The following is an 883366-nucleotide window of genomic DNA, read 5'->3' as shown; positions in this document are numbered from 1 at the left end:
TGATCGGTCAAACGACGCGCCCGAACTGGTTTTGCCATCCACCCAGACTGACGCCCCGACGATCACCCGCCACGAACGCCGACCGGCGTGTCGCCAACCCGGCCAACGTTCATGGACACAGCACTAGGCTCCCACCGATTTGCTGACGCGTCCGCAATGGCCACCTTCACCCGGCTCCGGGCGCTCGCTCTGGATCGCGCCGGTGCGCCTGTCGACCAGAACTGTCACGTCATCGCGACCAGGGTCCTCCGCTTGCCCGTGAACGGCTCGCGCCCGTGGGCCATCAGCATGTTGTTGATCACCATGATGTCGCCCGGCTGCCACGGGAACGCGTAGCTGACCTTGTCGTAGGTCGCCTTGATCGTGGCCAGGTCCGCCTGTGGGATCGGCGAGCCGTCGGCGAAGTACGCGTTGCGCGGCAGGTCCTCCTCGGGGTACAGCTCCAGCAGCGCCTCACTGACCTCCTCCCCCAGGCTCGAGACGTGGAACAGGTTGGCCTGGTTGAACCACACCATCGCGCCGGTGTGCGGTTCCGCGACAAACGACGGACGCAGGTGCCGCGTGCGCAGGCCGTCGTCGGTCCATTCGTAGGTCTGCCCGTTGCTGGTGCAGTAGTCCGCCACCACCTGGCGGTCGTCGGTCTGGAACGCCTCCTGCCAGGTCAGCCCGAGGCCTTCCCGGAACGCCCGTGTGTAGGTGACGCCGCCCGCGAACCGCTCACGCAGGTCCGCCGGCAGCAGGCGGTGCACCGCGCGGCTGTCGGCGATCGGCGTCGCGCCGCCGGTTTCGGCCGCCGTGTCGCACAGGAAGAACAGGCGGGCGGGCCAGTGCGCCGAGTACGAGTTCTCGTTGTGCATCGGGATCGACTCGGCAGGCGGGTACTCCGTCGAGGTGTAGATGTTGCCCGAGACCGCCGACCGCGGCGTCGACCGTTCCGTGTACGTCAGCAGCGAGCCGCCGATCTCCTCGGTGACCTGGTTGAACACCGCCAGGTCGGCCGGCATCCCGCGCAGCAGGATCGCGCCGTGCTCGCGTAGCCGGTCCTGCAGCGCTTCGCGGTGCGCGCGCACCCAGTCCAGGCCCGTGGCCGCGTACACGGTGAGCTTCGTGTGTTCGTTGCCCTCGACGAGGCCGAGGTTCGCCGCGAGTTCGGCGGTCATGACTCCTCCAGTTCGAATCGGATCAGCTTGGCGGCCTCGGCGTGCAGCGCGGCGAGGTCTTCGGTGTCGGCGAACCCCGCGGCGAGCACGTTCACCGCGTAGATCTCCTGGTCGTCGGTGAGCAGTTGGCCGGGACGCACGATCGTGACGACCTCCAGGACCTCGGGCAGATCGGCGACCTCGTCGACGCCGTCGACGCGGACCAGCCGCCCGGCGCCCTCGGCGTAGAAGATCAGGTAGCCCACCGGCACCGGCAGGCCCGCACCTCGCGCGGGCGGTGGCGTGCCCAGTGCCAGCGACACGGCCTCGGCGATGACATCGATGCCGGTCGCGAGCTTCAGCAACACCGGCTGGGCGCCGCCGGCCGGGCGGCCCGCGTTCACCTCGACGATCGTCGGCCCCAGCTCGGCGTCGTCGATCAGCTCCACGTGCGCGCAGGTGTTGTCCAGGCCCAGCGCGAGAGCGGCAGCCGTCGCCGCCGCGAACAGCCGCTCGGTGCCCTCTTCGGACAGTTCGAGCGGCGGGCAGACCATGCCCAGCTCGAACTTGCGCTCGTCGATCAGTGGCTTCTCCACCACTGCCACCGGCTCCGCGACGCCGTCGCGCACCAGGACGTCGACCGCGTACTCCGGCCCACGCAGCAGGCTTTCCACGAGGAACACCTTCACCGGGTCGATCGGCGACGGTCCGCCACCGACGAGCCGGTGGTACCGGGCGTCCTCCGACAGCGGCAACCGCTCGGCCAGCAGCCGGTACGCGGCCGCCAGTTCGTCCACAGTGGACACCGTACGCACGAGATTGCTCGCCGCGCCGTTCACCGGCTTGACGATCGCCGGGAGCCCGACCGCCGAAGCCACCGACGCCGCCTCGGCAGCCGACGGGATCAGCGCGCAGCGCGGCCCCGGCAACCCGGCCGCGGCCAGCACCTGCCGGACCGCGAACTTGTTGTGCGTCACGGTGAACACCGACGCCGGGCAGCGCGCCACGCCGAGCAGCTCGGCCGCACGGGCGACGCTCGCGATGATCCCCTCGGCGGCGGTCATCACCCCGGCCGGACGCGCGGTCCGCGCCCGGATCGCCTCGGCAACGGCTCCGGCGTCGCGGACGTCGTCGACGAAAACGAAGCCGTCCACCAGTTCCGTCAGCTGTGCCTGCTCGGCCGGTTCCAGGGGCTGGGTGACCAGCTCGGCCCCCAATCCGGTCGCACGCACGGCGGCCACGACGTCGGCGATCCACTGTCCTGCGGTCTCCCGGACCACGAACGCGGTGTTCACACTTCCTCCAGGTCCAGCCGGACGAGCTTGCTCGCCTCCGCGTGCAGGGCGGCGAGGTCGTCGTGATCGGCGAACCCGGCCACGACGAGGTTGACCGCGTAGGTCTCCTGTTCGTCGCTGAGCACCTGCCCCGGCGAGACGGTGGTGACGACGTCGATCACCTCGGGCAGCTCGGCGATCTCGTCGAGCCCGCCGATCTTCGTCAACCGGCCCGAACCGGCCGCGTAGAGGATCAGCATGCCCAGCGGGATCGGGAGTTTCGCGGGTTCCCGCACCGGCGGCGGGGCGCCCACCGCGAGTGCCGCCAGTTCGGCGAACACGTCGATGCCGGTGCGCAGCTTCGTCAGCAGCGGCATGATCGACCCGGCAGGCCTGCCCGCGTTGACCTCGACGATCGTCGGGCCGCGGTCGACGTCGTCGATCAGCTCGACGTGGGCGCAGGTGTTGTCGAGACCCAGCGCGCGGACGGCGGCGACCGCCGCCGCGGTGACCAGCTCGGCCCGGTCTGCGGTGAGCCCGGCGGGCGGGCACGACAGCGCCAGCTCGAACTTCCGCTCGTCGATCAGCGGCTTGTCGAGGATCTCGACCGGCTCGGCCACGCGATCGCGGACCAGCACGTCCACCGCGTACTCCGGGCCGCGCAGGAACCCTTCGACGAGGAACGTCGACGAAGGGTCCAGTGTCCCCAGTGGACGGTGGTAGCGTGGATCCGCGGACTCGGGCAGTCGCACGGCCAGCAGCTCGTACGCGGCCGCCAGTTCGTCCACGGTGGACACGGTGCGGACGAGGTTGCTGCCCGCCCCGTTGACCGGCTTGACGATCGCCGGGAGCCCGACCGCCGAAGCCACCGACGCCGCCTCGGCGGCCGACGAGATCAGGGCGTGAGCGGGCCCGGGCAGCCCGGCCGCGGCGAGCGCCTCCCGGACAGCGAACTTGTTCGCGCACAAGGCGAACACCGACGCCGGGCAGCGCGCCACCCCGAGCAGCTCCGCGGCGCGGGCGGTGCTCGCGATGGCGCCGTCCGAGCCGGTGAAGATGCCGGCCAACGCGCCGCCTGCGATCTCCCGGACCTTCGCCGAAACGGCTTCCGGGTCGTGGACGTCGTCGAGCGCGACGACGTCGTCCACCACGCCGGCCAGCGCGGCCCGCTCGGCCTCGTCCATCGGCGGGGCGAGCAGCACCACGCGGTGCCCGGCCGCCCGCATCGACGGCGCGACCTCGCCGACCCAGTGCCCGCGGGCCTCCCTGACCAGCACTGCCGTACTCATGCGGCCTCCTTCCCGGCGAGCTTGCGCTCCCGTTCCTGCGCCCCTACCAGGTCGTCGGGCAACGAATCGGGCACCTCGGTGTCGAACCGGCGCAGCAGCCGCAGCGAGAACCCGCCCACGTTGATCAGCAGCAGGATCAGCGCGAAGACGACATAGGCGAGCCCGATGCCCCGGGTCTCGCCGGTGCCGAGCACGGCCCCCGCCGACCCGGCCAGTGCCCCGCCCGGCGCCAGCAGCGGCGAGAACCAGCCGACGGCCAGCGGTGCCAGCACGGCGAACCCGATCGGCAGCGTCGACCATGTGATCGTCTGGTTGATCGCGAACACCCGGCCGTGGAACCGTTGCGGCACCTTGACCTGCACCAGCGTCGCGTAGATTCCCTGCGAAACGGACATCGCGGCGGCAAGGACGAACACCCCGGCCGCGACGACGACCAGCGACGGACGCAGGCCCATCACCAGGCTGCCGAGCGCGATCCCGATGTTGCCGACGAGCACGCCGACCATCCGCCGGTGCCGCGGGCCACCCCACAGCGCCATCCCGATCCCGCCGGCCACCGCGCCGACGGCCTCGGCCAGCGCCACCTGCGCGACGTCGGTGACCGAGCCGAACGACAGCACGAGCGGCGAGACCAGGAGCAGCGCGGGGGCGAGGAAGACGTTCGCCAGCGCGAAGTACAGCAGCATCGTGCGGAAGCCGCGGTGGTTCCACGAGTACCGCAGCCCGCCCGCGATCGCCGTCAGCAGCGGTTCGCGCGGGCGCCAGCCCAGCAGATCCGGGAACCGCACCAACAGCAGGCCCACGATCGCGAACGCGTAGCTCACCATGTCCAGGATCAGGATGCCGGACAGCTGGATCGTCGCCAGCAGCCCGGCCGCGAGCACCGGCATCAGCAGCTGGGCGAAACCGGTGGACAGCTGCGCGAGGCCCATCGCGTGACCGAGATACTGCTTCGGCACCAGCTGCGCCACCGACGACTGATAGGCGATGCGCTGGAATGACGCGGCCACCGATCCGAGCGGGATGAGCACGTAGAACAGCCACAGCTGGACGTGCCCGGTGATCAGCAGCAACGCCAGTACCAGCTGGATCCCGCCGGCGGTGCCGCTGGCCGCGATCATGATCCGCCGCCGGTCGCCGCGGTCGACCAGCGCGCCTGCCACCGGCAGGACGAGCACGCCGAACATCAGCGCTAGCGCCCACAGCAGGCCGAGGTCGGCGACCGAGCCCGTGCGGGTGTAGAGCCAGATCGGCACCGCGAACGACGTCAGCGCCGAACCGGTCGAGGACACCAGCTGCCCGACCGTGATCGTGACGAACCGGGCCATACTCGGCCGCACCGTGGATTTCTCGTCCACGTCCGCCCGATGGGTCTCGTGCACCGCCCAGGCCGCGTCGTCGCCGCGGGCCCGGACGTCGAGCTCGCCGGGATCGTCCAGTGCCGGGTGCACGCGCGTGACGATCTCCGCGAGTTCTTCGGCCCGGTAGCGCAGGAAGAAGTGCCCGGCCCGGTCGAGTACCACGAGCGCGGTGGTGTCGGTGAGGAACTCCCATTCCCGGTACCGCTCGGCGTAGTAGTCGGTGACCGGGTCCTCGGAGCCGACCACCGACACGATCGGCGCGCGCAGCTTGGCCACGCGGGCGTCGAGCAGGCCGCTGAAGTACTCCTCGGCGGCGCGGCTGTCGGCGCGCATGTTCGTGATGATCCGATCGGCCTGCGCCGGGTCGAGGTCGTCGGTGTCGACGCCCATGCCCTTGAGCCAGTTCGAGTAGTACCGGTTGCTGCGCAGCTTCTCCAGCCGGGTGCGCAGCGTGCCCACCGCGCCCTTCATGCGGGCGAACGGGAAGATCGCGCCGATGTAGACGACCTCCAGCTCGCGGCCGCGCTCTTCGAGCAGCCGGGCGACGCCGACGGCGAGTGCGTTGCCGACACCGCAGTGGCCGTAGATGGCCAGCGGGCCGTCGACGCGGTCGAGGATCTCGTCGGCCAGCCGCTCGACCAGGTCGTCGAAGGGCAGGGCCTCTTCGGACAGTCCGACGTCGTGGCCGGGGATGGCGACCGAGTAGAGCGAGTGGCCCTCCGGGAGCGCGTCGGCCAGCGGCTGGTAGACGATCGCGCTGCCACCGCCGTAGGGAAAGCAGACGTAGGTCAGCGTCCGCTGTGTCGTCGGCTTGGTCAGCTCGTACAGCAGGTGGCGCGGCCGGTCGGTGGTGTCACCGTCCATGAAGGACGCCAGCTCGCGGATCGTGCGGTGCTGGAACAGGTCCATGACGCCGACCTGGCCGGTGCCCGCCTTGGCGATCCGCGCCACCACCTGGGTGGCCAGCATCGAGTGGCCACCCAGGTCGAAGAAGTCGTCGTCGACGCCCAGTTCGTCCACTTTGAGCACGTCCCGCCAGATCCCGGCCAGCAGGATCTCGGCCGGGTTCGACGGCTCGACCAGCTCCTTGGTCGTGTCACGGGACGCGACCGGAGCGGGCAGCGCCTTGCGGTCGAGCTTGCCGTTCGGGGTGAGCGGCAGCTCGTCGAGCGGGACGAACGACGGTGGCACCATGTAGTCCGGGAGGCTCTGCTTAAGCACCGTCCGCAGCGCGCCGGGGTCGGCGTCGCCGACGACGTACCCGACCAGCCGCTTGTCCCCCGGCGTGTCCTCGCGGACGATCACGGCGGCGTCGCGCACCCCCGGCTGGGCGCGCAAGGTCGTCTCGATCTCCCCCAGCTCGATGCGCAGGCCGCGCAGCTTGACCTGGTCGTCGATCCGGCCGAGGAACGTGATCGTCCCGTCCGGGCGCCAGTGCGCGAGGTCGCCGGTGCGGTACATCCGGCCATCGCGGAACGGGTCGGGCACGAACCGCTCGGCCGTCAGCTCCGGGCGGTCGTGGTAGCCCATGGCGAGGCCGACGCCGGCGATGTGCAGTTCGCCGGGCACGCCGACCGGGCATGGCCGCCCGGCACGGTCGAGGACGTAGATCCGGATGTTCTGGATCGGCGCCCCGATCGGCACCGACGCGACCTCGGCGAGCGCGGCGGGCGTGCAGTGCCAGGCGGTGACGTCGATGGCGGCTTCGGTCGGGCCGTAGAGGTTGTGCAGCTCGCAGTGCGGCAGTCGCCGGGTGAACTCGCGGGCGGCGTCGAGCGGCAGCTCCTCACCGCTGCACACGACCCGCCGCAGCGCCGTGCAGGTCTCGACGCCTTGTTCGGCCAGGAACAGCGTGAGCATCGACGGCACGAAGTGCGCGGTGGTGATGCCTTCGGACGCGAGCAGCTCACGCAGATACGCGGCGTCCTTGTGGCCGCCGGGTTCGGCGAGCACGAGCCGCGCGCCGGTGCTCAGCGGCCAGAAGAACTCCCAGACCGACACGTCGAAACCGGCCGGGGTCTTCTGCAGCACCGAATCGGTGCCGTCGAGACGGTACGCGCGCTGCATCCAGTCGAGCCGGTTGACGATGCCGCGGTGACCGTTGGGCACGCCTTTCGGCCTGCCGGTCGAGCCCGAGGTGTAGATGACGTAAGCCGGGTCGTCCGGTCCGGCGAGCGGCTCGGGCGGGGTTCCCGGCTGCCCGGCCGTCTCGGCAGGGTCGTCCAGGACGACGACGGTCGCGTCACCCGGCGGCAGCGTTTCACGCGACGCCGCCTGCGTCACCACGACGGGCGCGGCCGCGTCCCGCAGCATGAACGCCAGCCGGTCGGCCGGGTACTCCGGGTCGAGCGGGACGTACGCGCCACCGGCTTTCAGCACGCCGAGGAGCGCGACGACCAGCTCGAACGACCGCTGCGCGAACACCCCGGTGAGCACGCCCGGCCCGACGCCGAGGCCACGCAGCCGGTGCGCGAGCCGGTTGGCCCGCTCATCCAGCTCGCGGTAGGTCAGCGAAGCGCCGCGGAAGGTCACCGCGGGCGCGTCCGGCGTCCGGGCGGCCTGCTCCGCGACGAGCGCGTGCAGCGTGGTCTGCGGGAACTCGGCCGTCGTGGCGTTCCAGCGCTCCAGGACGAGTTCGCGCTGCCCGGCGTCGAGGATGTCCAGTTCGGACAGCCGCCGGTCCGGGTCGGCGACGATCGAGCGCAGCAGCGTGACCAGCCGCCCGGCCATCCCGGCGACCGTGTCCGCGGTGAACAACGCGGTGTTGTGCACGAACTTGCCGATCAGCCCGCGTTCGACCTCGATCGCGTGGAACTCGAAGTCGAACCGGGTCGCGGGCAGATCCATCGGCAGCCAGCGGAAGTCCACATCGGACTCCCCGGCCGCGCCCATCCGGCCCATCTCGTAGTTCTGCAGCACGAACATGGCCTGGAACACCGGCGAGCGGCTGACGTCACGGGGCACGCCGAGCGCGTTCACCAGCCGCTCGAACGGAACGTCGGCGTGGTCGAACGCGTCCAGCACGTGCCGCCGGGTGCGTTCGAGCAGTTCGGCGAACGTCGGGTCGCCCGCCAGCTGGGCACGCAGGGGCAGCATGTTGATGAACATGCCTGCCACGCCTTCCAGCTCGGGCAGGCCGCGCCCGGCCGACGACGAGCCGATCGCGAAGTCCTCCTGGCCCGAGTACCGCGCCAGCAGCACCTGGTAGGCGGCCAGCAGGGTCATGAAAAGCGTGACGCCGTGCCCGCGGCTCAGCTCGCCGAGGGACCGGGTGAGGTCGCGCTCGACGAAGAATTCGTGGATCGCGCCGTCGAAGCTCTGTTTGGCGGGCCGGGGCCGGTCGGTGGGCAGTTCCAGTGGCTCGACCCCGGTGAGCTGCGCCCGCCAGTGCTCCAGCTGCCGGTCGAGTTCGCCACCGGTGAGTGTGCGGCGCTGCCAGTGCGCGAAGTCGCCGTACCCGATGCTCAGCGTGGGCAGCTCGGCCGTGCCGCCGGTGCTCAGGGCGTGGTACCGCGCGGCGAGGTCACGCAGCAGCAGGTCGACCGACCAGCCGTCGCCCACGATGTGGTGCGTGCACAGGACAAGCAGGTGCTCCTCGTCGGACACCCTGGCCAGGGTCGCCCGCAGCAGTGGGCCCGTGGCCAGGTCGAACGTCTCGGCCGCGGCGGCGTCGACGGCGACACGGGCAGCTTCCTCGCTTCCGGCCTCCACAATGGACAATCCGACCGTGACCGATGGTTCGATGTGGACGGTCGGCTGCCCGTCGTCCCCTGCCGGGAACCGCATCCGCAGCGCCTCGTGCCGCTCCGGCAAACTGTCCAAAGCGGACTGGAGCGCGGCGACGTCGAGCCTGCCGGTCAACCGGATCGGCACCGGGATGTGGTAGGACCCGGTGCCCGGCGCGAACTGCTCCATGAACCAGACGCGTTCCTGCTGGTAGGACAGCGGGACGAGGGCGTCGCCGGGGCGCGGCGTGATGGTCGCGGCCTGCTCCGTGCGCCGCCGCAGCCGCCGTTCGAGCAGGGCGCGGCGCGCGGCCGCTCCGCTGGTTTCGTCGATCGTGGTCACGAGTGCTCCCCTTCGGCCAGCTGGCGCTGGACCTCTTCGTCGCTGAGCTGGTCGAGGTCCTCGCCGAGCCGCCGCTCGATCTCGGCGGCGAGCCCGGCGACGGTGGTGAGAGAGAACAGCCCCCGCACCGGGATGTCGACTTCGACCTGCTTGCGGATCCGGGCCATCGCGCGGATCGCCAGCAGCGAGTTGCCGCCACGGGCGAAGAAGTCGTCGTGCGCGCCGAGGTCGCCGACGCCGAGCAGGTCGCCGAGCACCTCGGCGACGAGTTCTTCGGCCGCGGTCCGGGGTGCGACGTACGCCGGTGCCTCGCCGGGTTCGGGATCCGGCAGCGCGGCCCGGTCGAGCTTGCCGCTGGCCGCCATCGGCAGCGCGTCGAGCGTCACGAACCGGGTCGGCACCAGGTATTCCGGCAACGTCTTCCGCAGGGCCTCGGCCGCCCCCTCGGTGCTGCCGACGACATAGCCGACGAGCGTGTCGCCGCGCACCGCCACGGCCGCGTCCCGCACCTCCGGCAGCTCGCGCAGCGCCCCTTCGACCTCGCCGGGCTCGATGCGGTAGCCGCGCAGCTTCACCTGCTCGTCAGTGCGGCCGAGGTAGTCGAGCGTGCCGTCGCGGCGCCAGCGGGCGAGGTCGCCGGTCGCGTACATCCGGCCGGACGGACCCTCGGTGAATTTGCCGGCGGTCAGGTCCGGCAGCCCGAGATAGCCGCGGGCGAGCTGCGACCCGCCGACGTACAGCTCGCCCGGGACGCCCGGCGGCACCGGCCGCCGCCGCTCGTCGAGGACGTACACGCGGGTGCCGGGCACCGGACGGCCGATCGGGACGGGTCCGGACGGCAGCTCGTCCCCGGGTTCGATCCGGTGCACGACGCAGCCGACCGTGGCCTCGGTCGGGCCGTACTCGTTGACGACGAGCGTGCCGGGGTGCCGTTCCCGCCACGGCTGAACGGTCTCGGCGGTAAGGGCTTCGCCGCCGAGCACCAGCTCACCCGTCGGGAACAGCTCCTCGGCGAGGACGGCGAGGTGCGTCGGGGTCACCTTGACGAACGTCGGGTGGCCGCCGTCGACCACCGCGCCCCCGGCGGTGAGGCTGCCGAGCAGCGTCGTCACGGTGAGGTCGAACGACGGCGACGTGTGCAGCAACGCCCGTCCGGCCAGGCCGGGGTACGCCTCACGCGCCCAGGCCAGGTACGTGTCGACGGCCCGGTGCTCGACCTCGACACCTTTGGGCCTCCCGGTCGAGCCCGACGTGTAGATCACATAGGCGACGTCGCCCGGCCCTGCCGCCGGTTCGGGGTCTTCGGTGGCCGCGGCGGACCACTCGCCCGTGTCGTCAAGGGCCAGCGTCCTGGTGTCCAGTGTGGACTCCCCGGTGACCAGTACGAACGGGACACCCGCGTCCGCGAGGATCAGCGCTTGCCGCGGGGCCGGGTTGGCCGGGTCGAGCGGGACGTAGGCCGCGCCGCTCTTCAGCACCCCGAGCACGCCGGTCAGCAGGTCCGCCGAGTTCGGCACACACACGCCGACGACGGTGCCGGGACCGGCGCCCAGCTCGCGCAGCCGGTGTGCGACGCGGTTGGCTCGCGCGTTCAACTCCGCGTACGTCAGGCGAACCCCGCCGAAGTCGACGGCCGGCGCGTCCGGGGTCCGCCGCACCTGGGCCTCGAACCGGGCGGGCACGGTCATCGCGTCCGAACTGGACACTGTGGACACTGTGTTCCACCCGGTCAGGACCAGCTCTCGCTCGGCGTCCGACAGCAGCGGCAGGTCCGCGATCGACTGAGCCGGGTCGGCCAGCGCCGCGGCGAGCAGCCGCAGGTACCGCTCGGCCACGGCTTCGGCGGTCTCGCGGTCGAACAGGTCGGTGCGGTAGACGAGCCTGCCGTCCACGGCGGTCAGGTCGATCGCGATGTCGTCTTTCGCGGTGGCGGAGCGGATCGGTTCCAGCCCCGAGTCGGGCAGGAAGTTGAACCCGAGCTGATACAGCGTCTGCACGCCGGGGTCGCGCTCGGCCCCGGCCATCTCGGCGACCGCCTGGAACGGCACCTGGCTGTGGTCGATCGCCTCCAGCAGCGTGGTCCGGACCCGGCCGACCAGCTGGGTGAACGCGGGTGCGCCCGAACAGTCGACGCGCACGGCCGTCTGATTGACGAACATGCCGATCAGGTCGGCCAGCTCGGGCAGGTCGCGGCCGGCGACCGGGACGCCGACGACGATGTCGTCCACTCGGGACAGTCGCGACAGCAGTGCCGCGTAACCGGCCAGCAGCACCATGAACGGCGACGCCGACAGCTCCCGGCCCAACTCGCCGACCCGGTCGATCAGCCCGTCCGGGAGGGCGAAGTCCACCTGGTCACCGGCGAACGTCAGCTCCGTCGGCCGCGGCCGGTCAGTGGGCAGGCCGTGCACCGGCGGCAACCCGGCGAGCTGTGTCCGCCAGTAGTCCAGCTGTTCGCGCGACGTTTCGAGCTGCCCGCGCTGCCAGGCCGAGTAGTCCGGGTACTGGATGGCCAGCTCGGGCAGCTTCGGCTCGCGGCCCTCGAACACGGCGTCGCACGCTTCGCCCAGCTCGGCCCCCAGCACCAGCACCGAGCCGGCGTCGAACACGGTGTGGTGCACGACGAACGTGAGCACCCACTCGTCGTCGGCCATGCGGCACACCTGGGCCCGCCACGGCGGCGGCGAGTCGAGCGGGATGGCCTCGCGCGAAACAGCACCGACGAGTTCGGCGAGCCGGTCACCACGGGCGTCGGCGGGCAGGTCCCGCAGGTCGTGCACCTCGGGCTCGATCGGCACCTCGGCGTGCACCACTTGCACGAGCGCGCCGCCGTCCATGCGGAACGACGTGCGCAGCGCCTCGTGCCGCCCGACGATGACGCCGAGCGCGGTGCGCCACTGCGCCCCGGTCAGCGGGCGGTCCAGCCGGGCCTGGCAGTGCAGGTTGTACACCGGGGACGCCGGGTCGAGCTGGCCGGACAGCCAGATCCGCTCCTGCCCGAACGAGGCCGGGAACGTCCATTCCTTCGTGTCGCTCATGTTTCGTGTTCTCCGTGTCTGTTGGCGAATTCAAGACCCGACGGGGTCTCGGCTGCCGGCCTGGCTGGTGTGCGGAGTGGCAGATGGTGTCGTCGTGGCGGTTGGCGTGGGTGAGGGGTGGCCGCGAGTGGCGAGCATGTCGCGAAAGCCACTTTCGGGACGTCAGGTGTCGCGAAAGTGGCTTTCGCGACATGCCGAACCGGGTCTTGGCTCACCCGGCCCGAATCCGCCAACGGTCTCAGCGCTCGAGCTTCGGGATGGTGGTCCGGGCCGGTTCGGCGGGCGCCTCGGCCTTGCCGGCGCGCAGCTCCTCGATCCGCTCGACCAGAGTGGCCACTGTGGACGCTTCGAACAGCGTCTTCATCGCCAGCCGCGTGCCGGTGGCCTTGCGCACCTGTGCGATGAGCTGGATGGCGACCAGCGAGTTGCCGCCGAGTGCGAAGAAGTCGTCGTGCACGCCGATCCTCTCCACGCCGAGTAGCTCGGTCCACTGGCGGGCGATCTCGGCCTCCAGGTCGGTGCGCGGGGCGACGTAGTCGTCCTTCGACACCTTCACCTGCGCTTCGCCGGGTTCGTCCAGCTCCTCGGCGCTGACCCGGCGCTCGATCAGCTCCCGCACCGGGAGCGTGCTGATCACCACCTGCCCGCCGAGGCCGGGGGCCAGCGCTCGGACGAACGCCTCGGCCCCGTCCACCGGGCGGATCCCGGTCGACGTCTTCACGTTGTCCACTGTGGACATTGCGGACACTGTGGACGCCGGAGCCAGGCCGCCGCCGACGGCGTCCTGATCGACCTGGCGCAGCACGAAGTCCTCGATCGTGACGAACACGCGGCCGGTCTCGTCACACAACGAAAGGTCGGCCGCCACCACCTGGTCGCCGCCGGAGTCGCGGTAGCGCAGGTGGCTGCGGAAACTCGCCGGGAGCGCGTCGTGCACGACGACCCGGCCGTAGCTCATCGGCAGATAGGTGCCGCTCCCCCGGCCGCGGCCGAACGCGGTCGCGACGTCCAGCAGTGCCGGGTGCAGTCCCCAAGCGCCGGCGTCACCCGCCGCCGCCTCGGGAGCCATGATCGTGGCCAGCTCCTCCTGTGCGCCGATGCGGTGTTCGCGCAGCGCCGCCCAACGCGGGCCGAAGGTGACCATGCTGGTGCGGCCGGTGCCGAAGCCGTGCCCGTCGTCGATCGGCTCGGTCCGCCCGGTCACCGCCTCGATGTCCACAGTGGACGCCGACCCGGCCGCGACCCACCCGGCCGATCCGCGCACGTGGGTCCGGCTCGCGCCGGCGATATGGCTGGTCACGGTGAAGTCGTCGCCGTCGAACTCCACGCGGTACTCCGCGGTGGCGCCGTCCGGGACGCCGAACGGCTCCAGGAACGCGACGTCCCGCAGCTCGACGACGTGCCCGTCACCGGGCTTCGGCAGCGCCGCGGCCACCGCCGCGCGGACGGTCTCCAGGTGTCCCGTTCCCGGCACCACCGGCACCCCGGCGATCCGGTGCTCGTCGAGCAGCCAGTGGGTGGGCGCCGAGACGAGCCCGTGCGCGCCGTCCTCGGTACGCGTGGTGAGCACGGGGTGCTCGACCGGGCCGAGCGCCCGCGACCGGGCGGTACGGATCGTGGTCGGCGCGGCCACCTCCGCGGCCATGCCGACCTCGTCCCAGCCACCCCAGGCATGCGAGACCAGCCGCGCCCGCCAGCCGTGGCGGCCCCGCGCGTAGGCGTCGAGGAAGTTGTTGGCGGCGCAGTAGTCGACCTGCCCGATGCCGCCGATCACCGCGGTGATCGACGAGCACAGCGCGACGAAGTCCATCGGCAGGTCGGCGAACGCCTCGGCCAAAGCCAGCGTCCCGGCGATCTTCGGGGCCAGCACCGCTTCGGCCGCGGCCCGCTCCTTCACCTCGGCGACGCCGCCGCCGGGCATCCCGGCGGCGTGCACGATCCCGTCGAGGCCGCCGAACTCGCGCTCGGCCAGCTCACGGACCTCGCGCAGCCGTGCCGCGTCGGTGACGTCGGCGGCGACGACGTGCACCACCGCGCCCGCGGCCTCCATCCGCCGCACGGCGAGCATCGCGCGCCCGGCCCGGTCGGTGCCGCCGTGCGCGGCGAGGTGCGCGTCCCACTCCGCCCGCGGCGGCAAGCCGACGCGGGCGAGCAGCACGAGCTTCGCCCGCACCCGGCGGGCGAGGTCCTCGGCGAGCGTGATGCCGATGCCGCCGGTCCCGCCCGTGATCAGGTACCGGCCACCGGCCCGCAGCGCCGGCTCGGCGGCCGAGGGCAGTTCGATCTGGGTGTGGTCCAGCACCCAGCGACGGCCGGCGCGCAGCGCGACCTCGGCCGCCGCGTCAGCCGGGCGGAACAGCTCGGCGACGGCGTCCTCGAGGCGAGCCGCGTCAGCGTCGATAACGTCGATCCGGCGCACCACCGTGCCCGCGATCTCCAGCGGCACCACCCTGGCGATGCCGGAGATGGTCGCGTGCTCGGGGCGGGTCAGGTCGGTGCCGGTGACGTCGGCGGTGCCGGTGCTCACCACGTCGATCCGCACCGGCTCGCCCCAGGCCTGGACGAGGTTGAGCAGGCTGAAGAACCCGCGGTCCTGTGCGGCCATGCCGCGCTCGTCCCCGGCCAGCGTCCAGGCGTGCACGACCCGCTCGGGCCGGGCGGGCAGCGCGGCCACGAGCGCGTCGTAGTCCTCGCGCACCCCGGGCCGGACGGTGAATCCGGTCGCCGTCGCGGCGAACCCGTCGCCGGGACGCACCTCGGTGACCGCCACACCCGCGTCGCGCAGCAGGCCGGACAGGACGTCGTCGGCGGCGAAGACGAGCGCGTTCGCGATGGCTTCGCGTCTCAAGTCCGGTTCCGCCTGCCGCCACGCCGGGACCGCGAACCACTCGGACAGGGGCAGCGGACCGCTCGGCCGCGTGGGCCGGGCGGCCGTGACCGGGTCCGGATCGACCCAGTACCGCGTGCGCGCGTACGGATAGCCGGGCAGCGGGGCCCGGTGGCCGGGCGCGCCGAACGTCCGCGGCTCCAGCGAAACCCCGTTCGTCCACAAGAGACCGGCGGCGCCATACAGTGTTTCGACGTCGCCGATGCGCTCGGTACGGCCCGGCAGGCTCGGCTGCGGCGCGGGCATGCCCTTCGGGACCTGACCGCGGGCCAGCCCGGCCAGCTGATGACCCGGGCCGCATTCGACGAGCGCCCAGCGGCCGCCGCGGGCGAACAGATTTTTGACACAGTCACCGAACCGGACGGCCTGACGCAGGTGGGAGGCCCAGTAGGCGGGATCGGTGGCCTGGGCGTCGGCGATCCAATCGCCGGTGACGTTCGACAGGAACGGCAGCGCGGGCGCGGTGCGGACGACCGCGGTGACGGCCGCGGTGAACTCGGCGAGTACCGGGTCCATCATCGGCGAGTGGAACGCGTGCGAGGTCACCAGCTCGCGGCACTGCACGCCGCTGGCCTTGAGCGTCGCCGCGAAGTCCGCGACCGCGTCCGGCGGCCCGGCCACGACGCACGTGCCGGGTCCGTTGACTCCAGAGACCGCGAGAGTGCCCGGCAGCCGCGTGGTGACGCTCTCCTCGTCGAGCTGGACGGCGAGCATCGCCCCGGCGGGCATCGACTGCATCAGGCGGCCGCGCGTGGCGACCAGGTTCAGCGCGTCCGGCAGGGTGAAGACCCCGGCGACGGTGGCGGCGACGTACTCGCCGACCGAGTGGCCGATCATCGCCGCCGGCCGCACGCCCCAGCTCTGCCACAGCTTCGCCAGCGCGTACTCGACGACGAACAGCGCGGGCTGGGTCACGCGGGTTTCCCGCAGCGCCTGCTCGTCTCCGGGCCGGAAGATCAGGTCGCGCAACTCCGGCAGCTCGGGTTCGAGCAGCCGCAGGCACTCGTCGACGGCCGCGGCGAACACCGGCTCGGCCTCGTACAGCTCGGCGCCCATCCCGGCGTATTGCGAACCCTGGCCGGGGAAGAGGAACGCCACGTTCACCTCCCCGGCCTGCGCGGACACGAGGCGCCTGGAGTCCCGCAGCCCGTCGACAGCGTCCTCGGAGTCACGGGCGACGACGACCGCGCGGTGCGGGTACTCGGTGCGCCCGGCGGCCAGGGTGTGGGCGACGTCGGCGAGGTCGAGGTCGACGTCCCCGGCCAGCCGCTCGGCCAGCAGGTCGACCGTGGCCGAGAGCGCTGCCGCGGTGTTGGCCGACACCCGCAGCAGGTGCGCCGGGTGCGGCGCCCGGCACCGCTCGAGGACCGGCGCCTCCTCCAGCACGACGTGCGCGTTGGTGCCGCCGACGCCGAACGAACTGACGCCCGCCCGCCGCGGCACCGGGCCCGCCTCCCACTTCGTCACTCCGCGCGCCGGGTAGAACGGGCTCGCCGGGAAGTCGATACCCGGGTTGGGTTCGTGGTAGTTGATGGTCGGCGGGATCAGCCCGTGCTCCATGACGAGCACGGCCTTGATCAGCGAGACCACACCTGCCGCCTGCGACAGGTGGCCGATGTTGGACTTCACCGAGCCGATCGCGCACCAGCCGGTGTCCGCGACCCCGTTCCCGTACACAGTGGACAGTGCGGTGATCTCCATCGGGTCGCCCAGCGCGGTGCCGGTGCCGTGCGCCTCGACGTAGCCGATGGTGCGTGGGTCGACACCGGCCATGCCGACGGCCTGCGCGACAGCCTCCGTCTGCCCGGACACGCTGGGCGCGGAGAAGCCGACCTTGGTGGCGCCGTCGTTGTTGATCGCGTTGCCCAGCACGACGCCCCGGATGTGGTCGCCGTCCTCGATCGCCTGCGACAGCCGCTTCACCAGCACGACCCCGGCGCCGCTGCTCCAGACCGTGCCGTTGGCTCCGGCGTCGAACGCGCGCACGTGGCCGTCCGGCGAGGTGAAGCCGTCGACGCCCAGGTAACCGATGCCGTGCGGCATCTCCACATTGACCCCGCCGGCCAGCGCCATGTCGCACTCGCCGTTGCGCAGCGCCTCGCAGGCCAGGTGCACCGCGACCAGGGACGTCGAGCAGGCGGTGAACACCGCGAGGCTCGGGCCGCGCAGGTCGAGCTTGTACGACACCGAGGTCGTCAGGTAGCTCGGCTGGTTGCCGGTCGACATGCCGATGCCGCCGTGCTGCGAGGCGAGGATCCGCTCGTTGCGCAGCAGGTTCTCCGTCAGGTAGCCGGTGCCCCCGGACCCGCCGTAGACGCCGATCGCGCCGGTGAAGCGGGCCGGGTCGTAGCCGGCGTCGGTCAGCGCGGCATGGCACGACTGGAGGAACAGGCGATGTTGCGGGTCGGTGATTTCGGCCTCGCGGCTGGTCATGCCGAACAGCTCGGCGTCGAACTCGTCGAAGCCGTCGACCACGGTGGTGGCGTTCACCCAGCTCGGATCGTCCACAGTGGCCGGTTCGGCGCCGCGGGCGATCATCTCCTCGCGGGTGGCGGGCACGATCGACTCGACGCCGTCGACGAGGTTGCGCCAGAACTGCCGCGCGTCACGCGCGCCGGGCACGCGCACGTCCAGTCCGACGATCGCGATCGGTTCGGCTCCGGGATCGCCGGTGCCGGTTTCGGGGAGGTGGGTCAAGGTGGTGCTCCTATCCGAGGCCGGCCGGGCCGGCGGTACTACGGGGTCTTCTGGTCTGGGTGCGGCCGCGGCGGGCGGCGACGCGCTCGGCGGCGCGGGCCAGCTCCGGGCCGGCGGCGCCGCCGGAGTGCAAGTGCGCGGCGAGGGCGCGGACGGTGGGATGGCTGAGCAGGTCGACCATCGGGATCCGGCGGCCGAGCCGGGCGGTGACCTGGGCGTGCACCCGGGCCAGCGCGAGCGAATGCCCGCCGACGTCGAAGAAGTTGTCGGTGTGCCCGACTTCGGCGACGCCGAGGATGTCGCACCAGGCACGGGCGATCACGGCCTCGGTCGCGGCGAGCGCCACCGGGTCCGCGGCCGCCGACGGCGGCCGTGCCGGGGCGCGGTTCGTCGCGTCCGGCGCGGCGGTGCGGACACCCGCCCGCGGCAGCTGCGGCACGCTCGTCCCGACCGGCGCGTCCGGCGCCGCGGCCAGCGCGTCGAGCAGGGCGACGTAGTCCTCGGCGAGCCCTGCCATCCGGACGTGGTCGAACAGGTCCGGGTTGTACAGCAGTTCGACGCCGTCGTCGTGGACGTACACCGTGAGGTCGAACGGCGACCCAGGTTTGTCCACCGGCAGCCACGCCGACCGTATGCCGGGCAGGTCGAGCCGCGGCTCGGTGAAGTTCAGGACGTTGAACATCACCTGCACGAGCGGGGCATGCGCGGGATCACGGGGCACGCCGAGCGCCTCGACGAGCCGCTCGACCGGCGCGGCCGGGTGCGCGGTCGCGGCGAGGAGTTCCGCGCCGCCGTCGCGGACGTGCGTGGCGAAGTCCGCGGCGTCGTCGGCCCGCAGCCGCACCGGCACGATGTCCACGAAGAACCCCGCGACCTCCTGGAACTCGGCGAGCTGCCGGTCCGCCACGACCGTGGCGACCAGGTGGTCGGCCGCGCCGGTGAGCCGCCGCAGCAGCAGGCCGAACGCGGCGAGCAGCACCCCGGCGCGCGTCGTGCCGGTGCGGGCGGCCAGCGCCCGGACCGACTCGGCGACGCCGTCCGGAAAGGACTGACGCAGGCTCGCGCCCCGGTAGGTCTGCACGGCCGGGCGCGGCCGGTCCCGCGGAAGGTCCATTGTGGCCGGTGCACCGGCGAGATGTCCGGTCCACCAGGCGACGTCCACCGCCTCCCGGCGTTCGTCGCGTCCGGCCCGCCACACCGCGTAGTCCGCATAGGACGCCACCGGCGGCGGCAGCGGCTCACCCCGGTAGGCCGCCGACAGGTCGGCGCAGAGCAGGTCCTGCGACCAGCCGTCGAACACCGCGTGATGCAGCGTGAAGCCGAGCACGTGCTCCGTCTCGCCGAGCCGGTAGAGCCGCACGCGCCAGGGAGCATCGCGGTCGAGGTGCACCGGCGTCGCGGCGTCGGCGGCCAGCCGGGCCCGCAGGCCGTCCTCGGTCACCGGCGCCACCGGCAGCGGAACGTCCGCCGTCGGCAGGCGATCCGCCAGCGGCACGCCGTCGACGGCCCGGATCCGCCAGCGGAGCACGTCGTGCCGCTCGGCGACCGCGCGCAACGCGTGGCGCAGCGCGTCGACGTCCAGCGCGCCGGTCAGCCGGAACGCCATCGCGATGTTGTACGGCGCGGCGTCCGGGGCGAGCTGGTCGAGGAACCACAGCCGCCGCTGCGGCGGGGACAGCGCGGGCGCGTGCCCGGTGGTCAGCCCCGGTCCGGTCAGCGGCGACGCGTCAGCGACCCGCCGGGTGAGCCCGTCGAGAGTGCCGCCGGCGAAGACGTCCTCCGTGGCGACGTCCGCGGCCAGCTCCGCCCGCAGCGCCGCGACCAGGCGCATCGCGGCGATCGAGTTCCCGCCCGAGGCCAGGAAGTCCGTCCCCGCGCCGGCGCCGAGCACCCGCCGCCAGATGGCGGCGACCGCGCGTTCGGCCGGGGTGCCGAGCGGGCCGAGGTCCTCCCGTTGTCCCGCCAGCGCCGCTTCGGCCAGGTCGCGCAGCGCGGGCCGGTCGATCTTGCCGGTGACCGGGTTGACCGGCAGGCGGTCGAGCACCCGGACCGCGGCCGGGCGCATCGCCGCGGTGAGCCGGTCCCGGCCGAGTGCGTCCACATCGGACGGTGCGGACGCCGGTGCCAGAAAGGCCACCAGCCGGGTGCCGCCCGGCCCGGGGACGGCCGCCACGGCGGCGGCGTCGACGTCCGGGTGAGCCGTGAGCGCGGCCTCCACCTCGCCCAGCTCGATCCGCTGGCCGCGGACCTTCACCTGCCGGTCGGCGCGGCCGGCGAACTCGAGACGGCCGTCGGGCAGCTCGCGGGCCAGGTCGCCGGTGCGGTAGAGCCGTTCCCCCGGCGTGCTCGGGTCGTCGACGAACTTCGCGGCGGTCAGCTCCGGGCTGCCGAGGTAGCCAAGCGCGAGGCCCGGACCGCCGATGAGCAGCTCGCCGAGCTCGCCGGGCGCGACCGGCCGCAGCTCGGCGTCCACGACGTACGCCCGGTGGTTCGGCGTCGGGCGGCCGAGCGGGAGTGGGTCGGCAGGGATGCCGGTGACCTCGTCGGTGACGACCGCCACGGTGGTCTCGGTCGGGCCGTAGGCGTTGAAGAACCGACGGCCCGGCAGCCAGCGCGCGGCGAGATCCGCGGGCACCGGCTCGCCACCGCAGGCGATGACGCGCCAGCCGGGAACGGTCGCGGGGTCCATCATGGACAGCAGCGTCGGCGTGACGAAGCCCCACTCGACGTCGTGCTCGACGAGGAACCGCCGCAGCCGTTCGGGATCGGCCCGGTCGGCGGCACCGGCGAGCTGGACCGATCCGCCGTGCGCCAGCGTGACGAACACGTCCATGGTGAAGGCGTCGAAGGCGGGCGAGGAGATGCCGAGCGTCCGGGTGCCGGGCCGGATTCCGACGGCGGCGGCGAACCCGGTGACGAACGCGACCACGTTGCGGTGACTGGTCAGCACGCCCTTGGGGCGGCCGGTGGAGCCGGAGGTGTAGAGGAGGTGGACGAGGTCGTCCGGCCCGGCGGGGCACACGGCGGGCCCGTCCGCGGGCGGGGGCACGTCGAGGGCATCGATCCCTTCCGTGGCACCGAATTCGGCTCGCGCGCAGTCACCGACGACGAGGGAGATCCCGGCGTCCGCGGCGATTTCGGCCAGCCGCGCCTTCGGGCCGCCGGGTTCGAGCGGCACGTAGGCGGCCCCGGACAGCAGCACGCCCACGACGGTCGAGATCAGCTCCGGCCGCCGGTCGGCGCAGACGCCGACGCGGGCGCCGGGCCCGGCGCCCCGTGCCCGCAGCAGCCGGGCGACGCCGGTCGCCGACGCGACCAGTTCACGGTAGGTGAGCCGGGCGTCGCGCTGCCGGACGGCGACGGCGTCCGGGGTGCGCGCGGCCTGGGCGAGGATCAGCCCGGTGAGCGTGGTGTCCGGATAGGACAGTGGCTGGCCATGGCCGCCCGCGACGGGCAAGGTGTCGGTCACCGAGGGCTCCCCTGGTCGGATGTGTGGTGAGGCGGAGGGTCGATCCAGTGCCGCTCCCGCTGGAACGGATAACCCGGCAACGGGACGCGACCCGGTTCACCGCCCGCGAACCGCGCGGCCCACTCGACCTCGCCGCCCCCGGTCCAGTGGACAGCCAGGTCCCGCACCGCCCCGGCCGCGCCCTCGACGTCGGTTCCGTTAGCCAGCAGCGCATCGAGCGCAGCGACCGCCGACGCGACCGAGTCCGCCACTACGGCGGCCCGGCACGCGAACGCCCGCCGCACCGAAAGCGTGTACGCCACGTCCCCGAGGTCCGGCGCGTCCGTGGCGAGCCGCTCGCGCAGCCGGGACACCGCCTCGCGCAACGCCTTCGCGTCACGCGCGGACACCGGCAGCACGAACGGCCCGCTCGCCGTCCGCCGTGGTGGGACGGCCGGGGCCGCCGCCACGATCACGTGCACGTTCGTGCCGCCCATGCCGAACGAGCTGACCCCTGCCACCCGCCGCGCGCGGGCGGGCCAGTCGGCGGCCTTCGCGGGGACGTACCAGGGGCCGCCGGCCAGGTCGACCTCCGGGTGCGGGGCCGTGAAGTGCAGGCTCGGCGGGATGACGCCGTGGCGCACGGACAACACGGCCTTGATCAGCCCGGCGACGCCCGCCGCCGCGTCGAGGTGCCCGATGTTCGTCTTCACCGAGCCCAGCGCGCACGTTTCCGGCGGCGCGTCCCGGTAGACGCGGTTGAGCGCGGCCACCTCGATCGCGTCGCCGAGCGGGGTGCCGCTGCCGTGGGCTTCGAGCAGCGCGACCTCGTCCGGGGCGACCTCCGCGACGGCCAGTGCCTCGGCCACCGCGGCCGCCTGCCCGGCCGGTCCCGGCACGGCGTAGCCCGCGCGGTCCGGGCCGTCGTTCGTGATCGCCCAGCCGGGCAGCACGGCGTAGACGTGGTCGCGGTCGGCGAGTGCGTCCGCCAGCCGCCGCAGCACGACCACCCCGGCGCCCGAGCTGAACCCGGCGCCCGCCGCGGCGACGTCGAACGCGCGGCACCGGCCGTCCGGCGAGACGAGCCCGCCGCCGCGGTACCGCGGCCACGTCACGTTCGCCCCACCGGCCAGCGCGACGTCGCACCGGTAGTCCGCCAGGCTCTGCGCGGCCAGCGCCACCGCCGCGAGCGAGCTGGAGCACGCGCTCTGCACGGCCACCGCCGGCCCGGTCAGCCCGAGCCGGTAGGCGGCCTGGCCTGGCAGGTGGTCGGTGAGCTGGCGGCCGGTCAGCCGCCCCTCCCAGTCGTCCGGGTCGACGTCGCCGGTCACCGCCGGGTTGCCGAACAGGTGAAACAGGAAGTAGCGGTTCACCGAGGCGGCCGTGAACACCCCGACCGGCCCGGCCTCTTCGGCGGGATCGCGCCCCGCGTCCTCAAGGGCCTGCCACGCCGTTTCGAGGAACAGCCGGTGCTGTGGATCGGTCCGCGCGGCCTCGTCGGCGGTGAACCCGAAGAACCCGGCGTCGAACTCCTCGACACCCTCGATCCGGCCACCCGCCCGCACGTACGCCGGGTCGGCACGCAGGCCCGGCCCGACGCCCAGCGCCGCCAGCTCGTCTTCGGCGTAGTCGTGGATCGAGTCGACGCCCGCGCAGAGGTTCCACCAGAACGAGGCGGCGTCCGGCGCGCCAGGGTACCGGCAGGCCAGCCCGACGACGGCGATGAGATCCCCGGCCGGTTCCTCCGCGGTTGCCGTCGGCGGAGTGTCCGAAGTGGACTCCGTGAGCCAGGCTGCCTGCCCGGCGATCGTCGTGCGCTCGAACAGGGCGAGCAGCGGGACGTCCACCTCGAACTCGTCGGCCAGCCGTACCTGCACCTGGCCGAGCCGCAGCGAATCGCCGCCGGCGTCGAAGAACGCCTCGGTGCGCCCGACCAGGTCACGGCCCAGCACCGCGCACCAGATCCGGTGCACCCGTTCCTCGGCCGGGGTCAGCAGCTCCGCTGGGATGGTCGTGGCCGCCCGCGGGTCCGGCAGCGCCCGTTCGTCGAGTTTTCCGGTGACGGTCAGCGGAAAACCGTCCAGCACCGCGACGGCAACGGGTACCGAGTAGCCGGGCAGGACGTCCGCCAGCGCGGCCCGCAGCACCCGGCCGTCCGGACGCGGACCGGCCGCGGTCACGTAGGCGAGCAGGTCGCCGTCGCGCACGATCGCGCGGGCTTCGGCCACACCGGGCTGTTCGGCGAGCCGGGCCTCGATCTCGGTCAGCTCCACCCGGAAGCCGCGGACCTTGACCTGCCGGTCGAGCCTGCCGAGGCAGACGAGGTTCCCGTCCGGCAGCAGCCGGCCGAGGTCGCCGGTCCGGTAGCGACGGCCGCCGTCGGCTGTCACCCCGAACGCCGCGCTCGGCTGGTCGAGGTAGCCGTCGACGAGGTGCCGCCCGCGCACTTCGAGTTCGCCGCTGTCCAGCACGGTGAGGGTGAACCCGGGCAGCGCGCGCCCGATCGGCAGTGGCCCGTCGACGTGTGGGTCCAGCTCGGCGGCGGTCGTCCGGTACTGCGCGGCGAAAGTCACCTCGGTGGCGCCGTAGCCGTTGACGAACACGCACTCCGGCGCGAACCGGCCGCGGCGGACGTCGGCGTGGGTCGCCTGCTCACCGCCGAGCAGCACGGTCCGCACGAACGGGAGGCCGGTCTCGCCGAGGACGTCGAGCAGGTGCCGGTAGACCGTTGGCGTCGAGTGGTAGACGGTCACCTCGTGCCTGGCCAGCTCGCGCGCGGCGTGGGCGATGCCGTGCGCGCGCAGGTCGACCGGCACGAGCGCGGCGCCGCTGAGCAGGGCCGGGTAGAGGTCCGGGATCGCCGCGTCGAAGCCGAACGACGCGAGCAGGCTGAGCCGGTCGGCCGCGGTGATGCCGAGCGCGGCGATCTGGTTGTCGACGATGTGCAGGAGGTTGCGGTGGGTCTGCGCGACGGCCTTCGGCCGGCCGGTGGACCCGGAGGTGAACAGCACATACGCCGGGCTGTCCGGATCGGATTCGGGCACCGGGAGCGGCGCGGTCTCCGTGCCCGAGCGCACCAACCGCGCGGATCCGGTGCGACACAAGGACTCCGCCAGCTCGGTGTACTCCGGATCCGCGAGCACGGCGGTCACCCGCGCGGCCGCGAGCTGGTACTCGAGACGCTCCCGTGGGAAGGTCGGGTCCAGCGGGACGTAGGTGCAGCCCGCGGCGAGGGTGCCGAGGATCGCCGCGATCGCGGCGCTGCCGTGCCCGGTGACGAGCCCGACCCGCTCCCCCGGCCGGACCCCGGCGTCGCGCAACCGCAGCGCGTGGCCGCCCGCGAGCCCGGCCAGCAGCGCGTAGGTGAGCCCGGCGCCGTGCTCGAAGACCGCGATCCGGTCGGGCAATTGCCGGGCGTACACGTCGAATCGGCTGACACAGCCGGCTTGTGTCATCGGGCGTCGAGCAGTCGCTCCGAGGTTTTTCGGGCGCGCGACAACAACGGCGTGGACTTCATCTTGCTCCCCAGTGACCATTCAGGTGAAGAATTACGCAAGGTTAAGACCACCGGCCGCGCCGAGGAATACGAGTTCCGTCGATTTAGTCCGAATGGCCTACAATCTTGGACCACATGTTGCAGCTATCCACATCTTCCAGCCCAATCGGCGATCCGGACGGCATTTCGTGCCCGACTTTTCAACCACCATCGACACTCGTTTGACTACCTTTAGTGAGGCGTCGGATATTAACCGACACCCTGTCGCGGAATGCGTTTACAACAACCGGCAGGCGGAATTCGCCGCAATCGATTCAGAAATACGAGTCCCGATCGCGGCATCCGAAATACTTACGCCCGTCGTAAAGTTACGCTCGACCGAGACAGAAGGGTCACTTGACCGTCAACGCCGCGCCCGTGTCTCTGAACTTCGAAGCCGCGCCTCGGTGCCGCGCAGAAGTCGGGGTGGAATGCACGTGCGCCGAGCACCTCGCTCTGGCCGTACAGTGCGGCCGACATCCGCCACCCCGGCAGCAATGCCGCCAGGAGGGCGAAGTCGAGCAGGGCGCCGCCCACCACGAGCAACCCCGTCAGCACGCGACCTTCAGCCTGCAACACACTCACGACTGAAAGTATTCGTCCACGTCACCCTTCCGTGTCGGAACTTCACCCGGCGCGAGGCTTTCGACCCGAGCCGACCACCTGGATGGGGAAATTCGAGGCAGCCTGCGACGCCGGTCAAGCCCAGGTGATCACGGACCGCCCGTCTACCACAGAAACCAAGCAGGTGAGTGGCCGTGATCGATCATCGCGCGGGAGCCGGTTTCATCGGGTGACAGCACCTGCAGAAGCGCGGGTCCGGGGTTATGGTGATTTGATTGTCGGTTGAACCAACGAGCCGGCGTTTCCGCGCACGTCGAGACGCTGGGTGTTGCGAATGGACTACAAGCCTTGGGGCTCGGGCCTGCTGCCCGAGGACGTACAGGTGTCATGTTCGCCCGGAGATCCGACGATCATCGCGCTGGGCGGTGAATTGGACACACATACGGTGGTCGCCCTGGAGTGGGTCGTGACGGCGATACTCGCCCGCCACCCTCGACCGCGGGTGATCGTGATGGATCTGGACGAAGTCGGCTTCTTGAGCGTGGCCGGAGTGCGAGCGCTACACGCCGCTACCGATCGCGCCGCCGCTCACCTGGTCACTTTTCGCGTCGCCCTGGGACGGCGCGCCATTGTGCGGCGTGCGCTGGCCGTGACCGGCGCGGAGGCCCTCCTGGACATCTACCCCGACCGGTACGCCGCTCTGGACACCGGTCTGCGTCGCGTGTTCGACGACCTCGTCCGTGATCTGTAGCCGATCGCGGACGGCCTCCCCGAGTTCGGGTTTCGCACTCCAATCACCGGGTAGCCAGGCAGAGAGAATCAAAAGAACCGGAGGAGGTCATATGCACCGCGAAAACGATCTACTCTCGCCCCACGAGGACAAGGACACGACGGCCGGATTTCAAGACATGGTGAAAGCCGATGGCCCGACCCGTGCCAAGCAGGGACGGGGCCTGGAGGGGCCCGCCGACGACGGACCGGGTGCGTCACCCGTGGATGAGGAGTGATCATGACCGCAGGAACGGAAGACCTCGAGCGCGGTGCCACGGAACTCCCGGATGCGCCACACGATCGCATTATGCCCGCCAATGAGATACGACTGGCCGCGGAACGTGCGGGCAGGGAGTGGGAACAGCCGGAAACCGATTGAGACCCAGGTGGCTTCGACAACCGTCGCGATCAGCGGTTATCGGGCAGAGGGCGGGGTAATCGCCGAGTATGAGCGATCCCACCTCCCACGGTCTCCTCGCTACTCGCCTTGTCGAGGCCACTAAAGCCGGCGCGCACGAGTATGTCGCCGAAGTCCTGTCGAAGCTTGCCTCGTCGGTCTCGGTCGAACTTCCGGCGATGGTCGCACGGGAACTGATCGACTCATGCGCGAGCGTCATTTCACGCCACCGCGTGTGCACCGATGACAGAACTCTCCACAGCTTCATCGTGGAGAACGATTGTGCCGAGTCGGTAGACGTGGACACCTTGCCACCTGGACCGCGTGCCGCACTGCGCGCATTGGTCGCGACGCTCAACGGCGACGAAAGCGCACGTGATATCCAAGTGGGCTTTGCCACCCGCGGCACTCCGAAGGAGGTCGTCACCGTGCTCATCCACTGTCTCATATGGACATTGGAGCTGGAGGACTTCTCCCCGGCTCAGGCCCCGCAGTTGAGCTGCTACTCCGATGGGCTCCGAGACTAGAACAGCTCAGGGACGCCACACCTCGCGCCACGAAGTTTTTCGCTTCGGCGAATCTTGCCAACCGGGTTGCCAGTTCCCGGTCCCGCGCCACGATCTGCCGTCCTGGGCCGGCTCGCCGGGCACGACGGCCCGCGTCCGGGAAGGAGGCCTCGCGCAGAGCTACGTCGAACCCGGTCGCCTGCCACCCCCGAGCGGACCGTTCTTCCCACCATCTTCGACGCCGCCGCGCAACCGGCCGCCGCGGATTCCTGGTAATGGTCGGCGAAGCGCCCGCGCCCCCCTATCGGACATCGCGTCGTTGACTCGAAGGCCGTGTCCACATTGGATGGCCCGGCACTCGCACCGACTCCTGCTCGAGCCGTACGGGCGCCGGGCCCCGAAATCACCCGCCATCCGTCGAGCCGGTCGGCGCAGTCGCCGGCTTCTCCTCGGCAGCACCTTCGGGATTGGCCTCGCCGTCGAAGCGATTGCACAATTCATCGACCGAGTGGGCGATTTGGGCGAGTTCGGCCAGCACGGCCCGATGGACCGTTCGGATGGCGCCGGCTTCCTCTTCCGCGCGAGAGAGGATGAGCTGTGCTTCGCGACGCGCGGCGCGTTCAATCTCCTCGCGGGCACACTCCGCGGCGGCGGCCGTTTTCTGGGCGGTCGTCAGCAGGGTTTCGCTTTCCTTGCGGGCCTGTTCTTTGATTTCCACGGCCTCGGTTTTGGCGACCGCGAGAATCTTCTCGATCCGCTTCCCCAAGCCGCTGGCCTGGTCCGGTTCCGCGACTCGAGGCGCGGGAACCTGCGTTTTGGCGAGCCTGCGCTCTGCCATCCTCCGGGCCTTCTCCTGCCGTTCCACGCGCTTCTCTACCGTCCGCACGTATTCGTCGACCTGTCGGCGATCGTATCCACGCAGGACGAGCGGGAATCGGACGTCGGACTCCGTTGTTTCCTCGGCTTCGGACACCATGCTTTCCATGGACCCAGTGTCGGCTACGACAAGGAGACCGGCAAACCGAAACCAGATATCCGCGCCATCAAGAGCACCTTCGGGGAGTATTCCCAAGAGAGGAGAGGAACTGCGTCACGGCAAGCGTTGCTCGCACCGAGCGGCCGGGCCGGGGGCATACGCATTCACCCCGACGGCGGCGTTTGATCACCAGGTCGTTTCAAACGACTATTCCAGGTTGCTCCGCGAAAGCAGGATCGGGTTCATCAACAGAACACGAACAGGATGCCAGCGGCTTTCGCCTACTGGCATCCCTCTGCGCTCGAATTGCATCTTTTCAAGGCCCCACATCGGGTCCCTGGCCGTAGCGGGCCCCAGGGCGGTCCTCGCGCGACGACGGGCCCGTCAGGCATGCCAGGATCGCATTTCATCTTCGGTCAGGCGGCGTACGGTGGTGATCACACCGTTGTCGGCACTGACCGCCCATCGCCAGGACAAAGGGGTGACACGCACCGAAATCAGATGCTGTCGATTCTTGACCCACAGCCAGCCATGTTGACGTCGCGCCAGATAGAGCCGGGGTCGTGACTTCTGACCCGTTTCGATCAGAACACGCACTGAATCGGTCGGCTCGCAATCACCGGTGCACCACACCTCGGCAATGCGGTCACAAACACCACCGTTCGCCATACGGCATCCTTCCCTGCCAACTTGGATGAAGGGATGAGCGAGACACGGGAATGAACTTCTTCCACGTGGGTGCGGTCAAACCCGGTGGCCGGACACGGTCACCGGGTGCCGACGACTCGTGGCTGGTCGTGGGGCAGCTCGATATGTGCTTTCTGCCGATCAAGCTGTTCGGCGCCATTGGCCGCGTCGACACGTTCCGCGGCGGCGAAACTGTTTCCGTTCGCCACGACCGTGCCCGTCAAGTCGAGCAGCTGGCCGGGTTTGACATCCACGGGTGAAGCACCGGCGGGCAGCAGCTTCACCCACACCCGGTCGGTGGTGTTCTCGCCTGCCCAGAACCCTTCCGGACCCGGCACCGACTGGACCGGTACGGCGCTACCTGAAATGGGTTTACCGACGAACGAGGTGAGATCTCCTTGCGGGAGAGGGAATACGTCGCGACCGTCCACGGTGAGCTGACCGGCTTTTCCGGAAGCGGCGGTGGTGGATTCCGCCGGTGCGGACTGAGAACCGGCAGGGGGTACGGCACCGTTCGCGTTCTGGTCGTTGTTCGCCGTTTGGTTGCTCCTACATTGGGTCAGGCCCAGGATGAGAGCCGCGACGATGATCAGGGCCAGCAGCAGCAACCAGATCCAGCCGCGGCTTTTCCCTGATCGAGTGCCGGTCGCCTCGGTCGCGCCTCCGGTTCGGAGTTTCCCTGACCCCCGTGTCGCCCCAGGCCGTCCACGCGAACCGGCTTCGGATGCCGAGTGTTGTTCTCCTGGTCGTGTCACGAGAGCCTGCTTTCTTCGGAATCGAACGTAAACCGGTATACCCGGCGAGGTGTCGCGACCCCACGGATTCCTGTCCGTCGTACCCGAGAGAGCGAACGCGCCTTTGACGGAGCCCTGGAGACAGGCCCTGACGGCATCACGAACAGGTGAGAATGGCCGTCGAAGTGGTTCCTACCCCGGAGACGTCACGGCGCCCGCAGGCCCACCTCGACAGGGTAGGCATGCTCGGCGGGTGCGCGGGCGAGCGCGTTCTCGGGATCTCGCACCATGGCCAGGCAGCCTCGGTCGACGATCGAGCGCAACCCGAGGGCCGACGGTTACCGCGCCGGAGCGGTGCCCGTTCTCGGGCGGCAGATGACGATCGGGCGGCGAGACATGCCGAGGACCTGCTAGTGGAACTCGGGCAGGACGTGTTCCCGCCAGCCTCGAAAGAATCCCACATGGTCGGAACCGATCTGCTGGACGTAGATCTCATCCACTCCTGCGTCGACGAACTGGCGCACCCGCTCGGCGTGTGCCTTCGGATCGTCACCGCACACGATCGCCTCGCCCACGTCCTTCTTGGGCACGAAAGCCGTGGCCGCCTCGAAGTCCTCAGGCCGCGGCAGCATTTGAGCCAGCTGGCCGCGCAAGGCATCGTTGGCCCACAGGCGGTGCGCCCGGTCCAGCGCCACTTCGGGGTCGGCGTCCCAGCTGACCTTCATGCCGGCTTGTACCGGTTTGTCACCTCCGCCGGCTTGGCGGAAGACCCGGACAAGGTCGGCGTCAGGCTTGACCGTGCAGTATCCATCGCCGATCCGCCCGGCGAGTTCGGTGGCTTGCGGGCCGAACCCGGACACGTAGATCGGCACCGGTTCGGCCGGCATCGTGTAGATACGTGCGTCCTGCACTTGATAATGCTTCCCATGGTGGCTTGTCGATTCACCACGCGCCCCTGCCGCGTGCAGCTTGCGAATGACGTCGACCGCCTCTTCCAGCATTTCCAGCCGCTGACCGGCCGAGGGCCACGCGTCGCCGAGGATGTGTTCGTTCAGCGCCTCCCCCGATCCCACACCCAACACGAACCGGCCGTCCAGCTGGACCGCCGCGGTCGCCGCAGCCTGCGCGAGCACGGCTGGGTGAATCCGAACGGTCGGGCACGTCACCGCCGTCGTGACCGGTAGCGAGACGGCCTCCGACAGGGCACCGAGTACCGACCACACGAACGGGCTCTGGCCCTGAGCGTCGTTCCAAGGATGAAAGTGATCCGAGATCCACAGCCGCTCGAACCCCGCACGCTCGGCCGCACGGGCCTGGGCGACGAGCTCGTGGGGGCCATACTGCTCGCAGGAAAGAAAATAGCCAATGGACGTCATGGCCATCGGTTACCACCTCGACGTGGTCGAAACACCCGATCCCCCTATCGAAAGAATCCAGCCGACGTACCGCCTCCCCGTCAGCTCCTGGGAACTCAGGCCCGGTACGGCCCGTGGTCGCCGAGATCCGGGCTCACCTGGGGGTGCCGCCCCTCCTGGCCGGGGACCGGAGTGACGGTCGGCTCCCAGATCGCGCCGGACGGCACCGGCCTGGTCGGACCGTCCGATTCCACCCCGCCGGGAGGCACGGGCCGTTCGGTCTCGCGTTCGTGGAAGTGGGCTTCGACGACGTCGTCCTGCCGCTGGCGGGCGAGCACGGACAGGGTGAGCACGTGGGCCAACGCCATCAGCAGCAGGAAGACACCCAGCCTGCCCACCAGCGCGGCCGTCGAACCCGACCACTGCGGGCCGACGACCGAGAGTAAGGCCAGCACACCGATGGAGACCAGGTGAAAGACGGTCACCACCATCCACGCCGACGACCCGTTCCCCTCGCCTCCGCCTCGCCCCCGCAGGTAGCGACGGGCACCGCGATAGAGGATCTGTCCGTCCGCGACGACGAAGATCAGGCCGATGATCAAGAATCCTGGCAGCTCGTTGTCGGGCATCTTCTTCTCCTCCGTTTACCGCCGGATACCCACTGACAGCGATTTCCCGAGCCTCCGGACATTTTGTACCGGATCGAGTTACGGGACATCGACGTTCAGATCGCTCCGGAAAAACGATGGTCACACACCGGGCGGATGGCGCCGCGGCTCGGCAGGCGGGTACGTGTTGACCGGCGGGGCGTCGGAGCCCGCGCCCGGATACCCCGTCATCGCACCGGCTTTCGGGCCACGACGGGCCAACCCGGCAAGACCGAGCAACCCGACCAGGCCGAGCAGTCCCCAAAGGCCGTTGTTCCCATCGCCGTCCACCCGATCGTCGCGGGAACTCCCGTTCCCATCCCGGTCGTCATCGACCTGTTGCGAAATCGGCGTTACGGGCGATGGCGCGGCCACCGCCGATACCGTACCCCCTCCGCTCAGCAGGAGGGCCACTGACGCAGCGCACGCACAGGTCGATATCCGTAAACCCCGCTTCATTTCAAACCTTCTTTCACTTTCGGGTAGGCAGAAGATCGCTCGATTGGGGCATACCCGCGTCGAGAGAACTCACACCTGCCGTCACTGGAACGTGTCATCATCCCGCGTCATCGAGGGCGTAGAACGGAGGAGTCGCGTGGACTTCGGACAACGGACCCACTCACGTCGGCGTCGTCACCGTGCACCGCATCGACGACCACCGCATCCGAGTCACCGCGTAGAGGGACATCGATCCAGAAAGCTTGCGGACAAGCTCGGGTGGCCGGATCTCCGATCTATCAGTCGATGAGGTTACGGCGCAAGCCCTGAACGACCGCATGAGCGCGGTCATTGGCTGACAGTTTCCGGAACAACCGTTGAGCATGCGTTTTGATCGTATCCTCCGACAGATGCAGATCACCGCCGATCTCACCGTTCGTCTTTCCACTGCTCATCCCCCGCAGGACTTCCAGCTCACGCCCGGACAAGCTGATGTCCTGCCCCTCCGCGGCTCGCGGAACGGGCACCAGCAGAGAGTTCGATGAGCCGCCCAAGGCCAGACCACCCACGGAACCGGGTTCGCAGGACAAGAACCCCTGTGCTCCCTCTTGGATCGCATTCGCGGCGAGTTCCGCCGACTCCGGTGGCCCGAACACCAAGATTTCCGCGTCGGCTCGCGATGTCATCAGCGCTCTGACCGTCTCCAACAGCAAATCCGACTGAAGACGGGTGCTCAGAAAGACCACATTCGCCGGCGAGGCATGAAAATGAGCCAACAACTCCGCACTGCTCGCGGACGGACCGACGCACCGCACTCCGGGTGCGCCGGCAAGCAGGCGAGCCATACGCTGACGGGGCTCACGCCGGGTTTCCAGAATCAGGACATCCACCACCACGTCCTCCAAAGGATTGAAGAGATGGCTACCGGACATCCGGCACTTCGATTCGAGATCCGGTATTCGATCACAGGCTACACATCCATTGAACCATGGTACGACATCAATGTCTGTTGATCTTCGAATCGGATTCTTGGCTCGGCCGCGTTCTCTGCTGATCCTGTTGAGTGAAAGCGCTGCTGGTGGAAGAAAGACCGATGGCCTCGTTCGGCTGTTTGTCGACCAGCCGCCCCGCGGACGTCATAGCCGCGGCAGGTCGACTCGAGTGGCGTCGAGGGCGGAGAAAAGGTCTCCAAGGGTATCGACCCGGCCGAGGACGTCATCGGCGGTGAAGGTCAGTTGCGCCGGCCGGTGGCAGGCTCGAACTTCGTCCCAGGCGATCGGAGCGGAGACGGTGGGGTGTTCACGGCCACGCAGGGAGTACGGGGCGACCGTGGTCTTCGCGGGGTTGTTCTGCGACCAGTCGATGAACACCCGCCCGATTCGCTGGGCCTTGGCCATCGACGCGGTCACCTTGTCAGGGGTTTCCCCGGCCAGTCGCTGCGCGAGCTTCTTGGCGTAGGCGGAAGGCGCGGCGGAGTCTTCGGTGGTGATGCCACAGCAGAGCTGCATTCCCTTGGACCCGGAAGTCTTCGCCAACGGCTCCAGGCCGTCCCCGGTCAGGACGTCGTACAGGCGCTCGGCGATCCGGCAACAGTCCACGATCGACGTGCCGGGGCCGGGGTCGAGATCGAACACCAGCCTGTCCGGCGGGCGGCGAGCACCACCCCCGTCGACAGTCCATTGTGGAACATGGAGTTCCAATGCCGCCATGTTCGCCGCCCATACCAGGGCGCCGAGCTCGTCGAGCAGGGCATAGGTGATCGCTTCATCCGAACCACGCGAGCGGGACAGCCGCACCGTGGACAGCCAGGCCGGGGCGCCGCGGGGGACGTTCTTCTCGAAGAATTGCTCGCCGCCGACACCGTCGGGGAAGCGGATGAAGGTGACCGGTCGTGCGGCCAGATGGGGCAGGAGGAACGGGGCGACGCGAGAGTAGTAGTTGATGACCTCACCCTTGGTGAAGCCGTCCGGGTAGAGCGGCTTGTTCAAGTTGGACAAGGTGAGCTGACGTTTTCCCGCCTGTACGGTGACTTTCGTTCCCAGGGAAATCCTGGACGAAGGCGGATCCTCCGTTTTCGGCACGACACGACGTGGCCCCGGGACGAGCACGTCACTCGGTTTCTTGTCTTCCCGAAGTCCCCGCCAAGCGGTGTGGCGGAGACGACCGGCGCCGCGCGTGAACTGCCGGAACTCGACCTCACCCACCAGCTCCGGTTCCACCCAGCGCGCCCGTGCGGAGTCCTCTCGTGGCGGGGTGACGGCGAAGGGATGACCGCGTCGTGCCAAGGCGTCGAGACGCGTTCGCAGACGAGAGCGTTCCGCTTCGCTGAATCCCGTCCCGACATCACCGAGGTAAACGAGATCACCGGTGCCGGGGTCGTGCGCACCGAGCAGGAGACTGCCCATCCGGCCCGCGATCCGGCCCTGCCCCGGCCGGTAGCCGCACACGATGACCTCGGTGGTCTGGGTCAGCGGGTGCTTGAGCCAAGCGTCGCTGCGACGTCCGGGACTGTAGACCGAAGTACGGTGTTTGGCGACGAGGCCTTCGTGCCCGCTGGCGACAACGTGCTCAAGCAAGTGTTCCGGAGTACGGCGGTCCGCGTCGAGCTCGGTGAAGGTGAACCGGCGGACCACCGACAGGCGGTACGGATCGGGCATCGGCAGCTGCGTGAGCCGCTCCCGTCTCTCTTCGTACGGTTCGCGCGAGAGCTTCCTCGAACCCAGCTGCAACAGGTCGAAGGCGAGGAACCGTACTGGGACGTCCTCGAAAGGTTCACCAGGGCGGCTCACGTTGTGGGTCTGGTAGCGGCCACGGCGTTCCTGCAAGGCCCCGAAGTCGATCTGCCCGGCTTCGTTGTAGACGACGATCTCGCCGTCCAGTACCGCGGGCCGCCCGTCGAGAGTCTCGGCGAGCACACCGGCGAGTTCGACGAACTCGGCGGTGAAATCGATACCGTTGCGACTGGTCAAGACCCCAGTGCCGGCCGGTGCGATCCGCAGGCACGCCCGGTAGCCATCGAGCTTGTACTCGTAAGCCCATTCAGGGCCTTCACGCAGCCGGCCACCATCCGGCTTGGCCAGCATCGGCTCCACCCACGGCGGAACCCTCGACCGACCACTGTCGTCCGCTGTCCGCGCCATCACCAGCTCCCGTCGCCGAGCCGCGTCGAGCGGTCCGGCCGCCCGCGGAAACGGTAACCCGAACGGCCTAGTGGCGCCGGGTACGCGCAGGTCGTAGCCGGTCAATCACTCGTGAGAACCAAAACCGGGTGAGGACGGACTCAGGTGGCGAGCTGCTCACGCAGCTTCTGAAGGGTCCTCGCGAGAAGCGATCTGCGATCGCGTCGAGCCTTCGAGGAACCGCACCGTGACGATGGCTCTCTCGCGCTTTGGCAGATTCCGCAGAAAGAGGACCCCACCCCGAGGGCGGGGCGGCAAACGACGACACCTGGACGGGGTGGGCTAAAGCTTCGGCAGCTCCTGTTCCACGCCGATCAGCGCCTTGAAGGGGTCGCCGCGCTCGGTCAGGCGGGCCCGTACATCCCGGATCGTCCATCGGTCCGGCGCGAGTGTGGGGTCGTCCAACTCGTCCCAGTCGAGCGGTATCGACACCGGTGCGCCCACTCGCGGACGCACGCTGTACGGCGCCACGAGGGTCTTGTTGAGCGCGTTCTGAGTGAAGTCCAGCCGGGCGCGGCCTTCGCGTTCGTCCTTCGCCCACGCCCAGCTGACCAGGTCGGGCAAGACCCGCCCGATCGTCTTGGACACGGTCTCCGCCCATTCGCGTGTCTGCGCGAAAGTCAGGTGTGGTGCGATCGGCACCCAGATCTGGATCCCGCGCTGTCCGGTCACCTTGGGCCTGCCGGTGACGCCGAGATGGTCGAGCGCGGTGCGGTGCAGCCGAGCGAGCTCCAGCACTTCCTCGAAGGACGTCGCCGGACCCGGGTCGATGTCGAACAGGACCCACGTCGGGTGGTCGACGTCGGTGGCCCGCGAGGTCCAGGCATGGAGCTCAAGCGCGCCATAGTTCGCCAGCCAGGCGAGCGACGCGACGCTGTCGGCCAGAACGTAGCGCCGGGTCTCCCCTCGCTTGGCACGTTCATTACGCCAGGTGTGCAACCACTCGGGAGCGTGAGCGGGAACCACCTTCTGCCAGAAGCCAGGTTCCGTGACTCCTTGCGGGAAGCGGTGGGTGTTGAGCGGGCGGTCCGACAAATACGGCAGCATGACCGGGCCGACGGAAACGTAGTACCGGATCAGGTCACGCTTCGTGATCGGATTGGCGCCGTCAGCCGCGGGAAAGAGCGCTTTGTCGAGATTCGTCAGCTTGAGGTCCCGTCCCGCGACCGACCACCTGCCGCCGGCACCGAGATCGTCGAGAGCCGCCAGCTCGCCCGCCGTGGCCGCCGGGAAAGCCCCGCCGACCTGGCTGTCCGCCTCCGGGGCCTGCCGGTCTCCGTGCCACAGCGCCTCGGGTGCGGCGGCGACCTCGTCGTTGGTGCGGCCGCTCTTGACCGAACGCGGATGGTCTTCGGCGTTCCAGCCTGGGTGTGCATGATCGTCCTGCTTGTGGAGGAGGAACCACTGCTCCTTGTCACCGCCGCGACGGGATCGCACCAGGACGAACCGGCCGGCCAGCTTCTCGCCCTCGAGGTCGAAATGGAGGGTTCCGTCCTCGATCGCGGCCGCTGGATCGGCGTCGACGGGACACCAAACGCCCCGATCCCACACGATGACGTCTCCGCCGCCATACTCGCCGCGCGGGATCACGCCCTCGAAATCCGCGTACTCGACAGGGTGGTCTTCGACATGCACGGCCAGGCGTCGCGCTTTCGGGTCCAGTGTCGGCCCCCGCGGCACCGCCCAGCTCACCAGGACACCATCGAGTTCCAGCCGGAAGTCGTAGTGCAGCCGACGTGCCCGGTGCCGCTGGACCACGAACCGGCGGCCGCCACGCCCTTGTCCAGCACCACCCGCGGGTTCCGCGGTACGCGCGAAATCACGCATCTCCTGGTATCGCCGCAGCTTGCGGGCCGGAACCTCCGTCATGGCCAGGGGATACCCCATCCGGCACCCGAATTCACCAGCGACCGGGCTCGGGCCGAGCAGACTCGTCGGTGGCCGAACCACGGATCTCGTCCGACGAGGCGAGACGGGAGCCGTGCCCGTCGGCTGGGCTCCAAAGCCCGGTCACGGTCACCGCTGCGACGCCGGCGCCTCCGCGCCGTATGGAGAAGAGTGAATCGCCCGGCTTCGCTATTGACCGCGTCCGGTTTGGTTCTGGAGCTGGTCGATCAGCTCTGACGCTTCGGCTTTGCTCAGTGTGTCCGGGACCGTCGTACCCGCCTCCTGGGCGAGGGTGCTCAGATACGAACGCTGAGGCCCGGTCATCGGTTCGTCACCGGTCGCCCACTCCTCACGGGGCTTCTCCGGACTCGGTGTGTCACTCGGCTGCGCGCTGTCGCTCATCTGATGTCCTTCGGGTGAGAAGACAAGGTCGTGCGAGTACTACCCAGCCGAGCGGGAAAACACACCTGCGGGAATGTCAGGCGTCTTGCCGCTTCCGGAGCGGGAGTCCACCACCGGTTTGTGATCCTGGTGTCCAGGATCAGCACCGCACGGTACGGCGGCAATTCGTCGATGTCCGTCACCGCGATCCTTGTCTGGGCTTGCCCAGCTCGGGCGATACCGGGCCGACGGGCTACCGGGGGGCTGCGGTGACCGACGGCGACGACGCCAGAGGGACCAGCAGGCGCGCCGCTCCGGTGCCGTCGGCGGGCACGGACCAGATGTCGCTTTCCTTACTGTTCTCACGCGGCAGGCTGTAGGCGATCGTGTCCTTGTCGAGCCAGACCACCTGGTCGTCCACACTGCGCGTCTCCGCGAGCGGGATCTCCCGCATCGTGGCCAGCTCCAGCACGTGCTCCCGCCAGGGCCGGACGTCGCCGTCCGCCACGCGCTTCTTGAACGCGAGTTTCGTGCCGTCCGGCGACAGCGACGGGCATTCCGCGTTCTCCCGCAGTGTGCTCGCCTTCCATGCCTCGTTGTCACCCCGCACCAGAAACGTCCGCCCGCCGGTGGCGACCGTGGCGAAGAACGTCCGCTCGTCGGCGGCGAAGGTGACACCCCAGTAGTTGACGTCCTCGCCGCGGTGGGACGCGTCCCCGATCCGCAGCGGGATGCCCTCGATGTTGCTCGACAGCTCGTTCCGCTCGCGGTCCATGATGGCCGTCCGAGTCGAGAACGTGCCGGGCTTCGAGTAGGAGTCACCGGTGACGAAGGTGGTCCAGCTGCCCATCCGGCCACCGGGCGAGAGCTTGGCGCGGTTGGGGATTCCGGGGACGTCGACCCGCTTGACCTCGCCGAGCGCGGCGTCGACGAACCGGGCGACCGCGCCGGGCATCGGCGTGGGTTCCTTCGCCAGGCACAGCCCGCCGTCCACCGCGGTGTAGAACCGCTCACAACCGAGTGAACTGATTCGTCGCGGACCCCCTGGTTCGGAGACGGGGACCGAGGCGACGTTGCCGTATCCCGGCCCCGGCGCACCGTTGCGGAACAGCAGCCTCCCCGGCTCTCCCAGCGAGACGGGTCGCGAGGAATCCACCGCGACCGCCGCGTCGGCCGTCTGCCGCTCGGGGCTGTTCGCCTTGGCCTGCACCACGTACACCACCGAGGCGGCGGCCAGTGCGGCGACACCCGCCACCGCCACGACGAACTTCACCGGAAGCTTCACCCGTCTCCTTTCCCCGTCACCGGCAGCCGTACGGGCCTGCTTTGTCGAGCAACTCCCCGTTGGTGCCGATGATCTCCCAGGAATAGGTCTTCCCCTTGAGTACCAGCTTCAGCACCCCGTGCTTGCCCAAGATCTTCTCGACACCTTCACGGGACTTGTAATCGAGGTAAAGGCTGTCGCCGCCGATCCCGGCGATGACCGACCGCACGCCATTGGCCTCGTCGACATGCCCGTTGACGTCCAGCGGCTTCGTGCGCTCGTAATGATGATCGTGCCCGGCGAAGACGACGTCCGCCTTGGCTTTGGCCAGCTCGTTCCACAACGGCGCGATACTCTTCGCGTCTCCGGCATTCCCGGAATTGAACCGCGGATGGTGCCAATATCCGACGACACAGGACTTCTTGGTCTTCGCGAGGTCCTTGCGCAACCACGCCACCTGTTCGGCGCCGCCCCCGTTGTACACCGGGTCCGAATCGAGTGCGACGAAATGGAAGGCGCCGACGTCGAAGCTGTAGTACGGTTTTCCCTTGGGAGTCGCGATCTTCCCGAAGTACTGCCGGTATCCCGCCAGATCGTTGTTCCACTCGTGGTTGCCCGGCGTGGGCTTGGTGATCTTCTTGAACTTGCCCCAGCTCTTGTCGTAATAGGACCGGAACTCCTCGATGGTGCCGTCGACGTATTGATTGTCGCCGACCGTCAGCACGTACCGGGGTTTGATCCTGCTCACCAGCTCCGCCGTCCGCTGGTGCTCCGACGGCAGCTCCGCTTTCGCGATGTCACCGGCGAGGGCGATGACGATGCCATCGGACGCCGCCGGCCGGGTGGATGCCTTCACCGGCAAGGTCGCCCCGGACAGGTTCCCCGCCGCGTCCCGCGCCCGCACCGCGTACTGGAAGTCGAAGCCCGACGCCAGCGACGTGTCGGTGTAGGAGGTCGTCGCCGACCGGCCGATGACGTTGCCGTTGCGCAGCACCTCGTACTCGACGACCCCGACATTGTCGTTCGCCGGGTTCCAGCCGAGCGTGATGCTCTCGGTGGTGGACGACTTCTGCCGGAGCCCGGTGGGCATCGACGGCGGCTGGATGTCGCCATCGCCGGTCCGGACGCCGTAGACCTCCAGTTCCCACAGCGAGTACCCGTAAACGGTCGCCCGTACCGTGCCGAAGATCCGGACGTGTCGCGCGGAGGTGTTCAGGCCGGTGAACTCGTCGAGGCCGCCGTCGCTGCCCACGACGGTCTTGACCTCTCGCCAGTTCTGACCGTCGTCGGACGCCTGGACCTGGTAGTCCTTCGCGTGTGCCGATTCCCAGAAGACCTTGATCCGGCTGAGGTCCGCGGGACCCCCGAGGTCGATCGCGATCCACTGTGGATCGCCCTCCAGGCTCGCCCAGCGAGTCGTCGAATCACCGTCGACGGCGAGCGCACCGCCGAAACTCTCGTTCTCGACCGTGGAAGTGGTGGTGCGTTTGTTGACCGACAGCAGTGATTCCACCTGCCCGGTCGCGGCGCTGGAAGCGGTCACGGGCTGAGCGAGCAGGACGATCGCCGCGATCGCGGCGGTGCCCGGCTTCACCATTCGATTCACCTGTACTCCTGGATGGGCCTACGTGGTCGTGGACTACAGACCGGGTCCGGCGCCGCGTACGGCGCCGGACCACGGCCGTCAGCGGCAGGTGTACGGACCCGCCTTGTCGAGCACCTTCCCGGCGGTGTCGTAGATCTCCCAGGAGTACGACTTTCCGTTCAGCACCAGCTTCATCACGCCGTGCTTGGCGAGGATCTTCTCGACCCCTTCGCGCGCCTTGTAGTCGGTGTAGAGGTAGTCGCCGCCGATGCCGGCGATCACCGACCGAACGCCGTTGGCCTCGTCGACATGCCCGTTGATGTCCAGCGGTTTTGTCCGCTCGTAATGATGGTCGTGCCCGGTGAACACCACGTCCGCCTTCGCCCTGGCCAGCTCGTTCCACAGAGGCGCCATCTGCTTCTTGTCGCCGGAATTCCCCGAGTTGAAGCGCGGGTGGTGCCAGTACCCGATGACGCAGGACTTCATGTTCTTTGCCAAGTCGTCGCGCAGCCAGGCCACCTGTTCGGAACCACCGCCGGTGTAGATCGGATTCGAGTCCATCGCGACGAAGTGGAAGTCACCGATGTCGTAGCTGTAGTACGGCAAGCCCTGCGGGTACGCGATCGCGCCGAAGTACTCCTTGTACCCCCTGAGCTGGTCGTCCCACTCGTGGTTGCCCGCCGTGGGCTTGGTGGTGCTCTTGAACTTGCCCCACGTCTTGTCGTAGTGGGCGCGGTACTCGGAGATGGTGCCCTTGTGGTACTGGTTGTCGCCAACGGTCAGCACGTACCGCGGGTTGATCCTGGCGACCTGGTTCGCCGTCCCCTGGTGCGTAGAGAAGAGTTCGGGGTTGGCGATGTCACCCGCCAGTGCGATGGTGACGGGGCCGGTGCCGCCGGGTTTGGTCGCGGCCCTGATCACCGGACTCGCCGCGGAGACGTTGCCCGCCGCGTCCCGTGCTCGCACGGAGTAGCCGAACTCCGCTCCGGACGCCAGCCCGCTGTCGGCGTAAGTGGTCGTCCCCGTGGTTCCGACGACATTCCCGTCGCGGAGCACCTCGTACTCGGTGACCCTGACATTGTCGGTCGACGCGGTCCAGCCGAGGGTGACGCTGTCCGCGGTGGTGGCTGTCGCGGCGAGGCCCGTGGGCACCGTCGGTGCCTGCGTGTCGCCGCCGCCGACGCGGTCACCGTAGATTTCCAGCGCCCACAACGAGTAGCCGTAGGTCGTGCCGCGGGCCGTACCGTGCACGCGGAGGTGGCGCGCCGAAGTTTCGAGGCCCGAATGTTCGTCGACGGCGCCGTCACCACCGGTGACCGACTTGATGTCGGTCCAGGTCCTGCCGTCGGCCGAGCCCTGGATCTTGTAGGTCTTGGCGTAGGCGGCTTCCCAGGTCAGTTTGACCTTGGTGATGGTCGCGGCACCGCCGAGGTCCACGGCGATCCACTGCGGATCGACCCCCTCCTCGCTCGCCCACCTGGTCGTGGAGGCGCCGTCGACGGCCTTGCCGCCCTCGAAGCCGGGGCCCTCGACCGACGAGGTCGTGGTCGGTTTACCGGCGGACAGCAGGGATTCCGCCTGCGCGGCGGTACCCGAAGAGATCAGTGTCTGCCCCAGCAGCGCCAGGGTCGCCACCGCGACACCGGCCAGGGGTGTTCTCCGTTTCATGCGAACTCCTCGACGTTGCGGAGTCGGCGAGTACCGGCGGTGGCGGCGTCGGATCGGCCGGAGTCGCTTAGTTAAGTAAGTTTCCTAACGATAGGAGTGTAGAAGGTTGCCAAACTCCCAGTCAACGGGTGATCGCGCCGTGTCCGGCATCATTTGATGGCAGGATCGCCGCGGTCAAGAGTACGAGCGAGCCGTGGTGATGCTGGATCGGCGTTGTGCGACGTCGTCATGCACGACGCCGCGGAGCGTCACCGGCGGCCCCAGGGATCGCCGAACGTGCGGAGAGCGTTGGCGCCGCCGTCCCGCCGATGGCTCCGGACGTGTCCCGAGGTCGACTCGCCGGGCGCCCCACCGCGTCGGTACGGCGACGGTTGGTGCTCACGAAATCCCGAGCAATGCCGCGACAGCCTCGCGTGCCTGATGCGCCGGCGCCGGGTCGCCGGTGATGCCCGCCGTCACGATGGCTCCCTCGGCGAGCAGGTAGACCGGTTCGGTCGCCGCCCGCCCGGCGGCCCGCACCCAGGTCTCGATCTGGTCATGGAACGCCTGTTTGTGTGCTCGCACTTCGGCCAGTACCGCCTCGGACGAGGGGCCGAATTCACCATGGGCGTTGATCCAGGCGCAACCGCGGAAACCGGGTTCGGCGAACCATTCGGCAAGCCAGTCGAAGATCGAGAGCACCCGCTCACGGGGATCCACGACTTGTTCCACGTGTGCCGCCAGGCCGCCCCTCCAGCGCTGGTCACGACGTTTGAGCATCGCCACCACGAGGTCTTCCTTGGCTTCGAAGAACCGGTAGATCCGCTTCAGTGAGAGGCCGGACGTCGCGCGGACCTGGTCCATGCCGACTGCCTGAATGCCGTTCTCGTAGAAGAGATTCTCAGCGGCGTCGAGTAGGGCGTCGCGGTCCAAGCTGTTCTGCTCGTCGGTGACGGCGGCCGGCATCGAAACCTCCTTGACGTTGAGAACGATCGTTCCCTATCGTAGGCGCCAGACATGGAGAACGCACGTTCTCCACATGAGGAGGTCGACGATGTCCGAAGATCGCCCGCCCTACCCGCCGTTCACCCGCGAGACGGCGCTGCGGAAAGTCCAAGCGGCCGAGGATGCCTGGAACACCGGCGATCCCCGCCGAGTGGCGTCGGCGTACACGCCGGACTCGGTCTGGCGGAACCGGGACACGTTCGCCCAAGGGCGGGAGGAGATCGTCACGTTCCTGACCGGGAAGTGGGAGCGGGAACTCGATTACGCGCTGCGCAAGAACCTCTGGGCGTTCACCGAGAACCGGATCGCCGTCCGGTTCCAGTACGAATGGCGCGACCAGGACGGACAGTGGTGGCGCAGCTACGGCAACGAACTGTGGGAGTTCGACGAGCACGGTCTCATGAGCCGCCGTGAGGCGAGCATCAACGACGTCGCCATCCCCGAGACCGAGCGGCGCATCCACGGCCCGCGCCCGCGGGAGGAACACGGAACCGACTTCCCGCTCCGCTAGCTCAAGTCGGCTGAGTCGACGCGGATTCCTCGCTGAACACACCACGCGGGACGTTGTCACCGCCTAGGATCGACCGCGCGTAGTCCGGGGTCTCGATCTCCGGCGGAAACTGTGAAAGGGCAGGCATGTCACCCCTTGCGTTCACGACCATCGAGACCATCCCACGAGTGTTGTTGCTCGTGGTGGGCCTGCTTGGCCTGATCTTCTCGATCAAGGGACGCTCCAAGGGAGTCTCCGGCCTGATGGTGGGCGCTTTCGTGGTCATGATCGTCACGACGGCGGCAGGCATCGTCTGGCAGTTCGTGTTGTTGAACGTGCCGTCCTGGAGCACGTCCAACGACCTCTCCTTCGACGAGATCCGCTGGATCTTCATGGGAGTCGGCATCCCGCTCGACGCTGCCGCGGTGCTCTCCTGGCTCCTGGTCGCGATCGCGGTCGTCAAGGCCGGCCGTCCACCTCGGCGACCCGGCTTCGCGCCGCACCCTGGACCCGCCGACTATCCGACGGCCGCGCAGCCGGGTTTCCTGAGCCACCCACCGACTCAGCAACCACCGAGCTAACGCAGCGAAGTTCTCAGTGATCCGTCCGGTTGAGAACTCGCTGACGAGGTGCTCGGCGGCGAACACACCGCCCTCACTCCGCCGGTGGGCCGATCCGGGTAGCTGTCACGAACGGCGAAGGTCACTTCACCGACCAAGGCCCGAGCCGCACCTAGAGCACTGTGCAACGTGTCGATGTCACATTCCGTTCCGCGCTCCCGGAGCTCGATCAGGGAAACGGCACACGTGAGAGCGCTGTCCACCGCGGCCATGAGCGGATCACCGGGCACTCGCAGCACGCCACGGGCTCGTTCGACCGCGTCGACGGCTCGCCCTACCGCGGAACCGATCTCGACGAGCTTCTCCTGCCGCCACGCCGATCTGTCCGGTTGACTGTTCACCATCACACCCCCACCAATGCCATGACTCCGAGACCCAGCAAGATCACTCCCACCACCGAATCCAACGACCTTCTGACCCGCGGTCGATTCAGGATCGGATGGAGACTTCCGGCCGCGAACGCGAACCCGAACAACCACAGGGCGCTCACCGTGACGTAGATGGCGAAAAGCATCAATTCGTCACCCACACTCGACGTGGCCGAGGCCGGGAGGAACTGCGGAAGAATCGCCAGATAGAACAGACCGATCTTCGGGTTCAGGCAATTCACGAGCAGTCCGCGCAGGAAGAAACCCGTGCGCCCGCGATCGTCGTGCTTCGGTGCGGCAGACGCCGCAGATATCGCGGAACGCAACGCCATGATCCCGAGCCAGATCAGATACGCGGCGCCGACCACGGAAACGACCCGAAAGGCCACGCTGTCGTTGACCAACAGGGCCGACAGCCCCACCACCGACGCGATACCCCACAGTGCGATGCCGAGCACGACTCCACCGGCGGTGCGCACCGCCGCGGGGCGCCCGGAGGCGGCACTCGTCTGAAGCAGCAGTGCTTGGTCCGGCCCCGGTACGATGACGACGGCCGCGGCCGTGAATGAAAGCATAGTAAGTATAGTCAAACGAACTCCCCCACATTGTTCACCCGCGAACTGTCCGCAGGCCTGATTCTATGATTCGCGGTAAACCCACTCCAAGATGCCGACCGCGCTGCCGTATTTCATGCGCGCCTGTTCCCAGGCGATCGATCGGTCCCCGTCGAGCACCGACCCCTTGACCTCGTCACCGCGGTGCGCCGGCAAGTCGTGCATGAACACCGCCTTCGGCCGGCGGGACATGACTTCGTCGTCCACATAGAACGGACGAAAATCCTCCCGCCAGTCCGCGTTCGGTTTCGCCGTACCCGTGGTCTGCCAACGAGTCGTGTAGACCGACGTCTGGGCCTTGTTCTGCGCGATCGGCTCGTTGCGGGCGATGGGCGCGGACACCGGCCCGCATGCCGGTCCGGTGCTGCGCAGGCTGCGCGCGATGACCTGCCCCTCCGGTGGCTTCACCTATCGCGAACCCGACCGAGCCGGGGACGCGCTGAGCACCGCGGCCACCGCGTTGCTGTCGGCGGCCGACGACCCGCGGCAAGGCCAGTGGCGTACCTGGCTGCCAGGGTGCCGTCTGCCGAACGAGGGCGGAATCATGTACATGCCCGCCCGTGGCAGCGAAGTGCGGTGCACCCTGTGGGCTCTCGCCGCCGGCGCGGCGGACGTCGACCCCGCCGCGCCTCGCGAGATCGCGAACTGGCTGAAAGATCTGCAGAACCCGGGCGGCGGTTTCGGCTACTGGGAAGGCCGGGGATCGGATCTGGTCTCCACCGCGGCGGCGGTGGAGACCTTACGGCTGCTCGGGATTCCGGTCTCCGAAGTACTGGATCCCGCGCGGCTCGCGGAATTCGTACTGGGCTGCCGTGACGAGCAGAGCTATCGGCACGTGCCGGGGGCGCCTCCCACGCTCCGCGCCGGGCTGCAGCGTTACGGGTCCGGGAACAACTGGGCGAGCCCGTGCCCGGCGAACTCGCCTGCCTGCTCGAGCGGCACCGGGTGGCCAGTGGCGGATTCGCCAACGAGGGTTCGCGTATGCCGGATCTGCTCAGCACCTACGAAGCGGTGGTGACCGCTGACCGTCAGCGTATTCCGGTGGACTTCCCGCGGCTGACCGTCTTCCTCGACCGGATCGGCAGGCCGGAGGGCACCGCGTGGACACCGCTCACACCGACCGGCGGTGGGGTGCTGGCCGACTGTCTCGGTGTGGCACGACGAAGGGCATGCGGTACCCGGAACACGCCATGCACATGAACGGCCTTTGACGGGCTTGGGAACTCGGTCGCGGCGGCGGCGCAGAGCCGCGTGAGGCGGGTTTCGACCACACCGCCGACGCCCTCGGCTTCGGCGATGCCGGTTACCCCGCCCAGACGGGCGAGTCTTGAACCATCCCGGTCAAGCACCGCTTCCGGCGCGGGCGGTTCTGGCCGCTTCCCAACCCCGCCTGCGAGCGTCTTCGGCAGCGGCTGCCCTGGTCACGGGGCGACGATTTGGACAGTTCTAGGCCGAAGTCAGCTCCGCCGCCAGTGCCGCGTGGCGACGCACAGGCGACCAGAAGGGCAGGAACCACTGCCCTTGTGCCGGAACAACCGCCCACGCCCTCACCGGCGCGAAGTGCGACGCTCCACATACAGCGAAAACCGACGAACAACAAAGGAGTCGAGCAAACCATGCGCAAGCTATTGACAGCGATCGCCCTGCTCGCGGGCTGTCTTGCCGTCGGGACGACACCGGCCGACGCCGCCCAGACCCGCGCGACGGCACTGGCGGACTGCCACGTCGCGAACGTGCAGTTCACCTTCGACAACTGGGGCTCCACAGGGGGCTTCCATGCCTACTGCGGCCATAACCGGCACGTCTGGGCCGTCACCGCGTTCTACGACTCCGCCGGAGCACAGATCGCGGGCGGCAGCGGCTACAGCCTCGTCGCCGCCAACGGCCAGTGGCACTGGTTACACGCGAACACCAACTGGGGCGGCCTCTGGAAACCGGTGTACACCGGCTGCATCTGGATCACTCAGGACAACCCCTCCCCCGGTGGCACCTTTCTGTACAGCTACTGCAGAAACAAGTAGCTGACAACAACGTCCGGAGACAGGAAAGGAACGGTCATGCCATCATGACACGATCGGCGGTCGCCGCCGGTTTCGCGGCACTCTCGATACTCGGCATCTGGGCCACCGCCGGAGCGATGCCGAATCCGGCCGCGGCTACGAACACGCAGCCGGTATCGACCCCCGCAGTCGCGGACTGGACGTTCTACGACTACTACCCGAAAAAGGTACAGTGCGCCGACGCCGGGAAAACGGTAAAGCCATCGGCCTGTGGAACGAATACGAATGCCGGTTCATCCTGATCGGGTACGACTTGCACTACCGGTGACGCCGATTGTTGCTCACCGCGGAACTCGCTGCTCCGCGATGAGCCAGGTCAGAGCCGGCAGGACACGTGATCCGGGTCAGCCGGTGACCCGGGCCCGAGCATCGAAACCCGATCGATCCAAGGCGCGCCGGTAAGCGAATTCAGCTCAAGTCGTCCAGCCCGCGCTGCCACCGTTGCCGCCGCTCCGCGGAATCCTGGTCCCACCATGGAGTACCTCGCTCACCCAAGGCGACCTTGGCGGTGTGCACCCGCGCCCGGGCGTCTTGTTCCGCTTCGGAGTCCTGAGCACGGCGGGCCGCGCCAACGTCTCGCCGAGCCCGCATCAGCAGACTGCGCAACCGAGCCGCCGCTTCGTCCGGGATCTCCGGATCGGTGGCTCGCCAGCGCCGGCCGTCGATCACCACGAAGTGCCCGTCGGGCGTGCGATCCGGCTCAGCCATTCGCGTGCCCCGTCAGCCGGATCCTGATCGGCCCCTCCCACTCGCCATCCGGATCGAGCGACCGGCCACGCTGGGTCAGGCGCACATCACCGGCCCGCGCGAGTTCCCGTGCCAGTTCCCGAGCCCCCGGCAGCAGCGGGCGCCAGTCATCCGCCAGTGCCCTGGCCGCGTCGGAAGGACAGGTGCTGCTGCCTGTACCTCGACTGAAAGCCAAGGCGAGGATCGCGGCCCGCAGCCGTTCTCGAAGCGGCCCGGCACTCAACGCGGTCCGGGAATGCTCCGCGCCCGGTCCGGCACTCTCCCGGATCCGCTCCAGCTCTCGTCGTGGCCCTGGCCGATCGGTCATACCGCCAGGATCGCACCGATCCGACCACCTTGCCGCACGCGTGGCCACCTCCCGCCGTGACTGACCCGAGTATCGCGACTCCATCCGGGTGACGAGGCTTGTCGAGCGGCAACGACCTCGTCGGTGAGTGCGTGAATCCGATGGCGAGTTCGGATCGGCCGGACTCGCTACCGTGAGGGAGGACTTGATGAGGACCAGTCGACCAACAGGGCGCGCAGGAGCCGGGACAAGAGCAGCCGCGGCGGCGGTGATGACGATCGCCGCGGGGCTGCTGGTAACGACGGCACCAGCCGCATCCGCGTCGGCCCAGGCCATCCCACCTGACTGCAGGGTGTGGCGGAGTACGGGCTCCTGGGCGGTTTCGTCGAAGTGCACCCAACGCGCACACCGAGCCGCGGCGGAGTGCCGCACTTACACCCAACCCACCTACCGGTGGTATTTCGGTGCATGGGCCAACAAGAACGAGGAATCGAAGGTGAACTGCCCCCAGGACACCACGGGTCTGCGAGGGATGAGCGTGGACTACCCGGACTGATCACGAGCGCCGGGGACATGTAGACGCTCACCGTCGAGCCAGTGTCTTCCGGCACGGCCTGTCCCCTCGGCGTGTACACCGAGGGGACAGGCCGACTTCACTACCGTCCTACCGAACAAAGAACGGGCCGACAGGCACCTTCGGCTTGGCCTGAGCCGACTCAGGCTTAGGTGCAGGCTCGACTGCGGCACAGGTGGTGCCGTTCGGTGGCAGCTTCAGCGACACGAGGTACTGGTCGTTGATCGCGCGGGTGCACTCGCTGCGGTCGTAAACGCCGTGGCCCCAGCCTTCGTAGGTGACGAAGACGGTGGTGTCACGGGACTGCCGGTGCGCGTTGACCGCCCATTCGTACACCGTCGCCGGGTCGTGCTTGGCGTTGGTCAGCAGGATCTTCGGCGCGTTGCGGATGTTCAGTGGCCGCTGCGGGTTGGTGGCCTTCGGGAAGCCGATACACCCCATGACGGCGCTGTGGCCGATCGCCGAGCCGCGGGTGTTCGGCGCGATGCCGTTCTCCAGGTTCACCAGCGACTTGTACTCGCGATAGGAGCCGATCCGGAGGTTGTAGTCGTTGCAGAAGATGCCAGGGAACGGGTTGGGCACCGTCTCCCCCGCCGCGAACGCCGACGCCGGCACCGGTAGGCCGTCCACGATCTTCTTGATCTGCTCGGCGTACGACTGCCAGCCAGGCCCGTAGGCCATGCCGACCACCCCTTGTCCGAGGTCCTCCGGCGTCAACTTGACGTTCGGGTCCCACGGCGCGGGCACCTCACCTCGCTCCGCCTTCGCCAGCAGGTCCTTCCAGATCTTGCGGAAATCCTGGCCGTGGAACGGCGACGACGGGGTGCGGTCGTTCCACTTCATCCACTCCTGGAACGAGTCCTCCGCACCACGCGCTTCCGACGCGACGAACTGCTTCGTGCCAAGGCTGTGATCCATGTTGGAGTCGATGATCATGGCGCGGATGTTCTTACCGTACCGCTCCGCGTAGTGCTGACCCATGATCGTGCCGTACGAGATGCCGTAGTAGTTGATCTTCCTCTCGCCGAGGGCCCGGCGGATCGAGTCGATGTCGTGCGCCACGTCGGCGGTCGACGCGTGGTCGAAGATCGGACCGGACTGCTTGCGGCAGTCCTCACGCAACTCCTTGTTGAACGCGACCAGCTGGTCGTATTCGGCCACGTTCTTCGGGTAGCTCGACGGCTGCTCGCGGATCAGGTCGGCCGAACACTTGATCGGCCGGCTGCGCGCGACGCCACGCGGGTCGAAGCCCACGACGTCGAACTTCTCCGAAATCTCCTTGCTGAAGTAACGGTTGGCCGATACCGCGAAGTCGACGCCCGAACCGCCAGGGCCGCCAGGGTTGATCACCATCGCGCCGATCCGCTTCGATGGATCGGTGGCCTTACGACGAGCCACGGCCAGGCCGAACTTCTCCCCGTTCGGCTTGGTGTAGTCGATCGGCAGCGTGAGGGTGCCGCATTCGACGTCCGGCGCCTCCGCGCACGGCTTCCATTCGATCGGCGCGACCGCGTACTCCGGCTGCCCTTCCGGAGTCGCGGTCGCGACAGAACTCCCACTCAGTACCAACGCAGAACTCGCGAGCGCGGTCCCGAGGACACGCACCATCTGCTGCATGGATTTCCTCCCTAGGTCCCCATGGGTCAAAGGAGGAAACTTCCACGATCGAGTGACGGAGACAACCGTCTGAGGTAGCACACCGAATCAGACTGCGGTCGGACAACCACCATCGGTCAGTGTGATTGCCTACTCCGTTCGGAGGGCGGCGGGATGAGTGGTGGGACCGCGGGCAGGCGGCGGTTACGCGTGGCTGTCTGAACGCGGCGTTGGGGACATCAGCCCGCCGGAAATGAGGTGTGCTGCGGGATCTCGGCGGCGCACCTGGTCCGGTCGGTTATTCAGTGGCGTGGAGGCGGGTGTTCTGGCGTTGGGATTCGTGGAGTTGGTCTTCGAGGGAGATGATGCGGCAGGCGGCGTCGACGGCTGTGCCTTGGTCGACCAAATCCCGGACGCGCGCGGCGAGGCGCAGCTGGTGGCGGGAGTAGCGGCGGTGTCCGCCTGTCGAGCGCTGTGGCGCGATCAGTCCGGCTTCGTCGAGGCTGCGCAGGAAGTTCTGGGTAGCGCCCAGCATTTCCGCGGCCCGGCCCATCGTATAAGCGGGGTAATGGTCGTCATCGAACTTGTCGGCCCCGCCCGGATCAGGAGCGGGGGTCTCGCGTTGGTCAGGAATCATTCCACCTCCACATCACAAGGAACCCCGGATGCCAGATCGGCACCCGGGGTCCCAGGGTTCGGGTTTCACCATTGTCAACCGGCCGTGAGGCCGGGTTCCTGTATCCGCGGCGTCCGTCCGAGAGGCGGACGACGTGGAGATCGCTGAGTCGTAACCGAGAACCACCTTCCAATCCGATGGGACTGCGGTACCCGCGCGGCACTAACGCACAGCCGCGGCGGGCGATCCAATGATGTGCCCTTTCCCTTCTATCCTGTATTTCTTCTTGCCGTGTATCACTTGCTGTACAGCGACTACTGCCGGCGTCACCGGCTGGAACCCCTTCACTGATCGGTCCCAGCACGCGTCACACCGCTGATCACTGCCCGGGACCCTGTCCGAGATCGGCCCCGGCCACCTGACCGGTCCTGCACTGACCAACTAGCAACTACCTACTGCGTTACCGCAACTGCCTTGTTCGAACTGCACTTCCTTCGCCGGGATCGGCCTTGCCACTACGTCTTCACTTCTCGATCCCGGTACAGCACCGGCCACCAGTCGAAACCTGTTCACAGATCGGCTTCGTCCTGCCTGACCGTCTTGTCTCACCTCGCGGGCAGTTCGTCATCTCCCGCGCCTGCTTGACGTTGTCTTTCTCGGTATGAGCAGAACAATACACACACCTGCGGCTGAATGTCTACCCCAGTGATCATAGATTTGCTCCTGTCACGACATCGGGTAAGCCAGCCATCGGAGATCCGCAGGTCAACGCGGGGTGACCACGGTCAACGATCGCCCGAAAGAGCGAGCCGGGATGACCGACCCGACCGCGCGGCAGGACCCGTTCGGCCTGACCGGCGCACCCTCGCCGGACGCCGCTACAGCCGACTCGGCGCAGAGGAATCCGGACGTCTTTCCGTCCGGACCGGCTCGCCGCCCCGACACCAGTCACGTCCCCCGTCGGTGACCGGTTCTGACGGGTGATGGTGAAGGTGGTTGATCGCAGGCATGTCCGGGCAGGTGGCAACGGCGACTACGCCGCGGCGGGTCGAATCATGGTCGCTCACGAGCTGATCTCCGGACGTTCTTTCTCGCGAGACCGCCGATGATGAGCCGGTTTTCCGGCCCGTCTGGGCCGGGCAGATCGGGGTGCCAGCCGTTGACGGGGACGATGCCTGGCGCGATGAGGTCAAGCCCGGGGAGCCAGCCGGCGAGCACCGCATGATCGCGGGGCACGAGTGGGCTCGCACTCGTGGTGTAGGTGCCGACGCATTCGCGGATACGCTCGCGCAGGTCAGGGGTGGCGTGCTCTTCGGACAGGTGCGAAAGGCCGACGTAGCTGCCAGCGGAAAGCGCGTCGTGATAAGTGGCGACGAGTTCGGACGGCCGGTCCTGGTCGGTGACGAAGTGCCAGACGGCGATCATCAGAAGTCCGATCGGCTGATCGAAGTCGAGAAGGGCGCGGACATCCGAGTGGTCGAGAATCGCGGCCGGGTCACGGATGTCCGCGTTGATCACGGTCGTCTTGGGGTCATCGCCGATAAGCAGTCGGCTTTGAGCGACGGCAACGGGATCGTTGTCGACGTAGACGACTCGGACGTCGTCGGCGAGCGCGGCGGCGACTTCGTGAACGTTGCCGACAGTGGGAATGCCGGAACCGATGTCCATGAACTGACGGACACCGTGATCGATGAGATAAGTGACGACCCGGCGCAGGAAGTTCCGATTGTCCAGCGCCATGGTCTGGGCTGGGATGAGTTGAGCGGCGCGCTCGGCGAACGCGCGATCGACGGCCGTGTTGCAGGACCCTCCGAGGTACCAATCGTAGGCGCGGGCGACGCTGGGCTTCTCGATGTCGACGATGCGGATGTCGGGTCGGTCGGGGTTGCTTTCGGTTGGCGTGCCCACGGTGGATCCCCTTCGCGCCGGATACCCCCGGACGCTATCAACGGCAGGTTGCATCGTGCATCTGCCGCTTGGGCGGACTTGCACCCACGCAGGCGTACCCGCGAAATTCACCCGTAAGAGTCAGAAGGACCGGTCCGACCTCGACGTTTCGTGGTCATTTCGCGGCGTATTCGGGTGACCCGTTCTCTTTGGTGTGGCAGTTCACGGGGATATGGGCCACTCGGTCGAGATAGAGGTAGCCGCGACGCAACAGAGTCGCGGTCGTGTGACCGTGTTCGATGTCGATGGAGGGTTTTTCTCCTCATGTCCCCGAATGTTTCGTTGGTTCTCTTCGTGCTGGCCGCGGTGCCGTGGGTTCTGAGCGCGCACCACAGGCGTCTCATGCGTGCCGGGTCGGCCTTGGTGGGCGCGCTCCGCGGCTGGCTGATCCGCCGGTCCGCGGTGCCGGTCCTGCGCGAATGCGCGCCCCTGTTGTTGAGTGCACGGGCGGTGCGGCTGGAGATCACCGCGTCCGGAGCGCTGCTGGTGACCACGAGCGCCGTTGGTGAGGTCGGGACGGGCCGCCGAGGCCGTCGGGGACGGGCGTGAGCGAATCGCACCCGCATCCGCCGCCCTGGAGCGCGCAGGACCTCAATGAGCTCACCGAGATCATGACCGAGTACGAACCTCGGCTTTCAGCGTCGCTGCGTATCAAATTCCCGGGGATCGATCACGAAAACGTGGTCGGACAAGCACTTCAGGAACTGACCCAGCACTGGCACCACCTGAAGAAGAGCAGGCGTGCCTGGCTGACCGATGTGGCGAAGAAGCGGGCCATCGACGCCGTTCGCGCCGCGCGGCGTCAAGGCGGCAGCCTCGACGATCCTCGGCTCGCGACGTTGCGCCTGGCCTGGGCGGGCGACGACGAACACGCCGTCGTCCTGGTGTACCGGGCGATCGCCGCACTGCCCCAACACCTTCGTTATGTGTTGTCACTGCGGATGTTCGGCTACGAGATCGAAGAGATCGCCCGCCGGGTGAATCGCGCGCCCCGGACCGTCGAGGACTGGATCACTCGTGCTCGCCAGAAAGTCAGCGCCGACCTCGATACCGCTCGCCACGACCGCGAAGGGAACCTGTGATGACTGATCCCGCATCCGAAACCAGCCCGGCGTCAGCAGCCCCCGCTCACCGCGAAGGCTCCGGTGACGAACGCCTCGACCGCGTCCTCGGCCTCATCTCCGCCGCCGCCGCCAAGCCGGTGCACACCGAAGGGGACGAGGAGTGGCGCACCCTGACCGCCGCCGAGGTGACCGCGATCGACGATCCCGTCACACCCGGCCTGCGCCTGACCGCGGACGACGCGGTCGAATTCGGCCGCCGCTGGCGCCAGGCGATGGCCGACAAGGCGTTCTTGACGACGCACCCGCGGTTCGCCGATCAGAATTTCGGGCGCTGGACCGCCAGCTTGCTCCAGCATCTCGGCGCCAGGGTCGACCGGATCACCGAATTGATCAAACCGGAGCTTCCGATCCTGAGTCCGCACCAGGTGGGGCGCGCGCTGTCCTACACCCACAAACTCTCCGCCGACGCGCTCGGGACCTGCGTCAGTCTCCTGTCGGACTTGGCCACCGAGTTCACCCCGCACGCTCCTCGCCGGATCAAGGCCCAGGTCGTCGGCGAGTTCGCGGGAGGCTTCGCCACCGGCCTCCGCGACAGGGTCCGGGAAGACCAGACGCTGTTGAGCGTCAGCCTGGCCCGAGCTCACGCCGACTACCTCGAGGTCGCGGGCGCGCGGGAGTTCCACGTCCGAGTCACCGAAGCGGGCACCGCGGTGCTCACCCTCGACCCTCGCAGCCGGATCCTGGAGGCGAACACCGCGGCGCAGGCGTTGCTCGGCTGCACCGGGGCGCAACTGCGCGAACGACCGCTGGCCGACCTGGCCGACCGCGACGCGGACATCGCCGCCCTGCGGGGTGCCGTCGAACAGATGGCCACCGCGCCGCATTCGGCGGTGACCCGGACCGAGTTCCAGCTCGTCGGTGACCACTACGGGCCACCACGGTGGATCTCCGCGGTACTCGGGCACGCCGACGACGCCCAGCGCGGTCTCAGCGTCCTGCTCCACGACGTCACCCTCGTGCGGGCGCTACGACACAGTGACGACCTCGACCCCGCGACCGGGCTGCTGACCGCGCAGGCGTTCGCCGACCAGGCGGGCGAACTCCTTGACCGCCGGGAACGCGGCGGCACGGCCTTGCTCACCGTCCGGGTCGGTGCCTGGCGGGACCTGGACCACGTGCTCACCCAGGGCATGCGCGACCGGCTGCTCTCCCAGATCCACGCCCAGATCGTCGCCGTCGCCGACCCCGATCACCCTCAGCTCTTGGCCGGGCACAGCCACGGCGACGGAGACGTTCTCGTGCTGCTGTCCCGGCTCGGCGACTGGTCCCTGGTCACCCGGCTGGTCAAGCAACTCGCCGACTGGATGCGTGAGCCGGTGCGGGTCGGTGGGCACCGGCTGCACCTGCATCCGCGGATCGGTATCGCCGAAGTCCGCGAGGGCGACACCCTCGAATCCGCGCTGCGTCGAACCCGCCGCGCGCTACGGGATCCGGACCGCTCCGGTGAACCATGGATCCACGCGGAACCGGCGGACGACGCCGACCACCATCGAGCGCTCACCATGCTGGCGGAGCTGGATCACGCCATCGACCACACCAGCCTGGTCCTGCACTATCAGCCCGTCCGCGCCGCTGACGGCACTTTGGCCGCGATCCGGCCGGTGGCCTCGTGGACCAGTCCGACCGGCGAACGTCATCGACTCGCCGACGTGGAAGAACTCGCCGAGCGGACCGGCCTGCTGGCCGCCGCTCAGCCGCTGATGCTGGACTTGGTCTGCCGCGACATCTACACCTGGGCCGGGATCGGCAACCCCCCACAGGTGATGCTCGACCTCCCCGGAAGGCTCGTCCACGACGAAGCGCTGCTCGACGCGCTCACCGCGACGACGGCCACCGCCGGTTTGCTGCCAGGGCAGCTTCAGCTGGCCATTCCAGCGGCTTCACTCGTCGCGGCACCACCAGTGCTGGCCAGGCTCGCGGAACTTCCTCATCTCGGATGCTCCCTGGCACTCACCGGCGCCTACGGCGATGCCTTGCCCGCGGCCGCGATCACTCAACTTCCTTGGGACACCATCGGAATCGACTCGACCACCCTCGACCACTTCACCGGCTTCGCGTTACTCGACAGCGCGATCGCCGCCATCCACGCCCTCGGCGCCAGGGCCCTTGCCGAAGAACGACCGAATCCGGTGGCGGGATTCGACCTGTATCAACCCGCCCTCGCGCTCACCGCGGCTGAGATCCAGTCCGAACTCGGCGAACGATCATGACCGTGAAAGATGCGCCAGAAGAAAGACTCTCCGCGTGCTGAGGAAATTCCGGTGGACATGGGCGGCTGCCTCCGCCGACGGAAAACTTGAAAACCACACTGTCGGAAAGCCATCACCCCGGACAGGCCCAATGGCCACCATTTCGGAAAACGGTGCGTCACCTTCTTTCACTATTCCAGGGGGGTGTCCGCGTGCGACGGCCTCAATAACATGAAAGGTCGCCGACGTTCCCCAAGAGGTGGACCTCAACCGAGGGATGGTTATGACGACATCGGAACAGACCTGGCCCTCGACCGACTGCAACGGAATTATGCTCGCCGATCCCGTCGGTCTCACCTTGGCTGGAACAGTGGTGGTACTCGCCCGAAAAGCCGCCACCACGCTCGAAACGCTGTACTACAACGTGCGTATCTCCGGGGCGGATCCCGGCGTTCCGCAGGAATGGGCCGGCTGGAACGAACTGTGTCTCGCCGGTAATACCACCGTTTCGGCGGACGACCGCCCGTTGTTGCGGATCGCCGGTATGGACCTGATCACCGTCGACTCGGCCGCCGCCGCTCCGAAGCCCGCGGACGCGCCTTTTCGTGCCGTCACCGACGGCAGGTACATCTCGTGCTTCCGCCAGTCCACCACCGGCAGCCTCTACATGGATCGCTTCGCGCTGGTGCGGACTCCGCCGCGGCAATCCAGTGGCTCACGTGACGGTCAAAACCAAGGCGGCTGGCGGATGGAGCGGGTGTGGGAGGTGCGCTACCGGCGCAGTGAGCGACGCGACGCGCCCGCCGGCCCCGGTGACGAGCTCGGCTTCCGCAACATGATCGATGAGCCGTTCCAGGAACCCACCATCGAGCTGTCGGCGCTGTCCGGTATCACCGGCGGCCGGTTCGACGTCGTCCTCGCGCCCACGTCGGATGCCGATATCAGCCGCTGGCACATCGTGGCGGTCACCGGCGAAGTCCTCACCTTCGTCTCGTATCCGCAGGACAACACGGGTGGTGTGGAAGTCGATCCGGCGCTGTCACGCACCTTCACGATCACCCCCACGCTCTGGAACTCGGGAAAGAGCACCACGTTGACGCCGACCGCCGGCGTCGGCGCGAGTCTGTACGCCGAGCAGGAAAGGAGCGGCGCGGAGTCGAGCCTTCGCCGGGCGGTCCGGCTGGGCGTCACCGTCCCGGTCGCCAACGCCGGGGCCGGCCTGCCGGGAGCACTGGCCGTCTACGACTTCGGTGTGCTGCCGGACGGAACCATTCCGGGGTTCCCGGCGGGGATCGGTTGTGTGCTGATCGACGGGGCGCTGAACAGCGGCGGTTTCACCCCGGCCACCGGCGACCATCCCGTCCCCGCCAAGGCGGTGCGCTCGGCCGGTGCCGGCACGGTGAGCGCGGTTCTGCTGGGCACGCCGAGACCCGCCGCCGCGCCCGCCGTCCTCGACAGTGCCGATGGGCTCGTGCACTGCTACTTCCCCCAGCCCACCGCTTCGACCGGCGTCGAAGCCTTCGCGGTCGCCCAGTACGACCCCACGGTGACCAGGACCCAGGTCACGCTGCCCTGGGACGCCGACGACGACCAAGCCGGCACGTTCACGCTGATCGCCCGGCGCAGTGGCAGCACCTTCGACAATGTGGTGGCGACCGTCGCGCCCTGCGTCCGTGAAGGCGTCACCGCGGCGGATCTCTGCGACGTGACGATCGACTACGGCACCGCCGCCGGCCTGCCGCGCGAGAACTGGGGCGGGGTCCCGCGAGACGTACGGACCATGGTCACGATCCTCAACGGGGCGTTCTCCGACGACCCCGCGGACAAAGCGGTCCTGTCGGGAGCACGGCCGTTCTACGACTTCCTCGGCCATCAGCCGTCGGCACGGTTGCCCTTGGCCTCGGCGGGCAGGCTCGTGCTGGTCTCCCACCGCCCCGACATGCCGCTTTCCCGGGTCGAAGTCACCGCGGCGGGGAACGGGACCGTGGAGCTGACCGTGCGCTACGCCTCGGACGCCGGTGCCACCGCGGTGCAGACCTGGCGAGCGGTACCGGTCAACACCGCCAACGCGGCACCGGTTCTGGGTGGTGACGCGGACCCGGCGACCTACTCCTATCGACAAGACGCGGCAGACACCCCCGTCTACGCGTTGAGCACCAGCGGTGGCAGCATCCTGCTCTTCGGCAAGACGACCGAGAACCTGTCGCTGACGATCTCACCGGCGGACGGCGGTCCGGCACACTGCTCGGTCTCGCTGGCTGTCGGCGGTCACTCCGCCGTGAAACTCGAGAACGTTCCGCGTGACCAGGCGGGTTTCGTCGCTCGGTTACGTGCTTGGAGTGCGGCCGACGCGGTGTTCACCCACATCTCCGCGGACCCGAAACCCGGGCCGGTCGCCGACCAGACCTTCGTTACTGCGCTGAATCTGCGCGGCGGCTCGATGCTGTTCGATGTGCTCGAACCGGTCGATGTTGGCGATCTCGCCGCCGGGCAGGTCGACGCGGCAAGCTGGCAAAGACGTTCGCTGACCCCGACACCACCGGATGACACCGTCGGCCGGGCGATGATCGCCATGACCGCGCTCCCACCGAAAAGCCCGCTGTTCGGCCGGGCCCCGCGGGCGGTGGACGGCACGAGCACCCGGACGGTGACCGGCGACAACGGCAAGTGGCTGGCCGCACACCAGGCGAAGGCGCTCGCGCTGAACGGCCGTCAGGCGATGAGCGTCGCGCTCACCAGCACTCAGCTGTCGCCACGACCGGCCTGGACCGTGGAATCCTGGATCCGACCGGAGGGAAGCGACCCGGCGGTGGTGATCACCTACGACAACGGCCCGGCGAAGGGGCTGGGCGAACTCACGCCGTCCTACTATCTCGGCGTCGCCGGCCTGCCCACGCTTCGATTCGGTGCCTTCGAGCAGAAGAGCAACGCCAGAAGCTCCTGTCTCGCGGTGCCGTCGAACCCGGTTTTCACGCCAGGGCCCACCGGCTTCACCTGGGAGGCGTGGATCAAGCCGGACCAGAAGCCGTGCCCCAAGGCGAACCGGCTCGGCAGCATCCTGCAGGTCTGTGACGCGAAGAGCAAAACCAAGCCGCTGGTCAACCTCGGTCTCGACTTCGGGCGCCATCTGTCACTGGGCTACCGGCCGCAAAGCCACGAGCCGAAGTCGGAGTACCTCACGGCCGGGACTCCCCTCCCTTCCGATGTATGGACGCATGTCGCGGCGACGGGCTCCTGGCTCAACGGAACCTGGACGCTGACGATCTACGTCGACGCCGTGCCGGCCAACACCGTGCGTGACGTCAAGCTGCAGCCACCGTCGAAGTCGACCTCGCCGTCGCTGGCGATCGGCGCGTCGATCGGCCCGCACGTCAGCATGTTCGGCGCGCTGTCGGACGTGCGTCTCTGGTCTTTCGCCAGAACGGCCGCGGAACTGCGGTACACGTGCGACGCCGCGCTGACCGGAAATGAACCAGGGTTGGACGGCGCCTGGTCCTTGGCCGAGGGGCACACCACCGCCGAATCGGTTTTCGCCAACCACGCCACCGCGACCGGGGCCGCGCTCGACGCGCGACTGAAACTCACCAAATCCCAAGCGGTCGGCTCGAGCGATGACGACCCGTTCATCGGCATCGTCACGGGCGTCGGTGGTACGGCGCCTGTCCGTGCCCGCGCGCGCCTGCGCCCTGGCGAGTGGAATCACGTGGCCGTGAGCTATCAGGCGGCCGGTGCCCTGAAACTGAACCTCGCGGACGCCACCTCGGGTCCACCGGCTTACGGCGTCTGCCCCGAGCCCGGCGACCTCACGTTCGACGGCCAGTTCAGCATCGACTGCTGGGTGCAAGCGATCGACTCCACCGGTCTGCGGCAGACAATCCTTTCGCAGTGGGGAGATTCCGGAAAGGACCAGTCGTTCCGGCTCGCACTGGATTCCGACGACAATCCGTTCTGCACGGTCGGGCTCGTCGACCCGGCGAGTGGTGACCGGACCCGGCTGACCGTGCGGAGCGGCGCATCCGTCTCGAACGGCCCGGCCGTCCACGTCGCGGTGACGCTGACCTCGGCTCAGGTCAAGGCGGGCCTGCGGTGCACGCTCACGATCTACGTCGACGGCTTCGAGAACGGAAAGGCGCAGACGACACTGAGCGGTGCGAAAACAGTGACGTCCGTCGATTCCTCGGCTCCACTGACGCTCGGCATCGGCAATCCGCCGTCGAAGGACGGCCGGGTGGCCTTGGAAGCGCAAGCGCGCTTCACGGGTGCTTTGAGCGGGCTGCGATTCTGGTCGGCCGGCTTGTCGGCGGACCAGGTTCGGTCGGTGATGCGACGGAACCAAGCCGCCGACGCCGATCAGGGCGTGGTTTCGGCGTGGTGGTTCAGCGAAGGTTCCGGCAATGTCGCCGAGGATTCGGTGAACGACAACGACTTCCTGCTCACCGACACGGACCTGTGGGGCACGCTCCAGAACGTCGGCCGGTATCGGTGTTACCACGACGGTCAGCCGATCGGGTCGGTGATACCCGCGCCCGCCGACGAAGTCACCGGGTATCTCGGGTACGACCAGTGCACCATCGGTGCCTACGAACAGAATGGGGAAGAGTTCCAGGACCACCTCGACGGATCGCTGGCCGAGGTACGGATCTGGCGCTCCGCACGCACCCGATCCCAAATCACGTCGACCCTGTACCGAAAGCTGAAGGGCGATGAGGCGGACCTGGTCGCCTACTGGCCCCTGGACAAGACCAGCGCGGACCTCACCGGCCGGGGCGCGAACGGGCGTCCCGTCGGCTCACCCGGTTATGTCGCCTCCACCGCACCGGTCGCGAACGAAGGACCTCAGCTCACCAACGTCTACCAAGGCCCGCGGACCCGGTTCCAGCGTCCACTCTCGGGCCGAGCCGCCGTGGTCGAGTACCCAGAGCTGGAGACCCATGGGGACGGCACTCCCTACGCGGTGATGCGGCGTGCCTACTTCTTCGACGACACCGCCCTCACGTTGTCCACCGGCTACGGCATGGGCGAGACGGACCTGGTGTATCTGGGCCAGGTACAGACCCTGCCCACGCTGATCGGCTACATCGAGGGCGCGCCACCGGTGCCCAGCGAGAACCTGTCCCGCCCGCTCTACGACAGCCCGTTCGGCTACAACTCCTATCAGGACGCCTCCTCGGTCACCCTGCGGTCCGAGGAGAGCACGTCGATCAAGTTCACCTCGTCGGACTACAAGACCGCGCTGAAGATGGAAATCGACACGAAAGCCGGTGTCGCCGCGAAATGGGCGGACAGCGCGTCCGTACTGGCGTGGACACATCTGCTCACCGCCGGTACCGGGAAGATCGGCGCCCGGCACAAGTCGAACCTGGAAATCGCCCGCCAGCGGGACGAAACCTACCTTTCGGCGTGGACCCGCGTCACGACGGACACCTTGGGACTGAGGGGGATGTGGGAGCCGGCGCGGACCGATCGGTCGGACTACCTCAACCCGGTGGTCGGCCGTCGCTACCAGCCGTTGAACCTCGGATACGCGCTCGTTGAGTCGATGACGGCCGACCTGTACGCGATGCGGCTGCACTCCACCGGGGCGATGGTCGGCAAGGTGGTGCTACCCGACCTGGAGATCCCGCCGGACCGCAACATCCTCACCTTCCAGATCGACCCGCGTTACGTGAAGAACGGGACACTGGACGGGAAGGTCGGGCTGGTCAACGACCCCGACTTCCCGCGGGCCGACGTCGCCAGAGGCAGCTACTTCAAGCCGGACGAGGCCTACCGGCTGGCCGCGAAAACAGCGAAGTCCGACGCGGCCATGCGGAGCATGTTCATCCAGTTCGACGCGGCGAGCCTCGGCGAAAGAGGCAGCGCCGATCTGGACGAGATCAACGACAAGCAGTTCCATGACTTCGGCCGGGGCGTCCCGACGCGCGGAATCGCCAACCGGTACGTCTGGACGGCATCCGGCGGCCTGCACACCGAAACCGAGCAGTTCTCCGCTGTCCACGAACGGGTCTACACGGGATTCAGCGACTACACGCATCTGACCGGCCTCACCGGCGAGATCGCCTTCACCGCGCAGTACGGTCTGTACGGCGCTATCGACGCGTTGTTCGGTGGCCATGTCAAAGTTCAGGTCGGCAAGTCGGAGAACGAGTCGCGCGGGTTCTCACTGGCGGTGACCTGCCCTGGCGACCCGATGCTGCAGGGCTACCACGCGGACACCGGCTACACCCCGGAATACTGCCCCGGCAAAGTCGACGCCTACCGGTTCATGTCGATCTACCTGCCGCCTTCGGCGGACAACGGCGACACGTTCCACAACCAAGTGATCGACAAGGAATGGCTGACTTCCAGCAGCGACCCGGACGCGGTGGCGCTGCGCAACGTCCAGCTGACCGGGCAGGGCGCGTGGCGGCTGCTGCACCGGGTCACCTACGTCAGCCGGGTACCGCCGCTGTTCGACACCAATCCGGACCAGACCGTCGCTCACGAGCCCGCGCAAGTGATCGACCTGGCCGACAACCCGTTGCTGATCGAACTGGTCGAGGACGAAGTGACCGCCGACATTCCTTCCCCCGCCGACATCGGGAACGGGGTGGCGACCGTTCTGGCCCCACTGGACGGCCACACGGCGTCGAAGCTCGGGGATCTCGTGCCGTGGTGGGCGGCGTTCGTCGCCGCGACCCGGCAAGCCAAGGCGGATCCCGTGAAGGTGGCGCTGCTGAACCGGATCCTGACCGACGTCGTGGCGTACTTCCAGGCCGGATACGCCTCGGGCCTGCTGCCCCGGCGAGCGAGAGTCGGGAACACTCCGAGTAGTCATCGCGCCGAGCGCTGTGCCGCGAGTCCTCCGAATGGTAGTAGGAAAAGTACGTAGAGTGTTTTCGGCCCGGCGTAGCGAAAGCGCATTTCCACCTCGATCGAGTGAACTCCGCCTACCCGGCCGACCTGGGAAAACACGGCAAAACCGCTGGCAGATTCGATCTGATCACCAACCGTGCGCGTTGATTAACGCACTGCCTACCTGTTAGAGATGACCGTTCCTGATTCGTATCCCGTTGCGGATCACTCTGCGCAAGGACAGGCCCTGATGACCAAACTGCAGACCTCTTGCGGTGGCGCACGCCCACATCCGGTTCAGGCGCTTCTCGTACTGGTGCTGGCGATGCTTCCACTGTCCGGCTGCGGTACCACCGGGGGCGAGGGCGGCGGGGCCGCTGCCCCCGTGGCGCCGCCACCCTCGTCGCCCGAGATGCCGGCCGCACTACCCGAGGCGAACACTTTCGGCCGGCTGGACTCCGCGCCCGCAGACCCCTCCCCCACGCTCCCCGCCAACGGCGAAGTACTGCACCCGAAGGCGGACGCGGTGGTCTACCGCGCACCCGGCGCGGAGCCGATCGCCCGGCTGCCCGAGACCCAGATCGGCTCACCGACCTGGGTCCCGGTGATCGCCCGGCAGGGCGACTGGGCACAGGTGCTGCTACCGGCGCGACCCAACGGCGCGACCGGCTGGCTGCACGCCACCCCGGAAACCGCGGAATCGGCGCACAACGACTTCCAGGTCAACGTGGACCTCGCCGAATTCCGCCTGGAAATCCTCGAAGCCGGCAAGCCGACCGGTTCGTGGACCATCGGCATCGGCAAACCCGAGCACCCCACGCCCACCGGCCGCGCGTTCATCCTCGCCTCGATCAAGGAGAGCGTGAACACCTACAGCCCGATCGTGCTGCCGCTGAGCAGCCATTCCGATTCGCACGAGACCTTCGGCGGCGGGCCCGGCACGGTCGGCATGCACACCTGGCCGGACGACAGCTTCGTCGGCAAAGCCACCAGCGACGGCTGCATCCGAGTCACCCGCGAGGCATTGGACCGCCTCGTGGAACTGCCGCTCGGCACCGTCGTGCACATCACCTGAAATCCGATCATGGAGGTAATTTCCTTGTCCCCGCGTACACCGGGCGTGCTCGCCTGCACGGCCGCGGCCTGCCTGGCCGTCACCGCCACCCCCGCCGTGGCCACCCCGGCCGAGTCCGCCTACGCCATCGCCGCGTCCGGTCTGGTCACGATCCCCCGTACACCTTCGGTTTCCGGGGCGGGCAAGGAATCGCTCGCCTCGGTGGCGCTGCCGACATCCGGCCCGTCCCTGGTCAGCGCGAAGGCACTGAACGCCGATGTGAAACCGGGGTACGCCAAGTCCGGTGTCACCGGTCTCTCGCTGGATCTCGCCACCCTGCCCACCGCGGCCACACTGCCCGGGCTGAGCGCCGACGTGATCAAGTCCGAATGCCAAGACGGCAAGGGGTCGGTGTCGATCGCGAACCTGAAGGTCGGCGGCAAAGCGATCAAGCTCGACCAGGTCCCGCCCAACACCACCGTACCGCTGGCCCCGTTGCTCGAATTGGTGGTGAACAAGCAGACCAAGAACGCCGGCGGCACGCTCACCGTGACCGCGGTCTCCGCCAAGCTGCTCGGCCGGACGCAGACTCTGGACATCGCGTCGGCGACCTGCGCCAAATCCGCCGGCACCACTCCGGAACCGCCGACCAAACCCAGCGGTGACAAGCCGCAGCCCAGCGGCAAGGCCCCCAAGCCCACCCCGGTCCCCGCGCACCTGGACGTCACCGGCTGACCATCGCCCGCACAACACGAGTGTGGCTTCCGGGTCCCGCCCGGAAGCCACACTCGATGCGGGCGCGCCCTCAGATCGCTCCCGTCCGCACGGCGTATGCCACCACGTGCGACCGGTTCCGCAACCGCAACCGGCCGGTCATGCCGTAGATGGTGTTCTTGACCGTCCGTTCCGGACAAGAGAATTCGGCCGCGATCTGGTTCGTGAGGAACGCGCCGAACTCGACGATGAGTCCATCACTTGACGCGCCCTCGCGGCCGGTGAAGCGGAACGCGCTGTCACCGGCGATAGCTTGGACGGGTGGCGGGTCCGTCGCGACCCCGACGTCAGAGCGGCGAACAGGACCGAAACCTCAGCGGCGAGCCCACACCGGATCAACACCTCCACCTCTGCCGGTGACGTGACTGTCGGCTACTCCTGAACGCATGGCGCCCACCCGGCACGAACCGGTACTTCCCCGGCATCGCCTACGACCCGCCCTGCCTGTCCCGGTGACCACGCATGGCCACGCCGAAGAGACCGCTGGTGTGGCCGGTGAGGGTGGCGAGTTCGGTGGGGCGACGGGGATCGTTGACGTCCCACAGCCGTGCGGTGTTGTCGTTGCCCGCGGTGGCCAGGATGCGGCCGTCGGGGCTGAAATCCACGCCGTAGACCGCGCACGTCGGTGACAGCGCGACCGGTCACTCGTCCGCGACCTTCGCCACCGACGACGGCAGGCACGCGGCGCTAATGACCAACACCTTTGTACAGGCCGAAGGTACGACGACACGGGTCCAGGTAATCGACTCCGCGCTGTGTGGCACTCCGGTGGGCTGATCCGCCTGCACGGGCAGGATTCCGTCGCCGTTTCGTGATTCGGGTCCTGGGCTCGTCTTTACCTACCCGCTGATCGCGGCGGCACCCGGATGCGGGCAACGAAGGATTGGGGACGTTGAGTGGCCCAATCCTCCGCCGATCAAGATCCGACGCCGGAGCGCCCTCGTGACGAATGTGGCCGAGGCGCCGCACCAGCGACCCGCTGCTGCGGCGCCTCGGCGAGTGCGCCCGTTCGGTGTCCTGATCCTGGTCAGGGAGTGGGGGTCTGACCAGGGCGGAGGACATCCCCGCAGGACCGCAGATGCGCGACCGAGTTGGCCGCGACGACCTTCTGGGTCTCGGTGGTCACGTAGTTCTGCGCCTCGGCGAGCAGTGCGGGGTCGCGGACGAGATCCTTACGCACCCACACCCCGACGTCACCGAACGCGGCCGGATCACGGGGGCTGCGGTAGAGCACCTCGTACTCCTGCGCGAACCGTTCGTCCTGGGCGAAGCCGAGCGTGGTGTCCCACGAGCCGATGAGCGAGATCAGCTCCGGACGGACCTCGTCGAAGACGTACCGACGCTCACCCGCGAAATCCGCGGTGCTCAGGTAGTCGGCGATGACGCGGTCGGCGAGACCGGCGAGGTCGATCACCTGGAGCCTGCTGACCAGTGACATCCCGCCGAGGTCGATCACGCCGATCTTCGCGGAGTCGGGCAGCTTCAAGAGGTCCGCCACGCCGTTGGTGACCCTGGCGTCACGCTCGACGACACTGCAGAACGGCGTTTTCGGGGTGGCGCGGTACTTCTCGCCCTGAGTGTAGAAGCCGCTGACCGACGACACCGTCGCGATGACGAGCGTGACCACCAGCAGGACCCGGCCGCGGATCCGCGCCTCGCGCACGGTCTCGACGATCACGATCGTGCCGCCGAGCGTGCCGAGCGCCCAGATCGGGGTGGCGAACCGGAACTGCCCCATCCAGTCGGCCTGGAGGACGCAGAAGGCGACCACCGACAGGCCGAACGGGACCACGAGCGCGACCATGTCCGCGCGGAGCTTGGACGGCTTCTGCATCACCAGGGCGAGACAGACGATCGCGACCGCGACAAGCAGCCAGCCCGCGTACTGGAGGACCGTCCCGGCCTTGGCGATGTCGGTGATGTCCGGGAGCGGCTGAGCCTTGGCAATCGCGGTGTTGGGCAGCAGGCGCCCGTACTCGATCCAGCGGAACAGCAGATAACCACCGAAGGGGACGACGAACCCGGCGGCGGACAGCAGTACCGCCCGGACGGCGGGGGCAAGGCCGCCGCGGCGGGTGAACAGCGCGACCACGATCGGGAACGCGGCCGCGTAGATGACACCGTCGGGGCGGCTCAGCCCGGCGAGGGCGGCGAGCGCGCCGGTCGAAACAGCGACCTTCGCGGTCAGAAGCGTGCCGGAGTTCACACCGCACAGGGTGACCACGGCCACCGCGGTGGCCGTGAGGGCGTAGACCGAGTTCTCCAGACCGGAGAAGCACCAGATGACGAATGAGGAGTTGGCCGCGAGCGCCGCGCCGGCGATCACGGTGACCAGGGCGGGCCGCGATGTCACGCGCTTCGCGGCGACGTACACCAGCACCAGGATGGCCGCGCAGCACAGCAGCGCCAAACCCTTGGGGAACAGGATGTAGTCGGGGACGCCGAAGATCGTCCCGTTGTCGAACAGGCCGACCAGTTTCCCGAGCGCCAGCAGCACCATCCACACCGGGTTCGAGAAGCCCTCGACGGGCTCCACTCCAGGCTGCAGCACCGGTCCGAAACCATCGGCGAGGTTACGGGAATAGGCGAACGTGATGGCCGCGTCGTCGATCATCCAGTTGCCGTAGAAGCTCGCGTGGACGGCGATCAGCACCGTGCCGGCGAGGACCGAGGCGATGGCGCCGAGAAACGGCGGGAAACCCCGGCGTGAGGGGGCCATGCCGTCACCTGATGGTCTGGCCCCGCCGCGGTCCGGCTCCGCCACCGGCGGCGGGCCGGTCAGTTCCACACTGCTCACGTGGTGAATCTCCCATATTCCGAGTTCGAGAATCCGGCGACTGTGCGGCGCGGACCGAGCCCCGGTGCCACGGCCGCAGCGTCCTGCTCATCCACTACGCGGGTTGTTCGCGGAACCCCATGAGCCAGAAACACAGGTTGAGCTGATAGTCATCGCCCAGGCGGGTAATTTTACCGCACAACGCGGTACTCTCTCGACCAGGGCCGAAACCGGCGGAGTCGACGACACCCGCGTTGATCATTTTCGGTGAATATCGATATCGCGGCGCGAACTCACGCCGTCGACGCCGCGAGAAGGTTCACCGCCTCGACACCACGCGTCTTTCACAATTTCAGGTTCGGTAAGCCGCTGAGCCCGCTCGGTGAGCACCGGGACCTCGACGCCCTCGAACGAGTCACCGCGCCACAACGCCAGCGCCGCCCGCAGTGACCCGATCGCGCGCTGTGGATCCGGCTCCGCCGCCCCCGCCTCGACGAGGTCTCGACCGTTTCGCGTCGACCTCCTCCGCCCGCGCCCGGAGCCGGTAACCCGCCCCGAAAGAAAGCCTGTCCGGCTCTCCGAGCCCCGTACGCAACCGATGGATGTGCACATGCAGTTGCCGCGGCGCGCGAGTCCCGCCGTTCTCCCCGCAGCACGTCCGTCAGCACATCCACTGGCACGTCGCCCAGTATCCGATTTGGCCACAGCTCGACCCGCTCCTACCGGGCGACACCGAGGAAAGCGTCCAATTCGGCCCGGGTGGGTGCGGTGGCGGGTCCCCGCCTGGTGACGGCGATCGCCGCGGCGGCGTTCGCCCGGCGAGCGGCCTCGAGCAGATCCGTCCCGGCGAGCAGTTCGGCAGCGAGGACGCCGCAGTGCGCGTCCCCCGCGCCGTTGGTGTCCACGGCGGCCACCGCGAATCCAGGCACGGCCACGACACGCTCTCCGAAGAGCACCTGGCATCCGGCGGGACCATCCCGGACGACGAGCGTCTCCACTCGGCCGCTTGTCAAGTCGAGGGTTTCCGCCTCCGTGACGTTACAGCTGAGAATGTCCACATGCGACAGGACGGCCGCGAGCACCTGGTCGGGAACGTCACCGGCGAGTGGGCCCGGATCGAACAGGACGATCTCGTCGCCGGTCCGGGGCAACCAGTCCAAAAGGGCTTCCGCGTTCGATGCGTGCAGCAGGCTGTATCCGGTGAGGTAGACGACGTCCTGGCCGGTGAGGACGATGTCGTCGAGCAGGCCTCGCGGCAGGCGCCCTTCGGCACCGGCGCCGGTGATGAAGCTGCGTTCACCGTCGTTCTCCACGAGTGCGACGACGATCCCGGTGTCACCTTCGCCCATCGGTTCGTGCGCGAGGACGATACCCTCGGCGGCCATCGCCGACCGGGCGAGGTCGGCGAAGTTCGCAGTACCGTGCGTCCCGGCATAGAGCACAGGGGCGCCCGCTCTGGCGGCAGCGGCCATCACATTGAAGCCCCCACCCGGCACGAAGTCCACTGTGGACGCCATCACGTCCCCGCCCGGCACGGGCAGGCTCGGCACCCGCATCACGAGGTCCACCACGACCTGCCCGGTATGGATCAATCGTCCGCTCATCGCAGTGGACCTTTCTGTTCAGCGGCCGCGGCCGGCAGGTGGAGACGTCCATCGTGGACTTCGGCGATCTGGTCGGCGGCGGTGAGGTGGGTGCGGTCGTGGGTGACCAGGATGGTGGCGGTGGCCTGCTGATGGGTGAGCCGGGTGATGAGGTCCACGACCGCGGCACCGCGGTCGTGGTCGAGGGCGCTGGCGGGTTCGTCGATCAGGAGGATGGTGGGGCCGTTCATCAGGGCCCGCTCCTCCCCCGCGTCCGTACCTCCCATCAGGTCGCCGCTGGTGCTGGCCGCCGTGTGCGCGGTTTGGCTGGCTCTGGTGGTGCTGACCGCGGACGGGGTCTGGGTCGTCCCGCTGTACTTCCTCCAGCTCCATCTGCTCTCGCGCCGGAGGGGCGCGGCGGCGGTGATCGCCACCACGCTGACCGCGATCATCGCCTTCGCCGCGCACCAAGGTGTCTTCAACCCCGCCGCCGTGATCGGACCCGCGCTCGGTGCGGCCGTCGCCGTCGTGTGGGGATATCAGGCCCTCTACCAGGAGAGCCAGCAACGGAGACGGCTGATCGGGGAACTCACCGCCACCCGCGCCGACCTCGCCGAGGCCCAGCACACCGCTCCAGCATCCAGCTGTTTGTTGCGCGCCGCCGAACGCGCCCCCGGCACCGCGGACCGGTTATGTCACCCAAGCCCGCCAGGCCGCGGCGGACAACCTCGCCGAAGCCCGCCGTTTCGTCGCCGCCCTCACCCCTCCCGCCCTGGACGGCACCACCCTGGCCGGTGCGCTGGAACGCCTGTGCGCCACCACCAGCACCCGCCACCCGATCGCCTCGCGTTTCCACCTTTTCCGGCGATCCTGTGCCGCTGCCGACCGCTTATGAGGTCGCCTTGCTCCGCATCGCCCAGGCCGCCCTCGCGAACACCGTCCGCCACGCCGACGCCGCCACCGCCGAGATCACCCTGAGCTACCTCAGTGGCCGCATCGCACTCGACATCGTCGACGACGGCACGGGTTTCGACCTTGACCGGCTGCCGGTCGCGGATCCCGAGAAGGGCGGCTTCGGACTGGGCGCCATGCGCGGCCGTACCCAGGCTCTGGGCGGCACTTTCATCCTCGAGTCCACTCCTGCCCACGGCACCGCGCTGGCCGCCCGGTTGCCCCTGCCCGAGGCGAACCCGTGACCGAAGCAGCCATCCGCCTTCTCCTGGCGGACGACCATCCCCTGGTGCGAGCCGGACTTCGCGCCGTGCTGGAGACCGAACCCGGCCTCGTCGTGATCGCGGAGGCCGCGACCGCCGAAGACGCCGTGGTCCGTGCCGCCGAGGGCGACATCGACGTCGTGCTGATGGACCTGCGGTTCGGCCCCGGGATGACCGGCGCCGAAGCCACCGCCGCGATCACCGCCCGCCCCGGCGCCCCCCGCGTCCTGATCGTCACGACCTACGACACCCTCCCAGCCATCGAAGCGGGCGCCACCGGCTACCTCCTCGAAGACACCCTGCCGGAAGACCTGGCCGCCGCGGTGCGCGCCCGCCGCCGCCGGGCGCACGAGCTGGCCCCCACCGTCGCCGACCGGCTCATGAACCGGATGGGCGCCCCCGACACCGCCCCGACCCGGCGCGAGATCGAAGTCCTCGCGCTGGTCGCCGACGGCCTCTCCAACCGGGCCATCGCCGCCCGGCTCCACCTCACCGAAGGCACGGTAAATCCCACCTGGCCCGCGTCTACACCAAACTCGCCGTCGACTCACGCACCGCGGCCGTCGCCGCCGCGACCGACTTGGGCCTCATCCGCCGCTAACACGGTGGTCGAGCTGGCCGCCCTCTTCTCCGTCCTGCGTCACGCGGCCGGGCAGGAGCGGACGTGGATCCGCGCGCTACTCGGGCCGGAGGTCGAGACCGGCGTGGTCGGGTCGCGTACGCCCGGACAGAAGTCCGCCTTCTGCACGAAACCGCCTAACGGATCAGGCCCGCAGCGCTCAGATCGGTCCAGACCTGCGCGGGTACCTTGACGGCGAAGGACTCCACGTTGCGCCGCGCCTCCTCGGCTGAGCGCATCCCGACCGCGATCCCGGCGACAGCCGGGTGCCGCAGGGGGAAGGCCATGGCCACCTGAGGAAGCGTCACGCCGTGTGACTCGCATACGTCGGCGATCTTGGTGGCCCGCTCCAGAACTTCCGGTGTCGCGGCCTCATAATCGAAGTGCGCCCCCTCGCTCGGCCGTGGCACGGCGAGCAGCCCGGAGTTGAAGATCGACGCCGCGATCACCGAGACGCCGCGTTCCGCGCACGCGGGCAGGAACGTGTCGAGCGCGCTGTGATCGAGCAGCGTGTAGCGGCCGGACTGCATGACCACGTCGACATCCGCTTCCTGCACCAAAGTGGTCAGCATGGCCGTGTCGTACATGCCGGCACCGATCGCGCCGACGACGCCTTCCGACCGCAGCTCCGCCAGGGCGGGGTAGCCATCGCGCAACGCGTCGTCGAAGAACTCCTCGGCATCGTGCAGGTACAGCACGTCGATCCGGTCCAGGCCCAGTCGCTCCAGCGAATCCTCGACACTGCGCCGGATCCCGTCGCGAGTGAAGTCCCGGACCCGGTAATGCGTCGCGGGGACATGGAAACCGGCCGGATCCAGCTTCCCGTCCACGTCCTGCGGTACCAGCAGCCTGCCGACCTTCGTCGACAGGACGAACGACTCTCGCGGTTGCTGCCGCAGGAATTCACCGATCCGGCGCTCGGAATGCCCGATGCCGTAATGCGGAGACGTGTCGTAGTAACGGACGCCGCCGTCCCAGGCCGCGGCCAGCGCCCCCGCCGCGGTCTCGTCGTCCAGCGGCGCGAACAGCCCACCGAGCGGCCCGCCGCCGAACCCCAGCCGTGTGACCTCGACGGTGGTGCGCCCGAGTCGGTTCGTCTTCATCCCAGCTCCCCATGATCAGCTCGCCGACGACGGTGTCATACCCGCGGCCCACTGGTCGAGGAGATATTCAGCACCAGTCGGCGCAGGAGACGACCTCGAACCCCCGGCTGGGGAAGACGGCGTCGACGAAGAAGTCGTGGATCGCCTGATCACCGTCCGCGCAACCGTCGCGCAGCACGGTTACCTGGTAGCCGCGGTCCGCCGCGTCGTAGGACGTCGCGGCCACCATCGCACTGGTCGCGACTCCGGCGATCGCGACGGTTTCGACGCCCTGGGCACGGAGCACCAGGTCGAGATCCGTGCCGGCGAACGCGCTGGCACGGCGTTTCAGCACGACGACGTCCTCGGCGGTGACCGGCAGATCGATCTCGGTTCCGGCCGAACCCTCGTGGAAGGTGTCCCCGGCCTCGTGGAACGTCTTGAGCATCGCGTTTCCCGGCGGCAGGTCGGCCCCGTTACCCCGGAGCGCGAAGTGCACGAACACGACGAGCGCACCGGCGGCACGGGCACGCGGTAGCAGTTCCTTGAGCGGCGGCAGGACCTGCCTGGTGAACGGGTAGTCGCCCGTGATGCCTCGCTGGAGGTCACCGATGATCAGCGCGGTGGTCATGACGGGAAGCTAGCCAACCGGCCGCGCCGCTCAACACCCGCGGCCGCTACATCGTCGACCTCGTCAAGCGACGAAGACGCAGAACCGATGCCCCGCCGGATCCGCGTAGACGCGCAGCACCGGATCGCACCATGCGGTCCAGGTCGTCCCGCTCGAAGGCCTTCGGACGGCAGATTCAGAAGCGCGAGCGGTTTCGCCGCGGTGTCGTCCGTGAATTCCACCCTGAGGTCGGTCACAACAGTGGGCCGGAACTCGCTCATCCGGCAGGTCGGGACGCGGGGCTGCTACGGTTGACCCGTCGCGGTTCAGACACCAGCCGCCGGGTCCGTTCTACTTCGTGGTCCGGCATGCCCAAACAGGGCAGCAGCCGGTCCTCCCCGTACCGGCAAGGAGTCAAATTTGACCGACTATCGCGCCCCCGCCTCTGATCCGCCCCGTTCGGTCCGGAGATTCGTGTCTCCTCTCGACGTCTCGGTCACCGCGTCCGGCACCGACACGGTGGTCACCGTGTCCGGCGAGATCGATCTCGCCGTCTCCGACAGCCTGCGGCGGACACTGGAGGGAGAACTCCAGTTCATTCCCGCGGCGTTGATCGCGGACCTCTCCGCGGTCACCTTCTGTGACTCCACGGGCTTCACGGCACTCGTCCAGATCAGGGCGAAGGCCGAAGAGACGGCCGTACCGTTCATCCTGGTCACCCAGGAACGGGCCCTGTTGCGCCCGATGTCACTCCTCGGGCTCGACGCGGTGTTCAACGTGCACCCGACGGTCGACTCGGCACGGGACGCGCTCTGCCGCTGACCCGCCCGGCTGTCATGATGGGCGGTTGTGACGGGTGACGAGGATCGAGGGTTCCGCATCGGCGGCCGCCCGCTGGCGGAGCGGCTGACCGAAGTCCTGCCGTCGCTCGCGAAGGCGGTCCTCGCCGAGATCGTGTCCCGGATCCCCGAGTACGGCCACCTGCCCGCCGAAGAACTCAGTGGCGACATCACGCACGTGATCGAACAGAACCTGCGTTCGTTCATCGACACCCTGCGCACCGGAGCGACGCCGACGCAGGAGGAACTCGACTTCCTCCGCGAGTCCGCCGCCCGCCGTGCGGAAGAGGGCATCCCGATCGACATCGTGCTCACCGCGTATCACATCGGCATCCAGGTGGTCTGGGCGTCGCTGACGCCGGACGCGCGTCCGGAGGAGGTCGCGGACGTCCTGGCCGTCAACGCGCTTACCCTGCGTTACCTCGAAGTCGTCACCCCCGCCGTCGGCGCGGGGTACCTGGACGAGCGCCAGACGATGTTCGACGACGAGCGGTCGGCGCGGCACGCGGTGCTTTCCGCCCTGCTCGACGGCGAGCCCGCCGATGTGGCCGCGGGACAGGCGGGCCTGCGGTTGCCGCCGTGCTACATCGTCCTCGCGGCGACGGTCGGGGCGCATCCGGACGAGGAGGCCAGCGGCGTCGACCCGCTGGTCGCCGGACGCCGCAAACTCCGGCGGCTGCGGGTCGAACTGGAGCGCCAGATCCGCGGCACGGTCCTGACCTCGCTCACCCCCGAGGGCGGCGTGGCCTTGCTGCCGCACGAAACCCCGGCGGGCGAACTGTCCACACGCGATTGGGCACGGCTGGAGCGGGTCCTCGCCGACGTCGCCCGCACGGCGGGCGCGGAGGTCATCGCCGGGGTCGCGGCGGCCGGACCGGCAGGCGTTCCCGCCGCGGCGCAGCTGGCACAGGACGTGCTCGCGGTCGCCACCGGCTCCGGGCGGCCGCCCGGGCTGTACCGGCTCGACGACGTCTTGCTCGAATACCAGCTGTCTCGCCCCGGCCCGGCCCTCGACCGGCTGGCCTCCCGGCTGCAACCGTTGGACGGTAACGAAGAACTCCTCCAGACGCTGGAGACCTTCCTCCACCGTGGCGGGCGGCGGCAGACCGCCGCCGCCCTCCACGTCCACCCCAACACCGTCGACTACCGGCTGCGCCGGATCGCCGACCTCACCGGGCTGGACCCCACCCGGCTCGAACACATCGCCTTGCTGAGCGCGGCACTCGCGGCCCGGTCGGCGACCGGCCGGGGATGAGTGGGTCAGCGCGCCGCCTTCGCGATCGCGGCGCCGAACACCGCCATCCCCGACGCGTTCGGATGCAGCGGGGCCGCGGCGTGCGCGGGGATCAGGCCTTCGAGATAGCGATCACGCGGGGCGGCGCAGATGTCGTGCCCGACGGTGAGCGAGGCGAAGTCGACGAACGTCGCGCCGCGGGCCTCGGCCTGCTTCCGGGCGGTGGAGCCGATCAGGTTCATCACGCCCTGCAGGTAGTTCGCGTCCCGCGCCCAGACCGGCTGCACGGGATAGCAGCCGTTGTGCCGGATGTAGGTGCCGTATCCGGTCACGAGGATCTTCGCCCGCGGCGCCCTGGCTCGGATCTCGTCGAGCGCGGCGCCGAATTTCGGGGCCCACGCCTGGATCGAGTCGCCGAGGGGATCCTTGCCACCCGCGGTGAGCCGGTCCGCGCACGAGTGACCCGCCGGTTCCGGCAGCAGGTTGATGCAGCTGAGCGCCTGCTGGAACAGGCCGGAGTCGTTGGCGCCCATAGTGATCGACACCAACCCCGTCGACGGCTTGAGCGCGTCGAGTTGCGGCGCGAGGATGCCGAACCGCCGGTTCGTGAGATCGGCGGTCACCGCACCCGAACACGAAACGTCGGCGAGCTTCGCGCCGAGCGCCGCCGCGGCGAACGCCGGGTAGTCGCGATCCGAACGCAGGCACAGCAGGTTGGGATCCTGCTTCGGGATCAGCGGCCCCGCGGCGGCGGAATCGCCGAGCGCGACGTACTCCAGCTGCCCCGCCTGCGCCGGTGTCGGCGCCGACGTCACCGCCACTGCGGCGGCCAGCGCCACCAGCCCTGCCTTGACCCGCTTGCCCAGCGCCATCCCAGCCTCCAACGTCGTCGTTGTTACCGCCCGGTAATACGTCCTCACATCTTGCGGGCGAGGGCCGGACACGGGCGTGGGGAATTTCCCAGACTTACCCCAGGCGTCGTTGTGACACGTCACCAAGCAGACGCTTGAAAATCATGGGGAACGGGTACCACTCCCCTGTCGGAGGTGATGATCGATGTCCCCTGCACAGACTGGAACCGGTCCCGTGGTGACCGGATTCGACGGCTCCCCGGAGTCCGGCCGCGCCGTCCGCTGGGCGGCGGCCGAGGCGAAAACCCGAGGGCGAGGCCTGGTGCTCGCGTACTGCACGAGGGATCGCTTGCCACCGACGGGTTCCGACCCTGTCGCCGCGCCGCTCACCGAACTGGTTCCCGAGGCGACCGACGACGCGGAACCAGCACGGCGGCAACTCGAGTCCATGGCCGAAACGTTGCAGCGCACCGACCCGGATCTCGACGTCCGGACCGTCGTACAAGGCGGTACCCCGGACGAGGTCCTGACGTCGGTCGCCGACGGGACGGACGCGTCGATGATCGTACTGGGCGAATCCCACACCGGGGTGTTCACCCGCGCCGTGACCGGCTCGACCGAAGCGGAGGTCACCCAGCACGCCGGCCGCCCGGTGGTTGTCGTCCGCGGCGAAGAGCCTCCTCAGGACGGGCCGGTGATCTTCGGGACCGACTGCACGGACCAGAGCGCCCAGGCGGCCGGGTTCGCGTTCGATTTCGCGTCGAGGCATGGCCTGGCCGTGCACGCGGTCCATGCCGCACGGCTTTCCGCTTGGGGGCCGATGAGCGAGCCGCTGCTCGGCGGCCCGGTGCTGGATCCGGCACCGCCGCTCCCCCAGGAGGTCGTCGACGAACTCGTCGCCCGGCAACTGAAGCCATGGCGGGAGCGTTATCCCGACGTGCCCGTCGAGATCGTGCACGGCGTCGGGCCGACTTCTCAGGCGCTGACCGTGCAGTCCAGCGAAGCCGCATTGCTGGTGCTGGGCCGAAGTGACCATGGCAGCCTTCGCCGCCTGCTGCTGGGCTCGGTCAGTGACGACGCGCTCCACCACGCGCATTGCCCGGTCGCGGTGGTGCGGTCTTAGCGGATCCAGCTCAGCCGTCCAGCGGAGCGGTCATACCGTCGAACAGACGGTCCACGCCCGGTGATACCCGAAAACGGTTTCAGAAAACAGGTTTGCCGATACCGAACCGGGGTAACCCCTGTTCGTGAACGATGACGACCTCACTTTCGGCATCGAAGAAGAATTCTTCGTCGTAGACCCCGCAGGACATCTCTCCCAGAGCGGCAACATGGTCGTTGATTCCGCCGAAGAGGCTGAAGGCGAACTGCAACACGAACTGACCCGGTCACAGGTGGAATCCGCGACCGCGATCTGCCGTACCAGGGATGAAGCGTTGGGGCAGCTGAAAGCTCTCCGGGCCGAACTCACCGAAGCCGCGGCTCAGCGCGGCTGCCATCTGCTCCCCTGCGGGAGTCCGCTGCTGATCGAAACCGGCTTCCCGCACATCACCCCGAATCCTCGCTACGAGCGGATCGCCGAACACTTCGGTGCCACCGCGCGCACCACGATCACCTGCGGCTGCCACATCCACATCGCGATCCCGGACCGGGAAACGGGTGTCCGGCTGATCTCGCGAATCCGGCCGTGGCTGCCAGCCTTGCTGACGCTCACCGCGAACTCGGCGATCTCCGACGGCGTCGACACCGGTTACAGCAGCTGGCGATATCAACAGTGGACCAGGTGGCCGTCGGCAGGGCCGCCGCCCGAGTTCACGTCGCTGGACCACTACGAGAGCATCGTGGACGCCTGGCTGCGCGCGGGAGCGATCCTCGACCGTCAAATGGTTTATTGGGACGTAAGGCTTTCCGAGGGCCAGCCGACGGTCGAGTTCCGGTTTTCCGATGTGGCCGCGACGCCGGACGAGGCGGTGCTGCTCGGCATCCTGGTCCGGGGACTCGTCACCACGATCCTCGACGACGGGCCTGCCCCGTCTTTGTCCAACGAGGTACTGCGCGCCCATCTCTGGCGCGCCTCCCGGGAAGGACTTTCGGGCCGGTGCCCGCATCCGCGCACCGGCGATCTCATGCCCGCGCACGAGGTTGTCGGCGATGTCGTGGCCTTCGCCGCGGCCGCGCTGGAGACGACCGGCGATCTGGACTTCGTCCGCGACGGCTGCGCCCGGTTGTTCGAACACGGGAACGGGGCGGATCGGCAACGGGCCAAGTTCTCGGAGCGGAAGTCCCCGGAGGATGTCGTGGAGATGCTCATCCGCTGAGCCGCTTGGTTTCGGTGACCGACGTGCCGGCGTTCCTGCTCCGCCGAGGCTGTACGTCCGCCGGTCCACCTCGCGACCGGCGGACGTACAGCCTCGCTGGACCGATCGCCGCCTCCGGTTACCCGATCACCCGACGCCAAACCTGATCGCGGGGAGTCGTCCGATGCCAGTTGCGGGAAAAGACCCGTCGCTCGCCTTCGTAGCCATCGAACCGGGCGTCGATGACGAACTCCGTCGGTGTGCACGACACCCGGGTGCGGGTCTCACTCCTGGCTTCCCACTCGTCGCGGGCGAACGTCATCGACCACTCCGTTTCCGCCACCGGGGAACAGAAGTCGTCCGCCACCCACGAGTAGCGCTCGAACACGTCCCTGGTCACGTCGAGCGCGATGTCCTCGAACCGGACCTTGCCCGCGTTCTTCACGATCTCGAGCGCGGACCGGTACTCGATCAGGTCGCGGGACACCGTCCAGCGCACCTCGCCGGGTTCGACCTGGGTCAAGGCAATGGTTCCGTACCTTCGGGTTCGTCGAACGGCCGCGCCGACACCTCCTCGGCCTCGGCCGTCGGACGCACCGGCAGCGTGAGCGTGCTCCGACCGGTGTGGACGGTCACCATCGCCGGTTCCGGCGGTGGCCACGCCAGCGGCCAGTACGACGAGGAGATCGACAACCGGATCCGGTGCCCGGCGGGGAAGGCCTGCGCGACGGCGTTGAGTTCGACGCGCACCCGGTACGGCTTACCCGGTTCCAGCGGCTCCGGGTCGTCGTGCCCGTCCCGGTGGGTCAGGTTCAGCAGTCCGCAGGTCACTCGCGTTGCCCGGCCGTCCGGGGCGACATCGGACAGCCGGACGGCGACCTGCGCCACCGGCTTGTCCGCCGAAACCTCCAGATCCACCACCGGCGAACCGAGGATCTCGCACGGCTCGGTGAGTTCGTCGGTGTCGAAGACGAGTGACCCGCCGTCCTCCTCCCGCTGGTCGTAAGGCAGGTCGGGTGGAGCGCTGTACGAGGCCCACTTGCCCGCGAACTGGCCGACCGAGAGCGGCGACTCCACCGACAGCCGTTCTTCCCGGACCTCCTCGTCCGGCCGGGCGATCCGGTACCGCGCGAGCCGGTGCACCGAGGGGTGGGCGTGCGGCGACGGCCAGGACGGCTCGCCGACCAACCGGCCGGGCCGGTCCTCGTACGACGTCGACGGCGGCACACTGTCCTGCATCCACGTCCGCAGCATCGGCCCGTCCATGACGCCGTTCTCGGCGTCCTTCAACCAGTGTCAGGCTCGGCGGTTTGCGCGCGGCCACTTGCAGGGCGGCGAATCCGCCCCAGGAAATCCCCATCATCCCCGTGCGGCCGGTGCACCACGGCTGCCCCGCGATCCACTCGAGCACCTCTTCCGCGTCCTGCTGCTCTCGTTCCAGGCACGGAGTCCCGCACCGAGGTGAGGTCACGGTGCCGGTACGGGATGTACTCCAGGATCGCCGGGACCGGCTCGCCGTCCGAAGCGACCGGCCGCCAGATCCTGGCCGACAGCCGGATACCGTCGGAGACCGGGATCCAGACGTGGTCGGACTCCGTGATCTCGTACGGCAGCGAAGCCACCGTCCGCATAGGCTATTCCTCCTCGAAGTCGAACCGTAGCGCTTCGGTGCACTGGCGGTATTTGTGTTCCATCTCCCGCTGGGTCTGCGCGGCGACGAGGATGTGCGCGAGTTCGTAGCTGTAGCTGTCCTGCGCCGGCATGTCCGAGAGCCGCGTTCCCTTCGCCGGCACCACTTCGATCTTCACGCCGGGGATCTCCGCCTCCAGGTCCGCGATCTCACCCCTGGTGGGCACGCGGGTGACCAGGGCGTCACGGAACCGGCGGTGGTACCACTTGGCCGCGACCTGGTAGTCACCCCTGTTCCGCCGTCCGCCGGGATCCTCACCGAGTCCCAGCCGCACCATGATGTGATGGTTCGCCACCCCGTCGACGTACTCGAACAGCTCGGCGTGGGACTGCGAGTGCCGCGGACTGATCTCCAGCAGGCAGGCCTGACCGGATTCGGGATGGCAGAAGAACTCGATGCTGAAGGTGGCGTTGTCGAAACCGATCCCCTCCATCACCCGGACCGAGATCTCCTTCATCCGCTCGACCGCGTCGTCGGGCAGCTGCGACGGATACTGATGTCTCAGAAAGCAGGCGGAGTCGGGATAGTTGATCGAATCGAGAACGCCGTAAACCGTCACCTGTCCCTTGTGGACGTAACCCTCGGTCGCGGCCTGCACACCGGTGAGTTCGCCCTCCGCGAGGCACGCGGCTCCTCCGGTGTCGGCCACTTCGGCGGGAAGCGCGACCTTCCCGAGGACGTGATCCAAGGGCAGACCGACCCGCTCGACGCCGGCCCGGATCTCGGCGACGGCCTTCTCGAACTCACTCTCATCGGCGACGTGGAAGGCCAGTTCCGACGAAAACGACTTCACCGGCTTGAGCCACATGGGGTAATCGACGCCATCAGGTGGCCGAGGCTCGTCCTGCTCCAGATCGACGATGCCGAACGGCGGCAGCTCGTCGATCACCTTCGCCTGTTCGAGTCTGCTCCAGTATTTGTGCTCGCACTTCAGCACGGCCTCGAGCGAAACGCCGGGGAGACCGTACTTCTCACACAACATCGCCACCATCGCCGAAGAGGGGAAATCCCAATAGCTGACGATTGCGTCGATCGGCCCATCGAAAGCGTCCAAATGCGACTGCGCCTTTTCCATGAGCTCGACGATTTGGATCTCGCCCTGCTGGAGTTCTTCGGGCGACAGCAACGGATGGAAGCGATACCGGTCCGCGCCGGGGAGCCGCCTCATCACTTCTTCGTTGCTCTCGTCGAGCCCGATCACGAAGATGTTCTTTTCCTCTGGGGACCTGGAGGATGTGTTCATGAGCGAGACCTACCCGTTCGAGTGAAACAGAAAACTCGAACGACACTGGTTTGCCCACGTTGTCGTCCGGGAACCCGCAGTCATGACCGAGTTGCCCGGCATACGTTCCCTGTGGCTCGACACCGCCCCCGCTTCCGATCGCACCGGCACGCCGCTACCGCGGGAGACCGACGTCGCCGTCCTGGGCGGCGGGATCGCGGGACTCACCACGGCCTACCGGCTGGCGAAGGCGGGGCGATCGGTACTGGTCCTGGAAGCAGGCCGCCTGGCGGCAGGGGTGTCCGGGCACACCACGGCGAAGATCAGCACGCAGCACGGGGTCAAGTACGCCTCGCTCGCCAAGACCAAAGGCGTCGAAGCCGCCGCGATGTACGCCTACACCCAAGCCGCGGCCCTGGAATGGATCGCGACAACCGCCACTGAACTCGGCATCGAGTGCGGTTTCACCCGCGCCGACAGCTTCGTGTACACGACCAAGCCTGAAACGTTGGAAAGCCTTGAACGAGAAGCGGAAGCAGCCGCCGAAGCCGGTCTTCCCGCCTCCTTCGTCGCCGACGTCGATCTCGCCGTGGCGGCGGTCGGAGCGGTCAAATTCGCCGCGCAGGCCCATTTCCACCCCCGTCGGTGGCTTCTCGGCCTGGCCGACGAGATCGAACGCGCGGGCGGCACGATCATGGAGGGCGTCCGCGCGGAGGGCGTCGACGAACTCGGCGGCACCAAGGTGCGCACCAGTTCCGGCGACGTGCGGGCGGCCGAGGTGGTGGTGGCGACCCATTACCCGATGCTGGACCGCGGCCTGTTCTTCGCCCGGCTCGAGCCGGTGCGGGACCTCGTGGTCGCCGGTCCCGTCGAGGGCGGCCGGTCGCCGGACGGGATGTTCCTCGACGCCGACACGCACCATTCGGTCCGCGGCTACCTCAACGACGGCGTCCCGTACGCGGTCGCGGGTGGCGAGCACTACCGCGTCGGTGACTCGGTCGACGTCGAGAGCCGCTACGAACGGCTGGCCGGCTGGGCGAGTGCGCACGCCGGGATGCCAAGGGCGACCCACCGCTGGTCCGCCCACGACCTGTCCACTTTGGACTCGGTGCCGTACGTCGGGCGGTATCACCCGGCGAGCCGCCATCTCTGGGTCGCCACCGGCTTCGGGCAGTGGGGTATGACGGGCGGCACCGCGGCCGGGTTCCTGCTGGCGGATCTGCTGACCGGCCGGGACAACCCCGCGGCGAGCCTGTACGACCCGAACCGCTTCGACCTCGGTTCCGCGATCAGCACCGTCGAGAACAGCGCGACGGTCGCGAAGTTCTTGGTGGGTGACCATCTCAGCGCGTTGCGCAAGCCCGCGTCCTTGGCGGAACTCGCGCTCGACGAGGCCAAGGTGACCCGTGACGGCGGCGAACTCGTCGCCGCTTACCGCGATCCGGACGGCGAACTGCACGCCGTCGGCGCCCATTGCACCCACCTCGGCTGCCTGGTCGCGTTCAACAACGCGGAGAAGACCTGGGACTGCCCTTGCCACGGTTCCCGGTTCGGCGTGGACGGATCGGTGCTTCAAGGACCGGCCGTGCGCCCGCTGCCGAAGAAGCGGGAGCGGCGATGACCGGAATCGGCGTCGAAGAGGAATTCCTGCTGGTCGACCCGAGAACCGGGGTGAGCTGTCCGCGCGCCGAAGTGGTGCTCGCGCGGCACGGTGTCTGCTGTCCGCTGCCTGAAGGCGCCGCCGTGCGCCGCGAACCGCGGCCGACGCAGATCCTGGCCACCACCGGCGTCTGCGACACAGCGGATGAGCTGTACCGGCAGCTGATCGCCGGGCGGCGCACCCTCGCCGAGGCGGCGGCCGGGGAGGATTGTGCCATCATCGCCTCCGGCACTCCCTTGCTCGGCGAAACGGACGAGGACTGCGGATGTCAGGTGCACGTCGGTGTGCCCGATCGCGAGGTCGCGGTCGCCGTCGTGAACCACCTGGTGCCCTGGCTGCCCACGCTGCTGGCCCTGTCCGGCAACTCTCCGTTCCACCGCGGTCACGACACCGGCTACGACAGCTGGCGGACGATGGAGCGGAGCCGATTCCCCGGTTCGGACCTCCCGCCCTACTTCACCGACGCCGCCGACTACGACCGGCAGGTCGGTCGTCTCGTGGACTGCGGGGTACTCGCGGACGAAAACCGGACGTTCTGGTTCGCGCGTCCCTCCTCGCGCCGGACGGCGGTCGAGGTACGCGTGGCCGATACCGCGTCCACTGTGGACGAAGCGGTGCTACAGGCCCTGCTGACCCGCGCGCTGGTGCGTACCGCGCTCGACGATCTGGACCGCGGTGTTCCGGCCGAACCGCTGGATCCGCAGATCGCCGCCGCGGCGGTGTGGTCGGCCGCGCGGTACGGCCTGTCGGGCCCGGCCGTCGACCCGGTGGCCGGCAAGCAGGTCCCGGTCGCCGACAGGAACGCTTCCCTGCTCGCGCGCACCGCCCCGGCACTGGAGGACACCGGCGACCTCGCGTTGGTGCGTACCCTGCTCGGACGGCTCGAGAACGAGGGCACCGGGGCGGCACGACAGCGCCGGGCCGCCGTCGACGGCGATATCGCGGTCCTGCGGATGCTCACCGGAGAAACGGTTCCGGTCGCCTAGATCGGGTACTCAGTTCGCATGACGACGATCGACCGTACGGTGGCCGCCGCACTACCTCGGACCCGTGGCTCGCTCTCCGCCCCGCAATCGACGCCCTAACAGGCGAACGCCGCAACGGCTTCGACCTCGAAGCGGCGGCACGCGCGGACCCCTTCGGCGAAGATCTGCAGCTCGCGCTGCACGTCTATTCGGAGGTGGCCGGGCCGAGCAGGCGCATTCCCGGCTGTTCGCGGAGCTGTTGACCGCGGCGGGCCTGTCCGACGGCTACCGCGCCTGCCTCGATCATGTCCCGGCCCGCAAACTCGCGACGGTGAACATGATGTCGCTGTTCGCCCTGCACCGGAGCCCGCGCGGCGCGCTCGTCGGGCATTTCGCCGTCGCCGAGATCACCACCGTGCCCGCCGCCCGTCGCATGGGCCAAGCTTGGGAACGGCTCGGCGGAGCGGCGGCATGCCGGTACTTCTACACCGAGCACATCGAGGCCGACGCGGTGCACGAACAGGCGCTCCGGCACGACGTCGGCGGCGACCTGCTGGAGGACCGGCTGTCCGGACACCTCATGCGGTCCTGGACGGCCGGGGAGTCCCTCACTCATCCGGCCGCTGCCGTGAGCGGCTCGACCAGCCCTCTACCAGCATCGGACCGCGGGGTTCGGTCCGCACCCGTGTCCTCTTGCTGTTCGCGGTCATGGGGTCTCCGATTCACCGTTGATCCTTCCGGCTGCCCCGGCCTCGTGGTGCCGGACGTCCACAATGACCCGCGCGTCAGGGGTTACTTCGCCGGGGAACGGGTAGTCGACCGGCAAAGGAGGCATCGATGACGAACCACCATGACGACCCGAAGCACAACAGCGACCAACAGGACGAAGAGGACCGGCAGGAGACCCGAGGCGAGCAAGGTACCTCTTCCGGCGATCCCCACGACGACACCGACCCTCAGTCCGGCTGATCCCGGCCCTGGGCCGGGCGGGTGTTTCGTGGTGTCACGGGATATCCGCCCGGCTGGGGTAATGCCGGTGAACGAACGTGCGGCCGCGTCGTTCTTGCGGCGGCGTACTCCTCATCGCCTCGGTGCACTTGGCGAAGCGATGAGCGTGCGGGCGAAGCCTCACCGGACGGGACCGGCCTCGAACACCTTCACCATGTCCCGCATCAAGCCGTTGTCCGACGGCAGCGCGCGCAGCGCCGCGACCGCCCGCCCCTGCACCGAAGAGCACCAGCGCCACCAGGAATCGAGGTTCTCCCCTCGTCCAGCCTCTTCGGCGGGGACGAGTGCCGGCCAGCCGAGCGCGTCGGCCTGCGCCGTCAGGGTGCCGCCGCCGACGACGGGGTCCACCGCCAAAACGGGAACACCCGCCCGCAACCCCAGCACCAGGCCGTCCAGCCGGGTCGTGACCACCACGTCCAGATGCGACAGGATCGACGTGAACTGGTCGGGCGTCGCACAACGCGCCCAGTCCGAAGACGTCAGGCTCGGGTCGAGGGGCACCCGCCCGCAGTCGATTCCGGTGAGCCACCTCGTCACGCTGGACCGGACGGCGGTAGGTTCCGGCTCGAGGATCAGGCCCGCCACCAGCACCTCGTCCGTCTTGGCGTCGATCGAGAGGTCCGGGGTGGCGATCCCCTGGTGGTCGCGGGCCAGCACCTGATCGAACCCGGTGACCGCGTCATCATCGGGATCGGTCACCGATACCCCGACGGCGATCCGATGACAGTGCGCGAAGCGCCGGTGCACCTCGCGTACCTGCCTGCCCCGCGCGGCACCGGAGACGAACACGACATGGCTGTACCTCGCCGGATCCACCTCCTCGTAGTTCAGGCCCTGCTGCCGATGAGACGGCCCCCACGCCAGCTCATGCGGCACCTCCGCCAGTGACAGCGCGGCATCGACCCTTCGCATCCCGAGCACGTCCACCGGAGTCGCCTTACCGTGACGGAAACTCGCCCATCCGATTACCAAAGCTCGCATATCTCACGCGTACCCGGCTTCGCCCGATTCACACGGGTTTCCTCGAATTGCCGTCCGGGTAGACCGTCGGTATGAAGGCTCTCGCTCTCGTTTGCTCGCTCAAACCTTCGCCATCGGCATCGAGCAGTGCTCTGATCGCCCAACAGGTGCTCGACAAAATGACGGAACGCGGTGTCACCGGTGAATTGGTGCGGGTCGTCGACCACGACGTCAAACCCGGGGTCGAAGCCGATATGGGCGACGGCGACGCCTGGCCGGAGATCCGCCGAAAGATCGTGGCCGCGGACATCCTGCTGCTCTCGACCCCGACTTGGGTCGGTCACATGTCCAGCGTGGCGCAACGGGTGCTGGAACGACTCGACGCGGAATTGTCCGAAACGGATGACGAGGGCAGGCCCGGCATGTTCGGCAAGGTCGGGATCACCGCCGTGGTCGGCAACGAGGACGGTGCGCACAAGGTCACCGCGGACCTGTTCCAGGCGCTCAGCGACACCGGTTTCACCGTGCCCGCCCAGGGCGGGACCTATTGGAACGGTGAGGCGATGAAGGGCGGCGACTACAACGACCTCGACGAAACGCCGGAAGCGGTCGAATCGACCAACTCGACGGTCGCCCGCAATGCCGTCCACCTCGCGAAGCTGCTGAAAGAGAAGCAATATCCCGCGTCGTGATCGGACACGACGCGTAATTCGGCGGGTAGGCCACATTTACGAATCGGCATCCAGCCGCTGGACAAGACGGCGGGCGGGCAACGCCATCGCCCCGAGTCCGATCGACGTGGTGACCTCGTTGGTGGGGGTGACGAGCAGGTGATCGATCTCTTCGACGAGTTTGCGGCATTGATCGAGCTTGTCCGGGTCGCCCGAACGGACCGTCTCGGCGAGCGCTTCGAGCAGGTCGCCGACCACCCCGCGCGCGTACATGCCAGGATGCCGGAACGGCTGCCCGCTCTGGGCGGTTTCGCTGACCGCGTCGATCAGCTGGGCGAGCGGCGGCCACAGCGAAATGAGGTTCGCCAGCGGCTCTTCCCGTGTCTCACGCCGGCGGCGAAGATTCAGGTAGCGGCCCTCCCTCGTCCAGCCGATCGCCTCCTCCGCCTCCGCGACCAGACTGCGGACGTCGCGCAGTCGCTCGTGCAGGGAGTCCGGCGCTTCGGGTGGCTCGCCGCCGCGGACCAGAGTGGCGGTCTCTTTGAGGACGTCCTCGATCGCCGACACGAGCCGGGATGTCGCCGTCCCCAGTCGTTCTCCGTGCAGTGGCGGCAAGATGACCGCGTTCAGCACCACGCCGATCGCCGCGCCCAGCGCGGTCTCCAGCAACCGGTCGGCGAGCAGGACGGGTTCGGTCGCGTTGCCGTAGGAGATCAGCAGCATGCCGGTGATCCCGACCCAGACGCCCGAATCACCGAACCCTCGCCACGTGCCGATCAGCAACCCGGCGAAGACGACCAGGCCGAGAGCCACCGTCACGGACGGGATCACCTGGCCGGCGCCCGCCGCCAGCAGCACTCCCGCGGTGACCGCGCCGACCTGCTGTGCCCAGCCGCGCACGGACCGGTAAACGGTGGCCTGCACCAGGAACACGGCCGCGTACGGCGCCAGAAAAGGTTGCGGCAGCTCAAGGACCGAGGTCGCGACGATCCAGGCGATCACTGCCGCCGCCGCGGCCTTCGCGGTCTGGATGAGATTTCGCCGTTCCTCCCCGTGGACCCGGACCACCCTGCCGAGCCAGGCGAACGGCGAAACCCACCGGCTTCGCGTGTTCATCATTCCCCGGTCGACGTCCCGGACACGACCACTCATCCGGGTGTCGTCTCCCCGCCGAGCGCCGCGATGACCTCGCCGCTGTAGTACGAAGAGAGCCTGTTGGACGCCAGGAAGACGTACGAAGGCGCGAGGTCGTCGGGGTGGGCCGCCCGCTCGAACGGGACCTGAAGGCCGAACTTCTCGACCTTCTCTGGCGGGAACGTCGACGGGATCAACGGTGTCCACACGGGGCCCGGCGCGACACAGTTGATCCGGACGCCCCGATCGGCCAGCGACAGCGCCATGGCGTAGGTCCAGGCATGCACGGCGCCCTTGGTCGCGGAGTAGTCGATGAGGGATTTGTTGCCCCGCAAGCCGTTCACCGAGCCGGTGTTGATGATCGCCGCGCCCCTCCCCAGATGCGGCAACGCGGCGTTGGTCACCCGGAAGAAGCTGTGGATGTTCACGTCGAAGGTATGAGTCCACTGCTCGTCGGTGAGTTCTTCCGGCGAGTCGACCGGCCACTGCGTGGCGATGTTGTTGACTAGGATGTCGAGCCCGCCGAGCGCACTCACGGTCCGGTCCACGATCTCGCGGCACTGTGCCGGCTCGGCCAGGTCGCCGGGCAGGAGGAGGCACTCGCGCCCCTCCGCCCGGACGCGCCCCTCGGTGTACTTCGCGTCCTCGTGCTCGTTGAGGTAAGCGATCGCGACGTCGGCGCCTTCCTTCGCGAAGGCGATGGCGACCGCGCGGCCGATGCCGGAGTCACCGCCGGTGATCAAGGCGCGTTTACCGCCCAGCAGGTCACGGCCTTCGTAGTCCTCCATGGAGTCACGGGGAGGCGGGTCCATTTTCGACGTCACGCCCGGCGGGTCCTGCTGCTGCGGCGGCCTCAACCTGTCTGCCATCGGTACTCCTCGGATCGGGTGCTTTCCGCGCCATGGGTACCCGGGTGAACGCGCCTCTGAACATGGGTACCGAAAGACCCCTTCCGGTACCCATGTCCGGCGGTCCGCGGCCACCCTCCGGTACCGGATCGTCCGCAGCGTCCGCCGGATGCATACCGGCCGCACGCGCAGTTCGCCGTCGTCGACTCATTCGAGCCGCGCGGTCCATTGACCGGAAGGACCGCGCGGCTCGAACGATCACCCTTCGGACGAGCTACCCGGCAGGGTGCGCACGGCCTTGTGGCGCAGCGACTCGAAGGCGTGCTTCCGCGCCCGGCGCCCCGCTATCGGGACCGCGGCGGCGAACGGGTTCGGCTCCCGCTGCCGTTCGGCGGCGAACGCGCTGACCAAACGAGAGACCGCGTAGCGTCCGGCGACGTTGGCACGCTGAAGAAGCCCGGCGTCCACGACGGATTCGAGAAGCTCGTCGGCGGTCTCGATCATGATGCCCATCGCGGCGGCGACACCGATCGATGTCGTCCAGCCCGCCCCGCTCTGTCCGAAGTGGTGGATGACTTCACGCCCGGCAGGCGAAAGATGTTCGTACGCCGAGGTGAACCGATCCCGGACGTTGACGTCACCCACACAGAGGCTGTCCATGAACCGTTCGCGGTCGGCGAGCTGACCCGCCGTGTACGCGACCGTCCATTCCGGACGCGCGGCGATCTTGCGGCCGACGATGTTGATCGCCAGCGGAAGGTCACCGCACAGATCGGCGATCGTGTCGGTGGCGCTGTGTTCCGCACGGACCCGGCTCGGACCGGCGATCCGGCCGATCAACGTTAGCGATTCCTTGCGGGTGAACGTATCCAGCTCGACACGGTTCGTGTCCTCCAGTCCGAGCAGCCGGGCGCGGCTGGTCACCACGACCTGACTGTGCGGCGCCTGGCCGAGCAACGGCCGCACCTGCCCCTCGTCGCTGACCCCCGCGAGGAGCACGAACAACCGGCGTTCCGCCAGGAGGGATCGGTACAGGCCGATGCGCTGCATCGGGTCGTCGGGCACGAGATGCGCCGGCACGCCGAGTGCGCGCAGGAAGCCGCGCACGATCCCGTTGGCCGAGCGGCCACCGGTTCCGTTGTTGCTCAGGTCGGCGTGAAGCTGCCCGTCCGGGAAGTCGGCGGCGACCCTTTCGGCGAGCCGCAACGCGAAGGCGGTTTTACCTACCCCGATCGGACCACTGATGAGCAGCGGCACTTTGACCGGGCCGGTCGCCCCGATCATCTCGGCGGCGTCGGCGAGGTCCCGCTCCCTGCCGACGAAAGTCCTCGACCCCATGGGCAGCTGGGCCGGACGGGCGAGATGGACGACCCCGGATGCCAGCACGTGCGCGCCGTCCATCGGCATCTCGGCAGGCGGTGGTGCGGGAGCACGTTCCTCGCGCCCCTCGACGCCACCGCCCGTTTGCCCGGCGAGACTCCGCCAACGCCGTTCCCACGCCGCGCGGTCGCCGCCGCACGCGGCAACGAACGCCAGTGTCACGGCGAGAGTGGGCAGCCGGTGGCCGCTGGCCGCGCTGGACAGCACGGACGGCGCGAACAGCGCCGTCCTGGCGAGTTCCCGGTAGCTCCGGTTCCCCGCCCGGTTCCGTAATACCCGCAGATCATGAGCGAATGCGGCGATCGGACCAGCGGAGCCGTCCAACGGTCTCTCGGGTCTGCCCATGCCTTCTCCTCCCCTGGATGAGGCAACGCGATCGCGCTGCGTGACCGACATCCTTTGCGGCCTTCGTAGTCACAACACTAAAGGACCAATGAGGCTTGCAGCAGATACAAATAGGTGACTCAATGTGCAAAGTCCAATAGAAGGACGCGGAAATTAACCCCCTTGGCGGCACCGGATAGGGTTCTCACATGTCTGACCGCTCCCCCTCTCTCCGCTCTGCGACTGCCGCCGCCGAAGTGTTCAACGGCTTCACGAATGCCGACACGTCATGGCCTCGACTCAACAAAACTGCGTCCGATCAAAGAGGGCTCTCCGCGATCGACCTGTCACAGGCCGCACAATTCTTCTTCGCTGATTGAACTCCTGGGGATGCCGTATCCGGTACCCGCGGGAAGGCGAGCCCGCCCCCTCCGACGACGGGGTCCGGACCTGGCGGAAGACCTGGGGCACCAGCCTGCCGTCCGTCGACCTCGTCCACCTGACGGACGCGGGCATCGACACGGCCGTGAAGGCGCACGCGGACCTCTCGGGTGTCGTCGTCTCAGTCGGCGTACGCTCGGCTCGACCGCGGCTGCCAAGGCACTGTATCCATTGCGGCCCAACATGATCGTGCCGCAAGACTCGGTCACGCCCAGGCCGCGGCGGTGATCGCGGAGGCGGGGACGAGATCCCCACCCCCGTGGGCAGGCCCGTGTCACTGGCCAAGATTTTCGACGAATACTTTCACGTCGCCTTCACTATGGGGCGCCACGGGTGACCGGGGAACGAACAGTGGAGAGTAGTGGAAAAATGGTAACCGGGATGACGTCAGACGGATTGCTTCGGAGCTGCCCCGCGCCTACGAGGCGACGGTACGGGACCCGGCGAAGCTCCGCGTAGGGCGAATCGTGTTCCTTTCACTCTCGCTGACGAAACCGTACTGGGATTCAGCTATCCCATATAGGAGCGGGAAGCACTCGCGGGAGGCTAGCCGGATAAGTTCAGGGTGCCGATTTTCTCCGATATGCGCTATCAGCGGGTTCGCGTCCGACTGTCCGCGCTTGATTACGAAGAGTTACGAGAGCTGATCGCTTGGGCGGAATACCTCGAAAAGGACCCGAGCTGACCCACGCCTTTCGCAGTGAGCCGTTCAGCCCTTTCGACTACCCTTTTCGGTCGCGTGAATTCTCCTTCGGGCGATCGGAAAGGCAGTTTCTGGACAAATCCGCACTCCCCGGGTTGCCGTGCAGTGAAGCTTGGGTCGTGAAGGCCTCTTTCCCTACCTTGAGAGCAGGTAAGGAGGCCTTCACGGCATTCGGGACGGGTCGCGCCGGATGCGAAGGTCAAGCTTCCTCGACTGAGCCGAGGACACCCAGGGCGCGAGGCCGTGGCACACCGCTCCCTACGCCGGGCCAGCGACGCAGTAAAGGCAGCTGCGGTCACACTGAGGCGACCGCAAGTAGCCGACTACTTGCGGGGGCTGCGATCAGAGGGTGGCTTCGTAGGCGGTGGCGAGTCGCTCCAGCACACCGGACCCGTCCCGGTCCGGCGCCCGCTCGCCGAGATGGACGGCCCGCAGTTCGGTCATGAACTCCGCCCACAGTTCCGGCCCGCCCGCGGCCAGCAGTTCGGCCCGCACCTTCAGACGCTTCGTGGTCGGGCGGTGGGTCAAACCCCACGAACCGAGCTGGGCGAACACGGGCACCAGCTGGATCGACGCCTCGGTCAGGCTGTACGCGGCCCGCTTCCCGGGACCGACGTCCTCACGGGTCAGCAGACCGGCCTTGACCAGCCGTTTCAGCCGGTCGGCCAGGATGTTGGACGCGATCCCTTCTTCGGATCCGGCGAGCAGTTCGCGGAAATAGCGCCGGGTGCCGAACATGATGTCCCGCAGCACGAGCAGGCTCCAGCTGTCGCCGAATGCCTCGATCGCGGCGTTGATCGGGCAGCCCGAGCGAGCGGGTTCCGCCATGCGCCTCACCTCCGGAAGAAGTGGTTGCAAACTACCATCGCCCACTCTACGGTGAGCAAACCGATTGCACAACGCAAGCAGCAGGAGGCGGGATGCTCGAACCACAGACCGCGAACGGAAAGGTGCTCTGGCACTTCACGATGTCCCTGGACGGCTTCGTCGCGGGCCCAGGTCACAGCATGGACTGGATGGCGGGCACCACGTCCCGGCCGGGCCTGGTCACCGAGTACGCGACGACCACTGGCGCGATCCTCGGCGGCCGCGACGGTTGGGACGCCTACCCCGATCCCAACGGTATCTACGGCGGCGACTGGCAAGGGCCGCTCTTCGTCCTTACCAGCCATCCCGAAGACGCGACACCCACCGAGGGAGTCACCTTCCTGAACTGCGGCCCGGCCGAAGCGGTGCGGATCGCACTGGAGGCGGCAGGCGGGAAGAACCTCGAAGTGTTCTCGCCGAACATCGGCCGCCAGCTGCTCCAACTCGGGTTGATCGACGAGATCGACCTGCACATCGCACCGGTCCTGCTCGGTGACGGCATCCGGCTGTACGACAACCCGGGCGGCACGCCGATCCGCCTCCACGGACTCGGCAAAGTGGACCCGTTCGCCGAAGTCGACGTCCGCTTCAAGCCCATCTAGAGAGTTCTACGTCACGCAGAATATTTTCGACATTGTGCAGATTTTTCTCTGCACTGTGTCATAGTGACCTTGTGACAGCGAAGCGTCGTGACGCACCGAGCAAAGGCGACCAACGAGAACAGGCGATCCTGGACGCCGCCGAGACCTTGCTCGAACGGGAGCGCACCGAGCCGATGACCGTCGAGTCGATCGCCAAGGGCGCCGGACTCTCCCGCGGCTCGCTGTACTTCTACTTCGGATCGAAACAAGAGGTCCTCGCCGCACTGGTCGCACGCACCGTCGCCCGGTTGCACATGGACGACCGGTCCATCGACGTCGGCCCGCCCGCGCGCGACATCGTGCGAAGGGCCGTGGAGCTCACGGCCGACGCATGGCGTGAGCACGGAACCGTGATGCGAGCGGCGGTCGAGTTCAGCGCCGAAGTGCCCGAGATCGCCCGGCTGTGGCACGCCACCATCATCAACAACACCGAGGCCATGGCCCGCGTCCTCGTCGCGGCCGGCCTGTCCGATGAGGACGGTCCGGCCGGTGCGGCGTCGCTCGCCGGCGCGCTCTGCTGGATGACCGAACGCAACTTCTACCACGCGTCAACACAACCCGGCGGCCTGGCTCGGATGACCGAGACGATGGTCGAGATCTGGTGCCGCGTCCTACCTGGAGAGTGACCATGCTATTCCTGATCACCGGTGTCAGCGGCGGCCTCGGCCGGGCTTTCGCCCAAGGAGCCCTCGACGCCGGGCACACGGTCGTCGGCACGGTCCGCCGCGACGACGACCTCGCGGCGTTCGAAGCGCTCGCGCCGGGGCGCTCGCACGCGCGACGGCTGGATGTTACCGACGACGACGCGGTGTACTCCGTCGTGGAGGAGATCGAGACGCGGGTCGGACCGATCGACGTGCTCATCGCGAACGCCGGCTACGGGCACGAGGGCGTGTTCGAGGAGTCACCGCTTTCGGAGCTGCGAGCACAGTTCGCCGTCAACGTGTTCGGTGTGGCCGCCACTGTCCACGCGGTACTGCCGCACATGCGGAACCGCCGCGCCGGGCACGTGTTCGCGGTCAGCTCCATGGGCGGACTGATGACCGTGCCGGGGTTGGCCTACTACTGCGGCAGCAAGTACGCCGTGGAGGGCATTCTGGAGACCGTCGCCAAGGAAGTCGCGGACTTCGGCGTGCACGTGACGATCATCGAACCCGGGTCGTTCCGCACGGACTGGGCGGGCCGATCGATGGTCCGCACCGAACGGTCCATCCAGGACTACGACAAGCTGTTCGAGCCGATCCGTGCGGCGCGACAGGCGGCGAGTGGCAACCAGCTGGGCGATCCGGCCATGGCCGCCGAGGCCGTCTTGCGAGTCTTGGAGGCGAAGAATCCTCCTGTGCACCTGGTATTGGGCTCGGACGCGCTGCGACTGGTCGCGGCCGGCCGCTCGGCGGTCGAACAGGACCTGCGTGCGTGGGAAGAGCTGTCACGCTCCACCGACTTCCCGGACGGCCACCAGATCGCGTCGAACTGACGTCCGGTTCAGTTCCGGTTCCCGTAAGACTGCTCGCACGGGTACCCGTCGCGATCGGCGTCCCAGCTCAACGGGCGTCCCGCGGTCACCCAGGCGTTGAACGCGTAGGTGAACGAGTACCCCTCGGCGAACAGACGCTGACACGAAGTAGGACTCGGCGCCACGGGTGCCCGAGTGACGGTCACCGGCGGCTCCACCACGACCACCGAAGTGGGTGGTGGTGCGACGACCGCGGTGGTCGTCGACGGCGGCACGATCTCCCGCACCACGGTGACCGGTGTCCCGGCGGTCCGCGTCCCGCAACCACCCAGTGCCGCAACGGAAACGACGGCACCCGCCGAAACCAGCAGTGCCGTGATCATCCTGTTCATATCTTGGCCTTCCGGTGGAACCGCCGAATCCTCACCAGAGGAGATCGGCGATTTCACCGGCGGCGTCTCGGATTTCCCGCGATCGGAGCCGCAAGTCCCCGGAAGTCGGGAGCTTCGGCACGGATCACGCCGGGCCGGAAGACTCTAGGCCTGGACGACATTCACCATCCACGAGATACCGAACCTGTCGGTGCAGGCACCGAATTCGTCACCCCACATCTGCTTTTCGAAAGGAACCGAGACGGTGCCGCCGTCGGAGAGTTTCTCCCAGTATCCGCGCAATTCCTCACCGTCGTCACCGCTGAGACTGACCGACAGGTTGGTGCCGGGATCGTGTTCCATTCCCGGTGGCGTGTCCGACGCCATGATCGTGTAGCCACTCGGCGAATCGAGCTGGCTGTGCATGATCTGGTTTTCCACCGGCGAACCCGCCATACCGGACTCGCCGAACGTGTTCAGCGTCAGTTCTCCGCCGAACACCGACTTGTAGAATTCCATGGCTTGCCGGGCGTCGCCGGCGAAGCTGATGTAGGGATTGAGACGGGAAGCCACTGGACACTCCTTCGAGTCGAGTCACGAGCATCCTGGCAGACGCCGCCGAACGCGACAACGACCGGACTACGGCCGGGTGAATTCCTTCGCGCAACGAAAATTCGACCCCGTTCACCGAATGCGGTGAGCGATTTCCCGAACGCGCTCCGATAGCCGACGTGGCGGTGCCATGAATGCCGCTTCGATGTCGACACATGCCCGCGCTTCGAATCCGTTCCGCGACAGCCGACCGGTTCGGCGAAACCCGCGGACTTCTGCCGGTTGCCCGGCGGACCCAGCGCCGCCCCGGTCAGCTGGTGCGGGCCGGTGTCACGGGCGAACCTGTACCGCATGACGCACTCCCGCACGATGCCGCCCATCGACGACGTTCCGGCACGGACGGTGATCTGCTTGGTCGTCCGGTCCGGCATCACCGGAAGGGCGTCGCACGCGCTACTGGACGGCGCGATCTCCTACGCCCGCTCACATCGGGACCATGACGGCCAGCCCGGCACAAGGGTCTCGTGAGCGGCAAGTCGCGTTAGAGCGACTCTTAGTGACCTACCCACGCCTGACCAGCAAGGCCATCCCACCCCAGCCCAGCCGAGTGGGGAAGATTGGGGACGTTCAACGTCCCCAATCTTCCCCACTCGACTCTTTCCCACCTCACCATCCCGGTACGCCCCTTAACGCCCACGAGGCCTCGCCTCGTCGCAGACCTGACGGGGGAGCCGATTCGCCACCACCTCGCCACGCGTAGGGCGCCTTCCCCGTATGGCATGCGGGGAAGGCGCCCTACACCCCGCGCCCAGAACGACGAAACTCAACGAAAGGGTCAATACTCGATAGCTACCGATTGACTTTCGATAGATTGCACGCGAAACTCGATGCATGATCACAGCGCAACGGGCGGTCGCGCCCCTCAGAGTGTTCCTCGTGTTGCTGTTCGGGGTCCTGGTCCTCTTCCAGACCATGTCCCTGCCCGGCCAGTTCGCGCATATGGCGCGGCAGGACCCCGACATGGCTTATCTGCGCTGGCCCGCGACAGCAGTGTCGATCTTCTGGGTGCTCTGCGTGCAGGTCGTGGTCGTCGCCACCTGGCAACTGCTCACCCTGGTCAAGAAGGACCGGATCTTCACCGAGGCGTCCCTGAGGTGGGTGGACGCCATCGTGTGGGCGATCCTCTCCGGCTGGGTCGTGCTCGCGGGTGTGTTCCTCTACGTCGGCTTCAACGCCGACGACCCGGGGCTCCCGCTCCTGTTGTTCCTCGCGGTGATCGGCGTCGCCGTGCTGTGCCTTCTGATCATCGTGCTGCGCACGCTGCTGCGGCAGGCCACCATTCTGCGATCCGACCTGGAACAGGTGATCTGATGCCGATCGTCGTCCGCATCGACGTCGAACTGGCCAAGCGCAAGATGAGTGTCGGCGAGTTCGCGGAACTCGTCGGGCTCACCCCGGCGAACGTGGCGGTGCTGAAGAACGGCCGCGCCAAGGCCGTCCGGTTCAGCACCCTGGAAGCCATGTGCCGGGTACTCCGGTGCCAGCCCGGCGACCTGCTCGAATGGATCGACGAAGAGTCCCCCGTCGTGTCGTGAAAGAGTCGCCTCACGGCCGCGGTTCGGTCATGAGACGAGCCGGGATCGTCACGTGCCGCCCATGACCGCGCGCCGAACCGGCGTCGGTCCGTCCGGACCTGCTGCACCACCCGCGGCCGCGCGGAGCGGATCGCACGACGCCCGCTGACTCAAGCCACTTCGGAGCTGCGGCCACCCGTCGTGCAGGCCGAGCATGTCCAGCAGTGTCGCGTAGTCTCCGGCGCTCGTCGCCCGCGAAGCCACGACGAGGGCGGCCTTACGACGGATCGTTTCCTGCTCCGGCGAGTCCTGGCCACCTGGCGGCAGGTCGGGGACCGGGTGGAGCCCGAGTTCGTTCCTCATCAGTTCCCCTTTCGGGAAGGCCCTCTAGTACCCACGTTCGCCAGCTTGCACACAGGTGTCCCCGTCCGTGTGAATCAGCCGCGCAACGCCGGGAGCAGCGTCTCCTCCGCGAAACGGAGGAAGCCCTCTTGCTGGTCGCCGCCGATCTGGATCAGGGCGAGGTCGGTGAAACCGGCCGCCTCGAACTCGCCGGCCTGCTTCACGATCTGATCGACGTCCGGCCCGCAGGGGATGGCCGCCGCGACGTCCGCGGGTTTGACGAACTGGGTGGCCCCGGCGAACCCCGCGGGCCCCGGCAGTTCGGCGTTGACCTTCCAGCCACCGGCGAACCAGCGGAACTGCTCGTGCGCCCGCCGGATCGCGGCGTCACGGTCCTCGCCCCAGGACACCGGCAGCTGGGCGATCTTCCTGGACGGCGGGCCGGGTTTGGTGGCGTCCCACTCCCTGCCCAGCGACTCGTTCGGTTCCACGGCGATCATCGCGTCGGCGATCGGCGCGAACCGGGTCACCGACTGCGACCCGGACACCGCGACGGCGATCGGGACACGCCGCTCCGGCAGATCCCACAGCTTCGCCGAGTCCACCCGGAAATGGTCACCGGCGTAGTTGAAGTATCCGCCGTCGAACAACCCGCCGATGATCTGGACTGCCTCGGCGAGCATCTCGTGCCGCACGTTCGCCGGTGGCCAGCCCCGGCCGATGACGTGCTCGTTGAGGTTCTCCCCCGCCCCGAGCCCGAGGGTGAACCTGCCGTCCGACAGTGCCTGGATCGTCGCCGCCTTCTGCGCCACGACCGCCGGGTGATAGCGCATGGTGGGGCAGGTCACGAACGTCATCAGCTCGACCCGTTCGGTGCTCTGGGTGACCGCTCCCAGCACACTCCACGCGTACGGCGAATGGCCCTGCTCGTCCAGCCAAGGGGAGTAATGGTCGCTCATCACCTCGAAGTCGAATCCGGCCTTCTCCGCCCCCGCGGCGTGTCCGACCAGGTCCTTCGGTGCGGCTTGTTCGGTCATCAGCGTGTAGCCGATCCGCATCGGCGCCTCCTTACGTCTGACCTCCGGATACCCGTCCGTTTCGGGTGTCAACCAGAGGTTTATCCGGCGAAACGATCGGGGTACCTGAGCTGAGGAGAAGGGAGCAGCCATGCCGCAGCAGAGTTGGAGCGACAAACGCGAACGACAGTACAAGCACATCAAGAGTTCGGCGAAGGACCGCGGAGCGAGCACGGACCGGGCGGAGGAGATCGCGGCGCGCACGGTGAACAAGAACCGCGCGCAGTCCGGCGAGTCGCGCGAGGCGAGCAGGACCTCCACTCAGGACATGTCCCCGCAGCGGCGAGGCGGCAAACGGTCCGGCAACCGGCAGGGCCCGAACGGACCCACCAAGGACCAGCTCTACAACGATGCGAAGAAGCGCAACATCGAGGGCAGGTCGAAGATGTCCAAAAAGGAGCTTCAGCGCGCCCTTGGCCGTTGATCGAGTGTCCCGCGGAGGGTCCCCACCGCGGTTGCCCCACGGCCATGGACGGATAGGTCTCGCAATGGATTCACACGCACGGGGCAGCCTCACCCCCGAAACCCCCCATGAACAGGACGGGTTTCTCGATCGAGTCGAACTCCGCCTGCCCGCCGAGGCGGAGCAGATCCCCCTCGTCCGCACGCTCACCCACGGTGTGGTGGCACGTGCGGACTTCGGCTTGGACGCCATTTCAGACGCGAAGATGGCCGTCGACGAAGCCTGTTCCCAACTGGTCCAGCCCGCAGAACTGGGAGCCACTCTGTGTTGCGTCTTTCACGAGATCCCGGAAGGGATAGCCGTTTCGATCTCCACTCGGACGGCCGAACCCCATCTCCCGAGCGAAACGACGTTCGGATGGCACGTTCTGACGACCCTGACGCGGTCGGTGACGGCTCGCTGCGAGCCGATCTCCGGCGAAACGGGGAGCATGACGACGATCGAGCTCGTCCTGACCCCGGGAACGAGCGACGGGTGAACGCCGAGCGCAGGTCGACCACCCGCCAGGCGGACGACTACGCCCATTGCCAGCCCCTGTTCGACGAGATGTTCTCCCTGCCGGAAGACTCCTCTCGCCGGCGGGTCCTGCGCGCCCGGTTGGTCACCGAACTGCTGCCGCTCGCCGAGCACATCGCCACCCGGTTCTCCGGGCGTGGCGAACCTCGCGAGGATCTGGTGCAGGTGGCGCGAATCGGGCTGATCAACGCGGTCGACCGCTTCGATCCCGGTCGCGGCCACGACTTCCTCTCCTTCGCCGTACCCACGATCATGGGAGAGGTCCGGCGGCACTTCCGGGACACCGGCTGGTCGGTCCGGGTACCGAGGCGGCTCAAGGAACTCCACGTTTCCCTCAGCCAGGGCACGGCCGCGTTGTCCCAGCGCCTCGGCCGCGCGCCGACGCCGACCGAACTCGCCGAGTACCTCGAACTCGAGGTGAACGAGGTGCGCGAAGGGCTGCTCGCCGGTCAGGCGTACCAGACGTTGTCGGTCGACAAACCGGTCCACGATGATGCCACCGAGGCCCTGTCTCTCGCCGACACGATCGGCGAGGAGGACCACGAGATGGCCTTGGTCGAGACCCACGAGGCGCTGCAACCACTCCTGCGGGAACTCCCGAAGCGAGAGCGCGCGATCCTCGTGATGCGGTTTTTCGGGGGCTACACCCAGACGCAGATCGCGGAGCGGGTCGGCATCTCGCAGATGCACGTTTCGCGGCTTCTTTCGCAGACGCTGGAGCAGTTGCGAGGGAAGCTTTCGGAGTAGGCCGGTCGTGAGGTTGGGACCGACCCGCATTTGGCTCACCTACCCAAACCTGCACAAGGGTTGACGATGTGGGAATGGGGACGTTCACTGTCCCGATTCCCACATCGTCACCAGGCCGCGCCCCATGCCTGACCGACCTGTACCGCCGCTCGCCCGCCTGACACACGTGAAGACCCCCTTCTCTCAGCTGAGAGAAGGGGGTCTTCACGCGCAAAGGGTTAAGGCGTCGTGTACGGCGCCTGCTGCTCGATCGACGGGCTCGCGGTGGGGTATCGGCCTTGCTGACCGGGCACCGGAGTGACCGTGGTGCCTTGCTGTTCAGGCTCGACACGCTGCCTCGGGCGGTTGATCACCGCTTCGGCCTCCTGCTCGCCACGGATCCGCGAAAGCACGCCGAGCGTGACCGCGTGGGCGATGGCCAGCACCAGCAACAGAACGCCCAGCCTGCCCACCACACCCGGCAGGTCACTGCCGCCCATGTCGATGGTCGACAGCAGTGCCAGCACGCCCAGTGTCGCGAGGTGGAACAGCACCGTGACGAGCGACGTCATGGACGCGCCGGCGGCCGGATCGCCGTATGAACCTCGCAGGTAGCGCTTGCCGCTCTGGTAGATGATCAGGCCGTCGAGCATGACCAGCGCCACCCCGATGACGAGGAAGGCGACGTATGCGTTGGTAGTCATGCCTGGACGCTCCCTTCGTTGTGGACCTCGCCCGTGAAGCACCCGTGATCTTCCCCTGGAAAACAGCGTTTTCCAGGGGAAGATCACGGGTGCTTCAGCTGCCGGGGCGATCCACGTCACCGCGCCACGCGCCGGTCTCCTGACCGTGGCTCTCGATGTACTCCTTGAACCGCTTCATGTCGCCCTTGATCCGGCGGTCGAGGATGCCGAGTTTGTCGGCAACGTTCTCGACGAAGCCTTCCGGGTCGATCTCCATCTGCGCTGTGACACGGGTCTTGTTGTCGTCCAGGCGATGGAAGGTGATCACGCCGGCGTGGTCGGGACCGGAGTCCGAGGTCCACGCGAGGCGCTCGTCAGGATGCTGTTCGGTGATGGTCGCGTCGAATTCCTGGCTCACCCCACCGAACTTCGGGAAGGACTCGAACCGGGTCCACTGGTTGTACGCGGTCTTGACCGGTACGTCGACGTCGACCATCTCGGTGATCGTGCTCATGCATCCTCCTGCTTGTCGGGTGCTTTCGAGCCGTTGATTCCTCGGCTACCCGGCACCCGGCTGGCCGAACCCGCCGTGATTGACCGCCTGTACTCCCGGGTACCCGGCGGTCAGAACGCTCCGAGGAGGTGCCCATGATCGAAAAGACCGAAGACCGGTCGGTCGGCGAACTGGTCTCCGACCTGAGTGACGAGGTCAAACGTCTCGTGCGCGACGAAATGCGTCTCGCCGTCGTCGAACTGCAGGGCAAAGGCAAACGGATGGGGGTCGGTGTCGGGCTGTTCGGCGCGGCCGGCCTCTTCGCCTTGTTCGGCCTGGCGACCCTCATCGCCGCGGTGGTGCTGGCACTCGCACTGGTCATGCCCGCCTGGCTGGCCGCCGTGGTGACCGGTGCGGCCCTGCTGCTGATCGGCGGGCTTTCGGCCGTCGTCGGCAAGAAGGAGGTCGCGAGCGCGTCACCGCCGGTACCGGAAGAAGCCATTGAAGGTGTCCGTGAGGATGTCGACACCATCAAGCAGGGAGTGCGCTCATGACCGATTTTCCCAAGAACGCCGAAGAGGCCCGCGCCGATCGCGATGTGACGCGCGAGGAACTCACCGAGACCCTCGACGCGCTGGGCCAGAAACTCGACGTCAAGGCCCGAGTCAACGACAACCTCGACGCGAAGGTCGACCAGGCCAGTGCCAAGATCTCCGATAAGGTTTCGGAGCCAGCGGCGGCGAAGTTCCGTCAGGGCACCGAAATCGTCCGCGCCAATCCCCTGCCGATCTTCGCCGGTGTTCTCGCACTGCTGGTGATGATCCGGCTGATCATGCGAAAGAGGTCGTCGTAGTGAACAAGGTTCTTTACAAACCGCTGAACATGGTCGTGAGCGCCGCGGGTGGCGTGCTCGCCGGAATCGCGTTCAAGCAGGTCTGGAAGCGCGTGAGCGGGAACGAAGACACCCCGAACGCGACGGATCGGGACTTCACCTGGACTCAGGTGATCCTCGCCGCGGCCGCGCAGGGCGCGATCTTCGGCGCGGTGAAGGCGGCCACCGAACGGGCGGGCGCGGTCGGCTACCGCAAGGCGACCGGCGACTGGCCCACCGAGGACTGACGATGCGCGTAGTGCTCATCGGAGGTGGGTTCGCCGGCTACAACGCCGCCAAAACCCTGCGTAAATCGGTCGGCGACGACACGGAGATCGTCGTGCTGAACCCGACCGACTACTTCCTCTACCTTCCGTTGCTGCCCGAAGTCGCCGCCGGGATCCTCGAACCGAGGCGGATCTCGGTGTCCATCCCCGGCACCCTGCGCGGCGTGCGCCTGGTGCTCGGGACCGCGACTTCGGTCGACTTCGACGGCCGCAGGGTGAGCTACACCGACCCCGAAGACCACGAACACGAAATGAGCTACGACCGTCTCGTGCTCGCCGCGGGCAGCGTCAACAAGCTGCTGCCGATCCCCGGCGTGCCCGAGTACGCTCACGGCTTCCGCGGTCTGCCCGAGGCCCTCTACCTGCGGGACCACATCACCCGGCAGGTGGAACTGGCCGCCTCCGCGAAGAATCCGGCCGAACGCGACGCGCGCTGCACGTTCGTCGTGGTCGGCGCGGGCTACACCGGGACCGAGGTCGCCGCGCAGGGTCCGGCGTTCACCGAGACGCTCGCGGCCCGGCATCCCGAACTGGACGGCCAGAAGATCCGCTGGCTGCTGCTGGACGTGGCCGAGCGTGTCCTGCCGGAACTCGACCGGCGGCTCGGCACCACCGCGGACAAGGTGTTGCGGGCACGCGGCGTCGAGGTGCTGATGAAGACGTCCATCGACAACGCCGACGAAAAGGGCGTGACGCTGACCTCGGGCGAAGCCGTGCCGACCCACACCCTCGTCTGGTGCGTCGGGGTCCGGCCGGATCCGCTGATCGAGGACCTGGGGTTGAAGACGGCCAAGGGCAGGCTCGTCGTCACCACGCAGCTGAACGTCCCCGGACGGCGTGATGTCTACGCGTGCGGCGACGCGGCCGCCGTCCCGGATCTGACCAGGCCGGGTGAGTACACCCCGATGACCGCCCAGCACGCCGAACGGCAGGGCAGACTCGCCGGACGGAATGTGGCCGCGTCGCTCGGGCACGGATCGCACGGCACTTACCGGCATCATGATCTCGGCTTCGTCGTGGACCTCGGCGGCCGCCAGGCCGCGGCGAATCCCCTGCACATCCCTCTTTCCGGGCTCGCCGCCAAGGCGGTCACGCGGGGGTACCACCTGCTGGCGATGCCGGGGAACCGGCTGCGCACCGCCACCGACTGGGTGCTGGAGGCGATGACGAAGCGACAGACTGTCCAATTAGGACTGGTGCGGGCTGCCGCCGTCCCGCTGGACACCGATTCCCCGGAACTGCCGCGTACGAAGCGTTGAACTCAGGCGCTCACGCCGCCATCGAGGACGATGTCGTGCCCTACGACGTACGCGGACTCGTCGGAAGCCAGCCAGAGAACCGCGGCGGCGATCTCCTCGACCGTCCCGATCCGGCCGAGCGGGATGACCGCGCCGAGTCGTTCGGCGCGGTCGGCCTCGGTTTCGCCGGGCCGGAACGACATACCGGTATCGGTGGCGCCGGGGCTGACCGCGTTGATCCGGATACCCTCCGCGATGTGGTCGCGGGCGGCCGTCCGGGTCAGCACGTCCACCGCGGCCTTCGAAGCGGCGTAGGCGGCCATCCCCGGGAGCCGGGTGTGCGAACCGATGTTGGACGCCATGTTGACGATGACTCCCCCACCGCCCGCCCGCATCTGCGCGATCTCGTGCTTCATGGACAGCCAAGTGCCGGTGAGATTGGTCCGCACGACGGCGGTGAAACCGTCTTCGTCGAGGTCCGCGGTCGGCGCGGGGCTGCCGAGAACGCCCGCGTTGTTGAACGCGATGTCGAGTTTGCCGTGCCGTCGCACGGTCTCGGTGACGAGATGCTCGACTTCGACGCCGACACCCACGTCGGCGGTCACCGCGTCGGCCACGCCGCCCTCGGCCTCGATCTCCTTCACCGTCTGACGAAGTTTCTCGCCATCCCGGCCGGAAACGACAACCTGAGCGCCTTCGCGCGCGAAGGCCGCCGCCGTGGCGCGGCCGATACCGGAACCTCCCCCGGTGACCAGGACGACTTTGCCGCTGAATCGCTTCCCCACAGTACCCAACTTTCTGGTCCGCTCGTTCTAGTATCTAGTGCTGACGAAATCAGTGCGGACGGGCGGCATCGAGGACCGCCATGGCCTGCTTCGCCGTCGCCCTGGTCCGCGCCTCGAAATCCGGCCCCTTGCCCAGCACCCGCATCCCTTGCAGGACCGCGAGCAGGAAGGCGGCGAGTGTTTCCGGGTCGGTGGCGGCGTCGAGTTCGCCTTGCGCCTTCGCCCGGCTCAAAGCCATCCGCAAGGCTAGCTCCAGCGCGTCCCAGCTGCGCTCGACCACTCGTGCGACCTGGGGATCCCTCGGCATCATCTCCATGGCGGCGTTGACCACGAAACAGCCTTTACGCCCCGATTCGCCGAGTATTTCGGCGAGATAGCGCTCGATGAGCCGCCGCACCCCCGCGAGCGCGGGCCCCGGTCCGGCGAAGTCCTCGACGAACCGCTCGTTGCCCCGGGCGATGTAGTGGTTCAAGGCAGTCAGGTACAGCTCGTGCTTGGTGCCGAACGTCGCGTAGAGACTGGCCTTGCCGATGCCGAGTTCGACGACGAGGTCGTTGACCGACGTGGCCTCGTACCCTTGCCGCCAGAACAGTTCCAGCGCGGCACCACAGGCCGCGTCGACGTCGAATTCCTTCACCCGGGACACCTGAGTAGCGTAACCTTATCTGGAACGATCAGTCAAGAAATCGATTCGCGGCGTCCAGCGGTCCTGACCGTAGGCACGTGCAAGTAGCCGACTACTTGCGGGAGGGCCGAACGCTCACGAGCGGGATTCGGAGGCCGCCCGGACCTTCGGCGCGATCGTGCCGATCGGCCGCTCGAGTTCGGCGAACCGCTGCGTGCCGACTTCGATGAGGCGCCCACAGGGTCGACGTCGTCATGATCCGAACACCCCATCACCCCATCTCTGCGCGTAACGTTCTGTCATGGACTTGACCACCGAAAGGCTCGTCGTCCGTGACTGGTCCGAGGACGACGCCGAAGCCGCGCTGGCGATCTACGGCACCACAGACGTGACCCGCTGGCTCACCCCGGCGATGGACCGGGTGACCGACGCCGCGGCGATGCGTTCCGTTCTGCAGGCCTGGCAACAGGCTCAGCCCAACCTCGTGCCGCCGCGCGGAAGATGGGCGGTGCAGCGCAAGGAGGACGGCGCGGTCGTCGGCGGACTGGGCATCCATCTGCTGCCACCGTACGAAGAGGACCTGGAGATCAGCTGGCAGCTGCATCCGGACGCCTGGGGAGAGGGGTACGCCTCCGAGGCCGCCCGCGCGCTGCTCGGCTGGGCGTTCACCCAGGACACGGACGAACTCTTCGCCGTCGCGCGCCCGAACAACATGCGTGCCATCGCGACCGCGAAACGGCTCGGGATGGTCTGGGTCGGCGAAACCGAGAAGTACTACGGGCTTCGCCTTCAGGTGTACCGGATCCGGCACACGGACGTCGTCTAGCGTCGTTGGTCCACACGGGACACATCGCCGGTCACCGAGACGGCGTGTCCCGCGCCGCGCCCGTCCGCCGTGGCGACGATCCGCCCCCGCTCCACCCGGACCGCGGCCTCGGTCTCGTCACTGACCGCGAGTACCCCCGCGGCGGCCGTCAGCGTCCCGGTCACGTCGCACACCACACGCACGCCCGGCCAGGCCCGCTCCGGGAAGGCCTGCCGCAGACCGCCGCACACTTCCGCGACGATCAGCCGGGTCAGCGGGACCAGTTCGGCGGGCTCGCTGGTCACCACGACCACGGTGACCTCGCGGCCATCGGCCCGCACGGCCTCTTCGGCGGCGGCCAGCCGATGGGTGCCCAGGACGACGACCACGCCGTCGGCGGGCACGAACGGTTCGGCCCGCACGAGGTCGACGGCCTCGGGCGGTGACCACGGCCGGTCGGCGGGCCGCGCGGCGGGGGCGATCACCGGCGGCGCCCACCAGTCGTTGAGCGCCAGCCCCGCCAGTCGCTCGCAGGCGCTCACGACGTCGAAGGGTTCGACGAGTCCCGGCGCGGCGGCCGCCAGCTGGCCGGCGCCGTGCAGCGCGGTCAGCACCGTCTCCGCGAGCCGGACACGACGCGGAATCGGCGCTCCCGCCGGGCGTTCGGGCGGGTAGAGCCGCTCCAGCGCGAGCCCGAGCAGCAGCCCGTTGAGCTTCACCAGCTGGGCGAACGGACGCCGGATCCGCTCGTCCGCCAGCACTTCCGGCATCAGATCGCGCGAGAGGCCCGCCTGGTCGTCGTCCAAGGGAAGCGCCGCCACCCTCGCCCTGGCCAAGGCGCCCAACGCGTCCTGGAGCGTCTTGCCCGGCACGGCGTGCGGCGCTCCGGCCGACCGTTCCGCCAGTTCGGCCAGAACGGCGAAGTACAGCGCGCGCTTACCGGGGAAGTTCGAGTAGACCGCGCCGCGGGTCAGCTCCGCCCGCTCGGCGATGACGTCGATCTTGGCGTCCCGGAAGCCCCGTTCAGCGAACTCGTCACGCGCGGCGGCCAGCACCTTCGTGCGATTGCGCTCCTGCGTCTCCGCCCTGCTCAGCCGGACCATCGGCCTCCTGTCGACCCGCGCGATTGCCCTTGGACCCGGATCAAGATACCTTGACCATTCAGATGATGAGAACATCTGATTCGAACATCCGAACTGGGAGACCTGCCTTGTCCGAAGTTCCCGAGATCCCCCTGACCGACCCCGAGGTCCTGCGCGATCCGTTCACCGCTTACCGCCCAGTCCGTGAGCGCTCCCCGATCGCCAAGCTGGTCGCACCGGGTTTCGGCCCGATGTGGGCGATCCTGCGCCACGAAGAAGCGCGGAAGATGCTGAGTGACCCGCGTTTCGCCCTCAGCTCGGCCAGCTATCAGCGCATGGAAATCCCCGAGCACTGCCGCCCGTACATGCGGTCGATGCAGGAGCTCGAAGGCCCGGAACACCTCCGGCTCCGACGCCTCGTGTCCCCCGCGTTCACCCCGCGCAAGGCCGCCGCGCTCCGGCCGGGGATCGAGCGGCTCGTGGACGATCTCCTCGACGGCCTCGCCGGACAAGACCGGATCGATCTGGTCACCGCCTTCGCGCGTCCGCTACCGGTCGACGTGATCTGCGCCCTGGTCGGCATCCCCGAAGCCGACCGCCCGCGCTGGCGCGAGTACGGCACCCTGGTCGCGGCGGGCGACGGTCCAGGACTCGCGAAGGCGGTTCCAGGGATCGTCGAGGACTCTCTCGCCGCCATCGCGAACCGGAAGCTCGAGCCCGCCGAAGACGTCGTCTCGCAACTGCTCCAGATCCAGGCCGAAGACGGCGACAGGCTCAGCGAAACCGAACTGGTCGCCCTGGTCTGGCAACTGGTCCTTGGCGGCCAGGTGCCCGGCAACCTCATCGCCAACTCCGTCGAGATCCTGCTCTCCCACCCCGCCCAGCTGGCCGAACTCCGCGAAGACCCGGCCCTCATGCCCGGCGCGGTCGAGGAACTGATGCGCTGGTGCAGCCCGCAGCTGCTGACGATCCCCCGGCTCACCACGACGGACGTCCGGATCGGCGACGTCCTGATCCCCGAAGGAGAACCTGTTACTGTTGCGATCGCCGCGGTGAACCGGGACCCGAGGGCGTTCCCCGACCCGGACGTCTTCGACATCCGGCGCGCGGCGGGGCCCGCGTGGCATCTGGCGTTCGCCCACGGACCGCATTTCTGCCTCGGCGCCTCACTGGCCAGGGTGCAGACCGAAGTCGCACTCATCGCACTACTGCGCCGCTTCCCCGATCTGGCGCTCGCGGATGGACTGCTGCGGATCCCGGACCCGGGCACCTGGCGGCTGAACGCACTGCCGGTCAACCTGCACGCGACAGTTGTCAACTGAAACACGTTCTAATAGCGTGACCGGCTGTGAGACACGGGATAGTGCTGTTCACCAGTGACCGGGGCATCACACCGGCGGCCGCCGCACGGACGGCGGAAGCGGCGGGCTTCGACGCCTTCCACGTGCCCGAACACACGCACATCCCGGTCAAACGGGAGGCTCCGCATCCGCGCACCGGTGACTCGTCCCTGCCCGACGATCGCTACCTGCGCACGCTGGATCCGTGGGTCGCGCTGGCCACCGCGGCCTCGGTGACCACGCGGATCCGGCTCGCGACGGCGGTGGCCCTCCCGGCCGAGAGGTGATCGAGGCTGGCGAAGACGATCGCCAGCCTCGATCACCTCTCGGCCGGGCGGGTCACCCTCGGTGTCGGCTTCGGCTGGAACGTCGACGAACTGGCCGATCACGGCGTCCCGGGCGGCAAGCGACGGACGGTCCTGCGCGAGTACGTCGAAGCGATGCGCGCGCTCTGGACGGGACGACGAAGCCTCGTACGCCGGCGAGTTCGTCTCGTTCGGCGCGAGCTGGGCCTGGCCGAAACCGGTTCAGGCGCACATCCCGGTGATCGTCGGCGCGGGCGGGACGGAGAAGACGTTCCGCTGGATCGCGAAGTCCGCCGACGGCTGGCTCACCACCCCCGGCGACACGGACATCGAGGACAAGGCACGACGGCTAGGCGAGATCTGGCACGAAGCGGGCCGTTCCGGCGAGCCGGAGATCTCCGCGCTCGGTGTCCGTCCGGACCCGGAGAACCTGGCCAAGTTGGAAGCCGCCGGGGTCACCGAGACGATCTTCGGCCTCCCGGACCGCTCCCCCGACGAGGTCGAGGCCTGGCTTCGGCGCCTCGCCGGAAAACTCAGCCTGCCCGCTGGGAGTCGATGAGGTACCGGCCGTCCTGCTGGACCAGTTCGAAGGTCTCCCTCCCCGTCTTGGTCCCCCCTGACGCGGTGACGTAGGTGAGCGTCGCCGTCACCGTGTTCCCGGATTCGGACACGTTCGACACGGTCACCGAGCGGTAAGCCTTCCAGTAGCCCGAGTACCGCTCGAAGCTCTGGTCCCTGGTGCGCTTGAAGTTGTCGGACAACGTCGCGAACCCGGCCTGGAGATTCCCAGGAATGAGCGTGTAGTAGGCCGCGAGCGCCTGCCCTGGCGTCTGTGCCGGAGGCGGTGCGGACGACGACGGGGACGGCGGCGGTGACGACGACGGGGGCGCCGAAGAGGACGGCGGCGGTTCGGGAGAGGTCGGCGGCGGGGTGACGGCCTGCGACTGCGAGGCAGGCGGCGGTGCGGCGTCCGACGGCGTGTCCTCTCCACGCGTGATCATGACGACCACGGCCGCGGCGACCGCGGCGAGCACGAGGAATCCGGCGAGTACGCCGATCAGCATTCCCTTGCGTGCTTTCGGCGGCGGTTCCTCGGCTACGAGCGTGGTCGGCTCCCCCGCCGCCAGCGCCCGCAGTTCCCGTTCGATCTCGGTCATCGTCGGCCTGCTGTCCGGCCGGACGTCGAGCAGGCGGGTCAGCAGCGGCGTCAGGATGCCGGACTTCACCGGCGGAGTGATCTCCCCGCTGGACGCGCGGTACAGCAGCGCGATCGGGTTCTCCGCCGTGCCGTAGGGCGTGCCGCCTTCGAGCGCGGTGTACAGCGTCGCGCCGAGCGAGAACACGTCGGAAGCGGAAGTGGCGTCCTCACCGCGGGCGACCTCGGGCGCCAGGAACGCCGGCGTCCCGGAGATCTCGCCGGTCGCGGTGAGCTGGACGTCCCCCATCGCCCGCGAGATCCCGAAGTCGGTGATCTTGACGGTGTCGTCTTCGCCGAGCAGGACGTTGCCGGGTTTGATGTCGCGGTGGACGATGCCCGCCCGGTGCGCGGCCGCCAGCGCCGAGCACAGCTGGATGGCGAGACGGATGACGTCGTCGACCTCCATCGGCCCTTCGCGCAGTTTGTCCGCGAGGCTGATCGAGGGGAGGTACTCCATGATGATCCACGGGCGGTCCTGCTCGTCGATCACGCCGAAGACGGTGATGGCGTGCGGATGTACCAGCCGCGCGGCGATCCTGGCCTCACGCAGCGCCCGATTCTTGGCCTCGTCGGACTTCTGCTCCCCTTGCCCGTGCGGCAGAAGGAGTTCCTTGACCGCGACCGTGCGCTCCAGGTTGTCGTCGCGCGCCCGCCACACGGTGCCCATGGAGCCACCACCGACGGGCTCGATGAGATCGAACCGGTCGGCGAGGCGGCGGATCTCCTCCATTGTCGACGTCCCCCTGGGAGCTGTGGTGTTCGCGTGAACCTTGCCAGCATGCCAGGAACGCGCCGGGGCACCGGACCCGGCACGGTGGTTTCCGGCGCGGTGTCGGTCACTTCGCGGGCCGGGCCGTTCAGCGGAACCCCGCCCCTTCGGCTGCCCGAAAGTTCGTCTCCCGGACGGCCTGGTGCACATCCTACTTCTCCGGGTGTGGCCTGATCTCGAGAAAGGGCGGCGATGCGGGAAATCATCGGCGGCCGCGGCGTGCTTGAAGGCGCGCTCGCGTTGCTCGAAGCATTCAACGAGCACGGCGGGCAGGCAGACCTGACCCAGCTGGTGCGATCGACCGTCCACCGGCTAGATGAGCCGAAGGCGTCCTTCACCGCGTCGCACGCGGTGAAGGACGCCTTCGCCCCTACCAGGCCTTGCCGAACTTGATGCGGTACTCCGGATCTTCGGCGGGCTTGCCCGCCCCCTTGATCCTGGCCCTGGGCTTGCCCGCCTTCTTGCGTTTGGCGGCCAGCGTCTCCGGATCCCACGGGTTCTCCAGCAGGCTTTCGGCGTCCTCCTCCTTCGGCGGCTCGTCCGTCACTGCGCGGCCGCGGGTTCCTTCGGCACCGGCTTGACGGCCCAGAGGCCGGGGTTCCCTGCCGGTTCGGCCAATTTCATGACGTCGGCGAAGTCGTTCGCCTGCCGGGAGAGGAAGACACCCATCTGGCGCAGATCGCCCATCTTGCGGACCGAGGCCTCGATCAGATCGCTGACGGCCTGGACGAACCCGTTCAGGACGCGAATCATGTTCGCCGCCTCACCAGGAGGGTTGAACCAGTCCTCGATGAGGTTCGTCGCCGCATCGACGAGCTGGTTGGCACACTCGCTGATGAACCCGATCGCGTCGGCGTAGGTTTCGTAGACGATGTCGATGCAGCTTTCCATCGTGCCCGCGATCTCGTTGAAGACGCCTTCGTTACGCGAGATGCGCTTGGTCGCGTTGATCGCGTAGGTGTTGTACGAGTCGTAGCCGCCGCCCTGCCAATACGCGGCGAGGTTGTTGCGGGACTCGTCGATGGCGTTCTCGGAGTCGACCATGTACGGAGCCTTGCCCCACCACCCGGCCAGTTCCTCCATCCGGTCGGCGTTGCCGAAGAGGCCGTCCCGGATCATCGCCAGGGTGCTGAGCGCGCCCTTGTGCTTGTACTTCTCGGCCTTCTCCTGGACCTTGTTCGCGCTGTTCTCCGGCCATTCGGCCTTCTCGCGTGTCACCATGCTCTGTTCCTCAACTTTCGGAAGGCCTAGAAGCGCTTGTTCGCGTCGTCGTCGCCCATGTAGCCGAACTGCTCGTAGTACTCGGCGTCGCGGTCCTCGTAGTCCTTGGCGACCTTGTCCAGGTTGTCGCGGACCTCCTGGATCTGTTCGAAGCCGGTCCGAGCGGTCTTCAAGATGGTTTCGCGGGCGACGTTGTAGTCCCGCGGGAAACCGGTCTTCACACCGAGGAGCCCCATGTCGATGTTGGACATCGCCGCGTAGTCGCCGCCGAGCTTGAAAAACTCGTACCAGGCGTCGCCCGCGGTAACCCAGGCGTCGGTGTTCTTGCGGAGGGCGTCCGGTACGACGTAGTAGCCGGTACCTTCGATCTGAGCCAAAGTCGTTCTCCGTTCAGCGGGGGCGCGAGGCCGCGAGGGCCTGCTGCCTGAGTTCCTGCGCGTGCTCCTCGGCGGCGACGATCGCCTCCAGCAGGCTCGCGCTCAACGCGGTGGCCGTGGTGTAAGGCAGGTTTTCGAGGTCGATCTCGATCCGCTCCAGCCGTCCGGTGCCGGAGACCTCGATGACGCCGAGGTCGTCGGGGATGTCGACCTCGATGGTCTGCGCCCGGACGTCCGCTAGCGCCCGCGTCCGCGCCGCGTCCTGCTCTTCGATCTCGCTGACCAGGTTCTCCAGCCTTTGCCTGCGGCTCACGCGGACACCTCCGGCAGGATCCCCACGAACTTTTCCCGGCCGGCGGCACCGGCCGCCGCGCGCGCGGCGGCGATGGCCTCGATCGTGTCCGGGCCGATGTTCTGCGGGTAGGCCTGACGCAGCGCGTCCGCACTGACGTCGAGGTCGGTCAGCCGTCCGTTCCCATCCACCTCGGCCTCGACGAGCCCACTGTCCGAACGACCAGAGAAACGTTCTTCGGCCTGTTCGGCGGCAAGACGTTCGAATTCCGCGGCCGTCGCCTCCCAGGCTTCCATTTCCGCAGCCGTTGGCGGCTCCCAGTCGTATCCGTTCATGCGGTGCATGTAAACACCGTTGACTTTGCCGAGCGGGAGTTTCAGGACATCGCCGGAAACATTGTGGCCCAGATCACTCGGACGGTCACCTTCCGGCGGTACCGACCAGGAACGCGAGGCTGCGCTCGGCCTCCGCGACAGCGGAACCGCGCTCGACGTGGCCGTCGATCACGAGCGTGGCCAGCCCATGGAGCAGGCACCAGAGTGTGACGGCGAACCCGCCCGGATCGTTCCGCTCACCCACCCGATCGGCCAGCACCGCACAGGTCTCCCGATGCGCCTCGCCGAGTCCGGGATGCGCGGCGCGGTCACAGATCCCGGCGCCCGCCATCAGCCGGTACAACGCGGGATTCTCCAGCGCGAAACCGAGGTAGGAATGCCCGAGCGCGGTCACCGTACCGGCGCCGCAGCCCCGCAGGCAGTCCTGCAGTTCGGCGTGCCCCTCCAGCGCGACCGCCACCAGCAGCGCGTCCTTGTCGCGGAAATGCCGGTACGGCGCCGCGGTGGACGCGCCCACCTTCGCGACCGCGCCGCGCAGGCTCACCCCTTCCGGACCTCGCTCGACGAGGGCCTCCCGTGCGGCCAGGACGAGCGCCCGACGGAGGTCCCCGTGGTGATAGGAACGTTTGACGATCATGGCGGACCCCCCCAGCCCTTGATGCCACGCGAACGCCCCACCTTAGCCGAGGGCCGAAGGGCGCCATACCCGCGTCAGACGTGCCGAAGGGGCCCTTCACCGCATCTCATGAGGGGAAAGTCCCCTTCAGCTCACGGATGATCCGCGAGGTCCTTGGCCGCGACGTACCCGAAGGTCATCGCCGGGCCGATCGTCGACCCGGCACCCGCGTAACTGTTGCCCATCACCGCCGCGCTGGCGTTCCCGGCGGCATACAACCCGGAGATGACCGAGCCGTCCGCTCGCAGGACCCGCGCCCGCGCGTCGGTGCGCATGCCACCCTTGGTACCGAGGTCGCCCGGGACGATCTTGAACGCGTAGAACGGGGGTTCCCAGAGCGCGGCGAGGCACGAGTTCGGCAGGACGTACGGGTCGGTGTAGTAGTGGTCGTAGACACTGGCGCCCCGGCGGAAGTCACTGTCCACACCGGACAGTGACTGGCCGTTGAACCGGTTGACCGTGGCACGCAACGCCTGCGGCGGAACGCCGATCGCGGCGCCGAGCGCCTCCACGGTCCACGCCTTCTTGACCGCGCCCGCCGAGTACCACTCATCGGGAAGCGGCAGCAGCGGCGCGACGTCGCGGAAGAGATACCGGTTGCGGTAATGCTGATCGACGACCAGCCACGCCGGGATGGTGGGCGAACTCGGGTTCCGGTCGTACATCGTGTGCACGACGTCGCTGTACGGCACCGCTTCGTTGACGAACCGTTTGCCCGCCGCGTCCACCATCAGTCCGCCGGGAAGCGTCCGCTCGGCGAGGCAGAAGTAGGGCTCGCCGGGCAGCGGGATCGCCGGGCCCCACCAGGCGTCGTCCATCAGGTCCAACGCCGCTCCGGCCCGTTTTCCGGCGAGGATCCCGTCGCCCGTGTTCGACCGGGCGCCGACCGTCCACTGTGTACCGATCGGCTGGCGCTGGTATTTCGCCCGCATGGCGGCGTTGTGCTCGAACCCGCCGGAACCGACGATGACGCCGCGCCGCGCTTTCACCACACCTGCCGCGACGGTCACACCGGTGACCTTCCCGTTCTCGATGACGAGATCGGTCAGAGGCGTGTTCAGCCAGACCGGGACACCGGCGCGCCGCAACCCGGCCCGCAGGCCGGCGGCCAGCGATTGCCCCATGGTGAGCGGTTTCTGTCCGGCGAGCGCGGCGGCCGTGCCGCGGGCGAGGCAGGTGGCGGCCACCGCGGCGCCCTTCGGGTTGACCGCGGCCAGCGCGAGCCATTTGTAGTCCGCGCTGAAGACGGCCATCCCCGCGGGCGTGGCGAGATAGGGCGGGTTCAGGTTGGCCAGTTCAGCGCCGAGGACGTTCCCGTCGAGTTGATCGGGTTCGATCGAGCGCCCGCCCGGCTTCCCGCCCGGCAGTTCCGGGTAGTAGTCGCTGTAGCCCTCCATCCACCGGAACCGCAGCGGGCTGTTGGCCATCACGAATGAGAGCATCGCCGGGCCGTTGGCGAGGAACGCCTGCTGTCGTGAGGCGGGGATCGACGGGCCGACCACGGCGGCCAAGTACCGTGCGGCCTCTTCCGGGGTGTCGCGGACGCCGGCCGCGGCGAGCACCGAGTTGCCAGGAATCCAGATCCCCGCCCCCGACCGGGCGGCCGAACCGCCGAACTTCGCCGCTTTCTCCAGCACGACACAGCTGAGCCCGCGTTTGGCCGCCGTCAGCGCGGCGGTCATCCCGGCCGCTCCCGCGCCAACCACGACGACGTCGTACTCGCCGATCACCGCGGCGTCGGCCGAAGCCGTTCCGGCGAACGGTAGTCCCGAAGCGAGCGCGATCCCGGCACCGGCGGCGGTACCGCGCAGAACCTGGCGCCGGGACAAGCGGGGGTCGGGACCCATGAATCCTCCTCGCGTGGGGACCGAGCGAGGTCATGTTCTCCAGCCGGGCACAAAAGTGAAACAAGTTCTACCCGCTTGGAGCAGGCGGGAACGGCCGCGCTCGGCCGGTCACCTCAACCGGCGCGGGCATTCAGCCCAGCGCGCGGACCAGGTCCAGTGCGCGACCGAGGGTGGCGAGCCGGTCGGCGACCGTCTCCCCCGCCGGGTACAGCCGGACCGTGTCGACCCCGGCGTCACGCCAGACACTCAGCCGTCGCGCCACCATCGGTTCGGTGCCGATCAGCGTCGTGCCGAGCACCATTTCGTCGGTCACCAGCGCGGCGGCGCCTTCCCGGTCGCCCGCCTGCCAGCGCTCCCGCACCGCCGCGGCGGCCTCGGCCCAGCCTTGCCTGCTGTAGGCGTTGTTGTAGAAGTTCGTCTTCGCCGAACCCATCCCACCGAGACTGAACGCGAGTTCGGCCTTGCGGCCCGCGACCATGCCACGCAACTCGTCCTCGTCCCGGGCGAACGCGACCTCGGCGCCTTGGCAGACTTCGAGGTCCGCCCTCGACCGGCCAGCCTTCGCGAGGCCGGCGTCGAGATGCGAGAAGTAGGCCCGCGCCCCCTCCGGGACGAAACTGGTGCCCAGCCAGCCGTCCGCGACCTCGCCGGTCAGCTCCAGCAGCTTCGGTGAGAGCGTGGCCAGGTGGATCGGGATGTCCGGATTCGGCGTCGTCGACAGCCGCATCGGCTTGGCATCACCCGGCAGCGGGATCTCGAACTCCTTGCCGGTGAACGAGATCTTCTCCCCCGCGAACGCCTGGCGGATGATCGCGACCGTTTCGCGCATCCGCGACAACGGGCGGGCGAACGGAACGCCGTGCAGCCCCTCGATCACCTGCGGCCCCGAGGCCCCGAGCCCGAGGGCGAACCGGCCGCCGGAAAGCTCCGAGAGCGTCAGCGCGGCCTGCGCGATCGCGACCGGGCTCCGCGTGCCGAGCTGGATGATCCCCGAGCCGAGCCGGAGCCGCTCGGTCCGCGCGGCGAGATAGCCGAGCACGGACGGCGCGTCCGATCCCCACGCCTCGGCGACCCAGCAGTCGTCGAGGCCGAGTTTTTCCGCCTCCAGCACGAAATCCAGCGTGTCCCGCCAGCCACGCGAGGCCTCGACCGTGGTCGCCGTCCGCATCACGCGCCTGCCGCCTCTGCCCGCTGCTTGATCGCGGCGAGGGTCCCGGTCATCGCGTTCTCGAATTCACGCAGCCGGACGAAGACGATCTTCTCCTCCTTGTCCGGCATCTGCTCGATCGCCAGCGAAAGGCCCGACCGGCCCGGCCCCAGCCGCATCCACTGCCGGAGCTTCGTACCGCCGTTCTCGGGTTCCAGCGTGAACCGCCACAACGCGGTCGGCGTCTCGGGATCATGGACCGCCCAGGTGAAGGCGCGCGGCGCCTCGCATTCGACGACGTGCGACGTCGTCTCCCATTCGCCGAGCGCGTCGTGCTTGCTGCGGCCGACGAACCGCCTGCCGACCGCGGCGTCACCGGCCGCGCCGTCGCACCATTCGGCCGACTGGAGTTCCTGGCTCATCTCCGGCATCAGCCGCACGTCCGAGACGATCGACCAGACGCGCTCCGGAACGGCATCGACCCAGACCTGGACCTCGACCGTCGGTTCGTCGGCGTATTTGGCGCCGGTCCACTCCATCGCGGCCACCTCTCCATCCTCGTGACCTCGATAGTTGCGTAGATGGACTTACGTTGTCAAACCTTGCTGTGTGGCGAAGCGGCGCACTACATCGGGACGATTCGCCAGCTTCGGCGGGTAGCCCGGCCCGAGCCGCGCCCGGGTGTTCTCCGCGGTGAGCGACCCGGCGCAGTGCGCGCAGACGACCTCCGCGTGCGTGTCATGCCCGCAGGCGTCGTGGTGGAGGGTGATGGGCGGTCCGGCCTCGCCGGAGAGCCAACGGTCACCCCAGCGCGTCATCGCGGCGAGCACACCGTAGAAATCGGCGCCCTTCTCGGTCAGCACGTAGTCGTAACGGACCGGATCGGCCTGGTAGGCCCGCTTCTCCAGCAACCCCTCACCGACCAGGCGGCGCAGCCGGTCGGCGAGGGTGTTCCGCGCGATGCCGAGTTCCTGCTGAAACTCGTCGAACCGGCGGATCCCGTAGAACGCCTCCCGCAGGACCAGCGGCGTCCACCAGTCGCCGAGCAGGTCCATGGTGCGCGCGATCGAACACGGCCACTGCGCGAACGAAGTCCGTTTCATGCCCGCGAGCCTACGCCCAGTGCAATTGATCCGGTCATTCCTCCACCTATTCTCCGGCGCTCAGGCGCTGGCACGAAATGTCGCGATCCGGTCAAGGAGATCCCGCGCGTTAATGTCATCCACTCGCCTACGCACGCATTCCGACAGCGGCCGCAAACGATCCCGCGTACGCGCGGAACGGATTCCGTTTGCGATCTCCATCGCGGCGAGGCCGACCTCCGCCGCGCGGTCGAGGTCGCCTTCCAGGGCGTGGTCGACGGCGAGCCAGATCATCGTCAGCGACCGGCTGCGCACCATGTCCGGGCCGTAGCCGTCGATGGCCTCGGCGAGCGCGGGGATGGCCTCCCGGCTGTGGCTGACGTCGACGAGCCTGGCGAGTTCGGTGCGCACCATGCCGATCATCGCGGCCATGTCATTGGCCGTGAAGAAGGCGGACCACGACGGGGCGGCGTCGCCCGAGAAACTGGCGAAGTGCTCCGGGGCAAGGGAAAGCTCGTCGAGCGCCTGGCGGACATCACCAAGCAACGCGTAGGCCCAAGCCTCGTTCGCCGACAGGATCGCCTGCGACAGCGGCGTTCCCGCCCGGCGTGCCGCGAGCTGCCCCTGAGCGAACTGGGCGAGCGCCTCCGCCGGAGAGCGGTGATGCAGGTACATCCGGCCGAGCCGGTAGTGGATGTTGGCGGCCAGGTCGTCGTTGTCCGCCTCCGCCGCGAGTTCGAGCGCACGACGAAAGTGCCGCTCCGCCCGGACGGGGCGGCCCGAGTCGAATTCCGTCCAGCCCACCAGGTTGTGCAGATCCGCGACCACGCCGGCCAGCCTCCGCGCCAGTGCCTCGGACATCATCCCCCGCCGCAGTGCCACACCGTAGGGTTCCAGCACCCGCAGAAGTTCGCGGCACGCCCCGCCACCCTCCCGGTAGTCGCGCGCGCGGAGCGTGCCGATGACGCCTTCGAGCCGATCGATGTCGGCCTGTCCGACGCGCATCGGGAGCCGCTCAATCACCGCGGCGTCCTTGGACCTTCGGCACAGCCGGTTCGGTCCCGTTGCCTGCCCGAGGCGTGGGCAGCACGCAGCCCTGGAGCTCCCGCCGCCGCGACGACCCGTGAACGGCCTCACGCCTCCGGAGCTCTTCCTTCGGAATGGTGACGGTGATTCGCACACCCATTACTCGATCTCCTCCCCGATCCGCAACGACCAAGCTCGTCGAGGTCCAGAACGGGGCCACGTCGGACTCCCGAATTTAGCGAACGACGCAGTGCCGATGCTAACCTCGAAGAATACCGATTCCATCCGCCGAATGGTTGGCTATTTTCATTCACCGGAATATGCACGTGCGGAATCTCTTTCTTTTGCACGGATGATCGCTTATCCCGCTTGCTCACCGCACGTACACGGCTGGAACCGTCCGTGAGCACATGAGACACAGCTCTCAGCCGAACGTGTGAAAGTTGTCGACTCGGGTCACGAAAAGGCTTCACATTGCGTTATCCATAGCTGAAGATCAACAGCAACCGAACGTAAGGGGCTGAAGCGTTGGACAAGGAAACTGACCTCATCCGGGGGACGATCGTCTTCGGTCTGCGCACTTTCGGTGCGGACCCACTCCCCGTCCAGGCCGATCTCGAGTACGACCCGGAAGACCCCTACGCCGTTGTGGTGGCCTACCACTCGGGCGGCGGGACGGTCCGCTGGATGTTCGGCCGTGACCTGCTCGCGGACGGCCTCCTCACCCCATCAGGTGAGGGCGACGTGATCATCAGCCCGGCAGACGACGCCTCGATCGTGATTTTCGCGCTCAGCGCGCCCGACGGCAGCGCGGTGCTCGAAGCTCCGGCGCAGGAGCTGGCCGAGTTCCTCGACCTCACCTACGACGTGGTGCCCGCCGGTTCCGAGCCGGAATGGTTCGACTTCGAGCAGGAACTCGGCAAGCTCGTCACCGAGTCCTGAGCGACCTGGACGAACGCTTCGACGGCTTCCCGGTCGTCATCGGCCCGCCGGACGACACAGTTCGGCGGGTGGCAGACCCGCGACGCGGCGATGGACCCCGTCGTCGCGGTGGCGCGCGAGACCGCAACTAGAGGACTAATCGCGGCGGTAACGGGCGCCTGGGTGGTCGTCACGAAACCGCACCTGACCGGGTTCCTGGATGCTCTCCCGCAGGGTCTCGCCTTCCGGCACCACGAGGTCGATCACCGACGGGTTCGAGGATCTCGATCAGCGAATAGCCGGAAAGGTCGATTCCGGTCCACCCGCCGAACAAGGTGAACGCGGCTTCGTCGGTCTCGGCGACGATCGGGGTCACGAGCGCGAAGAACTCGACGCTCTCGGATCGCGGCCGAATTACGCCGCCTGACGGCGGACGTCGGTCGAATGCCCATGATGAACACAGCTCGGCGTGTTTGGCGGCGAAGGAACACCGGTGTCCGCTGTGGCGACGGTTCGGCGAGGAACTCCTCGCCGATCTCATACCGGTTGTCGTACGTGATCTGCTGATCGAGGCCGAGTTCATCGCCGCACTGTCCTCGTGACCGCGGCCATCGCCGAAACCCGCGTCGACCCCGAGGGCGCCGATGCGCCTGATTGTCGGGATGGCCATGCCGAAAGCGCGGGCACGGACGAAAGGAAACCCAGCGGCGACCGGAACGGTCGGCGAGGTCTCACCAGCCGGGTGGCGGCGCCGCGCGACCGGTGCCGCCACCCGTACCGGATCAGCCGAGTTCGCGGAGACCAGGGACGACCTGTTCGGAGAACGAGCGCAGGAAGCGCTCCTGGTCGTGGCCGGGGCCGTGGAAGACGAGGTGGTTGAAGCCCGCCTCGACGTACGGCTTGATCTGCTCGACGGCGTCGGCCGGGTCGGACGTGACGATCCAGCGTTTCGCGACCTGCTCGATCGGCAGCGCGTCCGCGGCCTTCTCCATCTCGGCCGGGTCCTCGATGCCCGCCTTCTGCTCCGGCGTCAGGGAGAGCGGTGCCCAGAACCGGGTGTTCTCCAGCGCCTGCGCCGGATCCGGGTCGTAGGACAGCTTGATCTCGATCATCTTGTCGATGTCGCCGGTGCTCCGGCCGACCTGCTCCGCGCCTTCCGCGACCGCGGGCAGCAGCTTCTCGGTGTAGAGGTCCATGCCCTTGCCGCTGGTGCAGATGAAGCCGTCACCCTGCTTGCCGACGTACTTCGCCATCACCGGACCGCCGGCCGCGATGTAGATCGGCACGCCGCCCTCGGGACGGTCGTACACGGTCGCGTCGGTGGTCTGGTAGTACTCGCCTTCGAACGTGACACGCTCTTCTGACCACAGTTTGCGCATCAGTTCGATCGCCTCGCGCAGGCGCGCGAACCGTTCCTTGAACGCGGGCCATTCGATGCGGGCGACCGCTACCTCGTTGAGCGCCTCACCGCTGCCGACACCGAGCAGCACCCTGCCGGGGTACAGGCTGCCGAGGGTGCCGAACGCCTGCGCTACCACGGCCGGGTTGTAGCGGAAGGTCGCCGTCAGCACACTGGTGCCGAGAACGACCCGCTCGGTGCGCTCGCCGACCGCCGCCATCCACGCGAACGAGAACGGCGCGTGCCCGCCCTGGTGCCGCCATGGCTGGAAATGGTCGCTGACCATCACGCTGTCCAGCCCGACCTGTTCGGCGAGCACGGAGTACTCGACGAGGTCGCGCGGGCCGAACTGTTCGGCCGACGCCTTGTAACCGATCTTCAGTGCCATCCGGGTCACCGCCTGGGCTCTTGGGGTTGTTCCGCTCTTCACCTTGGCACAGAGTCGATCAGGTCCGCCCATGCCTCGACGAGGCGGAGGGTGTCAGGAACACCACTCGGATGACGGGAATGCGACCGCAACCAGAGGACTACTTGCGGCTCGGCGGAGCGCGCAGCAATTAGAGGACTACTTGCGGAACGTGGAAAGGCCCCGTACCCACCCTCGCCTTCCGGGACCGGCACGTGGTGATGAGCTGTGCCGTTTGCGCCGTCACCTGTGCGTCGTGCTGGGCGGAGTTGTGATCGGGGAGTCGAACCCCACGCTGCCCGCCACGTGCCAGGAGGTGAGCCGGTGAACCGCCGGCTCTCGGCTTGTGCCCGCTTCCCGGAGGGCTACCTGCTTTCCACGTTCAGTCCAGGAGGTCGGTCTCCCAGTTGGTGCGCTGGATTTCGACGTCGACCACCCGGATCTCCCCCGCGACCCGATCCGCGCGGGACCGCAGTTCCGCGACCGGGAGCGCGGAGAGATACCGGAGTTCCGAACGGAGCTGACGTCCGTAGCCGCCTTGGTTGCGGCCCGCCGCGGCGTCGGCGGCCGCGGTGAGGACGCCGTGCCGGAGCCGGAGGACGTCGCGGCGCGCGATCGCGTCGGTGATCGTGCCTTCCCCGAGCGGGGTCGCGGCGTTGGTCCGGTTGATCCGCTGGATCAACGATTCCAGTTCGCCCAGCGCGGTTTCGGCGTCGACGAGCAGGGCGGCCGCGTTCTCCGCGGGCTCCTCGCCCTCTTGGTGCCGCGCGTTGTCGACGATCCGGGCGCGCAACGCCTCCACCTTCTTCGTCGCGTCGGCGCGCAAAGCGAGCGCTTCGGCCAGTTTGATCCGGGACATGCCGGGAAGTATCGCCGAGATCGGCGGCCGAAGCATCCGGTTTTTCAGCCTGCCAGGGAATGCTTCCGGTAGTCCGCACCGGGCTCCGTGTACTCGAGCCCGTTCTCGTCCATGGCGTTGAAGACGGTGAACCGGCCGCGCGGGAAGACGAAGCCGAGTGCGACCATGCTCCCGGCCACGCCCTTGTACGTGGATTCGAGCAGTTCGACGTCCTGGAGCACCTGACCTTCCAAAGCGGACAGTTCGGGGTAGATGTCCTGCCGCCACCGGAGCGGGCTCGGTTCCGCCGGGTCTCCCCAGTCCCATTCGGACCTGCCGTACGGGTCGATCGTGTTCCAGGTCAGGGAAAGCTCGTCGAACTTCCAGTGCGTGACCTCCAGCCGCTCGTCACCGAAGTCCACCACGACAGGCGCGTCCTGGAGCCACTCGCCGTATTCGACATACCAGGTCAGGTAAACGCACTGGAGCCGCTTGCCCACCAGTGCGCGCAACCGGTCCCCGTGTGCCCTCCGGATCGTCTTGAGCCCGAAGAGCCACACGGGTTCGTAACCCTCGATGTCGAAGAAAGCCATCAGGCGAGTATGCCGGTGATCAGCAGGAACTCGGCACCGGTTTCCCGGCGAGCCGGTCGTTGACGTAGGCCAGCGCGCCGGGTGCGCCCTGTACCGCCACGGTGACGTGTTCGCCGACGGGGATCCGGTCGTACTTGATCTTCACCCCGGCCGCGCAGTACTTCGCGACCAGCTTGTCGACCGGTGGGATCGGTGTCAGTTCGTCGAAGATCCCTTGGTAGAAGTACGTCGGCGAGCCCGGCTTGTGCCCGCCCATGACGTTCTCGGCGATCACCTGTTTCACCGCCGGGACGTCGAGCAGTTCCGGCACGGTCACGTAGTCGGCCATGCGACGGAACGCCTGCCCGACACTGAACCGGTCGATGCACTGCTTCCCGACCTCGACGAAAGCCGCCTTGCCGCGCGCGTTGAGCAGGGTCTCGAGGTCGATCTCCGGATACGCCCGGCTGAGTCCGACGGCCGCTCCGATGTAGACACCCGACAGCGGCCCGCCGTCGATCTGCCGCGCGATGTATCCCATGTCGGCCGGGACCCCGCCCGCCGCGACACCGGCGAACTTCAGTTCCGGCGCGTACGACGGCTGGATCTCGTTGGCCCACTGGCTCGCCAGCGCACCACCGGAGTAGCCCATCAACGCCGTCGGTGTGGCCGCGCCGTTCAGCCGCGCGGGCGCGAAGCGTTGTGCCGCACGGATTCCGTCGAGGACACCGTGCGCGGTGTTGAGCCCGGCCGTCCACTGTGAATCGGGGCCCTCGTAGTCCGCGGTGACGACGGTGTGCCCGGCGGCGAGCAGCGGCACCATCAGGGCGAGTTCCTCGGCGGGCAGGGCCAGCCCGGTCCGGAGCACGTACGAAGGCGCGCAATCGGTGGTGAGACCGTCCTGCGCGGTCTGGTACGAAACGAGCTTGCGCGGCCCCGGCGGTGGGACGAGCGGCTGCAGGACGGTCGCGACGTCGGCGATCGGCCTGCCCCGGGTGTCGGTGGACTTGTACTTGACCTGCCAGGCCCGGATCGGCAGCGGCAGGGCGAGCGCCCGGACGATGACCGGCCGGGAGTCGAGCACGGTGCCCGGTGCGACGTCAGGGAACGGCGACGGCTGGGCGTAGAAGGGATCGTTCCGGGGATTCGGTGGCAAATCGGCGGCACGGACGGGTGGTGCGGCGACCACCAGGGTGGCGAGGGCGACGAAGGCCGCGGCCAGGACGGCCATGGCGCGGCGCACATCGACGGTGACTGCGAACACGGGACCTCCAACTCAATACCGAGCGGTATCGAGTTGCCTGCCTACCATATGAGCCAGATCACAGTCAATGTCCGGAGTTCGAGTTCAGCGGGTTGTACCCTCCGGATTTATGGCCGCTTCCCGTCCTCCGCGCACCCGCCCGAGCCGGGCCGAAACCCGGCGGCGCGTGCTCGACGCGGCGACCGCCGTGTTCGCCCGCCAAGGCATCGCGGGGACTTCGCTCAACGACATCGCGGCCGAAGCCGGGCTCACCAAAGGCGCCGTGTACTCGAATTTCAGCGGCCGCGACGACCTGGTGCTGACGATCATGGAAGAGCACATCGTCGACCGGATGGGCACCGCCACCGCGGTCTTCGACGAGATCGCCGATCTGGAGGAGGCGACCGCCGAGGCGGGCGCGCGGTTGCTGAGCGGAATCGGCACCGACGCCACCTGGCACCGGCTGCTGCTGGAGTACTGGGGCCTGGCGATGCGGGATCCGGCGATCCACGCGGGTTTCGCGGAACGCCGGGCCCGGCTGCGGGAGGCCATCACCCGCGCGATCCGCAAGGCCGCCGGGGCGCACTCGGTGGAATTGCCGCTTCCGGCCGAACAACTCGCTGTGGTGATCCTCGCGCTGTCCAACGGCCTCGCCGTCGAGCGCGGGGTGGACGCCGACGCGGTCCCCGAAACGCTCTTCACCGACGTCCTGCGGCTCTTGATCACGCCGCGCCCCACCTGATCGGCGAACCTCGCCCTTCCGTGGCACCTTGAAGGGATGCGAACCCGGATGCTCGCCGTCGCCGTCGACTGCCGTGAAGCCGAAGCGCTGGCCGCGTTCTGGAAGGAAGCACTCGGCTTTCCCGAAACCGAGCGGTGGACGGACGGCCACGGAGTGACTTACGTCGAGCTGAAGAGCCCGGACGTCCCGAGTCTTCTCTTCCAGCCGGTGCCCGAGGAGAAGTCCGACAAGAACCGGCTGCACCTCGACATCGCTCCCGTCGAACTCGACCAGCGCGAAGAGGTCGCCCGGCTCGTGTCACTCGGCGCCAAGATCGTCGACGACCCCGAGGCGGACCCTTGGGTGGTCATGACCGATCCGGAAGGCAACGAGTTCTGCGTCCTCCCCCGGCGCTGAAGCGCCCGGTCCGGAGTGGACTCAGGCGGCCTTGTCGTCGGCTCGGGCCGCGGGCCGGGAGTGCAGCCCGAGCATCTCCAGCAGCATCCGGCAATCCGTCGCGTCGCGGGCGTTCGCGACCACCGCCTCGGTCGCCTTGCGCAGCACCACCGCGCGCACGGCCGTCGCCCCGCCTTCGACCAGTTCCCCTGCCGGGCGCAGTTCCTCGTACGGGTTCCCCATGACCCCACCTCCGTCTTCCCTGTCGTTGATACCCGATCCAGGCTGAGAAGACCCCCTGTCTTCGTGCGGTCCCGGTGGGTTTCTCCCTAGAATGGCGCCATTCGGACGAGCGGACGGAGCGGGGAACTGATCACCGAGTTACGCGGGGAGATCGTGATCCTGACCCCGGTCACCGAAGCCCACGTCCCGGAACTGCGCCGAATCCGCGGCACGGCCGAGGTCAGGGCGCGCTGGGGTTCGGTCGAAGACTCCCCCACCTGGCCGTTCGACGATCCCACGACGGCCCGCTTCACCGTCCTGGAGGAGGGTGTCGTCCGGGGTTTCGTCCAGTACGGCGAAGAGGACGATCCGATGTACCGGCACGCGTCGCTCGACCTCTTCCTCGACCCGGCGGCGCACGGCCGGGGGCTGGGCACGGACACCGTCCGCGCGATGGCCAGCCACCTGGTGCACGAACGCGGACATCACCGGCTGGTGATCGATCCCGCAGTGGACAACGACGCCGCGATCCGCTGCTACAAGTCCGTCGGCTTCCGGGAGGTCGGGGTGCTGCGCCGCTACGAACGCGACACCGAGGGCGACGGCTGGCACGACGGGCTGCTGATGGATTTGCTCGCCGAAGACCTCACGTAGCGCGTCAGGACGACTCCGATCAGCACCACCGCCATCCCGGCGAGCACCCGTGGGCCGAGTTCCTCGTCGAGCACGATCGCGCCCAGCGTGACCGAGACGACCGGCAGCAGGTAGCCGACGGTCGCCGCGGAGGTCGCGCCTTCGTCCTCGATGAGCCGGTAGTTGAGGTAGAAGGTAATGCCGGTGCCGAAGATCCCGAGAACGACGACGGCGACCAACGCGGTCACGTTCAGCGGCCCGGTCGGTGAGGCGTCGAACGGCAGCGCGAGCGCGCTCAGCACGGTGGCGGTCAGCAACTGCGCGGCGGAGAGCGCGATCGGGCCGCCCTGCCCGACGAGTTTCCGGCCCAGGTAAGCGAAAGCGATGGCGTAGCTGATGCCGGCACCGAGCAGGGCCAGCGTCCCCCAGCCGAGCAGGCCGCTCTTCTGCCAGGGCGCGAAGATCAGCAGGATGCCGGCGAAACCGAGGATCAGCCCGCCACCGCGGATCGCGGTGATCCGGCGTTCGCTGCCGATCCCGATGCCGATCAGCAACGACCACAACGGGGTCGTCGCGTTCATCACGCCGGCGATGCCGGAATCCACGGTCAGCTCACCGATGCCGAACAACGCGAACGGCAGGGCGTTGCAGAAGAAGGCGGCGACGAGGAGCCTGCCCCAGATCCGGCGCTCACGCGGAAGGCGTTGCCCGGCCCAGCGGCTCAGTACGAGAAGGACGGCCGCGCCGAGTGCGCAGCGGATGACGGTGACCTGGATGGGCGAGAGCCCGGCCAACGCGAGTTTGATCCAGAGGAACCCCGATCCCCACAACAGGGCGAGAACGCCCATCCGGACGAGGGTTCCTGGCGCGCCGATGCTCACTTCGTTCCTTTCGCCGGGCCGCTCGATACCTCTCCAAGCTGCCTCGGACGACTCATCAGGACAAGTGAAAAGATCTACACCGACGTTAAGCGGTCCTACATGTTCCGAAGGGTCACGGTCGTGGCCGCCGGGAAAAGACGACCACGACCGGCAAGCGAGGAGATCAATACTCGCCCGGTTGTTCGCAAGGCGGAACAGGGCCTGCTCACATTTCGCGGTCGCGCATGATCCACCTCCCTTTCGACTGGTGCGCCGGTGGGGAACGGGCGCGTTCTCGCACAGTTTGGGGGCTGTCTTCGCACCTCCGTATACCCGGTGGCCGTCTTGTGACCCATGTAATGGGAAGGTTGTCTCACGCGGAGCCGTTCCGCCCAGCGGCGGTTCGGCAGATGGCCCTGCCGGCCGTCGCGCCGTTGTGGCACGATCTGCCGCGGGCAGGGAGAAAGGTGCTTCTGGTGACCGAGAATTCCGGCTCGGCCAGATCCGGGGAGACCGGGAAAGCACGGGCGGAACCCAGGCCGGTTTCGACGGCCGCGTGGGCTTTCGGACGCGCGCTGCGCCAACGGCGGCAGGCCAAAGGACTGGCTTTGCGCGAGCTCCAGAAACTCGCCTATGTCGACAAGAGTCTCATCAGCCGGGCCGAACGCGGCCTGACCCCGCCGAGTGCTGAATTCGCCGAAGCCTGCGATCGCGCGCTGGAGGCGGGCGGGACGCTGATCGTGCTCGCCGAAGCCGCCCGCGCGGAACCGTACGTTCATCTTCCCCCGCCACCGAGTCATTTCGTCGGCCGCGAAGAGCACTTCGCCCTGCTCGACGAGAAAGCACTCGCCGGACCGGCCAAAGTGGTCTTCGTGGCCGGGCCGCCCGGAGTCGGCAAGACCGCGCTCGTGCTGAAATGGGCGAACCGGCGGCAGGAGGAGTTCGACGGCGTTCTCTGGTCGGATCTGCGTGGCTACGCGGCGGGCTCACCCGCGCAACCCGCGGACATCCTCGACGACCTCCTCCGCTGCGTCGGCGTCCGCCCCGACCGCATCCCCGCCGAGGACCACATGCGGCTCGCGCTCCTGCGCGGCCTGCTGCGCGGCCAGCGCACCCTCGTCGTGCTGGACAACGCCCTCGACTCGCACCAGGTGCGGCCGGTACTGCCCGGCACCCCCGACACCACCGTGCTGATCACCAGCAGGCGACGGCTTTCGGGACTGGTCGTCGGCAGCGGCGCGGTCCAGGTTTCCTTGGACCCGCTGGAAGAACTCGAAGCGACCCGGCTCATGGCAGACCTCATCGGCGACGAACGCGCGGCGAGCGACCCCGAAGGCGTCAACAGGCTCGTCCGGCTGTGCGCGGCACTACCGCTGGCGGTGAACATCGCCGCCGAACGGGTCGCCACGCATCCGCATCAGAGTGTCGGCGACCTCGCCCGCGAACTGGTCGCCGAGGGACGGCGGCTGGAACTGCTCGCGGTCGACGACGACGCCGTCGGGGTCCGGGCCACCTTCAGCTGGTCCTACCGCGCGCTCGAGGCCGACACCGCCCGCATGTTCCGGCTGCTCGGCCTCCACCCCGGCCCGCGGTTCACCGCGGACGCGGCGGCCGCGCTCGCCGGGCTGCCCGCACACGACGCGCGACGGCTCGTGGACAAACTCGTGCAGGCGCATCTCGTCCAGCAGGTCGGCGCTCAGTATTACCGGTTCCACGACCTGCTCCGCGTCTACGCCGCCGAAGAAGCCGCCTCCGAACAATGGCGGGAAGAGCGGCAGGCCGCGGTATCCCGGCTGACCCACTGGTACCTCTACGCGGCCAACGCGGCGAGCTGGACGCTGACGCCGGCCCGCGATCACCACATCGACCTCGGCCCCGCCCCCGAAGGTGTCGAGCCGATCCGGTTCGACACCTTCGACGAGGCCTACATCTGGTGCGCGTCGGAGATGCCGAGCATCACCGGCGTCGCGCGGCTGGCGCTGGACCACGGGCTGTACGAGATCGGCTGGCGGCTGCCGGTGGAGATGTTCGACTACCACCTGCTCGGCAGGCCGTGGCAGACGTGGATCTCCAGCCATGACGTCGCGATCGAGTCCGCGACGGCGGGCGGTGACCTCGGCGGGCTGGCGTGGTCGGCGATCAACCTCGCCGAGGCGCACCGGCGGCGCGGCGACCTCGACCGTGCGCACGAGCTGTACGGCCAGGCCGTCGACATCTCCGGCGAGATCGGCGAGAATCCGAGCCTTGGCTGGGCGCTGGTGGGGCTCGGCAATATCGCGCACGAACGGGAGGACTACGCCGAAGCCGTGCGGCTGATCGAACAGAGCGTGGCGGTGAACGCCCGGATCGGCTACCAGCTCGGTGAAGCGACCGCGCGGGTCCACCTCGGCCGCGCCTACCGCGACCTCGGTGAACGAGACCTCGCCCTCGACCACGGGCTTCGCGCCTTCGACGCGTATGCGAAGGACGCCGACCAGCACGGCATGGGCTTCGCGCTGGTGCCGCTCGCCAGGACCTGCCGCCGCTTCGGTGATCCGGAGCAGGCGCTCGGGTACTGCGAGCAGGCGCTCACCGCCTACCGGAACTGCGGCGACGTCTGGGGCCAGGCCGACGCGCTCGACGAACGCGGTTGCGCGCTGGCCGCGCAGGGGCGCACCGAAGAGGCCATGACGGTCTGGCGCGACGCGCTCCAGCTCGTCATGGACCTGGACGACCGAAAGGCGAGCGTGCTGCGCGGCCGCCTCGAAGGCGCCGCCTAGAGCGGGGAGCTGAAGGGGACTTTCCCCGCATGCGATGCGGTGAAAGCGCCCTTCACCGCATCGCATGCGGGCATGGTCCCCTTCAGCTCCCGCCGTCTAGAGCTTCACGGGCAGGTTGTGCAGGCCGCGGGTGATGGCGCTCGGCCACCACACGAGCCGGTCTTCGGGCACGGTCAGCGTCATCGACGGCGCGCGGGCGAACAGCGTCTCCAAAGCCGCGGACGCCTGCATCCGCGCGAGCGCGGCGCCGATGCAGATATGCGGGCCGAGCCCGAAGGCCACGTGCCGCACCGGCCGCTCGCCCGGGCGGAAGGCGAGCGGTTCGGGGTGGACCTCCGGGTCGCGATTGGCCGCCAGCAACGACAACAGGATCGGGTCGCCAGCCTCCATCCGCTGCCCGGCGAGTTCCATCGGCTCGGTGACGAAGCGCCAGCTGGTGTTCTGCAGCGGGGTGTCGCGGCGCAGGACCTCCTCGATGACGAGCGTCAGATGGGAGCCGTCGTCGCGGGCGCGGGCCGCCTCCTCGGGATGGGTGATGAGGGTCAGCGCGGTGGAGGCGATGAGACTGATCGTCGTCTCGTGCCCGGCGATCAGCGACAGGAACGCCGTCGCCGCGACCTCTTCTTCGGTGAGCTTGCCGTCGGCTTCCTGCGTGAGCAGGTCGCTGATCAGGTCCGCGCCGGGTTCGGCGCGTTTCCGGGCGACGACGTCGGCGAGCAGTTTGTCCAGGTCGTCGGTCGCCTTGAGCATCGACGGCATGTCGGTGACGTCGCCGGCGGCGACCACCAGCGCGGGCGGGCGGACCTCGTCCAGGAGGCTGTCCGGGATGCCGATCAGTTCGCAGATCGACCGGATTCCCAGCGGGTACGCGAAATCTTCGACGAGATCGCCCTCGCCGCGTTTCAGGATCGGGTCGAGCAGCTCGTTCGCGAGCTGATGTGTGCGGTCGCGCATGTGCTGCAATCGCCGCGGGCCGAACGCGCCGGCGCAGGCCTTGCGCAGCCGCGCGTGTTCGTCGCCCTCGACGTTGTTCATATGCCCGATGAGCGTCGGCCGGTGGTCGGCGGGCAACCCGAGATTGGCCTTGCGCCAGTGTTCCGCGGCCACGGACGGGCATTTGGACAGCCGGGGGTCGGCCATCGCGGAAACGACGTCCGCGTGCCGGGTCAGCAGCCAGGTCCAGGTGTCGCCGGGCAGCGGAAGCCGGAACGCCGGGGCGTTCACGCGCAACCATTCGTAGGCGGGCGACGGATCCCTGTCGAACTCCGGGCCGAACAGCACAGGGACCGCGGTGTCGTCGTATGCGGCATCGGACATACGAGCCACCCTGCCAGTTTGAGGCGGTTTCGCGTCCGGCGAACGCAGGTATTGGGCTGTCTCACGCGATCGTCAACGCGGTCCCCCTGTCACCCCCTTGTGGTGACCAGCAAGATCGAAGCGGGTGCGGTGCGTAACGGATGGAGGTGGCCCTCGTCAGCGAGTTGGGCAAGCAGGTCTCCGAGCGGCCCGGCGGTTCGCCACGGAGTTTCGCCGACACCGTCGGTCTCGCCGCCGCCCGCGTCTGGCGGCTTCGTGGCCGAGCCTCGAACACCCTGCGGCATCCGGCGGGGTGGGAACTGTGGCGCCTGCCGCCCGCGGCGGTCTTCTGGATGCTCGGCACCGAGATCGCGGTCGCGATCTGGGCCCTTTACAGCGCCTTCAAGGTCACTGTCACGACCACGGACCTCGTCCGCTTCGGCGTGATCGCGGGCTGTGCCGTCTGGTATCTCATCCAGACCCAGCATCCCGAGGAACAGCGGCGCGCCGACGACCGGCGCGGTGAGCACATCGACCAGACCGCCGTCTGGCTGGGCAGCGCGGCCGTCCTGCTGCCGCCGACGTTGTCGCTCGCGCTGCTGCTGATGGTGCGCGTGCAGCGGTACTCCATCGCGCACAAGGCGATGACGACGTTCCTCTTCACCACCGCCGCGCACGCCGCGTCCATGCTCGGCGTGCACACGATCACCGAACTGACGTCGCTGCACACCTGGCTCGCATCGGGCACGCTCCCCCAGCGAGCGGGCGACATCGTGTACGCCGCCGTCGCGCTGGTCGGCACCGCGCTCTGGTACTTCGGGTCGCAGACGCTTCTGATCAGCATCGCGCGCGGCCTGGCATGGGGCGGCTGGCGGCGGCAGAAGCTGGTCGGCAGCTGGGCGGACAACGCGGACTTCGTCTACGCGCTGCAACTCGCCGCGTGCACCACGATCCTCGGCGCGGTCAACATCGCGCTGGTGCCGCTGGTGATGATCGGCGTGGCGCTGCGCTCGACCCGGCTCTCGCAGGCGCTGGCGGACACGATCGCGCGCAGCCAGCGCGACCGGAAGACCGGGCTGCTGACCGAGGAGTCCTTCCACGCCCCGGCGGCGTTGCGGCTGCTGGAAGATCAGACCGACCGGCGGCCGACGGCGTTCCTGATGCTGGACCTCGACCACTTCAAGCAGTGGAACGACAAGTACGGGCATTCCGGCGGCGACATCGTGCTCGGCTGCGTCAGCGCGGTACTCCGGCAGAACACGCGCGCCTCCGACGTCGTCGGGCGCTGGGGCGGCGAGGAGTTCGCCGTACTGCTGCCGGACACCACGCGGGTGGAGGCCATGCGGATCGCCGAGCGGATCCGCGCGGCCGTCGCCGCCACCGCGATCACCGGCCTGACGGAACTCGCCAGCGGGCACGCCACCAACGAACCCCGTGCGGTGGGGCCGACCTACGGGTGCACCGTGTCGATCGGCGTCGGGCTCTCGCCGGAGAACTCCACGGACTACGGCGAGCTCTTCCGTGCGGCGGACTCGGCGATGTACGAGGCGAAGCGGGGTGGGCGGAACCGGGTCGTGCTGGCCCGTTCGGCTTTGGCGGTGAATCCTCCTTCACCGCGGGTTCCTGCGCCACCGTTGAGCCGGGCCGGGGACTCGCGGCGCGAGTGGTGAAGGACTGTCTTGAGTACGGGGCGATGGGGACTTTCGCCGCATGGCATGCGGGGAAAGCGTCCTTCACGCGGCGAGGTTGCGCTTCCCACGCCTTCACGCGCCGCCGTTGTGAGGTGACCGACTCGGTACCGGCGCCCCCAAACACCGATGTCACGTATGAGACGTAACCGTCCCATACGTGACATTCGGGGCACCTCGGACGACCCGCGTCAGCGGCGGGTCACGAGGCGAGTCTCGAGCAGGTCGTCGATCACCCTGGTCTCCACGACGGCCCGCCGCTCGAACGCGGAACCGCGCAGCGGCCACAGCGCGATCAGCACGACGCCCACCGCGGCCAGCGCGGCCAGCACCAGTGCGGCGACGAACTGGGCGGCGCCGTCGGTCGCCGTGCTCAGCACCGCGAACCCGATCAGCACGAGCGCCGTCGGCAGGACAGCGGCCATCGCCACGATCCAGGCGGGCGTGCGGCGCAGATCCCGGCGCAGGGTGGTCAGCCAGGCGGCGAGGAGGCAGGCGAACGACGCGCCCAGAAGGCAGGCGCCCGCGGTGTCGCTCAGCCGGTGCCAGCCCAGCGCGATGGTCGACGACGCGACCCAGGCGACGGCGACGCCGCCCATTCCGATGATCACCGGGCGGAACCGTTGGGGCAGAACGAAGGCGAGCGCCATCAGGATCGCCATGGCGGCGCTGACGTGTCCGCTCGGGAAGCTGTTGTGGGCCGGTCCGTAACCACCGTCGGGCAGCTCGGGGCGTTCGAGGACGTACAGCTTGAGCAGCTGCGCCGTGATGAGCGGGAGCACGAGGACGCTCAGCGCGGGGACGAGGAGGCCTGGTCTGCGGCGAAGCGACGCCAGGGCGACCAGGATGATCGCGGCGATGCCGAGCACGAGCACCATGTCCTGCTCCCGCAGCGGGCCCGCCCAGTCCATTGTGGACCACCGGCCGGACTGCGCGCTGCGGACGACGCCGTTCTCCGCGAGCTGCCCCGCCGACGTGTGCACGAAGAGCACGTACGTCACCACGAACGCGACGGCCAGTCCCAGTCCGGTGACGAGCTGGAACACGGCCCTGGACAGGGTGAGCCTGGTCTCGGCGTGCCGTCCCGGCTGCGGACGGTGGGTGTGGGCGGGCTTCGCTTCGTGGGTGAGTACGGCCATGCATCTCACTGTCCCCACGCCGTTTAGCGATGACGTCCGGACAATGTCATGGTTCTGCTACAAGATCGAGCCGAGTCGCACACGCGCGGAGATATCCGAATAATGACGACGTGGCAAGTGTCCTTTTGATCGAAGACGACGCGTCCGTCCGGGAGGGTCTGGAACTCGCGCTGCGCCGTCAGGCGCATACCGTCCACACCGCCGAAAGCGGTGAGCTCGGGCTGGAGAAGCTGCGGGTGTTCCAGCCCGACATCGTCGTGCTGGACCTCATGCTGCCCGGAATCGACGGCTTCGAGACCTGCCGCCGCATCCGCGCCGCCGGTGAGGTGCCGATCATCATGCTCACCGCCCGCAGCGACGATTTCGACATCGTGGCCGGGCTGGAGGCGGGCGCCGACGACTACGTGGCCAAGCCGATCGAGCCCCGCGTGCTCGACGCCCGCATCCGGGCGGTGCTGCGGCGCGCGGTGAGCGAGAAGCCCGCGAACGCCGACGACACCGCCGCCGAACGGCACGGCCGCCTGGTCATCGACCGGGCCGGGCTCGTGGTCACGAAGAACGGCGAGCCGGTCTCCCTCACTCCGACCGAGTTGAAACTGCTGCTGGAGCTGTCGCGCACGCCCGGACAGGTCTACAGCCGCCAGCAGATCCTTTCCGCCGTGTGGGATCACGACTACCTCGGCGACTCGCGGCTGGTCGACGCCTGTGTCCAGCGGTTGCGCGCGAAGATCGAAGACGTGCCCGCGAAACCCGACCACGTCCAGACCGTCCGCGGTTTCGGGTACCGGTTCGGCCGTTCATGAGGCTGCTCTCCGGGCTGCGGCCGCGACTCATCCTCGCCTTCGCGGCGATGACGATCATCGGGGCGGCGGCCGCGGCGGGGGCCAGCTACGTCTCGGCCCGCAACGCCATCCTCGAAGCGGTCCAGGACGCGGCGATGAACCAGCTCAAGGACCGGGTCGCCGCCTACGGCCGCCCGCTGTCCACGCCGCCGACCCAGGAGCAGCTCAACGACTTCGCCGGCAGCCTGCGGTTGAACGCCGTCGCGGTCTACCGGGACACGCGGTCGGTCACCGGACCCGATCTGACCACGTTCTCCCCCGAACTGAGGGAGACCGTCGCCAACGACGAGCGGATCCAGTTCCAGCGCCTTGACCGCGACGCCATCCCCGAGCTTCTGGTCGGTATGCCGGTGCTGGCACGGCAGCCGAACGGGTTGATGGGGCGCAGCGGGCTCCAGGTGTACTCGCTCACCTCCCTCGGCCAGCAGCAGCAAGCCATCGAAGAGCTCGCGAAGTACGCCTGGCAGATGGCCGCGCTGGCCCTTCCGCTCGCCGCCGCGCTCGCGTTGCTGGCCGCCAGGCAGGTCCTGCGGCCGGTACGGGCGCTCAACACCGCCGCGGCCCAGCTCGGCGAGGGCAGGCTCGACGTCCGGCTGCCCGCCAAAGGGTCCGACGAGCTGGCCGAACTGGTCACGACCTTCAACAACACGGCCGCCGAGCTGGAACGCACGGTCGGCGAGCTGCGGGCCATGGAGGCCGATGCCCGCCGGTTCGTGGCCGACGTCTCGCACGAACTCCGCACCCCGCTCGCGGCGATGAACGCGGTCACCGACGTCCTGGACGAGGACGCGGAGGCATTGCCGCCGGACACCGCGGTCGCCGCGCGGCTGGTCTCCGGCGAGACCCGCAGGCTGACCCGGCTCGTGCAGGACCTGGTCGAGATCTCCCGGTTCGACGCGGGCCGCGCCGAACTCGTACTCGACGAATGGGATCTCGCGACGGCGATCCGCGACAGCCTCGACGCCCGGGGCTGGCGGGACGGTGAAGACCTGGTGACCGACCTGCCCGAGGGCGTCACCGCGCGAGTCGACCGGCGACGGCTCGACCTGATCGTGGCCAACCTCGTCGGCAACGCTTTCAGGCACGGCGCAGCCCCGATCGAAGTCCACCTGCGCGCCGAAGACGACGGCGTCACCCTGCGGGTCGACGACCACGGTCCGGGGATCGACCCCGAGGTCCTGCCGCACGTGTTCGACCGGTTCACCAAGGCAGACAGCTCCCGCGCCCGGTCCGAAGGCAGCGGGCTGGGCCTGGCGGTCGCGTTGGAGAACGCCCGCCTGCACGGCGGTGACATCACGGCGGGCAACACCGGCCAGGGCGCCCGCTTCGTCCTGCGCCTGCCGCATCGGGCCGAAGGAGGGACGCGATGAGGAAAACCCTTCTGACCGCCCTCGCCTCGGCGATGCTGGTGGCGGGCTGCGGCGTCCAGCCCACCGGCGTCATCCCGGCGGGACCGGGACCGTCGTTGCGCGCCACCTCGGGGCCGACGGTCGTCGGCGGGTTGACCTTGTACTTCGTCTCCGAGGGCCGGGTCATCCCGGTGACCCGGCCCAGCGAAGGCTTCATTTCCCCCGAAGGCGCGATCACGTTGCTGATGAAGGGACCGACGGAGCGGGAAGCCGCACAGGGACTCACCACGTTCATCCCGCCCGAGATGGGACGGGTCGAGGTGTACTCGGGCGACCCGGCGTCGATGGTGCTGCCGTTCAGCATGCGAAAACTGTCCAACCAAGCCATCAACCAGCTGATCTGCACCACGCTCGCGGCTGCGACGGCGATTGGACGGGCTGCACGCTCCCAGGGAGTGAACGTGACCTCGCCGGACGGGCAGATGTACTTCCAATCCTGCAAAGCGGACTGAACTCGTCACTCACAGTGGTCATATTAAAGCGCTTCTTGTGTCTGTACGGCTGTGAGCCCTGTTTGGTTCACCGATCAAGGTAACTGTGGGCGAGCACACTCGTGCGTGACATTGCCGTGTCCTTTTCGTAATGTTGCCCGGAGCTCGCGGCCCCCGACGCGAGTTCCCGTCCCCGAATTGGTGAGTGATCAGAGAAATGGCCGGCAGACATCGCAAAACCCATGCCCCGAAGTGGAAGCTCCCCGCGGGTATCGCGGCGGCGGTCGCCACGGCGCTCCCGGCGTCGATGTGGCTGACCACCGTGGGTTCCCCCGACGTCGAAGCGGCCAGTGCCGCGCTCGCGCTGCAGGCTCCCCCGGTCTCCAGCGTGACTCCCCCGCCGTCGGCCAGCAGCACCCCGCCCTCCAGCACGACCACCCCGCCCCCCTCGACCACCGCGGCTCCCCCGAAGCCGACGACGTCGAGCAAGGCCCCCGCCCCGGTGAAGAAGACCGTGCCCGCGGCGACGGCGTCGTGTTCGACCAGCCTCGCCGGCACCAAGCCACACGTGGCCCAGGTCGGCAACCACGTCAAGGCGAAGTTCGGCGTCAAGGACGTCGGCGGCGTCGCCGGCCGCGCGAACGCCAGTGACCACCCCTCCGGCCTCGCGCTGGACTTCATGGTGGACACCGCCACCGGCAACGCCATCGCCGACTACCTCCTGGCGAACCAGAAAGACTTCGGCGTCGCCTACGTCATCTGGCGTCAGCGCTACAACGACGGCAGCGGCTGGGACACCATGGAGGATCGCGGCGGCGCGACCGCCAACCACATGGACCACGTCCACGTGTCGTTCTCCAAGAGCGCCAAGGTCAACGTCAGCTGTTAACGACGTCGAGCGGACCGCTCGCCGGGCTGGACCACAGGCCGTCCCATGACCTCTTCCACGCCTTTGACGGCGAGCCGGTCCGCTCGCTCGTTCTCCGGGTGCCCGGCGTGGCCCTTGACCCAATGCCATTCGACGTCGTGCCGTGAAGCGGCTTCGTCGAGACGGCGCCACAGATCGGCGTTCTTGACCGGCGTCTTGGCCGAGGTCATCCAGCCGTTGTTCTTCCAGTTCCGCACCCAGCTGGTGATGCCGTTCCGGACATACGTGCTGTCGGTGTAGAGGTTCACCGTGACCCGGCGTTTCAGGCTTTCCAGCGCTTCGATGGGCGCCGTCAGTTCCATGCGGTTGTTGGTGGTCGGCCCGGCGTCCCCGCCGTAGATCTCCTTCTCGACGTCGCCGTACCGCAGCACCGCTCCCCAGCCGCCGGGGCCGGGATTCCCGCTGCACGCGCCATCGGTGTAGATCTCGACTGCTGCTTCCGCCACCGGGACACCCTAGCGATTGGACGGGCTCAGTCCGGCAGCAGTGGCACCCACGGCTCCTCGGCCTGCCCGAGGTGGACCGCCCGCGTGATGGACTTCGCGCCGAAGCGGTCCCGGACGGTGTCGAGTGTCGAATCGAGCGCGTCCCTCGGCTTCGCCCCGAACGGCAAGGCCAGCTGAATCGCGTCGTCCTTCGTCAGGTTCGTCAGCGCGAGACCGATCAGCGTGAGCCCGCGTTCGTCGATCAGCGGCCGTGCCGCGGCGAGCAGGTCGCGCGCCGCCGCGACGATCGCGCCGGTCTGTTCGGTCGCCTCCAGCAGGGTGTGCGAGCGCGTGGCCTTGGTGAAGTCGGCGAACCGCATCCGCAGCACGACCGTCCGGCACACGCGATGCGCCGCGCGCAGCCGCCGGGCGAGGCGATCGGCCAGCGCCAGCAGCATCGCGTCGAGTTCGGCCGTCGTCCGCGGCCTGCTGCCGAGCGCGCGCTGCGCCCCGATCGACCGGCGACGACGACCGGTCTGCACCCGCCGAGGGTCATCGTTGTGGGACAAGGCATGCAGGTGGGCTCCGACGCCGCGGCCGAGCATCCGGACGAGTTCCTTCTCCCCGAACCCTTCCATCTGCCCGACCGTCGTCACGCCGCGCTCGCGCAGCTTCCGCGCGGTCACCTTGCCCACACCCCACAGCCGCTCGACCGGCAGCGGGTGCAGGAACTCCAGTTCCCCGTCGTGCGGCACGACGAGCAGCCCGTCGGGTTTGGCGACACCGCTGGCCACCTTGGCGAGGAACTTCGTCCTGGCGACGCCGACCGTGATCGGCAGGCCGACCTGCTCCAGGACGTCCTTCCGCAGTTTCGCGGCGATCTGACTCGGCGTGCCCGCGATCCTCAGCAGCCCGCCGACGTCGAGGAACGCCTCGTCGATCGAGATGCCCTCCACCAGCGGTGTCGTGTTGCCGAAGACCTCGAAGACCGCCTTGCTCGCCTCCGAATACGCGTGCATCCGCGGCGGGACCACGATCGCGTCCGGGCACAGCCGCCGCGCCTGGCCGCCGCCCATCGCCGTGCGGACGCCGAACGCCTTGGCCTCGTAACTGGCCGCCAGCACGACACCGCCGCCGACGATGACCGGCCGCCCGCGCAGGCTCGGGTCGTCACGCTGCTCGACCGACGCGTAGAACGAGTCCAGGTCGGCGTGCAGGATGGGGCCCTCGATCGTCATAGAACACATGTTCGCATTTGGCGGCCTACCAGCCAAGACCCCCCGCTTCAGTCGAACGGTGGACCAGGCTGGGACGCGGTCGTTTCACCCGACCGACGAACGCGCGCGGCGAGGACCGACACGCGTGCGGAGGAAATCCGTCACCGAGCGCCCGCCGGTGAGACACCAGATCGCGATGACCGGGTCGCAGATGGCGCAGCCGAACGAGGAATCGTCCAGGAACGGGATGATCGGGGCGCCCTTGAGGTGGTGCACGACGTCCCAGGCGGTGTGCAGCAGCCAGCCGATGCCGATGAACGTCCATGACTCGAGGCCGCGGTACGCCACGTAGGCCATCACCGCGGTGAAGACCGGTTCCCAGATGCCGAGCCCGCCACCGCTGGCGTAGGCCGCGCCGGCGCCCGCGATCATGATCGCGTTGAAGCGGCGGCGGCGCGGTTCGTGGATGAGCGACATCAGGACGACGTAGGTGAGGCCGACCAGGATCGGCGCGATGATCGTCATGCCTCGACGCTAGAACCGGACGGCGCCCGCCCCCAGTGGCGTGAACGCCGCCTTCCAACGGGATCTCGCCACGCGCGCGCTAGATTGCGGATATGCACACCGTCGCCGTGCTCGCGCTGGACCAGGTGATCCCGTTCGACCTGTCGACACCCATCGAGGTCTTCACCAGGACCCGGCTACCGGACGGGAGCGCCGGGTACCGGGTGCTCGTCTGCGCCGAACACCCGGACGTCGACGCCGTCCACTTCACCCTGCGCGCGCCGTGGGGCCTGGAGGCCCTGCGCGAGGCCGACACGATCATCGTCCCTGGCACCGCCGAACCGACGCTGCCGGTGCCGGAAGCCGTCCGCGACGCGCTCACGTCGGCCGCGGCGAAAGGCACCCGGATCGCTTCGATCTGTTCCGGCACCTTCATCCTCGCCGCCGCGGGACTGCTCGACGGCCTCCGCGCCACCACCCACTGGATCGCCGCGGACCTGCTCGCCGAGACCCACCCGGCGATCGACGTCGACCCGGACGTGCTCTACGTCGACAACGGGCAGATCCTGACGTCGGCGGGCGCCGCCGCGGGTCTTGACCTGTGCCTGCACCTGATCCGCCGCGACCACGGCTCCGCGATCGCGGCCGACGCCGCCCGCCTTTCGGTGATGGCACTGGAACGCGAGGGCGGTCAGGCGCAGTTCATCGCGCTGCGGCATCCACCGGCTCCCCGTGGCGCGGCGCTGGAACCCACTTTGCTTTGGATGCAGGAAAACCTCGCGCGCGACCTCAGCCTCGCCGACATCGCCGCACGCGCCGGCCTGAGCACCCGCACGCTGATCCGGCACTTCCGCGAACAGACCGGGACGACGCCTTTGCAGTGGCTGCACCGGACGCGGATCCGGCAGGCGCAGCATCTGCTGGAGACCACCCAGGACGCCGTCGAGCGGATCGGCGCCGAGGTCGGTTTCGGTTCGCCCACCTCGTTCCGTGACCGGTTCAAGCGCACGACCGGCGTCAGCCCGGTCACCTATCGACGCGCTTTCCGTTGAGCGGGAACGGTTCTTGCCGGTAGCCGGGCTTCACGGCGGCAGGCTCACGCTGTCCGGAATCTTGTCGTGGGACCAGTACGACACCGTGTACAGGGTCGAGACCGGCGGCGTGCTCCGGCTCTGGCGTATCCGATCCTGTGCGTGCTCTTGTCGGTACTGGGCAGAAGCTCGTACTACTCGGCACCGTTTCTGTTGCTGCCTGCGTTGGCTCGACCGGACTCGGCGACGGACACGGGCTGGTCTCGACGGTCGCCGAGGTTCGGTCACAGTTCCCGGGTTGGGGTGTTGCCGAAAAACGACAACGAGCCGACAGTGGCCGCAAGAGCCCTGACTGTCGACCATCGTCGCCAGTGAAGCCAAGTGACCATCGATACCGGGGAACCCGACCACATCCGACTCGTGCAGTCACCAAAGCACGCCCCTGAAGGCCATTGCCGAAAATCGGCAATGAGCCGTTTCGAGTAACGGTTCGCGACGCTGTGTGATCTTGGGGTCAGGCCGGGCAGCGTCCGCATGTGAGCGAGGGACCCCTGCTACGAAGTGGTCTTCTTACAGATCAACTTCACAGAGGTCCCGCGTCGATGAGTGTTACATACACGGCTGCCCTGGAGGTATCCGAGGACAGTGTTCTGTTCCTGTCCGGTTTGCCGCACGCAGAGCGTGTCCGGCGTGGTACCCGCGAGTAGTGCACCTACAAGCAGGCAGTGCTGGTGCTGCGCTGGTTTCTCGATGACACCCGAATGTCTGCTCTGGCAAGGGATAACGGCATCGCACTGTCGACCGCGTACGAGTACCGCGACGAGAGCGTCGAGGTACTCGCCGTGCGCCGACCGTCGCCGCGTGGGGCATTGCCGGCGGCCAAGGCAGCTGGTCACTCGCATATGCTCGTGGACGGCACGCTGATCTATACCGACCGGATCTCCACACCTGGCCCCACATCCGGGGTGGACTTGTGGTGGTCGGGCAAGCATCACCATCACGGTGGGAACATCCAGGTCGTCTCCGCTCCGGACGGGTGACCACTATGGACCTCGAACGTGCGGCCCGGTCGCGAGCACGACACCAGCGCCGCCCGCGCCGATCCCGACCTACCGGCCGGGATCACCGATTGGATCAGCGACGGCGCCCACGCACTGGCCGATCTAGGTTACGAAGGCGAACCCGAAACCTTCACGATTCCATTCAAGAAGCCAAAAAACGGGGAACTCACCGTCCACGAGCAGGCCTGCAACGCCCTCCGCGGCGCTCTGCGCTGTCTCGGCGAACGAGCTGACTCGCTACTCGAAACCACCTACAAAACCCTCCGCCGCTACCGCGGCCGCCCCAGGCGCCTCAGCGACATCGCCGCCGCCGCACTGATCCTGCTCCACCACGAACACGGCCACACCACATGACCACCACCATTGTCACGCAACGCAACACGACGCTGCGCGGAAGGCCTCAATGGCCGACAGCGCCGCAAAATCCAAAAGTGTCGGTGGTCGGTTGTACGGTTTTGTCCGTGGATACTCACAACGCCACTGTGGCGCTTCTCGAGGACCTAACCGATCCGAGTATTTTGGAGGATATCAACACTTCTGTTGGATCCCTGGATGACAGGGATTCCGTCGCTGTCGCGCAGGCCGCGTCCGAGGGCATCGCACGCCTGGAAGCGATCCGGTTCCGCGCCTTGGCCCAACTGAATCGCCACCGGGACGGAGCGAGAAGCGTGACACAGGAAATCGCCTTCGTCTGTCCTTTGTGGACAATAACGCCGCCGCGATGGTCGCCGCCGCCGACGCGTTGACCACCCGCCTGCCCCGCACCCTGGACCTCATGGACCAAGGAAAGGTAAGTGGCTTCGGGGCGATGAAGGTCGCCGCGGCCACGGCGTGGCTGTCCGACGAGAACGCTCTCGCCGCTGATGCTTTGCTGGAAAATCGCCTGCCGGGGAAAAACTCTGACCAGATCCGGAAGGCGGCGGGTCATGCGGCGACAACGGTCGACCGTGAGGGTGAGGACAAGCGGTGCGAGCACCACCGCGGAGGCCGCCGGCTCGCGGTGCGGCAGGGCGAGACAGGGGTGGCGTCGATCGAGATCGAAGACGGCCCCGTCGAGAAGGTCAATGCCGCTTACCGTCGGATCGACCGTCAAGCGCGGGCACTCAAGACTGGCGACGACACCCGCACCCTCGACCAATTGCGCGCCGACGTCGCCCTCGACCTCCTGCTCAGCGGTGACGGCGGGACGAGCGAACGCACGGAGGTGTTTCTCTACATGGACCTGTTCACCTACCTCGACCTCAACAACGACCCCGCGGAGATGGCCGGACAAGGCCACATCCCCGCCTCACTCGCCCGGCATATCGCGACCGGCCCGAACACCGTCCTGCGCCGCATCATCACCGACCCACTGTCGGGACAGGTCACCGACCTCGCCCGAACCCGATACCGGCCCACCGCGGGCCTCGACGAATACGTCCGAGTGCGTGACCGCGAATGCCGAAGAGCCGGCTGCCACCGCCCCGCCCAAGCTTGCGACCTCGACCATTCCGTGCCTTGGCACTTCGGCGGCAACACCGACGCCGCCGACCTCATCAGCTTCTGCCGCCGCGACCACCGACTCAAAGACGAACCAGGCTGGACCTACCATCTCGCGCCCGACGGCACCCTGACAATCATCACGCCGACCGGACAGACCTACGACAGCACGCCTCCACCACTCCACGAACCCCGCCCGAAAGCACTCCAGACCGAAAATCCGCCACCGTTCTGATGGCAGTACCGGGAAACGGCCACACCGTCGGCGGAGCGGACCTCGACAACGGACCTCAACGGCAACGGCCCATCACCAGAAACCGGCCACCTGGTGTCCGACCCGAACAGGTCGCACCACCGCTGAGGTAACGCCACCATTCCGAGCCACTACCGAGAAACGGCGCTATCACGCGAGCAAACCTCGGCGCAGGACCAACGATGGCGCTCCCGCCACCGCTGCGACCCGTTACCGGAAACGACCACCTGCCGCCCCTGTAAGTGGACTCCGAGGTCGACGCCCTCACATCGTCACGACCCAGCAGGCAAGCTGCCGCGACCGTTCTGAGCCATTCCCGAAAACGACCACGCTTTTATCGCGGGAGACAGACCTCGGCACGGACCGGCGACAGCGGCCGACATCGCCGTGCCCAGCGACGCTTGACATCTACCCGCACACCCCGCCGACAAGCCGCCACCGAACCGCTGTTGCCGAAAAACGACCACCTGCTGCCCCCGCCCGAGCGGGGTCTCAGGGGCGACGATCTCGCATCGTCAAGACCCTGCCGACAAGCTGCCGACACTCTGTCGAGCCGTCACCGAAAAACGGCCACAGCCCCAGACCCCGTCCGCCGACCCCGGTGAAACCGGCGTGAACACCTGGTGACACGTCGCGAACCCGGCTACCGAGCCCAGCCCTCGATTGTCCACTTCATCACGTCATTCGGGCCCCCGACTAGGTGTTCCAGGACACTTTTTGGCGGGTTCCTACAACACCCGGCCCTCGGCATGCGTCACCGACGACATTCTCGTACCGGCCGGTAAGAGGCAGGCTGTAAGGCAGGTACAGGAGACTGTCCCGCGCGTGATCCGCGGGCCGTCACCTGTTGTGCTGCGTACTTGGGAGGCTTAGTCGGTGTTCAGTCGTGTCGCCATCGTCAACCGCGGAGAAGCCGCGATGCGGCTCATCCATGCCGCCCGCGAGCTTTCGGCGGAGACCGGACAGCGGATCGAGACCGTCGCTCTCTACACGGATGCGGACCGGTCGGCGACGTTCGTGCGGGAAGCCGACATCAGCTACAACCTGGGGCCGGCGTCGGCGCGGCCGTACCTCGACTTCGCCGTGCTGGAGCGGGCGCTGACCGAGACCGGGGCCGACGCGGCCTGGGTCGGCTGGGGCTTCGTGGCCGAGGATCCGGCGTTCGCCGAGCTGTGTGAGCGGCTGGGCATCACCTTCATCGGCCCGAGCGCGGACGCGATGCGCAAGCTCGGTGACAAGATCGGCGCGAAGCTGATCGCCGAGGAGGTCGGCGTCCCGGTCGCGCCTTGGAGCCGCGGCGCCGTCGCGGATCTCGACGCCGCCATCAAGGCCGCCGAGGAGATCGGCTATCCGCTGATGCTCAAGGCGACCGCCGGCGGTGGCGGCCGCGGTATCCGGGTCATCACTTCCGCCGACGAACTCAAGGACGCCTACGAGCGCACCAGCCTGGAGGCCGAGCGCGCTTTCGGCAGCGGCGTCGTGTTCCTGGAGCGCCTGGTCACCGGCGCCCGGCACGTCGAGGTCCAGGTCATCGCCGACGGTCAGGGCACCGCGTGGGCGCTCGGCGTCCGCGACTGCTCCGTGCAGCGCCGCAACCAGAAGATCATCGAGGAGTCCGCCTCCCCGGTGCTGAGCCCCGAGCAGGCCGACGAGCTCAAGCGGTCCGCCGAGCGGCTCGCGCTCGCGGTCGACTACTGCGGTGCCGGAACGGTCGAGTTCCTCTATCACCCCGGCGACAAGCTGTTCGCTTTCCTCGAGGTCAACACCCGCCTGCAGGTCGAGCACCCGATCACCGAGTCGACCACCGGCATGGACCTGGTCAAGGCCCAGCTGCACGTCGCTTCCGGCGGCAAGCTCGAAGGCCCCCAGCCCGCCGAGTCGGGTCACGCCATCGAGGCGCGGCTCAACGCCGAGGATCCGGACCGCGACTTCGCGCCGTCGCCCGGCCGCATCGCGCGCCTGACCCTGCCGACCGGTCCCGGCATCCGCGTCGACACCGGGGTCAGCGAAGGCGACACGATCCCGGCCGACTTCGACTCGATGATCGCGAAGATCATCGCCTACGGCCGCGACCGCGACGAGGCGCTCGGCAGGCTGCGCCGCGCGATGGCGCAGACCACGGTCATCATCGAGGGCGGCGCGACCAACAAGAGCTTCGTCCTCGACCTGCTCGACCAGCCCGAGGTGATCGACGCCCATGCCGACACCGGCTGGATCGACCGAGTCCGCGGCGAAGGCAAGCTGGTCACCCACCGCCATTCGGCGATCGCGCTCGCGGCCGCCGCGATCGAGGCCTACGAGGATGAAGAAGCCGTTGAGCGCCAACGGCTTTTCTCCACCGCGCACGGCGGCCGCCCGCAGGTCCAGCACGAGAGCGGCCGTCCGCTCGACCTCAAGCTGCGTGGCGCCGCGTACCGCGTGAGCGTGGCCAGGATCGGCCACCGCCGGTTCCGCGTCGGCATCTGGGCGGGCGACGGCGACATCCACCCCGCCGACGTCGAGGTCGACCGCTTCGACGAGCACACCGGCCAGCTCACCGTCAACGGCACCCGTTTCCGCCTGGTCACCGGCACGCACGGGCCGATTCACCTGGTCGAGGTCGACGGCGTCACCCACCGCATCAGCCGCGACGAGGGCGGCGTCGTCCGCTCCCCCGCGCCCGCGCTCGTCGTCGCGACACCGCTCGAAGTCGGCGCGGAGGTCGAGGCAGGCGCTCCCATCCTGGTGCTGGAGAGCATGAAGATGGAGACGGTGCTTCGCGCGCCCTTCCGCGCGAAGCTGCGTGAGTGCGTCGTCTCGGTCGGTAGCCAGGTCGAGACCGGCGCCCCCATGCTGCGGCTCGAACCGCTGGCGGAGGAAGGCGACGAGGTCGCCGAGGACACCGGCAGCGTCGAGATCGAACTCCCCGTGGAGCCGGACGGCGCGTCGGCGCCGCAGCGGATCACGCGGGGACAGCAGGATCTGCGCAGCCTCCTGCTCGGCTTCGACGTCGACCCGCACGACGAGCGCCGCACGCTCAGCGCGTACCTGGCCGCCCGGGCCGAGGTGGAAGCCAACGGCGACCGCCCGCTGGAGGGCGAGGTCGACCTGCTGACCGTGTTCGCCGACCTGTCCGAGCTGATGCGCAACAAGCCGATGCGCGAGGACGCCAAGACGGACACCCGGGTGCACAGCGCCCGCGAGTTCTTCCACGCCTACCTGCAGAGTCTCGACGTCGAACGCGCCGGACTGTCGGAGTCGTTCCAGAACAAGCTCAAGAAGGTTCTGGCGCACTACGGCATCGATGACCTGGAGCGCACGCCGGAGCTGGAGGAGGCGGTGTTCCGCATCTTCCTCGCCCAGCAGCGGACCGCTTCCGACGTCGCGATCGTCACCGCGCTGCTACGGCGGTGGCTCACCGAACCGCAGCCGTTCGAAGCGATGCGCGAACCGGCAGGCAAGGCGCTGGAGCAGCTCATCGCCGCCACCCAGCTCCGCTTCCCGGTGGTCGGTGACCTCGCCCGCAGCGTGGTGTTCCGCTGGTTCGCCCAGCCGCTGCTCCGCCGCACCCGCGCCGAGGTCTACAGCGAGGTCCGCAAGCATCTGCGCCACCTCGACCGGCACCCGGACTCGCCGGACCGCGCCGACCGGATCGCGAGCATGCTGGCCAGCGCGCAACCGCTGGTCCGCCTGCTCGGGCAGCGGATCGGGCGCACCGGCACCGATCACACCCCGCTGCTCGAGGTGCTGAGCCGCCGCTACTACGGCAACCGCACGTTCACCGGCGTCCAGCAGGTCACGGTCGACGGCTGCACCTTCGTCACCGGTGACTACGCCGACGAGAACGAGCGGTTCCACATGGCCACCACCGCCGTCGACCGCGCCGGGCTGCCCGGCGCGATCAAGGCGGTCGCCGATCTCGCCGCCGAGCTGCCCGCCGACACCGACGTCGAGGCGGATCTCTATCTGACCTGGGACGACGAGTCCGCCGACGACGACACGATGGCGGCCGGGCTGCGCGAGGTCCTCATGTCCGCGTCGCTGCCGAGCCGGATCCGGCGCGTCACCACCACGGTCGCGGGGCACGGCGGAGCGGTGACGCACCACCACTTCACCTTCCGCCCGTCCTCGACCGGCTTCTCCGAAGAACGGCTGATCCGCGGCCTCCACCCGCTGATCGCCCAGCGAATGCAGTTGCAGCGGCTGGCGAACTTCGACCTCACCCGGCTCCCGTCCGGCGACGAGGACGTCTACCTGTTCAAGTGCGTCTCGCCGATGAACCCGTCCGACCAGCGGCTGGTCGCGCTCGCCCAGGTCCGTGACCTGACCCCGTTGCGGGACAACGACGGCAAGCTGCTGGCCCTGCCCGCGGTCGAAGGCACGCTGGCGGGCTGCCTCGACGCGATCCGTGAGGTGCAGGCGAAACTGCCGCCGAAGAAGCGCTTCGACACCAACCGGATCATGCTGTATGTGTGGCCGACCAGTGAGCTCACCGGCGAGGAGCTGAACACGGTCGCGCAGCGCGTGCAGCCGTCCACGGCAGGCGCGGGTCTCGAAGAGGTCCAGTTCCTCGGCAGGCAGCGCGACCGCAAGACCGGCGATGTCACCGAGGTCGCCGTGCGGATCGGTTACGACGTCAGTGGCGGTGTGCAGATGTCGCTGACCGAGCCGACGACCGAGCCGATCCTGCCGCTCGACGACTACCGCCAGAACGTCCTGCGGGCCCGGCGCCGCGACACGGTGTACCCGTACGAGCTGACCGAGATGCTCGGCTCGTTCACCGAGTACGACATGGACGACAGCAACACCCTCGTCCCGGTCGACCGGCCCAAGGGGCGCAACAAGGCGGCGATCGTCGCCGGTGTGGTCACCACGCGGACCGCGCGTTACCCGGAGGGCATCAAGCGTGTCGTTCTGCTCGGCGACCCGACGAAGGCACTCGGCGCGCTGTCGGAACCGGAGTGCTCGCGGGTGATCGCGGCGCTCGACCTCGCCGAGCGGCTGCGGGTCCCGCTGGAGTGGTACGCGCTCTCGGCAGGCGCCCGGATCTCGATGGAGTCCGGCACCGAGAACATGGACTGGGTCGCGGCCGCGCTCAAGCGGATCGTGCACTTCACCCAGGACGGCGGCGAGATCAACATCGTCGTGGCCGGGATCAACGTCGGCGCCCAGCCGTACTGGAACGCCGAAGCGACGATGCTCATGCACACCAAGGGAATCCTGGTGATGACACCGGATTCCGCGATGGTGCTGACCGGCAAGCAGTCGCTCGACTTCTCCGGTGGTGTCTCGGCCGAAGACAACTTCGGCATCGGTGGTTACGACCGTGTCATGGGCCCGAACGGCCAGGCGCAGTACTGGGCGCCGAACCTCGCCGCGGCGCGCGACGTGCTGATGTCGCACTACGACCACACCTATGTGGCGCCGGAGGAATCCGGGCCGCGCAAGGCGATCACCAACGACCCCGTCGACCGGGACGTGTCGCCGTTCCCGCACGCGGCCGTCGACAGTGACTTCACCACGGTCGGGCAGATCTTCTCGCGTGAGGCCAACCCCGACCGCAAGAAGCCGTTCGACATCCGCACCGTGATGCGCGCGCTCTCCGACCAGGATCACCCGGTGCTGGAGCGCTGGCCGGGCATGGCCGACGCGGAGACCGCGGCCGTGCAGGACGTGCACCTCGGCGGACGGCCGGTGTGCCTGCTGGGCATCGAGTCGCGTTCGGTGCCTCGCCGCGGCTTCCCGCCCACCGACGGCCCGGACACCTACACCGCGGGCACCTTGTTCCCGCGGTCGTCGAAGAAGGCGGCGCGGGCCATCAACGCGGCCAGCGGCAACCGGCCGCTGGTGGTGCTGGCGAACCTGTCCGGATTCGACGGTTCGCCGGAGTCGATGCGGAAACTGCAGCTGGAGTACGGCGCGGAGATCGGCCGGGCGATCGTCAACTTCGAAGGTCCGATCGTGTTCACCGTGATCTCGCGGTACCACGGCGGCGCGTTCGTGGTCTTCTCGAAGGCGCTGAACCCGAACATGACCGTACTGGCGCTGGAGGGCTCGTTCGCCTCCGTGCTCGGCGGCGCGCCCGCCGCGGCGGTCGTGTTCGCCGGTGAGGTCAACGCACGGACCGCGGCGGACCAGCGGGTGCGGACGCTGTCGGAGAAGCTCAGCGGGGCGACCGGCGCCGAACGTGCCGCGCTGGCCGCGGAACTGGCCGACGTCCGGGCGTCGGTGCGGGCCGAGAAACTGGGCGCGGTCGCGGCCGAGTTCGACGGCGTGCACAGCATCGAACGCGCGGTGAAGGTCGGTTCGGTGGACGCGATCATCAGCGCCGCCGAGATGCGGCCACGCATCATCGAAGCGATCGAGCGAGGCCTGGCGAAGAAGTAGTACTTAAGCGCTATGAACGGTCCGTTACTTGCAAAATTTGCAAGTAACGGACCGTTCATAGCATTCCTGGGTCAGGGCTTCGCATCGTCAGGAGGCGGCTCCCCGAAGTCCTCCGGAGCGATCTTGTCCAAAGCCGCCCGGAACTCCTCGACCTCGCGGTCCTGCTCGACCGGGTCCGACGGCACCGACGGCAGTTCCGCGTCGGGCCCGGAGCCCACGATCTCGACCCGCACCGAGGCGACCTCCAACACCGAGTCGGCCACCTCGATCACGACGCCGGCGCGCAACCCGATCGCGACCGCGTCGCTCGGCCGGGCCGAGACGCGGATGCCGGAATCGAGCACCAGGTCGGCGAAGAAGATGCCGTCCCGCAGCGCGGTGACCTCGACCCCGGTGACCCGGTGACCGAACGACTCGACCACCTTGCCGATCAGTTCGATCGTGCCGGGCCGGGGCAACCGGATCTTCTCCTGCGCGAGCGCCACGGCGCTCGCCTCGGGGCCGCCGATCGTGATCGCCAGCCAGCGGCGTTCGCCGTGGCGCTCCCGCAGCAACATCACCGGTGCCGATTCCGGAGCCAGGACTGCCATCCCCTCGACGTCCATCGGGATCATGCGCGGTACCTCATTCCCTCGGTCGGGCGGTGTCGTCGTCCGCCAGCGCCTTGTCCGCGGCCATTTCCGACAGGGCGGGCTGGTCGCGACGCTGGAACGGTGTCGAGTGCCCCTCGGCGCGCAGCCGGGAGACCATGTGGGGGTAGTGCAGTTCGAACGCGGGCCGTTCGGACCGGATCCTCGGCAGATCGAGGAAGTTGTGCCGGGGAGGCGGGCAGGACGTCGCCCACTCCAGGGAATTCCCGTGCCCCCACGGGTCGTCGACGTCGACGACCTCCCCGAACCGATAGCTGCGGACGACGTTCCAGAGGAACGGCAGCACCGACACGCCGAGCAGGAACGCGCCGATCGTGGAAATCGTGTTGAGCGTGGTGAATCCGTCCGAGGTGAGGTAGTCGGCGTAGCGGCGCGGCATGCCTTCGTTGCCGAGCCAGTGCTGGACGAGGAACGTCGTGTGGAAGCCGATGAACGTGGTCCAGAAATGCCATTTCGCGAGCCGCTCGTCAAGCATCCGGCCGGTCATCTTGGGGAACCAGAAGTAGATCCCGGCGAAGGTGGCGAACACGATGGTGCCGAACAGCACGTAGTGGAAGTGCGCGACCACGAAATAGCTGTCGTGCACGTGGAAGTCGATCGGCGGCGCGGCGAGGATGATCCCGGTCAGCCCGCCGAGCAGGAACGTCACCATGAACCCGACCGACCACAGCATCGGCGACTCGAAGGTCAGCTGTCCCTTCCACATCGTGCCGATCCAGTTGAAGAACTTGATCCCGGTCGGCACCGCGATGAGGAACGTCATGATCGAGAAGAACGGGAGCAGGACGGCGCCGGTGGCGAACATGTGGTGCGCCCACACCGCGATCGACAGCGCGGTGATCGCGATCGTCGCGAACACCATGGTCTTGTAGCCGAACAACGGTTTCCGGCTGAACACCGGGATGATCTCGGTCACGATGCCGAAATACGGCAACGCGACGATGTAGACCTCCGGATGGCCGAAGAACCAGAACAGGTGCTGCCACAGGATCACCCCGCCGTTGGCAGGGTCGAAGACGTGGGCGCCCAGCCGTCTGTCGGCTTCCAGCGCGAACAGCGCGGCGGTGAGGATCGGGAACGCGATCAGGATCAGGATCGTGGTGAAGAGGATGTTCCAGGTGAACAACGGCAGCCGCCACATGGTCATCCCGGGCGCGCGCAGGCAGAGGATCGTCGTGATCATGTTGACCGCGCCGAGAATCGTCCCCAGTCCGGACACGATCAGGCCCATGATCCACAGATCGGCACCGACCCCTGGTGCGTGCGCGGCGGCGGAGAGCGGGGTGTAGGCCGTCCAGCCGAAGTCGGGTGCTCCGCCCGGCGTGACGAACGACGTGAGCGTCATCGTGGCACCGAAGAGATACAGCCAGTAGGAAAACGCGTTCAGTCGCGGGAACGCGACGTCCGGTGACCCGATCTGCAGCGGCAGGATGTAGTTGGCGAAGGCGAACAGGTTCGGTGTCGCGTACAGCAACAGCATGATCGTGCCGTGCATGGTGAACAACTGGTTGTACTGCTCCTGCGAGAGGAACTGCAATCCCGGCCTGCCGAGTTCGCCGCGCATCAGCAGCGCCATGAACCCGCCGATGAGGAAGAACGCGAACGAGGTACCCAGATAGAGCAGGCCGATCGTCTTGTGATCGGTGGTGCGGACGACGTTGAGGAACACGCTGCCCTTGGGGGCGCGGCTCCTCCCGCCGAACCGGACGGCTTGCGGTTTGTGCGTTGTCCTCACCGCGGTCACGACGACTCCCAGCATGGCGGCACGCTCTCGGAAAGCTGATACCCCTCCAGGAGAGTCCCTACACGCGGCGTTTTCAAGAGGCTGAAGGGGACCATCCCCGCGTCTGATGAGGTGAAAACGCCCTTCACCGCGTGCGACACGGGCAAGGTCGCTTCAGCCGGCGAGTAGACGCTCCAGGTGGTCCGCCGCCGCGGCCCCACCCGCTTCCTGGAACGACGTAACCACCTTCTCGGCCGCCGACCGATACGCCGGATCGCGTGCCGGCAGGGCTATCTGACGCACCCGTGGCACCACAAGCACCGTGTCCCCCACTTGCCCCACGGCACAGTGCGGCGCGAAGTTCCGGGCGGCGTCGGGTGTTCGCGGTCCCGAGGGTGACGAACACCGTCGGCAGCGCGGGGTCGAGCCGGTCCCACGGGGAGTCGCTGGTGGGCGTGCGGCCGCCGATCGACGGTCCGACCAGCCGGATTGGCGATGATTCGCCCTCTCGTCGGTATCACGCGCGATTGACGAGCCGTTCACGGGGAAACGCGAAGGGACTCACCGGGATTTCGCATTCCGGACCGCCAGTGCCAGCAGCGCCGCGGCCGGACCGGCGAGCCGTCGCCCGGCAGGCCACACCGCGCGCAGTTCCCGGCCGAAGTCGACCCCCTCGACCGCCACCGGGACGAGCCTGCGGTCGGCGACGTCTCTGGCGACGTCGAGTTCGCTGATCACCGCCGGACCGGCGCCCGCGATCACCGCGTTGCGGACCGCGGAAGCGGACCCCAGTTCCAGCAACGGTTTCGCCGGACCGACGCCGGCCTTGCGCAAGGCCGTGTCGACGGTTTCCCTGGTCCCGGAACCCGGTTCGCGGACGACCAGCGGGGTGATCGCCAGTTCGGCCGCGGTCAGCGGGCGGCGCCTGCGTGCCCACGGATGGCTTCCGGCCACGACGAGGGCCAGGCGGTCGGTGGCGACCCGCTTCGACGAAAGGCCGGGCAGCGCGCCGGGAGACTCGACGAAGCCGAGGTCGACCTTGCCCTCCCTGGCCAGTTCGGCTGCCTGGTCGGAGTTCGTGACCTCCAACCCGAGGTACAGCCCCGGATTCTCCCGTTTGAGCTCGCCGATCCAGCCCGGCACCAGATGTTCGGCCAGCGTCATGCTCGCAGCGACGCGGAGTTGCGCCTCGTGCTGGGTGCGCAGCGCCTCCGCGCCGTCGAGGAGACCGTCCAATTCGGACAGCACGCGATGCGCCCAGCCCGCGATGACCCGGCCGTCGGGAGTGAGCGCCGACCCCCGCCGCGTCCGGTCGACCAGCACCAGTCCGAGCCGTCGCTCTACTGTGGACAGTCGTTTGCTCGCCGACGGTTGCGCGATCCCGAGCCTGGTGGCGGCCTGCCCGATACTGCCGAGTTCGTCCACGAGCACGAGCAGGCGCAGGGAGTCCAGATCGGGTGTGGTCATAGCCGAAGTCTATGACCTACCCCCCGCGTTCCCGGCTACCGAGGCCACCCCGTCCGGACGAAGCTCGAATCATGAGCACCACGCACGCGAGACCGACGAAGCCTTACTTGACCGCATTGGCCATCACCGGCGCCGGAGTCACCGTCGCCTACCTGGCAGGCACCGCGTTCCCCGTCGTCAGCGCGCTCACCTTCGCCGTCGTGCTCGGCATCCTCACCGGCTCGCTGCCCGCGCTGCCGGACGAGACCCGGAAAGCGGTCTCCGGCGTCACCAAGAAGCTGCTTCGCGCCGGTGTCGTGCTGCTGGGTCTGCAGCTCTCGCTCCCCTCGGTGCTGGCGCTCGGCCCCGGCACCTTGCTCGCCGTCGTGCTCACGGTGGGCATCACGTTCCTCGGCACGATCGGCCTCGGCAGGCTCCTCGGCGTACCGCGTGGCCTGGCGATGCTGGTCGCGACCGGGTTCTCGATCTGCGGCGCCTCGGCCATCGCCGCCATGGAAGGCGTCGTCAAACGGAAGGACTCGGACGTCGCGACCGCCGTCGCGCTGGTGACCCTCTACGGCGGGCTCGCCATCGCAACCATCCCGCTGTTCGGCGGCTGGCTGGGCCTGGACGCGGTCCGGATCGGTGAATGGGCCGGGCTCAGCGTGCACGAGGTCGCGCAGGTCGTCGCCGCGGCCACCCCCGCGGGCAGCGCCGCCGTCGCGGTCGCCATCGTGATCAAGCTCAGCCGCGTGGTCCTGCTGGCCCCGATGGTCGCGGCGGTCGGCGTGCGTGAACGCCACCGTCCCGCTGATGGGAAGCGGCCGCCGCTGGTCCCGCTCTTCGTCCTCGGCTTCCTCGCGATGGCCGCCGTGCGCAGCACCGGGATCGTGCCGGATTTCGCGCTCGACCTCGCCAAGATCGCCTGCACGCTGCTGCTGGCCGGGGCGCTGTTCGGGCTCGGCTGCGCGGTGCGGATCGGCACGCTGATCCGCACCGGCGGGCGAGCCCTGCTTCTCGGCCTGCTCTCCACGCTGCTGGTCGGGACCACCGCACTGGTCACGCTGGCCGTGCTCGGCTGAGGACAGCCGCCGCGAGCAGCGCGACCACCCCGCCGGCGACCATCACGGCCGGGACGGAGACCGAGTCGACGACGATCCCGCCGAGCAGCGCGCCCGCCGAAAGGGTCGCCTGGAACGACGAAGTGAACAGCACCGAAGCCGCTTCGGGCGCCTGTGGTGCCGCCTTCGCGAACCACGTCCCCGAACAGACCGGGACCGCTCCGTAGGCGAAACCCCAGATCACCAGCAGCGCGAGCGCGCCCGCTTTCGAACCACCAAGAAAGGGCAACGCCAGTGCCGCGACGCCGATCAAACCGGCGGCGGTGAGGAACGTCAGCCGGAGATCGCGGGCGATCGCCGCGCCGGCGACGAAATTGCCCGCGATCCCGGCGGTGCCGTAGACGAGCAGGAAGACGGTGACCAGCTCCGGGCTCACCCGCGTCACCTGGCGCAGGAGCGGCGTGATGTAGGTGTAGGTCCCGAAATGGGCGAGCACGACCAGCACCGTGACGAGCAGGCCGAGCCGGGTCGCCCGCCCGCGCGTCATCTCGCGCAGGACGTCGAGCCGGGTGGGGCCCGCCGACGGCAGCGGAGGCAGTGAGAAGGCCAGTGCGGCGAGGACGCCGATCGTGAAGACGGTCATCACGGCGAACGCCGCTCGCCAGCCGAACAGTTCGCCGACGAACGTCCCCGCCGGGACGCCCAGCACGGAGCCCAGCGGCACGGCCGAGAAGATCACCGCGGTCGCCGTGCCCGCCCGTTCGGGGCCGACCAGCCGCACGGCGAGCCCGGAGCCGATCGCCCAGAACGCGCCGATCACCAACCCGACCAGGACACGCGAGACCAGCACCGCCCAGAAGGCCGGTGCGGTCGCGGCGAGGACGTCGGCCAATGCCAGCACCACCATCAGGGCGCACAGCAGGCCCCGCCGGTCGAGCCGCCCGGCGGCGACGGTGACGGCCGGGGCGGCCAGCGCGGCGAGGAAACCGGGCAGGGTCATGGTCAGGCCCGCCGTCCCCGGCGTGATCCGGAAGTCCTCGCCGATCGGGGTCAGGAGGCCGATCGGCAGGATCTCCGTGGTGACGAGGGAGAAGATCCCCAGTGTCACCGCGAGGACGGCGAGCCATCCCTTCAGCGGGGTCCGGGCGGTGGTGTCGAGGGTCGGGGCGGTCATGTGCCCCAGCCCAGCACCGCGCGGACCCCGCGGTCTGGCGGAATCGCGACGTGGATGTGGAGCTGGGCGCGGGGCTGAAGGGGACTATCCCCGCATCAGATGAGACGAAAGCGTCCTTCACCGCGTCGCATGAGGCGAAGGGCCCCTTCAGCCCGCGCCGATGCGAGCCGAAGTGGGCTAAGTCCGGGACCGCTGGGTCACCACGATGCAGGCGACCACGATCAGCGCCGTCACCGGCGCGGCCGCCGGAAGGTGCTCACCGAGCAGCAGGACCGCCCAGATCAGTGTCAGCAACGGCTGGGCCAGCTGCAGCTGACTCGCCCGCACGACACCGATCTCGGCCATTCCGCGGTACCAGACGAAGAAACCGCCGAACTGCGAGATGAGCGCGACGTACAGCAGGCCGGTGATCGCCTCGCCGCCGAGGTGCAGTGGTTCGGTCGCCGCGCCGAACACGGTGAGCGCGGCGGTGACCGGCAGCGCGAGGACGAGCGCCCAGGCGATCACCTGCCAGCCTGGCATTTCCCTGGCCAGCCTGCCGCCTTCGGCGTACCCGAACGCGCACAGCACGAGCGCGGCGAACAGGAACAGGTCCGCTGTGGACAGTCCACCACCGCTCTGGCTCACGGTGAACACCACCACCGCGAGCGCGCCCACCGCGGCGGCGAGCCAGAACCGGCGGGAGGGCCGGTGCCCGGTGAGCTTCGACGAGACGACGGCGGTGGCCAGCGGCAGCATCCCGACCACCACCGCGGAATGCGCCGTCGACGAGGTCTGCAGGGCGAGTGTGGTCAGGGTGGGGAACCCGAGGACACAGCCGATCGCGACCACGGCCAGACCGCGCCACTGCGCACGCTTCGGCAACGGGACCCGGAACGCGCGGAGAATAGCGGCGGCGACCAGCGCGGCCAGCACGCAACGCGCGCCGGTGGCGGTCCACGGGCCGAAGCCCTTGAGCGTCCAGACGGTGGCGGGGAACGTGAACGAGAAAGCGAAGACACCCAGCGCCGCCAGCACCGTCCCAGAGTGGACCGCTACTGCCCGATCCGCGATAGCGCTATCATCCAGTCTCATGTCCGATGGTAGCAGCGTCGCCAACCTGGTAACACAGCTGCGTTCCGAGCTTGAGCGCTATCCAATCGAAGGAAAGCTCCCGTCCAGCCGCGAGCTTGTCCGGCAGCTGAAGGTGAGCCCTGTGACGGTGTCGCGCGCCATCGCCGCACTGGCCGCCGAAGGCCTGGTGATCACCCGTCCCGGCGCCGGCGTCTTCCGCGCCCCGCCGCCGCGCGAGGTGGCGGTGTCCGGTGACGTTTCTTGGCAGGAAGTGGCACTGAGTTCGCAGACCGGTATCCGCGCGATCGACGCGACCGGGGTGCTCGCCGCGCTGAGCGATCCGCCGTCGGGAGTCATCGACCTCAACGGTGGCTACACCCATCCCAGCCTGCAACCGGAACGCGAACTCGCGGCGGCGTCGGCCCGCGCGGGACGCCGACCCGGCGCGTGGACCAGGCCGCCGATCTGCGGCCTGCCCGAACTACGGGCCTGGTTCGCCCGCGATATCGGCAGCCCGGTGAACGTCGAGAACGTGCTGGTCACCGCAGGCGGTCAAAGCGCGCTGACCACGGCGTTGCGCGCGCTCGGCGCCCCTGGCGCGCCGGTGCTGGTGGAATCCCCGACGTACCCGGGAATGCTGGCCATCGCGAGGGCTTCGGGGCTGCGGCCGGTCCCGGTGCCGACCGACCGCGACGGCGTCCGGCCCGAACTGCTCGCGGACGCCTTCCGCGACACCGGCGCCCGGCTTTTCGTCTGTCAGCCAGCGTTCCAGAACCCGACCGGCGCGGTCCTGTGCGCCGAACGCCGGGCCGGGGTCCTGCGGATCGTCCGTGACGCGGGTGCTTTCGTCATCGAGGACGACTTCGCGCGGCTGATGGCGCACCCCGGAAGCCCCGCTCCCCCGCCGCCGCTGGTGGCCGACGATCCCGACGGTGTCGTGGTGCACATCCGGTCGCTCACGAAACCGGCGTCGCCGAGCCTGCGGATCAGCGCGCTGGCCGCCCGCGGCCCGGCGTTGGAGCGGCTGCGCGGCCTCCACGCCGTCGAGAGCTTCTTCGTCCCCCGGCCACTGCAGGAGACCGCGCTGGAGCTGGTGAGCTCTCCCGCCTGGGCCCGCCATCTGCGGACACTCGCCGCCGCCTTGCGGGAACGCCGCGACGTCGCCGTCTCCGCGCTGCGGGAATTCCTGCCGTCCTGGAGCACCGTCCCGGTCCCGACCGGTGGCTATCACCTGTGGCAACCGTTGCCGGGTTTCGCCGACGAAGTAACGCTGACCAGCGCTGCTTTCCGCGCCGGAGTAGCGGTCACTCCCGGCAGGCTCTACTTCGCGGCCGAGGCGCCGGGACCCTATCTGCGCCTGAGCTACGTCAGCGCCGCGACCGGCACGCAGGTGCGGGACGGCATCCGGCGTCTTTCCCAGGCATACCAAGAGATCTCGGGCTAGGCCGCCCGAGCGGCCCGTTATATGTGCTCGTACCATCGCGCACGGAGGCGAATAACAGGCATGACACAGCCGGCGGCGGTGCCGCACGAGTCACCCGGCAGGCTCTGGGAACTCCTCGACGACGGCCAGCGCAAGGCGCTGCGCGCCGAGGCCGAGCTGCGCCGGTACCCGGCCGGGACGGTGATCATCCGCGAGGGCGACCGGTCGGACTGGGTCCTGATCCTGATGACCGGGCGGGTCAAGATCACGTCCGTGTCCACCGGCGGTTACGACGCCGTTCTGGCCGTCCGCGACCCGGGCGACATCATCGGTGAGATGGCGTCGATGGACGGCAGCCTGCGCTCGGCAACGGCGGTCGCCGTCGAGCCGGTCACCGGGCTGTGGCTGTCCGCGCGAGCGTTCAACTCCGTGCTCCGCGACTACCCCGGCATCTCCGTGGTCCTGCTCCGGATCATCACCTCCCGGCTGCGCTACGCCAACTCGCGCCGCACCGAATTCGGCGACAGCACCGCCGCCGAACGCATCGCCGCGATCCTGGTCGATCTCGCCGAGCGGTACGGCGTCCCCGTCCCCGACGGGACCCTGATCGCGCTGCGGATCAGCCAGCGCGACCTGGCGGGACTCGCGTCCGCGTCACGGGAAGCCGTCGCGCGGACACTGCGGACCTTGCGTACCGACGGGTTGCTCAGCACTGGACGGCAACGGCTGGTCGTCCGGAGCCTGAAGGACCTCAGGCAGCTGGCACCCGACGACCACTGAGCCGCCACGGCAGACCGAAGTGCCGCTCCACGCGTGCCCGGGTGGCGGAGAACAGTGTCCGTACGCGCGGCTCGCTTTCCGGGCGGACCAGGCTGGTGAGCGCCCGCCGTCATGCGGCGATCCCGGCAGTCCGGCGGCGGAGCAGGGTGCGGTGCTTCTCCACCCGCACGCCGAAGCGGGTGAGCACGTCGTGCACGGCCGGATCGCCGGGATCGAACAGGACGCGGTCACGGGACAGCCTGCACAGTTCGGCGGCCAACGGGTCGGCGAGGTGACGGTGAACCTTGAGGATCGCCAGGGAGACAAGACCGGTCCGATCCTTGTTCCAGCCGACGACATCGACCCGCTCCGGTGCCCTCCGGATCCGTCGGACGGCCCATGCGACGGACCCCGCGATGCCCTGACACAGCATCTCCAGCAGCCGAACCGGCACCAGCACCAGCCCGAACAGCAGAGAGAACGGGAACTCGACGAGCGCCCGCAGGCCGACCACCTTGTTCACGGGTCCGTCCTCGGGCAAGTCCTTGAGATACAGCGTCCAGTCCGCGGTCATCTTGTAGTGCCGGTAGCCACCGGTGAGCATCGCGAACGGTTGAACCCACCGGTGCCACGGCGCGAAACGGTGAATGATCTCCCACTTACGCCCCTCGGGATCGATCACCTTCATTCGGCCCTCCCCTTCCCGATGTCGCGCCGTGGCCGGCTGTAGAGACTCTGACAGGGAACGGTCTCTCGTTCTGCGTCACCTGACACAGAACGCGAAACCGGGTTGTACGCGCCTTGTACGACCGGGAAGGACCCTGATGCCCCGTCATCCGGAATCGAATCCAGGACGGAGTACTCCCGTGAAGATCTCTCGCGTCGCACAGGGCCTGTTCGCGGCCCTCGTCGCCATCGCGGCGGTCGGCGCCTCCCCCGCCACCTCACTCGCCGCGCCCGCCGCTGTCGGAAACACGGTGGTGTACAAAGAGAAAACAGAAGGTTACGACTGCTTCAGAATCCCCGCCGTCGTCAAGGCGAACAACGGCGAACTGCTCGCGTTCGCCGAGGCCCGCAAGGGCGGCGCCACCTTTTGCAACGACAGCGGCGACATCGACCTCGTTGTGAAACGCTCGGCCGACAACGGGAAGAGCTGGAGCGCCTCGAAGGTCGTCATCGAAGGTTTCGGCGACACCAAAGGAAATCCGTCGCCGATCGTGATCCCGTCCACCGGCCGGATCGTGCTGCTGTCGGTGATGGAATGCGTCAAGAACCCCGACTGCAACCGGATTCCGCGCGTCTCGATCAGCGACGACCACGGCAAGACGTGGACCGCCCCCAAGGTGCTCACCACGCAGCTCGGCTTCAGCGCCGCGCCGGCCTGGCTCGCGACCGGCCCGTCACACGGCATCGTGCTGACCCGCGGCGCGCACGCCGGCCGGATCGTCGCCGGGATGAACTACAGCAACGGGGGCACGCACAGCGGCGCGCTGATCTACAGCGACGACCAGGGCGTCACCTGGAAGCGCGGCGCCACCGATACCCCGGCGACGTCGGCCGCGCTGATCCCACAGGAGATCAGCGTCACCGAACTGCTCGACGGCCGGGTTTACGCCGCGGCGCGCAACCAGGCTAACAACGGCAACAAGTGCCTCGCCGGTGGAGCGAAGAACCGCGCGTACGCCATCAGTTCCGACGGCGGCGCGAGCTTCTCGACGAAGTTCACCTTCGAGGAGGACTTGATCACCCCGGTCGTGCAGGCCTCGATTGTGAGGATGACCGCCACCGACAAGGCAGGCAAGTACAACCGGATCCTGTTCGCCGCTCCGTCGGTCTGCGACCGCCGCAAGGAACTCGTCGTGCGGTCGTCGTTCGACGAGGGTGCGAACTGGCAGGGCAACTCCGCCGGAACGCTGGTGTGGAGCGGCGACGCCGCGTACTCCGACATGGTCCAGCTGTCCTCGGGTTCGGTCGGCGTGCTGTACGAAGCGGGCCCGGCGGGGAACGCCAACGAGACCATCCGCTTCTCGACCGTCACCGAGACGACGCTCGGCGCCCCGGTGTGCGGCAGCGGATACGGCGTGATCGACTCGGCCCCGCTCGGGACGGCGGGCACGGTTTACCTGTCCTACAACGCTTCCAACGGACAGAACTGTGTCAGCACGATGAAGAGCGCGGCCGCGGGCACCGCGACGGCGACGTCGGCCTACCTCGAGGTCCAGGGATCGTCCCGGATCACCGACTCCGGGTCGTTCTCGTGGTTCGCCGGGCCGGTGCGGGCGGCCGCGGTGGACAAATGCGTGAAGTGGGGCGGTTCCGCGGGTGGGACGAAGTACGACAGCCCGTCGGAGCACTGCGGCTGAGCGTGGTCTCGTGAATGAAGCCCAGTGCGAAGTCCGTGAAGGACTCCTTGAGGGACCCAGAGTCCCTCAAGGAGTCCTTCACGGACCTACCACCCCCGACGAGGCGTCATTTCGGTGGTCGTAGCCGTGGAGACAGCTTCGTGAGCGCCAGCTTCTCCAGCTGCGCCGAAATCTCCGCGAGCCCGGCGTCGAATCGGACCAGGTCGACTCCACGCTCGGTCAGATCGTCGCGGACGTGCTTCTCGACCTTCGCCCAGTCGTTGCGGTACTGGGTGGCGAGTTCCTTCCACGGCACACCGGCCAGTTCTCCGGCGAGACCACGGTCGTAACCGAGCAGGCCGCGCTCCATCAGGTACGCGATCCCCGGATAGCCGAGGTATCCCTGCCAGTACGAGCCGTTGTCGTTGGCCGTGATCGAACCCGCGGCCGGATCGTGGCGCACGTCGTAGGTCTTGGCCTTGTCCGACGACGCGACGCGGGCCGTGTCACCGTCGATCTCGACCCGCCCGTCCGCCACCGCGCCGAGCGCCTCGTAGAACTTGATGACCGGCGACGGTTTCCATTCCGCGGCCACTCAGCCCTCCAGCCTTTCGAGCAGGACGACGTCCACCGTGTCGCCCTCCGCCTTGCCGATCGTCTTGCGCACTTCGGCCTTCACCGGCAGCTTGTGGGTGCCGTCACCCAGCGCCATGAACGAACTCCGGAACGGATGCCCGTCGATCGTCCCGCGTACCTTGACCAACCCCCTGGTCCCGAAGAACTCGGCGGACCCGGGCATGACCACGTACGTCCAGCCGCCCTTCTCCGGGCTCTTGAGCAGTGTCGCGGTGAACCGTTTGTCCATGGGGACACCCTATGACAGGGCACCGACGAAACCGGCGCGTCAGAGAGTGACGCGGATACGCACGCGGCGGCCGACGTCGCGTGCCCAAGCCCGGATCGACGGCCAATCGCGGAAGTCGCCCGCCCAGGGGCCCGCGGCCATGATCTTCCAGAACAGGCCGCTCGCGGTGGCCGGAGTGAGCCTGCCGCCGAAGGTGGCCGTGCGCTCGGCGTCGATCCGCGCGGCCAGCACGGCGACCCCCGCGGGCAGGCTGACGTGTTTGCCCGCGGCGAGCGGCCCGCAAGGCCCGCTGTGGAACAGCCAGACCGGACGACTCCGGAGCGCCTCCTCGTGCTCGGTGAGCAGGCGCACCGCCTCCGGACGCCATCGCCGATGGTGCAGCGCGCTCCCGACGATCACCGCGCCGTACGATTCGACGTCTTCGACCTCGGTGGCGTCCAGCAAATCGGCCGTCAGGCCGCTTTCCCGCAGTTCGGCGACAATCACCTCGGCGATCTCCCTTGTCCCGCCGGATTTCCCGGCGTGGGCGACGAGCACTGCGGTCATCTCCCCATTGTCCGCGCGGCCGCAACCCGTGCCGCCGCCCGGCTCGTCGACACGCCGCATTCGGCTCACCTCTTCACCCGTCGGGGGCGTTACCCAGGAGGCAGGAAGGCCGGTCTCGCGGCCGGATCGGGTTCGTCGTAGTAGCGGTGGAACACCGCCGTCTGCCCACCGGACAACGGTGGGACGATCCAGCTCCACTCCGCCTGGCAGCGGCGACCCGCGCGTTCTTCCTTGGCGATATGCGTGAGGAACCGCCACGATTCGGTGTGGTGGTCGGCGACGGTCACGCCCGCCGCGTCGAAGGAGTGCTGGACAGCCAGCGTCAGTTCGACGAGCGCGCGGTCACGCCACAGGGTGCGCTCCGACGCCGTCGACAGGCCCATCAGGTCCGCGATTACCGGAAGCAGGTCGTAGCGGTCGGTGTCGGCCAGGTTGCGCGCACCGACCTCGGTGGAGAGGTACCAGCCGTTGAACGGCGCCGCGGGGTAGGTGATCCCGCCGATCACCAGGCGCATGTTGCTGATCGCCGGTACCGCGTGCCAGCGCAGGCCGAGCCCGGCGAACCACCGGTGGTCGGGATGCGACAGCGGGACCTCCAGCACGGCGTCCGAAGGCAGCCGGAACAGGCGCCGCTCCCCCGGCTCGGACTCGATGAGCAGCGGCAGCACGTCGAAGGAACCCTTGCGCTCGGGCGGGCGCCAGCCGTGTTCCTTGACGATCTCGGTGAAGTCGGCATGGCGCGGATCGCCCAGCACCGAGCCGTCGCCGAGCCGATGACCGGCGTAGCGGATGAGCTGGTCGTTGTGGATCTTCGGGCCGGGCCCGGCCGGACCGTCCGGGGCGAAAACGGTGATGGTCGACCGGATCTGGCCGCTCCTGGTCGCCTCACGCAAGTGAGTGACGCACTCGTCGGCGATGGCGGCGGCGCCGATGACGTCACGGCGGTCCCGGACCTTCAGCCCCTGCCAGTACAGCCTGCCGATGCACCGCGCGGAGTTCCGCCAGGCCACCCTGGCGCCGAACTCGACCTCCGCCGTGGTGTGCCGGTACGTGCCGGTCTCGTGGATCTCGGCGCGGACCTGGTCGAGCCGCTCACTCAGCCGCGCCTCGCCGCCGCCCGTCTCGTCGTGGAAGAGCCGGAGGAAGTCCTCCGCCTCGGTCACGTCCACGCTCCGTTCCCGCGGCCTCGCTTCCGAAGGCAAGCCGGGGATATCCGTCACCCGCATGGAGGCGGTCGACACCTCGGCCTCCCACTCTCCGAATTCGACGCCGGGGCCGGCGGCGGGAACGATCACCATTCCTCCTGCACTTCGAAAATGCCCGGAGAGTCATGCCTGATCGGCGAGATGGCCGGGTCCGGACCAGACGGAAGACGATACCCCACAAAAACACCAACACTATCCACCGAACGACAGAAGCCTCGTCTAGACGACGTTTTCGCAGGTAGAATGCATAGTGGTGACAATATTTGGAATTAAGTCCGAGTTCGCAGAAGATTCACAGAATCACCCTCAGCGAAACGATCACGCTTAACCAAGATCCCTTTGTGATCGTTTTACATATCCACTTCATCACTCTTTCGAGTGCACTTCCCTACCTGCTCTTCTGCTCTTTCCCCGGACCGGTGTATTGGCCCGCTCCCGCCGTCGCTAGAGTGCTGGGAACTCCGGCGGAAAGGAAAAACGTGGTCGACAGGCGGATCCCGGTCATCCTGGTCGCCGGCTTCCTCGGTTCCGGGAAGACCACCCTGCTCAACCACCTGCTGGCCAATCGCCAAGGTGCGCGCATCGGTGTCATCGTCAACGACTTCGGGAGCATCGCGGTCGACGCGATGGCCGTTTCCGGGCAGGTCGACACGATGATGTCCTTCGGCAACGGCTGCCTGTGCTGCGCCGTCGACGCGAGCGGCCTCGACGCCATGCTCGCCAAACTGTCCGAGGCCGAGGCAGGCATCGACGTCATCGTGATCGAGGCCAGCGGGCTCGCCGAACCGCGTGACCTCATCCGCCTGATGATCGCCAGCGAGAACCCCGTCATCGCTTACGGCGGCCTGGTCGAACTCGTCGACGCGGCCGAGTTCGAGGCGGCCAGGCGACGCCACCCGGAACTGGACGAACACCTCGGGTTCGCCGACCTGGTCGTGCTCAACAAGACCGACCGGGCCGACGAGGACACCCTGGCCAAGCTGCGCGGCACGATCGACGAGATCGCGCCCGGCACGCCGGTGATCGCGACCTCCCACGGCCGGATCGACCCCACGCTGTTCTTCGACGCCCGGCCGCGTGACCGCGCCGGGCAACTGTCGTTCGACGACCTCCGCGAGGAGGAGCACGACCACGAGCACCATTTCCACACCGCGTACGACAGCGTCGCCTTCACCGCCGAGCGGCCGCTGGACCCGCGACGGCTGATGGACTTCCTCGAACAGCGTCCCGGCGGGCTCTACCGGATCAAGGGTTTCCTCGACTTCGGCCCGAACGGCCCGCGCTCCCGGTTCGGCCTGCATACGGTGGGCTCGTTCGTCCAGGTGGAACGGTCGGCGTGGCCGTCGGGCCTGCCGCGCCGGAGCGAACTGGTGCTGATCGGCTCGGGGATCGACACCGACGCCGTCACCGCGCGCCTCGAAGAGTGCGTCGCGGACGATCCCGAGGTCGTCGACGAGCGGGGCATGCTGCGGGTCCTGCGGTTCGTCCAGGACGACCGCGTTTAGTCCTCTAGTTGCGGTAGTTGCGCGCGCAACTACCGCAACTAGAGGACTAAACGCGGACTATCCGGCGCGCAAGCTCTTAGTCTTTCGACTCTTTTTGTTCCTTTTTGGCCCTGCTCGGCGCGACCCGGGGCGGCTCGTTCGGCATTTTCGGGTACACGGGCGGCCAAGGCGCGTCCATGAGCCCGTTCTCCATGTCCTTCTCCGACATTTCCAGCAGCGACTCGATCGACTGCGGTTTCGTTTCCGCCCAAGGGTCTCCGCGTTCGGCGAAGCGAGCGGGCACGGTGGACAGGGTGAGCTTGTCGGGCTCGACGGTCTCCAGTTCGTCCCAGCCGATCGGCGTCGACACCTGCCCGCCGACCCGCGGCCGCACGCACCACGCGCCGAACACCGTCTTGTGCGGTGCGTTCTGGTTGAAGTCGACGAACACCCGGGAGCCCCGCTCTTCCTTCCACCACTGCGCCGTCATCTCCTCCGGGTGGCGCCGCTCCAGTTCGCGGGCGAGCGCGACGGCGGCCGCGCGGACCTCGTAGCCGTCCCACTTCGGTTCCAGCGGCACGTAAAGATGCAAACCGCGCGAGCCCGACGTCTTCAGCTGCGCGGTGATGCCGAGTTCTGCGAGCAACGCCTTCGTCAGGACAGCGCCGTGCCGCAGCTCCGGGAAACCGATGCCGGGCGAAGGATCGAGGTCGACGCGCAACTGATCGCTGATGTCCGGCGCGTCGGCCCGGTTCGGCCAGACATGGAAACCGAGGCAGCCCTGGTTCACCGCCCAGATGACGTGCGCGAGGTCCTTCGCCACGAGCGCGTCCGAAGTGGTCCCGTTCGGGGTGGACACCACCGTCGTGGTCAGCCACTCGGGCGCGTTCTTCGGGACCCTCTTCTGGAACCATGACTTCCCGCCCGCACCGTCGGGATAGCGCTCCAGCAGCAAGGGCCGCCCGCCGAGCTGCGCCAGCAGCGGCACCGAAACCGCGCGGTAGTACTCGACGAGGTCCAATTTGGTCTCGCCGTTCTCCGGGAAGTAGACCTTGCCCGGACTGGACACCGTGAATTCGACACCGTCGAGGTCCAGCGTCACCGGTTCCGACTTCATGCTTCCCCCAGCTCGGTGAACAGCGTGGCCAGCTCGGCGGGCGGTACCTCGTCGAGCTGCGCGTAGGTGCAGGACGCCGGTTCGCGGTCGGGGCGGAAGCGCACGAGCCTGCCGCCATGGCGGAACCGCGTGCCCTCGACGTGTTCGTAGCGGACCTCGGCGACCCATTCGATGCGGACCGGCTCCCAGCTCAGGTCCTTCTGCGGCGCCCACCGGCTGCCCGCGCCGGGCATCCGGCCGCCCGCCTCCTCATGGGCCTCGACCCACTCCCGCCAGGGGTGCTTCTCCAGCGCGTTCTCCCGCAGCGGCGCGAGTTCGTCCACCAGCTCACGACGCCTCGCGGCGGTGAAGCTGCTGGCCACGCCCACGTGGTGCAGGACGCCCTCGTCGTTGTAGAGCCCCAGCAGCAGCGACCCGACGCCGACACCGTCCTTGTGCCACCGGAACCCGACGACGACGCAGTCCGCGGTGCGCTGGTGCTTGACCTTCCACATCACCCGCTTGTCCTGTTCGTACGGCGCGTCGGCTGGTTTGGCCATCACGCCGTCGAAACCCGCGCCTTCGAACCGGGTGAACCAGTCCTGGGCGACGTCGGGATCCTCGGACAACGGGGTGAGGTGCACCCGGGCGAACTTCGTGTCGACGACGCTTTCGAGCAGCTTCCGCCGCTCCTCGAACGGTTCCGGTGTCAGATCCCGGTCGTCGTGGGCGAGCAGGTCGAACACCACGAAACTCGTCGGCGTCTCCGCGGCCAGTTTGTTCACCCTGGACGCCGCCGGGTGCAGCCGCAGCTGGAGCTTCTCGAAGTCGAGACCGCCTTCGGTGACCAGCACGATCTCGCCGTCGACGACACAGCGCTCGGGCAGCGCCTCCTTGAGCAGATCGACCAGTTCGGGGAAATACCTCGTCAGTGGTCTGTCGTTGCGCGAGCCGAGGACCACCTCGTCACCGTCACGGAAGACCACGCAGCGGAAGCCGTCCCACTTCGGCTCGTACAGCAGCCCAGGCGTGCGCGGCAGTTCGTGCACGGCTTTGGCCAGCATCGGCTTCACGGGCGGCATCACGGGCAGTTCCACGAGATGATCCTAGGCCTGACCACCGACGAAAGCGCGACGTCAGAGCTCCGCCAGCAGGAGTCCGCTGCGTGGTTTCGGCGTGAAATAGGTGGCCTTCCTCGGCATCCGCAGTCCGGCCGCGTGCACGGCGAGCACCTCCGCGTACGGGACCGGGGCCAGCAGCAGGACGGCGTCCACGTCTTCGGGCACCGGGGTGCCCGGCAGCAGCGGCCGCACGTGCGCTCCTTCCGGATCGACACCGAGCGCCCCACGGAGCAGGTCCTGCTCGACGACGGCGTGGTCGAGTCCCGCCCTGCCGAGTGCCACCCGGAACGCCGATTCCCCCGCCAGCACGGTCACCTCCCCGGCTTCGGCCGGCGGCTCCGGCGGGCCGGGGAGGACGTCGAAGCCCGCCTCCGTCCACCGCCGGACCAGCGTGGCCGCGTCGAGCCCGGTGCCGGTGAGCACCCGGTGGATGGGTCCGATCCGCAGTCCCGGTCCCCCGGTGACCAGTGCCAGCAGCGCGCCGCGTCCCGACGCCGCGGCGGCCGCGACCCGGTGATTGCCGTCCGCGACCAGGAGATCCATCTCGTCCAAGGCGGCCAGCAGTGCGTACCGGCCATCGCCGGGACCGGCGAGCCACAGTTCGTGCTTGCGGCCCACGCCGTCCACTGTGGACAGGATGGGCACCTGCTCCCGGCAGAGCCGTTCGATCGACGCGGTCAGCTCACGGCCGCCGGTCGCGGGGACCAGCATGGCGGCGCTCGTGGCGACACCGAGCCCGGCGAGCATCACGGCCCGCTCCGCGACGACGTCCGGATAGACGTCCTCGGTGTGCCGGACCCGCGTCACCCCGCCCTCCCGCACCGCTGCCGGATCGACCAGGCACAGCACGCCGAGCGCGACGCCGTCCGGCCCGTCGATGCGATAAGGCGCGATGACGTCGGCGACCGGGCGATAGTGCCGTTCCCGGAGACGTTCGAAGGTGGCCCTGGCCTGTGGCAACGCCGCCTCGACCGAGAGGCCGCCCGCCAGTGCGGCCGGAGTCCTCGCCGGATGCTGGACCGCCAGCAGGCTGTCACCGCGCGCCCCGGCAAGCGCGGCGATCACCCGGTCCGGATCGGCGAACTCGTCGACGTCGGGGCCCGGGACGGCGTCGAGGACGACCCAGCCACGGTTGATCGGGCGGATCCAAGTGCTCATCCGACCCATTTTGCGTCAAACCTCACGGAAAAAATCAATCCCATGACCGGGAGTCTCCATGGAATGCTTACCCATGCGAAGCAGTTGACGCCCTTCATGAGCCCGAGGAGATCCCCGCAGATGACGACCCCGGCCCCGGTCACCGCCAAGGAAGGGGTCGGTTTCCGCTCCGAACGCGGCCCCGTCCTGATCGCCGTGATGCTGTGTTCCGGCCTGATCGCGCTCGACTCGACCATCATCGCGACGGCGGTGCCCTCGGTGGTCGCCGATCTGGGCGGCTTCTCCCAGTTCCCGTGGCTGTTCTCGATCTATCTGCTGACCCAGGCGGTCACCGTTCCGCTGTACGGCAAGTTCGCCGACGTGCTCGGCAGGCGGCCGGTGATGTTCTTCGGGATCGCGGCGTTCCTGCTGGGCTCGGTGCTCTGTGGCGCGGCGTGGAGCATGCCGGTGCTGATCGCCGCCCGCGCGGTGCAGGGCATCGGCGCGGGTGCCATCCAGCCGATCGCGCTGACCATGGTCGGCGACATGTACACGGTCGAGGAACGCGCCAGGGTGCAGGGCTATCTCGCCAGCGTGTGGGCCATCTCGTCGGTGGTCGGGCCGACGCTGGGCGGTGTGTTCGCCGAGTACCTCGACTGGCGCTGGATCTTCTTCATCAACTTGCCGCTCGGCGCGCTGGCCGCGTGGATGCTGTTCCGGAACTTCCGTGAGCGCGTCGAACGCCGCTCGCACCGCATCGACTACCTGGGCGCCACGCTGCTCACCCTCGGCTGCTCGCTGCTGATCCTGGGCTTGTTGGAGGGCGGTGTCGCCTGGGGCTGGGCGTCCGCGCCGAGCCTGGCGATCTTCATCGGCGCGGTGGTGCTGCTGGTGTCGTTCGTGTTCGTGGAACGCAAGGCCGAGGAGCCGGTGCTGCCACTGTGGATCTTCACCAAACGGACGCTGATCGGCGGAAACCTGGTCGCCGTCGTCGTCGGCATGCTGCTGATGGGCCTCACCTCGTACCTGCCGACCTTCTCGCAGGGTGTGCTCGGCACCGGCGCGCTCGTCGCCGGCTTCGCGCTGGCGGCGCTGACCGTCGGCTGGCCGATCTCGGCGTCGCTGGCGGGCCGGATCTACATGCGGATCGGATTCCGGGACACCGGGCTGATCGGCAGCGGGATCGTCATCGCGGGCGCGGCCCTTACGGTGTTCCTGGCCGCGGGGTCGTCGATCTGGCTGGCGGCCGCGGCGGCGTTCGTCCTTGGGATCGGGCTGGGCCTGGCGTCGAGCCCGACGCTGATCGCCGTGCAGTCCACCATCGGCTGGGAACGCCGCGGTGTCGTCACCGCGACCAACATGTTCAGCCGCTCGCTGGGCAGCGCGGTCGGCGTGGCGATGTTCGGCGCAATCGCGAACGCCACCCTGGCGAACCGCTTCGCGAACCCGCCCGACGGGGTCGTCGGCCTGCCGTCCGGCGTCGACGCGACCAGCGTCGTCCTGGAGGGCCACGGACCCGCCACGCCGACGACGACGTTCGTGCGTGACGCCCTCGCGGACGCCACGCACCACGTCTTCCTGGCGATGCTGGTGGTCGCCGTGCTCAGCGTCGGCGCCCTGCTGCTGATGCCGCGGCGGACCGAAGAGCTGAAGTTCGACTAGCGCGGGTCTCCCGGATCAGTGCCGGGACTCGCGCCGGCTCTGGGGCTGAAGGGGACTTTCGTCGCATGTCATGCGACGAAAGCGCCCTTCACCGCGTAAGACGCGGGGAAAGTCCCCTTCAGCATTAGTTCTGCAGCGGGACGGCGTACTCGACGAAGTTCTCGACGAACCGCTCGATCGGCTCCGGTCCGGCCGGGTAGAGCACGAACTTGCTCAGCCCGGCGTCGAGGTACTCGGCGACCAGGTCGCGGGCGGCAGACCAGCTGCCCGCGATCAGGCGTGACGGGTCGGCGTCGGACCGCGCGGCGACCGATGCCGCGAGCGCGTCCGGGATGCCGTCCTCGGCGACGATGAGGCTGATCCCGAAGTGGTCGGCCTCGACCTCCCGGTCCGCCTCGGCGGCGGCCTTCTGGATCGCCTCACGGCCGGCGCGGGCCTCCTCCGGCGTGAGGAAGCTGGCCAGCCAGCCGTCCGCGAGCCTGCCGATCCGCCGCAGCGCGCCCGGCGCCTTCCCGCCGAGCCAGAGGTCGAGCCGCTTGAGCGGGCGCATGCCCAGCCCGGCACCCTCGACGCGGAAGAACTCACCCTCGAAGGTCACCTCCTCCTGTTCCAGCAAGGCCTTGATCAGCCGTAAAGACTCGTCGAAGACAGCCGCGCGACGGCCCTGCGGCACCGGGAACAGCGGGAGTTCCGCGTCCCGCGCGGGCTTCAGGCCGAAGACCGGGAGGACTCGTTTCGGCGCGAGCGCGGCGAGTGAGGCGAGCTGTTTGGCGACCAGCACCGGATCACGGCCGGGCAGCACCATCACGCCGGTTCCGACCTTCAGTTCCGAGGTGCGGGCGAGCGCGTGGGTCAGTCCGACGACCGGGTCGATCCTGGGCGAGTACACCGCCTCGGGCAGCCAGAGCGAATCGACACCCGCCCGCTCCAGCAGGTCGACCGCGGCGCCGAACTCCTCGGGCGCCGTCCCGGTCCCCAGTCCCGCACCGAGCCTGATCTTCAGCTCCTCCGCCACACTCGCTCCCTTCCACCAGGCCCCGGATGTGGGCCGATGTCCAGTGTTCAACCCCGCACACCCATGGACTCTTCCCGCGAATCCCCCGTACATTCCAGTGTCGTGCGGGGGATTCCCGCGCGGATTGGGGGATTTTCGATGGCAGGGCAGGATCTCCGCGTCTGGACGCGATGCTTCTACCGGGCACCGGCTGCCGAGACGCGGCTCGTCGCCTTCCCGCATGCCGGTGGATCGGCGAGTGCGTACCGCCCGCTTTCGGGAGCGCTCTCCCCCACCGTCGAGGTGCACACCGTCCAGTACCCGGGACGGCAGGACCGCCTCGGCGAGCCGGTCATCGACGATCTGCACGTCCTTTCCGAGCGGCTGGTGGACATCGTCGCCGAGCTCCCGAAGCCGTTCGCCCTCTTCGGCCACAGCATGGGCGCCATCGTCGCGTTCGAGGTCGCCCGGCGGCTCGAGGCGCGTGGCCTCGTTCCGGCGGCGTTGTTCCTCTCGGCCCGCCGCGGCCCCGACATCCACAAGGAGCAGGCGCACCACCTCGCCGACGACGCCACGTTCCTCGCCGAGGTCAGCAGGCTCGGTGGCACGGACCCGACGATCTTCGACGACCCGGACATCCGCGCTCTCGCGTTGCCCTCGCTGCGCGGCGACTACAAGGCCGTCGAGACCTACCGCTACCGGCCGGGCCCCGACGTGACCTGCCCGATCGTGGCGCTCGCCGGGAACGCGGATCCGGTCCTGGACGTGCCCGACGTCGAAAACTGGGCCGAGCACACGACCGGTTCCTTCGAGAAGGAAATCTTCGAGGGCGGTCACTTCTTCCTCGACGACAATCGGGACGCTGTCGTCGCCCGCATCCTCGGCAAGCTGACCGTCAGTCCCTGAGACCTTCCCTGCCCGCCCACGGGACGACCGGACGTGGCTTCCACCGTGCGCTCGGAAAGCATCAGCTTCGCGGCCCGCGCGAGCGGTCCCGGTAGGAGCAGCCTCGCGCGCGATCCCTTGTGCCCGAACGAATCGCCACGGTCGACCAGGACTTCGGCGGCGAGGCTTCCCGCTTCGGCGAACCGGCCGGCGAGCGCGCGGGCGACCAGCCCGGCGGCACGCCGAGCTGGTCCACTTCGGACAGTCCCGCCTTCGCGCGGGCGTCCAGCGCGGTCGCGAGGACCCGAGCCGCTTCGTCGAAGTGCAGTGCCTGGTCCGCTTCGCCGTCTTGGCCGGCGCTGTCGCCGAACGCAGCCAATGACCGGCGACCGTCCCCGCCGACGCCGGATCGCGCCGGGTGCCCCAATTCCGACCTGCCCGCCGAACGCGCACGGAAATTGCTGCCAGATGAGGATCCCGCGCTGTTCACCGTCCGGAGCGGCGTCACCGCCATCGAACCGGATCGAAGGCAGCCTCGGAGTCGTGTCCCCGCACGCTGACCGCGCAGGGCCGGAAGACAACGGCGACGGCACCTGGCGGGTGCGTGCCAAGGGTGTCTTCGACCGGCGGTCGATCGGTCTCCGCACGCCGCGGTTCCTGATCGGCGGGGAGATCGACGCCGTCCACTCTCCGCTCTCCGCCGGAGTGAATCAGGCCCAGGCGGAGAGTTCCTTGGCCAGCGCGGACGGCCCGCCGGCGGTGCGCAGCGTCGGTGGGCCGGGCCAGCAGTCCTGGTGCTCACCGGTGCGCAGGGTCTCGGCGAACCGGGCCACCAGCCGCGGCGGCGACGCGACCGACCGTCCGCCGAGGTAGGCGACGACGACGTGGTGGTCGTCGCCCGACTGCGTCGCGACCGCGGCCGACCAGCCGTGCTCCTCGTGCCACAGCAGGTCGGCGTCTCGCTCGGGGAAGCCGGGAAAGCGCCAATTCAGCCTCAGGCCGGCGGTGACCGGGCCGGTGAGGTCGGCCGTGCACGAATCCATCCGTATCCCCAATGCCGAAGCCACGGCCTCCAGGTAGGCGTTCAGCCTGGTCAGGAGATCCAGACCTGCTTCCGTGGGGGCGGGGGTCGAGGTGGTCACGGTCCCTCAGCTTCCTGTCATCTCAAGGTGGCGTGACGGAAATTACCCAAGCGGGAGCGGCTACACACCCTAATTTCGTCACACCTCGGTCTCGGTTCGCTCAGGCGGTGGCTTCGATGACGCCAGTGAGGGCCTTGTGCAGCACCTCCAGCTCGGAGACCTCCATTCCGAGCTTCTCGACGACGCGATACGGGATCTTTTCCGCCTCCGCGCGCAACGCGCGACCCGATTCCGTCAGCTCGACCGTCAGCAGCCGCTCGTCCTCGGCACTGCGCCTGCGCGTGACGTAACCGATCGCCTCCAGCCGCTTGAGGAGCGGGGACAGCGTCGCGGGTTCGGCACGCAGAGCGGTGCTCAGGTCCTTCACCGCCTGTGGCCCCCGCTCCCACAGCGCCAGCATGACGAGGTACTGCGGATGGGTGAGCCCGTGCGGCTCCAGCAGCGGGCGGTAGATGGCGATGACGCTGCGCGACGCGATCGACAGCGCGAAACACACCTGACGCTCCAGCGCGAGCGGGTCCTCGCCCAGATCGATCGACTTCATCTCGGGCCCTTCCGAACTCATGTGCCGATCCTAGCCGTGTCCTCGGCAACACTAATAATTAGTGTACTAACCATTAGTGTACTGTGTCGAGTATCGAAGGAGAAGGAGTCGCCTGATGCCTCGCAAGCGCCCGGACGTGTTCCGCTGGCTGTGGTACTCACTCGGCGGCAGGCTGCCCGAGCGCTACCACGACTGGATCCTCCACGACGCGACCACCGGGACCTGGCGCTGGCGGCACGTCGCCCGCAGCACGGTGATGATCGGCCCGCTCTGCGCGGTGTGGCTGCTCCTGCCCGGCCCACTCGGCCTGCGGCTGGCGATCGTGCTGATGGCCGCGCTCGTGGCGTACTTCTACTCGATGGCCTACATGGAGGAGAGCATCGAGCACCGGCTCGCCAAGAACGGCTTCCCGCCGGGCATCGGGCGCCGGACCCGCGACGAGGCCGACGCGCTCGCGGAGGCCGACGCCACCGAGCGGTACCTCGCGCGATATCGCGATCTGCACTGATCGCTCTCGCCTCCGCCGCGCTCGAGTGTCGCGAGTCGGGTGTTGCGAGTCGGGTGTTGCGAGTCGGGTGCCGGGTGTCGGGTGCCGGGTGTCGCGAAAGCCACTTTCGGGACGTCTGATGTCGCGAAAGTGGCTTTCGCGGCACCTTTCGCGACACCTCGGGCAGGCATCGTTGGTCAGGCGGCCCGACGCAGACGGGCCTCAGCGGCACGATGCGCGGCCACGAGTTCGGCGATCACCCGCTTCGGTTCCGTCCGCAATCGGCTGGGCAAGGTCTGGAGGACCGCGATGCCGGCGGCCGCGCACCTGGCGTTTCTCGCCACTGTCGCCGCATACTGCTGCTTGCCGAAGTGAAAATCGTACGAATCGATCTCCCAGGCCAGCCTCACCGCCACGAAGTGGCCATCGGGAGTCGCGATGTACTCCCCGTTTTCGGCTCGCAGTTCATGATTCCATCCGGGTTCGGGCAATCCGCTCATTCGCCACACCCGCATCGCGTCGACTTCCGCGGCCGACCGGGCTCCATCGGCGATGCGATGCAGCGCATCGCGTGGGATCGCGGTGCCGCGGCTGCTTCCGGCATCGAGTTCTTCGAACAGCTCCGGAAGGCTTGCGCCCCGCTGGACCGCTTCGGAAAGCAGCGCCGAAACCGCCTGGCGTGAGCCGAGCCGACGGCACTCGTCGAGTACCGACCGAACCAAGGGTGCCAGCGGTACCCCATCGAGCACGACCGCCGTCGGCAGCCGGGTCGTGCGTTCGATGATCACGTGCCCGGAACTGATGACCTTGCGTTCGAGGGGAACGAGGAGATGGACGCGGAAGGGATGGTCCGGCAGCGCCCGTAACCCCTGTCGACGACACGCGGTCGCGCCGGTTACCACTGCGTCGGGGCCGGCGTACAACAGAGCGGCATCGACCAGCTGCCGACGCGTCGGTTCGCCGGAGTTCAACAGCAAGACTCCCGGCAGCAGCCGTCGCCACTGCCTTCCCGGACGGCACCGGCGATAGCAAGTCCTCGACGGAACGCCGAGTTCCGTCAACCGGGCGACGGTGATCACGCCGCCGCGACTGTACTGGTAGAGCTCCTCGGGATCACGAGCCCAATCTCCAGGTTTCACTCCATGATCTTCTGCTCCTCGAGTTCTCCCCGCCAGCACCTTCCGCCCGGCCTGTGGACAACTCGCCACATCAGCCCCACTGTGGACAACTCCCGCTGGTGTCGCGAAAGCCACTTTCGGGACGTCTAATGCCTCGAAAGTGGCTTTCGCGACACCGGGGCGCCCGCCCGCGACCAGGCCGGATGAGTCGTCGCGGCTAGAGTGCGCGGTGATGAGACGCAAGCTCCGCCCGCCGCTCCCGCCCCGCCACGGGCTCGACCCCGCGAGGCTCAAGATGCCCACCGAGGGACCGTGGACGACGTTGCGGGAGCACCTCGTCGAGCGGCTCCCCCGGGTCGCGCCCGAGCGGATCGAGGAGATGCTCCGCGAGGAGCGCATCGTAGGACTGGACGGACCACTGGGCGTCGACGCGCCGTTCGTGCCGGACTCGTTCATCTGGTTCCATCGCGATCTTCCCGACGAGGTCGCCGTTCCGTTCGAGATCTCCGTCGTGCACCGCGACGAGCATTTCCTGGTCGCCGACAAACCCCATTTCCTCGCGACGATCCCGCGCGGGCGGCACATTCTGCAGACCGCGCTGGTCCGCCTCCGCCGCGAACTCGACCTCCCGATGCTCAGCCCCGCACACCGGCTCGACCGGGTCACCGCGGGACTAATCCTGTTCGTGATCACCCCCGAAGTCCGCGGAAAGTACCAGACGATGTTTCGGGATCGCCTGGTACACAAGGAATACGAAGCGATCGCGCGCTACGATCCCGACGTCTCGATGCCGCGCGAGATCAGCAGCCGTATCGTCAAGGAACGCGGGGTCATCGCCGCCCAAGAGGTCGACGGGCCGCCCAACGCGGAAACCCGGATCGAACTCCTCGAACACCGCGACGGCCTCGGTCGCTACCGGCTGCTTCCCGCGACCGGCCGTACCCACCAGCTCAGGCTGCACATGAGCGGCCTCGGGTTGCCGATCCTCGGCGACGACTTCTACCCGGAACTGACCGAAACCCCACTCGACGACTTCACCGAACCCTTGCAGCTACTGGCGAAAGTCCTCGAATTCGCCGATCCGGTCACGCGCGAACGCCGCCGGTTCGAAAGCAGGCGGACCCTCGAGGCTTGGACGGACCTCGACGCGTGGCGGCGGGGTTCGTCGCCTTCCGCAGGTCCGTGAAGGACTCCTTGAGGGACCCAGAGTCCCTCAAAGTTCCCCTCACTCTCGTCATTTAGCCTCAGTAGCACCACCAGCCACGACGGCGGGCGCGCGAAGGGCCCTTCGCTCGGCTCAGCTGCAGAAACCCGACCTTCACACCTACCCCAAGTACATGAAAGCTCCTTCCTTGCGCCTAGTGTCGCGTGATTTTGCTTGCTTGACGTTTGGTTTCGTTCCTCGGACGGCGATCTCGCGTGATCAGACGGCAGTTACGCGTGATTGGACGGCGGTTACGCGTGATCAGACGGCGATCTCGCGTGATTGGACGGAGATCGCCGTCTGATCACGGGTAAGACCCGCAGGATCACGCGACACTAGCGCAAGGAAGGGGGCTTTCATGTACTCACCGAGTCGTCGACCCGGACTCACTTCCGCCAGAACTTGATCCCGCTCCAAGTCACCTTGACCGGACCGGCGCCACTGGCCGTCCGATAAGCGCCGAACTTGTCGTAGTAGCTGCCGCTTCCGCTGCTCACGGTCTGCTTCAGCGAACCGTTGATGTACACCTTGTGCGTGCTCCCGACCTGATGCACGGTGTTGACCCGCACCGACGTCCCGACCGTCGCACCGCTGCCAAGGGTCTCCCCGCCGTGGACCGCGTAGAGCCGCCCGCCGCGTTCGACCGCGAGCATGAAGTACGGTCCGGCGCTCGGCGCGTCGCGGAAGGTCTGCTTCAGGCTGATCCGGGTGCCCGCCATGCTGGTGATCCGGAACGAACCCTCGAACTGCCGGGTCCCGCCGGTGTAGGTCACGTAGCGCCGCTCCGCGCGCTGGTCCCCGCTCCCGGTGGAGCAGGTCAGTTCGAAGTTGAGTCCGTCGACGTTGCCGCACCCGCGTTCCTGGACGGTGAACGAGGGGTTCTCCGCCGTCCACGGCCCGGTTCCGACCTGGGCGTTCGCCGGCATCGCCGACGCCACCAGGCCGAGGGCGGCCGCCGCGACCACCCCGGCGGTCCGAAGTCGTCTCCGCATCCTGCCTCCTGCGCATTCAGGGCGGGTGGTCCAGACCAGGACCAGACTGCGACTGTACGAGCACGAACCGTCATCGGACAAGGTGTTGACGCTCCGGCGTCCCGCTGATTGGGTAACGACGGTGATCCTCTCCATGACGGTCCTCGAAGGACTGGCGGCCGGGACGATCGACCTGGCCTTCCGGCGCTGGGCGAAACCCAACGTCCGCCAGGGCGACACGATGCGTACCGGAGCCGGGGTGATCGAGGTCGGCTCGGTCGAGGTCGTCGACCCCGCCGCCATCACCGACGCCGACGCCCGCCGCTCTGGAGCGGCCTCGGCGCACGCGGTCCGCGGGATCCTGCGCGGCCCCGCGGACGCCCCGGTGTACCGCATCCGCCTGCGCTATCTCGGACCAGATCCCCGGCACGCGCTCAGCGCGGATGCCCAACTGTCCGAAAAGGACATCGGCGCCATCCGCGGACGGTTGTCCAAGATGGACAAACGATACTCGTGGACCCACGAGACCTTGCGGCTCATCGCCGAGCGCCCCGGCCGTCGCGCGCAGGAACTGGCCGACCTCCTCGGCCGCGAGAAAGAAACGTTGAAGGTCGACATCCGCAAACTCAAGGATCTCGGGTTGACGCTCAGCCTCGAAACCGGCTACCGGATCTCCCCGCGTGGCGCGGCTTACCTACGCCTCACCGAGGATCCCGGTAGAACGCGCTGAGTTCCGGAACGAGCCGCTCCGGCTGGACACTGTGGAACTCGCCGTCCAGTTCCACCTGCCTCGCCTCTGGGATCGTTTTCGTGGCGGCGAGAGCGGCGGCCTTCAGCCAGTCCGTACTGCCGTTGCTGTTCACCACGAGGACCGGTGCCGTGATCGAAGCCAGACCGTCCGGCACCTTCGAAGCACCCATCACCCTGGCGTCGTAGACCAGCGTTGGCGCGTACGACCGGAGTTCGGCCCACATCGGCGTCGCCTTGGCCTCGGCGACGGCCTCCGCCGGCGAGCCGACCGCCGCCATCATGAACAGTGCTACGGCGTCGTCCCAGCTACCTGCCGCGACCAGGTCGCGCATCTCGTCGGCATACCCCTCGGGGACTTCTTCCGCTTCGCCGCGATACGGCGGCTCGAAGACCGACAACCGCGCCATCGGCACTCCGGCAGCGGCGGCGAGGAGGGCCAGCGCACCACCGGAGGAGATGCCGTGCACGATCACCGGCTCACCGAGCGAGGCGACCACCGCGCCGAGGTCTTCGATCTCGCGCTCGACCGCGTACGGCCCGGTGTCCCCGCTGTCGCCCCGTCCCCGGCGGTCGTAGGTCACCACGGAGAACTCGGCTGTCAGCTCGGCCACCAGCGGTTCGTCGCCGCGCCGGTCGTTGGCCGCACCCGCCACGACGACGACTACCGGACCCGCTCCGCGCCGTTCGAGCACGATCGGCGTTCCGTCCGCGGACTTGACTGTGTCGATCATGTGGCCCATCGTGCCGGGCCGCGCCGGACGACGCAGGTCATTTGTTCCACTCGAACACGCGTTCGACAAACTGCCGGAGCCGGGGTAGGTTCGGTTGCCATGACCCCCGCGCTTCAAGCCTCGCTCTTCTACGAGTGCGCCGCCCTCGGGCTCGGCCCGCTCGGCCCGCTCCGGCGCACCGAGCTGACCCGGGGCGCCTGGATCGACGTACTCCCGGGCTGGCTCACCGGCGCGGGCGAACTGTTCACCCGCCTCGCCGAAAAAGTGCCGTGGCAGGCGGAACGGCGGCAGATGTACGACCGCGTCGTCGCCGTGCCCCGGTTGCTGAGCTACTACCGCGAGGGCATCCCACTCCCCCACCCGATCCTCACCGAAGCGCGGAAGACACTCACCGCGCACTACGCGGACGAACTCGGCGAGCCGTTCGTGACCTCCGGTCTGTGCTTCTACCGGGACGGGCGCGACAGCGTCGCCTGGCACGGCGACGACATCGGCCGCTCCCGCACCGAGGACACCATGGTCGCGATCGTCTCGGTCGGCGCCGCCCGGCAACTGGTGCTGCGCCCGCGTGGCGGAGGCGAGACGGTCCGGCACGCCCTCGGCCATGGCGACCTGATCGTCATGGGCGGCAGCTGCCAGCGAACCTGGGAACACGCCGTCCCCAAGACCGCCAAACCGGTCGGCCCCAGGATCAGCATCCAGTTCCGGCCGAGAGGAGTCGCCTAGGCCGTGTCCCCAAAAGTGGAGTCGGCAGGTTGGGCGAGGACACGCGCGTGCGTTTTTCTCGGCCGGGGGCCTCGGATTTGCGGAGGCGGGCCGCTGCTACGGCTGGGTGAGGGACCAGCTGATGTCGCGGCCCGGCTGCGGAAATCCGAAAGCACGCTCCGAGAGACACAGCCTGAAGCTCAGTCCAGCAACACGGGCAGCGCGTCGACGCCGTAAACGATCGAGACCTTCCGGAAATCCACCGCGTCCGGTTCGATCGCCAGCCGCATCTCCGGGAAGCGGCGCACCAGCGCGGGATACGCGGTGCGCAGTTCCATCCTGGCCAGTTCGGCACCGATGCACCGGTGGATGCCCCAGCCGAAGGCGAGGTGCGAGGTCGGCTCGCGGGTCGCGTCGAACTTCTCCATGTCGTCGCCGAGGACGCCGTCACGGTTCGCGACGCTGAGCGAGACCAGCACGATGTCGCCCTTCGCGATCTGGACGCCCGCGATCTCCATGTCCTCCTTGGCGAAGCGCGGGAAGGCCATCTGCACGACGGTCAGGTACCGCAGCAGTTCCTCGACGAATTTGTGGACGGCCTCGTCGTCACCACGCACGGTCTCGAACAGCGAACGGTCCTTCAGCAACACGAGCGCGCCGAGCGCGAGCATGCTCGCCGTGGTCTCCAGACCGCCGGTGAGCACACCGTCGGCGAGGCCCGCCAGTTCGCGGTCGTCGATCTCGTCGCCGTGCTCCTTGATGAGCATGCCGAGCAGGCCGTCGCCCGGGTTCTCGCGCTGCTTCTTGACGATGTCGTCCAGGTAGGACAGTGACTCGGTCATCGCACCGAGTGACGCGCCCGCGCCACCGAAGAGATCGAACCGCGCGGTGCTCAGCCGCTGGAAGTCGTCGCGGTCCTCGTACGGGACGCCGAGCAGCTCGCAGATCGTCAGCGACGGGATCGGCAGCGCGAAGGCCTCCCACAGGTCGACCGGACCGTCCGCCTTCTCCATCGCGTCGAGCTGGTCGGCCACGATCTCGTCGATCCGCGGTGTCAGCCGCGAAAGCCGCCGCATGGTGAACTCCGGCGTGAGCAGACGCCGCAACCTGGTGTGCACCGGCGGATCGGCGAACCCGAGCCCACCGGGGTTCTGGTCCTCGGTCACGCCCGCGCTCCCGACCAGGTTCGTGAAGTCGCTGCTGAACTCGCTCACCTTGCCGAGTACGGCCTTGGCCTCGTCGTAGCCGGTGACCAGCCAGCCGTTCATCCCGAACGGCAGGTCCAGCTTGCTGATCGGCTCCTCGGCGCGGACCCGGCCCAGCTCGGCGACCGGGTCGAGACCGTCGCGTTTGAGTGGTGTCAGGAGGTTGTCCGGGATGATGGACATCTTGGACAGGTCGAAACCGTTCTTCTGCTGCCGCGCCAAGTAGCGGCGGCCGATCCACGCCAGCACGCGCGAGCGAATGCTCCCCATGTCCTGCACCCTACTCCAGCCACGTAGCACCTGACCTGGCACAACAGGCCGCGTTCGCCCGGCGGAGCACGAATTTCGACGGCGGTTCACTCGCCGTCCCACTCGATTCGTCACGTCCAGGAGGTCGGATTCGGGTCGCGCGGGGTTCCCGGCGGCCGGGAGACGCCGGTCACCGTCGGTCACGACGAACCGGGGTAACGCCTGACATCCGGTGCGCGTCGTGAAATTGTCGGACCGTACTGGGAGGATTCGGACATGTCAGCCTCGCTCATCGGACGCGACCATCCCGCGGGTGTGCTTCGCGCGGAGATCGCCCGTGCCGCCGAAAGCCACGGCGGGCTGGTGCTGGTCACCGGCGAGGCCGGGATCGGCAAGACCACGCTCGTCACCGGCGCCGCCGACGAGGCGAAGCGCCTGGGCGCCCTGGTGCTCAACGGGTCCTGCTGGGATTCCGCCAGCGCGCCCGGCTACTGGCCGTGGACACAGGTGATCCGCGGGCTGCGGCGCACGGTCGAGCCGGGCCGGTGGGCCGCCATGGCGGACAGCGAACTGGACGTCCTGCTCGGCGAGGCGCGCGGCGACGGAGCCGCCGACGGGTTCCGCCTCTACGACGCGGTGACGAGCGCGCTCGTGGCCGCGTCCCAGGAACGGCCGGTCGTGGTGGTGCTCGACGACCTGCACTGGGCCGACGCCGCGTCACTGCGGCTGCTCGAGTTCGCCGCGCAGCACACCTGGTTCGAACGACTACTGCTGATCGGCACGTACCGGGACGTCGAGGTCGAGGCGGCGGGCCACCCGCTCCGCTCGCTGATGCTGCCGCTGCTCGCGAAGGCCACATCGGTCACACTCACCGGTCTCCAACCGGACGAGGTCGGCGCGCTCATGGCCAGGACGGCGGGCGCGGAACCGGGCGGCGCTCTGGTCATCGAAGTCCATCGCCGCACCGGCGGCAACCCGTTCTTCGTCGAGCAGACCGCGCGGCTGTGGCACAGCGGCGGATCCGCCGAGACGATCGCGCCCGGCGTCGCCGACGCCCTGCAGCGACGGCTTTCCCTGCTCCCCCAACCGGTTCTCGATCTTCTGACCACCGCGTCCGTACTCGGCAGGGAATTCCACCGCCGCCTGCTCGCCGGAGTGGTGGCGGCACCCGTGCCGCAAGTGGACAGACTGCTGGACCAGGCCGTCGCGGCGCGACTGGTCGTGGTGCACGGGCAGGGCCGGTTCGCGTTCGCCCACGACCTCGTCCGCGAGACGCTGTACGCGAGCCTGTCCGAAGCGGAGCGGCGGAAACTGCACGCCGCGGTCGTCGCGGCGGTCCGCGAGATGCCGAAGTCACCGGACCGGATCTTCCCCGCGGACCTGGCCCGGCACGCGCTGCTCGCCGGCCGGGAACTCGATCAGGATCAGGCCGTCGAACTGTTGCTGGCCGCGGCGATCGACGCCACCGGCCGGATGGCGGCCGAGGAGGCGGCCACGCACTACCGGCGGGCGATGGAGGTCGCCGAGGATCACCGCCGCCGTGCGGTCATCGCGCTCGAACTGGGCGCGCATCTGACCCGCCACTACGAAACCGACGAGGGAAGACAGGTCCTCGACGAGGTCTCCGCGCTCATCCACGAACTCGACGACGACGATCTCCTCGCCCGGCTGGCGCTGACCCTGATCCGCGCCGACCACAAGGGCCTGCGGGTCGACGAGACCGTCCTGGTGCTCACCGAAGCGCACAGACGGCTCTGTGGCCGAGAGCCCGGTCAGGACCTCACCGTCCAGGAGATGACGCAGGAACTGACCGCGCGCATCATGATGACCGCCCGCGACGATCAGGACGATTCCGCACTGCTGTTCGGTTTGTGGGCCCGGCACGACGCGATCTGGGGGCCGGGCAGCGCAGCCGAACGGGAACGGCTCACCGACGAACTGGTCGTGGTCGGCCGCCGGACGTCGAACCCGGAACTGGAGCACTACGCGGCGTCGTTCAAATGGGTCGCGCTGCTCGAACGTGGCGATCCCCGGTATCTCGAGCAGTACCAGGAGTTCGTCGCCTTGGCGAGCAGCGGCCGGGCACCGAGTTCACAGCTGGCCTCCCTGATCGACCAGAGCATCATCGCCACGCTCCAGGGCCGGTTCGCCGAAGCCGAGGCGTTCATCCAGCAGGTGCTCTCGAGACACGAGGGCGACGAGCACCCCCATTTCAGTGATCTGAACCAGCTACAGCGGTGGACCCGATGGTGTTTGGAAGGCCGGTTCGACGATCTCGCCGGATTGCACCGCGAGATCCACGGCGGCGGGTACGCCTACGGACGGATGTTGGAGGCGGTCACCGCCGCCCAGCGGGAGGACACCGCGGAGGCCGTGCGGCTCACCGATCTCGCCGCCGACGCGAAACCGTACCCCCGCGATCTGGAAGCGCTGTGGTTGCGCTGCCAAGCGCATACGGCGGCGCTCTCGCGCGACCCCGAACGGTGTGAAGCCGCCCGCGCGCTCCTCGCGCCCTACAGTGGGGAATGGCTGGTTTCCCTGTACGGCTGCGAGATCTCCGGCCCGGTCGTCCTCTGGCTCGGCAGACTCGATCTGGCGCAGGAACGCTGGAACGACGCGGTGGTCAGGCTGCGTGACGCCGTACTCTCGGCGGACCGGCTGAGGGCCACGGTCTGGGCGATCGAGGCCAAGTCCTGGCTGGCGATGGCCTTGCTCGGCCGCAATCTCGAAGGGGACGCGGCCACGGCGACCGCCTTGCTGTCCGAAGTGGACAGAGAGGCCACCACGATCGGCATGCCGCAGGTCGTGGCCAGGGTCGCCGAAATGCGGGATCGCACGCGGGCCCCGGTCGCTCCGGCCGCCGAGTTCCACCGCGACGAAGCCGTGTGGACACTGCGTTTCGGTGGCGTCACCACGCATCTCCCGGACTCGAAAGGCTTGCGGGATCTGCATTTCCTGCTCGGCAGGCCGGGTTCGGAGGTGACGGCCGTGCGGCTGCTCGACCCCGAAGGTGGTGAGGTGGTCGTCGCCGCCAAGAGCCTCGGCGGTGACGCCGTCCTTGACGACGAAGCGAAGGCCCGGTACCGCGCTCGGCTGGACGAACTCGACGACCTGATCGACACGGCGACCGAGCTGGCCCAGGACACCCGCGCCGCGACCTTGGACCGTGAGCGGGACGCGCTGCTGGCGGAACTGCGCTCCGCCGCCGGGCTCGGCGGCCGCACCCGGCGGCTCGGCGACGAGGCCGAACGCGCCCGCAAGACGGTGACCGCCCGGATCCGGGACACCCTCCGCAAACTCGACGAGCAGCACCCGGCGCTGGCCGCGCACCTGCGCGCTTCGGTCACCACCGGTTCTTCGTGCCGCTACGCCCCGGACGACAAGGTCCCCTGGCGGCTGTGAGCCGCCAGGGGAACCTTGTCACCCCCAGGTCACTTCCGGTTGTAGAGCCGCATGGTGAGCGTTCCGAACACCGCGAGGATGACCCCGCCGGCGATCAGCACCCAGGTGATCTCGCCGCCGTCCCAGTTGCCGTCCATCATCGAGCGGACCGCCGCGACCACGTGGGTCACCGGGTTGACGTTCACGAAGGCCTGCAGCCAGCCGGGCATCGTCTCCGGGTTGACGTAGATGTTGCTGAGGAAGGTCAGCGGGAACAGCACCATCATGCTGACCCCCATCACCGACTTCTCACTGCGCAGCAGCAGGCCGAACATCGTCCAGATCCACGAGAACGCGAACGAGAACGCCAGCAGCAGGAGGATCGCGGCGGCCACGCCGCCGAACCCGCCGCCGGGACGGAAGCCCATGATCAGTCCGACGCCGAGGATCACCAGCGACGCGATGAGGTAGCGCAGCATGTCGCCGAGCAGGTACCCGACCATCGCCGACGGCCGCCAGATCGGCAGCGTGCGGAACCGGTCGAACACCCCCTTCTCGATGTCGGTGTTCACCGAGACCCCGGTGTACATGGTGATCATCAGGATGCTGCTCGCCATGATGCCCGGCAGCACGAACTGCAGGTACTCCGTCGGCGAACCGGACAGCGCGCCGCCGAAGAGGTACGTGAACATCAGCGTCATCATGATCGGGAACGCCGTGACGTCGAACAGCTGCTCGGGCACGTGCTTGATCTTCAGCATCGCGCGCCACCCGAAGGTGATCGAAGCCGACAGCGCGCTGGGGCGCGGCGGGCGACTCTTCGCGATAAGGACGGCGGCGAGGTCCTCCGCCTTGGGTGCCGCGAGAGCGGGTTCGTTTTCTTTGACTGCCGTGGTGCTCAAGCTGCACTCTCCTCAGGCGTGGCGGTGCGGTCGGTAAGGGCAAGGAAGACCTCGTCGAGGCTCGGCTGGCCGAGGGAGAAGGTGTCGACGACGATGCCCTCGCGGGCGAGTTCGGTCAGTGCGCGCGCGGCGTGCTCGGCCGCGCTCTGCTCGGTGCTGTCACCCGAAAGCCGGGCGGTCAGGGCGAGCGGGTCCGCTTCGAGCTGCACCTGCGCCTGCAAGGTGCGGACGAGCAGTGCTTCCGCTTCGGGCCGCTGATCGGCCTCCCGCAGCCGGACGTGGACCGCACCCGCGCCGACCGACGCCTTCAGCTGCCCCTTGGTGCCTTCGGCGATGACCTTGCCGTGGTCGATGACCGCGATCCGGGACGCCAGCTGGTCGGCCTCGTCGAGGTACTGCGTGGTCAGCAGGACGGTGGTGCCGTGCTGCACGATCGCGCGCACGATGTCCCAGACCTGGTTGCGGCTGCGGGGGTCGAGCCCGGTCGTCGGCTCGTCGAGGAAGAGCACGTCCGGGGTGTTGAGGATGCTCGCGGCGATGTCGATCCGCCGCCGCATCCCGCCGGAGTAGTTCTTCACCTGCCGCCCCGCGGCCTCGGTCAGCCCGAACGCCGCCAGCAGTTCCGCCGCCCGCTCCCGCGCGGCCGGTTTGCGATGCCCGGTCAGCCTGCCGATCAGCACCAGGTTCTCGGTCCCGGTCAGGTCCTCGTCGACCGAGGCGTACTGCCCGGTCAGACTCACCAAGGACCGGACCGCGTCGGCCTCGCGGACGACGTCCTTGCCGAAGACGCGAGCCTCGCCGCCGTCGGGGCGGAGCAGGGTCGCGAGCATCTTCACCGCGGTGGTCTTGCCGGCGCCGTTCGGCCCGAGGACGCCGTACACGGTGCCAGCCGGAACCTTCAGGTCGATCCCGTCGACCGCCCGGTTCTCCCCGAACACCTTGACCAGCCCCGAGGCTTCGATGGCCAGTTCACTCATTTCCTTGTTCCTTTCAGAAACTTTCAGCAGACGTACGGGCGGGTGGAGCGCGCGTCGCGCAGGGCGAGGCCCCACCAGACGAGTTCGTCGAGCAAGGTGGTCACGGCCTGTCCTTGCCCGTCGGCGTCGAAGGGGGTGCCATCGCGGGCGAAGGTGCCGTCGAGAAGGTTGAAGGCGACGGTGTCCCGCATCGTCACGGTGTGCAGCTCGGTGAAGATCGAGCGAAGCTGCTCCACGGCATAGAGGCCTTGCGACCGGTAGCCGTAGGAAACGAAGCCGACCGGCTTCGCACGCCACTCGTCGTAGGCACAGTCGATCGCTTGCTTGAGCGACGCCGGGAAGCTGCGGTTGTACTCGGGGGTGACGACGACGAACGCCTCCGCGTCGTCGATCCGCGCGGCGAGCCGCTTCATGTCCGGGGTCGCCTGCTCCGGCAGCCCGGCGGGCAGGTCGAAGTCGATCAGGTCGAGGACGTCGAGAACGAGGTCGTCCCGGTGTTCCGCGCGGCCGGTGAACCACTTGGCGACGGCGTCCCCCACCCGCCCTTCCCGAGTGCTGCCGATGATCACCGCCACTCGCATCTTGTTCACGACCGACCTCCTCTCGCCTCACCCCCTAGGCGCGAGAAAGCCGCCGGGCTTTCGCTAGATCGGATCTAGCGAAAGCCCGGCGGCTTCGGTCGGTGATCTCGCTACGCGTCCAGCGCGATCGCGATCGCGCCCAGCAGGGACGCGTCCTGGTCGAACTTCGCCGAGACCAGTTCCGGCGGGAACGGCACGGCCTGCGCCAGCCGTTCACGCAGTGCGGGCAGCAGGACGTCGGCCGAGCGGACCAGCCCTCCGCCGACGGCGATGCGCTGTGGGTCGAGCGCGATGGCGAGGTTCGCGACGTGCATCGACAGTTCGTCGAGCGCCGCGCGGACCAGTTCCTTGGCCTGCGCGTTCTCCCTGGCGAGGCCGAACAGCTCGCCCGCCGTTACCGGGCGGCCGAGCGACTCACTCGCCCGGCCGCCCAGCCCACGCCCACCGACGACCTCTTCCAGCGGCGCCGCTCCGCTGGCGAACCCGTCGGTGTCCTGCGGCGAGCGGAGGTTGTACCCGATCTCGCCGGCAGCTCCGTTGGCGCCGGCCAGCAGCCGTCCGCCGACCAGGACCGCCGCGGCGATCCCGGTCCCCAGTGAAAGGAACACCGCCGGATCGGTGTCCGCCAGCGCTCCCCACCGCCATTCCGCGAGCGCCGCCGCCTTGGCGTCGGTGCCCACTTCGATTCCGACGCCGCCGAACTCGTCGGCGACGAGTTCGCGCAGCCGCAGTTCCTCCCAGCCCGGCACGTTGGGGGCCAGCAGGATGCGGTCCTCCAGCACGATGCCGGGGCTGACGACGCCGATCGCCACCAGGTCGTCCGCGGCGCCTTCGTCGGCCAGCAGTTTCCGCGCCGCGGCGAGCGCGCGGCTCACCACCTGCTCGGCACCCGCGTGCGCGTCGGTGTCGAGCCGCCGGGAGACCAGCAGGCTCCCGGTTCTGTCGGCCAGCCCGATCGCGACCTTCGTGCCACCGAAGTCGATCCCCAGGATCAGCTCTTCCCCCGTCACTTCCCGTTCCCCTCTGCCGCCCCCGCGAACGATTCCTGGATTCCCTTTGGCCCGAACGGCCACACGCGCTCCGCCTTCGCGTAGGTGAGGAACGCCGCCACCCCGAGCGCGATCCAACCCACCGAAAGCCCGATCGAGAGCCAAGTGGCCGAGAAGTAGATGTAGACCCAGCCGAGCAACGCGATGATCGTCGGGATCGGATAGAGCCATTGGCGGTACGGCCGGTCCAGTTCCGGACGCCGTCGCCGCAGCACCACGATCGCCGCGACCTGCGCGAGCGACTGAACGAGCACCAGCACCGTCACCGCCGCGTTGATCACCGCGGTCAGGGTGAACAGCGAGCCGATCGCGGCGATCACGATGAACACGGTGATGACCTTGGCCGCGCCCGTCCCCCATGCCTGTTCCAGCACGGTGGAGGCGACCGACGTGGCGCTCTTGAGCTCCTCCAGCGGGATCGAGCCGAGCACGCCGAGCTGCAGCAGGAAGTACAGGCTCGTGATGCCGAGGATCGAGAAGATGATCGACCGCGGCAGCGTCCGGCCAGGGTCACGCACCTCGCCGCCGAGGTAGGCGCTGGTGTTGTAGCCGAGGTAGTCGTAGATGGCGATGATCAGGCCGGCGCCGAGCCCGGCCCAGAACGCGCCACCGCCGAACGAGAACGCGCCGGGCGTGAAGGCGAACGCTTGCGCGCCGTCGAAACGCGTGAAGGGCGCGACGATCACCGAAAGCGCGGCGAACAGCATGATCGCGAACAGGACGGTGGTCAGCTTGCCGATCTCGCCGATCCGCCGGAACGCCGCCAGCACGACCAGCACGATGACGCCGAGCCCGATCACCTTGCCGAGACCGGTGGTGCCGCCCTCGTCCGCCACACCCGGGATCAGGTAGCCGAGGTATTGGACGAGCCCGATGATGCCGGTGGACATGATCAGCGGGATGAACAGCACCGCGCTCCAGGCGAACAGGAACGGCATGAGCCTGCCGGTACGGGAGCCGAACGCTTCGCGCAGGTAGACGTAGGTGCCGCCGGCGCCGGGGAGGGCGGCGCCGAGCTCGGCCCAGATCAGGCCATCGGCCAGCGCGATGATCGCGCCGATGAGCCAGCCGAACACGGCTTGCGGGCCGCCGAGGGTCGCCACCATCGCGGGGATGGTGACGAACGGGCCGATCCCGCACATCTGGGTCATGTTGATGGCGGTCGCCTGCAGCAACCCGATCTTCCGCTCGAGCCCCGGCTGCGGGGGTGAACTCAAAACGCGCCTCCCTGTTAGTTAGTAAAGTTTCTTAACATATTTTGCGGCGTGTCGGAAGTCCAGGCGGCGAAGTTGTCGCGCTTCGGTCCATCCCGAATTGCCCGAAAGGGCGGAATCAGCGAAATATTCCCGAACGGACCAAGCCGGGACGTATCAGGGAGCCGTCATTCCGCGTCCTTACCCCAAAGGACGTCTTCCAAGGACGGTGAGGTCCATGAAACGGCTGATCAGCGCGATGACGGCGATCGCCGCCCTCGGGTTCACGTCGGGCTGCGGCGGAGCGTCTCCTCCTCGCGACACCGCCCCGGCCGACCTGACGACGGGCAGCGGAGTGACGACGGAGATCGCCCCGACTGCGTCGGCGGGCTCGACGTCGTCCACGTCTTCCGGCGGGGGCGGCGGCCACACCGACGACCCGACGCCGGGAGTGCCCGGCAGCCCGATCATCTACGACCACACCCGCCTCGGTGCCGCGCCGGAGACCGCCAAGTCGGCTATCGAGGGCGACATCAGGAAGGTCTGCGGACCGAGGCTGTGCGGCGTAAGGGTCATCGTCGTCGGCGAGGGCGAATGCACCGCGAGCATCACCCGCTCTCCGGTCAAACCCGGCGGGACGGTGACGATCAAGGCCAAGGCGTGCGCGCCCGAGGTCACCGAGGAGACCACGACCCCGGAGAGTCCGGTGTCCTCCAGCGAACCGGCCACCGAGACCAAGTCGGGATGACCGCGCGGCGCGGCCTACGTCGGCCGGAGCCCAGGACGATCGAGCCGGACCCCGGTCCGCCGCAGGCGCTCAAGCTGGTCGGCGCGGTGCTGGCCAACACGACCCTGCTCACCGCGCTGCTGTACTTCTTCGGGCTCATCGAGACCCAGGTGCTCTTCGCGTACTTCCGCGTGCACTACACCCTTCTCGCCCAGACCCCGGACGAGATCTTCGCGCGCGGTGTCGACGGCCTGTACCTGCCGCTGGCGGGTGCCGCGGGGACTGTGCTCGGTTTCGTGATCGCCGTCCGGATCCTGCGGCTGCGCCTCACCGAGCACTCCTGGGCCCGGCTGCTTCGGATCTGCGCCCCGATCGCGGCCGGACTCGGTGCCCTGCTGATCGTCTCGACCGTGCTCGTCACGCTGGACCCGGAGCCGTTCCGCGACCGCCCCGGCCTGCCGGGACTCGGCTTCGCGCTCGGCGTGCTGATGCTGCTGTTCGCCTGGCGGCACTGGGCTTCGACGCTGCGAACCAGCCTGCTGGAGCTTGTCCTGGGTTACGCGTTGGTCAGCATCGGGCTGCTCTGGGCCGTCAGCGACTATTCGGCCGCCGTCGGCACACGACGCGGTTTCGAGGTCGCGGCGCAGCTTCCCGCGCGGCCCGCCGCGACGCTCTACAGCGCCGAAAGCCTCAACCTCACCGCCGGCGGTGTCCTTCAGGTGAAATGCGCGGCTCCCGACGCCGCCTACAAATACCGGTACACCGGACTGAAGCTGCTGCTCCAGTCCGGTGGCCAGTACGTGTTCCTACCGTCGAACTGGCGGGCGGGCGACGGTGTCGCGTTCGTGATCCCCAAGACCGACAAGCTCCGACTGGAATTCGGTCCCGCCCGGTCGGCGCCGCCAACCGGCTGTTAAGCCAGGTGGCGCACCAGCCACCCGGTGATCTCGTCGTCGACCACCTTCGCGATCGGCAGCTGCGGCGCTGGTTCGATGCCCGGGTCTTCGGCCAGCGGATGCGCGAGAGCGGGCACCCCGGTCAGGTCGACGTCGTCCGGCCGCTTGTACTGCCCACGCAGCGCGGCGACGAGGTCGTCGGCGTCGGTGCGGAAAACCGGGAAGTCGTCCTCGCCGCTGACGAGCAGCACGGGAACTTGTGTTTCCCGCGCCGATATTTCACCCGATCGTGCGACGAAGTCGAGCCGATCCGCTGCCTGGTTCGCCTCGTCGTTCCACGGATAAGGCCGCTCCAGCAGGCCTTCCACCACGCCGACCACCGAACGCGCCCGCACGGCGGGGTTGACCAGTGCCGCGGCGCGGACCGGGATCTCCCGCGTGGCCAGGATCTCCAGCGCCACGGCACCGCCGAGCGAACCGCCGACGACGGCCATCCGGGAAGTGTCGAAGCCGAGGCGTTCGCGCAGTCCGGCCAGTGCGGCGGGAAACTCCAGCGCCGCTTGCCTGACGAACGGGTCGACATAGGCGAGCATCGCGTCACGCATGGCCCGTTCGACGACGGCGTCCATGCCGCCGTCGATCATTCTCGCGCCGCACAAGGGCATTCCGAGGTACACCCGCCACGCAGGCGCCCCCGCCAGCGGCAACGCGGCCGCGAACGCCGCGTCGGAACGCGGCGCGTCGATCATGTGCCAGGCGACGACCACCGGCGCGGGGCCGCTGACCTCGGTCGATGGCGGCAAGGCGGTGAACGGCACTCCCGCCGCCGTGCCCGTGATCGGTTCTCCCACCGCTGTCCTTCCCGGTGCGCTGTCGATCTTCACGATATCCAGGACGCAGCGGAGGTGGACCTCGTTCCGCCACAGGAGAAACAGTATGACCGCGGGGTCACCCCGACGCGCCGCGGAGGTGGTTGCGGGTGTCCGGCGGCGGCCGAATAGTGTTGCGGCCCGGCCCTTTGGAGGTGGACCGCCCGTGCCCGATGTCGACTACTACGAAGTGCTCGGCGTGGGCAAGGCCGCCTCGGTCAACGAGATCAAGACCGCGTACCGGCGGCTCGCGAAGTCGCATCACCCGGACGCCGGGGGCTCCGCGCTCACGTTCCAGCTGGTCCGCGAGGCCTACGACACCCTCAGCGATCCGATGCTACGCGCGGGCTACGACGCCGGTGGCCGTTCCGTACGCGTGCCGATCCGGTCGCGGCCGAGACGTCGCTTCGGCGAAGAACCGGGCTATGAGCCCGAGCAGGTCGTGATCGATCCGGAAGACCTCGAATGGTGGGAATTCGCCGGGCAGGACGGGCGTGTGCGCCACGGACGGCGGCGCGGCCCCGGGCACACCCCGGTCGTGGCGGCGGTCGGCGGGATGGTGCTGGTCCTGCTGCCGGTGCTGACCGGCGTCGGATTCTCGGCCCCCACCCTGATCGTCTGGCTGATCCTGACCGCCGGAACCGCCCTGTTGGTGCAACGGCTCGCGCGCGGCTATCTCGCCGCTTCCCGCGCTGAGAGCCGGTTCGCCGCCGAATTCGGCGGGAAGCGTGTGTTCGGCACCCCCGGCACCGAAACCCACGAACTCGCCGAGCGGCTCACCGCCGACCTGCTCGAGCGCTACCTGACCCGGCTGCCCGGCGCCCGCATCTTCCATGGCCTCTCCTGGCCGGACTCGGTGTTCGCCGACGTCGACCACGCGGTGTTGTGCGGGAAGCGGCTCGTGCTCATCGAATCGAAGCTGTGGCTGCCCGGACACTACGAAACCGCGGACGACGACCGCCTCCTGCGCAACGGCCGCGCCTTCCGCGGCGGCGGGAGCAGACTGGCCGAAAGCCTCGCCGAGTACCGGCGGATCCTGCCGGGGGTCGCGTTGCGCGGGGCGATGATCGTGTACCCGAGCCGGACCGGTGAGATCACCACGGACCTCGAGGATCCCTCCCCCGCGCCGCCGATGACGCCGGAACAGTTCCTGCACGAGGTCGGCGGCTGGCTGGCGACAGAACCGTCCACTGTGGACTCGGCGACGATGCGGGTGGTGCGGGACCGGGTGGCCGGGACCGGCTGATCTCCGGGCCGCTCCAATGGCGATTCGGGCGTTGTTCCGTGAAGGCCTCCTTGAGGGACTCTGGGTCTCTCAAGGAGGCCTTCACGGACTTCAGCTACTGACCTGGCTACCGGCCCGAGCGCTCCTTCTTGGCGCGTGCGGAACGGGTGCAGACGTCACCGACGTCGACCGTCTGGCCGCGGTCGACGTAGACGTCCGCCAGCCCGACGAGCTTGCCCTTCGGCGACGTGCAGGTCAGCTGGTACGCCTCCTTGGGGCCGTAGGTCGGCGGGATCGGCGACTGGAACGACACGCCGCCGGTCCAATCGTCCACAGTGGACGGATTTGCCTGCGAGTAGTTGACCAGCACGGCCGTGTAGTCCCCGGCGGGCGGGTCGTACAGGATCGCGTGCTCTTCCGTGGTCGAACCGTTCGCCGACGACGAGACCATGTTGCCCGCCGCGTCGAAGACGTACAGGTCCCAGTCGGCGTCCTGGCTGGCCCACTTGATGTCGACGCTGAACTTCCCGTTGTCCACCTTGGGGAGCCCGTCGACGTGGAACTTGAAGCTCTCCGACGTCGGGTCGTTCGGGTAGTTCGTGTTGATCGCCGGGACCCCGGCCGGGTTGGCGACCTGGATCGACGGCTGCGCCGGGCCCTGCGGCTCGCGGCCGTAGCGGCCCGCGACGTAGGGCCGGGTAGACGGGTTGATCGACCAAGCGAACCGGCCGCCGGTCGAAGCCAGCGACGAGTTCAGGTTGTCGGTCACGTAGATCGGCGGCTTCGTCGAGCCGTCCGGCTGCACCACCGGTGATGTCGGCGTCTGGAAGGTCTTGTGCAGCTTCAGCTGGTAGCCCTTCGGCGCCGTACCGATCAGCGTCGAGTGGGCCGCCGGGTCGGCGGTGTTGGCCAGCATGTCGACGAACGCCGCGCGGTTGCCGCCCTTGCCCGCGCCCGCCGCGGGGGCGACGCCGGTGTATTCGGCGACGACACCGTCGGAGAACGGCGGGTGGAACTCGTTCGGGCCGACCTCGAAGGTGAAGCCCCAGCCACCGGTCGCCCAGTACGACCAGTCCTCGGTCGAACCGGTCGTGTCGTAGAGCGCCCACGACGGCTGGCTGGTGTATCCGTTGCGCGACGCCATCTTGTCGCCGAGAGCCTGGTACGCCGGCTCGTCGAGCGGCGGGCGGACGGCGGCGACACCCGGGACACGCAGCACCAGGTTCGAGAAGGTGTGCAGCGTGATCAGGTTGGTCACCTGGCGGTTGGACACGATCGAGCGGATGTTCTGCGTCTCGGGCTCGGAGAACGGGCCGGAGCCGCGGAACGTGTCGCTGCGCCACAGGGTCGACGCGCCGGCGCCGCCCCAGAAGCCCGCGTAGTTGCGGTTCGGGTCGGTGCCGCGTTCACGGCCGCCGGGGTTCGCCTTGCAGACGCCGGTCGCGAACTCCTTGGGCGAGTCGTTGACGTTGCAGTTCTTGCGCTTCATCTCGTAGTCGAAGCGCGAGAAGTCGCCCCTGGGCTCGGCCTCACGGGAGATTTCGAAGCCGTCGGGGTTGACGATCGGCACGACGATGTTACGCGTCCGGCCGACCAGGCCGCGGATTTCGGCGTTGTTGCCGGTGTAGCCCTTGACCAGCTCGATCGCCCACTCCATGGCGTGCTCGCCGGCAGGCCACTCCCGGGCGTGGTGCACGCCCATGGTGAAGTTGACCGGTTTGCCGTCCGCGATGTTCTTGACGTCGGACGCGATCTCGAGACCGACGACGTCACGGCCTTCCCAGGTCGGCTGCGGCAGCGTGAACGCCGTGACGAGCTTGGGGTTCTTGCGGGCCAGTTCCTTGACCTCGAACTGGTAGTCGTAGAGGTGCCGGTAGCTCGTGCGCCCGGACGGCAGGATGGACCCCGGCGTCTTCGCGGCGTACTCGCGGTCGGTCTTGGCGTTCTGGATCGACTTGGCCGAAAGGTCGGCGTCGATCACCTTGGACTTGAAGCCGTTGTCCGCCAGCGTCTTGCGGTCGGCGTCGTTGGCGACGACGACCTGGACACCGGTGGCGTCGGCCTTCTCGGTGACGTCGAGGCCGAGCCGGAGCAGCTTGTCCTTGTCCTGCTTGGCCGGGGTCTCGACTCGGACCAGTTCGGCGCGCTGCGGCGTGGGCGCGGCGCCGGTGGGCGTGCCCTGCGGCGTGAGCGCGAGGAAGTCGACTCCCAGTACCGCGTCGCGCGTCTGCCCGTCGTACCGGCAGGTCTGCACGACCAGTTTCTGGCCCTTCTTCACGAATCCTTCGGCGAGCTCGTGGCTGCGCAACGCGGCGGACGCGGCGACCACGGCGCCGGTGGCCTTGTCGAAGACCGCGAGGTCCCAGTCGCCCTCGTTGCCGCCGCGCGGCGCGAGGCGGGCCTGCAGCAGACCGTCCACTGTGGACGTGAACTCGCGGCGATCGGTGCCGGACATGCCCGGCTTCTGCAACGCGGCGAAACAGGAACGTGGCACGGCCTGATTGGCTCGCACCACGTTGTCCGCGGCCCCCGCCGTCGTGGCCGACGGAAGTGCCACGAAGGTGCCGACGAGCACCAGGGTCGCCGCCGTCCATCCCGCTCTTCGCCGGTTTGGTGAATACCCCACAGACTGACCTCCTTGGGCAGTCCGGTGACCGGGTGAGGTCACCGGTAGCGAGACCCTAGACCCGCGACCCCACCTGAGGGACCCGCCACAAGTCGTCTGCACCCCTTTCGGCCCAACGATCTCACCGACCGTGCCGGAACGATCACCACCACGTGCGCCGTAGAATGGGATTTTCCTGTCGTTTCCGACAGGAAAGCCTAAGAAAACCTTCAGGTTGGGTGGTTACCTTTCAACCATGACGACGCCTCAGGTCACCGCCAGGCCCCCGCTGGCCCTGCTGGCCGCCGTGGTCTCGGTCGCCGGCGGAGCGCTGCTGATCCTGCTGTTGCAGGTCCTCCCCGCCACCAGTGGCATCAGCCCGGTCCGCCGCACCATCAGCGAATACGCGCTGAGCGAGCACAAGTGGATCTTCGACGTAGCGGTCCTGCTGGTCGCGTTCGGCTCGGCGATCGGCTTCGGCGCGCTGGTCCGCCGCAAGCACCTTCCCGCCCTGTCCGCGGCCTCGGTCTTCTGCGCGTTCTGGACGTTGAGCCTGGTGGCGATCGTGGCGTTCCCCAAGAACAACTGGGCGATCGGGCCGAGCACCGGCGGGACGGTGCACCGAATCGCGAGCGTCGTGGCCTTCGTCTGCCTGCCGCTCGCCGTGTGGTTCGCCGCGAAGGCCGTCTTCCCCTCCTCCCCCGCGCGCCGCGCCGTGACCCGAATACTCGCGGCGGCGGCATTGGCGTGGTTCGGCGTGATCCTCGGGGCGATCGTGATCTCGATGAACGGCGGCAGGCCGTGGTGGCAGGCGATCCCGCTGGGGCTGGTCGAACGCGCGATGGCGCTGACCGGGCTGATCGCGCTGGCGTCGCTGCTGATCCCGGCCCGGGCGGTCACCACCGAGGCCCTGCAGGTCGCGTCCTGACCGCCGAGGACCTCGCTAGGGGATGAGACGAAGCGGCCGAGGGATACGAGGCCTGCTACGTCCCCCGGTTCGCGCCGGCCCTGGTCATACCGGCCCCTGCCGCCGGGTGGGTCACGCACGCCAGGACAGCTCGTGGCACGGCGGCGAACTGCGGCAGCTGATCACCGACGTCCTGGGCAGGCGCGCCGAACTCGCGTGCTTGACACCGCACTCGCGTGCTCAGACTCCGCACACCCGAGTTCGCTTTCCAAGCACGCGAGTTCGTCGATTGAGCACGCGAGTCACGCCCTCGTCCTGACGCGAGTCCGAACTCGCCGGGCTAGAGGATCTCGATGTACCCGTCGGTTCCGTTCACCCGGATCCGTTGCCCGTCCTGGATCGACTTCGTGGCGCGCTCGACCCCGACGACGGCGGGCAGGCCGTACTCGCGGGCGATCACCGCGCCATGGGTCATCAGGCCCCCGACCTCCGTCACCAGTCCCGTGATGGCGACGAACAGGGGCGACCAGCTGGGGTCCGTGTAGGCCGTGACCAGGATGTCGCCCGGTTCGAGGTCGGCGTCGGCCATGTCCAGGATGACCCGGGCCCGCCCCTCGACGGTCCCGGCGGAAACCGGCAGGCCGACCATCGCACCGGCGGGCAGGTCGTCGCGCCGGTACGTTCCGGCGACGGCCTCACCGTCCGAAGTGAACACCCGGGGCGGTGTGAGCGTTTCGTGGGACTTGCACGCTTCCTTGCGCCGTCGGATGAGCTCGTCGTCGACCTGTTTCGTGCGCACGACTTCCTGGAGTTCCTGGAACCTCAGGAAGAAGATGTCCTCCCGCTCCCCCAGCACGCCGTCCCGCACGAGGCGCTCGGCCTCCTCCAGCAAAGCCTGCTTGTACACGAAGTAGCGGCTGACCATGCCGTACTTCGGATACTCCCGGTACCCGCTGAACGTCCGGACACGCTCGATCATCCGCCGGGTTTCCTCGGCCTTCTCGTTCCCGTCCGGGAGAGCCCGCAAGCGTTCCAGCAGTTCCTGTTCCTTCGTCGACGCCTCCTGCCGCCCTTGCTCGAAGCGACGTTCACCGGCGCCCGGCTCGAAGTTCTTGACGTTGGCGAGAATCAGCGGCAGGAGCGTCGTGGGACGTTCGCTCCACCGCGGCCTCGTGATGTCGATTTCGCCGACGCAGCGCATGCCGTACTTAGCGAGATAGGCCTCGATGGCGTCTCGCGCTTCCGTCCCTCCCGCGATCCCGGCCAGCTCGTCGAGGAAGTCGTCGTTCTCGACGCCGTGCAGAAAGGCGACGACGTCGGGATGCGGGCGGATCGCGTCCGCGACGTCGAGGAGCGCCAGCCCCATCTCCGACGTGACGTTGTGCGGGACGGACTGGGTGAGCGTGTCGGCCGCGTTCTTCTCACCCAGCCATTCCCGCAGATGCTCGTTGAGCCACCACGTCGTCTGCATCCCCGCCGTGATCACCTGATGGCTTCGCGGCTCGAACAGGATCCGCTGTAGCTCCTGGATGTCCGCCAGGATGAAGTCGAGCAGGTCCGAGCCGGACCTCGTCCGGATGTCGCGTTTCACCGCGGCGAGGGAGTTCTCGCTGAGGCCGATCAGCTCGGTGACGACGGCCGGATCGGTCTCGATCGTGGCGGGCTCGACGCCGGAGATCCGCTGGCCAGGACCTTCGTCCGGAACCGACGGGAGGAAACCGTCGCGGTCCAGGACGGTCCGCAGCGCGTCACCCATCAGCGGATCGGACTTCCCGATGACGTCCAGGAAGCCGGCGCGGCTCGTCGGCGCGGCCAGGATCCCGGTGACGTCCACGAACAGGCGCCCGCCCGCCTCGGACATGGGCCGAGGGGTCGTCAGCTGCCAGAAGGAAAGCCCCAGCGGCTTCATGGCGTCGGTCATCATCTGCTGATGGCCGACGGAGATGTAGACGTGGTTTGACTCGTCGCCGACCTCCGGGACGGGGAACAGCGTGGTGATCGGACGGCTCTGGACGATCTGGAACTCGTCATCGGCGAAGCACCATTCGATGTCCTGAGGGCGGCCGAAATGCGCTTCGATCCGACGTCCGAGCCGCTCCAGCCGCACGACCTGCGCGTCCGTCAACGCCGGTTGCTCCTGCCGGTCAGGCTCGATCGGCTGTTCCCGTGTCCCGCCGCCGGGCGAGGCGTGGAGGGCACGCTGCTTCGTCGCGACCGTCTTGGCGACGACCTCACCGTCACGCACCTGGTAGCTGTCCGAGTTCACGAGACCGGAGACCAGGGCTTCACCGAGGCCATAACCCGCCTCCACGGTGGAGACCTTCCGGTTGGACGTGACCGGGTCGGCGGTGAAGAGGACACCCGCCGCCAGCGGGAAGACCATCCGCTGCACGACGACGGCCATGTCGACCTTCCGGTGACCGAAGTCGTTCCGCAGGCGGTAGGTCACGGCCCGCTCGGTGAACAGCGAGGCCCAGCACAGACTGACGTGCCGGAGGATCGCCGCCGCCCCCACGACGTTCAGGTACGTGTCCTGCTGGCCCGCGAAGGACGCCGTCGGCAGGTCTTCCGCCGTCGCGCTCGACCGGACGGCGTAGGCGGCTTGTTCGCCGAGCCCGGTGAGCGCGCCGGTGATCGCCGCCGCCAGATCGTCGGGGATGACGATTTCTTCGAAAGTCCGCCGGATCTCCGCACTGTGCGTGCGGATGGCCTCCCGGTCGTCCGGGCTCAGACACGACAGCCCATCCAGCTGATCGCCGATCGACGGCGCGTCCGCCAGGATCCGCCGGAAGGCGTCCGTCGTCACGCAAAAGCCGTCGGGCACCCGGACGCCTTCGATCCGCGAAAGCTCTCCCAGGTGCGCCCCCTTGCCGCCGACGACCGCGACCTGCGTCCGGTCGATCTCCTGGAACCCGAGTACGTAGCCGCCCATTCGTTCACCCTCCGTGTGTTCTGCGTCCGGCGGGCGATTCTGCGGCACCACCCGGGTCTTGCCGCAAGCCCCCCAGTGCGTTATACGTTGAAGGGGGCAGGGAGTGGGGGACGATGACCTCCCCGGGCCTCGCGGTCCGCGTCGAGGCCTTGGCCTCCGCTGGACCACACGTCGACCGTCGCCGATCACCGAGTGCGGGACGTATCCCCCGGTCTCCCCTGGAAAGCGACCGCTCAGTACGGCAGACTCGGCGGCACTTCAACTCGACGACGAGGAGTCACCCGTGACCGAACACCCCTCCCGCGTAGCGATCATCACCGGCGCAGGCCGCGGCATCGGCGCGGCCGTGGCCAAGCGGCTCGCTTCCGACGGGTTCGCCGTCGGCTTGCTGGACCTCGACGAGGCGGGCGTCGAGCAGGGAGCCGAAGCGATCGTCGCCGAGGGCGGCAAGGCCGTCGGCGTCGCGCTGGACGTCAACGACGCCGCGCAGGTCGAGGCCGCGGTGACGCGGGTGGCCGAGGAACTCGGCGCGCCGACCGTGCTGATCAACAACGCCGGCATCACCCGCGACAACCTGCTGTTCAAGATGACCGAACAGGATTGGGACTCGGTGCTGGGCGTGCACCTAAAGGGCTCGTTCCTGATGACCCGCGAGGTGCAGAAGTACCAGACGCAGGAGAAGTGGGGCCGCATCGTCAACCTGTCCAGCACCTCGGCGCTGGGCAACCGCGGGCAGGTCAACTATTCGGCGGCCAAGGCGGGCATGCAGGGCTTCACCAAGACCCTCGCGATCGAACTGGGCAAGTTCAACATCACCGCGAACGCCATCGCCCCCGGTTTCATCGCCACCGACATGACCGCGGCGACCGCCGAGCGGGTCGGCATGTCGTTCGAGGACTTCAAGGCGGCGGCCGCGTCGCAGATCCCGGTGCAGCGCGTCGGCACGCCCGACGACATCGCCAACCTCGCGTCGTTCCTGGTGAGCGACGGCGCCGGATTCATCTCCGGCCAGGTCATCTACGTCGCCGGCGGACCGAAGGACTGAGCCATGCGCGAATTCGCCTCCCTGCAGGAGTTCGAGAACGCCGTCGGCGAGCACTTCGGTTACAGCGAATGGCTGACGCTCACCCAGGACCGGGTGAACCTGTTCGCCGACGCCACCGACGACCACCAGTGGATCCACGTCGACGTGGAAAAAGCGGCCGAAGGCCCGTTCGGGGCGCCGATCGCCCACGGCTTCCTGACACTGTCGCTCATTTCGGGCTTCGTCGGGAAGCTCTACCGGGTCCACGGGCTCAGGATGGGGATCAACTACGGCCTCAACAAGGTCCGCTTCCCCCAGCCGGTCAAGGTGGGCGCGAACATCCGGGCGGGTGCCGAACTGGTCGAGGTCACCGACGTCACCGGCGGCAAGCAGGCCGTCGTCCGGTGGACGATCGAGATCGACGGCGAACCCAAACCGGCGTGCGTCGCGGAGATGGTCGTCCGGCTCATCGCCTGAGGAAGTGACCTCCGGCACCTCGCCGGATCACCACTGTTCACCATACCGACTGGTCGGTACTGTACTCGGAAAGCAAGCCGCTGGAGGCACGATGAACCAGTCCGACCTGCCGGGCCTCGACCTGGCCAAGCTCAGGGCCCACCTGGACGAGCACCGGCCAGGTCTCGTACAGGGCGACCTGAGCGGCCAGGTCGTGGAAGGGGGCCGATCCAACCTCACCTACGTCGTGGGCGACGGCCGGTCCCGCTGGGTGGTCCGCCGCCCGCCGCTGGGCCACGTCCTGCCGACGGCGCACGACATGGGCCGTGAGTTCCGGGTGATCTCCGGTCTGCACGGCACGGCCGTCCCGGTGCCGGAAACCGTGCTGCTGTGCGAGGACACCGACGTCATCGGCTCGCGGTTCTACGTGATGGAATTCGTGGAGGGCACCCCGTTCCGCTCGGACACCGAACTGGCCACGCTGGGCCCCGCCAGGACGAGGGCGATCGCGGACGAACTGGTCGACACCCTGGTCGAACTGCACGCCGTCGATCCGGAGTCGGTGGGGCTGGGCGATTTCGGCCGCCCGGAGGGCTTCCTCGAACGCCAGTTGCGGCGCTGGAAGAAGCAACTGGACGGCAACCGCAGCCGTGACCTGCCCGGCGCCGACGAACTGCACGACCGCCTGGCGGGTTCGGTGCCGGTTTCGGGCAGGCCGTCGATCGTCCACGGGGACTACCGGCTCGACAACGTGCTGGTGAACGCCGACGACCGGATCACCGCGGTGCTGGACTGGGAGATGTCCACCCTCGGCGACCCGCTGACCGACCTCGCGCTACTGGTGGCCTACGCCGAACGCGACAAGGTGTCGCTGCAGTTCGTGTCCAACGCCAGTTCCGCGCCGGGTTATCCGCGCAACGACGAGGTGATCGCGCGGTACGCCGAGCGTTCGGGCCGTGACGTTTCCCGGCTCAACTGGTACGTGGGTTTCGCCTTCTTCAAGCTCGCGGTGATCTTGGAGGGCATCCACCTCCGCTACAGCAAGGGGCAGACCGTCGGCAGCGGGTTCGACAACATCGGCTCCGGTGTCGTCCCCTTGATCGCGCACGGCAACGAGACTCTCAAGGAAGAGGGATAGCAAGATGGACTTCGCCTTCGACGCGAAAACCGAGGAACTACGGGGAAAGCTCCTCGAGTTCATGGATTCGCACATCTACCCGGCCGAGGCCGTCTTCGAACAGCAACTGGCCGAGCGCGACAGCGAATGGTCGCAGCCGCCGATCGTCGAAGAACTCAAAGCCGAGGCCCGCGAACGCGGACTGTGGAACTTCTTCCTCCCCGGTGACCACGGCGCCGGACTGACGAACCTGCAGTACGCGCCGCTGGCCGAGATCACCGGCCGCAGCCTCCGGCTCGCACCGACCGCGCTCAACTGCGCGGCACCGGACACCGGGAACATGGAAGTCCTCACCATGTTCGGCACCGAACAGCAGCGGAAACACTGGCTGCGGCCGTTGCTGGAGGGCGAGATCCGGTCCGCGTTCGCGATGACCGAGCCCGACGTCGCCTCCTCTGACGCCCGCAACATCGCCACGAGCATCCGGCGCGACGGCGACGAGTACGTCGTCAACGGCCGCAAGTGGTACATCTCCGGCGCGATGAACCCGAACTGCAAGATCTTCATCGTGATGGGCAAAACCGATCCGGACGCGCCCGCGCACAAGCAGCAGAGCATGATCCTGATCCCCCGCGACACTCCCGGTATGACCGTGAAACGCGGCATGCACGTGTTCGGCTACACCGACGGCGACCACGGCGGCCACGCCGAGGTGATCTTCGAGGACGTCCGTGTGCCGGCGGAGAACCTGATCGCGGGCGAGGGCGACGGGTTCGCCATCGCCCAGGCCCGCCTCGGCCCCGGCCGGATCCACCACTGCATGCGCGCCATCGGCATGGCCGAACGCGCACTGGAACTCATGTGCCGCCGGGCGCTGTCGCGCGAGACCTTCGGCAAGCCGATCGCCGAACAAGGCGTCGTGCAGGACTGGATCGCCGAGGCGCGGGTCAAGATCGAGCAGCAGCGGCTGCTGGTGCTCAAAACCGCGTGGCTCATGGACACCGTCGGCAACCAGGGCGCGCACACCGAAATCCAGTCGATCAAGATCTCGACGCCGATCACCGTCGAGTGGATCCTGGACAAGGCCGTCCAGGTCCACGGCGCGGGTGGCGTCAGCCAGGACTTCCCCGTCGCCGAGATGTGGGCGCAGGTGCGGACGCTGCGGCTGGCCGACGGCCCGGACGAGGTGCACAAGCGCTCGCTGGCGCACCGTGAACTGAAGAAGTACTGCACGGAGGCCAAGAAGTGACTCTCAAAGATGTGACGACACCACAGGATCTCAAGCAACGCGTGGCCGACCTGCTGGCCGCGCACCCACCGGAAAGCACGTCACGCCAAGACTTCCTCGACGCGCGCTTCGACGCCGGTCTGGCGTGGATCCACTTCCCCGAAGGCCTCGGCGGGATCGGCGCGCCGCGCTCGCTTCAGTCCGTTGTGGACAACGAGCTCGCGGCGGCGGGCGCACCGGACAACGACAAACGGCGGATCGGGATCGGCCTCGGCATGGCCGCGCCGACCATTCTCGCCTTCGGCACCCCGGAGCAGCACCGGCGCTTCCTTCGTCCACTGTGGACCGAACGGGAGGTGTGGTGCCAGCTGTTCAGCGAGCCCGGTGCCGGATCCGACCTCGCCGCGCTGGGCACCCGCGCGGTGCGCGACGGCGACGACTGGGTGGTCACCGGGCAGAAGGTGTGGACGTCGGGCGCGCACAAGTCGCAGTGGGCCATCCTGGTCACCCGCACCGATCCCGACGTGCCGAAACACCGCGGCATGACGTACTTCGTATGCGACATGACCGCGCCGGGTGTGGAGGTCCGGCCGCTGCGCCAGATCACCGGCGAGGCCGAGTTCAACGAGGTCTTCCTCAGCGAGGTCAGGATCCCCGACGCGCACCGCCTCGGCGCGGTCGGCGAGGGCTGGAAGGTCGCGCAGACCACACTGATGAACGAGCGCGTCGCCATCGGCGGGGCCGAATTCCCGCGTGACGGCGGCATGGTCGGCGCCGTCACGAACACCTGGCGCGAGCGCCCGGAGCTGCGGACCTCGGAACTGCACGACAGGCTGCTGAAACTGTGGGTGGAGGGGGAAAGCCTGCGCCTGGTGAGTTCGCGGCTGCGGCAGCAACTCGCCGCCGGAGCGCCCGGACCGGAGGGTTCGGCGATCAAGGTCGCGTTCTCCGAGCTGAACCAGGCCGCGTCCGGGCTGGAGATCGAACTGCTCGGCGAGGACGGCCTGCGCTACGACGACTGGACGATGCGGCGCCCCGACGGCGTGAACTTCCTCGGCCGCGAAGCCGGCTACCGCTACCTGCGCGCCAAGGGGAACTCGATCGAGGGCGGCACCTCGGAGGTCCTGCGCAACATCATCGCCGAGCGCGTGCTGGGACTGCCGTCCGAGCCGCGGATCGACAAGGACGTCGCCTGGAAGGACCTGCCCCGATGAGCGACCTGCTGTACTCCGAGGTCGAAGAGGACCTTCGCGCCAGCGTCCGCGACCTGCTCAAGGACCGCGCGGAACCGGCCGCGCTGATCGCCAGGACCGAGACGGCCGAACCGTACGACCTGAAGTTGTGGCGCACGCTCGCCGCCGACCTCGGCGCGGCGGGCCTCGCGGTACCGGAGGCGTTGGGCGGGCACGGCGCTTCGGCGCGTGAAGTCGCCGTCGTGATGGAGGAACTCGGGCGCAGTGTCGCCCCCGTCCCCTATCTCGGCAGCGCCGTCCTGGCGACGTCCGCTTTGCTGGCGACCGACACGTCGCAGGCGGAAGTGGCCGAACGGCTCGGGAAACTGGCCGTGGGCACGCTCATCGGCGCGCTGGCCGTCCCGCTGTCGACCGTTCCCGGCGCCGAGTTCCCCGCCACGGTCAGCGCGGCCGCGGACGGCACACTCACCGGCCAGGTCCGCAGCGTCGTCGACGCTTCGGTGGCGGAACTGCTCGTCGTACCGGCGGTGGGGCCCGACGGCCCCGGCCTCTACACCGTCGACACGGCTTCGCCGGGAGTGACGGTCACCGAGGTGATTTCGCTGGACCTGACCCGGCGCATCGCCGACGTCACTTTGAAGAACGTGGCCGCGAAGCGCGTCGCGGACTCCTCGGTGGCGGCCTCCGCACTGGACACGGCGATAGCGACCGCGGCGGGGCTGCTCGCTTCGGAACAACTCGGGATCGCCGAATGGGCGCTGACCGAAACGGTGCGCTATCTCAAGGAGCGCTACCAGTTCGGCCGTCAGGTCGGATCGTTCCAGTCGCTGAAGCACCGGCTGGCGAACCTGTACACGGATCTGGTCAACGCCAGGGCGACCGCGCGCTACGCCGCCCACTGCCTTGCTTCCGGTGACGACATCGCGATCGCCGTCGCGGTGGCACAGGCCCGCAACTCCCCCATCGCCGTCCACGCCGCCGAAGAGGCGATCCAGCTGCACGGCGGGATCGGCATGACCTGGGAGCACCCCGCGCACCTGTACCTGAAGCGTGCGAAGAGCGACGAGATCGCCTTTGGCACTCCTGGGCAGCATCGCGCGGCCCTCGCGCCACTGATCGACCTGCCCGCCTGATTCTTCCGGCGGGGTCCGCCCCGGAAAGTGTCGGACCCCGCCGGTAAAACCTGTTCGAACATCAGAGCGAACAGGGAGTCACCATGAAACTGCTCGTGGCCACCTCGAAGACCCAGGGTGCGCGGGAGAACGACTTCAACGACTGCGTCGAAGGCGAACTGATCTGGATCGCCCCGAGCTGCTCCGACGGCGAGGCGTCCCCCGATTCCGAATGCGGTTGCGGCCGGTCCTTCGGCGGGTTGAACTCGCACGGCGGGACGACGACGGCGCTCGTCGCGGATTTGCCCGGCTTCTCCTATTCCGACTACGCCGAAGCTTTGCGGTCGAGCCTGGCCGCCCAGGGCTGGCCTCCCGAAGGCGCCGACGAAGTGGCGACGGGCCTGCTCGCCTTCACCTCCGGATGGGAGGTGGGAGCGGTGCTCGAACGCCGCCGCAACTGGTTCGCCGAGCGTCTCGTGCCCGCGCCGCCAGGGTGAAGGCTATTCGGGTCGCAGCGCGGCCAGCAGGAGATCGGCGAAGTGGTCGCCGATCTGGCGAGCCGAGAGCGCGCCGCCACGCCGGTACCAGGAACCGAGGTGGTGCACCGAGCCGAAGAAGAAGTCGACGATCACGTCGGCCGGTTTGTCCGCGCGGAACTCGCCGGACTCCTGGCCTTCTTCGATCAGCGTGCGGAACCGCTCGTGGTACTTGCGGCGCTCCGCGCGGACGGCTTTCTGCTTCTCCACGCTGAGCTGGTGCATGGACTGCATGAAGATCGTGTTGTCGTCGAGGTTGTCGATCGTGCTGACGACGACGTCGGAGCCGGCGGAGCGCAGCCTCTCCCGGAGTGGCGCCTCGCTCGAGGCCACTTTTTCCAGTTGCTCGGTCTGCGCGCGCAACACCCGGGCGTAGATCTCGTAAAGGAGGTCGTCTTTGGAGCCGAAGTAGTGGTACATCGCGCCCTTGGTGACCCCGGCCGCCTCGACGATCTCCTGCACGGAGGTGCGATCGAACCCCTTCTTGGCGAAGAGCTTCGTGGCGTGCGACAGCAGACGGCGCGGCACGGCGGCCTGGTCGTCGCCGTTCGCCTCGGCCGTCCCCGCCTTGCGGGTGGTCGCTCGTGTCATGCCGGCTCCTTCTCGTGCGGACGCTCAGCATACCGGCCGGTTTGTCGACGCACTGGGAGCCGCCGGTATCGGAGCGAATCACCGGCCACTGGGCAGCCACGCTCGACGCGACACCGCGGCGCGAGTGACCGATGATCGCTACGCGAGGTCTCCGTCCTTCGATCGACCGAATCCCGATCCACCGACCAAGACAATCACTGTGGTTGGAGAAAAGGAGACAGGGCCGCCCCGGGCGTTTCGCACCCAGGGCGACCCCGCACAGGTCAGACGGTTTCGCGCGTGGTCACCGCGTCCTTCTCGGCGGCCAGCGCGGTGCAGGTGCGCACCCACAGCTCCCAACCGCGCAGCGCCTGGTTGCAGTTCCAGCCGGTCCAGCGCATCGCCTGCGCGCCCTCGTTGCCGGCGCGGTTACAAGCGGTCTTGCTGCTCCAGCCCTCGCTCTGCTTGCGATACGGCGTGCACGAAGCCGCCGCGACGTCACCTGACGCCCCGGCAGCACACGGTTCCGCGGTGCTCGCCATCGCCGATCCCGCGGTGAGTACCGAACCCGCGAGGGTCACGGCGAGAACGGCGCCACGAACCACGAAGCGTTTGCTCATTGAGTTTTCCTTACCGCGAGCAAGACCCCACACCTACAGTGGCCGATCCCCCGGCGAAGATCAACCACATTGCGTGGAGCGAGTCGCCTCGACCGAGCGGGGCCGGGGTTTCCTGCGGCGGAAACTCGTGCGTTGAAGCCGATCCCGGCTTTCATCGTGGTGCGAACACTCCAGAACACCAGAACCGCGAGTCTGAGGGCCCGCCGGGCCGCAGCATGGAAGATTCAAGACCTGACGTCAAACTCGGGACGCTAGGCGCCAGGATGGAGCCTTCCTCTACTGGGGAAGAAGTCTTCATACGCCGGTGGCCGAACCCATCACTCGCGCGCGCCCGTTCGAAACCCCGGGCCTACCGACTTGGCTCACCACCTGATCAGCCCATTCCGGCTCCCAGCTCCTGGGCACGGGTGGCTCCGAAAATCACTCGCCGACAACCTGCTCCACCTTGCGCTGCAGTTTGTTCATCCCGCCGAGCCAGCGGTCGGTCTGGGTGGCCCGCGCGGCGTAGTAGTCCGCGACCTCGGGGTGCGGCAGCACCAGGAAACGTTCGGCCGCGATGGCCTCGAACAGCGCGTCCGCGACCTGCTCCGGCTCGATCGCCGACGCGCCCATGAGCAGTTCGCCCGCGGGGCCGGTGTTCTCCAGCATCGCCGTCCGCACCCCTTGCGGGCAGATAGCCTGCACCGTGAGCCCGCGATGCCGGTAGGTCGCCGACAGCCATTCGGCGAACGCGAGCGCACCGTGTTTGGTCACCGAGTACGACGCCGAGCCGAGGGTGGTCAGCAATCCCGCCGCCGACACCGTCGAAATGAAGTGCCCGCGACCGCGGTCGAGCCACACCGGCAGCAACAGCCGCGCCGCCCGTACGTGCGCCATCACGTTGACGTCCCAGATCCGTGCCCAGTCCTCCTCGGGCGCGTCGACGCCGCCCATCGGCGCGATCCCGGCGTTGGCACAGAAAACGTCGACCTCACCGAGGGTTTCGCGAGCGGTCTCGATCAGCGACGCGACGCCCGCCTCACTGGCGGCGTCGCCGACGACGGCGGTTCCACCGATCTCCTTCGCGACCTCGGCGGCGGCGTCCCCGTTCAGGTCGCCGACGACGACCCTCGCCCCTTCGGTGGCGAACCGGCGGGCGAGGGCGGCACCGATGCCGCCGCCTCCGCCGGTGATGACGACGCCGGATCCGGTGAACGACACGGTCACAGCCCACCCGCCAGCGTCACGCCGCCGTCGAGGACGATCGTCTGCCCGGTGATCCAGCCCGCCTCTTCCGAGAGAAGGAACGACACGGCGCTCGCGATGTCGGCCGGCACTCCGAGGCGCTTCATCGGATAGGACGCCGAGACCTCTTCCTCGCGGCCTTCGTACAGCGCGGTCGCGAACTTGGTCTTGACCACGGCGGGCGCGACGGCGTTCACGCGGATCTTCGGGCCCAGCTCGAAGCCGAGTTCCTTGGTGAGCCGGATCAGCGCGGCCTTGCTGACCCCGTACATGCCGATCCCGGGTGACGCGCCGAGCCCGGCGACGGACGCGACGTTCACCACCGCGCCGCCGTGCTCCCCCATCCACGCGTCCCGCGCCCGGCGGGTCCACGAAAGCGGCGCGAGCACGTTGACGGCTAAGATCTTCGCCGCTGCTTCGGGCTCGATGTCCAGCGTCGGCCCGTACACCGGGTTGATACCGGTGTTGTTGACCAGCATGTCCAGCCGGCCGAAGGTCTCGATGGTCTTGGCGACGGCCTCGTCCTGGTGCGCGGCGTCGTCGGCCTTGCCGGGGACGGCGATCGCGACCGCCTCGCCACCCAGTTCGGCGACGGCCTCGGCCAGCGGCTCCGGCTTGCGCGCGGTGATGCACACCTTCGCGCCGCGCTCGACCAGGTCCTTGGCGATCCCGAAGCCGATACCCCGGCTCGCGCCGGTGACGATCGCGACGCGATCTTTCAACGAGTTCACTCTGTCGATCTCCTCTGTGTTCACTAAGCGACCAGTTCACTAAGCGAGCGCTCACTTACAATGGAAAGGTCCGGAGTCGGTGTCAAGCCCACCATCCGGTACGAGCGTCTGGGAGGATCTGCGGATGACCATGTCGCTGTCGGCCGAACTGTGGCCCGACGTCCAGCCGGAGACGGCGCGGCGGCTGATGCTGGCCGGGGTCGAATCCTTCGCGAGGCGCGGCTACCACGCGACCACCACCCGGGACATCGCCTCGGCGGCGGGGATGAGCCCCGCGGCGCTGTACGTGCACTTCCCGTCCAAGGCGGCGCTGCTTTTCGCGATCTCCAAGTACGGCCACGAGCAGACCCTCTCACTCGTCGAGAGCGTCGTCGCCCGTGAGACCGACCCGGTCGAGCGAATCCGGCTACTGGTCGAGGACTTCGTGGCCTGGCACGCCCGGCGGCACACCGTGGCACGCGTCGTGCAGTACGAACTGCACGCGCTCCCTGACGAAGAGTTCGAGATCGTCGCGAAGCTGCGCCGCCGCATCGAGCAGATCGTGCGCGAAGTCATCACCGAAGGCTCGGAGGCCGGGGTGTTCACCGTCGGCGACCCGCACACCGCCGCGCGCGCCGTGCTTTCGCTCGGCGTCGACGTCTCCCGCTGGTACAGCGACCGTGCCCGCCAGACGCCGAAGAAGCTGGGCCAGGAGTACAGCGAGCTGGTGCTCCGCATGCTCGGCACGAAACTCTCCTGACCGGTACTGAGTCGACCTCCGTCGGCGATATCGGCACCAGCGTGACATACCAACCGGTCGGTATCGAGAAATATCCGATGAGACGTTGACCACATACTAAGCGGTTGTTAACTTGCCCGGACTGCATCGCCGCAGCAGCGCCGAGCGAAGGGCACCCAGATGGCCGACAGTGCACCGAACGCCCCTGAAACCGCCGCGGAACCGACGATCACCGTGTCCCAGCGCAGGCGGGCCGCGAGCGCCGCGGCGCTCGAGTCCTCTGTCGAGTGGTACGACTATTTCGTCTTCGGAATCGCCGCCGCCCTGGTGTTCGGGAAGACCTTCTTCCCCACCACCAACGCGGCGGCCGGTGTCCTGGCCTCGTTCGCGACCTTCGCGGTCGGCTTCCTCGCCCGGCCGCTCGGCGGGATCATCGCGGGCAGCCTCGGCGACAAACGCGGCCGGAAACCCGTGCTGGTGCTGGCGATCGCGCTGATGGGTGCGGCGACGACGCTGATCGGCCTGCTCCCGACCTACGACACGATCGGCATCGCCGCGCCGATCCTCCTGGTGCTGCTGCGGCTCGTACAGGGTGTGGCGGTCGGCGCGCAGTGGGGTGGCGCGATGCTGCTCGCCACCGAATACGCGCCGCCCGGCAAACGCGGCCTCTACGGCAGCCTGGTCCAGCTGGGTGTCCCGATCGGCGTGGTGCTGGCGAACACGGTGTTCCTGATCGCCGCGCAGGTCGCCCCGCCGTCCGACTTCCTCACCTGGGCGTGGCGCATTCCGTTCCTCGTCGGCATTCTCGTGCTCGGACTGGCCTGGTACATGCACGTCAAGATCGACGAAACCCCGGAATACCGCCGCGCCGAAGCGAAACTCACCGCCGAGGAACGCGGCCGCGCCAAGTCGCCGCTGCGCGACGTCCTGCGCGACCACAAGGGCACCGTGCTGCTGGCGGGCGGTTCGTTCATGGTCAACACCGCCACCTTCTACATCCTGCTCAACGGCGTCCTCGACTACGCGACCCGTCATCTGGGGATGTCGCGCACCACCGTGCTCGTCGCCACCCTGCTGATCAGCACGGTGCAGCTGGCGATCATCCCGCTGTCGGCGAAACTGTCCGACCGCATCGGCAGGCTCAAGATCTACACCTTCGGCGCGGTGGGTGTCGCGCTCTGGGCGATCCCGATGTTCCTGCTGATCGACACGGCTTCGCTACCGCTGTTCGTGGTCGCCTCGTTCGTCGGATCGCTGTTCCTTGGCATCATGTACGGCCCGCAGGCGGCACTGTTCGCCGAACTGTTCACCGCCGAGATGCGCTACACCGGCGCCTCACTCGGTTACCAGATCAGCGCGGTCGTCGGCGGCGGGCTCGCGCCGTTCATCATGGTGCTGCTGCTGGAATCCACCGGGACCTCGATGTCGGTGTCGCTCTACATCATCGTGCTGGCACTGATCTCGCTCGGCTCGATCGGTCTGCTGGCCAAGCGAGCCGCGAAGTCCACTTCGGACTCAAACGACCGCGCGCGCGAAACGGTCGGCGACCAGCCGTAGCCGCTCCTTGACCTCGTCCGGTGCCTCCTCCACGACGAAGTCGACGTCCCAATGGGCGAGGTAGTAAGGCATCACGGACAGGTCGTTGGATCCGACCCTGACCCGGCAGGTGTGCTCGTCGATGGCCTCGATCGTCCCGGCGGTCGGTGACACGTATTCGGCGAGCGCGTCCGCCGAGGCGTTCACCCGCAGGACCATTTGGTACGGATACGCCGACGACGTGATCCCGCGGGAGACGTAGGCCGCGAGGTCCTCGGCCGGCGGTTTTCTCGGTGTGAAGCGGAAACTGGTGTCCGGGACGCCGTCGATGCGGTCGACGCGGAAGGTCCGCCAGTCGTCGCGGTCGAGGTCGAAAGCGATCAGGTACCACCGGCGCCCGGTGTGCACCATCCTCAGCGGCTCGATGTACCGCTCGGTGACGTCGCCCTTGTGACCGCAATAGCCGAACCGGAGCCGCTGATGGTCACGGCACGCGGACGCGATGACGGTCAGCGCGTCCGCGTCGACGACCGGGACGACGCCGCCGAGCGGGATCATCGCGGTGTTGAGCGCGGCCACCCGGTGCCGAAGCCGGGCGGGCAGCACCTGCTCCAGTTTCGCGAGGGCGCGCACCGAGGTCTCCTCGATCCCCGACACCGTCCCGTTCGCGGCCGTACGGAGCCCGACGGCGACCGCGACGGCCTCGTCGTCGTCCAGCAGCAGCGGCGGCAGCGCGGCCCCCGCGCCGAGCCGGTAGCCGCCCGCGACCCCCGGTGTGGCGTGCACCGGGTAACCCAGCTCCCGCAACCGCTCGACGTCGCGCCGGACCGTGCGGACGTCCACCCGCAGCCGGTCGGCCAGGTCGGCGCCCGGCCAGTCGCGCCGCGCCTGCAGCAGCGACAGCAGTCTCAGCAGCCGTGCCGACGTGCCCGTGGTCATCGGTTCGCTCGCTTCATGAGAAGGAGTGTTGCAGAAATCGAGGACAGTTCCGGTCCGCATCGGACTCGTGAGTGGCCAGGGCGGAGGGTGTCTCAGGTACCTCTGCGGTGCGCCGGTGGTGGTTTCGCGTGACTAGCGGGACGACACGCGTGTCCAGAGGGACGACTCGCCACGTAGCCCGGCCGCAAGCGTGTCGTCCATCCCGTCACGCGTGTCGTCCGTCTGGTCATACGTGCCGTCCAACCAGTCACGCGAAACGGCCAGCCCGCCATAAGGGCATCGTGAACCCGTAAGGTGGCCTGGGTGATCGATCCCGCGCAGCTGCTGTCCGTCGCCCGCGAAGAGGCCGAACTCGGCAAGGCCGAAGGCGGGGTTCCGATCGGCGCCGCGTTGTTCGACACCGCCGGTGCCCTGCTCGGCCGCGGGCACAACCGCCGGGTCCAGGACGGCGACCCGTCGATGCACGCCGAGACCTCCGCGTTCCGAGACGCGGGCAGGCGACCGCACTACCGGGACACGATCATGGTCACCACCCTCTCCCCCTGCTGGTATTGCAGCGGGCTGGTGCGCCAGTTCGGCATCGGCCGGGTGATCATCGGCGAGGCCGCCACGTTCGAGGGCGGGCACGGCTGGCTCGAGGAGAACGGCGTCGAGATCACCCTGCTCGACGACTCGGCGTGCACCGCGCTGATGACCGAGTTCATCCAGGACCATCCGGAACTGTGGTTCGAGGACATCGGCGTGCCCACCGGGAACTAGTCGAGCGATTCTTCGGTTTCGAAGACGACGGTCCGGTTGCGCCCGGCCCCCTTGGCCGCACGCAACGCCTGATCCGCCGCGCCGACGAGCCTGTCGAGCGTCTCGCCGCCGACGGGATGCGACGAGACCCCGATCGAAACGGTCGCCCCGGCGAACGTCCCACCCAGTGAGACGAACGTCGACGAGATCCGCAGCCGGATGCGTTCGGCGATCGCGTGCGCGTCGAACCGGCTCGTACCGGGCAGCAGGACAATGAACTCCTCGCCGCCGAACCGGCCGACCAGGTCCGCCGCGCGGACCTCCGCGCGCAAAGTGTCCGCGACCGCGCGAAGCACGTCGTCTCCGACCTGCCTGCCGTGCCGGTCGTTGAGCCTGGCGAAATGGTCGAGATCGAGCATCAGCAGCGAAAGATCGGCGCCACGGCCGCGAAGCAGGTCGAATTGGGTGCGGGCACCGTCCAACCAGGACGAAGCGGTCAGCAGTCCGGTGCCGGAGTCCGTACCCGCGTGGCCGCGCAGCGCGCGCATCGCCCCCGCCCGGTGCAGTACCACGAGCGCGCCGGCGAGTACCACGGTGACGAACGGCCAGTCCACCGCCGACCACGCGAGCAGCAGGCCGAAAGCGACCATCGCCGTGTCGAAGGCGAATCCCGACGGCTCCGCCCCGAATTCGGCCGCGGGGGCGGCCAAGGCGGCGTCGACGGACAGGAACACCAGACCGGTCGCGAAAACCAGGGCGAAACTTTCGAAATCCCTTGTCGCGTCGGCGAACGGCGGTGCGTGCAGCAGCAGTGGGACGAGCGAGGCACCGAGAGCCGCCAGCATGGTGGCGGAGGCCGCGAACACCTGGCGATGCGGGATCCCGCGCCGGATCCGGCACCAGCGGTATCCCGCCGACGCGACGACGAGCACGGCGGCCAGCGCGGGTGGCAGCAGCAGCGCGCCCGCGAAGATCCAGGCCGCGTCCAGGCCGGCGCCGAGCCGGGTGTCGGCGCGGGACCGCTCAACGGGCCGCGAAAGCTCCGAACTGAGGATCATTCCCGCCAGCAGCGCGGAAAACGGGAGCAGTGACGACGACGCGGGCGGCCGCAGCACGAAGAGGTAGGTGATGGCGGCCAAGGCGGCCGCGTCGACGAGGAGCAGGTACCCGATCAGGCCCCGCCTGGGTAGTTCCCACAGGCTCCAGGTCCCCAGAATCCGCCGCGGCGCGGCGAGCCGGTCGCTTCGGCCGCGGCTTCCGGTAGCCATCAGGGAGTCCCCCACCATTTCGGCAAACTAGCCGGTAATCGCGGAACTGTCGATCCGCTTTCCGGGTATCGCCCCCCTACTAAGGTCGGTCGTTCCGCCCGGTAAATCCGGTGAATTCTTGACAGTCCTCAATGGTCTAGTCCACTGTGAGTGAGCAAACAGTGACCTCCTGGTTGATACGCCGCGTCAAGACGGAGGTGCTCCACACCTGCGCGCCTCGATGCGCGCGTACCAGTTGGAGGACCTATGAAATCCTTGAGCCGCTGGGCGACACTGGCCACTGCCGTCGGTGCCGCTCTCGCCACGGCTGTCGGCGTCGCCCCCGTCGCCTCGGCGGCCCCGGACGCGGTACTCGCCTCGCCCTATCTGTACCAGTGGTCGGGACAGACGGACCCGATCGCCGCGATGAACGCCACCGGGGTCAAGGCCTTCACCCTCGCGTTCATCCTCTCCGACGGCGGTTGCAACCCGAAATGGGACGGCAGCCGTTCACTCACCGGTTCCGACGCCACGATGATCAACAACATCCGGGCCAAGGGCGGTGACGTCATCCCGTCGTTCGGCGGCTGGTCCGGCACGAAGCTCGGCCCGAAGTGTGGCACACCCGCGGCACTCGCCGGCGCGTACCAGAAGGTCATCGACGCCTACAAACTCAAGGCGATCGACCTCGACATCGAGAACACCGACGAATTCGAGAACTACACCGTCCAGGACCGGATCCTGAACGCCGTCAAACTCACGAAACAGAAGAACCCCGGCCTGCGCGTGGTCATCACCATCCCGACCGACGTCGGCGGCCCCAACTCGCACGGGAAGCGGCTGATCTCCCAGTCGAAGATCCTCGGCTCGGGGGTCGACGCGTGGTCGGTCATGCCGTTCAACTTCTCCAACGGCGGTGACATGGCGGGCAAGACCCGCAGTGCCGTGGAGGGGCTCAAGAACGTCGTGAAGTCCACCTTCGGCCTGAGCGACGACGCGGCCTACCGGCGCAGCGGGCTCTCTTCGATGAACGGGAAGACCGATGTGGCGGGCGAGACGGTCAGCGTCGCCGACTTCCGCGCGATCCGCGACTACGCGGCGAGCAAACATCTCGCCCGGTTGTCGTTCTGGGCGGTGAACCGCGATTGCAACAACTGCGCGGGAATCGCACAGGGCAAGTACGACTACACGAAGATCGTGGCGGGTTACACCGGCTGACCTCCGTTCCAGTCCGTGAAGGCCTCTTTCCCCGCTCGCAAAGTCAAGGTCTCGGCAAAGTCGCGGAGCTGCTGGTCAGCGCTGCTGGTGGCAGTACGGGCTTGACATTGTCAGTGCCTGCCAGGCCCGAGGTGGGCATGTCCCTGAACCTCTATGGCTCAAGCTCCGCAACCGGTGTGACCCCCGCGACGATGTGGGAATGGGGACACTCGACGCCCCCATTCCCACATCGTCAGCCTCACGCAGCGACGAATAGCCGCCTGACCTGCAAGACCCCGACTTTGCCGGGACCCTGACCCTCAAAGTAAGGAAGGGCCTTCACCACCACGCCGGAGAGGGTCGCGAGTGTCGACCGGGGTCTCGGCCTTCAGCGGCCGCAGTCCGGCGAGGTTGCAATCGATGCTGCGCAACACGTTCGCCACCGAAACCGGATCCCCTCGACACGTTCTGCGTCGCCGCCTCGACCGCCGCGGCGACGGCGTCGTGTTCGGTCGGAAAACGATGGATACCGGTGAATTCGGCGGCGATACCGCCGATCGCCCGAACGGCGCTATCCGCCCCAGTACGGCCGTCGGCCGCCGCCTTGATAACCGCCGTAGTAGCGGTCGTAAAACCAGTCGTTGTCGTGGTGACCGGCACGCGGATCCTGCCGTTCGGGCGTGGTGACCGGCGTCGGGGTGGGAGACGGCGTCTCCGAGCCGTTCATCGACGCGGTCAGTGGCGGCGGGGGCGCGACGCTGCCGCCCGGCGGGCCCGACGGGACGGGTGTAGGCACCGCGTCGTCCGGGACCTCGGCAGCCTGCGGCGCGATGGTCAGTGACGGCGGCGGGAGAGGCGTTCCCGGGCTTACATCGGCCGAGTCGGCCGGGGTGAGCAGCACGGCCAGCAGACCGCCGACGACGAGACCGCCCGCCGAAAGCACGGAAATCCGCCAGAGCTTCCCGTTGCCGGGAGCGGCGGTGCTCGGAGCCCGGTGCCTCGGCCCGCGCGGTCCCCGGCGGCGGGGTGCCGCGCCGGCCGCCCGCATCAGTTCGCTCAGGGCGTCCCCACCGCTGTGGCGGCGAGCCGTGCGTGCCATCGGCACCTCCCAACCCCGGTCCGTCGCGAAGCGCGACGGCCTCATCCCGGGGTGGATCCTAGGAACGCGGGAGCCGGTTGTAAACGGATCTCGTCCACACCGGACAGACGGTGCGGTGAAGGGTCAGGCAGCCGCGGTGACCGCGATCGCGGCCACGCCCGCTTCGGTCAGCTCGGCGGGAACGCGACCGGTGACGGCGGAGAGGCCGGTGGACTCGGCGGGGCGGATGTAACCACTGTGGGCGAGGGCGTGCGCGGTCATCTGGTCACAGCAGGCGAACCCGTCGATGAAGAGGTCCGGCTCGCAGCTGCACGACATCTGGGCGCGGCGGGCCGCGACCGCTCGCAGCATCGCCATGGCTCGATGGGACAACTCGACCTCTGAACCGGACACCGGACTAACCTCTCTCGATCAGCTACCTGAATCAGCAGCACTCACACCGTGTTATCGGTTGCTGCTCCATCAGTGTTAACAAGATCTCAGACGTTCCCGGGAATTTCTTCGTTCCGTTCGATCCACGTGTTCTTCGCCGATGCCAGGGTGGGCTCCAGGACCCTGGCCCACTGCGCGACGATCTGCTTGCGGCGCTTCGTGTCATCGGTCAGCAGATTCGCCAGCCCCAGGCCGCGGGCGAGATCGAGAGTGGCCTGGACCAGCTCACGAGCGCCCTGGTGGGACTCGTCGACGCCGAGAAGTTCGACGGTCACCCGGTGTGCTTCCCTGCCGACCCGTGCCTCCAGCGGCACCAGGGTCGCGCGCAGTCCGTCGTCGGTCGAAGCCGCGACCCACAGGTGGAGCGCGGCTCGGAACATCGGCCCGCTGTAGAGGTTCAGCACCATGTCGACGGCCCGCTCGATCCGCGACCGTCCCGACGGCAGTTCCGCCGCGCGGGAGCGTAGTTCCACGATCTGGATCGCACCGACGTGTTCGACCGCGGCCGCGACCAGGTCTTCCCTGGCCGGGAAGTGGTGCTGCGCGGCACCGCGCGAGACTCCGGCGCGTTCGGCGATGACGGCGACCGTGGTCCCGTTCCAGCCCAGCTCCCCGATCGTCTCGACGGCGGCCTCGACCAGCCGCCGCCGAGTCGTCCGGCTGCGCTCCTGCTGCGGTTCGCGGATCATCGTCGTTCGTCGACCCAGAAATCGAGCTGCAGGTCTTCCTCGCGCTCACCGATGCGGTATCTCGAGAAGTCGATGACGCCTTCGGCGGCCAGCGCCTCGTCGTCGAGGTAGAAATTCCTCGACGCCTCGCGGCTCGGTTTGGTGAGGATCGCGTGCGCGGCGTCGGCCATGATGTCCGGCGTCCGCGATTTCGCCGCCAGTTCCGCGCCGACGACGTTGCGGATCGCCGCGGTGCAGATTCCGCGGCTGCCGCCGGAGACGATGATCGTCTTGCCGTGGAGCGTGCTCATGGGGAGGCCTCTCAGTAGGACCTGGGAAGACCCAGGCTGTGCTGGCCGACGAAGTTGAGCACCATCTCGCGGCTCACCGGTGCGATGCGGCCCAGCCGGACGGCCGTGACCAGCGTGCCCAGCCCGTATTCGCTGGCGAGACCGTTGCCGCCGTGGGTCTGCACGGCCTGGTCGACCGCGCGGATGGCGACCTCGGCCGCGGCGTACTTCGCCATGTTCGCCGACTCGCCCGCGCCGAAGTCGTCACCGGAGTCGTAGAGCGAGGCTGCCTTCTGCGTCATCAGCTTGGCCAGTTCCAGCTCGATTTTGATCTCGGCCAGCGGATGCGCGAGCCCCTGGTGACCGCCGATCGGTACGCCGCCCCACACCTTGCGCTCGTTGGCGTAGGCGACGGCCCTGGACAGCGCGTACCGCGCGATGCCGAGCGAGAACGACGCGCCCATGATCCGTTCGGGGTTGAGCCCGGCGAACAGTTGCGCGATCGCCGCGTCCTCCTCGCCGACCAGCGCGTCGGCTGGCAGGTGGACGTCGTCGAGGAACAGGCCGAACTGCTTCTCCGGCGAGATCAGGTCCATCTCGATCTGCTTGTACTCGAAGCCGGGCGCGTCGGTCGGGACGATGAACAGCGCGGGCTTGAGCTTGCCGGTCTTCGAGTCCTCGGTGCGGCCCACGACCAGGACGGCGTCCGCCTCGTCGACACCGGAGATGTAGACCTTCCGTCCACTGAGGACCCAATCACCACTGTCGCGTTTGGCGGTGGTGGTGATCTTGTGCGAGTTCGACCCGGCGTCGGGCTCGGTGATCGCGAAGACCATCCGCCTGCTGCCGTCGGCGATGCCGGGCAGCCAGCGCTTCTTCTGCTCGTCGGTGCCGAAGCGTGAGATGACCGTGCCGCAGATCGCCGGCGAGACGACCATGAGCAGCAGCGGGCTTCCTGCGGCTGCGAGTTCTTCGAGCACCGCGGCGAGATCGGCGATGCCCGCTCCCCCGCCGCCGTACTCCTCGGGCAGGTTCACGCCGAGGTAGCCGAGCCGTCCTGCCTCGGCCCACAGTTCCTCGGTTTTGAACCCGGCGCGGGCCTGCTTGGCGTAGTACTCGTACCCGTACTTCTTGCCGAGTTCGGCGACCGCCGCCCGCAGCGCGACCCGCTCCTCGGGTTCGGTGAAGTTCATCGCGTTCATTCGTTCTCTCCTACCACCGCGAGGATCGTGCCCACCTCGACCTGTTGTCCGACGACCACCGGGAGTTCGGTCACGACGCCGTCGGCCGGCGCCGCGATCCGGTGTTCCATCTTCATCGCTTCCAGCCACAGCAACGGATCGCCGGTCTTGACGGTGTCACCGGCCTCGACCGCGAGCCGGACGACCGTGCCCGGCATCGGCGCCACGAGCGAACCGGCGGCGAGCGCCGCGTCCGGATCCGGGTACCTCGGCACCACGCTCAGTTCGACGGTGCCTTCGGGCGAATCGACGTACACCGCGGCGCCGTACCGGGCGACGGCGAACGTCCGTCGCACCCCGGCGACCTCGAGAACGACGTGATCGCCTGTGGCCGAAACCAGTTCCACACCGTCGAATCCGTCGGCGCGCAGGCCGTCACGGGTGAGTGTGTAGACGACCTCGATCTCGTCGTCTCCCTGAAGAAAGCGTTTGCGCTGCCCCTGGGAGTGGACGTTGCGCCACCCGCTCGGCAGCCGTCCCTGCACCTGAGCGCCCGCCCGGTTCCCGGCCGCGCCAGCCAAAGCCGCGGCGAGCGCGGAAATCCGTACGGTGTCCACAGTGGCCAGTGGACGTGCCAAGGTATCGAGTCCGTGCCGGTCGAAGAACGCCGTGTCGGTCTCTCCGGCGAGGAAGGCTTCGTGCCTGAGCACGTTCACGAGCAGGTCGCGGTTGGTCACCACGCCATGGATCTCCGCGCCCGCCAGCGCTCCGGCCAGCGCCCGTGCCGCGCTCCGGCGGTCCGGGGCGTAGGCGATCACCTTGGCGAGCATCGGGTCGTAGTGCACGCCGACGGTCTGGCCGCTGACGAAGCCGGAGTCGAGCCGGACGCCCGGGCCCACCTCGAACTCCCGCTGCGCGGCGGGAAGTTCGAAGCGGTGCAGGGTGCCGCTCTGCGGCTGCCAGCCCGTGGCCGGGTCCTCGGCGTAGAGCCGGACCTCGATCGCGTGACCCCGTGTCTCCGGCTCGTCGATCGGGAGGTGCTCGCCCTCCGCGATCCGCAGTTGCCAGGAAACCAGATCGAGTCCGGTCGTGGCCTCGGTGACCGGATGCTCGACCTGGAGCCGGGTGTTCATCTCCAGGAAGTAGAACCGCCCGTCCGGACCGGCGAGGAACTCGACCGTCCCGGCGCCGACGTAGTCGATCGCCTGCGCGGCCTTGCGCGCGGCGTCGAACAGCGCTTCCCGCATGGCGTCGTCGACGAGCGGCGACGGTGCCTCTTCGACGACCTTCTGGTGACGGCGCTGGATCGAGCATTCCCGCTCCCCCACCGCCCAGACGGTGCCGTGGGTGTCGGCGAGCACCTGGACCTCGATGTGGCGCCCGGTCTCCAGATACCGCTCGCAGAACACGGTCGCGTCACCGAAGGCCGAGGCGGCCTCTGCACTCGCCCCTTCGACGGCCTCGGCGAGTTCGCCGAGTGAACGCACCACGCGCATACCGCGCCCGCCGCCACCGGCGGATGCCTTGACCAGCAAGGGAAGTTCGTTGTCGGTGACCTCGGCCGGGTCCAGTTCGGATAGGATCGGGACACCGGCGTCGGCCATCATCCGCTTGGACTCGACCTTCGAGCCCATGCTCTCGATGGCCTCTGGCGGCGGGCCGACCCAGATGAGCCCGGCGTCGATCACCGCACGGGCGAACGCGGCGTTCTCGGAAAGGAAGCCGTAGCCGGGGTGGATCGCGTCGGCGCCGGTCTCGACGGCCGCCTTGATCAGCAGTTCGGCGCGCAGATAGGTGTCGGACGGCGCGTTGCCCGGCAGCCGGACGGCGACGTCCGCCTCGGCCGTGTGCGGCGCGTCGGCGTCCGCGTCGGAGAACACCGCGACCGTGCCGATCCCGGCGTCACGGCAGGTGCGGAACACGCGGCGGGCGATCTCCCCGCGGTTGGCGACCAGAAGCTTCTCGATCATGCCGCTCACATCCTGAAGACGCCGAAGCCTTCGGCGCCCTTCACTGGTCCATTGTGGATCACGGACAGGCTGAGCCCGAGCACCGTGCGGGTGTCGCGGGGATCGATGATCCCGTCGTCGTAGAGCATCCCGGAGAGGAACATCGGCATCGACTCCGCCTCGATCTGTCCCTCCACCATGGCGCGCATGGCGGCGTCGTGCTCCTCGTTGTAGTCCTGCCCCCGCGAGACCGCGGCGGCACGGGCCACGATGGACAGCACACCGGCCAGCTGCTGCGGCCCCATAACCGCGGATTTCGCGCTGGGCCAGGCGAAGAGGAACCGGGGATCGTACGCACGGCCGCACATACCGTAATGCCCGGCACCGTACGAGGCGCCCATGAGCACCGACAGATGCGGCACCTTCGAGTTCGACACGGCGTTGATCATCATCGCGCCGTGTTTGATGATGCCGCTCTGCTCGTACTCCTTGCCGACCATGTAACCGGTGGTGTTGTGCAGGAAGACCAGCGGCGTGTCGATCTGGTTGGCCAGCTGGATGAACTGCGCCGCCTTCTGCGATTCCTCGCCGAACAGCACGCCCTGCGCGTTGGCGAGGACACCGACCGGGTAGCCGTGGATATTCGCCCATCCGGTGGCGAGACTGCTGCCGTACAAGGGTTTGAACTCGTCGAAGTCCGAACCGTCGGCGACCCTGGCGATCACCTCGCGCGGGTCGAACGGCACCTTGAGATCGGCGGGCACGATGCCGAGCAGGTCTTCGGCCGAGTACAGCGGTTCGGCGTAGTCCGGTTTCGGCGTCGGGCCCTGTTTGGTCCAGTTGAGCCGTTTGACGATGCTGCGGCCGAGCCGGATCGCGTCCTCTTCGTCGGCCGCGAGGTAGTCGGCGAGACCCGACGTGCGGGCGTGCATCTCGGCGCCGCCGAGCGATTCGTCGTCGGACTCCTCACCGGTGGCCATCTTGACCAGCGGCGGCCCGCCGAGGAACACTTTCGCGCGTTCCTTGACCATCACGACGTAGTCCGACATGCCGGGCAGGTACGCGCCGCCCGCGGTGGAGTTGCCGAACACCAGCGCGATCGTCGGGATCTTCGCCGCCGAAGACCGCGTGATGTCGCGGAAGATCCGGCCGCCGGGGATGAAGATCTCCTTCTGCGTCGGCAGATCCGCGCCGCCGGACTCGACGAGGTTGATCACCGGCAGTCGGTTCTGCGCGGCGATGTCCGCGGCGCGGTAGCTCTTCTTGGCCGTCCACGGGTTGCTCGCCCCGCCTTTGACCGTGGGATCGCTCGCCGAAATCATGCACTCGACACCCTCGACCACGCCGATACCGGTGATCACGCTGGCGCCGACCTGGTAGTCCGAACCCCAGGCCGCGAGCGGCGACAGTTCCAGGAACGGCGAGTCCTCGTCGAGGAGGAGTTCTATCCGTTCGCGGGCGAGCAGCTTGCCGCGTTTGCGGTGCCGGGTGACGTACTTCTCGCCACCGCCCGCGATCGCCTTGGCGTGCTCGCCGTCGATCTCGGTGAGTTTGCCGAGCATGGACTCGCGGTTGGCGGCGAATTCCTCGCTCCGCGGGTCCACAGAGGACCTGATCGTGCTCATGCGGTGTATCCCAATCGCTTCGCGGCCAAGCCGGTGAGGATCTCGTTGGTACCGCCGCCGATACCGAGGATGCGGACGTCACGGTAGTGACGCTCCACTTCGGCCTCCCGCATGTAGCCGAGCCCGCCGTGCAGCTGGACAGCCTCGTTGACCACCCATTCGGCGGTCTCGACGGCGGTGTTTTTCGCGAAACAGGCCTCGGCGATGACCTCTTCGCCCGCGACGTGCCGCAGCGCGACCTGCCGGGTATAGGACCGCGCGACGTCGATCTTCCGGGCCATCTCGGTGAGCTTGTGCTGCACCAGCTGACGGGAGATCAGCGGACGGCCGAAGGTCTCGCGCAGGCGGCACCAGTCCAGCGTCAGGTCGAGTGCTCGCTGCGCGTGCGCGTAACCCTGCACCGCCAGCGAAACCCGCTCGGTGACGAACTGGGTGGCGACCTGCGCGAAACCGCTGTTCTCGGCGCCGATCAGGTTTTCCGCTGGCACCCGGACGTCCACATAGGACAGCTCGGCGGTGTCCGAGCAGAGCCAGCCCATCTTCTCCAGTTTGCGAGAGACGGTGAAGCCTGGTGTGCCGCGTTCGACCACGATGAGCGAGATGCCGTGGGCGCCGGATTCGCCGGTGCGGACCACGGTGGTCACGAAGTCGGCGCGGCAACCCGAGGTGATGAAGGTCTTGGCACCGTTGATGACGTACTCGTCGCCCTCGCGCGCCGCGGTGGTACGGATACCGGCGACATCGGAACCGCCGTCGGGTTCGGTGACCGCGAGCGAGCCGATCTTGGCCCCCTCCAGCGTCGGCCGGACCCAGCGTTCGATCTGCACCGGATCCCCGGCAGCCGCGATATGCGGGACGGCGATGCCACAGGTGAAAAGCGAGGCGAAGAGGCCGCCGGAACCGCCCGCGTAGTGCAGTTCCTCGGCGATGACCACGGCGTCGAGATAGTCGCCGCCACCACCGCCGACCTCCTCGGGGAAGCCGACGCCGAGCAGCCCGAGTTCCCCGGCCTTGCGATGCAGGTCGCGGGGCAGTTCGCCCTCGCGTTCCCAGTCGTCGAGATGCGGCAGGATCTCGGTTTCGGCGAACCGCCGGACGGTCTTGCGCAGCTCGACGCGTTCCGGCGTGGTGAAGAGGTCGGTCACAGGAGAGCCTCCGGGATGTCGATCTCGCGGGAGCGCAGCCATTCCCCGAGTGCCTTCGCCTGCGGATCGAACCGCGCCTGCGACGCGACGCCCTCGCCGAGGATGCCTTCGACGACGAAGTTGATCGCCCGCAAATTCGGCAGCAGATGACGCTGGACCTCCAGGTCGGCGGTCTCCGGAAGCAGCAGTTTGAACTCGGTGACGGTGAGCCGGTGCGCGAGCCAGCGCCACGCCTCGTCGGAGCGAGCCCAGACGCCGACGTTCGCGTTGCCGCCCTTGTCCCCGCTGCGGGCGCCGATCACCTTGCCGAGCGGTGCCCGGCGGACCTGTGCCTGCGTGTAGGGGGCGGGCAGACCGTATTCGTCCACATCGGACAGAGCCAAGGTGTCGTCGGCTTGCGCGATGTCGCGGCGCTCTCCGTCCGGCAGGACGGCGACGTGTGGAACCTCTTTCGCGTCAACGAAAGCGGCCCGGTAGACGCCGTACGGCGAGGCGGCCGCGGGAGGCGCGGTGACGTGGAAGCCGGGATAACTCGCCAGGGCGAGTTCGATCGCCGCACCGCTGAACGCGCGCCCGGCGACCTCCGGATCGGCGTCCTTCACCGCGACGTGCAGCAACGCACTCGCTTGCTGTTCGGTTTCGGCGTCGGCCTGATCGGTACGGGCCAGCGTCCAGCGGACCTCCGACGGCGGGCGGGCTTTGAGCGCGCCACCGAGTTGTTCCTTGACCAGCGCGGCTTTCGCTTCGATGTCGAGTCCGGTGAGGACGAACGTCGTCTCGTTGCGGAAGCCACCGAGCCCGTTCAGGCAGACTTTGAGCGTCGGGGGCGGCGGCTCCCCGGTGACACCGGTGATCCGGACGCGGTCCGGGCCGTCGTCGGTCAGGGTCAGCGTGTCGAACCGTGTCGTGACGTCCGGCCCGGCGTAACGGGCACCGGTGATCTCGTAAAGCAGTTGCGCGGTCACGGTTCCGGCGTTCACCACGCCGCCGGTGCCGGGATGTTTGGTGATCACGCTGGTGCCGTCGGCGGAGATCTCGGCGATCGGGAAGCCAGGGACGCCGATCTCCTGCTCGGTGAAGAACGCGTAGTTGCCGCCGGTGGCCTGCGTGCCGCATTCGATCACGTGCCCGGCCGCGACCGCGCCGGCGAGCGCGTCGTAGTCGTCGCGCGCCCAGCCGAAGTGCGCGGCGGCCGGACCGACGATCACCGAAGCATCGGTGACGCGTCCGGTCACCACGATGTCGGCACCCGCGTTCAGACATTCCGCGATCCCCCACGCGCCGAGATAGGCGTTGGCGGTCAACGTCTTGCCGAAACCGAGCTCTTCGGCGCGCTGGATCAGGTCGTCGCCTTCGACGTGCGCGATGGCGACGTCGACCCCGAGTTTCGAGGCCAGCTCACGGAGCGCGTCGGCGAGCCCGGCGGGGTTGAGCCCCCCGGCGTTCGCGACGATCTTGACGCCCTTCTCCTTGGCCAGCGCTAGGTTTTCCTCCATCTGCCGGAGGAACGTCTTGGCGTAGCCGCGGTTCGGGTCCTTCATCCGGTCGCGGCCGAGGATGAGCATGGTCAGCTCGGCCAGGTAGTCGCCGGTCAGCACGTCGAGCGGGCCATCGGTGAGCATCTCGCGGACAGCGGAGAACCGGTCGCCGTAGAACCCGGACGCGTTGCCGATCCTGATCGGGGCCGCGGTCATGTGAACTGCCCCGGCCGCCGTCCGGCACCGGGAGGCCCGGCGAAGGCCTGCGCGATCCCGAGCCATTCCACGACGTCGGCGCCGGTGGTGACGAGGTCGGTGTCGTCAGGATGACGGCGCTGGGTGATGACGAGGCAGAAGTCGACCGCGCTCCCGGTGAGCCGCTGCCCGGCGTCCTCGGGCCCGAACGCCCAGGTGGAGCCGTCCGGCGCGGTCAACTCGACCCGGAACTCTTCGGCCGGCGGGGCCAGCGAGTTGAGCTTGTAGGCGAAGTCGCGCGTGCGGGTGCCGAAGCGGGCGATGTGCCACAGCCTGCCGGTGTTCTCGCGCGCGACGCCGAACGTGTCGAAGATGTCCTGACCGTGCGCCCAGGTCTCCATGAGCCGCGCGGTCACCATGGACGCGGCGCTCATCGGCGGGCCGTACCAAGGGATCTTTTGTCCATCGGGCACCGCGGCAAGCGCTTCGGCCAGTTCCGCGCGGACGGCACGCCACCCGGCCAGCAACTCCCGGGGCGGTGTCTTCGCTCCCTCGGCCGCACCGTCGTCGACGTAGGTCTCCCCCGTCGCGAGCAGCCCTTCGATCTCCGTCTGCCACTCGGCCTCGGACCCACGCGCCGCGATCAGCGCCTTCTTGTCCGTCCAGGCCAGATGGGCGATCTGATGAGCGATCGTCCAGCCTTCGGCCGGGGTCTGCCGCGCCCAATCCGACGCGGGCAGCTTCGCCACCACGTCGTCGATGGCCTGCGATTCCGCCGCGAGATCCCCAAGGATCACGCCAAGGTCAGCCATGCCCGCCTCCTCGCGTCCTCCCCAGGCTCGCACCCCCCACCGGAAAAATCAAGCACGCCTGATTGTTTTGATGCGGGCTGAAGGGGCCCTTCACCGCATGCGACGCGGTGAAGGGCCCCTTACCTGCATGTCATGCGGGGAAAGTCCCCTTCAGCCCCCGTAGAGGGAGCCGACCGCGGAGTGGACCGAAGTCGAGTACACGGGGTCGTAGGTGTGACGCCCGGTCAGGACGTCACCGCCCTTGCGGCCGTAGGTCCAGCCACCGTCGGCCTCGAAGCCGGGGTTCGCGACGTGGCAGCCGGTCAGGCTGATGTCGTCCATCCGGGCCGTGACCGAATAGCTGGTGACGGCCTTCTTCTCGTACAGGCGCAGGGTGAGCGTCGCCGACCCGCCGCTCAGGCGAGGGGTGATGTCGATCGGCGAAGAGGTGTACCACTCGGTCCCCTCGCTGGCGACGTCTCGCTCCCACACCTGCGTCCCGCCGACGATCGCCTGCTTCGCGTGGTAGCCGAGCGGGCTCGTGGCGGGCCGGTCGTCGGTGTGCCACACGACCATCCGGCAGGACGTCGACCCCGCGTCGAGGCGAACGGTCGCGCTGGCGGCCGCGTAGTCCCCCGCCGTCGTGGCGTTGTCGGGATGCACCGTGAACACCAGCGCACTGTTCCCGGTGTGCGCGACGCGTTCGTCTCCCGACTGCGCCCGTCCCGGCGTCAAGGACAGCGCGTATTGGATGACCCCGGCGAGCTTCCCGGCCGCCGCGTACTCCAGGCCGACCGCGGTCACCGTTCGGACGTACTCGACGTCAGGGGTGATCGTGGTGCGTGACAGGGTGGAGGCGTACACCATCAGAATGGCCTTGCGGCTCTTGCTCGCGAGTCGCGCGACGACCTGGTCCAGCTGCGAGCGGAGGCTCCCGGTCCACAACGTGTTGCGGTACGGGTCGTCACGGAACGGCAGGATGAGACTGTCGATGCCCGCGGCGTAGGAATCCACAAAGGACTGGGTGACGGCGTTGGCGTACACCACCGGGTAGAAGTCGAGCGACGGCTGGATCGCCCTGGCGGCGTTGCGCATCTTGGCCGTGTAGGTCGTGTTGAACGTGCTCGTGTTGGCGTTGAAGTCGTCCATCGCCCAGGCCTTGAGCACCGGATACCGCACCGAGAGCCGGGCGATCGCCTGTCCCCACGCGACATAGTCCTTCTTGTAGGGCAGATACTCCGCGCAGCTCGTGCCGCCGGGACACTCTGTCGGTGGGACAAGGTAGACCCAGACCGCGAGGCCGCTCGCCTGGGCGGCGGGCAGGAACTCCTGCTCCAGATCGGCCCAATCGGTGGACTTGTTGACCAGGAACGCGTACGTGTCCGCGTTCATCGCACGGAGCCGGTCCACCGTCGCTTTGGCGTCGACGTGCCCGTCGGCCTTGCGAACCGGATTGGCGTAACTGGCGCGGATCCCCTGCGCGGGCACCGCCTCGGCGGGCAGCGCGAGCAGCGAACCCACGAACGCGAGCAGCAGCGCGACCACGGACCATCTCGCGGCCTGCCGTGAGGACAAGGATGTCGTCATGACCCCGGAGCCTGCCTGGATCGCGCATAAGTTCCGTACACGCCCGATCGCGGCGGTCCGAGTCGATGCCGGAGTTCGTGAGTGGCAGGCCGCGTTCACTGTGGATCCGTCCCGGCACGCATTTTTGCCTTCCTGGCCCGCCATTACCGCCCGCACGACTCTGCGTAGTTCATTCACCGTCTTTTGTTCCCCATCGAGTGAAATGGTCCGCTCGGGATCGCTACGCAAATCGTGCTAGCACAGGTGTTCGAACAGGGGTATTGTTGATTCTGTGGCCAGCGAAAACAGTCCTCAGACAGCGTGCACCGAGTGGTGGCGTGCTGATACTGCGGCGCTGCATGTCCGTAAGCAGGAGATCGAAGTCTTGAAGCGGCGATTGGACGCGGAGCAGTATGCGATTTTGGCGGAGTTGAATGCGCGTGGGGTTCGTGGATGCTATGGGCATTCGACGTTGGCGGGCCTGATTTTTCAGGACTTTCAGGTGTCGCAGAAGGAGGCCAGTGCCCGTGCCGATCGGGCGCTTGCCCTTCATCCCGGGGTGGTCGGCGGTGGGGATATGGCGCCGCCGTTGGCGCCGTTGACCGCTGAAGCTGCGGCGGAGGGCGCGATCGGGGGTGGTCAGATCGACGCGGTCATCGGCGCGCTGAGTCGTGTCCCCTCGTTGGTGCCCGCCGAGGACGTGCGGGCCGGGCCGAAGGAGATCGCCAAGGCCGGTCGTCGGATGCTGGACAGGATGGACCCCGACGGTAGATAACCCCGTAACGAAGACCCCCAGGACACCCGTCCGGAGTTGCGGTTCGTCAAACACCGTGATGGCACGCTCGGGTTCGCGGGAACCTTGAATCTGGAAACCTACGCCCGGTTGAAGTCCGACCTCGATCCGCTGGCCAAACCGCACAAGGGACAACCGCTGGACGTGGGACGCTCCAGCCGTTCCGTCACCACCCCGGCAGAAACACGCGCTGAAAATCCGGGACGGCGGCTGCGCGTGTCCAGGTTGCGCCATACCGGTCCAACGGTGCACGGCGCATCATCTGGTTTTCTGGCGGCACCGCGGCGAAACGAAAACCGACAACCTCGTGCTCCTCTGCACGAGACACCATCGGCTGATCCACAAAAGCGAATGGAAAGTCCAGATCACCCAAGACGGGCTACCGGAATTCATCGCACCCACCTACCTCGACCCAAGCGGGGAACCGAGACGCAACACCATGCACCTACGGACATAGACCGAAAGCCTTCCCGAACTGGGACTGCGCCTAGCGTCTCTCAAAGCGTGCTTTCAGATTTCCGAGGCCTCCGGCCGGAAAACGCACGCTCGTGTCCTCGCCCACCCTGCCAACCCCAGTTTGAGAGACACGCCCTTGCCACCTGCCTGCAACAACCAAGGCAGACGGCCACAAACCGAGCAAGCCGCCAAACGAGGTCGCCCAAGCGACTACGAGCCCAGCGTCAACGCACCCGGACGACCAGTTTCCCCACCGCTTCCCCGGCCTCCATCACCCGATGCGCCTCCGCGATCTCCTCGAACGCGTACACCTGATGGATCGTCAGCGGTAGCCGTCCGGCCTCGACCAAGTCGACATAGCGCTGAAGCGCCTCAGCGGGCAGGTCACTGCTCTCGCCGCCGTACGCGGTGAGCCGGACACCGTTCGGGATCACGGCCATCGGGTAGAAGTCCGGGATCGACCAGACGTCGCTGAGCATCCCGGTGAAGCACACGGTCCCGTGCACGGCCGTCGCGCGCAGCGTGTCCGGCAGGACGTTGGTGCCGACCAGTTCCAGTGCCGCGTTCACCCCGCCCGGCACGATTTCGCGCACCGCGCCGGTGATCGAACCGTCGTCCACCAGCGGGTGATCGACGCCGAATTTCCGCAAGACATTCAAACGAGCAGGGTTCCGCGTGGTCGACAGGACGGTCAGGCCCTGTTCCTTCGCCAGCACCGCAGCCGCGACGCCGATCGACGACGTCCCGCCGCGGATCAGGATCGTCTGCCCCGCGCGGATGTCGAGCCCGGCGTACAGCGAGCCGTGCGCGGTCTGCAGCATCTCCGGCAACGCCCCGAGCGTCGCCCAGTCCAGTTTCGTGCGCACAGGGATCACCGAGGAGGCGGGCACGGCGGTGTATTCCGCGTAGCCACCGTCGAAGGCGCGCCCCATCCCGCCCATCATGGCGACGACGGTCTGTCCCACCGGGAACTCCCCGCCCGGCGCCGCGTCGACGGTCCCGACGGCCTCGATCCCCGGCACGATCGGAAACTTCGCGTTCGTGGCGACACCGGTGCGCAGGTGGTACTCGGACCGGTTGAGCCCGAACGCCTCGACCTTGACCCGCACCCAGCCGTCGCCGACCTCGGGCACCGGGACGTCCTTGATCCGCAACGCCTCGGGCGGGCCGGGTCCGTCGAGCACGATCGCACGCGTGTCGGCGCCCAATCCGACCCGCCTGACCTTTATTCCCCCGCCCGCTCGAACTCCCGGATCAGCACGGGGTACTGCTCCCCGCCGTGCCCCGCCGCGATCGCGCGGTCGGCCATCGCCTTGATCAGCTTCGGCAGTTTGGCGTTCACGCCCAGCGCTTCGCTCTCCTCGACCATATGCGCCATCGCCCGCGCGTCGGTCTCCAAGGCGGACACCTCCGCCGGGAACGAGCCCTTGTCGACCTGCTCGGCGTAACCGGGCAGCCAGCCCGCCACGCCGACAGCGATCTGCTGCGCGAAGGGCGCGTACGTCGCGGCGTCGACACCGGCGGTCCGGAGCATCGCGGTGCCCTGCAGCCACGCGTTCAGGACGCTCCACATCATCGCCAGACCCGCGACGTCGTACAGCGAAGCCAGCCCGGGGTCGGCGCCGAGGTGACTGATCGTGCCGAGCGCGCCGAGGTCGAAGTCCGGCGCCGGGCCGCTGAGCAGGATCACCGCCTCAGCGGTCCCGATCGATGAGGGGATGGCCATGATCGCGCCGTCCAGATACCGGGCACCCCGTTTTTCGGCCCAGACGGCGGTTTCCCGCGCTTGGGCGGAGTCACCCGAGGTCAGGTTGACCAGGGTCGTGCCCTCCAGCCCGGCGTCGCCGAGCAGGTCACGCACGGCCGGGTAGTCGGTGAGGCACACGATCGTCACGCCGCCCGCCTCGAGCGCGTCGCCGATCGTGGGCGCGAGCCGCGCCCCTTCGGTCACCAGCGAACCGGCCTTGGCGGCCGTCCGGTTCCACACGGTCGTGGGATGCCCGGCTTTCAGGAACGCGCGGGCGAGCGCTTGGCCCATCAGTCCGAGGCCGAGAACCGTGATCGGGGTATTTTTGTTGTCAGGCATGGCACCATCGTCAACGTTGATACCGGTATGAAGGTCAAGTGGGGAAAGCGATGAAGATCGGGGAACTGAGTCATCGGACGGGCGTCAACGCCCATCAGTTGCGCTACTACGAGGCCCATGGCCTGCTGGAGGCGGACCGCGGCACGAACGGCTATCGCGAGTACGACGAGACGGCCTTGCTGCGGGTGAAGCAGATCCGGCATCTGCTCGCCGCCGGCCTGTCGTCCGAGGACATCGCGTATCTGCTGCCCTGCGCGGTCGGCGAGAAGCCCGAGCTGATCGGCTGCCCCGAGTTGCTGGCCGCGATGCGGGAGCGGCTGGGACGCCTGGACGAGCAGCTGGCCAAGCTCGCGCGTTCACGTGACGCGCTCGCCGACTACATCGTCGTGGCCGAGCGCGTCGGTGGCGAGACCTACCCGCCTTTCGACGGCGCCGCCGCATGAGCGAGACGCAGGAGGCGATCCGGCTCCGGGAAGAGGGTACCGACGACGCGCGACGGCAACTGGTCGCGTTGTCCGAACGGAACCCCCGCGACGCCGTGATCGCCTATCAGACAGCATGGGCACACGACTCCGCCGGGCTGGAGGCCGAAGCAGCCCCCTTCTACGAGCGGGCACTCAGCGGTGACGGTCTGTCCACTGAGGACAGGCACGGCGTGTTCGTCGGGCTCGGCAGCACGTATCGCGTCCTCGGCCGGTACGACGAATCGCTCAAGACCTTGCGCCGCGGCCTCGACGAGTTCCCGGAGGACGCGGCGCTGAAGACGTTCCTGGCGATGGCGCTCTACAACGTCGGCGAGGCGCGCGACGCGGCGGGAACGCTGCTGAAGGTGCTCGCGGCGACCAGCACCGACGCCGGGGTCCAGCGGTACCGGCGAGCGGTCGAGTACTACGCGGATCATCTGGACGACGTCGAGTAAGCCTTATTGACACCTTGTCAACATAGCCTTACTTTCACGTCATGAGCGCGTACGCCGAAATCACCTACGAGGTTTCCGACCGCATCGCGACGGTCACGCTCAACCGGCCCGAGGCCCGCAACGGCTACACCATCCGCATGGCCGACGAACTCGGCGACGCGATGGACCGGGCCGACCGCGACGAAGACGTCCGGGTGGTGATCCTGACCGGCAACGGCAAGGACTTCTCGGTGGGCGCCGACCTTTCGCAGGGCGGTTTCGACTTCGATCCGGAGTCCGGCCCGGACGCGGCATGGCAGGAGCCGGCGGGACGCTGCTCGAAGCGGATCTTCACGATGAACAAGCCGGTGATCGCGGCCCTGCGGGGCGCGGCCGTCGGCGGCGGCGTCACGATCACACTGTCGTGCGACTACCGGCTGGCGTCCACGGATTCGCGCTTCGGCTTCGTGTTCGTCCGCCGCGGGATCTACCCGGAAGGCGCGTCCGCGTGGTTCCTCCCCCGGCTGGTCGGGATGGGCACGGCACTCGACTGGATGATCAGCGGCCGGGTTTTCGGCGCCGAGGAAGCGAAAAGTGCCGGACTGGTCCACAGTGTTCACGAGCCCGGCGAAGTGCTCGCCAAAGCCCGCGAACTGGCTTTCGAAATCGCCATGACCACGGCTCCCGTCTCGGTCGCGGTGACCCGCCAGCTGCTGTACCGGATGGCGAGCGCCCCCTCACCGTTCCCCGTGCACGAACTGGACTCCCGGCTGATCGGCGGCCTGGGCACCAGTCCGGACGCGATCGAAGGAGTCATGTCCTTCCTGCAGAAACGACCACCGGAGTTCTCCATGCGCGTCGACACCGACCAGCCCGCCTACCTGCCGTGGCGGAACGCGTGACCGCCTATCCCCCGGAGCCGTGGAACCTGGCGGGCCAGGCGTACCTGTCCGTCTGGCGTGTCCAGGTGAGCGAACTGCCCGAGTTGCCCGACGGCGTCGAACCGGCCGTGGCGGGCGGCCGCGCGCAGGTGTTCGCCGCCTGGATCGACTACCAGGAGCCAGGGCAGCTCCGATATCACGAGCTGCTGGCGGCGGTCGCGGTCCGCGGCAGGCGTCTCTCCAGTTCGATCACCGACATCTGGGTCGACAGCGAGGTCTCGCTCGCCGGCGGGCGCGCGCTGTGGGGCATCCCGAAGGACCTCGCCGCGCTCGACTTCACCCACGGGCGGACCTTCACCGCCTCAGCGACCACCCAGGAGGACTGGATCGCGACGGCCGCCTTCACCGCTCGGCCGAGCCTCCCGGTGAGGATGCCCGCCGCCTTCGACGTCATCCAGATCCTGGACGGACGTCTCAAAAGGAGCCCCGTCCGGGCGAAGACACGCTCACACCCGGCGGCCGCGGACTGGCGGATCAACGAGGCCGGGCCACTCGGCTTCCTGGCCGGTCAACGGCCAGTTCTGAGCGCTCACCTGCGTGATTTCAAGATCGTTTTCGGCGGCTGAGCAGCCGCTGAGCGTGATCGCCTAACCCGCCAGGGTGAGACCACGACACGCCACCCATTGGGGCACGTGCAGCCTCCAACCCCTACATGTAGTCTCTGAGAACCGGCACCGCCCAGCGACGGGGAGACCGCTCGGGAGCGGTTGCCGGACAGATTCGTGAACCTGCAGCACACGGCCTTGCCAGGCCGCGTGCCGTTCCAACGCGCCCTCTTGGAGACACGCATGTCAGTGGAAACCGGCCAGCGGCCACCCTCGTCTTCGGACGCCACGCCCGCGACCGTGCGAGTCATCCGGCGGGACGGCAGCGTGTCCCCCTTCGACGCGAACAAGATCTCGGTCGCCGTGACCAAGGCCTTCCTCGCCGTCGAAGGAGGTGACGCGGCCGCCTCGTCGCGAATCCACCACCTGGTCAACGAATTGACCGAGCAGATCGAGGCCACCCTGCTCCGCCACGCCGGCCCTGAGACCGCCCTGCACATCGAGCAGATCCAGGACATCGTCGAGCTCGCGCTGATGCGCGGCGAGCACCACAAGGTCGCCCGCGCGTACGTCCTCTACCGCGACGAGCGCGCGAAGGCCCGCGAGTCCGAGAAGCCCGCGTCGTCCGACGTCGCCATCAGCGTCAAGGCCGCCGACGGCACCATCCGCCCGCTCGACTGGGCCCGCGTCTCGCACGTGGTCGGCGAGGCCGTCGCCGGACTCGACGACGTCTCCGCGGAGCCGGTGCTGGCCGAGGCCAAGCGCAACCTCTACGACGGCATCAGCGCCGACGAACTCGCCCTCGCCCAGATCATGGCCGCGCGCGTGCTCGTCGAGCAGGAGCCGAACTACTCCTATGTCAGCGCCCGGCTGCTCGCGGACAAACTCCGCGGCGAAGCGCTCACCTATCTCGCGGGCTCGCCGCAGCTGGCCAGCCAGGACGAGATGACCGCCCGGTACCCGCAGTACTTCCGCGACTACCTCAAGCGCGCCATCGAGCTGGAGCTGGTCAACCCCGAGCTGCAGACGTTCGATCTGGACAAGATCACCGCGGCCATCCACGCCGAGCGTGACCTCGACTTCGGCTTCCTCGGCCTGCAGACCCTGTACGACCGGTACTTCCAGCACCACGACGGCGTCCGTTTCGAGCTGCCGCAGGCGTTCTTCATGCGCGTCGCCATGGGTCTCGCGATCCGCGAGGACGACCGTGAAGCCCGCGCGATCGAGTTCTACGAGCTGCTCTCGTCGTTCCACTTCATGGCGTCCACCCCGACGCTGTTCAACTCGGGCACCACCCGCCCGCAGCTGTCGTCCTGCTTCCTGACCACGGTGGACGACGACCTGGACTCGATCTTCCAGGCGTACAAGAACAACGCGTTGCTGGCCAAGTACTCGGGCGGTCTCGGCAACGACTGGACCCCGGTCCGCGGCCTCGGCGCGCACATCAAGGGCACCAACGGCCAGTCGCAGGGTGTCGTGCCGTTCCTCAAGATCGCCAACGACACCGCGGTCGCGGTGAACCAGGGCGGCAAGCGCAAGGGCGCGGCCTGCGCGTACCTCGAGACCTGGCACGTCGACATCGAGGAATTCCTCGACCTGCGCAAGAACACCGGTGACGACCGTCGTCGTACGCACGACATGAACACCGCGAACTGGGTGCCGGACGAGTTCCTCCGCCGCGTCGAGGCCGACGCGCAGTGGACGCTGTTCTCGCCGAACGAGACCCCGGACCTGCACGACCTCTACGGCACCGCGTTCGCCGAGCGCTACCGAGAGTACGAGGCCGCCGCCGAACGCGGTGAGCTGAAGGTGTTCCGCAAGATCCGCGCGGTCGACCTGTGGCGCCGCATGCTGACCATGCTGTTCGAGACCGGCCACCCGTGGATCACCTTCAAGGACCCGTGCAACCTGCGTTCGCCGCAGCAGCACGTGGGTGTCGTGCACTCGTCCAACCTGTGCACCGAGATCACGCTGAACACCACCACCGACGAGGTCGCGGTCTGCAACCTCGGCTCGGTGAACCTGCTCAAGCACGTCACCCCCGAAGGCCTGGACACCCAGCGCCTCGAGAAGACCGTGCGCACCGCGGTCCGCATGCTCGACAACGTGATCGACATCAACTTCTACACGATCCCGGAGGCGCGCCGCTCCAACCTGCGCCACCGCCCGATCGGGCTTGGCCTGATGGGCTTCCAGGACGCGCTGTTCGAGATCGGCGTGCCGCTGTCCTCGGACGAGGCCGTCCAGTTCGCGGACACCAGCATGGAGCACATCAGCTACTACGCGATCTCGGCATCGACCGACCTCGCCGAGCAGCGCGGCCAGTACCAGACGTTCGAAGGTTCCTTGTGGAGCAAGGGAATCCTGCCGATCGACTCGCTGCAGCTGCTGATCGACGCACGACAGGGCGACGCGCTCGACGTCGACACCTCGTCCACTTTGGACTGGGCGCCGCTGCGTGAGCGGGTCAAGACCGTCGGCATGCGCAACTCCAACGTGATGGCGATCGCACCGACCGCGACGATCTCCAACATCTGCGGTGTCGGGCAGTCGATCGAGCCGCTGTTCCAGAACCTGTTCGTCAAGTCGAACATGTCCGGCGACTTCACCGTGGTGAACCCGCACCTGGTCCGCTCGCTCAAGGAGCGCGGGCTGTGGGACGAGGTCATGGTGTCGGACCTGAAGTACTTCGACGGCAGCCTCGGCCAGATCGACCGCGTGCCGGACGACCTGAAGGCGCTGTACGCCACCGCGTTCGAGATCGAGTCGAAGTGGCTGGTGGACGCCGGTTCGCGTCGTCAGAAGTGGATCGACCAGGCGCAGTCGCTGAACCTGTACATCGCGGCGCCCAGCGGCCGCAAGCTCGACGAGCTGTACCGCTACGCCTGGCACAAGGGCCTCAAGACCACGTACTACCTGCGAGCGCGGTCCGCGACGCACGTGGAGAAGAGCACCCTGCGCGGCACCGACGGCAAGCTGAACGCGGTCTCGGCCACCCCGGCCCCGGCCACACCCAAGCCTGCCGCCGCCGCTCCGGCTCCCGCCGCGGTCTCGCCGTCGCCTGCCGCCGCTGTTCCCACGGTGCCGGTGACCGCCCCTGCCGCCAAGCCGGAGCCGAAGGAGATTCCGCAGGTCTCCGACGTCGACTTCGTCGCCACCGACGGCGCCGCCTGCCGCATCGACGACCCCGACTGCGAAGCCTGCCAGTAGACGCCCTCGTGAGTGGTAAGGGCGGTTCTAACCGTCCTTACCACTCACGACCCCCTCGTGAAGTGAGCCTCTTTTATGACCACCTTTGACGCCTCCGCCGACGCCACCGGCCTCGGTGAGATCGAAGTCGGCGCCGCCCGGATCAACGTCGACGACAAGCGGATGATCAACGCCCGCGCCGACGTCAACCAGCTGCTGCCGATGAAGTACACCTGGGCCTGGGAGAAGTACCTCGCCGGCTGCAACAACCACTGGATGCCGACCGAGGTCGCCATGCAGGCCGACATCGCGCTGTGGAAGTCGGCCGACGGCCTCACCGAGGACGAGCGCACCATGCTCAAGCGCAACCTCGGCTTCTTCGCCACCGCGGAATCGCTGGTGGCCAACAACATCGTGCTCGCGGTGTACCGGCAGATCACCAACCCCGAATGCCGCCAGTACCTGCTGCGCCAGGCGTTCGAGGAGGCCGTGCACACGCACACCTTCCAGTACATCTGCGAGAGCCTCGGCCTGGTCGAGGGCGAGCTGTTCAACATGTACCGCGAGGTCCCGTCCATCTCCGAAAAGGACGCGTGGGCGCTGAAGTACACGCAGAACCTGGAGAACCCGGATTTCGAGACCGGGACCCCGGAAGCCGACCAGAACTTCCTGCGTGACCTCGTCGCGTTCTACGTGATCTTCGAGGGCATGTGGTTCTACACCGGCTTCGCGCAGATCCTCTCGCTCGGCCGCCGGAACAAGATGATCGGCATCGCCGAGCAGTACCAGTACATCCTGCGCGACGAGTCGATCCACCTGAACTTCGGCATCGACTGCATCAACCAGATCAAGATCGAGAACCCGCACCTGTGGACCGAAGCGTTCCAGGCCGAAATCCGCGGCATGCTGACCGAGGCCTGCCGGCTCGAGGTCGCCTACGCCCGCGACACCATGCCGCGCGGCATGCTCGGGCTCTCGGCCGAGCTGATCGAGCAGTACATGCACTTCATCACCGACCGGCGGGCGCAGCAGATCGGTCTCCAGCCGATCTTCGGCGAGACGGAGAACCCGTTTCCGTGGATGTCGGAGGCGATGGACCTCAAGAAGGAGAAGAACTTCTTCGAGACCCGCGTCATCGAGTACCAGTCCGGCGGGGCCCTCGACTGGGACTGATCACGTGAGTTGTCCGTCTGGTCACGCGAGTTCGCCATCTGGTCACGCGAGTTGTCCGTCTGGTCACGCGAGTTCGCCATCTGGTCACGCATGGCGTCCGGTTCATCACATGTCCAGCGGGCCAGTAGCGCGCCTGAGTACGTTTTAGGGTGCTACTGGTACTCGCCGCGGGTTCCCGACGTCGACGAGGTCAGCGGGCTGCTGCGGACCGCCGTGCCCGCCGGGTGGATCCGGGTCAACCCGGACTGCGGCCTGAAGACCCGCGGGTACGCCGAGGTCGAACCGGCTCTGCAGAACCTGGTCGCCGCCGCGAACACGCTCCGCTCCGAACTGGCCTGACCCGTCGGGAAAGGGTCTTTCAGGACGGAACACGTCCTGAAAGACCCTTTCCTGACACTCTGAGCAGATACACCCGCCGGAGTATTGTCAACCTGTCAACAAGGGTGCGAAGGTGGAGTGGTAGCCGATCTCACCGGGGAGATGGTCACCATGGGGAAAACCGTCGAAAAGGTCACCGGGGCGCTGCGTGAGCGGGTCCCGCCGCTCACCTCGATCCCGTTGCCGCGTTCGGTCGACCAGCGCTGGCTCGGCGCGACCTGGCCGGTCCGCGAACTCGCACCCGCCCCGCCGGGCCTCAAACCCGTCCTCGGCGACGAAGGCCCGCCGGTCATCGGACACGCGCTGGACTTCATGCGCTTCGGCATCGAGTTCGGCCTCAAACGCTACGAGACCTACGGCCCAGTGTCGTGGATGGGCGCGTTCGGCCGCCGCATCGTCGCCCTCTCCGGTCCCGAAGCCACCCAGATCGCGCTGGTGAACAAGGACAAGGCCTTCTCCCAGGAGGGCTGGAAGTTCTTCATCGAGCAGTTCTTCGACCGCGGCCTGATGCTGCTCGATTTCGGCGAGCACCACCTGCACCGCCGGATCATGCAGGCGGCGTTCACCCGGCAACGGCTCACCGGCTACGTCGACCGGATGGGACCGGCGCTGCGCGAAGGCGTCGCGGCATGGGCGGACAAGCCGAACCCGCGGGTCTACTGGTCCCTCAAGCAACTCACGCTCGACGTCGCGACGCGCGTGTTCATGGGCATGCGTTCCGGCGACGACTCGGCCTCGATCAACCGCGCGTTCGTGAATTCCGTGCGCGCGGGCACGGCCATCGTCCGGTTCCCCGTCCCCGGCGGCCGTTGGGCGGCTGGTTTGCACGGTCGCAAGGTCCTCGAACGCCACTTCGCGGCGAATCTGCCCGCGAAACGGCGAAGCGACGGCGACGACCTCTTCACCGCCTTGTGCCACGCCACCACCGAGGACGGCGACCGCTTCACCGACTCCGACGTCGTCAACCACATGATCTTCCTGATGATGGCCGCGCACGACACGTCGACCATCACCAGCGCCGCCGCCGTCTACCACCTCGCCAAGAACCCCGAGTGGCAGGAACGCGCGCGCCAGGAGTCCCTCGCGCTCGGCGACGACGTGCCGGACATCGAAGCGCTGGAGACCCTGACGACGCTGGATCTGGTGATCAAGGAATCCCTGCGGATGGTGGCCCCAGTGCCGTCGCTGGCCAGGAAAACCGTGAAGGACACCGAGGTTCTCGGGCATTTCATTCCTGAAGGGACACTGGTCGGGGTCTCCCCCACCGTCAACCATTTCGCGCCGGAGCACTGGACTGACCCGATGCGTTTTGACCCGGGCCGTTTCAGCGCGGAGCGCCGCGAAGACAAGTCGCACCGCTACGCGTGGATGCCCTTCGGCGGCGGCGCGCACAAGTGCGTCGGCCTGCATTTCGGGACGTTCGAAGTGAAGGCGCTGCTGCACGAGATGCTGCGCGCGTATCGATGGTCGGTCCCGGCGGACTACACCGCGCGTTGGGACTACGTCTCGCTGCCCGTCCCGGCGGACGGCCTGCCGATCCGGCTGACACCCTGTTGATTCAAGACCGGGCTGAATCCCGACCAAAGGGACAACCACGATCGAGTACTCTTGGTAACTTCCGGTCACCACTCGTGTAGTGGTGATCACCCTTTCAGCCGGTAGACACCCCGTATCGCGCATGATGCCGTGGCACTACTCCCGGTCGGCTCGTACCTAGTGTGGGCCTTTGAGCTCGGACACCCCGTCTGAGCTGGCCATCAACCGCGCATGAAGAGGTGAAGTGTGCCTGAGCCTGGTGCTGCACCAGGGTTGGTGGACGTCGCTCGAAGATGGGCCGCGACGCTCGCTGACACTAAAGGAGTATCGCTTCCCCAAGAGCAACTCGAACAGCTCCTGCTCGGCGTCGCCAAGGACGCCGTGCGGACCGAGCCCGACCACAAGCCCGCTCTGTTGCGCTTCTCCAAACTCTATTCCGCCTCTCCGGTCGGAATCGCGCTCGCTGATTCCGACGGCAGGATCGTCGAGGCGAACGCCGCGCTCGGCAAACTCCTCGGCTGCCGCCCCTCGACGCTGCGCGGGCGGACCATCCCCGAACTCGGCTCCACCGACCACGACGTCACCCGGCTGCGGAACGGGCTCTCCCAGCTCAGGCAACTCGACCGGCCGGCGCAGCAGGAACGCCTGCTGCTGGACCACAGCGAGGAAGGCGCGCTCTGGGTCGACGTGACCCTGACCGACCTTCCCGGTGACCGGCCCGACTCGACCTACCCCGTGCTGATGGTCGCCGACGCCAACGAGATCCATCTGCTGCAGGAGCGACTGCTGCACCAGAACGTGCACGACCCGCTGACCGGACTGCCGAACGCCACCGCGTTCGACAACGCCCTCGAAGCCGCGCTGGCCGGTTCGGGCAGTGAGCAGGTCGCTCTCGTCTACCTCGACGTCGACGGTTTCAAGGTGATCAACGACGGTCTCGGCGCCGGTGTCGGCGACCAGGTGCTGCGCGGGGTCGCCACCAAGCTCAAGTCCGTGTTCGCCGGCAGGCACAACGGTTCCGTCGCCAGGCTGTCCGGCGACGGGTTCGCCGTCCTGCTGCGCGGTGAATTCACGTCGCCGCAGGTGATCGCGCTGGTCGAGCAAGCGCTGGAAGAGCTGGTCGAGCCGATCTACCTCGGCGGGCACGGCATCGGGGTCAGCGCGAGCGCCGGCATCGTCGTCCGCCCGGTCACCGACGGCGGGCCGGAAGACCTTCTCCGGGCCGCGGAGATCGCCCTGCACCGCGCCAAGGAGGCAGGCAAGGCGCAGTGGATGCTGTTCGACCCGGAACTCGACGCGCGCGACCGCGGCCGTTACCAGCTCGGCGCGGTCATCGCGGGCGCGCTGGAGAACGGCGAGTTCTCGCTGATCTACCAGCCGACGGTCAAGCTCGCGAACCCGGATCAGCTGGCCGCGGTCAACGCCGGGCTGCGCTGGAACCACCCGGAGAGGGGCGAGCTGGACTCCGACGAGTTCTACCCGCTGGCGCAGACCACCGGGATGACCATCCCGCTCGGCCGGTGGCTGCTGGCGGAATCGCTCGCCGCCACCGCGCGCTGGCGGAACAGGTTCGGCGAGGCCGCCCCGGACGTCTGCGTGCGGCTGCCGAACCGGCTGGCCATCGACCCCGATCTGGTGCTGCTGATCAAAGAACAGCTCGACCGGCACGACCTTCCCGCACAGGCACTGCGGCTGTGCACCGACCGCGAGTCCGTCCTCAATCCGCGGGGCAGTGAGGTGCTGGACTCCTTCGCCGTGCTCGCCGATCTGGGCGCCCAGCTGGTACTGACCATCTCCGGCTCGGCCGATCTGGAGCTGATCCCCCAGCATCGGCTGCCGGTCCGCCACGTGATCCTCTCCGGTGCGGTAATCGACGCGCTGGCCGACGGTGAGGACGAGGCCGACGTCCGCCACCTGTGCCAGTTGGTCGCCAGGGCCAAGGAACTGAAGCTGCGCATCGGCGCGGAAGGCGTCCGAAGCCACGAACAGGCCGAGCGGCTGCGACGGCACGGTGTGCTCGCGGCGCGCGGCTCGTTCGTCGCCGATTCCGCGACCGGGGACGAGGTCGACGAGCTCATCGAACGGCACGCCCACTGACGTGACAGGATCCGTCCATGGACCAAGGTGACATCGCCCCGGACTTCACCCTGCCCGACGACAAGGGTGCGGAGCGCACGCTGTCGGACTTCCTCTCGTCCGGCCCGGTCGTGCTGTTCTTCTACCCCGCCGCGATGACCACTGGCTGCACGGCGGAGAGCTGCCACTTCCGCGATCTCGCCGCGGAATTCGCCGAAGTCGGCGCGCACCGCGTCGGAATCAGCCCGGACGCCGTCGCCAAGCAGCAGGAGTTCTCGGCCAAACACGGTTTCGACTACCCGCTGCTGTCCGATGTGGACGGTGTGGTGGCCAGGCAGTTCGGCGTATGGCGCAAATTCAGCCCACTGCACGCCAAACGGCACACGTTCGTCATCGACACCGACCGCAAGGTGCTCGAAGTGATCAAGAGTGAACTGAAGTTCACCGTGCACGCCGACAAGGCGCTGGCGTCCTTGCGCGAGCGCAAGACTAAGGACGCTTGAGCCGCCAGACCCGGTGGACGCCCGCGCAGGCGGGGGCGAACGGCGGTTCGGCGGCCTCTTCGCCGATCATCGTGAACCCCAGTCGCGCGGGCACGGCGCCGCTCGCGACGTTCTTCTCGTCGTGCCGGATCTCGACCTCCGGCGCGCCGAGACGGAAGGCCTCGGCAATCAGCAGCCGCGCCGCTCTGGTCACGAAACCACGCCCGGTGTGGTGGCGGCCGAGCCAGTAGCCGATCTCGATCCTGCCCGGACGCGTCATCATGCCGGTGCCGCCGACGACCTCACCTTCGGCGAAGATCGCGAAGTCGTAGGTCTTGCCTTCGGCCCAGTTGCGCGCCGCGCTCTCGAGGAACTCCTTGGCCTCGGGCTCGCCGTAGCCGCCGGTGGCCCAGATCATCCAGGCACCGAGGTGCGCGGCGGAGTCTCCCGCGACGGCCGCCAGGGTGTCGAGCTGTTCCGGCTTCCAGCGGCGCAGGACGATGACGTCGTCACTGAGGGTTTCCGCGGGGGCTTCCATCGGTCCATGGTGACTTACCGGCGCTGCGGGCGCCTCCCGTTTTCGCGCCGGTCTCGGACCATGAGAGACCGCTCCCCCAGACGATCAGGTCAGGATCGCGCTGTCCGGGATCTCCGTGTCGTTCTTCAACGCGTCGAACAGCAGCTTCGACTTCGTCTTGTCCCAGTTCTCCGCCGACCCGCTCGTCACCGGGACCGTCGTGGTGACGACGCCGCCCGACGAGATCCCGCGCATCGCCAGCGCCAGACCCACCAGGTTGTGCACGTGGTCGCCCGAATCCATGGTCAGCGCGTCGGGCGCGGTCGACAGCAGCGGGAACAGCGAGAACGGGTTCAGCAGCGTGCCGGGGCTGCCGATCTCGCTGACCAGCGCGCCGATGAACTTCCGCTGGTTGGCGACGCGGTCGAGGTCCGACCGCGGGGTGGCCGCGCTGTGCCGCATGCGGACGAATCCGAGCGCCTGCGGGCCCTGGAGGTCCTGGCATCCCGGCTCGATCTTGATCCCGGTGAGGGTGTCCTGCATCGGCTTCTCGACGCACATGTGGACGCCGCCGATCGCGTCGACGATCTTGGCGAATCCGCCGAAACCGATCTCGGCGTAGTGGTCGATCCGCAGGCCGGTGGCGCCTTCGACGGTCTGCGCGAGCAGCGCCGGGCCGCCGATCGAGAACGCGGCGTTGATCTTGTTCGTCCCGTGTCCGGGGATCTTCACCTGGGAGTCACGCGGCAGGCTCAGCAGGGTCGGCTTCGTGCTGTTGTCCGGGATGTGCGCGACCATGATGGTGTCGGTGCGCCTGCCACCGCCGGCGGCCTTGCTGTCGCCGGTGACCAGCTTCTCCTGCTCCTCGGGGGTCAACCCGTCCCGGCTGTCGGAGCCCACGATCAGCCAGTTGGTGCCCTCGGCCGCGGCGGGACGGCCGGAGTAGTCGGCCAGCGCGTCGACGCGGTTGATCGAGAACTCCAGGTACACCCATACGCCGGCGAGTAACACCACGAACACGGTCAGCAGCGTGAGCAGCACCTTGCCGAAGCCCAAGCGCTTACGTCGCCGCGGCGGGCGCGCACCGTCGGCGGGACGGCCGGGAGGGGGCTGCGGAGGGCCTGGACGGCGCGGAGGCGGGCTCGCGGGGCGCTGCTCGCCACGCGAACCCATCGGCCGCGTCCGCTCGTCGTACGGGCTGGTACCCCGGCCAGGCAGCGGCATCATCTGCGCCGGCTGGTGCTGTCTGGGGCGGCCGGACGGCGGCCGTTGTGGCGGCATCCGTCGCCCTCGGTCGTCGCCTCCATACGTCATGCCGAATCACCCGTCCCGATATCGCGTGTGGGCCCAGTCAACCGCAGACCCTAGGTGAAGGACGTACGGCACCCCGCATCGGTTGGGTGGCGTTCACCGTCCGTTTTCGGCGAATCCGAACTGGTGGACCTTGAGATATCCCGACCGGAACCCCGCCTCGGAGTAGGCCAGGTAGAACTCCCACATCCGCTTGAAGCCGTCGTCGAAGCCCAATTCGGTGATTTCGTCCCACCGCTGGGTGAACTTCTCCCGCCACAACCGCAACGTGTGGGCGTAGTCCTGGCCGAACTCGCGCACTCCTTGCAGTTTCAGCCGCGTGTGCTCCAGCATCCCTTGCTCGACCGAGGTGGTCGATGGGATGAGGCCGCCGGGGAAGACGTACTTGTGCACCCAGGTGTACGAACGGGCCGCGGCGAGCATGCGTTCGTGGTCCATGGTGATGGCCTGGAGCCCGAACCGGCCGCCCGGCTTCAGCCGCTTCCCGATGGTCTCGAAGAACGTCGGCCAGTACGACTCGCCGACGGCCTCGATCATCTCGACGCTCACCACGGCGTCGTACTCGCCGGTGGAGTCTCGGTAGTCGCACAGTTTCACGTCGACGCGGTCGGCGTAGCCCGCCGCCGCGACGCGCTCGGTCGCCAGCGCCGCCTGCTCCGCGGAAATGGTCAGTGACGTGACCTTCGCCCCACGCGCCGCCGCGCGGATCGAGAGTTCGCCCCAGCCCGTGCCGATCTCGAGCACCGTGCTGCCCTCGCGGACACCGGCGTAGTCGAGGACGCTGTCGATCTTGCGGTGCTGGGCGGTGGTGAGGTCGTCGTCCGGGCCGAACAACGCCGACGAATACATCATCGACGGGTCGAGGAACGCGCCGAACAGGTCGTTGGACAGGTCGTAGTGGCGGTGGATGTTCGCCCGCGACCCCTCGATGGTGTTCTCCTCGTCCGCCGGGTGACCGCGGTCGACGAACCGGCGGAATCGTTGCAGCAGCGGCGGAATGAGCGTCGCCATCCGCTCCGCGAACGGGGTCAGCACCTCGGCGAGCGCGTCACTGGTCCAGTCGCCGACCATGTAGGCCTCGCCGAAGCCGATCTTCGCGTCCACGCCGAGGCGGTGGAAGAAGGCCGCGGGACGGTTGACGCGCATCTCGGGCGCGTCCGGGCCGCCGGAGCCGAGCCAGGAACCGTCGGGCATCCGCACGCGGACGTTCAGCGGGCGCACGGCTTGCCGGAACAGCTGCTCGGCGATCCGCGCGCGAAAAGGCGAATGCGGCGGGGTGGCCAGGCCCGGCCACCGCGATTCGTCGGGTGTGGGCAGGCGGGACGTGCCCGTCGTCCGGTCGATACTCGATGTGGACATAAAGGTGCTTCCTCCAGCCCGGTCTAGACCGGGATCCGCAGCCGCTCGGAACTCGGCCGACCCCAGGCCGCGCTCAGCGTTTCGTCGCTTCCGCCGGCTTCGACCAGCTCAAGGGTGAAAGCCCGCACGAGACGGTTCCAGACGCGGGACCTCCGTAGCATCGCGTGCCCTTCGCCATCGATTTCGAATCGCGCGGACCGCGATGTCACCTTCGCGGCGCGTTCCGCGAAAGCGTGTGAGGCCACCGGATCGGTCATCCGGTCCTTGGTCCCGTGCGCGATGAGCACGGCACGGCCTTCGACGGCGCCGACGGGTTCACCCGGTGGTGTCCACGGCGCCAGCCCGCACACCCCGATGACGGCGGGGTCGTCCGCGACGCGCAGCGCGACCCGCCCCCCCATCGAATGGCCGACGAGGATCACCGGCACGCCGGGGTGATCCACCTGGATTCGTTTCAAGGCCCAGCGCGCGTCGGCGATCGCGTCGGTACCGTGGTCGTTCCAGCCGTAGATCCGGTTGCGCAGGAGCCGCACCTCGACCCCGTGCTCCCGGCCCGCCCGGTGGATTTCCTTCGCCAGCGGAACCATCCGCTGATATGCCAGCCGCCACGGCGCCACACCGGCATGACTGTGCTCCGCACCGCCGTGCAGCACCACCACCACGGCTTTCACCTGGCCGCGTGCTCGCCAAGTCCGCACCGCGGGATCAGCCTCGCTCACCCTGGACCCTCCAGTCTCCGAAACCCGGCCGTAGCGAACGGGTCAACCTCGATCATGACCCGATGCATTCCACTTCTGCCATTGGTCCACGCGATACATTCGTCGCTGATCTCCAGACGGAAGGGCGGATGTGGTGAGCACCACCGAACGTTGTGCAGACGTCGCCGAGCGGCTCGCGAAGGCCGAACGGGGCAACGCGGAGCAGATCCGGAAGTCGGCCGAGCTGATACTGGGGGTCATCCGGGCCGACGCCCTGGTGTTCACCGCCGGGGCCGGGCATTCGCTGGCCGCGGTCGCCGAGACCTTCTACCGCGCGGGCGGGCTCGCCTGCGTGTACCCGGTGTACCACCCCGAACTGCTGCCGCTGCACGGCGCGCAGCACAGCACCAAGACCGAGCGCCGCTCCGGACTGGCCGAAGAGGTGCTGGCCGAACGCGCGCCGGGACCGGACGACCTGCTGGTGGTGTTCTCGACCTCGGGTGTCAATCCGTACCCGGTCGAACTGGCCGCCGGGGCGCGGGCACGCGGGGCGTCGGTCATCGCGGTGAGCTCGGCGGCGTCCGTGGCCGCGGCGCCGAAGCGCGCGGCGACGACGTTGATCGAAGAGGCCGGCATCGTACTGGACTCCCACGTCCGTCCCGGCGACTCGAGCTACCCGCCGGACGCGCCGCGGACCGCCCCACTGTCCACAGTGATCAACGCGTTCCTGTGGAACCTCGTTCTCGCCGAGGTCGTGGACCTCGGTGCGGCGCAGGGTGTCGACATCCCGCTGTGGCGCAGTTCCAACGTGGACGGTGGCGACGAGGCCAACGCCGCGCTGCTGGCCAAGTACAGCGCGCGGGTCCCCGCTCTCCGGTAGTCGCGACCCTTCCACGGTTGGATACCGACTGTTCGGTTTCCAGGAAGGTCGCGCTCATGGGACTTCCGAGATTCAGGGTGGCGGGACGATCCGCGGAAGATGACGCTGGTGAACGCGACCGCGTGCGGGCTGAAGGGGACTTTCCCCGCATGGCATGCGGGGAAAGCGTCCTTCACGTGGCAAGGCCCCCTTCCTTGCGTCTAGCGCATGGAAGGGGGCCTTCATGTACTTGGGGAGATGAAGGGGGTCACACCGCCGCAGGCTCCTCCGAGAACTGCGTCAGGTACAGAGTCGCGTAGCGCCCACCCCGACCGAGAAGCTCTTCGTGCGTCCCTCGCTCGACGATCTCCCCGTGTTCGACGACCAGGATCTGGTCCGCCGCCCGCACCGTCGACAGCCGGTGCGCGATGACCAGCGCGGTCCGCCCCTCGAGCGCGTCGGTCAGCGCCTCGCCGACGGCCGCTTCCGACTGCGAGTCCAGATGCGCCGTCGCCTCGTCGAGGACGACGACCCTCGGCTGCGCCAGCAGGAGCCGGGCGATGGTCAGCCGCTGCCGTTCGCCGCCGGAGAGCCGGTAGCCCCGCTCCCCCACCACGGTCTCCAGCCCGTCCGGCAGCTCCCGGATCAGCTCGGCGAGCCGGGCGCGGTCCAGCGCCGACCAGATCTCGGCGTCGGTGATACCGGGCCGCGAGTATTCGAGGTTCGCCCGGATCGTCTCGTGGAAGAGGTGCCCGTCCTGCGTCACCACACCGACGGTTTCCCGCAGTGAAGCGAAACTCAGCTCACGAACGTCCACATCGGACAGCCGGACGGAGCCGGCGTCGACGTCGTAGAGGCGCGGCAGCAGTGAGGCGATCGTCGACTTGCCCGCACCGGAAGAACCTACCAGCGCCACCATCTGCCCCGGTTCGGCACGAAAGCTGATGCCGTGCAGCACCTCCTCACCGCCCCGGTGGTCCAAAGTGGACACGTCCTCCAGTGACGCCAGCGAGTACCGGTCCGCCGCGGGGTAGCCGAACCGGACGTCGGAGAACTCCACCGCGACCGGGCCTTCCGGTAGTTCGCGCGGGGACGGTTTCTCTTCGATCATCGGCTTGAGATCGAGCACTTCGAAGACCCGCTCGAACGACACCAGGGCGGTCATCACGTCCACCCGGACGTTCGCCAGCGCGGTCAGCGGCGAGTACAGCCTGGTCAGCAGCAACGCCAGCGCCACGACGGTGCCCGGCGCGAGCGCCCCGGTCATGGCGAGGTATCCGCCCAATCCGTAGACCAGGGCCTGCGCCAGCGCGGAGACCGTGGTCAGACTGGTCAGGAACCAGCGCGTCAGCATCGCCGTCCGCACCCCGATGTCACGCACTCGCCCGGCCCGCGCGCCGAAGTCGCCCACTTCCCGCGCCGGGTCGCCGAAGAGCTTCACCAGCGTCGCGCCGGGCGCCGAGAACCGTTCGGTCATCTGCGTGGTCATCGACGCGTTGAGCTGCCCGGCCTCCCGCTGCAGCCCGGCCATCTTCCGGCCGAGCCGCCGCGTCGGCAGGATGAACACCGGCAGCAACACCAGCGCCAGGAGGGTGACCTGCCAGGACAGCGTCATCATGACCACCAGCGACAGCACCAGCTGGATCACGTTGGTGACCAAACCGGACAGTGTCGCGGTGAACGTCCGCTGCGCGCCGATGACGTCGTTGTTGAGCCTGCTCACCAGCGCGCCGGTGCGGGTGCGCGTGAAGAACGCGACCGGCATCCGCTGGACGTGCCGGTACACCGCGACCCGCAGGTCGAGGATGATCCCCTCACCGATCCTCGACGACTGCGCCCGTTCCGCCAGCCCGAGTCCGGCGTCGATCAGCGCCAGCGCGGCGATCACCACGGCCAGCCACACCACCAGCGAGACGTCGTGGCCGCCGACGATCGTGTCGACCACCTTCCCGGCCAGCACCGGCGTACTCACCGCCAGCACCGCCGAGACGACGGTGAGCGCCAGGAATATCAGCAGCCTTCGCCAGTGCGGCCTGGCGAACCTCGCGACGCGGCGGAGCGTCCCCTTGTGCAGCCCTTTCGGAACGTCGGCCGACTTCATCGCCGAGTTCATCAGCGTCCAGGTGTTGTCCATGGAATCCCTCTCCTCGCCCCCAGCAAACCTCGACATTGGTCGAGATTTTTCCCGGATACAACCAGCACCAACACCGAAGGACACCGGATTCTTCCCGATTCCCGCGTCCTCTTTCCGGTGGAAATCGCCGCGTCGGTAACCTGAGCCGGTGACCAAGGACTCGCGACAGCTGACCATCGACCTGGTCTTCTACGCCGGCTGCCTGCTCTTCGCGGGAATCAACACAGCCGTCGCGGAGTTCTACGGATACCGCGTGTGGGCCAATTTCGCTGTCGCAGGTTACGGCCTCGCCGTGGTCCACACCAGCTGGCTGATGATCGCCGCCCGGCGCGGCAAGCCCCTCTCCGGCGCGCTCGGCTCGCGGTGGATCGGTATCGGCGTCATCGGCTTGTTCGCCATGATCCTTCCGTTGGGAATGCTCGTCATTCGCCGTCTGACCGGAGTGGACTGGCTCATCACCCCGAACTCGTGGGCCGCTCAGCCCGAGGTCTGGGTGATCGAACGGTCGGCGAAACTCCTCCTGGAAAACGGAACCCCGTACGTCGACGTCACCGCGCTCGGACGCGCGGTGGAAGTAAACGATTACACACCATACGGTCCGGTAATGACCGTCTTCGGCCTGCCGCGAGCCTTGTTCGGCGGCGGACCGGTCGCCGACGCCCTCACCGACGCACGTTGGATGTTCGCACTGGCGGCCGTCGCGTGTGTCCTGCTGACACTGCGGCTGCTGAAGTGGCCGAAAATCCCGGTGAGCGCGGCACAACTCGCGCTCGCGTGCCCGTTGACCGCGCTGACCTGGGCCGTCGCCGGCCCGGATCTGGCCATCGTCGGCCTGCTGGTGCTTTCCGTCGCACTGGCCACGACCGGCCGCACGGTCTTGTCGGGTCTCGTGCTGGCACTGGTGATCAGCGCGAAACTCATCGTCGCGCCCGCGGCGGTGGTGCTGGGTGTCCTCCTGCTCACGCGGCGTGGCCCTCGCGCACTGGGCGGATATTCCGTGGCACTCGTGGTGACGACCGCCGTCCTGCACGTACCGGTGTATCTCGTGGACCCGAAAGCGTTCATCGAGCACGTCTTTCGGTTCCCGCTGGGAATGGGCGTGATCGAGTCACCGGCGGCGAGCCCGTTGCCGGGGCATCTCATCGCCTCGTTCGGCCCTGTCGGCACGGCGGTTTCCTTCGCCCTGCTGGGGCTCGCGGCGGTCGCGATCCTGGTCTGGCTGGTGCGCCGTCCCCCCGCGACCGGTTCGGACGCACTCTTGCGTATCGCCGTCGGGCTCGGCGCGCTGATCCTGCTCACTCCCGCGACCAGGTACGGCTACCTGGTGTATCCGCTGGTCCTGCTTGGCGCCAGGCTGATCTTCGCCTCCAGCGAATCCCGCGAAACAGCGGTCCCCGGAAAGGGAACTGCGCCCCCCGCGCAGCAGTCCGCTACTTCTTCGTAGCTACTTCTTCTTGACCCTGGTGGCACCGCCACGGCCACGCAGCTGGACACCGGACTCCGAGAGGACCCGGTGCACGAACCCGTACGAGCGACCCGTGGACTCCGCGAGGGCGCGGATGCTCGAGCCCTTCTCGTATTTCTTCTTCAGGTCAGCGGCCAGCTTGTCACGCGTGTTGCCGGTGATCCGCGCGCCTTTCTTGAGATCAGCCACGTCGATCGCCTTCCCGCCGAGAGTGTTCTGGGCCACATTGCGGCCCCTGTCGCCGCAATGATCGAACACTGAGCGCCGGAATGCCAGACGACGAGCGCAAAACTGCTGAAACCGCGATCACATTGGGCCATTTCAGTGGCCGGATGGCATCGATCAAGCACCCGAACGGACGCAGAGCTCACGCAAGCTGGACAAGTTCCAGATAATCGGCGGACCAATGGTCCTCGGTTCCATCCGGCAGCAGGATCACGCGTTCCGGCTCCAGCGCCTCGACCGCGCCAGGGTCGTGCGTCACCAGGACGACGGCTCCGGCGAAGCTGCGTAAAGCGTCCAGGACCTGGGCACGGCTGGCCGGGTCCAGGTTGTTCGTCGGCTCGTCGAGCAGCAAAACGTTGGCAGCGCTGGACACCAGACCGGCCAGGGCGAGCCTGGTCTTCTCGCCGCCGGAAAGCGTGCCTGCGGTCTGATCGAGCTGCTCGCCGGTGAAGAGGAACGACCCGAGAAGGTTCCGCAACTCCTGCGCGCCCGTGTCCGGCGCGAGGTGCCGGATATTTTCCCACACGGAAGCATCGTGGTCGAGCGTTTCATGTTCCTGTGCGTAATAGCCCAAACGCAATCCGTGACCCGGAATGGTCTCGCCGGTATCCGGAGTTTCCATTCCGCCGAGTAGCCGGAGCAAAGTCGTCTTTCCGGCACCGTTCAATCCGAGTACGACGACCTTCGAACCGCGATCGATCGCGAGATCGACCCCGGTGAAGATCTCGAGCGAACCGTAGGACTTCGAGAGCCCCTCCGCGGTGAGCGGGGTCCGGCCGCACGGGGCGGGCTCGGGGAACTTGATCCTGGCGACCTTGTCGGCCTGACGGGTGTCGTCGAGCGCGGAGAGCATCTGCTCGGCGCGGCGGGCCATGTTCTTGGCGGCCACCGCTTTCGTCGCCTTCGCACCGAGTTTCGCGGCCTGCTGCTGCAGCGTGGCCGCCTTCTTCTCGGCGTTCGCACGCTCGCGGCGGCGGCGCTTCTCGTCGGTGGCCCGCGCGTCGAGGTAGCGCTGCCAGCCCATGTTGTACAGGTCCAGCTCGCTGCGGGTCGCGTCGAGGAACCACACCTTGTTGACCACGTCGCCGAGCAGTTCGACGTCGTGGCTGATCACCACGAGACCACCGTCGTGCTGCTTCAGGAAGCCGCGCAGCCAGTTGATGGAGTCGGCGTCGAGGTGGTTGGTGGGCTCGTCGAGCAGGAGGATCGTCTCGGATTTGCCGCCGGCGCCCGCCTCGGCCGCGGCGAACAGGATCCTGGCCAGCTCCACGCGGCGGCGCTGTCCACCCGAGAGGGTCTGCAGCGTCTGCGTGAGCACGCGGTCGGCGAGGCCGAGGTTGGAGCAGATCCGCGCGGCCTCGCTTTCGGCGGCGTAGCCACCGAGTGAGGCGAACCGCTCTTCGAGGCGGCTGTAGCGGTTGATCGCCTTGTCGCGCTCCTTGTCGTCCGCCAGCTCCGACATCGCGGTCTGCGCCTTTTCCATGTTGCGCATCAACGAGTCGAGGCCGCGGGCGGAGAGCACCCGGTCTTTCGCGGTGACGGACAGGTCGCCCTCACGTGGATCCTGCGGCAGGTAGCCGAGCGCGCTGCTGCGGCGGACCTCGCCGGCGTGCGGCTCACCCTCCCCCGCCAGCACCTTGAGCGAGGTGGTCTTGCCGGCGCCGTTACGGCCGACCAGGCCGATGCGGTCGCCCTGCTGGATGCGGACGTTGGTTTCGTCGAGCAGAATGCGCGAGCCCGCGCGCAGCTGCAGGCCAGAGGCCGTGATCACGGGAACTCCCGGTGAAAGGGGTGGATGAGTGGACAGCTTCGACTCGCCTGCCGACGGCAGGCGAGGAGCTCACTCCAAGAGGATGTCCACGCGATCAGTGTACGGGCCGCTGTCGAGCGATTTTATCCGACCGTGCCCGACGTCACGGCCCGGAGAGGGTGATTTCGACCGCGACCGCGCGTTCGGCGGCGTCGTCGAGCACCGTGCGGCGTGGTTCGGCGATGTCGAGGACGCGGAGTTCCGCACGAGCGAACAACGGCGCCAGCCGTCGGTCCTCGCGCAGTGTTTCCAGTGCCCGGCGGTCACCTCCGAGCACGACAGCGTCCACTTCGGACAGTTGCGGGACGAGTACTTCGAACGCGTCCTCGGCGGCGGAACGAAGTGCGACACGCGCCTGCCCCTCCCGGCGCCGCGCGAACCGCTGCTGCGACCAGCCGCCCGCCGCGGACCGGCCCTGCACGAGATGCCGGTCCGTTCTGGACTGGACGATCACTCCCCCGCGCGCGATCCCGACGCTGTGCCCGCCGCGGCGCACCAGCAGGAGCGCGATCCTCCGCGACATCAGCGCGTGCTCGACGAGCGGGGTGATGGCCAGCCCGTCCACGGTTCCTTCCGCGTCCAGCGGTCCGAAAGGGACGGTCGCGACGGCGGCGACTCCGTTGTCCGCGGTGACCGTGACGGTGTCGGGGCTCAGTTCGGTCTCGCGGACGCCTTCGTTGCGGACGGCGAAGCGGGCGTACCAGCCTTCGAGGCGGTCCGGGGCGACTTCGACCGCCCTGCCGCCGCCGGCTACCTGCCGCTCCTTCGCCATGTGCTCAATTTACGTGAAGGACCCTGTCCTGTACCTAGGCGCAAGCAAGGGAGCCTTCAAGTACTTGCCGAGCAGGTGGCAAGTCCGTGAGGGCCTCCTTGAGGGACTCTGGGTCCCTTAAGGAGGCCTTCACGGACTTCAGGATGGGCGCTGGTGTCACAGGCGCATTAGGGTGACGCCCCACAAGCGCGTGTAAGGGCTAGACCGGCTTCACCGGACCACGCCCGACCGACTTCCCGACGTTCGCGGGCCGCTCAGCCACCCCGGGCTGCACGAAACCGTTGACGTGCAAGGAAATCGAGCGGATCGAGCCGGTGTCGCCACCGGCGACGTCCACCGCGGTGAACTTCCAGACCCCGTCGGCCGCCGTACCGGTGGTCAGGCCGCCGAGCGGCTGTACCGGCTTGTAGGTACCGGTGAACGGAGCGCTCGCCGCGGGCGCCGAGCTGAACAGAGCGGCCGCGGTGTCGGCGAAGACGACCTGGCACAGGTTGTTACCCGAGCCGCCGCCGCGCTGGAACACGGTCACCTTGGCGCCCGAAGGCGAGGTCAGCGTGCCGACCAGGTCACCGGCGTACGAGTGGTTGATGCCCACCGTCGTCGACGTCTGGTCGGTGTCGCACGTGGCCCCGTCCACCGAGAACGTCAGCTTCGACGCGCGCCCGACACCGCTGACCGTGATCGGCACGGTCACGCCGGTCGGGTCGCTGTCCGGGATGGCAACGGCGTCACCGGCGTAGGCGAAGTTCCGCGTCACCGGCGACGGGGTGCCGACCGGCAGCGAGAACGTCGACGTGGTCGGCGAGAACGAACCGGCGAACGTCACCCTGGCGTTCAGCACCACCGGAACACCCAGTTCCTGCGTGGCGGGAACGGTGATGGTGAAGTCGTTCACGCCGGTCTGGCCGGGGCTGATCGTGCCGTACGACTTCGCCCGCGGTGCCACCGTGACACCGGGGGTCGGGCTGGTGAGCACGACGCTGGTCGAGTTCGCGGTGCCGTCGCCGCGGTTGGTCACCGGCAGGGTCACCTTGGCGGTGTCACCCGGGTCGAGTGCGGAACCCCCGTCGGCAGGGGTGACCGTCGGCCGGCCCGCGGTCGCGAGCGGCTGCGGGCTGGCACCGGTGTAGGCTAGCACCTTGTCGGCGAGGATGACCCCGGCGCCGCTGGAGTTGTCGCGGCCGGGGGTCAGGATGTCGACGGCGGTGTTGATCAGCGCCTCGCGCACGTCGGCCGGGGGCAGCCCCGGGTTACCCGAGAGCACCAGGCCCGCGATCGCGGCGGCGTGCGGCGCGGCGGCCGACGTGCCGTAGAACGTGGTGAAGCCGGTGACACTGGTGGAGACACCGTCGGCCGCGGTGATATCCGGCTTGGCGCGGACCTCACCTCCGGTCCCGGACACGTTGCCCGGGGTGATCGGGGTGCCGTCGGCCTGGTAGAACATCCGCCGCGGACCGTCCGATGTGAACCGTTCGACCTTCGTGGTGGCGCCGAAAGCGCCGGGGAACGGGCCCGTCGGGTTGGCCGGGTCTCCCGGTTCGAGTGCACGCGGGAACGCCTTGGCCGCCGGGGCCGCCGCGACGCTGAACGCGTCCCGAGCGGCCGAGTGGCCCACGGTCACGCCGGGGCTGGTGTAGGCCTTCAGGCCGTCGGCCGAATCGGTGAACCGGCCGCGCAGCGCGGACAGCGACAGGTAGCGGCCCTCACCGGAGAACTTGACGATGGCCAGCCGGAGCCCGGCCGCACCGGTGGTGTCCACCCGCTCGTAGGCGTCCTGGGTCCCGGTCTGGTTGTCCTGGCTGAAGTCCACGACGTTGCCGGCCGCGTTCAGCAGGTACAGGTCGTAGTCGTTGTTCGAACGGCCCAGCGGGTCCGACCAGAACAGCGTGACCGGCACGGCGCCGGACGCGTTCGAGATCGGCTCGAAGATCTGGTTGCCCGCGGCGCCGGCGAAGTTGTGCGCGGTGCCGGCGAACTTGCCGACGCCCTTGCCGGAGTCGACGAAGTCGCCTTCCCAGTGGCCCGAGGTGCCGTCGGCGACGTTGCCCTCGTTACCGGCCGAGGAGAAGTACAGCGCGCCGTTGGCGGTCACGTCGTTCACGGCCTGGGCGATGATCCAGTCCTGGAACGGCGATTCCTTGAAGTACAGGACGTCGTCGACGATGACGTCGCAGTGCGCGTCGAAGCGCAGCTTGCGGATGTTGTCGGCGAAACTGGCGTCGGAGTTGAACGCGCTGGCGAAACCGAGCGACGCGTTCGGCGCGAGATCGTGGATGATCTCGAGCATCGCGGTGCCTTCGTCGCCGTCACCCTCCTGTCCGGGGATCACGTCGACGCCCGCCGGGAGTTCGCCGCGCGCCTGCGAGGTCGCGAGCGAGTCGATACCGTCGGACAGCGCGCAGATCTTGGTGCCCACCCCGGTGACGCCGAACTGCTGGCGCGCGGTGTCGACGTTGTGCGCGCGGTCCCCTTCACTGTTGATCGGCCCGGCGGCGGTGCCGACCTGCCCCTTGGCCTCGACGGCCTTCTTCAGCTCTGCCGCGATCCGGTCGGCCTTCTCCTGTTTGCTCTCCCGCCTGCCCGCGACGGCGGGTTCGGCGAGCTGGCGGGCGGTGAACGCCTCGTTGGCGGTTTCGACCTTCTTGACGTCGGCGCGGCCCGCGATCGCCGGAACCGCGTTCAGCGGCACCTCGGCGCGGACACTTCCGTAACGTTCGGAGACCGCGCGAATCCCCGCACCGGATTCACGGAGGCCCTTCAGGAGTCCTTCCGAGACCTGGCCCCGGATGTCCACGAGTACGGTGCCGGCCGCGGAGACCTTCGCCCCAGACCCCAGTGCGGGAACCGCGGAGGCCGACATACGCTGAGCGCGGAGTTTCTGTTCGACGAGCAATCGGCTGTCCACTTTGGACTCACCGGTGCTCTGACTCTTTTTGATCGACTGCAGGGCCTCGATCTGCCGGACGGTGTTCTCCGAGAACGCGTCCGGGGACTGGCCGGTTTCCGCCGCCGCGACGGGCGGGCCGACCAGGCCGAGCGCGGTGACGAGCACCGCGCTGCCCGCGGTCAGGATCGTTCTTCTTCTTCTACTAGAACGGGTTGGACGCACGTGCGCCTCCGATTTCTGGGCGCGTGCCCCGACTCACGCTGACCAATACCGGCGATCACCGGCTGGATCAAGCTAAGTACCGCGCGTGCACCGTTGGCAGAGGCCGTTCGAGTGACGTCAGAATGGGATTTTCCGTTTTCGGCCGCAGAACGTAGGCCGAACAGCGTAATCGCATGGTCACGGTGTACTGGGGGACCGGCCTCAAAGGACGAAAGAGTCCGACCAAGGCTGCGAGGCACGGCCGGACAAGCCGTCCAAAAGGGTCACCGCCTGTTTGTCCGTCAGCGACGCCACGAAGTCGACCACCGCCCGCCCGCGCGCGAGCCCGCGCAGGGCGTCGGCACCGGTGACCGGCTCCCCGGTCGCTCCGACGAGCAGCTCCGGCGCCGTCCGCGCGAGGTCGTTGAATTCCGACCGCGCCAGCTCCACCAGATCGTGCAGCCGCCGCGGGAGCCGGTAGAACTCGTCACGGTCGAGCAGCCAAGCGTCGAGCGCGTCGACCAGCGTGGTCACCAGGCTCGCCTGTCCGCGCTGGTGCAGCGCCAGTTCCGGACGCAGCAGCACGAACCGGCGGTGCACGAATTTCAGCACCTGCACCTCGTGCCACTGCGCGGGCCGCAGCGTGAGATGGCCTGTCCTGGTCGAAGGTGACGGCACCACCTGTACGCCGTCGACGAGCCGCGCGGTCCACTTCGAGGAGAAGGCGGCGGTGGCCTGCTCGGCCTCGATGGAACCGTCGAACCCGGTGGCGAGCAGGCCGTCGACGAGTTCGGCGCGGACACGGGCGACGGCGCTGGTGAAGGCGTCGTCGTCGACGATCCAGCCGTCCTTGGCGTGCATCCGGCGGCGCAGCCGTTCCAGCGAACGCCCCGGGAGCCGCCGTTCGGCGGTCAGTGTCGTGTCGTCCAGCCCGGCCAGGTCCACCGCGTGGTCGACCCAGCCGCTGAACTCGGCCGCGACCGGCGCGTGCTGCAGGACGCCGATCCGGTGGAAGTCCTGGAGGTCGTGGATGGCGTACGCGATGTCGTCGGCAGTGTCCATCACGGACGCTTCGACGGTCTGCTGCCACGGCTCGATACGCCCCTCGAAGGGCACTCGCGCCTGAGTGAAGTCGTCGAGTTCGGTGCTGTAGGCGGAGAACTTGCTCGCGCCGGTGCCGGGGGCGTCGGCCGGTTCTGCCGCGCCACGCGGCTGGACGTCCATCGACGTCGGATGCGGATCGGGGACGTGCAGCCGCGCCCACGGGTACTTCAGCACCGCGGCACGTACCGCCGTGGTGAGGTCGAGCCCGGACGCGGACGGCCCGCGGACGTCGGTCGTCGTGATGATCCGGAACGACTGCGCGTTGCCTTCGAAGCCGTCGGCGAGGCCGAACCGGTGCCGGGCGATCCGATCGAGGGTCTGTTCCCCCAGGTGCCCGAACGGCGGATGCCCCAGATCGTGCGCGAGCGCGGCGGCCTCGGCGACGTCCGGGTCGCAGCCGCCCAGTTTCGCGGCGAGTTCGGCGGAATCGCTGCTCGCGTTGATCCGCTCGGCGATCGCGCGCGCGACCTGCGCGACCTTGAGGCTGTGCGTGAGCCGGTTGTGCAGCAGCCCGGCGCCCCCGGCGCTCACCACCTGGGTCACCCCGCCGAGCCGGGCGAAGAACGGCGACGCCGCGATCCGGTCCCGGTCGATCCGGAACGGGCTCGTGGCGAGATCGCTGAACCCGGCGCTCTCGCTCTCCGGGTCTCGACGCCACGTCCTCGGATCCGTCTGTTCCATGCGTCACACCGTATCCGTCGCGGTGCCGTGATGAGATGCCCAGGTGGCGGACGTGGTGATCGCGGGCGGCGGCCCGGCCGGGCGGGCCCTCGCGCGTGCCTGCGCGAGACGCGGACTGGCGACGACCCTGGTCGACCCGGCTCCGGGCAGGCGCTGGCCGGCGACCTACGGGCTGTGGGCCGACGAGCTGCCGGCGTTGCCCGCGAGCGCCGTCGCCTGCGCGCCTTCGACGACGCTCGCCTTCGGAACCGGACCGCATGTCCTCGATCGGCGGTACCTCGTGGTGGACAACGCCGGTCTGCGCGACTGGCTGACCGGCGGCTATGACGTCGCCGCCGGGACGGTGTCCGGAGTCGATCACGGCAAACACGGAACATCGGTGCGCCTCGAGGACGGGCGGGTCCTCGCGGCAGGTCTGTACTTCGACGCCACGGGTGCCCGGCCCCGGGGAAACCGGTACGAACAGACGGCGTTCGGCGCCGTCCTTCCCGCCGAGGACGCACTAAGACTGGTCGACAGCCCGGACACCGCCGTGTTCATGGACTGGCGCGGCAGCGAACAGGCCTTCCTGTACGTGCTGCCGCTCGGCGACGGCACCGTCCTGGTCGAGGAAACCTCGCTGGCCCGCAGGCCCGGCCTGCCGCTGGACGTACTGGCGGCGCGGCTGCGAGCCCGCCTGACGGACGCCGGGCTGACGTCGCGCGGGCGCGAAGAGCGCGTCCGGATCGTGCTCGATGTGCCGTCGCCCCGGCGCGGCCGGACGGTGCCGTTCGGGGCGGCCGCCGGGCTGGTGCATCCGGCGACCGGGTACAGCGTGGCGACGTCGGTGCGGCTCGCGGATCCGGTCGCCGACGCCGTAGCCCAGGCCTGGGAGCGAGGGCCCGCGGAAGCCGCGTCGGCCGCTCACCGCGCGCTGTGGCCGTCCTCGGCCCGCACCGTGCACGGGTTGCGGCGGCACGGACTGCGGGCGTTGTGCGGGATGCCGCCCGAACTGGTCCCGGCGTTCTTCGAGCTGTTCTTCACCCTGCCCACCGGACTCCAACGGGCTTTCACGTCCGGTAGCGAAGACGTTTCGGGTACCGCCGAAGCGATGTCGGCACTTTTCCGAATAGCGCCATGGCAAGTAAGAAAACACCTGATCGGGTGGCGTGCACTACGCCGTTCTAGGTAACCCTGGTGCCTGCACGATGAACATCAGTCGACACGTGTTTCGTTTCGTGACATCTCCAGCGAACATTCGCTTGTGACGTTGCAGATCGCGGTCCGCTTCGCTTACCAGCCGTTGTACAGCCTGCACACCGGTGGCGTCGTCGCGTTCGAAGCCCTGGCACGGCCGGGCCGCGGCACCGCCCACGAACTGCTCGCCGACGCCCGGCGCAGCGGCAGGCTGGCCGAGGTCGACATCGGCCTGGCCGCCGAAGCCGTCCGGCAGCAGAACGAGCCGCAGACCACACTCCCACTGCACCTGAACCTGTCCGCGCGGACGCTGGCCGCGCCGCCGTCGAGGTTCGAGCCGCTGACCGACGCGCTCGGGCTGTCCGGCCGCCGGACCAGGGACGTCGTGCTGGAGATCGGGCCGCCCTTCTCCCAGGTCCCCGCCGACCAGCTGCTCAGCGGAATGCGGCGGCTCACCGAACTCGGCTTCCGGCTCGCGCTCGACGGCCTCGGCCGTGGCGACCTCCCGCTCACGCTGCTCGCCTCCGCTCCGATCGACCTGGTGAAACTGGACCGCAGCGTGCTGCGCGGCCTGCCGCACGACCCGGCCGCCGTCGCGGTGGTCGAGTCGGTGCTGCATTTCGCGTCGCGCACCGACAACCGGCTGGTCGCCACCGGGCTCGAAACCACCGAGCAGCTGGAGTCCGCACGCAAACTCGGCGTGCGGATCGCGCAGGGCAACCTGCTCGCCCCGCCGGACGGCGACCACGCGCCGCTGCCCGCTCCGGACGCGCCAGGCCCGTTCATCCCCGGCACCGCCCGCGCGCGCCGAGTCGGCGACTTCCTCCGGCCCGCGACCACCCTGCCGGAGGACGCGACCTGCGACGACGTGCGCGAGGTGCTGGCCGCCTCCGACGGGCCGAGCGGCATCGTCGGCATCGACGACCGGCACCGTCCACAGTGGTCGATCGACCGGACGCGGTTCCTGGTCGCAGTGACCGGGTTGTACGGCCACGCCCTGCACGCCAAACGGCCCGCGTCACGGCTCGCCGACCAGCCGCACACGATCCACGCCGACGCGAGCGCGCTGGAGTTCCTCGAACTGGTCACCGACGCGGACTGGAGCCGGACCGGTGACGACGTCGTGGTGGTCGACGACCGCGGGCGCTGCCTCGGGGTGGTGCTGGTGAACGAGGTCGTCCGCGGGGTCGCGGAGGCGAAGGTCGAAGAGGCCGTCTCCCTCAGCCCGCTGACGCGGCTGCCCGGCAGCGACGCCGTCGCCAGGGACGTCGACCGCCGGATCAACGCGCGGGAACCGTTCGTCGCGGCCTGGCTGGACGTCGACTCGTTCAAGACGGTCAACGACACGGCGGGGTTCGCCGCGGGCGACGACCTGATCCGCACGCTCGGCCGGACGCTCACCGACCTGGAGTCCCGGCTGCGCCGGATGCGCGTCAGCCACGTCGGCGGGGACGACTTCCTGATCGCCTGCGACGTCGACGAGATCGGCACGGTCGCCGCCGCGCTGCTGGACACGCCGTGGTCGGCGGACGGGCTGCCGGTGACGGTGTCGCTCGCGACCCTGGTGTGCGGCAACGGCGCGATCCGGTCCTACAAGGACGCTTCTCGGCTCTTGGCGCCGTTGAAGAAGCGCGCCAAGGAGGTTCCCGGGTCGAGCTGGGTGCTCGGGCGGCCGGGCTCGGAGCGCGTCGAGGTGCTGCGCGGGATCACGACGCGAGGTCTCCCCGCCCAACGCGCCGCCGGCTTCTGACCCCCTCCGCGTTTCGTCCTCTAGTTGCGGTAGTTGGTAGCGCGAACTACCGCAACTAGAGGACGGAACGCGGGAGTGTCAGAGGGGATGTACGCGAAGGCGAGGGCGGGCGAGATCACCGGGGTGGACGCTCCCTACAAGCGTCCCGAGACCCCGGATCTGGTGCTGCGCCCGGAAAACGGGGATCCCGCCTCGATGGCCGCGCTGATCCTCGCCGCCCTCGACTGGCTGAAAGGCGCTTTCCCCGCATGCGATGCGGGGAAAGCGCCCTTCACCGCGTCCTATGCGGGGAAAGTCCCCTTCAGCCGCCGTTGGAGGTTCGGTACGGAGCGGTCGCGTAGGTGCGGGCCGTGGTGGCGGTCAGCTTCTCGACCGAACGGAACATCGCCTTGCCGAGCCTGGTCCGCGCCTTCACCGCCGGGTGCGTCGAGGCGTAGTCGTCCTTGTTGACCGCCGCGTCGCCCGAGAACGCGCCCGACGCGAACAGCGAGTAGGTGAGGATCGGCTTGCCGTCCGCGCTGAACATCACGCCCGCCTCGCTGCGGCCGTCGTTGAACCAGCCGGCCTTGGTGGCGACCCGCAGCCGCTCGGCCGAAGTCAGGTCGAGCCGCACGCCGTCGGTGAACGCGCTGAGCGAACGCAGGATGGTGAGCAGGTACTCGGTCGACTTCGCCGAAAGCAGCGTTCCGCCGACCAGTTTCCGCAGCAGCGTATGCGTCTCGGCCGGGGTGGTCCTGCCGAGGAAGAACCGGTTCGGGTTCGCGACGGGAACGACCTGCGTGTGCACGAAACCCTTGCCACGCAAGATCTCATTGACTTCGGCGGCGGGGCAGACCAGCCCGCACAAGCGGACGGCGGTGTTGTCGGACAGCGTCAGCAGCGCGGCCATCGCGTGCCCGAGGGTCACCGAACTGGGGTACGCGCCGTCGAGGCCGAAGATGCCGTCGGTGTCCTTGATGACGATGTCGGCCGTGACGTCGACGCGCTGGTCCAAAGTGAGCAGTCCGCGGTCGATCTTGTCGAGCACCGCGGCGGCGACAGCGATCTTGTTGACGCTGTAGGCCTCGACGACCTCGTCGGCCCGCTCGGCGACGGCGGGAACCAAGTCCCCGGCGGAGTCCGCGACGCTGACGTAGGACGACCAGGTTCCGCCCGCCTTCGCGGTTTCCCGCGCGTACACCTGGAAAATCCGGCGCGCGGCGGACGAGGCGTCTTTGGCCACTGTGTCTACTTCGGTGTCTACTTCGGCGTCTTCAGCGCCGGCGACCTGTGCCGTTCCGAGCACCGCACCCGCGGCCGCGACCGTGCCCAGACCCAATAAGCGACGGCGGTTCACGTTCGTTTCCACCTGGGAACCCTACCGCGCTCAGCCCGCCGGTGTGACGAATCCGGTGTCGTACGCCTTGATCACCGCTTGCGTCCGGTCTCTCGCGCCCAGTTTCGAGAGCACGTTCCCGACGTGCGTCTTCACCGTCTGCACACCGAGGTACAGCTCGCCCGCGATCTCCACATTGGACAGTCCACCCGCCATCAGCCGCAGCACCTCGCGTTCGCGTTCGGTGAGCCCGGCTCCGGCGAGACCGTCCTGCGGGCCCCGGTTCGCCTGCTGCGCGGCCAGCCGCCGGATCGCGGCCGGGAACAGCAGGGACTCTCCCGCCGCCACGGTCCGGATCGCCGCGACGATCTCCTCGGGCCGGGCCCGCTTCAGCAGGAAACCGCTCGCACCGGCGAGCAGGGCGTCGTAGACGTAGTCGTCGTTTTCGAAGGTGGTCACCACGATCACCTTCGGCGGGTTGGCAAGAGTGGACATCAGATGGGTGGTCGCCCGGATCCCGTCGATCGAGGGCATCCGGACGTCCATCAGCACGACGTCGGGCCGGAACCGCGAGACCATACCCGGCACCTCGGCACCGTCGGCCGCCTCACCGACGACCTCCAGATCGGGCTCGGAAGCGACGATCGCCCGCAGCCCGGCCCGGATCAGCTGTTCGTCGTCGACCAGCAGCACCTTCGTGCTCATCGCCGTTTCCCCCATGGCACCGCCACCTCGACCCTCCAGCATCCGTCCGCACGGCCCGCGGTGATCGTGCCGCCGAGCACGTCCACCCGTTCCGCCATTCCCCGCAGCCCCCGGCCGCCCCCGTCCCGTGACGGGGCCGCGGCACCGAGCGGGTTGGTCACCCGCAGCCGCAACAGCTCCGATCCGGCGTCGACGAGCACCGACACCGGCACCTTACCGGCGTGCCGCAGCGCGTTCGTCAGGCATTCCTGCAAGATCCGGTACGCCTCGCGCGAAACGACCGGCGGCACCGACGACGGTTCGCCCCGCACCTCCGCCGTCACCTCGGCGCCCGCCAGTCGCGTGGCCTCGATCAGCGCGGACAGCTCCGCCAGCCCCGACTGCGGCATCCGCGACGAGGCCTCCTCCCGCAGCAGGCCCAGCACGTGGTCGAGGTCGCCCAGCGCGGCGCGGGCGGAGTCCTCGATGGCGGTGAGCGCCTGCTCGGTGAAGTCCGGATCGGACCGGAGGGTCCGGCGCGCGGCCCCGGCCTGGATGGTCACGACGCTGAGCGCGTGCCCCACCGAGTCGTGCAGTTCCCGCGCCAGCCGGTTGCGTTCGGCGAGTTGTTCGGTGCGCTTCTCCAGCTGGGCGATCCGTTCGGCGGCCGAGACACCCAGCAGGCTCCGGGCGACGCGGGTCAGCACCGCACCCGCTCCCCACACCACATACGCCAGCGCGACGACGCCGAGCAGGAAGGCCAGCGGGATCCACGCGCTCGCCCAGCCATCCGGCACCACGATCGGGTCCTCTGTGGACAGTGCGATTTGGCCGGTGAACGGGGCCGCGATGGTGAAACCGAATCCGACCGGGACGAACAGGCTCGCCAGGCTGATGACGCAACCCGTGCCCACGTGCAGCAGGTACATCGCCGTCGACCGCAGCCGGACGGGCCAGCTTCCCGCGGGCCCGAACGTCACTCCCGGCACGGGATCGTCCAGCAGTTCCCGTACGGCCGCGCCCTCCAGCACCCGGACGGCGGGGATGAACGACGACGCGATGATCACCAGGACGAGGGTGATCATCGCGATGACGACCCCGCGCTCCACCGTCACGACGAGGGGCAGCAGCGACGGCACCACGATGGCGGCGAAGAGCACATACGGCACGCTCAGGGCGCCGCCGAGGATGAAATAGACCCACCTGCGGTAGGTCGCCCGGTCCACGAGCGGGCCGAAAAGTCGCATGCGCTCTTTCTAGCGTGTGAGGGATCCTCGCGGATCCCTCAGCAGTATCTCCGCGATCTCCCTCGCGAGCGTGACCCGATGCGCGTCGCCGTCGATGCCGGTGTGCGCGACGGCGCCCTCCAGCAGGAGGAAGAGCTGCTCCGCGAGCCGCTCCGGATCGGCGGCACCCGGAACGTCCTCGCGGAGGAGTTCGGTGAACTTCGCCCGTACCGCCGCCTTATGCCGCCGGATCACGTCGAGCCCGGGATGTCCCGCGGGCAGTTCGGCGGCCGCGTTGAGGAAGGCGCACCCCCGGTCGCTCCCGAGCTTCGGGTGCTCGACGTAGGCGTCGAAGACCGTCAAGGCCCGGGGCGCGTCGGCCTCCGCCAGCCGCTGTTCGAGATACGCCCACCAGACGTCATGACGGCTTCGCAGGTACGCGACCGTGAGGTCCGTCTTCGATCCGAAGCACGCGTACAGCGTCTTCTTCGTGACGCCCGCGGCTTCGGCGATGGCAGCGACGCCCACGGCGTTCAGACCGTCTCGATAGAACAACGTGCTCGCCGCGCTCAGGACGCGCTCGCCCGCCGGTGTCAGCATGCCTCGACTATACCGATCGGTTGACCTGGGCGCGAAATACGGGAACACTCCCCGCGTATACCGATCGGTATACCTCTGGAGGAGAGCTGATGGTTTCTTCGTACAAACACGAGCTGACGCTCACCGCAGCCGGGTTGTCGCTGATCGCGGTCTCCTACGGACTCGCGAGGTACGCGTACGGCCTGTTCGCGCCGACTCTCCGGGATGTTTTCAACCTTGACGGCGGCATGCTCGGCGCCATCGCCGCGGGCAGTTACGTCGCGTACTGCCTCGCCGTCATCGCCTCGACCGCCGTCACGAGCCGCTGGGGTGCGCGGACGGGCGCGCTCGCCGCCGGGGCGACCGCCACCGCGGGGACCTCGCTGATCGCGGCCGCGCCGAACGCCGCCGTCCTCGCCCTCGGCGTCGTCCTGGCCGGAGCCAGCACCGGGCTGGCCTCCCCGTCGCTCGCGGACGCGGTCTCCCGCGTCGTCCGCGTGACCCGCCGCGACCGAGCCCAGTCCGTCGTGAACGCCGGAACCGGGCTCGGCGTTCTGGTGTCCGGCCCGGTCTCCCTGCTCGCGATCGGCGACTGGCGGCTGGCCTGGTGGGCCTTCGCCGGGGCATCGGCGCTGGTGACACTGTGGATCTCCCGCGTCGTGCCGTCGGTCAAGGAAGGCCGGAAGATCGGTCTGCCGTCGCCGCTGTTCCCGCCAGCCACCGGTCGGCTGCTGCCTGCCGCCGCGGCACTCGGCCTGGCCAGCGCGGCGATCTGGACGTTCGGCCGGGACATCGCCGTGAGTGTCGGCGGTCTCAGTGAGACGGCCTCGACGGTGGTGTGGATCGTCCTCGGCGCCGTCGGCCTCGCCGGCGCGTTCACCGCCGAGCTGACCTCACGGGCAGGACTGCGCCGAGCCTGGTCGGCGGGGATGGTCCTGTTCGCCGTCGCCACCGCGCTCTTCGCTCTCGCCACCCGGTCGCTCCCGGCGCTCATCATCGCGGCGGCACTTTTCGGGGCCGTCTACATCGGACTGACCGGAGTGCTGATCCTCTGGGGCACCAGGGCCTATCCGACGGCACCAGCCTTCGGTGTCGGCGTGTCCTTTCTGATGCTGGCGCTCGGTCAGGCCATCGGAGCGCCGCTCATCGGCCTCCTCGGCGACCTCATCGACCTTCGCGCCGGGTTCCTCGCCGCCGCCGCGATCGCGGTCCTCGGTGTCCTGTTCGCGCCCCGAGAGGCGACCACGACCTACAACTTCGGGGTCCGTTCCCTCTCAGGGGTGAGTACCGTCCCGCCGGAGCAGGAATCCCGTGCGGACTGCGCGTGATGTACTCCTCGCATGAACCTGCTGCTCGGCCTGCTCACCCTACCCGTGTACGCGCTGATGCTGTGGCCGCTCGTCGTCGCCGCCCGCCGCGTGCTGGGAGTGCGGATCGGCGTGGTCCGCGCGTTCTGCGCCGCCGGTTTCGGCTGGCTCGTCGCGGGCGGCATCCTCAGCGCGTTCCCCACACCGATGTACGCGAGTGGCGGCGCCTTCGTCGGACTGATCATCCCGGTGGCGGGCGGTGCTTTCCTGGCGACGCTGATCTTCCTGTTCGTCGCGGAATTCGTCCTGCCGTCAGGCGCCGGACTCGGGCTGATCGGCCGGATCCGGTCCCTGCGCCGTCGCGTGGCCCGGACGCGGCGCTACTCGCAGATCACCCGGATCGCGATCAAGCACGGCCTCGGCCGCTACCTCACCGGCCGCCGCGAACCCGGCCTCGCCAAGGTCCGGCACGCCAAACTGGCGCGATCGCTGCGACGCGCGCTCGAAGAGGGCGGCGTGACGTTCGTGAAGCTCGGCCAACTGCTCTCGACGCGGTCCGACCTGCTCCCGCCGGTGTTCATCGAGGAGCTGAGCAAACTCCAGGACCAGGTCGCCTTCGCGGACGCCGACGAGATCGCCACCGTGCTCCGGGAGGAACTGGGCGGCGACCCGGACGAGATCTTCGCCGAGTTCGACCCGAAGCCGATCGCGGCCGCGTCGATCGCGCAGGTCTACCGGGCGAAGCTGCGTGACGGGCAGGACGTCGTCGTCAAGGCGCAGCGGCCCGGTGTGCAGGTACTGGTCGACCGTGACCTCGACATCGTCCGCCGGGTGGCGGCCGCGCTGGACCAGCGCGCGGACTGGGCACGTTCGCTCGGCGTCGTCGACCTCGCCGAAGGGTTCGCCGACGCGCTGGTCGAGGAGCTCGATTTTCGCACGGAGGCCAGGAACATCGAAGCGGTCGCCGCGGCCTACCCCGGCACCGAGGTCGCGCTGCCGACCGTCCACAAGGCACTGTCCACCGAACGTGTGCTGGTGATGCGGCATCTCGACGGCAAGCCGCTCGCCACCGCCCGGGAGCAGGTGCCGGTCGCGGAGCGGGCCAAGCTCGCGCGGTCGATGCTGCGATGCGTGCTCGGCCAGGTGATGGGCAGCGGCGTCTTCCACGCCGACCCGCATCCCGGCAACGTCCTGCTGCTCACCGACGGCAGGCTGGGCCTGCTCGACTTCGGCTCTGTGGGACGGCTGGACTCGGGACTGCGCGGCGGGCTGCAGAACCTGATCCTCGCCCTCGACCGCGGTGACCCGGCCGCGTTGCGCGACGGGCTGCTGGAGATCGTCGACCGGCCGGACGAGATCGAGGAGCAACGGCTGGATCGGGCGCTGGGCGCCTTGGTGGCCAAGCATTTCAACCACGGGCAGGCCCCGGATCTGGACATGTTCACCGACCTGTTCCGGGTGATCGCCGACTTCCGGCTCAGCGTGCCCCCGCCGATCGCCGCGGTGTTCCGCGCACTGGCCACTTTGGAGGGAACGCTGGCCGCGCTGGCGCCGGGATTCAACATCGTCGTCGAATCCCGCGCCTACGCCGCCGAGCAAGTAGGTGCCGGATTGCGGCCGGAGTCGCTGCGCGCCACCGCCACCAACGAACTGCTGGCGCTCCTGCCGGTGCTGCGCCGCCTGCCCCGCCGCGTCGACCGGATCGGCAACGCACTGGAGCAGGGCAGGCTTTCGATCAATGTCCGGCTGTTCTCCGACGAACGCGACCGCGACGTGATCACCGGCCTGGTGCACGAAATCCTGCTGGCGTTCGTCGGCGCGGCCACCGGACTGATGGCCGTGCTGTTGCTGGCAAGCGCGACCGGCCCGGAGATGCTGCCCGGCGTCACGCTGCACCAGATGTTCGGCTACAACCTGCTGGTGGTCAGTGCCCTGGTGGGATTGCGACTGCTTTTCGTCGTTTTCCGGCGGACCGGGCAACGCTCACGATCGCCCCGATGACCCCGGTCACTCAACCCCGGGGCGCGTACATGATGACCCCGACCCCCGCCAGGCAGATCAGCGCGCCGAGGACGTCGTAGCGATCCGGCCGGTAGCCGTCGGCGACCATGCCCCACGCCAGCGATCCCGCGACAAACACTCCCCCGTACGCGGCGAGGATACGGCCGAAGTTCGCGTCGGGTTGCAGTGTCGCGACGAAGCCGTAGAGGCCCAGCGCGACGACGCCCGCACCGATCCAAAGGTAACCGCGATGCTCCCGCACGCCTTGCCAGATCAGCCAGGCGCTCGCCGATCTCGAGGAGCGCGGCGAGCGCGAAGAGGGAGATGGAGCGAAAGACCATGCCGTTACCCAACCAGGCACGCGCGCCCTCGCCGCACCGTATAGGTCGTTATACAAATACGTGACTGTGTGGAAATAGAACCACTCAACATTCCTATTTCCCCACACCCCTTGGCAGCCAATCCGTGAAGGCCTCCTTAAGGGACTCTGGGTCCCTTAAGGAGGCCTTCACGGACTTGGGGCATTCCAGGCCTACCCAGGCTGGGAGTACATGAAGGAGGTCAGACGGTGAAGCCGAGCGCCCGCAACTGTTCGCGGCCGTCCTCGGTGATCTTCTCCGGGCCCCACGGCGGCATCCAGACCCAGTTGATCCGGAAGTCCTTGACCAGTCCGGTTCCTCCGCCGACGAGCGCGGCACCGGTCTGGTCTTCGATGACGTCGGTCAGCGGGCAGGCCGCGGACGTCAGGGTCATGTCGATGGTGGCGGTGTTGTCCGCCTCGACCCGGATGTCGTAGACCAGCCCGAGGTCGACGACGTTGATGCCCAGTTCGGGGTCGACGACGTCGCGCATCGCCTCTTCGAGGTCCTCGACCTTCGCCACGTCGGCGGTGTCCGGGGCGGCGGCGGTCTCGGCATCGAGGTCGGCTGCGGTGCGCCCCTCGCGGGTTTCGGTCTGCTGTTCGGTCATGCCGTCTCAACTCCGTTGGTCGTGCGGGCGACGGCGTCCTTGAACGCCATCCATCCGAGCAGGGCGCATTTCACGCGGGCCGGGTACTTGGCGACGCCGGCGAAGGCGATGCCGTCCTCCAGCACCTCCTCGTCCGGCTCGATCTGCCCCTTGCCCTGCATCAGCTCGACGAAGGCGTCCATGGTGGTGAACGCCTCCTCCACGGTGTGCCCGACGACGAGATCCGTCAAGACCGACGTGGACGCCTGGCTGATCGAGCAACCTTGTCCCTCGTAGGAGATGTCGGCGACCTTCCCGTCGTCGACCTTCACCCGCAGGGTCACCTCGTCGCCGCAGGTCGGGTTGACCTGGAACGACTCACCGTCGAACGGCTCGCGCAGACCGCGGCCGTGCGGGTTCTTGTAGTGGTCCAGGATGATCTCCTGGTACATGCTCTCCAGGTTCACTGTGCGGAACTCCCCTGGGCGACCCCGAAGAACTTCTGCGCCTCACGCACACCGTTCACCAGCGCGTCCACTTCGGTCAGCGTGTTGTAGACGTAGAACGACGCGCGCACGGTCGCCGGGACCGAGCAGGCCCGGTGCAGCGGCCACGCGCAGTGGTGCCCGACGCGGACGGCGATGCCGAGGCTGTCCAGCACCTGGCCCGAATCGTGCGGGTGGACGCCGTCGATGACGAACGAGACCAGTCCGCCGCGGTCGGCCATGTCGGTGGGGCCGATGATCCGCACGCCGGGGATCTCACCGAGCCCGGCCAGCGTCGCCTCGGTGAGGACGTGTTCGTGCGCGGCGACCCGGTCCATGCCGATCGACGACAGGTAGTCGGCGGCCGCGCCAAGACCGACGGCCTGCGACGTCATCGGGGTGCCCGCCTCGAACCGCTGCGGCGGCGCGGCGAACGTGGTCTGCTCCATGCGGACCATCTCGATCATCGAGCCACCGGTCAGGAACGGCGGCATCGCTTCGAGCAACTCGCGGCGGCCGTAGAGGACACCGATGCCGTACGGGCCGACCATCTTGTGTCCGGCGAAAACGGCGAAGTCGACGTCCAGGTCGTGGAGGTCCACGGGACCCTGCCCGTGAACACCGTGCGGCACCGACTGGCAAGCGTCCAGCACGACCAGCGCGCCGACCTTGCGGGCCTTCTCCACCAGGAACTTGACCGGGTTGATCGTGCCGAGCACGTTGGACTGGTGCGTGAACGCGAGCACCTTGGTCCGCTCGGTGATCAGCTCGTCCACATTGGACAGATCGAGACGGCCGTCGGCGGTGACGGAGAACCACTTCAGCGTCGCGCCGGTGCGCTGGCAGAGCTGCTGCCACGGCACCAGGTTCGCGTGGTGCTCCATCTCGGTGATGACGATCTCGTCGCCGGGACCGATCTTGAACCGCTCGGCACCGGGTCCGGCCGTGGCGGCGTTGCTCATCGCGTAGGCGACGAGGTTGATTCCCTCGGTGGCGTTCTTGGTGAACACCAGCTCGTGCGGGGAGGCGCCGACGAACTCCGCGATCCGCACCCGGGCGGACTCGTAGGCGTCGGTCGCCTCCTCGGCGAGCTGGTGCGCGCCGCGGTGCACCGCGGCGTTCGAGGTCTCGAGGAACCGACGCTCGGCTTCGAGCACCTGCGCCGGTTTCTGGGACGTCGCACCGGAATCCAGATACACCAAGGGTTTCCCGTCCCGCACGGTGCGGGTCAGGATGGGGAAGTCGGCCCTGATGGTCGCTACGTCCAGCGGTGCGGCCCGACCCGACGTACTTGTTCCAGCGGAGGGTCCATCAGGAGAGTTAGCCGTGGTGGTGGTCATCGGGCCAACTCCTCTCGGTGTAGTCGCGAAATTCCCAGGATCAGACAGCGGCGGTCTCGGCGGAGCCGGTGTACTTGACGTACCCGTTCTCCTCCAGCTCGTCCGCGAGTTCACGGCCGCCGGACTCGACGATCTTGCCGCCGGCGAAGACGTGCACGAAGTCGGGCGTGATGTGCCGCAGGATCCGCGTGTAGTGCGTGATCAGCATGACGCCGGCGTCGTTGCTCGCCTTGAACTCGTTGACGCCCTCGGACACGACGCGCAGCGCGTCGACGTCGAGGCCGGAGTCGGTCTCGTCGAGGATGGCGATCTTCGGCTTGAGCAGCGCAAGCTGCAGGATCTCGTGGCGCTTCTTCTCGCCGCCGGAGAAGCCCTCGTTCACCGAACGCTCGGCGAACTCGGACGAGATCTCCAGTTTGCCCATCTCCTCCTTGACCTCCTTGACCCAGTGGCGCAGCTTGGGGGCCTCGCCACGGACCGCGGTGGCCGCGGTGCGGAGGAAGTTGGACATGGACACGCCCGGTACCTCGACCGGGTACTGCATGGCGAGGAACAGGCCCGCGCGGGCGCGCTCGTCGACGCTCATCTCCAGCACGTCCTCACCGTCGAGCAGGACCTGCCCGGAGGTGACTTCGTACTTGGGGTGACCGGCGATGGCGTAGGACAGTGTGGACTTGCCCGAACCGTTGGGGCCCATGATCGCGTGGGTCTCGCCCGACTTGATGGTCAGGTTGACGCCCTTGAGGATCTCCTTGGGGCCCTCCTCGGTCGTGACCGAGGCGTGCAGATCCTTGATTTCCAGCGTAGGCATTTCTTTCCTAAAGTCTGATGTGGACGGACGAGGGCTTAGACGCCCACGGCTTCGAGCTCGGCTTCGATCGCGGCCTCGAGACGCTCGCGCACCTCGGGAACGCCGATCTTGACCAGGATCTCGTGGAAGAACCCGCGTACGACCAGGCGCCGCGCGGCGTCCTCGCCGATTCCACGCGACTGAAGGTAGAACAACTGCTCGTCGTCGAACCTTCCCGTCGCGCTCGCGTGCCCGGCGCCTTCGATCTCACCGGTCTCGATCTCCAGGTTCGGGATCGAGTCCGCCCGCGCGCCCGGCGTCAGCACCAGGTTGCGGTTGAGCTCGTAGGTGTCGGTGGCCTCGGCGGCCGCCCGGATCAGCACGTCGCCGACCCACACGGTGTGCGCGCCGTCACCCTGTAGTGCGCCCTTGTACATCACCCGCGACTTGCAGTTCGGCACGGCGTGGTCGACGAAGAGACGGTGCTCCTGGTGCTGTCCTTCGTCCGCGAAGTACAGGCCGAGCATCTCGACATCGCCGCCCTTGTCGGCGAAGGTCGCCGTCGGCGAGACGCGAACCAGGTCACCGCCAAGGGTGATGACGATGTGCTTGAGCGTGGCGTCGCGGCCGAGCTTCAGGTGCTGCTCGGACACGTGCACCGCGTCGTCGGCCCAGTCCTGGACGCTGACCACGGTCACGTTCGCCGAATCGCCGATGACGAACTCGACGTTGTCGGCGTAGGTGCCGGAGCCGACGTGGTCGAGGACGATGACGGCCTCGGAGAACTGCTCGGCGCGGACCTGCAGATGCCCGTAGGCGACCTCGCCCTCGCCGGGGCCGGTGATCTTCACCGTCGACGGCTTCGACGCCTTGGTCTCCTTGGGCACCGTGATGACGGTGGCCTCGGTGAACGCCGAGTACGCCTGCGCGGCGATCCGGTCGCTCGGGACACCCGCGACGCCGAGGCGCTCGTCGTCCCGGCCGACCTGTTCGATCTTCAGTTCGGGCGCGGCGTCGGACTCGACGGTGGCCGAACCCGAAGCGGTGGCGGACCCGTCGTGCAGACCGCGCAGCCGCTTCATCGGAGTGAAGCGCCAGTTCTCCTCACGACCGCCGGGGACCTCGAAGGCCTCGACGTCGTGGGAGGTGAAGCGCTCCGCGCGAGAGGTCGCCGGCACCACTGTGCCTCCAGAGCCGGCGGGCTCGCGAACCCCTTCGCGCATCGCTTCGGAAACGTTGTTCTCGGTAACCGACATGACTAGCCGACGGACCCTTCCATCTGAAGCTCGATCAGGCGGTTCAGCTCGAGCGCGTACTCCATCGGCAGCTCACGCGCGATGGGCTCGACGAACCCGCGCACGATCATCGCCATGGCCTCGGCCTCGTCGAGACCGCGCGACATGAGGTAGAACATCTGGTCTTCGCTGACCTTCGAGACGGTCGCCTCGTGGCCCATGGAGACCTCGTCGTTGCGGATGTCGACGTACGGGTACGTGTCCGACCGCGAGATCGTGTCGACCAGCAGCGCGTCACAGACCACGCTGGACCGCGAGTGGTGTGCCCGCTTCGCGATCTTGATCAGGCCGCGATAGGAGGTGCGGCCACCGCCGCGCGCCACCGACTTCGACACGATGGTCGAGGAGGTGTGCGGCGCCAGGTGCTCCATCTTCGCGCCGGCGTCCTGGTGCTGGCCCTCGCCCGCGAAGGCGACCGAGAGGACCTCGCCCTTGGCGTGCTCGCCCATCAGGAAGACGGACGGGTACTTCATCGTGACCTTGGAACCGATGTTGCCGTCGATCCACTCCATGGTCGCGCCCTCTTCGCACTTGGCGCGCTTGGTGACCAGGTTGTAGACGTTGTTCGACCAGTTCTGGATGGTCGTGTAACGGCAGCGGGCGCCCTTCTTCACGATGATCTCCACGACCGCCGAGTGCAGCGAGTCGGACTGGTAGATCGGCGCGGTGCAACCCTCGACGTAGTGCACGTAGGCGTCTTCGTCGACGATGATCAGGGTCCGCTCGAACTGGCCCATGTTCTCGGTGTTGATCCGGAAGTAGGCCTGCAGCGGGATGTCCACCTTGACGCCCTTGGGCACGTAGATGAACGAGCCGCCGGACCACACCGCGGTGTTCAGCGCGGAGAACTTGTTGTCCCCGGCCGGGATCACGGAGCCGAAGTACTCCTTGAAGATCTCCGGGTGCTCCTTGAGCGCGGTGTCGGTGTCCAGGAACAGGACGCCCTGCGCCTCCAGATCCTCACGGATCGAGTGGTAGACGACCTCGGACTCGTACTGCGCGGCGACACCGGCGACGAGGCGCTGCTTCTCCGCCTCGGGGATGCCGAGCCGGTCGTACGTGTTCTTGATGTCCTCGGGCAGGTCTTCCCAGGAGGTGGCCTGCTTCTCACTGGACCGCACGAAGTACTTGATGTTGTCGAAGTCGATCCCGGAGAGGTCCGCACCCCAGTTAGGCATCGGCTTCAAGTCGAAGAGCTTGAGCGCCTTCAGTCGTGCTTCGCGCATCCACTCCGGCTCGGACTTCTTCGAGGAGATGTCGGTGACGACGTCCTCGTTCAGTCCGCGACGGGCAGTAGAGCCCGCCTCGTCGGAGTCCGCCCAGCCGAACGCGTACTTGCCAAGGGACTCGATGGTCTCTTCCTGGCTCATGGGCGCGGTGGTGGGAGTGCGCTGCTCGGCAGCGGCAGTCATGCGGGTTTCCCTCCATTCGGGATCCGTGCTGTGCGCCCTGGAGAGGGCGCCGTGCTTCCCGGCGCGGGTGTGGCCGGGTGACCCGCCGAAGCGACGGGTACGTGTGTGGTGCACGCGTTGTCACCGCGTGCGATGGTCGCCAGTCGCTGCACGTGAGTACCCAGGAGTTCCGCGAAAGCCTCTGTCTCGGCTTCACACAACTGGGGGAACTCGGCGGCGACGTGGGCGACCGGGCAATGGTGCTGGCAGAGCTGTTCACCGACCCCGACCTGGCGGGTCGACGCAGCGTAACCCTCCCTGGTCAGCGCCGCAGCGAGGGCCTCGGCGCGAGCGGCGGGATCCGTGTGCTTGGCGATGGCCTCTTGATGCGGGCCGACCAGCGAAGCTACACGGGCCTCCGCGAAGGCCTTCACGGCGTCTTCGCCGGCGTGTTCGGAGAGGAACCGGATGGCCGAGGACGCGAGATCGTCGTAAGCGTGTCCGAACCGGGCGCGGCCCGCTTCGGTGAGCAGGAAGTTCTTGGCGGGACGGCCTCGTCCACGGGGGCCACGACGGGGCGCGTCGCGGGTCTCGGCCTCGCCGTCGGCCAGGAGCGCGTCCAGATGACGGCGGACGGCGGCGGCGCTGATCCCCAGCTGCTCGGCGACCACGATGGCGGTCATCGGACCCTGTTCCAGCAGCAAGCGGGCCACTTCGTGCCTGGTCCGGCCCTCGGGGCCGACCTGGACGGGGACAGGCTGGACGTCGGCGCGCGACATGTCGCCACCGGCCTCGTCCCGTGTCTCCGTCTTTTTCACAACACAAGTGTGACGTATTTCCGGGGAGACGGCAAAGAGGGGTGCCTCACGGAGTGGCGCGGGTCACTTCGCCCCTGCCGGAGCTGAAGGACGCTTTACCCGCATGCGATGAGACGAAAGCGTCCTTCACCGCGTCCTACGCGGGGATGGTCCCCTTCGGCCCCGGCGGTAACCACGTACCCGTTCAGTCTGTTCCCGCGATCGCTACCCTTCGTGCGTGGCAGTGGGCGAACACCCGGCACAGCGGGACACGGACGGGGCGGTACCGGAAGACCCGGCGCCGGGATCGGTGGCGACGCTGTCCCCGGCACGCCCGCACGAACCCGAACCGCTCGACGACAGGGAACTGCGCGGGCTGAACGTGGTCCGCCGGTTCGGCGCGGTCGGTTCCCTGTTCCTCGCCCTCGGCTCGCTCGGCGCGGGTGCCGCACCGGTGATCAACCCGGTGCAGAACATCCCGGTCCTGCGGCTGTTCACCCGTATCCCCACCGTCTCGCTCGCGATGGGCCTGGCCGGGATGGCGATCATCGTGCTGAGCTGGCTGCTGCTCGGCCGGTTCGCACAGCCCGCGCGCCGCCGCCTCGCCACCCAGGGCCAGCTCGCCCGCACGATCGCGCTCTGGTGCGCGCCGCTGCTGTTCATCCCGCCACTGTTCTCCCGCGACGTCTACAGCTATCTCGCGCAGAGCGAGATCGTGGCGCGCGGGATGGATCCGTACTCCCTCGGCCCCGCCGAAGCGCTCGGTGTCTCCGATCCGCTGACCTCGGGTGTCTCCAACATGTGGCGCGAGACCCCGGCTCCCTACGGGCCGCTGCTGCTGCGCCTCGGCGGCTGGCTCGCCCCGCTGAGCAACGGGAGCATCGTCACCGGGGTACTGCTGCAGCGCGGTCTCGCGCTGATCGGCGTCATCCTGATCATCTGGGCGCTGCCCCGGCTGGCCCGGCGCTTCGGCGTGCAACCCGCCACCGCGCTGTGGCTCGGCGCGGCGAACCCGCTGCTGATCTTCCACTTCGTCGCGGGCGCCCACAACGACGCGCTGGCGATCGGCCTCATGGTGGCCGGGCTGGAGGTCGGCCTCAGCCGGATGCCGGTGCGGTTCAAGGGCGACGCTCCCCCGCCACTGGCCAAGGGCGAACTGCTGTTCATCGGGCTCGGGGTGGCGATCATCACCCTCGGCGTCGCGGTGAAGCTGAACGCGATCCTGGCGTTGCCGTTCTTCACGGTGATGGTGGCGAGACGCTGGCACGGCAAGCTCAAGGACCTGCTCACCGCGGCGGCGCCGATGGCGCTGTTGTTCGGCGTCGTGCTGGTCGCGGTCTGTTACGGCACCGGCCTCGGCTTCGGCTGGGTCGGCGCGCTCGGGACCCCTGGACTGGTCCGCTCGTGGATCTCGCCGACGTCGGAACTCGCCGCTCTCGGCGGCGTCCTCGGCATCGCGCTCGGCCTCGGCAACCACACCAACGCGATGGTGCCGATCCTCGGCACCCTCGGCTACCTCGTCGCGGGCGCCGTGACACTCAAGTTCCTCTGGGACAGCTTCAACTGGCGCTACCGGCCGATCATCGGCCTCGGCGTCTCGCTGGGCGCGGTGATGGTGCTGCACGTGGCACTGCAGCCCTGGTACCTGCTGTGGGCGATCATCCCGCTCGCCGCGGCCGCGGGAACGTCGCGGTTCCGCATCGCCGCGACGATCGTCACCGCCGTCCTGCCGTTCCTGCTGCCCACGACGGGCAGCACCTTCGACGGCCGCGGTTACGTCCTGCCGTTCGCGTGGGCCGCCGCGGGGGCGGTCACACTTCTGGGGCTGTTCATCGTCCACCGCATCTCGCCGCTGCTGCTGTCCAGACCGTCCCCGGAGCATTCGGTCCCGGCGTGAGGCCGTATCGTGACCTGTCGTGAACACCCCCGCCGTCGAGATCACCGGGCTGGTGAAACGCTACGGATCCACCACCGCGGTCGATGGACTCGACCTGCGGATGGAACGTGGCACACTGCTCGCTCTGCTCGGCCCGAACGGGGCCGGCAAGACCACCACCGTCGAGATCTGCGAAGGCTTCCTGCGCGCTGACGACGGCGAAGTCCGCGTGCTGGGCATGGACCCGGCACGGGACGGGACGGCGCTGCGGCCGCGGATCGGCGTGATGCCCCAGGGCGGCGGCGCGTATCCCGGTGTCCGGGCCGACGAAATGCTCGGACTGGTCGCGGCGTGTGCCGCGAACCCGCTCGATCCGGCCTGGCTGCTGGACATCCTCGGACTTTCGGGCGCGCGGAAGACGCCGTTCAAACGGCTTTCCGGTGGGCAGCAGCAGCGGCTTTCCCTCGCCTGCGCGCTCGTCGGACGCCCGGAACTGCTCTTCCTCGACGAGCCGACGGCGGGCATGGACCCGCAGGCCCGCCGCCTGGTCTGGGAGCTGCTCGGAGCGTTGCGCGCCGACGGGGTCAGCGTGCTGCTCACCACGCACCTGATGGAAGAGGCCGAAACGCTGGCCGACACCGTCGTGATCGTGGACCACGGCAAGGTCGTCGTCGAAGGCTCCCCACAGTCGCTGACCGTCGACGCGGGCGAGGCCGCGCAGCTGCGTTTCAAGGCGAGGACGCGGCTCGACATCGGCCTGCTGACCGCGGCACTGCCCGAAGGTCACCTCGTCCACGAGTCCGCGCCGGGGACGTACCTCGTCGAGGGCCCGATCGACCCGCAGGTCGTGTCGACGGTGACGGCGTGGTGCGCGCAGCAGGGCGTCATGCCCGAGGAACTGCAGGTCGGCAGGCGCACGCTGGAAGAGGTCTTCCTGGAGCTGACCGGACGGGAATTGCGCGCATGATCACGACGCCCGCCCCGCGGTTCGCCGCGGGCACGTTCACCCCGGCCCCCGGTCGCGGTTCGCTCGGCAAGATGCTGCGCACGCACGCGAAGGTCGAGGTGAGTCTGACCCTGCGCCACGGCGAGCAGATCCTGCTGACCCTGCTCATCCCGCTCGCGCTGCTGATCGGCCTGTCGCTGCTGGACATCCTGCCGTCGGCACAGCTCGGTTCGGCGTCCAAAGTGGACTGGATCACGCCGAGGATCCTGGCGCTGGCGGTGATGTCGTCCGCGTTCACCGGACAGGCCATCGCACTCGGCTTCGACCGCCGATACGGTGTCCTCAAACGGCTTTCCGCCACCGCGCTGCCCCGCTGGCTGCTCGTCGCCGGCCGGGTGACCGCCGCGCTGGTCGTGGTCGCGCTGCAGGCCGTGATCCTCGGTGCCGTCGCCGCGCTGCTGGGCTGGTCGCCGTCGCTCGGCGGAATCCTCGGTGCGATCCCGTTCCTGATCGTCGGCACGTTCGCGTTCGGCGCGCTGGGGTTGCTGCTCGGCGGGGCGCTGCGCGCGGAAGCGGTGCTGGCGCTGGCGAACATCGTCTGGTTCGTGCTGCTGCTCGCCGGCGGCATCCTGCTGGCGCCGTCGACGATGCCGTCCGGCGTCGCGACGATCGTGGAATTGCTGCCCTCGGGCGCGCTCGCCGAAGGTCTGCGGTCGGTGCTGCTGAACGGCTCGTTCGGCTGGGGCCCGTTCGCGGTCCTCGTCGGCTGGGGTGTCGTCGCGGGCGCGCTGGCGAGCAAGACCACCCGCCTCACCTGAGGCGGCGGACACAGCGGGTGCGGCCGGTGGAACGCTCTCAGGAACGGCGTTCTAGCATCGAAGGCGTGCCGTTCCAGAGCCTTGTAGCGCGTCTGCCGTATCCCTCGTTCGCGGTTCAGCGAGCGGTCGCGATGGCGGCGGTGATCGCACAGGCCGGAATCGGCGTCACCGGCTCGGTCGTCCGCGTCACCGGCTCGGGCCTCGGCTGCCCGACCTGGCCGCAGTGCGTCGAAGGCAGCATCGTGCCCGTGGCACACCCGGAATTCGACGCGCTCACCCAGTGGATCGAATTCGGGAACCGGATGCTGACCGGCGTCGTCATCGCCGTCGCCGCGCTGTGCGTGATCACCGCCTGGCGTGTACAGATCGAGCACCCGAGCCGCCGTCGTCTGGTGAAACTGGCCTGGACGATGCCCGCGGGCGTGCTGCTGCAGGCCGTCGTCGGCGGGATCACCGTGCTCGCGAAGCTCGAATGGTGGACCGTCGCACTGCACTTCCTTGCCTCCACTCCCCTGGTCTGGCTCGCGGTCCTGCTGCTGCGCGCGTTCAAGGAGGGTGACGAGCCCGCCCGCTGGCTGATCCCGGACGCGGGCCGCAAGACGCTGGTCGTGCTCGCCGCCGTGATGTGGGCCGTCCTCATCGCCGGCACCACGGTCACCGGTGCGGGACCGCACGGCGGCGACCCCGGCACCCACCGGTTCCAGGCGCCGATCGAGACGCTCACGCAGATCCACGGCGGGCTGCTGGTGGCCTACCTGATCGTGCTGGCCGTGTTCGGGCTCCAGCTGATGCGTGGCAGCACGCCGAAGCAGCTGTGGAGGCGCTACAGCGTCGTGTGGGTCATCGCGCTCGCTCAGGGCGTCCTGGGCTCGGTGCAGTACGCGCTGGGTGTGCCGGAGGCGTTGGTCTCGTTCCACGTCCTCGGCTCCGCGGCGGTGATCATCGCGACGGCGGCGTTGTGGTGTGGCTCACGCGATCGCGGTCCCGCGCCGTTTGCCGAGGCCCCCGAGCGGGAACTAGCCACCTCGAACTGACCCCTCGGCAAACCGGACGTAACCCCCGGGCGGCGTGCGCGCCAGACGATGCCCTTACGCTGCGTTCGGTGCCCCACACGGGGGTCACCTCCGAGTCGAGTCACGAGGTGTCGCATGACCGCCAGCACGGAGCCGGACGCACCGGCCAGTCAGTCCAAACCCCTGATCTCCCACCGCAGAGGGGCTGGGGAGATGCTGATACTCAAGACTTTTCTGCTGGTCCCGTTCGTCGCCCTGCTCGCCGCCGTGCCGATCGTGTGGGGCTGGGGCATGACCTGGGTCGACCTCGCGCTGGCGGCCGTGTTCTACACGCTGGGAACGCTCGGGGTGACCGTCGGGTACCACCGCTACTTCACCCACGGCGCCTTCAAGGCCGGCCGCCCGTTGCGGATCGCGCTCGCCATCGCCGGCGGTTTCGCGGTGCAGGGGTCGGTCATCTTCTGGGTGGCCAGCCACCGACGTCACCACGCCTTCGCCGACCGCGAAGGCGACCCGCACTCCCCCTGGCTGTTCGGAACGTCGCCCACGGCGCTGCTGCGCGGGTTCTGGCACGCGCATATGGGCTGGATGTTCGGCCGCGAGGTGACCAACTACGAGCGCTTCGCGCCGGACCTGGTGGCCGACAAGGATCTTCGCGTCGTGAACCGCTACTTCTGGCTGTGGATCACGCTCAGTCTCGCGCTGCCCGCGGTGCTCGGCGGGCTGATCAGCTGGTCGTGGTGGGGTGCGGTGACCGGGTTCTTCTGGGCCGGGCTGGTCCGGATCGCATTCCTGCACCACGTCAGCTGGTCGGTGAACTCGATCTGTCACCTGATCGGCGAGCGCCCGTTCGCCAGCCGTGACAAGGCGGCCAACTTCTGGCCGCTGGCGATCCTTTCCATGGGCGAGTCGTGGCACAACTCCCACCACGCCGACCCGACCTGCGCGCGGCACGGCGTCCTGCGCGGACAGGTCGACGTTTCGGCGCGGGTGATCTGGCTGTTCGAGAAGTTCGGCTGGGCGCGGGACGTGCGGTGGCCGAAACCCGAACGTCTGGCCGCGAAACGCGTGAAACCCGCCTAAGGCCCCGCATTTCGTCCTCTAGTTGCGGTACTTGCACACGCATCTACCGCAACTAGAGGACGACTTGCGTCAGGAGAGTTGCTGCCGCACAGCCGAGGCGAAGCGCCAAGCGGCGTCGGCGTCGGTCTGCCGGAAGCCGAGCGACGGCTCTACGAGTTCCAGTTCCAGCAACAGCGGCCTGCCGTCCGGACCGGCGACGAGATCGACGCGGGCGTAGAGCAGTTCCGCGCGCAAGATGCCGAGCAGCGCCGCCGTCGCGTCCAAAACGTCTTCGGCCAAGGCCCGGAATTTCGCGGGCGGCTGCACGGGCGCGAGCTTTTCCGTGACGTACAAACCGGATTCGTCGAGTTCCCGGCCCAGCATCGCGGCCTTCGAGAACGCGTGCGAGTACACGCCGCCGAAGTACACCAGCGCGAGCTCGCCTTCACTGTCCACGCTGGGCTGATACGGCTGCATCACTGCGGTGTGGCCCTCGCCGTGAAGACTCTTCAGATGCGACGCGGCGTCTTCGGCGCGGGCCGGCGTGAACTTCCCGACGCCCCGGGAGCCGGCACCGATCGCGGGCTTCAGCACGAAATCGCTCTTGGGCCAGCGCGGTGTCTCGTCCCCCGGTGCGATCAAGGTCGTCGGCACGACCGAGACCCCGGCGTCGCCGAGTTCCGCCAGATAGGACTTGTCGGTGTTCCAGCGCGCGACTTCGGCCGAGTTGGACAGCACGGGCACGGTTTCGGCCCAGGACAGGAACTCGTCGCGACGCTCGGCGTAGTCCCAGGTGGCGCGCAGCACGACGATGTCCGCGGCGCCGAAGTCGACGGTCGTGTCGTCCCAGGCCGCCCAGCGGGTCTTGAAGCCGAGGTCGGCCATCGCCTCGGGAACGGCGTGTTCGTCACCGTCGCCTTCCGGCAGTGCGGAGCACGCGACGAAGATCGCGGAACCGCTCACTTCCCCGCCATCCGGCGGCGGTGCTCGGCACCGATCTTGGTGGCCTTCACGGTCTCGCTGTCCCACTCGGCGGGCTCGAGGTCTTCGACGGCCTCGACCAGCGCCTCGCCTGCCTCCATGGAGACGACGACGACGTCGCCGAGCGCGCCGTCGGCGCCCACGAGCACGACCCTGGCACCGATCCGCCCGATGTTCTCCACCACCGCGCGCGACGGTTTCCCGTGCCGCTTGACGAAGTCACGGGCGGCCGCGACCTGGCGCGACGTCGGGGCGGCGGTCTCGGTCTTCTCTTCGGTCTCAGCCACGGGCCGAGCTTAACCGCGAAAGGCCCGCGACGCGGAATAACCGTGGCGTCGGCCATAGTTGTCCCGGTCGGAACGACCTTGAACGAGGAGGATGTATGCCCACGGCAGTGCAGATCCGGCGAACCGGCGGTCCCGAAGTCCTTGAGCTGTCCGAAGTCGAGGTCGGCGAACCCGGTGCCGGGGAATTGCTGGTGGACATCGCTGCGGCGGGCGTCAACTACATCGACACCTATCACCGCGAGGGCATCTACCCCATCGACACGCCGTTCATCCTGGGCATGGAGGGCGCGGGCACGGTCGCCGCGATCGGCGACGGCGTGACCGGTTTCGCCGTCGGCGATCGGGTCGCCTGGCAGGGCTCGCTGGGCAGCTACGCCCAGCGCCGTCTGCTCCCCGCCTCGGTCGCGGTGAAGATCCCGGACGGCGTGACCGAGGAGACCGCCGCCGCGACGATGCTGCAGGGCGTCACCGCGCACGCGCTCATCGCCTCGACCTACGAGGTCAAGGCCGGTGACGACGTCCTCGTCCACGCCGCCGCGGGCGGGATGGGCCTGCTGCTGGTCCAGCTCGCCAAGGCCCGCGGCGCACGGGTGATCGGCACCGTCTCCACCGCCGAGAAGGCCGAACTCGCCACGGAGGCGGGTGCGGACGACGTCATCCGCTACGACCAGGTCGACTTCGCCGAGGCGGCCCGTGAACTCACCGGCGGCAAGGGCGTCGCGGTGGTCTACGACGGCGTCGGCAAGTCCACTGTGGACGGCAGCCTGGCGAGCCTGAGGATCCGCGGCCTGCTCGCCCTCTACGGCGCGGCCAGCGGCCCGGTGCCACCGATCGACCCGCAACTGCTCAACCGCAGCGGCTCGGTGTACCTCACCCGCCCGACCTCAGCGCACTACGTGCTCACCCGCGAGGAACTGGAGTGGCGGGTGAACGAACTGTTCGCCGCCGTGCGGGACGGCTCGCTGAACATCAGGATCGGCGGCCGCTATCCCCTGGCCGAAGCCAGCCAGGCGCACGAAGATCTGCAGGGGCGGCGCACCACCGGCAAGCTCCTGCTGATTCCGTGACCGTGATCTGGCCGGAGCAGGTCCGGCTCACCGGGGAAGGCCTCGTGCTGCGCGACTGGATCGAGGACGACGTCGCGTTCATGCCCGGCCTGTTCCACAACCCCGCCGTCGCGCGCTTCACGCCGTTGCCGTCTCCGTTCGACGAGGTGGCGGCGAAGGGGCACTACGAGAAGAGTCTCACCCGTCGCATGGACGGGACGGGGCGGCGGCTCGCCATCACGGTCGACGGCGGCGAGCCACTCGGCGAAGTGGTGCTGTTCCTACCGGAAGAAGGCCACGTCGAACTCGGCTACGCGGTCGGCCCGGCCCACCGCGGACAAGATCTCGCGGCACGGTCTCTCCGGGTGCTCACCGCCTACGCGCTGGAACACGGTCTCGGGCCGCTCCGGCTGAAGATCGACGCGCAGAACACGGCGAGCGTGGCCGTCGCACGCCGCGTCGGCTACGCCGTCACCGACAGGGAACCTGAGGTGAAGGTCGAGAAGGGCCTGGAGATCACCCTGCTCACCTGGGAGTACGCCGGGAGCTGAAGGGGACTTTCCCCGCATCGCATGCAGCGAAGGGGCCCTTCACCGCGTGAGATGCGGGGAAGGGCCCCTTCAGCTCCAGTGAGCTCAGCCCTTGTCGGTCGGGACACTCACGGCGTCAGTGACGAACACGAGCGTCTCGTTCGGCGCGATGCCGTTGCCGCCCTGACCGTAGCCGAGGTCCGGCGGGATGATCAGCAGCCGCCGCGCGCCCTGCTTGATCCCTTCCAGGCCCTGGTCCCAGCCCTTGATGACCATGCCGGCGCCGAGGTCGAGTTCGAACGGCTCGCCGCGGTCGAAGGAGCTGTCCAGCTTCTGCTTGTTGGACCAGGTGACCAGCGAGTAGTTCATCTTCAGCTTCGCGCCCGCCTTGGCGCCCTCGCCGGTGCCGGGCTCGAGGTCCTTGGTGATGAGCTTCTTCGGCGGGTCGCAGTCGTCCGGGATGGTGATGGTCGGCGCCTCCCCGAATTTCCCGGTGGTCTTGACGTCGTCCGCCGTGCACTCCTTGCCCTTCGAAGCGGCGCCTGCCTCGCTGGAGGACGACGGGGCGGGGGCGGGGCTGGAAGCCGAGCCTGCGGTGTTCTGCTTCTCGCCACAGGCCGCCAGGGCGAGGACGCCCGCGCCGATGACCACGATCTTGCCGAATGTGCGCATGCGGCCGACCTTAGCCAAGACCCTCCAGCGCCGGAACAAGGTCACCGGTCTGCACTACGCCCATCCGACGGGTCGCCCTGGTCAGGGCGACGTAGAGATCGTTGAGCCCGCGCGGGGACCCGGCGACGATCTCGTCAGGGGCGACCAGCACCACCGAGTCGAACTCCAGGCCCTTCGCCCGCTCCACCGCCATCACCGACACGCGGTCCCCTGTCTCGCCGAGCGCCTCCGACACCGTCTCGATCAGCGGGACCGGGCACAGCACGGCGACCGTCCCACCGTCCACGGCGGACAGTTCCGCCGCCACGAGACCGGGCAGCCCGGCGGCGAGTTCCGCCGGTTCCACGGAGCGCAGCCATGGCTCGAAACCCGTCTCCCGCACCGAAACCGGCGCTTCCAGCGCGGGATCGACGTCGGCGAGCACGCGGGACGCGACGGCCATGATCTCCGCCGGGGTCCGGTAGTTCACGGTCAGCTCTTCGAGCCGCCAACGATCGGCGACGTACGGCGACAGCACCTCGCCCCACGTCCGCGCTCCCCCTGCCGCCCCGGTTTGGGCGACGTCACCGACGAGCGTCATCGACCGGTTCGGCGACCGGCGCATCAGCAGCCGCCAGTCCATCGCGGTCAGTTCCTGCGCCTCGTCGACGATCACGTGCCCGAAGGTCCAGGTGCGGTCCTGGGCCGCCCGCTGCGCCGCGGTCATCTCGCTGCGGCGCTGCTGACGTTCGGCGAACAGTTCGGCGTCGAGGACGTCGCCCACCCGCAGCAGTTCCTCGTCGATGATCTCCTCGTCCTGTTCGAGGATGTCGAGCACGCCTTCCGCGTAGGCGCGGTCTTCCCGCTCCCGGCGGGCGCGCTCGACCCTCGCGTCGGTGTCGTCCTCGCCGAGCAGCTCGGCGAGTTCGTCGAGCAGCGGGACGTCGGCCGGGCTCCACTTGGCGTCCGTCGGGCTGTAGAGGTGCTCACGATCGGTGTCCGACAAGGCTTTCCCGGACGCGCTGCGCAACCGTTCGCGCTCGGCGAACAGCTCGTCGAGCACGATCTCGGGGGTGAGCGTGGGCCACAACCCGTTGATCGCGGCGGCCACCTTCTTGTCGGCGGAGACCTCGGCACGGATGTCCTGGACGTCCCGCGCGTCGAGCAGGTCCTCCCCCAGTCTGCGGGCGGCCTGGCGGGTCAGCGCGTCGAGGAGGTCGGAGACGAAGATCCGCCGGGCCAGGTTGTGCGGGCGGCGCGACCGGCGGGCCCGCGTCCTGGCCTCGGTGCAGGTCTTGCGGTCGAGCATGAGGATCTCGCGCTCGAACTCGATCTCCAGCACCGGTTCCGGCACGCGCTGCCGGTCGCGGACGGCGTTGGCGAGCACGTCGGCCATCACCGGACGGCCCTTGATCTCCGCGGCCTCGCGGGTGACCGGCCCGGTGGCGTCGAGGCCCGGGTACAGCTGCCCGATCGTGGCCAGCAGCACCCCGGTCTCGCCCAGCGACGGCAGGACCTGCCCGATGTAGCGGAGGAACGTGCTGTTCGGCCCGACCACCAGCACGCCGCGCGTGGTGAGCTGCTGCCGGTGCGTGTAGAGCAGGTACGCCGCGCGGTGCAGCGCGACCGCGGTCTTACCGGTACCCGGCCCGCCCTGTACCACCAGGACGCCGTTCGGCGACGCGCGGATGATGCGGTCCTGCTCGGCCTGGATGGTGGCGACGATGTCACTCATCTCACCGGTGCGGCGGCGTTCGAGCGCGGCCAACAGCGCCGCCTCGCCCGCGAGACCGAGGTCCTGCCCCTGGTCGGCGGCGGAGAGATCGAGGATCTCGTCGTCGACGCCGACGACCTTCCTGCTCAGCGACCGGATGTGGCGACGTCGGCGGACGCCTTCGGGCGAGGCGGCGGTGGCCAGGTAGAAGGGCCGCGCGACCGGCGCACGCCAGTCGACGAGCAGCGGGCGGTACTCGTCGTCCTCGTCGAACAGCCCGAGCCGCCCGACGTAGGTGGTCTCTTCGGCATGATCGGGCAGGAAGTCGAGACGGCCGAAGCACAGGCCCTGCTCGACGGAACTCAGCTGGGACAGCCTGTCGGTGTACAGCGTCGTGGCGACGTCACGTTCGGTGCGCGCCTGCGGGGTGCCGCCGGTCTGGCGCAGCGTCTGGTCGAGCCTGCGCTGCGCGTCGACGCGTTCGGCGTCGAGCTTGCGGTAAAGGGTGGTGACGTACTCCTGCTCGAGCGCGACGTCCTGCTCGAGCGCGTCGAGTTCCCGGTCCGGGGACACGGACAAAAGCAGCCTGCTTTCGAGAGGTGGGACAGGGGCCGAAAGGGTTACAACGGCGCCCGCCATCATCTCATTCCCTCCCGGTCACCCGGACCAGGAGGAAGGCCACCAGGTGGGGAGCGGCCGGAGGCCGTGAGTGACAAGGGCGGCTACCACTCGAGACCCTCATGGCGATCTGGCCGTTTCGCGTGATGGGTTGGACGGCACGCGTGACGGGGCGGACGACACGCGTGCGGCCGGGCTCAGCGGCGAACCGTCCCTCTGGACACGCGTGTCGTCCATCTGGTCACGCGAGTCGTCCCGCTGGTCACACGAACCCGCCGCCCTTGATCCTCAACGTCCTGCCACTCGCGCCCCCCCAACGATCACCGGCGCCCTGAACCACCTGAAGTACAGGAACCGTGCGAAGGCCGAGATTGCTCGGCTGAGCCGAGGGAACGGAGGGCCTGACACGCGGCGTCATCGTGGCTGTGGTGCTGCTGAGACCAGCGTGACATTCCGGCGTGGGGTGAGGGGAACTTTGAGGGACCCAGGGTCCCTCAAGGGGTCCTTCACGGACCGAGGCCTTCACGCGCTAAGAGGTCAGAAGGGCGGGCCGATGACCGGCAGGCCGATGGCCGAGTCCACGGCCAGCGCGACGAACACGATCATCAGGTACGTGTTCGAACGGTGGAACAGCGACATCGGCTTGGTCTCCTCACCACGCCGCACCGCCGCGTTCAGGCTGTGCGCGTAGAAGAGGAACCAGCCGCCCGCCAGGATCGCGAACGTCGTGTAGATCCAGCTCGTCACCGGGACCAGCAGCAACGTCCAGGCGACCATCACCCACGAGTAGATGACGATCTGCCGCGCCACGTACTGCGGGGTGGCGACCACCGGCAGCATCGGCACACCGGCGCGCTCGTAGTCGTCGCGGTACTTCATGCCCAGCGCCCAGGTGTGCGGTGGGGTCCAGAAGAAGATGACGCCGAACATCACGAACGCGGGCCACTCGACGGTGCCGGTGACGGCGGACCAGCCGATGATGACCGGCATGCAGCCCGCCGCGCCGCCCCAGACCACGTTCTGTGACGTGCGCCGCTTCAGCAGCAGCGTGTAGACGAAGATGTAGAACAAGATCGTCGCGATCGCGAGAATCGCCGAGAGCAGATTCACCGTGAAATAGAGCACGACGGCCGACAGGACACCGAGCGCGAGACCGAAGATCAGCGCACCACGACGAGGAACCGATTCCTTCACCAGCGGGCGGCGCTTCGTGCGGTTCATCACCTTGTCGATGTCCGCGTCGATGACGCAGTTCAAGGCGTTGGCGCTACCGGCGGCCATGGTCCCGCCCACGAGCGTCGCGAGCACCAGCCACGGCGACGGGATTTCCCTGCCTGCCAGGAACATCGCGGGAATCGTGGTGACGAGGAGTAGCTCGATCACCCTGGGCTTCGCGAGGGCGGCGTACGCGCCGACGACCTGGCGGATTGTTCGCCGGCCACCGTGCGGTCGTTCACCGGTCGGATGTACGGCGCTGGTGTTGTCACTGCGTCCGTGCGCAGCGTTCACCAACGACATTTCACTCCCTGCGTCAGTTTGCGGGCCGGGGTCCGTCAGGCTTCCGGGTGATGTGGCGGGCCCCGGATCCCTGCGTTTGAACCCTTCCTCGATGTTAGACGTGCTGTTTCCAGAGGGTGATCGCGGGTCCTCGACCGGCCGAACCATTAGGCTGGCCGCGGTAGGTCGCGGCGTACCTGAAGCGAACGGCCCGGAGCAGGAATATCGTCCTTTCCGGATCGATTGAGATTAGTAGCGGTACACGTGGGTTACCCATGAGGGAAGAGAAGCCACAACCTGATGACGGGGAGTTCGAGTTCAGTGTCCGAAACCGCCTCTACCAGCGAGAAGAACCCACTCCTCCGGCGTAACGTGCCCGCCGACTGGACCGACCTCGACACGCGGGCCGTCGACACCGTTCGGGTGCTCGCCGCGGACGCGGTCGAGAACTGCGGCAGCGGTCACCCCGGTACCGCGATGAGCCTGGCGCCGCTCGCCTACACGCTCTTCCAGCGGACGCTGCGTCATGACCCGGCGGACCCGGAGTGGCCCGCCCGTGACCGGTTCATCCTCTCCGCGGGTCACTCGAGCCTCACCCTCTACATCCAGCTGTACCTCGCCGGGTTCGGCCTGGAGCTGGAAGACCTGAAGCAGCTCCGCAAGTGGGACTCGAAGACCCCGGGTCACCCGGAGTACCGCCATACCAAGGGCGTCGAGACCACCACCGGCCCGCTCGGCCAGGGCCTGGCCAACGGCGTCGGTATGGCGATGGCCGCCCGCCGCGAGCGCGGCCTGCTGGACCCGGAGCCCGCCGTCGGCGAGAGCATCTTCGACCACTACGTCTACGTGATCGCCTCCGACGGTGACATCGAGGAGGGCGTCACCGCCGAAGCCTCGTCGATCGCCGGCCGCCAGGAGCTGGGCAACCTCATCGTTTTCTGGGACGACAACGAGATCTCGATCGAGGACGACACCAAGATCGCGCTGTCCGAGGACGTCGTGAAGCGCTACGAGGCCTACGGGTGGCACACCCAGGTGGTCGAGGGTGGCGAGGACGTCGTCGCGATCGAAGAGGCCATCAAGGCCGCGAAGGCGGAGACCGAGCGCCCGTCGTTCATCGCGCTGAAGACCGTCATCGGGTACCCGGCGCCGAAGAAGATGGGCACCGGCAAGGCCCACGGCGCCGCGCTCGGCGCCGAAGAGGTCGCCGCGGTCAAGGAGATCCTCGGCTTCGACCCCGAGCAGAACTTCCAGGTCGACGACGAGGTCATCGCGCACACCCGCCACGCCGTCGACCGCGGCAAGACCGCACGCGCCGCGTGGCAGGAGAAGTTCGAGGCGTGGGGCACCGCCAACCCGGAGCGCAAGAAGATCGCGGACCGGATGTCCACCCGCACGCTGCCCGAGGGCTTCGCGGACAACCTGCCGAAGTGGGAGCCGGACGCCAAGGGCATCGCGACCCGCAAGGCCTCCGGTGAGGTGCTCAACGCCCTCGCCGACCCGCTTCCCGAGCTGTGGGGTGGCTCCGCGGACCTCGCGGAGAGCAACAACACGACCATGAAGGGGGCCGACTCGTTCGGCCCGGAGAAGGCTTCCACCGACATGTGGAAGACCAGCCCGTACGGCCGGACGCTGCACTTCGGCATCCGCGAGCACGCGATGGGCTCGATCCTCAACGGCATCGCGCTGCATGGCGGCACCCGTCCCTACGGTGCGACGTTCCTGATCTTCTCCGACTACATGCGCCCGCCCGTGCGGCTGGCCGCGCTGATGAAGGCGCCGATCACCTACGTGTGGACGCACGACTCGATCGGCCTCGGCGAGGACGGACCGACCCACCAGCCGATCGAGCAGCTCTCCTCGCTGCGCGCGATCCCCGGCCTCAACGTCGTCCGCCCGGCGGACGCCAACGAGACCGCATACGCGTGGAAGGCCGTCCTGGAGGACGTCCACCACCCGTCGGGCCTCGCGCTGACCAGGCAGAACGTGCCGGTCCTGGAGGGCACCAGCGCCGAAGGCGTCAAGCGGGGCGGTTACGTCCTCGCCGAAGCGTCCGACGGTAAACCCCAGGTCGTGCTGATCGCGACCGGCTCCGAGGTCCAGCTGGCCGTCGAGGCCCGCAAGACCCTCGAGGCCGACGGCATCCCGGCGAGTGTCGTCTCGATGCCGTGTGTCGAGTGGTTCGACGCGCAGGACCAGTCCTACCAGGACTCCGTCCTTCCGCCGTCGGTCAAGGCACGCGTCTCCGTCGAAGCCGGTATCGCCCTTTCGTGGCACCGCTTCACCGGTGATGCCGGGGAGAACGTTTCGATCGAGCACTTCGGTGCGTCGGCCGACGCCGGCACGCTGTTCCGCGAGTTCGGTATCACCGCGGAGGCAGTCGTCGAGGCCGCCCGTCGCTCGATCTCCAACACCAAGAACTAAGGGGAAAGCATGAGCAACGACAAGCTCGCGCAGCTGTCCGAGGCCGGAGTTTCGATCTGGCTCGACGACCTGTCCCGTGAGCGCCTGAACACCGGCAACCTCGCCGGCCTGATCCGCGACAAGCACGTCGTGGGCGTGACGACCAACCCGACGATCTTCGCCAACGCGATGTCGAAGGGCGAGGCCTACGACGAGCAGACCAAGGAGCTCGCCGCCCGCGGCGCCGACGTCGAGGCCGCCATCCGCGAGCTGACCACCACCGACGTACGCAACGCCGCGGACCTGTTCCGCGACGTCTACACCGCCACGAACGGGGTCGACGGCCGGGTGTCCATCGAGGTGGACCCGCGGTTGGCCAAGGACTCCGACAAGACGCTGGCCGAGGCGCAGGACCTGTGGAAGACCGTGGACCGGCCGAATGTGCTGATCAAGATCCCGGCCACCGAAGAAGGTCTCCCGGCCATCACCAAGACCCTGGCCGAAGGCATCAGCGTCAACGTCACGCTGATCTTCTCGGTCGAGCGGTACCGGGCGGTCATCGAGGCCTACTTCGCCGGGCTCGAGCAGGCCAAGGCCAACGGCCACGACCTCAAGGGCATTCACTCGGTCGCGTCGTTCTTCGTGTCCCGTGTGGACACCGAGATCGACAAGCGACTCGAAGGCATCGGCACCGACGAGGCGAAGGCGCTGCGCGGTGAAGCCGCCCTCGCCAACGCGCGGCTCGCGTACGCGGCGTTCGAGGAGCTTTCCGCTTCGGACCGCTGGAAGGCGCTCGCCGAGGCGGGTGCGAACGCGCAGCGTCCGCTGTGGGCCTCCACCGGTGTGAAGGACCCGGAGTACTCCGACACCCGCTACGTGGACCAGCTGGTCGTCAAGGACACGGTCAACACGATGCCGGAGAAGACCCTCGACGCCGCGGCGGACCACGCCGACGTCACCGGCGACACGGTGACCGGCAAGGGCGCCGACGCGCAGGCCGTCTTCGACAAACTGAGCGCTGTCGGCATCGACATCACCGACGTGTTCCTCACCCTCGAGAACGAGGGTGTCGAGAAGTTCGAGAAGTCCTGGGTGGAGCTTCTCGAGACCGTCACCGGGCAGCTGGAAAAGGCAAAGGACTGATCACCGACCATGGCAGGGGAAACGACCGGCGTCGAAATTGTCGACGCCGCCCTGGCCGGCGAAGCCGCTCCGTTCGCGGAGCGGCTTGTCGCCGATCAGGTCGCATCGAAATTGGCGTCCCAGGACGCCACACTGTGGGGTCCCGAAGCCGAGTCCGAAGCGTCGATCCGTCTCTCGTGGACGACGCTGCACAAGTCCTCGCGGCCGTTGATCGGCGAGATCGAGGCGTTGCGGACCGACCTGCGTTCGGAGGGCGTCGACCGCGTCGTCCTCGCGGGCATGGGCGGTTCTTCGCTGGCCCCCGAGGTGATCACCGCTACGGACGGCGTCGCGCTGACCGTCCTCGACACCACCGATCCTGGACAAGTCGCCAACGCGCTCGCCGGTGACCTGGAGCGCACGGTCATCGTCGTGTCGTCGAAGTCCGGCGGCACCGTCGAGACCGACAGCCACCGGCGGATCTTCGCGAAGGCCTTCGCCGACGCGGGCATCGACGCGGCACGGCGGATCGTGGTCGTCACCGACCCGGGCTCGCCGTTCGCGGATCTGTCCGAAAAGGAGGGTTACCGCAAGGTCTTCCTCGCCGACCCGAACGTCGGCGGCCGCTACTCGGCGCTGACCGCGTTCGGGCTCGTCCCGTCCGGGCTCGCCGGCGCGGACATCGCCCGCCTGCTCGACCAAGCCGCTTCGGCCGCCGAGACCCTGGCCGCCGACTCGGCGGACAACCCCGCGATCAAGCTCGCGGCGGCGTGGGTCGCGGCGCACGAAAAGGGCGCCGAGAAGGTCGTCATCGCCGACACGGGATCTGGCATCAAGGGCTTCGCCGACTGGGCGGAGCAGCTGATCGCCGAGTCCACCGGCAAGCAGGGCACCGGCCTCCTCCCGGTCGCCGTCGAGGGCCCGGAGTCCCCCGGGTTCGCCGACGCCAAGGACGACGCCACTCCGGTGGCCGTCGGTCAGGCCGAAGGCACCGCGAAGATCTCGGTGACCGGCTCACTCGGCGCGCAGTTCCTGCTGTGGGAGTTCGCGACCGCGTTCGCCGGACGGCTGCTCGGGATCAACCCGTTCGACCAGCCCGACGTCGAGGCCGCCAAGAAGGCCGCGCGGGCGCTGCTCGACAACCCGGACGCGCTCAAGGGCGGCGAAGAGCCGTCCACTGTGGACGGCGCGGTCGAGGTGTTCGGCGCGGCAGGCGTGTCGACGGACGGGAAGCTCGCGGACATTCTGCGGGCTTTCTTCGACTCCGCCCCCCAAACTGGCTACATCGCGGTGCAGGCGTACCTCGACCGTCTCGACGACGCGTCGACGTCGCTCCTGCGCGGCGAGATCGCCAAGCGGACCGGCCGTCAGACCACCTTCGGGTGGGGGCCGCGGTTCCTGCACTCCACCGGGCAGTACCACAAGGGCGGGCACCAGAACGGTGTCTTCCTGCAGATCACCGGCGCGGTCGAGCAGGATCTCGACGTGCCGGACCGGCCTTACACGCTCGGCGTCCTGCAGCACGCGCAGGCGCTCGGTGACGGCCAGGTGCTCGCGGAGCACGGTCGTCCGGTGCTGCGCCTGCACCTCACCGACCGGGCAGCCGGCCTGGCCGAACTGGTCCGCGCGGTGCAGGAGGCAGGCGAGTGACCCGAGCCTGGAACAACCCGCTGCGCGACCCGCGCGACAAGCGGCTGCCGCGGATCGCCGGGCCGTCCAGCCTGGTGATCTTCGGCGTGACCGGCGACCTCGCCCGCAAGAAGCTGATGCCGGCGATCTACGACCTCGCCCACCGCGGGCTGCTGCCGGCCGGGTTCTCGCTGGTCGGCTTCGCCCGCCGGGACTGGGAGCACCAGGACTTCGGCGAGCTCGTGCACGACTCGGTCAAGGAGCACGCGCGGACGCCGTTCAAGGAGTCGGTGTGGAACCGGCTCGCCGAAGGCATCCGGTTCGTCCAGGGCACCTTCGACGACGATGACGCCTTCGACAGGCTCGCGCAGACGGTCAAGGACCTCGACGCCGAACGCGGCACCGGTGGCAACACCGCGTTCTACCTGTCGATCCCGCCGAGCGCGTTTCCGGTGGTGACCAAGCAGCTCGCCCGCTCCGGCCTCGCCGACGCGAGTGAGGAGACCTGGCGCCGCGTCGTCATCGAGAAGCCGTTCGGCCGCGATCTCAAGAGTGCCAAGGAACTCAACGAGATCGTGAACGACGTCTTCCCCGAGGAGTCGGTGTTCCGCATCGACCACTACCTCGGCAAGGAGACGGTGCAGAACCTGCTGGCGCTGCGATTCGCGAACCAGCTGTTCGAGCCGATCTGGAACGCCAACTACGTCGACCACGTGCAGATCACCATGGCCGAGGACATCGGTCTCGGCGGCCGCGCGGGATACTACGACGGCATCGGCGCCGCGCGCGACGTCATCCAGAACCACCTGCTGCAGCTCCTCGCGTTGACCGCGATGGAGGAGCCGGTCTCGTTCGCGCCGCGTGCGCTGCGCTCCGAGAAGGTCAAGGTGCTTTCGGCGACGAAGCCACTGGGCCCGCTCGACGAGACCACCGCGCGCGGGCAGTACGCGGGCGGCTGGCAGGGCGGCATGAAGGTGCCGGGCCTGCTGCAGGAAGACGGTTTCGCGAAGGACTCGACCACCGAGACCTACGCCGCGGTGACGCTGGAGGTGCAGAACCGCCGCTGGGCGGGCGTACCGTTCTACCTGCGCACCGGCAAGCGGCTGGGCCGCCGGGTCACCGAGATCGCCGTGGTGTTCAAGCGGGCGCCGCATCTGCCGTTCGACTCGACCTCGACCGAGGAACTGGGCCAGAACGCGCTGGTGATCCGGGTGCAGCCCGACGAGGGCATCACGCTGCGGTTCGGGTCGAAGGTGCCGGGGACCACGATGGAGGTCCGCGACGTCACCATGGACTTCGGCTACGGGCACGCGTTCACCGAGTCCTCGCCGGAGGCCTACGAGCGGCTCATCCTGGACGTGCTGCTCGGCGAACCGTCGCTGTTCCCGGTGAACGAAGAGGTCGAACTGTCCTGGGAGATCCTGGACCCGATCCTCGACCAATGGGCCAAGAAGGGCGCGCCCGAGGCGTACCCGCCCGGCTCGTGGGGACCGCCGTCCGCGGACGAAATGCTGGAGCGTACCGGCCGGAACTGGAGGCGTCCGTGATCATCGACCTGCCGTCGACCACGACGTCGCAGCTGAACAAGAAACTCGTCGAAATCCGCGAACAGGGCGGGCAGGTGGCACTCGGCCGGGTGCTGACGCTGGTCATCGTGGCCGACGACGACGACCGGCTCGAAGAGGCGATCGAAGCCGCCAACGAAGCCAGCCGGGAGCACCCCTCGCGGGTGATCGTGGTGGCCAAGGGCGCGCGGACCGCGGCACCGCGGATCGACGGCCAGATCCGGGTCGGCGGCGACGCCGGCGCGAGCGAGGTCATCGTCCTGCGGCTCTACGGTCCGCTGGCCTCGCAGGGGCAGAGCGCGGTCGTGCCGCTGCTGCTGCCGGACGCGCCGATCGTCACCTGGTGGCCGGGCACCGGTCCGAAGGCTCCGGCCAAGGACCCGCTCGGTGAGCTGGCCCAGCGCCGGATCACCGACTCCGCCGCGGAAAAGTCACCTATAAGAGCACTCACCACCCGGGCGAAGTCCTATGTGGAGGGTGACACCGATCTGGCATGGACCAGGCTGACCAGCTGGCGCGCCCAGCTGGTGTCCGCCTTGGACCTTCCGCCGCACGAGAAGGTCACCGGCGCGACCGTGACCGGTGAAACCGACTCGCCGTCGACCGAACTGCTCGCGGGCTGGCTGGCCGAGTACCTCAAGGTGCCGGTGAAGCGGGTCAAGAGCACCGGTGCCGCGGGCATCATCTCGGTGACGCTGGAGCGGCGTTCCGGCCCGGTGGAACTGCACCGGCCGGACGGGCGGGTCGGCACGCTGACCCAGCCGGGCCAGCCGACGCGGCGGATCGCCCTGCAGCGGCGGGACAACAAGGACTGCCTGATCGAGGAACTGCGGCGGCTCGACCCGGATGAGGTCTACGAGGCTTCGCTGAACGGGCTCGGCAAGATCTCGTCGGGCACCGCGGTCAAGGCCGCTCCGGCGAAGAAGGCAGCTCCGGCCGCCGCCAAGAAGAAGGCCGCTGTCACCGCTTCGAAGAAAAGCACCTCATGAGCAAGTCCGAGGTCGTCATCTACGAGAACCCGGACCTCCTGGCCGCCGCCGCGGCGGCCAGGCTGGTCACCCGGATTGTGGACGTCCAGGCCGCCAAGGGCTCCGCTTCGGTGGTGCTCACCGGTGGCGGGACCGGGATCGCGATCCTGAAGGAACTGCGCGACTCCAGTGCCCGCGACGCCATCGACTGGTCACGTCTCGACGTCTACTGGGGCGACGAGCGTTTCGTCCCGGCGGACTCCGACGAACGCAACGAGAAGCAGGCCCGCGAGGCCCTGCTCGACCACGTCCCGCTCGACCCGAAGCGGGTGCACGCCATGGCACCCTCCGACGGCGAGTTCGGCGATGACGTCGACGCCGCGGCCGCCGCGTATGCGGAGGTCTTGGCGGCCAACGACGCGGCTTTCGACATCATGCTGCTGGGCCTCGGCGGGGAGGGGCACACCGCCTCGATCTTCCCCGAGAGCCCGGCGGTGCACGAGAGGGAGCGTTCGGTCGTCGCGGTACGCGACTGCCCGAAGCCGCCACCGACCAGGATCTCGCTGACCCTGCCCGCGATCCGTCGCGCGCAGGACATCTGGCTGGTCACCGGCGGCGACGCCAAGGCGGACGCCGTCGCGCAGGCGCTGGCCGGTGCGGGCGAGGTCCAGATCCCGGTGGCGGGAGCACGCGGCAGCCGTCGCACGCTCTGGCTGCTGGACCGGGGCTCCGCCTCGAAGCTCACGAAGGTCTACCAAACGCCTGCGGGCTGACCTTCTATCGCACGTGAAGGCCCCCTTCTCTCGGCTGAGCTGAGGTAAGGGGGCCTTCACGCGTTTGAGGATGCCTAGGGGCACTGTGGCTGCTGTGCCTGTGGCTGGCGGGGCATGGCACGAGTGGGCTGAAGGGGCCCTTCACCGCATGTGACGCGGGCAAAGCGCCCTTCGCCGAGTAGGACCCGGGGAAAGTCCCCTTCAGCCGGGTTCATCGACGACACCCCCATGGCGGAAGTCCGTGAAGGTCTCTCTTCCCTACCCTGAAAGGAAGGGAAGGACGCACGAAAGGGTCACCGTGCGACCACGAAAAGTGACGAAGATCAAAAAAGGCATCACCGGCGTCACAACTCGCGCCGGTACCCGTCGAAGTGATCAACGGACCACCGAGCCCAGGTGGTCCGTTGTGGATCCGACCGACCGAACGTTCATGCACTTGTCCGCAGAACGGACAGTGACCGGACAGTCGCTAGCCCGACCGGGGGAAACTTACCGCCCTAATACATCCACCCGTTAGCATCCGCACATTTGTTCGTTCCTGCGCGTCCCGATCGGGCGAAGAACACGTCTCTTCATTCAAGTCCACAAGACGAGTGAGGTCGCCAGCGATGAGCACAGAGGGTCTCTCGATGCCAGGTATCTCGGTGGGTGGCTCCGGAGCGGACGCCGCCGACCGCATGCGCCGTGCCGCCGGGGTCATGTCGTTCGCCAAGATCAAGCGTCCGGCGCTGGTCGCGCTGGGAGTCGACACGCTCGCGATCTTCCTGGCCGCACTCGACGTCTGGCTGGTGATCCCCGAGAAGGCCCAGCCGTACTCCATCTACCTGTCCGGCGCCGCCTGCCTCGGCCTCGCCTTCCGCCGCAAGCTGCCGTTCCTCGCGGTGATCGTCACCGTCCCCGGCTTCCTGGCTGGCTGGTCTCAGCTGGCCGCGATGATCGCGCTCGGCTTCCTCGCCACCCGCAAGCAGATGCACTGGCAGACCTGGACCGGGTTCGCGCTCGTCTTCACCTGCCGGTTCGTCCAGTGGCCGCTGGCCGACTTCGTCGAACTCAGCTGGCGCGAACACGTCCTGGACGGCATCTACGGCGTCATCGTCGCCGGCATGCCGGTGGCCATCGGCCTGCTCATCGGGGCGAGGGCCGAGATCTCGCAGAAGCTCTCCGAACTCGCCGCCAGCCGCGACCGTGAACGCCGCTTCCACGCCGACGCCGTCCGAGCGGAGGAGCGCGCCCGGCTGGCTCGCGAGATGCACGACGTCGTCTCGCACCAGATCACGCTCATCGCGATGCAGGCCGGCGCGCTGCAGGCGCAGACCACCGACCCCCGCTCGCTCGAGACCGCGCTGGTCATCCGGAAACTGAGCACCAAGACGCTCGAAGAGCTGCGTTCACTCGTGAGCGTGCTGCGCTCGGGCTCCGAGGACGACGGACCGCGACCGGGGATCAACGAACTCGACCGGCTGATCCGAGGCTCGGACGTCCCGGTGCACCTCACCGTCGAGCGGATCCCCGACCTCCTGCCCAGCCAGGTTTCGGCGGCGGCCTACCGGACCGTGCAGGAATGCCTGACCAACGTGCACAAGCACGCACCGGGTGCCACCGCGACCATCCGGATCCAGGGCGAGCATGGTTCGCTCAAGGTCGAAATACGCAATGAGCGCGCCCGGACGTCCGGTGCGGCCCTGCCCTCGGGAGGGCATGGGCTGACCGGACTGGCCGAACGCGCTCGACTGCTGGGTGGGAGCTTCGAGACCGCCGACACCGAGGACGGCGGGTTCCGGGTGCGTGCCCGGTACCCGCTCGACCGGTGACCGGCCGGGCGGCGGAGCTGCGCTGAACCCGCCCGGCGCAGAGCACACCCCGCCAACCTGGTGTTGGCATGCCAAACGGGCGCACCCTGGCGACGGGATCGCGGACGCGGGCATCAGCCCTGGAATACCGGAGGCTAGATCTCCCGGCGCTGGCGCAACCGCTCCAGCGCCTCGGCGAGGATGGCCTCGCCGTCGGCGTCGGAACGCCGTTCCTTCACGTAGGCGAGATGGGTCTTGTAGGGCTCGGTCCGCGGCGCGGCAGGCGGGTTCTTCTCGTCCTGCCCGCCGGGGAGCCCGCAGCGTGGGCAGTCCCACTCTTCGGGAATCTCGGCGTCCATCGAGAACGACGGTTGCGCCTCGTGCCTGTTGGCACACCAGTAGGAAATACGGCGCCGCGGCGCCGACTCACCCCGTTCCGATTCGCCCGAAGGACCGGCACCCACGCGGGTGCCCCGAATCGCGTTACCGCCAACCATGAATCCTCACACCTATAGGGATCGGCGGCGCGCCCCCCATAGGCACGCCGAAACACCTGGATCGATCAGACCTTGAGCAGGAGCCCGAGGCCGATGATGCTGATCAGCCACACCGAACCCAGCAACACCGTGATCCGGTCGAGGTTCTTCTCCGCCACACTCGAGCCGGACAGGCTCGACTGCATACCGCCACCGAACAGCGACGACAGGCCGCCACCACGACCGCGGTGCAGCAACACGGCTACCACCAGGAAAAAGCTGGAGGCGATCAACAGGATTTGCAGGAACAGCTTCATGTCATCCTCTGCGCTCTTGGAGAATGCAGGAGTACGGTGCGCACCGGCAGTGCAGTGCTATCGGACACACTGTCTACCTGAACACACCGTACTCCTGGACTCGTCCACTGCTGTGTGACGGACCGAATACACAGGCTACCCCGTTTGTGCCCCGATCAGGGCAGGGGCCCGCCCGCGGCGAGCGCGCAGAGTTTGGTGAACTCGTCACCATCCAGGCTGGCACCACCAACGAGGGCACCATCGATGTTCTCGCAGGCGACGAGGTCACTGATGTTGTTGGCCTTCGCCGAGCCGCCGTAGAGCACCCGGACCGAGGACGCGACCTCGGCACCGAACTTCTCGGCGAGGGTGGCGCGGATGGCTCCGCACACCTCCTCGGCGTCCTGCGGGGTCGCGACCTTGCCGGTCCCGATGGCCCAGACCGGTTCGTAGGCGACGACAACGTCCTTGACCTGCTCGGCCTTGAGCCCCTTGAGGCCCTCGACCAGCTGGGTCGTGGTGTGGGCGATGTGCTCGCCCGCCTCGCGGACCTCGAGCTTCTCCCCCACGCACAGGATCGGTGTGATGCCGTGCTTGAGCGCGGCCTTGACCTTCTTGTTGACGAGTTCGTCGGACTCGGCGTGGTACTCGCGCCGCTCCGAGTGCCCGACGGTGACGAAGCTGCAGCCCAGCTTCTTCAGCATCACGCCCGACACGTCACCGGTGTAGGCACCGGAGTCGTGCGGCGACAGGTCTTGGGCGCCGTAGGTGAGCGACAGCTTGTCGCCGTCGGTCAGCGTCTGGACGCTGCGGATGTCGGTGAACGGCGGCAGGACCGCGACGTCGACCTTCGCGTAGTACTTCTCCGGCAGGGCGAAGGCGATCTTCTGAACCAGCGCGATGGCTTCGAGGTGGTTCTGGTTCATCTTCCAGTTGCCGGCGATGAGCGGTTTACGCGCCACTAGTCGTTCTCTCCCAGCACAGCGACTCCGGGCAGTTCCTTGCCCTCCAGGTACTCCAGCGACGCGCCGCCGCCGGTCGAGATATGCGAGAAGCCGTCCTCGGGGAGGCCGAGCTGTCGCACGGCCGCGGCGGAGTCGCCACCGCCGACCACGGTGAAGGCGTCGCTCTTGACGAGCGCCTCGGCCACGGCACGGGTGCCGCCGGCGAAGGACTCGAATTCGAAGACGCCCATCGGGCCGTTCCAGAACACGGTCGCCGCGTCGGCCAGCTTGCCCGCGAACAGCTCGCGGGACTTCGGGCCGATGTCGAGACCCATGCGGTCGGCCGGAATGGCCGTCGCGTCGACGACGTCGAACTCGGCGTCGGCGGCGAAGCCCGTCGCGGCGAGGACATCCACCGGCAGGATCAGCTCGACACCGCGCTTTTCCGCCTCGGCGAGGAAGCCGCGGACCTGCTCCAGCTGGTCTTCCTGCAGCAGCGAGTTGCCGACCTCGTGGCCCTGGGCCTTGAGGAAGGTGTACGCCATGCCGCCGCCGATGAGCAGCCTGTCGACCTTGGTCAGCAGGTTGGCGATCACGCCCAGCTTGTCCGACACCTTCGCGCCGCCGAGCACGACCACGTACGGCCGCGCGAGATCCTCGGTGAGCTTCTTGAGGACGTCGACCTCGGCCAGCACCAGACCGCCCGCATATGCCGGAAGCGCCCGCGCGATCTCGTAGACCGAGGCCTGCTTGCGGTGCACGACACCGAAACCGTCGGAGACGAACGCGCCGCCCGGGACGAGCGCGGCCAGCTCGGCGGCCAGTTCCTGGCGCTCCGCTTCGACTTTGCTGGTCTCGCGCGCGTCGAAGCGCACGTTCTCCAGCAGGGCCACCTGACCGTCGGTCAGGCCCGCGACGGTGGCCTTGGCGGATTCGCCGACCAAGTCACCCGCCAGCGGGACATCGACGCCGAGCAGCTCGGTGAGTTTCGCGGCGACGGGCGCGAGCGAGAACTTCGGGTCCGGCTCGCCCTTGGGGCGGCCGAGGTGCGCCGTGACGACCACCTTCGCGCCCGCCTCGGCGAGGCGCTTGAGGGTCGGCAGGGCCGCGCGGACGCGGCCGTCGTCGGTGATCTTCCCCCCGTCGAGCGGGACGTTCAGGTCGGACCGTACGAGTACGAACCGGCCTGAGACGTCCTCGCCCAGCAGGTCTTCGAGTTTCTTCAGCGCCATCGGTCAGGAAAGCCTGTTGCCGACGAGCTTGACGAGGTCGGCGAGGCGGTTGGAGTAGCCCCACTCGTTGTCGTACCAGCCGATGACCTTGACCTGGTTGCCGATGACCTTGGTCAGCGGCGCGTCGTAGATGCAGGACGCCGGGTCGGTGACGATGTCGGCCGAAACGATCGGGTCCTCGTTGTAGCGCAGGATGCCGGCCAGGGGGCCGTCGGCGGCGGCCTTGTACGCGGCGTTGATCTCCTCGAGGGTCGCGCTCTTGGTCAGCGTGACGGTGAGGTCGGTGGCCGAGCCTGTCGGGATCGGGACGCGCAGCGCGTAGCCGTCCAGCTTGCCCTGCAGCTCCGGCAGGACGAGGCCGATGGCCTTGGCCGCACCGGTCGAGGTCGGGACGATGTTCAGCGCGGCGGCGCGGGCGCGGCGCAGGTCCTTGTGCGGCGCGTCCTGCAGGTTCTGGTCCTGCGTGTACGCGTGGATGGTGGTCATCAGGCCCTGCTCGATGCCGAACGAGTCCTGCAGGACCTTGGCCAGCGGGCCGAGGCAGTTCGTGGTGCAGGAGGCGTTCGAGATGATGTTCTGCGAGCCGTCGTACTTGTCGTCGTTGACGCCCAGCACCACGGTCAGGTCCTCGCCCTTGGCGGGCGCGGAGATGATGACCTTCTTCGCGCCACCGGCGAGGTGCGCCTTGGCGGCGTCGGCGTTGGTGAAGAAGCCGGTCGACTCGACGACGACGTCCACGCCCAGATCGCCCCAGGGCAGGTTGGCCGGGTCGCGCTCGGCGAGGGCCTTGATCGTCTTGCCGTCGACGACGATGCCCTCGTCGCTGACGCTGACCTCACCCGGGAAACGGCCGAGGATGGAGTCGTACTTCAGCAGGTGGGCCATCGTGGCGACGTCGCCGAGGTCGTTGAACGCGACGACCTCGATGTCGTGACCGGCGGCCTGCACGGCCCGGAAGAAGTTGCGGCCGATGCGGCCGAAGCCGTTGACACCTACGCGAACCGTCACTGCTGCCACTCCCTAGAGACTCGTCCGGGATCGCCCCGGTAAGACGTCCTTTACTCGGGCGCAACCCTAGCGTGCGTGCTGGGGCGGCCCTCTTTGCCCTGACGAGACTTCCACCACTCGGTGGGTCGGGTCAAGAATCGATCAAGTGGTTCGTCACCAGGACGTCTTGGGGAAACTCTCAGCTTCGTTGTGCTAGCCGTCGCTCCAGCGGCGTGCGCATCCATGGCGTGACTCGCACCGCTCCGAACCACCCGGCCAGGTGGTTCGCCTCCGTATCGACGGCCGTTCGACGTCAGTGCCGACGTCCTCCAGGAAGTGGTGGACGCCGTCGCGGAACCACGACCTTCAGCGCGCGCTCGGTCGCGTCCTCGACCTCGGTCAGCCAGCGTTCCGGCTCCGGCTGAAGGGGACTTTCCCCGCATGCGATGCGGGGAAAGCGCCCTTCACCACGTGAGATGCGGGGAAAGTCCCCTTCAGCTCCTCCCTAGACCCGCTCCAGTTCGATCACCGGGATGACTGCCGGACCTGGTGCACATCCACGCGAACCACGACGGCGGCGGACTGGACGACACCGTCCGGCTGCTTTCGCGCGTCCGCAGCGCGACCGAGTTCGTCCTCAACCGGCTCGTCGACATCCTCCTGGTCAGTTGCTCCGCGTGTGGCGGACGGAGAAACCGGCCGAGACGCGGGGGACCTGGCTCGGCGTCTTCGGGGATCCGTTGATCAGCGTGGCCTTGGTCAAGATCCACGAGGATCCGTGGACCACCGACCCGCTCGCGGCGGAGTTGTCGACCTCGCGCAGCACGCTGACCCGCCGCTTCCGCGAAACCACCGGACGGACCCCGGGCGACTACCTCACCAGTGGCGGATGGGCCTGGCCGCGGTCCGGCTCCGCGACACGGTGGACACCATCGCCCGCTCGGTCGGCTACACGTCGGTCTACGCGTTCAGCCGGGCTTTCCGGCGCGCACGCCACCAGGCTCCTGGGCAGTTCCGCACTTCGGCTCGGTCACGGCCTATACCGGCGAAGTGACCGGGACGACGTCGAGAAGTTCTTTCAGGCCTTCGAAATCCTGAGGATTCGTGGTGTACAGCGGCATCTGGTGCGCGATGGCCACACTGGCGATCATCAGGTCGGCAATCCGCCGCCGGGGTGTCCTGCCCAGCGCGAGCACGGACGCCGACACCCGGCCGAAGATCCGCGCCGCTTCGGTGCCGAACGGCAGCGGGTCGAACTCGGACTCCACCCGTTGCAGCAGGTCCGTGCGCCGTGCCCGTTCGGCCGGGTCGGTGGCGTAATGCGGACCCGCCGAAAGCTCGGCGAGGGTGATCGTGCTGATCGACATCAGATCCGGCAGCTGGGCGTGATCGATCGCCCGCCGGAGGATGAGGATGTTCGTGTCGAGCAGGCCGTGGACCTCAGCGGCCATAGGGATCGTCAGCCTCCCCCGCGAATGCGTCGTCGAGGTCCGCGCGGAACCTGTCCGGGTCGATGAGCGGAGCGTTCGCCGAGACGGCGGCGAACTGGTCCCGGGACACGGCGTGCCTGCGACAAAGCGGAACCAACTGGGCGATGGGCGAGCCACTGCGGGTCACGGTGAAGGTTTCACCGTGCTCGACCGCGTCCATGATCTCGCCGGAGCGGTTCCGGAGATCACGCTGGGAAATCTCATGCTGAACGCTCATGGTCAGAGGATAGCACCAGGTGGCACCTGGTGGCACCGGATTGTCAAGCCGTCTCCTCCTCTTCCGGTTCCTCCGCCTGCCGCGTGAACAGTCGCGTCGCCGAGAGTCGCGCGACGCCGTCCGGGTCCCCGAGTTCGTCGGTCGCGTTCCGGATCATGGCGTCGACGGACAGGTACTTGCGACCCGCCCGCAGGTCCGCGTCGTTGCGCAGTCGCACGATCAGCGGGAACTCGCTCAGCGCGCCGGCGTCGAACAGGCCGGTGGTGTAGATCAGCTGGACACCCAGCGCCTCCGCGACCGCACGCTGCAGCTCCAGCAGGTAGCCCGCCGACGCTCGGCCGATCGGGTTGTCGAGGAACAGCACGCCGGAGTGCCGGCTGCGGGCCTTGCCACGGTTGTTGGCCCGCAGCGCGGCGAGCGTGCAGTACAGGATGATCGCCGCGGTCAGCTGCTGCCCGCCGGAGAACACGTCCCTGATCTCGGAGACGCGCTGCCGTTCGGTCCGCAGCACGGAGTCCGGCTTCAGCATGTCGACCCGGAAACCCTTGGGAGCGGCGGCCTGCACGCCGCGCAGCACGAGCGAAAGCCCGTCCCGCTTGACGTCCCGGCCGTCGGAGGTCTTCCCCACCGCGGCCTCGTCGACGACCTCGCCCAGTTTCTCGGCGAGCACGTTCTCCTCGAGTTCGGTGAAACGGATCCGCAGGAACTCCTGGCCCGACCAGTCGCCGAGACCGTCCGGCAGCCGCGAAACCCGTTGTGCCGCGCGAAGAGTGCGCAGAGCACCGTCGACCATGCCCTGCAACCGGGTGATGATGCCGCCGCGGTGCCGGTCGATCTGCGCGAGGTCGTCGGTGAGCGTGCGCAACCGCGGCCGTAACGCCTCGGCCCATTCCGCGGCGTGGGCGGGCAGCTGATCGCGGCGGACAGAAATCACCTGCTGCCGCACCGGCGTGCTGAGCTTCTCGAACCGTTTGTCCGTGGCGTACTGCGCCAGCTGGTCCGCCGCGGCCCGCACCCGGCGGTCGCCCACGTCGGCGGCGTCCTGCGCCTCGGTGAGCGCGGTGTTCAGCCGGGAGTGTTTGGTACGAGCGGATTCGACGTCACCATCGAACGCCGCCTCATCGTCCTCTTTGGACAAGAGGTGCGCCATCGATTCGGCCAGCACGCCGAAGCCGGACGCGGACGTCTTCGCGGACTCCAGCGTCGCTTCGGCAGCGGCGCGGCGCTCCTGCAGTTCTTCCCATTTCCGCGCGGCGGCGGACACTTCGAGGCTGGCGTCGTCGATGAGCGCCAGACCGTGCTCGATGTCCTTCGGCCGCGCGTCGGAAGAGATCGCGGCGAGCGCCGACGCCAGTTCCGGGAGCTGGCTCAGTTCCGCCTTGCGGGTCGCGACGAGTCCGACGATCTCGGTGCGCTCCTCCTCCAGTACCGCGACCGCCCGGTTCGCCCGCGCCTGCGCGGCCGCCCGCGCCGAAGCGTCGGAACCATCGGGTGTCTCCAGCAACGTCGAGGCCCGCTCGCGGACGGCGTCGTCCAGCGCCTCGACGGCCGCCCGCGCGGACGCCTCGACGTTTTCCGCCTGGTCGAGTTCGGCCCGCAGATCGCTGCCGACCTCGACCTTCGAGTACGCCTCGGACGCCGACGCGAACGTGCGCCGCAACGCGTCGACCGGCTCGGCCGGGACGGCGTCGTCCTCGGAGACGTCACTCGATCCCGGAACCTCGGCCAGTTCCGACTTCGCGGTCGTCGCCGTGCGCCGGTGCCCGTCGGCGGTGCGTTGTTCCTCACCGGCCTGTTCGCGCAGCCGGGAAGCCTTCACCGCGGCTTCGGACGCCGTCGACTCGGCCCGCTCGGCGGTCTCCGTCGCGCGTTCGACGTCGTCCGTCCACTCGGGAATCTTCGCGGCACGGGCGGCCAGCGCTTCGAGCCCACGGGCCCGCTCCCCCGCCTCGGCCGACGCGGTCCGCAGTTCGGGGACCCGCTCCCGCAGCCCGGTCGCCTTCTCCCCGAACCGCTGAGACTCCTTTTCCGCCCGCTCCAACGCGGTCCGCGCGGTCTCGTGCGCGGTGCGCGCGTTCTGCGACTGTTCGGCCAGCGTCGCGATGCTGCCGGGCGGGTAATCCTCGCGCCAGGTCTTGAGTTTCCACGACAGCGCGCTGTCGTCGGCCAGCGACGTCGCCAGCGCTTCCAGGCGGCGCTGCCGTTCCGCGTGCCGGAGGGCGATGGCCTCGCGCTCGGCGTCGGCCGCTTCCTCGTCGTACATCGCCGGGTTGGGCGGGACGAGGAATTCGATGCCCGCCTCACCCGGCAGGCGGTCGGCCGTGGTGGCCTCGGTCGTGGCGACCGGGATGATCGTGGTGGGCAGCAAACGCCGCTCCGCCAGCACCTTCTCGGCGAGCCGGACCTGCTCCGGCTCGTTGAGCAGAATCCCCGAGACCAGCTGCGGCGCGCGGGCCAGCACGGCCGCCCGCCGCTTCTTGTCCAAAGTAGACAGATAGCGCCAGCCGGACCACGCGTTCATCCCGGCGGCTTCCAGCGCGTCCAACGCGGCCTGGACCTCTTCGGTGGCGGGCAGGAGACCGCCGGAACCGAGCGCGGCCAGCGCGCGCTCGTCGACGGATTCCTCCATCCGCAACGCCGTCTGCTCCTTCTCGGCGGTCGAACCCGCCTCGCGCAGACGTTCCAGCAGTACCGGCAGATCCGTCTCCAGCGCGACGTCGTCCGCGCCGAGGAGTTCGACCAGCCGGGGTTCGACGGCGAGTGCGTCGGTGCGCCGGTTGGCCCGGTCGAGCTCGTCGGCCGCGCGTTCCAACCGGTCCTTTGTGGACCCCGCGAGCCGGTGGGCGTCGTTGACGGTCGCTTGCGCGGCCCGCAGATCCTCGGCGACCCGCTCCAGTTCCTGTTCGCGGCGGACGAGTTCGGCGGCGGTCGTCTCCGCCTCCGTCCTGGTCAAGCGTGCCGCTTCGGCGACGTCGGCCCCGGCCTTGAGCGCGCCGGACCTGACGGTTTCCGCGATCTCCTCACGGATTTCGGCGATCCGGGCGCTCAGCCCGCGGGCCTCGGCCCGGCGCGAGGCCGCGAGGTTCGCCGACTCGTCGCGTTCGGATTGGGCCTTCTCCGCTTCGGAACGCAAAGCGCCGACATGGGCCTCGGCCTTCGCGGCCTGATCGGTGGCGTTCTTCGCCAGCGCCAGCAGACCTCGCGCGAGGGCGGTCGCGGCGGTGTTGCGCGCCCGCAGCGCGGGTTTCGCCTTCTGCTCGCGATTGCCCACCAGTTCCCGGAGATCGCGGGCCTTGCGAGCGGCGTTGAGATGGTTGAGCACGGTGGCGCATTCACGCCAGGCCTCGGCGGCGGTCTTGGCCTCGGCCAGTTCGCCGTCGATCCGCTTCTTGCTCTCCTGCGCCTCGTCGAGCCGCAGTTTCCCGACCAGGCGCCGGAGTTCGGTCACCCCGGCGGTGAGACGGCGATGGTCGCCCTCGGCCAGCTTCTCCGCGGACTTCACCTCGTCGACGTGCTGGTCGAGCCCGCTCAGCCGTTCGTTCTCCAGCTTGTCGCGAGCGGCGACCTGAGCGGCCAGCGTCCGCATCTGGGCGCGGGCCGCGTCAGCGAGCTTCCGTGACGCCGCGGCGACGCCTTCCTCGTCCGCCAGCGGCGTGAGCAGATCGAGCGCCCCCGCGACGAAGTCCCGCTCGGACACCAGGTCCCCGCGCTGCGCGAGATTGTGCGCGTAGGTCGCGACGACCTCGGCGAGATCCTTGGGTTCCTCCTCCGAAAGCACCGCACGCAGCAGGAACTCGACGAACGCCTCGTCGGTGCTGAACGCGAACGCGTCCGCAGCCTCGCCTTCACCCGCGTTCATCGCGCGCTGGTACCGGAACAGTTCGGTGTCGAGGCCGAGGCCGTCCAGCCGGGACGTCCACTCGTGGTGACGCCGGGTCCAGAACAGCTCCAATTCCGGCTCGCCGCCGTGCACCTTGTCGAGCAGGTCGTGGAAGCCGGACATCGTCAGCAGCCTGCCGTCCGATGTCAGCGGCAGCGTGTCCAGATCGAGCGAAGGGGTGGGGCGGAAGCAATACCAGGAATCGACGAGGTTCTCCGAATCCGCCGACACCACGTGCCCACGCCATTCCGACACCTTGCCGGTGATCACCCGATGGCCGGTCTCGACCTGCAGCCACTCCAGCGCGACGTGCGAAACGTCCTTGGCGGCGACGAACTTCTCCAGCACCTTGGTGTTCGTCGTGCCGACGACCTGACGGCGGCCGGGCAGCATGACCGAGAAGATCAGCTTGATCAGGACGGACTTGCCGCCGCCGTTCTCCAGGAACAGCACGCTCGCCGGCGACGGGCGCCGCGGCGGCCCCTCCCCGGCAAGGTGGATCCCGGCGCTGAACAGCGCGTCCTGCTGGGGCGCGGTGATGGCCGCGCCGACACCGCTGAAGTCCAGCACGACGTCCTGGTACCGCGCACCGGCCGGGCCCACCGAGTGCAGGCGAACCCGCGAAAGCTCGTACATTCCTTCCGTCCCCTTCAGAGCGTGTCCGACGCGGCAGCGCGCAAGGTCCCGCCGCCGTTGGCGACCGACACCACGTTCAGCGCGAGCAGATCGTCGAAGGCCGCGTCGGCGGCGAGTTCGCGCACCTGCACCTGATAGCGCGGTGTGGTGCGGTAGGTCCCGCCCTGTTCTCCGCTGACCTGGACGAGAAAGCCCTGATCCGCGAGGAAGCGCAGCGCACGCGCGACCATGCCGCGGGTGGTGTCCGACGCCAGCCTGCCATCCTTGGTCGCCGCCGCCGCCGGACGACGGGCGTAGGCGCGCCAGGCCTGTTCGAGTTCGGGCGCGTCGGCCAGCGGATCGTTGTTCGCCTCGGCCTCCACCGCGCGCTCGTCGAGGATCCGGCAGGCCTCGCGCACCATCGCGTCCACCTGTTCGACGCTGACGCGGCCGATGTAGGTGTCGTTGGCGAGGTCGTCCGGGCGCGGGTAGCCGAGCGCGGCGGTGGCCAGGTGGATGAGCCCGTGCAGGACCTTCTCGGTCTCGCGGCGCTCGCGGATCTTGCTCTGCCGCGCGTAGCTGTCCATCTTGATCTCGAAGACGGACTCGTCGGTCGCCGCCAGCACGGCACCGGCCTGGAGATTGACCTCCAGCACCATCAGCCCGAGCCCGGCCGCGACGGCGTGCGTGAGCTGTTTGAACGCCCTGTCCTCACCGTAGCGCCGGACGAGGTCGCCGTAGACGACGTCCCGCGACGGCAACTGCTTCGGGCGCATGCCGAACGAGACGAGCCGGGCCGCGGATTCGACGTCCCCTGTAGAAATCCCCGTCGTCACGCGACCTCCTCGTCTTCTTCTTCGTCGTGGCGATCGACCCTCGCCGACGAGAGCAACAGGTCCGCTCCGCCGAACTCGGGGTCTTCGAGCAGCGTGCCGTCGTCGACGGCCAGCAGTACCTGGCGCTCCCCCAGCCGCAGCGCCGCGCCGACCCCGGGACTGTAGGCGTGCACCGCGCGCAACGCGACCAGGGCCGGCAGCCCGGGGTCGATCAGGCGGGCCTCTTCGAGCAGGCCGGACAGCCGCCGCGGCACCTCGGGCAGGTCGAGCAGGTCGTCGGCGAGGCGCCACTGCTCATCGCCGAACCTGTCGGTGACGTCGGCGGGCATCAGCTCGGGTTCGGGGATCTCGCCGACGAGCTGGTCGCGTTCCGGCGCCGGCCGCAGCAGCAGCGATACCAGCGAGGACAGTGACGGCACGGTCGGCGGGGAGATCCCGGCCCCGGCGTGGAAGAACGACTCGGCAGGCGCGACGGCGTCGGCGATCGGCAGGCCCAGCGTCGGCATCAGGAGCTGGCCGAACAGGTCGATCGTCGCGCGCTGTGGCGGCCCGGAAAACTGCTGGCGGTCCTGCTCGGCGCGGAACACCGCTCCGGCGTCGGCCAGCCGCGACTGCAGCCGGGTGTGGCGGCGGATGCAGTCGCCGACGATGTCGACGAGTTCGGCGGCGCGGCGTTTGCGATCGGGGTCCTCGGTCTCGTCGCGGGACGCGGTGATGTTCTTGAGGATCGCGTTCTCGGCGCGGAACCGGGACTCGATATGGGACAGCGCCTGGTCCAGCAGGTCCGGAACCTCGCGCTCCCAGTCGACCGCGCGGACGTCGCGCCGGGTGGCGTCAAGTTTAGCGCGCAGCGTCTCGCCGTACTGGACGGTGCGGTAGCGGGCCTGTTCGGCGGCGAGCTTCGCGTCGGCGAGACGGCCGCGGTTGATCAGGTTCTCGAGTTTGACCTCGGCCGCGATCTGGGCGGATTCGACATCGGTGTCCAGCGCGCCGACGAGCACGTTGATCGCCTCGTCGGTGGCGCGCAGGTACACCTCACCGTTGGGCGCGGCCAGCTCCACGAGCAGCTTGAAGTCGAACTGGCGTCGCTGGTAGCCGCCGCCAGGGCCGATGGAGCCGTAGACGCGGCGGAACCCGCGGTCGGTGGTGCCCACGTTGATCAGGTTGTCGAGGACCCAGCGAGCGACCTTGGCGTGCTCGTCCGGCGTCCGGCCGGGGGCCTGGAGCGCGACGAACGGCAGCAACCGCACGATCACCTGTTCGTGGTCGGCGCCGGTGTCGAAGTCCATCGACACGGTGACCTGGTCGATCGTGTGCAGCGCGATCTCGGCCATCTGGTAGATCGTGGCGTCCGCCCAGTCCAGCTTCGCCTTGCGCGCGTCGAGGTCGTGCAAGGGCGCGGTGCAGGCCAGCGCCTTGAGGCGGCGGGTCAGCCCCTCGTCGGCCAGCCCCATCCCGGTCAGCTCGTCGTCTCGCACAGCAGGCCAGGCTAGTCGCCGCCCCCGACACCCCGCACGGGTGACCGGGGTGCCAGGGGCTCCGGGCGGCGGTAGCGTCTCGTTCATGCGTGAGATGAGCCGGGACGAGTGGTGGCAGTTCGCGAGCGAGGGCACCCGCACGGGCATGCTCGGCCTGGTCCGCGCCAACGGGGCGCCCATCGTGACACCGGTGTGGTTCCTGCTGAACGAGGGCGCGGACGGCGACGAGCTGATCTTCACCACCGGCACGGACACGCTCAAGGGGAAGGCGATCCGCCGGGACGGGCGGCTCTCGCTTGCCGTCGACGACCAGAAGCCGCCGTACTCGTACGTGCAGTTCACCGCCGAAGCGGTGCTGCACAACGATTACGACGAGATGCTCGAATGGGCGACCAGGCTCGGTGGCCGGTACATGGGCGAAGGCCAGGCCGAGGCCTACGGCAAGCGCAACGCCGTACCCGAGGAGTCCTTGGTGCGGGCACGGATCACGAAGGTGATCGCACGCGCCGACGTCGCCGGCTGACGCTCTCTATCCTCTACGCGTTTAGTCCTCTGGTTGCGGTACTTGCACGTGCAAGGACCGCAACCAGAGGACTAAACGCGTTTTGGGGGTCGACTATTGACACGAAGCATCCGCTGGTGTGTGATCTGAGCCATAGATAGGAAAGTTTCCTAACTATAACTCCGCTCCCCCGCCGGGTCCCGCCCGGTCCGCCGTTGCACCTCCCTACCCCACTTCACGCATGGAGGCTCCAGTGGCACCCCGACCACCGTGGCGCGCGCTTCTCACGTGTGCCGCCGCGACTGCGATGACCTTCGCCGTCCTGCCGGCTCTGCCCGCCGGCGCGGCATCGACCGACCACGAATCCGAAGCCGCGACGATCTCCCAAGGCGCCGTCGAAAAGAACCACGCGGGCTACTCCGGCACCGGGTTCGTGAACTTCGACAACGTCGTCGGCAGTTACGTCGAATACACGGTGAACGCCGCACAGGCCGGAACTCAAACCCTGACTTTCCGCTACGCCAACGGAACCACGGTCGACAGGCCGGTCTCGCTGAGCATCAACGGCACCGCCGCCGGAACGCTGTCCTTTCCCGGGACCGGCGCGTGGACCACCTGGAAGACGGTTACCAAGGACATCACGCTGGCCGCCGGGGCCAACAAGATCCGCACCACCTCGACGACCGCGAACGGCGGACCCAACGCGGACAGGCTCACCGCGAGCGGAGTGCTCGACGCCGAAGCGCCGACCCCGCCGAAGAACCTGGCCGCCAAGGACGTCAAGGCCCGTTCGGCCACCTTCACCTGGGAAGCCGCGACCGACAATGTCGGCGTGGTCCGGTACGAGGTCATGCGCGGCGGCAACGTGCTGAAGACCGTCGGCGGGAACACGCTCACCGCGACCGTCGACAACCTGACGCCGAACACGGCCTACGACATCTCGGTCGGCGCCTTCGACGCGGCCGGAAACCCTTCGCAGCAAAGCAATGTCGTCCAGTTCACGACGCCGTCCAGCGGGGACACCACCCCGCCGACCGTGCCGGGGAACCCGCGCTCGACGTCGGTGACCGCGAACAGCGTCTCCCTGGCGTGGAACGCTTCCACCGATGACAGCGGCACCATCGCGGGTTACGACGTCCATCAAGGCACCGCGAAGGTCGCGACGACGCCTTCGCTCGAAGCCACGATCACCGGGCTGACAGCGAACACTTCGTACACCTTCACGGTCAAGGCGCGAGACCTCGACGGCAACGCCTCCGGTGCCAGCACCGCGGTGACCGCCAAGACGAGTGGAAACGCGGGCGGCGGCATTCCGGAGTACGACAAGGACGTCACCAAGGTCGACCTCGCCTGGTCGGTCGACTTCCTGCCGGACGGCACGGCGCTCGCGACCGAACGGGACCGGTTCGAGATCGTGCGGATCACGCCCTCCGGCCAGAAGACCATGGTGGGCAAGGTTCCCGGCGCTGTCGGCACCAACGGCGAGGGCGGCCTGCTCGGCATCGCGATCTCGCCGAACTACGCCACCGATCACGCGATCTACCTGTACCACACGGCATCCGGTGACAACCGGATCGTGAAGATGACCTACGACAACGGAACGCTGTCCTCGACATCGACGCCGGTACTCACCGGGATCGCGAAGAACCGTTATCACAACGGCGGAAGGCTCCGCTTCGGCCCGGACGGCAAGCTGTACGCCACCGCGGGCGACGGACAGAACAAGGAGACCGCGCAGAACAAGGGGTCGCTCAACGGGAAGATCCTGCGGGTCAACCCCGACGGTTCGGCGCCGAGCGACAACCCGTTCTTCTCCACCGGCGGCAACGCCCGGTACGTCTGGAGCTTCGGGCACCGCAACCCGCAGGGCCTGGCGTGGGATTCTCGCGGCCAGCTGTGGGCGTCGGAGTTCGGCGACGGCAAACTGGACGAACTCAACCTGATCCAGAAGGGCGGAAACTTCGGGTGGCCGCAGTGTGAAGGCACCGACGGCAGCTGCGGCGGCACGGTCGCGCCGAAGAAGACCTGGCCGACCAGTTCCGGTGGGCCCAGCGGGATCGAGATCGTCAACGACTGGATCTACGTCGCGGCCGTCACCAGCGAGCAGGTGTTCGCCACGCAGATCAACGCGGCGGGCAACGGCGTCGGTTCGGTGCAGTCGCTGTTCTCCGGCCGCTGGGGCAGGCTCCGCTCGGTCACCAAGACGCCGGACGGTGGCCTGTGGGTCACCTCGACCAACGCGGACAAGAACGGCGGCACGCCGAGCGGTATCGACAACGTGGTGGTGCGGTTGAAGTTCCCCGGTGCCTCGCAACCGGGAGCGTTCAAGCTGGCCAGTTCCGCGTTCGCCGACAACGCCTCGATCCCGGACAAGTACACCTGCGCCGGTGACGGCACCGCGGGCCAGGACACCTCCCCGCCGCTGGCGTGGGGTGCCGGGACCACGGGCGCCAAGGGGTACGCCGTCGTCTTCGCCGACGTGGCCGACAACGGCAACAAACTGCACTGGACGATCTGGGACATCCCGGCGTCCGCGCTGTCGCTGCCCGAGGGTCTGGGATCGGGCTACAACGTCCCGAACCAGAACGGCGCCAAGCAGAAGGCCATGGGAAGCGGGGCGAACGCGCAGAAGTACTTCGGCCCCTGCCCCGGCGGCTCCAGCCATCCCTACACGTTCACGCTGTACGCGCTGAGCACAGCGACGGTGCCAGGCCTGTCTTCGTCCTCGACGATGGCGCAGATCGAGACGGCGATCAAGAACGCTTCGACGGCCAACGTCAAACTGCGCGGCAAATCCAACGCCGCGTCCTAGTCACGGTTGGGGTGTCCGGAGCGGCGCCGGGCACCCCAGCCGTATCCAGTGTCACTGGAGGAACGCCACCTCGTCCGGAATTTTCGGCGAGGTGGCGTTTTCGTGGGATACAAACTTTGTTGACGCTGCCTCGGCCGAGGAGCAGGATCGGGTTCAGCAGGCTGTCCTGGTCGGGGGCCCAGTGGAGACACCTGCGTCGAACTGGGGAGAAAAATGCGTGATTTCAAGCGATTCTTCGTATCCGTGACCGTTCTCGCCGGATTCTCGGCCTTGTTCGGCGCGCCCGCCGCGCAGGCGGACGAGCGCGTCGACGTCGGCCGGCTGTCGCTGCGCCCGGTGAAGGTGCACGGCGCCGGTTTCAGCGCGCAGCAGCAGGCGTACCGGCTCGGTCCGGCCTCCGACGAGAGCCGCTGCCTGGACGCGGATCTGAGTACCATCAACGGAAACGGCACCAAGGTCCAGCTGTGGACCTGCCTCGCCAACCCGGACGAATCCATTCCTGCCAACCAGGCCTGGTACGTCACCCAGATCCCCGAAGGGCACTTCCGGTTCCAGAGCGTCCACAGCGGACGGTACCTGGACGCCGACCTCAACTCGATCAACCGCAACGGCACCAAGGTCCAGCTCTGGGACTTCATGCCGGGTGCGTCGAACCAGTGGTTCTCGGTCACCGAGAATCCCGAGGGCTACCTGCGCCTGAAGAACGTGCGAAGCGGGCGATACCTCGACGCCGACCTCAACACAGCGGGCCGCGACGGCGGCGTCGTGCGGCTGCGGGACTTCCTGGCGGGCGCCAAGAATCAATGGTGGTTCTGACGTCCGGTCCTTCATCGGCCGCTGGGCTTAGGCCGGTGGCCGCGGTGCCGAGGCTCACCAGCCGAACAGGTTCCGCATGATCCGCCCGCACCGCTCGGTCATCGCCGCGGCGTCCTGATCCGGTTGATCGATCCACCAGCTGATCAGCGAATCGACCACCCCGGTCCACACCTGGGCGATCGCCTCGATGTCGCGCTCGTCGTCCAGGCCGCGCGAGTGCATCAACTGGGCGGCGCCGATCAGCGCGAACCCGTCGAGCCGGTAGCGGTAGTCGACCGCGACGCCGGCGATCTCGCCGGTCGAAGGCACCGTCGGGTCGCGAAGCAGCTTCCACGCGTATCGGTCGTTGTCGAACGTCTCGAAAATGGCCGCGAGCACCGCCAGCGGCATCCGCTCCGGCGGCTCGCCGTCTTCGGCCATCGTTTCGGCGACGCCTTCGGTCAGCCTGTCCCCCGCCCGGTGCAGGCAGGCGAGGTAAAGCCCGTCCTTCGAGCCGAAGTACTGGTACAGCAAGGGTTTGGTGACACCGACCCGACGGGCGATCTCCACCATCGACGCCCCGGCGTACCCGTTCTTGCCGAATTCCTCCGTACCGGCGCGCACAATCTGGGTCTCCCGCTCTTCGCGGGGCATGCCCTTCGTGCCGACGGCCCTTGCTTCTGTCACGACGGCTACCTTACTCTCAGGTAAATGACCCTGAGGTAAGTTACCTTGAGGTCAGATCACGGAGGCGGAGACAGGAGCGGTGCGATGGCGGACTTCCTTGCCCATCTGAGTGACCCGGTGCTGATGGCGACACCGGTGTTCCTGCTGTTCGTCGCGATCGAGATCCTCGCGCTGCACGTGCTCGGCCACGACGACAACGTCATCGGCTACAGCGTCAAGGACACCCGGACCAGCATGTCCATGGGCGCGGTGGCGGTTGTGATCAACGGTGTCTTCCGCGTCGCCATGCTGTTCGTGTTCGCCGCGCTCCACGAACTGGCGCCGGTGAAGTTCAGCCCGCACGACTGGTGGACCTGGGTCCTGATGCTGCTGGGCCAGGAAATCGTGTTCTACGCTTACCACCGGGCGAGCCATCGCGTCCGGATCATGTGGGCGGGCCATCAGGTGCACCATTCGAGTGAACACTACAACTTCTCGACCGCGTTGCGTCAGAAGTGGACCCCGTACTTCCAGCTGCCGTTCTGGTCGATCCTGGCCTTCGCCGGTATCCCGCCGTGGATGATCCTCACCGGGCTGTCGATCGACCTCGTCTACCAGTTCTTCGTGCACACCGAGAAGATCCGGAAGCTGCCGCGCTGGTTCGAGTACGTCTTCAACACACCTTCACACCATCGTGTGCACCACGGCAGCGACAAGGAGTACCTGGACGCGAACTACGGCGGCATCCTGATCATCTGGGACAGGTTGTTCGGCAGCTTCGTGCCCGAGGGCAAGCGGCCGACCTACGGGCTGACCAAGAACATCGAGACCCACAACCTGCTCAAGGTCGGCTTCCACGAGTACGGCTCGATCCTGCGTGACGTCCGCGCGGCCGGGTCGTGGCGGGACAAACTCGGTTACGTGTTCGGCCCGCCGGGCTGGCAGCCCGCGAGTCACGCCTCCCATTACGCGACTTAGGCCACGGCCGCGGAAAGACCTTCCCCGGTCCGGTGCTTGGCCAGGTGGGACGCCGCCTCGTGCGGTTTGGCGCGTTGTCAACGGTGTAACCGACGCGGTCCTGCACGCGCTTCCGGATCGTCTCGTCGGTGGGATACAGCCCGACGTCGGCCACGAAGTTTCGGCGGCGTTGCTGGCTCCCGAGATCGGCGGCTGCGTCCCGGCGCTGGCCGATGGCCGCGGGCTGCTCGTCACCTGACGCTAATCGAACTCGACAACGCGCTGGTGGAGGCCTTCGAGCGAGCGTCGGAGGACGAGTCGAGTCTCTTCCTTTCGCTTGTCGGACACGGCGAGTACGCCGACGACGACTTCTACTTCCTCACCAAGGAAACCAGCCTGCCGGTGGACAACCGGAAATCTTTCCTGTTCGCGCAGCGGATCCTGACCAAGGCGAGCGCGGCGAGCGGTGGGCCGGACCGGGCGGTGCACGTCCGCGACGTCCTGGCCGGTCTCCGCACCGCGGTCCGCCGGTCAGCGGCCGGGCTGGCGACCGAAACCGTGCTCTGGACCGGCCCCATGCCGGAGGGGACACCTCATCTGCACGCCCGGCTGGCGGCGGCGACCTCGGAAATCGAGCCGGCGTCCGGCGATGACGAGCCGACACTCGAACAGGCCTACGCGGCCGCCAGCGAAGCCGAGTTCCTCTGGCTGACGGGTCCGCGTGAGGACGCGCTCGCTTCGGTGGAGCGGCGGGCGTCGGGAATCCCGGTGGAGAACCGGGAACAGTGGGCGATGTGGGCGAAGCGCGCGGCACGGGAACTCGGGGAGGATGACCGGATCACCTTGCGGTGCAAGGCCCGGCACGCCACCTGGGCCGGCAAGGCGGGCGACGCGGCCGGAGCGCTGGAGCGATTCGAAAGTTTGCTGCCGATCGCTGCGGCGGCGTTCGGGACGGGCGACGAAGACGTGCTCAGCATCCGGAACGACATCGGTCACCTGCTTGGCGAACTGAATCGCCCCGAACAATCCCGCGCCGCGTTCGAAGCCCTGGTCCGGGACGCGACGGGCGGGCTCGGGCCGAGCCATCGGGAAACCCTGCACGCACGGCATCTCCTCGCCGTGGCGACCGGCAAGACCGGCGACGGGGCGGGAGCCCTGCGGTTGAGCCGGGAACTGTTGCCACGGGCGAAGAACGCGTTGGGCGACGACGTGATCGTCAGGCACGTGCGGCACAACATCGCCTTCTGGAGCGCTCTGATCGAGGACGCGCCTCCAGCGGTGCGAGAGTACGGACAGCTGCTGGCCGAAGCAAGAAAACGGCTGGGCGGCCGGCATCCCGATGTCCTCGACCTCCGATTCGGCCAGGCGCTGGTTCGCGCCGAAGCCGGTCAGATCACCGAAGCGCTCTCGGAGTGGGCGTTGCTCCTGGACGATTCCGTCGCGGTCCGAGGTGAACGGCATCCGGAAACGGCGAAGATCCGGGAACAGCTCACGCACCGGCGACCCCACGAGCCCTGAGCCCCGCAATTAGTCCTCTAGTTGCGGTCCTTGCGCGCGCAAGGACCGCAACTAGAGGACTAATTGCGGGACCTTAGGCTTCGTCTTCTTCCAGCATGTCCGGGGTCACGGCGGATTCGGTGTCCGGGATGCCCTGTTCCTTCGCCTTCTTGTCGGCCATCGCCAGCAGGCGGCGGATCCGGCCGGCGACGGCGTCCTTGGTCATCTGCGGGTCGGAGAGCTGGCCCAGTTCTTCGAGCGACGCCTGCCGGTTCGACAGCCGCAGTTTGCCCGCGGCGAGCAGGTGGTCCGGGGCGGACTCGCCGAGGATGTCCAGCGCCCGCTCGACCCTGGCCGCCGCCGCGACGGCCGCGCGGGCCGAGCGCCGCAGATTGGCGTCGTCGAAGTTCGCGAGCCGGTTCGCGGTGGCGCGCACCTCGCGGCGCATCCGCCGCTCTTCCCAAGCGAGCACACTCGTGTGGGCGCCGAGGCGGGTCAGCAACGCACCGATGGCGTCGCCGTCACGCACCACGACCCGGTCCGCGCCGCGGACCTCGCGCGACTTCGCCTGGATGCCCATCCGACGGGCCGCGCCGACGAGCGCCAGCGCGGCTTCGGGCCCGGGGCAGGTGACTTCGAGCGACGACGAGCGGCCGGGTTCGGTGAGTGAACCGTGTGCCAGGAACGCGCCGCGCCAGGCGGCTTCCGCGTCGGCGACACCGCCGGACACGACGGCGGCGGGCAGCCCGCGCACCGGACGGCCACGCTGGTCGATCAGGCCAGTTTGCCGGGCAAGGCCCTCGCCGTCCTTGACCACCCGCACGACGTACCGCGTCCCCTTGCGCAGTCCGCTGGACGAGATGACGTGGACATCGGACTGGTGTCCGTACAGTTCGTGGATCTCTTTGCGCAGCCGTCTCGCCACCGAACCGGTGTCGAGTTCGGCCTCCACCACGACGCGGCCGGCCACGATGTGCAGCCCTCCCGCGAATCGCAGCATCGACGCGACCTCCGCGCGGCGCGGGCCGATCTTGGTGATCTCCAGCCGGCTCAGCTCGTCCTTCACGGCGGCGGTCATCGCCATCGCTGCCCCTCCATACCTTCAGCTCCTCCCCCGGTGAGACCGAGAGCGTCCCGCATACAGCTCGCGAGCGCATCAGGATCATGCCGCCCCGTCACGACCGGGTCAGCCACCGCCCCCAGCAACGCCTGCGCGCCGAGTCTCCCGGCCGCCTCCCGCAACCGGGCTGGTGAGGGCACCGAGTCACGGTCCGCGATGACCGCGTCCACCCGCAGTTCCGGGGCGTGTTCGAAGAGTACGTCCAAATGCTTCTCCGGAGAGAATCCCGCCGTCTCCCCCGGTTGGGGGATCAGATTGAGGATGACGACCTTTGTGGCGTCCGTCCGAAGCAGCGCGTCGTGCAGGTCCGGCACCAGCAGATGCGGCAGCACGCTGGTGAACCACGACCCCGGGCCGAGGAACACCACGTCCGCGCCGAGCACGGCTTCGATCGCCTCGGGGCACCCTTGCGGCGGCCGGTCGGCCTGTCCGGTCGGGTGCAGGCTGATCCGGTGCACCTGTCCTGGGGTCGTCGCCACCGCCACCTGACCGCGAATCCGCCGGAGCGCTTCGGGATTCTCGGCGTCCAGCCCCGAAACCTCACCTTGGATTTCCAGCGGTTCGGGTGACATCGGCAGGACCCGGCCGGAGATGCCCATGAGCCTGCTCGCCTCGTCGAGCGCGGCGACCGGATCGCCGAGCACCTCGAACAGCCCGGCCAGCAACAGGTTCCCGACCGCGTGCCCGGCGAGCGCGCCATCGCCGCCGAAGCGGTGCTGGAACACCTCCGCCCACAGGATTCCGCCGTCTTCGGCGGCGAACGCGGCGAACGCCTGCCGCAGGTCGCCCGGCGGCAGCAGCCCGAGTTCCCGGCGCAGCCTGCCGGACGAGCCCCCGTCGTCCGCGACGGTGACCACGGCGGTGACCTGCGAGGTCACCCGGCGCAACGCGGTGAGGGTGGCGTGCAGGCCGTGCCCGCCACCCAGTGCGACCGCGCGCAGCTCGCTACTCGCGGCCAAGGTCGCGGTGCACCACCTTCACGGCCATACCGTCCTCATTGGACAGCCGCTGGGCGAGCTCCTCGGAAATGGCGACACTGCGGTGCTTTCCGCCCGTGCAGCCGACGGCCAGCGTCAGGTACCGCTTGCCCTCGCGCTTGTAGCCCGCGCCGATCAGGCGCAGCAGCTGGTGGTAGCGGTCGAGGAACTCGTCCGCGCCTTCCTGGCTCAGCACGTAGTTGCGGACCTCGCCCTCGAGACCGGTGTGGTCGCGAAGTTCCGGGATCCAGAACGGGTTCGGCAGGAACCGGACGTCCATCACCAGGTCCGCGTCCATCGGCAGGCCGTACTTGTATCCGAACGAGAGCACGGTGACCCGGGTCTGCGTGCCGGCCTCGGAACCGAACGCGTCCTCGATCTTGGCACGCAGGTCGTGCACCGAAAGCGACGACGTGTCGAGCACGAGGTCCGCCTCCTCGCGCAGCGGCTCCAAAAGCGTGCGCTCGGCGGTGATGCCGTCGGCGAGCCTGCCGTCGCCCTGCATCGGGTGCCCGCGGCGGACGGCCTCGAACCGGCGCACCAGCACCGCGTCGGTGGCCTGCAGGAACAGGACGCGCGGCTTGTACCCGCGGGCGTCGAGGTCCTTGATGACCGACGCCAGGTCGTCGGTGAACGCGCGCGAGCGCACGTCCATCACGACCGCGACCTTGGTGATCGCGCCCCGCGCCTGCGCGCCGAGCTCGACCATGGTGGCGATCAGTTCGGGCGGCAGGTTGTCCACCACGAACCAGCCCAGGTCCTCCAGGCATTTCGCGGCGGTACTGCGGCCCGCCCCGGACAGCCCGGAGACGACCGCGACCTCCATTCCGGAACCGCGGCCTTCTTCTTGCGCACTCACGATGGTCCTTTCCCCGATCACGTACTGGACTCCCCCGCCGTCTGTGGCTGCTCCCCTGCGAGCGCCGCGACGACCGCCTCCGCGGTGCGCCTGCCGAAGCCGGGCACCGCCTCGATCTCCTCGATCCTTGCTTCGCGGAGTTTCCGCACCGAGCCGAAATGCTTGATCAGCGCGGTACGCCGAGCCTGCCCCAGTCCGGGCACACCGTCCAATGCGGACACCTGCATCCGCTTGGACCGCTTCTCCCGGTGGTACCGGATGGCGAAGCGGTGCGCCTCGTCGCGGAGCCGCTGCAGCAGATACAGCGCGTCGGAGGTGCGCGGCAGGATCACCGGATCGGGATCGCCCGGCAGCCACACCTCCTCCAGCCGCTTCGCCAGGCCGACCACGGCCAGATCGGTGATGCCGAGTTCCGAGAGCACGTCCGCGGCCGCGGTGGCCTGCGGGCCCGCGCCGTCGACGACGAGCAGGTTCGGCGCGTAGGCGAACTTGCGTGGCTTGCCGGTCTCCGGGTCGATGCCGGGACGGTCCGGGTCGACGGGCGCGTCTTCGGCCGTTTCCTTCAGATAGCGGGAAAAACGGCGGCGGACGACCTCGGCGATCGACGCGACGTCACCTTCCTCCGCGGCCTCGCGCAGCGCGAACCGCCGGTACTCGGACTTGCGCGGGATACCGTCCTCGAACACCACGAGCGACGCGACCACGTCGCTGCCCTGGATATGGCTGATGTCGACGCATTCGATGCGCAGCGGCGCGGTGTCCAGCGCCAGATAGTCCTGCAGTTCCGCGAGCGCGGCCGACCGCGCGGTGAGGTCACCGGCGCGGCGGAGTTTGTGCTGGGTGAACGCCTCGCCGGCGTTGCGTGTCACCGTCTCCGCGAGCGCGCGCTTGTCGCCGCGCTGCGGCACCCGCAGACTCACTCGCGAACCACGCAGCCCGGAAAGCCACTCACCCACCGCTTCGGCGTCGGCGGGCAGTTCCGGGACCAGAACCTCTCGCGGGACCGGTGAGCCGACGTCGGGGTCGTCCGCGCGTTCGGCCTCTTCGCCGTAGAACTGCGTGAGGAAGTGGTCGACCAGGTCCTTGACGTCCATCTCCTCGGCCTTGTCGATCACCCAGCCGCGCTGGCCGCGGACCCGGCCGCCGCGCACGTGGAAGACCTGGACCGCGGCTTCGAGTTCGTCGTGGGCGAAGGCGACGACGTCGGCGTCCGTGCCGTCGCCGAGCACCACGGCCTGCTTCTCCATCGCGCGGCGGAGCGCGCCGAGGTCGTCACGCAGGCGGGCAGCGCGCTCGAACTCCAGCTCTTCGGACGCGGCCGCCATTTCCTGTTCGAGGCGGCGGATCAGCGCGTCGGTGCGGCCGGCGAGGAAGTCACAGAAGTCCTCGACGATCGCGCGGTGCTCGTCGGCGGAGACCTTGCCGACGCACGGCGCGGAGCATTTGCCGATGTAGCCGAGCAGGCAGGGCCTGCCGATCTGGCCGTGCCGTTTGAAGACCCCGGTCGTGCAGGTGCGCGCGGGGAAGACCCGCAGCAGCAGATCGAGCGTCTCGCGGATGGCCCACGCGTGCGCGTACGGCCCGAAGTACCGCACGCCCTTCTTGCGCGCGCCACGGTAGACGTGCAGGCGCGGGAACTCGTCGTTCATCGTGACGGCGAGGACCGGGTAACTCTTGTCGTCGCGGTAACGGACGTTGAACCGCGGGTCGAACTCCTTGATCCAGTTGTACTCGAGCTGGAGCGCCTCGACCTCGGTGCCCACGACGGTCCACTCGACGCTCGCCGCCGTCGTCACCATCTGGCGGGTGCGCGGGTGCAAGCCCGTGATGTCGGCGAAGTACGAGTTCAGCCTGCTTCGGAGACTTTTCGCCTTGCCGACGTAAATGACCCTCTTCGCGGCGTCACGAAATTTGTACACGCCAGGGGCGTCCGGGATGCTCCCCGGCGAAGGACGGTAGGTGGTCGGGTCAGCCACGGTGTCAACCCTATGGGGCAGCACCGACAGTCTTACGAGCCCCCATGCTCTAACACTCGTCCGGGTGGCGACTACCACGATGCGGTCCGTATTTCACTACGCATACCGACCTAAGTCGGATATTCGGCCGGACCCGACGTTCGTTGGTTCCTAGCGAGTGAACCAGGTGATTACTTTCCGTCCCAGTTCCCTTTCACTCGGTTCTTCGTCCTCATGACGCTCGAAAGGACTCCTGCACCGTGAGCCGTCTTCGTACGCTGGGCGCCGCCACCCTCGCCGCCGCAGCCCTCACCATGACCGCTGGAGCGGTCGCCTCCGCGGGCACCCCCACCGGTGTCCAGCCGAACATCGTGGGCGGCGGCACCGCCCCCACCGTGAGCTGGGGTGCCCAGGTCTATGTCAACACCCCGGGTCGCCAGTGGGACGGCTTCAACTGCTCCGGCAGTGTCATCGCCCAGCGCTGGGTCCTGACCGCCAAGCACTGCCTCGACTCCGACGGCAGCGGCATGCGGGTCCGCGTCGGCAGCAACGCGCTGCAGGGCGGCCGCGTGATCGCCGTCGACCGCAAGGTGTCCTCGCCGAACGGCGCCGACGTCTCGCTGCTGCACCTGGCCTCCGACGCCGGTGTCACGCCGATCCGTCTGGCCAGCTCGAACCCGTCGGTCGGCTCGACCAACCAGCTCTACGGCTGGGGCCGTGAGACCCCGACCGGCCCGCCCGCCTCGGCGCTGAAGGTGGCCGACGTCCGCGTCACCGGTAGCTCGCGCGACGCCTACGGCGGCCCGGCCATCCAGAGCGTCGGCATCAACGGTTCGGCCTGGAAGGGCGATTCGGGCGGCCCCCAGGTCTCCAACGGCGTCCAGGTCGGCGTCGCTTCGACCGTGCAGAACCAGAGCGGCTCGAACACCCGCGGCACCAACAACTACGGCAGCGTCGCTTCGGCCCGCTCCTGGATCCGCACGACCACCGGGGTCTGACCTCACGCCCCGGTGGGGCCCCTCCGAGACGCGACCCGTCTCGGAGGGGCCCTTTCGCGTGATCGTGTCGGTGCGGTGTGGGACGCTCGCGGGCATGCGGATCGCGACCTGGAACGTGAACTCGATCGGGCCCCGGCTGCCGAGGGTGGTGGACTGGCTCGGTTCGGTGCAGCCGGACGTGCTGTGCCTGCAGGAACTCAAATGTGGCACGGACGCCTTCCCGTTCGACGCCGTGCGGGAGGCGGGCTACGAGACGGCCGCGTACGGCATCGGGCGCTGGAACGGCGTCGCCATCGTGTCGCGCGTCGGCTTGGAGGACGTGACGCGCGGGCTGACCGGCGAGCCCACCTTCGAGGACAAGACCGACGCGCGGGCCATCGGCGCCACCTGCGGCGGGGTGCGGCTGTGGTCGGTGTACGTGCCCAATGGACGGGAGCTGGAGAACCCGCACTACGGCTACAAGCTCGCTTGGCTCTCGGCATTGGAGGCGACGGTGCGCGAGGAGCAGGCGCGCGGATTACCGTTCGCGGTACTCGGCGACTTCAACATCGCGCCGACCGACGCGGACGTCTGGGACGTCGGCGTGTTCGCCGAATCGACGCACGTGACCGAGCCGGAGCGGAAGGCGCTCGCGGCGCTGCGCGACCTCGGGCTGTCCGACGTGTTCCCGCGCCCGCTGAAGTACGACCACCCGTTCACGTACTGGGACTACCGGGCCGGCAACTTCCCGAACAACAAGGGAATGCGGATCGACCTCGTGTACGCGGACGCGGCGGTGGCGGGCGGGGTGACGGATTCCTATGTGGACCGTGACGCGCGGAAGGGGAAGGGGCCCTCGGACCACGCGCCGATCGTGGTGGACTTCACGCTTTAGGTCGTGGGTCGTGCGCCAGGGCGTTCCAGGTCCGTGAAGGCCTCCTTGAGGGACCCTGGGTCCCTCAAGGAGGCCTTCACGGACTTCAGATCTGTTGGGACGCAATGAACGTCAGCCGTTCCAAGCCGCCTTGTGCAGCCGCCGCAGCGCCCGCACCGCGTTCACCGCCCGCTCCCGGTCCACCGCCTGCACGGCCATGACCGAGTAGTACTCGTTGTCCGGTAGTTCCAGCCGCGCCCACGAGGCACCGTCGGGGAAACTCACCGAAAGCACCTCGCTCCACGCGAACTTCTTGGTCATCAGCACGTTCCGGACCTCGATGCCGTCGGCGTCGGCCTTCACGCGCGCCGTCGCGAACAGCATCGTGCCCGCCGCGAGCAGGATCCCGATGCCGATCATCGCCGCCTGGTCGGACGGCTGGAAGATCACGCCGGTGTCCGAGCCTCGCAGCAGCACCGCGACGACCACGAAGGTCGCCAGCAGGAACACCGCCAGGACGGAGCACATCACCAGGGTGCGACGAGGCCGCACCACCATGACCTCGGACTCTGTCATCACATCCGCCTCGACGCTCACACGAAGCCCCGCTCGGTCCACGGCTGGCGCAGGTTCCGTAGCGCGTGCGCGGCGTCCAGTGCGGCGACGGTCGCTTCGTAGCCCTTGTCTTCGATGGAGCCCGGCAGGCCGGACCGGTCGAGGGCCTGCTGTTCGGTGTCGCAGGTGAGCACACCGTTGCCGACCGGGGTGCTCTCGTCGAGCGCCACCCTGGTCAGGCCCGCGGTGACCGCGTCACAGACGTACTCGAAGTGCGGAGTCCCGCCCCGGATGACCACGCCCAGTGCGACGACCGCGTCGTGCGTGCGGGCCAGCGCCTGCGCGGCGACGGGCAGTTCGACGGCGCCCGCGACACGCACGACCGTCGGCTCCTCCTCCAGGTCGGCCACCTTGGCCGCCTCGAGGGCACGGTCCAGCAGGGCGCTGGTGATCTTCGTGTGCCAGCGGGTGGCCACGATCCCGAGCCGGATGTTCTTACAGTCGGACAGGTCGAGTTCGACGTCCGGACGGCCCTCGCCACTCACCGCGTGCCACCTCCGTTGCCCTGGTCGACTTCGGCGCCGACCTGGTCGAAATGCTCCAGCTGGGACAGGTCGTGCCCCATCCGGTCCCGTTTGGTCTTGAGGTAGCGCAGGTTCTCCGGGTTCGGCGAGATCGGCAGCGACACCCGGCCGGTGACCCGCAGGCCGTAGCCCTCCAGCCCGACTCTCTTGGCCGGGTTGTTCGTCAGCAGCCGCATCGAGCGGATGCCCAGGTCGCACAGGATCTGCGCGCCGGTGCCGTAGTCGCGCGCGTCGGCGGGGACGCCGAGCTGCAGGTTCGCGTCGACGGTGTCCGCGCCGGCGTCCTGCAGCTGGTAGGCCTGCAGTTTGTGGAGCAGCCCGATGCCCCGGCCCTCGTGACCGCGGATGTAGAGCACGACACCGCGGCCTTCCTTGGCGACGGCTTCGAGCGCGGCCTCCAGCTGCGGGCCGCAGTCGCAGCGCAGCGAGCCGAAGACGTCGCCGGTGAGGCATTCCGAGTGCACGCGCACCAGGATGTCCTCGCCGTCGCCGATCTCGCCGTAGACGAACGCGATGTGCTCGATGCCGTCGAGCAGGCTGTCGTAGCCGACCGCGCGGAACGTGCCCGCCGAAAGCGGGATACGGGCCTCGGCGACCCGCTCGACCTGCTTCTCGATGCGACGCCGGTAAGCGATCAGGTCGGCGATGGTGATCATCTTGAGATCGTGGTCCGCGGCGAAGACCTCCAGTTCGTCGCGGCGGGCCATGTCGCCCTCGTCCTTCTGCGACACGATCTCGCAGAGCACGCCGGACGGCGAAAGCCCGGCCAGCCGGGCCAGGTCGACGGAGGCTTCGGTGTGCCCGGGACGCCGCAGGACGCCGCCCTCCTTGGCACGCAGCGGGACCACGTGGCCGGGACGCCGGAAGTCCGACGCCGTGGACGCCGGGTCCGCGAGCAGCCGGACGGTGTGCGACCGGTCCGCCGCGGAGATGCCGGTGCTGATGCCCCCGGCGGCGTCGACCGTGACGCTGTACGCGGTACCGCGCTGGTCCTGGTTCGTGTGATACATCGGCGGCAGATCTAGCCGGTCCGCCTCGGCCTCGGTCAGCGCCACGCAGACGTAACCCGAGGTGTAGCGCACCATGAAGGCCATCAGTTCGGGCGTGGCTTTCTCCGCCGCGAAGATCAGGTCGCCTTCGTTCTCACGGTCCTCGTCGTCGACCACGACGACCGGGCGGCCCGCCTTGATGTCGGCGATCGCCGCCTCGATGGCTTCGGCGTTCACGGCCACCCCGCCTCCAAAGGGGGTCAGATCCGCCGACCCCGGAATCGCACTCGTCCCACTCACGCCCGCTCCTCCGTACCGCCATTGTCCCCCTGCGTGCGCAGATGCGGCATGGTCAGCTTCTCGACATACTTGGCGACCACGTCGACCTCGAGATTCACCAGGTCGCCCGGTTGGTTCCGGCCGAGGGTGGTCAGTTCGAGAGTGGTCGGGATCAAGGCGACGGCGAACTCCTCGTCGGTCACCGAAGCGACCGTGAGGGAGATGCCGTCGACGGCGATCGACCCCTTCTCGACCACGTACCTGGCCAGTTTGCCCGGCAGGGCGAACGAGGTGAGGCCGTGGGAGTCCCGCTTGAGGAAGACGCCGGTGCCGTCCACGTGGCCCTGCATGATGTGCCCGCCGAGCCTGCCGCCCGCCGGCGTCGCGCGTTCGAGGTTGACGACGTCGCCGACGTTCACCTTCGCGAGGCTGGAGCGCTGCAGGGTTTCGTGCACGACATCGACGCTAAACTCACCGCCCGCCACCGCGACCACGGTGAGGCACACGCCACTCACCGCGATGGAGTCGCCGTGACCGGCGTCGCTGGTCACCAGCGGCCCCCGTACGGTCAGCCGCGCGGCGTTCGGGACCTGCTCGACCGCGGTGACCTCGCCGAGTTCCTCGACAATGCCGGTGAACACTCCTGCTGCCCTCCTCCTCCGGTAGCACCGTCGCTGGAAACGGTGCTTCCCCCATCCAACACCCATCGGGACCGATTCCTTCTCCTGACCCGATGGCGGCTCAAGAGCCGGGATCAGCCGCGGACGCGGGCCGCCTGCTCGCGCAGCGCCGCGACCGCCTTACCAGGGTCTTCGGCGCCGTAGACGGCGGAACCGGCGACGAAGCAGTCCACACCGGCCTCGGCGGCCCGCTCGATGGTGTCGGCGTTGATCCCGCCGTCGATCTCGACGACGAGCTTGAGGTGACCGGTGTCGACCAGGCGCCGCGCGGTGCGCACCTTGTCGAGGACACCCTCGATGAACGACTGGCCGCCGAAGCCGGGCTCGACCGACATCACCAGCAGCGTGTCGTAGTGCTTGAGGGTGTCGAGGTGGTCTTCGATCGGGGTGTTCGGCTTGATCGACAGACCAGCCTTCGCCCCGGCGGCACGGAGGTTCTTCGCCAGCGCGACAGGGTCGTGCGCCGCCTCGACGTGCACGGTGACGTTGTAGGCACCCGCCTCGGCATACCCGATGGCCCACTTGTCGGGGTTCTCGATCATCAGGTGGCAATCGATCGGGACGTCGGTGGCCTTGATCAGCGACTGCACGACGGGCAGGCCGAGGGTCAGGTTCGGGACGAAGTGCGCGTCCATGACGTCGACGTGGACCCAGTCCGCGCGAGTGTCCCCCTCCCCCGCGACGGCGCGGATCTCGTCGCCGAGCCGGGCGAAGTCCGCGGAGAGGATACTGGGTGCGATCAAAGGTCGGTGAGCCACGCGCCCGAGTGTAGGAGGACGGGGCTAACGCCCGCTAACCGGCTGTGACCGGCGCCGGTGCTCTTGAGGATGACGTGAAATGGCACCGCAGTGGGAGGTGCGCGCACGCGTGGCCGAATAGCGTTCCCGGCATGGTCAACCCCCTCAGAACTCTGGCGCGGATCGGCAGTTACCGCAGTGTGCCGTTCGGTCTCCTCGGCATGGCGATGACGGCGATCCCGTTCCCGATCGCGCTCATCCCCGCCGTCCTCATCCCGGGCGACGTGAAGGCGAAGATGGTCTACGGCATGCTCGCGATGGGCCTGCTGGTCGGGCTCGCCGGGCTGCCTGGGCCGATGCGGCGGGTCGGCGTCTGGTTCTCGAACCAGATGCTGGGCACCCGGATCGCCGCGCCTCCTGCCGGTACGAAGATCGCCTGGGCGGAACGCTGGCGCTCGGCGGGATGGCTGCTCGTGCACACCGGACTCGGCTGGGTGCTGTTCGGCCTCGGCTGCTTCTTGATGATCGGCTTCGTGTTCGCCGTGGTGTGGGCGGGAGGCGGCGGCAGTCCCATCGAGTTCTTCGGGGAACGGGTGACGATCGAAGCCGGCACCGCCGGGCTGTGGACGCTGCCGATCGCGCTGATCACCCTGGTCGTCATCGCGTACGTCTTCGCCGGTTTCACCAAGCTCTTCCAGTACAGCGCGGTCGCGCTGCTGGGGCCGTCCGCCGCCGAACGCGTCGCCGCGGCCGAGGTCCGGGCGAACCACTTCGAGCACCGCAACCGGCTGGCCCGCGAACTGCACGACTCCATCGGGCACACGCTGACGACGTCGACCATCCAGGCCGCCGCGGCCGCCGAACTGGTCGATTCCGAACCGCAACTGGTGCGCGAGGCACTGGGCACCATCGAGGAATCGTCCAGGGCGGCGCTCGAAGACCTCGACCACGTGCTGGGACTGCTCCGCGACGACCGGTCGTCCCGCGAGCCCGAACGACGGCTCATCGAGGCCGCGACGCTGGCCGAACGGGCGCGATCCGGTGGCGCGGTGATCGACTACGAGCTGACCGGCCCGGCCGCCGAACTGCCCGCGACCCTTTCGCGGGAGGCGTACCGGATCGTCCAAGAGGGACTGACGAACGCGTTGCGGCACGCGCATCCCGGGCCGGTGACCGTCCGGGTCGCGGTGCTGGCGGACGCGCTGCGGATCGAGATCGTGAACCCGCTCATGGAGATGGCCACCACGTCGGATCGGGGTGGCAACGGGCTGCCGGGGCTGACCGAACGCGTCGAGGCACTGCGTGGTGAGCTCATCGCGGGACCCGCCATCGACGGCGCACCGCTGTGGCGGCTGGTGACCACGATCCCGCTACGGTCGCGATCATGACACTGCGCGTCCTGATCGTCGACGACGAACCGTTGCTGCGCGCCGGATTACGCTCGCTGCTGGAAACCCAGCCCGATCTGTCCGTGGTCGGCGAGGCGGGCGACGGCGGGGAGGTGGTGGACCTGGTGCGGCGGACGAACCCCGCGGTGGTCCTGATGGACGTCCGGATGCCCGGTGTGGACGGGATCGAGGCGACCCGGCGGGTACTGGCCGAAATCGCCGACCCGCCCAAGGTCCTCGTGATCACGACGTTCGACAACGACGACTACGTCTACGACGCGCTTCTCGCCGGCGCGAGCGGGTTCCTGTTGAAGCGGGCGCGCAAGGAGGAGTTCGCGCACGCCATCCGGACCATCGCCGCCGGGGAGACGCTGCTCTTCCCCGACGCCATCCGGCGGCTGGTCACCGCGCGCCCGGCGGCGTCGGGCCTCGCGCCCCGGCCGTCCTCGCTGACGAAACGGGAGACCGAGGTGCTGCGGCTCATCGCCACCGGGATGTCCAATGTGGACATAGCGGCCGATCTGGTCATCAGTCTCGAAACCGTCAAAACCCATGTGGGCAACATCTTCGGGAAACTGGGCGCGACCAACCGCAGCCAGGCGGTGGTATTCGCTTATGAGAGCGGGATCGTCGCGCCGGGTCACAGCCTGCGCTAGCGGACGGCCGTTGTTCCGCTCGCGTTCCTCCGGAAATCCCCCGCCGAACACACGCGTGTTGGGGGGTGGGGCAGGCCCCCGTTGCGAGTGAGGGCCTGCCTCATGGTCGTGCGGTACCGGTTTCCCTAATGTGGGATCCATGCGGAAAACCCTGCCAGGTAAGAAGATCGTCGCCATCGGCTCACTGATCGCGCTGCTGGCCACCACCACCGCCGCACCGGCGCTCGCCGTGAGCAAACCGCACGACGAAGTCGACAAGGCGCTGAAAACGCTGGTGCGGGACGGTGTCCCCGGCGTGCAGGCGACGGTGACGACCGTGTCCGGGCGGACGTGGTCGGAACGCGAAGGGGTCGGGAACATCGAAACCCGGGCACCGTTCCCCCGCGGCGCGAAGTTCCGGGCGGCCAGTGTCACCAAAACGTTCGTCGCCGTTGTGGTGCTGCAACTGGTCGCCGAAGGAAAGGTCCGGCTGGACACGCCGATCGACCGGTACCTGCCCGGTCTCGTGCGCGGGAACGGCAACGACGGCACCAAGATCACCGTCCGGCAGTTGCTCCAGCACACCAGCGGGCTCTACAACTACGTCCGCGACCTCGACATCGACGAGTGGCGGCATCGCGGGGCCGAACCCGAAGAACTGGTGGCGATCGGGCTCGCGCATCCGCCGGAGTTCGAGCCGGGCGCGAAGTGGGCGTACTCCAACACGAACTACATCATCGCCGGGATGCTCATCGAGAAGCTCACCGGCCGTTCCGTCGCCACCGAGATCCAGTCCAGGATCGCGCGGCCGCTGGGCCTGCGCGACACCTATCTGCCGCCGCGGGGCGACGAAGGCCTGCCGTCACCGCACCCCCGGGGCTACGCGCCGGGACCGGTCGACTTCACCGAATTCGATCCGTCGGCGGCCGGGTCCTCCGGTGGACTGATTTCGACCGGCGAGGACCTGAACCGCTTCTACGGCGCCGCCACCGACGGACGCCTCCTGCCGCGTGCCCAGCAGGCGGAGTTGCAGCGGACCGTCCCCGCGGACCTCGGCGTTCCCGGCGCCGCCTACGGGCTCGGGATCGCGTCCGTCCCGTTGTCGTGTGGCGGCACCTTCTGGGGCCACGGCGGCAACATCGTCGGCTTCGCGAACCTTTCGGGAGCGGTCCCGCACGGGAGGCGGGTGAACGTCGTCGCCAACATGGACCCACTGCCGGACGGGGCGTCGGCGCATCTCGCGGCCGCGATCGACACCGGTTTCTGCGCCCGTTAAGGAAGCAGGTCCAAGACGGTCGTCCACGGCTCCGCCGGAGTGAGCCTCACAGTGGTGACACCCGCGGAGGCGAGCGTGTCGAGATGCCGCCGCCACGCCGGATGGTGCACCCGCGTGTCCTGGATCTGATAGCCGAGGACGATCGTGCTGCCCGGCGCGCCGAGGACGTCGCCGAGCAGGGTCAGCGCCTGGTTGTCGGCGATACCCAGCGCCAATTTCGCCACGGAGTTCGCGGACGCGGGCGCGAACAGAAACACCGTGGGATCCGGATGCGGCCGGGGTTCGCCCGGCAGCCGGGAGGTACTGCGGACCGGCAGCTCGGTGACCTTCTCCAGATCACCGATCCCGCCGGTCTTCTCCAGCCAGCGGGCCGCGGTCGGGGTCAGCGTGATCGCGAGCTCCCAGCCGCGGTCCGCGGCCGGTTGCGCGAGCTGCGTGGCGAACCGGGTGTCCAGTCCGCCGCACGAGCTCGCGACCAGGCCGAGGACCCTGTTCACCCGGCTGAGTCCGGCTTCCGCAGCACGGCGCAGAACATCGCGTCCGTGCCGTGGCGGTGCGGCCACAGCTGGACGTACGGGCCGTCGCCGAGCTGCGGGACGCCGGGGAAGAAGTCCCGTGCGTCGACGATCTCGGCGCCGGCGCGGCGCGCGGTCTCCCCCACGACGCCTTCGGTCTCGGCCAGGTGCGGCGAGCAGACTACGTAGGCGACGATGCCGCCGGGGCGCGCCAGGTCCAGCGCCGCGGTGATCAGCTGGCCCTGCAGTTTCGTCAGATCCGAGATGTCGCTGGGCTGACGGCGCCAGCGCGCCTCCGGGCGGCGCCGCAGCGAGCCGAGACCGCTGCACGGCGCGTCGACCAGGACGCGGTCGTAGCCCGGTTCGAGGTCGGTCTCGCGGCCGTCGGCGACGTGGATGGTCACCGGAAGCCCCTGGACGGCGTTCTCGATCAGTTTCGCGCGGTGCGGGGTCTTCTCGACGGCGTCGACGGTCGCGCCGCTGATCACCGCGAGTGCGCCCAGCAGTGCGGCCTTGCCACCAGGGCCGGCGCACAGGTCCAGCCAGCGCTCGTCGGAGCCGGTGAGCGGGACCTTGGTGACGGCGACGGCGCACAGCTGGCTGCCCTCGTCCTGCACCGCGGCCAGCTTTTCCCTGATCGGCTCGATGTCGCCGGGGTCACCGGAGCCCGCGGGCATCCGGACGCCGTAGGGCGAGTACGGGGCCTCGTCGCCGCCGGTGATGGCGGCCAGCTCGTCGGCGCTGATCTCGCCGGGGCGGGCGACCAGGTGCACGTCGGGGCGGTCGTCGTCGGCCTCGAGGGCCGCCTTCAGCTCGGCACCCTTGTCCCCCAGTGCTTCCGCGAACGACCGCGCGACCCAGCGGGGGTGCGCCGTCCGCAGGGCGTAGGCGCCGATCGGGTCGACAGCCTCGTCCGGGGCCAGTTCGTTCAGCCAGGTCTCTTCGTCCTTTTCGGACACCGAGCGCAGCACCGCGTTGACGAAACCCGCGATCCAGGAACCGACTTCGGCGCGGACGAGGTCCACAGTGGACCCGACGGCGGCGTGCTCGGGGATGCGGGTGCGCAGCAGCTGGTACGCGCCGAGGCGCAGGCCGTCCAGCACCACGGCGTCGACCTTGGCGAGCGAGCGGTCGACGAGGCAGGCCTCGATGACGGCGTCCAGCATGCCGACCGCGCGGCAGGTGCCGTAGGTCAGTTCGGTGGCCAGCGCCGCGTCACGGCCGGAGATCCGGCGGTTGCGCAGCAGTTGCGGCAGCACCAAGTTCGCGTAGGCGTCGTCTTCCCGGACGGCGCGCAGCACGTCGAAGGCGACCTGGCGGGCCGGATCGATCTGCGGCGGGCGGCTGGGCCCTTCCTTACGCGGGCCCGGACGGCCTCGTTCCGGCCTCGACGGCCGGCGTTCCCTACGCTCGTTCACTGCAGGCGCTCTCCTTGTTCGATCCTCGTACCGCGCGCCCAGTCGGTGGCCGCCATCCGCTTCTTCCCCTGCGCCTGCACTTCGCCCAGTCGCACCGGTTTCGACGCCGTGCCGACCAGGACCCGCTTGCGTTCCACGACCAGTTCGCCCGGCGGGGGCCCCGGCTCGTCGACGACCGTCACCGAGCCGAGCTTCAGCCGCTCGCCCCGGAACTCCGCCCAAGCGCCCGGTTCCGGGCTGACGGCGCGGATCTGCCGGTCGACCGCGGCGGCCGGGTCGGCGAACGACACGCGCGCGTCCTCGACGGTCACCTTGGGCGCGTAGCTCACGCCGTCGCTGGACTGCTCGACCGCGCGCAGCGTTCCGTCGGCGATTCCGTCCATCGTGGACACGAGCAGCTTCGCCCCGGACTCCGACAACCGGCCCAAGGTTTCACCCGCGGTGTCGGTGGCGGCGATCCGCTCGGTGATCACGCCGTAGACCGGGCCGGCGTCGAGTTCCTTGACGATGCGGAACGTCGAGGCGCCGGTGATCTCGTCCCCGGCGCGGAGCGCGGCCTGGACCGGCGCGGCGCCGCGCCACGCGGGCAGCAGCGAGAAGTGCAGGTTGACCCAGCCATGCTTCGGGATGTCCAGCGCGGCCTGGGGCAGGAGCGCCCCGTACGCGACGACAGGGCACACGTCGGGGGCGATCTCCGCGAGCCGGGCGAGGAAGGCGGGGTCACTCGCCTTGGGGGGAGTCAGCACCTCGATCCCGTGCTCGTCGGCGAGCGCGCCGATCGGGGACCGGACGACACGGCGGCCACGGCCCGCCTGCGCGTCCGGACGGGTCACGACGGCGACGACCTCGTGCCGCTCGGACGCGAGGAGCGCGCGCAGCGACGGGACGGCGGGTTCTGGGGTACCGGCGAAGACCAGGCGCATCAACGCACCTCCACCGGGGGGACGGGTACCTCTGACTGGGCGAACATCGCCGCTCAGTCTAGAAGGGCCCCGTTCACCCGGCGCGCTCGCTGTCCCTCTGCCCTCCGCCGCGGGTGACCGAGCGCGTCCAAGGCGGCGACCACCCGGTCCGTGAAGGCCTCCTTGAGGGACCCAGAGTCCCTTAAGGAGGCCTTCACGGACCGGATACCGCCGCGTGAGCTGAAGGGGACTTTCCCCCCGTCTCGAGCGGCGAAGGGCGCTTTCCCCGCATCGTATGCGGGGAAAGTCCCCTTCAGCCCTCGCCTTGGGAGCTACCGGTGCGGCCAGGGCAGCACGACGGCCGCCGAGCCGCCACCCCGACGGGTCGGTTCGGCGGCCGCGAGCCACCGCCCGTCCCGCAGCCGTTCGACGCCGGTCGCGGCGCCGATCTCCGCGGGCGCCGTCGAGAAGCCCTGCTGCTTGGCCTTCAGAATCCGAAGCACGTCGTCCTGGTCGAGGAACGACTGCTCGACCTGCGCGGCCGCCGAGTTCCGCTGCGAGGCACGCGGTTCGGCGATCGCGTCGACCAGTTTCAGGCCCCTGTCGATGCGGCCGGTGAGGATCTGCAGCACCGTCGTGATGATCGACGCGCCACCGGGCGAGCCGACCGCGAGCAGCGGCTTGCCGTGGTCGAGCACGATGGTCGGCGCCATCGACGAACGCGGCCGCTTGGCCGGGCCCGGCAGGTTCGGGTCGGGCACGCCCGGCGTCACCGGGGTGAAGGAGAAGTCGGTCAGTTCGTTGTTGAGCAGGAACCCGCGGCCCGGCACGACGATCCCGCTGCCGCCCTCCTGCTCGATGGTCAGCGTGTAGGCGACGACGTTGCCCCACCGGTCTGCGACCGTGAGATGCGTGGTGTTCTCGCCCTCGTACGGCGTCGGCGCGGAGTTCGTCCCCGCGGCGCACGGCACCGGCTTGCGCGGGTCGGCCGGCGCGACCGGGCTCACCCCGGCCCGCGCGGGGTTGATCAGGCACGCGCGACTGTCGGCGAACTTCTGGCTGATCAGTTCCTTCGCCGGGACGTCGACGAAGGCGGGGTCACCGATCCACCGGTTGCGGTCGGCGAAGGCGTACCGGGTCGACTCCAGGAAGTAGTGCAGGTAGTCGGCCTTCTCCAGCTTGCTCAGCTTCTTGTTCTCGAGGATGTTCAGCGCCTCGCCGACGGTCAGCCCACCGGACGACGGCGCGGGCATGCCGTAGACGTCGAGGCCGCGGTACTCCGTCTTGGTCGGGTTCCGCTCCACCACGCGGTATTTGGCGAGGTCGGCCGCGGTCATGTCACCGGGTCGCACGTTCAGCGTCGAGGCGGGGTCGACCGGCGGCTTCCGCACGGTGTTCACCACGTCCGCGCCGATCGGTCCCCGGTAGAGCGCGTCGGTGCCCTTCGCGGCGAGTTGAGCGTACGTGCCGGCGAGGTCCGGGTTCTTGAACGTCGTGCCGACCGCGGGCGGCGCCCCGCCTGGCAGGTACAGCGACCGCGTCGACGGGAACGCGGAGAAGCGGGCAGCGTTGTTGGCGATCTGGGTGTTGAAGGTCTGGTCGACGGTAAAGCCCCCGCGCGCGAGCTCTTCCGCGGGCCTGACCGCCTTCGCCAGCGACTTGGTCCCCCACTTGCGGAGCGCTTCCTGCCAGGTGGCGGGCGTGCCGGGGACACCGACGCTGAGCCCGCTGGTGACGGCTTCGGCGAACGGGATCGCCTTGCCGTTCTCGACGAGAAGGCTCTCGTTCGCGCTGGACGGCGCGGTCTCGCGGCCGTCGAGGGTGTGCACCTTGCCGGTGCGCGCGTCGTAGTAGACGAAGAAACCGCCACCGCCGACACCGGCGGAGAACGGGTCGGTGACACCCAGCGCGGCGGCCGTCGCGACGGCCGCGTCGACGGCGTTGCCGCCCTCGCGCAGGATCCTCGTGCCGATCGCGGTCGCGTCCACGTCGATGCTCGAGACGGCACCCAGGTAGCCGACGGCGACCGGGGATTTGCGTGTCGGTGGTGCCGCTGAGGCGGTACCCGGCGCGGCGGCGCCGACCAGAGCGGCGATCGCGGTGACTGCGGTGATGCGTCCCAGAGTGCTCCTGTGCGCGGCCATGGCGCGAGTCTGCCCCGCCTGTCCACCCCGGACAAGACCCGTCCAGACCTGCGAAGGTCGGTAGTGCGGCCCTGCCGGGATGAGCAGAATGCGGTCCATGAAGACTCCCGGCAGGCGATGGAGCGCGCTCCTCCCGCTGCTCATCGCTCTCCCCGTCCTCGTGGTCCCCGGCGTCGCGCAGGCCGAAACCGCACGTGGCTGCTTCGGCGACTCCGCGACGATCACCGTCGAGGAGCGGCGGCTCACCGCGACGCTGCCGTCGGGCGGTCCGGCGATCGGCCCGGAACTCGTCCGGCTGGCCGGGTTCGACAAGCTCGTCTCCGACTTCACGACGCGGCTCTGCGCGACGAAGACCGCTTTGCGCGCGGAGAAGCTCGCGGAGACCGCCGGTGACGGGCTCTGGCGGACCGCCGTCGACCGCGCGCAGGGCCGCCGTCCCGATCTCGGCAGCATCGACAAGGCCGACGACCGCCCGCTGTACTGGGCGCGCTTGCGGATGAGCAAGGCGCTGCGCCAGTGGACGCCGCGCTTCCCGCTGTCGGCCCCCGCCCGCGCCGGGCTGCTGAAGACGTTCGACGTCGGCGCCCGCGGTCTCGACGACTCTCGTTTCCCCGCCGGTCCGAAGCCGCGCCGGGTGCTGGTGAGCGGGTTCGACCCGTTCACGCTCAACGGTGCGGGCGTCCGCATCGCGAACCCGTCCGGCGCGGCCGCGCTGCACCTGGACGGCAAACTGATCCGGACGCCGACCGGTCCCGCGCTGGTGCAGGCCGTGTCGTTCCCGGTGGTGTGGAGCTACTTCGACACCGGCATCGTCGAGGCGGCCTACGGCCAGGCCCTGAAGGACCGTTCCCGGCGTCCGGAGCTGATCATGACGATCAGCCAGGGCCGCCCCGGCCGGTTCGACATCGAACGGTGGGCCGGTGCGTGGCGCGGTGGTTTCCCGGACAACCTCGACGAGTCCGTCACCGGCCAGGTCCCGCCCGCGCGGGGCTGGCCGCAGCCGGCCGTCCAGTTCATCGAAACCACGCTGCCGTACGAAAAGATGCTCGCCGCGCCCGCCGGGGCGTACCAGGTCCTGTACAACCAGGCGTTCTGCGTGTGGCCGGACAGCACGAAGCCGGGGACGGGGACGGCGGTGTGCCGGACGGACGCGCCGAAGCCCGGCGAAATCGCGGCTTCCGGTGGCGGCGGCAACTATCTCAGCAATGAATCGATGTACCGCGGCAACCGGTTGCGTACGGGACTCGGGCTGACCGGGATCGCGGGCGGGCACCTGCACACGCCTGTGCTCGGCACGCCGACCGACCCGGCGGCGCTGACCGACGCCGCTTTCGAGGCGCGGCGGGCGGCGATCTCGTCGCAGATCGTCAGCCTGCTCACGGCCGCCCTCGGTGGCACCGCGGCTCCGAGCGCTACGCCCGCTCCAGGCGCTACGCCCGCTCCGGGCACTTCGCCCGCTCCAGGCACTACGCCCGCTCCGGGCACTTCGCCACGCGCCGACGTCCTCGCCACCCTCGGCACGACCCTCTAACCGCCGCGTTTAGTCCTCTAGTTGCGGTAGTTCGGCGCCGAACTACCGCAACTAGAGGACTAATTGCGGCGTAGTGGGCGCGCTAGATGAGTTCCAGGGGGTCGAGCTGGATCCGGATGGGTTCGGTCGCCTTGCGCGCGTCCCGCTTGGCGGCGGCCTCGTGGACGGCGGCGGCGAGCGCCTTCCCGTCCGGACGGGCGACACGCACCAGGGCGCGCTCACGTTCGGCGTTGCCGTCCTCGTCGACCTCGCCGAGCGGCACCGGGCCCAGCACCTCGCCGCTCTCCGGCAGGGCGAGGTCGTCGAGCAGCCCGGCGACCGCGTCCGGGGTGCCTTCGACGCTCGCCATCCGCATCGCGGGCGGGAAGCCGAGTTCACGCCGCCCGGCCAGTTCCTGGCCCGCGTGCCAGCCCGGGTCCCACCGCACCAGCGCCTGCACGACCGAGAGACCCGCTTCCGCGCCGACGAACACGCGACCGCCTTCGGTACCCGGCCGCACCAGCGCCGCGGCCGCCATCCAGCGGCGCAGGGTCTCCTCCCCCGCGCGCAGGTCCTGCCGCCCCAGCAACGCCCAGCCGTCCAGCAGCAACGCCGCGCCGTAACCGCCTTCCGCGACCGGCTCGGCTCCCGGCGTGCACACCACCAGCGCCGGTTTTCCGGGCACTGAAGCCAAAACCTCCGACGCGCCCGAGGTCCGCACCGGGAATCCCGAGAACGCGCGGCCCAGTTCCTCCGCGGTTCGCTTTGAGCCGACGACGACCGCCCGCAGCCGCACGGAACCGCAAGCGGCGCAATGGAAGTTCGTCTCGGGGACACCGCACCACCGGCAGGCGGGCGGCCTCGGCGCGCCGTCGATCAGCCCACCCGGCAAGGAAAGCGGTCCCGCGCAGCGACGGCAGTGCGCGGACGTCCGGCAGTTGCCGCACGCGAGCCCTGGAACGTACCCGCGACGCGGAACCTGCACCAGCACGGGGAATCCGCCTGCCAGCGATTGCCGCGCCGCCTCGAAAGCGACCGACGGGAGCCGTGCCGCCTTCGCCGCTTCGTCCCGAGCGACGTCGAAGTCCTCGCCGACCGGCGTCACCCGGGGCGCGGCGGCCCGCAGTTCAGGGCGGGCCGCCACCAGCGGTTGCGCCCAGCCCGATTCGACCAGGAACTGCGCCTCGGCGGTACGCGCGAAACCGGCGACGAGCATGGACCCCTTCGCGGCGTGCGCGCGGTCCATCAGCACATCGCGGACGTGTGGGTAGGGCGCGTGCTGGTCGAGGTGGACGTCGTCGCCGTCGTCCCACACCACGAACAGGCCGGGGTCGGCGACCGGCGCGAACATCGCCGCGCGCGTGCCGACGACGACCCGCACCGCGCCCCGCAGTACCGCGAGCCAGCGGCGGTAGCGCTCGGCGGGGCCCAGCCCCGCGATCAGCGCGACCACGGCATCGGCCCCCATCAGCTGGGAACACGCGTCGTGCAGGCGGGTGAGGTCACGGTGGTCCGGCACGACCATCACGACGCCACGGTGGCTTGTGGAAGCCGCCACCGCCGCGGCTTCGGCGAGCCGGCGCGGCCAGTCCTCGCCCGGCAGGGCCTGCCAGACGGCGTTGGCGGGCCGCCGTTCCGCGACGGCCTCCAGGAACGCCGGTCCGCTCTGGTACTTCTCCCAGGCGGTGGTCTCGGGCGCCTCCGGTGTCGGCGCGGGCTCGGCGGGCGGCTCGCCCTCGACCTTCGCGTGCCGGGACGGGATGGCCAGCCGCAGGACGTCGCTGAGCGTGCCGCCGTACCGGTCCGCGACCGAGCGGCAGAGTGTGTGCAGCGCCGGGGGCAGCACCGGCTCGCTGGAGGTCACGCGGTCGATGTACGCGAGCTTCCCGGTGAAGTCCGTGGTGTCGGCGCGTTCGACGAGATACCCGTCTACGAGCTGGCCCGCGAACCGGACACGCACCCGGCAGCCGGGCACCGCGGCCTCGTGCAGCTTTTCCGGGATCTGGTAGTCGAAGGTCCGGTCGAGATGCGTGAGCGGGATGTCCACGACGATCCGCGCGACCGGGTTCTCGGGCGCGGGGTTCTGCGCGCCCCGACGGCTGGCGCTTTTCGCACGGGACGGTTTGGCCTTCCGCGCCGGTTCGGCTTTCGGAGGCTCCGGAAGGTCCCACAACGGGGCCGGTTCGGGACTGCTGCTCACCCGGTGATCTCTACCAGACTCTCCCGACACAGCCTGTCACCGCCGTGAGATGAACGGAGCTTTCCCTTGCAAATTTTGCAGAGAAAGTCCCGTTCATCTCATTGGCAGAGCGTCGAAAATCAGGCGCCGGCGGCCGACTTCAAGGCCGCCGCCCGCGCCGTGCTCTCCCAGGGGAGACCCAGCTCGGGGCGGCCGAAGTGGCCGTACGCGGCCGTCGGTGCGTAGATCGGGCGAAGCAGGTCGAGGTCGCGGATGATCGCGGCCGGACGCAGGTCGAAGACCTCTGTGATGGCGGCCTGGATCTTCGACGGGTCCACCGTTTCGGTGCCGAACGTCTCGACGAAGAGGCCCACCGGGGCCGCCTTGCCGATCGCGTACGCGACCTGGACCTCGGCGCGCGTGGCGAGCCCGGCGGCGATGACGTTCTTCGCCACCCAGCGCATCGCGTACGCGGCCGAACGGTCGACCTTGGAGGGATCCTTGCCGGAGAACGCGCCGCCACCGTGACGGGCCATGCCGCCGTAGGTGTCGACGATGATCTTGCGGCCGGTCAGGCCCGCGTCACCCATCGGGCCGCCGATGACGAAGCGGCCGGTCGGGTTGACCAGCAGCCGCACGTTGGAGGTGTCGAGACCGAGTTCGGCGAGCTCCGGGGCGACCACGTGCTCGCGGACGTCGACGCCGAGCATCTGCTCCAGGTCGATGCCGTCCGCGTGCTGGGTGGACACGACCACCGTGTCGAGCCGCACCGGCTGATCGCCGGCGTACTCGATGGTGACCTGCGTCTTGCCGTCCGGGCGCAGGTACGGCAGCACGCCGTCCTTGCGGACCCGGGTCAGCCGCTGCGAGAGCCGGTGCGCCAGCGCGATCGGCAGCGGCATCAACTCGGGGGTGTCCGAGCAGGCGTAGCCGAACATCAGGCCCTGGTCGCCGGCACCCTGACGGTTGATCTCGTCCTCGTCGGACTCGACGCGGGACTCGTACGCGGTGTCGACGCCCTGCGCGATGTCGGGTGACTGGGAGCCGATGGCGACGTTGACGCCACACGAGTTGCCGTCGAAACCCTTGGCCGAAGAGTCGTAGCCGATCTTCAGGATCACGTCGCGGACGATGGTCGGGATGTCCGCGTAGGCCTCGGTGGTCACCTCTCCGGCGACATGCACCTGCCCGGTGGTGATGAGGGTTTCTACCGCCACCCGGCTGCGCGGATCCTTGGCCAGCAGGCCGTCTAGGATCGAATCGCTGATGGCATCGCAAATCTTGTCGGGATGACCCTCAGTCACCGATTCAGATGTAAACAGTCTACTCGTGGACGCGGTCACGGTGGCCGTCACTTCCTCACCTAGACGTCTGATGCCCAGAAAGTTAGGCACCCCTCAGTTGCTATAAGCCTACTTACTATCGTTCGAAGGCCGGTCAACGCTTCATCAAGTTCACCACCGCGTCCCACAATGTGGACGCCAGTTCGGACTTGGCGCCCAGCGGGATCGGGATCTCGGTTCCGTCGGCCCCCAGCAGCCAACCCGAATTGTCCTCGGTCCCGAACGCTTTTCCCTCGCCGACGGCGTTCACCACCAGCAGGTCCGCACCCTTACGCTTCAATTTGACCCGCGCGTGGTCCAGAACGCCGCCCTTGTCGTCGCCGGTTTCCGCGGCGAACCCGACGACCAACTGGCCTTCTGTCCGGTTCCGCACCAGTTCGGCCAGGATGTCCGCGTTGCGCGCCAGCTCGACCACCGGATCCGGCGCGTCGTCGGACTTCTTGATCTTGTGGTCGGCCCGGTTCGACGGCCGGAAGTCGGCGACGGCGGCGGCCATCACCAGGATGTCCGCGGCGACGGCCTCGGCGTGCATCGCCTGGCGCATCTCCTCGGCTGTCGACACGTGGACGACCTTCGCGCCCGCCGGCTCCGGCAGCGCGACGGTGTGCGCGGTGACCAGAGTGACCTCGGCGCCGCGCTGGGCGGCGACGCGAGCCAGCGCGTAGCCCTGTTTGCCCGACGAGCGGTTGCCCAGGTAGCGGACCGGGTCCAGCGGCTCGCGGGTGCCGCCCGCCGAAATCGCCACCCGCACGCCTTCGAGGTCGCGCGGGAGGGCGTCCGGCACGGCGAGCAGGAGCCGGGCCAGGTCGACGATCTCGGCCGGGTCGGCGAGCCGCCCCTTGCCGGTGTCGGCGCCGGTGAGCCTGCCCGCGGCGGGTTCGGCGACGATCAGCCCGCGCGAACGCAGCAGCGCCACGTTGTCGCGGGTGGCCGGGTGCTCCCACATCTCGGTGTGCATCGCCGGGAAGAAGGCGATCGGGCACCGGGCGGTGAGCAGGGTGTTCGTCAGCAGGTCGTCCGCGATGCCGTGCGCGGCCTTGGCGAGCAGATTCGCCGTGGCGGGCACGACCACCACCAGATCGGCTTCCTTGCCGACGCGGACGTGCTGGACCTCGGGCACCTCGGTGAACACACCGGTGTGCACCGGGTGGCCGGAGAGTGCCTCGAAGGTGGCCGCGCCGACGAAGTTCAGCGCGGCTTCCGTGGGGACCACGCGGACGTCGTGACCGGATTCGGTCAGCCCGCGCAGAACCTCACAGGCCTTGTAGGCGGCGATCCCGCCGCCTACGCCCAGAACGATCTTGGGTTTACTCAACGGTGTTCTCGGCGGTTTTGCGCGGGATCACCTTGACAGCCGCCGTGGCCATTGAGTCCCTACTCACCCTCGGTGTGCTCGAGCAGGCCGCCATGGATCTCGCGCAGTGCGATGGACAGCGGCTTCTCGCGCGGGCCCGGCTCGACCAGCGGGCCGACGTACTCCAGCAGGCCCTCGCCCAGCTGGGCGTAGTAGTCGTTGATCTGACGAGCGCGCTTGGCCGCGTAGATCGCCAGCGCGTACTTCGAGCTGACCTTTTCGAGCAGGTCGTCGATCGGCGGGTTGGTGATGCCTTCGAGCTCTTCGTGAATACCGAGCGTGGACATGGTCGTCACTCGTGGTGCTCCGAATCTTCAAGTGTCAGGTCGCCGATCACCAAGTTTAGCAACTGCTCGGCGGCGTCTCGCACGTCGGCGTTGACGACTCGCTCGTCGAACTCCCCGGCGGCGGCGAGTTCGCGCTCCGCCTCGGCCAGCCTGGCCTTCACCGCGGCCTCGTTCTCGGTGCCGCGGCCGGTCAGCCTTCCGACCAGTTCGTCCCACGACGGCGGCATCAGCATCACCAGCCGCGCCTCCGGCATCGCCTTGCGGACCTGTCGCGCGCCCTGGAGTTCGATCTCCAGCACGGCGTTGCGGCCTGCCGCCAAAGCCCGTTCCACGGGCTCGCGCGGGGTGCCGTAGCAGTTGCCGGCGAACTCGGCGTGCTCCAGCAGTTCGCCCGCGGCGACCATGCGGTCGAACTCGGTGCGGTCGATGAAGTGGTAGTGCTCGCCGTCGACCTCACCCGGCCTCGGCTTCCTGGTGGTCACCGAGACGCTGAAATAGATTTCCGGATCCAGCTTGCGCAGCTCCCCCGCCACGCTCGACTTCCCGACCCCCGAAGGCCCTGATACGACCGTGAGCCGGTGCCGGGAGGAAACTCCCGCCACCGGCTCACCGCCGCGGTCAGCGCCCGGGGTCACCGGGTGGTCCTGACCGACGCCGCTCACTCGCCGCTGAATTCGGCCAGCAGCGCCTTGCGCTGCCGGTCGCCGAGGCCGCGAAGACGACGGCTGGGTGCGATCTCCAGTCGTTCCATGGTCTGCTGGGCACGGACCTTGCCGACACCCGGAAGAGCCTCGAGCAGAGCCGAGACCTTCATCTTGCCGAGGACTTCGTTCTCCTCGGCCTGCTTCAGCACCTCGACCAGAGTGGTACCGCCCCGCTTCAGCCGCTCCTTCAGCTCAGCACGGATGCGGCGGGCGGCGGCGGCCTTCTCCAGCGCCGCAGCGCGCTGTTCCTCTGTCAGCTGGGGAAGTGCCACGTTTTCCTCCGATAATTCTCAAATCTGGGTGGGTGTGGCGACGGTACCCACCCGTTACCTCGGCCCACAATGCGGGGGTGGCTGGTCATGACGGATTCCCGGGCCTGCTATTGGCCGTTTTCCAGGGAACCGAGGGAATCCCGTGTCCTCCGAACGGCCGCACGCAACGCTTCGGGGTCCGGCCCGTGCTTGAGCACATCACGCGAAGACGCCGGGAGCACACCCGGCAGCCGCGGCCCGAAAAGGGCCCGCAAATCGGCCGGAGTGGCCCCCTGCGCCCCGAAACCGGGTGCCAGCACGGGACCGTTCAGCTTGCTCAGATCGAGCTCTCCCGGCGTGACGGTGGCACCGACGACGACACCGACGTCACCCAGTGGCCCGACGCCCGCGTTATGCGCGCCCGCCGTGTCGACGATGTCCTGCGCGACGGTCTTTCCGTTGGGCAGCAAGGCGTTCTGCAGTCCCCGCGCCTCCGGGTTGGAGGTGCGCGCGAGGACGAACAGGCCCTTGCCTTGCTGCTGTGCAACCTCGACGGCGAAGTCCAGCGAGCCGAACCCGAGGTACGGCGACACGGTGATGGCGTCGGCCTCGAGTTCCGCCCCCGTGGGCAGGAACGCCGCCGTGTACGCCGCCATGGTCGAACCGATGTCGCCGCGCTTGACGTCCAGCAGGACGAGCGCGCCCGCTTCGCGGCACACCTTCATCGTCTTGGCCAGAACGGCGACCCCAGGAGGCCCGTAGGCCTCGAAAAAGGCCGATTGGGGCTTGATCACCGCGACCTCGGGCGCGATCGTCTCAGCGGTTGTGAGCGCGAACTTCTCCAAACCGCCCGCGTCCGCCGGAAGCCCCCACGCCTGGAGCAACCCGGGATGGGGGTCGATTCCGGCGCAGAGCGGCCCCTTCTCCGCGATCGCCCGCGCCAGCCTCGACCCGAACCGCCCGCTCACGCCTTGGCCTTCAGCGCCGCCTGGAGGCTCTGCAGCGACCGCACGCCGATGTCGCCCTTGATGACGGCCTCTATCCCGTGCACGGCCGCCGCGGCGCCCTGCACCGTGGTGATACAGGGAATGTCCCGCGACACCGCGGCGGTACGGATTTCGTAGCCGTCGATGCGGGGACCGCTGTTGCCGTAAGGGGTGTTGATCACCATCTGCACCTCACCGCTGAGGATGACGTCCACGACGTTCTGCTCCCCTTCGGCCGAACCTTCGTAGTGCTTGCGCACGACGGTGCAGGGAATCCCGTTGCGCCGCAACACTTCCGCCGTACCGGAGGTGGCGAGGATCTCGAAACCGAGGTCCGCCAGCCGCTTCACCGGGAACACCAGCGAGCGCTTGTCGCGGTTGGCGACGGAGACGAACACCTTGCCCGACGTCGGCAGCGAACCGTAGGCACCGGCCTGGGACTTGGCGAACGCCTTCCCGAAGGAGACGTCGACACCCATGACCTCGCCGGTGGACTTCATCTCCGGGCCGAGCAGCGAATCGACGCCGTGCCCCTCGGGGGTGCGGAAGCGGTGGAACGGCAGGACCGCCTCCTTGACCGCGACCGGCGAATCGGCGGGCATGTGGCCCCCGTCACCCTCGGCCGGGAGGACGCCGGACCCGCGCAGGTCCTTGATCGACGAGCCGGTCATGATCAGCGCCGCGGCCTTGGCCAGCGGCACCGCGGTCGCCTTCGACACGAACGGCACCGTCCGCGACGCGCGCGGGTTCGCCTCCAGGACGTACAGGACGTCGTCCTTGAGCGCGTACTGGACGTTCAGCAGCCCGCGGACGCCGACACCACGCGCGATGGCCTCGGTCGAGCGGCGCACCGTCTCGATGTCGGTCCGGCCCAGCGTGATCGGCGGGAGCGCGCAGGAGGAGTCGCCGGAGTGGATCCCGGCCTCCTCGATGTGCTCCATGACGCCGCCGAGGAAGAGGTCGTCACCGTCGAACAGCGCGTCGACGTCGATCTCGATGGCGTCGTCGAGGAACCGGTCCACCAGCACCGGGTGCTCGGGGGTGACCTCGGTGGCGCGGTGGATGTAGCCGGCGAGGGACTCCTCGTCGTACACGATCTCCATGCCGCGCCCGCCGAGTACGTAGGACGGCCGCACCAGGACCGGGTAGCCGATCTTGTCGGCGATCCGCTTCGCGCCCTCGAACGAGGTCGCCGTGCCGTACTTCGGCGCGGGCAGTCCGGCGTCGGTGAGGACCTCGCCGAACGCGCCGCGGTCCTCGGCGAGGTGGATCGCGTCCGGGGAGGTGCCGATCACCGGGACACCTGCGTCAGCGAGGCGCTTCGCGAGCGAGAGCGGTGTCTGGCCGCCCAGCTGCACGATGACCCCGGTGACGGTGCCCGACTCCTGCTCGGCGTGAACCACTTCCAGGACGTCTTCGAACGACAGCGGCTCGAAGTAGAGCCTGTCCGAGGTGTCGTAGTCGGTGGAGACGGTCTCGGGGTTGCAGTTGACCATGACCGCTTCGAAACCGGCCTCGCGCAACGCGATGGCGGCGTGCACGCACGAGTAGTCGAACTCGATGCCCTGCCCGATGCGGTTCGGCCCGGAGCCGAGGATCAGCACCTTCGGCTTCTCGGTCTGCGCGGTGATCTCCGACTGGGCCGCGGGGTCGGTCTCGTAGGCCGAGTAATGGTACGGCGTCTTGGCCGCGAACTCGGCCGCGCAGGTGTCGACGGTCTTGTACACCGGCCGCACGCCGAGACGGCGGCGCAGCGCGCGGACACCGTCCTCGCCCGCCAGCTCCGGCCGCAGCGCGGCGATCTGCTGGTCCGACAGGCCGGTGCGCTTCGCCCGCCGCAGCAGCGGCTCGTCGAGCACCAGCGCGTCACGGACCTCGGAGCCGACCTCACCGATGAGGGCGATCTGGTCGATGAACCACGGGTCGATGCCCGACGCTTCGTGGATCTGCTCGACGGTGCCGCCGAACCGCAGTGCCCGCTCGACCTCGTAGAGGCGCCCGTCGTGCGGCGTGCGCAGGGCGTCCAAAATGGACTCGAGCGTCGCGCCATCGGGGTCGGGCCGGGTCCAGAAGCCGGTGGCCTTGGTGTCGATGGAGCGCAGTGCCTTGCCGAGCGCTTCGGGGAAGCTGCGGCCGAACGACATCGCCTCGCCGACGCTCTTCATCGTCGTCGTCAGCGTGGGGTCGGCGCCAGGGAACTTCTCGAAGGCGAACCGCGGAACCTTCACCACGACGTAGTCCAGCGTCGGCTCGAAGGCCGCCGGGGTCTCGCCGGTGATGTCGTTGCGGATCTCGTCGAGGGTGTAGCCGATGGCGAGCTTCGCGGCGATCTTGGCGATCGGGAAGCCGGTCGCCTTCGACGCCAGCGCGCTCGACCGGGAGACGCGCGGGTTCATCTCGATGACGACCATGCGGCCGTCGGCCGGGTCGATCGCGAACTGGATGTTGCAGCCGCCGGTGTCGACGCCGACCTCGCGCAGCACCGCGATACCGACGTCGCGCATGTGCTGGTACTCGCGGTCGGTCAGCGTCATCGCGGGCGCGACGGTGACCGAGTCGCCGGTGTGCACGCCCATCGCGTCGATGTTCTCGATCGAGCAGACGACCACCACGTTGTCGTGCCGGTCGCGCATGAGCTCGAGTTCGAACTCCTTCCAGCCGAGGACGCTCTCCTCGATGAGCACCTCGGTGACCGGCGACTCGTCGAGCCCGGTGGAGGCGAGCCGCTCCAGTTCCGCGTCGGTGTGCGCCATGCCGGAGCCGAGCCCGCCCATGGTGAACGACGGCCGGATGACCACCGGGAGGCCGACCTCGGCGACGGTCGCGCGGACCTCGTCCATGTCGTGGCAGACCCGCGAACGCGGCACCTCGGCGCCGATCGTGCGGACGATGTCCTTGAACTTCTGCCGGTCCTCGCCGCGCTGGATGGCCTCGACGTCGGCGCCGATCAGCTCGACGCCGTACTTCTCCAGTACACCGCGCTCGTGCAGGGCGACAGCGCAGTTGAGCGCGGTCTGCCCGCCGAGGGTCGCGAGGATCGCGTCGGGGCGCTCCAGGGCGATGACCTTCTCGACGAATTCCGGGGTGACCGGCTCGATGTAGGTGGCGTCGGCGAACTCGGGGTCGGTCATGATGGTCGCCGGGTTCGAGTTCACCAGCGAGACGCGCAGTCCCTCTTCGCGGAGTACGCGGCAGGCCTGGGTGCCGGAGTAGTCGAACTCCGCCGCCTGGCCGATCACGATCGGCCCGGAGCCGATCACCAGCACGTGCTGGATGTCTGTCCTCTTCGGCATTAGTTTTCCTCACTCACCAGGCGCCGCAAACCGTCGCGGAAGACCTGAAAACTCTGGGAACGATTGTTCTCTACATCCATGTGTGGCGCGATATCACGGGCGGCGATCATCTTCGCCAGCCCCTTCTTGTGGTAGCCGTGCTGCTGGAACAAGTGCTCCAGCGCTTCCCACGCTCCACCAGGCACATCTTCCGGCTCTCGGAACTTGACCCGCTTCACCAGATCAAGGGAAACCCTGGGATAAGCCGCATGCACCGCCGAAACATCGCCGAGGAACCACGCTTCGAGTTCCTCGATCACGATCCGGAACAGAACAGCCTCGGCCGGAAGCCCGGCTTCCTTCGCCATCCGGGACAGCTGAGCCTTGAGCTCCAGGCAGTCATCGTCATCGCGGTCGACCAGCACCACGACTCGTGAGTTGACCGCCCTCCAGTAGTACGTGTACTCGCGAAACCGGTGCGGCAGCTTGCGGAGCAGGTCTTCCTTGCCGTCGAACGGGGCAATCCGAAAAGCCACGCCGGGCGTGATCTTCGGAAGCAAGGCACGCAAAGCCTCATCCGCCGAACGCTCTTCGACCAGCACCACGAGATTCACCGGACTGCCTGCGCTCACGCCTGCTCCGCGAGGGGGTCGCCGAACCGGAAGTAACCTTCGGTCCACAGATCACCGAGCGCACCACCGGATTCCACCATCCGAACCAACTGAGGCTGGACAGAAGCGTGCATCACCTCGGTGTTGCCGGCGACTCCTCGTGCGAACATCCAAACCTCGTTCGGCCGCGTCGCGTCGACGAAACGCGGTGAGTGCGTCGCGACGATCACCTGGCCGCTCTCCGACATCCTCGCTTCGTCAGCGAGTGGGTAGTGCAGCCTGGGGTGCACCTGGTTTTCCGGTTCTTCGAGCAACAAGACGGAAGCTGGATCGCGCATGGCGACCAGGTAGGCCAGCAGCGTGAGCGTCCCGTCCGAGATGTGGTCCGGCGAGATCAGTTCATCGGCGCCTCGCTCCTTCAACCGGACGATGAAACTGCCATCGCCCAGCTGCATCGACGAGAAATCCTCGAGCCTCGGAACATAGCGTCGTAGTGAACGGAGTATCCCGGCCCAGACCTCTGGGCGTCGTTCTTGGAGTTGCTCGACGACTATGGCGATGTTGTCGCCTGATGAGGAAAGCCGCGTAGCCTTCCCGCCCTTTTTGGCACCCTTGCGCATCTGTTCGACATCGATGTGCACCGAATGCCAGTCCAGCACGAGCTTCCGGAATTCGGCGACTCGGTTGTAGCGGTTGAGACGACCGAAGGTGTCCAAAGCCAGTGCCTCACCGTCGGCCAGATCCTCCCTGAGCCTCTGGTCACCGGACTCGGAGTACACGACGCCTTGCCCACCGTGGAACTCGAGCAGTGCCCGCCAGCCCGGCGCGCCAGCCGGCCGCCACCGCAGAATCTCCTCGGGGGCACCGGTTCCGTCGAAGGCCAGTCGATACTCGAACGCGCCTTCCTCGGTCTGATAGCCGACCTCGATCTCGACGCGCTCCGTGGAACCGATGGTCCTGATCTCCGGAAGGCCACCGCGACGGGCAAGCGCGAAACCCAGGCCGCGCTGTACAGCCTCGCTGACGAAGAGCAGCGCGTCCAGCAAGGTGGACTTGCCGCTGCCGTTCGGACCGAGAAGCGCCGTGATGGGCGTCAGGCCGTCCAGCTCGACGTCCCGAAGCACCCGGTAATTCCGGATCCGGATCCGCTCGATTCCGGTCGTGACCGTCATCGCCCGGCCTTCTTCTCCATCAAGCTCACGAACTCGTCGAACAGGGGGGCCGCGTCGTGCGGGCCGGCGGCGGCCTCGGGGTGGTACTGCACCGAGAACGCGGGGACGTCGAACACGCGGACACCTTCGACGGTGTCGTCGTTCGGGCAGTAGTGCGAGATCTGCGCGGCGCCGAACGGCGTCTCGAACCGCTGACCCGGCTCGCCTTCGAGAGCGAAACCGTGGTTCTGCGCGGTGATCGCGACCCGTTTGGTCGCCACGTCGATCACCGGGATGTTGATCCCACGGTGGCCGTAGCGCATCTTGTAGGTGCCCAGTCCCAGCGCGCGGCCGAGGATCTGGTTGCCGAAGCAGATGCCGAACAGCGGGATCTCCCGCTGCAGCACCGCTTTCGTCAGCTCCGTCGCGTGCGCGGTGGTCGCCGGGTCGCCGGGGCCGTTGGACAGGAACACACCGTCCGCCTCGACCGCGAGCAGTTCGTCCACAGTGGACGACGAGGGCAGGACGTGGACCTCGATGCCGCGCGCGGCCATCTGCCTCGGAGTGTTGGACTTGATGCCCAGGTCCAGCGCGGCGACGCGGAACTTCCGCTCCCCTTGCGCTTCGACGACGTACGACTGCTTGGTGCTGACCTCGCCGGCGAGATCGGCACCCTTCATCTGCGGACTGGCCTGCACCTGCGCGAGCATCTCTTCGTCACTGTCCAGCGCGTCACCGGAGAACACGCCGGACCGCATGGCGCCCCGTTCGCGCAGATGCCGGGTCAGCGTGCGGGTGTCCACTTCGGAGATCCCGACGACGCCCTGACGCTCCAGTTCCTCGTCCAGCGTGCGCTTCGAGCGCCAGTTGGACGGGGTGCGCGCCGGGTCGCGGACGACGTAGCCCGAGACCCAGATGCGCGAGGACTCGTCGTCCTCGTCGTTCCAGCCGGTGTTCCCGATCTGCGGCGCGGTCTGGACCACGATCTGCCGGTGGTAGGAGGGGTCGGTCAGCGTCTCCTGGTAGCCGGTCATGCCGGTGCAGAACACCGCCTCGCCCAGACTCCGCCCACGGGCGCCGTACGCGGAGCCGCGGAACACGCGGCCGTCTTCGAGGACCAGAGCAGCCGGTGCGCGGGTGCCGTTCGCGGTGCTCATCAGGCACCTCCCTTGATGTCGTTGCGAGTGTCTTGCAAAGCTTCGATCCATTGTGGATAGTCGTCTACGTCGTCGCCGCGGAATCCGGTGTCCAGCTCGACGTCGCCGGCCAGCCAGGTGATGACGAGCAGCGCGTCGATGCCCATCACCTTCCCGGCCATTCCCTTGTCCTTGCGGACGCCGGTGATGGAACCGCGTGGGATCCAGAAGTCCGGGGCACCGCCGCGTTCGATGGCGATGCCGTCGGCGTGCAGCCGCCAGACCGCGCCGGTGCGCAGGCCGGCGCCGCGGGTGACCACGCGCTCCTGCCAGTGCCCCGCCTTCGTCGTGCTGATGTAAACCCCGCTTGACTCCAGTTCGGCGAAACCGGGTTCGGCGGGGATCTCGGCGAACGGCGGTACCTGGACGCTCTGCACGCGGGACTTCCGCCGCCAGCCGCGCCACATCAGCAGCACGCACAGCAGGAAGAAGGCGAAGACCGCCAGGGTCAGCAGAATCCGGTCACTCATGGGGCGATCTTCCCCTCCCGCGTGGTGATCCGCCCGCGCAGCAACGTCGCCGTCACCACGCCGGGGAGCCGCATTCCTTCGTACGGGGTGTTCGCCGCGATGCTCGCGAACTCCACGCCGCGTACGGTCCATTCCGTGTCCGGGTCCACCAGCGTCAGGTTGGCCGGTTCGCCGACCTCGATCGGACGGCCGTGATCGGACAGGTTCCCGATCTCGGCGGGCCGCTCGCTCATCACCCGCGCCACGCCCCGCCAGTCGAGCAGGCCGGTGCGGACCATGGTCTCGACCACGATCGACAGCGCGGTCTGCAGGCCGAGCATGCCGGGCCGGGCCGAGTTCCACTCACAGTCCTTGTCCTGGACGGCGTGCGGCGCGTGGTCGGTGGCGACGCAGTCGATGACGCCCTCGGCCAGCGCGGCACGCAGCTTTTCGGCGTCGGACCCGGTGCGCAGCGGCGGGTTGACCTTGTTGACCGGGTCGTAGGTGGCGAGCCGCTCGTCGGTCAGCAGCAGATGGTGCGGGGTGACCTCGGCCGAGACCTTGGTGCCGCGCTCCTTGGCCCACTTCAGGATGTCGGCCGTGCCCGAGGTCGAAACGTGGCAGACGTGCAGCCGCGCGTTCGCGTGCTGCGCGAGCAGGCAGTCGCGGGCGACGATCGACTCCTCCGCCGAGGCGGGCCAGCCGGTGTAGCCCAGGCGCGCGGCCTGCTCACCTTCGTGCGCCTGTGCACCGGCGGTCAGCCGGGGCTCCTCGGCGTGCTGGGCGATGACCACACCGAGCGCCGTCGAGTACTCCAGCGCGCGGCGCATCAGCAGCGGGTCCGCGACGCAGAGGCCGTCGTCGGAGAAGACCTTCACCCGCGCTTCGGACTTCGCCATGGTGCCGATTTCGGCGAGCTTCTCGCCCTTGAGGCCCACGGTGACCGCGCCGACCGGATGCACGTCGACCAGGCCGGCCTCCTGCCCGCGGCGCCACACGTGGTCGACGATCACCGCGTTGTCGGCCACCGGGTCGGTGTTGGCCATCGCGAACACCGCGGTGTAGCCGCCGAGCGCGGCCGCGGCCGAACCGGTGGCGATGGTCTCGGTGTCCTCGCGGCCGGGTTCACGCAGGTGGGTGTGCAGGTCGACGAAGCCGGGGAGCAGCACTTGGCCGCCCGCCTCGATCACTTCGGCCTCGTCCGGGACGTCGATCGAACCGATGTCGGTGATCACGCCGTCCTCGACGAGTACGTCGACCGGGTCGCCCTCTCCGTAGGGTCGGGCGCCCTGGATCAGGACGGTGGTCATGCGTCGGCCCCTTCGCTGGCGAGCAGGTGATAAAGGACCGCCATGCGCACGTGGACGCCGTTGCGGACCTGTTCGGTGATGGCCGAGGCCGGGGAGTCGGCGACCGCCGAGGCGATCTCCATCCCGCGCAGCATCGGACCGGGGTGCAGGACGACGGCGTGCTCGGGCAGCAGCTTCATCCGGCGTTCGTTGAGGCCGTACGCGATCGAATACTCGCGCGCCGAGGGAAAAAAGCTCTGCCCTGGCCCCCCGGCTGTCATCCGCTCCGCCTGGACCCGCAGCATCATGACCGCGTCGACCGCGGGCAGTTCGGCGTCGAGTTCGTGCGACACCGTGACCGGGAGGCTTTTCACCCCGACCGGCAGCAGGGTCGGTGGCGCGACGAGCACCACTTCGACACCGAGCGAGGACAGCAGGTGGATGTTCGACCGCGCCACCCGGCTGTGCAAAACGTCGCCGACGATCGCGATGCGGCGACCTTCCAAGGAACCGAGCCGCTCCCGCAGGGTCGCCGCGTCGAGCAGCGCCTGCGTCGGATGCTCGTGGGTGCCGTCCCCCGCGTTGACGACCGCCGTCCCGGCCTCGGCGAGCCAGCCCGAAAGCCGCAGCGCCGCCCCGGAGGCGGGGTGCCGGATGATCACGCAGTCGGCGCCGGCCGCGGCCAGCGTCAGCGCGGTGTCCCGCAGCGATTCGCCCTTGTTGACCGAGGAACTGGACGCGGAGACGTTGATCACGTCGGCGCTCATCCACTTGCCCGCGATCTCGAACGAGACGCGGGTGCGGGTCGAGTTCTCGTAGAACAGGGTGATGACGGTGCGGCCGCGTAACGTCGGCAGTTTGCGGACCTCGCGGCCCAGCAAGGTGTGCTTGAGCTCTTCGGCGGTGTCCAGCACGGCTGTCGCGAGCGCCGGGTCGAGCCCGTCGGTGGCGAGCAGGTGCTTCACGATCGGTCTCCTTCTGATTGCGCCCGCAACAGAACGGTGTCCCGTCCGTCCACTTCGGACAGCAGGACCTCGATCCCCTCGGTACGCGAGGTGGGCACGTTCTTGCCCACGTAGTCGGCGCGGATCGGCAGTTCGCGGTGGCCGCGGTCGACCAGCACGGCCAGCTGGACCGCGCGGGGGCGGCCGTGGTCGCGCAGGGCGTCGAGGGCGGCGCGGATGGTGCGGCCGGAGAACAGCACGTCGTCGACCAGGATCACCACCGCGTCGTCGATGCCGGTCGGCGGCAGCTGCGAATGCTCGAGCGCGCGGGGCGGGCGGCGGCGGAGATCATCACGGTAGAGCGTGATGTCCAGCGCGCCGGTCGGCGGACGGATGCCGGAGAACTCGGCGATCTTGTCCGCGAGCCGCAGGGCGAGCGGGGTACCCCGGGTGGGGATGCCCAGCAACACGGGCGGAGCCGAGCCACCCGCACCGAGAGCGGTCTTCTCGATGACCTGGTGGGCCATTCGGGCGATCGTGCGCGCGACATCGCCGGACGAGAGGAGCTCACGCTCTCCCGCCGGTTCCGCCGCGCCACGTGGACGTGACGACAAGGCGGACCTCCTTCCCCGCCTCTCTGGACGGGTCCTTAAAGGACGTCGACTTCCTGCGTGGCGAGGAAATCGACTCGACACTAGCAGGATCGGGACCTCAGTCTTATGGGTGGCGCGCCCCAGGTGACGAACGCCTCTCGAAAGCAGCCGCTTGACCTGGTGACAACTATGCGTAACCATTACTCTGAGTATTCGACTCTAGAGTCCCCTGGACCGGTCACTTCGACCGGTTGGGGGTGAGGAAACGGAGAACCACCAGATGGGCGATTACGCCAAGGCGCTCGGGGCCAAGCTCCGCGGGATCCGCCAGCAGCAGGGCCTGTCCCTGCACGGGGTCGAGCAGAAGTCCGGAGGCCGCTGGAAGGCCGTCGTCGTCGGTTCGTACGAGCGCGGCGACCGCGCCGTCACCGTGCAGAAGCTCGCCGAGCTGGCCGATTTCTACGGCGTGCCGGTGGTCGAACTGCTGCCGGAGGGCCGGGTGCCGTCGGGTGCGGAGCCCGCCACGAAGATCGTCATAAACCTGGAGCGCCTACAGCAGCTCCCGGCGGAGAAGGTCGGACCGCTCGCCCGCTACGCGGCCACCATCCAGAGCCAGCGCGGCGACTACAACGGCAAGGTGCTCTCCATCCGCACCGAAGACCTGCGTTCGCTGGCGATCATCTACGACATGACCCCCGGTGAACTCACCGAGCAGCTGATCGACTGGGGTGTGCTGCCGCCCGAGGCTCGACCGTCCAAAGAGGACTAGAGGTGGCGACGTTTTCGGTCCGGGGGGACCGGAAACGCCACCGGCCCCGCCGAGCACGAAAACGGGCCGTGCCCTTGCGAAGAGGACACGGCCCGTTGTAGCACGTCTTCTAGAGGACCGCGCGAAGCCTGTCGGCGATCGTGCCGATCCGGCCGAGCACGCCGTTCACGAACCGCGGCGAGTCGTCGGTCGACAGCTCCTTCGCCAGTCCGACGGCCTCGTCGATGGCGACCGGGTCCGGCACGTCCTCGGCCCACAGCAGCTCGTAGACGCCGACCCGCAGCACCGCGAGATCGACCGGCGGCATCCGGTCCAGCGTCCAGCCCTGTGCGTGTTCCGAAAGCAGCTCGTCGATCTGGGTCTTGCGGGCGGTGACGCCCTCGACCAGCGAGATCGTGTAGTCCCCGATCGGGTCGACCTCGACCGAACCGACCCGGTCCGCCAGCAGCGTCACCGCGTCGGCACCGCGCTGGGCGGCCTCGTACATTATCTCGACAGCACGCTTACGGGCTTGCCGACGGCTGATCGGCCCGCCGCGGTTCGGCGACTTCTTGGATCGATCCGGCCCGGACTTGTCTGAGCCTGCCATCAGTTGGAGACGCGGCCCAGGTAGCGGCCGTCACGGGTGTCGACCTTGATCTTCTCGCCGGTGGTGAGGAACAGCGGCACCTGGATCTCGGCGCCGGTCTCCAACGTGGCCGGCTTGGTGCCGCCGGTGGACCGGTCGCCCTGCAGGCCAGGGTCGGTGTGCTGGACGATCAGCTCGACCGAGGTCGGCAGCTCGATGTACAGCGGGACGCCCTCGTGCACCGCGACCTGGACCTCGAAGTTCTCGAGCAGGTAGTTCGCGTTGTCGCCGACGGTCTCGGCCAGCACGGTGATCTGGTCGTAGGTCTCCGCGTCCATGAACACGAAGTCCGTGCCGTCCTTGTACAGGTACGTCATGTTGCGGCGGTCGACGGTGGCCGTATCGACCTTCGTGCCCGCGTTGAAGGTCTTGTCGACGACCTTGCCGGTCAGCACGTGCTTGAGCGTGGTGCGGACGAACGCACCACCCTTGCCCGGCTTGACGTGCTGGAACGCGGTGACGGTCCAGAGCTGGCCGTCGAGGTTGAGGACGAGCCCGTTCTTCAGGTCGTTGGTGGTGGCCACGAGTGTGCAGTCTCCTGTGTCGATCTTCCGGGCCGCCGTCAGACGACCACGAGTTCCTTGGTGCTCAGCGTGAGGAGTTCGGGCGTACCTTCCCGCACGACCAGCGTGTCCTCGATGCGCACGCCTCCGCGTCCGGGCAGATACACACCAGGCTCGACGGTGACGGCCATACCGGCGGTCAGTGTACCGACGCCGGTGGTGGCGAGACTGGGCGCCTCGTGCACCTGCAGTCCGACCCCGTGGCCGAGGCCGTGGCCGAAACTCTCGCCGCGCCCCGCGGCGGCGATCACGCCACGGGCCGCTTTGTCCACATCGGACACTTCCGCGCCGGGGAGGACGGCGTCGCAGCCCGCCTCCTGCGCCCGCTGGACCAGCTCGTAGACCTCTTCCTGCCACGCCGCCGGCTTGCCGAGGACGAACGTGCGGGTCATGTCGGAGTGGTAGCCGTCGACCGTGGCGCCGAAGTCGATCTTGACGAAGTCGCCGGTCGCCAGCACGGCCGAAGTCGGCCGGTGGTGCGGGATCGCGGAGTTGCCGCCCGCCGCGACGATCGTGTCGAACGACGGCCCGGTCGACCCGTGGCCGAGCATGCGATTCTCCAGGTCACGGGCGACGTCCAGCTCGGTGCGGCCCGGCCGCAGCCCACCGGCGGACACCAGGTCCTCCAGCGCCCTGTCCGCCGCCGCGCACGCCTGGCGCAGCGCCTCGATCTCCTGCTCGTCCTTGACCAGCCGCAGCCGCTCGACGAGACCGGGCGTCCGGACCAGCTGGACGCGGTCGAAGCGCACCTTGAGGTCCTCGTGCTGCTCGACATTGACGTGCTGGCTCTCGAACCCGGTCTTGCCGAATTCTTGTTCGGCCGCCAGCTCGGCGAGCTTGGCCGCGCTCGCGCGGTCCAGCACCCGTTCGAGGTCGGGTACCTCGGTCGCCGACTGGACCGTGTAGCGGCCGTCGGTGCAGAAGATCGTCTTGTCGTCGCCGCTCCCGTGGACGAGGAGAGCGGCGTTGGACCCGGTGAAGCCGGTCAGGTACCTGATGTTGAGCAGGTCCGTGACCAGCAGCGCGTCCACCCCGGAGTCGGTCAGCAGGGAACGCAGCGCCGCGCGGCGGCGAGAGAAGTATTCACGCACGGAATGGAGTTTAGGGGGTCGGCCGCCAACGCGAGGGCCGCTGCCGGACGACTCACGGCCCGCGTTTCGCCGAGGTGGTCCGTGAAGGCCCCCTTCACGTACTTAGGCGGCAAAGCCGAGATCTAACCGGCAGGCGGCTCTTCGTCGCCGCATGAGGCTGTTGATGAAGGAATGGGGACGTTGAGTATCCCCATTCCTTCATCGTCGCGGAGGCACACCGGTCGCGGAGCTTCATCAACAGAGGTTCGAGGCCATAACCCCAGGCACACACCCGAGCGGGGCACCAGCGATGCCAAGCTCGGACTACCACCAACAGCGCTGACCAGCAGCTCCGCGACTTTGCCGAGGCCCTGTACTGAGGCGCAAGGAAGGGGGCCTTCACGTACTTGCCGCCCGCGGCACCGAACGTGCGGGCGTGACGATCGCTACTCGCGAGTTAAACTCACCCCATGGCACCGTGGCTGACTCGTGGACTCGTGATGGCGCTGCTGCACGGCGTGGCCGTCACCGTGCTGGCCAAGTACGAGGTCTTCCACCCCACCGACAAGACCCTCGTCACCTCGCTCGCCCTCGCGGTCCTCGTCGGCGCGGCGGCGGGCTGGAGCGCCGTGGACGCCTGGCGGGGCAAACCCGAGCGTGGCCGGAACTGGTTCATCGCGGCGCTGCTCGCCGGCCCGGTCTCGGGCGTGCTGTACGTGATCGGCCGCGCGGTGTTCGTCGACCAGACCGGCGCCTCCGAACTCGGCGGCGCGCTCACCGGCGGCGCCGCGTTCTCGGCCCTGCTGGTGCTCATCCCGGCCGGGCTGGGCCTGTTCGCCGGCGGCCTGATCGGCAAGAAGGCGCCTGCCGAAGACGAAGAAGAAGCTCAGCCCGCGAGCGAGAAACCGGCAGGGAAGCCGTCCCAGGCCTGATCGCTGATCTCCTCGACGGCCGAGTCGTTCAGCGCCGCGGCCCCGGCGTCCGGCACGGCGAACAGCCTGCCGTCCAGCACCACGCCCATCCCGCGGCCGGGAGCGCGCACCATCCTCGCTCCGGCGCTCAACCGCGCGGCCTGCGGAAACCTGTCGACGACCTTGAGCCGCTGGTTCAGCACCTCACCGGCGAGCACCGCCGCCACCGAACGCCGGTCGACCCTGACCAGCTTTCCGTCGGCCACCAGATCGATCGTCCGCTGCGGCGACGGCATCGCGACGCCTTCGAACGCCGTCCGGACCCGGGCGTCGCCGTCGCAGGCCCGCGAGCCCCGGACGTCCAGGCCGAAATGCCTGAGGTCGGTCGGCGCCCCCGCGCCGCCGACGATCGTGGCGCGGACGACGTCGAACGGGACCCGGTCGCAGACGTCACCCGAAGAGAGCGGCGCGTGGCCGTCGGGCCGCCGGACCAGTCCGGGGCCCTCCTTCCAGGCGCCGGGGACGACCACCGGCCGGTACGGCTGCGCGGAGAAGTCCCTGGTCCAGAAGGTGAGCGTGGTGCCGGTGTCGGTCTCGTGCGCGATCACGAAAGCGTCGAGCGAGCCGACCCACATCAGGTCGGTGCTGAACCCGTCGACCAGTGAGCGGGTGCGGGGCGAGGTCGTCCCGGGCTTGGGCACGAAGCCCTGCTCTCCCAACGTCTCCACGCCCTTACTGAAGGCCGCGTTCTTGGCGCGCAGCAGGAACTGCCCGGCGCCGTTCCACCCGGCGGCCTTGGCCGTGGTGTCGGTGAAGAGCACGTAGAACCAGCCGTCGAGGTACACGGCCGAGGGCTGACCGGCGCCGTAGACGTTGGCGCGATGCACGTCGTGCGAGGGCTCGATGATCGGCTTTCCGCCCGCGGCGCGGGTCCAGGTGAGGCCGTCGGTGCTGGTGGCGAGGCCGATCGAGTTGCCGAGCGCGTGGTCGCCCGCCGCGCCGGTGTAGTACATGTAATAGGTCGAGCCGACCCTGATCACCGAGGGGTCGCAGGTGTGCATCCCGTCGAAACCGCCGGGCGCGCCGGAGAACACCGCCGCCGGGCCACCCCCGGACGGGCCGGTGAAGGGCCCGTCGAGCGAGGGCGACTGCGCGTAGAGGATGTCGTCACCGGGAGGCTGGGCGCTGCCGTACTGGCTGCACCACCACATCCGGAGCTTGCCGCCGTCCCACATCACGGTCGGGCCGTAGTTGTAGACCGCGTCCTGATCGCCGGCGCCGACCACGCCGACGCCGGCCCGGGGATCGCTCGTGGCGAGTTCGACGTCCGTCGGCCGGGGCTGCTCGCTGGGCGGCGTCAGCTGGGCTCCGCCGATCCCACCGCCCTTGCCGTCGGCCTGGGATTGGGCGAGGCCGTCACTGCACGCCGCGAGGACCACGCCGACCGCGAGGACGGCCACCACGACACGGGCGGGTCGCCGACCCCCACGAAAAAGGCGCATGATGGCCGAGTGTAGCGAGACTTAACCCAGCCGGGTGACGTCGCTCCCCGGTAGGGCTACCAACTCCACCTCGAACCCGTCGGTGTTTTCGAGGTAGGCGGCGTAGTGCTGATCACCGCCCGCATACGGATACTTGTCCGCGAACATCGCCGACCAGCCGTGTTCGAGAGCCTCCGAAGCCAAGTCTTTCACCCGATCGCGGGTATCGACGTGCAGGGCGAGATGGTTCAGGCCCGGCGCGGTGCGCTCGTGCTTTTCGCCGCTGAGCGCGGGAGAACGTTCGACGACGAGGTAGGTCGCGCCGTGCTTCCAGCTGACCCCGGCGGGCCAGCGCTGGAACTCCCGCCAGCCGAGTGCGCCGAGCAGCCAGCCCCAGCTCTCCTCGGCCCGCGCGAGATCCGGCACCCACAGTTCGATGTGGTGGGCCCGCCCGTGATCCGACGGCAACGCGACGAGCACGCGGTGCGGGCCGCTGCCGTAGTGGTCACCGCCGCCGACGTCCAGGAAACCTAACCGCCGCACCAAGTTCAGACTGGCCACATTGGACTCGCCGATCAGCGCCCACACCGACGACAGACCGAGTCCGACGAGTCCGTGGTCGAGCAGCGCGCTCGCGGCCTCGGTCGCCAGGCCCTGTCCGCCGTACGCACGCGCCAGGTAGTAGCCGATCTCCGGCACTTCGCCGGGCAACTCCGCCGACGGCCGCAGATGCGCGAGGCCGATCACCTCGCCGTCGCGTTCGATCGCCCAGTGCCCCATCCCGGCCGGGCCGTCGTACGCCAGCCGCCGTCCGACCATCTCGCGGACAAGGTCCGGTTCGGTGAGCGGAACCGCGAAATGCGCGCTCAACGCCGGGTCGGCGAAGAGTTCGACGATCGCCTCGGTGTCGGACCCGGCCAGCGGGCGCAGCCGCAGCCGCGCGGTCTCGAGCCCGGGCGGGTTGTTCATCCCGCGTTCGCGGCAATCCAACGCAGGGCCAGCGGGTAACCGTCGACCCCGAGCCCGGCGAGGACGGCGGTGGCGATATCCGAAAGCACGCTGTGGTGCCGGAACTGCTCGCGTTTGTGCACGTTGGAGATGTGCAGTTCGATCAGCGGCGCCTTGAGCTGGGCGGCGGCGTCGCGGACCGCGATCGAGTAGTGCGTCCACGCGGCCGCGTTGAGCACCACCGGCCAGCCGGCGTCGGCGGCTTCGTGCAGCCAGCCGACCATCTCGCCCTCGTGGTCGGTCTGGCGGACCTCGACGTCGATCCCGAGTTCCTTCCCGGTGCCGACACAGGTCGAGACCAGGTCCGCGTGCGTGGCCGAACCGTAGATCCCCGGTTCGCGCAGGCCGAGCCTGCCGAGGTTAGGGCCGTTGAGGACGAGCACCTTCACAGCAGCACGCTCCCGCCGGACTTGGGGGCCTCGCCCGCCACCACCGAGTACGCCGCCGCGAGCAGTGACGGGTCGGGGCCTTCCAGCCTGCCGGGCTTGGCGAGCCCGTCCAGGACGACGAAGCGCAGCACGCCCGACCGGGTCTTCTTGTCGCCCTTCATCGTCTCCAGCAGGTGCGGGAGCGCCTCCGGGTCGTAGGTGGTCGGCAGGCCCAGCAGCTTGAGCACGGCCGTGTGCCGCTCCGCGGTGGCGTCGTCGAGACGACCCGCCAGGCGCGCGAGCTCGGCGGCGAACACCAGCCCGACACTGACCGCGGCACCATGACGCCACCGGTACTTCTCGCGGCGTTCGATGGCGTGGGCGAGGGTGTGGCCGTAGTTGAGGATCTCGCGCAGGTTCGACTCGCGCAGGTCCGCGGCGACGACGTCGGCCTTGACCTGGATCGAGCGGCGGACCAGCTCGCCGATGATTTCACCGGTGGTGTCCAGCGCCGCGGCCGAGTTCTGCTCGACGAGCTCGAGGATGCGCGGGTCCGCGATGAACCCGGCCTTGACGACCTCGGCCATCCCGGCGACGAGTTCGTTGGGCGGCAACGTTTCCAGCGTCGCGAGGTCGACAAGGACCGCGCTCGGCTCGTGGAAGACGCCGACGAGGTTCTTGCCGGCCTCGGTGTTGATGCCGGTCTTTCCGCCGAGCGAGGCGTCGACCATGCCCAGCAGCGTGGTGGGGACGTTGACCAGCCGTACGCCGCGCATCCAGGTCGCGGCGACGAAGCCCGCCAGATCGGTCACGGCACCGCCGCCGAGCCCGACGACCACTCCTTGACGGTCCAGGCCCATGCGGCCGAGGACCTCCCAGCAGAAGCTGGCGACGGTGAGCGCCTTGCCGTCCTCGGCATCGGGGATCTCGACCCGGTGCGCGTCGATCCCGGCGGCGGCCAGTTCGTCGCGGATGGCCTCGGCGGTGGTCGTCAGCGTCGGCGGGTGGATCAGCGCGACCTTGGAGGCGTCGGCGAGCTGCTCGGCGAGCTCGCCGAGCAGGCCCCGGCCGATGACGACGTCGTACGGCTTGGCGGTGTTGACGGTGATGCGGACCGGTTCGGTCATCGTTTCCCTCACTTCGGCGGAAGCCGCTTGGCCCTGGCGACCTCGCAGGAGATCTTGCCCTTGACCGGGGTGTCGCCCGGGATCTCTTCGGTCACCTTCTCACCCGGCGTCATCCGGTCCTTCGCGAACAGCGCTTCACCGGAGGCCTTGCCCTCGGCGTCCTTGATCGCGATGGTGACGGCGTAACGCGCGTCCTCACCGGTGCTGTTCGTGACCTCGATGGTGACCTTCGGGGTGTAGCTGTTGCTGTCGCACTTCATGACCTGGACGTCGGCGGCGACATCGGTTTCGGGCGCGGCCGATGCGGTGGCCGAGCCGGTCGCCGCGGCGCCGGTCTGGATCACGTCCGCTCCGGCGGGCTGCTTCTCGTCGCCGCAAGCGGTCAGGGTCAGGGCCATGACGGCGAGAAAAACGCCGGTGATGGTGCGCTTCATGCTCGTTCCTTGCTGGCTTCGTTCAGCCCGGCGACGGCGGCTTCGACGACCTCGTCCGGGGTGCGGTGATCGGTCTCGATCTCGATCGTGGCCACCTCGCGGTACACCGGCAGCCGTGCGTCGAGGAGCGCCTTATAGGTGGCGCGGGGGTTCACCCCGGCCAGCAGCGGGCGCGCGGTCGACAGACCGGCGCGCTGAACGCCCGCGGCCATCCCGACGTTGAGGAAGACCACGGTGTGCCCGCCCAGCCGGGCCCTGGTGCCCGCGGTGATCGGCGCTCCCCCGCCCAGGGAGAGGACGCCGTCGTGCTCGGCCAGCGCCTTCGCGACCATCTCCTCCTCCAGCGCGCGGAAGGCGGGCTCGCCCTCGTCGGCGAAGATGTCGGTGATGGGCTTGCCCGCGCTCGCGACGATGTCGTCGTCGCTGTCACGGAAGGCGAGGCCGAGCCGGGCGGCGAGCGCCGGGCCGACCGTGCTCTTGCCCGAGCCCGGCGGCCCGATGATCACCGCGCGTGGGGTCACCAGCGCTCCTCGAGCGCCTTCAGGTACGCCTCGGCGTTGCGCTTGCCCTCGATCAGCGAGTCACCGCCGAACTTCTCCAGCGCGGCGTCCGCGAGGACCAGCGCGACCACCGACTCCAGCACGACCCCGGCACGGGGTACCGCGCAGACGTCGGAACGCTGGTGGATGGCCACCGCGGGTTCACCGGTCGTGACATCCACAGTGGACAATGCTTTGGGAACGGTCGAAATCGGCTTCATGGCGACGCGCACGCGCAGCGGTTCGCCGTTGGTGATGCCACCTTCGAGGCCGCCCGCCCGGTTGGACCGGCGGGTCACCCCGACCGGGCCGGTGCCGCGGTCGATCTCGTCGTGGGCCTGGCTGCCCCAGCGCTTGGCCGTGGTGAAGCCGTCGCCGACCTCAACGCCCTTCATCGCCTGCACGCCCATGAGCGCGCCGGCGAGCCGGGCGTCGAGCCTGCGGTCCCAGTGCACATGCGAGCCGAGGCCCGGCGGCAGCCCGTAGACGATCACCTCGATCACGCCGCCGACGGTGTCACCCGCCTTCCGCACGGCGTCGACCTCGGCGACCATCGCGTCGGTCCCCTCCTGACCGAACGCCCGGACCGGGCTCTCGTCGATGGCGGGCAGGTCCGCCGCCACGGGCAGCGGGCCCTCCGGCGCCGAGGCACCGCCGATGGACACGACGTGGCTGAGGATCTCGACCCCGAGCAGCTGCTTGAGGTACGCGCGGGCCACCGTGCCGAGCGCCGTACGGGACGCCGTCTCGCGGGCGCTCGCGCGCTCCAGCACCGGACGGGCCTCGGGGAAGCCGTACTTCTGCATGCCGGGCAGGTCCGCGTGGCCGGGCCGGGGACGGGTCAGCGGCTCGTTGCGCGCCAGGCCATCCAGCTCCTCGGCGGGCACGGGATCGGCCGACATGACCTTCTCCCACTTGGGCCACTCGGCGTTCTCGATCTGGACCGCGACGGGGCCACCCTGGGTGAGCCCGTGCCGGACACCTCCGGTGAACTCGATGTGGTCGGTCTCGAAGCCCATCCGGGGGCTGCGGCCGAAGCCGAGCCTCCGTCGCGCGAGCTGCTCGCCCACTTCGGCGGTGGTGACCTCGACCCCGGCAGGCATCCCTTCCAGGATGGCGGCGAGGGCGGGTCCGTGCGATTCCCCTGCGGTTATCCAGCGCAACACCTGACAGATCCTGTCACAGTCTCCCTCTCGTTCCTGGACAGGCCGGGCTATCCCGGACCAGGTCCGGCGAAGACGGCGAGTGCCCAGGCCGCGACCAGGAGGCCAGGCCCGTGCGGCACCGTGGGATGCCGGGGTCCGCCCACCGCGAGCGCCACGCTCAGCAGAGCCGCGGCGACGGCACCGAGCACGACCGACGGCCAGCCGGTCGCGGCGAGGACCGCGCCGAGGCTCCCGGCCAGCTTCACGTCACCGGCGCCGAGCGAGCGCGGCGACAGCACGTGGACGAGCGCGTGCGCGCCGCCGAAGACCAGCGCGCCGAGCACGGCCCGCCAGGCGATGTCCACCCCTCCCCCGGCCGCCGCGACCCCCAGCGCGACGGCCAGCGCCGGGTACGCGGGCAGGGTCAGGACGTCGGGCAGGCGGCGGTACTTGAGGTCGGCGAGCGCCAGCGGGACCGCGAAGACCGTCAGCACGGCCGGGACCGCGAGCCACCACGACGGCCAGGCTCCGCCTTGGTGACGGAGGCAGACCGCGAGGAGCAACGCGGCCGCGAGCGCCGCCGCCCAAGCCGTCACCGGCGCTCCCGCGCGGCGTAGGCAGGATCGGGTGGCGAGCGCCGATCCGGCGCCCGCCACCGCGAAGGCGATCGGCATGAACACAAGATCAAGAGTGCGCCCGTCGCGCTCGGTGTGGCAAGAATTTTCTTTTCGTGACAGGGACTTTCACGAACTTTCGCCTGGTCGGGCCTTCCGCAAGTAGTCGACTACTTGCGGAAGGGAGGCCGTTCGTGGCGGTGGGACGGATGCCCACGTCTCACGCGGCGAAGGGAGCTTTCGCCGCGTCCGATGCGGGGAAAGCTCCCTTCAGCCCGCAGCGGCCGGTTGCGGGTCGGATGTGACCAGTAGTGCTCATGCGACCGGCTGGGCGCTTTCCGAGTACGTGAAGGCCCCCTTCACGTACTTAGGCGCAGGGTCACGGCAAAGTCGCAGAGCCACTGGTCAGCGCTGCTGCTGGTAATCCGGACTCAGCATCGCTAGTGACCCCGCGACGATGTAGGAATGGGGACACTCAACGTCCCCATTCCTACATCGTCAGCCTCACACAGCGACGAACAACCGCCTGACCTGCAAGACCTCGACTTTGCCGGAACCTTGGCGCTAGACGCAAGGAAGGGGCCTTCATGAGCGCCGCGGCGTGCTCTTCGTGCAAAGCCCGCATCAGCCGGTCCTCCGCGAATTCCTTCACCGATCCGTGCCTTCGCGGGCGAAGAGCAGGGGGAGCGCGAAGACCACGCAAACCACTTCGGTGATCAAGCCCCAGAACTCGGCCTGGGTGGTGAAGCGCTCCGAGACGCCGAAGAACCCTGTGGTCAGCGAAAGCACGTACGCGCCCAGTGTGGCCAAGCCGAAGCCGATCGCCGCGAACACGGAAAGCCAGTGGTGCCAGACCAGGACGGCGACCGCGATGACCACGCCGGCCACCACGTTCACCAGAAAGAGTGGACCGACCACGTCCGTTTCGGCCGCCCAGTCCTGCCATACGACGTAATGCACCCACGCCGAGCCGAGCAGGCCCGCCGCCACCACCGCCCGCGACAACCACCGGATCATGTCCGCGTCTCTTTTCCCGTGTTCGGTTCCCCCATGCCTGTGAACACGGAAAAGAGGGGTGCTCGGTTCAATTCGGCACCCGATGGTCGGCGAAAGTGAACCGGATGGGTGCTCCGACCGTGTGTAGGGGCATGACTGCCGAACTCCACTCCCGCCGCACCGTCCTGACCACCGGGGCCGCCGTCGCCGGCGCGGCCGTCGGTGCCGTGGCCATCACGGCCTGCGGAAGCGACACCCCGTCGTCCGGCTCGGCCGCCGCGCCGCCCGCCGCGGCTCCGGGCGAGACCCTGACCGCGCTCTCCGACATCGAGGTCGGCCAGGCGAAGGCCGCGAAGACAGCGGATGGCAAGGACGTCATCGTGACCAGGACCGCCGAAGGCGCCGCGGCCGCGTTCAGCGCGATCTGCACGCACCAGGGCTGCGCGGTCGTCCCGGACGGCGCGGAGCTCAAGTGTCCATGCCACAACTCGATCTTCGACGCGGCGACCGGCGCGGTCAAAAAGGGGCCGGCGGACAAACCGCTGCCCTCGGTCGCGGTCAAGGTCACGAACGGTCAGGTCGTCACGGCCTGAGCACAGCGAAGGGTCCCTTTAGGACGGAGAACGTCCTAAAGGGACCCTTTCGCGTAAAGCGTTCAGCTGTCCCAGGTGAAGATCGGGTCGCCCGCCTCGACGTCGCCGTCGATGCGCAGTCCGGAAAGGACCTCGGCCTTCGCGTCCAGCGCCACCACCGGCACGATCGGCGAGTAGCCGGCGGCCACGACCGCTTCGGGGTCCCATTCGACGACCGGCTGCCCGGCACGGACGGTCTCACCCTTGACGACGTGGAGGGTGAACCCCTCGCCCTTCTGCTTGACCGTGTCGATCCCGAGGTGGACCAGCACGCCGCGGCCGTCCTCGGTGGCCACCACGAAGGCGTGCGGATGCAGGGTCACGACCGTCCCGTCGACCGGTGAGACCGCGTCCTGGCGCCCGCCCGAGGGCAGGACCGCGAGTCCGGGTCCGACCATCGCCTGCGCGAAGACCGGATCGGGTACTTCGGTCATAGCGGTCGTCTTACCGCTTACCGGGCTCAGAATTTCGAGGCTCACATCAGGTCCTCGATGTCACTGGCGATCGTGTCGGCCTCCGGCCCCACGATCACCTGGACACCGGCTCCCATGCGCACGACGCCCATCGCGCCGGCGGCCTTCAGCGCCGCCTCGTCGAGCAGGCTCATGTCTTCGAGTTCACAACGCAGCCGGGTGATGCACCCCTCGACCTCGATGACGTTCTCGGCACCGCCGAGGCCCGCGAGGATTTTTTCCGCCCTGTCATCCGCCATCGCGGTCTCCCTGTTCCCTGTCGGTTTCCCACATGCGAACCAGCTGTACTACGCCGTTCGCCGACTCGCACGTGATCCCTGGCCACGAACGCGTAACGGTGGTTGACACCCGCTCGTGCGACGGAGCATCCTGCCCCATCGGACCATTGGTCTAGACCGGAACGTACCAATCTTCCGGACCAGATGCGAGTACGGGTTACCCGAAGCGACCGCCCCGAAAGGACGGTGACCGTCATGAGCGCTTCGGCGCAGCAGCCGCCGTCCGACCGTGTGATCAACGGACCGACGCCCAAGCACGCCCAGCTGCGGGAGATTCTGCGCCGCACGGTGGAGCGCGAGCTACCCCCCGGCTCACCTATCCCCTCGGAACGTGACCTCGCCGAGACCTATCAGGTGTCGAGGCTCACCGTCCGGTCGGCGATCGGCAAGCTGGTCGAAGAAGGGCTCTTGTCGCGCGTGCGCGGCAAGGGGACGTTCACCGCCGCGAGGCGCATGGAACTGCAGCTCTACCTGATGTCCTTCACCGAGGACATGCGCCGTCGCGGGATGACCCCGACCACGGAGGTCGTCAAGACCGCCACCGAGGTCCCGCCCGCCCCCTCGGCGCACGCCCTCGGCCTGACCGCCGGGACCCCGGCACACCGGCTGGTACGGCTCCGCCGTGCCGACGGGGTGCCACTGGCTGTCGAGCGTGGCTGGTATCACGCGGGCCGGATGCCCGGTCTGCTCGATCTCGATCTCACTCGATCGTTGTACGTCCAACTCGCCCAGTCGTATGACCTCCGCCCGGATCACGCGTGGCAGACGGTCTGGGCCGAATCCGCGGACCGCGAAACGGCACGCCTGCTCGGCATGCGCGCCGGCAGTCCGCTCCTTGTCTTCCGCCGGGTCTCCAGCGTCAACGGGGAACCGATCGAAGACATGACTTCCTGGTACCGGGGCGATCACTACCAGGTCACTATGCAGCTGGACCGGAACACCCCGGATTCCGGTCACCATCCTCACTACGGAGGTACCCGATGAGCTCCACCACCGCCGAGGGGGCGAAGAGCAAGGGCAAGGGACTGGCCGGGCTTCAGCGCTTCGGCCGCAGCCTCATGCTCCCCATCGCCGCTCTGCCCGCCGCCGCGCTCCTCAACAGGTTCGGTCAACCTGACCTGCTCGGCGAGGAAGGACTCGGCTGGACCAAAGTGGCCGAGGTTCTCGGTGCGGCGGGCAACTCGCTGTTCAATTGGCTGCCGCTCCTGTTCGCGGTGGGTATCGCCGTCGGCTTCGCCCGGAAGAGCGACGGCGCGACCGCGCTGGCCGCCGTGGTCGGCTTCTTCGTGTTCACCAGCGTCCTCCAGGTCTTCGCGCCGTTCTCCGAGCTGCCGGGCTGGAACCCCGAGAAGCCCGCGGGCCTGATGCTCAACCCGATGAAGTGGCCCTACAGTGTGCTGGCCGGTGTGATCGTCGGTTTGGTCACCGCCCTGTTGTGGCAGAAGTTCTATCGCATCAAGTTGCCGCCCTACCTGGCCTTCTTCGGCGGCCGCCGCTTCGTGCCGATCGTCACCGCCCTGACGCTGATGCTCCTCGCCGTGCCCTTCGGCCTGGTCTTCCACTGGGTCAACGAAGGCATCCAGGCCGCGGGAGAGGCAGTCACCGGCGCACCGGTCGTCGGTGGCGGTATCTACGGTGTCCTGAACCGGTTGCTGATCCCGGTCGGTCTGCACCAGCTGCTGAACGTGCCGGTATGGTTCATCTTCGACGGTGGTGACCTCACCCAGTTCTTCGAGGGCGACCCCACCCGTGGCACCTTCATGACCGGCTTCTTCCCGATCTTCATGTTCGCCATCCCCGCCGCGGCACTGGCGATCTGGCAGAGCGCGAAGCCCAGCCAGAAGAAGATCGTCGGCGGTGTGATGATCGCCGGTGCGCTGACCTCGTTCCTGACCGGTATCACCGAGCCGATCGAATTCTCGTTCATGTTCGTCGCGTGGCCGCTGTACCTGATCCACGCGGTCCTGACCGGCACGTCGATGGCACTGGTGAACGCGCTCGACATCCACCTCGGCTTCGGCTTCTCCGCCGGGGCGATCGACTTCGCGCTTAACAGCGGTCTCCCGGCGGCGAGCAGCAACGTCTGGCTGCTCATCCCGATCGGTTTGGCCTATGGAGTCCTTTACTACGTGATCTTCCGCTTCGTGATCAAGAAGTGGAACCTGCGGACCCCTGGCCGCGAGGACGACGCGATCGAGGCCGATCTCGAAGCCACCGCGGCCAAACCCGTCAAGTAGTTTCAGCACAGCAGAACCGAAGGCACGAAGGGAAAGAACATGCCGGAGAAACGCGTCACCGTGGCCAGCAAGGTGGGCCTGCACGCCAGGCCCGCGGCGACGGTCGCCAAGGCGGCCGCGGCGCAGCCCGTCGCGGTGTCCATCGCCAAGGCGGGCGGCGACCCGGTCGCGGCCGGCAGCGTGCTGAACCTGATGACCCTCGCCGCCGGCTACGGCGACGAGGTCATCATCAGTGCCGAAGGTGAGGGCGCCGAGGCGGCCGTCGACGCCATCGCCGAGCTGGTGGCGACCGACCTCGACGCCTGATCCCCTCCCTGCGAAGCCCGGGCCGCCCCGACCGGCCCGGGCTTCGTAGGGTGTTGGGCATGGAGAGCGTGCGCGAGATCGAACAGTGGCCGTCTGCCAACGCCGCCACGGCCGTGGTGACCGTCGCCGGTGACGTGTTGGGTACGCACGGCGACACGACGAAGGTCTACAAGCTGGCGTCGGTGACGAAGCCGCTGACGGCCTACGCCGCGCTGATCGCCATCGAAGAGGGCGTCGTCGAACTCGACACCCCCGCCGGGCCGGAAGGCTCGACGATCCGGCACCTGCTCGCGCACACCTCCGGGCTCGCCTTCAACGAGCACAAGCCGATGGCCGCGCCCGGCAACCGGCGCCTGTACTCCAACGCCGGGTTCGAGCAGCTCGCCGACGCGCTCACCGAGCACTCCGGCATCCCCTTCGCCGACTATCAGGCGGAGGCGCTTTTCCAGCCGCTGGGCATGAAGGCGACCAAGCTGACCGGCTCCCCCGCTTCGGGCGCCGAGTCCACCGTGGACGACCTGGTCGCGTTCGCCGCCGAGCTGCAGGCCCCGAAGCTGATCGCCGCCGAGACGGTGCGCGAGGCGACTTCCGTGGTCTTCCCCGGCCTTTCCGGTGTCCTGCCCGGCTTCGGCCACCAGAAGCCGAACGACTGGGGCCTCGGTTTCGAGATCCGCGACCACAAGAGTCCACATTGGACCGGCTCGTCGAGCTCGCCGCGGACCTTCGGCCACTTCGGGCAGTCCGGCACGTTCCTCTGGGTCGACCCCGACGCCGGTGCCGCCTGTGTCGCGCTCACCGACCACGCTTTCGGCCCGTGGGCGGCCGAGGTGTGGCCGCCCTATACCGACGCCGTCCTCTCGGAACTGCGCGGCCTCACTCCATGACGCGGACCGGCGAACCCGCCTGGAAGGCCGCGATGTCCTCGACCGCGTCGCGATAGAAGATCTCGTAGGTCTCGCGGGTGACGTAGCCGATGTGCGGGGTGAGCACGACGTTGTCCAGTGTCCGCAGCGGATGCTCCGAGGGCAGCGGCTCGACGTCGTAGACATCGAGCGCGGCGACCGCGATCTCCTTGCGGCGCAAGGCGTCCACCAGGGCGGCCTCGTCCACGATCGGGCCGCGCGAGGTGTTGACGAGCATCGCCGTCGGCTTCATCGCGGCGAGTTCCGGTGCGCCGACCAGTCCGCGGCTGCGGTCGCTGAGCACCAGATGAACCGACAAAACGTCCGCGCGGGCGAACAATTCGTCCTTCGCCACCGCCGTCACGCCGTGGGGATCGGCCTTCTCCTGGGTCAGGTTCTGACTCCAGGCGATGGTCTCCATGCCGAACGCCTGGCCGATCTTGGCCGCGCCGGCACCGAGCCTGCCGAGCCCGAGCAGCCCGAGGGTCTTGCCTGCCAGGACCGTGCCGACCGTGGTCTGCCAGCCGCCCTCACGCATGTTCTCCGACTCCACCGGCACGTTCCGCGCGGCGGCGAGGATCAGCGCCCAGGTGTGCTCGGCCGCCGGGGCCGCGAGGTACCCGGTGGAGGAGACGACCACGCCGTTGCGCCGGGCGGCGGCCACGTCGATCGCGGCGTTGCGGTGGCCGGTGCTCACCAGCAGCTTGAGCGCGGGCAACCGGTCGAGGACTTCGGCGGGGAACCGGGTGCGCTCGCGCATCGCGACCACGACGTCGAACTCCCGCAGGCGGGCGACCACGTCGGCGGGGTCCGCGAACGGCTCGGTGAACACCTTGGTCTCGGCGCCGAGGGAGGCCCAGTCCCCGAAGCCGAGCGCCACTTCCTGGTAGTCGTCGAGAATCGCGATCTTCATACCGCCCAGGCTAGGGTCGTGCCCGGAACCGTGCCCGAGGAGGCCGCCCCCTTCCTGGAAACTGCGGGACCGCACGTCATCGATTACGGTCGTTCCTTGGTCGCCGAAGACGGTCGAGAAGAGGCCTGGTCGAAGGAGCCGCGCGAGGCGATGGAAGCACTCAGACGGGCTTGAGGAAGAGGACACCGGGTATGAATGTGGACGAGGGCAAGGTGCTGGCCTGGACCGAGGCCGAGCGGCTGAGCGTGGCGGATCTGCTCGAAGGACTCGACGAGAAGGACTGGTCCGCGCACACCCTGTGCCCGAAATGGACCGTCCACGAAATGGCCGCCCACCTGGCGCTCTCGCCCCGGACCGGGCTCAAGGACACCATCCTGGGCGCCATCAAGGCGAAAGGGAATTGGGACCGGATGACCGCCGACCAGGCCATCGGCCACGCCACCCGGTTCGAGCCGGCCGAACTCATCGCCCAGATCCGGGAGGACGCGGGGTCGGACCACCGCTCCCCCGGCGCCAAGCCGATCGACCCGCTCGCCGACGTCCTCATCCACGGCCAGGACATCGTCCGCCCGCTGGGCCGCGTCCGGCCCATGCCCGAGGAGCCGGCGATCGCGTCGCTGGAGCACATCCTCGCCAGCCCGTTCTGGGGCGCCCGGAAACGCTGCAAGGGCGTGAAGATGATCGCCACCGACGCCGACTGGACCGGTGGCGAGGGGCCCGACGAAGTACGGGGCCCGCTCGCCGACCTGCTCATGGCGACGACCGGCCGGGGCACCGGCCTCGCCGCGCTCACCGGCTCGGGCAAGGCTCAGCTCGGCGCCCACTGCGATCCGCCGGTCTCGGTCTGAGACCTACCAGCGCGGGACGAACACGTCGACCCGCACCAGATGGTGGTCCGAGGCGTCGTTGAGCCGCGCCAGCGGTGAATCGGGCAGCGGCCAGAAAACCTCGGCACGCCAGGGGAACAGGCCCCTCGACGGCAGGACGTAGTCGATCCGCAGGTTCCCCGGCGCGTTGTCGTTGAAGTCGCCGGTGTCGAAGAAGGGGTCGCCCTTCTGGCCGATGTTGGCACCTGCCTGGTCCTGGGCGGCGCGCACCGCGCCTTCGCTGCCCGGGCGCGTCTCGAGGACGCGAGGCGCGTTCAGCAGGCGGGAGATCGCGCCGGGGACGCTGTCGCCGTCGAGCGGGTCGGAGTTGTAGTCGCCGGCGATGACGAACTTCTCGTGCGCGCCCAGCCCGCCGCGACGGCCGCGGTCGTCGTAGATGTAGCGGCCCTTGCCCGGCGTCACGTAATCCGCCCAGAAGCGGATTTCGTCGTTGTTGCGGGTGCCGTTGCGGTCTTCGGGGCCGTCGAAGGTGGGCGGTGTCGGGTGCGCGGCCAGGAAGTGCACGGTGGACCGGCCGACGCGGACGGGGACGTCCCAGTGCGACTTCGACGACAGGCGCAGCACGTCGAGTGCCTGCGGCGAGTACCAGTCGCTCGGCGCCGGGGTGGCCGGGTCGTCCGGGAGCAGCGCCCCCGGCATGTCCTTCCACCGGAACTTCTGGAACGTCCGCACGCTCTTGGTGTCGATGGGGTACTTGGACAGCACGAGCATGCCGTACTGCCCCTCGAAGAGGCCGAAGCCGTGCGCGTCGTTGCCCCCGCCGACCTGGCCGTTGCGGTCGAGGTCGACTCCCGTCGCGACACCGGTGTTCGACGGCGCGGTGAAGGCGTACGGGTAGTCGATCGGCGCGGCGCCGTTCTGGCCGCGCTTCAGGTAGTTCTCGCGGAACAGGTTCGCGGCGCGGTTTTCCGGCACGTAGTCGAACTCGTTGATCAGCAGCACGTCCGGCCGGTTGCGCTGGATCACCTCGGCGACTTCGTTCGCCTGCGCGTTGCCCGGCTGCGACAGGTCGGTCACCAGCTGACCCGCGGCTCCGCGGTTGAGCGAAGCGTTGTACGTCGCGAAGCGGACGTTCTGTCCGACGGTGGCTTCCGCCGGAGTGGCGGCCAGCAGGGTCCCTGCCAGCAGAGCGCCCGATGTGAGCACGGCGGCGATGCGTTTCACGGTCTTACCTCCCGGAGTCGGTGCGACCTTACGCACCCCGGGCGGCCGGGTGGGTGAGCTTCAGATGAACAGCACCTCTTGAACGTGTTCAAAATCTGGGCTACGGTTCTTCTTGAACACGTTCAAAAGGAGGTCCCCATGCAACCCGTAGTCGTGGCCTACGCGCTCTACCTGGCCATCACCGTCCCGCTGACCGTGCTGGTCGCCCGCACGCTGAGCAGGCACGGCAAGACGTTCCTGGAGGACGTCTTCCAGGACAAGCAGGCACTGGCACATTCGGTCAACCAACTGCTCGTCGTCGGGTTCTACCTGGTCAGCCTGGGTTTCGTGGCCTTGTTCCTGACCAGCAACGACACCGTCCTCGACGCGCGCGACGTCTTCGAGATGCTGTCGGTCAAGGTCGGCACCGTCGCGCTCGTGCTCGGCGTGATGCACGTCGGGAACGTGCTGGTGTTCAACGGAATCCGCCGCAAGCACCTGAACCACGCCACCGCGTGGCCCGCGCCGACGCCGCCGCCCTACCCCGGCCACCCGGCGCCCGCTCCGCATCCCGCGCCCTGACCGGATAACGTGCAGTGGTGGCGAAGAGTGAGGAAACCAGGTCGCTGATCGTGGCGACCGCGTTGCGGCTGTTCGCCGAGAACGGCTACGACCGCACGACCATGCGGGCGATCGCGGGCGAAGCGGGTGTGTCGGTCGGGAACGCCTATTACTACTTCGCCTCGAAAGACCAGCTGATCCAGGGTTTCTACGACGAGATCGCCAAAGTGCACCTGACGACGGCACGCCAGTCGATCGAAGGTGAGCGGGACTTCAGCGCGCGGCTCAAGACCGTCCTGCTCACCTGGCTCGACGTCGCCGAGCCGTACCACCGCTTCGGCACCCAGTTCTTCGTCAACGCCGCCGACCCGGACTCGCCGCTGAGCCCGTTCAGCGAGGAGTCGACACCCGCGCGGGACGCCTCCATCGGCCTGATGCGCGACGTCATCGCCGACTCCGACGCCAAACTCGACCCGGACCTGCGCGACGACCTGCCCGACCTGCTGTGGCTGTACCAGATGGGCGTCGTGCTGTTCTGGGTCCACGACCGGTCGCGTGGGCAGAAGCGGAGCCGCGTGCTCGTGGAGCGGACGGTGCCACTGATCGCGCGGCTGGTGGGGCTGTCGCGGCTGCGGGTGCTGCGGCCGGTGAGCCGGGAGATCGTCTCGCTGATCCGGGACCTCTCGAAGCGGGACGACACCTGAGGCTCGCGCCGCAAGCACTCCGCGGGCCCCTCTGGTCACGACAAGTCCCGGGGCGGGTCCGGAAGTACAGGAACCGCGGCTTCGTCCGCAGGTTCGCGTACCACCGGGGGTCGGACTCGGCGATCGACTCTTCCGGCATCGGCTCCACCAGCCTGTCGACGGCGAACCCGGCGTCCCGCACGGCGCCGAACGTCCAGCTCAGCGGCCGCCGGTAGAACCGCACCTTCTGTCCCTGCGGGAATTCGTCTTCGAGCAGTTCGAGCTGGAAGTAGTTCTGCTTCTCGAACCAGCGCCAGTCCTCACCGGGATGGTGCACGGAGAACACCAGCAGCCCGCCCGGCTTCAGCACCCGCCGGAACTCCGCCAGCGCCGGAGCCCACTCCTTCAGGTAGTGCAGCACCAGCGACGCCGTGACGACGTCGATGGAGCCGTCCTCCAGGAACGTCAACGGCCGCGTGACATCGGCCGTCTCGAACTTCGCGACGTCGCCGAACTTCTCCCGCGCGATGGCGACCATGCCCTCGCTGGCGTCGACGCCGAGGACGTCCCCGCCCTTCGCGGCGAGCAACGCGCTGAGGTGCCCCGCCGCGCAGCCGACGTCCAGCACCCGCTTACCCGCCACGTCACCGGCCAGTTCGACGATGGCGGGGCGGTCGTAGTGGGCGTTGGTACTGCTGGTTTCGGCGTGCGCGGCGTAGAGCCGGGCGAAACCGTCGTATTGGGCGGCGCGGGCCCGTTCGATGATCTCGTCGATCACCTGGGTCTTGGCGTCGGCGTAGTGCTGGATGTACTTCCAGGTGCGCGCGGCCAGTTCGCGTTTCTTGGTCTCGTAGAGCTTCAGTTCGTCCTCGTGCGCGATCAACCTCTCCCGGAAGAGGCGGTAGCGCTCGGCCTGGCCGTTGTCCGGCGAGTAGACGTGCAGGTTGATGTCGGTGTCCGGGCCCTTGAAGCTGCGGTGCTTCTCCCAGTCCGGCTCACGGATGACGAGCTGGTAGCCCTCCGCCTCCAACTGCGGCAGGTAGGCGTCCTCGTCGTCCGAGTCCGGGACGATCAGCATGATGTCGATGATCGGTTTCGCGCAGAGCCCGGGCACCGACGTGGAGCCGACGTGCTCCAGCACCAGCGCACGCTCCCCCAGGATCCCCCTGATGCGCTTGGCTTCCCGTTCGAACAGTTCGGGCCACTCCGGGTCGTATTCGGCCAGGGTGACGGTGGAATTCAGTACCGGAGCCTGCTCGACCCACGCGTTGTTGATGTCGTCTTCGGTGTAGTCGTCTCGATCGGGTTTAGGCATCGACTCCTCGTTCCTCTCTCAAGGCAGTCGGCCAGATTATCGAACCCGAACGATCTTGTCAGCTGATTGGCAAGGAAAGGATCCCGCCGGTGGCCTCGCGCAGCGCGTTTCGCATCGCCGCCCGCGGCGCGGGCTGTCCGGTGAAGTACTCGGCCTGCCCGAAAGCCTGGTGCAGCAGCATGTCCAGCCCGGTCGCGAGCCTGCCGCCCCGGTCGGCGACGGCTTCGGCGAGCGCCGTCGGCCAGGGGTGATAGATGACGTCGAGGACGCAGCCGATGCCTGCCAGCTCGGCCAGATGGGGCCGGACGGCGTCCGGGGGCACGGTGTTGGCCAGCACCGCCGAGTCCGCCGCGAGCTTCCCGAAGTCGGCGTCGGCCCAGCGAAGGACCTCGACGTCCAAGCCCGCCCGCTTCGCCGCCTCGACCGTTTCCGTCGCCCGTGCGGGATCCCGCACGACGAGCCGCACCGTCCGCACGCCGAGTGAGGCCAGTCCGACGACGGCCGCCGCGGCCGTGCCGCCCGCGCCGAGGACGACGGCCGCGTCGTCCTCACCGGGCGAGTAGCCACCGGCGACCCGCAGGGCTTCGGTGACACCGTCGACGTCGGTGCAGTCGGCGAGCCAGCCGGTTTCCCGGCGCACCAGCGTGTTCGCCGCGCCGACCGCGGCCGCCCGCGGCGTGACCTCGTCGGCGTATTCCAGCGCGGCCCGTTTCCCTGGCATGGTCACCGACAGGCCGGTCCACTCCGGACCGAGACCGCGGACGAACCCTGGCAGCCCTGGACCGTCCATCTCGACCCGCTCGTAGGTCCAGCCGTCCAGGCCAAGCGCGCGGAAAGCGGCGCCGTGCAGTACGGGCGAGAGCGAGTGTTCGACCGGTTTCCCGAGGATCGCGGCCTTGCGGTCAGTAGACACCACGTTTTTGCGCGTCCAACCTGTTCTTGTTGTGCTCGTCGTTCGTCACCGCGAAGCAGGAGAGCCCGTTCTTCTCGCACTTGACGAAGAAGATCCATTCCCCGGCGGTCGGCTTCAGCGCGGCCTGGATCGCCTCCGCGCTCGGCACCGAGATCGGCGTCGGGGTCAGCCCGAGGGACTTGTAGGTGTTGTACGCCCCCGCTTTGTCCCGTTCCTCGGGTTTGGTGAGCAGGGTCGGCCGGTCGAGGATGTAGTTGACCGTCGAGTCCATCTCGAGCTTCATCTTCTCGTCGAGCCGGTTGTAGATGACCCGCGAGATCTTCCCGAAGTCGGCCTTCACCGCCTCACGTTCGATGATCGACGCGATGACGAGCGTCTCGTACGGCGTCCTGCCTTCGCCCTTCGACTGATCGCTCAACCCGGCGTCGAGGATGCGCTTCGCCGAGGTCTTCGCAACGTCGGTGAGCAGTTCTTCGGCCGTCCACCCGGGCTTGACGTTGAAGATGCCCGGGGCGATCAGGCCTTCGAGCCGCCGTTCCCTGCGCTCGGCCTTCGAGGCGGCTTCGACCGCCCACGACGGGATTCCCAGCTTCGCGAGGTCCGCCGTTTCGACCGTCTTGCGCAGTTCTTCGACCGGGACGCAGGTGCTCGTGCCGTTCAGGTCCGCACAGGAAGCCTTCGACAGCAGCGTGTAGATACCGGGCGTCACCTTGCCGTCGGGCTGGGTGATGTCGTCGAACTGGGTGTACGGCCGGATTTCGACCTGGCCGACCTTCGAAGCTGCCGCGGTCATCTTCTCGACCGCGCTGGCGCCGGACATCTTCGTCTTCATGACGTAGTAGCCCTGCTGCAACCGCGAGACGGCGGTGTTGTCCTCGCCCGCCTTCACGAACGCCTTGCCGCTGGCGACCACCCCGGCCGCTTGCAGCCGGTTGCCGATCGCCGACGTCGAGTCGCCCTTCTCCACCTGGACGAGGACGTCGCTTTCGCCGGTGCCTTCGAAGTCGTCGTAGCCGAAGATCTCGGTGAAACCGTAGTAAGCGCCACCGGCGAGCAGGACGAGCACGGCCAGCGCGGCCACCCAGCCCAGCGCGCGCTTCTTCTTGCGCTTCTTGGGCGGCGGTCCCTTGCGGTCCGGACGCTCGTCCTCGATACGTTCGGGCTCGGCGCGGTCTTCGTCCTCGAAGTCCTGTTCGTCTTCGTATTCGTCGTACTCGTCGTAGTCCTCGTACTCGTCGTACGCGTTTTCGCCGAAGATCTCGTCGTATTCCTCTTCGCTGCCCTGAGACGGCGGAGGAGCCGTGCCGGGGCGCCGGGCCAGTGGCGCCTCCTGGATCGCGGGGATGATGTCGGTCGGCCGCTCGTCCGGGAGCGGGCCGTCGTCCTCGCGGCGCCTGCGGCGGCCGGGACGCGGGGGCTCGTCCTGGGCGTAGACAGGCATGCCGGGACCACGGTCACCCGGCTGGGGGAACCGCCGTGGCGGTACGGGAGGAGAAGGCGGCGCGGTGGGAGGCAACGGTGCCACCGGTTCTGGAGCGCGCCTCGGCGCCGGACGCTGTACGCGGGGCGGCGGAGGCGGGGGCTCTTCAGGTGCGGCCCGGCGACGAGGCGGCGCCGGCGGGGGAACCTCATCGGGCTCCTGCCGGACGTGCCGCCGACGAGCGACGGGCTCCACCGGTGGTTGCGGCTCGGGACGGCGGCGAGGCGGAGCCGGTGGCGGGCTGGCCTCCTCAGGCTCTTCCCGCAACCTTCGTCTACCGCCCTGACGGCGCTCGGGCCGGCCGTGGGGCTCGGTCATGTATCGCCCTTCCGTGCGCGATGTGCCGCTACCGCGTCGATCCAGGCCTGCAGGATCTCGACCGCGGCCGCCTGATCGACGACGGCACGAAGCTTGCGTCCCTTCACCCCACGCTGCGACAGCATCCTGGATGCCGTCACCGTGGTCAACCGCTCGTCGGCCAGCCGCACCGGCACCGGAGCGATCCTGGTGGCGACCTTTTCGGCGTAGTCCAGCGCCGCTTCGGCCGCCGGGCCGTGACGGTCCTTGAGCGTCCTCGGCAAGCCGACGACGACTTCGACCACGTCGTGTTCCGTGACGAGTTCGACGAGCTGGTCGACGTCTTTGTCGCCTGCCGCGTCGCGAGTGAGGGTAACGAGCGGGCTGGCGAGGATGGGGTCGGGATCACTCAAGGCGATCCCGACCCGGACTGATCCGACATCCACGCCAAGCCGCCTGCCGCGCCCCGGATCGGTCTCCCCCGGCCGGTCCGGGCGCCGCCCGACGGCGTCGTCAGCCAACTTGGGCGACCGCCGCGCGCAGTGAGGCGATGGCCTCCTCGGCACCGGCCGGGTTGGTGCCACCGCCCTGGGCCATGTCCGGTTTGCCGCCACCACGGCCGCCGATCGCCTCGGCGAACGACGGGACGAGCTTGCCTGCCGCGATGCCCTTCTCCTGGGCCGCCTTGGTGGTCGCGACGATGAAGGCGACCTTCTCGCCCTGCGGCGCGAACAGCGCGACGATGCCGGGACGGGCGCCGAGCCTGCCGCGGATGTCCGAGGCGAGCGCGCGCAGACCGTTCGAGTCGACGCCCTCGCCGAGCTTCTCCGCGACGACCGCGATCCCGCCGATGTCCTCGGCTTTGTCCGCGAGCGAGCCCGCCGAGCCGAGCACCTGCCGGGTGCGCAGCTGCTCGATCTCCTTCTCGGCGTTCTTGAGCCGGGTGAGCACGTCGTCGATCCGCGACGGCAGCTGCTCCGACGGCACCTTGAAGGTGCTCGCGAGCTGCGAGACGAGCAGCTGCTCCTTGCGGACGTACTTGAGCGCGTCCGTGCCGACCAGCGCCTCGACGCGGTGCACGCCGGAACCGATGGACGAGTCGCCCACCAGCTTCACCAGGCCGAGCTGGCCGATGCGGTCGACGTGGGTACCGCCGCAGAGCTCGCGGGAGTACTCGCCCATGTCGACGACGCGGACGTCGTTGCCGTACTTCTCGCCGAACAGCGCGACCGCGCCGAGTTCGAGGGCCTTGTCCTTCGTGGTGACGAAGGTGTTCACCTCGACGTTGGTCTGGAGGTAGTCGTTGACCTCCTCCTCGACCTCGGTCAGCACGTCGGCCGAAACCCCGCCGGAAGTGGTGAAGTCGAACCGCATCCGGCCCGGCGAGTTGAGCGAACCGGCCTGCGCCGCGCGCTTGCCATACGCGCCGCGCACGGCCGCGTGGACCAGGTGTGTCGCGGAGTGGGACCGCTCGATCGACAGGCGGCGGTGCTGGTCGACCGAACCGGTCAGCGCGCTGCCGATGCCGACCTCGCCGTCGAGCACCTCGACGCGGTGCACGAACAGGCCAGGCACGATCTTCTGCACGTCGTGGACCTTGAGCTCGACGCCGTCGCCGAGCAGCACGCCGGTGTCGGCGACCTGGCCGCCGCTCTCGGCGTAGAACGGCGTGCGGTCCAGGACCAGCTCCGCCTTCTTGCCCGCGCCGACGCCGCGGACGGGAACGCCGTCTTCCAGCAGCGCGACGACCTTCGCGTCGGCCTGCAGGTCGCCGTAGCCGAGGAACTCGGTCTCGCCGTGCTGTTCGAGCACCTTGCGGTACTCGGACAGGTCGCCGTGGCCGGTCTTGCGCGACGCCGCGTCGGCCTTCGCCCGCTGCCGCTGCTCGTTCATGAGCGTGCGGAAGGCCTCTTCGTCGACGGTCAGGCCCTGCTCGGACGCCATCTCGAGGGTCAGGTCGATCGGGAAGCCGTAGGTGTCGTGCAGCTGGAACGCCTTGTCGCCGGCCAGCAGCGAGCCACCCTCGCGTTTGGTCTCCTCGGCTGCCATGTCGAAGATGCGCGAACCGCTGGTGAGCGTGGAGAGGAAGGCCTCCTCCTCGGCACGCACGACGTCCTCGATGCGGTCGAAACCGGAGAGCAGCTCGGGGTACGTCGGGCCCATGGTGTCGCGGACGACCGCGGCGAAGGCGGGCAGCACCGGCTCGTGCACGCCGAGCAGGCGCGCGGAGCGGATGATGCGGCGCAGCAGGCGGCGCAGCACGTAACCCCGGCCGTCGTTGCCGGGGGTGACGCCGTCGCCGATGAGCAGCACGCCGGTGCGGGCGTGGTCGGCGATGACGCGGAAGCGGACGTCGTCGGTGTGGTCGCCGCCGTAGCGGCGGCCGGAGAACTCCTCGGCGCGGCCGATCACCGGACGGACGAGGTCGGTCTCATAGACGTTCTCGACGCCCTGCAGGATCGTCGCGACGCGCTCGACGCCCATGCCGGTGTCGATGTTCTTCTTCGGCAGCTCGCCGATCGGCTTGTGGCCGTGCTTCGGGCTCTTCTCGCCCCGCACGTCCTGCATGAAGACGAGGTTCCAGATCTCGATGTAGCGGTCCTCGTCGGCGACCGGGCCGCCCTCACGGCCGTAGTCCGGGCCACGGTCGTAGTAGATCTCCGAGCACGGGCCGCCGGGGCCGGGCACGCCCATGTCCCAGTAGTTGTCCTTGCCGTCACGGGCCTGGATACGCTCGCCGGGCAGGCCGGTGAGCTTCTTCCACAGGCCCGCCGCCTCGGAGTCGTCCTCGTAGACGGTCGCCCAGACGCGCGCCGGGTCGAGGCCGTAACCGCCATCGCTGCGGGGCTTGGTGATCAGCTCCCACGCCGCCTCGATGGCGCCTTCCTTGAAGTAGTCGCCGAAGGAGAAGTTCCCGGCCATCTGGAAGAACGTGTTGTGCCGGGTGGTCTTGCCGACCTCGTCGATGTCCGGGGTGCGGACGCACTTCTGGACGCTGGTCGCGCGCGGGTACGGCGGCGGGACCTCGCCGAGGAAGTACGGCTTGAACTGGACCATTCCCGCGTTGACGAACAGCAGGTTCGGGTCGTCGAGGATCAGGGGCGCGCTCGGCACGCGCGTATGCCCCTTGTTTTCGAAATGGCTCAGAAAACGCTGGGTGATTTCGTGTGTTTCCACGGGTTCGTCCTTGTATACGGGCTCGCGCGAAAGCGCTGGGCTTTGCCGGCAAAGCGCCTGGGAGTGCGGACAGGCTGGAACGGCGGGGGGCTCTGGTCGCGGACGCGACCGAATCAGCCCTCCGCCCGGCGAGCTCGCCGGGCCGGGCGCCGCGGCTGTGCCGCGTGCCTGCCCGCAGGGCCTTCCAAGGCCGTGCTCAAGCCGGACCGCTCCGACACCATGTCGTGCAACTCCTGTTCCCGCTCGCTCATCCCGGCGCGGACCTCCGCGCCGAACGAACCGACGGCGCCCGCGAGTTCCCGCACGGCGTCGCCCAGGTTCGAGGCTAGCCCCGCGGGCGTGGCCTGGCGAGCGGTTTCGGTGGCCTTGCGTGACAGGGCGACGCCGGCGACCACGCCGACGCCGAGCCAGAACAGGCGCTTCACTTGCGGCCCCGCTTCTTCGCCGGGCGCGCGGCCTTCGCTTCCGCCTTCTTGCGGCGGGCCTTGATGGCCTTGCTCAGACCGTAGGACAGCGCGGCCGTCTTCACCAGCGGTCCACCGAGCGTGGCGGTGAACACCGACGACAGCGCGGACACGTTGCCGCTGACTGCCTGCGCGTTGGCGGTGATGCCGTCGACCCGCTCCAGCTGCGCGTTGACGTGCGTGATCGTCTCGTTCGCGCCGATCAGCAACGGGTCGGTGTTCTCATGCGCCTTGCGGATCGCGATCGTGGCCTCGTCCAGGGTCCGGCCGAGCTTGAACAGCACGATCGCCAGCAGCACGACGAGTACGACGAATGCTCCTGCGGCGATCAGCGCGGCGATCTGCCCTGCCGACACGGGCCCTCCTCAAGGGTCTGCGGTCTTGGTGCCCGTGAGGTTACCGTCCCGCCAGCCGTTCGGCGGTGTGACCCCGCCGGACGGTCACCCAGCGCAGTGAACCGGGACGGCGGGCGTGGCGAACGCTGTTCGCCTTGAGGACGACCTGTTCGGTTCTTGTGCCGTTCACCTCGCTCGGCAAAGGTCGCGCGCATGCCTGAACTGTCACGCCGCACACTGCTCGGCGCCACCGGCGCCGCGGCCGCCACCACCCTCCTGCCCCCGTCAGTGCACGCCGCGATGGCCGAACCCCTGCGGCGAGGCGGACTCGACGCCATCGAACACGTCATCGTGCTCATGCAGGAGAACCGGTCGTTCGACCACTACTACGGCAGCCTGCGCGGCGTCCGGGGCTTCTCCGACACCCATCCGCTGGAACTGCCGTCGGGGAAGTCGGTGTTCGAGCAGCCGAACCCGGCGGGCGGCACGGTGCTGCCGTTCTCGCTGCGCAAGGCGGCCGAACTCGCCGGCCGGAAAGCGGACGACATCCAGTACCTCGGCGACCTCGACCACAGCTGGAACGGCAGCGGCAAGGCGTGGGCGCGCGGCTGGAACAACGGCTGGATCGCGGCGAAGACCCCCGCCACGATGACGTACTACGAGCGCCGCGACATCGCGCTGCAGTACGAACTCGCGGACACCTTCACCATCTGCGACGCCTACCACTGCTCGATCTTCGGCTCGACCAACCCGAACCGGAACTTCCTCTGGACCGGGACCACGGGCTTCGAACCGGGCAGCACCACGAACCGCGCGGTCACGAACGCGGCGTACTCCTACGACCACAAGGGCTACGACTGGACGACCTACCCGGAGCGCCTCGAAGCCGCCGGGGTGCCGTGGCGGATCTACCAGGAGTGGGACAACTTCACCGACAACGCGGTCGAATACTTCGTGCCGTTCAAGAAGGTCGGCACGAAGATCCTGGCCTCGGTCGAGGAGAAGTTCCGCACCACCGAGGAGTTCTACTCCGCGCTGCTGGAGAAGACCCCCGAGGAGCGCAAGAAGCTGCAGGCACAGTTCGACGCCGGTGTCGCCACACTGACGCCCGCCGAAAGCAACCTGTTCAAGAAGGCGATGTACCGCAGCGAGCCGGAGACGCTGGTGACCCGGCTGAAGGCGGACATCCAGGCGCGACGGCTGCCCGCGGTGACCTGGCTGGTGCCGTCGGCGGTGGACTCGGAGCACCCCGGCGCGTCCACCCCGGTCGGCAGCGCGAACCTGATCTACCGCGTGCTCGACGCCATCGCGTCCGACCGCGAAACGTGGTCCAAGACGGTGCTGCTGATCAACTTCGACGAGAACGACGGCTATTTCGACCACGTCCCGCCGCCGATGCCGCCCGGGAACGCGGCGAACGACGCCGACCACTTCAACGGCCAGCCGCTCGGTTTCGGCCCGCGTGTGCCGATGACGGTCGTCTCGCCGTGGTCGATCGGCGGCAACGTCGACTCCACCGTGTACGACCACACCTCGGTGCTGCGGTTCCTCGAGCGCTGGACCGGGATCGCCGAGCCGAACATCAGCAAGTGGCGCCGGACCGTCGCGGGCGATCTCACCGGCGCCTTCGACTTCTCGCGCGCCGGACGCCAGCCGCGGGTGACGCGGCCGGGCCCGGTGCCCGCGCCGGTCAGCCGCTGGCGTCCGTCCGCGCCGACGGAGCAGGCCCTGCCGGTGGCCGAGCCCGGCAACCGGCCGTCGCGTCCGCTGCCGTACCAGGTCTCGGTGTCCGGCGTCGTGAAGTCCGGTTCCCTCGCACTTTCGCTGGCGAACAGCGGCTCGTCGTCGGCGCATTTCGCGCTGTACCCGTACAAGGGCGAATTCCCCGAACCCGCGCACCGCGATGTCCGCGGCGAGGCTTCGGAAAACGTGAAGCTGGGCGGTGACGAATACCGCGTCGTCGTCCAGGGACCGAACCGATCGTGGTGGGAACTGCGCGGAAACCGTTCCGGAGCCGCTGCGGGCGTCGACGTCCGGACTCGGTTCCTGACTTGGCGTTCGGGGGTCGAGTTCAAGCTCTCCAACTCGGGTTCTTCGGCGCTGACGCTGCGGCTGTCGTCGTCGCGGTTCACGCGGGTGGTGCGGGTCGGCGCCGGGCGTTCGGTCACTGTGGACTGGCCGGTTTCGAACGGCTGGTACGACGTGAAGGTGACCGCGGACGGGGATCCGTCGTTCCTGCGGACACTGACGGCGCGGGTGGAGAACGGGCGGACCGGCGTCTCCTGCTGACGTCCCCGGGAATGGTGCCTGACGCAAGTAGTCCTCTAGTGGCGGTAGTTGCGTGTGCAAGGACCGCAACTAGAGGACTACTTGCGGCCGGTGGGCGTGAACGCTAATCCGGTGCGCGCCGCGGATACGGTCGCCTTTCGGTGCACCCTGGCAAGATCGGCCCGCATACACGCATCGAGGGAAATGGCGTAATAGCACTGACGGGATGTGGCCGGGAGCATGGCCATCCCCGAACCTTGTTGAAAGCCTGACTTACGCGCCGCCTCTCGAACAGCCTTCGATCTTCGACGGAGACCAGACCTGACGACGCACAGGTCCGCCTCGCTCTACGGCACAGGATGGAAATTGGTCTACACCTATTGACGCGCGCCTGGTCAGCGGCCCAAGCTGCTGAGACCGAGGGCCATCTTCCACTGTCGGAGGTTCGGCGTGCCAAGGAGAACCAGGAAACTACTCCCCCTGCTGGCGTCGCTCATCGCGCTGGCCGGACTCATGATCGTCGTCGTCACCCCGTCCACGTCGAACGCGGCAGGCCATGAGGACTGCCGTCCCGACGGCCTCTACCGGACGACCGGCGTCGACACCCCCTACTGCACCGTCTATGACACGAACGGCCGGGAATCGCTGGGGGCGGAACATTCCCGTCGCGTGATCGGCTACTTCACCAGCTGGCGCACCGGTAAGAACGGTTCGCCCTCCTACCTGGTCAACAACATCCCGTGGTCGAAGGTGACCCACCTCAACTACGCGTTCGCCCACGTCGACGCGCAGAACAAGGTTTCGGTCGGCAACCCGGGCGCGAACAACGAGGCCATCGGCATGGAATGGCCGGGCATCCCCGGCGCCGAGATGGATCCTTCGTTGCCCTATAAGGGACATTTCAATCTGCTGACCAAGTACAAGAAGCAGAACCCGAACGTGAAGTCGCTGATCTCGATCGGCGGCTGGGCCGAGACCGGTGGCTTCCTCAACCCGGACGGCACACGCAACGCGTCGGGCGGGTTCTACAAGATGACGCAAAGCCAGGCGAGTATTGACGTCTTCGCGGATTCCGTCGTGAAGTTCTTGCGCGACTACGGATTCAACGGCGCCGACATCGACTACGAGTACGCGACGTCGGCCAGTTACGCAGGAAACCCGGACGACTACTGGATCGCGCAGTCCAACCGCGGCACCCTGTGGGCGGGTTACGAGAACCTGATGCGCACGCTGCGCGAGAAGATCGACCGGGCCGGTGCCGCCGACGGCAAGCACTACCTGCTGACCGCGGCCGTGCCCGCGTCCGGCTGGCTGCTGCGCGGCCAGGAGGTCTACGGCGTCACACGGTATCTCGACTACGCCAACATGATGAGCTACGACCTGCACGGCGCGTGGAACCAGTTCGTCGGGCCGAACGCGGCGCTCTACGACGCCGGGAACGACGCGGAACTCGCACACTGGCAGGTGTACACGACACCGCAGTACGACGGTCAGGGGTATCTCAACACCGACTGGGCCTATCACTACTTCCGAGGCGCGATGCAAGCCGGCCGGATCAACATCGGCGTCGGGTTCTACACCCGCGGCTGGCAAGGAGTGAGCGGCGGGACGAACGGACTGTGGGGTAAGGCTCCACTACCGGATCAGAAACAGTGTCCACCGGGCACCGGATCCCAGGTCGGTTCGACAGTGCCCTGTGGTAACGGCGCGATCGGCATCGACAACCTCTGGCACGACCTCGGCCTGGCCGGGGGCGAGGTACCCGCGGGCGCGAACCCCATGTGGCACGCCAAGAACCTCGAGAACGAGATCACCCCGGACTACCTGGAGGCGTACGGGCTCACTCCCAAGACCGACCCGACAGACCGGGTTTCGGGAGCCTACAACAGGTATTACGACAACACGATGGTGACGCCTTGGCTGTGGAACAACGACAAGAAGGTGTTCCTGTCCACTGAGGACGAAGCCTCGCTCGCCACGAAGGCCAAGTACGTGGCCGACAAGGGCATCGGCGGCATCATGATCTGGGAGCTGGCCGGCGACTACGCCTTCGACGAGGCCAAGGGCCAGTACTTCATGGGTGACACGCTGATCACGAAGATCAACGACAGCCTCCGCGGCGCCGCCCCGTACGGCAACACCAAGTCGTCGCGTCCCGCGCCGTCTTCGGTGCTCGACGTGAACGTCAACCTCACCGGGTTCGCGCTGGGCGACGCGAACTACCCGATCACCCCGCGGATGCGCGTCACCAACAATTCGACCACCACCATCCCCGGCGGTACGAAGATCGAGTTCGACTACGGCACGAGCGCTCCCGGCACTATGTCCGACCAATCCGGCTTCGGCCTGACGGTCACGAGCAAGGGCCATAGCGGGCCCAACGTCGGTGGTATGAAGGGAGACTTCCAGCACGTCGCGGTGACCGTGCCGACCTGGCAGACGATCGCGCCGGGCGCCACGATCGAAGTCCGGTTGAACTACTACATGCCGATCGCGTCCCCGTCGAACTTCACCTTCACCTTCGGCGGGACGACCTACGCGATCGCGTCGGACCACCCGCGTGGCGGCGGTGCTCCACCGACGACCACGACGACGCCCACCACCGGTACGACGACCACGACACCCACGACAACGACCAGTTCGACGACCACCACCCGACCGACCACCACCACGCCGACGACGACGACCACGGCGCCGTCCGACGCCTGGAAGCCGAACGTCGACTACGCGACGGGCACCAGGGTGACCCACAACGGCACGGCCTACGTGTGCCGCCAGGGCCACCGCTCCCTGCCCGGCTGGGAGCCGCCGAACGTGCCGGCCCTCTGGACCCGCGCCTGACAAACCCGGCAGCGCGGGCCGTTCCCTAGCGCAAGTAGTCCTCTAGTTGCGGTACATGCACACGCAAGGATCGCAACTAGAGGACTACTTGCGTCGGAGGTCAGCGACGCCCAACGCTCAGCGTGCGGTGTCGAGCAGGGGCAGCAGGCCGGATTCGCGCAGCAAGCCGATTTCGGCCACCGGGAGCCGTCCGGCGAGGTCCCGCTCGGCCGCGTCCGCCGCCAGGGCGCCCGCCAGCTCGAGCGCCGCTTCGCGCCACACTTCGGTCATTTCGCCCCTTCCAACTCGATCAGCGCGTCGAGCGCCGTGCGAGTCGCCCTCGCCACCCCGGCGGCCACGACGTCGCGGTGCGGGTCGTAGGCCGACGGGTCGGGATGCTCGGGCCCCGCGTCGCCGTCGATCACGAGCACACCACCGGCCCGCAGGCCACGCAATGCCGCGAACACCAGCAGCGCGGGAAGCTTCCTCTCACTGGCGATGACCCGCGCGGCCAGGTAATCGTCCATCGGGAGGGTGAGCACCAGCGGGCTGAACGCGGCCCGCGTCCACACCACGCCCCGGTGTGTCTCCGGGGGCGGCGAACGCCGGATACCGCGGCATCGGGGCGTCGTCGCCGGTGATCGTGAAGAACTAGAACACCCGCCGACCGACGTATAGGTCGTTATACGTCAGGCATGCCGGACGGTGCGAACCGGCGGAACCGGTTGCTCTACGCCGTCAGAAGCGACCCTGGGACTTGTCCGCGGCGGCGGCGGTGAAGATGTCCGTTTCCAGGAAGATCCGCCATTGGGCGGGCGATTCGCTCTGCAAGGCACGATAGGCGGCGGCCTGGACCTGGCTGCCTGCCCTCGCCCTGTTCCAGATCTCGCGGACCAAGGGACCTTCCTGGAGGTACCTGGCGTATCCGGCGTCGATACCGACGACGGCGGCGGCGCGCACCTTGATGGCGTCCACCTTGTCCTTGGCCGCGGCCTCGAAGATGCCGGTGTCGATGAAGGCTCGCCACTGCTCCGGCGTCCGGCTGCGGTACGCCCGGTTCCACACCTCGGAGTCCCGGGGCGCCAGGTCACGGGTCCAGATGTGCTCCACGAAGTACTCGTCCGTCAGCTGCGCGGCCAGTGCCGGGTCCATGCCCACCACGGTGGCGGCCTTCACCCGCACGTCGCGAAGCTTCTTTTCCGCGGCTTCTTTCTCGGCCGCTTCCTGCGCCGCGTCCAGGTCACGCTGGTGCTCGACGAAGATCGCGCGAACGATGAAGTCCTTCTGCTCCGCCGGTGTCCCGCCGAAAGCGGTACCCGCGGCGGACCTCACGAACGTTCCCCTTGCGGCCCGCTCCCACAACGCGAAGACGAAGTTCTTGTCATCCTGGGCCAGGAGGATCGAGGTCAGCTCGAAACCGAGCAGCGTGGCGGCGGGCTGCCGCTCCGCGCGCCGGGCCTGGTACACCGCTTCACGGTCCAGGTCCCGCTGATGCGCCTGATGGATGCCGGTGCCCAGGAACAACGAGGTCCACTCGCCGTTGTAGGCGTCGACCGCCGCGAACTGAACCTCCCGCGCGATCTCGCCTTGCAGCTTCGCGGCCTTGTAGATCTCGTAGACGAAGTCACGCTCACTGATCCGCAGCAGCTGCGGAGTGATCGTGAGCCCGACGACGGCGGCGGCGCTGGTGCGCACCTCGTCCGGCGTCTGCGCCACGGCGGCCGAGGCCCCGGCCGGAGCGGCGGTCGCCACCGCCGGGGCAAGCACCCCGGTCATCACGGTCACCGCGGCGAGGACGGCGACGGAGGAGGCCATCAAGCCGCGAATCTTGGAATCACCCATAGTCGTCATAAGTTGAGGCTGTCAGTTTCGTTCTGCTCGCCGACGTGGTCGAGCACGAGGGAACCCCACCCAGAGCGACAACCCGGCGATCCCCCAGCCACAGGGGATATATCCCCCTGATCGACGAACGTTACCGATCTGTTCGCCGTTCGCCACGAATGGTGCGCCGCAACTTCGGCACCCGCTCGTGCAAGGTCCGCTCCGCCCCGCGCTGGGTCGGTTCATAGTAGTCCCGGCCGACCAGTTCGTCCGGCGGATACTGTTGCGCCAGAACCCCTTCCGGCACTTTTTGTGGATGCCGGTACCCCTTCGCGTTCCCGAGTTTCTCGGCTCCCGCGTAGTGCCCGTCACGCAAATGCGGTGGCACGGTCCCGATCCGCCCGGACCGGACGTCGCTGAGGGCGGCGTCGATCGAGGTGACGATGGCGTTCGACTTCGGTGCGGTCGCCAGGTGCACGGTCGCCTGCGCCAGCGCGAGACGCCCTTCCGGCATGCCGATGAACTGCACCGCGTGCGCCGCCGCCACGGCCGACTGCAGCGCCGTCGGGTCGGCCATCCCGATGTCCTCGCTCGCGTGCACGACCAGCCGCCTGGCCAGGAACCGCGGATCCTCCCCCGCCTCGATCATCCGCGCCAGGTAGTGCAGCGCGGCGTCCACATCGGACCCTCGGATCGATTTGATGAACGCGCTGATCACGTCGTAGTGCTGGTCGCCATCGCGGTCGTAGCGCACCGCCGCCTTGTCCACTGTGGACTCGACGATGGCGAGGTCGACCGTCTTGTGCTCGGTCGCGCTCGCGGCGTCCGCGGCGGCTTCCAATGCGGTGAGCGCGCGCCGCGCGTCGCCGGTGGCCAGCCGCACCAGATGCGCCCGCGCCTCTTCGGTCAGTGTGAGTTCGCCGCCGAGACCGCGTTCGTCGGTCAGCGCGCGGTCGATCAACGCGACGATGTCGTCGTCGGTCAGCGGCCGCAGCTGCAGCACCAGCGACCGCGAGAGCAGCGGGGCGACGACGGAGAACGACGGGTTCTCCGTGGTGGCCGCCACCAGCAGCACCGTGCGATCCTCGACCGCGCCGAGCAAGGCGTCCTGCTGGGTCTTGGAGAACCGGTGGACCTCGTCGATGAACAGGACGGTGTTCTCGGCGTTGTAGTTGCGGCGGCGACGGGCCTCTTCGATGACCCCGCGCACTTCCTTGACCCCGGCCGACAACGCCGACATCGCCACGAACCGGCGCCCGGTCGCGGCCGAAACGAGGTTCGCGAGCGTGGTCTTGCCGGTTCCCGGCGGACCGTAGAGCAGCACGGACGCGGGAGCGGCACCCTCGACGAGCCGCCGCAGCGGCGCGCCCTCGCGCAGCAGGTGCTGCTGGCCGACGACCTCGCCGAGCGTCCGCGGCCGCATCCGCACGGCCAGCGGCGAGCCCGCAGGTACGGCGACCTCCCTCTGCTCGTCCGCCTCCGGAGGCGGCCCGAGATCGGGGTTCACGGTGAAGAGTTCGTCCTGTGCCACGGTGTCGACGGTAGCCGTTGCCACCGAAGTTCTCTGGCACAGGTCAGCGCAGCCGCTCCCGGAACGAGTGCCACATGATCACGGCCGCGTACGGCACGAACTCACGGCCCCGCCGCCACACCCACGGAAGTCCCTTCAGCACCAGCCAGCCGACGTGCCCGGCGGTGCTCGGCTCCACGCCTCCCGAGCAGGTCAGGCCGACCGGGCGCGGCACCGCGAACCCGGCCTCGGCGAGCCGTTCGGTGAAGCCGGACGCCAGCATCCGGTGCCCGAGTTCCGACGGGTGCAGCCGGTCGACACTCCACGCGGTGAGGTCGTAGGCGCCGGGCAGCAGTTCGAGGTCGAGACACGGCACGCCCTCGCGTTCGACGACGCCGTCGATGGCGGTGTTCAGTTCGGCCACCCGCTCGCTCAGCGCCCGCCGCAGCGACCGCGGGAGCCGGAACACCTTGCCGTGGTCGTGGTAGCGGACGGGTACCACGGTGGTGCCGACGGCGGCGAGCGAGCGGATCACTTCGGTCAGGTCAGCGGCGATCCGTTCGGCGCTGAAATCGGGACGCAGCGTGTCGTTCATCCCCGCCACCACCAGCGCGACGTCCGGCCGGTGCGCCACGGCCGCGGGAAGCTGCTTCGTCACCACGCACCCCATGCGCGCTCCGGCGAACGACGGGTTCAGGTAGCCGTCCGGCTCGACGCCCAGCGCCTCGGCGACGAGCGGGCCCAATCCGCGCCAGCCGCCTCGGTTCGGCAACGGGTCGCCCAGGCCCACGGCCGTCGAATCGCCGAGCACGACCAGTCTGCGGGCGGGGCGGGGCCCGGCAGGGGGCGGCGGAAGGAGAGGTTCGGGACTCGGAGTGACTTCGACACTGATCACGGTCACGGTAGACACCATCGGCCACGCAGACTCACCCGCGGTGATGCCTGGGTAACGCGACGAGGGCGGTCGAGCGAAAAGTCCGTGCGGCGGGGAGCTGAAGGGGACTTTCCCCGCATGACACAGGGGGAAAGCGCCCTTCACCGCGTCTTATGCGGGGATGGTCCCCTTCAGCTCAGCGGAACGCGGGGTAGAACGCCAGGTCCGCGTGCGGACCCAGCCGGGCGCCCAGCGCGGCGGCGACCCGGGTGGCGTGCTCGGAGATGTCCGTCAGGCGGGCACGCAGCGAGTGCTTGGCCAGCTCCCGCCACCAGGTCACCAGCGCGGCCTCCCGGCTGATCGGCGTGGCGTGCCGGTCCAGGTCCAGCTCCGGCAGGATCTCCCAGGTGATGATCCACAGCAGCAGCAACTGACCGTCCATCAGATGCTCGGCCAGCGCGTCCTCGTCCGCGAGCCCGGGCCAGACCGAGACGACCTCGGCCCGCCACGCCGCGATCATCGCCTCGCTCATTCCCGGCGGCAGCGCCAGCGCGTCCGCGGTCGACGCGAACGGCAGCCGCAGGTACGCCGCGTCCATCAGGGTGCTGCGCACCCGGCCGCGTTCGAAGTCGAGGAAACGCACTCCGTCGCTGGTCACAAGGTTGTTGTCCGGGCTGAGATCGGCCGGGCTGAACGCGCGGTAGGACGGGGAGCCCGCCCGCTCGGCGACCTCCATGACCCGTCGCTGCACCGGCTCCGGCGTCTCGACGTCGAGCAGTTCCTCCAGCAGCCCCGGCAGTTGGGCGCAGACCGCGGGCAGCGGCGCGTCCTCGTTCTTGACCGGGCCGCCGAGACGGCGCAGCAGGGCGTTGAAATCGGGCTCGCGGCTCGCGGTGCTCGCGTGCAGCCTGCCAAGCGACCTCGCCCAGGACAGCAGCGCGCGTTCGGCGCCGCGAGCATCACGGGCGTGGAGCTTGTCGTGCAGCGTCGGGACGCCGCCGAGGTCCTCGATCACCAGGACGCGATACCGGCCGTCGTGCGCCAGCAGTTCCGGGCACATCCGGTCCTCCGGCGCGAGCGCGGTGAACAGCTGATAGCTGACCGCCTCCTGCGCGAACGGGTCGGGCCGCCCCGGTTCGGGCGGATCGGGGTAATGCTTGATGACCAGAGTGCGTGGAAGCGCGAACGGCGACGACGCCACCCGCGCCCGCACGACCGTCGCCGGGCCACTGCCCGCGAGGTCTTCGGGTGCGACGAGGGTGATCGCGCTGCCGAATCGGCGTGAAAGGACCGACTCGCCGGCAGCCATTGCGGCTGCGACGGCCCGGGTTTCGACTCCGACTGTCGAATCATCGGCAGAGGAGGTATCGACTGTCATTGCCACCGACCCTACTCGTGACTGAGCGACCATGACCACTGAGATCCGGGCAATCGCGCGCACTGGCGCGATTGCGGTGTCATCCGCGTGAGAGCGGACGTTCCGTCACCCTCGATCGTTGCCCGCGACGGCGTAATGTCAGCACAATGGCCGCAGCTGCAACGATTCCGATGAGATTGACCAGCAGCTGACCGGCCGAATACAGGCACCGTTCCCACTGACCGGCAACCGCCGCGACCACCGCGTAACCCGCGGCGGGCACCGTGGTCACCGAGATGAAGACGCCCACCAGCGCGGCGGATTTGGCCGAAGTCATGGAAAGCATCCCCGCCGCGCCCGCCAGCAGCGCGACGATCAGCGACGCGATTCCCACCTGGTAAATGAAATCCGCTTCGTGGTTGTCCTCGAGCCTGCTCACCTCGAGCACGCCGGTGGCGTTGCCGACCAGGACGACACCGAGCGTGACCACCATGGCGATCGGAAATCCGCCGAACAGTGCCACACAACCCTGCTTCACCAGATCACTCCGGCGCAGCACCAGCCCCACCGCGATCGCCGCCAGCGGGCCGAACTCCGGCCCCACCACCATCGCGCCGACGATGGTGACCGACGAGTTCGTGATCACGCCGACCGCGGCCAGCAGGCAAGCGATGGTCAGAAACGCTTGAAATGTCCAGGTAAGCCGGGATTCCTCGCCGGTGCGGCCGACAAGTTCCTGCCACACCACCGCGTCCGCGCCCTCGCCCGGCGCGGCTTCCTCGGCCTTGTCGGCGGCGTCGGACACCGCGGTGTCCAGCGCTTCCAACGTGATGCCGCCGGTGTGGTCGAGGTCGAGACCGCACAGCGACTCGACGATCTCGTCGGTCGCCTCGCGGGCGACGTCAGCCTCGATCAGGTCACCCTCCGGAGCGATCGCCACCCCGTGATGCACGACGAGATGCGCGATCCCGGAGTGTGCCCGCAGGATCCGGATCGCTTCCGCGGTCCGGTCCGGCGGGCACACGGCTCTGAGATGGAGCATCAGTTCTTGGCGGGCGGTGCGGGCTTCGCGTCGATGCCCGCTTCCTTGCGCTGCTCCGGCGTGATCGGCGCCGGGGCGGCGGTCAGCGGGTCGAACCCACCGCCGGTCTTCGGGAACGCGATCACGTCACGCAGCGAATCGGCCTTGGCCAGCAGCATGACGATCCGGTCCCAGCCGAACGCGATGCCGCCGTGCGGCGGCGGACCGAAGGCGAAGGCGTCGAGCAGGAATCCGAACTTCTCCTGCGCCTCTTCCTCGCCGAGGCCCATCAGGTCGAACACCTGCTTCTGCAGTTCCTGCTGGTGGATACGGATCGACCCGCCGCCGATCTCGTTGCCGTTGCAGACGATGTCGTAGGCGTAGGCCAGTGCGCCGCCGGGGTCGTCGGCGAGCTTGCCGATCCACTCCGGGGTCGGCGAGGTGAAGGCGTGGTGCAGGGCCTTCCACTTGCCGCTGCCGACCGCGACGTCGTCGGACTCCTCGGCCGAGATGAACATCGGGAAGTCGACGACCCACACGAACGACCAGGCGTTCTCGTCGATCAGGCCGAGACGGCTGCCGATCTCCAGCCGGGTGGCGCCGAGCAGCGCACGCGCGTCGGCGGGTTTGCCGGCGGCGAAGAAGACGCAGTCGCCGGGCTTGGCGCCGACGGCCTCGGCGACGGTCTCGCGCTCCTTCTCCGAAAGGTTCTTCGCGACCGGCCCGCCGAGCGTGCCGTCCTCGTTCACCAGGATGTAGGCGAGTCCGCGGTGCCCGCGCTGCTTGGCGAAGTCCTGCCAGGCGTCGAGGGTGCGGCGCGGCTGGCCGGCCCCGCCCGCCATCACGACGGCGCCGACGTACGGCGCCTGGAACACGCGGAACGGGGTGTCGGCGAAGAACGCCGTCATGTCGGTGAGCTCGAGGTCGAAGCGCAGGTCCGGCTTGTCCGAACCGTACTTCTCCATCGCCTCGGCGTAGGTGATGCGCTGGAACGGCCGGGGGATCTCGGCGCCGATCAGCTTCCACAGCGCGGCGACGATGTCCTCGCCGAGCGCGATGACGTCGTCCTGCTCGACGAAACTCATCTCGATGTCGAGCTGGGTGAACTCCGGCTGCCGGTCGGCGCGGAAGTCCTCGTCCCGGTAGCAGCGCGCGATCTGGTAGTACCGCTCGAGCCCGCCGACCATGAGCAGCTGCTTGAACAGCTGCGGCGACTGCGGGAGCGCGTACCAGGAACCGGGCTTGAGACGGGCCGGGACCACGAAGTCGCGGGCGCCTTCGGGGGTGGAGCGGGTCATGGTCGGGGTCTCGACCTCGACGAACTCCTGCGCGTGCAGCACCTCGCGGGCCGCGCGGTTGACCTCACTGCGCAGGCGCATCGCGGCGGCGGGGCCGCTGCGGCGCAGGTCGAGGTAGCGGTGCTTGAGACGCACCTCTTCGCCGACGTCGACCCGGTCGTCGATCGGGAACGGCAGCACGGCGGCCTCGGACAGCACCTCGAGCTCGGTGGCCAGTACCTCGATCTCCCCAGTGGGGATCTCGGCGTTGGCGTTGCCCTCCGGGCGCTTCGAAACTTCGCCGACGATGCGGAGGCAGTACTCCGAGCGCAACTGGTGGGCGCGCTCGGCCATCTCGCCCTCGCGGAAGACGACCTGGCTCACGCCACTGGCGTCACGCAGATCGATGAAGATGACGCCGCCGTGATCGCGCCGCCGAGCCACCCATCCGGTGAGGGTGACCGTCTGACCGGCGTGCTCGGCACGCAAGGTGCCGGCTTTGTGGGTGCGAAGCACTGCGGGTGCTCTCCTTCGGCATCACGTTCTGCGATTCGACGGCTTTTCGCCGACGTCAAAGGCTAACGAATCGCCCCGGATGCCTCGCGACCAGGTGTTCTCAGATCGTCGGCCAGGCCTCGAGTGCCGCGACCATCCACCGGGTGTGCGCCAGGTAGTCGGGCACGGACAGGACGCGGGCGTCGATGTTCTCCAGCAACCAGCCCGCGGCCGCCTCCTTCGAGGCGAAGAACTGCGTGCAGACCAGCGCCTCGACGTAGTCCTGGCCGAGGGTGAGGTCGACGCCGGGCAGCCGCGACGCGGCGACGACGGCGTGCGGCGGGTCGACACTCAGCACGTGCGCACGGGTGAAGTGGACGCGGACACGCGCTCCGGTCGCCGGGCAGACCGAATCCGCGTGCACCGGTTCACCGGTGGCGACGGCCAGCAGGAACAGGTCCACCCGGAACAGGTCGGAGCCTGCCCGGTCGGCCGGGCCGGGCCGGGAGCCGCGGTCCATCACGACCAAGCCGTCGCGGATGACGAAACCCATCAGGTCCATCAGCCGGTGAGCCTCGGTGGGGTCCATGCCGACGGTGGCGGCGAGTCTGCCGATGGCGATGGGGTGTCTGCCCGCTCTGGTCAGCTTGGTCGCGGCCCAGGCGATGCGGACAGCGGCGGTGCGGTCGATCCGGGTGGTCAACAGGCACCTCCTCGCCTTCGTCCCTTCGAGATTAATCACGAAAGGAAGTTCCGCCAAGTGACTAAGCCGAACGGCCGAATCCGTTGTGACTCAGGAAGATTCACAGTGCGCACCGGACAGCGGGGAGAGATTTCCAGCGGCGGGCGGGTAGGCCTTGCGCACGTGACGTTCTTACGCGAAGTGTCTCGGCGTCGACCGCTTAGCGGCGGCGGATCAGCGCTGGCAGGGCACTGCGGGGCACATTGGTCGCACTGGCCGTTTCGCGTGATTGGTTGGACGGCACGGGTGACCAGCGGGACGACACGCGTGACGGAACGGACGACACACGCGCGCCCGGGCTCAGCGTCGAGTCGTCCCTCTGGACACGCGTGTCGTCCATCCCGTCACGCGAGTCGTCCCGCTGGTCACGCGAAACCGCCACCCGCGCACCGCAGTAGGTGCCTGAAACACCCTTGGCCCTAACCGTCCTTACCGCTCACAGCAGCTTGAGTTGTTCCGCCGTCTCCCCCGCGCGCTGCACGGGTATCGGCACCCGCATTCGGTCTCCGTCGTCCGTATGGGAACCGAAGCCGTGACGGCGCAACAGCGGACCGACGCGGGTTCCCAGCCGCTCCCGATAGGACTTCGGGAGATAGGCGCCGCGCGAGTACAGCTCGCGGTACTTCGGCACCAGTTCGGGATGTTCCCGGCCGAGCCAGCGCGCGAACCATTCCCGCGCGCCCGGCCGCAGGTGCAACGGGAGGACGGTGACCCGCGTGGCGCCCGCCTCGGCCAGCCGGGCGAACAAGGTGTCGAGCGCCTCCACCGAGTCGGTCAGATAGGGCAGCACCGGGGCGACCAGCACCGAGCACGGGAGCCCGGCGTCGCGCGCCTTGCGGATCAGTTCGAGCCTCGCCTTCGGGCTCGGCGTCCCCGGTTCGAGACGACGTTGCAGCCCCTCGTCCAACAGCGCTAACGAGATCGCCAGCCCGGCGGGCACGTCCTTCGACACCGACTCCAGCAACGGCAGATCTCTGGCCAGCACGGTGCCCTTCGTCAGGATGGACAGCGGCGTCCCCGAGTCCGCCAGCGCGGCGATGATGCGCGGCATCAGCTTGTACCGGCCTTCGGCGCGCTGATAGGGGTCGGTGTTCGTGCCCATCGCGACATGCTCGCGTGACCAGCTTGGCCGCCGTAGTTGCGCGGCCAGCACTTCGGGTGCGTTGACCTTGACGATCACCTGGGTGTCGAAATCGCGCCCGGAGTCGAGATCCAGGTACGTGTGGGTGTTCCGCGCGAAGCAGTTGTGCGTGACCATGCCGTCGGCGATGAAGTCACCGGTGCCGGTGGTGATGTCGAACAGGGGCAGCTCGATGCCGAGTGCCTCGATGGACGAGACCTTCCGCCGGGTCCGGCCGATGGCGAGGCCGTCGAGCGACCGTTTCCAGCCGACGGCGGGATCGGCGAGGTGGAAGAAACGCATCTCCTCCGACGGCCCGCCGAGCAGCTGAACCGTCCACAACGGACTGAACTTGACGTTTTCGGTCTTCACGTAACGGAAACCGAAGTTGTCGAGCGCGGCACAGAAGGTCGAGACGATGTCCTGCTCGTCGTGGGTGACGCGCAGCGCGCCGTGCCGGTAGCTGCCGGCGAGGTCGAACAGCCCGGCCAGGAATCCCCGCTGCCAATGGGAATCCGGTGACGGCGGCACCTGCACGAAGCCGACCGACGCGCCGAAGTCGGGCAGGTACCTGAGCGCGCGGTCCGCTGCGGCCTGTTCGGCCGAGAATCCGCCGGACCGCAGCATTCCGCAGAGGAACCCGGCGCGGTATCCGATGGTGTCGTCCTGGGTGCGGGTGAGCTTCCCGACCCCGACGAGTTCGGTTCCCCCGACCAGATGCGGTCGCTGCGCCGCGCCGAAGCGGGAGCCCGTGACGTGCTTCCACCCGCGGCCGGTGAGGAACCGGTGGTCGCCACTGGCCACGATGGACGTGCCGTCGTCGAGGGTCAGGCGGTACGCCGGTTTGAGCGTCGACCAGTGCGCGAGGACGGTCGTGGGCACCAGCCGACGCCCCGCGCCGCGCCCTCGCGTCCCGTAGATTTCGTCGCCGGGCGCCAGGTCCGCCAACGGTTTCGTCCGGCCATCGGCCGTCAGGACCGGTGTCCCGCCTTCGAGGCAGTACGTGCACGCGTGGGAGCAGCCACGATACGGATTCACCGTCCAGCCGAACGGGACCCCCGAGCCCTCGGGCACCTTGTTCAGCACGGATTTGGCGTGCACCTCGTGAAAGGTGACGCCGTCGAACTCGGGCGCGCGCACCGAACGCCGCAACCCGTCCAATCCGGGCAGGACCGGCTCGCCGCCGTCCGCCCGCTGTCGTTCCCATCGCACCCGGCCAGTCGAACACACGTTCTAGACCGGTGTCAAACAGGTGTTCGAACACGGGTGACCTTTGCCGCAAGTAGTCCTCTAGTTGCGGTAGTTGCGCGTGCAAGTACCGCAACTAGAGGACTACTTGCGGCAGGGTCAGAGCTTCGTGACTTCGTCGGTGACGTATCCGGCGGGCTGGATGAGACCAGAGCACCGGCTGTCCGCGCGCGGCGTCGCCGACCGGCGGCGCACCGTCACCGAGTAGAAGTCCTCACCACCGCGCACCGTGACCACCCGCGCGTCGGATTCGAGCAGCGGCTCCTCCTGGACGGCGAGCACGTCGTCCAGACCGGACAGGTTCAGCTGCCGTCGGATCGCGATCTCCGCGTACTGCGCCCACGCCGTCCGCGCGGACGTACGGCCGCGAAGCTGGTCCGGTTCGACCCGCCCGCGCAGGGCGGCCTTGGCGACCAGCGCGGCCTCCGCCGGGTTGAGCTGGCCGTGCAGGAAGCCATCGGGGACCACGAGGAGGTTGCCCGCCCAGCGGTCGCCGCCGACGTGGCTGACCTCCCAGGACCTGCCTGGGTGGTTGACGTTGAGCGCCGAAGCCAGCGGACGGCCGAGCACCGCGCAGCACATGTCCTTGGTGCCGTGCGTGCAGACCAGGAACAGCGGTCCGTCCTCGCGGGTGCCGAGTCCGCCGACGCCGTCCGCGACCGCCTCGAGGTCCAGCTCGGCCAATTCGCTCAGATCGCGGATCTCCAGGCGCTCCAGCCAGCGGTTACCCGGTTCGCCCCCGCCGACGTACACAGCGCGGGGGCGATCCGGGTCGCGCTGATGCTTGCCGGGACGGCGGATCAGCAGCGGGCGGAGCCCATGTGAACGTCGCAGGTTCTTGAGCAACTCACGGCGTTCGGCGGGGAAGGCCTCGTCGAGGACGTCTTCCAGCGCGTCCGCGGTCCAGGGGCCCGGCTGCTCGATGAGCAGCCAGCAGCGCATGTCGGCCGCGGTGCCGGCGGGGCTCGCGCCCAGCATGCGCGCGACGGTCGCGCAGCCCGGCAAAGCGGCGGGCGGCGCTGGGCTGGCCGGCACTGGGGTGTCCGAGAGCTGAACAGTCATCGGCCGCTCCCTCCGGACGTCACCTTAGGCATGCCTTAGCTTACCCCGTCCGGACTTCCTCCACACTCCTCGCCCCTTGTGACTTTCAGCCGATCGAGAGAAGCCCCTGTGTGGTGAGCTCGCCGAGGAAGGCCCGCACGGTCCCCTGATCGAGTTCGGACAGCTCGGCGAGTCGCTTGACCGCCTGGGGCGTGCCGTCGAGCAGTGCCTCCAGCACCGGGGCCGCGGCGGCCGCGAAGACGAACCGCTTACCCGCCGCGAACAGGGTCACCCGGCCGTCGCCTTCTTCGAGCACCGCTCTCGGGACGAGGAACCGGACCTCGGTCGCGTCGCCGTCCGGCAGCAGGCTGGCAGTCGCAGCCCAGGGCAGCCCGACCCGCGGATGCGCCGGGGCCGACGAGTCGCGCTCGGCGAGGAACCTGTCGACGACGTCGGTGGACAGCGTGGCTTCCAGTTCCGTGCGCAGGGCGGCGGCACGGTCCGCGCGTTCCTCCGCCGTGCCGAACCTCGGGAGGTCCTGACGGAACACGGTGCTCGCCCGCAGCTTGTCGGCGAGCCAGGACACCAGGTCGATCCCGGTGGCCGGGCTGAAACCGAACGTGAGGTGCAGCGACATCTCCCCCACCGCGGTGACGTCGTGCCAGTGCCCGCGCGGGACGTAGAGGACTTCACCGTCTTCGAGGACGAAGTCGTCGATCGGCTCACCGGGCCGCTCGGGCTGTTCGACGTCGCGGTGCAGCGGAGCGGGCCTGGTCGGGCCGTGCATCCGCCAGCGCTTGCGGCCGGCGACCTGGATGATGAACGCGTCGTGGTCGTCCCAGTGCACGTCGAAGCCGTGAGTCACGCCCCAGCCGGCATACAGGTTGACCTGGACGCTCTCGCGGAGGTCGTGTTCGAGACTCCTGGCGAGATCGCCGATCGGGTCGCTGAGTTCCTGGATGGCGTCGAGCACCATCGTCGCGCCGCCGCGGAGGTGCTCGGTGAACGGAGCGGCCTGCAGGCGGGGGACGGTGCCACTGCGGCGGGTGGGGACGAGATCGGTGTAGCTCTCCATCGGCACCGGGGTGCCATCGAGCGCCAGGCGCAGCCGCGGGAACTCCAGGCGGTGCTGCCGGAGGATCGCGTTCAGCGTCGGCCAGGGCAACAGGTCGGCGAACCGGCCCGCGCGGCCTTCGAACCGGCGATAGGTCTTGCCCTGGACGTCTTGGAAGAACTGGCTGACCCCGAGCGGAGCCACGAGGTCAGCCAGTGTCGGCGTTTCGGGCACTCAGCCGTCGTTGCCGTCGTTGTCGGCTGCCGCGCCGTTGGCCTTCCCACGATCGACCGCGGTCGGGATCTTCTCGACCTCCAGCAGCAAACCACTGTCGGGAGCCTGCGTACCTGACTGTTCCTGCGCCATCCTGCCACCTTTTTCTGGACGAACGGACGGACCGAAAATCGGCCTGGAGCGTCGCCAAGCCTACGACACGTTTCGAGAAAATTCACCGCCCAGCAGGGAGAAATGGCCTGGCGAGCGATCTTCGACACCACGGCGCGTGTTCACTCGGACAGCGGTTCTAAGCTGCCGTCCATGGCTGATCCGGCATCCGTCCCGCGTCCGCGATGGGACGTGCTCGCGGCCGTCGGCGCGGGTGGCGCGTTGGGCAGCCTCGCCCGCTACGGTCTGTCGGTCGCGCTCCCCCATTCGCGGGGCCAGTTCGTGCTTTCCACCTTCACCACCAACGTTTCCGGCTGCCTCCTGATCGGTGTCCTGATGGCACTGCTGACCGCGGCGGCCGACCCGCACCGGCTGCTGCGGCCCTTCCTCGGGGTCGGGATCCTGGGCGGTTACACCACGTTCTCGACCTACGCGACGGACTCACTCAGTCTTGTGACGACGGGGCACCCGTTCACCGGGTTGGCGTACGCGTTCGGCACGGTGGCCGCCGCCTTGGTAGCGGTCTGCACCGGATACGAAATCACCCGCGCGGTGAAGAAATGACCGTCCTTTTCATCGCGCTCGGTGGTGGCCTCGGCGCGATCCTGCGCTATCTGACCGACCTTCGGGTGCGGGCCTGGCGAGGTGCCGCCTTCCCTTGGGGCACGCTGGCGGTCAATGTCGTGGGCTCGGCGATCCTCGGCGTCCTCACCGGCTGGGCTCTGCACGGTGGCCAGCCGGACACGGTTCGCTCCCTGCTGGCCGTCGGCTTCTGCGGCGGGCTCACGACGTTCTCGACCTTCGGGTACGAAACGCTGCTCCTGTTCACCGGGCAGACGCGGCGCCGCGCCGCGCTGAACGTCGGCGTCACGATGGTCGCCGGGATCGGTGCCGCGGCGGCGGGGCTCCTGCTCGCCGCCGTCTGGCACTGACTTCAGTCTCCGGGCGCCATCCGCCACGCGGCCGCCGCGATCGCCTCGCGCTGTTCGACCGGAAGACCCACCGCCATCTCCTCCAGCTTCTCGACGACGCCTTCGTGAGCGGCGTTCGCGAGCCGGTGGCCCTCCTCGGTCAGGGTGATCTTCAGCGCCCGGCGATCGCAGGAATCCGCGACCCGCTCGACGAGCGCGCGCCGCTGCACCCGGTCCACCAGGCCGGTGACGCTGGACTTCTCCAGGTTCAGCAGCCGTCCGAGCTCGGTCATCCCGACACCCGTCTCCCCCTGCGCCAGCACGCAGAGCAGCTGCGCCTGCTGCGGAGTGAGGTCGTGGGAACGGCCGACGTCGATGAAAGCCCGCTGCACCAGATGTGAGAGCCGCACCAGCGCCGTCGCGAATCCGAGGTCTTCGGCCGTGGTCATGAACCCAGCTTACTTGACGATCGTTCGGAGTACGAACTACTGTAGTTCGCAGTACCAACATTCCGTATTATGAACTAAGGAGACCTCATGACCACGACCGTGGCCGTCATCGGCGGGGGATACGGCGGAACCACCGTCGCCAAGGCACTGGACTCGTTCACCGAGGTCGTCCTCGTCGAACCGCGCGAGGACTTCGTCCACCACGTCGCCGCGTTGCGCGGGCTCGTCGATCCCGAATGGACGGATCGGCTCTTCTACCCGTACGCCCGGCTTCTCGACCGGGGACGGGTAGTCCGCGACCGCGCCGCGAGCGTGGATCAGGGCGGTGTCACGCTCGCGGCGGGCGAACGGCTCACGCCGGACTACATCGTGCTGGCGACCGGTTCGGCGTACCCGTTCCCGGCGAAGATCGATTTCCAGGACAGCGCTTCGGCGAAGGCGAAGATCCGTGCGACGCGGGAGGAACTCGTCGGCGCGGAGAGGGTGCTGCTGCTCGGCGCGGGGCCGGTGGGACTCGAACTGGCGGGCGAGATCAAGGCGGTGTGGCCGGAAAAGGCCGTGACGATCGTCGACCCGGCGGAGGGGATCCTGCCCGGCTTCCCGGACGAGTTCCGCGCGGAGGTCCGCCGCCAGCTCGACGAACTGGGCGTCGAACTCCTGCTCGGCACTTCGCTGACCGAATCACCGGTCTCGGAACCGGGGCAGGCGAAGACGTTCACCGCCGCGCTGACCAGCGGCGGCGAGGTGACCGCCGACCTGTGGTTCCAGTGCTTCGGCGGCGCGCCGCACACGGCTTACCTCGACGGCGATCTCACCGCGGCACGGCAGGTGAACGGTCAGGTGGAGGTCACCGCCGACCTGCGGCTTCCGGGGCAGTCAAGGATTTTCGCGCTCGGTGACATCACCGCGCTGCCGGAGGCGAAACTGGCGAAGTCGGCCGGTGACCACGCGGAGGTCGTCGTGGCCAACATCCGGGCACTGGTCGAAGGCGGCGAGCTGCGGACCTACACGCCGGGCGGGCCGATGATTTCGCTGCCGCTCGGGCCCACCGGGGGCGCGACCTACGCGGAGGAGGTCGGCGTCCTGGACGCGGCGACGACGTCGGAGATCAAGGGGTCGCATATGATGACTTCGCGGTACGAGGAGATGTTCGGGACCGCGTGACGTGCCCCCGGGCGTGCCCGCTGGGCCGTGAAGGCCTCCATAACGGACCCAGGGTCCCTCAAAGTTCCCTTTCATCCGCCACGGACAGCACCTGTGGTCCCAGTAACCCCACCAGCCACGATGACGGCGTATGAAGGCCCCTTCCGGCGCTAGTGTCGCGTGAATCCTGCAGGTCTTACCCGTGATCAGACGGCGATCTCCGGAGATCGCCGTCCAATCACGCGAGATCGCCGTCCAATCACGCGAGATCGCCGTCCAATCACGCGAGATCGCCGTCCGAGGAACGAAACCCAACGTCAAGCAAGCAGGATCACGCGACACTAGGCGCAAGGAAGGGGGACTTCCTGTACGTCAGACGGACAAGGCATGGGGAGACTCGCCACGCGAAGGACGCTTCCCCGCATGCCATGCAGGGAAAGTCCCCTTCGGCCCCCACCCAGGATGTATCAGCTGTTTATGAACGGGACTTTCAGTGCAAAATTTCGCACTGAAAGTCCCGTTCATAAACATCGGCGGGCGTCAGCGCGGAGCGAGACCCCGCACGTGCGCGAACGGATCCTCACCCGTCGGCAGCAGCGCGATGATCGGCGTCGTCAGCCCGTTGTCCACATAGGACCGCACCTGCTCGCGACAGGAATCGAGGCTGCCGTGGACGATCAGGTCGTCGACGACCTCGTCCGGGATGACCTGGTTGGCCTTCTGCCGGTCGCCGGCCGCCCACGCCTCGTGCATCGGCGCCAAAGCTTCGCCGCGGCCGAGCCACTCGTGGAACGCCGCGTACACCGGCACGGTCAAATAGGACGAGATGAGCATCCGGCCGAGTCCACGCGCGGCGGCCTTGTCCTCGGTCGGGCAGACGAAGATCCGCGCGGCCAGCTCCGCGTCCGGCCCGATCTCCTTGCGCACCTTCGGCACATCGGAGGCGGCGAGCCAGTTGGTGATGGCGCCGTCGGCCTCCTTCGCGGCCAGCCGCAGCATGCCCGGCCGCAGCGCGGCGAGCATGATCGACGGCGGCGGGTCGGTGGGCCACTCCAGCCGGAACTTGCTGACGGAGAAGGTCTCGTAGTCCTCGGTGACCTTCTCCCCCGCCAGCGCCGACCGCAGGAACCGCAGCGTGTCACGGGAACGCGCGAACGGGGCCTCGAACTCGGCGGCGTTCCAGTTCTTCACGATCACCGGCGACGACGCCCCGATGCCGAGCACGAACCGGCCGGGCGCCAGTTCCGCGACGGTCGCCGCGCTCATCGCCAGCAGGCCGGGGCCACGGGTGTACACCGGCACGATCGCGGTGCCCAGCCGCAGCTGCGGCGCCCACTGCGAAGCCAGCACCAGCGGGGTGAAGGCGTCGTTGCCCGCCGTCTCGGCCGACCACGCGTCGGTGTAGCCGAGATCGGGCAGCTGTTCGACCATCTCCTGGTGCGCCGCGAGCGGCACCCCGGTCAGCGGAATGGTGATGCCCCACCGTTTCATGCGTTCTCCTCGCTCTTCGCCGCGCCACCGGACAGCTCGCGCACGATCCAGTCCACCTGCGTGCGCATCAGGTTCTCCGCGACCTCTTCGGCTTGCGGCGTCATATGCGTCGCGCCGGCCAGCGGCAGGAACACGTGGGCGCGTCCCTTGGCCAGCAGTGCCGACGACAGGCGCAACGAGTGGGCGACGAAAACGTTGTCGTCGGCGAGGCCGTGCACGATCAGCAGCGCCCGCGACAGGTCACCGGCGCCGGCGATCAGCGAGTTGTGCTCGTACGACGCCGTTTCCTCCTGCGGGAGCCCGAGGTAACGCTCGGTGTAGTGCGTGTCGTACAACGACCAGTCGGTCACGGGGGCGCCCGCGACACCGGCGTGGAAGACGTCGGGACGGCGCAACACGGCCAGCGCGGACAGGTAGCCGCCGTAGGACCAGCCTCGGATCGCGACCCGCTCGAGGTCCAGTTCCGGATGGAGCGCGGCCGCCGCGTGCAGGGCGTCGACCTGGTCGGCGAGGGTGACGTCGGCGAGCTTGCCCGCGATCTCCTTCTCCCAGGCGGGACCGCGGCCGGGTGTCCCGCGCCCGTCGGCGACCAGCACCGCGAAACCCTGGTCCGCCAGCCACTGCGGGGTCAGGAAGGCGTTGCGGGTCTGCAGGACACGTTGGGCGTGCGGGCCACCGTACGGGTCGAGCAGCACCGGGAGCTTGCCTTCGCTCGCGTCATACCCCGTCGGCAGCACCAGCGCGGCGCGCAGGCCGCGCTCCCCCAGCGTCAGCCAGGTCAGGTTCGGCACGACGTCCGGATCCACGGGGTAGGAACCGATACGCGCCACCGTCTTCTCGCCGTCGACGACGGTCACCACCGGGCCGCTGCGGTCCAGGCTCCACGAAGAGAGCACGGCCAGCGAAGCGTTCCCGGAGCCGACGTGCGCACCGTCCTCAGTGGACAGACGGCGGACCTCGCCGCCTTCGGTGCGGAAGACGTGGATCTGCGTCGGATCGGCTTCCGACGCGCTGAACAGCACCTCGGCGCCGACGTGCAGGATCGAGCGCACCTGCAGTCCCGGCGGGGTGACCGCGACCCCGTCGACGACCAGCCGGTGGTTGCCGTCGGCGGCGCTCTCGCGCACCAGACGGCCGTCGGTGGTCCACGCCGGGACGCCGGCGGCGATCTCGACCCAGTGCTCGTCGGTCTCGGTGTGCAGCACCTCGACCGAACCGTCCGCGGGGTCGACCGCCTGGATCTCCAGTTTCCGCTGGTCACGCGACTGCACGGACAGCAACGGCTTCCCCGCCGCCGACCAGTGCACCGCGGCCAGGTACTCCCAGCCGGCCTTCGCGACGTCGACGCGTGAGCCGTCGAGCCCGAGGAACGCCAGCGTCACGTCGGCGTTCGCCGTTCCCGCCGCCGGGTACGCGACGACGTTGGCGGGTGACTGCGGATTGGCCGGGTCGGCGATCGTCCAGCGTGGCACGCCCGCCCGGTCGGAGCGTTCGACCAGCAGGCTTTTCCCGTCCGGGGCCCACCAATAGCCCCTGGTACGGTCCATCTCCTCGGCCGCGATGAACTCCGCGAGCCCCCAGGCGATGTCTTCGCCGTCTTCCTCGACGAGCGCCCGGTCTTCACCGGTGGCGCGGTCGATCACCCGCAGGCGCCGGTCACGGACGTAGGCGACCCTGGTGCCGTCCGGGCTGGGCCGCGGGTCGACGACCGAGCGGTCGACCAGGACGGACACCGCTCCGGTGGTCAGGTCGAGCGTGTGGAGCTTGCCCGAGAGCGAGAACGCCGCGACGGTGAAGGCGTCGTCGACCGCGTAGCCGACCACACCCCCGCCGGTCTCCCGGCTGCGCTCGCGACGGGCCCGTTCCTCGGGCGGCAGGTCCTCTTCACCGGGCAGCAGCTCGGCCGCGTCGACCAGCTTCGTCTCCTCGCCCGACACGACGTCGAACGACCACAGGCTGTGCCGAGGGTCGGTGCCGGACTCGGACCGCAGGAACAGGATGCGGGAGCCGTCCGGGGCGACCTTGAACTCTTTCGGCGCGCCGAGGGTGAAGCGCTGGGTACGGGCCTGACGGCGGAGGAACGGGAGATCTTCGAGGCTGGTGTCGGTCACGTCCGCACTCTTTCAGAAAACACCGCCAGACGATCAGGGGGATACGCCAAGTACTTCCAGCTTCTTCAGTTCCGTCTCAGGGTCGAAGTCGGCCTGGGGGAACTTCGGGTCCATCTCCTCGATCGTCTCGATCAGGAGCCGCGCGACCAGCCAGTTGGGGTACCACTTGTGGTCGGCCGGGACGGCGTACCAAGGCGCTGTCGGCGTGGAGGTCTTGGCGAAGATGTCGGCATACGCCTTCTGGTAGTCGTTCCACTGTGCGCGGGCGTCGAGGTCGGCGGGGTTGTACTTCCACCACTTCGCCGGGGTCTCCAGCCTCGCCTTGAGCCGCCGCAGCTGTTCCTCCGGCGAGATGTCGAGGAACACCTTCACGACGGTGGTGCCGGCGTCGGCCAGTTCCTGTTCGAAAGCGTTGATCTCGGCGTAGCGCTCGCGCCATTCCGCGGCGGGCACCAGTTTCTGGACGCGTGGGACCAGGATGTCCTCGTAGTGGGAGCGGTCGAAGACCCCGACCTGCCCCGGCACGGGGAGCTGCTTGCGGATCCGCCACAGGTAGTGGTGGCGCCGCTCGGCCGCGGTCGGCTTCTTGAACCCCGAGTAGCGCACCCCCATCGGGTTGACCAGGCCGAGGACGTGCCCGACCGTGCCGCCCTTTCCGGAGGTGTCCATCCCCTGCAGGACGAGGAGGAGACTGCGGCCACCGCCGCCGACGCCTTCCGCATAGAGGGCTTCCTGCAGCTTCGCGAGCTTGTCGCCGGATGCGGTGAGGTCCCCAAGAGCCTTGGCCTTCTTGTGCGGTCCGACCGGGAACGATCCCGGATCGTGCCGCTCGGTTTTCTTGCCGATCCTCAGCGCGTCCCGGACGGAGACGTGGTCCTTTTTCGCCATCCGGCGACGATAACCGCGGTCCGCGTCACGCGCCTGCGGTGATCAAGTACGCCGATGCATGATTTCGCCGCCCGAAGGAGTTTATACGCAACGAACGACGGGTCAAAGCAACGTTTCCCGGATGAAGGCAGGCGGATAGGCGCCTAACCTGAACGCATGACGACCGCCGACTTCATCGCGCTCGACGAGCAGTGGAGCACGCACAACTACCACCCCCTGCCCGTCGTGATCGCCACCGCCGAGGGCGCTTCGGTCACCGACGTCGAGGGCAAGAGCTACCTCGACTTCCTTTCCGGCTATTCCGCGCTGAACTTCGGGCACCGCCACCCCGGGCTCATCGCCGCCGCGATCGAGCAGTTCGGCCGGGTCACGCTGACCTCGCGCGCCTTCCACCACGACCAGCTCGGACTGTTCTGCCGGGAACTCGCCGAGCTGACCGGTACCGAGATGACGTTGCCGATGAACTCCGGCGCGGAGGCCGTCGAGTCCGCGGTGAAGATCGCCAGGAAGTGGGCGTACCAGGTCAAGGGCGTCCCCGACGGGACCGCGGAGATCGTCGTCGCGGGCTCGAACTTCCACGGCCGCACGACGACCATCGTGTCCTTCTCCACCGACGAGACCGCACGCGCCGGCTTCGGCCCGTTCACGCCGGGCTTCGTCACCGTCAAGTACGGCGACGCCGAAGCACTGCGTGACGCCATCACCGAACGCACCGCCGCGATCCTGCTGGAGCCGGTCCAGGGTGAGGCGGGCGTGATCGTGCCGCCCGCCGGCTACTTCACCGAGGCACGGCGGCTGTGTGACGAGCACGACGTCCTGCTGATCGCCGACGAGATCCAGTCCGGCCTCGCCCGCACCGGCACCGTCCTCGCGCTCGACCACGAAGGCGTCCGCGCCGACCTCTACACGCTGGGCAAGGCGCTCGGCGGCGGGATCATGCCGGTCTCGGCGGTGGTCGGCGGCCAGGCCGTGCTCGGCGTGCTGCGGCCGGGCGAGCACGGGTCGACCTTCGGCGGGAACCCGGTCGCCTGCGCGATCGGACGGGCCGTGGTCGGGCTGCTGAAGACCGGCGAGTTCCAGGAGCGTTCGCGAGAACTGGGCGCCCACCTGCACGGCAGGCTCGGTGAACTGGTCGGGAACGGACTGGCCGAGGTCCGCGGCCGCGGGCTCTGGGCGGGCATCGACATCGCGCCCGGCGGGCCGACCGGCCGGGAGGCGTCCACCGCGCTGGCCGGACGCGGCGTCCTGTGCAAGGAGACGCACGACCACACGCTGCGGATCGCGCCGCCGCTGGTGATCACCCGCGAGGAACTCGACCGCGGTATCGACGCGATCACGGAGGTCGTCAAGATCCGGTGAACCTTTCGGGCGGCCGGTACGTTGGCTGTCCATGGGAGACGAGCGGGAGTGGGTGGAGCGGCCGCTGGTCGGCACCGAGACGGTGTCGCCGGAGGACTGGTTCGCGAGGGGTAAGGCGCTGCGGGACGAGGCGCCGACGGCCGCGCACGATCACGCGGCGGCGGGCGACGGCCGTCCCGGGGTGGCGGAATTCTTCGCGCGGACCAACGAAGGCCGCCTGCCGGACCTGGTGGGGCTGCGGCGCGAGCGCATGCTCGCGTCGCCGTTCACCTTCTACCGCGGCGCGGCCGGACTGATGGCCGCGGATCTGGCGGGTTCGCCGTCGTCCGGGCTGACAGCGCAGCTCTGCGGGGACGCGCACGCGGCGAACTTCGGGCTGTACGGCACACCCGAGGGCCAGATCGTGATGGACATCAACGACTTCGACGAGTCCGTGCCAGGGCCGTGGGAGTGGGACCTCAAGCGGCTCGCCGCGAGTCTCGTGCTCGCCGGGCGTGAGGGCGGCATCGGCGAATCAGGCTGCCGTGAGGCCGCCGAAGACGCGGTGAAATCCTACCGGCGCACCATCCGGGGGCTGGCGGGGCTGCCGTTCCTGCGATCGTGGAACGCGCTGCCGGACGCGTCGGTGCTGAGCGCGGTCAAGGCGCACGAGCTGATCGACGACTTCGAGGAAGCCGCCGAGAAGGCACGGAAGAACACCAGCGCCAAGGTCACCGCGAAGTGGACCCGGCGGATCGACGACCACGAGACCGGCCTCGAACGGCACCGGTTCGTCGAAGACCCGCCGGTGCTCACGCACGTCGACGACGCGACCGCGGAAGCCGTCGTCACCGGACTGGTGTCCTATGTGGACACCATCCGCGAATCGCGGCGGACGCTGATCTCGCGGTACCGGGTGTCCGATGTGGCCTTCCGGGTGGTCGGCACCGGCAGTGTCGGACTGCGCAGCTACGTCGCGCTGCTGCATGGAAACAGCGGCGAAGACCTTGTACTGCAAGTGAAGCAGGCCAATCCCTCGGCACTGGCGCAGTACCTCGGCCTGGCGGCGCCGGAGCACGAGGGCCGCCGGATCGTCGAGGGCGCGCGGCTCGTGCAGGCCGAGACGGACATCCTGCTCGGCTGGACGACCATCGACGGCTTGCCCTATATCGTGCGGCAGTTCCGGAACCTCAAGGGCGACATCGATCCCGCGGAGCTGAAGAAGGACCACCTCGACGACTACGGCAGACTCGCGGGCGCGTTGCTGGCTCGGGCGCACGCGAGGTCGCTGCATCCGCAGATGCTGGCGGGGTACTTCGAGGACGACGAAGACCTCGATGAGGCTATCGGGGCCTACGCGGTGCGGTACGCGGATCAGACCGAAGCGGACTTCGCCGCCTTCGAAGCTCTCTGACCCGCTTCGCCACCCGCTCACCAACACCGAACTCACGTGCCCGAATGGCGATCTCCCGTGATTAAACGGAGATCTCGCGTGATCAGATGGCGATCTCCCGTGGTTAGGCGGCGATCTCGCCTGATCACGGGTGTTCTCCGTCTGATCACGCGTGATCGCCGTCTGATCACGGGTGGGCGCCACCTACTTGCGGTGGGTCTTGCGTGATTCCCGCTACAGGCCGTTCTGGCGGGTGGTCACGTAATCTCGCCGGATGAGCGGAAGAGCGCCGTACGGGCTGGTAGCGACGACCTGCGCCGTGCTCATGGTCGTCCTCGGCCTGCTGGTCTCCGGCGAAGGCCTTTCCGGTCCCGACGCACTGGCCGACGAGTGGGTGCGGCGCAGCTTCGACACCGACCTTCTGCGACTCCTCGTGCTGCCGACCGAGGCCTACGTCCTGATCCCGGTCGCGGTCCTCGCCGCCGCACTCCGCCTGCTGGGACGGCGCAAACCCGAAGCGGCCTTGGCCATCGTCGGCCCGCTCATCGCCATCTTCGCCAACACCTGGGTGCTCAAACCCCTTTTCGGCCGCTGGAAGAACACGTGGCTCGCCTATCCCAGCGGGCACACCGTCGCGCTGGTCGCGGTGCTGACCGTGCTCGTCCTGCTCGCCAGGCCCGGCGTCGCGACGGCCGTCATCTCGCTCGTGGGCGCGGTGGTGCTCGGTGGTGTCACGATCGGCATGATCGGCCTCGGCTACCACTACCTGACCGACGTCGTGGGTGGCACGTTCTTCGCCGTCGCGGTCGTATGCGCGACGTGGATGCTGCTCAGCCGGGTTGCGCGGCGTCGCGCGCCAGTGCTGTCAGGCGGCTGACGGCACGCAGGTACTTCTTGCGGTAGCCGCCGTTCACCATCTCCTCGGTGAACAGCAGCGGCACCGGCTCGCCCGAGACCATCAGCGGGATCGCGCGGTCGTAGAGCCGGTCGGCGAAAGCGACCAGCCGCAGTCCGACGTTCTGGTCGGGCACCGGGTGGATGTCGCGCAGGTGCACGCGGCTCACGCCGTCGAGAAGCCTGCCGTAGCGCGAAGGGTGCAGCCCGCCGAGGTGGTCGCACAACGCGTCGAAGTCGTCCACAGTGGACTCGGGGTGCGCGGCGGCGGAGGCTTCCAGCTCCTCCGGGCTCGCGGGCGGCGGCGCGTCCGGCAGGCCTCGGTGACGGTAGTCCGGGCCGTCGACGCGGCAGACGCCGAACCGGGCGGACAGCGACTGGATCTCGCGCAGGAAGTCCGCGGCGGCGAACCGGCCCTCACCGAGTTTGTCCGGCAGCGTGTTGGAGGTCGCCGCCACGAACACCCCGGCCGAGATCAGCTCCCGCAGCAGCCGGGTGACGAGCATGGTGTCGCCGGGGTCGTCGAGTTCGAACTCGTCGATCGCCAGGAACCGGTGCTCGGAAAGGCGTCGCACCGCCTCGGCGAACCCGAGCGCGCCGACGAGGTGGGTCAGCTCCACGAACGTCCCGTACGCCTTGGGCGAAGGCGTCTCGTGCCACGTCGAGGCGAGCAGGTGGGTCTTGCCGACGCCGAAACCGCCGTCCAGGTAGAGCCCCCTCGGCCCGGTGGGCGCGTCGTCCCCGCCGCCGAACAGCGCGCGCAGCTTCGACTTCGGCTTCCGGTTCGCGGCTTCCGCGACGCGCTTCGCGAACGCGCCACAGTCGACGACGGCCTCGGCCTGGCTCGGCTCGTCCGGGTTGGGCACGTAAGTGGAGAACCGGACCGCGTCGAACCGGGGCGGCGGGACGAGCGCGGTGATCAGCTCGTCGGCGGACAGCTCCGGACGGCGATCGATCAGGCGGGCGGGCATTCGCCGAGAGTAACCGCACCGGCGGCGGCCGTTCACCCTCCCTGACCGGGCGTATCCCCCGCTCAGCGGTGCCGTCGGGCTCGTGCTGGGATGGAGGTGTGCAGCTTTTGTGGCCAACGACACCGGCGGATCCCGTCTCCGACGCCGACCTGGAGCGGCTCTACGGGTATCCCGAGAACCTGACCCGTCCCTGGGTCCAGGTCAACTTCGTCAGCTCCGCCGACGGCGCGGTCGCGGTCGACGAGCTGTCCGAGGGCCTTTCGCACCCCGCCGACAAGCGGATCTTCCTGCTGGGGCGGCTGCTTTCCGACGTGATCCTGGTCGGCGCGGGCACGGCTCGCGCCGAGGGTTACCGCGGCGCGCGGATCAACCCCGAACGCACCGCCCGCCGGGTCTCGCTCGGGTTGTCCGACGTCCCGCCGATCGCGGTGGTGACCCGTTCCGGTGAACTCGACCCCGCGGGCCCGCTGTTCGCCGACACCAAGGTCCCGCCGATCGTCATCACCACCGAGAAGGCACCGCGGGCCGCGCTGGAACGCGCGGGCGCCGACGTGCTCGTCGCCGGAACCGATGACGTCGACCTCCACGAGGCGCTGAAACTCCTGGCCGGGCGGGGGCTGTACCGCGTCGACTGCGAAGGCGGGCCGACGCTGTTCGGTGACCTGATCGCGGCCGACCTCGTCGACCAGCTGTGCCTGACCATCGCTCCGCTGCTGGCGGGTGCTGGCGAGCGCCGGATCGCCGACGGCCGGCCCGCCCCGGAACCGCGCCGGATGGACGTCGCGTCGATGCTGTTCGAGGACGGATTCACCATGCTGCGCTACCGCCGCCGGGAGGGCGGGTGAGCGAGCCCGCGCCGGTTTCGGACCAGGAACTGGTGACCAGAGCCGCCACCGGGGACCACGGTGCCTTCGACACCTTGGTGCGGCGCCACACGGCCCGGATGTACCGCGTGGCGCTGAGGATCACCGGCAGCGCGTCGGAGGCAGAGGACGTCGTCCAGGAGGCCTGGCTTTCCGCGTGGCGCGCGCTGCCAGGGTTCCGGCACGAGTCCGCGTTCTCCACGTGGCTCTATCGGGTGACGACGAACGGCGCGCTCGGTCAGGTCCGGCGCCGGAAACCGACCGTGCCGCTCGACGAGGGCGACGCCGGGATCGTGCCTGGCCCGGAGGGTCACGTGGTGAGCGCCGAGCAGGTCGGCACCGTGCTGCGCGCGATCGCCGAACTCGATGTCGGCCAGCGGATCCCGCTGATTCTGCGAGAATTCGAGGGGATGACCTACGAGGAGGTGGCCGAGGTTCTGGAAGTCAGTGTGCCCGCCTTGCGTGCCCGACTGCACCGCGCGAGGGTGGCGCTGCTGGCGAAGCTCGGCGAGACTTTCAGACCGGGGGAACGGTGAAGAGCGAGGATCCGCGCGACGACCCCCGGTGGGAGCAGGTGCGCGCCGCCGCGAGCCGCCCCGTGCCGACACCGCCAGGGCTCGTCGAACGTGTGCTTCGCTCGGTCGGCGGCGCCCGCGGCAGGCACACCACGGCACCGCTCGACCTGCCCTCGGCAGGGGGGAAGACCCAGGTGTCGGAACGGGCACTGGTCCTGATGACCAGGGGGCTCGCCGCCGAGATCGGCCGCGACCTCGGCGGGGTCCACGTCTCGGCCGTCGCGCTCGAAGACGACGTGCTCCAGGTGCTGGTGACGGTCCGGTTCGGCGTCGAAGCGGTCGCCGCGGAACTGTTGCGGCACCGCGTCACCGCGGCGCTGACCGGCCAGCTCGGCTCGGCCCCGCCCGCGATCAACGTCCACGTCGTCGACGTCCACCCGGACTGAACCCCGGAAGTGATTACCCCGTTCGGGGGACATCGCGGGACGGCTCGGCATGCGCGTGTGTCCTGGTCGGTGAGAGCGTTAGGAACGCCGCGCGCGCAGGTCGCGCGGCGCAAGTGCGAGAAGGAGCGAACTTCATGACGCAACCGAGCGCGAGTAAGCCCGACACCCTCGTGACGGGGTCGTCCCTCAACGAGGAAGGCGCCGCCGGCAAGACCACGATCTCGTCGGTGGTGGTGCAGAAGGTGGCCGGTCTCGCCACCCGTGAGGTGACCGGGATCCACGCGCTGGGCGGCGGGGTCTCGCGGGCCTTCGGCGCGATCCGCGAGCGGATCCCCGGTTCCGGCACGGTCACCACGTCCGGTGTCTCGGTCGAGGTCGGCGAGAAGCAGGCGGCGATCGACCTCGACGTGGTCGTCGAGTACGGCGCGCGCATCGTCGACGTCGCGCGGGCGGTGCGCCGCAACGTGATCGGCCAGGTCGAGCAGATCACCGGCCTCGAAGTGATCGAGGTCAACATCGCGGTCAACGACATCCACCTGCCCGACGAGAACGGCGGCGAGACCGAGACCTCGCGGGTCGCATGATGAACGGAACCCAGACCGGCCTGCTCGCCGGGCTCATCCTCGGCCTCGCCGCGACACAGGGTTTCACCGCGTTCCTGGTGACTCTGGCCGTCGGCGTCATCGGCCTCGTCCTCGGCCGCGTACTCGACGGCGAACTCGACCTCGGCGACCTGTTCGGCCGGGGCCGCGACAAATGACCGTCCCGCCCGACCCCGGCACCCCTGACGATCGCGGCTCCCTCACCATCGCGCCGTCCGTGGTCCGCAAGATCGCGCAGCACGCCGCGGACCAGGTCGACGGGACCATCCTCGCCGAGCGGCGGATCGCCGGACTCGGGCTGGGGACCCACGGCGCGAGCGCGAAGGTCGGCGGTGAGGGCAACGACGTCGACCTCGTGCTCGACGTTGCCTTGAAGTACCCGGCACCGGTGCGGCGGGTCGTCGGCGATCTGCGCGCCCGGGTCACCGAGGAGGTCGAACGGATCACCTCGTACCAGGTCCGCGACATCTCGGTGACGGTCTCCGCGCTCCTGCCCGACATCGCGCCCCGCGTCCGTTAAGGAGCATCCGCATGCGTTTGTTCGTCCGCCTGCTGTCCGCCCTGATCGGGCTGGCGCTGGCCGCCGCCGGGGTCCTGCTGGCCTTGGAGGTCGGCTGGGGCTGGTGGCGGCCGGGGCGGGGACCGCTGTTCGTGCCGTGGGACGACTGGCGCGACAGGCTCGCGGAACTGTCCTGGAGCGCTCCGGCTGTCCGGTACGTCGCGATCGGCGTCGCGATCGTGGGGCTGCTGCTGATCCTGGCGGCGGCCTCGGCCGGGCGGCGCGCCATCCGGCTGACCGATCCGGCGAACGAGGTCAGCGTGACCACGTCGCCGCGTTCGCTGGCCCGGCTGGTGGGGGTGACCGTGCGGGCGCAGGACAACGTCGCCGGCGCGAAGGTCACCGCCACCGCCAAGAAGGTCCGTGTCCGCGCGACGAGCAGGCTGGAAACCGAAGGGCAGCTGCGCCCGCGGCTGCTGGAGACGGTCTCCGGCCTGCTTGACGATGTCCCCCTGGTGCGACGGCCGAAGGTGTCCGTCGTCGTCGACTCCCCGAAGGACCGCCGATGACCCGTTCGGTCTCCGCCAAGGCGCTCGGCCGGTCCACCGGCACGGAACGCACCCTGACCGTCCTCATCGGACTCCTCGCGCTGCTCGGCGGGGCCGCCGTGCTCGTGGTCGGCGCGGGGTGGCTCGGCACGTACCGCGCCGGCCGCTCGCTCGTGGATCCGATCGCGCTCGACTGGCTCTCGCAGCACGCGCCCGCCGCCCGCGTCGGCGCGATCGTGCTCGGCGTCCTCCTGTTGTGGCTGGGACTGTGGTGGTTCTTCCGGTCGTCGCGTCCGGAAGGCCGTCCCGACCTCGAACTCGACGACGACCTCGTGGTGACCTCCTCGGCCATCTCCGAGGCCGTCCGCGCCGACGCCGAGACGATCGACGGTGTCGGACGCGCCAGGGTCCGCGCGGTCGGCGACAGCGAGAACCCGGCTCTGCGGATCACGCTCTGGCTGAGCGAGGGCACCGACCTGAAACGGGTTTGGGAGCAGCTCGACCTCACCGTGCTGGCCCGCGCGCGGGAATCACTCGGGGTCGACGTGCTGCCGACCGCCGTCCGGCTCGAACTCGACACGGGAGCACCGCAACGGGTGCGCTGAGCACGTCGCCTGCGCGAGAATGGCCGTCATGTCGCTTCCCTTGACACCGCCGGTCAAACCGATGCTCGCCAAACCGGCGAAGGCGATCCCCGATTCCGGCGGCCTGCTGTTCGAGCCGAAGTGGGACGGGTACCGCTGCCTGGTGTTCCGCGACGGCGACGAGCTGACCCTGCAGTCGCGGTCGGAGAAGCCGCTCAACCGGTACTTCCCCGAGGTCGTCGAGCGGCTGAAGGCGGCGCTGCCCGAACGGATCGTGCTCGACGGCGAACTGGTGGTCGGCCGGGACGGGAAACTGGACTTCGACGCGCTCACCGACCGGATCCATCCCGCCGAAAGCCGGATCAAGCTGCTGGCGGAGCAGACCCCGGCGGAGTTCGTCGCGTTCGACCTGCTGGCGCTCGGCGACGAGTCCTATCTGGACGAACCGACGTCGAAACGGCGGGAACTGCTGGAGAAGCTGGCCTCCGACGGCATCCACCTGACCCCGGCCACCTCGGATCCGGCGATCGCGCGGCACTGGTTCGAACTGTTCGAGGGCGCCGGTCTCGACGGCGTCATCGGCAAACCGCTCGACGAGCCGTACACCCCCGGCAAACGGGTGCTGCTGAAGTACAAGCACTCGCGCACCGCCGACTGTGTGCTCGCGGGACTGCGGTGGCACGTCGACGGCGAAGCGGGCGAGATGGTCGGCTCGTTCCTGCTCGGGCTCTACGACGAGGACGGCGTGCTGCACCACCCCGGTGTCGTCGGGTCGTTCCCGGTCACCCGGCGGCGTGAACTGGCCGAGGAACTGGCGCCGCTGATCACCGACGGGGCCGATCACCCGTGGCTGGGCGACAACGTGCGAGAGCACCAGCGGATCCCCGGCGGGGTCACCCGGTGGAAGTCCAAGGAAGCCCCGTGGGTGCCGCTGAAACTGGAAAAGGTGGTGGAGGTCGGCTACGAGCACACGGAAGGCGGTTACCCGTCGCGTTTCCGCCACACCGCGCAGTTCAAGCGCTGGCGTCCCGACCGCGAACCGGATTCCTGCACCTACGCCCAGCTCGACGAGGTCGCCCGGTACGACCTGGACGCGGTGTTCCGCGGCGAGGTCAAGCGCACCCGCTAACCGTGTCCTGACATCCGACCTGCGAAGCTCTCCTCAGAGCTTTGTCATGCCCGGAAAGTGAGGACCAGCCCGTGCGCCCCGCCAGCACCGTCCGCCGCAGGCCACGGCTGATCCTGATGACGGCCATGGTCGCGACCGTGCTCGCGGGCTGCACGGCCGGGCCGTCGGTCCGGCCCGCAGTGATCGACAACGACGGCAAACCCACTCCCGGCGGTTCGTCGTCGGCGCAGCCGGTGCCGCTGCCGCCACTCACCGAACCGCGGTCGCCGTCCATCAAATGGGAGGACTGCGACGAAGCGACCCGGCAGCGGCTGGGCCAGCCGCCCGTGCCGGACACGCTGAAGTTCTCCTGTGCCAGGGTGCCCACCACGCTCGACGCGCCGGACCTGCCCGGCCGCGGGCTTTCGCGGCTGTCGGTGGTCAGGACCGGGGGCGGGCCGATCCCGCTCGTCGTGGTCAACGACGTCGACGGTGAACCCGGGTCGCTTTACGCCGCCCGGCTGGCCGCGACGCTGCCGCCCGAGTACCTGCGGAAGTTCTCCCTGATCGGCGTGGACCGGCGCGGGACCGGGACTTCCGCGCCGGTGCAATGCATCCCCACGGAGATCCGCACCGACCTGCTCGGCGGCGATCCGGCAGCCGGCGACCTCGAAGCCGTGGTCGACGCGGCGCGCAGGGCGGGCCAGCAGTGCGCGATCGAGCTGGACGACTCGCAGGTCGCGATGGACAGCTGGCGGGCCGCGGGTGACCTCGACGAACTGCGGGAGCAACTGGGGCTGGACAAACTGCACGCGTTGGGACGCGGTGACGGATCGAAGGTCCTCGCCGAGTACGCCGTGCGGTTCCCCGCGCAGGTCGGCCGCGTCATGCTCGACGGGCTGCCCGACCCGGCCCCCGACGCGGCCGCCGTCCAGGAATCCGTCGCCGCGAGCGCGCAGGCCACCCTCGACGCGTTCGGCGCCGACTGCCTCGCCAAGGGCTGCCCGATCGGCGACGCCCGATCGGCCGTGACCGCCGTCGCGGACCGGCTCCGCGCCGCTCCCGCGACGACCTCCGACGGGGTGGAGATCACGCCGGGGATCGCGCTGTACGCCGTCCATTCCGGGCTCGCGCAGCGCTCGCGCTGGGTGGAGCTCGCCGAGGCGCTCAAGACCGCGCGGACCGGCGACGTCACGCCGCTGGCCGCGTTCGCCGAACCGGTGCTGAAGGACTCCCGGGCACGGCCGTCCCGCCTGGACGGCACGCTCGCGACCAAGTGCAACGACAGCGCGACGCGGCTCTCGGCCGAAGAACTCACGCGCGTGACCACGACCTTGCGCGACAAGTACCCGCAGTTCGGCGTCTTCGCCGCGCAGCAACTGGCGTGGTGCAGCCCGTGGCCCGTCCGCCGCGAACCACTTCCGCCAGCCGGCGCCCCGGGCGCCCCGCCGATCCTCGTCGCGGGCACCGCGACCGACCCGGTCACGCCGGAACAGGGCACCGGCCGGGCCGCCGACCAGATGCCGAGCGCGGTGACGATCACCTGGCAGGGCGCCGGGCACGGCGCGCTGAGCCTCTCCCCCTGCGTCACCGACGCGACGCGGGCTTTCCTGATCGACGGGAAGATCCCGGTCGACGGAACGCTTTGCCCGGTCTGAGGCACCCTCGCAAGCTGAAGGGGACTTTCCCCGCATGACATGGGGGCAAAGCGCCCTTCACCGCGTGAGACGCGGGGAAAGTCCCCTTCAGCCCCCGCCGGAAAGCGCTACTGCCGGTAGGACTCGACCTCGCTGACGGGCCGCGCCGAAGCCTGGTCCGGGTCCTCGTCGAACTCGACCCGCGCCCGCCGCTGCCGCAGCAGGTCCCAGCACTGGTCCAGCTGCTGCTCCACACCCGCGAGCCGGGCGCGGTCGTCCGAGCTCAGCCCGGACCCGATCGCCCGCGAGCGGAGTTCGTGCTCCACGCTGACCAGCTCGTCGATTCGGCTGAGGATGTCTCCGTCGGCCATGCGCACCTCCTTCTGAGTTGCTCCACCGGAGACGCTACGCGCTCTCGCGGGAATGTGCGTCCGGCCTGTTTCGTTACGCCGGTCATGAGCACAGTTGAGCTGACCGCCGCCAACTTCGATCAGGTCGTGTCCGAGAACGACTTCGTGATCATCGACTTCTGGGCCGGCTGGTGCATGCCGTGCCGCCAGTTCGCGCCGACCTACGAAAAGGTGTCGGGCAAGCACGACGACATCGTGTTCGCGAGCGTCGACACCGAGGCCGAGCAGCAGTTGGCCGCCGCCTTCGACGTGCGCTCGATCCCCACGCTCGCGGTGATCCGCGACAAGACGGTCATCTACGCGCAGCCAGGCGCGCTCCCGGAGAAGACCCTCGAGGACCTGATCCAGCAGGCGCGCGACATCGACATGGACAAGCTCAAGGAAGAGGGTCAGGAAGCCTGAGAAAACGTAAGAAGGGGCCCTTCCCGGCGGATTTCGCCGGGAAGGGCCCCTTTGTACTTCAGCGGAACCGTGCCACCAGGGACCGGGTCAGCCCCGGGTGGCGAGTCCGCGCAGGAAGAACGCCAGGTTCGCCGGGCGTTCCGCCAGCCTGCGCATGAAATAGCCGTACCATTCGTCGCCGTAGGGGACGTAGACGCGCATCGTCTTACCGTCACCCGCGATCCGGCGCTGCTCTTCGGGACGGATCCCGTACAGCATCTGGAATTCGTGGTCGTCCGCCTTGCGGCCGGTGTCCATCGCGAGCTTCTCTGCGATCGCGATCATCCGGGGGTCGTGTGAGGCGACCATCGGATAACCCTTACCCCGCATGAGGATCTTCAGGCAGCGCACGTAGGACTTGTCCACTTCGGACTTGTCCAGGAACGCGACCTCTTCGGGTTCGGCGTACGCACCCTTGCACAACCGGACGCGGGAGCCCTCCCCGGCGAGGTCGCGGCAGTCCTGTTCGGTACGCCGCAGATAAGCCTGCAGCACCGCGCCGACCCACGGGTACTCGGTGCGCAGTTCCCGCAGGATGCCCAGCGTCGAGTCGGTGGTGGTGTGGTCCTCCATGTCGAGGGTCACCGTGGCACCGACCGCTTCGGCCGCCGCACAGATCTTGCGGGCGTTCTCCAGCGCGACCTTCTCACCGTCGGCCGGCAGGAACTGGCCGACCGCGGACAGCTTCACCGAGACGTCCGCGCCGAACGCGAGGCCGTCGGCCGCCAGCGCGGACAGCAGTTCCTCGTAGGCACGGACGGTCGTCGTGGCCTGCTCGGCGTCGGTGGTGTCCTCGCCGAGGTGGTCGAGGGTGACCCGAAGACCGTCGTCGGCCAGTTCGCGGACCACCCTGGCGGCGTCGGGCGTCCCGGCGCCGGCGACGAACCGACCTACCACCGATCGGGTGGCGGGGACGACCTCGACCAGCTTGCGCATCCGCTGGGATCGAGCGGCGGCGAGCAGCGGGGCACGCAACATCACGGACTCCTGGAGAACTCAGCCCTGGTGGGGGTAACGGACGCTGGTCGGCGGAACGAAGGTCTCCTTGATCGAGCGCGGGCTCGTCCAGCGGAGGAGGTTGAACACCGAACCGGCCTTGTCGTTGGTGCCGGAAGCGCGGGCACCGCCGAAGGGCTGCTGGCCGACGACCGCGCCGGTCGGCTTGTCGTTGACGTAGAAGTTGCCGGCGGCGAAGCGAAGCGCCTCGGCCGCCTTCGCGACGGCCGTGCGGTCGTTGGCGATGACGGCACCGGTGAGCGCGTAGTCGGCGGTCTCGTCGACCAGCTTCAGCACGTTGTCGAAGTCCGCTTCGGTGTCGTCTTCGTAAACGTGGATCGAGAGGATCGGGCCGAAGTACTCGGTGCGGAAGATCTCGTGCTTCGGGTTGTCCGAAACGAGGATCGTCGGGCGCACGAAGTAGCCGACGCTGTCGTCCGCGGTGCCACCGGCGATGACCTCGACCTCGGCGTCCTCGGCGGCGCTCTTCAGCACGGCGGCGTGCTTGTCGAAGGCACGGCGGTCGATCACGGCGCCACCGAAGTTGCTCAGGTCGTTGACGTCGCCGTAGGTGATGGCCTCGGTCTCGGAGACCAAGTCGTCCTTCAGGCTCGCCCAGAGCGAACGCGGGACGTAGGCGCGGGACGCGGCCGAGCACTTCTGGCCCTGGTACTCGAACGCGCCGCGGATCAGCGCGGTGCGCAGGATGTCGACGTCGGCCGAGGCGTGCGCGAGCACGAAGTCCTTGCCGCCGGTCTCGCCGACCAGGCGCGGGTACGTGCGGTAGCCGCCGATGTTGGCGCCGACGGTGCCCCACAGGTGCTGGAACGTCGGGGTGGACCCGGTGAAGTGGATCCCGGCCAGGTCGCGGTGGGTCAGGGCGACCTCGGAGACGGCCTTGCCGTCACCCGGCAGCAGGTTGATCACGCCCGGCGGCATACCGGCCTCTTCGAGCAGACGCATCAGCATGTGCGCGGCGTAGCTCTGCGTCGGCGACGGCTTCCACAGCACGACGTTGCCCATCAGCGCGGGCGCGGTCGGCAGGTTGCCCGCGATCGCGGTGAAGTTGAACGGCGTGATGGCGTACACGAAGCCCTCGAGCGGGCGGTGCTCCATCCGGTTCCAGATTCCGGGCGAACTGACCGGCTGCTCGGCGAGGATCTGACGGCCGAAGGCGACGTTGAAACGCCAGAAGTCGATCAGCTCGCAGGCGGAGTCGATCTCGGCCTGGAGGGCGGTCTTCGACTGACCGAGCATGGTGGCGGCGTTCAGCCGGGCACGCCACGGGCCGGCCAGCAGGTCGGCGGCACGCAGGATGATCGCGGCGCGGTCGTCGTAGGACAGCGCGCGCCAGCCGGGAGCGGCGGCCTTCGCGGCGGCGATCGCGTCGTGGGTGTCCTGCGCGGTCGCGCTGTGGATGACGCCCAGCACCGCCTTGTGGTTGTGCGGCTGGACGACCTCGATCTTCTCGCCGCCGCCCTTGCGCTGCTCACCACCGATCGTCACGGTGAGGTCGATGGGGTCCGCGCCGCCCAGCGACTTGAGCGCGCCCTCGAGTTCAGCGCGCTCGGCGCTGCCCGGTGCGTAGTTCAGCACCGGCTCGTTCTTCGGGGCGGGGGTCTGGGTCACGGCGTCCACTGACTGCTCCTGACTTCACTTCGCCGGTTAGAGGTCTCACCCCGAACGCTAGACCGGACGCCTCCGCTACGGCTTGTTCAACTGGCTAGAATCAGGGCGACCATCTTGTCCGATCGGCTTAATTCGGTGATTACAGCGACTACGGATTTGACTACTGGCGCTTCCCTGCGGCATGTCCTCGCCACACTCGGGGAACCGCTGGTCAGAGTGCTCGCGGCCCCGGGCGGACTCGGGGATCAGGTGGAGGACGTCGTCATCCACGATCCGGAGGATCCGCCCGACGCCCATCCGGGTGATCTCGTCCTGGTGATCGGGGCTCGCGGCCGGGCCGCCGCGGGCGCGATCCGGGCGGCGGGGCGGTCCGGCGCGGCCGCCGTGGCGGTCAAGAACGGCTCGGCCGTCGTCAACGTCGCGAGCGACTCCGGGATCGCACTGATCGAGGTCGGCCACGAGGCACGCTGGGAACAGGTCGAGGCGCTGGCCAGGGGTGTCGTCGACGCGGCCCGCGCCGGTGGCGAAGCGGACAGCGGCGAGGTGCTGGGCGACCTGTTCTCGCTCGCGCAGACCATCGCGACGCTCACTGGCGGCCTGGTCAGCATCGAGGACACCTCGAGCCGCGTACTGGCCTATTCGCGGGCGGGCGACGAGGTGGACGAACTGCGCCGTCTCTCAATCCTCGGCCGCGAAGGCCCGGAACGGTACCTCGCGATGCTGCGCGAATGGGGTATCTACCAGCGGCTTCGCGCCGGGGAAGGCATCGTCCGCGTCGACGAGCGGCCCGATCTCGGCATCCGGCGCCGAATCGCGGCCGGGATCCACGCCGGGTCACAAGCGTTAGGCACGATCTGGGTGCAGGAGGGCACGCATCCGCTCACCGAAAGCGCGGAAGTCGCGTTGCTCGGGGCGAGCCGGGCGCTCGCGCCCCAGCTGATCCGGCACCGGACCCTGCCCAGCCCGGAACTCCGGCTGCGCGAGGACCTGCTGGCTGGGCTGCTCGACGGCCGTTTAGAGGTCGAATCCGTGGCCGACGACATCGGCGCGGATCCCGGGAAACCCGCCATGGTGCTGGGGTTCTCGCTCCCCCGCGACCGGGCGGCGACCGACCGGCAACTGCGGCGAGCCGAACTGGTGCACCTGATCACCGTGCACACCGCCGCGTACCGGCGGAGCGCGCTGGTGAGCGTGATCGGCGGCCGGGTCTACGCGCTCCTGCCGGATCTGCCCGAGCACGCCGAGACGCGGATCCTGGCGCTGGCCAAGGAAATCGTCGGCACCGCGCAACGACATCTCGACGTCCGGGTGCGCGCGGCGCTGGGCGGTGTCGTCCCCCGGCTCTCCGACGCGGCCGCCTCGCGTGGCGACGCGGACCGCGTGCTCGCGACGATGGCGCGCGGGCACGGCACCGCGGACGTCGCCTCACTGGCCGACGTCCGCGCCGAGGTCCTGCTGTCCGAGGTACTCGCTTTCCTCGGTGAGCAACCGAGAATCCGCGACCCTCGCTTGCTCGAACTGATCGCGCACGACGCGGAGCACGGCGGCATCCTGGTACCCGCGGTGCTCACGTACCTCGACGCGTTCGGAGATGTCCGGCGCGCCGCGCGGGAGCTGAACATCCACCCGAACACGGTGCGGTACCGGGTGCGGCGCGCCGCAGAGGTGTCCGGGATCGACCTGGACGACCCCGCGCAGCGCGTCCTCACCCAGCTTCTCTTGCGCCTCTAGCGTTTCGGACCATCGTGCCGGCGACGCGCACGATCATCGGCCACGTCACCGAAGGCTTCGGCAGGCAGCCGCGGGACGAGCACGATCTCCGCGGACGAGTACGACCGCCTCGGCCGCGCCGACACCGCGGACCGGCTGCGCGCCGAGGCCGCCGTGCTGGAACACGCCCTCGCCCAAGACCGCAAGTAGTCCTCTAGTTGCGGTTGTACGCGTCACGAACTACCGCAACCAGAGGACTAAACGCGCCGGACCCACTCGCGCAGACGTCCGTGAAGGCCTCCTTAAGGGACTCTGGGTCCCTTAAGGAGGCCTTCACGGACTTCACGCAGCGTCACCCGCAGCCCTGAGCGACTGGTTCATGAGTGGGGAGGATTGGGGACGCTGAACGTCTCCAATCCTCCCCAGCGCCACAGGCCAAGCCGCAAGTAGTCCTCTGGTTGCGATAGTTGCGCGTGCAAGGACCGCAACCAGAGGACTGAACGCGAGGGGTCGTCAAGCCAGGGTCAGGCTGAACCGCCGGTTCTGGACGTCCAGCTTGTCGAGCCGCACCGCGACGGCCGCACCCGCGGTGAGCGGACCGGCACCGCCGACGGTGGGCAAGAGACCTTCCATCCCTTGGGCCACTTCGACGAACGCGCCGAACGGCAGCACCCGCGTGACGACGCCGTCCAGCACACCGCCGTCGGCGTTGGCGACGACGAAATCACGCCAGTTCTCGTTGGGGGACATGCGATTCACCTCCTCTCCGCGCATCGTCCACTTCGCAGGGACACACGCGGAGGCGGGCTGCGGGCCCGCGCGGAGATCAAATGTCGGCCGGGGAACCCGTCCGCTCACGGCACGAGGCCGACCCGGCAGTCATGGCCGCGACACTAGCAAGGATCACGACGCCGCGGCGAGACTCCGCAGCCCCGCCACTTCGGCGAGGGCCCGATAGGAGTCCAGCCGGTCGGCTTGGTCGAAGGTGCTGGTGGTCACGAGGATCTCGTCGGCGCCGGTCTTGGCGACGAGGCCGGACAGCCGGTCGCCCACCTCGTCCGGAGTGCCGGCGAGCTGACCGTCGAGCGCCCGGTCCAGTCTCTCCTGGTCCCGTTCGGACAGTGGCCCCGCGAGGATCTCCTCCACCGGCGACAGCGGCGGGAAAACCCCGTGCGTGCGCGAGTAGACCGTCGACCACGCTTCGGGGATCAGCAGTCGTCGAGCGGCTTCGGCCGTCTCCGCGACCGCGATCGCCGTGGACACCACGACATACGGTCGCGAAGCCTGCGCGGACGGACGGAAGCCGGAGCGGTAGCCCTCGATGGCTTCGAGCAGCGGCCCTTCGCCCCGGACCGGCGCGATCACCAGCGGCAGCCCCAGTTCCGCGGCCAGCCGCGCCCCGGCACCGGTGGCCAGCAGGAACGCGGGTACGCGCAACCCTTCCGCCGGAATGGCGTGCACACCCGGATACGCCGTCTGGTCACCCGCCAGGAAGCCCAGCAGTTCCCGGACCTGGTCACCGAAGTCGTCGGCGTCGTCCTTCTCGTGCCCGAGCGCTTGGCGGACCCCGCCGGTGAACCCGACCGACCGGCCCAGCCCCATGTCGATCCGGCCGGGGAACAGCGATTCGAGGACGCCGAACTGTTCCGAGACCACCAGCGGCCGGTGGTTCGGCAACATCACGCCGCCGGTGCCGACCCGGATCCGCTCGGTCGCCGAAGCGACCGCGGCCGCCAGCACCGTCGGTGCCGAACCGGCCACGCCGGGCACACTGTGATGCTCGGAAACCCAGAACCGGTGATAGCCCAGCGCTTCGATGTCCCGTGCGAAGGCGACCGTGTCCCGCAACGCGCGGGGCGCGTCGCCACCGCGGCGGGTCGGGGACCGGTCCAGTACCGAAAGCGTGATCACCCCCGGATCAACGCGCCCGGCCCCGCCTGGCATTCCCCGCTCAGGGGCGCCAGCGTTCGCTGTAGTCCGGATGGTCGGCGTGGGGAAGGGCGAGCAGCCGCAGGGTCAGGCACCAGTTCGTCCCGGCCTCGTCGGCGGGCACGTTGCACGTCTCGCACCAGTACTCGTTGCCGTACAGGGGAAATCCCGGGACCTTCTCCGAAACCGTGGTGCGGTGCGCCTGCAGGAGCCGCCGGGTCGCCTCGATCTCGTTGATCATCTGATTGACCACGTCGAGTTCGATGTCGTGCAGCGACCGGATCTTCTTTTCGATGACGACCTTGGTCTCACCACGATTGAGGGATTCGCTGATCTCGGTTTTCTTGACCGCCTGCATGATCAACGCCTGGCGCTGTCCGACACGCGCGGCGAGAAAGGCGATCAAGTCGTCCACAGGCACTCCTTCGTCTCCCCCACCGTAAACGTTCGACGGGAATTGTCGCTGGCAGGAGCCCTGCCGTTACGACTGGGCCGCACGCGTCACACAGTCTCGTATCGGTTCGCCGTGGAGCGGTAACAGGTTTCTCGATCGACACGAAAGCGCAATCACTCTGCGAGCAAAGCGAAGAAGAGACGGATGACAAGTACGAATTCGTCACCGAAACCGCACGCACCGTCACGAAATAAGAAGCCGCTTGTGGCCGGGCTCACTGTGGCGCTCACCTTTGGGCGCGGGCATCGGCGTGGTGGCGGCCACATCTCCGAGAGCGCCCGCCTCGCCGATGGCCGCCGCGACGGTCACCGTCACGGCGGAGGCCGCGCCCGCGCCGACCGTGACTGTCTCGGCGCCCCCGGACCGGCGCCCGGCGGCAACGGGCTGTGTCGCAAAAGCCAGTTTCGGGACATCAGACGTCGCGAAAGTGGCTTTCGCGACACGCTCGGCCGCGCTCGACGCGTGGGTCACGGGTCCGTCGGGTGGGCCGTGAGTGAAAGGGTGCCTGGTGTCCTGACCGGCCTTCACAGCATCAGCACCCCAGGTGGCTTAGGTGTCGTCGCGCGCCTTGCTGGGCTGGACCCGCTTCGGCTCGCCCGGCATTTTCGGGTAGTCCGGCGGATAAGGCATCTCGCCGAGGCCGTGATCGCGCTCGTCCCGCGCGTACCACTCCAGCAGCGTCTCGATGCCGAACGCCTGCTCGTCCATCGGCACGTGGAGGTCGCCGCGCTCGGCGTAGAAGGCACCGGCGGTGAGGACGTCGAAGTCGTCCGGGTCGACCTCGGTCAGCAGGTCCCAGGTGAGCGGGGTCGACACGGTGGCACGCGGGGTGCCGCGGACCGACCACGCCGAGGCCACCGTGCGGTCGCGCGCGGCCTGGTTGTAGTCGATGAAGACCCGGCCGCCGCGTTCTTCCTTCCACCACGCGATGGTCGCCTTCTCGGGGATCCGGCGCTCGACCTCGCGGCCCAGCGCGATCACCGCGTGGCGGACGTCGATGAAGTCCCATTCGGGCCGGATGCGCACCAGGACGTGCACGCCGCGGCCGCCCGACGTCTTCGGGTAGCCGACGAGCCCGGCCGAGTCGAGCACCTCACGCACCACGCCGGCGACCTCGACAGCGTCGCTGAACCCGGCCTCGTCCGGCGGGTCGACGTCGATGCGGAGTTCGTCGGGGTGGTCGACGTCGGGACGCCGCACCGGCCACGGGTGGAAGTCGAACGTGCCCAGGTTCGCCGCCCAGGCGAACACGGCGGCCTCGGTCGGGCAGACCTCCTCGGCGGTCCGGCCCGACGGGAAGGTGATCTTCGCGGTCTCCACCCACTCCGGGGCGCCCTTCGGCACGCGCTTCGCGTAGAACCACTCGCCCTCGACGCCATCGACGTAACGCTTCAGCGTCGTGGGCCGCTCCCCGACCGCGCGCAGCAACGGCTCGCCGATCGCGACATAGTGCTCCACGACCTGGCGCTTCGTGATCCCGCGGGCCGGGAAGTACACCTTGTCCGGGCTGGACACCCTGACCTTGCGCTCGCCTACCTCGACTTCGATCGGCTCACCGTTCTTGGGCATGCGCCCACCGTAGCCAGTCCGGCGCGACTCAGGGCCGTGGATCGTTCTTCAGAAGTGCCATCGTGATGACGTCATGCCACTCGCCGTCCCACCACAGGGCTTCCCGCTGAAGCCCCTCGCGGACGAACCCGCACTTCTCGTAGACACGTTGGGCCCGCAGGTTGAACTCGAACACCTCCAGCGAGACGCGATGGACACCGACGATGTCGAACGCGAAGTCCAGGATCAGCTTCGTCGCCTCGGTGCCGTAGCCCTTGCCGAAGACGTCGGGCCCGGTCAGCGCGATCCGGAACGCGGCGGAGCGGTTGTCCTCGTCGAAGTCCGAAAGCACGACTTCGCCGAGGTAGACCCGATCCGCCTTGCGCAGGATCGCGTAGTCGGCCCGGTCGTCGAGGCCCGGCCGCGAGGCCAGCCACTCGCGGATCTGGTCCTCGGTGAAGACGGTGTGCGTGCCGGTCAGCCGGGTGGTCTCCGGCTCCCGCAGGGCCCGCCAGGCGGACTCGAAGTAGGACTCGTCGAGCTGCGCCAACACGACGTTCTCGCCGGTGAGTTCGGGCTGCGCTCGCAGCGCCTCGGTGTCGATCACAGCGAATACCGTACGGTTGACGCGGTGTCCGGCCGTACCAAATTGATTCTCGCGCTCACCGTGCTCGCCCTCTTCGTGACGGCCGCGGTGCTCCTGCCGATCCCGAGCCCGGCCGGGCTGCGGGCCTGGGCGGCCGGACTCGGCCCGGCCACACCGCTGGTGTTCTTCCTGATCTATTCGGTACTCACCGTGGCACCGATCCCGCGCACCGTGTTCAACCTGGCAGGCGGCCTTCTGCTCGGCGCCACGACGGGCATCGTCGTCGGCATCCTGGCGACCACGGTCGCCTCCGGCCTCTCGTTCACCCTTTCGCGGGCACTCGGCCGCGACCTCGTCACCCGGCACCTGCACCGGGCCAAGGTCCGCGCGGTCAACGACCGGCTTTCCGACGGCGGGGTACTGGCGATCACCTCCTTACGGCTGATCCCGATGGTGCCGTTCGCTCCGTTCAGTTACCTGTGCGGAGTGTCGTCGGTCCGTTTCGTTCCGTATCTGATCGGGACCGCGCTCGGCAGCCTGCCGGGGACGGTCGCGGTCGTCGTCCTCGGCGACGCGCTGACCGGGGAAACACCGCCCGCCCTCCTGGTCTGTTACGCCGTGTTCGCCGCCGCGGGGGCCATCGGGCTGGTGCAGGTCTTCCGGCGGAAGGCCGTTCCGGTGGCCGAACCGGTCGATGAGGAAGATGCGCCCGCATCCGCACCGGCGAGCTGACGGGGAACCGAAACCGTCGCCCGCTACACTCGATCGGGTGCGCGCGACCATCACGACCGCGTAACGCCACCGTCACCCCGGAATGTGCTAGTCAAAGAATGTGTCAGGAGCAGTCGCCATCGACACCGGTCAGCTGATCGCTGGGCACTATCGCCTGGTCGAGCAAATTGGTAGCGGTGCCATGGGGGTGGTCTGGCGTGCCATCGATGTCCGCCTCGAGCGCTCGGTGGCGGTCAAGCAGATCCTCCCGCAGCCAGGTGTCTCGGAGGCCGAGCGCGACAACATGCGCCAGCGCGCCATGCGCGAGGCGAAGAACGCGGCCCGTTTCCAGCATCCGAACGCGATCGTGGTGTTCGACATCGCCGAACACGGCGGCGACCCCTGCCTGGTGATGGAGTACCTGAACGGCCCGAGCCTCTCGGCGATCATCTCCGATGAGGGCACGCTGCCGCTGGGACGCGTCGCGAAGATCGGCGAGCAGGTCGCGTCGGCGCTGGTCGCCGCGCACCGCGCCGGGATCGTGCACCGCGACGTCAAACCAGGGAACATCCTGATCGACGAGTCCGGCACCGCGAAGATCACCGACTTCGGCATCTCGCGCGCGGCGGGCGACATGACGCTCACCCAGACCGGCCTGATCGGCGGCACCCCTGCCTACCTCGCGCCCGAACTGGCACGCGGCTCGGACCCGGTGCCCAGCTCCGACGTCTTCGCGCTCGGCGCGACGCTCTACCAGGCGATCGAGGGTCAGACGCCGTACGGGAACAGCTCCAACCAGCTCGCACTGCTGTACGCGGCCGCGAACGGGCAGATCAACCCGCCGCAGCAGGCGGGCGCCGCGACGGCGCTGCTGATGAGCCTTCTGCGCACCGAACCGACCGAACGCCCGACCATGGCCGAGGCCCGGGAGCGGCTCGCCGCGCTGGCGGCGAACGAGTCGGGCGCGGGCACGGCGGCCTCGCCGCGGCTCTTCGGATCGGGCGGCGGCGGCAGACAGCCCGCCGTGCCTGACACACCTGGGCACGGCATTCCCGGCGGGGACCGGCCGCCGTGGCAGCGGACCGAGAAACCGGCCCAGTCCGCCGCCACCCCTCCTCCGCCTCCTCCCGCCAAGCAGCACACGCCGACCGCCGCGTTCATGCCGATGCGCTCGCAGGCCGCCCCGCCGAACACCCCGCCGCGCCCGGTCGCCGCGATGAGCCAGCCGCCGTCCGCGGCCGCCCCGATGCGACCGTCGCCGGCGAAGCCCTCGGACGGCAAGCGCAAAGCCGTCCTGTTCGCGGGCGCCGGCGCCGCGGTCGTGGTGATCGCCGTGATCGTGTTCCTGGTGCTGAATTCCAGCAACGGCGGCGGCAACAACCAGGGCGGCAACAACGCCGGCGCCAACCCCCAGCCCGGCACCTCGACCTCCAAAACGACTCCCCCGTCGTCTTCGAAGGCGAGCCAAGCGGGGCTTGGCAAGACGGAGAGCGAGCGGGTCACCAACTACTCGAGCGTGGGCACCTTCGTCCTCGAATTCTTCGACACGGGCAAGATCGGGACGTCCGCGAGCTGGAAGAAGCTCACAGACGCCGCGAAGGGCGTCTACGGCTCGGAGCAGGCTTTCGCCGATTACTGGAGCACCCACAAGGTCACCGGTGCCGACACCGCTCGAGCGGACAAGGGCGGCGGCAACGCCGACGGCTCGATCGACATGAACATCACGCTCAACAAGGGAACGCGTCCCGCGCTGCGTGTCGTCCAGGTCGGCGGGGAGTACTTCATCGACGCCGACACACGAGTACTCGGTAACTGACGCAACGTGGCGGTGGTGAGACCCGCCTCGCCGGTGGTAGGCCAATCGCCGCTTTTGGCTTACTGTTGCTGGTATGGCCGATAGCGGACCTTTCGGACCTGGCCAGAATCCTCGGTTCGACGAGGACCTGGTAGGTCTCGACCCGTACGACCCCGAAGCTCGCGCCTTCGCCGAGCATCTGGACCGCATCGAGCGCTGCGGCCCCAACTTCACCGTGGAAGCCTGCCTCGACGGTGTCTCCGAATTCGCCGACTCCAGCAATCGCCTCGGCGGTCTGCGCTGGTGGATTTCGGCATTGGTGGTGATCCTCATCGTGCTCGGCGTGATGGTCACCGCATGGGACATCATCGGCCGGGCCATCGCGTGGCTCGCGGGGTAACGTGGAACCGGTGAAAGGCATGAAACCCGTTGTCGGAGCCACGCCACGCGTGGTCAAGTCCGAGCAGGAATGGCGGGAACAGCTCAGCCCCGACGAGTACGCCGTGCTCCGCCAGGCGGGTACCGAGCGCCCCTTCACCGGGGAGTACACCGATGCGAAGACCACCGGTGTCTACCAGTGCCGCGCCTGTGGCGCCGAGCTGTTCCGCAGCGACACGAAGTTCGAGAGCCACTGCGGCTGGCCATCGTTCTACGACCCGGCCGATACCGACGCCGTCCTCCTCCGCGAGGACACCGCCATGGGGATGCGCCGGATCGAGGTGCTGTGCAAATCGTGCCACAGCCACCTCGGGCACGTCTTCGAAGGCGAGGGATACGCCACGCCGACGGATCAGCGGTACTGCATCAACTCGATCTCGCTGACGCTCGTTCCCGAGTCGTAACCAACCGAAGCGAACCACCGCCCTCCTCGACGCGTTCTCGATGGACAAGACAGCGTCGGGGAGGGCTTTTGGGTAGGGGGCTTTGCTGTCGTATGAACGAACCCTGGGGTATCAGCGGACCGGGCTTCGCCTGGCTGTACGGCTGTCTGGTCGCCATCCCGTTCGCGCTCGCCGGGGTAGCGACCGGGTCGCCGACACCGCCGTCGCCTGCCTGCTCGAGCGGCAGGGTCTCCGGCTCGACGGCCCCGGAACCCTGTACCCGGTCAGGCCCGCTCCAGCCGATCCCTTCGAGCACGCGGTCATTTCGTTCGTACCCGGCAGCGGCATCGGTCTCCGCCATCTTCGGTCACGGATGGCACGGCACGCGGTCATCAAGGACCTTCGCGACGACTTGCAACGAAGGGGCCTGGAGGTCGCCGGGTGGGCTGGCAGTGCGCGTTGGTCGCTTACGTGGCCGTTCTCGTCGTGGGGACCGCGCGCCTGGCGAACGCCGTTCCGGCGAAGCGGCCCGCCGACATCCTCATCGTGCTGATCCTCGCCGTGCTCGCGGCCATCGGCCTCACCGGCTGGCTCCAGCGGCCGGACCGGGCCGGCCGCGCGACCACCGCCGGCGAGCTGGCTCCACTACGGCGACTGGGATCGTGACCTGGCCAGGTAACTCTTCGCGGTTTGAACGCCTTCCCCGACCCGATTCTCGCGGCCACGCTGGTCAGGACGGGCGACGTAGGGTCGACGGGCACGGCGAGTACGTGTGGCAAAGGCGCGTCCTTCGCCGTCGGTTCCTCGTGCGGCGGTGGCTCGTCGTGCGGAGGCGGAGGCTGAAGTGGTTGCGGCCGCTGACGGTCCAACTACCGTCGCGAAAGTCCACTCCGGCTGTTCGAATCACGGAACCATGACCGGACGGAAGAGCGTCCGACTACGGTAAGCGCATCTGCTCGTGAAAGGCCCGTGCGATGGAAGACACCTGGGGCATCCCCGGACCCACTTTCCTGGCGGTCTACGCCGCCCTGCTGGTGCTGCCGCTGGTCGTCGGTCTCTTGTGGACGATCACGGTCAAGCTGGGCCGCAAGGCACCACGTGCCACCGTGAGCGGACCGCTGCCGACGGTGTACGAACTCGCCTACCTCGCCGGCGGCCCGGACAGGGTGGTCGACACGGCCATCGCGGCGCTGGTCGACCGCGGGACGTTGCGGGTCAGCAGCTCGAAGCAGCTCCAGCTGACCGGTCCGGAGCCCGCCGACCGGATCGAGAGGGCCGTCGCCAAGGGCGCCAAACCGGGTTACAACGCCACGACTCGCGGCATGCGCGACCGGCTTCGGATGTCGGGGCCGATGCAGGCGCTCGGCCAGGGTCTGGAGGCGCGGGGACTCGTGGTCGTCAACCAGGCGCCGCGGATCCGCCGGGTCGTGTTCTTCCTGTATCTCGCGGTTCTGGTCCTCGGGGTGGTGCGCCTGTTCGCCGGGATCTCCGCCGACCACGCCGTCGGCTTCCTGATCCCGCTGCTGATCGCGGCCACGTTCGCGACGCTGGTCGCCAGGGCCGTCAAGAACAAGCGGACGGGCCCGCGCCCGACCAGCGAAGGCAACCGAATCCTCGGCAGCGCCAACCGTGCGCTGGCGCGGGAGCGCGGAATCCCCGACCAGCCTGCCGTGGGCGGCATGGCCGGTGGCGCTCTGCTGGGCGGCGCCGCGGCGGCGGTCGCGTTGGGCGGACTCGCCTTCTACCCGGACGAGGAGCTGAGCGCGGCGCTGATCCCGCCGCCCGTCTCGGGTGCCTTCGGTGGCGGCGGTTCGTCCGGCGGCAGCACCTGCGGCACCGGTGGATCCTCGTGCGGCGGCGGGAGTGGCGGTGGCAGCTCCTGCGGTGGCGGGGGCTGCGGTGGCTGACCGGCCAGGGCACCTCGGGATCGGCATCGGCTGGCGGCATGAGCTCGACCTGTCGATCGCGCGGCTGCCCGGCGTCGACTGGGTCGAGGTCGTCGCCGAGAACCTGCACGCCGGGCAGCTCCCCGAAACGCTGACCGCCTTGCGGGACAAGGGAATCCCGGTGCTGCCGCACGCGGTCTCGCTGTCGCTCGGCGGGGCCGAACCGCTGGACACCGCGCGCGTCGAGCATCTCGCGGAGATCTCCCGTGAACTCGGCGCGCCGCTGGCCAGCGACCACGTGTGCTTCGTGCGCGCGGGCGGCCTCGACTCGGGCCACCTGATGCCGCTCCCCCGCACCCGGGACGCGCTCGATGTCCTGGTGGACAACGTCAAGCTGACCCAGTCCATCGTGGACGCGCCGTTCGCGGTGGAGAACATCGCGGCGGTACTGGAATGGCCGGACGCGGAGTTCTCGGAGTCGGAATTCCTGCGGGAACTGACCGATCGGACCGGCTGTCTGCTGATCATCGACGTCGCCAACCTGTACGCCAACGCCCGCAACCTCGGCACCGATCCCGAACGGTTCCTCGACGAGATCCCGTGGGAACGGCTGGCGTACACCCATATGGCGGGCGGCGTCGAACGCGACGGCGTCTACCACGACACGCATGCCCATCCGATCGTCCCGGAAGTGCTGGACCTGCTGCGCGAACTGCGGCGGCGCACCGAGCCGCCCGGTGTACTGCTGGAACGCGACGACGACTACCCGCCCGACAGTGAACTGGCGGCCGAGCTGGCCGCGCTGCGGGAAGCGGTCTCGCCATGACTTCGCCCCGGGAGCGGCTCGCCGGGCAGCAAGCCGAGCTGCTCAAGGCGCTCCTCGCCGGAGGCGACGCCCCGGCGGGTTTCGAGGCGGACAGGCTCCGCATCGAGGCGAACGTGCTGCGGAACAAGCAGCGCAGGCTCGCCGCCTTCCTGCGGCCCGACCTCGCGGAAGCGCTCGGCGACCGGTTCGCCGCCCTGTTCCGCGAGTACTCGGCGAGCCACCCGAAGACCGACACGATCCGCGCGCGGGCCTACGCGGACGAGTTCGGCGCCTGGCTCGTCGAACGCGGCGCGATCCCGAAGCCACGGAGCCGGTTCACGAGGTGGGTGCGCAGGAGCTGAAGGGGACTTTCCCCGCATCTCACGCGGCGAAGGGCGCTTTCACCTCATGGCATGCGGGGAAAGTCCCCTTCAGCTACCACACCGGGCGGTCGCTCCCCGCCACATGCGTTCCTTCTGTCCACTGTGGATTCGCACCCGGCAGCACGCCCGCCATCTTGACCCGGGTCAGCCGCCCGAGCGGACTGTCGACGTCCTCCAGGAATTCGGTGGCGTCGAACTCGGTCGCGCCGGCTTCCTTGCGTCCCAAGGAATTCAGCCACTCCGCGGTTCCGGCCAGCGAGGTGCGGACGTGCCGGCTGCCGCCTTCGGTGGCCGCTCGGCGGACGGCGGTCATGATCGCCGCCGCGGTGAGCCAGCCGGTCGCGTGGTCGAGCGCCTGCACCGGCAGCGGTCCCGGGCCGTCGATCCCGGCGGTCCTGCCGCCTTCGTCGGCGATCCCCGACGCCATCTGCACCAGGCTGTCGAAGCCACGCCTGCGCGCCCACGGCCCTTCCCAGCCATAGGCGGACAGGTCCGCGACCACGATCCCCGGCCGGAGTTCGGCGATCGCCTCCGGCGAGAAACCCTTGGTCACCAGCGATCCCGGCCGGAAGCCCTGCAGGACGACATCGGCGCGGGCGATCAGCTTGCGCAGCCGCGAACGCCCGGCTTCGGTCTCCAGGTCGACGTACGCCGAGAGTTTGCCCATCCCGGTGTCCACGGCCAGTGGTGGCACGGTCGGCAGCCGATCCGACCCGATGTGCATGACGGTGGCACCGTGCGCGGCGAGCACCCGGCCCGCGACAGGCCCGGCGATGACGTGGGTCAGGTCCAGGATCCGCACCCCGCCCAGCGGCCGATCGGACTCGAACAGCCGCACCGGCTCCGACGGCCCGAGCGACCGGATCTCGGCGATGGGCTGTCCGCTGGCCACCTGTCCTTGCTTGTGCGCCAGCCACTCCTCGCGGGTGCGCAGCACGGCCGCGGCACCGCCGGCGCCGATCACCGCCGACTCGACCTCGAACTTCGACTTGGCCGCGACGACCTTCTCGAACGCCTCGCGGGTCGCCGGTACGCCGAGGCCCCAGCACACGGCGGAGACGTGCCGCGGATAGTTGCAGTGCAACCGCACCCAGCCGTCGTTCGCGCGGTAGTCGCCGGACAGCGGCGCGCTGAACGGCACCGGCTCCCCGTCGACGCGGATGTACTGCTCGCTGTGGAACGACGCGGCGGCGTGCCGGGTGTCGACCGAGACCCGGCCGGGCTCGATCCCCCGCAGCCGCAACAGTTCCCCTGCCGCCAGTGTCGCCGCGGCGATGCTGGTCGTCGCCGCCTCCTCGACCCGGAAAATGCCGGGCAGCACGGAATCGGGGCCGGTGACCTCGACGGCGTCTTCGGCGAGCGTGTCGCCGGTGAGCGTGGTCCAGACGCGGGAGTCCAGTGGTGCGTTCACTAGGGCAGCAGGGTGATCAGCTCGGCGGGTTCCACCTTGGTCCCGGTGTAGAACGGGATCTCCTCGCGCACGTGGAGGCGGGCCTCGGTGCCGCGCAGGTGACGCATCAGGTCGACGATGCGGTGCAGTTCGTCGGCCTCGAAGGCCAGGATCCACTCGTAGTCGCCCAGCGCGAACGACGCGACCGTGTTGGCGCGGACGTCCGGATAGTCGCGAGCCTCCTTGCCGTGATCGGCGAGCATCTTGCGGCGCTCGTCGTCCGGCAGCAGATACCACTCGTAGGAACGCACGAACGGATAGACGCAGATGAACTTGCGGGCCTCTTCACCGGCGAGGAACGCCGGGATGTGGCTCTTGTTGAACTCCGCCGGGCGGTGCAGCGCGACCTGGCTCCACACCGGCACCGAGGCGCGGCCGAGCGGCGTGTGCCGGAAACCGCTGTAGGCCGCCTGGACCTGCTCGATCTCCTCGGCGTGCCACCAGACCATGTAGTCGGCGTCGGCCCGCAGCCCTGAGAGGTCGTAGAGGCCGCGGACGATGACGCCCTTGCCCTCCAGCGCGTCGAGGTACTCGGTGGTCTCCGCGGTCGCTCGCGCGCGGTCGTCACCGAGCTTGCCCTGCTCGGCCCGGAAGACCGACCAGGCGGTGTAGCGGATGGTGTCATTGAGCTCGTTGTAGTTCAGCCGCGCCATACCGCCATCTTGGCACTGCCGGTGCTCAGGAGCCCTCGTGGGTCGGTGTGATCCCGGCGATGCGGCGGGCGGCCGCGTCGGCGGTGGCGATGCACGCCGGAAGCCCCACACCGTGCAGCGTCGCGCCTGCCACGGCGAGCCCCGGCACGTCCGCGACGGCGCGTTCGATCCGCTCGACGAGTTCGAGGTGGCCGGTGCCGTACTGCGGGAGCCCGCCGCCCCACCGGGTCACCCGGGTTTCGATCGGCGCGGCGGCGACCCCGGTCAGCCGGGCGAGGTCGTCGCGGACCACGCGCACGAGTTCGTCGTCGTCGGCGTGCAGGGCGCCCAGTTCGCCGAACCGGCCGACGGAGCCGCGCACCAGGACCGGGCCCTCGCCGTACTGCGCCCACTTGCGGGAGGAGAAGGTGAACGCCTTGGCGGCGAACGGTTTCCCGGCCGCGTCCCGCTCCCCCGCGCCGATCAGCACGCCGGACGACTCCGGCAGGTCGGTGCCCGGCGGAAACGCGAGCGCGATCACCGCCATCGACGCCAGTTCGACCTCGGCGAACGCCGACGACGCCACACCCGCGACGCCGTCGAGCAACCTCCGGGCCGAGGGCGCAGGGACGGCGAGAAGGACGAAGTCGGCTTCGAGACCGTCGACCATCCAGCCGGTCGCGGTGCGGTTCAGCGCCGTCACCGTGACCCCGGTCCGGATCTCGGCACGCGAAAGCTCCGCGAGCCGCTGGATCAAGGTGCCGAGCCCGCCAAGCAGGGTTCCGAAGACCGGCGCCGTACTCGGCGAGGCGGGCATGAGCGAGGCGGCGCCTTCGGTGAGCGAACGCGCGCCGCGATCGACCGCCGACGCGAGACCGGGCATCGTCGCGCGGAGGCCGAGGCCGTCCGCTCCCCCGGCGTAGACTCCGCCCAGCAGCGGGTCGACCAGCCGGTCGACCAGTTCGTCGCCGAACCGCTCGCGCAGCAGCGGGCCCAGCGGGGTGTCCCCGGCCGGAAGTTCCACCGGCTTCAGCGAAGACTCGGCCTCGACCATGGCGCGGCCCTTCTCCGACAGCACTCCGGAGACCGCGTCGGCCGAGGCGGGAACGCCCATGACCGTGCCAGGAGGCAGGCCGAGCACGGATCCACCGGCGTGGATCTTGGCACGGGCCTTGGTGGGGTGGACGAGGCTTTCGCCCAGCCCGACCTCGCGGACCAGGGCGAGCGCCTCAGGACGGCGGGCGAGGAAGGCCTCCGCGCCGACGTCGTAGCGCTCACCGGCGAGTTCGATCGTGCGGAGCTTCCCGCCGAGGGACTCCGTCGCCTCGAAGACGACGATCCGCGCGTCTTCGCCGAGCAGCGTCCGCAGGCGGTAGGCCGCGGTCAGTCCCGAGATACCGCCACCGACGACGGCGGCGATCTTCACGGCCGGAGCTCGTGCACCAGCCCGACCACGCGCGTCAAGACGTCCGGGTCGACGCCGGGCAGCACGCCGTGGCCGAGGTTGAAGATGTGGCCGTCGGCCGCGCGGCCTTCGGCGTGGATGCGCCGGACCTCCGCTTCGAGCACCGGCCAGGACGCGTGCAGCAGCGCGGGGTCGAGGTTGCCCTGGACGACACCGCCGCCGAGGCGCCGGACGGCCTCGTCGAGCGGGATACGCCAGTCGACGCCGACCACGTCGGCGCCCGCGTCACGCATGGCCACCAGCAGCTCGCCGGTGCCGACGCCGAAGTGGATACGCGGGACCCCATACCCGGCGACCGCGGACAGGACCTTCGCCGAATGCGGCAGGACGAACTCGCGGTAATCCCGCTCGGAGAGCGCGCCCGCCCATGAGTCGAACAGCTGGATCGCGTCGGCTCCGGCGTCGAGTTGCGCGGACAGGAACGTGATCGCCATATCCGCCAGGCGCCCCGCCAGCTCGTGCCACAGCTCCGGCTCGGAGTGCATGAGCGCCTTGGTGTGCTCGTGGTTGCGGCTCGGCCCGCCTTCGATGAGGTAGGAGGCCAAGGTGAACGGCGCGCCGGCGAAGCCGATCAGCGGCGTCTCGCCCAGCGACCCGACCAGCAGCCGGACACCGTCGGCGACCCGCTTTACCTGCTCCGGGGCCAGGACCGGCAGCGCGCGCACGCCCGCGGCGTCACGGATCGGCTCGGCGACGACCGGGCCGGTGCCCGCGACGATGTCGATGTCGAGGCCCGCCGCCTTGAGCGGGACGACGATGTCACTGAAGAGGATGGCCGCGTCGACGCCGTGACGGCGGATCGGCTGGAGCGTGATCTCGGCGAGCATCTCCGGGTCGAAACACGCGTCGAACATCGAGGTGCCTTCGCGCAGCGCCCGGTACTCGGGCAGCGACCGGCCGGCCTGGCGCATGAACCACACGGGAGTGCGGTCCGGGCGTTCGCCACGCGCGGCGGCCAAGAACGGCGAACCGGGCAGGGCGCGACGGGCCGACGAGACGGTCTGCGCGGAAGAAGCAGCTGAAGGAGACATCACGGTTCATGGTGCCATGGGCGCTCCGCGGCCTTACTCTCGGCGCGTCTGCGCCCCGAACCGGACACTCGCGTCTTACAGTCGGTTGGTGACCGCGATGACGTCAGTACCCGACCTCTTCCGTGAAGCCGTCGCGGCGTTGCAATCGGTCCGGCCCCGCCCCGAAGTGCAGCTGGAGACGATGCGCCCGCCGCAGCGACTGGCGCCATGGTCCTACGCGGTGAGTTGCGAGGTGGAAGGCCCGGCCGACGTGCTGGCGTCGGGGCGGCTCGTGCTGCTGCACGACCCGGACGGCCAGGAAGGCTGGGACGGGGTCCTGCGGCTGGTCATGTACGTCCGCGCGGAACTCGACCGGGAACTGGCGACCGATCCCTTCCTTCCCGCCGTCGGCTGGTCGTGGCTGACCGATGCGCTGGAAAGCTCCGGCGCGGAGTGGACGGCGCTGGGCGGCACGGTCACCGAGACGTCGTCGGCCCGCTTCGGCGACATCTCCGGCCCCGCGCGCACCGACGATCTGGAACTGCGGGCGTCCTGGACGCCGACCGACGCCGCGCTGCGGCCGCACGGGCAGGCCTTCTGCCAGGTCATGGCGAGTGTTGTCGGACTGCCGCCGGTCGGCGTGACCCTCTTCGAGCAGCGTCAGTCCTCCTGAAGCCCGTCGGCCTCCGAAACTCCAAGTCCGCGAAGGCCTCCTTCCTACCTTGAGGTCAGGTCCCGGCAAAGTCGAGGTCTTACAGGTCAGGCGGCTCTTCGCCGCTCCGGTAGTGGAGCTTGATCAACAAGGGTTCAGGAAGACATGCCCCCGGCACACGCCGAGTGGGGAGGATTTCGGACGTTCAACGTCCGAAATCCTCCCCACTCGGCCCCTGCAGGCACCAGCTATGCCAAGCCCGGATCACCACCAGCAGCCCTGCGACTTTGCCGGCCCCTGACGCTCAAGGCAGGGAAAGAGGCCTTCACTACGTCGCCGCCCGGCGTGGGGGAGAGCGCCACGACCTTGAACCGTGAAGGACGCCTTCCCCGCATGCCATGCGGGGAAAGTCCCCTTCACCCTCACTCGACGAAGGACCATGCCCTCCGGAGACCCGACACGCCGGAGTCCCAGTAATCGAGACATAGCATTTGGGTTATTCTGCGATTTGCGGCCATCTAGCGCCGCTAGGAAAGCTAGCGGCACTAAAGGTCCCTTGCTCCCCCGCCCGAAACGACGGCCCGAGTACGTGAAGGACCCCTTCACTGAGCCCAACGCAAGCAAGGGGCCCTTCACGTACTGTCGACAACCCGCGAGAACCCCGAAGCGCCTTCACGTACTCCGGACGCAAGCCCCCCAGAGCGACCGTAGGCCATCGAGACGACCGCCAGGGCCAGATGGGCTCCGACCAGCGACGAGCGGGCCGTCCGGAGGTCTGGACCACCCCGTTCGTGCTACGCACAGTGTCACCGTCAGCGACAGGATCAAGCCTGCCGGAACCGAGCGCCCGGACACCTCGAGACGCTTTCGGAGCGTTACCATCGCGGTCACCGAACGAAGCGATCATGACGCTCCGCGAAGTTGATCAGACCCCAAGCCGGAGGGGGTTTCCGACCTTCGAAGCGCTGGTCTCCCAGGGTCCCGGGCAGAGGCACCGGCAGCTGCACGGCCCATCTGCACAGTCGGTTGCACCCCGGTAACTGGAGTCCATCGTGTTCTTTGGGCGATGTGTTAGCCACCGGCTGTGTACTAGCCCGATCGTGTTACAACGAACTCCCTGAGTAACCACTGGTTTGAGATAGATACCCATTCGATCCCCCCGTGAAGGCCCCAGGGCGGCTACAGTGCCAACGACGACACCACTTTCGGTCTAAAGCTGGCGCGGCTAAACGGCCGAAAGTCCCGGTGCCGGTCGGGGGGCACGACCGACTCCAGGGAGGTAGTGACGTGGCTACCGTCGGCATTTCTCAGGCCGTCCGATCCACGCCAGCCGGTTCATTGCCGGCGAGCATGGTTCCGCATCCGCGGGAAGAGCTTTTTTCCGTGTTGGTGGTCGATGACCACCCGCTGTTGAGGGAGGCAATCTCAGCAAGACTCGCACAGATGGGTGCGGGCACCGTCCACGAGGCCGCCACGGTGGCCGAGGCGAGGGCGCGAGCACAGGCCACTGGGCCTTGTGACCTGGCGATCCTTGATCTCGGACTGCCGGATGGCAGCGGCATCGAGCTGGTTACGGAACTCCGTAGCCATGGCTGGCCTCGAGTAGTGGTGCTCGCTTCATCGGACGACCCGTACGCGGTCAGGTCGGCGTTCCAGGCCGGCGCCCAGGCATACCTGCTCAAGTCGGCATCGCCGGTCGTAGTGACCGACGGCGTCCGCAGGGTGCTCGAGGGCGGCGTCTACGCGGACCCGAGCGTCGCACCGGTCTTGGCCACCGGCACCCGAGTCGCCGGCACCGACAACACCCCACGCGAGCTTTCGGCGCGCGAGGTCGAGGTGCTGCAGCTCGTGGCCGACGGCCAGTCCAACAAGGAGATCGGCGAGGAACTCAGCCTCTCCGCTCTCACCGTGAAGTCTCACCTCTCCCGCATCGGGCGCAAGCTCGGCACGGGTGACCGGGCTCAGATGGTGGCGCTGGCCATGCGTGCCGGCGTGATCCGCTGACAAAGGCGAACTGCCCTGCGGGGCGGGCGGACCAGGCGCGGCCCGCTCGTCCCGTAGGGTCTTCACCTATGGAAGGCGACCGACCCGGAGAACCGCAGGCGGACTCTATGACCGGCACCGATGACACCAGTGCCGCCGTCTTGTTACGCGAGCCCGCCGAAGGCACTCCACCGGTGATCGCCGACGCGACGGCTCTCGCCGAAGCCTGCGCGAAGATCGCGGGCGGCAGCGGGGCCATCGCCGTGGACACCGAACGCGCGTCCGGCTACCGATACTGGCCGAAGGCCTACTTGGTACAGATTCGCCGTGAAGGTGCCGGTTCCTTCCTCATCGACCCCATTCCGCTCGAAGGGCAGCTCGAACCCCTCGCGGAAGTCCTCAACGACGCCGAATGGGTGTTGCACGCGGCCTCTCAGGACCTGCCGTGTCTCGCCGAACTCGACCTGCGCCCGAAGAGCCTGTTCGACACCGAACTCGCCGGACGGCTCGCGGGGTACGAACGGGTCGCCCTCGGCACCCTCGTCGAACTCCTCCTCGGCTACCAGCTGGAGAAGGGGCACAGCGCCGCCGACTGGTCGAAGCGCCCGCTTCCCGTCGACTGGCTGAACTACGCCGCCCTCGACGTCGAACTGCTCATCGAACTGCGCGAGAAGCTCGAAACCGACCTCGCGGCCCAGGGCAAACTCGAATGGGCCCAGCAGGAATTCGAAGCCGTCCGCAACGCGCCGCCACCCGCCCCTCGGGCCGAGCCGTGGCGTCGGACGTCCGGAGTGCACAAGATCCGCAGTGCGCGCGGGCTCGCCGCCGTGCGCGAACTGTGGCAGGCGCGGGACGAACTCGCCCGCAAACGCGACCGCGCGCCGAGCCGGATCCTGCCCGACAGCGCGATCATCAACGCCGTCACCGCGGACCCGAAGACCGTCGATCAGCTGCAGGCGCTGCCGGTGTTCAGCGGCCGGGTCCAGCGCAAGTACACCGCGAGCTGGCTGCGGCATCTGCAGGCCGCCCGCGCGCTCCCCGCCGACGAATTGCCCACCCCGGCACAACAGACCGACGGTCCGCCGCCGGTGAACCGGTGGTCGGACAAGGACCCCGACGCCGCCGCCCGGCTCTCGGCCGCCCGCGCGGCGCTCGCCGCGATCGCGGAAGATCGCAGGCTGCCGGTGGAGAATCTGCTGCTGCCGGAACTCGTGCGCCGCACCTGCTGGCGCCCGCCCGCGGACCTGAGCGAGGATTCGGTCGCCAAGGTCCTCGGTGACGGCGGCGCCCGGCCGTGGCAGATCGAGCTGACCGTGGCGGCGCTGAGCAAGGCGCTCCACGCCACCCCCGCCTGACCCGGTTTCAGTCCTCCAGCAACGTGCGCGCGGAAGCCCGCAGTTCGGCGTCCGGTTCCCCGAGGCCGGCGAGCCGCAAGACGCTGTCCGCACCTTCGACGGCGTGTGCCTCGACGTCCAGATCCGGGTGGTCCCGCCGGACGATCGCGATGCTCTCGATGAGTCCGAACACGAGGTCGGTCCGGATGCCGAGCAGGTCGTCGCGGACGCCGGACGCCGCGACGAGGGCGCCGTAGACGTTCTTGAGCTCCGTCCGTTCGGCTCGGAAGCGCCCCAGCCTCGGCGAGGAGATCTCCGGTAGCAGGTACAGGGCACCGAGGTTGTGGCGCGCGCTGCCGAGCAGGTGGATGTCCGCGTACGCCAGCGCCCACAGCCGCGCGCCGACGGGCGCCAGCTGCACTGACAGGCCGCCCGCGACGTCCAGTGACGGCCGGACGGTGTCCTCCAGCAGCGCCGCGAGAATGTCCTCTTTGGACGGAAAGTGGTAGTAGAGCGACGCCTGGCGCAGGCCGGCGCGTTCGGCGATGGCCCGTGTGGTCGTCGCCGCGTACCCGGCGCCGGTGAACAGCTCCCCCGCCGCGTCCAAAACCGCGAGCCGCGCTTCCCGCTTGCTCGCGGCGGCGCCGCTGGCTCTCGGCCTGCCCACCCCGGTCGTTTTAGTCATCTATCCGATCCTGCCATTTCTTCGCGGCGATCTTTGTTACGTCCGGCGGTCGGCTCAGGTTACCGAATCCGGTATCTGTTAACACCGCGCTTACCCGGCGGAGATCGGAAGGACCCCGCACGCGCTTAATTTCGGTCAGCCGATCGAAATTAGGCCCTTCAGACAGGAGCCCCCGTAATGCCGTCCGAAGACCTTTCCGCCTTCGGTTACCGTCAAGAACTACGCCGGACGCTGGGCGGTTTTTCCGCCTTCGCCGCCGGATTCTCCTTCGTTTCCATCCTGACCACGGTGTTTCAGCTGTTCGCGTTCGGCTATTCCTTCGGCGACACTCTGTTCTTCTGGACCTGGCCGCTGGTGATCATCGGCCAATTGCTCGTCGCGCTGAACTTCGCCGAACTCGCGGCCCGATTCCCGCTGGCCGGATCGGTTTACCAGTGGGCGAAACACCTCTCCCCCGGATTCGCGGGCTGGCTGGCGGGCTGGATGATGCTGGTGGGCTGCGTCGTCGCGCTCGCCGGTGCCGCCATCGCGTTGCAGGTCGTCCTCCCGTCGGTCTGGGGCGGCTTCCAGCTGGTCGGCGGGGACCCGGCGATCACGTCTCCGACCGGCGCCACCAACGCGGTACTGCTCGGTGCCCTGCTGGTCGTTTTCACCACCGCGATCAACGCGGGCGGCGTGCGGCTCATGGCGCGGATCAACGACGTCGGGGTCGCGGCCGAACTCGTCGGCGTCCTCATCCTGATCACCGGGCTCGCACTCTTCGCCGTCCGCGGACCGCAGGTCGTGCTCCAGCCGACGGGCGAAAGCCCGGGAGCCGGCGGGGTCCTCGCTTCGGCGCTGATGGCCGCGTACGTCCTGTACGGGTTCGACACCGCGGCTTCGGTCGCCGAAGAGACCAAGGACGCCCGCCGCACCGCGCCACGCGCCGTGCTCCGCGCGCTCCTGATCTCCGGCATCGGCGGCCTCGCCGTCGTCATCACCGCTCTGATGGCGGCGCCGAGCCTCACCGACGGTCAGCTCGCCGGGAAGGGCCTGCCGTATGTGATCACGGCCGTCTTCGGGGACACACTCGGCCGGATCTTCCTCGCCGACGTCGCGGTCGCGGTCGTCGTCTGCACCCTGACCATCCAGACCGGCACCGTCCGGCTGATCTACGCGATGGCCCGCGACGGCGCGCTTCCCGGCGCCAAACGGCTTTCCGCGGTCAACGCCCGCACCGGGACGCCGATCGCGCCAGCCGTCCTGTCCGGCGTACTCGCCATCGGGCTTCTGCTGCTGAATCTGGGGAATCCGACGATCTTCAGCACCATCACCGGCACCTCGGTGGTCGTGGTCTACCTCGCCTATCTCCTGGTGACCGGACCACTGCTGGTCCGGCGCCGCCAAGGCCGTTTCACCGCCGAACCCGGCCATTTCTCCCTGGGGCGATGGGCTATTCCGGTCAACGTCGCGGCAGTAGGGTACGGCGCGATGATGATCGTCAACATCGCTTGGCCACGAGCCGAGATCTACGACCTGGCGGGCACCGGCTCCGTCTGGGCCCTGTTGTTCCCGATCGAGTTCGTCGGCGCCGCGATCCTCACCGGCTATCTCTGCTGGCGCCGCCGCTCCGCGCTCACCACGGTTCCCGTCCCCGCGATCTGAAGGAAGGTCCCATGAGCACGACATCGACCACGTACGGCGCTCGCGACCACGCGCGCGCCCAAGCGGGCACGGTGACCGAAGCGATGCCCGCGATCCCGGCGTCCACCTGGCCGGATCCGCCGCCCGGGATCGACCCGGCGAAGCTGGTCTGGGCCGAGACCGTCGCCGGTGGCGGCTACACCCACAAGGTCCTCGCCCGCGGCACCGAACTGCGGCTGACCGACATCGAAGGCGACGCCTGCGCGCATCTGCTGCTGTTCAACGCCGACCAGCCGTGGGAGCGGCTGAACGTCGCGGACACCGTGAAGGTCCAGTGGAACGCCTACCTCGGCGAGGCGATCGCGCTGCTGTCGGATCAGGCACGGGTGCTCGCGACGGTCGTCACCGACGAGAGCGGCAAGCACGACGCGCTGTGCGGTACGTCCACTGTGGACGGTAACGCGGAACGCTACGGCGACGGCGGCCCGCAGGGTGGTTCGCCGTCCGGGAACGCGCTGTTCACGCTGGCCGCCGCGAAGCACGGCCTCACCCCGCGCGATCTGCCGCCGAGCCTGTCCTTCTTCCAGGGCATCCACGTGGAGACCGACGGCGGGCTGACGTTCACCGGTTCGGCCGGACCTGGTAAATCCGTGATCCTGCGGACCGAACTCCCGGTCGTCGTCCTGATCGCGAACGTGGCGCATCCGCTCGACCCGCGCCCGGACTACACGGTCACCCCGTTGCGCGTCCTCGCCCAGCACGGCGCTCCGTCCACTCCGGACAGTCCTGAATGGACGGCTTCGCCCGAGGGGCGGCGCGCCTTCGAGAACACCGCCGACTATCTCACCGCCAGGAGCTTGGCATGACCATCATTTCCGACAGCGAGGTCGCCGCGCGGGCCCCGTACTCCACCGTGCTCCGCAAAGGCGAGACGCTCGCGATCATCGATCTCGGCGGCAACCAGGCCGTCGACTTCCTCTGCTACGACGCCGCCGACACGGCGAAGCGGTACAGCGCGGCCGCCACGATCTCCGCGCAGGGCAACATCTTCCTCACCACCGGCAGTGTGCTGCGCACCGGTGAGGGCGCCCCGCTGCTCACCGTCGTCGAAGACACCTGCGGGCGGCACGACACGATCGGTGGCGCCTGCAGCAAGGAATCGAACAGCCTCCGCTACGGCCAGCACACGCGCTACCAGCACGCCTGCGTCGAGAACTTCCTGACCGAGGGCGCGAAATGGGGCCTGGGGAAACGGGACCTGGTCAGCAACGTCAACTGGTACATGAACGTGCCGGTCGAACAGGACGGTACGCTCGGCATCGTCGACGGTATTTCCGGGCCCGGCATGGAGGTCAAACTGCGCGCCGAGACCGACGTCCTGGTACTGGTCTCGAACTGCCCGCAGATCAACAACCCGTGCAACGGGTTCGACCCGACCCCGGTCAGAATGATCGTCACCGGCGGTGACGTGTGAAGCTGCTCGTCGCCAACCGGGGGGAAATAGCGGTCCGGATCATCCGGACCGCGAAGGAGATGGGCATCGCGACGGTGGCGGTCTACTCCGACGCGGACCGCACCGCCGCACACGTGAGGCTCGCCGACGAGGCCATCCGACTGGGCCCCGCGCCCGCCAGGGAGAGTTATCTCCTCGGCGACGCGATCATCGAAGCCGCACTGAAGACCGGGGCGGACACGATCCACCCCGGCTATGGGTTCCTTTCCGAGGACGCCGCTTTCGCCCGGACGGCGGAAGCGGCCGGGATCCGGTTCGCCGGTCCCACCGCGGACCAGCTCGAAGTCTTCGGCAGCAAGCACACCGCGCGGGCTAAGGCCGTCGACGCCGGTGTCCCGCTGCTGCCGGGCACCGGGTTGTTGGACACCCTCGCCGACGCCGAGGCCGCGGCCGCCGAGATCGGCTACCCGGTGATGCTCAAGGCCACCGGCGGTGGTGGCGGGATCGGCATGCGCGCCTGCGCTTCGGCCGAGGAGTTGCGGGAAGCCTGGGACGCGGTGCGGAGCATCGTGGCGAAGAGCTTCTCGACGTCGGGTGTGTTCCTGGAACGCCTGGTGACGCGAGCCCGGCATGTCGAGGTCCAGGTGTTCGGTGACGGCGCGGGTGAGGTGCTGGCGCTGGGCACCCGGGACTGCACGCTGCAGCGGCGCAATCAGAAGGTGCTCGAAGAATGCCCCGCCCCGGGGCTTTCCGAAGCGGTGCGCGAGAAACTGGTGTCCGCGGCCGTCGATCTCTGCGCGTCGGTGCGCTACCGGTCGGCGGGCACGGTCGAGTTCATCTACGACCCGGACCGTGAGGAGGCCGCGTTCCTCGAGGTGAACACGCGACTGCAGGTCGAGCATCCGGTCACCGAGGCGGTCTACGGAATCGACCTGGTCGCGTGGATGCTGCGCCTCGCCGACGGCGACACCGCGATGTTCGCCACGACCCCGGAGCCACATGGGCACGCCGTCGAAGCACGGGTCTACGCCGAGGACCCGGCCGCCGGGCACCGGCCGAGCGCGGGCCTGCTGACCCGTGCCGACTTCCCCGCCGAGGTCCGGGTGGATACCTGGGTCGAGGCGGGCACCAAGGTGACGACGCACTACGACCCGTTGCTCGCCAAGGTGATCACCGTCGGTTCGGATCGAGCCGAGGCGCTGGCCGCGCTGGGCGCCGCGCTCGGGGAAAGCCGGGTGGACGGCGTCCGCACGAACCTCGGCCAGCTGCGCGCGGTGACCGCCGATCAGCGGGTGCACGACGTCACGCACGACACCGCGACGCTCGACGCGATCACCGATCCCGAACCGCGGATCGAGGTCCTGCGGGGCGGGACGATGACCACCGTCCAGGAATGGCCGGGGCGGCTCGGGTTCTGGCACGTGGGCGTCCCGCCGAGCGGGCCGATGGACGATCTGTCGTCGCGGCTTGGCAACCGCGCGCTGGGCAATCCCGAAGGCACTCCCGGCCTCGAGTGCACCGTGGACGGTGTGTCACTGCGGTTCACCGACGACGCAATCGTTTGCGTCACGGGATCTCCGTCACCGGTGACCGTCGACGGGACGACCGTTCCGCAGTGGACACCGGTCGAGGTGCCCTCGGGTGGCGTGCTGGACGTCGGGACCGGCACGGCCGGGCTCCGCGCCTACGTCCTCGTTCGCGGCGGCTTCGACGTGCCGGAGTTCCTGGAAAGCGCGGCGACGTTCACGCTGGGCGGCTTCGGCGGGCACGGCGGACGCGCGCTGGCGGCCGGTGACGTCCTCTCCCCCGGCCCGCTCCCGGAGAACGACGTCCTCGGGCCGGTTCCCGAGTCCGAACGCCCGGTCTTCGGCACGCACTGGGGGATCGGCGCGTCCGAAGGGCCGCACGCCGCTCCGGAGTTCTTCACCCCGGACGACGTCGAGACGTTCTACGCCACCGACTGGGAGGTGCACTTCAACTCCGCGCGGACCGGCGTCCGGCTCGTCGGACCGCGGCCACGCTGGGCGCGGGAGGACGGCGGTGAGGCGGGATTGCACCCGTCGAACATCCACGACACGCCGTACGCGATCGGCGCCGTCGACTACACCGGCGATCTGCCGATCCTGCTGGGCCCGGACGGGCCGAGCCTCGGCGGCTTCGTCTGCCCGGCCACCGTGGTGACCGGGCAGCGCTGGAAACTCGGCCAGTTGCGTCCGGGTGACACCGTACGGTTCGTGCCGATCACCACCGAGCACGCGGTTTCACTGCGGGAGGCACCCGGCGAAGCGGTCACAGCGACCCGGAAACCGATCGACGACGGCGGCATTCTCGGCCGTCTGTCCACATCGGACGAGAACCCCGAGGTCACCTACCGGCGCAGCGGCGACGACAACCTGCTGATCGAGTACGGGCCGATGAAACTCGACCTGGCCCTGCGAATGCGGGTCCACGCCCTCGCGGACAGGCTGGCGGCGGAAGGCCTCGACGGCGTGGTCGACCTGACACCGGGCATCCGGTCGCTGCAGGTCCACGTCGAGCCGGACGCGCTGCCGGTCTCGAAACTGCTCGATCTCGTCCAGGAGATGGAGCACGATCTGCCGCGTACCGCGGATCTCGTGGTGCCGAGCCGGACCGTGCGGCTGCCGTTGTCGTGGGACGACCCGGCGACACGCGAGGCGATCGAGCGGTACATGGCTGGCGTGCGCGACGACGCGCCGTGGTGCCCGTGGAACATCGAGTTCATCCGGCGGGTCAACGGTCTGTCCAGTGTGGACGACGTCTACCGGACGGTGTTCGACGCGGAGTACCTGGTGCTGGGGCTCGGCGACGTCTATCTCGGCGCGCCGGTGGCCACTCCCCTCGATCCGCGGCATCGGCTGGTCACCACGAAGTACAACCCGGCGCGCACGTGGACCGCGGAGAACTCCGTCGGCATCGGCGGCTCGTACCTGTGCGTCTACGGGATGGAAGGCCCCGGCGGGTACCAGTTCGTCGGGCGGACCGTGCAGGTGTGGAGCGGCTGGCGGCAACGTGGCTCGTTCGAACCGGGTTCGCCGTGGCTGCTGCGGTTCTTCGACCGGATCTCGTGGTACCCCGTGTCCGCCGAGGAGTTGCTGGACCTGCGGGCGCGGAGTTCGGCGGGGGAACTGGAACTCGACATCACCGACGGCGAGTTCGCGCTGGCCGACCACGAGCGGTTCCTGGCCGACAACGCCGCCGACATCGCCGAGTTCCGGGCGAAGCAGAGCTCGGCGTTCGAGGCCGAGCGGCAGGCCTGGGCGGCGGCGGGTGAATTCGACCCTCGTCCCGAGCCCGTCGGGGCGAAGGTCCCGACCACGAGGGTCGAGGCCCCGCCCGGCGGTCACGTCGTCGAAGCACCGTTCGCCGCGACCGTGTGGCGGGTGGACGTCGAGGCGGGCAAGAAGGTCGGCACGGCGGAGACGCTGGTGATCCTCGAAGCGATGAAGACCGAGGCGCGGATCCCCGCGCCGTCCGCCGGGGAGGTCGTCGAAGTGCTCGTCTCCCCCGGCGACCAGGTCGCCCCCGGCACACCGCTGGTGGTTCTGGGAAGGAGTGCGGGATGAGCGTGCTGGAGCGGGTGCGCGCCGCGTACCACCGGATCGCGCGGGTCGACCGGCCCGAGATCTGGATCGACCTGCGTCCCGAGGACGAGGTGCTCGCCGACGCCGAGAACCTGGAAACCCGCCGCGCGGCGGGTGAAATCTTGCCGCTGTACGGGAAGCTCGCCGCGATCAAGGGCAACATCGACGTCGCCGGGCTGCCGACGACGGCGGCCTGTCCCGAGTACGGCTACCGGCCGGACGAGGACGCGCCGGTGGTGGCGCGACTGCGCGCGGCCGGTGCGCTGATCCTGGGCACGACCAACCTGGATCAGTTCGCGACCGGGCTGGTCGGCACCCGCAGTCCGCACGGCGCGGTGCGGAACGCGATCGACCCGGCGTACGTGTCGGGCGGGTCGAGTTCGGGTTCGGCGGTCGCGGTGGCGCTCGGGATCGTGGATCTCGCGCTGGGTACCGACACCGCCGGATCCGGCCGGGTTCCGGCGGCGTTCAACGGGATCGTCGGACTGAAACCGACACGGGGACTGCTGCCGACGACCGGTGTCGTGCCCGCGTGCGCGAGCATCGACTGCGTGACCGTGTTCGCGCGGACGGTCGACGAGGCTTCGACCGCGTTCGCGAGTCTCAGCGAGCCACGGGATCTTCCGGTGGTGCACCGTCCTTTCCGGATCGGTGTGCCTCAGGAGCTGGGCCCGTTGCAGGACGGCTGGGCCGAGGCGTTCTCCGTAGCGGCGGAGTCGTTCCGTGCGGCCGGGGCCGAGCTGGTTCCTGTCGACATATCGGCATTCCTGGCTGCGGCACGATTGCTGTACGAGGGCGCGTTCGTGGCCGAGCGGTATTCGGCGGTCGGCGAGTTCATCGACACGCGTCCGGACGTGGTCGATCCGGCCGTGCGGCGGATCATCGGTGCGGCCAAGGACATCCCGGCGCACCGGCTGTTCACCGATCTGGCGACACTCGACGGCTTGGAACGGGAAGCGTCGGCCGTTCTGTCCACTGTGGACTGTGTGCTGCTGCCGACGACGACCGAGCACCCGACGATCGCCGAGGTCGAGGCCGACCCGCTGGGGGTGAACGCCCGGCTGGGCAGGTTCACGAACTCGACGAACCTGCTGGGCCTGTCTTCGCTGGCCGTGCCCGCCGGAACCGTCGGCGGGCTACCGTTCGGGGTGATGCTGGTCGGGGCCGCGTACGCCGACCGGATCCTCGCCGACGTCGCCCGCCTGGTGCCGCGACGGACCCGGATCGCCGTCGTCGGCGCCCACCTGCGCGGGCAGCCGCTGAACCACGAACTGACCTCGCGCGGAGGCCGGTTCGTCTCGGCGGGGACGACGGCGGCCGAGTACCGGCTCTACGCGCTGGACACCGTGCCGCCCAAACCCGGCCTCGTCCGGGTCGCCTCGGGCGGCGAGCCGATCAAGGCGGAGGTCTGGGACCTGCCGTTCGCCGGCTTCGGCGAGTTCGTGGCGGGTGTCCCCGCGCCGCTGGCGATCGGGAAGGTGCGGCTGGCCGACGGAACCGAGGTGTCCGGGTTCGTCTGCGAGCCCATGGCGGTCGAAGGCGCCGAGGACATCACACGGTTCGGCGGCTGGCTCGGCCACCTGGGCCGATGATGGGCGTCTCGTGAGTGGTAAAGACGATTACCACTCACGGGACCTGACCCATGCGGTCCTGTCGCGCGGTTGCCCACCGAGTCTTCTTCGGCTGAGCCGCGTGAAAGGGTCCTTCACGCGGCAACTCAGTGACTGATGGGGCCACCGGGGCGACCGGCCGAGTGTCCCGAGTCCGTGAAGGACTCCTTGAGGGACCCAGAGTCCTTCAAGGAGTCCTTCACGGACGGACCGTGGACCTGACTCATCCACCGTAGGTCCCCCAATTACGGGACCAGCGCCTTTCCGGTTCGGTTGGCCTGATCCGGCATTCTGGGAAGAAGGTCACAAACCCTGGCGGCCCACCGGGCAGAAGGTAACTTCGGAGTGGTGCCCACCACATTCACCTCCAGCCGCAGGACCGCTATCAGCGTGTTCGCGGCGCTGGGGCTCGTCGGCATCGCGATGGTGGTGCTGGGAGCCACCGGCGTGGCCGTCAAACCGGTGTCCGGGCAGGCGCTCGCGGTCCTCGAAGAGGTCCCTGGCCCTGATACCGGCCCGACGTGCGCCGTCGACAAGCGCTATGTCGACGAGGAGACCACGGGCATGCGCCCGGACGTGGTCGACGCGTGGAAAGCCCTGCGCGCCAAGGCCAAGGCCCAGAACATCGAGCTGTGCGTGAACGACGGCAAGCGCAGCCGGAGCCAGCAGCAACGCGAGTTCGACAAGGCCGTCGAGCGGTTCGGCTCGGTCGAGCAGGCCAAGAAGTGGGCACTGCAGCCGGAGACGTCCATGCACGTCAAGGGAATCGCCGTCGATATCCAGCCGCTGAATTCGGCCGCGTGGGTCGACAAGAACGGCGGCGCGCTGGGCTGGTGCCGCCGCTACGACAACGAGAAGTGGCACTTCGAGTACGACCCGGCCTACGTCACCGGCGGCTGCCCCGCCCTGCTCCCCAGCGCCACCGGCAACTAGACGTGCTTGAAGACCGAACTCGTCCAAGCACGCGAGATCGCCGCGCGAAGCGCGACTAGGCGAGCGTTTCGGCTACGTACTTAGCCGCCTCCGCGAGCAGCGCCTGGTCGTACGGCGCGTCCTTGGCCGCCTTGCTGGACATGATCGCCATGACGATCGGCGCCTTGCCCGGTGGCCACACGACGGCGATGTCGTTCAGCGTGCCGTAGTCACCGGTCCCGGTCTTGTCGGCCACGGCCCAGCCCGGCGGCAGCCCCGCCCGGATCCGCTCGGCGCCGGTGGTGGTGCGCTGGAGCAGGTCGCGGAGGAAGTCGCGCTTGTCGTTCGGTAGCGCGTCACCCAGCACGATCTTCTGGTAGTCGGTGCCGAACGCCCGCGGTGTCGTGGTGTCGCGCGGATCGCCGGGGGTGGCCTCGGTGATCGCCGGTTCGAGCCGGTCCATCTGGGTGACGGTGTCGCCGAGGCCACGCGCGAAGGCCGTCAGCTCCTGGGGACCGCCGAGGTCCCGCAGCAGCAGGTTGCCCGCGGTGCCGTCGCTGAACCGGACGGCGGCGTCGCACAGCTGGCGGATCGTCATCCCGGTGGCCACGTGCTGCCCGGTGACCGGGGCGTGTTTCATCAGGTCGTCCCGTGAATACGTGACCCTGGTTTCCAGGTGCGACAACGGGTTGCGGTGCAGGACGGCGGCCGCCGCGACACCTTTGAACGTCGAACAGAACGCGAACCGCTCGTCCGCGCGGTGTTCGACCGTGCCGCCGCCTTCGGTGTCGAGCGCGTACACGCCGAGCCTCGCGTCGAACTTCTTCTCCAGCTCCATCAGCCGGTCGTGGAACTGCCGGGTGGTGGGAGGCGGGGGCGGCGGGGGAGCCGACGGCGTCGCGGGCGGGATTCCGCGGTGCACGCGGCCAGCGGCGCGAGGACCGCCATCCCCAGAAGCGCGCGACGGGTGACGGCCGGCCCCGGCGATGTCATCGTGATCCCCCCTTGATCACTTCGAACATAGCAACTTCCCCACCGTCCCCGGATCGGCCAAGCGGCGGAGGTAGACGACCCCACTGAACCCAGGAGTGTGCCTTCCCCCACTCGACCGGGCCACCATCCTGGTTACCGACGGGTAACCAGGGCTAGGGTGCGGTCAGGACTACCTCTACTTCAGGAGCATTCGTGGCCGCAGGAGCAACACCGCTCGCGCCGAACGCGCGGTCGGTACGCAATGTCGCCTTCGTCGAAGGGGTGCGAACGCCCTTCGGCAAGGCAGGCGAAAAAGGCATGTACGCCGGCACCCGTGCCGACGACCTCGTCGTCAACGCCATCCGTGAACTGCTGCGGCGGCATCCCGAGCTGCCGCCCGAGCGCGTCGACGAGGTGGCGATCGCCGCCACCACCCAGATCGGGGACCAGGGCCTGACCATCGGCCGCACCGCCGCGTTGCTGGCGGGCCTGCCGAAGTCCGTACCCGGTTTCGCGCTGGACCGCATGTGCGCGGGCGCGATGACCGCGGTCACCACCACCGCGAGCGGGATCGGCTTCGGCGCCTACGACATAGCCATCGCCGGCGGCGTCGAGCACATGGGCCGCCACCCGATGGGCGAGGGCGTCGACCCGAACCCGCGCATCATCGCCGACAAGCTCGTCGACCCGACGGCGCTCGTGATGGGCCAGACCGCGGAGAACCTGCACGACCGGTTCCCGGCGATCACCAAGCAGCGCACCGACGCCTTCGCCGCGCGCAGCCAGGAGAAGTACGCCGAGGCCGTGAAGACCGGCAAGATCGGGCCCGAGCTGGTCCCGGTCGCCACCCGCTCGAAGGAACTCGGGTGGGGCCTCGCGACCGAGGACGAGCCGCCGCGCCCGGGCACCACGCTCGAGACGCTCGCCGGGCTGAAGACGCCGTTCCGTCCGCACGGCCGGATCACCGCGGGCAACGCGGCCGGTCTCAACGACGGCGCCACCGCGGCATTGCTCGCCGACGAGGACACCGCCCGCGAACTCGGCCTGCCGATCGGCATGCGGCTCGTCGGCTACTCCTTCGCCGGCGTCGAGCCGGAGGTCATGGGCATCGGCCCGGTACCCGCCACCGAGAAGCTGTTCCAGCGCACCGGCCTGTCGATCGACGACATCGGCCTGTTCGAGATCAACGAGGCGTTCGCCGTCCAGGTGCTCGCGTTCCTCGACCACTTCGGCATCGCCGAAGACGACCCACGCGTCAACCAGTGGGGTGGCGCGATCGCCTGCGGTCACCCGCTCGCGTCGTCCGGCGTCCGGCTGATGACGCAGCTTTCGCGTCAGTTCGCCGAGCGCCCCGACGTGCGCTACGGCCTGACCACCATGTGCATCGGCATCGGCATGGGCGGCACCGTGCTTTGGGAGAACCCGGCATTCGAGGGGGCGAAGTAATGACTTTCACCGCTGAGCAGGCGAAAGCCGCCTTTCCCGACGAGGTCGTCACGAACGCGGTCACGCGTCTGGTCAAGGTGCCCGGGCTCGACAAGCCGGTCGCGCTGATCACCCTGGACAACGGCCACGACCACACCCGGCCCAGCACCTTCGGCCCGCAGGGCCTGGTGAGCCTCAACGCCGCGATCGACGCCGCCTTCGCGGCCGAGCCCGCCGCGATCGCGGTCACCGGCAAGCCGTTCATCTTCGCCGTCGGCGCCGACCTGTCCGGTGTCGAAGCGGTCGCGGATCCGGCACTGGCGCGGGAAATCGCGCAGACCGGGCACGACGTGTTCCGGCGCCTCACCGAAACCGAGATCCCGACCTTCGGGTTCATCAACGGCGCGGTGATGGGCGGCGGGCTCGAACTCGCGCTCTCCTGCCACTACCGCACGCTGTCGGAGAACACCGCAGCGATCGCGTTCCCCGAGGTCTTTCTCGGCCTGTTCCCTGGCTGGGGCGGCACGCAGCTGCTGCCGAACCTCATCGGGCCGGACGCCGCGGTCACCGTGATCATCGAGAACGCGCTGGCGCAGAACAAGATGCTGAAGGTCGCGCAGGCGGCGGAACTCGGCATCGTCGACGAGGTCTTCGGTTCGGCCGACTACCTCGAGCAGTCCCTGCTGTGGCTGGCGAAGGTCGTCAACGGCGCGATCACCCCCGTCCGCCGCGAGATCGACCGCGGTGCCGAGTGGGACGCCGCGATCGGCCGTGCCAAGGCCATTGTGGATGGTCGCACCAAGGGCGCCTCCCCCGGCGCGACCAAGGCCGTCGAGTTGCTGGAGCTGGCCCGCGAGAACGATCTGGACCGCGGCTACGCGGCCGAGACCGACGGCCTCGCCGAACTGCTCATGGACGACACGCTGCGTGCCGGGCTCTACTCGTTCAACCTGGTCAACAAGCGCGCGAAGCGACCGGCCGGTGCGCCGGACAAGTCGTTGGCCCGCAAGGTGAACAAGGTCGGCATCGTCGGCGCCGGCCTGATGGCCAGCCAAATGGCGCTGCTGTTCGTGCGCCGCCTCAAGGTACCGGTGGTCCTCACCGACGTCGACCAGGAACGGGTCGACAAGGGCGTGTCGTATGTGCACGATGAAATCGACAAACTACTGGCCAAGAAGCGGGTTTCGCCAGACGGCGCGAACCGGTTGAAAGCGCTTGTCACCGGCTCGCTCGACAAATCCGCCTTCGCTGACGCCGACTTCGTGATCGAAGCGGTGTTCGAGGAGCTTGGCGTCAAGCAGAAGGTCTTCACCGACCTGGAGCAGTACGTCTCCCCCGAGGCGGTCCTGGCGACGAACACCTCGTCGCTGTCGATCACCGCGATGGCGTCGCAGCTGAAGCATCCGGAGCGCGTGGTCGGGTTCCACTTCTTCAACCCGGTCGCGGTGATGCCGTTGCTGGAGATCGTCCGCGCGGAGAAGACCGACGACGTCGCCCTCGCCACCGCGTTCTCCCTTGGCAAGCAGCTCAAGAAGTCGAGCGTGCTGGTCAAGGACGCGTCCGCGTTCGTGGTCAACCGGCTGCTGTTGCGGTTCCTCGGCGAGGTGCTGGTGACTGTCGACGAGGGCACGCCGTTCGAGGTCGCCGACAAGGCGCTGGAACCGCTGGGCCTGCCGATGACGCCGCTGACGCTGATGCAGCTGGTCGGCCCGGCGATCGCCCTCCACGTCGGGGAAACCCTGCACGAGGCGTTCCCGGACCGGTTCACCGTCAGCGAGAACCTCGACCGCTTTGTCAAGGCGGGTAAGAGGGGCGTCTGGCAGTGGGATGACAAGGGCAACGCGACCGTCGACCCCGAGGTGGACGCGCTCTGGCAGCGCGGCGACTCGCCGTCGACCTCCGAGCAGGTGCGTGACCGCGCACTGGCCGCGATCGCCGAGGAGGTCCGGATCATGCTCGACGAGGGCGTGGTCGCCGAGGCCCACGACATCGACCTGTGCCTGATCCTCGGCGCGGGCTGGCCGTTCTGGCTGGGCGGCATCACGCCGTACCTGGACCGGGCCGGGGTGTCCGAGAAGGTCAACGGCAAGCCGTTCCTGGCACCGGGAGTGGCGAGCGTTCCGCTCTCCTGACGTCGAACACAAGGCCACCGTCGGCGATCTCCTGATCGCCGACGGTGGCCTTGTGCGTTTTTCGTGGATTTTGTGGCAAGTGGCCGCGTTTTCGTGAAACTCTGTGCTGGTGCGGGAAAGCTCGTCTCCCCGGCCATCCCCCCGGGGAGACGAGCTGTCACCGTTCGCCGGAAGGCGGGCAGGGCGGGGGCGTGACCTTCATCCGCGCGGCGATCGGCGCGGGATCGAGCACGTCGACCTTCGTCGCCTTGGGGAAGCGCTGCCGCAAATCCGCCGCCCACGCTTCGGGGTCGGTCCCGGTGACGGGTACGAGGTGCACGACCGCCGGGAGGGCGTCCTGGCTCGTCTGCTCCAGCAGATCCGGTCGGCTCGCGAACATCTCACGGAACCGCTCGTAGGCCTGTCGCTTGGTCTCGGTCAGCACGCGACGCGCTTTCGGGTCTTCCCGGAGCTTCTCCGCCGCGGCGGTCATGTCCTGGTCGGTCTCGACGTACATGACCAGCTGGATCCCGCAGAGTTCACGTTTGCCGAGCGCGGCGGGCGTGGTGTCCCGGGGTTGCGCCACGACGGACGTCGGCGTCGCACCGACCCCGCCGAGCACCACGACGGCCGTGGTCACGGCGGCCACGACGACGAGCAAGGCGACCGCACCGAGCACCCAGAGCGATCGGCGAGACGCTCTCGGTCTGCTTCTTTCGTCTTCCACAGGGACGATCATCACACGGCGCCGTTCGTTGGCCGCTCGGACACCGCCCGTTCAGCGAAGCTCTCTAGCGTGCCGCCGGTGAACAGCGAAAAACCTGGCGTGGACCGCCGCGGCTTCCTCAAACGCGCGGGCCTCGTGTCCGCGGTGGCCGCGGGCGCGCCGCTCACCGCCACCACCCCGGCGGAAGCCCTCGATCTGGACATCGCCCTCGACATCGATGTCAGACGGCTCTTCGGCCGGGACCACTACCGGTGGCTGGTGGGCGATCACCACATCCACACGCAGTACTCCTACGACGCGATGTACACGGTGGACGGAATCGCCGACGGCGCCCGCCGCCACGGCGCCGACTGGGCGGTGATCACCGATCACGGCCACGCCACGCACGAGAAGTCGTCGGTGGAGCGGACGAACGCCGCGATCCGGGCGGCACAGCGCGAGCACCGTGATCTCCTGCTGTGGCAGGGCATGGAGTGGAACGTGCCGGGCGCCGAGCACGCGACGCTGTTCTTCCAGGCGGGCGCGAACCAGGCCGCGAAGCTGCGTGAGTTCGAGCGTGCCTTCGACTGGCGGCTGACCGGGACCGAAGCGGGTACCCCGGACAACGAGGCCTTGGCGGTCAAGGCGATCCGCTGGCTCGCCGCCGAAGAACGCGCGCGGCGGATCCACGCGCCCGTGGTGGTGATCAACCACCCGCTGCGCAACGGCCGGATCGCCCCGCACGAGATCCGCGCGCTGCGCGACGCCTCACCAGGCATCGTCATCGGCATGGAGGGCGCGCCGGGAGCGCAGGCCGACGGCTTCCCCAAACCACTCGGAAGCGGCGGTGGCGCCCGCGGCGGGTACGGCAACTCGCCTGGTTCGAACTCGTGGCCGGGCTTCCCGGAGGCGGCTTACCGCACTCACGGCGGATTCGACTGGAGCACCGCGACCGTCGGCGGGCTCTGGGATTCCCTGCTGGCCGAAGGAAAGCCGTGGTGGATCACCAGCAACTCCGACTCGCACTACAACCGCGGCGACACCCTCGTCCGGCCGGGCGTCCCGGACGGCTACTACGACGAGCACGGCGGCTACCCGGACCCGATCGACACCGGCATCCCGCAGACTCTGCCCCCGTACGCGGACTTCGCCCCCGCTGAGTTCAGCCGCACAGTCGTCGGCGTGACCCGCCGGAGCCACGAAGGTGTGCTGGAAGGCCTGCGCGCGGGACGCGTCTGGGTGGTCCACGGCGGGCTCGCGCAGGAGCTGGAGTTCGGCGCGTACAGCGGCTGGACCTCGGCGACGATGGGCGGCAGGCTGCGGGTCCGGCGCGGGTCCGACGTCACGGTCGTCGTCTCGGCGAAACTGGCGGCCCGGCCCAACGGCGGCGGCGCGATCCCCCGGCTCGCACGGCTCGACCTCATCTCGGGACCGGTCACCGGCCCCGTCTCCGACCGCGACACCCAGTCGGCGCCGGGTACCCGCGTGGTGCGCTCCTTCGAACCGCGGTGGGCTCCGGGGCGGACGGTCGCCTTCCGGCACACCTTCCGCAACGTGCGCGAATCATTCTTCGTGCGCACGCGCGGCACGGACGGCAAAAAGCGCGTGCCCGGCGGGATCGAGCCGAGCGCGGACGTGATCGGGCAGTCGAACCCGTTCGAGGACCTCTGGCTCTACGGGAATCCAATTTTCGTGGACGTCCCTCAGGCGTAGCTCTCCCTGAGCAGGCGACTGCTCGTGCGTGCAGGAGAACTGGCAGGCGCGGGGATCGGCGAGGACATCCGCGTGCCGACCGCCTTTTCACCGGCCCCGCCGGGCCGGTGCGGAGGCGGATCTGGCGCCGGCGAACCGCAACTAGAGGACTACTTGCGGGCTCACGCGCCCAGCGTGTCCGGGTCCGGCCCCAGCCGCTTGCCCTGCTCCAGGGTTGCGATCGCGGCACCGTCGTGCGCGTCGAGCGCGAAGTCGAAGACGTCCATGTTCTCTTCGATCCGTTCGGGCGTGACGGACTTCGGGATCACCAGGTGGTTCATCTCGATGTGCCACCGCAGCACGATCTGAGCCGGCGTCTTGCCGTGTTTCCGCGCGATGGTGGTGATCTTCTCATCGGAGAGCAGGTCCCCGCCTCGCGCCAGCGGGCCCCAGGCCTCGGTGACGATCTCGTGCTTCTCGTGGAAGTTCCGGAGCAGCGGTTGCTGCAGCCACGGGTGGCACTCGATCTGGTTCACCGCCGGGACGGTCCCGGTCTCTTCGATCAGCCGTTCCAGGTGCGGGAGCTGGAAGTTCGAGACACCGATCGCCTTCGCCCGGCCGTCGGAGGCGATCTTTTCCAGCGCCCGCCACGTTTCCACGTACTTGTCCTGCGACGGCAGTGGCCAGTGGATCAGGTACAGGTCGACGTAGGAGAGGCCGAGTTCGCTCATGCTGGTGTCGAAGGCGCGCAACGCCGAGTCGTGACCGTGCTCGGTGTTCCACAGTTTCGTGGTGACGAACAGTTCCTCGCGCGGCAGCCCGCTGGTGCGGACGGCCTCGCCGACACCGCGTTCGTTGGCGTACAGGGTCGCCGTGTCGATGGCGCGGTAGCCCGCCTCGATGGCGGTGCGGACCACGCCGGTGACCTCGTCGTCGCCGATCTTGTACACCCCGAATCCGAGCTGGGGCAGGGACGTTCCGTTGTTCAGCCGAATACTGGGGACCATCCTCGAACCGTAACCCCGGCGGCGGGTCAGGGCAGCGCGGGCAGGTGGACGGTCACCGAAAGACCGCCGCCCACAACGGGTTCCGCGGAGACCAGGCCGCCGTGGGCCTGGACGGCGGCCCGCACGATGGAAAGTCCCAGCCCCGCCCCGGTGCGGGCGGTCCTGGCGACACCGGCGCGGCGGAACGGTTCGAACAGTCCGGGGACCGCGGCCGGGTCGAGCAGGCCGCCGGACGACCGCACCCGCAGCACCGACCACTGTGGACCGGCCTGGGTGACGACGTCCAGCCAGCCGCCCTCGACGTTGTGCCGCACGGCGTTCTCCAAGAGATTGCCCGCGATACGTTCCAGCAGTGCGGGATCGCCGAACGTCGGTGCGCCGGGGGTCGCGAATTCGGTGCGGATGCCACGTTTCTCGGCGTCGGCCCGCACCGCGCGCCACGCGCTCGCGACGATCGCCGCGAGGTCGACCGGTTCCCTCGCCACCAGCCCCGCGCCGTCCGTCCGCGCGAGCAGCAACAGCGAGCCGACCAGCCGCTCCGCCCGTTCGGTCGCGTCGCGGACCACGCCCGCCATTCGCCGCAGTTCGGCTTCGTCGGCTTCCTCGTCGGCCAAGGTGACGTCGAGTTCGGTGCGGATGACCGCGAGCGGCGTCCGCAGTTCGTGGCTGGCGTTCGCGACGAAATGCCGTTGCGCGTCGAACGCGGCCTGCAGCCTGTCGAGCATGTCGTCGAAGGTCTCGGCCAGTTCGGCGAGTTCGTCCTTGGTGCGGACCTCGCCGATCCGCTCCCCCATCGATTCGATCGACAGCCGCCGTGCCGTCCCGGTGATCTCGCGCAGCGGCCGCAGGACCCGCGCGGTGAACGTCCACGCGAGGATCCCCGCCGCCAGCACGACGAAACAGAACGCGACCGCGCCGAACAGCAGCACGCGGTTCCGGGCGTACACCCGCAGATGCTCGGTGACGGCCGACGCGTCGACGTCGACGCCGTCGACCCGCACCGTGGTGCCCGGCGGCAGTTGCGGGACGGCGGAAACGGCGTCGCCGACCAGATTCCAGGTCAGCCAAAGCAACAGGAGACTGACCAGCGCCACCAGCCCGGTCGCGAGCAGTGTGACCCGCCCACGCAGGCTGCGGGCACCGGACAGGTTCACCCGCGTGCGGTCCCCTGCTCCGGCACCCGGTAGCCGGAGCCGACGACGGTTTCGATGATCCCCGGTTCGCCGAGTTTCTTCCGCAGGGTCATCACGGTGACCCGGACGGTGGTGGTGAACGGGTCGGCGTTCTCGTCCCACACGCGTTCGAGCAGTTCCTCGCTGCTGACCACCGAACCCGCGGCCGACAGCAGCACCTCCAGCACGCCGAACTCCTTGCGGGTCAGCTCGACCGGACCGCTCGCGCGACGGACGGTCCGCCTCGCCGGGTCCAGTTCGACGTCGCCCGAAGTCAGCAGCGGCGGCGCGGCCGGGGTCGCGCGGCGGCCCAGGGCCCGCACCCGCGCGACGAGTTCGGGGAAGGCGAACGGCTTGGCGAGGTAGTCGTCGGCGCCGAGCGAAAGCCCGTCCACGCGGTCCGAAACGGAACCGCTCGCGGTGAGCATGAGCACGCGCGTCAACTCGCCGGACGCGACGATCTCGCGGCACAGGTCGTCACCGGACATGCCGGGCAGGTCACGGTCGAGCAGCACGACGTCGTACCGGGTGACAGTGGCCTTTTCGTGCCCGTCGTCACCGGTGAGCGCGATGTCCACCGCCATCCCCTCGCGCCGCAGGCCGCGTGCGATCGCGTCGGCGAGGGGTTCTTCGTCTTCGACTACCAGAATTCGCACGACCCTACGTTGCCACACATTCCTGAGAGTGACCTGATTGGACTCGTGGGCGGTAAGGGCGGTTCTGTCGCGCTTGTCTGTCCGCAGGAAGTACAGGAAGGTGTGAAGGTCGAGTTTCTTCGGCTGAGCCGCGTGAAGGGGGCCTTCACGCGCCATCGTCGTCACTGGTGGGGCCACTGAGGCGACCAACCGAGTGTTCCGAGTCCGTGAAGGACTCCTTGAGGGACTCTGGGTCCCTCAAGGAGTCCTTCACGGACCGCGATCCCGACCCCACCATAGGTACCTAGGACACGGTTGGCTTTAACACTCACGAGACCCAGCGCAGGGCGAACCACAGCCGCATCCGGATCTCCGGGTCCGCCAGGTCCACCTCCAGCGCCCGTTCGATCTGCCCGATCCGGTGCCGGACGCTGTTGCGGTGCACGCCGAGTTGAGCGGCCGTCCGGTCCCAGCCGCCGTGGTGCGCGAGCCAGGTTCGCAGCGTTTTGACCAGTTCGCGGTCGCCTTTCCGGTCGAGTTCGCGCAGCGGCGCCAACGCTTGGGCGGCGAACCCCGCCGCCGCGCCCGGGGTGATCAGCGCGTCCAACCCGAGCCCCGACGCTTCCGCGACCACCGGCCGTTCCAGCGCGGCGGCCCGCCCCAGCAGCGATTCGGCTTCGGTGACGGCCTCGGGAAGGCGATCGGGCGGGACGGGCGAACTCACCACGGCGAGCCAACCGTCGGCGCGGAGCCTGTCGAGGTCTCCGATCTCCGGCGCCTCGCCGACGATCGCGTCGAACCGCGGTCCCGGCAGCAGCCGCACGAGCGGGGTGTCGAGCCGGGCGCGCAGCCAGTCGTAGCGCGCGGCGGCCTCGGTGGGGCCGCGGCGGTAGGCGATCCCGGCGACCAGACGGCGCTCGTCCGCGCCTGCCACGTCGGTCTCCCCCAGCAGCAACGCGGTGGCGGTGGCGCCGAGCCCGGCCGCGTCCGAACCCGCGCGGCTCGCCAGTCCGAGCAGCGCCGCCCCGACCGACAGGATCGCGCGGTCCGCGCCGTCGAACCGCTCGACGCGGCCGACCACGACCAGATACGACGCCGTCGCCTGTGGGTACACCGGTTGCGCGACCACGTGCGTGCCGTCGGCCAGTTCCGTCGTCGCACTGCGGATCCCGCGGCCAGCCCGCAGCGTGGCGACCAGTTCCCGGACCTCGGCCGGCCACGGTGACGGCGTGCCGTGATCGGCGGCGAGGACGTCACCGACGCCGACCAGCGCCACCCATGCCCGCAACCGTGCGGCCAGCGCGCTCGTCAGCTCGCCGAGCCCGTCACCGGCCGCCCTGGTCAGCGCCTCGCGCGCGACCGCGATCCGCCGCTGTTCCCGCTGTCCCGCCTCGGCCAGCGCGACCGACACCGCCCGGCTGATCGCCAGGAACGGCGTACGCGGCTGGACGACCAGCAGGGGCAGGCCGTAACGGATGCAGGCCGCCCGCAGCGACGGCGGCAGCGTCTCGTAGGCGCCGGGGGTGAGCCCGAACCCCAGCGCGGAGATCCCGCTGCCGGCCAGCCGCCGGACGTAGCGGTCGATCTCCGGCGGCTCCACCGGCAGGTTCACCCCGGCGGTGAGCAGCAGTTCCGCACCGAGCAGGTACGGCGCGGGATCCCGCAGCTCGCTCACATGCGCCCAGCGCACCGGGGCGTCGAGCGCGCCAGGGCGCAGCGTCTCCACGACCGGGTCGAGTGCCAGTTCCGGGTTGCCGACCACGGCCCGTAACGGGACATTCACCTCTGAGTCGAGCGGATCGTGAGTTTGGGTCATTCCATCCTCATTCGCACATAACTTTGGATGGATCATCCCATGTCGTTCAAGGCGCTAACGAACCTACGGTGACCCGAACGAAGCGAACAGCCCCCAGGCAAGGAGGACACCGTGGCCGGTGACTACGCGGTGATCGCGCTCTACATAGCGGGCATGATCGGGGTCGGCTGGTTCGGTCTGCGGCTCGCCAAGACCAAGTCCGACTACCTGGTCGCCGGCCGTCGCCTCGGCTGGTTCATGTATTCGGGCACGATGTCCGCGGTCGTCCTCGGCGGCGCTTCGACGGTCGGCGGGGTGAAGCTCGGCTACACCTACGGCATCTCCGGCGCCTGGCTCGTGATCGCGATCGGCGTCGGCATCCTGGTCCTGCACACGCTGTTCGCGCGGCGGCTGGTGAAGCTGCGCGTCTACACCGTCGGCGAGATGCTCGACCTGCGTTACGGCGGCTCCACCAGCGCGTTCTCCGGCGTCGTCATGTGGGCGTACACGCTGATGCTGACCGTCACCTCGACGCTGGCGTTCGCCACCATCTTCAAGGTCCTGTTCGACGTGCCGAGCTGGGCAGGTATCGCCATCGGCGGTTCGATCGTGGTGCTCTACTCGGTACTCGGCGGCATGTGGTCGATCACGCTGACCGACATCGTCCAGTTCGTCATCAAGACCATCGGCATCCTGTTCGTCCTGCTGCCGGTCTCGATCGCCTCGGCAGGCGGCTTCGACGGGATGGCCGCGCGGCTGGACGAGAGCTACTTCGAACTCACCGCCATCGGCGGCGACACGATCTTCACCTACTTCCTCATCTACAGCTTCGGGCTGCTGATCGGGCAGGACATCTGGCAGCGCGTGTTCACCGCCCGCACCCCGGGCATCGCGACCGGCGGTGGCGTCATCTCCGGTGTCTACTGCCTGATCTACGGCCTCGCCGGCGCGCTGATCGGGACGGCGGCAAAAACCCTCTACCCGACGCTGGCCAGCGCGCAGGACGCGTTCGCCACCATCGTCGAGGAGCAACTGCCCGCCGGGATCCGCGGCCTGGTGCTCGCCGCAGCGCTGTCGGCGATGATGTCGACCGCGAGCGGCGCGCTCATCGCCTGCTCCACGGTGAGCACCTCGGACCTGCTTTCCAAGCTGGGCCTCAAGAAGGCCGTCAACGAGGTCACAAGGAACCGCGTCACCACCCTGGTCCTCGGCATCGCCGCGATCGGTATCGCCATGGTGGTGGACGACGTGGTCAACGCGCTGACCATCGCCTACGACATCCTCGTCGGCGGCCTGCTGGTCGCGATCATCGGCGGGCTGGCCTGGAAGCGCGGTACCCGCCAGGGCGCGCTCGCGTCGATGGTCGTCGGCACCGTCGTGGTCGTCACGTTCATGTTCGTCGACGGCGTCGAGGCCAACAGCCCGATCTACTGGGGACTCGGCTCCAGCCTGGCGGTGTACCTGCTGGTCAGCTTCCTCACCCCGCGGACGTCGGACGAAATCCTTACCGTCTGGACCCGCCGCCTGAACGGCAGCGCGGTCGCCGAAGAAGAAGAGGCGAAAGCGAAACTCGATGAGGCTAAGGCGACGAAGGTCCCTTGATCTTTTGAGGTCGCGCGTTTGGCCGACAGGCCCGCTATCGCGATGGCAGGGCGCCCTACCACCCAACCACCAGTTGACTGCGAAAGTCGCGTCCTGGCAGCGCGATAGCGGTCGCGCGATAAAAATCAAGGAGACACAGTGCCTGAGCAGAGCCCGATCGGCCCCGTCGACTCGTCCAAGGTGCCCCGGTTCGCCGGTTTCGCGACCTTCGCGAGGCTGCCGCGGATCGATCAGGTCGAGCACGCGGACGTCGCCGTCGTCGGGGTGCCGTTCGACGCCGGGGTGTCCTACCGCCCAGGCGCTCGGTTCGGCCCCGCCGCACTCCGTGAGGCCAGCAGGCTCCTTCGCCCGTACCACCCGGAACTCGACGTCTCCCCGTTCGCCGAAACGCAGGTGGTCGACGCCGGCGACATCGCGCTCAACCCGTTCAACATAGGCGAGGCGATCGAGACCCTGCAGGACGAGGCAGAGGCGCTGACCGCGGGCGGGACGCGGCTGGTGACCGTCGGCGGCGACCACACGATCGCACTGCCGCTGCTGCGGGCGGCGGCGAAAAGGCACGGACCGGTGGCGCTGCTGCACTTCGACGCGCACCTCGACACCTGGGACACCTACTTCGGCGAGCCGTACACCCACGGCACCCCGTTCCGGCGGGCGTCCGAGGAAGGCCTCCTCGACACCGAAGCGCTGTCCCACGTCGGCACGCGCGGCCCGCTGTACGGCAAGCGGGATCTGGAAGAGGACCGCCGCCTCGGATTCGGCATCGTCACCTCCGGCGACGTCATGCGCCGCGGGGTCGCCGAGACCGTCGACGCGCTGCGCCAGCGCATCGGCGGCCGCCCGCTCTACATCTCGGTCGACATCGACGTGCTCGACCCCGCGCACGCGCCGGGCACCGGCACCCCCGAAGCGGGCGGCATGACCAGCCGGGAACTGCTGGAAATCCTGCGCGGCCTGCGGGATTGCAACCTCATCGGAGCCGATGTGGTGGAACTGGCCCCGGCTTACGATCATGCCGAGATCACCGCCATCGCGGCCTCCCACGTCGCCTACGACCTGGTGAGCCTGCTCAGCTTGGGGAAGGGCGAATGACCAGCGCAGAACGGATAGGCGGCGACGTAGTCGTCGAAACCCTCCGCGCGCTCGGCGCCGACACCGTGTTCGGCCTGCCCGGCCAGCACGCGCTCGGCCTGTTCGAGGCGCTGCGGCGCGACTCCGGACTCCGCGTGATCGGTTCGCGGGTGGAGAACAACCTGGCGTTCGCGGCCGACGGGCACGCCCGCGCCCGGCTCGCGGCGGACCCCGACGGCCCGGTTCCGGTGACGCCGATGATCGTGTCGACCGGGCCCGGCGCGTTGCTGACCTTGGCTTCGCTGCAGGAGTCCCGGGCCGCGTCGGTGCCGGTGCTCGGCATCTCCAGCCAGATCCCGGTCGCCGGGCTCGGCGGCGGACGGCACGGTTACCTGCACGAACTGCCCGACCAGCGGGCCAGCTTCCGTGACGTGGTGAAGTCCGTGCACGTGGTGCGGACCGTCAGCCAAATCCCGACGGCGCTGCGCGAGGCCTGGGAATCCGCGTCGGCGGCGCCGTACGGCCCGGTGTGGGTCGAAATCCCGCAGGACGTCCTGCTGGCGCCGACGGATCTGCCGCGGATCACCTCGGCGACCGCTAATCCGGCATCCCTCGTACCGCTGCCGGAACTGCTCACCGAAGCAGCGAATCTCCTTGGTGCGGCGAAGAAGCCAGTGATCCTCGCCGGCGGCGGCGCACTGCGCTCGGGCGCGCAGGCGGAACTGAAGGCGCTCGCGGAGGCCTTGCGTGCCCCGGTGCTGTCGACGTTCGGCGGCAAGGGCGTCTTCGGCTGGGACCACGAACTTTCCGGGCAGTCCTGGCTCGAAGACTGGCACAGCACCGAATTCCTCTCGGACGCGGATGTGCTGCTGGTGCTGGGTTCCGGACTCGGCGAGCTGTCCAGCAACTACCGCGAGTTCGCTCCGCGCGGCCGGCTGATCCAGGTCGAGGCCGATCTCGGGAAGCTGGAGTCGAACTACCCGGCGCTGGGCATCCACGCCGACGTCCGGCTCGCCCTGCAAGGACTTCTGGAGCAGGTACCGTTCCGGCAGCCGGACGGCGTTGCCGAAGCGGCTGCCTCGGACCTGCTGGCCAAGGTGCGCGAACGGCTCGACGGCCAGCCACTCGATGCCGAGCGCAGGCTGATCGACGACATCCGCGCGGCGGTCCCCGAAGGCACGCAGACGTTCTGGGACATGACGATCGCGGCCTACTGGGCCTGGTCCGCGTGGAACCCCGAAGGCGCGCCGATCCACACCGCGCAGGGCGCGGGCGGGCTCGGCTACGGCCTGCCCGGCGCGCTCGGCGGCGCGGCCGCCACCGGCGGACCGGTGCTCGCGGTGTCCGGTGACGGCGGCGCGATGTACGGCATCGCGGAACTGGCCACCGCTGTCCAGCACGAACTGGACGTCACGTGGCTCGTGATCGATGACGGCGGCTACGGCATCCTGCGCGAATACCTGACCGGTGCCTTCGGGCAGTCCACCGCAACCGAACTCACGCGACCCGATTTCGCCGCGCTGGCACGCTCTTTCGGCGTCCCGGCCACCGTGTCCTCTTTGGACACCGTGGGGAAGGATCTCGCCGACGCGCTGGGCACGCCCGGCCCGTCGGTGGTCGTCGTCCCCGCGTGTCTGAAGATGTTCGAGCCGACCCACCTGGAGAAGAAATGACTCAGGTCTTCAATTTCGTCGACGGCGCCGAGGTATCGGCGGCGGGCTCGCGAACGCTCGACCTGGTGAACCCCGCCACCGGCGAGGTCTTCGGCACCAGTGTCCTGTCCGAGGAGTCCGAGGTGGACGCCGCACTGGCGGCCGCCGAACGGGCGTTCGAGGTGTGGCGCAAGAGCACGCCCGCCCAGCGTCAACTCGCACTGCTGAAGATCGCCGACGCCGTCGAGGCCCGTGCGGAGGAGTTCGCCGAGCTCGAAATCCGCGAGACCGGTAAGATCCGGTCCGTCGTGCTGGACGAGGAGATCCCGGAGTGCGTCAGCGCTCTGCGGTTCTTCGCGGGCGCGGCGCGGCAACTCGAAGGCACCGCGTCCGGGGAATACCTGCCGGGGCACACTTCCGCGATCCGCCGCGAGCCGGTCGGCGTCTGCGCGCAGATCGCGCCGTGGAACTACCCGCTGATGATGGGTGTCTGGAAGATCGCCCCGGCGCTGGCCGCCGGGAACACGATCGTGCTGAAGCCCGCGGAGACCACGCCGTCGACGGCCGTGCTGCTGGCGAAGGTCGCGGCGGAATTCCTGCCGCGGGGCGCCTTCAACGTGCTGTGCGGTGACCGCGACACCGGCCGCGCGCTGGTGAAGCACCCGATCACCGAGATGGTGTCGATCACCGGGTCGAGCCGCGCGGGCGTCGACGTCGCCACCGTCGCGGCGGCAGACCTCAAGCGCACGCACCTGGAACTCGGCGGGAACGCGCCGCTGCTGGTGTTCGGCGACGTGAACCTCCCCGAGGCGGCGGAAGGCATCGTCGGTGCGGCGTTCTACAACGCCGGGCAGGACTGCACCGCGGGCAGCCGGGTGCTGGTGGACGCGGCGATCCACGACGAGTTCGTCGCGGAGCTGACCAAGGCCGCCGCCACACAGGCGCCCGGCCGGGACTTCGGCCCGCTCAACAGCGAGGCGCAGTTCGGCCGGGTGCGCGGCCTCGTCGAACGGCTCCCCTCCCACGCCCGCGTGGAGACCGGCGGCACCCCCGCCGGTGACCGCGGGTTCTTCTTCTCCCCCACCGTGATCTCGGGCCTGAAGCAGGACGACGAGATCGTGCGGGAGGAGATCTTCGGCCCGGTCATCACCGTCCAGTCCTTTGTGGACGAGGACGAGGCGGTGCGACTGGCCAACGGCGTCCCCTACGGGCTGGCGTCGTCGATCTGGACCAACGACCTCGGACGCGCGACCCGTGTCTCGGGCGAACTCGACTTCGGCTGCGTCTGGGTCAACACCCACGGGCCGCTGGTCGCGGAAATGCCCCACGGCGGCTTCGGTCACTCCGGCCACGGGAAAGACCTCTCGTCCTACTCCTTCGCCGAGTACACCCGCGTCAAGCACGTCATGACCCGCTTCGCCTGACCGCGTTTAGTCCTCTAGTTGCGGTAGTTGGCGGCACGAACTACCGCAACTAGAGGACTACTTGCGTATTTGGAGGTCCCCATGGGTGAGAAGATCACCGAAGTCGAGCAGCACGGCATCGCGCCGATCCCGCCGGAGGAACAGACGTCGCGGCCCCGCGACCTGTTCCGGATGGCGTTCGGCGGCGCGAACACCTTCGCCACCATCATCCTCGGGACGCTCCCGATCGCCTTCGGCCTGAGCTTCTGGGCGGCGGTGGCGGCCACCGTCGCGGGTGTGGTCGTCGGCGCGCTGGTGCTCTCGCCGATGTCGTTGTTCGGCCCGCTCACCCGGACCAACAACGCCGTCTCCTCGGGCGCGCACTTCGGCGTCGTCGGCCGTTGTGTCGGCTCCTTCCTCTCCCTGCTGACGGCGATCACGTTCTTCGCGATCTCGGTCTGGGTGAGCGGCGACGCCGTCGCCGGTGCGGCACAACGGCTTTTCGGCTTCGACGGCGGCGAGGTGCTCCGCGGCGTCGCGTATGGCGTCATCGCGATCGCCACGCTGGTGGTGTGCATCTACGGCTACCGGTTCATGCTGCTGGTGAACCGCGTCGCCGTCACCCTGGGCACCGCGATCATGCTGCTCGGGGTAGTGGCCTACGGCGGCACGTTCGACCCCGGGTTCGACGGCACCGGTACCTACGCTCTCGGGGACTTCTGGCCGACCTGGATCCTGGCCGCGCTCACCACGATGGCGAACCCGATCTCGTTCGGCGCCTTCCTCGGCGACTGGACACGCTACATCCCCGCGCGCCACAGCCGCCGTTCCCTGCTGGCCGCGCCGTTCCTGGCGCAGGTGGCGACGCTGCTGCCGTTCGGGTTCGGCATCGCCACCGCGACGCTGGTCGCGGATCCGGCCGACTACATCACCGGCCTGACCGCGATCTCCCCGCTCTGGTACGCGATCCCGCTGATCGTGGTCGCACTGATCGGCGGGCTGTCCACCGGCACGACGTCGCTCTACGGGACCGGCCTGGACTTCAGTTCGATCTTCGTGAAGCTGAGCCGGGTCCAGGCGACGTTGCTGATCGGCTCGCTCAGCGTCGTGTTCATCTTCGTCGGCAACTTCGTGCTGGACATGGTTTCGAGCATCAACGCCTTCGCCACGCTGATCGTGCTGTGCACGTCGCCGTGGATGGTGATCATGATGATCGGGTTCGTGCTGCGGCGCGGATTCTACGACCCGGACGACCTCCAGGTCTTCAACCAGGGCCGCAAGGGCGGGCGCTACTGGTTCACCCGCGGCGTGAACTGGCGCGCGATGGCCGCGTGGATCCCGGCGACGACACTGGGCTTGCTGACCGCCAACACCCCGATGATCGCCGGGCCGTTCAAGGACATCGCGGGCGGCGTGGACATCAGCATGGTGATGACGCTGTGCACGGCGGCGATCGCGTATCCGGTGCTGGTGAAACTCTTTCCCGAGCCACGGGAGGTCTACGCGTACGCGGAGCCGGCTGTCGCGGTCTAGGCAAACCGGCCCAGCCGTCGAGCGGTTCGTAAATCTCGCCGATCGACGACGACGCCCGCGACCATCGACGCGTCGTCGGTGACGTCCGTCTTGAGGATCTTGATCCCGCGTTCGGCGAGGCACCGTCTGGCGTCCTGAGCGAGTGAGTGACCGGGCACCTGTGCTGACACCAGAGTAAGGGGGTGGGCATGACCGGGACTGTCTCACCGGACTGGGTGGATTTCGGGTCATCTAACGACCCGGAATCCACCCCAGTCACCGACCGCACTCGCGAGCACGACACCGTGGCCTGGTCGACTTGGCCGTCCGCCGCCGGCATCTGGCGGGCCTAGCGCGTGTGATGAACGGGACTTTCATTGCGAAATTTGCAATGAAAGTCCCGTTCATCACACCTCAGCGGTGCGTGTCCTCCGGTGACGGCGTCCGGCTGGCCAGGTTCGCGGACCACTCGGTGACCCGCCGCGCGACGTCCTGCGCGGTGAGCCCGATGCGGGCCAGCACCTCCTCGCGCGACCCGTGGTCGTGGAACACCTGCGGCACCGCCAGATCTCGCAGCGGCACGTCGCATTCGGCGTCGCGGAACAGCGCGGCCAGCGCGGACCCGAAACCACCGTGACGGCCACTGTCTTCGACGGACACGACGAGCTTGTGCTGTTCGGCCAGCGCCACCAGCTCGGCGGGCGCCGGGACGACCCAGCGCGGGTCCACCACGGTCACGCCGATGCCCTGGTCCGCCAACCGGTCCGCGGCGGCGAGCCCGAGCATCGCGAACGCGCCCACCGCGACGAGCAGCACGTCGGCGTCACTGGACGGTTTGCGCAGTACGTCCACCACACCGACGCGTTCGACGGCGGGGACGGAGTCGATCACGCCGCCCTTGGAGAACCGCAGCGCCGTCGGCCCGTCCTCGACCGCGACGGCCTCGCGCAGCTCTTCGCGCAGCGTGCCGGCGTCGCGCGGCGCGGCGACCCGCATACCCGGCACCATGCCCAGCAGCGAGAGGTCCCACATACCGTGGTGGCTCGGCCCGTCCGGTCCGGTGATGCCGGCGCGGTCCAGCACCAGCGTCACCGGCTGGCGGTGCAGCGCGACATCCATCAGGACCTGGTCGAACGCCCGGTTCAAGAAGGTCGAGTAGACGGCGACAACGGGATGCTTGCCGCCCATCGCGAGACCGGCGGCCGAAGTGACCGCGTGCTGCTCGGCGATCCCCACGTCGTACCAGCGGTCCGGGTACGCCTCGGCGAACTTGTGGAGGCCGGTCGAGCGCAGCATGGCCGCGGTGATCGCGACGACGTCCTCGCGGTCGGCGCCGATCTTGACCAGTTCGTCGGCGAAGACGCCGGTCCAGCTCGGGCCCTTGACCGGCGGCAGGCCGGTCTCCGGGTCGATCGGATCGGTCTGGTGCATCTGGTCGGCCTGGTTGGTCACCGCGGGCTCGTAGCCGTGGCCCTTCTCGGTGACCACGTGCACGATGACCGCACCGCCGAAGTCGCGGGCGTTCTGGAACGCCTTCTCCAGTGCCGCGAGGTCGTGCCCGTCGACCGGGCCGAGGTATTTGAGGCCGAGGTCGGAGAACATCATCTGCGGGCTCAGCGCGTCCTTGATCCCCGCCTTCGCCGCGTGCAGCGCCGCGTAGATCGGCTTGCCGACGAAGGGCGTGTGCCGCAGAAGTTCCTTGCCACGGTCCAGAACGCTCTCGTAGCCCGGCTTCAACCGCAGCGACGCCAAGTGGTCCGCCACGCCGCCGATGGTCGGCGAGTACGAGCGGCCGTTGTCGTTGATGACGATGACGACCGGACGGCGCGGGTTCGCGGCGATGTTGTTGAGCGCCTCCCAGCACATGCCGCCGGTCAGCGCCCCGTCACCGACCACGGCGATCGCGTGCCTGCCACCACCGCCGAGTTCGAACGCCTTCGCCAGACCGTCCACATAGGACAACGCCGTCGACGCGTGGCTGTTCTCGACGAGATCGTGCTCGCTCTCGGCGCGCGCCGGGTAGCCGGTGAGACCGCCGAGCTGGCGCAGCTTGCCGAAGCCGTCGTGGCGACCGGTGACGATCTTGTGCACGTAGGCCTGATGACCCACGTCCCACACGATGGCATCGCTCGGCGAGTCGAAGACCCGGTGCAGGGCCATCGTCAGCTCGACGACACCCAGGTTCGGGCCGAGGTGACCACCGGCGAGCCGCACCTTCTCGACCAGGAAGTCGCGGATCTCCGCGGCCAGCTCGCCGAGCTGCTCCTGGTCCAACCGCTTCAAGTCGGCCGGTCCGTGCACGGACTCGAGCAACGTCACTCTTCCACCTCGCCTGGTTCCTCTTCCGCCGTTCCGACCAGTCTACGGAGCGCGTCTGAGAGCCTTCCGTCCACCGCGTCACGGGTCACATGTCAGAAAATCACCATTCGTCACCCGACGGTGTGAACATGGTCTCTTTTGCCAAGTAGCGGTCACGTCGGGTGGCCGCGATAATCGCTGATCGACGGTTGAGCAGGAGCCGGTTTCGGAGGGGCTTGATGGCGGATTTCTTCATCGGTGGCGAATGGGTCGACGCGGTCGGCGGTGGTCGCCGGGAAATCCGCTGCCCCGCGGACGGGTCGCTGGTCGCGGAGGTCGCCGAAGGTACCCGGGAGGACACCGAAGCGGCCATCGCCGCCGCCCGGAAGGCCTTCGACACCGGGCCATGGCCGAACACGCCGGCCCCCGAACGCGGCGACCTGCTGCTCAAGGTCGCCGACCTGCTCGACCGCGACGCCGAGGCCTTCGCTCGCGCCGAGTCGCTCGACACCGGAAAACGCCTGGTCGAGAGCAAGTACGACATGGCCGACATCGCCGCGTGCCTGCGCTACTTCGGCAAGCTCGCCGCCAACGACGCCGGCCGCGTGGTCGACACCGGCGACCCGGACGCGTTCAGCCGGATCGTGCACGAGCCGGTCGGCGTCTGCGGGCTGATCACGCCGTGGAACTACCCGCTCCTGCAGACGATCTGGAAGGTCGCCCCCGCACTCGCGGCGGGCAACACGTTCGTCCTCAAGCCCAGCGAGCTGACGCCGCACACCTGCGTCATGCTGATGAAGCTGCTGACCGAGGCCGGGCTGCCCGGCGGCGTCGCGAACCTGGTACTCGGCGCGGGCGCGCAGGCCGGGGCACCGCTGTCCGAGCATCCCGACGTCGACCTCGTGTCGTTCACCGGTGGCCTCGCGACCGGGAAGATCATCGCCGCCTCCGCCGCCGCCACCGTCAAGAAGGTCGCGCTGGAGCTGGGGGGCAAGAACCCGAACGTCGTCTTCGCCGACTCGGACTTCGACACCGCCGTCGACTACGCGCTGACCGCGGTGTTCCTGCACTCCGGACAGGTCTGCTCGGCGGGCGCGCGGCTGATCGTCCAGGAGGAGTGGCATGACAGGTTCGTCGACGAACTCGTCCGCCGTGCCGAACTGATCCGACTGGGTGGACCTTTCGACCCGAAGGCTGAAACCGGCCCACTGATCTCGGCCGCCCATTTGGAAAAGATCGAACGCTACGTCGCCGCGGCTCTGGAAGAAGGCGCTGTCCTGCGCACCGGCGGCAAACGCCCCGACGATCGCGCGCTGGCGAAGGGGCACTACTACCTGCCGACCATCCTCGACAACGTGAGGCAGGGCAGCAGCGCCGTCGTCGACGAATCGTTCGGCCCGGTGCTCACCGTCGAGACCTTCACCGACGAGGACGACGCCGTCCGCATCGCCAACGACACGCACTACGGCCTCGCGGGCGCGGTATTCACCTCCGACGCGTCGCGCGCGCAGCGGGTCGCGAACCGGCTGCGGCACGGCACGATCTGGATCAACGACTTCCACCCGTACCTGCCGCAGGCGGAATGGGGCGGATACAAGCAATCCGGTTTCGGGCGCGAGCTGGGCCCGACGGGGCTGGCCGAGTACGTGGAGACGAAGCACATCTACCAGAACCTCCGGCCCGGACCACAGCGCTGGTTCTCAGGGGAGCCGGCGGCGTCCAACTAAAAAGGGGAAAGTGCCGATGAGTACTCCTTCCGACGACGGCCTCGCCGGTTTCGGCTACAAACAGGAACTCGAAAGAACGCTCGGCAACTTCCACACCTTCGCCGCCGGGATCAGCTACATCTCGATCCTGACCGGGACCTTCCAGCTGTTCTACTTCGGTTTCAGCTTCGGTGGGCCCGCCTATTGGTGGTCATGGCCGATGGTGTTCGTCGGACAGCTGATGGTCGCGTTGTCGTTCGCCGAACTGGCCGCGCACTACCCGGTGGCCGGATCGATCTACAACTGGTCGAAACGGCTCGGCAGCCCGCACGTGGCCTGGATGGCCGGGTGGATGATGCTGACCGCCTCGATCGTCAGCATCGCCGCTGTCGCGCTGGCGTATCAGATCACGCTCCCCCAGATCTCGTCGTTCTTCTCGTTCTCCGGCGACAGCGCGGTGAACGCGATCATCCTCGGCACCATCCTGATCCTGTTCACCACGCTGGTGAACGCGTGGGGCGTCAAGCTGATGGCGCGGATCAACAGCGCCGGGGTGTTCATCGAACTCATCGCCGCGGTCCTGCTGATCATCGCGCTCGCGGTGAACATCACCCGCGGCCCCGAGGTCGTCATGCAGACCAACAACACCGGCGCCGACCAGCCCTGGGGCTATTTCGGGGCCTTCCTGGTCGCTTCGCTCGCGTCGACGTATGTCATGTACGGCTTCGACACGGCCAGCTCACTCGGAGAGGAATCGCACGACCCACGCAAGAACGCGCCCAAGGCGATCCTGCGCGCGCTGATCGCGTCGTTCGTCATCGGCGGGCTGATCCTGATCCTGGCGCTGATGGCCGTCGGCGACATCAACGACCCCGAGATCGCGACGGGCGGGCTGCAGTTCATCGTGCTCGACGTCCTCGGCAGCACGATCGGCACGATCTTCCTGCTGGCGGTCGTCATCGCCATCACGGTGTGCAACCTGGCCGTGCAGTCGGCGTCGATCCGGATGATGTTCGCGATGGGCCGGGACAACAACCTGCCCGCCGGGAAGCATCTGGCGCGGGTGTCGCCGAAGACGAAGACGCCAGTGATCCCCGCGATCGTCTCCGGTGTCATCGCGGTGCTGATCCTGGTGGTCAACGTCGGCCAGCCGCAGATCTTCACGGTGATCACCAGCATCGGCATCATCATGATCTACCTGGCGTACCTGCTGGTGACCATCCCGATGCTGGTCAAGCGACTTCGTGGACAGTGGCCCCCGCCGAAAGGGGAAGGCACCAAGTACTTCTCCCTCGGCAAACTGGGTCTGCCGGTCAACATCCTCGGCGTGCTGTGGGGCGGCGCGATCGTGGTGAACCTGGCGTGGCCGCGGCGCGAGGTCTACAACGCGACCGAGCCCTACCACTGGTACCTCGAATGGGGGGCCGTGCTGTTCGTCGGCGCGGTGGCGGTCATCGGTTTCGCGTACTACTGGTTCGTCCTGCGGCACAAGAGCGGTGTTCTCGCCGATCACGCCGCGGAAGCACAGCCCGAGGAGGCAGCACAGTGACCGGAGAGTTCGACTACATCGTCGTCGGCGGCGGGACGGCGGGTTCGGTGGTCGCGGCGAGACTCTCGGAGGACCCGGACGTCACCGTGGCGCTCCTGGAAGCCGGACCGTCCGATGTGGACGACCAAGCGGTACTGGAACTGACGAAGTGGATGGCGCTGCTCGAATCCGGGTACGACTGGGACTACCTGGTCGAACCGCAGGAGTCCGGAAACTCCTTCCTGCGGCACGCCCGCGCGCGAGTGCTCGGCGGCTGCTCGTCGCACAACTCGTGCATCGCGTTCTGGGCACCGGCGGAAGACCTCGACGAATGGTCGTCACTCGGCCTGCCCGGCTGGTCGGCCAAGGACATCTTCCCGCTGTACAAGCGGCTTGAGACCAACGACGGCCCCGGTGACCACCACGGCCGCTCGGGCCCGGTGACCATCCGCTCGGTGCCGCCGAACGATCCGACCGGCGTCGCCCTGCTGCGAGCGTGTGAGCAGGCGGGCATCCCGCGGACGGAATTCAACTCGGGCAAGACCGTGACGCACGGAGCGAACTGGTTCCAGATCAACGCGCGCGAAGACGGCACGAGGTCGTCGGCGTCGGTGTCCTACCTGCACCCGATCATCGGCAAGCGGCCGAATCTGGAGATCATCACCGGCGCCCGCGTCCGGCGGCTGCTGTTCGACGGCAAACGCTGCACCGGCGCGGAATACCTGGCCGACGACCTGATCCACGGCGTTCCGTTGCGCGCGCGACGCGAAGTGATCCTGTCCTCTGGCGCGATCGACACCCCGAAACTCCTGATGCTGTCGGGAATCGGCCCGGCCGCGCATCTGCGCGAGGTCGGGGTGGACGTGCTCGTGGACTCCCCCGGCGTCGGCGAAAACCTGCAGGATCACCCGGAGGGCGTCATCCAATGGGACGCGCTGCAGCCGATGACCACCGAGTCCACGCAATGGTGGGAAATCGGCATCTTCACCAGCACGGAGGAAGGCCTCGACCGGCCGGACCTGATGTTCCACTACGGTTCCGTGCCGTTCGACATGAACACCCTCCGGCAGGGTTATCCCACCACGGAGAACGGCTTCTGCCTGACCCCGAACGTCACCCGGTCGCGTTCGACCGGGACCGTGCGGCTGCGCAGCCGTGACTACCGGGACAAGCCGAAGGTGGACCCGCGCTACTTCACCGACGAGCATGACATGCGCGTGATGACCTACGGCATCAAACTGGCCCGCAAGATCGCCGAACAACCCGCGCTGGACGAATGGGCGGGCACGGAACTCGCGCCCGGCAGGGACGTCAAGACCGACGACGAGATCGCGGACTACCTGCGCAAGACGCACAACACGGTCTATCACCCCGCGTGCACCGCGAAAATGGGCGGCGACGGGGACCCCTCTGCCGTACTGGACGCTCGGCTGCGGGTGCGCGGGGTCGAGGGCCTGCGGGTCGCCGACGGTTCGGCGATGCCGTTCCTGGTCGCGGTGAACCCGTGCATCACGACGATGGCGATCGGCGAGAAGTGCGCGGACCTGCTGAAGGAGGATGCGCGCACTTAAAGGTGCTTGAGAAGGCCCCCTGGCTTCGGCCAGGGGGCCTTCGCTTTGCCCGAAAACCAGTGGAGCGGCCCCGCCGGTGCCATTACCGTGCCGCTGAACCACGCCGCCGAGCCGAGGACCTGCCGTTGTACGCCCTGTGAGACCTCCCGAGAGCTGATTCGTTGCGCGCCGCGTCTCCGCGGTCGCGCTCCTTCTTGCTGCGGTTTTCTCACTGAAACGGGTGTATTCCTGTGCTCGAAAACTGGGTGGTCGTACCCACCTGCCTGCCACTCGTCCGCCGCCGTTGCCACGCGTGCGCGTCCGGCCGCTTCCGGGCGAGCGGCAAGTTCCGCGTCAACGCCAACCACAAGCTCATCGACGCCTGGCTCCTCGTGCTCTGCACCGCGTGCGGGGACACGGCGAAGCTCACGATCCTGGAACGAACGAAAGTGCGCTCCGTCCGGCCTGAGCTGCTGAACCGGCTGCACGACAACGATCTCGGCCTAGTCGCCGAACTGCTGCGGGATCCGGTCTTGCTACGCCGGAACCGCGTCGCCCTCGACTGGGACGGCGCTTGGCGCCTCGACACCGGTGGTTCGGTCCTCCTGGACACGCTCGACGTCTCGGTTCGCTTCGCGGCGCGGATCCCGGTCCGGCCCGTGCGGCTGATCGCCGAAGGGTGCGGCCTTACGCGGGCCGAGGTCGAGAGATTGATCGACGGGGGGAGGGTCTCTTCGGAAATTCAGTTGAACGGGAAAGTGTCGAGAGGTTTCAATTTCACGCTGAAACGCTGAGGCTGAGACCCGGGCGCCATCCTTGATGTCGCGAAAGCCACTTGCGCGACGTCTGATGTCCCGAAAGTGGCTTTCGCGACATCGGGCACTGGGCCCTGGGCCCTGGGCCCTGGGCACTGGGCACTGGGCACTGGGCACTGGGGTCGTTCGGGAAGACGGTGTTGTGAACGCCTCGTTCACAACACCTGCCCTGAGACCGACACCCGGGGCACGACACAGCTTGGGGTGCCGCAGTCGCCGCTCCCATGCCCGACCGTAAGCTTTGTGTCACCGCCGAGCTATTCGATTTCACCCTCTAGTGGTCAATGCGCAATGAGCGTTGTCGCTTAAAATTACGAACAATTGTTCGGGGATTTCGGTATCATGGAGGGGTGTCCGAGACCCTCATTCCCGAACTGCCGCAGGAGTTGTGGCGCGCCGGCAAGCTGGAGCTTGCCCACGGCGTGACGCATCTGCTGCAGGTGCTGCGGGTGGCGTCGGCCGGGCTGGGGAAATACCTGGCCGAGGTCGAAACGCGGGGCGCGGAAGACCTGTTCGGCTACGGGAGCGCGTCACGCTGGTTCGCTGACGTGGCCCGGATTTCCCACGGTGACGCGCAGGACGTGGTGAATCGGGCACTGGCGCTCAGCCCCGTCCCGGAGGCCGGTGGCACGGGAACGGTGTTCGCGCCCGCGACCGCCGCCGCGGCCGAGGACGGCGCGCTCGCCGAGCAGCACATCGACCTCATCCTCGACTTTCTCCGCAGGATCCCGTCCGACGTGCCCACGGACGAGCGCGACGGCGCGGAGAAGATCCTCGCCGACCTCGCCCGGAAAGCCGGGCCGAAAGAGATCACCGAAGCCGGCGCCGACCTGCTCGCCCATCTGGACGCGGACGGGAAGGAACCGAAGGATCCCGAACCCGACCCGCCGCGGCGTGAGGTGTTCGTCGAGCGCCGCAAAGACGGTTTCTGGAAGCTCTCCGGACTCCTCGACCCCGAGACCGGGGCCCGCACCGCGGCCGCGCTGGACGCCCACGCGGGACGACGCCCGGTCGACGAGTTCGGCCAGGCCGACCACCGGACCCTGCCCCAACGCCGCGGCGACGCCTTGGCTGACCTTCTCGACCTCGCCATCGCCTGCCCCGACCAGCCCGGCACCTCCGGCTACCGCACCCTCGTGCACGTCACCATCGGCCTCGATGAACTGAAGACCGGTATCGGGAACGCATGTTTGGACTTCGTCGGGCGGATCACCGCCCGCGAAGCCAGACTGGCCGCCTGCGACTGTCTCATGATCCCCGTGGTCCTCAGCGCCGCCGGTGAACCCCTCGACGTCGGGCGGATGAGACGATTCGTCACCCCCGGCCAACGCCGCGCCCTCAACATCCGTGACGGGGGCTGCGCGTTCCCCGCGTGTCATCGGGCGCCGAAGCACTGCCACGCCCATCACATTCAGCACTGGGCAGACGGCGGCCCCACTGACCTACGCAACCTCGTGCTGCTCTGCTCGTTCCACCATCGGCTCATCCACCACGACGACTGGCAAGTCCGAATGGCACCCGATGGCATTCCGGAATTCGTGCCACCCCGATATCTGGATCCGCTACGACAACCCCGGCGCAATATCCTGCACCGCGTTACCTGACAACAGAACCGAGGAGCCCGTCGGCCACACCGGCGACGGGCTTCTCGGCATGCCCGCGGTCCTCAGGGAATCGAATCCGAAATGACAGCCGGTGTACCGCGGTCCCCGGAGATCTGGTTCAGCACCCAGACCTGCCCGAACTCGGCCAGCGCGGGCCCCGACCAGTAGGCCCCTATGCTCACGCCCTTCCATAGCGGCATCTTCGGCCCGCTCAGAGTTCCGTGGCTAACCTGAACCTGGACGGCGCCCTCGACCCAGGTGAAGACGAAATGGGCGTACATGAACATCCACGCCTGCCTGCCCAGAAGATCCCGGGTGAGCACCGGCCCGTCCGACACGTAGGGCGCCGTGTAGATGACCTGTTTCCGGCCGCTCCGGTAGCTGACCTCCTGTGTGGTGATACCGGGCGGAAGCATCGAGGGGAGCACGGGTCAGCCTTTCCCGCCGCGATCACCGAATACCAGGGCAAGAGATCTCGTTTCCCGAAATTCGAACACGAAACTCAGGATGACGAGCACCCGGCACCCGGACAAGTCGAACGAGGCCGATCCATTCCGACGGTCTACGAATTCCCCGTTATTGCAACAACGCAACGCATTCGACATGGTGTGTCATCGGGAAGGCGTCGAAAGCGCGCAGGTCCACCAGCCGGTAGCCGTGCTCCGCGAACAGCGCGATGTCCCTGGCCAGCGCCGCCGGGTCGCACGCCACGTAGACGATCCGGTCCGGCGAGCCTTCGACGATCGACTCGACGACGGCCTTGCCCGCGCCCTTGCGCGGCGGGTCGAGGACGACGACGTCGACGGGTTTGGGGGCATCGTCCAGCAGGTGCTCGACGCGGCCGGAGCGCCAGCGGACCTGGGGGAGGTCGGCCAGGTTCTCCTCACCGTCGGACACGGCGCGGCGGCCGGATTCAATGGCCAGGACCCGCCCGCCCGGGCCGACCTGCGAAGCGAGCACGGAGGCGAAAAGGCCGACGCCGGCGTAGAGGTCCCAGGCCACGCCGTCGCGCGGGGCTTCGGCCCATTCGGCGACGACGGCGGCCAGGGTGTCCGCGGCGGCCGGGTGGACCTGCCAGAAGCCGTGGGCGTCCAGGCGCCAGTCGCGGCCCGCCGCGTGCTGGACGGCGAGCCCGCCCGCCAGCTGCCGGGACTTGGTCTTCCCGTGGACCGTCGACAGGTCACGAAGGTGCACGTGACCCCCGCCGTCCTTGGTGACCTCGATTTCGCTGCCGGGCCGCCAGTTCCGCGACACGACGTCGTCGAGCGCGCCGGGGACGGTGATCGGGCAGTCGTCGATCGGGATCACGCGGTGGCTGTGGTGCGCCCGGAAACCCGCGCGGCCGTCCTTGCCCGCGACGAGCCGGACGCGGCTGCGCCAGTCCAGCGGGCCGCCGTCGAACGCTTCGACGACGACCTCGCGCTCGATCCCGGCCATCCTCTTCAGCTGTTCCATGACCACGGCGGCCTTGAGTTCACGCTGGTGACCGGGCGTGGCGTGCTGCCAATCGCAGCCGCCGCACCCCCCTGGCGCCGCGAGCGGGCACGGCGGCTCCACTCGTTCCGGTGACGCCTCCAGGATCTCGATCGCGTCGGCGCGGCAGAACGAACCACCCTTGTCCTCGGTGACCGAGGCCAGTACCCGTTCGCCGGGCAGCGCGTGCCGCACGAACACGACCCGCCCCTCCGCCCGCGCGACGCAGTGCCCGCCGTGCGCCACCGCGCCGACCTCCAGCTCGATCGTCCGTCCGAGCCACGTACCGGTCGACGCGTCCACACTCATTCTGATTTTTCCTTGTCCTTCGTCTTTTCGGTCTGCTTGCCCACGGGGGAGAATCCACGCCGGACGTCACCGGCCGCGGGGCGCGCCTTCCGGTCGCGTTTGATCGCCTTTTCCGACGATTCGAGCTGCCACGGCACGCTGGTCACCATGACGCCGGGCTGGAACAGCAGGCGTCCCTTGAGCCGCAGCGCGCTCTGATTGTGCAGCACCTGCTCCCACCAGTGCCCGACGACATACTCCGGGATGAACACGGTGACCACGTTGCGCGGATTGTCACCGCGGACACGCTTCACATAGTCCAGCACGGGTTTCGTGATCTCGCGATACGGCGATTCGATCACTTTCAGCGGCACCTTGAAGTTGTGGTCGTCCCATTCCTGGACGAGTTTGCGCGTCTCCATGTCGTCGACGTTCACGGTGACGGCTTCGAGCACATCGGGGCGCACGGCCTTGGCATAGGAAAGCGCACGCAACGTCGGCAGGTGCAGTTTCGAAATCAACACGATCGCATGGTTACGCGAAGGCAATACGACCGGTTTCCGGTCCATTTCGCGCAATTCCTCGGCGACCCGGTCATAGTGCTTCCGGATCGCGGTCATCAGGATGTAGATCGCCACCATCGCCGCGATCGCGATCCAGGCGCCGAGCAGGAACTTCGTGATCAGCACGATGATCAGCACGGTGCCGGTCATCGTGAGGCCGACGGCGTTGACGGTCTGCGAACGCCGCATCCGCCGCCGCACCGCCGGGTCGGTTTCCCTGGCCAGCAGGCGATTCCAGTGCCGAATCATGCCAGCCTGGCTGATCGTGAACGAGACGAAAACCCCGACGATGTAGAGCTGGATGAGCTTCGTGACCTCGGCGTCGAACGCGATGATCAGCACCAGCGCGAACGCCGAGAGGAAAAGAATGCCGTTGGAGAACGCCAGCCTGTCGCCGCGAGTGTGCAGCTGGCGCGGCAGGTAACGGTCTTGGGCGAGGATCGAGCCGAGCACCGGGAAGCCGTTGAACGCGGTGTTCGCGGCCAGCAGCAGGATGATCCCGGTGACGAAGGAGATGTAGTAGAAGCCCGGCGTGAAGTCGGCGAACACCGCGTGCGCGATCTGCGCGACGATCGTCTTCTGCTCATAGCCCGCCGGGGTACCGGACAGCTGGGTCTCGGGATGCTCGGCGAACTTGACCTCGGTGATGATCGCCAGCGTGATGATGCCGACCAGCATCGTCACCGCCAGCACCCCCATCATCAGCAACGTGGTCGCCGCGTTCTTCGACTTCGGTTTCCGGAACGCCGGGACGCCGTTGCTGATGGCCTCGACCCCGGTCAGCGCCGCCGCGCCGGAGGAGAACGTCCGCAGCAGCAGGAAGAAGAACGCGAAACCGGTCAAAGAGGCTTCTTCGTGCAACCCGAAATCGGCGCTCTCGGCCCGCATGTCGGCGCCGGAGGCGGCCTCGATCAGGCCCCAGATCACCATGCCGATAATGCCGATGATGAAGCCGTACACCGGGATGGCGAAGGTTTTGCCCGATTCGCGCACTCCGCGCAGATTCAGCGCGGTCAGCACGACCACGATGACGACCGCGAAGATCACCTTGTGCTGCGCCACCCACGGAATGGCCGAACCGATGTTCGCCACGCCGGACGACGTCGAGACCGCCACGGTGAGCACGTAGTCGACCAGCAGCGCGCTGGCCACGGTGAGCCCGAATTTACCGCCGAGGTTGGTGTTGGCGACTTCGTAGTCACCGCCGCCGCTGGGGTAGGCGTGCACGTTCTGCCGGTAGGACGCGACCACGACCAGCATGACGAGCGCGACGGCGACCCCGATCCAGGGCGCGAACGCGTACGCGGACAGACCGGCGACACTGAGGGTCAGAAAGATTTCCTCAGGCGCGTAGGCGACGCTCGACAACGCGTCGGACGCGAAAATCGGCAGCGCGATGCGCTTCGGCAGGAGCGTATGCGAGAGGCGGTCACTCCGGAAAGGACGTCCGAGGACGAGCCGCTTCAATACGGTCGGGAACTTCGACACCAGGAAAGACTAGCCGCGGCGCGCAGCGTCTCCGTTGAGGGTGGCGGCGGGGAGGACGGTGGAGTAACGGGCGGCCCGCACGGTAGGTTCGGCGCTGGTGTGTCTGGGTACCGGCGGACGGGTGAAACGTCCGCGAACTAAGGAGGCAGGGCGTGCACGTGGTGATCATGGGATGCGGCCGGGTCGGCGCATCCCTGGCCGCGGCGCTGGAGCGGCTCGGGCACGAAGTCGCCGTCATCGACAAGAACCGGCAGGCGTTCCGGCGGCTCGGCAGTGACTTCCACGGTCAGCAGGTGGTCGGCGTCGGCTTCGACCGGCAGGTGCTGATCCAGGCCGGGATCGAACGCGCGGGGGCTTTCGCGGCGGTGTCCAGCGGTGACAACTCCAACATCATCTCGGCGCGGGTGGCCAGGGAGAACTTCGGCGTCGACAAGGTCGTCGCCAGGATCTACGACCACAAACGCGCGGCGGTCTACGAACGGCTCGGCATCCCGACCGTGGCGACCGTCCCGTGGACGACCGACCGGTTCCTGCGCACCCTGCTTCCCGACGGCGTCGCCTCGGAATGGCGCGATCCCTCCGGCAGCGTGGCGCTCCTGCAACTCCCGCTGCACGAGGGGTGGATCGGGCACAGCGTGCGCGACCTGCAGGACACCACCGGCGCGCGAGTCGCGTTCATCATGCGGTTCGGCACCGCGGTGCTGCCCGACACCAAGGCCGTGATCCAGGCCGACGACGTCGTCTACGTCGCCGCGAAATCGGGCACCGTCAGCGACGTGACCACCGTCGCCGCTCGCGAACCGGAAGAGGAGAACTGATGCGGGTCGCGATTGCCGGGGCCGGCGCGGTGGGCCGGTCGATCGCCGCGGAGCTGATCGACGGGCGCCACCAGGTGATGCTCATCGAGCGCGAGGCCGACCAGTTCGAGCCGCACACCGTCGAGCAGGCGGACTGGGTGCTGGGCGACGCTTGTGAGGTGTCGATCCTCGAGGAGTCCGGGATCGAGGAGTGCGACGTCGTGATCGCCGCGACCGGCGACGACAAGGCGAACCTGGTGGTGTCGTTGCTGGCGAAGACCGAGTTCGCGGTGCGCCGGGTGGTGGCGCGGGTGAACAACCCGGCCAACGAATGGCTGTTCAACGACGCCTGGGGCGTCGATGTCGCCGTGTCGACCCCGCGGATGCTCGCGGCGATGGTCGAAGAGGCGGTGAGCGTCGGCGATCTGGTGCGGCTGATGACGTTCCGGCAGAGTCAGGCGAACCTGGTCGAACTCACCCTCCCGGAGGAGACCCCGCTGGCGGGCAAAGCGGTCAGCGAGATCAACCTGCCGCGTGACGCGGCGCTGGTGACGATCCTGCGTGGGGACCGGGTGATCGTGCCGCAGCCGGAGGATCCACTGGAGCCGGGCGACGAGCTGCTGTTCGTGGCGACCTCGGACGTGGAACCGGAGATCCGGACCGCGCTGGGGTACTGAAAGGTCCTGTCACGCCTCCAGCCCGTGTTGTGAACGGGACTTTCCTTGCAAATTTCGCAAAGAAAGTCCCGTTCATACCATCCAGGGCTTGACGGAAGCGGCTAGTTCTCGACGGCGGGCGCCTGCGCGTATTTCTCGCGCAAGCGCGCTTCGGCCTCGGAGTCCGTCTCTTCGCGCGGTGCCTCTTCGGCCAGCGCCTTGAGGTGCTTCTCCGACCGCCGCACCGCCCAGACGACGGTGAGCAGGCCGAGCGCGTACAGCGGGTAGCCCATCGCGATCTTCGCGAAGGCCAGCCAGCCGGTGTAGTCCTCGTCGTAGAGCCAGCGCTGCACGACGAACCGGGCACCGAAGATCAGCGCCATCGCGCCGGTCGCGATCGAATAGGCGATCAGCGACTTCTTGTCTTTGCGCCAGGCGTGGCCGTTTCCGTTCAGCGCGTTCCACACCACGCCGGCGAGCGGCCAGCGCACGACGATGGAAAGCACGAAGACACCGAAGTAGACCAGGCTCGTCCAGATACCGAACAGGAAGAAGCCCTTGGCCGAACCGGTCCGGTAGGCGATGAACGCCGCGATCGCCACGCCGAAGAACCCGGAGATGGCGGGCTGCAGCGGCTCCTTGCGCACGACGCGCAGCACCGTGATGGCCACCGCGCTGCCGACGGCGGCCCAGATGCCCACCGTGAGACCGAAGATGGCGTTCGCGATCACGAACACGATGACCGGCAGCGAGGAGTAGAACAGCCCCGACAGCCCACCCATCTGTTCCAGGAGGGTGGGCTGAGGCTTCTTGTCGTCGTCCGGTTCCCCGGTCTTCTTCTGCTCGCCGCCGGCGGGTTCAGTCACGATACGGGATCAACTCACAGGGCTCTGAAGTTCGTAATAGGGGTTGTACAGCACCTTCTGACCATTACGTTCGGCCATCCGGCCGCGCACCTTGATGGTTCGCCCGGGTTCGATTCCGGGGATCCGGCGGCGTCCGAGCCAGATTAGCGTCACACCCTGTGTGCCGTCGAACAGCTCGGCCTGCAGTGTCGCCGCCTCGTTGGTCGGGCAGAGCTCCACGCTGCGGATCCTGCCGAGCACCGTCACCTCTTGACCCGACCGGCAGTCACACGCGCGCTGCGCACCGCCGGCCTCGGACTTTTCGGACAGGTCGTCGGCGTCGAGATCTTCGACGTCGCTGGTCAGCTTGCGAACCAACCGGCTGAAGTAGCCGCCGTCTTTGGCGGACATAACGGTGCTCCTGTGCTCCGGGGCCCCCGGCTCGAACGGCCCGTGCGTGAACCAGCGTAACTGTGTCCAAGCCAGGGAAACCGCTTTGGGAGAAGATCGCAACGTGACCTCCGCTATTCCGCCTACGACGGCAGTCGTACTCCCCGGCACCGGGTCCGACGAAGTGTTCGTGCGCAGCGTGTTCTCCGGCCCGCTGCGGGCGCTCGGCATCCGGTTGCTCGCCCCGCCGCCGCCTCCGGGAGACCGGCTCGTGAAGGGCTACCTGGACGAGCTGGACCGGCTGTCCGGCGAGCACGGTCCGCTGCTCGTCGGCGGCATCTCGTTCGGCGCGCACCTCTCCGCGGAGTGGGCAGCGCGTAGTCCGGGCCGCTGCACCGGCCTGCTGGCCGCGCTCCCGGCCTGGAACGGCCCTGCCGGGGACCGGACTCCCGCGTCACTTGCCGCACGGCTGTCAGCGGATCTGGTGGCCGAAAGCGGCGTCGACGGCGCGCTGGCGAAATCGTCCGACGACGTCCCGGAGTGGCTTTCGGCGGAGCTCGGCCGCGCGTGGCGACGGCACGGTGACGGACTGGCGGCGAGTCTGCGGACGGCGGCGTCCCATCCCGCGCCGGGACTCGAAGAGCTGAAGGGCCTCGAGGTGCCCGCGGGGATCGGCGCGTGCGTGGACGACCCGATCCATCCGGTGGAGGTCGCCCGGGCGTGGGCGGACGCCCTGCCACGCGCCGAGGTCGGCGAGTCGACGCTCACCGCCCTCGGCGCGGACCGGGAGTCACTGGGCCGGGCGACCGTGCTGGCCTGGCTCAAAGCCTCGCGGAACTAGCCCTGCTGTTCCGCGATGTGCTGCGCGACGGCGTCGGGCAGCGTGATGGTCAGCGGGGTGCGGACCGGCATCGGCGCGTCACCGCGGTCGACGATGGTGTGCCGCACGATCTCGCGCAGCACCGCGGGCGCCTGCGACGCTTCCGACTGCGGCCCGGCGATGACACCGCGGAGCATCCAGCGCGGGCCGTCGACCCCGACGAACCGCAGCGCGACGTCGCCGACGATCGCGGACAGCTCCAGCCCCCACTCCCCCATGCCGACCGAGACCTTGGCGCCGTCGGCCCGCAGCTGCTCGGTGAGCTCGGTGCTGACGTCCTTCCACAGGCCGCCGGACCGCGGCGCCGCGTAGCCGCTGACGGTGATCTGGCCCTGTTCGGTGACGACGTGCACCGCGCGGACGCCGCCGCTGTCCGGGTCCATCTCGACCTGGACCTGGGACCCGTCGGGCACCGGCACCTTCACCGAGCCGAGGTCGATCCTCGGGATGCCGTCCTCGGGCGCGTCTTCGACGTCGAAGGGGCCGTCGGAGGTTTCCGACAGCTGCGCCTCGAGCTCCTCGTCGTCGCCGACGCGGTCCTCGACCTCGGGCGCGGCGTGCCGTCCGCTGGGCTTGGCCTCGCGCTTGCGTCCGAAAATCCCCACTAGTTCTCCGTTCCTTCCCTGGCTCCGGCTCCCAGTGTGGCGTGTCCGCCCGTGGAGCCATACCCGCCCTCGCCGCGCTCGGACGACTCGAGTTCGGCGACCTCGACGAACTCGGCCTGTTCGACCCGTTGCACGACCAGCTGCGCGATCCGGTCGCCGCGGGTGAGCACGACCTTCTCGAAGAGATCATGGTTGATCAGGCAGACGCGGAGCTCACCGCGGTACCCGGAGTCGATCGTGCCGGGTGTGTTGACGACCGAGAGGCCGACACGGGCCGCGAGGCCCGAGCGAGGGTGGACGAAGCCCGCGTACCCGGGCGGAAGGGCGATCGCGACGCCCGTTCCGACCACGCCGCGTTCACCGGGCGCGAGTACGAGATCCGAGGTGGTGACGAGGTCGGCGCCGGCGTCGCCGGGGCGCGCGTAGGCGGGAAGAGGGACCGACGGATCGATCCGGGAAAGCAGTACCTGAACGGTGGACACGGGCGGCGAGACTACCCTGAACACGTGGGTGAGAGCGCGAACACCGCCGAAGGCGACGCCATCAAGCATTCAGAGCGGCTCTACGTCCCGTGGTGGGGCTGGCCGTTGCCGCTGCTGGGCGGCGGGCTGCTGGCGGCGGAGATCGACATGGGCTATCCCGGGCTCCGCGGCTGGCTGCCGTACGTGGTGCTGATCCCCGCGGTGATCGCGCTGATGATCTCCCTCGGCCGGTCCCGCGTCCGGGTGACCGGTGGCTCCGAGCCCGAACTGTGGCTCCGCGACGCGCATCTCCCGCTGAAGTTCGCGGGCGACGTCGAGGTCATCGGCAAGGAGGACAAGCGGAAGGCCCTCGGCCGTGACGCCGATCCGGCGGCCTTCGTGCTGCACCGGGGCTGGGTCGGCCCGGTCGTGCGGGTCTGGCTCACCGATCCCGAAGACCCGACGCCGTACTGGCTGTTCAGCACCCGGTACCCGGAAAAGGTGGCCGCGCTGCTCCGCCAGCCCGCCTCGAAGTCCTGAGCAAGTCCCAGGCAAAGGAAAGGGGGTCGGCCTCGTGGCCGACCCCCTTATTCCTGTTTTGAACCCCGAAACCCCTGTCGCGCCGTCCCCTGTGCCCGTAGGCTCAGGCGCAGTCGCGGCAGATGAGCCGTCCGCCACTCTCCTCCGCCAGCCTGCTGCGGTGATGCACCAGGAAGCAGACGGAGCAGGTGAACTCGTCAGCCTGCTTGGGCACGACCTTCACGGTCAGGTCCTCGCCGGAAAGTCCGGAGAGGTCCGCGCCCGGCAGTTCGAAGTTCTCGGCGGTCGCGTCTTCGTCGACGTCCACGACGCCGGACTGGTTTTCGTTGCGCCGTGCCTTGAGTTCTTCCAACGAGTCTTCGGCCAGCTCGTCGGCTTCGCTGCGGCGCGGAGCGTCGTAGTCGGTCGCCATGTGTCCCTCACCCCTGCGATGCTTCGATGTCAGATGGCCCGGACTCGCGAGCGCGCGGCTCGTGAGTCCTTCGTGCCGCTGGTTAACGTCCCAGCGCCCCTGTTTGTGCCCGACTGGGCAGTGAGCGAGGTCTCTCTTTTGCGCCTCTTACTGCCGCCTGAGCCCGCGAAGGGTAGCTCACGCCGATACCGGCTCTGCAACGAGTCAGACCTTGCTGCGATTACGTCACCCAACAGGGGGAACCTGGTTCCAAGACGCCTGTCGTCCGAATGGGTTGCCCCCACGTCGGGAACCTCACCCCATGGGCTCGGTCGCTTGCCCGGGGTGGCCGTCGCGTGGTGCTATCCGGAGGCCAGCACCGATCACCTCCGCCGTAACGCATAGGCTGATCGAACACGATGGTGGGATGAAACACCGTCCGGGGATCCGGGCTTTGGGGAAGGGACTGGCAGGTGGCGTCGGGGAACGGCATCGGGGACCGCGGGACGAGGACGTACCGCAAGCACAGGCCGCTGCCCGCGCTCATCGTGATCGGGGTGCTGGCGCTCGGCGCGGTGATCGTCTGGGTGAACATCGTGGCGAGCGGCTCGGACATCGACGCCAAGGTCCGCTGCGATCCGCCGCCCGTTCCGCAGCCGGGCATCACGTACACCCAGCTGGCGCACAACGGGCTGGACGACCGCGCGCCGGTCCCGCCGGACAAGGTCGCCTTGCAGGTGCTCAACGGCTCCAAGGTTCGCGGCCAGGGCGGCATCGCCACCAGCACGCTCAAGGAAATGGGCTTCTCCCAGGCGCTCGAGCCGGCCGCCGACCCGGCATACGAAAAGGTCGAAGCCAAGTGCCGCGGCCAGATCCGTTTCGGCGAGAACGGCGCGGCCGCGGCCCGCACGCTCAGCCTGGTCATCCCCTGCGCCGAACTGCTGCAGGACAACCGCAAGGACGCCTCGGTCACGCTCACCACCGGCACCCTGTTCGGCGAGATCCGCCCGAAGGCGGAGGCGCGCCGGGTCCTCGACCAGCTCACGCAGTGGTCGAAGGCACAGCAGGGCAGCGGCGGCGGTGAGCAGTCGGCCGGTGGCGGCGCCCCGGTGATCGACCAGGCGCTGCTGAAGGCCGCTCGCGAAACGCCCTGCTGAGTCTCCCTCGCGTGAGATGAACGGGACGGACCCACCTCAGATCGCGCCCGCGCCCGAATCGAGCAGTGCCTGACGCAACGGCGTCGCGATCGACGGCGCCACCGCGAACGTCGCGTCCGGTCCCAGCTCGGCGTCTTCGCCGGGGAGTGACACCAGGGCTCCAGCTTCGGCGGCGATGAGCGCCCCCGCGGCCCAATCCCATTGCCCGAGGCCGTGTTCGACGTAGGCGTCCAGCCAGCCCGCCGCGACCGCGCACAGGTCCAGCGAGGCGGCGCCGTTGCGCCGGACGTCACGTACCCGCGTCGCCAGCCCGGCGACGAAACGGGCCTGCTTGGTGCGGCGTTCCACCTTGTAGGCGAACCCGGTGCCGACGAGGGTCAGGTCGAGCCGGTCCGGGGTGTTGACCGAAAGCGGCCGCCCGTCGAGGAACGCGCCCTGCCCGCGCGCGGCGGTCCAGCGGCGGCCGCTGACCGGCTCGACGACGGCGCCGGCCACCGACACCCCGCCGACCCGCGCGGCCACCGACACGGCGAACCACGGCAAGCCGTAGAGGAAGTTCACCGTTCCGTCGATCGGGTCCACCACCCAGGTCACCCCGTCGCCGGCGACCCCACCGCCCTCCTCGCCGAGCACGGCGTCGTCCGGGCGCAGTTCGGCCAGCCGCGCGCGCACGAGCCGTTCCGACTCGTGGTCCACCGCGGTCACGACGTCGGTGTCGGCGGACTTGGTGTCCACCCGCACCTCGCGGCCCGCGTTCATCCCGGTCCAGGCCTCGTGGACCAGTTCGGCGGCCTCGCCCGCGACACGCTCGGCGACACTCTTCAGCAACGTCTCGTCAACTCCCACGTCCGCCATGTCACCACATCCGGTTAAAGTCTCCGAGGCAGGTTTCTGAATCGTGCGAGAAGGGACCACGTCCGTGGTGGAGGCGACCCGAGGTTTCGGTATCGACATCGGCGGCAGCGGGATCAAGGGCGCGCTGGTCGACTTGGCGGAGGGACGGCTGATCGGCGACCGGATCCGCATCGACACGCCGAAGCCGTCGACCCCCGAGGCGGTGGCGGACGTCGTCGCGGAGATCACCGGCCAGGCGGGCTGGGACGGGCCCGTCGGGGTCACCCTGCCCGCGGTGGTCAAGAAGGGCGTCGCGCGCACCGCGGCCAATATCGACCGCGAATGGATCGGCACCGACGCCGACGCGCTGTTCGCCAAGCGGCTCGGCCGCGGGGTGGACGACATCGCGATGCTCAACGACGCCGACGCCGCGGGTATGGCCGAGATCCGCTGGGGCGACCCCGTCGCGCGGCGCGGCGTGACCGCGCTGCTGACCTTCGGCACCGGCATCGGCAGCGCCGTCTTCCAGGACGGGAAACTCGTGCCCAACACGGAGTTCGGCCACATCGAGGTCGACGGCTTCGACGCGGAGAAGAAGGCCGCGGCGTCGGTGAAGGACAACGAGGAACTCTCCTATCCCGAATGGGCGGAACGGGTGAACAGGTATCTCTCCGTGCTCGAAAACCTGATCTGGCCGGACCTGTTCATCGTCGGCGGCGGGGTCAGCAAGAAGTCGCACAAATGGGTCCCGCTGCTGGACATCCGCACGCCGGTGGTCGTCGCGTCCTTGCAGAACAACGCGGGCATCGTCGGCGCGGCGGCCGCCGCCGCGGAGGGCATCGAGCACTGACGCGCCCGTGCTGACATCCGCGCCGCGGATGTCACTTCGGCGGGTCGTACGGCGTGTCGCGCCCGCCGGGTGGTGGTCCGCGCCGCGACGCTGTCACGTATCGTCGTTACAATGGAACACGGCCCACGGCGGCGGCACCCACGAGAACGAGGGAAACCGCAGGCCGAGGGATGTTCCCCGAAGTTTGAGGCAGCCGAGACCATCACGCCTCGGCTCGTCATGTTCGACCGCTGCGAAAGGGCGTAAGTGGCAGCCGCAAGAACCGCAACCCGAAGCGGGACGAAGACAGCGACCGCAGCCGGCGAGCCGGCCGACGAGGCAGCCACCGACGCGGCGAAGCCCGCGGCGCGCAAGACCGCCGCCAAGGCGGCCGGCGCGAAGAAGGCCCCGGCGAAGAAGGCTCCGGCCAAGAAACCCACCACCAAGGGTGCCAAGACCGAGGACGGCGAACCGGAAGACGGTCCGGTCGAGCTCGACGAAGCCGACCTCGAAACCCCGGATCTGTCCGACCTCGAAGAGGTCGAGGTGGACGTCGTCGACGCGACGGTCACCGAGGAGACGGAAGAGGACGCCGAGTCCGAGGAGGACGTCGAAGAGACACCCCCTCGCGCGCGCCGTACGGCGGCCGACAAGAACGCCGGAAAGACCTCCGACAACCCGGACTTCGTCTGGGACGAGGAGGAGTCCGAGGCGCTGCGCCAGGCCCGCAAGGACGCCGAGCTCACCGCTTCGGCCGACTCGGTCCGCGCGTACCTCAAGCAGATCGGCAAGGTCGCCCTGCTGAACGCCGAGGAGGAGGTGGAGCTCGCCAAGCGCATCGAGGCCGGGCTCTACGCCGCCGAACGCGTCCGCAACGCCGAGGAGGAGGGCGAGAAACTCGTCACCCAGATGCGGCGCGACCTCAAGTGGATCGTGCGTGACGGTGAGCGGGCGAAGAACCACCTCCTGGAGGCGAACCTCCGGCTCGTGGTCTCGCTGGCGAAGCGCTACACCGGCCGCGGCATGGCGTTCCTGGACCTGATCCAGGAGGGCAACCTCGGCCTGATCCGCGCCGTCGAGAAGTTCGACTACACCAAGGGCTACAAGTTCTCCACGTACGCCACCTGGTGGATCCGTCAGGCGATCACCCGCGCGATGGCCGACCAGGCCCGCACCATCCGTATCCCGGTGCACATGGTCGAGGTCATCAACAAGCTCGGCCGTATACAGCGTGAACTGTTGCAGGACCTCGGTCGTGAGCCCACTCCCGAAGAGCTCGCGAAGGAAATGGACATCTCCCCGGAGAAGGTCCTCGAGATCCAGCAGTACGCCCGCGAGCCGATCTCGCTCGACCAGACCATCGGCGACGAGGGCGACTCGCAGCTCGGTGACTTCATCGAGGACTCCGAGGCCGTCGTCGCGGTCGACGCGGTGTCGTTCACGCTGCTGCAGGACCAGCTCCAGTCGGTGCTGCAGACGCTGTCCGAACGTGAGGCGGGGGTGGTGCGGCTGCGGTTCGGCCTCACCGACGGTCAGCCGCGCACGCTCGACGAGATCGGCCAGGTGTACGGGGTGACCCGTGAGCGCATCCGGCAGATCGAGTCGAAGACGATGTCGAAGCTGCGTCACCCGTCGCGTTCGCAGGTGCTGCGCGACTACCTGGACTAGATCCCAGGCTCACGAAAGACCCCGCCACCCACGCTTCGGGTGCCGGGGTCTTTCGCGTTTCGTCCTCTAGTTGCGGTAGTGCGCGCTACCAACTACCGCAACTAGAGGACGAATGCGGCGGGGGTCAGGGGCGGCCGGTCAGGGTGGTCCAGGGGACGTGCACGGTCACGCGTTCCCGGAGTTGTTCGTTCATCAGCCAGAGCTCTCCTGTCGCCGGCCAGTACGACAGGTTCTGCGAGTTCACCGGCGCCCTGCCGCTCAGTCGCGACGTCGACGTGCCGCCGACCCCGCCGTGCAGGCACGACGGATGGTCGCCCGCCACCCCGGCGTATTCCGGGCAGGCCCCGGTGATCACGAAGTATCCGTTGCGCGCCACCGCTCCCTGCATGCCCCACACCGGCGACACGAACCCTTCCTTCGCGTGCACGGTCCCGTCGGCCGACAGCTTGGGCAGGCCGGTCGCGCGGTCGAACGGCCAGCGCAGCACCCTGCCACCGGACGCCTTGGGCACGTGTTCCGAGGTCACGATCGAACCGTCACTGTGGTCGAACGACATCGTCGCGAGACACGGGCGCAGCCCGGGAGCGCCGGTACAGGTTCCGCCGCCGGGGTACCAGAACGCGCCGATCTGCGGCATCGCGTAGTCGTAGAACGCCGCGTGGTACTTGCCGTCCGCGCCCTTCCCGACGACGCCGGAGCTGTCGTCGACCTTCCAGAAGTGCGTCGTGTCGAAGACCCGCACCACTCCCCCGGTCGTCGCGACGAACAGCCGGTTCCCGATCCACGTCATTCCGTGGCCATGTCCTTGCACGACGGCGAAGTTGTCGTTGGACGTCGGCTCGACGAGCAGCACGTGCCGGTAACCGAGGCCGGTCGCGTCCACAAAGGACAGCCGGACCATGGTGTCGCCGGGGGTGTGCCATGACGTCGCCACGACCCGCTTGCCGCCGACCTTCCCGGTCGCCGCGTCGGCGTCGCCGGAACCGGTCAGTCCTTGCGGGATCCAGTCGTTGGTCTTGTCGTCTCCCGCGTCTTCCCAGCAGAACCCCGCCGGTTTCAGTGCCGCCGCCAGATACGTGCCGTGGCACAGCGGACGGCCCTTGCGGTTGGCCGACGACAGGATCTCCGCCAGGCCGCGTGGCGGGAGCTTTTTCTCCAGCGCGGCGATCCGGGCGCCATAGGCGTCGAAGGTCGAACCCGGCGTCCAGCGGTAGCCGTCGACCGTGGCCGCGTCCATCCGTGGGAAGGCGGCCGCGGCGGAGGCGACCCCGGGGATGAGCGCGAACACCAGCAACAGTGAAGCGAAAAGTCCCAGCCTCTTCATACCCACGAGCCTCCCGGCCCCGCGCATACTTTCGATACAAACCGCGTCAGGACACGGAAAACCCGCGCTCGGCCAGGGATTTCTCGACACGCAGCCGTTCGACGCCGCGGTCGAAACCCTCCGGCAACTCGTCCAGCCGATGGTCGACCTCGACCTCCCGGCAGGCCTGGACGAGCAACGCGTCGTAGGCCTGCCGGGTGCCGTAACGGCGGACCGCCGAGGCGCCGTCCGGGAGTTCGGCGAGCAGCCGGCGCACCCGGCGGACATCGGCGGCGAGTCGCTCGACGGGCGGCCCGGCCGGGATCTCCGGCTCGCCACGCCGACGCCACCGGCGTACCAGTGCCGGCACCTTCAGCGCGCACCAGAAAAGAACCGACGGCGCCACGGCGACGACGGTGTACAGCACCACAGGCCCGGTGACCACGACTCAGGGTAATCCCGCGTGGAGCGCCGGAGAAACCGGCGAATCCGGCTATATTCGCGACTGTGCTGACCGAGAGCTACCGCTACCCGGACACCGGCGACCACGTCACCGGCATGTTCATCCGACGGCACGAGCCCTACGACGGCTACTGGACGGCCAGTGAGGACCGCGCGCTCGGGAAGGTCGCCGAACGGCTCACCGCCGTCCTCGGCCCGCGCGACAGGGTCAAGGCACTCGACGCCGGCTGTGGTGAAGGGCGCCTCCTCCCCTGGCTCGCCCGGTTCTCGGCCGACGTCACCGCCGCCGACCCCGACTCCGACAGGCTGGCCAAGGCACGCGAGACCGTCGTAAAGAACACCGAGTTCTCGTTCACCGTCTCGCCGATCACCGAACTCGACGGCGGCCCGTACGACCTCGTCCTGTGCAGTCACGTCGTCCAGCACGTGCCGACACCGGACGTCGCGCCGATCCTGCGGCGGCTGGCCGGGATCACCGCGCCCGGCGGCGCACTGGTGCTGGCCTACAGCCGGTCACCGATCGGGCAGGGCGCGTTCAGTCTCGACAGCGTCGAAGAGGGCACCGAGGTCCGCTCCCGGCGCATATCGCGCGAAGAATTCGACAAAGCGCTGCGTGACGGCGACGGCCCGGCGCTCCCGGTCCGCTACCTCGACCCGGCGGAGGTCGCCGCCGACGCCGTCGAAGCGGGCTGGCGCACCGAGTGGGAGTGGACCTACCACGTCCTCGACGATCTCGGCCCCGCCGACGAGCACATCGACCGCGACGAACTGGTCAACGCCTCCGGCCCGCTGCGCCGCCACCTCGGCCGGGATCTGGTCACCCTGCTGCGCCGCGCCCCCGCATGACCGCGGTGCTCCTCACCTTCGCCTGGGCGGTCCCCTTGACCGAGCGGGAGGCGGAGAAGGTGCTGGACGGCGGACGGGATCGCGGCCTGCTGACCCACCTCGACGGAAAACTCGGCGAGGAGTGGGCGGCGGCGGAGAACTTCCTCACCAGCTACACGACTCCCCCGCGACGCCGCGTGCTGCGCAAACGCACCGGTGGTTCCCGGCTGTCGATCCGCGCCGGCACGATCAGCCTGCCTTGCGAACTCATCGTCACCTGGCATCCGGCCTATCACGCGATGACGCTGGTCCTCGCCACCACGATCACCGGACCGGAGGCGGACCGGCCCGCGGCCGAGTTCGATCTCGCCATCGCCGTCCTGCAGAGCCTTCAGGGCCGTGAGACGGCGAACGGGGAGAACGGGCTGCACGGTGGCTACGGCGAGAAGTCCTTCCCCTCGCTCCTCAAGGCCGTCACCCACGTCTTCGAGGATCTGACCAAGGGCTGCGGGCTGTCCGAAGGGCTCAGCCGCAAGGGCTGGTGCGTCGAACTGCGGTCCCACGACGGGCATCCGCCCGCCCAGCGGGTCGCCGCCGATCCTCGCCCGTTCTACGGGATGGCGACCGGCGACGAGGGCTGGCGGTTCGTGCCCCGCGAGGTCGCCAGGGACGCGCTCGGCCCGTCTTGGGGCACGCGGTCCTTCGTCGCCGCCTACACGATGGCGGGCGGGATCGTGTGCCTCAACAGCAAGGATTCCGGCTACATCGAGCAGCAGGACGAGCTGATGCGCGGCCCGTTCGGCGCGGCCGAACCGTACTTCGGCATCGACAGCGACGTCGGCGGGCTCGACCACGGGATGTTCTTCATCCTCGAACGGGTCCTGATCCGGATGGCGCTGGCCGACCAGTGGCTGCGCAACGCCCAGCGGGAGACCCGGGCGCTGGCGGAGCGGAAGAAGTCGACGAGCCGCACGCGGCTGCTCCGGGGCTCGCTCGACGACCTCCTGGAAATGCTGCATTCGGTGCTCCCACCCGAAATCGATTCGCTGGAGCGCCGTCTGGTCACCAGCATGGGCGTGGAGCGGATCATCGCCCAGCTCGACCGGCAGGCCGAAGCGATGGACGAGGAGACCCGGTACTCCTACGAGAACACGGTGAGCGCGCGGGTCACGCGGCTCACCGTGGTGACCGTCGTGCTGACGGTCGTCACCATCGTCCTCGGGGTCCTGCAGGTGGTCGTGTCACTCTGACCGGCGGCGTTGCTTGCGGGCGCGTTCGGAGAACAGCACCGCCACGCCCGCGGCCACCATCAGCACGCTCGCCACGATGTGCGCCCCCGGCGGGAGCAGGTGGAGCTGGACGAACCAGCTCGGGTTGCTGCTCCCCAGCAGCCGGTTGATCAGCCCGCCCCCGCCCTGCACCAGCAACAGGATTCCCAGTAGTTCGATCATCGTCGGGCACTCTCCTTGATCCGGTCGTCCTTGGGGGACAGCTCCTGCCAGAGCGGTCCGGTGGCGAACCAGATGGCTGTCACGACCCCCAGCCGCGGCAACCAGCCCCACAACGGGTCGACCTGTTCGGTGTCACCGACCATGGCGATCAGCAGGAGCAGCACCCCCGCGGCGAGCCCACAGGCCAGCACGCACTTGAACCAGTCACGCCATTCGACACGCGCCTTCGCCCGGCCCGTCGGTTCGGGCTCCGGTGGCGGCCCGCCCGCGAACCGGTGGGCGAAGCGCACGTCGGCCCACTTGATCATCGAGTGCCCGAACACCACGCTGAAACCCAGGTACACCGCGGCGAGGCCGTGCACGAAGTTCGCCTTCGCGCCGTTTTGCAGGTCGACGACCGTCGCGGCCAGCACGACGAGGTCGATCACCGGGGTCAGGAGCAGGAGCACGGCGCTCGTCCGCTTCAGCTTGAACACATAGCGGGCCACCAGCCCGGCGACGATGGCGACCCAGAAGCCGATCTCCCCACCGGCGATCACGGCCGCCATGGGGTTTTCCACGATGAAGTCCAGGATCTTGTTCACGCTTCGACTTTCGCCCCTGCCGAAGGTCCACCGCATCGGCGAACGGCACGAGACCACCGTCATCAGTTCGTAGGACCCCGTCGCCTCCGCCGGTGTGCTGAGATGGAGGCGTGCCCACGTTGGTCCCGCGACTGAGTCACCTTCCGCTGTGGAAACAGGACCTCGTCATCGCGCTGGGCACCTGGGTCCTTGGCCTGCTGGTCTATCTGAGCGGGATGCAGGTGCTCCTGAACGGCCTGGACACGACGCCACTGTGGATCCGGCTGACCGAGCTGACCGTGCTCTGCTCGCTGGAGATGTTTCGCCGCGAGGTCCCGTGGGCGCTGCTCTGCGCGTTGGTCGTGGTCGGCGTGGACGTGGCGGTCAATCCCTCGCTGCCGATCCTCGTCGTCTTCACCGACTTCCTCTACGCGACGACGCTCTACGGTTCGCGTCGCACCAGCCGGGTGATGATCGGCGTCGCCGCGATCGGGACGCTCGCGGTGGTCTGCTTGGCGCTCGTCTTCTCCACGCAATGGCGGGCGGCGGTCCTGCTCGCGTTCGCGGTGCTGCCCTTCCTGGTCACGCCGGTGTGGTGGGCGGCCAACGTGCGCCAGCAGCGGGACATCGCCGACACCGAACGGGCGAACGCGGTCCAGCTGGCCAAGATCGGCGAGCTGGACCGGAAGGCCGCCGTGGCGGGGGAACGTTCGAAGATGGCGCGGGATCTGCACGACGTCATCGCCGGGCATCTGTCGGCGATCGCGATCCAGTCCGAGGCCGCGTTGACGATGTCCTCCGCCGACCCGAAACTGTCCAGGAAGGTCCTGGAATCGGTGCGGGAGAACAGTGTGAGCGCGCTGGAGGAGATGCGCGCGATGATCGGGCTGCTGCGCGCGGATCCCTCCACCGGGAACACCGAGATCGAGCCGACCGCGCCCGCCCGGCTCGCCGAACTGTCCAAACTGGTCGAATCGGCGCGGGCGAGCGGGCTGACGGTCGAGGTCGGGTCCACTGTGGACTCGTCGCGCCCCCTGCCCGCCGCGGTCGATCTGACCGCGTACCGGATCGCGCAGGAGGCGCTCACCAACGCGGTCAAACACGGCGCGGGAGGACGGGCTTCGCTCGACATCAACGCAGACGGGAGCATACTCACCGTCGAAGTACGCAATGATCTTCGACCGGGTCTCCCCGACGGTTCCGGGACCGGGCTCGGCCTGCTGAACATGCGGGAAAGGGCGTCCGCCGTGGGCGGCAAGCTCGCGGCGGGCCCGTCGGGCGCGGGCTGGCTGGTCCGCGCGGAACTGCCTCTGGAGGGGTTTTGACCGTCAAAGTGCTGGTCGCCGACGACCACGGCGCGATCCGTGCCGGGTTGATGATGATACTCGGCAACGCCGAGGGCATCGAGGTGGTCGGCGAAGCCGCCGACGGCGCGACAGCCGTCCGCCAGGCGAAGGCGCTGAAGCCGGACGTCGTGCTGATGGACGTCCGGATGCCCGGCGTCGACGGCATCGCGGCCACGCGGGAACTGACCGCGGAGGGGCTGTGCGAGGTCCTCGTGCTGACCACCTTCGATCTCGACGAGTACGTCCACGCCGCGTTGCGGGCGGGTGCGGCCGGGTTCCTGCTGAAGTCGGTGGAAGCGTCACGGCTGATCGAGGCGGTGAAACTGGTCGCGGCGGGCGAAGGGGTGCTCGCCCCGCAGGTCACGCGGAAGCTGATCGCCGCCTTCGCCGCGGGGACCCGCGAACCTTCCCTCGTCCCCGCCGGACTCGACGAGCTGACCGAACGCGAGCGCGAAGTGCTGGCGTGCCTCGGCGGCGGCCTGTCGAACGCGCAGATCGGCACGCGGCTGCACATCGGCGAGACCACGGTGAAGACGCACGTGTCACGGGTGCTGACGAAGCTGGCACTGCGGTCGCGGGTGCAGGCGGCGATCATCGCGCAGGAGAACGGCGTCGTCCTGGACGACTGACGTGACAGGAACCGATCTGCGAGGTGGACGGCGATCTTCTAGCGTGGCCCTCCATGCGGCGAATTCTGGACGTGGACGAGGTCCTGAAGCGACAGGACTCCGGTGAGCTGAAACGCCGCCTGCACGGGCGCGATCTGGTCGGCTTCGGGGTCGGCATCATCATCGGCACCGGGATCTTCACCCTCGCCGGCGTCGAGGCGAAATCCCACGCCGGTCCCTCGGTCACCCTCTCGTTCGTGCTCGGCGCCGTCGTGGCCGGGATGGCCGCCCTCTGCTACGCCGAACTCGCCTCCAGCGTGCCGACGGCCGGAAGCGCCTACACCTACGCCTTCGCCACCCTCGGCGAGACGTTCGCCTGGATCATCGGCTGGGACCTGTTGCTCGAGTTCGCCCTCGGCGCGGCCGTCGTGTCGCGCGGCTGGTCCGGCTACCTCGCGAATCTGATGGGGCTCTCCCCCGATTGGTTCGGCGAAGACGCGAAAGTGAACGTCGGCGCGGTCGCGATCATCGCCGTGCTGACCGTGATCGCCGTCATCGGCATCAAGGAGTCGGCGCGGGTGACGAATCTGCTCGTGCTGGTCAAGGTCGCGGTGTGCGTGCTGATCCTCGCGGTCGGCGTGTTCTACATCCGCGGCGAGAACCTCACTCCCTTCATCCCGCCGTCCCAGCCACCGACGGAGACGGCGGGGGCGCTGCACCAGCCGATCGTGCAAGCCGCGCTCGGGCTCGAACAGTCCGTCTACGGCATCGCCGGAATGGTGACGGCCGCCGCGGTCGTCTTCTTCGCCTACACCGGTTTCGAAGCACTCGCCAACCTCGGCGAAGAGACCTTGAACCCCAAACGCGATCTGCGGGTCGGCATCCTCGGCGCGCTCGGCGTCTGCGCCCTGCTCTACATCGGTGTCTCGCTGGTGCTGACCGGGATGGTGCCGTTCGCCGAGATCGACACGGGCGCCCCGCTCGCCGACGCCTTCGACCGGGTCGGGCAGCACTGGGTGGGCGCGCTGATCTCACTCGGCGCGGTCACCGGGCTGACGTCGGTGATGATGGTGGAACTGGTGACGATCGGCCGGATCGGGTTCGCGATGGGCCGCGACGGCCTGCTGCCGAAGAAGTTCGGCGCGGCGCATCCGCGCTGGGGCACCCCGCACCGGATGACCGTCGCCGGTGCCGTGCTGATCGCGGTGCTGGCCGCGTTCGTCCCGATCTCCGAACTCGCCGACATGGTCAGCATCGGCGCGCTGTCGGCGATGATCATCGTCGCGGTGGCCGTCCCGGTGCTGCGGAAACGCCGCCCGGACCTGGAACGCCCGTTCACCGTGCCGTTCTCGCCGTACCTGCCCATCGTGGCGGCCCTGGCGTGTTTCTACCTGATGCTCAACCTCGACGTGATGACCTGGCTGCGGTTCGCCGCGTGGCTGTCGCTTGGAATGCTGATCTACGTCTTCTACGGGCGTAAGCACTCCCGTTTCGCACAGAACGACCTCAACTGCTCCACAGACCGGCCGTCGTGATCGCGGCGACGGCGGCCTCGGCGTCGCCGTCGTCGACCACGACCACGACCAGCATCCGGTGCAGCGCCGCGACCACCCATTCCACCGGCTGGTCGTGCAACCCGTTGTCCCCCAAGGACGGGTAGCCGTCCATAATGGACACCAGGGTCCCTTCGGTGCCGATCCGCATCCCGGTCACCAGTACGGAATGCCCGGTCGCCGGACGCCGGCGGGACGACCACAGCGGCGGGACACCCGTGTCGAGGTAGTCGAGCAGCGCTCGTGCCGGGGTGTCGTGCGCGCCGAATTCGGCCGGGTCGACCTCCGCGATCAACGCCACCCGCGGCAGGTGCCACAACGCGGCCAAGAGCATGAACAACGACTGCGGCGCCCAGTTCCCGGTGGCGGGCACCGCGGCGAGCCGTCCGCCCGACAACGCCTCGATCGCCCGCGACAGACCCTCCGGCGTGGTACCCGCCGATGCCGCAGCCTCGTCCTGATCGGCGACGCCGAACCCCGCGGCGCGCAGGGCGGCCAGCGCCGTGAAAGACCCGGCGAGCCCGTCCTTCTGCGGGAGTTCGGCCCGCGCGACGGCGACGAGATGCTCGCCGCCGGGCAGCCAGCGGCGACCGGACAGGCCGGTCCGGTCGCCGTCGATTCCGGAGGACATCAGTCTTCGAAGACCCACGACTGCATGATGAAGGGCCCTTCGTTCGCCGCCCCTGCCGAAGCGTAGGTCGCCAGCGCGGCCTCGTTGTCCGTTTCGACTCCGACCCACATCCCGCGGCAGCCACGCTCACGCGCGATCCCGGCCAGTGCGTCGACCAGGTCCCGGCCGATCCCGCGCCGCTGATAGTCCGGGCTGACGTCGAGTTCGTTGAGGAACATCTCGGTGCCCTTGTCCGGATGCGTCACCTCGGTGCCGGTGATCATCCCCGCCGGGCGGCCGTCCTCGTAGGCGATCAGCAGGTGGTTCTCCTCCCCCGAGAGGAATTTTTCGGAGGCTTTCCGCTGTGCGGGGCCGTCGAACAGGTGCTCGGCGGCGACGACCTCCTCGACGGTGCTGGCCCGCCGGATGTCGGCCACGTGTCCTCCCGGTGCTGGTAGCGCCACAGGCTGGTCAGTATCCCGGTCAGAGGGGCGCCGAGCCATCGCGTTTCCCCGGTGAACGCAGCGCCACCCCGGCGACGACGGCCAGCGTGCCGAGCGCCTCGGGCGGGGCCGGGACCTGCTTGAGCCAGAGGAGCCCGATCACGCCCGCCGTGACCGGCAGCAACGCGAGCAGCAGGGCGAACCGCGCCTGCCCGGCCTTGCGGAGGACGACCTGGTCGAGCGCGTATGGCACGACGGTCGAGAGCACGGCCACCCCGATGCTCAGCAGCAGCAGCCGTGGTGAACCCCACACCGCGCCGGTGTCGAACGCCAGCGGCGACAACATCACGGTGCCGACGGCGAACCCGACGGCCAGCCCGTCGATCCCGTTCCCGCCGACCGCGACCCGCTTCCCGAGCAGGATGTACCCGGCCCAGGCGACCGCCGCCCCCAGCGCGAAGAGCACGCCGAGCAGGCTGCCTTCGAGGCGGACGTCCGCGATGGCCACGACGCCCGCCACCACCAGCAGCAACGCGAAGACGTCGCGGCGGGTGCGTGAACCGAACGCCGCGACCAGTACGGGCCCGGTGAACTCGAGAGCGACGGCCGTGCCCAGCGGCAGCCGCGCGATCGCCTCGTAGAAGAGCACGTTCATCCCGGCGGTGACGATCCCGAAGACCCCGGCGAGCAGGAACGTGCGCCCGGTCCACGCCGATCGAGGAGGCCTGCGCCACGCCAGGAGGACCACGGCGGCGCCGAGACAGCGGAGCCAGGCCACCCCCGCGGGTGAGGCGACCGAAAAGAGACCTACGGCCACAGCCGCACCGGCGTACATGGAAATTCCGCTGAGAACGAACAAGACCGGCGCCGGAACGTCGGAAAGGCGGTTCCGGACGACTGCGATACCCACCCTCGCATGGTGCCTGACGTGGGAAAAGGCGGGCCAGCGGGGAGTCGTCTCCTACGTTGCGTGATTACGCTACGGCATACGAGGTAATTACCAGTGACAAATGAGACACCCGCACGGGAACACTTGCGGGCCGCCAAACGTCTGGAAGAGTGGAAGCACGAACACGGCGGGGCCGGGAACGAACGTTGCCGGCATCAGTGCCGAAGTGGTCGTAGCTGGATCGATGGCACCGGGTCACCGGTGCCGGGACGGAGGGAGACTCCAATGACTTCACCGACGCTCACCCGCCCCGAACTGACCGCTGCCGACCGATGCGACCGGTGTGGTGCTGCAGCCCAGGTTCGAGCCATTCTCAGCACCGGTGGCGAGTTGCTCTTCTGTGGTCACCACGCCCGCGCACACGAAACGAAGCTCAAAGAACTGTCCGCGGACATTCAGCGGTAGCCACCAGTCCACGACCACCCGGCGGCCGGCTGCTCCCCATGGAGCACGCCGGTCGCCCTGTTTTTCGCCTGACACTTACATACAGACAGCATGTATGTTGTTGGTATGACAACCAGTGAACTCCTCGGCGAGGTGCACGAGGTGGACCTCGCCGGCGCCCGTATCCGCTACCGGGACCGCGGCGAAGGCCCTCCCGTGGTCTTCGTGCACGGGCTGCTGACCAACGGGCTGCTATGGCGCAAGGTGGTCCCTTCCGTCGCCGAAGCGGGCTTCCGCTGCCTGACCCCGGACTGGCCGCTGGGCTCGCACGAGATCCCGGTCCCCGGGGCCGACCTGAGCCCGCCCGGGGTCGCCGCGCTGATCGCGCGATTCCTCGACGAACTCGACCTGACCGACGTCACCGTGGTCGCGAACGACACCGGCGGCGCGCTGACCCAGCTGCTCATGACCACCTCCCCCGAGCGGGTCGGCCGGGTCGTGCTGACGCCGTCGGACTGCTTCGAGCGGTTCCTGCCGCCGATGTTCGCGGCGCTGAGCCCGCTGGCGCGGATCCCCGGCGGCACCTGGACGGCGATCCAGGCCCTGCGCTGGCGCTGGCCGCTGAAGGCGACGGACTTCCTCTGGCTGGCCAAACGTCCGGTGCCGGACCACATCCTGGACGCCTACCTGCTGCCCAGCAGGCGGAGCACGGAAATCCGCGACGACCTGCGCCGGTTCATGGCGGGGATCAGCAACCGGTACACGCTGACGGCGGCCGGGCGGCTGCCCGCGTTCGGGAAACCGGTGCTGCTGGTGTGGGCGCCCGAGGACCGGCATTTCCCGCTGTGGCTGGGCCGCAAGCTCGCCGGGATCCTGCCGAACGCCGAGCTGAAGACGATCGAGGACTCCTTCACCTTCGTGCCGGAGGACCAGCCGGAGCGGCTGAGCGGCCTGGTGGTGGAATTCCTGCGTGCCCACGCCACGACGTAGCCAGACCGAGCGATCGCGGTCGACGCGGACCGCCCTGATCACGGCGGCCCGGACACTGTTCGCCGACCAGGGTTACGCCGCCGTGCCCGCCGACGAGATCGTCCGGGCGGCAGGCGTCACCCGCGGCGCGCTGTATCACCACTTCGGGGACAAACAGGGATTGTTCCGCGCCGTGGTCGAGCAGATCGAAACGGAGATCACCGACGAGCTCAAGGCCGTCCTCCGGGCCGAGGAAGACCCCTGGACGGCCGCGTTCGCCGCGCTGGCCCGCTTCCTGGACGTCTGTGTGCGGCCCGAGGTGGTGCGGATCTCGTTCACCGACGCGGTCGGCGTCCTCGGCTGGCAGGAGTGGCGCGAACTCGAGTACCGCTACGGGCTCGGGATGATCACCGAGATCCTGGAGGCCACCGCCGCGGACGGGCGGCTGGTCGAGGCGCCGGTCCCGGAACTGGCGCAACTGGTGCTGAGCGCCTGCACCGAAGCCGCGCTGATGATCGCGCACGCGGAAGACCCCGAGGCGGCCAAGGCGAAGGCGATGCAGGCCCTGGCGGCGCTCCTGTCCGGTCTCGTTCGCGCTTAGGTACCTACGGGATCGCGGTCCGTGAAGGACTCCTTGAGGGACCCAGAGTCCCTCAAGGAGTCCTTCACGGACTCAGAACACTCGGCAGGTCGCCCCAGTGGCCCCACAGTCACCACGGGTGGGCCCGCCCCGGCGTACCTGAAGAACCGTCCCTGCCACTCACGAGTCCTAGACCGTATCCAAGATCATCTCGAACGCCGCTTCGGCCGCGCCCAGCAGCTTCACGTCGGCACCCAGCGCGGAGCTCACGATCTGCGTCCCGCCGACCGCCCGGCTCACCAGGCTCCGCCGCCGGACCTCGGCCGCCACCGACCGCACGACCGAATCGGGCAGCACGGTGAGCAGATCGCCCAGCACGACCAGCTGCGGGCCGAGCAGGTTGACCACGTTCACCAGGCCCAGCGTCAGCCATTCCGCGAACTCCGAGAGCCGTTCCTCGGCCGCGTGCGGATCGCGGCCCAGTTCGCGTAGTTCGAACAGGATCGCCCCACGCGGGGTGTCCTCGGGCAGGTCGAGCGCGCGGCACAGGGCCGCCTCGCCGACCTCGGTCTCCCAGCAGCCGCTGGACCCGCAGTAGCAGGGACGGCCGCCGGGCCGGATCGCCATGTGCCCGATCTCGCCGACGTAGCCGGCGCCGCCGCGCAGCGACGAGCCGTCCGCGATGATCCCTCCCCCGACACCGACGTCGGCGGAGACGTATACGGCGTCGGACGAGCCCCGCGCGGCGCCGCGCAGGTGTTCGGCGATGGCGCCGAGTTCGGCGTCGTTGCCGACGAGGATGGGGATGCGCAGCACACCGCCGAGCCGTTCCCCGAGCGCCACGTCGGTCCAGCGCAGGTTGGGCGCTTCGTGGACGTGCCCGTCCATCCGGCGGACGACGCCGGGCACGGACACCCCCGCGGCGATCGGCTGCACGCCGAGGTCGCCCGCCAGCATGGTGGTCGACTCGATCACGTGCGTGATCACCTCGTCGGCCTCCCGCGTCCGGCCGTGGAGGTTCCAGCTGTTGCGCCCGAGGATCTGGCCGCCGAACCCGACCAGCGCGATCGCGACGTGTTCGACCTGGAGGTCGACCGCGAGCACCACCGCCGCGTGCGGCTGCGGCAGGACCAGGAGCGAGGGGCGGCCCGCCCCTCGTCCCGGCCTGGGGACCCTCTCCTCGACGACGCCCGCTTCCGCGAGCCCGTCGACGAGGGTCTTGATGGTGCTGCGGTTGAGCCCCAGCTCGGTGGCCAAGGTCGCCCTGGTGCTCGGGCCGCTGACGTGCAGCAACCGGAGCAAGGTCGTGCGGTTGTGCCTGCGCACCTCGTCTGGTCGTGCAACGGGTGTGCTGGTCACGGGCTTCATCATTCCATGCGGACTCAGCGCGGCGACGCAGCCGCGCGGCGCCGGGACAGCGCGTCCACCGTCGCCGCGAGCAGCAGCACGAGACCGGTGACGATGTTGACCACCGCCGCCGACTGCTTGAGCAGGCCGAGCGCGTTTTCGACGACCGCGAGCACGAGACCACCGATGACCGCGTCGACGACCCGGCCCTTGCCGCCGAACAGCGACGTGCCACCGATGACCGCGGCACCGACCGCGAACAGCAGCGTGTTGAGGCCACCGGCCTGCGGGTCGACCGAACCGACTTTCGACGAGTAGACGATCGCGCCGATCGCCGCCACCGCCGAGCAGATGACGAACACCGACGCCCGGATCTTCTCGACGTTGATACCGGCACGGCGGGCCGCTTCACGGTTGCCGCCGACGGCGTAGATGTGGCGCCCGTACTGCGTGCGGTTGAGCACGTAGGTACCGAGCACCAGCAGCGCGAGCACGATCGGCACGACGTACGGGACACCGGAGATCACGATGTTCGGGTTGGGCGCGCGGTTGATCGTGAGCAGGTAGGTCGCGATGGCCGCGACGACCGCGATCGCGCCGACCTTGAACAGCACCATCGGCGTCGGCTGGGTGACCAGGCCCCGTTTGAGCCGGGAGAAGTGCTGTCCCAAGGACACCGCGGCGAACCCACCGGCGGCGACCACGAACAGGATCCAACTGCCCACTGTGGACAGATTGCCGTTGGCGACCTTGAACAGCACGTCCGAGGTGCTGATGCCGAGCGTGCCGCCTTCACCGATGAACTGGAGGATGACACCTTGCCAGGCAAGGAAAAGCGCCAGCGTCACGACGAACGAGGGCATCCCGATCTTCGAGACCAGGAACCCGGTGAGGACACCGATCGCGCCGCCGACACTGATCGCGAGCACGATCTCGATCCACGGGTTGGCGGCCGCTCCGGACAGCACCAGCGCGATGGCGAGCACGGCGAAACCGACACCGGCCCAGATCCGCAGAATCACCCCGAGCAGACCGGCGATCGCGAGCACGACGAGGAACGTGATGAACACGCCGTTCCCCATACCGCCCAACAGGTTTCCGTTACGCACGTAGTGCATCGCCAGCACGGCGGCGGTGACGCCGGACGCGGTACCCGCGGACAGGTCGATCTCGCCGAGCAGCAGCACGAACACGATGCCCATCGCGATGATCGCCTTGCCGGCGCCTTGGGCCATCAGGTTCGCGATGTTGTTCATCGTCAGGAAGGTGTCCGACAGCAAGGCGAACACGATCACCAGCACGAGCAGGCCGAGCAGCGCCGGGAGCGAACCCAGCTGCCCCGCCTTGAGCCGGGAGAAGTAGTCGCCGAGCGCCTCGCCCGTTGACATCGATGTCGTGTCGATGCCGAAGTCCGTGATGGCCGCCGACGGGTTGAGCGCGGCGGCCACCGGCTTGCCCCCCTCCGGCGAGGCGGGCTTTGCAGTCTCAGTCATTTCCGGTTCTTTCTCGCCATTGTGTCTTTGGAGGGCCCGCTATCGCTCGGCCGCTCAGAGGATGGCGGCTTCGGGGCGGGCAAGGCCGAGATCGCCGGAACGGCCGGCGGTGATCAGTTCCACGACCTGGCCGTGGGTCACGTCCTTGGTGTGCACCTCGGCGACGAGACGGCCAAGGTAGAGCACCGCGATGCGGTCGGCGACCTCGAAGACGTCGGCCATGTTGTGGCTGATCAGCACCACTCCGAGGCCCTGTTCCGCGAGGCGGCGGACGAGGTCGAGCACCTGGCGGGTCTGCGCGACACCGAGCGCGGCGGTCGGCTCGTCGAGCAGCACCACCTTCGAGTCCCACAGCACGGACTTGGCGATCGCGACGGTCTGCCGCTGCCCACCCGAGAGGGCCGAAACCGGCGTGCGGACGGACTTCACGGTGCGGACCGAGAGCGACGCGAGTGTCTCGCGGGCCGCCTTCTCCATGCTGGCCTCGTCGAGCAGCCATCTACTGCCGCGTTCCCGGCCGAGGAACATGTTCTGCACGATGTCGAGGTTCTCCGCCAGCGCGAGGTCCTGGTAGACGACCTCGATGCCCAGATCCGCGGCGTCGCGCGGGCCCTGGATGTGCACCGGCTCGCCCTGGAACTTCACCGTGCCCGAGTCGTAGCCGTGGATCCCGGCGATCGACTTGACCAGCGTGGACTTGCCGGCACCGTTGTCGCCGACCAGCGCGGTGACCTCACCGGCGCGCACGTTGAAGTCCACGTCGTGGAGGACGTGGACCGGTCCGAAGCTCTTGTTCAGCTGCTTCAGTTCGAGGATGGGTTCACTCATGGGGGTTCTCGAATTCTCCCGGCTGGGAACCGGGCCGGGGCGCTGTCTGGCGAGCACGCCCCGGCCCGGTCATCTGGATTAACGGGTCAGGAGATACCGAGCTGCGTACAGGCCGAGGCCAGGTCGCCGCCGCAGATCTCGGCCGCCTTGACGTAGCCCTGCGTCACGACCTCCTTGACACCGTCCTTGGTGGTCAGCTTCGGCTCGAGGAGCACGGACTTGACCTCGCGGTTGCCCTTCGGGTCCTTCGCCTTGCTGGTGGCCAGCGCGTCGGCGCCCGCCTTGTCGCCCTTGGCCAGCAGGACGGCGAGCTTCGCCGCGGCCTCGGCCTCTTCCTTGATCGGCTTGAAGACGGTCATGTACTGGTCGCCGCGCAGGATGGCCATGAGGCCGTCCGCGGTGGCGTCCTGGCCGGTGACCGGGACCTTGCCGTTGAGACCGTTCTTCTTCAGCACGGTGATGACCGCGCCCGCGAGACCGTCGTTCGCGGCGACGACGCCGTCGACCTTGCCCTTGTTGTCGGTCAGGATCTGCTCGAAGGTCTGGCCACCCTTCTGGTTGTCCCAGTTGTCGATGGCCTGTTCACGGACGAGCTTCAGCTCGTTGCTGGCGAATTTCGGCTGCAGCACGGACTTCTGCCCGTTGGCGAACAGCGTCGCGTTGTTGTCGGTCGGGGCGCCCTCGATCATGACGACCTCGGCGCCCTTCTTGTCCTTCAGCGCGTCGGCGAGGCCCTGGCCCTGCAGCTGGCCGACCTTCTCGTTGTCGAACGAGACGTAGTAATCGGAGCTGCCGCCGAGGTTCAGGCGGTCGTAGTCGATCGTCGGGATGCCCGCGGCCTGCGCCTTCTTGGCGACCGCCGAGCCGACCTCGCCGTTGATGGCGGCGATGATCAGGACCTTGACGTTCTGCGCGATCATGCCGTCGGCCAGCGTGGTGAACTTCTGGACGTCGCCCTGCGCGTTCTGGACGTCGGCGTCGAAGCCCGCGTCCTTGAGCGCCTTGGTCAGGAACGGCTTGTCGAAGGACTCCCAGCGCGCGGAGGTCGCGGTCTCCGGGAGGATGACGCCGACCTTGCCGCCGGCGGCGGCACCACCCGGGGCGGGGGCGGACTGCGAGGAGTTGCCGCTGCCCGAGTCGGCGGAGTTGGCGCCACAGGCGGAGAGCACCAGGCCGGCGCCCACCGTCGCGGCGAGGAGGGTAAGGGTTCTGCTGCGCATCCTCGAACCTTTCCGAATCTTGCTCGCGGGCGGCGATCCTGGCGGACCGGTCGCACCATCGCGCATATGTTGTGGCCGACAACATATGCCGCCGAACGGGTTCGCGGAAGACGGCTGGATCGATTAAGCCTCGTCGAATGGACACGGTTTGGCAACGTGCCCGTAGCAAGACGTACGCAGTCTAGGTCCGCTTACAGTGTGACCGCCACCACTTACACAGCGTGCTCTCCGCCGCTCCGCGCCTCCACTCCCGAACGCTATGAACGGTCCGTTCCTTGCAAATTTTGCAAGGAACGGACCGTTCATAGCGTTCGGTACGGGGCGCTACCAAGTGCGCAGGGTGACGATCCGCTCTTCGAGCTGTTCGACCGTCGCCATCGCGGTCGGCGGTCCGCCGCAGATCCGGCGGAGTTCGTTGTGGATCGCGCCGTGCGGCTTCCTCGTCCGGTGGTGGTGCACGCCGACCAGGGCGTTCAGCTCCTTGCGCAGGGCGCCGAGCCGCTCGCTGACCGACTGCGGCCGCGCTACCGGGGCCTGCTGCTCGGCCTTGGGCTTGCGCCGCTTCTCGTCCGAAAGCTGCTCTTCCTGCCGCTTCCGCAGCAGGGCGCGGACCTGGTCCGGTTCCAGCAAACCCGGCAGGCCGAGGTACTCCTGCTCCTCGTCGGAACCGGAGAACACCGCGGTGCCGAAGGAGTTGCCGTCGTAGATGACCTGGTCGAGCTCGGCGGAGGCGCCCAGCGAAGTGAACGCCTTCTCCTCTTCGCCCGGCTCGTCCTCGGTGCGGTTGGCCTGGGCGAGGAGTTCGTCCTCCCAGCCTTCCTTCTCGCGGTGCGGCTTGCCGAGGACGTGGTCGCGCTGGGCCTCCAGCTCACTGGCCAGTTCCAGCAGCACCGGCACGCTCGGCAGGAACACCGACGCCGTCTCACCGGGTTTGCGCGAACGCACATACCGGCCGATGGCCTGCGCGAAGAACAGCGGGGTCGACGCGCTCGTGGCGTAGACGCCGACCGCGAGACGCGGCACGTCGACGCCCTCGGACACCATCCGGACCGCGACCAGCCACCGGTCGGTCGAATCGGAGAACTCCTTGATCCGCCCGGACGCCTTGGGGTCGTCGGAAAGGACGACCGTCGGGGTCTGACCGGAGAGACGTGCCAGGATCTTTGCGTAGGCACGTGCGGAGTCCTGGTCGGTGGCGATCACCAGGCCGCCGGCGTCCGGGATGCCGTTGGCGCGCAGCTGCGCGAGACGCGTGTCCGCGGCCTGCAGTACCGCCGGGACCCACTCGCCCGCCGGGTCGAGCGCGGTGCGCCAGGCCCGTGCGTTCTGCTCGGCGGTCAGCGGCTCGCCTAGCCGCGCGGTGAACTCCTCCCCCGCGCTCGTGCGCCAGGAAGCCTCACCGGAGTAGGCGAGGAAGACGACAGGCCGGACGACGCCGTCGGCGAGCGCGTCGGCGTAGCCGTAGGAGTGATCGGATTTGCTGCGTTGGAAGCCCGAGCCGTCGGGCTCGTAGGTGACGAACGGGATCTGCGAGTCGTCACTGCGGAACGGGGTCCCGGTCAGCGCGAGACGGCGGACGGCGGGTGTGAACGCCTCACGGATCGCGTCGCCCCAGGACTTCGCGTCACCGCCGTGGTGGATCTCGTCGAGGATGACCAGCGTCTTGCGGTTCTCGGTGCGCACGCGGTGCAGCGTCGGATGCGCCGCGACCTGCGCGTAGGTCAGCGCGACACCTTGGTAGTCGCGCGACGTGGCACCGGCGCCGTTACGGAAGTTCGAGTCGATCGCGATCCCCGCCGCCGCCGCCGAGGCGGCCCACTGGTGCTTCAGGTGCTCGGTCGGCGCGACGATGGTGATCGCCTCGATGGTCCGGTCACTCAGCAGCTCGGCGGCGATCCGGAGACCGAACACCGTCTTCCCCGCGCCAGGCGTCGCGACCGCGAGGAAGTCCTTCGGCCCGGTCGTCAGGTACTTCGTCAGCGCGCGGCGCTGCCAGGCACGCAGCGGGCGGGCGGTGCTGTCCTTCGCCGCCGGAGGCGCGCCCAGCCCGCCCCGATTTCGCTCAACCGTTTCCGACATGCCGGTCACCTCCTCTTTACCGCTCACGTGACGAGCCACTCATCTGCAAAGCGCCTGTTCACCGCTGTCTGACAAGCGAAAACCCCCACTTTGGTATCCGGCCGCGACGCCGGCGCCTGAGGTGAGGGCACTCCAGTGAGCCTACCTGCCGGGCCCGTGGAACGCCGGAAGCGCCACCCCCGTTGTCGGGTTACTCACCCAGAAACCCAGGGGTGACGAGCCGAACGCCCGGACATGGACCATGCTGGACCCCGTCAAGGGCGCTCGGCGCTGGCGGAGGAGCTGCATGAGCGAGGAGAACGGCCGGAACGAGACGGCCGCCGAGGTCGCGAAGGTCCGTAGGGGCCCGTTGCGTCTGCTCAGCCGCACGCTCAACAAGGCGTGGGAAGGCAACATCTTCTCCGAGGCCGCCGAAGCCGCGTTCTGGCAGACGCTGTCGCTGCCGCCGCTCCTGCTCGGCCTCCTCGGTTGCCTCGGGTTCGTCGGGGACTGGTTCGGCCAGGAGGTCGTGACCGCGGTCCACGACCGGATCATCACCTTCAGCAAGACGATCTTCAGCGACAACGCCGTCCACGACATCATCGAACCGACGGTCAACAGCATCCTGTTCGTCGGCAAGGGTGAGATCGTCTCGATCGGCTTCCTGATCTCCCTGTGGGCGGGTTCGTCGGCGATGTCGTCGTTCGTCGACGCGATCACCGTGGCGCACGACCAGTACGGCGTCCGCAACGACGTCTGGCAGCGGATCTTCGCGCTGCTGCTCTACCTGGCGGGGCTGGTCATCCTGGTGGTCGGGCTGCCGCTGCTGGCGATCGGGCCGGACCTGCTCCCGCAGTTCTTCCCGAACGAGTGGCGCGACACGGTGTCGTACTGGGTCGGCACGCTGTACTACCCGGTGCTGGCCGTGATGATCGTGCTGGCGCTGACGACGCTGTATAAGCTGTCCCTGCCGCGCAGGCTGCCGTGGCACCGCGGGCTGCCGGGCGCGATGCTCGCCATGGTCTTCTTCCTGCTCTCCAGCATCGGCCTGCGGATCTACCTGAACTGGATCACCAAGACCGGCTACACCTACGGCGCGCTCGCCGCGCCGATCGCGTTCCTGCTGCTGATGTTCTTCATCGGGCTCGCGGTCGTCTTCGGCGCGTACTTCAACAGCGCGATCCAGGAACTGTGGCCCGCCAAGGCGACCAAACGCCAGCGCCGGAAATGGCGGCGGCTGGAGATGGAACGCGCCAGCGAACGGCTCCGCGCCGAGGAGGGCCGCAAACTGTGGGAACGGACGACCGTTCCGCTGCGGCGTCCCCGCCCGGACGGCGAGGAACCCGACAGTGAGCCCGAACACGATGCGGAACAACTAGTGAACGAAGAGTCGCCCAGCGAAGCCGATCAGGTGACAGAACGGCGAACTTGACGCCGGGTGGCGGATAACCTCCTCCCGAAGTCGTAGCCCAATTCCACCCGTGGTGTGAATCCACTCCACCCCCCGCCATGAAAAGCTCGCGGTAATCCACACGTTCTCGAGCACTACCTGGGGGATCCCGCCATGTCCACGCTGGCCAGACTGAGCCTGCGCAACCGAAGTCTCATCGGGCTGCTCGCCTTGGTGGTCGTCGGCTTCGGTGCCTTCGCACTGCCGCAGCTCAAGCAGCAGCTGTTCCCCTCACTGCAGTTCCCGCAGGCGCAGATCATCACGCCGTACACGGGCGCGTCGCCGGACGCGGTCGACCGCCAGGTCACCGAGCCACTCGAAGGTGGCTTGCAGGGCCTGAAAGGGCTCGAAGAACTGAACTCGACGTCGTCGGAGGGCTTGTCGCAGATCACCGCGCAGTTCGAATTCGGCACGGACATCGACGCCGCCGTCGGGCAGATCCAGCGCGTCATCGACGGGGTCAAGGCGCGACTGCCGCAGAACACCGAACCGACGGTGTCCGCGGGATCCACCGACGACCTCCCGGTCGTGCTGCTCGCCGCCGGGACCACCGGTGACCCACAGGCGCTCGCACCCGCGCTGACCGGGGAGGTCGCGCCGGAACTGCGCAAGATCGACGGTGTGCGCGAGGTCGAGGTGACCGGCGCGCGGCAGCCGCGGGTCACGATCGCGCTGGACTACGCGAAGCTGGCCGCGGCGGGCGTCGACCCGTCGTCGATCGCCACCACCCTGCAGACCGCCGGTGCCGCCGTCCCGGCCGGGACGCTGACCGAAGGCGACAAAACGCTCACCGTCCAGGTCGGCGGCGGACCGACCACAGTGGACACGATCAAGGACCTCTACCTGACACCGTCGGCCACGCCGTCGTCGCGTCCCGGTGCACAGGCGCCGAAGCCGGTACCGGTCAAACTCGGTGACGTCGCGGACGTCCAGGCCGGGTTCGCCCCGGCGACGTCGATCACGCGCACCAACGGCAAGCCGAGCCTCGGGCTCTCGGTCACCATGGTGGAGAACGGGAACGCGGTCGCGATCTCGGAATCGGTGCGGGCCAAGCTGCCCGGGCTGTCGAAGAAGATCGGCGCCGAGATGAGCGTCGTGTTCGACCAGGGCACCCCGGTCAAGGACGCGATCAGCGGCCTGACCACCGAGGGCCTGCTGGGACTGGCGTTCGCGGTCATCGTGATCCTGCTGTTTCTGATGTCACTGCGGTCCACGCTCGTGACGGCGGTGTCGATCCCGCTCTCGGTCGTCGTGGCGCTACTGGCGTTGTGGACCGGTGAGCTGTCGCTGAACCTGCTCACCCTCGGCGCGCTCACCATCGCGATCGGCCGGGTGGTCGACGACTCGATCGTGGTGCTGGAGAACATCAAACGACATCTGGCGTACGGCGAGGCGAAGGATCGCGCGGTCCTCGACGGCGTGCGCGAGGTGGCGGGTGCCGTGACCTCGTCCACCCTCACCACCGTCGCGGTGTTCCTGCCGATCGCCTTCGTCGGTGGGTTCGTCGGCGAGCTGTTCTCGCCGTTCGCGATCACGGTCACCGTGGCGCTGCTGGCTTCGCTGCTGGTGTCGCTGACGATCGTGCCGGTGCTCGCGTACTGGTTCCTCAAGCCGGCCGAGACTCCCGCGAACGAGCACGAGGCCGAGCTCACGCGGCAGGCCGCGGAAGACAAGGAACGCCGCGGGCTGCTGCAGCGCGGGTACGTGCCGGTGATCCGGTTCGCCACCCAGCGCCGCGTCATCGTTGTCCTGCTGGCGCTGATCATCTTCGGCGGCACGGTCGGGCTCGCGTCGCAGCTGAACACGAACTTCCTCGACCAGTCCGGCTCGACGACGCTGAGCCTTTCGCAGAAACTGCCGCCCGGCACCAGTCCCGAAGCCAAGGAGAAGGCCGCCGGCGCGGTGGAGCGGGCACTCGCCGCCGAACCGGCTGTCGAGACCTACCAGGTGAGCATCGGCGGAGGCGGTTTCTTCGGCGGTGGCGGGACGGCGACCAACATCCAGGTCACCGTCGCCAAGGACACCGACGTCAACGCGCTCTCGGATCGCTTGCGGGGCAAGCTGAGCGGGCCGGAACTCGGTGAGGTCAAGATCGGCGCCGAAGCCGGCGGCTTCAACTCCGATGAGGTCTCGATCACCGTCACCGCACCCGACGAAGCCTCGCTGAAGCCCGCCGCCGAGCAGGTCCGCCAGGCCCTGTCCGGAGTGCCGGAGCTGACCGAGGTGACCAGTGACCTCGCGCAGGGCTCGCCGCGCGTGCAGGTCGAGGTCGACGCCGCCAAGGCCGCCGCGAGCGGGCTTTCGGCGACGACGATCGGCCAGATCGCGAACCAGGCCATCGCCGGCCGCACGGTGACCCAGTTGCCGGTGGACGGGCAACGCACCGACATCGTGCTGCGCGCGGGCACGGCCCCGGTGTCGGTGGACGCGATCAAGGCGCTGCCGATCCCGGGCGCCACCGGCGTCGTCCGGCTGGACACCGTCGCGACGGTGTCCACTGTGGACGGACCGGCCGCGGTGCACCGCACCTCGGGTGAGCTGAGCACCACGGTCACCGCCAAGAACACCGGCGCGGACCTCGCCGCCACCACCAAGGCCATCCAGGCCAAACTGGACGGTCTGACGTTCGGCGGTGGCGCGGCGTACAAGCTCGGCGGGGTCAGCGAGGACCAGCAGGAGGCGTTCGGGAACCTGTTCCTCGCGCTGCTGGCCGCGATCGCGATCGTGTACCTGATCATGGTGGCGACGTTCCGCAGCCTGCTCCAGCCGCTGATCCTGCTGGTGTCGATCCCGTTCGCCGCGACCGGCGCGATCGGGCTGCTGCTGGCCACCGGGACCGCGCTGGGCCTGCCCGCGCTGATCGGCATGCTGATGCTCGTCGGCATCGTGGTGACCAACGCGATCGTGCTGATCGACCTGATCAACCAGTACCGGGCTTCGGGGATGAGCGTCGCCGAAGCGGTGGTCGAAGGCGGCAGGCGACGGCTGCGGCCGATTCTGATGACCGCGGCGGCGACCATCTTCGCGCTGGTCCCGATGGCGCTCGGCCTGACCGGCCAGGGCGGGTTCATCGGGCAGCCGCTGGCGATCGTGGTGATCGGCGGACTCGTCAGCTCGACGCTGCTGACGCTGATCCTGGTGCCGACGCTGTACACGATGGTCGAGACACGGAAAGAGAAGCGCCGCGCGAAGAAGGACACTCGACGGTCTTCGACGACTCCGGCCACCGAGACACTGACACCCGAGCCGACTTCGTAACGGCGAACTCGCGTGATTGAACGGCGATCTCGCGTGATCGGCGGGGCAACTCGTGTGTTGCCCGTCTAGTCACGCGAGTTCGCCGTCTGGTCACGCGAGTTCGCCGTCTGGTCAGGACTTTCGGAACCGCCAGGTCTTGCTGTCGAAGGCCACGCACCACGAAGGTGACAGCACGACGACCCGCAGGGTCCCATCGGCGGCGACGTCGATGCCTTCGGTTTCGAAATTCCCGCTACAGGTGCTCTTCAGCGGCAGCTGCCCCAGCGAAGTCACCCGGCCGGTGACGTCCGAACCGGAAAGCGCACCGGAGAGATCCACCTGCAGCAGCGGCTTCGTGGTCCCGAACAGTGAGCCTTCGGGGTCGTCGGAGGAGCACAGCAGCCGTGTCGCGGTGACGAAGTCGCAGCCCTGGATGTCCCGCACCGGCCGGTCGAGCCGGATCGCGGCCGAGTACGGCAGGTTCGCTGACGGGTTCGTATGCGCGACGCCGGGCATCGGGTGCACGAGCAGCCGGTCCATCGTGCCCCACTCGCCCGCCACCATCCAGCGCGCGTCGGGTGTCACGGCGGCGAACGAGTTGTTGTTCGCTTCCCAGGATTCCAGCGTGTGCGTGTAGTTCGCCCAGGTCCCGTCGGGCGACTCGACGCGGAAGAGCTTCGCGCCCCGGTCGTCGCGCTGGTACGGCTCGACGTACCAGCCTCGCGCCGAACCCGGGTCGCCGACGTGGTTCCAGCCCTGCGACGACAAGTTCACCGGAACGGTCGTGATCCCGGTGTAGCGGTAGACGGTCCCGGACGGCCGTTCGATGGTGGCCAGGCCCTGCCCCTCGTCGAGCGGGCGGGCGTTGTCCGAACCGACCGTGGTCCAGCCGGTCACGGCCTGGGCGGCGGCGGGTGAGAACACCGCGACCAACGCGGCGATGGCGAGCACGATCCCGGTTCTACGCATGAAGACTCCGTCCCGGTGGGGTTTCGCTGGCGGGTACTGATTACCAGCGATCACCGGGACGGACAGCCGCCATGTGAAGGATTTTCAGATCTTGTCCGGTTTCGGACACCGGACGGCCAGGTGTCAGTCGCCCGGCTTGAGACCGTCGTAGATCTTCTTGCAGTCCGGGCAAACCGGCGAACCGGGCTTCGCCGACTTCGTCACCGGGAAGACCTCGCCGCACAGCGCCACCACGTGCGTGCCCATGACCGCGCTTTCGGCGATCTTGTTCTTGCGCACGTAGTGGAACATCTTCGGCGCGTCGTCATCGGTGCCGTCGGTGCCCTCGGGGCGGGTATCCGGCTTCGGAAGGGTCTGTGTACTCACCCCTCCATAATGCCCCAAAACCTCCTGCGCACACCGGGGACCTGGCAGGATCTCGCCCATGTTCCAGAAGGTGCTCGCGACATTCGGTTCGGGCGGGGCGAAGATCGACGCCCGGCTGCTCGACCGTTCGGTCTCCCCCGGCCGCCCCCTGCGGGGCGAGGTCCTGCTGCTCGGCGGCGAAGTCGATCAAGAGATCAACGGTCTCTCGGTGAAGCTGCTCGCTCGTGTCCAGACCCCGGACGAGCAGAGCCCCAAGGTCGAGGACCTCGAATTCGGCACCCAGCAGCTGGCAGGCCGCGAGCGCGTCACGCCCGGCCAGCAGGTCCGGATCCCGTTCGAGGTCGCCCTGCCATGGGAGACGCCGATCTCCAGCGTCTTCGGCAAACCACTGCCCGGTATGGCCATCGGCCTGCAGACCAGCCTCGACATCGCGAACTCCGTCACCGACCCGGCCGACGTCGACGGCGTCGCGATCGAGCCGCTGCCCGCGCAGAAACGGATACTGGACGCCTTCAGCCGGATCGGCTTCGTCTTCCGCGAAGCCGTGCTGGAACGCGGCCGGGTCAACGGCGCGACCCAGCAGCTCCCGTTCTTTCAGGAGATCCGCTTCACCCCCTCGCCGCGGTTCGCGAACGTCTTCACCTCGGTGGCGGTGACGTTCCTGTCCTCGGCGGCGGAGACGCAGGTCGTGCTGGAGGTGACCAAGCGGGTCCGGGTGTCCAAGAGCGGCGGGTTCGGTGGTCGCGGGCAGGAGTTCCTCGGCTTGTTCAAGGTCGACCACGCCGCGCTGGAGCGGGTCAAGTGGGAGCCGCAGCTCGAGGGCTGGCTGCACGAAGTGGCCAAGTCACGCGGAATCTTCGACTGATGGACTGGCTGCCCGCGGTCACCCGGCTCGGCGGCGATCACCAGGTCGCCGCGGTCGCGTGGAACGACCTCGAGACCCGCTACGCCGAGCCTCACCGCCACTATCACGATCTCCGGCACGTCACCGCCGTCGCCCACGACAGCGGTGACCTGGCCGTCGCGTTCGGCCTGGGTGCCCGGCACCGGGCGATCGTCGCCGTGGCCGCCTGGACGCACGACGTCGTCTACGACGCCCGTCCCGGCGACGACGAACGGGCCAGCGCGGCCTGGACCCGCGACGAGCTCACCAACGCCGGGGTCCCCGCGGCCGACATCACCCGCGCGGAGGAACTGGTCCTCGCCACGATCGAGCACTCGGCGCCCCCGGAAGACCTCCTCGCCACGGCACTGCTCGATGCCGACCTCGCGATTCTCGGCGCCACGCCCGAGGTGTACGAGGGATACGCGAGCGGTGTCCGGGCCGAGTACTCGATCTACCCCGACGAAGACTGGCGGGCGGGACGCGCGGCCGTGCTGGAGAACCTGCTGGCCCGGCCGCGGCTGTACCGCAGCGAGATCGCGCGGGCACGCTGGGAGAGCAAGGCTCGGGAGAACCTCACGAACGAACTGACCCGATGGCGTGACGCGGACCCACATCACCGATGATGTTCGTTCGTGACTCCGCAACTGTCCCTTCACGAAGAGGTCGCCTCCGCCCTCGCCGCCGGTGATCCCGTCGTCGCACTGGAGAGCACCATCCTTTCCCACGGTCTCCCGCCCGGCCGCAACCTCGACGTCGCCCGGCGGCTGGAGAAGGTCGTCCGGGACGGCGGCGCCGTCCCCGCGACGATCGCCGTGCTCGACGGCGTCCCCCTGGTCGGGCTCACCGGCGAGCAACTGGAGCGCGTCTGCGCGCCCGGCGCGGACCTGGACAAACTCTCCCTGCGCGACCTCGGCCCGGCCGTCGGGCTCGGCCGCTCCGGGGCGACGACGGTCGCGAGCACCGCGGCACTCGCCGCCGCGGCCGGGATCGGCGTGTTCGCCACCGGCGGGCTCGGCGGAGTGCACCAGGGCTCGGCACAGAGCTGGGACGTCTCGGCGGATCTGGGCGTGCTCGCGAAGGTGCCGACCACGGTCGTCTGCTCCGGCGTGAAGTCGGTACTCGACATCGCGGCGACCCTCGAAGTGCTGGAGACCAATTCGGTGCCCGTGCTGGGTTACCGCACCAGCGAGTTCCCCGCTTTTTACCTCCGCTCGTCCGGTTTCGAGGTGCCGTGGCGGGTCGACGACGCCGCGCGGGCCGCCGCGGTCATCGCCGCGCATCGCGCGCACGCCGAATCCGGTGTGCTGCTGGCGAACCCGATTCCGGAATCGTCCGAAATGGACAAAGAGCTGCACGACCGCTTGCTCGCCGAGGGGCTGGAACTCCTGCGCTCGCGAGGAGTGCACGGCAAGGACGTGACGCCCGTGCTGCTGGAGCACTTCCACACCGCCAGCGGCGGCGTGAGCCTCGACGCGAACGAGGCACTGGTGCTGTCCAACGCGGAACTGGCCACCGAGGTCGCCGTCGAGCTCGCCGGGAACGCGGCATGAGCGGGATCGTGGTCGTCGGCGATGTCGGCCTCGACGTGGTCGCGCGGCACGAGGGCCCCATCCCGCACGGCGGTGACATCCGCGCGAAGGTCCACTTCACCAGTGGCGGCGCGGGCGCGAACACCGCGCTCTGGCTGCGCGCCGAGGACGCGGAGACCACGCTGATCGCGCGGATCGGCGACGATTCCGGCGGCCGCATGGTGAAGAGCGAACTGGAAGCGGCGGGCGTCCGCTGCGAGTTCGCGGTGGACCCCGAAGAGCCGACGTTCTGTGTAGTGGTGCTCGTCGACGGCACCGGTGAGCGGAGCATGCTCGCCGACCGCGGCGCGAACTCCCAGTTCAGTCCCGAGGACATCACCCAGGAGGCGCTGACCGGGGCGAGCCACCTGCACCTGTCGGGCTACGTCCTGTTGCAGCCGTCGTCACGGCCCGCGGCGCTCGCCTCGCTGGCGGCGGCGAAGAAGGCCGGGCTGACGACGTCGGTCGATCCGCAGGCGGCGACGCTGATCACCGATCCGGCGGCCTTCCTCGACGACGTGCGCGGCGTCGACCTGCTGATGCCGAATACGAGCGAACTGGTCGCGCTGACCGGGTCGAGCGACCCGGAGGCGGCGAAGGAACTGCTGGACTACGTGGGTGAGGTCGTGGTCACCGCCGGTCTCGACGGCGCCAGCTGGATCGACGCGGGCGGCACCATCACTTCGGTGCCCTCGCAGCCGGTCGACTGCATCGACTCCACCGGGGCCGGGGACGCCTTCGACGCCGGTGTGCTGGCGGCGTGGCTGCGCGGCGAGTCCACCGTTGAGGTCCTTCGCGCCGGTACGCGCCTTGGTGCTCGTGCGGTCGCGAAGGTCGGGCCGCAGCCCTAGCGTCACGTGATCAGACGGCGATTACACGTGATCAGACGGACAACACGCCGCGGGATCCGGCTACGGGTGTGTCGTCCGTCCAATCACGTGATTGCACGTAGGAGACGTGTCAGCCGCCGTCGATGACCTGGTGGCCGCCGCCCTCGATGCGGGTCGGTTCGGCCTGGAATCGGTTGACCGACTCGCTCTTGCGCGGCGGCCGGTCGTTGGCCACCAGGACGGCGATCCAGGGCAGCGGGATCGAGATCGCGATCAGCGCCAGCGCGAGCCACCAGGTCTCGTAGAAGATCCCGGCGAGGATGAGGCACGGGATGCGGAACGACATCATGATGATGTACTTCCGCTTCCGTTTGGCGAGTTGCTCTTCGTAGGACGGGGCGGCTTCGGTGATCAGCACCGGAGCGGGTTCCCTCGGTTCGGGACCGTGGGCAGGCGCGTTCACAGCACCACCTCCGGCTTCCATGCTCCCACTCGCCGGGCTCATCCGACACCCGGGTGGGTGAGCCGGTGCAAGGCCGCCACCGCGAGCGTCTCGACGCCGGTCGAAAGCGTGGGATGCGGGATCGGCGCGAAGAGCGGCGAATGGTTCGACGGGATGTCCTGTTCGAACCGGCCCGCGGTCATCGCGGAGATCACCTGGTCCGCGTCCAGCCCGCCGACCAGCCAGAACACCGACGGCACCCCGGCGGCGCGGCCGAACTCGCTGAAGTCCTCGCTGCCGGTGACCAGCGGCGCGGGCATGACGCGGCCCTCGCCGAAGTGGTCGAGGAAGGCGGCGGCGAGGCCTTCGGTGGCTTTCTCGTCGTTCTCGGTGACCGGGAAAGCACCGATGCGCTCGATTTCCGGTGGCTTCGGCGCGCCCGCGGTGGCCGCCTCGCCGTTGACGATCCGCTCGACCGCGGCGACGACCTTCTCCCGCACAGCCTGGTCGAACGAGCGGATGTCGACCTCGAGGACGGCGTGGTCGGCGATGATGTTGTGCGTGGTGCCGACGTGCAGCGACCCGACGGTCACCACGGCCGACTCGGTCGCCGGGATCTCCCGCGAAACGATGGTCTGCAGCTTGAGCACCACGGACGCGGCGAGCACCGCGGGATCCACCGTGGTCTCGGGGCGCGAGCCGTGCCCGCCCCGGCCGTGCAGCGTGACACGGAGCACGTCGGTGGCGGCCATGAGCACGCCGGGCCTGGTCAGCACCCAGCCCGCCGGACCGGGCACGACGTGCTGGCCGAGTACGACGTCGGGTTTGCCGGCGGGCTCGAAGACCCCGTCGCGGACCATGCCGACGGCGCCGTCCCCTGCCTCCTCCCCCGGCTGGAAGACGACCATCAGCGTGCCGGACCAGTGCTCGCGCCCGGACGCCAGCAGTGAGGCGGCGCCGGAGAGCCAGGTGGCGTGCATGTCGTGGCCGCAGGCGTGCATCACCGGCACGTCGCGGCCTTCGGCGTCCACGCCACGCGCGGTGCTCGCGTAAGGCAGGCCGGTCTTCTCCTCGACCGGCAGCGCGTCGATGTCGGCGCGCAGCATCACCTTCGGGCCGGGCCCGTTGCGCAAGACGCCGAGGACGCCGGTGCGGCCGATCCCGGTGTGCACCTCGTAGCCGTCGGCCTCCAGGCGCCTCGCCAGTTCGGCGGCGGTGCGGGTTTCGGCGAACGACAGCTCCGGATGACGGTGGAGGTCGATGTACAGGTCTTCCAATCCGGGCAACGCCGCCTGCAGCGGTGCCAGGACACTTTCAAGGCTCACGACCTCATCCTGGCAGTATTACCCACCGTGAGCAGAAGCCCCGACACACCTTTCCCATCGCAATTACCCACCGTGAGCAGAAGCCCCGACACACCTTTCCCATCGCAATCACCCACCGTGAGCAGAAACCCCGACACACGAGCGGCCCTCCCCGACCTGTCCGACGACGTCTGCGCGAGGCTGCGGGACGCCTTCCTCCGGACGGGGTACGACGCCGACGGCGTGGTCGACGTCCTCGGCTCCGCGCACGCCGCCCTCGGCCGCGGCGAACCCGAACTCGCCTATCGCGCGACCCGCGACTCCGGCGAACTCGGCACACTGATCCGGCTGTTCCTGCTGGGCTCGACCGAACCGGAGAAGGACGTCGAGGCCGCTTTCGCGCCGCTCCCCCTCGATGCCGCAATCGCCGCCACGCTGCTCGTACCCGCCGCTGACGGCTACCGAGCCGGTCTCGACGTCCGTCCGCACGGCGACGACGAAGGCTCGTGGTGGGTGGTCTCGGACCTCGACGCGGACATCCTCGGCGAGACCGTGCCCGAGGACCACGTCCTCGGCGTCGGGCAGGCGTCGCTCAGCCTGGTCCGCGCCACCGGCCGCCGCGAGGTCGGCAGCCTGCTCGACCTCGGCACCGGCAACGGCGTCCAGGCGCTGTACGCCACCCGCCACGCGAAGAAGGTCACCGCCACCGATCTCTCGGCCCGCGCGCTGGCGCTCGCCTCGGCCACCTTCCGGCTCAACGAACTGGACGTCGAACTCCTGCGGGGTGAGTGGTTCGCGCCGGTCGCGCGGCGCCGGTTCGACCAGATCGTCTGCAATCCGCCGTTCGTGGTCGGCCCGCCCCGGGTGGATTACACCTACCGCGACTCCGGCCTGGCCGGCGACGACGCCAGCGCGCTCGTGGTGCGGCAGCTGCCCGGGTTCCTCAACGACGGTGGCACCGGCCACCTCCTCGCGTCCTGGCTGCACGTCGAAGGCGAGGACTGGGGCGATCGGGTGACCCGCTGGCTGCCCGCCGAGACCGACGCGTGGTTCGTGCAGCGGGACATCGCGGATCCGGGCCTGTACGTCGGCACGTGGCTGCGCGACGCGGGTATCGACCCCCGCTCCCCCGAAGGACGGGCGAAATCCGGTGCCTGGCTCGATTGGTTCGCCGAGAACGACGTCCAGGGCATCGGTTTCGGCTTCGTCACCGTCCGGAGGACTTCCCACCAGACGCCGACGATCGTGTGCGAGGACCTGCGCCAGGCCTACGACGACCCGCTGGGCGCCGAGGCGGCCAACTGGCTGGACCGGGTGGAATGGCTGCGCGCCAACGGGGATTCGTTACCGGATGTCCGTTTCCGCGTCCCGGAGAGCGTCCTTCTGGAGAGCGTCGCCGAGCCGGGCGAGGAGGGCTGGGCCACGACCGTCCAGCGACTGCACCGCACCGACGGCCCGGGGTGGTCGCATGAGGTCGATGAACTGGCGACCCGGCTGCTCGCCGGCTGCCAGGGCGCTCTGCCGCTGGAAGACCTGATCGTGCTCCTGGCGGCCGCGCGGGGTCTCGAACCGGAGGAACTGGCCGCCGCCGCGCTGCCCGTCGTCCGCGAACTGGTCCGGCACGGCATGCTCCTCCCGGCCGACTGATGCGGGCGGTGGTGACGAGGGTCACGGAAGCGAGTGTGACCGTCGGCGACGAGGTGACGGGCGCCATCGACGAACCGGGTTTGCTGGTACTGCTGGGAATCCACGTCGACGATGAGGTGACGAAGGCGGCCACGATGGCACGCAAACTGCACGAAGCTCGCATACTTCGCGACGAGGAGTCGTGCGCCGGCACCGGCGCTCCCCTGCTTGTCGTAAGCCAGTTCACCCTTTACGGCGATACGCGCAAAGGCCGCCGTCCGTCGTGGACGGCGGCTGCCCGACCCGAAATCGCCGAACCGCTCGTGACGGCCGTCGTCGACGCCTTGCGCGAACGCGGCGCGCGGGTCGAAACCGGCCGGTTCGGGGCCATGATGGCGGTCCGGAGCGTGAACGACGGTCCCTTCACGCTCCTCGTAGAGGTCTAGACCACACCGTTTCTCCCCGGTACGGGCATTCTCAGGAAAAGTTCAGGGTTGGTCGAGCAACGCCCCAGGTCAGCCGCCCGTCTCCTCTGTAGCGGCCGGGAACGTTTTCAGACCTCCCGGCGTTGAGGAAAGTGTCCAGCCAAGCTGGGCCGACGAGGAGTAGCGGGTTTTCCACAGGGCTTGCTACGCCGAGGCGGATCCGGCGGACACATCGCAGCACGTTCAGCCCGTGACCGGGGAGGCAGAATGTCAGTCCAGACTCTCGAACGCGAAGCGCGCGGGATTCGCGAGCGCCGTATCCCGGCGCAATCCACCCAGGAGCCGTTCAGCGCGGGGGCGCTCACCGACGCCGATCTCGACGCCCAGAGCCCGGCCGCGGATCTCGTTCGCGTGTACCTCAACGGAATCGGCAAGACGGCGCTGCTGTCCGCCGCCGACGAGGTCGAGCTGGCGAAGCGTATCGAAGCCGGAGTGTTCGCCCAGCACATGCTGGACACGGCCGAGAGCATCACGCCGAAGCGGCGCTCCGAGATGTCCGCACTCGTGCGTGACGGCCACGTCGCGAAGAACCACCTGCTGGAGGCCAACCTCCGTCTCGTGGTCTCGCTCGCGAAGCGGTACACCGGCCGGGGGATGCCACTGCTCGATCTGATCCAGGAGGGGAACCTGGGCCTGATCCGCGCGGTGGAGAAGTTCGACTACTCCAAGGGGTTCAAGTTCTCGACGTACGCCACTTGGTGGATCCGCCAGGCCATCACCAGGGGGATGGCCGACCAGGGACGCACCATCCGGCTGCCGGTCCACCTGGTGGAACAGGTGAACAAGCTGGCCCGCATCAAACGCGACCTGCACCAGCAGCTCGGGCGCGACGCGACGCACGAGGAACTGGCCACGGAATCGGGCATTCCGGCGCACAAGATCTCCGACCTGCTCGACCACTCGCGTGACCCGGTGAGCCTCGACATGCCGGTCGGCACCGAGGAAGACGCCCCGCTCGGTGACTTCATCGAGGACTCCGAGGCGACCGACGCCGAGAGCGCCGTGATCTCCGGTCTGCTCCAGGACGACCTGCGCCGCGTGCTCGCGACGCTGGACGACCGGGAGTCCCAGGTGATCCGCTTGCGCTACGGCCTCGACGACGGTCAGCCGCGGACGCTCGACCAGATCGGCAAGTTCTTCGGGCTCTCCCGTGAGCGCGTTCGCCAGATCGAGCGAGAGGTCATGTCGAAGCTGCGTCAGGGTGAGCGGGCCGATCGCCTGCGCGCCTACGCTTCGTAGTCCTCATCGGGCCTTTCGGCGCGGAAAAATCAACACCCGTTCGGCAGCGTTGACTTATGACCTGCGTCACGAGACCGTCGAGCAGGTAATAAGTCTTCGCGGTCGGGTGTTCATGCCCGGATCGCTTTCCCCGGGAGGTCGGGTCCGTCGGGGTGGGCCCGGCCTCCCGAACTAATTTGTGGTGTTTGACCACAAATTGCGGCGTGCGAATTGCATTCCCGCTTCCGCACGCGGAGGTGGCGCGGGTCACCCCGGGTCGGCCTTGTACCGTGGACAGGTTCCCGATGCCGGCAAAGGAGCCCGCGCAGTGGCGCCCACCACGTTCCAGCACACTGAAGTCCTTCCGCTCGCCAAGGACACCCGCACCGAGTACCGGCTCATCGGCACCGAAGGTGTCGAGGTCGTCGAAGCCGCGGGCCGTAAGTTCCTGAAGGTCGAGCCCGAGGCACTGACCAAGCTCGCCAAGACCGCGATCACCGACATTCAGCACCTGTTGCGCTCGTCACACCTGGCACAGCTGCGCGCGATCGTCGACGATCCCGAGGCGAGCGGCAACGACCGGTTCGTCGCGATGGACCTGCTGCGCAACGCGGCGATCTCCGCCGGCGGCGTCCTCCCGATGTGCCAGGACACCGGCACCGCGATCGTGATCGGCAAACGCGGCGAAGGCGTGCTCACCGGCGCCGACGACGAACGCGCGTTGTCGCGGGGCATTTTCGACGCCTATCAGGAGTTGAATCTGCGCTATTCACAGATGGCGCCGGTGAATTTCTGGGATGAGCGCAATACGGGCACCAACTTGCCCGCGCAGATCGAGCTCTATCACAAAGACGGTCAAGGCGACCCGAGCTATGAATTCCTGTTCATGGCCAAAGGCGGCGGCAGTGCGAACAAGACGTTCCTCTATCAGGAGACCAAAGCGGTCCTGAACCCGAAGCGCCTCGCGAAGTTCCTCGACGAGAAACTCCGCAGCCTCGGCACCGCGGCCTGCCCGCCGTACCACCTCGCGATCGTCGTCGGCGGCACATCGGCGGAGTTCAACCTGAAGGTCGCGAAGCTGGCCTCCGCCCGCTACCTCGACGACCTCCCCACCGAGGGTTCCGAGCTGGGACACGGTTTCCGCGACGTCGACCTCGAGCAGCAGGTGCTGGAGATGACGCGTCAGTTCGGCATCGGCGCGCAGTTCGGCGGCAAGTACTTCTGCCACGACGTCCGCGTGATCCGGCTGCCGCGCCACGGCGCGTCCTGCCCGGTCGGTGTCGCCGTCTCGTGCTCCGCCGACCGTCAGGCCAAGGCGAAGATCACCGCGGACGGTGTCTTCCTGGAGCAGCTGGAGCGCGACCCGGCGCGGTTCCTGCCGGACGTCACCGAGGACGACCTGTCCGACGAGGTGGTGACCGTCGACCTGAATCGCCCGATGGCCGAGATCCGCGCCCAGCTCTCGCAGCTGCCGGTGAAGACACGCCTGTCGCTGACCGGTCCGCTCGTCGTCGCCCGCGACATCGCGCACGCGAAGATCGCTGAGCGGCTCGACGCGGGCGAAGAGATGCCTCAGTACCTTCGCGACCACCCCGTGTACTACGCGGGCCCCGCGAAGACGCCGGAGGGCTACGCGTCGGGCTCCTTCGGGCCGACCACGGCGGGCCGCATGGACTCCTACGTCGAGCAGTTCCAGGCCGCGGGCGGCTCGCTGGTGATGCTGGCGAAGGGCAACCGGTCCAAGAAGGTGACCGCGGCGTGCGCCGAGTACGGCGGGTTCTACCTCGGCTCGATCGGCGGCCCGGCCGCGCGGCTCGCGCAGGACTGCATCAAGAAGGTAGACGTCCTCGAGTACGCGGAGCTGGGGATGGAGGCGGTCTGGAAGATCGAGGTCGAGGACTTCCCCGCGTTCATCGTCATCGACGACAAGGGGAACGACTTCTTCGAGGCCACCTCGGAACCGGTGCTGCAGATCAGTTTCCGCTGACCACTGATGCTGTGATGGACGGGACTTTCATCGCAAAATTCGCGATGAAAGTCCCGTCCATCACACGCTCGCGCGTTACCGCATCTGCTTCAGCACGACGGTCCGCTCTCCCAGCGGCGCCGAAAGCGACACCGAGATCACCGGGTGCCGGATGTCCATCGTGCACATCTGGCCGGTCTGGCCCTTCAGTTCGGTCAGGTTGATGGTGACCCGGTTCCCGTCCTGCTGCGCGGCCTCCGCCGTCGCGTGCCCGCAGCCGCCTTCCTGGCCGCGGATGTTCAGGATCGTCCCGCCGTTGCTCGTGTACACCTCACGCGGGTAGTCCGCGGGGAGGGCCGCCGCGTCGAGCTGTTTGTCCGGCAGCTTGGTGCTGCCTTCCGGGACCTCCTGACGCGGCGCGCCAGGAATCCCCGGCTGGCTCCCCGGCGCAGGCGACGAGGAAGGCGGAGCGGTCGATGACGGCGGCACGGTACTCAGGGTGCCGCTCCCGGGTCCGGCCGCGGGTTCCGCCGCCTGGTTCTGCGCCCCGCAGGCGGATACCGCAACGACGATCAGGCCGAGGCCGATGACATTCGTTAAGTACCTCATGCGGCTAGGACGGAACGAGACCGCTGTGGGGTTGCACCTGGTCTCAACCCGCTTCCAGAACCACGGCGCGCGGCCCGATCGGCTCCGCGAGCTTCACCGGCAGGACGGCGTAGCGGATGACCTGCGGGCACATCCGCCCCGGCTCGCCGTGGTCGATCCTCACCTTGATCACGACCCGCTGGGGGTTTTGCTCGGCCAGGTTCGCCGTCGCCTCGGCACAGCCGCTCAGCTCGATGTGCACCTTCACGAGCGCGCCCTCTTCGGCGCTGACCTGCGCGGGCACCTTGGCGTCGAGCTGCGATGGCGGCAGCATCTTGTCCGAGGGCGGCGGGCCGACGGTCGGTCGCGACATCGGCGGTTTCGCGACCGGCGGGCTCGCCGGGAGCGAGGTGGGCAGATCCGACGGTGTGGTGACGACCGGAGAGGTGCTCGTGCTCGCCGAACCGCCCGCGCCACAGGCGGCCGTCGCGGCGAGCACGAGCCCCACGCCCAGCGTCTTCGCTGCGTTCTTCATGACGGCTGGACGGTACGGAGCAGACAACCGGTTGCATCACCGTTGCGCGGCGCGGCCGCGGGCGAATCCGAGGATCACCACCCCGGCGAGCGTGACGGCCAGCAGCAGCACGGTGCTCGCCGACGCCAGGAACACCTGTCCCCGGTCGGTGAGCGCGAAAATGCTCGCGGGCAGCGTGCGCCAGTCCGGCGGGTACAGCATCATCGTCGCGCCCAGTTCACCCATCGACATCGCCAGCGCGAGACTCGCCGACGCCGAGATCGACGGGAGCAGCACCGGCAGGCGCACCCGCAGCAGCACGCGGACCGGCCCCGCGCCGAGGCTCGCCGCCGCCTGCGCCAGCAACGGGTCCATCCGCGTGATCGCGGCGGAGACCGTGCTGTAGGAGAACGGCAGCAGGATCATCACGTGCCCCAGCAGCACGATCCAGCGCGTGCCGTTGAAGGCCAGCGGCGGACGGCTGAACGCGACCAGCAGCGCCAGCCCCAGCACCACCGACGGCACCGCGATCGGCAGGTGGAACAGGGTGTCGACGGCCTTCCGGACCTTCGACGGGGCGGATTGCGCCGCGAGCGCGGCCCATGTGCCCAGCAGTACCGAGGCCACCGAGGCGATGACGCCGGTCTGGACGCTCACCGAGAGACTCGAGAACGTCTCCCCGGACAACGCCTGCGCGAAATGCGAACCGGTGAGCGCGCCCGGCAGCACTCCGGTCCAGTTCCCGGCGACCGAGGCCAGCACGATCATCAGCAGCGGTGCCAGCACGATCGCGACGAACAGCACCGCGAACACCGCCCACAGCAGGATCCGGCTACGCCTTGTCCACAGCAGCACGACGGCCTCCCTTCGTCAGTCGCCGGTAGGTTCCGTACAGGGCAAGGGAGAACACGACGTTGACCACCGCGATGACACACGCCTGCGGGAAGTCGAAGGTGACGATCCCCTTGCCGTAGACCAGCATCGGCAGGGTCGTGACGTCCTTGGCACCGAGGAACAGCACGATGCCGAACTCGTTCATCGCCAGCAGCATGGTCAGGCACGCGCCGGAGGCCAGTGACGCCCACGCTTCCGGCAAGATGACCTGGCGCAGCACGCGTCCGGGTTTCGCGCCGAGGCTCGCCGCCACCTCCATCTGCGCCGACGACACCTGGCCGAACGCGGCGAGCGCGGGCCGCATCACGAACGGCGTGTAGAAGGTGATCTCCGCCAAGAGGATCCCGAACGGCGAGTACAGGAACCCGCCAACGCCGAGGATTCCGGCGCTGCCGTAGATGAAGGTGAACGCGAGCGCGATCAGGAACGACGGGAACGCGAGGACGGTGTCCACCAGCCGCGAGAGCGTCCGCGCGCCAGGGAACGGCACGAACGCGATCACCAGTGCGAGGAACGTCCCGAGCACGACGCAGCCCGCGGTCGCGCCCAGTGCGAGCGCGACCGTCTTCCAGGCGGCGTCCCGGAATTCCGCCGAACCCAGGACGTCCAGCCACACCGAAAGGCCGAACTCGCCGGTCTTCGATTCCAGGGACTGGAGGACGACCAGCACGAGCGGGTAGCCGAAGAAGCCGAGCAAGATGAGCACCGGCGGCAGCAGGAGCCAGCCGCGTCCCGGCCGCTTCTCCTGTCGCCGCGCCGGTGCCGCCGTAGCGGTCAGCGCGATGCCGGTCATCCGACGCCCACCAGCGGGCAACCGTCCGGAATGGACACTCCGACCTTCTCCCCCACGTTCGGCAGCCCTTCGACGTCCGGGACCTCGGCCCGGACTTCGCCGCCGTCGTGCGCGAGTTCGAGGTCGAGCCGGAAGCCCGTGCCACGCCACTGGACGCCGCGCAGGACCGCGGGCAGCGCGCCAGGGGCGTCCGCCGCCGTGATCCCGACCCGGTGGGGCCGGACACCGAGCGCGACGGGCTGCCCCGCCCGGAGCACGCCGGACGGGTCGGCGGTCAGTTCGCGACCGCCGAGCCGGACCCGGGTGCCGTCGGGCTGGATCAGTTCCACCGGGATGAGGTTGGACGCGCCGAGGAAACTCGCGGTGAACTCGGTCGACGGACGCTGGTAGAGCTCGCGGCTGGGGCCGAGTTCGACCAGCTTCGAGTCGCGCATGACGGCGATCCGGTCGGCCAGCGCCAGCGCCTCACCCTGGTCGTGGGTGACGTAGATCAGCGTGGTGTCGGGCAGTTCGGCGCGCAGCCGCAGCAGTTCCGCGACCATGTCCTCGCGCAGGGCGGCGTCCAAAGCGGACAGTGGCTCGTCCAGCAGCAGCACGCGGGGACGGATGGCCAAAGCCCTGGCGAGCGCGACCCGCTGCTGCTGCCCGCCCGAGAGCTCACGCGGGTAGCGGCGGGCGTACTTGCTCATGCCGACCAGTTCGAGCGCCTCGGTGACCCGGCTCGCCGTCTCGGCGCGAGGTGTTTTCCGTGCCCTGAGCCCGAAGGCGACGTTGGCCTCGACGCGCATGTGCGGGAACAGCGCGTAGCTCTGGACGACGACGCCGAGCCCACGCCGGTGCGGCGACAGGTCGGTGACGTCCTCGCCGTCGAGCAGGACCCGGCCGGTGCTCGGCACCACGAAACCCGCGAGTGCCTTCAAGGCCGTCGACTTGCCGGAGCCGGACGGCCCGAGCATCGCCAGGGTCTCCCCCCTCGCCACGGTGAGGTCCAGTGGCGAGAGGGCGGTCGTCTGTCCGAAGCGGACGGACACCCCGCGGAACTCGACCGCCGGGGTCATCGGCCCACGGCCTTCTTGTACGCGGCGAGGTCGGCGTCGAGCTTCGCGAGGACGGCGTTCCAGTCCGGCTGCCAGATGTCGACGCCGTCGAGCGCCGCCTTCACCTTGTCCGCTCGCGGCCCGACGGAGTGACGTCGGCCCGCGACGGTGCGCCGAAGGCGTCCACGGCCTTGCTCTGCACCTCGGGCGAGAGCAAGAAGTCCAGGAACTTCTTGGCGTTCTCCGCGTGCGGCGCGTTGTTCACGAGACCGGCGTAGTACGGGAGCGCGAACGTGGATCGCTTGCCGTGGGAGTCGGCGGGGAAGAAGATCTCGAAGCCGCCGCTCTCTTCGATCGAGGCGAGGTTCATCTGGACGTCGCCGTTGGCCACCAGGATCTCGGCCTTGGCCACCTTGGGCTGCAACTTGCCGGTGGAGGACGACGGGCCGATGTTGTTGGCTTCGAGCTTCGCGAGGTATTCGAGCGCGCCCTGTTCACCCAGGACGTGCTGGAGCTGCAGCAGGACCGCCGTGCCGTCGCCCGCCTCGCCGGGAGTCGAGTACTGGAGTTTGCCCTTGAGCGCGGGGGCGAGCAGGTCGTCCCAGGTCTTGGGTGAGGCCTGCGGGTTTCGGATGAAGCTAAGGTAGTTGTTCATGATGGCGAAGTAGCGGCCCTGGCCGTCCTTCTGCCCGGCGGGGACCTGGTCGAGCCCGGACGGCGCCGTGGCGACGAGCAGACCCTGCGACGCGGCCCGCTGGATGAACGGCGGGAGGGTGACCAGGATGTCGGCCTGGTTATTGGCCTTCTCCTTCTCCACCCGCGAGGCGACCTCGCCCGAGCCGGCGGTCACCGCCTGGACGGTGATGCCGGTCTTGGCCTTGAACTCCTCGACACGCTGGGCGTACCAGTCTTCGAGACCGTCCACCGTGTACATCGTGACGGTCTGGTCGCCGGACGCGCCGCCGGCGGTGCCACCACAGGCGGCCAAGGTGATCGTGAGCAGCCCGGCGAGGGCGGTGGCCGCGAGTTTCTTCATTTCGTCAAAGCTCCTTTTAGGACAGCAGGGCGGGGAGGTCGCGGACGGATTCGAGGACGTGGGTGGCACCGGCGGCTTCCAGTTCCGGCTTCTTCGCCGATCCGGTGAGCACACCGGCGACGAGTGAGGCGCCGGAGGAAAGGCCGGTCTGGACGTCCGACGGGGTGTCGCCCGCGACGGCGATCCGGCGGACGTCACTGATTTCGAGCCGCAGCGCGGCGGCGAGGACGAGGTCGGGGAACGGGCGGCCGCGGACGCCCACGCCCGGCGCCAGGACGGCGTCGGCGAGGCCGTGCCAGCCCAGCGCGTCCAGGATCGCGTTCTGGGTGGCGGAGGCGAACCCGGTGGTGAGGGCGACCTTGACGCCCTGAGCGCGCAGCTCCTGGATCGTTTCCTCGGCACCGGGGATCGGCTCGCAGTGGCCGTCGGTGACGAGTTTCCCGTAGGCCGCCTGGAATTCAGTGTTCGCGCGCTGGGCGAGGCCCTCGTTCCCGTCGAGCAGGGCGCGGAAGACGACGATCTTGGACTGGCCCATGGTCTCGACGACGTAGTCGAGCATGCCAGGATAGCGACTGTCCTCTTCGGACACCCCGGCGGCGGCGATCGCGGCGGTGAAGGCGCGGATCACCAAGCCGTCGTCGGCGACGGTGGTCCCGGCCATGTCCAGGACGACGAGTTCGGTGTTCACCACGACAGCTCCTCGGCGGTGTCTTCGGCGATGGCGGGCGAGCAGGTCATACCCCGGCCACCCGGTCCGGTGACGAGCCAGGCGTTGTCCGCGACGCGGGCGCGGTGGACGATCCGGGAGGTGTCGGTGGTCTGGGCGTAGACCCCGGCCCAGCGTCGGGCGATGCGCGGGAGCGGCCGTCCGAGCAGCGCTCCGGCGACCTCGGCCAAGTGGTCGTACGGGTCTTCGGTGGTGTCGAAGGAGAACGGCTCGTCGTACTCGTGGGTGTCACCGATGGTCAGCGAGCCGTCGAAACGCTGGACCATGAGCAACTGCATGGCGTTGGCCGCGGCGATCTCGCCCTGCGGCTGCCCGGCGTTGAGACCGTCGAGCGCTTCGCCGCGGTACGCCGGGTAGTAGCGGAAGCTGTCGGCGTCGGCGACGGTGGTGGTGAGGCTCTCACCCAACGGGTCGGTCTGGGCCATCTGCAACCGCACCCGGCGGACCGGGGTCTGCCTGGCGAGTTCTTTGACCAGGCCGCCGGTCCAGGCACCGGTGCAGAGCACGACGACGTCACCCTCGTGGGTTTCGCCGGTGTCGTCGACGACGCCACGGGTGGTCAGGTCGCGGATCTCGCGACCGGGCACCCAGGCGTAACGGCCGGACTTCGCCAATTCGGCCCGCAGGGCGGGCTGGGCGACGCGCGGTTCGACGGCGGCGTCGCGATCGCACCAGAGCGCGCCGAGGAAGTCGCCGCGCAGGGCCGGGTTCAGCTCGCGGGTCTCGGCGGGGTCGAGCAGCTTGAAGCCACGATCCTCCGTGCTGGTCGCGGCGGCTCGGGCGACGGCGAGTTCGGCCTCCGTGCGGACGACGGTGAGGGAACCGTTCGGCCGGAAGCCGATTCCGGGCACTCGTTCGCCGATGCGCTCCCACAGCACCCGCGCCCTGGCCGCCGTCTCCAGTTCGGGACCGGTGGCGCGGCCGCCGACCCAGACCAGCCCGAAGTTGCGCACGGAGGCGCCCCGGGCCTCGGGTTCGCGTTCGATCTGGACGACGTCGTGGCCGCGTTCGACGGCCTGCCAGGCGTGCTGAGTGCCGAGCACTCCGCCGCCGATGATGAGGATTCGCACACCGCAGACGCTCGCTGGCGTGCACCAACGCTCCGTGACGGCGGCCATAACCCCAGGTGAAGTACCGCCGAAGTTTGGACCAGACCTGTTATCTACGCGTTATGTTTCACCGCGAGTAGTCCTCTGCTTGCGGTCGTTGAAAGTGCAAGTACCGCAACTAGAGGACTAAACGCGTGGGCGGGCTACTCCACGCGGCCGAGCCTGGTCTCGAAGGAGAGCCTGTCACCCCGGAACAGTGACCGGACGCGTTCGAACGGGACGCCGTCGGTACCCCACGAGGTCCGGTGCATCAGCAGCATCGGCAGCGCCGGGTTCGTCCCGATCAGCAGAGCCTCCCGGGGCGTGGCGAGTACGGTCTCGACTCGCTCCTCGGCGCCGTCGAAGACCACGCCGAGCCTTTCCCGCAAACACGCGTAGAGCGACTGTGTGGGATCGAACACATCCATCAGCGTCGGGAATCGCTCGGCGGTGAGATAGGTCGATTCCAGCCCGACCCGCTCGTCGTCGGCGAGCAGCACCCGTTCGATGTGGATGACGTCGTCGTCGGGATCGATTTCCAGTTCCGAAGCCAGCGACGGACCTGCCTCCCGGCGTTCCAGCGAGATCAGATTCCGGCCAGGCCGAATGCCCTGCCTCCTGAGTCCTTCGGTGTAACTCACCAACGCGAGCGGCTGGACGAGCTTGGGGCCCGCGACGTACGTGCCGCTCCCCTGCCGCCTGCTGAGACGTCCTTCGAGCACGAGTTCACCGACGGCCTGGCGGACCGTCGCGCGAGAAACCTCGAATCTTTCGGAGAGTTCCCTTTCCGTGGGAAGTACCGATCCTTGCCCTAATTCGGAGATCACGTCGAGCAGATCGACTTTGACCGCGTAATAGCGTGGAATGCGGCCGTGTTCGGGAATTCCGTCCCGGACCGGGCCGTCGGCGGGTGGATGACGTCTGGGCGAACGCGTTTTCACAATCGGAGATCTTAGGCCGAATTCACCTGCCCTGTACTGACCCGAACGAAGTGTTCATGCCACGCTCACACTCGTGGACGAAACGGGCACACTCATTCGGCGCATCGGCACCCGCGACGCCGTCTTCATCGGACTCGGCTCGATGATCGGGGCGGGGGTCTTCGTCGCTTTCGCCCCGGCCGCACGCGCCGCCGGAGCGTGGCTCCCCGCCGGGCTCGCCATCGCCGCCGTGATCGCCTACTGCAACGCGACGTCGTCGGCCCGGCTGGCGGCGCTGTATCCGGCGTCCGGCGGAACCTACGTCTACGGACGCGAGCGGCTGGGCGAATTCTGGGGCTATCTGGCGGGCTGGGGCTTCGTGGTCGGCAAGACGGCCAGCTGCGCGGCGATGACGCTGACCGTCGTCACCTACGCCGCGCCGGGACTCGGGCAGCCGTGGCGGAGCCTGTTCGCGGTGGCCGTCGTGGCGGCGCTGACCGGGCTGAACTACCGCGGTGTCCAGCGCTCGGCGTTCGCGACCAGGCTGATCGTGGCCATCACGCTGACGATCCTGGCGCTGGCCGTCACGGCGATGATCTTCGGCGGCACCCTGCGCGCCGGCACCCCGGGGCCGGTGGTGACACCCGGTGTCGGAGGTGTTCTCGAAGCCGCCGGGCTGCTGTTCTTCGCGTTCGCCGGCTACGCGCGGATAGCGACGCTCGGCGAGGAGGTCCGCGATCCGGCGCGCACCATCCCGCGCGCGGTGCCGATCGCGCTCGGGCTGGCGCTAGTCGTCTACACCGTGCTCGCCTTCGTCCTGCTGTATCAGCTCGGGCCGGAGCTGCTGGGCCGGAGCGCGGACCCGATCGCGGAGGGTGTCGAGGTCTCGTCGTGGTCCTGGGTCACGCCTCTGGTGCGGGTGGGTGCCGTCCTCGCCGCGCTGGGTTCGCTGCTCGCGCTCGTCCTCGGTGTGTCGAGGACCACGCTGGCCATGGCGCGCGACGGCCACTTCCCCCGCTATCTGACCGCCGTCCACCCTCGCTTCGGAGTCCCGCACCGGGCCGAAGTGACCGTCGGTGTCGTCGTCGCCCTGCTCGCGAGCACCCTCGATCTCCGCGGCGCGATCGGTTTCTCGTCGTTCGCGGTGCTCGCCTACTACGCCGTGACGAACGCCGCCGCGCTGACCTTGCGGCCCGCGCCGCGCGTGGTCGCCGTTCTCGGACTGCTCGGTTGTGCCGTGCTCGCTGTCAGCCTTCCGGCGGTTTCGGTGCTCACCGGTTCCGGAGTACTGGCGTTAGGCGCTCTGGGCTACGCCATTCGTCGGCGGTTCGGCGCGAACGTCCGTTAATCACCGTCATCCGCCCAAAGATCCGAAGAAAGTCGGTTGTCCCGAAGTCCGTCCACCTGCTGTAGTCAGTTGGCCGCAGTCAGTCTCCCTGCCTCCACTGTGGACAGCCGGAAGGAATGAACCCTTGGACATCAAGCGTCGGTTCAGCCTGCTCAAAAAGACCCTGATCGCCGTCGCGGCGGCCGGAACCCTGGCGGGTCTCGCCACGGCTCCGCCTGCCGCGGCAGCTCAGCCGCCGTCCACCGATGTGGTCGGTGGAACCCGAGCCGCCCAGGGTGAATTCCCTTGGATGGTAAGGCTTTCGATGGGCTGCGGCGGTGCGCTTTACACCTCGCAGATCGTGCTGACCGCCGCGCACTGCGTGTCGCGGACCGGCGCCAACACGAGCATCACCGCCACCCTCGGTGTCGTGGACCTGCAGAGCGGCTCGGCCAAGAAGGTCAGGTCGACCTACGTGCACCGGTCGCCGACTTACCCCACCTCCACCGGTGGTGACTGGGCCCTGATCAAGCTCGCGAGCCCGGTCACCGGGATCCCGACGCTGCCGATCGCCACCACCACGGCCTACAACAGCGGCACGTTCACCGTCGCAGGCTGGGGTGCGGCGTCCGAAGGCGGGGCGCAGCAGCGTTACCTGCTCAAGGCCACCGTTCCGTTCGTCTCCGACGCGACCTGCAGGGCTCAGGGCGGCAGCTACGCCGGCCTGATCGCCAGCGCCGAGATCTGTGCGGGCAACATCAACTCCGGCGGCGTCGACACCTGCCAGGGTGACTCGGGCGGCCCGATGTTCCGTCGCGACAGCGCCGGCGCCTGGATCCAGGTCGGCATCGTCAGCTGGGGCGAAGGCTGCGCGCGGGCGCACGCTCCCGGCGTCTACGCCGAGGTGAGCACCTTCGCGACCGCGATCAAGAACGCGGCCGCCGGTCTCTAGTTTCATCGCACGGCACGGCATGCTATGAACGGTCCGTTACTTGCAAATTTTGCAAGTAACGGACCGTTCATAGCGTTCGGGGAACTTCAGCGGGTCTTGTCCAAACGCGACAGTGCTTCGCCGTAACCCGAGACCAGCTCCGCGATCACTTCCGCGACCGGGCGCACCCGGTCCATCCGCCCGACGATCTGCCCGACCGGCATCGAGACGACACTCGGATCCGACGCGTGGTGAATCCTGTCGTGCGCGTGGGAAACCAGCAGGTTCTGCAACGGCATCGGCAGCGGTTCGGGCGCGTCCGGCGAAGCCCACGCCTCGGTCCACCGCGTCTTGAGCAGCCGCGCCGGCTTCCCGGTGTAGATCCGCGTCCGGACGGTGTCGGACGAACCCGCCGCGACCAGCGCGCGTTGCATCGCCTCGGAATCCCCCATGGTCTGGAGGTATTCCTCGGTGGCGAGCCAGAAAGAGCCCATCCACACGCCGGAAGCGCCCAGTGCGAGCGCCGCCGCGACCTGCCGTCCCGAGCCGATCCCGCCCGCGGCGAGCACCGGAACGCGATCGCCGACGGCGTCGGCCACTTCGGGCAGCAGGACCATCGACGCGATCTCGCCGGTGTGCCCGCCCGCCTCGTAACCTTGCGCCACAACGATGTCGACGCCGTTGTCGACATGACGGACGGCGTGCTCGGCCTTACCCGCCAGCGCCGCGACCGGCACACCCTTCGCGTGACACTGTTCGATGACGTCCACCGGCGGTGATCCCAAGGCGTTGGCGATCAACCGGATGGGGTGTTTCAGCGCGACCTCGACATGCGCCCGGGCGACCGAATGCAGCCAGCCCAGCACCCCGGCGCGTTCGGCGGTGTCGTCCGGCAGGGGCGGCACCGCGAGGTCACGCAGCGTCCGCTCCACGAAGTCGCGATGCTCCCTCGGGATGAGTTTCGCGAGATCGACCGACGTCCCTTCGGCCGGGATCTTGGCAGGCATCACGATGTCCACGCCGTACGGTTTGCCATCGGTGTTCTCGTCCATCCAGGAGAGAACGGAGTCGAGTTCGGCGGTGTCGTTGAACCGTACGCAGCCCAGCACGCCCAGCCCGCCCGCCCGGCTGATCGCCGCGGCGACGTGTTCGGACGGGGTGAACCCGACGATCGGCAGGCCGATCCCGAGCCGGTCGCACAGTGGTGTCCAAATCCGCGACGTCCGCATGAAACTCCTTCACGCCGGTTGGATGATGGGCTCGTGTTCGGAGGCGTAGCGCTGCGCCCACGGGTAGTCCGGTTTCCCGCTGGGCGACCGACCGATCTCCTCGGCGAGCCAGAGGGTGCGTGGCACCTTGTACCCGGCGATCTCGGTCCGCACATGCGCTTCGAGCGCGGCGAAGTCCAGTTCCCTGCCCGTCCTCGGCTGGATCACCGCGGCCACCCGCTGGCCGAGCCGGTCGTCGGGGATGCCGATGACGAGCGCGTCGAAGACGTCCGGATGCGACTTCAGCGCACCCTCGACTTCTTCCGGGTAGACCTTCTCACCGCCGGTGTTCACGCACTGCGATCCCCGGCCGAGCAGGGTCACCGTGAGGTCTTCTTCGTAGCGCGCGTAATCACCCGGGACGACGTAGCGCGTGCCGTCGACCTCGACGAAAATCTTCTCCGTCTTCGCGGGATCCTTGTAGTACCCGAGAGGGACGTGCCCGCGTCGCGCGATCAGCCCGATCGCTCCCGGTTCCGGCTCGACGAGCGCGCCGTCGTCGTCCACCAGGATGGCGTCCTTGCCGAAGTTGACCCGCGGGCCGGCGGAATGGTCGCTGTCCTTGCTGACCATGCCGATGCCGGTGAACCCGCTTTCGGACGATCCGATCGCGTCGGTGATCACCACGTGCGGGGCCATCGCGACGAATTCCTGCTTCACCGACTGGGAGAACAGAGCCGCGTGGCTCGACACCGCGACGAGCGACGACGCGTCGTAGTCGCCCTCGCAGAAAGCGTCGATCAAAGGCCGCGCCATCGCGTCGCCGACAATCGTGAGCACCTGGACCTTGTTGTCCTGTACGGCTTTCCAGACCTCGTGTGGGTCGAACCGCGACACGAACACGACCGGGCTGCCGGTGAACAGCGCGCCGAACGCGGCCCACTGCGCGGCGCCGTGGATCAGCGGCGCGGCCGGGAGCCGGACCAGGCTGCCCGACTTGCCCTGTTCGGCGAGCGTCCATTCGTCCGGGACGTACTCCCCGGTGACGAAGTTGATGCCGCCACCGAGAGCGCGCCAGATGTCTTCGTGACGCCACAGGACGCCCTTGGGATACCCGGTGGTCCCGCCGGTGTAGAGGATGTAGAGGTCGTCGGCGCTGCGCTCGGCGAAGTCGCGCTCGGGTGAGCCTTCGGCGAGCGCGGCTTCATAGTCCACGCCGCCGTAGGACGAGTAGTCGACGTCGCTTCCGTCGTCGACAACGACAACGTGTTTCAGTTTCGGCGTCTCCGGCAGGACGGCGGTGACCTTGTCCGAGTAGCCGCGCTCGTGGACCAGCGCCACGAGGTCGGCGTTGTCGAACAGGTACCGCAGTTCGCCGTGGACGTAGCGGTAGTTGACGTTGACCGCGATCGCACGCAGCTTGTACGCGGCGATCATCGATTCCAGTGCCTCGATCGAGTTCCGGGAATAGACACCGATGTGGGATCCAGGTCCCACGCCGTGTGCCGCGAGGTGATGCGCCAGCCGGTTGGCGCGCTCTTCCAGTTCGGCGAAGGTGACCCGCCGATCGCCGCAGACGACCGCGATGCGCTCCGGCACGGCGTCGACGGCGTGCTCGAGTAGATCCGCGATGTTGAGTGCCACCAGCCCAAAGTAGAACATGTTATTGTTCCGGGCAATGGCCGCTATTTCGGTGGAGGATCGGTGAGCGAACCGCACGCGCTGGTGGAAAAGATCGAACACACCCTCGTGGTCACGATGAACCGGCCCGAGGCCCGCAACGCGCTCAGCGGCGAGATGCTCGGGATCATGGTCGAGGCGTGGAACCGGGTCGACGCGGACGACGACGTCCGGTGCTGCGTGCTCACCGGCGCGGGTGGCGCGTTCTGCGCGGGCGCGGATCTGAAGTCGCTGTCGAAGAACTCGCCGAGCGACTCGTTCGCGAAGGGCACGTTCGACCCCAGCCGCATCGAGGGCCTGCTCAAGGGGCGACGGCTGACGAAGCCGTTGATCGCGGCCGTCGAGGGCCCGGCGATCGCGGGCGGGACGGAGATCCTGCAGGGCACGGACCTCCGCGTCGCGGGCGAGAGCGCGAGATTCGGCGTATCCGAGGCACGGTGGAGCCTGTTCCCGATGGGCGGTTCGGCCGTGCGACTCCCCCGCCAGATCCCGTACACCGTCGCGGCCGACCTGCTGCTGACCGGACGGCATATCAAGGCGAGTGAGGCGCGAGAGATCGGCCTCGTCGGGCACGTCGTCCCGGACGGCAAGGCCCTGGACAAGGCGTTGGAACTCGCCGGCCTGATCGCCGCGAACGGGCCACTCGCGGTCCGCGCGATCCTCAAGACGATGCGCGACACCGAGGGCATGCACGAGGAGACGGCCTTCAAACTCGACGCCCGATACGGCATCGAGGTCTTCGCCAGCGAAGACGCGAAGGAAGGACCCCGCGCCTTCGCCGAGAAGCGCAAGCCCGTCTTCCGCGGCCACTGACGCAATTAGTCCTCTAGTTGCGGTAGTTCACCGGTGAACTACCGCAACTAGAGGACTAATTGCGGGGTGTCAGGGAGCGCGGTGGCCCTCCCAGTAGGGGTCGCGGAGCTTGCGCTTGTAGAGCTTTCCGTTGGGGTCGCGCGGGAGTTCGGGCAAGTAGTCGACTGAACGCGGGAGTTTGAACTTCGCCAGTCGGGCCGCGGCGTACTCGAGGATCTCCGTGGTGAGGTCTTCGGAGGGCTCCACGCCGTCGGCGGGCTGCACGACGGCCTTGATCGCCTCGCCCCAGTCCTCGTGCGGGACGCCGAAGACCGCGACGTCGGCGATCTTCGGGTGCATCACCAGTTCGCCCTCGATCTCCGCCGGGTAGATGTTGACCCCGCCCGAGATGATCAGATCAGCCTTGCGGTCGTGCAGGAAGAGATAGCCGTCCTCGTCGAGATGACCGACGTCGCCGAGGGTGAACAGGTCCCCGACCCGCGCTTCGTCCGTCTTGGCCCGGTCCTTGTGGTACTCGAACTTCGAGTCGCCCATCTTCATGTAGACCGTGCCGGTCTCGCCGGCGGGCAGTTCCGCGCCCTCGTCGTCGAGGATCTTGATCGTCGAACCCGGCCACGCCAGCCCCACCGAACCCGGCTTCTTCAACCACTCCGCCCCCGAGATCGCCGTCCCGCCGCCCTCGGTGGCCGCGTAGTACTCGGTGACGACCGGGCCCCACCAGTCGAGCATCCGCCGTTTGACTTCCAGGGGGCACGGCGCGGCGCCGTGGATCATCACCCGCAGGGAACTCAGGTCGTAAGCCGAGCGGACGTCGTCCGGCAGCCCGAGCAGGCGGCGGAACTGCGTCGGGACCATATGGCTGTGCGTGACGCGATGCCGGTCGATCAGCCGCAGCATGTCCTCGGCGTCCCACCGGTCCATCAGCACCGCGGTATGCCCCAGTTGCAGGGAAATCGCGACGAAGTTGAGCACCGCCGTGTGATAGAGCGGCGACCCGCACAGGTGTACGTGCTCGTCGTGTGGCGCCAGCCCGAAGATCCCGAAGAACCACGTCGAGGCGCCGGGGACGTCGTCGGGATCCGCGCCGCTCAGCGGTCGCCGGACGCCCTTGGGACGCCCAGTGGTCCCGGATGTGTAGAGCATCGGCGAGCCGGCCGTACGGCTCTCCGGGCGTCTGTCGCCCTCGCCCGAGCCGAGTTCCCCGATCCGGCGGAAGCCAGGGACGTCGCCGACGGCGAACCGCCCGCGTTCCGGGATTCCGGCCTCGTCGGCGGCGGCGATCGCGACGTCGGCGAACCGCTCGTGCGCGAGGAACGCCTTGGCGCCACTGTCGGCGAGGATGTAGGCGACCTCGGGGCCGACCAGGTGCCAGTTGACCACCACGATGTACAGACCGGACTGGATGGCGGCGAAGTAGGCCGCCACGAGTTCGTCCCCGTTGGGTTGCAGGACGACGACCACGTCCCCGGCCTCGAGCCCGAGGGCCTGCAAGCCCCGGGCGTACGCGTTCGCTTTCGCGGCCAGGTCGCCGTAGCCGATCGAACGGCCGTCCGGATCGACCAGTGCGATCCGCTCCGGCTGGCTGGCGGCGATGTTCCAGACCCCAAGGGTCCCCGTAGCAGTCGACATACGCGCAAATCTAGAACGCGTTTCACCCAAGGGCAACCGCCAGCAAGGCCGAGACGGCCAATCTTGCCGGAATTTCGAGAACGTGTTTCACTCAGGACGTGAGCGCATCCGAACTTCCGCTGTCGGCCCCGCTCGACGTGGGCTTCGACTACACCCGTTCGGTCGGCCCCGTGCTCGGCCGGTTCGTCAACGCCCTGCGCGAACGCCGCGTCGAAGGCGTCCGCGGCAGCGACGGCCGTGTCCACGTGCCGCCACTGGAATACGACCCCGTGACCGCCGAGGCGCTGTCCGAGTTCGTGCCGGTCGCCGCCGAGGGCGAGATCGTGTCCTGGTCCTGGATCGCCGAACCGCTCGACGGCCAGCCGCTGTCCCGGCCGTTCGCCTGGGCGCTGATCCGGCTCGACGGCGCCGACACCTCGCTCCTGCACGCCGTCGACGCGGGCACGCCGTCGAATGTCCACACCGGACAGCGCGTGCGGATCCGCTGGGCGGACGAGACGGTCGGCCACATCCGGGACATCGCCTACTTCGTCCCCGCCGACGGACCCGACACCGAACCCACCGAGGCACCTCCCCCGATCGCGAAACGCGAGGAAGGCTCGCCTGTCAGCGTGGTGATCACGCCGATCCACCTGCGCTACGAGCATTCCGCGTCACCGGAGGAGAGCCGGTACCTGCGCGGGCTCGCCGAGGGGAAGCTGATCGGCCAGCGCTGCCCGTCCTGCGACAAGGTCTACATCCCGCCGCGCGGCGCCTGCCCGACCGACGGCGTCCCGACCACCGACGAGGTCGAACTGCCCGACACCGGCATCGTCACCACGTTCTGCATCGTGAACGTGCCGTTCCTCGGGCAGAAGATCGAACCGCCTTATGTCGCGGCGTACATCCTGCTCGACAGCGCGGACATCGCGTTCCTGCACCTGGTGCTCGGCTGCGACGCCGCCGACGTCCGGATGGGCATGCGGGTGCGCGCCGCCTGGAAACCCCGGGAGGAATGGTGGACGTCACTGGAGAACATCGGCCATTTCGAACCGACCGGCGAGCCCGACGCGCCATACGAATCCTTCGCCCACCATCTGTGAGGACACCGTGCCAGATGTAGCAGTAGTGGGCTTCGCGCAGGCCCCCAACGTCCGCAGCACCACGGGTACCACCAATGGCGTGGAAATGCTGGTGCCGATCTTCTCCGAGGTCCTCGCGAAGACCGGTCTGTCCAAAAAGGACATCGAGTTCTGGTGCTCGGGCTCGTCGGACTACCTCGCCGGCCGCGCCTTCTCGTTCATCGCGGCCGTCGACGCCATCGGAGCGTTCCCGCCGATCCACGAGTCGCACGTCGAGATGGACGCCGCCTGGGCGTTGTACGAGGCGTGGCTCAAGATCCGGATGGGCGAGGCCGAAACGGCGCTCGTCTACGGCTTCGGCAAATCGTCGGCCGGGCAGTTGCGGCGTGTGCTGGCACTGCAGATGGACCCGTACGTCGTCGCGCCGCTGTGGCCGGACTCGGTGAGTGTCGCCGGGATCCAGGCGAGGCTGGGGCTCGAAGCGGGACTGTGGTCCGAGAAGGACCTGGCCGAAGTCGCCGCGCGCAGCCGCGCCGACGCCGCGTCGAATCCCGCCGCGCAGGTCTCCGGAACGGTCGAGGTCGCCGACCTCCTAAACGCCCCGTACTTCGCGGATCCCCTGCGGGCCCACGACATCGCCCCGATCACCGACGGCGCCGCCGTGCTGGTGCTCGCCTCCGCCGAGCGGGCGGCCGACCTCGTCGACAGCCCCGCGGTGATCTCCGGGATCCAGCACCGGGTCGACTCCCCCGCGCTCGGCGTGCGGGACCTCACCCGGTCACCGTCCACAATGGCCGCCGGGCGGGCACTCGACCTCGACGGCGTCGAACTCGCCGAACTGCACGCGCCGTTCACCCACCAGGAATTGATCCTGCGTGACGCACTGGGCCTCGGTGACCAAGTGCGGATCAACCCCTCGGGCGGCGTGCTGACCGGCAATCCGATGTTCTCCGCGGGACTGGCGCGGATCGGCGAGGCCGCGAACCGCGTCCTCGACGGCAGCGCGCGCAAGACCCTCGCCCACGCGACCAGCGGCCCCGTCCTGCAGCAGAACCTGGTCGCGACCTTGGAGGTCCTCTCGTGAAGCACCTCGCGGCCGTACTGGGAACCGGCCAGACCCACCACAAGGCCAAGCGCACCGACGTGTCCATGCCCGGATTGCTCCGCGAGGCCATCGACCGGGCGATGCTCGACGCTCAGACCGGCTGGGACGACGTCGACGCCGTCGTCCTCGGCAAGGCGCCGGACCTGTTCGAGGGCGTCATGATGCCCGAACTGTTCCTCGCCGACTCGCTCGGCGCGACCGGGAAACCCTTGCTGCGCGTGCACACCGCGGGTTCTGTCGGCGGGTCGACCGCGCTCGTGGCGGCGTCGCTGGTGCAGGCGGGCGTGCACAGACGAGTGCTCACCGTGGCTTTCGAGAAGCAGTCCGAGTCGAACGCGATGTGGGGCCTGTCGATCCTGCCGCCGTTCCAGATGCCGGTGGGCGCCGGCGCGGGCGGCTATTTCGCGCCACACGTGCGCTCGTACATCCGGCGGTCCGGCGCGCCCGACCACATCGGTGCGATCGTGGCGGCCAAGGACCGGCGCAACGGTGCCCTGAATCCCTTCGCGCACTTGCGACAGGCGGACATCACCGTGGAGTCGGTGCAGGCTTCGCAGATGCTGTGGGACCCGATCCGCTATGACGAGACCTGCCCCTCCTCGGACGGCGCGTGTGCGATGGTGATCGGTGACGAGGCCGCGGGCGACGCCGTTCCCGGTGGCGCGGCGTGGATCCACGCGACCGCGATGCGCACCGAACCGACGACGTTCGCCGGCCGCGACCAGGTCAACCCGCGGGCGGGCCGCGACGCCGCCGCCGCGTTGTGGCGGGACGCCGGCATCACCGACCCGCTGTCCGAAGTGGACGCCGCCGAGATCTACGTGCCGTTCTCATGGTTCGAGCCGATGTGGCTGGAGAACCTGGGGTTCACTGACGAAGGCCAGGGCTGGAAGCTCACCGAGGCGGGCGAGACCGCGCTCGGCGGGCGACTGCCGGTCAACCCGTCGGGCGGCGTGCTTTCGTCGAACCCGATCGGCGCTTCCGGGATGCTCCGGTTCTCCGAAGCGGCCAAGCAGGTGATGGGCCGGGCCGGGGACTACCAGGTCGACGGCGCGCGGGTCGCGCTCGGGCACGCGTACGGCGGCGGTTCGCAGTTCTTCTCGATGTGGGTGGTGGGCTCGGCCAAGCCGAGCTAAGAGCGGCGGCGCGGTGGAGCCCTTTCATTCTCGCTGAGGGCCGAAGGGGACTTTCCCCGCATGCGATGCGGGGAAAGCGTCCTTCAGGTGTGCTCCGCTCCCACGCCTGGTCGGCGACGTGTCAGGAGCGGCGGCGCGGCCGGAGACGTTGCGCGGCGAGGGTCGCGACCACTCCGGTCACCGCCCCCACCAGCATCGGTTTGAGACCGTGCCGATCGGGTTGCGCCACCACGGGCCGGACCACCACGGGAGGCGGCGGCCGGACCGGGTCCGGCGGCGCGTCCCGCGCGGTCGCCGTCCAGGCGGTGACGAACACCAGCATCCTGGCCACCAGTGAGATGAAGAAGATCAGGCCGATGATGGAGCCGAACGCGACGCCGGTCGGCGAGTCGCCGATCAACCGCAAATAGATCCCACCGGCCTGCTTCAGCAGTTCGAAGCCCAGTGCCAGCGCGACCGCGCCGCGCATCGCGCTGCGGACGCCGACCGGTTTCCGCGGCAGCCGGGTGAGCACCCAGAGGAACACGAGCCAGTTCGCCAGCAGTGCCAAGGGAATCGAGATCACCGACAGCACGTTGTGCCCCCCGGCGGTGTCGTCCACCCCGGCCAGTCCCAGCAGGTACCGGCCGAGCGCGGACCCGGAAATGGTGATGGCGAAGGAGACCAGCAGCGCGCTCGCGAGGCCGAGCAACGCCAGCAGGTCGGCGGCGATCGTGCGCAGCAGCGGGAGATCCGACCGGTTCTGGCCCCACAGCGCGGTGAGCGCGTCCCGGAGCGCATTCATCCAGTTCCAGCCGGAGTACAACCCGATCACCAGACCGATGAGCCCCACGCTGGTGCGCTGCGCCACGAACCCGGTGAGCAGGTCCCCCGCCTTGTCACCGAGACCGCCGGGCAGCGTGCCGGTGATCGCGTTCAGCATCGATTCGATCAACTGCGGTTGGCTCGCCAGCACGAAGCCCGCCACCGACACCGCGACCATGAGAATGGGCACCAGCGAAAACAGGCTGAAGTAGGTGATCGACGCGACGTAGTGGTAACCGCCGTCCTCGACATAGCGGTTCACCGCCCGCGCCAAATGGTCCAGCCAACGGTAGCGGGCACGCAGCCGCTTCCATTTCGTCGGTGCTTGTTTCTCCCTCACACGCCAATGTCTACACGGCTCGTGGGCAACACGCGATCAGGCGAGTGCGATCAGGTCCGAACCGTCGTCCTCCGGCAGCGACGGGCCCACGGTCGCCAGCACGGTGTTGCCGAGAAAGTCCAGCTCACAGCCGAGGGTGGAGAGGAAAGCGGTGTCGGTGGCGTCGCGTCCGGTCGCGATCCGGCTCAAGCTCTGCCTCGGCGCGAGGCCGGTGGCGTCGAACACGTACCAGCGGCCGTCGATCGCGGCCTCGAACACGGCGTGGAAGTCCATGGGGGACAGCCCTGGCGCGTAGACCGCGGCGAACCGGGCGGGGATGTCGATCACGCGGCACAGTGAGATGCAGACGTGCGCGTAGTCGCGGCACACGCCTTCCCCGGCGAGATAGGTGTCGACGGCGTCGTCGGTCGGCGAACCGGAACCGACCACATAGGACAGGTGTTCCCCCACGTGCCGGACGATCGCCTCGACCTGGGTCCGTGCGTCGGGCAGGTGGCCGAACCGGGACAGCGCGAGCCCGCCCATCCGGTCCGAGGGGCAGTACCGGCTCGGGCGGGTGTACCGGACGAGATCGTCCATGGTGACGGGCTCGGCCTCGGCCTCACCCAGGGCGCGCCCGGCCCGGTATCGCACGACGTGCTCGCCGCGCGGCAGGTCGAGGACCTGCGCCCGGGTCCCGTGTTCGAACGCGACCTGGCGCGGTGGCGCGGGGTAGGCGAACTCCTCCTGGCCCGCCCCGCCGGCGAGCGCGACCACGAACGCGGCGGGGCCGGGTTTCGTGACCCGGAAGGACATTTCGACGTCGACCTGCACGTGGGGACCCATGGCCTCATGGTGCCCTACGACGCTCGCGATGAATCAGCCGTAGCGCACCTGGTAGTGCTTGACGCCGTTGAGCCAGCTCGACCGCAAGCGGTCCGGCCCGGAGACCTCGCTGATGTCCGGCATGACGTCGGCGATGGCGTTGAAGATCAGGTCGATCTCCAGCCGCGCGAGGTTGGCGCCGATGCAGTAGTGCGAACCGGTGCCGCCGAAGCCGACGTGCGGGTTCTCCTCGCGGAGGATGTCGAACTTCTCCGGCTCGTCGAAGTGGTCCGGGTCGAAGTTCGCGGAGCTGTAGAACATCCCGACCCGGTCGCCCTTGCGGATCAGCTGCCCGCCGAGTTCGGTGTCACGGGTCGCGGTGCGCTGGAAGGCGACCACCGGGGTGGCCCAGCGGACGATCTCGTCCGGCGCGGTCTTCGGCCGTTCCCTCTTGTAGAGCTCCCACTGGTCCGGGTGGTCGAGGAACGCCTTCATACCGTGGGTGATCGCGTTGCGCGTCGTCTCGTTGCCCGCTACGGCGAGCAGGATGACGAAGAAACCGAATTCGTCCGAGGCCAGTGATTCGCCGTCGACGTCGGCCTGGACCAGCTTCGTGACGATGTCGTCCATCGGGCACTTACGCCGTTCTTCGGCCATGTTCCAGGCGTAGCCGACGATCTCCGCGGACGCGGCGAGCGGCTCGACCTCGTACTCGGGGTCGTCGTAGGAGACCATCTGGTTGGACCAGTCGAAGAGCTTCAGGCGGTCTTTCTGCGGGATGCCGATCAGTTCGGCGATGGCCTGCAACGGAAGTTCGCACGCGACGTCGACGACGAAGTCACCGGAGCCCTTTTTCTTGGCCTCGCTGACGATCTTCTCCGCCCGGTCGCGCAGGGTGTCTTCGAGTTTCGCGATCGACCTCGGTGTGAAGCCCTTCGACACGATCCGGCGCAGCTTGGTGTGCTGCGGGGCGTCCATGTTGAGCAGGACCAGGCGGTTGGCTTCGAGGCTGTCGTCGGTCATGTTCTCGTCGAAGCGGATGATCGCGGTCTTCTCCCGCGAGGAGAACAGCTCGCTGTCCCTCGACACCGCCTTGACGTCCTCGAGACGGCTGACGACCCAGTAGCCGTCATCGCGGAAGCCCGCGGTGTTGTGCGGCTGCGGGTTCCACCAGACCGGTGCCGTGCGGCGGAGTTCCGCGAACTCCGCCAGAGGCAGTCTGGTGGCGTACAGATCCGGATCGGTGAAATCGAAACCGGCGGGGATCAGCGGAGCGGCCACGGGCTACCTCCTACGCGGTTCGCTAATGAAACACGTTCTAGAGACGATTGAAGCATACGGCTTTTATCCAGTGAAGAGTTTTTAGTGAAACCCGTTAACTCAACCCGGAAGATCATGAGAGCCCGGCGAGGAGCGAGAGCGGCGACCCGTGATCAAAATCGAGTCGACCCTGGGGCGGCTTGCTCAAATCAAGAACGTGTTCTACTTTCCGGTAGTGAACAGTGTTTCCCCAGGAGGCGAACGTGGGTAGTCCGGTGATCGTCGAGGCGGTCCGCACCCCTGTCGGCAAGCGCAGAGGTCACCTGGCGGGGCTGCATGCCGCCGAGATCCTCGGCGCGGCGCAACGCGCCCTGCTCGAACGCTCGGGGCTGGATCCCGCACTGGTCGAGCAGGCGATCGGCGGCGCCGTGACCCAGGCGGGCGAGCAGGCGGGCAACGTCACGCGGACGGCGTGGCTGCACGCCGGACTCCCCGAGACCACCGGCGCGACCACCATCGACGCCCAATGCGGCTCGGCGCAGCAGGCGACCCACTTGATCGCCGGGCTCATCGCGGCCGGGGCGATCGACGCCGGCGTCTCGTGCGGCGTCGAGGCGATGAGCCGGGTACCGCTGGGCGCGAACCGCGGCGAAGGCATCGGCACACCGCGGCCGGAGTCCTGGTCGATCGACATGCCGAACCAGTACGGCGCGGCCGAGCGGATCGCGGAACGCCGCGGGATCACCCGCCAGGACGTCGACCGGTTCGGAACGGCCTCGCAGGCCAAGGCCGCCGCCGCGTGGGCGGCCGGGTACTTCGACCGTGAGACCGTCGCGGTGAAGGCACCCGTGCTCGGCGAGGACGGCACGCCGACCGGCGAGACGCGGCTGGTGACCCGCGACCAGGGCCTGCGCGAGACGACCGTCGATGGTCTCGCCAAGCTCAAGCCCGTTCTCGAAGGCGGCGTGCACACGGCAGGGACGTCGTCGCAGATCTCCGACGGTGCGGCCGCACTGCTCCTGATGGACTCGGACCGGGCCAAGGCACTGGGCCTCAAGCCGCGGGCACGGATCGTCTCGCAGGCACTGGTCGGCGCGGAGCCGTACTACCACCTCGACGGTCCCGTGCGGGCGACCGAACGGGTACTGGCCAAAGCGGGGATGACGATCGGCGACCTCGACCTCTTCGAGGTCAACGAGGCGTTCGCTTCGGTTGTGTTGTCGTGGCAACGGGTGCATCGGGCGGACGAGGACAAGGTCAACGTGAACGGTGGCGCGATCGCGCTCGGGCATCCCGTCGGCAGCACCGGCGCGCGGCTGCTGACCACGGCACTGCACGAACTGGAACGCCGCGACAGCGGTACCGCTCTCGTGACGATGTGCGCCGGCGGCGCGCTTTCCACCGGCACCATCATCGAACGAGTTTAACGCCGTGTTCTAGTCCAGCGCGACCTCGACCACCGGACCGTTGTCCGGCCTCGCGAGCCGTTTGCTCCCCTGGCCCTCCTTCCAGACCTCGACCATCAGGGAATTGCCTTCGACCCAGGTCAGCGCCACCTCGGACAGGTCGAGGCGGAACACATGGGCCGGTTCGTCGTCGCCCTGCAGGCGGGCGACCTCGGCCGGATCGGTGATCTCGACGGCCCTGCCCGCCACCTTCGCGTCCGCGCCCCCCTCGTCGATCGCCGAGGCGGCGTGGATCGCGAACCTGCCGTCACATCGCAGGTCTTTCGCCTTCACCGCGTTGATCAGCGATCCGATCAGCAGATCCTCTTCACGGAAATCGACCTCACTGCCACTGACCCTTGGCGAGCCGTCCCGCCGGAGCGTCGCCAGCACATGCGACTTCTTCGCGGTGAACCGCTCTTTGATCTTCTCCGCCAGCGCGGGTGCCTCTTCACTGAATTGCTGCCACGTCGCCATGAGGAACAGCCTCCCACCGGGGTACGACAGTTTCGAGCGGTCAGGGCCGCGGTGCCCCCATCGGGTTCGGCAGCGGGATCGCGCCGACGTCGAAGATCCGGCGGCTCAACGGGACGGCGATCCGCACGACCTCGGCGGCGCCGTCGGCACCGAGCGCTTCGAGAGGACCGGTGGCGAGGCGGTCCGTCTCGTCCTCGATCCGTTGGCGCAGAACGATTCCCGCTTCGGTGAGCTTCAGCTCGCCATCGAGGACGCCCCTTTCGGACAACCGCGCGACACTCTCCTCCCAGTCGTCATCGGACCAGCCTCGGTTGATCTGGATGACTTCACGATCGACCGCGCCGGTGCCGATGTGGGTCAGCGTGGTGTCGAGCCCGCGCAGCCCGGCGGCGACGGCGGAGAGCACGTGACCGTCCCCGCGATGCTCGCGCAACACCGTCGCCGCGAGCCAGACCCGGCCTGCCGCACTCGCGGGACGGGCGACCGAAGACCACGCGGCGGCGAGTGGCCTGGCCGCGAAATCGCAGCCGGTGACGGCTTGTTCGAGCAGACCGGCCAGCTCTTCGAACGGCGCGTCAGCGGGCAGGACCCGGCCCAGCGCCGCCTCGACGGCGTCCATCCGGCTCTGGAGCACGACCGCCGGTTCGGCGTATCTCCAGGCATCGGGCAGGGATCGCGCGACCATCCTCGGGGCGAACCCGAAGAGCATCGCGGTCACCGGCGGTTCCGTCACCGGCCCGAGCGGCGAGACCCGCCCGGCGAAATAGCCCATCCACCAGCCCGGCAAGCCCACCGCCTTGGCCGCGGCCGCCGTTTCCGGAGCGAAGTAGACGACGGCGTGCAGCGGCTCGACCGCTTCCCAGAGACAACGCTGAAGTGACGTCACACCCCCATCTTGGCCGCACCGAAAACCGGATGCGAACGTCTTCCGTGGTGGTGTGTGATCACGGGTATGGCGATCACCGTGGAGAAGCCGGAAATCGACGGGCTCGGCGAGGCCGTGGACGCGGTGCGGGAGTGGCAGCACGAGGGCTCGCCGTGGCAGCTGCATCCCGGTGACCTGGGCTGGTTCTGGCGGTTCGGTGCGGAAGCGACGGCCGCGGCGGTCCGGACCTGGCGCCGGGACGGCCGGATCCTCGCCGTCGGGCTGCTGGACGGCGCCGACCTGCTGCGCCTGACGACCGCTCCGGACTCGCGGCGGGACGAAGAGCTGGCGCGGCGGTTGGTCGAGGACGTCATCGAGCCGGAGCGCGGGGTACTGCCGCCGGGGAAGGTGTTCATCGAGGCACCGAAGGACGCGCTGATCCAAGACCTGCTGCCCGAACGAGGCTGGTGCACCGGCGAACCGTGGACACCGCTGCACCGCGACCTCACCGAACCGGTGAAGGCCCCGGACCCGCGGATCGAAGTGATCGGGCCGGAGCGGGCGCAGGTGTGGGCCGGCGTGACACGGGCGGCGTTCGACGGATCGAAGTTCTCGGAAGAGCGCTGGCAGGCGATGGCGTCGGGCGTGCCGTACGCCGACGCCCGATGTCTGGTCGCTTATGACGGCCATGGCAACGCCGTGGCGATGGTGACGGTGTGGTCGGCCGGTCCGGGGAAGCCCGGGGTACTCGAACCGATGGGCGTGCACCGGGACCATCGCGGACACGGCCACGGCCGGGCGATCACCGCCGCGGCGGCGGCCGCCCTCCAGGAGCTCGGCTCGTCGAGCGCGGCCGTGAGCACGCCGAGCTCCAACGTCGCCGCCGTCGCGACCTACGAATCGGGCGGGTTCCAGCGGCTTCCCGAGGTCCGTGACCTGACCCGGGACGCTTGAGCGGTGGGGGCTGAAGGGGACTTTCCCCGCGTCTCATGCGGTGAAGGACGCTTTCCCCCCATGGGATGCGGGGAAAGCGTCCTTCAGCCCCTCGGCCCAACGTTTAAGTGCCGTACACAGGTTCGGGAAGGGGAGCATCGGCCAGCAGCTCGGCCACGACAGGGCCGAGTTCGGCCGGTGCCCATCGGGAGCCCTTGTCCCGCACCGTGCCGTGCCGCCAGCCCTGCGCGATCGAGACGCGTCCGCCGTCGACCTCGAACACCCGCCCGGTCACCCCGGACGACTCCTCGCTGCCGAGCCACACCACCAGCGGTGACACGTTTTCCGGTGCCATGGCGTCGAAACCGCGCTCCGGCGCGGCCATGTCGGCGGCGAACGCCTCTACGGTCATCCGGGTGCGGGCGGCCGGGGCGATCGCGTTCACGGTGACGCCGTAGCGCGCGAACTCGGTGGCCGCGACCAGCGTGAGTCCCAGGATCCCGGACTTCGCGGCGGCGTAGTTCCCCTGTCCGACGCTGCCGAGCAAGCCGGCCCCGGAACTGGTGTTGATCACCCGCGCTGCCCGCGTCCGGCCGGCTTTCGCCTCCGTGCGCCAGTACCCGGCGGCCTGCCGCGCCGGCGCGAAATGCCCCTTGAGGTGGACCCGGATGACGGCGTCCCATTCGTCCTCGCCGAGGTTGACCAGCATCCGGTCGCGCAGGAACCCCGCGTTGTTGACCAGGACGTCCAGCCCGCCGAAGGTTTCGACGGCGGTCCGCACCAGTGCGGCGGCACCGTCCCAGGACGCGATGTCGTCGGTGTTCGCGACCGCCTCGCCACCGAGCGCCTCGATCTCGTCGACGACGTCCTGCGCGGGCCCGGCCGATCCGCCGCTGCCGTCGATCCCGGCGCCGAGGTCGTTCACCACCACCCGCGCGCCCTCGGCGGCGAACGCGAGCGCGTGCGCCCGTCCGATGCCACGACCGGCTCCGGTCACCACCACGATCCGGCCGTCGGCGATCCCGCTCACACCGGCTCCTCTCGTTCTTTTGCCACGGAATTGGCGGCGGCGAGGAAGGCGGGCACCTCTCCCCCGCCGTGCACGGTCAAGCAGGCTCCGCTGACATAGGAGGCCAGCGGAGAAGCCAGGAATACCGCGCAGGAACCGATTTCGTCGGGTTCGGCCAACCGTCCTAACGGGACTGTCGCGCCCACCGCGGCGATCCCGGCCTCGTCGCCGTAATGCAGATGCGTGTGCTCTGTCTTGACCATGCCGACGTCGAGCGCGTTGACCCGCACTTTCGGCGCCCACTCCACGGCCAGCGTCGCGGTCAGATTGTCCAAACCCGCTTTCGCCGCACCATAGGACGCCGTACCCGGCGATGGTCTCGTCGCGCTGACGCTGCTGATGTTCACGATGGCGCCACCGTGCGGCTGGCGCTGCATGATCCCGTTCGCCGCGCGGGCGACGGTCAGCGGCGCCAGCAGGTTCAGCCCGATCACCTTCTCGTGGAACCGCGGCGAACTGTTCGCCACCTCGGCGAACGGCGCGCCGCCCGCGTTGTTGACCACGACGTCGAGCCTGCCGTGCCGCCGGAGGATCTCCCCGAAGAGCGCGTCGACCTCTCCTGCGTCGCGGACGTCGCAGGAGGTGAACGTGGATGCCCTGTCTTCGACGTAGACCGGCCGCTCGGGTTCGGTGCGGGCACAGGTCACGACCTCGGCACCGGCACGCAGAAAAGTCCTGGTGACACCGGCGCCGACACCGCGTACCCCGCCGGTCACCAGCACCACGGCGCCGTCGAGCCGGAGTTCGAGTGCCATACCTGGCCTCCTTCAAGCTCGCTGTACCTGGACCGGACGCACTGCTAACGTACCAAGCAAGTGCTAGGTTTGGTAGCGAGAAGGGGGCACGATGAGCGTTTCCACCCACTCGCCGGAGCCGGGCATCGCCGTGGTCACGGTCGACGCGCCCCCGGTGAACGCGCTGAGCGTGAAGGGATGGTTCGTTCTCGCCTCCGCCGTCACCGACGCCGGGCGCGATCCCGCGACCCACGTCGTGGTGCTGCGCGCGGAGGGCCGCGGGTTCAACGCGGGTGTCGATATCAAGGAGATCCAGCGCGATCCGGGGTACGGGGCGCTGATCGGCGCGAACGAGGGCTGCGCGGCGGCGTTTTCCGCCGTGTACGACTGCGCGGTCCCGGTGATCACCGCGGTACAGGGTTTCTGTCTCGGCGGCGGGGTCGGCCTGGTCGGCAACGCGGACGTCGTGGTCGCCAGCGAGGACGCGACCTTCGGGCTCCCCGAGGTCGATCGCGGCGCGCTGGGCGCGGCGACCCATCTCGCCCGGCTGGTCCCCCAGCACCTGATGCGCGCGTTGTACTACACGGCTTCGACGATCACCGCTGACCAGTTGCACCACCACGGTTCGGTCTATGCCGTGGTCTCGCGGGAAGAACTCGACGAGACCGCCCTCGGCTTGGCTCGGCAGATCGCGGCGAAGGACACCCGCGTGATCCGCGCGGCGAAACAGGCCATCAACGGAATCGACGTCCAGCCCGTGCATCGCAGCTATCGCTTCGAGCAAGGATTCACCTTCGAACTCAACCTGGCGGGTGTCTCCGACGGCGCGCGCCAGGAGTTCTTGGAAGGTAAGGGGAAGTGATGGCCGACAAGCGGATGACGCCGGACGAGATCGTCGGCGAACTCGAGGACGGCATGACGATCGGGATCGGCGGCTGGGGGTCCCGGCGCAAGCCCATGGCGCTGGTGCGCGCGATCCTGCGGTCGCCGGTCAAAGACCTCACCGTGGTCTCCTACGGTGGCCCGGACGTCGGGCTGCTGGCCTCGGCGGGCAAGCTCGAGCACCTCGTCTTCGGCTTCGTCACGCTGGACACGGTCCCCTACGACCCGTGGTTCTCCCGTGCCAGGGAATCCGGGACGATCACCGTCACCGAGTACGACGAGGGCGTTTTCGGTACCGGTCTTTCCGCCGCGGCGCGACGACTTCCGTTCCTGCCGACGCGGGCGGGCCTCGGCTCGGGCGTCATGGACCTGAACCCGTCGTTGCGCACCGTCCGCTCCCCCTACGACGACGCCGAGGAACTGCTGGCCGTGCCCGCGCTCAAGCTCGACGTCGCCTTCGTCCACCTCAACCGCGCCGACGCCTGGGGAAACGCGCAGTACCTCGGACCGGATCCGTACTTCGACGAACTGTTCGCACTCGCCGCCGACAGGTGTTACGTGTCCACGGAAAGGATCGTGGAGACGGCCGAACTCACCGAAGCGGGACCGGTACAGAGCCTGCTGCTGAGCCGGATGCTCGTCACCGGGGTCGCCGAAACACCCAACGGCGCGCACTTCACCACCGCCGCCCCGGACTACGGACGCGACGAACGCTTTCAGCGCCACTACGCCGAGGCCGCCAAGGATCTCGACGCGTGGCCCGGGTTCGTGGACCGGTTCCTGTCCGGGGACGAAACGCGGTACCAGAAAGCCGTCGCCGAATTCGGGGAGTCCGCATGAGCGACGTAACGCGTGCCGAAATCGTCGTCGTGGCCTGCGCCGAACTGTTCCGCGGCGACGGGGAGATCGTGGTGAGCCCCATGGGTTTCATCCCGTCGCTGGGTGCCCGGCTCGCCAGGCTCACCTTCGAGCCGGACATCCTGCTGTCCGACGGCGAGGCGTACCTGATGACCCCCGAAGCCGTCGTCGAAGGCTGGCAACCGTTCCGCAAGGTCCTCGACACCGTGGTACCGCGCGGAAAGCGCCATGTCGTGATGGGCGCCAACCAGATCGACGGCGAGGGCAACCAGAACATCTCGGCGATCGGCGAGCATCCCCAGCCGAAGAAGCAACTCCTCGGGGTGCGCGGCGGCCCGGGCAACACGGCCAACCACCGAACGAGCTACTGGGTTCCGAGGCACAGCAAGCGGGTCTTCGTCGACCAGGTCGACGTCGTGTCCGGCGTCGGCTATGCCAGGGCACGCGAAGCCGGCTTGCGATACCACGATGTCCACCGCGTCGTCACGAATCTCGGCGTCCTCGATTTCGGCGGCGAGGACCACGCGCCGAGGCTGGTTTCGGTGCATCCGGGGGTTTCCGTGGCCGAGGTCGTCGAGGCGACATCGTTCCCGCTGATCACCGGCGACGTCGCGGAGTCCCGGCTGCCGACCGAGTCCGAACTGCTGCTGATCCGGACCAGTCTCGACCCGAAAGCCGAACGGGACAAGGAAGTCCCGTCGTGAAGACCGCGCTGACCGAACTGGCCGGGATCCGGCACCCGGTGGTGCAGACCGGCATGGGCTGGGTCGCCGGGCCGCGACTGGTGTCCGCGACGGCGGAAGCGGGCGGTCTCGGCATCCTCGCTTCCGCGACGATGAGCTACGACGAACTGGCGGCGGCGATCAAGGAGGTCAAGAGCCGCACGTCGCGGCCGTTCGGCGTCAACCTCCGCGCGGACGCCGAAGACGCCACGCGCCGGGTCGAGCTGCTCGTCGGCGAGGAGGTCAGGGTCGCTTCCTTCGCGCTCGCGCCGAAGAAGGACATGATCGCGCGACTGAAGGACAGCGGCGTCCTCGTCGTCCCGTCGGTCGGCGCCGCGAGGCACGCGGAGAAGGTCGCGAGCTGGGGCGCGGACGCCGTCATCGTGCAGGGCGGCGAGGGCGGCGGGCACACCGGTGGGGTCGCGACGACCTTGCTGCTGCCCTCGGTGCTGGACGCCGTCGACATCCCGGTGGTCGCGGCAGGCGGATTCTTCGACGGCCGAGGGCTGGCCGCGGCCCTCTCCTACGGTGCCGCCGGGGTCGCCATGGGCACCCGGTTCCTGCTCACGCGGGAGAGCACCGTCCCCGGCGAGATCAAGCAGGCGTACCTCGCCCGTGACCTCAACGGCACTGTCGTCACCCGCAAGGTGGACGGGATGCCGCACCGCGTCCTCCGGACGGAACTGGTCGACGCGCTCGAATCCGCCGGTCCGGTGAGCGGGTTCGCCCGGGCCGCCCGCAACGCCGCGAAGTTCCGGAAGCTGACCGGGTTGTCGTGGCGCTCGCTGGCCACCGAAGGACTGCGGATGAAACGCGGGGGTCACCGAACGTGGTCACAGGTCCTGATGGCCGCCAACACGCCGATGTTGCTGCGCGCCGGGCTGGTCGAGGGCGACCGGAGCGCCGGGGTGCTGGCGTCCGGGCAGGTCGTCGGCCTGCTGGACGACCTGCCGGGAGTCGGTGAGCTGATCGAGACGATCGTGGCCGACGCCACCGGCATTCTGCGGCGGCTGGCCTCCGGATGAGGAGGCGGACACGCTGTGCTTGACTTCGGCCATGATCTCGGAGAGTCGTTGTCCGGTCGAGGACGGTGAGCTGTACGTCCGCAGCACCGGCGAAGGGCCGCTTCTGCTCCTGATCGCCGGCGGGCTGGGTTCGGCCGACAGCTTCCGGACGATGACGAAGCTGCTCGCCGACGACCACACCGTCGTCACCTACGACCGGCGCGGCCACTTCCGCAGCACCGACACCAGCACCGGCCCGGTCAGCGTGCCGAAGCAGGCCGACGACGCCTACGCCGTCCTCCGACACGTCGACGGCGGGCCCGCGAGCGTGTTCGGAACCAGCGCGGGCGCGCTGATCGGCCTCGACCTCGTCGCCCGCTACCCGGACGCGGCGAACGTCCTGGTCGCCCACGAACCGCCCGCCGTCCAGCTGCTCCCGGACGCGCTCGGCTGGCTCGACGAGGCCAACGCACAGGTCCGGCTCGCGCAGGCGGGCGACCTCATGGGGGCGTTCAAACGGTTCACCGACGGGATCGCCGGTGCCGCGCTGCCCGAACTGCGCGCGATCCGGCTGCCGAACGAGGAGGACTGGAAGCGGCTGTTCGGCCGCGAGCTGGCCGAAATCCTCGACTACCTTCCCGATCTGCGGACGCTGCGGAAAGCGAGGACCGAGATCCTCCCGGTCGCGGGCGTCGGCAGCCGGGGGCACTACCACTACCAGCCCGCGAAGATCCTCGCGCTCGAACTGGGCCTGCCGTTCACCGAGATGCCCGGGGCACATCTGGCGCCGCAACGGAATCCGGCCCAGTTCACCGAAGCACTGCGGGACCTCCTCGAGCCGTGAGGACCGGTCCCGTGGGTCTCGTGAATTAGGGCCGAGGGTGTCTTAGGTACCTACTGCGATGCGCGGGTGGCGGTTTCGTGTTCTCTGCGGGACGACTCGCTGCGTAGCCTGTCGTCCATTCTGGCACGCGTGTCGTCCGAATCCCGGGTGTCGCGAAAGCCACTTTCGCGACGTCTGACGTCCCGAAAGTGGCTTTCGCGACACGGCACCCGGAACCCGGCAGGGTCTTAGGACACCCTTGGCCCTAACCGTCCTCACCGCTCACGACCACCGCCCCACTCAGGCCATCAGCGGAAGCTTCCCGACCAGCTTGTCGATCCGGTTCCGCGGCCCGACTATGCCGACGGCGCAGTAGTCCATCTCCTCGGTCGGGATCTCCTTCATCGTCGCGAGGAACTCGGCGTAGACCCGGATCTGCTGGGCGACCGCGGGCATGTCGGCGACGTGGCAGCCGGGTGAGGCCGCGGCCTTGGCGCGGATGGCCCGCAGCTTCTCGGGGTCGGCCGACAGGATCGAGCATCCGGTCCACGGCAGGCCCGTGTACCGCTCGCCGTCGGCGTCGAACGCTTTCTCGCCCAGGAGGCCGCGCACGCCGGTCGCGGTGGCCACAGCGGTGCAGACGGCCGCGTTGACCGCGCGCCCCGGCGGCAGCTCAGTGTTGACCACGATGACCCATTTCAACCTGGCCGATCGGGTGGACGCGGTGGGATCGATCTCCTCGGGGGTGAACCCGAAGGCCGTATCGTGCTCGCACATTCAGCTGGTCTCCTGCTCACATCAACGAATGAACAAGGCCAAGCTAGATCTGTATACGGGTACGGTCCACCAAGTTCGTACTTAATACGGCAGGAGACTCGACATGGCACGGCTGGACGAACTTGATCAGGCGATCCTGGCGCAATTGCAGTCGGACGCACGGAAGACCAACCGTGAAGTGGCCGCCGCGGTGGGCGTTTCGCCGACCACGGCACTCGACCGCACCCGCGGCCTGCGTGAGCGCGGCGTGATCCGCGGCGCGCTGCTGGACGTGGACCTGCCGTCGATCGGCCGCGGGGTACAGGCGCTCATCGCGATCCGGGTGCGCCCGCCGTCGCGGAGGAACATCGAGAACTTCCGGAACTTCGTCAACGCGCTGCCCGATATCGTCGGCCTCTACGTGACCACCGGGACCGAGGACTTCATCCTGCACGTGGCCGTCCCCGACAACGAGAGCCTCTACGCCTTCGTGATCGACAAGCTGACCGAACGGCCGGAAGTGGCCGACGTGCGGACCTCCATGGTCTTCGAGCACATCCGGCGCACGCGGATCACACCGGTGACCAGGTGAGTCTCAGAGCTCCCGGATGACGCGAGCCGGGTTACCCGCGGCGAACACCTTCGACGGCAGGTCCCGCGTGACGACACTGCCCGCGCCCACCACGACGTCGTCCCCGATGGTCACTCCGGCGCACACGATGACACCGCCACCGAACCAGACGTTGTTCCCGATGGTGATCGGCGCGGCCGATTCCCAGCGCTGCCGCCGCGACTCGTGGTCCTCCATCGGATGCAGGGCGGTGAGCAGCTGGCAACGCGGGCCGATCGAGCAGTCCGAGCCGATCTTGATCGGGGCGCAGTCGAGCAGGATGGCGTCGTAGTTGAGGAAGCTGTTGGCGCCGATCTCGATCAGATAGCCGTAGTCGCACTGGAACCGCGGCATGATCCAGGAACCTTCACCGAGTTTTCCCAGCAGTTCACGGAGAATCGTGTCCCGCTCACCGGTCTCCTCGGCGCCCGTGCCGTTGAACCGGTCGACGAGACCCTGTGCGCGTTCGCGGTCCGCGACCAGTTCGGGGTCGTTGTCCCGGTACAGCTCACCGCGCAGCATGCGGTCCTTCTGCTCACCCATGCCGCCAACCTACCGAAAAGAGCCTCGACGGCGAGCCTCCCTTCGGGGAAGCCGCCGTCAGGGCGGGGTAAACGCTTGCGGAGCGTTCTTCAGTTGTGTCGATCGCTTTTCCGAGTAGGGCCGGCCCGGCGGGTGGGTGAGGTGTAGGGGGGGGACCCGCCGGGCCGGAGTATTTCCTCCTGTTCGCCGGTTCTCGCTTCCGTTGAACCGCCTCGGCCATCGCAGTGGGCCGAGGACGACTAAGACCCTCAGCGTTTCATTCGCGACATTTACGTCCCTCATTGACGCAGTCGACGAGGCGATCCATGATCTGGTTCGACATCACGTTCGCGAAATCGTCGTGGTCGGAGAAGGGGTTGTGGTCCTCCTCGGGGAACGAGTCCACTTTGTACCGACCATTGGCCTGGACGTCCCGGGGGATCCGGTAGGTCAGCGAGATGGTGAGCTCGGGAACGGCCGTCAGCCCGTTGGCGCACTCGCCGTTCCCGTCGGGATATCTCATGTGGTCCCGATGATTCTCGCTGTCGATGTTGTTTCCGGCGAGGCAGCTCGGGAAGGTGTGCACCCGCTTGACGTCACTGCCCCCTGGGCAGATCGGGTACTGCTTGATCACCCGGTTTTCGAAGCCGGTGCAGGTCCAGCTTTCCCGCGCGTTGGCGGGCCCGTTCGCGGTGACCTTCGCGTCACCGTAAAGGATCCGGAGGAACTTCGGCATTTCCTTCACCTTCTCCTTGGCATTGCCCTTGAAGGTGATGTCGACGACCGCGGGCCGCTGGATCTCGCCGTCGTTGCCGGCGAGTTCGTTGTCCGCGTTCGGCTCGTCCAGCTGCGCCTGGTTCTGGTTGTTCCGACTACCCTGGTTCCGGCCCTGCTGGTCTTCACCCTCCTCCTCGGTGTCGATCCGCACCACCGGCCAGAAGTACGCCGACTCGTCCCCGTTCTCGCAGGTGGTCCCGGCACCCAACAGGCTGTCGTTGTTCGAATCCGCGTTCGTGGAAGAGTTTCCGACGTAGTCGTGCACATGCTGGGCGCCATTGCGGATACCCGGTTGCGCGATGAAGTTGTCGGGGTTGAAGTGCCCGTTCTCGTTCTTGCCGCAGTCGACGGTGAACGAGCCCGTGGACGCGTTCTCACCCGGCTCCGGTTTGTCGACGTTCGGCCGGACCTTGGCGATGTCCACGAACTGCGACTTGTCCGCCTCGTCCGCGGCGGCCTTGCCGGAGTCGCCGGTCGTGGTGGACACCACCAGTCCACCGACCGCGATCGACAGGCCCAGCAACGCGGTCGCGATCTTGGTCCTGCGGACGATACGATGGCGCCCTTGATTTCCTGCCATTGACTTGCTCACCTCATTCGTTTCCGGGCACCCGAAACAATCAGTCGCACCCAGGCATGAGCGACGCATTCGCCGAATTAGCGGCGAACCTTCCGTTCGCCCGCCGAGGGAGATCCGGCTAAGGAGAGATACGGTCCCGGCCGGAAGCCGGTTCAAAACGCGATCCCGTCGTTATCTTTCCGTTATCGAACTACCGGCGCACGATCGCCAGCACGGAACCGTCCTGGTTGTGGACCTCGAAACGTTCGATGTCGGCCTTCTGCAACGCCGTCGAACCGGTGATGACGAGGGGATCAGGAGATCCGGGGACGCCGTAACCCTTGGACGGCACGCTCCAGTTGTTGACGACGTAGACCTCTCCACTGTGGGAGTAGGCGAAAAGCTGGCAGGTCATCGGGCCGATGAGGCCGCGCAGTTCGAGTTCGACCGCGCTGCCCCACTCCTTCTCCTGGACCGTGACCTCGGCGGCGACCGCGTTGCCCGCCTCGGACCAGCCGAACGGGGCGGCGCCGCCGTCCGGGCCGGACTCCCTGGACGGCGACAACGGCACCACCGACGTGACGACGACGGGCGCGGCCTGCGTGATGACCGGTTCACGGTCGGTGATGGAGAGCACGGTGAGCGGCCCGCCGACGACGAGCACGAGCACGGCGGCGGCCGTCGCGAGCCGGATGACCTTGCGTCGGCGGCCTGCCTTGGCGGCGTCGGCGAGCAGCATCCGCAGCACCCGCGGCCCCGGCCCCTTCACGGGCGGGTCCGGCCAGCTCTTCTTGACCATGTCCAGGATGTCGGGCAAGTGGTACATCTCCACCAGTTCGACCTGGCACTCGGGGCACTCCAGCAGATGTGCCTCGAACCTGGCGTGATCCTCTTCGCCGAGGACGCCAAGCACGTAGGCGGCGATGTCCGTGTGCGGCGCTCCCGACACCTCGCTCACCCCCGCTCCTGCAGCGCCCTGCGCAGCGCGCGCACAGCGTGGTGGATCCGCGATTTCACCGTACCCGGCGGAACCCCGAGCGTCGCCGCGACCTCGTTCACGGTGCGGTCACGCAGGTAGGTCTGCTGGACGGCTTCACGTTGTTCCGGGGAAAGATTGCGCAGGGCCTCGTAGACGATCATGGCCGCGAGCGTCTTCTCCGATTCGTCCGGCACTCCGATCGAATCCGACTCGAGTTCCTCCACCTCTTGAGGGCGGGCGCTCCGGCTCCGCCAGCCGTCGATGACGATGCGCCTGGCCACGGTGAAGAGCCAGGCACGCAGCATTTCGGGCTGCCGGTCGAGTTTTCCGGCGTTGCGCCACGCCTTGATGAGCGTCTCCTGGACCACGTCCTCGGCCCACTGGCGATCGTGTCCGGTCAGCTTCAGCACGAACGCCATCAGGCTCGACCCGAACTCCTGGTACAACGCCCTGATGAGGTCGTCATGCCCGTTCGACGCGGGTTCATGATCGACTATTGGCTGCAGTATCCGAGAGTGGCGTCCCACGCGGCACATCTTTGTGCGATCAGGGGCGACAAGTCCAGTACCAAAACCGTTCTGCCCCGGTTCTGGCGCCCGTGAAAGTTTTTTGAACCGTTTCCGCTTCGCGACCGTATCCCCTACCGAAGACCCCCCGACCCGGCGCTGTCCCCCGCACCGCCGAATCCACTGTGGAACACGAGTGTCCATAGTGGACTTAGACCTGCCTGCGCACCGTCGCCCCGCGGCGATGGCGTTCTCCTCTGGCCCCCGACAGGAGGATTTCCGTGAACCCCGTGTCACGCTCGGTCATACCGCTGACCCTCAGCTTGGCCACGATCGCGTTGACCGCGGCCTGCACCACCGGTACCGCGGGACCGAACGGCTCTCCGGGCGCGGCCCCCGCCGCCGGCGCGGCGAAGATCCCCGGAATGCCCGATCCCGCCGCGGAAACGGCCCCCGGTGTCACGGCGGCGATTCTGTTCGACCTCGGACCGATCGTCACCGACACCAACGGATTCACGCTTTACCGCTACGACAAGGACACGGTCGACCCGCCGAAGTCGAATTGCGCTGAAACCTGCTCGCGGACCTGGATTCCCGCCAAGGCCGACGGTGACCTCGTGGTGACGGGGATCGACCGCGCCCTGGTCGGCACCGTGACCAGGGACGACGGTACGGACCAGGTCACGCTCGCGGGCCGGCCGCTCTACCGCAACGTGAAGGACGCGATGCCCGGCAACACCGACGGACAGGGCGTCGACGGCGCGTGGTTCCCGGTCAAGCCGGACGGCACGAAAGTGCTGCTCACCGCGGACACCTGGCAGGCCGATGACCTCGGCGTCTGACACCCCCGGAGTGTTCTCCCGTCTGCTGGTCCTGCTGGCGACGGCCGCGGTGACGCTGCTCGGCCCCGTCGGCGACGCGCACGCCCAAGAACTGTCCGCGGCGGACAGGAACCTGATCGTCAACGTCAAACTGGCCGGGTTGTGGGAAATGCCGGCCGGGATGTGGGCGCAGGAACGCGGAAAGAGCAAGCGGACCCGCGAAGTCGGCCGAACGCTGATGATCGACCACGGCAGGCTCGACACCGCGACGCACGCCATCGCCGACAGGTTCGGTATCGCACTCCCGGGCGAACCGTCGGACCAGCAGTCGGCGTGGCTCGGCGAGATGAAGGCCGCCCGCGACGACAGCGAGTTCGACCGGATCTTCGCCAACCGGCTCCGGTACGCGCACGGGGTGCTGTTCCCCGTCATCGCCCAGGTCAGGGCCGGTACCCGCAACGATGTCGTACGCGACTACGCCACCACGGCCAACCAGGCGGTGCTGCGGCATATGACCCTGCTGGAGAGCACCGGCGTCGTCGACCAGTCGCTGCTGCCGGAAGCGCCGGTGCCGCAGTCGAACTCGGCCAACGCCGCGATGGACGTCGGCTACGGCGACTTCGGCCTCGGCCTGCTGCTGGCGGTGGTGCTCGGCGGTGGGCTGTTCTTCGCCATCCGGACCCTGCGCGGCAAGAACATCCGGACCCGCGAACGCGCGGCCGCCGCCGAACCGGAACTGGTTCCCAGTGCACCGGGAGAGCTCAATGTATGACCAGTGGTCCGAGGTGGTGATCGTCCTGACCCAGAAGGCGGACACGGACCCCGGAATCAAAGGCATGGCGCAGACCTCCGCCCGGATCTCCTACGGCTTCATGTGCCTCACCCTGTGCTGGGGCGTGTTCACCGCGACCGGCTGGATCAAGTCGCTGACCGGGCGTAAGGCACTGCGCAACTCGCATATGGTGCTCGGCATCCTGACGCTGTCGTTCGGCGTCGTGCACGCGATGTCGTTCCTGTTCCTGCCCGACGGTTTCACCATGGCGCAGGTCACGATCCCGCTTTTGCCGGGCACGCTGGCGCGGCACGAACTGGGCGTCATCGGGCTCGAGGTCATGATCGCCGTCGCGCTGACCGGCGGCATCAGCCGGTTCAGCTCCTACCGGCGCTTCCTGTGGATCCACCGGCTCGCCTATCCGGCGGTCGCGATCACGGCGCTGCATTCGTTCTTCGGTGCCATGGCCAACGGGCACCTCGGCCTCCTGTGGTTCGGCGGGATCACCCTGCTGGTCCCCGTCGTGCTGCTGACCACCCTGCGGTTCATGCCGACCCGGTACCTGGAACGGCTCGGCCTGGTCGAGGAACTGGTCTGACGAGCGCGAAAAGACTTGGAGAGACGGAAAAATGATCTTCGGAAGCGTGCGGCGCGGCACCCGCGTCAGCGTCGACAACGAGCGGTGCGAGATCTTCGGCTTCTGCGAGATGGAGGCGCCCGCCACGTTCAAGATCGGGCCGGACGGCAAGCTCCGCATCCGCCGGATGGTCGACCGGGACGGCCTGGACCAGGCCATTTCCGCCGCCCGGCTCTGCCCGAAACAAGCCATCAGAGTCAGGGGAGAAGGAGCGTACGACGATGAGTGACGGGGACCGGATCGTCATCGTCGGGGCAGGCGTCGCCGGGCTCCGCTCCGCGGAACGCCTGCGGGAACTCGGTTTCGACGGCGAGATCGTGCTGGTCGGCGACGAGCCGCGGAAGCCGTATCACCGGCCGATGGTGTCGAAGGAACTCATCACCGGCGGGGTGAAACCGGTGGCGGCGAGCCTGGAGCCGTACCTCGACCTGGACGTCCACTGGCGGCTCGGCACGCGGGCGAGCCGGCTCGACAGCAAGGAACGCACGGTGCACCTGCCGGGCGGGGAATCCCTCTGGTACGACGGCCTGATCCTCGCGACCGGCGTCTACCCCCGGCACCTTCCCGGCTCGCCGCGCCACGACCCCCGGGTCCGGGTGCTGCGCACCGTGGAGGATTCCCTCGCCGTCCGGCGGGCGCTGGGGAACAGCAACAAGTCCGTCGTGGTGATCGGCAGTGGCCTGATCGGGAACGAGTTCGCCGCGTCGATGCGGTACATGGGCCGGGACGTCACGCTCATCGGCCACGCGAAGGCGCCATTGCACCGCTTCGGGGAGCGGATCGCGTCGGCGCTTACGAAGGAACACCAGCACCACCGCGCCAAGCTGGCGATGAACACCGAGGTGCGGAACTGGATCAGCACCAAGGAGACGGTCGGCCTGCACCTGACCAACAACCAGTTCCTGGTGGCCAGTTGCGTGGTGCTCGCGATCGGCAGCGTGCCCGCCGTGGACTGGCTCCGCGGCTCGGAACTGACCATCGACGACGGTGTCCTGTGCGAATCGACCCTGTTCGCCGTCGGGGCGGAGGACGTCGTGGTCGCCGGTGACGTCGCGAAGTGGCCGAACCTGCGGATCGACGAGACCCCGCGCCGGGTCGAGCATTGGATGAACGGCGTCGAATCCGGGCGGGCGGCGGCGGAAAGCCTGATGTTGGGCAAGGGCAACGCGCGGCCGTACACGCCGCTCCCCCGCGGCTGGTCGTCCCTGTACGACACGCGGCTGCAGACCGTCGGGATGCCGTCGCTTGGCAAGGACACGATCGAACTTTCCGACTGGGTCACCGGTTTCGTCCGCGACGGCAGGCTGATCGGCGCGGCGGGCTGGGACCGGCCGAAGGCGATGATCCACTGGACCGCCGAACTCGACCGGCGGCTGCCGGTGCCCGAGCCGGTGTTCCCCGCTCCCGCCGAGCCGTCGTTCGCGGCTTCCGTCGCGATCGGGGAGGACATCCTGGCCCCGTTCGAGCGGGACTTCCTGTCCGACACCCCGACGGCGGCCGTTCCGGCGCAGGAGGAGATGCCCTGGGCTCGCGTTCCCGCCGGGTGACCCGGGTGCGCGACGAGGACCGGGGCCGCGCGCGGCGGCCGCGGTCCCCTCAGGTGGCGGTGGGTTGCCGGGCCTCCGCACCCACCGCCACCCCTTGGGGACGCCGGGAGGATCCGGGACCGACGGTGATTCGGGCTCCGCCGGGTACCGCCCTCCGGGCTCCCCGCGTCCGGTCGGGGCCCTTCCGGGCATGACTCACCTGGAAGGGTCCCGACCTATGCAGGCGTAGGTGGCGTTTCGGGTCAGGGCAGAGCGGTATTTCCGAGACCGGCGCCGGGTCGTCGTCGGTGAAGGATTCGGGACACAGAGCGGACCGGTACTTGCCTACCTGCCGCCGACCTCCGCAAGGGCTGACGATGTAGGAATTGGGACGTTCAGTCAGCGTCCCGATTCCTACATCGTCACCAAGCCGTGCCTGACCCCGTCAAGCCAGCCGAGTGGGGAGGATTCGGGACCTTGGGTGTCCCAAATCCTCCCCACTCACCTCCACCGCGGTCTTCCTCCGCGAGTAGTCGACTACTTGCGGAGGTGCCGTCCCGTACTTCCCTCACTCACTTTCACCACCACGGTGTCGTCCGGACCGACGACGCGTCCATCCGCGGCATGGACCTCAAGCCCCCGCAACGGACGCTGATCGGCGCGGTCCACCAGCTCCGACCGCGGTTCGCCGGCGCCGAAGAAGTGCGTCTCTCCCCATTGCCGCAACGCGACGATCACCGGGAACAGGTCACGACCCTTCGCCGTCAGGACGTACTCGCTGTACGAGCTCCCGTCCGAGGCCGGGACGACGTCGAGCACCCCGTGCCCGACGAGCGCTCGCAGCCTGGCGGAGAGGATGTTCTTCGCGACGCCCAGGCTGCGTTGGAACTCACCGAAGCGGCGGACGCCGTCGAAGGCGTCGCGCACGATCAGGAGTGACCACCAGTCGCCGATCGTGTCGACCGAGCGCGCCACCGGGCAAGAAGCTTCGTCGAACGTGGTCCGCTTCACCATGGTTGCATCTTACAACCGCAGTGCTCTATCTTCCGAGTGGTAGCAAGTTGAAACCAATTGGAGGGTCTGTGCACCGCGGTGTCGTCCTGTTGTTCGCCGTGGCCGCCGGGACGTCCGTCGCCACGATCTACTTCGCCCAGCCCTTGCTCGTCACCATGGGCGCCGATCTCGGGATCGCCGCGTCGACCGTGGGCGCCATCGTCACGCTCACGCAGCTCGGCTACGGCCTCGGCCTGTTCCTCCTGGTGCCGCTCGGTGACCTGCTCGACCGACGGCGGCTCGTCGTCGGGCTGCTGACGCTGCTGGCGATCGCCGAACTGGTCGCCGCGACGGCCGCGAACGGTGTCGTGCTGCTCGCCGGGATGGCGGCGATCGGCGTTCTCGCGGTGGTCACGCAACTCCTCGTCGCGTCCGCGGCGTCGCTGGCCGCACCTGCCGAGCGTGGGCGCGTGGTCGGTCTCGTGACGACCGGCGTCGTCCTCGGCATCCTGCTCGCGCGCACGGTGTCGGGCACACTCGCCGACGTCGCCGGCTGGCGTGCGGTGTATGTCGTGTCCGCCGGTGTGACGGTGCTGATCGCGATCGTGCTGTACCGCGTGCTGCCCGGCCCGGTCCCCGCCGGAACGGGCCTGACCTATGGGCGGCTGCTGCGGTCGACGTGGTCCCTCTTCGTCGAGGAACGCGTTTTCCGGGTACGCGGAACGCTCGCGCTGCTGATCTTCGCCGCGTTCGGCACCCTCTGGAGTTCCGTCGCCTTACCGCTCAGCGAGGACGGCCTGTCGCATACGGTCATCGGCGCGTTCGGGCTGGCCGGGGCGGCGGGTGCGCTGGCGGCGGCACCCGCCGGTCGGCTCGCGGACCGCGGCCGGGCACAGTGGACGACCGGGATGGCGCTGGGCCTGCTCCTGCTGTCTTGGGTGCCGCTGGGTTTCACGCGTACGTCACTGTGGGCCCTGGCGGCGGGCGCCGTCCTGCTCGACCTCGCCGTCCAAGCCGTGCACGTCACGAGCCAGACGCTGATCTACCCGCTCCGGCCGGACGCCGGCAGCAGGCTGATCGGCGGCTACATGATCTTCTACTCGGTCGGCAGCGGCCTGGGGGCCATCGGCTCTACGGCCGTCTACGCCTTCGCGGGCTGGACCGGGGTTTGCCTGCTGGGCGCGGGATTCAGCGCGCTCGCGCTCGCCGTATGGAGTACGCGGAAGGTCAGAGTCGCTCGATGATCGTGACGTTCGCCGTTCCACCGCCTTCACACATCGTCTGCAGCCCGTAGCGGCCGCCTCGCCGTTCGAGTTCGTGCAGCAGGGTCGCGAACAGTTTCGTCCCGGTCGCCCCGATGGGATGACCGAGTGCGATACCGCCGCCGTTGACGTTGACGCGGTCCGGATCGGCGCCCGTCTCCTCGATCCACGCCAGTACGACACTCGCGAACGCCTCGTTGACCTCGAACAGGTCGATGTCTTCGATGCTCAGCCCGGTTTTCCGCAGCGCGTGCGCGGTCGCCGGGATCGGCCCGGTCAGCATCCACACCGGATCGGCCGCCCGCACCGAAAGATGATGGATCCTGGCACGCGGGGTGAGGCCGTGCTCTTCGACGAAACTTGCGGACGCGATGAGCGTCGCGCTGGCGCCGTCCGAGATCTGGCTGGCAACGGCCGCGGTGATACGTGAGCCCTCGCTCAGCGGCTTCAGACCGGCCATCCGCTCCAAACTGGTGTCACGCCTGGGCCCCTCGTCCAGGCCGACACCGGCGAACGGCGCGATCTCGGGCGCGAACCGGCCTTCGTCGATGGCCGCGATCGCGCGCTGATGGCTGCGGAAGGCGTACTCCTCCATCGCTTCGCGGGTCAGGTCCCAGTGCTCGGCGATCATGTCGGCACTGCGGAACTGCGAAACCTCGACGCTGCCGTAGCGCTCCTGCCAGCCCTTCGAGCCGGAGAACGGGTCGTCGAAGCCGTACTCCCGCCCGGCCAGCATCGCCGCGCTGATCGGGATCGCGCTCATGTTCTGCACGCCGCCGGCGAGCACGAGGTCCATCGTCCCGGCCAACACCGCCTGCGCGGCGAAGTGCACGGCCTGCTGGCTCGAACCGCACTGCCGGTCGATCGTCACGCCCGGCACGTGATGCCCGAATCCCGCCGCGAGCCACGCCGTCCGCGCGATGTTCCCGGACTGCGGGCCGAGCGTGTCGGTACAGCCGAGGATGACGTCGTCGACCAGGTCGGCGTCGACACCCGCTCGTTCGACGACGGCCTGGATGACGTGGGCACCGAGGTCGGCGGAATGAACGCCGCTGAGCGCTCCCCCGCGTTTCCCGACCGGGGTCCGCACCGCGTCCAGTACATAGGCTTCAGCCACGCCGCCTCCTCTTCGTCGCGATTCCGTCCAAAAGGATTCCGAGGTACTGCTGCGCGACGTCGTCCGCGCTCAGCGTGCCGTCGGGGTTGTACCAGCGCACCGCCACCCAGACGGTGTCGCGGATGAACCGGTAGGTGAGTTCGACGTCGAGGTCGGCACGGAAGACACCGGCCGCGATGCCGTCGGTGAGGATCGCGTTCCACAGTTTGCGGAATTCGGTGTTGCGGTCGGTGAGGTAGTCGAAGCGCGGCAGCTGCGTCAGGTGTTTCGCTTCGGACTGGTAGATCGCCACCTCGGCGGGCCGCCGGTGAATGGACTCGAACGACGCCACGACGACGGCTTCGAGGGTTTCCCGCGGGCCTTTGCCTTCCGCGACGATCTCGGCATAGGCGCCGAAGAGTTCGTCGAGGAATCCGGTGAGGATCTCGTCCGCCATCGACTCCTTCGAGTCGAAATGGTGGTAAAGGCTGCCGGAAAGGATCCCGGCCGCGTCCGCGATGTCCCGCACCGTGGTGGAGACGTAACCGCGCTCGGCGAACAGTTTCGCCGCCAGGGCGAGCAGTTCGGCGCGGCGGGAACCTGGACTGGACTTCATCGGTACCTCGTTGTCTTGTGGTGAACCCGCGATCGACGTCGGCAGGGCGCTGGTGTCGCGTGATCCTGCTTGCTTGACGTGTGGTTTCGTTCCTCGGACGGCGAACTCGCGTGATTGAGCGGCGAACTCGCGTGATTGGACGGCGAACTCCGGAGATCGCCGTCTGATCACGGGTGAGACCGCAGGATCACGCGACACTAGCTGGTAGGTCATATCACGTCCCGCGGACAAGGCGCCCTGCCACCGCGATCGCGAGGCCTTCGGCCGGGCGGGTTCACGCGTAAGGTCACCTTCCCGGCATTCATCGCAGCTCCGCCCGCAGGTCTCACGCATGCTGGGAACTCACGGACACGACCTCGCCGGTGAGGTACGACGAGTACTCACTGGCGAGGAACACCATCACATTCGCCACTTCCCAGGGTTCCGCCGCCCTCCCCGAGACCTCGCGCGAGGTGAGTTCTTTGAGCAGTTCCTCGCTGGTCACCTTGGCCAGGAACGGATGCATCGCCAGGCTCGGCGCGACGGCGTTGACGCGGATGCCGTGCTCGGCGACGTCGACGGCCGCGCAGCGGGTGAGCGCCATGACCCCCGCCTTCGCCGCCGCGTAGTGCGCCTGCCCGGCCTGCGCGCGCCAGCCGATCACCGACGCGTTGTTGACGATCACCCCGCCATCGCCCTGGGCGATGAACCGCTCGACCGCGGCCCTCGTCGCGCGAAAAGTGCCGTTGAGGGTGACGTCGATGACCCGCGACCACTCGTCGTCGGCCATGTCCACTATGGACTTGGTGCCGCCGAGACCGGCGTTGTTGACGAGCACGTCGATCCGGCCGTAACGCTCGGCGGCTCCGTCGATGAGCGCTTGGACCTGGTCTTCTCGTGTGACGTCGCAGGGGATCGCGTGGACGTCGCCGAGTTCGGCGGCCTTCTCGGCGAGGCGCCGTTCGTGCCAGTCGCTGATCACGACGCGGGCACCTTCCTCCTTGGCGCGTTTCGCCACCGCGGAGCCGATCCCGGTACCGGCCGCCGCCGTCACCACGACCACCTTGTCCCGCAGGAGGTTCGCGCCCTCGGGGTATTTCGGTACCGGAATCACGGTCGTACCTCCCGGGGAAGCCCGAGCACGCGCTCGGCGAGGACATTGCGCTGGATTTCGTTGGAGCCGCCGTAGATCGTGTCGGCGCGGGTGAAGAGGAAGAGCCGCTGCCAGGCGTCGAGGCCGTCTTCCGCGAGCATGCCCCGCGCGCCGCGGACGAGCATCGCCAGCTCTCCCAGGTCCCGATGCCAGTTCGCCCAGACCAGTTTGGACACTTCGGCCACGCCGGGTGACGAGTCGCCGAGGGTGCGGATCGCGTGCGCCCGCATGACCTCCAGCCCGACCCACGCGCGGTCGATCCGCTCGGCGATGACCGGGTCGCCCGGCGCGATCTTGGTGAGTTCTTCGAGTTCCCGGCGGAAACCGACCTGCTGACCGAGCGTCGCGACGCCGCGCTCGAACGCGAGCGTGCCCATGGCCACCCGCCAGCCGTCACCGGGTTCGCCGACGACCAGGTCCTTCGCCGTGCGGGCGCCGTCGAAGAAGACCTCGTTGAACTCCGAAGTCCCGGTGAGCTGCCGGATCGGGCGGACCTCGACCCCTGGCTGCCGCATCGGGACGAGCAAATAGGACAGTCCTTTGTGGCGCTTCGAGCCGGGCCCGGTCCGGGCGAGGACGAAACACCAGTCGGCCACGTGCGCGAGCGACGTCCACACTTTCTGTCCGCTGAGTACCCACTCGTCGCCGTCGAGGGTCGCGGTGGTCGACACCGCCGCGAGGTCGGAACCGGCACCGGGTTCGGAATAGCCCTGGCACCACAGTTCCTCGACGGCCACGATCGGTGGCAGGAACCGCTTCCGCTGCTCAGGCGTGCCGAACGCGATCAGGGTGGGCCCCAAGAGTTCCTGGGCCAGGTGGCTCACCCTCGCCGGCGCACCGGCCCGCGCGTACTCCTCGTGGAAGACGACCTGCTGTTCGAGCGTCGCGCCCTGCCCGCCGTGCTCGACCGGCCAGCCGACGCAGGTCCAGCCCGCCGTCGCGAGCCGCCGTTCCCACTCGACGCGCTCGTCGAACGCCTCGTGCTCCCGGCCGGGTCCGCCCAGACCGCGCAAGTCCGGCGGCAGGTGTTCCGCCAGCCAGGTGCGCACACGGTCGCGAAAGCCGTCCTCTGTCACGCACGCCTCCTCTAGCCAAACCAGAGCCCGCTGCGTAGGCTACCCTACCAAGCACTTGCTAGGGAGACTTCGATGACTGAAGGAACCATCCCGGCGGCGCTCGACCGGGCCGCGGAACACTTCGCCGGACGAGAAGCACTCGTCGACGGCGAAGTCCGGCTCAGCTATGCCGAACTGGCGCGGCGGGTGCGGCAGGCGGCTCGGTTCTTCGAGGGCCACGAACGGGTCGCGATCTGCTCCCCCAACACCTGGCACTGGGTCGTCGCCGGGCTCGGCGCGCTGTACGCCGGGGCGACGCTCGTCCCGGTCAACACTCGCTTCACCGCCCGCGAGACCATCGACATCCTTGAGCGCGCACGGGTTTCCGCGCTGGTGATCACCGGCACGTTCCTCGGCACGGACCGTCTGGCGGACCTCGGCTCCGCTCGCCCCGGCACCGTGTTGCGCATCCCCGTCGAAGGCGTCGAAGAACCGATCTCCGGTGTCACGGAATGGGACGCGCTCACCGGTCTCGACAGCGATTTCGTCAGTCCCGCGGAACCGGACGGCGTCAGCGACATCCTGTTCACCTCCGGGACCACCGGCCGCGGCAAGGGCGCGATGAGCAGCCATCGGCAGGCGCTGAGCGTCGCCGGGGCCTGGGCGGACTGCGGTGGCCTGACCGAGCAGGACCGCTACCTGGTGATCAACCCGTTCTTCCACAGCTTCGGCTACAAGGCGGGAATCGTCGCAGCCGTGCTGCGCGGGGCCACGATGCTGCCGCAGCGCACCTTCGACGTCCGGGAAACCCTGCGGCTCATCGAAACCGAGCACGTCACGGTGCTGCCCGGCGCGCCGACGATCCACCAGGTACTGCTCGACGCGCCCGAACGCGCGAACCACGATCTCTCCAGCCTGAGGCTCGCCGTCACCGGGGCCGCCACCGTGCCGGTCGCGCTCGTCGAGCGGATGCAGACCGAACTGAGCTTCGACACCGTACTCACCGCGTACGGACTCACCGAAGCCGTGGTCGCGACGATGTCCCGTCCCGGCGATGACGCGAAGCTGGTCGCGAACTACACCGGCCGCGCGACGGCGGGGTTCGAGGTGAAACTCGGTGAGCACGACGAAGTCCTGTTGCGCGGGCCCAACGTCATGCTCGGCTATCTCGACGATCCGGACGCCACCGCGAAGGCCGTCGACACGGACGGCTGGCTGCACACCGGCGATGTCGGCGTGCTGAACGAACGCGGATATCTGAAGATCGTCGACCGGATCAAGGACATGTACGTCTGCGGCGGGTTCAATGTGTACCCGGCCGAGATCGAACAGGTGCTCAGCAGGCTGGACGGCGTCGCGGAGTCCGCCGTCGTCGGCGTGCCGGATCAGCGGCTCGGCGAGGTCGGCAAGGTGTTCGTCATCCCGCGCACTGGAAGCGCACTGTCCACAGAGGACGTCATCGCGCACTGCGAGGGCGAATTGGCCAACTACAAGATTCCTCGATTCGTCGATTTCGTGGCGGAACTTCCACGCAATCTGTCGGGGAAGGTGCTCAAACGCGTGTTGCGGAAGGAGAACGGATGACCGTCGAGTACGAGCGACGCGGGCCGGTGGCCGTCGTCACGATGAACCGGCCGGAGTACCGGAACGCGCAGAACTCGGCGATGACCTACGCGCTCGATGCCGCGTTCACCCGCGCTGTCGACGAACCCGAGGTCAAGGTGATCGTGCTGGCCGGGGCGGGTAGGCACTTCTCCGCCGGGCACGACATCGGGACCCCGGAACGCGACGTGGACGTCTCCTTCGAGCGCAAGGCGGTCCTGTGGTGGGACCATGTCGGTGCCGAGGGCGGTGACCAGCGGTTCGCCCGCGAGTCGGAGGTCTACCTCGGCATGTGCCGTCGGTGGCGCGAAATCCCGAAGCCGACCATCGCGAGTGTGCAGGGCGCGTGCGTCGCGGGCGCGCTCATGCTGGCGTGGGTGTGCGACATGATTGTCGCCTCCGATGACGCGTTCTTCGCCGATCCCGTGGTGCGCATGGGGATTCCCGGCGTCGAGTATTTCGCGCATCCCTGGGTCCTCGGTCCGCGTGCGGCCAAGGAGGTGCTGTTCACCGGCGAACGGTTCACGGCAGAGCAGGCCAAGGAATGGGGCATGCTGAACCGGGTCGTTCCCCGCGCCGACCTCGAAACCGAGACGATGGCGCTGGCGGAGAAGATCGCGGTGATGCCGCGGCTGGGTCTCGCGCTCGCCAAGAAGGCCGTCAACCAGGCCGAGGATCTGATGGGCCTGCGGTCCGGAATAGACTCCGTGTTCGGCCTGCACCACTTCGCGCACGCGCACAACGCCGAGATGTCCGGCGGGGATTCCCTTGGCGGGCAGGACGCGCGCTCGATGCGGGACGCGAGTTCGTGATGAACCTCGACCTGGACCCGCAGATACTCGCTTTCCGTGACGAAGCACGCTCCTGGCTGAACACCAATGTTCCCGCCGAGCCGCTGAAGTCGTTCGACACCGCCGAGGGATTCGCGCAACACCGGGAATGGGAAGCGAGACTGGCCGACGCCCGGTGGTCGGTGGTCTCGTGGCCACGTGAGTACGGCGGGCGGGACGCGAGCCTCTTGGAGTGGGTGCTGTTCGAGGAGGAGTACTACGCGGCCGGCGCGCCGCCCCGGGTCAACCAGAACGGCGTCTTCATGCTCGCGCCCACACTGTTCTCCCATGGCACGGAAGAACAGCGGAGTCGAATCCTGCCGAAGATGGCACGCTCCGAGGAAGTCTGGGCGCAGGCGTGGTCGGAACCCGAGGCGGGCAGCGATATCGCCGCGCTCCGGAGCACCGCGACCCGCTGCGACGGCGGATGGCGGGTCAGCGGGCAGAAGACCTGGAGTTCACGGGCGACGTTCGCCGACCGGGCTTTCGGTCTCTTCCGCGGCGATCCGGATTCGATACGGCACAGGGGCCTCACCTATCTGATGGTGGATCTGCGGGCCGACGGGGTCACCGTCCGGCCGATCCCCCAACTGGACGGTGAACCGGGGTTCGCGGAGATCTTCTTCGACGACGTCTTCGTCCCCGACGAGGACGTGATCGGCACGCCGGGCGAGGGCTGGCGGGTCGCGATGACGACGGCGAACAACGAACGCGGGCTGTCCTTGCGCAGCCCCGGCCGGTTCCTCGCCGCGGCCGACAGGCTGGTCTCACTGTGGACCGGCGCCGGCCGTCCCGCCCACACGGCCGACAGGGTCGCCGACGCGTGGATCGGCGCGCGGGCCTACCAGCTGTACACCCTCGGCACGGTCACCCGTCTTGCGGAAGGCGCCGCGCTGGGGCCGGAATCAAGTGTCAACAAGCTGTTCTGGTCCCACCTCGACGTCGCCCTCCACGAAACCGCGCTCGACGTCCTCGGCCCGGACGCCGAACTGCGCGGCCCGTGGAGCGACGGCTGGCTGTTCTCCCTGGCGGGCCCGATCTACGGCGGGACCGACCAGATCCAGCGGTCCATCGTCGCCGAACGGCTACTCGGCCTGCCGAAGGGGGCCCGATGAGGTTCGCGCTGTCCGGTGAGCAGGAGCGATTCTCCCGCAGCCTGCACGATCTTCTGTGCGGTTTGGACACCGAATCGGCCAACCGGTCCTGGGCGACGGGCGATCCCGGCCCTGGCCTCAAGATCTGGCGACGGCTCGCGGAGCTCGGGGTGACCGCGCTGGCGGTCCCCGAAGGGTACGACGGGCTCGGCGCCACCCCGGTCGATCTGGCCGTCGGCTTCGAACGGCTGGGGTACCACTGCGTTCCCGGGCCGTGGACCGACACCGTGGCCGTGCTGCCGTCGTTGCTGGACGACGAACTGCTGACGTCGGTCGCGTCCGGGGAGACGCTGGCATCGGTGGCGTTCGCGCCGCATGTGCCGTACGCCTTGGATGCCGACGTCGCCGACGCGCGTCTCGCGGTCGAGAACGGCAGGCTGCGCGCGTTCACCCCCGGCCCTCTGTTGTCCTCTGTAGACAGTTCGCGGCGGCTGTTCCCGCCGGTGGCGGGCGACGACCTCGGCGCCGCGCTCGACGCGGACCGCGCGTTCGAACTGGGTTGCCTCGCCACGGCCGCGCACCTCCTCGGCGCGGGGCGGTGGCTGCTCGACACGTCCGTCGCGTACGCCGCGCAACGCAAGCAGTACGGGCGGGAGATCGGCGGGTATCAGGCGGTCAAACACCTGCTCGCCGACGTCGCGACCGGACTCGCGTTGGCCGAACCGCTGCTGTTCGGCGCGGCCGTCACCCTGGACCGGCGCGACATCTCCGCGGCCAAGGTGGCGTGCGGCGACGCCGCGCACCTCGCCGCCCGGACGGGGCTGCAGGTTCACGGCGCGATCGGCTACACCGCGGAACACGCGCTAGGCCTGCGGCTGACCAGGGTCCGCGCGCTCGTCGGCGCCTGGGGAACGCCGCGGTTTCACCGGGAGCGGGTGCTGTCATGACGTTCACCGCCGAGCTGGACGCGCTGCGGGACAGCGTCCGGAAACTGCTGGACCGGGAAGCGGATCCCTGGCCGGAACTGTGCGAGCAGATCGGCGTGGCGGCGTTGGCCGTTCCCGAACGGTTCGGCGGTCTCGGTGCCGGAATGGCGGAACTGCAGGTCGTCGCGGAGGAACTGGGGCGGGTCCTCGCCGACGTTCCGTTCCTCGGTTCGGCCGTGCTCGCCGTGCACGCGATTCTGGCCACCGGCAACGACGAGGCCTGCGAGCGTCTGCTCCCCCGGCTCGCCGAAGGTGCCGTCGGCGCGGTGGCCTGGGCCGATGCCGATGGCCGATGGGGCGCTCCTGCCTGCCGCGTCGTCGAGTCCGCCGTGGCGGGTGAGGCACACTATGTCCTCCACGGCGACGACGCCGAGATTCTGCTGGTGCTCGCCGGGGACTCGCTGTACGAGGTCGCGGGTGTTCTCGGGGTACGGACTCCGGCGATGGACGAGTCCCGGCGGCTGGCTCACGTCACGTTCGACGGTACGCCCGCCCGGCTGATCGGCCCGGTCGACCTCGGCGCGCTGCGGGACGTCGCGTGCGCAGTGCTCGCCGCCGAGCAGGCCGGGGCGGCGGCACGCGCGTTCGAGCTGACGGTGGAGTACAGCAAGCAGCGGCACCAGTTCGGCAGGCCGATCGGCGGGTTCCAGGCGGTGAAGCACCGGATGGCCGATCTCCACGTCCTGGTGGAGACCGCACGTTCGGCGGCCTACGCGGCGCCGGAGTCGAGCAGGCTGACCGCGGTGGCGAAGGTGTACTGCTCCGAGGCGCTGGCGACGGTGGCGGGTGAGATGATCCAGCTGCACGGCGGGATCGCGATCTCCTGGGAGCATCCGGCGCACCGCTACTTCAAGCGGGCGCACGGCGCGGCGCACCTTTTCGGCTCGCCCGGCGATCACCTGGGGCGGGTGCGCCCGCCGTTATCGTGATCCGGTGGACTGTGCGATCCGCGCCAAGCACCGCGGCGAAGACCCGCTGGTGGGCCGGTCGTCTGGGCGACGACCTGGTCGTCGCGCATTTCCATCAGCACGTGTTCGCGCGGCACCGGGGAACACCCGAGGAGATCGGGTGATGGACAGCCCGTGGTGGACATCGACGTGCTCTGCGACCGTTTGGCGAGCTACTTCCGAGCCAGGAACCGGGTGACGGCACGGATCCGATCGCCGTCGAGGGTGAGCACCATCAGCCCCGCCGACGCCTCGCCATGGCGGCAGTGGAGGGCAGGCTGGTTGTTGGCCCGGGTCGGCGTCATGGTGAAGCCCTGCGGGACCGGCACGGCCATGGTCACGCGGAGGAAACCGGCGATCGCTTCGAGGCCGTGGTACTCGTGTGGCGCCGGCGGCATGGCGAGCCACGCGTCGTCGGTGAGCAGGCGGAGGACGCCGTCGAGGTCGCCCGCGGTGAACGCGTCGGCGAACCGCCTGGTCAGCGCGCGCTCCTGCGGTGACGGACGGTGCGCGGCGCGGGCTCGGTGCTTGTCGAGCGACGCGCGGGCGCGTTGGAGCATGCCCTTGATCGCGGTCTCGGTGGTGCCGAGCATGCTCGCGACCTCATTGGCAGGGAAGCACAGGACGTCTCGCAGGACAAGGGTGGCGGCTTGCCTGGGCGGGAGGAGCTGGAGGCCGGTGATGAACGCGAGCTCGACTGCCTCTCGGGTGCTGTAGCGCGCTTCGGGGCCGGGTTTTCGGTCCTCGATGAGCTCGTCCGGATACGGCTGTAGCCAGGTCACCTCACCGCGACGGCTGGGTTCCGGCGGGTCGAACGGGGGCGCCGGCTCGGGTGGACGGCGGCGGCCCGCGTCGCGCAGGACGTTGAGGCAACGGTTGGTGGCGATGCGGTACAGCCAGGTACGTAGCGACGAGCGACCCTCGAAGGCGTCGAGGCCACGCCAGGCGGCGAGCAGGGTTTCCTGGACAGCGTCCTCGGCGTCGGTGAGGGAGCCGAGGATGCGGTAACAGTGCAGGTGCAACTCGTGACGGTAGGTGTCGGTGAGCTCGCGAAACCCTTGCTCGTCCGTTGTCCTCACGTGTGCGATCTTGTCACGACCTTTTTCGCGATGCACCGTTCCACTTCGGGCGGGGGCGGTGTCTGACGTGGTGACCGCTGAAGAAAGGAACCGTCATGACCAGCCCAGCTTTGGACGTCGCGCTCTCCTACCACCGGGCCTGGACCGGCAAGGACTTCCAGAAGGCGATGACCTACATCGCCGACGACATCGTGTGTCACGCGCCCGCCGGGCGGCTTTCGGGCGCGGAGGCGTTTCGCGGATTCATGGGTCCGTTCACCCGGATCCTGACCGGCTCGACGCTGCTTTCGGCGTTCGGGGACGAAACGACCGCGCTGCTGATGTACGACACCGCGACCCTGCCGGTAGCGAGCGCGCCCGGGGCCGAGTTGGTGACCGTGCGGGACGGGAAGATCGTGGAAGTGCGGATCGTATTCGATCGGGCTCCTTTCGACGCTGCTCGGGAGGCGGCGGTGAGGTCGTAGGGCATGGTGGGGTCGTAGGCATGGTGGGACGCCGCGAGGCGCGTTCTCGGCAGGCCGCGAGCAGGCGACGATGGGCGGCAGGTTGAAGCGCGACTTGTCACTCACGATGGTCTGGTGAGCGCGTTCCGCGCCATGCGTGCTCGGGGCGTGCTGGTGCCGTCACCGGACGGAGTCCTTCGTCCGGTGGCGCGAACCACCCACCCCAGCGAACTCGGCCAACGCACGCCCCTGACGCCCCTGCACCCGACGAAGCAACACCTCCTCATCGAACGCGGCATCAAGAAAGCGAGCAGCCCTCGGATTGAAAGCAAGAGTAGTGGTCATAACCATGATCATACTCGAACAGACGTTCGACCGCACGTAATCGAACTCGACCGGGCAGAAATATTCAAAAGTGCCCGCGAGCGGCGTACCTCTGGGCTATCCGCGACTTTCCGACGCCGCCTCGACCCCCATGGCCGCTCCGGTCAGCACCGGAGGTAGGGTCAGCCCCCGCACCGGCCCACCTGCTCACCGCATTCACCCCACGACGCTCCCGACTAGACTCACAACGGTGACCGCAAACCTCCGCACAGGCAGCGATTTCGCCCGCCTGTCCCGCCGCGTCAGCGAAGCGGGCCTCCTCGACCGCCGTCCCGGCTACTATGTCTTCCGCGTTGGCCTGGTCGCCACGCTCTTCGTCTCCGGCTGGATCGCCTTCTTCGCGATCGGGGATTCCTGGTGGCAGCTGGGGATAGCCGTCTTCCAGGCGGTGCTGTTCGGCCAGATCGCCCTGCTGTCGCACGATCTCGCGCACCGGCAGGTGTTCCGGACCCGGCGTCCGAGCGAGGTCGCCGGCCGCATCGCGGGGAACCTCGGCGTCGGCATGAGTTACGGCTGGTGGATGGACAAGCACACCCGCCACCACGCGAACCCGAATCACGAGGGTCTCGACCCCGACGTCGACCCGGACATCCTGGTGTGGTCGAAGGATCAGGCACGGGCGAGCAAAGGAATTCCGCGGTTCATCGGCCGCTACCAGGCGTTCCTGTTCTTCCCGCTGCTCACGCTCGAAGGCCTGAACCTGCACGTCTCCGGCATCCGCGCGGTCTCGAAGCCGGGCATCCGGCGGCGCGGACTCGAGGCGGCCTTGCTGCTCACCCATTTCGTACTCTACTTCAGCGCGCTGCTCGCCGTCCTCTCCCCCGGCAAGGCCCTCGTCTTCTTCGTCGTCCACAAAGCACTGTGGGGTGTCTACATGGGATCGATCTTCGCGCCCAACCACAAGGGGATGCCGATCCTGTCCGGGGACACCGAACTCGACTTCCTCCGCAAGCAGGTGCTCACGTCACGCAACGTCCGCGGCGGCAGGGTCGTCGACGTCGCGCTCGGCGGGCTCAACTACCAGATCGAGCACCATCTGTTCCCGAGTATGCCGTCGCCGCATCTTCGCCGCGCCCGGCCCATCGTCCAAGGATACTGCGCGGAAATCGGCGTCCCGTATCACGAGACGGGGCTCATGGAGTCGTACGCGCTCGCGTTGCGCAGCCTGCACGAAGCCGGTGAGCCGATCCGACTTTCGGAGGGTTCACCGGCTGAGACACCCGCGGCACGCCGTTGACACTCCAGACACGGCTTCTTACTTTCGGTGTATGACGCTGAGCCATGGGCAATCCGGCAGACGCGGACCGGAACGCCCGGAATTCCTCCGGGCGATCGCCGAACTCGGCCAACTGCTGTCCTTGCCTCCGTTGGCCTTGCGTTCCCCTGCTCGGTCCTCCTCGGCCACGCGGACGGAAAGCTCGGTCCCGGCGCAACGCCGGGACCGAGCCACCCCGGGGAAACCTGTCCGACGTAGAGCGTGCGGTTCGGGCTGCCGCCTCCGGGGTTGGTCGCCAGCCCCGGAGCCGAAGCGCTGATCAGCGCCTGGGCCGCGGTGGCCCCGATGTGCGACGACAGGTACAGCGCCGCGGCACCGGCCTCGTGGAGTTCCGCACCGCGGTGCCCAGCGCGGGCGACGCGCCACCACCGAGGCTCACGTTGGCCACGGGGGGCTTCTTGGCGTTCTGGGTGATCCAGTCGACGCCCGCGGTCGCGCCGCTGCCGTCGGAACCGAGGAACCGCACCGGGTACGGCGAAGCATTCCTGGCGACACCGTATTTCGTTCCGGCGATCGTGGCCGCGACATGCGTGCCGTGGCCGTAACCGTCGTCCGCGTTCATGTCATTGTCGACGACAATCGTATCCCTGCGTCGCCTCGGCGCGCAGCACCTTGTTCTGCTCCACGAAGGCGACGGCAGGATCGGCCGCGAGGCGCTTGGCCTGCCGCTCGCCCAGCGCCACCGAGAAACCGCTGATGCCCTGCGTAGACTGCCGTCCGATGGTCCCGCCGAACTTGCTCGCCAGCGAAGGCTTGTCGGCGGCGGAGCCGTCCTTGAGCACGACGATGTAGCTGTCCCCATCCCTTGGCGAGCTTCCACTGAAAACGCTAAGCGAAATTCACAAGAATGGACAGTTTTACATTCTTCGTCTTTACGGTTACAACCAATCGTCCGGACGTGGCCACGGCATGAGTGCCGCGAGTTCGCCCGGCACCGGTTCGGTCACCGTGTACCGCCCGCGGTGGAACAGCAGGGGCCGATCGTCGGACGGCTCGCCGAGCGCGGTGACCCTGCCGACGACGACGTAGTGGTCGCCCGCCTCGTGCACGGTTTCGAGCTCGCAGTCGATCCACGTCAAAGCCCCCGCCAGCAACGGGGAGCCGGACGGTGCGGGGGTCCATTCGACCGAAGCGAACTTGTCCACGCCGCGGGCGCCGAACACCGCGCTGACGTCCTGCTGGTGCCCGGCGAGCATGTTGACGGCGAACCGCCCGGATTCGGCGAGCACCGCCCACGTCCGTGAAGTCTTGGCCGGGCAGAACAACACCAGCGGCGGGTCAAGGGAAAGCGCCGCGAACGACTGGCACGCGAACCCCACCGGCGCCCGGCCGTCGTGGCCGGTCACCACCGCGACGCCGGTGCAGAAGTGCCCGAGCACCGACCGGAAGCGCGCCGAATCGATACTCGCCCCGACGTCCGCCACCCGGGTCACGACTGACCCGGCGGCCGGGCGCCGACGGAAAAGTCGTGTCCCCACAGGGAAACCGCCGTACTCTCTCGGGCGATCCAGCTCTCGTCGTCCACTTGCCTTCCCTCGCAGCCGTATTCGACGTCGAATCCGCCGGGGGTCTTCATGTAGAACGAGAGCATCAGATCGTTGACGTGCCGACCGAGGGTCGCCGACATCGGCACCTTCCGGCGGATGGCACGATCGAGGCAGAGGCCGACGTCGTCGGTGCTCTCCACTTCGACCATGAGGTGCACGATGCCGCTCGGGGTCGGCATCGGGAGGAACGCGAGACTGTGGTGACGCGGGTTGCACCCGAAGAACCTCAGCCACGCCGGGGCGCCGTCCGCGGGCCTGCCGACCATCTGTGGCGGCAGCTTCATCGAGTCCCGCAGCCGGAAGCCGAGGACGTCGCGATAAAACCGCAAAGAGGCTTCGTCGTCGTGTGTGGACAGTACGACGTGCCCAAGCCCTTGTTCGCCGGTCACGAACTTGTGACCGTACGGGCTCACCACGCGCCGGTGCCGCAGCGCGACACCGTGGAAGACTTCGAGTGTGTTGCCCGACGGGTCCTCGAAGGACACCAGGCCGTCGACCCGCCGATCAACCAGCTGGTCGGGCGTTCCTTCTTTGTACGGCACGGAATGCGCGTCGAGACTGGCCCGGATCTCGTCGAGTTCGCCGACGGTGGCGACCTCCCAGCCCGCCACCGCGAGCCTGTCGTGCTCTCCGGGGAAGATCACCAGCCGCGCCGGGAAGTCGTCCATCCGCAGGTAGAGCGCCTCCGGATTCGTGCCGGAGCCCTCCACCATGCCGAGGACCTTCAGCCCGTATTCGCGCCACGCGGCCATGTCGGTCGCTTCGATGCGGAGGTAGGCGAGCGAACGGATACCCATCAGGAGGCTCCCAGGAAGTCGAGTGCCAGCCGGTTGAACTCGTCGAACTTCTCCAGTTGCGCCCAGTGCCCGCAACCGCCGAACACGTGCAGCTGGGCACGCGGGATCAGCTTGAGCGCGAACAAGGCGCCGTCGAGCGGGTTGACCCGGTCTTCCCTGCCCCAGATGAGCAGCACCCGCTGACGCAGGCGATGCGCCTCGCGCCAGAGCATGCCCTCCTCGTAGGTGTCGGGCCGGGCGAACGACTTGCCCATCGCCTTCATCGCGGCGAGGGACTCCGGCGCGCTCGCGGCGGCGAACCGGTCGTCGATCAGTTCCTCGGTGATCAAGGACTGGTCGTGCACCATGATCCGCAGGAAGGCTTCGAGCTTCTCCCGGCTCGGCCCCGGCGGAGCGCTGAACCGGCCCAGGTTCTTGATGCCCTCGGTGGGATCGGGCGCGAACAGGTTCACACTCAGCCCACCAGGGCCCATCAGCACCAGACGACCCGCGCGCTTCGGGTGGTTCAACGCGAGCCGCACGGCCGTCCCGCCCCCGAGCGAGTTGCCGACGAAGTGGGCGCGCTCGATGCCGAGTTCGTCCATCAGCCCGGTGACGGCGTCCGCGCTGTGGCGGAAATACTGCGGATGCTCGGTCGGTTTGCCCGACCGGCCGAACCCCGGCTGGTCGATCGCCAGTGTGCGGTAGTTCTTGCCGAACACCGGCAGGTTGCGGCCGAAGTTGCGCCACGCCGACGCGCCGGGGCCACCGCCGTGCAGCAGGATGACCGTCTCCGGGTGTTCACCGCCCGTCTCGTGATAGTGCAGCTTGAGTCCACCTTGGACGGTGACGTATTTGCCTTCGGTCATCAGACCATCGCATTCTCGACGGGCAACCCGAAGGCACCGGTTCCGAACATGACGTAGGCGCGCTCGGCGTCGTTCGCCGCGTGCACGCGGCCGGCGTGGGCGTCGCGCCAGAACCGTTGAACGGGGGTGCCAGTTTTCAAGGCACGGCCGCCGGAGTTCTCGAAGAGCCTGTCGATCGCGAAGATCGCGCGTTCCGTGCCACGGACCTGGTCACGCCGGACCCGCAGCCGCGTGGGGAACGGGAGCTTCTCCCCCTTGCACGCCAACTGGTACAGCTCGTCGATGTTGTGCGTCAACTGCAGCCAGGCCGCGTCGATCTCACTCGCCGCCTCGGCGATGCGCACCTTGGCGAACGGGTCCTCTTTGGACTGTTCGCCCGCGTACGCCGCGCGTACCCGCTTGCCCTGATATTCGACGTGCGCGTCGTAGGCGCCTTGGGCCATCCCGATGATGGGTGCGGTGATCGTGCTCGGATGCACCGAACCGTAGGGGAGTTTGTACAGCGGTCCCGGGTTGATCTCCTGGCCCGGCGTCTTGCACTTCGAAGTCGCGATGAAGCTGAGCGCGCGGTGCTTCGGGACGAAGACGTCGTTCACGACGATGTCGTTGGACCCGGTGCCGCGCAGGCCCACGGTGTCCCAGACGTCTTCGATCGTGTAGTCGGAGATCGGCACCAGGTACGTGCAGAAGTCGACAGGTTTGCCGCCGGAGAACACCGGCCCGCCCAGCAGCACCCAGGTCGCGTGATCGCAGCCCGAGGAGAAGCTCCAGTGCCCGCTGAGCCGGTAACCGCCGTCGACGACGTCCGCCTTGCCCATCGGCGCGTACGACGAGGAGATCCGGGCGTCGGCGTCGTCACCCCAGACGTCTTGCTGCGCCTGGGCCTCGAACAGGCCGAGGTGCCACGGGTGGACGCCGAGGATGGAGGCGACCCAGCCCGTGGACCCGCACGCGCTCGCGACGAGTTTGACCGCGGTGTAGAAGCTCACCGGGTCGGCTTCGAGGCCACCGAACGTCTTCGGCTGCAGCAGCTTGAAGAACCCGGTCTCCTGCAGGGATTTGACGGACTCCTCGGGAACGCGCCGGGCGTCCTCCGCCTCCTGCGCCCGCTCCCGCAGGACCGGCAGCAGCTCCCGGATTCCCGCGATCACGTCCTGCGCGGCGTGCTCGCTCATATGCGTTCCCTCTCTCGCCGTACTCCGTGAACCGGATGCAAGACTAGAACACGTTCTCGTTTTTGTCGACCGATCCCCGATCGAGCGCACTGTGCGCTCCCGCACGCCGGCCGGAAAAGATGCAGTCAGCCAGCGACAGGCCGCTCACATAGGACCTAGAACAGATTCCCACCGCGGTCCGGCCCGCCGCGTACAGCCCGCGAATCGGGACACCGGTGGCGGACCGCACCGACCCGGTCTCCTCATCGACGACCAGGCCACCCAGCGTCAGCATCGGACACGGATAGCCGAGGTTGGGCCGGATCGAGACGTCGATCAGCGAGTACGGCGCCCGATCCAGCGGGCGCGTGAACTCCTCGGGTTTGCCCGTCGGGTCGGCGCCGGAGCGCGAGGCCGCGACACTGGCGATGAGCCCGTCAGGTTCCACACCGGCCTTGCGCGCGACGTCTTCGAGCGAACCGGCGACGACTCGTCGCCGCAGCAGGTAGCGCACCTGAAGTGCTTGGAACCACTGGCTTTGCTTACGCGCGTCACGCCGTACGTCCCGCACGATGGCGTCGTCGACCAGCAGCCAGCCGCGCCCTTCGTGCTCGGTGATCATGCGTTCGCCGACGGCCGCGCCGTACCGGGACTCGTCGATGATCCGCCCGCCCGCCTTGCCGACGAGCAGGCCGCCCAGGAACGCCGGCGGCGGGGTGATGAAGCGCCAGGCGGAGATCCGCCCCAGTTCCGCCGTGGCCCCGCCCGCCTCGGCCCCCATCCGGATCCCGGACCCGTCATCGGCCGAGGTCCCCAGCGCCAGGCCGCCGCGATACGCGGGCGCGTGCTCGCGCACCATCTCGCGGTTCGCGATGAACCCTCCCGCGGCGAGAACGACCCCGCGTGTGGCTGAAATTCGCAGCTCACGCCCGTAGCGGCGTTCGATCCGGTCCACCCGCCGATGCAGCGACTTCCGCAGTGACGGCACGTAGATCCCCGGCTTGGCGGCGTACGCGGCCAGCTTCCGATGCGCGGCCCGCACGCGGGCGGGAGCGTCCCGCAGGGTGGACACGGCGACACCCGTCACGGTGCCGTCGGCGGCCACGATCAGCTTCCGGGCGGCGGCCTGCGGCAATACCTGGACACCGCGGCTCCGGACGGCGTCGGCCAGGCGCTTCATCAGCAGTTTTCCCGAGGTTCCCGGACCTTTGACCCGGTGACCGCGCGGTGCCGGCTTGGCCGCGTCGCGGAAGCCGCCCGCCGCCTCGCTGCCCGAGTAGTACAGATAGTGCTTGTCGCTCGGATAGGACGTCTTGTACGGGCACAGGCTGCCTTCGAACGGGACCCCGTTGCCCTCGAGCCAGGAGACCATCTCCGTACTGCCCGCGCAGAACCGCCGCAGAGTCTCCTCGGAGACGACGTCGCCGACCTCGAGGCGCAGGTAGTCGTACATCGCGTCGACGCTGTCGTCGACGCCCGCGTCCCGCTGCTGCGGCGTCCCGCCACCGGCGTAGACGACACCTCCACTGACAGCGCTCGCGCCACCGCCGGAAAACCGGTCCAGGATCAGCACGCGGGCGCCCGCGTCGGCGGCTTCGATCGCCGCACAGGCGCCGGCCGCCCCGAAGCCCACGATCACCACATCCGCGACGAGGGAGTCCATGACACCCACCCTAGAACTAGAACACGTTCTCGTCTATGGTGACTGGAGCAGCACGGATGTTGCTACATGCTTCCTACAACGTGTTTCAGGTGAGGGGCGTATGGACTACGACGTGATCGTGGTCGGCAGTGGTGCCGCCGGGATGACCGCCGCGCTGTCCGCAGCCCACCGGGGACTCGAGGTCCTGGTCGTGGAGAAGGCCGCCCACTTCGGTGGCTCCACCGCGCGCTCCGGCGGCGGAGTCTGGATTCCCGGCAACCACGCCCTGCGCGCGGCCGGGATCGAAGAACCCCCGGAGAGGGCTCGCGAATACCTCCAGTCGATCGTCGGGGACGTCGTCCCGGCCGAACTCCGGTCGGCCTTCCTCGACCGCGGCCCGGAAGTCCTGTCGTTCGTCTGCGACAAGTCGCCGTTGCGCTTCCGATGGGTCCGCGGTTACTCGGACTACCACCCGGAGGCGCCCGGCGGACGGGCAGGCGGACGGTCGGTCGAACCGGTCGCCCTCGACGGCAACGTGCTCGGGCCGGAACTGGCGAATCTGGAGCCGCCCTACAGCCCTCCCCCGCTGGGCGCCCCGATCACCCAGGCGGACTACCGGTGGCTGAGCCTGCTCGCCCGGCATCCGCGCGGGATCCTCCGCGTCCTCGGACTCGGTGGGCGCTGGCTGGTCAGCCGGATTCGCCGTCAGCGGCTGCTTTCCATGGGGCAAGCGCTTGCGGCCGGGTTGCGTGCGGGGCTGCGGTGGGCGAATGTCCCCATCTGGCTGAACACGCCGCTTCTGGACCTCGAGGCCGAGGGCGATCGCGTGGTCGGCGTCGTGGTCCGTCATGAGGGTGAGGAGAAGCTGATCCGCGCGCGGCTCGGCGTCGTCCTCGGCGCGGGCGGGTTCGAACGCAACGAGGAGATGCGGGTCAAGTACCAGCGTGCGCCCATCGGCACCGAGTGGACCGTCGGCGCCGAAGCCAACACCGGTGACGCGATCGGCGCGGGGCTCAAACTCGGCGCGGCCACCGACCTGATGGACGACGCCTGGTGGGGCCCGTCGATCCCGCTGACCGGCGGCCCGTGGTTCGCGCTCGCCGAGCGGTCGCGGCCGGGTTGTGTGATGGTCAACGCCCGAGGCGAACGCTTCGTCAACGAATCGGCGCCCTATGTCGAGGCCGTGCACGCGATGTACGGCGACGGCGACGGGCCTGGCGAGAACTTCCCGACCTGGCTGGTGTTCGACCAGCGCAACCGCAACCGGTACATGTTCACCGGTCTCGGCCCGCGCCTGCCACTGCCCAGCCGCTGGTTCAAAGCGGGCATCGCGGTCAAAGCGAGCACGCTCGCGAAGCTCGCCGAGCGGATCGAGGTCCCGGCCGACGCGCTGGAGGCCACCGTGCGGCGGTTCAACGGCTTCGCGAAGAGCGGCGTGGACGAGGACTTCCACCGCGGGCGCAGCGCGTACGACCACTACTACGGCGATCCGCGGAACAAGCCCAATCCGAGCCTGGGCCCGCTGGACGTCGCGCCGTACTACGCGGTGAAGATCGTGCCCGGTGACCTGGGCACCAAGGGCGGTTTGAGGATCGACCCGCACGCGCGCGTCCTGCGCGAGGACGGGTCGGTGATCGACGGACTCTACGCGGCGGGCAACACGAGCGCGGCGGTGATGGGCCGCACCTACGCCGGCCCCGGCGCGACGATCGGCCCGGCGATGGTGTTCGGCTATCTTGCCGCCGAGCACCTCGCGCAGCAAGATCACGGTCAACCGGGAGGCAGCCGATGACGACGGAATCCGTACGGCAGATCGACGCGGGCGCACCCCCTTCGCGATTCGCGCGCGGCTGGCACTGTCTCGGCCTCGCCGAGCCGTTCCGGGACGGGAAACCGCACGCCATCACGGCGTTCGGGACGAAACTGGTGGTCTTCGCCAATTCGTCCGGCAAGCTGAACGTGCTCGACGGGTACTGCCGCCACATGGGCGGCGACCTCACCCAGGGCGAGGTCAAAGGCGACGAGATCGCCTGCCCGTTCCACGACTGGCGCTGGAACGGCAACGGCAAATGCGTCTCGATCCCCTACGCGAAAAGGGTTCCGCTGCGGGCACGGACGAAGACGTGGCAGGTGCTGGAGGAGAACAAGCAACTGTTCGTCTGGCACGACCCGGAGGGCAACCCGCCGCCCGAGGATGTCGTGATCCCGCGGATCGAGGGAGTGTTCAACGGCGAGTGGAGCAACTGGACGTGGGACTCGGTGCTGATCGAGGGCTCCAACTGCCGCGAGATCATCGACAACATGGTCGACATGGCACACTTCTTCTACATCCACTACGCCTTCCCGACCTACTTCAAGAACGTGTTCGAGGGACATGTCGCCACGCAGTACCTCAACACGAAAGGCCGCCCGGACAAGGGAATGGCGTCCAACTACGGCGGCGAGGAGAACCTGCTGCGGTCGGAGGCGTCCTACTTCGGGCCGTCCTACATGATCAACACGCTGCTCAACACGTACCAGGGTTTCGAGATCGAGAACGTGCTGATCAACTGCCACTACCCGGTCACCGAGAACTCGTTCGTGCTGCAGTGGGGCGTGAGCGTGAAGAAGTTCGAGGGCGTCTCGGACGAGCACGCGGACAAGATCGCCGGGAAGTTCGCCAAGGGTATCGGCGTCGGCTTCCTGCAGGACGTGGAGATCTGGCGCAACAAGACACGGATCGACAACCCGTTGCTGTGCGAGGAGGACGGGCCGGTCTACCAGCTGCGCCGCTGGTACGACCAGTTCTATGTGGACGCGGCCGACGTCACCGAGGACATGACGCGGCGCTTCGAGTTCGAAGTGGACACCAGCCGCGCCAACGAGGTCTGGGCGGCGGAGGTGGCCGAGAACCTGGCGCGGCAGCAGGCGGAAGAGGCCGGGGTGTGAAGCCCGAGACCGTCGAGTTCCTCACCGCCGGGCTCCAGCCGTTGAGCTGCCGCTCGTGCGGGACCTGTGTGCTGGTCAAGAAGAACAGCGTGCAGCACACCAGCGTCCAGTGGACGAGCGACGCGGCCCGGAGCTGTCCGGTGTTCGCGGAACAGAAGGCGTCCGGAGCGCGGACGGCGTTGCTCGACACCTGCGGCAACCTCAGCGACAGCATCGACGCCGCGGTGAAGGACGGCTCGCTGGAGGTGCCCGAATGAGTGGTCCCGTCACCGTGACCGTGGCCGAGGTGATCACCGAGACGGCCGACGCGTCGTCGATCGTCTTCGAGATCCCGGCCGAGCACGTCGCCGGTTTCGCTTACACCCCAGGACAGTTCCTCACCGTCCGCGTGCCGAGCGACCGGACCGGGTCGGTGGCCCGCTGCTATTCGCTCTCCAGCGCGCCGCACGAGAACCGGGTCCAGGTCACCGTCAAACGCACCGCGGACGGCTACGGGTCGAACTGGCTCTGCGACAAGCTCCAGGCAGGCCAGGAGGTCCAGGTCCTGCCGCCCGCCGGGGTGTTCAGCCCCGCGTCACTCGACGAGGACTTCCTGCTGCTCGCGGGCGGAAGCGGGATCACGCCGGTGATGTCGATCCTGAAGTCGGCCCTGGAACAGGGAAGCGGCAAGGTCGTGTTGCTCTACGCGAACCGTGACGAGCGATCGGTGATCTTCGCGCGGGAACTGGCGGGCCTCGCGGCTCGGCACGAAGACCGGATGATCGTCTTGCACTGGCTCGAAAGCCTGCAAGGACTGCCGACAGAGGCGCACCTTCGCGCCTTGGTCGCGCCGTACACCGCGCACGAGGCGTTCATCTGCGGTCCCGGGCCGTTCATGGACGCGGCGCGCTCGGCGCTCAAGGACCTCGGCCTGCCCCGCGAGCGGATCCACCTGGAACGGTTCCTTTCCCTCGGCGGGAATCCGTTCGAGGTGGCCGAGCCCGTCGTCGTCGAAGAGGCCGAGACCCCGGCGGGAGTCGAGGTCACCCTCGACGGCGAGACCAGGAGATTCGAGTGGCCGCGCCGGACGAAACTGCTGGACCTGTTACTGGAGAAGGGTTTTGACGCGCCGTTCTCCTGCCGTGCTGGCCAGTGCAGCGCCTGCGCTTGCCGGATCACCTCCGGTGAGGTGAAGATGCTGAACAACGAGGTCCTCGACGGCGACGACATCGCCGAAGGCATCGTGCTGGCGTGCCAGTCCCTGCCGCTGACCGACGAGGTCACCGTCACCTACGAATAGGAGTTCCCCGTGCCCATCGACCCCGCGGTCGCGATCGGCGCCGATCTCGGCGAGGTGAGTTTCGCCTGGACCGCCTCGGACGTGCAGCTCTACCACCTGGCGCTGGGCGCGGGCGCGGATCCGATGAGCCCCCGGGAGCTGCGCTACACCTATGAGGACGGCCTCCAGGTGCTGCCCACGTTCGCCACCGTGGCGGCGAACCTGCGGGTATTCGAGCCACCCGCGGTCTCGTTCCCCGGCGTCGAGGTCGACCTCGGGAAGGTGTTGCACGGCAAGCAGGAGGTGATCGCGCACCGGCCGATCCCGGCGGCGGGCAAGGCCGTGGCCAGGACGCGGATCGTCGACGTCTTCGACAAGGGCAAGGCGGCGGTGATCGTGAACGAGACGGTCGCCACCGACTCCGGCGGAACTCCACTGTGGACACTGCGGTCGAGCATCTTCGCCCGTGGCGAAGGAGGTTTCGGCGGCGAACGCGGACCGTCCGATCGCGTCGAACTCCCGTCGCGGGAACCGGACGTGGTCATCGACACACCGACGCTGCCACAGCAGGCGCTGCTCTACCGGCTCTGCGGCGACCGCAACCCCCTGCACGCCGATCCCGCGTTCGCCGCGGCGGCCGGGTTCGACAAGCCGATCCTGCACGGCCTGTGCACCTACGGCGTCGTCGCGAAGGCCGTCACCGACGAACTGCTGGAAGGGGACACCTCCCGCGTCGCGTCGTTTTCGGCGAAGTTCGCCGGCGTCGTCTTCCCCGGCGAACCGCTGCGGACCCGCGTCTGGCGCGAGCCCGCCGGGCTGCTGATCACGACCACGGCACCCGAACGGGACGACGCGCCTGTTCTTTCCGACACTTTATTGACCACGACAGACTGAATCCTCATACCCGCTGGTAAGGGCTCTGGTTAGACTCGGCGAGGTGCGCACCTTGATCAGCGACCCGTATGCCGAACTCGGCCGGGACTACGCGCGATCGAGACGTCCGGATCCCCGGATCGCGGCCGCCGTGACCGCCGCTCTCGCCGACGCGCGATCGGTGGTCAACGTCGGCGCCGGAGCCGGTTCCTACGAGCCGGAAGACCGTGGCGTGATCGCCGTCGAACCGTCGCGGCGGATGATCGGGCAGCGTCCGGCCACCGCCGCCCCCGCCGTCCAGGCGTGCGCGGAACGGCTGCCCTTCCCCGACGGAGCCTTCGACGCCGGGCTGGCGGTGCTCACCGTGCACCACTGGACGGACGTGACCACCGGACTGGCCGAGTTGCGGCGCGTGTCCCGTCGCCAGGTGATCGTGACCTGGGACCAGGCGGTGTTCGCGCGCTTTTGGCTGGTGCGGGACTACCTGCCGGAGATCGCCGAGCACGAGAGCAGGCTGGCCTGCCTCGACCGGGTCGTCGAGGAGTTGAGCGCGGCGGGCGAAACACCGTCGGTGGCTCCGCTGCCGGTGCCCTCGAACTGTGTCGACGGGTTCCTCGGCGCGTATTGGCGCAGGCCGGAGGCCTACCTGTCGGACCGCGTGCGCGCGGGGATGTCCGGTGTCGCGCTGCTGGACCAGAACGTCGTCGCGTCGGCGGTGGAGCGGCTGCGCGCAGACCTCGCCGACGGGCACTGGCACCGGCGTCACGTCGGCCTGCTGGGCCGGACCGAGCTGGACCTGGGATACCGGCTCGTCACGACGTGATTCAGCCGGGTGGCGGAGCTGAGATGTCCCCCTGGCAAGGACACCACGCATGAACCTCCCTCGGCCGAAGGCCCCGCTATCGCGGCGGCAGGGCGCCCTGGAGTACACAGTGGACTCCTAGGACGCCTCTCGCCGCGTGGACGGCGGTCGACCTGCCGGTCGGGGCGTGGTATTCATGGCTTTCGTGACGTCAGGGACGGGGAGCGGAATGACGGCGGAGTACTTCTTGGTCCGTGGCCAGGTGGAGAAGGGCGACCAGCGGGGGCGGGAACTGGGGTTCCCGACCGCCAACATCGCGTTGCGCGACCAGGACGGCCAGGTCGGCGACGGAGTGTGGGCTGGGTGGGTCGAACGCGCGGACGGTACCCGGATCGCGGCGGCGATCTCGGTCGGCAGGCGGCCGACGTACTACGGCGCGGACGGCTACCGGCTCGTCGAGGCACATCTGCTCGATTTCGGCGGGGACCTCTACGGCGAGGTGCTGACCGTGTGGCTGGGCCACCATCTGCGCGAGCAGCAGGCGTACCCGTCGTCGGAAGCACTGATCGTCGCGCTCGACAAGGACATCGCGGCCGCGGGCAAGTGGGCGGCGGACAACCCGGCCGAGGTCCTTCCCGCCGCTGAGGCGGCCGAAGACGGTGTGGTCCGGCGGATCGGCGTCTGACGGCTTGGGCAAGGACCCGCAGTACATGAAGGCTCCCTTCCTTGCGCCTAGCGCAAGGGCTCCGGCAGATTCGCGCAACTGCCGTTCGGTGTCGCGAAAGCCACTTTCGGGACCTCTGACGTCGCGAAAGTGGCTTTCGCGACACCGGGGGGCGGCCGCGCTCGACGACTGCGCCACCTTCGGTCGTGAGTGGCGATTCAGGTCAAGGCGGACCGGCAGTTGCTTACCCACGTGTGATCAGCCCGACGGCGCAAGGCCTCGGACCAGGATCAACGGAAGATCGGGGACACTCAAAGTCCCCGATCTTCCGTTCATCAAGGTCAACTCGGTCGAGCGGGAGGATGACGCCGCTTCAGCCAGTAGGCAAACACAGGTCGGGGAGAACCCCGCTCGCCACTCACCACCCGCTTGACCAGCTCCGCGACTTTGCCGGGACCCTGCGCCTAGGAAGGGGGGCCTTCATGTACTTCCGAGCGGCGTCCACACCGTCAAAGTGCGGCGCCCACCAGCATGTAGCCCATCCCCAGCCCCATGATCACCCGGCACACCCACCGCGACACCCGACCGGAGCCACCGGCGCCCCGCGCCGCCTGGACCCCGGCGCGGACCGCGTCCACCGCGAAATAGGCCGCCACGACACCGAAAACCAGCGACAACCACAGCGCTGAAGCGGCACCGGGGCCGGACATCACCAGCCACGGCCCGTGGGAGACCTCGCTGTGCGGCATGAACGTCACCATGAACAGCATCGCCGCGGCGGAGACGGCGTGGTGCCCGCACTCGGCGTGCCCGGACCGCCGCCCCTTCCACCACGAGACGGCGAACCAGCCCGCGGTCAGCGCCAGCACCGCCTGCCAGCCCGCCGCGGGGATGGGGCCGCCCACCGGTGACAGCATCGCGACCATGGCGACGACGAGCAGCAGTTCGGCCAGATCACCGTTGCGGACCGCCGCGCCCAGTCGTCCGTAGTCCAGCCGGACGAGTCTCAGCACGCAGGGCAGGACCAGCGCGGCGAACACCGCGGTCAGGGTCCACGCGACAACGCTTGGTCCAGACATGGCACCTCCCAGCCGGTATCCCTCTCACCGTGGCAGGTACCGCTCTAGTACACCATCGGGCAATGAGGTGATCTCAGCCCGCGGTCAGGACCAGTCCGCTCGTAGGTACGCCCGTACCGGCGGTCACCAGCACCCGTGAAGCCCCGTCGACCTGGTTGACGGCGTCGCCCCGCACCTGCCGGACCCCTTCGGCGATCCCGTTCATCCCGTGGATGTAGGCCTCCCCCAGCTGCCCGCCGTGCGGGTTGAGCGGCAGCTTCCCGTCGAGTTCCAGGGTGCCTCCGCTGATGAAGTCCTTGGCCTCCCCCTTGCCGCAGAAGCCCAGTTCTTCCAGCTGCATCAGGACATAAGGGGTGAAGTGGTCGTACAGTACGGCGAGATCCATGTCCCCGGGACCAAGGCCGGACTGCTCCCACAGCTGCCGCCCGACGACGCCCATCTCGGGCAGCGCCGGGAGGTCGTCACGGTAGTAGCTGGTCATCACGTACTGGTCCGGACCACTCCCCTGCGCGGCCGCCGCGATCACGGCGGGCCGGTGCGGCAGGTCACGAGCCCGCTCGGCGCTGGTCACCACCAGCGCGACACCGCCGTCGCTCTCCTGGCAGCAGTCGAGCAGGTGCAACGGTTCGGCGACCCAGCGGGAGGCCTGGTGGTCTTCGAGCGTGATCGGCTTGCCGTAGAACCACGCCTTCGGGTTCGTCGCCGCGCGAGCGCGGTCGATGACGGCGATCCTGCCGAAGTCCTCGCTGGTCGCGCCGTACTCGTGCAGGTAGCGCCGGGCGAGCATGGCGACGGTCGCGGCGGGCGTCGCGATCCCCATCGGGTAGTGGAACGCGTTGTCGACGCCGGAGGAGTTCACCTGCCCCGCTGCGGCCGACGAAACCTGACCGAACCGCATCCCCGACCGTTCGTTGAAGGCCCGGTACGCGACGACGACGTCCGCGACGCCGGTCGCGACGGCCATCGCGGCCTGCTGCACGGTCGCGGCCGCCGCCCCGCCGCCGTAGTGGATCCGGCTGAAGAACTTGAGTTCGGGGATGCCGAGTTCCCGCGCGACGGCGATCTCACTGTTGCCGTCCATGGTGAACGAGACCAGACCGTCCACATCGGACGGAGAGAGCCCGGCGTCCTTCAGCGCGTTCGAAGCCGCTTCGGCAGCCAATCGCAGTTCGCTGCGCCCGGAATCCTTGGAGAACTCCGTCGCGCCGATCCCGACGATCGCCGCCTTCCCGGACAGGGTCATCACTCGCCTCCCATGGTGACCGTCACGGTGCCCACCACATGTTCGCCGAGACTGTCCACACCGGACACGGAGATCACCACGTCGTCACCGTCGCGTTCCAGGACCCGCCCGGTGAAGGTCAGGGTGTCGTAGGCGTAACAGGGCACGCCGAGCCGGATCTTGATCGACCGCACGAACGCCTCCGGTCCCGCCCAGTCGGTCACGAACCGCTGCACCAGGCCGGTGTCGGTGAGGATGTTGAGGAAGATGTCCTTCGACCCGCGTCGGACAGCGGCGTCACGATCGTGGTGGACGTCCTGGAAGTCCCGGGTCGCGACGGCCGTGCTCACCACGAACGTCGGGGTGGCCTCGATGGTCAGCGGCGGCAACTCGGTGCCGGCCGAACAGTTCTTCATCGCGCGACCCGCCAAGCGGGCAACGTCAGTTCCTCGTCGATCTTCACGAACGCGACCTCCACCGGAAGTCCGATGTGGACGGTTTCGGGATCGGCGTCGAGCAGTTCGCCCGTCACCCGGACACCTTCCTCCAGTTCGACGAGCGCCACCACGACCGGCAGATCCTTGCCCGGAACCTTCGGATGGTGATGCACCACGTAGCTGTAGACCGTTCCGCGCCCGGACGCGACGATGTAATCCGGTTTCGCGTCGAGGTCGCCGTCGGGCGGCATCGGCCCTGGTGGATGCCGCAGGGTTTCGCCCCACCGCTGGATCCGCAGTTCGCCTTCGCGCAGCCCGGCCCAGAAGAACTCGGTGTCCTTGCTGATCACCGGCCGCAGCACCGGAGCGGTCGCTTTGGCGGGTCCGGCGCCCGGTGGGCGGAACTTCAGCACCCGGAACATCATGTCCGCGACAGCCTCGTCGCCGACGTACCAAGTGGTCTTCGTCGTCACGAACCAGCCTTCGCCGAGCGCGGTGCGTTTCGGCCCGACGACGCTCTCGAGTTTCGCGGTCGCCGAGACGTGTTCGCCGTGCCGCAGGTAGCGGTGGTAGTTCTGCTCGGAGTCGGTCGCGACGACCGAGGTGAACCCGGCCTCGTCGAGCACCTCCATCATCGCCCCGAGCGGGTCGTCCGACGCGCGGGTCCAACGCAACCCACCCATCGTCCACACCTGCGCCATCGCGGGCGGCGCGACGAGTCCCTTGTGGACACTCCTCGCGGCGAACTCTTCGTCGACATACACGGGATTGCGGTCACCGATGGCCTCGACCCAGTTGTTCACCATCGCCTGGTTGACCGCGTCGCGGGCCGCCCGCGGCGCGGATTGCCCCTGCGCGGCGATCCGTTCGGCCGCCTCCTGGATGCTCATCGCGGCACCCTCGGCAAGCCGAGACCCGCCGTGGCGATCAGTTCGCGCTGGATCTCGTTGACGCCGCCACCGAAGGTCAGCACCAGGTTGCGCTTGGCCACCACGTCCAGCCAGCGGGCCAGTTCCGCGGTTTCGGCGTCGGCCTGATCGCCGTGTCGTGCCACGATCTCCTCCAGTCTCCTGGCCAACCGCTGGATGCGTTCGGAACCGAAGATCTTGGTGGCGGAGGCGTCGGCCACCGCCACCGGTCCGGTCGCCGACGACGCCGCGACCTGCCAGTTCAGCAGTTCGTTGACACGGGCGGACGCGAACGCTTCGGCGAGTACGTTGCGCACGTCGGGCAAGTGAAGCAAGGGTGTTCCCTCGGGCGTCTTCCTGGACGCCGCCCAGTCGCGGACCCGGTCGTGGAGCCCGCCGATGCGCCCGGCCGGGCCGAGCATGACGCGCTCGTGGTTGAGCTGCGTGGTGATCAGCCGCCAGCCCTCGTTCTCCTTGCCCACCAGCATGTCCGCCGGAACCCGGACGTCCGAGTAGTAGGTGGCGTTCACATGGTGCGCGCCGTCGCAAGTGATGATCGGCGTCCAAGAATAGCCCGGATCGCGGGTGTCCATGATGAGGATCGAGATCCCCTTGTGCTTCGGCGCGTCCGGCGCGGTCCGCACGGCGAGCCAGAGGTAGTCGGCGTCGTGCCCGCCGGTGGTGAAGGTCTTCTGGCCGTTGACGACGTACTCCTCGCCCTCACGCACCGCCGTCGTCCGCAGCGACGCGAGGTCCGTGCCCGCGTCCGGTTCGGTGTACCCGATGGCGAAATGCACCTCCCCCGCGAGAATTTGGGGCAGGAAAAAGGTCTTCTGCGCCTCGGTGCCGAACGCCTGCAACGTCGGCCCGACGGTCTGCAGCGTCACCGACGGCAGCTGGACGTCGGCGCGGGCGGCCTCGTCGACGAAGATGTGCTGCTCGATCTCTCCGAAACCCCGGCCGCCGTACCGTTCCGGCCAACCGACGCCGAGCCAGCCGTCGCGGCCCATCCGCCGCACGATCTCGCGGTACACCGGGCCGTGCCGCTCACGCAGCATCGCGTGCCGTTCGCCGGCACTCACCAGTCCGGCGAAGTACTTTCGCAGTTCCGCACGCAGTTGTCGTTGTGCTGCGGTCAGTTCGATCAGCATCGTGTCACCCCACCGCCAGTTCGCCCAGTTCGGCCAGCCGATGCGAGGCGCCGCCGAGTGTCCGTCCGAGATCCTTGACCGCCGACGAGAACCGGTGCAGCGGATACGTTTCGTCCACGCCGACCCCGCCGTGCAGGTGGTGGCAGACGGCCAGCGCGTCGGGCGCCTCCTCCGCCAGCCAGTACGCCGCGATGTCGAGTTCCGCTTCGGCGTCGAGTCCCGCCGCGAGCCGCCAGACCGCCGACCGCGCGGCCAGCTGGACGGTTCTCGAGGCCACGTAGACGTCCGCGATCTGCTGCGCCACCGCCTGGAACGCCGCCAGCGGACGCCCGAACTGCTCGCGTTCGCCGACGTACGCGGTGGTCAGCGCGAGCGCGCCGGCGAGGAGCCCGTCGCCGAACGCCACCGCACCCGCGAGCGCGAACCGGTGGAGGGTGGCGATCGATTCGCCGGGGCCGTGTCCATTGAGGAGGTCGGCGTCGATGACGGTCACGGAATCCAGCGTCATCGTGTGGTCCGGCGTGCCGGAAGAGGTTCTCGTCGGCGTCAGCGTCACGCCGTCCGCCCGCGGGTCGACCAGGAAGACGCCGGTGCCGCCGGGCAGCGAGGCGGGTGTCAAGATCCGAGCCGACTCCGCCGCGAACGGCACGCCGACCTTGACCCCGCTCAGCCGCCAGCCCCCCGCCGACTCCGCCACGGTCGCGGGCCGGGTGGTGAACGGCGCGGAAGGTTCGTGCAGCGCGGCCGTGAGCACGGATTCGCCCGCGGCGACCGGCGGCAGCAGAGCGGCCCGCTGTTCCGGCCCGCCCAGCGCCCCGACGGGCAGGACGCCGAAGGCCAGCGTCGCCAGCGCGGGCACCGGAGAGGCGACGCGGCCGAGTTCGGTCAGGACCAAGGCGACTTCGGCAACGCCGAGGCCGTCACCGCCGAGTTCGGCGGGCAGCGCCAGCGCGAGCAGACCGGAATCGGCGAGCGCGCGCCACGTTCCGGCGGATTCACGCTCCTTGCCGAGCACGCGCGCGGTCAGCGCGGTGACCTCGGTCTGTGTCTCGTCGAACTGGAAGTCCACACTGGCTCCTCACCGGGCCGACCGGGCACAATACTGAAACCTGTTCTAGTCTTATCCGGAAGGCGGCCGGACGGCAACCCCCACGAGAAACGGCGGCGCTCGAAATCGTAGCCGCCGGGCATGGCCGAACCGCCCAGGGTGAGCAGCCCGCACACGTGCAGGATCTGGGCGGGTGTCTCCAAGTAGAGGAAAACTCGCGTCCAGACCACTCAATCTCCGCATAAAAGTCACCCTGGGCAACTCTGTAACCGGTTCTAGGCCGTTACCCGGCGGTAGGATCGGTGCCCATGCAGCCGAGTTTCGTCCTCCGCCAGGCACTCCAGCTCGCGCTCGCCGCGAACGCGCTCAAGCCGCCGCGTGGCGCCCGGACAGCGGTTCCGGCGTTCTTCGCGGGCTGGCTCACCGGGGAGCTCGCCCCGCATCTGCTCGCGCTCACCGCGGCCGACGTGGCGGCGCACGTCGCCCGGCACCGGGGCGGATCGAGCAAGGCCGGTCTCACCCTCGCGGCCGCGTCGGCGGCCGGGCTCGGCACGCTGATCGTCCAGTCCCAGCGAGCGCGCGACGAGATCGAAACCGCGCTCACCGAAGGCATCGGCAAGGCCTATACCGGGGAACTCGAGCACCCGCCGAGCCCGACCGACCTCGCGACACCGTGGGGTCAGCTGGCGATGCCGTTCCGCATGCGCGACCCCGAGGTCCGGCGGACGCGCGACATCGCCTACGCCCCCGGCGGGAAGCGGTTCCTGCTCGACGTCTACGCGCCACGCGAGAAGGTCACCGGCGCGCCGATCCTGCTGCAGGTGCACGGCGGCGCGTGGGTGATCGGCAACAAGGACCAGCAGGGCCTTCCGCTGATGCTGCACATGGCCAAACGCGGCTGGATCTGCGTCGCGATCAACTACCCGCTCTCCCCCGCCGCCCGGTGGCCCGCGCACATCATCGCGGCGAAACGCGCGCTGGCCTGGATCCGGGACAACGCCGAGTCCTACGGCGGCGACCCGTCGTTCGTGGCGGTGACCGGGGGTTCCGCGGGCGGGCATCTCGCGGCGCTGCTGGCACTGACCGCGAACGATCCGGCACTGCAGCCCGGCTTCACCGAGGCCGACACCAGCGTCCAGGCGTGCGCCCCGCACTACGGCGTGTACGACTTCGCCGCGACCAGCGGACGGCGTTCCAGCCAGACACGGCTGAAGACCCTGATCGCCCGGCACGTCTTCGAGGCGGACAAGGACCCGGTGAACTTCCTCGACGACTACGTCGCGGCGTCACCATTGGACCGGATCACCGAGGACGCGCCGCCGTTCTTCGTCATCCACGGCGTCCACGACTCACTGGTGCCGGTCGGTGAGGCCCGCGAATTCGTGCGGCGCCTGCGGGAGAAGTCCCAGCGTGAAGTCGCCTACGCGGAGATCTCCGGCGCGCAGCACGCCTTCGACGTCTTTCCGTCGATCCGCAGCGCACACGTGGTCCGCGGGGTGGAACGGTTCCTGGAATGGAGTCACCGCACCTGGCGGCGCCAGCCCGGCCCCTCGTGACTGGTAGGGACGGTTCGTCGTGCCGCGCCGGGTGAAGGGGACTTTCACCGCATCGCACGCGGTGAAGGCTCCCTTCGCGGCAATGCGTTGAACGTCCCTCCTCCACGCTCAACTCCTCACCGCTCACGAGGCTCGAGGTCAGGGTGGGTAGATCACGTCCGTCGGCCGCGTGGACGGCGGACCGTCGACCCGCCAGCCCTCACCGTCGCGCACGAAGCGGTACCAGCGTTCGTCACGGCCGTAGCGCAGTTGCAGGTCACCTTGGGTGATCCGGTTCCGCCAGGTCTTCGGCGCTCCCGGCAGCCCTGATTCGGCCAAGTCCGCCCTGGCCTGCGCGAGCGGCGCCTGCCCCGGCCGCCAGACCTCCCGGACCACCGCCATCCCGCCCAGGCCCGCCTCGCGCCAGGCCTGGGCCCAGACGGCGAGGTCCCGCACCGGCATCCCCGCGGCCTCGGCGAGTTCGGTGACCACGTCCGGATCGCCTGTCGCCGCCCGGCGGGCGAGGTCTTCCTCGAACGTCAGCTCCGGTTCGCGGCCGGGCCCCATGACCAGCAGTTCCCAGGCCCTCGCGGCGGCGTCGGCGGCGAGTTCCGCGAACGTGTCACTGCTCCAGCCCGTGCGGTGCGGCGGATCGAGGTCGAGGACCGCGGGCGGCCCGACCGTGCCCGGGACCGCCAGTCGCGGCGGCAACGCCGCGATCCGCCGGGTGTAGGCGCGTTTCGGGTCGACGCCGGGCGCGGCGGGGGCGCGCACCCGCTCGCCGGACTCGTTCGCGGGCGCCCGGCGGGACCGCAGTTCCGCGAGGACGGCCTCCCGCGGTCTGCCGCGCAGCAGGAACAGCACGAACGGATCGGCGTCGACCTCTTCCGCGACCAGGTAGTACACCGCGGCGACGTGCTTGCACGGGTCCGCGCTGTCGGGGCAGGAACACTTCGGACGCAGATCACCCGGGCCGGGGAGCAGGTCCGCGCCGGCGGCCCGCGCGTCCCCGGCCAGCTCGCCGGGCAATTCGCCGTCGAGGAGGGCGGCGACGTGCCCGAGCCGCGAGCCGACCATGCCGAGCAGGCTTTCCCACTGCTCCTCGGTGAACGCCCGCATGTGGATGGTCACCCGGTACGGCACGGCTCGGCTGCCCCACACCCGGGCCGTCACCTCGCCCGTGCCGACCGCAAGGTCGCTGACCGTGCCCTTGCGCGCGTACGTCCGCCCGCGCGGCAGCCGGTTCGGGTCGAGTTTGGCGCGGTCTTCCAAAGCCTCGACCCACGCCTTGCCCCACCACGTGTTGCCGAAGGTGCGCCGTTTCCGCCCGGTCACGCTGGGCATCAGGTGTCCCCGAGTCGGACGAGGTCGGCGAGTTCGTCGTCGGACAGCTCGGTGATCCAGTTCTCGCCGGCGCCGATGACCGCGTCGGCCAGGCCGCGTTTGGTCTCCAGGACGGTGGCGATGCGCTCCTCGAGCGTGCCTTCGGAGATCAGGCGGTGCACCTGGACCGGCCTGTCCTGCCCGATCCGGTACGCGCGGTCGGTGGCCTGGTCCTCGACCGCCGGGTTCCACCAGCGATCGTAGTGGATCACGTGGGTGGCCTTGGTCAGGTTGAGCCCGACCCCGCCCGCCTTGAGCGACAGCAGGAACACCGGCACCTCGCCCGCCTGGAACCGGGCGACCATGTCCTCGCGGACCTCGGGCGTACTCGACCCGGACAGCAGCATCGTCGGCAGTCCGCGTTCGGCCAGGCGTTTCTCCAGCAGGCGGCACAGCTGGACGTACTGGCTGAACACGAGCACGCTGTCGCCCTCGTCGAGGATGACGTCGAGCAGTTCCTCGAAAGCGGCGAGCTTGCCGGACCGGCCGTGCAGTACGCCGGGCTCTTTGAGGTACTGCGCCGGATGGTTGCAGATCTGCTTGAGTTCGGTGAGCAGTTTGAGCACCTGCCCGCGCCTCGCCACCCCGTTCAGCTCGCGGATCATCGCGAGGTTCTCCCGGACGACGGCCTCGTACAGCGTCGTCTGCTCGGCGGTGAGCGGGACGAACCGGTCGGTCTCGGTCTTGCGCGGGAGTTCGGGGGCGATGTCCGGGTCGGTCTTCTTACGGCGCAACAGGAACGGCCGCACGGTGGCGGCGAGCCGTTCGGTCGCGACGGTGTCGGAGTTCCGTTCGATCGGACGGGCGACCTTGCGGCGGAACCCGTCGAGCGAGCCGAGCAGACCTGGGGTCGTCCAGTCCACAATGGACCACAGTTCGGTGAGCCGGTTCTCCATCGGCGTCCCGGTCAGTGCGACCTTCGCCGCCGCCGGGATCTTCCGCAGTTCCTTGGCGGTGACCGAAAGCGGGTTCTTGACGTGCTGCGCCTCGTCGGCGGCGATCATCCCCCAGTCCACTTCGGACAGGGTCGCGCGATCCCGGCGGAGGACGCCGTACGTGGCGAGCACGACCTCGTCCGGCGCGACCTCGTCGAGGTGCCGGCCGCCGCCGTGGAACCGGCGCACCGGGACGTCCGGCGCGAACCGGGCGAATTCGCGTTCCCAGTTGCCAAGCAACGACGTCGGGCACAGGACGAGTGTGGGACCTTCCTTCAGCGGACGGCGGTGCAGATGCAGGGAGATGAGCTGGATCGTCTTGCCGAGCCCCATGTCGTCGGCCAGGCAGGCGCCGAGTCCGAGCCCGGTCATCGTCGCCAGCCACGCCAGGCCCGCCTTCTGATACGGCCGCAGGGTCGCCCGCAGTTCCGCGGGCTGCTCTATCGGTTCCGCGGCGCTGTCACGGATCCGCTGGAGCAGCCCCGTCAGCGCCGACGGGGCGGTGAACTCGACCTTCTCGCCGTCCAGTTCCAGTTCGCCGGTGAGCGCCGCGGCCAGCGCTTCGGCCCCGGACAGCTTCTTCGCGCGGTGAGCGCGCACCTTCGCGAGCAGGCGCGCGTCGACCTTGACCCATTTGCCGCGCAGCCTCACCAGCGGCCGTTTCGCCTCGGCGAGCGCGGTGACCTCGGCGTCGGTGAGTTCCTCGTCGCCGAGGCTCAGCCGCCAGCGGAACTGCAACAGGCTCTTGAGCGTGAACTCGGGCCCGGTGACACTGCCGGGGGTCTGCGTCGCGCTCGCCTTCGCCTTGAGTTCGCCCGCGAACAGATCCTTCGGCCACTGCACCTCGATACCGGCGCCGCCCAGCGCCACGTCCCCGTGGGTCAGCAGGTCGACGACCTCGTCGTACTCCAGCGCCAGCTCGGTCGGCGCGGCCGATCGCAGCATGCGGCCGAGCGGCGACCACGCCCTGGCACCTCGCCGCAGCCCGAGCAGCAACTGCGTCTCGACCTGCTCGCCCATCCGCTCCAATACCGCTTCGGGCGCGTCCCACAACGTCGCCGCCTCGACGATCAGGCTCGGATCTGCGGCGCTCCGCACGGCGAGGACGGCGGCGAAAGTGGGCTCTTCGTCGGGGTTCTCGGATTCGGACACCTCCATACGCAGGACGAGATGCGCGTCCTGCGCCTGCCGGGTGTTCAATTCCGCGAGCCACGCGGCGCCGTCCGGCCCGACCAGCGTCGACTCGGCCGAAGCGAACGCCGGACCGCCCGCCGCGACGCTCGCGGCCGGCGTGCGGACCAGTACGTCCGCCGTCGCGTCCCAGAGCGCGCGGATCAAAGACTCCGGTGAATGCAACCTGATCCGCTTCAGCCCGGACAACGGCAGCGCGTGCGCCTCGGGCGGCAGCGCGGCGGCGAGCCCGCGCAGCATCTCCTCGTCGGCGACGTCGAGCGGGCCGACCCGCCATGAATCCACCCCACCGGGTGAGGCCGCGGGCAGCAGCCTGCCGCGGGCGATGAGGTTCACCCCGGCCTCGACGGCGGCCGACCACGCGGCGACGGCCGGGCTCAAGTCGCCCTCCGCGACCAGCAACCGCGGAATCGCGCGTGACAACGGGACGAGCGCCGCGTCGACCTTCGTTCGCCGGAAGACCTTTCCCGCCGGCAGCACGAGTTCGATCGCGGTGTCACCCTCTACGCCTTCTCCCCAGAGCGCCAACACGCCGTCCCGCGGGGGATCCGAGGGGACGAAGGTGGCTTGGGTTTCTGTGCCGAACTCCACGCCCCGCACGCTAGAGCACGGGACCGACAGGCGGCGGGCGGGACGTGCTATGAACGGTCCGTTCCTCACAAATCCTGCTATGAACGGACCGTTCATAGCACGCCGCGGAGCCGTGACAGGGACTTTCAGGACCGCGGCAGCCCCAGCAACCGCTCCGCCGTCAGCGACAGCAGCACCTGCGTCGTGCCGCCCGCGATGCTGAGGCAGCGGGTCAGCAGGAACTCGTGCTGCGCGGGGTCACCGGCGACGAGGGCGTTCTCACCGAGTGCCTCCAGCGCGAACTCCGCCACCGCCTGCCGATGCCGGACGCCCAGCAGCTTGCGCACGCTCGACTCGGCGCCCGGGTCCTGGCCGTCGAGCCGCCGCAAGGTCGCCCGCAGGTCCAGGACCGAACACGCGCTGCCGTCGGCGATCAGCGCGCCCAGCTTCTCCAGGTCGGCGTCGTCGCCGAGAGTGGCGAGAACGTTCTCGACGCCTTCTCCCACCGCGGAGCCGCTGCCGAGCGCGACGCGTTCGTTGGCCAGCGTCGTCCGCGCGAGCCGCCAGCCGCCGTTCACCTCACCCACCACCATGTCGTCCGGCACGAAGACGTCGTCGAGGAAGACCTCGTTGAAGACGGCGTCACCGGTGATCTCGCGCAGCGGGCGCGTGCTGATCCCGCCGGTGGTCATGTCGACGAGGAAGTACGTGATGCCCTTGTGCTTGAGCGCGGCCGGATCGGTGCGCGCCAGGCAAATCGCCCAATCGGCTTCACGCGCGAGCGACGTCCACACCTTCTGGCCGTTGAGCAGCCAGCCGCCGTCGGCGCGCCGGGCCGTCGTGCGGAGCGACGCGAGGTCGGAGCCTGCTTCGGGCTCGCTGAACAGCTGGCACCAGGTGATCTCGCCGCGCAGAGTGGGCGCGGCGAAGCGGTCTCGCTGCTCCTGAGAACCGTGTTCGAGCAGCGTCGGGATCGCCCAGGAGCCGATGACCATGTCGGGACGGCGGATACCGGCATCGATGAGGGCGGCGTCGATCCGTAACTGTTCGGCGGCCGTGGCGCCCCGGCCGTACGGCGCGGGCCAGTGCGGTGCCAGCAGTCCCGAATCGGCCAGTGCGGCACGCCGTCCCGGCTCGGGCAGGGTGGCGATTTCGCCTACCAGGACACGGAGTTCGGCGTCCTCGCCGACCTCGACACGCAACGTCCGGCGGTCGCCGCGGAGCGCGAGTTCGGCGGCGCGACGGCGCCACCGGGCGGAACCGCCGAGCCACTGACGCAGGGCGACGGCGCGACGCAGGTAGAAGTGCGCGTCATGCTCCCAGGTGAATCCAATGCCGCCGAGGACCTGAATGCAGTCCTTCGCGTTGGCCACGGCCGCGTCGAGAGCGTAGGCCGCCGCCGTCGCGACCGCGAAAGAATGCTGCGCGGGGTCGTCTGCCGCCCTCGCCGCGTCCCACGCCAGGGCATCGGTGGCTTCGGCCCGGCAGAGCATCTCCGCGCAAAGATGCTTGATCGCCTGGAACGACCCGATGGGACGGCCGAACTGCTCTCGCATTTTCGCGTACTCGACGGCGGTCCGGAGACACCATCGTGCGATACCGGCGGCTTCGGCGGCACCGAGCGTGGCGGCGTAGGCGTCCACGGGGAGCGATTCGAAAACCGCCTCGGGTGTCGCACCGGCACACCGGACGCGGCCGACCGGGCGGGAGACGTCGAACGGATCGCACTGCTCGATGTCCACTCCGGACGTCCCGGGTGGAACGAGTGCGGAGACGTCGCCGGCGGAGACCAGCAGCCACGCCGAAGGGTGAACGTCGAGAGCCGGTCCCGACTCGCCGTCCACGACCGAACCGGAGACGAGGAACCCGGGGCCGAGCACCACCGCCAGCCGTTCGCTCCCGTCCGCGAGGCCGGGCAGGATCTCTTTGGCGGCTTGCGGAACCGTCGCGAGCAACGCGCCGCCCAACACCGTCCCGAGGACAGGACCGGGGACGAGTGCTTCGGTGGCTTCGGCGAGTCCGGCGGCCAGATCCACGAGCGTGCCGCCGGCGCCGCCGACGTCTTCGGGAATCGCGACGCCGAACAAGCCGAGTTCCGCCAGTCCCGGCGGCGGCTCGGTGATCCGGCCACTTCGGACGGCGTCGACGGGCCGGGTGGCCGCCGCCCATGCCCGGATCGACGCGGCCAGTGCCGCCTGTTCCTCGGTGAGCGCGATCGACACGGGTGGGACCTCCTCGCCGTGGCCATACTCGGACCTACTCGCGAGTGTAGAACGCGTTACAGTTTCTTGCCCAGTGGGTCACGTCTCGAACAGTTCGTCCGCTTGGGTACGCTACGCGGGGGAAGTGGAACAAGTTCCGAAGATCGGTTCGATGAAGGGGGACGTGGCGATGCCAGGGAAGGCCAAGGCACCCACGAGCGCGAAGGCGCGTAGCGGCACCGGTCTCTCCGCGCTGGGCGGCGACGAACTCGGCTCCGCGGCACAACGCGACCGGCGGCGCCGCATCATCGACGCGACCCTCACGCTCGCCGCGAAAGGCGGGTACGACGCGGTCCAGATGCGCGCGGTCGCCGAGAAGGCGGACGTCGCGCTCGGCACACTGTACCGCTACTTCCCCTCGAAGATTCACCTGCTCGTCTCCGGGCTGGCCAGGGAATTCGAGCGCGCGCAAGAGAAACTCGAACGCTCCGCCATCCCTGGCGACACCGCGAGCGAGCGGCTGATGTTCGTCCTCGGCCGCAACACCCGGCTGATGCAGCGCGATCCGCACCTCACCGAGGCCATGGTCCGCGCGTTCATGTTCGCCGACACCACCGCCGCCGCCGAGGTCGAGCAGGTCGGGCGGCTGATGGAGAACATGTTCGCCAAGGCCATGGGCATCGAGGACCCGACCGAGGCCGATCGCGACATCTTCCACGTCATCGCCGACGTCTGGATGGCGAACCTGGTCGCCTGGGTGACCCGGCGCGCTTCGGCGGCCGACGTCGCGAACCGGCTGGAGCTGTCGGTGCACCTGCTGTTGGACAAGAACGCCTGAAGAAACTCGCGGGGCCTAGTGTTGCGTGATCCTGCAGGTCTTACCCGTGATCAGACGGCGATCTCCGGAGATCGCCGTCCAATCACGCGTAACCGCCGTCTGATCACGCGAGATCGCCGTCCGAGGAACGAAACCCAACGTCAAGCAAGCAGGATCACGCGACACTAGGCAGTGTCTCTCGAAGCGTGCTTTCGGATTTCCACAGCCGGGCCGCGACATCCACTGGTCCCTCACCCAGCCGTATCAGCGGCCCGCCTCCGCAAATCCAAGGCCTCCGGCCAAAAAACGCACGCGCGTGTCCTCGCCCAACCTGCCAACCCCAGTTCGAGAGACACGCCTTAGGCGGTCAGCTTCGGAAGTACGTCCCGCCCGAAGGTCTCGATGAACTCGTCCTGGTTCCGGCCCACGTTGTGTACGTAGATCCGGTTGAAGCCGGCGTCGACGTACTTCTGCAGCGCGGCACGGTGCACGTCCGGGTCGGACGAGACGACCATGCGGCCCTCGAAGTCCTCACGCCGCACCAGTTTCGCCATTTGCGCGAAGTCGAACGGCGAGCGGATGTCGGCCTTCGGGAACTTCATGCCGCCGTTGGGCCACTGCTCCATCGCGTTGGCCCACGCCGTCTCGTCGTCCTCGGCCCACGACAGGTGCACCTGTAGCAGCTTCGGCATCGAGTCCGGGTCCTTGCCCGCCTTGCGCGCGCCGGTCCCGAAGTTGTCGAGGATTCCCGCCAGCTTCTCGATCGACGCGCCCGGCGTGATCAGCCCGTCGGCGAGTTCGCCGGTCTTGCGCGAGGTGTACGGGCCTGCCGACGCGATGTAGATCGGCGGCGGCTCGTCCGGCAGCGTCCACAGGCGGGTGGTGTGCAGCTTGAAGAACTCGCCGCTGTGCTTGACGTCCTTGCCGGTGAACAGCTTCCGGATGACCTCGAGCGCCTCGAACATCCGCCGCACCCGCTCGGGCGCTTCGGGCCAGTAGCCGCCGATGATGTGTTCGTTGAGCGCCTCGCCGGAGCCGATACCGAGCCAGGTCCGGCCAGGGTAGGTCGCCTCGAGCGTCGCCGCGGCCTGCGCGACCATCGACGGGTGCAGCCGGAACGACGGGCAGGTCACGCCCGGCCCGAGGTCGCCGGTGGTGTTCTCAGCCAGCGAAGCGAGCACGCTCCACACGAAGGACGCTTCACCCTGTTGAGGGACCCACGGCTGGAAGTGGTCGGCGGCCATCTGGCCGGAGAATCCGTGCTGTTCGGCCAGCGCCGCCAGCCGGATCGATTCACGCGGCGAGAACTGCTCGAGTGCCGCGGCCAAGCCGATTTGAACCTCAGTCACGCCTGTTGCCCCTTCCGAAAGTTCTCGGCGACCTTCGCGTACCGGTCGAGTCGCTCCAGTGTCGCCGCTTCGGGCTCGGTCGGCAGGAACAACGTGGCCTCGTCGACACCACCGCTCACCAGCCCGCGCAGCTGCTCTTCGTCCGGGGAGGCACCGAAAGCGGAGAACTTGAGGTCACTCCGGCCCTGGTCGGCGAGCCATTGGCGCGCCTGGCGAAGGTCCTCCGGCGGGGTGTGGGCGTGGGGCAGCCAGCCGTCACCGAACTTGGCGATCCGTTGCAGCACCTTCTCCCCCGCGCCGCCGATGTAGATCGGCGGATGCGGCTTCTGCACCGGCTTCGGCCACGCGTAAATCGGGTTGAAGTCGACGTACTCGCCATGGAACTCAGCCTCGTCCTTGGCCCAGATCTCCTTCAGCGCGGCGAGTTGCTCGTCGACGAGCGCGCCCCGCGTGCGCGGATCCGTGCCGTGATTGCGCATTTCCTCCCGGTTCCACCCGACGCCGACGCCGAAGATGAACCGGCCTCGCGAAACCAGGTCCAGCGAGGCGACCTCTTTCGCCGTGTGGATGACGTCGCGCTGCTGCAGCAACGCGACGCCCGTGCCCAGTTTGAGCTTCGAGGTGGCCCCGGCCGCCGCCGTCAGCGCGACGAACGGGTCCAAGGTCCGGTAATACACGTGCGGCAGCTCGCCGCCGCCCGGGTACGGCGTCTCCCGGCTGACCGGGATGTGCGAATGTTCCGCGATCTGCAGCGAGCTGAACCCGCGCTCCTCGGCGGCGGCTGCCAGGACGTCCGGCCTGATGCCTTCATCGGTGATGAAAGTGGCGATTCCGATCTCCATGTCAGCAACTACCCGGTCACGCCCCGCGATATTCCCGAGCCGCTAGGCCGTGTCTCTCGAAGCGTGCTTTCGGAGTTCCGCAGCCGGGCCGCGACATCAGCTGGTCCCTCACCCAGCCATATCATCAACCCACGTGTCGCTCCCGTTCACCACCTCCCAGGGCAGTACACCTAGACGTTGCGCCGGTACTGCCCGCCCACCTCGAAGAACGCCTCGGTGATTTGGCCGAGCGAGCATACGCGCGCCGCGTCCATCAGTACGCCGAACAGGTTGCCGCCGCGGGTCGCCGCTTCGCGAAGCGTCTTGAGCGCGACCTGCGCCTCAGCGTGGTGCCGGTGCTGGAAGTCCTCCAGCCGGTGCAACTGCGAGACCTTCTCGTCCTCGGTCGCCCGCGCGAGTTCGACCTCGACGTCGTCCTCGCCGGCGTTCGGGTTGCGGAAGGTGTTGACGCCGATGATCGGCAACGTGCCGTCGTGCTTCTGACGCTCGTAGAGGATCGACTCGTCCTGGATCTTGCCGCGCTGGTAGCCGGTCTCCATCGCGCCCAGCACGCCACCGCGTTCGGAGATCCGGTCGAACTCCAGCAGGACGGCCTCTTCGACCAGATCCGTCAGCTCGTCGATGATGAACGAGCCCTGCAACGGGTTCTCGTTCTTCGACAGGCCCCATTCCTTGTTGATGATCATCTGGATGGCCATCGCGCGCCGCACCGAGCTCTCCGACGGCGTCGTGATCGCCTCGTCGAAAGCGTTGGTGTGCAAGGAGTTCGCATTGTCGTACAGTGCGCACAGCGCCTGCAGCGTGGTGCGGATGTCGTTGAAGCTCATCTCCTGCGCGTGCAGCGACCGGCCCGAGGTCTGCACGTGATACTTGAGCTTCTGCGAACGCTCGTTGGCGCCGTAGCGCTCCCGCATCGCGACGGCCCAGATCCGGCGCGCCACCCGGCCCAGCACCGAGTACTCGGCGTCCATGCCGTTGGAGAAGAAGAACGACAGGTTCGGCGCGAAGTCGTCGATGCTCATCCCGCGCGCGAGGTAGCTCTCGACGTAGGTGAAGCCGTTCGACAGGGTGAACGCCAGCTGCGAAATCGGGTTCGCCCCGGCCTCGGCGATGTGATAGCCGGAGATCGACACCGAGTAGAAGTTCCGGACGCCGTGCTCGATGAACCATTCCTGGATGTCGGCCATCATCCGCAGGCTGAACTCGGTGGAGAAGATGCAGGTGTTCTGCCCCTGGTCCTCCTTGAGGATGTCCGCCTGCACGGTGCCGCGGACGTTGCGCAGCGCCCATTCGCGCAGTTCGGCGACCTCGGTTTCGGACGGCTCGCGGCCGTGCTCGTCCTTGAACGCCGCCACACGCTGGTCGATCGCGGTGTTGAGGAAGAACGCGAGAATCGTCGGCGCCGGCCCGTTGATCGTCATCGACACCGAAGTGCTCGGCGACGTCAGGTCGAAGCCGTCGTAGAGCACCTCCATGTCCTCCAACGTCGCGATGGAGACGCCGGAGGTGCCGACCTTGCCGTAGATGTCGGGTCGGGTGTGCGGGTCGTGCCCGTAGAGAGTGACGGAGTCGAAGGCGGTCGAAAGGCGCTTCGCGTCGGAGTCGGCCGAGAGCAGCTTGAACCGCTTGTTGGTGCGGAACGGGTCGCCCTCGCCGGCGAACATCCGCGCCGGGTCCTCACCCTCGCGCTTGAACGGGAAAACGCCCGCGGTGTAGGGGAAATATCCCGGCAGGTGTTCGCGGCGCAGGAACGACAGCAGTTCGCCGGACTCGGTGTAGCGCGGCAGCGCCACGCGCGGGATCCGGTTGCCGGACAGCGTCTCACGCCAGAGCTGGGTGCGCAGTTCCTTGTCACGAATCTTCACGACCAGCTCGTCGGCGCGGTAGGACTCGGCGAGTTCCTGGAAACGCGACAGCAGAGTTGTCGACTCACCGTCCACATCGGACTCGGCGGCGGCGAGCAGCCCGTCGAGCGCGTCGGTGCTCGCGTCGACGGCGGCCAGCGCCTCCTTGGCGGCGGCGAGGTGTTCGTGCTTGCGCAGCGCGGCGACCTGCTGCTCGGTCTTGGTGTGGTAGCCGCGGACGATGTCGGAGATCTCCGCGAGATAGCGCGTCCGGTTGGCCGGGATGATCGTGCTGGCGTCGGTGGACACCTTGCCCGCGACCTTCGGGAGCACGCCGGGAGAGACGGTCAGGCCGCGTTCGGCGAGGGTGTCACGCAAGTGCTGGTACAGCGCGGTGACGCCGTCGTCGTTGAACTTCGCGGCGCTGGTGCCGTAGACCGGCATGTCGTCGGGCGAGGAGCTGAACGCCTCACGGTTGCGGACGAGCTGGCGGGCGACGTCACGACGGGCGTCCTCGGCGCCGCGGCGCTCGAACTTGTTGATCGCCACCGCGTCGGCGAAGTCGAGCATGTCGATCTTCTCCAGCTGCGACGCCGCGCCGAACTCCGGCGTCATGACGTACAGCGACTGGTCCACGTAGTCGACGATGCCGGCGTCGCCCTGGCCGATACCCGGCGTCTCGACGATCACCAGGTCGAAGCCCGCGGCCTTGCAGGCGAGGATCGACTCCGAGAGGCCGGTGGGGATCTCGCCACTGGTGGTCCGGGTGGCCAGCGAGCGGAAGTAGACCGGGCTGCCGTCGAGGCAGTTCATCCGGATCCGGTCACCGAGCAGCGCTCCGCCGCCCTTACGGCGCGACGGGTCGACGGCCAGCACGGCGATGCGGAGTTTGTCCTCCTGGTCCAGCCGGAAGCGGCGGATCAGCTCGTCGGTGAGCGACGACTTGCCCGAACCACCCGTTCCGGTGATGCCGAGGACCGGCGTCGTCCGCGCCTTGGCGGCTTCGGCTACCTTGTCGAGCCACTCCCGCGGCAGCGATTCACGCTGCAACTGGGTGATGACTCGGGAAAGCGCGGGGATGTCACCGGAAAACAGTTTGTCGAGCGAGCCCGGCGACTGCGCGGACAGATCCGTGTCGCAGGCTTTGATCATCAGGTTGATCATGCCAGGGAGGCCCATCTCGTAGCCGTCCTCGGGCGAGAAGATCCGCGCGACGCCCCGCGAGTGCAGCAGGTCGATCTCCTCGCGGACGATGACGCCACCGCCGCCGCCGAACACCTTGATGTGTCCGGCTCCGCGCTCGTTCAGCAGCTCGACCAAGTAGCTGAAGTACTCGACGTGCCCACCCTGATAAGCACTGATGGCCACACCCTGGACGTCCTCGGCGATGGCCGCGGTGGCGACCTCGTCGACCGACCGGTTGTGCCCGAGATGCACGACCTCCGCGCCCTGCGACTGCAGGATGCGCCGCATGATGTTGATGGACGCGTCGTGTCCGTCGAAGAGACTCGACGCCGTCACGAAGCGAACAGGGTTCACGGGCCGGTGCAGGTCGCTGCTCATCTTTTTAAAATACTAGGACTTCCTACTATTTTAAACCCATTCGCTCGCGTGATGGCGCTCTCACTCGTCCTTGACAGATCGACTCGCACCAGTATATTCAACCGAAGGGTTAAACAACCGATCGATTGAGCAGCAATGACCACTGATCAGCTCAGCGCCACGTTCGCCGCCTTGGCGGACCCCACCCGGCGGGCGATTCTCGCCCGGCTCTCCACCGGCGAGGCCAGCGTCAACGAGCTGGCCGAGCCCTTTTCGGTCAGCCTCCAGGCCGTCTCCAAGCATCTGAAGGTCCTCGAGCGCGCGGGCTTGATCAGCCGGAGCCGCACGGCGCAATGGCGGCCCTGCCGGCTGGAGGCCGCCCCGCTCGGCGAGATCTCCGACTGGGTCGAGCGTTACCGGCGTTTCTGGGAAGGCGGCTTCGACCGGCTGGAGGAACATCTGGCCGAACTACAGAAGGGCGATCGCAATGACTGAGAGCACGGCACTGCCGGAAATAGTCTCGCAGGACAAATGGCACATCGCGCGAAACGCGTTGCTGGCCAAGGAAAAGGAACTCACCCGCGCCGCGGACGCGGTCGCCGCCGAACGCCGTCGCCTGCCGATGGTCCGCTACTACGGCAAGTACGAATTCGACGGACCGCAAGGCCGGGTGACACTGCTGGACCTGTTCGAGGGACGACGACAGCTGATCGTCTACCACTTCATGCTCAGCCCCGGGCAGAAGGCGGGCTGCCCCGGCTGCTCGATGGTCGTGGACAACATCGGGCACCTCGCCCACCTGCACGCCCGCGACACCACGCTGTACGTGGTCGCGCCGGCGACGCTGCCCGAAATCGAGCGGTACAAGGAGCGGATGGGCTGGACCGTCCCGTGGGTCTCGGCGAGCGGCAGCGACTTCACCGCGGACTGCGGCATCGGCACCGGGTTCGGCATCAGCGTCTTCCTGCGCGACGGCGAAGACGTGTTCCGGACCTATTTCACCACCGCTCGCGGCGGCGACCAGCTGGTGGGGACGCTGCGCTACCTGGACCTGACGCCGCTCGGGCGCCAGGAGGCTTGGGAGGAGTCCAGCCGGGGGACGGACGCGCCAGGGAGCTGGTGGAAGCGGCACGACGAATACTGACCGATCGCAATTAGTCCTCTAGTTGCTGTCGGGGCAGGTCGAGAACGCCGCGGCCGCTCCGACCTCTCGGTGACCGGCGCCCGGAAGGCGGGCGCCGCACCGGAGGGATCCAGCCATGCGCAAGCTCGTCTACTTCGTGCACACCTCGCTAGACGGCCACATCGAGGGCCCGAACGGGGAGTTCGACTGGCCCGCGATGGGACCTGAGCTGTCCGACCACTCCCAGGAACTGACCGACCGCGCCGACACCTTGGTCTACGGGCGGCGTGTCTGGGACATGATGTCGTCGTTCTGGCCGCAGGCCGAATCGCTGTCGGACCACCCGCACGACGTCAGGTACGCCCCGATCTGGCGCGAGACCCCGAAGATCGTCTTCTCCCGGACACTGGAAAAGGCCGGCTGGAACACCGAAGTGGTCGGCGGCGACCTCACCGAGCGCATCACCGAACTCACAAGCGGGCCCGGCAAGGACTTGCTGCTGATGGGCGGGGCCGAGCTGGCCACCGCGCTGTCGGACCGCGGCCTGATCGACGAGGTCCATGTCGTCGTGCACCCGGTGGTGCTCGGCGGCGGCAGGCAGGTGTTCCCGGGCGGCGTCCGGACGGACCTGCGGCTGACCGGCACGCGCACGCTCGACGGGCGTGCGGTGCTGCTGAGTTACGAAACGGTGTGAACCAGGGCGGCAGCCCCTACGCTGCCGCCGCCAGGTTCACCTGGAGTTGCTCGCGCGCAACGCGATCCACTGCCGCATCGCGTATTCGACCAGCGTGATCAGCGTCTGCTTCGTCGACTCCCGTTCACGGGCGTCGCAGCGGACGATCGGGATGTTGGGGTCGATCGACAACGCTTCACGCACGTCGTTGATGTCGTGCTCGAGGACGCCGTCGAAGGTGTTGACCCCGACGATGTAGGGCAGGCCCCGGTCCTCGAAGAAGTCGATCGGCGCGAACGAATCGGCCAGCCGTCGCGTGTCGGCCAGCACCACGGCGCCGATCGCGCCGCGGACGAGGTCGTCCCACATGAACCAGAACCGCTGCTGCCCTGGCGTGCCGAACAGGTAGAGGATCAGGTCCGCGTCGAGGGAGACCCGGCCGAAGTCCATCGCGACCGTGGTGGTCGATTTGTTGGGCGTCTGGTCGAGGTTGTCGATCCCCCGACTGGCGTCCGTCATCATCGCCTCGGTGGTGAGCGGGACGATCTCCGACACCGAACCGACGAAGGTCGTCTTACCCGCACCGAAACCACCCGCCACGACGATCTTCGCGGATGTCATGGTCGGGGGCGCGGTGTCCCGCGGTGCCTTAAAGCCGACGGAGTCCACTCAAAACCCTTTCCATCAACACCAGATGTGCCTCGGCGCCGTCATTGCCCGAAATCGTCTTGTGCACGCTGACCAGTCCCGCGTCCGCCGCGTCGCTGATCAGCACGCGTGCCACACCCAGCGGTACACGCAGGGTCGCCGCGATCTCGGCGACCGAACGCGGGGTCCGGCACTCCTCGATGATCGAGACGCACTCGATCTGCTCCGCGGCCACCGCGGGAAGGCTACCCGCGGTGACGTGGTCCTTGGTGGAGATGAGCGTCTCCAGCTCGAGAGCGTAGTTCGCCTTGGTCCGGCCGCCCGTGAGGGCATAGGGACGGACGATCGCCGTCTCTTCGAGCGGCGAAGGCGCCTGCTCGAAAACGGCGGGCATGATGAACTCGCCACTGGGTGGGCCCGGGTCGAAAAGACCACCTGGTCTCGGCCCGACGGCGCCTGCGCCGCTGTCGGGTGGAGAAGCAAGTGAGGTCACGCGGTCTCCTTGATCGGTCGGCTGCGGGACTGCATGGGGAACCGGGGCATCTTCGGACTGCTTGCTCTTCTTGCGCTTCCGACGACCACGGCCCGAATCCAGGGTGAAGCCGTTCAGGACGTCGGCGAAGGTACCGTCGTCCCTTGAACCGGCAGCATTGGCAGCCCCCGCGCGCGGGGGCTGGTGTTCACCCGTCCCCGGCGGTTCGCCGAAGGATCCGGACCCGGTGCTCATCGGGACATCATCCCACCGGTTCGCCGATCAGCGACCCACCGGCGCCCTGCAATTGCGCGCGGAGTTCCGGCGTGAGGATCTGGCCGACGCGGTCCACGAGCATCGTCATCTCGTAGGCGACCTGTCCGATGTCGCAGTTCGGGGCGGCGAGGATGGCCAGGCAGGAGCCGTCGCTGATGGACATCAGCACCATGATGCCGAGTTCCATTTCGACGACGGTCTCGTTGACCGCGCCCGCTTCGAAGCACCGTGCGGCGCCCTGGGTCAGGCTCACCAGGCCGGACGCGACCGCGGCCAGCTGGTCGGCCCGGTCCAGCGGAAGCCTGCTGGACGCGGTGAGCAGGAGGCCGTCCGCCGACACGACCACGGCGTGCGCCACTCCGGGCACTCGCTCCGCGAAGTCGTTCACCAGCCACCCGAACTGGTTCTGCTGGGGCTGGGCCGGGTTCGGCGAGGTCATTCACCCTCCAGGGTTTCGTGGTTGGCTTCGGTCGCCTGGGCTGTGTGGTGCCGTCCGCGCTGGATGCCCTGCTGGAAACTGCTCAGGCGGCCGCGCACGTCGTGCGCGTCTCGCTGTGGTCGGGGGGTGACCGCCCCGCCGGGCGGTCCCGCGCTGCCCGGAAGCAGTTGCTCCCCGCGACGGCGCCGGGGTAATCCTGCCGAAGTCATCTTCGGAGGCAAAGACTGGGACACCGCTTGGGCGGCCTTCCAGCCTTCGTCGGAGCCGAAGTTCCACGCGTCGGTCTCCTCGACGGCGGAAACCGGTTCCGGTTCCGGCGGCGCTGCCTGCGGTTTTTTCTCGGGCTTCCGGCTCGGCAGCGCGGCGGGCGGCGCCACTGGACGCGCGGCCGTCTCCGGTGCCTTCGCGGGCTCCGGTGCCTTCGCGGGCACGGGCGTCGCTTCCGGCTGGGTGGCGGGGGCAGGCGTGGCCTTGGCCGCCATCTCCTTGCGGCCCCGCTTGACGCCCTGCTGGAAACTGCTCAGCCTGCCGCGCACGTTCGCCGGGTCGCGGACCGGCAGGTCCGACTCGGCGGCGGGCTCGGCGGCCGGGAGCGACGACGCCGCGCTGCCCGGCAGCAGCTGCTCGCCCTTGCGGCGGCGCGGCAACCCGGCCTGGGTGAACGTCGACGGGGTGGTCTGGGAAACCTCCTGCACCGTGCGGAAGGCCTTGTCGCTGGCGAAATCCCAGTTGCGTGCCTCCTGCTCGGCGGTGGCCCCGGCTTCGGCGGCGGGCTCGGCGACCTTCTTCTCTTCGGGCTCCGTCTGCCCCGGCTTCTCCTTCTTGGCCGCCGGTTTGGCCGCGGGTTTTTCCGGCACGGGGGCGGGCGAACGGAACCACGCCGAGAGCATCTCGTCGAAGATCGGCGTCGTCTCCGACGCGGTGGGCGGCGCCGCCACCGGGGGCGGAGTGGTCGCCTGGTTCCACCACTCGCTCAGCGTGGTGCTGTTCTTGGCCTCGAACAGTTCCTTGCCGCTGGGCAGTTCGCCTTCCATCGAAGCCGACGTGGACTCGGCGGGCTTCGGCACGTCCTTGGCGACCGGCTCGGGCTCGGCGGCGGGCTCCGGCGAACGGGGCTGCGGGGTCGACGGCGGTGGGGTCGACGGCGGCTGGGCGGGCGGAGATGTCGTCTGGTCCTTGGGGATCGGGCTGAACAGCGCCGTTCCCGAGATCTCCAGATCCGACGGCGGCCGCGGGTCCTGGGTGGGGGCGTGCCCGTTCATCCCGGGTTTGGTGTGGCCCGCCAAATCGTTCGCCGACGGCCACCGCTCGACGCCCTGCGGGGGCACGCTCGGCCGCGAGCCGTTCACGGGACGCTGACGGCGGGGCAGGCCACCCGGCTGCTGCGGCGGCAGCGGCGCGAGGCGCTGGGTGATCGGGCCGGTGGCGGGGCCGGGGTCTCCCGGCCGGGGCATCACGAGGTCCGCCGGGACCGAGACGGTGGCCCGCACGCCGACGATGTCCTTGCCGCCGTGCAGCGAGACGCCGATGTGGTGCCTGCTGGCCAGGCGTCCGACCACGAACAGGCCCATCCGGCGTGAGGTGGCGAGGTCGACGTTGGGGGCCTCGGTGAGCCGGGCGTTGGCCTCGGCGACCTCGGCCTCGTTCATCCCGATTCCCTTGTCGAGGATGTCGATGCCGAACGAGCCGTCTTCGACGAGCCTGGTCGCGACGGTCACCTGGGTTTCCGGCGCGGAGAACGCGGTGGCGTTGTCCAGCAGCTCGGCGATCAGGCGCATCAGATCGTTGGCCGCGTACCCGACCAGCCGGACCGGCGGCGGGTTCTGCACGGTGACCCGTTGGTACTGCTCGATCTCGGACACCGCCGCGCGCACCACGTCGGTGGCGGAGACCGGCTGGCCGGACCGCCTGCCCGGCTCGGCGCCGGAGAGGACCATCAGGTTCTCGTTGTTGCGGCGCATGCGGGTGGCGAGGTGGTCCAGCTGGAACAACGTGGCGAGCTGGTCGGCGTCCTCCTCGTCGCGCTCCAGCCGCTCGATCAGCTGCAGCTGCCGCTGCACGAGACTTTGGCTGCGGCGGGAGAGGTTGACGAACACGTTGCTGTAGCCGGTCCGCATCGAGGCCTGCTCGGTTGCCAGGCGCAGCGCCTGGTGGTGCACCTTGTCGAAGGCTCTGGCGACCTCGCCGATCTCGTCGTCGCCGCCGACCGGCACCGGCCGCACGTCGGTGCCCTGCGAGCGGCCCTCCTGGATGTTGCGGACCGCGTCCGGCAGTTGCTTCTCGGCGACGTCGAGGGCGCTGGCGCGCAGCACCTTCAGTGAGCGCAGCAGCTGACGGGTGATGAGGAAGACGACCGCGACGGCGAGCACCATCGCGCCGAACAACAGGACCGCGAGCAGGCCCGCGCCGCTGCTGGCGTCGTCGACCAGTTCGGCCGATACCGAACTCGCCTGTGCTCCGAACTTGTTCGCGATCTCGCCCGTCTTGGTGATCACCGCGTTCGAGGCGTCGTTCCAGCCCTGCGCGGACAACGTGCGGAACGCCTGTGCGGAAGGGGTGCCCTGCTCGCCGAGCGCGGTCTTCGCGAGCCTGTCGCGCGTCTCCATCGCTTCGTCGGTGACGGTAGCGCCGAAACTTTGGCGCTGCTGTTCCGAAGCGGCGGCGCGGAAGTCGGTGAACCGGTCGGACAGCCGCAGTTCGGCGGTGCGCAGCTGGTCGAGCTCGCTCGGCGCGAGGCTCGAGCGGGCGATGCCGAAGGAGACCAGTGCCTGGCTCAGTGAAAGCTGTTCCTTCATCACGACGAGGTCGTGCAACGCGGCGGGAGTGCCGCCGAGGACGTCTTGGCTGGCGCCCGCGGCCAACGCGGTGTCGACGGCGAGCAGCGCGGTGGTGACGTCGGTGTACTCGCCGATGGCCTGGACGGGGTCGAGCTGTCCGGCGGAGGCCCGCTGCCGGATGTCGGCCAGCCTGGCCAGCTGGACGGCCGCGGCGTCGCGTGCCTGGCGAAGCGACGGCTCGTTCTCGACGGCCCTGGACGCGGCGGCCACATAGAGAGGAATGGCGGTGTCGACGTCGGCGCGGGCGGAGCCGAGTTCGAGGGTGCCGCCGACGGTGCCGGTGGTCAGCCCGGCGGCGGACTGGGTGCGTTCACGGCCGAGACCGTCGGCGAGCGTGCGGATCTGCCCGCTCAGCGCGACGAGGCGGTCCAGCCGCTGGTAGCCGTCGGAACGGCCGACCTGTCCCGCGATGGTGGCGATGCCCAGTGCGAGCGCGATGAGGATCGGCACCAGCGTCACGGCCGACAGCTTCACCGGCAGGCTCCAGTCCCGCCAGCGAACGACCGCGCGCCAGCCGGTGGCCCACCGCGATGGCCGGGGAGTGCGGCCCAGCAGCTCCCCGACAGGCACTTGGCCTTCTCCTGCAACGGTCACGTAGGTGACTCCCTGTCCGGCGTCCTGGCACGGTCTGAGGCGTCCGTTCCCGCGAGGTACTCACCTGCGGGGAACTCGGCCCCGGCCTGACCACGTGATCGACCGCGACATGAGGGACCCCGTCCGGCGATCCTGGTGTCCCCAGGAACACCGGTCCGCTTCAGGAGGTCTTGCACCTGCACGTGCAGGTCGCAACCAGCGAAGTGCATGGTCGTCGAGATCAACTTTTTTGCCAATCGATCACTGCGGGTCAGCCGGGCCAAAGAATCGTACACCAATCCGGGCGCCGTCAATTCCGTTCAGCACACGGGTGCTGACCTGGGAAAAGTGCACACCTGAACGATGTACACGGCCCGAAATCCGTCTCCGCGTCACAAACGAGGGAATTCCGGTTACGGGTTGCGCGGATACACAGGATGCCCCTGTCACCCGATCAGCCTACGCAGGGTAGCCACGTAGCCCAGTCGAACTACTTTCCGTGCCCCCAACGGGTGGGTCAAGCTCAAATGTGTGCCCGATGTTGTGGCCTTGCCACGCTGGTCGGCTCGTTGTCGCTCGACGTGGTGATTCCTTTCGGGATGACCGTCGAACCAGGGGATCTTCCCCGGTCCGCGATGACGGGCACAGTATCGAACCCCGTCGCGACCCGGAACCAGAACTACGATCTGTCACCAAAACGAGGGACACAGCGTGGTCACCTCCACCTTTTGCCGCAGTGGGCCGTTCGGGCGACGACCGCGCGTGACAAGCGACCTCACTATTACGAGTGAGAAAGCCGAATCATTTCGACCAAAATGAATTTCCAGAACACTAATACAACAGGAAAACGAATACCAGGTCGTGCGTTCGTGGAAGCGGGGTCGCCTATTCAGCGCGCCCGAAGCCGTAGTTAGTATGTGCGCTCCGTCCCGCGCCGGATGCCAGCAAGCCCCCGGAGGAACCCATGCCCGACGTCGCGCGCCCCTACGCGGTGAGCAACGCCCTCGAGGACACCGGGCAGCTGCCCGCGTTGTTCGTCCGCGGGCGCCAGACCGCTCCCCCGCCGCAGCGCAGTACCGGCCCGGACTTCGACCGGATCCAGCACGGCAAGGAGTTCGTCGCGCTGCGCAAGACCTTCCGACGGTTCGTGTTCCCGATGAGCCTGCTGTTCTTCACCTGGTACATGACGTTCGTGCTGCTGGCGGCCTACGCGCACGACTTCATGAGCCGGAAGGTGATCGGCGAGATCAACGTCGGCATCCTGCTCGGCCTCGGCCAGTTCGCGAGCACGATCCTGATCACGATCGCCTACCTGCGCTTCGCCAACAAACGGCTCGACCCCAAGGTCGAGCAGCTGCGGGCCTCGGTCGAGGCGGGGGAGCGATGAGCATCCCCGACAACGACCCGGTCCTGAACATCGCGGTGTTCGCGCTGTTCGTCGCGATCACCCTGTACGTGGTGTACCGCGCCAGCACGCGCAATTCCTCCACTTCGGACTACTACGCGGCGGGCAGCGCCTTCACCGGGCGGCAGAACGGCATCGCGCTCTCGGGTGACTTCCTCTCGGCGGCGTCGTTCCTGGGTATCGCCGGGGCGATCGCGATCCACGGCTACGACGGCTTCCTGTACTCGATCGGGTTCCTCGTGGCCTGGATGGTCGATCTGCTGCTGATCGCTGAATTGCTGCGCAACACCGGCCGCTTCACCATGGGCGACGTGCTGAGCTTCCGGATGAAGCAGCGCCCGGTCCGCGCCGCGGCCGCGACGTCGACCCTGGTGATCTCCTTCTTCTACATGCTCGCGCAGATGGCGGGCGCCGGCGGGCTGGTGGCGCTGTTGCTGGACATCCACGGCGGCGTCGGCCAAGCGCTGGTGATCGGCGTCGTCGGCGTCGTCATGGTGCTGTACGTGCTGGTCGGCGGGATGAAGGGCACCACGTGGGTGCAGATCATCAAGGCGACCATCCTGCTGCTGACCGGCGCGCTGATCACCGTGTTCCTGTTCGGCAAGTTCGGCTTCAGCTTCTCGAACCTGCTTTCCGCCGCCGCCGACAGGAGCCCGCTCGGCGACGAACTGCTGCAGCCTGGCGGTTCGTACGGCAAGAGCGAGATCACGAAACTCGACTTCGTCTCGCTGGCGCTGGCACTGGTCCTCGGCGCCGCCGCGCTCCCGCACGTGCTGATGCGGTTCTACACGGTGCCGAACTCGCGCGAGGCGCGGCGCTCGGTGGTGTGGGCGACCGCCTGCATGACCGTCTTCTATCTCTGCACCCTGGTCATCGGCTTCGGCGCGGCCGCCCTCGTCGGCCCGGAGGCGATCAAGAACGCGCCGGGCGGGGAGAATTCCGCCGCGCCGCTGCTCGCGCTGAACATCGGCGGAACCGTCCTGCTCGGCATCGTCTCGGCGGTGGCCTTCGCGACCATCCTCGCCGTCGTCGCCGGGCTGACGATCACCGCGTCGGCCTCCTTCGCCCACGACGTCTACGCCAACATCTTCAAGCGCGGCAAGGCGGAACCGGCCGCCGAGGTCCGGGTCGCCCGGCTGACCGCGGTCGCCGTGGGGGCGTTCGCGATCGTGGGTGGCATCCTGGCGAACGGGCAGAACATCGCTTTCCTGGTGGCGCTGGCGTTCGCGGTCGCGGCGTCGGCGAACCTCTCGACGCTGCTGTACTCGCTGTTCTGGAAACGGTTCAACACCACCGGCACGCTGTGGGGCATCTACGGCGGACTGATCGCGAGCCTGGTGCTCGTGCTCTTCTCGCCGGTGATGTCCGGGTCCGCGGACTCGATCATCAAGAGCGTCGACTTCCACTGGTTCCCGCTGAAGAACCCCGGCCTGGTCTCGATCCCGTTCTCGTTCCTGTGCGGCATCGTCGGCACGTTCGTCGGCCGCTCGAAGGCGGATCCGGACAAGCACGCCGAGATGGAGGTGCGGTCCCTCACCGGGATCGGCTCCTGACCCACCGCCACATGCCGGGAGACCTCCGGAGGCGTCCAGGGTGTGCGATCGAATCGCGGGTCGTCCGTGAAGGCCTCCTTAAGGGACCCAGAGTCCCTTGAAGTTCCCCTCACCTCTCTTGGAACACCAACTTGAGCCTCCGCGCACCACCAGTCACAACCAACGCGCGTGAAGGGTCCCTTCACGCGTTCACCAGTACATGAAGGACCCCTTCCTCGCGCCAGGCGCCAGGGTCCCGGCGAAGTCGCGGAGCTGCTGGTGGTAATCCGGACTTGTCATCGCTAGTGCCCGCAAGGGCCGAGCGGGGAAGGCATGTCCCTGAACCCCTGTTGATCAAGCTCCGCAACCAGTGTGAACCCCGCGACGATGTAGGAATGGGGACACTCGACGTCCTCATTCCTACCTCGTCAGTCTCACACAGCGACGAATAACCGTCTGACCTGCAAGACCTCGACTTTGCCGGGACCCTGCGCCAGGCGCGAGGAAGGGGTCTTTCAGGTACTTCAAACGAGCAACGCACGGTCGCGAGGGTCGCGAACGAGCCTCGTCCGAGAATCAACGCGCCCGGAGGCCGTCCAGCACGATCGCGAGCAGCCGCTCGGTGTCCTCCGGCGACGCCTTGCTCGCGGCCGAACCCACCCCGTGGCCCAGCCTCAGGATGTCGACCCCGGTGACATCGGTTCGGAGCACGCCCTCCTCCTGAGCCGCCTTCACGATCGCGTCGGACGCGGTCCGCAGCCGGGCCTGGCACCAGCCGAAGACCTCGGACCCGGCGTCGACGGACGCCTTCAGCGTCATCGCCAGCCCGTGCTTCTCGACCACGTAGACGACGTGCGTCGACAGCCACGTCTCGAGCGCCTTTCCAGGCGGTAGTTCTTCGAGCAGGTCGAAAGCGCGCTGCGCCAGCCCATCGATCTCGTCGCGATAGACGGCCTCGACCAGTTTTTCGCGCGTCGGGAAGTGCCGGTACAACGTGCCGGCGCCGACGCCCGCGCGTTTGGCGATGTCGTCGGCTGGCACGTCCACGCCGTCGGCGGCGAACGCCTTCTTCGCCACAGCCACGATGCGCTCGTAGTTGCGCCGCGCGTCCGCGCGCATGGGACGGACCGGATCGGCCGTGGCCATCTGCACCTCCTCGGGCGACGAAAACGGAGACGTTCTCCCAATCCACTTGCGTAAGCGGAGACACTCTCCATATCATCGCTCACGACCTCAAGTGGAGAGTCTCTCCGCTTCATCTCGTTACGTCTTTGGAGTATTCCTTGACCGAGCGATCCCTGCGTACCGAGCCTAGGCCGGAGACGGCCGAGGCCCCACCATCTCCACACCGGCTGGTCTTGCCGATCGTGCTGACCTGCCAGCTCATGCTCATCCTCGACGCGACGGTGATGAACGTCGCGCTCCCCCGCATCCAGTCCGAACTCGGCTTCACCGACACCGGGCTGTCCTGGGTGATGACCGCCTACAGCCTCGTCTTCGGCGGTTTGCTGCTGCTCGGCGGACGGGCGGGCGACCTGTTCGGCCGACGCCGGATGTTCGTCGTGGGCACGGCCGTGTTCACCGCCGCGTCCCTGCTCGGCGGCCTCGCCGGTTCGGCTGAGATGCTGATCGCGGCGCGGATCGCGCAAGGTGTCGGCGCGGCGCTCGCCGGGCCGAGCACACTGGCGCTGATCACCAGCACATTCACCGAGGCCAAGGCCAGGGTGCGTGCGCTGGCGCTGTTCTCGGCGATGTCCAGCGGCGGTTTCGCGATCGGCCTGCTGCTCGGCGGGCTGCTGACCGAATGGATCTCGTGGCGCGCGGCGCTGTACATCAACGTCCCGTTCGGGCTCGCGATCGTCCTGCTCACCTCGCGGTACGTCGCCGATCCCCCTCGGCGGCGCGCGCGACTGGACCTTCCCGGCGCGATCACCGGCACCTTCGGCGTCGGCTCGCTGGTGTTCGCGTTCACCCACGCCGCGTCGCACGGCTGGGGCGACACCATCACCCTCGGCAGCCTCGCCGCCGGGCTGGCTCTGCTGGCCGCGTTCCTCACGATCGAGACGCGGGTGAGCCAGCCGCTGATCCCGTTGCGGCTGTTCGCCGAACGCGACCGCGCCGCGGCCTACGTCAACTTCTTCCTCGGGCCGATGGCGATGATGTCGCTTTTCTTCTTCCTGACCCAGTTCCTGCAGGACATCGCGGGATTCGCCGCGCTGGAGACCGGCTTCGCGTTCCTGCCGATGGCCCTGTGCATGTTCGGGCTCAGCAGGCTTATTCCGCGGCTGCTCCCCCGGTTCGGCCCGAAACCGCTCGCGCTGACCGGCACGGCGCTGATGACCGGCGGGGTCGTCTGGCTGACCGCGCTCACCACCGACAGCGGGTACTTCTCCCATCTGCTCGGGCCGATGGTGCTGATGGGCGCCGGCGCGGGGCTGGCGTTCTCCCCGCTGAGCGTGATCATCATGGCGACGGTGCCCACCGACGACGCGGGTGCCGCCGGCGGGCTCCTGCAGACCTTGCAGCAGGTCGGGGCGACGCTGGGGCTCGCGATCCTGATCACGGTGTTCGGCACGGTGACGCGGACCCCGTCCGGGAGCCCGGCGGAGACCGCGGTCCACGGGATGACCTCGGCGTTCGCCACCGCCGCCATCGTGACGGCGTTGTCCTTCCTGGTGGCGCTGACCTTCCGGCGCCGGGCTTAGAGCTTGACGCCCGCTTGGACCTTGTGCGTGACCTTGCGCTCCATCACGAAGGAGAAGAACGGGACGCAACCGGCGATCAGCACGAGGACGGTGCCCTTCATCGACCAGCGGGCCTTGATCGCGAGGTCGACCGAAAGCAGCAGGTAGATCAGGTAGAGCCCGCCGTGGACCATGGGGATCATCTTCACGAACTGGGGAAGTTCCACGCGGAAGACGTACTGCAGCAGCATCTCGACGACCAGCCCGAGCAGGGCCACACCGGTGGCGTACGCCGCGACGCGGAACCGGATCAGCGGCCCGCCCAGCGAGACCGAGTGGGCCGGGGCAGCGTCGTCAGTTCGGGTGGTCATAGGGTCTCGAACCTCTCTGGGGAACTACTTGTCGCGGGCGTTGAGTTCACGCAGGTACTTGTTGTACGCGGCGAGCTCGTCGTCCTCGGGAGCGGACGGCGCGGGTTCCGGGGCACGTCTCCGCCGGGGCGCGGGCGCTTCGGGGACGACGGTCTCGGCCGTCCGCTCCGGGGTGTCGGCTTCCGCGGCCTGGCGGCGGAGTTTGCGGATCCGCCAGAACATGAACGCGGGGAACAGCCCGAACAGCGGCCACTGCAGGACGTAGCCGAGGTTCTGGAAGGTCCCGCTCGCCGAGGAGAAGCGCTCCCACTGCCACCAGGCGAGCCCGCAGCACAGCGCCAGGCTCACCAGGCAGACGCCGGCGATGCCGAGGCGGCGCAGGGTGACGGACGATGCGGGCACGCATCGACGCTAGCACTGGCCGCGCGGCGAAAGTTCGGCGACCGGGCCGGTCGGGACCTTGGTCCCGGCTGCTCCCGAGCGGGGGCTGAAGGGGACTTTCCCCGCATGTCATGCGGCGAAGGGAGCTCTCCCCACATGTCATGCGGGGAAAGCTCCCTTCAGCCCACGGTGGTGACGACAGTGGCGGCGTAGGTCACTTCGCGGTCTGAACGGCCTTCGCGTAGTCGTCCGCCAGCCCGAAGACCTTCTGCGCGTACTCCGTCGAGTTGTTGTACGACAGGATCCCGGCCCACCATCCCGAGGCCGCCGACATGTCCCGGTTGTTCACGCACAGGTAGCGCGCCGCCGCCAGGGTCGCGTCGTCGATCTGCTGCGGGTCGCCGACACCGTCGCGGTTGCCGTCGGCGGCGTACCGGCGCCAGGTGCTGGGGATGAACTGCATCGGGCCGACAGCGCGGTCGACGGCCGGGTCACCGTCGAACTGTCCGCCGTCGGTGTCGCCGATCGCCTTGACGCCGGGCGACCCGTCGAGCGGGACGCCGATGATCGGCTTCGAGGGCCGTCCGTCCTGGCCGAGGACGGCGCCGCCGTACTGGCCGTGGTTCGACTCGATCCGGCCGATGCCTGCCAGGGTGGCCCAAGAGATCTTGCAGTTCGGCTGCATCTGGCGCATCGCCAGCTCGGCGTTGCCGTAGGCGAGCAGCGCCCTGACCGGGATGCCGGTGGCGCGCGCCGCTCGTTCGGTCCAGGTGGCGAGGGGGTCCTTGCCCGGTTTCGGCTGCGCCTGCTGCGGCGAGGTCTGCTGGGCCGCGCCGCCGGCGGGGGTGGCGTTGACCGGGACGACCGTCCCCGGTTTGACGTCCGCCGCCTTGACCTCCAACGCGGGGATCTCCATCGTCGTCGGGCTCGCGACCGGGGCGGACGCCTTGGTCACCAGCCAGATCCCTCCCGCGGCGAGGGCGAGCACGGCCAGCACGATCACCAGCCTGCCGAGTACGGCGGCGCCCACCCCGCGACGTGGCGGAGTGGGCGTGGCCGGGTCGGCGACGAGCTCGTCGTTTTCCGGGGTGGTGCGCACGAAGCGGGTCCTCCAGCGTGGGCGGCGATCACGACCGATACTCGAACAACGAGCTCGCGCAGGTTAGCGTTACGCGGTAATCGAAATCGCCCCTGTCACGCCGGTTCACCCAGGCGTGCGAGAAGTTCTCGTCAGGCGGACTTCTGCTGCCTCGCCAGCCGCGCCACGCACCAGGCCGGGGCGCTGCCGCGGCGAAGGTGCTGCAACACGGTCATCGGGCCGAGACGGCGGCTCAGATCGGACGGGGCGAGCCCGGCCGCGCGGTAGTCGAGGGCACGCTGATCGAGCGGGCTGATGCCGGCGTCCCACCAGGCTTCGGCCTCGGCGACGCCGCCGACCATCTGCCACCAGCCCGCGGCGGCGACCAGCAGGTCCTGCGGCACCCCAGGCAGACGGCTGCGCATCGCGTCGAGGTAGCCGGGGTCGGTGGCCTCGACCGGCGCCCATCGCGCCTGGCCGGACTGCTGACGCTGGCCGGGGATACCGGGAGCTTGGCGGGGCACGTCGGCCAGCCACGCCGACGCGATCCGGTCGGCCTCCTGCTCCTCGGGGGTCTGCTCCCGCTCGGCGGCCCACTGCCGGATCAACGCATCGACTCCGGGATCTCCGGTCATCCCTGCCTCCTCATGATTCCCCGACTGACAAGTCCTGACTTACTTGCCCGGCTGGAAGTTCCCGCTGCTCTGGGGCTTGCACCTGCGGAAACTTCTCGCCCAGGAGGCCGGCTCCGGCGCCTGGAGGACCAACCGATCACGCAATGTGAGCACCGTAGGGGCGCGAAGGTCTGTTCCGCCAGAGCTTCCAGGGCACGAATTCGTCGACCAGCGGGTTTTCGGAGGCAATCCACCCGGATGGTCGAGTCACCCGACCGAAATCCGACATGAGTGACCCTGAGTGATAACCGCTGGTGGCCGCGCACGCTGATCACCGGCGTCACCGAGGACACCGGGGGTGGCGGAACCGGTCAGGAGAAGAGGCTCCGGACGAACGTCACGATGGCTTCGGCACCTGACCGGAGCCAGCCGAGCGCGGTGTGGACGGCATCGGCGGATTGCGTCGGCCTGCTGATCAGAAAGAAGAGCACGAGCGCGACGACAGCGATCACAACGAATTTCTTCAAGCCGGGCGACATGGCTCCATCCCATCACACCGTAGTGTCCAGACGATGACTCCGCGCGCACTGCGGACTTTGTCACCACTTTAAGGAGCCCCGGGCCCTGTTGCCCACCCGGATTCACCTCAGGGAGCGATTGATGACCGAAAACGTTCTCGTCCACCGGGACGGGCCGGTGACGACGATCACGCTGAACCGGCCCGAGGCCCGCAACGCGGTGGACGGGCCGGCCGCGGTCGCGCTGGCGGACGCGTTGCGCGCCTTCGACGGCGACGAGGAGGCTTCGGTCGCCGTGCTCACCGGTTCGGGTAACGCCTTCTGTGCCGGAGCCGATCTGAAGGCCGTCGGCACCGACCGCGCCAACTCGCTCGGCCCGGCGGGCGACGGGCCGATGGGGCCGACGCGGATGGCGTTGTCGAAACCGGTGATCGCCGCGGTCCGCGGACACGCCGTCGCGGGTGGCCTGGAACTGGCCCTGTGGTGCGATCTGCGAGTCGCCGACAGCACGGCCGTCTTCGGGGTGTTCTGCCGCCGCTGGGGGGTGCCGCTGATCGACGGCGGCACGGTGCGCCTCCCCCGGCTGATCGGGCACTCCCGGGCGATGGACCTGATCCTCACCGGCAGGCCGGTCGACGCCGAGGAGGCGCTGGCCATCGGGCTGGCGAACCGGGTCGTGCCCGACGGCGAGGCGCTGAGCGCCGCCCAAGCCCTCGCGCGCGAACTGGCCGCGTTCCCGCAGGCGTGCCTGCGCGCGGACCGCAAGTCCGCGTACGGCCAGTACGGGCTCACCGAGGAAGAGGCGATGCGGGCCGAGTTCTCGAACGCGCTGATCCGCGGCGGGCTCGCCGAGGAGGCCGCCGAGGGCGCGAGCCGGTTCAGTGGCGGTGCGGGACGGCACGGCACCTTCAGCCCCTAATCTCGACTCAATGAACGACACCGGAGTCGCGCTCAGACCGGTCCACGAAGACGACCTGCCGACGCTCGAGGCGCTGACGAACGACCCGCGGGCCGCGGGCGCGTTCGAATGGCACGGCTGGCACGACCCGCACTTCCTGCGCCGTCGCTGGACCGAGACCGGTATGCTCGCGGCGGACAACGGCATGCTGATGATCGTGCTCGACGGGCAGCGGCTCGGCTTCGTCTCCTGGCACAAGACCAGGTCCGGGTCGACGTCGTACTGCTGGAACGCCGGCCTGGTGCTGATCCCCGAGGCACGCGGCCACGGCCACGGGACCGAGGCGCAGCGGCTGCTGGTCCGCTATCTCTTCGCGCATACGCAGATGAACCGCGTCGAGGCGTCGACCGAGGCGGACAACATCGCCGAGCAGCGCTCCCTGACCAAGGCGGGCTTCACCAAGGAGGGCGTGCTGCGCGGCTACGGGTTCCGGGACGGGGCCTGGCGCGACCACATCCTCTATTCGATGCTGCGGTCCGATCTGGGCTGAAAGCGTCCTTCACCGCATGACACGCGGTGAAGGACGCTTTCGCTGCGTCTCAGGCGGGGAAAGTCCCCTTCAGCTCACACGATGGTGCCCGCGGCCTTGAGCCGCTCGATCCCGTCGGCGTCCACCCCGAGTTCCGCGAGGACGTCGGCGGTGTCGGCGCCCTTGGGCCGCGGCGGTTCCGGCGTCTCCGCCGGGGTGCGGTCGAACCTCGGCGCGGGCGCGGGCTGCACCACACCGCCGATGTCGACGAACGTCCCGCGCGCGACGTTGTGCGGATGCGACGGCGCCTCCCCCGGCGCGAGCACCGGCGTCAGGCACGCGTCGGTGCCCTCGGCCTTCGCGACGAGTTCGTCGCGAGTGTGCTTCGCGACGGCCTCGGCGACGATCTTGCGCAGCTTCGGCCATTCGTTCTTGTCGACGTGGACCGGGGTCTCCTCGGGATCGAGCCCGAGCACCTTCACCAGGGCGCCCCAGAACCGCATCTCGATCGCGCCGATGGCGACGTACTTGCCGTCGGCGGTCTCGTAGGTGTCGTAGAACGGCGCACCGCCGTCGAGCAGGTTCTCACCGCGCCCGCCCGGCCAGAGCCCGGAGTTCAGGAGTCCGTGCAGACTGGTGGTCAGCAACGCCGCACCGTCCACCATGGACGCGTCGACTACCTGCCCCTTGCCGGACGACTGGCGTTCGAACAACGCCGCCAGCACGCCCATCGCGAGCAGAAGGCCACCGCCGCCGAAGTCACCGATGAGGTTGAGCGGAACCACCGGCCGCTGTCCCGCGGGCCCGATCGGTTCGAGCGCGCCGGCGATGCCGATGTAGTTGATGTCGTGCCCGGCGACGGTGGCCAGCGGGCCGTCCTGGCCCCAGCCGGTCATCCGCCCGTAGACCAGCCGCGGGTTGCGGGCGTGGACCTGCTCCGGCCCGATGCCCATCCGCTCGGCCACCCCGGGACGGAAACCCTCGATGAGCACGTCGGCCTCGTCGGCGAGCTTCAGCACCAGCTCGACCCCCTCGGGGGTCTTGGTGTTGATCCCGATCGACCGTCTGCCGCGGGCGAGCGGGTCGTTCGGGAACGCGATGACGTCGTCGCCCGGTGTCGCCCGGTCGATCCGGACGACCTCCGCGCCGAGATCGGCGAGAATCGTGCAGGCGAACGGCGCCGGGGCGAGCCCGGCCAGCTCGACGACCTTGAGGCCGCTCAGTGGCCCAGCCTTCATCGCCACGTCCTTTCCAAGTACGGCAACGGTTTACAGCGTGCGGGAGATGATTTCCTTCATGATCTCGCTGGTACCGCCGAAGATACGGGAAATCCGGATGTCGGCCCACGCGCGCGCGATCGGGTACTCGGTCATGTAGCCGTAGCCACCGAACAACTGCAGGCAGTCGTCGACGACCTTGTTGACCCGTTCGGTGGTCCACAGCTTCGCCATCGCCGCGCCCTGCACGTCGAGTTCCTTGCGCAGGTGCCGCTCGATGCACTGGTCGAGGTACGCGCGCGAAACCGCGGCCTCGGTGGCGGCCTCGGCGAGTTTGAACTTCGTGTTCTGGAAGTTGTAGATCGGACGGCCGAACGCCTGGCGGTCCTTGGTGTAGGCGATGGTCTGGTCGATCGCGGCCTCCATCCCGGCGACCGCGGTGACGGCGATGATCAGCCGTTCCTGCGGCAGCTGCTGCATGAGCTGGACGAAGCCGAGGCCTTCCTTGTCACCGAGGAGGTTGGCGGCGGGCACGCGGACGTCGTCGAAGTTCAGCTCCGCGGTGTCCTGGCCCTTGAGCCCGATCTTGTCGAGGACGCGGCCGCGGCTGAAGCCCGGCGTGTCGGTCTCGACGGCGATCAGGGAGACGCCCTGCGCGCCCGCGTCCGGGTCGGTCTTCACCGCGACGACGACGAGGTCGGCGTGGAAACCGTTGGTGATGAACGTCTTCGCGCCGTTGATGACGTAGTCGTCGCCGTCGCGGACCGCGCGGGTCTTGATGCTCTGCAGGTCCGAACCCGTGCCGGGTTCGGTCATCGCGACCGCGCCGACCATCTCACCGGAGGCGAACTTCGGCAGCCACTCCCGCTTCTTCTCTTCAATGGCGTACTCCAGCAGATAGTGCGCGACGATTCCATTGTGGACGGTGACGCCCCATGCGCTGTCGCCGGACCGGGCCTGCTCCTCGTAGAGCACGGCCTCGTGGCCGAACGTACCGCCACCACCGCCGTACTCCTCCGGGATGGACAACGCCAGCAAGCCGACCTCGCCCGCCTTCGTCCAGAGCTCGCGGTCGACCTTCTTGTCGGCCGCCCAGCGTTCCTGGTTCGGCGCGAGTTCCTTCTGGCAGAAGGTCCGGGCAAGGTCCCGGAGGTCTTCGAGCTCCGTCGTGCTCCACGAACTCTTCTGGATCTGCAAGGGCACGGCCAACGCCTCCTGATCAGGACCTGGAAAACATGACGCTTAGGATGTAAGTTCCAAGCGGAATGTACATCCGTACCGAGCTGCACGTAAAGGGGGTTCGGTGACCGCACTGAGCAGGACCCACCGGACACAGGCCGAGCGGCGCGAGCAGACCCGCACCGCTCTGCTCGACGCCACCATCGACTGCCTGGTCGACCTCGGGTACGCGCGCACCTCGGTCCAGGAGATCTGCGCTCGCGCCGGGGTCTCAAAAGGGGCCGTGCAGCACCACTTCTCCGCGAAGGCCGAACTCATGGCGGCCGCCGTCGAGCATCTGACGGAAAGGCAGCGCGGACAGCTCGCCGCGTCGATCTCCACGCTGCCCGGCGGAGCCTCGGGCGTCGCGGCGGCGATCGACCTGCTCTGGGAGGGCTACTCGGGCACGCTGTCCACGGCCGCCACCGAACTGTGGGTGGCGGCGCGGACCGACCCCGAACTCCGCGAGGCGATCCGCCCGGTCGACCGGGCGCTGGGCCGTTCGACCCTGGAGCACGTCACCGCGATCGCCGGGGACCTGCCGAAGGAACGCGCGGAGATCCTGTTCTGGCTGACCGTGAACCTCACCCGCGGCCTGGCACTGGACGCCGAACTCGGCGGCGATCCGAAGCGGCGGCGGCATCTGCTCGACGAATGGAAGCGCGTCGCGGTGATGTTGTACGAGGACACCACTCCGTAGCCACCAGAATTGCGAATTCACAAAAGCCTGGGGGCCATGCTTACGAAAGCGTGAAAAAGAAGACAAGCCCCACCTGCGTTTACTACTCTGGATATTCAGGCGGTTACGCAGGGGAGGCGACACCGACGTGTCCTGGAACGCGGACGAACTCAGACACCTGGCCGGGGAACTTGACGCGGAACTCGCGCGGGGCAGGCACCCCGGCCGATCCCATGACGGGCTGGCCTTGGCCGTCGTCAGTGGTCAGGGCAGGTTGGTCGGCCTGTTGCTCGCCGATCACGCGACCGGGATCCCGCATCCGCAACTGGCCGGGCCTGCCGTGGTGGAAGCCGTGCACGCCGCCAGGACAGCGGCGGCCGAAGTGAGCCTGGTCAAAATGCGGGCGGTGCTGGGCGAAGAGGACGACTCGGGCCGAAGATCACCGGGGCCAGCCGAGGAAGAGAGTTTCGAGCAAATCGACTTCCTGAGTGAGGGTCGCCGATGAATCACGAAGACGATCTTTATCACCTCGCGAAAGAAATAGACGCCAAGGTCGAGAAAGCGAAAAGCGCCGCTTCGGCGGCGGCGCGGGCGCAGCGGACATGGCTGCTCCCCGGCGAGATCGGGACGTTCACGACCACCGGAACGGGCGAACTGGTGGACGTGTCCTTGAACGCCTCGGTGGTGAAGTCCTACTCCGCCGCAAGCCTGTCCCGGAAGTTGCTCGCGGGCATCCAGCGGGCCGAGCGGGACGGAGGGATCGCGTGAGCTATCCGCATCCCTTCGACCCCGGCCCGGGACAGGGTTATCACGTCTACCCGGAGGGACTCCGTGCCGCGGCGGACACCATCGACCAGGCGGCGGATCTCGTCCGCGGCTTCGCGCTCACGGACCTCGCCCATGTCCGGCTCGAGCCGGGCGACCTGGGGTTGCCGGGCACCCTCGCCGAGCTGATGCGGGGAGTGCGGGGCGCGGGCACCGTCGACGCCTACAACCGGGCGGTGGACCAGATCCGGGAGATCTCCGTGGCCAACTCCGCGGAACTGGGCGAACTGAGCGCGGCGCTCCACCGCGCCGCCGAGCACTACGAGCACCTCGACAGGCAGGCCTACGACGAGATGAAGAGGCTCGAAGGAGGAATCCGGTGACCGGCCTGGACAAGTCCGGGTTGCTGTACCCCGAAAAGGCCGATCAGGAGGTCCGCTTCCACGCCGACCTGATCGGCGCGGACGGCATCCTCGAACTTCTGGACAATCTCAAGAACTTCCTGCTCGGCGATCTGCGAAGGCCGCTGGAACTGGCGGACAAGTTCGGCTCGCAGAGCAAACTCAAGTCGGCGTCCGATCTCGTCACGAGGACGAACCTGTCGTTGCGCACCGCTTGGCAAGGCGACGGCTTCGACCAGTTCGACGCCTACGCCTCCGAAACGACGAAAGCCCTCGACGCGGGACAGGCGTCCTTGGCGAACCTGACGACGGTCGTGGTGAACATCGCGACGACCGTCATCAACACGTACAAGAACCTGCTCGAGTTCCTGGGCAACTGCGCTTCGACCCTCGCCCAGCTCGGCGGGAAGTTCGGCGTGGTCCTCGGTTCGGCGGTCTTCCCCCCGCTGACTCCGGTCGCGCTCATGGATCTGATCGACGGCATCAATTCCGCGTTCACCACGTTTTGGCGGGACTGCAACGCGAGCCTGACCCAGCTGCTCACCGACATGACGACGTTGATCGGGGCCGGGTTCCAGCTCCAGGTCATCGAGGAGACCTTTCCCAAGGTCCCGACAGTTGGCACGAGCGCGGTGGTGGTCGCCGATCCCCGGCGATGGCGGATCAAACCCGAAGCGGATCCGGAGTGAGGCGCCTGGCGATCGTCCTGCTGACGTTGCTTGTCGCCGGGTGCGGTGGGACGGCGACCGGTCCGCCACCGGGTTCGCCCGCTCCAGCGCCGCCCATCCCCGTTCCGCTCGACGGCGCCAGGTTCATCGCCGACCCCTGTAGCGCGATCACGGTGGAGCAGGTCGAAAGCATCGGTTTCACCGGCGGGGTCCGCGACACCGGCGGTGAAGGCCGCTGCGTCCTCGCCTTCGGGCCGATCGTCCGGGTACAGACCTCGTGGCTGAGCCCACTGAGGGAAACCCTCGAAACCCTCTACGCCGACCACGCGAGTGGCAAAGACACCGGTAACCGATGGGAGGAACTGATGATCAAAAGCTATCCGGTGGTGGTGGTCTGGGCCGAGGAGAACATCACCGGCCGCCAGGACAAGGGACCACTCGCCTGCCGGCTGGCACTCGGACTGGACGAGGAGACCTTGATGTACGTCGGCACCAACATCGACGAACGGGCCGAAGCGGGCCCGTGGCAGCACGACTCTTGCGGCGCGGCGAAGAAGGTGACGGAATTCGTCATCGACAATCTCCGCACCTAGCACGCTCCGGAGCCCTTGACCAGAGCACAGGTGACACTTATCTCCGGGGCCGATCCGTGGTGAAATTCCTTGCTGGACAACAGAACCGGCGGAGGAGCCGACCATGAACGCGCCGCAGCAGCAGCCATCCCATCCGACTGACCCGTTCGGCGCAAGGCAACCCGTCCAGACTCCGGTCGCGACGCAACGGCCGCCGTCCGACGCGCGGCTCCCCCGGTTGTTCGCCGCGATGATGGGTGTTTTCGCCGGCCTGCTGGTGCTCATCGCGACCTTTCTTCCGCAGTCGACCTACGAGCAACTCTCCGACGGCAAAACGGTGTCGAAATTCGCCGAGACCGGCTGGTCGCGGAGCTTCGACATCGAACCGTCGACGGAGGAGAAGGACTTCTACGACAAGACCCATGTCGCCCGTTACGGCATCCCGCTGTCCGCCACCGCGCTGACGTTGTTCGCCGGCGCCGCGGTGGGCTTCGCGTCGTACCGGCGGAATTCGGGTTCACCTGCCGCGACGACGGCGCGAACACTGCTGATCGCCGGTGGGGCCGGGACCGCCATCGGTGTCTGGATGTTCGGCATGGACATCTCGGCGAGCCTGAGTTTCGGGCAGGACACCGGCCGCTTCGTCTCACGCTACGGAACCGGGAGTGGATTCTGGATCCTGCTCGCGGGCGGGCTCGTGGCGTTGCTCACCATCGGACTGGCGATCGTGGCCAACCGCCGCGAACCCGCGCCATCCCCTCAGGCCCCTTACCCGGTCGGCCACACGCCTTACGCGCCCGGAGTCCCGCAGCAGCACTATCCGGCGCAACCGCAGGCCTACGAACCGCCGTCACCTCCGACGCCGCCCGCGGGCTCGGCGTTGCAGCAGCAGGACATCCTGCGCCCGTTCCCCTGACAATCCGCCACCACCCGGCAATATGTGAAACTTATTCATATCAGCGCTGGACAGTCTCCATACCGGCAGTATGCTGTACTCGTCGGTAACACCTGGGCTCTGCGTGGCGCCTTCCGGCTCCACGCGCGGCATGGAACGGAGACGGCATGACGAGCACGACACCGGCGAGCGCGAGCCGCCACACCGAAGGCCCGGCCGCCATCGGCGGCGTTCCCGGCGCCCCGGCAGCGGCAAGGGCGGAACGGCTCGTAGGGCGGGTCGTGGGCGGCAAGGACTCCGCGCCGGTCCAGATGCGCGCCCCGTTCACCGGGCAGCCGATCGCGACGCTCCCCCAGGCCACCGACGCCGACGTCCGCGCCGTGTTCGACGAGGCGCGGGAAGCGCAGCGCGCGTGGGCGCAGCGGCCGGTCGAGGACCGCCAGCGCATCCTGATCCGCCTGCACGACCTGGTCCTGAAGCGCCAGGAAGAGGCGCTCGACCTCGTGCAGATCGAGGCGGGTAAGGCACGGATGGACGCCTTCGACGAGGTCAGCGCCACCGCGCTCGTGGCCGCCTACTACGGAAAGCACAGCGCGAAGTTCCTTTCGCCGCGTCGCGCCGCCGGGCTGATCCCGGTGCTGACGAAGGTCGGCGAGATCCGGCACCCCAAGGGCGTCGTCGGGATCATCTCGCCATGGAACTACCCCCTCGCGCTCACCGCGATGGACGTCCTTCCCGCGCTCGCGGCGGGTAACGCCGTCGTGCAGAAGCCGGACAACCAGACCGCGCTCTCGGCGCTGTGGCTGCAGGAAATCGCCGAGGAAGCCGGGCTGCCGTCCGGTGTCTGGCAGATCGTGCTCGGCCGCGGTTCGCGGATCGGCGACGCGCTGGTCGAAGAGTCGGACTACCTGTGCTTCACCGGATCCACGCCGACAGGTAAGGAGCTTGCCGCGAAGGTGGCGGAGCGGCTGACGAGCTACTCGCTGGAACTCGGCGGCAAGAACCCGATGATCGTGCTGCCTGACGCGGACATCGCCAAGACCGCCACGGGCGCGGTCACGGCGTGCTTCTCCTCCGCGGGCCAGCTGTGCGTTTCCGTCGAGCGGATCTACGTCCACGAGTCGATCCGCGAGGAGTTCACGCGCGCGTTCGTCGCCAAGACCGCCGCGGTGAAGCTCGGTGGCGCGCTCGACTACCGGGCGCAGATGGGTTCGCTGACCTCGGAAGACCAGCTGGCGACGGTGTCGGCACACGTCGAGGACGCCCGGTCCAAGGGCGCGACCGTGCTCACCGGCGGCAAGGCCCGGCCCGACCTCGGCCCGCTGTTCTACGAACCGACCGTCCTCACCGACGTCACCGAGGACGTCAAGCTGTTCGCCGAAGAGACCTTCGGGCCGGTCGTGTCGATCTATGGCTACACCGACGTCACCGAGGCGATCGAGCGCGCGAACGACACGCGGTTCGGGCTGAACGCGAGCGTGTGGTCGCGCAACGGCCGCGCGGGCTGGGAGGTCGCGGCACGGCTGAAGGCCGGGACCGTCAACGTCAACGAAGGCTTCGCCGCGACCTTCGGAACCGTGGGGCTGCCGATGGGCGGTATGAAGGAGTCCGGTGTCGGGCGGCGCAACGGTGCCGAAGGACTGCTCAAGTACACCGAAGCCCAGGCGATCGCGCTACAGCGCGGGATGCCACTGCGCCCCGGCCGCGGGATCCCGCCGAAGCTCTGGGCGCGAGCCCTGAGCGCAAGCCTCAAGGCCCTTCGCCGCCTTCCGCGCCGCTGACCCCCTCCGCGTTTAGTCCTCTAGTTGCGGTAGTTGCACGTGCAAGGACCGCAACTAGAGGACGAATTGCGGTCAGTTGTCGCCAACGAGGCCGTCGCGCGGAACGCTGACGCGGGCAACTTCCGGCAGGGCTGTGTGGAAAGAGGGACGTTGAGTGTCCCTCTTTCCACACAGCCTCGGCCAGACCACGGAGGCCGTCACCTTTCCGCGGCGGAGACCTGCGGCGGGTGAGGCGGGCCCGTGAAGGACTCCTTTTCAGGCAGGCAATTCACGAGGTGGTCGGGGCGGCCAGCAGGCCTCGGTCGTAGGCGATCGCGACGGCCTCGGCCCGGCGGCTCGCGCCGAGTTTCGCCATCACGCGCGAGAGGTGGACGCTCACCGTCTTCTCGCTGATGTACAGCTCGTCCCCGACCTGCCGGTTGGTACGGCCGAGCGCGACGCGCTCCAGCACGTCCCGTTCCCGGTCGGTGAGGGGATCGACGACGTCACGACGCGGGGCCGCGGGCACACCGGGAAGCTCGACGCGCGCCCGGTGACTCAGGTCCCGGACCGCTTCGCGCAGCGGACAGGCACCCAGCTTGTCGGCGACCGCGTACGCGGCCAGCAGTTCCGACGCGGCCAGCGAAGTGTCGCCGTTGGTCGCCAGCAGGGACTTCGCGTGCTGCAGGCGGCACATGGCCTGCTCGTACACCGCGCCGTACCCGAACGCGTCGACCGCCTTCGCCCACAGCCCCGGATCGCCCGAGCCGCGCAGACAGCCGCCGAGCGCCTCGAGCCGGGCGAGCCACGCCAGCGCCTCCGGACCGAGCGACACCGAACGCGGGATGCCGTGTTCGGCGCAACGTCGTCCGTGGGCGAGCATCTTCTCGCCCGACTCCACCGCGGCGTCCACGGTCGCTTGGTCCCCGCGGACCCGGGCTTCGGCGGCCTGCGCGACGGCGGCCGCGAGGCCGTGCACGCTGATCCGGATCCCGCCGAGCATCGCGGGTTCGATCTCTTCGAGCCAGTCGATCAGCTCGTGTGCCTGCCGCACCGCGCCCGCGTGGTCCCGGCGCCATGACGCGAGCTGGATGGCCGCGTCACCGGCCGCGCCCGCGATCGAAACGTCCGTGCTCCAGTGCTGCCGCAGGCTGGGCAGGATCTTGTCCGCGTCCTCGAACCGGCCCCGCCCGACGACGAACTGCGCCCAGATCCCCAGGAAACGACCGGCGACGACGCTCGAAACACCGCGGCCCGCGCGGCCGGCGTCGTCGTCTTCCGGCCAGTCCCCGCTGACGTACCGCAGCGTGAGGTGCTTGGTCCGCAGCTCGATCCCGAACGAACTCCAGGTCAGCCCGGTGTCCTTGGCCCGCTGGATGCCCTTGGCGTAGTACTTCAGCGCGGAATGGATCTCGGCCCGGTCGTCGTAGCTCATCCCGAGGAAGTGCAGCGCCCGCAGTTCACCGTTGAGCGCACCGGAATCCCTGGCCTTCCGCTCGGCCTGGCGCAGCCGCTCACGCGCCTCCTCGACGTCGCCCGCCGAATCGGCCAGCGTGCCGAGCGAGACCAGTGCGGCCGCCTCCGCCCCGCCCGCGCCGACGGCCTTCGCGTCGGCGACCGCGGCCAGCGCGCACTGCAGCGCCTCGTCATGCCTGTCGATCAGTCTCAAGATGCCCGCCCTGGTGGCGAGTACCCAGGCCCGCGCGGAACTCGCCTCGGTGTGTTCGACCAGGCTCCAGGCCTTGTCGATCGCCTCGACGACCTCGTCGAGCGTGCCGTCGACCGAAAGCAGCGCCTCCGCGTGCCGTCGCCAGACCTTGGCGGCCCGTTCGCTGCCGGTGTCCTGACCGAGTGCCTCGGTCGCGGACCGCGAATACGCCACCGCTCGCTCCGGTTCCCCCGACGTGCTCGCGAAGTACGACGCCTCGTGCAGCAGGCGGAGTTCGTCGACGTCCGATGGCCGGTCCGGGGCGGGGACGGCGTCCCAAATGGACAGTGCCTGTTCGACGTGCCGCAACGCGGAACCGGGCGCGCCCAGCTTCTCGGCCTCGTCCATCGCGCGCAGCAACGCGGCCAGCGCGCCGACGAAGTCCTTGCTCTCCAGGCTGTGGTGCGCGAGCCGCGCGTCCTGGCCGCGGCCCTGCGTCCGGGTGCGGATACGCGACGCGTAGGCCGCGTGCATACGCACCCGTTCGCCCGGCAGCAGATCGCCGTAGACGGCTTCCTGCAGCAGCGCGTGACGGAAGGTGTAGAAGCCGTTCTCGATCACCAGTACGTGATGCTGCACCGCCTCGCGCAGTGCCTCGTCGAGTTCGAGTTCGTCCAGTCCGGAGATCTCGGCGAGCGCGGCGTGCGCCACCGCGTCTTTGGCGACCGAGACCACGCGCAGCACCCGGCGGGTGATCTGGGAAAGCTGCTCCACCCTGGCGAGGAGCACTTCGGCCAGCCCGGCGGGGAGCTCGCGGCAGTCCTTCGCGGACGCGAGCAGTTCCTCGACGAAGAACGGATTGCCCTCGGACCGGGAGACGATGTCGGCGATCATGTCCTGGCCGATCGGCTCGTCGGCCAGCGCCTCGACGAACGCGCGCGCGTCCTCGGCACCGAACGGCTTGACCTCGACGCGTTCGACCGCGCCCAGTCGCACCACCTCGGACAGCAGTCCCCGCAGCGGATGCCGCCGGTGGACGTCCTCCTCGCGATAGCTCGCCACCACCAGCAGCCGCTGGGTGCGCAGCCTCGTCATCAGGAAGGACAGCAGGTTCCGGGTGGAACCGTCGGCCCAGTGCAGATCCTCCAGCAGGATCACCACCGGCCGGCGCTGCGCGATGACGGTCAGCACCCCCAGTACCGCGTCGAACAGCTGGAGCTGGCCGAGGTCCTGTTCGGGCCTGAGCCGTTGCGTCGACACCCGTTCGCTCGCGGTGAGCTGACCGTCTTCGATGGCGGGGAAGTCCTCCGCCTGCTGCATCTGCGGAAGCAGCCTGCCCAGCGCCGGCCGGGCACGGACCGCGGCGGTGACCGCGGGATCGGACGTCGTCGCCAGCGGCGCCAGCGCCTCGGCGAACGGAAGATAAGGAAGACCGCCCTCATGGACGTCGATACAGCGCCCGGTGAGTACCAGGGCGCCCGCGCCGGCGGCGTACTCGCCGAGCGCGGACAGGAGGCGGGTCTTGCCGACGCCGGCGTCTCCGGAGAGCAGCACCGCGCCCGCCTCTGCCCGTTCTGCACGGGCGAAGGCGGCGCGGAGCTGCCGCATCTCCTGAGTGCGGGCGACGATCGGGATTCCGGAGCCAAGACGGGGCACGAGGTGCATTCTTGCCTACCGGACCGACAACTTCGCCTGGGTTTCTGCCGAGAGCTTCATCGCACTCGGCCTCTACCGGGTGATCTCGCCGCTGCGAGCGGGCACCTGCCCGGTCTCCCGGCGGTGCTGGGCGGGCACCTGGACCTCGGCGCGGTTCGCGCGGATCCGCTTGCCTGCCCGGCGGGCCCTGTCGACCCACACGCTGCGGCCTGCCCGCCGCAGCTCTTCCCGTCGGTATTCGACCTCGGCCAGCACTCCGGTGAGCAGAGCGTCGTTGCTGTACATCATTGTCTCCCCTTAGGAACTCACTACCTGGTTTGGTAAGAACCAGATTCGTCCTGAGGGGTGGCTCGCGGCATCGGGTGATCACCTACACCCGGACGTGGTTCGACCCCTTACTCCCGCCCATCCCCTGCTCGGCGGTCGTAAGGGGTCGAATTCCAGCGTGTCTAGCCGTGGTCCGTACCACTCGGGCGCACGGCGCCGAGCAGCCCTCGCCAAGCGCTCGACGAGAGGCGGAAGGAACCGCCATCGGGATCCTTGGAATCCCTCAGGGCGGCGCCGGAACCGGTGAAGGCGACCTCGACGCAGTCGTTGCCGCCACCGCTGTGGCTGCTCTTGCGCCACCGGGCCTGGGAAAGATCATCGTTGGGCGTCATGCTCCCCACTCCTTACTAGTTTCCGGGGACTTCGAGTAAGCCGAGGTCCCGATAGTGCGGTTTCTCCGGCAGGGCCGCCTGTTCGGCGAACCTTCCGGCGGCCTCGGCGATCACCTCGACCGAGTCGTCCGGCTTCAACGCGGCGGCACGCAGATGGTCGAACATCAACGCGTATCGCCGGACGTCCGGGGGTTCCTCCAGGTAGAGCCCGCTGGAGGTGCTGTCGACGTAGACCACGTCGGTGTCGGCAAGTTCGGGGAAGCCCATGACGAGGAACGGACCTTCCATCCCGGGGTGGGCACCCGCGCCGAACGGCACGACCTGGACGGTCACGTTCGCCCTCGCCGCCATCGTGACCATCCGGTGCAGCTGTTCCGCCATCACCTCGGCGCTGTCGATCGTGCGGTGCAGGACCGCCTCGTCGATCACGGCCCAGTACTCCGGCGGCGAAGGGTCCGTCAGCAGTTCCTGCCGCGCCATCCTCGCCGCCACCCGGCGCCTGATCTCGGCTTCCTCGGCGTCGGGCCGCATCGCCCTGATCACGGCCCTGGCGTAGCGCTCGGTCTGCAACAGACCCGGCACCAGCAGTGCTTGGAACGCCCGTAGCGAACTCGCGTCCGCCTCCAGGCCGACGAAGGTGCCGGTGAACACCTCGTTATACGCGTGCCACCAGCCGCGTTTGCGGGCTTCCCTGGCCAGCTGGACGAGTGCTTCCTGCTCGTCGCCGGCGATGCCGTACAGCTCGAGCATGTCGCGCGCGTCGCGCGGGGTGACGCCGACGTGCCCGGTTTCGATGCGGCTGACCTTCGACGCCGAGCATTCGAGCTTCTCGCTCACCTCGTCGATGGTGAGGTCCGCCGCCTCGCGCAACCGCCTCAGTTCACTCGCCAGTCTCCGGCGGCGCACGGTGGGTCCCTGACCCCTCGTCATCACGGCACCTCCACAGGCTGTCCGAGCAACACCGATCGTGACGCGGCGAGGAGAACCGTGTTCGGAAACCTCGCTCGAAGCTCATCTAACCAGCCCGGGACACATTCGGTGAGATGGTCACCCGACCATTTTCCGGCACGGCCGGATTTTCATCCTGCAATTTGCAGATTGCCGTTGCAGGTTGAGCATTGTGCAACGCGGTAGCCCGTCCTCATCGGCGACGGCGGATCCGCTCGCGGCACGGGCGCGGGTCGCGAGCTGCACCGATGGCTTTCGCCAGGATACCCGTCGAAGCCGGATTCACCCCGGTGGAGGGCCGAAGCCGTCCCTCGATCGGTTCCGGCCCTCCCTTTATACCCGAAGCCATTGCGTAATGCTTTGGCTCCAGATGTTAATGCGTTTCGCTATTCCCTCTAAAGGGTGGACAACGCGAACCGCCGATGCGGAACGTCACCGTTCACACCACCCGGAGAAGGCCTTCCTGCACGACGGTCGCGATGTGCGTTCCGTCCGCGGCGAAGAACCGGCCGGTGGCCAGACCGCGGGCACCCGACGCGGTCGGCGACGCGCTGTCGTAGAGGAACCACTCGTCGGCCCGGAACGGGCGGTGGAACCAGAGCGCGTGGTCGAGGCTCGCGCCGATCACCTTGTCGAGGTCCCAGTAGACGCCGTGGCGCGCGAGGACCGAGTCCAGGAGCGTCATGTCGGAGGCGTAGGTCAGCACGCAGACGTGTAACAGTTGCTGGTCCGGAAGCTTGCCGTCGGCCCGCATCCACACCTGGTTGCGAGCGGGGAGTTCACCCGACTTCCGCGTCACCCACGGCGGGTCGTTGACGTAGCGCAGGTCGATCGGGCGCGGCCGGTCGTGGTGGCCGATGAAGTAGCCCTCGGCCCGCTCCTGCAACGTCGGGAGCGACTCGGGGCCAGGGACGTCCGGCATGCCCTCGGAGTGCTCGATGCCGCCTTCGTCCTTCTGGAACGACGCGGACAGCGAAAAGATCGCCTTGCCGTGCTGGATGCCGACGACGCGGCGGGTGGTGAACGAACGGCCGTCGCGGATGCGGTCGACCTCGTAGACGATCGGGACACTCGGGTCGCCGCCGCGGATGAAGTACGCGTGCAGCGAGTGGACCTTCCGCTCCTCGGGCACGGTGCGGCCGGCGGCGACGAGCGCCTGCCCCGCGACCTGCCCGCCGAACACCCGCACCGGCGAATGGGCCGGTGAGACGCCGCGGAAGATGTTCTCTTCGATCTTCTCCAAGTCCAGCAGCGCGACCAGCCGGTCGAGCACCGGCTGACCGCCGACGCCCCCGGTGCCGTCGAATCCGGCCGCGGCCTCCCTGGCCATTTCAGTCATAGGCGAAGCCTAGGTGGTGGGGCGCGTCAGGCCTCTGCGAGGCGGGACGTTTGTCGCGAAGGCCACCTTCGGGACGTCCCGATGCCTACCGACGGGCTGAAGGGGACTTTCCCCGCATGGCATGCAGGGAAAGCGCCCTTCGCCGCGTCAGACGCGGGGAAAGTCCCCATCAGCCCCCGGACCCGAATCGCCGCTCACGCCCCTCCCCGGCAACCGACCGCGGAAGCCGCCTTCAGGACGTCCCGGACGAGATGAACGGGACTTTCATTGCAAAATTTGCAGTGAAAGTCCCGTTCATCTCACAGGCGTGGGCTCTGACCGGCGTCAGGCGTGGTCGTCCTCACCGAGGCGGTGCACCCGGATCAGGTTGGTCGAGCCGACCGTTCCCGGCGGGGAGCCGGCGACGATGACCACGAGGTCGCCCTTCGCGTACTTGCCCATTTCGAGCATCGCGTGGTCGACCTGCTGGATCATCTGGTCGGTGGAGTCGACCTTCGGCACGATCCGCGTCGTGGTGCCCCAGGTCATCGCGAGCTGGCTGCGGACGCTCTCCTCCGGGGTGAAGGCCAGCAGCGGCAGCCGCGTGTGCAGCCGCGCGAGCCGCCGGACGGTGTCACCGGACTGGGTGAAGGCGACCAGCGCCTTGGCGTTAAGCCGCTCGCCGATGTCACGGGCCGCGTAGGAGATGACACCGCGCTTGGTGCGCGGGACATGCGACAGCGGCGGCACGACCGGCGAGTCGGTCTCGACGGCTTCGATGATGCGGCCCATGGTCTTGACCACCTCGATGGCGTAGCGGCCGACGCTGGTCTCACCCGAGAGCATGAGGGCGTCCGCGCCGTCGAGCACCGCGTTGGCGACGTCCGAGGCCTCCGCGCGGGTCGGACGGGAGCTGTTGATCATCGACTCGAGCATCTGCGTCGCGACGATGACCGGCTTCGCGTTCTCGCGGGCGATCTGGATGGTGCGCTTCTGCACCAGCGGGACCTGCTCCAGCGGGAGTTCGACGCCGAGGTCGCCACGGGCGATCATGACCGCGTCGAAAGCGAGCACGATGGCTTCGAGGTTGTAGACCGCTTCGGGCTTCTCGATCTTCGCGACCACCGGGAGGCGGCCCTTGCCCACGCGGTCCATCACCTGGTGGACCAGGTCGATGTCGGCGGGCGAGCGGACGAACGACAGCGCGATGAAGTCCACGCCCAGTTCGAGCGCGAACTCGAGGTCTTCAATGTCCTTCTCGGACAGCGCCGGCACGGAGACGTCCATGCCCGGCAGAGAGACACCCTTGTTGTTACTGACGGGGCCGCCTTCGGTGACCTCGCACACGACGTCCGGGCCCTCGACGTCCTTGACCACGAGGCCGACCTTGCCGTCGTCAACGAGGAGACGGTCGCCGGGCTTCGCGTCGTCGGCGAGTCCCTTGTAGGTGGTCGAGACGCGGTCGTGGGTGCCCGCGACGTCCTCGACGGTGATCCGCACGATGTCGCCGTTGTGCCACTCGACCGGCCCGCCCGCGAAGGTGCCGAGACGGATCTTCGGCCCCTGGAGGTCGGCGAGGATTCCCACCGCGCGGCCGGATTCGGCGGCGGCGGTGCGGATGAGGTCGTAGACCTGCTTGTGGTCGCTGTGCGTCCCGTGGCTGAAGTTCATCCTCGCGACGTCCATCCCGGCGTCGACGAGTTGCCGCATCTTCTCCGGCGTAGCGGTCGCGGGGCCAAGGGTACAAACGATCTTCGCGCGTCGGCTCACGTTCGCACAGCGTAGTCCCTCATCGGTGCCACGTCTTTACCGATACCGAAAGTTCAAGGAAAGTGTCAGTTCACCTGGGCGAGGGACAACCCTCGAACAGGCTTCGGCGGTTATCGGCGCGGCTTCTCACTCGCCCCGACCCGGTCCCGCGCCCACTCGTTGAACCCCCGGACCTGACGCCACGCCTTCCGCACCCTGTCGAGCGCGCCTCGTTCGTGCAGAACGTCGTCCGGCTCCCAGCCACGGACGGCGTACACCGAGCGATACCTCAGCAGGTCGATGCGGGGGTGGTCTTCCACGAAGCCGCGCGGCTTCGATTTGAGCCTGTCGCCCTTGACCTCCCAGCCGGTTTTCTCCAGCTTCGCGAGGACCTTGGCCAGCTCGGTCCCGTGCACTTCGGTGTCGACGGCCCGGCGGAAGCGGGCGAGCTGATCGGACTCGAAGTGGAAGCAGCCGCCACCGACACGCAGCCCGGCCGGGCCGACCTCGACGTAGTACGCGCCACCTCCGCGGCCCTGCTCGATCACCGCGCCGCAGTGGGTCTTGTACGGCGTCTTGTCCTTGGCGAACCGCACGTCGCGGTACGGGCGGAAGACCTTCCCCTCGCCGAAACCGTCGCCGAACTCCGGGACCAGTTCCGCGAGCAGTGCCTCCATCGGCGCGCGAACGTCGGCCTGATAGGTCGCGAGGTTCGCGTCCCAATAGGACTTGGAGTTGTCGGCCTCGAGACCGTCGTAGAAGTCGATGGCGTATTCGCCGAAACCCTCGAAACCCATGCGGTGAAGTTAATCCCCGCCACCGACAAGTACTTGAAGGCCCCCTTCCCGTACCTAGGCGCAAGGAAGGGAGCCCTCATGTACTCCGAGACTTTGCTTGGATCGGCTCGCCGGGGTGTCGTAGCTCCACCAGTTGTTGCCGCACTTCGCGTACGCCGTGCCCGCGACGGTGGACGGACAGGTGTTCTTCAGGACCTTGTAGTCCCCGATGCCCGCCTGTAGGTGCCCAGCGCCGCTCCGGTCGCGGCGCCACCAGTGGCGTCCTGGGTGACGCCGGTCCAGCCGCCGAAGGACCACAACACCTTGAGCTTCTTCAGCTGCCTGAAGCTCCCGCGCTGGAGGCCGCGTCGTAGAACTTGATCGTGGCCGCTACGGCGCCACCGAGGGCGCAGCCGGTCACGTTGCCGAACGAGTGGTCGATATGGGTCAGCTTGCTCGTTCGCTGGCAGACGCCCCGTGCGGCGAAGTACCAGACCACTCCATCAAGGGTTCAGACCAAGACTTTCGAACATTCCTTGACGGAAATATACCGCACAAGGCACATTCCCTGGATGATGCAGACTTTCGAGATCCTCGCCGAACCACGACGGCGGACCATCCTCGATCTCCTGCGTGACGGCGAGCGGTCGGTCAACGAGCTCGTCGAGGCACTCGAATTGAGCCAACCGGCCGTATCGAAGCACCTACGCGTACTACGCGAGGCAGGTCTGGTCTCCGTCCGCGTCGCCGCCCAGCGCCGGTGCTACCGGCTCCGCCCGGAGCCGCTCGCGGAGGTCGACGCGTGGCTCGCGCCGTACCGCCGGTTCTGGGAGGGGCGGATCGACGCGTTGGAACAACACCTGGACGAGGACAGTCAGTGAACAGGTAGCGGCTCGAACGTGACGCCGCCTCGCGCCTCGTCCCCCAGTCGTGGAGCGCCTGGAGTGTGGGGCGTAACCGCTCCCCCTCCTCGGTGGGCCGGTACTCGACACGCGGCTTTCCAGGCTCTCGCGGAGCACGAGGCCGTCCGCCTCGTGTTCACGCCGCCCGGCATCCGGCGCCGCAGTTCGCCGTACCGGTGCACAACTTCCTTCAGCGGCTGCCTCGGTAATTCGCGGTGGTCGCCTTGCCGGACCGGAAGATCATCCCCGCCGGGAGGATCTACGTGACCGAGACACCGACGTTGTACGAATGGGCGGGCGGGCTGGACGTTCTGCGACGGCTGACCCTGGTCTTCCACGGCCACGTCCTGAAGGGGCCCGTTGTCGGAGCCGGTCTTTTCGCGACATGGACCCCGGCCACCCCGAGCACGTCGCGGTCTGGCTCGCCGAGGTGTTCGGCGGCCCGGAGACCTACAGCCACGACCACGGCGGGCACCGGCACATGGTCGGGCGGCACCTCGGCAGGGCCATCACCGAAGAGCAGCGCCGCCGCTGGGTGAACCTGCTCTTAGACGCCGCCGACGAAGCCGGGCTCCCGGCCGACCCCCGGAATGCCGGTCGGCTTTCGCCGCCTACGTGGAATGGGGCAGCCGTCTCGCGGTGATGTTCTCCCGGCCGCGAGGTCACCGTCCCCGGGCCGATGCCGAAGTGGGACTGGGGCAACCGCCCGCCCTGGCGGCCGCCTTCGGCCTGAGGCGTCATAGTGAGGCGGTCTTGAAAGGAGGCCACCGTGATCCGGGTCGACGGCCGGACCCTGCGCTGCGCGGACGTCGTGACCGCCGCGGGCGCCGAGGGACCGCTGAACATTGACGTGTCGATCGCCGCGCTGCGCGGCGCCGAAAGCGCGTGGAAACTCGCCGAGGAGCTGAGCACGCGCCGGATCGTCTACGGCCGTACCACCGGTGTCGGGGCCAACAAGGAGGACCCGGTCGGCGAAGGGGAGTCACCGGATCACGGCCTGCGGCTGCTGCGCAGTCATGCCGGCGGCAGCGGTGACGTCATGTCCCCCGGCCAGACCAGGGCGATGATGCTGATCCGGCTCAACCAGCTGCTGGCCGGACGCGCCGGGCTCAGCCCCGAACTGATCGGCGCGCTGGCCGCCGCGGTGCGGACCGGGGCGTTGCCGCTGGTGCACCGGCTCGGCGCGATCGGCACCGGCGACCTCGCGCCGCTCGCGGAGACCGGGCTCGCGCTCACCGGCGAACGGCCGTGGCTGTCGGGCGGCGTGCCGCCGGTGCCGGTGCGGGCGGGGGACGCGCTCGCGTTCATGAGCAGCAATGCCGCGACGCTCGCCGAAGCGACCCTCGCGGCGATGCGTCTCGACACGCTGGCGCGGGCGAGTCACGTTGTAGCGGCGCTGACCTACATCGCGCTCGACGGGAATCCGGAGGCGTACGCGACACCTGTGCACGAAGCGCGTCCGCACGCCGGCCAGGTCGCGTGCGCGGCGGAGATGCGGCGGCTGCTCGGCATGGAGGGCACGCCGAAACCAGGACGGCGGATCCAGGACCCGTTCGGGCTCCGCGCGTTCCCGCAGGTGCAGGGCCCCGCGCTGGATGCGATCCACTACCTGCGCGACGTGCTCGCGGTGGAGATCAACGCCAGCACCGAGAACCCGATGATCTCGACGGCACACCAGGACGCCTACCACCACGCGCACTTCCACACCGCGTACGTGTCGACCGCGCTCGACCAGGTGCGCGCGACGATCCACCAGGTCGCCGAGCTGTCGGTAGCCCGGCTGGGTGACCTGGTGGAGCCGGAGTTCACCGGACTGCGGCCGTTCCTCGCGGCCGGTCCGTCGGGCAGTTCGGGCGTGATGATCCTGGAGTACGTCGCGCACGACGCGCTCACCGAACTGCGGCAGGCCGCGCTCCCGGCGACGCTGGGCACCGCCGTCGTCTCACGCGGGATCGAAGACCACGCGAGCTTCTCCACCCAGGCCGCGCGGGCGGCGACCGCCGCCGGGACGGCGTACCGGCAGGTGCTGGCGTGCGAACTGGTCGCGGCCGTCCGGGCGCTGCGGATGCGGAAGGCCGAGCTCGTCGCCCTGCCCGCGCGGGACGCCTACGAGACCGCCGCGGCCGTGCTCGACCCGAGCGTCGAGGACCGGCCGCTCACCGAGGACATCGCGCACGCCGTGTCCCTCTTGGACACCCTCGCGCTCATCTGACCCCCGCGTTTAGTCCTCTGGTTGCGGTCCTTGCACGTGCAACTACCGCAACTAGAGGACTAAACGCGTTCTTCGTCGATTTCGGACTCGACTCGCCGGAAAGCTCGGCCGCTCAGCAACAGCAGCCCCGGCCGGCCAGGGCGTGGAGACGCGCGCTCGTAGTGGGCGGGCGGTTCGCGGCTGTCTCGACGGCGTCGAGCATCCGGCGCCGCGCCGTCTTGTCCAGGACGCGTCCTCGCGTGATCACCAGGTCGATCTTCGCGACGTTGCGGATGTCGGCGGCCGGGTTCGCGTCCAGCAGCACGAGATCCGCCTCCTTCCCCACCGCGACGGTCCCTGAAGTCCGTTCCCTGCCGAGGAACTTCGCCGCGTCGCCCGTGACGGTCTTCAGCGCCTGCACCGGCGAGAGTCCGGCCTCGACCAGGAAGGCGAGCTCCTCGTGCAGCCCGCTGCCGGGGAAGGTGTACGGGTTGAGGCAGTCGGTGCCGCCGATGATCCCGACGCCGGCGTAGTGCGCGACCCCGACCAGCCGCAGCGTCTCCTGGTAGTACCGCTCCTGCAAAGCGATCTCCGACGGCGTCTTCGGTGCGAACCGCTCGATGCCCACGGCCCAGCTCTCGCGGATGTCGGCGGGGACGTACTTGAGCCGCGGGTCCTGCTTGTGGGTCTCGGCTGGCTGCGTGACGACCCGGTTGATCGTCAGCGTCGGCGAATGCCAAGTGCCGTCGCGCCGCAACCGGTTGAAATAGCTCCACGCCGCGTGGGGGCTGTACGTGGAGACCGACTCGAACTCCAGTTGCCGCGCCACGGTGAAGAAAGCTCGCGGCGCCGCCGGGTCGTAAGGCATCGCCCGCAACCGGGCGAGGATCTCGTCGCGCCGGGTCGAACAGTGGATGGACACCCCGAAGAAGTGTTCGAAACTGTGCTGGCCGAGATCGCTCGCCTCGAAATGGGACACCTTGTACGGCCAGTGCCCGGAGAACCGCAGCCCCTGGTCGCGAACCTCGTCCGCGACCGCGCGCAGCGCCTCGGGACCGAGATAGGAGTAGACCTTGACGAACTCGGCGCCCGCCGCCGCCTCCGCGCGGACCGCCGCCCGCGCCTCGGCTTCGGTCGAAACCTGGATCACCGGCGGGCCCAGCAGGGTGACCGGCCCGTCGACGATCCCGCTTCCCAGCACCAGACGCGGGCCGAGCAGCTCACCGCGTTCGATCTTGTCCCGTGACACGCGGTTCTCCGCGTAACCCCACATCTCACGGGCGCCCGTGACGCCGTGGGCCAAGTGCAGCGGCGGGACGATCTCTTCGAGGTCCGCACCGTGGGTGTGCATGTCCCACAGTCCAGGGATGAGGTACTTGCCGCGGCCGTCGATCACGCGCGCGGCACCGGTTTCCGGGAGTTGCTCCGAGCCGCCGACCCAGGCGATCCGGTCGCCGACGAGGACGACGGAGACGTCATGCCGCGGAGCCGAACCCGTGCCGTCGATCAGCGTGACCCGGGTGATGACGACGATCTCGCCCGTGGCCGCGACGGCCGTGCCGGGCAGCAGCCCGGCCAACGCCACCCCGGTCCCGCTCACGGTCAGCCATCTCAGGAACTCGCGTCTGCTGGATCCCGCTCCGGCCATGAGAACCCCGCCCTTCCACCCAGATCCCCCGGTGGCCGATTCAACTCGCCGTGCGGGCGGGGCCGCAAGGAAAGCGAAGGCCCCTTACCGAGCACAGCACAAAGTAAGGGGCCTTCTCCTGTAACACAGCTCAGCCGAAGAAGACCTCGGCCTCTTCGTACCGCTCGGCCGGGACGGTCTTCAGTTCGGCGGTCGCTTCGGAGAGCTTGACGCGGACGATGTCCGTGCCGCGCAGCGCCACCATCATGCCGAAGTCGCCGTCGGCGACGGCGTCGACGGCGTTGAGGCCGAACCGGGTGGCGAGCACGCGGTCGTACGCCGTCGGGGTGCCGCCGCGCTGGACGTGCCCGAGCACGACCGCGCGGGACTCCTTGCCGGTGCGGGCGGCGATCTCGTCGGCCAGCCAGGTGCCGATACCGCCGAGCCTGACGTGCCCGAAGGCGTCCTTCTCACCGGTGAGAAGCCGCTCCTCCCCACCTTCGGGCAGCGCGCCCTCGGCGACGACGATGATCGGCGCGTACTCCTTCTCGAAGCGGCGCTCGACCCACTCGACGACCTGGTCCACACTGAAGTGCCGCTCCGGCACCAGGATCACGCTCGCGCCGCCGGCGAGGCCGGAGTGCAGCGCGATCCAGCCCGCGTGCCGGCCCATGACCTCGACGACCAGGGCGCGGTGGTGCGACTCGGCCGTGGTGTGCAGCCGGTCGATGGCCTCGGTGGCGATCGAGACGGCCGTGTCGAAACCGAAGGTGTAGTCGGTCGCGCCGAGGTCGTTGTCGATCGTCTTGGGCACCCCGACGACGCCGATGCCGTCGTCGGTGAGCCGCTTCGCGACGCCGAGGGTGTCCTCGCCGCCGATCGCGATCAGCGCGTCGACCTGCTGCTCGGCGAGAACGGACTTGATCTTGTCGACGCCGCCGTCGATTTTGTACGGGTTGGTCCGCGAGGAGCGCAGGATCGTGCCGCCGCGGGTGAGGATGTCCTCGACGTCGTTCAGGCCGAGCGGACGGCTGTCCCCGGCGAGGGGACCGTTCCAGCCGTTGCGGAACCCGACGATGTCCCAGCCGTGCACCTCGATGCCCTTGCGCACCACAGCGCGGATCACCGCGTTGAGCCCCGGGCAGTCGCCACCGCCGGTCAGCACACCGACACGCATCAGAAGCCTCCGTCTTGTGTTCCGTAGAGATGACAGTCACATGTCCCGAAGCCAGCGTAGCGTCAGTTCTCTGGATCGGTGCAGGGCGGACCACCTCGGGAATCGGTCCACGGGGCAGTTGTGCTAGCTTGGCGCCGTGCAGCGCTATTCCTGGTTTACGAAGCCGGCCCCGGGTGGGCACGGCGGCGTCGACCTGCGCTGACCTACCACCCCGAGCCGGAATCACACCGGCTCGGCGAGTTCCGCGGGTCGGTCTCCCTTTTCGAAAGGAACCAGACCCGCGATGTCTCCCTCCGCTGACACCCTGATCGCCCTCGACGGGCACCGCACGGCGGCCATCAACCCGCTGCTGTCGCCCGCGATGCTGCGGCACGAACATCCGATGACGGCGGAAATCGCCGATACCGTCCTAGCCGGGCGGGCCTCGGCCGTCGACATCCTCGACGGCCGGGACGACCGGCTCCTCGTCGTCGTCGGGCCCTGCTCGGTGCACGACGCGGACGCCGCGCTCGACTACGCCCGCCGCCTCGCCGCCAAGGCCGAAGAACACCGTCGCGACCTGCACATCGTCATGCGCGTCTACTTCGAGAAGCCGCGGACCACGCTCGGCTGGAAGGGCCTGATCAACGACCCCGGCCTCGACGGCACCTACGAGGTCAACCACGGCCTGCGGCTCGCGCGCGAACTGCTGCTCGACATCTCCGCGCTCGGCCTGCCGGTCGGCTGCGAATTCCTCGACCCGATCACCCCCCAGTTCATCTCCGACACCGTGACCTGGGGATCCATCGGCGCGCGGACCGCGGCGAGCCAGGTGCACCGGCAGCTGTGCAGCGCGCTGTCGATGCCGGTGGGGATCAAGAACTCGACCGAGGGCGACGTCCAGGTCGCCGTCGACGCCACCCGCGCGGCCGCCGCGAGCCACGTGTTCGCCGGCATCAACCCCGACGGTCTCGCCGCGCTGATCACCACCGCGGGCAACGAGGACTGTCACGTGATCCTGCGCGGCAGCTCGGCCGGTCCGAACTACGACCCCGCGACCGTGTCCGACACGCTGGCGCGGCTGGCGAAGTCGGGGCTGCCGGAGCGCGTGATCATCGACGCGAGCCACGGCAACAGCGCGAAGGACCACGTGCGCCAGGCTTCGGTCGTCCGTGAACTCGCCGGGCGGATCGGCGCCGGTGAGCGGGGCATCGCCGGGCTGATGCTGGAGAGCTTCCTGGTGGCGGGGCGGCAGGACCTGACACTGGGCTCGGCTTCGTCGCTGACCTACGGGCAGTCGATCACGGACGCCTGCCTCGGGTGGGAGACGACGGCTGAGCTGCTGGACACGCTGGCGGAGGCCGTCGACTCACGGCGGTGAGTGCCTGGGTGCGTCGCGCGGGACCGGACGGACGACACGGGTGATCCGACGGAGGACACCCGTGACTGGACGGACGACACGCGTGTGGCCGGGTCCCGCAGCGAGTCGTCCATCACGAGTGACGTCCCGCCAGCCACGCGAAACCACCCGACAGCAGGACCTGGGACACGGTTGGCCCTAAACCGAATCGGCACTCACGACTTCCCGGGGGCGCCTTGATCGCTTGAAGTACGTGAAGGCCCCCTTCTTTGCGCCTGGCGCGAGGAAGGGGGCCTCCACGGCACTTGGCCCTCACGCGACTTACCACTCACGATCATCGGCTGCAGGGGCCAGGCAGTAGGCGCCGCAGCGTCACGAGCAAGCCCTACCGGTGCCAGTAGGACTCGATGATCCCCCACCGCTGGAAGTTGTGCCGCGCGTCCGCCAATGCGTCGTGCTGGTCGTCCGGGGCCGCGGGGAGCTTCGGTTTGCCCGCGTCCTCCCAGCGTTGCCGCAGGTCACGCGTGAACCGCGGCAGCTGGCGCGGCAGCGCGGGCATCGGCCCCCACAGCTGCGCCAGCGCGACGTGGTCGTAGGCGGCGAACCAGGCCCACAGTTCGATCCCGCCGGGCGGCTTGCCGAAGAACTCGAGCAGGTCCGCACGGATCTTCTCGCGGCTGCGCCACGCCGGGTCGGCGGGCGACGGGAGTTTCGGGAGCACGTTGTCGCGGACCCAGGGGCCCGCCTTGCCGGGATCGAAATCTGTCGAGACCGCGTAGAACTCACGGCCTCTTTCGTCCACGACACCGATCGACACCAGGTCGATCGTCACGCCGTCCTCGATGAATTCGGTGTCGTAGAAAAAGCGCACCGGAGAACCCTAGTGGGCGCTCAGCCGACCTTGGTGTCCGGGATACGGGCGACGTCCTTGGCGGACGGCTGCGCGGGCACCTTCGGGCGGATCCCGGCCTCGTCGGCGGCGAGCAGTTCCTTCGCCTTGGCGGCGTAGATGTCGACGTACTCCTGGCCGGAGAGCTCCATGAGCGCGTACATGATCTCGTCGGTGATGGACCGCTCGATGAAGCGGTCACCGGCCAGGCCCTCGTAGCGTGAGAAGTCGAGCGGCTTGCCGAAACGGATCTCGAGGCGGCGCGGCCACCACATCTTCGAGCCGATCGGGTTGACCTTGTCGGTGCCGACCATGGCCACCGGGACCACCGGGCCGCCGGAGTCGAGCGCGATCCGCGCGACGCCGGTCTTGCCCTTGTACAGGCGGCCGTCCGGGGAGCGGGTGCCTTCGGGGTAGATTCCGAGGAGATGCCCTTCGCGGACCAGGCGGGTCGCGGTGTCGAGCGCGGCCTGCGCCGCGTTGCCGCCGGAGCGGTCGATCGGGAACTGGCCGACGCCGGTGAAGAACCACTTCTTCAGCAGGCCCTTGAGGCCCTTCTCGGTGAAGTACTCCGATTTGGCCGGGAAAGTCACCTTGCGCTTGACCCGGAGCGGCATGAAGAAGGAATCCGCCACCGCGAGGTGGTTGCCCGCGAGGATCACGCCACCGTCGTCGGGGATGTTCTCCGCGCCGACCACCTTGGTAGGCCACAGCGCCTTGAGCAGTGGCCCGATAAACACGTGTTTCATGAGCCAGTACAGCACTGCGAAAACTCCTCCTAGCAGCTCAACCCCCGCGCCCGATGGCCAAGACTACGAATCGCGCACCCCCGGCACAACGAAGTCCACCCGGTTACCCGTACCCAGCGACGGATCTCACACCCGATCCGGCCCGATCCCGACCGTGGCCAGTGGCCCACAAGCCGCTCCGCTCGTGCGAACATAGAGACCTACCCAGCTCTCACGGAAGGCGATCGCATGGCCGTCCTCGCCGGCGCGGAACCGTTCGCTCACCCCGGTTCGACCGAAGCAGGGTTCCTGCTGTGCCACGGATTCACCGGTACCCCCGCGAGTATGCGGGCGTGGGGCGATCATCTGGCCGAGGCCGGTTACACGGTGCGCTGCCCGTTGCTTCCCGGGCACGGCACCCGGTGGCAGGACATGAACCGGACAGGCTGGGAGGATTGGTACGGGGCGGTCCGTGAAGAACTTCTGGCACTTCTCTCCACGTGCGACTCGGTGTTCGTCGCCGGGTTGTCGATGGGTGGGACGCTGACCCTGCGGCTGGCCGAGGAGTTCGGCGACCGGATCGCCGGGATCGTGCTCGTGAACCCCTCGATCATGCGCCGCGGGCTGGACACGAAGCTGCTGCCGATGCTGGCGAACATGGTGCCGTCGGTGAAGGCGATCGCGAACGACATCGCGAAGCCGGGCGAGACCGAGCTGGCCTATCCCCGCACCCCGGTGCGCGCGGCCGCGAGCCTGGCGAAGCTGTGGGCCGTCGTCCGGCCGGAGCTGGCGAAGGTGACCCAGCCGGTGCTGCTGCTGCATTCGGCCGTCGACCATGTGGTGGAGCCGCTGAACTCGCGGATCATCCTCGACGGGATCGGCAGCGAGGACGTCACCGAGGTGGTGCTGGAGAACAGCTTCCACGTCGCCACCCAGGACCACGACGCGGGCCTGATCTTCACGCGTACGGTGGACTTCGCCCGGTCCGTGCGCCGGGAGGGACAGGTGGACGCCGGATGAACAGGGGCAAGGACGGGCCGGAGGACGTCGACGCGACGTTCGCCGAGATCGTGGCCGACCTCCGTGCGGAGGGTGTCGGACTGTTCCCGGAGGACGAACTCGAAAAGCCCGCCGGGAAAGCCGCCGAAAAGGCCGAGAAGGCGGAAAAGCCTTCGGAGAAGACACCACGGCCCGAGACCTCGGAAGCCGAACCCGAACCGGGCTGGCGAGGTGGCGGCACCAGCTGGGACAAGACCCTCTTCGAGGACGCCCCGACCGGATCGAGCGACGACGAGGGCCACTTCGTGCCGCCGGAGCCGCCTCCCCTGCCGCGTCCGCGCAAGGGCGCGTTCATCGTCCTGCTGTTCTTCGTGCTCGGCCTGCTGCTTCTGATCGCGCCCAACCTGATCGGCATGGGCACGCGGCTCGGCACCCCGCTCGGCATCCTCGCACTGGCGACCGCGATCGCGCTGCTCCTGCTGCGGGTCCGTCAGGGGCCGCCGCCCGGTGCGGACCCGCACAACGGCGCGCAGGTCTGAACTGTCGGACAATTCCGGACATGAAGATCGACTTCACACCCTCGCGCCGGTCGACGGTCGGCGCGGAATGGGAACTCGCCCTCGTCGACCGGCGGACCGGTGAACTCTCCTCGGTCTCGGAGCAGGTGCTCGACGCCGTCCGGCCCGACGGCGAGGAGGAGCACCCCAAGATCAAACAGGAGCTGCTGCTCAACACCATCGAGGTGATCAGCGGTATTTGCGACACGATCGCCGAGGTCAAGGCCGATCTGAACGAGTCGCTGGACGTCGTGCACTCGGTACTCGACCCGCTGGGCGTCGAGCTGTTCTCGGCCGGGTCGCATCCGTTCTCGACGTGGTACCAGCAGAAGGTCACCGACAAGGAGCGGTACGCCAAGCTCATCGACCGGACCCAGTGGTGGGGACGGCAGATGCTGATCTACGGCGTCCACGTGCACGTCGGCCTCGACCACCGCGACAAGGCCCTGCCGATCCTGGACGCGCTGCTCAACTACGCGCCGCACCTGCAAGCGCTCTCGGCGTCCTCGCCGTACTGGGGCGCGGAGGACACCGGCTACGCGTCGAACCGCGCGCTGATGTTCCAGCAGCTGCCGACAGCGGGGCTGCCGTTCCAGTTCCGGAAGTGGACCGAGCTGGAGAGCTACGTCGACGACATGTTCACCACGGGCGTGATCGACCACTTCTCCGAGATCCGCTGGGATATCCGGCCCGCCCCGCATTTCGGGACGATCGAGATGCGGGTGTGCGACGGGCTGCCGACGCTGGAGGAGGTCGGCGCGATCTCGGCGCTGACCCAGTGCCTGGTGGACGACTTCAGCGCGCGCCTCGACGACGGCGAGATCCTGCCGACGCTGCCGCCGTGGCACGTCCAGGAGAACAAGTGGCGCGCGGCGCGCTACGGCGTCGACGCGATCGTCATCCTCGACGCCGCGGGCAACGAGCGGCCCGTCACCGAAGACACCCTCGACCTGCTGAACCGGCTCGAACCGGTGGCCCGGCGGCTGGACTGTGTCGAAGAACTGCGAGGGGTGGAGACGATCCTGCGGTACGGGCCCAGCTACCTGCGTCAGCGCGCGGTGGCGAAGCAGTACAACGGGAGTCTGCGCGCCGTCGTCGCTTCCCTCATCGCGGAGATGCGGGACGGGACGATCGCGCGCCCCTGACCCCCGCGATTAGTCCTCTAGTTGCGGTAGTTCGACGTCTGACTACCGCAACAAGAGGACTAATTGCGGTCGAGGTGCCCCAAGAGAGTGCCTGGGCCGAAGGTGGAGGCGCCCAGGGCCTCGACGCGGGACCGTAGTTCGCGGTCGGCGGTCACGACGACGACGTGGTCATCCGGACCGGCCTCGCGAGCCTCGTGCGCCACGGCGACGATCTGGGAGTCCCCGTCCGTCTCGGCGCCGACGACCTCTACACCGGGTACCGCCGCGACTCCTCGCGCCTTACCCTCGACGACCAGCACGACCTTCGGCCACCACGACCATTCCCCGCCGCCGGGCAACGCCGGATCGGCGAACCCGGTCCCGGCCAAGATCGCGAGTTCGTCCCGCAGCCGTTCCGCGGCGCCGCGCCGGTCGCGCCACCAGCCGTCCGGCCGCGATCCGACGACGTTCGCCCCGTCGACCACCAGTACCAGCCTGCGATCCAAGTGTTCCCTCAATCCCGGCCATGCCATCGCGAAGTCGCGGTGCAGCCGGAAATCCGCGACCTCGTCCGGGCGGACCCACCGCAGTTCCACGCTCTCCGCGTTCTTCACCCTCGCCGAAAGCGTGCCGATCGGCGCGGCCAGGATCGTGGTGTAGCGCCAATTCCCGTGATCGACACGCGACGCCGACAACGGCAGGACACGGGCGGGCGGGACGTCGGCCTCTTCGTGAGCCTCGCGGGTGGCGGCCTCACGCGGGCTCTCCCCCGCCTCGACCGCTCCTCCTGGCAGCGCCCACGTGCGCCCGTGATGCACCCACCACGCCCGGCGTTGCAGCAGGACACCGCGGGCGGGATCGGACAGCAGCAACCCGGCGGCGCCGTTCAAACCCCAGTGAAGATGGCCGAAGTCGCACTTCACGAAGCCGTTGCCGTCCAGACGGGTCACGGCTTCAGCCTGTCACACCGACCTCGGCGCCGGGAGCCTTCGCCGCGTCGACGGCGAGCGCCGCGGCGCCGACGATGGCCGTGTCGTCCCCGTGCTGGGCCGCGCGGATCCGGGCCAGCGGCCGGTGCCCGGCGCCGGTGATCTTGCCAGCGTAGTGCTCGCGCGCCTCGTCGAGGAACAGCGGAGCCGATTCGGACACCCCGCCGCCGATCACGATGATCTCGGGATCGAAGACGTCCGCGACCAGCGCCAGCCCCTCGGCCAGCCACTTCGCCAGTTCGGTCATCGCGCGCTGGGCGATCGGGTCGCCGTCGCGGGCGGCACCGGCGACCCGGCGTCCGGTGACCGAACCGGGGTCTCCCCTGGTCTCACGCGCCAGCACGGTCGAGCGGCCAGGGTGCCGCGCGAGCAATTCCACCGCCGTCGCGGCCAAGGCCGTCCCGCTGCAGTACCGCTCCCAGCAGCCGTACTTCCCGCACGGGCAGGCCCGTCCGCCGGGGACGACGGTCAGGTGCCCCAGTTCCGGGGCGACACCGTAGGCACCCCGGTAGATCTTGCCGTCGAGCAGCAGGCCCGCGCCGATCCCGGTACCGAGCGCGATCAACGCGGCGACGTGGGCACCTCGCGCGGCGCCGAAGCGGTATTCGCCGATCGCGGCGGCGTTCACGTCGTGCTCGAGGGTGACGGGAAGGCCGACGCGCTTCTCGATCCGCTCCGCGACCGGCGCGGCACGCCACGACAGATGCGGCGCGAACATCACCGTCCGCCGGTCGTTGGCGACGAACCCGGCCACCGCGAGCCCGACGCCGGAGACCTCGTGCCGGTTGCGGAGGTCTTCGACGACCCCGGCGATGGCGTCTTCGAGCGCGTTCTCCTCGCCGGGGGTGCCGACCCTGGCGGTGTCCATCAGCGAGCCGTGCTCGTCCACCACGCCGGCGCGCACGCTCGTGCCCCCGACGTCCACCCCTACCGTCAGCAACTCAGTTCTCCCGGTCCGGCTGCCATGCGTCGCGCCTGGTCACGGCGATGTGCTGGACCCGCGAAGCTCCCACCGGCGCATCTTCCCGCGCGGGTTCCTTCCGCGCCGGCTGGAAACCCGGCATATGCACCCCGCCCTCGGGTTCCCAGCGGTCCGCGAGCACCGCGCGCAGCAGCGCGACGAGTTGCGCGGCCTGCTCCATCAGCCGCGCCACGAACTCGGGCCGCTCACCGCGGAAAACCTCGACGATGGCGCAAAGCGGGCACCAGGCGGTGTCTCCACCGGACTCGTGCTCGGTGCAGCCGTGCCCGGCGGAGATCAGGTCCTCCAGCCACGGCGCGGCGTGTTCGACGACCAGTTCGACCAGCAGCCGGATCTCCTCGGCCAGCTTGAGGCCGTCGGTCCGGGGGTGTTCGTCGTTCTCGCTCACCCGGGTCCCCGGTTCCCGGCCAGGCTCACGACCAGGCCGTGCGCGTCGGATTCCGCACCGGTGATCCGGCACGGGCGCAACATCTCCGGCAGCGCGATCAGCCGCCGGAAACCGTCCACGGTGACGGCGAGGTCATCGTCCACTCTGGCAAGGTCCACTTCGGAATCCCGGTGCAACGGCACCGCGATCCGCAGGCGGTAGCCACTGTCCGATTCGGACACTTCGAGCAGCGGGGTGACCGCTTTCCCGTTACCGGTCAGAGGATCCAGACCTTGGTAAAGTTCATACGCGATTTCCTGCAACGCCGCCAGTCCGACCGGCTCGACGGCGCGGTGTTCGACCGGTTTCACCGTTTCGGGCCCGAACCCGGCGTCGGCGAGTTCGGCGAGAACGGTGTTCTGCTGCGTGCGGCGGGTCCGCATCCACGAGGCCGCGGCGCCGCGCCAGAACCCGGGGGCCGGCATCAGCCGGTTGACGATCAGGCCGTCGACTCCGATCCCGCGCAGTGCCAGCGAACCGAGCGTGCGGCGGGCTTCGGCGACGACGACGCGTTCCGGTGTCAGCACGAGCCGGACGGTGGTCGTCGCGGGATCGGTGAGCAGCGTGCGCAGCGACTCCAGATGCGCGCCGAGCCGCCGTACCGCGGCCGCCGTCCGCCGCGCGCCCGGTTTGAACATCCGCGTGAGGTATCCGGAAACCGCTTCGGGCAAGGCCAGCAGGCGCAGCGTTTCCGCGGTCGGACCGCAGTCGACGACGACCGTCTCCCAGGGACCGTGCTCGGCGAGGCGCTGGACTTCGGTGAGGGCGAGGAGTTCGTCAACGCCGGGGACCACGGTCAGCTCTTCGGCGTCGAGCGAGTCGAGGCCCGCCCCCGCGAGGGCGGTCCGCAGTTCCTGCCGGAGTTCGCGCCAGGTGCTGTCGACGAGGCCGCGGAAATCGATCTGGGCGGCGTGCAACAGTCCCGACGTACTCCCTCCCGCGGAGAGACCATCGGCCACAGCGTCCACTTCGGACGGTTCGGCGCCGAAAGTGCGGCCGAAGACGTCACCGAGGGAATGCGCGGGATCGGTCGAGACCACGAGCGTCTTCCTGCCCCGGCCTGCCAGTGCGACGGCCGTCGCGGCGGCCAGCGTCGTCTTGCCGACACCCCCCTTGCCGGTGAAAAGCAGGATCCGCATGCCTACCCTTCGACTCAGGACGCTTCAGCGCGCTTCTTGAGCTCCTTGAGCGCGGTGTCCATGACCATCTTCTCGGCCTTGCGGCGCAACAGCCCGATCATCGGCAGCGCCAGCTCGACGGACAGCGTATACGTCACCTTGGTGCGGCCGGCGGCCAGCGCTTCGAGGGCGTAACGACCGTTCTGGGCCTTCTGCATCTGCCCCTTGACCAGGTGCCAGCTGACTCCCTTGCCGTCGGCGTCCCAGTCGTACTCGAGGGTGTAAACGTCCTTGATGGGCCCGGCGTCGAGGGTGAGTTTCACCTGCTTGGCGCGGCCCTTGTCGTCCTCGCCGAGCACCTCGGTCTGCCGGACGGCCTTGGCCCATTCCGGGTACGCGGGAAAGTCGGCGATGACGGCCATGACCCGCTCGGGCTCGGCGTCGACCTCGATGGATTGCGTGGACTGCTCGGCCATGGCCCAAACTCTAGCCGGAGCCGAGCGTCACCAGCGCAGCACGTGCGGCTGTGCCGTCTCCTTGAAGTGACCGACGTTACGGCATTCGGTCCTGCCGAGCCTCGTCCGCGCGGTCAGCGGCTGGTGGACGTGCCCGAAGACCGACCAGCGCGGCCGTTGCTCGCGGATGAGGTCCACCAGCGCCACCGACCCGATCTCGGGCCGCCGCGCGACCACGTCGTAGGTCAGTTCCGGGATGGCGGGCGGGACGTGGGTGCACAGGACGTCGACGTTCTCCAGCGCGCTCACCGCGACGTCGTATTCCTCGCGGGTGCGCAGGTACGGCCGCCAGAAGCCGTTGCGGCGCGGGACCACGTTCGGCGGGAGCAGCGCGCCGCCGACGAACCCGAAGCGCAGGCCGCCGAACTCGGCGACCTCGCCGTCGAGGACCTGGATGCCGTCGCCGGCGAACTCGGGCCACAGCGACGGGTCGTCGACGTTGCCGGGGGTCGCGAACGTCGGCGCGGTGAGGGCGCCGAACAGGATGGCGTACTGGTCGTGGATCGCTTCGCCGACGGCGGCGGCGGGATCGGCCAAAGTGGCCCACAACGATCGCGAGAAGGCAACGGTCTCATCACGAGTGCCCTCGCGCCGCAGCCGCGCGAACTCGCCGACCTTCTCCGCGCCGAACAGCGCGCCCATGATGCCTTTGTCGTGCTCGCGGTAGTCGACGAAGTCCAGCAGGTCGCCGAGGACGATCAGTGCGTCGGCGCCGTCACCCGCGCGTTTGAGCGCGTCGGCGTTGCCGTGCACGTCCGACACCACGTGAACCCGCATGCTCTCCCCTACTCGCCCCGGGGACCGACCCCGGGTTCGCGCCCGTCCTCCAGGACCTCTTTGAGCCCGAGCGCGATGGCTTTGGCGGCACGGGACCTGCGGTCGAACTCCCGCCGCAGGTCCCTGACCTGGAGCGCGAGCGGTTCCCCGTCCGGACCGGCGGGCGTGGCGCGCAGGAAGTAGTGCAGCAAGGTGCCGTCGAGCACCGGCTCGAGCCAGACCTCCATGGTACCGATCAAGGCACCGCGCACGGTCCAGCGCAGTCCTTCGTCCCCGCGGTCGGTGTAGACCTCGAGAACGAGGTCCGGCCAGTAACGTGACCAAGATCGCGGCTCGGCGAAGGCGGCGGCCACTGTGGACGGCGGGACCACGAGGAAGGTCTCGTCAACGATGTCGAGAGCTGGCGGAGCCTGGTTCACACGCGGCAGAATGTCATGCCCGGGGTATGGCCGATTCGCCAGCATGGTCTTAAGGTGCACGGCACGCTAAGTTGACTGGCGGGTAACACCGGTCACACCACTTGCACGCGAACACGGAGGTTCCTCGTGCGCGAATACAGCGCCCCCGCCGCCAATCCGGTGACCGACGACGAGAACCTCGCGGACGTCATCTGGGCGAACGCCGAGCGGTTCTCCGATGTCGTGAGTTTCCGCCGCCAGGTCGACGGTACCTGGTTGGACATCACCGCCAAGGATTTCGCCGCCCAGGTCCTTGCCGTGGCCAAGGGAATGGCACAGGCAGGCATCGCACCGGGCGACCGGATCGGGCTCATGTCCAAGACCCGCTACGAATGGACCCTGATCGACTTCGCGATCTGGGCCGCCGGCGCGGTCACCGTCCCGATCTACGACACCTCCTCGGCCGAACAGGTCCACTGGATCCTTTCGGACTCGGCGGCGAAGGGTGTGTTCGTCGAGACCGACGAACACCTCGCGACGCTGGAATCCGTCAAGGGGCGCCTCGACACGCTGGAGCACACCTGGCAGATCGAGGCCGCCACGCCCGCCGTCGACGACCTCATCGCCCGGGGCGCCGAGCTGAGCGACGACGACCTGCACGAGCGCCGCCGCACGGTGAAGGCGGGCGACCTGGCCACGATCGTGTACACGTCGGGCACGACCGGCCGCCCCAAGGGTGTCGAGCTGACCCACCGGAACCTCCTGGCCGAGATCCGTGCCGACATCGCCGCGTTCCCGCAGCTGATGGAGCAGGGCAACTCGCTGCTGGTGTTCCTGCCGCTCGCGCACATCCTCGCCCGCGCCATCGCGGTGACGGCGCTCAGCGCGCGGGTGACCCTCGGGCACACCTCGGACGTCAAGAACCTCGTCGCCGACCTCGGCACCTTCCGGCCGACGTTCGTCGTCGCCGTGCCACGCGTGTTCGAGAAGGTCTACAACGGCGCGAAGCAGAAGGCCCACGGTGACGGCAAGGGCAAGATCTTCGATGCCGCCGAAGCCACCGCGGTCGCCTACAGCCAGGCTCAGGACACCGGCGGCGCCGGGCTGGGCCTGAAAGTCAAGCACGCGCTGTTCGACAAGCTCGTCTTCAGCAAGCTGCGCGCGGCGCTGGGCGGCCGTTGTGTCGCGGCGGTGTCCGGCGGAGCCCCGCTCGGGGTGCGGCTGGCGCACTTCTTCCGCGGCATCGGCGTCCCGGTGTTCGAGGGCTACGGCCTGACCGAGACTTCCGCGGCGGCCTGTGTCGGCACTCAGGACGGGTTCCGCGTCGGCACCGTGGGACGGCCGGTCGCCGGCACCTCGGTGCGGATCGCCGAGGACGGCGAGATCCTGCTGAAGGGCGACGTCGTGTTCGGGGGCTACTTCAACAACCCCGAGGCGACCGCCGAATCGCTGGAGGACGGCTGGTTCCACACCGGCGACCTCGGCGAGCTCGACCGCGACGGGTTCCTGAGGATCACCGGGCGCAAGAAAGAGATCATCGTGACCGCGGGCGGCAAGAACGTCGCCCCGTCCGGGCTCGAGGACACCATCAAGGCCAGCCCGCTGATCAGCCAGGCGATGGTGGTCGGCGACCAGCGGCCGTTCATCGGCGCGCTGATCACCATCGACGAGGAATACTTCCCGTCGTGGAAGTCGCAGCACAACAAGCCTTCCGACGCCTCCGTTTCGGATCTGGCCGACGACGCCGAACTGCGCGCCGAAGTCCAGGAAGCGGTCAACCAGGCCAATAGCGCGGTTTCGCAGGCCGAGTCGATCAAGAAGTTCACGATCCTCTCGAAGGACTTCACCGAGGCGGGCGGCGAGATCACGCCGAGTCTCAAGCTGAAGCGCAACATCGTGAACAAGAACTACGCGAACGACATCGAAGCGCTGTACAAGAAGTAGCTTCGGTAAGTGAGGTGAGCGGGCGGGCCACGCCTCTGAATGCGTGTTCCCAATGTCGCATTCGAGCCGCTGAGCGGCTCGAATGCGACATTGGGAACATCGGGATGAACCCTGCCGCGGCATCCCGGTGAGCGCCTCTCGGTTCCCGCGTGAAGGCGCAACCAGAGGACTAAACGCGGGCCGGGCAAAGCTCAGCCGTCCGAGATCTTCGCGTCCCACTCGATGTGGTGCCGGTAAAGCCAGTTCCGTCCTTCATCGGAGGTCGTCCCCGACGAAACCGCGGCGCTGCTGGCCACCAGCTTCTCCACCCGCGCCCGCCGTAACCGCTCGTAGGCCGCGAAAGCCGTTGGCGCGTCGGGAAGATCCCGCAAACACTGCGCCAGCACGACGCTGTCCTCCAGCGCCATCGACGCTCCCTGACCCGCGGCGGGCGAGGCCGCGTGTGCCGCGTCCCCGACGAGCACCATGGACGAGTTCCACCAGACCGGCGTCGACGGGACGTCGTAGGAGTGACCGCCGAAGACGTCGTCGCCAGTCGATTGGATGATCTCCGCGGCAGGCAACGGTTCCCCGTCGAAAGCGGCGAAGGCCGCCGAGCGCCACTCAGCCGCCGACAGGCCGCTTCGCACACCTTCGGCCGTGGGAAGCCGTGCGAACCAGTACGTCGAGCCGTCAGGGGCGCTGGTGTAGCCGAAGAAGGCGTGCAGGCTCTGGATCATCCGGTAAAGCGACGGCGCCCGCGGGACGCTCGTGTCGGTCGTATAGCCGTAGACGACATCCAGTCCGGTCGAGCGCGGCGGCGGGCACGACGGATCGATGAGGCTCCGGACGACCGACCGCAGGCCGTCGGCGCCGATCAGGATGTCACCTTCAGCGGAGGTCCCGTCCTCGAACCGCGCCGTCCCCGGCGAGGCGGAAACCAGCCGCTTCCCATGTTCGAAGGCGATCCCCCGCGAGATCGCTTCCTCTTGCAGCGCGCGATAGAACGCCGCGCGAGTCAGGGTACGTGGTCCGGCGAGGCCGTCGACGTCGAACGAACGCCGCTCGACGGTGCGCCCGTCCGGCGTCACCAGTTCCAGACCGACGGCGGCGAACGAGTTCTCGACGACGGGCGCTTCGGCACCGATGGCGCGCAGGGCGTCCATGCCGTTGTGCATGATCGTCAGGAACGCGCCCGCGTCCTCACCACCGGTCGGGTGCGCCTCGTGGACGCTCGCCTCGATCCCGGCGCGCTGCAGAGCCATCGCGGTCACCGTGCCCGAGATGCCGCCACCGATGATCACAGCCTTCACCGCGAACCCCCTGTCGTGTCGCCGTCACCCGACGGTACCGGCAACGGCGACACGACAGCAGGGTCACGCGCCGCCGCTGGCGACGATGTCGCCGTTCACTCCCTTGGGGAAGAACCCGCCTTCCTTCACCGGGCCCGGGTTCAGGTAGACGACGTTCAGCACCCTGTCGGCACTACGGCCGAAGCAGACGCCGTTGTTGTCGGTGGGCACGATGTTGGCCTGGTTGCCCAGCACGATGCCCTGATCGTCGTCGCCAGGACCGTCGAGGGCGTCGCGGGCGTTGGAGATCTTGGCGGCCGCGTCGCCGAGGTCCCGGTCGAACAGCGACGTCCGGATGGTGGCGGCGTGGTACGCCTCGGCGGCCAGGATGCCGGCGGCCGCGTCCAGGAACGTCTTGTTGGTGATCAGCGGTGCGGCGCCCTTGTAGGCCGTCACGCCGACGTCCTCGAACAGGAACGCCGCGAGCAGGAAGTTCTTCTCGTTGGCGAACGGGTCGAACTGCTGGTATTCGCTGATCAGCCCGGCCGCCCGCGCCGCGGCGGTGAAGCTGTCCTTGAGGTCGATCTCCGGCCGCGACACCGCGGCCTCGCCCAAGGCCCCACGCAGGAACTCGACGTGCGCGACCTCGTCGCCCGCGATCTCCTTCGCGAACTGGTACAGGGTCTTGTCGTGGAACATCACCTTCTTGCCGCCTGCCACCCCGCCCTGGGTGCCTGCCCCGCCGGTGAGGTCGTCCGGCAGCCCGCGGCCGTGGACGGCGAACGAATAGAACTCGGCTTCCAGGTACTCCAGGTTGAGCGCGAAATTGAGCACGGCCGCGTCGCTGGGGGCGCCCGTGGCGGCGGCGGCCTCACCCGTCGCCGATGCGGACGAAGTGGCCTGCACCCCTAGGTAGGTGGCGCCGACGACACCGAGCCCCGCCGCGCCGGCGGCCTTCAAGAACCGGCGGCGATCCGTGCGGTTCTCGGCACTGCGCGAAACCAGGGTACGAACGAACGGCTTTCCGAACACGAGTGGTTCCTCTCGTCCTTGCGATGTACACCCACCCACTCGGACGTTCGGAACCACCCGTGACCCGGATTGGAAAAGATCTCGAAGTTATTTCTTCGTCGCCGCGGCAAGGCGAACGCAGACCGCGAGGCCGCGGATCGCCTCTTCGACCTCGGCCAGCTCAGGGAAGGTCGGGGCGATGCGGATGACGGCGTCTTCGGGGTCGTCGCCGTACGGGTGCGTCGCACCGGCCGGGGTCAGGGCGACACCGGCCTCCTTGGCCAGCCGCACGACCTCCTTGGCGGTCCCGGCGGGCACGGTCAGCGAGACGAAGTACCCGCCGGTCGGCTTGGTCCAGGACGCGAGCCCCGCTTCACCCAGCTCCTTGGTGAGGATCTCGTCGACGGCCGCGAACTTCGGGCCGATGAGCTCCGCGTGCTTGCGCATGTGCGCACGGACGCCGTCCTCGTCACGCAGGAACTGAGCGTGCCGGAGCTGGTTGACCTTGTCCGGGCCGATGGTCCGCTTGCCGATGAGACCGGTCCACCAGGCCAGGTTGGCTTCGGACGCGCCGAAGAAGCCGACGCCGCCACCGGCGTAGGTCACCTTCGAGGTGGAACCGAAGACGAACACACGGTCGGCGTTGCCCGCCTCCGTGGCCAGCGCGAGCACGTCGGCCAGCCGCGCCTCGACGTCGGTGAGGTGGTGCACGGCGTAGGCGTTGTCCCAGAAGACGCGGAAGTCCGGGGCGGCCGTGGTCATCGTGGCCAGGCGGCGCACGGTGTCGTCGCTGTAGGTGACACCGGTCGGGTTGCTGTACTTCGGCACGCACCAGATGCCCTTGACCGCGGCGTCCTCGGCGACAAGGCGCTCGACGACGTCCATGTCCGGGCCGGTCTCGGTCAGCGGCACCTGGACCAGCTCGATGCCGAAGCGCTCGGCCAGCACGAAGTGCCGGTCGTAGCCGGGGACCGGGCACAGGAAGACGACCCGCTCCTCGTCGGCCCAGCGGCGCTCGGCGCCCGGGACCTTGCTGAGGTAGGCCTGCACGATGGTGTCGTGCATCAGCTCCAGGCTGGAGTTGCCCGCGGCGAGCAGCTGCTCGGCCGGGACCTGCAACGGTCCGGCGAAGATGCGGCGGAGTTCGGGCAGGCCCTTCAGTCCTCCGTAGTTGCGGACGTCCGTGCCGTCCTCGGCCTTGCGTGCGTCTCCGGGGAGGTCGAGCAGCCCGTCGGCGAGGTCCAGCTGGCGGGGGGACGGCTTGCCGCGGGTGATGTCCAGGGAGAGGCCACGGTCGACGAGGGCCGCGTAGTCGCGGCGGGCGCTCTCGACATCGACAGGTGCAGTGGTCATGCCTAACGCTAAACCCGGCGGCCGATCGCGTGAGACGAGGGTGGTCCTACGCCACGCACACAAGATCCGACAACGGTTCCGGCGCGTTTTTCATCATTCATAACGAGGCCGAATCCTTTAGTGTCGCGTGATCCTGCAGGTCTTACCCGTGATCAGACGGCGATCTCCGGAGATCGCCGTCCAATCACGCGTAACCGCCGTCTGATCACGCGAGATCGCCGTCCGACGAACGAAACCAAACGTCAAGCAAGCAGGATCACGCGACACTAGTGACCGGGACACCGTTTCGCGCATTGTCGATATCACGAGGAAAAGGAAAGAACTACGGAAATGAAGAAACGGGCAGCGGTGAACTTACCGGCCGCGTGCGCGGTACCCGTCAGGTAACGGCGGCTCCCGCCGTCGCGGTCGCCTCACCCCCGAACACGATCGTGATCCAGCCACCGGCCGTCGCCGCACCGCCGCGGACGGTTCATGTCGCACCGCCGACGACCCGGGCCGTCCATCCGGCACCCTCGGTTCCGGTGGCGCAGACGGTGATCGCCTACTACGACGCGATCAACCGGGGTGATTTCTTCACCGCGTGGAACCTCGGCGGGCGAAAGTTGGCCGTAGGGATACGCGACGACTTCCTGGGCCGCTCTCACCGTGACCAACGTCAGCGGCTCTCCTGATTCCAGAATTACAGTGGAGTGAGTTGTGAGATCTTCCAGCGGCCGTCGATCCGGACAGCGGTGACCGAAAGCTGGGAAACCGACGATTGCGGGGCGGCGCCACCGGGGGTGAGCGTCTGCTGATCGAGGAACAGCAGCACTTCGGCCTGGTCACCGCGCAAGGACCGGACACCGAGCGAACGGACCGTCGTGGTGCGCACCAGTTTCTGTTCTTCCGCCCGTTTCCGCGCCGACGCGAACTGGTCCCGGTACTGCCCGGTCGCCTCGCCGGTCAGCACGTCGGCCGCGGCTCGCTCGGTCCGTGCGAGATTGCTGTAGTCATAGGAGAAAACGGCCTTCGCCCCGGCGCCGACGTGGTCCGCGACCTCGGCGGTGGCGGCCTGGTCCACCAGCGCCGCGTTGCCGTCCGAGCCCAGCGAGGACGCCTGGAGGCCGAACCACACGGCGCAGCCGGTGGCCAGCACGATGATCGCGGTCAGGAGCCGCGGTACCCGAGCGGTCATGAGCCCGCCGCCTGTACCGCGCTGACCTTCCAGCCGTCCTGCGCGCGCTGGTAGTCCACGGTCAGCCTGCTCACCTTGGGGGCGGCCGGTCCGCCGCCGGTGCTGACCTTCACCTCCAGCACGGCCATCAGCCGTGCCGTCCCGGCGACGGCGTCGAGTTCGGTGACAGCGGCCTGCTTGAGTTTCGCGGTCGCGACGGTCTTGCCGGTGTTCGCCCGGTCGATCTGGATCTGCCGGTCGCCGGTGAGGTCCTCGCCGAGCCGTCCGGCGGTGACGCCGAGCCAGCGGTCGACGTCCTGGGCACCGGTGCGGTAGTCGATCGTGTTGAGCACCTCCAGCTGACCGGACGCGGCGGTGAGCACGGCTTCCCGTTCCCGGCCGCGCGCGAGGCCGTCGTCCTGCGCGGCGCTCCACCACGACCAGCCGAACCAGGCGGCCACGAGGACCGCCAGCGCGGCGACGACGGTGAGCGAGCGGATGAGCACTACTCGCCGCCCAGCAACGAACCGAGCCCGCCGGGACCGGAGCCGGTGAGCAGGCTCAGCACACCCGGCAACTGCGCGGATTCCGCAGCCTGCGGGCTCTGCTTCGGCCGCTCCGGGACCGCCGGCGGTTTCCCTGCGTACGGGGCGTTCTGCGAACCCCGCACGCCAGTGGGGCTTCCCGGCGGCTCGGCGCAGTACGCCTGGGTGTTGACCGGTGCTTCGGTGAGGTCGTTGGCGGGACGCTGTTTCGTGCCCTCGTAGCCCTTGGTGCACGAGGCCGGGTCGAAGAAGTTGAACACGACACCGAGGTGTCCCGTGCCGTCCGGCGACGTCGACCGCGAGAACGCCGAGATGATCGGGTACGCGACGAGCAGTTCCTCGATTGCGTCGGTGCGGGCGGAGGTGATCTGGGCGGTGGTGAGCGTGTTCGCGAAGAGCACCCCGAGGTCGGTCCCCGAAACCGCCAGCACATCGCTGATCTGGCGGCTCAGCTTCGGCGCTTCGTCGATCACCCGCCGCAGGTCCGGGTCGGACGTCTTCAGCTGCGCGGCGATCGTCTTGAGCCCACTGGAGAACTGGGTGATGTTGTCCGCTTGCCGCCGCTGGGTGTCCAGCACCGTCCGCGAGTTGGCCAGCAGACCTTGGGTGTCGGGCAGGTACTGCGTCGCCGTCGCGGTGAGGGATCCGGTGCTGTCCAGCAGTTGCCGCAGATCGGGGCCGGCGTCGGCGAACGCCTCGTAGGTCTCGTCGACGACGGTCTTCAGTGATCCGGGTTTCACACTCGACACCAGTTTGTCCAAATTGGACAGTACGATGTCCGGCGCGAGCGGGATCGAGGTCTTGTCGCGGGCGATGATCGAACCCTCGGCCAGGTACGGCCCGTTCTCGTGCATGGGCAGCAGATCGACGTACTGCTCCCCCACCGCCGACCGGTTGGCGACCGCGGCCTTCGTGTCCGCCGGGATCTTCGGCGCCCCTGGATCGATGTCGAGGCCGAGGTCGATGCCGTGCTCGGTGAGCGTCATCGACGCGACCTTGCCGACCGCGACCCCGCGATAGGAGACCTCGGCGTTGACGAAGATCCCGCCGGAGTCCACGAGTTGCGCGGTGACGAGGTAACCACGGGTGCCGAAGAGCCGGTCCAGCCCGGCGTACTTGCCGCCCGCGTAGACGACCGAGACCACCGCGATGACGATGAACACCGCCAGCTGGATCTTGGTCCTGCGCGTGATCACCGGCCACCTCCCAGCAGCGGACCGAGGATCCCGCCGAGCACGCCGCCCAGGACGTCCCCGCCCTGCCCCCGCGGAGCCTGGGGCGGCTGCGGGAGGTCACCGATGGGCAGCGGCAGCACCGGTGGCGCGGCGCCGTCGTTGAACGGGATCGCGCCCGGCGCGCCGGTGCCCTTGTTCCCCGGCAGCTGGATGATCGGCTGCGACGAGTTGTTCATGTTCTCCAGGAACGTGTCCAGATTCAGGTCGATCTTGGCTTCCACGTTCGCGTAGTCGCCCTTGATCACGTTGCCCGCGTAGTCCGGGAACGGGTACGTGAGCAAGATCCGCAGCGCGGTCGGCAGGTCCTGGCCCGCCTCGGTCAGTTTCTTCAACGTCGGCTGCAACGCGCGAAGGTTCGCCACCAGGCTGTCACGGCTGGCTTTGATCGTGTCGGTCGCGACGCCGGACAACGTGTTCAGCGACTGCAGCATGCCGACGAGCTGATCCCGTTGCTCGGTCACGATCTTGAGCCCGGGCGAGAGGTTGTCGAGTGCGTTCGTCAGGTTCTGTGTCTGGCCGACCAGGATTTTCGAGAGGTTGTCGAGGCCGTCGATGGCCCGCAGGATCGCACCCTTGTGCCCGTCGAGTTCGGTCGCCAGCTTGTCCACCTGGGACAACAGCGAGCGGACCTCGGCCTCGTTGCCGGTGAGCGCTTCGTTCAGTTCGTGACTGATCTTCTGGATCTGCTCGACCCCGCCACCGTTGAGCAGCAGGGAAAGCGCGCCGAGCACCTCTTCGACCTCGGGGTTGCGGTTCGTCCGGTCCAGTGGGATCTTCGCGCCCTCGGCGAGCGCGCCTTCGGGGTTGTCCGGCGCGTGCAGGTCGACGAACTTCTCGCCCAGCAGGCTCGACTGCCGGAGTTCGGCACGCGCGTTCGCGGACAGCGCGATGTCGCCGTTGACGACTATGCTCACCCACACCGAGCGCGTGTCCGGCGCGAGATCGATCTTCTCGACCCGGCCCACCGGGACGTCGTTGACCTTCACACTCGCCTGAGGAACGAGGTCGAGGACGTCGGAGAACTGCGCGGAGAGCCGGTACGGGTGATCGCCGAGATCCGCGCCACCCGGCAGCGGAGTGTTGTACAGCCCCGAAAAGCCACCGTCACTACAGCCGGCCAGCACCAGGACACCCGCCATCACCCCCGCGATCCTCTGCCGCTGCCGCCTCATTTCGGGAGCCCCTTGCTCATGACGTCGATCAGCGGGAGCGGCAGCGGCGGTAGTTCACCGCTCTGCAGCGAGGCCAGTACCTGCGGGACCGACGGGAGCTTCAGCGTGCCGTCGAGGACGGGCGCGAGTTGCTTGCAGATGGTGCCCAGCGCGTCCGGAATCGGTTTGGGTGTGCTCACGCTGATCAGACGGCAGACGGTCAGGATCGGTGGATGCGTCAACTCGTTCAGGTTGTCCCGTACGGCGATCGTACCGGACGCGGCGTCGTAGGAGTTGATGAAGTTGGTCGCCCCGGTCGGCGCGATGTCGATCACTTCGGCGAGCGAGGCCCGCTGGTCCACGAGCACCTTCGTCAGCCCGGCCAGCTTGTCCACATTGGACGAGAGCAGGTCCTTGTTCTCCACGACGAACTTCTCGACGTCGCCCATCGCCGTCGCCAGGGAACTCAGCGCGGCTCCCACCTCCACGGAGTCCGCGGCGAGGAAACCGCTGACATCGGCGGCACGGCGGTAGAACTCGTTGAGCTGCTGGTCGCTTTCGGCAAGGGCGCCGGTGAACGAGTTCAGGTTTCGCACCGTGGTGAACAGGTCGTCCTTGGAGCCGTCCAGCGTTTTGGCCAGTTCGGACAGCCGGGTCACCGTGGTGTTGAGGTTCTTCCCGTTGCCACCGAGGTTCGCCGCCGCGGTGTCGAGCACGTCGGAGAGCGCACCGTTCTTGTTGGCGCCGTTGGGCCCGAGACTCGTCGACAGCTTGTCGAGGCTCGTGTAGAGGTCGTCGAGTTCCGCCGGTGTCGCCGTCTTCTCCTTGGCGATCACCGCGTCCGTGGCCATCTCGGGGCCGCTCTCGTACGCCGGGGTCAGCTGCACGTAGCGGTCGCTCACCAGGCTCGGCGAGACGACGACCGCGCCCGCGTCGGCCGGGATCGGGGTGTCGTCGTCGATCCGCATGTCGACCCGGACGGCCTCGCCCCGCGGTGTCACGCCGGTGATCTCACCGACCTCCACCCCGAGCACCCGCACCGACGAACCGGCGTAGAGCCCGACGGTCTTGCCGAAGTACGCGCTGATCCGCGTCCCGCCGGGTTCGGAGAAGACCAGCCAGAGCCCGGCGGTCACGATCAGCACGAGGACGCAGGCGAGGGCGACCCACGTGTAGAGCGTGCGGCCGGTGCGTGTGTGGATGGTCATCGTCCCCCCACTCCCTGGTTCGGCCCCGCGATCGGCGGGGTACAGCCCTCCGGGTTGACTTGGAAGGCACCCGCGATGATCGTCGGCGGCAGCAGCCCGCACAGATAGCCCTCGAACCAGCGCCCGTTCCCGGTCGCGTTGGCACCGACCCTGGCGAACGGCGCCATCAACGCGAGGCTGCGGCTGAGGTTGTCCTGGTTGCGCTGCAGGATATCGGTGACCTTGCCGAGTTTTTCCAGCGTCGGCTTGAGCTGCGTCCGGTTGTCGGCGACGAGCCCGGACAGCTGCGCCGAAACCTGTCGCGTGCCCTTGAGCAACGTGCTGATCGCGTCCTTCCGGTGCTGCAGTTCGGCGAGCAGGAGGTTGCCGTCGTCGAGGACCCGTTTCAGCTGGGCGTTGCGGTCGGACAGCGTCTTGGACACGGTGCTCGTGTTGGCCAGCAACGTCTTCAAGTCACCGTCGCGCGAGGAAACCGTTCTGGACAAGGAAGAAAGCCCGCCCAGCGCGTCCTTGAGGTACTGCGGGCTGTCCTTGAGGGCGTCGGAGAGGACGGTGAAACTCGTCGCCAGCTGCGCGGTGTCGATCTCGCCGACCGTGCCCGACAGCTGCTGGAACGCGTCCTGCAGTTCGAACGGCGTCCGCGTGCGGTCGAGCCCGATGGTGGTGTTCGGGTCCTGGTTCGTCTTGCCTTTCGGCGTCAGCGCGAGCAGTTTCTCGCCAAGCAGCGTCTTGATCTCGATCGACGCGGACGTCGCGTCACCGACCCGGGCATCCTTGACCCGGAACTTCACCAGCACCTTCTTGCCCGCGAGTTCCACCGAGCTGACCTTGCCGACCTTGACCCCGGCGACCTGGACCTCGTTGTCCGGCGCCAGTCCGGCCGATTCGCCGAAGTACGCGGAGTACGTCGTCCCGCTGCCGAACAACGGGATCCGGTCGGAGAAGTACGTCGTCGCCGTGATCAGCACGATCAGGATGAGCGTCACCGCCCCGACCGCGGCCTGGTTGCGTTCCTTGAGCGGCTTCACGGCCCGCACCTCTCCGGTCGCTGCGTGCCGGGCAGCGGCGTGATCGGCAGTTCGATGTCGAGTGACTTGATGCCGATGCTGCCGGAGATCCCGCACAGGTAGTAGTTGAACCAGCTGCCGTAACTCAGCGTCCTGGTGAACTTCTGCAGGTTGCCGGGCAGCACCTGCAGGAGATGGTCGATCAGCTGTTCTGAATCGCCGAGGTTCCGCGACAGCGCGCCGAGCTGCACGACGTCGTCCTTGAGCGCGGGCCGCGCGTCGGCGAGCAGGCCCGTGGTGGCGATGGTGAGGTCGCCGAGCGCCTTGACCGCCTCCCCGATCGGCCGCCGCTGCTCGGCCAGCCCGGTGACCAGCCGCTGGGTCTGGTCGATCAGCTCGCCCAGCTGCGGCGAGCGCTTCTCGACCGTGCCGAGCACGGTGTTGAGGTTCGCGATGACGTCACCGATGATCTTGTCCTTGCCCGCGATGGCCGACGTGACCGACGCGGTGTGCGCGAGCAGACTGGTGATCGTGCCGCCCTCGCCCTGGAAGACCTGGATGATCTCGTAGGAGAGCTTGTTGACGTCCTCGGGGTTCAGCGCGCGGAAGAGCGGTTTGAACCCGTTGAAGAGCACGGTCAGGTTCAGCGCCGGTTTGGTGCGCTCGGGCGGGATGACCCCGCCGCGCGGCAACGACTTCTCGTCGCCGATGTCCGTGCCGAGCGAGAGGTACCGCTGACCGACCAGGTTGCGGTACTTGATGGTCGCGGTCACCGACGCGGGCAGCCGGTGGGCGGTCTGGATGTCGAAGTGGACCTGGGCGAAGTTCCGTTCGCCCTCTTCGATCTCGATCTCTCCGACCTGCCCGACCTTCACCCCGGCGATGCGGACGTCGTCGCCCTCCTTGAGCCCGGACGCGTCGGTGAACTTGGCCGTGTAGCCCGAAGTCTCGCCGAAGTTGGTGTTCGCGATGGTGGCGCCGAGGATCGCGGTGAGCAGCACCGTGACGACGGCGAAGATGAGGATCTTGAGCAGGTCGGGAACGAAGGACCTCATCGGAGCCCCCTCCCGGCCACGTCGGGCGGGCTGAAGGGGACTTTCACCGCATCCGACGCGGTGAAAGCTCCCTTCGCCGCGAGCGACGCGGCGATGGGCCCCTTCAGCCCGGCCGTCGAATTGGTCGTGAGTGGCGACTCGGGTTCTGTTGAGGGGTAAGGCAAAGGTGGCGATGCCTGGGCGCGCGGTCCGTGAAGGCCTCCTTGAGGGACCCAGAGTCCCACAAGGAGGCCTTCACGGACCCGCCGCCCAGCACCACCTGCTACTCGGGACCACCATGGCACCTTTGCTGTTCCCCTCGATGACCCGAATCGCCACTCATGGCCCACCGCACGCGGCCCACTACCCACACCCGCCCGAACGTCCGACTCCGACCTCACCGGAGTTCCACCTCCGCACCGCGGTACAGCGGGCCGACGAGCAGGCTGCCCCAGTTCGGCACCTGATCGGGCGTCGTGCCCATCGCGGGCGACACGAGCAGGTCGATCAGCCGTTGTTCGTCCGGGGTGTTCACCACCGAACCACCCGCGCTCCCGCCGGCGGGCAGCCTACCGTCCGGATCGCGCGGCGGCGCGGGTTTGGACGAACCGTCGTCGATCGCGCCGTCCGGCGGATACTGCGGCCAGCGACCCGGCGGCGGCACCTCCGGATAGCACCGGGGGCCGCGTTTGTCGTTGTACTTCGGCTCGTCGACGCCGGGCAGGTACTTGCCTCGGCTCGGCGTGAACTCGATGGTCACCCGGCTGACCTCGGGATGCGCGGTGCCCTTGCCGAACGCGAGTTCCGCGCGCGGCACCGAGCCCGCCAGCTGTTTGAGCAGGCACGGGTACTCCGGCGCGTACTTCGCGAGGACGTCCAATGTGGGCTGGAGGGTGGTGGTGAGGCGGATCAGGTTGTCCTGGTTCACTTTCAGGAAACTCGTCAGGTCGAGCGAAGCCGCGGTCACCGTCGAGTAGACGTCGGCGAGACCGCGCTGGCTCTCGACCAGGGTCTTGCTCGTGGTGGTCAGATCCGACAGCGCGGCCAGCAGATCCGGCGCGGCCTTGTCGTAGATCGCGGCGGCGTCGGCAAGGCCGGTGATGTCGGCCTTGAGGTCGGGCAGCGACGGGTTCACTTTCCCGAGGTAGTCCGAAAGCCCCGCCAGCGTCGTGCCGAGTCGCTTGCCCTGACCGTCCAACGCGGACGCGACGGCGTTGAGCGTGCTCGCCATCTTCTCCGGCTGCACGGCCTGCAGCAACGGCATCACGTTGCCGAGCACGGTTTCCAGCTCGATCGCGCTGCTGCTGCGATCCTGCGGGATGACGTCGCCTTCGCCGATGTGCCCTTCTGGCTTCTCCGGGATCTGCAGGGCGACATAGCGCTCACCGAACAACGTCTTCGGCAGCAGCCGCGCGGACACGTTCGACGGGATGACCTCGGTCTTGTCCGGTTGCAGTGCCAGGTCCATCGTCGCGCGGTCGCCGTGGGCCTGGATCGACCGCACCTCGCCGACGACCATCCCGCGCACCTTGACGTCCGCGCCCTCGCGCATCTGGTTGCCGATGCGGTCGGTCTCCAGTTTCACCAGGGTCACGGCGGTGAAGGCCTTCTGGTAGAACGCGATGGTGGTGACGAAGAACAGCACGACCACCACGAGGAAGACCAGCCCCAGCACCTGGTGCCGGAGCCGCTTCAGCAGTATCCCCCTGTTCACCCGGAAATCCTCACCGTCGTCGTGGCGCCCCAGATCGCGAGGCTCAGGAAGAAGTCGAGCACCGAGATCAGCACGATCGCCGTCCGCACCGCGCGGCCGACGGCGACACCGACGCCGGCGGGCCCACCGCTGGCGGTGTAGCCGTAATAGCAATGGGAAAGGATGATGAGCACGCTGAAGATGATCACCTTGAGGAACGACCAGAGCACGTCTTCGGGCGGCAGGAACAGTGTGAAGTAGTGGTCGTAGGTGCCCGCGGACTGGCCGTGGAGCCAGATGGTGATCTGCCGCGAAGCCAGGTAGGACGAGAGCAGGCCGACGGCGTAGAGCGGGATGACCGCGGTGACGCCGGCGATCACCCGCGTCGTCACGAGGTACGGCAGGCTCGGCACGCCCATCACTTCGAGCGCGTCGATCTCCTCGGAGATCTCCATCGCCCCCAGTTGCGCGGTGAAGCCGCAGCCGACGGTGGCCGAAAGCGCGAGCCCGGCGGAAAGCGGCGCGACCTCGCGGGTGTTGAAGTAGGCCGAGATGAACCCGGTCAGCGCCGCGGTGCCGAGCTGGTTCAACGCGGAATAGCCCTGCAGGCCGACGATGAGCCCGGTGAACAGCGTCATCCCGATCATCACGCCGAGCGTCCCGCCGATCACCGCGAGCGCGCCGGTGCCGAAGCTGACTTCGGTCAGCAGGCGGAAGATCTCGCGGCCGTAGCGCCGGACCGTGCGCGGGGTCCATGCCAGCGCCCGGAAGTAGAACGACAGCTGGCCCCCGAAACCTTCCAGCATCGCGCCCGGACGCGCGATGATCTCGAGTGTCCGGTCCGAAACAGCGGGTTCGGCTGCCATGTCACATCGCCTTCGGCGGGACGATCCGCAGGTAGATCGCGGTCAGCACGACGTTGATCAAGAACAGCAGCAGGAACGTGATCACGACGGCCTGGTTCACCGCGTCGCCGACGCCCTTCGGCCCACCCGCCGGGTTCAGCCCGCGGAAGGCCGCGACCACCCCTGCGACGAAACCGTAGAGAAGCGCCTTGATCTCGCTGATCCACAGGTCCGGTACCTGCGCCAGCGCGTTGAAGCTGGCGAGGTACGCACCCGGGGTGCCGCCCTGCATGACGACGTTGAAGAAGTAGCCGCCGAGCACGCCGACGACGCTGACCAAACCGTTCAGCAGCACCGAAACCACGATCGCAGCCAGGACGCGGGGGACGATCAGGCGCTGGATCGGGTTGACCCCGAGTACCTCCATCGCGTCGATCTCTTCGCGGATCTTGCGGGCGCCGATGTCGGCGCAGACCGCGCTGCCGCCCGCGCCCGCCACCAGCAGCGCGGTGATCAGGGGGCTCGCCTGCTGCACGATCGCGAGCGCGCTCGCCGCGCCGGTGAACGACTGCGCGCCGATCTGCTGGGTCAGCGAACCGAGTTGCAGCGCGATGACCGCGCCGAACGGGATCGCGACCAGTGCCGTCGGCAGGATGGTGACGCTGGCGAAGAACCAGCACTGCTGGATCCACTCGCGGAACTGGAACGGGCGTTTGAAGATCGCGCGCAGGACCTCCCACGACAGGGTCGCGAGCCTGCCGACCTGTGTGAGCGCACCCATTCCCGGGACAGACACCGTCGCTCCCACAGAACCTCCCAGTCGTCTGCCCCGAGTCTTGCTCCACCCGCTCGCGCACCGCTGCGTCAGCGGTGTTCACTTTGCTCTCGGCACCTCCACGCTATCCATCCATGCTCCCACCACCACCCTCAACGGAGGCCGTTCCGCGCCCAATCAGAACTTGAGCGCATGCGTCGCCGTCGCACCGCCATCGGCGACGAATTCCGAGCCCGTGCTGTACGAACTTTCGTCACTGCCCAGGAACAGCACGAGTTTCGCGATGTCCTCCGGCTGCCCGACGCGGCCCAGCGCGACCTTCTTGCCCACCCACGACATGTCGACTTTCTGCCCGCCCGCGGCGGCGGCGACCATCGGGGTGTCGATCGCGCCGGGATGGACCGAATTGACCCGGATGTTCTTCGCGCCGAGTTCGAGCGCCGCGACCTTGGTCATCCCGCGGATCGCGAATTTGCTCGCGGTGTAGGCGACGAGATACGGCATCCCGGCGAGCCCTTCCACGGAGGACACGTTGACGATGGAGCCGCCCCCGGCCCCGGTCATCGGTTCAACGACCGAACGCATGCCGAGAAACGCCCCGATCTGATTGACCCGGATGACGCGTTCGTAGTCGGCGAGCGTGGTCTTGCCGAGTTCGGAGAAGTGCAGGATGCCGGCGTTGTTGACCAGCACCGTCGGCGGGCCGAACTCGGAGACCGTGCGCTGGATCGCGGCGTCCCACTCGGCCTCGTCGCCGACGTCGAGATGCTGGTAGACGGCCGACTCGCCGAGATCCGCGGCGAGTCTCTTGCCGTCGAGGTCGTTGATGTCGGCGATCACCACCCGCGCGCCCTTGGCGACGAACAGCCGCGCGGCCGCCTCGCCCTGTCCACGGGCGCCGCCGGTGATCAGGGCGACCTTGCCCTCGATCCTGCCCATCGTCATCTCCACCTGTTCCTCTTGTTCACGGCAGCGACATGATTTCGGACGCGGAGAACATGCGTTCCTGGTCTCGATCGGCGAAGTAGCCGCCCACGTTCGTGACGAGTTCGTCGGCGGTCCAGGTGCCGTTGGCGGTGTCGAACCGCCGCTCCACCGACGGCGGCCGCAGGAGCGCGACCATCCCGCCGTAGACGAGGAAGACCTGGCCGTTGACGCGGTCGGACTCCGGGGAGCAGAGAAAGGACACGAACGGCGCCACGTGGTCGACCGAAAGCGGGTCGACGCCCTCTGGCGCTTCGGCCCCGAAGACGGCTTCGGTCATCGCGGTGCGGGCACGCGGGCAGATCGCGTTGGCGCGGACGCCGTAGCGAGAGAGTCCGCGCGCGGTGGAGACGGTGAGCGCGGCGATGCCCGCCTTGGCCGCGCCGTAGTTCGGCTGACCGGGAGCGCCGAGCAGGAACGACTCCGACGCGGTGTTGACCACGCGACCGTATACCGATGCTCCGTCCACTTTGGACTTATCACGCCAGTACGCCCCGGCGTTGCGGGAGAGCAGGAAGTGCCCGCGCAGGTGGACGCCGAGCACCGTGTCCCATTCCTCGTCGGACATCGAGAAGAGCATGCGGTCGCGCAGCACTCCCGCGTTGTTGACCAAGACGTGCAATCCGCCGAAGTAATCGACGGCGGCGGTGAGCAGCGCGTCCGCGGTCGAAGACTCCGAGACGTCACCGGTGACCGCGATGGCCTTGCCGCCCTCGGCCTCGATCTCGTCGGCCACCGCCCGCGCCGCGGCAGAGACGTCGTTGACCACCACCGACGCGCCCGCCGCGGCCAGCGCCAGGGCCTCCGCCCGGCCGAGTCCCGCGCCTGCTCCGGTCACGATGGCCGTCTTGCCGTCCAAGCTCACTCCAGGCCTCCTTGCCTCTCCGAACACACTAGAATCTGTTCTCGCTAGTTGCAAGGTCCAATAGACGGCGCTAACCACGGATTAACAGGGCGTTTTTCGGACAACTCGCCACCGCTTGAGTAACACGTTCTACTTGATTCCGTGGAACTTCGGCCGACGCGAGGACCAGTTCCTCCTCGTCGTCGAGATCGAAGACCTCGGGCGCGAAGCCGACACAGATCGCGTTCGCCTCGCAGAGCGAGCGATCGACGTCGATCTCCATATTCCCTCCTCGCCGCCATACCTGGTACAACTAGAACAGGTTCTACCCTACCGCCGCGAGCGGCCACGGCACCAGTAACGAGCACCGACGGCAGAGGTGACGGATGCGGATCGACTACACGCCGGAACAGCGAGCCCTGGCCGGGGAACTACGGGAGTACTTCGCCGGACTGCTGACCCCCGAGCGCCGTGAAGCCTTGGCCGGTGATGGCGGCGAGTACGGCAACGGCCTGGTGTACAAGGAAATCGTCCGAGATCTCGGCAGTTCGGGCTGGCTCGCGATCGGCTGGCCCCGCGAGTACGGCGGGCAGGCCCGGCCGATGCTCGACCAGCTCATCTTCACCGACGAGGCGGCCGTGGCCGGGGTGCCGGTCCCATTCCTCACGGTGAACACCGTCGGGCCGACCATCATGCGCTACGGCACCGAAGAACAGAAGGCGTTCTACCTGCCGAAGATCGCCGCCGGCGAACTGCACTTCGCGATCGGCTACTCGGAGCCGGGCGCGGGGACCGACTTGGCGTCGCTGCGTACCCGCGCGGTCCGCGACGGCGACGACTACGTGATCAACGGCCAGAAGATGTGGACGAGCCTGATCGAGTACGCCGACTACATCTGGCTGGCCGCCCGCACCGACCCCGGGGCCCGCAAGCACAAGGGCCTCAGCATGCTGATCGTGCCGACGACGGCTCCCGGCTTCTCCTGGACGAAGGTGCGCACGGTCGCCGGGCCGGGCACGAGCGCGACCTACTACGACGACGTCCGCGTGCCGGTGACCTCCCGGGTCGCCGGGGAGAACGAGGGCTGGCCGCTCATCACGAACCAGCTCAACCACGAACGCGTCGCGCTGACCTCGGCCGCCCCGATCCAGACGTCGTTGCGCGACGTGCGGACCTGGGCCCAGACGACCAAGCTGCCCGATGGCACCCGCGTCGTCGACCAGCCTTGGGTGCGGCTGCATCTGGCGTGGATCCACACGCACGCCGAGTACCTGAAGCTGCGCAACTGGCGGATCGCGTGGGCGGCCGCGAGCAGCGACCTCGGCCCGGCGGAGGCGTCGGCGACCAAGGTGTTCGGCACGGAGTTCGCGACCGAGGCGTACCGGCTGATGATGGAGATCCTCGGCGCGGGGGCCGTGGTTCGCGAAGGCTCCCCCGGCGCGCTGCTGCGCGGCCGGATCGAACGGCTGCACCGGTCGTCGCTGATCCTCACCTTCGGCGGCGGTACCAACGAGATCCAGCGGGACATGATCGCCGCGACCGCCCTCGGCCTGCCCGTCACGCGCTAGGCGAAGGACGCTTTCCCCGCATGCGATGCGGTGAAAGCTCCCTTCGCCGCGTGAGATGCGGGGATGGTTCCCTTCAGCCCCCTAGGAGGCATTGATGGACTTCACGCTCACCGAGGCACAGCAGGACCTCGCGTCGCTGACGCGCCGGATCCTGACGGACAAGGTCACTCCCGAAGTGCTGGGACCACACGGTTCCGGCGGGTTCGACGCTCCACTGTGGACAGCGCTGGCGCAGGCGGGAGTGGTGGACGCCGCGCTGCCGCAGCGCGTCGGAGGCGGCGGGTTCGGTCTGTTGGAGCAGTGTTCGGTTCTGGCCGAGATCGGCCGCGCGGTCGCGCCCGTGCCGTATCTCACGTCGGTCGTCATGGCGGCGACGGCGGTCGCCGAGTTCGAAGCACGTTCTCCCGCCGAGAACCCCTCAGCGCGGTCCGGCGACGGCAGGCTGGCCGAGCGCTGGGTCGTCCCGGTCTTGCGCGGCGAGCACGTCCTCGCGGTGGCACTGCCGGACTACGGCGTGCCGTGCGGCTTCACCGCCGAGGCCGACGGAGACGGCTGGCGGCTGAGGGGCGCCCAGACCGCGGTGGCTTCGGGCGCGTTCGCGCACGGATTCCTCGTCGAGGCCGCGATCGACGGCGGTCGTCAGGTGTTCCTGCTCGACCGGGACTCGGTGACCGTCTCGCCGCAGCGGACCGTCGACCACGCCGACGCCGCCCTCGTCGAACTGTCCGGCGCGAGATCGTCCGTTTCGCTGGGCGACATCGGTGAATGGCTGCGGCTGCGCGGCACGATCGGCGTCTGCGCGCAGCAACTCGGCGTCGTCGAACGGGCGCTGGAACTGACCGCGGCGTACGCGCGGGAACGCGAGCAGTTCGGCCACCTCATCGGGAGTTTCCAGGCGGTGCGGCAACGGCTCGCCGACGCCTATGTCGACGTCGAAGCCGTCCGGCTGACGTTGTGGCAGGCAGCCTGGCGGCTGAGCGAAGGGCTTCCGGCGGCCGAAGAAGTCGCGACGGCGAAGTTCTGGGCCGCCGAGGCCGGGCACCGCGTCGCGCACACCGCCGTGCACGTCCACGGCGGGGTCGGCATCGACGTCGACCACACGCTGCACCGCTACTTCGTCGCGGCGAAGCGGCTGGAGTTCACGCTGGGCGGGGCGACCGCGCAGGCGCGCGGACTCGGCGACCTCCTGGCCGCGGACCCGGCATGACCCCCACAGTCACGGAACTCCTGCTCGCCCGGGCAGCGGACCCGTCGACCGGGCTGCTGTTCGAGGACCGGCGCTGGTCGTGGGCCGACCACGTCCAGGCCTGCGCCGGTCACGCCGCCGCGCTCACCGCGATGCTGCGCCCCGGCGGGCATTTCGGCCTGCTCGCGGACAACATCCCGGAGTTCTCGTTCCTGCTCGGCGGCGCGGCGCTTTCCGGACATGTCCTGGTCGGCCTGAACCCGACGCGCCGGGGTACGGCGCTGGCCCGCGACGTCGCGCTGGCCGACTGCGAGATGGTGTTCGCCGAGGACCGCTACCTGCCGCTGCTGTCCGAGGCCGGTGTCCCGGTGCTGCCGCTGAGCGATCTCGAACCGCTGCGGGAGGCGGTCGTCCCCGTGGCAGCGAAGCCCGAAGACCTGCTCATGCTGATCTTCACCTCCGGCACCAGCGGCGACCCGAAGGCCGTCCGGTGCACGCACGGCAAGGTCGCCTACCCCGGTGCGATGCTGGCCACCCGGTTCGGACTGTCCACACAGGACACCGCGTACGTGTCGATGCCGATGTTCCACTCCAACGCCATCATGGCGGGCTGGTCGGTCGGGCTCGCCTCGGGCGCCGGGATCGCGCTGAGGCGGCGGTTCTCCGCCTCCGGGTTCCTGCCGGACGTCCGGAAGTTCGGGGCGACGTACGCCAACTACGTCGGCAAGCCGCTGTCCTACGTGCTCTCCACACCCAAGCGGGACGACGACGCCGACAACCCACTGAAACTGGTCTACGGCAACGAAGGCGCGGAAGCCGACCTCGCCGTGTTCGGCACGCGGTTCGGCTGTCACGTGGTCGACGCGTTCGGCTCGACCGAAGGCGGCGTGAACTTCGGCCGGGACGCCGGCACACCGGCAGGCTCGCTCGGCCGTCTGCTCGACGGGGTCGCCATCCTCGCCCCGGAGACCGGAAAACCCTGTCCCCCGGCGGAATTCGACGCGTGCGGGAAACCGCTCAACGCTGCCGAGGCGGTCGGCGAACTGGTCAACACCGGCGGCGCGGGCGAATTCGCCGCTTTCGTGGTCGCGCAAGGCGATCTCGGGCCGAAACAGCGGCCCCGGTTCGTGCGGGTGGTCGAGGCACTCCCACGGACGGCGACCCACAAGGTGCTCAAACGAGAGTTGGCGGCGGAGGGCGTCGCGGAGGCCTGGGAAGTCCGCTACCCGGGTACCCGGAGGCGATCCCAGGGTCGGGACCGGTGATCTTCCCGATGCCCCGGCGCCCGTCCGCTTCCTAAGTTCGGCCTATGACACGAATTCCGAGCCGGATCGGCGTTCTCGCCGCGGCGCTCGCGCTCCCCGCCGTGCTGATCGCCCCGGCGGCTTCCGCCACCTCCGTCCCGCTGAGCCTGACCGCGCCGACCGGCCCGTACGCGGTCGGCAGCACCGATCTCCACCTGGTCGACCACTCCCGCCAGGATCCGTGGGTTCCCGGCGTCAGGCGGGAACTCATGGTCACCGTGCGGTACCCGGCCTTGCCGAGCGGGAAGCCGAAAGCGCCGTACATGGCGCCAGGAGTCGGGAAGGTGGTGGCCGAAGGAGACGCCGCCAAACTGGGCATGGACGCGAGCCGGATCGACTACCGCTTCCCCACCCATTCGCGGCTCGGGGCGCCGGCAGTGGGCGGCAAGCGACCTGTCGTGCTGTATTCGCCCGGCGGCACCTTGTCCCGTTCGCACGGCACCACTCTGCAGGAGCAGCTCGCGAGCGAGGGTTACGTCGTCGTGGCCATCGACCACACCCACGAGGCGGAAGCGGTCGAGTTCCCCGGGGGCCGCGTCGAGAAGAAGGCCTTGCCGCCTTCGAGCATCGAGGTGTCGAAGCGGGTGATCGAGACCCGTGTCCAGGACACCCGCTTCGTCCTCGACTCGCTCCGGCTGAACCGGGTCGGCATGTTCGGCCACTCCGCGGGCGGGTTCACCGCGGGCGAGACGATGGTGACCGACAGGCGCATCGTCGCCGGAGCGAACCTGGACGGCAGCATGGCCCACTCGCAGTCGCAGCGGATCTTCGGCCGCGTCGCCGATGAAGGGCTGGACCGGCCGTTCCTCCTGATGAGCGCGGGCAATCACAGCGCCGCCTCGGACGCGTCCTGGCAGGAGTTCCAGCGCAACCAGCGCGGCTGGACCCGCGAAACGCGCCTGCCGGACGGCGAGCACTTCAGCTTCACCGACTACCAGACCTTGTTGCCGCAGCTGGGCAACGCCCCGGCCGCGTTCATCGGCACCGTCGACCCGGCGCGGAGCGTCGCGGCCCAGCGAGCCGAACTGAGGGCGTTCTTCGGCAGGAACCTGCGTCACCGGAGCAGCGAAGAGACCAACGTGTCCTTGAGCCAGGCTTCGTAGTCGTCGTGCGTCCACCCGGCCTCGATGACGAGGTCGGCGTGGACGCCGGCGCCCATCAGGGCCACGGCGATGTCGACGGCCCTGGGCACCAGCTCGCGGCCGCTCGCCAGGACACGGCCGATCACCATTTCGACCCCGAGGCGGTTGCGTCGCGCGCCCTCGGCCTGCGTCGCGGCGATGTCCGGATCGACAACCGCTCCGGACCCCAGCATCGTGACGATGTCGCCGCAGCGTTCGCGGACCTGGCGCGCGACCCTGGCCAGCAGGCCGAGCAGCGCGACCGGGTCCTCGGTCCGCCCCGCATCGGCGATGAGGTCGGGAATCCCAGCCTCGTCGTCGAGCAGGTCGACGAGCCCGCCAAGGACACCGGCCTTCGAGCCGAAGTGGGCGTAGATGGTCTGCGGCGACACTCCCGCTTCCTGGGCGATCAGGCGGATCGGGGTCCGCGCGTACCCGCGATCGGCGAACAGCCCGCGGGCCGCGGTCAGGATCGTGCACAGCGTCAGCGCTTCGCGGCGGTCGCGCAACCGGACGATGCCGGCAAGATCCGCTGACATGTATGCTCCCGAAGTTGGAACGTTGTTCTAAGTAATGGGTAGCCGTTACAAGAAAGGATAGCGATGACCACCGAAGAGATCATCACCGCGCTGGAACGCGCCTGGAACGCCGGCGACGGTGAGGCGTGGGCCGCGAACTTCGCCGAGGACGTGGACTTCGTCGACGTCCTCGGCCGCATCCAGCGCGGCCGCGCGACGATCGCACGCGAAAGCCAGAAGATCTTCGACACCATCTACCGGGGCAGCAGGCTGGAGCTCAACCAGGGTGTCGAGCCGCCCGCTCGGCGGCGGGTTGGACCTCGTGCACACCGCGACGGTGATGTTCATCCCGGCGGGCCCCCTCGCCGGGGAGCAACGCGCGGTGCAGACGATGGTCGTCCACGACGGGCGGGTCGCCGCGTTCCACAACACGATCCGGGGCGATATCGCGGAGTTCACCGGCCACGACGCGGACCTCGCGGCGCGATCTCCCCAGGACTGGGATTCCTGATCGACGCCGTTCGCGGGACACTGTCGGTGTGACGCGCCTGAGGAAGCACTGGCTCTGGCCGCTCGTGATCAGCGTGCTCGCACTCGGCGCCTTCGCCGGGCTCGGCCTGCTGACCCGGGCGGTGCTCGGCTCGCGAGGCAACCGGGCGCTGGCCGACACCGGCGCGTTCGGGGTGTGGTCGCTGCTGATCGGGGCGTCCGCGGTGCTGTTCGCCTTCCTGTTCGCGCACTCGGTCCACCTGACGGCCTGGCGCCGCCTCGCCGGTGTCGCGGTCTGGAAGCCGGCTCTGGCGTACGGGATCTTCGCGGCGATCCTGTTCGCGTTCCAGTGGAAGACCGGGTCACCGATCGGGGACCTCAGGCCCACGACGGCGATCGGGGTGTCGCGGACCTTGCTCGCCCTCGGCCTGATCGCGGCGGCGCCCGCGGTGCTGGGGTTGTGGCTCAACCACACCCGGCTGCGCCGGATCTCGCGAGTGCTCGACGGCGAGACGCGAGGGCACGCGGACGACGTGCTCGGAGAACTCCTCGAATGCAAGCGCGCCAACGGGGCCTGTCTCACGGTACTGGCGCTCATCGTGTCCACGGCGGTCATCGACGCCGGGGCCCAGCGCCGGGCGTTTCTCGCGACCGGCACCCCGAAGGAAGCCTTTCCGGCGGAGAGCGTGCTGCTCTACGGCGCGCTGTTCACCGCGATCTCGTTGCTGTTGTACGTCCCGGTGTTCCTCGCGTGGAAGACCCGGTGCGTACGGCTGGTGGACGAGATCTACCCGCTGCCGCCCGACGCGCGCCCCACCGAGGACTGGCTGGCGGGCCGCGCTCGCCTGACCCAGCTTCTGGGCACCGACACCACCGTGGGCAAGAACGTCACGGTGGCGTTCGGGATCCTCGCGCCACTCTCGACGAGCGTGCTCAGCGTAATACTCCCGGGACTCAAGTAACGGCGTTGATCGGCCGCAGCCGTCGCGGCCCGGTGTCGGGACGGGACGGTGGCGGGCCCAGCAGGAGCCGGGCGTTGGCGACGAAAGCTCCGTCCGGTGAGGCCAGGATCGGGTCGAGCGTCATCGAGCGGACTTCAGGGTTGTCCTCGGCGAGCGCCGCGACGCGCAGCACCATGTCCTGCAACGCGGCCAGATCCGCCGGTTCGTCGCCGCGGTACCCGGTGAGCAGCGGTGACGTCCGCGGTTCACGCAGCAGCGTGGCGGCGTCCACGTCGGTGACCGGGACGGCGCGGTAGGCCCGGTCCCCCAGCAGGGTGCTGACCAGCCCGGAGAGACCGAACGACACCAGCGAGCCGAACGAGGGATCGTCCTGCAGCCCGATCACGCACGACAGGCCCTTGGGCGCCATCCGCTGGACGTAGACGTCGTCTTCGCCGGAGATTTCCCGCAGATCGAGGTACGCCCGGCGCACTCCGTCCGCGGAGGACAGGTCGAGCCGCACCCCGGCGAGGTCCGGCCTGCCGCGCAGCCGCTCGTCGACGGCCTTGAGGGTGACCGGGAACCCCAGGTCCTCGGCCGCTTTCACCGCGTCGTCCGCGGACGTCACGACCTGGAACGGGACGACGTCGATGCCGTAGCAGCCCAGGAGCCGGACCACGTCGTCGTCGGAGAGCAGCGTCGTCTTGCCGTCCTCGCCCGCCAGCAGCTCGGCGACGATCACCTGCGCCTGCTCGGCGTGCAATCCCGACGGCCGCACCAGATTGCCCTGCGGCCGCTGACGCCAGGCGGCGTAACGCACGACTCGCGCGAGCGCGTTCACCGCGCGCTCGGGGCTGGGGTACGACGGGACCGAACCCCGCGTCGGCACGCCGTCCTCGGACAGCACGGCCAGTTCGTCCGGCACACCCTCGACGGCGAGGAAGGTCGACACGATCGGCTTGTTCTTGTCCATCTCGACCACGGCTTCCCGCAGCGCGCGGGCGTAGGCGGTGCCAGGGATCGCGAGCGGTGGCACGAAAACCACGACGAGCGCGTCGGTCTCCGGGGAGTTGAGTGCTTCGCGCACGGCACCGGCGAACTCTTCCGGGCTCGCCTGAGGCCCGACATCGACCGGGTCGGAGGCCAGCCGGAGGCCCTGCGCCCGCGCGGTGTCGGCGGCGAGCAGCCCGATGGCGCTGGAATTGCCCACGATGGCGATCCGTGGCCCGGCGGGCAGCGGCTGGTGAGCGAAGACCAGCGCGGTGTCGAAGAGTTGCGCGAGCGTGTCGACGCGGACGACACCCGCCTGCTCGAACAGGGCCTGGACGCTGGACTCGTCGACCTCGGCCGAGGTCGCGGCGAGCTGCGGGCGGACCGCGTGCCTGCCGGATTTCACCGCCACCACCGGCTTCGTCCGCGCCAGCCGCCGGGCGAGCCGCGCGAACTTGCGCGGATTGCCGAACGATTCCAGGTACAGCAGGACGAGGTCGGTCGCCGGATCGGTTTCCCAGTACTGGAGGAGATCGTTGCCGGAGACGTCGGCCCGGTTCCCCGCCGAGACGAACGTCGAGAGCCCGAGGCCGCGCGACTCGGCGTCGGCGAGGATCGCGGTGCCCAGCGCGCCGGACTGGCAGAAGAACCCGGTGCGGCCGCGGGCTGGCAGGCGCGGCGCGAGGGTGGCGTTGAGCCGGACCGAGACGTCGGTGTTGAGCACGCCCAGCGCGTTCGGGCCGACGACGCGCATGCCGTGCGCCCTTGCCTCCCCGACCAGCCTCAGTTCGGCGTGCAACCCATGCGGCCCTGCCTCGGCGAACCCGCCCGAGACGATCAGGAGGGTCTTGACCCCCTTGGCCAGCGCACCGTCCAAAACGGACTCGACGGCTTCGGCGGGGACGGCGACCACCGCGAGGTCGACGTCGTCGGGAATGTCCACGACGGACGGATACGCGCGCACGCCGCGGACGGACTTGTGCTCCGGATTGACCGGGTAGACGGTGCCGGCGAAGTCGGCGCTCAGCAGGTTGGTGAGGGCGACGTACCCGATCTTCGTCGGATCGGTGGACGCGCCGATCACCGCGACCGACTTCGGGTGCAGCAGGTTGTGCACGCTGCGTGCCTCGGCGGCCTGCTCCCGCGACCGGGCGACCGCGAGGGACTCCTCGGTCGGATCGATGTCGAACTCCAGGTGCAGCACGCCTTCTTCCATCTCGCGGCTGACCTGGTAACCCGCGTCACGGAACACGCGGACCATCCCCGCGTTCTCGGCGAGCACTTCGGCGACGAACCGGCGCAGCCCGGATTCCGAAGCGGCGGCGGCCAGATGCTCCAGCAGGATGGACCCGAGCCCGCGACCCTGGTGGGTGTCGTCGACGACGAACGCGACCTCGGCCGACGGCCCGTGTTCGAGCCGTTCGTAGCGGCCGACCGCCACGATGTCGTCGCCCAGCAGTGCGACGAAGGCGACCCTGTCGTGGTGGTCGACGACGGAGAACCGTTCCAGATCCCGCTGCGGGATCCGGGGGTAGGCGCCGAAGTACCGGAAGTACCGGGTGCGTTCGGACAACCGGCCGTGGAAGGCGACCAGCCCGTCGGCGTCACTGGGGATCACCGGGCGCAGGTGCACCGTGCCGCCGTCGGAGAGCAGGACGTCGGCCTCCCACTCGCGCGGGTAGTCGAAGGGGTCGCGGTTTCCGGTGCCTTCACTGGTCATGTCAGTCCCTCGGATCGTCCGGATCGAGGCCGTGCAGCGGGAAGATCGCGCGGCGGGTGTCGCGGATGGCGATGTCGACCGGCTCGTCCGCCCCGTCTCCCCAGGGGACGTAAGCGGTGTCGCGGTCGTCGGACATGCCTGCCGGGATCTCGGCGTTCGGCGCTGCCCTGGAGATGGACGCGACCCAGTTCGGCGGCAACGCCGTCTCCGGGTCGACGTCGCGGTCGAGCACGGTGGCGAGCAGATGCGTCCACGATCGCGGAACCACGCGGATCAGCTGGTAGCCACCGCCGCCCACGGCGAGCCAGCGGCCGCCGGCGTGCGCTTCGGACAGTTCACGCAGCCGCCGGTAGATGGCGCGGTGACCGTCGACCGAGAGCGAGAGGTCGGCCAGCGGGTCTTCTTCGTGCGAATCGACCCCGCACTGGGTGACGAGGATCTGCGGCCGGAACTGCTCCAGCATCGACGGCACGACCGCTTCGAACGCCCGCAGCCAGCCGCCGTCACGGGTGCCGGGCGGCAGCGGGAGGTTGACCGCGGTGCCCTCGGCACCGCCCTTGCCGATCTCCGCCGAGTATCCGGTGCCGGGCCACAGCGTGAACGGATGCTGGTGCAGGGACACGGTCAGCACGCGGGGGTCGTCGTAGAACGCGGCCTGCACCCCGTCGCCGTGGTGCACGTCGGTGTCGACGTAGGCGATGCGATCGAAACCGTGGTCCAGCAGCCACGAGATCGCCACCGAGCAGTCGTTGTAGACGCAGAAGCCCGACGCCCTGTCCGGCATCGCGTGGTGCAGCCCGCCGGCGATGTTCACCGCGCGGGTCGCCTCGCCGTCGGCGATCTTGCGAGCGGCGAGCAACGTGGAGCCGACCACCAGCGCCGAAGCCTCGTGCATGCCGGTGAACACCGGGTTGTCCTCGGTACCGAGGCCGTGCGCGAAATCGGCGCCGGTCATCGGCGCCTGACGGACGGCCTCGATGTACTCGCCGATGTGGACGCGACGAATCTCGTCGTCTCCCGCCGGGCTTGGGACGAGCAGTTCGACCCCGTCGAGCACACCCAGTTCGGTGGCGAGCCGGATGGTCAGTTCGAGCCGCACCGGATTGAACGGATGCTCGCCGCCGAGGTCGTAACCCAGCAGCGAGGAGTCCCATACGACGGCCGGTGCTCGCATGACCCGAACTCTAGTGCCCGGAAGCGGCTCGTGCCCCGTCCCGGACCGCCCGGCGGGTCAGCCGGGCTGGTCCCCCGTGGCCACCGCGCGCTCCGGATCGCGGGACCAGTGCGACCACGAACCCGCGTACAGCGCCGCGGGCTCCGGGTGACCGGCGACCTCGAGCGCGAGGACGACCGACGAGGCGGTGACGCCCGATCCACAGTAGACACCGATCGAGGTCTCCGGGGTCACGCCGAATTCTTCGAATCGCTCGGCCAGTTCCGAGGCGTCGCGCCAGCGGCCGTCCTCCGCGAGATGCCCGGAGAAGGGGGCGTTGACCGCGCCGGGGATATGCCCGGCGCGCGGGTCGATCGGCTCGGTCTCCCCCGCGTACCTCGGCTCGGCCCTGGCGTCGAAGAGCAGACCTTCCCTGGCCAGGGTGGCGGCCTCGGCCGCGTCCAGCACCGGCATACCGCCGGGCTCCACGACGATGTCCCCGGCCTCGGGTACGGGGACCTCGTCCGTGAGCGGGCGCTCCTCCTCGACCCAGGCGGCGAACCCGCCGTCCAGCACGGCGACCTCGGCGTGCCCGGCCCAGCGCAGCAGCCACCACGCTCGGGCCGCGACCGATCCGTCGGAGTCGTCGTAGACCACGACCGGGTGACCCGCGCGGACGCCGGCCGCCCGCAGATGCCGCTGCAGTGTCTCCGGCTCGGGCAGCGGATGACGACCGCCGTCACCCGGCTCCCCGGCGAGCGCGGTGTCGAGGTCGACGTACACCGCTCCCGGGAGATGTGCCTCAAGATAGGAATCGGCACCGGGCGGGCCGACGAGCCGCCAGCGGACGTCGAGGACTACGGAGCGTGCCGATTCCGGTGAGGAGAGCTGCGCGGCGAGTTCGCTGGTGGTGATCATGGGGCGCATGGGCCCATCTTCCCGCGCCTCGTGGCTTCAGGCCCAGCTTGGGGGACCTTCCCGCTCCGGAGCTTGTTGTCCCCACGCCTGCGTCGCTGTCAGTGCCAGCGACTACGATGAGCTACGCGGACGAAGGGGACAGCGTGAACGATCTCATCGACACCACAGAGATGTACTTACGTACGATCTACGAGCTCGAAGAAGAGGGTGTCGTCCCGCTGCGGGCCCGGATCGCGGAGCGGCTGCAGCAGAGCGGCCCGACCGTGAGCCAGACCGTCGCCAGGATGGAACGCGACGGATTGGTCGTGGTCGCGGACGACAGGCACCTCCAGTTGACCGACCACGGTCGCGAGCTCGCCATCGCGGTCATGCGGAAGCACCGGCTGGCCGAGCGCCTCCTCGTCGATGTGATCGGCCTGGAATGGGAGCACGTCCACAACGAGGCCTGCCGCTGGGAACACGTGATGAGCGAAGCCGTCGAGCGCAAGCTGGTCAAGCTGCTCGACCACCCGACCACCTCGCCCTACGGCAACCCGATCCCGGGACTGGACAAGCTCGGCGACGGCGATCCCGCCCCGCCAGCCGAAGCCGACCTGGTGCGGCTCGACGAGTTCGCCCGGATGGGTGGCGGCGACGTCGAGATCCGCCGCATCGCCGAGCACGTGCAGCTCGACGAGACGCTGATGACGGAGCTCAAGTCGGTCGGCATCGTGCCCGGCGGCCGGGTCAAGGTCGGCAAGACGGCGCCCGGCGGGACCATCGAGGTCACCGGTGGGAACAACATCGCCCAGGTGCCCGTTTCGGCGCTGCACGCCGTGCTGGCGCAGGCCAGGTGAGGGCCGCGTCCGACGCCGCAGCGACCTTCCGGACCCTTCACGACCGGGTTCCGGCCGGGGTCTGGTCCGCACCCGGCCGGGTGAACCTGATTGGCGAGCACACCGACTACAACGACGGTTTCGTGCTGCCGTTCGCCCTGCCGCACCGGCTCGCCGCCGCGGCGAGCCCGCGCGAGGACGGTGTCCTGACCGTCGCCACGCTCGGGTCGGACGGCCGGGTCCAGGAATCCGGCCCGCTCACCATCGCCGACCTGCGCCCCGGTGCGGTCGAGGGGTGGGCCGCGTACCCGGCGGGGGTCGCCTGGGTACTGCGTGACCAGGGTCTCGGCGGCGGCGCGGACGTGGTGATCGCGGGGGACGTGCCCTCGGGGGCGGGACTGTCCTCCTCCCACGCGCTCGAATGCGCCGTCGCGCTCGCCCTCTTGGGGTTGAGGGGCGTCACTCCGGGGACCGGCTCGGGCGGGCCGGCCCTGCACGAAGTGGCCCGCTGGGTGCAGCGTTCGGAGAACGACTTCGTCGGGGCGCCGACCGGCCTGCTCGACCAGACCGCTTCCTTGTGCTGCACGGAATCGAACGTGCTGTTCCTCGACGTCCGCTCCGGCGAGATGGAGCAGGTGCCGTTCCCGCTGGAGGAATCCGGCGTCCGGATCCTGATCATGGACACCCGCACGAAGCACTCGCACGCCGAGGGCGGCTACGGCGAACGCCGGAGGGGCTGCGAGCGCGCCGCGGAACTGCTCGAGGTGAAGGCGCTGAGGGACATCGGCGTCGACGGGCTGGACACCGCGCTCGCCAAGCTGCCGGACGAACTGGTGCCGTTGGTGCGCCATGTGGTGACGGAGAATAAGCGTGTCCTCGACACCGTCGAACTGCTGCGGGCAGGCCGGATCGCCGGGATCGGCCCTCAGCTGGACGCCTCGCATGTCAGCATGCGCGACGACTACCGGATCTCCACCCGTGAACTCGACCTCGCCGTCGATTCGGCCCGCGAAGCCGGGGCGCTCGGCGCGCGGATGACCGGCGGCGGCTTCGGCGGTTCGGCGATCGCACTGGTCCGTGAGTCCGATGTGGACGCTGTGGGGCGAGCGGTGAAGGCCGCGTACGAGACTGCGGATCTGCGCCACCCCAGGCTGTTCACCGCGGTGCCTTCGCGCGGCGCGGGTCGCGACGAGCCTTAGCCATCTGGTGAAAGCCCGGTTGCCTATTGTCACGATCGAGCCGGTGAGGCAGAACTGTATGGATTTCGGGTCGTCTGACGCGCCGAAATCCACACGATCAGCGCCACGGCCCGGTGCCACGTAGGTCACCGGCCCCTCGCGCGAACAGGTCACCTTCGCCCCATACCTCAAGAGAGGCCTTTCCACCCCCGGGCGCGACGGACGCCCGGGAGCGTGGAGACTGGGCCGCGACCGCATCCGCAGCAGAAAGGCGCGAACGTGACCGACGAACCGACCAAGACCCTGAAACTGATGGTGACGGGCGGAGCCGGTTATGTGGGCAGCGTCTGCGCGGCCCGCCTCATCGAGGCGGGGCACGACGTCACCGTGGTCGACGACCTCTCCACCGGGCACGCCGACGCGGTGCACCCGGACGCTGTCTTCATCGAGGGCGACGCCGCCGAGGTCGCGCGGCGAATCCTCGGCGACGGCTTCGACGGTGTCCTCCACTTCGCCGCCAAGTCGCTGGTCGGTGAGTCGATGACGGATCCGGCGAAGTACTGGGAGGGCAACGTCCTGACCTCGCTTCGCCTGCTCGAGGCGATGCGCGACCACGGCACGAAGCGACTGGTTTTCTCCTCCACCGCGGCCACTTATGGCGAACCCGAGTCCTCCCCTATCCCGGAGACGGCCCCGACGCGGCCGACGAACACCTACGGCGCGACGAAGCTGGCCATCGACCACGCGATCACATCGTTCTCGCGCGCCCACGGCATCGCCGCGGTGAGCCTGCGCTACTTCAACGTCGCGGGCGCCTACGGCTCCTTCGGCGAACGGCACACCACCGAAACCCACCTGATCCCCCTCGTGCTCCAGGTCGCCACCGGGGACCGCGAGCGGATCCAGATCTTCGGTGACGACTACCCGACCGCGGACGGCACCGCCATCCGCGACTACATCCACGTGGTCGACCTCGCCGACGCGCACCAGCTGGCCCTGCGCCACGCCGTCGACGGCGAGCACCGCGTCTACAACCTCGGCAGCGGCACCGGTTTCTCCGTGCGCGAGGTGATCGAGTCGTGCCGCCGCATCACCGGTCACGAGATCCCCGCCGCGGTCGCGCCGCGCCGGGCGGGCGACCCGTCGGTGCTGGTGGCCTCCAGCGAGCGGGCGGGTGACGAACTCGGCTGGAAGCCCGAGCGCACCGACCTCGACGGCATCGTGGCCGACGCGTGGGAGTTCACGCGGTCCCGCCCAGCGGCCCGAGACTGAGTGCGAGCGGGCTTTCCGCCCGCTGCCGCAGAATGATCCCGGCCACTTCGGACGGGGACAGCATCCCGTCCAAGGCGGCTGTCAGCAGTCCGGTCATTCTGTGCTCCGGATCGACTTCGCGCGCCCTGGCCAGCGCCATCCCGGCGACGGTCAGGTCACCGCGGGCGTAGGCGGCGTGCGCCTTCAGGCACAGTGCCTCGGCGGATTCCGGCTCGGGCAGCTCACGGGCGAGGCAGAGCCAGAGATCCTCCGCGGTCCGCGCCAGTGACGAGTCCACCGGCGCGGCGGTGAGCAGGCAGGCGTCCCGGACTTCGACGAGGGAAAGCGCCCAGGCCAAGCGGACGGCCTGGTCGTCGGTGAGCACCTGGTCGCCGCTCTCGACGCGGGCGAGCGCGGCGTTCACTTCGGCGAGCCCCGCCTCGGCGACGGTGGCATCTCCTTCCCAGGGCGGCTCCGCCAGCCGGGTCAGGAGGTCGGAACGCCGCGCGAGCGTTTCCGGCGGACCGGCTTCGAAGACACGCTCCAGGTCCTCCCTGCACTCGCGGGTGACGTGGCCGGCACTGGTGGCGACCGCGGCGATCACCGACTCACGAGGATCGGGCAGGATGCCGCCGCAGTCCCTGTCGCGGTAACACCCCCACCGCACGCCGGCGGTGATGGACGGCACCCACAGCGAGTGCAGCAGGGGGATGCCGTACTCGGCGAGCGAGGTTTCCAGGCGCCGGACGAAACGGCGGCGTGGCGGCCGCCCGGCCGGGTTCGGGGAACCGCCGCCGACGACGGCCACCGTGGCACCGGTGTGCGCGGTCGCGGCCAGCCTGCCAGCGAGGTCGAGCGCTTGCTCCTTCTCGAGGCTGGGCGGCGGAACGTCCACGCGCAGGGTCATGCCCTGCCGTTTGCGGTCCGGCCCTCGCTGTCCGAAGACGACGACGGAGTTCTCGGGGTGGAACCCGAGGATGTACGGGATCGCGGCGAGCAGGTCCGCCGGATCCTTCAGATCGACCTTGGTCCTGCCGGTCGGGGTGGAAGTGGTCATGCCCCCACCCTGCGGCGGGAATGGGGCCGCCGGGTGGGGGCAGGACATATCTGTGGACAGCCGGGGCCGTTGTGCACAACCGCCGTGGACCGGTCGCGGGGACGCGGATCCTGTCGGTGGGGTGGTCTATCGTGCCCGGCCCCGCAGGGTCAGTCGCAGTGTTCGAACGGGCTCTCGTAGGCGTTCGAGCCGACCGAACCGCCCCACTTGACGCAGGTCGAGGCGGCCGTCTTCGTCACGGGCCCGGCGTAGTAGGTGAAGCTGCCGGAATCGGTCGTACGAGCCGAACCCTGAACTTCGAGGAACGCCGAAACCGGCGACGCGGTGCCGAGCGAAACCGCCTTCAGCGTGGTCACGCAGTTACCCTTGGTCGAGGCGTTGTACAGCAGGTACGCCGTGCCGGAGCCCCCGGCGAGCGCCTGCGAGTCGACCACCGAGAACCCGCTTCCGCACACCTCCGTGGCCTCGTACGGGTTGCCGCCGCACGAGTTCTTGCTGGTGAAGTTCGTGTGGCCGTAGTACGGCACCGCGACCCCGTTCAGCTTCGCCTTCTGTGCCGTTCCGTTGAGCCGCTCTTCGAAGTGCAGGTGAGGGCCGGTCACTCCGCCGGTCGCCCCGGCCGTGCCGATCTGCTTGCCGAGGCTGACGGCCTGGCCGACCGAGACCGACTGGGTCGAGAGGTGGGCATAACGGGTGGTCCAGCCACCACCGTGGTTGATCTCGACCCAGCGCCCGTAGCTCGTGCTGCCTTCGTTGGCGACCCGGCTGACGGTGCCACCCGCCGACGCCAGCACCGGCATTCCGGTGATTCCCGACTTCTGGAAGTCGACCGAGTTCGCCGGGCTGTGCCCGCTGAATGTCGCGGCCGTGACCGTCACCCCGCATTTGAACGGGACCTGGAAGTTCGGAGCCGCCGACGCCTGCGTCGTTCCGGCCAGGGTCAGGCCGAGCGCGGGGAGAACGGTGGCCGCGGCGAGCACTGCGAGGCGTCGCAACCTGGACATGGAACCTCCATCGGATGGGGAAGCCGGACGCCGCGAAGCAAAGCCGGGCGAAATACATTTTCCATACAAGCCCGAGGTCGGGTCGGCGTTTTCCGCCCGAAACGCCGGATGCCACGTCTCCCTCGGAAGACGTGGCATCCGGCGTGGGACGACTCAGCCGAAGGCCGCGCGCAACGCGGGCTTCCCGCCCGCCACCGGCAGCACCACGGTGGTCCGGTTCAGTTCGAGCGAGATACCCGCCCCCGGCTTCGGCCGGAGCGTGTAGTCGTGGTCGCTGGAGGCCAACAGGAACTCGATCTTGTGCCCGGCCGCGAGCAGATAGTCCTTCGCCACCAGCTCGACCTCGACCTGGTAGCTCTCACCGGGGGTGATCGGGTCGGTGCGGGCGGGGTCGCGGCGGTTCTGCGGGTCGGTCCAGCCGCGGCTGATCACCTTCGCCGTACCGTTCGGGGCACGGTCTACGAGCACCGCCGTCACGTTCGCGGCGGGCTTGTCGAAGGACACCGACAACCCGACCTTCGCGGTGCCGGACAAGCGTACGGGCTGCTTCGCCGCGGTGGTCGAGTACAGCAGCCGGTTGCCCGACGAGGCCGCGTTGGCGAGCTGTTCGACGGTCTTGCTCGCGTCGTCGGCCAGCTTCTCGACGGCGGCCTTGCCCGGAACGGCGTTGCGCGTGTCGAGCTTGCCCTTCGAGGAGCCGCCGGGCCACGGGTAGAGCTTCACGTCCTGGGTGCCGGGCAGCGGCCACTCGGGCTCGTCCACCCACGACTTGTCCTCACGCTGGATGGTGGCCTTCGGCTCGCGTTCGATGCCGTTGTCCACGTCGTAGAGGTAGTGCGACATCCACTTGTTGATCGTGGCGAGCCAGACGTCGCGGCGGAGGCTGATCGGGTCGGCGTGGCCGGACTGGTGCAGCCAGATCTTGTGCTCGACGCCGTGCTGCTTGAGCGCCTCGTACCAGCGCGTGCCCTGGTCGGTCTTGACGTTCCAGTCGTTGAGGCCGTGCACCACGAGCACCGAGGCCCGCACCTTGCGCACGTCGTTGCGGTAGTTCCGCACGTCCCAGAAGGGGCTGTAGTCGCCGGTCACCCGGTCCTGGTCGACGGCGATGCGGTCGATCAGCGGGCGGCAGACGGCACGATCCTTGCGTGTGTGGACGTAGTCCGCGAGCACGTCGGCGTCCTCGCCCTGGAAACCGCCGGCCGCGACGACGGCGCCGTCGTTGCGGTAGTAGTCGTACCAGCTGGAGATCGCCGCGATGGGGACGATCGTCTCCAGCCCTTCGACGCCGGTGCTGGCCACCGCGTTGGGCAGCGTGCCGTTGTAGGAGACGCCGGTCATGCCGGTCTTGCCGGTGCTCCAGTCCGCGACCGCGGCCTTGCCCCCGGCGTCCCGCGCCGTCGCCCTGCCGTTCAGCCAGTCCACAATGGACTTCGCGCCGATGGTCTCGTTGACGTCACCGGTGCTCGGGCAGCCGGTGGACTGGCCGCTGCCGAGCGACTCCCCGTACACCACGGCGAAGCCGCGGGCGATGAAGTAGTTCTGGTAGCTCCAGTTGATCGGCGCCGGGTTCGGGCCGACGGTCTTGGTCGCGATCCGCGGGCCCGCGGGGGCGCGCTTCGCGCCGGGCACGTACAGCTCGACGTCGACGTTGTGGTTCGCCACGTCGTTGCCGCCCGCGTAGTACGGGCTGGCCTGGTAGACGACCGGGACCTTCATGCCCTGCTGGGTCGCGCGCGGCCGCACCACCTCCGCGTGCACGAGGTCGTCCTTGCCGTCACCGTCGCTGTCGACCGGTGCGGTGACCCAGACGTTCTCCCGGATGACGTCCGCCGGGTCGAACACCGGTTGCGCCTGGCCGTCCTTGAAGACCGGCGTCGGCGGGGCATCGGCTTGGGCAGGCAGAGCCGTCGCTGGAAGAACCAGGACGGCGGTGAACAAGGCGGCGAGCCTGGCGACTCTCACGGGACCCCCAAAGGCGGGCGGGTAAGACGCAGCTGAGGTTTCCGGCCGCCCGAACAGGTGTCAAGAGACTAACGTCGGAGGCATGCCGAGCATCGTGGAAGCACCGATCGTCGCCGTCACCGTCTACCCCCACCATGCCCGGATAACGAGACGGGCCTCGGCGCGCCTTGACAAGGAGACGCGGTTCGGTTTCGCCGGTCTGCCCTGGAACCTGGACTCCGATTCCGTGCGCGTCACCGGTTTCGGCCCGGCTGTCATCGCCGGTGTCGACGTCGCCGTCGAGCGCCATGCCGTGCCCGCCGACGCCGCCCTGCGCACCCTGATCGAACAGCGGCGCGTCGACCAGGCCGTGGTCGACGAGGCCGCGGACGCCGTCGCCGCGGAGACCGCGAAGGTCGAGCTGCTGACTGGCGTGGCGAAGCGGAGTGGCGGCAGCTTCGCGAAGGCGCTCGCGGCGGGCACGGCGGAACCGCCCCGGGTCGCGGAGGTGACCGACGCGCTCGGCACGCAATTGGCCGACGCGCTGGGCAAACGCCGCGAACTCGGCATCCGGCTCGCCCGCCTCCGTGACGACCTCGGCGCGCTCGACCGGGAGATCCAGTCGAAGCAGGGGCTGTCCGAAGTGGACAGCGCGACGGTCACGGTCGAGCTGGAAAGCCAGGAGGACGGCGCGGAGATCGGCCTCGAACTGTCCTATGTGGTCGCGAACGCGAGCTGGGAACCCGGTTACGACGTCCGCGTCCGGGGCGAGGACGTCAGCGTGACCTGGTACGGGCGGATCACCCAGCACACCGGCGAGGACTGGCCCGAATGCGAGCTGGCCCTGTCCACCGCGCGACCGGCGAACACCGTGGTGGTCCCCGAACTCGAACCGTGGTTCCTCGACCGCGTGCGCCCGGTCCAGCCAATGATGGCCCGCGCCGCGTACGGCGGGGCGTCGCCGATGGGCGGCGGGGTCCCGGAATCGGTGGGCATGCCGCCGCCCCCTGCCGCCGCCCCGATGGCGGCGCGGACCGCGACCGCCGAAGAAGGCGCCACCGCGGTCACCTACCGGCAGGGCCGTCCGGTGGCGGTGCCTTCCGGCGCGCAGGGTCACCGTACGACGCTCGCGCAACTGGACCTGACGGCGAAACTGGGCTACCTCACCGCTCCGGCGATCTCTTCGGAGGCGTATCTGCGGGCGACCTTGATCAACACGTCGGAACACACGCTGCGGCCGGGGAAGGCGTCGGTGTTCCACGAGACGGAGTTCGTCGGCACCACGCGGCTCGAAGTCTGGGCGCCGGGTGAGGGGCTCGAACTCGCCCTCGGCGTGGACGACCGGATCCGGGTCGAACGGGAACTCGCGCATCGCTCGGCGAGCAAGGCGACGCTGTCCGGCGTGCGCAAACGAGAAGCCTCCTACAACACGACCGTCAGCAACCACAGCCCGCGCGAAGCGGTCGTGACCGTGCTGGACCAGGCGCCGGTCTCCCGCGACGAAGCGATCACGGTTCGCGACCTCCGCGCCGTACCCGAGCCAGTGGAGCAGACCGAGCTGGGCGAATATACCTGGCGGCTGACGCTCGCTCCGGGCGCGAAGGGCGTCGTGACGCTCGGATATCGGGTGGATGTCGCGAAGGGTGTGGAGCTCTCGGGGTGGCGCGAGTAGCGCCCTCGGGATGCTATGAACGGTCCGTTACTTGCAAATTTTGCAAGTAACGGACCGTTCATAGCATTGTCGGCCGGCTTCAGCCCTGCGAGATGTACGCCTCGAGCTGTTCCTGACTTTTTTCCAGCTGTTCCATGCGTGTCTTCACGACGTCGCCGATGCTCACGATCCCCGCGAGCCTGCCGTCCACCAGGACCGGGACGTGCCGGATACGGCGTTCGGTCATCAGGACCGACAGCTGGTCCACCGAGTCCTCGGGGGTACAGCTGGCGACCATCTTCGTCATGATCGCGGACACCGATCCGTCGAGCAGCTGGGGTCCGCGCTCGTTGAGCCGTCGCACCACGTCCCGTTCGGAGACGATCCCGACGATCCCGCCCTCGTCGTCGACGACCACCAGGGCGCCGACGTTGTGCTCCGCCAGTCTCTCGAGCAATTCGGTGACGTTCGTCTCCGGCGAGACGGTCGCGACGGCCGCCCCCTTGTTCCGCAACAGATCGGAAATCCGCATACGCGCTCCTCCCGGATGGGTGACCTGAGTCACTCCAGGTTATGGCCTCACCGCCGCGCGCGATAGTCCGGAGAGTCCGATTCGATGCCCAACCTGGTCGCGAGCGCGTCGTACGCCTGGATGATCCCGGTGCCGTACGGGTCGTCGCCGAGCGCGCCGAGTGTCCCCTGACCGAGTTCCCACTGGGCCTTCGCGGCCTCGTGATCACCGAGTTTGCGGTGATCCTCGGCGAGGTTGAGGTGCAGCGACGGGTAGAAACCGCGCACGGCCAGGGTCGCGTGATACTCCTGGGCGCGTTCGTCGGTCAGCGAGTCCGCGGCCGCGAGCGCGCGGAGATCCCAGGCGAGTTCGTCGGCCGGGTCGTCGCAGACGTCGGCCATGTAGTGCGCGAGCGCGCATCGGTGCAGCGGGTCGCCGTCCTCGCCGATCCGCTCCCACAGCGCGGCGAACTTCTCGCGCGCGCCCGCCCGGTCGCCGGAGATGTGCAGCTGGAGGCCGGTGTTGATCTCGGCCATCACGTCGTCTGTCATTTGACCTCCGAAGCGGTCGCCGCCCAGGTGTTGCACGACGACGTCGTCTTGCCCACGAATCCGGCCTTCGCCCATTTCAGCTGATTACGACGGCTGCCGTGGGTGTCGCTGTCGTCGGTGTTCCCGTAGGTGTCGAGCGCGGCACCGGCCAGCGAAGTGCTGATCGACCCGCGGCCGGCGGCGGCCGCGAGGGCGAGCGCGCCGAAGCAGTTCGCCTGCAGTTCGATGCGGCGGACCCGTTCCTTGTCGGCCGGGCTGTCCTCGTCCGGCGAGGTCATCTTCTCGGCGGCGGCCGACAGGATCCCGCTGGAGCGCTGGATGTGGTGCCCGTACTCGTGGGCCATCGTCGCGAGATGACGGGACCGTTCGAGGCCGGCGTCGCTCAGCATCCACTCGGTCGGCGCGTAGATCGTGGTGTCGCCGCCGCAGTAGTAGGCGACGGCCTCGGCCTCGCTCGGCACCTTCCCGCAAGCACTCGTCTCCGGCAGCGTCACCTGCACGGTCGCCGGCAGCGCGGGCTCGTTCGCCTGGTCCAAAGCCGGTTTCCAGGCTTCGGCGAGACAGGAGGCGAAAGTCTTGTAGTACCTCTCCAGCTTCGCGGGGTCTCGGCTGATCGCCGGCAGCCGGCAGGTGACCGCGGCGAGCGCGATCCCGTCGGCCAGCAGCGGGTTCGTTTCCAGCTCCCGCACCTCCTCCGGCGTGGGTCTGGCCGTCCCGGCCGGCGCCTTGGCGCGTTCCGAGGTGAGCGCCTCCGCCACCGGAAGGGCCTGGCCGCCGATCTCCCGCGGCCCGCCCGCCATCGCCATCCCCACGGCGGTCAAGGCGGCGACGATGAACAAGCCGACCACGGCGGAGCCCGTGTTGCGGGGTACCTCGTCAGTGCCGGTCATGGTCTCCCCCAAGCGTGCGAGCCATCAGCATACGAAAACACCACACCTGGTGGCGCCGGGGCCGACGCCCCGGCGAGACTGTCAACATGAGTGACGAGGACCCGTACCTGTGGCTGGAAGACGTGACCGGCGGCGAAGCGCTGGACTGGGTGCGAGCCCGCAACTCCGAGTCCCTGGCGGAGCTGTCCACCGGTGAGCGGTTCGCCGGTATCCGTGACGAGGTCCGCGAGGTCCTCGACGCCGACGACCGGATCCCGTACGTCCGCCGCCGCGGCGAATACCTGTACAACTTCTGGCAGGACTCGGCAAACCCCCGCGGGCTGTGGCGCCGCACCACCCTCGAGCAGTACCGGCTCGACGCGCCGGAGTGGGAGCTCCTGCTCGACGTCGACGCGCTGGCCGAGGCCGACGGCGAGAACTGGGTGTGGCAGGGAGCCGCCGTCCTGCGGCCGGGTTACGACATCGCGCTGGTCGAACTGTCGCGTGGCGGGGCCGACGCGACCGTCGTCCGCGAGTTCGACCTCGAAGGACGCCGCTTCGTCGAGGATGGGTTCTTCGTGCCCGAAGCCAAGACCCGGATCGGCTGGATCGACCGCGACCGCGTGTACATCGGCACCGACTTCGGCGCGGGGACGCTGACCAGCTCGGGCTATCCGAGGCTGGCCAAGGAATGGCTGCGCGGCACCCCGCTCGAAGAGGCGACGGTGGTCTTCGAGGGCAAGCCGGACGACGTCTCGGTCTCCGCCCACCACGACCCGACCGAGGGATACGAGCGCGACTTCGTTTACCGGTCGATCGACTTCTATCGCACGGAGCGGTATCTCAGGACACCTGGCGAACTTAAGCGGATCGAGGTCCCCGAAGACGCCCAGACGTCCTCGCACCGCGAATGGCTGCTGATCCGGCTCCGCTCGGACTGGACCGTCGACGGCACCACCTACCCGTCCGGGACCCTGCTCGCCTCCGGGTTCGACACCTTCATGGCGGGTGAGCGCACCTTCACGACGCTCTTCACACCCGACGCGCACACGTCGCTGGAGTACTGGGCATGGACGCACGACCACCTGCTGCTTTCGACGCTGTCCGACGTCCGAACGGAACTGCGCGTGCTCACGCCGTCGGACGACTGGAGTTCGCAGCCACTCGCCGGCGCCCCGGAGCTGGGCACGGCGCAGATCACCGGCACCGACCCTGACGTCAGCGACGAGTACCTCCTCGACTCCAGCGGCTACACCCAGCCGTCGACGCTGAGCTACGGACACGTCGGAGGCGACGTCGAAGTCCTCAAACGCGCGCCCTCGTTTTTCGACAGCGAAGGCATGACGGTCTCGCAGTACTTCGCGACGTCGGAGGACGGCACGAAGATCCCGTACTTCGTTGTACGCCCCTCCGGCGCCGAAGGCGGGCCGACACTGCTGACCGGGTACGGCGGCTTTGAGGTCTCGCTGACCCCCAGCTATAGCGGCGTGATCGGCCGAGGCTGGCTCTCGCGCGGCGGGACCTACGTCGTCGCGAACATCCGCGGCGGCGGCGAATACGGGCCCGACTGGCACACCTCGGTCACCAAGGCCGAGCGGTACAAGGTCTACGAGGACTTCTCGGCCGTCGCCGCCGACCTCGTCGAGCGCGGCATCAGTGAGCCGAACCGCCTCGGGATCCAGGGCGGCAGCAACGGCGGGTTGCTGATGGGCGTGATGCTCACGCGCTACCCGCACCTGTTCGGCGCGATCGTGAGCCAGGTACCGCTGCTGGACATGAAGCGGTACCACAAGCTCCTCGCGGGAGCGTCGTGGATGGCCGAGTACGGCGACCCCGACGATCCGGTGGAATGGGACTTCATCGGGAAGTACTCGCCGTACCAGAACGTCCACAGTGGACGGGACTATCCGCCGGTCCTGTTCGTCACCTCCACCCGTGACGACCGGGTGCATCCCGCGCACGCGCGCAAGATGGTCGCGCGAATGCTGGAACAGGGGCACGACGTGCGGTACCACGAGAACATCGAGGGCGGTCACGGCGCGGCCGCCGACAACGAGCAGCTGGCGTTCAAATGGGCGCTGATGCTCGAATTCCTGTGGGAGAAACTCGCCTGACGTGTCATGAAAGGGTCTTTCGAGACACATTTCGTCTTGAAAGACCCTTTCACGACACCTGGCTCACTCCGCCACCTTCGCCAGCACCACCCCTCCCACGATCAGCGCCATCGCCGCGAACCGTCCGAAACTGAGCGGGTCCTTGTGGATCACGACGCCGAACAAGATCGCGCCCACCGCACCGATCCCGGTGAACACGGCGTACGCGGTCCCCACCGGCAGCGAGTCCATCGCCTTCGACAGCAGAAAGACCGCCGCGACACCGAGTACGAAACAGAGCACGGTCGGCCAGAACCGGGTGAAGTTCTCCGTCGGTTTGATGCTCTGCGACCAGGCGACTTCGACGACCCCTGCCAGTAGCAGGATTCCCCAGCCCATCAGGCGATCCTTTCGGTCGCGGCCAGCTCTTCCGCCGCCAAGAGCGCCTGTCCCCGCGACGCGACCCGGTCGGGGTCACGCGGGTTCAGCCGCGGATCGACGAGCGCGTTCGTGAGCTCGGAATGCAGGAACGTGACGTCGTGGACGTCGTAGTGCCCGGCGAAGAAGTCCCGCAGATAGCGCTCGTGATGATCGACCTGCTCCCGCGGCGTTCCCGGCAGATAGGTGCCGCCGCGCGCCCCGGCGACCACGAAAGCCTTGCCCGCCAAGGACATCTTCGGGAACGTCACCTGGTCGATCCACAGCTTGAGCGTCGCGGGGATCGAGAAGTTGTACATCGGCGCCCCGATCAGCACGACGTCGGCGGTGAGCAGTTCGGCCAGCAGCGGCTCGATGACGGTCCACGCCTCGCGCTGCCCCGGCGTCTTCACCACCGAGGCGTAGCCGGCCGGGTCGGTGATCCCGGTGGCGAGGAGGGCGTCGTAGATCTCGGTCCACGCCTGCCCGATCGGCGGCACCGGCTCCGCGGCCAAGTCGCGGTAGATGTAGCCCGCGCCAGGACGCGCGGCGCGCCAGACGTCGGCGAAGCGTGCACTCAGCTCACGGGAGAACGACGCGCTGCGGGCACTGGAGTCGAGGTGGAGAAGGTGGCTCATCCGGCCTCCCAGATCGTGAAGTGGACATGTCGTCCACTTGCTTCACCGGGTACAAGTGGACGTCGCGTCCGGATATTCCCTAAGCTGCGGACATGCCGACGGAAGATCTGCTCGCGAACGGTCCGGGACGGGAACGCTCGGACGCCGCCCGCAACCGCGCGAAGATCCTGGAAGCCGCCGAAGAGCTCTTCGCCGCACGTCCAGCCGCCGACGTCACCATGGAGGACATCGCCAAAGCGGCCGGGGTCGGCCGCGCCACGCTGTACCGCCGCTACCCGGATCGCTCGGCGATCGCCGTCGCCCTGCTGGACGAACACGAGCGGGAACTGCAGGAGCGACTGCTCACCGGCCCTCCCCCGCTGGGCCCCGGCGCACCGCCCGCCGAGCGGCTGGCCGCGTTCTACGCGGCGATGACCGACCTGCTCGCGCGGCACGCGCATCTCGTCCTCGGCACCGAAGTCGGGCACTCCCGGTTCACCACCGGTCCGTACCGGCTGTGGCGCACGCACGTCCGCGTCCTCGCCGAGCAAGCGGATGCGAAGGACCCGGACGCGCTCGCCGACATCCTGCTGGCGCCACTCGCCCCCGAGGTCTTTCTTTACCAGACCGGCGAACTCGGCCTGAGTCCCGAGCGGATCACCGACGCGCTGAGCGAGCAGGCGCGACGCGCGCTGTCCTGATCAGCGCCGCACGCTCTTCTGGCCCGGCGAGCCGCTCCTGGTGGACGACGGTCGTCTTGCCCGGCCCCGCCGGACGGAGTCCCACCTGGATCGTGCTCTCGTGGTCCCAGCCCTTCGGCCGCCAGGTAAGGCCGCACTCAAGCAACTCCGGGACGCGCTCTACCGCGTCGCGCCCACCCACGCCCGCGGCGAAGCACCGTCGGACGAAGACCTCGTCTTGTTCGAACGACTCGACCGGGGCGAACCCACGGCCGGTGATCGACCCGGAAACGCGGCGGCTCGCCTGGGCGCCGCCCGTCACCGGAAAGCAACTGCCTGATCGCGGGCCGCCGCTGGTGCTCGATGGAGCGCTGCGGCAACCGCGCCAAGATCCGGGCCTACCGGGCGCGGACCGAAACCGCGTGATCGCTAGAATTTCCGGCGATGCAGGGTGCGGCGAAACTGGAACAGCGCGTCGTGGAGACGGCGGAGAAACTGCTGTCCACGCGGAAATCGGTGACCGCGCTCGACGTCCTGACCGGGATCGGCTGGTTACCGGACACCGTCCTCGAGTCCTGGCAGCAGGGCCGGATCCCCGATCTGTCGACGGCCTTGCCGGTGAACGCGGAGAAATTGAGCTTCGCTCTCGGCGCGCTTCGGCGATGGGCGACCGGGAAAAGCCTCGAGAGCGCCAAAATCGAGCACGTCGGGGCCACTCGCGACCGAGCCCCGCTGAAGGCGACCTCCGGCGAACTGGCCGACCTCGAGCCGGTGTTCCGAACGCAGTGGATCATGCCCGGGTTGTCCGAGGCCAAACGCGCGCAAGTCGTGGCGAGGCAACGGAAAGCCCCCGACCTCATCGTCTTGGTGACCCTCAAGGAGTGGACGTGTGCCGACTGCGGTGGCACCGGCGGCCTGCTGTTCCTGGAGAACGAGGTGCCCCACTGCCTCGACTGCGCCGACCTCGGCCACCTGGTTTTCCTGCCTTCAGGTGACACCGCCCTGACCCGCCGGGCGAAGAAGGCGAGCCGGCTCTCCGCCGTCGTCATGAAGTTCAACCGGTCACGGAAACGCCATGATCGGCAAGGGATCCTGGTCGAGGACGCGGCGTTGCGCAGCGCCGAGGACCAGTGCCTCGCCGACGAAGACGTCCGGGAACGACGTCGCGGACGCGATCGCGAGCGGCGAGCGCTGGAGGACGTCGAGTTCACCGCCCGGTTCTTCGCCGCGATCACCGAAATGTTCCCCGGCTGCCCGCCGGACCGGGCACGCGCCATCGCCGAACACGCCGGCCTGCGCGGCAGCGGCCGGGTCGGCCGGTCGGCCGCCGGACGGGAACTGGCCGAGCGAGCGGTGTTCCTCGCCGTCGTCGCCTCGATCCGGCACCTCGACACCGACTACGACGACCTCCTCATGGCAGGTGTGGAACGACAGGCCGCCCGCGACCGCATTCAGACGGCCATCGACGCCGTCCTCGAACGCTGGCGAACCTGATCCCTGTAGTCGGTCACAACAGGTAGTGGGCTCGGCCCCACCTGCCGAACTCGGCACCGGTACAGGGCAGGCGCATACCTGTGACCCGAACCAAGTCGATGAGATTCCCAGCAGCCACTTCGGTCAACTTCCCATCCCGGCAGGCCCTGGCCAGGAGCCATACGGTTCCGTGAACTTCAAGACCGAACCGCCGGGCCACCCGGATCGCGGCTTGGTCATCGGTTATCGCGATACCGCTTCGCAACTCGGTTACGGCGAAAACGCTGGCTTCTCCCCGATCTCGCCCACTCGCGCCGATCCGTTCCGCCCACTTCACAAAACATCCGATCCACTCGAGCTCCAGCGCGTCCTGAAGGGCCGGATGAGCCGACGAACCACGGCGTAGCTCCTCGATGACCACGTAAGTCGTTCGACATTCGTCGGAGACGAGCAGATCCCGCAGTACGTCGAGCCGTCCGCACGCGCGAAATGGTTCAGACACGTCGCATCGAGGACCAGGGGACACCCGGCGGTCACGAGCCGGAGCTCGTCCCGGTCTCCGGGAGGTCGTCGATTGCGATCTCACCGTGCATGAGCTCGACTGCCCTGGCAGGCGTGACGCAGCTCTGCCTCAAGGCCTTCATCACAGCGCGGGCATAGCTTGGCGGGACCCGCACCCCTTCCAGATCAGGCTGCGGATCCCATCCGACGGCGTCCCTGAGCTCCGCTCGCGTCGGCGCCTCAGAGAACCAGCTCGTGAGGCGATCGCCGTCGAGCAGGCCGACGTAACCGGCCTGGCGCACGGTCAACGACCATGAGGTGCGGTAGACAGCGGACAACCGGATCAGTTCAGCCCGCAGATCACTCGTCGACGCCCGCTCGAGCACACCTGAAGGAAGCAGGAACTCCGCCGCGAACACGTCAATGACCCGTTCGCGCTCTTCACGCGACGTCGAGACACCGAGATCGGCTGAATACTCGTCTCCCAGCACCAGATGACCGAGCTCATGGGCCGCAGTAGCCCGTCGCCTGCCCGGATCGGCAAGCCTGCTGACCACGGACACCCCGAGATCGCCGTTAACCAATGAGGCGCCATCTCCAGGAAGGTCGGAAACCAGAACGTACTGCCCGGCACGTTCGCATTCCGCCATCAGCGTCCGGATCGGCTCCTGCCCGAGACCATGTCGCTCTCGCAGCCAGAGAGCCGCCACGCGGGCACCTTCCGCATCTGTCACCGGGCTGTCGTACACCACAGCCTTGCCGGGCTCGAGAAGATCGAGAGAGTAGGAGTCCCTGGACACGGCGCTGTCCGTGTCATCGACCAGGCGGTACGCCGTGACAAGACAGGTGGCCGCTCGCGGAGAAAATGCCCCATCGGAACTTGAAGCGCGGAAGCCAGCTTTGCCAGCTCGAGAGCGTCGATCTGGCGACCGCCGGATTCGATCTTGGCGATCTTCGTCCGCTCGAGGCCGACAGCATTCGCAAGGTCGGCTTGCGACATACGCGCCGCCAGCCGACTCTCCCGGACACGCTCGCCAACCTCAGTCCATTCCACCGGACCAGCGTGGTGCGATTTTCGCACATTCGTCAAGTCGACCTGTGAACACTGCCCGACCGAGTTGCGCCCCCGGTCTCTGTCACGTTCCGGCCGTGGGCCTCGTCCAGAGCGCATGTACTCCGCCTATCTCACCTTGGCCATCCTGACGATCGTGATCAACGCCGGAATCGCCGCCGCCGACTTCGCGCGGGTCTCGTTCGTCCTCAGAAACTCCGCCGAAGTCGACGTACCCCCGTCCTGGATCTCGCCGCTGGCCTCTCTCAAGGCGGCGGGCGCGGCCGGGCTGCTGCTCGGCCTGCTTGGCGTGCCGTACCTCGGGACAGCGGCGGCGGTCGGGCTCGTGCTGTTCTACGTCGGCGCAGTCAGCACCCACGTGCGCGCCCGCGTTCTCTACAACATCGCTTTCCCAGCGGGCTTTCTCACGCTGGCGGTGGCGACGCTCGTCCTCGACTTGGCGCGATGAGGTCAGTCCGCCGGTAGGGCACTGAAGTGTTCGGCGACGACGTCCGCGATCGCTTCGCGAGCCGTCGATCTCCAGCACGCGGATGTCAAGCACCCACTCGAACCGCGCCGGGAAGCCGGCGATCGTGTCGGCGGCCATCTGTTCCGGCGCGGGGTCGACCCATCCGGTGTTCGGGTGGGGATCCTCCGCGGGAGACGGTCGGCTGGCCCGCCCACTGACCGCCCCGCTCAAGACCAAGAGCGCGTACCGGAAGCCTGTCAAGGACATGACTCGCGCCGAGTGCCGCGAATTGCTCCACGAGTTCCGGTCGACGAAGACCTCGAAGGCCGGACCGTCCTCGTCCTCGATGAGGTCCACCACACCGGCTGGACGATGGCCGATGTCACTCACGCGGCCGAACAAGCGGGAGCCGCCACCGTTCTGGGCCTCGCCGCAGCGAGGAACCTCACACATTGAACCGCCGAGCGACGCGGGGGCGATGATCTTCACCCCCCGCGCCACAGAACCGGTGTCAGCTGCAGCCTGAGGTCGCTCCGCAACCCTCGCAGGCGTAGCAAGAACCGGCGGGCCGCATCTTCGTACCGCAGGTCATGCAGAGCGGCGCGTCGGAAGCCGTACCGAGGTTCAGCTCCACCAGTTCCGCCGTCGAATGCGCCACCCGTTTGACGGGATCCGCGGCCGACGAGTCCACAGTGGACCGGAGTGCCTCGATGTCGACGTTCTCCGCGGCGGGCGCGGCGCCGTAGTTCGCCTCGACCTGCGCCGAACGCTCGTCGGCGGTGAAGATGCCGAGCTGCGCGCGCTTCTCGTACGGCAGGTAGTCCAGCGCCAGCCTGCGGAACAGATAGTCCATGACGCTCGTGGCGATCCGGATGTCCGAATCGTCGGTCATGCCGGCGGGCTCGAAGCGCAGGTTGGAGAACTTCGAAACGTAGAATTCCAGCGGGATCCCGTACTGCAGGCCGACCGAGATCGACATCGAGAAAGCGTCCATCACGCCCGAGAGGGTCGAACCCTGCTTACCGAGCTTCACGAAGATCTCGCCGAGCCCGTCGTCCGGGTAGGAGCCGGCGTGCAGGTACCCCTCGGCGCCGCCGACGGTGAAGGACACCGTCTGGCTCGGGCGCTTCTTCGGCAGGCGCTTGCGGACCGGCCGGTATTCGACGACCGTCTCCGACTCGGGCTCGGCCTTCTCCTTCTTGCCGCTGGACAATGGCTGCCCGACCTTGCAGTTGTCGCGGTAGATCGCGAGCGCCTTGAGACCGGACTTCCAGCCCTGGAAGTAGATCTCCTCGACCTCCTCGACGGTCGCCGACTCCGGCATGTTGACCGTCTTGGAGATCGCGCCGGACAGGAACGGCTGTACCGCGGCCATCATCCGGACGTGTCCCATCGGCGCGATGGACCGCTCCCCCACCGCGCAGTCGAACACCTCGTAGTGCTCGGAGCGCAGACCGGGGGCGTCGACGACGTGACCGTGCTCGGCGATGTACTCGACGATCGCCTCGACCTGTTCGGCCTCGTAGCCGAGGGCGGCCAGCGCACGCGGGATGGTCTGGTTGACGATCTGCATCGAACCGCCGCCGACCAGTTTTTTGAACTTGACCAGCGAGAAGTCCGGCTCGATACCGGTCGTGTCGCAGTCCATCATGAAACCGATGGTGTTGTGACTGACGAAACCATTGGCGACGTAGGTGACGTTGTCCGGAACCGACAGGTCGTAGGTGGGTTGAACACCGCCATCCTCATTGGACTCGATGGGCTCGAAGAGGTACTCGAGCGCCCGGCCCAGCCGGGGATCGAAGGTCTCGGAGTAGAGCCGGCGGGCGAGCATCCGCGCCACCCCACCGGTCCTCCGCAGCGACTGAACGACCGCACTACGGTATTCGTGTCCGGAAGGCACGAGTGCGTCCCACACCTGCCGCGGAAGGTGCACTCGATCGCCCTTGGCCGAGCCGTCCGGCTCCAGGCACACCATCGACCGCGCCTTGCGCTCGCTGAGAAAACCGACGATCTCGTCGAAGATCATGGCTTGGTCGACGTTACGGAGCCGAATCTGGAACGTCGGCCCGCCGAACCCGCTGGTCGTCCGGCGGGTCGTGGTCACCATGCCCAGTGCCAGCAGCAGGGTCCGGATGTCATCGCCGAAAAGTTCCGAAGAGGTCGAGACGCTCGGAACTCCTTCGAGCACGGTCCCGGCTGCCTCGAAGACTCCGCGCAGGAAAGCGGCGTAGACGTAGGGGTCGTTGGTCTCCCTGATGCTTGCGGGGACGCGGGGAGTCCATCCCTTGCCGTCATGGTCGGAACCGGGAAGCTCCTTCGCGAATCCGGCCGCCTGCCACCATCGGGCCAGCCGGACGGATTGAAGGGTCACCTCCTGGTAGCCCTGACGTTGACGGACCACGGGTTCGAGACCGAAAAGACCCTTGCTCAGGATCCGCAACCGGTCGACGACATCGAGATCGGTGTCGGCCACCCAGAGCCGGACGCCCTTCGCGTGCAGGCTGCCGTCGCCTTCGAAGTACCCCACCAGTTCCGCGAGATCCGCGGTGACCTCGTCCGGCACCCGGATATCGCGGTCGCCCGCGTAGTGCGACTGGTCGAGCACCGGCAGCGGCACCCGGCGGGGATCGCCGGCCAAGCCGCCCAGTTGCAGGGGCAGCAGGTCCCCGGACCGGATGTCGGCGAGCCGTTTCCAGACCCAGGCACCGGTCTCCGGCTCCACCACCTTGACCCGGTGGGCGAGAGTGCCCTGGATCCGGTATCCGCCCTTGGTCTCGATCCGCCGGGTGGGCTCCTCGCCGTTGACGAAGAACTTCGCGGCCCGGCGCGGGCCCTCGTCGGTCGCGACCGTGAATTCGACGTCCTGCCAGCGATCCCCGTACAGATCACCGAGTTCGGAGAGCCGGGCAAGCCCCCGGTCCGTGGTGACCAGGGTGTCCGCGGTCAGGCATCCGGTCGGTGCGAGTACCGAGGCCTGCGCGTTGCGCCAGCCGTTGGTCTCACCCAGTTCGATACCGCGCTTCCATTCCTGGGTCGCGAGCGCGCGAACCGCGGCGTCGTCGGCGTGGTAGGTCCGCACCAGTTCGTTGGCCGCGGCGTGCTTGCGCATGACCCGCTGATGCGCCTCGGAGTTGCGCGCGTAGCCCTCGTACGGCCCGACGACCGCGGCGAGTTCGGCCGAACGCCGGTACGAGACGCCGGTCATCAGTGAAGTGATCGCGGCGGCGAGCGCGCGGCCGCCGTCGGAGTCGTAGGCGTGCCCGAGCGCCATCAGCAGCGCTCCGAGGTTCGCGTACCCGATGCCCAGCTGGCGGAACTTGCGCGTGGTCTCGCTGATCGCCTCGGTCGGGAAGTCGGCGAAGCAGATCGAGATGTCCATCGCGGTGATGACCAGCTCGACGGCTTTCGCGAACAGCGGCGCGTCGAAACCGCCGTCGGCGGTGGCGAACTTGAGCAGGTTCAGCGAGGCGAGGTTGCAGCTGGAGTTGTCCAGGTGCATGTATTCGGAGCAGTTGGCGACCACGGTCCCGCCGACGATGTAGGAATGATTGCGGGATTCGGTCAGGTTGAACGTGGTCTCGAAACCTCGGGAAACCCGGGAAACCAGCCGAACCGTCTCGTCGACGGAGTAACAGCCGTGGCGGCCGGTGGCATCAGCCAGTCTGGCGGACTTTTCGCTGTGCTCGAATCCGATCAGCTCGGCGAACTTCGCCAGATGCCCGCCCGTGATCCGGAGGTCGAAGCTCTCGCCGTCACTACCGCAGACGGGTTCATCGCCGCTCTTGGTAACATGCCGGAACGACGCCGCCTCCGTACCCGTGCGATGGATACGCCCCCGGATACCGAGGCTGGCGAGCAGTTCCTGGACACCGATCAGGAGTTCCTCTGAGCGACTGGCAAGGCCGATGTAGCGGATGCCATTCTGTTCCTGGTCCACCACGCAAGCGTCGGCGTCGAAGAGGCCACGCAGGAACTCGCACGCGATGCCCTCAGGGGCGACGTAGATCGACTCCGGGACCACTTTCGCAGGGGAACGCCCTGTCGAAACCCCCAGCGCCTCGAGCATCAGGCCGAAACGACCCCGCATAGCCCTCAGTCGCACCGTGCCGTTGGACTGGAGGCTGGGCTTGCTCTCGAAGCCGGTGATCGAAGCCAGCAGGGCACGATGCCTCGGCATGAGGACATCTCGCTCCCAACCGCTCCCATAAACCGTCGTCGCACCCGCGCCTGTCAGACGACCGTTTCCGACCAACCAGCCGAGATAATGAGCCAGCCCCGTGTCCCACTTCTCCGGCACCGCGCGAAGAGCCCTACCGCGCGCCTGATGCGCCACCTGCACCGCGAGCGGCGGCAATGCCGCGGAAGCGTACGGACGCGGAGCGTATTCGATCGATCGTACGACCCGGTTTTCCGCGGTGAGCTGGTCGGCGTGTACCCAGCCATGGTTCGCGGTCCATACCCGATGGTTGGGTGTGCACCGCAATCGTGAGCCGTCGCTGAAACGAAGTTCGACGATTTCATTGGTGCCGGTGACCATGTACCTCGTAGGTTCTGTCGCGACGATCCTGGCCACCGGGTCATCGGCATGGGTCACGTCGTTGGTGTAGACGGCGAACCGTTCACCACCCGCTGTCCGGCGCACGAGGTCGCCGATCCGCACCAGACCGGTGTCGGTGACCACCCGCTGGTCGCCGGGGAAACACGGGTTGGACGCGGTGATGCGGCCCGATTCGGGGCAGGTGTGCCAGTCGTTGATCGTGTCGTCGTACTGCAGCCCGGGGTCCGCGCACTCCCAGGCGGCCTGCGCGATGGTGCGGAACAGTTTTTTGGCATCGACCCGGTCGATGACCTCACCGGTCATCCGCGCCCGCAGGCCGAACTCGCCCTCGGTTTCGACGGCCTGCATGAACTCGTCGGAGACGCGGACCGAGTTGTTCGCGTTCTGGTATTGGACGGAGGTGATGTCCGAACCGGAGAGGTCCATGTCGAACCCGGCGTCGCGGAGGACCTTGATCTTCTCCTCTTCACGGGCCTTGGTCCGCACAAACTCTTCGACGTCCGGATGGTCGACGTCGAGCACGACCATCTTCGCCGCGCGCCGGGTGGCGCCACCGGATTTGATGGTGCCCGCGGACGCGTCGGCGCCGCGCATGAACGAAACCGGACCGGACGCGGTGCCGCCGGAAGACAGCAGCTCACGCGAAGAACGGATGCGGGAGAGGTTCAGGCCGGCACCGGAGCCGCCCTTGAAGATCAGGCCCTCCTCGCGGTACCAGTTGAGGATCGACTCCATGGTGTCGTCGACCGCGAGAATGAAGCAGTTGTGGACCCGGAGGTTGCCGGACAGGTACTCCCCGGATTCCGTCTGGATGTCGTAGACCGGCATCTCGCCACGGCTCTCGACGCTCGCGATCTGCAGTCGTTCGGTCTCCAGCGTGGGACGCCCTGGCTTCTCGAACGACGCCTCGAGCTTCGCGGCCTTGATCGGGTCGAGGAAACCGATGGCGTCGGCGAAGATCCGGCGATCCCCGGCGTTCTGGATGCGGACTCCCCACAGGTCGTGCCGGTTGTCCCGCTTCTCTTCCTTGCGGCCGACCCGCGCGAAGATGCCGAACCTGGCCAGAAGGTGCTGGATTCCGCGGATCAGCTCTTCGCTGATCATGTCGAGACCGACCAGCGTCGACCGCTCACGCTCGGACACGTAGCCCTCGGCTTGGAAGATGCTCCGGAGATACGCGGCGACGACGGGGAGTGGCGCGGTGTTCAAATCCTCGGGGACCGTCATGGCGCGGCCGCGAGCACGCAGGCCCCAGTCGCTCACGAAGGCTTCCAGCTTGGTCCCGTAGAGCCGGGTGCGACGGCAGTCCCGTGACTGGTCCCGCGTCTCGACCTTTCGCTCGTGCCGGTGGACGTCGGGGAAAACCCGGTCGAGAGCACGCTGCACCCACGCGAGTTCGGGGTCGGTGACCGTTGTGGCCTCGATCGTCAGCGAGCGATGGGTCCCTTCGTACTGTCCGACGACGCCACCCGACTGCAACCAGCCCGCGAGCGCGGCTTCGGCCACGTCCCGCTCGTTGATCTCGGCCTCGCCGAAGGCATCGCGCCGGTGCCATTCGAGAGTGTCTCCGGCCCGGAGTTCCCCGGCGGGCACGAAGGAGCCACCACTTCCGGTCGAGCGCCAGACGAGGTGATCGGCGGTCACGTCGAGCCGGTGACCGGACTTCGTCGTGAGGCGGAGAACTTCCTTGATCCCGTTCGCTTTGGTGGCGACGACCTTGGTCAAACCGTGGGCGTCGCAGACTTTGGCTCCCACCGCGTCCAGCTCGACGATGCGCCCGATGGGAACCGCGCCACCGGGGGTGTCGACCAGCGCGTCATAGGGCTGACACGCCGAGACTTGCTGCTTCGAGGCGGTGCCGACGTTGAACCACACCGGCGAGTTGAAGCTGAACACCTGGTGCAGCAGCATCCAGGTCAGCTCGTGCTCGAAGACCTCGGCGTCGGCGGGGCTCGTGAAGTAGCCGTGTTCGCGGCCCGCGCTGACATAGGAGTGGACGATGCGGTCGATCAGCTGTTTGAGGCTTTGCTCGCGCTGGGGTGAGCCGACGGCGCCGCGGAAGTACTTGCTGGTGACGATGTTCGTCGCGTTGACCGACCAGAAGTCAGGGAACTCGACACCGCGTTGCTCGAAGTTGACCGTGCCGTCGCGCCAGTTCGTCATCACGACGTCCCGCTGCTCCCAGGTGACCTGGTCGTACGGGTGGACGCCCTCGGTGGTGAAGACGCGCCGGACGGTGAGTCCGCCGGCCTGCTTCTTCTTTTCCCTTGTCCGCGCTGAGGCCGGGTTGCCTGTTCCCACGGTCTCGGTCATGGGTCTTCCCTCACTCCCACGCGGGAGGCGGCATCAGCCGTCTTTCGCGTCTTGATCGCTCTCGTCCGGTGCGGAGGCCATGGCCTCACGAAGGTCCGAGATCTCCTTCTCGAAGTCCTCGACCGAGGAGAAGGAGCGGTAGACACTGGCGAACCGGAGATAGGCGACGCCGTCGAGTTCGCGCAGGGGGCCCAGGATCGCCAGGCCGACCTCGTGACTCGGGATCTCCGCCAGCCCCGCCGACCGGATCGATTCCTCGACCCGCTGCGCGAGCTGCTGCAGCGCGTCGTCGTCGACCGGCCTGCCCTGACAGGCGCGGCGCACCCCCCGGACCACCTTGTCCCGGCTGAACTGCTCGGTGACCCCGGATCGTTTGACGACGGCGAGCACCATCGTCTCCGACGTGGTGAAGCGCCGGCCGCAGGCGGCGCAAGAACGCCTCCGCCGGATCGCCTGACCCTCATCCACCTCTCGGGAGTCGACGACCCGAGAGTCCGCATGCCGGCAGAACGGGCACCTCATCCGCCGATCACCTTCCCCTCCGCGCCGGCCGGTCCCCGAGTGGACATCCCGCTCCCGCCGCCACGCAACGAGGGAAAGATCGACATGTGGATCGATCTGTGGACATCCGGTGGGTGAACACCGGCCAGCTGTGGACAACTGGTACCGAGTCTACCCCAAGCTATGGACCAACTACAGCCATGTAACTACTACATATAGCGGTGGAGAGTAGATCGCAGGTCGGACGCACGCAAGCGCGGCAACGGGCCTGATCAAACACGAAAGGGGACCTCACCCACGACGGGCGAGAGCGGCCCCTAAGATCACCTCCCACCCTCCGCGACCTCGGCCGCGACCGGGACCGTGAGCGGTAATCCGGGCACGAGAACGGCGTCCTCCAGGGAGTTGAGCTCCTTGATCTTGGCGACGACCGCGCCGATGTCGCTGCCTGGCGCGAACCGGGCCGCGAGATCCGACAGCGTCTCCCCCGCGGAAACGGACACCGTGACGGTCCGTTCGGGCACCGCGACGCCGGGAATCCCAGCCAGGAACAGACCCAATCCAGTGACAACGGCGGCGACGAACAAGGCCATCGCGACGAGCGACGGCCACCGGAGCGGGAGCCGCCTGGGCGCCGGGCACGCCGGGGAGGCGGTGGCGACGCCAGGGCGGCGGCCCGCCACGACCCGCGCCCTGGTCGGCGGGCGCAAGGGCTCGGCACGCCTGTCCCGCACCACCCGCACGGGCCGGGTCACCCCTGCCGGAACGGGCCCGGGGGAACTGGGCCGCACCAGTCCTCGATCGGCCAGAATCGACATCGGAACCTCCTCGCAAGTCCTGCTTCACTCAGGTCCAGCACCGGGCGGACCCGGCGATCAAGATCGAACACGCGTTCTATCGAACGCCCGTGCGAATGTGTACCACCTTCCACCGACAAAAATCGAGCGACACGGCGTGTCCATCGAACAGATGTTTGAAATCGACGTCCCGGCGGGCTAACGTCGTTGACCAGGGCGTCTGTTGTGCGGACGCCGCCGGTGCCGTGGACGGGGATGACCGTCCGCCACCGGCGAAGACACGCGAAGTCGGTCCGGGGAACCGGACGTGCTGGGAGGCGACGCAGGAGATGAAGGAGCGATACGGTGGCTAAGGTGAGCAAGGCGGGGAACGCGCCTAGGGGCTCGGGTAAGGTGCGCGCCTTGCCCGAGGTCTACGAGGTGGACGAGACCCTGACCGTGCGGCAGCAGCAGGTGCTCGACGTGATCAAGCTGTGGGTGAGCCGGTTCGGCTACCCGCCGAGTGTGCGTGAGATCGGCGAGGCGGTCGGGCTGACCTCCACCTCTTCGGTGTCGCACCAGTTGCAGGCCCTGCAGCGCAAGGGATATCTGCGACGCGACCCGAACCGTCCGCGCGCGGTGGGCGTACTCGCCGTGACGGACGACAATCCGATGGGCATCGAAGTCGAGCAGCCGCAGTCAGCCGCGAAGGCGGCGTACGTGCCACTCATCGGCCGGATCGCCGCCGGTGGGCCGGTGCTGGCCGAGCAGGCGATCGAAGACGTCTTCCCGCTGCCGAGGGAAATCGTCGGCGAGGGTGAGCTCTTCCTGCTCAGCGTCGCCGGTGACTCGATGGTGGACGCCGCCATCACCGACGGCGACTGGGTCGTCGTGCGCCAGCAGCCCACGGCCGATCCCGGGGAGATCGTGGCGGCGATGATCGACGGCGAGGCCACGGTCAAGACGTTCAAGCGCAAAGACGGCCACGTCTGGCTGATGCCGCACAACGAGGCCTACGAGCCCATCCCGGGTGACGACGCCACGATCCTCGGCAAGGTCGTCGCCGTTCTCCGCAGGCTTTAGTCCAGAGCCGGAGCACGCCGGGATCCCGGATCACGGGTCAGACCCGGCAAGCTTCGGCCGGCTCGTCGCCCTTGGGGTCAGGCACGCCGCTTGCGGAGCCTGCCGACCAGGAGGAAGCCGCCGATCACGACGACCGCGGCGATACCGACCTGCGCATACGGGAAAGTGGATCCCTGGCCCTTGCCACCGGCCGCGGGCGTCCCGCCCGAAGTGCTGCCCTCGGACTTGGCCGCGTCCACGGCGAGAGCCGCCGCGCCCTTGACCGCGCGGATCTGCTCTCCAACGCCCTCTCCACCGGACAACAGGGTTCCGTCCGGATCGAAGGCGAGTGCCTCCCCCTGTTTCTCGTTCGGCAGTGGCACGCGCATGGGTTCGCGCTGCAACGCGCCCGCGAGGTCTCCGTCGGTGACGGCGTAGAGATAGGCGTCGGTGTAGGTGCGCAACGCGACCACCGACCCGTCGGCCATCGACGCCGCCCCGGTCACCGTCATCGAGCCGATCGACCCGGCGGGCCCTCCCGTTGTCGAGGTCTCCTTGATCTGCAACGACCCCACGCTTTCCAGTGGCGTCGGGCCGGGGCTGGCGAGCGGCCCGGTGGGCCGGTACACCTTCGAGTCGCCGAACAAATCCTTGGTGACCAGGTACGGAGTGCCCGAGCGGTCCATGATCAGCGCTTCGACGTCGTGTTGCCCGTCGGGATAGGTGAGCCGGTGCAGGGTCGCCTTGCCCTGCGGAGTCAGCGAGATCAGCGCGACCGTGTCCCGCTTCTTGCGGTTGTCGCCGGTGTCGGAAAGCCAGAAGGTGCCGTCCGCGGTGCGGGCGAGGTCCTCGGGATCGTAAGGATCCGTCGCGGCCGAGATGACCTTCTGGACCTTGCAGTCCCGGCCGAGGACGAAGACCTGTGTCTTGGTGCCGCCGTCGTTGAGGGCGTACAGGTGCTCGCCGTCCGAAACAAGGCCGGACAACTCGCTGAGCCGGGAATCGCGGTTCACACACACCGGCTGCGGAGCCGGGACCTCCTGCGCCGCGACGGGAGCGGCCCCGCCGATGAACGCCCCCAGCACGATCGCCGCCGCGACAAGCCCCCGCACATCCACCTCCGTATCGTGGAACCCCTGAAGCCCCACACTACGGAGACGTCCGGGACGGCGCGCAGTTCGGTGCGAACGCCGAGATGGGACGGAATGTCGCGTAGGCCACGTTCGGCCTCGAGCGACTCACGAGCATCGAACTCCGCCAGCCAGGCCCGAAAACGGACTTGGCATCGCTAGTGCCTGCCAGGGGCCGAGTGGGGAGGGTTAGGACGTTCAACGTCCTAACCCTCCCCACTCGGGCGTGTGCCAGGGTTCCTTGGGAGACATGCCCCTGAACCGCTGTTGATCAAGCTCCGCAACCGGCAGGACCCCGCGACGAAGAACCGCCTGCCCTGCAAGACCTCGACCTTGCCTGGACCCTCCCTTGAGAGTAGGGAGGTGGCCTTCACGGACGTACCTGCTTGCTTACAGAGCCGAGCCGTCCGTCTGGAAGTCGCTCAGCGCGGCGGCCAGTTCGGGCCGTCCCCGGACGAGCAGTCGCGTACCGGTCTCGACGTGCTCCTCTTTCAGCACCTCGCCGTCGGCGTGGGCGCGGGAGACGAGTTCGCCTCGCGAGTACGGGATCAGCACCTCGACCACGATTTCCGGCCTCGGCAACCGCTCCGCGATCACCTCCGCCAGCTCCGTGATCCCGGTGCCGGTCCGCGCCGACACCTGCACCGAACCGGCCAGCTGGTGCCGCAGGCGGGCCAGCGACACCTCGTCGGCGGCGTCGGCCTTGTTGATCACCAGCAGCTCCGGCGGGAGCGGCTCGGAACGGCGTTTCGTGATCTCGGCGAGCACCTCACGCACCGCGTTGACCTGCTCTTCCGGCGTCGGGTCCGCACCGTCGACGACATGCACGAGCAGGTCGGCGCTCGCCGCCTCCTCCAGCGTCGAGCGGAACGCGTCCACCAGCTGATGCGGCAGGTGCCGGACGAAACCGACGGTGTCGGTCAGCGTGTAGGTGCGGCCGTCGGGTGTCTGCGCCCGCCGGGTCGTCGGATCCAGCGTGGCGAACAGCGCGTCCTCGACCAGCACCCCGGCGCCGGTCAGCGCGTTGAGCAGGCTCGACTTGCCGGCGTTGGTGTAGCCGACGATCGCGACGCTCGGCACCTCGTTGGCCACCCGGCGACCACGTTTGGTCTCGCGGATGGTGTCCATCGCGGCGATCTCCCGGCGCAGCTTCGACACGCGCTTGTTGATCCGCCGCCGGTCGGTTTCGAGCTTAGTCTCACCGGGACCGCGCAGACCCACACCACCGTTGGCGCCGCCCGCCCGGCCACCGCCCTGCCGGGACAGCGCCGCACCCCACCCGCGAAGCCGTGGGATCAGGTACTGCAGCTGGGCCAGTTCGACCTGCGCCTTGCCCTCCTTCGAGCGGGCGTGCTGCGCGAAGATGTCGAGGATCAGGGCGGTGCGGTCGATGACCTTCACCTTGACCTTCTCCTCCAGCTGGCGCAGCTGGCCCGGCGAGAGCTCACCGTCGCAGACCACCGTGTCGGCACCGGTGGCCACCACGATCTCGCGCAGTTCCTTGACCTTGCCCGAGCCGATGTAGGTGGCGGGATCCGGACGGATCCGCCGCTGCACCAGGCCTTCCAGCACCTCGGAGCCCGCTGTTTCGGCGAGCCGAGCGAGTTCGGCGAGCGAGGCCTCGGACTGGAGGGCGCTGCCCTCGGTCCACACACCGACCAGGACGACGCGCTCCAGGCGCAGCTGCCGGTATTCGACCTCGGTGACATCCGCGAGTTCGGTGGACAGGCCCGCTACCCGGCGGAGCGAGGCGCGGTCCTCGAGCTCCAGTTCGCCGGTCGAAGGGTCCATGTCGTTCAGATCGTTGTGTGTCAGTTCCGTCATCGTGCCTCCATGGTCCCACGTTTCGGCGGCGGGACCGAATTCATTACCTGCTCGGATACTTCGACAAGTAGATGGCCGTGCGTTTCGCGTCGGGATCCACCGGCCGGGTGATGAAGTCGTCGAGAAGCGTCATCAGCCGTTCTTCGAACTCGGCGATCTGCTCGTCCGGTACCTGGACGACCATGCGCGTCTGCTGCACGTCATCGAATCCCACGTCGGCGATCTCGGCCAGATAGGCCTCGAAGATCGCCTGATCGATCCCCCTGTCTCGGGAATCAAGATGCCAGGACAACCCGGTCGAGCGATACGGAATTTCTTTCGCGCCGCGCGTGCCGCGCCTCGACGGGAGCGCTTCGAGGAAGCCCGTGTCGACGAGACGGCGCACGTGGTGCAGCGTCGTCGCGGGGTCGCGATCGAGCCGTTCGGCGAGTTCCTTGTTGGTCAGCGCCTCGGAGTACGTCAACCGGATGATGCGCAGCCTTATTCCGGAGGCCATCGCGGCGATCTCGGCTTCGGTCGCCGCACGTCGTGGTTCGGGCACCGCGACAGCCTAGGAGGTTTAAGTGATTGACAGTTTCCAATCACTCCCGCCAGGGTGGCGGTGTGCGCAAAGACTCCCTGTTCTTCCACGCGGACTTCCGTCGCCTCTGGGCGGGCGACACGGCCAGCCAGGTAGGCGCGTTCGCCGGGCATACCGTGATCCCGCTGCTCGCGGCGACCGTACTGGCCGCGACGCCGTTCCAAATGGGGCTGCTGACCGCGGCCGAGACGGTGGCCTTCCTGGTCATCGGACTGCCCGCGGGGGTGTGGGTGGACCGGATGCGGCGCCGCACGCTGATGCTGCGGGCCGACCTCGTCCGCGCCGCGTTGCTGCTCAGCATTCCGGTCGCCTGGTGGGCCGGGGTCCTGACCCTGGCCCAGCTGATCGTGGTAGCCATACTCGTCGGCACCGCGACGGTGTTCTTCGACATCGCCTACCAGTCGTATCTGCCGACACTGGTCGGCCGCGAACATCTCCTCGAAGGCAACGCGAAGCTTCAGGCCAGCCAGTCCGTGGCGTTCCTGGCCGGTCCGGGTATCGGGGGCGGGCTGGTGCAACTGGTCGGCGGCCAACGCCGTGCTCACGACCGGGCTCGGTTTCCTCACCTCAGCGCTGTTCCTGATGCGGATCCGCACCGTCGAACCGGAGCCCGAGCGGCACGACGACACGAAGCTGCTCCCCCAGATCGTCGAGGGACTGCGGTTCGTGTTCACCGACTCCGCGCTGCGATCGATCGTCGCCTGCACGGCGACGGCCAACCTGTTCAACGGCGTCTTCGTCGCGGTGGAGATCCTGTTTTTGAACCGGGAGCTGGGCCTGTCACCCGCGACTGTCGGCGTCGTGCTCGCGCTCGGCGGCGTCGGCGGGATCACGGGCGCGATCTTCGCCAATGCCATCACCCGGCGGATCGGGCAGGCCAGGTCGATCTGGCTCGTTCCCGCGCTGACCTGGCCGTTTTACCTGCTGCTCCCGCTGGCCGCGCCGGGCTGGCGGGTACTCCTGTTCCCGGTGGCCACCATGATCGCCGGGTTCGGGATCATCGTCTACAACGTCGCGCAGGTTTCCTACCGGCAAGCCGTCTGCCCGGGCCGGCTGCTCGGCCGGATGAACGCGAGTGTGCGGTTCGTCGTCTGGGGGATGCTGCCGCTGGGCGGGCTGCTCGGCGGTGTCCTGGGTGAGGTGATCGGGATCCGGGCCACGCTGTGGGTCGCCGTGGCAGGCGAGACCGCGGCACTCCTGTGGGTGGTCTTCTCCCCACTTCGGAAGCTTCGCGACCTTCCCAAGGAGCCGGTCGCGGTCGGCTAGAGCGTGTCTCCCGAACTGAGGTTGGCAGGTTGGGTGAGGACAGGCGCGCGCGTTTCCTGTCGGCCGGAGGCCTCGGTTTTGCGGAGGTGGGCCGCTGATCTGGCTGAGTGGGTGACCAGCGGATGCCGCGGCCCGGCTGCGGAAATCCGAAAGCGCGCTTTGAGAGACACCGCCTAGGTATGGTGCCCTAAGCGCCGAGCCCGGCCCACCAGGCTTCGTCGAGTTCCCCGCGGGCGACGATCTCGGCGGGGCCGGTGAGGGTGGACGCGCTGCGGCGCACCTCGACCACCACACGACCGCCAGGGATGTCGACGGTCGCTTCGCCGGTGTCGGTGCCCGCGAGGTGCAGGGCGGCCGCGGCCGCGGCGACCGTGCCAGTGCCGCAGGACCGCGTCTCACCGACGCCGCGTTCGTGGACGCGCATCTTCAGCGCGTTGTCCCCCAAGAGGTTGATGAACTCGAGGTTCACCCCGTGCGGGAAGACGTCCTCGTCGAAGTCGGGCTGGTCACGCAGGTCGAGTTCGTCGACGTCGTCCTCGACGACCGACACCAGATGCGGGTTGCCGACGTTCACGGCGACTCCGGAGAACGGCTTCCCGGCGACCACGGTGACCGAGGTCCCGGTGATCGTCGCCGGTCCCATCAGCACGGTCACCGAACCGTCCGCGTGCATCTTCACCGGCCGGTCGCCGGCTCGGGTGCCGATGACGAAATCGTGCTCGGTCACGAGCCCGGAATCGACCAGGTAGCGCACGAAGACCCGCACGCCGTTGCCGCACATCTCGGCGATCGAGCCGTCGGCGTTGCGGTAGTCCATGAACCATTCACCCGCCGACCCCTCAGCCTCCGAGCCGAGCGCGGCAGAGCGCACGACGCGCAGCACACCGTCGGCCCCGAGACCGCGCTGGCGATCACACAGGGCCGCCACCCGCGACTCGGTCAGTTCGAGGCGGCCGTCGGGGTCGGGAAGCAGCACGAAATCGTTCTGTGTGCCGTGTCCCTTAACGAATTCGATGCCGCCCATGGCTCTCAGGTTACTGGGCCGTCGCCTCGAGGACGCGCTCGGCCAGCCGCTCCGAACCACCGTCGAACCACTCGATGCGCTTGTCCCGCCGGAACCAGGAACGTTGCCTCCGCACGAACCTCCGGGTGGCCCGCGCGGTGACCTCGGCGGCGGTCTGGAAGTCACCGTCGGCGTCGAGCGCCGCGATCACCTGTTGGTAGCCCAGCGCCCGTGACGCGGTGAGCCCGTCGCGTAGCCCTTGACCCAGCAGCGTCCGGACTTCGCCGACGAGTCCGGCCTCGAACATGATCTCCACGCGCCGGTCGACGCGGGCGTCGAGTTCGGCCGGTTCGCGGTCGATGCCGATCAGGACGGTGTCGTAGCGCGCGGGCCCCGGTTTCGGCAGGTTCGCCGAGAACGGTTCGCCGGTGATCTCGATGACCTCCAGTGCGCGCACGATGCGGCGGGTGTTGGTCGGCAGGATGGCCGTGGCGGCGACCGGGTCCAGCCCGGTGAGCCGGGCGTGCATCGCGGCGACGCCGATCTCGTCGGCCTCGGCGCTCAGCCGGGCGCGGATGGCGGGGTCGGTGCCCGGGAACTTGAGGTCGTCGAGCACGGCCTGGAGGTAGAGCCCCGACCCTCCGGTGAGGATCGGCACGCGGCCGGCGTCGAGGAGTTCTTCGACGCGTTCGCGCGCGTCACGCTGATACGCGGCGACAGAAGCCGTCTCGGTGACGTCGAGGACGTCCAGCAGGTGGTGCGGCACGCCTCGCCGCTCCTCGGCGGTCGCCTTGGCCGTCCCGATGTCCATCCCGCGGTACAGCTGCAGCGCGTCGGCGTTGACCACCTCACCCCCGAGGGCGAGGGCGAGTTCGACCGCCAGCGCGGTCTTTCCGCTCGCCGTGGGCCCGACGACCGCGACCGGCCGGATCACGCGTGCTCCCACACGGCGACGTGGTAGCCGACGCCGAACGGCGCGGCCGAGTAGAGGACGTCGGCGCTCCAGTCCCCGTCGGCCGCCAGCCCGGCGAGGACTTGCCAGGGCGCGCGGCCGCCCGCGCCGAGTTCGGCGGCGAAGTCCGGATCGAGCCCGGCCAGCCATCCGGCGTCGGCCCTGGCCAGCGCGTCACGGACTCGGGCGTCGAAGAACCCCGCTCGTTCGTCCTGTCCACCAGGGGAACGCGGACCATGCCGGCTCGAACCGTCACCGAGCACGAGCACCGCGGTCTGCTCCCCCAGCTCACGTCCGAGCAGTTCGCACTGGTCGGGCGGGGTTCCGGGATCGACGAGGCGGACGCGGGCGGACATCGCGCCCCCCTGTTCGCGCAGCCAGCCGGCCACGAGCGCGGGAAGCGGCAGCTCGGTTTCGGGCACTGTCACCCGGCCGAGTGAGACACCGAGATCAACACCGAAACCGCGGAAAGAGCCGCTCGCGTGTTCCTGGACCTCAGGCGCGCCTGCCGCCGCACCGATGACAAGCCAGTCTTCGGAAGCACTGGTCAGGCGGCGCACGGCTTCGAGGCAGGCTTCACGCAGCTCGGCGCACTCGTCCGCCGCTCCGGCGGCCAGTTCGGGGATGAGCAGAGGGGGTTGCGGGAGCACGGCGACACGGCGGATCACGCCCGCCGACGTTACCTTCCCTCCCCCGAACGACCGGCGACCCACCGGCATGGTGGGTCCACCGGAAGTAGGATCACTGCTCTCCGGTGCTTCATCTGGTTCCACGGTGGACGCTGAGCTGCTTGAATGCCGCAAGGGGTTGATACCCCGAAGCATGACGGCAACGCACTACCCGGCCCCGCCGCTTGGCGGGGCGCCCGCACCAGCGGGCGTACAGGCGATAAGGAGCCTGCGATGGCCCAGGAGAACACGTCCACCGGTACCCCGGCGCCGCATCCGGTGCCGCACGCGCTCGGTGGCGGGCACCCCGCACCCCCCGTGCCGCCCGCCGAGCCCAGCCCGTCCGCTTGGGGCAGGGTCGACGACGAAGGAACGGTCTACGTCACCACGCCCGACGGCGAACGCGCGGTCGGTGTCTGGCAGGCCGGGAGCCCGGACGAGGGTCTGCTCCACTACGCGCGCCGGTTCGACGACCTGCGCACCGAGGTCGAGCTGCTGGAGACGCGGCTGGAGTCCGGTGCCGGCGATCCGAAGCACGCGCTGGCCACGGCCACGCAGCTGCGTGACGGCCTCGCCGAAGCCGCCGTGGTCGGCGACATCGCCGCGCTGGGCGGACGCATCGAACAGGTCATCGCCCACGCCGAAAAGGCCTTGGCCTCGGCCAAACAGGAACGGGAAGAGGCCCGCGCGGCCGCCGTCGTCCGCAAGCAGGCCCTCGCCGACGAGGCCGAGAAGCTCGCCGCCGAGTCGACCCAGTGGAAGGCCGCGGGCGACCGGCTGCGCGCGATCCTGGACGAGTGGAAGACCGTCAAAGGTGTCGACCGCAAGACCGACGACGAGCTGTGGAAGCGGTTCTCCAAGGCCCGCGAGGCGTTCAACCGGCGCCGGGGCTCGCACTTCGCCGAGCTGGACAAGCAGCGCGTGGGCGCCAAGAACCGCAAAGAGGAACTGATCGCCGAGGCCGAAGCGCTCTCGGAGTCCGACGACTGGGGCGACACGGCGGGCCGCTACAAGGATCTGATGACGGAGTGGAAGGCCGCCGGTCGCGCGCCCAAGGACAGCGACGAGGCGCTCTGGCAGCGTTTCCGCGCGGCGCAGGACAAGTTCTTCGCGCGGCGCTCCTCGGTGTTCTCCGAGCGGGACGCCGAATTCGCGACCAACGCGCAGCGGAAGGAAGAACTGCTCGTCGAGGCCGAGAAGATCGACCCGGCCGCGAACCTCGACGCGGCGAAGAACCACCTGCGCAAGATCCAGGAGCAGTGGGACGTGATCGGCAAGGTCCCGCGCGAGCGCATCCGCGAACTGGACGGCCGCCTGAAGGCCGTGCAGGACTCGGTCAAGTCGGCCGAGGACAGCAAGTGGCGGCGGACCGACCCGGAGGCGCAGGCCAGGGTGGCGCAGTTCCGCGAGCGGGTCGAGCAGTTCGAGTCGCAGGCGGCGAAGGCCCGTGCGGCGGGCGACGAGCGGCGCGCGAAGAAGGCGGACGAGCAGGCCGCGCAGTGGCGTGAGTGGCTCGAAGCGGCGGAAGCGGCCATCGCGGACCGTTGAGGTGCCTCCCCGCTTGAAAGTACATGAAGGCTCCCGTCCTTGCGCTCGAGGTCAGGGGCCCGGGAAAGTCGCAGAGCTGCTGGCCTGCGCTGCTGGCGGTAATCCGGACTTGACATCGTTACTACCCGCAAGGGGCGAGTGGGGAGGATTTCGGACGTTCAACGTCCTAAATCTTCCCCACTCGGGCGTGTGCCGGGGTTCTTGGGAGAGCATGTCCCTGACTCCCTGTAGATCAAGCTCCGCAACGGTGTGACCCCGCGACGAATAACCGCCTGACCTGCAAAACCTCGACTTCGCCGAGACCCTTGCGCTAGACGCGAGGAAGGGGCCTTCATGTACTTCGCGGAGCCTTTTCAGCGCCTAGCTGCGTGAGAAGGCGGCACGCATCCAGTAGATGGCCAGCCCGAGGGTGGCGAACCAGGCGAGGAGCATCCCGAAGCCCGGACCGCCGCCTGCCGCGCCGGTGGCGTGCGAGGACTGCTGCGACCAGATCGCGAGCATCCCGTCGACCGCGGCGAACCAGCCGCCCGCGGCGCAGACCCAGGCCAGCCACCAGCGGCGGGTCACCAGCGCGACGGCGGAAGCGAACACCCCGATGCCGGTGGAGGTCGCGGCGAACAGCTGCGGGATTCCGCCGCCGCGGCCGAGCAGGACCTCCCAGCCGGCGTGCTCGCCGACCCACGGCAGCAGCTGGGCGATCAGCAGCACGAACGCCAGCACGGCGATGGAGAACCCGCGCCTGCCCAGTTCGATCGTCTTGGCCGCGCGCCGGCCGACCTCGTCGATCTCGGCGGCGAGTTCGTCGATCTTCGGTTCGGTCACAGTGCACATCCGCTCACCGGTTCCGGTGTGACGGCCGGGGCACCGAAGCCCGGCAAGCCCAGCGTCACACCGTTGGTCTTCGGCCGGAGCCCGGCCTCGGAGTTGTCGCCCGCCTTCGTCCGGCGGTGCGACAGCAGGTCGCCGTCGGCGACGAGGTGGTGTGGGGCACCGTAGGTCACCACGGTCTCGACGACGTCGCCCGGCCGCACCGCGCGGTCCACCAGAGAACCCGTCGGCGCGAAGTGGACGAGCCTGCCGTCACGGGCGCGGCCGCTCATGCGGTGCGTCTCGGAGTCCTTGCGGCCCTCGCCGGAGGCGACCAGCAGCTCGACACGGCGGCCGACGATCTTCTTGTTCTCGTCCCAGGAGATGTCGTTCTGCAGTTTCACGAGCCGTTCGTAGCGCTCCTGCACGACCGCTTTCGGCAGCTGCCCGTCCATCTCGGCGGCAGGCGTGCCGGGCCGGATCGAGTACTGGAAGGTGAACGCGCTGGAGAACCGCGCCTGCGCGACCACGTCGAGCGTGGCCTGGAAGTCTTCCTCGGTCTCGCCGGGGAAGCCGACGATGATGTCGGTGGTGATCGCGGCGTCGGGCATCGACTCGCGTACGCGGTCGAGGATCTTGAGATAACGCGCCGAACGGTAGGACCGCTTCATCTCGCGCAACACCCGGTCCGAGCCGGATTGCAGCGGCATGTGCAGCTGGTGGCACACGTTCGGCGTCTCGGCCATCGCGTCGATGACGTCTTCGGTGAACGCCGCCGGATGCGGCGAGGTGAACCGGACGCGCTCCAGGCCCTCCACCGAACCGCAGGCGCGCAGGAGCTTCCCGAACGCGAGACGGTCGCCGAATTCGACGCCGTAGGAGTTCACGTTCTGCCCGAGCAGGGTCACTTCGAGCACGCCTTCGGCGACGAGCGCCTCGACCTCGGCCAGGATCTCGCCGGGGCGGCGGTCGCGTTCCTTGCCACGCAGCGCCGGAACGATGCAGAACGTGCAGGTGTTGTTGCAGCCCACCGAAATCGACACCCAGCCCGCGTACGCCGACTCGCGTCGCGCGGGGAGCGTCGAAGGGAAGGTCTCGAGTGCCTCGAGAATTTCGACCTCGGCCTCGGCGTTGTGCCGCGCGCGCTCCAGCAACGTCGGCAACGCGCCGATATTGTGCGTGCCGAACACGACGTCGACCCACGGCGCGCGTTTGACGATCTCGCCGCGGTCCTTCTGCGCGAGGCAGCCGCCGACGGCGATCTGCATGCCCGGCTTCGCGGTCTTCTGCGGCCGGATATGCCCCAGGGTGCCGTACAGCTTGTTGTCCGCGTTCTCCCGCACCGCGCAGGTGTTGAACACGATCAGGTCGGGTGTGGCCTCGCCGTTACCCGGTACGTAGCCTGCGTCTTCGAGCTGCCCGGCAAGACGTTCGGAGTCATGCACGTTCATCTGGCAGCCGAAGGTGCGGATCTGGTAAGTGCGCGCGCTCATCTCGCCTTCGAGGGTACGCGGACGGGGTTCCATGGCACGATCGACCCTCATGAGGAGACCGGCGGTACTGGCGGCGGTGGTCGCCGTGGTCTGCGCCCTGGTCACCGGGTGCGGGCCCGACCTGTCCGGGACGCACGTGCGGATCGCGGCGGGGCTCAACGGCGGCGTCTACGACAAGCTCGCCGAGGCGCTGGCCGACGCGTGGGCCGCGCAGCTGGGCACCGAACGGCCCGAGATCCAGGAGACCGAGGGGTCCCCGGACAACATCGGCCGGGTGCGCTCGGGCCGGGCCGACGTCGCGTTCGTCGCCGCGGACGTCGCCACCGAGAAAACGGCCGGGCTGGCCGCGCTGGCCCGCGTGCACGACGACTACCTGCACGTCATCGTGCGGGCCGACTCGCCGATCGAGTCGTTCGCCCAGTTGGGCGGGCGCAAGGTCGCGATCGGCTCGCCGGACTCCGGCGTCGAGTACCTGTCGAAGCAGTTACTGAAGGCCTCGGGCCTGACCGGCGCGATCGACCGGCGCAATCTCGGGCTCAACGAGGCGCTGCCCGCGCTGGAAAACCGGCAGATCGACGCCGTCATCTGGTCCGGCGGCGTGCCGACGCCGTCGATCACGGAGCGGGTGAAGACGGTCGGGCTGCGGCTGCTCGACATCACCGACCTCGCGGACGCCCTGCGGGCCACCAGCCCGGTGTACCGCACGGCGACCATCCCCGTGACTGCCTACAACCTGTCGGAGCCGGTGACCACGCTCGTCCTGCCGAACTTCCTGGTGGTACCCACCTCGATGTCGGACGACGTCGCCGAAGCACTGGTCCGCGGACTGTTCGACGCGCGGGACGAGCTGGGCGAGGTGGCCGGGGCCGCACTGTCGATCGACGTGCACCCCGCCATCGAGACGGCCCCGCTGCCGCTGCATCCCGGTGCGCTGCGCTACTTCCGGTCGCTCAAGAACTGACGACCGGCAGGGCCACGGTCACTTCGAGGCCGCCGCCCTCCGGTGAGCCGAGCCGCAGGGAACCATCCGAGCGGACCATGATCTCGGTGACGATCGCCAGGCCGAGGCCGGATCCGGGTACGTTCTGATGCGCGGCGCTGCGCCAGAACCGGTCGGCCGCGCGCTCCAGTTCGTCGTCGCGCAGGCCGGGCCCGTGGTCGCGGACGGCGATCTCCACCTTCCCGTCCGCGACGACGACGGCGACCCGCACCTCGGTGCCCGGCTCGGTGAACTTGAGCGCGTTGTCCAGCAGCGCGTCGAGCACCACTTCGAGCCCGCGCGCGGGCGTGAGCACCCGCAAGCCGCCGCCCAGCCCCGAAGAGACCAGCGAGACGTCGCGCGTCGCGCCGACCACGGTCCAGTCGGCGACCCTGGCCTCCACCACCTCGTCGACGCCGACCGGCACCAGTTCGCCACCCGAAGCTTCGGCACGGGCCAGTGAAAGGAGTTCGTCGAGGATCTGGTTGAGCCGTCGCGCGTCGACGACGGCGGCTTCGAGGTCCGCCGCGGCCAGATCGTCGTCGACGTGCCCGTCGAGGTTGCCGAGCCGGATCTTCAACGCGGTCAACGGGTTCCGCAGCTGATGGGAGGCGTCGGCGACGAACGCGCGCTGCGCCGACAGCGCCTCGTCGACACTGGCGGCCATCCGGTCGAAGGACCGTTCGAGCTGACGCAGTTCCGGCGGACCGCCCGACTCCCCCACCCGCTCGACCTCACGCCCGCTGACCACGGAGGCGACCAGGGCGCCGGTCGCGTCGTCGAGACGGCGGACCGGACGGAGGATCCAGCGCACCACCGGCACAGCCACCAGCGGCGCGAGCCCGAACGCCAGTACCGCGCCCGCCGCGATGAGCAGCCACCACCACAACAGCGCCGTGCGGGCCTTCTCGGTCGAGGACAGCGTGATCACCGCGCCCCGCACCTCACCGTCGATCAGGATCGGCTCGGCCAGCACCAGCGGCTCGGTGTTCCACGGCATCAGCAGCGGGCCGGGTTCCGAACGCCGTCCCGCCAGCGCCTGCTGCAGAGGCGAGGCGATGACGGCGTCCTTCAGGTCGATCCGGGCGGCCTGGCCCGGTCCGCCGAGCGCGCTGACCACGGCCTCGCCGTCCTGGTCGGCGATCACCACCGGGACCTCGTAGACCTCGGTGTAGCGGCGGAGTTCGTCCTCGATCAGGTCCGGCCGGTTCTCCACCAGCGGACGCTGGGCCAGCGACGCGAACCGGGAGGTGTCGGTGAGGCGGTCGAGGAAGAGGTCGAGCTGCACACTGGCCGCCACACTGAGCGCGAGCGGGATGCCGAGGCCGAACACGAGCGCCGCGACCAGCGTCAGTACGATCGCCTGGAGCCGGACGCGCACCGGTTCAGCCCTCTTCGGCCGGGCCGTAGGCGCCGCCGAGGCGATACCCGACACCGCGGACGGTCTCGATCAGCGCGGGCCTGCCCAGTTTGGTCCGCAGGGTGGCGACATGGACGTCGAGCGAGCGGCTCTCCGCCGGGCCCCGGTGCCCCCACACCTCGCTCAGCACGTGGTCGCGGGCACAGACCGCGCCGCGCGCGGTGACCACCAGCGCGAGTACCTGAAACTCCTTGCGGGACAACGAAACCGGCTGCCCGTCGACCTGCACCTCATGCCGCCCGATATCGACCGACACATCACCCGCCCGAATGACGCCCACCGGTTCGGGCGCGGCCGGGCGTTCGCCCCGGCGACGGCGCACGGCCTCGACACGGGCGACGAGTTCGTCGACGTCGTAGGGCTTCACCAGATAGTCGTCGGCGCCGGACCGCAGGCCCTGGATCCGGTCGTCGACCTCACCCCGCGCCGAAACGACGATCACCGCGACGTCGCTGACCGAGCGGATCCGGCGGCACAGCACCATCCCGTCGATATCGGGCAGCCCGAGGTCGAGCAGCACGACGTCGACCTCGTGCACCAGGTCGAGCACCCCGGCGCCGGAGGCGAGGCGTTTGATCGTCAAGCCACGCCGGGTCAGCGCGGGCGTCAAGGCGCCCGCGACCCGGTCGTCGTCCTCCACCAGCAGTACCCGCACCCGTGTTTTCCCTTTCACGCCGTCCCCGCACCGCGACGACTGAAGAACGACTCTATGGGGTGAGTCACCTCTCGCGCTGCCCGTACCGCTCGGCCATCCGGCCCAGCGGGGCCGCGTCCGCACGCGGTAGCGGTCACGATGCGTCACAGGTCTTGTGTGACCCCGGTTACGGGGCACCCCTGCCTTGTCTAGGCTGATCAGCGCCGGACGGGTGTGGACCGGGGCTGTCCGGTGACTTGAGAACGATACGGACTTGAAACCCTAAGTATTGGTCAAGCCGTCTTTACAAGCGGTCCGACGGGAGTAGGTTTCCGCCATCGCGTGGTGCCTGACCCCGCAGTCCCCTGCAAACGAACGCTCCTGGAGGCCAGATGACCGCGGAGGTGGCGGCGCCGATGATCAAGGCGGCCGCCGTGAACAAGTACTTCGGCGACCTGCACGTGCTCAAGGAGATCAACCTCGAGGTGCCGCGTGGGCAGGTCGTGGTCGTGCTCGGGCCGTCCGGGTCTGGCAAGTCGACGCTGTGCCGGGCGATCAACCGGCTGGAGCCCATCAACTCTGGCGAGATCGCGGTGGACGGCGTTCCGCTGCCCGCCGAAGGAAAGGCGCTGGCCGCGCTGCGCGCCGACGTCGGCATGGTGTTCCAGTCGTTCAACCTGTTCGCGCACAAGACGATCGTCGAGAACGTCATGCTCGCGCCGATGAAGGTCCGCAAGGTCAACTCGGGCGAGGCCCGCAAGACCGCGATGGACCTGCTCGAGCGCGTCGGCATCGCCAACCAGGCGGACAAGTACCCGGCGCAGCTGTCCGGCGGGCAGCAGCAGCGGGTGGCGATCGCCCGCGCGCTCGCCATGCGCCCCAAGGTGATGCTGTTCGACGAGCCGACCTCGGCACTGGACCCGGAGATGGTCCAGGAGGTCCTCGACGTGATGACCACGCTCGCGAAGGACGGGATGACGATGCTCGTCGTCACCCACGAGATGGGCTTCGCGCGGCGCGCGGCGAACCGGGTGGTGTTCATGTCCGACGGCGAGATCGTCGAGGACTCCACGCCGGACGAGTTCTTCACCAAGCCGAAGACGGACCGGGCCAAGGACTTCCTCGGCAAGATCCTGACCCATTAAGACTTCCCCGCCGGCCGGTGTGGCCGGACAAGATTCGGAAGGAAACTGAGAACAATGCGGTTGAACCGAGTTCTGCGAATGAGCGCGGCCGTCGTGGCGGCCGGGCTCGCCCTCTCCGCCTGTGGCGGCGGCGGGTCGGACGCCGGCAGCGGCTCCAGCGGCGCCAAGAACCTGGTGGCGAAGGCCAAGAACGACAAGAAGCTGACCGTCGGCATCAAGTTCGACCAGCCCGGCCTCGGCCAGAAGCAGGCCGACGGCACCTACGCCGGTTTCGACGTCGACGTGGCGAAGTACATCGCCAAGGAGCTCGGCGTCGAAGAGTCGGCGATCACCTGGAAGGAAGCGCAGTCCGCGCAGCGCGAGGACCTGATCAAGAAGGGTGAGGTCGACTTCATCGTCGCCACCTACTCGATCACTGACAAGCGCAAGAACGAGGTCGCCTTCGCGGGCCCGTACTTCATCGCGCACCAGGACCTGCTGGTGGGTGCCGACAACACCGACATCACCGGGCCGGAGTCGCTGACCGGCAACAAGAAGCTCTGCTCGGTCAAGGGTTCCACCCCGGCGCAGAACGTCAAGGAAAAGTACGCCAAGGAAGTTCAGCTGCAGGAAGTCGGCAAGTACACCGACTGCGTCACCGCGCTGCTCAACAAGACCGTCGACGCGATGACCACCGATGACGTGATCCTCGGCGGCTACGCCGCGCAGCAGCCCGGCAAGCTGAAGCTGGTCGGCAAGGGCTTCACCGACGAGAAGTACGGCGTCGGTCTGAAGAAGGACGACACCGAGAGCGTCACCGCGATCAACAACGCCATCAAGAAGATGCAGCAGGACGGCGCGTGGAAGGCCGCTCTGGAGAAGAACGTCGGCCCGTCGGGCTACAAGATCCCCGAGCCCCCGGCAATCTCCTGACACCCGGCTCGCTGAGCCGCTGAACCAAAGGAATCGAACGGTGCGCCGTGTACCGCGGCGCACCGTTCCCATACCGAGGCTGGGTTGAGCACCTTGTTCGATTTCCTCGACAATCCCAATTACGACTTGCTCGGCGCCTTCTGGATGACGATCAAGCTCACGTTCTTCTCCGCGATCGGTTCCCTGATCTGGGGCACCATCCTGGTGGGGATGCGGGTGAGTCCCGTTCCGATCATGCGGGCGTTCGGCACCGCCTACGTCAACATCTTCCGGAACACCCCGCTGACGGTGATCATCGTCTTCACGTCGCTGGGTTTGTACTCCACTCTGGGGCTCAACCTGGCTTCGAAGGATTCGACGACGTCGCTGGACGACAACTTCTTCCGGCTCGCGATCCTCGGCTTCATCGCCTACACGGCGACGTTCGTCTGTGAGTCGCTGAGGTCCGGTATCAACACCGTCCCGGTCGGGCAGGCCGAAGCCGCTCGCGCACTGGGCCTCGGCTTCCTGCAGGTGCTGACGCTGATCGTGCTGCCGCAGGCGTTCCGGTCGGTGATCGCGCCGCTGACCAACGTCATGATCGCCCTGCTGAAGAACACCACGGTCGCCTCGATCATCGGTGTGGCCGAGGCATCGCTGCTGATGTCGGAGATGGTGGAGAACGAGTCCGACTCGCTGCTCCTGGTCTTCTTCCTCTTCGCCGCCGGGTTCGTCGTCCTGGTCCTCCCCCTCGGCCTCCTGCTGGGCTGGGTCGCCAAGAAGGTCGAGGTCAAGCGATGAGCACACAGACCGTTCTCTACGACATCCCCGGCCCCAAGGCTCGGGCACGCAACTGGCTCTACAGCGTTCTTTTCGTGCTCGTCCTGGCGCTGGTCGTCTACTACGTCTACGTGGGCTTCGACGAGAAGGGCCAGTGGGCCGGCGCGCTCTGGAAGCCCTTCATCGACGGTTCGACGTGGACCCAGTTCCTGCTTCCCGGTCTGCTCAACACGCTGAAGGCGGCTGTGCTGTCGATCGTGATCGCGTTGCCGATCGGAGCGCTGCTGGGCATCGGCCGGATGTCGGAGCACAAGTGGATCCGGGTCCCGGTCGCCGCCATCGTCGAGTTCTTCCGGGCGATCCCGGTGCTCCTGCTGATGGTCTTCGCCGCGGCATTCTTCGCGTTCTACACCGACATCGACTCGGAGATCCGCCCGCTGTTCGCGGCGGTTACCGGGCTGGTGCTCTACAACGGTTCGGTCATGGCCGAGGTCTTCCGGGCGGGCATCCTGGCGCTGCCCAAGGGCCAAGGCGAGGCCGCGTCCGCGCTGGGTCTGCGCAAGACCCAAATCATGATGACCGTCCTGCTGCCGCAGGCGGTCACCCTGATGCTGCCCGCACTGGTCAGCCAGCTGGTGGTCATTCTCAAGGACACCGCGCTGGCCGGTCAGCTGACCATCGGTTTCGACGAGCTGATCCGCGCTTCCGGACCGCTCAACGGTCTCTACGGCAACACGATCCCGACGCTGATCGTCGTCGCGATCATCTTCATCGTGCTGAACCTGCTCCTGAGCTGGTTCGCGTCGTGGCTGGAGAACAAGCTGGCGCGGCGGAAGAAGGCGCCTCGCGGCGCCAAGCCGGTTCACTCGGCGCCGTCGAGCGTGGTCATGCAGCGCGACGACGCGAGCGGCGGCGCGCTCTAACTCCGCGAGTACAGGAAGGCCCGTTTCCTTGCGCTAGACGTTAGGTCCCGGCAAAGTCGAGGTCTTGCAGGTCAGGCGGCTCTCCGTTGCTGCGCGAGGCTGACGATGTAGGAATTGGGACGATGAGTGTCCCAATTCCTACATCATCGCGGGGGTCACACCGGTTGCGGAGCTTGTGCCATAGAGGTTCCGGGACATGCCCCACTCGGACCTCGCAGGGCACCGGAAATGTCCAGCCCGGACTACCACCAGCAGCTCTGCGACTTTGCCGGACCCTGGCGCTAGACGCAAGGAAAGGAGCCTTCCTGTACTTCGGGATACGCCTCTTGGTCCTGCCTGGACGGTGGCCCCGTCGGCTAGCGTCGGCACCATGGCGGACCAGGCCGCGACGTTGCTCGAAGCGCTGCCGGACCTGGCGGGCAGGTCGGTCCTGGTCGTCGGGTGCGGCGATGGCCGCTGTCCCCGGTTGTTCCGCGGCAAGGGCGCGCGCCGGGTCGTCGGAGTCGACGCGGACCAGTTACTGATCGCGGTCGCGCAGCGCGAAGAAGAGCGCGATCCGATCGGAATTTCTTACGAGGTCCATCAGATCGCCCGGCTACCGCGGATGGGGATATTCGATATCGTGGTGGCGTTCCTGGACTCCCCAGACCAGCTCGGCCGCATCGCGGTGAGTCTCGCTTCCGGCGGACTGCTCGTGGTCGTCGCCACGAATGGCCTCACGATGACAGAAGGCCTGCGGGACAACGGCTTCCAGGGCATCGTGCTGCATCGCGACGAACACGGCGACGTGTACAGCGCGCGCAAGACGACCTGAGTCGCGCACCCTGGTGTCGAGCCAGGCTGGCCGGGGCTATGAATCCCGGCCGGTCACCGGACCGTGCGCGTTCTGGCGGTGCGGGGCACACGGACCCCACACCGCCGCACCGGACGACGGAACAGGTTTCCCCGCCGTGCCGGGGGTTTGGCCTGGAACGCGGTCCGGCGCACAGTGCGCACCGGACCGCTTCGTTCCAGAAGTACCCCTGCCAGGAATCGAACCTGGACCCCGGCGTTCGTAGCGCCGTACTCTTTCCGTTGAGCTACAAGGGTTCATCATGAAAAAGCCGCCCGATTCGGTTTCCCGAAGGGCGGCTCCGTATATGCGACTTCGTGTTACGACGTCGGCGGGGAGCCGTGTTTCTCTTCCATACCAAGGAGAGGGCGAGCCATGCGGTACAGCGGCATGTGTCCTCCTCGGTCGGTGTGCGGTAAGTGTGCAACGGGCAGTTGAGTGGGGGCAAACGATTAAGGCTCGCGACCGGCTTGCCCGCCCGAGGCCGTGAAGGCCTCCTTGAGGGACCCAGAGTCCCTCAAGGAGGCCTTCACGGACCCGGGCCTGGGATCAACCGGCGCCGAAAATCACGTCACGAGCCGGTGTTACTTGTCCCGCCGGAACAGCTTGTTCCCCAGCCACACGATGGGGTCGTACTTCCGGTCCGCGACGCGTTCCTTCATCGGGATCAGCGCGTTGTCGGTGATGTGGATGCCCTCCGGGCACACGTCACCGCAGCACTTGGTGATGTTGCAGTAACCCAGCCCGTGCTCCTCCTGCGCGGCGTCACGCCGGTCGGCGACGTCGAGGGGGTGCATCTCGAGTTCGGCGATCCGCATCAGATACCGGGGCCCGGCGAAGGATTCCTTGTTCTCCTCGTGGTCGCGCACGACGTGACAGGTGTTCTGGCACAGGAAGCACTCGATGCACTTGCGGAACTCCTGCGAGCGCTCGACGTCGACCTGCTGCATCCGGTATTCCCCCGGCTTCAGCTCCGGGGGCGGCGTGAACGACGGGATCTCACGGGCCTTGGCGTAGTTGAACGACACGTCGGTCACCAGGTCGCGGATCACCGGGAACGTCCGCATCGGCGTCACGGTGATGACCTCGTCCTCGGTGAAGGTCGACATCCTGGTCATGCACAACAACCGCGGCTTGCCGTTGATCTCCGCCGAGCACGAACCACATTTGCCCGCCTTGCAGTTCCACCGCACCGCCAGATCCGAGGTCTGGGTGGCCTGCAGCCGGTGGATGATGTCGAGGACGACCTCACCCTCGTTGACCTCGACGCGGTAGTCCTTCAGCTCACCGGAATCCGCGTCGCCGCGCCAGACCCGGAAACTCGCCTTGTAGCTCATGCCTGACTCCCGGGGTACGACGTCAGTTCTTCGTCGGTGTAGTACTTCCCCAGCTCGGAGTGCTCGAACAGCTCCAGCAGGTCCTGACGCAACGGGGTCTGCGCCTTGATCTCGATGCCGATCTCCGGCACCACCGGGTTGTCACCGGGCGCGGCCGAGCAAACCAGGAGTTTGTTGCGCCACTGGGCGTCCATGCCCGGGTGGTCGTCGCGTGTGTGCCCGCCGCGGCTTTCGGTCCGCAGCAGCGCGGCCCGCGCCACGCATTCGCTCACCATCAGCATGTTTCGCAGGTCGACGGCGAGATGCCAGCCCGGGTTGAACTGCCGGTGCCCTTCGACGGTCACGCGCAGGATCCGCTCACGGAGCTCACCGAGCTTCACCAGCGCCCGCTCGATCTCCTCCGACTTGCGGATGATGCCGACGAGGTCGTTCATCGACTGCTGCAGTTCAGTGTGCAGGCTGTACGGGTTCTCCTCGACGCCGTTCTCCGGCGGGTCGAACGGCGCGAGCGCCAGCGCCGCGGCGGCGTCCACATCGGACTGACTGACCGACGGGCGGTCCTGCAGTTCGGCGACATAGGACGCGGCGCCGAGCCCCGCACGGCGGCCGAAGACGAGCAGATCCGAAAGCGAGTTCCCGCCGAGCCGGTTCGACCCGTGCATCCCGCCCGAGCACTCACCGGCGGCGAACAGCCCCGGCACGCTCGACGACGCGGTGTCCGGGTCGACCTCGATCCCGCCCATCACGTAGTGGCAGGTCGGGCCGACCTCCATCGGCTCCTTCGTGATGTCGACGTCGGCGAGTTCCTTGAACTGGTGGTACATCGACGGCAGCCGCTTGCGGATCTCCTCCGCGGGCAGCCTGCTGGCGATGTCGAGGAACACCCCGCCGTGCGGCGATCCCCGGCCAGCCTTGACCTCGGAGTTGATCGCGCGCGCCACCTCGTCCCTCGGCAGCAGATCCGGGGTGCGCCGGTTCTTCTCCTGGTCGGTGTACCAGCGGTCGGCCTCTTCCTCACTGTCCGCGTACTGCCCCTTGAAAACCTCGGGAACGTACTCGAACATGAACCGCTTGTCCTCGGTGTTCTTGAGGACACCACCGTCACCGCGGACGCCTTCGGTGACCAGGATCCCCTTCACACTCGGCGGCCAGACCATGCCCGTCGGGTGGAACTGGACGAACTCCATGTTGATGAGCTTCGCCCCGGCCCGCAGCGCCAGCGCATGCCCGTCACCGGTGTACTCCCACGAGTTCGAGGTGACCTTGAACGACTTCCCGATGCCGCCGGTGGCCAGCACCACCGCGGGCGTCTCGAACAGGATGAATCTGCCACTCTCGCGCCAGTACCCGAAGGCGCCCGAGATCCGGCCGTCCTCGGTCAGCAGTTCGGTGATCGTGCATTCGGCGAAGACCTTGATCCGCGCCTCGTAGTCACCGGTCTCCTTGAAGTCCTCTTGTTGCAGCGAAACGATCTTCTGCTGCATCGTGCGGATCAGTTCGAGCCCGGTGCGGTCGCCGACGTGCGCGAGCCGCGGGTACGTGTGCCCGCCGAAGTTACGCTGGCTGATCCGGCCGTCGGCGGTGCGGTCGAACAGCGCGCCGTAGGTCTCCAGTTCCCAGACCCGGTCCGGCGCCTCCCTGGCGTGGAGTTCGGCCATCCGCCAGTTGTTGAGGAACTTCCCGCCACGCATGGTGTCGCGGAAATGCACCTGCCAGTTGTCGTTCGAGTTCGCGTTGCCCATCGACGCCGCGCAGCCGCCTTCGGCCATCACGGTGTGCGCCTTGCCGAACAGCGATTTGCACACCACCGCGACACTGAAGCCGCGTTCACGGGCCTCGATGACCGCGCGGAGACCGGCACCGCCGGCACCGATCACCACCACGTCGTAGTCGAACGTTTCAACCTCGGTCATAGAGAGAGCCACCTCAAAGCTTTGTCGCCGGGGACGGGAGCTGCCCGCGCCGCTAGTTGATGAACCGCAGATCCGAGATCGCGCCGCTGGCCACGAGCATCACGTAGAGGTCGGTCAGCACGAGCGTGCCGAGTGTCGTCCACGCCAGCGCCATGTGCCGGGTGTTGAGTTTCGTGATCTGTGTCCAGATCCAGTAGCGGACCGGATGTTTCGAGAAGTGTTTGAGCCTGCCGCCGGTCACGTGACGGCACGAGTGGCACGACAGCGTGTAAGCCCACAACAGGACCACGTTGCCGAGCAGCACGATGTTGCCGAGCCCGAAACCGAACCCGCCCGTCTCGCCGTGGAACGCGGTGATCGCGTCGTAGGTGTTGATCAGCGAGACGACCACGGCCACGTAGAAGAAGTAGCGATGGACGTTCTGGATGATCAGCGGCAACCGGGTCTCACCGGTGTACTTCGCGTGCGGTTCGGCGACCGCGCAGGCCGGCGGCGAGAACCAGACGGCCCGGTAGTAGGCCTTGCGGTAGTAGTAGCAGGTCAGCCGGAAGCCCAGCAGAAACGGCAGAACCAGGAAGCCGAGCGGGATGAAGCCCGGCAGTTCGCCGAACCATGTCCCGAAATGCCGGGAGCCTTCGACACAGGATTCCGAGACACAGGGCGAATAGAACGGCGTCAGGTAGTGGTATTCCGGCACCCAGTACGCGGTGCGGACGAAAGCCCTGATCGTCGCGTAGATGATGAAGGTGGAAAGGCCGAGGACGGTCAGCAGCGGGGAGAGCCACCACCGGTCGGTGCGCAGCGTTCGTTCGGCGATCCGGGCCCGCGACGGTGCGTGGACCCCCGTACCCCGTCCGGCCTTTTTGCCGGCGGGGGCGCTCACCGCTGGTCGCGCTTGTAGCCGCCGACGCCTTCGTCATCGGCGCCGTGCCAGAGCGCCGGGTCGTAGGGCGTATCGGGTATTTGGACACGGTCGGCGGCCTTCGCTTGCGCGGGCACCGCGTTCGGGGTCGTGTCGAGATCGGTCGCGTCGATGTCGAGTCGCTCCACGTCGTTCGCCAGGCGTTGTACCGCCGACGCGTCGCCGTATCGGGACCGCAGCGCGCCGACGCACTGCCTCAATTGACCGATGGCTCGCCGAAGCTCGGCGATCTCTGTGGTGGACATCGGTACCTCCCGATGGTCGGTTCGGTTGGCCGCTTGAGTCTTCGAAGGCAAGCGATCCTCGCTGTCTCGACTCTGCCGCGCGTTGTGCAATGTGACAAGTAGCACAGTAGAACCTAGGGGGGTGACGGAGGTCACGCGAGTCGACCTTCTGTATCGATTTTGATCCGCGCTTTCCGCCGAGGTACTGTGGCCACTGTCACGACCCAGCGGCGTCAGCGTTGCCGTCCCGCGGACCACCACGACCAGTGATCCGGAGCCGGACAATGAGCACCGCCCCGAACGTCCACCCCATCGTCGCCGAAGTCACCGAACGCGTCGTCGCCCGCAGCGCAGAGACCCGCGCCGCGCACCTCCAACGTGCGGCGGCCGCCCACGAAGAAGGTCCGATGCGACGCGGACTCGACTGCAGCAACCTCGCCCACGGATTCGCCGCGATGGAGGGTGTCGACAAAGCGGCACTGCGCGCCGTGCGGGTTCCGGGCGTCGCGATCGTCTCGTCCTACAACGACATGCTTTCGGCGCACCAGCCGATGCAGGAGTACCCCGCGATGCTGAAAGGTTCGGTCCGGCAGGCCGGCGGGGTGGCCCAGTTCGCCGGCGGCGTGCCCGCGATGTGCGACGGCGTCACCCAGGGCCGCCCGGGGATGGAGCTGTCGCTGTTCAGCCGCGAGGTCATCGCGATGTCGACCGCGATCGCGCTGTCCCACGACATGTTCGACGCGGCGCTGCTGCTCGGCGTCTGCGACAAGATCGTGCCGGGCCTGCTGATCGGCGCACTGTCCTTCGGGCACCTCCCGGCGATTTTGGTACCGGCCGGGCCGATGAACTCCGGTCTGCCGAACAAGGAGAAGGCGCGTGTGCGCCAGCTCTACGCCGAGGGCAAGGCGACCCGCGAAGACCTGCTGGACGCCGAAGCGGCTTCGTACCACTCGGCGGGAACGTGCACGTTCTACGGCACCGCCAACTCGAACCAGATGGTCGTCGAGGTGATGGGCCTGCACCTGCCGGGCGCCAGCTTCGTGCAGCCGAACTCGCCGCTGCGGAAGGCGCTGACCGAAGAGGCCGGGCGCCGCGTGGTGAAGCTTTCGCGCGGCGAGGAGTACACGCCGGTATCTCGGGTGATCGACGAGAAGGCCGTCGTCAACGGCGTCATCGCGCTGCTCGCCACGGGTGGTTCGACCAACCACACGATGCACCTCGTCGCGATCGCCGCGGCCGCGGGCATCCAGCTGACCTGGGACGACTTCTCCGACCTGTCGCCGGTGATCCCGCTGCTGGCGCGGGTGTACCCGAACGGCAGCGCGGACATCAACCACTTCCACGCCGCCGGAGGCATCCAGTTCCTGGTCGGCACGCTGCTCGACGCGGGCCTGCTGCACGAGGACGTCCAGACCGTCGCCGGACCGGGCCTGCACCGCTACCGACAGGAGCCGATTTTGTCCGAGGGCGAACTGGTCTGGCGCGACGTCCCGACGCGCAGCCTCGACGAGAACGTCCTGCGTCCCGCATGGCGGCCGTTCGCGGCCGACGGCGGGCTGCGGATGGTCGCGGGCAACCTCGGCCGCGCGGTGATCAAGGTGTCCGCGGTGGCTCCGGAGCACCGGATCGTCCAGGCCCCGGCACGGGTGTTCACCGACCAGAAGTCCTTCAAGGACGCTTTCGAGGCGGGCGAGCTGGACCGCGACGTCGTCGTGGTCATCCGGCAGCAGGGCCCGCAGGCCAACGGGATGCCGGAACTGCACGGGCTCACACCGGCGCTGGGGGTGCTGATGGATCGCGGGCACCAGGTGGCGTTGCTCACCGACGGCCGGATGTCCGGCGCGTCCGGCAAGATCCCGGCGGCGATCCAAGTGACCCCGGAAGCCGCTGTGGGCGGCCCGATCGCGCGGATCGCCGACGGCGACACCATCCGCCTCGACGCCAAGGCCGGGACGCTGGACGTCTTCGTGGGTGACGAAGAACTCGCCCGCCGTGAACTGGTGGACTCCCCGCCTTCGGAGGCATCCTGGACCGGCACCGGCCGGGAGCTGTTCGCGGCGCTGCGCCGCGCGGTCGGCCCCGCCGATCAGGGCGCGAGCGTGTTCGGACCGCTCACGCCGGAACACTTCGGCGCTCCGGCGCACACGTTGACCCCTGTGGAGGTAACCCAGTGACCACCGGCGCCGACCTGCTCGGCCTGTCCCCCGTGATGCCCGTCGTCGTACTCGACGACGCCGCCGACGCGGTACCCACCGCGCGGGCACTGCTCGCGGGCGGGATCGGCGTGATCGAGCTGACCCTGCGCACCCCGGCGGCGCTCGCCTCCATCGAGCGGATCGCCGCGGAGGTCCCGGAGATCGTGATCGGCGCCGGGACGGTCACCGCTCCGGAGCACGCCAAGCAGGCCGCCGACGCCGGCGCGAAGTTCCTGGTGACCCCTGGCTGCACGGACTCGGTCCTGGACGCCGCGTTCGACACCGGCCTGCCGTTCCTTCCGGGAGCGAGCACGGTTTCGGAGGCGATGCGGCTGGCCGAACGCGGGCTGACGGCGCTGAAGTTCTTTCCCGCCGAGGCCAGCGGCGGGGTGGCGTACCTGAAGTCGATCGGCGGTCCGCTGCCCGGGCTGCGCTTCTGCCCGACCGGCGGGATCACCGTGCAGACCGCGCCGGACTACCTCGCACTGTCCAATGTGGGCTGCATCGGTGGCTCGTGGCTGACGCCGAAGAATGCTTTGGCGGCCAAGGACTTCGGGAAGATCGAGGCTTTCGCCGCGGAGGCGTCGAAGCTCTGACCCGCTCTGTGAAGGCCACCGTTTCGGCGGTGGCCTTCACGGCGTTCAGAGCGGGAGCTGGTACTGGATGAAACCCCGGTTGACCGCGACCTGGTCGTACAGGCGGCGCGCGGTGGCGTTGGATTCCTTGGTGTGCCAATAGACCCTGTCGCAATCACGGATCCGCGCCCAGTTCGCCACCGCGTCGATCAGTGCTCGCGCGACGCCTTTGCCCCGGGCTTCCGGCACGGTGAACAGGTCCTGCAGGTAGCAGACGTCGGTGAGCGCGGAAGTGCTGGGGTGCACCAGGAAGTGCGTGATTCCGACCAGTTTTCCGTCGAGGTGGGCGCCGAGCGCGTGCATCCGGTTCCCCTCGCGGAACTCTCGCCAAGCGCGGTCGTAGATCTCTTGGGGCGAGACACGTTCATAGAAGGCGATGTAGGCGCGGAACAGGTCCTCCCAGGCTTCGCGGTCTTCGGGCTCTAGTGGAGCGATGGTGATCATGTGGTCCTCCCAGTGATCACCCGAGCCTAGGTGCCGTCCGGTGGGCGGGGAGTGGCCAATCGAGCGTTAAAGTGACTTGCCACTCGCACTCCGGCCTGTGATTCGGGCAATTGAGGTGTCCGGCAAAGGTGTCGTGTTCGGACGCGGCGCCGATATCCGGCTCCGGACCGAAGTTCATCCGCGGCTCAGCTCACGGCCTGCTTCACCAGGGCGGCGATGCGCTTCTCCACCGCGGCCGTCATCTTGACCAAGGCGAAACTGGTCGCCCACATCGCACCGTCGTCCAGCTGGGCCTCTTCGTTGAAACCAAGAGTCGCGTAACGCGTCTTGAACTTGGCCGCCCCCTGGAAGAAGCAGACGATCTTGCCGTCCAGCGCGTAGGCGGGCTGGCCGTACCAGAGCTTCGGCGCGAGCATCGGGGCGTTGGCCTTCACGATGGCGTGGACCCGCTCGGCCAATAGCCGGTCCTCGTCGGACATCTCGGCGATCTTCGCGACCACGTCCCGCTCCGCCGCCGCGGCTTTGCCGGCGCTCGAACCGCGGCGCGCGGCCTTCCTCATGTCCTGGGCGTGTTCTTTCATCGCGGCCTTTTCTTCGGCCGTGAATCCTTCGTACGTGACGCTCATGGTGTTTTCTCCCTGGTAGGCGACGAGCGGGGGCATCCGGTAGCGGCACATCAGGACTGGGCGGCGAGAGCGGAGGTCTCCCAGGCGAACCCGTCCAGGTCGGTGCACGGGGCGGCGCCGCAGATCGCGATGCGGTGCGAGCCGGTGCCTTCCGGGGTGACGCCGGCGTCCTTGGCCAGGGCCTTGCGCCGGTACAGCGCCAGCTTGACCGGGCTCGAGCCGGATTCGAACTCGACGTACACGCGGCCGAAGCTCTTCCCTACGGTGAGGCCGTGCTCGACGTAGAACTTCTTGCTCGCGGCCACGTCGGCGACGCCCAGCAGGAGCACGATGTCGTCGATCTCGCGGGAGGCGGGTCCGGTGTTCTTCTTCGCCGAGGTGGCGATCTTCCAGAGGGCACCGTCCGGGGCCTGGACGACGCCGCCGTAACCCCACATCGATTTCGCGGCGGGTTTGATCGCCGTCGCACCGGCGGCGAGCGCGGTTTCGATCAGGGCGTCGACGTTGGCGGGCTGGGACACCGTGAGGGACAGGGTGTAGCCGCGGAAGCCGCTGGTCGGCTCTTGCGCGGTCCGCAGGCGAAGCTGGGTGCCGAGCCCGAAGGCGGTGGCGTAGAAGCGTTCGGCGGCCGCGGTGTCGGCCACTTCGAGGGTGATGGCGTCGATGAGGTTCATGCCGGTAAAGCTATTTCCGAGCGGGCGTCCGGTGCTTCTCGATTCCTGATCGGTCACCTCGACGCTGGTCAGATCCTCGATCGGACAGCAAAACACCGACCGGCGGGCAAGTGGCCCGCCCGGCCGGTGAGCAGCTCAGGTGAAGGGTGACTCGGGTATCGAGTGATTCAGTCGAGGGCGGCGTCGTCCAGCAGTGCCGCTTCGGCGCCGAACTCGCGGAGTTCGTCACGGATCACGGTGTAGGCCAGCCCCTGGGGATAGCCCTTGCGGGCGAGGAAGCCCAGCAAGCGACGGATCGCCGTCTGCTCGTCAACGTTGCCCAAGGAGCGCATGCGCTTCCGTACCAGCTCTCGGGCCCGCTGCTCCTCTGCCTCTCGGTCCACCTCGTCGGCGGCCTGGACGGCGATATCCCCATCGATTCCTTTGCGTTTGAGTTCGGTCACGAGGGCATTCCGCGACAGACCCATGTTGGCATGACGGGACCGAACCCACATCTCGGCGAACTCGGCGTCGTTGATGAGCCCTGCCTGGTCCAGCTTACCGAGCAGGGACTCCGTCGTCTCCTCGTCGAAGCCCTTGCGTTTGAGAGCCTGACGTAGTTCATCCGTGGAGCGCGGGCGCGCGGCCAGGAGATCGAAGCAGATCTCCTTGGCCTTCTTCCTCCGCTCGTCCGGCGGCAGCTCCGCCGGATCCACCTTGGGCGCTCGCAAACCCACTCTCCTTAGAAGTCGACCGGCGCCGGGGCGGCTTCGGCGTCGACGACGGCGCCGATACCGAGCTTCTCCTTGATGCGCTTCTCGATCTCGTTGGCGATGTCCGGGTTGTCCAGCAGGAACTTGCGGGCGTTTTCCTTGCCCTGGCCCAACTGGTCGCCCTCGTAGGTGTACCAAGCACCGGACTTGCGCAGGATGCCCTGGTCGACACCCATGTCGATCAACGAACCCTCACGGGAGATACCCTTGCCGTAGAGGATGTCGAACTCGGCCTGCTTGAAGGGCGGGGCGACCTTGTTCTTCACGACCTTGACGCGGGTGCGGTTACCGACGGGCTCGCCGCCGTCCTTCAACGTTTCGATCCGGCGGACGTCCAAGCGGACCGACGCGTAGAACTTCAGCGCCTTACCACCGGTCGTGGTCTCCGGGGAGCCGAACATGACGCCGATCTTCTCGCGCAGCTGGTTGATGAAGATCGCGGTGGTGCCGGAATTGCTCATCGCACCGGTCATCTTCCGCAGCGCCTGGCTCATCAGCCGGGCCTGGAGACCGACGTGGCTGTCGCCCATCTCGCCCTCGATCTCGGCGCGCGGCACGAGTGCGGCGACCGAGTCGATGACCAGGATGTCGAGCGCGCCGGAGCGGATCAGCATGTCCGCGATCTCGAGCGCCTGCTCACCGGTGTCCGGCTGGGAGACCAGCAGCGCGTCGGTGTCGACGCCGAGCTTCTTGGCGTACTCCGGGTCCAGCGCGTGCTCCGCGTCGATGAACGCGGCGATGCCGCCGTTCCTCTGCGCGTTGGCGACCGCGTGCAGCGCGACGGTGGTCTTACCGGAGGACTCCGGACCGTAGATCTCGATGACCCGGCCGCGAGGCAGGCCTCCGATCCCGAGCGCGACGTCGAGCGCGATGGCACCGGTGGGGATGACGGCGATCGGGGCACGGCCCTCTTCGCCGAGGCGCATGACCGAGCCCTTGCCGTACTGCTTGTCGATCTGGGCCAGGGCCAGTTCGAGCGCCTTGTCCTTGTCGGGTGCTGCTGGTGCCATGGAGTCCACCTCGTTTGTTGAGCCGGGTAGGGCTTGTTCTGTTCTGAGCTGTCGGGTCCGACGCTACGGGCGACCACCGACAATTCCAGGCCTCGCGCCCAAGCTGTGGATCGCTGACCCCGTTGTGGACAACACCCTAGACGAACGTGTGTTCGAGACCGTGACCGACACGCCTTGCGCTAGACTTTCTTGCCCTTCGCCGAGGTCAGCGCCGCTCCGACGGCACCTCGAAGGCGTCGCAGACCGCCCGCCAGACGTCCTTGGCCGAGATTCCCGCGTCGAGGGCCTGCTCGACGGTCTGTCCCCCGAGTTCGCCGAAGACGTGATCCCTGGAGAGGGTTTCCGCACGTCCGGGACCGAATTCGTCGGCCATGAGCCGCCGGAAGACCGTGATACGCATCGGGGGAAGTCTAGACCGGCCTTCGGCTCGGAACGCGTGAAGGCCCCTTCACGCGGTTGAGCCTCACTCACCCCGCCGATCACCAAACGCGCCACCGCGACCTACCCGCTCAAAGACCAGCAGGTCACCGGGACGAAGGGAACTTTCCCCGCATCACACGCGGGAAAAGGCCCCTTCACGTCACTTAGCGCAGGCGACCTCGGTCGCGGCCGCCCGACGAGATCCACCTTCCGAAACACGTGAAGCCGCTATCTACTCGCCCGGCTGGACGCTCTTTTCGAAGTAGTCGGCCAGTTCGCCCGGCGTCGGGTTCTGTCCTTCGGCCGGGACCTGGTAGATGAAACCGACCAGCGGCCGGTCGGTGACGGTGAACACGAGGACGGCCGCGTTCCGCCCGGCGGCCGAGGAGTACTGGCCTTCCAGGGCGTTACCCGCCCATTTGGCCTCGGTGCGATCCCCGCCCGCCGACTTGAGCAGCCCGTCGGTGTAGGCCTTGAGCTTCTCCGCGGAGTCGCTCTGCAGATAGGTCACCTGGGTTCCGGCGCGGCCCGGCGCGGAGCAGGTCGACGTCACGCCGAGCTCCTCGGCCGGTTTCGCCGGTCCGTTGCCCATCCCGGGTTTGCAGTCGCCGGTGTCGGCGATCTTCCCGGCTAGCTGGCGCAGGCAGCCGGTGAGGCCCTTGTCGTCGGCCGCGCTGGGCGTCTTGCAGTCGCTCGCCGTGTAGGTGGTCACCGACGAGGACGTCAGGAAGTACACGAGCCCGGCGGCGATCAGCACGACGACGGCCGCGATGGCGCCGATGACGAGCGGCTTCTTCTTGCTCGCGGGCGCCTTGTCATCGGTGGCCTGCCCGGCCAAGGAGTACGTCGGGAAGTTCGTCGGCGCGGGCTGCTGCTGCACCTGCTGCGGGCCGCTGTTGGGGTAGCCCGACTGCGGGAAACCGCCGGACTGGCCGGGTCCGCCGTTCTGGTAACCGGGGATCGACGCGACCTGCTGCGGCGGCGCGTACGGACCCGAGGCGCCGGGGCCGACCTGGTACGCGCCGGTTCCGGCCGCGACCTGCCCTTCGACACCCTGAGTACGACTGCTGATGCCGTCGGAGGCGACGTGCTGCGCGCCGAGCGCGACCGCGGTCTCCGGCTGGTCGAGGCTGCCGGGGACGACGCCGAGCTTCTCCGCGATCAGGCTGCCGACCAGCGGAAGCCTGCTCGAACCGCCGACGAGGTAGATACCGGCGAGCCGGTCAGGGGTCATCCCCGCCGAGCGGACCACCCGTGACATCAGCTCGACACTGCGCAGCATCGACGGCCGCACCAGTGCCTCGAGTTCGCCACGGGTGACGAGCACGTCCTCGAACGGCTCCGGCATCGGGACCTCGGTCTGCGGGTGCCGGGAAAGGGCCTCCTTCGCCGCCTTCACGTCCTCCTGCAGCGCGCGCCGCGTACGACGGTCCGGAGTGGACTCCGGCCGCAGAACCCGCTGCCAGCGCTGAGGATCCTTGTGCGAGACCTCACGGCCGACGTGCACCAGCAGCGCTTGGTCGACGTCGAGGCCGCCGAGGTCGGGAAGGCCGTCTTCGGCGACGACGGTGAAGCCACCGTTCGGGGTCGCGCCGACGATGGCGACGTCGAAGGTGCCGGCGCCGAGGTCGTACACGGCGAGCGCCTGCCCGGGCGCGAGCGTCTTGCCGGGGAACGACGCGAAGTGCGCGGCGGCGGCGACGGGCTCGGGCACGAGCACCAGGTTGCCGCCCATCCCGGCGAGCCGGGCGGCGGACAGGAGCACGTTGCGGCGGGTCTGGCCCCACTGCGCGGGGTGGGTGAGCCGGACCTCCTCGGGCAGTTCGCCGCCGAGCTGGCGGGTGGTCTCGTCGAGGACGCGGCGCAGGATCGCGGCCAGCACCTCGGTGACGGGGATGACGTCGGTGCCCAGCAGGAGCGTCTGCTCGTCGATGCGGCGCTTGGGGTTGGGCTCGAAGCGGGTCGGGTCGAGGCGGGCACGGCGTTCGGCGTCGCGGCCGACCATGATCGTGCCGTCCTCGGTGGCGAACACCGCGGATGGCATGTTGGCCGAACCGTCGACCTCGACCACCCGCGGCGGCCTTCCGTGTGCCGAAAGCACGGCCACGGTGTTGGACGTACCGAGGTCCACCGACAGGATCCGCACAGCTCTTTCCCCTTCACAGACGAACGGCGGCCGCCCCAGTACCGATCCGGCCGCGCTGGCGGTGATGCTCCCATGAGCGAGGTCACCGTACGTGCGGAACCCGCCGAACTCCTCCCCGACCGGGTGCCGTGTCACAGGCGCCGAGCGAAACTGTCGGTGGCCGGGCGCACTATGGAGGGCGTGGCAGACGTACTCGACCTCTTCTCCCCCGCGACCAGGGACTGGTTCACCGGGGCCTTCGCCGCGCCCACCCGCGCGCAGGAGGGGGCGTGGCGTGCCGCGTACGCGAGGGAACACGCCCTGGTCGTGGCTCCGACGGGGTCCGGTAAGACACTGTCGGCGTTCCTCTGGGCGCTGGACAGGCTGTCGGTCGAGCCGCCGCCTGACGAGCCGCGGAAGCGCTGCCGCGTCCTCTATGTCTCGCCGCTCAAGGCGCTGGCTGTCGACGTCCAGCGCAACCTGCGGGCCCCGCTGGCGGGTATCTCACAGGCTTCACGGCGGCTGGGACTGCCGGTGCCGGACATCGGCGTCGGCATGCGCACCGGCGACACCACCGCGGCCGAGCGCCGTTCCTTCGGCAAGACGCCACCAGATGTGCTGGTCACCACGCCGGAGTCACTGTTCCTCATCCTCACCTCCTCCGCGCGCGATTCGCTGCGCGGCGTGGAGACGGTGATCATCGACGAGGTGCACGCGGTCGCTGGCGGTAAACGCGGCGCGCATCTGGCCTTGTCACTGGAGCGGCTCGACGCGCTCCTAGAGAAACCCGCCCAGCGGATCGGGCTGTCGGCGACGGTCCGGCCGATCGACGAGGTCGCCTCGTTCCTCGCCGGCGGCAGGCCGGTCACCATCGTCCAGCCGAAGCTCGCGAAGACGATCGAAGTCCGCGTCGAGGTCCCGGTCGAGGACATGTCCAATCTCGACGGTCCACAGGGGCCGAAGCAGAACGAGGACCTCGACGCGGGCCTCGCCCGGTTGCCCGGCTCGCTGGAGGAGATCGACGGCACACCGCGAAGGCCGTCCATCTGGCCCGCCGTGGAGGAGCGGGTCCTCGAACTGATCCAGGCGCATCGATCGACGATCGTGTTCGTCAATTCGCGGCGGCTCACCGAGCGGATGACGGCGCGGCTCAACGAACTCGTCGCGGAACAGACCGAACTGGAGCCGGACCAGCGGTATCCGGCCGAAGCGATCGGCCAGTCCGGGCTCACCACGGGCGCGGCGCCGGTGATCGCGCGGGCGCACCACGGATCGATGTCCCGGGAGCAGCGCACCCACGTCGAAGAGGAACTCAAGACGGGCCGCCTCGCCTGCGTCGTCGCGACGTCCTCGCTGGAACTGGGCATCGACATGGGCGCGGTCGATCTCGTCGTGCAGATCGAGGCGCCGCCGACGGTGGCCTCGGGGCTGCAACGGGTCGGCCGGGCCGGGCACCAGGTCGGCGCGGTGTCGACCGGGGTGATGTTCCCGAAGTTCCGTGGCGACCTCGTCTCGTGCGCGGTGGTCGCGGAACGGATGGCGTCCGGGGCGATCGAAGCGGTGCGATACCCGCGAAACCCGCTGGACGTGCTCGCGCAGCAGATCGTGGCGATGGTGGCGCTCGAATCGTGGACGGTCGACGAACTGGCCACCCTCGCCCGCCGCGCGGCGCCGTTCGCCTCCCTGCCGGACGACGCGCTGCTCGCGGTGCTCGACATGCTCTCCGGCCGGTATCCGAGCGAGGAGTTCGGCGAACTGCGCGCCCGGATCACCTGGGACAGGGTCAGCGGCGAACTGCACGGCCGTCCCGGTTCGCAGCGGCTGGCGGTGACCTCCGGCGGCACGATCCCCGACCGCGGCCTGTTCACCGTGATGACGCCGGGTAGCGACGGCAAACCCGGGTCGCGCGTGGGCGAACTCGATGAGGAGATGGTCTACGAATCCCGCGTCGGGGACACGATTTTGCTCGGCACCTCTTCCTGGCGGGTCACCGACATCACCCACGACCGGGTGATCGTGGTGCCCGCGCCGGGCGAGCCCGCGCGGATGCCGTTCTGGAAGGGCGACGCCCCTGGCCGTCCGCTGGAACTGGGGCGGGCGCTGGGCGCGTTCGTCCGCGAACTGTCCACTTCGGACCCCGCCGCGGCCAGGGAACGCGCGGCCGTCGCCGGGCTGGACGAGTACGCGTGCGACAACCTGCTGGGGTATCTGGAAGAGCAGAAGTCGGCCACGCGGCACGTCCCGAACGACAAGACCGTGCTGCTGGAACGGTTCCGCGACGAACTGGGCGACTGGCGGGTCATCCTGCACTCCCCGTTCGGCGCCCAGGTGAACGCGCCGTGGGCGCTCGCGATCGCGGCCCGGCTGCGGGAGAACCGCGGGGTCGACGCGCAGGTGGCGCATGCCGACGACGGCATCGTGCTGCGGCTGCCGGAGGCTTTGGACTCCGAGGGCTCGGAAATCACCATCGGCGTCGACGACGTGCTGCTCGATCCGGAGGAGGTCGAGCAGCTGATCGTCGCCGAGGTCGGCGGCTCGGCGGTGTTCGCCGCGCGGTTCCGGGAATGCGCGGCGCGGTCGCTGCTGCTCCCCCGCCGGGATCCGCGCCGTCGCACCCCGCTGTGGCAGCAACGGCAGCGCGCGTCGCAACTGCTTTCGGTGGCGGCCAAGTACGAGCGGTTCCCCGTGGTGCTGGAAGCGATGCGGGAAGTACTGCAGGACGTGTACGACGTCGGCGGGCTGCGCGAACTGATGGCCGACGTCCGGTCGCGGAAGGTGAAGCTGGTCGAGGTCGAGACGCCATCGGCGTCGCCGTTCGCGCGCAGCCTGCTGTTCGGCTACGTCGGAATGTTTCTGTACGAGACGGACGCCCCGCTCGCGGAACGGCGCGCGGCGGCGCTGGCGCTCGATTCGACGCTGCTGGCCGAACTGCTCGGCACCGAGGCGATCCGGGAGCTGCTCGACGCCGAGGTCGTCGCCGAAGTCGAGCGCTCGTTGCAACGGCTCGATCCCGACAGGCACGCCCGCAACGCCGAGGAGGCCGCGGATCTGTTGCGGTTCCTCGGAGATCTCTCGATCGAGGAGGCCGCCGCCCGGGGCATCCAACGGGAATGGCTGGAGGAACTGGAGTCGGCGCGGCGAGTGATCCGGGTCCGCATCGGCGGCGGCGAACGGTTCATCGCCATCGAGGACGCCGGCCGGGTGCGGGACGCGCTGGGCACGGCGCTGCCGGTCGGCGTGCCGGAGGCGTTCACCGAACCCGTCGAGGATCCTGTCGGCGATCTGCTTTCCCGCTATTCCCGCAGCCGTGGTCCGTTCAGCGCCCGGCAGGCCGCCGAACGCTTCGGGCTGGGAACGGCCGTGGTCACCGATGCGCTCAACAGAATGACCTCGCAAGCCAGGCTGGTCCGAGGTGAGCTGAGCCCGGTCGGGCATCCGGAGACCCACGGCGTCGGCATGGAGTTCTGCGACGCGTCGGTGCTGCGCAGGCTCCGGCGGGCGTCACTGGCGCGGCTGCGGGCCGAGGTCGAGCCGGTCGAACCGGCGGCACTGGGCCGGTTCCTGCCGTCCTGGCACGGCATCGGCGCGCGAGTGCGGTCCGCGCCGACGGCGGACGACGTGCTGTCCGTTGTCGAGCAACTGGCGGGCGCTCCGCTCCCGGCCAGCGCGGTGGAGTCGCTGATCCTGCCGAGCAGGCTGCCCGGCTACACACCGTCGTTGCTCGACGAACTGACCACGGCGGGCGAGGTCACCTGGTGCGGCTGCGGTTCCCTGTCCGGTGGCGACGGCTGGCTGGCGCTCGCGCCAACGGACGTCGCCGATCTGCTGCTGCCCGACCTCGACGACGATCTGCCTTCCGGCCCGCTCCACGCGGCCATCCTGTCCACTTTGGAGGGTGGGGCGCAGTTCTTCCGCCAGCTCGTGGACCGGGCGTCACCGTTGGTCGAAACCCCGCCCAACGACGGCGAAGTCGTTGCCGCGCTGTGGGATCTGGTGTGGGCCGGGCTGGTCACCGGTGACACGCTGGGCCCGCTGCGGGCGCAGGTCTCCGGTTCGGGCGCGGCGCACAAACCCCGGCGGCAAGCTCCTCGAGGCCGGTACGCGCGGCTCCGGGCCGGACGGCCGTCGATGCCGTCGCGCACCGGTCCGCCGACGGTGGCGGGCCGCTGGGCACTGACCCCTGGACGTGAAGCGGATCCGACCAGGCGCGCGCTGGCGCGGACGGAGGCGTTCCTGGAGCGGCACGGTGTCCTCACCAGGGGTGCGCTCGACACCGAGCGGGTGACGGGCGGGTTTTCCGGGATCTACAAGGTTTTGCGCGGGATGGAGGACTCGGGTCAGGTCGTCCGGGGTTACGTGGTCGAGGGGCTCGGTGCCGCGCAGTTCGCGGCGAAGGGCGCCGTCGACAGGCTGCGCGCGCAGTCCGGGAACCAGCGCACCACCCAGGAAGGGGCGGTCGTGCTCGCCGCCGCCGACCCGGCGCAGCCTTACGGCGCCGCGTTGGCGTGGCCTGCCGCGACGGGCGACACGAAGCACCGACCGGCAAGGAAAGCGGGCGCGCTGGCGGTGCTCGTGGACGGTGTCCCGGCGATGTACGTCGAACGCGGCGGCCGGTCGCTGCTGAGTTTCACCGAGGATCAGGAGACCTTGCGTTCGGCCGCGCGAGCGTTGTCCGCGGCGGTGCGGGAGGGCTGGCTGGGCCAGCTGGCGGTGCAGAAGGCCGACGGCGAGGTGGCGCTCACCTCGGAGCTTTCGTCGGTGCTTCAGGAGGCAGGATTCCGGGCGACCCCGAAGGGGCTGCGCCTGCGGGCCTAGAATTGCCGCTCAAGCCAGCGGAGAAGGACGTTCGAACATGGTGATGCGCGACCTGCGCTACTTCGGGGATCCCGTGCTCAAGACCGTATGCGACCCGGTCACGACCTTCGACAAGAAGATCGAGTCGCTGGTCACCGACCTGATGGACGGGGTGAAACCGGCCGGGCGCGCGGGTCTCGCGGCACCGCAGATCGGGGTCGGCCTGCGGGTGTTCAGCTACGACGTCGAAGGGCTGACCGGGTACGTGATCAACCCGGAGATCGCCGAACTGTCCGAGGAGACGCACGAGATCGGCGAGGGCTGCCTTTCCGTGCCGGAACTCTGGTTCCCGGTCGTCCGCGCGAAGCGTGCCGTGGTGCGCGGCGTCGACCTGCGCAACGAACCGATCGAGGTCGACGGCGTCGACGTGCTCGCGCAGTGCCTGCAGCACGAGATCGACCACCTCGACGGCAAGCTCTATCTGGACAGGCTCACCACCGAGCGCAAGAAGCGCGCACTGGGCGAGGCCCGCGGCAAAGACTGGTTCTGGAAGCGCTGACCCCTCCCCCGCGTTTCGTCCTCTAGTTGCGATCGTTCGCGTTCCGAACTACCGCAAGTAGTCCTCTAGTTGCGGTAGTTGGGGGTGCGAACTACCGCAACTAGAGGACTAAACGCGGGGGGTGGCGAGAGCGAAGCGCAGGGTGCCGGAGTCGCCGGGGACGCGTTCGGGGCGGAGCCCCACGCGGGCGGCGGTGCGGCAGAGGGAGTCGTCGCCTGGCAGGCACACGGCGGCGAGTTCGCGCTCCCCCGTGGCGGTGGCGAGGACGGCGAGCCGGGTCAGCAAGGCCGTGCCGATGCCCTGTCGCTGCCAGGAATCCTCGACCAGGAGTGAGACTTCGGCCGCGCCGCCGTTGGCCGACGGGATCAACTGGCCGAGACCGATCACGTCACGGCCGCAGACCGCGAGCAGGCTCACTCCGCGCGGCGGCATCAGCAGCCGGTGCAGCCAGCGACGCGGCACGGCACGCATCCCCGTGTGGTAGCGGTGGAAGAGCGTCGTCATCGAGCATCTCTGGTGCAGCGCGGACACCGCCTCCGCGTCACCGGGAACGCCCTTCCGCAGGACGATCGCGACACCATCGGGCCGGTCGAGCACGATCGGCCCGGTCACGTTGTCACGGACGGCGGTCATCAGGCCGATCAGCGCGACGGCCCGGCTCAGTTCCAGTTCGACGAACGGCGACCACCGGCGGCGCGCGACGAACGCGACGCCGTCCCCTGCCGGGAACACCGCCCGGTGCCCGCCCTCAGTGCGGGCCGGGTTCGCCTCGATCGACGGGACCTTCGTGACGACGTCGGCCGCGAGAACCCCGCGGAGCACCTCCGCGAGGCCACCGGGCTCCTCGACCGCTCTCTTGGCCGAGGCGAGCGTCGCGGTGGCAGGATCGACCAGTTCGGCCAGATCGGCGTCGATGACGGCTGAGCATTCGCAACCTTCGTCGCGGAGCGTGTCGACGAGCAGTTGCCGCGGCAGGCCGGCGGCCGGGCGCAGGACGATCTCGTCGAGCACGCCGCCGGGAACCGGGAGCACCGACAGCCCGAGGATGTTGCACTCGAGGTCGGCCAGCCGGATCGCGATCCTGGCCAGGGTGCCCGGCCGGTCGTCCACGCGGACCCTGACCCGCCAGGCGGACGCTGTCGCCGTCTCTTCACCGGGATGAACCTGGGTGGGCCGGACTCGGTAGGTCTCCATGGCCTCAACGGTCCCGGCCGGTTGTTGCCTGCCCACGGCGCCGATGTTTCGCTCAGGTCAGCGTTCGGCGCCGTCACGCAACTCGGACGAAACAACCGAGGCGAAACACTCAGCGGGGTGTGAGCACGCTGAATTCGTTGCCCTCCGGGTCCACCATCGCCTCAGCACCCAGCCCTGTCGCGCCGAGTTCCCGCAGGCGCCGGACTTCGGCCGTCCGGCTACCGCCTCGCCGTGGCGCGATCTCGAATCGCAGCCGGTTCCGGTGCTGTTTCTCGTCTCGGGACGCCAGGAACTCGACCCAAGGGCCGCGGCCGTCCGGCGGCCGCAGGCCCACGATCGCCTCCTCGCGGACACTGATCTTCCAGCCCAGCGCGGCCGACCAGAATCGCGCGAGCCGCTCCGGATCGCGAGCATCGGTGACGACCGAAGCGATCGCGCCGGTGCCCGCGTACTGCTCGCGGGGCTCGAGGACGCAGAACTCGTTACCCTCGGGATCCGCCAGCACCACCCACGGCACCCGTTTCTCCTCCGGCGGGCCCTGGCCGACGTCGACGTGCCGTGCGCCGAGGGACAGCGCACGGTCCACCAGTTCGGCCTGGTGTTCCGGCGAACGGCTCGCCAGGTCCAGGTGCAGCCGGTTCTTTCCCTGTTTGGGCCCCGGCTCGGAGCGAAAGGCCGGTTGGAACGGGGCGTCCCAGCTGAACAGCCCTTCCCAGAAACCCGCCAGATCTCTGGGAAGGGCCGAGTCGAAGACCAGGTTCACCAGGCGCGCTGTCACACCGGTGAATCTAGCCGGAACCACCGACACTTCTGACCGGTTTGGCTTCCCCACCGACCGGTCATCGGGTCGCGAGCCGCAAAAGGGCCCAGAGTTGTCCCGCCATGTCCTGGTCTCCGCTGACCGTCACCGCCGTCGGACCCGCTCTTCCCCAGAGCCAGCGGTAGATCTTGTCCGGCTTGCCGGTGACCAGATCGTCCGCGCGCTGGGCATCCTCGGCCGAGCAACGCCAGGCGACCGTTTCCGTGGGTCCGGCTCTGGCGATCCAGTTGTGGCCCGCGGTGCGCACGCCGACCGATCCGGTCTTGGTGCCGGACAGCCCCAGCAACGGCAGCCGCTGGCCGAACCAGAGCGCCAGTGCCTCGTCGATCCCGTCGAGTGCCACGTCTTCGGGGATCTCCGAAACGTCCCGTCCGGCCGCGCTCTCCGCGTCGATCCGGTGGATCGTCGCCTCGTGCGCCATGCGCCGCCGCCAGAACCCGTAGCTGCGGTCCGCCGGCCACCAGGTCGACGCCAGTTCGTCCGCGTCGTGCGCGGACAGTTCGGCGACGAGTTCGTCCCGGCCCTCGCGGAAGTACTCCTCCAGCGTCTGCCCCGGCCCTGGCTTGCGCTGCCAGTGTTCGGGACGCCGCCCGTCGGTGATCCACCGCCGGGTGACCCGGTAGACGCTGCCCACGTGCCTGAGTACCTCGCCGAGGGTCCAGCCGGGGCAGGTCGGGACCGGCGCGTCGGCGGACGCGGTGTGCGCCACCTGAGCCATCAACTCGGTCTCGGCGCCGATCACCTCCAGGAACCTGCCCTGGTCGATCATGGCCTGCCCGGCCATCGGGCACCCCCTCTCCGTGGTGACATGGAACGTGTCTCTCAAACCGAAGCCGGCTGGTCAGGTGAGGACACGCACGTGTGTTTCTTTTCGGGCGGAGGCCTCAGAAATTCGAAAGCGCGCTTTGAAAGACCCTGCTCGCTAGGCCACATACGCCCCGTCACCCATCGACAGCCCGTGTACCACCCGGCGCACCAGTTCCAGGAACACCGAGGCCGCCTGCGCCAGCTCGTCCGCCGTTTCGACGGTGACCTTGCCGGTGATCCCGGCCTGCGCCGCGGCCCGCGTCGCGGAGTTGGCCGCGAAGAACACCGCCCATTCCTTCAGCTCGGGTGCGACCGATTCGAGCAGCACCCAGCCGCTCGCCGGCCGGGCGCGGCCTCGGTGCGGACGCCCGCGGGCCTCCAGCACCGCCGCGGCGCCCCGCAGCGCGGCGAGATACGCCCCGATGAACCGCTCCGCGGGATCGGTCTCCCGCTCTGCTTCGCCAAGGCCACGCCTTGCCTGTGCGTACAAGGAGACCGCCGCGGGTGGTGCCGGCGGGCGCAACGACATCGGCAGGGCGGGCTGTGCGGCGCCACCCGGCCTCTTGGCTTCGTCGGGGGACACGACCGAAACGGACATGACGACCCTCCTCCTGTACGTGAGCGCCGGCCGGTGCCCGGCGCCGAGGCGCTTCCCCCGCCCCCGCTCCGGACACCTACCGGTGCGCGCTCACCGAATGTCGAACGTCTGTTCGAACAAGACCAATGTAACCCTGAAGCGCCCCTTTCTTCAACCCCGGCAGCCTCGACCCCGTAGCCGGGTGATCGCCGCATGTGGTGCGGGACACGGGATCGGCCACGTGATCTCATAGGCTCATGAGCACCATCGACCAGTCCGGCCACCCCTCGGTGGCCAAGGTCGCGGCCGCGCTCGCGGAGGCGGGTCAGCAGGCCGCCGCCGACGGGATCCGGATCCTCCCCGCCGAAGTCCGCACGGCCGCGCAAGCCGCCGAAGCGCTCGGTGTCGAGGTCGGCGCGATCGCGAACAGCCTCGTGTTCCGCAGTCGTACCAGCGGCTCCGAGACCGCCCTGCTCGCCATGACCTCCGGCGCGCACCGCGCCGACACCGCGCTCCTGGCCTCGCTGACCGGCGCCGACGAGGTCGGCAAGGCGGACGCGGATTTCGTCCGCGAGCACACCGGGCAGCCGATCGGCGGGGTCGCGCCGGTCGGGCATCCGACGGCGTTGACCACCGTCGTCGACACCGCGCTGCGCGCCCACGACGTCGTCTGGGCCGCCGCCGGGCATCCGAAGTCGGTGTACCCCACGACGTTCGACGGGCTCGTCGCGCTGACCGGGGGCACTCCCGCGGCCGTCGCGGGCGGCGGGCAGGATGGGCGCCCGTGACCGCGATGTCCTCGGAATGCACCCGTTACGTCCAGCTGTCCGCGGACGAGTTCCGCGCCCGGCTCCCCGAGGCGCTGACCATCTACGTCGACGCCATGCGCTACCCAGAAGGCACGGCGGAACAACGGGCGCCGATGTGGCTCACGCACGCGCTGCGCGAAGGCTGGCGTTGCATGGCCGCGCTCGACGCGGACGGCGTCCTGCTCGGGCTCGCCTACGGCTACAAGGGCCGCGGTGGCCAGTGGTGGCATGAGCAGGTCCGCCACGGCCTGACCCGCCGCGAGGGCCAGGCCGCCACCGAGCACTGGATGACCGACTACTTCGAACTCACCGAGATCCACGTCAGCCCCGCGAGCCAGGGGAAGCGGATCGGCGAGGATCTCCTGCGACGGCTGCTCGACGGCGTGCCCAGCGCCCACGTCCTCCTTTCCACGCCGGAGGGCACCAGCCGGGCCTGGAACCTGTACCGGCGGGTCGGCTTCGTCGATGTGCTGCGGGACTACCACTTCGCCGGCGATCCTCGGCCGTTCGCGATCCTCGGCCGGACGCTGCCGCTCCAGGCGCTGCCGGAGTAAGTCTGTTCGATGGGCTTCGTGATCCAGGCGGTGCGCGAAGACCGCGAACAGGCTCACTCCGGCAGCGACTAGGGCCTGGAGTAGGCGACGGCGAGCGCGGCGATCAGCACCGCCGCGCCGCACCAGCCGACGGCGCCGAGCCGTTCGCCGAGCACGACCATGGACAGCAGGGCGGCGGTCAGCGGTTCGAGCAGGGCGGACAACGCGGCCAGCACGGGATGCGCGCTTTCGAGGCCGCGGAAGTACGCGGCGTACGCCAGCGCCGTGGGCACGACACCGAAGTAGAGGACGAGCGCGAGCACGCCAGGTTGCGGCGGCACGGCCATCCCGAACCACAGCGCGGCGGGAGTGAGCGCCGCGCCGCCGATCAGGCAGCCGAAAGCGGTGGTGGGCAAGGGATCCAGGCCCTCGACGCGGGTCGCGGTGACCAGCGTCAGCGCGGCGAACCCGGCCGCGGCGACCAGTGCGAACAGCACGCCGGCGAGGTCGGCCTGCTGCCCCGGCGTCCACTGCAGCAGCGCGAGTCCCACGAGGGAACCGGCCAAGGACACCAGCGTCCACGCCCCGGGCAAGCGCCGGGTTTTGACGACCGTCGCGACGGTGAGCAGCACGGGGGCGCTGCCGATGGTGGTCATGGTCGCGACGCTCACGGAACTCAGCGAGACCGCGGCGAAATAGCTGGTCTGGAAGAGGGCGAACAGCACGCCGACCACCAGAAGGCGACGGCGGGCCGGTGGTGTGCGGGGAAGGCCGCGGAGGCCTCCGGTGAGCCAGAGGTAGCCGGTGGCGATCAGACCGCCGACGAGCAGCCGGTACGCGGCGACGCTCAGCGGATGGAGTCCCGCGCGGGAGGCGAGCAGGGATCCGGCGAGGCCACCGGTTCCCCAGAGGACGCCGGCGAGGACCAGTGCGGCCGACGATCGGGCGCGCGTGGGTACGGCAAGGGACATGGGAAAAACGCTCCTGCGTCTGTGTCTGTCGGAAGGGACTTCGACGACGCGGGGTGCTTTCAGCGCATCACGGATCGGCCGGGCGGCTGGAACGCCGCGCGGCCAGGCACACCCCGCTCAGGAGGCGGGGGGTGGGGTGACGAGAAAGATCCGGTGCACGGAGGGAACGTAGCAAGGAGGGGCGGCGTGCGCACGTGCTTTGCGGTCCGCAGGCTTGTAGCGGGCTGAAGGGGACTTTCACCGCGTGCGATACGGGGAAAGCGCCCTTCACCGCGTGTCATGCGGGGAAGGCGCCCTTCACATACTCCTCGGCCGACGCTCCCACGACGGATGAAAGGCTGCGATGAAGGACGCGTTCACAGCAGATTCACTATGAACGCGACCTTCGTCACAGCTTCCGCCGTGGCGCGATCGCCCGCACGAGTAGCGAGAGCGGGCTCAGTCCAGCGCGGCCAGCATCTCCCGCAGCGTGTCCAGCCCCATCCCGCCCAGCGCCAGCGCCCGCGTGTGGAACTGCTTGATGTCGAAGGCGTCGCCCTGCCGGGCACGGGCCTCGTCGCGCGCGGCGAGCCAGAGGCGTTCGCCGAGCTTGTACGACGGCGCCTGCCCCGGCCAGCCCAGGTAGCGGTCGATCTCGTCGTGCACGTGGGCCGGGTCGGTGACGGTCCGGGTGAGCATGAACTCCAGGCCGAGTTCGGGCGTCCACCGCTCGCCCTCGTGGAAGCCGGTGCCCGCCGGGATCTCCAATTCCAGGTGCATACCGATGTCGACGATCACGCGCGCGGCGCGGAACAGCTGCTCGGACAGCATGCCGAACAGTTCCCCGTCGTCGGCGAGGAACCCGAGGTCTTCCATCAGCCGCTCGGAGTACAACGCCCAGCCCTCGGCGTGCCCGGAGGTGAACGCCAGCAGCCGCTGGTACTTGTTCAACGACTCGGACTGGTCGACGGCGGTCGCGATCTGCAGGTGGTGGCCCGGAGCGCCCTCGTGGTAGACGGTGCTGACCTCACGCCAGGTGGTGAACTCCTCCCGGCCCTGCGGCAGCGACCACCACATGCGGCCGGGGCGGGAGAAGTCCTCGCTCGGGCCGGTGTAGTACGCGCCGACCGTGCCGCCGGGCGGGGCGATCCTGCACTCCAGCTCCATGACCTGGTCGGAGATATCGAAGTGCTTGCCGCGCAACGACTTCAGCGCGTTGTCGGACAGATTCTGCATCCAGGCCTGAAATTCCGACCGGCCGCGCACGACGTACTTCGGATCGGCGTCGAGGACGGCGGCCGCCTCGGCGAGGGTGGCGCCGGGTTTGATCCGGCCGGCGACCTCGCGCATCTCCGCTTCGATGCGGGTGAACTCGGCCCAGCCCCAGGAGTAGGCCTCGTCCAGGTCGAGGGTGGCTCCGGTGAACACCCGGGACCACAGTTGGTACACCTCGGCGCCGACGGCGTCCTTGACCGGCGCCCGCGGGGCGAGCTCGGCGCGGAGGAATCCGGCGAACTCCGCGTACGCCTCCTGCGCGGCGCGGGCGGAGTGCTCGAGTTCAGCGCGAAGCTCCGCGCTCACGCCCTTCGCACCGGAGATCAGCGCGGTGAAGAACCCGGTCTCTTCCTTGAGCCCCGCCCAGGTCTCGGCCTGCTCGGCGACCTTGCCGACCTGGCGGAGCGCCGAGACGTGGCCCGCGTCGGCGGCGGCGAGCAGCGACACGCGATATTGGTCGAGCGCGTCGGGAATCTTGGCCATGCGGGCGGCGATGGTCGCCCAGTCCGACTCGGTCTCGGCGGGCATGAGGTCGAAGACCATCCGCAGGTTCTGCGCGGGGCTCTCGATCACGTTCAGCTCGGCGATGTCGAGACCCGCCTCGTGGATCTCCAGGATCAGCCCGATCCGCTCGGTGAAGACCGCCTTGGCCGCGCGTTCGCCGTCTGCGCGTGGCTCGGCCGCTTCGATGTCGGCCAGTGCGCGGGAGGCGATCGAGGCCCGCGCCGCGTACCCGGCGGGCGAGTAGTCAGTCAGCTGGTCGTCGTATCCGGAGATGCCGTACGTCGTCGCGGTGACCGGATCGGCCGCCGCGTACTCGTCGACGTACCGTTCACAGATCTGGTGCACACTTTGCGCGGTTGAAGCCATGCCCGGCACGCTACCGGGACGGGGGGCGAATTCGGTACGGAGTTACGCGCGAGCCGGGACCAAGCCGAGCCTGCTGACCACCTCGCGCGTGGCCTTGGACCGGTTGAACGTGTAGAAGTGCAGGTCAGGGACACCTTCGGCGATAAGCCGCTCGCACAGTTCGGTCACCGTGTCGATCCCCGCCGCGCGGAAGGACTTCGGGTCGTCGGCCAGCGGTTCGAGCCGGTCGAGGAGCCGCCGCGGCGCGGGAGCGCCGGAGAGTTTGATCGACGTGTGCAGCGTCCGCAGCGTGGTCAGCGGCATGATACCGGGGATGACCAGCGCCTCGCAGCCGGTGGCCGCCACCCGGTCCCGCAGGCGGAGGAAGTCCTCGGGTTCGAAGAACAGCTGCGCGATCGCGAAATCCGCGCCCGCCCGGAGCTTGCGCACGAGGTACTCGGTGTCGGCTTCGAGATTCGCCGACCTCGGGTGGCCGTACGGGAAGGCCGACACGCCGACGCAGAAGTCGCCGAGGGACCGCACCAGTTCGACGAGTTCCTCGGCGTAGTTGAGCCCGTGCGGGTGCGGGACCCAGTCGCCGTAGACATCGCCCGGCGGGTCGCCCCGCAGCGCGAGGATGTTCCGCACGCCGACGGCGGCGTACCAGCCGATGACATTGCGCAGTTCCGCGACCGAGTGGTTCACGGCGGTGAGGTGCGCCATCGGCACCAGCGTGGTCTCGGTCGCGACGCGGGCGATACTGCGGATCGTGCCGTCGCGGCTGGAGCCGCCGGCGCCGTAGGTGATCGACATGTACGCCGGGTCCAGTGGCTCGAGTTCCCGGATCGACTTCCACAGCACGGCCTCGTCCGCGGTGTCCCTTGGCGGGAAGAACTCGATGGAGAACACGGGTCCATCACCCTGCAACCGCTCGACCACCGACGTCATACCGCCATGTTAAAGGGGAAAGTCCGCTGGCTGGGAGCCCCCTCCCAGGCAATGGACGGCGGCTCGAGCCACTCGCGAGCGGTTGCCGAGCGGCGCCCGCCTGGGGAGACTCAGGAGCCATGAGCGCCGAAGACGACATCAGCTGGGACGAAGACGTCCGCGTCGCGGTCTACCGCGCGTTCGCCGAGCGCGGGAGGCCGCCGACGGCGCCGGAGCTGGCCGACGCCGCCCACGGGTCGCTCGCGGTGGCGAAACAGGCGCTGCACCGGCTCGCGGAGCAGCGGCATTTGGTGCTCGACGCTCGCGAGCACGTCACGATGGCGCATCCGTTCGCGGCGATCCCGCTGGGGTTCTCCGTGATGGGCGAACGGACGCTCTGGTGGGGCGGCTGCGCGTGGGACGCGTTCGCGATCCCGCATCTGGTCAAGGCCGAACCCGAGGTGCTGGTGTCCACCCGCTGCCGTGGTTGTGGCGAACCACAGGTACTGATGGTGAACGACCAGACCCCACCGAAGGGTGAACTGGTCGCCCACTTCCTGGTCCCGGCGGCGCGGATGTGGGACGACGTCGTGCACACCTGCGGCAACCAGCGGTTGTTCTGCGGCGAGTCCTGTGTGGATGGTTGGCTCACCGAAACGGGACAGAACAAGGGATACGTCCTGGATCTCGCGACGCTGTGGCGGCTCGCGGCCGGTTGGTACGAGGGCAGGCTCGAGCATGGCTACCAGCGACGCGATCCGGCCGCGGCGGCCGCGTACTTCCAGCGGGCCGGGTTGTCCGGACCGTTCTGGAGCTAGATCAGGAAGCGCAGCGCGGCGGTGACGACGACCCCGCAGAGGATCGCGGCGAGCACCGGTACGCGCAGCACGTAGGTCACCGCGATGGCGGCCAGTCCGGCGCAGAGCGTCCAGTCGACCCCGGTCCAGGCCTGGCCGGTGACGTCGGTGAGCACCAGACCGGCCAGCAGTGCGGGCGCGAGCAGCGCGATCACGCCCGCCAAGCGGGGCGGCAGTTCCCGGTCGCCGAGCAGGGCCGGGCCCGCCGCCTTGAACCCGACGCTGATCAGCGCGACGGCGACGATGGCGATCCAAAGTGTCATCGCCGGGCCCCCAAACCCACGATGGCGGCTGCCGAAGCGCCGATCAGTGCGAGCCCGACCGGGACGAACAGCACCAGGACCCCGGCCAGACAGGCGGCGAGCGCCGCCGTCCAGACCGCCTCGCGGGAACGGCGCAGTTCATCGATGAGCAGGACCAGGAAGAAGCCGGGGAACACGACGTCGAGCCCGAAGCGCGCGATGATGTCCGGCGACGGGGCGGCGAGGACACCGAGCACCGTGCCCAGCACCCACGCGGGTAACTGGACGAGCGTGCAGCCGATGAGTTTCTCTCGGTCGAAGCGCCCTTCGCCGAGATGGGCGGCCACCCAGGAACCGTCGACGACGGCCTGCCCCTCCCACGCGCGGCGCGGGCGACCTCCGCGCAGGTCCTTGGCGACGGCGACGCCCATCGGTAGGAAACGGGCGTTGATCAGGGCCGCGGCGCCGACCGCGACGGCGAGGTTGCCGCCGCCCGCCAGCGCGGTGGCCATCGCGAACTGGGCCGAGCCGGAGAACACGATGATCGACGCGACGATCGGGGCCGCGATCCCCCAGTTCAGAGTCTGGCTGTAGGCGCCGAAGGTGATACCGAGGACGAAGGTCGCGACACCCAGCCCGAGGCCGACTCGGACGCCGGCCAGATAGGGCCGCCGGAGCGTTGTCATGCCTCGACTCTAACAAGCTAAACTGAGTTTGACCATTAGGAGGCTTCGTGGACCGCCACTGGGACGGGTACGACAGCATCGGCGGGAGCGTGCCGTTGGACCTGGTCAACACCGTTTCCTGGCGGCGCGATCCGGCCAGGCGGGACGACCGGCTTTCCGATCCGGTGCGGCTGTCCGAATGGGTCGTCCTGGTCGGCGCGGGCGACCAGCGGCTGGAGATCTCCGAGGCCGTCCTGGAGACGGTGAAGACGTTCCGCGAAACGCTTTATCGGGTGCTCGTGTCGGACCCACCGGACGTCGAGGCGCTGCGGAAGACGCTGGTCTCCGCGTACCGGCACGCCGAACTCGCGCCGTCCTTGCCGCTGCGCTGGACGGTCCCGCTGGTGAACGCCGCCGCGTTGCCGCACTTTCTCGCGCTGGCGGGCGAGGAGTTGCTGCGATCCGGGGACTTCGAACGGATCCGGGAATGCGAGGGGCCGGGATGCGGCTGGATCTTCACCGACCACACGCGCAACCGGTCGCGGCGCTGGTGCAGTTCGTCGGACTGTGGGAACCGGGCGCGGGCGAAGCGCCACTACGACAAAGGTCGCGCCTGACATCACCCGCAATTAGTCCTCTAGTTGCGGTCCATGCGCGTGCAACTACCGCAACTAGAGGACTAATTGCGGTGAGGGGGTGACGTCTCGTTCGCCACATTCGGAGGCACCCGACTGGGTAACGGCGGTGTCCTTCCCGGAGGATGTGCTCATGGACACGTCCGCCTACGACGCCGATCTGCCCGCCAACGTCGAGCGGGCGCTGGCCGGGTTCCTGGAGCGCGCCGGTGCCGAAATCCGCCGCACCGAACCGACCGTCGGAGTCGGGATCGACGCTCTGGCCGGGTTCGTGCTGGGCGGCGGCAAACGCCTGCGCCCGACGTTCGCCTGGTGGGGCTGGCGTGGCGCGGGCGGCGATCCGGCGGGGCCGGACGTCGAAGGCGTGCTGCAGGCGGTGGCCAGCCTGGAGCTGATCCAGGCATGCGCGCTGATCCACGACGACCTCATCGACTCCTCCGATTCGCGCCGCGGTTCGCCGACGGTGCACATCGCGGGCGCCAAGCTCCACGCCGACAGCGGCTGGCTGGGTTCGCCGAGCACGTTCGGGCTCGCGACCGCCGTCCTGGTAGGCGACCTCGCGCTGGCCTGGGCCGACGACATGTTCGGCGAGGCCCCGCTCCCGCCCGCGGCCCTCGCGGCGGCGCGGCCCGCGTGGCGCGCGATGCGCACCGAGGTGCTCGCCGGGCAGTACCTCGACGTCCGCACCCAGGCCACCGGCGACGCCTCCCCCGAGGCGGCGCTGCACATCTGCAAGCTCAAGACGGCCGCGTACACCGTCATGCGCCCGCTTCACCTCGGTGCCGCACTCGGTGGCGCCGACGACGCCTTGATCGCGACGCTGCGCGAGTTCGGTGACGAGGTCGGCGTGGCGTTCCAGCTGCGGGACGATCTGCTCGGCGTGTTCGGCGACCCGTCGGTCACCGGGAAACCGGCCGGCGACGATCTGCGCGAAGGCAAGCGGACGCTGCTGGTCGCACTGGGTCTGCAGCGAGCCGCGGAGCAGGGCAAGAACGCCGCGGCACGGGTCATCTCCGACGCCATCGGCGACGCGCACCTGTCCGAAGACGCCGTCGAGACCGTGCGCGAGGCACTGCAGGACGTCGGCGCCGTCGACGCGGTGGAACGCCGCATCGACGAGCTCACCGAGTCCGCGATGGCGGCGCTGGACCGCGCTCATCTGGCCGAGCCCGCCCCTGCCGCGTTGACCGGGCTGGTCGTCAAGGCGACCCAGCGGACGTACTGATGCGCACCGTCACCGGTCCGAGTGACCACGTGGTGGTGATCGGTGGCGGGCTCGCCGGGCTGTCGGCGACGCTGCACCTGCTCGGCGCCGGACGCCGGGTGACTCTGCTGGAGCAGGACAAGACTCCCGGCGGCCGTGCCGGCCAGGCGGATTTCGGCGGCAATACCGTCGACACCGGTGCCAGTGTGCTGACCATGCCGGAGCTGCTCGACGAGGCCTTCGCGGCGGTCGGCGAATCCCTGGCGGACAACCTGACGCTGACCCGGCTCGACCCGGCCTATCGCGCGCGGTTCGCCGACGGCAGCACGATCGCCGTGCACACCGAGGCGGTGGCGATGGAGGCCGAGATCCGCGCGGTCGCGGGCCCGGCCGAGGCCGAGGGTTACCGTCGTCTGCGGCGTTGGCTCACCGAGTTGTACGCGGTGCAGAAGGACCATTTCATCGGCGCGAACTTCGACTCCCCGCTCGACCTCGTCCGCCCGGAGCTGGCGAAATTGGCCGCACTGGGCGGTTTCGGACGGCTCGGCCCGAAGATCGGCGGCTTCCTGCGCGACGACCGGGTGCGTCGCCTGTTCTCCTTCCAAGCGCTCTACGCGGGACTCGACCCGGCGCGCGCGATCGGCGCGTACGGCGTCATCTCCTTCATGGACACCGTCGGCGGGGTCTACTACCCGACGGGTGGGATGGGCGCGATCGCGCGGGCGATGACGAGCGCGGCCGAACGAGCGGGCGCGGAACTGCGATTCGGCACCGAAGCCGCTTGGCTGGAAAGGGTTTCCTCGCGGGTGCGCGCGGTGCGAACCCGCTCCGGTGAGCGGATCCCTTGCGACACCGTGGTTCTCGCGACCGAACTCGGCACCGCGTACCGGCTGCTCGGCGCCCGTCCCCGGCGTCCGCTGCCGCTGCGGTACTCGCCGTCGGCTGTCGTGCTGCACGGACATACGCCGAAAATTTGGCCGGAACTGGGCCACCACACCATTTTCTTCGGCCACGCCTGGGAAAAGACGTTTTCGGAGATCATCCGCGAGGGCAGGCTGATGAGCGATCCGTCACTGCTGGTGACTCGGCCGACCGCGACCGAACCGGGGCTCGCCCCCGGCGGCGACCAGGTGATCTCGGTGCTGGCCCCGGCGCCGAACCTGCGCCGCGGCAAGATCGACTGGGGCAGGGTCGGGCCCGCTTATCGGACGGAACTCCTGCGGACACTGGAAAAACGCGGCCTCACCGGGTTCGCGGACGACTTCGCCATCGACGAGACGATCACTCCGGCGGGCTGGGCGGAGCGCGGCCTCACCGCGGGAACCCCGTTCTCGCTCGCGCACACCTTCGCCCAGACCGGCCCGTTCCGGCCGGGAAACCTGATGCGGGCGGCGGAGAACGTCGTGCTGGCCGGCTGCGGGACCACACCGGGCGTCGGCATCCCGCCGGTGGTGATCTCCGGCAGACTCGCGGCGGGAAGGGTCACCGGCCGATGAAGGAACTCGACGCCGCGGGCATCACCCAGCCGGCGTTACGGGCGGCGTACACCGAATGCCGCCGCATCAACGCCCGCTACGGCCGCACCTTCTTCCTCGCGACCCGGCTGCTGCCGTCGCGGACACGGCCGTTTGCGCACGCGCTGTACGGCTTCGCGCGGATGGCGGACGAACTGGTCGACAATCCCACGCCCGGCACCGATCCGGCGTTCGCGCTCGACGAGGTCGCCGGACTGGTCGGGCAGGTCTTCGACGGCGGCACGCCCGCCGATCCGGTGCTGGCCGCGCTCGCCGACACCGTGCGGCGCCACGACCTGGACCGCGACCTGTTCGACGCGTTCCTGCGATCGATGGCGATGGACCTCAAGGTCACCGAATACGCGACCTACGCCGACCTCAAGGACTACATCCACGGTTCGGCCGAGGTGATCGGCCTGCAGATGCTGCCGGTCTTCGGTACCGTCGTCCCGATCCCCGACGCCGAACCCGGTGCCGCCGCGCTGGGCGAGGCGTTCCAGCTGACCAACTTCCTGCGCGACGTCGGCGAGGACCTCGACCGGGGGCGGCTGTACCTGCCCACCGAGGAACTGGCCGCGTTCGGCGTCGACCGCGAACTGCTCGCATGGTCACGTGCCCGCGGCCTGCCGGACCGGCGGGTACGGCGCGCGCTCGCCGTGGCGGTGGCGCGCAACCGGGCGGTGTACCGCCGGGCCGAAGCGGGAATCCCGTTGCTGCGCGAGGAATCCCGGGACTGCGTGCGGACCGCGCTCGTGCTCTACGAGGGCATCCTCGACGAGATCGTGGCCCTCGGTTACGACGTGCTGAACACCCGCGCGGTCGTCCCTCGCCGTCGTCGCGCGGCCGTCGCGTGGGCGAAGTTACTGACGAGCGCGTGGAGCAACTCCAGGCTTAAGGTGCGAACATGACCACTGCTTCGAACAGGAAGATCCGGATCGGCGTCCAGCTGCAGCCGCAGCACGCCGAGTACAAGGCGATCCGCCGGGCGGCTTCGGAGGCCGAAGACCTCGGTGTGGACATCGTGTTCAACTGGGACCACTTCTATCCGCTGTACGGTGAGCCCGAGGGCCTGCACTACGAGTGCTGGACCATGCTGGGCGCCTGGGCGGAATCCACGTCACGGGTCGAGATCGGCGCGCTGGTGACGTGCAACAGCTACCGCAATCCCGAACTGCTGGCCGATATGGCCCGCACCGTCGACAACATCTCCGACGGACGGCTGATCCTCGGCATCGGCTCCGGGTGGTTCGAGAAGGACTACGACGAGTACGGCTACGAATTCGGCACCGCCGGCGGGCGGCTCGACAACCTCGCCGAGGCACTCCCCCGGATCGAGAGCAGGCTCGGGAAGCTGAACCCGCAGCCGGTCCGCAAGATCCCGGTCCTGATCGGTGGCGGCGGCGAGAAGAAGACGCTTCGCCTGGTCGCGAAGCACGCCGATATCTGGCACGGCTTCGGCGACCCGGAGGTCGTCGAGCGGAAGGTCAAGATCCTCGACCAGCACTGCGCCGACGTCGGCCGGGACCCGAAGGAGATCGAGCGTTCGGTCGCCGTCGAGGGCGAGCCCGAGGAGCTGGGTCCGAAGCTGCTGGAGCAGGGTGTCTCGCTGTTCACCGTGGCGACCGGCGGGCCGGACTTCAACCTCGACAAGCTGCGGTCCTGGATCCAGTGGCGGGACAAGCAGAGCTGAATCCGTTTCATGTGTGACGAACGGGACTTTCAGTGCAGATTTTGCGATGAAAGTCCCGTTCATAGCGTTCCGGGTTGCCTACCTGCGCTTCCTGCTCACGGCCGCCGGACCCGACGTGGTGACCCTGACAGCCGCGGCCCTACTCGCCGGGTTCGCCGAAGGACCGCAGCTTTCGGCGCTCTTCGCCATCCGGCATCGCGAAGCGCCCGCGGAAGTGCGAGCCCAGGTTTTCGCGACGGCGGCGAGCGTGAAGATCACGGACTCGCGACGGGTGCCGCGGCCGCGGGACTGTTGAGCGCACTCTCCGTAACCACCGCACTGGGTGCCGCGGCGGGCTGCCAGTTGCTCGCCGCCGCGACGTATGTCCTGTTCAGGACGTCTAGAATGCCATCGACTGCGCGCGCCGCTTGACCTCGGTGCCATGGCTGGTGCGAAGCGCGTTGACCGGGGTGGCTCCCGGCAGGGTCTCATCCTCGGCGAAAAGCCAGCGCAGCATCTCCGTCCTGCTGAAGCCGGAGTCCGCGAGCACGGTGATGGTGCCCGCCAGGCCCTTGACCACGCCGTCCTTCACCAGGAACGCGGCCGGGACGTATAGCTCACCCTTGCGCCGGACGGCGATCAGATGACCGTCACGTAGCATCTGGCGCACCTTGTTGGCCGAAATGTTCAGCGCGGTCGCGACCTCCGGAAGCGGAAGAACGGCCACATCTGCACCGAGAACGTCGTCGGCGACGGGAATCCCACTCACAGGTGACACTGTGCCACATTCCGTCTATCGCTCCGCTGGGACGCATGGGTGACGGCGTGGACATGACGGAGAGTATCCATACGATCACGCATACCGCTGATTCGAGGAAATAGCCGAAATCGTGATCCCAGGTGAGCCAGGTCCCGTACACCAGAACATGGGCACCTCCGTACGATCCATAGCCGTGACACGCACGGACCCCACTCTGGTGGGCACTCTGCTCGAGGGCCGCTACCGGGTGGACAAGCTGCTCGCACGCGGTGGGATGTCGTCGGTGTACCGCGGCGTCGATACCCGCTTGGACCGCCAGGTCGCCATCAAGATCATGGACCCGCGCTTCGCCGACGACAGGTCGTTCGTCGAGCGCTTCGAACGGGAGGCCCGCTCGGCGGCCCGGCTGCACCACCCGCACGTGGTGGCCGTGCACGACCAGGGCTTCGACACCCCTGGCGGGGAGGAATCCGGCCGTGCGTTCCTGGTCATGGAGCTCGTCGACGGCGGGACCCTGCGCGAGCTGCTCTCCGAACGCGGCCCGCTGGACGTCCCGCTCGCGCTGAGCATCACCGAGCCGGTGCTGTCCGCGCTGGCCGCGGCGCACGCCGCCGGACTGGTGCACCGCGACGTCAAACCGGAGAACATCCTCATCGGCCGCGGCGGCACCGCGCTTTCGGGCGGCGTGGTCAAGGTGGGCGACTTCGGCCTGGTCCGCGCGATCGCGAGCGCGGGCACCACGAGTTCGAGCGTCATCCTCGGCACGGTCGCCTACGTCTCGCCCGAACAGGTCGCCACCGGCGCGACCACCTCGCGCGGCGACGTCTACTCGGCCGGGATCCTGCTGTACGAAATGCTCACCGGGCGCGCGCCCTACACCGGCGACACCGCCATCTCGGTGGCGTACCGGCACGTCAACGACGACGTCCCGCGCCCGAGCGAACTGCGGCCGGGGATCCCGCCGCAACTGGACGAGCTGATCCTGCGCGCCACCCGCCGCGACCCCGAGCTGCGCCCGGCCGACGCCGCGGTGTTCCTCGCCGAGCTGCACCACCTGCGCACCGTCCTCGGCATCCCGGCGGTCCCGGTGCCCGTGCCGCTGCCGCCGGACGCCGACCGGGAGACCGACGCGGAGCGCACCACCCCCGGTATCCCGGCCGTCCCGGCGGTGAATTCCGCCTTGGCGACCGCGGTGCTGACGCCGGTCACCGAGGCGACCATGCCGGTCACCGGGCCGCGCGGAACGCAGGCGCTGCACCGGGAACCACAGGTGCCCGCCGCCCAGCCGCCCCGGACGCCTCCCCCTCGTCCCCAACCGACCGCAAACGACGACCAGCCGCGGTCGCGCAAGCGTCTCTACCTGATGATCGCGGCCGCGGTGGTGATCATCGGCGGCCTGATCGGCGCGTTCGCGTTCATCCTCAACGACACCGGCCCGACCTCGTCGTCCGTGCCGAAACTGGCCGGGATGAACCAGGCCGCCGCCGGTGACGCGCTCCGGTCGGCGAAGCTGACCCCCGTCTACACCGAGGAGTACAGCGACACCGCCGCGCAGCACACGGTGATCCGGTCCGACCCCGCGGCGGGCACCTCGCTCGCGCCGGGCGCCACGGTCGACGTCGTGCTGTCCAAGGGCCGCCCGATCGTGCCGGACATCCAGGCCGGGACGAGCCAGCAGGACGCGGAAACGGCGATCAAGGCCGCGCAGCTCACCCCGGTCCAGGGTGAGCAGGAGTTCAGCGACGTCGCCAAGAACAAGGTGATCCGTGTCGACCCGAGTCCCGGTTCGCAGCTGAACATCGGCGGGCAGGTCACCATCGTCCTGTCCAAGGGTCCCGAGCCGCTGCCGCCGGTCCCGGACGTCACGGGCCAGGCCAAGGACGCCGCGTTCGCGCTGCTGCAGCAGGCGGGTTTCCAGCCGTTCCAGGCTGGCGAGGAGTTCTCCGACCAGCTCGCCGCCGGCCAGGTGACCCGCACCGATCCGAAGGGCGGCGGCAAGGCGAGCAACCGCCGGATCGGAGTTTTCGTTTCGAACGCCGTCGAAGTACCGAACGTGACCTTCAAGCGGATGGAAGAGGCGATCCAGATCCTGCGCCAGGCGGGCCTGGAAGCCGACCGTGAGGGTCGCGGAAACGGCAACGGCCACGGCGGCGGAAACGGTGGTTTCGACTTCGTCCTGCAGCAGGATCCGCAGCCGGGCACCAAGGTGCCGAAGGGCACGAAAGTGCGGCTCAGGGGCTTCGGGTGACGCGAAAGGTGCACTGAAACCGTTCAGTACCGGGCCGGTCATCGGATACCGTGAAGCGCATGGTGGTCTTTGACGGCGTGAGTGGCGTGTCAGCCAGGTTCGCCCCATTCGATCCGCGATGAGCTTCTTCACGGCCGGCCCGCGCAGCCGTCCCCTGTTCCCGGTGCCGGAGCAGGAACTGTTCGGCTACAACGGCCGCCCCTGGGTCGACTCGCCGCACGAGCACATCGTCCCGGCGATCCTGCCCTGGTCGATGCCGCTCGGCCGCGCCGAACGAACCATCGTGGCGCTGCGCGGCATCGAGGTGTGGCCGGAGGCGGTGTCCTTCCAGCTGTCGGTGTACTCGCGGGACCTCCTTCCCGGCGATCCCGGCGAAGGCCTGATCGACCACCGCCGGGTCCCGGACTACAACGCGCTGCTCGTCGGGGTGCTCTTCCCCGACGGCCGCCGGGCCAGTTCGGAGACCATCTCCGTGCCGTCCGCGTCGAAACCGGACCAGCCGGTGCTGCGCGCGCAAGGGCTGAGCGGTACGTCGTTCCACGTCGACCACGAGATCTTCTTGTGGCCGCTGCCGCCCGCCGGGCCGCTGGAGTTCGTCGTCCAGTGGCTCGACCGCGACATCGAGGAGACGCACACCTCGCTCGAAGGCACCGCGATCCGCAACGCCGCCAAGGAGGCGGGTGAGATCTGGCCCGGCCTGCCCGCCCGCGAGGCGCACGGGCTGCCGGTCCGCCGGGTCGGGGCGCAGGCGATGATCACCCCCGCTTGGCCCCGTGAGTCGCAGGCGCCGCCTCCGCTGCCCCAGCCGCAACGATCTTCCCCGCCACCCCAGCCACCCGCTTCGGCGACGGCGGACCGGCCACGGCGGGGTGCGCCGCTGCCGACCCGCCTCCCCCGCCGGGCACGCTGAGCGTTCAGCCAAAGGCCTCGTGAGTGGTGATTCGAGAGGGCCAAGGGTGTCTTAGGTACCTACCGCGGTGCGCCGCCGACGGTTTCGCGTGACCAGCGGGACGACTCGCTGCGTAACCCGGCCGCGCACGTGCCGTCCATCCCGTCACGCGTGTCGTCCATCGGCTCACCCGTGCCGTCCAGCCAATCACGCGAAACGGCCAGCTCGGTATCAGGGCCTCGACTTCAGCGGAAGGCTTCGACGTTCGCCACGGCCCACTCCGCGTAGCTGACACCGGGCCGTCCGGTGAGTTCCTCGACGACGCCCGTCGGCGTGTCGGGGTTCTCGGTGAAGTACGCGAAGCCGTCGAGCAGCCACTCGGAGATCTCCGGCGGAATCCCGGCGTCGGCCCACTGCTTGTTCGCCTCCTCCCGGGTGAGCTCCTGGAAAGTGACCTCCTCGCCGAGCGCGGCCGAGATGGCGGCGACCTGTTCGCGCTGGCTGATCGCCGTCGGCCCGCTCAGGGTGTGCTTCTTGCCGACGTGCCCTTCGGTCAGGATGACGTGTGCCGCGACGGCGGCGATGTCCCCGAGGTCGATCGGCGTCATCCGCGCTTCGGCGTAGGCCTCGCGGACCACGCGTTCGGACTTGATCGTCCCCGCCCAGCCGAGGGTGTTGTTCATGAACGCGCCCGGCCGCAGGAACGTCCAGTCGAAGCCCGCCTCGCGGACCGCCTTCTCGACGATCGCGTAGGCCACACCGCTCGAGTTCTCCGCCGGGTCGTCGGCGTTGTTGCCCGAAAGCGCCACCACTCGGCGCACTCCCGCTTCCTTCGCCAGCTTCACGAAGTCGTCCACCGTGTCCGCCAGCGGCGCCAGGTACACGGTCTCGATGCCCTTCAGGGCTTCAGGCAGCGTCTCCGGCTTGCCAAGGTAGCCCTTGGCGACCTCCACCTGCTCCGGAAGTGCCGCCTTCACCGGGTTGACGGTCAGCGCCCGCACCGGCGCTCCGGCCCGCACCAGTTCGTCGACCAGCAGCCTGCCGACACTGCCGGTCGCGCCGGTCACCAGGATCGTCACGATTCCCCACTCCTTTTCGTACGTCCTACGGATATGGTTTAACCGTACCTCATACGAGAATGTAGAATCCAGCTACGCGGCCGAGTGGAGTGTGGATGGACTTCGAGCGCAGTCTCGATCTGTTGTGGCGTGACCGTGGCGACGCCCGGCAGCCGACCAGGGGTCGGAAGCCGAAACTGACCCTCGACCAGGTGATCTCCACCGCCGTCGCGCTCGCCGACGGCGCGGGTGAGGCGACCGTGTCGATGAGCCAGATCGCCAAGGAACTCGGCGCCGGCACGATGACGCTCTACACCTACGTCCCCGGCAAGACGGAACTGCTCGACCTCATGGTGGACTCGGTGCTCGCCGAGCGTGACCTCCCCGGCCCCGGTGATCCCCGGCCGGACGGCTGGCGCGAACAGGTGCGGCTCTACGCCGAGCGCACCCTGGCCGTGTTCCGGGCGCATCCGTGGCTGCGCTCGACGTCGATGGTGCGGCCGGTGCTCGGACCGGGGCTGATGGCTGGCCAGGAGTACCTGATCGCGGCCGTGTCGGACATCGGGCTGGCGCCGCGCGAGGCGGCCGCGGCCGCCAACAGCATCGAAATCTACGTCCAGGCGAACGCGGCGTTTTCGGCCGAGACCGCCCAGGTCGAGCGGCGGACCGGGCAGTCGACCGATGCCTGGTGGGTGCAGCGGTCGGTGTTCTGGGAGAAGTACTTCGACGTGGAGCGGCATCCGGGAATGACCCGGATATGGGAAAGCGGGGGTTACGACTCGGACACCTGCGAAGCCGCCAATGAGACCTTCACGTTCGGCTTGGAGCGCATGCTGGACGGCATCGAAACCCTGGTCACCCCCTGACCCCCTCCCTCGCGTTTCGTCCTCTAGTTGCGGTAGTTGGCAGCGCGAACTACCGCAACTAGAGGACGAAACGTGTCAGGAGACGGTGGGCAGGTCGGGTGCCGAGACGTCGAAGACCTTCCCTTCGCGGGTGAGAAGCGCGGCGAGGACCTTCGCCTTGCGTTCGGTGTCGGCCGAGGTCCCCCAGCGCACCGTCTTCCCGTCGGCCAGCGCGAACTCGACGCTGCCGGGCGTCTTCGCCGTCGCGGTGATGACCTGCTTCGACAACTGCTGCGGGATCACGCCGAGGACGCCGGTCACCGCGCGGGTCACCGGGTCGTCGGCCGACACCAAGGGCAGCTTCAGCTCGGGCAACCCCGTGGGCCGCTCCTTGACGGTCTTGAACACCACTCCCCCACCGTCGACGAGGTGCACGCCGTCGCCGCCGGGCCCGCTGTCGAAGAACGCGATCGCGGCGCGTTCGGTCACGGTGATCTCGAGTGTGCCCGGCCAGGACCGGGAGACGTCGACGGTGGCGATGCCGGGCATCTGCGCCACCCGGTCGCGGATGTCGTCGGTGTCCAGGCGCAGCATCGGTTTCTGGTCCGGCACCGCCGCCGCGGCGCGGATCTGGTCCGCGGGCACGGAATTCGCCCCGGCGACGTCCACCTGCCGCACGCCCAGCATCGAGCTGAACCACAGCAGGTAGACGACGGCGACGACGGTCAGCACCGAAAGCAGCGCGACCCAGCGCCGCCGCATCTCCCTGCGCTTGACCGGCCGGGTGGTGCGGCGGCGGTCCTGGACGGACCGCTTGCCGCGCCGGGCCTTCGCCTGTTGAGCCCGGTTAGCCCGGTGAACCCGGTCCCTGCTCGGACGCCGACCGGGTTCGGCCGGGCGGCGGCGTTCCCCGGTCTGCGTCATGGCTAGCCCGCCCGCCGGTCCAGCTCGGCCAGGATCTCCGGGCCGAGCTGCGTGACGTCGCCCGCGCCCATGGTCACCAGCAGGTCGCCGGGTTTGACCAGGTCCGCCGCGAGCTTCGCCGCGACGTCGAACGCGGGCTGGTAGTGCACGGTGACGCCGGAGATCTGATCGGCGATGAGCGCGCCGCTCACGCCGGGTTCCGGTTTCTCGCGGGCACCGAAGACGTCCAGCACGACGACCTCGTCGGCCAGCGACAGCGCGGCGGCGAACTCCTTCGAGAACGTCTTGGTGCGCGAGTACAGGTGCGGCTGGAAGACCACGATGACCCGCCCCGACCCGGCAGCCGTCCGCACCGCGCGCAGCTGCGCGTCGACCTCGGTCGGGTGGTGCGCGTAGTCGTCGTACACCCGGACGTCGCCCGAGCGGCCCTTGAACTCGAACCGCCGCCGGACGCCGCCGAACGCGGCGAGCCCTTCGGCCAATTTTTCGGCGGGCGCGCCCAGCTCGATCCCGGCCAGCAGCGCGGCGATCGCGTTCAGCGCCATATGTTCGCCCGGCACCGCGACGCGGAGGTCGATCTCCTTGCCCTGCAAAGAAATCCGCACGAAACCGCCGTCGGGGGCCGGTGCGAAGTCCAGCACCTTGGCGTCGTCCGCGCCGGTGACCGAACGCCCGTAGCGGCGGACGCGGATGCCGCGTTCCTCCGCCTGCGTGCCCAGCCTGTCGGCGCCCTCGTCGTCACCGCAGACGATGAGCAGCCCGCCCGGCTCGATCCGGCCGAGGAAGTCGGTGAACACCGAGACGTACGCCTCGGCCGTGCCGTGGTGGTCCAGGTGGTCCGGCTCGACGTTGGTGACCACGGCGACCGACGGCGAATAGGCCAGGAACGACCCGTCGCTCTCGTCGGCCTCGGCGACGAAGACGCCGCCCTCGCCGTGGTGCGCGTTCGCGCCCGACTCGTTGAGGTCACCGCCGATGGCGAACGACGGGTCGAGGTGGCAGTGCATCAGCGCGACGGTCAGCATCGACGTCGTCGACGTTTTGCCGTGTGTCCCGGCGATGCACGCGACGCGGTGGCCCTCCATCAGCCCGGCCAGCGCCTGCGCGCGGTGCAGCACGGTGATCCCGCGTTCCCGCGCGGCCGCCAGTTCCGGGTTGGTCTCCTTGATCGCGGTCGACACGATCACCGAGGACGGGCCTTCGGGGAACGCGTCGAGGTTCTCGGCGCGCTGGCCGACGGCGATCTCGGCGCCCTGGGCACGCAGCGACAGGAAAGCGCGCGACTCCTTGGCGTCGGAACCGGAGACCTGGACCCCGCGGGCCAGCAGGATGCGGGCGATACCGCTCATCCCGGCGCCGCCGATCCCGATCAGGTGGGCACGCCTGAGCGTTTCGGGCAGCTCTTGATCAAACCCAGTGTCAGGCACCGGCGGCCTCCAGCACGATCTTGGCAAGGATCTCGTCGGCCTCTCGGTGGCCGAGACCGACCGCGGCAGCACTCATCTTCGCGATCCGGCCGGGGTCGGAGACCAGCGGGATCACCAGTTCCGCAACCTTGGCGGCGGTGAGGTCGGCGTCGGCGACCATCAGCCCGGCGCCCGCGTCGACCGCGGGCCGGGCGTTGACCGCCTGTTCACCGTTGCCGTACGGCAGCGGGACGAACACCGCGGGCAGGCCGACGGCGGAGACCTCGGCGACGGTCATCGCGCCGGAGCGGCACAGCACCGCGTCGGCGGCGGCGTAGGCCAGGTCCATGCGCTCCAGGTAAGGCACCGGGACGTAGGCGGGCTTCCCTGGAAACTCCTGGACGACCAGTGTGTTCTTCGGCCCGTGGGCGTGCAGGACACCGACACCGGCGTCCGCGAACTCCTTGGCCGCGCCGGAGACCGCGCCGTTGATCGACACCGCGCCCTGCGAGCCACCGAAGACCAGCAGCGTCGGGGCGTCGGGGTCGAGCCCGAAGAATTCGCGGGCTTCGGCGCGCAGCGCGGGCCGGTCGAGCGAAGTGATGGAACGGCGCAGCGGGATGCCGACGACCTCGGCCTTCGCCAGCGGTGTCCCCGGGACGGCGACGGCGACGCGAACGGCGAACCGCGCGCCGACCTTGTTCGCCAGGCCCGGCTTCTCGTTGGCCTCGTGCACCACGATCGGCGTGCGCCCGCGCGCGGCGAGATAGGCCGGGAGCGCGACGTAACCACCGAAGCCGACGACGACGTCCGCGCCGACCCGCTCCAGGATCTCCCGGGTGCGCTTGACCGAGTCGCGGACCTTCATCGGCATTTTCAGCAGCTCAGGCGTCGGCTTGCGCGGCATCGGCACCGGCGGGATCAGCTCCAGCGGGTAGCCGCGCGCCGGGACGAGCTTGTTCTCCAGTCCGCGCTCGGTCCCGAGCGCGATCACCTTCGCGTCGGGACGCAGGCGCATCACCGCGTCGGCGAGCGCGAGTGCCGGCTCGATGTGTCCTGCGGTGCCGCCGCCGGCGACCACGACCACCGGCGCCTTGCCCGCGGCGGATCTCTCGGCTCCCTTAACGGGGTTGTTCACCTATGACCTCTCCGGTTTGCGGTACCCCTTTTCGCGGTACCGCGGTTCGCTGCCGTTCGCGCGGCCGTCCTTCTGCCGGGTTCCCGTACCGAGCGGCGCCGCTCCTGGGCGGGCGACGGCCTCGCCGTCCTCGGCGCGGGCCTCGCCGCCTTGGCGGCGACGCTCCTGGCCGCGGTGCCCTTGCGCTTGGCGGGCGGGCGGTACGGCTCGGGCGCGGGAAGCCTCAGCAGGCGTCCGAATTTACCCGGCCCCTGCGAACGCAGTGCGGCCACCGCCTCCGGTTCGTGCCGGGCGGCGTTGGCGAGGATCCCCATGATGAGCATGGTGATCACCAGCGACGTCCCGCCGTAGGAGATCAACGGCAGCGTGACCCCGGTGACCGGCAGCAGGCCGACGACGTACCCGATGTTGATACCTGCCTGCGCGACCAGGAAAACGGTCAGCGTGCCGGCGACGATCCGGATCCACGGGTCGAGGTTGCGGGTGGCGATCCGCAGGCCCACGATGGCGACCCCGGCGAACAGCCCGAGCACCACCGCGCAGCCGATGAAGCCGAGTTCCTCGCCGATCAGGGCGAAGATGAAGTCGTTCTGCACGTTCGGCAGGTAGCCCCAGTTGGATTGGCCCTGGCCGAGGCCCTTGCCGAACATCCCGCCGTCGGCGAGCGCGAGTTTCGCCTGGTTGGCCTGGAAACCGTCCGCGCTGGTGTCCGGGTCGCCGGAGACGAACGACATGACCCGCCTGAGCCGGTACGGGGCGATGATGGCCAGCACCAGCACCCCGGCGAGACCACCCGCGAGGATGACGCCGAACAGCCGTTTCGGCGCGCCCGCGAACCACAACAGGGCCAGCAGCACCACCGCGAGGGTGACCGTGCCGCCGAGGTCGGGCTGCATCATGACCAGCGCGAACATCAGCAGTGCGATCGGCACGACCGGGACGAGCAGATGCCGCCACTGGTTGATGATGTTGTACTTGATCACCAGGATGTGCGCGCCCCAGAAGGCCAGCGCGACTTTGGCGGCCTCGACCGGCTGGAACGCGAACCCGCCGAGCCTGAACCAGCCCTGCGAGCCGTTGACCGTGGACCCGAGCGGGGTCAGCACCAGTACGAGCAGCCCGAGGCAGACCACGGTCGCCGTCGCCGACAGCCGACGGACACGTTCCAGCGGGATCCGCAGCCCGACCCAGAACACCACCGCGCCGATCGCGACGAACATGATGTGCTTGCTGAACTGCGCGTACACGCCGGTGCCGGTCTTCGGGTCGTACGAGGCGACCGACGAGGCGGACAGCACCATCACGGCGCCGATCACGGTCAGCACGCCGGTGAGCGCCAGTACCAGGTGGAACGAGGCGAGCGGCCGCGAAAGCCACGCCGTCAGCGCGGTGCGGAAGGCGACGAACGGGCTTTCCTTGCGTTCGCGGCCCTCACGAGACTTGCGCTGCCGAGGGGCAGGCTCGCGCTTCTTTTCCTCAACCGCCGTCACTGGTCTCCCCCGCACCGTCGCGCAGGACACGGACCGCGCTCGCGAACGCGTCGCCGCGCTCGCCGTAGCTCGAGAACATGTCCAACGACGCCGCGGCGGGGGCCAGCAGCACCACATCTCCGGGGCGCGCCAGGGCGCGGGCCGCCTTCACCGCCGCAGTCATGAGGTCATCGTCACCCGGACGGAGGCTGTTGACCGGGACATCCGGCGCGTGTCGCGCAACAGCGGCGGCGATCACGGGCGAATCGACGCCGAACAGCACGACCCCGCGCAGCCTGCCGGCGATCGAGGCGACCAGTTCGTCCACGGAAGTGCCCTTGAGCTGGCCACCGGCGATCCAGACGACGTTCAGATGCGCGCGCAGCGAACCACTCGCCGCGTGCGGGTTGGTCGCCTTGGAGTCGTTGATGTACCGGACGCCGTCGATCTCGCCGATCTCCTCGGCCCGGTGGGGGGCAGGCCGGTACTCGCGCAGGCCCTTGGCGACGTCCTCGCCGCTGACGCCGTACGCGCGGGCCAGCGCGGCCGCGGCGAGCGCGTTGGAGACGTTGTGCGGGCCGGCGGGACGGACGTCGGCCAGCGTGCCGAGTTCGTCGGCGCTGGTCGCCGGGTCGGCGACGAAGGCGCGGTCGACCAGCAGGTCCTCCACGATCCCGAGTTCACCGGGGCGCGGGGTGTCCATGCCGAAGGCGACCCGGCGGGCGTCCGCGGGCGCGTGCTCGTCGGCGAGCCGGGCGGACCACTCCTCCTGGAGGTTGTGCACCACGTTCCGCGAACGGGCGTGGACACGTCCCTTCGCGGCGGCGTACTCCTCCATCGAGCCGTGCCAGTCGAGGTGATCCTCGGCCAGGTTCAGCACCACCGAGGCGTGCGGGGCCAGCGTGGACAACCAGTGCAGCTGGTAGCTCGACAACTCCACGGCGAGCACCTCGTGCCCGGCCCGGACCGCGTCCAGCACCGCGAAGCCGACGTTGCCGCAGGCCACGGCGTCGACTCCGGCGGCGCGCAGGATCGACTCCAGCATCCCGACCGTGGTGGTCTTGCCGTTGGTCCCGGTGATCGCGAGCCAGACCGGGGGCTTGTCACGCAGCTGCCCGACGCGCCAGGCCAACTCGACGTCGCCGATCACCTCGATCCCCGCTTCGGCCGCCGCCACCAGCAACGGCGACGACGGCCGCCAGCCGGGGCTGGTCACGACCAGCTCGACACCTTCGGGCGGCGTCGAAAGACCCGGCACCAGCTCGGCGCCGAGACCTTCAAGCTCCGCCAGCCGTTCGGCGTCGCCGTCGGTGACGGTGATCCGCGCGCCCTGGTCCAGCAGGACGGGGATGATCGACTTGCCGGTGATCCCGGCACCGGCGACGAGGACGTGACGACCGGCGAGCTCCACCGCTTAACCCCCGAGACCGAGCTGTTCGCTGTAGAACAGGCCGAGACCGAACATGCAGCAGATGGCTGAGAGCAGCCAGAACCGGATGATGACCGTGGTCTCCGCCCAGCCCGCCAGTTCGAAGTGGTGATGGAACGGGGCCATCCGGAACAGCCGTCGCCGGGTCGTGCGGAACACCGCGATCTGCGCGACCACCGAGATCATCTCGACCATGAACAAACCGCCGATGACGATGGCGAGCAGTTCGGTGCGGGTGGTCATCGACAGACCGGCGACGAGACCACCGAGGGCCAGCGATCCGGTGTCACCCATGAAGATCTTCGCCGGGGCCGCGTTCCACCAGAGGAACCCGACACAGGCGCCGGTCGCCGCGGCGGCCACCACGGCCAGGTCCAGCGGGTCACGGACGTCGTAGCAGGCGGCCTGCGGGGTGACCGCGCATGAGAGGCGGGTCTGCCAGAAGGCGATGACGACGTAGGTCGCCAGCACCATCGCCGCGGTGCCGCCGGCGAGACCGTCGAGACCGTCGGTGAAGTTCACCGCGTTCGACCAGCCCGAGATGACGATGTAGCAGAAGATCACGAAGAACACCGACGGGAAGGTGATCAGCGCGAGGTCTCGCACGTAGGACAGGCTCTCCGACGCCGGGGTCAGCCCGCGCTCGTCGGCGAACTGCAGTGCCAGGATCGCGAAGCCGATCGTGACCACCAGCTGGCCGACCAGTTTCGCGGTCTTGTTCAGCCCGAGGTTGCGCTGTTTGCGGATCTTGATGAAGTCGTCGAGGAATCCGACGATCCCGAGACCCACCGCCAGTGCGAGGACCAGCAGCCCCGAAGCGGACGGGCCGCCGGTGCCGTTGCCGCCGCTGAGCGAACTGATCAGATGAGCTACGAAGTACCCGACGACCATCGCGACGATGATCGCGACACCACCCATCGTCGGGGTACCGCGCTTGGATTTGTGTCCCTGCGGTCCTTCCTCCCGGATCTCCTGGCCGAAGCCCTGCCGGGAGAAGACCCGGATCAGATAGGGAGTGAGGAGGATGGAGACCAGCAGGCCCGCCGCGGCCGCGATCAGGATGCTGATCACGCGTCACCACCGTTCGCGCGTTCTTGAGAGGGGGAAGGGGGTACTGCAAGGGATTCAGTGTTCGTTCCGGGGGAGGCGAGCACGGCGTCCGCCACTCGCCACAGCGCGGCGGCCTTGGACGCCTTCACCAGCACCACGTCGCCCGCGCGGAGCTGATCATGCAGCAGGGCGATGGCGGCCTCGACGTCGGGTACCAGTACCGACTCCTCGCCCCAGGAGCCCTCCTGCTGGGCGCCCTGGTGCGTGGCCGCGGCGGCCTGTCCGATGACCACGAGCTTGTCGATGTTGAGCCGGACGGCGAGCCTGCCGATGCCGTCGTGCGCCGTCACCGAGTCTTCGCCGAGGTCGCCCATCACGCCGAGCACGGCCCAGGAACGGCGCTGCGCGCTCATCGAAGCGAGTGCCTTGAGCGCGGCCCGCATCGACTCGGGGCTGGCGTTGAACGAGTCGTTGAGCACCGTGACGCCGTCGGCGCGGGTGGTGACCTCCATACGGCGATCCGAGCGCCGCTCGAGACCGGACAGGAGTGCGGCGACCTCTTCGGTCGTGGAGCCCATTTCCAGTGCCACGGCGGCGGCGCTGAGCGCGTTGCCGACATGGTGCTCGCCGTAGAGCGGCAGCTTCACCGGCGCTTCGCCGTCCGGGGTGACCAGGCGGAACGACGCGCGTGCTTCGCCGTCGAGGGTGATGTCCACTGCTCGGACCTGCGCGGACGCGCTCTCGCCGACGAAGACCACCCGCGCGGTCGTGCGGCTCGCCATGGCCGCGACCAGCGGGTCGTCGATGTTCAGGACCGCGACACCGCCGTCTTCCGCGCTCGGCAGCGCCTCGACGAGTTCGCCCTTGCCCTTGGCGATGCCGTCACGCGAGCCGAACTCGCCGACGTGCGCGGTGCCGACGTTGAGCACGACCCCGATCCGCGGCGGCGCGATGGCCGCCAGCTCGGCGATGTGGCCGGGCCCGCGGGCGGACAGCTCCAGCACCAGCTGCCGGGTCGAGGCGTCGGCCCGCAGCGCCGTCCAGGGGTGGCCCAGCTCGTTGTTGAACGACCCCGGCGGCGCGACCGTCGGGCCGAGCGGCTCCAGCAACTGGGCGATGATGTCCTTGGTGGAGGTCTTGCCCGACGAGCCGGTGACACCGACGACGGTCAGGTGGTCCCCGGACAGCTTCTCGATCACGTACCGGGCGAGTTTGGCCAGCGCGGCCAGTACCGCGGCACCGGCACCGTCCTTGTCCGAGACCAGCGCGAACGCCCGCTCGTGCGCGACACCGGCGTCCAGCGACGGCACGATCACGGCCGGGGTGTCGACCTCGCGGGCCGCGAGCACCGCGACGGCGCCGGACTCGATGGCCTTCGCGGCGAAGTCATGGCCGTCGACCTTCGCACCGGGCAAGGCGACGAACAATCCGCCGGGCGTGACCTGGCGGGTGTCGAATTCGACGCTTCCGGTGACCTCGGCGGTGCCGTCGGTCCGATGCAGCCTGCCGCCGACGATGGCGGCGATCTCGGCCAGGCTGAGCACGATCACTCTGTCTCCAGACGTCTGCGGATGGCGGAAGCCAGTTCGTCCCGGTCGGAGAACGGGTGCACGACACCCTGTACCTCCTGGCCGGTCTCGTGGCCCTTGCCCGCGATGAGCACGATGTCGCCGGGCCGGGCCAGCTCGACCGCGTGGACGATGGCCTCACGACGGTCGGCGATCTCGAGGATCTCGCCGCCCAGCGCCGGTCCGGCGTTGCGGGCACCGGCCAGCATCGCCGCCCGGATCGCGGCCGGATCCTCCGAACGCGGGTTGTCGTCGGTCACGATCAGCACCTCGCTGCGCCGGACCGCCGCCTCACCCATCACCGGGCGCTTCGCGGTGTCACGGTCGCCGCCGCAGCCGAGGACGGTGATGATCCGGCCCTCGGTGCGGGCGCGCAGCGCGTCGAGCCCCTGCGCGACCGCGGCGGGCTTGTGCGCGTAGTCGACCACAGCGGTGAACGGCTGGCCGAGGTAGACCCGCTCCATCCGGCCCGGCACCTCGACCGAGGCGAGCCCGGCGACGATGACGTCGAGCGGGACACCGGCGGTGCTGAGGATCCCGGCCGCGAGCACGGCGTTCGCCACGTTGAACTCACCCGGCAGCGGGATCTTCGCCGAAGTGGCGAGGCCGTCGGGGCCGTGGAGGGTGAACGTCTGCTCCCCCGCCGGGGTGGGCGTCAGGTCGGTCGCGCGCCACAGCGCGTCCGATCCCGGCTCGGTGGAGACGGTCACCGTGTGCGGGGTGAGGAGTGCGTGACCCCAGGCGCTGTCGACGACGACCACCTCGGCGGTGGAGCGGCCGTCGAACAGCAGCGACTTGGCGGCGAAGTACTCCTCCATGTCCTTGTGGAAGTCCAGGTGGTCCTGGGAGAGGTTGGTGAAGGCCCCGACCGCGAACCGCGTGCCGTTGACCCGGCCCAGCGACAGGGCGTGGCTGGAGACCTCCATCGGGACGTGCGTGACCCCGCGCTCCACCATCACCGCGAGGAGCGCTTGCAGATCCGGCGCCTCGGGGGTGGTGAACCCGCTGGCCAGCCGCTCGCCCGCGATCCTGGTCTCGACCGTGCCGATCAGCCCGGTGGTGAGCCCGGCCGCTTTGAGCCCGGCGTCGACCAGGTACGACGTCGTGGTCTTGCCGGACGTCCCGGTGATGCCGAGGACGGACAGCCCCAGCGAGGGCTCGCCGTAGATCCAGGCCGCGATCTCACCGAGGGCGGCCCGTGGGTCCGGGTGCACCAGGATCGGCACGCCGGCGTCGCGGAGCACCGGGCGCTCGGCTCCGGCCTCGTCGGTGAGCACGGCGGCCGCGCCGGCGGCGATGGCCTGGTCGCTGAAGTCCGCGCCGTGGGCGCGGGCACCGGGAAGCGCGGCGAAGAGGTCGCCGGGGAGGACGTGCTGCGCGCGCAGCGTGCTGCCCGTGACCGTCAGCTCGGCCGCGGCCGGGTAGTCGTCGCCACCCACCACGAGCCGCGCGCCCGCCCTGGCGAGCAGCGTGCCCAGCGGCATCGGCTCGATCCTGGCCGGACGAGGAGGCGCGGCGACGGCCTTGACCGGGCTGTCCGGAACCTGGGCAGCCGTCGCGCCGGACCTGCTTTCGACGGCGGGACCGCTGCGGGGATCTGAAGTAGGCACCGACACAGCCAAGGAGGTTACCGGCGCGGCATTCGGGTGACGGAAGCGGTGCGGGGTGTGCGCGCGGTGATCATGCCCGTGGTAATGGATTTCGCGGGCTCTCGTTGGCACGCAAGGGCTTCCGACTGTCGCTTGAGGACTTCGGCGATGAGCGGGCCGGGGGTTTCGGGCGGTGCTCGGCGCAGGGAACCGTGCACGGACAGCGACGAGTGCGTTTCGGGCTTGAGGTCGACAGTCCTCGTAGGTCCCGAGGTCCAAGGTCGCCTGACGGCTCGAAATCCACACAGTCCCTCGCGCTCACCGGCCACACGGCGACGGGAGCGGATCACCCACTACCTCGCCGCGTGAAGGACGCCTTCCCCGCATGCCATGCGCGGAAAGTCCCCTTCACCCCGCCAAAAGGCTCCCCACCCCTCGCGAGCCCCGTCCCGCGGGTGAACGTGGTCCGGTGTCGGCAGGACCTTGAGCGACCAACGTCGGCCACCGTTCAGGAGAGCACCAGCGGGACCTGAGGCGTCGGGCCGTCCGAAAGCGGGATCTGGAACCGCTGCGCCAAGTAGGCGGCCACCGAGTGGAACAGCGGCGCGGCCGAGGCCGTGTTCGCCGGCGCGTCCAGCCGGATACCGACGACGAACCGAGGGTGGTCGGCGGGCAGGATCCCGGCGAAGGTGATGTTGTACAGCGAGTTGCTGTACGTCTTCGTCTGCGGGTCGACCTGCTGGCCGGTGCCCGTCTTGCCCGAGATCTGATAGCCCTCCAGCGCCGCCTTCGGCCCGGTGCCGCTCTGTTGCCCGCGGCCGCTCTGCGTCACGGCGCGCATCATGTCGCGCACGGTCTTCGCCGCCTGCGGGCTGATCACCTGCACGGTCTTCGGCGCCGATTCGGGGACGACGGTCCCGTCCGGGTTGACCTTCGCCTTGACCACCCGGGGTTCCACGCGCAGCCCGTCGTTCGCGATGGCCTGGTACATCCCGGCCATCTGCACGACGGTCATCGAAAGCCCCTGCCCGATCGGCAGGTTTCCGAAAGTCGTGGCGTACCACTGGTTGCGCGGCGGCACGACGCCCGGGCTCTCACCGGGCAGGCCGAGACCGGTGCGCTGGCCGAGACCGAACTTCTTGAGGAGTTCCGCGTAGCGGTCCTCGCCGATCTTCTGCGCCAGCAACAGAGTCCCGACGTTCGACGACTTCGCGAAGATCCCGGTGGTGGTGAACTGCTGCGCCCCGTGGTGCCAGGCGTCCTTGACGATCTTGTCCGCGACCTGGAGCGAACCCGGCACGGACATCGACGCCTCGGGTGTGGTGATGCCCTGGTCGATCGCGCCGGCGGCGGTGACGATCTTGTTCACCGAACCGGGTTCGAACGGCGTCGTCACCGCGCGGTTGTTCAGGTTCTCCGTCTCGCTGCGCGAAGCCGGGTCGTTGAGGTTGACCGTCTTGTCGTTGGCCAGCGCGTAGACCTCGCCGGTCTTCGAGTCCATGATGACCGCCTGGCCGCCCTTGGCCTGCGATTTGGTGACGTACTCGCTCAACTGCCGTTGCAGTTCGTACTGCAGGTCGGTGTCGATCGTCAGCTGCAGGTCCGAACCGGGGACGGCGTTCTGGATGTCCCGTTCCGTACCGGGGATGACGAGGTTGTCGTTGCCGTTCCGGGTGTTGACGATCTTGCGGCCGGGCGTTCCGGCGAGGTCGTTGTCCCGCGAAGCCTCGAGGCCATAGCCGCCGTGCAGGTTGTGCTTGGAGGTGTCCTTGTCGTCGGTACGCCAGTTCGCGTAGCCGATGATGTTCGCGCCCACCGAGTCACCGGGGTATTCCCGCTTCGAGCGCTTTTCGACGCTGATCCACGGGAATTCCTTGACGATCGCCTCGGCGACCGATGGTTCGATGTCATGGACCAGGTAGGTGAACCCGTCCGGCTTGTGGAACTTGTCCAGCAGTTCCTGCTCGGTGATCACCCCCGGAAGCTTGGCCGCGATCAGCTTCGCGGCGGCAGCCACCTCGGTCTCGAAGGTCTTGCCCTTGGTCGGGTTCTTCGCGGCGAAGTCGTCCTTGGTCTTGCGGAGCCAGTTCAGGCTCACCGCGAGGGTCCGCACCTCGATGCTGAACGCGATCTTCGTCCCGTTGCGGTCCATGATGGACCCGCGCTGCGCGGGACTTTCGATCACCGACGCCCGCTGCCGTTCCGCGGCTTCGGACAGCGCACCGGCCTCGAACCACTGCACCTGCACCAGTTTGAGGCCGGCAAGCACCATCACGATGATCAGCAGGATCCGGACGCCGGTGAACCGGCTCGGATGCCCCCCGTTGCCCTGCCTGGCGGTGGCGCGGCGGGTCCCGGCGGCGTAGGTCCGCCGCGCGCTCCCCGCCGACCGAGCCCGGTTCTGTGCCGGACGGCCGGGTGACATCACTGGCCTCCCTGCGCCGGGGGTACCACGTCCTCCTGCGGGATCGCGGGCTGGTCGCCCTCGATCAACCCGCCCTGCGTACCCGCGGCGGGCGGCGGCACCACCGTCGAGGTGGGGGGTGTACCTGCTTCGGCCTTCTTCGGTTCACCGACCACAGTGGACTGTCCGTCCGGGCCGACCACGATGTGCGCCGGGTCGCCACCGGGCACCATGCCCTGTTCCCTGGCCTTGGGCGCCAGAGAGGCGGGCGATTCGGCCTTCGCGACCTCGCGTTGCAGCCGTTCCTTCGCCTCGGCGAGCCCGGCGTTGGTCGTGCGGAGCTGTTCGAGCCGGTACGAGTCGGCGATGGCCTGCGTGGTCAGCCACAGTGTGCAGGCCACACCGACGGCCAGCATGCCCATCATCATCAGCACGAACGACGCACGCGAGCGCGGCCAGCGCAGCTTGAGCTGCTTCCTCGGTTCTTCCTTGCCCGCACCACCTTCGGCGTCGGGACGGTTGCGTCGCTGGTCGCGCTGCAGCAGGTCGGCGCGCTGGGCGCGACGGGCGTAGGCACGTTCGGCCGCCGACGTCCGGCCTCGGGAGGCGCGGGTGGACGTCTTGGTCTCGGCGGTGTCCGGCGTCTCCTCGACCGTGCTGGTCGCGCGGGCACGCCGTCCGGGCGCCGGTGTCCGGCGGCCGCGGGACTTCGCGGGAGCGGTCATCGTGCTCGGTCTCCGATCCGTTCGGCGGCTCGCAGCCGCACGGAGGCGGCCCGTGTGTTCTGTTCGGTCTCCGCCTCGCCGGCTTTCTCGGCCCCTCTGGTGAGCAGTTTCAGTTCCGGGCCGTGGCCCGGCAGTTCCACCGGAAGCCCTTCCGGTGTCCGCGATTTCGCCAGTTCCGCGAAGGCCTGCTTGACCAGCCTGTCCTCGAGGGACTGGTAGGCCTCCACGACGATGCGGCCGCCGACGGCGAGCGAGGACAGCGCCCGCGGCATCGCCCGCCGCAGCACCTCCAGTTCGCCGTTGACCTCGATCCGCAACGCCTGGAAGGTGCGCTTCGCCGGATGCCCGCCGGTGCGCCTGCTCGCCGCGGGGACCGCGTCGTACAGCAGTTCCACCAGCCGCCCGCTGCGCGTGAAGGGTTCCTTCTCTCGTTCCGCCACAACGGCTTTGACGATCCGTTTGGCGAATCGTTCCTCGCCGTAGTCGCGCAGGATCCGGATCAGCTCGCCCGGCGTGTAGGTGTTGAGCACGTCGGCCGCGGTGATCCCGGTGGTCGGGTCCATCCGCATGTCGAGCGGAGAGTCCTTCGAGTAGGCGAAACCGCGCTCGGCGCGGTCCAGCTGCATGGAGGAGACACCGAGGTCGAACAGGATCCCGTCCACTCTGGACAGTCCGAGACCTTGCAGCGCGGACGGCATCTCGTCGTAGACGGCGTGCACGAAGTCGACGCGATCACCATGCGGCGCAAGCCGTTTCGCGGAGAGTTCCAACGCGTGGGGGTCACGGTCGAGTGCGACGAGGCGCAGCGCGGGAAACGCGGTGAGCAGCGCGTCCGAGTGACCGCCGAGTCCGACGGTCGCGTCGACCAGCACGGCCTCGCGGTCGGAGAAGACCGGCTTGAACAATTCCAAGATGCGGTCGAGCAGCACCGGAACGTGCTCGTGTTCGCCTGCCATGTCTTCCCCCTTTCCTGTAGTGCCGGGGAAGATGCCGGATGCCGTCAGGTCCCTGTCCGCCCGCCTACTGACCTGGTACCGGGGAAGGTGTACCAGGGCCACTGAGCGGACAGAGGCCTCACGGCATCCGAGTGGACGGTTTCCGGCGTGTCCGAAGCGTGAACCCGCGCCCCCCGACGGGGTGGGTGCTTCCTCGGTCACGTCTAGAAGACGCCCGGCAGAACTTCCTCTCGAGCCTTCGCGTAGCTGTCCTCGTGTTCGTCCAGGTAGCCCTGCCACGCTCGGGCATCCCAGATCTCCAGCCTGGTGATCGCCCCGATCACCACGCACTCCTTGTTCAGCCCGGCGTAGCGTCGGAGCTCGGGCGCGATCGCGACGCGTCCTTGCCCGTCCGGGCGTTGTTCGTCTGTCCCGGCGAAGAGATAACGCTGGTAGGCCCGGACCGCCTCGTTCGTGAACGGGGCGTCGGCGACCTTCCTCGCCATCTGCTCGAACTCGGCCCGGGGAAAGACGAAGAGACAGTGATCCTGCCCCTTGGTGACCATCAGCCCACCGGCGAGCGCGTCGCGGAATTTCGCGGGCAGCGTGAGCCGCCCTTTGTCGTCCAGTTTCGGGGTGTGGGTGCCGAGGAACATCGGCTCCACCTCCCTACCGACTTCGGCTGTGAACAACCAAGGCCGGTCACGGGGCTCCCTACTGCCCCACTGCGCACCACCGTACCCCACTTTTCACCACAGTCAACGCGACAAAAGCCGCGACCACTCCGTCGTGTCAGGCGTTTTCGCTGGTCAGCCAGGTGGCTCCAGGTGGGGGCGTGGTGGGGGACGGTGGCCAAGATCCCCCTGGGCGGGTATCGAAGCAACCTCATCTATGCCTGATGCGTCCGGATATCGGCAGCCGGAACCTCGCTGTGGGGCGGAGTGGGGGCAAAGTGGGGAATCCGGTGTGGAGTGGTGGGGAGCGTTGGGGACACAGTGGAGCGTGACCGTTGGGGCACGGCCCGTGAGTCTTGACGTCGTCGGTTCATCCCAGGTATGCCGCCGTCCTAACCGGACTCTCCACTCAGCGGCGGCGCTTGCGCCGGCGTCCGTTCATCCCGGGCGTGGTGCGACGGCTGATGCCGCGCCAGTCCTTGGGCTTCTCCCTCGGCTCGGGTAGAAGTCGACCGATGCCCTTGCCCACAAACCACCCGGCGACATAACCGGGAATCAGGCTCACGAACATGAAGAACATCAACCATCCGAAGGAGAACGGCGGCCGCGGACGGTCGACGGGAAGTGTGCTGTAGTGCAGCGCCCCGTATCGACCGAGACTCTCGTAGGACACAACCTTGACCTCCCCCGAGAGCTCCGAAGCCGAAGCGACGATCGTGAAAGTCGCCAGCGGCTTGCCCCGTGCTTCCCGATCCCACCGCACTTCCGCGTCACAGGCGTGGATCAGCCAAGCTCTTGTCGCGAGCCGATGACACTCCTGGATGTGGGCGACGCCGAACCGCTCCACCTTTTCCGCGCTGCGGACACCGAGGGAGACGCCGAGTGAGGCCATGAACCAGACTGCCAGTACCGCAACGACGATCCCAGAGAGCATCCTCAGGCCCGGCCGGCCGTGACGCTTCGAGGTCTGGCGGTCGTCCTGTCCGGCCTGATCAGTCATCGTCTTCGAGCGAGCCGCTGATCCGGCCGGTCTTGGGAGGCGTGACTTGGCCTTTGCCGGGCGATCCCCCGTCGTACTGGTCGCGGTTCTCGGCGGCCGCCTTTCCGGCTTCCTTCCCGATCTTCACACCCGTGTTGTCGGCGACCTTGCCCCAGGTGGTGTTCTCCATCCGCTCCGCGCCGCCACGGGCGTGCTTGAGCAGACGCTCGGCGCCCGTCGTGTCCGAATCGAGAGCCGTCTTGGCCAGCTTTAGGTTGTCGGCTTTGAAAGCGTCCAGCGTGTTGTCACTGGCTTTGATCGCCTTGTTCGCCTCGCGCCCCAGTTCGGAAGACTTTCGCCCCAGCGCCTGTGCCGCCTCCCGGGCCCGGCCGCTTGATCCTTCGAACCGTTTCACGAACCTCTGGATCGCGCTCAGGAGCTTGCCGAGCTTCTTCTGGATCTTCGCCATGACCTTGACCGCGTCGGCGAAGACGCTCGCGGTGAACGCGGCGACCGAACCACCGAGGGTGAACCACGACGAGGCGAGAGCCAGCAGCGCACGGGTGATCACGTCGCTGATGAAGCCGGCGATGATGTCGAAGATCAGTGCTCGCGCGGTCGCCACCACCATGCCGCCGGTGGTGATCCACTGCGCCGATTCCTTCGCCTCCGCGGCGACGTCACGCAGAGACTGCGTGTACTGCAGCGCGACGCGGCGGTAAGCGATGGCCGCGTCACCGTCCCATCCGGATGTCGCGCTCAGGGAACCGTCGTAGTCGCCGGCAACGGCTTCGAGTTCTCCGGCGATGTTGTTCCAGGTCTGCGCCGCCTGCTGGACCAGATCGGGGTCACCGGTGAGCAGTTCCAGCGGCTCACGGATGAAGTCGAGGTTCTCCATCAACCAGCCGACGCCTGCCTTCACCAGCTCACCGAGCGGATTGAGGACCATCGACAGCAGGTCCAGTCCGACCGAGACCCCGTCCATGGCGAGCGCGAACGCGTCGATGTCCTCGTCGGGTTTTCCTTTCATAGTGCCGATCAAGCCCTCGAAGCTGTCGGCGAGACCGGCTCCCTTGAAGTTCTTCTTCTCGTCCTCTTGCTGCGCGACCAGGTTCGGCTCGCTCAGTCGCGCGATCGGTTCTTCGCTCACAGCTTCTTCCCCAGGTCCCGGCCGAGCTGCGCCGCGTCGTCGTCGATCTTCGTGTAGTCCGTCGCCGCCTTCCTCAAGGCGTCGGACAACGCGTCGCCGAGGTTCGCCGCGCTGGTCATCAGCTCGTCGTTGTCGCCCTGGGCGATTCGCAGAACTCCGCCGACCGGTACCGCGCACAGCAGGCCGTATCCCTCGAAACCGCCCAACCCGACCTGGTTCGCCGCCGAAGCCGCGTGCCGGATGCGTTCGGCGAGGTCGGAGACCTGGCCCGCGTGCGCCTTCAGGCGTTCCGGCGAAACGCCGTAGCCCGGCCCGCTCATGAGCGGCCGGTCCAGTCGACGTGCTGGAAGTCTTCACCGTCGTCCTCGTCGGAGGCTGGACGAGTGGGCCGCGATCGAGGTGGCTCAGGATCGGGATCCGCCTCCGTGACGCCGAAACGCGCCGAATCGTCCGGTTCGGGAGCGGCGGGCGGGTCTTCCCGCGGCGGCAGGGTGCTCTTGATGAAATCGACAGCGTCGGAGTCTTCGCCGGTCAGCCCGGCCATGATCTCCAGTGTCCGGTCCGCGGCCCTCGTCGTCGCCTTGCGGTAGGTGCTCATGATCAGCGACGCGAGCTGGGCGGGCGGCCGTTCCTGCGCCTGCGGGGACAGCGCGAGTGACATCAGGCCACCACCGGGGTTGACCGTCACGGTGACCAGCCGATCCGGGCTGCTCAGGGTGACGACGTTGTTCTCCAGGTCGGCTTTCGCCTGTTCCGCCTTGGCGAGCAAGGCGGCGCTGCGCTGTTCCTGTTCGCGCATCCACTCCTGCGGATCACGCACGTGGCCACCGAATGGCACGCTCATTCCGAAACCCCCCTCGGGTCGCCTACTTGTCACAACCTAGCGGTCTGGATCAAGGAGCCCGGCCAGCCGCGCGGCCAGCCGGGGACCGTCCACCGGCGACACGTTCACCCACGCCTGCCCGCCGCGGCCCTCGGTCCGCGCCGCGCAGTACGCGCCGACGTCGGTGTCGAACCAGGTCAGCCCACCGGCCCGGTGGGCCCGGCCGTCGCGGTCGCGGGTCCGCACGGTGAACTGGCCGGCGCTGTAGACCGGCCGCGCCTGGATCGCGAGCACTTCGCGCAGCTGATTGTCCGAAGCCGACGATCGTCCGCCGCCGCCGAACACCGGATCCTCCAGGTCACCGCCGAAGCGCGCCGCGGGCAGGCTGATCCCGTAGCCGGGGCCGGGCCGCAGCGCCGGCAGGACGTCGACGATCGCGGCGAACACCTCGCCGTCGCCGATCCCGGAAAGCGCGATGGTCTGCTCGGGCTGGGTGGCCAGCACGCCGTGCCGCCCGCGCGCGGCCGCGACAGCGCGGAACGGCGCTTCGGCCGTCATGTCGGCCAGCGCCTCGCATTCGACGTAGACCTCGGCGCGCGCGAGCAGGTCGAGCCGCGCTTCGAGGGCGGCATCGAGCCGGTCCCCGTCATAAAGGCCTCGTTCGGCGAGGTTTTCGTAGACCGCGCCGCGGATCTCGGCACGTTCCGCTTCGGTGCCGCCGACGCTGCGGACGGACAGCGGCCATGGCGGCGCCGCGTGGCCAAGGTCGGACCAGAGGACGTCGAACGCCGACGCGGAAACGCGGATCAAGACCGCCCCAGCTCGGGCGGCTTCCCGAAGGAGACCTGCGGGGTCAGCGAACGCAGCGAGACGTCGCGGGTGTTCATCACGTCGACGGCCTTGCGCCTGGCCTCCTCGGCCTCCGCGCGACGGGCCTCCATCTCGTCGGCGAGCGCCGCGAGGGCCAGCAGGTTCCCGCCCGCCGCGGCGCCTCGGATCATCGCGCCCGGATCGAAGTCCACGGGCGGTGGCATGTCCGCCCTGGCCCGCGCGGCCGCCTCGGCCTGCCCGGAGACCGCCTGTCCGAGCGCGGACGAGAGGTCGGCGGACCAGGTCAGCCAGCCCGACGCCGTGGCCAGCACGCCGCGGAGCGCGTCGCCCGCTTCCCCGCGCCAGTTCTCTTCGCTGCTGCCGACGAGTCCGGCCACCTCGGACGTCGCGTCGTGCATGCGCCGCGCGAGCGCGTCCCAGGCGGCACCGATGCCACCCGCCGCTTCGGGGTCATTGCCCGCTTCGACCTCGGCGGCCAGGGCCTCGTGGCTGTAGGCCTCGTACCGCGTGGCCGCGACCGGGACCTCACGCCCCGGCGTCTCTCCTTCAGGCACGGCACCGTCTCCTCAGGGCAGTTTGGGTTCGGCCAATCCCGCCACCGTCACCGCGCGCTCGCAGGCAAGCGTGGTGTCGGTGAAGTTCGTGTTGCTCACGTCGATCTGGACGCTCGCCTTCTCCCCCATGCCGAGCAGGACCGCGCACGTCCCGTCGGCGGCCTTCTTGTCGGCGACCTTGAGCGCCTGCCGGTCGCCGACCTTGATCCTGGTCGCGGTCTTGCGCGCGATCTCGAGGTCGGCCAGCCCGTTCTTCTCGTCCACGGTGACGGTGACGCCGAAGGTCGCGGGCACCGTCCAGTCGCAGGCGCGGGCGCCGTTGATCTCCTTCGGGACGCCGAGCACGTTCACTCCGGCGCTCGACCGGTCCTGCGGTGACAGCAGCGCGCAGGGATCCACTCCGCCACTCGACGCCGGCGCGGAGGACGCGGGAGGCGGGGTGGCACCGTCGCCGGCGGCCGGAATCCGTGCCTGACCTGCGGCCCCATGCCCACAGCCGGACACTGTGAGGACGACGAGCGCACCGAGGACGCCGATACCGGGGAGGCGGGGGCTCAGGGGTTCAGCCGCCGACACAGTCCACACCCGCCGCCGCTTGTTCATCCTGACGGGTGTACTTGGCCAACGCTTTCTCGATCCGGTTCTTGAGCGCGTCGAGTTCCTTGCCGAACGCGGTGAGAGCCTCGACCGCAGAGCCTTCGGCGCCGATCCCGTACTGCGCCATGAACCGGCCGACCTCGTCCGCGTATCCCCCGCCGAGGGGAACCGTGCGGCCGAGCACCTTGGCCTCGCGGACCATCTGGCCGACCACGTCCTGCAGGGCGGAGATCTTCACGTGGGCGTCGGCGGCCAGCTCCGGGGCGACCGCGAACCCACTCAGATCGAACCTGGGGCGGGCGGTTCTCACCTCGCTCATATGCGATTACGCCTCTCCGTAGTCGAGCGACCTCGCACCGGAGCATACGACAAAACCCCGTGTCAGCGGGAGCACCCGAAAACCCGTTCACCTCACCCGATCGAGGTAAGGTCTCTGGTTGCACAGAGTCATCGACTGGGGTTGACGGGGTTCCCCCCAAGAGTTCGCCCGAGTTTGACACACTTCGTGGGAGGCTGACCGCTGCTCGGGGGACAACCCGAGTGAAGAAAAGCTGACCTTCAGCAGATCCAGCGGACGACCAGCCACGTGGCATCAGGAGGTCGAGTGACGTCGAGAATCCAGTCTGCGACGCCCGGCGAACACCAGGGCGAGCAGGCATCCGGGCAAGCGCCGTACCCCACGGCAGCGGGCTCGGTCAGCGGCCGGCAGAACGGCCGTGACGGCAGAGCGTCGCTCGACGAACTGCACGAGACGGCGCGGCGGATCGCCGCCAACGTGGAGCGGGTACTGGTCGGCAAACCCGACGTCATCCGCATCGCGCTCGTGACTCTGCTCGCCGAAGGCCACCTCCTCGTCGAGGACGTCCCCGGGGTCGGGAAGACCTCGCTGGCGAAGGCGCTGGCCCGCTCGATCGACTGCACCGTGAGCCGGATCCAGTTCACCCCCGACCTGCTGCCCAGCGACGTCACCGGGGTGTCCATCTACAACCGGCAGACCGGCGGGTTCGAGTTCCGGCCCGGCCCGGTGTTCGCGAACATCGTGGTCGGCGACGAGATCAACCGCGCCTCGCCGAAGACGCAGTCGGCGCTGCTCGAATGCATGGAAGAGCACCAGGTCACCGTCGACACCTCGACGTACCACCTCGAAGAGCCGTTCATGGTGATCGCCACCCAGAACCCGATCGAGATGGAGGGCACCTACGCGCTGCCCGAGGCCCAGCGGGACCGGTTCACCGCGCGGGTGTCCATCGGCTACCCCGACCAGCAGGCCGAACTGGCCATGGTCGACGAGCACGCCGGGCACAACCCGCTGGCCGATCTCGAGCCCGTCTCCGACCGCGAGTCGGTGCAGCGGCTGATCGAGACGGTCCGGTCGGTGCACATGTCGCCGGAGGTCAGCCGGTACGCCGTCGAACTGGTGTCCGCGACCCGGCAGGTGCCGGAGATCCGTCTCGGTGCCTCGCCGCGGGCGACCCTGCAACTGGTCCGCTCCGCCCGTGCGCAGGCCGCGCTTTCGGGCCGCGAATTCGTCGTCCCGGACGACCTGCACACGGTCGCCGTCCCGGTGCTGGCGCATCGTATGGTGCTCACCACCGAGGCACACGCCGCCCGCCGTTCGGCCACCGACGTGGTCCGCGCGATCCTGCACCGCGTCCCCGTTCCGCAGGGCTCTTCGGGCACGAACCACCGCTGAGCAGAAAGTCCATCCATGCCCCCGCCCCCGCCCTCAGCGGACGAGCTTCGCTCGGCTGATTGGACCTAGCGCATGTTGCGTGCTCTGTCCGGCCTGACCACACGCGGCCGCTGTCTCCTCGCCGCCGGCGTCGCCGCGGCGGTGTGCTCGTTCGTGCTCAACGAACGGGACCTGCTGCGGGTCGCGGTGTTCGTCGTCGCCCTGCCGTTGCTGGTCGCCTTCTTCATCTCGGCGACCCGGCTGCGGCTGGGCGCGGCTCGCACGCTGCGCCCGGACCGGGTCTCGGTCGGCTCGCCGGGCGAGGTCCAGCTCGAACTCTGGCGCAACGGCAGGCTTCCCGCCGGTGAGGTGCTGCTCGAAGACGGCGTGCCGTACGCGCTGGGTTCACGGCCGCGCTTCGTCGTCGAGCGGCTGCCCCACGACCGGAAGGTCGCGCTGCGGTACCCCTTGCAGCCGGTACTGCGCGGGATCCAGCAGGTCGGCCCGCTGCGGGCGACGATCACCGACCCGTTCGGGCTGTGCGAGTTCGAACGCGAGCTGATCGGGCATTCGCGGCTGGTCGTCGTGCCGAAGGTGGTCGGCCTGTGGGGTCTGCCCAGCGGTGCCGGGATCGGCGCCGGTGACGACGGCAGCATCCGCCTGCACGCCGGGCAGGGTGAGGCGGACGTGATCGTCCGGCAGTACCGCCAGGGCGACGACCTCCGGAAGGTCCACTGGCGTTCGACCGCCCGCCGCGACGAGATCATGGTCCGCGTCGAGGAACGGCCGTGGCGTGGCGGCACGACGGTCCTGCTGGACCACCGCGCGGCCGCGCATCACGGCACCGGTCCCGCCGCGAGCCTGGAATGGGCCGTCTCGTTCGCCGCTTCGGTGGGGTTGCACCTGCGCCGTTCCGGTCACCGCGTCCGGCTGATCACCGAACACGGCCAGACCCTCGCCGACACCCCCGGTGAGGGTGGCGAGCACTACGACAACATCGTGCTCGACGTCCTCGCCGCGCTCCAGCCCGCGCACCAGCGCGACATCACCCTCGGCCACGATCCCGCCGAAGGACAGGAACTCATCGCCGTGCTCGGCACTGTCAGCAACGAATCGGTGCACGAGCTGTCCCGGTACCGCCCGCGCGGGATCCGGAGCCTCGCGGTGCTGCTCGACACCCCAGGCTGGTCCTCGGGCGTCAACCGGCCCGAAACCCGGGCCGCCGCCAGCGAAGAATCGGTGGCGCTGCTGCGCGCCGCGGGCTGGGGAGTCGTGATCGCGGGACCCGGATCGCCCATGCAGCAGGTCTGGGCCGAGCTGTGCCGGACAGCCACCCGCCGGGGCACGCTGATCGGAGGCGGCCTGTGACCGCGACAGCGCCACCCCTCCCGCACACCCCCAAACCGCGTCCCGAGGCGCCACCACCGGTCTGGACGAGCAGTGTGCTCGCGCCGGTCGCCGCCGGGCTCGCCACACTGTTCGCCTCGACCTCGCTGACCGGCGTCGTCTCCGGCTGGGCGTGGTTCGGCTACCTGCTGGTCGCCGTCGTGCTGATCGCCTCCACCGGGCTCGCCCTGCGCTCGCTGCGCGCGCCGACCATCGTCGTCGGCCTGGCTCAGCTGCTGGTGCTGTTGTTCCTGATCACCGGGGCGTTCACCACCAGCGGGATCCTGAAGATCATCCCCGGCCCGGACGCGCTCGAAGAACTGCGCGGCGTGCTCGCCGCGGCGGCCGAGCAGATCCGCGTCGGGCTGCCGCCCATCGAGGGCACGCCGCCGATCCTCTGCCTGGTGACCATCGCGATCGGCCTGGTCGCGGTGCTGGTCGACACCCTGGCCGTGGCCGCCGCCGCGCCCGCCGCCACCGGCCTGGTGCTGCTGTGCGTGTACGCCGTGCCCGCCGCGCTGGCCGAGGACATGCTGCCGTGGTGGACCTTCCTGCTCGGCGCGGGCGCGTTCGCCGCACTGCTCGCCGTCGACGGCAACCACCGGCATCGCCGCTGGCGCAACCGGGAAGCGCCCGGACTGGGCAACTCGGCGAGCACGCTGTCCGCTCCCGTCGGCGTGGTGAGTGCCGCGATCGCGCTGGGCCTGGTCATCGGCACGGCCGCCACCGGCGTCGGCACGGTCGGCAGTCTCCCCGGCGGAACCGGGTCGGGCCGGGGTGGCGCGGGCGGGTTCGGCGTCGAGCCGTTCACGCAGCTGCGAGGCCTGCTCGACCAAGGCGAGAACGTGGAACTGTTCAAGGTCTACGGGATGGGCGCGGACAAACGACTGCTGCGCGCGTTCACCCTCGACACGTTCACCCCGAACAAGGGCTGGGGACTGGCGCAGAACGGCCGCGCCCAGCAAGGTGTGCAGGCCAACCAGCCGCTCCCGCTCGTCAAGGGTGACGACGGCGAGGGCGCCGGACGCGAGATCCGGATCGAACCGACGAACTGGGTCGACAACTGGCTGCCGATCTACGGTGTGCCGCGGACGCTCGCCGGGCTGGCCGACAACTGGCTGTACGACCCGGTCGGCGGTGCCGTGTTCACCACGACCAAGCAGAACGCGCCCGCCTACACCGAGACCGCGGCGATCAAAGAACCGTCGAAGGAACAACTCCGCCTCGACGACGCTCGCCTTGCCGAAGTGCCGCTGCAGTTCACCCAGGTCGACAGCGTCGACCCCAGGGTGGTCGCGAAGGCCAAGCAGCTGACGGAGAACGAGTCCAACAACTTCGACAAGGCCCAAGCGCTCTGGTCGTTCTTCACCGCGCAGAACGGCTTCGTCTACGACACCAAGACCGCCGACGCCACCGATTCCGACGCGCTCGCCGACTTCATCCTCAACGGCAAACGCGGGTTCTGTGAGCAGTTCGCGTCCGCGATGGCCGTGATGCTGCGAGCGGTCGGCATCCCGTCGCGGGTCGCCATCGGCTTCACCTCCGGCACACCGAAGGGCGATCACCTCTCGATCAGCTCCGAGGACGCGCACGCGTGGGTCGAGGTGTACTTCCAGACGAAGGGCTGGGTCAGCTTCGACCCGACCCCGCTGGTCGACGGCCGCGCGGTCGTCCCGCCGTACCTGCAGACCGACACCAGCGCCTCGAAGACCAACGACACCCAGGAAGTGCCGACCGGGCCGGCGTCGAGCGCCCCCGCGACCGGCACGCCGCGTGACCCGGGCGCGGACCCCGGCGCGGACGGCTCCGGGGACCAGCAGGAGGAGGAGCCGCTGTGGCCCGCCATCCTCGCCGGGCTTCTCGGCGGACTGGCGGCCGCGGTGAGCGTGATCGTGATCGTGCGCACCCGCTTGAGAAACCGGGCGCTCCTGCGCTCGTCGCCCGCCCCGTCCCGATCCCCGGACTCGCCCGTTCCCGTCCGTAAGGAGGGCGGGTTCCTGGACAACCCGAACGTGACGAACTGGCTCCCGCTGATCGCCATCGGACTGTGGGTGGGGGCGTTCGCGTTCCTCGCGGCGTGGGTGTCGTGGTGGTTCGCGCTGGTCCTGGTGGTCGTGCTCGGCGGGCTGGGTACACCGACGGCGATCCGCGAGATCAAACGACGGCTCCGGCTGCAGAAGATCGCGTCCCACTCCCCCACCGCGGCCGACGCGGCGTGGCGCGAACTGATGGACGAGTGCGCGGACCGCGGCCTGCCGCTCTCCGACGGTGACACGGTGCGCGTCGCGGGCCGGAAGGTCGTCGAGAAGCACCGTCTGGACGAAGAAGGTCGCTCCGGCCTGCGGACGGTCATCGGCGTCGTGGAGAAGTCCTGGTACTCGGACGAGCCGCCGGACGACCAGGCGCTGGGCCCGGCCTTCGACGAAGTTCGCAAGAGCCTGAAGCGGAACGCGCCCATGTCGTGGAAGGGCCGCCTGTTCCCGCGGTCGCTTCGGCGAGGGAAGTAGACGACGTGCTTTGCGTAAAGGGCCGTTAGAGTACATGAAGGCCCCTTCCTTGCGCTAGCGCAAGCGTCCCGGCGAAGTCGCGGAGCTGGTCAAGCGGGTGGTGAGTGGGCGATTGGGGTTCTCCCCGACCTGTATCTACCTACCCGCCGAAACGGTGTCATCCTCCCCACTCGACCGAGTTGACCATGATCAACGGAGGATCGGGGACGTGGAGTGTCCCCCATCCTCCGTTGATCAAGGCCCGAGGCCCCGCGCCGTCGGGCTGATTCACGTGGGCAAGTAACTACCGATCCGCCCCCACCCGACTTACCCACCCCCGGCCGAAACGTGACTCAGACGTCAAGCGCGGCCGCCCCCGGTGTCGCGAAAGCCACTCTCGCGACACCAGAGGTCCCGAAAGTGGCTTTCGCGACACCGAAACGGCAATTGCGCGACTTTGCCGGAGCCCTGTACCTAGGGCGCAAGGAAGGGGGCCTCATGTACCCGAGGGCGACTGAACGCGCATGACAACGCGAACAGGCCGACAAGGCAATGCCTTGTCGGCCTGTTCGCGTGTGTGAGAGCTACTGCTCCTCGAAGCGCTGGCGGAAGCGCTCTTCCATGCGCTGGGTGAAGGAACTCCGGCGTGGGGACGACTTGCCGCCGCCACCTCCGCCCGATCCCTGGCCACCGCCGTCCTTGCCGTCTTCCGCCTCGGCTCCATGCCGAATCGACGTGACGGCCATCATGACTCCGAAGAACATCACGAGGAACCCGAGCACGCTGATCACCGGGATGTCGGCGACCCGGATGTTGACCACCACGCCAAACACCAACAGCGTGACGCCGACCACGAACAGGGCGATGCCCTGCAAACGCCGTCGGCGGGCAGGGCGGCGCAACCGGGTGCCTCGCACCGTGGATGCGAACTTGGGGTCCTCGGCATAGAGCTCGCGCTCGATCTGATCGAGCAGCCGCTGCTCATGCTCGGAGAGTGGCATCTTTCCTCCTCCGGCACAGCTGTCGCGGGCGCCGGGCCGCGCAACGTCATGGACCCAACAGACAACCCCAGGCGGGGTGTCTCTGTCCAGGATACGAGCCCCGCGCTCGTCCGACTACCCGATCCCGTATCCAGAAGGGATCGAATTGGCCGAAACCACCCGACTCGGCTCTCTCGAAGACGGTTGAGCGGGCGATGTCACTGGTCACGGGGGGTCAGCAGTGAGGCGGGCCGCACCGCGGCGGCGCCGAACTTCGACCTCGCGACGTCGGCGGCGACTTCCGCAGCACGCCAACGGGGTTCGGGAGAGTCGAAAAGTAGCTGCTCTCCATCACTCTCCGTGTCCAATCCTTCGACTCTTACGCCGATCAGGCGGACTGCGCCCGTCGGCGCGTGCTCGGTGAGGAGTTCGACGGCGGTGCGGTGGATGTCGCGGGCCACATCCACCGGGACGGCGGTCGTCCTGGCACGGGTGATCGTCTTGAAATCCGCGAACCGGACCTTGATCGACACCGTCCGCCCGCGCAGCCCCCGGCGGCGCAGGGTGGCGGCGACACGTTCGGACAGCCGGAGCAGTTCCAGTCCGAGCGCCGAACGGTCGTGGAGGTCGACATCGAAGGTCACTTCGGCGCCGAGCGACTTGTCCGGTGTCTCCGGGATCACCTCGCGCTCGTCGTGCCCGTTCGCGAGCGCCCACAGGTGCTCCCCCAGCGCCCGCCCGAGCGAGCGCCTCAGCCGGGGCAGTGGCGCGGCGGCGACGTCGGCGATCGTGTCGAGGCCCTGCTGCCGCAGGTGCTCCTCGGTGCGCTTGCCGACGCCCCACAGCGCCGACACCGGCAGTGGACGCAGGAACGCGAGCGTCTCGGCCGCCGGGACGACGACCATGCCGTCCGGTTTCGCCATCCCGGACGCCAGCTTCGCGACGAACTTGACCTTCGCGACGCCGACGGAGCAGTTGATCCCGTGTTCGGCGGCCACCCGCTCCCGGATGAGGGCGCCGAGCCTCGCGGGCGAAGAGTCCAGCCGCTTGAGCGCACCGCTGACGTCCAGGAAGGCCTCGTCCAGGCTCAGCGGCTCCACCAGTGGTGTCAGCTCGCGGAAGACCCCCATGACACCCTTCGACACCTCGCCGTAGAGCCCGGGCGTCGGGGTGATGCAGATCAACTGCGGGCAGAGCCGCTTGGCGGTCGAGAACGGCATGGCCGACCGGACACCGAACTCCCGCGCCGCGTAGCTCGCGGCCGCCACGACCGACCGGGGACCGCCGCCCGAGACGACCACCGGTCTGCCTTCCAGCTCCGGACGCGTGCGCAGCTCACAAGACACGAAAAAGGCGTCCATGTCGACATGCAGCAGACCGCAGCCGGTGTCGTCCGGCCAGGTGGTGGCCCCGGTGGTCACCCGGTACCGGGCCATCCCACCTGGCAGTTCAGCGTTTCTTCCCATGTCTATTTGTCGCGCTGTGTCTATTTGTCGCGCGCTGCCGGACACGTTTCGCCAGGGCGCACGTAGTCGATGTCAGCTGCGGTGGTCATGGAGGCGCCCTGCCAAAACGTTTCCGGGGGCCTTCGGCCCAAAGAGGGCGCGCGACGGTGAAGTCGCCGTCGGGCGCGGGGCGCCCTCCGGCGACCTTACGGGCACGTTAGCCCGGACCACCGACAATTCCCTGCCGGGGTCAAGCCGGCCGAGGTCAGGCCGGGCGGCGCGCCAGGATGTGCAGCCTGCTGGAGATGTCCCGCAGCGGCGAAACCGACGCCGCCGCCAGCTCGAACTCCGCCAGGTCTTCTTCCCGCACCCCGCCGGGCACGAAGTCCGCCACGACGCCGTCGCCCTGCAGCGAGACCACTTCGAGCCCCACCGCGGTCAGCTGCGCCTGGAGGGCCTCGGCGTCGAAGCGTCGCAGCACGGTCTCCCGGCCGCCGCCCAGGACACCGCTCTCGGCCGCGAGCAGTTCCCGTGCCTCGCCGAGCCGCCCGGCCAGCGCGCGCTGCAGGATCGCGGCGTGGCGGTTCGCCACCAGCACCGAGACCGCGCCACCGGGTTTGACCGCGGCGGCCAGCGCGGCGAGCACCGCCGCCGGGTCGTCGACGACTTCGAGCAGGCCGTGCGCGAGCACGAGGTCGGCCGAGCCCGCCGCGACGTGGGCGCCGAGCGCGTCGGAGTCGTCGGCGATCACCGTGATGCTGCCGGAGACGCCCTCTTCCTCGGCGCGGCGGCGCAGGGTCGCCAGCGCGTTGGGGTTCGGCTCGACGACGGTCACCAGGCAGCCCGCCGAAGCCAGCGGCACCGCCCAGCCGCCGCTCCCGCCGCCGACGTCGACGACGCCCGGCTGTTGTGCGCCTCGCGCTCGGGCGGCCCGGAGTTCTGCTTCGAGAACCCGGCGTACCGCCCCCGATCCCCGCGTGGCCACGGTGTCCGTCTTCATAAACGCACAGGGTAATCCCCGCCCTCGAGCGACCTGCGGGTGTAGTCCGATGCGGTGTTCGACACCTTGCCAAGGAGCCACCCGGCCGACTGCCCGTAGGCTGTATCGAGTGCACACGGTCGCTGTTCTCAGCCTGAAGGGTGGCGTCGGTAAAACGACGGTCGCCCTCGGTGTCGCGTCCGCCGCCCTGCGCAGGGGCACCCGGACCCTCGTGGCCGACCTCGACCCGCAGGGCAACGCCACCACCTCGCTGGACCCGCCCCTCACCGACCGTACGCTGGCCGACGTCCTGGAGACGCCGGTGCGCTCGGTACTCGAACGCGCGATCGCGCCCAGCGTGTGGAGTGACCAGATCGACGTCCTCGTCGGCGCCGAAGAGCTGGAGATGCTCAACGAGCCCGACGCCGACAACCGGCGCCTGGAGAACCTCTCCCGCGCGCTCGACGAACTGCACACCAACCCGCTGCGCGAGGAACCCTACGAACTGGTGATCCTCGACTGCCCGCCGTCGCTGGGCAGGCTGACCCGCTCGGCCCTGGTGGCGGCGGACAGCGCCCTGATCGTCACCGAGCCGACGATGTACGCCGTCTCCGGCGCCCGCCGGGCGCTCGAAGCGATCGAGAAGATCCGCGAGGAGCAGAACCCGGGGCTCCGGCCGATCGGCGTCGTGGTCAACAAGCTTCGCGTGCGCTCCTACGAGCACCAGTTCCGCGTCGCCGAACTACGGGAGAACTTCGGGCCGCTGGTGATGCCGACGGCCATCCCGGACCGGCTCGCGGTGCAGCAGGCGCAGGGCGCGTGCAGCCCGATCCACGAGTGGCACTCCCCCGGCGCGCAGGAGATCGCCCTCACCTTCAACATGGTGCTGGCGAAGGTCCTCCGGTCGAGCCGGGCCGGACGGCATCGCGTCCGCGGCGACGAAGACGCTCCCGAGCCCGAGACCACCGAAGCCCCCGCCAAGCTCAGCGACACCGGCACGGGTTAGCGCCGATGCCCGAAGGCGACACCGTCTTCCTCGCCGGCAAGGTCCTCGACAAGGCGCTGGCCGGGAAGACCCTCGTGCGCGGCGAGTTCAGGGTGCCCCAGCTGGCCACGTCGGATCTCGCCGGGCGGGATGTACTCGGCGTCGCAACGGTCGGCAAACACCTGTTGACCCGGTTCTCCGGCGACCTCACCCTGCACAGTCACCTCCGGATGGACGGCAAGTGGGCGGTCTATCCGGCGGGTGCCCGCTGGCGCCATCCGGCGCATCACGCGCGCGTCATCCTGGCGGCGGAAGGGGTGCAGGCGGTCGGTTTCCGCGTGCACGACCTCGAACTCGTTCCCACGGGCGAGGAAGACCGGCTCGTCGGTCACCTCGGCCCGGACCTGCTCGATCCACAGTGGACGGACCAGCTCGCGGAGCGGGCGGCGGCCGCGCTCGCCGCGGACCCGGACCGCGAACTGGGCGACGCCCTGCTGGATCAGCGGATCATGGCCGGGATCGGGAACATGTACAAGGTCGAGATCTGCTTCCTGCTCGGCGTCACGCCATGGACCCCGGTATCCGGGGTGGACCCGGCGAAGGCCGTCGCGCTCGGCCGCAAGCTGTTGAAGGCCAACGCCTGGCGCACCTCGCAGACCACCACCGGTGATCTGCGCCGCGGCCGCGAGCACTGGGCCTACGAACGGACCAAACAAGGCTGTTTCCGCTGCGGCGGGCGGCTCCGGATCGCCCCACAGGGCACCGGGCACCAGGCGAGGCCGACCTGGTTCTGCCCGAAATGCCAGTCAGGACCCGCTCCCAGTGGCTAAGCTGGCCTCGTGACGCTGTTCAAGCTCCCGCTCTACGGGACAGACACCGAACGCGGCGACCTCGCTCCCTGAGCCGCCCGCTCCCTCCGCACGTCACCCTTCACCTCCTTTCAGGGAGCTTTGTCATGCCCGGATTCCTCACGGGCGAGGCGCTGCGCGCGTTCGTGCACGCCCTGCCCAAGGTCGAACTCCATGTCCACCTCGTCGGTTCGGCGAGCCTGCCCACGGTGCTGGAACTGGCCCGGCGGCGCCCCTCGGCGGGGGTACCGACCGAGGCCGACGCGCTCGCCGACTTCTTCACCTTCCGCGACTTCCCGCATTTCCTCCGCAACTACCTGGCGGTGACGTCGCTGGTGCGCGACGCCCGCGACATCCACACCCTCGTCACCGGGCTGGCGGCCGATCTGGCCGCGCAGAACGCCCGGTACGCCGAGGTGACCGTGACGCCGTACAACCACGTCCTCGACGGGATGTCCCCGGACGATCTCCTCACCGGTCTCGCCACTGGGCGAGCCGCGGCGCGAGCGGACCACGGGGTGGAACTGGCCTGGTGTTTCGACATTCCCGGTGAGAAGGGGGTCGTCGCCGGGCGCGAGACGGTCGTGTTCGCGCTCCGCGAACGCCCCGAAGGCCTGGTGTCCTTCGGGCTCGGCGGACCCGAGGTCGGCGTCGGCCGCGCGCAGTTCGCCCCGTTCTTCACCACGGCACGGGAGGCGGGGCTGCACAGCGTCCCGCACGCCGGTGAGACGACCGGGCCGGCCACCGTCTGGTCGGCGGTGCACGACCTCGGCGCCGAGCGGATCGGCCACGGCGTCGGCGCGTACACCGATCCGGCACTACTGGAACACCTTGCCGCACAAGGGATCCCGCTGGAGGTCTGCCCCACCTCGAATGTCCGAACAGGACAGTTCCGGTCGATCGAAGCGCATCCCGTGCGACGGTTGCTCGACCACGGCGTGGTGGTCACGCTCAACACCGACGACCCGCCGATGTTCGGCGCCACGCTCGACGGCGAGTACTTGGCGGTGGCCGAAACGCTGGGCCTGACCACGACCGAAATCGCCCGATTCGCGCAGAACGCGGTGAACGCGTCTTTCCTGGCACCGGCGGCCAAGACCGCCCTGTTGACGGAGATCGGAGAAATCTTGTTGCAGGACCCCGAAGTCCTCGCATAGCGTGGTGGTACACGAGAGAGGAGGTGGTCCAAAGTTGTATTCCAACAGGACTCGTGAGGTGACTGTCCGCTAGCGGACGGCACGCGTAGGACTTTTGAGCAGCGATACAACGCAAGTTGGAGCCACCTTCGGCTCGTCGTCTCTGCTTCGCGTGGTGCCTGATAGCGAATACCAGGCAGTCACCGGGCCCCCGAGGTACCCGAGCACCGGTCCGGCTCGGGCCCGGCCGCCGATTCCGGCGTCCGGGAGCCGCCTCGGGGTACCCTCATTTCCGGGTCGTTACTCCTTTCGCGCGGCCAGACGGACCGCCCACCGTCTTGGAGAACCGTCCGCCGCTGTTTCGCCCCCGGACCCCGAAGACTGGATAGCCTGACGCCATGTTGAGGCCCGATTTCCCGATCATCACCCCGCGCCTTACCCTCCGCGCTTTCAGCCCGGACGATCTCGACGAACTCAATTCCTTCCAGTCCCGCGCCGACGTCGCCCGCTACCTCTATTGGAGCCCGCGCAGCCGGGCCGAATCCGCCGCCGCGCTCGCGAAGCGCGTGCACAGCGGCAGCCTGTCCCAGGAGGGCCAGTTCCTGGCCGTGGCCGTGGAGCTGACCGAGACCGGGCAGCTGATCGGCGACCTGAACCTCGAGTACCTCAGCAGCGAGCACCGGCAGGGCGAGATCGGTTTCGTGTTCCATCCCGATCACCACGGCAAGGGGTTCGCCGCGGAGGCCGCCGTCGAACTGCTCCGGCTCGGCTTCGAAGACCTCGGGCTGCACCGGATCATCGGCCGCTGCGACGGCCGCAACACCGCGTCGGCCACGCTGATGGAACGCCTCGGCATGCGCAAGGAAGCGCATCTGCGGCAGAACGAGATCGTGAAGGGCGAGTGGTGCGACGAACTCGTCTTCGCGATGCTCGAGGACGAGTGGAAGGCGCGCCTCGCGTAACCGAATGGAGATCACGCGTGATCAGGTGGAGATCACGCGTGATCTCCGCCTGATCACGCGTGATCTCCATTCAGGCACGGGTGATGTCCGTCTCGACACGGGAAGCTAAGGCCTTGGGCGAGCACGATCGAGCGGCACGGCGGCCACCAGGCATGATGGGGCCGTGTTCTTCGACAAGATCGTCCGCCCCGCTCTCTACCGGGTCTCCGGCAGCGACCCCGAAACCGTGCACGAGCGCACCATCGGCACGCTCGCCAGGCTGAGCCGGGTCCCCCCCGCGCTCGGCGCGCTCGGCCGCGTCTACCGGACGGACGATCCGGTCACCTTCCTCGGGCTCCGCTTCCCGAACCGCGTCGGCCTCGCCGCCGGGATGGACAAGAACGGCCGGGCGCTGCACGCCTGGCCCGCGCTCGGCTTCGGCTTCGTCGAGGTCGGCACGGTGACCCGGCACCCGCAGCCGGGCAACGACAAGCCGCGGCTGTTCACCCTTGCCGAGACCGACGCGGTGATCAACCGGATGGGCTTCAACAACGAAGGCGCGGAAGCACTCGCCGCCCGCCTCGCCGCGGGCGGGAAGCCGCCGGTGCCGCTCGGCGTCAGCATCGGCAAGTCCAAGGTGACCCCGCTCGACGAAGCCGTCGAGGACTACCGGTTCTCACTGCGTGCGCTGTATCCGTACGCCGACTACTTCGCGATCAACGTCAGTTCGCCCAACACACCGGGATTGCGGGCGTTGCAGGACAAGTCCGCGCTGGCCGAACTGCTCTCCGAACTCCGCGAGACCTCCACGGCACTGGCGGGCGAGGCCGCGCCGACACCGGTGCTGGTGAAGGTCGCCCCCGACCTCACCGACGAAGCCCTCGCGGAACTGCTGGAAGTCTGCCTCGAACACGGTGTCGCCGGGCTGATCGCGACCAACACGACGCTGTCCCGCGAAGGGATCGCGCCAACGGAAGCGACCGTCGGCGAACAGGCGGGCGGACTCTCCGGCCGCCCGCTCACCGCCCGCTCGGTCGAGGTGGTGCGGTTCGTGCACGACGAGACCGGCGGCAAGCTGCCGATCATCGGCGTCGGCGGGATCTTCGACGCCGGCGCCGCCGCCCGGATGCTCGACGCCGGCGCCGGTCTTGTCCAGCTCTACTCCGGTTTCGCCCTGCACGGTCCCGGTCTGGTCAAGCGGGTCGCCCGAGGTCTCGCGGCCCGGCCGTACTGACGAACCTGAGATAGGCACGCCAGCACCGGTACCGCGTCAATTCGGTGGCCGTCGCCGTCGCCGACTGGTCACAGAGGACGGCCAGCGGGGTTTCGCCGCCGTCCAGCCGGATCCGGCCGAGCACGAACGGTTCGGCCAGCGTGGCGGCGAACGCGCCGAGAGCGGCGGGTGAGAGGCGCCAGCGTTCCCCCGACAGCATGGTGTGCTCGCCCGGGGCGCTCACCGGCACCACGCCCGGCTGGGGTGGGTCGGTCGGCAGCAACAGCATCCGGTAGCCCTCACCGGTCTGGACCAGGCCGGTGAACCGTGCGCCCGCAGCGACCAGCCGTCCGTTCAGCGGCTGACCGCGCAGGTGCGCCCCGAACACCACGAGGTCCGCGCCCGGTGCGGGATAAGGGAAATCGGCCTGTTCGTCGGTGAGCACGGCGGCGAGGTCGATGGCGACCTGGTCGTCGAACGGCCGCACCACCACCGACACCCCGTACGGCCCGAGATCCGACGGCGACGACGGCACCGTGACCGCGGCGAGGTCGAGCAGGTTGACGAACGCCGTGAACCGCTCCAGCCGTTTCGCGACACCGTCCGGATCGGACAGCGCCTCGGTGACTTCGGGATGGTCCGCGACGGTCGGGAGGACCAGGGCGTCGTACTCGGACAGCGTCCGGAGCGCGAGCATCCCGGCCTCGGCGACCCGCCGGCGATCGGCGGTGAAGCCGTCGTCGTGGATCAGCTCGCCGACCGACAACAGCGCCGACACCTCCACCGTCTCCACGACGGCCCCGGACGCTCGCAGCGCCGAAACCGCGCCGACGAAAGCGGACCGGGCCCGCAGCGAGAGACCGGTGAGCGTTTCGGAGCCGGGGATCGCCACTCGCGGCCGATCCCCCGCGGAGAGCCGGACGTCGGGCGGCCAGTCCCGCGCGAGCGGGTCGATCCCGTCGGGACCGGTCATCAACCCCAGCGCGCGCTGGCCGAGGGTGAGGCTGCGCGCGAACAGGGCGATCCCGCCGCACGGCGCGGCACCGGTCTTGGGCACGAGGCCCAGCGTCGGCTTCAGCCCGACGATCCCGTTGAGTGAAGCGGGCACCCGGCCCGCTCCCGCCGTGTCCGTCACGACCGCCAGATCGACCAGGCCGAGCGCGACGGCGACGGCCGCGCCGCTGCTCGCGCTCCCCGAGACCCTGGCGGTGTTCAGCGCGGCGCTCACGGCGCCATACGGGCTGTGGGTGTGCTCGAGGTCGCTGCCGAACCGGTCGCAGTTGGTCTTGCCGACCACCACCGCTCCGGCGGCGGCCAGCCGGGACACCGCCGGGGCACCGACGCAGCAGACGTCCTCCCCCGCTGTGGGAAGACCGGCGACGTCGATGACATCGGCGACCGCCACCAGGGTTCCGGCGAGTGGGAGGTCCGTCCCGGCGCGTACGCGTTCATCGACCGCCTTCGCGTCCACGAGGGCGTCTTCCAGGGGGCGGAGCATGATCCAGACGTCGGGGCGGTCGACCTCGGTGATCCGGTCGTAGGCCGCGACGACGCGCTGGTAGGAGCTGGGCGGCGGGGTCGGGATCGGCTCTTGTTCCGGGGGGAGCGTCGTCACTGGGCGTCCTTTCCTCGATGGGGACGAGAAAGACCACTGCGCGAGATCCACTGTGTCCGGTCCGCCACCCTGGAACGCCCGCTCACGCGGGCTGGGTTCAGGCCCGAGCTGGGAGGAGCACTGCGTGCATGAGAGAAACGTTAGGCATCGCGGGTTGCCGTCACCAGCGGTTTCGGGCCACACGCGCGTTTCGGTATCCCACAGTGAGCGAGTCGTTACGCAATGGAGTATTAGCGACGACGAATGAGACGATTGTCCAGGAAAGCGCCTGCTTAGAAGCTTGCGGTCGGAGCGGCTGGGTGGATTCTGGGTCGTCCCCCGCACCGGAATCCACCCAGTCTCGCCATTACCCGCCCGATCGCGACTTGGTCAGCTGCTCGGGCCTGCTCACCCCCGCGCGGTGCGGATATCCCCCTGTGGCGTGGGGCCTATCTACCGATCTACGAGACAACCGCCTCGCTCAGGAAAGTTCGCGCAGCGCCATGGCCAGTCCGGCGAGCTTGTCGGTCGCGTCGGAGAGCGACTCCTTGGACGACGTCATGCCGTCCGAGCTCGCGGCGACGGTGTGTCCGGCAGCGGCGACGAGACCGCCGTAGCCGTCGAGGCCGTCGTCGAGCTGGACGCGCAGTTGCTTGACGGCGGCGTCGAGAGCGCCCCGCTCGCGCTCGGGAGCGGCGTCACGGCCGCGTTCGATGGCCTGGATCCGGCCCGCGAGGCCACGCAGGGCCTGCGCCGCCTCCGTGGCGGTGGCCCGGGCGTCCGCCACGGCGATCTCCGACACCGGCATGGTGCCGAGCGACGTCGGCTGCGAAAGCTGGCGAAGCAGCTCCGACAGCGAAGCCTCGCTTTCGACGAGGCGTTCCATCGGCTCCCGCGCGACGGATCGCGCCGGGGGAAGCGGTGGCGGAGCGGCGGGCGCGGCGGGCAGCACGGTGCGCTTGAGCGTCCGCAGCCGCAGTCCCGACCGGACACCGAAAGTGCCGAAGACGATGGTGAACGCGCTGCCCGCGATGGCCTGGAGGATGTCGGCCTGTCCCGACTTCAGCAGGCCGGTGCCCGCGACGACGGCGAACAGTCCACAAAGGATGGTGAGGAGGATCCAGAACGTCATCGCACGGGAAGTGCGGCGCTTCTGTCGCTCCAGTTTGGCGGCCGGCTCGTTCCAGCGGGCCCATTTGGCCTTCGCCTCGGCGACGACCGGGATCTGCCCCGCGGCCATGGACGTCAGCTGCTGCGACATCTTCGGCATCGGGGGCATCTTCGGCATGAGCGGCCGCGGCGCGGGCGGCGTGGGTGTCGACGGCCGGGAACCCTGCTCGGAGGGCGGGATGTAGCGCTGCAGCTTCTCCTGCGCGCGCTGGGCGTAATCGGGCAGCTTCTCGATGTGCTTCTCCAGCTTGGCGGTGAACTCCCCGAAGTCCTTGCGCCTGCCCTGGCCCATTGCCCTCGCCCCTCTGATAGGTGAGTCCGGTCCCGCACCCCGCGGGGTGCGGGACCGGCTCTAGGTGATGTGTCAGGCGGGGTTCTTGCCCTGTTCGGCCTGAACCCGTGCCTGGATCTCACGCTGGATGTCCGCACCGCTCGACGCCTTCGGCGCGGCGGCGGCGGCGGTGGTCTTGCCGTCGGTCACCTGCGCGACGGAGTCACCCTTCATGGAGGCGCGGATCTGCTCCAGACGCGAGTGTCCGGCGAACTGCGTCGTGGAGGCCTGGACCTCCATCATCCGGCCCTGGACGGAGTTCTGTGCGAGTTCGGCCGAGCCGAGCGCGGTGGTGTAGCGCTTCTCGATCTTGTCGCGAACGTCTTCCAGTGACGGGGTGTTGCCCGGCGCGGCCAGCTGGCTCATCTGGTTCAGCGAAGCGGAGACCTGCTCCTGCATCTTCGCCTGCTCCAGCTGCGAGAGCAGCTTGGTGCGCTCGGCCAGCTTCTGCTGCAACATGGTCGCGTTGCGCTCGACGGCCTTCTTCGCCTGCTCCGCCGCCTGAAGCGACTGGTCGTGCAGGGTCTTCAGGTCTTCGATGCTCTGCTCGGCGGTGACGAGCTGTGCGGCGAAACTCTCCGCCGCGTTCTCGAACTCGGTCGCCTTCTGCTCATCGCCCTTGGCACGCGCCTCGTCGGCGAGCACCAGCGCCTGGCGGGTCGAAGCCTGCAGCTTCTCCACGTCGCCGAGCTGACGGTTCAGCTTCATCTCCAGCTGACGCTGGTTACCGATCACCGAGGCCGCCTGCTGGGTCAGCGCCTGGTGATTGCGCTGCGCCTCCTCGATGGCCTGCTGGATCTGTACCTTCGGGTCGGCGTGCTCGTCGATCTTCGACGAGAACGCCGCCATCATGTACTTCCAGAACTTCACGAACGGGTTGGCCATCTCCTCCGCCTGCCTTCTCGCATCCCACGGGCTGTTACCTCGAGGTGGGGCGTCCCCTCTTGTGATGTTGCAACGTCCCGACCCCGGCGTTGAGTTCCATCGTGTCAGGTCGGCGTCCCGTGTTCCAGGCGACCCCGACGGAATTCAGGGATCCCCCTGACTGTGATGTTCACGACCTTTCAGGTTCGCCGGGTGGTGACCCTGGGTGAAGACGGCTGGAATACGAGCCCGGACTCAGCGGCGCAGGGTGGTCGCCCGCTCGATCCGCGTGAGCTTCTCAGGGTTGCGCACGGCGTAAAGGCCGGTGATCAGGCCGTCGTCGACCCGCACCGCGACGACGGTGTCGACCTCGCCGCCGAGCCGGAGGATCAGCGCCGGATGGCCGTTGACCTGCGCCGTCCGCATCGTGGCCGCGTCGTCCCTCGCCGGACGGCTCGTGGCCAGCAGCGGCGCGACGCGGGCGGCCCCGACCACCGGTTCCAGCACTGCCTGCACCACTCCGCCGCCGTCGCCGAGGAAGACGACGTCCGGTGCGAGGACGTCGAGCAGCCCCTGCAGGTCACCTGTTCGGACCGCCCGGTGGAACGCGTCGAGCACGCCACGGGTCTCGGCCGGGGACGCGGCACCCCGCGGCCGCCGGGCGGCGACGTGCGCCCGGGCCCGGTGAGCGATCTGGTGGACCGCGACCGGGGTCTTGCCCACGGCCTCGGCGATCTCGTCGTAGGCCACGTCGAACACCTCACGCAGCACGAACACCGCGCGTTCGGTCGGCGCGAGGGTCTCCAGCACCAGCAGCATCGCCATCGAAACGCTGTCGGCCAGCTCGACGTCCTCGGCCACGTCCGGCGTGGTCAGCAGCGGTTCGGGCAGCCAAGGACCGACGTAGGACTCCTTGCGTCGGCCGAGGGTGCGCAGCCTGCCGAGCGCCTGCCGGGTGGTGACGCGGACCAGGTAGGCCCGCGGGTTTTCCACGGTGCCGTGCTCGACGCCCGACCAGCGCAGCCAGGTCTCCTGGAGGACGTCCTCCGCGTCGGCGGCCGAGCCGAGCATCTCGTAGGCGACGGTGAACAGCAGGTTCCGGTGGGCGACGAACGCCTCGGTGGCGGGGTCCGGGGCGGGCATGGGTGGCTCCTGTTCCCTCTCGACGGTTGTCGCGCACAAGACACCGGACCTCGCCGCTTTCTGACACCTGAAGGACGTGTTTCACGTCACCTGATCGTGTTGTCAGGCCGGGCGGGTCAGCGGCATCTGGTGGTCGTTCGCTTCACCACCCGATCATGAATGAGGACGAAGTCATGGACAGCCGTTTCGATTTGAACAGCACCGAGCTCGGCGCCAAGCTCGGCAAGCGTTTCGCCGCCGTCAGTGTGGCGATCAAGGGGTCGACGCTGCCGAAGGTCACCCAAGAACTGGTGTCGCTGCGGGCCAGCCAGCTCAACGGCTGCGGGTTCTGCGTCGACGCGCACGCCAAGGACCTGACGGCGGCAGGCGAACCCGCGGTCCGCGTCAACCTGGTCGCCGCCTGGCGCGAATCGACCGTGTTCACCCAGGCCGAGCGGGCCGCGCTGGTCTTCGCGGAGGAAGGCAGCCGCCTCGCCGACGCGCACCAGGGCGTCTCGGACGAGACCTGGTCGCAGGTGTGCGAGCACTACGACGACGACCAGATCGCCGCGCTGGTCTACCTGGTCGCGATGATCAATGCCGCCAACCGGCTGCTCGTCGTCACGCACACCAAGGGTGGCTCCTACCAGGCGGGCGCGTTCGACAGCGCCGCGAGCTGACCCAGGAACGAGGAAGGCCCCAGGCGGACTGCCCGGGGCCTCTCACGTCACAGCTGCTAGGCCGCGACCATCTTCGGTGCGGCGATCGTCGTCCGCAGGGCCGGGCTCATCCGCGGCGGCGGCGAGATCCGCAAGTCGGCCAGGTCGTTACCGATCAGCTCGGATACCAGGCGCCCACCTTCGAGACCGGCCTCGGCGCTCTCACGCTCCGGAGCACGGCGCTTGCCCGCCTCGACCTTCTCGTCCACCGGGGCGACCTCGACATTGTCGATCGCCGAGACGTCGGCGGCGACCTTGTGCAGGAGTTCGCCGAGCGGAAGCTCCAGGGCCTCGCAAATGGACGCCAGCAGCTCGCTGGACGCTTCCTTCTGCCCGCGCTCGACCTCGGAAAGGTAGCCAAGGCTCACCCTGGCGGCGCGGGAGATGTCCCGCAGCGTTCGACGCTGGTTCGTGCGGGCGTGTCGGAGCCGGTCGCCGATCGCCTCGCGCAACAGCACGGTCATCACGCGCCTCCCTTCCAGGACTGACTGCCCCCTACGTTACCCAGTGCGGTGCCCTGGGCGCAGGTGTTGACACGGCAATACGCCAAGGGCGAACGCGGCGATCATGCGAGATGTTCCCCCAGCAGGGCGAACGCGCCGCGGACGGCCCCGGCCCTGACCGAAGCTCGATCACCGCTCAAGTCCAGCGTACGGACGGTGAGCACGGCCGGCCCGGCGAGCCCGACATGGACGGTGCCGGGTGCGATGCCGTGCTGCCCCGCCGGACCCGCGACACCGGTCAGGCCGAGGCCCCAGGTGGCGCCGCAGCGGTCTCTCGCGCCGGCGGCCAACTGAGCCGCGACCTCGGGATGAACGGCGCCATGCGCGGCGAGAAGGTCTTCGTCGACCCCGGCGAGCGAAGCCTTGAGATCGGTGGCGTAGACGATCAGCCCGCCCCGGACGGCGGCACTCGATCCGGGGACGCGGGTCAGCGTCGCGCAGACCAAGCCGGCGGTCAGCGACTCGGCCGTCGCCACCGTCTCCCCTCGCTCGATCAGGTGAGTGATCAAGGTCTCAGGTCCAGCTATGCCCCCGCCACCACCCTCAGCGGACACGCTGCGCGCGGCTGTGCCTGTCATAAGCCCGCGGCACGCCGTCCGGCGGCACGGAGCCGCACCGCCCGCACGACGTAGTCGAGCCCGGTCACGACGGTCAGCACGAGTGCGAGCCCCATCAGCACCCACCGCACCGGCTCGGCGGCCGCGGGCAGGGGCAGCAGGTACGCGGTGATGGCCGCGATCTGCGCGAGCGTCTTGGCCTTGCCGCCCCGGCTGGCCGGGATGACGCCGTGCCTGATCACCCAGAACCGCAGCAGCGTCACGCCGATCTCGCGGAGCGCGATGACGATGGTGACCCACCAGCCCAGTTCGCCGAGCACACTCAGCCCGATCAGCGCGGCGCCGATCAGCGCCTTGTCCGCGATCGGGTCGGCGATCTTGCCGAAGTCGGTGATCAGCCCGTACTTGCGCGCGACCCAGCCGTCGACCTGGTCGGTGAACGACGCGATCGCGAACAGCGTGGTGGCGATCGCGCGCCAGAACGTGTCCGTCCCGTCGCCGGCGAACAGCGCCATCACGAACAGCGGCACCAGCACCAGCCGCGACATCGTGAGGAGGTTCGCCAGGTTCAGCGTCGGGACCGGGGTGGCCTCGGGGACCCGGGCGTGCTCACCGCCGGTTCCCTCGCCCGCCCCGGCGTCGCTCGGGGCGGCATTCACCGGTCGGCCTCGAGCGGCGCGGGCCGCACGATCAGGTCGACACCCTCGGAGTCGACGACCTCGCAGCGCACGAAGTCACCGACCGCCAGCGAGGGCAGGTCGTCCGTCTCGATCAGGACGCATTCGCCGTCGACCTCGGGCGCCTGGTGCGCGGCGCGGCCGATCGGGTCTTCGCCGTCCTCGGCCTGCTCGATCAGCACGTCGACGAAGTCGCCGACGCGCTCCTCGGCACGCTGCGAGGTCAGCTCCTCGACCAGCGCGGAGATCCGGGAGACCCGCTCGGCCACCACGGTCTCGTCGAGTTTGCCGTCGAAGGTCTCGGCCTCGGTGCCGTCCTCGTCCGAGTAGCCGAAGACGCCCACCGCGTCGAGCCGCGCACCGGTCAGGAAGCGCTCCAGCTCGGCGACGTCCTCTTCGGTCTCGCCGGGGAAGCCGACGATGACATTGGTGCGGATGCCCGCGTTGGGCGAGTACTCCCGGATCTGCTCGGTCAGCGCGAGGAACGAGTCCGTGGAGCCGAAGCGGCGCATGCGGCGCAGCACGGTCTCGCTGGAGTGCTGGAAGGACAGGTCGAAGTAGTCGGCGACGCCCGGCGTGGTCGCGATGGCCTTGACCAGGCCGGGGCGCGTCTCGGCGGGCTGCAGATAGGAGACGCGGACACGCTCGATACCGGCCACCGCGGCCAGGCGCGGGACCAGCAGTTCCAGCGCGCGGGCGCCGTCACGGCCGAAGTCCTTGCCGTAGGAGGTGGAGTTCTCCGAGACGAGGAAGACCTCCTTGACGCCGTTCTCCGCGAGCCACATCGCCTCGGCGACGATCTCGTCCGGCTGCCGGGACACGAAGGAGCCCCGGAACGACGGGATCGCGCAGAACGAGCAGCGGCGGTCGCAGCCGGAAGCGATCTTCAGCGCGGCCACCGGGGAGGTGTCGAGCCGGGTCCGCAGCACCCTCGGCCCCCAGCCGTGCTGCGCGTGCCCTGGCACCTCGACCGTCTCGGCGGCCGTCGGGCGCTGGACCGGGCTGATCGGCAGCAGCTTGCGGCGGTCGGAGGGGGTGTGAGACTCGACCTTGCGGCCCGCCACGACGTCGTCCAGGCGGTCGGAGAGGTCGGCGTAGTGGTCGAAACCCAGGACCGCGTCGGCCTCGGGCAGGTTTTCGGCCAGCTCGTTGCCGTAGCGCTCGGCCATGCAGCCGACGGCGACGACCTTCTTCCCGGTGTCGGACGCGGCGAGCAGCGTGTCGACCGAATCCTTCTTCGCGGACTCGACGAAGCCGCAGGTGTTGACCACCACGACGTCGGAGTCCTCGGGCTCGGCGGCGAGCTCCCAGCCGCCCGCCGCCAGCCGTCCGGCGAGTTCCTCGGAATCGACCTCGTTGCGGGCGCAACCGAGGGTCAGCAAGGACACGCGGCGGGTGGCGACAGGATCAGTGGTGGGAGAAGGCACGTGCCTCAGGGTAGCTGGCCTGTTCTCGGGGTCGGCGATCGCTCGCTCGGGCGAGTCCTCGGCCGGGCACGGCCTCGATGATGGCTTAATGGTGGATGTGCTGCCAGACCCCCTCGAACCGCTCCATCGCCGCCGCCCGGCCGTTCGCCGGGCGCGGATCGCGGACGTCCGCAAGATCAAGGCGCTGGTCGACTCCGACGCGGGGACGGTGCTGCTGGAGAAGGAGCTCGTCACCCTCTACGAGAGTGTCCAGGAGTTCTGGGTGGTCGAAGACGGTGACGACGTACTCGGCTGTGGTGCCCTCCACGTGCTCTGGGAGGACATCGGCGAGCTGCGCACCATCGCGGTCGACAAGACGTCCCGGGGTCGCGGGATCGGGCACGCGCTGGTGGGGCAACTGATCGGCTTCGCCCGCGAGATCGGGCTGAAGCGGCTGTTCGTGCTGACCTTCGAGACCCGCTTCTTCGCTGGTCACGGCTTCGTCGAGATCGACGGCACCCCGGTGACCCAGGAGGTCTACGAGGAGATGCGGCGCTCGGCCGATCCTGGTGTCGCGGAGTTCCTCGACCTGCCGTACGTGAAGCCCAACACCTTGGGCAACAGCCGGATGTTGCTGGAGCTTTAGAGCTTTCGTGAGCTGCGTGCGAAGGGGACTTTTTCCGCATCGCACGCGGCGAAGGGCGCTTTCCCCTCATCGCACGCGGCGATGGTCCCCTTCAGCTCTTCTTCCCTGACGGACGGAACCGAGGCACGACGCGGGTCGAGGAGATCCTCGAACCGGAGCAGATCGGGTACCAGTACGCGGAAGGCGTCCGGCATCCGGCATCCGGCATCCGGCATCCGGCATCCGGCATCCGGCATCCGGCATCCGGAGACCATCGAACCACCTGCTGGACCTGTTCCGGAGCTACCGGAACACCCCCCACCTACCCGAAGTTCCAGGCGTGGTGGCGAGAAGCCCAGCTTCCCGTGCTCGCCATGTGGGGTCGCGACGACCCGTTCTTCAACCCGGCGGGGGCCGAAGCGTTCCGGAATGATGTTCCCTCGGCGGAGGTTCATCTCTTCGACACCGGGCATTTCGCGCTGGAAGAGGACCTCGAACCGATCAGAGCTGATCGACCGCTTCCTGGCGGCGCGTCACTGAAAGGCGGCACATGGACACCTCGGTCACCGACCACCTGCTCAGCACAACGCGGTCGGTCCGCCGCAAACTCGACCTGGACCGGCCAGTGGAACCCGAGGTGCTCGAAGAGTGCCTGCGGCTCGCACTGCAGGCGCCGACCCCGGGCAACCAGCAGGCCTGGCGCTGGCTCGTCGTCCGCGACCAGGGTGTGAAGGACAAACTCGCGGAGCTGTTCCGGCGAGTGGGGAACGCCTACCTGGAGGCGAACGCCGCCGCGCTGGGGCAGGCGATCACCGAACCGTCCGTGGCGAGGGCGTTCGCCTCGGGGCAGCACCTGATCGATGTGATCGACCGGGTGCCGGTGTACGTCATCCCGTGCCTGACCGGCAGGCCGAGCGGCGACAACGCGACCGACGCCGCGTTCTACGGCGGCATCTTCCCGGCGGTATGGAACTTCCAGCTGGCGCTGCGGTCGCGCGGCCTCGGCTCGACGCTCACGACGTATCACCTGACGCACGAGGCGGAGGCGGCCGAGATCCTCGGCATCCCCTCCGATGTCACGCAGGTCGGACTGCTGCCGGTCGCCTACACGACGGTGCCGGACTTCAAGCCCGCGTCGCGCGTGCCGCTGCCGGAAGTCGCGTACCTCGACGGCTGGGGCAACGCGCTCTAAGGCTGGGGTGGTCGAGTGGGTAAGGACGGTCAGAACCGTTTTGCCACTCACGAGACCCGCAGGGTGACCTGGTCGCCGCCCGAACTCACGGCGACCAGGTCCACCCGGCAGCCGGCGAACTCGACGGACTGCCTGCCACCTCGTCCGGTGGAGGCGACTTCCGCCGTCGTCCGCTCACCGCGTCCGGGTTCGGCCAGGGTCAGCTCGACCACGGCCTCTCCTTCCCAGACGCAGACCGTGTCCGCGGGGCAGCGGGAATCGGACACCAAACGGGCGAAGCGGATACTGACGTCTTTCGACGCGACCTCGGTCGTGTCACCGACTTTGAGGACGACGGTCTCCCCCAGCCCCACGGTGCGCTGGGGTTGCTGCACCGGGGCGAGCTGGGCCGCCGCGGGTTGTTCGCGCGCGGCGGAGCTGTCGGCCCCGCAGGCGAGACCGGCCAGGGCGCAGAGGACGACGAGCAGCTTCTTGGGGTCCACTGAGTGAGGACGTAACGAAGCAGCTGGCCCGTTGCATCGGTTTTTCAAGTGTCCTGAAAGCCCCTTTATGACACACCTGACCTCCAGGGCCAGGTCAGTCGTCGTCGGAGACGTCCCCGCCGTTCGCGTCCCCGCCGCCGCGGATCATGAACAGCACCGACTCCAGCTCCTCCGGCTTGATCAGCACGTCCCGCGCCTTCGAGCCCTCTGAAGGCCCGACGACGCCCCGGCTTTCCAACAGGTCCATCAGGCGCCCGGCCTTGGCGAAGCCGACGCGCAGTTTCCGCTGCAGCATCGACGTGGAGCCGAACTGCGAGGTGACGATCAGCTCGGCGGCCTGCAGAAGGACGTCGAGGTCGTCGCCGATGTCGGAGTCGATCTCCTTCTTCTCGCCAGCCTTCGCCGCGGTGACGCCGTCCTGGTAGTTCGGCTGCGCCTGCTCCTTCGCGAAGTTGACGACGGCCGAGATCTCCTCGTCGCCGACGAAGGCACCCTGGATACGGACCGGCTTCCCGGCACCCATCGGCAGGTACAGCGCGTCACCCATACCGATGAGCTTCTCCGCGCCCGGCTGGTCGAGGATGACCCGCGAGTCGGTGAGCGAGGAGGTCGCGAACGCCAGCCGCGAGGGCACGTTGGTCTTGATCAGGCCGGTCACGACATCGACCGACGGACGCTGCGTCGCCAGGACCAGGTGGATACCGGCGGCACGCGCCTTCTGGGTGATCCGGACGATCGCGTCCTCGACGTCGCGTGGCGCGGTCATCATCAGGTCGGCGAGCTCGTCGACGATCGCCATGATGTACGGGTATGGCTCGTACACGCGCTCGCTGCCGGGCGGCGCGGTGATCTCGCCCGAGCGGACCTTCTTGTTGTAGTCGTCGATGTGCCGGACCTTGTTGACCTGCATGTCCTGATACCGCTGCTCCATCTCCTCCACCAGCCAGGCCAGCGCCGCGGCGGCCTTCTTCGGCTGGGTGATGATGGGCGTGATCAGGTGCGGGATGCCCTCGTACGGGGTCAGTTCCACCATCTTCGGGTCGATCAGGATCATCCGGCACTCGTCCGGCGTCGCCCGCGCGAGCAGCGACACCAGCATCGAATTCACGAAGCTCGACTTACCGGAACCGGTGGACCCCGCCACCAGCAGGTGCGGCATCTTCGTCAGGTTCGCGGTGACGAAGTGACCCTCGATGTCCTTGCCGAGCCCGATGACCATCGGGTGGTTGTCCTTGACCGTCGACGGCGCGCGCAGCACGTCGCCGAGGCGCACCATCTCGCGGTCGGAGTTCGGCACCTCGATGCCGACCGCGGACTTGCCGGGGATCGGCGCCAGCAGCCGGACGTTGTCGGTCGCCACCGCGTAGGCGATGTTCTTGGTCAGCGCGGTGATCTTCTCGACCTTCACGCCGGGGCCGAGTTCGACCTCGTACCGGGTGACCGTCGGACCCCGCGTGAAGCCGGTGACCTGCGCGTCGACGTTGAACTGGTCCAGCACGCCGGTAATCGCCTCGATCATGGCGTCGTTGGCCTTGCTGCGGGACTTCGGCGCGTCGCCGAGCTTCAGCAGGTCCGGCGGCGGGAGCTTGTAGTCGCCTTCGACGGTCCTGGTGACCGCCATCGGCGGCTCGGCCTTCTTCGGCTTCTTCTCCTCGACAGGCTTGGCGGGGGGCTTAGGCGGGCGAAGCGGCGTCGGCGCTTCGGCCAGCGCGGCTTCGATGTCGAGCTGCTCCCCCGCGTTGTCGCCGGCGCCCTGGCGGCGCCGCGACGGTTTCCGCAGGCGGACCGACTTCGGGTCGGCTTCGGTGACGGCGTCGCGTTCGTCGTGGATGGCCTTGCGCTCGGCCTCGGCCTCTTCGATCTCTTCGGGATCGAGACCCCAGCTGCGCAGCCGGTGCGGAATCTCCCGGACCGGGGTCCCGGTGAACACGAGGGTGCCGAACAGCAGCACCAGCACCAGCACCGGTACGGCGACCCAGGTGGTGACGCCCATGGTCAGCAGGCCGCCGGAGAACGCGCCGATCACCCCACCGGCGTACATCCGCGCGTCGTTGGTCTCGGGCAGCGCGGTGAAGATGTGCAGCAGGCCGAGCACGGACAGGATGACCAGGACGGTGCCGATGACCATCCGCGGCCGGGCTTCCGGTACCGGTTCGGAGCGCATCAACGCGACGGCCGCCACGACCAGGACCAGCGGCAGCGTCACCGCCCCGGCTCCCAGCAACGAGCGGGTGCCGATCTCCACCCAGCCGCCGACGGGGCCCGCGGCCCGCCACCAGACGCCGAACGCGATCACCAGCGCCAGCGCGATCAGGCCGAGGGCGAGACCGTCGCGGCGGTGTTCGGGTTCGAGTTCGCGACCGCGGCCGACCGTCCTCGCGAGGGTGCCGAGCCCCTTCGCGAGCAGATTCCAGGTACCGCGCACGCCCTTGGCGAACGTGCCGGAAGACTTCTTCCTCGGCGCCGGGCGCCGTGGAGCGGGCTTCCTCGCCGTCGTTGACCTGGGCTTCGCCGGGGTACGCGGCTTCCGCGTCGGCCCCTTGCTGCCGCCGCTTCGCGCCGTACTCCGTTTCCTGGTCGTCGACCCGCTAGCCATGTCTCCACGGTAACCGCCTCGACCCCTTCAGTCCCGGGCGCCACTCGGAGCACATCGGAGAACATTCGTCTCAGGTCACAGCTCGAGCGGCCATCCGGGTGAAACGCGGCTCATGACATGCTCTGCCCCATGTTCGCGCTGCATCAGGATGAGAATTCGGCTCGCCGCGCTCCGGCGATCTGGCGCACGATGCTGAACATCGACCGGGGGCTGGTCAACTTCGTCGGCAAACTCACCGTCACCGGCGGTGTCCCTGCCGAACTGCGCCGGAAGCCCTTGCTCATGACGGCCAACCACATCGGCGTGTTCGACGCGCTCGTGCTGATGGCTGCCTGCAAACGGATCGGCATCAACCCGCGGTTCATGCTGGCGGGCGGCATCCTCGACGCACCGGTCATCGGCCCGGCGCTGCGGGCCAGCGGCCACCTGCGGGTCGACCGCAAGCAGGCTTCGACGGCCATCGGCCAGTTCGCCGAGGCGACCGAGGCCCTGCGCACCACCCGTGACCCGCTCATCGTCTACCCCGAAGGCCGGATCAGTCACGATCCCGGCCTGTGGCCAGAACGTGGCAAGACCGGTGCCGCGCGGCTCGCGCTGGCGGCCGGGGTGCCGGTGATCCCGATCAGTCAGTGGGGCGCGCACGAAGCCGTCTATTGGGGGACCGAGACCGTCAACGGTCCCGCCGACCTGTTGCCGCTCGCCAAGTCCGGGCTGAGCGCGCCGATGCGCCGTCCCCGCTTCCAGGTGCATTTCGGCGACCCGGTAAACCTGTCGGAGGTCGAGCCGGAGCGGCCGGGCGCCGGTGTCCGCGCGCACGCCAAGATCATGCAGGCGATCACCGACGGCTTGGTGCCGCTGCGCCGCGGCGAGCTGGACAGGCCGCGGTTCCACGACCCGACGCGGCCGACCGACACCGTCAGCCCCTGGAAGAAGTACTGAGTTCGGGATCCTGAGACGGGTGCTCGCGCTCGTCTCAGGTCGGCGGACGTGAGCACCCGACGCGGGTCCGCACCACGACCTGGCGACGCTGGAAGACCTGCAGTGGGCGACGGTTTCGTGGCCGGGAGCCCGATCCGGTTCGGCGGCCCCGCCGCCCAGTTCAAGTCCTTTTTGGACAGCACCGGCGGTTTGTGAGCCAAGGGAGAGTTGGCGAACAAGGTCGCGACGTCGTTCACCACCGCGTCCACCGCGCAAGGCGGGCTCGAATCGGGCAATCCGTACGGCGGCTGCAGGGGCGACGGCCTTTTCAAGAACGGGTGAAGGGAACCGCTCGCCCGTCCCCCGCGTCGTAGGTTGGTCACACAGGGTCACGCTACGGGGAGGAAGCGCGATGACCGGCGGGTACGAGGTGGTCCTGGAAGCGATCGGTGCCGCGTCAAGCGCGGCGGAACGGGCTTCAGGCGACGTCGGGCAGGTGCATCTCGCGGCCACGCTCGCCGGTGTGGCGGCAGGACTGCCGGGCGGCGTGTCCGGTGAAGCGGCGCGACTGCTCGCGGACGCCTGGAGCCGCGCGGTGCCCGGCTGGGCGGCGAACACCTCGGAGTACGCCGCACAACTCGGCGAAGCCGCCGCCCGCTACCGCTCGAACGAGCTGGCGGCGTCCCGGGAACTCCACGTCTGATGCTCACCTGGGGCGACGTGCGCCGATGGGATCCGGCCGCGATCGGCGCCGTCGCCGACGCGCTCAACGACGGCTGCACCCGGATCATCGCCGTGAACGACGACGTCGAGTCCATGGCGCGTCTCCCCGGCTGGCTCGGCGAGGCCGCCACCGCCGCGTCGACGCGAGGCGAGTCGCTCACCTCCAGCTTGGAGCAACTGGTGGCCGAAGCGTCCGCGGTCCGGCGGGGCGCGCACGAGGTGCAGATCGCGCTGGACCGGGTCGTCGCGTTCGTGCGGGAGACCGACGAACTCGCTTCCCGGAACGGCCTGATCGTCGGCTCCGGCGGGGAGATCACTTCTTCCGGTGGGCCTTCAGAGCCTCGCGTGATGGCGGAACTGGCCGACCGGGTCGAGCAGATCCTGCGCCGCGCCACCGACGTCGACGCCGATTTCGCCGCCATCATGCAACGGGCCCTTCGCGGCGAGATCACCGAACAGGGTGCCGGCACCCTCGCTCAAGCCGCGGACGCCGGCGCCGCGCAAAGCGGCCTGTCGATCATCGGGCCGCCGGAGAACGGCTCCCCCGGTGACAACAAGGCGTGGTGGGACAGCCTGTCGGATACGGCGAAAGTCGCCCTGCTGCGAGGAAATCCCGGGCTCATCGGGAATCTCGACGGCATCCCGGCCACCGACCGCGACGCCGCCAACCGCGCCGTCCTCGCCAGTGAAATCGCGCGGCTGCGAGGTGATCCGAAGGTGAAAGGCCTGGAAGCCATCGCGCGGCGGCTGGACCAGCCGGAACCGCGGGCGTTCCTGCTGGGGCTGGACACCAGCGGCGACGGGAAGGCGATCGTGTCCGCGGGGAACCCGGACACGGCGATGAACGTGGCGACGTACGTGCCGGGGACCGGGTCGGAACTGGCGAAGATCGGCGGCGACCTGAACCGCTCCGACAAGATGTGGGCCGTGGCGACTACCGCGGGCTCCCCGTCGACCGCGGTGATCACCTGGCTCGGCTACGACGCTCCGAACGGGCTCACCGACGCCGCGAGCGAAAAGTACGCCGATGGAGGTAGAGCCGCACTCACCCAATTCCAGGAAGGACTGCGGGAAACGCATCAAGGGACGCCGTCGCACAACACGGTGATGGGCCACAGCTACGGCACGACGGTCGTCGGTCACGCCGCCCGCGACGGCGGCCTCGCCGCGGACGAACTCGTCTTCGTGGCGAGCCCGGGAGTCGGCGCGCACGATGTGAGCGAACTGCATCTCGATGGGGTGGATCAGGGCGACGTCGGCGAGCATGTGCACGCGACAGTGGCGGAACACGACATGATCAATCTGGCGAACCTCGAGGTCGCCGGGTACGACCTGGTGCTCGGTCAGGACCCGACCGACGCGGACTTCGGCGGGCAGGTGTTCACCTCGGCGCCGGGGACGGACGGGTTCGGCGGGTACAGCCAGGAAGCGCACAGTGAATACTGGGAAGACAACAACCCCTCGTTGAACAATCTCGGCCAGATCATCGCCGGAAAACCGACGACATGATTCATCGGACACTCCCGTTCATCCTTGCTTCGCTGCTGCTCTCGGCGGCCTGTACCCCTGAAGGTGGGGAGGACATGAAATCGACGATCACCGAACAGCAGGCCCGCGACAAGGTCGAGCAGTACATCCAGGGGGCGCTCTCGGCCTTGCCCGCCCCTGCCGAGCTGAAGGTATTCACTCGAAACCGTTCTGAGTGCACTGACCCCACCGACAACGGCCCCCAAGGCCGCTTCGAGATCTCCGCGACCTACGAGATCGTCGGCCTGGATTCCGCTCAGTTTCCCGGATACTTCACCAAGATCATTCAGTGGTGGGAGTCGCACTCGTTCCGAGTTCTGACCGACTCCCGGCCGACAGATCAATATGTTTTCGCGCGCAACTCCGGCGATGCCTTCGACATGTCGCTCAAGGCGAACGATCTCGGCAAGTTCTATGTCGGCGCGACCTCACCCTGCGTCTGGCCGAACGGCACCCCCGAACCCCAGGCCCTCGAAGCGCCTGTCGCCGCCCCATCGGAACCGGAACCCGCTCCGGTCCGCAGGCCTCGCCGCGCTCCCGTCGATGACGACGACTTCGACCGGACCGACTGGACCGACGGCGGCACCTCCTTCTGAGTCCAGTGACCGTGTGGATTTGGGACGGGAGATGCCCCGAAATCCACACAGTCCGGCGGGACCGTCCCTGTCACGACCGGTTCCGGAGGGGGTGTGTGGAAATAGGGACACTCACCGTCCCTATTTCCACACACCCCTTGCCCTGCGAGCCTCACCCGGCCTCTACCCTCCGGCCGTGACCGCCGAACTCGCCACCCCCTCCCAGCACGTCGCGCACCGCGGCCGGGGCATCACGCTCATCCTGCTCGCCGCGCTCTTCTTCGGGACGTCGGGCGTGCTGGGCAAACCGGCGATGCAGGCCGGGATGTCGCCGGAGCAGGTCGCGGCGATCCGCATCGGACTGTCGGCGATCGTGCTGCTCGCGCTGGTCGCCGCGTTCCGGCCGAGACTGCTCAAAGTGACGAAGCGCGAGTGGCCGCTGCTGCTGGCGTACGGCTCGCTCGGCGTGGCGGGCGTCCAGCTCATGTACTTCGTCGCGGCGGGCCGGATCCCGGTCGGGATCGCGATCCTGCTCGAGTTCACCTCGCCGGTGCTGATCGCGCTGTGGGTGCGGTTCGTGCGGCGGGTGCGGTTGCCGAGGGCGATGTGGGCGGGGATCGCGCTGGCGATGACCGGGCTCGTGCTGGTCGCGCAGGTCTGGGAAGGCCTCACCCTGGACGTCCTCGGGTTGCTCGCCGGGCTCGGCGCGGCGTTCTGTTCCGCGGGATACTTCCTGCTCGGGGAGCGTGGCGTCGCGAACCGGGATCCGCTCGGCATGGTGACCTGGGGGATGACGATCGGCGCGGTCCTCGTGTGCGCGGTCGCGCCACCGTGGACGATTCCGTGGGATGTCCTCGGCGTCCCGGCGACGTTCGGGCCGTGGCGGCCGCCGGTGTGGTCGCTGCTGATCGCGCTGGTGCTGATCGCGACCGTTCTCGCCTACGCGACGGGCATGGCGGCGCTGCGCCACCTTCCGGCGCCGGTGGCGAGCGTCGTGGGGCTGGTGGAGCGCTGGTCGCCGCCGCCGCGGCCTGGTCACTGCTCGGTGAGGCGCTCAGCTGGATTCAAGCCGCGGGCGCGGTGGTGCTGCTGACCGGCGCGTACATCGTCCAGCTGAATTCGAACGTCGTCCAGACGGACTCAACCCTGCTGGAAGCCCCGTAGGTCACTGATCTCCTGCTGCTGCGAACGCGACGTCGTCGCGGCGAGGTCGCGGGCGTCGGGGTTGCGGCCGTGCTGGGTTTCGGCGTCGGCGATGCGGACGCCCGCCTCGCGCTGCTTCTGCAGCCGCGAGACGAACTTGCGGTCGAAGTCCTTTCCGGACAGTCCGGCCAGTTCCGCCATGTCGCCGGGACCGATGTACCCGTCGCGCTGGATGTGTTCGAGGTTCGGATCGTCCGGCGCGGGCTGGCCCCAGGACTCGATGAGCGCGGAGAGCCGCGCGATCTCCGGTTCGTGCGTGTCGATGACCCGCTTGGCGAGCGTCTTCAGCTGTACGTTGTCGGCGCGGGTTTCCGCCAGGGAAGCCAGATCCACGCCCTGCTGGTGGTGCGCGAGTGCCTGCCGCGCGAACGCGACATCGGCGTCGTTGAACGGAACGGCGGCCTGCTGAACCAGCGGTGACGACCCGGGAGGCGCCGTCTGCGCTTGGGGCGCCTCGTCCGAGCAACCGGCAAGCACGGCGGCCAGGGAGACGGCGGGCAGTAACCGGAGGACGGCGTGCGGCATCGAACTGCTCCTCGGAACGCGCGGTGGAGGTGCCTAGGTTCGCAGAGTCCGCATCGGCCTGTTCACCGGGGGTTGCGCAAACACTTTTCCTCCGGTCCTCGCGGTGTGACAATCCCGCGATTCACCGCCTTGGCGACAGGAGGTAACCGCGAATGGGCGCAGAAACCACCCCGGATCGGACCACCGACCGGGCGGGCCTGCGCCCGGACCTGCGGCAACGCCACGTCCGGATGATCGCGCTCGGCGGCGTCATCGGCGCGAGCCTGTTACGTGTACCCCCACCATCATGCGGTGATTACGCGCGTGAAGTCCCCTTCTCTCGACGGAGTTGGGAAGTGCGCAGGTACCCCCGTTGATCAAGGATTTGGACGCTGAGTGTCCCAGATCCTTCATCAACGATGACCCGACGCCGGTCGCGGAGACTCTTTCGTAGGTGCTTGGGTCTCGTGAGTGGTATGCGACGACGTATGGAGGCTCCCGCCCCTCGGCCCAGTACATGAAGGCCCTCTTCCTTGCGCCTAGCGCAAAAAAGAGGGCCTTCTTGTACTTCAGGTGGGCAAGGCCGCGCGAAGCTAGACCGGGATGACCGTCGGAACGATCATCGGACGGCGCCGGTAGGTGTCGGCGACCCAGCGGCCGACGACGCGGCGCACGGCCTGTGCGATGCGGTGCGTGTCGGTGATGCCCTCGGCCTCGGACCTGGCGAGTTCCATCTCCACCAACGGGAGCACGGCGTCGAGTGCCTTCGGATCGTCGGAGAACCCGCGCCCGGACACGGTCGGACGGGTCACCGCGCGGCCGGTGCTGGTGTCCACGGCGACCGTGATGGCGATGAACCCGCCTTCGCCGAGCACGAGCCTGTCGGACAAGGTCGACTCGCCGACGTCGCCGACCGAGAGGCCGTCGACGTACACGTGCCCGACCTCGACCCGGCCGGTCCGCGTGGCCTTGCCGTCGACGAGGTCGACCACGACACCGTCCTCGGCGATGACCACGTTCTCCGGCGCGACGCCGGTGCGCACGGCCAGTTCACCGTTGGCGCGCAGGTGCTTCCACTCGCCGTGCACCGGCATGACGTTGCTGGGGCGCACCGCGTTGTACAGGTACAGCAGCTCGCCGGCCGACGCGTGCCCGGACACGTGCACCTTGGCGTTGCCCTGGTGGACGACGTTCGCGCCGAGCCGGGTGAGGCCGTTGACGACGCCGAAGACCGCGGTTTCGTTGCCCGGGATCATCGAGCTGGCCAGCACGACGGTGTCGCCGGCGCGGATCGAGATCTGCCGGTGCTCGCCGCGCGCCATCCGCGACAGCGCCGACAGCGGCTCGCCCTGCGAACCGGTCGACACGAACAGCACCTTGCTCTCGGGCAGGTCGCTGGCCTGGTCCAGGTTGACCAGCAGGCCGTCAGGCACGTTCAGCAGGCCGAGGTCGGCGGCGATGCCCATGTTCCGGACCATCGACCGGCCGACGAAGGCGACCCGGCGGCCGTGCCGCGTGGCGGCGTCGAGCACCTGCTGGACGCGGTGCACGTGGCTCGCGAAGCAGGCGACGATGACACGCTGGTCGACGCGGCGGATGACATCGTCGAGCACCGGGCCGATGTCGCGTTCCGGCATGACGAACCCGGGTACCTCGGCGTTGGTCGAGTCGACGCAGAACAGGTCCACGCCCTCGTCGCCGAGCCGGGAGAACCCGGCGAGGTCGGTCAGCCTGCCGTCGAGCGGGAGCTGGTCGAGCTTGATGTCACCGGTGTGCAGCACGACACCCGCGGGGGTGCGGATGGCCACCGCGAGCGCGTCCGGGATCGAGTGGTTGACCGCGAAGAACTCGAGGTCGAAGGCGCCGACCGTGCGGCGCTCCCCCTCGCGGACCTCGATCAGGTTCGGCCGCTGGCGGTGCTCCTTGGCCTTGGCCGCGAGCAGCGCGTTCGTGAACCGCGAACCGTAGATCTTCAGGTCGGGGAAGAGCCGCAGCAGGAACGGGACGGCGCCGATGTGGTCCTCGTGCCCGTGGGTGAGGACGAGGCCGTCGATGTCCTCCAGGCGGTCTTCGATCGCGCGGAAGTCGGGCAGGATCAGGTCGACGCCGGGCTGGTCGTCTTCGGGGAAGAGGACACCGCAGTCGACGATCAGCAGACGGCCGCCGAACTCGAAGACGGTCATGTTGCGGCCGACTTCGCCGATCCCGCCGAGCGCCACGACGCGCAAAGCGCCTTCGGGCAGCACGGGCGGCGGAGTGGTCGGTCCGGGTCCGGTTGGCAATGAAGTCACCGAGGCATGGTCCCTACGCTGGTATGTGAGGTCGGCGCCGTGTAGGCCGCCGCTGAATCTGCTTGTGCCACCCGAGCACCATGCCAGTCACCGGCGGCGCTTTCCCCGAGCGGCACGCCACCCTGGGCGAGATCGGCGGAAATCGCCTGGAGCTGCTCGTCGGTGGGGGCCACGATCGGGAGCCGAGGGCCGCCGATGTCTAGCCCGCGAAGCCGCAGGGCGGCCTTCGAGAACGCGACGCCGCCGACGCGGGACATCGCCCGCAGGACGGGCAGCATGCCGCGGTGGTTGGTGCGCGCGGTCGAGGTGTCGCCGGATTCGTAGGCGTCCATCATGCCGCGGATACGGCCCGCCGCGACGTGCCCGATCACGCTGACCACGCCCGCGCCGCCGACGGAGATCCACGGCAGGTTGAGGCCGTCGTCACCGGAGTAGTAGGCGAGCGGCGAGTTCGCGATGACCTCGGAGCCGGCGATCAGATCGCCCTTGGCGTCCTTGACCGCGAGGATGCGCGGGTGCTCCGACAGCCGCAGCAGCGTGTCGACCTCGATCGGGACGATCGACCGCGGCGGGATGTCGTAGAGCATCACCGGCAGGCCGGTCGAGTCGGCGACCGTGGTGAAGTGCGCGTAGAGCCCGGCCTGGCTGGGGCGGGAGTAGTACGGCGTGACGACGAGGATGCCGTGGGCGCCTGCCGCTTCGGCCTGCTTCGCCTGCTCGATGCTGTGCGCGGTGTTGTTCGTTCCGGCGCCCGCGACGATGGTCGCGCGGTCACCCACGGCCTCGACGACCGCGCGGATCAGCTCGACCTTTTCGGCGTCGGTCGTGGTGGGGCTCTCCCCGGTCGTGCCGTTGACGACCAGACCGTCGTTGCCCAGGTCCACGAGGTGTTCGGCCAGCTCCTGCGCCCGCTTCAGGTCCAGCGCGCCGTCGGCGTCGAAGGGGGTGGCCATCGCGGTGAGCACACGCCCGAACGGTCTTCCCGGCGTTGCGGTAGGTGGAGTGGACATGATGTGAAGGTACCTCCTGAGGCCGTCGAACCCCTTGCCGACGTGGTCGTTCCCGGAATTACGGGAGATCTTCCGTGGCGAAGGCGAACTCGGCGCAAACTCTCTGTGACCTATTTGACCTTGGTCGTGATCTGCTTCGGGATCTGGCTGCCGTCGGCCTTGGCGAGCAGGCAGAGGAAACCCCTTGAGTAGCTCCGGTCCTCCTCGTTGGGCGGCCGGTTCCACTCGGCTTCCGTCGGGACGACCGGCCGCCAGATCAAGGACGTCCGCTGCTCCGCCGGGACAGCGTTCGAGTTGAACGTCGCCGAGCACAGTGCCTCGGCGATCCGGTTCACCGTCTCCGCGCCGGGATACGCCGCGACCTGGGCGTCCTGGTCGCTGTAGGACTCGACGTCGAGCACGCCGCGCTTGCCGAAGACCTCCACCAGGTGGTCCTTCTCGCAGCTGACCCCGTCGTTCAGGTTGATGCCCTCTTTGAGCGGCACGTTGTAGCAGTCGCCGGGGGAACCGAGTTCGACCTGGCCGTTGATGCCGTAGGTCAACGTGGGCTGCGCCTGGTTGTTCCCTGCCGGCGTGGCCATCCAGCGGCCGAGGAAGATCCCGCCGACCAGGGCACCGATCACGGCGACCGCGGCCAGGCTGAGCAGGAGTGGACGCAGGTTGCGTTTGGCGGGCGCGGGCCGGCTCATCGGCTGGCCGGGGTGCAGCATCGCCGTCCCGCCCGAGGGCGGGGTCGGCTGGGCCTGCACGCCCTGCGCGGCCGAAAGCAGGCTGCGCACCTGGTCGGACGACATCCGCGCTTCGGGCTTGGTGACCAGCAGGCCGAGGATCGCGGCGGCCAGCGGGCCCTGGACCCGCGTCAGATACGGCGCCTCGGTCATGATCGCGTGCAGCGTGGCCGCGGTGGTGGACCGTTCGAACGCGACGATGCCCTCGGCGGCGAAGAACAGCGTCGTGCCCAGTGACCACAGGTCGGATTCGGGCATCGCGTCGCGACCTTCGACCCGTTCCGGCGCCATGAACGCGGGCGAGCCGACGATCATGCCGCTGGTGGTCAGGCGCGGGTCGTCGGTCGCGTGCGCGATGCCGAAGTCGGTCAGCTTCACCCTGCCGTCCGGCGCGACCATGATGTTCGCGGGCTTGACGTCGCGGTGCACGATCCCGGCGGCGTGCGCCGCTCGAAGCGCGGACAGCACCCGCTCCCCCACCACGGCGACCTGCTGCGCCGGCATCGGCCCGCGCTCACGCACGAGATCGGCCAGCGTCGGCGCCTCGACCAGCTCCATCACGATGTACGTGGCGCCGCCCTCGGTGACGACGTCGTACACGGTGACCACGGCCGGGTCGTTGAGCCGCCCGGCGGCGCGGACCTCACGCAGCATCCGCTCCGACAGCACCGAGGCGTCCTCGGGGGCGTCCGGGAACTTCAGCTCCTTGATCGCCACCTGACGGCCGATCACCTGGTCCTGGGCGCGCCAGACGATTCCCATCCCGCCGCGGCCGAGCTCGCCCAGCAGGGCGTAACGGCCGGCGACGATCCGCGCGCCGGTGGCCTGGTACGTCTGCTGGGGCGGCGGCCCGTACGGACGGGTCTTTTCGTCGGTCAAGGTTCGATGCTCCTTCGGTTCGCGCAGGATGCTAGCTCGGACCCGTTCGCGCCCCGAAAGGTTCCTTCTTCCTACTGTCTTTGAATCAGACCGTGACCTCGTGCCCGGACTCCCGGAGCGCCTTCACCGCGCGCTCCAGCTCGGGAGCCCGGACCAGCACGTGGTCGGTGTCGAAAGTGGACATCGAGAACAGCGCCACCCCGGCCGCGGCCAGCTCGCTCGACAGCGCCGCGATGATGCCGGTCAGCGTGAAGGCCAGCGGCCCGCGGACCGACAGCAGCCGCCAGTCGTCCTCGACGGTGGCCCCGGCGGGCGCGAGACCGGCCGGGCAGATCACCGAAAGCTCCTCCGGCGTCCGCGTGATGGAGATCAGCACGGGCTCGCCGGGGTCGAGCAGGTTCGCCGGAATCGGCGCGTCCGGGGCGAGGCGGGCGACCGTGTACTCGCCGGGCCGGACGTCGATCGCGAGACGTCGCATCAGCCCTCGAGAACCTTCGGGCTGGACGCGACCTCGGTGCCGTCGGGCAGCGCGGAGATGGTGAAGTCCGCGAACACGTTGCCCGACGCCTTCTGCAGCTCGCGCAGGCAGTCGATGGCCAGTGCGCGGATCTCGACGTCGGCGTGCTCGGTGGCGCGCATCGCGATGAAGTGGCGCCAGGCGCGGTAGTTGCCGGTGACCACGATGCGGGTCTCGGTGGCGTTCGGCAGCACGGCGCGGGCGGCCTGGCGGGCCTGCTTGCGGCGCAGGGTCGCGCTCGGCACGTCGGCGAACTTCTCCTCGAGCCCGGCGAGCAGCTCGGTGTAGGCGTCGACGGCGGCCTGCGAGGCGGCGAGGAACTTCGCGTGCAGCTCCGGGTCCTGCGCGATGACGTCGGGCTCGACGAACGCGGCGTCGCGCTCCGGGACATAGCGCTGCGAAAGCTGCGAGTAGGAGAAGTGACGGTGGCGGATCAGCTCGTGCGTCAGCGACCGGGAGATTCCGGTGATGTAGAAGGTGACGGACCCGTGCTCCAGCACCGACAGGTGGCCCACGTCGATGATGTGCTCGAGGTAGCCGGCGTTGGTGGCCGTCTTCGGGTTCGGCTTCTTCCAGGACTGGTAGCAGGCCCGACCGGCGAATTCGGCCAGCGCCTCACCACCGTCGGTATCGGTCGACCACGGTACGTCCGACGGCGGGAAAAACTCCGTCTTCGCGATCAGTTGAACCTTGGGTGACACGGTCTCGGCCACGTTCGCACTCCCTTTCGACCCCTGCTCCACGACTCCAGGCAGCGTAACCGCAGCCGTCTCTGACACCCCGGCGACATCACGGTGACGTCATCGCCTCCTTGACTGACATCACAAGTGACGTCATATTGGTGTCATGGATCTGACGCCGTACATCACAAGCCTTCGCGAGGACCTCGCGAACACGGCTTCGGCCGGCGACGAGCAGACGCGGCGCGCTGCCGCGCTGTTGTCGTCGGCACTGGAGCCCGCCGCCCGACTGACCATCATGAACGCCCTCGCGGACCTGGCCGCCGAAGTGACCTCGGCGCTGCCGGGGCACGTCGTCGACGTCCGGCTCAACGGCCGCGACGTGCGCGTCGTCGTCACCGGCTCCGGCGAGAGCACCGAGCAGGCCGCACCCCGCCACGAGACGCCGCGAGAGGCTCCGCGCGTCCCCAAGATGGACACGGGTGACATCACACGAATCACGCTACGCCTGTTCGAGCAGGTCAAGGGCCAGGCCGAAGCCGCGGCCGCCTCTCAGGGCGTTTCGCTGAACACGTTCGTCTCGCAGGCCGTCCAGGGGGCGCTGGGCAAGAGCGGGAGCGAGCACTGGCAGTACAAGCAGAAGCCGGGCGGCGGTGCCGGTTCGCACCTGCACGGCTGGGTCCAGGGCTGAGGGGACGGAAATGACCGAGGAAAGCAATCACGCCGGTGAAGAGGCCGTGCGCGTCGAAGACTTCGAGGCCGACGGCCCGATCGAGATCGACGTGAGCGTGGCCATCGGCCGGGTGACCATCGAACTGACCGGCGAGAGCGGTATCCACGCCGAGGTCCGCCGCGACGGCGGCGAGCAGCAGCCCTGGGTCGACGGGATGACGAGCCTGCTCAGCTGGGTCGGGGAACGCTTCGGCGACCAGCTCGGCGGCCCGCAGGGGGCGTCGGCGGGCGACGCCGTGGCGCAGACGCGGATCGAGAAGGTCGGCAACCGGCTGGTCGTCCACGCACCGAAGGCCTGGCAGCTGAAGAACGTCCCGCTCACCGTGACCGTCCGGGCACCCGCCGGTTCACACCTGGAGGTGCGGGCCGGAGCGGCCGCCGTCACGGTGACCGGTTCCGCGGGCCGGGCAGACATCCTCACCGGCTCCGGCGACGTCGGCCTGGAGCGGACAGACGGTTCGGCGATCGTCCGCACCGGCACCGGCGACATCAAGCTCGGACCGACACTGTCCGGCCTGCAGCTGCGCACCGGCAGCGGTCACGTCGAGGCGTCCTCGGTGAACGGTTCGGCCACGGTCGCGACCGGCACCGGCAACGTCTGGCTCGGCGAGGTCGCGGGCGAGGTCCTGGCACGCACCGGCAGCGGCGACCTCTCGGTGGCCGACGCCGCCTCCGGATCGCTGGAGCTGACCACCGGATCGGGCGAGGTCCGGGTCGGGATCCGCGGCGGTGTCGCCGCCGAGATCGACCTTTCGTCGACGACCGGTTCGGTGTCGAGCGAGCTGGATGTCGCGGAGAGTGCGCCGTCGGAGGTCTCGCTGAAGGTGCGGGCCCGGACCGGGACCGGCGACGCGGTGGTGACCAGCGCGGCCAGGTGAGGCCGCGGACCACGGGGGGATCAAGGGACTTTGCTCTCACTTTTCCACGGGGGTGGGAGCAAAGGTCCCTTGCTCGTTCTCGGGGTACCCGCGTACGGCCGGCCGGAGACACCGCGGTAGTGGCCTGATGACCCCAGGTCATCGCCTAAACCAGCTCCGCGTCTTCGGCGTCGAAAGAAGCTCGTCGGGAGGTGGATGTCCCTCTGTCCACACACCCCCTTTGGAACCGGTCGTGACGGGGACTGTCAGGCCGGACTGTGTGGATTTCGGGTCAACCCAACGCCCCAAATCCACATAGTCAGGGGCAGGGTGCCGAGAACCTTGAGGCCGTGAAGGCCTCCTTCCCTGCCTTGAGAGTCAGGCTCTCGGCAAAGTCGCGGGGCTGCTGGTCAGGTGGTTATTCGCCGCCCCGTGAGGCTGACGATGCAAGAATTGAGACGTTGAGTGTCCCAAGGTCTACATCGTCGCCGGGGGCACACCGGTTGCGGAGCTTGATCAACAGAGGTTCAGGGACATGCCCCCTCCGGCACACGATCGAGCGGGGAAACATTTCGGACGTTGAACGTCCCAAATCCTCCCCAGCTCTGCGGCCCTGACCTGGAGAGCAGGGAAGGAGGCCTTCAGGGACAGTCCTGAGGACCGCAGGGGCTCAACGCACCAACCGCGCGAGCACGGGAGCGAGGTCGCCCCGCTCCCCCACCGCGACCCCGTCCAGCCCCTGCCACTCCGCCATCAGCCGCAGTTCCCCGGCCAGCTCACTCGCGACCCGCGCGACGTCCACCCCGGGCTCGGCGAAGGCGCCCTGCACGCGAAGCACCCCGGCGGCCCGGTCGCACTTGAGGTCCACGCGACCGACGAGTTCACCGTCGAGCAGGAACGGGAAAACGTAGTAGCCGTAGATCCGCTTCGGCTCGGGGACGTAAATCTCGATGCGGTAGAAGAAGTCGAAGATGCGCTCGGTACGGGCGCGTTCCCAGATCAGCGGGTCGAACGGGGACAGCAGCGCGCGGCCGGTGACCGCCCTCGGCGCCTTCGCCGCGACATGCCGATACGCCGGCGCGGGCCAGCCGTCCACGGTCACCGGTTCCAGCACGCCCGCGTCGACCAGTTCGGCCACCGCCCGCTTGCTGACATCGGGGCCGAGGCGGTAGTAGTCCCGCAGGTCCGGTTCGGTGCCGATGCCCAGCGCGACGGCCGACCGGGTGATCAGCGCGCGGGCACCCTCCTCCGGGCTCACCCGGCGCGACAGGATCTCCGGCGGCACCACGCGTTCGGTCAGGTCGTACAGCCGCTCGAACGACCGGCGGGTGCCGGTGGTCAGCAGCCCCATGCCGAAGAGCCACTCGCAGGCCTTTTTGACCTCCGAGCGTTCCCACCACGAGCCGGGTTTGTAACCGCCGGAGTCGCTCTCCAGCGCGCGCTCGATGCCGCCCGCGCCGATCGGTCCCTGCTCCTTGACCACGGCGAGGATGTCGTCCACCAGCTGAGGCGTCTGCTCCAGCACGCGCGCGTAGTTCGTCCACCAGCCCATGCGCTTCGCCCCTGAACGCAGCAGCGGCCAGTCCTCCACCGGCAGCAGGCTCGCCTCGTGCGCCCACGATTCGACCAGCAGCCGCGGTTTGCGCACGGAATGGGACCAGGCCGCGTCGTCCACCAGCGTGGGCGCGTACGCGCCGAGACGGGAGAAGACCGGCATGTAGTGCGCGCGGACCGCGACGTTCACCGAATCCAGCTGTAGCAACTGGGTTCGCGACAGCACGCGCAGCAGATGCCGCCTGGTCACCGCGCCACTGGGACGCGCGTCGGCGAACCCTTGTGCGGCCAGGGCGATCCGGCGCGCGACCGGCCCGCTGATGGTCGTAGTACTCATCATCCGCATGGTGCCATCCGCCACCGACAGTTTCCGGCGACCTACTAAGTTCTCCCCATGGCCGCCGCCGAAGTCCGCCCCGCCGTCGTGTCCGACGCTCCCGAGATCGCCCGTATCCAGCGCGACACCTGGCGAAGCGCGTACACGGAGCTGCTCGGCGAAGCGGCCGTCGCCGAGCTCGACGTCGTGGAGCTCGAAACGACCTGGATCGAGACGATCGAGTACCCGGGTACGCGCGTCTTCCTGGCCACCGAAGGCGAGTTCACCGTCGGCTTCTGCGTCGCCGGCCGGGCTCCGGAGAGCGAGGCGGCCGCCGCGGACGGGTCGCTGCCCGACGACGTTTCGACAACCGCGCTCATCGCCTCACTGCTGGTCGAACCGCGCTGGGGACGGCGCGGCCACGCGGGACGGCTGCTCGCGAACGCGTCCGCCTGGCTGCGCGAGGACGGCGCCACACGCGGGATCAGCTGGGTCGCCCAGACCGATCACGCGTCACTGGGCTTCTTCCGTCGCGCGGGCTGGTCCCCCGACGGAACCGTTCGCATCCTCGACACCGGAAGCACGAACGTGCGCGAAGTCCGGCTCACCGGCACCCTCGCCCTCGAACTCACTCCCTGACTTCGCGAACACGACCCACCGCATCACCGAGTACATGAAGACGCCTTCGCACGCCCCGGCGATCAGCCGTGAGAGGCGGTAGTCGACGCCCAACGCGGCGAGTCCCGCGCCGACGCCGAGCAGGAACGCCACGTAGTTGATGACGATCGCGACGACGTACAGCACCGCCTGCCTGCCCACGGGCGCGTGCGAGCGGAAGTTCATGCCGCGGTTCAGCACGAAGCTCAGCCCGAACGCGACCCCGTACGCGAGCGTGATCGCCAGCCACACCGGCAGGCCGAGCCAGCCACGGAGCAGGGTCAGCAGGAGCAGGTCGACCCCGAAGGTGAACCCGTTGATGAGCGCGAACCCGAGGAAACTCGGCGCCACCAGCCGGGAAAGCCCGAAAGGGAGGCGCCGGACCACGGCCGCGCAGAAGTCGGCGAAGCGATCCGCGAAACCCGTACCGCGGACAGCGTCGTGCACGTCGGCCACGGATCCAGCATGGCAGCGGCAGATGACCGCGAGCCGACGAAGAGATGATCTTCTGGTGCGTGCCGGAAGCCGGTAACGGGGGCTGGCCCCAGTGCGACCCGTATTTCAGCTGATAGCTTGGAGAAGACGTAGATAACGGGGAGGCAACAATGGTGGGCTGGTTGCTCCTGTCGTTCGGTGTCGCCTTCGGCTCGGCGATCCTCCCCATCGTCAGCATCGAGATGTTCCTCATCGGCCTGTGCGCGAGTCAGCCGACGCTGCCGTGGCTGCTGCTCGGCGCCATCGTCGCGGCCGGTCAAGTCGGCGGGAAGACGCTCTACTACCTCGCCGCGAAGGGCACGATCAAGCTGCCGAAACCCCTGCACGACCGCCTCCACCGGGAGCGGCCGCCCACTCCGCGCCGGGAAAGATGGCGGGCACGCACCAAGAAGATGCGCGCCCGGCTCGACGCCCTCCGTGAACGCTGCCATCGGCATCCGCGCTGGATGGCGGGCACGTACGGGGTGAGTTCGGTCATCGGCCTGCCGCCGTACATGGCCACGAGCGTGCTCGCGGGGCTGGTGCGGATGCCGCTGGCGAGCTTCCTGGCCACCGGATTCCTGGGCCGCTGGCTGCGCTTCAGTTTGCTGGCCGCCTCCCCCGCCCTATTCGCCGGCTGGTTCCACTACTGAAGCCCGCCGCGAGTAGTCCTCTAGTTGCGGTCGGTGCGGGAACTGGCCTCGAGTTCCACAGCGCGCCGCATGGTCTCCCGTGCCCGCTTCCGGTCTCCGGCGATCTCGTACGCGTAAGCCAGCCGGTACCAGACGCGCCAGTTCTCCTGATCCGCCTCGACTTCGGCGCGGCGCTCGTCGAACCAGGCGTCCGCGGCGTCGCGATCCACCCGGCCCGAAGGACGCCGGGGTAGATCGGACACATCGGGCAGGCCACCTTCTTCGTCCAGCCGCCGCGAAAGCCGCTGGATCTGGACGCCGGAGCGCCAGGTGGTCGCGATGATCCAGATCCCGAGCAGCGGCAGCAGCAGGACACCGACGCCGAAGATCACCGGCACCGTCTCGCCGCTGCCCAGCAACGCGATGCCCCGGCCCGCCAGCAGGACGACGTAGACCGCGAGGGCCGCCGTCATCACCAGCGCGAGATTACGGGCCCTCACAGGTCGAGGATGTTCTCGAGACCGACCGTCAGGCCCGGTCGCGTGAGCACCGAACGCACCCCGAGCAGGACGCCCGGCATGAACGACGTGCGGTGCAGCGAGTCGTGCCGGATGGTGAGGGTCTCCCCCTCGCCGCCGAACAGGATCTCCTCGTGCGCCACCAGGCCGGGCAACCGGACGGAGTGCACGCGGACGTTCTCGACGAGCGCGCCACGGGCACCGTCCATTTCGGACGTCGTCGCGTCGTCGCCCGGTTCGAGACCGGCCGCGGCACGGGCCTCACCGATCAGCCGCGCGGTGTGCGCGGCGGTACCGGAAGGCGCGTCGGCCTTGCGGTTGTGATGCAGTTCGATGACCTCGGCCGAGTTGTAGAACCGCGCCGCCTGCTGGGCGAAGCGCATGGCCAGCACCGCGCCGAGGGCGAAGTTCGGCGCGATGAGCACGCCGAGCGACGGGTCGGCGGCGAGCCACGAACGCAGCTTCTCCAGCCTGTCGTCGCTGAATCCGGTGGTGCCGACGACCGCGTGGATCCCGTTGCCGGTCAGGAACTCCAGGTTGTCCATCACCGCGTCGGGATGGGTGAAGTCGACGACGACCTGTGCCTGCTTGAGCGCCGAGAAGTCGTCACCGGCGTCGAGTTCGGCGACGAGTTCCAGGTCGGCGGCACCGTTGACGGCGCCGACCACTTCCTGGCCCATCCGACCGCGTGCGCCCAGCACGCCGACGCGAATTCCAGCGGTCATGATGCGATCACCTCGTGCAGATCGTCCGGAAGGTCGTCGGCGTGAGCGTACGGCCCGACCACCGCCGCCGCCGTCACGCCACCAGGGCGGTGCAGCAGAGTGCGAGCGAGCGCACAGACCTCTTCGGTGGTGACGGCGTCGATCCGCGCCACCGTGTCGTCGACGCCGAGATACCGGCCGTAGTTCAGTTCGTTCTTGCCGATGCGCGACATCCGCGAGGAGGTGTCCTCCAGGCCGAGCACGAGCCCGCCCCGCAACTGCCCCTTCGCCCGCGCGACCTCGGCTTCGCTCAGCCCGTCCTTGCCGACGAGGTCGAGCACTTCGCGGATCACGCCGGCGACCTCGCCGAGCTTCTCGGGCTGGCAGCCCGCGTACACGGCCAGGTGCCCGGCGTCGGCGTAGCTCGCGACGGACGAGTACACCTGGTACGCCAGCCCGCGCTTCTCGCGGACCTCCTGGAACAGGCGCGAACTCATCCCGCCGCCGAGCGCGGCGTTGAGCACCGACTGCGCGAACCGCCGGTCGTCGTGCCGCGGCAGCGAACGCAGGCCGAGCATCACGTGTGCCTGCTCGGTGTCGTCGGTGTGCAGTGCGAGCTTCGGCACCGTGGCGATCCGAGCGCGCCCGCCCCGCGGCGGCACCGGTGTCGCCGTTCCGGTCAGCCGGTCCCGCAAAGCCTTGCGCACCAAGCGAAGCACCTGGCCGTGCTCGATGTTCCCGGCGACGGCGAGCACCATCCGCGGCAGCGTGTAGCGGCGGCGGTAGAACCCACGCAACGCCGACGCGGACATCTCCACGATGGACCTCTCGCTGCCGAGCACCGGACGGCCCAGCGCGTGGTCGCCCAGGATCGCGCCGACGAACGTCTCGTGCAGCAGGTCTTCGGGGTCGTCGTCGCGCATCGAGATCTCTTCGAGCACGACACTGCGCTCGGTCTCGACGTCCTTGTCCGTGCACAGGGCCTCGAACACGACGTCGGTGACGAGATCCATCGCGAGCGGCAAGTCCTCGTCGAGCACCTGCGCGTAGTAGCAGGTGTGCTCCTTCGCGGTGAACGCGTTGAACTCCCCGCCGACCGCGTCGATCTCCTCGGCGATCTGGGTGGCGTCCCGGTTCGTGGTGCCCTTGAACAGCAGGTGTTCGAGGTAGTGCGCGGCGCCTTCGACCGAAGACGGCTCGTCGCGTGATCCGACGCCGACCCACAAGCCGACCGTCACCGACCGGGAGGCGGGAACGTGCTCAGTGATGACCCGCAACCCTCCGGCGAGCACACTGCGCTTGACCACCGCACCGTCGGAAGTGGACTCGAGGGTGCGGGTGCTGCCGACGGGCTGTTCGTGCCCGGAGATCTGACGTGCCAACGGATCCCTTACTCACATGTCAGGAAAGGGTCGTTCAGGACATCGTGTGTCCCGAACGACCCTTTCCTGACGTTTCACACCGGTCTTGCCGGACCTACTGAGCGTCGGCCTTCGGGGCCTCGGCGTCAGTGCCCTCGGCGGGCTTCGTGGCCTCGGCGGCGTCGTCTTCCTGGACCACGATCAGGCTGATCTTGCCGCGGTTGTCGATGTCGGCGATCTCGACGCGGAGCTTGTCGCCCACGTTGACCACGTCCTCGACCTTGGCGATCCGCTTGCCGTTGCCCAGCTTGGAGATGTGCACCAGGCCGTCCTTGCCCGGCAGCAGCGAGACGAACGCGCCGAACGCGGCCGTCTTCACCACGGTGCCGAGGAAGCGCTCGCCGACCTTGGGCAGCTGCGGATTGGCGATGGCGTTGATCAGATCGATCGCCGCCTCCGCCGACGGGCCGTCGGCCGCGCCCACGTAGATCGTGCCGTCGTCCTCGATGGAGATGTCGGCACCGGTCTGCTCGGTGATCGAGTTGATCATCTTGCCCTTCGGGCCGATGACCTCGCCGATCTTGTCCACCGGGATCTTCACGCTGGTGACGCGCGGCGAGTAGGGGCTCATCTCGTCCGGGCCGTCGATCGCCTCGGCGATGACCTCCAGGATGGCGAGGCGAGCGTCCTTCGCCTGCTTCAGCGCGGCGGCGAGCACCTCGGAGGGGATGCCGTCGAGCTTCGTGTCCAGCTGCAGCGCGGTGATGATGTCCTTGGTGCCGGCGACCTTGAAGTCCATGTCGCCCATGGCGTCCTCGGCACCGAGGATGTCGGTCAGCGCGACGTAGCGGGTCTCGCCGTCGACCTCGTCGGAGATGAGGCCCATGGCGATGCCGGCGACCGGCGCCTTCAGCGGGACACCCGCGTTCAGCAGGCCCATGGTCGACGCGCAGACCGAGCCCATCGAGGTGGAGCCGTTGGAGCCCAGCGCCTCGGAGACCTGGCGGATCGCGTACGGGAACTCGTCACGCTTCGGCAGGACCGGGACCAGGGCGCGCTCGGCGAGCATGCCGTGGCCGATCTCGCGCCGCTTCGGCGAACCGACGCGGCCGGTCTCGCCGGTGGAGAACGGCGGGAAGTTGTAGTGGTGCAGGTACCGCTTGTGCGTCTCCGGGGAGAGCGAGTCGATCTGCTGCTCCATGCGGAGCATGTTCAGCGTGGTGACGCCCAGGATCTGCGTTTCCCCACGCTCGAAGAGCGCCGAACCGTGCGCCCGCGGGATCACGGCGACCTCGGCGGCGAGCGACCGGATGTCGGTCAGGCCGCGGCCGTCCATGCGGACCTTGTCCGTGAGGACGCGCTTGCGCATGATCTTCTTCGACAGGGCCTTGAACGCCGCGCCGATCTCCTTCTCGCGGCCCTGGAAGGCTTCGCCCTCGCCCAGGCCGATCTTCTCCAGCACCGCGGCCTTGACCTGGTCGGTCGCGTTGTCGCGGTCCTGCTTGCCCGCGATGGTCAGGGCGTTCGCGAGGTCGTCGGTCGCGATGGCGGCGACGGCGTCGAAGGCGTCCTGCTCGAAGGCGAGGAAGACCGGGAACTCACCGGTCGGCTTGGCGGCGACGTCGGCCAGCTGCTGCTGGGCCTCGCACAGCACCTTGATGAACGGCTTCGAGGCCTCGAGGCCCTCGGCGACGGCGATCTCGTCCGGCGCCTTGCCGCCACCGGCGATCAGGTCGAGCGTCTTGTCGGTGGCCTCGGCCTCGACCATCATGATGGCGACGTCGCTGTCATTGCCTCCAGCGCCGGCGGGCCCGCTCACGATGCGGCCGGCGACCACCATGTTGAAGGTGGCCTCTTCCAGCTGCTTCCAGGTCGGGAACGCGACCCACTGGCCCTCGATCAGCGCGACGCGGACGCCGCCGACCGGGCCGGAGAACGGCAGACCGGCGATCTGGGTCGAGGCCGAAGCCGCGTTGATCGCGAGCACGTCGTACGGGTCGTCCGGGTTGAGGCTCTGGACGGTGATGACGACCTGGATCTCGTTGCGGAGACCGTCGGTGAACGACGGGCGCAGCGGCCGGTCGATCAGGCGGCAGGTCAGGATCGCGTCGGTCGACGGGCGACCCTCCCGACGGAAGAACGCGCCGGGGATGCGTCCGGCGGCGTACATCCGCTCCTCGACGTCCACGGTCAGCGGGAAGAAGTCGAAGTGGTCCTTCGGGTGCTTCGACGCGGTGGTCGCCGAGAGCAGCATGGTCTCTTCGTCGAGGTACGCGACGACGGCGCCGGCGGCCTGACGGGCCAGGCGGCCGGTCTCGAAGCGGACGGTGCGGGTGCCGAAACGGCCGTTGTCGATCACGGCTTCGGTTTCGTGCACGGTGACTCCGGTGGAGTCGGTCATAGGGTGTATCTCCTCTTTTGTTCCTCTGTAACGGCGCGAGTCTCCCACCCTGGGACCTGTTTCGCCTGCGGACGCTCGAGGAGTGAGGCCGGTCTTCGATCGAAGCCCCCGGGCCGTTACCCGGAAACCACTACCGAGGACCGGCGGACGGTTCCTCGTGCGCGCTCGCGCCACGTTCTTTGCATAAGTCGAGCTTCTCAGACCGAGGGGGAGCGACCGCTACGGTCACTCCCCCTCGGGTTCAAGCTATCGGCGGAGGCCGAGACGCTGGATCAGCGCACGGTAACGCTCGATGTCCACCTTCATCACGTAGTTCAGCAGCCGGCGGCGGCGGCCGACCAGCAGCAGAAGCCCGCGACGGGAGTGGTGGTCGTGCTTGTGAGCCTTGAGGTGCTCGGTGAGGCCGACGATGCGCTTGGTCAGCAGCGCGACCTGGGCCTCGGGGGATCCGGTGTCCGAGTCGTGCACGCCGTACTCGGCAAGGATCGACTTCTTCTCTTCGGTGGACAAAGCCACAGTGGTGCTCCTAGATATTCTGTGCCGTGCGGCCCGGACGATCCATCACGCCGGGTGAGACGGTCACGGCCGCCACGGACTGCAGCCGGACCCGATCATCGAGGTTACCAGTCTCGTGATCAGCGGCTTCAGGCGCGGGCGTCGTTCAACTCGTACGACCGGATCACCCGGTAGTGCGAAACGTCCTGCTCACGGTCACTGCGAATCAGTACGGCTTCGGTCGCCGTCCAAGTTCTGCTCCTGAACCCGGCCAGCCGCTCCACCCACGCGCTCGCGGCTTCGGGCCGGTCGCGGGGGAAGCGGGCCAGTGTCAGGTGGGCCACATACGGCCTGCCTTCGTTCCCCGCGCCGGCCTTCGAGGCCAGCTCGTGGAGCCCGGTTCCGGTGACACTCAACCACAGCACCCCGGGGAATGTCGCGGCCTTTTCCAGCCGGACGTCGATCGCGGGAGCCGCGGCCAGCCGTCCGGTCAGCCACTCGGACCGTTCTTCGGGGTCGTCCTCACCGTGGAAACCGAGGGTGACGTGCCAGTGTTCCCGCCGCGACCAGCGGAAATCGCCGTCTTCGGGTGTGCCCAGCGCTCTCGCGATCTCATCGAGGACGTCGTCCGGCGGGATCAGGGCGCTGAAGAGGTTCATGGCGATTCGGGTATCTACCCGTGACTCGCGAGTTCCGTCAGGGACCGTTCCTCGCGGCCCGGCGCAACAGGTCCGCGAGGGACGGGAAGTCGTCGTCGAGCAGCTTCGCGGCTTCGGTGAGGTCTTCGTCCTCGCCGATGTCCCGCAGTGCCGCGAGTACACCCTGATCGTCGGCGACGGCACCGACCGGGATGTTGTCCCTGCCCACCGTCGGCCGCGAATCGCGGACGTCCTCGAGCGCCTCCTGCATGGCCTTGCGGTCCCCCGCGGCGACCGCCGGGACCAGCACCTTGCGCTCCAGCATGATCATCTTGGCGAGTACGACCGGGTTGCCGATCTTCGCGCGGCGCCCGCTCATCACCTGGCTGAGCATCGGCGCGCTGATACCGAGGACCTCGGCGAGGAAGGCTTGGGAGATGTCGAACGCGACGACCAGTCTCCGCACGCGATCGCCGAGCGGCTCCCCGTACCACTCCCTCTGCAGCGCGATGTTCCGCTGGACGATTTTGTGGTCCTCCACCTGGTCCGCTCCCCTAACCCCATCGAACGCCTATGCGGTCCGTGACATCTTGCCACCGCGACACGCCCTGACGGGCGTGTTTGTCGATTGTCGTCCGGCCGTGGCCGGGTCTCCTCAGCCCTGCTCGCCCAGCAGGTCCCTGGTACGGGCGACATCCTCGTCGATCTGCTTCACCAGACCTTCCGACGTCGGGAACCGGACCTGATCCCGCAGCTTGGCCACGAAATCGAGTGAGACGTGCTGCCCGTAGAAGTCCTCGTCGATGTCGAGGACGAAGGCCTCGACGGTGCGTTCCCGCCCCGAAAACGTCGGGTTGGTCCCGACCGAGACGGCGGCGCGCAACCGGCGGCCAGGATCCGACGACCGGGTGAACCAAGCGCCGTAGACGCCGTCTGCGGGCACCGCCGCGAAGCGCGGCGTCGACAGGTTCGCCGTCGGGTAGCCGAGATCGTGCCCCCGGCCGTCTCCCCGCACGACGATGCCTTCCAGCCGGTGCGGCCTGCCGAGCGCCTCGGACGCCGCGACGACGTCCCCGGCGTCGATGCACGAGCGGACGTAGGTCGAGGAGAAGGTGATCTCGTTCTCCGACTGTTGCCGCGCGAGCAGCCCTTGCAGTTCCGCGCCGTGCGCCACGAAACCGAACCGCTTCCCCAGCGTGCGCAGGAGGTTGACGTCACCGGCGGCCTTGGCGCCGAAGGTGAAGTTCTCCCCCACGATCACCACGGCCGCGTGCAGCTTGTCCACCAGGACCTCGTGCACGAACTCGTGCGCCGTCAGCCGCGACAGTTCCAGCGTGAACGGCAGCACGCAGAAGACGTCCACGCCAAGGCCCTCGACCAGTTCCGCCTTGCGGCGCAACGTGGTCAGCTGCGTGGGATGGCTGCCCGGCCGGATCACCTCCGACGGATGCGGGTCGAAGGTCAGCACCACACTCGGCACACCGCGTTCGGCGGCGGCGCGGACCGTCCTCGAGATCAGCTCCTGATGCCCGCGGTGCACGCCGTCGAAGACGCCGATCGTCACCACGCACCGTCCCCAGCTCCCGGGAAGGTCACCCAAACCACGCCAACGCTGCACTTGTGCCCCGTCTCCGCCAAGCCTGCTCCGTGCACCACCCTAGGCCGTGTCCTGCAAGGCTCGCTCGCGGGCTTCGCACCCAGGCGGGCTTTGGCACCCTGGATCACGAAGCCCGTCGACCGGCCTGACAGGACACGGTCTAGGCGGGCAGCAACACGGCCACCGAGCGGGCCAGTTCCCCTTCGTCGGCGGCGAGCGCGAGCACCCGGCCGTCCGGTCCGAACATCCCGTACGTGCCCTCGATCCCGGCCGAGGGCACCCGCTGTCCATATCGGACCGCCTGTGCCGCGCGGGCGTCCAGATCGCGGCGCGGGAACGCGGCGGCGACGGCGGCGTCGAGGTCCAGCGACAGTTCCGGCTTGTCCTCGAGCTGGTCGAGAGTGCGGGCCTTGGCGAGCGTGAACGGCCCGACCGTGGTGCGCCGCAACGCGAGCAGATGCCCGCCGACGCCCAGCCCAGCACCGAGATCGCGGGCCAGCGCCCGGACGTAGGTCCCGGACGAACACTCGACGACGGCGTCGAGTTCGATCCGGCCCGCCTCGCGACGGGTGGCGAGCAGATCGAAGCGGTGCACGGTGACCGGACGCGGCGGGATCACGACCTCTTCGCCGGCGCGGACACGGGCGTACGCGCGCTTCCCGTCGATCTTGACCGCGCTGACCGCGCTGGGCACCTGCTGGATGTCTCCGCTCAGCGCGGCGATCCCGGCGGCGATCGCGTCGTCGGCGATCTTCTCGACGGCTTCCGGGTCGGCTTCGGCGATCGGCTCGCCCTCGGCGTCGTCGGTCGTCGTGGACAGTCCCAAGGAGAGGGTCGCGAGATAGGTCTTGCGGTCCAGCGCCAGATGGCCGAGGAGTTTCGTCGCGCGTTCGATGCCGAGCACCAGGACGCCGGTGGCCATCGGGTCCAGTGTTCCGGCGTGCCCGACCTTGCGGGTGCCCATGAAGCGCCGGGCCCTGGCGACGACGTCGTGGGAGGTCATCCCGGACGGCTTGTCGACGATGACGAGACCTGGCGGCGGAGCGGGACGTTTGGTGGCTGGGGCTTGATTGGGGCGCGACACGCGCCGAACCCTATCTTTCGGTCCCGCGCGGAGCTGAAGGGGACTTTCCCCGCGTCTCACGCGGTGAAGGGCGCTTTCCCCTCATGTCATGCGGGGAAAGCGCCCTTCAGCCGCGCGGGGCGTCAGGACGAGACGGGCAATGGCGCTTCGGCGTCCCAGCGCCGTCGCCGGATTTGCACCGGAATCTCCTCGCCGCGCGCCTCGGCCTCGAACAGCACGGCGCGGGTGCGCCGCCACCACACGAGCATCCGGAAGGTGCCCAGCGCGAGCACCGCGATGACCGACAGCAGCGCCTGGCGGAACGCGCCGCCGGTCCACTCCAGCAGCACTCCGACCGCCAGCGCCGAGATCGTCGTGGCCACGAACCCGCCGACGTTCACGACACCGGTCGCGGTGCCGACGCGCGAGAGCGGGTTGTAGTCCCGCGCCAGCGCGAAGCCGATCATCGACGCGGGGCCGCCGAGGGAGAGGAAGGCGAACGCGGGGACCAGTACCGCGACCGGGGTAGTCCCGCCCCAGCCGAGCAGGACCGCCCAGATCACCGCGGCGACACCGATGTACCCGCCGACCAGCGGCATCCGCAGTGACGGGCGCCGTCCGATCAGGCCGCCGACGAACGGGCCGCCGATCATCGAGCCGACCACGAACACGATCAGCAGCGAACTCGCGGTGGACTTCGGATAGCCCTGTCCCCGCACCAGGAACGGGACACCCCACAGCATGGTCAGCACGTTGGGCGCGAACATCGTGCTGAAGTGGACCCAGAACCCCAGCCTGGTCCCGGGGGTGCGCCACGCCTCGGCGACCTGGCGGCCCAGCACCCTGGGGTGAACCCTTTCGCGCACGGGCTCCGGTTCGCCGGGCGGGGTGTCCTTGACGCGAAGGGCGACAACTGCGGCGTACAGCGCCGTCACCAGGCCGACGGCGAGGAACGTCGGGGTCCAGCCGGGACCGTCGAGCAACAGGCCGAGCGGGACGGTCGCGGCGAGGTTGCCGACGTAACCGATGGCCCCGGTCAGCGCGGCGAGCAGGGCGTACTGACGGCCGGGGAAATGCGCGGCGATCAGCCGCATGATGCTCACGAACGTCAGCGCGTCGCCGAAGCCGACGACGGCGCGGGCGACCAGGCCGAGCGGGTACGAATCGGCGACCGCGAGCAGGATCTGCCCGAGACCGAGGAAGAACACGGCGCAGGTGAGCACGCGGCGCGGGCCGTAGCGGTCGACGAGGACGCCGGTGGGGATCTGCATCGCGGCGTAGACGCCGACCTGCAGGACGGTGAACGTGCCGAGCGCGGCCGCTCCGACGCCGAAGCGGTCGGCGGCCTGAAGCCCGGCGACGCCGAACGACGTGCGGTGGAAGACGGCGAGGAGGTAGACGGTGACGGCGGCGAACCAGATGAACCAGGACCGGCGGGTGGCTCGGCCTGTCACAGTGTTTCCTCCTTGAGAACGGTTCCGGGCAAGAAGACGCCCGCGCTGCCGCCTCGTATAGTTGTAGCTCCTAAGCAATGGCGAAACCTACCCGCTACCCAGGTGCTTTTCGCCACACGCCTGCTCCCCCCATCACCGCGTTTAGTCCTCTAGTTGCGGTACTTGCGCGTGCAACTACCGCAACTAGAGGACTAAACGCGGCGGGGGTCAGACCACGCGGACGGCGCCCACCACGGCCCACCGCCCCGACCGCCACCGCACCAGCAAGGTAGCCAGCCGCAGCACCATGAACAGCGAGAGCCCGGTCCAGATCCCGGCCAGCCCCCAGCCGAACGCGAGCGACAACCAGACCAGCGGCAGGAACCCCAGGGCCGCGCTCAGGAGCGTCGCGTTGCGCAGGAACGCGGCGTCGCCCGCGCCGAGCAGGACGCCGTCCAGCGCGAACACCACCCCGGCGATCGGTTGCAACGCGACGAAGAACCACCACGCGTGCGGGATCTCGCCGAGCACGCCTCCGTCCGACGTGAACACTTGCGGCAGCACCCCCGCCAGCGACGCGAACACGACCCCGAGGAAGCAGCCGAACACCAGGCCGTAGCCGGTGATCTGGCGCGACACCTCCCGCGCCCGTTTGCTCGCGCCGGCGCCGAGAGCGGCCCCCACGAGCGACTGCGCGGCGATCGCGAGCGAGTCCAGCACGAGGGCGAGGAACGTCCACAACTGCAGCACGACCTGGTGCGCGCCGACCGCCTCGGTGGATGTCCGCGCGGCGACCGCGGCGGCGGAGACGAAGCACGCCTGGAAGGCGAGACTGCGCAGGACCAGGTCCCGGCCGAGGCCGAGCTGGGCGCGCATCACCTTCGGCTCCGGGCGCAGCGGGACCCGCTCCCGCATCAGGGCCACGATGAACAGCGACGCCGAGATCACCTGCGCGACGACGTTCGCGATCGCCGAACCTTCCAGCCCCCAGTCCGCGCCGTACACCAGCACCGGGCACAGCACGGCGGAGATCCCGTTGCCCGCCAAGACATAGCGCAACGGTTTCGCGGAATCCTGCACGCCGCGCATCCAGCCGTTGCCCGCCATCGTGATCAGGATGAACGGCGTCCCGAACAGCGCGATCCGCAGCCAGGAGACGGCGGCTTCGGTGATCGCGGCGTCCCCGGAGAGGACCCGGGCGATGGGCGCGGCCAGCAGTTGCCCGGCGACGATCACGACCAGCCCGACGATCACCGCCAGCCAGGTCGCCTGGACGCCTTCGCGGACCGCCTCACCACGACGTCCGGCGCCGTGCAGCCGCGCCGTCCGCGCCGTGGTGCCGTAGGAAAGGAACGTCAGCTGGCTCGAAACCTGCGACAACACGACACCGCCGACGGCGAGCCCGGCCAGCGGCAACGCGCCGAGATGCCCGACGACGGCCGTGTCCACCAGGACGTACAGCGGCTCGGCCGCGAGCACGCCGAGCGCGGGCAGGGCGAGCCCGAACACACGTTTCGGCGGGATGCGCTCGTCGGTTTCAGAAGCTTCAGGCACCACGGCAGACTAAAGGTCCGGTACGACAGTCCCAGCCGCCGCTCAGCGGAGGAACGGTTCATAGCGTCGCTCCTGGCGCAGTGCCTCGATCTGCCTCGTCGTGTCGAGCGTGACACTGACGAGGAAGACGAGGACCACCTGCAGGGTCACCCCGGCGACGGGAACTCTCGGGCTCGCGTCCAGCAAAGCCAGGCCGAGGGCCGGGATCAGCGCGACCACTCCGGAACAGACCGCCCCGAAGGCGAGGATCCGGTGGTTCACGTAGCCGAGGTATTCGGCGGTCGGGTTTCCCGGCCGGATCCCGGGGACGAAGCCACCCACCCGCACCAGTTCGCGAACCACCTTGACCAAGTCCTGCGTCGCGGCGGCTCTGATGAAAGCGAAGAGGCAGACGAGGACGAAGTAGACCGCGATCCGCCCGGGGTCCCCCTCGTCGCGCAGCCACCCCGACCAGCTCACGTCGGGCCAGAACACCGGCACGGACAGCAGCACCGCGGCGAGGACGGCCGGGCTGTTGGCTTGGCGGAACCGAAGAGGAATGTAGGTCGGGGTCCCGCCATAGGCGCGCACGCCGATCATCCGCTTGGCGTACTGCACCGGGACGCGACGCTGTCCCTGCGCGACGACGATCGTGATCACCGTGATCGACAGCGTCACCACGGCCATGACCGCGATGGCGGTCCAGCCCACCCTTTCGTACAGGCGCAGGAACGCCGACGGCAGCACCGCCAGAACCTGTGCGAGCAACAGGATCCGGACACCGTCACCGAATCCCCGGTCGGTGATCACCTCGGTCAGCCGCAGGACCAGCGCACTGCCCGCCGTCAGGCACGCCACGGCGACGGCTCCGTGTCCGTCGAGGACATCCTGACCACGGAGCCCGAGCACACCGATGGCGCCCACGAGACCGAGTACGACGGTGAGCCGTCGCCGGTACCGCGTCAGCACGCGGGCGCCGGCTTCACCTTCGGCCCGGAGCGCGGCCAGCCGCGGGATCACGACGATCAGGGCTCGCAGGAGTGGCGGGGCGGCCAGGCAGGGTAGGACGCCGAACGCGAACACCGGCAGGGTGGACAGGCCGCCACCGGTGAGGAGGTCGAGGATCCAGCGCAGCGGGTGGTCGTCTTCCGGCGCGCGGACGGTCACGTAGGGAGCGGGCAGGCACTGGCCCAGCCGGAACAGCACGATCACGCCCAGCGTGACCAGGATCCGGCGGTGGAGGGAGGCGTGGGTGTTCATCGTGAGGATCACGGTAGGGACGACGGATGAAATTCCGATGACACCGCCCGGATTACAGCAGCGGTGCCCGCGACAGCGCCGCCCTCAGCTCGCCGAGTACCTCGTCCGCCGTGCCCTCCGCGGTGCATCCGGCCGCCTGGCGATGTCCGCCGCCGCCCAGTTCCCCGGCCGCGGCCGAGACGTCGACACCGCCCGCCGAGCGAAGCGAGACCGTCCACCGCTGCCGCGGCCCGATCGGTTCGGCTTCCTTGAGCACCACGGCGACCCCGGCCTCCCGAGTGGACCGGACGACGTCGATGACCGCTTCGACCTCTTCCCCGCGCACGGTCCGCGCGGCGTCGAGCGTCACGACCGCGTACGCGAGGCCGAAGCCACGCGCCTCGTCCGGTTCGAGCCGGGCTCCCGCGAGAACGTCCGAGAGCATCGGCAGCCACGCGAACGGGTGATCGTCGACGATCTCGCGGACCACCTTGTCCGGGTCGACACCGGCTTCGAGCAGCTTCGCGGCCATCAGGTGGGTGGACGGCCGGGCCCGGCGGAACCCGCTCGTGTCGGTGACCAGTCCCGCGTACAGGCATCGTGCGATCGGCTCGTCGATCTCGGAGCCGAGTTCCCGCAGCAACGCGAAAACGAGCACCGCGGTCGCCTCGGCGGTGTCGTCGACGACGTGCTTGGTGCCGTAGAAGACGTTGGACGCGTGGTGGTCGATCACCAGGACGTCGCCACCGGCCTCGCGCACGGCGTCCACGCGCGGCGCGAGTTTCCCGAGCCTGCCCGGAGTGGGTGTGTCGAGCGCGACCAGCAGCCGTTCACTCTCCGGAAGCTCGCTCGCGGGGACGTAGAGCCCGCCGACGTCCAGGCCTCGCAGGGTTTCGGGCATCTCCTCGGGCTCGCCGACCGAGACGCGGACCTTGACGCCTCCCCTCAGCTGAAGGGCCCTTCCCAGCGCCAGCGCGCTGCCCAGCGCGTCGGCGTCCGGGCGCACGTGGCCGAGCAGTGTCACGTCGTTCGCGCGTGCCAGCAGGGCGGCGGCGTCCTTGAGGTCCTGCGCCAAAGTGGTCGTCACAATCAGTCAAGCTACGCTCTGCGGGATGTCCGAGTACGCGATCCTGGTCTACCCGTCCGCCAACCGGGTGTACACCGATTCCACCCCGGCCCTGCTGCGCGCGGAGCTGGCGGTGTTCGGCCTGTCCGCTTTGGAGACCGAGATCTCCCAGATCGGGGAGACGACACTCGGCGGCGTCGGCTACCTCACCTTCACCACGCCCGCACCGCTGAGCGAACGCGATCTCGCGCTGCTGTCGAACCTTTCCGCGCTGTACGCGCTGTTCGAACTCGGCGACGGTGTCCTGAAACCGGTCACGATCAGTCCGCTGGCGAACTTCGACTCGGATCTGCTGACCATCCAGAAGTACCCGGGCAAGACGAACGAACTGTTCACCAAACTCCTCGTCAACGTCACCCTGCTGGCGACGGCGGACCCGGCCGCGATGCTGGAGAAGCCGCTGCACCTGCTGGATCCGCTGTGCGGCCGCGGCACCACGCTGAACCAGGCGATGATGTACGGCTTCGACGCGACCGGCCTCGACGTCGACGGTAAGGACTTCGACTCCTACGAACTGTTCGTCAAGACCTGGCTGAAGCAGAAAAGGATCAAGCACACCGCCGAATCCGGCCAGGTGCGGCGTAACAAGGTCCGGCTCGGCAGGCGGCTCGACATCGGGTTCGGGATCACCAAGGAGCGGTACAAGGCGGGCGAGGTCCGCAGGCTGAGCTATCTCAACTGCGACACGCTCACCACGGACGAACTGCTGCGGCCGAACTCGGTCGACCTCATCGTCACCGACGCCCCGTACGGCGTGCAGCACGGCAGCCACCGCACCCAGGACGCGTCGCTCGCGCGCAGCCCGCGAGACCTGCTCGCGGCCGCGGTCCCGGTGTGGACGCGGGTGCTGCGGCCCGGTGGCGCGCTCGGCATCTCCTGGAACACCAACGTCGCGCCGCGCGAAGAACTCGCCGCGATCCTGGACAAGGCGGGACTGGAGATCCGGGAGGACGGCCCGTTTTCGGAGTTCTCACACCGGGTCGACCAGGCGATCGTGCGGGACCTGATCGTCGCGGCCAAACCCGCCTGAGCTCCTCCTGTCACCGCAAGTAGTCCTCTAGTTGCGGTAGTTCGCATCGCCAACCATCGCAACTAGAGGACTACTTGCGATGGATTCCGCCGGGATGGCCTCGGTCAGGCGATGCGTTTCCCCACGAACTTCAGGACCTCGGGCATGATGCCGCGCCAGTAGTCGTCGTTGTGCTCGCCGGGGGACATCTTCGCGACGGCGGGGTCGAGGGCCTTGATGAGTTTGCGGTCGGCGCGGGCGAAGGGATCCGAGCTCCCGCACCACACCCCGGTCGACGACGCCGAGAGGTCGCCTGTGTGCAGCAGCGGCTCGTGCGATTCCCATTGCTCCCGGTCGGCGAAAACCTTGCGGGACTTGGCATCGGGCCAGCTTACGAACAGCGCGGCGCTCGCGACGGCGACGGCTTTGAGGTCCTTGTGCTCGCGGGCGTAGCGCAATGCGCCGAAACCACCCATCGAGATCCCGAACATCGCCGACGGCGGCCGCAACTGGCGCTGGGCGAGCCAGCCGGGGAGTTCTCCGGACAGCATCCGCTGGGGATCGTCACCCTTGCCGACGTCCACCCAGTAGTTGTCACCGTCGACGGCGGCCACCGCGAACCCGGGCAGCCCGGCCGCGACCATCTGGTTCAGCGCGTCCTGTACGCCGAGGTTCAGGAACGTCCTGGCGTCCGCGCCGCGGCCGTGCAGGGCGACGCAGACCGGCATCCCGACTCGCGACACGCGATCGGGCGCGATGATGACGAGGTTGACTTCCCGATTCCGGGCCGAGGACCGCATCTTCTGCACCGTGACCGCTTCGGTCAGCGGCGTCGGGCTGTTCGGCGGGGACACCGGCGGCGGTCCCACCAGCGGTGGCTTCTCCGTGCCGCACCCCGCGAGGAGCGTCAGCGCGGTGGCCCCCAGCAACAGGCCACGCCGACTCACGGCGTGGCCCACTCCCTCAGCCTCGGGTCTCCTCATCGGCGAACTCATCGTCTTCGGCCTCTTCCCGCGGCGGCTTGTACGGGTCGGGTTCACCGGCGTGCTGTGCGCCGGTCGCCCGGCGGGCGACCTCCGCGTCGGCTTCCCTGGCCTTCGCGAGGAGGTCCTCGATGCGCTTGGCGTCCTCGGGAATGCTGTCGGCCACGAACGCCAATGTCGGCGTATAGCGGACTCCCGTGCCCTGCCCGACCTTCGTGCGCAGAACGCCACGAGCGGATTCCAGCGCCGCCGCGGCACCGGTGTGATCGGGCGTGGACTCCAGGGTCTCGCCGAGCACCGTGTAATAGACCGTGGCGTCGTGTAGATCCGCCGTGATCTTCGTGTCGGTGATCGTCACGTGGTTGAGCCGCGGATCCTTGATGTCGTGCTCGATCGCGTGCGCGACGATCTGTGAGATCCGCTTGGCGAGCTTGCGAGCCCGAGCGGGGTCGGCCATGGGGATTCGTCTCCTCGAAAAGTCTTTCCGTCAGTCGTCCGGGCCGAGCAGCCGTCGGTGGGCGGAGAGCAGTTCCAACTCCGGCCTTCCGGCCACGAAGCGCTCACACGAGTCGAGCACGTCTCGGACGTGCTCGCCAGTCGCCGCGACCACGGCCACACCGATCAGCGCCCGCCGGTGCAGGTCTTGCTGACCCGCCTCGGCGACGGAGACGTCGAAACGCCTGCGTACCTCGGCCAGCACCGGCTTGATCACGGATCGCTTCTGCTTGAGCGAGTGGACGTCGCCCAGCAGGATGTCGAGCTCAAGAGCTCCTACGAACATGGGGGTTCTGGGTTGGGTAGAAGTGAAGCGGCGCTCCCCCGCCCAGATGCGGGGGAGCGCCGCCGTGTCACTTACGCACGCGGCTTTTCGCGCTGCTCGTACGTCTCGATGACGTCGCCGAGCTTCAAATCGCTGTAGTTACCCAAGGTGAGACCACACTCGAAGCCCTCGCGGACCTCGGTGACGTCGTCCTTCTCGCGCTTCAGCGAGTTGATCGGCAGGTTCTCGATGATGACGTTGCCGTCACGGAGGAGACGACCCTTGGCGTTACGCCGGATCTCGCCCGAGATGACCATGCAACCGGCGATCGTACCGACCTTCGACGACTTGAAGATCCCGCGGATCTCGGCCTTGCCCAGCTCGACCTCTTCGAAGATCGGCTTGAGCATGCCCTTGAGCGCGGCTTCGATCTCGTCGATCGCCTGGTAGATGACCGTGTAGTACCGGACGTCGACGCCCTCGCGGGTGGCCCGCTCGGTCGCCTTGCCCTGTGCCCGCACGTTGAAGCCCAGGACGATCGCGTTGGACGCGGTCGCCAGGTCGATGTCGGACTCCGTGACGCCACCGACACCGCGGTGGACCACGTTGAGCTCGACCTCTTCTTCGCCGACATCCAGCTGCATCAGCGAGGCTTCGAGGGCCTCGACCGTACCGGAGTTGTCACCCTTGATGATCAGGTTGAGGGTGCTCGTCTCCTTCAAGGCCTCATCGAGGTCTTCCAGGCTGACCCGCTTACGACGCGACGCGTTGAGCGCGTTGCGGGTACGGGCCGAACGCCGCTCGGCGATCTGCCGGGCGACCCTGTCCTCGTCGACGACGAGGAACGTGTCACCGGCGCCGGGCACCGAGGTGAACCCGATGACCTGGACCGGACGCGACGGGGTCGCTTCGATGACGTTGACGTTGTGCTCGTCGACCATCTTCCGCACGCGGCCGTACGCGTCACCGGCGACGACGGAGTCACCGACGCGCAGCGTTCCGCGCTGGACCAGCACCGTGGCGACCGGACCGCGACCGCGGTCCAGATGCGCCTCGATCGCGACACCCTGGGCCTCCATGTTCGGGTTGGCCCGCAGGTCGAGTGCGGCATCCGCGGTCAACAGGATCGCCTCGAGGAGACCATCGATGTTGATGTTCTCCCGCGCCGAGATCTCGACGAACATCGTGTCGCCGCCGTACTCCTCGGCCACGAGGTTGTACTCGGTGAGCTGCTGCCGGATCTTGTCCGGGTTCGCGCCCTCCTTGTCGATCTTGTTGATCGCGACCACGATCGGGGCCTTGGCGGCCTGCGCGTGGTTGATCGCCTCGACCGTCTGCGGCATGACGCCGTCGTCGGCCGCGACCACGATGACCGCGATGTCCGTGGCGTTCGCACCACGAGCACGCATGGCGGTGAACGCTTCGTGACCCGGGGTGTCGATGAACGTCACGAGGCGCGGGTTGCCCTCGAGCTCGGTCTCGATCTGGTAGGCGCCGATGTGCTGGGTGATGCCACCGGCTTCGCCCTCGCGCACCTTCGTCTTGCGGATCGTGTCGAGCAGGCGGGTCTTACCGTGGTCGACGTGACCCATGATGGTCACGACCGGCGGACGGACCTGCAGGTCCTCTTCCTCACCCGCGTCTTCGCCGTAGGTGATGTCGAAGGTCTCCAGCAGCTCGCGGTCTTCTTCCTCCGGGCTGACGACCTGGACGACGTAGTTCATCTCGCCGCCGAGCAGCTCGAGGATGTCGTCCGACACGGACTGCGTCGCCGTGACCATCTCACCGAGGTGGAAGAGCACCTGCACCAGCGAAGCCGGGTTGGCGTCGATCTTCTCGGCGAAGTCGGTCAGCGAAGCGCCACGCGGCAGGCGGATCGTTTCGCCGCTGCCCTTGGGCAGGCGAACGCCACCGACGCTGGGCGCCTGCATGTTGTCCATGTACTCCATGCGCTTCTGGCGCTTGGACTTCCGGCCCTTGCGAGCGGGACCACCGGGACGCCCGAAGGCACCCGCGGTACCGCCGCGACCACCGGGACCGCCACGACCGCCGCCGCCACGGAAACCGCCGCCACCGGCCGGGGCACCGCCGCCGCCACCGGGGCCACCGCCACCGGGACGGAAACCGCCGCCGCCGCCACCGCCGGGACGGAAACCGCCACCGCCGCCACCGCCACCGGGACCGCCGCGGAAACCTCCGCCGCCGCCACCGGGACCGCCACGAGCGCCGCCACCGGGGCCACCACGGGCTCCGCCGCCGGGGCCACCGGGACCACCACGAGCGCCACCGGGACCGCCGGCCGGACGGGCCGGGCGGCCCGGCATCATGCCGGGGTTCGGGCGCGGGGGCATGTTGCCAGGGTTCGGCCGGTTACCACCGGGAGCGCCGCCACCGGGACGCGGAGCCGGACGGTCGCCGCCCTGCCCGCCACCGGGACGCGGCGGACGGTTGTCGCCGCCCTGCTGGCCGCCACCGGGGCGCGGACCGGACGGACGCTGGGCCGGGGAACCGGAACCCACGCCGAACGGGTTGTTGCCGACGCGCGGGGTACGCGGGCCGGGCTTCGGGCCACCGGGCTTGGGACCCTGCGGCTTCGGCGGCACGACGGAACCCTGCGACGGCGTCGAGGACGCCGGCGGGGTGGCCGGCGTAGTCGGCGCGGCCGACGTGGCCGGTGCAGCTGGGGATTCAGTCTTCGCTTCGGCTTCCGGAGCGGCCTTCGCCGCCGGAGCCTGGACCTGCTCCTCCTTCGGCGCCGGCGGCCGGGGGCCGGGGCGCGGACCCGGACGGGCACCCGGGGTGGAGGGACGGGACGGCTGCTGGGCCGGAGCCGGCGCTGCCGGAGCCGCCGGAGCCGCCGGAGCGGACGCGGCCGGGGCTTCGGTCTTCGCCACGGGCGCGGGCTGAGCCTGCTGCGCGGCCGGAGCCGGGGCAGCGGGCTTGGCGGGCGGTGCGGGCGAAGGGCGCGGGCCGGGGTTCGGAATCGGCTTCTTGCTCTTGCCGTCCTTGGACGGGTACGCGTCACGGAGACGACGGGCGACCGGCGCCTCGACGGTGGACGACGCGGACTTCACGAACTCGCCCTGTTCCTTCAACTTGGCGAGAACTTCCTTGCTGGTGATGCCGAGCTCTTTCGCGAGCTCATGTACTCGGGCCTTGCCTGGCACAGCTCTCCTCATCTGGGGAGGCCGGCGGCAGACCCGCAGACCTCGTCCTATTGTCGCGCGTTCATTGATTCAGCTTCACGGCTGACTCATGACGGGTCGACCTGCTTCCTGATTCCAACCGGCACCGGGGATGTCCCGGCGCCTTTTAGCCTTCAGCGAGTCGCTCCAGGCGTTCGTGGACACCCTGGGCGTCGAGCGACCCCGGAACACGAAGTGCTCGGGGAAACGCCCTGCGCCGCTCGGCCTTGGCCAGACAGTCCGGCACGGGGTGCAACCAGGCACCCCGGCCCGGCAACCGCCGACGTTCGTCGACGATCAGCCGTCCATCCGCCGCGACCACTCGCAGCAACTCACCGATCAAGGCCCGCCGACGGCAACCCACACAGGTGCGGACCGGAGTTTCCCGGTCATGCTGGAGGTCGGTTCCCGGCCGCGGGCTCTGAACCACTCGTAAGTCTAGCGCTTCGACCTTCACTCAGCCGAACCGGTTGCCGCGGCGGGCCGCGCCTGCCCGGCGTGTGCTTCTTCACCCTGCTCAGGGGCGGCGTCGCTACGGATGTCGATCCGCCAACCGGTGAGGCGCGCGGCGAGGCGGGCGTTCTGGCCCTCCTTGCCGATCGCGAGCGAAAGCTGGAAGTCCGGGACGACGACGCGAGCGGTCTTGGCCCGCTCGTCGACAACCCGAACCGAGACGACCTTCGCGGGCGACAGCGCATTCCCGACGAACTTCGCCGGGTCTTCGGAGAAGTCGATGATGTCGATCTTCTCACCCGCCAGTTCGCTCATCACGTTGCGCACGCGGGCGCCGACCGGGCCGATGCACGCGCCCTTGGCGTTGACGCCGGGCACCGTCGAGCGGACCGCGATCTTGGTCCGGTGTCCCGGTTCACGCGCGATGGCGGCGATCTCGACCGTGCCGTCGGCGATTTCGGGGACTTCGAGGGCGAACAACTTGCGCACCAGGTTCGGGTGCGAACGCGACAGCGTGATCTGCGGGCCGCGGTTGCCGCGCGAGACGGTGACGACGAAGGCTTTGATCCGGCTGCCGTGTTCGTAGGACTCGCCTGCCACCTGCTCGACCGAGGGCAGCACGCCTTCGATGTCACCGACCTGGATGATGACCATGCCGCGGGCGTTCGCGCGCGCGTCGCGCTGCACCACGCCGGCGACGATCTCGCCCTCCTTGGCGGAGAACTCGCCGAAGGTCTTCTCGTGCTCGGCGTCGCGAAGGCGCTGCAGGATGACCTGCCGCGCGGTGGTGGCGGCGATCCGCCCGAAGCCCTCGGGGGTGTCGTCCCATTCCTCGTCGGTCTGGCCGTCGGGGGTGAGGGTGTGGGCGAGGACGCGCACCAGCCCGCTCTTGTGATCGATGTCGATCCGGGCGTGCGACTGGTGGCCCTCGGTGTGCTTGTACGCGGTGAGCAGCGCGGTCTCGATCGCTTCGATCACCGTCTCGAAGGGGATGTCCTTGTCCCGTTCGATCGCGCGCAGCGCGGCGATGTCGACGTTCACTTCGGCTCCTCCTTCGGTTCGGTGGTGGCGGCGTTCAGGGCCGACGCATCGGTTTCCAACAGTTTCAGGTCCTCGGCAGGTGGTTGCTTGAACTCGATCTCGATGACCGCCTTGGTCACCGAGGCGTAATCGACGTCCCGGATCTCGCCGTCGACGAGCACGCGCGCGGTCTTCTCGCCGGCGTGTCCCACGCGGCCGACGAAGGCGGCGCCCTCGGCCGGGGTGACCTTGACGAGCCGGAACTTCGCGCGCCGCCAGTGCCTCTGCACGGTCAGCGGCCGGTCGAGGCCCGGTGAGGTGACTTCGAGCGTGTACGCGCTGGCGATCACGTGCTCGTTCTCGTCGAGCACGGCGGAGACGGCGCGGCTGACGCTCGCCACCTCGTCCAGCCCGACGCCGTCGTCCCCGTCGACGACGACCTTGACCAGCTGACGGCGGCCTGCTTGCTGGACCTCGAAGGAATCGAGGTCGAAACCCGCGGCCTTGACGGCTTCGGCCACGATGGGCTCCAGCCTGCTGGCGAGGTCGTTGGGCACGGTGAAGCGCTCCTGTCCGGCTGTGGGCGACCCGGCGGCGTGGATCCCGGGTTCGGTAGTGGACCAGCTTATCTGGTGACCCCCGCGTGACGCGCGAGCGGCGGCCCCGCACGGGGTACTGGCAGGATGGGGCGGCGTGACCGGAAGACCGACCGAGCCCACCCTGCCGAGCCGTCGTACTTTCCTGCGAATGGGAGCGCTGGCCGCGTTGGCCGTGCCACTGGCCGCCGCCTGCGGCCCCGGGTACGACGAGAACCCCGACCCGCTGGGCCCGCTGCTGCGCGCGGCGGAGACCGACGCAACGGGCGCGAAGGCGTTGACAGGCGCCGAAGCCGAGTCGGTCGCCTCCGCGCGGGCCGCGCACGCGGCGGCGCTCAAGACCGAGGTGGACCGGCTCAACCGGCCCAAGCCGACGCAGGCCGGACCGGCGGAGAACCCGCCGTCGTCCGTCGACGGTCTCAAGGAACGGCTCGCACAGGCCCGTAAGCAGGCCGAGGGCCTCGTGCCGTCGCTGCCCCGCTACCGCGCCGGGATGGTCGCCTCGATCGCGGCGGGCTGCGCGGCCCTGCAGCAGAGTTCGGACAAACTCGGCCGCGGCGACGACGCGGGTGCCGTCGAGGTGCCCGCCGGTGCCACGCTGGGCCAGGAGACCGCGGAGGCCGTGCAGCAGGCGCTCGCGGCCGAGCACGCGGCGGTCTGGGTGTACGGCCTGGTCAGCGCCTACCTGCCGGCCGCCTTCAGCGGCGCCGTGGGGCGAGGCACGGCCGAGCACGTCAAACGGCGATACGTCTGCGAACGGATGCTTTCCGCCGCGGGCCAGACGCCCACGGGACCGGAAGCCGCGTACGTGCCACCGAAGCCGGTGACCGACGCGAACACGGCGATGGAACTGGTCGCGACGGCGGAATCGGACGCGACGGCCGCCTGGCTCGGCTTGATCGACCGGACAGACGACGGGGCCTTGCGGACGACGGCGTTGAACGCGCTGATCGGCTCGGCGCGGCGAGGGACGGCCTGGCGGGCGGAGTTCGGCGCGAAGCCGGTGGCGATCGCGATGCCGGGTCAGGCGACCTGACGTTCAGGTAGCGAAGTGCGGTGGAGGCGGTTGCGCCCGCAGGTCCGTGAAGGACTCCTTAAGGGACCCAGCGTCCCTTGAGGTTCCCCTCACCCGCACGGAGCGCCACCTCTTGTCCCAGCGACACCACCAGCCACACCGATGGCGCGTGCAGGCCCCTTCAGGCGGGCGAGGCGCTGGCAGTCCGCGAAGGCCTCCTTCACGACGTCACCGTGCAGGCATGGGAAGCATCTACAACTTGGGCACGCGAAAGTCGCTTTCCCACAGGCCAGGCGGGGAAGTCCCCTTCGCTCCTCGGCCCAGAACGAAGAGGCTCATTGCGCTACACGCAACAAAGGGGCCTTCACGTACTTGAAAACTCAGCGGCGCAGGTCACCCGAAAGTCGCAAGGCGTCGGTCGCGATCCGCTCCAGCACCGGCTTGTCGGTCTGCTTGTCGTAGAAACCGGCCAGCACGATGGCCACCTCGGGCCCGGTGACGTGGGAGTCGTAGGCCGCGTCCTGCCCCGAAATCTTCGGGACGCCCTGCCCCTTGAAGGTGCCGTCGCGCACCAGGTCGGACACGTTTCCCGTGCCGTCCTTGTCGGTGAGCGTCTTGAGCTGGGTCGCGGTGACCTCGCCCGGCATGGTGACCAGGACGACCGACACCAGCGCCTTCTTCCCGCCGGTCTCGGTCGTGTACAGCGCCCGCGACAGCCGTGTGCACGGCGTCTCGGTGAAGAACGCCTTGGTGTCGCCGTAGGACTTGCTCGCGCAGTCGGAGGTGACCTGCGGGCCCTCGATCAGCGTGTACTGGAACTGGCCGGTCTTCGACGGCGTGTTCGCGACAGGGGCCGTCTCCGGCTCGTGCCGGATCAGCCACCAGAGCAGGGCCGAGACGACCGCGATGGCGACCAGCCCGGCACCTTTCAGCGCCAGGCCCTTGGTGTCCCTCGGCGGCTTCGGCGCGGGCGGTGGCCCGCCCGGCCCTGCCGGTCGCACCGGCTGAAGCCGGGCCGTTTCCGTCGCTCCCGGGTTAAATTGCGCACCAACCACGGGAACATACGGTAGTTCACGCCGGTCCGGCGGTTCACCTGAACGTGCTTATCGCCCGTTCTACGTCGTCAGCCGTGTTGTAGAGATGGAACCCGAATCGTTGCCTTCCGGCCCGGGTAGCGGCCACGATGCCCGCTTCCTTCACCCTGTCGGCGTCCGCGTCGAGGGAGACGATCGCGCTCCCCTGACCGGGTGAACCGAGTGCTCCGAGGAGTGAGTCGGCGAGACCCACGCAGTGCGCGCGGACGGCGTCGAGGTCCAAGGACCCGAGGTAGTCCAGCGAGACGGCGGCACCGACGAACGAGAACCACGCCGGGGACAGGTCGAGCGACCGGGTGCCCTCCGCGAGCCTCAGCGGGAGGCCGTAGACGGTCTGCCCGCGGTCCTCCCCGGCGTACCAGTTCGCGGCCACCGGCACCGCTCGCTCCCGCACCCGCGGATGCGCGGCCAGCCAGGCCGCCCCGCGCGGCGCGAGCAGCCACTTGTAACCGGCGGCGACCACCCAGTCGGCCCAGCCGAGGTCGAGTGGCTGCCAGCCGGCGGCCTGGGTGGCGTCGAGCAGGACCGCCGTGCCCGCCGCCTCGGCCGCGGCGCGGAGCCCGCCGAGGTCGGTCTGGGCGCCGTCCGCCGACTGGACCACGCTGACCGCGACGAGGTCGTGCCCTTCGACACGCCCGGACAGTTCGGCCAACGGAACTTCGGTGACCTTCACCCCGCGGTGCGCTTGTGCCGCGAACGGGAAGGTGACGCTGGTGAAGTCGTTCACGGCGACCAGCACGCTGGCGCCGTCGGGCAGCCCGGCCGCCACGTTCGCGATCAGCTGCGAGACGGACGCCCCGACCGCGACCCGCTCCGCCGGGACCCCGATCAGCGCGCCGAACCCCGCCCGGGTCCGCGCGACGGGCTCGTCGAAATCCGTCGGGCGGGCCTCGCCGCGCCGCCACCGTTCGACCGCCCCCGCCACCGCGTCGGCCACGTGCGATGGCGGGATACCGATGCTCGGGGTGTTCAGATATCCGGGCGGGACGGCGAATTGGCCGCTTCCCATAACAGGCGTTCTCAGCTCTGCCCGCAACTTCGCTCCCGCTCACTCGTACCGGGATCGCAACGCACCACCTGGCAACTCAGCCCGGACTCTACCGTTCGCGGATCACCGGAAAATAGTCTCCGGCAAGCTTGATCTGCCCGCTGGCATCGATAGAGCCGTCTCGATGACCCGTCACGTGGCGGAGGTAGGTGTAGGCGTAGGCGGTGAACCGGACTCGGCCGTTGCCGAGGTTCGTAATCCCCTGCGGCTTGTCCAGCTCGTCGAATCCTTCGGCGTAGTGCGTTCCCACATCCGCCGTGTACGTCGTGGGGTCGTCACGGGCTTGCTCCGCCGCGAGCCTGGCTCGCGCTTGCCCTGGAGATACGCGCTCGTTCATTGCCCCTCCTGGATTCGGCTACCCGCCAACGTATCGAGCGAGCGCAGCTCCGGACGCCGACAATCGGGTCTATTTCGCCGCGGTCTGGTTCTCCGACTGCGACACCGATGGGCTCAGACATCCGGGCGGGACGGCGTTCCCGAGGTCAACGAGCTTCCGGGAGCAAGGCCGCGACGTCGTCGTAGGACGGCGGGGTCAGGGGGAGTTCGCCGCCGTCGCGAACGGCCTCCACCGTACGGAGCGTGGCCGCCAGTGCCATCCGGTAAGGCAGCGAACCGAGGCTGACCCGCGCGACACCGAGTCCGGCCAGCGCCGCGACGGTGACCTTGCCGGGGAGGAACAGGAGGTTCACCGGCGTCGAGGTGGCCTTCACCAGCCGTTCGACGTCGGCTGGCTCGGCGAGCCCCGGAACGAACACGCCATCGGCTCCGGCGTCCACATAGGACAACGAGCGCTTGATCGCGGCCTCGATATCGGGCTCCCCCAGCCAATGCGTGTCGGTGCGCGCGTTGACGAAGAGACCGGGAGCGCGTTTCTTCGCCGCCGCGATCTTGGCCGCGTGCAGCTCCGGGTCGCCCAGAACGTCTTCGAGGTTGATGCCCGCGACACCGGCTTCGGCGAGTTCCGCGGCGAGCGCCCCCACCTCGCCCGGGTCGTCGCTGAACCCGTCGGCGAGGTCGACGCTGATCAGCGCGTCCAGCCCGGCGAGCCGCCCGGCCAGCCGGACGGTGGCGTCCTTCGAGGACGGGACACCGTCCGGCTCGCCCTCGGCGGCCGAGACGCCGAGGCTCGTCGTGCCGAGCGCGGGGAACCCTCGCGCGGACAGGAAGGCGGCTGTGCCGAAATCCCAGACGTTCGGCAGGAGCAGCGGGGAACCGGGGACGTGCAGTGCGGCGAATGCGGTCATGGCACGACGGTAACCAGCGGACGCTTCGGTGACTGCCGATGTGTCCGGTCCCGCCGAGGAGTCCGTGAAGGTCTCCTCCCCTACTCTCACGGTAGGGGTCTCGGCAAAGTCGAGGTCTTGCAGGTCAGGCGGATCTTCGTCGCTGCATGAGCTGACGTTGAGTGTCCCCATTCAGGGACAGGCCTTCCCCGAGAGCACCCCAGCACACGCCCGCAGGCACTAGCGCTGACCAGCCGCTCCGCGACTTTGCCGTGACCCTGACTCTCAAGGTAGTGAAGGAGGCCGTCACGCACAGGTGCTGTGACAGGTGAGGCCGCTGTGGCACTCCTCAAGTCCGTGAAGGCCCCCTTGAGGGACTCTGGGTCCTTCAAGGGGGCCTTCACGGACCACTCACGCTGTCAGGCTCGTTCCAGGAACGGCGTCAGCAGCTCCGGCACGGACTCCTCGGCGAACAGCAGGCCCTGTTCCTCCCCCGTGTCGTACACCGAGTACGCCCCGCCACCGGCGGCCGTGGTCGCGACGACGGTCAGCAAACCCTTGCGCCGCTGGAACACCGACTGCTTCACCGTCCAGCCGATCACGCCGTCGCGCTCCAGGGCGAACGTGCTCCGCCGCACGGTTCCGTGGCGCCCCACCAGGTACCGTCCGGTGATCCCGTGCCCGAGGTTGCGATAGGCGTCCAGCGCCAGCAGCACCGAAACCGGCAGCAGCACGACGCCGAGCGCGGCACCGATCACCAGCAGGACGTCGGTCAGCAGGAAGCCGAGGAGCGCGAAGATCGCCAGCAGCAGCACCACCGAGCCGACCCACCAGCGCAGCAGCCGTGCCCGCGCGGCGCGTGGATGTCCGGTGAGCCGGACAGCTTCGGTCGGCGAGACCGGTTCGCGCAGCACTTCCGCGGCGATCCGGTTGGCCGTCGCGATCGGCGCGGCGGGCAGGAGGGTGTGGTAGTCGGTCTTGTCGTTGTCGTCGCTCTGCCGCATACCGGTGGCGATCGCGTCGACACGCGCCGCGCCGGAGATCCGGTTCCCCAGCGGCTCGACGAGGTCGATGCCGCGCAGGCGGCGTTCCTCGATCGAGATCGAGCGGGTGGTGAACAGTCCGCGACGCACCCGCAGCGTGCCGCCGGTTTCGCGGTCGAGCCGGTAGTTCCACCACATCTCGACCCACAGGCCCAGCGCGCCGACCAGGCCGACGACCATCGCGATCGCCAGCAGGATCAGGATCGCCACCACCAGCGGGATGCCGCGGAACAGGCCGATCACCCAGTCGACCAAACCTTTCTGCAACCCCGCCCACTCGGAGATCTGCATGAGCCCGCCGCCCGCCGCGAGGCCGAGTGTCGGGGTCAGGAACGACATCGGCGCGTAGCGGATCCAGCTCCGGTCCAGTTCGGAGAGCGGCGCGTCCTCGTCGGTCTCCGCGGTTTCCGCGCGGCGGAGGAGATCCGCGCGCAACCGCTCGGCCTCGGCGCGCGAGACGGGATTGAGTTTGATCCTGCCCTGCCCGCCCGACTCGTGCGAGCCGGTGCCGATGGTCACCACCGCGACGCCGAACAGCCGGTGCAGCGGGTTCGCCGTCAGGTCGACGTTGCGGATCCGTTCGCGCTGCAAGGATTTCCGTGACCGGAAGACCAGCGTGAACGCCGTCTCCAGCCGGTCCGGCGTGACCCGGTACCGCACCGCCTTCCAGTTGAACAGGTCCACCAGCACGCCGCAGCCGACGAGCACCACCCCACCGGCCACGACCCAGGCGAGCGCGACCCAGAACCTCGCGCCGCCACCGACGATCGCGACCGTGACAGGGATCGCGGCGCCGACGGCCGCGCCCGCGAGCGTCAGCGCCGTGACGGCGAGCGTCCGCTTGTCGAGCGTGCTCCAGCCCTCGAACTCGCCCGAGGTCATGTCGCGTCCCCCGGCGTCGCCTGCGTCGTCTCGGTCAGCTGCTCAGCCAGGCTCGCGGCCAGTTCGTGGTCGAGCCCGCGGATCTTGACCGCGCCCCGCGCCGACGCCGTGGTGACCGTGACGGTCGCGAGCTTGAACACCTGCTGCAGTGGCCCGCGCAGGGTGTCCACGGTCTGGATCCGCGACATCGGCGCGACGCGCCACTCCTGCCAGAAGAACCCGGAACGCGTGTACACCGCGGTTTCCGTGACCTCCCAGCGGTGCACCTTGAACCACCACAGCGGCATCGCGATCACCCAGGCCAGGCCCAGTACCGCGAACACCGCCGCCGGCGTCAGGAGCCAGAACCGTGCGGGCGCGATGAGCAGTCCGAGCAGCGCCAGCACCAGCACCGGCGGGACCCAGAAGAGCGACCCCTGCAGCCGCCACCAGCCGACGACCCGCTGATCCAACGCGTTCCGTGGCGGCCTCAGCCGCACCTTCCCCCGATCGGCTTCCACCGATTTCACCCCCGACGGTCGTTTACAATGCGATCGCATCGTAATAGCGTGGGACAGTAGTGGCAATGCGATCGCATTGCAAACGGCGGAACGGATGGTGAGGGTGCCGAAGCAGGTGGATCACGCCGCGCGCCGCGCGGAGATCGCCGAGGCGCTGACGCGGCTGACGGCCACGCGCGGCCTCGAAGGGGTCAGCCTCCGGCATGTCGCCGCCGAAGCGGGTATGTCGATGGGCCTGGTGCAGCACTACTTCAAGACCAAGGACGAGATGCTGCTGTTCGCCGTCGAACGCCGCTCGCGGGTCTACGAGGAGCGACTCAAAGCCCGCTTGGAGACCGGGGAACTGCCGTCGACCCCCAAGACCATCCTCCGCGCGATCATGACCGAGATCCTGCCGCTCGACGAACGCGCCCGAGGCGACTGGCTGATGGGCGTCGCGTTCTTCATCCGCGCGATCTCCGATCCGTCCTTCGCGGCCGCGTACACCGACGGCGTTCCCCAGTTGTTCGAACTGTTCGCCGTGCTGATCCGCCAGGGGCAGGACGCGGGCGATGTCGACAAGTCGGCCGATCCGGAGCACGAATCGGCGATTCTCTGGGCGCTCGCGGATTCGCAGGGCACCAACATCGTGCTGCAGCACCGCACACCGGACGAGGCGTTGTCCACTGTGGACTACTACCTCGACCGGCTGTTCGGCTCAGCTCCCGCCGGGTGAGGACGCGACCGACGCCTGCACCGCCCGCATCTCCTTGAACAGCTTCCGCAGTGCGGGAACCGCGTCCCCGCCCTGCTCGGTCAGCTCCTCGATCCGCTCCTTGTAGCGGCGCCTGTCCTTGCCGGGAATGACGTCACGGAGTTCGACAGCGGCCACGAGCGTGGTGAGTGCGGCGTCCACATCGGATACCGGTGAAGACCCGCGCAACGCCTGATCGACCAGAACGCGCAGCCTGTCGACGACGGCGGGATCCCGCACGATCGGGTGGCGCGAGGGGAACAGGCCCAGCGTCCGGCCGGTCTTCATCTCGATCACGCCCGCCGTGTCGAGCTGGGACTCCACCGCCTCCAAGATGCCGCGCGCGTCCTTGCGCACCCACCATTTCCACTTCCGGGGGCGCTCCCCCGCGATCTCGGCGAGCAGTTCGTCGAGGACGAGGTCGCCTGTCGGCCCCGCGCCGGACACCGTGACCCGGCCGTCCGCGTCGGCGACGCGCCCGCGCAACGCGAGGTCGGTCATCGCGGCGCCGCTGACGAGCAGGCTCGCCCGGTGCCTGTCCCGCAGCTTGCCCTTGCCGACGTCACAGGCGAGCAGATACGCCTTGGCGGATAAAGGAAATTCGGTCATCGTCAGTGCCTCTCCAACTTCGGCCAGATCTCGTCCCACGAACCCCGCCTGCCGTCGTACCGCCACAGCAGCCCTTCCACCACCGGAGTCACCGTGGCGAAGTACGGCTTGAGCAGCTCCGGGTCGAAGCCGAGGAACAGCACGCTGTCCGCGGACTCCGGTGGCCGGTCGAAGTACCAGTAACCGCGGTGGCCACTGTAAACGTGCTGGATGCCGTACCGCGGGCCGTAGAACTCGGTCGCGGCGGCGAACGGGTAGATCTCGGCGAAGACGGCGGTGCGTGCTCGCTGCTCCGGTGGCAGGGCGGCGTAGGTCCCGCCGACCGCCTTGACCAGTTCCTGTTGCGGTAGTTCGCCACCGGCGAAGGAACTGCCGAGGGTGATCGGGCCGAAGCTGGTCCGCGTCATGCCCGCCGGGTAGATCGGCAGGCCCGCGAGGGTGATCACCGCCGAAAGCACCATCGCGGGCCAGGCGATCAGCCGCCACCGGGGAACGTGCTTCACGAAACCCGTCGCCGCGGCGGCGAACGGCAGCGCGAAGACGCTCATCAGGTAGTAGGAACGCCCGTGCAGCAGCAGGAACGCGACGATGAGCGCGACTATCGCCACCCCAAGGAAGCGATGGCCGCGAAGTTCGCGGGAGAAGTTCAGCCGGACGAGGCCGTAGACGAACGCGAGCACGCCCGCCCCGACACCCGCCGTCAGGAAGCCGTCGCGCAGGAAGGGCCAGGTGCCGGGAAATTCCGCCGCCACGACGTCGTTCATGATCAGATACGGCCAGCCGTTGGCCGCCTGCCAGAGCAGGGTCGGGACGGTCGCGACGGCGGCGATCCCCGCGCCCAGCCACAACTTCGGCCGCCGCAGGAGTTCC

General features: G+C 68.8%; 824 protein-coding genes, 1 tRNA gene and 24 pseudogenes (1 of these 849 cut by a window edge). 348 read left to right on the top strand and 501 right to left on the bottom strand.

Going from position 1 to position 883366, the window contains the following annotated elements; translation table 11 throughout:
• Window positions 1-224: 224 nt before the first annotated feature.
• The 9 genes from ACM6LU_RS13325 to ACM6LU_RS13285 form a co-directional block, all read right to left on the bottom strand.
• Window positions 225-1160, bottom strand: coding sequence for a TauD/TfdA family dioxygenase (locus ACM6LU_RS13325; RefSeq protein WP_414937930.1), 936 nt, complete (start codon window positions 1158-1160; stop codon window positions 225-227).
• The gene (locus ACM6LU_RS13320; RefSeq protein ID WP_414937929.1) at window positions 1157-2434 is read right to left on the bottom strand and encodes an ATP-grasp domain-containing protein; all 1278 of its coding nucleotides are present in this window, start codon (window positions 2432-2434) and stop codon (window positions 1157-1159) included. Before ACM6LU_RS13320 ends, ACM6LU_RS13325 begins: the two co-directional genes overlap by 4 nt.
• Complete coding sequence (locus tag ACM6LU_RS13315) at window positions 2431-3702, bottom strand: ATP-grasp domain-containing protein (RefSeq protein WP_414937928.1); 1272 nt, start codon at window positions 3700-3702, stop codon at window positions 2431-2433. Before ACM6LU_RS13315 ends, ACM6LU_RS13320 begins: the two co-directional genes overlap by 4 nt.
• Window positions 3699-9131, bottom strand: a complete 5433-nt coding sequence (locus ACM6LU_RS13310) for an amino acid adenylation domain-containing protein (RefSeq protein ID WP_414937927.1) — start codon at window positions 9129-9131, stop codon at window positions 3699-3701. The genes ACM6LU_RS13315 and ACM6LU_RS13310 overlap by 4 nt, the downstream gene beginning before the upstream one ends.
• A complete protein-coding gene (locus ACM6LU_RS13305; protein ID WP_414937926.1) occupies window positions 9128-12169 on the bottom strand; it encodes a non-ribosomal peptide synthetase in 3042 nt (1013 codons plus the stop codon). The genes ACM6LU_RS13310 and ACM6LU_RS13305 overlap by 4 nt, the downstream gene beginning before the upstream one ends.
• A 238-nt stretch (window positions 12170-12407) precedes the next feature.
• Window positions 12408-17753, bottom strand: a complete 5346-nt coding sequence (locus ACM6LU_RS13300; protein WP_414937925.1) for an SDR family NAD(P)-dependent oxidoreductase — start codon at window positions 17751-17753, stop codon at window positions 12408-12410.
• 10 nt (window positions 17754-17763) lie between these two features.
• Window positions 17764-21222 (bottom strand): amino acid adenylation domain-containing protein, encoded by a 3459-nt coding sequence (locus ACM6LU_RS13295; RefSeq protein WP_414937924.1) that lies wholly within the window; start codon window positions 21220-21222, stop codon window positions 17764-17766.
• Window positions 21219-24656 (bottom strand): beta-ketoacyl synthase N-terminal-like domain-containing protein, encoded by a 3438-nt coding sequence (locus ACM6LU_RS13290; protein ID WP_414937923.1) that lies wholly within the window; start codon window positions 24654-24656, stop codon window positions 21219-21221. Before ACM6LU_RS13290 ends, ACM6LU_RS13295 begins: the two co-directional genes overlap by 4 nt.
• 392 nt (window positions 24657-25048) lie before the next feature.
• On the bottom strand, window positions 25049-25321 hold the full coding sequence (locus tag ACM6LU_RS13285) for a hypothetical protein (RefSeq protein ID WP_414937922.1): 273 nt from the start codon (window positions 25319-25321) through the stop codon (window positions 25049-25051).
• Between the two features lie 313 nt (window positions 25322-25634).
• Between ACM6LU_RS13285 and ACM6LU_RS13280 the strand changes: the two genes are divergently transcribed.
• The 3 genes from ACM6LU_RS13280 (at window position 25635) to ACM6LU_RS13270 (ending at window position 26995) form a co-directional block, all read left to right on the top strand.
• Window positions 25635-26051 (top strand): STAS domain-containing protein, encoded by a 417-nt coding sequence (locus ACM6LU_RS13280; protein ID WP_414937921.1) that lies wholly within the window; start codon window positions 25635-25637, stop codon window positions 26049-26051.
• 258 nt (window positions 26052-26309) lie between these two features.
• Entirely contained in the window at window positions 26310-26450 is a 141-nt protein-coding gene (locus ACM6LU_RS13275) for a hypothetical protein (RefSeq protein WP_414937920.1), read from the top strand.
• A gap of 68 nt (window positions 26451-26518) precedes the next feature.
• Window positions 26519-26995: a hypothetical protein gene (locus tag ACM6LU_RS13270; protein ID WP_414937919.1), complete on the top strand. Its 477-nt coding sequence runs from the start codon at window positions 26519-26521 to the stop codon at window positions 26993-26995.
• 382 nt (window positions 26996-27377) lie between these two features.
• Here ACM6LU_RS13270 and ACM6LU_RS13265 read toward each other — a convergent pair whose 3' ends face one another.
• The 3 genes from ACM6LU_RS13265 to ACM6LU_RS13255 form a co-directional block, all read right to left on the bottom strand.
• Entirely contained in the window at window positions 27378-27959 is a 582-nt protein-coding gene (locus ACM6LU_RS13265) for a DivIVA domain-containing protein (RefSeq protein WP_414937918.1), read from the bottom strand.
• Between the two features lie 375 nt (window positions 27960-28334).
• Complete coding sequence (locus tag ACM6LU_RS13260; protein ID WP_414937917.1) at window positions 28335-28619, bottom strand: hypothetical protein; 285 nt, start codon at window positions 28617-28619, stop codon at window positions 28335-28337.
• Between the two features lie 98 nt (window positions 28620-28717).
• Window positions 28718-29245, bottom strand: coding sequence for a hypothetical protein (locus ACM6LU_RS13255; protein WP_414937916.1), 528 nt, complete (start codon window positions 29243-29245; stop codon window positions 28718-28720).
• A gap of 414 nt (window positions 29246-29659) precedes the next feature.
• On the opposite strand from ACM6LU_RS13255, the gene ACM6LU_RS13250 reads away from it, so the two are divergent.
• Window positions 29660-29785 (top strand): hypothetical protein, encoded by a 126-nt coding sequence (locus ACM6LU_RS13250; RefSeq protein ID WP_414937915.1) that lies wholly within the window; start codon window positions 29660-29662, stop codon window positions 29783-29785.
• On the opposite strand, the gene ACM6LU_RS13245 is transcribed toward ACM6LU_RS13250, so the two are convergent.
• The 11 genes from ACM6LU_RS13245 to ACM6LU_RS13195 form a co-directional block, all read right to left on the bottom strand.
• The gene (locus tag ACM6LU_RS13245) at window positions 29782-30753 is read right to left on the bottom strand and encodes a TIGR03557 family F420-dependent LLM class oxidoreductase (protein ID WP_414937914.1); all 972 of its coding nucleotides are present in this window, start codon (window positions 30751-30753) and stop codon (window positions 29782-29784) included. The two genes, ACM6LU_RS13250 and ACM6LU_RS13245, sit on opposite strands and share 4 nt — an antisense overlap.
• Window positions 30754-30842: 89 nt before the next feature.
• A complete protein-coding gene (locus tag ACM6LU_RS13240; protein ID WP_414937913.1) occupies window positions 30843-31355 on the bottom strand; it encodes a hypothetical protein in 513 nt (170 codons plus the stop codon).
• Between the two features lie 120 nt (window positions 31356-31475).
• Window positions 31476-31832 carry a WGxxGxxG family protein gene (locus tag ACM6LU_RS13235; RefSeq protein WP_414937912.1) on the bottom strand — a complete coding sequence of 119 codons (357 nt, stop codon included), beginning with the start codon at window positions 31830-31832 and terminating at the stop codon, window positions 31476-31478.
• A 278-nt stretch (window positions 31833-32110) separates the two neighbouring features.
• Window positions 32111-32743, bottom strand: coding sequence for a LuxR C-terminal-related transcriptional regulator (locus ACM6LU_RS13230; RefSeq protein WP_414937911.1), 633 nt, complete (start codon window positions 32741-32743; stop codon window positions 32111-32113).
• Window positions 32744-32947: 204 nt separating this feature from the next.
• Window positions 32948-34951 carry a DNA ligase D gene (ligD, locus tag ACM6LU_RS13225; RefSeq protein ID WP_414937910.1) on the bottom strand — a complete coding sequence of 668 codons (2004 nt, stop codon included), beginning with the start codon at window positions 34949-34951 and terminating at the stop codon, window positions 32948-32950.
• A 321-nt stretch (window positions 34952-35272) separates the two neighbouring features.
• Window positions 35273-36859, bottom strand: a complete 1587-nt coding sequence (gene ligD, locus ACM6LU_RS13220) for a non-homologous end-joining DNA ligase (protein WP_414937909.1) — start codon at window positions 36857-36859, stop codon at window positions 35273-35275.
• A 207-nt stretch (window positions 36860-37066) separates the two neighbouring features.
• The gene (locus ACM6LU_RS13215; RefSeq protein ID WP_414937908.1) at window positions 37067-37279 is read right to left on the bottom strand and encodes a DUF3072 domain-containing protein; all 213 of its coding nucleotides are present in this window, start codon (window positions 37277-37279) and stop codon (window positions 37067-37069) included.
• 232 nt (window positions 37280-37511) lie between these two features.
• Window positions 37512-38543 carry a hypothetical protein gene (locus tag ACM6LU_RS13210; RefSeq protein ID WP_414937907.1) on the bottom strand — a complete coding sequence of 344 codons (1032 nt, stop codon included), beginning with the start codon at window positions 38541-38543 and terminating at the stop codon, window positions 37512-37514.
• Window positions 38544-38559: 16 nt separating this feature from the next.
• Window positions 38560-40119: a discoidin domain-containing protein gene (locus tag ACM6LU_RS13205; protein ID WP_414937977.1), complete on the bottom strand. Its 1560-nt coding sequence runs from the start codon at window positions 40117-40119 to the stop codon at window positions 38560-38562.
• An 87-nt stretch (window positions 40120-40206) separates the two neighbouring features.
• Window positions 40207-41775 carry a discoidin domain-containing protein gene (locus ACM6LU_RS13200; RefSeq protein ID WP_414937906.1) on the bottom strand — a complete coding sequence of 523 codons (1569 nt, stop codon included), beginning with the start codon at window positions 41773-41775 and terminating at the stop codon, window positions 40207-40209.
• 378 nt (window positions 41776-42153) lie between these two features.
• Window positions 42154-42720: a TetR/AcrR family transcriptional regulator gene (locus tag ACM6LU_RS13195; RefSeq protein WP_414937905.1), complete on the bottom strand. Its 567-nt coding sequence runs from the start codon at window positions 42718-42720 to the stop codon at window positions 42154-42156.
• Window positions 42721-42808: 88 nt separating this feature from the next.
• Here ACM6LU_RS13195 and ACM6LU_RS13190 point away from each other — a divergent pair, with 88 nt between their 5' ends.
• Together ACM6LU_RS13190 and ACM6LU_RS13185 are read left to right on the top strand one after the other, a co-directional pair.
• On the top strand, window positions 42809-43270 hold the full coding sequence (locus ACM6LU_RS13190; RefSeq protein ID WP_414937904.1) for a nuclear transport factor 2 family protein: 462 nt from the start codon (window positions 42809-42811) through the stop codon (window positions 43268-43270).
• 125 nt (window positions 43271-43395) lie between these two features.
• On the top strand, window positions 43396-43830 hold the full coding sequence (locus ACM6LU_RS13185) for a hypothetical protein (protein ID WP_414937903.1): 435 nt from the start codon (window positions 43396-43398) through the stop codon (window positions 43828-43830).
• A 382-nt stretch (window positions 43831-44212) separates the two neighbouring features.
• On the opposite strand, the gene ACM6LU_RS13180 is transcribed toward ACM6LU_RS13185, so the two are convergent.
• A complete protein-coding gene (locus tag ACM6LU_RS13180; RefSeq protein ID WP_414937902.1) occupies window positions 44213-44812 on the bottom strand; it encodes a LysE family translocator in 600 nt (199 codons plus the stop codon).
• Between the two features lie 63 nt (window positions 44813-44875).
• Complete coding sequence (locus tag ACM6LU_RS13175; RefSeq protein WP_414937901.1) at window positions 44876-45193, bottom strand: hypothetical protein; 318 nt, start codon at window positions 45191-45193, stop codon at window positions 44876-44878.
• On the opposite strand from ACM6LU_RS13175, the gene ACM6LU_RS13170 reads away from it, so the two are divergent.
• The 4 genes from ACM6LU_RS13170 (at window position 45180) to ACM6LU_RS13155 (ending at window position 47153) form a co-directional block, all read left to right on the top strand.
• Window positions 45180-45869: a prenyltransferase/squalene oxidase repeat-containing protein gene (locus ACM6LU_RS13170; RefSeq protein ID WP_414937900.1), complete on the top strand. Its 690-nt coding sequence runs from the start codon at window positions 45180-45182 to the stop codon at window positions 45867-45869. The genes ACM6LU_RS13175 and ACM6LU_RS13170 overlap by 14 nt on opposite strands.
• Window positions 45833-46051, top strand: a complete 219-nt coding sequence (locus ACM6LU_RS13165) for a hypothetical protein (RefSeq protein ID WP_414937899.1) — start codon at window positions 45833-45835, stop codon at window positions 46049-46051. Before ACM6LU_RS13170 ends, ACM6LU_RS13165 begins: the two co-directional genes overlap by 37 nt.
• Before the next feature lie 416 nt (window positions 46052-46467).
• Entirely contained in the window at window positions 46468-46872 is a 405-nt protein-coding gene (locus ACM6LU_RS13160) for a hypothetical protein (RefSeq protein ID WP_414937898.1), read from the top strand.
• Window positions 46873-46916: 44 nt separating this feature from the next.
• Window positions 46917-47153 (top strand): hypothetical protein, encoded by a 237-nt coding sequence (locus ACM6LU_RS13155; RefSeq protein WP_414937897.1) that lies wholly within the window; start codon window positions 46917-46919, stop codon window positions 47151-47153.
• 166 nt (window positions 47154-47319) lie between these two features.
• Here the strand turns inward: ACM6LU_RS13155 and ACM6LU_RS13150 are convergent, their stop codons facing one another.
• From ACM6LU_RS13150 to ACM6LU_RS13130, 5 genes are all read right to left on the bottom strand, one after another.
• The gene (locus tag ACM6LU_RS13150; RefSeq protein ID WP_414937896.1) at window positions 47320-47619 is read right to left on the bottom strand and encodes a hypothetical protein; all 300 of its coding nucleotides are present in this window, start codon (window positions 47617-47619) and stop codon (window positions 47320-47322) included.
• A complete protein-coding gene (locus tag ACM6LU_RS13145) occupies window positions 47612-47965 on the bottom strand; it encodes a DUF3253 domain-containing protein (protein WP_414937895.1) in 354 nt (117 codons plus the stop codon). Before ACM6LU_RS13145 ends, ACM6LU_RS13150 begins: the two co-directional genes overlap by 8 nt.
• Before the next feature lie 643 nt (window positions 47966-48608).
• Entirely contained in the window at window positions 48609-50135 is a 1527-nt protein-coding gene (locus ACM6LU_RS13140; protein WP_414937894.1) for an alpha/beta hydrolase, read from the bottom strand.
• Between the two features lie 277 nt (window positions 50136-50412).
• Window positions 50413-50751 carry a MerR family transcriptional regulator gene (locus tag ACM6LU_RS13135; RefSeq protein WP_414937893.1) on the bottom strand — a complete coding sequence of 113 codons (339 nt, stop codon included), beginning with the start codon at window positions 50749-50751 and terminating at the stop codon, window positions 50413-50415.
• Window positions 50752-51783: 1032 nt separating this feature from the next.
• Window positions 51784-52749, bottom strand: coding sequence for an SAM-dependent methyltransferase (locus ACM6LU_RS13130; protein ID WP_414937892.1), 966 nt, complete (start codon window positions 52747-52749; stop codon window positions 51784-51786).
• Between the two features lie 192 nt (window positions 52750-52941).
• Here ACM6LU_RS13130 and ACM6LU_RS13125 point away from each other — a divergent pair, with 192 nt between their 5' ends.
• The 6 genes from ACM6LU_RS13125 (at window position 52942) to ACM6LU_RS13100 (ending at window position 64613) form a co-directional block, all read left to right on the top strand.
• The gene (locus tag ACM6LU_RS13125) at window positions 52942-53226 is read left to right on the top strand and encodes a hypothetical protein (RefSeq protein WP_414937891.1); all 285 of its coding nucleotides are present in this window, start codon (window positions 52942-52944) and stop codon (window positions 53224-53226) included.
• On the top strand, window positions 53223-53759 hold the full coding sequence (locus ACM6LU_RS13120) for an RNA polymerase sigma factor (RefSeq protein ID WP_414937890.1): 537 nt from the start codon (window positions 53223-53225) through the stop codon (window positions 53757-53759). Before ACM6LU_RS13125 ends, ACM6LU_RS13120 begins: the two co-directional genes overlap by 4 nt.
• Entirely contained in the window at window positions 53759-56011 is a 2253-nt protein-coding gene (locus ACM6LU_RS13115; protein ID WP_414937889.1) for an EAL domain-containing protein, read from the top strand. Before ACM6LU_RS13120 ends, ACM6LU_RS13115 begins: the two co-directional genes overlap by 1 nt.
• Before the next feature lie 262 nt (window positions 56012-56273).
• Window positions 56274-62861, top strand: coding sequence for a LamG-like jellyroll fold domain-containing protein (locus ACM6LU_RS13110; RefSeq protein ID WP_414937888.1), 6588 nt, complete (start codon window positions 56274-56276; stop codon window positions 62859-62861).
• Between the two features lie 213 nt (window positions 62862-63074).
• Entirely contained in the window at window positions 63075-63899 is an 825-nt protein-coding gene (locus tag ACM6LU_RS13105) for a L,D-transpeptidase family protein (RefSeq protein WP_414937887.1), read from the top strand.
• Window positions 63900-63908: 9 nt separating this feature from the next.
• On the top strand, window positions 63909-64613 hold the full coding sequence (locus ACM6LU_RS13100; protein WP_414937886.1) for a choice-of-anchor P family protein: 705 nt from the start codon (window positions 63909-63911) through the stop codon (window positions 64611-64613).
• Between the two features lie 467 nt (window positions 64614-65080).
• On the opposite strand, the gene ACM6LU_RS13095 is transcribed toward ACM6LU_RS13100, so the two are convergent.
• From ACM6LU_RS13095 to ACM6LU_RS13075, 5 genes and pseudogenes are all read right to left on the bottom strand, one after another.
• Complete coding sequence (locus ACM6LU_RS13095) at window positions 65081-65284, bottom strand: WD40 repeat domain-containing protein (protein ID WP_414937976.1); 204 nt, start codon at window positions 65282-65284, stop codon at window positions 65081-65083.
• A 395-nt stretch (window positions 65285-65679) separates the two neighbouring features.
• Window positions 65680-67449, bottom strand: a complete 1770-nt coding sequence (locus tag ACM6LU_RS13090) for a hypothetical protein (protein WP_414937885.1) — start codon at window positions 67447-67449, stop codon at window positions 65680-65682.
• A 237-nt stretch (window positions 67450-67686) separates the two neighbouring features.
• Window positions 67687-68040, bottom strand: coding sequence for a BTAD domain-containing putative transcriptional regulator (locus tag ACM6LU_RS13085; RefSeq protein WP_414937975.1), 354 nt, complete (start codon window positions 68038-68040; stop codon window positions 67687-67689).
• A gap of 107 nt (window positions 68041-68147) precedes the next feature.
• Window positions 68148-69032 carry a PfkB family carbohydrate kinase gene (locus ACM6LU_RS13080; protein ID WP_414937884.1) on the bottom strand — a complete coding sequence of 295 codons (885 nt, stop codon included), beginning with the start codon at window positions 69030-69032 and terminating at the stop codon, window positions 68148-68150.
• Window positions 69029-69271, bottom strand: a pseudogene (locus ACM6LU_RS13075) (ABC transporter ATP-binding protein); the annotation flags it as partial. The gene ACM6LU_RS13080 and the pseudogene ACM6LU_RS13075, both read right to left, overlap by 4 nt.
• 612 nt (window positions 69272-69883) lie before the next feature.
• Here ACM6LU_RS13075 and ACM6LU_RS13070 point away from each other — a divergent pair.
• Window positions 69884-70207 carry a sensor histidine kinase gene (locus tag ACM6LU_RS13070; protein ID WP_414937883.1) on the top strand — a complete coding sequence of 108 codons (324 nt, stop codon included), beginning with the start codon at window positions 69884-69886 and terminating at the stop codon, window positions 70205-70207.
• Window positions 70204-70826: pseudogene (locus tag ACM6LU_RS13065) on the top strand (response regulator). The gene ACM6LU_RS13070 and the pseudogene ACM6LU_RS13065 overlap by 4 nt, the downstream one beginning before the upstream one ends.
• A gap of 155 nt (window positions 70827-70981) precedes the next feature.
• On the opposite strand, the gene ACM6LU_RS13060 reads toward ACM6LU_RS13065, so the two are convergent.
• Window positions 70982-71947: an aldo/keto reductase gene (locus tag ACM6LU_RS13060; protein ID WP_414937882.1), complete on the bottom strand. Its 966-nt coding sequence runs from the start codon at window positions 71945-71947 to the stop codon at window positions 70982-70984.
• A gap of 67 nt (window positions 71948-72014) precedes the next feature.
• Entirely contained in the window at window positions 72015-72557 is a 543-nt protein-coding gene (locus ACM6LU_RS13055; protein WP_414937881.1) for a cysteine hydrolase family protein, read from the bottom strand.
• A gap of 453 nt (window positions 72558-73010) precedes the next feature.
• Here ACM6LU_RS13055 and ACM6LU_RS13050 point away from each other — a divergent pair, with 453 nt between their 5' ends.
• Together ACM6LU_RS13050 and ACM6LU_RS13045 are read left to right on the top strand one after the other, a co-directional pair.
• On the top strand, window positions 73011-73358 hold the full coding sequence (locus tag ACM6LU_RS13050) for an STAS domain-containing protein (protein ID WP_414937880.1): 348 nt from the start codon (window positions 73011-73013) through the stop codon (window positions 73356-73358).
• A 27-nt stretch (window positions 73359-73385) separates the two neighbouring features.
• Window positions 73386-74630 (top strand): PucR family transcriptional regulator, encoded by a 1245-nt coding sequence (locus ACM6LU_RS13045; RefSeq protein ID WP_414937879.1) that lies wholly within the window; start codon window positions 73386-73388, stop codon window positions 74628-74630.
• Between the two features lie 5 nt (window positions 74631-74635).
• On the opposite strand, the gene ACM6LU_RS13040 is transcribed toward ACM6LU_RS13045, so the two are convergent.
• The gene (locus ACM6LU_RS13040; protein ID WP_414937878.1) at window positions 74636-75481 is read right to left on the bottom strand and encodes an SGNH/GDSL hydrolase family protein; all 846 of its coding nucleotides are present in this window, start codon (window positions 75479-75481) and stop codon (window positions 74636-74638) included.
• Between the two features lie 184 nt (window positions 75482-75665).
• Here ACM6LU_RS13040 and ACM6LU_RS13035 point away from each other — a divergent pair, with 184 nt between their 5' ends.
• Both ACM6LU_RS13035 and ACM6LU_RS13030 read left to right on the top strand, forming a co-directional pair.
• Window positions 75666-76583 (top strand): universal stress protein, encoded by a 918-nt coding sequence (locus ACM6LU_RS13035; protein WP_414937877.1) that lies wholly within the window; start codon window positions 75666-75668, stop codon window positions 76581-76583.
• 124 nt (window positions 76584-76707) lie between these two features.
• Complete coding sequence (locus tag ACM6LU_RS13030; protein WP_414937876.1) at window positions 76708-77778, top strand: carboxylate-amine ligase; 1071 nt, start codon at window positions 76708-76710, stop codon at window positions 77776-77778.
• A gap of 118 nt (window positions 77779-77896) precedes the next feature.
• Here the strand turns inward: ACM6LU_RS13030 and ACM6LU_RS13025 are convergent.
• Together ACM6LU_RS13025 and ACM6LU_RS13020 are read right to left on the bottom strand one after the other, a co-directional pair.
• Window positions 77897-79388, bottom strand: a pseudogene (locus tag ACM6LU_RS13025) (CocE/NonD family hydrolase).
• 3 nt (window positions 79389-79391) lie between these two features.
• A complete protein-coding gene (locus ACM6LU_RS13020) occupies window positions 79392-80690 on the bottom strand; it encodes an ATP-grasp domain-containing protein (RefSeq protein WP_414937875.1) in 1299 nt (432 codons plus the stop codon).
• An 82-nt stretch (window positions 80691-80772) separates the two neighbouring features.
• Between ACM6LU_RS13020 and ACM6LU_RS13015 the strand changes: the two genes are divergently transcribed.
• The 4 genes from ACM6LU_RS13015 (at window position 80773) to ACM6LU_RS13000 (ending at window position 84263) form a co-directional block, all read left to right on the top strand.
• On the top strand, window positions 80773-82290 hold the full coding sequence (locus ACM6LU_RS13015; protein WP_414937874.1) for an FAD-dependent oxidoreductase: 1518 nt from the start codon (window positions 80773-80775) through the stop codon (window positions 82288-82290).
• Entirely contained in the window at window positions 82287-83315 is a 1029-nt protein-coding gene (locus tag ACM6LU_RS13010) for a carboxylate-amine ligase (protein WP_414937873.1), read from the top strand. Before ACM6LU_RS13015 ends, ACM6LU_RS13010 begins: the two co-directional genes overlap by 4 nt.
• Window positions 83316-83553: 238 nt before the next feature.
• Window positions 83554-84135, top strand: coding sequence for an iron-containing redox enzyme family protein (locus ACM6LU_RS13005; protein ID WP_414937871.1), 582 nt, complete (start codon window positions 83554-83556; stop codon window positions 84133-84135).
• On the top strand, window positions 84132-84263 hold the full coding sequence (locus ACM6LU_RS13000; protein ID WP_414937870.1) for a hypothetical protein: 132 nt from the start codon (window positions 84132-84134) through the stop codon (window positions 84261-84263). Before ACM6LU_RS13005 ends, ACM6LU_RS13000 begins: the two co-directional genes overlap by 4 nt.
• A gap of 159 nt (window positions 84264-84422) precedes the next feature.
• Here the strand turns inward: ACM6LU_RS13000 and ACM6LU_RS12995 are convergent, their stop codons facing one another.
• The gene (locus tag ACM6LU_RS12995; RefSeq protein WP_414937869.1) at window positions 84423-85214 is read right to left on the bottom strand and encodes a polysaccharide pyruvyl transferase family protein; all 792 of its coding nucleotides are present in this window, start codon (window positions 85212-85214) and stop codon (window positions 84423-84425) included.
• A gap of 140 nt (window positions 85215-85354) precedes the next feature.
• Between ACM6LU_RS12995 and ACM6LU_RS12990 the strand changes: the two genes are divergently transcribed.
• Window positions 85355-85954, top strand: coding sequence for a flavodoxin family protein (locus ACM6LU_RS12990; RefSeq protein ID WP_414937868.1), 600 nt, complete (start codon window positions 85355-85357; stop codon window positions 85952-85954).
• A gap of 36 nt (window positions 85955-85990) precedes the next feature.
• On the opposite strand, the gene ACM6LU_RS12985 is transcribed toward ACM6LU_RS12990, so the two are convergent.
• From ACM6LU_RS12985 to ACM6LU_RS12970, 4 genes are all read right to left on the bottom strand, one after another.
• A complete protein-coding gene (locus ACM6LU_RS12985; RefSeq protein WP_414937974.1) occupies window positions 85991-87052 on the bottom strand; it encodes an FUSC family protein in 1062 nt (353 codons plus the stop codon).
• A 29-nt stretch (window positions 87053-87081) separates the two neighbouring features.
• Window positions 87082-87936, bottom strand: a complete 855-nt coding sequence (locus ACM6LU_RS12980; RefSeq protein ID WP_414937867.1) for an SDR family oxidoreductase — start codon at window positions 87934-87936, stop codon at window positions 87082-87084.
• 237 nt (window positions 87937-88173) lie between these two features.
• The gene (locus ACM6LU_RS12975; RefSeq protein ID WP_414937866.1) at window positions 88174-89640 is read right to left on the bottom strand and encodes an NB-ARC domain-containing protein; all 1467 of its coding nucleotides are present in this window, start codon (window positions 89638-89640) and stop codon (window positions 88174-88176) included.
• A gap of 1465 nt (window positions 89641-91105) precedes the next feature.
• Window positions 91106-91591 carry a winged helix-turn-helix transcriptional regulator gene (locus ACM6LU_RS12970; RefSeq protein WP_414937865.1) on the bottom strand — a complete coding sequence of 162 codons (486 nt, stop codon included), beginning with the start codon at window positions 91589-91591 and terminating at the stop codon, window positions 91106-91108.
• A 92-nt stretch (window positions 91592-91683) separates the two neighbouring features.
• On the opposite strand from ACM6LU_RS12970, the gene ACM6LU_RS12965 reads away from it, so the two are divergent.
• The 3 genes from ACM6LU_RS12965 to ACM6LU_RS12955 all read left to right on the top strand — a co-directional run bounded on the left by ACM6LU_RS12965 (window position 91684) and on the right by ACM6LU_RS12955 (window position 93748).
• Window positions 91684-92232, top strand: a complete 549-nt coding sequence (locus ACM6LU_RS12965) for a dihydrofolate reductase family protein (protein WP_414937864.1) — start codon at window positions 91684-91686, stop codon at window positions 92230-92232.
• A 71-nt stretch (window positions 92233-92303) separates the two neighbouring features.
• Window positions 92304-92897 (top strand): TetR/AcrR family transcriptional regulator, encoded by a 594-nt coding sequence (locus ACM6LU_RS12960; protein ID WP_414937863.1) that lies wholly within the window; start codon window positions 92304-92306, stop codon window positions 92895-92897.
• 2 nt (window positions 92898-92899) lie between these two features.
• The gene (locus ACM6LU_RS12955; protein ID WP_414937973.1) at window positions 92900-93748 is read left to right on the top strand and encodes an oxidoreductase; all 849 of its coding nucleotides are present in this window, start codon (window positions 92900-92902) and stop codon (window positions 93746-93748) included.
• Between the two features lie 8 nt (window positions 93749-93756).
• On the opposite strand, the gene ACM6LU_RS12950 is transcribed toward ACM6LU_RS12955, so the two are convergent.
• Window positions 93757-94119: a hypothetical protein gene (locus ACM6LU_RS12950; RefSeq protein ID WP_414937862.1), complete on the bottom strand. Its 363-nt coding sequence runs from the start codon at window positions 94117-94119 to the stop codon at window positions 93757-93759.
• 144 nt (window positions 94120-94263) lie between these two features.
• On the bottom strand, window positions 94264-94671 hold the full coding sequence (locus tag ACM6LU_RS12945; protein WP_414937861.1) for a VOC family protein: 408 nt from the start codon (window positions 94669-94671) through the stop codon (window positions 94264-94266).
• Between the two features lie 330 nt (window positions 94672-95001).
• On the opposite strand from ACM6LU_RS12945, the gene ACM6LU_RS12940 reads away from it, so the two are divergent.
• The 3 genes from ACM6LU_RS12940 to ACM6LU_RS12930 all read left to right on the top strand — a co-directional run bounded on the left by ACM6LU_RS12940 (window position 95002) and on the right by ACM6LU_RS12930 (window position 96245).
• Window positions 95002-95178, top strand: a complete 177-nt coding sequence (locus ACM6LU_RS12940; RefSeq protein WP_414937860.1) for a hypothetical protein — start codon at window positions 95002-95004, stop codon at window positions 95176-95178.
• A gap of 363 nt (window positions 95179-95541) precedes the next feature.
• Entirely contained in the window at window positions 95542-96021 is a 480-nt protein-coding gene (locus ACM6LU_RS12935) for a DUF2975 domain-containing protein (protein WP_414937859.1), read from the top strand.
• On the top strand, window positions 96021-96245 hold the full coding sequence (locus ACM6LU_RS12930; RefSeq protein WP_414937858.1) for a helix-turn-helix domain-containing protein: 225 nt from the start codon (window positions 96021-96023) through the stop codon (window positions 96243-96245). Before ACM6LU_RS12935 ends, ACM6LU_RS12930 begins: the two co-directional genes overlap by 1 nt.
• 48 nt (window positions 96246-96293) lie before the next feature.
• Here ACM6LU_RS12930 and ACM6LU_RS12925 read toward each other — a convergent pair whose 3' ends face one another.
• A complete protein-coding gene (locus ACM6LU_RS12925; protein ID WP_414937857.1) occupies window positions 96294-96587 on the bottom strand; it encodes a hypothetical protein in 294 nt (97 codons plus the stop codon).
• Window positions 96588-96661: 74 nt separating this feature from the next.
• Window positions 96662-97624: a TIGR03557 family F420-dependent LLM class oxidoreductase gene (locus tag ACM6LU_RS12920; protein WP_414937856.1), complete on the bottom strand. Its 963-nt coding sequence runs from the start codon at window positions 97622-97624 to the stop codon at window positions 96662-96664.
• Between the two features lie 109 nt (window positions 97625-97733).
• Here ACM6LU_RS12920 and ACM6LU_RS12915 point away from each other — a divergent pair, with 109 nt between their 5' ends.
• The 3 genes from ACM6LU_RS12915 to ACM6LU_RS12905 all read left to right on the top strand — a co-directional run bounded on the left by ACM6LU_RS12915 (window position 97734) and on the right by ACM6LU_RS12905 (window position 99368).
• Window positions 97734-98066 carry a plasmid stabilization protein gene (locus ACM6LU_RS12915; RefSeq protein ID WP_414937855.1) on the top strand — a complete coding sequence of 111 codons (333 nt, stop codon included), beginning with the start codon at window positions 97734-97736 and terminating at the stop codon, window positions 98064-98066.
• Window positions 98067-98130: 64 nt separating this feature from the next.
• Complete coding sequence (locus ACM6LU_RS12910; protein ID WP_414937854.1) at window positions 98131-98583, top strand: anti-sigma factor; 453 nt, start codon at window positions 98131-98133, stop codon at window positions 98581-98583.
• Window positions 98580-99368, top strand: coding sequence for a SigB/SigF/SigG family RNA polymerase sigma factor (locus ACM6LU_RS12905; RefSeq protein WP_414937853.1), 789 nt, complete (start codon window positions 98580-98582; stop codon window positions 99366-99368). The genes ACM6LU_RS12910 and ACM6LU_RS12905 overlap by 4 nt, the downstream gene beginning before the upstream one ends.
• A gap of 218 nt (window positions 99369-99586) precedes the next feature.
• Here ACM6LU_RS12905 and ACM6LU_RS12900 read toward each other — a convergent pair whose 3' ends face one another.
• The gene (locus ACM6LU_RS12900) at window positions 99587-100051 is read right to left on the bottom strand and encodes a hypothetical protein (RefSeq protein ID WP_414937852.1); all 465 of its coding nucleotides are present in this window, start codon (window positions 100049-100051) and stop codon (window positions 99587-99589) included.
• A gap of 94 nt (window positions 100052-100145) precedes the next feature.
• Complete coding sequence (locus tag ACM6LU_RS12895; protein WP_414937851.1) at window positions 100146-100544, bottom strand: SRPBCC family protein; 399 nt, start codon at window positions 100542-100544, stop codon at window positions 100146-100148.
• Window positions 100545-100678: 134 nt separating this feature from the next.
• Between ACM6LU_RS12895 and ACM6LU_RS12890 the strand changes: the two genes are divergently transcribed.
• The 4 genes from ACM6LU_RS12890 to ACM6LU_RS12875 are packed head-to-tail and all read left to right on the top strand — an operon-like array spanning window position 100679 to window position 102940.
• On the top strand, window positions 100679-101077 hold the full coding sequence (locus ACM6LU_RS12890; protein ID WP_414937850.1) for a phage holin family protein: 399 nt from the start codon (window positions 100679-100681) through the stop codon (window positions 101075-101077).
• Window positions 101074-101376: a DUF3618 domain-containing protein gene (locus ACM6LU_RS12885; protein WP_414937849.1), complete on the top strand. Its 303-nt coding sequence runs from the start codon at window positions 101074-101076 to the stop codon at window positions 101374-101376. Before ACM6LU_RS12890 ends, ACM6LU_RS12885 begins: the two co-directional genes overlap by 4 nt.
• On the top strand, window positions 101376-101642 hold the full coding sequence (locus ACM6LU_RS12880; RefSeq protein WP_414937848.1) for a DUF4235 domain-containing protein: 267 nt from the start codon (window positions 101376-101378) through the stop codon (window positions 101640-101642). Before ACM6LU_RS12885 ends, ACM6LU_RS12880 begins: the two co-directional genes overlap by 1 nt.
• Before the next feature lie 2 nt (window positions 101643-101644).
• Entirely contained in the window at window positions 101645-102940 is a 1296-nt protein-coding gene (locus ACM6LU_RS12875) for an NAD(P)/FAD-dependent oxidoreductase (RefSeq protein WP_414937847.1), read from the top strand.
• Window positions 102941-102942: 2 nt separating this feature from the next.
• Here the strand turns inward: ACM6LU_RS12875 and ACM6LU_RS12870 are convergent, their stop codons facing one another.
• Complete coding sequence (locus tag ACM6LU_RS12870) at window positions 102943-103704, bottom strand: SDR family NAD(P)-dependent oxidoreductase (protein WP_414937846.1); 762 nt, start codon at window positions 103702-103704, stop codon at window positions 102943-102945.
• Between the two features lie 49 nt (window positions 103705-103753).
• Entirely contained in the window at window positions 103754-104350 is a 597-nt protein-coding gene (locus ACM6LU_RS12865) for a TetR/AcrR family transcriptional regulator (protein WP_414937845.1), read from the bottom strand.
• A gap of 280 nt (window positions 104351-104630) precedes the next feature.
• On the opposite strand from ACM6LU_RS12865, the gene ACM6LU_RS12860 reads away from it, so the two are divergent.
• A complete protein-coding gene (locus ACM6LU_RS12860) occupies window positions 104631-105155 on the top strand; it encodes a GNAT family N-acetyltransferase (RefSeq protein ID WP_414937844.1) in 525 nt (174 codons plus the stop codon).
• Here the strand turns inward: ACM6LU_RS12860 and ACM6LU_RS12855 are convergent.
• Window positions 105152-106237, bottom strand: coding sequence for a TetR/AcrR family transcriptional regulator (locus ACM6LU_RS12855; protein ID WP_414937843.1), 1086 nt, complete (start codon window positions 106235-106237; stop codon window positions 105152-105154). The genes ACM6LU_RS12860 and ACM6LU_RS12855 overlap by 4 nt on opposite strands.
• Window positions 106238-106344: 107 nt before the next feature.
• On the opposite strand from ACM6LU_RS12855, the gene ACM6LU_RS12850 reads away from it, so the two are divergent.
• Together ACM6LU_RS12850 and ACM6LU_RS12845 are read left to right on the top strand one after the other, a co-directional pair.
• On the top strand, window positions 106345-107538 hold the full coding sequence (locus tag ACM6LU_RS12850; RefSeq protein ID WP_414937842.1) for a cytochrome P450 family protein: 1194 nt from the start codon (window positions 106345-106347) through the stop codon (window positions 107536-107538).
• Window positions 107539-107564: 26 nt separating this feature from the next.
• Window positions 107565-108420, top strand: a pseudogene (locus ACM6LU_RS12845) (LLM class F420-dependent oxidoreductase).
• Here ACM6LU_RS12845 and ACM6LU_RS12840 read toward each other — a convergent pair.
• Window positions 108395-109789, bottom strand: a complete 1395-nt coding sequence (locus ACM6LU_RS12840; RefSeq protein WP_414937841.1) for a serine/threonine-protein kinase — start codon at window positions 109787-109789, stop codon at window positions 108395-108397. The pseudogene ACM6LU_RS12845 and the gene ACM6LU_RS12840 sit on opposite strands and share 26 nt — an antisense overlap.
• 231 nt (window positions 109790-110020) lie before the next feature.
• Here ACM6LU_RS12840 and ACM6LU_RS12835 point away from each other — a divergent pair, with 231 nt between their 5' ends.
• Window positions 110021-110221 carry a hypothetical protein gene (locus tag ACM6LU_RS12835; RefSeq protein WP_414937840.1) on the top strand — a complete coding sequence of 67 codons (201 nt, stop codon included), beginning with the start codon at window positions 110021-110023 and terminating at the stop codon, window positions 110219-110221.
• Here the strand turns inward: ACM6LU_RS12835 and ACM6LU_RS12830 are convergent.
• The 11 genes from ACM6LU_RS12830 to ACM6LU_RS12780 form a co-directional block, all read right to left on the bottom strand.
• Entirely contained in the window at window positions 110199-110375 is a 177-nt protein-coding gene (locus ACM6LU_RS12830) for a hypothetical protein (protein ID WP_414937839.1), read from the bottom strand. The genes ACM6LU_RS12835 and ACM6LU_RS12830 overlap by 23 nt on opposite strands.
• A complete protein-coding gene (locus ACM6LU_RS12825; RefSeq protein WP_414937838.1) occupies window positions 110372-111049 on the bottom strand; it encodes a hypothetical protein in 678 nt (225 codons plus the stop codon). Before ACM6LU_RS12825 ends, ACM6LU_RS12830 begins: the two co-directional genes overlap by 4 nt.
• A 26-nt stretch (window positions 111050-111075) precedes the next feature.
• Window positions 111076-111426, bottom strand: a complete 351-nt coding sequence (locus ACM6LU_RS12820) for a hypothetical protein (protein WP_414937837.1) — start codon at window positions 111424-111426, stop codon at window positions 111076-111078.
• A gap of 13 nt (window positions 111427-111439) precedes the next feature.
• Window positions 111440-111739 (bottom strand): hypothetical protein, encoded by a 300-nt coding sequence (locus ACM6LU_RS12815; RefSeq protein WP_414937836.1) that lies wholly within the window; start codon window positions 111737-111739, stop codon window positions 111440-111442.
• On the bottom strand, window positions 111736-112053 hold the full coding sequence (locus ACM6LU_RS12810; protein WP_414937835.1) for a YbaB/EbfC family nucleoid-associated protein: 318 nt from the start codon (window positions 112051-112053) through the stop codon (window positions 111736-111738). Before ACM6LU_RS12810 ends, ACM6LU_RS12815 begins: the two co-directional genes overlap by 4 nt.
• An 85-nt stretch (window positions 112054-112138) precedes the next feature.
• Window positions 112139-112690 carry a TetR/AcrR family transcriptional regulator gene (locus ACM6LU_RS12805; RefSeq protein ID WP_414937834.1) on the bottom strand — a complete coding sequence of 184 codons (552 nt, stop codon included), beginning with the start codon at window positions 112688-112690 and terminating at the stop codon, window positions 112139-112141.
• 131 nt (window positions 112691-112821) lie between these two features.
• A complete protein-coding gene (kstD, locus tag ACM6LU_RS12800; RefSeq protein WP_414937833.1) occupies window positions 112822-114576 on the bottom strand; it encodes a 3-oxosteroid 1-dehydrogenase in 1755 nt (584 codons plus the stop codon).
• 130 nt (window positions 114577-114706) lie between these two features.
• Complete coding sequence (locus ACM6LU_RS12795; RefSeq protein ID WP_414937832.1) at window positions 114707-115744, bottom strand: LLM class flavin-dependent oxidoreductase; 1038 nt, start codon at window positions 115742-115744, stop codon at window positions 114707-114709.
• Window positions 115744-116262 carry an SRPBCC family protein gene (locus ACM6LU_RS12790; RefSeq protein ID WP_414937972.1) on the bottom strand — a complete coding sequence of 173 codons (519 nt, stop codon included), beginning with the start codon at window positions 116260-116262 and terminating at the stop codon, window positions 115744-115746. Before ACM6LU_RS12790 ends, ACM6LU_RS12795 begins: the two co-directional genes overlap by 1 nt.
• 48 nt (window positions 116263-116310) lie before the next feature.
• Entirely contained in the window at window positions 116311-116826 is a 516-nt protein-coding gene (locus ACM6LU_RS12785) for a winged helix-turn-helix transcriptional regulator (RefSeq protein ID WP_414937831.1), read from the bottom strand.
• Between the two features lie 60 nt (window positions 116827-116886).
• Window positions 116887-117810 carry a hypothetical protein gene (locus tag ACM6LU_RS12780; RefSeq protein WP_414937971.1) on the bottom strand — a complete coding sequence of 308 codons (924 nt, stop codon included), beginning with the start codon at window positions 117808-117810 and terminating at the stop codon, window positions 116887-116889.
• Between the two features lie 549 nt (window positions 117811-118359).
• On the opposite strand from ACM6LU_RS12780, the gene ACM6LU_RS12775 reads away from it, so the two are divergent.
• Together ACM6LU_RS12775 and ACM6LU_RS12770 are read left to right on the top strand one after the other, a co-directional pair.
• On the top strand, window positions 118360-118773 hold the full coding sequence (locus ACM6LU_RS12775; RefSeq protein WP_414937830.1) for an SsgA family sporulation/cell division regulator: 414 nt from the start codon (window positions 118360-118362) through the stop codon (window positions 118771-118773).
• 199 nt (window positions 118774-118972) lie between these two features.
• On the top strand, window positions 118973-119179 hold the full coding sequence (locus ACM6LU_RS12770; protein WP_414937829.1) for a hypothetical protein: 207 nt from the start codon (window positions 118973-118975) through the stop codon (window positions 119177-119179).
• A 355-nt stretch (window positions 119180-119534) separates the two neighbouring features.
• On the opposite strand, the gene fgd is transcribed toward ACM6LU_RS12770, so the two are convergent.
• From fgd to ACM6LU_RS12750, 4 genes are all read right to left on the bottom strand, one after another.
• A complete protein-coding gene (gene fgd / locus ACM6LU_RS12765) occupies window positions 119535-120539 on the bottom strand; it encodes a glucose-6-phosphate dehydrogenase (coenzyme-F420) (RefSeq protein WP_414937828.1) in 1005 nt (334 codons plus the stop codon).
• A gap of 400 nt (window positions 120540-120939) precedes the next feature.
• Window positions 120940-121416, bottom strand: a complete 477-nt coding sequence (locus ACM6LU_RS12760) for a DIP1984 family protein (RefSeq protein ID WP_414937827.1) — start codon at window positions 121414-121416, stop codon at window positions 120940-120942.
• A gap of 44 nt (window positions 121417-121460) precedes the next feature.
• On the bottom strand, window positions 121461-121988 hold the full coding sequence (locus ACM6LU_RS12755; protein WP_414937826.1) for a hypothetical protein: 528 nt from the start codon (window positions 121986-121988) through the stop codon (window positions 121461-121463).
• Between the two features lie 19 nt (window positions 121989-122007).
• Window positions 122008-123231 carry a lipase family protein gene (locus tag ACM6LU_RS12750; protein WP_414937825.1) on the bottom strand — a complete coding sequence of 408 codons (1224 nt, stop codon included), beginning with the start codon at window positions 123229-123231 and terminating at the stop codon, window positions 122008-122010.
• A gap of 109 nt (window positions 123232-123340) precedes the next feature.
• Between ACM6LU_RS12750 and ACM6LU_RS12745 the strand changes: the two genes are divergently transcribed.
• Window positions 123341-123952: a TetR/AcrR family transcriptional regulator gene (locus ACM6LU_RS12745; protein WP_414937824.1), complete on the top strand. Its 612-nt coding sequence runs from the start codon at window positions 123341-123343 to the stop codon at window positions 123950-123952.
• 36 nt (window positions 123953-123988) lie between these two features.
• Window positions 123989-124348: a VOC family protein gene (locus ACM6LU_RS12740; protein ID WP_414937823.1), complete on the top strand. Its 360-nt coding sequence runs from the start codon at window positions 123989-123991 to the stop codon at window positions 124346-124348.
• A 21-nt stretch (window positions 124349-124369) separates the two neighbouring features.
• Here the strand turns inward: ACM6LU_RS12740 and ACM6LU_RS12735 are convergent, their stop codons facing one another.
• Window positions 124370-124570 carry a hypothetical protein gene (locus tag ACM6LU_RS12735; protein WP_414937822.1) on the bottom strand — a complete coding sequence of 67 codons (201 nt, stop codon included), beginning with the start codon at window positions 124568-124570 and terminating at the stop codon, window positions 124370-124372.
• A 153-nt stretch (window positions 124571-124723) separates the two neighbouring features.
• Here ACM6LU_RS12735 and ACM6LU_RS12730 point away from each other — a divergent pair, with 153 nt between their 5' ends.
• On the top strand, window positions 124724-125203 hold the full coding sequence (locus tag ACM6LU_RS12730) for a GNAT family N-acetyltransferase (RefSeq protein ID WP_414937821.1): 480 nt from the start codon (window positions 124724-124726) through the stop codon (window positions 125201-125203).
• Here the strand turns inward: ACM6LU_RS12730 and ACM6LU_RS12725 are convergent.
• Window positions 125128-126063: a DMT family transporter gene (locus ACM6LU_RS12725; protein ID WP_414937820.1), complete on the bottom strand. Its 936-nt coding sequence runs from the start codon at window positions 126061-126063 to the stop codon at window positions 125128-125130. The genes ACM6LU_RS12730 and ACM6LU_RS12725 overlap by 76 nt on opposite strands.
• A gap of 455 nt (window positions 126064-126518) precedes the next feature.
• On the opposite strand from ACM6LU_RS12725, the gene ACM6LU_RS12720 reads away from it, so the two are divergent.
• Window positions 126519-128801 (top strand): ATP-binding protein, encoded by a 2283-nt coding sequence (locus ACM6LU_RS12720; protein WP_414937819.1) that lies wholly within the window; start codon window positions 126519-126521, stop codon window positions 128799-128801.
• A gap of 96 nt (window positions 128802-128897) precedes the next feature.
• Here the strand turns inward: ACM6LU_RS12720 and ACM6LU_RS12715 are convergent, their stop codons facing one another.
• Entirely contained in the window at window positions 128898-130118 is a 1221-nt protein-coding gene (locus tag ACM6LU_RS12715) for a cytochrome P450 family protein (RefSeq protein ID WP_414937818.1), read from the bottom strand.
• 140 nt (window positions 130119-130258) lie between these two features.
• Between ACM6LU_RS12715 and ACM6LU_RS12710 the strand changes: the two genes are divergently transcribed.
• A complete protein-coding gene (locus tag ACM6LU_RS12710; protein WP_414937817.1) occupies window positions 130259-131767 on the top strand; it encodes a GGDEF domain-containing protein in 1509 nt (502 codons plus the stop codon).
• A 209-nt stretch (window positions 131768-131976) separates the two neighbouring features.
• Here the strand turns inward: ACM6LU_RS12710 and ACM6LU_RS12705 are convergent, their stop codons facing one another.
• Window positions 131977-132924, bottom strand: coding sequence for a phosphatase PAP2 family protein (locus ACM6LU_RS12705; RefSeq protein ID WP_414937816.1), 948 nt, complete (start codon window positions 132922-132924; stop codon window positions 131977-131979).
• Window positions 132925-133034: 110 nt separating this feature from the next.
• Between ACM6LU_RS12705 and ACM6LU_RS12700 the strand changes: the two genes are divergently transcribed.
• The 4 genes from ACM6LU_RS12700 to ACM6LU_RS12685 all read left to right on the top strand — a co-directional run bounded on the left by ACM6LU_RS12700 (window position 133035) and on the right by ACM6LU_RS12685 (window position 136495).
• Window positions 133035-133727 carry a response regulator gene (locus ACM6LU_RS12700; RefSeq protein ID WP_414937815.1) on the top strand — a complete coding sequence of 231 codons (693 nt, stop codon included), beginning with the start codon at window positions 133035-133037 and terminating at the stop codon, window positions 133725-133727.
• Window positions 133724-135136: an ATP-binding protein gene (locus ACM6LU_RS12695; RefSeq protein ID WP_414937814.1), complete on the top strand. Its 1413-nt coding sequence runs from the start codon at window positions 133724-133726 to the stop codon at window positions 135134-135136. Before ACM6LU_RS12700 ends, ACM6LU_RS12695 begins: the two co-directional genes overlap by 4 nt.
• Window positions 135133-135627: a hypothetical protein gene (locus ACM6LU_RS12690; protein WP_414937813.1), complete on the top strand. Its 495-nt coding sequence runs from the start codon at window positions 135133-135135 to the stop codon at window positions 135625-135627. The genes ACM6LU_RS12695 and ACM6LU_RS12690 overlap by 4 nt, the downstream gene beginning before the upstream one ends.
• 196 nt (window positions 135628-135823) lie before the next feature.
• A complete protein-coding gene (locus ACM6LU_RS12685; protein WP_414937812.1) occupies window positions 135824-136495 on the top strand; it encodes a hypothetical protein in 672 nt (223 codons plus the stop codon).
• On the opposite strand, the gene rnhA is transcribed toward ACM6LU_RS12685, so the two are convergent.
• The 3 genes from rnhA to ACM6LU_RS12670 form a co-directional block, all read right to left on the bottom strand.
• On the bottom strand, window positions 136492-136980 hold the full coding sequence (gene rnhA / locus ACM6LU_RS12680) for a ribonuclease HI (RefSeq protein ID WP_414937811.1): 489 nt from the start codon (window positions 136978-136980) through the stop codon (window positions 136492-136494). The two genes, ACM6LU_RS12685 and rnhA, sit on opposite strands and share 4 nt — an antisense overlap.
• 26 nt (window positions 136981-137006) lie before the next feature.
• On the bottom strand, window positions 137007-138197 hold the full coding sequence (dinB, locus tag ACM6LU_RS12675) for a DNA polymerase IV (RefSeq protein WP_414937810.1): 1191 nt from the start codon (window positions 138195-138197) through the stop codon (window positions 137007-137009).
• An 84-nt stretch (window positions 138198-138281) separates the two neighbouring features.
• A complete protein-coding gene (locus tag ACM6LU_RS12670) occupies window positions 138282-138701 on the bottom strand; it encodes a DUF6010 family protein (RefSeq protein ID WP_414937809.1) in 420 nt (139 codons plus the stop codon).
• 92 nt (window positions 138702-138793) lie between these two features.
• Between ACM6LU_RS12670 and ACM6LU_RS12665 the strand changes: the two genes are divergently transcribed.
• The 4 genes and pseudogenes from ACM6LU_RS12665 (at window position 138794) to ACM6LU_RS12650 (ending at window position 148870) form a co-directional block, all read left to right on the top strand.
• Window positions 138794-139732, top strand: coding sequence for a GlxA family transcriptional regulator (locus ACM6LU_RS12665; RefSeq protein WP_414937808.1), 939 nt, complete (start codon window positions 138794-138796; stop codon window positions 139730-139732).
• A 581-nt stretch (window positions 139733-140313) separates the two neighbouring features.
• A pseudogene (locus tag ACM6LU_RS12660) lies at window positions 140314-141126 on the top strand (transposase family protein).
• Between the two features lie 164 nt (window positions 141127-141290).
• Window positions 141291-142486 (top strand): annotated as a pseudogene (locus tag ACM6LU_RS12655) (DUF222 domain-containing protein).
• Between the two features lie 894 nt (window positions 142487-143380).
• Window positions 143381-148870 (top strand): biotin carboxylase N-terminal domain-containing protein, encoded by a 5490-nt coding sequence (locus tag ACM6LU_RS12650; RefSeq protein WP_414937807.1) that lies wholly within the window; start codon window positions 143381-143383, stop codon window positions 148868-148870.
• Between the two features lie 71 nt (window positions 148871-148941).
• Here the strand turns inward: ACM6LU_RS12650 and ACM6LU_RS12645 are convergent, their stop codons facing one another.
• The 4 genes from ACM6LU_RS12645 to ACM6LU_RS12630 all read right to left on the bottom strand — a co-directional run bounded on the left by ACM6LU_RS12645 (window position 148942) and on the right by ACM6LU_RS12630 (window position 152710).
• Entirely contained in the window at window positions 148942-149484 is a 543-nt protein-coding gene (locus ACM6LU_RS12645; RefSeq protein ID WP_414937806.1) for a bifunctional nuclease family protein, read from the bottom strand.
• Window positions 149485-149494: 10 nt separating this feature from the next.
• Window positions 149495-151279, bottom strand: a complete 1785-nt coding sequence (gene ctaD, locus ACM6LU_RS12640) for a cytochrome c oxidase subunit I (protein WP_414937805.1) — start codon at window positions 151277-151279, stop codon at window positions 149495-149497.
• A gap of 138 nt (window positions 151280-151417) precedes the next feature.
• Window positions 151418-151546 carry a hypothetical protein gene (locus tag ACM6LU_RS12635; RefSeq protein WP_414937804.1) on the bottom strand — a complete coding sequence of 43 codons (129 nt, stop codon included), beginning with the start codon at window positions 151544-151546 and terminating at the stop codon, window positions 151418-151420.
• A gap of 258 nt (window positions 151547-151804) precedes the next feature.
• Window positions 151805-152710, bottom strand: a complete 906-nt coding sequence (locus ACM6LU_RS12630) for a LysR family transcriptional regulator (protein ID WP_414937803.1) — start codon at window positions 152708-152710, stop codon at window positions 151805-151807.
• A 71-nt stretch (window positions 152711-152781) separates the two neighbouring features.
• Here ACM6LU_RS12630 and ACM6LU_RS12625 point away from each other — a divergent pair, with 71 nt between their 5' ends.
• On the top strand, window positions 152782-153771 hold the full coding sequence (locus ACM6LU_RS12625; protein WP_414937802.1) for a YeiH family protein: 990 nt from the start codon (window positions 152782-152784) through the stop codon (window positions 153769-153771).
• Here the strand turns inward: ACM6LU_RS12625 and ACM6LU_RS12620 are convergent.
• Both ACM6LU_RS12620 and ACM6LU_RS12615 read right to left on the bottom strand, forming a co-directional pair.
• A complete protein-coding gene (locus ACM6LU_RS12620; protein ID WP_414937801.1) occupies window positions 153749-154924 on the bottom strand; it encodes an MFS transporter in 1176 nt (391 codons plus the stop codon). The genes ACM6LU_RS12625 and ACM6LU_RS12620 overlap by 23 nt on opposite strands.
• Before the next feature lie 177 nt (window positions 154925-155101).
• Window positions 155102-155941, bottom strand: a complete 840-nt coding sequence (locus ACM6LU_RS12615; RefSeq protein ID WP_414937800.1) for a DMT family transporter — start codon at window positions 155939-155941, stop codon at window positions 155102-155104.
• A gap of 55 nt (window positions 155942-155996) precedes the next feature.
• On the opposite strand from ACM6LU_RS12615, the gene ACM6LU_RS12610 reads away from it, so the two are divergent.
• Complete coding sequence (locus ACM6LU_RS12610) at window positions 155997-157421, top strand: PLP-dependent aminotransferase family protein (RefSeq protein ID WP_414937799.1); 1425 nt, start codon at window positions 155997-155999, stop codon at window positions 157419-157421.
• 60 nt (window positions 157422-157481) lie between these two features.
• Window positions 157482-158180 carry a Crp/Fnr family transcriptional regulator gene (locus ACM6LU_RS12605; protein ID WP_414937798.1) on the top strand — a complete coding sequence of 233 codons (699 nt, stop codon included), beginning with the start codon at window positions 157482-157484 and terminating at the stop codon, window positions 158178-158180.
• Window positions 158181-158289: 109 nt separating this feature from the next.
• Here the strand turns inward: ACM6LU_RS12605 and ACM6LU_RS12600 are convergent, their stop codons facing one another.
• On the bottom strand, window positions 158290-158847 hold the full coding sequence (locus ACM6LU_RS12600) for a hypothetical protein (protein WP_414937797.1): 558 nt from the start codon (window positions 158845-158847) through the stop codon (window positions 158290-158292).
• A gap of 178 nt (window positions 158848-159025) precedes the next feature.
• Here ACM6LU_RS12600 and ACM6LU_RS12595 point away from each other — a divergent pair, with 178 nt between their 5' ends.
• On the top strand, window positions 159026-160522 hold the full coding sequence (locus ACM6LU_RS12595) for a sialidase family protein (protein WP_414937796.1): 1497 nt from the start codon (window positions 159026-159028) through the stop codon (window positions 160520-160522).
• A 106-nt stretch (window positions 160523-160628) separates the two neighbouring features.
• Here ACM6LU_RS12595 and ACM6LU_RS12590 read toward each other — a convergent pair whose 3' ends face one another.
• The 4 genes from ACM6LU_RS12590 to ACM6LU_RS12575 all read right to left on the bottom strand — a co-directional run bounded on the left by ACM6LU_RS12590 (window position 160629) and on the right by ACM6LU_RS12575 (window position 163210).
• Window positions 160629-161096 carry a hypothetical protein gene (locus ACM6LU_RS12590; protein ID WP_414937795.1) on the bottom strand — a complete coding sequence of 156 codons (468 nt, stop codon included), beginning with the start codon at window positions 161094-161096 and terminating at the stop codon, window positions 160629-160631.
• Entirely contained in the window at window positions 161097-161366 is a 270-nt protein-coding gene (locus tag ACM6LU_RS12585) for a DUF1905 domain-containing protein (RefSeq protein WP_414937794.1), read from the bottom strand.
• A gap of 39 nt (window positions 161367-161405) precedes the next feature.
• Window positions 161406-161912 carry a flavodoxin domain-containing protein gene (locus tag ACM6LU_RS12580; protein WP_414937970.1) on the bottom strand — a complete coding sequence of 169 codons (507 nt, stop codon included), beginning with the start codon at window positions 161910-161912 and terminating at the stop codon, window positions 161406-161408.
• An 89-nt stretch (window positions 161913-162001) separates the two neighbouring features.
• Window positions 162002-163210, bottom strand: a complete 1209-nt coding sequence (locus tag ACM6LU_RS12575; RefSeq protein ID WP_414937793.1) for a nitric oxide synthase oxygenase — start codon at window positions 163208-163210, stop codon at window positions 162002-162004.
• 386 nt (window positions 163211-163596) lie between these two features.
• Here ACM6LU_RS12575 and ACM6LU_RS12570 point away from each other — a divergent pair, with 386 nt between their 5' ends.
• Window positions 163597-164622: a CobW family GTP-binding protein gene (locus ACM6LU_RS12570; protein ID WP_414937792.1), complete on the top strand. Its 1026-nt coding sequence runs from the start codon at window positions 163597-163599 to the stop codon at window positions 164620-164622.
• Between the two features lie 76 nt (window positions 164623-164698).
• On the opposite strand, the gene ligD (ACM6LU_RS12565) is transcribed toward ACM6LU_RS12570, so the two are convergent.
• Genes ligD (ACM6LU_RS12565) through ACM6LU_RS12555 form a run of 3 tightly spaced genes read right to left on the bottom strand, consistent with a single transcriptional unit; the run spans window position 164699 to window position 167985 of the window.
• The gene (ligD, locus tag ACM6LU_RS12565; protein ID WP_414937791.1) at window positions 164699-165718 is read right to left on the bottom strand and encodes a non-homologous end-joining DNA ligase; all 1020 of its coding nucleotides are present in this window, start codon (window positions 165716-165718) and stop codon (window positions 164699-164701) included.
• Entirely contained in the window at window positions 165715-166794 is a 1080-nt protein-coding gene (locus ACM6LU_RS12560; protein WP_414937790.1) for an ATP-dependent DNA ligase, read from the bottom strand. The genes ligD (ACM6LU_RS12565) and ACM6LU_RS12560 overlap by 4 nt, the downstream gene beginning before the upstream one ends.
• Window positions 166795-166833: 39 nt before the next feature.
• A complete protein-coding gene (locus ACM6LU_RS12555; protein WP_414937789.1) occupies window positions 166834-167985 on the bottom strand; it encodes a DUF1015 family protein in 1152 nt (383 codons plus the stop codon).
• A gap of 111 nt (window positions 167986-168096) precedes the next feature.
• Between ACM6LU_RS12555 and ACM6LU_RS12550 the strand changes: the two genes are divergently transcribed.
• Complete coding sequence (locus tag ACM6LU_RS12550; RefSeq protein ID WP_414937788.1) at window positions 168097-169617, top strand: MDR family MFS transporter; 1521 nt, start codon at window positions 168097-168099, stop codon at window positions 169615-169617.
• A 124-nt stretch (window positions 169618-169741) separates the two neighbouring features.
• Here the strand turns inward: ACM6LU_RS12550 and ACM6LU_RS12545 are convergent, their stop codons facing one another.
• The gene (locus ACM6LU_RS12545; protein ID WP_414937787.1) at window positions 169742-170632 is read right to left on the bottom strand and encodes a TIGR03854 family LLM class F420-dependent oxidoreductase; all 891 of its coding nucleotides are present in this window, start codon (window positions 170630-170632) and stop codon (window positions 169742-169744) included.
• A 138-nt stretch (window positions 170633-170770) separates the two neighbouring features.
• On the opposite strand from ACM6LU_RS12545, the gene ACM6LU_RS12540 reads away from it, so the two are divergent.
• The gene (locus ACM6LU_RS12540) at window positions 170771-171517 is read left to right on the top strand and encodes a thioesterase II family protein (protein ID WP_414937786.1); all 747 of its coding nucleotides are present in this window, start codon (window positions 170771-170773) and stop codon (window positions 171515-171517) included.
• A gap of 61 nt (window positions 171518-171578) precedes the next feature.
• Here the strand turns inward: ACM6LU_RS12540 and ACM6LU_RS12535 are convergent, their stop codons facing one another.
• The 3 genes from ACM6LU_RS12535 to ACM6LU_RS12525 form a co-directional block, all read right to left on the bottom strand.
• The gene (locus ACM6LU_RS12535; protein WP_414937785.1) at window positions 171579-171875 is read right to left on the bottom strand and encodes a hypothetical protein; all 297 of its coding nucleotides are present in this window, start codon (window positions 171873-171875) and stop codon (window positions 171579-171581) included.
• A gap of 331 nt (window positions 171876-172206) precedes the next feature.
• A complete protein-coding gene (locus ACM6LU_RS12530) occupies window positions 172207-172638 on the bottom strand; it encodes a DUF6292 family protein (protein WP_414937784.1) in 432 nt (143 codons plus the stop codon).
• 100 nt (window positions 172639-172738) lie between these two features.
• Window positions 172739-173182, bottom strand: a complete 444-nt coding sequence (locus ACM6LU_RS12525) for a MarR family winged helix-turn-helix transcriptional regulator (RefSeq protein ID WP_414937969.1) — start codon at window positions 173180-173182, stop codon at window positions 172739-172741.
• Window positions 173183-173297: 115 nt separating this feature from the next.
• Here ACM6LU_RS12525 and ACM6LU_RS12520 point away from each other — a divergent pair, with 115 nt between their 5' ends.
• Window positions 173298-173690 carry a DUF5313 domain-containing protein gene (locus ACM6LU_RS12520; RefSeq protein ID WP_414937783.1) on the top strand — a complete coding sequence of 131 codons (393 nt, stop codon included), beginning with the start codon at window positions 173298-173300 and terminating at the stop codon, window positions 173688-173690.
• Between the two features lie 176 nt (window positions 173691-173866).
• Here the strand turns inward: ACM6LU_RS12520 and ACM6LU_RS12515 are convergent, their stop codons facing one another.
• Complete coding sequence (locus tag ACM6LU_RS12515; RefSeq protein WP_414937782.1) at window positions 173867-174808, bottom strand: hypothetical protein; 942 nt, start codon at window positions 174806-174808, stop codon at window positions 173867-173869.
• Between the two features lie 211 nt (window positions 174809-175019).
• Between ACM6LU_RS12515 and ACM6LU_RS12510 the strand changes: the two genes are divergently transcribed.
• Window positions 175020-175973, top strand: a complete 954-nt coding sequence (locus ACM6LU_RS12510; protein WP_414937781.1) for a pseudouridine synthase — start codon at window positions 175020-175022, stop codon at window positions 175971-175973.
• 404 nt (window positions 175974-176377) lie between these two features.
• Here the strand turns inward: ACM6LU_RS12510 and ACM6LU_RS12505 are convergent, their stop codons facing one another.
• A complete protein-coding gene (locus ACM6LU_RS12505; RefSeq protein ID WP_414937780.1) occupies window positions 176378-176983 on the bottom strand; it encodes a hypothetical protein in 606 nt (201 codons plus the stop codon).
• 133 nt (window positions 176984-177116) lie between these two features.
• Between ACM6LU_RS12505 and ACM6LU_RS12500 the strand changes: the two genes are divergently transcribed.
• The gene (locus ACM6LU_RS12500; protein WP_414937779.1) at window positions 177117-177692 is read left to right on the top strand and encodes a hypothetical protein; all 576 of its coding nucleotides are present in this window, start codon (window positions 177117-177119) and stop codon (window positions 177690-177692) included.
• Here ACM6LU_RS12500 and ACM6LU_RS12495 read toward each other — a convergent pair.
• Window positions 177664-178443, bottom strand: coding sequence for an alpha/beta fold hydrolase (locus ACM6LU_RS12495; RefSeq protein ID WP_414937778.1), 780 nt, complete (start codon window positions 178441-178443; stop codon window positions 177664-177666). The two genes, ACM6LU_RS12500 and ACM6LU_RS12495, sit on opposite strands and share 29 nt — an antisense overlap.
• A gap of 99 nt (window positions 178444-178542) precedes the next feature.
• On the opposite strand from ACM6LU_RS12495, the gene ACM6LU_RS12490 reads away from it, so the two are divergent.
• Window positions 178543-179169, top strand: coding sequence for an alpha-ketoglutarate-dependent dioxygenase AlkB (locus ACM6LU_RS12490; RefSeq protein WP_414937777.1), 627 nt, complete (start codon window positions 178543-178545; stop codon window positions 179167-179169).
• A gap of 179 nt (window positions 179170-179348) precedes the next feature.
• Here the strand turns inward: ACM6LU_RS12490 and ACM6LU_RS12485 are convergent, their stop codons facing one another.
• Window positions 179349-180623 (bottom strand): cytochrome P450, encoded by a 1275-nt coding sequence (locus ACM6LU_RS12485; RefSeq protein ID WP_414937776.1) that lies wholly within the window; start codon window positions 180621-180623, stop codon window positions 179349-179351.
• Between the two features lie 255 nt (window positions 180624-180878).
• Between ACM6LU_RS12485 and ACM6LU_RS12480 the strand changes: the two genes are divergently transcribed.
• Entirely contained in the window at window positions 180879-184004 is a 3126-nt protein-coding gene (locus ACM6LU_RS12480) for an ATP-binding protein (protein ID WP_414937775.1), read from the top strand.
• Window positions 184005-184033: 29 nt separating this feature from the next.
• On the opposite strand, the gene ACM6LU_RS12475 is transcribed toward ACM6LU_RS12480, so the two are convergent.
• The 5 genes from ACM6LU_RS12475 to ACM6LU_RS12455 all read right to left on the bottom strand — a co-directional run bounded on the left by ACM6LU_RS12475 (window position 184034) and on the right by ACM6LU_RS12455 (window position 188709).
• On the bottom strand, window positions 184034-184885 hold the full coding sequence (locus ACM6LU_RS12475) for an ABC transporter permease (protein ID WP_414937774.1): 852 nt from the start codon (window positions 184883-184885) through the stop codon (window positions 184034-184036).
• Window positions 184882-185862 (bottom strand): ATP-binding cassette domain-containing protein, encoded by a 981-nt coding sequence (locus ACM6LU_RS12470; protein WP_414937773.1) that lies wholly within the window; start codon window positions 185860-185862, stop codon window positions 184882-184884. Before ACM6LU_RS12470 ends, ACM6LU_RS12475 begins: the two co-directional genes overlap by 4 nt.
• A 23-nt stretch (window positions 185863-185885) precedes the next feature.
• Window positions 185886-186443, bottom strand: coding sequence for an NADPH-dependent FMN reductase (locus tag ACM6LU_RS12465; protein ID WP_414937968.1), 558 nt, complete (start codon window positions 186441-186443; stop codon window positions 185886-185888).
• Between the two features lie 110 nt (window positions 186444-186553).
• Window positions 186554-187453 carry an ROK family protein gene (locus ACM6LU_RS12460; RefSeq protein WP_414937772.1) on the bottom strand — a complete coding sequence of 300 codons (900 nt, stop codon included), beginning with the start codon at window positions 187451-187453 and terminating at the stop codon, window positions 186554-186556.
• Window positions 187450-188709, bottom strand: coding sequence for an APC family permease (locus tag ACM6LU_RS12455; protein ID WP_414937771.1), 1260 nt, complete (start codon window positions 188707-188709; stop codon window positions 187450-187452). Before ACM6LU_RS12455 ends, ACM6LU_RS12460 begins: the two co-directional genes overlap by 4 nt.
• Before the next feature lie 214 nt (window positions 188710-188923).
• Between ACM6LU_RS12455 and ACM6LU_RS12450 the strand changes: the two genes are divergently transcribed.
• Both ACM6LU_RS12450 and ACM6LU_RS12445 read left to right on the top strand, forming a co-directional pair.
• Window positions 188924-189433, top strand: coding sequence for a hypothetical protein (locus ACM6LU_RS12450; RefSeq protein WP_414937770.1), 510 nt, complete (start codon window positions 188924-188926; stop codon window positions 189431-189433).
• A complete protein-coding gene (locus ACM6LU_RS12445) occupies window positions 189430-190329 on the top strand; it encodes a hypothetical protein (RefSeq protein ID WP_414937769.1) in 900 nt (299 codons plus the stop codon). The genes ACM6LU_RS12450 and ACM6LU_RS12445 overlap by 4 nt, the downstream gene beginning before the upstream one ends.
• On the opposite strand, the gene ACM6LU_RS12440 is transcribed toward ACM6LU_RS12445, so the two are convergent.
• Window positions 190326-191159, bottom strand: a complete 834-nt coding sequence (locus ACM6LU_RS12440) for an alpha/beta hydrolase family protein (protein ID WP_414937768.1) — start codon at window positions 191157-191159, stop codon at window positions 190326-190328. The two genes, ACM6LU_RS12445 and ACM6LU_RS12440, sit on opposite strands and share 4 nt — an antisense overlap.
• A gap of 184 nt (window positions 191160-191343) precedes the next feature.
• On the opposite strand from ACM6LU_RS12440, the gene ACM6LU_RS12435 reads away from it, so the two are divergent.
• Window positions 191344-192423, top strand: a complete 1080-nt coding sequence (locus ACM6LU_RS12435; protein WP_414937767.1) for a J domain-containing protein — start codon at window positions 191344-191346, stop codon at window positions 192421-192423.
• Between the two features lie 106 nt (window positions 192424-192529).
• Here ACM6LU_RS12435 and ACM6LU_RS12430 read toward each other — a convergent pair whose 3' ends face one another.
• The gene (locus ACM6LU_RS12430) at window positions 192530-195028 is read right to left on the bottom strand and encodes a M14 family zinc carboxypeptidase (protein WP_414937766.1); all 2499 of its coding nucleotides are present in this window, start codon (window positions 195026-195028) and stop codon (window positions 192530-192532) included.
• A gap of 235 nt (window positions 195029-195263) precedes the next feature.
• Between ACM6LU_RS12430 and ACM6LU_RS12425 the strand changes: the two genes are divergently transcribed.
• Window positions 195264-195935, top strand: a complete 672-nt coding sequence (locus ACM6LU_RS12425) for a DUF998 domain-containing protein (protein WP_414937765.1) — start codon at window positions 195264-195266, stop codon at window positions 195933-195935.
• Window positions 195936-196254: 319 nt separating this feature from the next.
• On the opposite strand, the gene rph is transcribed toward ACM6LU_RS12425, so the two are convergent.
• Complete coding sequence (rph, locus tag ACM6LU_RS12420; RefSeq protein WP_414937764.1) at window positions 196255-198846, bottom strand: rifamycin-inactivating phosphotransferase; 2592 nt, start codon at window positions 198844-198846, stop codon at window positions 196255-196257.
• Between the two features lie 283 nt (window positions 198847-199129).
• Here rph and fabG point away from each other — a divergent pair, with 283 nt between their 5' ends.
• From fabG to ACM6LU_RS12385, 7 genes are all read left to right on the top strand, one after another.
• Window positions 199130-199891, top strand: coding sequence for a 3-oxoacyl-ACP reductase FabG (fabG, locus tag ACM6LU_RS12415; RefSeq protein ID WP_414937763.1), 762 nt, complete (start codon window positions 199130-199132; stop codon window positions 199889-199891).
• 3 nt (window positions 199892-199894) lie between these two features.
• Window positions 199895-200347 (top strand): MaoC family dehydratase, encoded by a 453-nt coding sequence (locus ACM6LU_RS12410; RefSeq protein ID WP_414937762.1) that lies wholly within the window; start codon window positions 199895-199897, stop codon window positions 200345-200347.
• Window positions 200348-200438: 91 nt separating this feature from the next.
• Window positions 200439-201464, top strand: a complete 1026-nt coding sequence (locus ACM6LU_RS12405; protein ID WP_414937761.1) for a phosphotransferase family protein — start codon at window positions 200439-200441, stop codon at window positions 201462-201464.
• Between the two features lie 4 nt (window positions 201465-201468).
• Window positions 201469-202692 (top strand): acyl-CoA dehydrogenase family protein, encoded by a 1224-nt coding sequence (locus tag ACM6LU_RS12400; RefSeq protein WP_414937760.1) that lies wholly within the window; start codon window positions 201469-201471, stop codon window positions 202690-202692.
• 11 nt (window positions 202693-202703) lie between these two features.
• Window positions 202704-203885 carry an acyl-CoA dehydrogenase family protein gene (locus tag ACM6LU_RS12395; protein WP_414937967.1) on the top strand — a complete coding sequence of 394 codons (1182 nt, stop codon included), beginning with the start codon at window positions 202704-202706 and terminating at the stop codon, window positions 203883-203885.
• Window positions 203882-204997, top strand: coding sequence for an acyl-CoA dehydrogenase family protein (locus ACM6LU_RS12390; protein WP_414937759.1), 1116 nt, complete (start codon window positions 203882-203884; stop codon window positions 204995-204997). The genes ACM6LU_RS12395 and ACM6LU_RS12390 overlap by 4 nt, the downstream gene beginning before the upstream one ends.
• An 83-nt stretch (window positions 204998-205080) precedes the next feature.
• Entirely contained in the window at window positions 205081-205473 is a 393-nt protein-coding gene (locus ACM6LU_RS12385; protein WP_414937758.1) for a hypothetical protein, read from the top strand.
• Window positions 205474-205476: 3 nt separating this feature from the next.
• Here ACM6LU_RS12385 and ACM6LU_RS12380 read toward each other — a convergent pair whose 3' ends face one another.
• The 4 genes from ACM6LU_RS12380 to ACM6LU_RS12365 form a co-directional block, all read right to left on the bottom strand.
• Window positions 205477-206103: a TetR/AcrR family transcriptional regulator gene (locus ACM6LU_RS12380; RefSeq protein WP_414937756.1), complete on the bottom strand. Its 627-nt coding sequence runs from the start codon at window positions 206101-206103 to the stop codon at window positions 205477-205479.
• A 263-nt stretch (window positions 206104-206366) separates the two neighbouring features.
• Complete coding sequence (locus ACM6LU_RS12375) at window positions 206367-206702, bottom strand: hypothetical protein (protein ID WP_414937755.1); 336 nt, start codon at window positions 206700-206702, stop codon at window positions 206367-206369.
• A gap of 420 nt (window positions 206703-207122) precedes the next feature.
• Window positions 207123-207908: an SDR family oxidoreductase gene (locus ACM6LU_RS12370; protein WP_414937754.1), complete on the bottom strand. Its 786-nt coding sequence runs from the start codon at window positions 207906-207908 to the stop codon at window positions 207123-207125.
• Window positions 207905-208657 carry an SDR family oxidoreductase gene (locus ACM6LU_RS12365; RefSeq protein WP_414937753.1) on the bottom strand — a complete coding sequence of 251 codons (753 nt, stop codon included), beginning with the start codon at window positions 208655-208657 and terminating at the stop codon, window positions 207905-207907. Before ACM6LU_RS12365 ends, ACM6LU_RS12370 begins: the two co-directional genes overlap by 4 nt.
• Before the next feature lie 124 nt (window positions 208658-208781).
• Between ACM6LU_RS12365 and ACM6LU_RS12360 the strand changes: the two genes are divergently transcribed.
• Together ACM6LU_RS12360 and ACM6LU_RS12355 are read left to right on the top strand one after the other, a co-directional pair.
• Window positions 208782-209396 carry a TetR/AcrR family transcriptional regulator gene (locus ACM6LU_RS12360; RefSeq protein WP_414937752.1) on the top strand — a complete coding sequence of 205 codons (615 nt, stop codon included), beginning with the start codon at window positions 208782-208784 and terminating at the stop codon, window positions 209394-209396.
• 159 nt (window positions 209397-209555) lie between these two features.
• Window positions 209556-210932, top strand: coding sequence for an MFS transporter (locus ACM6LU_RS12355; protein ID WP_414937751.1), 1377 nt, complete (start codon window positions 209556-209558; stop codon window positions 210930-210932).
• Here ACM6LU_RS12355 and ACM6LU_RS12350 read toward each other — a convergent pair.
• Window positions 210891-211850 (bottom strand): helix-turn-helix transcriptional regulator, encoded by a 960-nt coding sequence (locus ACM6LU_RS12350; protein ID WP_414937750.1) that lies wholly within the window; start codon window positions 211848-211850, stop codon window positions 210891-210893. The genes ACM6LU_RS12355 and ACM6LU_RS12350 overlap by 42 nt on opposite strands.
• A 294-nt stretch (window positions 211851-212144) precedes the next feature.
• Between ACM6LU_RS12350 and ACM6LU_RS12345 the strand changes: the two genes are divergently transcribed.
• A complete protein-coding gene (locus tag ACM6LU_RS12345; protein WP_414937749.1) occupies window positions 212145-212609 on the top strand; it encodes a nucleoside deaminase in 465 nt (154 codons plus the stop codon).
• Here the strand turns inward: ACM6LU_RS12345 and ACM6LU_RS12340 are convergent.
• Entirely contained in the window at window positions 212606-213856 is a 1251-nt protein-coding gene (locus ACM6LU_RS12340; protein WP_414937748.1) for a GGDEF domain-containing protein, read from the bottom strand. The genes ACM6LU_RS12345 and ACM6LU_RS12340 overlap by 4 nt on opposite strands.
• 246 nt (window positions 213857-214102) lie before the next feature.
• Here ACM6LU_RS12340 and ACM6LU_RS12335 point away from each other — a divergent pair, with 246 nt between their 5' ends.
• On the top strand, window positions 214103-215053 hold the full coding sequence (locus ACM6LU_RS12335; RefSeq protein ID WP_414937747.1) for a chitinase: 951 nt from the start codon (window positions 214103-214105) through the stop codon (window positions 215051-215053).
• Between the two features lie 550 nt (window positions 215054-215603).
• On the opposite strand, the gene ACM6LU_RS12330 is transcribed toward ACM6LU_RS12335, so the two are convergent.
• From ACM6LU_RS12330 to ACM6LU_RS12280, 11 genes and pseudogenes are all read right to left on the bottom strand, one after another.
• Window positions 215604-216131, bottom strand: coding sequence for a hypothetical protein (locus ACM6LU_RS12330; protein WP_414937746.1), 528 nt, complete (start codon window positions 216129-216131; stop codon window positions 215604-215606).
• A 123-nt stretch (window positions 216132-216254) separates the two neighbouring features.
• A complete protein-coding gene (locus ACM6LU_RS12325; protein ID WP_414937745.1) occupies window positions 216255-216524 on the bottom strand; it encodes a hypothetical protein in 270 nt (89 codons plus the stop codon).
• 86 nt (window positions 216525-216610) lie between these two features.
• A complete protein-coding gene (locus ACM6LU_RS12320) occupies window positions 216611-217252 on the bottom strand; it encodes a TetR/AcrR family transcriptional regulator (RefSeq protein ID WP_414937744.1) in 642 nt (213 codons plus the stop codon).
• Window positions 217249-217491 (bottom strand): annotated as a pseudogene (locus tag ACM6LU_RS12315) (short chain dehydrogenase); the annotation flags it as partial. The gene ACM6LU_RS12320 and the pseudogene ACM6LU_RS12315, both read right to left, overlap by 4 nt.
• A 62-nt stretch (window positions 217492-217553) precedes the next feature.
• The gene (locus ACM6LU_RS12310; RefSeq protein ID WP_414937743.1) at window positions 217554-218723 is read right to left on the bottom strand and encodes an acyl-CoA dehydrogenase family protein; all 1170 of its coding nucleotides are present in this window, start codon (window positions 218721-218723) and stop codon (window positions 217554-217556) included.
• Window positions 218720-220672: a biotin carboxylase N-terminal domain-containing protein gene (locus tag ACM6LU_RS12305; RefSeq protein WP_414937742.1), complete on the bottom strand. Its 1953-nt coding sequence runs from the start codon at window positions 220670-220672 to the stop codon at window positions 218720-218722. The genes ACM6LU_RS12310 and ACM6LU_RS12305 overlap by 4 nt, the downstream gene beginning before the upstream one ends.
• A gap of 5 nt (window positions 220673-220677) precedes the next feature.
• Window positions 220678-222276 carry an acyl-CoA carboxylase subunit beta gene (locus tag ACM6LU_RS12300; RefSeq protein WP_414937741.1) on the bottom strand — a complete coding sequence of 533 codons (1599 nt, stop codon included), beginning with the start codon at window positions 222274-222276 and terminating at the stop codon, window positions 220678-220680.
• Window positions 222273-223421 carry an acyl-CoA dehydrogenase family protein gene (locus ACM6LU_RS12295; protein WP_414937740.1) on the bottom strand — a complete coding sequence of 383 codons (1149 nt, stop codon included), beginning with the start codon at window positions 223419-223421 and terminating at the stop codon, window positions 222273-222275. The genes ACM6LU_RS12300 and ACM6LU_RS12295 overlap by 4 nt, the downstream gene beginning before the upstream one ends.
• Window positions 223418-225115, bottom strand: coding sequence for an acyclic terpene utilization AtuA family protein (locus tag ACM6LU_RS12290; protein ID WP_414937739.1), 1698 nt, complete (start codon window positions 225113-225115; stop codon window positions 223418-223420). The genes ACM6LU_RS12295 and ACM6LU_RS12290 overlap by 4 nt, the downstream gene beginning before the upstream one ends.
• A complete protein-coding gene (locus ACM6LU_RS12285) occupies window positions 225112-225906 on the bottom strand; it encodes a TIGR03084 family metal-binding protein (protein WP_414937738.1) in 795 nt (264 codons plus the stop codon). The genes ACM6LU_RS12290 and ACM6LU_RS12285 overlap by 4 nt, the downstream gene beginning before the upstream one ends.
• Before the next feature lie 150 nt (window positions 225907-226056).
• Window positions 226057-227472, bottom strand: a complete 1416-nt coding sequence (locus ACM6LU_RS12280) for a hypothetical protein (RefSeq protein WP_414937737.1) — start codon at window positions 227470-227472, stop codon at window positions 226057-226059.
• Window positions 227473-227743: 271 nt separating this feature from the next.
• Between ACM6LU_RS12280 and ACM6LU_RS12275 the strand changes: the two genes are divergently transcribed.
• On the top strand, window positions 227744-228226 hold the full coding sequence (locus ACM6LU_RS12275) for a DUF222 domain-containing protein (RefSeq protein WP_414937736.1): 483 nt from the start codon (window positions 227744-227746) through the stop codon (window positions 228224-228226).
• Between the two features lie 124 nt (window positions 228227-228350).
• Window positions 228351-228701, top strand: a complete 351-nt coding sequence (locus ACM6LU_RS12270; RefSeq protein ID WP_414937966.1) for an HNH endonuclease signature motif containing protein — start codon at window positions 228351-228353, stop codon at window positions 228699-228701.
• A gap of 223 nt (window positions 228702-228924) precedes the next feature.
• Here ACM6LU_RS12270 and ACM6LU_RS12265 read toward each other — a convergent pair whose 3' ends face one another.
• On the bottom strand, window positions 228925-229908 hold the full coding sequence (locus ACM6LU_RS12265; RefSeq protein WP_414937735.1) for a zinc-binding alcohol dehydrogenase family protein: 984 nt from the start codon (window positions 229906-229908) through the stop codon (window positions 228925-228927).
• 17 nt (window positions 229909-229925) lie between these two features.
• Entirely contained in the window at window positions 229926-230786 is an 861-nt protein-coding gene (locus tag ACM6LU_RS12260; protein ID WP_414937734.1) for an NAD(P)-dependent oxidoreductase, read from the bottom strand.
• Between the two features lie 50 nt (window positions 230787-230836).
• On the opposite strand from ACM6LU_RS12260, the gene ACM6LU_RS12255 reads away from it, so the two are divergent.
• From ACM6LU_RS12255 to ACM6LU_RS12210, 10 genes are all read left to right on the top strand, one after another.
• Complete coding sequence (locus ACM6LU_RS12255) at window positions 230837-231229, top strand: MerR family transcriptional regulator (RefSeq protein WP_414937733.1); 393 nt, start codon at window positions 230837-230839, stop codon at window positions 231227-231229.
• Window positions 231226-231705 carry a tetratricopeptide repeat protein gene (locus ACM6LU_RS12250; RefSeq protein ID WP_414937732.1) on the top strand — a complete coding sequence of 160 codons (480 nt, stop codon included), beginning with the start codon at window positions 231226-231228 and terminating at the stop codon, window positions 231703-231705. Before ACM6LU_RS12255 ends, ACM6LU_RS12250 begins: the two co-directional genes overlap by 4 nt.
• 41 nt (window positions 231706-231746) lie before the next feature.
• Complete coding sequence (locus ACM6LU_RS12245) at window positions 231747-232586, top strand: enoyl-CoA hydratase-related protein (RefSeq protein WP_414937731.1); 840 nt, start codon at window positions 231747-231749, stop codon at window positions 232584-232586.
• Entirely contained in the window at window positions 232583-233191 is a 609-nt protein-coding gene (locus ACM6LU_RS12240) for an acetoacetate decarboxylase family protein (protein WP_414937730.1), read from the top strand. The genes ACM6LU_RS12245 and ACM6LU_RS12240 overlap by 4 nt, the downstream gene beginning before the upstream one ends.
• A 222-nt stretch (window positions 233192-233413) precedes the next feature.
• Window positions 233414-236380: a ribonucleoside-diphosphate reductase subunit alpha gene (locus ACM6LU_RS12235; RefSeq protein ID WP_414937729.1), complete on the top strand. Its 2967-nt coding sequence runs from the start codon at window positions 233414-233416 to the stop codon at window positions 236378-236380.
• 75 nt (window positions 236381-236455) lie between these two features.
• The gene (locus ACM6LU_RS12230) at window positions 236456-237532 is read left to right on the top strand and encodes a ribonucleotide-diphosphate reductase subunit beta (RefSeq protein WP_414937728.1); all 1077 of its coding nucleotides are present in this window, start codon (window positions 236456-236458) and stop codon (window positions 237530-237532) included.
• 90 nt (window positions 237533-237622) lie between these two features.
• Complete coding sequence (locus tag ACM6LU_RS12225; protein ID WP_414937727.1) at window positions 237623-237871, top strand: hypothetical protein; 249 nt, start codon at window positions 237623-237625, stop codon at window positions 237869-237871.
• Window positions 237872-238021: 150 nt separating this feature from the next.
• Complete coding sequence (locus tag ACM6LU_RS12220; RefSeq protein WP_414937965.1) at window positions 238022-239467, top strand: cytochrome P450; 1446 nt, start codon at window positions 238022-238024, stop codon at window positions 239465-239467.
• 225 nt (window positions 239468-239692) lie between these two features.
• Window positions 239693-241543: a putative bifunctional diguanylate cyclase/phosphodiesterase gene (locus ACM6LU_RS12215; RefSeq protein ID WP_414937726.1), complete on the top strand. Its 1851-nt coding sequence runs from the start codon at window positions 239693-239695 to the stop codon at window positions 241541-241543.
• Window positions 241544-241560: 17 nt separating this feature from the next.
• The gene (locus ACM6LU_RS12210) at window positions 241561-242025 is read left to right on the top strand and encodes a peroxiredoxin (RefSeq protein ID WP_414937725.1); all 465 of its coding nucleotides are present in this window, start codon (window positions 241561-241563) and stop codon (window positions 242023-242025) included.
• Here ACM6LU_RS12210 and ACM6LU_RS12205 read toward each other — a convergent pair.
• From ACM6LU_RS12205 to ACM6LU_RS12190, 4 genes are all read right to left on the bottom strand, one after another.
• Window positions 242012-242542, bottom strand: a complete 531-nt coding sequence (locus ACM6LU_RS12205) for a GNAT family N-acetyltransferase (protein WP_414937724.1) — start codon at window positions 242540-242542, stop codon at window positions 242012-242014. The genes ACM6LU_RS12210 and ACM6LU_RS12205 overlap by 14 nt on opposite strands.
• An 84-nt stretch (window positions 242543-242626) precedes the next feature.
• Entirely contained in the window at window positions 242627-243835 is a 1209-nt protein-coding gene (locus ACM6LU_RS12200) for an LCP family protein (protein ID WP_414937723.1), read from the bottom strand.
• 93 nt (window positions 243836-243928) lie between these two features.
• A complete protein-coding gene (locus ACM6LU_RS12195) occupies window positions 243929-245191 on the bottom strand; it encodes a class I SAM-dependent methyltransferase (protein WP_414937722.1) in 1263 nt (420 codons plus the stop codon).
• A 23-nt stretch (window positions 245192-245214) separates the two neighbouring features.
• A complete protein-coding gene (locus ACM6LU_RS12190; RefSeq protein WP_414937721.1) occupies window positions 245215-245910 on the bottom strand; it encodes an alpha/beta hydrolase in 696 nt (231 codons plus the stop codon).
• Between the two features lie 130 nt (window positions 245911-246040).
• Here ACM6LU_RS12190 and ACM6LU_RS12185 point away from each other — a divergent pair, with 130 nt between their 5' ends.
• Window positions 246041-246769: a sugar isomerase domain-containing protein gene (locus tag ACM6LU_RS12185; protein WP_414937720.1), complete on the top strand. Its 729-nt coding sequence runs from the start codon at window positions 246041-246043 to the stop codon at window positions 246767-246769.
• A gap of 247 nt (window positions 246770-247016) precedes the next feature.
• Here the strand turns inward: ACM6LU_RS12185 and ACM6LU_RS12180 are convergent, their stop codons facing one another.
• Entirely contained in the window at window positions 247017-248882 is a 1866-nt protein-coding gene (locus ACM6LU_RS12180) for an ABC transporter ATP-binding protein (protein WP_414937719.1), read from the bottom strand.
• Between the two features lie 148 nt (window positions 248883-249030).
• Between ACM6LU_RS12180 and ACM6LU_RS12175 the strand changes: the two genes are divergently transcribed.
• Window positions 249031-250326, top strand: coding sequence for a glycosyltransferase family 87 protein (locus tag ACM6LU_RS12175; protein WP_414937718.1), 1296 nt, complete (start codon window positions 249031-249033; stop codon window positions 250324-250326).
• Here the strand turns inward: ACM6LU_RS12175 and ACM6LU_RS12170 are convergent, their stop codons facing one another.
• From ACM6LU_RS12170 to ACM6LU_RS12150, 5 genes are all read right to left on the bottom strand, one after another.
• Complete coding sequence (locus tag ACM6LU_RS12170; RefSeq protein ID WP_003071237.1) at window positions 250327-250536, bottom strand: helix-turn-helix domain-containing protein; 210 nt, start codon at window positions 250534-250536, stop codon at window positions 250327-250329. It abuts the gene before it with no gap.
• Window positions 250537-250714: 178 nt separating this feature from the next.
• A complete protein-coding gene (locus tag ACM6LU_RS12165; protein WP_414937717.1) occupies window positions 250715-252343 on the bottom strand; it encodes an ABC-F family ATP-binding cassette domain-containing protein in 1629 nt (542 codons plus the stop codon).
• Window positions 252344-252485: 142 nt separating this feature from the next.
• Complete coding sequence (locus tag ACM6LU_RS12160; protein ID WP_414937716.1) at window positions 252486-253154, bottom strand: acVLRF1 family peptidyl-tRNA hydrolase; 669 nt, start codon at window positions 253152-253154, stop codon at window positions 252486-252488.
• A 199-nt stretch (window positions 253155-253353) separates the two neighbouring features.
• Window positions 253354-256227 carry a S8 family serine peptidase gene (locus tag ACM6LU_RS12155; RefSeq protein ID WP_414937964.1) on the bottom strand — a complete coding sequence of 958 codons (2874 nt, stop codon included), beginning with the start codon at window positions 256225-256227 and terminating at the stop codon, window positions 253354-253356.
• A gap of 237 nt (window positions 256228-256464) precedes the next feature.
• A complete protein-coding gene (locus ACM6LU_RS12150; protein WP_414937715.1) occupies window positions 256465-258027 on the bottom strand; it encodes a deoxyguanosinetriphosphate triphosphohydrolase family protein in 1563 nt (520 codons plus the stop codon).
• Window positions 258028-258070: 43 nt separating this feature from the next.
• Between ACM6LU_RS12150 and ACM6LU_RS12145 the strand changes: the two genes are divergently transcribed.
• The 3 genes and pseudogenes from ACM6LU_RS12145 to ACM6LU_RS12135 all read left to right on the top strand — a co-directional run.
• Window positions 258071-259198 (top strand): lycopene cyclase family protein, encoded by a 1128-nt coding sequence (locus ACM6LU_RS12145; RefSeq protein WP_414937714.1) that lies wholly within the window; start codon window positions 258071-258073, stop codon window positions 259196-259198.
• A 72-nt stretch (window positions 259199-259270) separates the two neighbouring features.
• Window positions 259271-260953, top strand: coding sequence for a GGDEF domain-containing protein (locus ACM6LU_RS12140; protein ID WP_414937713.1), 1683 nt, complete (start codon window positions 259271-259273; stop codon window positions 260951-260953).
• An 81-nt stretch (window positions 260954-261034) separates the two neighbouring features.
• A pseudogene (locus ACM6LU_RS12135) lies at window positions 261035-261178 on the top strand (adenylyl-sulfate kinase); the annotation flags it as partial.
• Window positions 261179-261254: 76 nt separating this feature from the next.
• Here the strand turns inward: ACM6LU_RS12135 and ACM6LU_RS12130 are convergent.
• From ACM6LU_RS12130 to ACM6LU_RS12115, 4 genes are read right to left on the bottom strand one after another with little or no spacing between them, the layout of a single operon-like run.
• Window positions 261255-262301, bottom strand: a complete 1047-nt coding sequence (locus tag ACM6LU_RS12130; RefSeq protein WP_414937712.1) for a serine hydrolase — start codon at window positions 262299-262301, stop codon at window positions 261255-261257.
• 18 nt (window positions 262302-262319) lie between these two features.
• Window positions 262320-262973, bottom strand: coding sequence for a response regulator (locus ACM6LU_RS12125; protein ID WP_414937711.1), 654 nt, complete (start codon window positions 262971-262973; stop codon window positions 262320-262322).
• On the bottom strand, window positions 262970-264199 hold the full coding sequence (locus ACM6LU_RS12120) for a sensor histidine kinase (protein WP_414937710.1): 1230 nt from the start codon (window positions 264197-264199) through the stop codon (window positions 262970-262972). Before ACM6LU_RS12120 ends, ACM6LU_RS12125 begins: the two co-directional genes overlap by 4 nt.
• 9 nt (window positions 264200-264208) lie before the next feature.
• The gene (locus ACM6LU_RS12115) at window positions 264209-264778 is read right to left on the bottom strand and encodes a TetR/AcrR family transcriptional regulator (protein ID WP_414937709.1); all 570 of its coding nucleotides are present in this window, start codon (window positions 264776-264778) and stop codon (window positions 264209-264211) included.
• Between the two features lie 89 nt (window positions 264779-264867).
• On the opposite strand from ACM6LU_RS12115, the gene ACM6LU_RS12110 reads away from it, so the two are divergent.
• Both ACM6LU_RS12110 and ACM6LU_RS12105 read left to right on the top strand, forming a co-directional pair.
• On the top strand, window positions 264868-266085 hold the full coding sequence (locus tag ACM6LU_RS12110; protein WP_414937708.1) for an MFS transporter: 1218 nt from the start codon (window positions 264868-264870) through the stop codon (window positions 266083-266085).
• Between the two features lie 12 nt (window positions 266086-266097).
• Window positions 266098-268065 carry an AarF/UbiB family protein gene (locus ACM6LU_RS12105; RefSeq protein ID WP_414937707.1) on the top strand — a complete coding sequence of 656 codons (1968 nt, stop codon included), beginning with the start codon at window positions 266098-266100 and terminating at the stop codon, window positions 268063-268065.
• A 10-nt stretch (window positions 268066-268075) separates the two neighbouring features.
• Here ACM6LU_RS12105 and ACM6LU_RS12100 read toward each other — a convergent pair.
• From ACM6LU_RS12100 to ACM6LU_RS12065, 8 genes and pseudogenes are all read right to left on the bottom strand, one after another.
• Window positions 268076-268406 (bottom strand): annotated as a pseudogene (locus tag ACM6LU_RS12100) (YnfA family protein).
• A gap of 220 nt (window positions 268407-268626) precedes the next feature.
• Window positions 268627-269034: a metal-sulfur cluster assembly factor gene (locus ACM6LU_RS12095; protein WP_414937706.1), complete on the bottom strand. Its 408-nt coding sequence runs from the start codon at window positions 269032-269034 to the stop codon at window positions 268627-268629.
• Window positions 269031-269480 carry a Fe-S cluster assembly sulfur transfer protein SufU gene (sufU, locus tag ACM6LU_RS12090; protein ID WP_076163767.1) on the bottom strand — a complete coding sequence of 150 codons (450 nt, stop codon included), beginning with the start codon at window positions 269478-269480 and terminating at the stop codon, window positions 269031-269033. The genes ACM6LU_RS12095 and sufU overlap by 4 nt, the downstream gene beginning before the upstream one ends.
• A complete protein-coding gene (locus tag ACM6LU_RS12085) occupies window positions 269477-270838 on the bottom strand; it encodes a cysteine desulfurase (protein ID WP_414937705.1) in 1362 nt (453 codons plus the stop codon). Before ACM6LU_RS12085 ends, sufU begins: the two co-directional genes overlap by 4 nt.
• A 40-nt stretch (window positions 270839-270878) precedes the next feature.
• Window positions 270879-271649: a Fe-S cluster assembly ATPase SufC gene (gene sufC, locus ACM6LU_RS12080; protein WP_396561227.1), complete on the bottom strand. Its 771-nt coding sequence runs from the start codon at window positions 271647-271649 to the stop codon at window positions 270879-270881.
• A 35-nt stretch (window positions 271650-271684) separates the two neighbouring features.
• Complete coding sequence (gene sufD / locus ACM6LU_RS12075; RefSeq protein WP_414937704.1) at window positions 271685-272884, bottom strand: Fe-S cluster assembly protein SufD; 1200 nt, start codon at window positions 272882-272884, stop codon at window positions 271685-271687.
• 2 nt (window positions 272885-272886) lie between these two features.
• The gene (gene sufB, locus ACM6LU_RS12070) at window positions 272887-274293 is read right to left on the bottom strand and encodes a Fe-S cluster assembly protein SufB (protein WP_409492618.1); all 1407 of its coding nucleotides are present in this window, start codon (window positions 274291-274293) and stop codon (window positions 272887-272889) included.
• A gap of 38 nt (window positions 274294-274331) precedes the next feature.
• On the bottom strand, window positions 274332-275093 hold the full coding sequence (locus ACM6LU_RS12065; RefSeq protein ID WP_414937963.1) for a helix-turn-helix transcriptional regulator: 762 nt from the start codon (window positions 275091-275093) through the stop codon (window positions 274332-274334).
• A 328-nt stretch (window positions 275094-275421) separates the two neighbouring features.
• Between ACM6LU_RS12065 and mptB the strand changes: the two genes are divergently transcribed.
• The 5 genes from mptB to ACM6LU_RS12040 all read left to right on the top strand — a co-directional run bounded on the left by mptB (window position 275422) and on the right by ACM6LU_RS12040 (window position 280847).
• Window positions 275422-277008 (top strand): polyprenol phosphomannose-dependent alpha 1,6 mannosyltransferase MptB, encoded by a 1587-nt coding sequence (gene mptB, locus ACM6LU_RS12060; RefSeq protein ID WP_414937962.1) that lies wholly within the window; start codon window positions 275422-275424, stop codon window positions 277006-277008.
• A gap of 19 nt (window positions 277009-277027) precedes the next feature.
• Window positions 277028-277954 carry an ABC transporter ATP-binding protein gene (locus tag ACM6LU_RS12055; RefSeq protein ID WP_414937703.1) on the top strand — a complete coding sequence of 309 codons (927 nt, stop codon included), beginning with the start codon at window positions 277028-277030 and terminating at the stop codon, window positions 277952-277954.
• Window positions 277951-278751: an ABC transporter permease gene (locus ACM6LU_RS12050; protein ID WP_414937702.1), complete on the top strand. Its 801-nt coding sequence runs from the start codon at window positions 277951-277953 to the stop codon at window positions 278749-278751. The genes ACM6LU_RS12055 and ACM6LU_RS12050 overlap by 4 nt, the downstream gene beginning before the upstream one ends.
• Window positions 278752-278816: 65 nt before the next feature.
• The gene (locus ACM6LU_RS12045) at window positions 278817-279785 is read left to right on the top strand and encodes a COX15/CtaA family protein (RefSeq protein WP_414937701.1); all 969 of its coding nucleotides are present in this window, start codon (window positions 278817-278819) and stop codon (window positions 279783-279785) included.
• A 114-nt stretch (window positions 279786-279899) separates the two neighbouring features.
• Window positions 279900-280847, top strand: a complete 948-nt coding sequence (locus tag ACM6LU_RS12040) for an acyl-CoA desaturase (protein ID WP_414937700.1) — start codon at window positions 279900-279902, stop codon at window positions 280845-280847.
• Window positions 280848-280916: 69 nt separating this feature from the next.
• On the opposite strand, the gene ACM6LU_RS12035 is transcribed toward ACM6LU_RS12040, so the two are convergent.
• Both ACM6LU_RS12035 and ACM6LU_RS12030 read right to left on the bottom strand, forming a co-directional pair.
• Window positions 280917-281789, bottom strand: coding sequence for an ATP-grasp domain-containing protein (locus ACM6LU_RS12035; protein ID WP_414937699.1), 873 nt, complete (start codon window positions 281787-281789; stop codon window positions 280917-280919).
• Entirely contained in the window at window positions 281786-282094 is a 309-nt protein-coding gene (locus ACM6LU_RS12030; RefSeq protein ID WP_414937698.1) for a hypothetical protein, read from the bottom strand. Before ACM6LU_RS12030 ends, ACM6LU_RS12035 begins: the two co-directional genes overlap by 4 nt.
• A gap of 95 nt (window positions 282095-282189) precedes the next feature.
• On the opposite strand from ACM6LU_RS12030, the gene ACM6LU_RS12025 reads away from it, so the two are divergent.
• Together ACM6LU_RS12025 and ACM6LU_RS12020 are read left to right on the top strand one after the other, a co-directional pair.
• Window positions 282190-283161, top strand: a complete 972-nt coding sequence (locus ACM6LU_RS12025; RefSeq protein WP_414937697.1) for a quinone oxidoreductase family protein — start codon at window positions 282190-282192, stop codon at window positions 283159-283161.
• Window positions 283158-283691, top strand: a complete 534-nt coding sequence (locus tag ACM6LU_RS12020) for a GNAT family N-acetyltransferase (protein ID WP_414937696.1) — start codon at window positions 283158-283160, stop codon at window positions 283689-283691. The genes ACM6LU_RS12025 and ACM6LU_RS12020 overlap by 4 nt, the downstream gene beginning before the upstream one ends.
• 84 nt (window positions 283692-283775) lie before the next feature.
• On the opposite strand, the gene ACM6LU_RS12015 is transcribed toward ACM6LU_RS12020, so the two are convergent.
• From ACM6LU_RS12015 to ACM6LU_RS12005, 3 genes are all read right to left on the bottom strand, one after another.
• On the bottom strand, window positions 283776-284342 hold the full coding sequence (locus ACM6LU_RS12015) for an FKBP-type peptidyl-prolyl cis-trans isomerase (protein WP_414937695.1): 567 nt from the start codon (window positions 284340-284342) through the stop codon (window positions 283776-283778).
• Between the two features lie 10 nt (window positions 284343-284352).
• A complete protein-coding gene (locus tag ACM6LU_RS12010; RefSeq protein ID WP_414937961.1) occupies window positions 284353-286608 on the bottom strand; it encodes a HelD family protein in 2256 nt (751 codons plus the stop codon).
• A 582-nt stretch (window positions 286609-287190) separates the two neighbouring features.
• Window positions 287191-288171 carry a heme o synthase gene (locus ACM6LU_RS12005; protein WP_414937694.1) on the bottom strand — a complete coding sequence of 327 codons (981 nt, stop codon included), beginning with the start codon at window positions 288169-288171 and terminating at the stop codon, window positions 287191-287193.
• Between the two features lie 300 nt (window positions 288172-288471).
• On the opposite strand from ACM6LU_RS12005, the gene tkt reads away from it, so the two are divergent.
• The 7 genes from tkt (at window position 288472) to ACM6LU_RS11970 (ending at window position 298421) form a co-directional block, all read left to right on the top strand.
• Entirely contained in the window at window positions 288472-290574 is a 2103-nt protein-coding gene (gene tkt, locus ACM6LU_RS12000; RefSeq protein WP_414937693.1) for a transketolase, read from the top strand.
• A 9-nt stretch (window positions 290575-290583) separates the two neighbouring features.
• Window positions 290584-291696 carry a transaldolase gene (gene tal, locus ACM6LU_RS11995; protein WP_414937692.1) on the top strand — a complete coding sequence of 371 codons (1113 nt, stop codon included), beginning with the start codon at window positions 290584-290586 and terminating at the stop codon, window positions 291694-291696.
• A 9-nt stretch (window positions 291697-291705) separates the two neighbouring features.
• Window positions 291706-293325 (top strand): glucose-6-phosphate isomerase, encoded by a 1620-nt coding sequence (locus tag ACM6LU_RS11990; protein ID WP_414937691.1) that lies wholly within the window; start codon window positions 291706-291708, stop codon window positions 293323-293325.
• Window positions 293322-294851 carry a glucose-6-phosphate dehydrogenase gene (zwf, locus tag ACM6LU_RS11985; RefSeq protein ID WP_414937690.1) on the top strand — a complete coding sequence of 510 codons (1530 nt, stop codon included), beginning with the start codon at window positions 293322-293324 and terminating at the stop codon, window positions 294849-294851. Before ACM6LU_RS11990 ends, zwf begins: the two co-directional genes overlap by 4 nt.
• Window positions 294848-295858: a glucose-6-phosphate dehydrogenase assembly protein OpcA gene (opcA, locus tag ACM6LU_RS11980; protein WP_414937689.1), complete on the top strand. Its 1011-nt coding sequence runs from the start codon at window positions 294848-294850 to the stop codon at window positions 295856-295858. The genes zwf and opcA overlap by 4 nt, the downstream gene beginning before the upstream one ends.
• Window positions 295855-296610, top strand: coding sequence for a 6-phosphogluconolactonase (pgl, locus tag ACM6LU_RS11975; protein ID WP_414937688.1), 756 nt, complete (start codon window positions 295855-295857; stop codon window positions 296608-296610). The genes opcA and pgl overlap by 4 nt, the downstream gene beginning before the upstream one ends.
• 608 nt (window positions 296611-297218) lie before the next feature.
• Window positions 297219-298421, top strand: a complete 1203-nt coding sequence (locus ACM6LU_RS11970) for a sensor histidine kinase (RefSeq protein WP_414937687.1) — start codon at window positions 297219-297221, stop codon at window positions 298419-298421.
• 134 nt (window positions 298422-298555) lie between these two features.
• On the opposite strand, the gene ACM6LU_RS11965 is transcribed toward ACM6LU_RS11970, so the two are convergent.
• The 5 genes from ACM6LU_RS11965 to gap form a co-directional block, all read right to left on the bottom strand.
• Window positions 298556-298897: an RNA polymerase-binding protein RbpA gene (locus ACM6LU_RS11965; protein ID WP_026467877.1), complete on the bottom strand. Its 342-nt coding sequence runs from the start codon at window positions 298895-298897 to the stop codon at window positions 298556-298558.
• Between the two features lie 65 nt (window positions 298898-298962).
• Window positions 298963-299193, bottom strand: a complete 231-nt coding sequence (gene secG / locus ACM6LU_RS11960; protein WP_125783705.1) for a preprotein translocase subunit SecG — start codon at window positions 299191-299193, stop codon at window positions 298963-298965.
• 155 nt (window positions 299194-299348) lie between these two features.
• Complete coding sequence (gene tpiA, locus ACM6LU_RS11955; RefSeq protein ID WP_414937686.1) at window positions 299349-300134, bottom strand: triose-phosphate isomerase; 786 nt, start codon at window positions 300132-300134, stop codon at window positions 299349-299351.
• Window positions 300134-301342 carry a phosphoglycerate kinase gene (locus ACM6LU_RS11950; protein ID WP_414937960.1) on the bottom strand — a complete coding sequence of 403 codons (1209 nt, stop codon included), beginning with the start codon at window positions 301340-301342 and terminating at the stop codon, window positions 300134-300136. Before ACM6LU_RS11950 ends, tpiA begins: the two co-directional genes overlap by 1 nt.
• A 9-nt stretch (window positions 301343-301351) precedes the next feature.
• Complete coding sequence (gene gap, locus ACM6LU_RS11945) at window positions 301352-302356, bottom strand: type I glyceraldehyde-3-phosphate dehydrogenase (protein ID WP_414937685.1); 1005 nt, start codon at window positions 302354-302356, stop codon at window positions 301352-301354.
• A 516-nt stretch (window positions 302357-302872) separates the two neighbouring features.
• Between gap and ACM6LU_RS11940 the strand changes: the two are divergent.
• A pseudogene (locus ACM6LU_RS11940) lies at window positions 302873-303389 on the top strand (AraC family transcriptional regulator); the annotation flags it as partial.
• On the opposite strand, the gene ACM6LU_RS11935 reads toward ACM6LU_RS11940, so the two are convergent.
• From ACM6LU_RS11935 to ACM6LU_RS11915, 5 genes are read right to left on the bottom strand one after another with little or no spacing between them, the layout of a single operon-like run.
• Window positions 303373-303786, bottom strand: a complete 414-nt coding sequence (locus tag ACM6LU_RS11935; RefSeq protein ID WP_414937684.1) for a type II toxin-antitoxin system VapC family toxin — start codon at window positions 303784-303786, stop codon at window positions 303373-303375. The pseudogene ACM6LU_RS11940 and the gene ACM6LU_RS11935 overlap by 17 nt on opposite strands.
• Window positions 303776-304042 carry a type II toxin-antitoxin system Phd/YefM family antitoxin gene (locus ACM6LU_RS11930; protein WP_414937683.1) on the bottom strand — a complete coding sequence of 89 codons (267 nt, stop codon included), beginning with the start codon at window positions 304040-304042 and terminating at the stop codon, window positions 303776-303778. Before ACM6LU_RS11930 ends, ACM6LU_RS11935 begins: the two co-directional genes overlap by 11 nt.
• Before the next feature lie 43 nt (window positions 304043-304085).
• Window positions 304086-308558, bottom strand: coding sequence for a hypothetical protein (locus ACM6LU_RS11925; RefSeq protein WP_414937682.1), 4473 nt, complete (start codon window positions 308556-308558; stop codon window positions 304086-304088).
• A gap of 14 nt (window positions 308559-308572) precedes the next feature.
• Window positions 308573-309313: a hypothetical protein gene (locus ACM6LU_RS11920; protein WP_414937959.1), complete on the bottom strand. Its 741-nt coding sequence runs from the start codon at window positions 309311-309313 to the stop codon at window positions 308573-308575.
• 56 nt (window positions 309314-309369) lie between these two features.
• Window positions 309370-310827, bottom strand: a complete 1458-nt coding sequence (locus ACM6LU_RS11915; RefSeq protein WP_414937958.1) for a hypothetical protein — start codon at window positions 310825-310827, stop codon at window positions 309370-309372.
• A 109-nt stretch (window positions 310828-310936) separates the two neighbouring features.
• On the opposite strand from ACM6LU_RS11915, the gene ACM6LU_RS11910 reads away from it, so the two are divergent.
• The 3 genes from ACM6LU_RS11910 (at window position 310937) to ACM6LU_RS11900 (ending at window position 314981) form a co-directional block, all read left to right on the top strand.
• Window positions 310937-311374 carry a PPOX class F420-dependent oxidoreductase gene (locus ACM6LU_RS11910; RefSeq protein ID WP_414937681.1) on the top strand — a complete coding sequence of 146 codons (438 nt, stop codon included), beginning with the start codon at window positions 310937-310939 and terminating at the stop codon, window positions 311372-311374.
• A 286-nt stretch (window positions 311375-311660) separates the two neighbouring features.
• Complete coding sequence (locus ACM6LU_RS11905; protein ID WP_414937957.1) at window positions 311661-314165, top strand: PQQ-dependent sugar dehydrogenase; 2505 nt, start codon at window positions 311661-311663, stop codon at window positions 314163-314165.
• Between the two features lie 213 nt (window positions 314166-314378).
• A complete protein-coding gene (locus ACM6LU_RS11900; protein ID WP_414937680.1) occupies window positions 314379-314981 on the top strand; it encodes an RICIN domain-containing protein in 603 nt (200 codons plus the stop codon).
• Between the two features lie 54 nt (window positions 314982-315035).
• Here the strand turns inward: ACM6LU_RS11900 and ACM6LU_RS11895 are convergent, their stop codons facing one another.
• Window positions 315036-315647: a TetR/AcrR family transcriptional regulator gene (locus ACM6LU_RS11895; RefSeq protein WP_414937679.1), complete on the bottom strand. Its 612-nt coding sequence runs from the start codon at window positions 315645-315647 to the stop codon at window positions 315036-315038.
• Window positions 315648-315731: 84 nt separating this feature from the next.
• Between ACM6LU_RS11895 and ACM6LU_RS11890 the strand changes: the two genes are divergently transcribed.
• Window positions 315732-316604, top strand: coding sequence for a sterol desaturase family protein (locus tag ACM6LU_RS11890; RefSeq protein WP_414937678.1), 873 nt, complete (start codon window positions 315732-315734; stop codon window positions 316602-316604).
• 264 nt (window positions 316605-316868) lie between these two features.
• The gene (locus ACM6LU_RS11885; RefSeq protein WP_414937677.1) at window positions 316869-318101 is read left to right on the top strand and encodes a tetratricopeptide repeat protein; all 1233 of its coding nucleotides are present in this window, start codon (window positions 316869-316871) and stop codon (window positions 318099-318101) included.
• Window positions 318102-318174: 73 nt separating this feature from the next.
• On the opposite strand, the gene whiA is transcribed toward ACM6LU_RS11885, so the two are convergent.
• From whiA to uvrC, 4 genes are read right to left on the bottom strand one after another with little or no spacing between them, the layout of a single operon-like run.
• Complete coding sequence (whiA, locus tag ACM6LU_RS11880) at window positions 318175-319164, bottom strand: DNA-binding protein WhiA (protein WP_061980674.1); 990 nt, start codon at window positions 319162-319164, stop codon at window positions 318175-318177.
• Entirely contained in the window at window positions 319155-320141 is a 987-nt protein-coding gene (locus tag ACM6LU_RS11875) for a gluconeogenesis factor YvcK family protein (protein WP_414937956.1), read from the bottom strand. The genes whiA and ACM6LU_RS11875 overlap by 10 nt, the downstream gene beginning before the upstream one ends.
• Before the next feature lie 4 nt (window positions 320142-320145).
• The gene (rapZ, locus tag ACM6LU_RS11870; protein WP_276371151.1) at window positions 320146-321003 is read right to left on the bottom strand and encodes an RNase adapter RapZ; all 858 of its coding nucleotides are present in this window, start codon (window positions 321001-321003) and stop codon (window positions 320146-320148) included.
• 50 nt (window positions 321004-321053) lie between these two features.
• The gene (uvrC, locus tag ACM6LU_RS11865; RefSeq protein WP_414937676.1) at window positions 321054-323012 is read right to left on the bottom strand and encodes an excinuclease ABC subunit UvrC; all 1959 of its coding nucleotides are present in this window, start codon (window positions 323010-323012) and stop codon (window positions 321054-321056) included.
• 239 nt (window positions 323013-323251) lie between these two features.
• On the opposite strand from uvrC, the gene ACM6LU_RS11860 reads away from it, so the two are divergent.
• Together ACM6LU_RS11860 and ACM6LU_RS11855 are read left to right on the top strand one after the other, a co-directional pair.
• Window positions 323252-323989, top strand: a complete 738-nt coding sequence (locus ACM6LU_RS11860; RefSeq protein WP_414937675.1) for a S1 family peptidase — start codon at window positions 323252-323254, stop codon at window positions 323987-323989.
• A gap of 94 nt (window positions 323990-324083) precedes the next feature.
• On the top strand, window positions 324084-324863 hold the full coding sequence (locus ACM6LU_RS11855) for an exodeoxyribonuclease III (protein WP_414937674.1): 780 nt from the start codon (window positions 324084-324086) through the stop codon (window positions 324861-324863).
• Between the two features lie 111 nt (window positions 324864-324974).
• On the opposite strand, the gene ACM6LU_RS11850 is transcribed toward ACM6LU_RS11855, so the two are convergent.
• The 5 genes from ACM6LU_RS11850 to rpe form a co-directional block, all read right to left on the bottom strand.
• A complete protein-coding gene (locus ACM6LU_RS11850; protein ID WP_414937673.1) occupies window positions 324975-325418 on the bottom strand; it encodes a PH domain-containing protein in 444 nt (147 codons plus the stop codon).
• 17 nt (window positions 325419-325435) lie between these two features.
• Complete coding sequence (gene ribH, locus ACM6LU_RS11845; protein WP_414937672.1) at window positions 325436-325942, bottom strand: 6,7-dimethyl-8-ribityllumazine synthase; 507 nt, start codon at window positions 325940-325942, stop codon at window positions 325436-325438.
• Window positions 325939-327213, bottom strand: coding sequence for a bifunctional 3,4-dihydroxy-2-butanone-4-phosphate synthase/GTP cyclohydrolase II (locus ACM6LU_RS11840; RefSeq protein WP_414937955.1), 1275 nt, complete (start codon window positions 327211-327213; stop codon window positions 325939-325941). The genes ribH and ACM6LU_RS11840 overlap by 4 nt, the downstream gene beginning before the upstream one ends.
• A 53-nt stretch (window positions 327214-327266) precedes the next feature.
• Window positions 327267-327890, bottom strand: a complete 624-nt coding sequence (locus ACM6LU_RS11835) for a riboflavin synthase (RefSeq protein ID WP_414937671.1) — start codon at window positions 327888-327890, stop codon at window positions 327267-327269.
• A 113-nt stretch (window positions 327891-328003) separates the two neighbouring features.
• Window positions 328004-328672 (bottom strand): ribulose-phosphate 3-epimerase, encoded by a 669-nt coding sequence (rpe, locus tag ACM6LU_RS11830; RefSeq protein ID WP_409492609.1) that lies wholly within the window; start codon window positions 328670-328672, stop codon window positions 328004-328006.
• Window positions 328673-328818: 146 nt separating this feature from the next.
• Here rpe and ACM6LU_RS11825 point away from each other — a divergent pair, with 146 nt between their 5' ends.
• From ACM6LU_RS11825 to ACM6LU_RS11815, 3 genes are all read left to right on the top strand, one after another.
• Window positions 328819-330054 (top strand): sensor histidine kinase, encoded by a 1236-nt coding sequence (locus ACM6LU_RS11825; protein WP_414937670.1) that lies wholly within the window; start codon window positions 328819-328821, stop codon window positions 330052-330054.
• Window positions 330051-330710, top strand: coding sequence for a response regulator (locus ACM6LU_RS11820; protein ID WP_414937669.1), 660 nt, complete (start codon window positions 330051-330053; stop codon window positions 330708-330710). The genes ACM6LU_RS11825 and ACM6LU_RS11820 overlap by 4 nt, the downstream gene beginning before the upstream one ends.
• 139 nt (window positions 330711-330849) lie before the next feature.
• A complete protein-coding gene (locus tag ACM6LU_RS11815; RefSeq protein ID WP_414937668.1) occupies window positions 330850-331965 on the top strand; it encodes a serine hydrolase domain-containing protein in 1116 nt (371 codons plus the stop codon).
• Here ACM6LU_RS11815 and ACM6LU_RS11810 read toward each other — a convergent pair.
• The 4 genes from ACM6LU_RS11810 to ggt all read right to left on the bottom strand — a co-directional run bounded on the left by ACM6LU_RS11810 (window position 331962) and on the right by ggt (window position 336944).
• A complete protein-coding gene (locus ACM6LU_RS11810) occupies window positions 331962-332462 on the bottom strand; it encodes a flavoprotein (protein ID WP_414937667.1) in 501 nt (166 codons plus the stop codon). The two genes, ACM6LU_RS11815 and ACM6LU_RS11810, sit on opposite strands and share 4 nt — an antisense overlap.
• Window positions 332459-333898 carry an RsmB/NOP family class I SAM-dependent RNA methyltransferase gene (locus ACM6LU_RS11805; protein WP_414937666.1) on the bottom strand — a complete coding sequence of 480 codons (1440 nt, stop codon included), beginning with the start codon at window positions 333896-333898 and terminating at the stop codon, window positions 332459-332461. Before ACM6LU_RS11805 ends, ACM6LU_RS11810 begins: the two co-directional genes overlap by 4 nt.
• Entirely contained in the window at window positions 333895-334821 is a 927-nt protein-coding gene (gene fmt / locus ACM6LU_RS11800; RefSeq protein ID WP_414937665.1) for a methionyl-tRNA formyltransferase, read from the bottom strand. The genes ACM6LU_RS11805 and fmt overlap by 4 nt, the downstream gene beginning before the upstream one ends.
• Before the next feature lie 311 nt (window positions 334822-335132).
• Entirely contained in the window at window positions 335133-336944 is a 1812-nt protein-coding gene (ggt, locus tag ACM6LU_RS11795) for a gamma-glutamyltransferase (RefSeq protein ID WP_414937664.1), read from the bottom strand.
• Between the two features lie 88 nt (window positions 336945-337032).
• On the opposite strand from ggt, the gene ACM6LU_RS11790 reads away from it, so the two are divergent.
• The gene (locus ACM6LU_RS11790) at window positions 337033-338475 is read left to right on the top strand and encodes a hypothetical protein (RefSeq protein ID WP_414937663.1); all 1443 of its coding nucleotides are present in this window, start codon (window positions 337033-337035) and stop codon (window positions 338473-338475) included.
• 82 nt (window positions 338476-338557) lie between these two features.
• On the opposite strand, the gene ACM6LU_RS11785 is transcribed toward ACM6LU_RS11790, so the two are convergent.
• From ACM6LU_RS11785 to pyrR, 15 genes are all read right to left on the bottom strand, one after another.
• Entirely contained in the window at window positions 338558-340654 is a 2097-nt protein-coding gene (locus ACM6LU_RS11785) for a primosomal protein N' (RefSeq protein WP_414937662.1), read from the bottom strand.
• A gap of 119 nt (window positions 340655-340773) precedes the next feature.
• Window positions 340774-341976, bottom strand: coding sequence for a methionine adenosyltransferase (gene metK / locus ACM6LU_RS11780; RefSeq protein ID WP_414937954.1), 1203 nt, complete (start codon window positions 341974-341976; stop codon window positions 340774-340776).
• A gap of 94 nt (window positions 341977-342070) precedes the next feature.
• Entirely contained in the window at window positions 342071-343291 is a 1221-nt protein-coding gene (coaBC, locus tag ACM6LU_RS11775; RefSeq protein ID WP_414937661.1) for a bifunctional phosphopantothenoylcysteine decarboxylase/phosphopantothenate--cysteine ligase CoaBC, read from the bottom strand.
• A gap of 59 nt (window positions 343292-343350) precedes the next feature.
• On the bottom strand, window positions 343351-343617 hold the full coding sequence (rpoZ, locus tag ACM6LU_RS11770; RefSeq protein ID WP_364025271.1) for a DNA-directed RNA polymerase subunit omega: 267 nt from the start codon (window positions 343615-343617) through the stop codon (window positions 343351-343353).
• 5 nt (window positions 343618-343622) lie between these two features.
• A complete protein-coding gene (gene gmk / locus ACM6LU_RS11765; RefSeq protein ID WP_414937660.1) occupies window positions 343623-344279 on the bottom strand; it encodes a guanylate kinase in 657 nt (218 codons plus the stop codon).
• Window positions 344276-344593: an integration host factor, actinobacterial type gene (gene mihF, locus ACM6LU_RS11760; RefSeq protein WP_364025209.1), complete on the bottom strand. Its 318-nt coding sequence runs from the start codon at window positions 344591-344593 to the stop codon at window positions 344276-344278. Before mihF ends, gmk begins: the two co-directional genes overlap by 4 nt.
• 107 nt (window positions 344594-344700) lie before the next feature.
• Window positions 344701-345540, bottom strand: a complete 840-nt coding sequence (gene pyrF / locus ACM6LU_RS11755; RefSeq protein WP_414937659.1) for an orotidine-5'-phosphate decarboxylase — start codon at window positions 345538-345540, stop codon at window positions 344701-344703.
• Complete coding sequence (gene carB / locus ACM6LU_RS11750; protein ID WP_414937658.1) at window positions 345537-348851, bottom strand: carbamoyl-phosphate synthase large subunit; 3315 nt, start codon at window positions 348849-348851, stop codon at window positions 345537-345539. The genes pyrF and carB overlap by 4 nt, the downstream gene beginning before the upstream one ends.
• Entirely contained in the window at window positions 348851-349462 is a 612-nt protein-coding gene (locus tag ACM6LU_RS11745; protein ID WP_414937657.1) for a DUF4276 family protein, read from the bottom strand. Before ACM6LU_RS11745 ends, carB begins: the two co-directional genes overlap by 1 nt.
• Window positions 349459-350613: an AAA family ATPase gene (locus ACM6LU_RS11740; protein ID WP_414937656.1), complete on the bottom strand. Its 1155-nt coding sequence runs from the start codon at window positions 350611-350613 to the stop codon at window positions 349459-349461. The genes ACM6LU_RS11745 and ACM6LU_RS11740 overlap by 4 nt, the downstream gene beginning before the upstream one ends.
• Window positions 350610-351749, bottom strand: a complete 1140-nt coding sequence (gene carA / locus ACM6LU_RS11735; RefSeq protein ID WP_414937655.1) for a glutamine-hydrolyzing carbamoyl-phosphate synthase small subunit — start codon at window positions 351747-351749, stop codon at window positions 350610-350612. The genes ACM6LU_RS11740 and carA overlap by 4 nt, the downstream gene beginning before the upstream one ends.
• Window positions 351749-352258, bottom strand: a complete 510-nt coding sequence (locus ACM6LU_RS11730) for a transporter (protein ID WP_414937654.1) — start codon at window positions 352256-352258, stop codon at window positions 351749-351751. The genes carA and ACM6LU_RS11730 overlap by 1 nt, the downstream gene beginning before the upstream one ends.
• Entirely contained in the window at window positions 352255-353547 is a 1293-nt protein-coding gene (locus tag ACM6LU_RS11725) for a dihydroorotase (protein ID WP_414937653.1), read from the bottom strand. Before ACM6LU_RS11725 ends, ACM6LU_RS11730 begins: the two co-directional genes overlap by 4 nt.
• Window positions 353544-354491: an aspartate carbamoyltransferase catalytic subunit gene (locus ACM6LU_RS11720; RefSeq protein ID WP_414937652.1), complete on the bottom strand. Its 948-nt coding sequence runs from the start codon at window positions 354489-354491 to the stop codon at window positions 353544-353546. Before ACM6LU_RS11720 ends, ACM6LU_RS11725 begins: the two co-directional genes overlap by 4 nt.
• On the bottom strand, window positions 354488-355084 hold the full coding sequence (pyrR, locus tag ACM6LU_RS11715; RefSeq protein ID WP_414937651.1) for a bifunctional pyr operon transcriptional regulator/uracil phosphoribosyltransferase PyrR: 597 nt from the start codon (window positions 355082-355084) through the stop codon (window positions 354488-354490). The genes ACM6LU_RS11720 and pyrR overlap by 4 nt, the downstream gene beginning before the upstream one ends.
• 259 nt (window positions 355085-355343) lie before the next feature.
• On the opposite strand from pyrR, the gene ACM6LU_RS11710 reads away from it, so the two are divergent.
• Window positions 355344-355832: a transcriptional regulator gene (locus ACM6LU_RS11710; protein WP_003096372.1), complete on the top strand. Its 489-nt coding sequence runs from the start codon at window positions 355344-355346 to the stop codon at window positions 355830-355832.
• 109 nt (window positions 355833-355941) lie between these two features.
• On the opposite strand, the gene nusB is transcribed toward ACM6LU_RS11710, so the two are convergent.
• The 3 genes from nusB to ACM6LU_RS11695 are packed head-to-tail and all read right to left on the bottom strand — an operon-like array spanning window position 355942 to window position 358114.
• Window positions 355942-356421: a transcription antitermination factor NusB gene (gene nusB, locus ACM6LU_RS11705; protein ID WP_414937650.1), complete on the bottom strand. Its 480-nt coding sequence runs from the start codon at window positions 356419-356421 to the stop codon at window positions 355942-355944.
• Window positions 356421-356984, bottom strand: a complete 564-nt coding sequence (gene efp, locus ACM6LU_RS11700) for an elongation factor P (RefSeq protein ID WP_125783626.1) — start codon at window positions 356982-356984, stop codon at window positions 356421-356423. The genes nusB and efp overlap by 1 nt, the downstream gene beginning before the upstream one ends.
• 38 nt (window positions 356985-357022) lie before the next feature.
• Entirely contained in the window at window positions 357023-358114 is a 1092-nt protein-coding gene (locus tag ACM6LU_RS11695) for a M24 family metallopeptidase (RefSeq protein WP_414937649.1), read from the bottom strand.
• Window positions 358115-358593: 479 nt separating this feature from the next.
• Here ACM6LU_RS11695 and ACM6LU_RS11690 point away from each other — a divergent pair, with 479 nt between their 5' ends.
• Window positions 358594-359025 (top strand): B-4DMT family transporter, encoded by a 432-nt coding sequence (locus ACM6LU_RS11690; protein ID WP_414937953.1) that lies wholly within the window; start codon window positions 358594-358596, stop codon window positions 359023-359025.
• Here ACM6LU_RS11690 and ACM6LU_RS11685 read toward each other — a convergent pair.
• The 9 genes from ACM6LU_RS11685 to ACM6LU_RS11645 form a co-directional block, all read right to left on the bottom strand.
• Window positions 358980-360467: a beta-xylosidase gene (locus tag ACM6LU_RS11685; protein ID WP_414937952.1), complete on the bottom strand. Its 1488-nt coding sequence runs from the start codon at window positions 360465-360467 to the stop codon at window positions 358980-358982. The genes ACM6LU_RS11690 and ACM6LU_RS11685 overlap by 46 nt on opposite strands.
• Window positions 360468-360527: 60 nt before the next feature.
• Window positions 360528-361454, bottom strand: a complete 927-nt coding sequence (locus ACM6LU_RS11680; RefSeq protein ID WP_414937648.1) for a GNAT family N-acetyltransferase — start codon at window positions 361452-361454, stop codon at window positions 360528-360530.
• A complete protein-coding gene (gene aroQ / locus ACM6LU_RS11675) occupies window positions 361451-361882 on the bottom strand; it encodes a type II 3-dehydroquinate dehydratase (RefSeq protein ID WP_414937647.1) in 432 nt (143 codons plus the stop codon). Before aroQ ends, ACM6LU_RS11680 begins: the two co-directional genes overlap by 4 nt.
• Window positions 361879-362988: a 3-dehydroquinate synthase gene (gene aroB / locus ACM6LU_RS11670; RefSeq protein WP_414937646.1), complete on the bottom strand. Its 1110-nt coding sequence runs from the start codon at window positions 362986-362988 to the stop codon at window positions 361879-361881. Before aroB ends, aroQ begins: the two co-directional genes overlap by 4 nt.
• A gap of 8 nt (window positions 362989-362996) precedes the next feature.
• Window positions 362997-363422, bottom strand: coding sequence for a hypothetical protein (locus ACM6LU_RS11665; protein ID WP_414937645.1), 426 nt, complete (start codon window positions 363420-363422; stop codon window positions 362997-362999).
• Entirely contained in the window at window positions 363419-363943 is a 525-nt protein-coding gene (locus ACM6LU_RS11660; RefSeq protein WP_414937644.1) for a shikimate kinase, read from the bottom strand. Before ACM6LU_RS11660 ends, ACM6LU_RS11665 begins: the two co-directional genes overlap by 4 nt.
• Window positions 363940-365127, bottom strand: coding sequence for a chorismate synthase (aroC, locus tag ACM6LU_RS11655; protein WP_414937643.1), 1188 nt, complete (start codon window positions 365125-365127; stop codon window positions 363940-363942). The genes ACM6LU_RS11660 and aroC overlap by 4 nt, the downstream gene beginning before the upstream one ends.
• 47 nt (window positions 365128-365174) lie before the next feature.
• Window positions 365175-365786: a prepilin peptidase gene (locus ACM6LU_RS11650; RefSeq protein WP_414937642.1), complete on the bottom strand. Its 612-nt coding sequence runs from the start codon at window positions 365784-365786 to the stop codon at window positions 365175-365177.
• A 582-nt stretch (window positions 365787-366368) separates the two neighbouring features.
• Window positions 366369-366737, bottom strand: a complete 369-nt coding sequence (locus ACM6LU_RS11645) for a hypothetical protein (protein ID WP_414937641.1) — start codon at window positions 366735-366737, stop codon at window positions 366369-366371.
• Between the two features lie 131 nt (window positions 366738-366868).
• On the opposite strand from ACM6LU_RS11645, the gene ACM6LU_RS11640 reads away from it, so the two are divergent.
• The gene (locus tag ACM6LU_RS11640) at window positions 366869-367309 is read left to right on the top strand and encodes a ubiquinol-cytochrome c reductase iron-sulfur subunit (protein ID WP_414937640.1); all 441 of its coding nucleotides are present in this window, start codon (window positions 366869-366871) and stop codon (window positions 367307-367309) included.
• Window positions 367310-367371: 62 nt separating this feature from the next.
• On the opposite strand, the gene ACM6LU_RS11635 is transcribed toward ACM6LU_RS11640, so the two are convergent.
• Both ACM6LU_RS11635 and ACM6LU_RS11630 read right to left on the bottom strand, forming a co-directional pair.
• The gene (locus ACM6LU_RS11635) at window positions 367372-367827 is read right to left on the bottom strand and encodes a PTS sugar transporter subunit IIA (RefSeq protein ID WP_414937639.1); all 456 of its coding nucleotides are present in this window, start codon (window positions 367825-367827) and stop codon (window positions 367372-367374) included.
• Window positions 367824-368069 (bottom strand): annotated as a pseudogene (locus tag ACM6LU_RS11630) (glucose PTS transporter subunit EIIB); the annotation flags it as partial. The pseudogene ACM6LU_RS11630 and the gene ACM6LU_RS11635, both read right to left, overlap by 4 nt.
• Before the next feature lie 225 nt (window positions 368070-368294).
• Between ACM6LU_RS11630 and ACM6LU_RS11625 the strand changes: the two are divergent.
• The 4 genes from ACM6LU_RS11625 to ACM6LU_RS11610 are packed head-to-tail and all read left to right on the top strand — an operon-like array spanning window position 368295 to window position 371526.
• Window positions 368295-369083, top strand: coding sequence for a GntR family transcriptional regulator (locus ACM6LU_RS11625; protein ID WP_414937638.1), 789 nt, complete (start codon window positions 368295-368297; stop codon window positions 369081-369083).
• Window positions 369080-370336: a PTS transporter subunit EIIC gene (locus ACM6LU_RS11620; protein ID WP_414937637.1), complete on the top strand. Its 1257-nt coding sequence runs from the start codon at window positions 369080-369082 to the stop codon at window positions 370334-370336. Before ACM6LU_RS11625 ends, ACM6LU_RS11620 begins: the two co-directional genes overlap by 4 nt.
• 39 nt (window positions 370337-370375) lie before the next feature.
• Window positions 370376-370642, top strand: a complete 267-nt coding sequence (locus ACM6LU_RS11615; protein WP_076163675.1) for an HPr family phosphocarrier protein — start codon at window positions 370376-370378, stop codon at window positions 370640-370642.
• A gap of 59 nt (window positions 370643-370701) precedes the next feature.
• A complete protein-coding gene (locus tag ACM6LU_RS11610) occupies window positions 370702-371526 on the top strand; it encodes a serine hydrolase domain-containing protein (protein ID WP_414937636.1) in 825 nt (274 codons plus the stop codon).
• Here ACM6LU_RS11610 and ACM6LU_RS11605 read toward each other — a convergent pair.
• A complete protein-coding gene (locus tag ACM6LU_RS11605; RefSeq protein WP_414937635.1) occupies window positions 371516-372457 on the bottom strand; it encodes a D-2-hydroxyacid dehydrogenase family protein in 942 nt (313 codons plus the stop codon). The two genes, ACM6LU_RS11610 and ACM6LU_RS11605, sit on opposite strands and share 11 nt — an antisense overlap.
• 191 nt (window positions 372458-372648) lie before the next feature.
• Between ACM6LU_RS11605 and ACM6LU_RS11600 the strand changes: the two genes are divergently transcribed.
• Entirely contained in the window at window positions 372649-373305 is a 657-nt protein-coding gene (locus ACM6LU_RS11600) for a maleylpyruvate isomerase family mycothiol-dependent enzyme (protein WP_414937634.1), read from the top strand.
• Window positions 373306-373308: 3 nt separating this feature from the next.
• On the opposite strand, the gene ACM6LU_RS11595 is transcribed toward ACM6LU_RS11600, so the two are convergent.
• On the bottom strand, window positions 373309-374508 hold the full coding sequence (locus ACM6LU_RS11595) for an endonuclease/exonuclease/phosphatase family protein (protein ID WP_414937633.1): 1200 nt from the start codon (window positions 374506-374508) through the stop codon (window positions 373309-373311).
• Between the two features lie 138 nt (window positions 374509-374646).
• Between ACM6LU_RS11595 and ACM6LU_RS11590 the strand changes: the two genes are divergently transcribed.
• Both ACM6LU_RS11590 and ACM6LU_RS11585 read left to right on the top strand, forming a co-directional pair.
• Window positions 374647-375069: a hypothetical protein gene (locus ACM6LU_RS11590; RefSeq protein WP_414937631.1), complete on the top strand. Its 423-nt coding sequence runs from the start codon at window positions 374647-374649 to the stop codon at window positions 375067-375069.
• Between the two features lie 17 nt (window positions 375070-375086).
• The gene (locus ACM6LU_RS11585; protein WP_414937630.1) at window positions 375087-375752 is read left to right on the top strand and encodes a TetR family transcriptional regulator; all 666 of its coding nucleotides are present in this window, start codon (window positions 375087-375089) and stop codon (window positions 375750-375752) included.
• Between the two features lie 55 nt (window positions 375753-375807).
• Here the strand turns inward: ACM6LU_RS11585 and ACM6LU_RS11580 are convergent.
• The 8 genes and pseudogenes from ACM6LU_RS11580 to ACM6LU_RS11545 form a co-directional block, all read right to left on the bottom strand.
• A pseudogene (locus ACM6LU_RS11580) lies at window positions 375808-377046 on the bottom strand (GrpB family protein); the annotation flags it as partial.
• A 58-nt stretch (window positions 377047-377104) separates the two neighbouring features.
• Window positions 377105-377962: a shikimate dehydrogenase gene (locus ACM6LU_RS11575; protein ID WP_414937628.1), complete on the bottom strand. Its 858-nt coding sequence runs from the start codon at window positions 377960-377962 to the stop codon at window positions 377105-377107.
• On the bottom strand, window positions 377949-379400 hold the full coding sequence (gene mltG / locus ACM6LU_RS11570; protein WP_414937627.1) for an endolytic transglycosylase MltG: 1452 nt from the start codon (window positions 379398-379400) through the stop codon (window positions 377949-377951). Before mltG ends, ACM6LU_RS11575 begins: the two co-directional genes overlap by 14 nt.
• A 353-nt stretch (window positions 379401-379753) precedes the next feature.
• Entirely contained in the window at window positions 379754-380257 is a 504-nt protein-coding gene (gene ruvX, locus ACM6LU_RS11565) for a Holliday junction resolvase RuvX (protein WP_414937626.1), read from the bottom strand.
• The gene (gene alaS / locus ACM6LU_RS11560) at window positions 380250-382913 is read right to left on the bottom strand and encodes an alanine--tRNA ligase (protein WP_414937625.1); all 2664 of its coding nucleotides are present in this window, start codon (window positions 382911-382913) and stop codon (window positions 380250-380252) included. Before alaS ends, ruvX begins: the two co-directional genes overlap by 8 nt.
• Window positions 382914-383026: 113 nt before the next feature.
• Complete coding sequence (locus ACM6LU_RS11555) at window positions 383027-383338, bottom strand: hypothetical protein (protein ID WP_414937624.1); 312 nt, start codon at window positions 383336-383338, stop codon at window positions 383027-383029.
• A complete protein-coding gene (locus tag ACM6LU_RS11550; RefSeq protein WP_414937623.1) occupies window positions 383335-383733 on the bottom strand; it encodes a DUF948 domain-containing protein in 399 nt (132 codons plus the stop codon). Before ACM6LU_RS11550 ends, ACM6LU_RS11555 begins: the two co-directional genes overlap by 4 nt.
• A gap of 40 nt (window positions 383734-383773) precedes the next feature.
• Window positions 383774-383902: a hypothetical protein gene (locus ACM6LU_RS11545; protein ID WP_414937622.1), complete on the bottom strand. Its 129-nt coding sequence runs from the start codon at window positions 383900-383902 to the stop codon at window positions 383774-383776.
• Window positions 383903-383925: 23 nt separating this feature from the next.
• Between ACM6LU_RS11545 and ACM6LU_RS11540 the strand changes: the two genes are divergently transcribed.
• Together ACM6LU_RS11540 and ACM6LU_RS11535 are read left to right on the top strand one after the other, a co-directional pair.
• Window positions 383926-386001: a phosphocholine-specific phospholipase C gene (locus ACM6LU_RS11540; protein ID WP_414937621.1), complete on the top strand. Its 2076-nt coding sequence runs from the start codon at window positions 383926-383928 to the stop codon at window positions 385999-386001.
• Between the two features lie 429 nt (window positions 386002-386430).
• Window positions 386431-388821: a chitinase C-terminal domain-containing protein gene (locus ACM6LU_RS11535; protein WP_414937619.1), complete on the top strand. Its 2391-nt coding sequence runs from the start codon at window positions 386431-386433 to the stop codon at window positions 388819-388821.
• Between the two features lie 117 nt (window positions 388822-388938).
• Here the strand turns inward: ACM6LU_RS11535 and ACM6LU_RS11530 are convergent, their stop codons facing one another.
• The 13 genes from ACM6LU_RS11530 to ACM6LU_RS11470 form a co-directional block, all read right to left on the bottom strand.
• A complete protein-coding gene (locus ACM6LU_RS11530; protein WP_414937618.1) occupies window positions 388939-389091 on the bottom strand; it encodes a hypothetical protein in 153 nt (50 codons plus the stop codon).
• A complete protein-coding gene (locus ACM6LU_RS11525; protein ID WP_414937617.1) occupies window positions 389088-389375 on the bottom strand; it encodes a hypothetical protein in 288 nt (95 codons plus the stop codon). The genes ACM6LU_RS11530 and ACM6LU_RS11525 overlap by 4 nt, the downstream gene beginning before the upstream one ends.
• A gap of 163 nt (window positions 389376-389538) precedes the next feature.
• Window positions 389539-390651: a hypothetical protein gene (locus tag ACM6LU_RS11520; protein ID WP_414937616.1), complete on the bottom strand. Its 1113-nt coding sequence runs from the start codon at window positions 390649-390651 to the stop codon at window positions 389539-389541.
• 121 nt (window positions 390652-390772) lie between these two features.
• Window positions 390773-392152 (bottom strand): replication-associated recombination protein A, encoded by a 1380-nt coding sequence (locus ACM6LU_RS11515; protein WP_414937615.1) that lies wholly within the window; start codon window positions 392150-392152, stop codon window positions 390773-390775.
• Between the two features lie 43 nt (window positions 392153-392195).
• Window positions 392196-393044 carry an SGNH/GDSL hydrolase family protein gene (locus ACM6LU_RS11510; RefSeq protein ID WP_414937614.1) on the bottom strand — a complete coding sequence of 283 codons (849 nt, stop codon included), beginning with the start codon at window positions 393042-393044 and terminating at the stop codon, window positions 392196-392198.
• Between the two features lie 157 nt (window positions 393045-393201).
• Complete coding sequence (locus ACM6LU_RS11505) at window positions 393202-394383, bottom strand: phosphotransferase (RefSeq protein ID WP_414937613.1); 1182 nt, start codon at window positions 394381-394383, stop codon at window positions 393202-393204.
• Window positions 394384-394462: 79 nt separating this feature from the next.
• Entirely contained in the window at window positions 394463-395404 is a 942-nt protein-coding gene (locus tag ACM6LU_RS11500) for a DUF389 domain-containing protein (RefSeq protein ID WP_414937612.1), read from the bottom strand.
• Window positions 395404-397176 carry an aspartate--tRNA ligase gene (aspS, locus tag ACM6LU_RS11495; protein WP_414937611.1) on the bottom strand — a complete coding sequence of 591 codons (1773 nt, stop codon included), beginning with the start codon at window positions 397174-397176 and terminating at the stop codon, window positions 395404-395406. The genes ACM6LU_RS11500 and aspS overlap by 1 nt, the downstream gene beginning before the upstream one ends.
• Window positions 397177-397276: 100 nt before the next feature.
• Window positions 397277-397858, bottom strand: a complete 582-nt coding sequence (merB, locus tag ACM6LU_RS11490) for an organomercurial lyase (protein WP_414937610.1) — start codon at window positions 397856-397858, stop codon at window positions 397277-397279.
• A 475-nt stretch (window positions 397859-398333) separates the two neighbouring features.
• Window positions 398334-400229 (bottom strand): intein-containing Rv2578c family radical SAM protein, encoded by a 1896-nt coding sequence (locus tag ACM6LU_RS11485; protein WP_414937609.1) that lies wholly within the window; start codon window positions 400227-400229, stop codon window positions 398334-398336.
• 135 nt (window positions 400230-400364) lie between these two features.
• Window positions 400365-401327 (bottom strand): sucrase ferredoxin, encoded by a 963-nt coding sequence (locus ACM6LU_RS11480; protein WP_414937608.1) that lies wholly within the window; start codon window positions 401325-401327, stop codon window positions 400365-400367.
• Between the two features lie 85 nt (window positions 401328-401412).
• On the bottom strand, window positions 401413-402594 hold the full coding sequence (locus tag ACM6LU_RS11475; protein WP_414937607.1) for a cupin domain-containing protein: 1182 nt from the start codon (window positions 402592-402594) through the stop codon (window positions 401413-401415).
• Window positions 402595-402726, bottom strand: coding sequence for a hypothetical protein (locus ACM6LU_RS11470; RefSeq protein ID WP_005157133.1), 132 nt, complete (start codon window positions 402724-402726; stop codon window positions 402595-402597). It abuts the gene before it with no gap.
• 171 nt (window positions 402727-402897) lie between these two features.
• Here ACM6LU_RS11470 and ACM6LU_RS11465 point away from each other — a divergent pair, with 171 nt between their 5' ends.
• Together ACM6LU_RS11465 and crcB are read left to right on the top strand one after the other, a co-directional pair.
• Window positions 402898-403308, top strand: coding sequence for a fluoride efflux transporter FluC (locus tag ACM6LU_RS11465; RefSeq protein ID WP_414937606.1), 411 nt, complete (start codon window positions 402898-402900; stop codon window positions 403306-403308).
• A complete protein-coding gene (gene crcB, locus ACM6LU_RS11460) occupies window positions 403305-403676 on the top strand; it encodes a fluoride efflux transporter CrcB (protein WP_414937605.1) in 372 nt (123 codons plus the stop codon). The genes ACM6LU_RS11465 and crcB overlap by 4 nt, the downstream gene beginning before the upstream one ends.
• A 2-nt stretch (window positions 403677-403678) precedes the next feature.
• Here the strand turns inward: crcB and ACM6LU_RS11455 are convergent, their stop codons facing one another.
• Window positions 403679-404104, bottom strand: coding sequence for a MarR family winged helix-turn-helix transcriptional regulator (locus ACM6LU_RS11455; protein ID WP_414937604.1), 426 nt, complete (start codon window positions 404102-404104; stop codon window positions 403679-403681).
• An 87-nt stretch (window positions 404105-404191) separates the two neighbouring features.
• On the opposite strand from ACM6LU_RS11455, the gene ACM6LU_RS11450 reads away from it, so the two are divergent.
• Window positions 404192-405268, top strand: coding sequence for an NAD(P)/FAD-dependent oxidoreductase (locus tag ACM6LU_RS11450; protein WP_414937603.1), 1077 nt, complete (start codon window positions 404192-404194; stop codon window positions 405266-405268).
• Between the two features lie 519 nt (window positions 405269-405787).
• Here ACM6LU_RS11450 and ACM6LU_RS11445 read toward each other — a convergent pair.
• From ACM6LU_RS11445 to ACM6LU_RS11435, 3 genes are read right to left on the bottom strand one after another with little or no spacing between them, the layout of a single operon-like run.
• Window positions 405788-406738, bottom strand: a complete 951-nt coding sequence (locus ACM6LU_RS11445; RefSeq protein WP_414937602.1) for an LLM class F420-dependent oxidoreductase — start codon at window positions 406736-406738, stop codon at window positions 405788-405790.
• On the bottom strand, window positions 406735-408849 hold the full coding sequence (locus ACM6LU_RS11440; RefSeq protein ID WP_414937601.1) for a prolyl oligopeptidase family serine peptidase: 2115 nt from the start codon (window positions 408847-408849) through the stop codon (window positions 406735-406737). Before ACM6LU_RS11440 ends, ACM6LU_RS11445 begins: the two co-directional genes overlap by 4 nt.
• Window positions 408850-408882: 33 nt before the next feature.
• Complete coding sequence (locus ACM6LU_RS11435; protein ID WP_414937600.1) at window positions 408883-409737, bottom strand: PPK2 family polyphosphate kinase; 855 nt, start codon at window positions 409735-409737, stop codon at window positions 408883-408885.
• Window positions 409738-409893: 156 nt separating this feature from the next.
• Here ACM6LU_RS11435 and rocD point away from each other — a divergent pair, with 156 nt between their 5' ends.
• From rocD to ACM6LU_RS11420, 3 genes are all read left to right on the top strand, one after another.
• Window positions 409894-411096 carry an ornithine--oxo-acid transaminase gene (rocD, locus tag ACM6LU_RS11430; RefSeq protein ID WP_414937599.1) on the top strand — a complete coding sequence of 401 codons (1203 nt, stop codon included), beginning with the start codon at window positions 409894-409896 and terminating at the stop codon, window positions 411094-411096.
• A gap of 31 nt (window positions 411097-411127) precedes the next feature.
• Window positions 411128-412489: a DUF2252 domain-containing protein gene (locus tag ACM6LU_RS11425; RefSeq protein ID WP_414937598.1), complete on the top strand. Its 1362-nt coding sequence runs from the start codon at window positions 411128-411130 to the stop codon at window positions 412487-412489.
• A 253-nt stretch (window positions 412490-412742) separates the two neighbouring features.
• A complete protein-coding gene (locus tag ACM6LU_RS11420) occupies window positions 412743-413345 on the top strand; it encodes a phosphatase PAP2 family protein (protein WP_414937597.1) in 603 nt (200 codons plus the stop codon).
• Here ACM6LU_RS11420 and zapE read toward each other — a convergent pair.
• On the bottom strand, window positions 413299-414333 hold the full coding sequence (zapE, locus tag ACM6LU_RS11415) for a cell division protein ZapE (protein ID WP_414937596.1): 1035 nt from the start codon (window positions 414331-414333) through the stop codon (window positions 413299-413301). The two genes, ACM6LU_RS11420 and zapE, sit on opposite strands and share 47 nt — an antisense overlap.
• 98 nt (window positions 414334-414431) lie before the next feature.
• On the opposite strand from zapE, the gene ACM6LU_RS11410 reads away from it, so the two are divergent.
• The 10 genes from ACM6LU_RS11410 (at window position 414432) to ACM6LU_RS11365 (ending at window position 421156) form a co-directional block, all read left to right on the top strand.
• On the top strand, window positions 414432-415178 hold the full coding sequence (locus ACM6LU_RS11410; protein WP_414937595.1) for a pyrimidine reductase family protein: 747 nt from the start codon (window positions 414432-414434) through the stop codon (window positions 415176-415178).
• Complete coding sequence (locus ACM6LU_RS11405; RefSeq protein WP_414937594.1) at window positions 415175-415732, top strand: RNA polymerase sigma factor; 558 nt, start codon at window positions 415175-415177, stop codon at window positions 415730-415732. Before ACM6LU_RS11410 ends, ACM6LU_RS11405 begins: the two co-directional genes overlap by 4 nt.
• A complete protein-coding gene (locus ACM6LU_RS11400) occupies window positions 415729-416157 on the top strand; it encodes a hypothetical protein (protein WP_414937593.1) in 429 nt (142 codons plus the stop codon). Before ACM6LU_RS11405 ends, ACM6LU_RS11400 begins: the two co-directional genes overlap by 4 nt.
• Before the next feature lie 134 nt (window positions 416158-416291).
• A complete protein-coding gene (locus ACM6LU_RS11395) occupies window positions 416292-416741 on the top strand; it encodes an Asp23/Gls24 family envelope stress response protein (RefSeq protein WP_414937592.1) in 450 nt (149 codons plus the stop codon).
• Window positions 416741-416917, top strand: coding sequence for a hypothetical protein (locus ACM6LU_RS11390; protein WP_005157087.1), 177 nt, complete (start codon window positions 416741-416743; stop codon window positions 416915-416917). The genes ACM6LU_RS11395 and ACM6LU_RS11390 overlap by 1 nt, the downstream gene beginning before the upstream one ends.
• Entirely contained in the window at window positions 416914-417279 is a 366-nt protein-coding gene (locus ACM6LU_RS11385) for an Asp23/Gls24 family envelope stress response protein (protein ID WP_414937591.1), read from the top strand. The genes ACM6LU_RS11390 and ACM6LU_RS11385 overlap by 4 nt, the downstream gene beginning before the upstream one ends.
• An 11-nt stretch (window positions 417280-417290) precedes the next feature.
• On the top strand, window positions 417291-417827 hold the full coding sequence (locus ACM6LU_RS11380; RefSeq protein WP_414937590.1) for a DUF6286 domain-containing protein: 537 nt from the start codon (window positions 417291-417293) through the stop codon (window positions 417825-417827).
• Window positions 417824-418411 carry an alkaline shock response membrane anchor protein AmaP gene (locus ACM6LU_RS11375; protein ID WP_414937589.1) on the top strand — a complete coding sequence of 196 codons (588 nt, stop codon included), beginning with the start codon at window positions 417824-417826 and terminating at the stop codon, window positions 418409-418411. The genes ACM6LU_RS11380 and ACM6LU_RS11375 overlap by 4 nt, the downstream gene beginning before the upstream one ends.
• A gap of 28 nt (window positions 418412-418439) precedes the next feature.
• On the top strand, window positions 418440-419519 hold the full coding sequence (locus ACM6LU_RS11370) for an ATP-dependent DNA ligase (protein ID WP_414937588.1): 1080 nt from the start codon (window positions 418440-418442) through the stop codon (window positions 419517-419519).
• Window positions 419520-419590: 71 nt separating this feature from the next.
• A complete protein-coding gene (locus ACM6LU_RS11365; RefSeq protein WP_414937587.1) occupies window positions 419591-421156 on the top strand; it encodes an alpha/beta hydrolase in 1566 nt (521 codons plus the stop codon).
• A gap of 107 nt (window positions 421157-421263) precedes the next feature.
• Here the strand turns inward: ACM6LU_RS11365 and ACM6LU_RS11360 are convergent, their stop codons facing one another.
• Window positions 421264-421506, bottom strand: a complete 243-nt coding sequence (locus ACM6LU_RS11360) for a DUF2630 family protein (RefSeq protein ID WP_414937586.1) — start codon at window positions 421504-421506, stop codon at window positions 421264-421266.
• Between the two features lie 84 nt (window positions 421507-421590).
• Here ACM6LU_RS11360 and ACM6LU_RS11355 point away from each other — a divergent pair, with 84 nt between their 5' ends.
• On the top strand, window positions 421591-421947 hold the full coding sequence (locus ACM6LU_RS11355; protein ID WP_414937585.1) for a thioredoxin family protein: 357 nt from the start codon (window positions 421591-421593) through the stop codon (window positions 421945-421947).
• 87 nt (window positions 421948-422034) lie between these two features.
• Here the strand turns inward: ACM6LU_RS11355 and ACM6LU_RS11350 are convergent, their stop codons facing one another.
• On the bottom strand, window positions 422035-422964 hold the full coding sequence (locus ACM6LU_RS11350) for a proline dehydrogenase family protein (protein WP_414937584.1): 930 nt from the start codon (window positions 422962-422964) through the stop codon (window positions 422035-422037).
• A gap of 18 nt (window positions 422965-422982) precedes the next feature.
• A complete protein-coding gene (gene pruA, locus ACM6LU_RS11345; RefSeq protein ID WP_414937583.1) occupies window positions 422983-424620 on the bottom strand; it encodes an L-glutamate gamma-semialdehyde dehydrogenase in 1638 nt (545 codons plus the stop codon).
• A gap of 147 nt (window positions 424621-424767) precedes the next feature.
• Here pruA and ACM6LU_RS11340 point away from each other — a divergent pair, with 147 nt between their 5' ends.
• Complete coding sequence (locus ACM6LU_RS11340; protein WP_414937582.1) at window positions 424768-426342, top strand: PucR family transcriptional regulator; 1575 nt, start codon at window positions 424768-424770, stop codon at window positions 426340-426342.
• Window positions 426343-426834: 492 nt separating this feature from the next.
• On the opposite strand, the gene ACM6LU_RS11335 is transcribed toward ACM6LU_RS11340, so the two are convergent.
• The 6 genes from ACM6LU_RS11335 to ACM6LU_RS11310 all read right to left on the bottom strand — a co-directional run bounded on the left by ACM6LU_RS11335 (window position 426835) and on the right by ACM6LU_RS11310 (window position 430859).
• A complete protein-coding gene (locus ACM6LU_RS11335; protein ID WP_414937581.1) occupies window positions 426835-427071 on the bottom strand; it encodes a S1 RNA-binding domain-containing protein in 237 nt (78 codons plus the stop codon).
• Window positions 427072-427224: 153 nt separating this feature from the next.
• Window positions 427225-428265: an LLM class flavin-dependent oxidoreductase gene (locus ACM6LU_RS11330; protein ID WP_414937580.1), complete on the bottom strand. Its 1041-nt coding sequence runs from the start codon at window positions 428263-428265 to the stop codon at window positions 427225-427227.
• Window positions 428266-428272: 7 nt separating this feature from the next.
• Window positions 428273-428665 carry a DUF6221 family protein gene (locus tag ACM6LU_RS11325; RefSeq protein WP_414937579.1) on the bottom strand — a complete coding sequence of 131 codons (393 nt, stop codon included), beginning with the start codon at window positions 428663-428665 and terminating at the stop codon, window positions 428273-428275.
• Between the two features lie 222 nt (window positions 428666-428887).
• Window positions 428888-429175: a hypothetical protein gene (locus tag ACM6LU_RS11320; RefSeq protein WP_414937578.1), complete on the bottom strand. Its 288-nt coding sequence runs from the start codon at window positions 429173-429175 to the stop codon at window positions 428888-428890.
• A 78-nt stretch (window positions 429176-429253) separates the two neighbouring features.
• On the bottom strand, window positions 429254-430273 hold the full coding sequence (locus ACM6LU_RS11315; RefSeq protein ID WP_414937577.1) for a DNA polymerase domain-containing protein: 1020 nt from the start codon (window positions 430271-430273) through the stop codon (window positions 429254-429256).
• A 28-nt stretch (window positions 430274-430301) separates the two neighbouring features.
• Window positions 430302-430859, bottom strand: coding sequence for a GNAT family N-acetyltransferase (locus ACM6LU_RS11310; RefSeq protein WP_414937576.1), 558 nt, complete (start codon window positions 430857-430859; stop codon window positions 430302-430304).
• 24 nt (window positions 430860-430883) lie between these two features.
• Between ACM6LU_RS11310 and ACM6LU_RS11305 the strand changes: the two genes are divergently transcribed.
• The 9 genes and pseudogenes from ACM6LU_RS11305 to ACM6LU_RS11265 all read left to right on the top strand — a co-directional run bounded on the left by ACM6LU_RS11305 (window position 430884) and on the right by ACM6LU_RS11265 (window position 437218).
• Window positions 430884-431570, top strand: coding sequence for a TVP38/TMEM64 family protein (locus ACM6LU_RS11305; protein WP_414937575.1), 687 nt, complete (start codon window positions 430884-430886; stop codon window positions 431568-431570).
• A gap of 181 nt (window positions 431571-431751) precedes the next feature.
• Complete coding sequence (locus ACM6LU_RS11300; protein ID WP_414937951.1) at window positions 431752-433365, top strand: protein kinase domain-containing protein; 1614 nt, start codon at window positions 431752-431754, stop codon at window positions 433363-433365.
• A gap of 73 nt (window positions 433366-433438) precedes the next feature.
• Window positions 433439-433744: a hypothetical protein gene (locus ACM6LU_RS11295; protein ID WP_414937574.1), complete on the top strand. Its 306-nt coding sequence runs from the start codon at window positions 433439-433441 to the stop codon at window positions 433742-433744.
• A 19-nt stretch (window positions 433745-433763) separates the two neighbouring features.
• Window positions 433764-434186, top strand: a complete 423-nt coding sequence (gene msrB / locus ACM6LU_RS11290; protein WP_184902764.1) for a peptide-methionine (R)-S-oxide reductase MsrB — start codon at window positions 433764-433766, stop codon at window positions 434184-434186.
• 82 nt (window positions 434187-434268) lie between these two features.
• A pseudogene (locus tag ACM6LU_RS11285) lies at window positions 434269-434547 on the top strand (hypothetical protein); the annotation flags it as partial.
• A 59-nt stretch (window positions 434548-434606) separates the two neighbouring features.
• A complete protein-coding gene (locus ACM6LU_RS11280) occupies window positions 434607-434831 on the top strand; it encodes a hypothetical protein (RefSeq protein ID WP_414937979.1) in 225 nt (74 codons plus the stop codon).
• Between the two features lie 308 nt (window positions 434832-435139).
• Window positions 435140-436072 (top strand): TIGR04222 domain-containing membrane protein, encoded by a 933-nt coding sequence (locus ACM6LU_RS11275; RefSeq protein WP_414937573.1) that lies wholly within the window; start codon window positions 435140-435142, stop codon window positions 436070-436072.
• Complete coding sequence (locus ACM6LU_RS11270; protein ID WP_414937572.1) at window positions 436065-436877, top strand: DUF692 domain-containing protein; 813 nt, start codon at window positions 436065-436067, stop codon at window positions 436875-436877. Before ACM6LU_RS11275 ends, ACM6LU_RS11270 begins: the two co-directional genes overlap by 8 nt.
• Window positions 436874-437218, top strand: coding sequence for a hypothetical protein (locus ACM6LU_RS11265; protein ID WP_414937571.1), 345 nt, complete (start codon window positions 436874-436876; stop codon window positions 437216-437218). Before ACM6LU_RS11270 ends, ACM6LU_RS11265 begins: the two co-directional genes overlap by 4 nt.
• A gap of 73 nt (window positions 437219-437291) precedes the next feature.
• On the opposite strand, the gene ACM6LU_RS11260 is transcribed toward ACM6LU_RS11265, so the two are convergent.
• From ACM6LU_RS11260 to hemE, 4 genes are read right to left on the bottom strand one after another with little or no spacing between them, the layout of a single operon-like run.
• Window positions 437292-438638: a CoA transferase gene (locus tag ACM6LU_RS11260; RefSeq protein WP_414937950.1), complete on the bottom strand. Its 1347-nt coding sequence runs from the start codon at window positions 438636-438638 to the stop codon at window positions 437292-437294.
• A gap of 11 nt (window positions 438639-438649) precedes the next feature.
• On the bottom strand, window positions 438650-439342 hold the full coding sequence (gene hemQ / locus ACM6LU_RS11255) for a hydrogen peroxide-dependent heme synthase (RefSeq protein ID WP_414937570.1): 693 nt from the start codon (window positions 439340-439342) through the stop codon (window positions 438650-438652).
• Between the two features lie 25 nt (window positions 439343-439367).
• Window positions 439368-440747 (bottom strand): protoporphyrinogen oxidase, encoded by a 1380-nt coding sequence (hemG, locus tag ACM6LU_RS11250; RefSeq protein ID WP_414937569.1) that lies wholly within the window; start codon window positions 440745-440747, stop codon window positions 439368-439370.
• Complete coding sequence (hemE, locus tag ACM6LU_RS11245) at window positions 440744-441817, bottom strand: uroporphyrinogen decarboxylase (protein WP_414937568.1); 1074 nt, start codon at window positions 441815-441817, stop codon at window positions 440744-440746. The genes hemG and hemE overlap by 4 nt, the downstream gene beginning before the upstream one ends.
• 88 nt (window positions 441818-441905) lie before the next feature.
• Here hemE and ACM6LU_RS11240 point away from each other — a divergent pair, with 88 nt between their 5' ends.
• From ACM6LU_RS11240 to ACM6LU_RS11230, 3 genes are all read left to right on the top strand, one after another.
• A complete protein-coding gene (locus ACM6LU_RS11240; RefSeq protein WP_167406136.1) occupies window positions 441906-442469 on the top strand; it encodes a DUF3000 domain-containing protein in 564 nt (187 codons plus the stop codon).
• Between the two features lie 1266 nt (window positions 442470-443735).
• The gene (locus ACM6LU_RS11235) at window positions 443736-444452 is read left to right on the top strand and encodes a response regulator transcription factor (protein ID WP_034318331.1); all 717 of its coding nucleotides are present in this window, start codon (window positions 443736-443738) and stop codon (window positions 444450-444452) included.
• Window positions 444453-444559: 107 nt separating this feature from the next.
• Window positions 444560-445786 carry an HRDC domain-containing protein gene (locus ACM6LU_RS11230; RefSeq protein WP_414937567.1) on the top strand — a complete coding sequence of 409 codons (1227 nt, stop codon included), beginning with the start codon at window positions 444560-444562 and terminating at the stop codon, window positions 445784-445786.
• Between the two features lie 7 nt (window positions 445787-445793).
• On the opposite strand, the gene ACM6LU_RS11225 is transcribed toward ACM6LU_RS11230, so the two are convergent.
• Entirely contained in the window at window positions 445794-446450 is a 657-nt protein-coding gene (locus tag ACM6LU_RS11225; protein ID WP_414937566.1) for a TetR/AcrR family transcriptional regulator, read from the bottom strand.
• 177 nt (window positions 446451-446627) lie between these two features.
• On the opposite strand from ACM6LU_RS11225, the gene ACM6LU_RS11220 reads away from it, so the two are divergent.
• The 6 genes from ACM6LU_RS11220 (at window position 446628) to ACM6LU_RS11195 (ending at window position 455671) form a co-directional block, all read left to right on the top strand.
• The gene (locus tag ACM6LU_RS11220) at window positions 446628-448094 is read left to right on the top strand and encodes an amino acid permease (RefSeq protein ID WP_414937565.1); all 1467 of its coding nucleotides are present in this window, start codon (window positions 446628-446630) and stop codon (window positions 448092-448094) included.
• Between the two features lie 11 nt (window positions 448095-448105).
• Entirely contained in the window at window positions 448106-448939 is an 834-nt protein-coding gene (locus ACM6LU_RS11215; protein ID WP_414937564.1) for an urea amidolyase associated protein UAAP1, read from the top strand.
• Window positions 448936-449547, top strand: coding sequence for an urea amidolyase associated protein UAAP2 (locus ACM6LU_RS11210; RefSeq protein ID WP_414937563.1), 612 nt, complete (start codon window positions 448936-448938; stop codon window positions 449545-449547). The genes ACM6LU_RS11215 and ACM6LU_RS11210 overlap by 4 nt, the downstream gene beginning before the upstream one ends.
• The gene (uca, locus tag ACM6LU_RS11205) at window positions 449544-453110 is read left to right on the top strand and encodes an urea carboxylase (RefSeq protein ID WP_414937562.1); all 3567 of its coding nucleotides are present in this window, start codon (window positions 449544-449546) and stop codon (window positions 453108-453110) included. The genes ACM6LU_RS11210 and uca overlap by 4 nt, the downstream gene beginning before the upstream one ends.
• On the top strand, window positions 453107-454720 hold the full coding sequence (locus ACM6LU_RS11200) for an allophanate hydrolase (protein ID WP_414937561.1): 1614 nt from the start codon (window positions 453107-453109) through the stop codon (window positions 454718-454720). The genes uca and ACM6LU_RS11200 overlap by 4 nt, the downstream gene beginning before the upstream one ends.
• Window positions 454721-455083: 363 nt before the next feature.
• Window positions 455084-455671, top strand: coding sequence for a D-alanyl-D-alanine carboxypeptidase family protein (locus ACM6LU_RS11195; RefSeq protein ID WP_414937560.1), 588 nt, complete (start codon window positions 455084-455086; stop codon window positions 455669-455671).
• Window positions 455672-455726: 55 nt separating this feature from the next.
• Here ACM6LU_RS11195 and bla read toward each other — a convergent pair.
• A pseudogene (gene bla, locus ACM6LU_RS11190) lies at window positions 455727-456643 on the bottom strand (class A beta-lactamase).
• Window positions 456644-456835: 192 nt separating this feature from the next.
• On the opposite strand from bla, the gene ACM6LU_RS11185 reads away from it, so the two are divergent.
• Both ACM6LU_RS11185 and ACM6LU_RS11180 read left to right on the top strand, forming a co-directional pair.
• Entirely contained in the window at window positions 456836-458068 is a 1233-nt protein-coding gene (locus ACM6LU_RS11185) for a thiolase family protein (protein ID WP_414937559.1), read from the top strand.
• Entirely contained in the window at window positions 458068-460179 is a 2112-nt protein-coding gene (locus ACM6LU_RS11180) for a 3-hydroxyacyl-CoA dehydrogenase NAD-binding domain-containing protein (RefSeq protein ID WP_414937558.1), read from the top strand. The genes ACM6LU_RS11185 and ACM6LU_RS11180 overlap by 1 nt, the downstream gene beginning before the upstream one ends.
• 157 nt (window positions 460180-460336) lie before the next feature.
• On the opposite strand, the gene ACM6LU_RS11175 is transcribed toward ACM6LU_RS11180, so the two are convergent.
• On the bottom strand, window positions 460337-460837 hold the full coding sequence (locus tag ACM6LU_RS11175) for a permease-like cell division protein FtsX (protein ID WP_414937557.1): 501 nt from the start codon (window positions 460835-460837) through the stop codon (window positions 460337-460339).
• 126 nt (window positions 460838-460963) lie between these two features.
• Here ACM6LU_RS11175 and ACM6LU_RS11170 point away from each other — a divergent pair, with 126 nt between their 5' ends.
• A complete protein-coding gene (locus ACM6LU_RS11170) occupies window positions 460964-462577 on the top strand; it encodes a twin-arginine translocation signal domain-containing protein (protein ID WP_414937556.1) in 1614 nt (537 codons plus the stop codon).
• A gap of 161 nt (window positions 462578-462738) precedes the next feature.
• Here the strand turns inward: ACM6LU_RS11170 and ACM6LU_RS11165 are convergent, their stop codons facing one another.
• The 4 genes from ACM6LU_RS11165 to ACM6LU_RS11150 form a co-directional block, all read right to left on the bottom strand.
• Window positions 462739-463563, bottom strand: a complete 825-nt coding sequence (locus ACM6LU_RS11165) for an aldo/keto reductase (RefSeq protein WP_414937555.1) — start codon at window positions 463561-463563, stop codon at window positions 462739-462741.
• A 26-nt stretch (window positions 463564-463589) separates the two neighbouring features.
• On the bottom strand, window positions 463590-464717 hold the full coding sequence (locus tag ACM6LU_RS11160) for a sensor histidine kinase (protein ID WP_414937554.1): 1128 nt from the start codon (window positions 464715-464717) through the stop codon (window positions 463590-463592).
• The gene (locus ACM6LU_RS11155; protein ID WP_414937553.1) at window positions 464714-465391 is read right to left on the bottom strand and encodes a response regulator transcription factor; all 678 of its coding nucleotides are present in this window, start codon (window positions 465389-465391) and stop codon (window positions 464714-464716) included. Before ACM6LU_RS11155 ends, ACM6LU_RS11160 begins: the two co-directional genes overlap by 4 nt.
• Before the next feature lie 307 nt (window positions 465392-465698).
• Window positions 465699-467186: a PucR family transcriptional regulator gene (locus ACM6LU_RS11150; RefSeq protein WP_414937552.1), complete on the bottom strand. Its 1488-nt coding sequence runs from the start codon at window positions 467184-467186 to the stop codon at window positions 465699-465701.
• 111 nt (window positions 467187-467297) lie between these two features.
• Between ACM6LU_RS11150 and ACM6LU_RS11145 the strand changes: the two genes are divergently transcribed.
• From ACM6LU_RS11145 to ACM6LU_RS11125, 5 genes are all read left to right on the top strand, one after another.
• Complete coding sequence (locus ACM6LU_RS11145; protein WP_414937551.1) at window positions 467298-468767, top strand: sodium:solute symporter; 1470 nt, start codon at window positions 467298-467300, stop codon at window positions 468765-468767.
• A 138-nt stretch (window positions 468768-468905) separates the two neighbouring features.
• Window positions 468906-469859, top strand: coding sequence for an agmatinase (gene speB / locus ACM6LU_RS11140; RefSeq protein WP_414937550.1), 954 nt, complete (start codon window positions 468906-468908; stop codon window positions 469857-469859).
• Complete coding sequence (locus ACM6LU_RS11135; RefSeq protein ID WP_414937549.1) at window positions 469856-471511, top strand: thiamine pyrophosphate-binding protein; 1656 nt, start codon at window positions 469856-469858, stop codon at window positions 471509-471511. Before speB ends, ACM6LU_RS11135 begins: the two co-directional genes overlap by 4 nt.
• Entirely contained in the window at window positions 471508-472914 is a 1407-nt protein-coding gene (locus tag ACM6LU_RS11130) for an aminobutyraldehyde dehydrogenase (RefSeq protein ID WP_414937548.1), read from the top strand. The genes ACM6LU_RS11135 and ACM6LU_RS11130 overlap by 4 nt, the downstream gene beginning before the upstream one ends.
• Window positions 472915-472995: 81 nt before the next feature.
• Window positions 472996-474426, top strand: a complete 1431-nt coding sequence (locus tag ACM6LU_RS11125; RefSeq protein WP_414937547.1) for a purine-cytosine permease family protein — start codon at window positions 472996-472998, stop codon at window positions 474424-474426.
• Here ACM6LU_RS11125 and ACM6LU_RS11120 read toward each other — a convergent pair.
• A complete protein-coding gene (locus ACM6LU_RS11120) occupies window positions 474423-474596 on the bottom strand; it encodes a hypothetical protein (RefSeq protein WP_414937546.1) in 174 nt (57 codons plus the stop codon). The two genes, ACM6LU_RS11125 and ACM6LU_RS11120, sit on opposite strands and share 4 nt — an antisense overlap.
• 18 nt (window positions 474597-474614) lie before the next feature.
• Between ACM6LU_RS11120 and ACM6LU_RS11115 the strand changes: the two genes are divergently transcribed.
• Entirely contained in the window at window positions 474615-474758 is a 144-nt protein-coding gene (locus tag ACM6LU_RS11115) for a hypothetical protein (RefSeq protein ID WP_414937545.1), read from the top strand.
• Window positions 474759-474819: 61 nt separating this feature from the next.
• Here ACM6LU_RS11115 and dxs read toward each other — a convergent pair whose 3' ends face one another.
• Window positions 474820-476724 (bottom strand): 1-deoxy-D-xylulose-5-phosphate synthase, encoded by a 1905-nt coding sequence (dxs, locus tag ACM6LU_RS11110; RefSeq protein WP_414937544.1) that lies wholly within the window; start codon window positions 476722-476724, stop codon window positions 474820-474822.
• 218 nt (window positions 476725-476942) lie between these two features.
• On the opposite strand from dxs, the gene ACM6LU_RS11105 reads away from it, so the two are divergent.
• The 5 genes from ACM6LU_RS11105 to ACM6LU_RS11085 all read left to right on the top strand — a co-directional run bounded on the left by ACM6LU_RS11105 (window position 476943) and on the right by ACM6LU_RS11085 (window position 483906).
• On the top strand, window positions 476943-478430 hold the full coding sequence (locus ACM6LU_RS11105; protein ID WP_414937543.1) for an aldehyde dehydrogenase family protein: 1488 nt from the start codon (window positions 476943-476945) through the stop codon (window positions 478428-478430).
• A 16-nt stretch (window positions 478431-478446) separates the two neighbouring features.
• On the top strand, window positions 478447-479958 hold the full coding sequence (locus ACM6LU_RS11100) for an APC family permease (protein ID WP_414937542.1): 1512 nt from the start codon (window positions 478447-478449) through the stop codon (window positions 479956-479958).
• Window positions 479955-481508: a GMC family oxidoreductase gene (locus ACM6LU_RS11095; protein WP_414937541.1), complete on the top strand. Its 1554-nt coding sequence runs from the start codon at window positions 479955-479957 to the stop codon at window positions 481506-481508. The genes ACM6LU_RS11100 and ACM6LU_RS11095 overlap by 4 nt, the downstream gene beginning before the upstream one ends.
• A 230-nt stretch (window positions 481509-481738) precedes the next feature.
• Window positions 481739-482281: a DUF1062 domain-containing protein gene (locus tag ACM6LU_RS11090; RefSeq protein ID WP_414937540.1), complete on the top strand. Its 543-nt coding sequence runs from the start codon at window positions 481739-481741 to the stop codon at window positions 482279-482281.
• 371 nt (window positions 482282-482652) lie between these two features.
• Window positions 482653-483906, top strand: a complete 1254-nt coding sequence (locus tag ACM6LU_RS11085; RefSeq protein WP_414937539.1) for a DUF222 domain-containing protein — start codon at window positions 482653-482655, stop codon at window positions 483904-483906.
• 62 nt (window positions 483907-483968) lie between these two features.
• Here ACM6LU_RS11085 and ACM6LU_RS11080 read toward each other — a convergent pair whose 3' ends face one another.
• The 3 genes from ACM6LU_RS11080 to ACM6LU_RS11070 all read right to left on the bottom strand — a co-directional run bounded on the left by ACM6LU_RS11080 (window position 483969) and on the right by ACM6LU_RS11070 (window position 487718).
• The gene (locus ACM6LU_RS11080) at window positions 483969-484334 is read right to left on the bottom strand and encodes a hypothetical protein (protein WP_414937538.1); all 366 of its coding nucleotides are present in this window, start codon (window positions 484332-484334) and stop codon (window positions 483969-483971) included.
• A 148-nt stretch (window positions 484335-484482) separates the two neighbouring features.
• Window positions 484483-485688, bottom strand: a complete 1206-nt coding sequence (locus ACM6LU_RS11075) for a class I SAM-dependent RNA methyltransferase (protein WP_414937537.1) — start codon at window positions 485686-485688, stop codon at window positions 484483-484485.
• A complete protein-coding gene (locus ACM6LU_RS11070; protein ID WP_414937536.1) occupies window positions 485685-487718 on the bottom strand; it encodes an APC family permease in 2034 nt (677 codons plus the stop codon). Before ACM6LU_RS11070 ends, ACM6LU_RS11075 begins: the two co-directional genes overlap by 4 nt.
• Before the next feature lie 152 nt (window positions 487719-487870).
• Here ACM6LU_RS11070 and ACM6LU_RS11065 point away from each other — a divergent pair, with 152 nt between their 5' ends.
• Together ACM6LU_RS11065 and ACM6LU_RS11060 are read left to right on the top strand one after the other, a co-directional pair.
• Complete coding sequence (locus tag ACM6LU_RS11065; RefSeq protein WP_414937535.1) at window positions 487871-488536, top strand: potassium channel family protein; 666 nt, start codon at window positions 487871-487873, stop codon at window positions 488534-488536.
• Window positions 488536-489192, top strand: a complete 657-nt coding sequence (locus tag ACM6LU_RS11060) for a potassium channel family protein (protein WP_016332961.1) — start codon at window positions 488536-488538, stop codon at window positions 489190-489192. The genes ACM6LU_RS11065 and ACM6LU_RS11060 overlap by 1 nt, the downstream gene beginning before the upstream one ends.
• Window positions 489193-489293: 101 nt before the next feature.
• Here ACM6LU_RS11060 and ACM6LU_RS11055 read toward each other — a convergent pair whose 3' ends face one another.
• Both ACM6LU_RS11055 and ACM6LU_RS11050 read right to left on the bottom strand, forming a co-directional pair.
• Window positions 489294-490037 carry a DUF3159 domain-containing protein gene (locus ACM6LU_RS11055; protein WP_414937534.1) on the bottom strand — a complete coding sequence of 248 codons (744 nt, stop codon included), beginning with the start codon at window positions 490035-490037 and terminating at the stop codon, window positions 489294-489296.
• Window positions 490038-490046: 9 nt separating this feature from the next.
• The gene (locus ACM6LU_RS11050; RefSeq protein WP_414937533.1) at window positions 490047-490427 is read right to left on the bottom strand and encodes an OB-fold nucleic acid binding domain-containing protein; all 381 of its coding nucleotides are present in this window, start codon (window positions 490425-490427) and stop codon (window positions 490047-490049) included.
• A 103-nt stretch (window positions 490428-490530) separates the two neighbouring features.
• Here ACM6LU_RS11050 and ACM6LU_RS11045 point away from each other — a divergent pair, with 103 nt between their 5' ends.
• Window positions 490531-491247 carry an alpha/beta fold hydrolase gene (locus ACM6LU_RS11045; protein ID WP_414937532.1) on the top strand — a complete coding sequence of 239 codons (717 nt, stop codon included), beginning with the start codon at window positions 490531-490533 and terminating at the stop codon, window positions 491245-491247.
• Here ACM6LU_RS11045 and ACM6LU_RS11040 read toward each other — a convergent pair.
• Together ACM6LU_RS11040 and dut are read right to left on the bottom strand one after the other, a co-directional pair.
• Window positions 491244-491891 carry a DUF3710 domain-containing protein gene (locus ACM6LU_RS11040; RefSeq protein ID WP_414937531.1) on the bottom strand — a complete coding sequence of 216 codons (648 nt, stop codon included), beginning with the start codon at window positions 491889-491891 and terminating at the stop codon, window positions 491244-491246. The genes ACM6LU_RS11045 and ACM6LU_RS11040 overlap by 4 nt on opposite strands.
• A complete protein-coding gene (gene dut / locus ACM6LU_RS11035) occupies window positions 491891-492373 on the bottom strand; it encodes a dUTP diphosphatase (protein ID WP_414937530.1) in 483 nt (160 codons plus the stop codon). The genes ACM6LU_RS11040 and dut overlap by 1 nt, the downstream gene beginning before the upstream one ends.
• A gap of 24 nt (window positions 492374-492397) precedes the next feature.
• Here dut and ACM6LU_RS11030 point away from each other — a divergent pair, with 24 nt between their 5' ends.
• On the top strand, window positions 492398-492892 hold the full coding sequence (locus ACM6LU_RS11030; RefSeq protein WP_414937529.1) for a DUF3093 domain-containing protein: 495 nt from the start codon (window positions 492398-492400) through the stop codon (window positions 492890-492892).
• A gap of 103 nt (window positions 492893-492995) precedes the next feature.
• On the opposite strand, the gene ACM6LU_RS11025 is transcribed toward ACM6LU_RS11030, so the two are convergent.
• Window positions 492996-493304 (bottom strand): DUF4193 domain-containing protein, encoded by a 309-nt coding sequence (locus ACM6LU_RS11025; protein ID WP_005164528.1) that lies wholly within the window; start codon window positions 493302-493304, stop codon window positions 492996-492998.
• A gap of 452 nt (window positions 493305-493756) precedes the next feature.
• On the opposite strand from ACM6LU_RS11025, the gene cei reads away from it, so the two are divergent.
• Window positions 493757-494440, top strand: coding sequence for an envelope integrity protein Cei (gene cei / locus ACM6LU_RS11020; protein ID WP_414937528.1), 684 nt, complete (start codon window positions 493757-493759; stop codon window positions 494438-494440).
• A gap of 36 nt (window positions 494441-494476) precedes the next feature.
• Here cei and ACM6LU_RS11015 read toward each other — a convergent pair whose 3' ends face one another.
• Window positions 494477-495295 carry an inositol monophosphatase family protein gene (locus ACM6LU_RS11015; protein ID WP_414937527.1) on the bottom strand — a complete coding sequence of 273 codons (819 nt, stop codon included), beginning with the start codon at window positions 495293-495295 and terminating at the stop codon, window positions 494477-494479.
• A 67-nt stretch (window positions 495296-495362) separates the two neighbouring features.
• Between ACM6LU_RS11015 and ppgK the strand changes: the two genes are divergently transcribed.
• Complete coding sequence (gene ppgK, locus ACM6LU_RS11010) at window positions 495363-496124, top strand: polyphosphate--glucose phosphotransferase (protein WP_414937949.1); 762 nt, start codon at window positions 495363-495365, stop codon at window positions 496122-496124.
• A 246-nt stretch (window positions 496125-496370) separates the two neighbouring features.
• Window positions 496371-497771, top strand: a complete 1401-nt coding sequence (locus tag ACM6LU_RS11005) for an RNA polymerase sigma factor (RefSeq protein ID WP_414937526.1) — start codon at window positions 496371-496373, stop codon at window positions 497769-497771.
• A 124-nt stretch (window positions 497772-497895) separates the two neighbouring features.
• Here ACM6LU_RS11005 and ACM6LU_RS11000 read toward each other — a convergent pair whose 3' ends face one another.
• Both ACM6LU_RS11000 and ACM6LU_RS10995 read right to left on the bottom strand, forming a co-directional pair.
• Window positions 497896-499095, bottom strand: a complete 1200-nt coding sequence (locus ACM6LU_RS11000) for a hypothetical protein (protein ID WP_414937525.1) — start codon at window positions 499093-499095, stop codon at window positions 497896-497898.
• A gap of 46 nt (window positions 499096-499141) precedes the next feature.
• Window positions 499142-499519, bottom strand: coding sequence for a hypothetical protein (locus ACM6LU_RS10995; RefSeq protein ID WP_414937524.1), 378 nt, complete (start codon window positions 499517-499519; stop codon window positions 499142-499144).
• Window positions 499520-499581: 62 nt separating this feature from the next.
• Here ACM6LU_RS10995 and ACM6LU_RS10990 point away from each other — a divergent pair, with 62 nt between their 5' ends.
• Window positions 499582-500382, top strand: coding sequence for a class I SAM-dependent methyltransferase (locus ACM6LU_RS10990; RefSeq protein ID WP_414937523.1), 801 nt, complete (start codon window positions 499582-499584; stop codon window positions 500380-500382).
• A complete protein-coding gene (locus tag ACM6LU_RS10985) occupies window positions 500379-501611 on the top strand; it encodes a hypothetical protein (protein ID WP_414937522.1) in 1233 nt (410 codons plus the stop codon). The genes ACM6LU_RS10990 and ACM6LU_RS10985 overlap by 4 nt, the downstream gene beginning before the upstream one ends.
• On the opposite strand, the gene ACM6LU_RS10980 is transcribed toward ACM6LU_RS10985, so the two are convergent.
• Entirely contained in the window at window positions 501603-501812 is a 210-nt protein-coding gene (locus ACM6LU_RS10980) for a hypothetical protein (RefSeq protein WP_414937521.1), read from the bottom strand. The two genes, ACM6LU_RS10985 and ACM6LU_RS10980, sit on opposite strands and share 9 nt — an antisense overlap.
• Window positions 501809-502396 (bottom strand): hypothetical protein, encoded by a 588-nt coding sequence (locus ACM6LU_RS10975; protein ID WP_414937520.1) that lies wholly within the window; start codon window positions 502394-502396, stop codon window positions 501809-501811. Before ACM6LU_RS10975 ends, ACM6LU_RS10980 begins: the two co-directional genes overlap by 4 nt.
• 110 nt (window positions 502397-502506) lie before the next feature.
• Between ACM6LU_RS10975 and ACM6LU_RS10970 the strand changes: the two genes are divergently transcribed.
• The 3 genes from ACM6LU_RS10970 to ACM6LU_RS10960 all read left to right on the top strand — a co-directional run bounded on the left by ACM6LU_RS10970 (window position 502507) and on the right by ACM6LU_RS10960 (window position 505864).
• On the top strand, window positions 502507-503700 hold the full coding sequence (locus ACM6LU_RS10970) for a sensor histidine kinase (protein ID WP_414937519.1): 1194 nt from the start codon (window positions 502507-502509) through the stop codon (window positions 503698-503700).
• A complete protein-coding gene (locus ACM6LU_RS10965) occupies window positions 503697-504350 on the top strand; it encodes a response regulator (protein ID WP_414937518.1) in 654 nt (217 codons plus the stop codon). The genes ACM6LU_RS10970 and ACM6LU_RS10965 overlap by 4 nt, the downstream gene beginning before the upstream one ends.
• A gap of 71 nt (window positions 504351-504421) precedes the next feature.
• Window positions 504422-505864 carry an APC family permease gene (locus ACM6LU_RS10960; RefSeq protein WP_414937948.1) on the top strand — a complete coding sequence of 481 codons (1443 nt, stop codon included), beginning with the start codon at window positions 504422-504424 and terminating at the stop codon, window positions 505862-505864.
• Here ACM6LU_RS10960 and ACM6LU_RS10955 read toward each other — a convergent pair.
• From ACM6LU_RS10955 to ACM6LU_RS10945, 3 genes are read right to left on the bottom strand one after another with little or no spacing between them, the layout of a single operon-like run.
• Window positions 505836-506513, bottom strand: a complete 678-nt coding sequence (locus ACM6LU_RS10955) for a DUF6885 family protein (RefSeq protein ID WP_414937947.1) — start codon at window positions 506511-506513, stop codon at window positions 505836-505838. The genes ACM6LU_RS10960 and ACM6LU_RS10955 overlap by 29 nt on opposite strands.
• Entirely contained in the window at window positions 506513-506929 is a 417-nt protein-coding gene (locus ACM6LU_RS10950; protein WP_414937517.1) for a GNAT family N-acetyltransferase, read from the bottom strand. The genes ACM6LU_RS10955 and ACM6LU_RS10950 overlap by 1 nt, the downstream gene beginning before the upstream one ends.
• 46 nt (window positions 506930-506975) lie before the next feature.
• The gene (locus ACM6LU_RS10945; RefSeq protein WP_414937946.1) at window positions 506976-507770 is read right to left on the bottom strand and encodes an EamA family transporter; all 795 of its coding nucleotides are present in this window, start codon (window positions 507768-507770) and stop codon (window positions 506976-506978) included.
• Window positions 507771-508109: 339 nt separating this feature from the next.
• Here ACM6LU_RS10945 and ACM6LU_RS10940 point away from each other — a divergent pair, with 339 nt between their 5' ends.
• The 3 genes from ACM6LU_RS10940 (at window position 508110) to ACM6LU_RS10930 (ending at window position 509838) form a co-directional block, all read left to right on the top strand.
• Entirely contained in the window at window positions 508110-508289 is a 180-nt protein-coding gene (locus ACM6LU_RS10940) for a hypothetical protein (RefSeq protein WP_410654702.1), read from the top strand.
• Between the two features lie 105 nt (window positions 508290-508394).
• Entirely contained in the window at window positions 508395-509258 is an 864-nt protein-coding gene (locus ACM6LU_RS10935) for an alpha/beta fold hydrolase (protein WP_414937516.1), read from the top strand.
• Window positions 509239-509838: a TetR/AcrR family transcriptional regulator gene (locus tag ACM6LU_RS10930; protein ID WP_414937515.1), complete on the top strand. Its 600-nt coding sequence runs from the start codon at window positions 509239-509241 to the stop codon at window positions 509836-509838. Before ACM6LU_RS10935 ends, ACM6LU_RS10930 begins: the two co-directional genes overlap by 20 nt.
• A gap of 168 nt (window positions 509839-510006) precedes the next feature.
• On the opposite strand, the gene ACM6LU_RS10925 is transcribed toward ACM6LU_RS10930, so the two are convergent.
• From ACM6LU_RS10925 to ACM6LU_RS10905, 5 genes are all read right to left on the bottom strand, one after another.
• Window positions 510007-511188, bottom strand: a complete 1182-nt coding sequence (locus tag ACM6LU_RS10925) for an ROK family protein (protein ID WP_414937514.1) — start codon at window positions 511186-511188, stop codon at window positions 510007-510009.
• 11 nt (window positions 511189-511199) lie between these two features.
• Entirely contained in the window at window positions 511200-512657 is a 1458-nt protein-coding gene (locus ACM6LU_RS10920) for a sugar ABC transporter permease (protein ID WP_414937513.1), read from the bottom strand.
• A 54-nt stretch (window positions 512658-512711) separates the two neighbouring features.
• A complete protein-coding gene (locus tag ACM6LU_RS10915; protein WP_414937512.1) occupies window positions 512712-513485 on the bottom strand; it encodes an ATP-binding cassette domain-containing protein in 774 nt (257 codons plus the stop codon).
• Between the two features lie 86 nt (window positions 513486-513571).
• Window positions 513572-514705 (bottom strand): sugar ABC transporter substrate-binding protein, encoded by a 1134-nt coding sequence (locus tag ACM6LU_RS10910; RefSeq protein ID WP_414937511.1) that lies wholly within the window; start codon window positions 514703-514705, stop codon window positions 513572-513574.
• Window positions 514706-515029: 324 nt separating this feature from the next.
• A complete protein-coding gene (locus ACM6LU_RS10905) occupies window positions 515030-516784 on the bottom strand; it encodes a DEAD/DEAH box helicase (RefSeq protein ID WP_414937510.1) in 1755 nt (584 codons plus the stop codon).
• Window positions 516785-517070: 286 nt separating this feature from the next.
• On the opposite strand from ACM6LU_RS10905, the gene ACM6LU_RS10900 reads away from it, so the two are divergent.
• Both ACM6LU_RS10900 and ACM6LU_RS10895 read left to right on the top strand, forming a co-directional pair.
• A complete protein-coding gene (locus ACM6LU_RS10900; RefSeq protein WP_414937509.1) occupies window positions 517071-518195 on the top strand; it encodes a YihY/virulence factor BrkB family protein in 1125 nt (374 codons plus the stop codon).
• Window positions 518196-518327: 132 nt separating this feature from the next.
• The gene (locus tag ACM6LU_RS10895) at window positions 518328-521471 is read left to right on the top strand and encodes an efflux RND transporter permease subunit (RefSeq protein ID WP_414937508.1); all 3144 of its coding nucleotides are present in this window, start codon (window positions 518328-518330) and stop codon (window positions 521469-521471) included.
• A gap of 111 nt (window positions 521472-521582) precedes the next feature.
• Here ACM6LU_RS10895 and ACM6LU_RS10890 read toward each other — a convergent pair whose 3' ends face one another.
• Complete coding sequence (locus tag ACM6LU_RS10890) at window positions 521583-522419, bottom strand: hypothetical protein (RefSeq protein WP_414937507.1); 837 nt, start codon at window positions 522417-522419, stop codon at window positions 521583-521585.
• 123 nt (window positions 522420-522542) lie between these two features.
• Window positions 522543-522785 (bottom strand): DUF3039 domain-containing protein, encoded by a 243-nt coding sequence (locus ACM6LU_RS10885; protein WP_005164469.1) that lies wholly within the window; start codon window positions 522783-522785, stop codon window positions 522543-522545.
• Window positions 522786-522843: 58 nt separating this feature from the next.
• On the opposite strand from ACM6LU_RS10885, the gene ACM6LU_RS10880 reads away from it, so the two are divergent.
• The 4 genes from ACM6LU_RS10880 to ACM6LU_RS10865 are packed head-to-tail and all read left to right on the top strand — an operon-like array spanning window position 522844 to window position 526090.
• Window positions 522844-523650 carry a sporulation protein gene (locus ACM6LU_RS10880; RefSeq protein WP_414937506.1) on the top strand — a complete coding sequence of 269 codons (807 nt, stop codon included), beginning with the start codon at window positions 522844-522846 and terminating at the stop codon, window positions 523648-523650.
• Window positions 523650-524294, top strand: coding sequence for a hypothetical protein (locus tag ACM6LU_RS10875; protein ID WP_414937504.1), 645 nt, complete (start codon window positions 523650-523652; stop codon window positions 524292-524294). The genes ACM6LU_RS10880 and ACM6LU_RS10875 overlap by 1 nt, the downstream gene beginning before the upstream one ends.
• Before the next feature lie 9 nt (window positions 524295-524303).
• Window positions 524304-525221, top strand: coding sequence for a pseudouridine-5'-phosphate glycosidase (locus tag ACM6LU_RS10870; protein ID WP_414937503.1), 918 nt, complete (start codon window positions 524304-524306; stop codon window positions 525219-525221).
• Window positions 525218-526090, top strand: coding sequence for a carbohydrate kinase family protein (locus ACM6LU_RS10865; RefSeq protein ID WP_414937502.1), 873 nt, complete (start codon window positions 525218-525220; stop codon window positions 526088-526090). Before ACM6LU_RS10870 ends, ACM6LU_RS10865 begins: the two co-directional genes overlap by 4 nt.
• Before the next feature lie 109 nt (window positions 526091-526199).
• On the opposite strand, the gene ACM6LU_RS10860 is transcribed toward ACM6LU_RS10865, so the two are convergent.
• Entirely contained in the window at window positions 526200-526553 is a 354-nt protein-coding gene (locus tag ACM6LU_RS10860; protein WP_409493218.1) for a DUF3099 domain-containing protein, read from the bottom strand.
• Window positions 526554-526570: 17 nt separating this feature from the next.
• On the bottom strand, window positions 526571-527836 hold the full coding sequence (locus tag ACM6LU_RS10855) for an amidohydrolase (RefSeq protein ID WP_414937501.1): 1266 nt from the start codon (window positions 527834-527836) through the stop codon (window positions 526571-526573).
• Between the two features lie 117 nt (window positions 527837-527953).
• Between ACM6LU_RS10855 and ACM6LU_RS10850 the strand changes: the two genes are divergently transcribed.
• From ACM6LU_RS10850 to ACM6LU_RS10835, 4 genes are all read left to right on the top strand, one after another.
• Entirely contained in the window at window positions 527954-529462 is a 1509-nt protein-coding gene (locus tag ACM6LU_RS10850; RefSeq protein ID WP_414937500.1) for a methyltransferase, read from the top strand.
• Window positions 529462-529887: a D-aminoacyl-tRNA deacylase gene (dtd, locus tag ACM6LU_RS10845; protein ID WP_414937499.1), complete on the top strand. Its 426-nt coding sequence runs from the start codon at window positions 529462-529464 to the stop codon at window positions 529885-529887. The genes ACM6LU_RS10850 and dtd overlap by 1 nt, the downstream gene beginning before the upstream one ends.
• A 246-nt stretch (window positions 529888-530133) precedes the next feature.
• A complete protein-coding gene (locus ACM6LU_RS10840; RefSeq protein ID WP_414937498.1) occupies window positions 530134-531165 on the top strand; it encodes a sigma-70 family RNA polymerase sigma factor in 1032 nt (343 codons plus the stop codon).
• 307 nt (window positions 531166-531472) lie between these two features.
• The gene (locus ACM6LU_RS10835) at window positions 531473-533131 is read left to right on the top strand and encodes a fumarate hydratase (RefSeq protein WP_414937497.1); all 1659 of its coding nucleotides are present in this window, start codon (window positions 531473-531475) and stop codon (window positions 533129-533131) included.
• A gap of 75 nt (window positions 533132-533206) precedes the next feature.
• Here the strand turns inward: ACM6LU_RS10835 and ACM6LU_RS10830 are convergent, their stop codons facing one another.
• From ACM6LU_RS10830 to ACM6LU_RS10790, 9 genes are all read right to left on the bottom strand, one after another.
• Complete coding sequence (locus ACM6LU_RS10830) at window positions 533207-533719, bottom strand: hypothetical protein (protein ID WP_414937496.1); 513 nt, start codon at window positions 533717-533719, stop codon at window positions 533207-533209.
• A gap of 43 nt (window positions 533720-533762) precedes the next feature.
• Entirely contained in the window at window positions 533763-534233 is a 471-nt protein-coding gene (locus ACM6LU_RS10825) for a hypothetical protein (protein WP_414937495.1), read from the bottom strand.
• Window positions 534234-534269: 36 nt separating this feature from the next.
• Window positions 534270-535067 carry an ABC transporter permease gene (locus tag ACM6LU_RS10820; RefSeq protein WP_414937494.1) on the bottom strand — a complete coding sequence of 266 codons (798 nt, stop codon included), beginning with the start codon at window positions 535065-535067 and terminating at the stop codon, window positions 534270-534272.
• Window positions 535045-535899, bottom strand: coding sequence for a 2-aminoethylphosphonate ABC transporter permease subunit (locus tag ACM6LU_RS10815; RefSeq protein WP_414937493.1), 855 nt, complete (start codon window positions 535897-535899; stop codon window positions 535045-535047). The genes ACM6LU_RS10820 and ACM6LU_RS10815 overlap by 23 nt, the downstream gene beginning before the upstream one ends.
• Window positions 535896-536957 (bottom strand): ABC transporter ATP-binding protein, encoded by a 1062-nt coding sequence (locus tag ACM6LU_RS10810; RefSeq protein WP_414937492.1) that lies wholly within the window; start codon window positions 536955-536957, stop codon window positions 535896-535898. The genes ACM6LU_RS10815 and ACM6LU_RS10810 overlap by 4 nt, the downstream gene beginning before the upstream one ends.
• A gap of 100 nt (window positions 536958-537057) precedes the next feature.
• A complete protein-coding gene (locus tag ACM6LU_RS10805) occupies window positions 537058-537972 on the bottom strand; it encodes a 2-aminoethylphosphonate ABC transporter substrate-binding protein (RefSeq protein WP_414937491.1) in 915 nt (304 codons plus the stop codon).
• 16 nt (window positions 537973-537988) lie between these two features.
• Window positions 537989-538663 (bottom strand): phosphonatase-like hydrolase, encoded by a 675-nt coding sequence (locus tag ACM6LU_RS10800; protein ID WP_414937490.1) that lies wholly within the window; start codon window positions 538661-538663, stop codon window positions 537989-537991.
• The gene (locus ACM6LU_RS10795) at window positions 538657-539769 is read right to left on the bottom strand and encodes a TIGR03364 family FAD-dependent oxidoreductase (protein ID WP_414937489.1); all 1113 of its coding nucleotides are present in this window, start codon (window positions 539767-539769) and stop codon (window positions 538657-538659) included. Before ACM6LU_RS10795 ends, ACM6LU_RS10800 begins: the two co-directional genes overlap by 7 nt.
• A gap of 182 nt (window positions 539770-539951) precedes the next feature.
• A complete protein-coding gene (locus ACM6LU_RS10790) occupies window positions 539952-540728 on the bottom strand; it encodes a GntR family transcriptional regulator (RefSeq protein ID WP_414937488.1) in 777 nt (258 codons plus the stop codon).
• Window positions 540729-540801: 73 nt separating this feature from the next.
• On the opposite strand from ACM6LU_RS10790, the gene ACM6LU_RS10785 reads away from it, so the two are divergent.
• Together ACM6LU_RS10785 and ACM6LU_RS10780 are read left to right on the top strand one after the other, a co-directional pair.
• The gene (locus ACM6LU_RS10785; RefSeq protein WP_414937487.1) at window positions 540802-542055 is read left to right on the top strand and encodes an APC family permease; all 1254 of its coding nucleotides are present in this window, start codon (window positions 540802-540804) and stop codon (window positions 542053-542055) included.
• Between the two features lie 124 nt (window positions 542056-542179).
• The gene (locus tag ACM6LU_RS10780; RefSeq protein WP_414937486.1) at window positions 542180-542986 is read left to right on the top strand and encodes a S1 family peptidase; all 807 of its coding nucleotides are present in this window, start codon (window positions 542180-542182) and stop codon (window positions 542984-542986) included.
• An 86-nt stretch (window positions 542987-543072) separates the two neighbouring features.
• Here ACM6LU_RS10780 and ACM6LU_RS10775 read toward each other — a convergent pair whose 3' ends face one another.
• The gene (locus ACM6LU_RS10775) at window positions 543073-544179 is read right to left on the bottom strand and encodes an NAD(P)H-dependent flavin oxidoreductase (RefSeq protein ID WP_414937945.1); all 1107 of its coding nucleotides are present in this window, start codon (window positions 544177-544179) and stop codon (window positions 543073-543075) included.
• Window positions 544180-544203: 24 nt separating this feature from the next.
• Window positions 544204-545817 (bottom strand): acyl-CoA synthetase, encoded by a 1614-nt coding sequence (locus ACM6LU_RS10770; RefSeq protein WP_414937485.1) that lies wholly within the window; start codon window positions 545815-545817, stop codon window positions 544204-544206.
• Between the two features lie 60 nt (window positions 545818-545877).
• Between ACM6LU_RS10770 and ACM6LU_RS10765 the strand changes: the two genes are divergently transcribed.
• Complete coding sequence (locus ACM6LU_RS10765) at window positions 545878-546666, top strand: crotonase/enoyl-CoA hydratase family protein (RefSeq protein WP_414937484.1); 789 nt, start codon at window positions 545878-545880, stop codon at window positions 546664-546666.
• Between the two features lie 69 nt (window positions 546667-546735).
• Here ACM6LU_RS10765 and ACM6LU_RS10760 read toward each other — a convergent pair whose 3' ends face one another.
• Window positions 546736-548295 (bottom strand): acyl-CoA synthetase, encoded by a 1560-nt coding sequence (locus ACM6LU_RS10760; RefSeq protein WP_414937483.1) that lies wholly within the window; start codon window positions 548293-548295, stop codon window positions 546736-546738.
• Between the two features lie 98 nt (window positions 548296-548393).
• On the opposite strand from ACM6LU_RS10760, the gene ACM6LU_RS10755 reads away from it, so the two are divergent.
• The 3 genes from ACM6LU_RS10755 to ACM6LU_RS10745 are packed head-to-tail and all read left to right on the top strand — an operon-like array spanning window position 548394 to window position 551597.
• Window positions 548394-549377: a Zn-ribbon domain-containing OB-fold protein gene (locus tag ACM6LU_RS10755; RefSeq protein ID WP_414937482.1), complete on the top strand. Its 984-nt coding sequence runs from the start codon at window positions 548394-548396 to the stop codon at window positions 549375-549377.
• Window positions 549378-549384: 7 nt separating this feature from the next.
• Window positions 549385-550440: a thiolase domain-containing protein gene (locus ACM6LU_RS10750; protein WP_414937481.1), complete on the top strand. Its 1056-nt coding sequence runs from the start codon at window positions 549385-549387 to the stop codon at window positions 550438-550440.
• Window positions 550437-551597 (top strand): thiolase domain-containing protein, encoded by a 1161-nt coding sequence (locus ACM6LU_RS10745; protein WP_414937480.1) that lies wholly within the window; start codon window positions 550437-550439, stop codon window positions 551595-551597. The genes ACM6LU_RS10750 and ACM6LU_RS10745 overlap by 4 nt, the downstream gene beginning before the upstream one ends.
• 121 nt (window positions 551598-551718) lie before the next feature.
• Here ACM6LU_RS10745 and ACM6LU_RS10740 read toward each other — a convergent pair whose 3' ends face one another.
• From ACM6LU_RS10740 to ACM6LU_RS10730, 3 genes are read right to left on the bottom strand one after another with little or no spacing between them, the layout of a single operon-like run.
• Window positions 551719-552741 carry a YhjD/YihY/BrkB family envelope integrity protein gene (locus ACM6LU_RS10740; protein ID WP_414937479.1) on the bottom strand — a complete coding sequence of 341 codons (1023 nt, stop codon included), beginning with the start codon at window positions 552739-552741 and terminating at the stop codon, window positions 551719-551721.
• 36 nt (window positions 552742-552777) lie between these two features.
• Entirely contained in the window at window positions 552778-553566 is a 789-nt protein-coding gene (locus ACM6LU_RS10735; RefSeq protein WP_414937478.1) for a transglutaminase-like domain-containing protein, read from the bottom strand.
• A 33-nt stretch (window positions 553567-553599) separates the two neighbouring features.
• The gene (locus tag ACM6LU_RS10730; RefSeq protein WP_414937477.1) at window positions 553600-554826 is read right to left on the bottom strand and encodes a cytochrome P450; all 1227 of its coding nucleotides are present in this window, start codon (window positions 554824-554826) and stop codon (window positions 553600-553602) included.
• 242 nt (window positions 554827-555068) lie between these two features.
• Here ACM6LU_RS10730 and ACM6LU_RS10725 point away from each other — a divergent pair, with 242 nt between their 5' ends.
• Window positions 555069-556232 (top strand): steroid 3-ketoacyl-CoA thiolase, encoded by a 1164-nt coding sequence (locus tag ACM6LU_RS10725; protein ID WP_414937476.1) that lies wholly within the window; start codon window positions 555069-555071, stop codon window positions 556230-556232.
• A gap of 9 nt (window positions 556233-556241) precedes the next feature.
• Here the strand turns inward: ACM6LU_RS10725 and ACM6LU_RS10720 are convergent, their stop codons facing one another.
• Both ACM6LU_RS10720 and ACM6LU_RS10715 read right to left on the bottom strand, forming a co-directional pair.
• The gene (locus ACM6LU_RS10720) at window positions 556242-556727 is read right to left on the bottom strand and encodes a pyridoxamine 5'-phosphate oxidase family protein (protein WP_414937475.1); all 486 of its coding nucleotides are present in this window, start codon (window positions 556725-556727) and stop codon (window positions 556242-556244) included.
• A 40-nt stretch (window positions 556728-556767) separates the two neighbouring features.
• Window positions 556768-557613 carry an SCO6745 family protein gene (locus ACM6LU_RS10715; protein WP_414937474.1) on the bottom strand — a complete coding sequence of 282 codons (846 nt, stop codon included), beginning with the start codon at window positions 557611-557613 and terminating at the stop codon, window positions 556768-556770.
• A gap of 66 nt (window positions 557614-557679) precedes the next feature.
• Here ACM6LU_RS10715 and ACM6LU_RS10710 point away from each other — a divergent pair, with 66 nt between their 5' ends.
• On the top strand, window positions 557680-558546 hold the full coding sequence (locus tag ACM6LU_RS10710) for a GNAT family N-acetyltransferase (protein ID WP_414937473.1): 867 nt from the start codon (window positions 557680-557682) through the stop codon (window positions 558544-558546).
• A gap of 103 nt (window positions 558547-558649) precedes the next feature.
• Here ACM6LU_RS10710 and ACM6LU_RS10705 read toward each other — a convergent pair whose 3' ends face one another.
• Together ACM6LU_RS10705 and ACM6LU_RS10700 are read right to left on the bottom strand one after the other, a co-directional pair.
• Window positions 558650-559555, bottom strand: a complete 906-nt coding sequence (locus tag ACM6LU_RS10705) for an SDR family oxidoreductase (protein WP_414937472.1) — start codon at window positions 559553-559555, stop codon at window positions 558650-558652.
• Window positions 559552-560349 (bottom strand): SDR family oxidoreductase, encoded by a 798-nt coding sequence (locus ACM6LU_RS10700; protein ID WP_414937471.1) that lies wholly within the window; start codon window positions 560347-560349, stop codon window positions 559552-559554. The genes ACM6LU_RS10705 and ACM6LU_RS10700 overlap by 4 nt, the downstream gene beginning before the upstream one ends.
• 91 nt (window positions 560350-560440) lie before the next feature.
• On the opposite strand from ACM6LU_RS10700, the gene ACM6LU_RS10695 reads away from it, so the two are divergent.
• Genes ACM6LU_RS10695 through ACM6LU_RS10675 form a run of 5 tightly spaced genes read left to right on the top strand, consistent with a single transcriptional unit; the run spans window position 560441 to window position 564638 of the window.
• Window positions 560441-561190: an enoyl-CoA hydratase family protein gene (locus ACM6LU_RS10695; protein WP_414937470.1), complete on the top strand. Its 750-nt coding sequence runs from the start codon at window positions 560441-560443 to the stop codon at window positions 561188-561190.
• The gene (locus ACM6LU_RS10690) at window positions 561190-562050 is read left to right on the top strand and encodes a CoA transferase subunit A (protein WP_414937469.1); all 861 of its coding nucleotides are present in this window, start codon (window positions 561190-561192) and stop codon (window positions 562048-562050) included. The genes ACM6LU_RS10695 and ACM6LU_RS10690 overlap by 1 nt, the downstream gene beginning before the upstream one ends.
• Window positions 562047-562772 carry a CoA-transferase subunit beta gene (locus tag ACM6LU_RS10685; protein ID WP_414937468.1) on the top strand — a complete coding sequence of 242 codons (726 nt, stop codon included), beginning with the start codon at window positions 562047-562049 and terminating at the stop codon, window positions 562770-562772. Before ACM6LU_RS10690 ends, ACM6LU_RS10685 begins: the two co-directional genes overlap by 4 nt.
• Window positions 562769-563815, top strand: coding sequence for an NAD(P)H-dependent flavin oxidoreductase (locus ACM6LU_RS10680; protein ID WP_414937467.1), 1047 nt, complete (start codon window positions 562769-562771; stop codon window positions 563813-563815). Before ACM6LU_RS10685 ends, ACM6LU_RS10680 begins: the two co-directional genes overlap by 4 nt.
• Window positions 563816-563846: 31 nt before the next feature.
• Window positions 563847-564638, top strand: coding sequence for an alpha/beta fold hydrolase (locus ACM6LU_RS10675; RefSeq protein ID WP_414937466.1), 792 nt, complete (start codon window positions 563847-563849; stop codon window positions 564636-564638).
• Window positions 564639-564917: 279 nt separating this feature from the next.
• On the opposite strand, the gene ACM6LU_RS10670 is transcribed toward ACM6LU_RS10675, so the two are convergent.
• A complete protein-coding gene (locus ACM6LU_RS10670) occupies window positions 564918-565394 on the bottom strand; it encodes a DUF2000 domain-containing protein (protein ID WP_414937465.1) in 477 nt (158 codons plus the stop codon).
• Between the two features lie 103 nt (window positions 565395-565497).
• On the opposite strand from ACM6LU_RS10670, the gene ACM6LU_RS10665 reads away from it, so the two are divergent.
• Window positions 565498-565965, top strand: a complete 468-nt coding sequence (locus tag ACM6LU_RS10665; protein ID WP_414937464.1) for an Lrp/AsnC family transcriptional regulator — start codon at window positions 565498-565500, stop codon at window positions 565963-565965.
• A 3-nt stretch (window positions 565966-565968) separates the two neighbouring features.
• Here ACM6LU_RS10665 and ACM6LU_RS10660 read toward each other — a convergent pair whose 3' ends face one another.
• From ACM6LU_RS10660 to ACM6LU_RS10645, 4 genes are all read right to left on the bottom strand, one after another.
• On the bottom strand, window positions 565969-566526 hold the full coding sequence (locus ACM6LU_RS10660; RefSeq protein WP_414937463.1) for a sugar O-acetyltransferase: 558 nt from the start codon (window positions 566524-566526) through the stop codon (window positions 565969-565971).
• 256 nt (window positions 566527-566782) lie between these two features.
• Window positions 566783-567862, bottom strand: a complete 1080-nt coding sequence (locus ACM6LU_RS10655) for a DUF1996 domain-containing protein (protein WP_414937462.1) — start codon at window positions 567860-567862, stop codon at window positions 566783-566785.
• Window positions 567863-568052: 190 nt separating this feature from the next.
• Window positions 568053-568799 carry an anti-sigma factor family protein gene (locus tag ACM6LU_RS10650; protein WP_414937461.1) on the bottom strand — a complete coding sequence of 249 codons (747 nt, stop codon included), beginning with the start codon at window positions 568797-568799 and terminating at the stop codon, window positions 568053-568055.
• Window positions 568796-569347, bottom strand: coding sequence for a sigma-70 family RNA polymerase sigma factor (locus ACM6LU_RS10645; RefSeq protein ID WP_034317190.1), 552 nt, complete (start codon window positions 569345-569347; stop codon window positions 568796-568798). The genes ACM6LU_RS10650 and ACM6LU_RS10645 overlap by 4 nt, the downstream gene beginning before the upstream one ends.
• Window positions 569348-569607: 260 nt before the next feature.
• On the opposite strand from ACM6LU_RS10645, the gene ACM6LU_RS10640 reads away from it, so the two are divergent.
• The 5 genes from ACM6LU_RS10640 to ACM6LU_RS10620 are packed head-to-tail and all read left to right on the top strand — an operon-like array spanning window position 569608 to window position 573103.
• Window positions 569608-570168: a hypothetical protein gene (locus ACM6LU_RS10640; RefSeq protein WP_414937460.1), complete on the top strand. Its 561-nt coding sequence runs from the start codon at window positions 569608-569610 to the stop codon at window positions 570166-570168.
• Complete coding sequence (locus ACM6LU_RS10635) at window positions 570152-570919, top strand: DUF4142 domain-containing protein (protein WP_414937459.1); 768 nt, start codon at window positions 570152-570154, stop codon at window positions 570917-570919. The genes ACM6LU_RS10640 and ACM6LU_RS10635 overlap by 17 nt, the downstream gene beginning before the upstream one ends.
• A complete protein-coding gene (locus ACM6LU_RS10630; protein WP_414937458.1) occupies window positions 570912-571517 on the top strand; it encodes a ferric reductase-like transmembrane domain-containing protein in 606 nt (201 codons plus the stop codon). The genes ACM6LU_RS10635 and ACM6LU_RS10630 overlap by 8 nt, the downstream gene beginning before the upstream one ends.
• 31 nt (window positions 571518-571548) lie before the next feature.
• Window positions 571549-571785, top strand: coding sequence for a ferredoxin (locus ACM6LU_RS10625; protein WP_414937457.1), 237 nt, complete (start codon window positions 571549-571551; stop codon window positions 571783-571785).
• Entirely contained in the window at window positions 571778-573103 is a 1326-nt protein-coding gene (locus tag ACM6LU_RS10620) for an NAD(P)/FAD-dependent oxidoreductase (protein WP_414937456.1), read from the top strand. The genes ACM6LU_RS10625 and ACM6LU_RS10620 overlap by 8 nt, the downstream gene beginning before the upstream one ends.
• Before the next feature lie 516 nt (window positions 573104-573619).
• Here ACM6LU_RS10620 and ACM6LU_RS10615 read toward each other — a convergent pair.
• Window positions 573620-574096, bottom strand: coding sequence for a winged helix-turn-helix transcriptional regulator (locus tag ACM6LU_RS10615; protein WP_414937455.1), 477 nt, complete (start codon window positions 574094-574096; stop codon window positions 573620-573622).
• A gap of 68 nt (window positions 574097-574164) precedes the next feature.
• Here ACM6LU_RS10615 and ACM6LU_RS10610 point away from each other — a divergent pair, with 68 nt between their 5' ends.
• On the top strand, window positions 574165-575319 hold the full coding sequence (locus ACM6LU_RS10610; RefSeq protein ID WP_414937454.1) for an MFS transporter: 1155 nt from the start codon (window positions 574165-574167) through the stop codon (window positions 575317-575319).
• On the opposite strand, the gene ACM6LU_RS10605 is transcribed toward ACM6LU_RS10610, so the two are convergent.
• The 4 genes from ACM6LU_RS10605 to ACM6LU_RS10590 form a co-directional block, all read right to left on the bottom strand.
• Complete coding sequence (locus tag ACM6LU_RS10605) at window positions 575303-576454, bottom strand: acetyl-CoA C-acetyltransferase (RefSeq protein WP_414937453.1); 1152 nt, start codon at window positions 576452-576454, stop codon at window positions 575303-575305. The two genes, ACM6LU_RS10610 and ACM6LU_RS10605, sit on opposite strands and share 17 nt — an antisense overlap.
• Complete coding sequence (locus tag ACM6LU_RS10600; RefSeq protein WP_414937452.1) at window positions 576447-577049, bottom strand: TetR/AcrR family transcriptional regulator; 603 nt, start codon at window positions 577047-577049, stop codon at window positions 576447-576449. The genes ACM6LU_RS10605 and ACM6LU_RS10600 overlap by 8 nt, the downstream gene beginning before the upstream one ends.
• A 325-nt stretch (window positions 577050-577374) precedes the next feature.
• Window positions 577375-578142, bottom strand: a complete 768-nt coding sequence (locus tag ACM6LU_RS10595; protein ID WP_414937451.1) for an SDR family oxidoreductase — start codon at window positions 578140-578142, stop codon at window positions 577375-577377.
• Window positions 578139-579257 (bottom strand): acyl-CoA dehydrogenase family protein, encoded by a 1119-nt coding sequence (locus ACM6LU_RS10590; RefSeq protein ID WP_414937450.1) that lies wholly within the window; start codon window positions 579255-579257, stop codon window positions 578139-578141. Before ACM6LU_RS10590 ends, ACM6LU_RS10595 begins: the two co-directional genes overlap by 4 nt.
• Window positions 579258-579329: 72 nt before the next feature.
• On the opposite strand from ACM6LU_RS10590, the gene ACM6LU_RS10585 reads away from it, so the two are divergent.
• Genes ACM6LU_RS10585 through ACM6LU_RS10560 form a run of 6 tightly spaced genes read left to right on the top strand, consistent with a single transcriptional unit; the run spans window position 579330 to window position 584820 of the window.
• Window positions 579330-580820 carry a FadD3 family acyl-CoA ligase gene (locus ACM6LU_RS10585; protein WP_414937449.1) on the top strand — a complete coding sequence of 497 codons (1491 nt, stop codon included), beginning with the start codon at window positions 579330-579332 and terminating at the stop codon, window positions 580818-580820.
• Window positions 580817-581650: an enoyl-CoA hydratase gene (locus tag ACM6LU_RS10580; RefSeq protein WP_414937448.1), complete on the top strand. Its 834-nt coding sequence runs from the start codon at window positions 580817-580819 to the stop codon at window positions 581648-581650. The genes ACM6LU_RS10585 and ACM6LU_RS10580 overlap by 4 nt, the downstream gene beginning before the upstream one ends.
• Window positions 581650-582783, top strand: coding sequence for an acyl-CoA dehydrogenase family protein (locus tag ACM6LU_RS10575; RefSeq protein WP_414937447.1), 1134 nt, complete (start codon window positions 581650-581652; stop codon window positions 582781-582783). Before ACM6LU_RS10580 ends, ACM6LU_RS10575 begins: the two co-directional genes overlap by 1 nt.
• A complete protein-coding gene (locus ACM6LU_RS10570) occupies window positions 582780-583709 on the top strand; it encodes an acyl-CoA dehydrogenase family protein (protein ID WP_414937446.1) in 930 nt (309 codons plus the stop codon). The genes ACM6LU_RS10575 and ACM6LU_RS10570 overlap by 4 nt, the downstream gene beginning before the upstream one ends.
• Complete coding sequence (locus ACM6LU_RS10565) at window positions 583706-584677, top strand: acyl-CoA dehydrogenase family protein (protein WP_414937445.1); 972 nt, start codon at window positions 583706-583708, stop codon at window positions 584675-584677. The genes ACM6LU_RS10570 and ACM6LU_RS10565 overlap by 4 nt, the downstream gene beginning before the upstream one ends.
• A gap of 11 nt (window positions 584678-584688) precedes the next feature.
• Entirely contained in the window at window positions 584689-584820 is a 132-nt protein-coding gene (locus tag ACM6LU_RS10560) for a hypothetical protein (RefSeq protein ID WP_414937444.1), read from the top strand.
• Between the two features lie 48 nt (window positions 584821-584868).
• Here ACM6LU_RS10560 and ACM6LU_RS10555 read toward each other — a convergent pair whose 3' ends face one another.
• A complete protein-coding gene (locus ACM6LU_RS10555; RefSeq protein ID WP_414937443.1) occupies window positions 584869-585810 on the bottom strand; it encodes an RNA polymerase subunit sigma-70 in 942 nt (313 codons plus the stop codon).
• A gap of 59 nt (window positions 585811-585869) precedes the next feature.
• On the opposite strand from ACM6LU_RS10555, the gene ACM6LU_RS10550 reads away from it, so the two are divergent.
• Both ACM6LU_RS10550 and ACM6LU_RS10545 read left to right on the top strand, forming a co-directional pair.
• The gene (locus ACM6LU_RS10550; RefSeq protein ID WP_414937442.1) at window positions 585870-586238 is read left to right on the top strand and encodes a nuclear transport factor 2 family protein; all 369 of its coding nucleotides are present in this window, start codon (window positions 585870-585872) and stop codon (window positions 586236-586238) included.
• Between the two features lie 553 nt (window positions 586239-586791).
• Window positions 586792-587838, top strand: a complete 1047-nt coding sequence (locus tag ACM6LU_RS10545) for a fatty acid desaturase family protein (RefSeq protein ID WP_414937441.1) — start codon at window positions 586792-586794, stop codon at window positions 587836-587838.
• Window positions 587839-588136: 298 nt separating this feature from the next.
• Here ACM6LU_RS10545 and ACM6LU_RS10540 read toward each other — a convergent pair whose 3' ends face one another.
• From ACM6LU_RS10540 to ACM6LU_RS10510, 7 genes are all read right to left on the bottom strand, one after another.
• Entirely contained in the window at window positions 588137-588439 is a 303-nt protein-coding gene (locus tag ACM6LU_RS10540) for a S8 family serine peptidase (protein WP_414937440.1), read from the bottom strand.
• Between the two features lies 1 nt (window position 588440).
• Window positions 588441-588659, bottom strand: a complete 219-nt coding sequence (locus ACM6LU_RS10535; protein ID WP_414937439.1) for a protease inhibitor I9 family protein — start codon at window positions 588657-588659, stop codon at window positions 588441-588443.
• Between the two features lie 96 nt (window positions 588660-588755).
• Window positions 588756-589310, bottom strand: a complete 555-nt coding sequence (hsaB, locus tag ACM6LU_RS10530; protein WP_414937438.1) for a 3-hydroxy-9,10-secoandrosta-1,3,5(10)-triene-9,17-dione monooxygenase reductase subunit — start codon at window positions 589308-589310, stop codon at window positions 588756-588758.
• Complete coding sequence (gene hsaC / locus ACM6LU_RS10525; protein WP_414937437.1) at window positions 589307-590221, bottom strand: iron-dependent extradiol dioxygenase HsaC; 915 nt, start codon at window positions 590219-590221, stop codon at window positions 589307-589309. Before hsaC ends, hsaB begins: the two co-directional genes overlap by 4 nt.
• Window positions 590221-591069, bottom strand: coding sequence for a 4,5:9,10-diseco-3-hydroxy-5,9,17-trioxoandrosta-1(10),2-diene-4-oate hydrolase (hsaD, locus tag ACM6LU_RS10520; protein ID WP_414937436.1), 849 nt, complete (start codon window positions 591067-591069; stop codon window positions 590221-590223). The genes hsaC and hsaD overlap by 1 nt, the downstream gene beginning before the upstream one ends.
• Entirely contained in the window at window positions 591069-592244 is a 1176-nt protein-coding gene (gene hsaA, locus ACM6LU_RS10515; RefSeq protein ID WP_414937435.1) for a 3-hydroxy-9,10-secoandrosta-1,3,5(10)-triene-9,17-dione monooxygenase oxygenase subunit, read from the bottom strand. The genes hsaD and hsaA overlap by 1 nt, the downstream gene beginning before the upstream one ends.
• A gap of 43 nt (window positions 592245-592287) precedes the next feature.
• Entirely contained in the window at window positions 592288-593886 is a 1599-nt protein-coding gene (locus ACM6LU_RS10510) for an FAD-binding protein (protein WP_414937434.1), read from the bottom strand.
• A gap of 100 nt (window positions 593887-593986) precedes the next feature.
• On the opposite strand from ACM6LU_RS10510, the gene kstD (ACM6LU_RS10505) reads away from it, so the two are divergent.
• The 7 genes from kstD (ACM6LU_RS10505) to ACM6LU_RS10475 all read left to right on the top strand — a co-directional run bounded on the left by kstD (ACM6LU_RS10505) (window position 593987) and on the right by ACM6LU_RS10475 (window position 600411).
• On the top strand, window positions 593987-595657 hold the full coding sequence (gene kstD, locus ACM6LU_RS10505; protein ID WP_414937433.1) for a 3-oxosteroid 1-dehydrogenase: 1671 nt from the start codon (window positions 593987-593989) through the stop codon (window positions 595655-595657).
• The gene (locus tag ACM6LU_RS10500; RefSeq protein ID WP_414937432.1) at window positions 595654-596793 is read left to right on the top strand and encodes a Rieske 2Fe-2S domain-containing protein; all 1140 of its coding nucleotides are present in this window, start codon (window positions 595654-595656) and stop codon (window positions 596791-596793) included. The genes kstD (ACM6LU_RS10505) and ACM6LU_RS10500 overlap by 4 nt, the downstream gene beginning before the upstream one ends.
• Window positions 596790-597050: a hypothetical protein gene (locus ACM6LU_RS10495; protein ID WP_414937431.1), complete on the top strand. Its 261-nt coding sequence runs from the start codon at window positions 596790-596792 to the stop codon at window positions 597048-597050. Before ACM6LU_RS10500 ends, ACM6LU_RS10495 begins: the two co-directional genes overlap by 4 nt.
• Window positions 597047-598072 carry a 2Fe-2S iron-sulfur cluster-binding protein gene (locus ACM6LU_RS10490; protein WP_414937430.1) on the top strand — a complete coding sequence of 342 codons (1026 nt, stop codon included), beginning with the start codon at window positions 597047-597049 and terminating at the stop codon, window positions 598070-598072. Before ACM6LU_RS10495 ends, ACM6LU_RS10490 begins: the two co-directional genes overlap by 4 nt.
• Before the next feature lie 9 nt (window positions 598073-598081).
• A complete protein-coding gene (locus ACM6LU_RS10485; protein WP_414937429.1) occupies window positions 598082-598945 on the top strand; it encodes a MaoC/PaaZ C-terminal domain-containing protein in 864 nt (287 codons plus the stop codon).
• A 52-nt stretch (window positions 598946-598997) separates the two neighbouring features.
• Entirely contained in the window at window positions 598998-599747 is a 750-nt protein-coding gene (locus ACM6LU_RS10480; protein WP_414937944.1) for a class I SAM-dependent methyltransferase, read from the top strand.
• Between the two features lie 208 nt (window positions 599748-599955).
• Window positions 599956-600411, top strand: a complete 456-nt coding sequence (locus ACM6LU_RS10475; protein WP_414937428.1) for a riboflavin kinase — start codon at window positions 599956-599958, stop codon at window positions 600409-600411.
• A gap of 488 nt (window positions 600412-600899) precedes the next feature.
• On the opposite strand, the gene ACM6LU_RS10470 is transcribed toward ACM6LU_RS10475, so the two are convergent.
• The 6 genes from ACM6LU_RS10470 to ACM6LU_RS10445 all read right to left on the bottom strand — a co-directional run bounded on the left by ACM6LU_RS10470 (window position 600900) and on the right by ACM6LU_RS10445 (window position 606256).
• Window positions 600900-601469 carry a DUF5134 domain-containing protein gene (locus ACM6LU_RS10470; protein ID WP_414937427.1) on the bottom strand — a complete coding sequence of 190 codons (570 nt, stop codon included), beginning with the start codon at window positions 601467-601469 and terminating at the stop codon, window positions 600900-600902.
• Window positions 601470-601542: 73 nt separating this feature from the next.
• Window positions 601543-602712 carry a lipid-transfer protein gene (locus tag ACM6LU_RS10465; protein WP_414937426.1) on the bottom strand — a complete coding sequence of 390 codons (1170 nt, stop codon included), beginning with the start codon at window positions 602710-602712 and terminating at the stop codon, window positions 601543-601545.
• A complete protein-coding gene (locus ACM6LU_RS10460) occupies window positions 602712-603107 on the bottom strand; it encodes a MaoC family dehydratase (protein ID WP_414937425.1) in 396 nt (131 codons plus the stop codon). Before ACM6LU_RS10460 ends, ACM6LU_RS10465 begins: the two co-directional genes overlap by 1 nt.
• Complete coding sequence (locus tag ACM6LU_RS10455) at window positions 603104-604018, bottom strand: bifunctional MaoC family dehydratase N-terminal/OB-fold nucleic acid binding domain-containing protein (protein WP_414937424.1); 915 nt, start codon at window positions 604016-604018, stop codon at window positions 603104-603106. Before ACM6LU_RS10455 ends, ACM6LU_RS10460 begins: the two co-directional genes overlap by 4 nt.
• A complete protein-coding gene (locus tag ACM6LU_RS10450; protein WP_414937423.1) occupies window positions 604015-605187 on the bottom strand; it encodes an acyl-CoA dehydrogenase family protein in 1173 nt (390 codons plus the stop codon). The genes ACM6LU_RS10455 and ACM6LU_RS10450 overlap by 4 nt, the downstream gene beginning before the upstream one ends.
• Window positions 605188-605191: 4 nt before the next feature.
• Entirely contained in the window at window positions 605192-606256 is a 1065-nt protein-coding gene (locus ACM6LU_RS10445) for an acyl-CoA dehydrogenase family protein (RefSeq protein ID WP_414937422.1), read from the bottom strand.
• A gap of 287 nt (window positions 606257-606543) precedes the next feature.
• Here ACM6LU_RS10445 and ACM6LU_RS10440 point away from each other — a divergent pair, with 287 nt between their 5' ends.
• Complete coding sequence (locus ACM6LU_RS10440) at window positions 606544-607791, top strand: alpha/beta hydrolase fold domain-containing protein (RefSeq protein WP_414937421.1); 1248 nt, start codon at window positions 606544-606546, stop codon at window positions 607789-607791.
• A gap of 138 nt (window positions 607792-607929) precedes the next feature.
• On the opposite strand, the gene ACM6LU_RS10435 is transcribed toward ACM6LU_RS10440, so the two are convergent.
• The 3 genes from ACM6LU_RS10435 to ACM6LU_RS10425 all read right to left on the bottom strand — a co-directional run bounded on the left by ACM6LU_RS10435 (window position 607930) and on the right by ACM6LU_RS10425 (window position 614071).
• Window positions 607930-609114, bottom strand: a complete 1185-nt coding sequence (locus ACM6LU_RS10435; RefSeq protein WP_414937420.1) for an SWIM zinc finger family protein — start codon at window positions 609112-609114, stop codon at window positions 607930-607932.
• Window positions 609114-611879, bottom strand: coding sequence for a DEAD/DEAH box helicase (locus ACM6LU_RS10430; protein ID WP_414937419.1), 2766 nt, complete (start codon window positions 611877-611879; stop codon window positions 609114-609116). The genes ACM6LU_RS10435 and ACM6LU_RS10430 overlap by 1 nt, the downstream gene beginning before the upstream one ends.
• 116 nt (window positions 611880-611995) lie before the next feature.
• Entirely contained in the window at window positions 611996-614071 is a 2076-nt protein-coding gene (locus ACM6LU_RS10425) for an acyl-CoA dehydrogenase family protein (RefSeq protein ID WP_414937418.1), read from the bottom strand.
• 169 nt (window positions 614072-614240) lie between these two features.
• On the opposite strand from ACM6LU_RS10425, the gene kstR reads away from it, so the two are divergent.
• Window positions 614241-614888, top strand: coding sequence for a cholesterol catabolism transcriptional regulator KstR (kstR, locus tag ACM6LU_RS10420; protein WP_414937943.1), 648 nt, complete (start codon window positions 614241-614243; stop codon window positions 614886-614888).
• A 338-nt stretch (window positions 614889-615226) separates the two neighbouring features.
• On the opposite strand, the gene ACM6LU_RS10415 is transcribed toward kstR, so the two are convergent.
• From ACM6LU_RS10415 to icmF, 3 genes are all read right to left on the bottom strand, one after another.
• Entirely contained in the window at window positions 615227-616216 is a 990-nt protein-coding gene (locus ACM6LU_RS10415) for a TIGR03557 family F420-dependent LLM class oxidoreductase (protein WP_414937417.1), read from the bottom strand.
• Window positions 616213-617058, bottom strand: a complete 846-nt coding sequence (locus ACM6LU_RS10410; protein WP_414937416.1) for an LLM class F420-dependent oxidoreductase — start codon at window positions 617056-617058, stop codon at window positions 616213-616215. The genes ACM6LU_RS10415 and ACM6LU_RS10410 overlap by 4 nt, the downstream gene beginning before the upstream one ends.
• Window positions 617059-617228: 170 nt before the next feature.
• A complete protein-coding gene (gene icmF, locus ACM6LU_RS10405) occupies window positions 617229-620465 on the bottom strand; it encodes a fused isobutyryl-CoA mutase/GTPase IcmF (RefSeq protein WP_414937415.1) in 3237 nt (1078 codons plus the stop codon).
• A gap of 135 nt (window positions 620466-620600) precedes the next feature.
• Between icmF and ACM6LU_RS10400 the strand changes: the two genes are divergently transcribed.
• The 3 genes from ACM6LU_RS10400 (at window position 620601) to ACM6LU_RS10390 (ending at window position 622261) form a co-directional block, all read left to right on the top strand.
• On the top strand, window positions 620601-620939 hold the full coding sequence (locus ACM6LU_RS10400; RefSeq protein WP_414937414.1) for an ArsR/SmtB family transcription factor: 339 nt from the start codon (window positions 620601-620603) through the stop codon (window positions 620937-620939).
• On the top strand, window positions 620932-621588 hold the full coding sequence (locus ACM6LU_RS10395; RefSeq protein ID WP_414937413.1) for a DUF899 domain-containing protein: 657 nt from the start codon (window positions 620932-620934) through the stop codon (window positions 621586-621588). The genes ACM6LU_RS10400 and ACM6LU_RS10395 overlap by 8 nt, the downstream gene beginning before the upstream one ends.
• Before the next feature lie 115 nt (window positions 621589-621703).
• Entirely contained in the window at window positions 621704-622261 is a 558-nt protein-coding gene (locus tag ACM6LU_RS10390) for a dihydrofolate reductase family protein (protein ID WP_414937412.1), read from the top strand.
• A 36-nt stretch (window positions 622262-622297) separates the two neighbouring features.
• Here ACM6LU_RS10390 and ACM6LU_RS10385 read toward each other — a convergent pair whose 3' ends face one another.
• The 4 genes from ACM6LU_RS10385 to ACM6LU_RS10370 are packed head-to-tail and all read right to left on the bottom strand — an operon-like array spanning window position 622298 to window position 627482.
• The gene (locus tag ACM6LU_RS10385; RefSeq protein ID WP_101606490.1) at window positions 622298-622861 is read right to left on the bottom strand and encodes a GTP-binding protein; all 564 of its coding nucleotides are present in this window, start codon (window positions 622859-622861) and stop codon (window positions 622298-622300) included.
• A 28-nt stretch (window positions 622862-622889) separates the two neighbouring features.
• The gene (locus ACM6LU_RS10380) at window positions 622890-623615 is read right to left on the bottom strand and encodes a DUF742 domain-containing protein (protein ID WP_414937411.1); all 726 of its coding nucleotides are present in this window, start codon (window positions 623613-623615) and stop codon (window positions 622890-622892) included.
• 7 nt (window positions 623616-623622) lie between these two features.
• Window positions 623623-624075 (bottom strand): roadblock/LC7 domain-containing protein, encoded by a 453-nt coding sequence (locus ACM6LU_RS10375; protein ID WP_005166055.1) that lies wholly within the window; start codon window positions 624073-624075, stop codon window positions 623623-623625.
• Entirely contained in the window at window positions 624072-627482 is a 3411-nt protein-coding gene (locus ACM6LU_RS10370) for a nitrate- and nitrite sensing domain-containing protein (RefSeq protein WP_414937410.1), read from the bottom strand. Before ACM6LU_RS10370 ends, ACM6LU_RS10375 begins: the two co-directional genes overlap by 4 nt.
• A 967-nt stretch (window positions 627483-628449) precedes the next feature.
• On the opposite strand from ACM6LU_RS10370, the gene ACM6LU_RS10365 reads away from it, so the two are divergent.
• A complete protein-coding gene (locus ACM6LU_RS10365) occupies window positions 628450-628872 on the top strand; it encodes a DUF485 domain-containing protein (RefSeq protein ID WP_414937409.1) in 423 nt (140 codons plus the stop codon).
• On the top strand, window positions 628869-630443 hold the full coding sequence (locus tag ACM6LU_RS10360) for a cation acetate symporter (RefSeq protein ID WP_414937408.1): 1575 nt from the start codon (window positions 628869-628871) through the stop codon (window positions 630441-630443). The genes ACM6LU_RS10365 and ACM6LU_RS10360 overlap by 4 nt, the downstream gene beginning before the upstream one ends.
• Window positions 630444-630998: 555 nt before the next feature.
• Here the strand turns inward: ACM6LU_RS10360 and ACM6LU_RS10355 are convergent.
• A complete protein-coding gene (locus ACM6LU_RS10355; protein WP_414937407.1) occupies window positions 630999-631568 on the bottom strand; it encodes a TetR/AcrR family transcriptional regulator in 570 nt (189 codons plus the stop codon).
• A gap of 137 nt (window positions 631569-631705) precedes the next feature.
• Here ACM6LU_RS10355 and ACM6LU_RS10350 point away from each other — a divergent pair, with 137 nt between their 5' ends.
• Complete coding sequence (locus tag ACM6LU_RS10350) at window positions 631706-633127, top strand: MFS transporter (RefSeq protein ID WP_414937406.1); 1422 nt, start codon at window positions 631706-631708, stop codon at window positions 633125-633127.
• Here ACM6LU_RS10350 and ACM6LU_RS10345 read toward each other — a convergent pair.
• From ACM6LU_RS10345 to ACM6LU_RS10325, 5 genes are all read right to left on the bottom strand, one after another.
• A complete protein-coding gene (locus ACM6LU_RS10345; RefSeq protein ID WP_414937405.1) occupies window positions 633124-633477 on the bottom strand; it encodes a DUF3817 domain-containing protein in 354 nt (117 codons plus the stop codon). The genes ACM6LU_RS10350 and ACM6LU_RS10345 overlap by 4 nt on opposite strands.
• Window positions 633478-633501: 24 nt before the next feature.
• Window positions 633502-633879 carry a hypothetical protein gene (locus tag ACM6LU_RS10340; RefSeq protein ID WP_414937404.1) on the bottom strand — a complete coding sequence of 126 codons (378 nt, stop codon included), beginning with the start codon at window positions 633877-633879 and terminating at the stop codon, window positions 633502-633504.
• Window positions 633880-634072: 193 nt separating this feature from the next.
• On the bottom strand, window positions 634073-634957 hold the full coding sequence (locus ACM6LU_RS10335; protein WP_414937403.1) for a lytic transglycosylase domain-containing protein: 885 nt from the start codon (window positions 634955-634957) through the stop codon (window positions 634073-634075).
• Window positions 634958-635088: 131 nt separating this feature from the next.
• Window positions 635089-635571, bottom strand: a complete 483-nt coding sequence (locus tag ACM6LU_RS10330; protein ID WP_414937402.1) for a helix-turn-helix transcriptional regulator — start codon at window positions 635569-635571, stop codon at window positions 635089-635091.
• Window positions 635572-635921: 350 nt separating this feature from the next.
• Window positions 635922-636077 (bottom strand): hypothetical protein, encoded by a 156-nt coding sequence (locus ACM6LU_RS10325; protein WP_162182762.1) that lies wholly within the window; start codon window positions 636075-636077, stop codon window positions 635922-635924.
• A 133-nt stretch (window positions 636078-636210) separates the two neighbouring features.
• Here ACM6LU_RS10325 and ACM6LU_RS10320 point away from each other — a divergent pair, with 133 nt between their 5' ends.
• On the top strand, window positions 636211-636987 hold the full coding sequence (locus ACM6LU_RS10320; protein WP_414937401.1) for a crotonase/enoyl-CoA hydratase family protein: 777 nt from the start codon (window positions 636211-636213) through the stop codon (window positions 636985-636987).
• 10 nt (window positions 636988-636997) lie between these two features.
• Window positions 636998-637516 carry a GNAT family N-acetyltransferase gene (locus ACM6LU_RS10315; protein WP_414937400.1) on the top strand — a complete coding sequence of 173 codons (519 nt, stop codon included), beginning with the start codon at window positions 636998-637000 and terminating at the stop codon, window positions 637514-637516.
• A 74-nt stretch (window positions 637517-637590) separates the two neighbouring features.
• On the opposite strand, the gene ACM6LU_RS10310 is transcribed toward ACM6LU_RS10315, so the two are convergent.
• Window positions 637591-638733, bottom strand: coding sequence for a CaiB/BaiF CoA transferase family protein (locus ACM6LU_RS10310; RefSeq protein ID WP_414937399.1), 1143 nt, complete (start codon window positions 638731-638733; stop codon window positions 637591-637593).
• A gap of 30 nt (window positions 638734-638763) precedes the next feature.
• Complete coding sequence (locus tag ACM6LU_RS10305) at window positions 638764-639915, bottom strand: acyl-CoA dehydrogenase family protein (RefSeq protein WP_414937398.1); 1152 nt, start codon at window positions 639913-639915, stop codon at window positions 638764-638766.
• Between the two features lie 100 nt (window positions 639916-640015).
• Between ACM6LU_RS10305 and ACM6LU_RS10300 the strand changes: the two genes are divergently transcribed.
• The 8 genes from ACM6LU_RS10300 to ACM6LU_RS10265 all read left to right on the top strand — a co-directional run bounded on the left by ACM6LU_RS10300 (window position 640016) and on the right by ACM6LU_RS10265 (window position 645691).
• Window positions 640016-640630, top strand: coding sequence for a TetR/AcrR family transcriptional regulator (locus ACM6LU_RS10300; protein WP_414937397.1), 615 nt, complete (start codon window positions 640016-640018; stop codon window positions 640628-640630).
• A 127-nt stretch (window positions 640631-640757) separates the two neighbouring features.
• Complete coding sequence (locus ACM6LU_RS10295) at window positions 640758-641114, top strand: YbaB/EbfC family DNA-binding protein (RefSeq protein WP_414937396.1); 357 nt, start codon at window positions 640758-640760, stop codon at window positions 641112-641114.
• Window positions 641111-641377 (top strand): hypothetical protein, encoded by a 267-nt coding sequence (locus ACM6LU_RS10290; RefSeq protein ID WP_414937395.1) that lies wholly within the window; start codon window positions 641111-641113, stop codon window positions 641375-641377. The genes ACM6LU_RS10295 and ACM6LU_RS10290 overlap by 4 nt, the downstream gene beginning before the upstream one ends.
• Window positions 641374-641757 carry a WXG100 family type VII secretion target gene (locus ACM6LU_RS10285; protein WP_414937394.1) on the top strand — a complete coding sequence of 128 codons (384 nt, stop codon included), beginning with the start codon at window positions 641374-641376 and terminating at the stop codon, window positions 641755-641757. The genes ACM6LU_RS10290 and ACM6LU_RS10285 overlap by 4 nt, the downstream gene beginning before the upstream one ends.
• Window positions 641754-642464: a hypothetical protein gene (locus tag ACM6LU_RS10280; RefSeq protein ID WP_414937393.1), complete on the top strand. Its 711-nt coding sequence runs from the start codon at window positions 641754-641756 to the stop codon at window positions 642462-642464. The genes ACM6LU_RS10285 and ACM6LU_RS10280 overlap by 4 nt, the downstream gene beginning before the upstream one ends.
• A complete protein-coding gene (locus tag ACM6LU_RS10275) occupies window positions 642461-643036 on the top strand; it encodes a DUF3558 family protein (protein ID WP_414937392.1) in 576 nt (191 codons plus the stop codon). The genes ACM6LU_RS10280 and ACM6LU_RS10275 overlap by 4 nt, the downstream gene beginning before the upstream one ends.
• Before the next feature lie 103 nt (window positions 643037-643139).
• On the top strand, window positions 643140-643931 hold the full coding sequence (locus ACM6LU_RS10270) for a hypothetical protein (RefSeq protein ID WP_414937391.1): 792 nt from the start codon (window positions 643140-643142) through the stop codon (window positions 643929-643931).
• A 146-nt stretch (window positions 643932-644077) separates the two neighbouring features.
• Window positions 644078-645691: a succinic semialdehyde dehydrogenase gene (locus tag ACM6LU_RS10265; RefSeq protein WP_414937390.1), complete on the top strand. Its 1614-nt coding sequence runs from the start codon at window positions 644078-644080 to the stop codon at window positions 645689-645691.
• A gap of 268 nt (window positions 645692-645959) precedes the next feature.
• Here the strand turns inward: ACM6LU_RS10265 and ACM6LU_RS10260 are convergent, their stop codons facing one another.
• The 9 genes and pseudogenes from ACM6LU_RS10260 to ACM6LU_RS10220 form a co-directional block, all read right to left on the bottom strand.
• Window positions 645960-648983: a helix-turn-helix transcriptional regulator gene (locus ACM6LU_RS10260; RefSeq protein WP_414937389.1), complete on the bottom strand. Its 3024-nt coding sequence runs from the start codon at window positions 648981-648983 to the stop codon at window positions 645960-645962.
• Between the two features lie 63 nt (window positions 648984-649046).
• The gene (locus ACM6LU_RS10255; protein ID WP_414937388.1) at window positions 649047-649259 is read right to left on the bottom strand and encodes a hypothetical protein; all 213 of its coding nucleotides are present in this window, start codon (window positions 649257-649259) and stop codon (window positions 649047-649049) included.
• 164 nt (window positions 649260-649423) lie between these two features.
• The gene (locus tag ACM6LU_RS10250; protein ID WP_414937387.1) at window positions 649424-649633 is read right to left on the bottom strand and encodes a DUF397 domain-containing protein; all 210 of its coding nucleotides are present in this window, start codon (window positions 649631-649633) and stop codon (window positions 649424-649426) included.
• Window positions 649634-649648: 15 nt separating this feature from the next.
• Window positions 649649-650563 (bottom strand): helix-turn-helix domain-containing protein, encoded by a 915-nt coding sequence (locus tag ACM6LU_RS10245; protein ID WP_414937386.1) that lies wholly within the window; start codon window positions 650561-650563, stop codon window positions 649649-649651.
• A 457-nt stretch (window positions 650564-651020) separates the two neighbouring features.
• Window positions 651021-651920: an acyl-CoA thioesterase gene (locus tag ACM6LU_RS10240; RefSeq protein ID WP_414937385.1), complete on the bottom strand. Its 900-nt coding sequence runs from the start codon at window positions 651918-651920 to the stop codon at window positions 651021-651023.
• 324 nt (window positions 651921-652244) lie between these two features.
• Window positions 652245-653669, bottom strand: coding sequence for a pyruvate kinase (pyk, locus tag ACM6LU_RS10235; RefSeq protein ID WP_414937384.1), 1425 nt, complete (start codon window positions 653667-653669; stop codon window positions 652245-652247).
• 110 nt (window positions 653670-653779) lie between these two features.
• Window positions 653780-654445 carry a DUF2461 domain-containing protein gene (locus ACM6LU_RS10230; RefSeq protein ID WP_414937383.1) on the bottom strand — a complete coding sequence of 222 codons (666 nt, stop codon included), beginning with the start codon at window positions 654443-654445 and terminating at the stop codon, window positions 653780-653782.
• A gap of 105 nt (window positions 654446-654550) precedes the next feature.
• A pseudogene (locus ACM6LU_RS10225) lies at window positions 654551-654729 on the bottom strand (chitinase); the annotation flags it as partial.
• 29 nt (window positions 654730-654758) lie between these two features.
• The gene (locus tag ACM6LU_RS10220) at window positions 654759-654923 is read right to left on the bottom strand and encodes a hypothetical protein (protein WP_414937382.1); all 165 of its coding nucleotides are present in this window, start codon (window positions 654921-654923) and stop codon (window positions 654759-654761) included.
• A gap of 73 nt (window positions 654924-654996) precedes the next feature.
• On the opposite strand from ACM6LU_RS10220, the gene ACM6LU_RS10215 reads away from it, so the two are divergent.
• The 3 genes from ACM6LU_RS10215 to ACM6LU_RS10205 all read left to right on the top strand — a co-directional run bounded on the left by ACM6LU_RS10215 (window position 654997) and on the right by ACM6LU_RS10205 (window position 657538).
• Entirely contained in the window at window positions 654997-655305 is a 309-nt protein-coding gene (locus ACM6LU_RS10215; RefSeq protein WP_414937381.1) for an ArsR/SmtB family transcription factor, read from the top strand.
• A gap of 406 nt (window positions 655306-655711) precedes the next feature.
• Window positions 655712-655969: a hypothetical protein gene (locus ACM6LU_RS10210; RefSeq protein WP_414937380.1), complete on the top strand. Its 258-nt coding sequence runs from the start codon at window positions 655712-655714 to the stop codon at window positions 655967-655969.
• 126 nt (window positions 655970-656095) lie between these two features.
• Window positions 656096-657538, top strand: coding sequence for an aromatic amino acid ammonia-lyase (locus ACM6LU_RS10205; protein ID WP_414937379.1), 1443 nt, complete (start codon window positions 656096-656098; stop codon window positions 657536-657538).
• A gap of 112 nt (window positions 657539-657650) precedes the next feature.
• Here ACM6LU_RS10205 and ACM6LU_RS10200 read toward each other — a convergent pair whose 3' ends face one another.
• Together ACM6LU_RS10200 and ACM6LU_RS10195 are read right to left on the bottom strand one after the other, a co-directional pair.
• On the bottom strand, window positions 657651-659165 hold the full coding sequence (locus tag ACM6LU_RS10200) for an amidohydrolase family protein (RefSeq protein WP_414937378.1): 1515 nt from the start codon (window positions 659163-659165) through the stop codon (window positions 657651-657653).
• 130 nt (window positions 659166-659295) lie between these two features.
• A complete protein-coding gene (locus ACM6LU_RS10195) occupies window positions 659296-660321 on the bottom strand; it encodes a 6-phosphofructokinase (protein WP_414937377.1) in 1026 nt (341 codons plus the stop codon).
• 283 nt (window positions 660322-660604) lie between these two features.
• Between ACM6LU_RS10195 and ACM6LU_RS10190 the strand changes: the two genes are divergently transcribed.
• Entirely contained in the window at window positions 660605-661681 is a 1077-nt protein-coding gene (locus tag ACM6LU_RS10190) for a 3-deoxy-7-phosphoheptulonate synthase (protein ID WP_414937376.1), read from the top strand.
• Between the two features lie 364 nt (window positions 661682-662045).
• Here the strand turns inward: ACM6LU_RS10190 and ACM6LU_RS10185 are convergent, their stop codons facing one another.
• Window positions 662046-662531 (bottom strand): polyadenylate-specific 3'-exoribonuclease AS, encoded by a 486-nt coding sequence (locus tag ACM6LU_RS10185; protein WP_414937375.1) that lies wholly within the window; start codon window positions 662529-662531, stop codon window positions 662046-662048.
• Window positions 662532-662551: 20 nt separating this feature from the next.
• Window positions 662552-663313, bottom strand: a complete 762-nt coding sequence (locus tag ACM6LU_RS10180; RefSeq protein WP_414937374.1) for a lysophospholipid acyltransferase family protein — start codon at window positions 663311-663313, stop codon at window positions 662552-662554.
• 213 nt (window positions 663314-663526) lie between these two features.
• On the opposite strand from ACM6LU_RS10180, the gene ACM6LU_RS10175 reads away from it, so the two are divergent.
• The 3 genes from ACM6LU_RS10175 to ACM6LU_RS10165 are packed head-to-tail and all read left to right on the top strand — an operon-like array spanning window position 663527 to window position 665978.
• Complete coding sequence (locus ACM6LU_RS10175; protein ID WP_414937373.1) at window positions 663527-664297, top strand: alpha/beta hydrolase; 771 nt, start codon at window positions 663527-663529, stop codon at window positions 664295-664297.
• Window positions 664294-664815 (top strand): hypothetical protein, encoded by a 522-nt coding sequence (locus tag ACM6LU_RS10170; RefSeq protein WP_414937372.1) that lies wholly within the window; start codon window positions 664294-664296, stop codon window positions 664813-664815. The genes ACM6LU_RS10175 and ACM6LU_RS10170 overlap by 4 nt, the downstream gene beginning before the upstream one ends.
• Window positions 664816-664835: 20 nt before the next feature.
• Window positions 664836-665978 carry a glutamate--cysteine ligase gene (locus ACM6LU_RS10165; RefSeq protein ID WP_414937371.1) on the top strand — a complete coding sequence of 381 codons (1143 nt, stop codon included), beginning with the start codon at window positions 664836-664838 and terminating at the stop codon, window positions 665976-665978.
• A gap of 59 nt (window positions 665979-666037) precedes the next feature.
• Here ACM6LU_RS10165 and ACM6LU_RS10160 read toward each other — a convergent pair whose 3' ends face one another.
• From ACM6LU_RS10160 to ACM6LU_RS10130, 7 genes are read right to left on the bottom strand one after another with little or no spacing between them, the layout of a single operon-like run.
• Window positions 666038-666907 carry an NUDIX domain-containing protein gene (locus ACM6LU_RS10160; protein ID WP_414937370.1) on the bottom strand — a complete coding sequence of 290 codons (870 nt, stop codon included), beginning with the start codon at window positions 666905-666907 and terminating at the stop codon, window positions 666038-666040.
• A gap of 4 nt (window positions 666908-666911) precedes the next feature.
• Window positions 666912-667871 (bottom strand): ROK family protein, encoded by a 960-nt coding sequence (locus ACM6LU_RS10155; protein WP_409491894.1) that lies wholly within the window; start codon window positions 667869-667871, stop codon window positions 666912-666914.
• A gap of 16 nt (window positions 667872-667887) precedes the next feature.
• Window positions 667888-668316 (bottom strand): hypothetical protein, encoded by a 429-nt coding sequence (locus ACM6LU_RS10150; protein WP_414937369.1) that lies wholly within the window; start codon window positions 668314-668316, stop codon window positions 667888-667890.
• On the bottom strand, window positions 668313-669494 hold the full coding sequence (locus tag ACM6LU_RS10145) for an ArsA family ATPase (protein WP_414937368.1): 1182 nt from the start codon (window positions 669492-669494) through the stop codon (window positions 668313-668315). Before ACM6LU_RS10145 ends, ACM6LU_RS10150 begins: the two co-directional genes overlap by 4 nt.
• A gap of 14 nt (window positions 669495-669508) precedes the next feature.
• On the bottom strand, window positions 669509-669949 hold the full coding sequence (locus tag ACM6LU_RS10140; RefSeq protein WP_414937367.1) for an SRPBCC family protein: 441 nt from the start codon (window positions 669947-669949) through the stop codon (window positions 669509-669511).
• 27 nt (window positions 669950-669976) lie between these two features.
• A complete protein-coding gene (locus ACM6LU_RS10135; protein WP_414937366.1) occupies window positions 669977-670765 on the bottom strand; it encodes a metallophosphoesterase family protein in 789 nt (262 codons plus the stop codon).
• A gap of 8 nt (window positions 670766-670773) precedes the next feature.
• Window positions 670774-671184 (bottom strand): polyketide cyclase / dehydrase and lipid transport, encoded by a 411-nt coding sequence (locus ACM6LU_RS10130; protein ID WP_414937365.1) that lies wholly within the window; start codon window positions 671182-671184, stop codon window positions 670774-670776.
• A gap of 126 nt (window positions 671185-671310) precedes the next feature.
• Here ACM6LU_RS10130 and ACM6LU_RS10125 point away from each other — a divergent pair, with 126 nt between their 5' ends.
• Window positions 671311-673107, top strand: coding sequence for an AMP-dependent synthetase/ligase (locus ACM6LU_RS10125; RefSeq protein ID WP_414937364.1), 1797 nt, complete (start codon window positions 671311-671313; stop codon window positions 673105-673107).
• A 191-nt stretch (window positions 673108-673298) separates the two neighbouring features.
• Here ACM6LU_RS10125 and ACM6LU_RS10120 read toward each other — a convergent pair whose 3' ends face one another.
• From ACM6LU_RS10120 to ACM6LU_RS10110, 3 genes are all read right to left on the bottom strand, one after another.
• Window positions 673299-674399 carry an FAD-dependent oxidoreductase gene (locus tag ACM6LU_RS10120; RefSeq protein WP_414937363.1) on the bottom strand — a complete coding sequence of 367 codons (1101 nt, stop codon included), beginning with the start codon at window positions 674397-674399 and terminating at the stop codon, window positions 673299-673301.
• Window positions 674400-674462: 63 nt separating this feature from the next.
• The gene (locus ACM6LU_RS10115) at window positions 674463-675410 is read right to left on the bottom strand and encodes a ferritin-like domain-containing protein (protein WP_414937362.1); all 948 of its coding nucleotides are present in this window, start codon (window positions 675408-675410) and stop codon (window positions 674463-674465) included.
• An 87-nt stretch (window positions 675411-675497) separates the two neighbouring features.
• Window positions 675498-676742, bottom strand: a complete 1245-nt coding sequence (locus tag ACM6LU_RS10110) for an aminotransferase class I/II-fold pyridoxal phosphate-dependent enzyme (protein ID WP_414937361.1) — start codon at window positions 676740-676742, stop codon at window positions 675498-675500.
• Between the two features lie 269 nt (window positions 676743-677011).
• On the opposite strand from ACM6LU_RS10110, the gene ACM6LU_RS10105 reads away from it, so the two are divergent.
• Window positions 677012-677416, top strand: coding sequence for a hypothetical protein (locus ACM6LU_RS10105; RefSeq protein WP_414937360.1), 405 nt, complete (start codon window positions 677012-677014; stop codon window positions 677414-677416).
• 8 nt (window positions 677417-677424) lie between these two features.
• Here ACM6LU_RS10105 and ACM6LU_RS10100 read toward each other — a convergent pair whose 3' ends face one another.
• The 13 genes from ACM6LU_RS10100 to ACM6LU_RS10040 form a co-directional block, all read right to left on the bottom strand.
• A complete protein-coding gene (locus tag ACM6LU_RS10100; protein WP_414937359.1) occupies window positions 677425-677919 on the bottom strand; it encodes a hypothetical protein in 495 nt (164 codons plus the stop codon).
• A complete protein-coding gene (locus ACM6LU_RS10095) occupies window positions 677916-678404 on the bottom strand; it encodes a hypothetical protein (RefSeq protein ID WP_414937358.1) in 489 nt (162 codons plus the stop codon). The genes ACM6LU_RS10100 and ACM6LU_RS10095 overlap by 4 nt, the downstream gene beginning before the upstream one ends.
• Complete coding sequence (locus ACM6LU_RS10090; protein ID WP_414937357.1) at window positions 678404-679639, bottom strand: MCE family protein; 1236 nt, start codon at window positions 679637-679639, stop codon at window positions 678404-678406. Before ACM6LU_RS10090 ends, ACM6LU_RS10095 begins: the two co-directional genes overlap by 1 nt.
• A complete protein-coding gene (locus ACM6LU_RS10085) occupies window positions 679636-680850 on the bottom strand; it encodes an MCE family protein (protein WP_414937356.1) in 1215 nt (404 codons plus the stop codon). The genes ACM6LU_RS10090 and ACM6LU_RS10085 overlap by 4 nt, the downstream gene beginning before the upstream one ends.
• On the bottom strand, window positions 680847-682037 hold the full coding sequence (locus tag ACM6LU_RS10080) for an MCE family protein (protein ID WP_414937355.1): 1191 nt from the start codon (window positions 682035-682037) through the stop codon (window positions 680847-680849). The genes ACM6LU_RS10085 and ACM6LU_RS10080 overlap by 4 nt, the downstream gene beginning before the upstream one ends.
• Window positions 682034-683065 (bottom strand): MCE family protein, encoded by a 1032-nt coding sequence (locus tag ACM6LU_RS10075; RefSeq protein WP_414937354.1) that lies wholly within the window; start codon window positions 683063-683065, stop codon window positions 682034-682036. The genes ACM6LU_RS10080 and ACM6LU_RS10075 overlap by 4 nt, the downstream gene beginning before the upstream one ends.
• The gene (locus tag ACM6LU_RS10070; RefSeq protein ID WP_414937353.1) at window positions 683062-684099 is read right to left on the bottom strand and encodes an MCE family protein; all 1038 of its coding nucleotides are present in this window, start codon (window positions 684097-684099) and stop codon (window positions 683062-683064) included. Before ACM6LU_RS10070 ends, ACM6LU_RS10075 begins: the two co-directional genes overlap by 4 nt.
• A 376-nt stretch (window positions 684100-684475) precedes the next feature.
• Complete coding sequence (locus tag ACM6LU_RS10065; protein WP_414937352.1) at window positions 684476-685792, bottom strand: MCE family protein; 1317 nt, start codon at window positions 685790-685792, stop codon at window positions 684476-684478.
• On the bottom strand, window positions 685789-686637 hold the full coding sequence (locus ACM6LU_RS10060) for an MlaE family ABC transporter permease (protein ID WP_414937351.1): 849 nt from the start codon (window positions 686635-686637) through the stop codon (window positions 685789-685791). The genes ACM6LU_RS10065 and ACM6LU_RS10060 overlap by 4 nt, the downstream gene beginning before the upstream one ends.
• Window position 686638: 1 nt before the next feature.
• The gene (locus ACM6LU_RS10055; RefSeq protein WP_101606438.1) at window positions 686639-687397 is read right to left on the bottom strand and encodes an MlaE family ABC transporter permease; all 759 of its coding nucleotides are present in this window, start codon (window positions 687395-687397) and stop codon (window positions 686639-686641) included.
• Between the two features lie 171 nt (window positions 687398-687568).
• Complete coding sequence (locus ACM6LU_RS10050) at window positions 687569-688330, bottom strand: glucose 1-dehydrogenase (RefSeq protein WP_414937350.1); 762 nt, start codon at window positions 688328-688330, stop codon at window positions 687569-687571.
• A gap of 25 nt (window positions 688331-688355) precedes the next feature.
• Window positions 688356-689240: a 3-oxoacyl-ACP reductase gene (locus tag ACM6LU_RS10045; RefSeq protein WP_414937349.1), complete on the bottom strand. Its 885-nt coding sequence runs from the start codon at window positions 689238-689240 to the stop codon at window positions 688356-688358.
• 70 nt (window positions 689241-689310) lie between these two features.
• Window positions 689311-689502 carry a ferredoxin gene (locus ACM6LU_RS10040; RefSeq protein ID WP_414937348.1) on the bottom strand — a complete coding sequence of 64 codons (192 nt, stop codon included), beginning with the start codon at window positions 689500-689502 and terminating at the stop codon, window positions 689311-689313.
• 103 nt (window positions 689503-689605) lie between these two features.
• Here ACM6LU_RS10040 and ACM6LU_RS10035 point away from each other — a divergent pair, with 103 nt between their 5' ends.
• From ACM6LU_RS10035 to ACM6LU_RS10020, 4 genes are all read left to right on the top strand, one after another.
• Entirely contained in the window at window positions 689606-690787 is a 1182-nt protein-coding gene (locus ACM6LU_RS10035; RefSeq protein WP_414937347.1) for an acyl-CoA dehydrogenase family protein, read from the top strand.
• A gap of 94 nt (window positions 690788-690881) precedes the next feature.
• Entirely contained in the window at window positions 690882-691994 is a 1113-nt protein-coding gene (locus tag ACM6LU_RS10030) for an acyl-CoA dehydrogenase family protein (protein ID WP_414937346.1), read from the top strand.
• Window positions 691991-693238 (top strand): AMP-binding protein, encoded by a 1248-nt coding sequence (locus ACM6LU_RS10025; protein WP_414937345.1) that lies wholly within the window; start codon window positions 691991-691993, stop codon window positions 693236-693238. Before ACM6LU_RS10030 ends, ACM6LU_RS10025 begins: the two co-directional genes overlap by 4 nt.
• 44 nt (window positions 693239-693282) lie before the next feature.
• Window positions 693283-694380: an alpha/beta hydrolase family protein gene (locus ACM6LU_RS10020; RefSeq protein WP_414937344.1), complete on the top strand. Its 1098-nt coding sequence runs from the start codon at window positions 693283-693285 to the stop codon at window positions 694378-694380.
• Here ACM6LU_RS10020 and ACM6LU_RS10015 read toward each other — a convergent pair.
• Complete coding sequence (locus ACM6LU_RS10015) at window positions 694332-694937, bottom strand: TetR/AcrR family transcriptional regulator (protein ID WP_414937343.1); 606 nt, start codon at window positions 694935-694937, stop codon at window positions 694332-694334. The two genes, ACM6LU_RS10020 and ACM6LU_RS10015, sit on opposite strands and share 49 nt — an antisense overlap.
• A 63-nt stretch (window positions 694938-695000) precedes the next feature.
• Here ACM6LU_RS10015 and ACM6LU_RS10010 point away from each other — a divergent pair.
• The 3 genes and pseudogenes from ACM6LU_RS10010 to ACM6LU_RS10000 form a co-directional block, all read left to right on the top strand.
• Window positions 695001-695138: pseudogene (locus tag ACM6LU_RS10010) on the top strand (SgcJ/EcaC family oxidoreductase); the annotation flags it as partial.
• 118 nt (window positions 695139-695256) lie between these two features.
• Window positions 695257-695427, top strand: a complete 171-nt coding sequence (locus ACM6LU_RS10005; RefSeq protein WP_414937978.1) for a hypothetical protein — start codon at window positions 695257-695259, stop codon at window positions 695425-695427.
• Window positions 695428-695455: 28 nt separating this feature from the next.
• A complete protein-coding gene (locus ACM6LU_RS10000; protein ID WP_414937342.1) occupies window positions 695456-696367 on the top strand; it encodes a hypothetical protein in 912 nt (303 codons plus the stop codon).
• On the opposite strand, the gene ACM6LU_RS09995 is transcribed toward ACM6LU_RS10000, so the two are convergent.
• Genes ACM6LU_RS09995 through ACM6LU_RS09985 form a run of 3 tightly spaced genes read right to left on the bottom strand, consistent with a single transcriptional unit; the run spans window position 696360 to window position 701136 of the window.
• Window positions 696360-699056, bottom strand: coding sequence for a GNAT family N-acetyltransferase (locus ACM6LU_RS09995; protein ID WP_414937341.1), 2697 nt, complete (start codon window positions 699054-699056; stop codon window positions 696360-696362). The two genes, ACM6LU_RS10000 and ACM6LU_RS09995, sit on opposite strands and share 8 nt — an antisense overlap.
• A 1-nt stretch (window position 699057) precedes the next feature.
• Window positions 699058-700230 carry an acetoin utilization protein AcuC gene (locus ACM6LU_RS09990; RefSeq protein WP_414937340.1) on the bottom strand — a complete coding sequence of 391 codons (1173 nt, stop codon included), beginning with the start codon at window positions 700228-700230 and terminating at the stop codon, window positions 699058-699060.
• A gap of 57 nt (window positions 700231-700287) precedes the next feature.
• Entirely contained in the window at window positions 700288-701136 is an 849-nt protein-coding gene (locus ACM6LU_RS09985; protein WP_414937339.1) for a sulfurtransferase, read from the bottom strand.
• 107 nt (window positions 701137-701243) lie between these two features.
• Here ACM6LU_RS09985 and ACM6LU_RS09980 point away from each other — a divergent pair, with 107 nt between their 5' ends.
• The 3 genes from ACM6LU_RS09980 to galE all read left to right on the top strand — a co-directional run bounded on the left by ACM6LU_RS09980 (window position 701244) and on the right by galE (window position 704392).
• The gene (locus tag ACM6LU_RS09980) at window positions 701244-701963 is read left to right on the top strand and encodes a metal-dependent transcriptional regulator (RefSeq protein ID WP_084749284.1); all 720 of its coding nucleotides are present in this window, start codon (window positions 701244-701246) and stop codon (window positions 701961-701963) included.
• Entirely contained in the window at window positions 701960-703141 is a 1182-nt protein-coding gene (gene galK / locus ACM6LU_RS09975) for a galactokinase (protein ID WP_414937338.1), read from the top strand. Before ACM6LU_RS09980 ends, galK begins: the two co-directional genes overlap by 4 nt.
• A gap of 291 nt (window positions 703142-703432) precedes the next feature.
• Complete coding sequence (gene galE, locus ACM6LU_RS09970) at window positions 703433-704392, top strand: UDP-glucose 4-epimerase GalE (RefSeq protein WP_414937942.1); 960 nt, start codon at window positions 703433-703435, stop codon at window positions 704390-704392.
• Here galE and ACM6LU_RS09965 read toward each other — a convergent pair.
• The 3 genes from ACM6LU_RS09965 to ACM6LU_RS09955 all read right to left on the bottom strand — a co-directional run bounded on the left by ACM6LU_RS09965 (window position 704361) and on the right by ACM6LU_RS09955 (window position 708397).
• Window positions 704361-705428, bottom strand: a complete 1068-nt coding sequence (locus ACM6LU_RS09965) for a DUF4192 domain-containing protein (RefSeq protein WP_414937337.1) — start codon at window positions 705426-705428, stop codon at window positions 704361-704363. The two genes, galE and ACM6LU_RS09965, sit on opposite strands and share 32 nt — an antisense overlap.
• 149 nt (window positions 705429-705577) lie before the next feature.
• On the bottom strand, window positions 705578-706432 hold the full coding sequence (locus tag ACM6LU_RS09960) for a M23 family metallopeptidase (protein WP_414937336.1): 855 nt from the start codon (window positions 706430-706432) through the stop codon (window positions 705578-705580).
• A 153-nt stretch (window positions 706433-706585) separates the two neighbouring features.
• On the bottom strand, window positions 706586-708397 hold the full coding sequence (locus ACM6LU_RS09955; protein WP_414937335.1) for a Xaa-Pro dipeptidyl-peptidase: 1812 nt from the start codon (window positions 708395-708397) through the stop codon (window positions 706586-706588).
• 82 nt (window positions 708398-708479) lie between these two features.
• Between ACM6LU_RS09955 and ACM6LU_RS09950 the strand changes: the two genes are divergently transcribed.
• Complete coding sequence (locus tag ACM6LU_RS09950) at window positions 708480-710048, top strand: DUF4139 domain-containing protein (protein WP_414937334.1); 1569 nt, start codon at window positions 708480-708482, stop codon at window positions 710046-710048.
• A gap of 79 nt (window positions 710049-710127) precedes the next feature.
• On the opposite strand, the gene ACM6LU_RS09945 is transcribed toward ACM6LU_RS09950, so the two are convergent.
• From ACM6LU_RS09945 to ACM6LU_RS09935, 3 genes are read right to left on the bottom strand one after another with little or no spacing between them, the layout of a single operon-like run.
• Window positions 710128-710559 carry a CBS domain-containing protein gene (locus ACM6LU_RS09945; RefSeq protein ID WP_409491779.1) on the bottom strand — a complete coding sequence of 144 codons (432 nt, stop codon included), beginning with the start codon at window positions 710557-710559 and terminating at the stop codon, window positions 710128-710130.
• Between the two features lie 47 nt (window positions 710560-710606).
• Entirely contained in the window at window positions 710607-711089 is a 483-nt protein-coding gene (locus tag ACM6LU_RS09940; protein WP_414937333.1) for a hypothetical protein, read from the bottom strand.
• Window positions 711086-711979, bottom strand: a complete 894-nt coding sequence (locus ACM6LU_RS09935) for a neutral zinc metallopeptidase (RefSeq protein WP_414937332.1) — start codon at window positions 711977-711979, stop codon at window positions 711086-711088. Before ACM6LU_RS09935 ends, ACM6LU_RS09940 begins: the two co-directional genes overlap by 4 nt.
• A gap of 86 nt (window positions 711980-712065) precedes the next feature.
• Between ACM6LU_RS09935 and ACM6LU_RS09930 the strand changes: the two genes are divergently transcribed.
• The gene (locus ACM6LU_RS09930) at window positions 712066-714072 is read left to right on the top strand and encodes a prolyl oligopeptidase family serine peptidase (protein WP_414937331.1); all 2007 of its coding nucleotides are present in this window, start codon (window positions 712066-712068) and stop codon (window positions 714070-714072) included.
• Window positions 714073-714135: 63 nt separating this feature from the next.
• Here the strand turns inward: ACM6LU_RS09930 and ACM6LU_RS09925 are convergent, their stop codons facing one another.
• Together ACM6LU_RS09925 and ACM6LU_RS09920 are read right to left on the bottom strand one after the other, a co-directional pair.
• A complete protein-coding gene (locus ACM6LU_RS09925) occupies window positions 714136-714450 on the bottom strand; it encodes a DMT family transporter (protein ID WP_414937330.1) in 315 nt (104 codons plus the stop codon).
• Entirely contained in the window at window positions 714450-715106 is a 657-nt protein-coding gene (locus ACM6LU_RS09920; protein ID WP_414937329.1) for an FMN-dependent NADH-azoreductase, read from the bottom strand. Before ACM6LU_RS09920 ends, ACM6LU_RS09925 begins: the two co-directional genes overlap by 1 nt.
• Window positions 715107-715198: 92 nt before the next feature.
• Here ACM6LU_RS09920 and ACM6LU_RS09915 point away from each other — a divergent pair, with 92 nt between their 5' ends.
• Window positions 715199-715786 (top strand): TetR/AcrR family transcriptional regulator, encoded by a 588-nt coding sequence (locus tag ACM6LU_RS09915; protein WP_414937328.1) that lies wholly within the window; start codon window positions 715199-715201, stop codon window positions 715784-715786.
• Here ACM6LU_RS09915 and ACM6LU_RS09910 read toward each other — a convergent pair.
• Window positions 715743-716087 carry a hypothetical protein gene (locus ACM6LU_RS09910; protein WP_414937327.1) on the bottom strand — a complete coding sequence of 115 codons (345 nt, stop codon included), beginning with the start codon at window positions 716085-716087 and terminating at the stop codon, window positions 715743-715745. The genes ACM6LU_RS09915 and ACM6LU_RS09910 overlap by 44 nt on opposite strands.
• 41 nt (window positions 716088-716128) lie before the next feature.
• On the opposite strand from ACM6LU_RS09910, the gene ACM6LU_RS09905 reads away from it, so the two are divergent.
• The 3 genes from ACM6LU_RS09905 to ACM6LU_RS09895 all read left to right on the top strand — a co-directional run bounded on the left by ACM6LU_RS09905 (window position 716129) and on the right by ACM6LU_RS09895 (window position 717644).
• Window positions 716129-716191: a CGNR zinc finger domain-containing protein gene (locus ACM6LU_RS09905; RefSeq protein ID WP_414937941.1), complete on the top strand. Its 63-nt coding sequence runs from the start codon at window positions 716129-716131 to the stop codon at window positions 716189-716191.
• 18 nt (window positions 716192-716209) lie between these two features.
• Complete coding sequence (locus ACM6LU_RS09900; RefSeq protein ID WP_414937326.1) at window positions 716210-717259, top strand: DUF2293 domain-containing protein; 1050 nt, start codon at window positions 716210-716212, stop codon at window positions 717257-717259.
• Window positions 717260-717428: 169 nt separating this feature from the next.
• A complete protein-coding gene (locus ACM6LU_RS09895; protein ID WP_414937325.1) occupies window positions 717429-717644 on the top strand; it encodes a hypothetical protein in 216 nt (71 codons plus the stop codon).
• A 127-nt stretch (window positions 717645-717771) separates the two neighbouring features.
• Here the strand turns inward: ACM6LU_RS09895 and ACM6LU_RS09890 are convergent, their stop codons facing one another.
• Together ACM6LU_RS09890 and ACM6LU_RS09885 are read right to left on the bottom strand one after the other, a co-directional pair.
• Window positions 717772-718539 carry an ImmA/IrrE family metallo-endopeptidase gene (locus ACM6LU_RS09890; RefSeq protein WP_414937324.1) on the bottom strand — a complete coding sequence of 256 codons (768 nt, stop codon included), beginning with the start codon at window positions 718537-718539 and terminating at the stop codon, window positions 717772-717774.
• Complete coding sequence (locus ACM6LU_RS09885) at window positions 718470-718739, bottom strand: helix-turn-helix domain-containing protein (protein WP_414937940.1); 270 nt, start codon at window positions 718737-718739, stop codon at window positions 718470-718472. Before ACM6LU_RS09885 ends, ACM6LU_RS09890 begins: the two co-directional genes overlap by 70 nt.
• Window positions 718740-718908: 169 nt before the next feature.
• Here ACM6LU_RS09885 and ACM6LU_RS09880 point away from each other — a divergent pair, with 169 nt between their 5' ends.
• Window positions 718909-719259, top strand: a complete 351-nt coding sequence (locus tag ACM6LU_RS09880) for a DoxX family protein (RefSeq protein ID WP_414937323.1) — start codon at window positions 718909-718911, stop codon at window positions 719257-719259.
• A gap of 279 nt (window positions 719260-719538) precedes the next feature.
• The gene (locus ACM6LU_RS09875) at window positions 719539-719715 is read left to right on the top strand and encodes a hypothetical protein (RefSeq protein WP_414937322.1); all 177 of its coding nucleotides are present in this window, start codon (window positions 719539-719541) and stop codon (window positions 719713-719715) included.
• Between the two features lie 55 nt (window positions 719716-719770).
• On the opposite strand, the pseudogene ACM6LU_RS09870 reads toward ACM6LU_RS09875, so the two are convergent.
• From ACM6LU_RS09870 to ACM6LU_RS09850, 5 genes and pseudogenes are all read right to left on the bottom strand, one after another.
• A pseudogene (locus ACM6LU_RS09870) lies at window positions 719771-720922 on the bottom strand (ribonucleoside-diphosphate reductase); the annotation flags it as partial.
• A gap of 3 nt (window positions 720923-720925) precedes the next feature.
• Window positions 720926-721633: pseudogene (locus ACM6LU_RS09865) on the bottom strand (LAGLIDADG family homing endonuclease); the annotation flags it as partial.
• 582 nt (window positions 721634-722215) lie between these two features.
• Window positions 722216-726133 (bottom strand): annotated as a pseudogene (locus ACM6LU_RS09860) (LAGLIDADG family homing endonuclease); the annotation flags it as partial.
• Window positions 726134-726166: 33 nt separating this feature from the next.
• Window positions 726167-726655, bottom strand: a complete 489-nt coding sequence (gene nrdR, locus ACM6LU_RS09855; RefSeq protein WP_414937321.1) for a transcriptional regulator NrdR — start codon at window positions 726653-726655, stop codon at window positions 726167-726169.
• 302 nt (window positions 726656-726957) lie between these two features.
• The gene (locus tag ACM6LU_RS09850) at window positions 726958-727452 is read right to left on the bottom strand and encodes a LysM peptidoglycan-binding domain-containing protein (protein ID WP_414937320.1); all 495 of its coding nucleotides are present in this window, start codon (window positions 727450-727452) and stop codon (window positions 726958-726960) included.
• Between the two features lie 324 nt (window positions 727453-727776).
• Here ACM6LU_RS09850 and lexA point away from each other — a divergent pair, with 324 nt between their 5' ends.
• Window positions 727777-728493: a transcriptional repressor LexA gene (gene lexA / locus ACM6LU_RS09845; protein ID WP_414937319.1), complete on the top strand. Its 717-nt coding sequence runs from the start codon at window positions 727777-727779 to the stop codon at window positions 728491-728493.
• A 77-nt stretch (window positions 728494-728570) separates the two neighbouring features.
• Here the strand turns inward: lexA and ACM6LU_RS09840 are convergent, their stop codons facing one another.
• From ACM6LU_RS09840 to ACM6LU_RS09830, 3 genes are all read right to left on the bottom strand, one after another.
• The gene (locus ACM6LU_RS09840) at window positions 728571-729584 is read right to left on the bottom strand and encodes a hypothetical protein (protein ID WP_414937318.1); all 1014 of its coding nucleotides are present in this window, start codon (window positions 729582-729584) and stop codon (window positions 728571-728573) included.
• 408 nt (window positions 729585-729992) lie between these two features.
• On the bottom strand, window positions 729993-731426 hold the full coding sequence (gene hflX, locus ACM6LU_RS09835) for a GTPase HflX (RefSeq protein ID WP_414937317.1): 1434 nt from the start codon (window positions 731424-731426) through the stop codon (window positions 729993-729995).
• Between the two features lie 43 nt (window positions 731427-731469).
• Window positions 731470-731967 (bottom strand): ArsR/SmtB family transcription factor, encoded by a 498-nt coding sequence (locus ACM6LU_RS09830; RefSeq protein WP_414937316.1) that lies wholly within the window; start codon window positions 731965-731967, stop codon window positions 731470-731472.
• Between the two features lie 62 nt (window positions 731968-732029).
• Here ACM6LU_RS09830 and ACM6LU_RS09825 point away from each other — a divergent pair.
• Window positions 732030-733272 (top strand): annotated as a pseudogene (locus ACM6LU_RS09825) (MFS transporter).
• A 187-nt stretch (window positions 733273-733459) separates the two neighbouring features.
• On the opposite strand, the gene dapF reads toward ACM6LU_RS09825, so the two are convergent.
• From dapF to ACM6LU_RS09810, 3 genes are read right to left on the bottom strand one after another with little or no spacing between them, the layout of a single operon-like run.
• Complete coding sequence (gene dapF / locus ACM6LU_RS09820) at window positions 733460-734296, bottom strand: diaminopimelate epimerase (RefSeq protein ID WP_414937315.1); 837 nt, start codon at window positions 734294-734296, stop codon at window positions 733460-733462.
• A 10-nt stretch (window positions 734297-734306) separates the two neighbouring features.
• Window positions 734307-735209, bottom strand: coding sequence for a tRNA (adenosine(37)-N6)-dimethylallyltransferase MiaA (gene miaA, locus ACM6LU_RS09815; RefSeq protein WP_414937314.1), 903 nt, complete (start codon window positions 735207-735209; stop codon window positions 734307-734309).
• Entirely contained in the window at window positions 735206-735895 is a 690-nt protein-coding gene (locus ACM6LU_RS09810) for a class III extradiol dioxygenase subunit B-like domain-containing protein (protein WP_414937313.1), read from the bottom strand. The genes miaA and ACM6LU_RS09810 overlap by 4 nt, the downstream gene beginning before the upstream one ends.
• A gap of 234 nt (window positions 735896-736129) precedes the next feature.
• On the opposite strand from ACM6LU_RS09810, the gene ACM6LU_RS09805 reads away from it, so the two are divergent.
• Complete coding sequence (locus ACM6LU_RS09805) at window positions 736130-737443, top strand: DUF349 domain-containing protein (RefSeq protein ID WP_414937312.1); 1314 nt, start codon at window positions 736130-736132, stop codon at window positions 737441-737443.
• Window positions 737444-737803: 360 nt separating this feature from the next.
• Here the strand turns inward: ACM6LU_RS09805 and ACM6LU_RS09800 are convergent, their stop codons facing one another.
• On the bottom strand, window positions 737804-738274 hold the full coding sequence (locus tag ACM6LU_RS09800) for a hypothetical protein (RefSeq protein ID WP_414937311.1): 471 nt from the start codon (window positions 738272-738274) through the stop codon (window positions 737804-737806).
• Window positions 738262-739776 (bottom strand): tRNA (N6-isopentenyl adenosine(37)-C2)-methylthiotransferase MiaB, encoded by a 1515-nt coding sequence (miaB, locus tag ACM6LU_RS09795; protein WP_414937939.1) that lies wholly within the window; start codon window positions 739774-739776, stop codon window positions 738262-738264. Before miaB ends, ACM6LU_RS09800 begins: the two co-directional genes overlap by 13 nt.
• A gap of 16 nt (window positions 739777-739792) precedes the next feature.
• Here miaB and ACM6LU_RS09790 point away from each other — a divergent pair, with 16 nt between their 5' ends.
• Window positions 739793-740704 carry a TAXI family TRAP transporter solute-binding subunit gene (locus tag ACM6LU_RS09790; protein WP_414937310.1) on the top strand — a complete coding sequence of 304 codons (912 nt, stop codon included), beginning with the start codon at window positions 739793-739795 and terminating at the stop codon, window positions 740702-740704.
• Here the strand turns inward: ACM6LU_RS09790 and ACM6LU_RS09785 are convergent.
• Window positions 740694-742103 carry an ATP-binding protein gene (locus ACM6LU_RS09785; RefSeq protein WP_414937309.1) on the bottom strand — a complete coding sequence of 470 codons (1410 nt, stop codon included), beginning with the start codon at window positions 742101-742103 and terminating at the stop codon, window positions 740694-740696. The genes ACM6LU_RS09790 and ACM6LU_RS09785 overlap by 11 nt on opposite strands.
• Before the next feature lie 4 nt (window positions 742104-742107).
• Window positions 742108-742797, bottom strand: a complete 690-nt coding sequence (locus ACM6LU_RS09780; RefSeq protein ID WP_414937308.1) for a response regulator transcription factor — start codon at window positions 742795-742797, stop codon at window positions 742108-742110.
• 395 nt (window positions 742798-743192) lie between these two features.
• On the opposite strand from ACM6LU_RS09780, the gene ACM6LU_RS09775 reads away from it, so the two are divergent.
• From ACM6LU_RS09775 to ACM6LU_RS09755, 5 genes are all read left to right on the top strand, one after another.
• Window positions 743193-743921 carry an amino acid ABC transporter ATP-binding protein gene (locus tag ACM6LU_RS09775; RefSeq protein WP_174720529.1) on the top strand — a complete coding sequence of 243 codons (729 nt, stop codon included), beginning with the start codon at window positions 743193-743195 and terminating at the stop codon, window positions 743919-743921.
• Between the two features lie 78 nt (window positions 743922-743999).
• On the top strand, window positions 744000-744833 hold the full coding sequence (locus tag ACM6LU_RS09770) for a glutamate ABC transporter substrate-binding protein (RefSeq protein WP_414937307.1): 834 nt from the start codon (window positions 744000-744002) through the stop codon (window positions 744831-744833).
• An 84-nt stretch (window positions 744834-744917) separates the two neighbouring features.
• Window positions 744918-745613, top strand: a complete 696-nt coding sequence (locus ACM6LU_RS09765; RefSeq protein ID WP_414937306.1) for an amino acid ABC transporter permease — start codon at window positions 744918-744920, stop codon at window positions 745611-745613.
• Window positions 745610-746515, top strand: a complete 906-nt coding sequence (locus ACM6LU_RS09760) for an amino acid ABC transporter permease (protein WP_414937305.1) — start codon at window positions 745610-745612, stop codon at window positions 746513-746515. Before ACM6LU_RS09765 ends, ACM6LU_RS09760 begins: the two co-directional genes overlap by 4 nt.
• A 370-nt stretch (window positions 746516-746885) precedes the next feature.
• Entirely contained in the window at window positions 746886-747329 is a 444-nt protein-coding gene (locus tag ACM6LU_RS09755) for a class I SAM-dependent methyltransferase (protein WP_414937304.1), read from the top strand.
• Between the two features lie 203 nt (window positions 747330-747532).
• Here the strand turns inward: ACM6LU_RS09755 and ACM6LU_RS09750 are convergent.
• The 5 genes from ACM6LU_RS09750 to ACM6LU_RS09730 form a co-directional block, all read right to left on the bottom strand.
• A tRNA-Arg gene (locus ACM6LU_RS09750) sits at window positions 747533-747604 on the bottom strand.
• A gap of 327 nt (window positions 747605-747931) precedes the next feature.
• Complete coding sequence (locus tag ACM6LU_RS09745) at window positions 747932-748684, bottom strand: succinate dehydrogenase/fumarate reductase iron-sulfur subunit (RefSeq protein ID WP_414937303.1); 753 nt, start codon at window positions 748682-748684, stop codon at window positions 747932-747934.
• The gene (locus ACM6LU_RS09740) at window positions 748681-750597 is read right to left on the bottom strand and encodes a fumarate reductase/succinate dehydrogenase flavoprotein subunit (protein WP_414937302.1); all 1917 of its coding nucleotides are present in this window, start codon (window positions 750595-750597) and stop codon (window positions 748681-748683) included. The genes ACM6LU_RS09745 and ACM6LU_RS09740 overlap by 4 nt, the downstream gene beginning before the upstream one ends.
• A gap of 52 nt (window positions 750598-750649) precedes the next feature.
• Window positions 750650-751480, bottom strand: coding sequence for a hypothetical protein (locus ACM6LU_RS09735; protein ID WP_414937301.1), 831 nt, complete (start codon window positions 751478-751480; stop codon window positions 750650-750652).
• On the bottom strand, window positions 751477-751764 hold the full coding sequence (locus ACM6LU_RS09730; RefSeq protein WP_101606383.1) for a hypothetical protein: 288 nt from the start codon (window positions 751762-751764) through the stop codon (window positions 751477-751479). Before ACM6LU_RS09730 ends, ACM6LU_RS09735 begins: the two co-directional genes overlap by 4 nt.
• A 263-nt stretch (window positions 751765-752027) precedes the next feature.
• Here ACM6LU_RS09730 and edd point away from each other — a divergent pair, with 263 nt between their 5' ends.
• Both edd and eda read left to right on the top strand, forming a co-directional pair.
• Window positions 752028-753917 (top strand): phosphogluconate dehydratase, encoded by a 1890-nt coding sequence (gene edd, locus ACM6LU_RS09725; RefSeq protein ID WP_414937300.1) that lies wholly within the window; start codon window positions 752028-752030, stop codon window positions 753915-753917.
• Window positions 753914-754534: a bifunctional 4-hydroxy-2-oxoglutarate aldolase/2-dehydro-3-deoxy-phosphogluconate aldolase gene (eda, locus tag ACM6LU_RS09720; protein ID WP_414937299.1), complete on the top strand. Its 621-nt coding sequence runs from the start codon at window positions 753914-753916 to the stop codon at window positions 754532-754534. The genes edd and eda overlap by 4 nt, the downstream gene beginning before the upstream one ends.
• A gap of 45 nt (window positions 754535-754579) precedes the next feature.
• Here eda and ACM6LU_RS09715 read toward each other — a convergent pair whose 3' ends face one another.
• The 7 genes from ACM6LU_RS09715 to ACM6LU_RS09685 all read right to left on the bottom strand — a co-directional run bounded on the left by ACM6LU_RS09715 (window position 754580) and on the right by ACM6LU_RS09685 (window position 760645).
• Window positions 754580-755017 carry a GNAT family N-acetyltransferase gene (locus ACM6LU_RS09715; RefSeq protein WP_414937298.1) on the bottom strand — a complete coding sequence of 146 codons (438 nt, stop codon included), beginning with the start codon at window positions 755015-755017 and terminating at the stop codon, window positions 754580-754582.
• Window positions 755018-755202: 185 nt separating this feature from the next.
• Window positions 755203-755643, bottom strand: coding sequence for an iron chaperone (locus ACM6LU_RS09710; protein WP_414937297.1), 441 nt, complete (start codon window positions 755641-755643; stop codon window positions 755203-755205).
• Window positions 755644-755693: 50 nt separating this feature from the next.
• The gene (locus tag ACM6LU_RS09705) at window positions 755694-756317 is read right to left on the bottom strand and encodes a glyoxalase (protein ID WP_414937296.1); all 624 of its coding nucleotides are present in this window, start codon (window positions 756315-756317) and stop codon (window positions 755694-755696) included.
• 167 nt (window positions 756318-756484) lie between these two features.
• Window positions 756485-757012 carry a regulatory protein RecX gene (locus tag ACM6LU_RS09700; protein WP_414937938.1) on the bottom strand — a complete coding sequence of 176 codons (528 nt, stop codon included), beginning with the start codon at window positions 757010-757012 and terminating at the stop codon, window positions 756485-756487.
• A gap of 26 nt (window positions 757013-757038) precedes the next feature.
• Entirely contained in the window at window positions 757039-758079 is a 1041-nt protein-coding gene (gene recA, locus ACM6LU_RS09695) for a recombinase RecA (protein ID WP_414937295.1), read from the bottom strand.
• 205 nt (window positions 758080-758284) lie between these two features.
• The gene (locus ACM6LU_RS09690) at window positions 758285-758479 is read right to left on the bottom strand and encodes a DUF3046 domain-containing protein (protein WP_414937294.1); all 195 of its coding nucleotides are present in this window, start codon (window positions 758477-758479) and stop codon (window positions 758285-758287) included.
• A gap of 252 nt (window positions 758480-758731) precedes the next feature.
• The gene (locus ACM6LU_RS09685) at window positions 758732-760645 is read right to left on the bottom strand and encodes an Hsp70 family protein (protein ID WP_414937936.1); all 1914 of its coding nucleotides are present in this window, start codon (window positions 760643-760645) and stop codon (window positions 758732-758734) included.
• A 171-nt stretch (window positions 760646-760816) separates the two neighbouring features.
• Here ACM6LU_RS09685 and ACM6LU_RS09680 point away from each other — a divergent pair, with 171 nt between their 5' ends.
• Both ACM6LU_RS09680 and def read left to right on the top strand, forming a co-directional pair.
• On the top strand, window positions 760817-765439 hold the full coding sequence (locus ACM6LU_RS09680) for an ATP-dependent helicase (protein WP_414937935.1): 4623 nt from the start codon (window positions 760817-760819) through the stop codon (window positions 765437-765439).
• A gap of 37 nt (window positions 765440-765476) precedes the next feature.
• Window positions 765477-765977, top strand: a complete 501-nt coding sequence (def, locus tag ACM6LU_RS09675) for a peptide deformylase (protein ID WP_414937293.1) — start codon at window positions 765477-765479, stop codon at window positions 765975-765977.
• A gap of 108 nt (window positions 765978-766085) precedes the next feature.
• Here the strand turns inward: def and ACM6LU_RS09670 are convergent, their stop codons facing one another.
• From ACM6LU_RS09670 to ACM6LU_RS09655, 4 genes are all read right to left on the bottom strand, one after another.
• A complete protein-coding gene (locus tag ACM6LU_RS09670) occupies window positions 766086-767171 on the bottom strand; it encodes a GNAT family N-acetyltransferase (RefSeq protein WP_414937292.1) in 1086 nt (361 codons plus the stop codon).
• 109 nt (window positions 767172-767280) lie between these two features.
• Window positions 767281-767949: a VOC family protein gene (locus ACM6LU_RS09665; protein WP_414937291.1), complete on the bottom strand. Its 669-nt coding sequence runs from the start codon at window positions 767947-767949 to the stop codon at window positions 767281-767283.
• A 61-nt stretch (window positions 767950-768010) separates the two neighbouring features.
• Window positions 768011-768775 carry a maleylpyruvate isomerase family mycothiol-dependent enzyme gene (locus ACM6LU_RS09660; RefSeq protein ID WP_414937290.1) on the bottom strand — a complete coding sequence of 255 codons (765 nt, stop codon included), beginning with the start codon at window positions 768773-768775 and terminating at the stop codon, window positions 768011-768013.
• A gap of 138 nt (window positions 768776-768913) precedes the next feature.
• Window positions 768914-769396, bottom strand: a complete 483-nt coding sequence (locus ACM6LU_RS09655; protein WP_414937289.1) for an SAV_6107 family HEPN domain-containing protein — start codon at window positions 769394-769396, stop codon at window positions 768914-768916.
• A gap of 236 nt (window positions 769397-769632) precedes the next feature.
• Between ACM6LU_RS09655 and ACM6LU_RS09650 the strand changes: the two genes are divergently transcribed.
• Together ACM6LU_RS09650 and ACM6LU_RS09645 are read left to right on the top strand one after the other, a co-directional pair.
• Window positions 769633-770163 carry a YbaK/EbsC family protein gene (locus ACM6LU_RS09650; protein WP_414937288.1) on the top strand — a complete coding sequence of 177 codons (531 nt, stop codon included), beginning with the start codon at window positions 769633-769635 and terminating at the stop codon, window positions 770161-770163.
• The gene (locus tag ACM6LU_RS09645) at window positions 770160-770738 is read left to right on the top strand and encodes a GNAT family N-acetyltransferase (protein ID WP_414937287.1); all 579 of its coding nucleotides are present in this window, start codon (window positions 770160-770162) and stop codon (window positions 770736-770738) included. Before ACM6LU_RS09650 ends, ACM6LU_RS09645 begins: the two co-directional genes overlap by 4 nt.
• A 68-nt stretch (window positions 770739-770806) precedes the next feature.
• Here ACM6LU_RS09645 and ACM6LU_RS09640 read toward each other — a convergent pair whose 3' ends face one another.
• The 3 genes from ACM6LU_RS09640 to metF all read right to left on the bottom strand — a co-directional run bounded on the left by ACM6LU_RS09640 (window position 770807) and on the right by metF (window position 774739).
• Window positions 770807-771688 carry a DMT family transporter gene (locus tag ACM6LU_RS09640; protein ID WP_414937286.1) on the bottom strand — a complete coding sequence of 294 codons (882 nt, stop codon included), beginning with the start codon at window positions 771686-771688 and terminating at the stop codon, window positions 770807-770809.
• A 438-nt stretch (window positions 771689-772126) separates the two neighbouring features.
• A complete protein-coding gene (locus tag ACM6LU_RS09635; RefSeq protein ID WP_414937285.1) occupies window positions 772127-773812 on the bottom strand; it encodes a DUF885 domain-containing protein in 1686 nt (561 codons plus the stop codon).
• A gap of 42 nt (window positions 773813-773854) precedes the next feature.
• A complete protein-coding gene (gene metF / locus ACM6LU_RS09630; RefSeq protein WP_414937284.1) occupies window positions 773855-774739 on the bottom strand; it encodes a methylenetetrahydrofolate reductase [NAD(P)H] in 885 nt (294 codons plus the stop codon).
• Window positions 774740-774858: 119 nt separating this feature from the next.
• Here metF and merB (ACM6LU_RS09625) point away from each other — a divergent pair, with 119 nt between their 5' ends.
• The gene (gene merB / locus ACM6LU_RS09625) at window positions 774859-775536 is read left to right on the top strand and encodes an organomercurial lyase (protein WP_414937283.1); all 678 of its coding nucleotides are present in this window, start codon (window positions 774859-774861) and stop codon (window positions 775534-775536) included.
• On the opposite strand, the gene ACM6LU_RS09620 is transcribed toward merB (ACM6LU_RS09625), so the two are convergent.
• Together ACM6LU_RS09620 and ACM6LU_RS09615 are read right to left on the bottom strand one after the other, a co-directional pair.
• Entirely contained in the window at window positions 775533-775838 is a 306-nt protein-coding gene (locus tag ACM6LU_RS09620) for an AzlD domain-containing protein (protein WP_414937282.1), read from the bottom strand. The two genes, merB (ACM6LU_RS09625) and ACM6LU_RS09620, sit on opposite strands and share 4 nt — an antisense overlap.
• Window positions 775835-776503 carry an AzlC family ABC transporter permease gene (locus tag ACM6LU_RS09615; protein ID WP_414937281.1) on the bottom strand — a complete coding sequence of 223 codons (669 nt, stop codon included), beginning with the start codon at window positions 776501-776503 and terminating at the stop codon, window positions 775835-775837. Before ACM6LU_RS09615 ends, ACM6LU_RS09620 begins: the two co-directional genes overlap by 4 nt.
• 47 nt (window positions 776504-776550) lie before the next feature.
• On the opposite strand from ACM6LU_RS09615, the gene ACM6LU_RS09610 reads away from it, so the two are divergent.
• The 6 genes from ACM6LU_RS09610 (at window position 776551) to ACM6LU_RS09585 (ending at window position 781820) form a co-directional block, all read left to right on the top strand.
• Window positions 776551-777099, top strand: coding sequence for a CGNR zinc finger domain-containing protein (locus ACM6LU_RS09610; RefSeq protein WP_414937280.1), 549 nt, complete (start codon window positions 776551-776553; stop codon window positions 777097-777099).
• A 151-nt stretch (window positions 777100-777250) separates the two neighbouring features.
• Window positions 777251-778342, top strand: coding sequence for a polyprenyl synthetase family protein (locus ACM6LU_RS09605; protein ID WP_414937279.1), 1092 nt, complete (start codon window positions 777251-777253; stop codon window positions 778340-778342).
• Complete coding sequence (gene crtI / locus ACM6LU_RS09600; RefSeq protein ID WP_414937278.1) at window positions 778342-779817, top strand: phytoene desaturase family protein; 1476 nt, start codon at window positions 778342-778344, stop codon at window positions 779815-779817. Before ACM6LU_RS09605 ends, crtI begins: the two co-directional genes overlap by 1 nt.
• Window positions 779814-780743, top strand: a complete 930-nt coding sequence (locus ACM6LU_RS09595) for a phytoene/squalene synthase family protein (protein ID WP_414937277.1) — start codon at window positions 779814-779816, stop codon at window positions 780741-780743. The genes crtI and ACM6LU_RS09595 overlap by 4 nt, the downstream gene beginning before the upstream one ends.
• Window positions 780740-781525 carry an LLM class F420-dependent oxidoreductase gene (locus tag ACM6LU_RS09590; protein ID WP_414937276.1) on the top strand — a complete coding sequence of 262 codons (786 nt, stop codon included), beginning with the start codon at window positions 780740-780742 and terminating at the stop codon, window positions 781523-781525. Before ACM6LU_RS09595 ends, ACM6LU_RS09590 begins: the two co-directional genes overlap by 4 nt.
• Window positions 781526-781571: 46 nt before the next feature.
• Window positions 781572-781820, top strand: a complete 249-nt coding sequence (locus ACM6LU_RS09585; protein ID WP_414937275.1) for a hypothetical protein — start codon at window positions 781572-781574, stop codon at window positions 781818-781820.
• 84 nt (window positions 781821-781904) lie between these two features.
• On the opposite strand, the gene ACM6LU_RS09580 is transcribed toward ACM6LU_RS09585, so the two are convergent.
• The gene (locus tag ACM6LU_RS09580) at window positions 781905-782273 is read right to left on the bottom strand and encodes an Rv2175c family DNA-binding protein (protein ID WP_414937274.1); all 369 of its coding nucleotides are present in this window, start codon (window positions 782271-782273) and stop codon (window positions 781905-781907) included.
• Between the two features lie 184 nt (window positions 782274-782457).
• Here ACM6LU_RS09580 and ACM6LU_RS09575 point away from each other — a divergent pair, with 184 nt between their 5' ends.
• Window positions 782458-784512: a PASTA domain-containing protein gene (locus ACM6LU_RS09575; protein WP_414937273.1), complete on the top strand. Its 2055-nt coding sequence runs from the start codon at window positions 782458-782460 to the stop codon at window positions 784510-784512.
• A gap of 118 nt (window positions 784513-784630) precedes the next feature.
• Window positions 784631-785422, top strand: coding sequence for a hypothetical protein (locus ACM6LU_RS09570; RefSeq protein WP_414937272.1), 792 nt, complete (start codon window positions 784631-784633; stop codon window positions 785420-785422).
• Window positions 785423-785646: 224 nt separating this feature from the next.
• On the opposite strand, the gene ACM6LU_RS09565 is transcribed toward ACM6LU_RS09570, so the two are convergent.
• The gene (locus tag ACM6LU_RS09565; protein ID WP_414937271.1) at window positions 785647-786480 is read right to left on the bottom strand and encodes an NAD(P)H-binding protein; all 834 of its coding nucleotides are present in this window, start codon (window positions 786478-786480) and stop codon (window positions 785647-785649) included.
• Window positions 786481-786575: 95 nt separating this feature from the next.
• Between ACM6LU_RS09565 and ACM6LU_RS09560 the strand changes: the two genes are divergently transcribed.
• On the top strand, window positions 786576-787325 hold the full coding sequence (locus ACM6LU_RS09560; RefSeq protein ID WP_414937270.1) for a TetR/AcrR family transcriptional regulator: 750 nt from the start codon (window positions 786576-786578) through the stop codon (window positions 787323-787325).
• A gap of 75 nt (window positions 787326-787400) precedes the next feature.
• Here ACM6LU_RS09560 and ACM6LU_RS09555 read toward each other — a convergent pair whose 3' ends face one another.
• The 20 genes from ACM6LU_RS09555 to ACM6LU_RS09460 all read right to left on the bottom strand — a co-directional run bounded on the left by ACM6LU_RS09555 (window position 787401) and on the right by ACM6LU_RS09460 (window position 807868).
• Window positions 787401-788228, bottom strand: coding sequence for a cell division protein FtsQ/DivIB (locus tag ACM6LU_RS09555; RefSeq protein ID WP_414937269.1), 828 nt, complete (start codon window positions 788226-788228; stop codon window positions 787401-787403).
• Window positions 788229-788230: 2 nt separating this feature from the next.
• Window positions 788231-789655, bottom strand: a complete 1425-nt coding sequence (murC, locus tag ACM6LU_RS09550) for a UDP-N-acetylmuramate--L-alanine ligase (RefSeq protein WP_414937268.1) — start codon at window positions 789653-789655, stop codon at window positions 788231-788233.
• Window positions 789648-790772, bottom strand: coding sequence for an undecaprenyldiphospho-muramoylpentapeptide beta-N-acetylglucosaminyltransferase (gene murG, locus ACM6LU_RS09545; protein ID WP_414937267.1), 1125 nt, complete (start codon window positions 790770-790772; stop codon window positions 789648-789650). Before murG ends, murC begins: the two co-directional genes overlap by 8 nt.
• On the bottom strand, window positions 790769-792262 hold the full coding sequence (ftsW, locus tag ACM6LU_RS09540; protein WP_414937266.1) for a putative lipid II flippase FtsW: 1494 nt from the start codon (window positions 792260-792262) through the stop codon (window positions 790769-790771). The genes murG and ftsW overlap by 4 nt, the downstream gene beginning before the upstream one ends.
• Window positions 792249-793652 (bottom strand): UDP-N-acetylmuramoyl-L-alanine--D-glutamate ligase, encoded by a 1404-nt coding sequence (gene murD, locus ACM6LU_RS09535; protein ID WP_414937265.1) that lies wholly within the window; start codon window positions 793650-793652, stop codon window positions 792249-792251. Before murD ends, ftsW begins: the two co-directional genes overlap by 14 nt.
• A 3-nt stretch (window positions 793653-793655) precedes the next feature.
• A complete protein-coding gene (gene mraY / locus ACM6LU_RS09530) occupies window positions 793656-794741 on the bottom strand; it encodes a phospho-N-acetylmuramoyl-pentapeptide-transferase (RefSeq protein WP_076154832.1) in 1086 nt (361 codons plus the stop codon).
• Window positions 794738-796270, bottom strand: a complete 1533-nt coding sequence (locus ACM6LU_RS09525) for a UDP-N-acetylmuramoyl-tripeptide--D-alanyl-D-alanine ligase (protein WP_414937264.1) — start codon at window positions 796268-796270, stop codon at window positions 794738-794740. Before ACM6LU_RS09525 ends, mraY begins: the two co-directional genes overlap by 4 nt.
• On the bottom strand, window positions 796267-797772 hold the full coding sequence (locus ACM6LU_RS09520; RefSeq protein ID WP_414937934.1) for a UDP-N-acetylmuramoyl-L-alanyl-D-glutamate--2,6-diaminopimelate ligase: 1506 nt from the start codon (window positions 797770-797772) through the stop codon (window positions 796267-796269). The genes ACM6LU_RS09525 and ACM6LU_RS09520 overlap by 4 nt, the downstream gene beginning before the upstream one ends.
• A gap of 613 nt (window positions 797773-798385) precedes the next feature.
• Complete coding sequence (locus tag ACM6LU_RS09515) at window positions 798386-800302, bottom strand: peptidoglycan D,D-transpeptidase FtsI family protein (RefSeq protein WP_414937263.1); 1917 nt, start codon at window positions 800300-800302, stop codon at window positions 798386-798388.
• A complete protein-coding gene (locus tag ACM6LU_RS09510) occupies window positions 800302-801006 on the bottom strand; it encodes a hypothetical protein (protein ID WP_414937262.1) in 705 nt (234 codons plus the stop codon). Before ACM6LU_RS09510 ends, ACM6LU_RS09515 begins: the two co-directional genes overlap by 1 nt.
• Window positions 801003-801962: a 16S rRNA (cytosine(1402)-N(4))-methyltransferase RsmH gene (gene rsmH / locus ACM6LU_RS09505; RefSeq protein ID WP_414937261.1), complete on the bottom strand. Its 960-nt coding sequence runs from the start codon at window positions 801960-801962 to the stop codon at window positions 801003-801005. The genes ACM6LU_RS09510 and rsmH overlap by 4 nt, the downstream gene beginning before the upstream one ends.
• Before the next feature lie 203 nt (window positions 801963-802165).
• Window positions 802166-802597 carry a division/cell wall cluster transcriptional repressor MraZ gene (mraZ, locus tag ACM6LU_RS09500; RefSeq protein WP_414937260.1) on the bottom strand — a complete coding sequence of 144 codons (432 nt, stop codon included), beginning with the start codon at window positions 802595-802597 and terminating at the stop codon, window positions 802166-802168.
• A 427-nt stretch (window positions 802598-803024) separates the two neighbouring features.
• On the bottom strand, window positions 803025-803615 hold the full coding sequence (locus ACM6LU_RS09495; protein ID WP_414937259.1) for a hypothetical protein: 591 nt from the start codon (window positions 803613-803615) through the stop codon (window positions 803025-803027).
• The gene (locus tag ACM6LU_RS09490) at window positions 803608-804744 is read right to left on the bottom strand and encodes a WXG100 family type VII secretion target (RefSeq protein ID WP_414937258.1); all 1137 of its coding nucleotides are present in this window, start codon (window positions 804742-804744) and stop codon (window positions 803608-803610) included. The genes ACM6LU_RS09495 and ACM6LU_RS09490 overlap by 8 nt, the downstream gene beginning before the upstream one ends.
• Window positions 804741-805064: a type VII secretion target gene (locus ACM6LU_RS09485; RefSeq protein ID WP_414937257.1), complete on the bottom strand. Its 324-nt coding sequence runs from the start codon at window positions 805062-805064 to the stop codon at window positions 804741-804743. Before ACM6LU_RS09485 ends, ACM6LU_RS09490 begins: the two co-directional genes overlap by 4 nt.
• A complete protein-coding gene (locus ACM6LU_RS09480) occupies window positions 805061-805588 on the bottom strand; it encodes a YbaB/EbfC family nucleoid-associated protein (protein ID WP_414937256.1) in 528 nt (175 codons plus the stop codon). The genes ACM6LU_RS09485 and ACM6LU_RS09480 overlap by 4 nt, the downstream gene beginning before the upstream one ends.
• A gap of 36 nt (window positions 805589-805624) precedes the next feature.
• Window positions 805625-806377, bottom strand: coding sequence for an ESX secretion-associated protein EspG (locus ACM6LU_RS09475; RefSeq protein ID WP_414937255.1), 753 nt, complete (start codon window positions 806375-806377; stop codon window positions 805625-805627).
• On the bottom strand, window positions 806374-806952 hold the full coding sequence (locus ACM6LU_RS09470; protein WP_414937254.1) for a PPE domain-containing protein: 579 nt from the start codon (window positions 806950-806952) through the stop codon (window positions 806374-806376). Before ACM6LU_RS09470 ends, ACM6LU_RS09475 begins: the two co-directional genes overlap by 4 nt.
• Before the next feature lie 12 nt (window positions 806953-806964).
• The gene (locus ACM6LU_RS09465) at window positions 806965-807555 is read right to left on the bottom strand and encodes a DUF3558 family protein (protein WP_414937253.1); all 591 of its coding nucleotides are present in this window, start codon (window positions 807553-807555) and stop codon (window positions 806965-806967) included.
• Complete coding sequence (locus tag ACM6LU_RS09460) at window positions 807515-807868, bottom strand: hypothetical protein (protein ID WP_414937252.1); 354 nt, start codon at window positions 807866-807868, stop codon at window positions 807515-807517. The genes ACM6LU_RS09465 and ACM6LU_RS09460 overlap by 41 nt, the downstream gene beginning before the upstream one ends.
• Window positions 807869-808153: 285 nt before the next feature.
• On the opposite strand from ACM6LU_RS09460, the gene ACM6LU_RS09455 reads away from it, so the two are divergent.
• From ACM6LU_RS09455 to ACM6LU_RS09445, 3 genes are all read left to right on the top strand, one after another.
• Entirely contained in the window at window positions 808154-809242 is a 1089-nt protein-coding gene (locus ACM6LU_RS09455; protein ID WP_414937251.1) for an AAA family ATPase, read from the top strand.
• A gap of 72 nt (window positions 809243-809314) precedes the next feature.
• Window positions 809315-810589, top strand: coding sequence for a DUF58 domain-containing protein (locus ACM6LU_RS09450; protein WP_414937250.1), 1275 nt, complete (start codon window positions 809315-809317; stop codon window positions 810587-810589).
• Window positions 810586-813114 (top strand): transglutaminase TgpA family protein, encoded by a 2529-nt coding sequence (locus tag ACM6LU_RS09445; RefSeq protein ID WP_414937249.1) that lies wholly within the window; start codon window positions 810586-810588, stop codon window positions 813112-813114. Before ACM6LU_RS09450 ends, ACM6LU_RS09445 begins: the two co-directional genes overlap by 4 nt.
• A gap of 563 nt (window positions 813115-813677) precedes the next feature.
• On the opposite strand, the gene ACM6LU_RS09440 is transcribed toward ACM6LU_RS09445, so the two are convergent.
• The 3 genes from ACM6LU_RS09440 to ACM6LU_RS09430 form a co-directional block, all read right to left on the bottom strand.
• Complete coding sequence (locus ACM6LU_RS09440) at window positions 813678-814094, bottom strand: DUF3040 domain-containing protein (RefSeq protein ID WP_414937248.1); 417 nt, start codon at window positions 814092-814094, stop codon at window positions 813678-813680.
• Between the two features lie 197 nt (window positions 814095-814291).
• Window positions 814292-815509: a DNA polymerase IV gene (dinB, locus tag ACM6LU_RS09435; protein WP_414937247.1), complete on the bottom strand. Its 1218-nt coding sequence runs from the start codon at window positions 815507-815509 to the stop codon at window positions 814292-814294.
• 274 nt (window positions 815510-815783) lie between these two features.
• Window positions 815784-816518 carry a methyltransferase domain-containing protein gene (locus ACM6LU_RS09430; RefSeq protein WP_414937246.1) on the bottom strand — a complete coding sequence of 245 codons (735 nt, stop codon included), beginning with the start codon at window positions 816516-816518 and terminating at the stop codon, window positions 815784-815786.
• Between the two features lie 109 nt (window positions 816519-816627).
• Here ACM6LU_RS09430 and ACM6LU_RS09425 point away from each other — a divergent pair, with 109 nt between their 5' ends.
• From ACM6LU_RS09425 to ACM6LU_RS09405, 5 genes are all read left to right on the top strand, one after another.
• Window positions 816628-817503, top strand: coding sequence for a ParA family protein (locus ACM6LU_RS09425; protein WP_409491694.1), 876 nt, complete (start codon window positions 816628-816630; stop codon window positions 817501-817503).
• A 5-nt stretch (window positions 817504-817508) separates the two neighbouring features.
• Window positions 817509-818312, top strand: coding sequence for a DNA-formamidopyrimidine glycosylase family protein (locus ACM6LU_RS09420; protein WP_414937245.1), 804 nt, complete (start codon window positions 817509-817511; stop codon window positions 818310-818312).
• A 125-nt stretch (window positions 818313-818437) separates the two neighbouring features.
• Window positions 818438-819487: an adenosine deaminase gene (add, locus tag ACM6LU_RS09415; protein ID WP_414937244.1), complete on the top strand. Its 1050-nt coding sequence runs from the start codon at window positions 818438-818440 to the stop codon at window positions 819485-819487.
• Between the two features lie 377 nt (window positions 819488-819864).
• The gene (locus ACM6LU_RS09410; protein ID WP_414937243.1) at window positions 819865-820428 is read left to right on the top strand and encodes a GNAT family N-acetyltransferase; all 564 of its coding nucleotides are present in this window, start codon (window positions 819865-819867) and stop codon (window positions 820426-820428) included.
• Window positions 820429-820591: 163 nt separating this feature from the next.
• A complete protein-coding gene (locus ACM6LU_RS09405) occupies window positions 820592-821641 on the top strand; it encodes a quinone-dependent dihydroorotate dehydrogenase (protein ID WP_414937242.1) in 1050 nt (349 codons plus the stop codon).
• Here the strand turns inward: ACM6LU_RS09405 and ACM6LU_RS09400 are convergent.
• From ACM6LU_RS09400 to ACM6LU_RS09385, 4 genes are all read right to left on the bottom strand, one after another.
• Window positions 821601-823235, bottom strand: a complete 1635-nt coding sequence (locus tag ACM6LU_RS09400; protein ID WP_414937241.1) for an amidase family protein — start codon at window positions 823233-823235, stop codon at window positions 821601-821603. The genes ACM6LU_RS09405 and ACM6LU_RS09400 overlap by 41 nt on opposite strands.
• Window positions 823236-823695: 460 nt before the next feature.
• On the bottom strand, window positions 823696-824676 hold the full coding sequence (pspM, locus tag ACM6LU_RS09395) for a phage shock envelope stress response protein PspM (protein WP_414937240.1): 981 nt from the start codon (window positions 824674-824676) through the stop codon (window positions 823696-823698).
• A gap of 72 nt (window positions 824677-824748) precedes the next feature.
• Window positions 824749-825600 carry a PspA/IM30 family protein gene (locus ACM6LU_RS09390; protein ID WP_414937239.1) on the bottom strand — a complete coding sequence of 284 codons (852 nt, stop codon included), beginning with the start codon at window positions 825598-825600 and terminating at the stop codon, window positions 824749-824751.
• A 234-nt stretch (window positions 825601-825834) separates the two neighbouring features.
• Window positions 825835-826722 carry an RNA polymerase sigma-70 factor gene (locus tag ACM6LU_RS09385; protein ID WP_414937238.1) on the bottom strand — a complete coding sequence of 296 codons (888 nt, stop codon included), beginning with the start codon at window positions 826720-826722 and terminating at the stop codon, window positions 825835-825837.
• A gap of 173 nt (window positions 826723-826895) precedes the next feature.
• Between ACM6LU_RS09385 and ACM6LU_RS09380 the strand changes: the two genes are divergently transcribed.
• On the top strand, window positions 826896-827381 hold the full coding sequence (locus ACM6LU_RS09380; RefSeq protein WP_414937237.1) for a carboxymuconolactone decarboxylase family protein: 486 nt from the start codon (window positions 826896-826898) through the stop codon (window positions 827379-827381).
• Between the two features lie 56 nt (window positions 827382-827437).
• On the opposite strand, the gene ACM6LU_RS09375 is transcribed toward ACM6LU_RS09380, so the two are convergent.
• The 4 genes from ACM6LU_RS09375 to rimO all read right to left on the bottom strand — a co-directional run bounded on the left by ACM6LU_RS09375 (window position 827438) and on the right by rimO (window position 830584).
• Window positions 827438-827884 (bottom strand): helix-turn-helix domain-containing protein, encoded by a 447-nt coding sequence (locus tag ACM6LU_RS09375; protein ID WP_414937236.1) that lies wholly within the window; start codon window positions 827882-827884, stop codon window positions 827438-827440.
• A gap of 101 nt (window positions 827885-827985) precedes the next feature.
• Window positions 827986-828432, bottom strand: coding sequence for a CinA family protein (locus tag ACM6LU_RS09370; protein WP_414937235.1), 447 nt, complete (start codon window positions 828430-828432; stop codon window positions 827986-827988).
• Window positions 828433-828497: 65 nt separating this feature from the next.
• Window positions 828498-829139 (bottom strand): CDP-diacylglycerol--glycerol-3-phosphate 3-phosphatidyltransferase, encoded by a 642-nt coding sequence (gene pgsA / locus ACM6LU_RS09365; protein WP_414937234.1) that lies wholly within the window; start codon window positions 829137-829139, stop codon window positions 828498-828500.
• Window positions 829136-830584, bottom strand: a complete 1449-nt coding sequence (rimO, locus tag ACM6LU_RS09360; RefSeq protein ID WP_414937233.1) for a 30S ribosomal protein S12 methylthiotransferase RimO — start codon at window positions 830582-830584, stop codon at window positions 829136-829138. The genes pgsA and rimO overlap by 4 nt, the downstream gene beginning before the upstream one ends.
• Before the next feature lie 88 nt (window positions 830585-830672).
• Between rimO and ACM6LU_RS09355 the strand changes: the two genes are divergently transcribed.
• Complete coding sequence (locus tag ACM6LU_RS09355; protein ID WP_414937232.1) at window positions 830673-831209, top strand: amino-acid N-acetyltransferase; 537 nt, start codon at window positions 830673-830675, stop codon at window positions 831207-831209.
• Here the strand turns inward: ACM6LU_RS09355 and ACM6LU_RS09350 are convergent.
• Window positions 831206-831445 carry a hypothetical protein gene (locus ACM6LU_RS09350; RefSeq protein ID WP_414937231.1) on the bottom strand — a complete coding sequence of 80 codons (240 nt, stop codon included), beginning with the start codon at window positions 831443-831445 and terminating at the stop codon, window positions 831206-831208. The genes ACM6LU_RS09355 and ACM6LU_RS09350 overlap by 4 nt on opposite strands.
• A gap of 117 nt (window positions 831446-831562) precedes the next feature.
• Between ACM6LU_RS09350 and ACM6LU_RS09345 the strand changes: the two are divergent.
• A pseudogene (locus ACM6LU_RS09345) lies at window positions 831563-831619 on the top strand (hypothetical protein); the annotation flags it as partial.
• A 119-nt stretch (window positions 831620-831738) separates the two neighbouring features.
• On the top strand, window positions 831739-832380 hold the full coding sequence (locus ACM6LU_RS09340; protein ID WP_414937230.1) for a nitroreductase family protein: 642 nt from the start codon (window positions 831739-831741) through the stop codon (window positions 832378-832380).
• A gap of 47 nt (window positions 832381-832427) precedes the next feature.
• Here ACM6LU_RS09340 and ACM6LU_RS09335 read toward each other — a convergent pair whose 3' ends face one another.
• Complete coding sequence (locus ACM6LU_RS09335; RefSeq protein ID WP_414937229.1) at window positions 832428-832862, bottom strand: hypothetical protein; 435 nt, start codon at window positions 832860-832862, stop codon at window positions 832428-832430.
• A 94-nt stretch (window positions 832863-832956) separates the two neighbouring features.
• Window positions 832957-835458, bottom strand: coding sequence for a DNA translocase FtsK 4TM domain-containing protein (locus ACM6LU_RS09330; RefSeq protein WP_414937228.1), 2502 nt, complete (start codon window positions 835456-835458; stop codon window positions 832957-832959).
• Between the two features lie 129 nt (window positions 835459-835587).
• Between ACM6LU_RS09330 and ACM6LU_RS09325 the strand changes: the two genes are divergently transcribed.
• From ACM6LU_RS09325 to ACM6LU_RS09300, 6 genes and pseudogenes are all read left to right on the top strand, one after another.
• On the top strand, window positions 835588-836397 hold the full coding sequence (locus ACM6LU_RS09325) for a lysophospholipid acyltransferase family protein (RefSeq protein WP_414937227.1): 810 nt from the start codon (window positions 835588-835590) through the stop codon (window positions 836395-836397).
• Window positions 836398-836455: 58 nt separating this feature from the next.
• Window positions 836456-836670 (top strand): annotated as a pseudogene (locus tag ACM6LU_RS09320) (flavodoxin family protein); the annotation flags it as partial.
• A 118-nt stretch (window positions 836671-836788) separates the two neighbouring features.
• Window positions 836789-837079, top strand: coding sequence for a hypothetical protein (locus tag ACM6LU_RS09315; RefSeq protein ID WP_414937226.1), 291 nt, complete (start codon window positions 836789-836791; stop codon window positions 837077-837079).
• Window positions 837079-838608 carry an alpha/beta hydrolase gene (locus ACM6LU_RS09310; RefSeq protein WP_414937225.1) on the top strand — a complete coding sequence of 510 codons (1530 nt, stop codon included), beginning with the start codon at window positions 837079-837081 and terminating at the stop codon, window positions 838606-838608. Before ACM6LU_RS09315 ends, ACM6LU_RS09310 begins: the two co-directional genes overlap by 1 nt.
• Window positions 838609-838682: 74 nt before the next feature.
• Window positions 838683-839222 carry a hypothetical protein gene (locus tag ACM6LU_RS09305; RefSeq protein WP_414937224.1) on the top strand — a complete coding sequence of 180 codons (540 nt, stop codon included), beginning with the start codon at window positions 838683-838685 and terminating at the stop codon, window positions 839220-839222.
• A gap of 175 nt (window positions 839223-839397) precedes the next feature.
• Window positions 839398-840365 (top strand): annotated as a pseudogene (locus ACM6LU_RS09300) (EamA family transporter).
• Here ACM6LU_RS09300 and ACM6LU_RS09295 read toward each other — a convergent pair.
• The 6 genes from ACM6LU_RS09295 to thyX all read right to left on the bottom strand — a co-directional run bounded on the left by ACM6LU_RS09295 (window position 840342) and on the right by thyX (window position 847046).
• Window positions 840342-840929: a DUF305 domain-containing protein gene (locus ACM6LU_RS09295; RefSeq protein WP_414937223.1), complete on the bottom strand. Its 588-nt coding sequence runs from the start codon at window positions 840927-840929 to the stop codon at window positions 840342-840344. The pseudogene ACM6LU_RS09300 and the gene ACM6LU_RS09295 overlap by 24 nt on opposite strands.
• Window positions 840930-841501: 572 nt before the next feature.
• Window positions 841502-843199, bottom strand: coding sequence for a ribonuclease J (locus tag ACM6LU_RS09290; RefSeq protein WP_414937222.1), 1698 nt, complete (start codon window positions 843197-843199; stop codon window positions 841502-841504).
• Window positions 843196-844209, bottom strand: a complete 1014-nt coding sequence (gene dapA, locus ACM6LU_RS09285) for a 4-hydroxy-tetrahydrodipicolinate synthase (RefSeq protein WP_414937221.1) — start codon at window positions 844207-844209, stop codon at window positions 843196-843198. The genes ACM6LU_RS09290 and dapA overlap by 4 nt, the downstream gene beginning before the upstream one ends.
• Before the next feature lie 110 nt (window positions 844210-844319).
• Complete coding sequence (locus tag ACM6LU_RS09280; protein ID WP_414937220.1) at window positions 844320-845816, bottom strand: protein kinase domain-containing protein; 1497 nt, start codon at window positions 845814-845816, stop codon at window positions 844320-844322.
• An 85-nt stretch (window positions 845817-845901) separates the two neighbouring features.
• The gene (locus ACM6LU_RS09275; RefSeq protein ID WP_414937219.1) at window positions 845902-846294 is read right to left on the bottom strand and encodes an ACT domain-containing protein; all 393 of its coding nucleotides are present in this window, start codon (window positions 846292-846294) and stop codon (window positions 845902-845904) included.
• The gene (thyX, locus tag ACM6LU_RS09270) at window positions 846294-847046 is read right to left on the bottom strand and encodes an FAD-dependent thymidylate synthase (protein ID WP_414937218.1); all 753 of its coding nucleotides are present in this window, start codon (window positions 847044-847046) and stop codon (window positions 846294-846296) included. The genes ACM6LU_RS09275 and thyX overlap by 1 nt, the downstream gene beginning before the upstream one ends.
• A gap of 133 nt (window positions 847047-847179) precedes the next feature.
• Here thyX and ACM6LU_RS09265 point away from each other — a divergent pair, with 133 nt between their 5' ends.
• Both ACM6LU_RS09265 and ACM6LU_RS09260 read left to right on the top strand, forming a co-directional pair.
• The gene (locus ACM6LU_RS09265; RefSeq protein WP_414937217.1) at window positions 847180-847704 is read left to right on the top strand and encodes a toxin-antitoxin system HicB family antitoxin; all 525 of its coding nucleotides are present in this window, start codon (window positions 847180-847182) and stop codon (window positions 847702-847704) included.
• Window positions 847705-847714: 10 nt separating this feature from the next.
• Window positions 847715-848623 (top strand): DUF4097 family beta strand repeat-containing protein, encoded by a 909-nt coding sequence (locus tag ACM6LU_RS09260; protein WP_414937216.1) that lies wholly within the window; start codon window positions 847715-847717, stop codon window positions 848621-848623.
• A gap of 649 nt (window positions 848624-849272) precedes the next feature.
• On the opposite strand, the gene ACM6LU_RS09255 is transcribed toward ACM6LU_RS09260, so the two are convergent.
• Entirely contained in the window at window positions 849273-850493 is a 1221-nt protein-coding gene (locus ACM6LU_RS09255) for a winged helix-turn-helix domain-containing protein (protein WP_414937215.1), read from the bottom strand.
• A 57-nt stretch (window positions 850494-850550) separates the two neighbouring features.
• Here ACM6LU_RS09255 and ACM6LU_RS09250 point away from each other — a divergent pair, with 57 nt between their 5' ends.
• Window positions 850551-851111 (top strand): GNAT family N-acetyltransferase, encoded by a 561-nt coding sequence (locus ACM6LU_RS09250; protein WP_414937214.1) that lies wholly within the window; start codon window positions 850551-850553, stop codon window positions 851109-851111.
• 66 nt (window positions 851112-851177) lie between these two features.
• On the opposite strand, the pseudogene ACM6LU_RS09245 reads toward ACM6LU_RS09250, so the two are convergent.
• Window positions 851178-851480, bottom strand: a pseudogene (locus ACM6LU_RS09245) (GtrA family protein); the annotation flags it as partial.
• A 254-nt stretch (window positions 851481-851734) separates the two neighbouring features.
• On the opposite strand from ACM6LU_RS09245, the gene ACM6LU_RS09240 reads away from it, so the two are divergent.
• Window positions 851735-852256 (top strand): YqaA family protein, encoded by a 522-nt coding sequence (locus ACM6LU_RS09240; protein WP_414937213.1) that lies wholly within the window; start codon window positions 851735-851737, stop codon window positions 852254-852256.
• Window positions 852257-852276: 20 nt separating this feature from the next.
• On the opposite strand, the gene ACM6LU_RS09235 is transcribed toward ACM6LU_RS09240, so the two are convergent.
• The 13 genes from ACM6LU_RS09235 to ACM6LU_RS09175 form a co-directional block, all read right to left on the bottom strand.
• A complete protein-coding gene (locus tag ACM6LU_RS09235) occupies window positions 852277-852735 on the bottom strand; it encodes a tetratricopeptide repeat protein (RefSeq protein ID WP_414937212.1) in 459 nt (152 codons plus the stop codon).
• The gene (dapB, locus tag ACM6LU_RS09230; protein WP_414937211.1) at window positions 852732-853478 is read right to left on the bottom strand and encodes a 4-hydroxy-tetrahydrodipicolinate reductase; all 747 of its coding nucleotides are present in this window, start codon (window positions 853476-853478) and stop codon (window positions 852732-852734) included. The genes ACM6LU_RS09235 and dapB overlap by 4 nt, the downstream gene beginning before the upstream one ends.
• Window positions 853475-854839 (bottom strand): M16 family metallopeptidase, encoded by a 1365-nt coding sequence (locus ACM6LU_RS09225; RefSeq protein WP_414937210.1) that lies wholly within the window; start codon window positions 854837-854839, stop codon window positions 853475-853477. The genes dapB and ACM6LU_RS09225 overlap by 4 nt, the downstream gene beginning before the upstream one ends.
• A 94-nt stretch (window positions 854840-854933) precedes the next feature.
• Entirely contained in the window at window positions 854934-857219 is a 2286-nt protein-coding gene (locus ACM6LU_RS09220) for a polyribonucleotide nucleotidyltransferase (protein WP_414937209.1), read from the bottom strand.
• A 246-nt stretch (window positions 857220-857465) separates the two neighbouring features.
• The gene (rpsO, locus tag ACM6LU_RS09215; RefSeq protein ID WP_003084034.1) at window positions 857466-857735 is read right to left on the bottom strand and encodes a 30S ribosomal protein S15; all 270 of its coding nucleotides are present in this window, start codon (window positions 857733-857735) and stop codon (window positions 857466-857468) included.
• A 128-nt stretch (window positions 857736-857863) separates the two neighbouring features.
• Complete coding sequence (gene thpR / locus ACM6LU_RS09210; protein WP_414937208.1) at window positions 857864-858373, bottom strand: RNA 2',3'-cyclic phosphodiesterase; 510 nt, start codon at window positions 858371-858373, stop codon at window positions 857864-857866.
• Between the two features lie 37 nt (window positions 858374-858410).
• A complete protein-coding gene (locus tag ACM6LU_RS09205; RefSeq protein WP_414937207.1) occupies window positions 858411-858893 on the bottom strand; it encodes an XRE family transcriptional regulator in 483 nt (160 codons plus the stop codon).
• Between the two features lie 114 nt (window positions 858894-859007).
• Window positions 859008-859970, bottom strand: coding sequence for a bifunctional riboflavin kinase/FAD synthetase (locus ACM6LU_RS09200; protein WP_414937206.1), 963 nt, complete (start codon window positions 859968-859970; stop codon window positions 859008-859010).
• Window positions 859971-860109: 139 nt separating this feature from the next.
• Window positions 860110-861033, bottom strand: a complete 924-nt coding sequence (gene truB, locus ACM6LU_RS09195; protein WP_414937205.1) for a tRNA pseudouridine(55) synthase TruB — start codon at window positions 861031-861033, stop codon at window positions 860110-860112.
• A 122-nt stretch (window positions 861034-861155) separates the two neighbouring features.
• The gene (locus tag ACM6LU_RS09190; RefSeq protein WP_414937204.1) at window positions 861156-862466 is read right to left on the bottom strand and encodes an MFS transporter; all 1311 of its coding nucleotides are present in this window, start codon (window positions 862464-862466) and stop codon (window positions 861156-861158) included.
• Between the two features lie 207 nt (window positions 862467-862673).
• Window positions 862674-863999 carry an MATE family efflux transporter gene (locus ACM6LU_RS09185; RefSeq protein WP_414937203.1) on the bottom strand — a complete coding sequence of 442 codons (1326 nt, stop codon included), beginning with the start codon at window positions 863997-863999 and terminating at the stop codon, window positions 862674-862676.
• 42 nt (window positions 864000-864041) lie between these two features.
• Window positions 864042-865238, bottom strand: a complete 1197-nt coding sequence (locus ACM6LU_RS09180; protein WP_414937202.1) for a preprotein translocase subunit SecY — start codon at window positions 865236-865238, stop codon at window positions 864042-864044.
• A 52-nt stretch (window positions 865239-865290) separates the two neighbouring features.
• The gene (locus ACM6LU_RS09175; RefSeq protein WP_414937201.1) at window positions 865291-866304 is read right to left on the bottom strand and encodes a DHH family phosphoesterase; all 1014 of its coding nucleotides are present in this window, start codon (window positions 866302-866304) and stop codon (window positions 865291-865293) included.
• Window positions 866305-866329: 25 nt separating this feature from the next.
• Between ACM6LU_RS09175 and ACM6LU_RS09170 the strand changes: the two genes are divergently transcribed.
• Window positions 866330-867373: a TRM11 family SAM-dependent methyltransferase gene (locus tag ACM6LU_RS09170; RefSeq protein WP_414937200.1), complete on the top strand. Its 1044-nt coding sequence runs from the start codon at window positions 866330-866332 to the stop codon at window positions 867371-867373.
• Window positions 867374-867477: 104 nt separating this feature from the next.
• On the opposite strand, the gene ACM6LU_RS09165 is transcribed toward ACM6LU_RS09170, so the two are convergent.
• The 7 genes from ACM6LU_RS09165 to rimP form a co-directional block, all read right to left on the bottom strand.
• A complete protein-coding gene (locus ACM6LU_RS09165) occupies window positions 867478-868335 on the bottom strand; it encodes an alpha/beta hydrolase (RefSeq protein ID WP_414937199.1) in 858 nt (285 codons plus the stop codon).
• Complete coding sequence (rbfA, locus tag ACM6LU_RS09160) at window positions 868316-868792, bottom strand: 30S ribosome-binding factor RbfA (RefSeq protein WP_414937198.1); 477 nt, start codon at window positions 868790-868792, stop codon at window positions 868316-868318. The genes ACM6LU_RS09165 and rbfA overlap by 20 nt, the downstream gene beginning before the upstream one ends.
• 30 nt (window positions 868793-868822) lie before the next feature.
• The gene (locus ACM6LU_RS09155; protein ID WP_414937197.1) at window positions 868823-869116 is read right to left on the bottom strand and encodes a DUF503 domain-containing protein; all 294 of its coding nucleotides are present in this window, start codon (window positions 869114-869116) and stop codon (window positions 868823-868825) included.
• Window positions 869117-869187: 71 nt separating this feature from the next.
• Window positions 869188-872262, bottom strand: a complete 3075-nt coding sequence (gene infB / locus ACM6LU_RS09150) for a translation initiation factor IF-2 (protein ID WP_414937196.1) — start codon at window positions 872260-872262, stop codon at window positions 869188-869190.
• A 145-nt stretch (window positions 872263-872407) separates the two neighbouring features.
• Complete coding sequence (locus ACM6LU_RS09145) at window positions 872408-872602, bottom strand: YlxR family protein (RefSeq protein WP_414937933.1); 195 nt, start codon at window positions 872600-872602, stop codon at window positions 872408-872410.
• Between the two features lie 131 nt (window positions 872603-872733).
• The gene (nusA, locus tag ACM6LU_RS09140) at window positions 872734-873774 is read right to left on the bottom strand and encodes a transcription termination factor NusA (protein ID WP_414937195.1); all 1041 of its coding nucleotides are present in this window, start codon (window positions 873772-873774) and stop codon (window positions 872734-872736) included.
• Window positions 873771-874310 carry a ribosome maturation factor RimP gene (rimP, locus tag ACM6LU_RS09135; protein WP_414937194.1) on the bottom strand — a complete coding sequence of 180 codons (540 nt, stop codon included), beginning with the start codon at window positions 874308-874310 and terminating at the stop codon, window positions 873771-873773. Before rimP ends, nusA begins: the two co-directional genes overlap by 4 nt.
• A 136-nt stretch (window positions 874311-874446) precedes the next feature.
• Here rimP and ACM6LU_RS09130 point away from each other — a divergent pair, with 136 nt between their 5' ends.
• Window positions 874447-875385: a ferritin-like domain-containing protein gene (locus tag ACM6LU_RS09130; RefSeq protein WP_414937193.1), complete on the top strand. Its 939-nt coding sequence runs from the start codon at window positions 874447-874449 to the stop codon at window positions 875383-875385.
• 359 nt (window positions 875386-875744) lie between these two features.
• On the opposite strand, the gene ACM6LU_RS09125 is transcribed toward ACM6LU_RS09130, so the two are convergent.
• From ACM6LU_RS09125 to ACM6LU_RS09100, 6 genes are all read right to left on the bottom strand, one after another.
• Window positions 875745-876365: a hypothetical protein gene (locus tag ACM6LU_RS09125; RefSeq protein WP_414937192.1), complete on the bottom strand. Its 621-nt coding sequence runs from the start codon at window positions 876363-876365 to the stop codon at window positions 875745-875747.
• A gap of 88 nt (window positions 876366-876453) precedes the next feature.
• Window positions 876454-877467, bottom strand: a complete 1014-nt coding sequence (locus ACM6LU_RS09120) for an aminotransferase class V-fold PLP-dependent enzyme (RefSeq protein ID WP_414937191.1) — start codon at window positions 877465-877467, stop codon at window positions 876454-876456.
• An 88-nt stretch (window positions 877468-877555) separates the two neighbouring features.
• Window positions 877556-877843 carry a hypothetical protein gene (locus ACM6LU_RS09115; protein ID WP_414937190.1) on the bottom strand — a complete coding sequence of 96 codons (288 nt, stop codon included), beginning with the start codon at window positions 877841-877843 and terminating at the stop codon, window positions 877556-877558.
• 145 nt (window positions 877844-877988) lie between these two features.
• The gene (locus tag ACM6LU_RS09110; RefSeq protein ID WP_414937189.1) at window positions 877989-878750 is read right to left on the bottom strand and encodes an isocitrate lyase/PEP mutase family protein; all 762 of its coding nucleotides are present in this window, start codon (window positions 878748-878750) and stop codon (window positions 877989-877991) included.
• A 398-nt stretch (window positions 878751-879148) separates the two neighbouring features.
• On the bottom strand, window positions 879149-880654 hold the full coding sequence (locus ACM6LU_RS09105; RefSeq protein WP_414937188.1) for a PH domain-containing protein: 1506 nt from the start codon (window positions 880652-880654) through the stop codon (window positions 879149-879151).
• Window positions 880651-881193 (bottom strand): PH domain-containing protein, encoded by a 543-nt coding sequence (locus ACM6LU_RS09100; protein WP_414937187.1) that lies wholly within the window; start codon window positions 881191-881193, stop codon window positions 880651-880653. The genes ACM6LU_RS09105 and ACM6LU_RS09100 overlap by 4 nt, the downstream gene beginning before the upstream one ends.
• 55 nt (window positions 881194-881248) lie before the next feature.
• On the opposite strand from ACM6LU_RS09100, the gene ACM6LU_RS09095 reads away from it, so the two are divergent.
• Window positions 881249-881869 (top strand): TetR/AcrR family transcriptional regulator, encoded by a 621-nt coding sequence (locus tag ACM6LU_RS09095; RefSeq protein ID WP_414937186.1) that lies wholly within the window; start codon window positions 881249-881251, stop codon window positions 881867-881869.
• Here the strand turns inward: ACM6LU_RS09095 and ACM6LU_RS09090 are convergent.
• Together ACM6LU_RS09090 and ACM6LU_RS09085 are read right to left on the bottom strand one after the other, a co-directional pair.
• Complete coding sequence (locus ACM6LU_RS09090) at window positions 881852-882496, bottom strand: GOLPH3/VPS74 family protein (protein WP_414937185.1); 645 nt, start codon at window positions 882494-882496, stop codon at window positions 881852-881854. The two genes, ACM6LU_RS09095 and ACM6LU_RS09090, sit on opposite strands and share 18 nt — an antisense overlap.
• A 2-nt stretch (window positions 882497-882498) precedes the next feature.
• Window positions 882499-883366 carry the 3' portion of an ArnT family glycosyltransferase gene (locus ACM6LU_RS09085; RefSeq protein WP_414937184.1) on the bottom strand. It continues 593 nt past the right edge of the window, so the window shows 868 of its 1461 coding nt (coding positions 594-1461); the start codon falls outside the window, past its right edge; its stop codon occupies window positions 882499-882501.

The sequence above is a fragment of the Amycolatopsis sp. cmx-11-51 genome, assembly GCF_047608665.1.
GTDB lineage: Bacteria > Actinomycetota > Actinomycetes > Mycobacteriales > Pseudonocardiaceae > Amycolatopsis.
This window is presented reverse-complemented; position numbering and strand designations above follow the sequence as displayed.

Excerpts from the sequence above, each read along its gene's own strand:
- ACM6LU_RS13325 (WP_414937930.1), bottom strand. The coding sequence starts at position 1,160 with ATGACCGCCGAACTCGCGGCGAACCTCGGCCTCGTCGAGGGCAACGAA.
- ACM6LU_RS13315 (WP_414937928.1), bottom strand. The coding sequence starts at position 3,702 with ATGAGTACGGCAGTGCTGGTCAGGGAGGCCCGCGGGCACTGGGTCGGC.
- ACM6LU_RS13305 (WP_414937926.1), bottom strand. The coding sequence starts at position 12,169 with ATGAGCGACACGAAGGAATGGACGTTCCCGGCCTCGTTCGGGCAGGAG.
- ACM6LU_RS13290 (WP_414937923.1), bottom strand. The coding sequence starts at position 24,656 with ATGACACAAGCCGGCTGTGTCAGCCGATTCGACGTGTACGCCCGGCAA.
- ACM6LU_RS13280 (WP_414937921.1), top strand. The coding sequence starts at position 25,635 with ATGGACTACAAGCCTTGGGGCTCGGGCCTGCTGCCCGAGGACGTACAG.
- ACM6LU_RS13275 (WP_414937920.1), top strand. The coding sequence starts at position 26,310 with ATGACCGCAGGAACGGAAGACCTCGAGCGCGGTGCCACGGAACTCCCG.
- ACM6LU_RS13270 (WP_414937919.1), top strand. The coding sequence starts at position 26,519 with ATGAGCGATCCCACCTCCCACGGTCTCCTCGCTACTCGCCTTGTCGAG.
- ACM6LU_RS13265 (WP_414937918.1), bottom strand. The coding sequence starts at position 27,959 with ATGGAAAGCATGGTGTCCGAAGCCGAGGAAACAACGGAGTCCGACGTC.
- ACM6LU_RS13260 (WP_414937917.1), bottom strand. The coding sequence starts at position 28,619 with ATGGCGAACGGTGGTGTTTGTGACCGCATTGCCGAGGTGTGGTGCACC.
- ACM6LU_RS13250 (WP_414937915.1), top strand. The coding sequence starts at position 29,660 with ATGGCCAGGCAGCCTCGGTCGACGATCGAGCGCAACCCGAGGGCCGAC.
- ACM6LU_RS13245 (WP_414937914.1), bottom strand. The coding sequence starts at position 30,753 with ATGGCCATGACGTCCATTGGCTATTTTCTTTCCTGCGAGCAGTATGGC.
- ACM6LU_RS13240 (WP_414937913.1), bottom strand. The coding sequence starts at position 31,355 with ATGCCCGACAACGAGCTGCCAGGATTCTTGATCATCGGCCTGATCTTC.
- ACM6LU_RS13235 (WP_414937912.1), bottom strand. The coding sequence starts at position 31,832 with ATGAAGCGGGGTTTACGGATATCGACCTGTGCGTGCGCTGCGTCAGTG.
- ACM6LU_RS13230 (WP_414937911.1), bottom strand. The coding sequence starts at position 32,743 with ATGTCCGGTAGCCATCTCTTCAATCCTTTGGAGGACGTGGTGGTGGAT.
- ligD (WP_414937910.1), bottom strand. The coding sequence starts at position 34,951 with ATGGCGCGGACAGCGGACGACAGTGGTCGGTCGAGGGTTCCGCCGTGG.
- ligD (WP_414937909.1), bottom strand. The coding sequence starts at position 36,859 with ATGACGGAGGTTCCGGCCCGCAAGCTGCGGCGATACCAGGAGATGCGT.
- ACM6LU_RS13215 (WP_414937908.1), bottom strand. The coding sequence starts at position 37,279 with ATGAGCGACAGCGCGCAGCCGAGTGACACACCGAGTCCGGAGAAGCCC.
- ACM6LU_RS13205 (WP_414937977.1), bottom strand. The coding sequence starts at position 40,119 with ATGGTGAAGCCGGGCACCGCCGCGATCGCGGCGATCGTCCTGCTCGCT.
- ACM6LU_RS13200 (WP_414937906.1), bottom strand. The coding sequence starts at position 41,775 with ATGAAACGGAGAACACCCCTGGCCGGTGTCGCGGTGGCGACCCTGGCG.
- ACM6LU_RS13195 (WP_414937905.1), bottom strand. The coding sequence starts at position 42,720 with ATGCCGGCCGCCGTCACCGACGAGCAGAACAGCTTGGACCGCGACGCC.
- ACM6LU_RS13190 (WP_414937904.1), top strand. The coding sequence starts at position 42,809 with ATGTCCGAAGATCGCCCGCCCTACCCGCCGTTCACCCGCGAGACGGCG.
- ACM6LU_RS13185 (WP_414937903.1), top strand. The coding sequence starts at position 43,396 with ATGTCACCCCTTGCGTTCACGACCATCGAGACCATCCCACGAGTGTTG.
- ACM6LU_RS13180 (WP_414937902.1), bottom strand. The coding sequence starts at position 44,812 with ATGCTTTCATTCACGGCCGCGGCCGTCGTCATCGTACCGGGGCCGGAC.
- ACM6LU_RS13170 (WP_414937900.1), top strand. The coding sequence starts at position 45,180 with ATGGGCGCGGACACCGGCCCGCATGCCGGTCCGGTGCTGCGCAGGCTG.
- ACM6LU_RS13165 (WP_414937899.1), top strand. The coding sequence starts at position 45,833 with ATGCCGGATCTGCTCAGCACCTACGAAGCGGTGGTGACCGCTGACCGT.
- ACM6LU_RS13160 (WP_414937898.1), top strand. The coding sequence starts at position 46,468 with ATGCGCAAGCTATTGACAGCGATCGCCCTGCTCGCGGGCTGTCTTGCC.
- ACM6LU_RS13155 (WP_414937897.1), top strand. The coding sequence starts at position 46,917 with ATGACACGATCGGCGGTCGCCGCCGGTTTCGCGGCACTCTCGATACTC.
- ACM6LU_RS13150 (WP_414937896.1), bottom strand. The coding sequence starts at position 47,619 with ATGGCTGAGCCGGATCGCACGCCCGACGGGCACTTCGTGGTGATCGAC.
- ACM6LU_RS13145 (WP_414937895.1), bottom strand. The coding sequence starts at position 47,965 with ATGACCGATCGGCCAGGGCCACGACGAGAGCTGGAGCGGATCCGGGAG.
- ACM6LU_RS13140 (WP_414937894.1), bottom strand. The coding sequence starts at position 50,135 with ATGCAGCAGATGGTGCGTGTCCTCGGGACCGCGCTCGCGAGTTCTGCG.
- ACM6LU_RS13135 (WP_414937893.1), bottom strand. The coding sequence starts at position 50,751 with ATGATTCCTGACCAACGCGAGACCCCCGCTCCTGATCCGGGCGGGGCC.
- ACM6LU_RS13125 (WP_414937891.1), top strand. The coding sequence starts at position 52,942 with ATGTCCCCGAATGTTTCGTTGGTTCTCTTCGTGCTGGCCGCGGTGCCG.
- ACM6LU_RS13115 (WP_414937889.1), top strand. The coding sequence starts at position 53,759 with ATGACTGATCCCGCATCCGAAACCAGCCCGGCGTCAGCAGCCCCCGCT.
- ACM6LU_RS13110 (WP_414937888.1), top strand. The coding sequence starts at position 56,274 with ATGACGACATCGGAACAGACCTGGCCCTCGACCGACTGCAACGGAATT.
- ACM6LU_RS13105 (WP_414937887.1), top strand. The coding sequence starts at position 63,075 with ATGACCAAACTGCAGACCTCTTGCGGTGGCGCACGCCCACATCCGGTT.
- ACM6LU_RS13100 (WP_414937886.1), top strand. The coding sequence starts at position 63,909 with ATGGAGGTAATTTCCTTGTCCCCGCGTACACCGGGCGTGCTCGCCTGC.
- ACM6LU_RS13085 (WP_414937975.1), bottom strand. The coding sequence starts at position 68,040 with ATGTGCACATCCATCGGTTGCGTACGGGGCTCGGAGAGCCGGACAGGC.
- ACM6LU_RS13080 (WP_414937884.1), bottom strand. The coding sequence starts at position 69,032 with ATGAGCGGACGATTGATCCATACCGGGCAGGTCGTGGTGGACCTCGTG.
- ACM6LU_RS13060 (WP_414937882.1), bottom strand. The coding sequence starts at position 71,947 with ATGAAGACGAACCGACTCGGGCGCACCACCGTCGAGGTCACACGGCTG.
- ACM6LU_RS13055 (WP_414937881.1), bottom strand. The coding sequence starts at position 72,557 with ATGACCACCGCGCTGATCATCGGTGACCTCCAGCGAGGCATCACGGGC.
- ACM6LU_RS13040 (WP_414937878.1), bottom strand. The coding sequence starts at position 75,481 with ATGGCGCTGGGCAAGCGGGTCAAGGCAGGGCTGGTGGCGCTGGCCGCC.
- ACM6LU_RS13035 (WP_414937877.1), top strand. The coding sequence starts at position 75,666 with ATGTCCCCTGCACAGACTGGAACCGGTCCCGTGGTGACCGGATTCGAC.
- ACM6LU_RS13020 (WP_414937875.1), bottom strand. The coding sequence starts at position 80,690 with ATGAACACATCCTCCAGGTCCCCAGAGGAAAAGAACATCTTCGTGATC.
- ACM6LU_RS13015 (WP_414937874.1), top strand. The coding sequence starts at position 80,773 with ATGACCGAGTTGCCCGGCATACGTTCCCTGTGGCTCGACACCGCCCCC.
- ACM6LU_RS13010 (WP_414937873.1), top strand. The coding sequence starts at position 82,287 with ATGACCGGAATCGGCGTCGAAGAGGAATTCCTGCTGGTCGACCCGAGA.
- ACM6LU_RS13000 (WP_414937870.1), top strand. The coding sequence starts at position 84,132 with ATGACGAACCACCATGACGACCCGAAGCACAACAGCGACCAACAGGAC.
- ACM6LU_RS12995 (WP_414937869.1), bottom strand. The coding sequence starts at position 85,214 with ATGCGAAGGGTCGATGCCGCGCTGTCACTGGCGGAGGTGCCGCATGAG.
- ACM6LU_RS12990 (WP_414937868.1), top strand. The coding sequence starts at position 85,355 with ATGAAGGCTCTCGCTCTCGTTTGCTCGCTCAAACCTTCGCCATCGGCA.
- ACM6LU_RS12985 (WP_414937974.1), bottom strand. The coding sequence starts at position 87,052 with ATGATGAACACGCGAAGCCGGTGGGTTTCGCCGTTCGCCTGGCTCGGC.
- ACM6LU_RS12980 (WP_414937867.1), bottom strand. The coding sequence starts at position 87,936 with ATGGCAGACAGGTTGAGGCCGCCGCAGCAGCAGGACCCGCCGGGCGTG.
- ACM6LU_RS12975 (WP_414937866.1), bottom strand. The coding sequence starts at position 89,640 with ATGGGCAGACCCGAGAGACCGTTGGACGGCTCCGCTGGTCCGATCGCC.
- ACM6LU_RS12970 (WP_414937865.1), bottom strand. The coding sequence starts at position 91,591 with ATGGCGGAACCCGCTCGCTCGGGCTGCCCGATCAACGCCGCGATCGAG.
- ACM6LU_RS12965 (WP_414937864.1), top strand. The coding sequence starts at position 91,684 with ATGCTCGAACCACAGACCGCGAACGGAAAGGTGCTCTGGCACTTCACG.
- ACM6LU_RS12955 (WP_414937973.1), top strand. The coding sequence starts at position 92,900 with ATGCTATTCCTGATCACCGGTGTCAGCGGCGGCCTCGGCCGGGCTTTC.
- ACM6LU_RS12950 (WP_414937862.1), bottom strand. The coding sequence starts at position 94,119 with ATGAACAGGATGATCACGGCACTGCTGGTTTCGGCGGGTGCCGTCGTT.
- ACM6LU_RS12940 (WP_414937860.1), top strand. The coding sequence starts at position 95,002 with ATGACGCACTCCCGCACGATGCCGCCCATCGACGACGTTCCGGCACGG.
- ACM6LU_RS12935 (WP_414937859.1), top strand. The coding sequence starts at position 95,542 with ATGATCACAGCGCAACGGGCGGTCGCGCCCCTCAGAGTGTTCCTCGTG.
- ACM6LU_RS12930 (WP_414937858.1), top strand. The coding sequence starts at position 96,021 with ATGCCGATCGTCGTCCGCATCGACGTCGAACTGGCCAAGCGCAAGATG.
- ACM6LU_RS12925 (WP_414937857.1), bottom strand. The coding sequence starts at position 96,587 with ATGAGGAACGAACTCGGGCTCCACCCGGTCCCCGACCTGCCGCCAGGT.
- ACM6LU_RS12920 (WP_414937856.1), bottom strand. The coding sequence starts at position 97,624 with ATGCGGATCGGCTACACGCTGATGACCGAACAAGCCGCACCGAAGGAC.
- ACM6LU_RS12915 (WP_414937855.1), top strand. The coding sequence starts at position 97,734 with ATGCCGCAGCAGAGTTGGAGCGACAAACGCGAACGACAGTACAAGCAC.
- ACM6LU_RS12910 (WP_414937854.1), top strand. The coding sequence starts at position 98,131 with ATGGATTCACACGCACGGGGCAGCCTCACCCCCGAAACCCCCCATGAA.
- ACM6LU_RS12900 (WP_414937852.1), bottom strand. The coding sequence starts at position 100,051 with ATGACTACCAACGCATACGTCGCCTTCCTCGTCATCGGGGTGGCGCTG.
- ACM6LU_RS12895 (WP_414937851.1), bottom strand. The coding sequence starts at position 100,544 with ATGAGCACGATCACCGAGATGGTCGACGTCGACGTACCGGTCAAGACC.
- ACM6LU_RS12890 (WP_414937850.1), top strand. The coding sequence starts at position 100,679 with ATGATCGAAAAGACCGAAGACCGGTCGGTCGGCGAACTGGTCTCCGAC.
- ACM6LU_RS12885 (WP_414937849.1), top strand. The coding sequence starts at position 101,074 with ATGACCGATTTTCCCAAGAACGCCGAAGAGGCCCGCGCCGATCGCGAT.
- ACM6LU_RS12875 (WP_414937847.1), top strand. The coding sequence starts at position 101,645 with ATGCGCGTAGTGCTCATCGGAGGTGGGTTCGCCGGCTACAACGCCGCC.
- ACM6LU_RS12860 (WP_414937844.1), top strand. The coding sequence starts at position 104,631 with ATGGACTTGACCACCGAAAGGCTCGTCGTCCGTGACTGGTCCGAGGAC.
- ACM6LU_RS12855 (WP_414937843.1), bottom strand. The coding sequence starts at position 106,237 with ATGGTCCGGCTGAGCAGGGCGGAGACGCAGGAGCGCAATCGCACGAAG.
- ACM6LU_RS12840 (WP_414937841.1), bottom strand. The coding sequence starts at position 109,789 with ATGGAGGAGATCCGCCGCCTCGCCGACCGGTTCGATCTCATCGAGCCC.
- ACM6LU_RS12835 (WP_414937840.1), top strand. The coding sequence starts at position 110,021 with ATGCGGGAAATCATCGGCGGCCGCGGCGTGCTTGAAGGCGCGCTCGCG.
- ACM6LU_RS12825 (WP_414937838.1), bottom strand. The coding sequence starts at position 111,049 with ATGGTGACACGCGAGAAGGCCGAATGGCCGGAGAACAGCGCGAACAAG.
- ACM6LU_RS12810 (WP_414937835.1), bottom strand. The coding sequence starts at position 112,053 with ATGAACGGATACGACTGGGAGCCGCCAACGGCTGCGGAAATGGAAGCC.
- ACM6LU_RS12805 (WP_414937834.1), bottom strand. The coding sequence starts at position 112,690 with ATGATCGTCAAACGTTCCTATCACCACGGGGACCTCCGTCGGGCGCTC.
- kstD (WP_414937833.1), bottom strand. The coding sequence starts at position 114,576 with ATGGGTCCCGACCCCCGCTTGTCCCGGCGCCAGGTTCTGCGCGGTACC.
- ACM6LU_RS12795 (WP_414937832.1), bottom strand. The coding sequence starts at position 115,744 with ATGCGGACGGCGACCACGGTCGAGGCCTCGCGTGGCTGGCGGGACACG.
- ACM6LU_RS12790 (WP_414937972.1), bottom strand. The coding sequence starts at position 116,262 with ATGGAGTGGACCGGCGCCAAATACGCCGACGAACCGACGGTCGAGGTC.
- ACM6LU_RS12785 (WP_414937831.1), bottom strand. The coding sequence starts at position 116,826 with ATGAAACGGACTTCGTTCGCGCAGTGGCCGTGTTCGATCGCGCGCACC.
- ACM6LU_RS12780 (WP_414937971.1), bottom strand. The coding sequence starts at position 117,810 with ATGCGCGTCGGACAGGCCGACATCGATCGGCTCGAAGGCGTCATCGGC.
- ACM6LU_RS12770 (WP_414937829.1), top strand. The coding sequence starts at position 118,973 with ATGCTCTCCCGCAGGGTCTCGCCTTCCGGCACCACGAGGTCGATCACC.
- fgd (WP_414937828.1), bottom strand. The coding sequence starts at position 120,539 with ATGGCACTGAAGATCGGTTACAAGGCGTCGGCCGAACAGTTCGGCCCG.
- ACM6LU_RS12760 (WP_414937827.1), bottom strand. The coding sequence starts at position 121,416 with ATGTCCCGGATCAAACTGGCCGAAGCGCTCGCTTTGCGCGCCGACGCG.
- ACM6LU_RS12755 (WP_414937826.1), bottom strand. The coding sequence starts at position 121,988 with ATGGCTTTCTTCGACATCGAGGGTTACGAACCCGTGTGGCTCTTCGGG.
- ACM6LU_RS12745 (WP_414937824.1), top strand. The coding sequence starts at position 123,341 with ATGGCCGCTTCCCGTCCTCCGCGCACCCGCCCGAGCCGGGCCGAAACC.
- ACM6LU_RS12740 (WP_414937823.1), top strand. The coding sequence starts at position 123,989 with ATGCGAACCCGGATGCTCGCCGTCGCCGTCGACTGCCGTGAAGCCGAA.
- ACM6LU_RS12735 (WP_414937822.1), bottom strand. The coding sequence starts at position 124,570 with ATGGGGAACCCGTACGAGGAACTGCGCCCGGCAGGGGAACTGGTCGAA.
- ACM6LU_RS12715 (WP_414937818.1), bottom strand. The coding sequence starts at position 130,118 with ATGTCCGATGCCGCATACGACGACACCGCGGTCCCTGTGCTGTTCGGC.
- ACM6LU_RS12710 (WP_414937817.1), top strand. The coding sequence starts at position 130,259 with ATGGAGGTGGCCCTCGTCAGCGAGTTGGGCAAGCAGGTCTCCGAGCGG.
- ACM6LU_RS12705 (WP_414937816.1), bottom strand. The coding sequence starts at position 132,924 with ATGGCCGTACTCACCCACGAAGCGAAGCCCGCCCACACCCACCGTCCG.
- ACM6LU_RS12695 (WP_414937814.1), top strand. The coding sequence starts at position 133,724 with ATGAGGCTGCTCTCCGGGCTGCGGCCGCGACTCATCCTCGCCTTCGCG.
- ACM6LU_RS12690 (WP_414937813.1), top strand. The coding sequence starts at position 135,133 with ATGAGGAAAACCCTTCTGACCGCCCTCGCCTCGGCGATGCTGGTGGCG.
- ACM6LU_RS12685 (WP_414937812.1), top strand. The coding sequence starts at position 135,824 with ATGGCCGGCAGACATCGCAAAACCCATGCCCCGAAGTGGAAGCTCCCC.
- dinB (WP_414937810.1), bottom strand. The coding sequence starts at position 138,197 with ATGACGATCGAGGGCCCCATCCTGCACGCCGACCTGGACTCGTTCTAC.
- ACM6LU_RS12670 (WP_414937809.1), bottom strand. The coding sequence starts at position 138,701 with ATGACGATCATCGCGCCGATCCTGGTCGGCCTCACCTACGTCGTCCTG.
- ACM6LU_RS12665 (WP_414937808.1), top strand. The coding sequence starts at position 138,794 with ATGCACACCGTCGCCGTGCTCGCGCTGGACCAGGTGATCCCGTTCGAC.
- ACM6LU_RS12645 (WP_414937806.1), bottom strand. The coding sequence starts at position 149,484 with ATGATCCCGATGGACGTCGAGGGGATGGCAGTCCTGGCTCCGGAATCG.
- ctaD (WP_414937805.1), bottom strand. The coding sequence starts at position 151,279 with ATGCTGGGAGTCGTCGTGACCGCGGTGAGGACAACGCACAAACCGCAA.
- ACM6LU_RS12630 (WP_414937803.1), bottom strand. The coding sequence starts at position 152,710 with ATGACCACACCCGATCTGGACTCCCTGCGCCTGCTCGTGCTCGTGGAC.
- ACM6LU_RS12625 (WP_414937802.1), top strand. The coding sequence starts at position 152,782 with ATGAGCACCACGCACGCGAGACCGACGAAGCCTTACTTGACCGCATTG.
- ACM6LU_RS12620 (WP_414937801.1), bottom strand. The coding sequence starts at position 154,924 with ATGACCGCCCCGACCCTCGACACCACCGCCCGGACCCCGCTGAAGGGA.
- ACM6LU_RS12610 (WP_414937799.1), top strand. The coding sequence starts at position 155,997 with ATGTCCGATGGTAGCAGCGTCGCCAACCTGGTAACACAGCTGCGTTCC.
- ACM6LU_RS12605 (WP_414937798.1), top strand. The coding sequence starts at position 157,482 with ATGACACAGCCGGCGGCGGTGCCGCACGAGTCACCCGGCAGGCTCTGG.
- ACM6LU_RS12600 (WP_414937797.1), bottom strand. The coding sequence starts at position 158,847 with ATGAAGGTGATCGATCCCGAGGGGCGTAAGTGGGAGATCATTCACCGT.
- ACM6LU_RS12585 (WP_414937794.1), bottom strand. The coding sequence starts at position 161,366 with ATGGACAAACGGTTCACCGCGACACTGCTCAAGAGCCCGGAGAAGGGC.
- ACM6LU_RS12580 (WP_414937970.1), bottom strand. The coding sequence starts at position 161,912 with ATGACCGCAGTGCTCGTCGCCCACGCCGGGAAATCCGGCGGGACAAGG.
- ACM6LU_RS12575 (WP_414937793.1), bottom strand. The coding sequence starts at position 163,210 with ATGGTGATCGTTCCCGCCGCCGGCCCCGGCGTCGAATTCGGAGAGTGG.
- ligD (WP_414937791.1), bottom strand. The coding sequence starts at position 165,718 with ATGAAGTCGGAACCGGTGACGCTGGACCTCGACGGTGTCGAATTCACG.
- ACM6LU_RS12555 (WP_414937789.1), bottom strand. The coding sequence starts at position 167,985 with ATGGGTCGGATGAGCACTTGGATCCGCCCGATCAACCGTGGCTGGGTC.
- ACM6LU_RS12550 (WP_414937788.1), top strand. The coding sequence starts at position 168,097 with ATGACGACCCCGGCCCCGGTCACCGCCAAGGAAGGGGTCGGTTTCCGC.
- ACM6LU_RS12540 (WP_414937786.1), top strand. The coding sequence starts at position 170,771 with ATGGCAGGGCAGGATCTCCGCGTCTGGACGCGATGCTTCTACCGGGCA.
- ACM6LU_RS12525 (WP_414937969.1), bottom strand. The coding sequence starts at position 173,182 with ATGAAGTCGATCGATCTGGGCGAGGACCCGCTCGCGCTGGAGCGTCAG.
- ACM6LU_RS12520 (WP_414937783.1), top strand. The coding sequence starts at position 173,298 with ATGCCTCGCAAGCGCCCGGACGTGTTCCGCTGGCTGTGGTACTCACTC.
- ACM6LU_RS12510 (WP_414937781.1), top strand. The coding sequence starts at position 175,020 with ATGAGACGCAAGCTCCGCCCGCCGCTCCCGCCCCGCCACGGGCTCGAC.
- ACM6LU_RS12505 (WP_414937780.1), bottom strand. The coding sequence starts at position 176,983 with ATGCGGAGACGACTTCGGACCGCCGGGGTGGTCGCGGCGGCCGCCCTC.
- ACM6LU_RS12500 (WP_414937779.1), top strand. The coding sequence starts at position 177,117 with ATGACGGTCCTCGAAGGACTGGCGGCCGGGACGATCGACCTGGCCTTC.
- ACM6LU_RS12495 (WP_414937778.1), bottom strand. The coding sequence starts at position 178,443 with ATGATCGACACAGTCAAGTCCGCGGACGGAACGCCGATCGTGCTCGAA.
- ACM6LU_RS12490 (WP_414937777.1), top strand. The coding sequence starts at position 178,543 with ATGACCCCCGCGCTTCAAGCCTCGCTCTTCTACGAGTGCGCCGCCCTC.
- ACM6LU_RS12485 (WP_414937776.1), bottom strand. The coding sequence starts at position 180,623 with ATGGGGAGCATTCGCTCGCGCGTGCTGGCGTGGATCGGCCGCCGCTAC.
- ACM6LU_RS12480 (WP_414937775.1), top strand. The coding sequence starts at position 180,879 with ATGTCAGCCTCGCTCATCGGACGCGACCATCCCGCGGGTGTGCTTCGC.
- ACM6LU_RS12470 (WP_414937773.1), bottom strand. The coding sequence starts at position 185,862 with ATGAGTGAACTGGCCATCGAAGCCTCGGGGCTGGTCAAGGTGTTCGGG.
- ACM6LU_RS12465 (WP_414937968.1), bottom strand. The coding sequence starts at position 186,443 with ATGCGAGTGGCGGTGATCATCGGCAGCACTCGGGAAGGGCGGGTGGGG.
- ACM6LU_RS12450 (WP_414937770.1), top strand. The coding sequence starts at position 188,924 with ATGAAACGGCTGATCAGCGCGATGACGGCGATCGCCGCCCTCGGGTTC.
- ACM6LU_RS12445 (WP_414937769.1), top strand. The coding sequence starts at position 189,430 with ATGACCGCGCGGCGCGGCCTACGTCGGCCGGAGCCCAGGACGATCGAG.
- ACM6LU_RS12425 (WP_414937765.1), top strand. The coding sequence starts at position 195,264 with ATGACGACGCCTCAGGTCACCGCCAGGCCCCCGCTGGCCCTGCTGGCC.
- rph (WP_414937764.1), bottom strand. The coding sequence starts at position 198,846 with ATGGGCGGCTACGTACTCGGGTTCCAGGAGATCGACCGGACGCAGGTC.
- ACM6LU_RS12410 (WP_414937762.1), top strand. The coding sequence starts at position 199,895 with ATGCGCGAATTCGCCTCCCTGCAGGAGTTCGAGAACGCCGTCGGCGAG.
- ACM6LU_RS12405 (WP_414937761.1), top strand. The coding sequence starts at position 200,439 with ATGAACCAGTCCGACCTGCCGGGCCTCGACCTGGCCAAGCTCAGGGCC.
- ACM6LU_RS12400 (WP_414937760.1), top strand. The coding sequence starts at position 201,469 with ATGGACTTCGCCTTCGACGCGAAAACCGAGGAACTACGGGGAAAGCTC.
- ACM6LU_RS12390 (WP_414937759.1), top strand. The coding sequence starts at position 203,882 with ATGAGCGACCTGCTGTACTCCGAGGTCGAAGAGGACCTTCGCGCCAGC.
- ACM6LU_RS12385 (WP_414937758.1), top strand. The coding sequence starts at position 205,081 with ATGAAACTGCTCGTGGCCACCTCGAAGACCCAGGGTGCGCGGGAGAAC.
- ACM6LU_RS12380 (WP_414937756.1), bottom strand. The coding sequence starts at position 206,103 with ATGACACGAGCGACCACCCGCAAGGCGGGGACGGCCGAGGCGAACGGC.
- ACM6LU_RS12375 (WP_414937755.1), bottom strand. The coding sequence starts at position 206,702 with ATGAGCAAACGCTTCGTGGTTCGTGGCGCCGTTCTCGCCGTGACCCTC.
- ACM6LU_RS12360 (WP_414937752.1), top strand. The coding sequence starts at position 208,782 with ATGACCATGTCGCTGTCGGCCGAACTGTGGCCCGACGTCCAGCCGGAG.
- ACM6LU_RS12355 (WP_414937751.1), top strand. The coding sequence starts at position 209,556 with ATGGCCGACAGTGCACCGAACGCCCCTGAAACCGCCGCGGAACCGACG.
- ACM6LU_RS12350 (WP_414937750.1), bottom strand. The coding sequence starts at position 211,850 with ATGACCACGGGCACGTCGGCACGGCTGCTGAGACTGCTGTCGCTGCTG.
- ACM6LU_RS12340 (WP_414937748.1), bottom strand. The coding sequence starts at position 213,856 with ATGGCTACCGGAAGCCGCGGCCGAAGCGACCGGCTCGCCGCGCCGCGG.
- ACM6LU_RS12335 (WP_414937747.1), top strand. The coding sequence starts at position 214,103 with ATGAAATCCTTGAGCCGCTGGGCGACACTGGCCACTGCCGTCGGTGCC.
- ACM6LU_RS12330 (WP_414937746.1), bottom strand. The coding sequence starts at position 216,131 with ATGGCACGCACGGCTCGCCGCCACAGCGGTGGGGACGCCCTGAGCGAA.
- ACM6LU_RS12320 (WP_414937744.1), bottom strand. The coding sequence starts at position 217,252 with ATGATCCGCGAACCGCAGCAGGAGCGCAGCCGGACGACTCGGCGGCGG.
- ACM6LU_RS12310 (WP_414937743.1), bottom strand. The coding sequence starts at position 218,723 with ATGAACGCGATGAACTTCACCGAACCCGAGGAGCGGGTCGCGCTGCGG.
- ACM6LU_RS12305 (WP_414937742.1), bottom strand. The coding sequence starts at position 220,672 with ATGATCGAGAAGCTTCTGGTCGCCAACCGCGGGGAGATCGCCCGCCGC.
- ACM6LU_RS12300 (WP_414937741.1), bottom strand. The coding sequence starts at position 222,276 with ATGAGCACGATCAGGTCCTCTGTGGACCCGCGGAGCGAGGAATTCGCC.
- ACM6LU_RS12290 (WP_414937739.1), bottom strand. The coding sequence starts at position 225,115 with ATGACCGCGGCCCCGATCAGGATCGGCAACGCGTCCGGGTTCTACGGC.
- ACM6LU_RS12285 (WP_414937738.1), bottom strand. The coding sequence starts at position 225,906 with ATGGCTGACCTTGGCGTGATCCTTGGGGATCTCGCGGCGGAATCGCAG.
- ACM6LU_RS12280 (WP_414937737.1), bottom strand. The coding sequence starts at position 227,472 with ATGACGACATCCTTGTCCTCACGGCAGGCCGCGAGATGGTCCGTGGTC.
- ACM6LU_RS12260 (WP_414937734.1), bottom strand. The coding sequence starts at position 230,786 with ATGCCTGACAACAAAAATACCCCGATCACGGTTCTCGGCCTCGGACTG.
- ACM6LU_RS12255 (WP_414937733.1), top strand. The coding sequence starts at position 230,837 with ATGAAGATCGGGGAACTGAGTCATCGGACGGGCGTCAACGCCCATCAG.
- ACM6LU_RS12250 (WP_414937732.1), top strand. The coding sequence starts at position 231,226 with ATGAGCGAGACGCAGGAGGCGATCCGGCTCCGGGAAGAGGGTACCGAC.
- ACM6LU_RS12245 (WP_414937731.1), top strand. The coding sequence starts at position 231,747 with ATGAGCGCGTACGCCGAAATCACCTACGAGGTTTCCGACCGCATCGCG.
- ACM6LU_RS12235 (WP_414937729.1), top strand. The coding sequence starts at position 233,414 with ATGTCAGTGGAAACCGGCCAGCGGCCACCCTCGTCTTCGGACGCCACG.
- ACM6LU_RS12230 (WP_414937728.1), top strand. The coding sequence starts at position 236,456 with ATGACCACCTTTGACGCCTCCGCCGACGCCACCGGCCTCGGTGAGATC.
- ACM6LU_RS12225 (WP_414937727.1), top strand. The coding sequence starts at position 237,623 with ATGGCGTCCGGTTCATCACATGTCCAGCGGGCCAGTAGCGCGCCTGAG.
- ACM6LU_RS12220 (WP_414937965.1), top strand. The coding sequence starts at position 238,022 with ATGGGGAAAACCGTCGAAAAGGTCACCGGGGCGCTGCGTGAGCGGGTC.
- ACM6LU_RS12210 (WP_414937725.1), top strand. The coding sequence starts at position 241,561 with ATGGACCAAGGTGACATCGCCCCGGACTTCACCCTGCCCGACGACAAG.
- ACM6LU_RS12205 (WP_414937724.1), bottom strand. The coding sequence starts at position 242,542 with ATGGAAGCCCCCGCGGAAACCCTCAGTGACGACGTCATCGTCCTGCGC.
- ACM6LU_RS12200 (WP_414937723.1), bottom strand. The coding sequence starts at position 243,835 with ATGACGTATGGAGGCGACGACCGAGGGCGACGGATGCCGCCACAACGG.
- ACM6LU_RS12195 (WP_414937722.1), bottom strand. The coding sequence starts at position 245,191 with ATGTCCACATCGAGTATCGACCGGACGACGGGCACGTCCCGCCTGCCC.
- ACM6LU_RS12180 (WP_414937719.1), bottom strand. The coding sequence starts at position 248,882 with ATGGACAACACCTGGACGCTGATGAACTCGGCGATGAAGTCGGCCGAC.
- ACM6LU_RS12160 (WP_414937716.1), bottom strand. The coding sequence starts at position 253,154 with ATGGCGAAGGAGCGGCAGGTAGCCGGCGGCGGCAGGGCGGTCGAAGTC.
- ACM6LU_RS12150 (WP_414937715.1), bottom strand. The coding sequence starts at position 258,027 with ATGGAACAGACGGATCCGAGGACGTGGCGTCGAGACCCGGAGAGCGAG.
- ACM6LU_RS12125 (WP_414937711.1), bottom strand. The coding sequence starts at position 262,973 with ATGAGCACGAAGGTGCTGCTGGTCGACGACGAACAGCTGATCCGGGCC.
- ACM6LU_RS12120 (WP_414937710.1), bottom strand. The coding sequence starts at position 264,199 with ATGCGACTTTTCGGCCCGCTCGTGGACCGGGCGACCTACCGCAGGTGG.
- ACM6LU_RS12115 (WP_414937709.1), bottom strand. The coding sequence starts at position 264,778 with ATGCTGACACCGGCGGGCGAGCGCGTCCTGAGCGCGGCGAGCACGTTG.
- ACM6LU_RS12110 (WP_414937708.1), top strand. The coding sequence starts at position 264,868 with ATGGTTTCTTCGTACAAACACGAGCTGACGCTCACCGCAGCCGGGTTG.
- ACM6LU_RS12105 (WP_414937707.1), top strand. The coding sequence starts at position 266,098 with ATGAACCTGCTGCTCGGCCTGCTCACCCTACCCGTGTACGCGCTGATG.
- ACM6LU_RS12095 (WP_414937706.1), bottom strand. The coding sequence starts at position 269,034 with ATGACCGAACAGCAGACCGAAACCCGCGAGGGGCGCACCGCAGCCGAC.
- ACM6LU_RS12085 (WP_414937705.1), bottom strand. The coding sequence starts at position 270,838 with ATGACCACCACCACGGCTAACTCTCCTGATGGACCCTCCGCTGGAACA.
- sufC (WP_396561227.1), bottom strand. The coding sequence starts at position 271,649 with ATGCCTACGCTGGAAATCAAGGATCTGCACGCCTCGGTCACGACCGAG.
- sufD (WP_414937704.1), bottom strand. The coding sequence starts at position 272,884 with ATGTCGGTTACCGAGAACAACGTTTCCGAAGCGATGCGCGAAGGGGTT.
- sufB (WP_409492618.1), bottom strand. The coding sequence starts at position 274,293 with ATGAGCCAGGAAGAGACCATCGAGTCCCTTGGCAAGTACGCGTTCGGC.
- ACM6LU_RS12065 (WP_414937963.1), bottom strand. The coding sequence starts at position 275,093 with ATGTCGCGCGCCGACGTCCAGCCTGTCCCCGTCCAGGTCGGCCCCGAG.
- ACM6LU_RS12050 (WP_414937702.1), top strand. The coding sequence starts at position 277,951 with ATGATCACGACGCCCGCCCCGCGGTTCGCCGCGGGCACGTTCACCCCG.
- ACM6LU_RS12040 (WP_414937700.1), top strand. The coding sequence starts at position 279,900 with ATGACCGCCAGCACGGAGCCGGACGCACCGGCCAGTCAGTCCAAACCC.
- ACM6LU_RS12025 (WP_414937697.1), top strand. The coding sequence starts at position 282,190 with ATGCCCACGGCAGTGCAGATCCGGCGAACCGGCGGTCCCGAAGTCCTT.
- ACM6LU_RS12015 (WP_414937695.1), bottom strand. The coding sequence starts at position 284,342 with ATGCGCACATTCGGCAAGATCGTGGTCATCGGCGCGGGCGTCCTCGCC.
- ACM6LU_RS12005 (WP_414937694.1), bottom strand. The coding sequence starts at position 288,171 with ATGTCGTTGGTGAACGCTGCGCACGGACGCAGTGACAACACCAGCGCC.
- tal (WP_414937692.1), top strand. The coding sequence starts at position 290,584 with ATGAGCAACGACAAGCTCGCGCAGCTGTCCGAGGCCGGAGTTTCGATC.
- ACM6LU_RS11990 (WP_414937691.1), top strand. The coding sequence starts at position 291,706 with ATGGCAGGGGAAACGACCGGCGTCGAAATTGTCGACGCCGCCCTGGCC.
- pgl (WP_414937688.1), top strand. The coding sequence starts at position 295,855 with ATGAGCAAGTCCGAGGTCGTCATCTACGAGAACCCGGACCTCCTGGCC.
- ACM6LU_RS11970 (WP_414937687.1), top strand. The coding sequence starts at position 297,219 with ATGAGCACAGAGGGTCTCTCGATGCCAGGTATCTCGGTGGGTGGCTCC.
- ACM6LU_RS11965 (WP_026467877.1), bottom strand. The coding sequence starts at position 298,897 with ATGGTTGGCGGTAACGCGATTCGGGGCACCCGCGTGGGTGCCGGTCCT.
- secG (WP_125783705.1), bottom strand. The coding sequence starts at position 299,193 with ATGAAGCTGTTCCTGCAAATCCTGTTGATCGCCTCCAGCTTTTTCCTG.
- ACM6LU_RS11935 (WP_414937684.1), bottom strand. The coding sequence starts at position 303,786 with ATGGCCGCTGAGGTCCACGGCCTGCTCGACACGAACATCCTCATCCTC.
- ACM6LU_RS11930 (WP_414937683.1), bottom strand. The coding sequence starts at position 304,042 with ATGAGCGTTCAGCATGAGATTTCCCAGCGTGATCTCCGGAACCGCTCC.
- ACM6LU_RS11925 (WP_414937682.1), bottom strand. The coding sequence starts at position 308,558 with ATGTACGAGCTTTCGCGGGTTCGCCTGCACTCGGTGGGCCCGGCCGGT.
- ACM6LU_RS11920 (WP_414937959.1), bottom strand. The coding sequence starts at position 309,313 with ATGCGCCCGAAGCAGTTGCCGTCGCGGGACGTCGTCTACGGCGACCTC.
- ACM6LU_RS11915 (WP_414937958.1), bottom strand. The coding sequence starts at position 310,827 with ATGGGGCTGGCCGACGAGGGGCTGACCCGCCGCCTCAAGGCGCTGGCC.
- ACM6LU_RS11910 (WP_414937681.1), top strand. The coding sequence starts at position 310,937 with ATGCGTGAGATGAGCCGGGACGAGTGGTGGCAGTTCGCGAGCGAGGGC.
- ACM6LU_RS11905 (WP_414937957.1), top strand. The coding sequence starts at position 311,661 with ATGACCTTCGCCGTCCTGCCGGCTCTGCCCGCCGGCGCGGCATCGACC.
- ACM6LU_RS11900 (WP_414937680.1), top strand. The coding sequence starts at position 314,379 with ATGCGTGATTTCAAGCGATTCTTCGTATCCGTGACCGTTCTCGCCGGA.
- ACM6LU_RS11890 (WP_414937678.1), top strand. The coding sequence starts at position 315,732 with ATGGCGGACTTCCTTGCCCATCTGAGTGACCCGGTGCTGATGGCGACA.
- whiA (WP_061980674.1), bottom strand. The coding sequence starts at position 319,164 with ATGGCGATGACCGCCGCCGTGAAGGACGAGCTGAGCCGGCTGGAGATC.
- rapZ (WP_276371151.1), bottom strand. The coding sequence starts at position 321,003 with ATGGAGGTCGCGGTCGTCTCCGGGCTGTCCGGGGCGGGCCGCAGTACC.
- ACM6LU_RS11855 (WP_414937674.1), top strand. The coding sequence starts at position 324,084 with ATGCGGATCGCGACCTGGAACGTGAACTCGATCGGGCCCCGGCTGCCG.
- ACM6LU_RS11850 (WP_414937673.1), bottom strand. The coding sequence starts at position 325,418 with ATGACAGAGTCCGAGGTCATGGTGGTGCGGCCTCGTCGCACCCTGGTG.
- ACM6LU_RS11825 (WP_414937670.1), top strand. The coding sequence starts at position 328,819 with ATGGTCAACCCCCTCAGAACTCTGGCGCGGATCGGCAGTTACCGCAGT.
- ACM6LU_RS11820 (WP_414937669.1), top strand. The coding sequence starts at position 330,051 with ATGACACTGCGCGTCCTGATCGTCGACGACGAACCGTTGCTGCGCGCC.
- ACM6LU_RS11815 (WP_414937668.1), top strand. The coding sequence starts at position 330,850 with ATGCGGAAAACCCTGCCAGGTAAGAAGATCGTCGCCATCGGCTCACTG.
- fmt (WP_414937665.1), bottom strand. The coding sequence starts at position 334,821 with ATGCGCCTGGTCTTCGCCGGTACCCCAGAACCCGCCGTCCCGTCGCTG.
- ggt (WP_414937664.1), bottom strand. The coding sequence starts at position 336,944 with ATGGCCGCGCACAGGAGCACTCTGGGACGCATCACCGCAGTCACCGCG.
- ACM6LU_RS11790 (WP_414937663.1), top strand. The coding sequence starts at position 337,033 with ATGCGGTCCATGAAGACTCCCGGCAGGCGATGGAGCGCGCTCCTCCCG.
- rpoZ (WP_364025271.1), bottom strand. The coding sequence starts at position 343,617 with ATGTCCACGCTCGGTATTCACGAAGAGCTCGAAGGCATCACCAACCCG.
- carB (WP_414937658.1), bottom strand. The coding sequence starts at position 348,851 with ATGCCGAAGAGGACAGACATCCAGCACGTGCTGGTGATCGGCTCCGGG.
- ACM6LU_RS11740 (WP_414937656.1), bottom strand. The coding sequence starts at position 350,613 with ATGACGGTCACGACCGGAATCGAGCGGATCCGGATCCGGAATTACCGG.
- carA (WP_414937655.1), bottom strand. The coding sequence starts at position 351,749 with ATGAGCACCGCGAACGGCACCCGCGCACCGGCTGCTCTGGTCCTCGAA.
- ACM6LU_RS11730 (WP_414937654.1), bottom strand. The coding sequence starts at position 352,258 with ATGAGTGACCGGATTCTGCTGACCCTGGCGGTCTTCGCCTTCTTCCTG.
- ACM6LU_RS11725 (WP_414937653.1), bottom strand. The coding sequence starts at position 353,547 with ATGACCACCGTCCTGATCCAGGGCGCCCGACCCTACGGAGAGGGCGAC.
- ACM6LU_RS11710 (WP_003096372.1), top strand. The coding sequence starts at position 355,344 with ATGGGCGATTACGCCAAGGCGCTCGGGGCCAAGCTCCGCGGGATCCGC.
- nusB (WP_414937650.1), bottom strand. The coding sequence starts at position 356,421 with ATGGCAGGCTCAGACAAGTCCGGGCCGGATCGATCCAAGAAGTCGCCG.
- ACM6LU_RS11690 (WP_414937953.1), top strand. The coding sequence starts at position 358,594 with ATGGCGCTGCTGCACGGCGTGGCCGTCACCGTGCTGGCCAAGTACGAG.
- ACM6LU_RS11680 (WP_414937648.1), bottom strand. The coding sequence starts at position 361,454 with ATGAACAACCCGCCCGGGCTCGAGACCGCGCGGCTGCGGCTGCGCCCG.
- aroB (WP_414937646.1), bottom strand. The coding sequence starts at position 362,988 with ATGACCGAACCGGTCCGCATCACCGTCAACACCGCCAAGCCGTACGAC.
- ACM6LU_RS11665 (WP_414937645.1), bottom strand. The coding sequence starts at position 363,422 with ATGAAGCGCACCATCACCGGCGTTTTTCTCGCCGTCATGGCCCTGACC.
- ACM6LU_RS11645 (WP_414937641.1), bottom strand. The coding sequence starts at position 366,737 with ATGATCCGGTGGTTGTCGCGGGCGGTGGTGGCGGCGGGCCTGCTCGGC.
- ACM6LU_RS11640 (WP_414937640.1), top strand. The coding sequence starts at position 366,869 with ATGACTGCCGAACTCCACTCCCGCCGCACCGTCCTGACCACCGGGGCC.
- ACM6LU_RS11625 (WP_414937638.1), top strand. The coding sequence starts at position 368,295 with ATGAGCGCTTCGGCGCAGCAGCCGCCGTCCGACCGTGTGATCAACGGA.
- ACM6LU_RS11620 (WP_414937637.1), top strand. The coding sequence starts at position 369,080 with ATGAGCTCCACCACCGCCGAGGGGGCGAAGAGCAAGGGCAAGGGACTG.
- ACM6LU_RS11615 (WP_076163675.1), top strand. The coding sequence starts at position 370,376 with ATGCCGGAGAAACGCGTCACCGTGGCCAGCAAGGTGGGCCTGCACGCC.
- ACM6LU_RS11610 (WP_414937636.1), top strand. The coding sequence starts at position 370,702 with ATGGAGAGCGTGCGCGAGATCGAACAGTGGCCGTCTGCCAACGCCGCC.
- ACM6LU_RS11605 (WP_414937635.1), bottom strand. The coding sequence starts at position 372,457 with ATGAAGATCGCGATTCTCGACGACTACCAGGAAGTGGCGCTCGGCTTC.
- ACM6LU_RS11600 (WP_414937634.1), top strand. The coding sequence starts at position 372,649 with ATGAATGTGGACGAGGGCAAGGTGCTGGCCTGGACCGAGGCCGAGCGG.
- ACM6LU_RS11590 (WP_414937631.1), top strand. The coding sequence starts at position 374,647 with ATGCAACCCGTAGTCGTGGCCTACGCGCTCTACCTGGCCATCACCGTC.
- mltG (WP_414937627.1), bottom strand. The coding sequence starts at position 379,400 with ATGCCTGTCTACGCCCAGGACGAGCCCCCGCGTCCCGGCCGCCGCAGG.
- ACM6LU_RS11540 (WP_414937621.1), top strand. The coding sequence starts at position 383,926 with ATGCCTGAACTGTCACGCCGCACACTGCTCGGCGCCACCGGCGCCGCG.
- ACM6LU_RS11530 (WP_414937618.1), bottom strand. The coding sequence starts at position 389,091 with ATGACCGAAGTGTGGCGCGAAGCGGCGCTCGAGCTGGCGGGCGCCCTG.
- ACM6LU_RS11520 (WP_414937616.1), bottom strand. The coding sequence starts at position 390,651 with ATGACGACTATGGGTGATTCCAAGATTCGCGGCTTGATGGCCTCCTCC.
- ACM6LU_RS11510 (WP_414937614.1), bottom strand. The coding sequence starts at position 393,044 with ATGGTGTCTACCGTGACCGTGATCAGTGTCGAAGTCACTCCGAGTCCC.
- ACM6LU_RS11505 (WP_414937613.1), bottom strand. The coding sequence starts at position 394,383 with ATGACAGTCGATACCTCCTCTGCCGATGATTCGACAGTCGGAGTCGAA.
- ACM6LU_RS11500 (WP_414937612.1), bottom strand. The coding sequence starts at position 395,404 with ATGCTCCATCTCAGAGCCGTGTGCCCGCCGGACCGGACCGCGGAAGCG.
- ACM6LU_RS11480 (WP_414937608.1), bottom strand. The coding sequence starts at position 401,327 with ATGACTGTTCAGCTCTCGGACACCCCAGTGCCGGCCAGCCCAGCGCCG.
- ACM6LU_RS11470 (WP_005157133.1), bottom strand. The coding sequence starts at position 402,726 with ATGGCGCAGGAACAGTCAGGTACGCAGGCTCCCGACAGTGGTTTGCTG.
- ACM6LU_RS11465 (WP_414937606.1), top strand. The coding sequence starts at position 402,898 with ATGGCTGATCCGGCATCCGTCCCGCGTCCGCGATGGGACGTGCTCGCG.
- crcB (WP_414937605.1), top strand. The coding sequence starts at position 403,305 with ATGACCGTCCTTTTCATCGCGCTCGGTGGTGGCCTCGGCGCGATCCTG.
- ACM6LU_RS11455 (WP_414937604.1), bottom strand. The coding sequence starts at position 404,104 with ATGACCACGGCCGAAGACCTCGGATTCGCGACGGCGCTGGTGCGGCTC.
- ACM6LU_RS11450 (WP_414937603.1), top strand. The coding sequence starts at position 404,192 with ATGACCACGACCGTGGCCGTCATCGGCGGGGGATACGGCGGAACCACC.
- ACM6LU_RS11445 (WP_414937602.1), bottom strand. The coding sequence starts at position 406,738 with ATGAAACGGTGGGGCATCACCATTCCGCTGACCGGGGTGCCGCTCGCG.
- ACM6LU_RS11435 (WP_414937600.1), bottom strand. The coding sequence starts at position 409,737 with ATGGCGAAAAAGGACCACGTCTCCGTCCGGGACGCGCTGAGGATCGGC.
- rocD (WP_414937599.1), top strand. The coding sequence starts at position 409,894 with ATGACGACCGCCGACTTCATCGCGCTCGACGAGCAGTGGAGCACGCAC.
- ACM6LU_RS11425 (WP_414937598.1), top strand. The coding sequence starts at position 411,128 with ATGGGAGACGAGCGGGAGTGGGTGGAGCGGCCGCTGGTCGGCACCGAG.
- ACM6LU_RS11420 (WP_414937597.1), top strand. The coding sequence starts at position 412,743 with ATGAGCGGAAGAGCGCCGTACGGGCTGGTAGCGACGACCTGCGCCGTG.
- zapE (WP_414937596.1), bottom strand. The coding sequence starts at position 414,333 with ATGCCCGCCCGCCTGATCGATCGCCGTCCGGAGCTGTCCGCCGACGAG.
- ACM6LU_RS11395 (WP_414937592.1), top strand. The coding sequence starts at position 416,292 with ATGACGCAACCGAGCGCGAGTAAGCCCGACACCCTCGTGACGGGGTCG.
- ACM6LU_RS11390 (WP_005157087.1), top strand. The coding sequence starts at position 416,741 with ATGAACGGAACCCAGACCGGCCTGCTCGCCGGGCTCATCCTCGGCCTC.
- ACM6LU_RS11385 (WP_414937591.1), top strand. The coding sequence starts at position 416,914 with ATGACCGTCCCGCCCGACCCCGGCACCCCTGACGATCGCGGCTCCCTC.
- ACM6LU_RS11380 (WP_414937590.1), top strand. The coding sequence starts at position 417,291 with ATGCGTTTGTTCGTCCGCCTGCTGTCCGCCCTGATCGGGCTGGCGCTG.
- ACM6LU_RS11375 (WP_414937589.1), top strand. The coding sequence starts at position 417,824 with ATGACCCGTTCGGTCTCCGCCAAGGCGCTCGGCCGGTCCACCGGCACG.
- ACM6LU_RS11370 (WP_414937588.1), top strand. The coding sequence starts at position 418,440 with ATGTCGCTTCCCTTGACACCGCCGGTCAAACCGATGCTCGCCAAACCG.
- ACM6LU_RS11360 (WP_414937586.1), bottom strand. The coding sequence starts at position 421,506 with ATGGCCGACGGAGACATCCTCAGCCGAATCGACGAGCTGGTCAGCGTG.
- ACM6LU_RS11355 (WP_414937585.1), top strand. The coding sequence starts at position 421,591 with ATGAGCACAGTTGAGCTGACCGCCGCCAACTTCGATCAGGTCGTGTCC.
- ACM6LU_RS11350 (WP_414937584.1), bottom strand. The coding sequence starts at position 422,964 with ATGTTGCGTGCCCCGCTGCTCGCCGCCGCTCGATCCCAGCGGATGCGC.
- ACM6LU_RS11335 (WP_414937581.1), bottom strand. The coding sequence starts at position 427,071 with ATGTCCCCCAACGAGAACTGGCGTGATTTCGTCGTCGCCAACGCCGAC.
- ACM6LU_RS11330 (WP_414937580.1), bottom strand. The coding sequence starts at position 428,265 with ATGCCAGGCGGGGCCGGGCGCGTTGATCCGGGGGTGATCACGCTTTCG.
- ACM6LU_RS11315 (WP_414937577.1), bottom strand. The coding sequence starts at position 430,273 with ATGCCCAAGAACGGTGAGCCGATCGAAGTCGAGGTAGGCGAGCGCAAG.
- ACM6LU_RS11300 (WP_414937951.1), top strand. The coding sequence starts at position 431,752 with ATGGGGGTGGTCTGGCGTGCCATCGATGTCCGCCTCGAGCGCTCGGTG.
- ACM6LU_RS11295 (WP_414937574.1), top strand. The coding sequence starts at position 433,439 with ATGGCCGATAGCGGACCTTTCGGACCTGGCCAGAATCCTCGGTTCGAC.
- msrB (WP_184902764.1), top strand. The coding sequence starts at position 433,764 with ATGAAACCCGTTGTCGGAGCCACGCCACGCGTGGTCAAGTCCGAGCAG.
- ACM6LU_RS11275 (WP_414937573.1), top strand. The coding sequence starts at position 435,140 with ATGGAAGACACCTGGGGCATCCCCGGACCCACTTTCCTGGCGGTCTAC.
- ACM6LU_RS11265 (WP_414937571.1), top strand. The coding sequence starts at position 436,874 with ATGACTTCGCCCCGGGAGCGGCTCGCCGGGCAGCAAGCCGAGCTGCTC.
- hemQ (WP_414937570.1), bottom strand. The coding sequence starts at position 439,342 with ATGGCGCGGCTGAACTACAACGAGCTCAATGACACCATCCGCTACACC.
- hemE (WP_414937568.1), bottom strand. The coding sequence starts at position 441,817 with ATGTCTCCTTCAGCTGCTTCTTCCGCGCAGACCGTCTCGTCGGCCCGT.
- ACM6LU_RS11230 (WP_414937567.1), top strand. The coding sequence starts at position 444,560 with ATGACCGGCACCGATGACACCAGTGCCGCCGTCTTGTTACGCGAGCCC.
- ACM6LU_RS11225 (WP_414937566.1), bottom strand. The coding sequence starts at position 446,450 with ATGACTAAAACGACCGGGGTGGGCAGGCCGAGAGCCAGCGGCGCCGCC.
- ACM6LU_RS11220 (WP_414937565.1), top strand. The coding sequence starts at position 446,628 with ATGCCGTCCGAAGACCTTTCCGCCTTCGGTTACCGTCAAGAACTACGC.
- ACM6LU_RS11215 (WP_414937564.1), top strand. The coding sequence starts at position 448,106 with ATGAGCACGACATCGACCACGTACGGCGCTCGCGACCACGCGCGCGCC.
- ACM6LU_RS11210 (WP_414937563.1), top strand. The coding sequence starts at position 448,936 with ATGACCATCATTTCCGACAGCGAGGTCGCCGCGCGGGCCCCGTACTCC.
- ACM6LU_RS11200 (WP_414937561.1), top strand. The coding sequence starts at position 453,107 with ATGAGCGTGCTGGAGCGGGTGCGCGCCGCGTACCACCGGATCGCGCGG.
- ACM6LU_RS11180 (WP_414937558.1), top strand. The coding sequence starts at position 458,068 with ATGACTTTCACCGCTGAGCAGGCGAAAGCCGCCTTTCCCGACGAGGTC.
- ACM6LU_RS11165 (WP_414937555.1), bottom strand. The coding sequence starts at position 463,563 with ATGGTCCCCAGTATTCGGCTGAACAACGGAACGTCCCTGCCCCAGCTC.
- ACM6LU_RS11150 (WP_414937552.1), bottom strand. The coding sequence starts at position 467,186 with ATGACCCAAACTCACGATCCGCTCGACTCAGAGGTGAATGTCCCGTTA.
- ACM6LU_RS11135 (WP_414937549.1), top strand. The coding sequence starts at position 469,856 with ATGACCAGCGCAGAACGGATAGGCGGCGACGTAGTCGTCGAAACCCTC.
- ACM6LU_RS11130 (WP_414937548.1), top strand. The coding sequence starts at position 471,508 with ATGACTCAGGTCTTCAATTTCGTCGACGGCGCCGAGGTATCGGCGGCG.
- ACM6LU_RS11125 (WP_414937547.1), top strand. The coding sequence starts at position 472,996 with ATGGGTGAGAAGATCACCGAAGTCGAGCAGCACGGCATCGCGCCGATC.
- ACM6LU_RS11115 (WP_414937545.1), top strand. The coding sequence starts at position 474,615 with ATGACCGGGACTGTCTCACCGGACTGGGTGGATTTCGGGTCATCTAAC.
- ACM6LU_RS11105 (WP_414937543.1), top strand. The coding sequence starts at position 476,943 with ATGGCGGATTTCTTCATCGGTGGCGAATGGGTCGACGCGGTCGGCGGT.
- ACM6LU_RS11100 (WP_414937542.1), top strand. The coding sequence starts at position 478,447 with ATGAGTACTCCTTCCGACGACGGCCTCGCCGGTTTCGGCTACAAACAG.
- ACM6LU_RS11075 (WP_414937537.1), bottom strand. The coding sequence starts at position 485,688 with ATGAGTGTGGACGCGTCGACCGGTACGTGGCTCGGACGGACGATCGAG.
- ACM6LU_RS11060 (WP_016332961.1), top strand. The coding sequence starts at position 488,536 with ATGCGGGTCGCGATTGCCGGGGCCGGCGCGGTGGGCCGGTCGATCGCC.
- ACM6LU_RS11050 (WP_414937533.1), bottom strand. The coding sequence starts at position 490,427 with ATGTCCGCCAAAGACGGCGGCTACTTCAGCCGGTTGGTTCGCAAGCTG.
- ACM6LU_RS11025 (WP_005164528.1), bottom strand. The coding sequence starts at position 493,304 with ATGGCGACCGACTACGACGCTCCGCGCCGCAGCGAAGCCGACGAGCTG.
- ACM6LU_RS11015 (WP_414937527.1), bottom strand. The coding sequence starts at position 495,295 with ATGGCGGACGTGGGAGTTGACGAGACGTTGCTGAAGAGTGTCGCCGAG.
- ACM6LU_RS11000 (WP_414937525.1), bottom strand. The coding sequence starts at position 499,095 with ATGAAGAGGCTGGGACTTTTCGCTTCACTGTTGCTGGTGTTCGCGCTC.
- ACM6LU_RS10985 (WP_414937522.1), top strand. The coding sequence starts at position 500,379 with ATGACCGCGGTGCTCCTCACCTTCGCCTGGGCGGTCCCCTTGACCGAG.
- ACM6LU_RS10980 (WP_414937521.1), bottom strand. The coding sequence starts at position 501,812 with ATGATCGAACTACTGGGAATCCTGTTGCTGGTGCAGGGCGGGGGCGGG.
- ACM6LU_RS10955 (WP_414937947.1), bottom strand. The coding sequence starts at position 506,513 with ATGTCCTCCGGAATCGACGGCGACCGGACCGGCCTGTCCGGTCGCCGC.
- ACM6LU_RS10945 (WP_414937946.1), bottom strand. The coding sequence starts at position 507,770 with ATGTACGCCGGTGCGGCTGTGGCCGTAGGTCTCTTTTCGGTCGCCTCA.
- ACM6LU_RS10940 (WP_410654702.1), top strand. The coding sequence starts at position 508,110 with ATGACTTCACCGACGCTCACCCGCCCCGAACTGACCGCTGCCGACCGA.
- ACM6LU_RS10935 (WP_414937516.1), top strand. The coding sequence starts at position 508,395 with ATGACAACCAGTGAACTCCTCGGCGAGGTGCACGAGGTGGACCTCGCC.
- ACM6LU_RS10925 (WP_414937514.1), bottom strand. The coding sequence starts at position 511,188 with ATGATGAAGCCCGTGACCAGCACACCCGTTGCACGACCAGACGAGGTG.
- ACM6LU_RS10920 (WP_414937513.1), bottom strand. The coding sequence starts at position 512,657 with ATGACTGAGACTGCAAAGCCCGCCTCGCCGGAGGGGGGCAAGCCGGTG.
- ACM6LU_RS10915 (WP_414937512.1), bottom strand. The coding sequence starts at position 513,485 with ATGAGTGAACCCATCCTCGAACTGAAGCAGCTGAACAAGAGCTTCGGA.
- ACM6LU_RS10910 (WP_414937511.1), bottom strand. The coding sequence starts at position 514,705 with ATGCGCAGCAGAACCCTTACCCTCCTCGCCGCGACGGTGGGCGCCGGC.
- ACM6LU_RS10905 (WP_414937510.1), bottom strand. The coding sequence starts at position 516,784 with ATGTCGGAAACGGTTGAGCGAAATCGGGGCGGGCTGGGCGCGCCTCCG.
- ACM6LU_RS10900 (WP_414937509.1), top strand. The coding sequence starts at position 517,071 with ATGAGCGAGGAGAACGGCCGGAACGAGACGGCCGCCGAGGTCGCGAAG.
- ACM6LU_RS10895 (WP_414937508.1), top strand. The coding sequence starts at position 518,328 with ATGTCCACGCTGGCCAGACTGAGCCTGCGCAACCGAAGTCTCATCGGG.
- ACM6LU_RS10890 (WP_414937507.1), bottom strand. The coding sequence starts at position 522,419 with ATGCGTAGAACCGGGATCGTGCTCGCCATCGCCGCGTTGGTCGCGGTG.
- ACM6LU_RS10880 (WP_414937506.1), top strand. The coding sequence starts at position 522,844 with ATGTTCCAGAAGGTGCTCGCGACATTCGGTTCGGGCGGGGCGAAGATC.
- ACM6LU_RS10875 (WP_414937504.1), top strand. The coding sequence starts at position 523,650 with ATGGACTGGCTGCCCGCGGTCACCCGGCTCGGCGGCGATCACCAGGTC.
- ACM6LU_RS10865 (WP_414937502.1), top strand. The coding sequence starts at position 525,218 with ATGAGCGGGATCGTGGTCGTCGGCGATGTCGGCCTCGACGTGGTCGCG.
- ACM6LU_RS10860 (WP_409493218.1), bottom strand. The coding sequence starts at position 526,553 with ATGGAAGCCGGAGGTGGTGCTGTGAACGCGCCTGCCCACGGTCCCGAA.
- dtd (WP_414937499.1), top strand. The coding sequence starts at position 529,462 with ATGCGGGCGGTGGTGACGAGGGTCACGGAAGCGAGTGTGACCGTCGGC.
- ACM6LU_RS10840 (WP_414937498.1), top strand. The coding sequence starts at position 530,134 with ATGTCAGTCCAGACTCTCGAACGCGAAGCGCGCGGGATTCGCGAGCGC.
- ACM6LU_RS10830 (WP_414937496.1), bottom strand. The coding sequence starts at position 533,719 with ATGAGGTACTTAACGAATGTCATCGGCCTCGGCCTGATCGTCGTTGCG.
- ACM6LU_RS10825 (WP_414937495.1), bottom strand. The coding sequence starts at position 534,233 with ATGAAGAACGCAGCGAAGACGCTGGGCGTGGGGCTCGTGCTCGCCGCG.
- ACM6LU_RS10815 (WP_414937493.1), bottom strand. The coding sequence starts at position 535,899 with ATGACCGGCATCGCGCTGACCGCTACGGCGGCACCGGCGCGGCGACAG.
- ACM6LU_RS10810 (WP_414937492.1), bottom strand. The coding sequence starts at position 536,957 with ATGACCCCGGCGGTCGAGTTCCGCGGGGTGTCCGTCCGCTTCGGACAG.
- ACM6LU_RS10805 (WP_414937491.1), bottom strand. The coding sequence starts at position 537,972 with ATGAAGAAACTCGCGGCCACCGCCCTCGCCGGGCTGCTCACGATCACC.
- ACM6LU_RS10760 (WP_414937483.1), bottom strand. The coding sequence starts at position 548,295 with ATGTCGACTGCTACGGGGACCCTTGGGGTCTGGAACATCGCCGCCAGC.
- ACM6LU_RS10735 (WP_414937478.1), bottom strand. The coding sequence starts at position 553,566 with ATGGGTCCCCACGTGCAGGTCGACGTCGAAATGTCCTTCCGGGTCACG.
- ACM6LU_RS10720 (WP_414937475.1), bottom strand. The coding sequence starts at position 556,727 with ATGGCGACGTGGCAGCAATTCAGTGAAGAGGCACCCGCGCTGGCGGAG.
- ACM6LU_RS10710 (WP_414937473.1), top strand. The coding sequence starts at position 557,680 with ATGGCGATCACCGTGGAGAAGCCGGAAATCGACGGGCTCGGCGAGGCC.
- ACM6LU_RS10700 (WP_414937471.1), bottom strand. The coding sequence starts at position 560,349 with ATGGCACTCGAACTCCGGCTCGACGGCGCCGTGGTGCTGGTGACCGGC.
- ACM6LU_RS10695 (WP_414937470.1), top strand. The coding sequence starts at position 560,441 with ATGAGCGTTTCCACCCACTCGCCGGAGCCGGGCATCGCCGTGGTCACG.
- ACM6LU_RS10690 (WP_414937469.1), top strand. The coding sequence starts at position 561,190 with ATGGCCGACAAGCGGATGACGCCGGACGAGATCGTCGGCGAACTCGAG.
- ACM6LU_RS10685 (WP_414937468.1), top strand. The coding sequence starts at position 562,047 with ATGAGCGACGTAACGCGTGCCGAAATCGTCGTCGTGGCCTGCGCCGAA.
- ACM6LU_RS10675 (WP_414937466.1), top strand. The coding sequence starts at position 563,847 with ATGATCTCGGAGAGTCGTTGTCCGGTCGAGGACGGTGAGCTGTACGTC.
- ACM6LU_RS10670 (WP_414937465.1), bottom strand. The coding sequence starts at position 565,394 with ATGTGCGAGCACGATACGGCCTTCGGGTTCACCCCCGAGGAGATCGAT.
- ACM6LU_RS10665 (WP_414937464.1), top strand. The coding sequence starts at position 565,498 with ATGGCACGGCTGGACGAACTTGATCAGGCGATCCTGGCGCAATTGCAG.
- ACM6LU_RS10660 (WP_414937463.1), bottom strand. The coding sequence starts at position 566,526 with ATGGGTGAGCAGAAGGACCGCATGCTGCGCGGTGAGCTGTACCGGGAC.
- ACM6LU_RS10655 (WP_414937462.1), bottom strand. The coding sequence starts at position 567,862 with ATGGCAGGAAATCAAGGGCGCCATCGTATCGTCCGCAGGACCAAGATC.
- ACM6LU_RS10635 (WP_414937459.1), top strand. The coding sequence starts at position 570,152 with ATGACCTCGGCGTCTGACACCCCCGGAGTGTTCTCCCGTCTGCTGGTC.
- ACM6LU_RS10630 (WP_414937458.1), top strand. The coding sequence starts at position 570,912 with ATGTATGACCAGTGGTCCGAGGTGGTGATCGTCCTGACCCAGAAGGCG.
- ACM6LU_RS10625 (WP_414937457.1), top strand. The coding sequence starts at position 571,549 with ATGATCTTCGGAAGCGTGCGGCGCGGCACCCGCGTCAGCGTCGACAAC.
- ACM6LU_RS10620 (WP_414937456.1), top strand. The coding sequence starts at position 571,778 with ATGAGTGACGGGGACCGGATCGTCATCGTCGGGGCAGGCGTCGCCGGG.
- ACM6LU_RS10615 (WP_414937455.1), bottom strand. The coding sequence starts at position 574,096 with ATGGTGAAGCGGACCACGTTCGACGAAGCTTCTTGCCCGGTGGCGCGC.
- ACM6LU_RS10600 (WP_414937452.1), bottom strand. The coding sequence starts at position 577,049 with ATGAAGTCCAGTCCAGGTTCCCGCCGCGCCGAACTGCTCGCCCTGGCG.
- ACM6LU_RS10585 (WP_414937449.1), top strand. The coding sequence starts at position 579,330 with ATGACTGAAGGAACCATCCCGGCGGCGCTCGACCGGGCCGCGGAACAC.
- ACM6LU_RS10580 (WP_414937448.1), top strand. The coding sequence starts at position 580,817 with ATGACCGTCGAGTACGAGCGACGCGGGCCGGTGGCCGTCGTCACGATG.
- ACM6LU_RS10575 (WP_414937447.1), top strand. The coding sequence starts at position 581,650 with ATGAACCTCGACCTGGACCCGCAGATACTCGCTTTCCGTGACGAAGCA.
- ACM6LU_RS10570 (WP_414937446.1), top strand. The coding sequence starts at position 582,780 with ATGAGGTTCGCGCTGTCCGGTGAGCAGGAGCGATTCTCCCGCAGCCTG.
- ACM6LU_RS10565 (WP_414937445.1), top strand. The coding sequence starts at position 583,706 with ATGACGTTCACCGCCGAGCTGGACGCGCTGCGGGACAGCGTCCGGAAA.
- ACM6LU_RS10550 (WP_414937442.1), top strand. The coding sequence starts at position 585,870 with ATGACCAGCCCAGCTTTGGACGTCGCGCTCTCCTACCACCGGGCCTGG.
- ACM6LU_RS10540 (WP_414937440.1), bottom strand. The coding sequence starts at position 588,439 with ATGAACGCGGACGACGGTTACGGCCACGGCACGCATGTCGCGGCCACG.
- hsaC (WP_414937437.1), bottom strand. The coding sequence starts at position 590,221 with ATGGGTATCCGTTCGCTCGCCTACCTCCGCATCGAAGCGACCGACATG.
- hsaD (WP_414937436.1), bottom strand. The coding sequence starts at position 591,069 with ATGACCGAAGGCAAATACGTCACCGTCCAAGGTGGACTCAAGCTGCAC.
- hsaA (WP_414937435.1), bottom strand. The coding sequence starts at position 592,244 with ATGAGCGAGCACGCCGCGCAGGACGTGATCGCGGGAATCCGGGAGCTG.
- ACM6LU_RS10510 (WP_414937434.1), bottom strand. The coding sequence starts at position 593,886 with ATGGACTCCCTCGTCGCGGATGTGGTGATCGTGGGCTTCGGGGCGGCC.
- kstD (WP_414937433.1), top strand. The coding sequence starts at position 593,987 with ATGGACTACGACGTGATCGTGGTCGGCAGTGGTGCCGCCGGGATGACC.
- ACM6LU_RS10500 (WP_414937432.1), top strand. The coding sequence starts at position 595,654 with ATGACGACGGAATCCGTACGGCAGATCGACGCGGGCGCACCCCCTTCG.
- ACM6LU_RS10490 (WP_414937430.1), top strand. The coding sequence starts at position 597,047 with ATGAGTGGTCCCGTCACCGTGACCGTGGCCGAGGTGATCACCGAGACG.
- ACM6LU_RS10475 (WP_414937428.1), top strand. The coding sequence starts at position 599,956 with ATGACGGCGGAGTACTTCTTGGTCCGTGGCCAGGTGGAGAAGGGCGAC.
- ACM6LU_RS10470 (WP_414937427.1), bottom strand. The coding sequence starts at position 601,469 with ATGTCTGGACCAAGCGTTGTCGCGTGGACCCTGACCGCGGTGTTCGCC.
- ACM6LU_RS10465 (WP_414937426.1), bottom strand. The coding sequence starts at position 602,712 with ATGACCCTGTCCGGGAAGGCGGCGATCGTCGGGATCGGCGCGACGGAG.
- ACM6LU_RS10460 (WP_414937425.1), bottom strand. The coding sequence starts at position 603,107 with ATGAAGAACTGTTCGGCCGGCACCGAGTTGCCGCCGCTGACCATCGAG.
- ACM6LU_RS10455 (WP_414937424.1), bottom strand. The coding sequence starts at position 604,018 with ATGAGCATCCAGGAGGCGGCCGAACGGATCGCCGCGCAGGGGCAATCC.
- ACM6LU_RS10450 (WP_414937423.1), bottom strand. The coding sequence starts at position 605,187 with ATGCTGATCGAACTGACCGCAGCACAACGACAACTGCGTGCGGAACTG.
- ACM6LU_RS10440 (WP_414937421.1), top strand. The coding sequence starts at position 606,544 with ATGCAGCCGAGTTTCGTCCTCCGCCAGGCACTCCAGCTCGCGCTCGCC.
- ACM6LU_RS10435 (WP_414937420.1), bottom strand. The coding sequence starts at position 609,114 with ATGCCCAGCGTGACCGGGCGGAAACGGCGCACCTTCGGCAACACGTGG.
- kstR (WP_414937943.1), top strand. The coding sequence starts at position 614,241 with ATGCCAGGGAAGGCCAAGGCACCCACGAGCGCGAAGGCGCGTAGCGGC.
- ACM6LU_RS10410 (WP_414937416.1), bottom strand. The coding sequence starts at position 617,058 with ATGGAGATCGGAATCGCCACTTTCATCACCGATGAAGGCATCAGGCCG.
- icmF (WP_414937415.1), bottom strand. The coding sequence starts at position 620,465 with ATGAGCAGCGACCTGCACCGGCCCGTGAACCCTGTTCGCTTCGTGACG.
- ACM6LU_RS10400 (WP_414937414.1), top strand. The coding sequence starts at position 620,601 with ATGACCACTGATCAGCTCAGCGCCACGTTCGCCGCCTTGGCGGACCCC.
- ACM6LU_RS10395 (WP_414937413.1), top strand. The coding sequence starts at position 620,932 with ATGACTGAGAGCACGGCACTGCCGGAAATAGTCTCGCAGGACAAATGG.
- ACM6LU_RS10390 (WP_414937412.1), top strand. The coding sequence starts at position 621,704 with ATGCGCAAGCTCGTCTACTTCGTGCACACCTCGCTAGACGGCCACATC.
- ACM6LU_RS10385 (WP_101606490.1), bottom strand. The coding sequence starts at position 622,861 with ATGACATCCGCGAAGATCGTCGTGGCGGGTGGTTTCGGTGCGGGTAAG.
- ACM6LU_RS10380 (WP_414937411.1), bottom strand. The coding sequence starts at position 623,615 with ATGAGCACCGGGTCCGGATCCTTCGGCGAACCGCCGGGGACGGGTGAA.
- ACM6LU_RS10375 (WP_005166055.1), bottom strand. The coding sequence starts at position 624,075 with ATGACCTCGCCGAACCCGGCCCAGCCCCAGCAGAACCAGTTCGGGTGG.
- ACM6LU_RS10365 (WP_414937409.1), top strand. The coding sequence starts at position 628,450 with ATGCCCGACGTCGCGCGCCCCTACGCGGTGAGCAACGCCCTCGAGGAC.
- ACM6LU_RS10360 (WP_414937408.1), top strand. The coding sequence starts at position 628,869 with ATGAGCATCCCCGACAACGACCCGGTCCTGAACATCGCGGTGTTCGCG.
- ACM6LU_RS10355 (WP_414937407.1), bottom strand. The coding sequence starts at position 631,568 with ATGGCCACGGCCGATCCGGTCCGTCCCATGCGCGCGGACGCGCGGCGC.
- ACM6LU_RS10345 (WP_414937405.1), bottom strand. The coding sequence starts at position 633,477 with ATGACCACCCGAACTGACGACGCTGCCCCGGCCCACTCGGTCTCGCTG.
- ACM6LU_RS10330 (WP_414937402.1), bottom strand. The coding sequence starts at position 635,571 with ATGACCGGAGATCCCGGAGTCGATGCGTTGATCCGGCAGTGGGCCGCC.
- ACM6LU_RS10320 (WP_414937401.1), top strand. The coding sequence starts at position 636,211 with ATGACCGAAAACGTTCTCGTCCACCGGGACGGGCCGGTGACGACGATC.
- ACM6LU_RS10315 (WP_414937400.1), top strand. The coding sequence starts at position 636,998 with ATGAACGACACCGGAGTCGCGCTCAGACCGGTCCACGAAGACGACCTG.
- ACM6LU_RS10310 (WP_414937399.1), bottom strand. The coding sequence starts at position 638,733 with ATGAAGGCTGGGCCACTGAGCGGCCTCAAGGTCGTCGAGCTGGCCGGG.
- ACM6LU_RS10290 (WP_414937395.1), top strand. The coding sequence starts at position 641,111 with ATGAATCACGAAGACGATCTTTATCACCTCGCGAAAGAAATAGACGCC.
- ACM6LU_RS10270 (WP_414937391.1), top strand. The coding sequence starts at position 643,140 with ATGAACGCGCCGCAGCAGCAGCCATCCCATCCGACTGACCCGTTCGGC.
- ACM6LU_RS10265 (WP_414937390.1), top strand. The coding sequence starts at position 644,078 with ATGACGAGCACGACACCGGCGAGCGCGAGCCGCCACACCGAAGGCCCG.
- ACM6LU_RS10260 (WP_414937389.1), bottom strand. The coding sequence starts at position 648,983 with ATGCACCTCGTGCCCCGTCTTGGCTCCGGAATCCCGATCGTCGCCCGC.
- ACM6LU_RS10255 (WP_414937388.1), bottom strand. The coding sequence starts at position 649,259 with ATGTACAGCAACGACGCTCTGCTCACCGGAGTGCTGGCCGAGGTCGAA.
- ACM6LU_RS10250 (WP_414937387.1), bottom strand. The coding sequence starts at position 649,633 with ATGACGCCCAACGATGATCTTTCCCAGGCCCGGTGGCGCAAGAGCAGC.
- ACM6LU_RS10245 (WP_414937386.1), bottom strand. The coding sequence starts at position 650,563 with ATGACGAGGGGTCAGGGACCCACCGTGCGCCGCCGGAGACTGGCGAGT.
- ACM6LU_RS10240 (WP_414937385.1), bottom strand. The coding sequence starts at position 651,920 with ATGACTGAAATGGCCAGGGAGGCCGCGGCCGGATTCGACGGCACCGGG.
- ACM6LU_RS10230 (WP_414937383.1), bottom strand. The coding sequence starts at position 654,445 with ATGGGTTTCGAGGGTTTCGGCGAATACGCCATCGACTTCTACGACGGT.
- ACM6LU_RS10215 (WP_414937381.1), top strand. The coding sequence starts at position 654,997 with ATGATGCAGACTTTCGAGATCCTCGCCGAACCACGACGGCGGACCATC.
- ACM6LU_RS10210 (WP_414937380.1), top strand. The coding sequence starts at position 655,712 with ATGGACCCCGGCCACCCCGAGCACGTCGCGGTCTGGCTCGCCGAGGTG.
- ACM6LU_RS10200 (WP_414937378.1), bottom strand. The coding sequence starts at position 659,165 with ATGGCCGGAGCGGGATCCAGCAGACGCGAGTTCCTGAGATGGCTGACC.
- ACM6LU_RS10195 (WP_414937377.1), bottom strand. The coding sequence starts at position 660,321 with ATGCGTGTCGGTGTGCTGACCGGCGGTGGCGACTGCCCGGGGCTCAAC.
- ACM6LU_RS10190 (WP_414937376.1), top strand. The coding sequence starts at position 660,605 with ATGTCTCCCTCCGCTGACACCCTGATCGCCCTCGACGGGCACCGCACG.
- ACM6LU_RS10175 (WP_414937373.1), top strand. The coding sequence starts at position 663,527 with ATGGCCGTCCTCGCCGGCGCGGAACCGTTCGCTCACCCCGGTTCGACC.
- ACM6LU_RS10170 (WP_414937372.1), top strand. The coding sequence starts at position 664,294 with ATGAACAGGGGCAAGGACGGGCCGGAGGACGTCGACGCGACGTTCGCC.
- ACM6LU_RS10165 (WP_414937371.1), top strand. The coding sequence starts at position 664,836 with ATGAAGATCGACTTCACACCCTCGCGCCGGTCGACGGTCGGCGCGGAA.
- ACM6LU_RS10145 (WP_414937368.1), bottom strand. The coding sequence starts at position 669,494 with ATGCGGATCCTGCTTTTCACCGGCAAGGGGGGTGTCGGCAAGACGACG.
- ACM6LU_RS10140 (WP_414937367.1), bottom strand. The coding sequence starts at position 669,949 with ATGGCCGAGCAGTCCACGCAATCCATCGAGGTCGACGCCGAGCCCGAG.
- ACM6LU_RS10135 (WP_414937366.1), bottom strand. The coding sequence starts at position 670,765 with ATGCGGGTTCACGTGGTGTCGGACGTGCACGGCAACGCCGACGCGCTC.
- ACM6LU_RS10110 (WP_414937361.1), bottom strand. The coding sequence starts at position 676,742 with ATGACCACTGCACCTGTCGATGTCGAGAGCGCCCGCCGCGACTACGCG.
- ACM6LU_RS10100 (WP_414937359.1), bottom strand. The coding sequence starts at position 677,919 with ATGACCGCTCGGGTACCGCGGCTCCTGACCGCGATCATCGTGCTGGCC.
- ACM6LU_RS10085 (WP_414937356.1), bottom strand. The coding sequence starts at position 680,850 with ATGAGGCGGCAGCGGCAGAGGATCGCGGGGGTGATGGCGGGTGTCCTG.
- ACM6LU_RS10080 (WP_414937355.1), bottom strand. The coding sequence starts at position 682,037 with ATGACCATCCACACACGCACCGGCCGCACGCTCTACACGTGGGTCGCC.
- ACM6LU_RS10070 (WP_414937353.1), bottom strand. The coding sequence starts at position 684,099 with ATGAGGTCCTTCGTTCCCGACCTGCTCAAGATCCTCATCTTCGCCGTC.
- ACM6LU_RS10060 (WP_414937351.1), bottom strand. The coding sequence starts at position 686,637 with ATGGCAGCCGAACCCGCTGTTTCGGACCGGACACTCGAGATCATCGCG.
- ACM6LU_RS10055 (WP_101606438.1), bottom strand. The coding sequence starts at position 687,397 with ATGGGTGCGCTCACACAGGTCGGCAGGCTCGCGACCCTGTCGTGGGAG.
- ACM6LU_RS10050 (WP_414937350.1), bottom strand. The coding sequence starts at position 688,330 with ATGGGCAGGATCGAGGGCAAGGTCGCCCTGATCACCGGCGGCGCCCGT.
- ACM6LU_RS10040 (WP_414937348.1), bottom strand. The coding sequence starts at position 689,502 with ATGGAGATCGACGTCGATCGCTCGCTCTGCGAGGCGAACGCGATCTGT.
- ACM6LU_RS10035 (WP_414937347.1), top strand. The coding sequence starts at position 689,606 with ATGCGGATCGACTACACGCCGGAACAGCGAGCCCTGGCCGGGGAACTA.
- ACM6LU_RS10030 (WP_414937346.1), top strand. The coding sequence starts at position 690,882 with ATGGACTTCACGCTCACCGAGGCACAGCAGGACCTCGCGTCGCTGACG.
- ACM6LU_RS10025 (WP_414937345.1), top strand. The coding sequence starts at position 691,991 with ATGACCCCCACAGTCACGGAACTCCTGCTCGCCCGGGCAGCGGACCCG.
- ACM6LU_RS10020 (WP_414937344.1), top strand. The coding sequence starts at position 693,283 with ATGACACGAATTCCGAGCCGGATCGGCGTTCTCGCCGCGGCGCTCGCG.
- ACM6LU_RS10015 (WP_414937343.1), bottom strand. The coding sequence starts at position 694,937 with ATGTCAGCGGATCTTGCCGGCATCGTCCGGTTGCGCGACCGCCGCGAA.
- ACM6LU_RS10005 (WP_414937978.1), top strand. The coding sequence starts at position 695,257 with ATGTTCATCCCGGCGGGCCCCCTCGCCGGGGAGCAACGCGCGGTGCAG.
- ACM6LU_RS09995 (WP_414937341.1), bottom strand. The coding sequence starts at position 699,056 with ATGACCAGTGAAGGCACCGGAAACCGCGACCCCTTCGACTACCCGCGC.
- ACM6LU_RS09990 (WP_414937340.1), bottom strand. The coding sequence starts at position 700,230 with ATGCGAGCACCGGCCGTCGTATGGGACTCCTCGCTGCTGGGTTACGAC.
- ACM6LU_RS09985 (WP_414937339.1), bottom strand. The coding sequence starts at position 701,136 with ATGCGCCCCATGATCACCACCAGCGAACTCGCCGCGCAGCTCTCCTCA.
- ACM6LU_RS09980 (WP_084749284.1), top strand. The coding sequence starts at position 701,244 with ATGAGCTACGCGGACGAAGGGGACAGCGTGAACGATCTCATCGACACC.
- galE (WP_414937942.1), top strand. The coding sequence starts at position 703,433 with ATGGTGACGGGCGGAGCCGGTTATGTGGGCAGCGTCTGCGCGGCCCGC.
- ACM6LU_RS09965 (WP_414937337.1), bottom strand. The coding sequence starts at position 705,428 with ATGACCACTTCCACCCCGACCGGCAGGACCAAGGTCGATCTGAAGGAT.
- ACM6LU_RS09960 (WP_414937336.1), bottom strand. The coding sequence starts at position 706,432 with ATGTCCAGGTTGCGACGCCTCGCAGTGCTCGCCGCGGCCACCGTTCTC.
- ACM6LU_RS09950 (WP_414937334.1), top strand. The coding sequence starts at position 708,480 with ATGCCGAGCATCGTGGAAGCACCGATCGTCGCCGTCACCGTCTACCCC.
- ACM6LU_RS09945 (WP_409491779.1), bottom strand. The coding sequence starts at position 710,559 with ATGCGGATTTCCGATCTGTTGCGGAACAAGGGGGCGGCCGTCGCGACC.
- ACM6LU_RS09940 (WP_414937333.1), bottom strand. The coding sequence starts at position 711,089 with ATGACAGACGACGTGATGGCCGAGATCAACACCGGCCTCCAGCTGCAC.
- ACM6LU_RS09935 (WP_414937332.1), bottom strand. The coding sequence starts at position 711,979 with ATGACCGGCACTGACGAGGTACCCCGCAACACGGGCTCCGCCGTGGTC.
- ACM6LU_RS09930 (WP_414937331.1), top strand. The coding sequence starts at position 712,066 with ATGAGTGACGAGGACCCGTACCTGTGGCTGGAAGACGTGACCGGCGGC.
- ACM6LU_RS09925 (WP_414937330.1), bottom strand. The coding sequence starts at position 714,450 with ATGGGCTGGGGAATCCTGCTACTGGCAGGGGTCGTCGAAGTCGCCTGG.
- ACM6LU_RS09920 (WP_414937329.1), bottom strand. The coding sequence starts at position 715,106 with ATGAGCCACCTTCTCCACCTCGACTCCAGTGCCCGCAGCGCGTCGTTC.
- ACM6LU_RS09915 (WP_414937328.1), top strand. The coding sequence starts at position 715,199 with ATGCCGACGGAAGATCTGCTCGCGAACGGTCCGGGACGGGAACGCTCG.
- ACM6LU_RS09900 (WP_414937326.1), top strand. The coding sequence starts at position 716,210 with ATGCAGGGTGCGGCGAAACTGGAACAGCGCGTCGTGGAGACGGCGGAG.
- ACM6LU_RS09885 (WP_414937940.1), bottom strand. The coding sequence starts at position 718,739 with ATGTCGCAAGCCGACCTTGCGAATGCTGTCGGCCTCGAGCGGACGAAG.
- ACM6LU_RS09880 (WP_414937323.1), top strand. The coding sequence starts at position 718,909 with ATGTACTCCGCCTATCTCACCTTGGCCATCCTGACGATCGTGATCAAC.
- nrdR (WP_414937321.1), bottom strand. The coding sequence starts at position 726,655 with ATGAGGTGCCCGTTCTGCCGGCATGCGGACTCTCGGGTCGTCGACTCC.
- ACM6LU_RS09850 (WP_414937320.1), bottom strand. The coding sequence starts at position 727,452 with ATGTCGATTCTGGCCGATCGAGGACTGGTGCGGCCCAGTTCCCCCGGG.
- hflX (WP_414937317.1), bottom strand. The coding sequence starts at position 731,426 with ATGACGGAACTGACACACAACGATCTGAACGACATGGACCCTTCGACC.
- dapF (WP_414937315.1), bottom strand. The coding sequence starts at position 734,296 with ATGGGCGGCATCGAATTCGTTAAGGGACACGGCACACAGAACGATTTC.
- ACM6LU_RS09805 (WP_414937312.1), top strand. The coding sequence starts at position 736,130 with ATGGCCCAGGAGAACACGTCCACCGGTACCCCGGCGCCGCATCCGGTG.
- ACM6LU_RS09800 (WP_414937311.1), bottom strand. The coding sequence starts at position 738,274 with ATGTGCACTGTGACCGAACCGAAGATCGACGAACTCGCCGCCGAGATC.
- miaB (WP_414937939.1), bottom strand. The coding sequence starts at position 739,776 with ATGGAACCCCGTCCGCGTACCCTCGAAGGCGAGATGAGCGCGCGCACT.
- ACM6LU_RS09790 (WP_414937310.1), top strand. The coding sequence starts at position 739,793 with ATGAGGAGACCGGCGGTACTGGCGGCGGTGGTCGCCGTGGTCTGCGCC.
- ACM6LU_RS09775 (WP_174720529.1), top strand. The coding sequence starts at position 743,193 with ATGATCAAGGCGGCCGCCGTGAACAAGTACTTCGGCGACCTGCACGTG.
- ACM6LU_RS09770 (WP_414937307.1), top strand. The coding sequence starts at position 744,000 with ATGAGCGCGGCCGTCGTGGCGGCCGGGCTCGCCCTCTCCGCCTGTGGC.
- ACM6LU_RS09760 (WP_414937305.1), top strand. The coding sequence starts at position 745,610 with ATGAGCACACAGACCGTTCTCTACGACATCCCCGGCCCCAAGGCTCGG.
- ACM6LU_RS09755 (WP_414937304.1), top strand. The coding sequence starts at position 746,886 with ATGGCGGACCAGGCCGCGACGTTGCTCGAAGCGCTGCCGGACCTGGCG.
- ACM6LU_RS09745 (WP_414937303.1), bottom strand. The coding sequence starts at position 748,684 with ATGAGCTACAAGGCGAGTTTCCGGGTCTGGCGCGGCGACGCGGATTCC.
- ACM6LU_RS09740 (WP_414937302.1), bottom strand. The coding sequence starts at position 750,597 with ATGACCGAGGTTGAAACGTTCGACTACGACGTGGTGGTGATCGGTGCC.
- ACM6LU_RS09730 (WP_101606383.1), bottom strand. The coding sequence starts at position 751,764 with ATGTCCACCACAGAGATCGCCGAGCTTCGGCGAGCCATCGGTCAATTG.
- edd (WP_414937300.1), top strand. The coding sequence starts at position 752,028 with ATGAGCACCGCCCCGAACGTCCACCCCATCGTCGCCGAAGTCACCGAA.
- ACM6LU_RS09715 (WP_414937298.1), bottom strand. The coding sequence starts at position 755,017 with ATGATCACCATCGCTCCACTAGAGCCCGAAGACCGCGAAGCCTGGGAG.
- ACM6LU_RS09710 (WP_414937297.1), bottom strand. The coding sequence starts at position 755,643 with ATGAGCGTCACGTACGAAGGATTCACGGCCGAAGAAAAGGCCGCGATG.
- ACM6LU_RS09705 (WP_414937296.1), bottom strand. The coding sequence starts at position 756,317 with ATGAACCTCATCGACGCCATCACCCTCGAAGTGGCCGACACCGCGGCC.
- recA (WP_414937295.1), bottom strand. The coding sequence starts at position 758,079 with ATGGCACCAGCAGCACCCGACAAGGACAAGGCGCTCGAACTGGCCCTG.
- ACM6LU_RS09690 (WP_414937294.1), bottom strand. The coding sequence starts at position 758,479 with ATGCGTATCACGGTCTTCCGGCGGCTCATGGCCGACGAATTCGGTCCC.
- ACM6LU_RS09680 (WP_414937935.1), top strand. The coding sequence starts at position 760,817 with ATGGAGGGCGTGGCAGACGTACTCGACCTCTTCTCCCCCGCGACCAGG.
- def (WP_414937293.1), top strand. The coding sequence starts at position 765,477 with ATGGTGATGCGCGACCTGCGCTACTTCGGGGATCCCGTGCTCAAGACC.
- ACM6LU_RS09670 (WP_414937292.1), bottom strand. The coding sequence starts at position 767,171 with ATGGAGACCTACCGAGTCCGGCCCACCCAGGTTCATCCCGGTGAAGAG.
- ACM6LU_RS09660 (WP_414937290.1), bottom strand. The coding sequence starts at position 768,775 with ATGGCCGGGCAGGCCATGATCGACCAGGGCAGGTTCCTGGAGGTGATC.
- ACM6LU_RS09655 (WP_414937289.1), bottom strand. The coding sequence starts at position 769,396 with ATGTCCGTTTCGGTCGTGTCCCCCGACGAAGCCAAGAGGCCGGGTGGC.
- ACM6LU_RS09650 (WP_414937288.1), top strand. The coding sequence starts at position 769,633 with ATGAGCACCATCGACCAGTCCGGCCACCCCTCGGTGGCCAAGGTCGCG.
- ACM6LU_RS09640 (WP_414937286.1), bottom strand. The coding sequence starts at position 771,688 with ATGTCCCTTGCCGTACCCACGCGCGCCCGATCGTCGGCCGCACTGGTC.
- ACM6LU_RS09635 (WP_414937285.1), bottom strand. The coding sequence starts at position 773,812 with ATGGCTTCAACCGCGCAAAGTGTGCACCAGATCTGTGAACGGTACGTC.
- metF (WP_414937284.1), bottom strand. The coding sequence starts at position 774,739 with ATGACGTCGGTGGTCGAGCGGTTGCAGGGTGATGGACCCGTGTTCTCC.
- merB (WP_414937283.1), top strand. The coding sequence starts at position 774,859 with ATGAGCGCCGAAGACGACATCAGCTGGGACGAAGACGTCCGCGTCGCG.
- ACM6LU_RS09620 (WP_414937282.1), bottom strand. The coding sequence starts at position 775,838 with ATGACACTTTGGATCGCCATCGTCGCCGTCGCGCTGATCAGCGTCGGG.
- ACM6LU_RS09615 (WP_414937281.1), bottom strand. The coding sequence starts at position 776,503 with ATGACAACGCTCCGGCGGCCCTATCTGGCCGGCGTCCGAGTCGGCCTC.
- ACM6LU_RS09605 (WP_414937279.1), top strand. The coding sequence starts at position 777,251 with ATGGACACGTCCGCCTACGACGCCGATCTGCCCGCCAACGTCGAGCGG.
- crtI (WP_414937278.1), top strand. The coding sequence starts at position 778,342 with ATGCGCACCGTCACCGGTCCGAGTGACCACGTGGTGGTGATCGGTGGC.
- ACM6LU_RS09595 (WP_414937277.1), top strand. The coding sequence starts at position 779,814 with ATGAAGGAACTCGACGCCGCGGGCATCACCCAGCCGGCGTTACGGGCG.
- ACM6LU_RS09590 (WP_414937276.1), top strand. The coding sequence starts at position 780,740 with ATGACCACTGCTTCGAACAGGAAGATCCGGATCGGCGTCCAGCTGCAG.
- ACM6LU_RS09585 (WP_414937275.1), top strand. The coding sequence starts at position 781,572 with ATGAAAGTCCCGTTCATAGCGTTCCGGGTTGCCTACCTGCGCTTCCTG.
- ACM6LU_RS09570 (WP_414937272.1), top strand. The coding sequence starts at position 784,631 with ATGAGCTTCTTCACGGCCGGCCCGCGCAGCCGTCCCCTGTTCCCGGTG.
- ACM6LU_RS09560 (WP_414937270.1), top strand. The coding sequence starts at position 786,576 with ATGGACTTCGAGCGCAGTCTCGATCTGTTGTGGCGTGACCGTGGCGAC.
- ACM6LU_RS09555 (WP_414937269.1), bottom strand. The coding sequence starts at position 788,228 with ATGACGCAGACCGGGGAACGCCGCCGCCCGGCCGAACCCGGTCGGCGT.
- ACM6LU_RS09520 (WP_414937934.1), bottom strand. The coding sequence starts at position 797,772 with ATGCCGCTGGGCACGCTGCTCGCCAGGGCGGGCGCGCGGCTCGTGGTG.
- ACM6LU_RS09515 (WP_414937263.1), bottom strand. The coding sequence starts at position 800,302 with ATGTCACCCGGCCGTCCGGCACAGAACCGGGCTCGGTCGGCGGGGAGC.
- ACM6LU_RS09510 (WP_414937262.1), bottom strand. The coding sequence starts at position 801,006 with ATGACCGCTCCCGCGAAGTCCCGCGGCCGCCGGACACCGGCGCCCGGA.
- rsmH (WP_414937261.1), bottom strand. The coding sequence starts at position 801,962 with ATGGCAGGCGAACACGAGCACGTTCCGGTGCTGCTCGACCGCATCTTG.
- mraZ (WP_414937260.1), bottom strand. The coding sequence starts at position 802,597 with ATGTTCCTCGGCACCCACACCCCGAAACTGGACGACAAAGGGCGGCTC.
- ACM6LU_RS09495 (WP_414937259.1), bottom strand. The coding sequence starts at position 803,615 with ATGACTGATCAGGCCGGACAGGACGACCGCCAGACCTCGAAGCGTCAC.
- ACM6LU_RS09485 (WP_414937257.1), bottom strand. The coding sequence starts at position 805,064 with ATGAGCGGGCCGGGCTACGGCGTTTCGCCGGAACGCCTGAAGGCGCAC.
- ACM6LU_RS09480 (WP_414937256.1), bottom strand. The coding sequence starts at position 805,588 with ATGAGCGTGCCATTCGGTGGCCACGTGCGTGATCCGCAGGAGTGGATG.
- ACM6LU_RS09465 (WP_414937253.1), bottom strand. The coding sequence starts at position 807,555 with ATGAACAAGCGGCGGCGGGTGTGGACTGTGTCGGCGGCTGAACCCCTG.
- ACM6LU_RS09460 (WP_414937252.1), bottom strand. The coding sequence starts at position 807,868 with ATGAGCGAGGTGAGAACCGCCCGCCCCAGGTTCGATCTGAGTGGGTTC.
- ACM6LU_RS09450 (WP_414937250.1), top strand. The coding sequence starts at position 809,315 with ATGTTGCGTGCTCTGTCCGGCCTGACCACACGCGGCCGCTGTCTCCTC.
- ACM6LU_RS09440 (WP_414937248.1), bottom strand. The coding sequence starts at position 814,094 with ATGCCACTCTCCGAGCATGAGCAGCGGCTGCTCGATCAGATCGAGCGC.
- dinB (WP_414937247.1), bottom strand. The coding sequence starts at position 815,509 with ATGGCCCGGTACCGGGTGACCACCGGGGCCACCACCTGGCCGGACGAC.
- ACM6LU_RS09430 (WP_414937246.1), bottom strand. The coding sequence starts at position 816,518 with ATGAAGACGGACACCGTGGCCACGCGGGGATCGGGGGCGGTACGCCGG.
- ACM6LU_RS09420 (WP_414937245.1), top strand. The coding sequence starts at position 817,509 with ATGCCCGAAGGCGACACCGTCTTCCTCGCCGGCAAGGTCCTCGACAAG.
- add (WP_414937244.1), top strand. The coding sequence starts at position 818,438 with ATGCCCGGATTCCTCACGGGCGAGGCGCTGCGCGCGTTCGTGCACGCC.
- ACM6LU_RS09410 (WP_414937243.1), top strand. The coding sequence starts at position 819,865 with ATGTTGAGGCCCGATTTCCCGATCATCACCCCGCGCCTTACCCTCCGC.
- pspM (WP_414937240.1), bottom strand. The coding sequence starts at position 824,676 with ATGGGCCAGGGCAGGCGCAAGGACTTCGGGGAGTTCACCGCCAAGCTG.
- ACM6LU_RS09390 (WP_414937239.1), bottom strand. The coding sequence starts at position 825,600 with ATGGCCAACCCGTTCGTGAAGTTCTGGAAGTACATGATGGCGGCGTTC.
- ACM6LU_RS09385 (WP_414937238.1), bottom strand. The coding sequence starts at position 826,722 with ATGCCCGCCCCGGACCCCGCCACCGAGGCGTTCGTCGCCCACCGGAAC.
- ACM6LU_RS09380 (WP_414937237.1), top strand. The coding sequence starts at position 826,896 with ATGGACAGCCGTTTCGATTTGAACAGCACCGAGCTCGGCGCCAAGCTC.
- ACM6LU_RS09375 (WP_414937236.1), bottom strand. The coding sequence starts at position 827,884 with ATGACCGTGCTGTTGCGCGAGGCGATCGGCGACCGGCTCCGACACGCC.
- ACM6LU_RS09355 (WP_414937232.1), top strand. The coding sequence starts at position 830,673 with ATGGTGGATGTGCTGCCAGACCCCCTCGAACCGCTCCATCGCCGCCGC.
- ACM6LU_RS09350 (WP_414937231.1), bottom strand. The coding sequence starts at position 831,445 with ATGCCGGATGCCGGATGCCGGATGCCGGATGCCGGATGCCGGATGCCG.
- ACM6LU_RS09340 (WP_414937230.1), top strand. The coding sequence starts at position 831,739 with ATGGACACCTCGGTCACCGACCACCTGCTCAGCACAACGCGGTCGGTC.
- ACM6LU_RS09330 (WP_414937228.1), bottom strand. The coding sequence starts at position 835,458 with ATGGCTAGCGGGTCGACGACCAGGAAACGGAGTACGGCGCGAAGCGGC.
- ACM6LU_RS09325 (WP_414937227.1), top strand. The coding sequence starts at position 835,588 with ATGTTCGCGCTGCATCAGGATGAGAATTCGGCTCGCCGCGCTCCGGCG.
- ACM6LU_RS09315 (WP_414937226.1), top strand. The coding sequence starts at position 836,789 with ATGACCGGCGGGTACGAGGTGGTCCTGGAAGCGATCGGTGCCGCGTCA.
- ACM6LU_RS09310 (WP_414937225.1), top strand. The coding sequence starts at position 837,079 with ATGCTCACCTGGGGCGACGTGCGCCGATGGGATCCGGCCGCGATCGGC.
- ACM6LU_RS09305 (WP_414937224.1), top strand. The coding sequence starts at position 838,683 with ATGAAATCGACGATCACCGAACAGCAGGCCCGCGACAAGGTCGAGCAG.
- ACM6LU_RS09295 (WP_414937223.1), bottom strand. The coding sequence starts at position 840,929 with ATGCCGCACGCCGTCCTCCGGTTACTGCCCGCCGTCTCCCTGGCCGCC.
- dapA (WP_414937221.1), bottom strand. The coding sequence starts at position 844,209 with ATGTCCACTCCACCTACCGCAACGCCGGGAAGACCGTTCGGGCGTGTG.
- ACM6LU_RS09275 (WP_414937219.1), bottom strand. The coding sequence starts at position 846,294 with ATGCGACGTCTCGCGATCGACGTCCGGCCCGGCGAGTACACGGTCGCC.
- ACM6LU_RS09265 (WP_414937217.1), top strand. The coding sequence starts at position 847,180 with ATGGATCTGACGCCGTACATCACAAGCCTTCGCGAGGACCTCGCGAAC.
- ACM6LU_RS09260 (WP_414937216.1), top strand. The coding sequence starts at position 847,715 with ATGACCGAGGAAAGCAATCACGCCGGTGAAGAGGCCGTGCGCGTCGAA.
- ACM6LU_RS09255 (WP_414937215.1), bottom strand. The coding sequence starts at position 850,493 with ATGAGTACTACGACCATCAGCGGGCCGGTCGCGCGCCGGATCGCCCTG.
- ACM6LU_RS09250 (WP_414937214.1), top strand. The coding sequence starts at position 850,551 with ATGGCCGCCGCCGAAGTCCGCCCCGCCGTCGTGTCCGACGCTCCCGAG.
- ACM6LU_RS09240 (WP_414937213.1), top strand. The coding sequence starts at position 851,735 with ATGGTGGGCTGGTTGCTCCTGTCGTTCGGTGTCGCCTTCGGCTCGGCG.
- dapB (WP_414937211.1), bottom strand. The coding sequence starts at position 853,478 with ATGACCGCTGGAATTCGCGTCGGCGTGCTGGGCGCACGCGGTCGGATG.
- ACM6LU_RS09220 (WP_414937209.1), bottom strand. The coding sequence starts at position 857,219 with ATGACCGACTCCACCGGAGTCACCGTGCACGAAACCGAAGCCGTGATC.
- thpR (WP_414937208.1), bottom strand. The coding sequence starts at position 858,373 with ATGAACCTCTTCAGCGCCCTGATCCCGCCGGACGACGTCCTCGATGAG.
- ACM6LU_RS09180 (WP_414937202.1), bottom strand. The coding sequence starts at position 865,238 with ATGAACACCCACGCCTCCCTCCACCGCCGGATCCTGGTCACGCTGGGC.
- ACM6LU_RS09170 (WP_414937200.1), top strand. The coding sequence starts at position 866,330 with ATGTCCGAGTACGCGATCCTGGTCTACCCGTCCGCCAACCGGGTGTAC.
- ACM6LU_RS09165 (WP_414937199.1), bottom strand. The coding sequence starts at position 868,335 with ATGAGGAGACCCGAGGCTGAGGGAGTGGGCCACGCCGTGAGTCGGCGT.
- rbfA (WP_414937198.1), bottom strand. The coding sequence starts at position 868,792 with ATGGCCGACCCCGCTCGGGCTCGCAAGCTCGCCAAGCGGATCTCACAG.
- ACM6LU_RS09155 (WP_414937197.1), bottom strand. The coding sequence starts at position 869,116 with ATGTTCGTAGGAGCTCTTGAGCTCGACATCCTGCTGGGCGACGTCCAC.
- ACM6LU_RS09120 (WP_414937191.1), bottom strand. The coding sequence starts at position 877,467 with ATGGGAAGCGGCCAATTCGCCGTCCCGCCCGGATATCTGAACACCCCG.
- ACM6LU_RS09115 (WP_414937190.1), bottom strand. The coding sequence starts at position 877,843 with ATGAACGAGCGCGTATCTCCAGGGCAAGCGCGAGCCAGGCTCGCGGCG.
- ACM6LU_RS09110 (WP_414937189.1), bottom strand. The coding sequence starts at position 878,750 with ATGACCGCATTCGCCGCACTGCACGTCCCCGGTTCCCCGCTGCTCCTG.
- ACM6LU_RS09105 (WP_414937188.1), bottom strand. The coding sequence starts at position 880,654 with ATGACCTCGGGCGAGTTCGAGGGCTGGAGCACGCTCGACAAGCGGACG.
- ACM6LU_RS09100 (WP_414937187.1), bottom strand. The coding sequence starts at position 881,193 with ATGCGATCGCATTGTAAACGACCGTCGGGGGTGAAATCGGTGGAAGCC.
- ACM6LU_RS09095 (WP_414937186.1), top strand. The coding sequence starts at position 881,249 with ATGGTGAGGGTGCCGAAGCAGGTGGATCACGCCGCGCGCCGCGCGGAG.
- ACM6LU_RS09090 (WP_414937185.1), bottom strand. The coding sequence starts at position 882,496 with ATGACCGAATTTCCTTTATCCGCCAAGGCGTATCTGCTCGCCTGTGAC.